Source organism: Erythrobacter sp. S57(2025) (assembly GCF_057365055.1).
In genome coordinates this window covers 1596117-2287500 of sequence record NZ_CP200299.1, presented here as the reverse complement: position 1 = coordinate 2287500, position 691384 = coordinate 1596117, and the positions used below count along the sequence as shown (strand labels likewise).

The following is a 691384-nucleotide window of genomic DNA, read 5'->3' as shown; positions in this document are numbered from 1 at the left end:
CCCGTCACACCATGGGAGTTGGTTTCACCCGAAGATAGTGCGCTAACCTTTTAGGAGGCAGCTAGCCACGGTGGGATCAGCGACTGGGGTGAAGTCGTAACAAGGTAGCCGTAGGGGAACCTGCGGCTGGATCACCTCCTTTCTAAGGATATTTACGAAAGCGCCTGACCTTGCGTCGGGAAGAGCTTCGTGACTTCCAAAGAACATTGCCGTCGTCCTCATGTCCTTTCATCAATCGGAAACAACGCTTCAGGGTGTTGTTATCCTGAGTTGGCTCACGCCCCTCGCGGCCTATTAGGCCAGCGCAGGACAGGTGTGGGCCTGTAGCTCAGTTGGTTAGAGCGCACCCCTGATAAGGGTGAGGTCAGAAGTTCAAATCTTCTCAGGCCCACCATTTTACCTATAAGGGGCCTTAGCTCAGCTGGGAGAGCACCTGCTTTGCAAGCAGGGGGTCATCGGTTCGATCCCGATAGGCTCCACCAGGTATTTTGTTCCGATTGTTTGAAAAGAAAGAGATCCGGTTTCGACCGGTCAGGCGGATTGTCCGCCGACATTTGACATTGTGAATGGGTTTTTAAATCGATGCCGTGGCGGTATCGTCGCACAGGTTCTGACCTTAGGGTTGGAGATCTGAACGCGATCGATATCATCACAAAATCAATCAAATTGATTATCTGGCTGAGATAATTCCTCCATATCATCGTGAAGACGAACAGGACTTTATGCAGACCTGTCGTTGATGGTGTGGATTCTCAAGCGTGAGGTAAGAGCATTTGGTGGATGCCTTGGCATGTACAGGCGAAGAAGGACGTGGCACGCTGCGATAAGCGTCGGGGAGATGTGAGCAATCTTTGATCCGGCGATTTCCGAATGGGGAAACCCACCTTCACCATTTCTTTCATTCTTCCTTCGGGGAGGTTGAGAGAGGTGGATAAGGTATCACCTTAGTGAATATATAGCTTTGGTGAAGCAAACCCGGGGAACTGAAACATCTCAGTACCCGGAGGAAAAGACATCAACCGAGATTCCCGTAGTAGTGGCGAGCGAACCGGGACCAGGCCAGTGCCTTTTCTATTATTAGCAAAACTCTCTGGAAAGTGAGACCATAGTGGGTGACAGTCCCGTATGCGAAAAGACTAGAAAAGGACTTGAGTAGGGCGGAACACGTGAAATTCTGTCTGAACATGGGGGGACCACCCTCCAAGCCTAAATACTCGTACATGACCGATAGCGAACACAGTACCGTGAGGGAAAGGTGAAAAGCACCCCGATTAGGGGAGTGAAACAGTACCTGAAACCGGATGCTTACAAGCAGTTGGAGCCCCATAGGGGGTGACAGCGTACCTCTTGCATAATGGGTCAGTGACTTAATCTAGCATGCGAGCTTAAGCCGTTAGGTGTAGGCGAAGCGAAAGCGAGTCTGAATAGGGCGACTGAGTATGTTGGATTAGACCCGAACCCCGGCGATCTAGGCATGAGCAGGTTGAAGGTGCGGTAACACGCACTGGAGGACCGAACCGTTGCATGTTGAAAAATGCTCGGATGACTTGTGTTTAGGGGTGAAAGGCCAATCAAGCCGGGAAATAGCTGGTTCTCCGCGAAATCTATTGAGGTAGAGCGTCAGATGTATGCCATTGGGGGTAGAGCACTGGATGGGCTAGGGCTGCGCGAGCGGTACCAAACCTAACCAAACTCCGAATACCAATGAGTCTTGTCTGGCAGACAGACGGCGGGTGCTAAGGTCCGTCGTCAAAAGGGAAACAGCCCTAACCTACAGCTAAGGTCCCCAAGTCATATCTAAGTGGGAAAGCATGTGGGAATCCCAAAACAACCAGGAGGTTGGCTTAGAAGCAGCCATCCTTTAAAGAAAGCGTAACAGCTCACTGGTCTAAATAAGGGTTCCTGCGGCGAAGATGTAACGGGGCTAAAGATATGCACCGAAGCTTAGGGTTCATAGTTTACTATGAGCGGTAGCGGAGCGTTCCGTAAGTGGTTGAAGCCGAAGGGTAACCGACGGTGGACATATCGGAAGTGCGAATGCTGACATGAGTAGCGATAAAGAGGGTGAGATGCCCTCTCGCCGAAAGACCAAGGGTTCCTGCTCAACGCTAATCGGAGCAGGGTAAGCCGGCCCCTAAGACGAGCCCGAAGGGGGTAGTCGATGGGAACCACGTTAATATTCGTGGGCCTGAAGATGTGTGACGGATGATGGAAGTAGTGTGTCCTTATTGGATTGGGCATGCTGCCAAGTTGTTCCTGGAAATAGCCTCTTCATATAGACCGTACCCGAAACCGACACAGGTGGTCAGGTAGAGTATACCAAGGCGCTTGAGAGAAGTATCCTGAAGGAACTCGGCAAATTGCCTCCGTACCTTCGGAAGAAGGAGGCCCTGATTCGAGGCAACTCTTATCAGGGGGCACAGGCCAGGGGGTAGCGACTGTTTATCAAAAACACAGGACTCTGCTAAGTCGGCTTCAAGACGACGTATAGGGTCTGACGCCTGCCCGGTGCTTGAAGGTTAAGAGGAGGAGTGCAAGCTCCGAATTGAAGCCCAAGTAAACGGCGGCCGTAACTATAACGGTCCTAAGGTAGCGAAATTCCTTGTCGGGTAAGTTCCGACCTGCACGAATGGCGTAACGACTTCCCCACTGTCTCCAGGATATGCTCAGCGAAATTGAATTCTCCGTGAAGATGCGGAGTACCCGCGGTTAGACGGAAAGACCCCGTGCACCTTTACTGCAGCTTCAGAGTGGCATTAGGAAAGAGTTGTGTAGCATAGGTGGGAGGCTTTGAAACTTGGGCGCCAGTCCAAGTGGAGCCATAGGTGAAATACCACCCTGCTGTTTTCTGATGTCTAACTAACTACCGTTATCCGGTAGTAGGACCCTCTGTGGCGGGTAGTTTGACTGGGGCGGTCGCCTCCTAAAGAGTAACGGAGGCGCGCGATGGTAGGCTCAGGCCGGTTGGAAACCGGCTGCGAGAGTGCAATGGCATAAGCCTGCCTGACTGCGAGACTGACGAGTCGAGCAGAGACGAAAGTCGGTCATAGTGATCCGGTGGTCCCTCGTGGAAGGGCCATCGCTCAACGGATAAAAGGTACGCCGGGGATAACAGGCTGATGATTCCCAAGAGCTCATATCGACGGAATCGTTTGGCACCTCGATGTCGGCTCATCACATCCTGGGGCTGGAGCAGGTCCCAAGGGTTTGGCTGTTCGCCAATTAAAGTGGTACGTGAGCTGGGTTCAGAACGTCGCGAGACAGTTTGGTCCCTATCTGCCGTGGGCGTCGATACTTGATAGGAGTTGCCCCTAGTACGAGAGGACCGGGGTGAACATACCTCTGGTGTACCAGTCATGCCGCCAGGCGTGCCGCTGGGTAGCTATGTATGGACGGGATAACCGCTGAAAGCATCTAAGCGGGAAGCCTCCCTAAAGATAAGGTATCTTCGAACCGTCATAGACCATGACGTTGATAGGCTGGGTGTGGAAGCGCAGTAATGCGTGAAGCTAACCAGTCCTAATAGTTCTGATCGCGCTTGAGAGTTCGCACTGTCAATGACAGGCCTGAATTGGTCCGTCTGACGGAGGAGTTCTCCAGCCAGATACGCCCTTTGCAACAACGCAAATCCACTCTCTTGTAGAGTGTGCATCGATTTAAAACCCGCATCCACAAGCTTCATTGCTTGGTGGTCATAGCGTCTGTGACCCACCCGATCCCATCTCGAACTCGGCCGTGAAACCAGATAGCGCCGATGGTACTATGTCTTAAGGCATGGAAGAGTAGGTCGCCGCCAGGCATTGCAGCTTGTGGTATGTGAGTAGAAACCCATTCATAGTCAAAGGGCTGGCCTTTCTTAAGGTTAGCCCTTTTGGCGTCTTTAGCGGCGACGCTCAAAGACGCGCAGCTAGGTGGCGCGGGATGGAGCAGTCCGGTAGCTCGTCAGGCTCATAACCTGAAGGTCGTTGGTTCAAATCCAACTCCCGCAACCAGCATCACGTTGAAAACCCAATACAAAAAGGCCTCGCTGTTACCAGCGGGGCCTTTTGTCGTTTGAACTGCAAGCATATAGGAGGCAAAGGTCATCGAAGTTTCCGGCATCGTTGCTCAAAGCACTGCTGTTATTGGCTTTTAGCCTGAAATGCAGCCGCTATTGTCGGCCCAGAACTTCGCCTCGAAGGCGCCCAAACCCGACAATGCTGGATTGTCCCGTTAGGTTGGAGCTCGACCGCGCCTATGAGGACTGCCACTTTCAAGTTCTGAAAGAATCCATTGAGTCTCCACGTCGCATCGGGGCTCAAGCTTCTGGCCTCATTATAGAGCTGCGATCAGCTTAGGTCTCGCTCACCGGACGCAGCTGGTCACATTACCCCATCAATTCGCGCACAAATGGGATCATACCGGTCTGGCGTTTTCTCAGCATCCGCTCGGCGTGCAGGATCTCGCGCACTTTTTCGAAGCATTCTTCAATATCGTCATTGATGACGACATATTTGTATTCGGCCCAGTGGCTGATTTCTGCGCGCGCGCGCTCCATGCGGCCGTCGATCACTTCCGCGGAATCCTGACCTCGACCTTCAAGCCGACTGCGCAATTCGTCTAAGCTGGGAGGCAGCACAAAAACGGTGACGACGTCCTGATCGTCCTTTTGCTTAAGCTGTTGTGTGCCCTGCCAATCAATGTCGAAAAGGAAATCTTGGCCGTCTTTCAGCGCCTCGCGGATCGCGCCTTTGGGCGTGCCGTAACGGTGGTCAAAGACATGCGCCCATTCATAGAAATCGTCTTCGTCGACCATGCGATCAAAGTCAGCTTCGGAGACAAAGTGATAGTCCACCCCATCAACCTCTCCGGGGCGGGGCGGGCGCGTTGTGGCCGAGACCGAGAGCCTTATTTCCTCATCCGCTTCAAGCAGTTTGCGCGACAGAGTGGTCTTGCCCGCGCCTGATGGCGAGGAGAGGATAAACAGCAAACCCCTGCGGTGGAGCTTATCTTGTTCGGTGCTAGTGTCTGTTGGTTGGCCCATTCAGGTGCGATGGCGCAGGTCTGGGGGCGAAATCAAGGGTAACCGGCGTTGTTATGAGGCTTTGTCGCCTGAAGTCTTTGACGCGGCCAGCCGTTTTTGGCGCGATTTGCCCCGGTCATATAGCGTTTTGAGCGCAAGACCGCCTGCCACCAGAGCGAGCCCGCCTTTCGATCGCATCGCCAGCTTGCTCGCGCCGTAAAGCGCCAAGGTGCGGATCATGGTGTGCCCGTCGAGCACATCATTAGCCTCTTCATCGCTGTCCGCGCTGGCTTTCACTACGCGCTTTTCAACATCCTTGCGCAGCAGTGACGACGCGCCGCGAACGACGATATCGGCGATCAATAGATTTGTGGTCGGATTGGTGCTGGGCAGCGGCAGAGAGGAGGATTTGGCCTCTTGCGTTTCTGGAGTGTCCTCAGATGTCTCTGCCATATTGCGCTGGCCCGCTGACCTTACTTCTTGCGGCCAAAATCAATGCTGACGACGTTGGAGCCATCTTCCTGTTCGACCTCAACAGGTTTGGTCTGCGCCTCAGCATCATTTGTCGCATCGTCATGCTCTTCCGGGGCAAGTTCCCCTGCGGCCTGAAATTGCAGCCCGAAATCCACCGCTGGGTCAACGAAGGCCGTGATCGCGGCATAGGGTACGTCGAGCTTTGCGGGGATTTGATTGAAGGAAAGGCCCACGGAAAAGCCCTCTTCTGTCACATCCAAATCCCAGAACTTGTTCTGCAGGACGATCGTCATTTCGTCGGGAAAACGCTCTTTCAGATGGGCAGGAATCGAAACGCCCGCTGCGTTCGTCTTGAACGTGATGTAGAAATGGTGCGTACCGGGAAGCTCGCTGCCCCCGCGCTCAATTTCTCCGAGCACACGTCCAACCACAGCGCGCAGCGCCTCTTGAACGATCTCATCATACGGGATCAGGCTATCGGGTGTGTCTTCGGTCATTTCATGCGTTGAATCGGTTAGATAGTCGCGCGGGTCAAGCCTTTCGTGATGTAGCGCGGTCGATTGTTCATTCGGTAAGCTTGCAGTTGGGCCGGCCAAGCTCTGCCATCCAAGTCTTGCACGATATGTCTGCGCGCCTATAGCGCTCTCACTATGACAAGCCCCGCCAGAACCGGATCCGTTCAGCGCAAAACCGCTGAAACCAGCATTGAAATCGCCGTCAATCTTGATGGAACAGGCGTGTATGACGTCTCTACCGGGATTGGCTTCCTCGATCATATGGTGGAGCAGTTTTCGAAGCATTCGCTGATCGATGTGACGATGAAGGTGGCGGGCGATCTGCACGTCGACCAACACCACACAACCGAGGATTCGGCGATTGCGCTGGGCCAGGCTTTGTCCGATGCGCTGGGCGATAAGGCGGGCATTGGCCGTTATGGCAGCGCCTATTCACCCATGGACGAAACGCTCAGCCGCGTGGCACTCGACATTTCGGGACGGCCCTACACCGTGTGGAAGGCAGGTTTCACGCAAGAGAAGTTGGGCGAGTGGGACACTGAGCTGATCCAGCACTGGTTTGAAAGTGTTGCACAATCCACAGGGCTGACGCTGCATATCGAGTTGCTTTACGGTTCCAACAACCACCACATTTGCGAGAGTATCTACAAAGGTTTCGCCCGCGCGATGCGCATCGCGGTGGAGCGAGACCCGCGCAAAGGCGGCGCAATTCCGAGCACGAAAGGGCAGCTTGGTGGCTGAAGTTATCGCCCTTATCGATTATGGGGCGGGCAATCTCCATTCGGTTCACAATGCGCTGAAGGCCGTTGGGGCGGATGTGTCCGTTACCGCTGATGCCAGTGTTGTGCGCGCGGCCGACAGGATCGTGTTGCCCGGTGTCGGCGCGTTCAAGGCGTGCGCGGACGGCTTGCGCGCGGTTCCCGGCATGATCGAGGCGATGACCGAGCGCGTGCAAGTGGGGGCTGCGCCGTTTCTTGGCATTTGCGTCGGAATGCAACTTCTCGCTACGCGCGGGCTGGAGTTCGGCGCTCATGATGGGCTCGGTTGGATCCCCGGCGAGGTGCGCTTGATCGGGCCAAGCGATCCCGCGATCAAAGTTCCGCATATGGGCTGGAACGACGTCGCGCTCTTGCCTCATGCCAAATCGCATGCGGTGATTGAAGACGGTGAGGCTTACTTTCTGCACTCGTATCATTTTGTAGCCGAGCAGCCGCAGGATGTGGCCGCGCTGACCGACCATGGCGAGGGGATCGTTGCGGCGGTCGCGCGCGACAATGTGCTCGGCGTGCAGTACCACCCTGAGAAGAGCCAGGCATACGGCCTTGGGACCCTTGAGAAGTTTTTGGAGTGGAAGCCGTGATCATCTTTCCAGCAATCGACCTCAAAGGCGGCGAAGTCGTGCGGTTGGCCGAAGGCGATATGGACCGCGCGACTGTCTATGGCGATGACCCGGCAGCCCAAGCAATGCTGTTCGCTGAGGCAGGGGCGGAGCATCTCCATGTTGTCGACCTTGACGGCTCCTTCGCAGGCGAGGGACGCAACCGCGAGGCTGTCCAATCCATTATCGAGACCTTCCCTGGCTATGTACAACTGGGCGGAGGCATCCGCGATGCGAAAGCGGTTGAGGACTGGTTCAACCTAGGCGTTGCGCGTGTGGTGATGGGCTCCGCGGCGCTCAAGAACCCTGACTTTGTCAAGGAAATGGCGCGCGAATGGGAAGGCGGCATTGTCGTTGCCGTCGACGCCAAAGACGGCATGGTCGCAACCGAGGGCTGGGCGGAGGTGTCCGATGTTTCCGTTGTCGACCTCGCCCGCCGGTTTGAAGATGCCGGCGTCGCCTCGCTGCTCTTCACCGATATTGGCCGCGATGGCTTGCTCAAAGGCGTGAACATCGACGCAACTGTCGATCTGGCACAGCGCGTAGACATCCCTGTCATCGCCAGCGGCGGGGTAAAGGGCATCGCCGACATCCACGTCCTCTCCGTCCAAGCGCATCTGGGCATTGAAGGCGTGATTACCGGGCGGGCGCTCTATGAGGGCAAGCTGGACCTAGCAGCCGCGATCGCGATGGGGGCGCGGGGGTAGCAATGTATCGCCTGATCGGTGTCCTATTCCTTATCTTGACCGTTTTAGGCGGATTTACAGTTTCAGGTGGTTCGCTGGAGGTTTCACTTATCAACGCTGTGGTGTTTTTGGCGCTCGCGCTGGGGGTAACGCGTTTCCTTGAGCCAAGATTTGGGCAGCAGGGACTGGTATTTGGCATGGGCGGGGCTTTCTTACTCAGTCTGATCTGGCCATTTGCGGTGATGCCATGGCTAGAAGAGAAAGACTGTGAAAAGGTAGAAGGCGAGTTGACCTGCACGACAACCATCGAAGCAAGATCAGAGGCGACAGAACCATGACCGTCCGTATCCGCGTTATTCCCTGCCTTGACGTTGCCGATGGGCGCGTTGTGAAGGGCGTCAATTTCGTCGACCTCAAGGACGCTGGCGATCCGGTGGAACAAGCGCGCGCTTATGATGCGGCGGGCGCGGATGAGCTTTGTTTCCTCGATATTTCCGCCAGCCATGAAGGGCGCGGGACGCTCCTCGATATCGTCAAGCGCACCGCAGAAGTGTGCTTTATGCCTCTCACCGTCGGCGGAGGAGTTCGCAGCGTTGAGGATGCGCGCGCGCTTTTGCTTGCTGGCGCGGACAAGGTTGCGATCAATTCGGCGGCGGTTGCTCGGCCTGAATTGGTAGCGGAGATCGCTGCGCGGTTTGGTTCGCAATGTGTCGTGGCGAGTGTTGATGCGCGGAGGATGGCTGACGGCAAATGGGAAATCTTCACGCATGGCGGTCGCAAGCCCACAGGCATCGACGCGCTTGAATACGCGCAGAAAGTCGCTGAGCTTGGCGCAGGAGAATTGCTTGTCACTTCAATGGATGGCGATGGCACGCAGGCGGGATACGATCTCGAACTCACCCGCGCGATTGCTGACGCGGTGAGCATTCCTGTTATCGCCAGCGGAGGCGTAGGCACGCTCAATCACTTGGTCGAAGGTGTGCGCGAAGGCGGCGCAAGCGCAGTACTGGCCGCGTCAATCTTCCACTTCGGCACCCACTCGATTTCCGAAGCGCATTCAGCATTGCGCGCAGCAGGCTTGCCAGCGCGCGGCGTATAGGGGAATTAGACCCACATGAGCACTCTAGACCGCCTCGAAGCCACTATTGCTGAGCGCATGAACGCTTCGCCCGATACGTCTTACGTCGCCAAGTTGAACGCCAAAGGCGTGGCCAAAATCGCGCAAAAAGTGGGCGAAGAAGCGACCGAAACTGTGATTGCTGCTTTGTCCGGCGATGATCGGGAATTGGTGGGCGAAAGCGCCGATTTGCTTTTTCACTTGATCGTCTTGCTTCAAGCCAAAGGTATATCGCTCGATCAGGTCATGGCCGAATTGGACCGGCGCGAAGGGACGTCTGGCCTCGTGGAGAAAGCATCTAGGAGCGAATAATGCCGATCGACCCCACGCTTCCCTATGATGATGAAAACATCTTCGCCAAAATCCTGCGCGGGGAAATCCCATCGAACAAAGTTTTTGAAGACGAATGGGCTTTCGCGTTCGAAGACATCAATCCGCAGGCGGAGGTTCACACTTTGGTGATCCCAAAGGGCCGCTATGTCAGCTGGGATGACTTCTCTGCTAAAGCCTCTGCTGCAGAAATCGCAGGCTTTATCCGCGCGGTGGGCGAGGTGGCGCGGGCAAAGGGGCTGGTCGAACCCGGATACCGTCTAATGGCCAATATCGGTGCGCATGGCGGGCAAGAAGTGCCGCATCTGCACGTCCATATCTTTGGCGGTCAGCCTTTGGGGCCAATGATTTGGAATAAAAGCTAACCTCTGGTCGCAAATCAGACTCGTTTTGGCGCGGTTCAGGCAAGTTTAGCAAATCACGCTGGCATGGCGGAATCCACTGCGCTAACCACGCACCCAATGGTTAACCCAACACCGAAGCCCCATCCTCCGGGCGGAATCTTTGATGGCTCGCGGCACCTTTATGCGGTGCGCGTATACTATGAAGACACCGACCTTTCCGGCATTACTTACCATGCTAATTATCTGCGCTGGTTTGAACGCGCGCGGTCTGACCTACTGCGGATGCTGAAAATTGATCAGCGCGCTGCGATTGAGGCTGAGGCAAAAGAGGACCAAGGCGCCTATGCGGTGTCCGAAATCAACCTCAAATATCTGCGCCCGGCAAAGCTGGATGATGATGTGGTGATTGAGACGACCTGCACAGAGCTTGGTGCGGCGAGTTGCAGGATGCACCAGATCGCTAGGCGCGGCGAGGATGCGCTATGCGAGGCCACTTTGCGCGTTGGCTTTATCTCATTGGAAGGTCGCCCGCGCAGGCAGCCCGCTGAATGGCGCGCAGCTTTTCAGGAATTGATGAACAGGAAGGACGGGTAAGAGTGCCCTTTGATCTTTTGAATGCTGCCGCGGCCCAAGCGGCTGGTGGGATCGGTCCCACACGGCTTGATCCGATTGAACTGTTTATGGACGCTGATTTCATCGTGAAGGCGGTGATCATCGGGCTGGTTTTTGCCAGTATCTGGACATGGCTTGTGATCGTCTCATCCTCTCTGCGGTTGAGCGGTTCAAACTCAAAGTCGAGGAGCTATGAAAGCGATTTTTGGGAAACCGCTGATCGCGAAGCTGTGCTGTCGAAACGGCAGCGTGCCTCTGTTCCTTCGGCGCGCATTGCAGGTGCGGGACTGGATGAATGGAAGCGCTCGACCAAAGGCACTGCGATAGACCGCGATGCGGCGCGTCAACGGATTGCAGCGGCAATGGAAAGCCAGGTTGCAGCAGAGGCAGACGAGCTTTCAGGGCGTCTCAACGATCTGGCGACTATCGGTTCGGTCGCGCCCTTTGTTGGCCTGTTCGGCACCGTATGGGGCATCATGAACAGCTTCTTCCAAATCGGTGCGCAGCAATCTGCCTCGCTGGCCGTGGTGGCTCCGGGTATTGCAGAGGCGCTGTTCGCAACCGCAATCGGGCTGTTTGCCGCTATTCCTGCGGTGATGGCTTACAACCATTTCAGCAACAGCGTGAACCAATACGAAGCCAAGCTCCAACGCTTTGCGGATAAGGTGCATGCGGGCCTTAGCCGCGAATTGGATAAATCCTAATGGCGATGGGTTTGGCATCTTCTGGACGCAAGCGCGGTCGCCGTTCGCGCCGCGCGGCAATGGCGGAGATTAACGTCACTCCGCTGGTCGATGTGATGCTTGTGCTGCTCATCATCTTTATGGTCACCGTCACGCTTCCGGCTGTAGGCGTCCCTATTGAGCTGCCCGAAAGCCGTGCTGAAGCCGTTGAGGAAGCGCCCACGCAAATCACCATCAGCATCGACAGCGAAGGCCGCGTTTACCTCGAAAATGAGCCGGTCCCCAATGGCGGTGTGCCAGCAGCATTGGCGGCGATTGATCGCAATGGTGCAGGCGAGTTGCCCACCATCGTTCTGCGCGGCGACAGGAGCCTCGATTACGGCAGAGTGATGGCGGTGATGGGAGAGCTGGGCCGTGCAGGTTTCACCTCAATCTCACTAGTCACCGACGGTTCAGTTACCGCGCCATAGCGAGGGAGGAATGGCACACGCAATGTCTCAGGAAATGCCTCGTGCTGGCTTTAGGACCGAGGACGGCATCGGCCTTATCGTGGCGCTTGCGCTGCACGGGGCGCTCTTGGCTTTGCTCGCGCTGCAATTCCTTTTCACAACGCCGCCCCCTTTTTCCTCCGACCGAGTATCGGTGAGCCTCGCGACCGAAGTTAGCCTAGAAAGCACTGCGCCTGATCCTGTGGCTGAAAGCCGCGCTGCGATTGCGCCGACATTGTCTGATGTGCCCGCGCCTGAGGCTGCTCCTGATGAGACAAGCCCAGCGCCCGAGCCCACAAGCGCGCCGCCTCCGCCGCCGACGCGCAGCAACACACGGCAGGCCGACCGCAACACCTCACCGCCGCGCGACCGAAGCCGACCCGATCGCACTCAGTCATCGCCAGCGCCGACGCGCAGCGCTGAGCGTTCTGGTGGCAGCCGCATCGGTGAAAATTTCCTCGAAGGGCAGGGTAGTTCCACGCAGACCGACGAAACCCGTGCTCCAGCCGCAACCTTTGGCAGGCGTGAGCGTGCGGCGCTGTCTTCGGCAATCACCCGCCAGCTTCGCCCAAATTGGAGCGCACCCACCGGTGTTGATGCCGATAAGCTTGTCTCCATCGTTTCATGGCGGCTCAATCAAGATGGCTCGCTGCGTGGTACTCCGACCTGTCGAACCCAGCAAAACAGCATCACGCCATCAAATCAGCCCCAAGTTGCACTCCATTGCGAGCGCGCAATTCGCGCTGTTCGGCGCGCAGCACCTTTCAACTTGCCAGAGCAGTTCTATAGTCGCTGGGACGACCTCGAATGGCAATTCGACAGAAGGCTTTAGGAATGAAGATTAGAACTCTCTTGCCCCTCCTTGCAGCGTTGCTGGCTCTGCCTTTTCATGGGCTCGCCTACGCGCAGAACGAGGATTTGGGCGAGCCGCTGGCCGAAGGAGGCGAGGTTGAAGCGCTTTCGATTGAGGGTGAAGAAGACGATGGCCCATTGCGCGGAACCGTCACCGATGAAAGCGATTGGCAGGACCTTGGCATTGCCATCCCCGCATTCGCCACCAGCCGCGATGTGCCGACCCCGGCCAATGCCGATGGTACAGCTGCATTGGGCCGCGAGGTCGCGCGAGTAATCACCGCAAATCTGCGCAATAATGGCCTGTTTAAACCAACCGGACCTGACAGCCTGCCGACCCCAGAATTTCAACAGGTTCGAAGCCCTGCTTGGGGCAGCTGGAGTGGGCGCGGCGCGGAAATGCTGGTCCATGGTTTTGTGAATGCGGGCAGCAATGGCCGCGTTGTCGTCGGCTGCTACCTCTACGATGTCGCTCTGCAAGATGAGCTGATCCGCGAAGGATACGAGGTGCGCCCAGCAGATTGGCGGCGCGCTGCGCATAAATGTTCTGATCTAATCTATGCCCGGTTGACCGGCGAAGACCCGTTCTTCGATAGCCGCATCGCCTATATCGCTGAGACGGGGCCTAAGGATAACCGGGTCAAGCGCTTGGCCGTGATGGATTCCGACGGCGCAAACCACCGTTTTTTGACGTTGGGCAGCGCGACTGCTCTTACTCCGCGTTACTCACCTGATTATTCGAAAATTCTCTATCTCTCCTATGTCGACGGGAACCCGCGCATCTATGTCTATGACATTGGCAGTGGGCAGCAGACTTTGGTGACTGAGAACCGCAACCCCACGCTTGCCCCCCGCTGGTCGCCTGATGGGCGCAATATCCTTTATTCGATGGCAGTGAACGGCAATACCGACATTTACCGCGTTTCGGTGAATGGCGGTCAAAGCACCAAACTGACGGATGCACCGGGGATCGACATTGGCGGATCATATTCGCCTGATGGATCACGCATTGTCTTTGAAAGCGACCGCTCGGGCTCGCAGCAATGCTATGTCATGAATGCCGATGGCTCAAACCAACGCCGCATTACCTTTTTCGGCGGGCGTTGTGCGACGCCGGAATGGAGCCCGCGCGGTGACCAGATTGCCTTCACGCGCATTGCTGGCGATTTTAATGTTGCCGTCATGACGCCGCAGGGGCGCAACCTGCGCGTGCTGACAGACGGATGGCAGGATGAGGCCCCAACATGGGCACCCAATGGCCGTATCATCCAGTTTTTCCGTACGGCGCGCAATTCTGGCCGTTCGGGCCTTTGGCAGGTCGATCTGACTGGCCGCAATGAACGCCGCCTGCCAACGCCTGTTGATGCCTCAGACCCGGCTTGGGGACCTATTCGCGACTAAGCCACCAATTTGTGTTTCACTCGCCGGAGCGGATTTGCCCGGCCCAATTCGGAGAGCAATACTTATGACTTTCTCCACGCAAAAAGCCGCAACGGCCATCATGCTGACCTCTGCCCTTGCACTGGGAGCTTGTTCGAAAAAGGCGCCAGAGGAACTGCCGCCGCCGCCAGTGACGACGGCAACACCTGCACCGACGCCAACCTCCGCGCCTGTCGCCAATGTGGCAGGGCCGGGCACGCAGGAGCATTTCTCCAATGCTGTGGGTGGATCGTCGATCATCTATTTCGACACCGATCGCTACAATATCGACAGTTCGGACGCAGCTGCTTTGCAGGCTCAGGCGCAGTATTTCGCGCAGTACCCCAGCCTCACCTTCACGATTGAAGGACACGCAGATGAACGCGGCACGCGCGAATACAACCTTGCTCTGGGTGAGCGGCGCGCAAACTCGGCCAAGAACTACCTCGTCAGTCTGGGCGTGTCTGCCGACCGCATCCGTACGCGCAGCTTTGGTAAGGAACGCCCCGTCGCGCTTGGATCAAATGCGGCTGCATGGGCGCAAAACCGCCGAGCCGCGAGCATTGTGATCAACTAAACGTCTTGGAACGGCTCGCTTCTCTGGGAACAGCAGGGGTGGGCCGTTTTCTTAGCCGTCGAGGCCAGCAGACACCTGTGTCTGGACAAAAGCACCCGGAATCGGCTCAGCTGCCATATCCGCTGCGCGCGCAAACAGCACGAGCACCACCAGCGCAAAAGCTGAAAACAGACTGGATATGGTGAGTTGTTGGCTCATTGTGATCCCTAAAGAAGCGCACGCTTTAAGCGCGCACATATGAACAATCTATTGCAATGCAACATTTCACATCGCAACTGGTTCCGAATTCGCTTTAACTGGGTTTGCAACTGGCGCGAACACTCCTAGATTGACAGCGTGATCCACCCGACAAACATCATGTATTTCCGTGCCTAAGGCGACGCGTTCCAACGATTGGGGCTTTCCCCGGTGGCGATCTTACAATTCCTCACGCGAGACAGTGGCTCAGCGTGAATGCGATCGTCATGGTTGCGGTGAGCCGGGCCTGTGCCCCGCGCCCAAATCCCCCAATAGCCCGGACCGCTGGTATTTCTGTCAGGCGCATGCCGCAGAATACAACAAAGGCTGGGACTATTTTGAGGGGCTGGACAAAGAACAAAAGGCCGAACGCGCCAAGGCTGAGCGGCAGGAAAGCGAAGGCTATGCCGAGGCTTCGCATTATGGCTGGACAGGATCAGGCGATGGTTCGCGCAGCGCCGATGAAATGCGTGCGCTTGAACTGCTCGAATTGGAAGCGGACGCGGATTTCAACGCGATCAAGAAAGCCTACCGCGCCAAAGCCAAAGAGGTTCACCCCGATGTGAAACCGGGCGATGAGGAAGCGGCAGCAGAATTTCAGAAACTTCAGCTCGCCTACGAAGTTCTAAGAGTGGGCGAAGAGCGCCGCACTTGGCGCGGCTGAGCCATTTTTCGGAGATCACCAAGACCAATGCGTATCCTTGCCTTTGCCGCCAGCAATTCCTCGACGTCGATCAACCGCAATCTGGTCGAATATGCGGCCAGCCTTGCACAGGATCATGAGATCGAGACGCTCGACATCCACGATTATGAAATGCCGATCTTCAGTGAAGATCGTGAGCGCGAGATTGGCGGAGTTCCGCAATTGGCGCATGATTTCCTTGCGCGGATTGAAGCCGTCGATGCGCTCATGATCTCTCACGCTGAGCACAACGGCGCTTTTCCTGCCAGCTTCAAAAACCTGTTCGATTGGTGCAGCCGATTGGGCCGCGAAGTTTGGCAGGGTAAGAGAATGGCGTTGATGGCTACATCTGACGGTCAAGGCGGCGCAGGCCGCGTGCTAGACTTTGCGGTTAAAGCCGCGCCCAATTTTGGCGGTGAAGTGGTCGGGCACTTGTCGGTCCCGCATTACTCCGACGTGTTCGACGAAGAAGCGGGCAAGCTAACCGACGCTGAACTTGATGCAGCGCTTCGCACATTGGTTGGAAAGCTCGTATCTTGAGCCGAGTTCTAAAGACACGCGCCTTCGCAATGGTGTCTGTCGCAGCCGCGCTGTCCATTGGCTGTTCGCAAACAAGCGCCGCTGAACAGGCTGAACCATCCAGCGCCGCTGCCGAAGCACCGGTCGACCATTCTGAGCATGAGGCGGCGCAAGTCAGCGTCGAAATTCTTCAGATGATTGGTGATGGTGACTACCAAGGCGCCGCCGAATTGACCGACGACCCAGACGAAATGATGCGTCGTATTGCGCAACAGATACGATTCAAAGGCTCGGAACAGACAAGGGCCGAAAATAGGGCCGCAGCGCAAGATCAGCAAATCCGTTCAGTCTCCGTCTCGGGCGATTATGCAATGGTTCTGATTGAGCTGCCTGAAGGAGAATATTCTCCTGTGGCCGCGGAAATCTTTCAACGTGGAGAGGGCGGGGCCTATAAGGCGGTTATGTCTCCAGGGCCGTATATTCCCTGCGATCTGGTCCGCATTTTTTATGTCGAAAAGGGCACTCCGGAAGAGGAAGCTCCTTGCGCTCAATACGGTGACGACGGATCTATCCGTCTTTTTGACTCGCAAAACCCTTCCCCGCAGAATTGATCTCTGGCGCAGGGTTGTCGTTCCACCATGGCGTGTCGGTCCATGGGCGAATGTCAATCTCATGCGTCCAGCAATTGCGCGGTTGCTGGGCAAGGTTCCAATAGGTTTCTGCGATATTGGCTGGGTCAATGACGCCGTCATCGCCCTTCATCGCTTTATAGGCTTCGAATTTGTCGCCTAGCAGCTTGCCCAAAGTGTCGGGCGCATCGACTGATCCATCCACCACGACATGCGCGATATGGACGCCTTGCGGAGCGAATTCGGCGTTGAGCGTTTGGCAAAGCATCCGCCTTCCACCCATCGCCGCTGCGTGGCTATGCTGGCCCGCATTGCCGCGCACCGCAGCCGTGGCAGAGGTGACCAGCATCGTGCCGTGCCGCCCACTCTTTGCCCGCTCAACCATCGCCGGGAACATTGCGTGCGCCAAGCGGAACAGGCCAAAGCAACCCAGCCTCCAGCCAAGCTCAAATGTGCGATGTGGGGTGTCGAGCAAGGGGCGGTTCCCGATCTGCGCGCCCAGATTGTAGAGTGCTGTATCAATAGGCCCGATATCGCGCTCAGTGCGCTGCACTAGCTCCTCTATCGAGCCATCATCGCTGGCATTCACCAAAGCGCCTGACGCGCTGCCGCCCGCTTCCTCGATCTGCCCGACCAGCCTTTGCAAGCCCTCTTCATCATAGCGCCTTGCCAGTACGGCATGGTGCCCTTCAGCTGCAAAGCGCGCAGCGACATTGCCGCCAATCCCCGCGCCCGCGCCAAGGACCAGACACACTGGCTTTCTGGTATCAGTCATCTCAAACTCCCGCAGCTTGTCGCTCGCGAGAGTAGGAGCATGATCAAACGTGGTCCAGCGCCTGAGCAAAGTCGGCGATCAGGTCGCCGGCATCCTCGATCCCGATGCTGATCCGCACGAGACTGTCCGTGATGCCAAGCGCGGCCTTGCGTTCATCGGGCACGGAAAGGTGTGTCATCGAAGCAGGGTGGCTGGCCAACGTCTCTGTCCCGCCCAGGCTAACGGCGAGCTTTGCTATTTGCAGGTTGTCGAGGAAGCGGAAGCACTCTGCCTCACCGCCATCGATGAAGACGCTGAACGTGCTGCCTGCGCCAAGGCAATGACGGTCATAGATGTCCTGTTGCCGGGCGTCTTCGATCATGCCGAGATAGCCGAGACCGGTGACCTTGGGGTGCTCTTTCAGGAAAGCGCAAACTTCTTGCGCATTCTCGTCTGCGCGCTGCATGCGCAGCTCCACTGTCTCAAGCGAGCGCAGCAGCATCCACGCCGTGTTCGGATCGACGATCCCGCCCATCGTGTTGCGCAGTGCGCGCACCGGGTCCATCCACTTCTTCGCGCCAGCAATGCTGCCTGCGACAAGGTCGGAATGGCCACCCACATATTTGGTCAGTGAGTAGGCGACAATGTCCGCGCCGTGTTCCAGTGGGCGTTGCCATAGAGGGCCGAGGAAGGTGTTGTCGATGGCGATCGGGCAGGGCCATTTGAGGTTCGCATCGCGCGCTTCGCGAACCGCCTGCACATCAACAAGTGCATTGGTCGGGTTGCCGGGGCTTTCGAGGTAGATCATCGCGACCTTGCCCCCATTTTCGCCCGCTTGGCATTTGGCGCGCTTGATCACTTCGTCGAGTTCCTCTGGCGTCGCGCCTGCGGGGAAGTCGATATAGGTCACACCAAATTTCGACAGCACCTTGGCCACAAACCCTTCGGTTGCAGCGTAAAGCGGCCCTGAATGCACGATCACATCCCCTGCGCTCGCATAGGCCATCATCAGGATGCAAATCGCGGTCATCCCGCTGGAGAAGGTCAGCGCGTCCTCAGCACCGTCCCAGATCGCCAATCGGTCTTCGAGGATCTCTTGGTTCGGTCCATTAAAGCGCGAATAGACGAGGCCCTCTGCGCCGCCTTCGCGCTTGCCCGTGATCCCTTCAAAGTGACGCTTGCCTGCCGCTGCGTTTTCAAAAGCGAAGGTGGAAGTGAGGAAAATCGGAGCCTTCAGTGATCCTTCCGACAGAGCCGGATCAAAGCCGTGGCCCATCATTAGCGTCGATGGCTTTAGCGGCTTTCCGCCAATCTCGGTGCGCACAGGCTTTGGCTTGCGGCGAGGAGTGGGGGTGTCAACCGGATCAATAGCATCGGTCATGCGCCGATTTCCTTCCTAACAAACGCTCCTAGGAAGGCAGAAGCTATTGAAAGGACCAGTGAGGCACCCGCTTCTAACCTCCGCAGAAGCGCCTCTCCCCAAAGGCCCGTGCAATAGATTTTGGATACGAGCGATTGGTTACAGGTGCAACCGGTTTTGCTGCGTGGGGCTGTGGATTGCTGGGGTCCGTGAGGAGCCGCTTTGGTCGGGTAATAGCGTGTGATAGCAAAGGCATATGAAACGCGCCGCTTTCCTAGTCGCTTTGATCGCCATCACCCAAGGATGCCAACCTGCCGGTTTTGAGGTAACCCCATGTCAGCAAGGCGGGGCGGTCGCGTTTGCAATTTCCAATACGCAAGACTTCTTTAGTAGTGATCCGACGCGGCCAGATTATGTCTGGGTCGCGATGCTTCCCGATGGGCCGGGTCATGACAAGCCGTCAGAAATTGTCTGGCGGGCCGACTTCTTGGCCAACGAAACAGAGGCCTACGAAAACCGGCCCGCCATTGCATTTCTGCAATACGGAGATGCGCTGCCCCACTGGCAGACTTCGCAAGAGGCGCAGCGCTTGTGGAGGGCATGCAATATGAAGTGATGATCGGCGATGGGTTCAGCAGCGGCGGCACGCTCTTCCAAAATGATGCGAGCCTGCCAGCTTGCGATACGCTTTAGCCGATACCCGCCACTAACCACACCAAAGCAACGATCAGCACGATCCCGATCAGATCGAGCACGATGCCCGCGCGCACCAGCCGCTCAATCCTGAGGCGCCCGGTCGCCCACGCAATCGCATTTGGCCCTGTGCCTGCGGGCAGGATAAAGCCCCAGCTCGCTGCAAGCGCCGCTGGCATCGCGATAAGGATTGCGTTCTCCCCGAGGCCCAGGGCTGCGGCAAGGCTGGCGACGACGGGAATGATGGCAGAAGCGGTTGCGACATTGCTCGCAAATTCTGTGACCAGCACCACCATTGCCACAATCGCGAGGCCCATCAGGAACAGCGGCACGGCGTCGAGGGGCAGCAGCGCATTGCCCAGCCATTCGGCTAGCCCCGATGCCTGCATGCCAGCAGCCAGCGCCAAACCGCCGCCAAACATCAGGATTACGCCCCATGGCGCGCGGTCGGCCTCTTGCCATTTGAGCATCGGGCGACCTGTTCCATCGGGTAGAAGGAACAGCGCGAGGGCGGCGATCACCGCGATGGTCCCGTCGGTCCAGCTTCCCTCTGGCAGGTAAGGCGCGACCCAACGCCGCGTCATCCAAAGCGTGAAGGTGATGGCGATGATCGGAACCAGCCGCCGCTCCGCGCTCGACCATGCGCTTGCATCATCGATGGCAGTGCGGGCAGCGGCCACGTCAAACGGATACGCTGCCACTCTCTGCACGCGCGAAATGACAAAAGCGGCGAGCGGCACACCGATCAGTACCACGGGCAAACCGTAAGCCATCCAGCCCGCAAAGGTGATCTGCAATCCGATCATATCGTCGAGCAATTGCACAGCGATGCCATTAGTGGGGGAGCCAACAATCGTGCCAAGTCCGCCAATAGTCGCGGCAAAAGCGATCCCCATAGGGAGCGCACCGTAGAGCCCTGAAGTCTCGATTTCTGCCTCACCTGTCTCGGCCTGCGCTTCCATCGCGGTACCTCCAGCCAGTACCGCGAGAGCCATCGGCATCATGATCAGAGTGGTCGATGTGTTTGAGATCAGCATCGAAAGGATCGCAGCCGACACCATGAACGCAAGCAGCAGGCGCGCTTGTCCACCCTCCGACCCGATCGCTTTCAAGATAGCGAGGCTCAGCCGCCTGTGCAGCCCTGTCCTCTCAATCGCCAGCGCGATGAAGGCACCGCCAAGCAGCAGGAACAGGATCGGCGCGTAGTAAGCGCTCGCCGTGGCGCGGGCATCCATCACGCCTGCCAAGGGCAAGATGATAAAGGGCAGGAGGGCGGTGACAGCCAGCGGAACCGCCTCTGTCATCCACCACGCCGCCATCCAAATGACGAGCCCTGCAACCAGCCAAGCCTCGCCGCTCATCCCAGCAGGGGCAGGCGCAAGAGCGGTGATTGCAAAGGCGAGCGGGCCAAGGGCAAGGCCGATCATGCGCGCGGTCATGGTGTGTTGTTTTCTCCCTACAGGCACACTGCCAGCTTCGTCGATGAGCGCAAGGTGTCACAGGCATGAGGCACTTTGCTTTCCGCCGAATTATTGCGCTACGACAATCAAGATGAACCAAGAGCGCCCCATTTTGTCGAAGGGTCCGGCTGAAAGTCCAGACCGCATCGTCGCCACGCTGGCTACCGCGTTTCAGGATGATCCGGCGCTTGTGTGGATTCTGCCTGACCCGGACAAGCGACGCGCTGTTTTGCCGCGCTTCTTTGCAATTATGGCCGAGCAATCGCATCGCCATGGCCAAGTGCTCGCCTCAGAGGATGCTGGTGCAGCTTCGCTCTGGTATCCGCCAGGGAATGTCACGGACGGGGTCTTTGCCTCCACTTGGGACAATCTGCGGTTGCTCGGCGTGTTTGGCGGCGCATTGTCGCGCGGGTTGAAGGTGGCAGATGCCATGTATGCCCGCCATCCGCGCCCGCAGAGCCATTCCTATCTGCGCTATGTCGGCGTTACGCCTGAAGCTCAGGGAAAGGGTTGGGGCGGAGCTGTGATCCGTGCCGGTATTGCTCGCGCTGCCGAAGAAGCGCGCGGTGTGCTGCTTGAAACCGCGACGCCCAGTAATGTCGCGATCTACACAAGGTTAGGATTTGAGGTCACAGCTGAATGGGACGTGCCAGATGGTGGCCCACATTTCTGGACCATGGTTCGCCCCGCGAGCTGAGAATTACTCGACCGCGTTCTTGTTCGGTGGATCGCCCGGCAAGTCAATATTGGAGAAAATGACACGGCCTGTCCGTTCTCCATTGCCTTCCATCACTCTAAGCTTTCGAAGGCGCTCACTCAGCAACTGTTTCATTGCATAGGGAATCCGTAAGGAAGCGACTTCAAACTCATCCTGCACAAACAGGTAATTCGCTTGGCGGGCACCGCCTGACATATCGGCAACATCCCATTCGCGGATTGAGGCGCGCACAATGTTGGTTTCGCCCAATATCCCTATCACCTCTTCATCGGCATATTCTGCTAGATGCGCGCGTAAATCGTTCTCGAAATCAGAGAAAAAAAAGGCCCGCGTCTCTTCATACAGTGTTGACACATCAAGCCGGTCGCCGCGTTTTTGCGTGCCGCGCAGCGAGTTTACAAAATCCCCCGCCGCAAGGTCCAAAAGCGAGCCGACATTCGAACCAGTATAGGCCATGGGTTCAAGCGCTGGTCCGCCTATCTCTCCGCGCCAAAAGCCGTAGATGACCTTAGGACTGCGCCAATTGGCATAGACGATGTTCTCGCGAATATCGCGGGGGCTCATGGCGACACCGGACACGGTGATGAACTTCGCCTCGTCCAGCGGTGCGTCATCAATTTCCAGTTCGCGCGGCTGGCGAACGGGCCATTGCAGAGCAATCTGCTCAACCATCGCGACATTGTGCAGGTTGATCCAGAATGCGAGTTGTTCGTTGCGGGGCAGGGTTGAGATGTCGAGATCGGTTGCGATCTGTTCCAAGTCTTCGCGATACTCAGTGAAGCTTGCAATCATATCGCGCTCAAGAAAGGAAAAACCAACCAGCGACCCCTCGAGCCGGTAGCGTGAATTGTGCCCCTGGCGCGTGCGCGTGCCCAATACTGGGTCAGGACGCCGCGCCGTTTTGCGATTGGGCGGGCCCATGGGCACTACTATGTTTCTGAGCGCAAAATCCCAAATGCTGTAGTCCAGTCGGTGCCGAACGGGGTTTTCAGTGGGAACGAAGATCGAAAAGAGGGATGCCTCAGCAGTTGTAGGCGAGACACGGGATTGTTCTTCGAACTCCTGAACCTCAGCCGTCAGAGGTGTCGCAGCAATTGCGAGTATGGATGCCAGCCCCATTGATAGAACGCCGTTCTTATTCATAACTTCCGCCCCTAAGTTCGAAAGCATTAGGGGAAAAACTACCAATTATCAATTGCGTGCTACTTACAAGCAGCGCGTAAAAACAGAATGCCCGCTTGACCAAGTGGTCAGGCGGGCATCAAAATTCACCGAGAGCAAAAAAGACTGAGCGAGCTTACTCGATCTCGCCCTTGTCATCGGGATCGCCGGGTAGATCAATATTGCTGAATGTGACTGTGCCAGTGCGGCCCTGACGAATGATCCGCTGGAATTTCTCTTCGCGCTGAGCGAGTAGGCGCGCCATGCTTTGCGGGATGCGGAAGCTCACCTGATCGCCATCTTGCGTGATGTTTTGATAGGTTGGCTCACGTACGCCGCCGGCCAGGTCAGCGATGTCATATTCGCGCACACTGGCATCAATACGGCTTGTTCCACTGAGGATCTCTGACGTGTCTTCATCAGCGAATTGCGCGAGATGTGCGCGCAGGTCGCCGTCAAAATTGGGGAAGTAAAAGCCAGCAACCTCTTCATACAGCTCAGCAACTTCCAAAGTGCTGCCGCGTTTTTGTGTGCCACGCAGCGAATTTACGAAATCGCGCGCGCCGCGGTCAAGCAGGCGGCCAACATTGTCTGCATTGAATGCCTCGCGCTGAAGGGACGGGCTGCCAATCTCACCGCGCCAAAAGCCATAGATTACGCGCGGATCGCGCCAGTTGGCAAAGACGATTTTCTCGCGAATATCGCGTGGGGAAAGAGCAATGCTTTCCACCGTGATAAAGCGCGCCTCGTCCATAGGGACGCCGCCAATTTCAATCTCGCGCGGCTGGCGTATTGGCCATTCATTGGCGATCTGTTCGATGATTGCGACGTTATGGAGATTGATCCAATAGGCGAGCTGTTCGTTGCGTGAAAGCGATTGAATATCGACCTGATCGGCCACGCTTTCTAGGTCGCGACGATACTCGCTAAAACTAGCGATTACGTCGCTGTCGAGGAAGCTGAACATGATCCGCGTGCCTTCAAGGCGATAGCGTGAGACATGACCATACTGACGACGCGTACCAAAGCTGCCATCGGGACGACCGGCGCTTTGGCGCAGGCTCGGGCCCATTGAGATCACGATATTCTGCATCGCTTCATCCCAGATCGAATAGTCGATGCTGTGCCGGATGGGTTCGCCAGTGGGAGCAAAGGTTTCAAACTGGGGGTCAACAGTCTGGCGCGCATCCTGCGCGAGCGTAGGAGCAGCGCTAAGGGCCAGCGCAGAGGTTGCGGCAAGGGAAGCAATTACCTGAAAACGGGGCATATCAAGCAGTCCTGTGTCGAATGCGCTTACCCTCTTGTAAACGGGGCTTCGCGGGGATTTTGCCCCGCACAATCGCGATCGTAGGCGCGACTATGGGGCGTAGAGGGTGTTTGTGAGGCGCCGGACGGGCCATTAGCGGGGAATCACTCCAAACGGGCCAAGGAGTGCCTTCGTTTAGAAGGACAGCCAATCCCACACCTCACGTGCTAGTCTATAGATTGATAAGAAAGGGATTTGTTCCCGGTTATCGGATGTGGTGTGTTATTCGTCGAATACAGTGGCTGGCTTTGCGCCCACAAGCGCGGGATACGGGCCATCCGGCTCGCCTGGCTTACTTCTCATAGGCTTGGGAGGGCGGCCGCTCTTGCGACGTCCTTTGTGTAGATCCGGCATCTGAGCGCTCTAGTAGGCACCTCGCTCCCGCAACGCACAAAGGTTAGGGGCGAAAGCGCCAAATGCTCTCGCCCCTATATTTAATTGCTGGTGCCATTGCCTTGGCGCTTACTTCGGTGCGAGCACCATCAGCATTTGGCGGCCTTCGAGCCTTGGGAAGGCTTCTACCTTGGCGGTTTCTTCCACGTCGGTTTGCACGCGTTTGAGCAGGTCCATGCCCAGATGCTGGTGCGCCATTTCACGGCCACGGAAGCGCAAGGTCACTTTCACCTTGTCGCCTTGATCGATGAACTTGTTCACGTTGCGCATTTTCACGTCATAATCATGCGTGTCGATATTGGGACGCATTTTGACTTCTTTGATGTCCTGCGTCTTTTGCGTTTTGCGCGCAGCATTGGCCTTTTTTTGGGCCTCATACCGATATTTGCCAACATCGAGGAATTTGCACACGGGCGGGTCCGCATTGGGGGACACTTCAACAAGGTTTAGGCCTTTTTCATTGGCCTGCTCCATAGCTTCGCGGGTGAACATAACGCCAAGGTTCTCGCCTTCGTCATCAATGACGCGGACTTTGGGAACCTGGATAAAAGTGTCGTAACGAGGGCCGCTTTTCGTAGGCGGGGCCATCTGACGCCGAGGTGGACGGGCTATTTGGTTTCTCCTGTTTAGCCTGAATGATTGTTCATAATGTAGAGATTCGGGCAAGCAATTTCCAGATGAGTCTTACGCTGCCTCACGATAAAGCGGGAATGTGACCAATTTACCCTTTGCCGGCAGCACAGCATCGATCCGTTGCGCAGGGCTAAGCGCCTGTTTGATCTCTGGCGCGCCTGCATCCATGCCGCCTGTGTAAGCGCCAAAGGCAGGCAGGATCATGCGGTCAGGTCCATCTTCAGACCGGCTGACAACACCGCAAGGCCGCGCGATATGGCGACCCTGCACGCGCACTCGCATCTTGGGGTGGTAGTGCCCGGATAGCTCAGGCCGGACCTCGCCCGGTTGAGCCTCGTGGCGCAGCACGATCCCGCTGATTTCAAGCTCACTGGTGATATGCGCGCCAAAACCGCGCCCCATTTCCTCGTCATGATTGCCGGTGATCCAGACCCAATCGAGGCTGCGGATCAGCCCTTCGAGCATGCCGCTTGCATATGCGTCGAGCCGCGAAGTGCCTGCATCATCGTGAAAATTGTCACCCAGAGTGATCACCCGGCGCGCGCCTGTCGCTTTCACCTGATCGGCAATCCGCTCCAACGTTTCGCGGCTGTCATAGGGGGGCAACATCTGGCCCGTTCGAGCATACCAGCTGCCCTTTTCCAGATGCAAGTCGGCGACCAATAGTGCGTTCTCTCGCGGCCAATACAGCGCGTTTGCCTTAGTCAGCACCAATTCTTCGCCTGCAAATTCAAGCGCGGCAGAATCGGAAGGGAACGAAACGGGAACCATACGCCCCCTCTGCCTTGCGCGAATGACTTTGGCAAGGGTGACAGCGGAGCGATTACAGGGATTTGATCCGTGTCAAATCCCGTTGACACCCCTGCCGTAATGTTCATGGTCGCAGGTCACGGATTGAGGGACGAAAGACGTATGAGCGATTGGGCCAGCCACACAGGGCGCGCAAAAGAATGGTTTGAGAGCTTGCGGGACCAGATTTGCGCCGCGTTTGAAGCGATTGAGCGCGATGCAGGGTCCGATGCAAGCTTTACCTATACCCCTTGGGACCGCGAAGAAGAGGGCAATGATGATCCCGGTGGCGGGGTTCAAGGCTTGATGAAAGGCAAGGTGTTTGAGAAAGTCGGCGTCAACGTTTCCACCGTGCGCGGTTCGTTCTCGCAGGCATTTGCCGATCAAGTGAACGGCGCGAGCGCTGAGCATCCAGAATTCACCGCGACCGGCATTTCACTGGTCGCGCATATGGCAAACCCGCACGTGCCTGCGGTGCATATGAATACTCGGTTTCTAACCACGCAATCGGCATGGTTTGGTGGCGGCGCGGACCTCAATCCCCCGATCCCTTACGAGGAAGACACTCAGGAATTCCACGCCAGTATGCGGGCTGCCTGTATGGCGCACAACCCGACCTATTATGACCGGTACAAGAAATGGGCAGATGACTATTTCTACATCCCTCACCGCGAAACCCATCGCGGCGTTGGCGGGATATTCTACGACCATCTGGCCTGCGACGATGATCCAAGTTTCGACCGCAACCTCGCCTTCACTCAGGATGTCGGCAAAGCGTTTCTCGATATCTACCCCAAGCTGGTTCGCAAGCGGATGGAGAGTGACTTCACTGACGCAGACGAGCTGGCGCAGCTCGAATACCGCGGGCGCTATGCTGAGTTTAACTTGGTCTATGATCGCGGCACGATTTTTGGACTGAAAACCGGCGGCAATATCGATGCGATCTTAATGAGCCTGCCGCCGCGCGCAGTATGGACTTGATTGCTTGACAAAGGAGTAATGGTGGAGGCGTTACGCCCCCACCACTTATTCCCATCAAGGTGGATAGGGAGGCTCACCCCCTGGATCGGGGAAAACCACATACACCCATTCCCCGCCAATGTTCATGAACCCTTCACAGGTCACGCCGTTACAGATTAGCCCCGCTGGTGGCGGCGGGTCCGGCTCGTTCGCGGCGAGTGCACTTGGCAGAGCGAATGCAGACGTGACAACAGCCATTGCTGCGATCAATTTGCTCGTTTTCATCGTCTTCTCCTTGAGCGTGTCGCGGGGGAATGCCTGCGACACAAAAAACTCTCATAGGAAGCGCAATTCGACAAACCATACATTGGTGTTTTAAGTCAAAATGCCGCGAAATTGCGATGAATACTTGAATTCTATTTATTGCTTAGCCAGCCATCCATTCGGCGAATCGAATTTGACTACCGACAGGCAATCGTCAGGCGGCTGATGCGTGTGGTTTGTATATCGGCACCCAGCGCTCCAATTCTGCGGACAGCTGATCCATTGAAAGCGGCTTTGCCAAATGCGCTTGCATTCCGCTTGAAAAACATCGCTCGACATCATCTGCAAAGGCATTGGCAGTCACAGCGATAATGGGCAGATCGTCCTTCGAAATTCCGGCGGATCGTATGCGCCGGGTTGCCTCGATCCCATCCAGTTTGGGCATTTGCAAATCCATCAAAACCGCATGATAAGGTTTGCCTATGGCCAGCGCCTGATGCACCATCGCGACGGCTTCTTGACCGTCCTTCGCACAGTCAACTTCAATCCCGAGATGATCCATCATTTGGACTATCAGCTCACGATTGATTTCAAAGTCTTCAGCCAAAAGGATGCGCGGTGACCGGGTATTCGCGCCGCTGCCTGAGAGTGAAGTTTCGTATCGCTCCCCAGGCGCCCTGGCCGTGTTCTGCATCGATCGTCTCTGTGGCGCTTGGGCTTCGACCAATGGCAAAACCAGAGTGAATGTTGATCCTTTGCCTTGCGTGCTCTCGACCAGCAGCCGCCCTTGCATCAATTCTGCAAGATTGCGGCTGATCGGCAGGCCAAGCCCGGTCCCTTCGCTGCCTGCATAGCCTGGGCTCGATTCCTGAGTGAACGGGTCAAAGATGCGTTCCAGCATATTAGGTGCAATTCCGGGTCCTGTGTCCTGAACGCTGAAATGCAGACATTCGCCTTTGAGTTGCAGTCCAAGTGTCACGCTGCCCTTGCTCGTCATGCGAACCGCGTTGGCGAGCAGATTAGACAAGATCTGGCGTAAGCGCAGGGGATCGCTTTTGAAGAAATCGGGAACATCGGGCGCAATGTCCTTTGCGATACGCAGGCCTTTGCCCTCAGCTTCGCCGGAGAACCCGCGCAGCACGCTTTCAATCAATTCGTATGTCACAATGCGAACCGATGCAATTTCCGTCCGGCCAGCCTCGACCTTGGTGAAATCAAGGATGTCGTTGAGCAAAGCCTGAAGCGAATGGCCGGAATCCAGGATGAAGCGCACCTTGGCCTCTTGTTCGGGCGTAAGGTCGCTTTTTGCCAGCAATTCGGCAAAACCGATCAGCCCGTTCATCGGTGTGCGGATTTCGTGGCTCATGCGGGCTAGGAACATGCCCTTTGCCCGGACCAGCGCGAGGGCATCTTCGCTTGCCTGACGCAGTTCGGCCTGCATGTTTTCTTCGCCCGTGCGATCTTTGAACACCCCAAACAATGCGACCGGCGTGCCGTTGTTGTCCAGTTCCACACTGGCACCCGATTCCACGTGACGCAGACAGCCTTTGCTATCGATCAGGCGCGCCTTGAACGATTGGAATTGCCCGGTCTTGCGCGCTTCATCAATCGAACGGACCACGGTTTCGCGATCCCCTTCGTGATAATAATTAAGCGCATCTTCGAGCCGTGGCGGTGTGCCGGGTTCCAGCGCGTGGATCGCATAAGTGGCATCGGACCAGAACACCTCGTTGGTCGCCAGATCGAGCCGCCAATGACCGATATTGGTCTGCGCTTCGGTTAATTCGAGCCAACGGATCTGGTCTTTGAGTCGGCGCATGGCCGCTGAAGACTTGGCCGATTGATGAGCGATCCGGGTACGCATTGTGAATTCACGCAGAGCGATTGCAAGACCAGCCAGACAGGCTGCGATCAAGGCGGGTGATACGGGCAGAGCGCTCAAGAACGGCGACACCACATCCATCACGACCAGAACGGCGGCCATCATCGCGCAGATAAGCGCAGCAATGTCAGCTATGCTGATATCGGGGTTGGATAATGGGGCGTTGATTTCGCGCATACATGCACGGGTACAACATACATCATTGAGACCGTTTTGAGCCTGCCTTAGGGTATATGCCGGGGCAGGGCGTTTGCCTCCGTTTGGAATCACGCCGAAATTAGTCTGAATTGAGCGCTTGCTCCAATGCGCGAAGCGGCACATATTCAGCGTGTTATGCTGCGCCAATATGAACTTGTTGAGAGGGTTAAGGATTATGACCCTGAGGCGGACGAAGCCGTGCTCAACCGTGCTTATGTTTACACGGTGCAAAAGCATGGCAGTCAAAAGCGGGCGAGCGGTGATCCCTATTTCTCGCACCCGATAGAAGTCGCAGGTCTGATGACAGATCTGCAGCTCGATCAAGAAACGATTATCACCGCGCTGCTTCACGACACGGTCGAAGACACGCTGGTCACGATTGAAGACATTGAGGCCAATTTCGGGGCTGAGGTCGCACGACTGGTTGATGGTGTGACCAAGCTTTCCAAGATCGAGGCGATGCCTGAGAATGAGCGTGCGGCGGAGAATTTGCGCAAATTTCTGCTCGCAATGTCTGAAGATATACGCGTGCTGCTGGTCAAACTGGCAGACCGATTGCACAATATGCGCACGTTGCATTTCATCTCGAAGCCGGAAAAGCGCCAGCGTATCGCGCGCGAAACCATGGATATCTACGCGCCGCTGGCAGAGCGGGTGGGCATGTATGAATATATGCGCGAGATGCAGGCCCTAGCTTTCAAAGAGCTGGAGCCTGAAGCCTACGCCACCATCACCAAACGGCTGGAGGAATTGCGCGGGCAAGATGGGGGGCAGGTCGATGCGATCGCGCTCAAAATTAAGCAAGCGCTGGCCGAAGCTGGTCTGAGCGTTGAAGTGACGGGGCGTGAAAAACACCCGTTTTCGATCTGGCAGAAAATGTCAGAGCGCCATGTCAGCTTTGAACAAGTCACTGACATCATGGCCTTCCGCGTGCTGACTGAAAGCGAAGCGGATTGTTACCGCGCGATGGGTATTTTGCACACGACGTGGCAGTTTCTGCCGGGCAAATTCAAAGACTATATTTCAACGCCTAAGAATAACGGCTATCGCTCTCTTCATACCTCGCTGATGTATGAAAATTCTATGCGCGTGGAGGTACAAATCCGCACGCGCGAAATGCACAGCCGTAACGAGTTTGGGCTGGCCGCGCACTGGGCTTATAAGCAGGCTGATAAGGCCGATGGCGAAGTCGCCTGGCTGCGCGATCTGATCGAGATTGTCGATGCGAGCCACGATGCAGAGGAACTGCTCGAACACACGCGCATGGCGATCTATCAGGATCGTATTTTTGCCTTTACTCCCAAAGGCGCCCTGTTCCAGCTGCCAAAGGGGTCGACCGCGGTCGATTTCGCCTTTGCGGTTCACACAGATCTGGGCCTTGCCTGCATCGGGGCCAAGATCAACGGACGTCACATGCCGCTGCGCACCCGGCTGAACAATGGCGATGTGGTCGAGATCATCAAAGGTGCAGGCGCTGAGCCTCAAATGGCATGGCTGGGTTTTGTCGTCACCGGCAAAGCGCGCGCCGCGATCCGCCGTGCGGTGCGGCTGAAGGAACGCGAGGAAATCGCTCAGATTGGCTCAAAGCTGTTCGACGAAATCGCGACCCGCGTGCCCGCGCGCATCGGAAAGAAAGCGATCCGCGCTGCTGTTGAACGGCTGGGCATGGAAGAACCTGACGACCTGATGTTCGCCATCGGCTCTGCCAAACTGACCGACCGCGAAGTGATGGAAGCGCTGGTTCCAGGCTCCACTGCAGAGTTTGAAGAGGATGAGGAATGGTCGCGGCATGAGCGTCAGATATCTATTCGCGGTCTGACCCCCGGTGTCGCCTTTGAACTAGCCGAATGCTGCCATCCGATCCCAGGTGATCGCATTGTCGGATTGCGCCGAAAGGGCAAGCGAGTGGCTGTGCATACGATTGACTGCCTGAAACTCGCCGATGGCGTCGATAGCGACTGGCTCGATCTCAATTGGGGCCGCCGTTCGCATGGTGCGGTCGGACGTTTGGCCGTGACCTTGTATGATCGCCCTGGTACTCTGGCGGAAATGGCCGGCATCTTTGCTCAGAACAAGATCAACGTCACCAGCCTGATCCAAACGCAGCTTGATCATCCGTTCACAACCTATGAGATTGATGCCGAAGTGCAGGATCTGGCGCATCTCACCCGCATTTTGAGCGCTCTGCGCGCGAGCGATGCGGTGGCGCAGGCCGACCGGATTTAGAGCGCAACCCCAACCATCACTAGGTAGGTTTACGGTCAGCGGTTTAGCCAGCCGCTTACTACGCCCCCCCTATGCCTGTGCGCGTGATGCAATGTGGTGGATGCGGGACAGGCCATGATTTTTAAAGACACGCCACGCACTGGCCAACACCTCTTGATGCGTCCTTGTGAAGAGGGTGTCTGTGTCTGATCTCGCTCACCTGACAAATACTCCCGAACTTGCAAAGCCTGATCGCAGCCAGGGCTTAGGCGTGTTTGACAGGGTCTTGAGCAAGCGATCCATTGTCGCAAAGTTGCGCATCGCAATCTTTGGCAACACGCTCATTCCATTAGTGATAGTGGCGCTGCTGCTGGGTTTGTTCGGCTATTTTGGCAAAGCAGGGTCTGACCATGCTGAGCGTGTTCGCGCAGAAGTAGCAGTAGGCCAGGCAGGCTTTGACCTGATCCGCGCCTCGCAAGCTCTAAGCGACATGCAAATGGGGGAGCAAGACGGCGCCGGCGAATTACGCAACGCATTGCGCGATGCGTCCGCTCAGTTGGAAGAGGCTTTAGATGCGGGGGACGGATATTACCCGCGCGCCTATATGCAGCGATTGCGGATGTTTTCAGAAGACGTCACAGAGATGCGCGAAGAGGCTTCTGGACAATCTGCGCAGCAAATGGTTGCCACAGCTGGTAAGACTGCGCGGCGGCTTGAAAATTGCTCCGCCAAGATTTCTGATCTGTTCAATGAAATGCACACCTATGCGCGCTCTGTCATAGACGCGCTGCTTGCGAGCATATTGAGCGCCTTTCTCGTCAGTCTAGTGCTTTCGGTCATTGCCTGCGCTGCCTCAATGATCATTGCGCGGGTCATAATCAACAATACGGCTCATGCGATGTCGGGCATCACCGGGTCCTTGAAACGTTTGGCCGATGGTGATCTTGAGGTTGAGATGCCGGGCCGATCCCGACAGGATGAAATCGGCGATATGGCCCGCGCCTTGGAGGTGCTGCGCAAAGCCTCGCTGGAACTACACCAGCTGAATTCCAAACGCGCAAAAGAAGCAGAGAGCCGCCTTGCTGAGGAGCGCATTCAGAGCGAAAGAATGCGCACTTTACGCAGTGAAAAGAGCCAGCTGCTCGAAGGGTTGGCAGACGGGTTTGAAGTGTCTGTCGGCCAGCTAATTACATCCGTTTCTGATGCGACGGAGAAACTGCAGGACACGTCGCGCCAGATGGTTGAACTCGCGCAAGGATCGAATGAGCAGACTGGCCGTGCCCGCGATGCCATGGATGGATCGACGACCAACGTAACCGCTGCTGCTGCGGCGACCGATGAGTTTGCGCTGTCGATTGGCGAAATCAGCCGTCAGGCATCCAGCTCGGCCGAACTGGCCCGCGCTGCCAGCGATCTGGTCTCCACTGCCAACACCAAGATGTCCGATCTATCAAAAGCCGCGCTGGAAGTGGGTGAGATTGTCGAGCTGATACAGACCATCGCTCAACGAACGAACCTGTTGGCGCTCAATGCCTCAATCGAGGCGGCGCGCGGCGGTGAGGCAGGACGTGGCTTTGCGGTGGTTGCGCGCGAGGTGAAGGAGTTGGCGATGCAGACCAGTGATGCGACCAACAGCGTCACGGACAAGATCAGCGCGATGCAAGGCTTTACCCAATCAAGCGCGGGTGATCTTGCCGACATTGTAAAGCGCATTGGCGAGCTTGAACAAACTGCCGTCATGATCGCGACCGCCGTTGATCAGCAATCTGTGTCGGCGAGTGAGCTTGCCCTGCACATCGACACTGCGGCGGCCAGCGCGGTTGATATCAACGCCAAGCTTGGCATGTTAAACGCAGCCAGCAGCGATACCGGTGCGGCTGCCTCTGACGTTGCAAGCGGGGCCGCCGCGCTCAGCCTTCACACCGAAGCCCTGCGTGCCAAAGCAAATGGGTTTGTGATGGATGTGCGCCGATCCGCGCGCGATCTCGATGCAGGTGATGGCTCGTTTGCCGACGAACAAGACTATGAAGTCCAGCGGGCGGGGTAGTCGATGCGCGTCAGAGCGGAGTGACCGAAACCCGCAACGTATCACCAGCGACGATGCTTTCGGCCTTCATCACCTTTTTGCTCACGAGCAATATCCATTCGGATTGCTTGTTCTGGGGAAAGACCGAAGTCTTCCAACACGTCTCACCGATTTGCGCGGTGACTTTCACAGAGCCAAAGCCGCCACGTTTGCCGAATTCGAGCTTATGCATGATGGCATGCGCGGCCAGCGATTGCGCATCATCACCAGTAAAACTCACGAGGTGATAGACAGCCTTCTCGCCCTGCCATCGGCGCAAGGGCACGGTGGCGGTGATTGTGTCGCTCACTCGGCTTCAACGGTGGTGATTGGCCGAATGGGCACAGGGATATTGCAGATATCCGCGCCGCCTGCGGGTACAATAAAGAAAGGGTCACGGCGATTGGCGCGTGCCTCAGCATAGCGGGCAAAAGTTTCGCCTTCGGTGGAGAGATATTCGAATTGCGGACTTTCGCTTGTTGGCAGGTCGCTGGCGATCCGGATCGACCGGATCGGCGTGCGCAGCCTCGCCTCATCCTCAGTGTAGAAGCCGAGTACACCTGAGCCGCGCGGCAGGGAGGAGAGATGCTCCATCCCGCTAATGATGCGGCCCACCAGCGCGATATTGCGATCAAGATGACGAGGCGCATGGCCGATCACCGTATAAAGCTCTGCGCCGGAGCCAGTGTCGGGTGAATAGGAACGCCCTACGCCGACCATGCCGTAGCAGTGGACGGGCCAGGCGGTCTTGAAGTCGTCCGCGAAGGCAACGGGCCAGCCCCTTAATAACAGGTGACGCCTTGAGTACGGATCAAGATGCCATCCCCGCATCGCCGCTGCATATGGATCATTCAATCGACCGACCGGTCGCAAGTAGTTGTTCTCTATCTTTGTATTGTTCAAGTCTTGGGCCGAGATAGCGTCCACGAGTTCACTATCGGTTGACGCGATGTATTCTTCGTTTCTCATCACCCGCAGCCCATCCGGCAGTGGCTTGCTTTCCAATTCACCACTCTCCGGATTATCATGCCCGGGATCGCCCCATTGGACGACGTAATTGTCTTGCACGCGGTTCACGCTGATCCCGTCATACCACTCAGCGCGGGCGAGGGTGCGGATGTTCTCCACCCAGCCTTGGCTGAATGGGGCGGGCATCAATTGGATGATGACTTGGCGCTCCTTGCCCGCAGCATCAGGGGCGAGCGTCATGACCAGCAAATCTTCCGCTGCAATCGCCATCCATTCATCATCAGCGGCGCTATCGACGATTTCATTGGGTGATGGCGCGACCTCGGGCTCATCGGGTGCCTCAGTTTGCGCGTGAGCGGGCAGGGTGAGCGCAAGAGCGCAGGCGGCAGTCAGAAGCAGTTTTTTCATGCAAGACAGTCTGCCACCCTCAAGCCGCTTGCGAAAGAGGTGGCTTGCGTCTATCCGCGCCCTTTCCCGGACCGGTCTGCACGCAATTTGCGATGTGGGAGCGGGCTAGGGAATGCGGAGACGTGGCCGAGTGGTCGAAGGCGCACGCCTGGAAAGTGTGTATACGGTAACCCCGTATCGTGGGTTCGAATCCCACCGTCTCCGCCATTTAGCTCTATAAAAAGCTCGTTTCTTCCAGTGCTAATTCTTTGGTTGGATTGCGGTGCTTGAGCAACGATAATGCCTAAGGCGTGAGCCGTAAGTCGACTTACAAAGGCGTCGGCGCCTTTCGCCAGCTATCCGATATCGGCCCAGGTTTTGCCTCTGCTCGTTGTGTTGGAACTAGAGTTTTAGCACGCACCCAAGCACATTTTCCTATGTGTCAAAGTGTGGTGATCGTTCTTCGGTACAGATGCCATGTCGCATGGCCAAGCACCGGGACCACCACCAATATGCCTAAAAAGGCCAATGCGAATGCTAAAGCCAAAAGGAGTGCGATGCATACGGCCCAAATGAGCAAGATCACGCTGTTATCGCGGACCGCCTTAAGGCTAGCGAAAATTGCGGTCAGGAAGTCGACTTTGCGATCAATCAGCATGGGTAGACTAATCACTGTCACAGCATAGAAGACAAGAGCGATCATACCGCCAAAAGCACTCCCAACTGCGAGCATCGCGAGGCCCATTGGCGTGATAAGGAAGTCAAGAGATTCCGATCCTGCTCCAGCCTCCACAAGGAAGATCGAGATAATGAGGTGAGCAATGATCACCCAAAATCCGAACCCCACAAACATAAGCACACCCATGCTCAATATCTGATCATGCCCACGACCCTTGATAGCGCCCAGAACGTCAGTCCAATCAACAGCAAGCCCGTATTCACGCCTCCGACTGACTTCGTAGAGGCCCACTGCCAGAAACGGAGCGAGCAAAGGAAAGCCTGCAACAGCGGGAATAAGCCATGATATCTCACCTAGTCCGAGTGTTGCGTAGGCAAGCGCCATGCCGGTAAGCGCGAAAAGCGCGCCGAAAAACAATCCATATTGCGGCATATCCAAGAAGTCGTTCCATCCAGCGGCCAAGGCCGCGCGAAGATCTGAAAATTGCAGATCATCCGCCACTCTGAATGGATCAGGAGAATCGTTCGCGGCATCTGTCATGTCATTCACTTGCCCTCCTGTGGAACATTCCGAGCGCCTAGAACCGATAGCTGACGCCTGCGCTCAAAACCCATGGATCGAGATTGTGTTCGTTTTCGATCACAAGTGTATCGCCCGCAAACCACCTTGCCGTCGTTCCGATGAAATAGCGTTTGGCGTCCAAGGAAACGCCAAAACCAGTATCTCCTAGGGGCACGTCCACGCCCGCTTGCAGGACGAGGCCGAACTCATCTGACAGCGTCGTCTTGGTCACGCCGAGTGGAATAACCGCTGCGCCGGGATCGACATCGAGCCAAATGAAATAGGCGACACCTGCGCCGAGATAGGGTTTCACACCGCCAGCGTCCAAATGCACTTTCGCAGTCACCGTAGCGGGCAAAAGCAATGCGTCTGAGACCAATTCAGTTCCCGGCGCAAAACCCGAAATCGCATCAACATCATGCTGTGTCGTGCCAGCGATCGTCTCGATCGAGAAATTCTCTGCGAAGAAATATTCGGCAGCCACGGTGGGCACATAATTGTCACTCGCAGCGGTGTCGGTACCAGCCGGCAGGCCGACCAAATCGACATTGACCTGATCTATTTCGCCATCGGGCAAAACGCCGGTCGCGAGCAGTTTAACTTGGACATCTCCGTTTTCGTCCTGTGCGGCAGCGGGAGAAGAAGCCAGCGCAATTGCGGCGCAAACTGAAGCGAGAAGATATTTCATAGTCCTTCTTTCCTAAGCAGCAGTGGCCACAGGATTGGCCCAGGATGTTTGCTGCTGATCGGGCGATAAACTCACTTGAGGCATGCAGCTTTGATCCAGATCAATGTGGCGCGCACAATTTTGGATCAAACCGCACTCATCCTGATCGCGCTGGGCTGATCAAACTAGGAATGAACGCGATGACCTTTCCCGACCTTTTTGATGAGTTCCGCAGGGCAATTTTGCCCGGGGGCGCTTCTGGTCCGACGCTTTCGAGCCTGAAAGCGGTAGCGCGTTATACGAGCGCGCGCGAAGGTGATGCTCCGTTCAAGGGTAATGGAGTTGATCAGATTGTCTTTGTCGCCAGCGGCAGCACCAAGTTGGTCGCCCATGTTTCGCAAGGTCGAGAGCAAATTGTTGCGTTTCACTTCAAGGGCGATCTGGTCTCTGTCCCGGCGACCGTGGCGCACGCATATTCATTGTGCGCGCTGGAGGATTGTGAATTGATCTTTTTCCCGGCCGAGGACTTCCTCCAGATCGCCAAGCAAGAGGCTCATCTAATCGTCAAGATTCTTGAGAGAACCCTGCGTTCGCTCACCAGAAGCCGCGAAAAAGCCGTAGCGCTTGGGCGCAAGACTGCGGGAGAGCGCTTGGCTAGTTTTCTGGTCATGATGGCCGAACGGATTGGCTGGTCCAGCGATGATATTGTGGAGCTTGACCTGATTATGTCGCGGCGTGACATCGGTGATAGCCTTGGCCTGACAGTTGAAACTGTGAGCCGTCAGCTGAGCGAGTTGCGCAATGCCGGCTTGGTTGAAACGAGCGGCCGTTCTCGCTTTCGTTTGCTGGACTTAGAGAGCCTGCACGCCCGCGCTGGTCACTTCAAAGCAGCCGCATAACTTATTTTTGAAAATTGATGCAGATCAATGCGTCTTGGCCATGTCCAGAATACGAGATGGCGATGCAGGCGGACACAGTGTGTGCCTGCGGGATGGGACAATACAGTAGCTTTTTTGGGATCTTGCCGGTGACGGGGCCGAATGTCGCGCATAGCGGCAACGTGCCTCACCCGATTTTTGCGCCAGTTTGATCTGCATCAAATACTGCACTTTCCTGACCTCTTAACCCGGTCAGGAACAAAGGGGATCGACGCTATGGAAGCTGTGGTAGGCCGGTTAGGCCTTTATGCAATCGCATTAATGGCAGTGATTGCTGCCATTGCTGGGGCGCAAGATACAGGTTTTGCCGTCCATATGGGCATTATCGGTGTGGTTCTTGCCGTAATGATTGTTGTGACAATGGGGGCGTTCGATCCGCTTGCCAAAGCGCAGAGCATTTTCAAGATGCCCCCAGGCCAATCGCGCTATGACGATGATGTTGTCCGCTGGGGCGTAATCGCCACGATGTTTTGGGGCCTTGCGGGGCTGCTGGCGGGACTTTTCATTGCGCTGCAATTGGCGTTCCCGATTTTGAATGTTGAGCCTTTCTTGACCTTTGGCCGCGTCCGCCCGCTGCATACATCCGCGGTAATCTTTGCGTTTGGTGGCAACGCGCTGCTTGCGACGAGTTTTTACGTGGTGCAGCGCACATGCCGCACTACTTTGGCGCTGCCTGGGCTCGCGCGCTTTGTATTCTGGGGTTACCAGCTTTTCATCGTGCTGGCGGCGACCGGCTATCTGCTGGGCGTGACCCAATCCAAGGAATATGCCGAACCGGAATGGTATGTTGATCTATGGCTGACCATTGTTTGGGTCGCTTATCTAGCCGTCTTCGTGGCCACTCTGCTGCGCCGGAACGAACCGCATATCTATGTCGCCAACTGGTTCTATCTGGCGTTCATCATCACGGTTGCGATGCTGCATGTGGTCAATAATCTCGCGATGCCGGTGAGCTTCCTGGGGTCACAGAGCTACAGTGCGTTTGCCGGTGTGCAAGATGCGCTGACGCAGTGGTGGTACGGTCACAACGCGGTCGGCTTTTTCCTCACCGCGGGCTTCCTTGCGATGATGTATTACTTCGTGCCCAAGCAGGCCAATCGCCCGGTCTATTCGTACCGGCTGTCGATCATCCACTTCTGGTCACTGATCTTCCTCTACATCTGGGCAGGTCCGCACCACTTGCACTACACCGCGCTGCCCGATTGGGCGCAAACTTTGGGCATGGTCTTTTCCATCATGCTGTGGATGCCTAGCTGGGGCGGGATGATCAACGGGCTGATGACGCTCAATGGCGCTTGGGACAAAGTCCGCACCGATCCGATTATTCGCATGATGGTTATGGCGCTCGCCTTTTACGGGATGAGCACATTTGAAGGCCCGATGCTGTCGATCAAGGCGGTGAACAGCCTGTCGCACTACACCGACTGGACCATCGGCCACGTCCATTCAGGCGCGCTGGGATGGAACGGAATGATCACCTTTGCCTGTGTCTATTTCCTCGTGCCAAAGCTCTGGAAGAAGGATCGGCTCTATTCACTAAGGATGATCAACTGGCACTTCTGGCTCGCGACGCTGGGCATCGTATTTTACGCCGCCAGCATGTGGGTCGCCGGGATCACTCAAGGCCTGATGTGGCGCGAATATGGCTCTGACGGGTTCCTGGTGAACAGCTTTGTTGACACCGTTGCTGCGCTGCATCCGATGTATCTCATGCGCGCCTTTGGCGGGCTGCTCTACCTCGCTGGGGCAATCATCATGGCTTACAATATCTGGATGACAATCGCCGGATACCGCCGCGAAGAAGCGCCGATGGGTGACATGTCTTACGACGAAGCCGCCGATCGACCGATCACCGCGCGCCCTCAAGCTGAACCTGCTGAATAAGGAGCCTATGAAGATGAGCACCAACTCACCACAAACCGGCGCCTTTGAGGGGCACAAGGCAATAGAGAAAAACGTCACGCTGCTCGCGGCGGGTACGCTTATCGTCGTTGCAATTGGCGGGATCGTCGAAATCGCTCCGCTGTTCTGGATCGACAACACGATCGAAGAAGTCGAAGGGATGCGACCTTACACTCCGCTCGAACAGGCTGGGCGCGATATCTATATCCGCGAGGGTTGCTACACCTGCCACAGCCAGATGATCAGACCGTTCCGCGATGAAGTTGAGCGATATGGCCATTACTCGCTTGCAGCTGAGAGCATGTATGATCATCCATTCCAATGGGGATCAAAACGCACTGGGCCAGACCTTGCACGGGTCGGCGGCCGCTACTCAGACATTTGGCATGTCCAACACTTGAAGGACCCGCAAAGCATGGTGCCGCAAAGCATTATGCCAAGCTATTCCTTCCTCGCTGACACAACGCTGAAAATTCCTGATGCATCAGCCAAACTGACGGCTCTCAGCCGTGTCGGCGTACCGTATTCTGACATTGACATCGAAATGGCAGAAAACGATCTTTTCGCTCAGGCCAATCCGGAACTTGATCCCGGCGACCTCGAAGAGCGCTATCCCAAAGCGCAAATCCGAGATTACGATGGTGATCCCACGCGCGTGACAGAAATGGATGCGCTGGTCGCTTATCTTCAAATGCTCGGCACCTTGGTCGATGTCAACAAAGCTGCAGCTCAAACGGATCTGGCAGAGGAGCTTGGCCGATGAGCTTCTACGAAACGCTGCGTCACCTTGCCGACAGTTACGGTCTGGTGGTGATCTTCGCGCTCTACCTAGGGCTGTGCAGTTGGAGCTTTCTGCCGCGCTCCAAAGCTGGAGTAGAGGAAGCCAAGCACTCGATTTTCAAGGACGATCATGATGGTTGATAAAAATCGTGTTGATGAACCCACTGGCACAGAATTTGTCGGCCACGAATGGGATGGTATTGAGGAGCTCAATACACCGCTTCCCCGCTGGTGGCTCTGGACGTTTTACGCAACGATTGCCTGGAGCGCGGTCTATGTCGTGCTGTATCCTGCATGGCCTCTGGTGGAAAAGGCGACCGAAGGAACGCTAGGCTGGTCCTCTCGCGGCGAATTGGCTCGCGACATGGAGGCGGCAGAGGCAGCGCGCGCAGAGACTTTTGCTCTCATCGCGGCAACCGATGCAAAGGATTTGCAGGCATCGCCTGAACTGATGGGCCAAGCCATCGCCGGGGGCTCAGCGGCGTTCAAGCAGCATTGTATCCAGTGCCATGGTGCAGGCGCAGCGGGGTATGAGCAATATGGCTACCCTAACCTCAATGATGATGATTGGATTTGGGGCGGTGAAATCAGCGAGATTGAGTACACCCTAACCCACGGCATCCGCTGGGAGGGGTCGGACGAGACTCGCATCACCTACATGCCTGCCTTTGAAGGTATCTTCGACCGTGCTCAGGTTGATGCCTTGGTTGGTCATGTTCTTTCACTGAGCGGTGATGGGACCAGCAATGCGGCTGGCGCAGATCTTTACGCCACTAACTGCGCGGCGTGCCACCAACCGTCGGGCGAAGGCGACCACGCACAGGGTGCACCTGCGCTCAATGATGCGATCTGGCTTTATGGGAAAAGCGAGGCGAACATTCGCCAGCAGATACTGGCTCCGCGCCATGGCGTGATGCCCGGTTGGAGCGACAAGCTCGATCCGGTAACGATCCGCATGCTAGCAGCCTATGTCCACTCACGCGGTGGCGGTGAAGAGAGCGTTTCACAAGTGCCGGTGGCAGAAGCAGAAGCGCAAGAGGTGGCTCAGACCGATGTATCAGGAGCGGAGGGCGATGGCCGCCTCTGACCAACTCAAACAGCCCAATCCATGGACCAAGGCTCTGGATAAAACAGGGATTACGCGTGGTGGCCAATCCGGCGGACCTGCGGGTGATGGACCGCTCTACGAAAAGCGCAAGAGCGTCCATAACAAGCGGATTGATGGTCCGTTTCGCCGGTTCAAATGGCTGGTTATGGTGGTCACGCTAGCGATCTATTATGTGACGCCGTGGCTGCGTTGGGATCGTGGCCCCTATGCCCCCGATCAAGCAGTATTGATCGATCTTGCGAACCGCCGGTTCTACATGTTCGATATCGAGATCTGGCCGCACGAATTCTACTTTGTTGCAGGCCTGCTGATTATGGCGGGCATCGGTCTGTTCCTTGTGACGAGCGCGGTTGGGCGCGCTTGGTGCGGCTATGCCTGTCCGCAAACTGTGTGGACCGATCTCTTCCAGCATGTCGACCGGTTTATCGACGGGGACCGCAATGCACGCATGCGTCTGGATAAGGCCCAGTGGGGACCGTCAAAGATTGCCCGGCGAGGCGGCAAATGGGGCATTTATCTTCTTATAGGCCTCGTCACAGGCGGGGCCTGGATCTTGTACTTTGCCGATGCGCCCACTTTGTTCGCCGAGTTCTTTTCCGGCACCGCCTCGCCTGTCGCATATATGACTGTCGCCGTGCTTACCGGGACTACGTTCTGGCTGGGCGGTTTTATGCGCGAGCAGGTGTGCATCTATATGTGCCCATGGCCGCGTATCCAGGCTGCTATGCTCGATGAGCAATCCTTGATCGTCACCTATAAAGATTGGCGCGGGGAGCAGCGCGGTAGCCTCAAGAAAGCGCAAAAAGAGCCTGAGAAATACGGCGATTGCATCGATTGCCGTGAATGTGTTGCGGTGTGCCCGACCGGTATCGATATTCGCGAAGGGCAACAGGTCGGCTGCATCACCTGCGCGCTGTGTATCGATGCCTGCGATCGCGTGATGAAGGATATCGGGCGTCCGCGCGGCCTCATCGATTACGCGACGCTGGATCAATGCGAGGCAGAAGTGGCGGGTGCGCCAGCGACCCCGGCTTGGAAAGCGCTGCTACGGCCGCGCACCTTTATCTATTTCGGTATTTGGGGCGCGATTGGTGCCGCGATGCTGTTTGCGCTTGGCACCCGCTCGCACACGGATCTGACCGTTTCTCAGGACCGTAACCCTGCCTTTATGCTCTTGAAAGATGGATCAGTCCGTAACGCCTACACCTTGCGCCTCCGCAATATGGAGGGACGTCCGCGCGATATGGAAATCGCATTGGCAGGTCTGCCTGACGGCGCCGTCTTGTGGACCGACCGGATCGGCAGTGATGCGGCTGCCCCTGCGCAGACCATCGCCGTTCCAGCGGACGAAACCCGCGTTGTTCGCGCTTACGTCACCGTGCCCGCAGGCAGCGCAGCGGATCAATTCAGCTTCGAGCTGACATCTCTGGATGAGCAGCGCGAAAAAGACACCGTACCCACCACATTCGCCATGCCAGGAGGCAATTGATGAGCGCGAAGCACACCAGAACCCAGTTCACCGGTCGTCATATGGCCATGATCCTTGTCGTTGGATTTGGGATTGTGGCAGCGGTCAATTTCACCATGGCGAGCTTTGCCACGGGCGGTTTCCATGGCGTGGTGGTCAAAAACTCCTACGTCGCCAGCCAACAATTCAACACCTGGCTGGAAGAGGCCGAAGCGGACCGTGCGTTGGGGTGGAAAGTCGATGCAAGACGCAATGCAGACGGGCATGTTGACCTCACCACCAATGGGGTGCCTGAGGGCGCGACCATCACCGCTGAACTACGCCGCCCCATCGGGGTACGCGACCATGCCACTTTGGCGTTTGAACCTATGGGCGAACGCGCGAGGGGCGATGCCTACCGCTCAACCGATCCTGTGGCCGAAGGGCGATGGACCATTCGCATCACAATCGAGGCTGCGGACGAGACTTGGTCGAGCGAAGCGGAGCTTAAATGAACACGCTGGCCGCCACCCCCACAAGCGCTGACGAGGCAAAAAGCACGACGCGCTTTACCGTGCCGGGCATGCGCTGTGCGGGATGCATCGCCAAGCTCGAACGCGAGCTGCCTAAGGTTGCCGGTGTCAATACAGCGCGCGTCAACTTTTCGGCCAAACGCGTGGCGATTGAGCATGATGCGGGATTGCATGAAGGGGATCTCACCGAAGCGCTCTTAAACTTAGGTTTTGAGGCGCAACAGGTTGAAGACAACCCGCTTGGCCAAGAGGCGGGCGAACGCAAGAGGTTGATGCGCGCTTTGGGCGTTGCGGGCTTTGGCATGATGAATGTCATGCTGCTTTCCGTGAGCATATGGTCAGGGGCCGAGGGTGCGACCCGCGATCTGTTCCATTGGCTTTCTGCTCTCATCGCGATGCCCGTCATCGCCTATGCCGGGCGGCCGTTCTTTGCATCGGCGTGGATGGCGATCAAACATGGCCGCACGAACATGGACGTGCCCATTTCCATCGGCGTCGTTCTGGCCACTGCATTAAGCCTTTACGAGACCATCACCGGCGGCCCGCACGCCTATTTCGAAAGCGCGGTGATGCTGCTGTTCTTCCTGCTTGTGGGCCGCGCACTTGATGCAGAGATGCGCACACGCACGCGGGCGGAAATCGGCGCTTTACTCGGGCGGATGGGCAAATCAGCCAGTGTGATCGGACCCGATGGCACCGCGCGCCGGGTGCCTGCCAGTGAACTGGAACCTGGAATGCTGGTCTTGGTGGCTGCTGGCGAGGCTCTGGCCGCCGATGGCGAGGTTGAGCACGGCGCAAGCTCAATCGACAACTCGATGCTAACCGGGGAAAGCGCGCCCGAGCGGATTGGCGTAGGATCTGAGATTCACGCAGGCGCAATCAACATCGCAGCGCCCATCCAAATTCGATTGACCCGAACTGCCGATGATACCGCCATCGCCGAAATCGCGCGATTGATGGATGAAGCGGGCCAATCGCGCAGCCAATATGTCCGCATCGCGGACCGTGCCTCGCGGCTGTATGCCCCCGTGGTTCACGCACTCGCCGCATTGGCTTTTGTCGGATGGATGATTGCTGGGGCTGGATGGCACCAATCGCTGGTCATTGCCATCGCCGTGCTCATCATCACTTGCCCTTGCGCCATGGGCCTTGCGGTGCCCACCGCTCAGGTTGTGGCCTCAGGCGCACTTCTGAAACGCGGCCTGCTGGTGAAGGATGGCAGCGCCCTGGAACGCCTAGCAGAAGTGGACGTGGCGTTGTTCGATAAGACCGGCACGTTGACCTTGGGGGAACCACGTGCCGACATCGCAGCACTTGATGAAGAGACGCGCAGCGTGGCCCTGGCGCTTGCCCAATCGAGCAGACACCCCTTGAGCAAGGGGCTTGCGCTCACCCTGCGCGATGCGGGCGTTGCCCCCGCGAACCTCTCCGACATCACGGAGCATAGCGGGCAAGGCATTCGAGGGCATTGGAACGGGGTAAAAGTCGCGCTCGAGCGGCCTGACGATGTGGGCGAAGCGCTCGCCACGGCGCTATTGATTGGCGATGATAGGCACGTCTTGCGTTTCACCGATCCCATGCGCAGCGATTGCGCGCCAACGCTTTCACATCTGGCCAAGCGCGGCGTTGATGCGAGCATATTATCAGGGGACCGCAATGCGCCGGTCCAGCGCGTGGCCAACCAGCTCTCGATCCCCTTCGCGGCCGAGGCGTCTCCGCAAGACAAACTCTCGGCTTTGAATGCCCTGAAAGATGCCGGGGGGCGGTCACTCATGGTGGGCGATGGTCTCAATGATGGTCCCGCTCTGGCCGCCGCTCACGCGTCGATTGCGCCGGGCACCGCCAGCGATGCGAGCCAACAGGCGGCAGATGCGGTCTTTATAGGCGAGAAATTGTTTCCCGTTGCCCTTGCAATTCAAGTCGCCCGGCGGACGATGGTGATCGTGCGCCAGAATTTCGGCTTTGCGATCGGTTACAATGTGCTTGCAGTGCCATTGGCCCTGTTTGGCTACGTCACGCCGCTAGTTGCAGCCATCGCGATGTCGATCAGCTCGCTGGTCGTAGTCGCCAATTCCCTTCGACTAGCCCGCAGCGCGAACGGAGATGCGCGATGACCAATCTTGCTTTTCTGATCCCCATAGCGCTCTTGATGGGGGCCGCAGGTTTAGCCGCGTTTTTCTGGGCCATGCGTTCTGGGCAATACGAGGATATGGACGGCGCGGCGGCGCGCATTTTGATCGACGAAGAGGATGCGGAACAATGAACGCCAGTATCATCATCACACTCGCGGCGATCATTCCAATGGCGACCGGCCCATTGCCCATGCCTGATGAACAACGCACCCTCACCATGGACCTGTGCAATGGCGGGCAAATCGTCATTCCGCTGGGTGATGAGGATGAAAAGCCCGAGCGCGATTGTCATCAGCAGGCCTGCCATGCGGGCACATGCCGCGAAAAGGCAAAACCCACGGGGAGACTGCCGGACAATTGAACGCAATTTGATCCAGCTCAAAGACGCTTTGCCTTTGAGCAGTTCTATGTCCGCTCATGTGGCCTTATCATCCTGAACTGCTCAAAACGCCTGTGCCGCGTTACACGAGCTATCCGACCGCCGCCGACTTTGGCGAGCTTCCCACCACCGCGCTATCGCATGCGATTGAGGGTGCCAGTGGGGACATCTCCCTGTACCTTCATATCCCATTTTGCGAGAGCATTTGCCATTATTGCGGCTGCAATACGGGCAAGGCCAATCGCAAACAGCGGGTGCAAAGCTACCTTGCCGCGATCCATACCGAGATCGAAACGGTTGCCGCGCTTTTGCCGCACGATGCCAAGGTTCGCCGCATAGCCTTTGGTGGCGGCAGCCCGAATGCGATTGAACCCGGACAATTCATTGATTTGGTCGATGCTTTGGCCCGCAATTTTTGGCTCAGCGAATGCGAGTGGTCGATAGAGCTCGATCCGCGCTCCATGAGCAGCGTCTGGGCTGAAGCCATTTCCGAGGCCGGAATAACCCGCGCAAGCATGGGCGTGCAGACCTTTTCCGCACAATGCCAAAAGGCCATTGGACGCGAGCAAAGCGATGCGATGATCTGCCGCAGCATCGATTGGCTGCGCGGTGCGGGCGTCACATCGCTCAACTTTGATCTGATGTATGGCTTGCCCCATCAAAGCAAAGACGACCTCGCCGATAGCCTTGAGTATACAAAGCTGCTTGGCGCGGATCGTATCGCTGTGTTCGGCTACGCCCATGTGCCGCATCTGATCGCGCGCCAGAAAGTGATCGATGAGGCTGCCTTGCCGGGCGCGCAGACACGTTTTGAGATGGCGGCGGTGGCGCATGATTTTCTGACCAGTGAAGGGTATGATGCGATAGGCTTTGACCATTTTGCCTTGCCGGCGGACCCGATGGCAATCGCGGCCCGAATGGGCCAATTGCGCCGCAACTTTCAAGGCTTCAGCGATGACTCCGGCGAAGTGCTGATCGGGCTTGGCGCAAGCTCAATCAGCGGCTTTCCACACCTCATCGCTCAAAATGAAAAGAACAACGGCCGGTATCGCATGATGGCATCGCAAGGCATGCTCACGTCAAATATTGGCGTGGAGAGAAATCGCGAAGATCAGATGCGAGGCAAGGTGATAGAAGATTTGCTGTGCAAGGGATCAGCGGTGCTACCGCCATGCATTTACGCTGCAAGCCGGATGAAACTGAACCGTTTCATCGAACACGGCCTTGCCCGTTTTGATGGGATGACATTCGTCGTTCAACCAGAAGGCCTTCCATATACGCGGGCAATCGCGGCGCAATTCGATCAGTTTAGACAGGTCTCACAGCGGCGCTTCAGCTCTGCGATTTAGATCCTGGGTTAGATGCGGTCTTCTCAATTGAGCGTGATCGCGCGCATTATTGGTCGAAATGTGCGAAGACTGTGTTCATGACTTTGTCGAGAAACGCAGAGCTCCGGCGCGATCAAGCATTGTGGTCTGAAAGCTAGGACCCTTTGCTGCGCCGTATTCTTTCTAGTGGTGATCCCGTCGCTCAAGCTGGTATGCGTACAAAGATGGTGCGCCGACTATGGGCTCGTTGAGCATCTCAACATAGGGCGCAGGTTCATGATTTAGCCGAATTGGCCGATTGCCGTGCATGCCGACAATTCGGGCATCTGGCCCTTCGGATCCGGCAAATATCTCAACCATGCTTCCCGGTGCTGCCGCGCCTGTAAACAGCACTCGAAGGTTCCACGTCGTATTGTACCGGCCATGCCCGGGTTGCCAGTAGCCTGCGCCACCTGCCCGGTAGAGATCAATTTGCGGTGTGCCGTCCTGCGCGACTTGGTCCGGAGTCACGTAAACTGTCACGTTATCATAGAGGTTTTGATGATTGGCACCTGCATGTTGGTCGAGCGTCGGAGTCTGCCAAACGGTTGAATTGGTATAGACTGACTTGGTCGACTGGGTGTTGAAGCTGAGCGAATGTTCGGTCGGATTGCGCACAGTCAACTGATCAACCAGCACGTTGTGCACATTGCCGATATGGACACTGTAATGCGCCTTGTGGCCTCCATCAGTCACAATGTTTCGGATCGTCACATTGGCCAGATCGTCGGTCAGGATACCGCTATCTGCGTTGGAGATCGTTACGTTGCGTATCCAGCCATTGTGGACGCCGGTAAAGTAGATTCCGTTGTACCCTGCCTCATTGTGATGACCGAAATAGGGGTTTTCAGGGAATTCCAAGTGTAGGTCTTCAATACCAACATTCGACAGATGATCCCAGCGCGTGAAATTGGCGGGAATCGATGCGGTGATGTCGAGCAGCAAAGGGTCAGCGATCGTTACCTTATCGCCATCGATCGCCTCTATTCGAGTGGCCTGTCGCACCAAAGGACGCTCAGGCAATTCCCAGTGCCGACTTCCGACCTTTTCTTGCGTGTCGCCATAAATTGCGCCGATCAATGGTCCGTCTTGGCCTGCGCGATTGTACCAATGGATTTGCACAACATCGCCCACTTCTAAGCCGCTAGGATCGATAACGGTTAGCTGATTCTCAAACTGATTGCCGTTGGCAATTTGCGCGAGGGTCTCGCTTTCCCGGTCATAGCGTTGCAGATAGGTCGCATGCCTACCGCCGGGGAAACGGGCCCAGATGAACCCAGCGCTCCAACTGTATTCTGAAAACAGCACATCAAGGTTTTGCTCTGGCCTGCGCTCGTATTTATCTTCCTCCTCAAGATATTGGCGGATCTCACTCAGCGCGCCCTCATCGTCGATCTGGTTGAGGGGGCGCGGCATGAAAAGTTGAGTGCCGCCGGCTCCCATTCCCATTCCCGCCAGCACGATGTCGCTGCGTTCCAGCCAGAGGATTTCAGTCAGGATGTAACGACCCTGACCCAACTGCACTCTGACCGGGCCAGACCGGCTCGCAGCTTCTTCGAGCGCCGCCTGAAGCGCGGCGCTGTCATCAATCCCGTCATCTGCAATGGCGCCGAATTCTGCGACGTCGATAACATCACCGCGCACGGCGATCGTAACCAAACCATAGCCATACCCCGCATACGAGAAGTCGGGCAGGGGGTGCTTTGCCTGTGTTGCTGGGTCAGCAAGGACATCGGGCAACGTATTTTCGTGCAAATCTTGTCCAAGCACAGGTGATACACACCCAATCGCCAAGCCTAGAAAGGCCGCTAACCATTTATTAAAAAACACAAAAATGCCCCTCTCTCCACGATTTTCAGTCACTATAGACGACTTTTGACAAAGGGTATTGACGCCAGATGATACCGGTGTCAATTATTTAGGAAACCGGTGTCATAAATACAAAATCACCGGACAAGGCCTGTGGGGAGGGAAACCATGTCATCAGTTGCAGTTGTTAAAAGTCGCCGTTTTGGCGGGGTTATTCGCGGAGCACTGCTTGCCTCAGCATTCTCGATTGCGACGCCCGCATTGGCGCAAGACCAAGGCGAACCGTCAAGCGAGGAAGGCGACACGCAGGGCAGCGAGATCGTGGTTACAGGCGAGATTAGCCGCGTCATCGAAAGTTCACTGGAAACGAAGCGATCGCTCGACGTGATCGGCGACGCGATCGTCGGCGAGAATATCGGCGATCTTCCCAGCTTGTCCATCGCCGAGGCTCTCGAGCGCGTTGTAGGTGTGACCGCCGAAAGATTTCAGGGTGGCTCAACAGGTATCGCGGTGCGCGGCCTTGGCGCATTTCTAGGTGCATCCTTCATCAATGGGCGCGAGGTGACATCTGGCGCAGATGGCCGCGACGTAAACTTTTCACAATTTCCATCCGAGTTGATTGATGGTGCTATCGTCTACAAGACGCAGCGCGCCAATTTCATCGAAGGCGGGATTGCCGGCAATATCGAGCTCCAGACCCTACGCTCGCTTGACTACAACAAACGGCGAATCCAGTTGTTCGCACAAGGCGGGTATAGCGAGGCGCAGGACCGAGTTAACGATGGCAGAGGTCCCATTGAGACGCGGCTGAGTGGGTCCTACATCGACCAGTTCGAAACCGGGATTGGCGATATTGGCATCGCGATTGGCGGGCAGTTTCGCAGAGGGACGTTTGCAGAGGACATCTTCACCTCAAGCTCAACTTACCGCCCTTGCAATACGATCGAAGGGGTCGACAGAAGCAACAATTGCGCTTTTCTGACCGATGCTGATGGTAATCCCTCGGGTGCCTCAGACCCATACCTTATCTCCAATCAATACATCTATCGCGCACAATCAACACGCCGCGATCAGGAGGCTGTGCTTGCCTCCATTCAGTGGCAGCCCAGTCCCAATCTCGATATCAATCTTGATGCGCAATGGAGTGATCGCCGCGACGATGAAGAGCGGGCAAACCTAGTGATTGCAGATGGCCGTAGAGATATCGCTCCGCTGGAAGTCTCATCAACGGGAGCGTTACTTGCGCATACCGGTGAAACGCGGCTGGAGAACCAATCGGTTTTCCGTGAGCGTGATGAGCAGTTTATCGGTCTTGGCGGCAATATTGAATGGAATAATGGTGGCCCACTGACCATCGCTGGAGATATTGGATACACCAAGACAGAGCGTCGCCAGGATGAGCGCGATATGCGTATTCGGACCAATGATCGAGTGACTTTTGAATATGATGCCCGTGGGAATATTATCCCTGCGTTGACCTTGCTCGATGTGTCAGATGTCGAAGACGATACAGGCCTTGCCTTCGATCTAGATAATCATGATCTGTATACCAACGGCCAACGCGCCCGCCGTCGCCTGGAAAACGTTGACGAATCCGTTTTCGCTTTGCGACTTGACGCCTCTTATGAACTTGATGGGTTCTTTAGCTCAATTGAGGCGGGCCTTCGCTATGGTGATCGCCAACGCATTCAAGATGATGGCATTGATACAACCGTCTCTTTGGCCTCAGGCGCGTACTTCACACCCGAAGCGCTTGCCACGCGCCGTGATGGTTTCTTGGTAGACAATCTGTTTGAGGGATCGGGAAGTCCCAATACAGGGCTCACTTTTGCGACCTTTGCAGCGCGTGATTTGTTCACCGCTATAACGGGTGATCCAGATGCAGGCCTGCCCACCGGCTCTACGCTTTCAGCGCAAGATACAAACGTTACTGAAGAGACCTATGCGGGCTATGTCCAAGGTAACTTTGATACCAACCTGTTCGGTCTACCCGCCTCAGGGAATTTGGGCCTGCGGGTCGTGCGAACCAATGTCACTTCGATCGGTATCAGCTCCGCATTGGCGACCAGTCCGGGACCGGATCCCGACACAATCACCATCACCGAAGTCGGCGACCCCATCGTCAATGTCGAGACAAACGGGTTCTGGTCATTCTTGCCAAGTGCGAACATCACGTTCGAACTGGATAGCGAAAAACTGCTCAGATTTGCGGTCTATCGGGCAATCGCACGACCCGACCCAGCCGATCTTTCAGCCGCGTTGACATTCGATGACGAGGCTGATCTTGGCGACCTTGGAGCCATCGTCAGCGCCACTGGAAACCCATTCATTGAACCGCTTGAGTCCTGGAATGCGGACGTGTCATTTGAATGGTATTTTGGCCCGACATCCTCGTTCCAAGTCGCCGCCTATTACAAGTTGCTGCAAACAGGATTCGACGCTGCAGTCACCCCGCTCATTCTTAATGTGGATGGTGCGCCAACCGAGGTATTCGTCGGGCGCCGCGTCAATTCGAGCGACGAAAGCCGCCTTTTAGGCTTTGAAGTGGCCGCGCAGCATAAATTTGAAACGCTGCCAGCGCCGTTTAACGGGCTCGGTTTGCAAGTGGCTTACAACTTTGCAGATACTGGCGATTTCGAAAGCCCAGACCCAGTCGTGGTTTCAGGGCTGGCTCTGGCAGACTTCACCGATCCCGCTGGCATCAGAGGCGCGTCTCGCCATACTTTCAATGCGACCGCATTCTATGAGACAGGGCCGTTCTCCGCCCGCGCCGCCTATCGTTATCGGTCGAGCTTTTTCCGGCCCTTCAGGCAGGGCACCAACCGATTCAACGCGGGCCAAGGCTTTGTTGATCTGTCGGCAAACCTCAACGTCACAAAGAATGTGCAACTCAGATTTCAGGCGCTGAACATTTTCGATGAACCCAATCGTCAGTTCCGCCCAGTGCGCGATAGTCGTTCGCAGACAGAGATCGCCGGTGCGCTTTATTACGTAGGTGCGCGCATTAGGTTTTAACCGGGCGTCGATTGGGGAAGGTATGGAGAATTGAGCGCTGTGATATCTGACACCCGAGTGCAGGAGATTTCCAGCGTTCTCGTCCGTGAACGACGACGTGCAGGTTCTCTCCCGCAATTCCCTGGTAGTCTGCCCGCCAGCCTTGATGATGCTTACAAAGTGCAGGCTTTGTCGAGAAAGGAATGGGCAGACACAGTGGTTGGGTGGAAGGTCGGCGGCATTCCTCCAATCCACAGGCAGGCTCTCGGCGCGGACTTTCTTTCGGGTCCGATCTTTGCGCAGCGGCTTTTTCGCGCCAGCCCTGACGGGCCAACGCAGATGCCTGTGTTCAAAGATGGCTTTGCAGCGATTGAACCCGAATTTGTGCTAATGATCGGGCAAGCATCCAGTGAGGATCGGCTTTTCATCGGCGCGGAAATTGCCAGCAGCCCAATTGTCGATATTAATGGCGTGGGACCCCTGGCGGTTGTCTGCGATTTTGGCAACAATAACGGGCTTTTGTTAGGCGCAGAAATTCACGGCTGGAGAGACATGCACGAGATTTGCATGCCTGTTTCAACAAAGATCGAGGGGGAGATCGTGGGTCAGAAAGACGTTCGCAACCTTCCCAGCGCAGTCATGCGGTCGCGTACATTCCTGTTCGATCTTGCAGCAAGAGAAGGGATTTCGCTGTCCGAAGGCACCTTTATCTCCACCGGAGCAATCACCGGTGTGCATGATGCGGCCTGCGGTGATCGCTCGACTTTGGATTTCGGGGAGTGGGGAGCGCTGGAGATAGAGCTTGTCGCAGAGCAACCCATAGCATGACCGCCTCGCGCTTCTCAATAAGCCGTAGGACCGCGCTTGCGGGCGGAATCGTTGGTCTGGCTGGTGGTGTATTGGGCGGCTGCGCGCCGCGGCTTGGCAACGCTTTCACATCAGCGGATACGCATGTCTTGGGATATCCCACAGTCGAAGCGGTCATTCGATTTGGTGAGCTGATTTCGCAGCGCACTGATGGTCGCCTTTCGCTCAACATGTTTGCCGGTGGCCAATTGGGAAATGAGCGCGATACGTTAGAGATCACGACTTTTGGTGGGCTGGATTTCAACCGCGTGAACCTTGCCCCGCTCAATTCAATTGAGCCATTGACCAAGGTTATCGCTCTTCCGTTCCTGTTTGAATCGACGCAGCATATGCGGACGACGCTTGACGGGCCGATTGGGGAAGAAGTGCTTACGTCTTTGGAGCAACACGGGCTGATCGGCTTGTGTTTTTACGATTCTGGCTCGCGGTCCTTCTACAACACGCGAGGTCCCATCAGGACACCCGAGGATATGCGCGGCCTGAAGCTCAGAGTGCCCGGTTCTGATCTGTATGTTTCGATGATCCAGTCACTTGGTGCAGATGCCGTTCCGATGCCGTTGGATGAGGTGTATCAGTCACTCGCGCAGGGGGTGATTGACGGCGCTGAGAATAACTGGCCGAGTTTTGAAAGCGGCAAACACTTCGAAGTCGCCCGGTATTACAGCCTGACCAATCACCTTCTCGCACCTGAAGTATTCGTGATGTCCAAGATAAGCTGGGACAAATTGTCCAAGGGTGATCAACAGGTTGTGCGGACAGCTGCAAAGGAATCGGTGCCCTATATGCGCACCCTCTGGGACGAGCAGGTCACCCGCAGCCGGGCGATTGTCATGGGTGACGGTGTCGAGGTGAATGAGGTTGATCCTGCCCCTTTTGCTGAGGCGATGACCGGCATGTGGGATCGTTCGCTTGATACTGCGGAGCAGCGCGATCTGCTTGAACGCGTGCTCGCGATGCGCACGGAGGCTAGCTAATGGACCGCGTCGCCAGTGTTTTGGTCAAGATTGGAGCAGCAGGACTGATCGCAATGGTCGGTGTGATTAGTTGGCAGGTTTTCGGCCGTTTTGTTCTCAACTCAAGCCCTTCATGGACAGAGCAAGCCGCTCTCATCCTGATGATCTGGTACGTGTTTTTTGCCGCTGCTGCTGGCGTGTGGGAACGTTTTCATATCCGGATTGAGCTGCTCGAGAAAAGTCTGAGCCCCAAGCGAGAGCGCCAATTGCGTATCGCGATCCACACCCTGATCGCTGCATTTGGCGTGGTTTTGTTGGTGTATGGCGCTCAGCTTGTTTGGTTGGTGCGTGATTTTGTCGTCCCGTCACTCGGAATAAGCAGAGGGATCGCCTACCTGCCAATCCCGTTTGCGGGGCTGCTCACTATCATCTTTTCGATCGCGCGGATCAGAGCCCGCTTGAAGGAGCGTGTCTGATGGAGATTTTGGTTCTCTTTGGCGTGCTATTCCTGCTGCTTGCGCTGGGCGTCCCGGTCTCGTTTTCACTGCTCGGAGCCGCGCTTGCCACATTTCTGGTCATCGATATTCCTTTGGTAGTCGCTGTTCAACGTATGGCCTCCGGGATCAGCGTGTTTGCCTTGATGGCCATTCCGTTTTTCATCTTCGCTGGCGATCTGATGTACCGCGCGGGGATTGCGGAACGGATCGTTCGCATGGCCGATGCAGCGCTGGGCCGGGTGCGCGGTGGTTTAGGCCTCGTCGATGTGGGCGCATCGATGATGTTTGGCGCTGTCTCCGGTTCTCCGATTGCGAGCGCATCTGCCATCGGTTCCACCATGGTGCCGCTAATGGAAGAGAAGGGCTATCACAAGGATTACGCTGTGAACGTAACCGTGACGGCTGCGATTGTAGGCCTGTTGATCCCGCCTTCGCACAATATGATCATCTATTCGGCGGCCTCTGGCATTGGTGTATCAATCGGTGATCTGTTTCTAGCCGGCATCATCCCCGGCATAATGACTGGCACCATGCTAATGCTGACCGCATGGTTGGTAGCACGCAAACGCGGCCTGCCGCGCGGCCATTTCCCGGGATGGCGCGAGTTTGCCTGGGCGGTTCTTTACGCGGTGCCTGGCCTGATGACTGGTATTATCATCATGGGCGGCATTTTGAGTGGTATTTTCACACCCACGGAAAGCTCGGCGATTGCTGTCGTCTACACCGCTCTGATCGGAACCTTCGTGTATCGCAGTTTGGGGTGGAAGGGGTTTGTGGAAGCTGCCCAAAAATCGGTTCGAACCGCATCAATGGTATTGTTTATCATTGCCGCTGCCACGGCCTTTGGGTTCGCGCTTGCCCTTCTTGAAGTGCCTGCGGAGCTTGCCGCATTGATCGGAATGATGACGGATAATCCGATCCTCACACTCGTCATCATCAACCTGATGCTCCTTGCGCTCGGCACCTTTATGGATATGGCGCCATTGATCGTGATTGCGACGCCGATCTTTCTGCCAGTCGCGATCAGCACTGGCATTGATCCAGTGCATTTCGGCGTAATCATGATGATCAATCTGGGCATTGGCCTTGTGACACCGCCCGTTGGATCGGTGTTGTTTGTCGGATCAGCGGTTGGGAAGATACCACTCCCCGACATGATAAGGACGATTTGGCCTTTTTACCTAACGCTGCTTTTGGCGCTCGTCCTGATCAGCTTTGTCCCCGCCCTTTCGCTAGCGCTGCCGAATTCTTTCTGATCGGCTTTTGCGTGAATGATAGTTCGGTGGCATAGAATCGCGAAACCGACCACTGAGGGGCCAGCGTGAAGACCGGAAAGCCAACCATCAATGATGTTGCGAGATTGGCGAACGTCTCCAAGAAAACGGTCAGCCGTGTAATCAACAAATCCCCCATGTTGAGTGACAAGACACGCAAACATGTGCTGGCGGTGATCGAAGAGATTGGCTTTGTGCCCAGTCTGCAGGCGCGCGCGCTCGCGCTAAGCCGCAACTTCATCATCGTAGTGTTCTACGACAATCCAAACGCGCAGTTTTTGGTCAACGTTCAACAGGGCGTTCTCGATGAGCTGGCGGATACCGACTACGGCTTGATGGTGCAGCCGGTTGATCGAAAGTCCGACGGTTTTTACGACAGTATCCGTTCTTTTCTGGAGCGCCACAAACCTCACGGCGTCGTCTTTCTTCCGCCTATCTCCGAAGACGATAAGGTCGCCGCTATCTGCGAAGAATTTGGCTGCGGCTACGTTAGAATGGGCTCTGTCAGATTGGATGCACCAGAGCACACAATCAGCTCCAATGATCGCGAAGCGGTAAGAGAGGCGGTCTCATACCTGATTGCAAAAGGTCACAGCCGGATAGGGCTGATAGAAGGTCCCGTGGGATTTACCTCTCCGCGTGAGCGTAGGGCGGGATTTGAAGAAGCGCTGACAGAGGCAGGCCTTTCGCTCGATGCTGCTTTGGTAAGGCCGGGGCGTTACACATTCGAATCTGGTGTAGAGGCTGGCCAGTCATTGGTTGATCTGGATAACCCGCCGACCGCAATCTTTGCGTGTAATGACGAAATGGCCATCGGCGCCATTATCGCTGCGCGCAGAAGCGGGATGCTGATCCCCGAAGACCTCTCCGTGGTTGGCTTCGACGATACGCCACTATCTAGCCATATCTGGCCTGCGTTGACCACGGTGCGATGGCCGATTGTCGAGATGGCCCGGATGGCGGCGCGCAAGCTGATTGTTCGGGAAGACACCGATACCGCGGAGCGCTGGCAGCTTAGCTCAAAACTTGTGGAGCGCACTTCGGTCGTTCCGCCCAAGAGTGCGTAAACTGCATAAAAATGCGCATGTAAGAACCGCTTGCATCGAGAAATGACACCGGTTACCTAGAGGGCGAATTTTGGATTGAATTGGGCGTCATATTTTGATCGACGCATGGGGAAGAGGTATAAAATATGAAAGTCGGCCTGATTATTGAAAACAGCCAAGCGGCCAAAAGCCCGGTCATTGAAACTGCGTTGCGTTCTGTTGCTGAACCGCTTGGCCATGATGTGCTGAATTTCGGGATGTATTCACCGGAAGACGAGGCCGCTCTGACCTATCCCATGAATGGGCTTTTGGCGGGTATTCTGCTGAATTCGGGTGCGGCTGATTTCGTGGTTACAGGGTGCGGAACAGGCATGGGTTCAATGCTTGCCTGTAATGCAATGCCCGGCGTTTTTTGCGGTTTGGTAATCGATCCGACAGATGCTTTTCTCTTCAATCAGATCAATGCCGGTAATTGCATGTCGATGCCATATGCCAAAGGCTTTGGTTGGGCAGCCGAACTCAATCTGGAAGATTGCTATCGCAAGCTGTTCGAAACCGAACCAGGACTTGGTTATCCAAGAGAGCGTGCAGCCGTGATGAAAACAAATCGCGGAGTGCTTGCCGATTTGAAGGCCGCGGCCTGCAAAGACATGCTCACGGTCCTGAAGACTGTAGACCAAGACCTTTTGAAGAGCGCTATTGCAGGGGAGAAGTTCGCAGAGCTTTTCTACCCCAACTCAAAAGATGAGAGCATCAGCGATTATTTGCGATCGCTCTAGAGCTTGGAAAAGCGCGCGGATGGGCGCTCTAAGGGAGATCAATTACCATGATGTTCGATCTGACCGGTAAGGTCGCAGTCGTTACCGGTGGCAATACGGGAATTGGGCAAGGCATTGCGATTGGGCTTGCTCAGGCCGGAGCCGATATCGCTTTGGTCGCGCGCAGCGATGCAAGCGAAACGGCGCAAGAGGTAGCCAAGCTGGGGCGCCGCTGCGTATTGATCGAAGCCGATCTTGCGACAATTGAACCGTGCGACAGGATTGTTTCTGAAACCGTGGCGCAATTGGGCGGGCTGGATATCCTTGTAAACAATGCCGGAATCATCCGCCGCAACGATGCCTTGGACTTCACCGAAGCAGACTGGGACGCGGTGGTTGATACTAATCTCAAGACCCTGTTCTTCCTCAGCCAAGCTGCGGGGCGTCATATGGCTGAAATGGGTGCCGGCTCAATAATCAACATTGCTTCCATGCTGACATTTCAAGGCGGTATCCGTGTGGCAAGCTATACTGCTTCGAAAAGCGGTGTTGGCGGCCTCACCAAGCTTCTTGCCAATGAATGGGCGTCACGCGGCATCACCGTAAATGCGATCGCACCCGGCTATATCGCAACCAATAACACTGCTGCGCTGCAGGCCGATGAGACCCGCAACCGACAAATCCTTGAACGCATTCCAGCCGGCAGGTGGGGGGAGCCAAGCGACCTTGCAGGGGCGGCGGTGTTCTTGGCATCTGACGCAGCCCGCTATGTTCAAGGCCACATCCTCGCTGTCGATGGCGGCTGGTTGGCGCGTTAGAAATCTCTCAAGTTAGGGCAGCGATGCGTTGGTTGTCTGCCGTGTCAACAGCTTATCAGAGATCGTGGGGGCAACGGATCGCAAAGACTAAAATGGGCTGTTGAGTGCGAACCGTTCCTGCTCGCTAAGTGAGTATAAGGGTCGCGCGCTTCAACCAGGTCATGTTAGCGGCCTAGATAAAGCCAGCCGCCCGTTTTTGCGCGACGTCACTATCGCTCCATCCGAGTATATCACCGAGCACCTCTGTATTGTGCTGACCGGGGGTGGTTGGTGCGCTGCGCCGGATGCCTGAACTTGATTTGGAAAAGCGCGGGAATGCGTTTTGCATTTTGAGTTTTCCGTGCCCTTGCGTTTCGACTTCGATTATTGCCTCGCGCGCTTTGAAGTGAGGATCATCCAGCATGTCCTTGGCTGTGTAGACGCGTCCTGCGGGGATCGAATGTTTGATCATCAGTGCATCGACTTCCTCGATGGTTAGAGTACCTGTCCAATCGTTGATCAAATTGTCGAGCTCGGTTTGCCGCTCGCCGCGCGCCAGATGCGTCTTGTAGCGCTCATCTTCGGCCAGTTCAGGGCGGCCCATCGCTTGCGCTAGGCGTGCAAAGATCGCGTCATTGTTCGCACCGATCATGAATGGACCGTCTTTGCATGAATAGACATTGCTAGGTGCGATGCCCGGCAGAATGGAGCCTGAACGCTCGCGGATGAAGCCGTTATAGTCGTATTCGGGGACGAGGCCTTCCATCACTTGCAACACAGATTCATAGAGAGCGGTGTCGATGACTTGGCCTTCACCGGTTTTTTCCCGGTGGTGCAAAGCCGCCAAGACCCCCATTGTTCCGTATGTCGCACACAGAGTGTCGCCGATTGAGATGCCCATGCGCGCAGGTGGCCGATCTGGATCGCCGACAATGTAGCGCCAGCCCCCCATCGCTTCGCCTATGCCGCCAAAACCTGCGCGAGTGGAATAGGGGCCTGTTTGCCCATAACCAGACATTCGTGCGATGATTAACTCCGGATTGATCGCGTGAAGCGCTTCTGGGGAAAGCCCCCATCTTTCGAGAGTACCGGGCTTAAAGTTCTCAATCAGGATATCCGCTGTGGCGATCAATGCGCGGGCGATTTCTTGTCCGCCTTCAACGCGTAGATTGCAAGTGACCGAGCGTTTGTTGCGAGCGATCACCTCCCACTGGACCTTTTCCTCGCCTTGACCCCAATCGCGCATGGGATCGCCGCGGCCAGGCGGTTCGATCTTGATGACATCGGCGCCCATATCGCCAAGCAATTGCCCGCAGAACGGGCCGGCAAGCAGCTGCCCCATTTCTATGACGCGTAGCCCGGCGAGCGCTCCTGTATTCGCAGCGTCGCTCATTCGGCGGCCTCAGAAACGTATTCATCTTCCCATTCCGGCTGGATTGGTGCGGTAAGGCCCGTCTCGTCGACGCAAGCTTCGCGCAATGCCTCGATGCCCGGTCCGTAATCGAACAAAGGCAATTCACCGCGTTTGGATTTGATATCTTGGCGTAAGGCGGCGGTTGCCGTTTCATCAACACTGCTATCTGCGCCGACTACAACGCCATATTCTCTTGCGCCTTTTATTGTGACCAGTCCTTGGCGGACTTCCAGCGCGACCAGTTCAGGATCACGTTCAAGCGGATCACCCCATCCACCGCCGCCCCACGTGATGAAGTGCAGTTGTTCGCCTTCTTTCACTTCGACATCTTCGATCTTGTTGCCGACGATCTCGGTCGAACCGTCAAGTCGCTCGAGGATTTTGGTGGCGCGTTTTCCGGGATGGCCGCCATTCACGCCCCATGGTGGAACGAACCAGCGGTCATCGTGGATGGCGATCGCTCCATCCGCGAGGAAGCGGTACGTCATATGAATACCATTGCCGCCCCGGTGAAGGCCGGCGCCGCCTGAATCCTTTTCGGTCTCATAACGCTCAATTCGCAAAGGAAAGTAGCGTTCTAGGAATTCGTTCGGGACGTTGGTGAAACCGGGCCAAAGTGAATGCCCATCTGGACCATCGCCAAGCGGTCTGCCAGGAATGCCTCCAAATCCAATCTGGAAGAGCTGGAACCAATCGCGCTTCTTGCCTTCTCTGTTGTCCCAGCCTGAATAAAACAAGTGAGGGGACGAGGAGAAACCAGCCGCGTTGAGAAACTCGGGCGTTCCTTGCCCCAGCAACCCACCCAGAATGTCGAAAATTCGGCCCAAAGCGTGAGTGCGACCCGAGAGCGCAGCAGGGAATTTCGGCTTGAGCAGGGAGCCTTCGGGAATACGGACTTCAATGAGGTCGTAGAAACCATCATTGAACAGGATCTGCGGGTCGAAGACCATGATCATGTAGATGCCGAAAAACATCTTGAACATGTTTTCATTGAGGTAAAAATTGATTGAGGCCGCAGATTGCGGATCGGTGCCTTCGAAATCGAGGACGACCTTTTCGCCTTCGCGCCACATCGTGCATTTGATTTTGTAGGGGCCGTAGCCTTTGCCGTCGTCACAAATGAAGTCTTCAAAGCTTGCTTTGGCTTCGGGGATCGCCTGACTGATCAGCGCTTTCATTGCGCGGTGGTTACGCGCGAGCAGTTCTTGAGTCGCAGAGAAGTAGACATCGTCGCCGAACCGATCTGCCATTTCGACAATGCGGTTGGCAGCGACGCGGCAACTGGCGATAAGGGCATTAAGGTCAGCTTGGCACCAGTCAGGCTTGCGCGTCTGATGCATGACCAGCTTCATTAGATCGTCGTTATATTCGCCTTTCTTCCAGATTTTGACCGGCGGAATGCGCACGCCTTCTTGGAAGATTGAGGTCGCCTCGATTGGCATGGACCCAGGAACCATCCCGCCAATGTCTGATTGGTGGCCAAACATGGCTGTGTAGGCGATCAGACGGCCTTGCTTGAACACGGGCAACATCACTAGCCAGTCGTTCGAATGGCTAATCGCGCCTTCGCAAGAATAGGGGTCGGAGAGGAAAATCATGTCCCCATCCTCAATCGTCCCTTCAAAGCTCTTGAGGAAGCCGCCGATAAAACTGCCAAACTGGCCGACAATCATTTTACCAGACGGGTCTGCGATCAGAGGGAAGGCGTCTCCTTGCTCGCGGATGCCGGGCGACATTGCCGTGCGCACCAGAGTTGCATCCATTTCGATGCGCGCATTGCGAAGCGCGTTTTCGATGATGTCTAGCGTGACAGGGTCTAGGTCGAGCTTCGTAAAACCTTGCGGGTTAGTCTCGATGATTTGAGCTGGCATCTTTTAGCCCCCACTCTTTTGATTGGTTTTTGGGTTGACAAGGATATTGCCGACCGCATCGATCGTCGCGGCGCAATCGTGTTCGATGAGCGTCGTTGAATCCATTTCGGTAATGATGGCGGGACCGGGAATGATGTCCCCTTGCAACAGTTTTGCTCGGTCATAGATCACCGCGTCGCGGGCTTCGCCATCCATCCAAAGCTTATGGTCGCGTATCTTGGCCTGAGCAGGGTCACCATTGCCTTTTTCAAGCTGCTGCGCTTCCAATTCAAGCGCCTCACCCATCGCGACTGCACGCAGGTTCACGATTTCGTGCGGCGTATCCATGTTGAAGGTAAATAGGCGACGGTGCTCTTCATCAAACCGCTCCAGAATACCCTCAATTCCTTGATCTGTCAGAGTGGCTTGGTCGATGGTTAAAGGCACTTCAAACGCTTGCCCTGCATAGCGCACATCAACCTCAAATTCGCTTGTGATGCTGTCAGGGGGGATACCATCGGCTTCCAGCTCTGCGCGGGTTTGCGCGGCCATTTCGTCGAACAGCGCGGTCAGTTGGCTAACGTCGGTTTCGGTCGCGAGCCTGCTAAAACTGCGCGCGGTTTCTGTGCGCATTCGGGTGGTCGCATCACCAAGTGCGCACAGCACACCGGGTGAGACCGGGCTGACCGCGGGCCAGCTGCCCATCAGCTTTGCAACCGCATTCACGTGCAACGGCCCTGCGCCGCCAAAGCCCATCAACGCAAAGTGCCGCGGGTCATAACCCTGCTGTACGCTGATCATACGCAGCGCGCCGAACATGTTTTCATTGACGATATCGATGATGCCGCGCGCCGCTTCCATCAGTCCAATGCCAAGCGCATCGGCGATTGTCTGCACCGCCTTTGTCGCGCCGTCGCGGTCGAGCTGAAACGATCCCCCAAGCAAATCCTCGGGCAAATAGCCGAGCACGACATTGGCGTCTGTCACCGTCGGCACTTTGCCGCCCTTACCGTAGGCGACGGGGCCGGGCACGGCGCCCGCGCTTTCCGGACCCACCCGAAGCGCACCCGTGAGCTCGGGAACATGCGCGATGGAGCCACCGCCAGCGCCGACAGTCTTCACATCAAGCGAGGACGCGCGCACCGATAGGTGCCCAACCTCAGTCGTACGCACACGACGCGGTTCGAGATTTTCAATCAGCGCAACATCGGTCGATGTGCCGCCCACATCGAGGGTCAGAATGTTCTGCAGGCCAGCATTCTTCGCCACCCAGACAGCGCCTGTTACCCCGCCGGCTGGGCCTGACATGAGGATATTGACCGGGTGTTCTTCGGCCTTTTGACTGCTCATTAATCCGCCATCCGAGCGCAGCAGGGAAAGTTTTCCGGTGACGCCGGCTTGTTTCAACTTGTCGCGCAAATTGGAGATGTAATGCCCGACAACCGGACGGACGGCGGCATTTGCTACAGTGGAAAGCGTGCGCTCATATTCCTGCATCTCCGGTAGCACTTCGTGGCTGAGAGAGATCGGGATGTCGGCCCCGAACACTTCTTTTGCCAGTTCGCCAATGCGGGTTTCGTGTTCGCCGTTCACATAGGCATTGATTAGACTGACGGTGATCGCTTCGACCCCTTGGGATTTGAGCTGCTCTAGCACTTCGCGCGCTTGCGCTTCGTCAATCGGTCGCACTTCCGTACCGCTTGCATCCATGCGGCCTTTCACTGTGAGTGTGTCCTCCAGCGCGGCGAGCGGTTGCGGTTTGGGCCAGACAATCCACGCCGCAAGCCCGCCTGGGACAAAGCTGCGTGCGATCTGCATAATGTCGCGATAGCCTTCGGTTGTGATCAGCCCAACGCGCGCGCCTTTCCCTTCGAGGACGGCATTGGTTGCGACGGTCGTGCCGTGCAAGAAGAACTCAATGTCGCCGGGATCGACTTTGGCTTCTTCAGTGATTGCGGTAACGCCGTTCAGAATTCCTTCGGAGCTATCATGGGGAGTGGAGGGAGTTTTATGGCGCCAGAACGCTCCCGTATCATTGTCGAACAACAGCAGATCGGTGAATGTGCCGCCCACATCCACTCCCAAACGATAGCGCATTAGGCGAGTTCCTTTTCTTGAATTCTGGGAGACGGAAAGCCGCCCGACTTGGCCACCATTGCAGGCAATTCTTTGCCCATGACTTCGGTGAGCCAGTGGTTCGCATCAATCAGAGAATTGAGGTCGATGCCGGTCGCTATCCCGGCGCGGTCCAGCATGTAGATTACGTCTTCAGTAGCCACATTCCCTGCCGCTCCTGGTGCAAAGGGGCAGCCGCCAAGTCCGCCAATAGAAGCATCGATAGTGCTGGCGCCTGCTTCAATTGCTGCCCAAACATTCGCCAATCCTGTCCCACGGGTGTTGTGGAAATGGGCGCGGATAGGAATGTCGCCAATCACCTCTTTCACGCGCGTGACCAGACTTTTGACATGCGCGGGATTGGCAACGCCGATTGTGTCAGCGAGCGCGATTTCTACCGGGCCAGCATCAGCCAGAACCTCCGCCATTGCGATGATCCGTGCTTCTTCAACCTCGCCCTCGAAAGGGCATCCGAAGCTGGCCGCGATCGTTACTTGGGCTGTTTTCCCTTTGGCCCTCGCAGTCTCGATGATGGCTTTGGCCACCTCGACCGAGCCATCGGACGTCTGCCTCTGATTGGCCATTGCGAAGGTGTCGGTCGCCACACACACAGCGCCGAGTTGATCAATCCGGTCTGTCGCAAGCGCGCGGTCAGCGCCGTGTTGGTTCATGACCAGACCGATATAAGTAACGTCAACCCGATCGGGCAGCCGCTCGCACACCGCGTCAGCATCGGCCATTTGCGGCACGGCGCGCGGATTGACGAAACTGGTAACTTCTATCCGCCGAACGCCAGCATCAATTGCCCGTTGAATGAGGGCAACCTTGTCCTGCGTGCCGATCTGAAGCTTCTCATTCTGCAGCCCATCGCGAGGACTGACTTCGACGATCTCGATCGGGAATGTATACATTTTATCCATCAGGCAGCCCCTTTCTCTAGGGTGCTCATGCCATGATGTGCATCAGAATAGGCGTGAAAGGCTCGGTGAATGTGGCTTGCCATGATGCTTTGTGCCCATGCTCCATCGCGCCGTTCAAAGGCGGAAAGAAGGTCGGCATGCTCGCTGTGCGAACATTTGAAAGCATCGGGATCGTAATGCTGCGCAGTGCGCCAGACCACGGGTTGCTCAATCAAGGCGGTCAGAAGATTTGTGAGGCGCCGTGATCCGGCAGCCTGGAGTATCAAGGCATGGAATTCACGATTGCGGTCAAGGAAGGTCGAAACATCGGGCTTCGCCTTGGAAATGGCAGCGCCTATTGCATCGTTGCACGAGCGAAGAAGGGCCAAAATTTCGTCAGTCATCCGCTCTGCGGCACGCTTCGCTGCATGCCCTTCGAGCATGGCGCGCAACTCAAACGCATCGCCCACATCATCGAGCGACCAGTCCGCGACAAAGCTGCGCTGTGAACCGGAGCGCGTGATCATTAGGTCGGTTTCTAGCTGTTTTAGCGCTTCGCGAATCGGAGTGCGTGATACGCCGCAGCGCTCCGCCAAGAATTCCTCCGCCAGTGCATCGCCCGCAGACAACTCCCCGGAGAGAATCATGCCCCGTATTGTCTGATATGCGCGGTCCGACGCCTTTGTCATACTGTTGATCTTGCCCTGCTGGGTAGTTGGTGAGTTGGAGCTTGACTTGCGCTAATTGTATACAATAAGGCTTTCGTCAAGCAAGATAGTGTTTCGCTAGGCTTGCCAGGGGTGGCGGGATCCATGTTGGCCGCGAGAGCGTGACTGGCTGTCCCCGATGCGACAATAAAATAGGCCGTTCGACTTGGATCGGGCGGCTGATCAAGGGGAACTCTTAATGCGTCACGTTCACTTGCTGGCCGCTGCTTCGTTCATCAGCCTCGCCATTGCTGCACCTGCCTCCGCTCAAGACACAGGCTCAGGCCAAGATGCTTCTGAAGACGATGGAGCGATCATCGTAACCGCCCGGCGCCAGAATGAACGGCTGCAAGATGTGCCAGCGTCGGTGTCAGTGCTGACATCGGATGCGCTTGAGAAGACAGGGGCAGACAACGCTCAAGACTTTGCGCAGCTGACGCCGGGTGTGACCATTGTAACCGGCACGGCAGAAGCAGGCGATACCCAGATCAACATTCGTGGCATCAATGGCGCACGCGATGCGGAAAGCTCGGTCGCACTGGTCGTCGATGGCATTCTTAAAACAAACACCGCGCAGCTGAACCAGCCTCAAGGCACATTGCGTCAGGTCGAAATACTCAAAGGCCCCCAAGGCGCTCTTTATGGGCGCAACGCCGCTGCCGGGGCCATCGTGCTGCAAACTGCCAAGCCGGGTGATGCGGTCGAAGGCGCCGTGCGTGCATCTTATGCCAATGAAAGCACCTTCGAAGGGACCGCATTTATCTCAAGTCCCTTGGGAGAAAACCTCGGTTTCGTGCTGTCAGGCTATTACCGCACCTCAGATGGTTTCTTCACCAACGAATTCCTCGATCGCGATGTAGTCGATGATCAGGAAGTTTGGTCGGTCGATGGCCGGATCGTTGCAGATATCGGAGAAATGACTGAGCTGGATGTAAAGGCGCGATATTCGCAATTGCGTGGCGCCTCGATCAACTTCAATTCTTCGTTCCACCTCCCAAATTTCGCCGGTGCCAACCCGGCATTCTTCGAGGACGTAAACGACCATCCGTTCCGCTATTACGGCAATATTCGTCCAACTAACGAACAAGACAGCTTCGACATTTCGGCTAAGGTTGAACATGACTTTGGCGATGTCACGCTTACGGCATGGGCGCTCTATTCTGATGTCGATCAATTGCTGACAGCTGATGGTACTTCGGCAGATTTCGCGCGCTTCATCACGGCGGTTGATCCTGCGGTCAGCAATGTAGTGGATTCGTGCTTTGGCACGACGGCGGCGCTCACTGGCTTTGAAGTCAACCAACCGGGTTTTATCGGTCAGATCCCTGTGCCATTCATCTTTTCACCCGCTGATGGGTCGACCTTTGGTGCGTATAGCCCGACCACTTGCGACGGCACGCAGCTGCAAATCCGTGAGCAATCCGACATTAGCGCGGAAATTCGCTTGGCCTCATCCGGCGGTGATGCATTGAGCTGGCAATTGGGCGCTTATTTCCTGCAGATCGACCGCGAAACAGGAGTTAGCATTGGCGGCGATACCGGCGCTGGCGTCAGCCGCGAATTATTCAATGCACCCGGCAGCGCCAACCCAACATCGCTGCTGCTTGCAGACAGTTTCGATACCACGGTTTTCGCGGTGTTTGGCAATGCTGAATATGACTTTGGCGATCTCACTGCAGGATTGGCTCTGCGTTACGACATTGAAGACCGATCCTCAGAATCGCTCGTTCCAGCTGGAGCTCTCGATCCGTTTACGGGTGGTCCGATCAATCCAGGCCTTGCATTCGGCGCGTTCACCCCGGTCGAAGAGACGTTTAAACAATTGCAGCCAAAACTGAGCCTCAGCTGGCAGCCAAGTCCTGACCTTAATTTCTACGCAAACTGGGGAATTGGCTTCAAATCAGGCGGCTTTAACAATCAGGGTTCCTCGGCGATCATTGATGCAAATTTCGTCCAGTTTATTGGGGCGGATGTTGCGATCGAAGACGTATACGACAAGGAAGTCTCCTCCGCGTTTGAAGTGGGCTTGAAAGGTGAACTCGCAAACGGTGCGATCACTTTCGACCTCGCGGGCTACTACACCGATATCGAAGACATGCAGTTCTTTGAATTCTTCGTCGGTTCCTTTGGCCTATTGCGCGTCGTCTCGAATATCGACGAGGTTGAGGTCTATGGGATCGAGTTCAATACCTCGGCGGAAGTGGTCGATGGCTGGAAATTCTTCGGCTCGGTCAACGTCACCGAGTCCGAGATCAAGGCAAACTCCTCGCGTCCATCGACGGTCGGCAACAAATCACCCTACACAGCAGACTACACGATCAACCTCGGAACTGAGATTGATACGCCGCTTAATGACAGCATCGATCTGATCTTGCGGGCTGACTATCGGATTACAGGACCGACCTGGTTCCATTCCTTCCAAGATCAAACTGCGCCAACCTTGTTCTCTGGCCTGCTGCCTATTTCTGCGCTGGCATTGCCTGCAGTTGTAGGGGACGCTGACTACAGCGTTGCCCAGCGAGAGGCGTTTGGCGTGCTAAACATTCGCGCTGGTATTGAAGTCGGTGAGTTTACGGCTTCAGTCTTTGCCGAGAACGCGCTCAATCGCGAATATCTCAATGAGGTGATCCCTGCGATTGAGTTTGGCGGTTCTTTCATCTCACCCGGTGCGCGTCGTTTGATCGGTGTGGAAGTGGGCTATCGGTTCTGATCTGGAAGAGCGTCAGTTCATCTGGCAAAGCTGATTGAATGGACAGCAGAGACGACAATTACGCCAACGCGTATGGGCAAAGGGCGGGCTTCGGTAAAAGGCCCGCCCTTGTCCTTGTCGACTTTGTGCAAGCCTATTTTGACCCAGATTGCGATCTATATGCGGGCGTAGATGATGCTCTGGCATCGGCCCTGAGGGTTCGCAAAGCTGCTCAAGATGCGAAAATCCCAACCGTTCTGACCAATATGGTTTACCAAGCCGGTGGCGCTGATGGAGGGCGCTTTTTCGAGAAAGTGAAACCACTAAACAGCTTTGTCGCAGGCAATCCGATGGGTGATTGGGCGACGGGACTGGAGCCAACTCAGAATGAAATCATCATATCCAAACAATATCCCAGCGCGTTTTTTGGGACGGCGCTCGCATCGACCTTAACCGCATTGGGGGTCGATCATGTCATTCTGACGGGCCTTACAACGAGTGGCTGCGTTAGAGCCTCATGCGTTGATTCCATGTCGCATGGTTTCATCACATCTGTTGTGAAAGAGGCAGTTGGTGATCGCCATCCCGGCCCGCATGAAGCCAATCTATTCGACATGAATGCGAAATATGCTGATGTTGTTGAAGAGGCCGAGATAATGGCCTTCTTTGCGGGAATTTAGGCGGAACGCACGCGCTCCAAAAACGCTTTGACTTGCTCGCTAAGTGTTTGGGCTTGCCCTTCCAACTCATCTGCATTGGCGAGCACCTGCTTGGCCGCTGACCCTGTTGAGTGAGAAAGCTCACGAACGTCGCTGATATTGCCTGCGACTTTGCCCGTGCCATGCGCTGCCATATCGATGTTCCGCGCAAGATCCTGCCCAGCGACAGATTGTTGATCCACAGCCGAGGCAATTGCGGTAGCAGTGGAATCGAGTTCATTCACTTGAGCGGCTATCCCGCGCAAGGCAGTGACGCTGTCGCCGGTTGTATCCTGCATCTCGCGGATTTGTTCCGCCACTTGCTCGGTCGCTCGGCTGGTTTGCATGGCGAGTTCTTTCACTTCACTCGCCACCACAGCAAAACCACGCCCAGTCTCGCCCCCTCTGGCCGCTTCAATTGAAGCGTTGAGTGCCAGCAAATTTGTGCGCTGGGCGATCGTCTGGATCAGTTCGACGATCTCACCAACCTTGTCCGCAGATTGTGACAATGCAGAGATGGTTGTGTCGGTCTTTACGGTCGCATCATTGGCGAGCCTTGCTAGCTCACTAGAAGACGTTGCCTGCTTGCTGATCTCGGCGATGGACAGCGCAAACTCATCGCTGGCAGCGGCCGCCGCGGTCGCGCCGATATTTGCTTCCTCAACTGATTGAGCCAGCTCATTGGTGCGCTCGCTCGCCTGTTCTGCAGTTGCTGCCATCGCTGTTGCGGTTGTTCCCAGTTGGCTGGAAGCGGATGCTACCTTCTCCACCACTTCGCCGACGGTGCGCTCAAATTGCCAGGCAACATCGTTTAACAGCTTGGCCTTGCGCTCATCTGCTTCTGCCCGCTCACGGTCGCGTTCCTGTTGCAGGCTAATGGTTTCCTCGGCCCGCTCAGTGCGTTCTCGCGCCCACACTTCGAGTTGTTCATTGGCACGCTTGAACTGCTTTAGTGCCCGGAGCATTTCGCCAATTTCATCTTTGCGATCATAGCCATCGATGGCGAAATCGCGATCACCCTTTGCAAGCCGCGTCATACCTTGCGTTACCTCCTCAATCTTGGCTGAGAAGTCGTAAGAGAGATATCGCAGACCCATGAACAGGATTGATGTTGCGATGGCTGCCAATGCGATGAGAATGGCAATCATATAGCCGAAATATTCGGCCCCTGTTTCTCGCGAATTCTCACGGTAGAGCGCAAAGTTATCTGCAAGCTCGCGGCTCTCTTTGATGATACTGCGTCCGCGCGTCGCTAGCCTTGTCGCCAGCACTTCCACTCGTTCAGCATCAGCACCTTGCGATTGCGCGGTGGTCACTGTGGTGAACGCATCATTATAGGCGCTCAACTCGGTCGAGGTGCGCCGCACGGCTGGGAGAAGTTCGGGCAAGGATTGCGCCGCGATCTCTTCGATCGTCTCGAGCCGACTTTGCGCAGCCTCATACCCTTCGCGCTGACGCTCAAGCACATTTTCCTCAGCAATAAACAAATAGAGCATGGAATTGTAGCGAAGGTCACCTGCAACACTGCGCAGTTCAACCGCCTCATACACTGCGACATTCATCCGGTCGGATGCTTTGTCCCGGAGCCACAGCTCGCCAAGACCCAACCCCAGGACCATCGCCATGGCAAAACCAATGCCGAAGAATATTCCAAAAACTGTGTTAACTTTGCCGCGTAACGACAGGTTGCGAAACCAAGTGAGCCGTTCGAGAAGGCTTGATGGGCGGGAACCTTCGCGTTTGGAGGGGTAATCCAGCTCCAAGTCGTCGCCAAGCTCAAAACTGGCCATTTCTATGCCGGGATGCGGCACCGCGCGTTCTTCGCGCTCGTCCTGCAGCGTCATCATATTCATGATTTCGTTCCCACATTATGGCCCAGAAGGTGTCACCACACAGCGCGTGCGCAATCCCTTTCACAAAGCGATTGTGTGAACGAAAATCCTTTATGAACCCTTTCCAGTCTGACCTCGGTTAACCTAAGGCTTAGAAAATCAGGCTTCACGAACCTTCTTGAGGAAACCATCAACTTGGCTGCGCAAGGTGGCCGCTTGCTCTTCAAGCGCAGTCGAGCTGGACAAGACCTGGCTTGCCGCGGTGCCGGTTGAAACCGATAGCTCGCGCACTTCTTTGATGTGGCCTGCTACTTGTTCAGTGCCGCGAGCCGCCAGATCGATGCTATGTGCCAAATCCTGCCCGGCAACCGACTGTTGATCGACAGCGGTGGCGATTGAAATCGCTGTGGTTTCTAGCTGTTCGACTTCTTTGGCGATTGTTCGAAGGGCGGTAACGCTCGCACTGGTTGTTTCCTGCATGTCGCGGATTTGATCGGCAACCTGCTCGGTTGCCCGGCTGGTTTGCATCGCGAGTTCTTTTACCTCGCTTGCGACCACCGCAAATCCGCGCCCTGCTTCTCCACCTCGAGCGGCCTCGATGGAGGCATTTAGGGCGAGCAGATTGGTGCGCTGAGCGATGGTTTGGATCAGTTCAACAACTTGGCCGACTTGCTGCGCAGAATCAGACAGAGCGGCGATGGTTGCATCTGCATCAGAGGCGCTGTTCGTTGCTTTGCGTGCGAGTTCTGCGGAAGAGGCAGCCTGCCGGCTAATCTCGCCGATAGACATGGCAAATTCGTCCGATGCCGCCGCAGCTGCAGTTGCACCCGAGTTCGCCTCATCCATTGAAACCGTCACGTCGTGTGTGCGCGTCGAGGCTTGATCGGCTGTCGCAGCCATCATAGTCGAGGTGGATTGCAATTGGCTTGAGGCGCTAGCTACGCCATTTACAACTTTACCAACGGTGCGCTCCAGTTGATCTGCCAAATCTCGCAGCGCATTCTCTCGCTCACGCTGCGATTGCTCCTGTTGTTCCTGCAGCTTGGTTTTGTGCTCCACTTCGCGTTTGGCAGCCTGGGTTCTGGCATCGCTCAAGCGCTTTGTGCGAACGCTTGCGCGGCGAATACGCTCAACAACTTGCGCCAATTCGCCATACTCGTCGGTGCGCTCGCAATGCGGAATGACGATATCAGACTGGCCGTCAGAAATGCGTTGTAAGCTGTCTATCAATTGCTGTGACGTGCGAATGACGTCGGTCTGAATAGCTCGGAACAGTGCAAGAGTTAGAACGACGCTGATCGCCACGGCGGCAACGAGAATATACCGTAGTCTCTCCACCGATGAGCTTGCCCCTGCAAGCGCATCTTCATCGGCGCTAGCTAGAGCATCCGCCACAGTTCCAAGGCCCAGAAACGCAAAAGCCGCTGTCGTGGCAACAATCGCAAGCGGCGCGCCAACTGTCAGGAAAACCTTTTGCGCAGTGCTGCGCTTGCGAAACCAAAGAGTCAGCGGATCGACGTGCTCGTCATAGATCAATGCATCACTGCTGGGTGCGACTTCGGAGGCGTCAGCGCTAAAGTCCTCAACCGTCCAATCGTCTTTTGAAATTGGCGCATTCATGCGACTTCCCCTCTCGATGACAATTGAGGCGAGCGCGTCTGCGTTACCTCATTATCACTTCTTTTGTTTGCGGATTCGTTTTGTTGTGAAATCAGCGCGTCTACCTCAGGCGCAGGCATGGCCTTGTAATAGAGCCAGCCCTGAATTTGATCGCAGCCGGCGGTGCGAACCAGTTCGGCTTGCTCTTCGGTCTCGACCCCTTCCGCCGTGACAGCCATGTTGAGGGCCCGGGCAAGGGCGACGCTAGTGATCATCATCGCTCGGCTGCTTTCGTCAGCGCCTGCATCGACGACCAAACTGCGATCCAGTTTTAGCTTTTCAAATCTAAACTGGCGCAGGAAACCGATCGAGGCATAGCCGGTGCCAAAATCGTCCAGTGAAATTCGAACGCCGAATTCACGAATGACATTGAGCGTTCGTTCGGCAACAATCGGGTCAAGAACAAGACAAGTTTCGGTAACCTCAAGTTCAAGGCGTTGCGGAGGGAAGCCAGTTTCCTCCAGAATCTCACCCAGTTTGATCGGAAATTCTGGATCACGCAGTTGCGCAGCGGAGATGTTGACCGAAAGTGTGATGCCTTCCCACTCAAGAGCCGTGCGCACCGCTTTGCGAAGGACCCAATGGCCGATTGGGTTGATCAGACCAGATTCCTCAGCAACGGGAATGAAGACATGCGGACCGATTTTCTCACCGTCTTTGCGATCCCAGCGTAGCAACGCTTCGACAGCGACGATCTGGCCCTTCTGCGCATCCACCAGTGGCTGGTAAACGAGTGAAAATTCATCCTCAGCAAGACCTTGACGAAGGTCATCTTCCAATTCGCGCACCGCATCGCGGCGTTGGTCAAAGCTTTGCACAAACCACGTGCAGCGCATTTTGCCACTGCGCTTGGACACAAACATCGCCACATCGGCGCGGCGCAACATTTCGCTGGATGGCAGACGGTCACCGGGAATGCTCTGCGTGAGGCCGATGCTGGCGCCGACCGTGATTTTTCGGCCGGCGATTTCAATAGGTTTGTCCAATTCCTTTAAAAACGAACGGCAAAGCCCTTCCAGGATCGTCCCTGCAACGCGGCCATGCACAATTGCGGCAAACTCATCGCCGCCCAGCCGATAGCAAGTTGCCTCGCTACCAAAGATGGATTGTAGGATCGAAGTGCATTTCTGGATGAGCGCATCGCCAAAGGCATGGCCATAGCGATCATTGACTTGGCTGAACCCGTCCAAGTCGATCAGTGCGATAGCCATCTCGTCATTGCCATCTGACTGTTCTTCGATGTCAGCATGCAGAGTTCGGCGATTGGGCAGGCCGCTGAGGGTATCAATCGAGCTGAGCAATTCAAACTCCCGGACGCTCGCGAATGCTGAGCGGCTCAAGAAGAAGATTGTAGCAGCGTAAATAAGAGCGCCCGCGATAAGCAGAGCTGAAGGGGATGCAATCTCAAGCGTTTCGCTGGCAAATACCGTTCCTACTATGAGTGCGAAAACGGCGGAAAGTGTGACCAATGGCAATATTACAAGCCGCGTCGGCGTCAACCGTATCGGCAATCTAGGCTCAGGCACGCTGGCTCCCCTTTTCGTGCCAGAGCGGCACTCCTTCGAAGCGCAATTATCTAAAGAGGAATGGCTAATTTAGCGTAAATGACTACCGATGAACCCTTAGTCCGCTCGCAAGCCTTTGATAAAGCTTAGCTGGTGGCAAGCGCCGAGCTGCGAGCAACATTTTCCTGCAGTTCGAAAATGCTCAAACGCTTCGGAGAGGGAACGAAGGAGCGAGTATGGCCGACGGCGGTTTCGCCAGCACCGAGCATAAGAAAACCGTCGCGTGCGATAGCGCTTGAAAGCTTCTGAAAAGCTGCTGCCCGCGTGTCTTTATCGAAATAGAGCAACACGTTGCGGCACAAGACGAGGTCAAATCGTTTGTGCTTAGGCGGTTCGCCTAGAACATTGTGTTGCTGAAAGCGGGTGATTGAGCGGACATGATCGCGAATTTGCCAGCCATCGGGCGTTTCCTCAAAATGTCGTAGCATCTGCGCAACTCCTAGCCCGCGTTGCACCTCAAACTGAGAATACAATCCCGTTCGAGCTGTGCGAATGGCGCGGTGAGAGACGTCAGTCCCCAATATCTCTATCGTCCAGCCGTCCCATTTTTCACGCTGATCTTCGAATAGCATTGCTAGCGAGTGGACTTCTTGCCCGGTTGAACATCCCGCGCACCAGATCGAAATCCGTTTTGTGTGCTCGCGCCGTTTGGCCAGCGTCGGCAAGATATCGTCCGGTATCTGGTCAAAGGTGGGTTTGTCGCGGAAGAAATAAGTCTCATTGTTCAGCAATGCTTCGACCACTTCGGTCGCAAGATCATTGTCGGTCAAGCGCCTGCGGGGGACATCCAATAGGCAGACCAGCTGGTCAATATTGCTGATGCCGTGATGACGGAACACACCAGACAATGCCGTTGGAACACGCCAACGACGGTTTTCGGTTAAATGTTGTCCAGTGCGGGCCGAAAGCAGATCGGCAATTATCTGGTGAGAGGCTTCGCTGGCATCCATGCGGCGATCAATCAGCCGAACCGGAGACGGTTTCGCGCCTTTTCAATGCAAATGCTTGGTCCGCAAATTCGGTCAGGATTGCGCTGGCAAGCTCATCCGCAGGTGCAATGTAGCTGGTAAGGCCAGCTTTGGTGACCGCGCCCGGCATGCCCCAAACCGCACTGGTTTCTGCATCTTGGGCCCAGATCGTACCACCGGCCGCTTTCAACGCTTCGGCCCCTTCGAGACCATCGCGCCCCATGCCAGACAGAATTATCGCGAGCACGCGGCCATCGCAGGTCTCAGCAAGACTGCTCAGCATCGGGTCAACGGAGGGAAGGCAGCCGCTCGTCGCAGGCTCTGCCAAAATCCGTGCCACTAGGCGATCCCCGCGACGCCGTACGACCATGTGACCATGACCTGTTGCAATTGCGATCTCGCCTTTGCGAAGTTCTGTCCCATCATCGGCGATATGAGTTGGACGTCCGCTTGCCACCTCAATCTGACGCGCAAATACCGGGATGAACGAACTTGGCAGGTGCTGCGTGATGACAATGGGTGTGGTGAAATCGGGAGTAAGGGCTTTCAAAAGCACGTTGATGCCGTGGATGCCGCCGGTCGATGCTCCTATCGCGACCACCTCGGGTTGCACGGAACCGTGCCATCTCTTGCCTCGAGCAGGTGGATTGTCCCCGTTTGCTGACGCCTTTTCACTGGCGTCTTGATCTTGACCACGAGTGGTGTTGCCTAGCGCCTTAATCTTATCGAGCAGTAGGCTGCGATACTCATCGTTAAAACCACCCGGACGTGGTTTGAGCATGGTGTCTGCCGCACCTTGCGATAGAGCCTGAACGGTTGCTTCGGCACCATCGTCAGTCAGAGAAGAGACGACCATGACCTTGGTCTTGGGCGCCGTTTCAAGGATTGTTGGCAAGGCTTTTAAGCCGCCCATTCCCGGCATTTCGAGATCCAGCAGAACGACATCGGGTTGTTCGTCTGCCTGTGTCGCTTTCAGCTGCGCAATTCCTCGTTCAGCGCTGCTGGCGGTGTCTTGAACCACCATTGCATCGTCGCTTTGGACCATGCGTTTGAAAATGGTGCGCACGGTAAGCGAATCGTCGATCAACATCACGCGGATCGCGTTTGGCGCTTTTACACCCGTGTCACTTGCAGGTGCGCGTGCCGATCTTAGCAATCGGGAAGGGGAGGCAGTAGGCGCGTTCACGCAAATCCGACCAGCTGCAATTTAATCTGAAGCGTTTCGTGATCGAACGGCTTCATCACATATTCGTCTGCTCCAGCGCTGATCGCTTCGCGGATATGCGCAACATCATTTTCAGTGGTGCAAAATACGACCTTTGGCTTTTCGCCGCCTGGACGTTGTCGCAGCTGTGTGATGAATTCGATCCCGGTCATAACCGGCATGTTCCAATCGAGCAGAACCACATCGGGCATGTCCGCCTCACATGCGTCCAGACCCAACTTGCCGTTCTCTGCCTCTGTCACGGAAAAGCCGAGCGTTTCGAGAATGTGCCTAGACACTTTCCTAATCACTCGGGAATCATCAACGATAAGGCACGTGTTCATACTGGATCCTTCGATGTGTTTTTTGATCCGGTGCGACCCCTCGATCAAATTTACGCAAAGCTAGAACGAGAAAGTAAGTTTTGGATTAAGCTGCGGCCTCAATATCCGCAGGACCAGCGATCAATTTTGCAAGGTCTAGAAGCAAAGCGGGGCCGGCGCGCGTTTCGATCATGCCCGTAGCAACGCGGGTCCATTCAGGGCCAAATCCGCCCGGGATGTTATCAGGCTCGCACATTCCGGTGCTGATATCTTCGATTGAATCGATCCGCAGCGCATAGAAGTAATCTTCAACTGCGACGACAATGGCTCTGTCATCAAGCGGCCACTCCTTCTCATCGAACCCCAAAGCGGAACGGCAATCGATAACTGTCAGTGCCTGGGAGCGCATCGCGGTGATCCCAGCGATGAAACCGGGCGTCTGCGGGATCGGCGTAATCTGGCCAACCTCAATCACAGATTTCACGTCGTGGGCCGCTATTGCGCAGCGTCGACCGGCGATTTGAGACATTACAAGCAGGTCGTTCATTAGCCGTTCCCTCCAGCAGCGCAGGCCTGGCGCAAGGCATCGATCAGACCCTCGCGATCATATCGATAAATCGTCTTGGCAGCGGCCGGCGCATCTGGTGCATCGCGAAGGCGGACTATGGGCACATTGAATTCGACATCGATGGCCTTTGCGGCCTCAAAATCTTCGTCGAACCAGATCGCCACATCTTCCTGTTCATCGTCATCGGCAGCGATTTCGTAGCCGGCTGATGTCACGAGCGGAGCAAGAATCGTGTGAGCCCAGTCGCTCTTGGGAAGACGACAGACAGGCTTCTTGAGAGCCTCCGGCGCCTCTCCATGAAGAGCAAAAAGCTCATGTCCGTCAATTAGTGCGACGGTTTCCCCATCGACCAGCGTCACTGCTTCGACAAGAGGGTCATCACCTGCGGGTTTGAGATCATTGGTTAGCTCCACCGCATCGTCGATTTGTCTAACAGCATGCAGCAATTCACATGCGCCATCGCTAAGCCGCAGTAGGCGAATTTTGTCGCCGATTGTTGTATTTTCAGGCAGTCCGACAAGCGGCAAAATAAGGCCATCAATGACAGCGCGAGGTGAAGAACCGGTCAAGTCGATTGCAGATGCAGGTGCGGTTTCAATCCGTTGCACTAGTTCGAGCCGCACAGCACGGCGGCGACCGCACAGATCGGTGAACAGCATTGCGCGGCAAGCAGCCTTAGCAGTCGCCTCTTCGCCTTCATTCGCAGCGTTAAGAACGCGTCCGCGCGCATCTGAAACGAGGCCATAATTTGATGCGATATTGGTCACATCAAGCAGGAGCACTGGCTGTCCATCGTCAAGCAAGGTGGAGCCAGCATACAGGCCACTCTTCATAATCGCCGGGGCGAGCGGTTTGACCACAACGTCGCCGTGCGAATGGATGCGATCCACCGCGAGCGCGAAGAGGTCACCGCTTGCCAGGCGTAGCATCACCATTGTCTGCTGATCCTCGGCAAGTTCACCTGAGGCCAGGCCCAAAATTTGCGTAAGCATCAGGCAAGGGACGCGCATGCCACGGAAAGTTACCAGCGCCGTCTCTCCGACGCGCGTAAAATCGAGAACTTTGGAAGAGGCATGGATGATCTCTTCGACATAGCTTTGCGGGATGGCAAAGCGTTGATCGGACGCTTCGACGGTCAGGCCAGCGATGATCGACAGCGTTAGTGGGATTTGCAGTGTGAAGAGCGTGCCTACGCCCGTCGTGCTGCTCACTTTGATAGTGCCGCCAACTTTCTCAAGATTGTCGCGGACAACATCAAGGCCGACACCCCGACCAGAGACATTGCTGACCGCATCGGCAGTGGAAAAGCCGGGTTCAAAGATCAATTGCAGGATCTTATCGCGGCTCATCTTTGCGCGCTCGGATGATGAGATCAGATTGGTCGCGACGGCTTTGTCCGCAATTCTGTCTTCGTCCAGTCCGCCGCCATCATCACTGACAACGATCGAAATCGTATTGCCTGATTGGCGCGCGGCGATTGACAGCATACCGATTTCACGTTTGCCTGATTTCAGGCGCTCGCTGGGCTTTTCAATGCCGTGGTCGATGGCGTTGCGGATAATGTGCGTCAAGGGATCGCGGATCATCTCGATCATCTCGCGATCCAGTTCGACATCGCCGCCTTCCAAGTCGATCATGACTTGTTTGCCCAGCTCTGCAGACAGATCGCGGACCAATCGCGGCAATGCCCCAAACAGGGCCTCGATACGTTGCATTCGCATTCGAGTGATCGCATCGCGGACATCAGCGAGGATGGTAGTGAGGCGTTCGAATGGACCGTCAATGGTGGGCTGCGTGCCTGCTTGGCGTAGACGATGCGCCAAATCATTGCGGGCAAGCACCATGTCAGAAACGCCGCTCATCACGCGGTCGAGCAGATCAACGGGGAGTCGGATAGAGCGTTGAACTGCTACCGTTTCGGCTTTCTTACTTTCGACGGCGGGCTCGCAATCGGGCGCACCTTCATCGATTAAATCACTGGCGGGGTTGTGAGCTGGCGCAGTCTCGCTAGCCTCGCTTTTGTCGGCAAGAGCGCTGATCAAAGTCTCATCGCCACCCATTGGGAAATCCGCACCCGCTTCAATCGCATCTACCATCTCAACGATGCGATCGATGATGGCGAGTACGGCTGTAACAAGCGCGGCGTCTGGCTCGCGTCTTCCGGCACGGCAATCCGCTAGCGCGTCTTCGGCTGCGTGGCTGAGACTGGCGAGCCGGGGAAAGTCGAAAAAACCGCAATTGCCCTTTACCGTGTGGACAAAGCGGAAGATTGTATCGAGGCGCGCACGGTCTGCGGGGTCAGCTTCCCAGGCGATAATCTCACCCTCGCTGGCCTCCAGCATTTCCCGTGTTTCTGCGACGAAATCCGCCAGCAGGTCGTCCATAGCGCGCGTGCCCCTATTATTTGATCTAAGGAGCTATGCAGCGAGATGGTTAACGAACGCCTACCAAGCAGCAGAGTATGGAGGGCGCTGAGCGGCTAATTGCTACGGTCAGGGGCGCGCCGGGTGAGCACCCACCATACCAATAAGATTCCAGTGACCCCGCCCACTAGATTGGCTGCCAACTCTGCCGAGTAGATGGCGGCGCTGCCCCAGCTTGTTGACAAAACCCATGCGAAGGGGAGCATCACCAAAAAAACGCGGGCGGCCGATTGGGTGAGAGCAAAGCTGGCTTTGTCGACCGCGTTCAAGATGCCGTTCGCGACGATTAAAAGTCCGAAACCTGCATAACCCCAAGCCGCGACTTGGAGATAAAGAGCAAATTCATCGACCACGGCGGCATCTTCGGTGAAGAGGAAGGCGAACCATTCCCCTGCTGCGACCATCGCCACAGCGATGCCAAGCCCCCAGATCACGCAAAATGCAAAGGCGTAAAGCGCAGCCTCCCGCGATCGCCCATATTCGCCTGCGCCCCAATTTTGGCCCACGATCGCGCCGATGGAGCCTGACAAGGCCAGCAACGGCACTGTCGCAAAACTCTGCAATCGGCCCGCTGCGCCAAAGCCCGCCACTGCGGCTTCCCCTTCCAATGCAACCAGCGCGGTCAGGATCGACAGGCCGATGGGATTGATCGCGTTGGAAAACGCGGCTGGTCCGCCGACCCTGAGCATTGCGACTGCCGGGTCGACCAAATTGGTGTTCCTGAGCAGTGATAGATCAAAGGGGATCGCCGTATTCTTCATCAACCACCACGCCATCACCGCGCCGCAACCCCACCCGATAACGGTCGCATAGGCCGCGCCCAAAATCCCAAAGCCTTCAAACCCAAATGCGCCAGTGATCAGGATCGGATCAAGCACCCAATTGGCCGCTGCATACGTGATGCTGACGGTGCTGGTCCGGCGCGCTTCGCCTTGACCGCGCAACACGCCATTAAAGCCCATGATCAGCAGGATCAGAGGGAAGCCCAGCGCGAAAGGCTGCATATATGTGCGTATCAACGGCTGCACGTTTTCAGGAGCATTCATTAAACGGAACAGCGGGTCGCTAAAGACAAACAGCGCCAGTCCCATCAGCACGCCTGCAAACACCGCAAAAACGACACCGAGATTGGCGCGGCGCGCGGCGCGTTCATCGTCCCCTTCGCCGAGCGCGCGCGCAACGACTGAGTTGATCCCAACCATCACGCCCACGCCAAGCGATGTCAGCGCGACCGAAATTGGAAAGATAAAGGATATGGCGGCCAATGCGTCGCTGCCCAGCTGGCCAATAAAATAGGCATCGACAAGTCCGATGGACATGATCGCTGCGACACCGATAATCGCGGGCAGGGTCTGCCCCACCAAATGCCCGGTGATACTGCCGCGCGTCAACTTGGCATTATTGGGTTTGGCCTTTGTTTCGGAAGTGTCGCTCATTGATGCACCGCGCCTTGCCTCAGCACCGGCTCAAGGCCAAGTGAAATCCTTGCGCAATTCTGCCAAGCCATGCGATAAGACGACAAACGAAAAAGACGAGTGAAGGGATTCCCAATGGCAACGCAGCTCAAACAACCGATTAGCCTCGAAGGGCAAGTCAGCAAGGAAGAATGGCAAGCGCGCCTTGATCTTGCTGCCTGCTATCGGATTTTCGACCATTTGGGCTGGTCGGAATCGATCTACAATCACATCTCTTTGAAGGTCCCGGGCGAAGAGAACACCTTCCTCATCAACCCATTTGGGCTGCTTTATGACGAAGTGACCGCTTCGAACCTCGTTAAGATCGATGTCGAAGGAAACAATGTCGGTGGGTCGCCTTACATGGTGAACAAAGCTGGCTTCACCCAGCACGCCTATTTTCACAAGCATTTGGGTAGCCGCGCAGACGCGATCTGCCACGTTCACACAACGGCGACGATGGCGGTTTGCAGCCACAAAGATGGCCTGATGCCGACCAATTTTTACGCCTGCAACTTTCAGAACCAAATCGGCTATCACGATTTTGAAGGTGTGACGGTTCGCGAAGAAGAAGGCGAGCGGCTGGTTCAAAACCTCGGCAATCACACAATCTTGATGCTGCGCAATCATGGCCCCGTTGTTATGGATGGCACCATTCAGGGCATGTTTGTGAAAATGTGGGCGCTGCAACGCGCCTGCGAAATCCAGGTTGCAACGCTCAGCCAAGGCGCGGCCAACATCGTCCCGCAAGAAGTCGTCGACGTGCACCAGCGCGATCTGTCGGTGATGCAGTCACAAGGCGGGGCTGGGCTGTTCGACTTCGAAGCGTGGAAACGCCGCGTAGACAAGGTTGACGACAGCTGGCGCAGCTAAGGCGCAAGACTGAACCTTTATGCTTTTTCTGCTCACACCATCCCTGCGGTAAGCAGTGCCGCGCATGACCATCAATAATCGGCCGGTCGAGTTTGATCTCGACCCCGATATGCCGTTGCTCTTCGCCTTGCGCGAGGCGGCCAACCTTACCGGCACCAAAAGCGGCGCGGGAAAGGACGATTGCACGTGCAATGCATGTATGGTGATGGTCGACGGTACGGCTCTTCGATCATGCCGGATTACTCTGGCGGAGGCTGAAGGCCGGCTGATCACTACTGTTGAAGGGCTATCGCGCGACCGTTCGCATCCGATGCAGCAGGCGATGGTGGCAGAGCAGGCGATCCAATGCGGGTTCTGTACGCCGGGCATTCTGATGGCGGGTGCTGCGCTGCTGCAACGCAATCCCGCTCCAAGCAAGGCGGAGGTCGAAGAAGCGCTGGAGAATATCTGCCGTTGCGGGGTCTATCCACGGCTGGTCCGCGCCGTCCAGCGTGCGGGGCGGGTCTCTCAACGGCGTGAAAGCATCAGTGCAGCGCCCGCGCCGGGCATCGAAGCGGCTGATGCTGCAGAAAGCGTGCCAGCTTTGCGGGCTTTGCCGTCGGACGCTTCGGATCAAATCGAAACGTCCGACGACTGATCAGACTTAGAAACGGCCTGTGATGGCAAACCGCGCATTTAGCGGAGCACCCACGCTCGCCTGATGGGTGGCGTGACTGTTAGGGAAGTACAGCTCGTCCGTCAGGTTTTCGATATTGACCTGGACCCGCAGGTTTTCGCTCACGTCATAAAAAGCGGATGCATCGATCCTTGTGTAGGATGGCAGGACAGCGGTGTTGCCGTTGTTGATGAAGCTTTCGCCCTGATGGGTGAGGCCAAGGCCCAGGCCAAAACGCTCTGTCACTTCGAACTGGTTCCAGATCGAGAACATGCTTTCCGGCAGTTCGCGCGGGCGCAGGCCGGTTGGCCCGGTCTGATCAACCTGCTCACCATCGAGGAAGGAGTAGCCAGCTGTGACCGCCCATCCAGGCAATACTTCGCCCGTCAATTGCAGCTCAAAGCCCTGGATTGTTGAATTGATCACTACAAATTGACTGGGGTCGGCATCGCTGACTTCGGGCTGGCTTTGCTCAATCTCAAACACCGCTGCGGTGAAGCTGAGGCCGGGGACAAAGTCCCATTTCACGCCCGCTTCAAGGTTAGTGAACGTATTGGGATCGAGTGCGTTATTATCACCATTGATATTGGCGAACTGCTCACCCGAACGCGGCAGGAAGCTTTCCGAATAGCTGGCATAGATCGAGATGTTTTCCTGCGGTTTGATGATGATGCCACCGCGCGGGGAAAACTCGTCATCCTTGCGGCTTCGCAGGTCTGGATTGGCCGGATCGACCAGATTGTTGACCGTAATATCAAAGCTGTCAAAGCGGCCGCCGATCACGACATTGAGCCAGTCTGTGATCTCAATCTCGTCTTGAATGTAGAGCGAGATCACGTCGATATCGACGCGGGTGTCGTCATTCAGACTGACAGCGGGATCAAAAGCGACGGAGGTCGGGTTGCCATTGGCCGCAACGCCAATACCGTTTCGGAAATTGAGCGGGCGCTGGATGATGAAGAACTCATTGTCATCATTGCTGTCGCTCCACACCGGATTGATGCGGTTTTGGTCGGAGCTGGTACTGATATACTCGCCGCCGATCAGGAGCGTGTGTGCGATGCTGCCCGTCTCAAACTCACCGACTAGGTTCGACGAGAGGATGAAATTCTGGCGCTCGGTCGTGTCGATATAACCATCGGTGGTGACGATATCGGGCGTGTTCGCCTGATCGTATCCGCTGGCGTAGAAGTTCGAATAGACTTTGTCATAATCACCATAAAACGCGCTCACCGTGCCCTTCCAATTGTCGGAGAAGCGGTGGCTGACATTGGCGCGGAAAAGATGTGCGGTGAGCGTAGTGAAGTTCAATTCCTCATCGCCAAAGACAATGTTTTCGAAAGCCTCAACCGGGCGGCCATCGCTGCCTGTCGGGATACCGCGGTCAATGAAGCGTTCGTGGTCAGCCAGCTCGTATGACAGATCGAGCACAGTGTTCTCGCCCAACACGACACGCGCGCTGGGATTAAAGCCAACACGCGACCCATTGTAGAAATCACGGTGGTTGTTGAGGTCTTCGTAAGCGGCGTTCAATCGGAACGCGATGGCTTCGCTGTCGGATATGTTGAGGTCGGCAAAAACGGACCATTCGCCAAACGTGTCGATTGCGATCTGGCCGCCAGCGAAACTGTCCCCAAGCTCGCCTTTCTTGGTGACACGGTTCAATACCCCGCCAGTGCCACCTCTGCCAAACAAGAGCGCGTTGGGGCCGCGCAGGATTTCGACCTGCTCAAGATTGTAGAGGCCACGGTAATATTGAACATCGTCGCGCACGCCGTCGATGAAGAAGTCAGCCGTAGACCGAACGCCGCGAAAGACGATCGCGTCGCGGTGGCCTTCGCCTTGCGAGGTGTTCACACCGGGTGTGTAGTCGATGATCTGACCGATGCTGGTAAAGCCGCGCTCTTCGATCACTTCTTGGGTGGTGATGGTCAGGCTTTGCGGAACGTCGATGATCGGGGTGGGGGTCTTGACCGAGTTGATCTCGCTTGATTGCAGCACATCGCCGCTGACCAAAATGGGCGCGCCTTGCGTCTCAATGATGGGTGACGAGGTTTCGCTTGTCTCAGCGCCGGATTCGTTTGTTTCCGCCATTGCAGGGGCAGCAATCGCAGCGCTTGTGAGCAAGAGCGCTGTGCGGGTGAGGGTGCGAGTCATTGGGTTCCTTCCGTCTGATGACGGAGTCGCTATTGCAACCTAGTCGCAAGTGCAATCTCTTTTTTGAGAATTATTCGCAATTTGGGATTCTGTGGCAATTTTGTGCCCGCTCCGCTAGCGCACAGGGCAAGACAGGAGACCCAATTCATGAAGGCAACGATCTGGCACAACCCAAAATGCGGCACTTCGCGCAAGACACTCGCGATCCTTGAAGAGGCACCCGGCGTCGAGGTGACCGTGATCCAATATCTCAAGAATCCGCCGACCAAAGACAAGCTCGCTCAGCTCTATAACGACGCAGGGATCACTCCGGCGCAGGGCCTGCGCATTCGTGGGACGGACGCGAAAGAACGCGGGCTGCCTGAGGCGGATGCAGATACAGTGCTGGATGCAATGGCAGCGGAGCCAATCCTGATCGAACGCCCCCTTGTGGAAACCGACAAAGGAGCTGCGCTTTGCCGCCCGCAGGATAAGGTTCACGACCTGCTTTAGGTGCGGTCCTTTGTCAGGTCGCTATCGGCCTGCAAGCCTCGCCAGCCCATGATCACCACGATCAAGCAGCAGACGATCACAAGTCCAAAGCCCAGCCAGTCGCTTATGTTATAGAGGCCCACGCCCAATGCAGGCGCATAGATAAAGCTCGCGCCAGCGACGCTTGCCACGACGCCCGACGCTTGCCCCTGTTCAGCCCGCGTCACGGCCAGTGATGTGCCCGCCGTAGTGCCCGGACGGAACAGGCCAAATCCGAGCGATGCAATGGCATAGCCCAAGGACAGCATGAAAACGTCTTGGGCAAATCCCAGTATCAACGTGCCACACGCCGCCACAACCATGCCCGACAAGGTTGCGATGCGCGGCCCCATCTTAAAGCGCGGGATCAGGCCCCATTGCGCCAGCAGTGTCGCCAGCGCGCCAAACACCAGCACAAGGCTGACCAAGGTCGCGCCTTCTTCAGGTGAGCCGCGCAGGTTCAATCGGTCGAGCACCAGAAAGCCAGCAATACCCATAAGCATTGCCTGCGCATGGCCACCGACGAGCCCTGCGATTACCCAAGCCCTGATGCGCGGTTCAAACCATTTGAGGCGCGCGGGCTCTTCTTCAACTGAGGTATCACGCTCTTCCTCCGCATCATCAACGGATAAGGGCTCCGACCCGCTTGAATAGGCAGCCGCCTGCCCGCGCGCTGCAAATTGCGGCTCGTCATTGGGCAGTCTCAATCGCAGCACAACCAGCGCAACTACGCCAATCAACGCGAAAATAATGAAGGGACCGGTGAGGCCGATCCCTAAGAATGACACGACCATCAAAGGCGCCAAAACCGGTCCGATTACCGTGCCAAGGCCAAAACTGGATGCGATCAACGACAGCGCATTGGTGCGTTCTGAACGCGGCGTGCGGGATGCGACGTATGCTTGCACCGCAGGGGGAGCAGCGCTGCCAAAACCGCCATACAGACTGCGAGCAGCTGCAAAGGCGATGAGCGCCCAAAACGCCGTCATCCAACCTGCAAGCCCTGCCCATAGGACCAGCCCGCAAAGCGCCATCGAGGTCACAAATCCGACAAGCCCCAAAGCCATCATCGACTTGCGACCGCGCTTGTCAGAACGTCTTGCCCAGATCGGCGCGCAGATCACCCAAAGCAATGCAGACCAGCTGTAAGCAAGGCTGATCCAGACATCATTGACCTCTAACGCAGTGCCAATTGACGGCATCACGGATTGCATCGCGGTGTTGCCCGCGGCTGTCACCAGCATAACTGTGAAGAGCAGCGCCATGCGCCCGTTTGAAATCGGGTTTGTGGGCGATGCTTGCGCGTTTGCGGGAGAGGGGCTGGACATTGCTACGCCGCGCTAGGGCAGCGCAGGCCCGCAATCAATTCCAACCTTGTCGATTGGTGCAGCTTTCTATTCGAAAGTCTCTTCTATTGCTGCAGAGCTCGGCCCAGAAAGCTGGGTGAACATGGCAACGGCCACAGCGCTGATGATCATCGCTGTGATCATGCCGATCACACCGCTGAACAGGCCCAACAACAGCATCGACATTGTGCCAGAACCCATCAGGGCAGCGACGACGCCGACCACGCCGTTTAGCAGTAGGCTGATCACTGTCATCACCGCAATGATTGCGAACCAGAACACCGCGATCATCCATTGACTAGGCTTAGTGAGCGTGAAGCTGTTCCCGATCGCTTTGAATGGGTTGAGAATGCCATCAAGGATCATCACCGGCATTGTCAGCGACATGCGCGCCATGAGCCATACGATAAACAGCAGCACAGGGATCACACCGATCAGGCCCAAGGCGGGCACGCCGGCCACTCCGGCCAACATCGCAATCGGCACCATTATGACGAGCGCCCCGATGAAATAGGCAAGGAAGAACAGGATGAAGACAACAAACAGGCTTGGCACAGCTTTCAACCCGGCTTTCAGGGCATCGCCCACGGTTGGGCGTTCATCACCCATCAGCGCCACCATTGCTCCATAGCCTGCAAACTGAACAACTGACATGAGCAGAAAGACGCCGATCAGCGGTCCGACAATCTCGCCCATCCGCTCTGCCACCATCTCCGGGTCAGCGGAAGGGTCAGCGATGGTTTGCATATCGGGGACCAGCAGATAAATCGCGACATTTGGCAGGAGCAGGAAAACCCCTGCAATCACCATCAAAAGCTGAAAATTGTCACGCATCAGCTCAATGCCACGCGACCAAACGCTGTTCATGTCGAAATTCATTGCGATCCCCCGATCGTTGCCGTCTTAAGCCTGCAAATTGCAGACTATCCCTTGATCTGAGCCACCAATGCCCCCAGCAAAGGGGGATGGCAAGCATTGCTCCAGACTTGATCGACAGCAGCAGCGTTGAATGGCAGCGTGATCACGCGCTTGTGCCATATGCAGACGCGCTTGCTGCGATGGAAGCGCGCAATGCGGCGGTGCAAAGCGGCGATGCTAGCGAACTCGTCTGGCTGCTGGAACACCCGCCCGTCTACACCGCTGGCACCAGCGCTGATCCAAGTGAACTGGTCGAACCACGATTTGACGTGGTCGAAACGGGACGCGGCGGGCGTTACACCTATCATGGGCCAGGCCAACGCGTCGGTTACTTGATGCTCGACCTCAATAAACGCGGCAAAGACGTACGCTGCTTTGTTCACGCGATTGAGGGTTGGGTGATCGATACGCTGTCAGACTTCGATGTTGAAGCATGGCGGGCCGAAGGGCGCGTTGGCATCTGGACGCAGGATATTGACGGGCGCGAGGCAAAGATTGGCGCGATCGGCGTGCGGGTCAAACGTTGGGTGACGATGCACGGCTTTTCAGTGAACTTGGACCCTGATCTGTCGCATTTTGGCGGAATAGTCCCCTGCGGGATCGAAGAATTCGGGGTCACCAGCTTGGCACGGCTTGGCAAAAGCGTCTCGGCAGAGCAATGGGACGAAGCATTGATCGCCCGCGCTGGCGGGTTCTTTGGCGCACTTGAAGCTGCTCGTCTGAGAGCATGTTCACCGAAAGATGGGACCCAATGAAGTTTTCTCCTGCCCCAATCCTGCTCATCGGCGCGCTCCTCCTGTCAGGATGCGAGGATGAGGCTGCACCTGAAGAAGTGGCGACGGAAACCGGTGGTGAGGCCGCAGGCGATGTGCTCGAAGGCACGATCAGCGATGATATGATCCCTCTGGAAGAACTCACCTCAACCTCGCCGCCCGCAGAACGAACCGGCGAGGATGAAGATGCGGAAGAAAGCGAGTAATCGCTAGGCTGCTGCTGAGGCAGCTTGCTCCTCTTCCATCGTTGGGTAATCAATGTACCCCTGAGGAATTGGGAAGTACCAGCTTTTGGGCACGTCCTTATTTGGCGCAAATTCGGCGCCCACCGCGATCCGCTTCACCAGATCAGGGTTCGAGATGTAGGGGCGACCAAAGCTAACTGCATCGCAGCGACCGCTGGTCACATCGTCGTCGGCTTCTTGGGCTGAGTAATCGGAATTGAGGATCAGCGCGCCTTTGTAATGCTCGCGGATCACATTATCCTGTTTAGGCACGTCGGTTTGGCCAAATGTACCCTCGGGGCCCGGTTGGCGCAGTTCGACGAAGGCCAGGTCCAGATCGTTGCAAACCTTGGCCGCTGCGCCAAAAGTTGCCTCTGGATTGCTGTCATCGGTGCCTTGGCTATCGCCATTGGGCGACAGGCGAATGCCAACACGGTCTGCGCCCCAAACATCAATCAACGCTTCGAGAACTTCGCGCATTAGCCGCGTGCGGTTTTCAGGTGAACCGCCATATTCGTCTTCGCGAAGGTTGGTTTTATCGCGCAGGAATTGGTCGATGAAATAACCGTTCGCGCCGTGCAATTGGACCGCGTCAAATCCGGCCTTCTTCGCGTTCTCACCAGCGCGGTGGTAATCATCAATCGTGCGCTTGATATCGTCCAGCGTCGCGGCGCGTGCCTCGGCATAAGGCTGTTTGCCAATCGGCGTGTGCGCTTCGCCCGGAGCGGTGGTCGCGCTCGCAGAAAGTGGCGCTTTCCCGTCGAGGAAGTAGGGGTGAACGATCCGGCCCATATGCCACAGCTGCATCGCAATCAGGCCACCTTTAGCCTTCACACCTTCAACAATTGGCTTCCACGCTTCTGTCTGCTCATCGGTCCAGATGCCGGGGGCAGAGGGCCAGCCAAGCCCTTCGACGCTGATGCCGGTGGCTTCAGTCAAGATCATGCCTGCGCCTGCGCGCTGCTGGTAATAGGTGCCCATCATCGCATTCGGCACAAACATCGGTTCTGCCGCGCGCCCACGGGTCAGCGGGGCCATAAAGATGCGGTTCTTCGCTTCAAGAGCGCCCATTTTGAGCGGCTGGAACAGAGCGTCATGCATTCGAAGTTCTCCCGATAGGTTTCGTTTGACTATCCACTTGGAGGTTCGCGGGCTAGGGCGCAAGTATGGAAAAGGCTGAAGCGCGCGAAGAGAATCTTGTCGCCCAGCAAAGCGCCCTCAAAAGCGCGTTGCTGATTGCCGCCTTGTTGGGCGGGAATGTTGCGTTAGCGCTTGGCCCGTGGCTGGTGCGGCTGGCGGATACCGGACCCGTAAGCGCGGCGTTCTGGCGGTTGTTCCTCGCACTGCCATTTCTGGTTCTCTTTGCACGAGTAGCAGGTCAGCGGCTTGGCGGAATGCCGAAGCGGACGCTGGTTCTCGTCGCGATTGGTAGCATCGCTTTCGCAGGCGACCTCGCCAGTTGGCATATCGGCATCGGGATGACGCGGCTGGGTAATGCGACCTTGTTTGGCAATGCAGGCTCGATCATTCTGCTGTTCTGGGGCTTTATCATCGCGCGCATGTTGCCGCGCGGGTTTGACTGGGCCGCGATTGTTTTTGCACTGGCAGGGGCAGGCATATTGCTGGGGCGCAGTTTGGAGATATCGCCCGAGACGTTTGCAGGCGACCTGTTCTGCATCACCGCTGGCCTGCTTTACGCAGTGTACCTACTTACCCTGCAAGGTGAGCGGGCGCGATTTGGATCATGGAGCCTGTTGGTCTGGGTGAGCATCTTCGCATGCCCCGCACTGCTAACGCTTGCGTTGGTCTTAGGAGAGCCCGTTTGGCCAACCGATTGGACGCCGATCATCGTGCTGTTCATCACCAGCCAGCTGATAGGGCAGGGCCTGCTGGTCTATTCGCTCGGCCACTTCCCTCCGCTGATCATCGGTTTGGCCCTGCTTACTCAGCCCGCGATTGCTGCGGTGATAGGTTGGAGTGTGTTTGGAGAGGTTTTGACGGAATTAGACGTGGTTGGGATGCTGCTGTTGGGGAGCGCGCTGGTGGTGGCGAAGTCGGCTCGACCCGCAAACGTCACCCCAGCAAAGCCTTAAGCCAACTAAAGCTGGCATCTAGAGCGATCAAACCAATTGTTGGGCGACCTAGTCGCGTGATCCCTAACGCTAAGAGTGAGATAAGAGGTTGCTTAGACCGGTCGACAGTTTGGATTGCTGCTACTTCGTGTTTGTTCATGAGGGGGATTTACAGAGCATGTGCCCACTTCTCTATTTCCCCTTTTCAGGTCGGGGTTCCCGCAATTACCTCCAATCAATCCGCACTAAACGGCACCTTGCCCAGATCGCCCAGGCCAACAGTTCCGCCAGCCATGCCGAGCATCCGGTCTAGGCTTTCTTTCGCCTTCAAGCGCATGCCTTCCTCAATCTCGATCCGTGGTTCCAAATCGCGCAGGGCGGTGTACATTTTCTCCATCGTGTTGAGCGCCATGTAGGGGCAGATATTGCATGAGCAATTTCCGTCCGCGCCCGGCGCGCCGATGAAGGTTTTTTCGGGAAGCGCTTTTTCCATCTGGTGCATGATGTGCGGTTCAGTCGCGACGATCAGCGTGTCGCCTTCGAACGCTTTGGCGAATTTCAAAATACCGCTGGTGGAGCCAACGTAATCGGCGTGGTCGATGATGGTCGGCGGGCATTCAGGGTGCGCGGCGATCGGTGCGTCGGGGTGCTGTTCTTTCAGTTTGAGCAGTTCGGTCTCGCTAAACGCCTCATGCACGATGCACACGCCGGGCCAGAGCAGCATTTCACGGTCAAACTTGCGTGACAGCCAACCACCAAGGTGGCGGTCAGGGCCAAAGATGATCTTCTGATCGGCTGGGATCTGCTCAAGGATCGTCTCAGCACTGGAAGACGTGACGATGATGTCGGACAGCGCCTTCACCTCGGTAGAGCAGTTGATGTAAGTGAGCGCGATATGATCGGGGTGTGCTTCACGGAAAGCTTTGAACTTCTCTGGCGGGCAGCTGTCTTCAAGTGAGCAGCCTGCATCCATGTCAGGCAGGATCACAGTCTTGTCAGGCGAGAGGATTTTGGCCGTATCCGCCATGAACTTCACCCCGCAAAACAGGATTACATCCGCATCGGTGTCTGCCGCCTTGCGCGACAATTCGAGGCTGTCTCCCACGAAATCGGCAATATCCTGAATATCGGGCGTCTGGTAATAATGCGCGAGGATTACCGCATTGCGCTCTTTGCGAAGACGGTTGATCTCAGCCAGCAAATCATCGCCGCTTGGGATTTTGGTTTCGATGCTCATGTGCGATCCCTTCTTCGCGCTAACTATGTTGCGCATGACATAGGGATTGATGCGCCAAAATTCGAGCGAATTCCGCGACATCTGTGCTAGCCTCATCTGAGGGGAGAATGTGCATGTATGAAGTGAGTTTGTCCGAGGCCTATTTTCCGGCTCAAGCCGACACCGATTACGAGGAGCGCACCATCGAGCAGATGCTGCGTGAGAAGGCGGCGGATCAATCTGATGCCATGGCGCTTCGCGAGTTGCTCGAAGATGGCTCGGTTGGCCGCGAATGGACTTATGCGCAGCTGCTAGCGGATGCAGAGAAGTGTGGGCGCGCATTGGCGGCGCGGCACACGGCAGGCACGCGAATCGCGATCATGGGCGGCAATTGCCCGGAATGGGTGCTGGTGCAATTGGGCGCGGCGATGGCCGGGCTGACGATTGTGACGGTGAACCCCAGTTTCCTCGCGCGTGAAGTGCGATATGTGCTCGAACAATCGGGTTCGGGCGCGGTCTATTATCAGCCCAATGTGCGTGGGTCCGCTTTGCGTCCTGTGGTCGATGAGGCAGCCGCTGGCTTGCATGCAGCAGACTTCCTGATCGACATCACCGATCATGCGGAATTGTTCGCAGGCGAGGGCGATGGTGAGCTGCGCTCAACCGCGCCGCGCGATATTGTGATGATCCAATACACGTCGGGCACCACAGGCTTTCCCAAAGGCGTGCTGCTGCACCAGCACGGCCTGCTCCAATCGAACAAGGATGTGTTTGAGCGCTGGGACTTGGCTCCTGGCAAGACCGTCACATGCCCATTCCCCTTGTTCCATACCGCCGGCAGCGCGGTTTGTGTGCTGGGCGTGCTGGCGCATGGGGCGACTTTATTGCTCGTATCGGTGTTTGATCCCGTCGCCGTTGCTAAAGCGATTGAGCGCGAAAAGCCCGAAGTGCTGGGCGGGGTGTCGACCATGATCTTTGCCATTATCGAGGCAGCTAAGGCGACCGGCACGGACGTATCCAGCGTTCAAACCGTGGTGAGCGGCGGCGCGATGGTGCCGCCCGAACTGAACCGCGCGGCGCAGGAGACGTTCGGAGTGCCGATCCTGATTGTTTACGGCCAAACAGAAACATCCCCAGCCATCACCGCCGCGTGGCCCAGTGATACCGGCGAAGAGCTGATCGAGACGATTGGACAGCCTTGTAGCCATATGGAAGTTTCGATCCGAAATCCGGCTGACAACACCGTCTGCGCGGTTGATGAGCAGGGCGAAATTTGCATGCGCGGCTTCAACATGATGGTTGGCTATAACGACAATGCTGAGGCCACAGCCGAGACGATTGATGCTACTGGCTGGCTGCATACAGGTGACCTCGGCACGATGAGCGCGCGCGGCTATGTGAAGATCACGGGCCGGGTGAAAGAGATGATAATTCGCGGCGGTGAAAACCTGTTTCCCGCAGAAATTGAAGCGCAGATGCTAGAGCATCCGGCAATCGCCGAGGTTGCGGTTGCAGGCGTGCCAGACGAAAAGTGGGGCGAGATTGTCGCATGCTTTATGCGCCTCGCCGACGGCGCTGAGCGACCAAGCGATGATGATCTGAAGGCTTTCGTGCGTGAGCGTCTCTCTCCGCAAAAGACACCTGTGCATTGGGTGTGGATGACAGAGTTTCCACTCACCGGCTCTGGCAAGATTCAAAAGTTCCAACTGGCTGAGAGCTTTGCCAAAGGTGAACTGGCTTAGGCGGCTCTTTTCTTGCGGGCGGTACCTTTGGGCTTTGTGGTTTTGGCTGCGTCCTCTGGCTGTTGAGCCGGTGTAATCTGCAATCGGTTCCACAGATCGAGCGCTGCGACTTTGTACCCTTCGGCCAATGTCGGATAGTTGAAGCTGTTCTCAACGAAATAGTCGATTGTACCGCCCAGATTGAGCACCGCTTGGCCGATATGAACGAGCTCGCTTGCCCCTTCTCCGACCACATGGACACCGATCAGCTTGCGCGTTTCGCGGTGGCAGATGAGTTTGAGGATGCCCGCCTCCAACCCCATAATGTGCCCGCGCGATGTCTCGCGAAATCGGGCGATGCCGCATTCATATGGGATGCCTGCCTCGCGCGCGTCGCCTTCGGTCATCCCGACAGAGGACAATTCTGGCACCGCATAAACGCCGTAAGGTGGCTTTTGATCATCGGCGCAAATCGGTTCGCCAAAAGCATGGCAAGCAACCGCGCGCCCTTGTTCCATTGAGGTCGAGGCAAGGCTGGGGAATCCGATTATGTCGCCTGCGGCATAGATGTTGGGATTTGTCGTTTGGAAGGTCGCTCGGTCCACTTCCAGACGCCCGCGACTGTCCGGCTCCAACCCGCATGCTTTGAGATTAAGGTCCGCGGTTGCTCCCACGCGGCCTGCTGCGAACAGCACCATTTCCGATCCGATGAGCCGCCCATCGGCAAGTTGGCAGATGGGATCACCGCTTTCGCTGAAATGGATGTGGGTGAGCGAACATCCCAGCCGCAATGCCATTCCGCGTTCGCGCATCGACTGGATAAGGTGATCGACAATTTCGTGATCCATAAACTCGAGCAAACGCTCACGCGGCTCAATCAATGTGACGGGTATGTCGAGCGCGCTGAAGATCGTCGCATATTCCAGCCCAATCACGCCGCCGCCCACAACTGTCAGGCTGCTGGGCATTTGCGGCTGTAGGATAAAGCTGTCGCTATCGAGCACATTGGTGGAATTGAAGGGTATGTGATCGGGGCGATAGGGCCGGGTGCCGACGGAGATCAGAACCTTATCCGCCTCAATCACTTCCTCAATTTGCGATCCCCCAACATCGCGGCGCACGGCGATCTGGCCGGGGCCGACAAAGTGCCCGCGCCCCGCCATCGTCTGCACACCATTGCGCGCAAACTGATGCTCGAGCACGGAGACTTCATACTCAAACGTCTTGGCGATGCGCTGATCAAGGTCGCTTGATTGGATATTTGCGCGGCTGCGATAGCCTTGGCCATAAAATGCACGTTCGCGCCAGCCGGACAGGTTGAGCGCGGTTTCACGCAAGGTTTTGGATGGGATGGTGCCGGTGTGCACAGAGACGCCGCCGACCTTTTTGCGGTCATCAATGACAAGAACCGATTTGCCCAGCTTTGCCGCTTGAACGGCGGCCCGCCTGCCAGCAGGGCCTGCGCCCAAAACTACGAAATCAAAGCGGGCCATACATCATCCTCCCATCATGAGGACGGCGGCGATGGCCTGCGCTTAACTAGGCATTGTTCCTGCGGCGCTTTGCAAAGGTCTATTCAGCCAGCGCCTTCGCAATCGCGTGGGCGAGTTCATTTTGCGGTGTGGGTTTTTGCAGCAATGGCGCCTGGACATCCCCCATTTCTGATGGAGTGAAGCCGGTATAGCCTGACGTATAGATAACCGGCAGTTCGGGTTGGATTTCGCGCAGGCGCCGAGCCAGGTCGAACCCGCCAATCTGCCCCGGCATCACAACATCGGTGAGCAGCAGATCAAAGGCCTCTCCCGCCAATGCGAGATCGAGCGCTTCCTGTCCTGATTGAGCGTGCAGGACCGAGTAGCCCAATTGCTCCAGCGTATCATTGACCATCGCCAAAAGCGCTTGTTCGTCCTCGACGACCAACAGGCGTTGCCCTTGCCCAAGCGGAACAGCCTCTTCAGGCATCTGCCCCTCGCGTGCTCCTTCATCGGTACCGTGGGGCACGACCAGTTTAACCGTGGTGCCGAGGCCAATCTCGGAATAGATGCGCAGATCCCCTTCGGACTGGCGGATGAAGCCATAGACCATCGCCAGGCCCAGGCCCGAGCCTGCGCTCACCTCCTTGGTGGTAAAGAATGGATCAGTGCAGCGGGCCAGCGTCAATTCGTCCATGCCAGGCCCATTGTCGGTCACAGTGATTTCAACGAAGCGTTGCGAAGTGTCTGCTTCTGCTTCGTCGGGGCTGTGCGTTTGCGCGTGGCTCGTATCCCACATATCGGGGTCTGCGCGCACCGCCCGTGCTTTGATTTCGATGCGGTCGCCTTTGCCCGAATGCAGGATTGCGTCGCGAGCGTTCAAAACGAGGTTGAGCAGCGCGCTTTCAAGCTGCGTGTTGTCGCAATAATGCAGAAGAGCATCGTCTTGGGCTTGCACTGTGATCTCAATATGCGCCTCGATCATGGGTCTGACCAACTCATCAAAATCCGCCAGCATATCAGCGGTGCGTTTAGAGGTGGAAAGCGCAGGTTGGCGTTTGGCGAAGGCGAGCAATCGCGATGTTAGCGCCTGCCCGCGATCAATGCTCTCCTTTGCGATGTCGAGATATCGATCCCTTCGATCCGTGTCTTGAGCTTTGCGGGCGATGTCCATCGCATAAAGGATCGTGGCGAGCACATTGTTGAAATCATGCGCAATTCCGCCGGTTAGCTGGCCGAGAGCGTCCAAGCGGCCGTGCCGTTCTACCACCTGACGATTGCGCACCTCATCGGTGATGTCATCCAGCATCAACACGCAGCGCACATCGCTGTCGGGGGCATCCATCAATGCACTGTCTACCGTCACAAAACGGTGATCTTCGCCCGCTTTCGTCCGGCGCATCAGATGCGTTTCACGCTTAAAGGACTGGCCGTTATTCGCGCGGTGCAGTGGGTCGCGCTTAGGCTCCAAAGGCTGAAAGGTTTCACTGTCGAGGAAGCTGATCTGTTCAGGCCAAGCGAAGGGCGGTTCGTCTCGCACCCCGCCCAAGATATGCCTTGCGCGTTCGTTCAACCGAACAATCTGCCCATCTTTGCTCAAGGCGACAATTGCGTTGGCCGCGGCATTCAGGATCGTCTCTAGCTCTAGTTGAGCGCTTTGTGCGCGTTGTTCCTGCCGCTTTTGTTCGGTGATGTCGTTATGCGCGCCAAGCAGCCGCACCGGTTTGCCCGCATCATCGCGAATGGCAACGCCACGGCAGCGGACCCAGACGGTATCGCCACTTGTATGCCGGTAACGAACCACCTGATCATAAGGGTGGTCCGGATTGGCAAGGTGCGTGTTCAGGTTTTCAGTTGCGGTCTCCAAATCTTCAGCAAAGATCAGGTCCTGCCATTCGGCAGCGAGGTGTTCTTTTGATGTTGGATCAATCCCAAACAGCTCCCAGAATTCTGGGCTCATATACTCGTTTTCGGGGTTTTCGAGGTCCCAGTACCAAACGCCGTCTAGCGAAGCCTTGCGCAGGAATGTCCAAATGCTGGCGTCATTTTGGATAAGGTCATGCAGCTCATTTTCGAGGTAATGCGGTGAATTAGTCATGTTTGTCGCTGCCAGAATTGCAAATGAGCGCTTGATTCTCTTCGCGTAGACGAAGAGCTGCGCTTTTTCACCAGTGAATACTTATTTCACTTCTGATTTGTTCCGGCAACTAAGGGTAAATACTATGGCGTTGACCATTGGCCCTGATCAAGGCGGGCGAGACCGCGTTTTTGCAGGTCAATGAGATGCGCCGTTACGCTCATCTCGGCAGCCCCGATAAGCCGCTTATCCAGGCCCTTATACATATCGGGTATGAAATCCGCGGCGGGCCGAGTGCGCTCTCCCATCAGGCGCAGGATTTGGTTTTCGCGTTGGCGGCGATGGCCGATCATGCCGCGCACCAACTGCTTTGGCTTGGTGATAGCGGCACCATGGGCTGCGTGATAAACCGTGTCTTCGCGCGCCATCAGTTTTTCGAGGCTCGCCATATAGTCGCCCATATCGCCATCAGGCGGGATGACGACGCTGGTCGACCAGCCCATCACATGGTCGCCGGTGAACAGCGCGCCACTTTCTTCCAGAGCGAAACACAGATGGTTCGACGTGTGCCCCGGCGTTGCCACAGCAGTGAGCGTCCAGCCGGTACCGCGCATTTGCTCGCCATCCTCAAGCACGCGGTCAGGCTCATAGGTTGTGTCGAAGGCCTCATCCGAACGCGGGCCGGTAACCTCGAGCACTAGCGGCGCACAGCCCACCACCGGAGCGCCGGTGCGTTCAGCCAGCGGCGCTGCGGCGGGTGAGTGATCGCGGTGCGTATGCGTGCACATGATCGCGAGCAGCTTTCGTTCCCCGATGGCAGCCTCAATCGCTTCGATATGCGCCGCTTCGTTCGGACCCGGATCGATCACTGCGCAATCAGGACCATCGACTTGCCCCACCACATAGGTCTGTGTCCCAGTATAGGTGTAGGGCGAAGGATTGGGCGCAAGCACGCGCATCACCAATGGCTCGACCGGATCGGCAAGGCCTGTCGGCCATGGCTTTGGGGGGATAGCTGGCATGTGGCTGAGTGTAGACCTTTACAGGAACAACAGGAAGACGCCGCCCATTGCGGCCATTCCGACGATGAAGTGCGCTGCATCGATCGCAAACAGCAATCCGCTGCGGCGCTGGAACAGGTAGTTGATCCCCATTGCTGGCACCATGACGCCAACCGCAAAGCCAATCGACATCATCATGACTACATGGGTTTCAGGCGAAGTGCGGGCGATCAGGTGCCACAGCACCATCGCGATCAGTATTTCGAACAGGAAGCACAGCCCGAAGATTTTGGCCGGATTGCCGCCATTGACCTCTTCATCAGACAGCCCGGTTTCGCGCTGCCAGACCTTACCGAACAGCACCCCATACCACAGCGCCCCTACTGCGAAGAACGCCACCGCTCCGGCCAGCACAGGCCATAGTGCAAAGTCACTCATTGATTGATCCCTCCCTTTGCACCTGTCTCTAGCGCAAAGCGCGCCGCGCGTGTAGAGGGCGCGGCATCATGAGTTCCACTACCTCTCTTCCAGACGCCAAACGCGTCGGCATGGTCTCGCTTGGCTGCCCTAAGGCTTTGGTCGATAGCGAGCGTATCCTCACGCGGTTGCGCGCCGATGGCTATGCGATGAGCCCCGACTATGACGGCGCCGACGTCGTGCTCGTCAACACCTGCGGCTTCCTCGACAGCGCGAAGGAGGAGAGCCTTGCCGCAATCGGTGAGGCTATCGCTGAGAACGGGCGCGTGATCGTGACCGGCTGCATGGGCGATGAGGCAGATGCGATCCGTGCCGCGCACCCGCAAGTGCTCGCTGTCACCGGTGCGCATCAGTATGAGCAGGTGGTGGAGGCCGTGCACGAGCATGCGCCGCCCAGCCAAGGGCCGTTTGTCGACCTGATACCGCAGCCCGACGTGAAGCTCACGCCGCGCCATTACAGCTATCTCAAGATCTCCGAAGGCTGCAATCACTCCTGCTCGTTCTGCATCATCCCGGATCTTCGCGGGAAGCTCTCCAGCCGACGTATCGACGCGGTGCTGCGCGAGGCGGAGAAGCTGGTCGCAGCAGGCACGCGCGAGCTGCTGGTGATCTCTCAGGACACCTCGGCTTACGGCGTCGACACTCGCCATGAGACCAAGCCTTGGAAGGGCCGTGAACCCCGCGCGCACATGACGGACCTTGCGCGCGAGCTTGGCCAGCTGACCACGCCAGAGGGCACACCTCCATGGGTGCGGCTCCATTACGTCTACCCCTATCCTCATGTCGATCAGGTCATCCCGCTGATGGCTGAAGGGTTGCTGACCCCCTATCTCGACATCCCGTTCCAGCATGCTGCGCCATCTGTGCTCAAGTCGATGCGACGCCCTGCTAACGAGGCGAAGGTGCTTGCCCGGCTCAAGAGCTGGCGCGACGTCTGCCCTGATATCGCCATCCGGTCCTCCTTCGTTGTTGGCTTTCCCGGAGAGACCGAGGCTGACTTCCAGTATTTGATCGAATGGCTGGAGGAAGCGCAGCTCGACCGCGTGGGTGCCTTCCGGTTTGAGCCGGTCGAAGGCGCTGCGGCCAACGCGCTGCCGAACCCTGTGCCCGAGGAGGTGAAGGAGGAGCGCTATGCTCGCCTGATGGAGGTCACCGAGCGCATCTCTGCTGCCAAGCTTCAAGCCAAAGTGGGTCGCACTCTGCCCGTCATCATCGACGAGGTCGGTGAGCCAGACGAGGACGGCGATATTGGCGCCACAGGCCGCAGCCAAGCCGATGCGCCTGAGATCGACGGTGCTGTCTACCTGCGCAACGTGCCCGAAAGCACCGCGCAAGGCGCGATCGTTGAGGTCCAGATCGAGGAAGCCGATGCTCACGACCTGTATGGTGTGATTACAGGTACTTAGCTGAGACATGGACCGCATGTTACACGGTCCTGGGAAAGAAAAATTCGCGCAGCCGCACCTTGCAAAATCACCACGGATTGCAGGGCAAGGGAGCAGGTTTTCCGGCATCCCCTATGCCTAGTCGGAAAGAGCGAGGTAGGAAAATGCCCGATCACCAACCGCCAAGGAACTTCTAACCGCCACCGCGTTACATAGACCATGACCGTTTCCATCACCTCCCGTTTTGCCTTCACCTGCGAAGAGCCGACCTCTGTGCTGCTGCATTTTGAAGCTGCGCGGCTGGCTGAGCAGGCGGTGCTTGAGGCGACGACACGGATTGATGGTGCGGGCGAGTCTCTGCGCACCCCAGCGCATGATGGCATTGGTGAACGTGTTTCCTTTGAGGCGCGCGGCCGGATTGAGGTCGCTTATGAGGCGGTGGTGAAACCATCGCGCGAGCTGTCTCCACTGGCAGGACTTCGCGCATTGCCTGTGCATCAATTGCCAGGTGAGGCGGTGCCGTATTTGTTCGATTCCCGATATTGCCGTTCAGACGAATATCACGCGCTGGTCGAAGGCGAATTTGCAGGAACTTGCGGCGGCGCGCGCATTGCGGCGATCCGCGACTGGATCGCTCAGAACTTCACCTATGCGCCCGGAGCCTCCGGCCCCGCAACCGACGCGACCGACAGCTTTATCGCGCGCGAAGGGGTGTGCCGCGACTATGCCCATGTGTTGGTGACGCTCGCCCGTGCTTCAGCGATCCCAGCGCGTTACGTGGCCTGCTATGCGCCCGGTGTGACACCGCAGGATTTCCATGCGGTGGCGGAAGTTTTTCTGAGCACGAGTGACGGAAATGGCGCAGGCTGGCACCTGGTCGATGCGACCCGGATGGCGGACCTTGCAAAGGCTGCCATAATCGGGGTGGGGCGCGATGCGGCAGACGTTTCATTCGCCACCAGCTTTGGCCCGATGCTGTTCGAATATAGCGCCGTCGACGTAACGTAATCAGTTGCCCTTGCGCACTTATCTAACCTTTTCGCACATGCAATAATTCTTTGATTGCAGGGCTAGGCGCATATCGGTAACGCCCCAATCATATTTGGGGATCGCAATGACCAATTTTTCGGCTGATAAACTGCTTTTGTTCGGGGCGACCGGCGACCTTTCGCGGCGCAAGCTGCTGCCTAGCCTTTGCGCGCTTGATGCAGATGGCCTGCTGCCCGAAAACCTCGCAATAATCGGCACTGCGCGCAGTGAAATCGACGATGCGGGTTTTCGCGACATGGCGCGCGCCGCACTAGAAGAGTTTTTGCCCGCAGAGCGGCGTGGCAGCATGGCAACCTTCCTCAACCGCTTATCGTATCAGCAACTCGATGCGAGCAGCCTGGATGGCTTCACGGGACTGGCTGACAAGGTCAATTCAGTGGGCGTGGCCGATGGCGGGATCGCGATATTCCTCTCAACTGCACCAAGCCTGTTTGGGCCGACAATTGCAGGGTTGGAACATGCGGGGCTGACGGGCGAAAAGGTACGCATGTGCCTTGAAAAGCCGCTCGGCACGGACCTTGAGAGCTCCGCAGTCATCAATGACGCCGTGGCGGAGGCGTTTAGCGAAGACCGCATTTTCCGCATCGACCACTATCTCGGCAAAGAGACGGTGCAGAACCTGCTCGCCTTGCGGTTTGCGAACATTCTGTTTGAGCCGATCTGGAATTCGAACATTATCGAACATGTCCAGATTACCGTGGCGGAGACTGTGGGCCTCGAAGGGCGCGTCGCGTTTTATGACGATGCGGGCGCTTTGCGGGATATGGTGCAGAACCATATGCTCCAATTGCTTGCGCTTGTGGCGATGGAGCCGCCCACCAGCTTTGATGCGACCGCTGTGCGGGATGAGAAGGTGAAAGTGCTGCGCGCGCTTCGGGCACCTGAGGCGAATGAAACGGTGACGGGTCAGTACCGCGCGGGCGCGATCGGTGGGCAAGCGGTGCCGGGTTACGACGAAGAGCTGGGCAAGGATTCCACCACCGAAACCTACACCGCGATCAAAGCCCACGTGGACAATTGGCGTTGGAGAGGCGTGCCGTTTTACTTGCGCACGGGCAAGCGCCTGCCGCAACGAGTGACCGAAATTTTCGTGCAGTTCCGCTGTGTGCCGCACTCCATTTTTGAAGGGATGCAAGCGCCCGGTTCTGCTGGTCTTCAACCCAACAGTCTGCTGATCGAAATTCAGCCGGAAGAGAACATTACGCTCTCGCTGATGGCGAAGGTTCCGGGCCTTGATGAAGGCGGCGTGCGTTTGCGTGAAGTGCCGCTGGAGATCACCATGCCCGATGCCTTTGTCGGCTCACATCGCCGGATCGCTTATGAGCGCCTGCTGCTCGACCTGATCAAGGGTGATCAGACATTGTTCGTGCGCCGTGATGAGGTCGAAGCGCAATGGGAATGGGTCGATGCGATCCGCGCTGAGTGGGAGGCAAAAGGCGTGACGCCTAAAACCTACACCGCTGGCACTTGGGGGCCGACGGCTGCCATCGCCTTGGCTGAACGCGAAGGGGTGAGCTGGCATGAGTGATCTTCATGATGTGATCCACCGCGTAACGCAGCGGGTGATTGAAAGCTCGCGTGACGGCCGACAAGCCTATCTCGACCTGATGAAGCGCGAAGGCGACCGCCGCCCAGAGCGTGAAGCGGTAAGCTGTTCCGTGCTCGCCCATGCCTTTGCTGGTGCGCTCGAAGACCAAGACGCGATGAAGGAAAATCGCGGGCCCAATATTGGCATCGTAACCGCTTACAATGACATGCTATCCGCGCATCAGCCCTATGGCCGCTATCCTGACCGCATGAAGATTTATGCCCGCGAGGTTGGCGCGACCGCGCAGGTTGCAGGCGGCACGCCGGCGATGTGCGATGGCGTCACGCAGGGCGAAGACGGGATGGAGCTTTCGCTCTTCTCGCGCGACAATATTGCGATGGCGGCGGGCGTTGCTCTGAGCCATCAAATGTATGACGGTGCGGCGTTCCTTGGCATTTGCGATAAGATTGTGCCGGGCCTGCTGATGGGCGCGCTGCGCTTTGGTCATTTGCCCGCGATCTTTGTGCCCTCTGGCCCCATGCCGAGCGGCATTTCGAACAAGCAAAAGCAGGAAACCCGCCAGAAATATGCATCGGGCGAAGTGGGCCGTGATGTCCTGCTTGAGAGCGAGCTGGGTTCTTATCATTCACCGGGCACCTGCACCTTTTTCGGCACCGCCAATTCCAACCAGATGATGATGGAGATGATGGGGCTGCATGTCCCGGGCTCCGCGTTCGTCCAACCGGGCACGAAGCTGCGCCAAGGGCTAGACCGCGCGGCCGTCCATCGTTTGGTAGAGCTGTCCGGCACGACGGAGCGGACGCTGGCGCAAGTGGTCGATGAGAAAGCGATCATCAACGCGGCCATCGGCCTGCTCGCTACCGGCGGATCGACCAATCACGCGATCCACATCCCCGCCATGGCGCGCGCCGCTGGCATTCGGTTCGACTGGAGCGACCTGTCGGAACTTTCCAGCGTCGTCCCGCTGCTCGCCCGCGTCTATCCCAACGGCTCTGGCGATGTGAACCAGTTCCACCATGCAGGCGGTATGGGCTATGTGATCGGCGAATTGCTAGAGGCGGGCCTTGCCCACCGCGATATCCTCACCGTGTGGGAAGGGGGCTTTGACGCCTACACTGCAGAGCCGGTTTGGGAGGACGAAGCGCTTCAATGGAGCCGCGTTACCGAAAGCCGCGATGACACAATGCTGCGCTCGGCGAGCGAGCCATTCCAACCCGATGGCGGGATGAAGCTGCTGACTGGCAATCTGGGCCGCGCCTGCTTCAAATCCTCTGCTGTTGCGAAAGGGCGTTGGACCATCGAGGCACCGTGCCGCGTCTTCGAAAACCAAAGCGATGTAACCGCCGCTTTTAAAGCAGGTGAGCTGGACAAGGATGTTGTGGTCGTCGTGCGTTTCCAAGGGCCGCGTGCCAATGGAATGCCTGAGCTTCACTCGCTCACCCCTGCGCTCGCCGTGTTGCAAGATAAGGGGCACAAAGTCGCACTCGTCACAGATGGCCGCATGTCGGGAGCCTCGGGCAAGGTGCCCGCAGCGATCCATTGCACGCCAGAGGCGCTGGGTGGAGGGCCGCTCAGCTTGTTGCATGACGGCGATGTCGTACGCGTCTGCGCAGAGACAGGCGCGCTTTCGACAGATGCTGACCTGTCCACCCGCACGCCTGCGCAAGACCCAATGCCCGAATGGGGCGTGGGCCGCGAATTATACCGCATGATGCAGGTGCAAGCTGACGGCGCAGAGCAAGGCGCCTCCGCCATGCTCGCCAGCGCTGGCCTCTGAAGTATGAGTGGCGGGAGGGAAATTGTCGCAGTTGATATTGGCGGGACGCATGCGCGCTTCGCCATTGCCAGCATCGCCGCTGACGGCACGATTGAGCTGGGCGAGCCAATCACGCTCCACACCGAAACCCATGCCAGTTTTCAGACCGCGTGGGAGGATTACCGTGAGCGGATGGGCGGCAGCTTGCCGCAAGATGTGGCGATGGCGGTGGCGGGCCAGATCAAGCCTGACATTATCCGCTTCACCAACAATCCCTGGATCATTCGCCCGCCTTTGATCGCGGAAAAGCTGGGCTGTGCGCGGCATCTGATCGTCAATGATTTCGAAGCGGTCGCCCATGCCGCCGCCCGCGCGCCTGCGGACCAGTTCTTACATCTCACTGGCCCCGAGGGCGAATTGCCCGCATCAGGCACGATCAGCGTGCTTGGCCCCGGTACAGGCCTTGGCGTGGCGCATTTCTGGCGTGACGGGCGGGGCCACTACCGCGTGCAAGCGACCGAGGGCGGCCACGGCGATTTTGCTCCGCTCGACGCCATCGAAGACGCAATCCTTGCCCGCCTCCGCAAACGCCTCACCCGTGTCTCGACCGAGCGCGTGGTTTCCGGCCCCGCTATTGTCGACATCTACCAAGCGCTCGCCGCAATGGAGGGGCGCGCCGTCGTGGAACAAGACGATGTTGCGATCTGGACCGCTGGCACTTCTGCCCAGTCAGACGGTGGCGACAGTCTGGCCGCTGCCGCCGTTGACCGTTTCTGCCTCTCGCTAGGCTCCGTCGCAGGCGATATCGCGCTTGTTCAAGGGGCAAGCGGTGTCGTTATTGCTGGCGGGCTTGGCTATCGCATCCGCGACACGCTGCTCGCCTCCGGCTTTGCCGACCGATTCTGTGCCAAGGGGCGCTTTGCTGGCCTGATGGCAACGCTCCCTGTTAAACTCATCACCCATCCGCAGCCCGGCTTGCTCGGCGCAGCCGCCGCCTTTGCGCAAACCCATATGGAAGCCTGATCCTCCCCATGACACTCCCATTGAACTCGATCTCTGACCTCAGCGCCCGCCTGCAAGAACTGCACGCCCGCACGCGCGAGACACCACTCTTCAACCCGGTCTTCCAACTGGGCCTCGACCTGTCGCGCGCGCTTGAAGGGGACGTTATGGACCTCAACGCGCTCGAAAGCCTCATCGAAGACCTTGAATGCACCAGTCTGAAGGCTCGCGCCAAACGTTTGGAGCGCTTGGCTGCTCCCGTCGCTCCTGCCGCGAACACGCAGGCGCTTAGCGATTTGTTCGTGCGCGATGGTGAATTTGACGCGTTCAAAGCGCGTTGGGAAACCCCGCATCTCCACGCTGTATTTACCGCGCACCCCACTTTTCTGATGACACCCGCTCAAACCAAAGCGGTGGCAGAGGCTGCCAGCAGCGGCAAAGCAATTGACAAGGCCGCCTGTGAGCTTGGGTCAGACCGCCCCGCCGTCACGCTCGATTATGAGCATGGTCAGGCGATGGCTGCGATTGCCCATGCGCAGGATGCGCGCGCTGACATGGTGCGAGAGGCGTTGACCCATGCGGCCAAGGCGTGGCCCGATCAGTGGCAGGAAATCACGCCGCTGCCGTTCCGTTTCGCGACTTGGGTCGGATACGACATGGACGGGCGCACCGACATCAAATGGTACACCTCGATCCGTTTCCGCCTGTCGGAAAAGGCTGAAAGGCTGGAGCGCTATGCCGCTGATCTGGAAGCGATTGATGCGGGTCACGCTCTGGTTGCGACTTTGCGTTCAGGCGGCGAGCATGCGGCGAAAAGCGCTGAGGATTTTGCGGGTGATCTGACGGCTCCGGCGGACCTTTCCGCTGCCGCCAACCGCTTGACCGCTGACGATCCAGCAAAGCTCACTTCGCTTGATGGCATTATCGCTCAGCTCGAAAAAGAAGCGGGCGCGGCTGATGACACTGCCCACGCTGTCGCGCTCAAGACACTGGCGGCGACGATGCGCGCCGATGGCCTTGGCATGGCGCATTTGCACTTCCGAGTGAATGCAAAGCAGCTCCACAACGCGATCCGCGCGCATCTGCACGAGACGCCAGAATTGGACCTTGCGAGCAAAGGCGCGATGGCGACGTTGCGCAAGATGCTCGCCGAAGTGGAGCCCAAGGCGACCAACTTTGCGAGCCTTGCGATTGAAAGCTCTACTGCGACCCGGCAATTCCTCGCGATGGCGCAGATCCTCGGCCATATTGATGCCGACACGCCAATCCGCATGCTGATTGCGGAGTGCGAGCAGCCTTCCACCGTCCTAGCCGCACTCTATTTTGCGCGCGCCTTTGGGATTGAGGGCAAGGTCGATGTCTCGCCTTTGTTTGAGACCGAAAGTGCGCTGGAACATGGTGGTCGCTTCCTCGAAGCGCTCTGCGCTGAAGAGCAATATCGCGAATACGCGAAACTGCGCGGTCGCATGTGTATCCAGACGGGGTTCTCGGATGCAGGGCGGTTTGTGGGGCAAATCCCTGCAAGTCTCGCAATTGAGCGTCTGCAGGGTCGCATGGCGCAAGCAATGGCCCGGCATAACCTTACGGGGGTCGCCGCGCTCATCTTTAATACCCACGGCGAAAGCATGGGTCGCGGCGCGCATCCTTCGGGCTATGCGGATCGCCTGACATGGCCGCTGAGCGAATGGGCGCGCAGTCGCTTTCACCGGCAAGGGATTGAGCTGGAGCCAGAGGTCAGCTTCCAAGGCGGCGATGGCTATATCCATTTTGCCGGAACCGAGCTTGCGCGCGCGACGTTGACGCGGATCATCACGGAAGGGCCAGAGCGTTCTGAGGTGTGCGCTGATCCGCTTTATACGCGTACGGATATCAGCCTCGATTTCTACCGCGCCATTCGCGCGCATCAGCGTGATCACCTGCGCAGCCAGACCTATTCGCGCGCAGTGACCGCGTTCGGTCTTGGCCTTCTCAATTCCACCGGCAGCCGCGTTTCACGTCGTCAGTCTGACCTCAGCGCTGATCGCGATATGAACCTGCGCCAGATCCGCGCTATCCCGCACAATTCAATCCTTCAGCAGCTAGGCTATCCGGTGAATGTCATCGCCGGTATCGGTGCGGCTGCGGATGGCAATTACGAAGAGATCGCTGCGCTTTTGAGCGAAAGTGAGCGGGGTCAGCAGCTGCTTCGCCTCGCGCGCACCTCGAACGCGCTTGCCAGCGTGAAGACAGTCGCCGCGCATGGCGAGCTGTTCAACTCCGCCTATTGGGCAACGCGCCCCTATCGCGGGACAGAGCCGCATTTGTCCGCCGCGTGTGAAGGATTGGCAGAATATCTCACCAAAGATGATCGCGCCGGTGTCTATCGCCGACTGGCATCGCGTTTGCGTGTGGATGCGCTTAAATTCCACCGCCTGCTCGACCATTTGCCCGAAGAAGAGCCCGCACCTGCAATGCAGGAAACCCGGCGGATGATTGGCGCGGCGCAAGCTTTGCGCCTCGCGTTGATGCAGCACATTTTCCTTAAAGCGGTGTCTGTTCCAGCCTTTAGCCGCGCGAATGATATCAGCCGCGAAGATGTGCTCGAAATGGTGTTCTCCTTGCGGATCGAAGACGCGCTTGCCCAAATGCGCCGCGCCTTCCCGACAAGCTTCCCGTCATTGGATGATTTCGCGATGGATGCGCCTGCGGGTTATCCTGACGAGGAGAACGAAGGCTACGCACAGATCAACCGCGATTATGTCGACCCGATTGAGCGCGCTTACGCCTTGATGCTGCGGCTGTCAGTGGCGATCGCCAATCAGTTCGGCGCCCACGGGTAAGCTTGCCCCTTAACCTTTGTCTAGCCTGCGTCCCTCGAAGGGACGCTGCGGGGTTAGTCACTGGTAGTTAAGCACAAAACAGGGCATATAGGACGCCATGAAAGAAGGATTATCGGACATGGCTTTCAAGAATATCCGTTTGGCCACTGTGGTCGGTCTGGCTGCGCTGACAGGCGGCGCATCAATCGCTATTGGGCAGACCTCTGCGGATGATGCGGCGGATGCTGCATTGGAAGTGGCAGCCGATGCCGAGGACGCGATCCGGGCGATCGACCCGACAACAGGTGGGGACTCGCTGATACTCGATCCCAGCCTGCCGCAGCCTTATGGTCCTGAAAGCATTGATGAAGTTGCGCTTCCCGAACTGCCACCTGCCGGTAGTGTTGAGGCGCAATTGCCGACTGTTGAGCCACGCGGCCCGGCAGCGCGCATGATTTCACGCCCGGAAGTGCAAGACATTCCAGCCCCCGCTCCGGCGGCGCAAAGCGATGACCCGTTTGTGATCAAGAGCATCCTGCCGATCGAAGGCACGATCCGTTACGGCGAGTGGTTCTGGGACGAATCGCGTGCGCCTGCGACCGGCAAACTGGTGATGACCGTTGACCTTGATGCGCGCGTTATCAGCGTGTTCCGCGATGGCCATGAAATCGGCACCGCGGTTGCTCTGCTGGGCACACAAGATCACCCTACTCCGCTTGGTACCTTCCCGATCCTGACCAAGGAAAAGGACAATGTCTCGGAGAAGTACAACAACGCGCCCATGCCATGGACGCTGCGATTGACGTGGGACGGAATCGCGATTCACGGTTCGCCGGTTGCCAATGGCTTTGCCTCGCATGGCTGTATAGGTGTTCCGGATGAGTTCGCGGAGAAGCTGTTCGATATTGCCCGGCGCGGTGACAAAGTCGTGATCACGCGCGGTCAGATGGCGACTGTCGGCGATCGCTTAATGTCTTGAGTTTAATGAGTGTTGCGGGGAGGCTCTGTGCTGAACCGCCATACGCGCATTTCCACGCCAACTTTCTCGACTTTCTCAATCGACGGGACGGCCAGCACTCCGCCGAGCGAAGCATTGTGCCCGCGCCATAGCCGGTCGGCTGCGCGACCCGCTTCGCCACGGCTTACCCGTCCGCCAAGCTTGCAGATAATGTGGCAAATCGTCTCAATCTGGATGATGCGCGGGACATTGGCGCAATACAGATAGGTCGGCGCGCCTTCCTCATCGCGCTCAAGCGAAACCATTTCCTCGCGATCCAACTCGGCATACCATTCCAGTGCGCGCCATCCTTCGGCGATGTATCCTGCACTTGCGGCCAGCGCGTGAGCATCGAGCCAGTCATTAGCGGCCAGATGTTGGCGCACACGCACTCTGTCGAATGCAGCGTTGGTGTTGGACGGATCGAGAGCAGGCGAAAGGCCAACCGCATTCACCGCGTCCTCCAGTTCCGCTTTGCGCGCCCATAGCAGCGGGCGAATAAGCGCGATGTCGCTATCGGGCAGCAGGGTTGTGGCGCGCACACCGGAAAGCCCTGCAAGTCCGCTGCCCCGCGCAAGGCGCATCAGCAAGGTCTCTGCCTGATCATCGGTGTGGTGGGCGGTTGCAACCGCGCCCAGCTGCGCATCGACTGCCCATTCGCGCAAGGCTCTGTAGCGAGCCTCACGTGCTTTTGCCTGGAGGTTGCCCGCGCTGACTTCCACGCGAATGGCGGTGAAGGGGACTTCGAGTGCGTTGCAAAGCGCCGCGACCAGAGCCACCTCATTGGGCGCTTCCTCACGCAAACCATGATCGACGCTCACCACTGCGATTTCACCGGGCAACACGTCATGGGCGAGCAAAAGCAGAGCAAGACTGTCGGGGCCGCCCGATACGGCAAGGCCTAGGGGTCCTTCGCGATCTTCAACCGGCCACAACTCGTCAAGCGCGGCGCGAAACCGCTCGGTCAGGTCAGGGTCAAGCTGCCCAAGATCAATCTGCGTATCAATCAGAGCCCCCTAAACGCCGCCACCGGCCATTATTCGCAAGTGACGCTGCGGCGATTGCTTTCATATTGATCAGACAATCGGCCTGTGGCGACTGCCGGGTAGGTCTCGCCAAACTCCGCCAAGGCTATGCAAGCGCGGCGGGTGTCGTCCATCGCGATCATGCTTTGCGCAAGATAGAGCAGGCTGTCAGGCGCGCGGCGTGCGGTGCGGTCAGCCTGATAATTGCGCAGGAACCAGCGGGCTGCTTCTTCTGGCATGCCATCGTCCAGGAACGCGCGGCCCAGCAAGTTGCGGCCATAGGTGACGCGTGAGTGGTTCGGATAATCCTCTACGAAAGAAGCGAGTTGTTGGCGCGCTTCAGGGTAGAACCCTGCATTCCACAGACGGAAACCGTAGGAATATTCGTCATCGCCGGCATCATCGGTTTGAGGTTTGGTGATGGCGCGAACTGCAGCCACTCGGTCCGCGCTTGGGCCGGTGGCGGCAGGCTCAGATGCTTGCGGCTCTTGCGTTTGAGCCGTTCCAGCAACCGTAGAGGCCGTCCCAATAAACTCATCGTCAGGCAGCGGGTTTCCGCGTGTTGGTGTGGCGGTGAAGGTTCCCGATTGCGATGTACCAGTTCCCGTAGAAATCCCTGAGTTGGTTCCAGCTGATTCAAGCGCCATCAGCCGCGTTTCCATCAAGCCGATAGCGTTGGTGTTTTCCTCTGACCGCGCTGTTAAGCGCTGCAATTGCAGTTCCACTGCGTCCAGCCGGGCAAGGATATCGGTCACTGCCGTGGTCGAGGGTGCACCCGAGCTTGCGCCTGATCCTTGCGGGGATGCGCCATTGCTGCCCGCTGCGATTTGCGGTTCAAAGAAGCGCCCGTCGCCGCCGGGAAAGACAGCGCGTTGGAGCGCGCGGATTTCCGCTTCTGCACGGCGCAAGCGCGCCTCTGCATTGTCCTGCGCCAAAGCGGGCACGGGGGTGGTTGCGACCACAGCTGCGGCAACAATCGCTCCAAGCCCAGCAATGCTGGCGCTTCGCAAGCCTTTTACGGGGGTCAAACGGCGAAGTGTCCTGACGGTCATGGCTCTTTAAGCTCCTCACTCAAGTGCATTTGCAATTCTGGCGATATTTGACCGGTTTAGTGGCCAATCGCGCATGAACGTTATCCGAATCTGTGACGGAGCCGGGCGCGCAAGTCGACCCCGGTTGCAGACTTAACCCCGATGGTTTGAAACCGTTTCGGACCTGAATTGCGAGGGGCAAGCGGCCAAAGCCGCTCAATTTGAGGTGGGGGCACCCGTTTGCGGTAATGTCGCTCGCGCCAGCAGAGCGGCAGCCGAAACCGGCGCGTCGCCGACTGGCACCATCTCTTCTGAAAGCGGGGGTACAGGCTGTCCATCAATGGTGATGCTCAGCAAATTTGGACGCCCTGTGTTGAGGCGCGGGTCCAGCGCGTCGGCGGGCAGTTCAAACGTATCGCCGTCCGCCATCACGCCTTCGTAGAGCCGTTCGCCGCCTTCTTCGTAAAAGCGCACCCAGGCGCCTTCGCCGGTCGCTGTAAAGACCACTTGTCCATTGCCTGATGGTGCAGCTGCGGTTTCCTCTCCACCAGCAGAAGCCAATCCTGCCTCGACCAATTCGGCATCATCGCTCGGTTCGTCTGCTGCGATCAATGAAGCAGGACCAGTGCCAGCGCCAAAATAGGTGTTGTAGAAAAAGATCGCGCCCACCGCGAGGATGAGCGCGGCAAACCCGCCAAACCAGGCAAGACCAGCAGATGGCAATTTGCCCGGGTCACCCGGCTCCATCCCGCCTGCGATTGCGGAGGCGTGCGCATAACCTTCGGCCAATTCCACGCGCACTTCGTTGACGATCTCTTCCTCGTCCAATCCAACCGCGCGGGCAAAGGTTTTAGCAAAGCCAATCGCATAAGCGCGAGAGGGCAGGGCGTCGAACCGGCCCGCTTCGATCGCTTCGAGATGGCGCACAGGAATGCGCGTTTCTGCTGCAATATGTGACAGCTCCAAACGCTTGGCTTCGCGGGCCGCGCGAAGACGGCCGCCTGCGGTCGGGTCTTCTACCACCGCATCAGCATCAACTTCTTCGAGCGGCTCGTCGGCCGCCGTATCGTGTTCGCTATCCATGACCCATCCACTTGTGCACGTGGTTTGTTTAATATCGTTGATATACAGTGAACAGGCATGGCTGACCGCCTGTCAATGATTCGCTACGAGATTTTACAGTTGGTCGGGCGAAGCGCCCGGTGGCGGCGCTGAAAAGAGTGAAGCGGGTAACTGGTCTTATCGGTGGATCAGTCCGCCGCGCGATCAGTCAATCTCGATGTCGCGCTCATTCGCCCATTGCGTGAGTTCTTCGCGCAGATTGACGCCGGGCTCTGCCAGCCAACTTTGCATCGCTTCGGTAATCTCAGCCAGATCAACCTTGGGCACCAATTCCTTGATCGGGCCAACAGCGGCTGGTGTGATCGAAAGACGCCTGAAACCAATGCCCATGAGCGCAAGCGCCTCTAACCGGCGTCCACCCATTTCACCGCACACGCCAAGGTCCACATTCTGGCCTTGAGAATCGTTCACTACGCGGCGGAGAAACCGCATGATTGGAATGCTCAGCCAATCATAGCGCAGCGCCAATTCAGGGTTTGCCCGGTCGGCGGCGAATAGGAACTGCGTGAGGTCATTGGTGCCGACCGACAGGAAGCTGAGTTTCGGCAAAAGCAGATCGAGCACTTCGGCAAGCGCGGGCACTTCGAGCATGGCGCCGTAATGGATCTGCTCTGGCAGCACCTTTTTCTTCGAACGCAGGAATGCGAGTTGATCGTCAAACACCTGCTTTGCCGCATCGAATTCCCACGGCTCAGATACCATCGGGAACATCACATAAAGCGAGCGACCCGCGGCCGCCTCGAGCAGCGCACGCGCCTGTGCTTTCATCAATCCTTCGCGAGTGAGCGCGAGGCGCAGTGCACGCCAGCCCATGGCCGGGTTCTCATCTTTTTCAGACAGGCTTGATGAGAGGTACGGGACCGATTTATCGCCGCCAATATCGACTGTGCGGAAAATGACCGGCTTGTCCCCAGCGGCATCCAACACGTCGCGATACAGCTTTAACTGGCGTTCGCGCTGGGGGAGGGTGGCGGAAACGAGGAACTGAAATTCAGTGCGGAACAGGCCCACACCGTCTGCACCTGTGAGCGCGAGCGAGCTCATATCATCGCGCAGGCCAGCATTCATCATCACCTGAATGCGGGTGCCGCAGGCTGTGTGAGGTTCGACATCGCGCAGCTCTGCATAGGCCGCCTGCCGCTCGCGCGATTTGGCAAAACGCTGGGCAAAAGCATCGGCCACCTGAGTGGATGGGCGCACCGTCACATTGGCAGCGCTCGCATCCAGCAGCACTTCATCACCGTCACGGATGATGCCGCGAATACCCTTTGCGCGGCCCAAGACCGGCACACCCATGGCGCGCGCGACGATCACGACATGCGCGGTGAGCGAGCCTTCTTCGAGGATAACGCCTTTCAATCGGCGACGGTCATATTCGAGCAATTCAGCAGGGCCCAGATTGCGCGCGATCAGGATCGTGTCTTTGCGCAGGCCCTGTTGTGCGGCGGTGCCGAGCTGGCCAGAGACAATCCGCAGCAGCCGGTTCGCCAGATCTTCGAGATCATGCATCCGGTCGGCCAGCAGCGCATCGTCAATCTCACGCATACGCATGCGGGTGTGTTGCTGGACCCGCTCAATCGCAGCCTCTGCGGTCAGGCCTGAATCGATTGCCTCATTGATGCGCCGCGACCAGCCTTCATCGTAAGCGAACATTTTGTAGGTCTCGAGCACCTCTTCATGCTCTCCGCCCACGCCAAATTCCGCTTGGCTGGCAAGGCCATCAATCTGTTCGCGCATCCGGTCAAAGGCACGGTAGACCCGCTCGCGTTCAGCCTCGATATCGTCAGCCATCACCTGCGTGATTTCAACGCGCGGCTGGTGGAATGCGGCGATGCCAGCGCCCAGGCCGCTGACAAGTGTTAGGCCAGAGATCGTCTGCGGGCCGGATTGCGCTTCGGTGAGGCCGAGTTCCGCCTCTTCATCGACCAATTCAGCATTGGAGATCAGCTCCGACAGCACCATCGCGGTGGTCTGCAAAGCCTCAATCTCAACGTCTTCATAGCGGCGCGGCTCGACATGCTGGACGCACAAAACACCAACGGCGCGTTCATGATAGACGATTGGCACGCCGGCAAAGGAATGGAATTTGTCCTCGCCCGTTTCGGGGCGGTATTGGAAATCAGGATGCGCTTTCGCCTCGGCCAGGTTTAGCATCTCGATCTTTTCCGCGATCGTGCCCGTCAACCCTTCGCCGATGGCCATGCGGGTCACGTGAACGGCGGTTTTGTTGAGGCCGCGCGTTGCGAACAGCTCCAGCATCCCCTCTCGCAGGAGGTAGATCGAGCACACTTCACTCGCGAGCGCGCCGCCGATGATCTCAACCACGGAATCCAGTTTGCCCTGCGCGTGCAAACGCGAGGCCATCACCTCATGCAATCGAGTGAGGATTTGTCGGGCTGAAGCAGCGGCGGTCATGATTGTCTCACGCCTAAGCGCTCACGGCGACAAAAGCAAAGTATAGAGCCGTCATTTCGCTCCATTTGTGAGGCGAAGTGAAAGCAGATGGACCGGGATTAGCGGGATCGAACGCCGTTGAAAGCGCGCCTGAGAAAGATGGGCGTCTAAGTCCGCCCGATCTCTTCTTTCAGCAGCAATTTCTGCTTCTTGAGTTGCTGGATCATCGCTGCATCGGGGGCCGGACGCGCCATTTCGTCGCGAAGACGGGCTTCGAGCCCGGCATGTTTGTTTTGGAGAGCATCCATGTGAGAGGAAGCTGCGGGCGATACTGCGGATGATGCCATATGCGTGTCTCCTATGTGTGTGCGGGGGAACGCCCCCGAGGGGAGCGACTCACCGCCACACGGCAGAGCCGCTAAGGACAATCAGACCATATTTAGGCTAGAATGCAAGTGTCTGTTGAAACGTAAACGGATGCGTTCGCTTTTGCCTGCGACGAATTGCGTTATGACGGGGGCTTGGGTAAGCCGATTCTGGCCAGGCTAGGAACACAACGTCACAGTCATGAATGAGCAAGAGCTCCTCAAAAAACTGGAATTGCTGCGCACCGAACACCGCGATCTTGACGCGGCGATCATGGCGCTCAGCGAAGCGGGCCCGGTCGATCAATTGCAGATCGCACGGCTGAAAAAGCGCAAGCTGCGTTTGAAAGATCAGATTGCTATTATGGAAGACACGCTGCTTCCCGATATTATCGCGTAGCTTGTTCGCGCCCTCAGACGCCGGGCGTGGAGAGTCTTCTTGTTCCGCACCCCATCCGGGGTGCGACATCCTCGCGCCTCAAGGCGCTGCGGGCGCGCGGTCGCGCTTGCCCCTGCTTCGCAGCCGAGCTCGGCGAAATCATCGCAATATAGCGCTGGGTTAACGCGGCACGTGTCGCAAGGCCGACCGGCCGCCCGGCGCTTGAGGGCGCGAACAAAAGACTCCCCCGCATTGGCGAGCGCAAAACAAGTACACCCCACTCCAGCTCATCTCTGATTAATGTCCGCCCGATACTGTGCCCATACGGGACGCGAGAAAAACACTCTTGGATAGTAACCATAGACCGCTGGTCAGGCGGTCCAATGAGGCGTAGCCCAGACCCCGTAATGGCACGAACAACCAATCTTTCCCGCCCGATCATCGAGGCGCTTTATACAGAAGCTTTGCTGCTGGCCGATGATGTGCGCGCGGTGTTTGCGATGGGAACGCGTGAGCCGCAGCCCGGAGAAGATGCGAGTATTCGGCTGGCGCTTTCGACAGAGGGGCTCAAGACCACGACGCGCATGATGCATGTGCTCGCGTGGCTGTTGAACCAGCGTGCCTTCTTTTCGGGCGAGCTAACCGAGGCTCAAGTGCGCAAGCACGGCACACTGCCCGCTGACCGGGGAAGTGATACCAATTCCTTGAAGTCGCTGGAGCCGGAGACGTGCGAGTTGATCGCTGAAACAGAGCGCCTTCACGGACGCATTGCGCGGCTTGATGAAGCATGGCGCAGTGAATTTGAAATGGTCTCGCCAGCGCGGGCCATTCATTCACGGCTAGAGCGGCGACTGTCAGATTTAGGCTAAAGCCAGCGCGTTCTTCCAACGATCCAAACGTTCATCACGAACGCTTTCATCCATATCGGGTTCAAACGTTTTGAGCGTGCCGCGCATTTTTTGCGCTGCGCTCTGAAGGTCAGGATAAAGGCCAGCGCCAGCAGCCGCCAACATCGCTGCGCCCAGCGCAGTCGTCTCAACAAAGCCGGGGCGCTCAACGGGCAGGCCAATCATATTGGCCAGGTCCTGCGCCATCCAATCATTGGCAGACATGCCGCCATCAATCCTGAGTGTACCCCACGGCGCGCCGTCTGCTGCGAACGCCTCCGCTAGATCATGCGTTTGATGCGCCATCGCTTCGAGAGCTGCGCGCGCAATCTCAGCCTTCCCGCTCGCAAAGCTGAGGCCGGTAATCACACCGCGTGCCTCTGCCCGCCAATGCGGTGCGCCAAGGCCGGCGAGTGCGGGGACGATGGTGACGCCGCCACTAGTCTGAATGGACCGCGCGAGTTCTTCCGTTTGGCTCGCCACATCAACAATGCCGAGCGAGTCCCTCAACCACTGCACCAGACTGCCCGCGACAAAAACGGAGCCTTCGGTCGCATAGGTGCGCTTGCCGTCGATCTGGCACAGCACAGTGCCAAGCAACCGGTTGGCGGATTTGGGGATCGTTTCCCCCTGATTGGTGAGCACAAATGCGCCCGTGCCATAAGTGGCCTTGGTCTCTCCGGGTGAGAGGCAGGCTTGGCCAATGGTTGCCGCCTGTTGGTCGCCGACAAGGCCGGTGATGGGAATCTCCCTGCCAAACAGGTTTACATTGGTCTCCGCGAGTTTGCCCGACATATCGACCACTTGTGGAAGCGCGAAATGCGGGACGCCGATCAGTTGGCAAAGCCCCTCGTCAAAACCCTCGCCCGCCAATTCCAGTAGCAAAGTGCGGCTGGCGTTGCTGGCATCGGTGATGTGGGCATCGCCGCCTGTGAGCTTGAATACGAGCCAGCTCTCAATCGTGCCGAAGGCGAGCGTGCCTGCCTCCTGCGCCGCCTTTACCGCTGGCACATTGTCGAGCATCCAGCGCATTTTGGTGCCGGAGAAGTAAGGATCGAGCAGCAGGCCGGTACGGCTTTGGACGTCGGCTTCGTGGTCAGCTTCGCGCAGCTCGGCGCAGAATGGCTCAGTGCGCCGATCCTGCCAAACGATGGCTCGGGTAAGCGGTTCGCCGGTGGCTTTGTCCCATGCGACCACGGTTTCGCGTTGATTGGTGATGCCGATGCCTGCGATCATCGCGGCGCCGCCCGCCTTAGGGATCACCTCATTCGCGCATTTAAGCGACTTTTCCCAAATCTCGCCTGCGTCATGTTCGACCCAGCCGCTCTGCGGATAATGCTGAGTGAGTTCTTCCTGAGCAGAGGCGACCAGCACTCCGTCGCTGGCAAACAGCATGGCGCGCGTTGAGGTTGTGCCTTCGTCTATGACTAGAATGTAGTCAGACATTTCTTCCCTTAGTCCCCATTCCCATTCTCTGACGGGACAATTTCAACAATCACATCGCCCGGTTGCAGATCCTGGCACTCATCCTCCCAATACCCAAAGGCACGGCCATTGCGGTAGATACGCAGGCCTCTGCCGCCATTGGAGAGCTCATTGATGGTGCAGCCGCACTCGTCTTCGGTGACGATCCGTTCCACAAGTTGCACGCGGCCAGAGACTGACGCGAGGTCGGCGAGATAGTCTGCGATATGCGCGCCGCTGGCCGACCCTGCGAGCAGCAATCCAGTAAAGCGCACAGGGTTGATGACATTGTTCGCACCCGCTTGGCGGGCGAGCAGCTCGTTATCATCCGCGCGCACAACGACGCTGATCGGAACCCTGGGAGCCAAATGGCGCACGGTGAGTGTGATCAGGATTGAGGTGTCATCGCGGCCTGCAGAAACCAGCACACTGGCGGCTTCCTGAATGCGCACCGCTTTCAACGTTTCATCCCTGCTGGCATCACCGGCCAGCACATTGACGCCGAGCTTTTCGGCCTCATGCAGCCGATCCTCACTCGGGTCGACTACGACAATACCGTTTGCGTCAGTGCCACGCTCGATCAGTTCTTCGACACTTTGCGATCCTGATACGCCATAGCCGAGCACGACGACATGGCCTGAAAGCTGATCCTGAATACGGGCCATACGCCACTTCTCCCAGCTGCGTTTAATGATGAAATTATAGGCGGTGCCAACAAAGATAAACAGCACGGCAAAGCGAACTGGTGTCACGATCAAGGCCTCTACCAACCGCGCATTGTCGGTGACCGGAGCAATGTCGCCAAACCCGGTCGTAGTGATGGAGATCATCGTGAAATAGACGATATCGATAAAGCTGACATGGCCATCGACATTGTCGACCAGCCCATCGCGATCCCACCAATGGATCATAACGACCAGCATGATGAGGAAAAATGCCGCGCCAAGGCGGATCGATAGATCGCCCCATACCGGTATTCTCACTGCACGGCGCAGCGGTTTGAACCTTCGGGCAATTTTTACCTGATCGTCGCGTTTCGCCATTCCCGCCCCTCTTAACGCGCTAAAGCCTTAATCTGCAAACCGTTGTGACAGCGCGGTGAGGCTTTCGTGATGCGTGAGGTCAAGTTGAAGGGGCGTGACGGCAACAAAGCCATCATCAATCGCTTCGAGATCTGTGCCGTGGTCAAGCGTGTGCTCAATCGCATGCAGCCCGAACCAGAAATAGCGATGCCCGCGCGGGTCTTTGCCTTCAACAATGCTCCCGCGCGAATAATCGTGAAAGCCCTGACGGACCACACGAATACCTTTGACGGCATCGGAGCTGCGCGGTGGGAAGTTCACATTGACGAGCGTACGTTCATCGAAAGGCACGTCCAGCAGGGGTTCGATGACCTTTGCACCCCATTTGCGGGCGGCGGCGAACTCATCATCGCTGGCGCGTGTTTCTTGGTTGTAGACCTGACTCAGGGCAATCGAACGAATGCCTGCGAGCGCCCCTTCAATTGCCGCGGAAACGGTGCCCGAATAGGTGATGTCATCACCCAGATTGGCTCCGCGATTGACGCCTGACAGGATGAGGTCGGGCGGTGCATCGAGCACTTCGCGCAAAGCCATCATCACGCTATCCGTGGGCGTGCCGGTGACCGCAAAACGGCGATCACCAAATTGTTGCAGGCGCACCGGGCGATTGAGGGTCAGCGAATGGCCCGCACCCGATTGCTCCTCTGACGGTGCACATACCCAAACGTCGTCCGAAAACTGCGCGGCAATCTCTTCTAAAACGGTGAGGCCCGGCGCGTGGTAGCCATCATCATTGGTGATGAGAATGCGCATTATGCCGCAGGCTCCAGTTTGGTGACACCGCCCATATAAGGTGCGAGCGCCTCCGGCACGATCACGCTGCCATCGGCCTGCTGATAATTTTCGATCACCGCGACCAAGGTGCGGCCCACTGCAAGCCCAGAGCCATTGAGAAGGTGGAAATACTCGCTCTTCTTTGAGCCTTCAGGGCGATAGCGCGCGTTCATCCGGCGCGGCTGATAAGTGCCGCCATTTGAGCAAGAGCTGATCTCACGATAGGCGCCTTGGCCCGGCAACCAGACCTCTAGGTCGTAGGTCTTCATCATCGCCGCGCCCATATCGCCCGTGCACAATTGCATGACCCGGTAATGCAGACCGAGGCTTTGCAGCAGCCCTTCGGCAACGGAGGTGATGCGGTCCAGCTCTGCCTCTGCCTCTTCAGGCAAAGAAGCGACGATCATCTCAACCTTTTCAAACTGGTGCTGGCGGATAAAGCCGCGCGTGTCGCGTCCCGCAGCGCCCGCCTCTGAACGGAAGCAAGGCGTGAGCGCGGTGAGCCGCATCGGGAAATCTTCTTCCGCAAACAGCTGCTCCCGGAAAGAATTGCCGAGCACCATTTCCGATGTGGAGATCAGCAGGCGATCATCTGTGGTTCGGAACAGGTCTTCGCCAAATTTGGGCAATTGGCCGGTGCCATATCCCGCCTCTTCATTGATCAGCAGCGGCGGATTGCATTCGGTAAAGCCGTGATCGCGCGTGTTGTTGTCGATCATAAACTGGCCAAGCGCACGGTGCAGCCGGGCCATATCGCCGCGCAGGAACGTAAAGCGTGCACCAGAAATCTTTGCGCCCGTCTCAAAGTCCATGCCCAGCGCAGGCGCGATATCAGCATGTTCTTGCGGATCGAAGGTGAAGTCGGGCTTCTCCCCCCATTCGCGAAGATAAACATTGTCATCCTCGCTCTCGCCATCGGGCACCGACGGGTCGAGCAGGTTTGGCAGCGCGAGCATCAAATCCTGCAATTGCTTGCCCAGCTCACGGTCGCGATCTTCTAGCTGGGGCATAGTGGTCTTCAGCTCAGCCACTTCTGCTTTGAGCGCTTCGGCTTCTTCCGTATTGCCCTGGCCCATTGCCTTGCCGATCGCTTTTGAAGCTTCGTTGCGGCGGCTTTGTGCAGCTTGCAGCTGCGTCGCAACGGCGCGGCGTTGTTCGTCCAGCTCAAGCAAGGTGGCTGCCACAGGCGCATGGCCACGGCGCGCTAGGCCTTCGTCAAATTCTTCGGGATTATCTCTGATCAGTCGAATATCATGCATCGGGCGAGCCTATGCCTTCATCATTGGGGGATGGGAAGAGCGCTATTGCGGCAGGTCCAATTGAACCCGGCTGGCAAGCGCGGAAACTTGACCGGCAGGCGCGGGATCAGCAGGCGGTATGGGTGCTGCTTCAGGCCAAAGGCCAAGCATGTCATCAAGAGTGCCGCGAACGCTATCTGCGCCATCCATGTCCTGCGCGATGTTGCGTGCGACTTTCACGAAACCCCATGCGTCCTGATACTCCGCGGGGTCCGTGACGGCGCCGTCTGTCACCGCAATTGTGTATTCCTCAACCGCTGTATCCATCAAGAAACGGATTAGCGCAGCGTCATCTGTGTCTGTCGCATTGAGCATCGCTGCAAGGTTCTCTCCGGCGGCCGTGAGCATGGGTTCAACTTCATCCGCGCTCTGTCCAGCTTCCAAAGCCGCTGACACGCTTTCAAAGGCAGCAGGGTCGAAACCCAAGGCGTCAAGGCCAGCTCGCTCATCAGCGTGGGTTTCAGATACTGGGTGCATCAAATGTGGCGCGGCCGCTTCGCTCTCGCCTGCGCGATAAAGCGCAAGACCGGCTTCAACATGGCCGGCCATAAAGACAAGGCGCTGCTCGATGGGGAGCGCGCCGACACCACCGCTTTCGCCGCTCTCTCCACCTTCGCCAGCCTCGCCGCCTTCGCCTGCTTCTCCGGTTCCAGCTTCACCAACCGCCGCGGCCTCTCCGCCTTCGCCGCCCTGTCCGGCTTCCCCTGAGCAACCGGCAAGACCAGCGCCCGCCAGCGCAGTTGCTAGACCCAGCGTGCCCCAGGTTTTCAGCTCGACTTTCATTTCCGGTCCTCCAGCGATAGGTATTTGTGCCAAGGCATAGCCGCCGCTTTTGTCTTTGCAAACGATCCTCAAAGGATGCGCCATGATATTGAGCATTGCAGCCATTACTGACCCCGCTCAGCTTGCTGATCTGCGCGCTGGCCTGTCGGAACTTAGTTGGCGCGATGGGCGAGAGACAGCGGGGGCAAGCGCGCGGCAGGTGAAGCAAAACGAACAGGCGGTCATGTCTGATGATGCGGGCAAGGCGATGCGCGCCAAATTGCTGCCGATCATCACCGAAAATCCCGTCGTCAAAGCTGCCGCGCGCCCACGTCACATTTCTTCACCGCTCATCAGCCGTACCGCAGATGGTGGGCATTACGGCGCGCATGTCGACAATGCGATTATGGGGCAAGGGGCTGCGCGAATGCGCTCCGACATATCCTTCACGCTCTTCCTTTCCGATCCCGACGCTTATGAGGGCGGAGAGCTGGTGATCCATGCCGCCGGGCTGGTTCAGACGGTGAAGGGCAAAGCGGGTGAATTGGTGCTCTACCCCTCGACCGCGATCCATGAGGTAAAGCCAGTAACCAGCGGCACCCGCATTGTCTGCGTCGGTTGGATCGAGAGCCTGATCCGCGATCTCGCGCAGCGCGAAATGCTGTTTGATTTTGAGAATATGCGGGTGGGCCTCCGTCAAAAGCTGGAGGCGGGTTCACCTGAGCTGCTCACTCTCGACAAGACGATCGCCAACCTTCTCAGGATGTGGGGGCAGGCTTAGCTCGCTTGGGTTTGGACTTGTTTGGCTTTGAGTTTTGTTTTCGCCTGATGCGTGAACCAGATGATGAGGCTCACTCCAACCACGCTCGGCCCGGCCCAGATCAGCGGGTTGAACACTTCTTCTGGCACCCAGCGGATCAGGCCGACCGACATAAAGGCGGTGTAGGCGGAGATGCCCATGCCAATCAGCGCGCGAAAATGTTCTCCGACATAGGATTTGGGCGAGGGCACGTCAGAGCGCCAGATATAGAGCTGCTGAATGCTCATGGCGACAACGCCCAGCGTAGCGACCGCCATCATCAAAGCCTCGCCAATGCGCGCGCCGTAGTAGAAGCAATAGATGGCAGATAGCAGCACCGCGAGGATGACGATCTGATAGCGCGGCTGGCGAAGCTGGGTGCGGCTGCGGGCATGTTTGACCACCGCCAGACCGTAATCGGCAAAGCCAATGGTGAGCAGCCCCAGATAGAGCATCATCCACCCAAATAGCCCTGCAAACAGCTCGCGATCCGTGACGCTGGGGATGCGTTCTTCGGGGCCATAGAGCGACAACAGCGCCATGACGACGGCCAGTGCGCCTGCGCCCATGAAACCATAGCACGCGATGCGGCCCCATTTGCGGTGCTTGGACGCCCCCTTCTTCGTCGCAATCGGCACCCAGAACGCGATCAGCCCGGTCAGCCCGGTGATCACGTGCAGGACAATTAGGGTCTCAAACAGATGCATCGCGCTGGAATGTACACCGAACCGGGTGGCTCGCAAGTATGGTCAGGTAGGCGGCTAAATCAGGCGCTCCCGGGTCTCATCGCGGTGCTTCTTTAGGTAACGCATAAATGGCGTGCCGCCCGTGCCCACATCGGTGTCATTCCCCGCAGCCTTTTTGCCCTGCTTGTTGATGTAGCTCGCCGCATATTCGAGGTGGCGCGTGCGGAAATCGGCGACTGCTTGAACATTCGCATTATACGCATCGTTCAAAGGCTTCGACTGCACTTTCTGGGCAAAGCTACGCAGCCTGCTCGCCGCGCGCACATCATCGATAAAGCGGCGGTGACCGGAGGGACGATACTCGTGCAACTGGTCAAGGAATTGGCGCAAAGGATCAGAAGCGTGGCCAACGCCCAACAGCGCATCCATGCTCGGCACGATTGAGGATTGTGAACCGGTCTGCCCGCGAAACGCCTGGGCCTTGGAGCCGTAACACTCGACGCCTTCATAGATCACGCCATCGGGCAGGGCAGGGTTGTCTTTCCAGCCATGGATGTAAGGGCGCACGCGTTCAAAATAGATATAGGGATCGCAGCGTTCGGGCATCCGGTCGAAGATCGCGTTGATCTCTCCCCACACCAGCGCTGTCGATTGGAGATGATTGCGCACGGTGTCCGCATCGCCTTGGTTCACCGCCTCCACAATGTCACCAAAGCGCGCAAGCACACGCCCCGCCGCTGCCTCAATCGCGACATGGATCAGAACGAACCACGCCTCATCCATTCCGCCCAAAAAGTTCTGAAGCATGCGAATATTGTCGAGCCCAAGCGGGCGCTGCGCATCGATCAAAGACCAATTGTCGAGCACGTAAGAAGAATAGGTCAGCAAAGGTTGCTGATCGAGCCGATCCGCGAGCGCGACCATCGGCACGGCCAAACATGCAGGCAGGCGGTCGGATGGCTGCGCCTCACCCCAGATGTAAGACTGCACCATAAAGGTGTAATGCACCGTCGCCATGCGCGCCTGCGCCGCGCTCAGCTCGCTTGCCGGTCGCAAGTCTTTTGGGTCGGGTAGGTGGTTTTCTAAGAATGCCCGCACGCGGCCTGACGGCAGAACCTGCGGCAATTGTTCTGCGACACTGGCGGCATCGGCCCAGCAACCGGGCAGTGCAATTTCAAGCGCGTTGTAATCGCAAAGAAAGCCGCGCTCTGGCGTCATGCCATATTCCGCAAGACTGCCCAGCTTTGGTTTTGCAGCAATCGTCGCCATTGTTGTGATCCCTCAACTTGATTTGCAGGTGCTAACGCAATTATGGAGCGCTTCTTGTCGAATGAGCTTGCGAAGTTGATTGATCGCCACTGATTTTTGCAATAATTGAGCGTCATGGACGAAATTGACCGCAAAATATTGCACGAGATTGAGCGAGATGGCCGCATCAGCAATGCGCAACTCGCCAGTATCGTAGGCTTATCCGCATCTGCATGCCTACGCCGAGTGCAAGAGCTGGAACGCGACGGGCTGATCAAAGGCTATCGCGCTGTGCTTGACCGCTCGCGATTGGGCGGGGCGATCACTATCTTTGTGATGGTTGGGCTATCAGCTCATCTGGCGAAGGACGCCAAAAGGTTCGAGCAAGCAATGGATGATGCCAGCGAAGTGCGCGAGTGCCACAATATCACCGGCTCGGTTGAATACCTCCTGCGGGTCGAAGTCGACAGTTTGGAGGCGTACAAGAGCTTCCACGCCGACACGCTGGGCGTATTGCCCCAAGTCGCCAGCATCACCTCACATATCTCTCTGGGTTCATCGAAGGATATGCGGGCTTAAACCATTGGTGCTTCTCATGAATAGCTTGATCCCGAGTGGGCTCAGCATTAGCCTTGGTCTACCAATCGAAGGGGCAAGCGCTTGGCACTCAATCCAACCTACAACATAATCAACACCGTCAATATTCCACAGGGCGTGATCGACCTCTTATTGGGCGTTACCAATGAGGCATTTCGGCTGTGGGGAGAGGCTTTGGCGGGGGATGCCAACCTGTCCGTGCGGATCGAACTGCTCGATTCGTCCTCCAGCGGACGTGCGCAGGGTGGCTGGGGCAACGGCACCGGCATTGGCCAGTTTGAGGGGCTGACCGTCGTTACTGGTGCGCCCGCCTATGAGCTTCAAACCGGCGAGGATGTGCCTGACCGCGACTACGATATCATTTTGCAGTTCAGCCAAGACTATCTGCTGAATGAGCTGTTCCTCGATCCCACGCCGGGCACTCGCGATGATATCCCGTCAGATCGCACAGATGGGCTGAGCGTGCTTTTGCATGAGATCGGACATGCTCTTGGGATGATCGGATATTACAACACCGATACCAATGAGCAGGGTGGCTTTGCGACGCATTGGGATTTGCGCAGGGTTGAGATCGCGGGCGAGGACTATTTTCGCGGGGACAATGTTGAAGCTGTCCTGGGTGGTGATCTGGAGCAGACGCAGGGCAATTACGCGCATTACGGCAACAATAATGAGAACCCTGCGACCAGCAGTGATCCGCTTACGGGTTTGATGAATGGCGTCGTGTTTTACCGCGGTTATGCCTATACGATCGGCGATCTCGACTTGGCGATTATGGCGGACCTAGGCCTTGGCACGATCCGCGATGACATCCTCGAAAACCCACTTCAGACCCATATGCGCGGCGGCGCAGGCAATGATGACTTGCGCGGGAGCGATATAGACAATTTCCTGTTCGGCGACGAAGGAAACGACTTCCTGCTTGGCAATGGCGGCAATGATGAATTGCATGGCGGGACTGGCTTTGATGAACTGGCCGGTGGCGATGGCGTTGATATTCTGATCGGCGGTGCCGACGATGATCAGCTTTACGGCGAGTCCAATGTCGACTTCGCGATCTTCAGTGGCAACCGCGCCGACTATATTCTCACGCAAGTGCTCGACACGGACGGCACCCCGTTCGACGACGGCACCTTCTACGACATTGTTGGACCGGACGGCACAGATAGGCTTTACGACGTCGAGTTCGCGCAGTTTGATGACGAGCTCGTTCGCTTGCTTCCCGGTATCGGCGTGAGCGTCAATTTCGAAACCGCAGACCCCAGCGTCTACCAGTCCGCGATGAATTCGATCCGCGACTTTGACGGCAACGCGCTGGGTGGTGACGGCTCTTGGCTGCGCATCGGCTCAGCTGACGTGAACGGCGATGGTGATATCGACCAGATCCTTGTCAACGATGCGATTGGGCGCTTCGCCACTGTCGGCACCGCGCCAGACGGCCTAGTCTATTTTGATGATCATTCCTGGGCTGGCGAAACCCGCGTTGCAGGCACCTATATCGATCCGCTCGTAGAGTCGGGCGACGTTGTCCAAGGCTCGGACCAGGACTCACAGCGCCGCTTCCAGAACGACCTGGAGATTGAGAACATTAACCGCGTGCTCGGTTCAGACGATTACAACAGCGACGGTATCCAGGAGGTCTATTTCGCTCTGACCGACGGGACCGCTTACTTGCGCGCGCTAATGCATGACGACGGCAATATTCGCTATGCGAACTACCAGTCAGAGGCGGAGGTGCGCCAGTATCTGACCGAAAACGGTTATGATGAGAGCACTTTTGGCGATTGGTTCACGGGCGGTGCTCAGAGCGCTCAGACGGCGAAAGCGCCAGCTGCACTAGAGCTGGACGTGACCATAAGCGAAGCGCTCCATGGCTTGCCATGGCAGCACTTCGACACGGTTGAGAACGTCTATCTGGTCTGAGGAATTGCCCGCGCGGGCGTTAGGCAGCCTGCACCAATTCCTCGACCGGCTCGTTGCGGATCAGGAAGTCAAACGCGCCTAAGCCTGCCTTTGCGCCTTCACCCATAGCCACAACGATTTGCTTATGCGGCACTGTGGTCGCATCGCCTGCGGCATAGATGCCGGGCAAGTTTGTCGCGCCGTGATCATCGATGATGATTTCGCCAAACTTGGACAGTTCTAATCCTGTATCGACCAGCCACTCAGTATTGGGCACAAGGCCGATCTGCACGAACACGCCTTCAAGCTCGATATGGCGCGTCTCGCCGCTTTCGCGGTCTTTGAGGTTTAGGCCGTTGCAGCGCGAACCATCGCCGGTTACTTCGGTGGTCTGGCCGTTCAAAACGATTTCGACATTGGAAAGCGAGCGTAACTTGCGTTGTAGCACTTCATCTGCGCGCAGCTTGCTGTCGAATTCGATCAGAGTGACATGGCCGACAATCTTGGCAAGGTCGATCGCCGCTTCAACACCGGAATTGCCGCCGCCGATCACAGCGATGCGCTTGCCCTTGAACAGCGGACCGTCGCAGTGCGGGCAGTAAGCCACGCCCTTGTTGCGATATTCCGCTTCGCCCGGAACGCCCAAATTGCGCCAGCGCGCGCCGGTCGAAAGGATTAGAGAGCGTGCTTTGAGCACCGCGCCATTCGCCATAGTGACATGGTGCAGACCGCCGACTTCGCTGGCTGGCGTAAGCTCGGTTGCGCGCGCTAAGTCCATCAGCTCAATCGTGTTCTCAGCGACCTGTTTCTTAAGGTCATCGGAGAGCTTTGGCCCTTCGGTGTAGGATGTGCCGGGCAGGTTCTCGATCCCTAGAGTGTCCTGCAATTGCCCACCAAATCGCTCTGCTGCGATGCCGGTACGGAAACCCTTGCGCGCGGTGTACACGCCCGACGCGACCCCTGCAGGCCCGCCGCCGATCACAAGCACTTCAAACGGCTCTTGAGCGTTGAGTTTCTCAGCTGCTTTTTCATCCGCGCCGCTGTCCAGCTTGGAGAGGATTTCAGCCAGTTCCATCTTTCCATTATAGAAGCTTTCGCCGTTCAGGAAGGTCGCCGGCACCGCGAGAACGCCGCGTTCCTCAACCTCATCTTGGAAGGTGCCGCCCTCGATCAACGTCGCGTTGATGCGCGGGTTCTCAAGCGCCATCAGTGTGAGCGCTTGCACCACGTCGGGGCAATTGTGGCAGGAGAGCGAGAAATACATCTCAAATTCGAAATCGCCTTCGAGTGCTCGGACCTGCTCGATCAAGTCCGCATCGACCTTTGGCGGGTGGCCACCTGCCCAAAGCAGCGCGAGAACCAGCGAGGTGAACTCATGCCCCATCGGCAGTCCTGCAAAGCGTACCCACTTATTCGCGTCTGAGGCGCGGCGGATGATGAAGCTGGGCTTGCGCGCGTCCTCACCATCGAAAGAGGCGGTGACATCATCATGCAAAGCCGCGATCTCGCTTAACAATTCGCGCGTCTGCGCGCTCTTCTCACTGTCGTCGAGCGAGGCAACAAGCTCCACGCCTTCGCGAAGATTGCCGAGATATTGGCTGAGCTGAGCTGTCATGGTCTGATCGAGCATGGGTCTCTCTAGATGATGTGAATGCGCGCAATCGCGCTGGGAAAAGAGGACCGGAAAGCCACCACGCACGGCCCAAATCTGGGCTTAGGGGGTAAGGGGCGGGGGCTTCCGGTCGATAGGTGCCACTCCGAGTGATCAAGGGGTGACGGTCGGCAGCGCGGCGCTGGAGGGGGGAGGGGGAGGTGCGCCGCGCTGCCTTTAGAGTGTTTGGTCTTGCGACCTTAGATCTTACCAACAAGGTCAAGCGATGGAGCGAGCGTGTCTGCGCCTTCTTCCCATGCGGCCGGGCAAACCTGACCGGGATTGGCGCGCACATATTGTGCAGCCTTGATCTTGCGGGTCAGTTCGTTGGCGTTGCGGCCAACGCCTTCGCAGGTGATTTCCATGATTTGGATCACGCCGTCTGGGTCGACCACAAAGGTCGCGCGGTCAGCAAGGCCGACGCCTTCACGCAGCACGCCAAAGTTGTTCGCGAGCACGTGATTCTGGTCGCCGAGGAATGGGAAGGTCAGCTTGCCGATCTTGTCAGAAGTGTCGTGCCATGCCTTGTGGCTGAAATGCGTGTCGGTCGACACCGCAAACACTTCAACGCCCATTGACTGGAGCATCTCGTACTTTTCGCCGAGGTCTTCGAGTTCGGTTGGGCAGACAAAGGTGAAGTCTGCTGGATAGAAGAAGAAGACAGACCACTTGCCGGCAATGTCTGCTTCGCTGACGTCGTAGAAGTCTTCGCCCGCTTTGAATGCGGTCGCGGTGAATGGCTGGATGGTCGAACCGATAATACCCATGAATTTGTTCCTTGAATTCGGGTTGATTGGAGAGGTGATTGTTTCGAGTGCTCAAATAGGGATTGATGCGCTGCACAAAAATTGATTTGTGCGATTGCGAAGATCGATTTTTTCAATCGACAAAACGGGAACCCTGGCGATTGGTTCCGGGCGTCGCAGAGTTCTCTTTTTAAAGGCTGAAAATGGTGGGCGCGCGAAGGGGTGAACTTGCGACCCCACCCGTGTAAAGGGTGTGCCCTACCACTGAGTTACGCGCCCGTTCGCTTGTGCAGTATCACCATCGCAGGCCCGACCGGCGCGCGGCCTTGCTTTACGGTTTTGTCCTCTTTGGGCGCTCAAAGAAGCGCTTTCATGCGCAGCAACTAACGCGCCAGCCACGCTCCAAAGATCTCAAGCATCCCTTTGGCCTCGCGCGAAGAAATTGGCCGGGGATCAGCAGGGCATTCGAGGCAATAGGCCTGAATTCCTTGCGTGCCCATTAGCCGCTGCGCATCGCGCGTCATTTGGCCGATCAAGCTTGAACGTTGTTGCGCTGCCATGGCGAACAGATCGCCACCGCGCACTTCTGGTGCGGGGGCAGTCGCGCTGCTGACAAGCTGGCGAATGAGAGAATCATATTCGCCCACAGGTGAGCCCAAGAAGCGCGCGCTCCAGTCATCTTCTTCAAGGCCAGCTTCGCCTGCGACCCATTGGAGCGCTTCGGAAAGGCCGCCAAATTGATCAACCAACCCAAGTTGGCGACCCGTGCCGCCATCCCACACACGCCCTTGCGCAATTTCGTCAACGCGGTCCGTTGAAAGTCCACGCGCATCTGCCACGCGTTCGAGGAAGTCGGAATAGGTGTCGGTGACGGAGGCCTGCAAGATTGCGTCCACTTCAGGGGTGAAGCCGCCGATAATGTCGGGCTGGCCTGAAAGCGGCGTTGTCGCGAACCCTTCAGCATTCACGCCAATCTCAGAAGCGGCATCCTCAAAGGTGGGGATGACAGCAAAGACACCGATTGAGCCGGTTATCGTCTCAGGTTGCGCGAAGATGCGGTCGCCAGCGGTCGCGACCCAATACCCGCCGCTCGCTGCGACATTGGCAAAAGAGATCGCAACTGGAATTTCCTTAGCGCGATAGCGTTCAATTGCGCGGCGGATTTCCTCTGAAGCAAGGACTGAGCCACCCGGTGAATCGACCCGTACGACAAGTCCCTTAAGATCATCGTCCAGCGCATTGTCGAGGAGGTCAGCAATGCGTGTGCCGCCCGCGGTGCCGGGTCCTGCCTCGCCATCAACGATAACACCGGCTACGGTAACGACCGCAATCTTATTGCTAGAAGAACCGGTTCCCGGACCAACATCGGCAAGGAACGGGCGAAGGTCGCTTTTTGCAAAGGCGCCGGGCTTGTCACTCCAGCTGTCTTCGCCTGCGATTTCCGCCACGTAGTTGCCAAATTCGACACGGTCGCCAAGCTTATCGACCAATCCTGCATCGAGCGCCGCTTTGGCAAGATCGCCAGCGGAGCCTTCGACCCAGCCAACAGGGTCAGTGGTTACACGTTCTAGGTCGAGGTCAGGGCGCGCCTTTGCGACATTGGCCTGCCATTCTTCCCACAAGGCTCCGTAAAGACTCGCGCGGTTTTCCTGAGCCGCATCCGATGGGCCATCAAGGATGTAGGGCTCAACAGCCGACTTGAATTCACCCACGCGGTAGACGCGGGCGTTGACGTTCAATCGCTCGAGCAAACCTGCGTAATAGAGAGCGCTGCCGCCGGGGCCTGCGATGACTGCGCCGCCCAGCGGGTCGGTCCAAATCTCGCTGGCATGGGCAGCCAAATGCATATGATCATCACCATAGGCAACGGCATAGGTCAGCACCGGCTTTTCGGCCTGACGTACACGGTCCATTGCCTCGCCAATGGCTTGCAAATGCACTTGCCCGCCGCCGACAAAGCCGGTCATGTCGAGCACAACCGCCTTGATCCGGTCATCGGTCGCGGCGGCATCCATGGCGCGCACCAGATCGCGGGCCTGATGCTCAACCGGAGGTGCCTGGCCGCTAAGCAGCGTTTCAAATGGATCAACCTCAGATTTCTCTTCCACCACAAAGCCGGACAGGTCGATATACAGCGCGCCGTCGCGGACTTGGCCTGGATTTGGTGCGGCGGATAGGATGCTGAACAGTGCGAGGAAGAAAAGCAGCATGAAGATGAGGACGAGTACGTCCTTGATGCCGACGATCACTTTCCATGCTTTGCCGAGGAAGCTCATTGGTGGTTTTCCTAAGTTTTATCTCCCTCCTAACTAAAGCGGAATGGTCAAAGTTCCACTGAATTCGCTTTTGCGTCCCGTCCAGCGTCAAAATCTGCTCGTCGAAGGGCTTTTGACAGGAAAGACTGGCAATTCGCTCTGGACGGTTGGTTAAATCCAACTTAGGTGCGGGCCTATGCAAGAACTCCTGTTGGAAATAGAGCAATTTTGCCGCCGCCATGACATGTCGGAAACACGGTTCGGCGAGCTGGCAATGAACGACAAGCCCTTTGTCTCGCAGCTGAGGGCCGGGCGCGATTTGCGCGGCAGCACTGGAGCAAGGCTCAAGGAATTCATGGCGCAGTATGAGCAGGGTCGGCTTGCCAGCACTGCGCATTCGGACCGCTTTCCCGCAGGACGCCTCGCTTTCCCGCACCGCGACCTTACCGGCATTGGTCGGTTGGAACGGCATGAGATCCTCTATTTGCTCGCTCAAGCGGAGCAATGGGTGGAGTTGAACCGCCAAAGCGCGAAACATGCAGGGCTGCTGTCAGGCCTCACCATCATCAACGCCTTCTTCGAGAACTCGACCCGGACGCTCCTCTCGTTTGAAATTGCTGGGAAGCGCTTGGGGGCGGACGTGGTCAACATGCATGCCGCGCAGTCGAGCGTGAAGAAGGGCGAAACGCTGATTGACACCGCGATCACACTCAACGCCATGCGAGCGGACGCGATCGTCATCCGCCACGGATCGAGCGGCGCTACGCAGCTGATTGCAGACAAGGTCGATTGCCCGGTCTTGAATGCAGGCGATGGTCAGCACGAACACCCAACGCAAGGGCTGCTCGATGCGCTCGCGCTGCGTCATGCGCTGGCGAAGCGGGGGGAGCATTCGGAGGACTTCACCGGGCGCACCATCACTATTTGCGGCGATATCCTGCACAGCCGTGTCGCGCGCTCCAACATCCTGTGCCTTCAAGCGCTTGGCGCGAGCGTGCGTCTTTGCTCTCCGCCAGCTTTGATGCCGCAAGGGGTTGAGGCGATGGGTGCAGAGCCATTCCACGATTTCGAAGCGGCATTGTCGGGCAGTGATGTGGTTATGATGCTGCGGCTCCAAACCGAGCGCATGTCGGGTCAGTTCATCCCGTCTGCACGTGAGTACCACCATCTTTACGGCCTCACCAAAGCGCGGCTGGAGCGTGCCGCGCCCGATGCGCTTGTGATGCATCCCGGCCCCATGAACCGAGGGGTCGAGATCGATAGCGATGTCGCCGACATGCTCGACCGATCCATCATCACGCAGCAGGTGGAGATGGGGGTCGCGATCCGCATGGCTTGCCTCGACGTGCTGACCCGCTCAGCTCGAGGTGTTAAGGGATGGGAGATGGCGTCATGAAGCAAGTCCAAGCTCTCACCATCACCAACGGTACGCTCGTTACTCAATCGGGCCTTAGCGAAGGCGCAGTGCGGCTGGTCAATGGCACGATTGAGGCGGTTGGCGCTGATGTCACTGCGCAGGACGGTGATCGGACGCTGAATGCACGGGGCAAGCTAATTGCGCCGGGTCTTGTCGACCTTGGCGTGTTTGCAGTCGACAAACCCGCATTTCACTTTGGCGGGATCACCAGAGCCGCCCTGATGCCCGACCAGTCGCCGCCGCTCGATTACCCCAGCCGCGTTGCTTACGTTGCCAAGAGTGGGAAGCCTGATTTCTGGGTCCATCCGCTTGCCGCCGCGACGCGCGGGCTCGAAGGGGTTGAACTGGCAGAGATCGCGCTGATGCGTGATGCAGGCGCGCGCGGCGTTGCGACCGGGCGCGGCTGGATCGGTGATAGCGGTGCGATGCTGCGCCTGTGCCAATATGCCGCGATGCTGGATCTGGTGGTGGTCACTCATGCCGAGGATGCCGCCATTACCGGGGAAGCCGCCGCATCAGCGGGTGAGATCGCCACCCGGCTTGGCCTACCCAGTGCGCCTGCCGAAGCAGAGACGCTGGCGATTGCGCGTGATGTGATCCTGGCTGAGATGTCGGGCGCGCGGGTCCACTTCCGTCAAGTCACCACCCGAGCAGGTTTTGACCTCATGCGCCAAGCCAAGGCGCGGGGGGTGCGCGTAACTTGCGGGATCACTCCTGCGCACTTCATGCTATCTGACCTTGCCAGCGCTGACTTTCGTACTTTCACCCGGCTCTCGCCACCTTTACGATCTGAGGATGACCGGCAGGCCGCGCGCGCTGCGATTGCAGATGGCACGGTGGATGTGATCTCAAGCGGGCATGATCCGCGTGGTGCAGAGGGCAAGCGCTTGCCTTTCGCTGATGCTGAACCCGGTATGGCAGGGGCAGAGACGCTGCTTGCCATGACGCTGAACCTCGTGCGTGAGGAGCTGATCGACATGCCGCGCGCTTTCCAATTGCTCGCCGCCAATCCGGCTGAGTTGCTGGGCGTTTCGGCGGGAGCATTAGAGGTAGGGCGCGAAGCAGATGTCGCAGTGATCGATCCCGAAGCCCCTTGGTTTGTAGACCGCACCAAGATGGGGGCGAGAGCCGACAACACCCCGTTCGACCGACAAGGCGTGCAAGGCCGAGTGAAGGCACTGGTCAAAGGCGGGGTTGAGGTGGCGCTATGAGGCGGCGCTGTTACGCGTAAGTGTACCGATTGAAAAAAGCGTGATCCACCGCAAGGTATTGAGAAATTGCGGGAAAAGTAAATTCCTACGAAGATAACTGTCACCTTCCAAAATCATCGCCGCCCATTTGGGTTCGCGGTTCGATTTTGGTGGTAGCCAATGCGCGATGAGTAGGAAAATGCGCGTCCCTCGCAGGTCAATATAGTTCGCAAGGCACTCAAACGAAAAATGCCCCCGAAAGCGCTAGGCTTTCAGGGGCAGTTTCGCTGAAGCTCTCAAAACCAGAGAGTGGAGAATTGGGTGTTAGCGGGTGCGCGCTGCGATCCGCACACCGCGATCAACCGCGCCAGCTGGCGGGTTGGAAGCGGCATAGGCGAAGCAGCCATTGCCGCGTGATTTCACCGCGTTGCACATTTGTGCAGCGCTGCTGCGGCCAAAGCCGGCGGCAGCCACGCGGAAGAATGTGCGGCCATTTACGCGTGCCTCTGTGATCACGACGTCGTGACCAGCGAGCGATGGGAAGCGGCGCTTCATATCGTTCCACTTGCTTTCAGCAACAGCGCGGGTGCTGAATGCGCCCAGCTGAACCAGATGCGTATCAGCCGAGCCGGTTGCAGCAGCCTGACGGCGCTGCGGAGCAGGGCGTGCGGCACGCTGAGGTGCGGCGCTGCGCGATTCTGCGGCAGCAGATGCTGGGACGCTTTGCACAACAGCGTTCGACACGAAGCGTGGCGCTCCGCGTGAAGGCGCTGCCGCGATTGCTGGAAGCGAGTTTGTTGCCGGAGCAGGTGCCGCGGCAGGCGATGCTGCCGGAGCGGGCGCCGCTGGCGCATTAGCAACACGCGGTGAGTTCACGCGCGGAGCAACACGCTGCGGTGCAGGGCGTGGTTCAGCTGACGCAACACGAACGGGCTCAGCGCGAACAGGCGATGACTCGACTGTTTCAACTGCGCTTGCAACAACAGGTGCAGGTGCGTCGACAGGTGCTTCGGCCAGATCAGACACAGGAGCATCAGTGCTTTCCGCAGCAGCTTCGGCAACCAGGACTTGCGCTTCTGGGAAGTTGGCAAGTGCCAGGTGCTGTGGCTGGCCACCGTCAGAAACGGCCGACACGCCAAGCAGCGAAGCAACGCGAACTTGATAGTCTTCAGGACGTGCAGCAGAGGCCCAGTCAGACAGACGCGCATCCAGTTGATCAGCAGGTACGTCTTCTGCGGCCATCACGCGGGCAGCGCGCCAATTGCCAGCCAAGGCATAGGCATAGGCAAGGTTTTGACGGGCCTTGGCGGTGTTATCGCCATTGCGCACGGTATTGATGAGGTGGTGAACACCGCGCTCTGGCTGACCAGCCAGCGCAAGGGCAAGGCCCAGATCAACGCTCGGGATCACACCCTGATATTCGGTTAGCTTGGCAATCGCTGAATTGTTATCGCCGGTGGCAACCTTAGCGAGTGCATAGCTGAGCACTGTGCGAGGATCTTCGTCACCCAGTTCGATCGCTTCACCAAATGCGGTAGCGGCGGACTGGAAACGACCCTCTTCAAGATAAGCAGCACCAAGAACAGCGCGGTAGCCAGCATTGCGTGGCTCTGCGAGCACGGCGGCTTCGGCGTGGGTAACGGCGCGCTCGCCTTTGCCATCTTCAAGCGCGGCTTGCGCTTTGGCAAAGGAGACCTCACCCGCAGGTGCAGATGCGGCGCAACCGGCCAGCGCCATGCTAACCAGAGCGGTGCCAACAAAAAGGCCGAATTTCGGTGCAGCCTTCATGCTGTCCTTCGAAACTTCATTACGGCGGGCCATGTGCATTTCCCCTAAATTAACCATGATAATCTGCGTCTAAATGGTTCTTGGTTGATCGTTACGTGTTGTTCAGTTGTCTTTGATGCGTCCGCTCAACTGCTCTGCCAGCGTGTCGAGACCATCAAGATCGCTCAGCATTGCATCGAGGGCTTGCGTCACCAGAGCCTGCGCGCTGACACCTTGCATGGTGGAAGCGAGACGCAGTTTGAGGTGACGGTCTGTGTCGAGCCGCAGAGTAAAAGCGGCGCGGCGTGTTTGTTTGGCTGCGCTTTTCTTTGGCGCGGCTTTCTTAGCGGAAACCTTTTTGTTTGAAGGCTTCTTCGCCTTCTTTGCTGGCTTCTGCTGGATCAGCTCAGGGGCTGCTTCCACTTTCGCGGTCACACGCTCTTCAAGCTTGGTCTGCTGCTGTTTGACCAGTGGGCTTTCACCGATAAAGTCTTCGTTGGCAGCATCACGCTGCGCCGGGTCAAGCGCGACAATCTCGGCGCTTTCTGATGATGCGTCCTGCTCTTCACCGCCCATGTCGTTCCAGCCCAGATCTTCGAGCTGTTCGGCCTCGACCACTTCGGGAAGCGGCGCGAGTTGAGGACGCATGGCAGGCTTTGCGCCGCCCTTACGAGCGAGCAAAGTCGGTCCTAGCGAGGCAAAGCTGGCTTCGGACATCCTACGCTCCGGCTCTTAATTCGCCACCCGGCGGCCAAAGCCACCAGAAGGACGATGCATCCCATTGGCTTGAACCTGAGGGCTCGTGCCGGGTGCGGAGAAAACGGTGCGGCGGAAATTCTTTTCAAGACGATCCGAAATGTATTTCCAAAGCGCGGTCATTTCAGCTGCGCTGCGGCCATCAGGATCGACTTCCATCACAGTGCGGCCATCAATCATTGAGGCTGCAAAATCTGTGCGGTGGTGAAGGGTGATCGGAGCAACCGTACCGTGCTGCGAAAGCGCAACGGCGGCTTCGGATGTGATCTTTGCCTTAGGCGTCGCTGCGTTAACAACGAAGACCAGCGGCTTGCCAGCGCGCTCACACAGATCAACGGTCGCGCCAACAGCGCGCAGATCGTGTGGGCTGGGGCGAGTTGGAACAACAATCAGTTCCGCAACGCCGATCACCGATTGAATTGCCATCGTAATGGCAGGTGGTGTGTCGATCACAGCCAGCTTGAAACCTTGCTGACGGAGAACCGCCAGATCGTTTGCAAGCCGCGAAACAGTAGTCTGTGCAAATGCGGGATATTCCGCCTCGCGCTCGTTCCACCAATCAGCCAGCGACCCTTGCGGATCGATGTCGATCAGAACAACTGGTCCAGCGCCTGCGCGCTGAGCCTGAACGGCGAGGTGCCCGGACAGGGTTGTTTTCCCTGATCCACCCTTCTGCGATGCCAAAGCCAGTACACGCAACGCTCTATTCCCCCTGGTAAAAGTACCGTGGTGCCGCCCAATTGCGGCTTCGTCCCTAGGGAGATCGCAGACTACCCCTAATTTTGGGTTAACGGCGTTGCCAACTTTGCAGACTGGTTAGGTCACAGCCGGGCACATCAGCTAACATTCCGATACAATTTGCAGCGCTCACCCTTACGCGTGATCATCAAAGCCGCAGGGGGGCAGGCAACGAATTGCTAACCTTTGATTCACTATAAGAGCGATGCGTTAAATTTCTGACGGCAAATGATGCGAATTTTTTGACGCATTGCTTTGCCGAAAAAAGGGAAACCTGAACCATGGCTCATTTCGCCGCTCCATTTTCCGCTCTCTTGCGCTTTGCCGCTGGTACAGGCGCAACTGCGCTTGTCCTATCCGCCGCGCCGCTTTCGGCTGATGTGAAGGCCGGGGTCGATGCCTGGAGTGCTGGCGATTATGCGACCGCTGTGGCCGAATGGCAGGGCCCTGCTCGCAATGGCGATGCGGATGCATTGTTTAATCTCGCGCAGGCCTATCGCTTGGGTCGCGGGGTAGAGATCGACATTGGCCGCGCGCGTGAATTATATGCTGAGGCCGCCAATAAAGGCCACATCAAGGCCGCCGACAATTATGGCTTGCTGCTGTTCCAACAAGGGGAGCAGGCAAGCGCCATGCCGCTGATCAAGGATGCCGCAGAACGCGGTGATCCGCGCGCGCAATATGTGCTTGGACTGGCGCATTTTAACGCTGATTACGCGCAAAAGGATTGGGTGCGCGCTTATGCTCTCTTGACGCTCGCCAATGGTGCTGGATTGCCGCAGGCCGGCACGGCTCTGGCGCAAATGGATCAATATGTCCCGCTCAGTGATCGCCAGACCGCGCAGTCGCTTGCCCGGCAATTGGAAGCGCAAGCCGAGCAGCGCCGTTCAGCTGAACTCGCCGCTCTTGACCTCGGCACGCAGCAAGCACCGATTGCACAATCTGCGCCAGCCGCTCCCGTTCGCACAGCTGCAATCACGCAGCCGCGCCAAGTTGTACCTGTGCCATCGCCTGTGCCATCGACTGCATCGTCAGCCGCGTTTTCAGCTCCGAAAGCGCGCACTCCTGCAATGCGCGGCAATTGGCGCGTGCAATTGGGTGCCTTTGGCGTTGCCAGCAACGCCGATCGCTTGTGGTCTGACCTTCAGTCAAACCCGGCGCTTGCAGGTACTGAGAAGTCGCTCGTTCCCGCGGGCCGTGTCACTCGACTTCAAGCTGTGGGCTTTGCCAACCGCGCAGAAGCGCAAGCGGCCTGCGATGCTCTGACACGTCAAGGACAGGCCTGCCTTGTCCAGCGCCCCTAAAGCGCACTTCTGGCGACGTTGGGCTTAGGCGCTTATGCGCCACTAACGCCCTTTAATCGAATAGCTCTTCCCCTCTTCGCCTTGGCTGCTAGTTTAATCAGCCAAAGGGATCAGGGGAACATGCATGAGTGATGACACCAGCGCAGCTGCGGTGGAGGCTGCTGTAGACGCAGCGCCGGTTGCGAAAAGCGATCGCATTGAAACGCTCGATTTTATTCGCGGTATAGCGGTGATGGGTATTCTGGCGGCGAATATCATCGCCTTTGGTCAGCCCTTCAACGCCTATATCGTCCCCAGTTCCTTCCTTGTTGACCCTGCAGATCCAGGTGGTTGGCAGTGGATTACGCAGTTTGTCCTGATCGACGGCAAGATGCGTGGCCTGTTTACGCTGCTGTTTGGCGCAGGCATGTATTTGTTCATGGAACGAGCCTGGGCACGCGGTTCGTCGCGCTGGCTGCAAGTGTGGCGATTGTTCTTGCTCCTGTGCTTTGGCCTCATCCACTTCTTCTTCATTTGGATGGGAGACATTTTGGCGATGTATGGCCTTATTGGCTTTGTCGCTGTGGCCTTCATGCGGCTCGACAAAAAGGCGATGCTGGCCACCGGCCTTGCTCTGTATGGCCTCGGCGCGATGCTCTTTACGCTCATGAGTTTCCCATATTTTGTCACCGATACCGGACTTGGCGAAGTGCCCGAGATGGCGGAAATGCGCGCGGAATTCGATAATGCTGCCGAACTCGCATTGGCGGAGGACGCCGTGCCTGCCGAATTTAAGAAGACCGGCGATTACATCGGTCTTGTCTCGGATCGGCTGACCGAAGATTGGTCGCTCCCGCTCGTGAATTCTGGCCTGTTTATCTTCGAAAGCCTGCCGCTGATGCTGATGGGTATGGCGCTATATCGTTATGGCTTTTTCAGTGGTGCGCTCAATCGCAGCAAGATGATCCGATGGGGTTGGATTGGCGTTATTTCAGGCGGGCTGATCAGCTTTGGCCTCGGTCTAGTGGCGAAAGAAGCTGGCTTCACTTTTTGGGCGGGCAATTCCGCTTTCCTGGCTTGGAGCCCGTTACCGCGCCTCGCAATGGTGCTGGGACTTGCCGCGCTGATGGTGGCCTATTCCCCGGCATGGACCGGTTGGCTTGCGGAACGCGTGCGCGCTGCGGGTAGAGCTGCCTTTACCAACTATCTGGGCACATCCATCGTCATGCTGTTCATCATGCATGGCTGGGCGCTGGGCCTGTTCGGGAAACTCAACCGGCCAGAGCTTTACCTGCTCACATTTGCGATGTGGGTATTGATGCTGGCTTGGTCAAAACCGTGGCTGGAACGGTATCGCTATGGCCCGCTCGAATGGCTGTGGCGCTGCCTTACCTATCGCCAGCTTTTCGCGCTGAAGCGCTAATCCCTACTCTGGGGCGAACATGTACGCAGCCACAGCTGGCTCGATATCATCGGGCAGGTTGGTGATCCCTTCGTAGAAGGCAACACCCAGATCACATTGGTCCTGTGGGGGGAGTGCTTCCATTTCGGGAACGAGCCCCAGCAGCGCTTGCAAATCAGGGTCAATGCCGGTCGCAGCGATGGCATCGCCCAGACTGTTCAGCTCCGCTTGAGTTGGTTCAGCATAATCCTGCGGGTCATCGCGGCCCGCAGCAGCTGCGCGCACCATGGCGGTGTTGCGGCGTTGGATTGCGGCTTGGGCTGCAACGTTTTCTTCGTCCACAAACACCCATCCGCCCATCGTCATAGTGGCGCAGGCGTCCGTCGCACTGCGCTGTAGCGTTTGATAAAGCTCGGCTTCGGTTGCGCTCCAGATCAGCATAGTTTCCGCTGGCGCCTTCACGGCATCAGGCGCAATCCGGGTCATAAAGTCTTGGAGCCACGCAGCACCGATTTCCTTGCCGCGCTCCTCGGTCCGCTCAAGCATGGGCAGTTCCTGTATCTGCGTCACAAGCGCCTCGACATCGTCGGGATAGGTCTCGCGGATCACCTTGAACAGCTCAGCGCCCGATGATTCCTCGAATAAGCCACGCTCAATCGCCGCACGGTCCTGCTCAGGCGTAAAGCCGCATGCCGCAAGACCCACTACCATCGTTGCGGCTAGTGCCAGTCTTGCCTTTAAAAGGGCCGTTTTCTGAGCCATTTGAGCCATCGCCTTCTGCATAATTCTGTCTGGCGAGCACTTTAAAGACGGGTTTCGCGCGGGCAATCGGAAAGTTTCGCGAAAAATTGTGCGCTTTTGGTGTTGGGCGGACTTGCTATTGAGATTAATTCTCATATATTGCTTTTGCAATCGACTCGCAGGAGTAATTGGAAGCCGCTATGTATATCTGCATTTGCAACGCAATTCGTGAAACGGACCTGCGCGCCGCTGCGCTGACGTCGGGCGGCGATGCGGAGGCGACTTATGCGACTTTGGGCAAGCGCCCCAATTGCGGCCAATGCCTTGATAAAGCTCAAGACATTCTTGAACAGGAACGCGCGCTCATCGCCAGCCTCGATCCGCGGCATAAAGTTTGCGAAGAAGTCGCATTATAAACGCTTAACCCGCAACTGCGAGCGGATCGCAAATATCTGTTTTTATTAGAAAAAATTCTCTCCGCCCCTTGTCAGGCACGGGGCAGGTGACCTATCTAGTGGGTAACAGGCGCCAGCATATCGGCTTGGCCCCGCACCACCGTTTACAAAGGATAGATCACCATGAAGGGCGATCCCAAAACCATCGAATTCCTGAACAAGGCGCTCACAAACGAGCTGACCGCGATCAATCAATATTGGCTCCACTACCGCGTCCTTGACGATTGGGGTGTGACCAAGCTTGCCGCTTATGAGCGCAAGGAATCGATCGAGGAAATGGAGCATGCGGATAAGCTCGCAGCTCGCGTTTTGTTCTTGAATGGTCTCCCGAACTTCCAAGCGATCCACAATCTGCGCGTGGGTGAGACGGTCAAGGAAATCCTCGAAGCCGATATGAAGTTAGAGGAAGACGCGATCCCTCTGTTGCGCGATGCGGTTGAGCATTGCGAGAGCGTGCGTGATTATGTCAGCCGCGATCTATTCGCCTACATCCTCGACAATGAAGAAGAGCATGTCGACTTCCTCGAAACCCAGTTCGATATGATCGAGCGTATGGGTCTGGAAAACTACGTCCAACTGCAAAGCAAGGCTGCGGGCGAAGAGTAAGGCTTCGCTGCGGTCGTCTAGAACGACTGCAATTCGGGTAACGGCGCATTGGAGATCAGGCAAACGCTGTCCTCAGCGGGCTTGATCTCCAAACGTTCAGGCGCTCCGTTAAAGTTGGTGAATGGGCGACCCTCTGGCGTGAACACACGCGATCGGAAGGCACCGTCGCCAGTTTTGTAGACAACGGAGCAAAAATCGGTCCCGTTGAACACCCTAAGACCGTTGATCATCGTGGCGACGAATAACCACGCTTCTTCTGACCACTTTTCCTGCGGGCGATCGGTCACAAGGCTGATCCTGGATGGACCGGCTGTGCACAGCGCATTTTCACGCTGCTCCATGGGCGTAACGGTCTCGAACCAAAAGCCCGGCGCCAAGCCAAAGAGGTTATAGTCGTTTAGCGTGCCTTGTTCCGCTTGCTCCAGAACGTAACGGTCGTAGCCAGCAGGCAGCATTACGCCGCCCTCGTCGAATATCTGGATGCTCGCGGTCACGCCCTCCTCGTCATAGAGCACATGCGCGGTTTTACCGCCTTCTAGGTCATCTAGCAGTGCGACGATGTCCACACCCTGTTTGGACCAGTCTTCCTCGACTTCGCCAAGAGTGGCGAAACCGCGTTGCGCTTCGGCCATGACAATGGCACTGATTTCGTTCGCGTCAAAGACATCCTGAAGAGATTGGGCAAGGTCAGTGTCGACTTCGGCTTGCTCTACTGCCGGGCTGGTACCTGATGCGCCGATCAAACATGCGCCCGCAAGCAGCATCGCAACTGACCGAACCACGCCTTGCTTCATCTGCGACACTCCCAAAAGCCTATTGATCGATTGTCTTAGGTCCATCTGCTGCAAGCAGCGTCTCGCGGAGAAAATAGACAAGGCCGGTAATCAGCAGGCCAATGGTTGCGACCCATAGCACCGCCACGACCGTTCCGATCCGCGTCTCGATATAGGCAGACAGAAATAGCAGCGCGATGACGAGGCTGATGACCACGGCCGCGCCGGTTGAAAACTTGATCGCCATCCGCGCCAATACGCGCCGTGCACGCAGCCAGTTTAGCTCTCGCTTCACTTTGTCTGACACGTCTTCTTCGGCAATGTCGGCAAGACGCTCAATGCGCCCGGCGATCCAAATAACGCGGGCCATGATGACGTTCATGATCGAACCAATGCCGACCAGCAGGAAGGCAGGCGCGAGGCTTAATTGGAGAGCTTGAAGCACGCGCGGCGTATCAGCGGTGCGCTCCAATATCTCCATTGCGAAAGGCGGCGATGCGCTGAGCAGATCGAGCATTACGTCTTATCCGATCCGCCCGAATAATTGCCGCCTCCGCCTCTATTGGCGTTGTAGGGGTTTTTGGGGCTTTTCAGGACGACGCGCACGGGCACCGCTTCAAATCCCAATTTCGCGCGGATGCCGTTCACCAGATAACGTTCATAGCTTTTGGGTAGAGCCTCAAGCCGCGATCCAAACACCACAAAGCGCGGCGGGCGGGTGCCGGCCTGCGTGATGTAGCGCAATTTGATCCGGCGGCCTCCGGGGGCAGGCGGTGGATTGGCGTCCAGCGCATCATCAAACCAGCGGTTGAGCGCAGCTGTGGGCACACGTTTCGACCAGCTATCGCGCAGCTCAAACGCCGCAGACAGCATCGTATCAAGCCCCTTGCCGGTTTTGGCGGATACTGCGAACAATGGCACGCCGCGCACTTGGGCAAGGCCATCATGCAAAGCGGCTTTGATCCCGTTAAACAGCGAAGAGGCGTTTTCAGCCACGTCCCATTTGTTGATCGCAACCATCAATGCGCGGCCTTCTTCCAATGCCAGTGCTGCGATTTTCAAATCTTGATGCTCTAGGCCCTGTGTCGCATCGAGCAGCAACACCACGACCTCGGCAAAGTCGACCGCGCGGCGGGCATCGGCGACGGAGAGCTTTTCCAGCTTCTCTGTCACATTGCGCTTTTTGCGCATCCCAGCGGTGTCGATCAGGCGAATTTCGCGTGTCTCATTGACCTTGGGATCGTGCCACTCCCAGTCAATCGCGATCGAATCGCGAGTGATCCCGGCTTCAGGCCCGGTCAGCAGGCGATCTTCGCCCAGCAGCCGGTTGATAAGGGTCGATTTGCCCGCATTGGGACGGCCCACGATGGCGAGTTTGAGTGGGCCAAGCGGCGCGTCTTCCTCATCATCATATTCAATTGCCGCTTCGGCTTCGGCGGCGTCTGCTTTTTCGCCGATGATCGGCCACAGACCGCCAAACAAATCGGCAATCCCTTCGCCATGTTCTGCGGACACGGCCAAAGGCTCGCCAAAGCCCAGCGAGTAGGCTTCGAGCACGCCGCTTTCGCCCGCGGACCCTTCGGCTTTGTTGGCGACCAAGACGATCGGCACATCATGTTCGCGCAAATATCGCGCGATTTCATTGTCGAGCGGGGTCAGGCCAGCGCGTGCGTCAACGACGAACAGGGCCGCATCCGCGCCCTCAAGGCTGGCCTCAGTCTGCTTGCGCATCCGACCCGGCAAGGTGAGCTCATGCTCATCTTCCCACCCAGCGGTGTCGACGATGGTGAATTGCAGACCCGCAATCTCAGCGTCGCCCATGCGCCTGTCACGCGTGACGCCGGGCTGATCGTCAACCAGCGCGAGCTTTTTGCCGACGAGCCTGTTGAACAGGGTCGATTTGCCCACATTGGGGCGGCCGATAATGATGACTTGTGGTTTCATGGTGTGCCTTCGCCGCGCCAAGTGGCCCTTGTGGCTCAATTTAGCAAGCTTAGCCTTGGTTGGAGAGCGACAAGGCTGCTCGACAAGTCTGCCGCCGCGAAAGCCCCTAACCCGGTATTAACCCTTATTGCTTGGGTCGTATCAACCTTACCGCGGCATTAGGCATGCCCATGACTTACTGCCGTATCCCCTTGATCGTCGCAGCGTTCACCCTTGCTGCTTCTCCCGCCACAACAGCGCCGCTGGCTGCGCAAAACGCCAATTATCTGCCCAGTTATCTGCAATGCGTGCCCTATGCACGAGAGCTTTCGGGCGTGCAGATTTATGGCGATGCGCGCACGTGGTGGGATCAGGCACATGGCCGCTATTCGCGCGGGAACACTCCGCAAAAAGGCGCAGTGATGGTGTTTAAGCCGCATCGCAATATGCGCCTTGGTCATGTGGCTTACGTCAGCGAAGTCATCGATTCGCGCACGGTGCACCTGACGCATTCAAACTGGTCAGAGATCAACGGGCGCCGTGGTCAGATTGAACGCAACGTACCTGCAATTGACGTTTCGCCCAATAATGATTGGAGCGAAGTGCGCGTTTGGTATCACTCGATCCAGGCACCCGGTGGCACGCATTGGCCGCTGCATGGCTTCATTTATGCGCAAGGCAGCAGCGTGACCGCGCCTGTGATTGCACGAGGCACACCGGCTTCGCACCGCCCAGCGCGCGCGCATCCGTCGCGCGCATTCCAAAACGCGTTCGCTGGCTTTTAAAAGGGTGAAGGGCTGTTTAGCCCTTTTTCGCCACAGGTGGTTCGTCGCCCAGATCTTCAAACCAGGCTTCGACAGGGCCGTTCAGTTTGATGGTCAGCGGCTGACCCTTGCGGTCCACTGTCTTGCCCGCCTGTACGCGGACCCAACCTTCTGAAATCGAGTATTCTTCGATGTCAGTGCGCACCTTATCCTTAAACCGGATGCCGATGCCGCGTTGGAGGACCTCTGCATCAAATGCAGGGCTGCGCGGGTTCACCGAAAGGTGATCGGGGGGAACGTCGTTCGCTGATGTTTCTTCACTCATATCGCGCCCTTTAATCGCGCTGAACTCACAGAACAAGCGCGTATCGCTTGCCCTTTTGTCAGAGGCGCTCTACAGGCCTCCCACAATTCGCGCGGGACGGCTTACGGGCTGGCCCGCGCGGCTTCGTTCAGGGTTTGCGGGCGTGGCGAAATTGGTAGACGCGCCAGATTTAGGTTCTGGTATCGAGAGATGTGGGGGTTCGAGTCCCTTCGCCCGCACCATTTTGGCCCTGACGCAAGCGCAATCGAGATAAGATAAGAAGGCATCAGTAGTAACTCACATGCAAACCAAGCAGACCACCAACGAGGGCCTCAAGCGCGCCTATTCGATCACGATCACAGCAGCGGAAATCGCTGAGAAGGTCGATGCCGAGATCAAGAAGATCGCGCCGCAAGTGAAGATGCCGGGCTTTCGTCCGGGCAAGGTTCCTGCGAACCTCGTCAAGAAGATGCACGGTGACCAGCTTCACGCTCAAACGCTGAACGATACGATTCGCGAATCGGTCGATGGCCTGATCAAAAACGAAGATCTGCGCCCTGCGATGCAGCCAGCCATTGCGCTGGGTGAAGGCTACGAAGAAGGCAAGGACGCCGAAGTCACTGTTGAGCTTGAAGTGCTCCCCGTTATCGAAGCGCCAAGCACCGATGGCTTGAAACTCGAAAAGCTCACCGTGCCTGTCTCAGACGAGCAAATCGAAGAAGCGATCAGCGGCATTGCTGGCCAGAACAAGAGCTACAAGGATGCAGCCAAAACCAAGAAGGCGGCAGACGGCAATCAGCTGATCATCGACTTCTTGGGTAAACTTGACGGTGAACCCTTCGAAGGCGGCGCTGCAGAAGATGCGGCTCTCGTGATCGGTTCGGGCACGTTCATCCCTGGCTTTGAAGAGCAGCTCGTCGGCGCGAAGACCGGTGATGAGAAAACCATCACTGTGACCTTCCCCGAAGATTATCAGGCTGAACACCTCGCCGGTAAGGAAGCGACTTTCGACATCACGGTTAAGGCTGTGAAAGTCGAAACCGACACCAAGATCGACGATGATTTCGCCAAGCAACTGGGTCTCGACAGCCTCGATAAGCTGCAAGAAATCATGAAAGGTCAGCTCGAACAGCAGACCGCTGGCCTCACCCGTACGCAGATGAAGCGTTCGCTGCTTGATCAATTGGCAGCCGGTCATGATTTTGAAGTGCCATCACAAATGGTCGAAGCCGAGTTCGAACAGATCTGGGCGCAGCTTCAGCAGGAAGCGGCTAAGGAAGAAAATCCTGAGGATGCTCTCAAGCAGATCGAAGACGAGAAAGAAGACTATAAGGCCATCGCAGAACGCCGCGTGCGTTTGGGCCTGCTGCTTTCGGAAATTGGTCAGGCGAACGGCGTCGAAGTAACTGCACAAGAAATGCAGATGCTGGTGCAACAAGCTGCGCAGCAATATCGCGAAGAAGATCGCGAGCGTTTCATGCAGTATATCCAGCAAGAGCCAATGGCTGCTGCTCAACTGCGCGCGCCGCTTTACGAAGACAAGGTCGTCGACTTCCTGTTTGACAAGGCTGACGTCACTGAGCGTGAAGTGACCGTGGAGGAACTTCAGGCAGCGATCGAAGCGGACGAAGAAGCGGAAGCGGCCAAGGCCAAATCTGCTCCTAAGAAGAAGGCTCCTGCCAAAAAAACGCCAGCCAAGAAGCCAGCGGCCAAGAAGGCCCCGGCGAAGAAAGCTGATGCTGAGGCAAAGCCTGCCGCGAAGAAGGCGCCAGCCAAGAAGCCAGCAGCCAAGAAAGCTCCGGCGAAAAAGCCAGCGGCTAAACCTGCTGCTAAGCCAGCTGCGGCAAAGAAGGCTCCGGCCAAGAAGCCCGCAGCAAAGAAGCCGGCTGCCAAGAAAGCGCCTGCAAAAAAGGCTGACTAAAACCAAATTTGAGCAGGTTCGCCTGCTTTCATGAAAAGGGCCGCGTGTCGATTGACAGTGCGGCCCTTTTTCTTTGTCCAATTCAGGCTGGCACCACTAGGCATTCGTTAACCCTATTTGCCTAGGCACTACGTGTGACAACGTAAGTCAGGCTGGATCCGATGGGTCGTATCTCGCCTAAAGATGGGGAGTGTTTCGTGGGACCGTCAGAAGACAGGGACAGCTCGCGGCTAAGGAATTGGGATCAGTGGCTTCAAAAGGGCTCAATCCCTGATCAGGTTGGCAAGGTGTTCAACCTGTTCACCATTCTCGTCCTATTGCTGGGCGTCGTGGCAACGGCAGGTGCATTGCGCATGGAGCAGCGCTCTACTGTGCTTTCCGACCTTACTGAAACCGCTTTCCTGACCGCCGGCATGACGCGCAGTGTTGGTCTGGCGAAAGACGAAATGGGTGCATACCGCGCGCGCGGCTATGCGCCGGAGCTCATCGAACAATCAATCGAACATGCACGCGATGCTCTGGCCAAAAACCAAGAACTCCGTCTAGCAGCGGGCTCGGTTGATGAGGCCTATCTCCCGCGGATTGCTGCGATTGATGAAGGGCTCACCGGCATTGTGCGGATACTTGGCGAAGTGCGCGATGCGCCGCGCGATGTGGTTGAAGAAGAATCGTTTCTTGGGCCCCGCTATGACGCAATTGACGCGACCCTGATCCAAATCGGCGAATTGCGCGAAGACGTGTCTACGCGCGCAAAGGCAGAGAGTAGTGATGAGCTGTTTGAACTGCAGATCTTGATCGGTGCTTTGGTCGTATGTTTGCTGCTGTCACTTGTACTGGTGCATTTGGGTAAACGGCTGGTCGCAAGCCGGATCGTCAATCCGATTGCTGAGATCAGCACTGTCAGTGACCGAATTGCAGAAGGTGATAACACGCTGGAAATCCCGCATGCTGACCGCGACGATGAGATCGGGACTTTGGCCACCGCGCTCAGCGTGCTGCGCGAACAGCAGCAGGCCGCAACTGAGCGCACAGCGCTGGAACATGAGCGCGAAATGCAGCGCCAGCGCGAACGCGAAGAAGAGCGTGAAGCTGAACGTCAGGCGCAGCGTGATATGCTGCAATCGCTTGCCAACAAATTTGAACAGAGCGTGGGTGAGGTTGCCAGCGAAGTCGCCTCCGCCTCTGACTTGATGCACGCCGCCGCGTCCGAGCTTGCAGGCAGCGTCGATGGCTCCTCACAAACGGTGTCGCAGGCTAATGACAGGCTGAAACAAGCGTCCGCTGGCATAACCGGTGCGGCCACAGCGACAGACGAATTCGCACTTTCGATCAACGAAGTGAGCCGTCAGGCTTCTTTCTCATCTGAACGCGCGCGCAAAGCCTCTGACGCGGCCAGCAAAGCAGATCAGACGGTGACTGACCTCACCAGCTCGGCTGACAAGATCAGTTCGATCATCGAGGTGATTGCAGGGATCGCTCAGCGTACCAATCTGCTCGCGCTCAACGCTTCTATTGAGGCGGCGCGCGGCGGGGAAGCCGGGCGCGGCTTTGCCGTTGTGGCGAGCGAGGTCAAGGAATTGGCGATCCAGACCGGCCGCGCGACCGAAGAGGTCGAAACGCTGATCCGCGAAATGCAGGATGCGACCAGCGACAGCGCCGCCATGCTTGGATTGATCGCAGAAGAAGTGATCGCGCTGGAGACGACCGCCATGTCTATCGCCAGCTCGGTCGATCAGCAGTCGGTCGCAGGTCAGGATCTTGCCCGCAGCATTGATACTGCCGCCCAGAACACACAAACGGTGAGCGCAACGATTGATGATGTCAGCCGCGTGGTCGACGCATCAGGCGCGGCTGCGAGCGAAATGCTCTACAGCTCTGAAGGGCTGACCAAGCAGGCGAACAATCTACGCGAACAGGTAAGCGAGTTCCTGCAACAGGTCCGCGCGGCTTAATCCTCAGCACGCCAGCGGCGAAAACTCGGCTCTGGCAGTTCGGCGCTGCGAGCGCGTTCGTATGCGGCGCCCACTTTCAACACGTCGTGATCGGCCCATTTCTTGCCAAAGAAGCTAATGCCAACAGGCAAGCGCTCAACTGCGCCCATGGGGACGGTGAGGTGCGGGTAGCCTGCGATCGCTGCGGGTGATCCAAAACCGATGGAGCCGTTAAACTGGTCGCCCAGCACTAGGTCGCTCATCCAAGCAGGTCCGCGCGTTGGTGCGACGAGAAAGTCGACCTCATTATCAGCAAAGAGCACCTCGAGCGTTTCTTCGCCGGCAATCCGGATCGCATTTGCGCGAGCCTGTTCATAGGCGGCTCGGTCGTTGGTGACTTCGGCTTGTTGAAAAATTCCCTGATTGAACCAGCGCATTTCGGTGGAGGCGTTGGCTTCGTTAAAGGCGATCAGATCCGCGAGGCTGCGCGGGGTGTCGCCGTCTTCGAATTCAGGGATGGAGGCAAGATACTTGCCCATTTCCTCGCGCAATTCGAACAGCAGTACGGTGAAGCTGTCTTCCCAGATCGAAGAATCAATCTCAAATTCGATATCGACCAGCACCGCGCCTGCCGCTTCGAGATCGGCCAAAGACTGCTCGAACACTTCGCGCACCTGATCGTTTGAGCCGATTTGGCCGCGCATGACGCCAATCCGAGCGCCCTGCAGCGAATAGTCGCCAAGCCCGGCGGTATAGTCGCTCACGCGCGGCACATTGACGGTTGCCGCATCCGCTGCGTCTTCTCCGGCCATTGCGCTGAGCAATAATGCGGCGTCTGCGACGTTTTTCGTCATTGGCCCCGCTGTGTCCTGTGTCACGGAAATCGGCACCACATGGGTGCGACTGACTAGGCCAACGCTGGGCTTAAACCCGACGATCCCGTTGATGGATGCAGGGCATGTGATCGAGCCATTGGTCTCAGTGCCAATCGCCGCCCAAGCAAATCCCGCGGCAATCGCTGCGCCGCTGCCGGAGGAGGAACCGCAAGTGTTGCGGTCAATCGCATGCGGGTTGCGGGTGAGCCCTTCAACAGCGCTCCAACCACTGGTGGAATCGTTGCTGCGGATATTGGCCCATTCGGACAGGTTGGTCTTGCCAAGGATGACGCCGCCCGCTTCGCGGATATTGGCAATCAGCGGCGCATCGCGGCCCGTATTGTTCTGGGCAAGCGCAAGGCTGCCTGCGGTCGTTGGAAACTCGCGCGTTTCGATATTGTCTTTCACCAACACGCTGCGCCCACGAAGGATGCCAGTGGTGGCGAGCCGCCGGGCTTCAACTGGGGCCTCGACATTGTAGTCGATCACAGCGTTGAGTGTCGGACCATTGTCGTCAAGCGCCTGAATACGAAGGATATAGTCGGTCACGGCCATCGTCTCTGCGAAAGATGTATGCATATGCGGCTGGCTATCGTCAGCGGGTGCATCTTGAGCAAAGGCGAAGCTGCTCGCCAGTGTGGTTGAAGCAAGGGCGAGGGCGGCAAGTGCGATCTTTGTTTCCATCTCCGCATCCTGCGTCAGTTTGCGCGAAGATGGCAAGAGCGCTGCGCACATTAACCTTTTGAGGGCCCTTCGTCTCACATGCGGACTGGGTGGGTAGAGGCGATTGTGCACCGGCTCTTAACCGGTATCTGGCAGGAACGAAAAACCCCTTTTCGCGAGCTTTATTCATGGCGACCGCCACAACAGACATATCAGCAGCGCCATCTCAACCGGCCCCGCAAACAGCACCGGAAAAGCGCAAGCATTATCACGACATTGATGGTGCGCGTTCGGTTCTGATGTTCCTCTCGGTCGCGCTGCATGCTGGCACAGTCTACGCGCCGATGCGGCCTTGGATCACAGGTAATGAGGATCGCTTGGCGTTCTTTGATTGGCTGATCTTTGCGTTTCACTTGTTCGTAACGCCGACCTTCTTCTTTGTCGGTGGGTTTTTCGCCGTTCTGCTCCTGACGCGGCGCAATGTCGGTGATTTTCTGTGGAACCGCTTCCAACGCACCGCGATACCGCTGATCGTCATCGCGCTCACTTTCAACATGCTCGAACACTATTTACGCTGGGGTGATGCGGGCGGTGAGGGCTCGATTTTCGCATGGATCGGCAGTCCCGATTTCGTCGCGATTTGGGCCGATGGCACGTGGCAATTGCACCTGTGGTTCCTCGTCAGCCTGATCCCGATGTTTATCCTCGCCGCTATCGTGCAGGCCGTTCTGCCAAAGAATGCGGCCTTGCGCGGGCTTTCTGTGAAGCTGTCAGATGGCTTTGGGAAAATCGCGAGCGGCAGCCTGCCGTTCCTTTTCGTCCTGCTGTTTCTAGGCTTTGCCAACACTGCGAACTATTCCGCAGCAGCATTGGTGCCGGGCGGATATGATCTGATCTTCCCCGGCTTTCAAAGCTGGTACAAGCTGACGAGCGAGTTTCCGTTCTTTGTGATTGGCGTCATGGCGGCATTGTCGCCGCGATTGCTTTCTGCGCTGGTTGAGTGGCGTTGGTGGATGCCGATTGCGGCCTTTGCGGCCCTGCTGTTCCAGCCCTATCCAATGGCGGATCAGGGCTATATTCTGCCTTTCGTCCGCGACATGGCGGCCTCTGCTGGGATCGATCTGGGCGTCGACCGTACGTTCGCCGTGCGCCTCAGCCTGCTGTTTTTAAACCAGCTCGCGATCTGGACGCTGGTGCTGTTCATTCTGCAATTCTTTCATCGTTTCTTCAATGAGGGCGGCCCGCGCACCAGATGGCTCGCAGATTGTGCACTGTCGATGTATCTGTTCCACCATTGCTTTGTTTACATATACGGCCAGTGGTTTGTGGCGGTGGATTGGCCCGTTCTGGTGGAGTTTACACTGCTGACCTTGATGGCGGCGGTTACTGTCATCCTCATCCATGAATTGCTCGTGCGCCGCATCGCCCTTTTGCGCTTGCTCGCCAATGGTAAGACTGATGTTGAAGCTGTCAAAAAGCAGCCCGGCTTTTTCGAGGCATTCGACCTTTTGGGCTCTGGTAAACCGGCAAAGGGGCGAGCGGCAAAGCCATCGGGCGGCACACTTTCCCCAAAGGCGTAAAACTCCCCTCTTGAACTTCCGGGCATGGCGTCCGACATAGCTCTTTCAGACGGATAAGGACCTGCAACACATGATCGATCTGCTCGGCAAAAATGGCGAAACCTACGGCACACAAGGCCAATTCACCCGCGACCCACTAACCGGCGCGCTTGTGCCTATGGTGGTTGAGCAAACCAGCCGGGGTGAACGCAGCTTCGATATCTTCTCACGCTTGCTGCGCGAAAGGATCGTGTTTGTAACAGGCCAAGTCGAAGACGGCATGGCATCGCTGATCACAGCGCAATTGCTGTTCCTCGAAAGCGAAAACCCTTCAAAGCCGATCAGCATGTACATCAATTCACCCGGCGGTGTTGTGACAGCTGGCATGGCGATCCACGACACGATGCAATACATCAAACCGCGCGTGTCGACCGTGTGCATGGGACAAGCTGCATCCATGGGCAGTTTCCTGCTGGCCGCGGGTGAGCCGGGCATGCGCGTAGCGCTTCCCAATGCCCGTATCATGATCCACCAGCCATCAGGCGGTGCGCGCGGCATGGCGTCAGACATTGAGATTCAGGCGAAGGAAATCCTGCGCATCAAAAAGCGCATGAACGATCTTTACGTCAAATATACCGGTCAAAAGCTCAGCGTGATTGAAAAGGCGATGGATCGTGACACGTTCCTCGAAGCGGACGAAGCTAAGGAATTTGGTCTGGTCGACAAAGTCTTCGAAACGCGCCCCGAAGGCGAAGAGGGTGACACCGAAAAAGGATCGGGCGGCGCACCTGAATGATCGTTTAGGTAAGACTGGCTGACCGCTCCGAAACGGGACGCAAGGTCCGCCAGTCTGCCAAAAACCAGAGCCAGTGGTGCATGAAAAGCACTTAACTGGATGCAAATTGCCCTGCTGTGAGTTGATTTATCTGGCAGCGAGGATACACTTACCGAATCCTAAGAAGCGCGCATTATCGATAGCTTGGGATTCGAGGACACATAGGAATGACCAAATTGAGCGGATCTGACAGCAAAAGCACCCTGTATTGCAGCTTCTGTGGGAAGTCGCAGCACGAAGTGCGCAAGCTGATCGCTGGCCCTACCGTATTCATCTGTGATGAATGCGTTGAGCTGTGCAATGACATTATCCGCGAAGAAACCAAAGCTGGCATCGCTGGCAAGAAAGAAGGCGAAGTTCCAACGCCTTCGGAAATCTTCGCAACGCTCAATGATTACGTGATTGGCCAGAACTCGGCGAAGCGCAATCTCTCGGTTGCGGTCCACAACCATTACAAGCGGCTCAAGCACTCTAACAAAGCGGGTGACGTTGAACTGGCAAAATCGAACATCTTGCTGGTTGGTCCAACCGGCACGGGTAAGACGCTGCTTGCGCAAACACTGGCGCGTACATTCGATGTGCCATTCACTATGGCCGATGCAACCACTTTGACCGAAGCCGGCTATGTGGGTGAAGACGTTGAGAACATTATTCTGAAGCTGCTGCAAAGCTCGGACTACAATGTCGAAAAAGCACAGCACGGCATCGTTTACATTGACGAGATCGACAAAATCACCCGCAAGGCCGAAAACCCATCGATCACCCGCGACGTTTCGGGTGAGGGTGTGCAGCAAGCTCTGCTGAAGCTGATGGAAGGCACCACTGCCTCTGTTCCACCGCAGGGCGGTCGCAAGCATCCGCAGCAGGAATTCCTGCAAGTCGACACGACCAACATCCTGTTTATCTGCGGCGGCGCATTTGCCGGTCTAGATAAAATTATCGCGGACCGTCTGCAAAAACGCTCAATCGGTTTCGGCGCGCATGTTGCTGACCCTGACAAGCGCAAAGTGGGCGAATTGCTCGAAAAGAGCGAGCCTGAGGATCTACTGAAATTTGGTTTGATCCCTGAATTTGTTGGCCGTCTGCCTGTCATCGCGACGTTGCATGACCTTGATGTCGATGCGCTAGTGACGATCCTGCAAGAGCCGAAGAACGCTCTGGTTAAGCAATATGGGAAGCTCTTCGAGCTCGAAGATGTTGACCTGACCTTTACTGATGAAGCTCTCAAGGCCATCGCCGAGCGAGCCATCTTGCGCAAAACCGGCGCGCGTGGTTTGCGCTCTATCGTTGAGGCAATCCTGCTCGATACGATGTTTGACCTTCCCGATATGGAAGGCGTGAGTGAGATCGTGATCGATGAGGACGTCGTCGCAGGCAAGAAAGAGCCCGTCCGCGTGCACTCAAACGATGACGACGCGAAAAAGGAAGAGGCGGCTTAATCTGCTTCTTCGCGCAGCTCTAGCAGCTGCGAAACCGTCACAATCTGAAATCCTCGTTCTTTGAGGCCTTCAATCACTAATGGCAGCGCCCTGCGCGCCGTTCGGTTGTGGCGATACATGGGGTGCATGAGAATGATCGACCCAGGTTTTGTGCGCTTCACAATATCGGCGGCATAGTCTGCAGGTTCAGGGAACGTATTGGACCTGTCAGCGACGTCCCACATTATCGAAGTGTAGTCCGCGTCATCGACGACCATAGGCAAGCCAATAAGCCGTTTGCCAAAGGGTGGTCGTAATAGGGTCGTCTGCGATCCATAGGACTCCAACAAATCTTTGGTCCGGTTCACTTCATCCTGATAAAAGCTCTGGGATCGGAAGATGTTGCGTTTGTGGCTGTAGGTGTGGTTCCCCAGCTCATGGCCCGCATCCAGAATTCTTGTCGCCTGCTCCGGATAGCGCTCCATCCGATTGCCGATGAGGAAAAACGTCGCCTTAACGCCGTGCTCCTCTAGTACAGGTAACACCGCATCTACGCCTTGAGGGGTTGGGCCATCGTCAAAGGTGAGCGCTACGAGCTTTTGGTCAGTCTCAACCCGGCAAACGACATCACCGACCAGCTGCGAGCATTTGCTTTTTGAAAGGGCATGCACTCCGCCAGCCATCGCCAAAACGATGACAATTGCGATCAGCCAACGCCGTTTCTTAGTCATGCCCACCTCACAATTGGCCGATAAGGCGCTTTTGATGAGCGCGGAGTCAATGCTCAATCTCGAATTTGGTTGCAAGGGTAACTAAATTCGAGAAGATGCCCATCGTTGCATTGGGAGTGCCGGAAACGATGAAAACAATTGGCATTTTAGGTGGCATGAGCTGGGAGAGCTCGGCCCAATATTACGCCATGATCAATCGCGCCGTGCGTGCACAAAAAGGTGGTATCTCGTCTGCGCCGCTCCTGATGCACTCCTTCAACTTTGATGAGATCGCGCAATTGAAGCGCGAAGGCGAATGGGATCGACTGGGCGAAATGCTTGGGGTGGCGGCAGCTGGTCTTGAAAAGGCGGGAGCCGATATCATCCTGATCGCCACCAATACGATGCATCTGGTCGCGCCTGCCGTGGAGCAGCACATCACTTGCCCACTTCTTCATATCGCCGATCCGCTTGGCGGTGCGCTTGTAGCTGGCAAAGTCGAAACGGTAGGATTGCTCGCCACGCGGTTTACGATGGAGCAGCCCTTTTATGCAGAGCGGCTTGCCAAGCACGGCCTAAAGGTGGTGATCCCAGCAGAACAGGACCGTGCTGAGGTGCACCGGATTATTTTTGATGAATTGTGTGCTGGTGAAATTCGCGAAACCTCGCGTGCGACCTATTGCCGGATCATATCCGATTTGGAGGCGCGCGGCGCGCAGGCGATTGCGCTTGCTTGCACCGAAATTATGCTGCTGATCGAGCCATGTCACAGCTCGCTGCCGCTGTTTGATACGACCAGCCTGCATTGCGATGCTGCGGTGGAAATCGCGCTGGGCGCATAAACAACGACTTGCTCAGACAAAGAAAAACCCCGCCCGGACTTTGGAGGAAGTCCGAGCGGGGCGGTGTGCAACGCACTCCCAAAAGTGGGAGGGGAACGGCGGGAGGGCGTGCTATTTCAAGCTACGGATCAACCGGGAAGAAAGACGCCGTCAGTGACGTGAATAATTCCGTTTGAGGTGCTGACATCAGCTGTTGTCACGGCGGTTGCGCGGCCAGCTGCATCGGTGATGATGATGTTGTCGCCCGATAGACGCGCGGTCAGTTTCTCACCGGAGACCGTTGTGATTGAAGCTTCGCCGCCATGGCGTTCGATCAAATTCACAAGCTGGCCGGAGGTCACGCGGCCTGGCACCACATGATAGGTCAGGATGTTAGTGAGCGTGCCTTTGTTCTCAGGCTTTACCAATGTGGCAACGGTGCCATCAGGCAGCTTGGCAAAAGCGGTATCGGTCGGCGCGAATACAGTAAGCTCAGTCGAGCCTGACAGTGTATCCACTAGGCCAGCGGCCTGAACAGCGGCAACCAGAGTGGTGTGCACGCCGGTGCTTACAGCGGTTTGGACGAGGTTGGGCGATTGAGCGGCTTGGCTGGTGCGCTCATGCGCGATTGCAGGGGCATTGGCGCTTGCCATCATGGTGCCAGTAGCGGCCACAGCGGCGATCAGAGCGGTCTTAAGAGTTTTAGTAGGGATAGGCATTTTGGGATCTCCTTATGTAAGGCAAGCCCTCCCGATCTTGCGCAGAAGCTACGCATTCTTTCCGAACGTGGATGCATCCATGCGAAAGTTTTTTCGAAAATTGCAGAAAAGCGCTTTGAGGCGGTCTTGGCCTGCGTTCAAGCGATGGCGCTTAAACGGTCGAAAACGCGCCTTCAGCCACAACTGGACCTGCGTCAACGCCCTCTGGCTTACCGCCAATGGGTTCACGCGTGAGCACTAGATTGACCCCGTCGCCCAGATTGCGAGTGATCTCGTCAGAAAGCTCCATTGAGAGCACTTGACCCGGAGCAACAACGCCCAGCGATTGCAAATCACCGCCATCAGCCGGAACCAGCCACAATTCGTGGTCGTGCACGCCGTCAGCGGTAAGGCCAATCGCGCCGATCAGCATTTGGTCGCTTTCAGGAACATAGGTCACATCAAGCCGCAAACCCGTGTCGCCGATCGGAACCTGCGCATAGAGCGGGTCGGCGGCGGCAATGAGAGGTGCCTCTGTCGCTCCCGGTGTCGGAGCAGGGCCGGTGCCGGGTGAGAAGACCATGATGGCGACCATCAAGGCAGCAGCTGCGGACGTTAAACCGGCGGTCCACTGCCAGCGTCGCAAGCGAGCCGTTAGGTCAACGACATTGTCGCCTGTTGCCGCTGCTGCAACGGGCGCGCCATTTACCTCAGCGCTAATCCGATCCCAAACATCCGAACTCGGCTCCATGCCAGAAACTTCATCTGTCCAAGGGGCGAACCAATTATCCCACCATTCCTTGCGCGCTGCGAAGTCTTTGTTGCCAGCGACTTTGCCACGCGCACCGAGCAATTCTTCGCCTTCAAGCAGGCCGAGCGCATATTCGGCTGCGATCATCGGATCGTCGCGTTTTGGCTCAGGTGATTGAGGTGTGGTCATGTCTTTATCGCTCATGACGCCACCTCGCTTGCCTCTAGGCAATGGCGAAGCTTTTGCAGGCCCCGGCGTATCCAGCTCTTCATAGTGCCCAGCGGCACATCTGCTGCTTCGGCAAGTTGAGCGTAGGTATAGCCTTCAAAAAATGCGGAACGGATATGGTTGGCGGTGTTGTCGTCCAACGTTTTGATACAGGTATGGATCTGGGCTGATTGCTCCGCATCAACCAACAAGGAATCTGCCAAAGGGGCCTCATCAGGAAGTGGATTTGCCTCTTCAACCGGCACAGCGCCGCCGCGCACTTTGCCCGTGCGAAGACGATCGACCGCACGGTTACGCGCAAAGGTAGCCAGCCACGAGATAGGGCTCGCCCGCTCTGGGTCGTATCGGTCGGCACGTTGCCAAAGATTGACATAGACGTCTTGCAAAGCGTCCTCAGCTTCCTTTCTATCACCCAAGATACGGAAGCAGATGCCAAAGAGTTTCACGCGGGTTGCCGCATAAATTTCCTCAAGCGCGGCGCTGTCGCCATCGGCAAGGCGCACCATTGCCGCGCGCAGTTGTTCGCGCGCTATGCTCGCAGGATCGTTCGAAGCGTCGGCCATCAATTGTGGCTCGCCAGCAAAATTGGTCGCGCTACGCGGTAGGTGTGCAAGGCCGTGTTCCCCATGGGTCTGTCAAATGCGCTTGTCGCACTATCTCGTCAATCCTTGCACATACTGCAAGCCTTACGGCCCTATTCGTACACGCAATCATCAAGCCCATCGCGTTGGACGATAGCAATGCGGCGCTCGATTGAATTACCATGGCGGGCAAGCCAGCCGCTGGGGCTGCGCACGGCGCGCTCTTTGGGAAGGGGAAGCGCGGCTGCCATTCGGCTGGCCTCATCCGGCGTCAGGCGCGCGGCGCTTTTGCCAAAATAACGCTGAGCGCCCGCTTCTGCGCCATAGGTGCCGATGCCCGTTTCCGCGACATTGAGGTAGACCTCGATGATCCGCTCTTTGCCCCAGACATTTTCAATCCAGAAGGTGAACCAGGCCTCTAACCCTTTGCGGAAATAGCCGCCCCCTTGCCACAGAAACACGTTCTTCGCTGTTTGCTGGCTGATCGTGGAGCCGCCCCGGATGCGCCCGCCATTGCGATTGTCTTCGTACGCTTTTTGGATGGCTTCGGTGTCAAAGCCAGAGTGTTCGCAAAACTTGGAATCCTCTGCCGCAATGACGGCGGCGACTAGGTTGGGGTCGATATTGTCTAGGCTTTCCCAATCCTTTGTAATGCCATTTTCGTCCATCACCATGGTCGCAGTGACAGGGATAGGAAGCCATTTGAAAAGGATCACAAGGATCAGGCTGAGGCCAATGAACCACAGGATGATCTTGGCAAGAATGCGGGCAAGCTTGAGGGCCATTTGCGGGAATTAGGCACGTCATGATTGCTCTGCAATGACTACTTACACGTCAAGGCGTTTTGCCCAGGCGATGCGGCGTAGGGGGCCGGGTGTGTCCGTATCAAATGGATAGCATGTAGTGAGCGCCAGTAGCCCCTCACCGCCAGCGCTGGGCACGCCAAACTCATCCCAGCGGACCGTTTCGAAATGAGTAACACGGAAATTGGCGGTGCTGCCGTCAATGCGTTGCATTGTGATTGCATCTCCGACTTTCAAATCCTGCACAAACTCAAAATGCGTGTCGCGATGCGCGGCGAGCACGGTGACACGGCTGGCAGGATTATCGAGCAATATTGTCGGCCCAAATGCCATCGCCTCTCCCGATCCGCCGGACAGAACCACTTCGCTAACCTCCAGCCGCGGCGCTGAAACACGCGCGACCGCTGCTGTATCAGCCCAGCTCCATGGTTTGACTGAGTGCCCTTGTTCAAGGCTTTGATCAAAGGCGCGATTGAGCATGACCTGCGCAACCTGAGCTTTGACCGGGATATAAAGCGCCTGCGCGATCAAACCCGCACCGACCAGCAAAAGGCTTGCAATAAAGGCCAGCGGGAGGGCGCGCCCGATCTCTCCTTTCCACGCGGCGCGCCCCTTAGCTGGTTGAATGGCGAGAGCAGTTGGCATCATGCGGCCACCGGCTGAAGGCAGGCGCGGGCGGTGCCTTTGCCAAGCTGCTCTCGCCGCCACCACATCGCACCAGCACTGCCGAACAGGAGAAGCAGGAGGCCAAGGGCGAGGGTGAGTTTGTACCCGGTTGAGGTGTTGGGCAGCTCCAGACGCTGGCGCTGCTTTTCACTTTCGCGCATCGCCAGATCGCGTGATCCAGCCGGGTTTTGCCCGCCAAACAGATGGTCAAAATCCCACCCGGCCGGCAGCAGCAATGGCAGCTCTTCGCGGGTAAGAGTTGCCCCGTCTGGGCGGCTGGGTGTGTCATCGACCGCGATCAGGCTGGTGCGGCTGGTGACAAGGTGGAAGTTCATCCCTAGCTCCTCAATCGAAGTGTCCGCGCGCTCATGCGTCGTCTGGCCGGACCAGCGCTCTGCCTCAATGTCGGCGATGCGGCGATAGGCCCACAATTTGGCGACCACATCGCTGGATCGCCCCTCGCTAAGGTCAACGCTGCGGCTCCAGCGCCTGCCTTCGATCAGTCCGCTAACGGTAAGCGTGCCCGCCATGTGCCGCGTGCGGCCCAGCAGAACCAGCGGCTCACCTGCATAAAGGTCAGGCAATACGCGCGGGGCAAAATCGATATTCCCGCCATCAACGCTGGCCGTAAGGTTGGTGACCACCGGCTTTGCAAGACGATCAAGCAGGCGCTCCATCTGGCTTTCTGCCTCTGATCCAAGGCCGACATGGGTGAAGGTCCCGCGTCCCGCCTCTGCCATACGCCGCATCAGGTAGTTGTTGGGCGCAGAGCCAATGCCGACCATAAAGATACGGCTGTATCCGTTACGCTGTTTGATCTCCTCCATCATCTCGGCTTCGTTTGAGAGCGAACCATCGGTGAGGAAGATGACCTGGCGGACCTTCACATCGCTTGGTTCTGAACCCACTGGTGGTGCTGGCGCCTCATCTCGCAGCGCAGCACGCAGAGCTGGAAGCATTTCGGTGCCGCCTTCCGCCTCAAGGCTGTGCGTGAAGTTTTTGGCCTGCTCTAGGTTGCTGGCGCTGGCTGATACCGCACCTGGAAACAACTCGGTCATCGTGTCGTCAAAACGGATGATGTTAAAGCTGTCCTGTGGGCGCAAAGTGTCGAGCGCGTAGAGCAAGCTGCGACGGGCCGCAGGCATGCTTTCGCCCGCCATTGAGCCCGAATTGTCGATCACGAAAATCATCTCGCGCGGTGGAGCCTCGCCAATCCGTTCGGTTGCTGGCGGAGTGATCGTCGCCATCACATAGTCGAGATTGCCGTGAGACTGCTTGAACAGACCAAGGCTGGGCGCATTGCCCGCTGCGCTCCACCGCAGTTCGAAATCGCGGTTTGCTGGTACTGCTCCATCGGCGAGCGTGATTGTGCGGGTTTCCCCTTCGCCTGCGACATTGACCGCGTGATAGGGGCTGGAAATCGCATCGGCAGTGAAGCCCGGATCGAGATTGACGGTGATCGAAACTGGGTTCAACCCGCTGCCAGCCCGTGCAACCATCTCAGGGTCAGCAGTTGGCGCAAGCAGGTTGGAAGAACCAGCGAGTGAAGCTGCGCGGCTTAGCGAGCCATCGGTGTTGGCGCTGCCTGCAATGTAACGAGGGCCCACTACCAGCGGCATTCTAAGTGAATAGTCGCCTGCTACCTGTTGGATGGGTGCCTGAAACTCGATCTGCACGAGCACCGTCTCTCCGGGGCCGACATTGGCGATGGAATTGCGGAACATGTTGGGGCGGTGCTGCTCGACCAGCCCTGCTTTCTGGCCGTTCTCTTTGGCCTCCTCATAGATTTGCTGGGCTTCTTCCTTGGGCTTGATCCGGCCTTCGATGATTCGGTCACCCACCACCATCTTCAGCGTGTCGACCGCGCCATTTTCTGGCAGAGGATAAAGATAGGTCGCTTCCATCCATTCATCTGATGTGTTGCGGAACGCCTGCGTCACGGTGACACGCGCGGTCTGCCCATCGACATCAGCGACGATATCAGTGCCCAGCCGTACCGCGGGCGCTTGCACCGCAACGCCGCCGGGTTCTTCGGCGCTTCCGCGTAGAACAAGCCCACCTTCGCCGTTTGAGAAATTTGCAGGGGCGGTGCGGCTGCCGCGATCCATCGCAGCAATCGCTTCATTGGCAGCGCGCGGTGACGTGTTGGCAGTGGCCGGTGAGACAAGGGTTGTGGCAGCCAAAGTGGCAACCGCAACCACGCCCATAATCAGGACCATCGTCATCGCATCGCGGTCTAACGCTTCATCCAATCTTCGCACAATTCGTCGCATGTCAGCCTCCATTCATCGTATGAGATTTAGCCCGTAAGCTGTGAATGGCCGGACGCGCCATCGCCAAAACCGTCCGATTTCCGCCATCTTGGCGGACGGGGTGGAGCTGAAGTGAGAATTTGTCCGGGTTTGTCCGGATTAGTGCAAGACTGGGAGGTGTGAATGGGGTATTGGGGCACGATGAGCGAATTTGATCAGGCCCAGGTGGCGTTTCGATTGCGCGAGGAAATTGCGCGCCAACGGCTGAGCCGAGCAGGGTTGGCCGATGCGGCGCGGCTTTCGGTTTCGACTTTGGAAAAGGCGCTTTCAGGGCGGCGCCCATTCACCCTGGCAACGATTGTGCGGTTGGAAGAGGCGCTGGGCGCAACCTTGCGTGATGATGTGATGCCAGAACCCGCAGGCCCAGCTTTGGCACCCGCTGAGATGGGCTCTTACGCGCGCCCTGCAGTACAGTGGATCGAGGGAGAATATCTAACTTTGCGAGCGAGCTTCGGCGAGGAAGGCGCGGTTTACGCCTATCGAACCGATATCCGCTGGAGCGCGGCAAAGGGTCATCTGGTTTTTGCCGAAAGCGACCGCCTGGACGCGACCTTTCAGCAAGCGGGCTTTGTCTCCATGCCGCATCTGTCCGGCCATACCTACTTAATGACCAGCGAGGCGGGCCAATACCGTATGATCATGCTGGGTAGGGCAACCCGTGAGCAGCGCATGTTCGGCCTGCTTTCCACCTTACAAGTGGGCCAAGGCTCGCAATTGGTGCCGGTTTCGTGCCCGGTGGCGCTTGTGCCGATGGATCAAATCGCGCAGCCGGTGTTTGGTCTAGTACGCGAGGGAGAAGCACGTTCGGCGGAGTATCGCGAAGTGCTCGAAACCGCGACACGCGATGATTTTTGCCGGCTTCGGAGCTAGGCCAACTCCCATGATTATCGTCATTGAGGGGATCAGCGCTGCGGGCAAGACCACCTATGCGCGGCAGTTCGGGACCGAACATCATGTGCCCGAGTTTCCCGAACTCGGCACTCCGCCTGGCAGTTCTGACCCGGCAGAAGTGCACGCCGCCTACTGGATTGAGCACAATGTCAGACGCTTTCAGGCCGCGCTTGAGGTCGAGGCGAAGCATGGTTTCGCGATCTGTGATACCGAGCCTTTCAAGTCGCATTTTGATTGGTGCATGGCGCGCGCAGGGTTCAAGTCGTTCGATGTGTTTAACGCGGCGGTGCCGCTGGCGCGCAAGGCAATCGAAGACCGCAGGATCGGATTTGGCGATCGCTACTATGTGAAGCGGATCGCTCCGCAAGTGGCGCGCGCACAAAAGGAGGGCGATGCCACGCGGTCGAGGCGTAACTTTGATATGCACCTGGCTCTGCAACCGCATTTAATGGACTGGTTCGAAACCCTTTCGGCAGCGCTGCCTGACAGGGTCGAGTTCGCCTTCCCTGATAAAGACGTGCTTTTGGCTGATCTCAAAAGCAAAACGCCGGAGGAGAACCCCCGGCGTTTCGATGTTTCAGTTTTGGACGCGCTGGTCGACGCGTTACCTGATTAGCGGTTTACGCCATTCCAGGCAGCAGCTTCTCACCCGCGATCCGCTGCATTGCTTTTTGCAGCTTTTCAAACGCGCGCACTTCGATCTGGCGGATGCGTTCGCGCGACACATCGTAAACCTGTGAGAGCTCTTCGAGTGTCTGCGGTTTTTCCGTCAGGCGCCGTTCGGTCAAAATGTGCTGTTCACGCTCATTAAGGGCGTCCATCGCCTCAACCAGCATTTCGTGGCGCACTTCACCTTCTTGCGCATCGGCTACCGTCTCATCCTGCAAAGGACGATCATCGGTCAGCCAATCCTGCCATTCACCGGCGCCCTCTTCACCGCCACGCATCGGCGTGTTGAGCGAGCCATCGCCGCCCATCATCATCCGGCGGTTCATGTTGACGACTTCTTGCTCCGGAACGCCCAGATCGGTTGCGATCTTGGTAACGTCATCGGGGTGCAGATCGCTGTCCTCGTAGGCCTCAAGCTGCTTTTTCATCCGGCGAAGGTTGAAAAACAGCTTTTTCTGAGCAGCCGTGGTGCCCATTTTGACAAGGCTCCATGAGCGCAGGATGTATTCCTGAATGCTCGCTTTGATCCACCACATTGCGTAAGTCGCAAGGCGGAAACCACGGTCGGCTTCGAATTTTTTGACGCCCTGCATCAGGCCGACATTACCCTCTGAGATTAAGTCAGAAACGGGCAGGCCATAGCCGCGATAACCCATCGCGATCTTCGCAACGAGACGCAGGTGGCTTGATACCAATTGCGAGGCTGCTTCAGGGTCTTCGTGCTCTTCATAACGTTTGGCGAGCATGTATTCCTGCTCAGCCGTCAGCACGGGATATTTCTTGATTTCCGACAGATAGCGATTGAGGCTCTGCTCACCGCTGAGTGCGGGTACTGATGTTGCTTTGGTCACGTAATTGCCAACCTTTCTAGTGTCGACCGCTAATCAACGGACCCCTGATGGGCATCCGAAGCTTTTGGGCCACGGGGTTCATTTAGGGTGTGTCACTACCTTATACGAGAGGAAAACGCATTTTGTTGCGCCCTTCATCGATTAAAACGTCCAAGTTCGTCGATTAGTTCCTGCATATCGTCCGGTAAATCGGCGCTAAACCTTAAAAATTGCTGTGAAATTGGGTGTAGGAAACCCAATTCTGCTGCATGCAGAGCTTGTCGCGCAAATTGACGCTCGTTCAACAGCGATTTCAGAGGTTTGGGCGTTTTACCGTAGACTTGATCTCCTAATAGCGCATGGCCGATTGACGCGCAGTGAACGCGCACCTGGTGGGTTCGACCGGTTTCGAGGCGGCATTCTATAAGCGCGCTTGAATTGAGTCGATTTAGGACCTTGTAATGGGTGATGGCGTGTTTCCCGCGTGAGGAATTCTTGTCCAGCACGGCCATTTTCTTTCGATTGACGTCCGAACGCCCGATTCGCTCGTCAATTGTGCCTTCGGCGGGGCTTGGATGACCGCCACATAAGGCAAGATATCGGCGGTGGACCGAATGCTCGGCAAATTGCGCAGCGAGCCCTTCATGGGCTGCGTCGGATTTTGCGACGACAAGCAGTCCCGACGTGTCTTTATCAATGCGGTGGACGATGCCGGGCCGCGCGACCCCGCCGATGCCAGAGAGGGAACCCCTCCCATTATTTGCGCAATGATGCAGCAGCGCATTGACCAAAGTGCCATCGCGATTGCCGGCGGCAGGGTGGACGACCATGCCAGCGGGTTTGTTGACGACGATGAGGTGCTCATCCTCAAACGCGATATTGAGCGGAATGTCTTCGGGTTGTGCTTCCGCTTCGATTGCAGCAGGCACGGTTATACTGAAATGCTGTCCTGCAGCGACTTTGGCAGAGGGCGAAGAGGCCGCTTTGCCGCCCACTTCAACCATGCCGTCTGCTAGCAATGCCTGCACTCGCGCGCGCGACAAATCGGTGGCATCAGCCAGCGCTTTATCGAGCCTCGCGGGTTCCGCGATAGTTCCAGAGATGATTTTGCCCTCAGACATGGCTAAGGCTCATGCGCGATGGATATCTCTGTGACAAGCGAGGTAATGGAAGCCATGGAAGCGGCTGCGAAGGCAACGCATCCAAGTGAGGCTTGCGGTATCTTATTGGGGGAGGGCACGCGCATCACCGCTTTCACCCATGCCCGCAACATTCACCCGACCCCGAAAACCCAATTTGAAATTGACCCGCAGGCATTGATTGATGCCCATCGCGGAGCGCGAAAGGGTGGGTTGCAGGTGCTTGGCTATTTCCACTCGCATCCCAGAGGCCCTGCCAAACCCTCTCAAACCGACATCGCAATGGCAGCAGGCGATGGTATGGTTTGGGCGATTTTCGGTTTGGTGGGCGCCGATCAAGCCATACGGTTCTTCCGATCGGGGGAAGGGTGTTTTGCGGAGCTTTCCATGACCATCACGCCTCGCTAAAAGCCTCATCCATGACCTCTCAAACTGATCTCGCCGCGCTTTTGTGTTCGCGGCTGTGCCATGACTTGCTTTCCCCAGTAGGGGCGTTGTCCAACGGGCTAGAATTGCTCGCCGATGAAACCGATGCAGAGATGCGCGCTCGCTGTATCGAGTTGCTCGAACAAAGCGCCAAGATCAGCACCGACAAGCTCAAATTCTTCCGCCTTGCCTTTGGCGCAGCGGGCGGTTTCGGCGAAGCGGTGCCGGTTGAAGAAGCGCAAGAAGTGATCGCCTCGCTCGCAGCCGACGCCAAACGTGTCGAGCTGAATTGGGCGATCCCAGATGCGACCCTGCCTAAACCGGCTGTCAAAGTGCTGCTGAACCTGTCGCAAATCGCGCTCGATGCGCTGATCCGCGGTGGCAAGCTCGACATTGGGGCCGAGCGACGCGACGGGAATATCGAAATTGTAGCGCGCGCCACCGGTGATCGGATCGCATTTGACGAGATCATAGGCCAGGCGCTGCAATCTGACCTTGCCCCATCTGACATCTCAAGCCGCACGGCAGCTGCGCATATGATTGCTCTCTTGGCAGAAGAAATGGGCGGAGGTCTGCAATATGCACTGACCGACGAGGCGCTGGTGCTGGGCGCGGTGCTGCCTGAACCAGAGGGCATGATCGGTTGAGCTTACCACCCGCCAGCTCTTCACCGCAAAGCGCGCCCGATGATTGGCGCGATATGGAGGTGAGCGAGTTGGTGCACCGGGTGGTGCCCTCTCCCAATTTTGGCGATCGCGCTCTGCCGATCACCATGCTGGTGGTCCATTACACCGAGATGAAGCCAATGGACACCGCGCTGGAGCGGCTCACTACGGCAGAAGGTGGCGTTTCAGCGCATTACCTGATCAGCGAAGAAGGCGAGGTGATCCAGCTCGTCTCAGAGGCGAAGCGCGCATGGCATGCGGGCACGTCCTATTGGCGCGGGATCAAGGATGTGAATTCGGCCAGTATCGGGATTGAGCTCGATCATCCCGGACACGCTCTTGAGAACGGCGGCTATCGCGGCTTCACCGATGCGCAGATTGAGGCGCTTGTCCCGCTTATGGCGCGGATCGTGAAAGACCACGACATTCCCCGCGCCAATGTGGTTGGCCATTCTGATATCGCGCCCATGCGCAAGATTGATCCGGGTGAGCTTTTCCCGTGGGAGCGCATCGCCGATTATGGACTGTGCCTGCCAAGCCCGACCAAGTTTGAACAGGCAGACCCGTTTCATAACGAAGGCGCGTTTATCCTAGCGCTCGAACGCTATGGCTACGACATTACCGAGGGGCGCAAGGCGATTGAGGCGTTTGAAAGGCGCTGGCGACCCGAACGGATTGAAGGCAAGCCCGATGCGCAATTGGGCGCGATCCTATGGCACTTGCTGCTGGAGCGTGACCGAGGCGCGACGCGATAGTACAGCTTTGCAAAAGCTGGCCCTTTTTGTATGTGCGTACCTATCAGGGGGCTGAGGCAACCGCGTGGCTGTAATGTCGCGAGGAAAGTCCGGGCTCCACGAAACGAGGGTGGCGGGTAACGCCCGCCGTGGGAAACCACAGGGAAAGTGCCACAGAGAGTATACCGCCGATGGAGGCTAAACCTCACAGGCAAGGGTGAAAGGGTGCGGTAAAAGCGCACCGGGGCTCTGGCAACAGGGCCCGCATGGCAAACCCCACTCGGAGCAAGGCCAAATAGGGGTCTCGTGCTGACTTGATCGGCAGGCGCGTTTCGCGCTGAGGAGACCCGGGTTGGCTGCTTGAGCGCGCTTGGCAACAGGCCGCCCAGATGAATGGTTGCCGCTGGCGGGCTGGTCTTCTGATACCGCCGCCAGGACAGAACCCGGCTTATGATGCCCCCTGATACTGTTTTTGTTTGCGCAACATGCGAACGCGTCGACGTCTTAGAGCTCTTGATACAGATTGGTTCAGAGCGCATGATTGCTGGTATGCTCACGCGATGCCTCAGGCCCTTTGCTGGAATTGCTATCCTTGCAAGTGCAATTGGCCCTTCGCTGGCGGCGGCGTGCGTACCGATATCAGTAACAGTTATTGAGCCGAGCGAACCGCCAGATTACGGCGACGCATGTCGTGCGGCTTGGCGTGAGCGAGAAGCATTGCTGGCAGATCTGCGCAGCGGCGATCGCAGTTTTATTGATGTGCGCCACGTCGCCTATGCGTTTCGTGATGGCTCCGCAAATTGCCACGAGCGCCCAGACTTTGCCTTTGAAATGGTCGATGCGGCTGTCGGATCGCCAGTAAGAAGCACCTCCGCAGGGGCACCGCTTGCAGAATTCTCTGAATGGAAACCGGATGACCTCTCCCGTTCTAGATTGGAAGAGGTGGATATCGGATCGTGGATTGCCAATTCGACCTTTCAGCAGGGCTCTTGCTCTAGCGGCTATCTGCGTGACGAAACGCCAGAGGAATACTCGCAAAGTAAGCTGCTGGACTGGCTGTTGAAGCCCAATTACTGGCCTGTTGCCCTCGCAAGCTTTGGCAACAATCCCGCTCGTGATCGGCTTGTTTTACGCGAATTGATTGACCCTGAAAGCCCGCGACATGATTTGGCTGAAGCCACCAAGCTTGCCCCAAAATTCCATGGCGGCGACAGTTTGCGAGGTTGGCAACCCATCATTGTCGATGTTGCAGAGGCCATCGCCGATCCACAGCTCGGCGTTCCTGATTACGAAGGGGCTGCCAGAATTCTGAGCTGGTATTCGCCCTACATATCAAACAACCTTGATGATCGGGCTAGCGCAAGAGCTGAGGCAATTTGGGTAAGGATCTTGCAGACACGTTTGTCCAATCCGGACCCGCGAATAAGACGCAATGCCCTGTCCGGGCTTGGCACTGGTGATCCGCGTTCAATTGCAGCTCAGTCTGTCGAGGAAATCGTCGGGCCATCGGCCAGTGTCGTGGCGCTGGACCACTGGCCTCAAAGTCTGCCCGCCTTGCGCAACCTCGATCGCAGCGTTGAAAGGATTTTGGATGCTTATCCGAGCCGTGCCATACGCACGGCGCAAGGGGGCCGTGTGGAATTGGGCATAGTGTTTGATCCTGACGGGGGCTTCCACTCTATTCACGTCATTCGAAGCGCAGGCGAGTTGTTAGCGCGAGCGGCTAAACGCAGTGCGGAGCGATACTTTCGCCCGCGAATAGAGCAAATGCAGCTCAATGGTTTCGAGGGGCAGTATGTTTACGTGCCACTACCAGCGTTCGAGTATTGGCTGACTAACCAGTTACCGGAGGGACGCGAGCCGGGTTTGGTTGGCGACACGATCACTATCGTGGCCGAGCGCCGCTATCGCTAAGTGGAACTCCTGTGTTCGCCGCTTGTTTAGGCTAGCATGAAAACACCCTCTCTTGCCACGCGCCCAATCATACAGCGGCTTGCCGTTTTGCTTGCCGTCGTCATCCAGATTGGCGCTACGTTCCTACCACAATTGGGCTTTGGTGAGCCGATTGGTGACCGCTCTGATAGCGTACGCACGCTGATTACGCCTTCGGGATGGGCGTTTGCGATTTGGGGACCGCTCTTCCTTGGATCGGCTGTTTTCGCGATTTGGCAGGCACTGCCCGCGCAATGCCAAAACCCACTGCTCAATCGCATTGCATGGCCAGCCGCGATTGCGCTGGCCGCGCAAGGCGTGTGGGCGACCTACACGCAGTTCGCCAATCTGACTTTCATCTCTGCGATCATCATCCTTGTCTCACTGGGCGGTTTGTTGATGTGTTTGAGAGGCTTAACCCAGCAATCCGCTTTGACGCGCAGTGAGCGTTGGTTTGCCGCCCTTGTGCTGAGCGCACTTGCCGCTTGGTTGACGGCGGCGAGCATCGTCAATGTGTCTGCAACGCTCGTTTATCACGGAGTATTCGAAGGCGGATTTGCCAATCCCATGGCGGCGGCGATCATGGTCGCGGTTGGCGGAACGATCGCCGCGCTCGCAGTGGTCAGGTCACGCGGCAACCCCTGGTATGCGCTGGTGTTCTGTTGGGCTGTGCTCGCGATCTATTTTCGCGGCGGGCAAGAGGCGCAAAGCATTGCGTTGGCCTGCGCCTATGCCGGTGTGCTGGTATTAGGGGGCGCTGCGATTGGGCTGTCGAAAGCGGACAATCGAAGGCATTGGCTGGGTATTTAGGCTGCCACATCTGACGGCGGGTAGAGCTCATCAAGCGGTCGAGACCTGCCATCGGCGCAGACCAGCCGCACATGATACCGCTTCATCTGACGCGGGCCGGTGACGCCCACACTATGCGCAATAACGCCGACCTCCTTGCGCATCGCTTCGACGAAATTCGCCACCCGCTCCGCTTTGTTCGCTGGGTCGAGGCCGCGTTGAAGGGCAGGGTCATGTGTGGTGATGCCAGTGGGGCACGTGTTCTTGTTGCACTTCATTGCTTGGATGCAGCCCAGCGCAAACATGAAACCGCGCGCGGAAATGGTGAAGTCCGCCCCTGCACACAGCGCCCATGCAACCTCTGACGGTGTGACTAACTTCCCGCTCGCAACAATGCGGATGCGGTCTTTGAGACCCGCTGCATCGCGCAAATCGCTGACCATGGGTAATGCCTCGCGTAAGGTCAGGCCGACATTGTCGATTAGCGGCATCGGCGCTGCGCCCGTGCCTCCATCACCGCCATCTACGGTGATGAAATCGGGGGCGCTTGCCGGACCGCGCTTTTTTACTTCGGCGAACAGTTCTTCCAACCAGCCATAAGCGCCGATCACGGTTTTGAACCCCACAGGCTTGCCTGTGACTTCGCGGATATGCGCGATCATATCGACCAGTTCTTCGGTGCTGCCAATATCGGTGTGGCGGTTGGGGGAGATGGACGCTTCGCCTTGCGTGATGCCGCGGATTTCTGCGATTTCTGCGTTAACCTTGGCCGCAGGCAGAATGCCGCCTTTACCCGGCTTTGCGCCTTGCGAAAGCTTCAACTCGAACATGCGGACCTGTTCGTGCGCTGCCACTTCGTGCAGTTTCTCGTCGGAAAGGTTTCCCTCCTTGTCGCGCACACCATATTTGGCGGTGCCGATCTGGAAGACGATGTCGCCGCCCCCTTCGAGGTGGTAGGGCGACAATCCGCCTTCACCTGTGTTCATCCAACAACCCGCCTTAGCTGTGCCCATTGATAGAGCGCGGATGGCAGGCGCTGAGATAGAGCCGTAGCTCATGCCTGACATATTGAAGAAAGACGGTGCTTCATACGGGATGCGCGCCGCGCCATCGCCGATCACCATAGGCCGCGATTTTACCGCGTCCCGGTCCAGCACCGGCCATGGGCAATTGACGAAGATGGGGGTGCCAACAGGCTCCAGATTGCGGGTCGAGCCAAAAGCGACATTGGTGGAGTGCGCTTTGCTGGCATCATTAACCCAGTCGCGCTGCGCCCTGTTGAACGGCATTTCTTCGCGGTCCATGGCAAAGAAATATTGCCGGAAGAACTCGCCAAGGTCGGACAGGATATAGCGCATCCGGCCTATGACCGGATAATTGCGGCGCACCGTGTCGCTGGTTTGTGTGCGGTCGATGATGAACAGTGCAATCAACGCCAGCACGGCCAAGCCGACAATGAAGATAAACAGCGACGTTAGCCCGTCGAGAACGGCGTTCATTCATGGTCTCCTTGGCGATCCGGATCCGGTGTTTACACCGCCTTTCTCCCACAAAGCAAAAGGCCGGGCCTTAGGTGTCCCCAAGGCCCGGCCCTTTTATGCCGAAACGTGTGAGTGCGGCTTAGAAGCGCCAGCTCACACTTGCTTGTGCCTGATCATTCGACAGAGCGCCGCGGCCCATGTCGGATGTGACAGAGATAGAGGCGCGCAGGTTTGTGCCCATTTGCATCTCAGCCCCGGCATTGACCGAAATCCACTCTGGATCGAGCGCATTTGTCAGCGTGAATGGCGTGTCAGCCGCCCCTACGAAATTGGCGGTGACACGGTCTTCGGTGTCTGCCAGTTCACGGGCATATGCTGCTGAGCCAAAGGCACGGATCGAGCTGGTTTCACCTGTGCGGATGTCAAAGCTGGCCATTGCGCCAACCTTTGCCCCCATCGAGGTGAAGGTGCGATCTGCAATCGACAGGCCAAAGTCGCTTGCGCCCAGTTCGGTGTATCCACCGATCTCGTTGCGGACATAATCCATGCTCACAACAGGACCCACTTCAAAGCCCTTAGCCAGGTCAAACGCATAACCAAGGCGCATACCGCCAAAGGTTTGTGCGCCATCGGTCTGACCAATTGCGGAGGTGAAGGCGTTGCGGAATTCGCCTTGCGAGGCGCGCTCCACACCAAACTCCTGATCAGACGTGCCGGCATAGCCATCAGCGAAGAAGCCGCCATCAGCATAGGTCGCGTAAATGGCGACCGACTGGCTGGTGTCTTCTTGTGCTTGCAGCGCGCCCGTTGCGATCTGGCTATTGCGGATGTTGGAAACCGCGATGCCGAAGCTTAGACCTTCGCTCACCGCAAGGTCCGCACCAATGGTCAGCTCGCCTGCCTGATTAAGGGCAGCCTGTTCGAACGCATTCGCGCCGATCACGCCTTGCGTGGAACCGTTGATGCCGTGGGTGTTGAAGCCCAAAGCACCATTGCCAAGCACGCCCGATTGCTGACCGCCATTGATGAAGACACCAGAGGCGCTTCCAAAGACACCCAGCTTGCCGGGCTCAACCGCTTCGTTGCCAGCCAATGCAAAGCTTGCATTGCCTGCCGCTGAGAAGCTGCCCGCCGCGCGTGAACCGCCCCGCAGAGCAAGGCTGCGCTGCGAGATTTGACCGGTGAAACGCTGTGAGAAGCTGTTTGCGGTGAAGGTCTGGTTGAATGCGTTGATCGGCGCGAGCGACATCAGTGTACCGCCGAGCGTGTCAAAGCTTGCCCCATCGACATAGTCGAATAGACCGACAAATTGGTCAAACCGGTTCGCACGGATCGAATCCAGTGTTGACCCGAGTGACGCCAGCGAGCTGCGACGACCCACGAGATCGCGGATCGAACGTGCGGTGATTTCCACCACCACTTCGCTGCCCTCGATCCGGTGAACCGCATTGAGGATCGGTGACCGTGTCAGCACGGCTACCGAGGCAAAGTCGCCATCAATCGAGTCTGCCGATAGGATGCTGAATTCAGTGCCAAAGCGGACCCGGCGATCCTGCGTTGCAATCACTAGGTTACCGTCAAGGATGGCTGCTCCGCCAACAGTGTAGAAGTCGGAACTGACCGCACGGCGACGTCCAATCGAGAAATCGGCCCAAAGGGTACCGGCGCTCGTCTGCACATAATCGCCATCAATTGTCAGCGAACCAAAACCATCGATTCCACCAGCGCTGACCAGGCCCTCAAGGTTGAACAGCACATTGGTGTCAATCGTGCCGCCGTCCCCTTCGAGAGTGCCGCCAGCCAGCGTGTAGATCGGTGTCGAAAGATCGCCATCAATCACAGCCGTGCCCGCAAATTGCTCGACATTAATAAGGCTGGAGAAGTCCCAAGCCTCTGGCAGTACAAATCCGGCATCTGAGCTATCGATGACCAAGCGGTCTATCTCGACATCCAGATCCACAGTGGTGGTGCCTTCGCGGTTGAGGTGAACTTCGAAATACTGCGCCGGATTCTCAAACGCAGTGCCGACAATGCCATCGGTGTTGTTGGGCACAAAACCTGTCGAACCTGGGCCAAGCAGCACGGAGCTTTCAGGAACCGAGATGTCGATTCCTTCGAAACCCGGCGTGATCGTGGTGTCGCCACCGTCAATGTCAGTGCCAAGGATCGAACCAAAGCGCGGGCTGTCATCAAAGATGCCCGGCTCATTGCCGCCTGGAATGCCATTGATCAGATTGCCGGTACCATCATCGATCAAGAAGCCTGGATCGAGATCTTGGGTCCAATGTGTCGGGTCTGACCAATTGCCATCACCGGCATTGGCAGAGACATATTTATACGACGTGTTCTCTGTGATGAATTCAAAGAACGGGAAGAGCGGGTTGTAGAAGCTCACGTCGCTATAGGCGCCGTTCAGGCCGAAGAAGTCGAAACCGCCCGATAATACGCCGATAACAACCGGTACGTCATGGATTTCGTCTGCAATCAAGGCGGAGCCGGAATTGCCCGGACCAGTGCCTGATTCACCCGGCAATGCATCGCCATCGAAGAAGTCGATGGCAAGGACTGCTGCCAAGCTGTCACAGCTGATCGTAGCGCCTGGGAAGTCACAACCTGCGATCTCTTCCGGTGTACGATCCGGATTGTCGAAGTCAGTCCAATAATAAGGCTGCGATTCAAATCCGAGAACTTGCGATGAAGGCGCAAAGTCTGTGAACACGCCATCAATAAAGTCGCCGGTGCTGCCAAGCATGCCGAGCATATTTTCACCCACGCGGCGAAGGAAGCGGCTGCCTGCATTCGTCCCGCCATTTAGGCCGGTGCCATTGGTGCCATAGCCCACTTGGACCACATGCGTGATCTCTGACAGTGGCGTCAGGAGGATCGGCATGGCTGGCACATCCGTGATCGGCGAATCGACCGCGATCAACGCAACGTCTGCCCATGGGAAGCCCAGACCTACATTGTCCGGGTTGCCGGTTGGGTGGATAATGACGTCAGTGCTCGATGCAACGCCGCCTTCGTCATAGCCCGCGCCGGTTGGCAAATATGTGAACAGGCGATCGGCGCTGCTCTGCCCGGTTGCGACCAGAATTGTTGTCGCCGCACCTGAACTTGGGAGACCATAGGTTTCCGAAGAAGTGGTTGCTATTGGGCCATCGCTGCCATTCAGACAGTGTGCCGCCGTCAAAATCGTGCGCGGGTTGATTACTGTGCCGGTGCAATTGAAGAAAACGCCACCGTCTGAGTTTCTCTGAATGAACAGTTGAACCGCTGCGGGGACGGTGTTGTCTGGATCGCCGAAATCGACGCCGACATCATCACGTACGAGCAATTGTGGATCAGGTCGTGTAATCGTTCCGATCAGGTTGCCGTCAAAGCTTGGCAAATCACGTTCGAATGCGCCGTCAACGGTTGCTGTGTAGGTTTCGCCTTGAAGGCCAGCGAATGTCCCTGATGTGATGCTTGGTGCCTTTGGCGCGGGGCGATCAAAGACCTGCGTGTCGCTGCCGCTTGCATATTGGCGGGTTTTGTCGAGATCGAATGACACCTCAACGCTTTCGCTGTCCACATCTTCCGACGGTGCTGAGACCCGTTCCTCAGCCGTATTGGCATAGGCGGGCGTTGCCGCCATCGCCCCAGCAAGCGCAAAAACGCCTGCGCTGGTCATTAACTTTAGATTCTTCATGAAAGCCCCCAATTGCTTGATTTAAACCCCTACCCAGCAACGAAGGTTACAAATATTTACGATGAATCCAAGGCCCTCAGAGCAGAATTTCTGGGGTCAGTTCAGCCACTTGCGACTCTCGAAAGACACTCGCCCAAAATGAAAAGCGGCGCTTGGCATTTGTGTCGCCAGCGCCGCTTTAAACGATTCATTAAGTATAATTGCTAAGATCTGCCGATACTGTCGTAGGTGAAGCCAGCGGCGCGAACATCGTCCGGATTGTAGATATTTCGCAAATCGACGAGCACAGAAGCGTTCGCGAGCTCCGCGACTCGGGCCAGATCAAGTGCGCGGAATGCGTCCCATTCGGTCACAATAACCGTGACATCAGCACCTTCGATAGCCTCATATGGATCACCGCACATCGTAACTGATGGCATCAGTGGTTTGGCGATCTCCATGCCTTCTGGATCATAGGCGCTCACATCCACGCCTGCATCTGTCAGTGTTTGCGCGACCGCGATTGCGGGGCTGTCACGCATATCGTCTGTGTTGGGTTTGAAGGTCAGGCCCAGCAGCGCTGCTTTCTTGCCGCGTGCGTTCTCAGCTCCGCCCAGCGCGTCGAGCACTTTGCGACCCATTGCGCGTTTGCGGCTTTCGTTCACTTTGACAACCGCCTCTACAATGCGGGTTGGGCTGTCATAATCCTCTGCTGTTTTGAGCAACGCTAGCGTGTCTTTGGGGAAGCATGAACCGCCATAGCCAGGACCTGCGTGCAGGAATTTTGCGCCAATGCGATTGTCCATGCCGATCCCGCGCGAAACATCCTGAACATTCGCGCCGACTTTCTCGCACAGATCAGCCATCTCATTGATGAAAGTGATCTTGGTCGCAAGGAAAGCGTTGGCAGCATATTTGATCAGCTCGCTGGTGCGGCGTTCGGTAAACAGAATGGGCGATTCGTTGAGGAAGAGCGGGCGGTAAACCTCGCGCATCACCTCGCGTCCAAACTCGTCCTCTGCGCCGATAACAATACGGTCGGGGCGCTTGAAGTCGCCGATTGCCGCGCCTTCGCGCAAAAATTCAGGGTTTGAAACAACCGACACTTTGTGCGGGGTACCCGTGTCCTTGAGGATGCGCTCCACCTCATCACCGGTGCCAACGGGTACGGTCGATTTGGTCACTACCACCGCATCATTGGCAAGGCTCTCGCCTACCTCTTTTGCGACGGCATAGACAAAGGAGAGGTCCGCATGACCATCTCCACGGCGGCTCGGAGTGCCCACTGCGATAAAGATCGCGCTCGCATCTTTGATCCCTTCGGCCAGCGAGGTGGTGAAGGACAGACGGCCCGCTTTGACATTGTTTTCAACCAGAGCGTCCAAACCCGGCTCATAGATCGGCATGATCCCTTCGTGCAGGCGGTCAATCTTGCTTTGATCTTTGTCGATGCAGACAACATCATGCCCGAAATCGGCGAAACATGCGCCTGAGACGAGCCCGACATATCCCGATCCAACCATTGCAATTTTCATGGCTTAGTTCCTGAAGTTTTAGTGCGTCATCGCTGTGTGAAGCGCTGTGGGTGAGCGCGTGAATTAGTCTGCCCGTTCGCCCTGGAAAACCTCTATCGGGCCATTGCCGCGCTGGCTGGCCTGAAGGATCCGCCGTTGGTCGCCTTCGAGCACCAGCGCCGTAAGCACACCTGAGCGAAAAGCGCCAGTGTCAATCCCGATCCGGTTGCCGCAATCCATGACTTTCGGGAAAATCGTATGGCCGTGAATAACGACCTTATCGAGCGCCCCTTCATGGGCCAAGAACCTGTCTCTGATCCACAATAGATCGCTGCGCTTTTGCTGGCTGAGCGGGAGAGCTGGATCAATCCCGGCATGCACAAATACGTAGTCGCCAACGATGATCATCTCTTCGAAATCGCGGATGTAATCTAGCTCTGATTGCGGGATTAGCTGCGGCAGCATCGCAAACAGCTCATCCAAATTCATAGCGTTGAATTGCTTTTTCGAAAGGCCGTAAGACAGGATCGTCTCGCGCCCACCATGTTTAAGAAAGTGGCGGAGGACTTCGGGTTTCTCAAAGGCGTTGAGGAACATTTCCTCGTGATTGCCAGCTAGAACACGGACGCTGCGGCTTTCCTGCCATGTGCGCGTGCGGGCAATGACACCTGCGCTATCAGGGCCGCGATCAACCAGATCACCTAGCAAAATGACATGCGATTGAGCAGGGGGGCGTGAGGCATCATCGGCTTCAATCGCGTCCACCATGGAGGCATATAGATCAAGCCGTCCGTGAATATCACCGATCACATAATAGCGCGTCCCCTCTGGCACCGCAGGCAATGGCGGTGGAGGTTCAGGTGAGAACATTTTGCGAAGGGTCTTAAGCATAGATCTTTTTAATCAATCGGTCAGGGTGCGTCGGCCAGCTACCCAGCTCTTGTGGCAGTACCATGAATTTGGGCAAGGAAAGGTAAATTACCACCTATCCTGCTGTGCGCCTTAATCGCAAAGCTCGCTTAACCGAAAATGAGCCGCTGCGAACACTTTAGCTGAATACCGCGGGAACGTGTGAACACTTAGGTCACACGTGATGCAGTTTTTCAACACTCTGGCTTAATCGCGACATCAGTTGTGAAGTTCTGCGCAATTTCTCTTGTGCTATGCAGCAAAGGTGGGCACGATTATGTCGCATTTGGTTGAGATTGCGCAAAATATTGCAGCCGCCAGATGTGCAGGTGGGACGAAGCAACAACATAAACTCAAGGAAGTTGTCATGCTCACGTCCATCCGCGGCCTTTCGGCCGCAACCCTCTCCGCTGGTCTGTTTTTTGTTGCAGCACCCGCATTCGCTTCTGAAGTCTCTTCAGACGCACCTGTCGCTGATGATACTATCAGCGCAGAACTGATTGCAGCGTCTGCTGCACTCGATAGCGAAACTGTCGCTGGCAGCGACGTTGTCCTTTCAACATCAGCACCCACGACGCTTGAACGCGCCGCTGAACCTGTCGAAAGCGAAGATGCGAATGAATTTGCAGGTGAAAGTGGCCTGTCATTCTCCGCAAACGTAGCCTTCACCACGGAATATCGTTTCCGCGGCGTTGATCTGTCAGGTGGTGAGTTCGCCATTCAAGGCGGTTTCGATATTGGTCACTCTTCGGGTCTCTATGTAGGCACCTGGGCCTCCAACCTGGATGAAGACACTGTCGGTTTCGGCTCCACTGAAGTCGATGTCTATGCTGGTTGGAGCGGTGATCTAACCGACGGGCTTAGCGCCGATGTCGGTGCTATTTATTACCTTTACCCAGATTCGCCTCTGGCTGCGGGTGATACCAGTTACATCGAGTTTTATGGCTCGCTTAGCGTTGGCCTTGGCCCAGCTTCGGTTACGGGCGGCATTGCCTATGCGCCTGATCAAAGCTCGCTTGGCAGCACGGACAACCTGTATCTCTACACTGATGTGGGCATCGGCATTCCCGATTCGCCATTCACCATCAATGGTCACCTTGGCTACACCGATGGCTTCTTGACCTTCACAAATGACAGTCAAGCAATCGACTGGTCAGTGGGCGTCGATATGGCCGCAGGTCCCGTCACCTTCACTGCCGCTTATGTCGGTGTTGAAGGCGATGCCTTGATCGATCCAAACGGTACTTTCACGGACGATGCTTTCGTCCTGACTGTGGCAGCCAGCTTCTAATTCGAAGCGGACAAACGCAACCCGCAGATAAGCGGGAGGAACGAGGCGCGGAACCAGCAATGGTTTCGCGCCTTTTTGTTTTTAGCTTTACGCAGCGCATTCTGGCTGCGATTTCCTCGCTTGTGCGGTCACGGACGTGATCGAATTTTCGTCTGAATTAGAAAGCCCAAAAGATGGTCAAATATCTTCACTCCATGATCCGCGTTACCGATCCGCAGGCTACGGTCGACTTCTTCAAGCTCATTGGCCTTGAAGAGGTGCGCCGGTTTGATGTCGAGGCGGGGAGATTTACGCTCATTTTCCTCGCCGCGCCGGGGCAGGAGGGCGTGGCTGAGGTTGAACTGACCTATAATTGGCCAGCCGAAGATGGCAGCGACGCTGAAAGCTATGATGGCGGGCGCAATTTTGGCCATCTCGCTTACCGCGTTGACAATATCTATGAGACTTGCGCGAACCTGGCAGAAGCAGGCCACACGATCCACCGGCCACCGCGCGATGGCCACATGGCTTTCGTCAAATCGCCAGACGGGATTTCAATCGAGCTTTTGCAAGAAGGCAATTTGCCCCCGCGGGAACCATGGGCAAGCATGGAAAATACAGGGAGTTGGTAGAACTCCCCGCCTAATACTAACGCTTACGCCCCGCTTGGCTGCTGGCCCTGATCGTCGCATTCCTCTGCTGTGTGCTTTGTCGTCATTCGCAGTACGATAAAGCCCAGAATTGCTGAAATCGCAGAGCCTGCCAGAATGCCGATCTTGGCTTCTTCAACCAGCATTGGTGAATTGGGGAAGGCCAACCCGCCGATAAAGATACTCATGGTAAAGCCGATTCCGCAGAGGATCGTCACGCCCCAAATCTCTGTCCAACTTGCATTGTCGGGGCGCGGCGCAAAACCCACCCGGTCAGCCAGCCATACGACTGAGAAGATGCCGACCTGCTTGCCGAGCACGAGGCCCGCAGCCACAGCGATAGGGAGCGGTGCAAGGAGGGCGTCTGCGCCCATCCCTTGGAGTGAGACGCCCGCATTGGCAAAGCCGAAGACGGGCACCACGAGGTAGGCGCTCCATGGAGCTAGACCATGCTCAAGCTTTTCCAGCATTGAATTGCCATCCTTGCGGTGCAGCGGAATGGTGAGTGCGGCAAGCACGCCGGCAATGGTAGCGTGGACGCCAGAATTTAGAACGCAGTACCACAGCGCCAACGACAAGAGGATATAGGGCCAGAACACATCAACCTTCATCCGGTTGAGCGCCACCATCAAGACGAATACGACGAGGCTGGCGAGCAACCATTCGGCATAAAGCCCTTGCGTGTAGAATACTGCGATCACCAGCACCGCGCCGATATCATCGACGATAGCAACGGTTAGCAGGAACAACCGCAGGGATGCAGGCACGCGGTTGCCGAGCAAGCCCAGCACACCCATTGCAAAGGCGATATCGGTTGCCGCCGGGATGGCCCAACCGTTTAAAAGATCAGCGCGCCCGCCGGTCAATGCGACATAGAACAGCGCGGGCACCAGCATTCCCGCCAGTGCCGCCACCATTGGCAAACGCCGTGCTGCAGGATCGGAGAGCGAACCGCTGATGACGTGTCGTTTCACCTCTAGCCCGACGACGAAGAAGAAAATCGCCATCAGCCCGTCATTGATCCAGTAATGCAGATCTTTCAGTTTCTCGATCGGGGTCCATGGCAGTTTGCCGTAGAACAGCTCGCGATATTCATCCGAGAAGGCCGAATTCGCGGCAAGCATTGCGGCCGCTGCGACCAGGATCAACAGAATTCCGGCAGACGCATCGCCTACAAACAGCGCGCGCACTGGCGCGAAAAGACGGCGTATCGGGGCGGGAGAGGGTGATGAACTCTTTGTCATAGTTGCTCGAACCCCTTTCAGAAAAAGTGTTAATCTTGCAAGGTTAATCAGAGCAACGTAGGGTCTTTTTCATCAGGGGGTGGTCGCTTGTCGGTCTTTGACTGGAATATTTGGCAATGGCTGGCAGTCATTCAGCTGGAACTGCTGCTTTTTGCAGGGGTGTTCTTTCTGATTGGCGCGCTTGATGACTTTGCCGTTGATGTCTCGTGGCTTTGGCTGAAGTTTAAGGGGCGGATCAGCACCCCCAAGCTTCGGCGCAAGGATTACCAGCAGCGCGAGCTTAAAGGCCCGGCGGCAGTATTCATCCCCACTTGGGACGAAGCCGATGTAATTGGTGATACAATTGCGCATCTGCTCGGCACATGGCCACAGGATCAACTACGACTTTATATTGGTATTTATCGCAATGATCCCAAAACGCTTGAGGCGGCGATGAGCGCTGCCAATGGCGATCCACGATTGCGGCTGGTGATCCATAATTGCCACGGACCCAGCACGAAGGCGGACTGCCTAAATCGCTTGTTTGATGCGATGCGCGACGATGAGCGTCGTTATGGTCAGCCATTTGCGATGACCGTTTTCCATGATGCGGAAGACCTAGTCGATCCCGCCGCTCTTGGGCTGCTGGATGCTGCAATTGCTGATGGTACGGATTTTGCGCAATTGCCGGTGGAGCCGCTACCTCAAGGGGGGCGCAAGTGGCTGGGCAGCCATTATTGCGAGGAATTTGCCGAAGCGCATGGGAAAGCGATGGTGGTGCGCGATGCGGTGGGTGCGGCTTTGCCAGCTGCCGGAGTTGGCTGCGCCATCTCACGCAAGGCGTTGCAGCGTCTGTGCCGCAGGCGGATCGACATGCGCCCGTTCGAACCTGAATCGCTCACCGAAGACTATGAACTGGGCCTCGCCATTGCTGAGGAAGGTGGCACGTGCCGCTTCATCCGGGCGCGGGGCGAAGATGATTTGCTGATTGCAACGCGCGCTTACTTCCCTGCTCTTATCGACCACATTGTGCGCCAGAAAACGCGCTGGGTGCATGGTATTGCTTTGCAAGGTTGGGACCGCACCGGCTGGGGTGAGGGCAAACTGGAGACCTGGATGCGCGCGCGTGACCGGCGTGGGCCGTTGACCGCGCTCGTTCTGCTGCTCGGCTATTCCTTGCTCGCGCTCACATTGCTCATGTGGTCGGCAAGCTCTGCTGGACTGATTGAGCCGCAGCCTATGAGCCCGCTTTTGATTGCGCTGCTTTATGTCAATCTTGGCTTTTTTGTGTGGCGCTGTGCGTGGCGGTTTGCCTTTACCGCGCGCAATTACGGCGTGATCGAAGGGCTATTTGCAGTTGTGCGCATTCCCATCACCAATGTCGTTGCGATTATGGCTGGGCGACGCGCGCTCCATGCCTATTGGCGCAGTCTCTCGGGGCGCGGCATTGAATGGGACAAAACCCCGCACGACAATCATCCCGCGCGATTTGGCGGTGCTGACAACAGCATCGTGCGCCAAGCTCAGTTGATCGGCCTATGAGATTTGAAGCGATGAATGATGCGCCAACGCGGCGCGGCGGACCGTTAATGATGCTGGTCATGGTCGTGGGCGTATGGGTTAGCGGTCGCGCCATGCTGTGGGAAAATCCGTTCCCGCTTGAATTGCCCGATGTGGAAATGTTCTTCGCCGATGCAGACCGCAAGGAACACAATGCCATTGCCAATGAAACGCTGGCCGATGCCCGCGGGCAAAGCGGTGAACGCGTTTTTGCCTCAGCCTTTCCGCGAAGTGTGTTGGCGGCACGCACGGCTAAGGCAGATGCGGCGTTCGTGACTGTTACGGCCTTGCCGCTTGAACACAATAGCACTGGCGCAACCCCGCCAATTATCGCAGCCGGTCACCAGTTCTTGATGGCGGCTGCGTTCCGCGTGGATTGGAATGCTGTTCCCGATGCGAGCACAGCGCAAATGCAGCCCGCCCGTGAGGCCACCTCATTGGCGGCGATCAGCCCGGATGCGCGTAGCGTCAGCCTGTCTGGCGGGGCGCTTGATCGTTGGTCGCTTGATGCTTTTGCGTTTTACCGCGCTGGTTCGGGTTCAAGCTCTATCTCACAAGGTCGTGTTCCTGTTTATGGGGCAAGCCAAGCGGGTGCGAATTTGCAATATCGCATTGCGCCGCGATCCTCGCACGATCCGCGGGCCTATGTACGTGGATACCGCGCATTTGTTGCTGAACCTGAGAACGAGGCAGCCTTTGGCGTTTCTGCGCGGCCTATCGGGTCGGTCCCAGTGCGTCTTGCCGCTGAGCTGCGCGTGACAGAAGGGCCGTTTGGTACAGATTTGCGTCCTGCTGCCTACGCAGTGACGGAGATTGCGCCGCAAAACCTGCCATTTGGGGCACAGCTCGAAGCGTATGGCGGGGCAGGTTATGTCGGCGGAGATGCAGCAACGCCGTTTATTGATGGGCAGTTGGCCGTGACCCGCAAGGTGATCGAATATAATGGCCTGTCGGACGAACCTGTACGCCTTAGCCTGGGTGCAGGTGCATGGGGCGGGGCGCAAGAGGATGTGAACCGTCTGGATGTTGGTCCAACGCTAAGGCTGGATGTGAGCGTGGGCGACATCCCTGCAAGGCTCTCTGTCGATTGGCGTGAGCGGGTTGCGGGCGATGCTGAACCAAACTCAGGCATCGCAGCGACACTTTCGACGCGTTTTTAAAGACGTAATCGGGGAACCTCGTAGAGCTTTGCCTAGCCACTCCCGATTACCTGCGGTAGTCGAGGACACATGGACGTTTACCTTCCCATTGCGAATCTATCGGTGGACGGACTGTTCATCATTTTGCTTGGGGGATTAACGGGCATCCTTTCCGGGCTATTCGGTGTGGGCGGAGGGTTCCTCACCACGCCTTTATTGATCTTTTACGGCATCCCGCCAACGGTGGCAGCGGCATCGGCTGCAACGCAGGTGACAGGTGCAAGCGTGTCGGGTGTGATCGCACATGGACGGCGCAAGGGTGTCGACTATCGGATGGGAATGGTGATGGTCGCAGGCGGCGTCGTTGGCGCGTTGATCGGCGCGCTGATCTTCCAGTTGCTACAGGCCTTGGGTCAGATCGATGTGGTAATCAGCATCCTTTATGTCGTGATGCTGACCACGATCGGATCGCTGATGATGCGAGAGGCGCTGGAGGCGCTTTCTCCCAAATCGGGCAAAGGCGACACCGCACCGCGCAAACGTCGCCATCACCCATTGGTCGCAGGTTTGCCTTACCGGGTGCGTTTCTACGCCTCAGGTCTCTATATTTCTCCGCTTGCACCGGCAATCCTTGGGGTAATTGTGGGCGTGCTCACCATGCTCATGGGGGTTGGCGGCGGGTTTATTCTGGTGCCTGCGATGCTGTATATTCTGGGCATGAGCGGCAATGTCGTAGTGGGAACTTCGCTGTTCCAGATACTGTTTGTGACGATGGTGACGACCATGACCCACGCGCTGACCACCAAGGCGGTGGACATCGTTCTGGCGGGCCTATTGCTGCTTGGCTCTGTGCTGGGCGCGCAGTTTGGGACGCAGATTGCGCTCAAAGCCAGGCCTGAAGTGCTGCGGCTGGTGCTCGCAGGCATTGTTATCCTTGTTGCGCTGCGGATGTTGTATGGTTTGGGTGTCCAACCGGACGAGATATACACCGTCAGTCCGCTATGAGGCGGACGCTGGCCTTGGCTGCATTGGTGCTGTCAGCGCCGCTGCTTATGGGACAGCGCGAACCTGTTCTTGTGCCCGAAGTCAGTCAATCTCGCATCGAAGTGCGCCAAGGCTTCACCGGGGCCGACCTGCTTCTTTACGGCGCAGTAATTGATCCTGCAGGCGTCGCAGGCGGGACAGAGTATGACATCGTCGTTGTCGTCAAAGGGCCAACTGAGCCAATCCGTCTGCGCGAGAAAGATCGGATCGCAGGCATTTGGATGAATGCTGGATCAAGCGATTTTCGATCCGCGCCGTCATTCTTCGCGGTTGCCTCGTCCAAACCGATTGATGAGATCGTCGACCCACTGACAGCGGCGATTTACGAGCTTGGCACGCAATACATCCAGCTCAGCCCGACCGGGCAGATCGACCCAGAGCTGCAAATGCGCTTTGCGAGCGGCCTTGTCGAAATGCGCGAACGCGCCGGTCTTTATAAGGAGACCGAGGAAGGGGTCCGGATTAGCGAAAAAGTGCTCTATCAGGCGCGTATTGAGCTGCCTTCTAACGTGATCACAGGCGAGTATACGGCTGAGACATTCGCCATTGCCAATGGCCGGGTTTTGGCCAGTGCGACGGCAGATATAGACGTTGTTAAAGTCGGTCTCGAGGGGCGGGTGGTCTACTTCTCTCAGCAATGGTCGCTGTTTTACGGCCTTGGTGCGATTTTCTTGTCGGTTGGTATGGGCTGGTTGGCTGGCAGGCTGTTTGCAAAATCCTGATTCAGCGCGCTGAAACCGTCAGCAAGAGCCCACTTTTGTTGACGCGATCTTAACCCTGCTCCCTCATTGTAATCCCTTCGAAATAGGACCGGAGCGATCAACGCCGGTGAATAGTGCAATGGGGATCAGGAAGACCGCATGACTGATATGAGTGGCCACAATTTCCAGTCGGCAGATGCCGCTGCTGAACCAGTCTCTGCTGAACCGCAGGCCTCTGACAATGCGCGTATGCCAATCGGTGTGGTGCTTGAGATCTCCGGCGCTGGATCGCAAATTGCGCTCGACCTGCAACGCCTCAATGAATGCATGGACGACAATGATCGCTCTGTTGCACTTGCAGGCCAAGTTGGCAGCCAGATCAAAATTCGCGTGGGCGATGCATGGCTGCTCGCCAACGTTCGCGATCAACGCAAAGATCGCCGCAACACCGAAGGCATTATCGCGCATATCGACTTTCTAGGCGAAGGTGCGGAAGAAAAGCTGACGGGCCGTATTCATGGGTTTAGACGCGGTGTGACCCGCTATCCTGTGCCCGGCGCGATGGTCTATCCAGCTACCACTAAAGACCTTGAACAAATCTACGCCAGTGATGGACGCACCAATATCACGATTGGCACAGTCTTCCCGACCAAGGATATTCGCGCCGGCCTGTACATCGACGCGATGCTGGGCAAGCACTTTGCGCTGCTCGGGTCGACCGGTACGGGTAAATCGACCAGCGCCGCGCTTATCCTGCACCGCATTTGTGAGGCGGCTCCCGAAGGTCACATCGTGATGGTTGACCCGCACGGCGAATATTCCGCTGCGTTCCGTCAGACTGGCCAAATCCTCGACGTATCCAACCTGCAAATGCCCTATTGGCTGATGAATTTTGAGGAGCACTGCGAGGTGCTGCTCACCAGCGATGGCAATGAACGGCAAGTGGATGAGGATATTCTCGCCAAATGTCTGCTGCATGCGCGCTCAAAGAACCGCTTGGCTGAAACCATGGGCAAGATCACGGTGGATTCGCCGATCCCCTATCTGCTTTCTGATTTGTCGAATAAGATTCAGGATGAGATGGGCAAGCTCGACAAAGCGACCTCGTCTGCGCCGTATATGCGGATCAAAGCCAAGCTCGAAGAGCTCAAAGCTGATCCGCGCTACCAATTCATGTTCTCAGGCATGCTGGTCGGCGATACGATGACCGACTTCATTTCCAAGGTTTTCCGGATGCCGGGCAATGGGAAGCCGATCTCGATCATCGACGTATCGGGCGTGCCTTCGGATATCACCTCAACCGTGGTTGCCGTTCTGTCGCGCCTAGTATTCGACTTCGCGATCTGGGGACGGGAAGAGAAAACCCGACCGATCCTCCTCGTATGCGAAGAAGCGCACCGTTATGTGCCGAGTGAGAAGAACTCTGACGGATCTTCCGTTGGTCGCATCCTCAGCCGGATCGCGAAAGAGGGTCGTAAATACGGCATCTCGCTAGGCCTGATCACACAGCGCCCATCCGACCTTGCTGAAGGCGTGCTGTCGCAGTGCGGTACGATCATTTCGATGCGTCTCAACAACGACCGCGACCAAGCCTTTGTGCGTTCAGCCATGCCTGAAGGGTCACGCGGCTTCCTCAATTCCATCCCCGCGTTGCGCAACCGTGAGTGCATTGTCTGCGGCGAAGGTGTGGCGATCCCGATCCGGGTGAACTTTGACACGCTCGAAGAGCACAAGCGTCCAGCTTCTGAAGACCCAAGCTTCTCCGAATTGTGGAGCCGCGGCGGTGATGAAGAAGAGCTGGTCGAACGCGTCGTGCTTCGCTGGCGTTCACAAGGGTAGTCTTCGCAATGGCGGTTTGCCGCCCCTGCGATGAGCCCTACCGTTCCCCACTGGCATAGGCGCCAATCAACAGCGCGCGCGCATCATCGGGCTGTTCACGAATGGCATCGACCAACTCAATCGCCATTTCGCAGGCAAGCGGTGCGCCTATTGTGCCTGGCTCAGCCTCGCCAAAGACGACTGAGATTTGCTCATCATTCAGCCCCTTATCGCGCATGGTCTGTTCGACCGCGTCATACATTAATGGCGTCAGGCCAAGCCGCAATTGCTGATCGCGCCGCCCGGCCAAAATCGCATCAAACCGTGATGTGACGATATCTGCGCTCATTTCGTCAAAGCTTGTTGGCAGCGGCTGGTCCTGCGGTTCGTTGCGCGCATAAAAAGCGCAGGCAAATTCGTCATGCGCTTTCAAATCGCGCAGGAATGCAGCCTCTAGCTCCATCACGCGGTCCAATGCGGGCAGAGGGGCGGCTTTGAAATCCTGCGCATAGCTTGCGAAGAAACGGTTGATCCAATTGGTCCCCGCAATCAGCACGCGGTCTTCGGGGCCGGGCGCTTGCACCGCACTCGAAAGCGTCAGCGTGAAATCCTGATAAGCGTCTGGGAAGTCTTGCTCGAGCCGTTCGAACACCACTTCGTTGCCCGGATAGGCCTCCAACTGTTCGATCACTTCATTGCCGATCGCCAGTTCGGGATCGAAGAAATTCTCAATCCCTCCTGCCCAGAAAATGCGAACAATCAGCGAAGCGATAATGCCGAATATGACGACGCCAATTAGACCACTGGCGTGCTTTTGATCTGAAAAAGCCATGGATGTGCAAACCTAAGATTTTAAAGAGTTATCGCCCTGCAACTTCGGTTGAGAGCAGTGCGTCAAAACTGCCGACCTCGCTCCAATTGGTAAGCGCGGGGTCGTAGCGCAAATTATACAGCGGGCGCATGCCGCCAGCGGTGCCGCTGTTTTGCCCCCACTTCTCGCCATCGCCGGTGAAGGTGATCTCTCCAGTGACCCCATTGAACCGTTGCCCACGCATAATCGTAATCAGCTGTTCGGCGGTCACTTGACCTTCCATCTGAGCCACCGCCTGTTTGATGACGAGGCCGGAATCGTAAGCGACAGCCTCTTGGCGCAACGCAGGAGTAAGCGGGCCGAACTCTTGCTGAAACCGGCGGGAGTCGGGCAGGTCGCTGACGGCAGCAGGGCTGCGGAACACATCGGTCATATCGAAAAGGCGGGTATGCTGAATATCCATCTCACCCGACAAATCGCGCACTGCCTTGCTGGTGTTCCATCCGCCAAGAATAGCGGTACGACTGCGGTCTTGGCCGCGATAGAAGTTCTCGACTAGATCTTTGTAATCGCTCGACAGGCCAACAACTATGATCATCTTGCGCTGGTCAAACAGTCCGCGCAAGCGAGGGCGGGAGAAGCTGTCCATGATCCGGCCGCGGGTGTAGGTGATGGAGCGGACCTGATTGTTGTCCGACCAATTCTGCCATTGCGGCAGACGCTCTGTGATACGTTGGAAGAACAATTGGCCGTATGTCATGTCTGATGAATTGGGCACTGTCTCATACAGCAGGACAAGCTCCACCCCGCTTGCAATCGTATTTTGAGCAAGGCGCGCGAATTGATCCGCCCGTTCATCCACGCCTGAACCCACGCGGAAGAGCGGCAGGTCGCTATCGTCCCAGCCAATGTCTTGGCGTGACGCCGCCGTTGTTAAAATGATCGCGGGACGCCGTCCGCTTGCCTCGACCGTGCTGAGCACTTCGGGTGTGAACTCAGTGATCGACGGACCAACAATCGCCACAACATTGCGCGTTGCCAGCGTGGTCTTGAGCCCTTCGATCAATTCAGGAGCATTGCGCCCCTTCATCGCGTCAAGGGGCGCGGCAAGGTGCGAAACAACGATTGACGGCGTGTCGTTAAAGGCCGCTGTCAGCCCATCGCGCTGGTCGATGCCGAAGGATTCATCTGGGAAGACACCCAGCACAACAGGAGTCATATCCTCTGGCGGTGGCGGGGCAGCAGGACCGCCCAAATACTGAAAGGCGAGTACGGCCGCTGCCAGCACTGCGAGTGCGCCTGCGCCAAGCGGCACAAAGCGCTTCCAAGCCGGACTTGCTGCGGTGTCTTGCGCAGCGGTGGCTGCGGCTTCTGCGGCAGGCATTGGGGCAGCTGAGGCGGTCTTGGGCCCTGCTGAGCCAACGCGATCAGCCAGATCGGCTGGCCGACGACCCTTTGCAGCGCCTTCGCCTTTGCCCGCTTGGCGTTTCACGCTGTCTAAAAATTCGGGCCAATTGGCGCTTTTCGTGGGATCATTGGGAGCATCGTGCAGTTCGGCTGCTTGAATGCGGCGAAACCCGCGCGGGATCGTCACAAAGTCGATCATTACGGGGACCAGCGTGTTCGCCTCAACCCCGTCTTCGGCCTCTTCTTTCACCCAATTGCTGGAGACTGATGTGTTCGACCAAACCACGACGATGGCTTTGGAACCCTTGATCGCTTTGTCGATGACATGGTCAAATTCTTCGCCTGCGCGAATGTCGCGGTCCCACCAGACCGAATAGCCCTCCGCCTCCAGAGCCTTCGCCATGTAGTCCACCCGCTCACGGTCAGCGCGCGAGTAGCTTATGAAAATGTCCACCTGTTTTACCCCCGAGTCGCAACGTTACGTTGCGCGCTCATCTCCGTAAAGATGGATGTGCATCCGATCTGACATCCGAAACCCATGTTCAAGGCATAACGGCGCCAACCATTCAGCCCGCGCGCGCAAAGCCTCACTATCTGTGCCCTCTGGCATCAGGAACACATGACCACGTTTGAACCGGTATTGGCTGTGTAGGTCTAGGACTTCAGCGACATCTTGTGGGTCCGCGATCACGAATTTGAAGAATGCGCGCGGGTCGCACGCATAGTGGTCGAGCCGCTCTGGGATCAGCGCGAGGTCAGGAGCATTGCCGGAATGCGCGAGCTTGGGACTGACATTATACTGGTCCACCCGAATATCGACATGGGCAGAGGCACGCGTGGTGCCGTTGGTTTCGATCTCCACCTCAATATCAGGCAATTCAGCGAGCATATCGGCGAGGGCCCCGCATTGCATCAAAGGCTCACCGCCGGTGATGACGAGGCGCTTCTGTCCCAGCGCCGCGACCCGTTCCGCTGCTTCTTTGGGGGAGAGCGATACCTGATTGGCTTTGCGATCATAGGCAATGCCATCGCGATGTTCGCGCTCGTCCCCTTCGAACCGCCACGTATAGGCGGTGTCGCACCATGTGCAGGCAAGGTTGCAACGCGACAGCCGGATGAACGCCACCGGCATGCCCGCACTGGGCCCTTCGCCTTGCAGGGAGGCGAAGATCTCGGGTTCGCCGTGATCATCTGTTGCGAGGATTAGGTCAGCCATCGGCGCGGCCTTGAGTGTGAAGGGCCCGGACGGCTCCATTCGTCGCTGCTGAGGAACACATGGACCGCATGTTACACGGTCCTGGCGACAAAATCGCTTCGATCACAGGGGCGCCCATTGATCGGTTTTGTCGATCAAAAATCAATTGAAGGCTGGCTGCGCAAATCATGCGGCCCCTATGGCACGAAACGGCCGCGTAGGAAATTTCGCTTTCATGGTCTCGGGCTTTGACGATCAGTCCCAACGTGCCGGGTCAATTGCGAGCAGCTGCGACAATTGCGAATAGAGTGCAGGTTCCTCACGCAGCAAAGCCTTTGGGCGTTCGAAAAAGGTGACAATCGCCTCCGCTAAGAACTCTTCGTGGTTGGTCGCGCCATAAGGATCAATCAGCGTACCCATGCCAGCCTGAACCCGTTCGAGATGCTCGTTATAGGCATCCAGCATAGCCCGCTCCCATCCGGCATAGGCCTGACCCTTGCGCAAGATCGGGATGCCGTTGGTGTGGCCCGTTAAGCTATCCAATTGGTGCGCGAATTCGTGGATCACCACATTGTGCCCGTCTGATGCGTCCAAGCCGCCTTGCAAGGCATGGTCCCACGACAAAATGACCGGTCCACGTATCCAGCTTTCTCCCAAAGTCGCATGCCGATTTTCATGTACGAGATAACCATCATGGCTGCCGCGATGGGTGAGGAAAGCGGACGGATAAATCAGCACATTGCGCAGCGTGTTATACCAGACAGGACTGTTGACGATCAGCAGACAAGCCTGGGCCGCGATGGACAGTTTCATCGGCTCGGTCACTTCGAGACCATTTTGGCCCCGGAAGGTGATCTGATCGAGGAAGAGGTTGATTTTGCCCTCAAGCTTAGGCCGCAGGTCTTGGGGCAATTGCCTTGCGAGCGGCACAAGGTGCGCAACCACCGCGCGCTGCTCGTCGGTAAGCGGCGTTGCCAAAAGCTGCTCGCGCCTTCGACGCTTCGCAATGGAGCGATATTTGAGGCCCGCGACAGTGAGCAGGGCGACAATCAGGAAAGGCCAAATCGACATGCTTGGCAAATAAGATGCCGAATTTGAATTTGGTAGGGGTAGCCCTATCTGAGCCGCTCTAGGGCCGACGGCATGCTAATCGTAAACCGTGACTTCAACGCGCATGCCATCGGGATCACGGAAAAACGTTGCCGTTTCGCCGTCAAAGAACTGCTTTTCGGGGACTTCGAAACCCGCCTTCGCCATTCCATCGCGCACGGCGTCGAGAGCTGCCGTATCCGGGGCAGTGAAGCCTAGATGGTTGAGGCCCGGCGCATAGCGCGCATAGTCCGCCGTGTCCGTTTTCGCTTGCTTCATGTCGATGGCTAGACCGTCATCACTCAACCAAACATGATCGCGCGTTTTGGTAAAACCGGTAAGCCCGAGCATGGCCGCGTACCATGGCAGGCTCGTGTCGATTGAGCGAACAAGAATCACCATATGATCGAGCTTCATGTCACGATCCCAGGCGGTCAATTGCCGCTTTGAGCCGTCCGACTTCGCCTGAATGATGCGCGAAGTCGGCTTTGGCTTTCTCCACTGCTTCTGGCTTTGCGCGCTCGACGAAGTTGGCATTGCCGAGCCGTCCCTCGAGCGACTTTGCTTCCTTTTGGCTTGCTGCAAGTGCCTTTTCAAGGCGCGCTTTTTCTTCAGCGATGTCGATGATCCCTTCGAGCGGGATGACGAACACGTCTTCGCCAGCGGTGATCTGCATCGCCGGGCCATCGGGTGCATCGCCGATGGTCACAGGGGTCAGCCGCGCAAGCCGTTCGATGGCAGCAGAAGACCGCTCAATCGTGCTGCTCGCCAATGCGGAGGCCTGAGGCAAGAACGCCGCCAGTTTTGCACCCGGAGGAATGCCCAGCTCATTTTTGGCCGAGCGGACATTGGTGGTGAGGTCGATCACCCAGTCAATCGCATCGGTCGCTTCTTTCGAAACTTCGGCGCGCGGATTGGGCCAGCTTGCGGTAATTAGGTCGTATTTGCGCGTCCCCTGCGCATGCCACAGCTCCTCGGTGATGAAGGGCATGAAGGGGTGCAGCATCACGAAGATTTGGTCGAGCGCCCATCCGGCAACTTCGCGGGTTTCGACTGCAGGCGGACTGTCTGCATCGCCTGCAAAGACCGGCTTGATTAGCTCAAGATACCAATCGCAGAACTTCGACCAAGTGAACTGATAGATCGCGTTGGCCGCCGCGTCGAAGCGCAAGTCTGTCATTGCGCTTTCGATTTCGGCGCAGACCTGCTGAACCTCACCAATGATCCATTGGTTGGCGGCTAGACGCGCAGGTGGAGCCTTGATCGTGTTGCTCTTGCCAATGCCGTTGGTCTGGCAAAAGCGTGTCGCGTTCCAGAGCTTGGTCGCGAAGTTGCGATAGCCCTCGACCCGCTTTTCATCCATTTTGATGTCGCGGCCCTGGCTTTCCATCGCGGCCATAAAGAACCGCAACGCATCCGCGCCATATTGGTCAATCAGGCCAAGCGGATCGACGACATTGCCCTTGGACTTGGACATTTTCGCGCCGTCGGCTGCGCGGACGAGACCGTGCAGATAGAGCTTTGGCCAAGGCGCGCGGCCCATATTGTACTGCCCCATCATCATCATCCGCGCATCCCAGAAGAACAGGATGTCGAACCCGGAAATGAGCAGATCGTTGGGGAAGTGCTTGTCGAGCAGCGGCTGGTTCTCCTCCGGCCACCCAAGCGTGGCGAAGGGCCACAGAGCGGATGAGAACCAAGTGTCGAGAACGTCGGGGTCTTGCGTCAAATTGACGCCAGCGCCGGCCTTGGCTTGTGCTTCTTTTTTGCTTGTTGCGACAAAGACATTGCCGTCATCATCAAACCATGCAGGTATCCGGTGCCCCCACCACAATTGGCGTGAGATGCACCATGGCTGGATGTTCTCCATCCAGTTGAAGAAGGTTTTCTCCCACGTCGCAGGGACAATCTCGATTTCGCCCGACTTTACCTGCTCAATCGGTTTCGCTGCGAGCTTTTCTGCATCGACATACCATTGATCGGTCAGCCACGGCTCAATCACCACGCCGCCGCGATCACCGAAGGGTGTCTGGATCGTGCGCGGTTCGGCGTCGGAGGTGATCTCCTCGCCCTTTTTGTTTTTAGAGACGTGCGGGATCAGGCAGCCAAGCTCTTTCAGCCGCTCAACCACCAGCTCGCGTGCGCCCGGCGTGCCCCCATCTTCTTTGGCGCGCTTAAAACGGTGCAGGCCGAGATATTCATCCGGGATTAGGCCGTCGGCGGTCTGGCAAACATTCGCATCGCCATCCAGCATGTTGAGCATTTCGCCCGCTGCAAAACCAGCGCGTTTGCCCACTTCGAAATCGTTGAAGTCATGGCCCGGCGTGATCTTAACCGCGCCCGAGCCCAGCTCTGGATCGGCGTGTTCGTCAGCGACAATCGGAATGCGGCGGCCTGTGATGGGCAGGACGACATGCTTGCCAACGACGCTGGCATAGCGCTCATCGCTGGGGTGAACCGCGACCGCCATATCGGCGAGCATCGTCTCAGGCCGCGTGGTCGCAACCTCAATGTAATCACGCCCATCAGTAAGGGTTACGCCGTCTTCGAGCGGGTATTTGAAGTGCCAGAAACTGCCTTTCAGCTCCTGCTGTTCAACTTCAAGATCGCTGATCGCAGTCTTCAGCTTAGGGTCCCAATTCACCAGCCGCTTATCGCGATAGATCAGGCCATCATTGTACAAGTCGACAAAGGTTTTGAGCACAGCCTTGTCGAAATGCGGGTCCATCGTGAACTGCTCACGCGACCAGTCCATCGAACAGCCTAGTCGACGCAGCTGCTTGGTTATCTGCCCGCCGCTTTCGGCCTTCCATTCCCAGACCTTATCGACGAAGTCCTCACGCGAGTAATTGGTGCGCTTGTCCTGGCGCTCCTCCATCTCGCGCTCGACCACCATCTGCGTGGCGATCCCGGCATGGTCCATGCCAACCACCCACAAAGCATCTTTGCCGCGCAGGCGCTCATACCGGATCACGATGTCCTGGAGCGTGTTATCAAGCGCGTGCCCGATATGAAGGCTGCCCGTCACGTTGGGCGGCGGGTTCACAATCGTGTAGGGTTCCGCATCCGGGCGCTCAGGGCGAAAACCGCCTGTGCTTTCCCAATGAGAATACCATCGCGCCTCAATTTGCGCGGGGTCGAAAGTGGTGTTGAGTGTTTCAGTCATGTCGCCTGCGGCCATGCCAAGCGATTGGTTGCAGTGCAACAACTCTCACACTCCCACTTGTTAAGTGTTGCATTTGGCCGCATATCTTGGCGCGATGGATGGGGTCGCACACTTCACGCTTGAACATGATGATGGGGGCGGCTCTCGGCTGGCTCTATCAGGCCCCTTATTGGTCGCCACGATTGGCCCGCTTGAGCATGAGCTGGACCAAATCACTGAGCCATTCGCCACTATCGATCTAAGCGAAGTAAGCGAGATAGACACGGTGGGCGCGTGGGTGACATGCCGCCTGTCGCGCAAACACAGCGCGACAATCACCGGAACCAGCCCGCAGGCGAAGCGGTTGCTCGCCGCCGTTCAGGGTGTCGATAGCGACGCTGATCTTGAGCCGGAGCGCTTGCCCGTTTGGGAGCGTGTGCCAGAGGCTGTGGGCGAGCAGGTTTATAGTGCCCGCGCCGGGGTCTATGGCACGGTTTCCTTCTTTGGCGGCATTTTGGTCGGTATGGCCAATATCATCCGCCACCCATCCCAGTTTCCAATGCGCGCTTTGGTGCGGCAGATGGAATTGGTGGGCGTTGCTGCGTTACCCATCATCGGTTTGATGAGTTTTCTGATCGGCATTGTGATTGCGCAACAGGGCGCGGTTCAGCTCCAGCAGTTCGGCGCAGAGACGCTGACAGTAAACCTCGTCGGGCGCCTGACACTGCGTGAGCTGGGCGTTTTGATGACGGCGATCATGGTGGCGGGCCGTTCTGGCAGTGCCTTTGCCGCGCAAATCGGGACGATGAAGCTGACCGAAGAGGTCGATGCGATGCGCACGATCGGCATTTCTCCGATAGAAAAGCTGGTGATCCCGCGCATTCTGGCCTGCACGTTCATGATGGTGCTGCTGGGCTTTTACGCCTCTGTCGTCGCGATTATCGGCGGCGCGGTGATCGGGCAGGTTGCGCTGGGCATTCCGTTCTTCACATTCCTTGGGCGAATTCCCGAAGTGGTGGCCGATTATGATCTTTGGGTGGGGCTTATCAAAGCGCCCGTCTTCGGCCTGATCATCGCGCTTGCGGGCTGTTATCACGGGATGCAGGTGCAAGGTAACTCAGAAGAAGTCGGCAAACGTACCACGATGGCGGTGGTCTCTGCGATCTTCGCTGTGATCGTGCTCGATGCGTTTTTCGCGGTGTTCTTTACCGAGATTGGGTGGGGGTAAGCCAAGATGAGCGACGACATCATCCGCGACGATCCCGCCAACGCGCATGAGCGGTTTTGCGACGATCCTCCGATCGTTGTCGAAGGGTTGGTCAACAAATTTGGCGATTTCGCGGTGCATGATGGCCTTGATCTGGAGGTGCGCCGGGGCGAGATTTTGGGTGTCGTCGGTGGCTCGGGCACTGGCAAATCCGTGCTGATGCGGTCAATCATCGGCCTGCAAAGACCGACCGCGGGCCGTATCGACGTGCTTGGGCGCACGATTACCGCGGTTGATCTCGACAAAAAGATCGGTGTGCGGCGGCGCTGGGGCGTCTTGTTCCAAGGCGGCGCGCTGTTCTCAACGCTGACAGTCGGCGAGAACGTCGAAGTGCCGCTCAAACAGTTCTATCCCGATATCGAGGATGATCTGCGCCGCGAAATCGCGCGCTATAAAGTGCTGATGTCGGGCCTACCGGAAGAGGCGATCAGCAAGTACCCTTCTGAATTGTCAGGCGGCATGAAGAAGCGCGCAGGCCTTGCGCGCGCTCTCGCGCTTGATCCGGAATTGCTGTTTCTGGATGAGCCCACTGCCGGGCTTGATCCCATTGGGGCGGCGGCCTTTGACCGGCAAACGCGCGAATTGAAGGAAACGCTGGGCCTCACCGTGTTCCTGATCACCCACGATCTCGACACGCTTTACGAGATTTGTGACCGGGTTGCGGTGCTGGCGGATAAGCGGGTGATTGCGGTCGATACGATCCCTGAACTGATCAAAACCGGGCATCCGTGGATCGAAGAATACTTCGGCGGCCCGCGCGGGAGAGGGGCGCTGAGCGCGCATGAACGGGCATGAAAAAAGGGGCAGGACAGTGCATGAAGCGGCCAACAACATGGACAGCTGCGCCGTTTAGCGTCCATAGGATATAGGCAATGGAAACAAGAGCCAATCACCTTTGGGTCGGTGCAGTAACGCTGGCATTGCTGGCAGCGCTGGCACTTTTCATCGTATGGATCGCGCGGTTGGGGCAGGGCGCGCAGACCGAATACGATATCTTCTACGCACAGTCGGTCTCTGGCCTCGCGAATGGTAGCCAGGTTGCCTATGCGGGCGTGCCTGTCGGGCAGGTGATCGACATCTCATTGTCCGAAGACAATCCTGAATTTGTGCGCGTTCGCATCCGGGTAAAGGAAGACGTGCCCATTCTGGTGGGGACGGAGGCGACCATTCAGGCCAGCTTTACCGGCGTTGCGACGATCCTGCTCGACGGTGCGCGTGGCGGTGCTGCTCCGATCACATGTGAGACAACCGCATGCCCCGAAGATCGCCCAGTTATCCCGGCGAAAGATGGCGGGATCAACGCGCTTCTGAATTCTGCGCCTTTGCTGCTCGAACGCCTGGCGACGCTCACTGAGAATTTGAACCTGTTGCTCGGCCCTGAGAACCAGGAGCAGCTGGCAGGCATCCTCGAAAATTCGAACCGCCTGACAGCCGAATTGGCCGATGCCGCGCCCCGGTTGGAGGGCACTTTTGCTGAACTGGAAGTGGCTTTGCGAGAGGCGGGAGAAGCCTTGGACGCATTTGAAAAGGCTACTGCAACCACTGATCAACTGCTCAATCAAGAAGGGCCAGCGCTCGCCGCAGAACTGCGCGGGACGCTCTCCTCTGCCAACGATGCCGCCGCTGCTTTGGCGCGCACGTTGGAGGATACACGGCCCGCCGCGCGGCAATTGCGTGAGACCACTTTGCCAGCGGCTGAGGCAACTTTGCAGGATCTGCGCACCACATCGCGATCTTTGCGGGCGATTACGGATCGGATTGAGAACCAAGGCGCAGGCGCGTTGCTGGGTGGACCGGCTTTGCCCGAATATGAGCCAGAGGATTGAAGCACATGACAATGTTCACCAAACGCTCCGCCGCCTTACCTGCTCTTGCCGCTGTTTCTCTAGCGCTCACCGGATGCGTGAGCATCGGCGCAGGCGCTGAGCCTCCGCCAAGCTTGCTCACTTTGTCTCCCATTTCAGGCGACGTCTCTACCGGCGGCGCGTCTCTAGCGGGTGACGAGACAGTCGCCATTGCAGTCCTGACCCCGGAAACACCGGCAAAGCTCGATATCGTCCGCGTGCCGGTGAATGTCTCTGAGACCGAAATTGCTTATCTTCAGGACGCTGTTTGGATTGAAAAACCTGCGCGCCTCTTCCGCCGGTTGGTTGGAGAAACCCTGCGCGAGCGGGTGGGTGATGAAAGCATTGTCCTGGACACCGATGACACGCCTGTGCTCGCCAGTGTCTTCGTTCGCGGCACTTTGCTTGAACTGAGCTATGATGCGCAAAGCAGCAGCGTCGTCGCCCGCTATCAGGGGGTGATCACATCGGAAGAGGGCGGGGTATTCTCTCGCCGGTTTGAAGCACGCGAAGAGGGTGTTCCAGCCGATGTTACCTTTGTTGCACCGGCGCTTAACCGGGTTGCCAATGAAGTGGCTGGCGATGTTGCAAACTGGGTGCTGACCGGCGAATAATCAGCCCTGCAGTGTGAGCCGGGTGAATCTATAGGCGGAGAGAAAATCGCCTTCCCGCTTGGCCCGGCGTTCCTCGGCCTCTTCGTCACGGCCCCACAATTCGGCCTGCCATTCTTCTTCAAGACTTGCTGCCTGCCACAGGGCGAGCGCTTCATCCTTCGTGCCGGCTTTACCCGCAGACAGAGCGATGATCAGCGAGGCGGAGAGGCTGGTGAGCACTTCCATCGCCGCCAATGCAAAGGGTGATTGCTCCACCAATTGCGCGCGCAATGCTGTCATGGCGTCCTCGCTTTGCGGGCGATGGATAATGCCGCTTACTCGCGTGAGTGCTGCGCCAAGATCGCTCTCAAAGCCAGCCACAATGGGCTCCCACACTTCCTGCTGGCGCGTATAGAGCGGTTCATCTGGGTCAGCGCGGTAAAGCAGCGTGTCGGTATCGCCATAACTTACCAGCTTGTCGATCAGATCACCGGGGGCAGGGGTGACAATGTCCAGCGCATAATCCGCTAGATCGCGATAAGGAAAGGTAGCAGGGTCCAGTTTTTCCCCTTGTGCGTCCCACTCTGCGGCTAGTGCTCTTGCCACACCCTCACTGGAGACAATCTGCGGTGCCCCTTTGACCGTTTTGATCGCGCGCGCATCAAGCGTGACTTGCCAACCGCCGTCGACCTTGGCGACACCAACATCTTCGTAAAACCGCCTCATTTCTCGCCCCGATCTTGGGCCTTCCAACGCTTGGCCAGCAGCGCAGGGGCAAAGAAGAATACCGCCACTCCGACAATTGCGAGCCCAACGCCCACGGCATAGGGGGCTGCAATCACCTCTTGCACCGTCGCAATGCCGAGCGCTAGCAGGACGACCCCACCAATGCGGACGAGGTTCATAATGCCGAAGCGCGTAACCGCCTGCGCTTCCTCAGGGGACTGATCGCTCACCAGCTTACTCCCAATTCGTCGCCTAAATGCGCAACGTCTCGCGCGACAAAGTCTGCCCCTGTGGTCAGCAATTCGTCTGGCGTGTGATAGCCCCAGGCAACGCCAATCGCGCGCACATTGGCGGAGCGGCCCATTTGCATATCAAAGCTGGTATCGCCGATAATGACCGCGTTACTGGCCTCAGCGCCAGCTTCAAAAATCGCGGCCTCCAGCATGGCTGGATGTGGTTTTGAAGGGTGGCGATCGGCGGTCTGGAGCGAAACAAACAGGTCCATCAGACCATGCGCAGTAAGGCAGGAATTCAGTCCGCGATCAGACTTTCCTGTCGCTACCGCAAGGCTCCACCCATCCATGCGGAGCGCGCGTAGCAATTCGACAATCCCATCATAGAGAGGCTCTTGCAGCAGGCCTTCTTGCCGCCGCGCAAAATAGCCATCCTTATACAGGCTCACCACATTGCGAACTTGCTCGTCATTAAGGTCAGGAGCGAGCTTCCGGATAGCGACCGGCAGGCTCAACCCTACAATCCGGCGAATATCGTTGCGGCTGGGGCTGGTTAGACGTGCGCCTTCAAATGCCTGAACCATAATGTCGCAGATATCGGCTTGCCCATCGACAAGTGTGCCGTCGCAATCGAACACCGCAAGTTTCGTCATTGCGTTACCTCTCGCATCCACCGGGCAAGCTTTGCATTGCCATATTGCTCCACACCCGCAGCGATCCGTGTGCGCTCAGCCGGGGTCTTTTTCTGTGACAATTTGAATGTCGGTCGCCAGTGTTCGACTTGCAAGGCAAAGCCGGTGATACCGCGAAAAAGGCCCGACCAGACTTTTTCGCTCGATTCCGAAGCCAACCACGGCTCACCCTCAATCCGTGCTTCAAATGTCTCGATTACGTCGTGGAGCAGCGTTTCCAGCTCTTCATCGCTGAGCATGCGCACCGGCCCTTCCATCTCCAGCGCTGCGTAATCCCATGTCGGCACCGTGTCGCGATTGTCGTACCAGCGCGGTGAGACGTATCCGTCCGGCCCATTGACCGTGATCAGCGCCGTTTCACCTGAAAGATGCGGGGCAAGAGCGTTGTTGCGGGCCAAGTGAAAGCGGATTTCGCCTTTGCCATCCGACAATACGGGAACATGCGCGACGCGCGGACCCTCAGGTGTTGTCATAAACACCATGCCGAACCCTGTTTCGCGGATCAGCGCTTCGAAACGGTCATGATCCTCGCTGCGAAAGGCGGGGTTGGGATGCATTAGCGCCGCCCTTTGGGTTTCCCGCCCGATTTCGCGCCGGGCTTACCCTTCTTGGTCGCTGCTTTCTTCGCAGCCGCTTTCTTTGTCGTGAGGGCAGAGGTGGTACGCGAGCGGCGTTCCCCGCGGCGGTCCTTGCGATATTGTTTGGCGTGGCGGCGCGCGGCCTGTTTCTTTTCAGCAGGCGTGCGCTCTGGCGCTTCATCGCGAACAGGCGAGGCATCGGATTGGCTTTCTTCAAAGCCAAGCGCCTCCATGCTTTGAGCAAAATGCGGCGGCAGTTCTGCGGTCACATCCAGCTTGCCGCCTGTCCCCTTGCTCTCTGGCGTTGCGATAATCAGGCGGCGTGCGTGCAAGTGCATTTTGCGGCTGATCGAGCCGGTCAGGAACGCATCTTGCCCACCATATTTGCCATCGCCCACAATCGGATGCCCAATGGCGGCCAAGTGCACGCGAAGCTGGTGGGTGCGCCCGGTCAGCGGCTCCAGTTCAACCCATGCCGCACGCTGGCCTGCCCGCTCGACCACGCGGTAACGCGTTTTGGCAGGCGCGCCTTCCTCCTCATCGACATGCATTTTCTCGCCGCCGGTGCCGGGCTGTTTGGCGAGCGGTGCGTCGATTGTGCCCTCGCGCACTTCAGGTACGCCAACGACCAGCGCCCAATAGACCTTGCGCGCAGAGCGACCTGCGAAGCGTTTCGAAAACGCCGCTGCACTGCCCGGACTGCGAGCAATCAGAAGGACGCCTGATGTGTCCTTATCGAGACGGTGGACGAGGCGCGGGCGCGGTGTTTCTTCATCCGCGACAAATGCATCAAGCAACCCGTCGACATGTTTGGTGGTCTTGCTGCCGCCCTGGGTGGCGAGGCCGGGCGGCTTATTGAGCACAATCGCGCTTGGTGTCTCACGGATCACCATATTATGCGCCTCAGAGATTTCCTCAGGCGTTAGCTCGCGTTTGGGTTTGGGGGCCTTGTGCTTGGCCTCTCCGCCCGGTGGCACGCGCAGCTTTTGCCCTTCGGCAAGGCGATCTTCAGGCTTGGCGCGTTTGCCATCAACGCGGATTTGCCCTGTGCGTGCCCAGCGTGAAATGGTCACAAAGCCAATCGCGGGCAGGTTGCGTTTGAACCAGCGATCAAGCCTCACGCCATCATCATCGGCATTGACTGTGAACTGGCGGACTTCTTTGTTGGGACTATCTGTCATCAGGAACTCACGTCGCGCTTTGGGCGGCGATCAGCCCGATTAGAAAAGCAGCCATGCCGGCAATTACTGAGGCGGAGGCATAGCCAAGCGCCCACAGCGCCTGCCCGCGATGGATCATCGTGACGAGCTCTGCACTGAACGCGCTAAAGGTCGTAAATCCACCCATCAGCCCCGCGATCAGGAAGACGCGCAGGTTCTCGCTTTCCGCACCGCCCTTGGCAAACCAGCCCAGCAAAACGCCCATGATCAAGCTGCCAAGCACATTGACCGTTAGCGTGCCCCACGGAAATTGTGTCCCGGGACCCGCCCATCGAACGGTCAAGAGACCAACCTGATAGCGCGCCGCTGCACCAATGGCGCCGCCCAGCGCGACGAACAGCGTGGGCATTACGGATGAAAGGAAAGGAGTAGACATTTGCGACCCGCCTTAGCGAGCGCGTTGCCATCGCGCCACACCTACTTATCGCTTTAGGCTTGCCTGTGGCGGGCATTTGCCTTGCCAATTCGGTTGGTAAACGTTATGTGGCGCCCAGTTTGAGCGTGGTTCTGCAGAGAATCGCGCCTTTTCCAGCGTCAATTTTGTGCGCAATCCCGCAGCGAAACCAGCGGGCTCTAGCGCGTTGTAAAGATAAGGTAGTGAGCATTTATGCAAATCATGGTTCGCGATAACAATGTCGATCAGGCCCTGCGCGCGCTTAAGAAGAAGCTGCAGCGTGAAGGCGTTTATCGCGAAATGAAATTGCGTCGTCACTACGAAAAGCCATCCGAAAAGCGTGCCCGTGAAAAGGCTGCTGCTGTGCGCCGCGCTCGTAAGCTTGAGCGTAAGCGTATGGAACGCGACGGCATCAAGTAAGCTATCTTGTACGAATTAAGCGCTCTGCAAGGTCAGAACCGCTTGAATCGCACCATCGGATAAGCCATCAGGGCGCGAGTAATTTTCGCGCCCTTTTGCTTGTTTGGCGCATATTCGTTTTAGGGATCATTCATGACAGAAGTCACCCGCGTACCGTTGCAGCCGATTGCCAAAGGCTCACTCACCAAACTTTGGCTTGGCGTTATTATTGCCATCCTGCTGGGCGCAGGCCTTGCCTATGCTGCCATGCCCAAGGGTTTCAGCATGGAAACTTTGGTCGCTGGCGAGGGTGATTTCCCGCAGGAAGGCGACATGGTCTTTGTGAAGTACAAGGGCAGTTTGGCAGCGACCGGAGAAGTCTTTGACGAATCGCAGGACATTCCGCTTCCCGTGGAAGGTGTCTTCCCAGAGGGCAGCCCGTTCCCGCTCGAGCCTGACGCGACTATTCCAGGCTTCTACAAAGGCCTGCAGCAGATGCAGCGCGGTGGTAAGTACAAGCTCTTTATCCCATCCGAAGACGCCTATGGCGCAGAGCCGCCTCCCGGCGCTCCGATCCCGCCAAATGCTGATCTGATTTTTGAGATCGAAGTGGTCGATTTCATGAACCGTGAGACGTTTGACCGTAATCTCACCATCCTGCAGCGAGCCTTGCAGCCAGCTGGACCGGGTGGCCCTCCAGGTGGGGCAGGCGGTGCTCCGGGTGGACCAGGTGGCCCGCCTCAGGGTCAGTAAGATCGAGTAACTTTTTAGTGATTGGGCCACGAGGTCGCTCGCAGCCTTTCATCAAGGACACGAATACATGTCGGTTGATAAACAGACCGTCGCCAAGATTGCAGGGCTTGCCCGGATCAAGATGGGCGATGAAGAGCTTGAGCGGATGGTGCCTGAGCTGAACAACATCCTTGAATGGGTGGAACAGCTAGGTGAGGTGAACGTCGATGGCGTTGAGCCGATGAGCGCGGTGATCCCCAACACACTTCGCCTGCGCGATGATGTGGTGAATGCAGACCCCAAAACCGGCGGTGGCAAGCGTGACGAAGTGCTCGCCAATGCCCCTGCGGCAGAGCACGGCTTCTTTGGCGTGCCTAAGGTGATTGAGTGATATGACCGATTTTACCTCTCTTGGCGTCAAGGCGATCCGCGACGGGGTTGCCTCAGGCGATTTCACCGCGCGCGAAGTGGCAGAAAGCTTCAACGCCGCCGTTGCAAGCGCTGCTGAGCTGAACGCCTTTATCGTCACCACGCCTGATCACGCGCTCGCCGCCGCTGATGCGACCGATGCGAAGCGCGCAAAGGGTGAGGATTTGGGGGCAATGGGCGGCGTGCCGATTGGCATGAAAGACCTGTTTGCAAGCCACGGCGTTCAAACCACTGCGGCCAGCCACATCCTCGAAGGGTTCAAGCCCGAATATGAAAGCACCGTCTCGCAGAACCTGTGGAACGCGGGCGCAGGGATGCTGGGCAAGCTCAACCTTGATCAGTTCGCGATGGGTAGTTCGAACGAGACGTCCTATTTTGGCAATGTAAGCTCCCCATGGCGTAAAGAGGGCACCAATGCCGCCATGTCGCCGGGTGGGTCCTCGGGTGGGTCGTCATCCGCCGTGGCCGCGCGCATTGCGCCTGCGGCGACGGGTACGGACACAGGCGGTTCTATTCGCCAGCCTGCCGCCTTTACCGGAATTTGCGGGATTAAGCCGACCTATGGCCGCTGCTCGCGCTGGGGCGTGGTGGCGTTTGCTTCCTCGCTCGATCAAGCAGGGCCAATGGCGCGCTCTGTCGAAGATTGCACGATCATGCTGGGCGCGATGGCGGGCTTTGACCCCAAGGATGCGACCAGCCTTCAAATGGATGTGCCCGATTGGGAAGCCGCTTTGTCGAGCGACCTGAAAGGCAAACGCGTCGGCATTCCCAAAGAATACCGCATGGAGGGCACCGATCAGGCGATCCTCGACAGCTGGGAACAGGGCAAAGCGTGGCTTAAAGATGCAGGCGCTGAGATCGTCGATATCTCACTGCCACACACCAAATACGCGCTGCCCGCTTATTACATCATCGCGCCCGCAGAAGCGTCATCAAACCTCGCACGCTATGATGGCGTTCGCTACGGTTTGCGCGATCTGCCTGATGGGGCTGGTCTGCAAGACATGTATGCCGAAACCCGCGCCGCTGGTTTTGGTGATGAGGTGAAGCGCCGTATTTTGATTGGTACCTATGTGCTCTCCGCTGGGTTCTACGATGCGTACTACACGCAGGCGCAAAAGGTTCGCGCTTTGGTTGCGCGTGATTTTGAGCAAGCTTGGGCGAGCTGTGATCTGATCCTTGCACCGACTACGCCAACCGCTTCGTTCCCATTGGGCAGCCTCAACGATGACCCGCTGACGATGTATTTGAACGATGTCTTTGCGGTGCCAGCATCACTCGCAGGCCTTCCTGCAATGAGCGTCCCTGCGGGCCTCAATCCCGATGGTCTGCCGCTTGGCCTGCAACTCGTGGGTAAACCTTTCGACGAACAGATGGTCCTTAACGCAGGCCTTGCGATCCAAGAACGCGCCGGGTTTGATGCTGCACCGGAGAAGTGGTGGTGACCCCGTTTGAATGGGGAATTCTGGCGATTGTCGCTTTGGGATTTGTAGTCCCAGCGTGGCTGGTTGCGATCAGCCTGATCCTGCGCGCTCGCAAGCCGCAACCAGAGGAGCCGAACAAGCGGTTCTTCGCCTATGCCGAGCTGCTAAAATCGCTTCACGCGCAAATGGATATCAAGACGCGCACGGTTCACAACGGGCCGCTTTTCGCCGCGACCGTTCGCGAGCTGGCGAACTACCCCGAATATCGCAATCTGAGCGTGCTCTTCCTCGAAGAGATCACCGTGACCGGCACGAAGAAGTTCGACCAAGTCGTCCGCGCTGAGTTGAAAGCGGTAGAGGCAGGGTTGCTGGAGCCTGAAAATGCATAGGCCAGCGCAATGACCTTCACTTCCATCTTCGTCATGATCTTCCTCATTGCCTTTGTGCTGCTTGCAGGCTTGGTGATGTTCCTGAGCAAGACGATTGATCATGGTGAGGCGCGCTTTGACGCAGATGGCAAAGTGATTTCGGACAAGGCCAAAAGCAACGAGCCCAAGCAGAGCACACATCAAGGCCCAGCACGGCCCGCACAACGAATTGATACAAGCAAGGCAAGCGAAAATGAGTGACTATCGCATCCAAGGCGCAACTGGTGAATGGGAGGTCGTGATTGGCCTCGAAGTGCACGCGCAGGTGACTTCGCAATCCAAGCTGTTCTCTGGCGCGGATACGACTTTTGGCGCAGAGCCCAACAGTCAGGTCAGTCTTGTCGACGCAGCCATGCCCGGCATGCTGCCGGTGCCCAACCGCGAATGCATCCGTCAAGCGGTCCGCACCGGCATGGCGATTGAGGCTGAGATCAACAAATGGTCGCGCTTTGATCGCAAGAATTACTTCTATGCCGATTTGCCGCAGGGCTATCAGATCAGCCAGCTTTACCACCCGCTGGTGGGCGAAGGATCGCTGCTGATTGAAGCGGATGAAAAGCACGGCATCCCCGAAGATAAAATCATCGGGATCGAGCGCATTCATGTCGAGCAGGACGCTGGCAAGCTGATGCATGATCAGCACCCCACGATGTCCTATGTCGACCTTAACCGGTCAGGCGTCGCGCTGATGGAGATCGTCAGCCGCCCCGATATGCGCTCACCTGCTGAGGCGGGCGCTTATGTGCGCAAATTGCGCTCGATCCTGCGCTATGTCGGCAGCTGCGATGGCAATATGGAAGAAGGCTCTATGCGCGCCGATGTGAACGTGTCTGTTCGCAAGGTGGGTGATGAGCTGGGTACGCGGACTGAGACGAAGAACGTGAACTCTGTCCGCTTCGTCATGCAAGTGATTGAGTATGAGGCGAACCGTCAGGTCGATGTCCTCGAAAGCGGTGGCAGTGTTGATCAGGAAACGCGTCTGTTTGACGTCGCGACCGGCACGACGAGGACCATGCGTTCGAAAGAAGACGCGCATGATTATCGCTATTTCCCCGATCCCGATTTGCTGCCGCTTGTGCTGGAGGATGACTTTCTCGCCGATTGCCGCGCGTCGCTACCCGAACTGCCCGATGCCAAGCGTGTCCGGTATGAGAAAGAACTGGGCCTTACGCCCTATAATGCACGCGAGCTGACGGCAGAGGTTGAAACCTTCGCGCGGTTTGAAACGCTGCTTAGTGCGGCTGCGGATGCGATCGGTAAGCCTGAAACCAAGGTCGCCACCCAAGTTGCCAACTGGGCGCTTTCGGTGGCTCCGGGCGTGATCAAGCAGGTCGGCGATGAAGCCGATGCCAGCCACGCGACAGCCGCCCGCCAGGCCAGCATCCTCGCGATGCAGGACAAGGGCGAGATCAGCGGCGGTCAGGCCAAAGAAATCTTCGAAATCGTGCTCAAAACAGGCCGCGAGCCTGACGAGATCGCCGATACTGAAGGCTTGAAACAAGTCTCCGACACCGGAGCTATCGAAGCTGCTATCGACGAAATCCTCGCCAATAATGAGGACAAGGTTGAGCAATATAAGGGCGGCAAAGACAAGCTGTTCGGCTTCTTCGTGGGTCAGACCATGAAGGCGATGCAGGGCAAAGCGAACCCGGCTGTGGTGAACCAGATCCTTAAAGATCGGCTCGGCTGACGCTCCAACCACCCCCGCCGACATTACAAGTTTGGACTTTACACGCCTCGCCCCCTCTGTACCTTTCTCCGCAGGGTAAAAGAGGGATCATTTATGAACGGGTTGACCAAGGGTTTGGTTGGCGGTGCAGTGGCATCCTTGCTCGCTTATGGCGCGCATACGGCCACTGGCGCTGGCTATATCGACAGTGTTGAGACGAAAGCGCAAGGCGTGCTCGCGGCGAGCGGCGTTGAGGGTGCTTCGCTCACCATGCAGCGTGATCCATTGGCGCGAACGGCGATTGTTGCAGGTGTGACTGACCCCGCAGAGCGCGAAGGGATCAAAGCTGAATTGCTTGCCAGCGTCGGCGTGCGCGAGGTGATCTTTGCTGACGAAGCCGACGATAGCAGCGCGGCTGAGCCTAAGGCTGATGCGGATGGTGATGCTGCCTTGGCCAGTGCTGAGGAGCTATCAACTGGTGTCGAAGATGCCGAGGCCGTGACGGGAGCAAGCGAAGAACAGGTCGCTGACTGCCAGACCAGCGTAAACGCGTTCATGGATGGCAAGTCGATCAATTTTCAAAGCGGCAGCGCCTATATCTCGCCCACTTCAGCAGCCATCATCGAAGGGCTCGCAGAGCGCCTGACTGCCTGCACAGGCATGAGCGTCGGGGTTGCAGGGCACACCGATGCGACCGGTTCGGACGAGATCAATATGAGCGTTAGTCAGGCACGCGCTGATGCGGTGGCTGCGGCGCTTTCAGAACAAGGTGTTGCGGCTGCCCGGATCACGGCAACTGGATTTGGCTCCAGCCAGCCACTTGTTGAAGGTGACGGTGCAAACGCTGCCAATCGCCGTATTGAGTTCACCCTTAACGCTGGGTCTGAAGGAGAATAATCATGCCACTTTTGATGGAAACCTGGCTCTTGATCATGGCGATGTTCTTTCTCGGCCTTGTGATCGGTTGGTTTATCTGGGGCCGCAAGACGGTCAAAGGCGTCGATAAGGGCGCGATCTGAAACTGCTGAAGGAGACAGGGTTATGTGGGATATAATTGCAAACTCACCGTTGCGTCTTTTGGCAGCATTGGTGATCGGACTTTTGACAGCGTGGTGGATTTGGGGCCGACTTGGCTCCGTGGTGTCTGACACGGCTGACAAAGCGGCCGATAAAGCGGGCGGCATGGCGAGGAATGCCGCAGATACAGCAGGCAATGCGGCCACTGGCGTAGCGGGCGCAGCAACTGGTGCAGCGACCAAAACCGCTGATGTTGCTGGCGATGCAGCCACTGGTGCTGTCAACGCTGCAAAAGGTGCTACGAGCGCAGCAGGTGATGCCGCTTCCAGCGCAGTCGATACGGCAAAAGATGCAGCCGGAACTGTCGCAAGCGGTGCAGCAGCCGCTGGTACAGGAGCCGTTGCGGCGGCCTCTGATGCCAAGGACAAAGCTGCCGAAATGCTCGACAAGCCCAAGATTGCAGCTGCAGTCGGTGAGGCAGATGATCTGACGCGGATCAAGGGTATCGGTCCAAAGCTCAACGATCTGTGCCATTCGCTAGGCGTCATGCGTTTCGACCAAATCGCCCATTGGAGCGATGCTGATGTCGCTGAAGTTGATCAGTATCTAAAGATCAAAGGGCGCATCACCCGCGATAAATGGGTCGATCAAGCCAAGCTGCTCGCAGCTGGCGATGATGCCGGTCACAAGGCGCAATTCGGCTAAGGATTTGGCCCTCTTACGGATTAGGGCGCGCGTCTGCTTGTGTTGGCGCGCGCCCTTTTTTGTGCCGAAAGAGGCATTAGATTGGCCGTCCGAAAGCACTCAATAGGAGTACCAATGCATGGCGGTCATTCTGATTACTGGTGCAACCGATGGCATAGGGCTCGAAACGGCCAAAGCCTTGACAAAGGACGGCCACGAAGTGCTGCTGAATGGCCGCAATGAGGACAAATTGACCGATGCTGCTGGAGTGGTATTGGGCGATCGCACCGCTGCCTCTGCGGCCTACCTCGCCGACCTGTCCGACCTTTCTCAAGTTGCAACGATGGCTAAGAAAGTGAGCGCTGACCATGCCAAGATCGACGTGCTCATTAACAATGCAGGCATATTGAAGACCGCGACGCCGCGCATCTCGAGCGGCCATGATGTGAGGTTTGTGGTCAACACCTTTGCGCCGGTTCTGTTGACCCGACTTTTGATGCCGAAACTGGCGAAGGATGCTCGCATCCTCAACCTCTCCTCCGCAGCGCAGGCACCAGTTGATTTGGAGCTTTTGCGTGGAAGCATTCAGGCATCGCGTGAGATGGATGCCTATGCGCAAAGCAAGCTTGCCCTGACTATGTGGAACACGGTCATGGCGCGGCAGCGTCCAGGAGGACCGCAATTCTTTGCGATAAACCCAGGCTCGCTCTTGGCCAGCAAGATGGTGAAAGAGGGCTTTGGGGTTGCCGGAAACGATATCTCAATCGGTGTCGACATTCTCGTGAGAGCGGCGCTTTCGCCCGAGTTTGATGGGCGCAGCGGAGACTATTTCGACAATGATAAAGGCGATTGGGGACCGCCACACCGCGATGCTTTAGATGATGCAAAATGCGCTGTGGTAATCGAAGCAATCGACCAGGAAGTCGCTCAGTTGGCAGGCTAATCACCGGCTGAGAGCTAAGAAAAAGCCCGCCGCAAGCATGAAGCTTACGGCGGGCTTTTTCGTGTTTGAAAACGGGTTCGCTTAAGCGCGGGTGCCCGTCACTGGCATCGCGCCAAATGCGCCTGCATTGACGTTGCCTGCCAGCGTATCGCCTTCGATCGTGGCTTCACAATCGAGTGTCATTGGCATGGGAACAGTCATGTTCATTTTCCAGGTCAGCTGGTTGCCGTCGACCTTGCCTTCTTCGACGTCCATTGAACCCATGCCGCCAGCCATGTTGCCGGAGAATGTGCCATCGCCATTATCGACGACTGTGAATGTGCCAGATTGGTCGCCCATTGGGCTTTTGACGGTCGTATTGTAGGTTCCTGAAACTGACATCCATTGTCTCCTTAAATTCGCATATTTCTGTGCGCGCCGAGGCCCTCTCGGCCAAGTGCTCGGGCAAGCTTCTGGCACGTCACTCCGAGCGGTTCAACCTCTATTGCAGGCACGAAAAAGGGCGGCAAACCATGTTGCCGCCCCAATCCATGTAAGTCGTAGCGTCACGGGCAAGCCCGCTGGGCTGCATAATTACTCAGAGGTGTCCATCTCGCGCACTTCCAGCGGCATGCCGAGCGCTTCGAGTTGGGGGCGAACCTGCTCTGCATCGCCAACGACGACCCAGACAAAATCACCCACATCCAGCGCCGCACGGGCTGCTGCATCCAAGCTGTCTGCGGTCTGCGCATTGTAGCGTTCGACCAGAGCTTCATAGTAATTGTCTGGACGTCCAAACAGCGCGTTGGAGCGCATCGCGCCGAGCACCGCGCCTGACGTTTCGAAGCGGCCCGGAAGCTCGCCGATTTCGCTTGCCTTGTTACGGGCCAGCTCTTCCTCAGTCACGCCGTTGGTGGTGAGGAAGTAGGCGGTCTCGCGGATCATCTCTGCGACACTGTCACCTGTGCGATCAGCCTGAACGCCGCCGCCGATTGTGTAGACCACAGCGTTTTCGCGCGCATTAGGTCCACCGCGTACGCCATAGCTCCAACCCTTGGTCTCGCGCAGGTTCATATTGAGCCGTGCGAGGAAGTTGCCACCAAGCGAATTGTTCGCATTGGTGAAATCGACATAGGCCGGATCGCTTGCACTCAGCGGCGTGATCTGTGCGCCAAGGATAAAGCTTTGTGGTGAATTGGGACGATTAATGAGGACGATGCGCCCGCCATCGGTTGCACTTGGCAGGTTTGAAAAGTCCTTCGAACCCATCGCGCCTGCCGGAGCTGTCCAGTCACCAAAAGCGCCGTTCAACTGCTCGACCACTTCATCCATAGAAAGGCTGGAGATCACGAACACTTCGCCATTGTCAGGGCGGATCCATGTGTCTTTGAAACCGACCAAGTCATCACGGGTGATCGCCTCAATACTCTCAACCGTTTCCACCCCGCCATAAGGGGCGGAAGTGCCAAACAGTTCTGCACCAATCGCGCGGCCCGCGATCCCTTGTGGGGAGCGCATTTGCTGACGGATGCCGGTGATGGTCTGCGCCTTCACGCGTTCAAGGTCTGCCTCATTGAAGGCAGGCTCTCGGATAACCTGACGGAACAGGTCGAGTGATGGCGCAAGATTGGCTGACAGAGCCGACAGCGTAAAGTTTGAACGGTCATCCCCGCCGCCAAGCGAGATGTTCACGCCAAGGCGCTCTTTCTCTTCAGCGATAGCCTGCGAGGATAGGTTCTGCGTGCCTTCATCAAACAGACCAAGTGTCAGCGATTCAAGCCCGCGCATATCGACAGGGTCTGCTGCTGTGCCAGCGTCGAACGACATCGTGATGTAAGTCGCAGGAACCGCATCACGCTGCGCATAGGTTAGCTGCATGCCATTGGCGAGCGTCGTGCGCTGCACATCTGGGAAGTCGAGCTGAGCCACCGTATCAATCGGCGGAGCAGGGCGTTCGAGCGAAACGGTGATCTCTTCCGAACCGCGATCACGCTCTGTTGCATCACCATCGCTGGTGACGCTCGCGGCCTCTTCATATTCGCCGGTCCGTTCACCCGGTGCGAGCACCAGAGTGAAGGCAGGCTTGGTCATCCAATTCTGCATTGCGGCGGTCACATCGGCAGGGGTGATGGATGCCAACAAAGCCAACTGATCGACAGCAAAGCCGGGATCACCGGCCAGCACTTCACCGCGGGCAAGCGCCACAGCCTTGCCGCCAAATCCGCCGACCTGTTCAAGGCCACGGATTGTGCCTGCAAGGTTGCTTGTGGCTGCACGGCGAACTTCGTCTTCGGTCGGGCCGGTCTGGATGAATTCTGTGACCAGCTCGTTGAGGCGCGCTTCGAGTGTTTCCAACTCAACGCCGTCTTTTAACGTGGCGCTCACGCTGATGATGCCGACGCGCTGGAAGTCAAAATTGCCAGCGGAAACGCCAACCGCCAATTGCTCATCGCGCACCAGCACTTCGTCCAAACGGCTCGACAGCAGCCCGCCAAGCACCTGTGTGCCAACATTCAGCGCGACGAGGTCTTCGCTCATAATACCGGGCGCAGGCCAGTACATGTTAATTGAGGTCGCTGCGACCTGATCGTACATCACTTTGCGCACGGGCTCTTCGAGTGTGGGAATGTCAGCTGATGCAGGCGTGTTCACCGGGCCTCGTGCAATCGGGCCAAACCACTTTTCAACCAGCGGACGCGCTTCTTCAGCGGAGATGTCGCCAGCCAGCACTAGGGTGGCGTTGTTAGGGCCGTATTTGTCGCGGAACCATTCTTGCACATCGGTCATGGTTGCCGCTTCGATGTCAGCCATCGAACCGATCACTGAGTGCTGATAAGGGTGGCCATCAGGGAAGATGGTCTCAAGGATTTCGTAGAAGATCAGACCGCCGGGACGGTTATCGCCCTGACGTTTTTCATTTTGCACAACGCCGATCTGGTTATCGAGCTTCCCTTGCGTAACGGCGCCCAGCAGATAACCCATGCGGTCGCTTTCCAACCACAGCGCACGCTCAAGCGCAGGGCGCGGGACTGTTTGGAAGTAATTGGTGCGGTCAAAATTGGTTGTGCCGTTGTAATCGGTCGCGCCCATTTCCTGGAGGTACTGGAAATAGTCCGCCGGTGCGTTTTCCGATCCGTTGAACATTAAGTGTTCGAACAGGTGAGCAAATCCGGTGAGGCCCTGCGGTTCGTCCTTGGAGCCGACATTGTACCACACAGCAACGCCAACAATTGGTGCTTTGCGGTCCTCGTGCACTACGACCGTGAGGCCGTTCTCCAGCTCAAATTCCTCATAAGGGATTTCAACCTGCGCCACCAATTGTTCGAGGTCACCCATCTCAGCAGATTCGCCTGCTTCCATATGCGCATCGGCAAGAGCCGGGGTGAAAGGAGCGGCGGTGGCGATGGCAAGTGCGCCAATACTGGCGGTTGCAAAACGGAGTTTCATGGGTGGTCTCTCCTCTTGAGGATTCAATTAGTAACGGTTGTGTAGCGCATTATTGCGCATTGGCGACATGATTTGTGACTGTCTGTGTTGAGCGGGCATGGGTGCGCACGTCTTCTTCCCAAAAACGCACCGGCTTCAATTTATGATCGACATAGAGCTGCATCTGATCGGTGTAGTGTGGGCTATCAGGACGGCCATTAGCAGCGCCAAAGGGCTGGATTGAGCGTGAGGTGACACGCCCTCCAGTCTCTTGGCCGTCGGCTGGCCATTCAACCCATTGGATAAAGCTGTCGCCATGAACCAGCGCGAACCGCCCATCATCATCGACCCGCCATGTGGTTGATGCGCGCAAAGTGTCAGACCCGCCATCGAGTGGCAGATCAACATCGCCAAGCCGCAGACGCAACAGGTCCGACATCGGCGGATTAAGCCTGCCGAAATGTGTCATTAGGTGGTCATGCGCTTGGGTTAGCCGCTCTTCAACATCAGGCCAGGGCGTGTTGTTGTATTCCGCGCCCATAAAGCCGCGGATCATCAGCAGAGCGAGCGCATCGGCGTCGCCTTGATTGTCTGCAGTATAGTCCCACGTGACGAGCAAATTCGCGGCATCAATCGCTGGCGTGGTTTCGGCATAATCGCCCATCGCAATCGCTTCGACCTCGCCCATCATCCGGTCGAGGTAATTCGCTCTGATATAGCCGGTGTCATATTTGATCCGCTCCAGCTCAGCGCGGGTCAGCGGGCCTTGTGTTTCGCTCAGCAATTGGAGCGCACGCAGGGAGCGGTTGGTCTGTTTGCGCTCAATGCCATAGACCGGCGAGAAATCATCCGGGCTAAGATCGCTGCCTTCGCCTGCTGCGGTGAAGGGTTCGTTATTGGCATTGTACAGCCAGCCCGATCCTGGGTTGATGACCTTGGGTATCTCGTCAAAGCCAACTGAACCTTGAGTGATCAGATCAGAGCGTGTGCCATCGAGGATACCTCGCCAGTTCGCCTGAACCTCGTCGAGATCAGGGCGATCGGGGAAGGCGGCGTTGTAGATATAGGCGATGTTGCCTTGTTTATCGCCATAGACGACGTTGAAATTGGGGATGTCGAGCCGTTCGTAGACCGCCATCCATTCTTCCATATTGTTCGCTTTACCCAGCCTGTAAAACGCATCCATCTGCGCAACGCTGTCCATCCCGCCATAGCGGATCGCGAAGTAGCCTTTGTCGTTCTTGATCACCGGGCCATGCGCGCTGCGATAGGTGGTTTGTTGGACGGGCACTGTGATCGGCCCAACTTTGGCGGCCAATGTGAAGCTGTTCTCCTCCAGCTCCAGCCATTCATCATCGAGGCGATATTGGAGCACCCCATCGCGTGTCTCGACTTCGAGCTCGTAGATGTCGATCAGGTCGGGGCGATTGACGGTGTAGGTCCAGCCAAGGTTTTCGTTGTGGCCGAGCACGGGGAAGGGGGTGCCGGGCAGATTTGCGCCGGTCAGATGCCAGCCTTCGCCGCTTTGTACACCCAGCTCATACCACGCGACCACACCGCGAAGGGGTTGGTGCGAATTGGAGATAAGGGTGGTCGGCCCGCCCGAACGCTCTGGCGTGACGGCAAAGGCATTGGACCCCATCAGTTCGCTTTCTTCACCAAACGGGTGGAGCAAAGCCTGTTGTTTGTTTGGTGCATCAGACGGCGCGAGCGCACGCGGAAATCCTGGGATGTCTGGGCCAAATTCCCGCCGAAGTTCGTCGCCTGCAACCAGTTGTCCAACGGTTGCTCCCAAGCCAAAGAACAATGGCTGTCGCAGAACAAAGCCTGCTGCCATATCCTCCCCATTGACGGGGAAGAGGTTCGCCAGCTTGATCTGATCAGGGTTTTGCGCGGCATAATGGTTCATGCCAGCTGCATACCCTTCGAACACCGCGCGGGTTTCAGCGGGGAGTGAGGGATATTCGCGCCGCGCCACTTCATCCGCTTCGATCAGGTGAAACAGGAAATCGACCTGCGCGCCGCTCTCTCCCGCAATCGCACCGTATCGCCCCTTTGACATGGCAGCGACGTCTTGCAGGGTGAAGAAGTCATCTTGCGCATGGGCAATGGCCACGCCGAATGCGACATCGGCATCGGTTTCGCCATAGATCATCGGCACGCCATATTCGTCGCGCACGATTTCTGCGGAGTATTCTCTGGTGGCGGGCGTCTCGCTTTGTTCAGCGAAGAGAGGCTCCCACGTTGCAAAGCCAACAAACGCTGCCAATACAGTCGCAACAACCGCAATTGCGCTGCCTTTGATCCATCGCACGCGAATTCTCTCCCCAATTCTCTTGACGTGGATCAATGCGGAACTGGTGATGCGAGGTCAAGCAAGCTTGCAAATACAGAGGCTAGACCTACCTATCTGAGTAACACACCTATCAACTCATGTGCGCTTTAGAGGGACACATATGAATCTCGATAAATTCACCGACCGGGCCAAGGGCTTTTTGCAGAGCGCGCAGACGGTTGCGATCCGGATGGACCACCAACGGATCACGCCGCTGCATCTATTGAAAGCGCTGCTCGAAGACGAAGAGGGCATGGCAGCAGGCCTTATCCAGCGCGCTGGCGGTGAAGCGGCATTGGCGGTGAGCGCGGTTGATATTGGCCTTTCTAAAGTGCCCGTCGTTACCGGTTCCGGCGCGCAGCAAACGCCGGGCCTTGATAATGACACTGTGAAAGTGCTCGACAGCGCTGAACAGCTCGCGGAGAAGGCGGGCGATGCCTATGTGACCGTTGAGCGCTTGCTGACCGCGCTGGCAATTGCGCCCGACTCTACACGTGACGCCATGAAGGCAGCGAGCGTCACGCCGCAGGCTTTGAATTCAGCAATCGAGGATCTTCGTGGCGGTAAGAAAGCCGACAGCGCGAATGCTGAGAGCACTTATGACGCAATGGAGAAATTCGCCCGCGATCTGACCCAAGCTGCGCGCGATGGTAAGCTTGATCCGGTGATTGGCCGCGATGAGGAAATCCGCCGCACGGTTCAGATTTTGGCACGGCGTACCAAGAACAACCCTGCGCTTATCGGTGAGCCGGGCACGGGTAAGACTGCGATTGCGGAAGGTCTCGCGCTGCGCATTGCCAATGGCGATGTGCCCGACAGCTTAAAGGGGCGCACTTTGATGAGCCTTGATATGGGCGCTCTTATTGCCGGCGCGAAATATCGCGGTGAGTTTGAAGAGCGCTTGAAGTCAGTGCTTGATGAAGTGAAGCACGCCGATGGCCAGATCATTTTGTTCATTGATGAGATGCACACGCTGATCGGCGCGGGCGCAAGCGAAGGCTCTATGGATGCCTCCAACTTGCTGAAGCCTGCGCTTTCACGCGGAGAGCTGCACTGCATCGGCGCAACGACGCTCGATGAATATCAAAAATATGTCGAGAAAGACCCTGCGCTGCAACGCAGGTTCCAGATGGTATATATCGATGAGCCGAGCGTTGAGGACACGATCAGCATCCTGCGCGGCATCAAGGACAAGTACGAGCTGCATCACGGTGTGCGGATCACTGATAGTTCAATCGTTGCGGCGGCGAAGCTCTCTGACCGCTACATCCAGAACCGCTTCCTGCCCGACAAGGCCATCGACCTGATGGATGAGGCGGCATCGCGCATTCGGATGGAGGTGGAAAGCAAGCCCGAAGAGATCGAAGCGCTCGACCGCCGGATCATCCAGCTCAAAATCGAGGAATCCGCGCTCACCAAAGAAAATGACGATGCTTCCAAAGATCGGCTGGAAAACCTGCGCAAGGAACTTGCTGAACTGGAGCAAGAAAGCAGCGAGCTGACCACACGCTGGCAGAATGAGCGCGACAAGATCGAGGCCGAAGGCAAGATCAAGGAAGAGCTAGATCATGCGCGGCTTGAACTGGAACAAGCCCAGCGCGAAGGCGACCTCGCCAAAGCTGGCGAGCTTTCTTATGGCACGATCCCGACACTAGAAAAGAAACTCGCCGAAGCGGAAGACCTCACCGAAAACGCATTGCTGCGCGAAGAAGTGACCGAGGAAGACATTGCCAGCGTCGTCAGTCGCTGGACCGGTATCCCCATCGACAAGATGATGGAAGGCGAGCGCGAGAAACTCCTCGAGATGGAGGAAATCCTCGGCAAACGCGTGATCGGTCAGGTGCCGGCCATCGAAGCGGTCTCCAAAGCGGTGCGGCGTGCGCGCGCTGGCCTGCAAGACCCGAACCGTCCGCTTGGCAGCTTCCTGTTCCTCGGCCCGACGGGCGTTGGTAAGACAGAGCTGACCAAGGCGTTGGCAGAATTCCTGTTTGATGATGACCAGGCAATGGTTCGGATCGACATGTCCGAATTTATGGAGAAGCACTCGGTCGCCCGGCTGATCGGCGCGCCTCCGGGCTATGTTGGTTACGACGAAGGCGGCGTCCTTACCGAAGCTGTGCGGCGTCGCCCATATCAGGTGGTGCTATTCGACGAGGTCGAAAAAGCGCACACCGATGTATTCAATGTGCTGCTGCAAGTGCTCGACGATGGGCATCTGACAGACGGGCAGGGACGTCAGGTCGATTTTTCGAACACGCTCATTATCCTTACCTCAAACCTTGGCTCTCAGCATCTTGCGAATATGCCCGATGATGGGAAGGTTGCGGATGTTGAAGACGCCGTGATGGACGTGGTCCGCGGGCATTTCCGCCCCGAATTCCTGAACCGTCTGGATGAGATCATCTTGTTCCACCGTTTGGCGATGGAGCATATGGCGCCGATTGTGAGTATTCAGGTCAAGCGCGTGCAAAAGCTGCTCGATGATCGCAAAATCACGCTCGATTTGTCTGATGCCGCTTTGCGATGGCTTGGCAGGGTTGGTTATGACCCAGTCTACGGTGCCCGCCCGCTCAAACGGGCAGTGCAACGCTACTTGCAAGATCCACTCGCTGAGATGCTGATTGAAGGCAAGGTTAGCGACGGCGCGACGGTCAAGGTCGATGAAGGCGACGGTGAATTGAAGATTGAGGTCGGTTGAGGTCGCTAATTGCGGCTCTCTCGTTAGCGTGGGCCGAGTTGTGACAGAATCACCCCATCTCGGCGTCTAAATCGCATGGAACGCTTTATCCGTCTGTCGACGCAAAATACGTGTTTGACGATTTATTGCGTACAGGCGGGGTGTTTATATGCTTTTTGGAAACCAAAGTGAGAGTAATGTTGCGAGTGCGAAATGCACCCTGTGGGATTCTCGCAACACAAGTGGATAAAGTCGCCTGAACCGCCGTTGCTTTATGAACGGCGCATTTACATTCGCCCCGGTTCTATTGCAGACCTGTGACACCGCAGGGGCTTTGCCGTGCGTCCAAAAGGGGTGTTTACAGCTGCATCGGGGTAAGTTGCAGTTGTTCAAAACAGATTAGGGCCACGGACCAAGGCTTCGGTTGTCGCAACTGGAGTGATCATGAAAAAGTTTCACAGCAATTCAATGAAGGCGCTCGCCTTCTCTGCATCGGCAATTGCATTTGTCGTTGCCGGCCCTGTTCACGCGCAAGACGCCGCTGACGAGGGTCAAGAGGAAGAGGAAGAAGAGCAGGTAGAAATCACGTCAGGCTCGCAAGGTCAGCCTGTCGACGAAGGTATTACCGTTACCGGTTCGCGTATTGTGCGCGACACTTACAGCTCTATCTCGCCGCTTCAGGTTCTGAGCACACGCACAGAGCAAGAAGCTGGTGTTTTCGATCCAACCGCCATTCTGCAGCGCTCTGAAGCTGCTGCCGGTGTCCAAATTGACGCCACTTTCCAGGGCTTCGTCCTTAACAATGGTCCAGGTTCAACCACTCTTGACCTTCGCGGTTTGGGTGCGGACCGTACGCTGCTTCTCATCAATGGTCGCCGTTTGGCGCCTGCTGGTGTGGAAGGTGCTCCGACTTCTCCTTCACTTAACTTGCTGCCAAGCACGCTGATCGAACGCTATGACCTTCTGCTCGACGGCGCGTCATCAGTTTACGGTTCGGATGCTGTTGCCGGTGTAGGTAACGTTATTCTTCGTAAGGACTTTGATGGTCTCGAACTGACTGCCTTTGGTAACATTAACCCACAAGGCGGCGGCGACGATTATACAGTCGGTGCGGCATGGGGCTTCAACACGGATCGCGGTTTCTTTGGCATCGGTGCTGAATACGATTATCGCGACAGCATTCGTCTGAGCGATCGTGACTTCTTCCGTGGTTGTACGACGGCTCTTGACCTCACAACCACTGGCGAGATCCGCCGCCTCGGTATCGACCAGCAAGTGAATGCTCTGGCCGATTCTGGAGGGACAATCACAACCTCGACGAGCGAGTGTACTCAGCAGGGCTTTAACGGTCGTATCATCGTTCCATTCACTTCTGTCGGCTCGATCTATTTTGATCCGACCACCTATGGCACGCAAACCGGTAACTCGGGCATTCCTGGGTTCAGTGAATCGTTCTTCGGTGGTTCTCCTGTTGATGCAGATGGTGACGGCGTTCGCGATCTGGACTTCTTGAACGATTATAACCTCAACGGTGCAAACCCTGAGCAGACGTTCCTGAGCCAACAAGAGCGCTACAACATCCTCGCCTATGGTGAGTACACGTTCCCAGGTGAGGCAAACATCACTCCGTTCTTCGAAGCGATGTACACACGCGCTGAGATTTTCGGTGAGAATGAATTCTTCGCTCAAATCTTCCCGTTTGTGCCTGATAACAACGCGTTCAACCCGTGTAACACAGACGTAACCGGCGTTGATTGCCGTGCCGACACCGAAGCGTCACTGCCCGGTTCTGGCCGTAGCGCATTGGGACCGATTTCGGTTCGCCCGGTTTTCGCTATCGAAGGCGATCGTAACAACACCGACGTTGTTCAAGAGCAATATCGCGGCGTGCTTGGTGTGCGTGGTGACCTGCCCTTTATCGGGTCGAGCTGGACCTTTGAAGCATCAGCGGTTTACTCGCGCGCCGAGGGTACTTCGAATGTTCGCGGTATTCGCGAAGACCGTCTGGCATTGTCGCTGGGTATTGACCCGACCGCCGATTTCGATGGTGACGGCGTCTTCGATAACAACGGTGACGGCATCGCAGATGACTACATTTCTGGTCAGACGATCGGTAACGGTCTGATTTCTCAGATCGTTGGTGACCCGTCAGCAATCACCCCTTGTGATACGGCGGCACTTGCCAACCCGAACGCAGCACTGCCAGATCTGGCTACCGGTTGTGTTCCGGTGAACCTGTTCGCACCAAGCGTTCTGAACTCTGCTCAAGGTAGGTTCGAAACGCAGGCTGAAACGGACTACTTGTTTGGTGATCGTTCATTCGTCACCGTTTATGAGCAAACTGTTCTGAGTGCATTTGTCACTGGTGACCTGTTCGAATTGCCAGCTGGTCCAGTTGGTGTCGTGGTTGGTGCTGAATGGCGCGAAGACTCGATCGACAGCCAAGCAAACGCAATTGCTTCAAACGGTCTGTTCTTCGGCTTCTTCGCTGATAGCGGTGCACAAGGTTCCAAGTGGATCCGTGAAGCATTCGCTGAGGTCGACGTGCCATTGATGGCAGGCAAACCTTGGGTCGAAGAACTGACTGTGAACGTCTCCGGTCGTATCACGGATGAAGAGTTCTACGGCACGAACGGTACGTTCTCGGTCAAAGGTGGCTGGCGTCCGATTTCACCTCTGCTGCTCAAGTTCAGCTATGGTACTTCGTTCCGTGCGCCAAACCTTCGTGAGAACTTCCTTGGCTCGCAAACAGGATTTAACACCCTGTTTGACCCATGCGCCGTTCCAGATGATGCTTTTGATGATGTTAACGGCGTTTATGATCCAACGGGAGAAACCCGCGATCAGACGACGCTCGATAACTGTCTTCGCGAAGGTCGTGACCCAACTACTACTGGTTTGCAGCCTGATCCGGCCGGTGGCGGTTCGCTTCCTCCGATTCAGAACCCGAGCGTTGAAGTTGCACGCGGCGGTAGTCTGACAATCGATCCTGAAACATCACGCTCGATCACCACTGGTTTCTCTTTTGATGATTCAATTGGTGATTTCGACGTGGCTCTCAGCATGAACTATTACGACATCAAGGTGAAAGACGCGATCGTCACACCTAATGCTCAGTTCATTGTCAGCGATTGCTACACTCGCGAGGATCCAACCCGCAGCCCATTCTGTGACCGGATCAGTGTCGCAACAACTGGCGGCCAGTTGGTTTCAGATGTCTTTGCGGGCTTCATCAACTTTGATGAAGAAAGCGTTCGTGGTCTGGACTTCAACCTTCGCGCAGCGAAAGATGTCACGATCGGTGGCGAGCTGTTTGGTCTGAACCTTAACGTCCGTGCCAACCGCTTGATTGAGCGTAGCACTCTCTTCATCGATCCGGACAACCTTCAGCAGACTGCTGATGAAGACGTTGGTGAAGTTGGCTTCCAGAAATGGACTGGCCGCGCGACGCTTTCGGCTGATTGGGAGGACTTCCGTCTCTCTTGGACAACTCGTTATGTCGGTCCATTCGGTCCCGATGAAGATGTTGAGAACCCATTCCGTGATGCCTTCGGCTTCGATGAGAATGGTGACTTCCAGGGCGCAAGCGTAACCTGCCTTGGTGGCGGTTCGCGTGATGCAGCTGGTGTTCCAGATGGTATCGTTGCAGGCGACGGTGTATTCTGTCGTCCGGTTGACTTTGCTGATGAGCAATTCCTGCACACAGCTTCGGTCAGCTATCGCAATGACACCATTGAGGTGATCCTCGGCGTCAGCAACATCTTCGACACTGCACCGCCACAGATCAGCCCATTTGCACCTGGCGTAACCGATATCTCAAACACCGCTTTGGGTGCTGGTTATGACTATAACGGTCGCGAAATCTTCGGATCGATCAACTATCGTTTCTGATCGCTTCTTAGCGAGTTGAAACATGAAAAGAGCGGCCTCTCGGGACTTGCCGAGGGGCCGCTTTTTTGCTTACTATCGCCCTTGCGAGTTTGCCGATTTGGAGGTGACGCAGGTTCGCAGGGGATCCACTGGAAGAACCAACGGGAAGACTTTTACCATGAACTTACTCAAAAAGCCGATTATGGCGGCGATGCTGGGTGTCTCTACGCTCGGTCTAAGTGTAGCAGCCCCTGCAGAAACGCAGGCCACCTCCTCAGTTCCAATCGATGTTTGGGCGCTTCGCGATGTTGTGAACCAGGTTGAAATTTCGCCGGATGGAAAACATCTTCTGGTACACATCAATCCAAGCCGCGATGGCGAGTATCTGCTCCAGATTTTCAAAACAGATGATCTGACGAAGCCATATCGCACGCTGAACGCCGAGCCGATGGAAATCACCAGCGCGACATGGGTCAGCAGTAATGTGATTTTTGGCGGTGCTTGGGAAATCAAGCGCGAAAATGTACGCCGTCAGGAACAAGATGTTCGCAATTACGCGGGCTATTTCTACAATTTGGAAACCAACAAATTCAGCCAGGTGCGTGGCCGCTTCTCGCTTGCTTCGCGGCTTCCAGATGAGCCAGATACCATCCTGATTTCGTCAGGCGCTCCGCCTAACGGCGGTGTTGGTAACGATCCAACGGCGGCGTTCCGTCCAAGCGCGTATTATCGTTTGAACCTCGAAACTGGTGCGCGCCAGCTCGAGCTACGCGGTACGCGCAAATACGCACAAATCCGCTTCGACAGTCAGGGCAATCCACGCACGGCTATTGGGGTGGATTCTGATGGCAACATCATCAATTACTACCGCAAGCCGGGCGAAGGTTCGTGGACGGAGTTTGGTGAGCGACTTGATCAGGATGATCCCGATAACCTCTACACGATGATTGGTGGTTTTCAGGGTGTCGCTGGCCTTCATCATGAAGACCCCAACCTGATTTATGTGATTGAAGCGCGCAACGGTTCAGACAATGCGTCGCTCTGGCTCGTTAACATCGAAACAGGCGAATATGTCGAAGAGATGTTCAAGCCTGAATATGCAGATGTCATGGGCATTGGGACACATTCCATCCCTGGCAACGACAAACTCGCATGGGCGCGTTATCCTGGCGCGAAAATGGAACGCCACTGGTTCGATGAAGAAGAAAAGGCTTTGTACGAAGCCCTCGAAGCGCAGATCCCATATGCGCATCAAATCAGCATTTCATCGCGCTCCTACGATGGCCGTTCGATGGTTGTGACGAACCGTGGTCCACGTGATCCAGGTTCGTTCTGGTTGGTCCAGAACGGCCAGCTCGCTAAGCTTGGCAGCCGCAACCCGCTTATCAATCCTGACCAGCTGTCTGATGTTGAGTTCATTCGTTACCCAGCACGCGACGGTCTGATGATCCCGGGCTATGTTACGAAGCCTGCAGGCGAGGGGCCATTCCCATTGATCGTCCTGCCACATGGTGGGCCGGCGGTTCCCGAAACTGTTACGTATGACGAGTGGGGCCAATTGCTAGCAAGCGCTGGCTACATGGTTCTGCAACCCGGCTATCGCCAAACAGTTGGTTGGGGCAAGCGCCACTTTGATCTTGCCTTGGGTGAGCATGGCGGCGCGATGCAGGATGATAAAGACGACGGTGCGCTCTATTTGGTAGAGCAAGGGCTTGTTGATCCAGATCGTATCGCAATGTTTGGTTGGTCTTATGGTGGCTATGCAGCTTTGGTTGCGGCCGCGCGTGAAGACAATATCTATCAGTGTGCGATTGCTGGCGCTGCCGTGTCGCGACCTGAAATCTGGTACAACGACATCAAGCGCGGCATCAATTCAAAGGCGCTTGATGAATGGTTTCAAACGCGCGGTGTGACGACCGGCACTAACCCCTACAACGAGGTTGAGAAGGTCAACATTCCGCTGCTTATGGTGCATGGTGAAGATGATAGCCGCGTGCTGTACTACCACTTCGAAGACTATAAGAAGGTATTCGAGGAAGCGGGCAAAACCGGCGAATTTGTGACGCTAGATGATGCTGATCACTTCTATGTCACCCTTATGTTCAACCATCAGCAGCAATTTTACACCAAGATGCTCGATTATCTTGCGAACGATTGCGGTCCTGGCGGTCTCTAAACCGTTCGGAAGTCTGCTCTAAAAATGAAAAGGGCCCGGTCCAACGACCGGGCCCTTTTTCGTTGGGCCTCCAATTTATGCTGCGAGCTCTCCGTCTGATCGAAAGGTCATTCGATCCGGCGTCCTTTGATACCGCGACCGCCATTCACTTTAACGAAGTAATAGCCGAGGCTTGCCTTTCGAAATTCGATCCGATCGCCTTCTTTGATTGTGCGATGGCGGCGTGGGACATTCTTCATCTCCCATACGGCCCCTTCGGCGGTTGTGAAGCGCACATGCTTGTTTGTCAGGTAGCGAACACTCGCAATAGTTGTTTCAAAGCTCTCGTTTTCATCTTCTTCGCCATCATCGCCGCTGAACAGGCCGATGCGTGGCAAGCTGAATCCGAACAGGCTGCGACGGGTCTCTCGCACGTCCTCGCGATCAACAACTTGCACGTCCCCTTCGTCGCTTGCCGTAACAATATTAGCCACCGCCGCATCAAAACACGCAAGACGTGATGAATTTTCGGTTAAAGACTGGCAGCTTCGAAGCGCTTCTAGATAGTCTTCGGTCGCTTCGTTGGAATCATCTTGCCCGTAGGCTGGTGCTGCAGCGGCCGCGAATAGGCCCAAAACAAGTGCAGATTTTGCGGTAGCGGAGCGAAAACGGCGTCCTGCTGAAAAACTCGATTTTGCCACGTTTTGCTCTCCTATTGCGCGGATTTCCGGGGTTTCGGCGAAGGCGCGTCTGCTGTCAATCCCGCCGCATTGGGGCATCTGAGAATGCAATGGAGACTGCTGATACAGCACTGTAGCGGGAATGTCACAGGTCGAAACGAACCTGCAACATCGTGTATCACAGTGATTGCGAAGCATCGCTGCGTTATAATAGAGGCGCAATATGCGAGTATTGGCTCGTGAGAGAAGTGTGCGCCATTTTGGCGTACATACCCAAGGGGACTGAAATGAACCGCTTTAGCAAGGGTACCCTCCTGGCTGGCACCGTTATGGCAGGCGCCATGATTGCCACCCCAGCATATGCCCAAGATTCTGAAACCAACGAAGGTGCGGAAGAAAGCAACCGCATCGTCGTAACCGGCTCGCGCATTCAGCGCCGCAACGTCGAAACTGCTGCCCCCGTTGCAGTTGTTGACGCTGAGGAGTTCGCGCTTTCTGGTACGGTCAACGTTGAAAACGTCGTCAACACCCTCCCGCAGGTTGTTCCAGGCACGACTTCATTCTCGAACAACCCTGGTAACGGCACCGCTTCGCTGAACCTTCGTGGTCTCGGCGCGAACCGTAACCTGCTGCTGGTCAATGGCCGCCGCTGGATGTTCTATGATACCAACCAAATCACTGACCTTAACACCATTCCGCAGTTCCTTCTGGAATCTGTTGATGTTGTGACCGGTGGTGCATCGGCCGTTTACGGTTCAGACGCGCTTGCTGGTGTTGTCAACTTCCGCATCAAGGAACTTGAAGGCGTTGAAATCGGTGGTCAGTACTCGATCACGGAAGAAGGCGACGGCGCTCGCTATCAGATCCACGGTGCGATCGGTTCCGATTTCGCTGATGGTCGTGGTAACGTCACGGTCTTTGGTGAATACTTCAATCGTGAAGAGATCTTCCAAGGCGATCGTCCGTTCTCGTTCTTCGCACTTGGTGGCAGCCCGCTTCGTCAGCTGGGTTCATCGCTTCCGCCTGAAACACGTCTCACGTATCAGGGTGATGCCGACACAGTTGGTTCACCATTCGATTCATCAGTCGATGGCAACCCATTCGCGACTTTCAACCCAGGTGGTCAGATCCGCGAATATGAGAACCCAGGCGATTTGTATAACTATGCGCCTGTGAACTACCTGCAGCTGCCGCAAGAGCGCTATCTGCTTGGTGGTAACGCAAGCTACGAAATTTCGAGCAGTCTCGAAGTTTACACCGAGCTTGCATACAGCAACAACCGTGTCGACGCTGAGCTTGCTCCAACGCCGATCCTGGTAAACACCTTCCTCGACATTGACGCTCTTGAAACGAACGGTTTTGTCGACGCTGCAACGATCGCTGCTTTCCGCGCGCTCGACGCAGGTGAAACCGGTGCTGACCAGAATAACGGTCAAATCGACGTTCAGGTTCGTCGTCGTCTTCTCGAAGCTGGCGGCCGTCGCAACCTTGACGAGCGTAACGCATTCCGCGTTCTTGCGGGTGCTCGCGGTGACATCACCGACTACCTTCAGTATGACGCGTATTACATGTTCTCACGGACACGTAACTCGAACATCCAAGAAGGTAACGCTTCCGTTTCACGCTTCACAGCAGGTATTAACGGTACTGGTGATACCCCACTGAACATCTTCGGTCTCAACACACTGACACCGGAAATGGTTGATGCGTTCCGCATTCAGGCACAGAACGGTGACATCTCGACCCTCGAAGTGGTCTCTGGTGTTATCTCTGGTACCTTTGGTGACTACGCACTTGGTGCAGCGGAGCCTATCGGTTTTGCTGTTGGTGCGGAGCATCGTGCAGTTAGCTCACGCTTCATCCCTGACGAATTCCTCGCATCAGGCGACGTTGCTGGCTTTAACGCCGGTGAGCCAACCGAAGGTGGTTACAGCGTTGATGAGATCTTCGCTGAGATCAACATTCCTTACGAAACCGAAAGCGGCATGCGTTTCGAAGTTAACGGCGCTGCTCGTTACTCCGACTACTCGCTTGACGCTGTTGGTGGTGTTTGGACCTACGCCGGTGGCGCCCAGTTCAGCCCGATCCCTGATATCACATTCCGTGGTCAGTATCAGCGCGCTGTTCGTGCACCGAACGTAAACGAGCTGTTCCAGGGTACCGCTATTGGCTTCCCAGGTGCAAATGACCCATGTGCTGGTGACGGCATGGCAGGTAACGCTCCGGTTCCAACCGGCGCTCTGCTTGCTCTGTGTCAGGCAAATGGTGTTCCAGCTGGCAACATCGGCAACAACGCCGTTCTGCAGCCAGATGGTCAGATCGCTGCGTTGTTTGGTGGTAACCCATTCCTTCAGGAAGAAACCTCAGACAGCTACAGCTTCGGTGTCGTTCTGCAGCCAGAGTTCATCCCTGGTCTGACGATCACGGCTGACTACTTCGATATCACTATCGATGATGCGATCACCACGATCAGCCTGCAGCAGGCTCTTGACCTGTGCTTTAACGTTGCACAGGACTTGACCGATCCACGTTGCTTGACCTTTGTCGGTACACGTGACGCGCAGGGTGCATTTGGCCGTGACAATCCACCGGTCCTTGGTGGTGCGAACATCGCTGAATTCAGCACTTCTGGTATCGACCTTCAGATCAACTATGGCATGGACATGGCGTTTGGTCTGTTCAGCGAAGATGGCTCACGTATCGATCTCCAGTTCCTCGGAACTTGGACTGAATCAAACGATACGCGTCCTGATGCGTCTGACCCGACCCAAATCGACCGTTGTGCTGGCCGCTTTGGTCTGACCTGTGGCGAGCCGCAGTCTTCCTTCAAGTGGACTTCGCGCTTCAACTGGTCTGATGGTCCGGTGACTACGTCGGTTCGCTGGCGTCACCTTTCAGCCGTAAACGATGATACCGATGTCGAAGATAACTTCGTCGAGCGTATTAGCGCCTACGACCTGATCGACCTCACCTTCAACTTTGATGCAACAGACAACCTGACGCTGTCGCTTGGTGTGAACAACCTGTTCAACACCTTGCCTTCAACGCCAGAGTTCGATGCAGCTGGTAACGTGATCAACGACACCAACTCGCTGTTGCTTGGTGACTTCAACAACGGTGAACAGTCGAACACCTACCCAAGCACTTACGACGTGCTTGGCCGTGACTTCTTCGTCTCGGCACTGTTCCGCTTCTAATCGGACTTGGATCCCCGGCTTCGCGGCCGGGGATGCACGCAAGAAAATGGGCGTCAGACTTCAGGTCTGGCGCCCTTTTTCTTTTCGGCAAACAGGCGGCTTGATTGCGGCATCGACCGCTCTAGCCAGACCGGTCTTCAACTAAAGGTGATGAAGTCGGCAAGCTCACGGCCAGATGGCTCTTTGAGTGAATTGGTTTGCTGCACTTTGAGATCATAGGAACCAAAGGCAGAGATGATCTGCTCGCGCGCATCTGCTGTCTTACAAGCCTTCGCCAGTGATTTGATCCGGCCAAGTTCGTTTTGTGCTTGGCTCTCGATCATGCCAATCGTCTCTGTGATTGAGCCTATCCCTGCGCTCCTACCCATTAGGCAAGAACGACGAATGGCCTCGGGAATTTCCCAAGCAGGCGACTGCTGACCGAACTTTTCCGCACCCTCGCGCGCTACTTTGTCAGCGAGTTTTGCGGCATGATCGATCGCTGATGGCCCCTTTTTCAGAGCGGACTTGACCTTGCGCGCAATAGCCTTGCCTTGCAGCGCCCAGCTAAGCTCGCGCTTGCGCTTCATATTATGCTCAAGGATGGGGCCATCACCCCGGTGTACGATTAGGCCGACCTTGCCATGCGGCGCGAGCACGCGGGCGATCTCGGTCGAAACGGCGCTGACATCGCCGTATTCAAACCCGAACTGGCTTACCACAGCGTCAAATGCATCCGCCTCAAAGGGCAGCGTCTCCATCGCGATGCCGCCTTGCGTCTTCGTGCCGGGAGGAGCTGGGGGAAGCTTTGGCGCAAGGTCAATGCCCTCAAGATCAAGGTCGCCGCGCATCTGCTTCATCCAGCGCAGAACGCGTCCATCGCCGGTCGCAAGGTCAAGGACCCGCGCATTCTCAGGCAGGTCCGCCACAAAGTCTTGCCATGCAGTGATCTGCGCCTTCTCAATCGCGGCCCAGCGTGCGGGCAAGCAGCCACCATCGGTTCCGCCGGCATTGTTGGCCCAGAAATCGCCCCATGCTTTTGCATCGTCGCTCATCGCATCGCCCTTAGCGTCATGAAGCCACGACGTCGAATGCCACCGTCATTCTTTCAGCAGATCCGAACGCTGTCGTCCCGTGGTACAGCGTCGAGGGAAACAGCGCGAGATGACCGACAACGGGCTCAATCGCGCGGATCGGTGGCAGATCAAGTCCAAGATCGGGTGGAGGACGCCCAACTTCGAGCCATCCCTGTTGCTCTGGACCGTGTGCTTCTTGTGGCACGACCAGATACATTGCCGAGGAAATCACGCCCAATGGATGGATATGGGATGTGTGGTAATCACCGCCTCCAGTCAGCCGCACGGACCATGATCCGGCGAGCTTCCATGCGGTGTCGCGGTGGCGCAGCAGCGGATGGGTTGCGTCGTGTGTAGGAAGGCCCGCGCGATACGCCTCCAGCGTTCTGAGTATTGCCTCATGCAGCTCAGCCAGTAAGGGCTCGGTGCGGTGAAACAGGATGCCGCGTGTCTGCGTCCCCCCACGCAAACTTTGCCCTAAAGGCATGGCAGAGCCAGCATGGAGCGTGCGCAGTTCCTGTGTCACATCCTCGATCAGACCATCGCGCCCGATCAGAGGGCGGAACTGCACCAGTCCTGCCTGTTCGTGAAGCCATTGTGCGCGATCATCGCCCGAAAGCCGCCAGACTATCCCTCGCAATGCCCATGCCGATATGTCCCATGGATTGTTGGCGAGCACATCTTTCAGCAGGGCCTCAGCCCGGCCCAGCTCGCTGCGCCTGATACGGTGCCGCGCTTCGTGTAATGCGCGCATTGGCATGGCTTTGGGCAGTTTCGTAAACAGCGCCTCGGCCCGCTCCCAATCCCCCGCCGTGCCGCAGTGAACCGCTTCGAGCAGAGCAAAGTGCGGCTCGTTAGGAAAGCGCGCCTGTGCCTCTCTTGCGACCTCAGCCGCCTCGGCGGAGCGATCAACGCCTGCCAGCGCTTCTGCATGGGCGGAGGGGATGTTGGGGTCTTGGGGCGCTTTGGCCGCTGCTTCGCGGTAAGGGGCCGCAAAATCATCCTCGCCCGCCGCCAGTTTCAAACCGGATAGGAATGTGAGCGCTGCGATAAAGCCCGGGGCCTGCGTGCAAATCTGCTCTGCCACGGTGCGCGCGCCCATCACATCGCCTGCCACGTCCAGCGCCTGCGCCTTGCCCAGCCACAGATCGGCATCGCCCGGATTGATGCTGAGTGCGGTGTCGAACCGTTGCAAAGCGTCCGCCTCACCCCTTTCAATCGCCACGCGCGCACGCCCATGTAAAGCGCGCGGATGCCGCGGCTCCATCGCAAGCACTGTGTCATACCAATGCGCTGCGTCAGAAAGCTGGCCGAGCGAACGGTGAGAGAGCGCGCGAGTGCTGCCATAGCGCGGTACGGTCTTGCCCTGTTGCTCATGGCGCGCGAGCAGAGCAAGCACCTCGCCATGCCGCTCCAGCCGTTGGAGTGCGATTGCGTGGTTGAGCGCGAAGTCGAGGACGGTCGGCGCGAGCTCACACGCACGCGCAAAATGCGCTTCCGCCACACTGGCCTCGTTGGCTTTTAGCGCAAGGCTACCGGCGCTGTCCGCCAAGGCCGCATCAGCAGGATGATCGCGCCGGGCTTGCTCTGCCACTGCGCGGGCAGAGGCGAGGTCGTTTGATTGCATCGCTATGCGTATGCGAGTCATCGCCTCGGTAGCAGAGAGTATCCCGGTGGAAGACCCGTTCATTGCGTGCGCAGCCACCCAGTCACAGCGATCCGGCCAACAGGCGCAAAGGGCGGGACATAACTCACCGCATGGGACGTTGGCACTTTGAACAGGTTTAGCGCGTTGAAACGTGGGCGAAACCCTTCGACCACGTCGCCTTCATCGTCGAGAAACATCAGATAGCCGCCCCAATCCGGATGCCAGTCAGGCGGCGCAAAGTTGAGCACATAGGCCACCTCCCACCCTTCGGCGACATGGCTGTCTATATGCCTGCCAAGATAGTGATTGGGCGCAAACAAGGTTGCCTGCCCGTCAGCCTTTATCAGCGTGTCGATCCCGGTGATTTCCCGCGCCAAGCCCAGAAATTCGTCTGCATTAAGATGTTCGAGCAGGATTTCATGCGGGCTGTCTTGCTCCCAGCCTTCCTGAATAGCGGTTAGGATCGGGTAGTGGGCAAAGCGAAAGCCATATTCACCCTTGGCCGAGTTTTCCTGCGCTTGCATGGCAGCGGCATTCACACGCTCAGCCCCTCCAGGTGCGCGCACTTCCTCCATGCGAAAGCTTTGGCGGTTTTCATCACCAGCGCCGGTTGCCATGCCCCACGGAGTGCCTTTGGTGAGAACGGTCAAAATCTCGCGCGCAGCATCTTCGGTCAAAACATCGCGAACCTGCACACGGCCCGTTTCGGCAAAGCGCTTTGCCAGCGCTGTGCGGTCTAGATCCGGGTTCAATTCAAATAGAGTTTTCATGGTGGAGATACCGATAGCCACCATCACCCCTAAAAGGCCAGTTGATTTGCAGCTTCACCTCCCATAGGTCAGTTGCAAATAGCGACGTTTACGTAAACGAGAGGATCCCGACCCATGACCACAGCCTATATCGTCGATGCCGTTCGCACCGCAGGGGGGCGCCGTGGTGGGCGTCTTGCTGGTGTTCACCCAGTTGATCTGCTTGCGAAGTCTTTGGACGCCGTCGTGGGACGCAGCGGGATTGATCCGACCGCGATTGATGATGTGGTGACAGGCTGCGTTTCCCAAGCGGGTGAGCAGGGCGGACAGGTTGGCCGTATGGGCGTGCTCGCCTCAAAGCTGTTGCCGCAAAGCACTCCGGCTGTGTCGATTGACCGTCAGTGCGGCAGCTCTCAGCAGGCGATCCAGTTTGCAGCACAGGCCGTGATGAGCGGAACGCAAGACGTGGTGATAGCCAGCGGCGTTGAAAGCATGACCCGCGTGCCGATGGGTTCGAACATGACGCTGCACATGAAAGAGGGGCTCGGACACTACATGTCGCCCGGCGTTCAGGAGAAGTATCCAAACATCCAGTTCAGCCAGTTTATGGGCGCAGAGATGATCGCGAAAAAGCACGGCATGAGCAAAGATCAGCTCGATGCCTTCGCTTTTGAAAGCCACAAGCGCGCGATAGCGGCGACTGAGGCAGGCGCGTTTGAAAATGAGATTGTCCCGATCGAGATCGAAACACCCGAAGGAACCGAAATGCACACGGTGGATGAGGGCATCCGCTTTGACGCGACGTTGGATGGGATTGCTGGCGTTAAGCTGATCTCGCCCGAAGGCATGGTCACAGCCGCCTCTGCCAGCCAGATTTGCGATGGCTCTTCGGCGGTGTTGGTCGTGTCGGAAGAAGCGCTCAAAACCCATGGCCTCACCCCAATGGCGCGCATTCACAATCTGACTGTGACAGCGGGCGATCCGGTCATCATGCTGGAAGAGCCGCTATTCGCGACTGACAAGGCGCTGCAACGTGCGGGTCTGACCATCAACGATATCGACCTATACGAAGTCAACGAAGCTTTTGCCCCTGTGCCGATGGCTTGGCTGAAGCACACTGGCGCTGACCCTGAAAAGCTGAACGTCCATGGCGGCGCGATTGCACTGGGCCACCCGCTGGGCGCATCGGGCACAAAGCTGATGGCGACGCTCGTCCACGCGCTAAAGCGGCATGACAAGAAATACGGCCTTCAAACAATGTGCGAAGGCGGCGGCGTTGCGAACGTCACGATTATTGAATCTGTCTGATTAGAACTTTTGAGAGGAAGCTTAGAAATGGAAGTATCTGCAAACACACCGGCCGTCGTCACAGGCGGCGCATCTGGTCTTGGCGCGGCAACCGCGCGCGCACTCGCAGCCAAAGGCGCGAAGGTCGCGATCTTCGACATGAACGAAGAAAAGGGCGAGGCGATGGCTGCTGAAATCGGCGGCATCTTCTGCAAGGTCAATGTGACCAGCGATGAAGACGTGGATGCAGGCTTTGCCAAAGCACGCGAAGCCCACGGTCAAGAGCGTATCCTCGTGAACTGCGCTGGTATCGGCAACGCGATCAAGACTGCCAGCCGCGACAAGCAATCAGGCGAGATCAAGCATTTCCCGATCAGTGCGTTTGACTTTGTCATTCAGGTGAACCTGATCGGCACCTTCCGCTGCATCGCCAAATCAGCAGCGGGCATGATGACGCTCGATCCAATCAATGAAGACGGTGCACGCGGCGCGATGGTCAACACCGCCTCTGTCGCTGCAGAAGACGGTCAGATGGGCCAAGCAGCATACTCAGCCTCCAAAGGCGGCGTTGTCGGCATGACCCTTCCAATCGCGCGCGACCTGATGCGCGAAGGCATCCGGGTAAACACGATCCTGCCAGGTATCTTTGAAACCCCGCTGATGAATGCAGCTCCGCCGCAGGTCAAAGAAGCGCTTGCCGCGTCTGTGCCATTCCCGAAGCGTCTTGGCATGCCAGAGGAATATGCAAAGCTTGCCATGACCATGATCGAAACCGGGTATTTCAACGGTGAAGACGTGCGTCTCGACGGTGCAATCCGCATGGCGCCAAGGTAAGCTCATGCGGTCAGGCCAAACGGCCTGATCCTCTGCCGTAGCCACCCGCTCCCTCCGCCCTTCCACCCGGATCGTACTCCGGAGTGATAATCCGGGTGGAAGGGCGGAGGGAGCGGGTGGCTTGGGCCAACCTACGAAAACACTCATCCCCGCTGCTCTCCCATTATGGGCGAGGGGCGGGGATCAGTTTTGGGGCGGGCTGAACAGCGTTTGTTTGAGGGGAACATCGCCGCCCATTTGGCTCGCAATCACGCCGATCCACTCGCCAACCTGCGCGATTTCCTCCAGCACATTGGCATCCGGCTCAACGCGGTCAGCGCGCTCGCCTGAGGCGACTTTGCTGCCGAGTTTGGAGTGGCTTGAAAACACCGCTGATTGCGCGGCATCCTCTGCGAGCGCCCCCGCATCAGCAATCCCTGCAAGGTTTAGCGCGGCTTGCAATGTGGCTGTGCGTTGATGCTGGAACACATCGCCATCCAAAACGCGCAAGCGGGGGCCAAACGGGCTTTTCAGAAGCGTCGCAAAGTAGTTCTGGTTGAGCAGCCATGCGAGGCCCGCAGCCTGCAAATCGGACATCGTGAACTGCTCGCGCCCGTCCATGCCGAAATCCATCCCGGTATAGCTCTGCAATTCCAGATAGAGATTTCGGCCCCAGCGCCGCCCATGCATGCCCTTACTCACCACGCTTTTGAGGAATGTCTCAAGCGGGTTCGTCATCAGGATTGCGTGCGCATTAGGAAAGGCTTGCAGGATGTGCGGGATCAGCCGGTTTGAATGGTTGGTCGGCTTGATAAAGACCGCCTGCTCATCCCCTCGCTTGCGAGCGAGCAGCCGTGTTGTGGGCCCCACCAATGGATTGCCGGCCTCGCCTGCGCCTGAAAGGTTCGCATAGATCGCAGGTTCGGCCATGCCGAGGCTGATGCCGGGAATATTGAGCGCCTTTGCCAGCAGCGTCGAACGACAAAATGCGGTGTGAAAGATGAAGTGGACGGGAAGGGGTTGTGCGGCCTCCATCGCGGTCAATTCATCCAAAGGGATACGCGCCTGATCAGCGCCGGAGGAAGGCTGAATATCCGCCAGAAAGCCTGGCTGCGCAAACTGCTCTGATGGGACTTTGAGGAAGTCCGCCTGCCGCGCTGCAAAGTCAATCCGGTGCGGGATCCATTGCGGGTCTGCCTGAATTGCTGCGACTGTGCTCATATGAAACCTCTACCCAATCGCTAGATTGCCGCAAAGCGCAATTGCAATGCTCGATCTGGATGAGAGGCTTGGGCGATGTTGGATGCTCTTGAACGCCCTGAATGCTAAGCCACAGAAATGCGGATGTACTACCCAACTTCGCCGATGAAGTCGCGTGGATAGGCGGGGCGGGTGGTGTATTCGGGGCGGAATAGACGTCCGCCATTTACAATGACCGGATGGCCATCCTCCCATTGCGCGAATTGACCGATCACATAGTGCTCACCTGCGGCGGGGCGCTCCACACTCCCGCAGCTTGTTACCATCGGCAGGGCAATCGCAATTCTGCCGACCCCGTTTTCCGAGGCATCATGGACCTGAAGAAATTCGGTCTGGCGGATGTTGTTGGCGAACTGACGCTCGCTGATTGTGATTTTGAGCTGCACCATCCCATCTGGCAGGTCTGAGGCGGGCTCTGCATGAGTAAAGGAGGTGCGGGTTTCGAACTGGATGCCCTGACATGCCGCCGCCGGATCCGCGGATGCCAGCACTCCTGAAGCAATCAAAATTGACGCGAAGTGTTTCGCACGGCCCATAATGCTCTCTCCAACAACTGTGAAAGCGAATTAGATGCAATCTGCTGACAGCTTGATGAACCGATCTAAAAGTCGAACATTTTCAGATTTTTAGCTCTGAGTAACTCATTCAATTCTCCCAGCAGCGCGATCGAGCCCTTGCAAACGGTTGTCCTGCATCTCAGCGATGACAACGTCAGTTTGAGTCTCCCATGGGCGGCGGGGATTTGCCCATTTGCTGCAGGTAGACGGGAATGCGCCAGTGGCACTGTGACAAAGTCGGAGCGTGCACTCCCATCGCTTTCCTACCCCTAGCGAATTTCCTAGGATGGCTTGTGAAGAATGCAGGATATGGCCAAGCTGCAAAAAAGCGTGGTGATTTGGAAAGTCACAGTTAGGATGTGCGAAATTGTGAATGGTTGCGTGAAAGGCACTGAAAATAATGGGTTTTCATTGCTCAATCATGCATTTTCGTTTTTTCTAAAGCACCCCCTTTCGTGGTCCACGCGCATGCAAGAGAGGAACCTCAATGACTGACTACACCCAGATCATCGTCGATAAGGCTGATGGCATTGCGACCATCACGCTGAACCGCCCTGACAAGATGAATGCCTATACCCGCACGATGGGGGCCGAGATCATGGCAGCGATGGACGATATTGACGCTGATGATGCGGTGCGCGCGGTGATCTTCACAGGCGGCGGAGAGCGTGCGTTTTGCGCAGGCGCAGACCTGACGCCAGAGGGCGGCGGCCACGTCTTCTCTGATCCCAATGAGGTCAGTGACCTGTCTGATGAACGCGTGCGAGATGGGGGAGGGCTCCTGACGCTGCGGCTATTTGAAAGCCAAAAACCATTGATCAGCGCGTGCAACGGTGTGGCTGTTGGTGTGGGTGCGACGATGCAGCTGGCGATGGATATCCGCTTGGCGGCGTCCCATGCGCGCTATGGCTTCGTGTTCGCCCGGCGTGGCATCGTTCCTGAGGCGGCATCAAGCTGGTTCCTGCCGCGCATCGTGGGTATCAGCCAAGCGCTTGAATGGTGCTATTCGGGCAGGGTCTTCGATGCGGAAGAGGCCAAGGCAGGCGGGCTGGTGCGGTCTATCCATGCGCCAGACGAATTGCTGTATGCTGCGCGCAGCATCGCCTCTGAAATCGCAGAGAACACCTCGGCTGTCTCGGTCGCGCTGACGCGGCAGATGATGTACCGGCTGGCGAGTGCAGATCACCCGATGGAAGCCCACAAGATCGACAGCCGCGCCATCTATCGCCTGTCTCGCGGTGAAGATGCGAAAGAAGGGATCGCGAGCTTTCTGGAGAAGCGCAAACCGATGTATCCGGCCAAGGTCAGCGAAGATATGCCTGACTTCTACCCATGGTGGGAAGAGCGCGGATACAAGTGAGCGGCGTATAGCGGTGGGAACCAAACTTGAATCAAACTGGTTGCATGCGTTACTAGTCGCAAATGACTGAGATGACGCCCCTTAAGAGCAATTCTTCAAGTTTCACCAGACGTGCAGATATGACCAGCAAATTTCAACTCTCCGGTTTCCTCCCTTATCAGCTCTCCATTGCATCCAACGCGGTTAGCAGCCTGATCGCAGAGCGCTATCGCAAGCGGTTTGGCCTAAAGGTAACAGAGTGGCGGGTGATGGCGGTGCTAGGCGATGCTCAAATGCGCGGAGGGCGCCTGACGCAGCGCGACCTTGCCGAAGTGACCCTGATGGACAAGGTGGCGGTGAACCGCGCTTGCAAGGTGCTTGAAGAGCGTGCGTTGATCACACGGGTGGTGAATGAGCAAGACGGCCGATCTCACCTGCTAGAGCTGACGGAAGAAGGCTTAGGCATCTACCGCGAGGTGATGCCCGTTGCCAAAGAGATCGAACGTGAGTTGTTCGATGGCTTTGATGCAGCCGAAGAAACGGCTCTGCGCACGATGCTCGAACGGATGCGAGAGCGCGCGGCCAAACTTGCAGGCTAGGCTCTGCCTGTAACCTCCTGGCCCGCGTGCACCAGGAGGCAAAAACGGGGCCGATCCGCGCCTATTGGATCGACCCCGTTACTCACCTGTAATCGGTGAAAGTGCTTTCCTACTCGTAGCTCTGCGGATTACTCCTTGTTGATCAGAGCATCGGAGATCGAGCAGGCCGCCGGGCCAAGAATAACGATAAACAAAACCGGCAGAATAAACAGAATGAGCGGCACTGTCATAATGGCTGGCAGACGCGCAGCCTTCTCTTCAGCGCGCATCATACGCTCGTTACGGAATTCGGCAGACAGAACGCGCAGGGCAGAGGCCAGCGGCGTACCATAGCGTTCGGTTTGGACCATGGTGGTGACCACGCCTTTGACCGCTTCGAGATCAACGCGATAGGCGAGGTTGTCGAACGCCTGCTTACGCTCGTTGAGGAACGAAAGCTCAATGGCGGTCAGAGCAAATTCGTCACCCAGCTCAGGGTAAGCCCGGCCCAATTCCTTAGCAACGCGGTTGAACGCAGCATCAACGGTCAGACCAGCTTCTGCACAGATGACGAGAAGGTCGAGTGCGTCTGGAAGACCCTTTTGGATTTCCAAGGTGCGCTTTGATGCCTTGTTCGACAGATAAAGCTCTGGTCCTTTGTAGCCCAGGAACACAACGGCCGCGAGCGAGAAGAGCTTATACATATCGCTCTCAAACTCGAAGTAGTTGATCAGGTAGAAGACTACGAAGCCAATGATCCCAAAGACAACGGGCAGCACAGCGCGAAGGCCGATGATGATAACCGCAAGCTCTTTGTTCCGATAACCAGCATGAGCTAGCTTTTGCTGAACAATCGCAATTTGGCTCTCCTGCAAGACATTCATCTTGTCGAGCGAGCCTTTGACCTTGTCGGTCGTGTCAGATTTGCGCACCAGCGAGGCGCGCTTCTTGCTGCCACCGGTGATGATGCCGGCTTTCAACTCGTCGCGGCGCTCATTGAGCGATTTGACGCGCTTGGCCATCGGATCCTTAATCGTGATGGCGGCATAGATCGCCATCAACACGGCGAAAGCTGCGAGCCCCGCCAGGATCGATCCGACCATGATTACATCAAAGCCGAGCAGTGTGGGTCCGGGTGTCTGGTTCATGATACTCTATTGCCCCCGGATCAGATTTCGAAACTGACCATTTTGGCCATGATGAAGACGCCAATGCTCATCCATACGAGCCCGCCAAGTCCGGCCACGATCAGACGGTCTTCGTAGAAGAAGCCGCCGATATATTCCGGGTTGATCCAGTAGATCAGACCGAAGACGATGAAGGGCAGTGAGCCAACGATGTACGCAGATGCTTTAAACTCAGAGCTCATCGCTTTGATCTTGAGCTTCATCTGTGAACGCTTGCGCAAAACATCGGCAAGGTTCGACAAGGTTTCTGCCAAGTTACCACCGGTCTCACGTTGAATGGCGAGAGTGATGCAGAAGAAGTTGAACTCTGGAATGCCGAGGCGATCGGCGGTTTCCTGGAGAGAATCTTCCATGGTTTTACCGATTTTGATCCGCTCAACGATGCCTTTGAATTCGATGCCAACAGGGCCATCGACTTCCTGAGCCACCACCTGAAGGGTTTCGGTCACGGGAAGGCCAGAGCGCAGGCCGCGAACCAACAATTCGATCCCATCAGGGAATTTCGCGTTAAAGCCATTGGTCCGTTTGCCGATGAAAAAGCCGACAACCAGATGTGGCAAACCAAGGCCAATCACCGCACCGACACCAAGTGCGAGCAGGATTGCGCCCGACTGCAAGAAGATGAGCACTGCAATCGCCAGCATCAGGCCAAGCGAGGCATAGATGTATTGCGAAACGGTCCAGCCCTTGCCCGTGCGATCAAGCCGCATTTCCAGCGCTTCAGTGCGCGAGCCAGAGCCAGCGACGCGTTGCGCCTTTGGTTTACGCGCGGCGATCGCTTTCTTGAGCTGCGATTCCACCTTTGTGTCGGTGTTTTCCGAGTGGCGGAACCGGAGTGATTCCAACCGGCGTTTCTGCGATTTACCAGCGCCAGAGCCGGTCACCAGCAGGTAACCCACGACTAGCACGGCAAAAATCACCACCGTGATTATCAAGGTTTGGATGAAGTCCATGTCGGTCTCGTGCCTCGCCAGTTCGGTTCGTTCGTTACTTCAACAGCTCCAACTTAGGCTGGAGGTGTTAACTCATTGCTTTTGGCCGGAGCGCCAATGGGAGGGGCGGGCTACTTCGCTCGCCCCGCTCCCTTTGGCAGCGCGCTTAGTCAGCGGGCTCTGCTTCGACCTTTTCTTTCTTCGCCAGCAGACCTTTGAAGTCGAACCCGCCAAGCAGCGATTTCTTCTCTTCGGTGATCGATTCGAGGTCTTCCTCGCTCGCACCCATGATCCGCTCAGCCAGTTGTTTGATCGCGGCGGTCGCCTTCGAAGACTTGTTTGCTTCGACGAAGACCTGACCAAGCTTGGCTGCGTTTGATGCGGCCTTGACGTCATAAGGAATTGCGAAGTCGATCTTGCGTTCGATCGAAGCTTCGAAATCTGCTTTGCTGATCTCAGCGACACCCGGCTGGAATTTGTTGCACACGATCATCGGATGAGCGTGGGCAGCGTTGGTTTTCAGCCATGAAAGAATGCGGATCGTATCACGCGCCGATGCCAGAGTGAGTTCGCAGGTCAAAAGGACCAAGTTCACGTCTGCCAGCAGATGCGGGAAGTTGATCAGCATGTTGCGCGGCAGATCGATGACAGTCATTTCGAACGCCTGGCGGAATTCTTCCTCCAGTTGAACGAAGGCAGCGCCATCAGTCATTAGCGGTTGGCTAATCGGTGCCTCAGCTGAAAGGATCGAAAGGTTGTCATTGGCGCGGATCATTGCGCGTTCAATGAATAGCCCGTCGATACGGCTGGGGTTGTCGATTGCATCAGTCAGACCGCGGCCCGGCTCCAGGTCCAACGCAAGTGCGCCGGTGCCGAAGTGAACATCGAGATCCAGCATCGCCGTTGGTGAGCCATGATGCTCACTGAACAGCCATGCCAGCGACGTGGCCAGTGTCGATGCGCCTGCACCGCCGCGTGTTCCCACGATTGCGGTGGAGATGTGACGTTTGACGGTCTCACCTTCACCACCCTTAGGTGCGGTGAAGACAGCCAATGCGCTGTTCAGCGCATCGTGCACAGCTTGTGCGTTGAGCGGCTTGAGCAGATAGTCCTGAATACCGCTTGCCAAAAGGTCGCGGTAAAGGCGCACATCGTTCACCTGACCGATTGCAATCACAACCGTGCCGGGTTCACAAACTTCTGCCAAAGCGTTGATGTCGTTGAGCGGGTCACCGCTTTCCGAAAGGTCAACTACGAGAATGGCGGGCGATGCGCTGACAGAAAGCGACTGCACAGCATTACGCAGGCCGCCTTTGTTGCACTTTTCCGGCTGCCAGCCCATTTCGATGACCACCGGACGCAAGACGTCCAATGCAGCATCATCGCAAATATAGGCTGCGAACGGATCGCGATTGCCAGGAAGACCAGATTTCCAAGGAGCGTTCATCGATCAGTTACCTCCGCCTTGAGCATTTTGCAGACCGCCAGCACCCGTAGGCGCTGTTTCGCGATAAGTTTGGATGGCACGAGTGCCGGTGGCGACGACGGTTTCGCCAGTGCCTTCTTGACCTTGCAAAAGGTCTTCAGGGTTGGCGACCATTGCGGCCAGGTTGCTATTGATGGCGCAGCCATAGCCAGGGCTTGTGGCGTTTCCGTAATTGGCATCCGATTTGGTTGACCAATCAGGGCAGCCAGGCACCGTTGCGGTCGAACGGGTGATTACCACCCGCGCTTGACCTGGGGCCAAAAGACCTTCGGTGGTTGGTGCAACTTCGCTGACGATCAAACCATAGCGACCAGCAAGATCGTTGACCGCATTGGCAACCGCAGGGTTGCTGGCTGGGTCTTCAACAGTGATGCGGTCACCGTAGCGCAGATCCATGGTTTCGAACCAACCGTTCAGACGCTGCTGTTCGTTGATCGAAAGACCTGAGCGTGTTGTGTCCACGTCCATGGTAAAGTTGGTGCGCTCCACGACCGGTTGTTTGGTCGAGTAAAGCGATGCGTTGGTTGGCATTCCGCCACAACCCGCCACAGCGAGGCCGAGCGAGAGGGCAGCTACGCCCATCAGTTTGCTTTTGCGTGCAATGTTCATTTTTCGAACCCTTCGCTTGGACTATTAAAGGCTGAAACCAGGAGCGGCAGCATCGGCAGAGCGATCACGGCCACGGGTGTTGCGGTCATCGGCCCGGCGATCTTGCTCACGCGGAGATCCGGGGACGATGGCTGCGGGATCGGCGCTGCTGATGTCAGGGCTGGGAGCCTCTGGATCAGCGGCGGTTGGACCAGGGCGCTGAGCGCCGCTTTCACCGTCATTGTCGCGGAAACCGATGAACTGTTCGAACTCATTGGCAGAACTGTAGCCATCGGTTGGCAGACGGATCTGGCTCGCATTGACGGGCTGCACCAGATAAGGTGTCACCACGATCACAAGCTCGGTTTCTCCGCGACGGAAATCACGGCTGCGGAACAGATTGCCAAGAATTGGCAGATCGCCAAGACCCGGTGCCTTATCGAGAGCATTCTGAGCGTTGTTGCTCATCAGGCCAGCAATCATGAAGCTCTGGCCAGAGCCCAGCTCCACAGTTGTTTCTGTGCGACGGATCGTCAGCGCTGGAACCTGGAAACCATTGAGCGTCACGGCGCCCTGGCTCGAAAGCTCAGATACTTCTGGGCGGACGCGCAGTGAAATGCGGCCATTGGCAAGCACGGTCGGCGTATAGGCAAGGCTTACACCGAAATCGCGATATTCAATGGCGACGTTACCGAGGCCCTGAGAAATCGGAATTGGGAACTCGCCACCAGCAAGGAAGGTTGCCGTTTCACCAGATAGAGCGGTGAGGTTTGGCTGCGACAAAGTCGTTACCAAGCCGAGCCGTTCTGACAGATCCAGTGCGCCAAGAACATTGAGACCGAAAAGTCGACCCAAGCCCGCCAAAGACGTGCCACCTTGTGAATCGATACCAGGCCCAGTCAGTGCCTGGGTCAGGATGGCACCATTTTCGTCGAGAACTGGCAGGCCATCAGCGCCAATCACAGGGATTTGGCGGCTAACACCGGCAACACCCTGACCAGCAGACAAAGGCCCGCCAAAGTTGAAGCCATCTGCTTGTCCAAGAGCACGGCCTGAACCCACGACACCGCGGAAATCAGAACCGCCATCCGCAGTTGTGACGTTGCCATTGATCGTACGAACCAGGCTGCGGCTAACCTCAGCAAAGGTGACTTTCAAATTCACCTGCAGCGGCGTCGCTGTCTTGAGGCGGCTGATCACATTGGCTTCACCGCCAAGAAAGGCCTGAACAAGACGTTCCGCTTCAGCTGCATCTTCAGGAGCTGCAACGGTGCCGGTGAGAAGCACGGTGTTGGTGCCCATTGTGGCAACGCTCACCTTGGCTTCTGGCATCGCAAGGGCGAGCATCTGGTCGATGCTGCCAATGTTCGAACCCACGCGGATATTGGCTGAAAAGATCACATCGCCGCGCGCATTGCTCGCGTAGATGGTGGTCTCGCCGCCGGCCTTACCAAAGACATAAAGCTGACGCTGAGATTTGATCTGGACATCTGCCACCGCTTCATTCGCGATAAAGACATCGCTCATGGAGCCAGGCACAGTGATCAATTCACCGCGGCCGATTGACAGGACGATTTCCTGACTTGGGCTAACGACTTGCTGTGCGGTCGCCGTGCCCGTTGGTGTTGCCACCAATGGCAGTGCGGCAATTCCGGCCAGCAGTGCTTTTGCAAGAGTTCTAGCTTTCATCTTAGGGCCCCCGTTAAATGTCCCTGAGTAAATTGTATTCTTGAGCTGAGTGGTCATGGTTTTTCCCCTCAGCGGATTGTCGAACCAGCGACCGGTGCGACTTGGCCAACCTGGCCGACGCCGCGTGCGGTTGCGGTGCTGATAGAGCCGCCCACTGGCACCTCAGAGGTGGCCTTGCCGCGTGTCACACGGACCGTTGGACCACGATATACTGGAGCGCCGTTCACCTGTGCTGAAACACCGGGTGATGGTGGTGTCGCACGAGCGTTTCCACGGCCACGGCTTTCCTCAGAAGGAATGCTCTTGCGTTGGAAACGTGAGACGTCGCCGCCAGTTTGGTAAGTTGAACGTGCATCAACAGGACGCGTCATCGCTGTGCGAAGAATACGCTCTTCTTCTTCTTGCGTAGCGCCTTCTGGGATCTTGATGTCGCCAGAAGCAATCGCACGCTCAAGTTCAGCCTGATTGTCGGCGATAGAGCGCAGGACCAGACGCAGACTGCCGACGCTCTGTGCAACAGCAATCTTTTCAGCAATTTCCGGTGTCACTTCGAGAGTGACAGTGCGGAAGCCGCGAACAACGGTCTGATTGTTTTCGTCAGTCACAGTTTCAGTCGACTGGTCGGTCGCGAGAACACGCAGGTTGCGAAGAACCGTCTCTGCGACTTGAAGAGGACGACCTTCACCGGCCAGAGTTTGCGTCAACAGCATATCGACGCGGTCACCTGGGAAGATAAAGCCTGCAACGCCGATTTCAGCGTCAGGGATCGGAACCGCGACAGCGCGCATGCCAGGGCCAAGCGCCGCAGCAAGGAAACCACGATCGCCAGGGCTCACCAGCGAACCTTGGGTTACCGGCTCACCAGCGGTGACTGGAAAGCGGACAACCGTACCGAGCAGCTGGCTCATATCCGATTCGCCTTCAATGAAGTAGGCGTCTTGGACGAGCTCTTCAGGCCATTGCTGATAGCCCATGGCATCAGCAGTAATGATTGTGCCTGCCGGCAGAGCGCGGTTGGCAACCAATACCTTGGGTCCTTCAGGCTCAGGCGCAGCCGCCTCAGCAGTCGGCGCAGCATCGCCAGCAAACATGCTCCGTGCAAGGAATGCGCTGCCAACGGCAACGACGAGTGCACCAAGCAGCAGAACCAGTTTCTTCCTATCCATGGCTAATTAGCCCCCTAATGTCGGCCCAATAAAGTTTGCGGGCGGGTATGGTTGAAGTGAGTACGTCCGAATTGGTTAAGATCGGGTTCACGGCAGTCCTTATGCGTAAGCAGGAACCGCAATTAATTTAGGATAGAGCACCCAAAGCGCTCCGAATGCGATGGCCACCCCATAGGGGAGCGACGCGTATTTCTTAGGTTTGAAAACAACTCGGCGGAGGACAAAGGCCACGGCCATCGCGCCGCCAAACACTGCCATCATGATAAGCAGGTCGAGATAAGCGAGCGGGGCTAACCATAAGGAAAGCGCGCCCAAGAGCTTGATGTCGCCGCCGCCCAGGATGACGATCCCCACTTTATATCCAATCCACGCGATGCCGATGAGGATGGAGCAGGCAACGATCGCAAAACCAACCTGCCAGGCAATGTCGGGCCATAGCGACATGCCGCTTGCCCACCAGAATGCTGGAGCGCCCACAGCGATGGCGATGTTCAGCTTGTTATGGATCGTGCGGCTGCGAATATCAGTTGCCGCCGCAATTAGCAGCGCGATTGCCAAGGCAATCAGCAGTCCGTAGTGAATGTAACTCATCAGCATCTTGCCCCCGAGAGCTTGCGAAGAGAGGGACATCCCCTCACCGCATCGCTTCTTGGGGCAGCGTGCTAAAGGCGAGTGCTTACCAAATAGTAACCACGTTTCGGAGGTTCACATAGATACAGCTGGCGAAACTATGCTCTATGCTGACGGTCCGATTGATCGGCGCTCTATTCCTCTCGATGCAAATGAAAGCACGTGGAACGCAGCCGATGGCCATACTCTGCGCCGCATCGATTGGCCGGGAAGCGCAGATCCGCCACGTGGCTCAATCCTGTTTATGCCCGGGCGCGGTGACTGTTACGAAAAATACCTCGAGAGCCTTGAAGAATGGCATCGTGCAGGCTGGCGAGTGACCGCATCAGATTGGCGCGGGCAGGCAGGTTCAGGCAGGCTTGGCCGGGATGCAGTGACCGGTCACATTGATGACTTCACTACATGGACTGGCGATCTTGCGCATTTATGGGCCCAATGGATCAAGGAAGTACCAGGACCTCACGTGCTTGCGGGCCACTCTATGGGTGGTCATCTAATTATGCGCGCCTTGGTCGATGGCTTGATTCAGCCTGACGCTGTGTTTCTGAGCGCTCCGATGCTTGGTATGAACAGCCCCCCGCTGCCGATTGCCATGCTGCACTCAGTCGCGCGATTAATGACGTGGGTTGGTGATCCAATGCGCCAAGCATGGAAATGGAGCGAGAAACCGGGCGAACTACCAGCCAAGCGATCACAGTTGCTTACCCATGACGCTGAACGTTATGCGGATGAGCAATATTGGCGCGACACGCGGCCTGAATTGGTGATGGGACCTGCCAGTTGGCACTGGGTAGAGCGCGCCTATGCTTCGTGGCGACGGCTGGAGGAACCGGGCGCAATGGAAGCAGTCAAAGTGCCAGTGCTGATTGTTTCAACATCATCAGACAAGCTCGTGAGCCATCCAACCAATGTCAGCGCATCTAAGCGTTTGCCGAATGGCAAGCTCGTTACCTTTGGCGAAGAAGCGCATCACGAAATCTTGCGCGAAGTGGATGCGGTTCGGCGTCGCATGATGGACGAGGTCGCATTGTTTCTTGATGAGGTCGTACCCGCTCGATGAGTGACGTTCTGTACGATTTTGCCGTTATTGGCGCAGGAATGGCAGGTGCCAGCATTGCAGCGGAGCTTGCCCCGTATTCAAAAGTGTTGGTGCTCGAGGCTGAAGATGTCCCCGGCTATCACTCCACCGGACGTTCGGCCGCTTTTTGGGAGGAATGCTACGGCGGACCTGGCGTCGTACCGCTTACACTCGCATCAGGTCAGTTCTTGCGTGAAGGCGGCTTTCTGAGGCCGCGTGGTGCTTTATATGTCGGACGCGCTGAAGATCGCGCGGCAATGGACGGATTTGTTGAAACCTTCGCCGGCACCGGGGTGACGATAGAGCGCTTGGGATCAGAGGGTTTTGCAGACCGTGTTCCACATATTCGCGAAGAATGGTGCGATGCGATCTGGGAGCCAGCATGCGCGGATATTGAAGTGGCTGGTCTGCATCAGCATTATCTCAAAGCGTTAAAGCAGGCGGGCGCTGATTTGGTGTGCCGCGCGCTAGTCAGTTGTATTGAAACTGAGTCTGGCGGTTGGCGGATGACCACTGAGGCTGGCGAAAGCTATCGGGCGGCTCAAATCGTGAATGCCGCAGGCGCATGGGCTGATACGATCGCGAAGCGGGCAGAAGCGCGTCCATTGGGGATTGATCCGAAACGCCGTACGGTCGCGCAATTGCGCGTCTCGCCAGAGGCACCAGATGATTTGCCGCTTGTGCTCGACATATCTGGCGGGTTCTATTTCAAGTCGGACAATGGCCGCCTGTGGCTAAGCCCGCACGATGAAATTCCAACAGAACCTTGCGATGCTGCGCCTGAGGAGATGGATGTAGCGAAGGCGATTGATCGCTTCGAAAGCGTCACCAATTGGAAGATCGAGGCAGTGGAGCGGCGCTGGGCTGGTCTTAGAAGTTTCGCGCCTGACAGATTGCCCATCTATGGGCCGGACCCTGATGTTCCCCGCTTTAACTGGTTCGCAGGGCAAGGTGGCTTTGGCATTCAGACCGCACCGGCGGCAGCCAGACTTGCCGCTCAGATTATACTAGATGAGGAGCCAGATACCCTCACTTCAGGAATTGACAGATCCTCTTACTCACCGGCTCGCTTCGCTTTTGAAAAAGCACAAGCTTCGGGCTAGTCACAGCCCGATCAATCTGTAAGATGCTGTTGCAGCTTTTGTTTTACAGAGAGGGAAACCCATGGCTCACAAGTTTGAAATCTACAAAGACAAAGCAGACGAGTTTCGCGTACGTTTCAGCTACAATTCTGAAGTGATGTTCTCGACCCAAGGGTATTCAAGCAAGGACAGCGCTAAGAACGCCATTGCTTCGATCCAGAAAAACGGTCCAGGCGCTCCGGTCGAAGACAACACCTAAGCATTTTGATTTCTAGAATTGAGACGGGCGTGTCAGGTGACTGACGCGCCCGTTTTGCATTGAGCAGTTAGAATTCTGCCTGCTCTGACTGAATGCGGCCAGCTTCACCGCTTGCGAGCTGGTCGACCCGCTCGTTTTCGGGATGGCCGGAATGCCCCTTTACCCAATGCCACTCGATTTGGTGTTTGGCGGTGACCTCAATCAAATCATGCCACAGATCAGCATTGCGCACAGGTTTCTTGCTCGCATTGACCCATCCTCGGCGTTGCCAGCCTTCGACCCATTTGGTGATTCCGTCGATCACATATTTGCTGTCAGAATAGAGATCGACCTCGCAAGGCTCGATCAATGCTGAAAGGCCTTGAATAACAGCCGTCATCTCCATGCGATTATTGGTCGTATCCGGGTCCGCGCCGCTCAATTCCTTTTCGTGCTTGCCCATGCGTAGCAATGCACCCCAGCCGCCCGGTCCGGGATTGCCTTTACAAGCGCCGTCAGTGAATATCTCAACGCGTTTCATGAAGCCCCCTTTTGCCAAGCCACTATAGCTCACGCAAACAAATCGGAACCCAATTCGTCGTAAACGCGCCATCTTGAGACGAATTGCATCGGGTCTTTGCGGGTTACCAATGCATCATCAGGGGTGTCGAGCCAGTCTTCTGCGCGGCTTGCAACGAACCGGAGGCAGGCCCCTTTTGCGATTTCAGGGAGTAGAGCGCGCTCCTCAGCATTGATTTCGCGAGTGTCGGTGTAACCGCGCAGGACTGCGGAACCGAGCTCGGCTTCGTAGTTGTTGCTTTCAGGATCAAAAGCCCAAGCTGCGTGAGTTACGGCCAGATCAAGCGCCATTGGGCCGGTGCAAGCAAAATAGAAATCGATTAAGCCGGTGACTCTATCGCCCAACATCAAGACATTATCTGGGAAAAGATCCGCGTGGATTTGTGCTTGTGGAAGCCCATCGAGTTCGAGCGCCGCTGCGGTGTTTGCGGCGCTGAGCATGTTTGGAAGATCTGGATCGATCGATTTAAGTCCTGGCGTGCCACACGAAGCGAGCAATTCTTGATTGCTTTGAAAGTTCATCGCGTTCGCTCGGCGCATGGGAAAGTCGGTGCTCGCCGCGTGAATCTTCGCAAGCACTTGCCCCACCGAATAGGCCTGCGCTGCGCTCGGTTTTGTTGGCGATACACCTGGTAAAAATTCGATCAATGCGACGGCCTTACCATCCACCATCCTGAAAGCCGCCCCCTCCCGATCATGGATCGTGCGGGGAACTGGACAATTTTTGTCAGACAAGTGGTCAAGCAAGCCGAGGAAATAGGGCAAATCGTCAAGCTCAATGCGCCGCTCATACATAGTCAAAATGTAGCGACCCTTGGTGGTCTCGATCAGCCAATTGGAATTGGATACACCTTCGGCAATGCCTTTGGCTGAAAGCAGATCGCCCACATCATATTGAGCGATTAGGTCAGCCAAAGCCTCCGCGCCCAAATGTGTGTAGACAGCCATAGCGCTCAGCCTTTGAAGATTATTCGCTGAGTTGACGCGGCAGTTTGAAAACCATCTTTTCCTCAGCGGTTTTGATGGTTTCCTCTTCAAGAGGTCGCAGCTTTGCGAGCTCATCCACCACTTCGCGCACCAACACTTCGGGAGCAGACGCGCCTGCAGTCAGGCCGATTGTTTCAATGCCATCCAACCAAGCAGGATCAATCTCACTGGCGCGTTGAATCAGTTTGCCCGGAGTACCTAGGCGTTCTGCCACTTCGACCAGACGCAATGAGTTGGAGGAGTTGGGCGCACCCACCACCAGCACCAAATCGCAATCATGAGCCAATTCTTTGACTGCTGCCTGCCGATTAGAGGTCGCGTAGCAAATGTCTTCTGCTTTGGGTCCGCGAATGTTGGGATAGCGCCATTCCAGCGCCTCAATAACTTCGCGTGTGTCATCGACCGACAAAGTCGTTTGAGTGAGATAAGCCAGCGGTTCGTCTGAATCGAATGGCAGCTTGTCCACATCCTCAAGGTCTTCGACTAAGGTCATTTGGCCGGGGTCTACTTGCCCCATCGTGCCTATCACCTCGGGATGACCCTCGTGACCGACGAAAATGATATGACGCCCCTTTTCAAGCTGGCGCTCAGCCTGACGGTGTACTTTCGAGACCAAAGGGCAGGTGGCATCGACATAGACCATATTGCGCCGTTCGGCTTCGGCGGGGACTGATTTGGGTACGCCATGCGCACTAAACACAACCGGCGCATCGGTTGGCACTTCATCAAGCTCTTTGACGAAGATTGCGCCTTTGGCTTTCAGCCCTTCAACCACGTATTTGTTGTGGACGATTTCATGGCGGACATAGACCGGCGCGCCATAGCGTTCGAGCGCCTTTTCGACGATCTCGATCGCGCGGTCGACGCCAGCGCAAAAGCCGCGCGGTGCAGCGATTAGCAATTTGAGCGGTTTTGCGGCGCTCGATGAATCTTGAAAGGGCGCATTCATGATTGAGCCTCTAGCGCTTTGCAGCGTGTCTCGCTAGGGCGAGAGTGCTTGCGGTAAATGGTCCCGTTGACGGGGTATTGCCAAAGATTGATACACTAAGGACGGATTTCAATGATGTTTCGCACCCGCCTCTTACCTGCCATGGCGTTGATCGCCGGGCTTACTGCCTGCGCTCAAGAGGGTGAGCTTGTGGTCGATCAGGGCGTTGGCATCACTTCGGTGCTTACCACTTGTCCGGCTGTGGGCATTCCCGATTTCACTGGTGACGTAACTACTTTCCGCGCCCCAGACGCACCGACGCTGAGCAATCTCGACATGAGCGCTTCGATGACAAATCTGCGCTCAACTTGCGATGACACCAGCGAAAAAGTTTATACTGAGGCCACCTTTGAAGTGCGCGCGCGTCGCACAGATGTTCGCGGCAGCCGCACCGTTACCTTGCCATATTTTGTGACAGTACTCCAAGGCGGCAGCGCAGTGGTGAGTAAGCGAGTGGGCGAAGTCACGTTAACGTTCGCTGACGGTCAGGAGCGCGCGAGCACCAATGCCAAGGCTGGCGCTTTTGTAGATCGAGCGGCGGCTTCACTGCCCGAAGATATTCGCGAACGTATTACGCGTAAACGACGACCTGGCGATCCAGAAGCGGCTCTCGATCCGCTGGCCGCCCCTGAGGTTCGGGCCGCGATTGCGCGCAGCCGCTTTGAGATGCTTGTTGGGTTTCAACTGACCCAAGAGCAGCTGGTTTATAACGCAACGAGATGATTGTGGGCTTGGTTGGCTCCCTTACAATCGCACGGTGATTGCAACGGAGCCCACCCACGAAAGCGACGCGACCGTTGGGTCGCATGAGCGAGGAGATCGCGCCCCGAGCGGGGTGCGCAAACCAACATGACAAACATCAAGACACTCTATTCCGCCTATTCTGACATAGTTGAAGATACGCTCGGCCAGCTGGTTAGCGAAGGCGCGCTGCCCGATGGCACGTCGTTCAAGAATGTTACACTTGAACCACCACGCGATGCGTCGCACGGCGATCTAGCGACCAATGCTGCGATGGTTCTTGCAAAGCCTGCAAAAACCAATCCGCGCGCGCTTGCGGAATTGATTGCAGCCAAGCTGGAAGCGGTCAGTGGCATCGCAAGCGCGGAAATTGCAGGGCCGGGCTTTATCAATCTGCGACTTGATCCTTCAGCGTGGCTGAATGAGCTTACAGCGATTTCTGCACTAGGCGATGAATATGGTCGCTCGGCAATGGGTGAAGGGACGACAGTAAATGTCGAATATGTCTCTGCTAACCCAACCGGGCCAATGCATATGGGCCATTGCCGCGGCGCAGTGGTCGGCGATGCGCTGGCAAGTTTGCTTGAACTGGCTGGTCACTCAGTTACGCGCGAATACTACATCAACGACGCTGGCGGTCAGGTTGACGTGCTCGCTCGGTCTGCGCACCTTCGCTACTGCGAGGCGCTGGGCGATGCGATCACGATCCCCGAAGGCCTTTATCCCGGTGACTATTTGATCCCGGTGGGTGAGGCGCTCGCCCGTGATTTGGGCGACAGGTTTAAGACAGCAGAGGAAGCAGAATGGCTTCCCATTTTCCGCGCTGAAGCGGTTGCGCGGATGATGGATCTCATCAAATCTGATCTCGCATTGCTAGGCATCCACCACGATGTGTTTGCGTCCGAAGCGGCATTGCATGCAGCGGGCAAGCCCGACGAAGCAGAGGCCTGGTTGCGTGAACACGACCTTGTCTATGATGGCGTGCTCGAAGCGCCAAAGGGCAAGGCGCCGCCAGAAGATTGGGAGCCGGTGGAGCTTCCGTTGTTCCGCTCGACCAAATTTGGCGATGATCAGGATCGGCCGATTAAAAAATCGAACGGTGCCTGGACCTATTTTGGTGCGGATCTCGCCTATCACATGCAAAAGGCAGAAAACGCCGATGAGCTAATTGATATTTGGGGTGCTGATCACGCGGGCACGGTCAAAAGGATCAAGGCAGCGGTTGCGGCCTTGTCTGAAGGCAAGGGCAAACCGACTCCATTTGATGTGAAGCTAGTTCAAATGGTGCAGCTGATGCGTGGCGGCGAACCTGTAAAAATGTCCAAGCGCTCGGGTAATTTCATCACTATTGCTGACATGGTCGAGGAAGTGGGCAAGGACGTGGTGCGTTTTACCATGCTGACACGCAAGCCCGAGGCACAGATGGAGTTCGACTTTGCCAAAGTCGTCGAAGCTTCAAAGGACAATCCGGTCTGGTATGTGCAATATGCCCATGCGCGGATACGTTCGACCATTCGTAAGGCAGCGGATGAGGAAGGCATTTCGCCTTCAAGTGAGGCACTGGCCGCGCTTGGAGAAGAAGAGATTACCCTGATCAAGCGGGCAGCTCAGTTCCCTCGTGAAGTCGAAGCCGCCGCAAAGGCACGTGAGCCGCACCGGATTGCGTTCTACCTGTATGATCTCGCTACGGATTTGAATGCCTTTTACAGTCTTGGTAATACTGAGCTCGAAAAGCGCTTCATCCTGAAACAGGACGCGAGTTTGTCCGCCGCGCGCCTTTTCCTGGCTGACACAATCGGGCAGGTTCTGCGCAATGGGCTTCGCGTGTTAGGCGTTGAGGCTGTTGATCGGATGTAATCCGGCGCAAGAAATTGAGATGGGGGTCACTTTCAGGTGATTATCGAAGCCGAATACGAAGAGGTCGAAGCGGCTGATGGCGAACTCGACCTGACCGAGGATGACAGCCTGCCATGGCTGGAAGCCGAAGAGGATGACGAAGGCCGTAGCGGCGTTGATATCGCGCAGATCATCGGTTTTGCATTGATCCTTGGTACACTCGCGGTCGGCCTAATCATGGCTATTTGGTATTATTCCAATCGCTCTGGCGCCGATGTTCCGGTAGCTGATGGCAGCACGATTGAAGCACCTGAAGGGCCAATAAAAGAACGTCCTGACGAAGCCGGCGGCCGAGAATTCGCGGGAACTGGCGATGTGGCACCCGTGGTGGGCGAAGGTGGATCGCGCGATGGTGTGATGGATACTGATGGCGCTGCGACCGGCGCAGATAGCGCTAACGGCACTGGGGCTGAGAGCGCCAATGCCGACAGCAGCTCAGAAACCGGATCGTCTTCAAACGCAGGATCCAGCACCTCGGGCGTTGGCGTTCAGCTTGCAGCTTACTCCTCACGCTCCCGAGCAGAGCAGGGTTGGAATGACCTGGCGCGCCGCACTAATGCTCTGAGCGGTATGCGATACCGGATCGAAGAAGGTGTCGTTGATATCGGTACAGTGTATCGGTTGCAGGCCGTTGCCAGCGACCGCGCGGCAGCAGACCGCTTGTGCGCGACTCTCAAAGCAGATGGTCTCGATTGTCAGGTCAAACCGTAAGTATTTTTGCATGGTGGGAGCGCTCAATTGCGCGCCCGGCCGATTCTTAGGGCTTTCCCCCCGAAAAATTGGCTCTGAATGGTTAGCGCGCTTGCCTGATCGACTGGCGAATGCGAGATTTTCGACATGATTCCGGTAATCTTCGGATGTTCTGGCCCCACTTTGACGGCCGATGAGCGTGCTTTCTTCCGCGAGGCAGATCCGGCGGGCTACATTCTTTTTGGGCGCAATTGTGAAACACCTGAGCAGTTGCGCGCTCTGACGGATGACCTGCGCTCCATTCACGGGCGCGACCGTCTGCTCATATCTATCGATCAGGAAGGTGGCCGGGTTGCTCGTTTGCGTCCTCCTCAATGGTCTGCCTATCCTGCTGGAGAGGCCTTTGACCGGTTGTTTGCTATTGCACCGGCGAGCGCGATTGAGGCCGCGAGGGCAGGGGCCAAAGCAATGGCGCTTGAGCTTTCTGCGATGGGCATCACGGTTGACTACCACCCACCACTTGATGTGCGGCAGCCCGGCGCGCATGACGTAATCGGTGACCGATCATTAGGCAGCGATCCTATGCAAGTTGCCGCGATTGGCCGGGCTATCCTTGATGGTCTCGCTGCAGGCGGCGTTACGGGCTGTATCAAACATATGCCGGGACATGGTCGCAGCATGTGCGACACACACAAGGAAATGCCCACGGTTCATGCGAGCGCTGAAGAGTTGGACCACGACATTGCTCCGTTCCGGTCGCTGAATTCTGCGTTGATCGGTATGACCGGGCACCTCAAATTTCCGATATGGGATGAGGATAATCCAGCGACGCTGTCAGAAACCATCATCCGAGATGTTATCCGCAGCGAAATTGGATTTGATGGTCTGCTGCTGACTGATGACATTGATATGGAAGCGCTAGACGGCTCCATTCCAGAGCGCTCCGCGCGCGCTCATGCAGCGGGTTGCGATATCGTGCTCAATTGCTGGGCAAAGATGGACGATATGCAAGGTATTTGCGACGCGCTCCCTGAGATGTCTGACGTTACTACGGCGAGGCTCGACCTAGCCCTTGCGCCAACCAAAGTGGCCGATGCGATTGCTGATGAACACTCTGAATTGCTGGCAAAGCGAGATGCCTTACTGGCGCTCACTGGGGAAGCGGCGTGAGCCAGAACGATACTCCTCAAGACCCCTTCATGCTGACCGGCGAAGCAGCTGGAACCGGTGAACCGTCGGCCGACATGCCTGAGAACTGGCCTGCAGACGAAATCGTCCGTCAAGGCGCAAAGGACGGCGAGGAAGCGCTCTACCTAGAGCTTGATGGATGGGAAGGGCCGCTTGACCTGTTGCTTGACCTTGCGCGGCGACAAAAAGTCGATTTGCGTCAGATCTCGATCCTGGCTCTGGTTGATCAATATCTAACCTATATTGAACGGGCGCAGGATTTGCGGTTGGAGCTTGCGGCCGATTATCTGGTGATGGCGGCGTGGCTTGCTTACCTCAAATCAGCAATGCTCTTGCCAAAGGATGAGCAGGAGGACCCAAGCCCTGAAGAGCTTGCCCTTCGTCTGCAAATTCGGCTCCAGCGGCTGGGTGCCATGCGAGAGGCTGCGGCACGGCTGATGGGTCGTGATCGGATTGGACGCGATATCTTCATTCGCGGGGCACCTGAGGGATTGCGGACGGATCGAAAGACGCTTTGGAAAAGCGATGCCTACTCGCTGATCCAAGCTTATGGACAGGTAAAGGCGCGCACAGCACCGCGTATTTATCATGTCTCAGATCGCCCCGTTATGACGCTCGACAGCGCGCTTGACCGGGTGTCAGCGATGCTGGGCGTAACGCTTGAATGGATGGAAATTCGCGACTTTCTGCCTGCTCATGCAGAGCCAGAGCTGCGCAAATCGGCGCTTGCCTCCAGCTTTGTGGCAGCGCTTGAGCTTGCGCGGCTGGGCCGAGCAGAGATCGCGCAAGAGGAAGCCTTTGCCCCGCTTCGTATCAGGCGGCTTAAAGATGGTGCCAAGGAAGGGGTGGGCGTATGAGCGACGACGAACGCCTTCCTGAGCAACAGCCTGATGAAGTTGAACGCGGGTTGGAGGCGACACTCTTTGCGGCAGAAGAGCCATTGACTGTCGACGCATTGGCCGCGCACCTAGGTGGGCTTGAAAAGGCTATCATTCGCGATGCACTCGTTGCTCTTCAGGCGCACTACACGCAGCGCGGCGTACACCTGGTTGAGCGCGGTAAGAGGTGGCATTTTGAAACTGCGCCCGATCTTGCGCATCTGTTGCGCCGTGAAAAAGAGCAGGTGCGTCGCCTAAGCCGTGCTGCGACCGAAGTGCTTGCAATCATTGCTTATCATGAGCCTGTGAGCCGTGCCGAGATTGAATCGATCCGGGGTGTGCAGACCAGCACAGGCACGCTTGATGTGCTGATGGAGGCCGGGTGGATAAAGCTCGCTGGGCGCCGCGAGGTGCCCGGCCGCCCGGTGATTTACGCGACCACGCCTGAATTTCTTGATCATTTTGGCCTGCAATCGCGCCGCGATCTTCCTGGCATTGATGAATTGCGCGCCACGGGTTTGCTTGATCCGGTCGATGATGCGTTCGAAGAAGCCATGGCAGGCAGCGAAACTCACACTTTTGAAAAGGGAGATGACAGCGAAGCTGAGATATCAGTGGAGAGCGACGCTGAGGAAGGCACGGCGGGTTAAAACAGTCAGTTTCTCGCTTTGACTGGCGCTTGAACTCATTGATCCCTATATTGGTTCAAATCAAAGCAAGGAAAGTCTGTCCCCATGGGTCTTAGTGTTTGGCAAATTGCTATCATCGCGGTGGTTATTCTGGTCCTGTTTGGACGTGGGCGTATTTCGGAAATGATGGGTGATTTCGGCAAGGGAATCTCAAGCTTCAAGAAGGGTATGAACGAGGATGAAAGCAGTTCATCACCCTCGGCTCAGATTGAAGCCCCAGCCAAAGATGCGACGCCTGATGCAAAAGCCAAGGAAACGAGCGACAAGACAAGCTGAGCTTGCGCCCCTTTAACAGGCGCAACCTTCGCAGTCAGCTTAGCAAGAGCCGATCAAAGGCGTGTGAATGTTCGATATTGGTTTCCAAGAACTGTTACTGATCGTCGTCGTCGCCGTGCTGGTGATCGGCCCAAAAGATATGCCTCTTGCGATGCGCACCGCTGGGCGGTGGATCGGTAAGGTGCGCAAGGTCTCCACTCATTTTCGCACTGGAATCGATGCGATGGTTCGCGAAGCCGAACTTGAGGATATGGAAGAGAAGTGGAAAGCGCAGAACGAGGAAATCATGAAGCGTTCTGCCACTGCCACAGAGGCAGAAAAGGGCGAACCAGTGATGACCGGTCCACCGCCAAAACTGCCCGAAGCTCCGAAAAACGTTCAGGATATTACCGATACAGCGCCGCCGCTGCCAAAAGCTGATTTGAATGCTGAGGCGGCCGCCAAAACGAAAGCTGCGGATAGCAACAATCCTGCTAATCCTGCAAAATCAGGCAAGTAAGCGAAACTGATGGCCTTTGAGATCAAAGATATCGACGAGAGCCGCGCACCGCTCCTCGAGCACTTAATTGAACTGCGTACTCGCCTCTTGCGCGCGTTTCTGGCGCTCGCGATTGGCTTTGCTGTGTGCTTCTACTTCGCCGATCCGATTCTTGGTTTTTTGGTTCAGCCATTGAAGTTTGCATTCCCTGATGGGGAGGGCCAGCTGATTTTCACTAAGCTGCCAGAGATATTCTTTGTTGAGTTGAAGGTCGGGCTGTTTGCAGGCTTCATGGTGAGCTTTCCGATTATCGCGAACCAACTTTGGGCGTTCATCGCCCCGGGGCTTTATGCCAATGAAAAGAAAGCTTTCCTGCCATTTCTCATTGCCACTCCGGTTCTGTTTATTGGTGGAGCGGCGCTTGCTTATTACGTCGTCATGCCGACTGCGTTTCGGTGGTTTTTGGGCTTTGGCGGTGAAGCTGGCGGGCTCGAGATACAGGCTCTGCCGACTGCGGGCGATTACCTTGGCCTTGTCATGCAGTTCATCTTTGCATTTGGTCTGACATTCCTATTGCCCGTTTTGCTGATGCTGCTTCACCGCGCAGGAATTGTGACACGTGCCCAACTTGCAGGCGCTCGTCGTTACGTGATTGTTGCAATCGTGGCGCTAGCCGCCATCGTGACACCGCCGGATCCAGGAAGCCAATTGATCTTGGCAATCCCGCTTTTGCTGTTGTTCGAAGGATCACTAATCTTGATGCGCATTCAGGAAAGCTGGATGCCTAAATCCCAGGATGACGATGAAGGCGCAAATGGCGCTGACAAAGAGAGTATTTCTGACGCTGAGGAGGCTCAAGCGGATTGAGCCGTAGCGCAGGATTAGTCCCGCATTGACGACTTGTCAGAATCGGTAATGGCAAAAGAAAAGGCCCCGAAACCGGGGCCTTTTCAGTATTTTGCTTTGAAGCTAGCTAGCCTTATGGGCTGGCTGGCTCATCGTCGTCATTGTCTGCAATAACAACGATACCAGCAACCACAGCAGCAGCTGCAAGAACTGCGATCAGTACGCCAGAGGCGCCTGCAATCTCATTTTCACCATCAACCGGTGCACCCGAACGCTCAAAAGCGGTCGCGATTGCCGGAGAGGCAGCGAGAGAAAGCGCAGCGGTCGCAAGTACGACATTACGGATTTTCATCGAATCATCTCCTAGAGTTTCTGCGATAAACTCACACACCGAGTATGCGAGCAGGATGGTTGTGACAACCCTAAACTCGTAAAAAACTGGCTCTGGGGGTGCCTTCAGAACAGTTCATCTTCAACATCTTACGTCAGTAGTGGCGCAATTGCATCACTTACCAAGTGGTCAATGTCACGATCGTGAAGCGACAATTGCGCAATTCTGTTTGCTCAATTTAAGCTCCACATGACTTTATCAATGCCGCTTTAACGCACATCGAAAACAAAGCCTTCGCGGGCGCTTTGCAAATTCTAGATTATTAAATGATGAACGCGAGGCCCGTAATCAATGACTTAAGGGGCATCACTTAGGCATACCGCGCCGTGTCGAGAGTTATCTTGAAAAGACCCGTCGCCCATTCAGCCAAACTTCCTCGACACGAGTTGAGCGGATTGCGCTCGGCGATGCGAGGAGCGGATCGCGGTCAACAAAGATGAAGTCGGCTCGTTCACCGGGTACCAAACGTCCGAACCGGCCATCGGCAAACCCAGCAAAGGCGGCATCAGCCGTGAAAGCCCTTAACGCATCTTCTCGGCTTATGGCCTCTTGCGCGCGCCAGCCGCCAAAGGGTTCGCCATTTTCGTCCACGCGACTGATCGCAACTGAGAGACCCGCAAATGCGTCTGCGGGTTCGACAGGCGCATCAGAGCCAAACGCGAGCCGTCCACCAACGCCAAGAACGCTGCGCCACGCATAGGCGCCGCCCAAGCGGTCTTCACCTAGGCGAGCTTCGGCCATTGTCCTGTCCGAGGTTTGGTGAAGAGGTTGCATCGACGCAATGACGCCATGCTCACCAAACCGTGCTAAATCCTCCACATCGACGATTTGTGCATGTTCAATGCGCCAACGCCGGTCACCAGTGTAAGTGGCGGAAAGTTCCTCGATTGCTCGCAAGACGTCCGAATTTGCCGCATCGCCGATCGCGTGCACAGCGGTTTGAAAATTATCGAGCGCGGCGCGGCTCATTCGGTTGCGCAACTGCGCTTCGGTTAGCATCGGAAGCCCGCGTGTATTTGGCTCGTCTTCGTAGGGCTCCTTTAAAGTTGCCCCGCGCGAACCCAAAGCCCCGTCAACATAGAGTTTGATGCCATTGAGCCGTAGCCGGTCGTCATAGAGCCATGGTGTCGGCCCAGGACCACCGATCAGTTCCATAGCATCGAGCGAGTCAGCATAAGACATGATGCGAATTCGCAGCGTACCGAGATCGCCTGCACGGCGGAATGTTTGCCAATCCTCTATGGGGGTGCCCATATCGGCCACCGCTGTGATGCCATTGGCGAGCAAGCGTTCTTGCGCCATAGCAAGTGCGGCGTCGCGGTCTTCAGGACGGGGTGGAGGAACGCTATCACCAACAAGCGGTATCGCATTATCGATGAAGACCCCGCTCGGATTGCCAGCCGCGTCCCTGATGATGCGTCCACCTTCAGGGTCTGCTACATCTGCAGTGATCTCTGCGAGTTCCATGGCAACGCTGTTGGCCCAATTCGCGTGATTGTCAGCCCGTTCCAGCCAAACCGGGCGATCCGATATGACCGCGTCCAATTCTGCTGCGGTTGGAAAACGACCAAGCCCCCATTTTTCCTGATTCCAGCCGCGTCCTAGTATCCAGGGGCGACCCGGATTTTCTTCCGCGAACTCTCCAATTTTTGTAAGCGCTTCCTCGAGGCTATTTGTATCCGACAAGTCAAGCGTGAGGGCTGCGAACCCAATATCCATGACGTGCACATGGGCATCGATCATACCGGGCAGCATGACGCGGCCTTCCCCATCGAGTGCAAATTCGACGTCTTCCGGTCTATCATCGCCGCGCGCGAGGACGTGCGTGATCCGTCCTTCGTCGTCGAAGATGATTTCTGCAAAGCGTTTGACTTCGCCATCTTCATCAATCGTGATGCCATCGACATTGTAAATGAGGGTGTCGGCGGCGGCAGGGGTGGCAACTAGTGCGGCACTGGCAGCAAGGATCTTACGGATCATAGAGAGTCTCACTTTGATTTTGGGAGGCGCGAAATCAGCGCACTAGTATCTTGGCGATTGCCGCCTTGGGCCTGCACATCGGCATAGAACTGGTCGACGAGAGCTGTGATGGGCGAGGAGAGGCCTAATCGACTGGCTTCTTCGAGTGCATATCCCAGATCTTTTCGCATCCAATCAATCGCAAAGCCGAAATCGAACTCATCAGCGGTCATGGTCGACCAACGATTGTCCATCTGCCAACTTTGTGCAGCCCCGCCCGAAATGGCCTTATAGGTTTTGTCGAGGTCTAGCCCGGCTCCCTGTGCCAATCGGATCGCCTCGGACAATCCGCCCAAAACGCCTGCAATACACATCTGATTTGCCATTTTGGCGGTTTGTCCTGCTCCTATTGGGCCAATATGAACGATGGATTTGGCATAGGGCTGCATCGCAGGTTCAGCGCGGGCGATGGCCTTTTCTGAGCCACCACACATTATGGCGAGCTGACCGTTCTCGGCGCCTGCTTGCCCGCCGCTGACCGGGGCGTCGACAAAATCTATGCTTTTTCTCGCGCAAACTTCACCCAGCGTGCGCGCCATGTCGGCAGAAGTTGTTGTGTGATCAATCAGTAATGCACCTGATTGCATGGCATCGAGCACGCCATCTTCTGCGGTGGTAACGCTGGCTAAATCTTCATCATTTCCCACGCATACCATCACGACATCGCCAACCGCCGCTGCTTCGGCAGGCGTATTGGCAAACGCAATCTCCAACCCTTCTTTTGCCCAGCTTTCCGCCCATTTTTGTGCGCGGGCTGGTGAACGATTGTAGGCTGTCACGCGGTGCCCCGCGCGTGCGAGATGTCCCGCCATCGGTCCACCCATTACGCCGAGGCCAATAAAGGCAATTTTTGTCGGTCTGCTCATAATTGTGCGTGCCTAATGCCCTATGCACCGATTGCCAACGAATTCGAATTGCCCTTGCACTCTCGAAGGCTTACGCCAGCCAATACTATGAATGCACCAGACGCAAAGCTAAAGCCCGCGCCGTCACCGGCGGACCTCACTATCGATGATGTGCGCGCTGCGGCTGCGCGAATTGATGGCGCTGTCGTTCGCACGCCGATGATGCATTCGATCACTTTGTCGGAGATTACCGGTGCGGATATTTGGCTGAAGTTTGAAAACCTTCAGTTCACCGCTGCTTATAAAGAGCGCGGCGCGCTCAACGCTCTGTTACAATTAACCGATGAGCAAAAGGCACGCGGCGTCATTGCGGCCTCCGCCGGCAATCACAGTCAGGGGCTGTCATATCATGGCACTAGGCTTGGTGTGCCTGTTACAATTGTGATGCCTAAGACTACGCCCACCGTAAAAGTGATGCAGACTGAGAGTGTTGGCGGGAACGTCTTGCTTCATGGCGAAACCTTCGACGATGCCAATGCCCATGCGCGTGAGTTAGAGATCGAGCGTGGACTGACATTCGTGCACCCATTCGATGACCCGCATATCGCTGCCGGACAAGGAACGGTTGCGCTTGAGATGCTCGACGTGAAGCCGGACCTTGATTGCCTTGTGACACCCATTGGTGGGGGCGGCTTGATCTCTGGGATGGCAACAGTTGCCAAGGCTCTCGATCCAAATATTGAGGTGGTAGGCGTGCAAGCTGGTCTGTTCCCCAGCATGTTTTCCAAGTTCAAGGGCGAAGAACGCGATTGTGGCGGCGACACACTGGCTGAGGGTATCGCGGTCAAGAAACCGGGTGAATTTACCAGCCAAGTAATCGCGGAAAAAGTCGACGACATTCTGCTTGTGGGCGAACCAAAGCTCGAAAAGGCAGTCGCGTTGCTGCTGCAGATTGAGAAGACTGTTGTCGAAGGGGCTGGGGCAGCTGGGCTTGCCGCGGTGCTGGACAATCCTGAGCGGTTTGCCGGCAAATCTGTGGGACTGGTCTTGTGCGGCGGCAATATCGATACGCGCTTGCTTGCCAACGTGCTGCTGCGTGACTTGGCGCGGCAAGGGCGCCTTGCGAGACTGCGCGTGACTTTGCAGGATCGTCCTGGTGCCTTGTTCAAGGTTATGCGCCTTTTTGATGCCCACAATGTGAATATCATTGAAATCTACCATCAGCGCATCTTCACGACCTTGCCAGCCAAGGGACTTATCACCGACATCGAATGCGAAGCACGCGATGCTGAACAGGTTGAACGATTGGTCGAGGCGTTGCGCGACGCGAAATATAAGGTGCAGGTGGTTGAGCTGAACTAGCGAGTCGCTTGGATTGCCCGTCGACTTCTTGGTATGATTAAGCTCGCGAACTGGCCTTGTCCCACAAAGCGACGGTTAGTCTCAGTAAGCAAATGATTGATCCAAAGCGGTCCATTTCATTGCGCCCTTTTGTGCAAAGTAATCGATTATTTACCCTGTTTTGTGGTTAAGGGTCTTTTACCGCCGGGGCGAAGAAGGCATAAGAATGTCTTAACGCGACAATCGTTGATTCCCACTTGAGGAGGCTTAACTAAGCCTCATTGAAAGGACTTCGCCAGACCCGTGTCGGCTCCAATTCGCTTCCCTCGGTTCTTTGTAACGAGCCCTGCGCCGTGCCCGTATTTGCCTGGCCGCAGTGAGCGTAAAGTGTTCACTGAGCTCAAGGGCGCGCATGCTGATCAGTTGAACGAAGCGCTTGGCCGAATCGGGTTTCGCCGCAGCCAGACTGTCGCTTACCGCCCCAGCTGCCTTGATTGTCAGGCCTGCGTTTCTGTTCGCGTTGTCGCGTCTGAGTTTAAGCCATCAAGCACGCAAAAGCGTGAAATCAAGCGCAATCGCGATCTTGTTGTGACCGAGTGCCGACCGTGGGCCACTGATGAACAGTTTGAACTGCTGACCAAGTATCTCAGCGTTCGTCATCCCGATGGCGGGATGTCGACCATGGATGAGCTCGACTATGCCGATATGGTTGAGCATACGCCCGTCACCAGCACGCTCGTCGAATATCGTGAACCGACCGAGAATGGTGAACCTGGTAAGCTTGTGGGTGCCTGCCTAACTGATCGCCAAGGCGATGGCCTCTCGATGATCTATTCGTTCTATGATCCGTCGCATGAGGATCGCGCAGGGCTCGGCAATTGCATTATTCTCGACCACATCCAGCGCGCTGCGCAAAGCGGCCTTCCGTATGTGTATCTTGGCTATTGGGTCGATGGCAGTCCGCGCATGCAGTATAAAGTGCGTTATCGTCCACTTGAGCGGCTCACGCGAGAAGGCTGGCAGCGTATGGATGATGACGAGCAATCACGGCTAATCGCCGCAGCTACAGCACCGCGCGACAATTCTGCTGGAACTATTGCTGGCGCAAGGGGTAAGGACGGCCAACCGGTCAAATTCCCAGCGAGCTAATTCTTGGCGTTAATTAGGATCAATCTGGCTCTCGCAGCCAGTGCTATGACATTGTGTGGACCACTGTCCGCACAAGAAGCCACGCCTGAGCCGGCGCCCTCCGAGACCGCGCCGCCTTCCTCTGAAGTTGCTCCAGCCCCGCTTCCAAACAGTTTGGATGAATTGATCCCGGAAAGCGCGATTGAAGATGCCGAGAGCTGGGCGTCGCAGGGCGTGGACTCTAGTGCCGATCCCGCAGTCCCACCTGTTCAGGCTGAATTCGCGGAGCCACAGGCAGTTCAAGTTGCTGCTGATGCGTCAGTCTTGGCAAAGCCGATCCCGGTTCCAGATCCTCTTTCACCAAGTGAAGATTTACCGTCATTTGCAGAGATTGACTCACCTGATTTGGTTGATCTGCCTGATCTCATTGAAATTGAGCTCAGCGATGAGCTCACGCTCGCTTTGCCAGCTGCGCAAAGCGAGTTTCCTGAAGACGCGGAATTTGTAGCTCGCTTTCGCGCTTTGTCTTCGATCGAAGCGCTTGATTCTTCCGACGATACTGTGCCGCAGCTCGCCGCCCGCGCGCGCGCTGATGAGCAGCTCTTAGGCGAAATGCTTCGCAATTACGGGTATTATGGCGGTGATGTGGTGCGCCAATTGTCCGGCGGGCGGCGTGCTTTTTCCGACTCCGTTGGCGAACAGGACAGCGTTGGCTCCGACACTGAACCTCAAGTCCGCTTCGATGTTCTACCAGGAGCCCGCTATTCCTTTGGCTCGATCGCGATTGGTGCTGTCGATGAATTGCCACCAGCTGAGGCTGATCTCCTGCGCGATGACTTCGGCATCCAGCCGGGCGATCCACTCTATGCGGACCGAATTGTTGAGCAGACTTCCGCGCTGCGGCTTTCTATGGGAGAGCGAGGCTATCCTTTCGCGGTGATTGGGGAGCCTTCGTTGCTGATTGATCACGCGCGTGAACAGGGCGACCTTACACTGCCAGGCGATGCAGGTGGTCGTTTCGATTTCGGCGGTGTGGTCAGCGATGACCCAGAATTTCTTTCCAGTCGTCATCTACAGCGTATTGCCCGGTTCGAACCAGGGGACACCTATCAAGCCAGCCTGCAAAGTGATCTGCGCCGTGCGATCCTTGCGACAGGGTTAGTATCCAGCGTCGCGATCACGCCGCGTGAAATCTCTGCTCCTCAAGAAGGTGAGCCGGGCGAAGTTGCGTTGGATGTGGCGTTAGAGCGAGCGCCTTTACGCACGATTTCAGGCGCCATCGGCTATGGGACAGAAGACGGACTAAAGGTTGAGGCCGCTTGGGAGCACCGCAATCTTTTCCCACCCGAGGGTGCATTGCGGCTGCGCGGCATTTTGGGCACGCGTGAACAGCTCGCCAGCATTACCTATCGCCGCAACAATTTCCGCGCGCGTGATCAAATCCTGACGGTCGATGCCTATGCAAGCGATATTGAAACAGAAGCAGTCGATGCGCGCACAGTAGCCCTGCGAACATCGTTTGAGCGGGTGTCCAACCTGCTCTTTCAAAAGCCGCTCAGTTGGCAGTTAGGTGCAGAGGTACTCTACACGGACGAGCGCAATCGCATCACCAACGGCATTCAGCGTCCACGACAGACTTATCTGATTGGCGGTCTATTTGGCAGCACCACTTTGGATGCGAGTGATGATCTGCTTGACCCAACAAGCGGGTATCGCGCGACAATCTATGCCGCGCCTGAGGTCTCTCGCTCGCAAGGGATCGAAAGCTTCTATCTGCGGGCTCAGGCGGACGCTAGTGTCTATCAAGATGTTGGGCCGGCGGTCATTGCGGGTCGCGTGAGGGTTGCGACAATCCAAGGCGCAGATGCTGCCGAAATTGCTCCCTCGCGCAGACTCTATGCTGGCGGCGGTGGATCGGTACGTGGCTATGGCTTTCAAGCAATTGGCCCGCGAAATGTGTTTGATGAGCCTACCGGAGGCGGATCATTGGTAGAAGCAGCCGTGGAGGCGCGCATTCGAACCGGCTTGTTCGATGGCGCATTAGAAGTGGTACCATTCTTAGATGCTGGATCAGTGGCAACTGGCTCCACCCCGGACTTTGACCGCATCCAATATGGGGCAGGTTTAGGAGTGCGTTATAAGACCACATTCGGCCCAATCCGTGTGGATGTTGGCGTGCCGCTCAACCCAACTGAGTTTGACGCGCCTGTGGTGGTCTATGTCAGCTTGGGGCAAGCGTTCTGATGGCAGAGGAAGAGCCACCCCTTTCAGCAGGCAAGCGTCGCTGGGCCAAGCGGATTGGCTGGACATTTGCGATCCTGCTTACGCCCTTGGTCCTTGGTGCAATTTTCCTTGCATCGCCGATCGGGAAGAGGGTGATCGCGGATCAGATTGCGGCGGTTGCCCCTGCATCGGGCCTTCGATTTGAGGTCGGACGGATTGAAGGCGATCTCTATAACGACGCGCTCCTCTACGATGTCACAGTGAAGGATCCGAAGGGCGCGTTTCTTACGATACCTGAGGTTGAGCTCGACTGGCGACCTCTCGCATGGTTGTGGAGCGGGCTTGATATCCGCGAAGTGAGCGCGCGGCGTGGCACTTTGACACGCCTGCCAGAATTGCTTCCCGGAGATCCTGATGCGCCCATTCTGCCGGACTTTGACATTCGTATTGATGCGCTTGCGATTGAGAATCTCACTTTGGCCGCAGGTGTTGCTGGTGAGCAGGCGCAACGGGTCGACCTGTCAGGCAAAGTCGATATTCGCCAGGGTCGCGCTTTGATAGATGCGCAAGGGCAGTTTGGACCAGAGGACCGGATTGAGCTGCTGCTTGATGCAGAGCCTGATGGTGATCGGTTTGATCTGGCACTCGATTATGAAGCGTCATCGGATGGGCCAATTGCCGCTCTTGCTGGTCTGGATACTGCCTACCAAGCCCAGATCAATGGGCAGGGAACGTGGCAGGCCTGGAAGGGAGCTGGGCTTGTAAAGCGCGTTGAAGAAGGAGCTCCGCCGAAGCGAGTGGCGGGCTTCCGGCTTACAAATGACGCTGGCACATACAGCCTGATTGGTCAGCTTAATGCGGGCTTGAGCGGGCAATCAATTGTCGGTCGTAGCTTTGGTGAACAGCTATCGATTGTGGCATCAGGAACGCTCGAAGAAAGCGTGTTTGACGGTGTTCTAAGAGCTGTCAGCTCTGGTCTTGATCTACGAGGTGAGGGCGCGCTCGACCTTGCGAGCAATGCCGCGCAATCCTTCGCTTTGCGCGGCGAAGTGCTCGATCCCGATCTCTTAGGCACCACTGCACGTCTCAATCGCGCTCGGTTTTCGGCGCTCCTCGATGGGCCTTTCCGTGACCTGTCTATAGAACACGACGCCGTTATTGGATCGTTAGACCTGACCGGGGTTGCTGCGATTGAAGCGCTGGAGCAATCGGGTGTTGCTACATTCGACGGTGAGACGTTGCGCGTCCCCCTCAATCTTACTACGTCGAAGGTTGTAACGGGCAACTCGTTGCTAGATCCGCAATTGCTGAGCGGGACTTTGGACGGTCTTCTCACTTACGCTGACGGTCAGATCACCGCCAGCAATGCTCAGGTCTCAATCGGCGACCTCAATGCCCAGCTGACATTGCGTGGTGACACAGCCAAGGGCGTCTATGCTCTTGCAGGTCCGGTAAACGCGCGCGGGATGCAGCTCGAAAACGTCGGACGCTTGACTGGCAATGCCAAGGTGCTTGCGACATTTGGCAGCGTGCCTTGGACCCTCAATGCCAACCTTTCGGGCGCAGTGAACGGCGTGACCAACGCAAGCATCGCAAATGTCGCTGGAGAGCGGATTAGATTTGACGCACGGCTTGGGATGGGAGCCGGGCAGGACGTCGTACTGCGCGATGTGCGAATTGGGAGTGAGCGGCTCTATGCCAGTCTCGACAGCCGAATAGTCGGATCGCGCACCAGCCTTGTTGGGACAGGTGAGCATGTGGATTATGGCGCATTCAGCTTTGATGCTGATCTAGCGCAAGATGGTCCTCGAGCGGAGCTGGTTTTTGCTGATCCTTATCCAGCTGCGGGGCTGGCTGACGTGCGCGTTGCCGTTGCACCAAGTCGCGATGGCTTTGCCTTGGATGTCGCGGGTGGTTCGCTCTTGGGACCGTTTGAGGGGCAACTTGGATTGTTCTTGCCAGCCGGAGCGCCAGCCCGTGTCGATATTCAAGCTTTGCGGATTTATCGGACCGATGTGACAGGTGCGCTGATCTTGGGTGAGGATGGAATTGCTGGCGACCTCACACTCAGCGGGGGCGGGCTGCGCGGGACGGCGCAAATCTCGCCCGGCAGTGAAGACACACAAGATTTTGCAGTCGATCTCATCGCCAATCAAGCGCGCTTTGGCGGGGATACAGTGATTGCGCTTGGCTATGCGGACATTGATGCGCGCGGATCATTTGGCGGTGCAAGCAGCACAATCAACGCAGATATCTCGGGCCGAGGGCTGCAATATGGCGCTCTTTCGCTAGCGAGCTTTTCTGCCGATGCTCGGGTAGTTGATGGCCGCGGGAGTGTTCAGGCGTCTATCGCTGGTCGGCGCGCAGACCGCTTTGCACTCAAGTTAGACGGAGACTTTGCCACAGAACGTATCGCATTGATTGCCGATGGCGAGTATGGCGGCGAGCCCATCACGATGCCGCGTCGCGCCGTACTCACCGCAATTGACGGCGGTGGCTATCGCCTCGCACCCACTCAAATTGGCTACGCGCGTGGATTTACCATTTTGGAAGGCCAAATTGGCGGCGGGGTAACGGCGCTTGAGGCTCAGCTTGCGCGAATGCCATTGCGTCTGGCTGATTTGGCTGGCGCCGATTTGGGGCTTGGAGGAAGGCTCTCCGGTCTTCTTGAGTACAGGCAAAGCGGTTCCGCTGCGCCCACGGGCAATGCGCGGGTGCGGGTGGATCGCTTTAGCCGGTCGGGGCTCGTGTTAAGCTCACGCCCGGTTGATCTGATCGCGGTTGGTGACTTGGATGCCAGTGAGTTGGTGATCCGTGCGAGATTGTTGGAAGGCGAAAGCCAACTTGGTCGAGTGAACTCCCGAGTGACGCGCTTGGCTGCGAGCGGCAATCTTTTTGACAGGATCATGCGGGGAAGTCTCAACGCTGAGATTGGCTATGATGGTCCTGCCCAGACCCTCTGGCGATTGGCCGCAATTGAGACCTTTGATTTGACCGGACCATTAAGCGCGACGGCGCGGGCAACGGGCACGCTCTCCAACCCGCGTCTCAGCGGCGGCCTTTCAAGTGACAATTTGCGGCTGCAAAGCGCAATTTCCGGAACCGATATTGAGAACATCACGGCTCGTGGTCGTTTTGTAGGCTCTCGACTAGAGCTTACACGGTTTGCTGGCCAAACGGATGGCGGCGGCACAATTAGCGGCAGTGGAACGGTCGATCTTGCTTCAATGTCCGGCTCGCGTGGTCCTCAGATCGACATTCGCGCTGCGGCTAGCCGTGCGCGATTACTCAACGCAAATGGTCTTGACGCAACAATAAGCGGGCCCTTGCGAATTGTCTCAAACGGTGTTGGCGGCGCGATAGCCGGACGCGTTGAAGTGGAAAGGGCCAGCTGGGCGCTTGGTGTCGCCGAAGAAGATCTGCGCCTACCGACGATCGCGACGCGCGAAATCAATTTGCCTGACAGACGCGATTCCGCCCGCAGCTCTGTTACCGGATCCTGGCGCTATCTGGTCGATGCGCGCGCACGCAATCGCGTATCGGTTGATGGGCTGGGACTGGATAGCGAATGGGGGCTCGATATCGCCCTTCGCGGGACAGTTGATGACCCTCGCATTGGCGGAGAGGCACGGCTCGTTCGCGGCGATTACACATTTGCCGGAACACGTTTCGAATTGACTGAAGGGCGTATTCGATTTGACCAAGACGTTCCAATCGACCCGCGATTGGCAATCGAGGCACAGGCGAGCGCGAACGGCACCGATGTCACGATCGACATCACCGGCAATGCGCAATCGCCCGAAATCTCGTTCTCTTCCACACCGCAATTGCCGCAAGAGGAGATCTTGGCCCAGCTTCTGTTTGGCGGATCAGTCACTTCACTATCGGCCACCGATGCGGTGCAGTTAGGGGCGGCTCTGGCCGCTCTCCAAGGTGGTAATAGTGGCCTTGATCCGATTGGCACCTTGCGCCGTTCCATTGGACTCGATCAGCTGCGCATTGTCAGCGCAGACCCGGCTCTTGGTCGCGGAACAGGGGTAGCCCTGGGCAAGAACATAGGAAGGCGAGTTTACGTTGAGCTTGTTACCGATGGGCAAGGATACAGCGCGACGCAGGTTGAATATCGCATCACCCGCTGGCTTGCCTTGCTTGGCACAGTCACAACGATTGGACGTGACAGCGTGGTCGCCGAGGTGAGCCGCGACTATTGACCGGAATAGAGCTTTGCCTCTGCCGTGCGGCGGCGCACGAGCCCCTTTAGCACGCGGCCTCCTGCCTTGTTCCAACGGGCAAACTCAGCTGCAGCACCAGTGTAATCCAGCGCCTTGTGTTTCTTCGTCAAAGTTGCACGCGCAATCGCCCCGGTGTTGTAATGAAAGCTGACCATGGCATCGAACTGGTTCTGAGTGGTGGGAGCATCGCCGATCGCACGCGAAACATCTTTAGCATAGCGTTTGAGGTCATCGACCAGCCGCTCATCGCATTGCTCCTGTGTCCAGATCGTGTCCTTTGTCACCATGCCGTGCAGGCCGCGCCGTGTTGCCCCCCAGCCAATCGTCCAAGGCGCACCGCCAGTCGCAGGATCGGGATAGGCCTCAATCAAGCCATCACGGCGAAGCCGTGCACAGCCTTCAAATGTCTTAATTAATATGATGCCGTCCTCGCCCACATCGCGCAGGTTTGTGATCCGTTTGATGATGGGGACAGTGCTGCGCTGCGCTTTGCCATCAAACGCTGCATCAATCGCATCCACTTCTCTCTGACGAAATCCACGACCTAGAATATCGCGCACTGTATCGAACACTGATTTGCGGCCATCCGTAATTGGCGTGTTTACTTTTTGTCCGGTCATTGACTTACCTCTGTTTTGCGGCCGATCATTGCTCGAAATGATTGAGACTCGGTCAGGATTGCACCCAGTTCGAGCGAAGCATCCCGGGTCATGGGAAGAACCAACTGGTTGTCTTCCAAAGAAGTTTGGATGCTTACGGCCAGCAGACCGATGGGTTTGCCGTCCAACGTTTGTAAGGGGCAGGCGACGGACGCTTTGAGATTACCAGCATGCATGAAGGCTCTCAGCTCATCATCCTCATAATCCTCGACATTGCGGGCGATGCAGCGCGGCACATCGCTGGCGAGCATGTAATTGAGCGTGCGGCGGATTGCGGACAAAGGCAGCTGGCGATGGCGAATGCCGGTTTCTTCAGTCCGGATATCCATGCTTTCAAACACATCGACGATGGCAACGATCTGTTCTGACCGGTTGACGTCAAACACCAGCGCACGGATCACCGCGCGGCTTGACGAAGAGCGCAGGCGCAGTTTGAGCAGGCGGCTACGGACCAATTCATCCACTTCGATCGCATGGACTTGCAATCTGCGCTCACGTTCCTCTTTTAAGATTTGGCGCTCATATTCTCGATCAGTTTGCTCTTCATATAGCGCAATGAGAGCAGGCGCCTGCCAAACCAGAACTGCAATACCCGCCAATATCAATGCGAGCGGCACCGCAACAACTGTGCGACGCGGATGTTTGTCAATTAGGGCGAGCAAGCGTTCAAAAGGCGGCATGATTTCGGCTAGGGCGCTCATGATCCAAGCCGCCAAAGACGCTTAGAAATGCGCGGCGGAGAAGGGTCGGCTTTGATCATGGGGATGCCTCGATTCGCGGGTTTTCCGGTTTGAGGCCAGACAAGTAGGCAGAAAGATGAGCAGTAGGAAAATGAAAAAGAAAACAGAGTGTTGGAATGCAAGCTGGCTAGCTGGCAAATGAAAAAGGCCGCCCGGTTTCCCGAGCGGCCCTTTTGTTGTCTCGATTAAAATGTGCTTATGAGCTGTAGTACATGTCGTACTCGACTGGGCATGGGGTTGTTTCCATGCGGGAAACCTCTTCCCATTTGAGCTCTGCGTAAGCTTCAATCTGGTCGGTTGAGAACACATCGCCTTTGAGCAAGAACTCATAGTCTTCCTCAAGGCTTTCGAGCGCTTCACGAAGCGAACCACAAACCGTTGGCACAGCAGAAAGCTCTGCTGGCGGCAGGTCATAGAGGTTTTTGTCCATCGCATCGCCTGGGTGGATCTTGTTCTCAATCCCGTCGAGGCCCGCCATCAGCAATGCTGAGAATGCAAGGTATGGGTTCGCCAAAGCATCCGGGAAGCGGAACTCAACGCGCTTGGCTTTCTCGCCGGCACCGTATGGAATGCGGCATGATGCTGAGCGGTTGCGCGCAGAGTAAGCCAGCAGAACAGGCGCTTCAAAACCGGGTACCAGACGCTTGTAGCTGTTGGTGGTGGGGTTGGTGAACGCGTTCACAGCCTTAGCGTGCTTGATCACACCGCCAATGTAATGGAGGCAGGTTTCCGACAGGCCAGCATATTCATTGCCAGCGAAAGTTGGCTTGCCATCTTTCCAGATCGACATGTGTGAGTGCATGCCAGAACCGTTATCGGCCTTAATCGGCTTCGGCATGAAAGTAGCGGTTTTGCCATAAGCATGCGCAACTTGCTGCACGACATACTTATAAACCTGCACTTGGTCAGCGGCGGTGGTGAGCGATGAATAGGTTATGCCGAGCTCGTGCTGGGCAGCCGCCACTTCGTGGTGATGTTTGTCCATGTTGAGGCCCATCTCCATCATTGTGGAGACCATTTCGCCGCGAATATCCATGGCGCTGTCAACCGGTGCCACAGGGAAGTAGCCGCCCGTTGCACGTGGGCGGTGGCCCATATTACCCATTTCGTATTCTTTGCCGGTGTTGGTCGGCAGTTCGATATCGTCAATGGCAAAGCCGCTGCCCGCATATCCGTCCTCGAAACGGACGTCGTCGAACATGAAAAACTCAGGCTCTGGACCGACATATACGGTGTCACCGATACCGGTTGAAGAGAGATAGGCTTCGGCACGTTTCGCGGTAGAGCGCGGGTCACGACCGTAAAGCTGGCCATCGGAAGGCTCAACAATGTCGCAGAAGATGGAAAGCATTGGTGTTGCGGAGAAGGGATCGCTGTATACCGCGCTCATATCCGGCTTTAGGATCATGTCGGATTCGTTGATTTCTTTCCAACCCGCGATCGAAGATCCATCGAACATCAGACCATCTTCAAGAGCGTCTTCGTCCATGACTGCGGCCGCCATCGAAAGGTGCTGCCACTTACCCTTAGGATCAGTGAAACGCAGGTCCACCCATTCGATTTCCTCGTCCTTGATCTGTTTCAGGACGTCATTAACGCTCGCCATTTGTATTCTCCAGCTTGAGTATTTGTTGAGAGGTGCCCGGGAGGTTTTTTCCGCCGGGCGCTAATTCAAAAACGCTTGGTTTAGTTAGATCGCATCGTCGTTGGTTTCGCCGGTGCGAATGCGCAAGGCAGTTTCGATTGGCGAAACGAAAATCTTGCCATCTCCGATCCGGCCCGTTTGCGCGGCAGCTGCGACGGCTTCGACGACGCGCTCTGCCTGATCGTCTGACACGACCACTTCGAGCTTAACCTTAGGCAAGAAGTCGACGACATATTCTGCGCCGCGATACAGTTCCGTATGCCCCTTCTGCCGACCGAAGCCGCGCGCTTCGGTCACCGTAATTCCCGACACACCAATTTCGTGCAGAGCTTCCTTCACTTCATCAAGTTTGAATGGTTTGATGATCGCTTCGATCTTCTTCACGTGATTTCTCGCCCCGTGCGTTTGTCGTTATTGAACAATTCGATCAAGAATCGTGCCAAGCTGTGTCATAACTCGGTAGCCGATCTGTGCGTGGGCGCAAGGATCATCGCGCATGCCAGTGGAAGCAGCAATTTCAGCCAATTCTACGCAATGGTGCCTATTGTGGTGGCGAGTTTTGCCTAAATATTAGGCAGGCAGAGCAGGGTTAGAGGCGTAGACCAGTCGTTTCGGGTAAGCCGCACATGATATTGAGGTTCTGGATCGCGGCGCCAGATGCCCCTTTGCCGAGATTATCTAGACGCGCGATAAGACGCGCGTTCCAACCACCCTCATTGCCGAATACCGACAGCTCAAGGCCATCATAGGCTTCGCATCCCTGTTCCAGCAGTAATTCGCTGGGTGGCTCACCTTGGGCGATATTCACGACTTTCGATGAGGCGTAAAACTCGATCAATGCCTCCCGCAATTGGTCAGCATGAGGCTGGCCTGTCATTGCGCCAAGATGCAGTGGGACCTCGACAATCATACCGCGATGCGCGGGTGCGACTGAAGGCGCAAACAAAACCGGATGAACCAATCCTGCATGGCGTTTCATTTCCGGAAGATGTTTGTGTGCGAGGGTCAATCCATAGGTGCGAAAGGCAATTGATCTGTCGCTTTCGAAACGCTCAATCAACGCATTGCCGCCACCCGAATACCCGCTCACTGCATTGACCGTATAAGGCCAATCGGCTGGTAGCAATCCGGCGCGAACTAGCGGCGCAACCAGCGCTAAGAAACCTGTTGGATAGCAGCCCGGATTGCTAACGAACTGCGCGTTGGCAATCTTGTCGTGTCCAATGATTTCGGGAAAGCCATAGGTCCAGCCATCTGCGACCCGATGCGCGCTTGAGGCGTCGATGATCCGTGTGTTCGACCCTTCCGAAAGCTTGACTGCATCTCGTGCGGCGTCGTCAGGAAGGCATAGAATCGCGAAATCGGCCTCATGCAGCGCCGCTTTGCGTGCATTCACATCTTTGCGCTGCGCATCATCAAGCACCAACAGCTCAAATTCACTGCGACCCGCAAGCCTGTCGCGGATTTCTAGGCCGGTAGTTCCGGCGGCGCCATCGATGAATACAGATGTGGTCATAGCGGGCGCGTTTGTAGCGCGGTCAACCGTTTAGGCAACTGGCCTTCATATAGCCGCTGGGACCGTCTGGGCCAAGGCAACCCCAAACCCAATCGCCTGCTACATCAAGCACTTCGACCCGCGTTCCAGCCTCAAACCTCGTGATTTGCGGAGAATCGTCACGAGTGTTTTCCATCACATCCGCACCGTTTCCGCCGACAGTATGGATTTGTGGAATGACGTAATGCGCAGCCAAGTGCTTCCCAGCGAGCGCGATATGCGCAAGGTCGCCGCGCAAGGGCAGAGTTCCCGGCGCAGGTTTTTCAACCGGACCCATCAGGCCCAGCACCCCAGTTGGAACAGCATATATATCGTCTTGGCTCGTCGCCGAACTCATGGCTTTTTCTATCCCCAGTCCCCGCTCCCGGAAACGTGACAGCGGCGCTTAGACGCTCCTTACCGCTTGGGCAAGTTCAGCCGTGTCCTATGTCCCATAGCGCTCGCGAAGCATATGCCACGCTGCGCGCAGGCCATAAGCAGTGCCGCCTTTTGATCGGCCCGGTTTCGGATAGGGGCGCCACGCGAATGTGTCGAAGTGGACCCAGTCGATATCGTCCTCAACGAACTTGTCGAGGAACAGTCCTGCTACACTTGCGCCCGCATATGGGTTGGATTGCGCGTTCACAATGTCGGCAATGTCGGACTTAAGGTAGTCGCGATATGCCTCGGGCAATGGCAAGCGCCACGGCTCGTCATCATTGGCTTTGCCGGCTTCGATCAAGGCTTGTGCTGTCTCATCGCGCCGCGCCATCATGGCGGCGTAATCGGGGCCAAGCGCGATGCGTGCAGCGCCGGTCAGCGTTGCAAAGTCGATGATGAGGTCGGGTTTTTCCTCGCTCGCACGGGTGAGGGTATCGCCTAGGATCAAGCGACCCTCAGCATCGGTGTTATGGATCTCAACCGAAAGGCCCTTGCGGCTGCCGAGCACATCACCGGGGCGGAAGGCGGGGCCAGAGATCGCATTCTCTACGGCTGGGACGAGCAGGTGAAGCTTCACGGGAAGTCCTGCCCCCATCACCAGACCTGCGAGCGCGATCGCATGCGCTGCGCCGCCCATATCCTTCTTCATCAATCGCATTCCGGCAGCTGGCTTGATATCGAGACCACCTGAGTCGAAGCACACCCCTTTACCCACAAGCGCGAGCACGGGCGCATCTTTGGGCGCGTCTTTAGAAGCCCAAGTCAGATGCATGATCCGGGGTGCATGATGGCGTGCTGCTGCTCTGCCGACGGCGTGCACCATGGGATAGCCCTGTTCGAGCGCATCGCCTTTGGTCGTCGTCAGCTCGGCCCCGTAGGTCTTGGCAAGCTTTTCGAACTCTGCCTCAAGCGCGGCGGGTCCCATATCCTCAGCTGGCGTATTGACGAGATCTCGCACGAGCATTTCAGCCTCAGCTTCAGCCAGAATGCCGGGCAGGCGACCCACTTGCTCTGACAGCAAAACGCGCGGTCCCTGCGCCTTGTCGTCATCCTTGTAGCGGGTGAAGCGGTAATGCGCGGTCGCCCAGCCAAACACAGCAGCACCCGGTTGCGCATCGACGAGGCGATACGTGCCTTCGGGTAGCTTAGCGGCGAGTGCAGCAAGGCAATAGCTTGAGAGATCATCAGGGTCCGCCACTCCGCCCACTGCGAAGAACGCATCGCCATCGGGCACAATACCCACTGATCCGCTCGCGCCTTCGAACTTTTGCCCTGACAGGCTTGCCCGCTGTCCAGCGGACAGCCCCTTCGCAAAATCGGCAAACCCAGCTTTAGTGACAAGGTGGGTGGCGGTGGCGTCTTGCCCGCGATCGGGTTGGATCAGATCGGTGATAATGGTCATGACGCTTTCCATAATCGCGAGACCGCCGATGTCACGCGCGAAATGGTGCAAAGCGCCGCGTGACAAGTGCTCGCAATCCTCCGATCAAGTCGCTATATGGCGCAGCATGACCGAATACCAACTCGTTGAAGGCGACCAGACCGTCTACCGTGACGGCACGATCAAGCTCCATTCTGAAGAGGGCTTTGAAGGCATGCGCGCGGCAGGCAAGCTGGCCGCATCGATCCTTGATGAGGTGGCAAACCTCGTCCAACCCGGTGTCACGACAGAGAGCATTGATACCGCCATTCGCGAGATGATGTTCGATGGCGGCGCAGTGCCCGCAACGCTTGGCTATCGCGGTTACACGCATTCGAGCTGTATCTCGATCAACCATGTGATCTGCCATGGCATTCCGGGACCAAAGGTGTTGAAGGATGGCGATATCCTCAATGTCGATGTCACGCCGCTTCTCAATGGTTGGCACGGCGATACTAGCCGGATGTTCTTCGCCGGCGAGCCTTCGATTAAGGCAAAGCGGCTGGTCGATGTGACCTATGAATGCCTCATGCTCGGCATCGAAGCGGCTCAACCCGGCGCGCGCCTTGGCGACATCGGCGCCGCTATCGAAGCCCATGCCAAGAAATTCCGCTATGGCGTGGTACGCGAGTTCTGCGGCCACGGCCTTGGCCGCCTGTTCCACGATGCTCCCGAGGTAGTTCACGCCTCCAAAGCAGGCACCGGACCAGAGCTGAAACCCGGCATGTTCTTCACGATCGAGCCCATGATCAATCTCGGAAAACCATGGGCAAAGGTGCTGGGCGATGGCTGGACCGCCGTAACCCGCGACAAGTCGCTATCCGCACAATTCGAACACTCGCTTGCCATTACAGAAGACGGGAATGAAATCTTCACCAAGAGCGCGATCGGGCGCGACAAGCCGCCTTATTCTTGATTGCCGCTAATCCCGTATTCGCAAGTAGGAAAGCTCTAAACCTCTCGCGCCGCTTTGATCGCGGCGCCTGCAGCGAAGGGGGTTAGGGCTACTAGCAGCAAACTGACCGCGGCGACGAAGCCAATGCTGGCGGCGTCTTGCCTTGCCAATGCGCCAGCGCCGAAGATCAGGATCGGCAATGCAAGCGGGATCAGGAGCAGACCTGACAGAGCAGCTCCTGCGCGAAGGCTCGCGGTGAGGGCCGCTATCGTCAGGCCGATCGCTGCGAGCCCGGGTGTACCTGCTGCAAGGCCAAGCAGCAGTAAGTGGAATGTAGGGCCATCGAGGTTCAGCAATGCGGCGGCTGGGAGGCTGGCTAGGATCAGCGGCGGGCCGAAGCTGATCCAATGGGCCAAAAGCCGCACTGCCATCATCACCTCTTCGGATATGCCGCGCAGCTTCAGCTGGTCGAATGTGCCAAGCTCAATGTCTTGCGCGACCAGCTTTTCCAGCGGCAGGATCGCGGCGAGCAGGGCGGCGATCCACACCACGCCGCCTCCGGTCCGCGAAAGCAGGTTGGCGTCGGGGCCTACTGCGAAGGGGTAGAGCATTGCGATTGCTACGAAGAACACGACGGGTAATGCAGCCCCACCGCCTGCGAAGGGGAAGAAGCGTGCGAGGTCGCGTTTGAGGAGATGCGCGATCATGCCTCCTCATCCTCTTCGTGAAGCGGCTGGTCCACCGGGACATAGTCACCCAGTTCGAGGCTCCGCAGGCCTTCCAGCTTCACCTCTTGGTGAGAGGCGATCAGCGCTATCCCGCCGCCGTTCACATGGAGCGCGATCAGCGCGGTCACTTGCTCAATTGCCGCAACGTCCAGCCCGCTCAATGGCTCATCCAGCAGCCAGATCTGCGCACCGCGATTGAGCAATGCGGCAAGCCCTGCGCGCTTCCTTTGCCCTGTCGACAGATAGCGCACCGGCACCTCGAGCAGCGGCTCCAGACCCAGCACCGCCAGCGCCCCGCTCGGGTCTGAGCAGCCATCGACCCGTTCCCAGAACGCCAGCGCTTTGCCCAGCGGCTGTTCGGGATCGAGGCCAGTGCGTTCGTCCAGCAGGCCCATTGAACCCTCGCTCACCACAGACCCCGCAAACGGTGTTCTCAGCCCCGCCAGCGCGCGGATCAGCGTCGTCTTACCTGTCCCGTTTGCGCCTGTCAGATGCAGCGCCTCGCCGCTCCTCAGCTCAAACGAGAGCCCTTTGAACAGCAATCGGTCGCCGCGCCGACAGGCTAGCTTCTCAGCGTTCAAAGCAGGTGTTTGGGAGCCTTGCATCGCCTCACGCGTTAGGCAAAAGCGCATCAAGTCACAACACCTCACGATCAGGAAGCCAATACCATGACCACAGTCCCTGAACTCTCCAACGAAGACCGCGATCGTTTGCTGGCCGACCATCCGGGTTGGGAGCTGTCGCGCGAGGGCAAGGCGATTGCGCGCACGTTCCAGTTTGGCGACTTCTCAGAAGCTTGGGGCTTTATGAGCCGCGTTGCGCTGATCGCGGATAGCCACGACCATCATCCTGAATGGTTCAACGTCTATGCCAAGGTCGAGATCACGCTGACCACGCATGACGCGGGCGGCCTTTCGATCCGTGATGCCAAGATGGCTCGCGCGATCGATAGGATTGTTGGCGAATAAGCGCCTTTATTGGCGCTCCCTGGACCGTGTAAGGGTACGCTTTAGAAAAAAGCGAAAACCCCGCTAAAGCGCACAATTCGGCCAAAAATTGGCATGTTGCAGCGCGGTAACTGTAACCTTCCAAATCGCGCGACTTTTGCGGCGCAGGAAAATGGGGATGCGGTTTTCAAAGAGCCCCGCTTCCATACCTGAGCGCGGCCTATGTAGGAAAACGCTTTAGCGGCCCAATATACCCGACGCATTGCGCTGTTGCTTGCGCACGCGGCCAGGCATCCAGCGTTTGGCAAAGTTTAGCTTCTTGGCCGTCTTGCCCACCAGATGATGCAGCTCATCACCATGGACCGCGTTCCAGACGGCCTCAGCCACTTCCACAACCGGCGTGATCTCTAGCCCAGCCTGCTTCACGCGGGCGCGGACTTGCTCATTTGAGCCGCGATGCCCGGTCCCATCGAGCAGCGGAGTTTCGATAAAGCTCGGGCAGATTGAGGAGACCTTGATCCCCTCAGGTGCCCATTCCGCATCCAGACTTTCGGCGATCCCGCGCACGCCAAATTTGGTCGCCGAATAGACGCTCATGCCAGACCCGCCGGTAATCCCTGCCGCGCTGGCAATGTTGACCAAAGCCGATCCGGGCGCGGTTTTTTGCAAGTAAGGATAAACCGCCTGCGCGCCGTAAAGAACACCGCGCAAATTGATGTCGAGGCACCGGTCGATCTCATCAATTTCCAGCTCTGCCAAAGGGCCGCCTGTGCCGATCCCGGCATTGTTGACCATCACATCAATGCGTCCGCCGCCCGCGGTTGCAGCCGCTTCCAGCGCTACATCCCACGCCTTGCGGTCACGCACATCGAGTTCGTGTGAGTACTTAAAGCCGCCCTCGAGTAGGCCGAGCGTGTCTTGCATGCCTTGCGCATTCACATCGGCAATTGAGACGAACCAATCGCGCGCACTAAAATATTGCGCGACGGCGCGGCCAATGCCTGAAGCGCCGCCCGTGATGAAAATGTTGCGCCGTTCTTGCGATCCGCCCTGTGACCCGCTTTGCGACATGATGTGATCCCTCTCCCAAAGTAAATGCCCGGCAGCTTTTGGCCACCGGGCAATCCTTATGTCAGCCGCTTACATTGCTGTCAGCAACTGAATTCGTGAGAGCGAGGTTTAGCTGCCAAGCGCCGCCTCAAGCCCCTGTACATGCTCAGCGCCTTCGACAATTTCCGCGGTCGAAGGTGCCAGCACATCACCCAAAGGCTCTGCTCGCCCGCCTAGGCATTCGGCGAGGAAATTCTCGGCAATCGCGAAGAAGCTGATGGAATTGTCAGGCTTGGCGAAGCCGTGGCCTTCATCCGGATAGAGCACATAGGTCACCGGAATGCCTGCATCCTGCATCGCGGCAACGATCTGGTCGCTTTCCGCCTGCTTCACGCGTGGATCATTCGCGCCCTGTGCGATCAATAGCGGCTTTGTGATCTGGTCTGCGCTGTGTAGCGGGCTGGCTGCGCGCAGCAGAGCTAGGCCTTCTTCGGTGTTGGGATCGCCCATGCGGGTGTGGAACAGCTTCACCAATGGCGCCCAATAGGGTGGGATCGTGCCAAGCAAAGTTTCAAGGTTGGATGGGCCAACAATGTCGACACCGCAGGCAAACTTGTCCGGCGTGAAGGTTAGGCCCGCCAGCGTCGCATATCCGCCGTAAGAACCGCCCATGATCGCGACTTCATTTTCGATCGCAATGCCTTCGCTGATCGCCCAATCGGTCGCATCGATCAGGTCGTCATGCATTTTGAGGCCCCATTCCATGTTGCCTGCATTGAGGAAGTCTTTGCCAAATCCGGTTGAGCCGCGGAAGTTCACAGACAGCACCGCATAGCCACGATTGGCGAGCATTTGGTGGATCGAGTTGAAGCCATAATCATCGCGCGCCCATGGGCCGCCATGCACCAGCAGAACCATTGGCGTTGCTTCATCCGGGCGACCATCGCCATCGCTGTCACTGTCCACCGGCAGCGTCAGATAGGATGGCAGGGTAAGCCCATCGCGGCTGGTGATTTCAACCGGATGCATGGGTTGCAAAGGCGCACCTTCAAGCTCCGGCCGCGAAGTGTAGAATGGGGTGAGCGTTTCCGCCTGACGGTCATAGATAAAAGTAGAGCTTGGCGCGGTCAGCGGCTCGTTCCAAACGATCCATATCTGATCGTCATCAGTGCGGCTCGAAATGCCAAAGTCGCCCTCTAGCCGCTCGTCGAGCCAGGCCAGTGATGCGCCCAGTTCTTCATCAATCGCGGTCCATTCATTGCGCAGATAATTGACAGAGTATGCTTCAACCACGCCGGTCTTCGGATCGCGGATTGTGCCGCCAAGGTCAGCCTTGTCGTCCTCTGCAATCAGAGTTTTCTCTCCGGTGCTGGTGTCCTGCGCATAGAGAGCTGCAGTGTTGCGGCCACGGCTGTCGAGCCAATAGAGGATCGAGCCATCGGTGGTGTAGCCCGCCGGATTGGTGGTGAGCGAATCTTCCATTGCGGTGGTTTCGAAAGGCTCTTCGGCCACGACATTGTCGGTGACGGTAAAGTAGTCCGTGCCGCCTTCCGCATTCTGGCGCATCGCCATGCGGATCGTCAGCGTGTCATCCGCCATGAAGCCGGCATAGCCTTCATTCTCGTAAACCAGCGTCAGCTCGCCTGTGTTCACGTCGAGTAGATGGACGTCGTGGAATTGCGGATTGCGGTTGTTCACGCCGATCAGGATCTTGTCCTTGATCGTCTCAGACCCACCGATAATCTGCACCCGCGTGTTTTCAAACGGGGTCATAGTCTTTTCTTCGCCGGTCTCCAGATCGACGCGGTAGAGGAGGAAGTTTTCGTCCCCTCCTTTGTCCTGAATATAGCCGATGCTGCCGCCATCGGGCGCCCAGAAATGGTCGCGGATTGGGCGGTCGGTGGAGTTGGTAAGGACGCGGGCCGCATCCAGATCATCGCGCGGGGCGAGCCAGATATTAAGCACGCCATCTTTGGGCGCGAGCCAGCTGAGCCATTTCCCATCCGGGCTTAGGCGACCTTGCGCTTTGGTCGGATTACCAAACAGCGCATCGCGCGGGATCAGAGGTGCGGTTTCTTGAGCAGCGGCAGTGGTGGTCGTCATTACGGCTCCGGTGTTGGATGCGGTGTTATCCGCTGTGGCAAGCCCCGGCAGCGTTAATGCAAGTGCAGCTGCAGTTGTGGCCAATAAGCGGGTGGTTCTTGATGTGAGCGACATGGCGGTTTTCCTCTCCATTGCAAGGGAATGACAGCGGTCAATACGAGTGTATTGTGTCTACAATACGCCGGAGGCCGCGGGACGCAAGCGGTCTTCACCGATGAGCGAAAGCGGTTTGCCGATCAAAGCGCAGGGTTCGCGTAATAGTGCCAGGTGAAGATCGCCATGGCGCCTCTGTGCGGGCTCCAGCGGGTCCCCAGTTCGCGGCACTCTTTCTCCTTGGGACGCTCGTCGAGGTCGAGCAGGCGTTTGACGCCCTCCTGCACCGCTAGGTCGCCAGCTGGCCAGATGTTGGTGCGGCCTTCTGCGAAGAGGAGGTAAATCTCGGCTGACCAGCGCCCGATACCTTTGATCCGGGTGAGTTCTTCGATCGCTTCTTCGTCATCGGCGGGCATATTGTCGAAGTCCAATTCGCCGGCATCGACCAACTCGCAAAGGCTGCGCGCGTAACCTTGTTTTTGGCGGGAGAGCCCGCAGGCGCGAAGAGTGTCGAAGTCGCGCTTTAAGATGCATCCGGGGGTGAAGTCCTCGCCAACCTCGGCCACCAGCTTGTTCCACATCGAAGCGGCGGCCGCGACTGACACTTGCTGGCCCACAATTGTGCGCATCAGCGTCTTGTATCCGCGATCGCGAAGGCGCGGTTCGGGATAGCCGATCCGCGCGAGTTCTTCTGCGACCCTGGCGTCCTTCGCCGCCACCGCATCCATCTCTGCGCGAATAATCTCAGCTGTCAGACCCACATATCTCTCCCTTGCCGCATCCCTAGGTTGCGTTTCGCAATGGGAACTCCTAGCTGAGAGCCGAATTTTTCCAAGAGCGCGTTCTTGCGCTCAACCAATCAGATAAGGACACGAGAGAGCCCATGCCCAAGCTGGTCGTCACCAATCGCGAAGGTGAAACGTCGGAAATTGAGGTCGAAAGCGGCCTGAATGTCATGGAAGCTATCCGCGATAATGGCTTTGACGAGCTGCTGGCGCTGTGCGGTGGCTGCTGCTCATGCGCGACGTGTCACGTCTATGTCGACCCTGAAACAGCTGGTCTTCCTGAGATGAGCGAAGACGAAGACGATCTGCTGGAATCCAGCGATCATCGCAAAGACGGATCACGCCTTTCGTGCCAAATCCCACTCAGCGATGCGCTTGACGGGCTAAAGGTAACTATCGCCCCTGAAGATTGATGTTGTTTGCGAGCGGGCAGGCAAACGCCTAAATCGCCCCTCATGAACATCACTCAACCTATTGGCGATACGCTCGCCCTGATCGGTAACACTCCGCTTGTGCGTCTGGCTGGCCCTAGTGAGGCCGCCGGATGCGACATTTGGGGCAAGTGCGAATTTGCCAATCCCGGCTCGTCCGTGAAAGACCGCGCAGCGCTCTATATGATCCGCGATGCCGAAGAACGCGGCGAGCTAAAGCCCGGCGGCACTGTGATCGAAGGGACCGCGGGTAACACCGGTATCGGCATCGCGCTGGTCGCCAATGCGCTGGGCTACAAAACGATCATCGTCATGCCCGATAACCAGTCCAAAGAAAAAATGGACACGCTTCGAGCATTGGGCGCGCAACTGGTGCTAGTCCCGCCGACCAAATACGCTGATCCGTGCCATTTCCAGCACGTTTCTCGCCGTATGGCTGAAGAAACGGAAGGCGCGATCTGGGCAGGCCAGTTCGACAACACCGCGAACCGCCGCGCCCATATCGAAGGCACTGCGCCGGAGCTGTGGGAGCAAACCGGCGGTAAGATCGACGGATTTACCTGCGCGGCTGGTACAGGCGGCACGATTGCTGGCGTTGGCATGGGGCTCAAAGAAAAGAACCCCGACGTCCGCATCGCTCTGACCGACCCTCATGGCGCCGCGCTCTATAATTACTACGCGCATGGCGAGTTGAAAGGCGAGGGCTCTTCAGTAGCCGAAGGGATTGGGCAAGGGCGCATCACGGCCAATCTTGAAGGCGCACCAATCGACACGCAGTTCCGTATCTCTGATGAAGAAGGCATGGTCTGGGTTGAGCGCCTGCTGCGTGAAGAGGGGCTTTGCCTTGGCCTATCCAGCGGCATCAATGTTGCCGGCGCAATCGCGCTGGGTAAGCAATTGGTCGCCGAAGGGCGCGCCAATCCGCAGATTGCTACGATCCTGTGCGACACCGGATTTCGCTATCTCTCAACGCTCTACAATGCAGAATGGCTCGCTGAAAAAGGCCTGCCCGTCTTCGATTGGCTTGAGGCGCAAAGCGATTGATCGACAGGCCAGCACAGCGCCGCTAATGATGCGGGCATGGCAAAAGGCAGTTTCGATAGATTTGTGAAAGAGGCGCAAGACCCGCCCCCCGAAGGCGCGCCCTTGGGCGGGACCAAAGCAGAGGCGACACAGCGCCTGCAAGTGGGACTTGCGGGCATTGGTTCGATGGTGCTGCTGGTGGGCCTTGCCAGCATAATCGGCAGTCAGGCAGATCGCACGGATGAGGCCGCTGTGCCCGACGCGGCCCCCACAACTGAGCCGAGCGAAGCGGCTCCGCAAACTGATCCGCTGGCGGATGCAGGGATCGTGCCCGATATTCCCACAGAGCCTGACGAGACCAGCGAAGTGGCTGATCTGCCCGATCCATTGGGTGATGAGGCCGAGGCACTCGAAGATGTTGGTGCACCCGGAATTGGCGAAGATGGCGCTAAGCAGGAGTAGATGGCCTGTAGGGGCGCTCGCTTTGATGCTGAGCGCTTGCGGTCAAAGTTCTGCTGGCGGACATGACCACGACGAACAGGGTGTGGCCGGGGGCATTTCGCAAGCTTCGGATGCTTGCGTCTCGGGCGAGCCACCGCCAGCGCTCGGCCTTATGACAAGCTTACCATTGGTCTGGCCTCTCGACGCATCTTTTGAGGACATCGCGAATGGCTCCGCTCAGCGGCCTTGGCAGGCCGTGGTGATGAGCCAGTGCTACACCGTTCTGCCCCTTGATACGCTTTCGCCGATTGCAGGCCTTTCGCCAAATGATCCCGAGACCGACCCGTTGGAAGGTCTGGAGCGGCTTGCGGTTATCCAACCGCGCGGGTTGTCACCGGCGGATAATGTGGCGCTGGATAAATGGGTGAGGGCAGGGGGGCAGCTTTTGCTGGTGCTCGATCCGATGCTGACGGGGCATTACGAACTGCCGTTGGGCGATCCGCGCAGGCCGACGGACACTGCGCTTATTCCGCCGGTTGTTGAGCGATGGGGAGTCGCAATCAGCTTTGACCCGGAGCAGGATGAACGCCCCTATCAAGAAGGGGTCGGTGGTAAGCAGTCGACTTTTCATTTGACCGGGCAAGTCAAGCTCTTAGATCCCGGAAATGAGAATTGCGGTGTATTTGCACGCGATGTGATCGCCAGTTGTTCAATTGGCGATGGTTGGGTCACTATCATCGCTGATGCTGCTCAGTTTGAGGGGGCGCATGGCGGTGAAGTTGTTTTGGATGAGCAGGCCGACGCATTGCAGGCAATCTTGTCTTATTCCTACCAGTCTTATGGATTGGGGAAATGACGGGACATACGTCCATTTGGAGTCGCTGGATTCGGAAAATTGCGGGATTTCATGGGGTTCAGACCGGGAATTTAAGGGATTCTTCGCATCGAGGCTTGTGGATAAGCAATTTGTTACAACATAAAAATCAAAGTTAATCAGATATTTACCAAGTAATCCCGTGATTTCCCTAGAAATACCCTAGAAACCCGTCCGGTTCCCCGATATGTCCGGATTCCATCAAACATGGCTGTTTGCCTCGCGCCTCTCGTTTGAGTTGGCGCGCTGCTCCCGTTCGCGCGGGCGCGGCGGCAGGGAAGGTATGTCTGAAGAGGGTAATCGGGCTGGCGCAATCGCTGGTCCACTAGGGAAGGGAATTTGCGCGTGCCAGCGCCGGGAGCACTTGGAGGAGCATATAGCGGTTACGCCTTTTCGCCTGCGGGCGATAAGGGGCGTTTCGTGCTGCCTCCCGCATTCCGGAAAGCGGTGAAGGATTCATCAGGCGGGGTGAAGACCCTGTGCCTTGGCGCGCATGACAAGTTTGATTGCCTTATCGGCTTTGGCCTCTCGCGCATTGAAAGCCTTCAGAAGAAACTTGATAGCGAGCAAGATCGCGCGGTCCAGATGGGCAATGCCGATTTCGACTATGATACTCGCGCGCAGCAATTATTTGGCTTCGAGCAGCTGCCTTTTGATGACAGCGGCCGCTTCGTCATGCCCGAATATCTGCGTGATCTCGGTGTTGTGGGCGAAGGCTTGTTCTTCCAGGGCGCAGGTGAGTTCTTCCTGATCTGGAACCCTGAAGAGCTCGCGCAAATGGGCCCTGCATATAAGGGTGCGCAGGCTGCGTGCCGAAAACAAATCTCTGAATTCGAAGCCAAGCTGGCGAAGAAGGGAGGGGCAAAGTGACCGCTCCTCATGTCCCTGTCCTGCTTGATGAAGTTGTCGCCGCGATCAATCCTGCTGATGGTCTTTCGGTCATTGACGCGACGTTCGGCGCGGGCGGCTATTCGCGCGCTTTGCTTGAGCGCGGTGCGCGGGTTTATGGTTTTGACCGTGATCCCAATGCGATCCGCGATGGCGCTGGCATGGTTGCCGAATTTGACGGACGCTTGTCGCTTCACGCTGAGCGTTTCTCCGCCATGCGCGAGGAAATGGCGCGTATTGGCGTGCCGCATGTTGATGCTGTCGTGATGGATATCGGCGTATCCTCCATGCAGCTCGACCAAGGCGAGCGTGGCTTCTCATTCCAGCAAGACGGTCCGCTCGACATGCGGATGAGCGCGGATGGCGAAAGCGCCGCTGACTTCCTCAATTCCGCTGACGAAGCCGCCATTGCAGATGTGCTCTACCATTACGGCGAAGAACGCCAGTCGCGCCGTGTGGCTCGCGCGATCGTCGCCGCTCGCCCGCTTGAGACAACAGGCGAGTTTGCCCGCGTGGTTCGCCGCGCGCTCGGGCACAAACCGCATGACAAAAAAGACCCTGCGACCCGCAGCTTTCAGGCCGTTCGCATCCATGTGAATGATGAACTGGGTGAGCTTCGCGCTGGGCTGAACGCCGCAGAAAATCTGCTGCGCGAAGGCGGTGTTTTGGCCGTTGTCAGCTTCCATTCTCTCGAAGACCGCATCGTCAAACGCTTCCTGAAAGAAGCCTCTGGCGCAGGCCGCGCTGTCTCCCGCCATCTTCCCGGCGAAATTCCCGGACCGCCGCCTGTCTTCACTAAGGTCTCCAAAGCCATCCGCCCAAGCGACGCAGAAATTGAGCGCAACCCCCGCGCGCGCTCCTCCACTTTGCGTCACGCCATCCGCACCGCTGCTTCACCCCGTAAAGAAGGAGCATTCGCATGATCGTCGCAGGATCACGTATTCGTCAGATTGGTTGGGTTGCCGTCCTCGCGGCCTGTCTCGCATTGTTCGCCGTGCTGAGCTTTAACGTGCACGCGGTGAAGAGCGAAGTGCAATTGGCTGAGCGACAGATCATCTCGCTCGAGCGCGAAACACAAATGCTGGAGACCGAGTTTCAGACTCGCGCCAGCCAGCGACAGCTTGCCAATTGGAACGCGGTTGAGCTGGGTTATGAAGCGCCGCGCGCGGACCAGTACCTCGATAATGAACGCGATCTGGCCAAGCTCGGTCAACCGCTTGGCCCAGATGCCCCGTCGCCCATTCGCGTGGCACGCACCGATTTAGCTGAAGCGAACACTCAGCCGGGTGAAATGGTCTCGCCGGTCACCGGAGAGCCAGTAACGCTTGCCTCTGCCAATACAGAAGTCGCCGATGCGGGAGCCGTGTTCACCGAAGCCTTTGGCGATTTCTTGATTGAAGCCTCGCCCATCCGCACCGCCAATGCGCAAACGCCGCTTGGCAGTGCGAGCGCGATAGCGGGCGAGGTCGCTTTGGCCGCAGAGGTTAGCGAATGAACGTCTTTGCGCTTGATGGCGGACGCCAAAATGGTGGTCTAGCTTCCGCATTCTCAAGAACATCAAGCGACGACGCCGCCACCCAGGTGAGGCAGGGTCATCAAACCGCGCTGCCTGCTGGCCGAGTGAAAACGGTCGCGATGCGTCACAGCCTGCTGATCACCGCACGTCTGCGTCTGTTCGTGATTATCGCAGGATTTGTGTTTGTGGCCGCCGTCGCATTGCTGCGGATCGGCTATCTCGGCTTCGTGGGCGCTGCGCCCAGCCAGACCAGCTTGGCTGAAGCATTGCTGCCACCGCGTGGTGAAATCACTGATCGCAACGGCACGCCGCTTGCCCGCACATTCCCGGCCTATGCGCTGTGGTTCAACCCGCGGGCAATGGGCGAAGGCGAAGCGCCGCTTGTGGGTGACCCGCAAGAAGTGGCCGCGCGCCTCAAGGCCATTTTCCCTGACCTCGATACAGAGCGCACCGTCCGCATCTTGTCATCAGAGCGGGGCGGTTATCTGATGCGGCGCGTCCTTCCTGAGGATGCGAATAAGGTGTTTGAACTGGGCGAGGTCGCGTTGGAAATTCCGCGTGAATATGACCGCCACTATCCGCAAGGATCGCTGGGCGCGCATGTTCTTGGCTTTGCGCTGGAGAATGATGAGGGCCGCCTCGAAGGGGCATTTGGGATGGAGGAAGTGCTCGACGCGCAGCTTTCCGATCCTGAACTGCGCGGGCAGCCTGTGGCGCTATCCATTGACCTGCGCGTGCAGGGCGCTCTTGAAGATGAGCTGCGCCGCGGCATGCTCGCCACGCAAGCAATCGGTGCAGCGGGTATCGTTTTGGACGTTGATACAGGCGAAGTGATGGCGATGGCTTCGCTTCCTGATTTTGATCCCAACCTCGAAAGCGCGCAGCACTCACCCAATATCTATAACCGCGTGACCAACGCGACCTATGAGCTTGGCTCGACGTTCAAGCCGCTTACCGTCGCCGCCGCGATTGATGCAGGCGTCGTGCGCGATATTGGCGCATCATGGAATGCGACGCCGGTTGAGATGTCAGGCCGCGAGTTTAAGGACCTTAGCTATAAAGGTGACCGCCTGAATGTGGCCCAAGCACTGGCTTACTCATCCAACACCGTAACGATGCGGATTGGTGATGAGCTGGGCGAGGCGAAGATGCGCCAGCTGATGACCGATCTTGGCATGAGGGACGCGCCGCAGATTGAGCTGAATGCGCGCGGCACGCCGCAATGGCCGCAGGCGCGCCCCAACGGCACATGGTCGCGGCTTTCCAATATGACGGTCAGCTATGGCCACGGTATTGCGGTAACGCCAATGCATCTTGCGACCGGCTATGCCGCGATGGTGAATGGCGGCATTTGGCGTCCGGCGACCCTGCGCAAGCTTGAAGGTGGCGAAGCGCCGCGCGGGCGGCGGGTGTTTAAGGCGTCAACCTCATCTCGTATGCGCCAATTGATGCGGATGATCTCGATTTACGGCACAGGTAAGAGCGCTGATGCCGCAGGATACCGTGTGGGTGGTAAGACTGGCTCCGCTGAGAAGGCGCGCCGTGGTGGCTATGCACAAACCGCGCTGATTTCTTCGTTTGCGGCCGCGTTTCCGATGGAGCGTCCACGCTATGTCGTTGTTACGGTTCTGGATGAGCCACGCGGGACCGCTGCATCGTCTGGTCAGCGTACCGCCGCTTACACTGCCGCGCCGATTGTGGGTGAGCTGATCCCACGCATCGGCCCGATGCTGGGCGTGCGCCCTGATGCAACGCGCGATGTTGATATTTCGGATTTACGCTACCTGATCGAGGGACAGCGATGAAGCTGGCGGGGCTGATCGAGCGGGCCGGATTGGACGCGAGCGGAGCAGGCGACATCGCCGTTACCGGCTTTGCGATTGACCACCGCAAGATTGCGCCCGGTACTGTCTTTGGCGCGTTTCGGGGGGCAAATTTCAACGCGGAAGACTTCATCCCTGCGGCCATCGAAGCGGGCGCAGTGGCTGTCGTCGCTTCTACGCAAGCCAAGGTTGAAGGCGCGCTGCATATTGCCAGCGACGAACCACGCCGCACCTTTGCTCAGCTCGCCAGCGGGTTCTTTACGCCGGTTCCTGACACCGTGGTCGCCGTCACCGGCACTAATGGCAAAACCTCCAATGTTGAGATGACCCGCCAGATCTGGCGCATGTGCGGAGAGCGCGCGGCCAGCATTGGTACTTTGGGTGTGACAACACCGGATGAAAGCGTCTCCACCGGGCTGACCACGCCTGATATCGTGACGTTTCTTTCCAATATGAGCGGGCTGGCACGCGAAGGGGTGACGCATGTTGCCTATGAAGCCTCCAGCCACGGTCTTTCGCAATTTCGCAATGAAGGCCTGCGCGTAAAAGCCGGAGCCTTCACCAATTTCAGCCGCGATCACTTGGATTACCATGCGAGCATGGAAGAATACTTCGCGGCCAAGATGCGCCTGTTTGACGAAGTGGTCGAACCGGGCGGATCAGCGATTATCTGGTATGGCGGGCAGGATTGCGAATGGACTGCCAAAGCCATCGAGCATGCGCAAAAACGTGACCTGCGTGTGCTTCTTGTCGGCGAGACGCAGGGTTCTCACCCCAATGGGAACAAGCGTGACACCTACCTGCGTCTCGTCGATCGTAGCGCCACCCAATTGGGGCAGGTGCTCGAAGTGGAATTTGATGGGCAGACGCGCTCGATCAAGCTGCCTCTGATCGGCGAATATCAGGCCGCGAATGCTTTGACTTCGTCGGCGCTAGCGCTGGCGACGGGCTCTTCACCTTCGCAAGTGTTTGATGCAATTGGTCGTTTGCAGCCAGTGCGCGGGCGGCTTGAACGCGCGGTCATTTCTCCCGCTGGCGCGCCGGTCTATGTCGATTATGCACATACGCCGGATGCTTTGGAAGCCGCGATTGCCGCGCTTCGCCCGCATGTCGACAACGAAAAGGGCGGCAAGCTGGTCGTGGTGTTTGGCGCCGGCGGAGACCGCGATACGGGCAAGCGCGCGCCAATGGGCGAAGTTGCGGCCCGCGCCGCTGATTTCGCCATTGTGACCGACGATAATCCACGCGGCGAAAGCCCGCAGGCAATCCGCGCAGATGTACTGGCAGGTGCAAAAGGCGCGTCACATATCCGCGATATAGGCGACCGGCGCGAGGCAATCCTCGCCGCCATTCGTGAAGCGGGCGCAAATGACATCGTCCTTGTGGCAGGCAAGGGTCATGAACAGGGTCAGATAATCGGGGCTGGAGAGACAATGCGAGTATTGCCGTTTGACGACGTGGCAGTCGCGCGCGAATGCGCACATGAGGTGACGGCATGAAGGCTGCACACGCTCTCCTTCGCGCCTGGCCCGCTGACCGCCGCGATGTTTTGCCGCTCGCGCTGTGGGATAGCGCCGCTGTCGAAGCTGCCACGGGTGGCCGCGCAAGCCACGCTTTCCAAGCTTCCGGCGTCGAAATGGACAGCCGTGATGTGCGCCCCGGAGACCTCTTCGTCGCGCTCAAGGGCGAGGCGATGGATGGCCACAAATTCATCGCCAAGGCGTTCGCCAACGGAGCAGTTGCTGCGATCACAGACCGCCCGGTCGACTTCCCCCATGTTCAAGTTGAAGACACAACCGCAGCGCTCCACGCGCTTGCCCACGCTGCACGGACCCGCAGCGAAGCGGTGCGCATTGGGGTAACAGGTTCAGTCGGCAAAACCGGCGTAAAAGAGGCCATTTTCGCCTCACTCGACCGCGCGAGCCGAGGCGCTGCTCACCGGTCTGTGCGCAGTTACAACAATCATGTCGGTGTGCCGCTTAGCTTGTCGCGACTGCCAGCGCGCGCCAAATTTGGCGTGTTTGAAATGGGCATGAACCACGAGGGCGAAATTGCACCTCTCGCTTATCATGTTCGACCGCATGTCGCGCTGATCACAACGCTCGCACCTGCTCATATCGAGAATTTGGGCAGTATGGAGGCGATTGCGGATGAGAAGGCGCAGATTTTCACCGGCTTAGTCGAGGGTGGCACTGCGATTATCCCGGCGGATACGGATTACACCGATCGGATGGTGGCGCATGCTGAGAAATTGGGCGTGAAGATCGTGACTTTTGGCCGTCATCCTGATGCAGATGTGCGTCTGCTCGATGCAATCCCTGTTGCCAATGGCGGTTCGCTTGTCACAGCAGACCTGGGCTCGCAGCGTCTGTGTTATTCCGTGGCGGAGCCGGGCGAACATTGGATCACCAATTCGCTTGGCGTCATGGCGGCAGTGCGGGCGGCAGGCGGCGATCTTGCCAGCGCTGGCCTCGCTTTGGCTGAGATGGGCGGGCTGAAAGGCCGCGGCGCGCGTTTCAATATCGAAGCGACCGGCGGCAAAGCGCTGCTGATCGATGAAAGCTATAACGCAAACCCCGCCAGCATGCGCGCAACGCTCAAAGCATTGGGCCAAACACCTGCGCATCGTCGTATTGCCGTGCTTGGCAGCATGATGGAGCTGGGCGACTTCGCTCCCAAGTTTCACGCACAGCTGACAGAGCCATTGGTAGAGGCAAAAATCGACCATGTGATCTGCGTGGGCGATGAGATGCGCGCTCTAAGCGCTGAACTGGGGAGAAGGAGCGCCCTTTCGCTTGGCTTTGACGGCACTTTCGCGCATTGCGATAGCCCTGCCGAGGCGATCCAGGCGCTTCAGGAATTTTCCCTCACCCATGGCGACGCGGTGCTCGTAAAGGGCTCCAACTCAATTGGTCTTGGCAGGCTGGTGTCACACTTCACACAAGGCCTCGGATAGGGGAGGCCTCAAGGGATTTAGATGCTTTATCTGCTCGCAGAATGGCTTGGCTTTGAAGGGCTCTTCAATCTGGTGCGTTATCAGACGTTCCGCTTTGGCGCGGCGCTGATGACGGCATTGGTGCTGGGTTTGTTTATCGGCCCGCGCTTCATCAATATGCTGCGTGTGCGGCAGGGCAAGGGGCAGCCAATCCGCGCCGATGGGCCAGAAAGCCATCAGGCCAAAGTAGGCACGCCGACGATGGGCGGGCTGATGATCCTTGTCTCGCTCACGCTGTCGCTGCTGCTATGGATGGACCTTACCAATCCGTTTGTCTGGGCGTGTCTTGCTGTCACAATCGGTTTTGGCCTGATCGGTTTCGTCGATGATTATGACAAGGTGACCAAGAACAGCCATGCGGGCCTTTCGGGTAAAATCCGACTGCTGCTGGAATTCGCGGTGGCCGGCGTCGCGAGCTATCTGATTGTCAGCCAGATCAACACGAACCTGTATATCCCCTTCTTCTCCGACGTGGAGATACCGCTGGGACCTGCCTATTATGTCTTTGCCGCCTTTGTGATGGTGGGCGCGGGCAATGCGGTGAACCTGACTGATGGGCTTGATGGCCTTGCGATCATGCCGGTTATCATCGCGAGCGGCACCTTTGCGATTATCGCCTACCTCGTGGGGCGCGCGGATTTCAGTGAGTATCTCGGCATCCCGCATGTCGCTGGCGCGGGCGAGCTCGCCGTGTTCTGCGCAGCGATCATGGGGGCAGGGCTTGCCTTTCTATGGTTTAATGCGCCGCCTGCTGCGGTGTTTATGGGCGATACCGGTTCGCTTGCGCTAGGCGGAGCATTGGGCGCGATTGCTGTTGCGGCTCACCACGAAGTCGTCCTCGCTATCGTTGGCGGCCTGTTCGTTTTTGAAGCGCTCAGCGTCATTATCCAAGTTTTCTGGTTCAAGCGGACGGGCAAACGCGTGTTCCGTATGGCCCCCATTCATCACCATTTCGAACAGCTCGGTTGGAGCGAGAGCAAGGTCGTGATCCGGTTCTGGATCATTGCAATCATCCTTGCGCTGATCGGCCTGTCGACACTCAAACTGAGGTAGGAAAAGACCCGCAACCGCCATGATCACCTCCACTGCCTTTGCCGGGAAACGTTACGCGATCCTCGGGCTCGCGCGATCCGGCGCGGCTGCGGCAGAGGCATTGCTGGCAAGCGGGGCGGATCTGACCGTGTGGGATCGGCAAGATGTGGCGCGCGCCGCGTTCGAAGGGCGCTGCAATGTGGCGGACCCGCTCGAGATCGACCTTAGCGGATTTGACGGTGTGGTGGTTTCACCCGGAGTGCCACTCAACGCGCACCCCATCGCTGGCCATGCTGCGCAGTTCGGCGTGCCGGTGATTGGCGATATTGAGCTGTTCGCACTCGCAAGGGCTGACCTGCTGCCGCACAAGGTTGTTGGGCTGACCGGCACAAACGGCAAATCAACCTGCGTCGCGCTGATCCATCATATCCTGCAAATGGCGGGCATTCCCAGCGTTCTGGGCGGCAATATTGGCGATCCAATCATGGGCCAAGCACCCCTTGCGCCAAACGAGCAGGGTGAGGGCGTCTATGTGCTGGAGCTGTCGAGTTATCAGATTGACCTGACGACGCAGCTCGATTGCGACGTTGCTGCGCTGACCAATATCACTCCTGATCATCTGGATCGGTATGACGGTTTCGAAGCCTATGCCGCTTCTAAAGCGCGGCTGTTCGAAATGCAGTCGGCGCAGAACTTGGCGGTGTTTGGCTCGCTTGAAGCGCCCGCTGGTGAAGTCTTTGATGTGGAGAAGGCGCGCCGCGCTTTGGGCCGGGCGGTTGGTGTCAATCTTGACATGCTGCGCCCGCTTCAGCCCCATTGGCCCAGCCTGCAAGGTCCACACAATTTGCAAAATGCGGCGATTTCGATCGCAATTGTTGAAGAGCTTGGCGTGAAGCCATCGCAATGGCAGCACGCGCTCCCCCGTTTCCGCAGCCTGCCGCACCGCATGGAAGGCGTGTGCGAGGAAGACGGTGTGCTCTACATCAACGATAGCAAAGCAACCAACACCGCCTCGACCGCGCCAGCACTGGCCGCGTTCCCGCCGGATGCAAGTATTCGGGATGGCGCGCGCAGGGTCCATTGGATCGTCGGTGGCCTTGCAAAAGAGGATGGGCTGGGCGCGACTGCCGATCACCTTGGCAATGTTGCCGCTGTCTACACAGTTGGGGAGGCTGGCCCACGCTTTTCCGAACTGCTTGAAGGCCATGTGCCCAATGTTGAGCGTTGCGAACTGATCAGCGAAGCGGTCAGCCGCGCACGCGAAGCCAGCAAGTCTGGTGATGTGGTGCTGTTCTCGCCTGCTTGTGCGAGCTTTGATCAGTTCCGCGATTACGAAAAGCGTGGCGAGCATTTCCGCCAGCTTGTCGGCGTGATTGCTGAGGATGCGCAGGATTGCTCACCGGCTTTCTTTGAAAAGGACGAAGCTGCATGAGCACTGTGTTCTCCTCCCCGCGCGGCGATGCGACGTTCCATGCCCCTGTGCCTGTGCGCAGGGGGATCACAGAGCGCGTTCGGGTGTGGTGGCGTGAAATTGACAAATGGCTGCTTGGCCTTGTCATCTTGCTCATGGTGCTTGGCACCGTCGCCGTGGCCGCTGCATCGCCAGCGGCCGGTCGCCAATATGAGGTGGCCGAATTCGTCTTCTTCAAACGGCACATTGTGTTCCAGATGCTGGGCCTTGGCACTATGCTTCTGGTGTCTTTTGCGAGCCGTGAAGATGCGCGCAGGCTTGGCATTTTGATGGCTATCGGGATGCTGTTCCTGCTGTTCCTTGTACCGCTCATCGGGGTAGAGCGAAACGGCGCTCGGCGCTGGTTGGAGCTCGGCATGAGCCTGCAGCCTAGCGAGTTTTTGAAACCCGGTTTCGCGGTTCTACTTGCATGGATGTTGTCTTGGCGGCTTCGCGATGCGAGCCTGCCAGTGCTCGGTTATGCGACGCTGACGATGGCTCTGGTTGCGGCGCTCTTGATGCTGCAACCCAACCTTGGCGCGACAATCCTGTTTGGCGGAGTGTGGTTTGTGCTGGTGGTGCTTTCTGGCGTTTCGCTTGCGCGGATTGCCGCACTGATCGGCGCTGGTATCGGCGGGCTGACGGCGGCCTATTTCTTCTATGACAATGCGCGCAGCCGGATCGACAGCTTCTTTGGCGGCGGCACCGCGTTTGATCAGGTCGACCTCGCGCAGCGCACACTGCTCAATGGCGGATGGACGGGCAGTGGTTTGTGGCTGGGCACGCGCAAGATGAGCCTGCCAGAGGCGCATACCGACTATATTTTCTCCGTCATCGGTGAAGAGTTTGGCCTTATAATGTGCGCGGTGGTCCTGCTGCTCTATGTCGCAATTGTCGCGCGCGCACTGATCCGGCTGGTCGATGAAGAGAACCTTTTTGCTCTTCTTGCAGGCGCTGGTCTCGTTACCTTGCTTGGTGGGCAAGCGTTCATCAATATGCTGGTAAATCTCCAGCTGTTCCCATCTAAGGGGATGACTTTGCCACTGGTCAGCTATGGCGGGTCATCGACGATCGCGGTGTGTTTCACTATCGGACTGCTCTTAGCGATCACTCGCCGCAATCCATTTCTTGAGCGAGAGCGGCCGGGTATCAAAGACCTGTTTGCTCGCCCGACATCGGGCCGAAAGGAAAGAAGCGCATGAATAGCGAGCCACGGAAAGGCGCAAGCCGCCACTTCGTCCTCGCCGCAGGGGGCACTGGCGGGCATCTGATCCCGGCCTTTGCGCTTGCACATGAACTGCACGCGCGTGGGCATCACGTGGCGTTGATCACCGATGAGCGCGGCGCGAATATTCCGGGCAAGCCTGACTTTCTGACCGCTCACGTCCTGCCCGCGGGCCGCTTTGGCAAGAATCCGCTACGCTGGATTGGCGGCGTTCGCGCGGTGCTTGAAGGGCGCAATATGGCCTTGCGCCTGTTTGAAAGCTTTGAGCCTGCTGGCGTTATCGGCTTTGGCGGCTACCCCGCATTTCCCGCTTTGCTCGCCTCAACCGGGGCAAAGATCCCTAGCGTCGTGCACGAGCAAAATGCGGTGCTTGGCCGGGTCAACCGACTGCTGGCAGGCCGGGTGGATGCAATCGCGACCTCTTATCCTGAGATTGAACGGCTGAAGCCCAAGCATGTCGAAAAGACCCATCTGGTCGGCAATCCAGTGCGCGAAGAAGTGCTGGCGCTACGCGATGAAGACTTCCCCGTCCTGACAGAAGAAGGCTTGCTGCGAGTTCTCATCACAGGTGGTTCGCAGGGTGCGAGCGTCCTTTCCGATGTCGTGCCCGATGGTCTGGCGATGTTGCCGCCTGCCCTGCGCAGCCGATTGCAAGTAACCCAGCAATGCCGCAGCGAAGATGTCGACAAAGTTCGCGAACGCTACGCGACGCACGATATCCCTGCGGAGCTGGGCACCTATTTCGAAGACATGCACGAACGCCTTGCCGGCACGCATCTGTTTATCGGGCGCGCTGGTGCCTCAACCATTGCAGAGCTGACCGCTGTGGGGCGGCCCGCAATTCTGGTGCCGCTGCCGATTGCAACCGACGATCATCAGGCGGTTAATACCGGTGAAATCGTCAAAGCAGGCGGCGCGCGCATGATCCGGCAGGACCGTTTCACGCCGAAAGAACTGGCCAAGCAAATACAGGCGCTCGCTCAAAACCCAGCGAGCCTTTCCAACGCAGCCCATGGCGCATGGAATTGTGGACGGCCCAAAGCGGCAAAGGAACTTGCTGACCTGATGGAAAGTATGGGCGGGATCGACATGATGGACGTGATCCGCGTGGGCGAAACCGCTCCGCGTACCGCTGCCACCGCCACCCAAACTCAGACTGCTACATGCGACGCGTCAAAGGATGCGCCTGCATGAAGGGTGTCGGTACAGATATTGGCACGATCCACTTTGTCGGCATCGGCGGGATCGGCATGTCGGGCATTGCTGAGGTGATGCACAACCTCGGCTACTCGGTTCAAGGCAGCGACATTGCCGAAGGGCCAAGTGTTGAACGCCTGCGCGCGCGCGGCATCACGATCCATGTCGGTCATGCCAAGGAAAACGTGGAGGGCGTCGCAGTTGTCGTTACCTCCACCGCCGTTCGCCGCACCAATCCAGAGGTTGCCGCCGCGATTGAAGAACGCATCCCCGTGGTGCGCCGCGCCGAGATGCTGGCGGAGCTTATGCGGCTTAAATCCACCGTCGCGGTTGCGGGTACGCATGGCAAAACGACCACGACCAGCATGATCGCTGCCCTGCTCGACACGGGCGAAGTTGATCCCACCGTCATCAATGGTGGGATTATTGAGCAATATGGCTCTAACGCGCGGCTGGGCGATAGCGACTGGATGGTTGTCGAGGCCGATGAAAGCGATGGTAGCTTCCTGCGGCTCGATGGCACAATCGCGGTCGTCACCAATATCGATCCCGAACACCTCGATCATTACGGCGATTTTGATGGGGTGAAGAAGGCGTTTGTCGAGTTCATTCACAACGTGCCGTTTTATGGCGCGGCGATCCTTTGCGTTGACCACCCAGAGGTTCAGGCGGTCATTGGCAATATCCGCGATCGCAAAGTTGTCACTTATGGCTTCTCGCTTCAGGCCGATATTTGCGGCGTGAACGTGCGGCCCGTGGATGGTGGCAGCACTTTCGATGTGATCATCCGTCAGCGCGGTGAAGAGGACCGCCGGATCGAAGGCGTGCACCTGCCCATGCCGGGCCGCCACAATGTCCAAAACGCACTCGCCGCAATTGCGGTCGCGATAGAGATGGGCTGCGAAGACGAAGTTATCAGCAAAGGCTTTGGCAGCTTTAGCGGCGTGCGCCGCCGCTTTACCAAAGTGGGCGAGGTCGCGCTTGATGGCGGCAAGGCCACGATTATTGACGATTACGCGCATCACCCGGTTGAAATCCGCGCGGTCCTTGGCGCTGCGCGCGAAGCTGTTCTGGCAAGACCTGACGGAGGCCGCGTGATCGCAGTCGCTCAGCCGCATCGCTACACGCGCCTCAATGATCTGATGGACGACTTCCAAAGCTGTTTTAACGATGCAGACATTGTGTTCGTCACTCCAGTTTTCGAAGCGGGCGAAGACCCAATTGACGGCGTGAATGCAGATGCCTTGGTCGCCGGCCTTAAATCGCGCGGTCACCGCTCCGCCGCGACAACAGGCTCACAAAGCGACCTTGCAGCCACACTTGCAGGCGAAATTGCACCCGGAGACATCATCGTATGCCTCGGCGCGGGGGATATCACCAAGTGGGCGGCTACCCTCAGCGCGGCAATTGATTCACATCGGGGGGCATGAGCGGACAGATGAACAACCGGCAGCCTGGCGAATTGAACGATCTTGATACTGGCATGGCACCAACATGCTCGGTCGAGGGTGATGTGTCTGCGCCCGTGCCGCTGGGCAATATTCGTGGCAAACTGACGCAAGGCGCACCGCTCGACAAACATGTCTGGTTCCGCAGTGGCGGCAAGGCGGACTGGCTGTTTGAACCCGCTGACTTGGAAGACCTCAAAAGCTTTTGCGAGGCGTTGGACGGCACGATCCCGATCATGGCGCTCGGCGTTGGCTCAAACATGATCATTCGCGATGGCGGTGTGCCGGGCGTTGTGATCAAGCTTGGCCCGCAATTCGCCGAGGTTGAAGTGACCGGCGACACGACTGTCAAAGCGGGCGCTGCTGCCCCTGCAAACAAAGTCGCACGCCGCGCTGCTAAGGCTGGCATTGACGGCATGACGTTCTTGACCGGCATTCCCGGCTCGGTCGGCGGCGTCACCAAGATGAATGGCGGATGCTATGGCCGCGAGACTTGCGATGTGCTGGTCGATTGCGACGTAGTGCTGCCCGATGGTCAGTTCGTGACGCTGACCAATGCGGACCTGCAATATTCCTACCGCCACTCTGCCTTGCCAGAGGGCTCAATCGTGGTCGAAGTCCGCTTCAAAGGCTTCCCCGGTGACCCCGACACGATTAAGGCAGAGATGAATCGCATCTCTTCTGAACGCAAAGAATCGCAGCCCATTGGCAGCATGACCGGCGGTTCGACCTTCAAGAACCCCGAAGGCCATTCCTCATGGAAGCTGGTCGATGCAGCGGGCCTGCGCGGCTACAAACATGGCGGCGCGCAAGTGAGCGAGAAACACTGCAATTTCCTCATCAACACCGGCACCGCTACCTCGACTGAGATCGAAGAGCTGGGCGAGCTGGTGCGCGAGAAGGTCTACGCCAATTCGGGCATCCAACTCGAATGGGAAATCAAGCGGGTGGGGCGGCCATAATGACCCAAAAACCACCTCTTCATATTGCAGTCCTCATGGGCGGCTGGGCGAATGAGCGGGAAGTCTCGCTCTCATCCGGCGCGGGTGTTTGTGATGCGCTTGAGATGAATGGCCACAAGGTGACGCCCGTTGATATGGGCCGCGATGTGGCCGTGCGCCTTGCTGAGTTAAAGCCTGACGTGGTGTTCAATGCGCTCCACGGCGTTCCGGGTGAAGATGGCACGGTTCAGGGCATGCTCGACCTGATGGGCATTCCTTACACGCATTCCGGCCTTGCGACTTCCGTGATCGCGATTGACAAGCAACTTACCAAACAAGCGCTGGTGCCCCACGGTATTCCTATGCCCGGCGGCCGCATTGTTGAGACTCAGGAATTGCATGAGCGCGATCCCTTGCCGCGCCCTTATGTCCTCAAACCCGTGAATGAAGGCTCTTCCGTCGGTGTTGCTATCATCACCGAAGATTCGAATGTCGGCAATCCTATTGCGCGCGAAGCCGAGGGGCCATGGCAAGAGTTCGAGCAATTGCTCGCCGAACCCTTCATCAAAGGACGCGAGCTCACCACCGCGGTGATTGACGGGGCAAGCGGCCCGCGCGCTCTGGGTGTGACCGAGCTGATTATCGAAAGCGGCTTTTACGATTACGAGCACAAATACACCGAAGGCCGGACGCAGCATGTTTGCCCTGCCAAAGTGCCAACCGAAATCGCGGCGCTTTGCGAGGAATATGCGATCAAGGCGCACCACGTGCTGGGTTGTCACGGCACCAGCCGTACAGATTTCCGCTGGGATGATGAACTGGGTGAAGAGGGCCTGTTCGTCCTCGAGACCAACACACAGCCGGGCATGACACCGCTCAGCCTCGTGCCAGAGCAGGCGCGTCACGCCGACATTGGCTACGCCGAATTGGTCGAGCTGATCGTCATGGAAGCATTGCGCGTGCACGATAAGGCTTCGAAAATTGAGGAGGACGCCTGATGGCCAGGATCAAGCGAGCTTCAAGCAAAGGCGTTCGCCGCGCCGCCAAATCGCAAAGCCGCGCTGCTGGCGCGCGCCGGGCCAAGGCCAAGACCACGGGGATTGTAGACCGGGCAATGGGCCTGCTGCCATTTACCGATGAGCAGTGGAGCACGATCTGGATGACGGTGATTATTGGTGCAGGTGTTGGCCTCGCCTTTGTGATTGCAAACCTCGCAGGCGTGCCAGCCATGGCCAATGCGCAGGTTGCCGCTATGGCCTCTGATGCTGGGTTCGAAGTCAAGAATGTGCGCGTTACCGGTACGAACCGCATGGATGAGCGCGAAGTTTATGCCCGCGCTTTGGCTGAACGCGACCGGCCCATGCCGCAAGTTGAGCTTGAGGAGCTGCGCGCCGAATTGCTCGATCTGCCATGGGTGAAGGATGCGCGCGTTTCGATTCAACTGCCATCGACCCTTGCGATTGATATTGTTGAACGTGAACCGCATGCCGTTCTCGAAAAGCCTGACCGGCTGGTGCTGATTGACGCAGAGGGCGAAGAGCTGACCACCGTTTCTGCCGAAGATGCAGGCGATCGTCTGCGTATCTCTGGTCCTGGTGCTGCAAAGCAAGTTGCTCCGCTAGAGAAACTGCTCGCTGCAGCGCCTGCCTTGGGTCCGCAGGTTGAGGCCGCCGAATGGGTCGGCAATCGTCGCTGGAATCTCTCTTTCAAAAGCGGACAAGTGCTCGCATTGCCTGAGGGCGCTGATACATCGGCCAGCGCGCTGGTGAAGTTTGCGCGTATGGATGGCCAGAACCGCTTGCTGGGCGGACAGGTCGCAACGTTTGATATGCGTTCACCGCCGCGGATTTACATGCGTGTGCCGGGACGGGCTGACGCGCAAGAAATCGGTGGCAGCTGATGGCCGCATCAAAAAGCAACGCGCCCAAGGCACGCCTCGCCAAAGTGTTTGGCGCGGTCAATGTTGGCTCTTTCCGCATCTCTGCCATGATTATGGGCGAGACGGAGACGGGCGAGTTGGTCGTGCTCGGATCGGGACACCGCGCCTCCCAAGGGATCAAACGCGGCTATGTCACCGACATGAAGGCGGCGACCTATGCGATCCGCGATGCAGTGGAGCGCGCCGAGAAGAACGCAGGCACCAGCGTGCAAAGCGTCTGGATTGCGTGTTCGGGCGCTGGCCTATCGAGCCGCGTTTCCAAGGTTGAAATCGATATTGGTGGACGCCGCATTGAAGAGGAGGATGTCGAACATCTCCTGATCGAGGCGCGTGATACGATCCAGCCTGATGGCCGCACTGTGCTGCACGCACAGCCAGCGCATTACACGTTGGATGGCGCACATGGCGTTGCGAACCCGCGCGGGCTTCATGCGGAGCGGCTGGGCGTTGATGTCCATGTGATGCTGGCCGATGGCGCGCCGGTGCGTAATCTGATGGAAGCGGTTCAGAACGCGCATCTCGAAGTTGAGGCCGTTGTCGCAGCGCCGCTTGCGTCCGGATATGCCTGTCTGGCTGAAGAAGAACGCGAGCTTGGCGTCGCATTGGTCGAAATCGGATCAGACGTGACGAATGTCTCGGTCTTTGCAGCAGGTATGCTTTTGGGCCTTCGTGCAATCCCGATGGGATCAGGCGATATCACTGACGCCATTGCCAGCGCCTTCGGTATTCGCCGTTTTCAGGCGGAACGATTAAAGTGTGTTTCGGGTTCTGCGATTGCATCGCCAAGTGATCATCGCGAAATGATCCCGGTTCATGGCCCCAATGAGGGGGCGGGCGAACCTTCGGGGCCGACGGCACGCGGCGCAGACGACAAGAACCAGATTGCACGCGCCGAATTGATTTCCGTCATCACCACCAGCCAATCTCAATTGACGGGCGAGATTGGTAAGGCGCTCAAAGAAATGGGCTTTTCTGGCACGAGCGCGGGGCAAGTGGTGCTAACGGGCGGCGGCGCAGAACTCGCTGGATTGGCCGAATTCACTCAGAGCGCGCTGGCAATGCCGGTGCGGATCGGCCGCGCGCCATCGCTTACTGGATTGCCAGAAGCGCATGCGACGCCGGGTTTTGCAGGGCTTGCGGGCCTATGCCTTTACGCTGCTGAAGACCCCGTCGATATCCGCGCGGTCGGGTCGCGTTTCACATCATCTGCTGATTTTGGCGGGTCAATTGGTTCCATTTTCGCCATCAACCGCTGGTGGCGAGCTGTGCGAGAATACTTCTGAAACGATGTAAAATGTCGTCAATGTGGGATTCTAACTCAGCCCTTGATCGTGTATCAGGGTTAATAGCCGCCTGTGGATAAGGATTTGAGCGGTATAACGGGCGCATGACGAATGTGTCACAGATAAACTGACGTAAGGAAACCTTGTGGGAAAACCCCGAAATTTCCGTTGCCTGCGTCTGGAGGAATAGAAGCGATGAGCATCAATATCGGTCCAGCAGAAACAGACGACCTGCGCCCACGCATTACAGTGGTTGGTATCGGCGGCGCCGGTGGCAACGCGATTGCGAATATGATCGCCTCTGAAATCGAAGGTGTCGATTTCATCGTGGCGAATACGGACGCGCAGGCGTTGAGTTCAAGTCCCTCTGAAAAGCGTATCCAGCTTGGCCCGGACATCACCGGTGGCCTTGGTGCAGGTGCACGGCCAGAGGTTGGCAAAGCTGCTGCTGAGGAAACCGTATCCGACATTGAACAGGCGCTCGAAGGCGTCAACATGGTCTTTATCGCCGCCGGTATGGGCGGTGGTACAGGCACTGGGGCTGCACCTGTCATTGCAGAGGCCGCACGTCGCAAAGGCGTTTTGACAGTCGGCGTTGTGACCAAGCCATTCTTATTCGAAGGCACGCGCCGGATGCGCGCAGCCGAAGCTGGCATTGCTGAGCTTCAGGATCACGTCGACACGCTGATCGTGATCCCGAACCAGAACCTGTTCCTGGTCGCAAAGCCAGAAACCACATTTAAAGAAGCGTTTGAGCTGGCTGACGAAGTGCTCCAGCAGGGCGTCCGCTCAATCACCGACCTTATGGTTATGCCGGGTCTCATCAACCTCGACTTCGCCGATGTCCGCTCTGTCATGAGCGAGATGGGCAAAGCGATGATGGGTACGGGCGAGGGCGAAGGTGAGAACCGCGCGCTTAATGCCGCCGAACAGGCAATTGCCAACCCGCTGCTTGATGGCGTGTCAATGCAGGGCGCCAAAGGCGTCATCATCTCGATCATCGGCGGCGAAGACATGAAGCTGATGGAAGTTGATGAGGCGGCGAACCATATTCGCGACCTCGTTGACGAAGACGCCAACATCATTTGGGGCAGCGCCTTCAACCCTGATCTTTCAGGCAAGATCCGCGTATCCGTCGTGGCGACCGGTATCGAAGGAAGCGGTTCGAGCGAAGCACCGCGCTCGACCAGCACATCGCTCGGTAATGCACGTGCACCAAAGCGCCCTGTTCTCGAACTGGGCGGTGAGGATGAAAGCACCGCTGAGGTTGAACCCATGACACTGTCTGAGCCTGCTCCTGAAGCAGAGCCAGAGCCAAGCGCACCGCGTATCCCTGTCTTTTCTGATCCCGTATCCGATGCGATCTCAGCTGAGGAAGAAATCGAGGAAGAAGAGGCACACGAAGAGGAAGAAGATACTGGCGGCGCAAGCGAGCCTTTCGACCTTTCTGGTATGCAAGCGGGCGATGATATGGGCGATGAAGGCGATGATGTGGACGGCATTGTCGATCCGCTCGCTGGCCTTCGTGGTGCTGAAGATGAAGACGCGCTTCCCGACCCAGCGGATGACACCAGCTTTGGCTCGTTGAGCGATGATGGCTTTGCGGAAACCGGCGACGGCGAAGAGACGCTCGACCTCGACAGTGAGTATGCTGAAGTTGAAGAAGTGGAAGGCGGCGAGAGTGAAGCTGAAACTGCTGCAACCAGCGAAGATGCTCCTGAAGATAGTCTGCTGGAAGATGCAGATCGTCTGAATGATGCAAATGAGCCTGTGCAGCCGCAAGGCGGTGGCCGCCGTGCCGGAATTTTGGGTTCCGGCGCAGCTGCAGGCGCTGCGGCTAGTGGTGATAGCGAGGGCTCAGGCAGCTCTGGTGGCAGCACCTTGTTTGAACGCATGGCCAACCTCTCACGTTCATCCAGTTCGGATGACGATGAAGATGGCGATGATGGTGATGATGCACCCGCGCTCAGCATTCCGCGTTTCCTCGGACGCCAGAATAACCAATGATTGGTGAGGCTGCGGGGCACAGCGTGGCTCGCAGCACCGCTCATCCAAATGGCCAATCCTGCGTTTTGTCGGAGCACAAATGCGGTTCGCCCTGTGTTCAGCAGGTTTTGGCTAGCGCATGTCTGAAAATGCGTTAGCGGAAATTCTTGTGACCCTATATCATCGCGATCCCAGCTCCATCCGGCTTGCACTTGCTTTTGCAGGGATGAGCCTCGCAGCGCTAACTCAACCGGTATTCGTGCAGGCGCAGACTTCGCGAGAAGTCGTGCAGCCATTGCCCGCGCCCGAGGTCCAGCGGCTCAACCGAGCCTTGATGGAATTGGCTCGCAGGCCCCGCAGTGTTAGTTCGCTGCTTGAAGCAGGTGACGCGTCGCTTTCGGTGGGCGACTATGACGCGGCTGCTGGTTTTTATGGTCGCGCCTCTGACATTGCCCCCAATGATGCGCGTCCAAAGCTGGGTCTTGGCCGCGTTTACCTGCGATCAGGCCAACCGCTAGAAGCAATCCCAATGCTCAATGCGGCGCTCAGTTCAGGTGCTTCACCACGTGAAGTGCTCGGCGATCAAGCGCTCGCCTTTGATATGGTCGGTGATCAACAAGCAGCTCAGGCTGCCTATGCCCGCGCAATTGAACTTAATCCTCAAGATGATGAAACCCGTAGACGCTTTGCTTTGAGCCAGGCGATTGCGGGCAATGAAGGCGGGTTTCAGTCTGCGCTTGCGCCGCTGTTGGAGGCGCGCGATCCCGCCGCCTTTCGCACGCGCGCCTTTGGTCTTGCGATCCTTGGTCAAGAAGAGCGGGCGCGCGCGATCGTGAATGAAGTGATGCCGGCTGATTTGGCTGCGCGCATTAATCCTTACCTCGCTTACATGCCGCGCCTCACGCCTTCCCAGCAAGCGGCCGCTGCCAACCTTGGCATTTTTCCGCGCGCGGCAGATATCGGCCGCGAAGACCCGCGCATCGCTCGGTTTGCAAGCGAGGGCTCAGTGGGATCGCTGCTTGAGCCCGCGGGTGAGCCTCTTGGTGCGCCAAGGGGCGCTCCGGTTGAAACGGTCAGTCAGGAAGTCACGCAGACAGTTGCCGAGGTGCCGCCAGAGCCGGAAATGGTAGCGGCAGCGACACAGGCCGTGGCAGAAACGCCCTCGAACGTTGCATCCAATGTGTCAGCTACCGATCAAACTGAGGAATTGGCCGCAGCGGCTTTGCCCGATATCGCGACGGTCGAAACAGCATCACAACCAACACAGCCAGCACAAGCCTCAACACCAGTGCCAGTAAGCCCGCCATTGAGCGTGGCTGATGCTTTTGCCGATCTCGACAGTTCCGACTTGCCGGTAGAGGGTAGCGCGAATGGCGCTGTTGATCTGGCCGCGATTGAGATTCCGCGTGAAACCTCTCCCGAACCCGAAGCAGAGCCCGCTCAGCCAGATCATCCTCGCCGAATCTGGGTGCAGCTTGCCACAGGCCGCGATGTCGATGCGCTTGGCTTTGATTGGCGGCGTTTCAGCAGGCGGGCGCCTGAATTGCTTGAGGATTTTGAGCCGCATGTGACGCCATGGGGTCATGCAAACCGGCTGCTCGCTGGTCCGCTTGAGAATCGCGCCGCTGCGCGCGCCTTGATCAATGCGCTTGGTGAAAAGGGGATTGAGACATTCTCCTATATCAGCCCAGAAGGCACGGAAATTCAGGAACTTAAATAGATCTTTGTCGCTATCCCCGGCTTTTACTGCACAAGCTTTGAACAAGCGAAAAGCGTTCTCCCCAAGCCTGACCGATACGCGCATTGCCAAGATACAACTTGTAAAGGCATGTCTCTTGGCGATGACAAAGTCCCCCGTTCTATTGAAAGCCCTCCGATGAGACCCCGCGAAGCAGAATACACATCACATGATGACGCCGCGCCGGTCGAAATGCTCGCCGCCTTGTTTGAAGCACGCGGCTGGGACTGCGAAGTGGTCGCCGATGATGAGATGGTCGGCGAAGTGCAGGGCAGCTGGGCCAAATATCAATTGCGCGCGATCTGGCGCAGCACGGACAATGTTCTGCAATTCCTTTGTCTGCCCGAAATCCGTGTCAGCGATGAAAAGAAAGCAAGCGCATACGAATTGTTGAGCCTCGTAAATGAGCAGATGTGGCTGGGGCACTTTGACGTATGGTCCAACGGTGATGTGCTGCTCTACCGTCACGGCGTTTTGCTCGGCGATGAGGGGATGCTCTCCATCGCGCAGGCGCAGGCGCTGGTTGAAACCGCGATTGATGAATGCGACCGGTTCTACCCGGCGTTCCAATTCGTCCTGTGGGGCGACAAGAGCCCGAAAGCCGCATTGGAAGCGGCAATGGTTGACGCGGTGGGCGAAGCGTAGCCATTTGTATCGCTTGAGAAAGGCGGTTGGACATGGCTGAGCCAAACAGGCTTCTAATAATTGGATATGGCAATATGTCAGGCGCGATGCTGGCCGGGTGGTTGGCGACGGGCGTTGATCCGGCTGGTTTTGCGATCCTAAACCGATCTGAAAAGCCTGCGCCAGCGGGCGTAGCCTTCTTCACAGACGCAAAGGCTGCACTGGCGGCGCATGAGTATGATGCGGTGATGCTAGGGTTTAAGCCGCATCAACTGGTTGACCTTGCGCCGGGTTTTCAGGAATTAGCCAAGTCACGCGCGGTGCATTCGTTGCTCGCCGGGATAACGCTTGCACAATTGCAAAGCGCTTTCCCCGGCGCTGCATCGCATGTGCGCGTGATGCCCAACCTCGCATCACGCATCAACAAATCGCCCATTATTCTGGCCGCAAAGGGGCTGAATGCCTCGGAGCGCGCTGCACTATCTGACTATTACGACAGGCTGGGCAATGCTGTTTGGCTCGAGGATGAGAGCCAGTATGACCTTGCCACCGCCCTTGCCGGATCAGGGCCGGGGTTCGTCTACCGCTTTATCGACGCGTTGAGCGTTGCGGGAGCAGATCTAGGCTTGGAGCCGGAGCAAGCCCGCGCCCTAGCGCTGGCAATGGTTGAAGGGGCGGCGGGACTCGCGGCCGGTTCAGAATTCTCGCCTGCACAATTGGCAGACAAAGTTGCAAGTCCGGGCGGGATGACGCGTCAGGGGCTCAATGTGCTGGATAAAGACAGCGCGTTGATTTCATTGCTGACGGAGACTTTGCGCGCAACGCGGGACCGAGGCGCAGAGCTATCCAAGGGCAAGACCTGAATATTCATTAATCATAATTGGCGCAAAACTGAACGATTTTCGGTGAAATGCGCACCGGTTTCGCTTGAAAAACCCCTCAAAAATGCCGATATTGCTTATCAACGGCGCGTATTGTCGCGCTCTGGACTGGAGACAAGGGATCCAAAATGTCTGACTGGAATGAAAATCAGCGCTCTGGCCAAGCTTTCGGCTCTGTGCCGCGGGCTGGCGGCGATGTAGAAGGCGTGTCCTATGATGAGGGCCTGCGTTCTTACATGCTCTCAATCTACAATTACATGGCATCTGCCGTTCTGCTGACCGGTATTGTTGCTGTCCTCGCTGCATTTAGCGGTGTGACCTACGCCATCATGGGTTCAGGCCTTGGCATCGTAGTTGCATTCGCGCCGCTCGCCTTCATCCTCGCGATGAGCTTTGGCTTGCACAAGATGAGCTACACGACGCTGCAAATTGTCTTCTGGGCGTTTGCGACCGTGATGGGTCTGTCGGTTTCGTGGATATTCCTCGTTTACACCGGACCCAGCATCGCTGTGACCTTCTTTGCGACCGCAGGCGCGTTTCTCGGCCTGTCGCTGTGGGGCTACACCACGAAGAAAGACATTTCTGGCTGGGGCAGTTTCCTGATCATGGGTGTGATCGGCTTGATCATCGCCTCTGTCATCAACATCTTCCTGCAATCCGAAGCGATGTCTTTCGTGATTAGCGGCATCGGTGTGCTCGTCTTCGCAGGTCTCACCGCCTACGATACGCAGCGCCTGAAGAACCAGTATCAGTATCTGCGTGGAACCGATTTCATGGGCAAAGCGGTGATTATGGGGGCCACTAACCTCTATCTCGACTTTGTGAACATGTTCATGTTCCTGCTGCAGTTCCTCGGTAGCCGCGAGTGATCGCATCAGCCAGTAGGTGATGCTCCGCAGGGGCTCATCGAACAAACTGTTGATACACTGCAATGCCCGGAGCCTAACCATAGGCTTCGGGCATTTGCTTTGCCATAGAGCGTGACTAATTCTCGGCTTAGCGACTTGATCTCAAACGCTTCAGTTGCGAGCAAGGATCAAACCGCCATGGTGTAGATGGTCGAACAAAGGGCTGTCATGCGCCGCATGGGAGCAATTGCAGTGAGAGGCGAATTGGTAATGAACAGCGCTAAACAGGCCGACGCAACGCGTAGCCAAGGCGAAACACGCCGTAAATCACCGCTAAAGATCACCACCGTGGTGCTGGGTGTGGCATTGCTGGGCGCCTGTGCAAAGCCAGCGCCTCCTCCCCCGCCACCGCCACCTCCGCCGCCACCGGTGGAGACTACACCCTACCGTCCGCTGCCGCCGGGCGGCGCTTCGTATGTGATGCAAATTCCGCCCAAGAACGCTTTGGGCCAGCGTGAAACAATCAATCTGGGCGTTTCAGAAGATGAAGGCGTGTGGCATTTTCGCTCTGCCTGGAACGTGGCTGCGCTCAATTGTGTGTCGGATCAGTTTACCCCGATCCTTACCGCTTACAGCGCCTATATCAGCGACCATGATCGCGCATTGAAGACGGTCAATGACCGGATCGAAAGCGTCTATCGCGGTGAGCAAGGCAGCCGCCGCGCTGCCCTAAAGGCGCGCGAGGAGCGTATGACTTCGGTCTATAATTACTTCGCTTTGCCGCCTGCCCGTCGTGGGTTCTGTGCCGCTGCGCTTGACGTGTCGAACCGCTATTTGCTGGCGCCGGTCGACCCTATTGCCTTTGCGAAAGACAATTTCGCCGTGCTTGAACAGCCGTTTGAGCAATTCTTCGTCGACTATGAGAAGTATGAACGCGATTCTGCGGCGTGGGATGCCCGCTGGGGTGACCGGTTTGGTCCTTCACAACCCGGCTGGGTGGCGGTTCAAGAAGCGCGCGCGCAGGGGATCGTAACCCCCACCTTTACAAGCGATCCCGGTGCGACTTTGGCATCGCCAACCGCTACATCCGGGCTTGTAGCGGACCCTGCAACGGGCACTGAAGTGCCAGTGATCCCAGCTGACACGCAGTTTATCTCGCAGCCTGTGGTCGAACCTGTTGCGACCGATGACAGCGCGGATAATCCGGACGCGCCGCAGTAATCCAATCCTATTGCGCTCAAAGTTTCGGGCGCTTATTGGAAACCCACGCATCGGTAACGGGAATGCGGTGCGGGATCATTTGGTCCCAATTCCGCAGCTGTCCCTGCAACTGTAAGCGGCGAGTGTCTGGTTCATGTGTGCCTGCAAAGGCGCGCTCCCACTGAGCGAAAAAGCTTGGGAAGGGGAGCCAGAGACAATGACCCGCAAGCCAGGAGACCGACCGGAGCGTGTCGCTTGTTGCCCCTCTCAGGGATTGGAGAGGCGCGAAGAACCTTCGTTTCGAGCGACGATTTCGAAGGCCGCGTGGGAGTAATCCTTCGCGGTGTCAAAACGCTCATTCGGAAGGGATTACCGGATATGAAAAGAACTGTGTTTTTGGCGAGTGCGGCTGCGGCGGCGCTTGGATGGAGTTTGCCTGCGGCGGCTCAGGATGTGGATATCGTGATGACCGATTGCAATCCGGAGAACGATTGCTTCGATAATGACAATGTCATCGTGCCCATAGGCCGCATTTATCCAGACCAGATTTTGGTGACTGAAAGCCGCCTCCAGACTGTTCGACCGCAGAACACAACGGCATCCACCACCATCGTCCGCCGCCACCAATTGGAAGAGCGCCAGACCCGCGATATTGGCGATGTGCTGCGCGATGTACCCGGTATCGCTTTATCAAGCGTGGCGGGCCAAACCCAAATCCGGCTTCGGGGAACAGAGGCGAACCATGTTCTGGTGCTGGTCGACGGTATCGAAGTGTCCGATCCAGGCAGCGGTGAGTTCGATATCGGCACGCTTCAAGCCGAGATCGGCAGCTGGGTAGAAGTGCTGCGTGGTCCCCAATCAGCCCTCTACGGCAATGACGCCATCGGCGGTGTGGTCGCCTATCGCAGCGGCGATTTTGACGGCGTCGCTGGTAGGATCGAAGCTGGCACCAATGACACTTTCAACGGCGCAGCGCGCTTCGGAATTGATGAAGGCGACTTCGCAGCATCACTCTCCGCCACCGCTGTCACCACCAATGGCGAACCCAATGCACGAGACGGCACACGCGATATTGGCCGCGACAGCTACACATTGGCAGGCAAGCTAAGAGTGGAGGTCGCTGACAACCTCACTTTGCGGGGCGTGGGCCGCTTCGTCGATACATCAGGCGATAGCAACAATCAGGACTTCGCCTTTGGCAGCCCAACGCTTGGCCTAGTGATCGACAGCCCCGGTGTGGGGTACGAGAACACTGCGCTTCACGGACTGGTAGGCGCCCGTCTTGAGACGGATGATGGGCGCATTGTCCATGACCTCTCAATCCAAATCGCCGATATTGAGCGTAACACCTTCGACAATGGCGCGACCACGAGTGATACGGAAAGCGACCGCTTCAAAGCTTCCTATGTCGCCTCGTACCGCTTGGGGTACGATCACAGTTTGAGCTTTGCCGGAGAATACGAAGTTGAAGGCTTCAATAACATCGCAACTTTCAACGAGCGGCGCGAGGTCGAGAATGCCGGCTTGGTCGGCGAGTATCGCTATGACGGCGACACCTTCAATTTCTCCGCCGCGATCCGCCAAGATTTCAACGATCGCTTCCAAGATACGACCACTTTCCGTGTCGGGGCGGGCGTAGATGTCGGGGACGATACTCGACTTCGCGCGGCTGTCGGTACGGGTGTCAAAAACCCGACCTTCTTTGAGCTGTTTGGCTTCTTTGACGGCGTATTCGTTGGCAATCCTGACCTAGAGCCGGAGGAATCGACCAGTTGGGAAATCGGTGTCGATCAACGACTGTTCAACGATCAGGCAACGGTCTCTGTCACCTATTTCAACGCAGAACTGGAAGGCGAGATATTCAGTGTCTTCCCACCGCCAACTTTCATCGCGACGCCCGGCAATCGGACTACGAATAGTGAGCAGCAGGGCGTGGAGGTGTCTCTCTCAGCGTTCCTCAGCCGCAATTGGAGCCTCAACGCGGCCTACACCTATCTCGATGCAGAAGAAAATGGTGCAACCGAAGTCCGCCGCCCTGAAAGCATCGCGAGTGCTGCGCTCACTTGGACCGCAAGCGATGAGAAAGCCTCGGCAAATCTGGTGGTGCGCCACAATGGCGAAGCGCTCGACAATGATTTCACCACCGGTGCCTTCCCCGCACCGGTAACAACGCTCGACGACTTCACTCTGGTGAACATCAATGCGCGTTTTGAGCTGACGGAAGGGGTCAGCCTATTCGCGCGGGCGGAGAACCTGTTTGACGAGACCTATGAGCAGGTGAACACCTTTGTATCGCCGGGACGCACGGTGATCGCGGGTATCGAAGCGAAGTTCTAAAGTCTCGCTTTCTGAAGAGGAAATGCTAGGGGCATCCCCATGCATTTCCTCGATCAGGCAAAAATCTATCTTAAGTCAGGAGCTGGGGGACCCGGAGCGGTCTCTTTCCGGCGCGAGAAGTATATCGAATATGGCGGCCCCGATGGCGGCAATGGCGGCAAGGGCGGCGACATTGTTTTCGAAGCCGTTCAAGGTCTGAACACCCTCATCGACTTTCGCTATTCGCAGCATTTCAAGGCCAAGCGCGGCAGCCATGGGCAGGGCAAGGACAAAACCGGCGCAGGCGCGCCCGATCTGGTTATCGAAGTTCCCGTCGGCACCCAGGTTCTGTCCGAGGACAAGGAAGAAGTCCTGCTCGACTTCACCGAAGTGGGCCAGCGCGTCGTCTTCATGGAAGGCGGCATGGGTGGGCGCGGCAATGCGTCTTACAAAAGCTCAACCAACCGCGCCCCGCGCCAGCATCAGCCCGGCGAGCCGAGCGAGGAGATGTGGGTGTGGCTGCGTTTGAAGCTGCTCGCCGATGTCGGCCTACTGGGCCTTCCCAATGCGGGCAAATCGACCTTCATCAACGCGGTGTCGAACGCACAGGCGAAAGTGGGGCACTATGCCTTCACCACACTGGTGCCGAAGCTGGGCGTAGTTCGCCACAAGGCGCGCGAATTTGTGCTCGCCGACATTCCCGGCCTGATCGAAGGAGCTGCGGATGGCGCGGGGATTGGCGACAGGTTTCTTGGCCATATTGAGCGGTGCCGGGTGCTGATCCACCTCATCGACATTGCGGGCGATGACCCGGCTGAGGCAATGCAGATCGTCCAGGAAGAGCTGGCCGCCTATGGTGCGAGTCTCGAAGACAAGCCGCAGCTGATTGCGCTTAACAAAACCGACCTTGCCGACGCTGAGCTGACGCAAGCTTTTGCCGATGAGTTGAAAGCAGCGGGAGCCAAAGAGGTGTTCACCGTATCCGGCGCGAGCGGTGAGGGGATTGAGGCGCTGCTCGATGCAGTGCTTGGCTATCTGCCCGACCGCACCTCCACCGAGACCAAGACGGTTGAGGTTGAGGATGAAGATGAGGACGGGGGCGAATGGTCGCCGATCTAAAGGCGCTGCTGGACCCTGCAACGTGCAAACGGCTGGTCGTCAAGATCGGCTCCGCCCTGCTGGTTGAAGATGGTGAGCCTGCGCGCGGTTGGCTCGATGCACTCGCGCTCGACCTGAGAGATTTCCGTACCAAAGGCGGCGAGATTATCGTCGTCAGTTCTGGCGCGATTGCGCTGGGTGCCTCGCGATTAGGGTTGCCTAAAGGTGGCAGGGCCAGCCTTGCCGATGCACAGGCCGCGGCCTCTGTCGGACAAGTGGCGCTGGCGCAATTATGGGCAACCGCGCTGGATCGACATGGGCTGACCGCTGCGCAGATGCTGGTGACCTTGGGCGATTTGGAAGACCGTAGGCGCTACCTCAATGCCTCTGCCACGATTGAGCGGCTGGTTGAGACGGGCGCTGTTCCGGTTATCAACGAAAATGACAGTGTAGCGACCGAAGAAATCCGATTTGGCGACAATGATCGGCTCGCCGCGCGCGTGGCTCAGGCTGCGAACGCCGACGGGGTGCTGATCCTGTCGGACGTCGATGGCTTGTATGACAAGCCGCCGGGCGAAGAGGGCGCAAAGCTAATTGAGAATGTCGAGGGTGTTACCCCCGAAGTTATCGCCATGGCGGGCGAGGATTCCTCATCAGGAGTGGGCACAGGCGGGATGAAGGCGAAACTTCAGGCTGCGCGCATTGCAGAGCGTGCAGGTATTACGCTGGGCATCGCCAATGGCACGGGCGAACGCCCAATCACCCAAGCGCTGGCCACAGGGCGCGGCACATTGTTCCTACCGGTGCGCAGCGACAATGCGCGCAAGAGCTGGCTGGGCGGGCGGCAATCGCTTGAAGGCGTGTTGACCGTGGATGCGGGCTGTGTGGAAGCGCTGGCGGGCGGTGCAAGCCTGCTTGCAGCGGGTCTAACCGAAGTGGAAGGCGATTTTGAACGCGGCGCTCTGGTCAGTCTGCATGGCCCTAAAGGTGAGCGGCTAGGGCAAGGTCTGGTTGAATATTCAGCCGAAGAATGCCGCGCAATCGCAGGCCGCAAACAAGCCGAGCAAGAGGCACAATTGGGCTATGCACCGCGCGCTGCAGTCGTCCACCGCGATCATATGGTGCAGGGCTAACCATGGGCATGACGCTGGCGATCACTGGTGCAACAGGCTTTGTCGGCTCAGCTGTGTTGGACGCAGCCTCCGATCACGAAGCGCGCGCGCTAACCCGCCGCGATCAGCCAAAGCGCGATGGCGTTGAATGGATTTCGGGCACGCTCGATGACACCGCTTCGCTGGAGGCCCTATGTCATGGTGCAGACGCTGTCATTCATATCGCGGGGCTGACAAATACCCCTGATCTGGCCGAGTTTGAGCGAGCCAATGTCACGGGCACAGCCAATGTGATGGCGGCGGCCAAGGCTGCGAAGGTCAAACGCTTCGTGTTCGTCTCCTCGCTTTCCGCGCGTGAGCCGCAATTGTCAGCCTATGGCGCGTCCAAAGCGAAGGCGGAAGAATTGGTTCAGGCATCCGGGCTCGATTGGACAATCGTTCGCCCTCCGGCTGTCTATGGCCCGCGCGATACTGAGATGTTTGAACTGTTCCGCTCAGCCAAATTGGGCATTGTACCGCTGCCGCCGGGCGGTGCGACATCGATCATCCATGTCGATGATTTGGCACAGCTACTGGTGCTTTTGGCGCAGAACCGGGCGCCTAAAACGACTTACGAACCCGATGATGGGCGCGAAGGCGGCTGGTCGCACAAGGAATTGGCGCAGGCGATTGGGCGTGCGGTGGGCAAGCGCAGCGTGTTTGCTCCTAGCCTGCCAAAGTCGGTACTCAATCTCGCCGCTTCAGCCGACAAACTGCTGCGGGGTGATCAGGCGAAGCTGACCGCAGACCGTGTGGGCTATATGAGCCACCCCAATTGGGTGGTTCGCTTTGATAAGCGTCCACCTGCGAAACTGTGGGAGCCGCGGATTGAAGGCGATTCAGGGCTGAAAGCGACCGCCGATTGGTACAAAGCGGAAGGCTGGCTTTAGTCGTCAGCTTGAGCAGTAGGAGTGCATTCCTCGGCGCCGTAGACTTCTGAGTAGGGTCGGCCCCAGCATTGCTCAAACTTCACCAGAACATTCATATTTGGCGGCCAGCTGAGCTCGAAAACCGTTCCATCGGCGCGTGTGAAGCTGATTTCCTCTGGCGCGGGGACGAGGGCTAGTCTTTCGATTGCTTTGGTAAGCCCCTCGCGGTCGCCGCTAAGAAAGGCGATTGTGCCATCAACATAGTGGTTCCAGCCAAAATCTGCGTCAAAGTCTTGCGATTTGCGGGTCAGTTCGAACAGCGCGATGGCCTGACGTGTTTGTCCGGCTTCGGCGCGCATTTGCCCTTCGTGCCAATACAAAATGCTACTGTGATCGCGCTTTTCATGGCGCCATTCGCGGATCAGTTCAGCGGCTTCCTCGTAACAGCCTGCGTTTGAGAGCCTGCGCCAACCGCCATTGGGAATGTCTTGGTCGAACGCATTCCGGTCGAGCGCGAGCATTGCTTCGAGATTGTAGGAGCAATCAGGCTCGGGCTCGCAATAGGTGATCGCCGGATCGTCAGGATCGCAAAGCTGCGCGGTAGAAAGAAGGAGGAATGAAAGCATTCCCCTTGGCTAACAATCCGCTCAGCGCAATCAAGCCCTTACAGGAATGGCTCTTCGCCCGGCTTGTGGATGCCGCATTCGGTCTTGTCCCAGCCTTTCCAGCGGCCTGAGCGTGGGTCTTCGCCGGGCGCGACCTTGTGGGTGCACGGCTCACAGCCGATGGAGAGAAAGCCTTTGGCGACCAATGGGTGCGCGGGCAGGTCGTGCTGTTTAAAATAGGCCGTGATTTCTTTGGCGCTCCAATCGATCAGTGGGTTGATCTTCAGGCGACCTTGCGCGTCCGATGTGTCCACTTCGAAACGAGGGAGGTTCGCGCGGGTGGCTGATTGGAAGCTCTTGCGGCCGGTAAAGCTCGCATCGAACCGCGCGAGCGCTTTTTCCAGCGGCTTAACCTTGCGAATTTCGCAGCAGCCATCGGGATCATAGGACCAGCGCAGACCGGTTTCGTCCTTCTTCGCTAGGTCTTCTGGATCTGGCGTGAGGATTTGCAGGTTGGTGAGACCGATCTTTTCAGCGACTAGATCGCGATACTCAATCGTCTCGGCAAAGTGCTTGCCCGTATCGAGGAACAGGACCGGGATGCCCGGATCAACCTGCGCGACAAGGTGCAACAACACAGCGCTTTCCGCGCCAAAGCTGGAGACAATCGCAATGTCGCCGGCAAGATTGCCCTTGATCACGCCATCGAGCATTTCCAGCGTCGAGGAACCGCGAAACATGCGGTTGAGGCGTACGGCGTCGTGCTCGCTAAATCGCGGTGCAGCGTCGAGCCGGTCGATTTTGCGCACTTCATTCATGGCGCATCTCCTGAATGGTTTTGCGGCCATCTGTGGTGCGCTGATAGACGTTTTTCCAGGTCGCAAAGGCGCGCGCGGCGTCCTCTTTGTCGAGTGGTTTATCTGGCGCGAATGCGTCAAATCCGCAGCGGCGCATATGGCTCAATTGATCAATGCCAACATCGCCAACTGCGCGCAGTTCGCCGGAATATCCGGCTTCGCGCAGGATACGGGCCGCAGAATAGCCACGCCCATCGCCGAATGTGGGGAAATTGACTTCTACCAAAGCGAGCCGGTCGAGGAAGGGGAGCAGCGCGCGCGCATCATCGCCCGGTTCAATCCGAACGGCGGTGGCGTTGGTCTGATCGCAGCAGGCATCAACGGTGACGGTCCCGTGATCCACGATTTCATCCTCGCGGAAACGGAATTGAACTTCGTCAGGAGAAGCTCCAAGATCAGTCATAGAGTGCCTCCTTAAACGGGGCCATTCCGATGCGGCGGTAAGTGTCGAGGAAGCGCTCCTCGCCTTGCTTTTGCGCGAGGTAGACATCGGTCACTTTGTCGACCGCCTCGATCACGCCGTCTTCGGTGAAACCGGGGCCGGTGATTTTGGCGAGGCTGGTGTCTTCAGCCTCTGATCCGCCGAGGGAAAGCTGGTAATTCTCAACGCCTTTGCGGTCGACGCCGAGGATGCCGATATGGCCCGCATGGTGGTGCCCGCAGGCATTGATGCAGCCGGAGATCTTGAGCTTTAGCTCACCCAGCTTCTCGGTCTTGCCCGAGGCATCGAATTTCTCGGAAATGCGCTGTGCGAGCGGGATGGAGCGGGCATTGGCGAGCGCGCAATAATCAAGGCCAGGACACGCGATCATATCCTCAATCGAGTCCATATTTGGCGCGCCAAGGTCAGCTGCGTCAAGCTGCGTCCAAAGCGCGTGCAAGTCTTCGATCTTCACATGAGGAAGCACCACATTCTGCGTGTGCATGATGCGCAGTTCGTCAAAGCTATATTGCTTGGCGAGCTTGGCCATCAGACGCATTTGGTCGCCAGTGGCATCGCCCGGAATGCCGCCAACAGGCTTGAGCGAGATAACGGCGCTGACATAGCTGTCATGCTTGTGGCGGTGCGTGTTGCGGTCGACCCACAGCGCAAAGTCAGGGTCCGAACGGTCAACATTCTTCGCACCCTCTTCGAAAGCAGGGTCGGCAAAGAAAGGTTTGATCCGCTCCAACTCTTCGCGCGGCGGTTCAACGCCTTGATCGAGCATATGGGCGAATTCTTCTTCGACCTGGCGCGTATATTCATCCTTGCCCAGCTCGTGGACGAGGATTTTGATGCGCGCTTTGTACTTGTTATCGCGGCGGCCATAGCGGTTATACACGCGCAGGCAGGCTTCAGCGTAGGTGATCAGCTGATCAAGCGGCACAAAGTCGCGGATCATTGGCGCGATCATGGGTGTGCGCCCCATGCCGCCGCCGACATAGAACGCCGCGCCGATCTCGCCGTCTTTCTCGACTATCTGGATGCCGATATCGTGCAGGCGCATCGCTGCGCGGTCTTTCTCGGCTGCGATCACCGCGATTTTGAATTTGCGCGGGAGATAGGTGAATTCTGGGTGGAAGCTCGACCATTGGCGCAGCAATTCGGCATAGGGGCGGGGATCGACCAGTTCATCATGTGCAGCGCCTGCGAAGTGATCGCTTGAAATGTTGCGGATGCAATTGCCACTGGTCTGGATCGCGTGCATCTCAACCTTGGCGAGATCTGCCAAGATGTCCGCCGCATCCTCCAGCTTGATCCAATTGTATTGCAAGTTCTGGCGCGTGGTGAAGTGGCCATAGCCGCGGTCATACTTGTCCGCGATGTCGCCCAGCGCGTGCATCTGCGCAGAGTTCAGCGTGCCATAGGGTATGGCAACACGCAGCATATAGGCGTGAAGTTGCAGATAGAGGCCGTTCATCAGCCGCAGCGGCTTGAACTGGTCTTCTGTCAGCTTGCCTTCGAGACGACGGCGCGCCTGATCGCGGAATTCTTCCACGCGCGCATCGACCATCGCTTGGTCATATGAATTGTACTGGTACATCAGATAATCCAGTCCAGAGCTTCGGGGTCTTTGGGTTTGAGCGTCAGATCGGGCCGCACTGTGGGGCCGAGTGCGCGGATACGGTCTTTGATGTGAGCAGGGCGCACGCTGCCATCTTCGTCGCGGGTTGCTTCGATAATGTAGGGCACATTGACATGGCGCGCAGCTTCTTCGGCGGCCAAGATCGTCTCAGCCTCTTCGCCTGCATCCACTGCGTCATCGACATGGCGCGACCAGCCCTGGCCGGTCCACCACGTAACATCGCCCGTCTTGAGGTCGTTTCCAGTCAGAACTCTCATTGTGCGGCCTCCGTTTGCTGAGCCATTTGGGCCAGATTCGATACGGACAGACCATCGCGCGCTGTCACATCGCCGATAACGATGAGGGCGGGGCTTTTGATGCGGTGGGTCTCAACCAAGTCAGGCAGCCCAGCGAGCAGCCCGCGCACTACGCGCATATCAGGACGCGCGCCGTTCTCGATCACCGCCAATGGTACGTCCGGCGCAAGACCATCGGCCATTAGTTTCTCAGCGATCTGAGGCGCAGTTTTGACGCCCATATAGATCACCAGCGTGCGACCTTTGCCTGCGAGGCCAGACCAGTCCTGATCGGACAGGCCTTTGCATTGGCCAGCGACAAAGCTGACAATGCTGGAGGCATCGCGGTGGGTGAGGGCGATTTGAGTTGCAGCTGCCGCGCCATTCGCAGCAGAGATGCCGGGGACGATCTCCACCGGAACACCGGCTGCGCGTGCATCTTCGGCTTCTTCGCCACCGCGCCCGAATATCAGCGGATCGCCGCCTTTGAGGCGCACCACATCGCGACCAGCCAGCGCTTCGCGCACTAGCAGAGCGTTGATCTGATCTTGCGGTAGAGTGTGCCGCGCGCGCTGTTTCGCAACAGAGATCAAATCAGCATCTGGGCGAGCCAATGCGAGGATTTCGCGGCTGACAAGGCCATCGTGGACGATGACTTCAGCTTGCTCGATCAAGCGGGCAGCGCGCAGGGTCAGAAGGTCGGGGTCACCCGGCCCAGCGCCAACGAGGTAGATAGTGCCAATTTCCATGCGCCCCAAATGGCGTGGGCGCGCTTAAGTCACCAGCGAGAATGGATTGGGACGCGCCAAGGAAAGCTTTTGAGGGCCCTCAGGAACCTTCGCTAAGACGCTTTTCCACCGCTCATCAGTTCGACCAATCGATCCAGCTGCTTGGAGGAGCGCAAGTGAATATCCTGCTGCGGGAACGGGATTTCGATCTCGTGCTCTTTGAACAATTGCCAGATGCGCATGTAGACATCGGATCGAATGTTGGCGATCCCGCTTTCGGGGTCAGTGATCCAAAAACGCAGCTCAAAATTCACTGAATTATCGCCAAACTCCATCACATTCACGCGGGGCTTGGGCATTTGGAGGACCCTGTCTACGTCCTCAGCAGCCTGGTAAAGCAGCTTCGTCACCAGATCGAGGTCGCTGTTGTAAGACACGCCTACGGGGGCTTTTACGCGCACTTCCTTGGAGGAGTAGGACCAGTTGACCACCTGATTAATCATCAGATTTTCGTTTGGAATCAAATGCTCCGTCTGATCGCGAGTGATGACAGAAATCGCGCGAATGCCGATCTTGCGAATTTGCCCGACGGCTTCATTGCCTGCTTGGTCAGCGACAGTGATCACGTCGCCGGGTTTGATTGATTTATCGAGCAAAAGGATGATCCCTGAAATCAGGTTACCAAAGGTCTTTTGCAGACCAAAACCAATCGCGAGACCAAATGCACCGCCGAAGAAGGCGAGTGCAGTGAGGTCGATCCCCAACATGTCTATCCCGACAAAGAAGGCGAGCGCCCAGATGATGATGGTTGAGAGTTTCTCAGCCAGCACTTTTTGACTGCCGTCAAAACGGGAAATGTTTCGAATAGCAGCGCGGCTGAGGCGGGTGACGAACCACGCGACCGTCACAACCAGCAAAATCACGCCGATAATTAGCAGCGCGTCGAGCACGGAAAAGCGGAAGTCGCCCACCTGAAAAGCGGCCTCGTGCAGATAGCGTAGAGCTGCCGCTGCGGTTTCGCTTTGCGCCTCTGCACCCTCGATCAACTCATTTGAGCCTTCGACAACTTCCACCGGCTCTCCGGCAGGTTCGTCTGCAGGAATATCTGCCTCGGCAGCCACTTCTTCGGCTGCTGTTTCGCCTTCCGCTGCACCTTGCTCGGTAGCCTCACCTTCAGGTGCAGTGACCTCAGGCGCCTCTTGTTGTTCGGCAGAAGGCGTTGTTGTTGTTGCGGTCATCAATTTTCCAGTTGCGAAAGGGCGCTGGCAAGATCGTCAATCAAGTCGTCCGGGTCTTCTAACCCAATCGACAGGCGAAGGGCAGCGCGCGGCGTTTCGTGTTCAACGGTCGGGCTGGCCATAATATCCCGGTATTCGTGCGGGAATATTGGCAGAGCAAGGCTTTCAAAGCCACCCCAGCTGTAGCCAATGCCAAACAATTGAAGCGCATCTGCCAGCTTGCCGCTTGCATCGGGATCGCCGCTTTCGAGCACGAAGCTGAATAACCCGCACCCTCCGGTGAAATCGCGGCTCCAGATCGCATGGCCCGGATTACCTTCCAGCATCGGGCACATGACGCGCGCGATTTGAGGTTGTTTGGAAAGCCAGCGCGCAATCTGAACCGCGCTTTGTGTGGAGCGTTCAAGCCGCACCGCCATACTGCGCAAGCCGCGTGCAGCGAGTGCTGCGTCGTCAGGTGAGACCACTTGGCCCAGCTCCTGTGATGTGCGGCGCAGACGCCTATACCAGCGCTCTCCCGCGCTGGCGCTGCCCATCATCAGGTCCGAATGCCCGCCGACATGCTTCGAAAGGCTCTGCATCACAATGTCGCAGCCATGCGTAAGGCCCGCAAAGCCGAGCGCGCTTGCCCAAGTGTTGTCGAGCATCGAAACCGCACCAGCATCGCGCGCAATCGTGGTGAGGGCGGGGATGTCGCAAACTTCCATCGTAAGGCTGCCGGGGTTTTCCAGCCAAACAGCACGCGGAGCGGTCTCTGCCACCAGTGATCTAAACCCATCCAAATCAAGCGGATCAAAGAAGCTGTGTGTTATACCCATCCGCTTGAGCAGGCCGGTCGCCATGCTGCGTGATGGGTCGTAGGAATTGTCGCTGATCAGCAGATGATCGCCGGGTTTCAGCACTGCGAGCATGCACCCTGCGATGGCTGCGACGCCGCTTGGATAAAGCACGGTGCCATGTGCGCCGGGCTCAATCTGGGTCAGCGCTTCGGCGAGTGACCACTGTGTGGGTGCTCCGCGCCTGCCATAGAAAAACTGCCCGTCAGCATTGTTTTTACCCGCGGCCTTTCGATCCGCTTCGCGTGCGTAAAGATGCGTGGAAGCGCGCCAGACCGGCGTATTGACGACAGCGCCAGTCCATTCCTCGCGCCGCCCGGCATGGGTGACTTTGGTCGAAGGCTTGCTGTCTTTGCTCATGCTGGTGAGTTCTCCGGACCCTGTTCCGGCCCCTGCGCTTTGGGCGTTTCAGGATCGGCCTCCCATTCCTGCCAGCTGCCATCGTAAAGCGCTGCGTCCTGCTTGCCGATCAAATGAAGCGCGAAGAGCAGGACACTCGCCGTTACACCGCTACCACACGTGGTCACCACGGGACGGGTCAGGTCCACGCCCGCTGATGCGAAGGCCGTCTCCAGTTCGCCGGGTGTTTTGAACGTCCCGTCTTCGGCGAAAACTTCGCCAAAAGGCAGGTTGAGCGCGTCCGGTATGCGGCCATTTTGCCCGCCATGAACAGGATCAATGCCGCTGCCAAACACGCGGTCACTCGCACGTGCATCGAGCACTTGGAAACCGCCCCTATCAATGTTGGCGAGCATATCCCCTTTGGTGACGACGCCTTGCACCGCGGGCAGGCTGGCTGTGGCGGTCGCGGTGATGGAGGCTGTACCATTCTCCAATTCGCGCCCCTCGCTGCGCCATTTGGCCAGCCCGCCATCAAGGATCGCGACATTTTCCAAACCGTGAGCTTTCAGCGCAAACCAAGCTCGCGCAGAGGTCTTCACCGCGCTATCATCGTACAAAACGATTGTTGCAGCGGGCGTCGCGCCCAATTCAGCCAATCGCTGAGCCACTTGCTGTGCATTGGGCAAAGCTGACGGAACTGCAGAGCCGAGATCGGTCAGTGTCTCAAGATCGAGGAAACGTGCGCTGGGAATGTGTGCGGCCTCAAATTCTTCCCGCGCGTCTCGCAATGCAGCTGGCAGGTGGCGCGATGCGTCGAGCACTATGGTGAGAGGGTCGCGCAAATGCGCGGCGAGCCAATCGGTCGAGACGAGGCTGGTTGAGGTATCGCTCATGGATACAGGTGCTAGCGCGGTGCCAGCCGCCCGCCAAGCCCGCTATGCAGTCCCTTAAGCCATTGCGCCCTGATTGCGGATCACCTGCGCGCGAAGACCCGGCATCCCGCCCGGCGGTCCATCCAAAGTAAGCGGATGGACGCGGCCCGTGCTCGCGGCGCTAGGCGTGCCCACAACGTAACTCTGATTTTGCGCCTTGATCCCGTCCCCTTCGAGGATGACATGGATCAGCGGGATAAAGAGCGGCTTTGTCCCTTGGTGGATGGTTTTAAGCTCGGACAATGGCAGAGTGAGCTGACCTGTAATGGCGCGCGATTGATGCGGGCCGATCCGCTCAACTGCACCGATGGGCTGACCACCTGCAACAGGTGCTCCATTGGTTCCGCCACGCTGTGCGAAAGCCATTTGGGCAGCCAGCGTGAGGTCGCGCACCGCGCGGTCAGAGCGATTGGCAATCTCAATGCGAAAATCCAGCGTGAACATCATCACGCTGCGCGATGCGTTGATGATCTCAAGCGCCAGATCCACCCGCGCTGGTTCAAGCTCTTCGGCTGCTTTGCTGGTGGCTGCAGAAGCTGCGGGAGCAGGATTTGGCTCGACCACATCTGTTAAGTCCAGAGGTTTGTTTCCTTCGTTTGCAGACGCAGTCTTCGGTTCGACTTCCGGTCCGGGTGAAGTGCGGGGCGCGGGAGCAGGGCGCGCAGGCGGCGGTGTTGGTTCTGTCGATTGCGGCTTGGTCTCTTTGATAACCTTGTGCACTCCCAGTGCCAAAGACGGACCATCCTCATGGATCATGACCGCTTCTGATCGGCGCCTGCGCATATAGAAGAATGCCAGCAATCCAGCGAGCAGCGCCATAATCGCAAGCCCAATATAGATTTGGTTGCGCATCGCCATCGCGCGGAGCGTGGCCATTTCACCGGGGACGAAGTTGCTTGATGATGACGCGTTGGGGCTGCTGGCTTGCTCGCCCTCATCCCCGCCTGTCGTGACATCATACCAATCATCTGGCCCAACTGGCCCGTCGCCTTCTGTTGGGAGAATATCAGTGTCAAAACCCGGTCCTGCAACGCTGGTGGCAGGCGCAGAAGCGCTGGATGATGCAGGCGGCGCGTTTGTAGTAGCGGATGGCTGTGTTGGTGAAGTCTGCGCAGAAGAAGGCGGCGGAGCTGCCCGAGTGGTTGCTGGCCCAGTGGTTGACCCTGTTCTTGGCCTTGTGGTTGGCCCGGTGGTTGGCCCCGTACTTGGCAATGCCTGTGCTGGTTCCGGCGTCGACGACGCAGGAGGAGCCTGCGTGGGAGATGGCGATGGCGTGGGCGCCGGCGTGGTCGCAGTCGGGGTGGGCTGTGGGATGACACGCGGGCCGATCTGCACTCCTGCGCGTTCATCAGCGGGCCCCTGCGGAGCGCGCGTTGGTGCCGGCGTTGGCGTTGTGCCGCTTTGCGGAAGGGAGAAACCGCCCGAATTCTGCGCCGACGCGGGCGCAGCTGTCAGTGCAGCAGCGGCCAAAGCAAGCCCGCTTGTAAGCGCAATCGCGCCCATGCCGGAGCGGGCTGCAAGGAAAGAAGGGCGGGTCTGGCTACGCATGATGCGAATATTTGCTTCTGGTTTTCTGCCTGATACCGTCAACGTTAATGAGCGCACCTGACCATCAGTTGCGGCTAACGCCTACGGGTATACTGCCATATAACTGAAAACACCCGCGTCCAGATACCCGCTTGCAAGAGAGCGTCTTTCGCGGCAACAGCGCGGCATGGAAAGCACACCTGATACATCGGGCGTTCAGCCTGCATTTCTCGGAAAAGACACACCTCTGCCCACTTCACCGGAAGAGGCGGTGCTCGATTACGTACCCAATCCGCGCAAAGGCGCGCTGTTTTTGGTGCGATTTGCAGCACCAGAATTCACCTCACTTTGTCCCGTTACAGATCAGCCCGACTTTGCGCATTTGGTGATCGACTATGCGCCCGGTGAAACGATCGTTGAATCGAAAAGCCTCAAACTCTTTCTCGGCAGTTTTCGCAATCACAACGGCTTTCACGAAGACGTTACTGTGGGAATTGGGCAACGTTTGGTCGAAGAAATGAAGCCGCGCTGGTTAAGGATTGGCGGCTATTGGTACCCGCGTGGCGGCATCCCAATTGACGTTTTTTGGCAGACCGGAGCGGCTCCAGAGGGCCTCTGGGTGCCTGACCAAGGTGTGCAGCCTTACAGGGGTCGGGGTTAGTTTTGCCGATAAACTTGTAAATCGGCGGGACCTTTAATTTCTCTTAACAATTAATGGCCATACATGGTTAACGCGGCGCTGGTCGCCAGGCATTGTCTTCACCCAATAGTAACAATGTCTGGGTAGCCACGCGCCCTGTATCGGGGGCACCGTAGCTTGCGCATTTGTGTGAGTGGGGCGTCTCCACATGATTGTTGAGTTTTACCCCCCTAGCCAATCGAAAGGCTACAAATGACCATCTCTGCTTCGACCAAAATCCGCACCGCTGGCGGCGCCTCGGTGCTCGCACTTTCAACTGTGCTGGGCACGACAGCTTTCGCTGCTCCTCCGCCAGAGGCCGCTGCGCCGACACCAACCGCACCAACACCTCCGGGTGCTGCGCAGGAGTGTGTGCTTGCAGCAGGGACAGTGACTTGCGCACCGGGCACGGATGCAGATGGATTTGTTGACCTGACCGATGCGCCGCTTGGCCTCGATATCCAGACAGGTTCTGTGGTCCAAGGTCCGGTTATTATCACTGGTACGGTGACAGGGGCCGTCGATGGCTCCATCCAGACCGGCAACGACTTCGAAGGCGCTCTTTTGGTCGGCGACGCCTCTGACGTGACGATTGATGGTTTTATCCAGACGGATGGTCAATTCTCTATCGGCGTAGAGACCGGTGAAAACGCAACGATCGCCAACAATGGCACGATTTATACCACTGGCGACAACTTCTCTGACGCCGTTTCACTGGGTGCGGGCAGCGCCTTTACCAACACCGGCACACTGCAAACCGATGGAGCAGAAAGCTTCGGCGTTTTCGCAACCGGCGATAATGTAACCGTAACTAACACAATGACCGGTTCGATCTTCACGAGCGGTGATGGCAGTTTCGGCATCGCGGTTCTGAACGATTCAACAGTCCTCAATGACGGTCTGATTCAAACCTTTGGCGATTTTGCGGTTGGTATCGACACTCAAGAGCGCGCGGACGTCACTAACACTGGCAATATCGTTACCTCGGGCGAGAGCTCAGTTGGCGTAGGGATCCGCAGCGACAGCACGTTCACGAACACTGCGACGGGCATTGTTCTTACCGAAGGCGTTAATGCCAACGGCGTTAATGTGATCAACAATTCCACCGTCATCAACGATGGTCTGATCCAAACTGATGGTGAAAATGCCAACGGTATCAATGCTTTTAATGGCTTCACGCTGACCAATAGCGGCACGATTGACACCGTGGGTGACTTCGCAAACGGTGTTGAGACACGCGCTGATGCGACCATCACCAATAGCGGTACAATCAACACTGCAGGCGATGAAGCGACAGGCGTGCTTGCGCTCGGCGATGGGCTTGATCTGACAAACGCTGCTGGCGGTACGATCAGCACAAGCGGCCTTGGCAGCTTTGGCGTGATCGCGCTTGATGATGCAGTGATCTTGAACGCAGGCACCATCACAACGACCGGCGATTTCTCAATCGGTATCGACACGCAAGAAGCGGGCGATGTTACAAATAGCGGTACAGTTGATACAGCTGGCGCGTTCTCCACCGGCGTTGGCATCCGCAGCGATGCAACTTTCACCAACACTGCAACGGGCACTGTCTCCACTGATGGTGATGAAGCTTACGGTGTGGCCATCATCACCAACTCGACTGTGACCAATGACGGCACAATCGAAACCGAAGGCGAAACGGCCTATGGTGTGCGTGGTTTTGAAGGCAATACGGTTAACAATAACGGCACAATCACAACAACTGGCGATTTCGGCACAGGCATTATCCTGACCTTTGATGGTACGGTTGTGAATGCTGGTACGATTGAAACCGCTGGCGCCGAAGCATTCGGTGTTGAAGGTGGCAATACTCTAAACCTTACCAACGCGGCTTCCGGTCAAATCGTGACTACGGGCATCGCTGGTTTTGGTGTTATCGCGCTTGATGATGCGGTGGTCACGAATGCCGGTCTTATCCAAACCACTGGCGACTTTGGCATCGGCATCGATACACAGGAAGCTGGCACCGTGACCAATAGCGGCACCATCGACACAGCTGGTCTGTTTGGTATCGCAGTCGGCATCCGCAGCGATGCAAGCTTCACTAATACTACAGATGGCACTGTGATGACGGCTGGCGACAATGCCGATGGCGTCAACATGATTGAACGTTCAAGCGTGGTGAATGACGGCACGATCATGACTGGCGGCCGCAACGCCAACGGCATCCGCGGGTTTGACGACAACACAGTCACCAACGCCGGTTCGATCATTACTACGGGCGATGCTTTTGCTGATGGTGTCGAAGTCTCTGACGACAGCACTGTCACAAACTCGGGCCTAATCGAGACGCAAGGCTCTGATTCTGTCGGTGTGTTCGGCAATGGCTCACGCGTCACAGTCGACAACCAGGCTGGCGGTGAAATCTCGACGCAGGGCGATGGCGGTTTCGGCGTCTCGCTATTTGACGACAGCGTTCTCATAAATGCAGGCACAATCAGCACCGCTGGTCTCGCCGGGATCGGCGTTGATGCGCGCGACGGTGCTTCCATCACCAACACGGGCATGATCACCACTGCTGGCGATCAGAGCTTTGGCGTTACGTTCAATGACAATGGCACGCTCGACAATGATGGCACCATCTCAACGCAAGGCGCAAGCGCCTCTGCCATCGTAACAGCCGATGGTGCAGTCGTGAACTTGACGGCTGGCAGCTCTGTCACAACGTCTGGCGATGATGCAGGCGGCGTCCTTGTGATTGGCAGCGGTGATGTCAGCAATGCTGGTTCTATCGCAACCACGGGTGCAGGATCACAAGGTATCACGATTGCTGATGCCGCAGTGGTCACCAACTCAGGAAGCATCACCACAGCGGATGCGCGCGGTGTCGATATTGGCAGCGGTAGCGTTGATAACACCGCAACCGGCTCCATCGCAGCAACCGGCGATGACGCTGTGCGCTTGTTTGACGATGGTTCGACCCTCACCAATGCAGGCAGCATTAGCAGCGCCGATTTTGACGGTGTCGAAATGGCTGGCGGCACTGTCACCAACTCAGGCACGATTTCGGGTCTGGTTGGTGTGAACGGCCTGTCGGGCGATCAGATCATCGTCAACACCGGCACAATCACTGGCACAGGCGGCGACGCCGTGACGCTGGGCGATGGTGCTGACCAATTCACTATGGGTATGGGCGGCTCTGTCGTCGGCAATATCGACCTTGGCGGCGATGATGACACATTCCTGATGATGGGCCTTGCTTCATCAATCGGTGGCAATGTCATTGGCGGCGCGGGTGCAGATACGGCCGTTCTTGCCGGTACTCTTGATGCTGATGTGTTCTCAGGCTTTGAAACTCACACTCTGGGCACCAATGGCGATCTGACCATCAGTGGCGACCGCACTTTGGACGGCGATGTGGTTGTTGATGGCAACATCATCCTTGGCCTTGGCGTCGACACATTGACCGCAACCGGATCAATCACGCTGGAGAATACCGGCACCGTAACGATCCAGACCCCGCTCGATGTTGCGTTGATCGGTCAGACGATCACTGTCCTTGATGATGGCACTGGCTACACCAACAATGGCGCGACCATTAACATCATCGATGACGATCTGCTGGTCGATTACGTGTTGATTGAAGGCTCGCTGCTGGTGCAGGTAAATGCTGTGAACCAGCTTGTGACCTCGGTTGATCCGAACGCTCAAGTGTTCGGCAACGCCGTTACCGCAGCGATCAATGGTGGCACGCTGACACAGGCGAACTTCGACTTGCTGTCCGGTTTGCCCGATACGGCTGCATTCGAAGCGCTTGTTCTGGATGCGATGCCCAACCTTTCCGAAGGTGAAGCACGTGAAATCTTTGAAACGTCAAGCGCGGCCAGCCAGGCGCTGAACCGTCACCTCAACAGCGAAGGTTCAAGCATCTGGGGTCAGTTCATCGTGCGCGGTGCAGACCGTGACGGCATCAACCTGTCCACTGGTGGCTATAGCAGCGACCAGTTGCTCTTCACCGTCGGCGGCGATTTCGCAGCGGGTGATTTCGGCAAGATCGGTGCTCTCGCCAGCTATGCTGATATCGAAAACACAGATGGCGCAGCGGGACGTTCGGTTCGTGGAACCAGCGACATTGAGAGCCTGAAATTGGGCGTTTACGGCGCATTCAACTTTGCCAAACAGGGCTTCATCAACGGTGAAGTCGCCTATCTGACCGGTGAAGTGGAAAGCGCACGCACAGGCGCATTGGGCGCGATCAACTCGGCCTATGACTTTGACGGCTTCGCCTACAATTTCGTGGTGGGTTATGATCTGCTTGCTGATGAAGGCGTGTCAATCGTCCCATCTGTTGGCATCAATGGCGCGTCAATCAGCTTTGACGATACCGTCGAAGCAGGCGGCTTTGCTCTCGGAGTGGTTCGCGATGATGCGGACTTCACCGAGCTGCGCGGCGCGATTGAGCTTGGCGCGAAGATTTCTGAAGGCGTTGACGGCTTCATTCGCGGCACCGTGATCCACGATCTGTCCGACGATGCGCGCAGCTTCACTGTCTCATCAGTTGAGCTTGGCACATTTGGCCTAACCGTTGCTGGCCGCGAGCAGGATCGCTTTGAGCTGGCAGCTGGCGCAAACGTTGCAGTGTCGGACAACTTCTCAATCGAAGTTGGCTATCTTGGCGACTTTGCAGAGGGCTATGACGCTCACTCGGCACGCATCACGGGCCGGATCACCTTCTGATCCTGCCTTAGAGCGAAAGCTTACACAAAAAGGGGCCTGTCACATTGCTGTGGCCGGCCCCTTTTGTGTGTTCGCGAGAATTTCAAGCGACGGCGATAAAGCGCGCCTCGGGATGTTGGCTCAGAAGGGTGTCGAGCCAGACATTCTGCTTGTCCTTAGCAACCAGCGCGACGATGCATCCGCCAAATCCGCCACCTGTTAGCCGCGCGCCGTCCGCGCCAAGCGACACCGCATCAGCGACAAGCGCGTCAATCGCAGGCAACGACATTTCAAAATCATCGCGCATAGAGGTGTGGCTCGCATTCATGGCATCGGCGAGAGCGGGGATATCGTTGGACTGGAGCGCATTGATTGCGTCCAGAACGCGGGCGTGTTCGGTCACGCAGTGACGGGCGCGTTTGCGGACCGCCTCATCCAGATCAGCCCCGGCAATGGCATCTAAGCTGAGATGGCACAGATCATCCGTGCCGAAATGAGCTTTGGCCGCGTCGCATTCGACCTTGCGCGCACCATAGCGGCCATCGGTCAGTTTGCGCGTAAGGCCGGAATGCACGACGACGATGGCATGCGTGCTTGGCAGGTCCACCAGCTCAAATGTCAGCGCGGCAGTGTCGAGCGCCATTGCAGAGCCGGGCGTTGCGAGCGCAACCGCCATCTGGTCCATGATCCCGCAGGGCACGCCCATATAGTCGTTCTCAACCGCGCGGGCCTCGACCGCAAGTTGCGTGTCGGTGTGCGCGCCGCCAGCAATCGCGCGTGCAGCTTTCAGGATTGCCACAATCAGCGCAGCGGATGAAGAAAGGCCAGAACCTTCGGGAATGGAGGAGCGGATTGTCAGATCAGCGCCGCCATCCATCAGACCAAGCTCTCGCGCCTGTGCCAATGCGCCCATGGCAGGGTCGGACCAGTGACCAGAGGCACATTCATCCATCTGCCGATCCGCGCGCTCATCATAGCCATTGGCGGAAATCCGAACGCGGTCATCTTGGCGTGGTGTCAGGTCGACTTCCAGCCCAATGGAAAGGGCCGCAGGCAGGACCATGCCGCCATTGTAATCGATATGTTCGCCGATCAGATTGACCCGGCCTGGAGCCATTCCACGCGCTTTGCCTGTAACGCTCATCCTAAACCTCGCGCAGCATCTTTGCGGCGGTTTCAGGCATAACATCGACGGTGAAAACGCCCGTATGCTGCTCAACTGAGGCGAGATACTTCACTCGGCCTGGCGCGCGAAGCAGGGGGTAGAACTGCACGGTGAAATGGTAATTGTCGGAGCCGCCAGAGGGAGCGGCATGAAACGCCATCATGGTTGCAGCGGGCTGCTGGAACAGCGCGTCATAGCGGCGCGTTACCTCGCCCAATTGCTCTGCCAAAGCCTGCAATTCACCGTCGGTGCAGTCCCATGGCCCTTCGCGCCGAACGCGCGGGGCGATCCACACCTCATAGGGGAAACGCGCAAAGCGGGGCACGAAGCTTGCGACATCGCCGCCTTGCGCCACGCCATAATCGGGCAGGGCTGCAGTAATCTCGCTCGCTAGATCATACCCTTGCGCAAACGCATCTGCCGCGCGCTTCTGCGCCAGTGGCGCGCGTTCAAAGCCGTAAATCTGGCCGTGCGGGTGGTGCAGAGTGACGCCCACTTCATCGCCGCGGTTCTCAAACGGCAGGACATATTCGCAGCCTTGCTGGAACAGTGCATCATAGCGGTCGATCAACGCCGCAAGCAGCACTTCGCGCCGGTCTTGGCCGATGCTGGCAAGACTGCCTTCGCCCGCAGGATCATAGACAACAACGTCGCAGGCCCCTTGCGCAGGCTCGCTCTTTATCCCTGCAAGCTCAGCCGCATTCGCAGCAGAGGGGTGGAAGGCGGCAAACTTGTTCTCAAAGACCGCAAGTTCAAAATCGCTGAAGGGTATCTCGGTCTCGGGACCACCCGGTTTGGTCGGGGCAAGCGGGTCATCTGCGGCCGATGGTTTGAAGGTTCGGTTTTGCCGGTGCGCGGCATAGACGTTCCATTCCCCGCGCAATGGGTGATAGCGCAATTCTCCGCCTTGAGCGATCTCATCCGCTGCTTGCGGCAACGGGGCCTCTGTGTGTTCCGCGCGTCCGTAGAGCCGCAGCATACGCCCATCGGCCTTCGTAAAATCACGGCGATAGGTTGGTCGCCCGCTGATCGAGCGCGCAAGCGAAGTGGACGTTTCCATCGCGCCTAGTCGCTCGCTTGCAAGTGGTAGAACAGCCCTGTGTCTGGGAAGGTCAGCGGCGGCTGTATCCCATGCCCCATCAATGCTGCTCCCGTTACCAGCGCGCCTTCGCCCTGCAGGTCAGCTGCATCAATTACAGACGGCGTTGAGATGGACGGATTGTGCTGCGGCCAGACCATGCGCACGCGGTAGGTTGCAGTGGCATCCAACCCTTTAAAGAAGATCCGCTGGGGCAGGGTGGCAAGCTCCGTTTCAAGCTTGGCGTATGAGAACAAAGCTTCTTTCCCATCCTGCGCGACGCAGCCGACAAAGTTGGTCCCGGGTGCTGATTCTAGCCGCCAAAACTGCCCGGAATGGATGAGGTCGCGGTGCTGTTTATAAAGCGCAATGCCTTCGCGCAGCACTTTGAGATCGTCCGCATTCTCCTCGCGCAGATCAAGCTCCATGCCCATATGCCCGAACACGGCGCTGGCCACACGGAACTGCATGGGGAAACGCCGACCGGTGATGTGGCACGTCTTTGGCCCGACATGGCTGCCAAGCACGCGCAAGGGGAAGAAATAGGTCGCTCCGCGCTGGATCGCCTGACGCTGGCGCGCATCATTATTGTCAGAGGTCCAGATGCGATCAGTCTGGCGCAAGATGCCAAAATCGGCGCGCGCTCCGCCAGATGAGCAGCTTTCAATCTCAAGCTCAGGATGTTCGCTGCGCAGTTTTTCGAGCAATCGGTAAACCGCCTGCGTTTGGAAATGCATCGCGCCGCGCCCGTTGGATGACGGGTGGTTAGTGTCGCGGTTCATGTCCCATTTGATGTAGGCAATGCCATATTCGCTTACGAGCGCGCTGATCTTGGTGAAGAGGTAGTCGAACACCTCTTCCTTGGTCAGGTCGAGCGTCAATTGGCCACGGAACGGCACGATTTCGACGCCCTCTGCACCCAACACCCAATCGGGGTGCTCGCGATATAGATCGCTGTCGGGATTGACCATTTCAGGTTCAAACCACAGGCCGAACTCCATGCCGAGCTCTTTGACGCGGTTTACCAGCCTATGCAGGCCATCGGGGAATACTTCCTCTGATACCCACCAATCGCCAAGGCCAGCGGCGTCATGACGTCGCGACCCGAACCAGCCATCATCAAGCACATATCGCTCTGCGCCCACGCCAGCGGCGGCTTCAGCGAGTTCGATCAGCGTGTCTTCATTGTGATCGAAATAGACCGCTTCCCATGTGTTGTAATGCACGGGTCGCGGTTTGGAGAGGCTGCGCGCGTCCATCACGCTGCCGCGAAGGTAATCGTGGAAGGCGTGCGAGGCTCCGTTGAAGCCTTCCTCAGACCAAACGGCGAGGAATTCAGGCGTTGAATAGCGCGCGCCTTTTGCGAGGCGAATTTCACCCGGAAAGCTCATCTCGCCCATTTGGACAAAGCCGCGCCCGTCGCTGTGGCGGTCGATCCGCAGGCGGTGATTGCCGCTCCATGCGAGGTGGAAAGCGGCTGCTAGTCCCGAATGCTCGGTCGCATCCGCGCTGGCAAGGATACCGCCGGGGAAGACATCGTGGCTCGTTCGACCAGCCTTGTTCTCACGCACGATGCTGCCCTGAAAGGCGGGCACTTCTTCGATGTCGAACTCACCTGACCAACGGCCTGTGAAGCTCAAGAAACGGGAGAGGCGTGGATCGACCGGCAGGCACAGCGCCGTGCACCAATCGAGTTCAAATTCATCCTCGCCCAAATTCTCAATCTCGGTCCGCGCGACCAACATCCCCGTGGCTGGATCAATTGCGAAATAGTGGATGGTCGCAATGCCGGTATTGGTGTCTTTGCAATGGATCGCCAGCGCGTTGTCACCGCATGCCTCAACCGCGCTGATACGCAGATCAATCGCCCAATCATGCCCAAGCCGGTGTCCGACCAGACCTGACGGGCCGGAAATGCCGGTGCCAATCTCATTGAGCAGCGATCCACGCAAAGGAACAGATGCGCTGCCCGGCGCATGTTGGCGAGTTGCGAGCAGGGCAAGCTCGCTCGCGCTGACGCCCGGCAGATCAGGCCCAGCATAGAGCAAGATCGGGCGCATTCCCTTGGTCGCTTCCAGCGCGACATAGGTGCCACCCGCGCGCAACTCGCAAAATTGCGTGTCGCGTGCATTGTTTTCGACCGGGTCCTTGATCGGGACGGGGCGATGTTCGTGAATTGCTGGCGTTTGTGCAGCATCGCTTTCGCCGTGCGAATTCTCACCCGGTTCAAATTGTGCGTTATGCGCGCTTAGATCGGCGTTATCTGCCATCCAAACCGTCCATCCCTTTAGTTAAACCTCTCCCAGCAGCCACGATCGTGTCGCCGCGTGCTGCCCAAGCTTTGACAATCTCGACATTTTGAGCGCCGTGTGAAGAGGGATTTTGGAGCCGCATGAAGTTTTTGGTATCCGAACGTTGTTCTGGTGTTAGGTTGCCCCAATGTGGGAAGAAAAAGTCTATAAGCAGAATATGCATCTGTGCGCCATTGGCGGGATCAAAATCGCCTGCTTTCTAACCGATGGCGTGGGGGTTTTGACAGCGAAGCGTACGCTGCCGCATTACACTCTTGTCTACGTTACGCGCGGGCATGGCAGTTATCGCGATGAGCGCGGAATTGAGCTGCCCGTGCAGGCGGGGGACGCCATTCTGATCTATCCCGGATTAGAGCATTGGTACGGGCCTGCGCGCGGGGACACTTGGGATGAGTTTTATCTCGTCTTCGAAGGACCCGTGTTTGATCTGTGGCAAGATTCTGGGTGTTTGGACCGCGAAAATCCGGTCATCCCCCTGCGGCCGATGGACTTTTGGCGCGATCGCATTTTGCGCCTTATCGGCGGCGCGAGCGCGCGAAGCGAAAGCGAGTTGATCAGCGAGACTGTGGGCTTGCAGGCTCTGCTGGCTGATATCGTGAAGGCGGGCGAAGACGATATGGTCGATGATATCGCCTGGCTTGCCAGCGCAAAGGAAGCGGTGGCAGCGACCATGGATGTGCGTGCCGCAGCCAGCCAGATGGGGCATTCATACGAGGCGTTTCGCAAGCGTTTTCGCAAGCTTTCAGGACGCTCACCGGGGCGATATCGCACCAGTCTGTTGATGGAGCGCGCTTGCGAGATGCTCACCGATCCAAAGGTGATGCTGCGCGATATCTCTGATGAGCTTGGCTATTGCGACGAATATCACTTTAGCCGCCAATTCAGCAAAACCGTCGGGTGGTCGCCATCGGAATACCGCTCTCGTATTGCGGGTAATACAGCGCGAACGGTGCGCGAATTTTAGAATTTGGGATTAGCTAACCCGGATTGACGTTCATCGTGCGTTGCAAATTTATGACACTTTGGTGTTTCTCCACCGGCAATCTCATTTGGAATCCCAAAATCTTCATGCTGGTCCAATCCGTCTATGGAATTCAATCGGCGATCCGTCAGTTTTTGTCACGCGATCCCTCGAGGGGTCTCAATCTCATGCCCCACCCGCAAACTGGCGGAGAATAATCAGGGGCATGGACAAGGGAGAGAGCCATGTTGTTTTCAAAGCGGGCCGTTCTGGCCCAGACCGCTGCATTCGCAGCAATTGCCGTTTCCGCACCTGCACACGCGCAGGACCAAGGCGATACCGACACTCAAGTCGAGCAAGATGAGGGCAATACGATTGTCGTCACCGGATTTCGTCGTAGCCTCGAAAATTCCATCAATCTAAAGCGCGACGGTGCCGGCGTTGTTGATGCTGTTTCAGCAGAAGATGTCGGCAAGTTCCCCGACCAAAACGTTGCGGAATCGCTCCAGCGTATCACGGGCGTTGCGATTGACCGTTCGGGCGGTGAAGGCCAGTCGATCACGGTTCGTGGCCTTGGACCAGAATTTAACGCCGTCCTGCTGAACGGCCGTACACTTGCAACCGACAATCCTGGACGTGAGTTCTCATTCGACGTGCTCGCGGCAGATATTATTTCCACCGCCGAGGTCTACAAGACCGGCGTCGCTGGCCTGCAGTCTGGCGGTATCGGCGCGCTGGTGAATATTGAGACGGCCAAGCCGCTCGATCGTCAGGGCCTCAATGTTTCGCTTTCAACCGCCGCGATTTATGAAAACCTCTCCGAAGATTTCGGCGCGGATATTTCAGGCGTATTCTCTTATGCGACTGACACGTTCGGTGTCTTGCTGGGTGGTTCGTATCAACGCCGTAATTCTGTCTTCGACCGCAACCTGACAGGTGGCTATGCCTTGCGCGAAGGCGATGATGCGATCTTCGCGCCAGAAAGCTCCACTGGCTTGACGGCTGCCGATATTGAGCCGTTGCCAGCCGGCGCGCGCGTGCAGCAGCAGGTGATTTTCAGTCGCGATGAGCAAGATCGTGAGCGCATTACATTGAACGGTGCGCTGCAGTTTGCACCGTCTGACCGCTTTACCGCGACGATTGATGGCCTTTACACGCGGCTTGATATTGAATCATTTGACCAGCAATTCTCAGGCTTCTTCAGCCCGCCATTCCTGAACCCGCAGATCGACGCCAACGGCACGGTCACTGGTTTCAACCGTCCAAGCCTCGACTTCCAGGCTCGCAATCCGGCGATTGCTGGCGCAGTTGGTGCTTCGCAGAACGACAACGTTCTGACATCTAACAATCGTGAGGCTGAGACCACTGCAATTGGCGGTAACTTCGAATTCGAAGCGACTGACGCGCTGACCTTTGTGGCTGACGTTTCTTGGTCGCGGGCAACGCGCGATGGCACCAACCCATTCGTAGTGCTGGGCGCGCTTGCTCCGACATCTCCGCTGATCGAGTTGACCAGCGACACAGGCATTTCGACCATCACCAACATTCTGGCCGATGACTTTGTCGACACCTCGATCCAGCGTCTTCACTTCGTCAATGTCAACCGCACTCAGGTTGAAGATGAAGTGTTCGAAATTCGCCTTGATGGTGAATGGGAAGTGGATGCAGGCCCACTCTATGCGGTCAGCTTTGGCGGCCTCTACACCGATCGTGAGAAGGTCCAGAATGTATTCGACAACTTCGCGTCACCTGGGTTTGGCTCGCTCACAGCGGCAGAAATCTTCTGCGCTTATTGCGGCTACACGGTGGATTTCGATGACAGCATCTTGTCACCGTTCTCCTTCGATGGCTTCCTGAGCGGCGTTGAGGGCGCGGATACGGTTCCAGCGCAGATCCTGACGGCGAGCTTCGAAGATGCGTTTGCGCAGCTCAATTCCGCCGCCAATCTTCAGGATCCGGCTCGGACAGGCGGCAACACCGCTGAACTGCTCGCCTATCTGAACAGCGGCGGACTTGATCCGGTGCTGGGCATCTACACGCCTTCGTTCAATCCGGGCGGCAGTTTCCAGGTCGAAGAGCAGATCTATTCTGCCTACTTCAACACCGAATGGGGCGGCGATTTTGGTGGTGAACTGCCATGGTCGGCCAATGTTGGCTTCCGCATTGCTTTCACCGATGTGCTTTCAAGCGGTATTGACCAGCCGGTCATCGAATTCCGTGAGACACCGGGCGATACGCAGCTCGTCACCGTCTTTGGCCCAGCGACCAACATCTCTGTGCCAAACGATTATGTGAACTTCCTGCCGTCGGTGAACTTCAAGCTGGAGCCTGCAACCGACATCGTTCTGCGTCTCAGCTATGCCCGCACTGTGACCCGTCCAACGCTGACGGCTCTGGGCGTTGCAAACACCTTTGGTGGTCGTTCAGATGCGCCGCTTTCAGGTGGTGGTAACCCGCTGCTCGAAGCGTTTGAATCGGACAACTTTGATGTCTCGTTCGAATGGTATTTTGACGCGCTGAGTTACTTCAGCGTTGCCGGTTTCCATAAAGAGCTGGGCGGCTTTCTTGAAACATCGACCATCGGCGTGCCCGGTGTCGTGATCTTCCCAGCGGGTAATGGCGGCTTGACCGTCGACACGCCAATGGATGTGACCTTCCAGGATACGCGCCAGCGTAACGGTCTGTCGGGTAGCATTTCGGGCGCTGAGATTGCGTTCCAGAAGACGTTCGACAACGGCTTTGGCGGCATCGTCAACTACACCTATGTGACGTCGGATCGCGAAAATGCACCAGCGGGTGATCTTGGCTTTAACGGCTTCACGCCGCACACGGTCAACGTGACTGGGTTCTACGAAGGTGACCGTCTATCGGCTCGCGTATCGTACAACTATCGTGATGGCTTCCTGGTTCAGGGCAGCGACGTGCAGAGCGAACCACGCCAGCGTGAAAGCTTTGGTCAGGTCGACTTCTCAGCCAGCTACGAACTGACCGATAACTTCCAGGTCTTCGTTGAAGGTCTGAACGTGTTGAACGAAGACACGCGTGACTTCTCGCGGTTCTCGAACCGGGTGCTCACCTATGAGCGCACCGGCGCGCGTTACACCGCTGGGGTTCGCGCAAAGTTCTAAAGGCTCTCTTGAGCTTTAACAGAACTCAAGTGACAGCCACCTTTCGTGACCGTGAATTGCGAGGTGGCTGATCACAATGGAGCGGCGGGCATCCTTGAGGGGGGATGTCCGCCATTTCATTTTGTGCGCACTTGCGGGGGCTGCACAAAGTTGAAAGAGTGATCGAAACGCCAAAGCGTCGATACAGGCGCAACTGGCGAGGGAGAGTTAGTCATAATGAGCACAGTCCAGGGCGCGGTTTTCCTGACCATCACGGCATTGATCGCCTTTGCCACATATCTGCATTGCAGGGGTAAGCGCGGCACAGGCAGTGGCGATGAGAAGGACTACTTCCTCGCAAATGGCGGGCTTGCCTGGTATTTTGTGGCTGGCTCAATCACGCTAACGAACCTGTCCACCGATCAACTCGTCAGCATGAATGGCAACCAGATGTTGCTGGTCGCATGGTGGGAATTTGCAGCCGTAGTGGGCCTGTTCATCTTGGCTTTCGTCTTCCTGCCGGTTTACTACAAGAACAACTGCACCACGACGACCGAGCTGCTGCAAAAGAAGTACGGCGACAAGCATATTCGCGCGCTGATTTCGCTGCTGTTCCTAGCAGGCAATCTGTTCATTTTCCTGCCCGCGATCCTTTATGGCGGGTCGAAGTTCTTCCTCTCAATGCTGGGCATGGATGAGGGGCTTCAGAACCTGATGCTGTTCAGCATTGTCCTGGCCACTATCGGCGCGGCCTATGCGATTTTTGGCGGTCTGAGGGCGGTTGCGGTGTCTGATACCTATTCGGGCGTCCTAATCCTCAGCCTTGCTCTGGTGGTGGTATTCCTCGCTCTTCGGGCGATCAATTTCGACTTGAGCGGCATCCCTGCAGAGCGCCTGACGCTGATTGGCGATGACGATTTTGACATACCCTGGCACACGCTGCTCACTGGGATGATCTTCATCCAGACCTTTTACTGGTCGACCAACCAAACGATCACTCAGCGCGCAATGGCCTCTCCCAGTATTGGTGAGGCGCAAAAAGGCGTCCTGGCAGCTGCCGGTATCCGTTTGCTGATTGTGCCGCTGATCGTGGTGGTGCCCGGCATCGTTTCTTATAAGATGTTCGGCGATGTCCCGCAGGATGGCGCCTATGGTAAAATCGTTGCCGAGGTGCTGCCGGTGTGGCTGTCTGGTGCGTTTGCAGCCGCGCTGTTCGCGGCTGTCCTCACCACCTTTAACTCGATCCTCAACGCGTCGGCGGCGCTGTATGTTTGCGATATGCACGAAGCCTATGTGGGCAAAGCCAAGAAGGTCGGGCGGCTGGGTGCGATTGTATCGGTCTTTATGAGCCTGTTTGCGCTTGCTCTGGTGCCGTTCTTTGCGAGTCAGGAAAGCCTGATCAACACCGTGCAACAGCTCTATGGCTTGCTCTCAATGCCGATCCTGTCCGCTTTTATCGTCGGCCTTGCGTTCCGCAATGTGAAAGCCGCCGCTGCCATGATCGGCGTGGTGACCGGCGTTGCCTTCTATGCGTTCTGGAGCATGTATTGGCAGCCTGCGCACTACATCCACGGCATGGCGGTGACATTGATCCTGTCGGTCGCGACTTCGTTGCTGATGAATAAGCTGGTGTTCGGCCAATCGGCGCAGCTGGCCTTTGGCGAAGGCGATGCCGCACCAGAGCCTGCAGAATAGGACGCACTCCCGCGCGCCGGCATTCGTTTTTCATGAGCAAATGGGAAATGGTGCCGGCTGCACGATTCGAACGCGCGGCCTGATGATTACAAATCAACTGCTCTACCAACTGAGCTAAGCCGGCCCATTACCGCTGCTTTTTACAAGCAGAGCGCAGCCCATTACCAAAACCGCGACGCTTGTCCAGATGGCAATCGCGCAAGATGCGAATTTTGACCCAATTTGCCATTGAGCGGCTTCAATCGGCGATTTGTCGATTGCGAGCATGTGCGGCAAAATAGTCTCTTGAAAAGCGCCGTGCGAAGATACATCTTGAGACCGGTGGAAGGGGCTGGTGATGGACGAAAACCTGCAAAAACAAATGGTGTTTGAGGCGAACCGCAAGTCGGTTGGCATCGCCTATTTGCTATGGATTTTCGTCGGCGGATTCGGCGCGCACCGGATGTATTCGGGCCGCACAAAATCCGGCATTGCCCAGCTAATCTTGCTGCTCAGCGTCGTTGGCTGGCTTGTTTTGGTGCCGTGGTTGTTGATCGATCTCGTGCTGATCCCTGGCATGGTCAACGAAAAGAATATGGAAACTATTTCGAAGCTGACGGGGCCTTCGCATCCTCCACCAGCGCCTGCTCAGCCGCGCAAGGTGGAGACAGCCGCAGACCGCAAACGCGAAGCCATGCTCGAAGATCTTCGAGCGACCGGCTACCGTAAGAAACGGCGTAGTACGAACCTATATCGGTAGCTCCGCCCGCAGCGATGCGACGTTCAGGTCGTATGAGCGAGGAGGCCGCACCGCGGACGCGGTGCGCAAAACTAAAATGCCCCGAACGTCCAGCCTTCGGTCCACGCGATCTCTGCGGTCAAAAAGCGCGGCTCCCAGCGTTTCTTTTCACCCGCCGCTTTACGCATCCATGCTGCCGTTAGCAGCGCATCTGAGGAATGGTCATCCACTTCGCCATATTCACGCACTGGCGGGGAACCGAGCGCTTCGAGCGCCACGTTTAGGTCACCATAGGTCAGCAGCTTGGTGCGCGATCCGCTGAGTGCGGCGGCTTCTTTGGACGCAAGACCGGTGTAAATCTCGACCAGCATTGATCCGCCTTTGGTGATCATCTTGATTGGCACCGGGTCCATCGGCCACACTGGCAAAGATCCACGCAGTTGATGCAGCATCCGCATTCCCGTCAGCGAGCTTTTGCCGACCTGCGCTGCGCCCACTAGGTTGAAATTGCTAACCGGACGGCATTTCTGGCGGCGTTGCGCAATCTCAGCTTCGCGGAAACGACCTTCTTTCGTGATCGCTTCGGGCAGATGGAAATGCTCGCCTTCATTCGCCTTGGCATGGCGGAAATATTTGGAGGCATCGGGATGGTTCACAAAGCTGTGCGCTCCCAGATGCGGGTCGTTCTCGCAAATCGCATCGATCAAAGCCCAAAGCTTCTTTGCATGGGTGGGAGAGCGGTCCCATCCGGGGAAGAACGCGCCGCAATCATTGTAAGGCAGGCTGATCCCCAGATCGACGCCGACAAGCGTGTTTGCGGGCAAATCTTCGCGCAGCAGGCCCATTACCTCAATGCGCGACCAGCCTCCAGTGGGCGGCTCAACCAGCACGGGCGGACCTCCGTCCTTTTCAGCGATTGCGAGCGCAATGCCTTTGTGCCGCTCACCCTTTGCGCCCGACCAATCGACAGCGAGGAAGTGATCCCATTCGCGCACTATTTGTGTCCTACCGCTTCGCTGCTTGAGGACGAACCTCGCTCGCTACGCAATTTGTCCCAATAGGCAATCCGCTCGCGCACTTTGCGTTCAAAGCCGCGCTCGACCGGCTCGTAAAAGGTCTGCGGATCCATCTCTTCGGGCCAATAGTTATCGCCTGAAAAGCCTTCGTCAGAATTGTGATCATAGGCATAGCCTTCGCCGTATCCGATATCCTTCATCAACTGAGTGGGCGCGTTGAGGATATTGGCGGGCGGCATGAGCGATCCGGTTTCGCGTGCGGCTTTGAACGATGCCTTTTGCGCTGCGTAGGCGGCGTTCGATTTTGGCGCTGTGGCACAATAGAGGCAGGCTTGCACAATCGCGAGTTCACCTTCGGGACTGCCAAGGAATTGGTAGGCGTCTTTGGCGGCGAGGCATTGGGTAAGCGCTTGTGGGTCTGCGAGGCCTATATCCTCACTCGCAAATCTCACCAGGCGGCGTAGCACATAGAGCGGCTCTTCGCCCGCCGTCAGCATCCGTGCCATGTAATAGAGCGAAGCCTGAGGGTCAGATCCACGAAGGCTTTTGTGAAGCGCACTGATGAGATTGTAGTGCCCATCGCGATCCTTGTCATAGACAGCAACGCGGCGTTGTAAGAACGCGCCCAATCCAGCCGGATCGAGCGGTTCGGGTAGTTTCGCATTGTATAAGGTTTCGGCCTGTCCCAGCAGGAACCGGCCATCGCCATCGGCGCTCGCGACCAAAGCGGCGCGGGCATCTGGGGTGAGGGGCAGGGGACCTTCGAGCGCTTCGGCACGGGTGAGCAGCGCCTCCAGTGCTTCATGACTCAGCCGTTCAAGGATCAACACCTGCGCCCGGCTGAGCAAAGCGGCGTTGAGAGCAAAGCTGGGATTTTCCGTCGTGGCGCCCACTAATGTCACCGTGCCGCGTTCGACAAAAGGCAGAAATCCATCCTGTTGCGCGCGGTTGAAACGGTGGATTTCGTCCACGAATAGCAGTGTCTTCTTGCCAGCGCTCGCCATCTTGTCGGCTTCTGCAAAGGCTTTTTTGAGGTCCGCGACCCCCGAAAACACCGCGCTGATCGAAACGAAGCGAATGCCCACCGCATCGGCGAGCAGGCGCGCGATGCTGGTTTTGCCGGTGCCGGGCGGTCCCCACAGGATCATGCTGGCAAGCTTACCCGCGCTCACCATCCGGCCAATTGCGCCCTCTGGTCCGGTGAGGTGCTCTTGCCCGATAACGTCGCTCAGCGCGCGCGGGCGCAGGCGATCGGCGAGGGGCGCGTCCTCTCGCGGTGCCTCAATCGCTGCGGGCGGTGCCGCTTCCTCTCCAAACAAGTCAGCCATTCATCTTGGCAGGTAAGCCATTCGTCGGAAATTGCCATTTCTTCTTTGGCCCACTCTTGCATTGCTATAACTAAGATATATCTTCGACCGATCAAAGATGCATATGAAGAATTTGGAGAGACATGACATGACCCGATACAGATATCGCAAATATGGCAAGAATGCTGGTTGGGAAGCGCTTGGCCCGATGATCGCTATGATGGCCGCTGGTGGCCGCTGGGATTCCAAATGGGGTAGCAATTGGGGCTGGGACGATGATGGTTCCGGTGACGGCGGGCCACGTGGGCGTCGCAAACGCCGTGGTCGCATGTTTGGCACGGGTGAATTGCGCCTCGCCCTGCTTGCGCTGATCGCCGAGGAAGAACGCCACGGTTACGAGCTTATCAAGGCGATCGAAGACATGACCGGCGGCTCTTACGCGCCAAGCCCTGGCGCGGTGTACCCCACGCTGCAAATGCTCGCCGATGAAGGCAAGATCACCGAGGCGAAGTCCAAAGACGCCAAGAAGCCCTTCAAATCGACCGATGAAGGCACTGCCGAGCTCGAAGAGCGCAAAGATGAAGTCGAAGCGCTGATGGCGCGGCTGGGCAAGCATGGCGAGCGGGCTGAGAAGGTGCGTTCCCCCGATCTTTTCCGCGCGATGGGCAATCTTGCCAATGTGCTCAAAAACCGAGCGCGGGCCGGCAAGCTGGACCAAGACGTAATGAACGAGATCGTCGATATCATCGATGAGGTCGCCAAGCGGATCGAGCGGCTTTAACTCTTCGGCTCGCTAACGCTCGCTTGCCAAGCCACCCGCTCCCTCCACCCTTCCACCCGGAGCCTACCGGGATACAATCCGGGGGGAAGGGTGGAGGGAGCGGGTGGCCCGGCCAACAACACAAACTTGTGAAAACCGCTCCTTTCTGACAATCTTCCTTCCGTGGACGGGTCGCATCGTCCTTGGGAGGGATCAGAAATGAACATTGTGGGAGAGGCCAAGACGCCTTGGCATTTGTGGGTCGTGGGACTTGTCAGCCTGCTGTGGAATTCCGGCGGCGCAATCAGCTACACCATGACGCATATGGGCCAGCTTGAAAGCATGGGCATGCCAGCGGATCAGATTGGCTATTATTCCAGCTTCCCTGCATGGGCGACAGCGGTTTGGGCGCTTGGCGTATGGGGCTGTTTCTTAGGATCGCTCGCACTGCTTTTCCGAAGCCGTTTTGCGGTGCTTTTGTTTGGCATTTCAATCATCGGGCTCATCGGAACCACCATCTATCAATGGGGTCTTTCGGATCTTCCCGAAGAGCTGAAAACAGCGGGCCACATGGGGTTTGCAGCCGCAATCTGGATCATCACTATTGCGCTGTTCCTTTATGCGCGGCGAATGCGTGAGAACGGCATTTTAAAATAAGATAGCGTCAGGCCGCCGCCTCTGCTTTTTGCAATGCGCGGCGGTCTTCGATCAGGCGGATATAGGTGTCGGCGACGACTTGATTGATCGCTTCCCAGCTATATTCGCGGCTACGCTCTTCACCCGCGCGGCCATGCGCCATGCGTAAAGCGGGATCGGTGCAGTAAGGCGCGATGGCTTCTGATAGTTCCTCGGGGCAGGGGCATTCTGCACCCTTTTTCCCGATCAGCGGGAGCAGCCTGCCCGTCACACCGTCATTGACTAGGCTCGATGCGCCCGTCGCGCCTGCGGCGACCACCGGCAGTCCGCTTGCCATGGCTTCCAAGGTCACATTGCCAAAGGTTTCGGTCACGCTCGGGTTGAGGAAGATGTCCCCGCTCGAAAGCGCCTGGCCAAGCTCTGGCCCGGTTTTAAAGCCTGCAAAGATACCGCCGGGCAATGCCTCTTCGAACCAAGTGCGCGCCGGGCCATCGCCGATTACCAGCACTTTGTGTGGCACTTGCCGCTTTCGCAATTGGACGATGGTTTCGGCAAAAACGTCCAGACCCTTTTCCATGACCAACCGACCAAGGAAGACTATCGCGACATCATCATCGGCAAGACCCAGAGACCGGCGCCACGCCATGTCACGGCGTTCCGACGAAAAGACCGTGCGATCCACTCCGCGGGACCACAGGCCGATATCGTCATGCATCTGCATCGCCAGCAGCTCATCAATCATGCTTTGCGAAGGGGCGACCAGCGCGTCGCAGCGATTGTAGAAGCGCCGCAGCAGGCGGATCATCAATGGCTCAAGGAAAGCCAGATTGTAATAGCGCGGATAGGTTTCAAACCGCGTGTGAACGCTGGCGAGGACGGGAATGTCATGATCCTGCGCCCAGCGAAGCGCCGCGTGTCCCGCTGGATCGGGCGAGGACAAATGTACAATGTTGGGCTTAAACCGGTCCAGGTCGCGCTTAACCGCGCTGCCCAGCCGCAAGGGTAAACGATATTCACCGCGCCCTTTCACCGGCATCGGCATATTGGGAATATCGACCAGATCGCCGGTCGGTTCAAAATCGGGTTTGTCCGTAGTCGGCGAATAGACGCGCAGCGCCGCACCATTGCCCAGCAGCGATCCTGCCAGACGATTGAGCGCCTGATTTGCCCCGTCGCGGGTGTAATTGTAATTGCCACTAAACAGCGCAATGCGAAGATCGGACGTATTCATTGGGGCTGCTTTAGGCGAGCGCGGTGCGGAATGCGAGAGTTGGGATAAGAATTCCTCCTCATTCATTGACAGGTCACACACACTCACTAAACGCGGCTCCGGGCCACGCGGTCCCAACGCCGCGCGAGCTCTCTGTAAGGAGAGAATACATGACTGACTACGCACGTGGGCTCTTGCACGAGCCGCCGCTCAAACCTGAGCGTCCCCAATTTTCATCCGGCCCGACTGTTAAGTTCCCCGGATGGTCCCTCGACAAATTGAAAACCGACTCGCTCGGGCGCTCGCACCGCTCTGCGCTGGCCAAAGGCCGCCTGAAATATGCGATTGACCTGACGCGTGAGCTGCTCGGTGTGCCAGACGATTATCTCGTTGGCATCATGCCAGCATCGGACACCGGCGCTCTCGAAGCGGCCATGTGGACCATGCTTGATCCTGCGCGCCCGGCAACGGTCGCGGCGTGGGAAAGCTTTGGCAATGTGTGGATCCAGGATGCAGTGAAGCAATTGAAGCTTCCCAACCTGCAAACGCTTTCAGCCGATTATGGTGAGATCCCTGATCTGACCACGATCCCTCAGCGCAATGACGTGGTCTTCACCTGGAATGGGACGACATCAGGCGCGATGATCCCGAACACCGACTGGCTCGAAGAGGGCCGCGAAGGGATCACAATCAACGATGCAACCAGCGCCATTTTCGCGATGGAAATGGACTGGGCGAAGCTCGATGCGACCACGTTTAGCTGGCAAAAAGTGATGGGCTCAGAAGCTCAACACGGCATGCTGATCCTCTCGCCCAAAGCCGTGGAGCGGATCGAAAGCTACGATCCAGAATGGCCGCTGCCCAAGCTCTTCCGCATTAAGAAGGGCGACAAGATCAATAAAGGCATCTTTGAAGGCGCGACAATCAACACGCCTTCGCTGCTGGCAACCGAAGATTACATCGCCGCGCTCGAATGGGCGAAGTCCATCGGCGGGCGTCAGGCCATGTTCGACCGCGCAAACCGCAATGCGGATATCGTAAAGAATTGGGTCGAGGCAAAGCCTTGGCTGCGTAACATGGTCGATGATCCGGCTAAGCGGACCAATACCGGCGTGTGCTTCGTTTTCCAGGGTGAGTGGTATGACAGCCTCTCTGCCGAAGATCAGGCCGCTGTTCCGAAGAAGATCGTCAAGCTGCTCGAAGAGCGCAATGTCGGTTATGACTTCAACGGTTATCGCGATGCCCCGCCGTCTTTGCGCATTTGGTGCGGCGGCACGCTCGAAGCAGAAGACCTTGAGCGTCTGCTGCCATGGATCGAGTGGGCATACGAGACCGTCAAGAACGGCTGAATTCTAACGGCGGCTCCCTTAGCGTGGAGCCGCCGCTTCTCCCCAATATGAAACTTCTGGGCCGGTGAAATTCCGTGCCTGTCAGAGGATATAGACATGAGCAAACCACGCGTACTTATCTCCGATAAGATGGACCCCAATGCAGCGCGCATTTTCGAAGAGCGCGGCTGCGATGTTGATGTGATCACCGGCGAAAGCCCCGAAGAGCTCGCCGCGCGCATCGGTGATTATCACGGCCTTGCGATCCGCAGCTCAACCAAAGTCACTCCCGCGATCCTAGATGCAGCCACCAATCTGAAAGTCATTGGCCGCGCTGGCATCGGTGTCGACAATGTCGATATCCCATATGCAAGCGGCAAAGGCGTTGTTGTAATGAACACGCCGTTCGGCAACTCAATCACCACCGCAGAACACGCCATCGCGATGATCATGGCGGTCGCCCGGATGATTCCTGCGGCAGACAAGCGCACACAAAGCGGCGAATGGCCCAAAAAGGACTTCATGGGCGTTGAAGTCACCGGCAAGACCGTCGGTCTGATCGGCGCGGGCAATATCGGCTCTATCTTTGCCAGCCGCGCTCAGGGTCTGAAGATGAAGGTCATCGCTTACGATCCTTTCCTGACCGAAGATCGCGCCGTTGAGATGGGCGTTGAGAAGGTTGACCTCGACACGCTGCTTAGCCGCGCTGACTTTGTCTCGCTCCACACCCCGCTGACCGACGAGACCCGCAACATCCTCTCACGCGAGCGGCTGGAGAACGCCAAGCCCGGCATCCGTATCGTCAATTGCGCGCGCGGCGGTTTGATCGACGAAGCGGCTTTGAAGGATTGCCTTGAAAGCGGCCAAGTGGCTGGCGCGGCGCTCGATGTGTTCGCGGAAGAGCCTGCCAAAGATAACCCGTTGTTCGGCGCGCCTAACTTTATCTGTACGCCGCACTTGGGAGCGTCGACCACGGAAGCGCAAGTCAATGTTGCTCTCCAAGTGGCAGAGCAAATGGCGGATTACCTCGTGAATGGCGGCGTCACCAATGCGCTCAATATGCCTTCGCTGAGCGCGGAAGAAGCGCCCAAGTTGAAGCCCTATATGGCGCTGGCTGAGAAGCTCGGTTCGCTTGTAGGCCAGCTCGCACACGGCAACCTCACCAAAATCAGCATTGAACGCGAAGGTGCCGCTGCTGAGCTCAATGGCAAGCCGATAACTGGCGCTGTTCTGGCGGGCTTTATGCGTCGCTATTCCGACACGGTGAACATGGTCAACGCGCCGTATCTGGCGAAAGAACGCGGCCTTGAGGTCGCAGAGATCCGCCAAAACCGCGAAGGTGCGTTCAACACGCTGATCCGCGTTTCAGTCGAGACCGATCAGGGCACGCGCTCGGTTGCAGGCACGCTGTTCGGCAATGAAGCGCCGCGTCTGGTTGAGATTTTCGGCATCGGGATCGAGGCTGAGCTCAACGGTCACATGCTCTATGTCGTCAATGACGATAAGCCAGGCTTTATTGGCCGCATCGGGACGCTATTGGGTGAAGCGGGCATCAATATCGGCACGTTCAACCTTGGCCGCCGCGATGCTGGCGGGGAAGCGGTGCTGCTGCTGAGCCTCGATGAAGCGCCAAGCGCGGAAGTGGTCGGCCAGGCTGAACAGGTTGAAGGCGTGAAGCTGGTGAAGGCGCTCAGCTTCTAAGAGTCTTTTGTCTCTCACGGCCATAGGCCTCCGAGGGGCGGCCTGACCGGCCAGCGGGCGGTCGCCCTTGCGGTTTGTTTCCAAACCGTTTGGCGCTGCCCATCTGGCCCTTCGATCTAACCTTGTGATGTCGCCCTTCTTGCCGTAGCGCGCGCTGCATTATGACGAACAATTCCGACCTGCTCCCCGAAGGTCTCGAAGACCGCTTGCCAGCCTCTGCCGCGCGTATCACGGATGCGATGCGCGCCTGTTTGGATGTGCTGGACGGGCATGGCTATGACCGCGTGCGCCCGCCATTGCTGGAGTTTGAAAGCTCGCTCGCCGCCCGGATGAAGGGTGTTGAGACGCAGGCCATGTTCCGCTTTGTCGATCCGGTGAGCCTGCGCACTCTGGGGCTGCGTAGCGACATCACTCCGCAAATCGGACGGATCGCCGCGACAAGCATGAGAGATGCACCGCGCCCGCTACGCCTCGCCTATTGCGGGGATACGGCCATTATCAAAGCGAGCCAGCTTGACCCTGCACGTGAACGTTTGCAGCTGGGCGCAGAGCTGATCGGGGCAGACACCGTGGCAGCGGCGAGTGAGATTGTTTGCCTAGCGATTGCCGCGCTCAAGGCAGCGGGCCTGACCGGCATTTCGGTTGATTTCACGATGCCTGATCTGCTCGATACGCTCGCCTCGGGCGATGCATCGCTTGAACCAGAAACACTCGAAGCGATCCGGCGTGAGCTGGATACCAAAGACGCAGGCGGGCTGAAAGCGGTGGGCGGAGAGGCCTATCTGCCGCTGATCCACGCAACCGGCCCGTTTGACGAAGCTCTTGCGAAGCTCCGCGAGCTTGATGCGGGAGGGGCGCTTGGTTCGCGGCTTGATGGGCTTGAGGCGATAGCAAAGCGCGTGGGCGATAGCGCCCGTGTGACCCTCGATCCAACCGAACGCCATGGGTTTGAATATCAAAGCTGGTTCGGTTTCACGATCTACGCCGAAGGCTTGCGCGGAGCAGCCGGTCGCGGGGGCACGTACCGCATTGGTGGAAGCGACGAGGCGGCGACTGGCTTTACCCTCTATGTCGACCGTGTCGCCGAGGTATCGGACGTTAAGGGCCTATCGCGCTGGACCATCTATCTAACGCTCGACCACGATCCAGCTGAGGCGCAAAAGGCGATCAATATGGGCCACCGCGTGATCGCACAGCTTTCGACTGATGAGGATCCGGCGGCATTGGGCTGCACGCACATCATGCGCGGGTCTGAAGTTACGAAGCTTTAGCCAAAGACCAGCGTTAGAAACGCATCGATTGCCTCGGTTTGCGCGGCTCCGGGAGCGGTTCCAATCTCGCGGTTCATGCGGCCATGATCGGTGCCCGTTATGGGTAGCGCGCCTGCCTCCACACCCGCTTCGACCAGCGCGTTTGTCAGCGCCTGCGTCTGAACCTGCGATGGATTTCGGCCATAGACGTATAGACCCAGCCAGTATGGCGCATCCGGTCCGCCCACATGGGTGATCGGAGATAGAGTGGCATGGCGTGCAGGGTCGATAGAAAAGACATTGGTGAACAGCTGATAGCTTTGGGGATCACCCTCAGCGATCCTGCCTGCAACATCATAGCCCGCGCCATCGAGAAGTATGACGCCTTTCACTGCGCCAAAGGCCTCGCCTGCGTATTGCGGGTCGGTCGCGACGAGAGCAGCGAGATGCGCGCCCGCGCTGTGGCCCATCAGCACAATCCGGTCAGGGTCAAAGCCGATCGAGAACGCCTGACCACGCAAGGCCTGGAGCGCCGCGCCAATATCAGCGGCTTGCTGTTCAACCGGGGCATCGGGCAGGACGCGGTATCCGGTTGAGGCGAAGTAATAGTTGTTGGAGAGGAAGTGGGCGGGTTTTGCCTGCACGTTTTTGTGACTACCAAACGACCAGCCACCGCCGTGAATGAACAGGACTAGCGGCAATTCATCCACCGCATCTTCTGGTTCATAGACATCGACCTGCTGGCGAGCGCTTGAACCATAGAGCACGGTGCGCGTGACGGGGACGCGAGGAAAGGCGACGGTCGCAGTTTCGCTGCGTCCTGCGTGGCGCTGCTCAACCCGTTCGCGAACTTCATCGGCGCATTCATCTGAAAGCTCGCTAAACTTCTCGCGCACGCAGGCCTGAATGCGTTCCCGATTTCGAGAACCGGACGACGCGCACAATTCGCGCACTTCCTGTCTGCATTCGCGCGAAAGGCGGTCTTGCGCTTGCGCGAACGCCGGCGCGGTGATGGCTGCCGCAGCAAGGCCAAGCGCGGCAATGGACATCAGACGTTTGGCTGACAGCGTGTGCAGGGACATAATCAATATTGGCCTCTCTTCATGGTGATCGCTTTGATCATCAAACGCTGAACGCGACCTGTCCCTTTGCTCCGTAATGCCAACAATAGTGTCGCAAATTGTCGCATCGCAGTGGTCAGCAATTCGCCTTCGCTCAAAATTGAACAACAAATCACCTGTTATTCACCTTCAAAAGATTATAGCCTTGCCTTCAATCGATTTTTCGGGGGCGCACATGCGACACGTTCGGGCTTCACTTCTCACTTGCAACATTCTGAGCTGCGCAGGGTTGATCGCCCTGTCGGCCACCGCGGCGAATGCCAGCGTAGATGAATACAGCGTGGGGGGAGGGGCAAGCGTCTCGATCAATCTCGAAGTCTGCTCAACCGACACTCAGCTTGCCGTGCGCGGTGATAGTGGCACCGATCTTGATTTCATCGTCACCAACACATCGGGCGAAGCGGTACATTCCGACCAGGCAGTGGATGATTACATCTCCGTCGTTTTGGAGAACAAATCAGGCGGTTGCGGCACGTTCAATCTTGGCGTGTCCAACCTTGGTGAAGAGAGCAACACCTTTACCGTTGTGCTTGAGCCGATCCTCGAAAGCTCTCCGCGCATTGAGAAATACGTCATTCAGGCCAATGAGACCCAGACGCTCAATCTGAAAGCTTGCGGCACTTCCGCCAAAGTGACCGCGCGCGGCGATGGCGATACTGATCTCGACTATGTGATCCGCAATTCCGATGGCGCGGTGGTCCATGAAAATGATGACACCACTGATGCGACCAGCGCGACGCTCTCTGGCCTGCGTTCTGATTGCGAAGTTTTTGAGATGGATGTCGCCAATTTGGGCGGGGTCTATAATGCAGTGATGGTGGTAGTTGAGCCTGAAGGCCTGACCCCTGCTGCCTTTACGGGCACTCCGCCCAGCACCAGCTTGGTAAGCGGGCTGTCCGGCGTCGCAACCATCGCAGAGAGCGAAGGACCCGGCGAATACCGCGCCGAAGCAAATGCGACGCTGACCGTGAATGTGCCCGTTTGCGGCGTGTCGCGCATGGAAATTCGCGGCGATGGGGACACCGATCTCGATTTCACCATCCGCAACAGCAATAATGACACGGTCCATTCCGATTTTGACCTGTCCGACGTGATGTTCGCGACGATTGAGCCATTGGGTGAGTGTGAGACATTCACCGCCGAAGTCAGCAATTTGGGAGAGGTCTTTAACGTCTTTACGATCGCGCTAGGCGATGCTGGCGAAGATCGCCCTGTCAGTGGCGCAGGCGAGTACCGCGTCAATGCCAATGCCGCGACCAAGGTGCTATTGCGGGTTTGTTCGCTCACCAATGTGTTTGTAAACGGTGATGGCGACACCGATCTCGATTACGATGTAACCGATGGCGATGGCGATAACGTCCATTCCAACTATGACTACACGGACGTGACCCAATTCACATTGGATCCGGGTGAAGCTTGTGCGGATTACGCGCTTTCGGTCAGCAATCTGGGCGAAGTCTTCAACATGATGACGGTCAGATTTGATGACGGGCCTGATGTGGAGCCACTCCCTGAAACCGCAGCGACTGATGCAGCAGCGGCTGTCGCAGCGGCCGCGTCTGAAGCGGTAGCAAGCACCACCGAAGCCAGCCTAGTTGGCTCCGGCCCCGGTGAATACCGTGCCCCTGCCAATAGCGGCGTGCGCGTCGAATTTCCCGTTTGCGAAGAAAGCTTTCTTTCTATCGAAGGAGACGGGGACACTGACCTCGACTTTGTGATCAATTCCAGCGAAGGTACGACCGTCCACAGTGATTATGATCTGACCGATCGCACATACACTTCGCTCAAACCTAGCGATGGCTGTGAGACCTTTGACATCCGCGTCGATAATCTGGGCGGTGTCTATAACGACTTTACCGTCAGCCTGATGGTTCGCGCGCCGAGTGCCGGGGGCGATATTCCGCCGCCATCACCCAGTGCCGCAAGCGCCACTGCCGCCATTGTCGATGTTCCAGCCGACAATGCGAGCACCGATGGCAACAATCGCAATGTCGCAATCCTCAATCGCACAGGCGAGACGCTGAATTCGATCTTCTGGTCAAACTCGGCGACGCTGGATTGGGGTGATGATAAGCTGGGCGCCGCGTCCACTTTGGCGCAAGGTCAGCAATGGAACATCAATGCGGGCGATGGCTCGAACGCTTGCCTGTTCGATTTCAAGGCCGAGACCGCCAGCGCGCGCACGATCGAAGTCACGCGCGTCAATGTCTGCGAAGTGACCAGCGTCACATTTGAGTAAAGGCGACAAGAATTCAGGCGCTCGATCTATCAGATTGAACGCCTGAATCGCTTTCCTACTGACCGCCAGATTGTCAGGGTCTTTGAGAGACTTGCAAATGCGCGTTCGTGCGATGCGGAAATGGCTGGTTGGATGATGGAATTTGGAAAGTTACAGTTAGCTTTGCGCTTTTCCAAAATTGTAGCTTTAAAACAGCACTTTGCAGGATTTCGCATTTTTTCAAAGCACCCACTTGTGCGGTCCAGTGTCCAGCACCCTTGCCCTTGTCTGCGCAACACCCTACGCCCCGCGCGGTTTGTGAAAATCGAGGAAGTCTAAGGCATGGCCAACGTCACCGTAATCGGCGCTCAATGGGGCGATGAAGGCAAGGGCAAGATCGTCGACTGGCTCGCCAGCCGCGCTGATGCTGTTGTGCGCTTCCAAGGCGGCCACAATGCCGGCCACACGCTGGTGATTGACGGCAATGTGTTCAAACTATCGCTGCTGCCCTCTGGCATCGTGTCAGGCACGATGAGCATGATCGGCAATGGCGTTGTGCTGGACCCATGGGCCTTGCGCGATGAGGTGCAGAAGCTCGAAGGGCAGGGCGTCACGATCAATGATGATAACCTCGCTGTTGCTGACAATTGCCCGCTGATTCTGCCGCTCCACCGCGATCTGGATGGCTTGCGCGAAACGGCGGCTGGTAAGGGCAAGATCGGGACGACAGGGCGCGGTATTGGCCCTGCTTACGAAGACAAAGTGGGTAGGCGCGCGATCCGTGTGTGTGACTTGGCCCATCTCGATGCGCTGGATGCGCAGCTCGATCGCCTTTGCGCGCATCACGACGCGCTGCGCGCAGGCTTTGACCAGCCACCTGTGGACCGGGCTGCATTGCTAGAGGCTTTGCGTGAGATCGCGCCGTTCGTGCTGCGGTTTGCGCAGCCTGTGTGGAAGCGGTTGAAGAAGGTGCGCAAAGCGGGCGCGAAGATCCTGTTCGAAGGCGCGCAAGGCGTGTTGCTCGATGTCGATCACGGCACCTATCCCTTCGTCACCAGCTCAAACACGGTCAGCGGCACGGCGGCCAGCGGCAGCGGGCTTGGCCCCAATGCAACGGGCTTCGTGCTGGCCATCGTCAAAGCGTACACCACGCGCGTTGGCAGCGGCCCGTTCCCGACCGAGCTTGATGATGAGATCGGGCAGGGCATTGGCGAACGCGGGCATGAGTTCGGCACTGTAACGGGCCGTCAGCGGCGCGTGGGCTGGTTCGATGCGGTAATCGTGCGGCAATCCTGCGCAGTCTCTGGCGTCACGGGCATTGCTCTCACTAAGATTGACGTGCTCGATGGGCTGGAGACGGTCAAGATCTGCACTGGCTATCGCTTGCACGGCAATGTCTATGACTACCTGCCCAGCCATGCGGCCGATCAGGCGGCCGTTGAACCGATCTATGAAGAGATGGAAGGCTGGAGCGAAAGCACCGCAGGCGCGCGCTCCTATGCCGATCTGCCCGCCAACGCGATCAAGTACATCCAGCGTATCCAAGAGCTGATCGAATGCCCCGTCTCGCTGGTCTCAACCAGTCCAGAGCGCGACGACACGATCCTGATGCGTGATCCGTTTGAGGATTAGGGGAAATCACGTAGTGCCGGTTTCAGCCAGTCTTATGGTTTAGACCAAGCTTACCAATACCCTGTGGTCCCTGCGCAATTGCCCCATTGGCCGCGCTGCCGTATCCGCCGCTCTACCGGATGGTAAAACACCTCGGTGCTCCTGGTAGTGGACTGTTGCTTTGGTCTGGCAAGGTCTTCGATAGTGGCGTGGGGCTTGCGAATTGGATGCAAGTCCCGCGCCTCAAACCGCCCGATGATTGCGGCAAGCTTACCTAAAGAGTCCTTCCATGGGACACCCGGTGATGCGCGCAATTGCAGGCCGCAAACAGCCAATGTATCAAAGGCGGCATGAAGTGGTTGGCCGCCGTCGCTGCAAGTCTAGTCCTCGCCTCATGCGCGGGATCAAACAGCGCGCCTGACAGGGCATCGCGAGAGCCAGCGCCTTCGACTTCGACAAACAGCTTTCCCACGGCTCAACCGCCGCGCTATGCGAGCCGCAATATCCCTCGTGATGCAACAGGTCAGATTGCGGTTGCGGATTACCTTATAGTCGACAAATCCGAACGAATGCTGGTCGCCTATCGCAATGGTCGCCCGATAAAGGCCTATCGCGGCTTGCAGTTCGGTGATGCGCCGACGGGTCACAAACGGTTCCAAGGTGACGAGCGTACGCCCGAAGGTATCTACCGTATCGACCGCCGCAACCCGCGCTCCAGCTTTCACCTTTCGCTCGGCATCTCCTATCCGAACCGAGAGGACCGCGCCTTTGCTGAGCAATATGGAATGTCGCCGGGCGGTGACATCTTCATCCACGGTCAGCCGACCGGGCGGCCAGGGCGGATGCGCGGGGATTGGACCGATGGGTGCATCGCGCTCACCAATGCCGAGATTGAAGAGCTGTGGCAGATCGTGCCGGACGGCACACCCATCGAAATCCGGCCTTAATCGTCCTTCTGCTCAGACAGCTGGTCGGACACTAGAGCAACTTGCACCTGCAACCGTTTCACCTCGCGCAGGATCGTGAGCATGTTCATGCGATTGAACATCCACTCTTTGGCAAAGCCGATAATGACCAGCAAGGCCACTCCAGCAATCGCCCAAAGCGCGTGGACCATCGGGTTGTCCGTTGTGTGAGCGGCTTGCCATAAAACGAAGAGGAACAGGAAACCCATCACGACTGTGAAGCCGAATATGAGCTTCGCCCAGCCACCCATCGGTCCTTGCCAGCTGTCTCCGATTTGCCGGAACATACCGCGATCTTCCTCAAGGCTGGCAAGAAACGCCTTGTCATCCTCATTCAGAGCGGCCGAAATTAGATCGTCCTTGTCAGTCATAATGCGTCTCCTTCAAGTATCAGGTGTGAGCGCCGCTTTAAGTTTGCGGCGGGCGTGGAAAAGGCGGCTTTTTGCCGTGCCTTCGGGGATGGATTGGACATCAGCGATTTCGCGTAAGGTGAGCCCTTCGACAAAGTGCAGGTGCGCCGCGAGCCGTTGGTCAGACGGGAGCGCAGCAAAGGCTTGCGCGATCGCAGCGCTCTCAATCTGAGCGGGTTCCCCTCCGCTACCACCGGTATCTTCGCGGTCTTCCAAAGTCCCTGCCAAGGTGCCCCGGTCGCGCACCAGGCGGCGCAAATTGTCTGAACCGCGGCGATGCAAAGTGGCAAAGACATAGCTGCGAAACCGCGCGGGATCGCGAAGCCTTCGAAGGCCTTTCCAAATCGCAAGCCAGCATTCCTGCGCCAGATCGCTGGCCATATCCTGATCGCCGCAAAATCGCCGCGCGGCGCGAAGGACGCGGGGGTTCCAACGCTCAAACAGTCGCTGTGCCGCCGCGCGATCGCCCGCCTGGACCTGTACGACAAGCCACTCGTCGAACAGATCACCAGCGGCTGGTCCCGAAATCGGCCCAGAAGCAAGGAAAGAGGAGGAAAGTCGCTTTCTTTGTGTCATTAATCAAGTAGTCGCGCAAAAGCGGCGAATAGTTCAAATCGAACCGCAGAATATCAGGTATTCAGCTGATAATCTTGACTTGATCACTTTTTGTTCTACTCTCGTTCTTGTTGGAATAAGAGGGTGATTCGATGACGCAGCTTGAATATCAAACAGCGGACTTTTCCTATGGAGCCGTGGAAGACCCCTCTGGACTGCCAGCTCGTGTGGCGATCTTCGCGGACCGTCCGTCAATGCGCGACCAGATGACTGAGGATCTGGGCGGGGCTGGTTTTCGCACAGTTGACGGCGGTGAGATTGCGCATCTGCTCGATGGGCCAACCACGATGCTTGGCGATATTGTGATGGTGGATTGCCCGGTGCTCGATGCCAAGCGCACGGCGGCATTGGTGCGGCTCGATATGCGAGTGGCGCGCACTGGAGCCAAGCTGATTGTCTCAACATCGATTGAGGCTTTGGACGAGGTTTTCGCAGCTCTCGATCAATGCGAGCCCCAGATTCTTGTGCAGCCTAGCCGGGCTGAACGTGTGGTGGCAGTGGGTCATGTGCTGGCCGATATTTCCAATCTGCGAGTGCGCGAAATGACCGAGGATGATCGGCTTAACTTGCTGCATCTCTCGCGGCAGGTTGAGGCGATTGCCAATAAGCTGGAAGGTTTGTCTGGCACAAAAACGGCTGATCACAGCGCGCTGCGCGCTCATGCTGGCACTCAGGAGCCCGTTGGCTCGGTCGATGAAGGTAGTGGCGTCCAGCGCTTTAATTCAGCGCGTCTCCCGCTTCCTGATCCGCAGCATGTCCGGGCACTCATTGCAGGGCGTCAGGCGCGCGCGAAGTTCTTTGATGCGGAGCTGTTTGCTGATCCTGCTTGGGACATGTTGCTCGATCTCACCGCTGCCCATGCAGAGCAGGCGCGTGTTTCTGTGACTTCGCTTTGCATTGCAGCAGCAGTCCCAGCAACGACGGCGCTTCGATGGATCAAGCAATTGGTGGATTGCGGTGTGTTCGTGCGGGTTGCTGACGCGAGCGACAAGCGCCGCGCTTTCATCGCGCTGAGCGATCAATCGGTTGCGTCCATGTCGCGCTATTTTGCTGAGGTGAGAACGCCGCTCGCGCAGGCCGCTTAAACCTTTGGTTCACAGCGCAAGATGACGGTCAGCCCCTTATCGGCAAAGGGGCACTTTGGCACTGCCTTCTGATCTTTTGACCCCTCGCATGCAGGGCAGCTATCACGGTCACAAGTGATCCGGACCGCATCCGCTCTTGCTCTCGCCAGGATCTGGGGTGACACTTGCGGGTCTGCACAAACGCTATCGGCTTCGCCTAAAAGCCGGGTCTGCTTGATAGTCAAATCCTCAGGGTCGTCGCTGGTCAGCACGAATTTATGCGTCTGCGTGGCTGGCGCTGCGGGCGAATCTTCCAGCCAACTATCGACCCGCTCATGCGATACAGGGTTTAGGCTATCGAGCATTCCCCCTTCGCGCAAAGCTTCATCAATCGCGCGTCTGCGGTCTGAGCCATCTGGGAAGCGGGAGCGCAGCGTTGCCCGTGCGCCAAACAACGCTTTGGCCAAGTCGCCCAGTGATTGGGGCAGCAACCTCTCAAGCCGCAAGCGGATGTGCTTTGCAAGGCCCGCAGATGCTCCTCCGGTTCCAACAGCGATCAAAACAGGATTGCGATCAAGTATGCTCGGGGTGGTGAAATCGCACAGGTCGGGCCGGTCAACCACATTGACGATCATACCGGCGCAGCGAAGATTGATCGCGGCGACTTCACAAGCCTTCGCATCATCATAGGCGACAAAGGCCAGCCTCACTCCCTCATCGATGGCGCGGGCCTGATCATCGATAACCACACCGCCTGCGCGTTCAACCAGCCGCCGCTTGGGTTCGGCCGCATCGCCATCGCCCAGCACCAGCACGCTTTGACCCGTGATCTGGTGAAACAGAGGAAGGCTACCGAGTTCGCTCATTCAAATACACTTAGGCAAGCCATTCAGGAACGCGCTCAGCATCCATGATCGCGCCTGCATCGATACGGTCGGCTACAACTGCAAACTTGTCCTCATCCACCAGAACTTCAGCAACAAAACCTCGCGAATTGTAGGATGACGCCATGGTTGCGCCATAGGCGCCAGCGGTGCGGAACACGGCCAGGTCGCCGCTCGCCAGTTGATCGCAATCGCGGCCCATCGCGAAGGTGTCCCCGGTCTCACAAATCGGGCCGACAATATTCGCTGTCATCTGTGCGCCATTTGGCTCGACTGCGGCGAACCCGTGATAGGCGCCATAAAGCGCTGGTCGAGCAAGATCGTTCATGGCTGCATCGACGATCACGAATGGATCATTGATGCCTCGCTTCACGCGCACCACCCGGGTCAAGAGCACGCCCGCATTGCCAGCAATCACCCGGCCCGGTTCAAAGATAAGCGAAACGCCCCAATCCTTCGTGACCCGTGCCACCATTGCGCCATAATCAGCGGGCGAGGGCGGATTCTCACCCTCGCGGTAGGGCACACCAAGCCCGCCGCCCAGATCAACATGCGTAATCGTGTGACCCGCACCCCGCAATGAAGTGATGAGCGTGCCGAGCTTTTCAAAGGCGCGTTCTAACGGAGCAAGCTCGCTCAGCTGGCTGCCAATATGCACTGCAACGCCGCGCAGGTTCACGCCTTTTTGGCTGGCAAGCTTGCCGAAAATCTGGCCAGCCTGATCAATCGGTACGCCAAATTTGTTGTCGGCCTTGCCGGTCGAAATCTTGTCATGCGTGCCCGCATCAACATCTGGATTGATCCGCAGAACGCATTGCGCGGTGCGGCCCATGTCGTCCGCTATCTGAGCGAGTTCGAGCCCTTCTTCTTCGCTTTCAATGTTGAACTGACCAATGTCCGCTTCCAGTGCAGCCCGCAATTCGGCTACGGTTTTGCCGACTCCTGAAAAGACAATTTTGTCAGGTGCAATGCCAGCTGCCAGCGCGCGGCGCATTTCACCTACGGATACGACATCGGCGCCATATCCCTGCTGCTGCAACACCTTGAGCACGGCGAGGTTTGGATTGGCCTTTACGGCGAATGCAATCAGCTTGTTCGGCACATCCTTTAGTCCGTCACGAAACACCTTCGCATGGCGTTCCAGCGTGGCGCGCGAATAAACATAGACGGGCGTTCCGACATCCTCAGCGATCTGAGGCAGCGGCACATCCTCGGCGTGCATCACACCGTTTTTGAGGGCAAAATGGTCCATCGGGTCCTGTTGTGAAGGGCTTTAGTCAGGGGGTAGATCAAACGGATCGTCTTCGCGTTCTTCCGAACGACGACGCAATTCTACACTACGCTCAGGTGCGGCGAGGGTTTCCAGTTCGAGCAATTGCTCGGCTTCAGGCTTGGCATTTTCGCCATGCGCTGCGGGAGGCAGGCTTGCCTGAGGGGCAGGCTCTAGCCCCGTGCGCGCTCCGCATGCGGAAAGCGCTGTGCTGATCAGCAATGTTGCCACTATGCGTTTTGTCACGCGTTTGAACCTTCTGCTTTAAGACGCGCGCGCGCCTCTTCCACGCGAGCCTTTACCTGATCGGGCGCAGTCCCGCCATAGGAGGACCGCGAAGCGACCGAGGCTTCGATTGAAAGCGCGGAATAAACCCGATCATCAATGCGCGCATCGATGGCCTTTAAGTCATCAAGCGCTAGCTCTTCGAGAGAGCATGCCTTTTCGTCAGCCAGCTTGACCGCTTCGCCTGTGATATGATGGGCTTCTCGGAAAGGAATGTCAGCCTCGCGCACTAGCCAATCGGCAAGATCGGTAGCGGTTGCGTGCCCAGATTGAGCAGCCGCGCGCATGCGGTCCGCTTTGAACGTCGTTTCGGCGATCATCCCGGTCATGGCGGCAATTGACAGGTCGAACAGGCCAGCAGCTTCAAAAACAGGCGGCTTATCGTCCTGCATATCCTTGGAATAGGCGAGCGGGAGCCCCTTCATTGTGATCATGAGCGAGTTGCACGCGCCGATGATCCGCCCCGCATGGCCGCGTACTAGCTCTGCGGCATCGGGATTGCGTTTTTGCGGCATGATCGAAGAGCCGGTTGCAAGGCTGTCGGGTAGGGAGGCAAAACCAAAGGGTTGGCTGGCCCACAAGATCAGTTCCTCAGCCAGCCGAGATAGGTGCAAAGACGTTTGACTGGCTGCCATCAAATAGTCGAGCGCGAAGTCCCGGTCAGACACTGCATCAAGCGAATTGCGTGTGGGTTCGTCAAAATCGAGCGCGTGCGCCGTAGCCTCCCGGTCAATCGGAAAGCCCGTTCCGGCAAGCGCTGCTGAACCAAGTGGGCATTGATTGAGACGCTCTTGTGCCGCTTCAAAGCGGGCCGCATCACGGCTGAGCATCTCATAATAGGCCATCAGGTGATGACCCAGTGTGACAGGCTGAGCAGTTTGCAAATGGGTAAAACCGGGCATGATCGTGGCGGAATGCTCGCCCGCGCGCGACACCAGCGCCGTACGCAGTGCGTGCAACCCAGCAAGCGCCCGGTCATTGGCAGCGCGCACCCATAGGCGAAAATCGGTTGCGACCTGATCATTGCGACTGCGCGCCGTGTGCAAGCGTCCTGCAACAGGGCCGACCAATTCGGTCAGCCGCGCTTCCACCGTCATGTGGATGTCTTCAAGATCCCAATCCTCTGGCACCCCTTCGCGCTCATACTCAGCGGCAATCTGATCGAGGCCTTTTGAGATTGTCTCTGCGTCTTTTGCAGAAACAATTCCCTGCGCTCCCAGCATTGCCACATGGGCTTTCGACGCGCGGATATCTTCGCGCCACAGCGCCTTGTCAAAAGGGATTGAGGCATTGATTTCGCGCATGATCGCGCTAGGCCCGTCAGCGAACCTGCCGCCCCACATGCTGTTCTTGGAGTCGCTCATGTTACGAAAATTCGCCTTTACCGCTGTGGCCGTGTGCCTCTTAAGCGCTTGCGATAATGGCGCGGGCGATGCGGTGCAAGAAAGCGCTGCTAGTGCCTCGTCAAGCGAAGCTCCACCTCCGCCACAATTGCCGGGGCGGATCGTCAGGGCCTTTGCTGGCACTCAGATGCCGTTGCTGACCTTTGAGGACCCTGCGGGCAACACGCTCGATTTTGCCGCCTTGGACGAACCTGTGCTGGTCAATCTGTGGGCGACTTGGTGCGTGCCGTGCCGGGTTGAGATGCCCGCGCTTGATCGTCTGGCGAGCGAAATGGAGGGCGAGGTGCGGGTGCTAACGATCAGCCAAGATGTGCGCGGCGCGGAAGTGGTCGTCCCGTTTTTCGAAGAGCAGGGCTTTGAAAACCTGGAACAATGGCTCGACCCTGAAAACACTTTGGGCGCTGAATTCTCGCAAGCAGGCCTGCTGCCTATGACCATCCTGTTCGACGCAGATGGCAAGGAATTGCTGCGCGTTGCGGGCGATTATGAATGGGACAGTGAAGAAGCGATTGCCGACGTGCGCGAGGCTATCGGATCGGCGGGCTAAGCCGTCAGCTTTTCGTAATCTGGCGGCGTCAGACCAAGCGGTGCGAGCGGAAAGCCGAACAATCCGCTCATCAATTGTGCTTGGATGGCAGAGGACGGCCAGGTTTTTGACAGTGGCGCCAGAATGCGGTCTCGGACCCATGGGTGCCAATTCGTGCTCGATTGATAGAGCGGCGTGAACAAAGCCGTCATCCATTGATACAGCCACACATGGTCGCGCCGCCAGCTTACCGTTAGGCGCAGCTTCTCCTCTAGCGTGCGCCCTTCCGCGATGCCGCGTGACAGGCTCCACGCATCAAGCAGCGCCATATTGGCTCCTTGGCCCAGTTGCGGGCTGGCCGAGTGCCACGCATCGCCAATCGCGATCATCCTGTCGCCCACGGGGCGTTTTAAGGTGCGATGCGCGTAGCGGGCAAAGGTGAGCTGGTCGCGGTGCTCTATCCGGTCAAGCAATGGGGCGGTGTCAGGCCAAAGCTCGCGTACCTCGTCTTTCCAGCCGTCCAACGAGCTGCTCTGCCAGTTTTCATAGTCAGCGCGTGGCAGGGACCAGAAGAACGCAGCTTCCGATGACGCTGCGCCTTTGCGGGTGCCGATTGGCAGCACGCCCACCATTTGCGACGCGCGGCGATAGCGTTGCTCCAGCAGATTAGGCGAAAACGGATCGCTGGCCTCAATCGGGACGCTCGCCCACAGCGCGCCGAATTCAAGCACGCCCTTGGGCTCGGGATCAAAGACTGTGTGCCAGCCACTCGCATCGACGACCAAGTCGAAATGCGCGCTGGGCTCCCGTGTGGCAAATGTGAGGCGACGACCCTTTGGGCTTACCTCGCTACCGGAAATCGCATGACCTGTTTCAATCGCAATGCCCTTTGCCAAAGCGGCCTCGTGGAGCAGGCTGAAAAGGCTGGCGCGGTGAATGCCAATGCCGAAGGCGCCGGGAATGCCAAGTTTTGAATAGGGCGAATCAAGGACCGTGCGCCCATGCTCTTCGATACCGAGCAAAGCGTCGACGCGGGCCCCCCGCGCGAGCGTTTCCTTTGCAAGACCCAATTTGTCGAGCACCGCCAGCCCGCTAGGTTGGATCATCAATCCAGAACCAACGGGCCCGGGTTCATCAAATTGATCGAAGATAACGACGTCGTGGCCAGCTTCGTCGAGCAAGATTGCCGCAGCAAGACCCGCAGGACCGCAGCCCGCAATCGCAATTGAAAGATGCTCCATCGCGCAACCTCTTGGCGCATGGGCGCGGTAAGGCCAAGGCCAATTTTTCGTGTTGTTTGATGGGGATGTCCGTGGTGGGCGATGACAGGCTCGAACTGCCGACCCTCTCGGTGTAAACGAGATGCTCTACCAACTGAGCTAATCGCCCCACGGGTTTCAGCGAAGCGCTGTATTTTGCGCTGCGGTGAAGGCTATCTAGCGGCTAAAAGTTCAAAATCAATTGCTATATGGCCCGAAATTCACATCAGGCGTACAGGCGGGGGCTATGAACACCCAAAAACGCACTCCAAAACTCTTGGTTCTCGGCACTGGCGGCACGATTGCTGGCAATGCAGGCTCTGCCACGGGCAAGGGATATGCGGCCGGTGAAGTCGCGCTTGATTCGATGCTGGCTGATGTCGCGACACTGGGTTTGGATGTGGAGCTAATCCCGCAGACGATTGCGCGAATTGGCTCTCAGGACATTGGCTGGCCAGAATGGGACGCGCTGCATGCGGGCGTTCTGGCGGGGCAAAAAAACTCGGAAATTGATGGAGTTATCATCACTCACGGCACCGACACTGCCGAAGAAACCGCGTTTCTGCTCGACCTGACATTGGCTGCGGGCAAGCCGGTGGTGCTCGTCGGCGCCATGCGGCCTGCCAATGCTGTGGGAAGCGATGGGATGCGCAATTTCGCCAATGCCGTGCAGGTCGCAGGCGACCCTGACGCGTCGATGCGCGGCGTCATGTTGGTGATGGGCGATACAGTTTTTGCCGCCAGTGATGTGCGCAAGGCCGCAACGTCGAATGTAGATGCATTTAAAGGCTATCCGCGCGGACCTTTGGCGCGTGTGACCCCCTCAACTCTCGATTGGTTCGCGCCTGCGCACCGTGTTGGGGAGGGTGCGCGATTCGATTGGCCTGAGGCATTACCTCGAGTCGCGATCCTAACAGCAGGTGCAAGCATGGATGCAGAGCCTGTTCGCGCATTGCTGGGGATTGGGTGCAGCGGCGTGGTTATCGCTGGCATGGGGCAAGGAAATGCGCCGCGCGTGGTACTCGATGCACTTGGCGCAGCGGTGAAGGCCGGTGTGCCCGTGGTGCGTTCAGCGCGCGTTGACGAAGGAATGGTCGACCGCAATGTTGAAGTGGATGACGACGAATACGGCTTTGTTGCAGCGCGATCGCTTGGCCCGGCAAAATCGCGCATGATGCTAATGCTGCTGATCGCAAACGGCATCACCGATCCTGCAGCCATTCAATCGGCGTTCGACCAGCGCTAATCCGCACTCACTCGAACGTCGCGGTCTGATCCAGTTCATCGATGCGCGCCTGCATCTTGCGCGCTTTGCGTATTTCCAGCCACCCTACAAAGAGCGCGCCGGGTAGATAGATCCAAAGGCCCGCAGGCGAGCTGGACCCCAAGGCATAAAGCAAGACCGCGAGGAAATAGGCGGATATTGTCGCGAGGACTTTTCCCCTCAACGGATCATCCATCACGCGGCTGACCACCGCCCAATCGATGATCCCTTGCAGCACCCAGACCGCAAGGAACCCGCCTATGACCGTCGCGGCCAAAACGATCATATCAACCCCAAGGCGTGACGAGATATTTCTCGCCGGTTTTCATCTGGCGATAATCGGTGATCGCATCCTTGGTCAGCATGCCTTCCAGATCGACTTTCGCCTTGTAGCTTGAGGCAAAAGTGGTGCCGAGGTTCTGCTGAACTCGGGTGCGCATCCGCACGACGGTTTCCATGCCCGCCTTTTGGAGGAACGGAGTGAGAAGCCAGCCAGCAACGCACCATTGTAGGCCATAAGAAGGCGTCAGGATCGTCGGGTTTTGCAGGTCCAGACGACCATACTGGTACATCTTTTTGTCCTGGTCCGAGCCATAGCGCGAATATTCGCTCATCTGGCTAGAAGCGACTTGTTCCATCGCTTTGAGGACATGATCCGTGTTCTGGCCACCGCCGATTGGGTCAAAGCCGAGATAGGCACCGGTTTCTTTAATCGCGGCGCGCAATTGTTTCATGTAATCGTCGTCAGACGAGTTCACGACCCACTTCGCACCAAGTCCCTTGAGCAGGTCCACGTGCTCTTGCTTGCGCACGATGTTCACCAGCTTGATGCCATCTTCGAGGCAGATTTTGTTGAGCATCTGGCCAAGGTTCGATGCAGCCGCGAGATGCACAATCGCATCATGACCTTCCATCTTGGCGGTTTCGACAAAGCCCAATGCAGTCATCGGGTTCACAAAGCTGGATGCGCCTTCTTCCGAGGAGTGATCGCCCAATGGCAGGCACATCATCGCATCCGCAATCGCATATTGGCTGAACGCATTGCCCGGAACACAGGCGACGCGCTGACCCATAAGAGCCTTGGCCATATCGCCGTCACCTGTTGCGATCACCGTACCTGCGCCTTCGTTACCTGCTGGCAGGCGCTGGCCATGGCGACCACGCTGGCCCGACAGAAACGGCTCTGGCATGTCGGCAACGACTTTGCCTGCTGTATACTCAGCGTTCTCAAAATCGGCGGCGCTGGTGAGAATGGCGAGATCGGATGGGTTGATCGGGGCCGCTTCCATTTTGACCAACACTTGGTTGCCGGTGGGTTCTGGGAAGCTTTCCTCGCTGACCTCCAGCGTGAGTTTGCCATCAGCGCTTAGCGTGCTGAAAAGTTGTTTGCCGGTGGTGGTCATGAGTTTTCTTCTCCAGTTTTGTGTTTTGATGATTGTGAATCAGGTTTGTGACGCGGGGATAATTCTAGCACGGTCGCCATGATCGCCCAGATCGCGAGCGTTGGTTGCAGTTTCGGGACTTCAGTGAGCGAAAACCACTCTTCTGCCATTTCGGGCAGACCATAGATCGCGAGAGCTGTCACCCCGATACTGAACAAGGTGTATTCGCTGAGTGCGATTGATTGGATCATCATTACGATCAGCGCGCTGATAACGAGCAGCGCCATAAAATCGAATATTGGCAATTCTTCGCCACCGACCAGAACAAAGCCCAATACCGCTCCAAAGACGATATTTAGCGCGCTGAGGCCTGCTCGATAATCGCCTTCAGCCATCTTTACGCTCATTGGAAACTTGTACCAGTTGGCCACTTGCTAGCTTTCTTGCTCAGGATAGATCGCTTCGACGAAGTAGAGCCCTTGGGGCGGCGCGTTAAGCCCTAATTCGCTGCGGTCTTTGGCGGCGAGCGCTTTGGCAATCTGACCCTCTTCCCAAGTTCCCGCGCCCACCAGTTTGAGGCAGCCAACCATGGATCGCACTTGGTGATGGAGAAAGGATCGCGCGCTGGCTCGGACATGGATTTCCGGGCCGAGATCTGTTTGGACGCGCGCCACATCTAGGCTGTCCAGCGCCTTTACAGGGTCCTTTGCCTGACACTGCACGGAACGAAAAGTGGTGAAGTCATGCCGCCCCACCAAAGATTGCGCCGCGCGGTGCATGGCATCGACGTCCAATTCCTGCGCGACTTGCCAAACCCGGTTCTTGGCCAAGGCCACAGGCGCACGGCGATTGATGATCCGATACAAATAGCGGCGGCCAATGCAGGAAAAGCGAGCGTGCCAATCGTCCGCCACGATTTCGCAAGCCAGAATAGCGATGGGGTCAGGGCGCAGATGCGCGTTTATGGCCCCCATCAGACGAAACGGCGTGATCTCTTTCTCCAGATCCACATGGCTGCGCATCGCCAGCGCATGAACGCCCGTGTCCGTGCGACCCGAGCTGTGTAGTGTCGCCTCTTCGCCAGTGATCCGGGCTAGCGCGTCTTCGATACTCTGCTGAACACTTGGTCCGTGCTTTTGCCGCTGGAGCCCTTGGAAAGGCGTGCCGTCAAATTCGATAGTGAGCGCGAAACGGGTCAATTGAGGATCGTCCCTACCGCAATTGCGCGCCCCCGCAGGAAATCCGCGCGCTCCATTGCAGGTTTACCTGCCCGCTGTAAGCGTGTTGGGCGGATTGCGCCGGTTCCGCAGGCGATGGTGAGGTCAGCATCAAGCACTTCGCCCGGCTTACCTGACCCTTCCGCCAGTTCGCCAAGCAGCAGTTTCACCCGCTCGCCGTCCATTTCAAACCAAGCGCCGGGGAAGGGGGCAAGTCCGCGCACCTTCGCTTCGATGGTTGCAGCGCCCTCACTCCAATCAATCCGAGCTTCAGCCTTATCAATCTTGGGTGCGTAAATGGCGTTCGCATCATCCTGAGCCTGAGGCGCGTAGCCAGCGAAATTGGCCAGAACTTCGACCATCGCGCCAGCGCCTAATTCTGCCAGTTCCGCGGTCAGTTCGCCTGTGGTTTTTCGCGCAACGGGGGTTCGAACAATGTGCAGCATCGGTCCTGTATCGAGGCCCGCTTCCATCTGCATAATGGTGACGCCCGTCTCCTCATCACCCGCCATCACCGCGCGGTGGATCGGCGCAGCCCCCCGCCAGCGCGGGAGGATTGAGGCGTGGATGTTCAGGCAACCATGAGTGGGCGCGTCGAGAATGGGTTGAGGCAGGATCAAGCCGTAAGCCGCAACCACTGCTATATCAGCCTTTAGGGCCGCAAACTCGGCCTGCGCCTCTTCATTACGAAGGCTTTTGGGCGTGCGAACCTCTAGCCCCAGCTCCTCCGCTTTGGCATGTACAGGGGAGGGCCGCAGCTTTTTACCTCGGCCAGAACGGCTGGGCGGCTGCGAGTACACACACGCGATCTGGTGCCCCGCATCATGCAAAGCGACCAGCGCGGGCACCGCAAAATCGGGCGTTCCCATAAATATGATGCGCATGACTGCTTCGCGGCCCCTTTCGTGCAAGTGCGAGTGCCCCTATCTCTCCCCCCATGGCATCGCAAGAGATCGAAGCATTATCAGGCGCATTGGCGCGGCTTCCCGGCCTTGGTCCGCGTTCGGCGCGGCGTGCGGTGCTGTGGTTGGTGAAGAACCGCGAGCAGGCACTGCCCGCGCTGCTCGAAGCGTTGGATGCGGTGTCTGAGACGCTGGTTGAGTGCAAAACTTGCGGCAATGTCGACACAAGCGATCCTTGCGGCATATGCGCTGATCCGCGCCGTGATCCGCGCTCGCTTTGCGTGGTGGAGGATGTGGCTGATGTCTGGGCGCTGGACCGGGCGCGGCTTTTTCAGGGGCGCTACCATGTGCTTGGCGGCAAATTGTCGGCGCTCGACGGGATTGGGCCCGAAGACCTCAACATCGCCAGCCTGTTGGAGCGAGCAGGTGACGAGGCCGTTGACGAGGTTGTGCTCGCGATGAACGCCACTCTCGAAGGGCAAACCACCGCGCATTACCTGGCCGAGCGGCTGGAGGATGCTGGCGTGCGGATCACCCAGCTGGCGCACGGCCTGCCGGTGGGCGGGGAGCTGGACTATTTGGACGAGGGCACGCTTGCCCAAGCGCTCCGGGCGCGGCGTCCGGTTGGCTAACCGATTACAATGATCGCATTGCTATGCTTGCAGCGCAGCGGTCTCCGCACTAAATTAGTGTCATGGCTATTCGCGAAATTCTTGAAGTGCCGGACCCCCGGCTCAAAACCGTGTCCGTCCCGGTCGAACCTGACGAGTTCAACGACGATCTCAAACAGCTCGTCGAGGATATGTTTGAGACGATGTATGACGCGCCGGGCATCGGCCTTGCCGCGATCCAGGTCGGCGTGCCCAAGCGACTGCTTGTGATTGATCTTCAACCCGAAGATCCCGATGCAGAGCCGGTTGAGTGCGACCATGACGGGACCAGCCACACGCATCCTGCGACCAAGAAAGAGCCGCGTGTTTTTGTGAACCCGGTAATTCTCGACCCGGCGCAGGATATGGCGACTTTCAACGAAGGCTGCCTGTCCGTCCCGGAGATTTACGCCGATATAGATCGCCCCGCGACTTGCCGCGTGAAGTATCAGGACCTTGATGGCAACCATCACGAAGAAGCGATGGAAGGCATGATGGCCACCTGTATCCAGCATGAGATGGACCACCTCGAAGGGATCGTGTTCATCGATCACCTCTCGCGATTGAAGCGGCAGATGGCGCTGAAAAAGCTGAAGAAGATCCGTCAGGCCGCTTAAGCGGGGGATATCCTACAAATCGCTAGTGTTCTTACTTTGTTCCATGTATAATGGTACGATGGAACAACCGATTCTCTTAGTCGTCGCCTTGGTGCTTGGCCTCGCTGTCGGAGGTGGCGCCGCGTGGTTCTTTGCTTCGCGCCCCGTTGTTGATTTACGCCAGCGATTTGAGGCACGCGATGGTGAGGCGAAGGCCTTGGACGAGAAGTTTCGCAAAGCGATCACCGAACTTGCCACCATGTCCGAACGGGCAGGGCAGGCCGATGGATTGGCTGAGGCTTTGGAGAAGGCCCGCGTCGAGAACGCGGAGTTTCGCGCCGAACGCGCAGGCTTTGCTGAACAAAAGCGGTTGCTCGAAGAATCGCGCGATAAGCTGTTGAAAGAATTCGAAAATACGGGCGCGCAAGTGCTTGGCAAAGCGCAAGAAAGCTTCCTTCGCCGCGCAGAAGAACGCTTCAAACAATCCGAGGAAGCGGGCGAGGCCAAGATTAAAACATTGTTAGCCCCCGTTGGTGAGCGGTTGGAGAAGTATGAGCGGCAAGTCGAAACACTCGAAAGCCAGCGTAAGGATGCGTTTGGTCAACTAACCGGCCTGATCCAATCCATGCGCGAGGGGCAAGAAGAGGTCCGGCGCGAGGCGCAGCGGCTCGGCAACTCGCTCACCAATGCCCCAAAAGCGCGCGGTCGGTGGGGCGAGCGGGCCTTGCAGAACCTGCTCGAGCAATGCGGTCTTGCGCAGCACACAGACTTTGATCTGGAGCACTCGATCGATACCGAAGAGGGCCGTCTGCGCCCTGATGCGATCATCAATGTGCCGGGTCAAAAGAAGTTGGTGGTCGATTCCAAGGTTTCGTTGAACGCCTATCAAGCCGCGTTTGAGGCTGATGATGATGGGGTGCGCGATGAGCAGTTGAAGCTCCACGCAAAGTCGATGCGCAATCATGTGCATGCTCTTGGCGCGAAGAGCTACCAGAGCCAATTTGAAGAAGCGCCTGATTATGTGATCATGTTCGTGCCCGGAGAGCATTTTGTGACCGCTGCGCTCGATGCTGATCCCGAATTGTGGGACTTCGCGTTTGAGCGGCGAGTGCTTCTCGCAACACCCACCAACCTTGTTGCGATCGCACGAACGGTGGCGCAAGTCTGGCGGCAGGATGGCCTTGCTCAAGAGGCTCAAGAAATCGGGCGAATGGGCGCTGAGCTTTATGAACGGCTAAGCGTTGCCGCAGGGCACTTGAAGCGCGTTGGCGGTGGGCTTGAGAGCGCAGTCAACAACTACAATAAATTCGTCGGCAGTTTTGAACGCAACGTTTTGTCGTCGGGCAAACGCCTCGCTGAAAAGGGCGTCGAAGTCGGCAAGCGCGAGATTGAAGACGTCCCGCTGGTCGAAAGCTCACCAAGATACAACAGCGCTGATGCTGATGAAGCTGAAACAGCAGCAGAACCGAGCGCTCTCATGTTTGGTGAGCAAAAGGACGCGGCGGAGTGATCACTCCAATCCGGTCAGCACCTCATAGGCGAGCACTGCGCCCGCGACCGCAGCATTGAGCGAATCCGCGCGCCCCTTCATCGGCATGGTGACGCGCAGATCGCATTCTGCTTCGTAGGCTTCGGGCAGTCCTTGCGACTCGTTGCCGACCAGTATGAAACACGGCGCCTGATAGACGGCGCCGCGATAGGGCACAGCATCGCGCAAACTGGCCGCCACCAATTGCCCCGGACCGTTTCGCAGCCATGGCAGGAATTCCTCCCACCGAGCCTGCGCCAATCCTTGGGTAAATACCGCGCCCATGCTCGCGCGCACGGCTTCGGCGCTAAAGGGATCGGCGCAGTCATCGAGCAGGATCAGTCCGCCAGCGCCAACGGCATCGCCAGTTCGCAGCATGGTGCCAAGATTGCCGGGATCGCGCAGGTCTTGCGCGACCAGCCAGATAGGGGAGGCGCCGCGGTCAAGCCTGCCTAGTTCAGTGTCGAATTCATCGAAGACCCCAATGACGCTTTGCGAATTGGACTTACCCGTGATTTTTGAGAGGATATCTGGCGTGGTGGTGATGACTTCACCACCGCTTGCGGCAACATCGCCTTCTAATCTGGCCAGAAGCTCGTGCGCATCGCGTTCTTCGGCCATGACCAATTGGCGCGGCAGATGCCCGCAGGCTCGCGCATCTTCTAGCAGTCGCAAACCCTCAACCAGAAATTGCCCAGCACGCTTGCGCAGTTTCTTTTCACGCAAAGAGCGCAGGTATTTCACTGTTGGGTTCGAGAAGCCGGAAATGTGTTTGCGCATTGTGCGCGTCCTACCTGCCGCTATTCTTCGCCAAAGCCATCTTCGACCAGCGCCACCAGTTCAGCCAGCACCGTGTCCGAATTTTCGCCGCCTACGATTAGCTCAACGTTGTCGCCCTTGGCTGCACCCAGCATCATCAGGCCAAGGATTGATCCCCCGGCAGCTTGATTGCCGTCCTTGGCAACCTTGACTTGAGCGCCTTGCGGTAATGCCGCGACTGCTCCGACAAACTTCGCGCTGGCTCTGGCATGAAGGCCGCGCTTGTTAACGATGGTGACGGTCTGACGAAGTTCGCTCATGCGATTATTTGCCCGCAGCCGCTTTGCGCGGCGCCGTTTCACCGCCGAGCAATTCGCTCGCTACAGTGATATAGTTGCGTCCGGCGGTTTGAGCTGCATCCACAGCTTCGACCACGTCCATGCTCTTGCGAGCACCAGCAAGTCGGATCAGCATTGGCAAATTGATGCCCGCAATCACTTCGACTCGGCCTGTTTCAAGCAATGAGATAGCGAGGTTGGACGGCGTGCCGCCGAACAGATCGGTCAGCACAATTACACCGTTGCCCGTGTCCACCGCCGCAATCTTTTCAGCAATCTCCGCGCGTCGGTGTTCCATATCGTCATTGGGGCCAATGCACACGGTTTCAACGCCGGATTGTTTTCCGACAACGTGTTCCATTGCCTCAAGAAATTGGTCGGCTAGGCCGCCATGGGTCACGAGGATCAAACCAATCATAATTTAGTCCGTAATTACCCTGCGGCCCGTTATTCCAAGATGAACACGATGCATGTGTTCACTCCTCATCATATTTACGCATTTTGAGTGCCTCTATCGACGCGCGCCTTCAATTTCATCGGCGGCGCGCGAGGCCAAATTGCGGTGCCGGACAGTGGGCGAAAATCCAGCGCCGTGCAAGGCCTGCGCCATGGTTTCCGCAGTGAAGACCGAGCGGTGTCTCCCTCCGGTACAGCCAAAGGCGACATGGACGTAAGACTTGCCCTGTGCAGCATAGCGAGGGAGCAGTATCAGAAGTAGGTCGCGGATTTGATCAAACGCGGCCTGGAACGCGGGATCGCTCTTTATATGGGCGCCGACAGCCGCATCTTTTCCGGTAAGTTCGCGCAATCCTTCGACCCAGTGTGGATTGTCGAGAAAACGCATGTCGAACACCAGGTCAGCCAGCGGCGGCATGCCGCGTGCAAAGCCGAAGCTAGACACCGTTAGCGTCATGGGCGCGCCCTCTGCATCGCCGAACAGGTCGCGCACTCGATTTTGTAGATCATTGGCGGTCATGGCGCTGGTATCAATTACGATTTCTGCCCAGCGCCTCAGTGGCTCGAGCAATTCGCGCTCGGCCGCTATGCCTTCTTGAACGGTTCGGCCCTGTGCCATTGGGTGGCGGCGACGGGTTTCGTTGTAGCGCCGTTCCAGCTCACCGCCGGCGCAATCGATAAACATAAATGTGATCGCAAGATCAGATCGCTCTCCCAAGTCTTTGACTAGGTCAATGATCTCGCCCGGAACGAAACCGCGCGTGCGCGAATCAAAACCAATTGCGAGAGGTGCGCGCGCACTGCCTGGATCAGGCTCTGCGACCAGGCGATCGAGAAGGCGGACGGGGAAGTTGTCGATGGTCTCCCAGCCAAGGTCTTCCAACACATCGAGGGCTGTCGATTTACCAGCACCGGATAGTCCAGTGACAAGCAGCAGCCGCTGTGGATCGGATTGGGAATCGGTTAAGTCAGCCATCACTCCTGTCCTTTGCGCCTCCAACAGGCGAAGGGGAAGGCGTTCTGTCGATTTTTGACGATCATTCGCTGGCGAGACCAAACTGTCTAAAGGCCCATTCGGCGCGGATGGCAGGTGCGATTGTCCCAGGATTGAAGGCTAGGCAGGGGATGGATTGACCCAGAATTTCCCGAACCGGTGCGTTAGTGGGGAGCCGATCACCTTCTTCGCCCAAGCGTAGAATCAAAGCGAGTGGACAGGGCGAAGAGACTGGCATTTCGACAATGCCCACACCGCGGATTTCGAGAAGGCCTGCTATGTTCGGAGGTGGGCTCGCTACGACGGCTTTATCAGCTCGACTCAACGACACTCCATCATCTCCGATCAATTGAGCACCGCGATCAATCAGCGCAAGCGCAAGGGATGATTTACCGCTGCCCGGTTTGCCTTCAATCGCAAGCGCGCGGCCATCAATCGCAACGCAACTTGCTTGCAGGATGACGCTGGTTGGCTCTTCCATCCTCGGATCAGTCTGCGGCTGGTAGACGAAAACGCAGACAGGCTCCAGGCGCACCATCAGGGCGGCTTTCAGCGCTAAGTGTGCCATCATGCGCCTCTGCAATAGCGCGCGCAATGGCGAGGCCTAGACCTGAATGGTTGCCGAAATCCTCTGCCTCAGGTCGCACAGAATGGAATCGATGAAACACTTTCTCACGTGAGTTTTCAGGAATGCCGGGGCCGGAATCGCAGACCAGCACGGTCACGCATTCGCCGTCATTTTCGATATGCACTTCGATCGGTGCGCCGTGCGGTGAAAAGGAAACCGCATTGTCGAGCAGGTTTTCAATCACCCGCTCCAGGCGTGCGCCCACTCCGAGAACATGCGCAGAGAACCCGCGCGCATCTAGGTTGATGGGATGGTCCAGATTCTCAAAGCGGTTTTCGCGGCTGCCAATGATCGCGCGCACCAGATCAGCTATATCGAGCCGCTCCAAAGTCGCCCGCGACATTTCGGCATCGATCCGGCTCGCATCCGAAATCTCACTCACGAGCCGGTCGATCCGGCGTACATCATGGGTGATGATTTGCTCTAGTTCGCGCCGTGTATCTGCGTCCTTCACCTTGGGTAGGGACTCAACTGCGCTTCTCAGACTTGCGAGCGGGTTCTTGATCTCATGCGCTACGTCGGCTGCAAAACTGTCAACCGCGTCGATGCGTTGGCGAAGCGCTGTGGTCATATCGGAGACAGACCGGGCCAATTGGCCAATCTCATCACTGCGTTCCGGTAGGCGCGGCACTTCAATATCGCGTTCGCGCCCTTGTCGCACTTTTTGCGCGGCGCGCGCGAGCAATTGCAGTGGCGATACAATGGTCCGGGCAAGGTAGAGCGAGAGCATGGCGGACGCGAACAGAACGAGCAGCACTGCCAATACGAGCGCCGACCGTGCAGCCCGGATACTCTCCGTAATGTCCACCGCATTGCGGACTGTCAGCAGCGTTGTGCCGTTTAGACTGACGGGAGCTGCTGCGGTGATAACCGGCGTCCCGTCAACCCATTCATAGAGGCGGATTTGGCTGACTCCATCTTCGCGCGCTCTGACCAACTCGGGGAACGCATCGGCGTTTTGCGCCTCGGTTTCGACATAGGCAGGAACGGGCTGCGCGCTAACGATGGCATCGACCATCCGGTCAAGCCAGCGTGCCCAGGATTCCTCCCAAGTGTCGTCGGTGACATCATTGAGGACAAAAGCTGGCTCTTCATCCAGAGCAAAACTATCCGCTGACAATTGCCCGTCGGGATCGAACAATCGCATGCGCATGCTTTGTTCTCTGCCGATCTGTACCAGCAACGCTTCTTGGCGTTCGCGGGTGGCACCGGCCAGAGCCTCTGCGCTAATCTGCGCCTCAATCCGAGCAAGCTTAAAGCGCTCATCGATCAACTGCGTGCGATACGTATCGAGGTAGAACAACCCGCCAGAGAGCAGCGCCAATGGCAGAATGTTCACGATCAGAATGCGCGCAGTTAGCGAGAATCGCCCAGCAAAAGTCAGGCGTTCGCTGGCGCGGCCAACGACCGGCGTGTCTTCGCTGGCTGCCTGCACAATCGGCTGCATATCAGCCATCGTTGAAGCTGTATCCTGCGCCATAAAGCGTATCGATCGCGCCAAACTCACCATCTACGGCGCGGAATTTTCGCCGCATCCGCTTTATGTGGCTGTCGACGGTGCGATCATCGACAAACACGTCGTCCGGATAGGCTGCATCCATCAATTGGTTGCGGCTTTTGATCACACCAGGGCGGGCTGCGAGAGCTTCGAGGATTAGGAATTCTGTGACGGTTAGGGTCACGGGTCGATCATTCCAGGTCACATAGTGACGGGCTGGGTCCATGAAGAGCCGTCCCCGATCAATTTTGGGGTGGGCTGGCTCTGTTGGCTGAGGCTCGTTGCCAATCGGCCTATCAGGTTCTGCCCGCCGCAAAATTGCGCGAATGCGCGCGGTCAAAAGGCGCAAGCTGAAAGGTTTGGCGATGTAATCATCTGCGCCCAATTCCAGACCTGCTTCTTCGTCTTCTTCATCATCTTTGGAGGTCAGGAAAATGACCGGCATGTCGGAGTGATCACGCACCCGGCGCAACAATTCCATTCCGTCCATCTTAGGCATTTTAATGTCGAATACGGCAAGGTCAGGAGGGTTTTCAAGCAGAGCCTTGAGCGCAGACTGGCCGTCCGAATAGATGCGGGTCACAAACCCTTCAGCCTGAAGCGCAATTGACACGGTGGTCAGGATGTTGCGATCGTCATCGACCAGCGCAATTTCAAACGCTTCTTTGCGCTCTGCTTTGTCGCTGCCGCCGTGCTGAACAGCGTCGCCGCTTTGATCGATGGTTTCGCCTGACATTGTGGCTCTATTGCTCCTCGCCTCGCTCCGCTTGCTTAAGTAGCGGCAAGTGGGCGGGGAGACAATCTCGCATGTGGTGAGCGAATGCGCTGCAAAAACGCAGAATCAGCTCACTTGCGGGCCGAGCGGAGCCTCACTTTCGGTGCAACCAAATTGTGCATTGCAGCACCAAAATGCACAGTTTGACGGAGGTGATTGGCGCATCTATGCGAGATCTTGGAATGGGACCCGCGGCGCTAGAAATCGAGTCGATTTGGCGCCACTCTTTGAGCGTAATTGATCGCCTGAGGGGCGTTGGAACCTGTCCGAAAACTGTTGCTCCAATTTCCCTCACTAGGAGATGTTCACCGTGATTCCCCTCACTCAATCGCTCTCATCACAGGGCATTGAAACGCCTGCTGAAATTCACCCCAATCTGGGCATCTCTGCACTCGTCGAAGCGACCATCAAAGACGGCGAAGGCTCGCTTTCAAAGCATGGCGCGCTGGTCGTCCAAACGGGCGCAAAGACGGGCCGCAGCGCAAAAGACAAGTTTATCGTGCGCGATGCGGAAACTGAGGACACGGTGTGGTGGGGCAAGGTCAATGCGTCGATGACGCCGGACCATTTTGCAGCTCTCAAAGAGGACTTTTTGAAAGCTCTTGGGGAAAAGAGCACGCTCTACGTAGCGGACCTTTTCGGCGGCTCGCAGCCAGAGCACCGGGTGAATGTGCGCGTGATCAACGAATTGGCGTGGCACAACTTGTTTATCCGCACGATGCTTGTCCGGCCTACGGCAGATGAGCTTGCGGACTTCGCGCCTGAATACACGATCATTGATCTGCCTAGCTTTAAAGCTGATCCAGCGCGCCACGGCACCAATTCAGAAACGGTGATCGCTGTGAACCTTAGCGAAAAACTGATCCTGATCGGCGGCACACGTTATGCAGGCGAGATGAAGAAGAGTGTATTTGGCATTCTCAACTATCTGCTGCCTGCCAAAGGCGTGATGCCGATGCATTGTTCAGCCAATATCAGCGCGGATGGCAAAACGGCGGTGTTCTTTGGTCTTTCGGGCACAGGAAAGACCACACTTTCCGCAGATGCATCGCGCACGCTAATTGGCGATGACGAGCATGGCTGGTCAGATACCGCGGTCTTCAACTTTGAAGGCGGCTGCTATGCCAAAATGATCCGTCTCTCCGAAGAAGCTGAACCTGAAATCTATGCCACCACGCGCCGCTTTGGCACCGTGCTCGAAAATGTAGTCATGGATGAGGGCACGCGTGAATTGGATCTGGATGACAACAGCCTGGCTGAAAACACGCGCGGCGCATACCCGATCGACTTCATCCCCAACGCCAGCAAAGACAATCTAGGACCGGTGCCTAGCAATGTGGTGATGCTGACGGCCGATGCGTTTGGTGTTTTGCCTCCGATTGCGAAGCTCACGCCTGAGCAGGCGATGTATCACTTCCTTTCAGGCTACACAGCGAAAGTGGCGGGCACTGAGATTGGCGTGACCGAGCCAGAGGCGACCTTCTCAACCTGCTTTGGCGCGCCCTTCATGCCGCGCCACCCAAGTGTTTACGGCAATCTCCTCAAAGAGCGGATCGCCAAGGGCCAAGTGCAATGCTGGCTGCTGAATACGGGGTGGACCGGCGGCAAGTATGGCGTTGGCAACCGCATGCCAATCAAGGCCACGCGCGCGCTTCTCAATGCGGCGCTTGATGGCAATCTCGAAGGCGTAGAATTCCGCGAAGATGCCAATTTCGGTTTTGCTGTGCCCGTGCATGTGCCTGTTCTGGCGCAGGCAGGCATCGACCAAGCTATCCTCGATCCGCGCAGCACTTGGGCTGACAAAGGCGAATATGATGCAACTGCATCTAAGTTGGTGCAGCTATTCATCGACAACTTTACCGAGTTTGAAGCGCATGTAGATGAAGGTGTGCGCAGGGCCGCTCCGGTCGCCGCATAAGCTTCTCGAAACAAGAATTTACCATTGGCCTCGCTCTTATCCAGAGCGGGGCCTTTTTTGTGCCATCACAAATGGCTAGGCTGCGCTACAAGACGTTCAAGAAAGGGATCAAGTGATGAGCATTCTCGACGGTATTATGAAGCAGGTTTCCGGTTCACCAGACACAGTGGCAGCGCTCGCACAGAAGGTTGGGATTGATCCAGCCATGGCGGAAAAGGCCGTGGCAGCATTGGGTCAGTCGCATGCGGAGGACGGTGATACAGTCGAGCTGGCAGCGTCCAAGACCGGCATGGATACTGGCGCGCTCGGCGGAATTATGGAGCAGCTCGGCGGCGAAGGCGCACTGGGCGACATAGCAGGCAAACTGCAAGGCGGCGAAGGCGGCGGCCTTGCTGGCATTGCTTCGATGCTCGACCGAGACGGTGACGGCAATCCGCTCGACGATATTGCTGATATGGCATCGGGCCTGTTCGGCAAAAAGTAAGCGCCACTTTTCAAGGGGAGGGAATTCATGAGCCTAGCAGCAATGCTCCAGCAATCAGGAGCGCTAACCAGCATGGCGCGCGAGCTTGGCGTCGATGAAAGCACAGCCAAGACGGCGGCGGGCGCATTGCTGCCCGCCATCGTCGCAGGCATGGGTCGCAGCGCAACCGGAGGCACTTCGACACCTGATCCACTCGGCGGATTGGGCGGTCTTGCGGGCGCTATCCTCGGTGGATCGGGCGGCGGCTCAGGCGCAGGCGGAGGCCTTGGCGGGATGCTGGGTGGAGGTCTGCTCGACGCAGTACTTGGCACTCAGCCGACCCCTACGCAGCATGGCAACGACATCCTCGGCAATATCTTCGGCAGCAAAGATGTGAGCCGTTCTGTCGCAGGTGAAACTGCGGCACTGACTGGCCTTGATGAAGGGCTGCTCAAAAAGATGCTGCCGATCCTGGCGATGGCGGTTGCGGGCTACCTCGCGAAACAAGCCGGCGGTGGTCAGCCAAGTGGTTCGGGCGAAAGCAATCCGCTGGGCGGAATTCTTGGTTCGATTGTTACAGGGATGATGTCGCGATAAAGGCGCGGGCTAGGGCCGAAGATCGGTTCTAGCCACCCTCTTTTGAACCATCCTCGTCCGAACTGTCAGTGTCATCCACGTTGTCTATGACCGGTGTGGCCACAGCCATGCCTAAGTTGAAGGCCTCACCTTCAGGCCTATTGCTTAGCATCGCTATCAAACGTTGAGCTGACTGTGATACCCCGCTGCGATGCGGGTCCGCTGCTAGTGGCCTGAGGCTTTGCCGCGCGAGAGTGATCTTACCTTCTCGCGCCTGCATCATCGCAACGTTCAGCCATAATTGTTGGTCAAAAGGTGCCAATTGAGCGGCGCGCTCAAGCGCAAGCTTCGCGTTCTCAGGAGGCTCAAGGCCGCGTTGCGCATAGCTTCGATAATAATAGATCAATGGTAATGGATGATCGTTCTCAATCGAGTTGAGCTGCGAGAAAGGCGCCATTGCTGCATCATAGGCGCTGTCAGCATTCTCAGCGTTTTCGGCTTTGCGAAACAGCGCATAACCTTTTTGGACGTATGCGTTCGCTCGTCCTGGGTCGAGCGCAATGGCTGCTTCCGCAGCGGCAATGGCATTGTCGTCATTACCCGCATCATACTCAGCTTCTGCAAGGACCGTGAGGACGCCTGGATCGCTTGGATATTCCTCCGCAAATTCGCGTGCTTCCAGCACAATCTCTGCGGCTTGCTCTGCATTGACACCGCGCTGTGATCGCATGCGCAATTCCATGATTTCTGCCTCACCTTTGGGCAGTCTGCGCAAGGTGACAGGGCTGGCCTGCAATTGCTCGGGTGTCAGGCTGAAAGTAAACATGCGGCGCTGGCGTTGGTAGCCATTGAGCTCACTTTCCAGAACATCAAGATCGCCGAAGACTTCCTCGCCAGCATCCAAGGGGCTTTTGCCGTTTAAGACTGCAACCCAGTACTGCGTAAGCTGTCCCGAACGTTCCGGAGTGAATGTGAGATAGTGGTAAAGCAGCCAGCTGCGACCATAAAACGCATCATAGCGTCGACCTCGATTCTCTCTGTAGAGTTCATCGTCCAGCAATTCGCGAATGGGCACATCAACGGCGTTGGCAAGTTCATATCCGCGATGTTGCGCGGGTCGACCGATCAGGACTGAGCCATCACGATTAAATGTGGCTGAAGCGAAAAACTCGGCTGCGCCTTCGCTCATCCATCTGGGCATCGCATAACGAGAGGATGAGATTAGGAAGTGGTGTGCGTATTCGTGCAGCAACACGATGGTCGAAAAGTCAGGATAGCCGTTCTGGTTTCGGATGTCCTGAACAAAGGCACGGCTTCCACCCGCCCGAGGCACATAGAAACCTGCAATCGTGCGACTGCCACTGCCTGAAATGCGGCGAATATCGCGTTGTGATCCGACTACGAAAATTGTCACTCGGTTTGATGGACTTGGCTTTTCAACATCGCGCCCTGTGATAAACTTCATAGCGCTGTGATAGCGCTCCAGATTTTCCGCATAACGCTTAATGTCGCGTTCGCTATCATCGGCATAGATCACGAAATGATCAGAGGATGCCTCATACCAGGCGGCACTTGCATCCTGTTCCAACAACAGGCCGCAAAGAGCGATCGTGATTAGAACTAGTATACGATGAATCATTTGCTGCAGCCCCAATTTGCAGTTCCCTGTTACAGTATTCAGGAAACTATAAGAGCTTGATTTGAATTGTATAGATTGATCTGCGACCCGTATTGGTCAGGTCAAACGTTATTCTTCAAATCATCCAGATAAGACCATATCCGGCTCACCACGACGGATCCTTCGCCCACAGCGCTTGCAACCCGTTTGACGGAACCGGATCGCACATCGCCAACGGCAAAAATGCCATCTGTGCCGGTCTCAAACGGCGTTTCGCGGCCGATTTCCGCGCCTGTTCGAACGAACCCTTTTCCATCGGTTTCAACAAGGCCAGAGAGCCATTCTGTGTTGGGAGCAGCGCCGATCATTATGAAGAGGGCGCGTGTGTCGATCTGGCGATTACCATCAGGCGTGGTGAAGGTGACCGCTTCAAGCCAGTCTTCGCCGTGCAAGGCCGTTACCTGCGTGTGATAATGGATCGTGATCTTGGGATCAGCCTCTAGGCGGCGCGAAAGATAGCTCGACATGGACGCCGCAAGACTGTCTGAGCGCACGACCAGATGCACATGAGCAGCGGTGCGAGACAAGTACATCGCTGCCTGTCCGGCAGAATTGCCGCCCCCGATAACGACCGCCTCAGTCTTCGAACAAAAGCGCGCTTCCATTTCGGTCGCGGAATAGAAGATGCCAGCCCCTTCTAGCTCGCGCAGATTTTCAAGCGGCAGGCGGCGATATTGTACGCCTGTGCTAACGAGCACGGCGTTGGCGCAAACCTCATCGGCCCCATCCTCATTGGCATCAAGGGTGGCGCAGAAACTGCCGTCCTCGCGCTTTTCCAACTTCTCAACGCGGCGAGGCATCGCGAAGCGGGTTCCGAATTTAAGCGCTTGAATTTGTCCGCGATAGGTAAGGTCCGTGCCGCTAATGCCGGTTGGAAAGCCCATGTAGTTTTCTATCCGGCTCGACGTGCCTGCTTGCCCGCCGATCGCCATGTCTTCGATCACCAAAGCCTCCAGCCCCTCTGACCCAGCATAGACCGCGGCGGCAACTCCTGCCGGACCTCCGCCAACAATCAGCAGGTCAAAAACGCGCTGCGAACAGATGTCGAGATCGAGATTTAGGAATTGGGCGACCTTGCGCGGTGTCGGCTCTTCCAGCACTTCATTCGCGCCAAGGATCACGGAGGGTTGGTGACCAGATAGGTCGCAAACCTTGTTCGTTTCCTCATCGCGCGCATCCATGTCGTAGCTTTCAAACGGGATGCGATTGCGGGAAAGGAAACGCTCGACAGCCTGCACGGCTGGATCACGATCTGCACCGATAACTTTGACCGCGCCATTCGACATCTCAAACTGTTTGCGTCTGCGCGCGGAGAAGACGGTGATAAGATGATCCGAAAACTCCGGAACGCGGTTCATCAGATCGAGCACACCTTCGCGCGGGGCTTCGATCACGCGCGTATCGACCACGGCGCGCATCTTTAGGTAGTAAGTGCCACGATTGAGAAAGCCGATTTCACCCATGAACTGCGTCGGCCCAAGTGATGCCTCCATCAGACGCTCGCCGGAATAGGGGTCAACAACTTCAATCTCGCCCTCAAGGACGTAGACAAAGGTGTCCATTACCTCGCCAATTTCGGCAACGATTTCGCCCGCCTTGTAGACCTTCTCTCCGCCAATCTCGCAGATTGCATCGACATGGGACTGCGCGAGCGGCACACGCCGCATGGTTTCGAGTTCTTCTCCGAGCTGTTCCATTGGCGGGGATCTCCTAAGGGCCTGAGCGACTTACATAGGGAGCGCCGACGGCAATTCTATGTCGATCAAGCGTTCGCGCTCGCAATGTAGCGGTCGACGGTTTTTCCAACGACATCGAGCGGAGCATTGCCGCCTAGAATGACGGCGGTATTGAACGCCCGGAAATCGTATGCATCGCCCATGGCAGCCTCTGCCCGCGCGCGTTGACGCACGATCTCGCTATGGCCGATCTTGTACGAGCATGCCTGGCCCGGCCAACTGCAATAGCGGTCCACTTCCCCGGCGACTTCTTCCGCTTTTGAACCGTTGCGTTCGATAAAGAACTGCCGCGCCTGCTGGCGGGTCCAGCGTTTCGAATGCAGACCTGTATCGACAACCAATCGGCACGCACGGAAAGCGAGGCTTTGCAGGTAGCCAAGCCGCCCGACCTTGAAATCATCATAGGCGCCAAGCTCATCGGCGAGTTGCTCGCCATACAGCGCCCAGCCTTCGCTAAAGGCTCCGAAGGCGAGGATTGAGCGGATCAGCGGCAGGCGATTGGAATATTCACCTTCCCACACATGGCCCGGAATACTCTCATGGAAGGTGAGGTCGGGCAGATCATATTTTCGGTGAAGTTCGGTGGTGCGCAAATTGATCCAGAACCGGCCCGGTATCTGGCCATCTTTGCTGCCCGCGCCGCCATATGCGCCCGGCGCGCCCGCTTCTTCATTGATGGGAATACGGCGCACTTCCAAAGGTGGGTCGACCAATTGCGTGAAGGCGCGCGGCATCTGGCCTTTGATCCAGTTCACCTGCTCCCAAATGAAATCGATGATTTCCTGGCGACCCTCGTCTCCGGGCGCGAATTTGTAGCGTGGGTCATCACCTAGCGCCTGCATCCGCTCACCAACGGAGCCTTGTGTGTAGCCAATTTCTTTGAGGATCGGGTCCATCCGGCCATGCAGGCTGGCAAGTTCTTCAAGGCCCTGTTCGTGAATTTCATCGGGGCTGAGCGATGTTGTCGTCGAAGCGCTCGTCGCCCAGGAATACCAACGCTCGCCCTCTGGCTGTGCCCAAATGCCGGCATCTGATTTGGCGAGGCTGCGCTGAACCCTAAGCTCCTCCAACTGGCGCTGCAGGGCGGGGAGCACCTGATTGTCGACAATACCCACCGCTTGAGAAGCCGCATTTTTGGCCGCGTCAAAATCCGCTGCAAATAGCGGGGCTGCGTAAGCTCCGCCATTATTCGCCGCATCGGCAATATTGGTTTCCATTTGCGCGATTGATTTGTCGAGCAGGAAGTCTGGCGGGACAACGCCCATACCGCGTGCCTGACGGATGCGATCTGTCTCGCCATCCAGCACCGCGCCGACCTCGCTTACCCGGCCAAGATAGTATTCGGTATCGGTTGCTGCGGTCTCTTTGCGCAGAGGCTGCGTTGCACCGAAAAAGCGCGGGAAGTCAATATAGCCGCCAACATTTTGGATCACGAGATACGGCGCATTGCGCCAGCTCCCCACGGCGACATCGCCATATGGCAGCTTCATACCTTCCACCGCTTTGGAATAGGCACTTTCGACCACTTCAAAGCCGGTTTGCTGATCGGGTGTTAGCCCGTCTTTTGGATAGGCGCGTGCATCGTTGAGCAACTGCGTCAATGTGGCCTTATACGCCTCGCGGCCCGCCTCGCCTGACTTGCCAAAGGTGCCGCGCCAATCGGCATAGGCGCCAGTGTCCACGCCAAGCCCGGTTGCACGGCCCGGCTCATGGGCGAGCATTTTGTATGCGATGTCATCCAGCATCGCATCAGGGCCAAGCTGCGCAGAAGCACCCGGCAGTCCCGGCTGGCCATCAGCGCCACGCATCGACATGCAGCCGCCAGTCAAAGCCAAAGCAGAAACGCCGCCAAGCCCATAGAGGGCCTGACGGCGTGTGAAGTTGATTGTGTTCTCAGTCATGTATGCAGGTGTTAACCCGCAGGGCAGACGTGTCAATCAGCCCTTCAAATGAGCGGGCACAATGCCGCCGGCTGCGGCCATTTGCTCCATAACCGCTTTGTGAAGTGCGATGTTATCTTCGGCTGTGCCCGAATAATCGGTGTTGCCCATTTCGATGGCGAGAGCTTTGCGGTTTTCATAGCTGGGATCGATGCGAACCAGCTTCATCAGATCAACGATGGACGTTTGCCAATTGAGGTTCTCAGCGCCTGGAATGCTGCCAATACGAGCGGCGACGTCATCTGCGGTGATCGCTGCGCGGGCAGCAGGAGCGGTTTCCGTTTTCGCCTTGGTGACTGTTTTTTCGTCTTCGTCAGAACCGAAGATGGCGTTTGAGATTGAACTAAAAATTCCCATGATATCCCTCCTGAGTATTGCTTGGAGAGTACGCTAGACGCTAACGCGCTCTTGTTCCAGTGTCGTGATGCGCTCGAAACACCTTGGCAGGCTCGCAAGAGGAAAATTCTTGTAAACTATGACCGACTTGGTCCTCTCTATCGTGATTTTGGCCGCGTTTCTGCTGGTTGCTGGCGCTTACTTTTTGTGGAAGCGCACCGGCGAAATGAAACAGCCTGCATTGATGGTGTTGCTGGCTCTTATTGCGATCGGCAATGTTTTGATCTGGACGGTGCCTACCGCGGACGGGACATCGCCGATTGAGCAAGCCGAAGCAGCCGAAACGGGGTAGGGTCCGCTTCGGCTGCCGGGAGTATCAGCGCCTCACGCTCGAATTAGAGCGCGTTCACGGTAAGAGACGCTGAAAATCACATGCGGCTTTGCCGAGCCATGGTTCCTTATGGAATTTCCCAAGCCACTGAGCTGGAATAGGTGCCAGCCACTATAGCTCCTGAGCCATCGCGCGCGGGGGTGAACCTTGCTCGGTCGCTCAATAGACGACAGGTCGCGGTATCAAGCTGCATGTGTCCGGTCGACTGCGTAATGGCGCAATTGCTCACCCTACCTGTGGTGTCGATCTGCAAAGTGAAGCCAGCCACGCCTTCCAACTCACGATTGATCCAGCTTGAACGGTAGTCATTGTCTGTGATCCAGCGCCCTGGATTGCCGCTCGGTGCAGCTCTAACCGGGTCAAACATCGGGGGCGGCGGTGGGATTTCGATTACGACTGGTCCCACGCCGACATCACCATCAAGGCCGGGAAGCGTGCTCACCGGCCCATCAGTGATGACGCTAGGCTCCCAATCATTTGTTGTTGGCGTCGGTGTTAAGACCGGATTGTCGACCACCGTCACCGTCGATGTGCTTGTCTGAGTGGTTTGTTCGACCGGATCAGGATCAACGATCGGCGGCAGTTCGACCTCCTCGATCAGTTCGCCTTGTGGGTTGGGGGCAATCACGGACGGAGTGTAGGTGACGGCCAAACCGACGACCAAAAGCACTCCAATTCCACCGGGGATGCCAAGTGCGCCAAGTGCCGCTGCGGGGTTAGGGCGGTTGGCTGTTGTTGCGTAACTCATGAAAGTCTCTCCTCTTTCGGTTTCGCTTAGGGGAGGGTCAAGGTGACGTCATATCATTAAGCAATCAAGAACTATCGAGTTGTGGTTTGAGACCCGTCGCGTTTCAAAACTCATTGAATTTTTGTAATAAAATTGAAATATGAGGTTAATGTGCGCGAGTGTATGGGGCGCCGAATTAGCCGAAGCCATGCGCTCGTTTTGGGTGCGAGACCGCGCTTTTGGAAGCTAACCCGGCCATGCTTCGCGACATCCATAGCGCGCATCACTTCGCTTCCGCCGGGCCTCGCGGGCGCAGCTATTAGCCTGCAGCAGGGCCGCAGTGAAACGGTGGTTGTCTAGCGAGGATGCCCTCCCGGATGGACGAGCGTTACCTCAAAAAACGATCACTTAATCGGACAATCCGGCGACAGGCGGAAATCGAGGTAGTTGTCGACGCTCGCCATCATTTCTTCCATTTCATTTTCGAAGAAGTGATTGGCGCGCGGGATCTCATCGTGATGGATTGTGATGTGCTTTTGCGTGCGAAGCTTTTCTACCAGCTTTTGTACAGCGCTCGGCTGGACAACCGTATCCGCTGCACCTTGCACGAAGATGCCGCTGGCAGGGCAGGGCGCTAGAAACGAAAAGTCATACATGTTGGCTGGCGGGGCAATGGAGATGAAACCGCGCACTTCGGGACGACGCATCAGCAATTGCATGCCGATCAGCGCGCCGAAGGAATAACCTGCGACCCATGTTTGCTGCGCCTCAGGATGGATCGACTGCACCCAATCCAGCGCACTTGCCGCGTCGGATAATTCGCCAATGCCATTATCAAAGCTGCCCTGGCTGCGGCCCACGCCGCGAAAGTTGAAACGCAAAGTTGCAAAACCGCGATCTGTGAAGGTCTTATACATGCGCTGCACGATCCGGTCATTCATCGTGCCTCCGCCTTCGGGATGCGGATGCAAAATCATTGCAACCGGTGCGCGTGGGCGTGGCGGAGGAGAAAAGCGACCTTCAAGACGACCCTCTGGGCCGGGAAAAATGACGGATGGCATGGATGATCCTGTATGATTGCCTTAGCGGCGGAATGGCGCGAAAGTGTCGGCTGACACCGGCGATTGCGCGCCCTATAGACGCATGATTGCCGTTGTGCAATTTTTTAAGAATCGTTCTCAATAAGGCTCTCTTGAAGCACCGCATCTACCTCGATCATGCCGCCACATCGCCTCTGCGCCCCGAAGCGCGCGCCGCGATGGAGGAAGGCTTTGCGCTATGGGCCAACCCGTCTTCGCCGCATGCAGAAGGTCGCAAGGCGAAACAAGCGCTTGAGGATGCGCGCGACCGGATCAAGCGGGCGCTTGGCTGGAATGGAGAGGTGATATTTACGAGCGGCGCAAGCGAGGCGCTTTGGATCGCGCTGAACCGTGCCAAGGTGGAGCGGCGGATCGTCAGTGCGGTGGAGCACGATGCGGTGTTTCGGGCTGCTCCTGATGCTCAGATCGTAACGGATGATACGCAATTTGGGGAAGGTGCATTGCTTGCTCTCCAGCATGTCAATTCAGAAACGGGCACGATCAACCCGGTGGCTCAGATGGCGGCGACGATCCAAGAGGCGGGGGCTTTGCTATTGTCCGATTGTGCGCAGAGTGCGGGAAAGCTCGATCTGCCGGATGCTGATATGCTGGTTCTATCTGCTCACAAGTTTGGCGGACCGATTGGCATCGGCGTGTTGCTGGTGCGTGATTTCAATCTGTTGGAGCCTATCGGAGCGCATGAGCGTGGCTATCGGCAGGGCACCGAAAACGTCCCTGCCGCGATGGGAATGGCGGCGGCGCTCGAAGCAGGCGATTGGGCGACCAGCGCTTCGGATCGCGCGGAGTTCGCAACGTCCATCGGTGATGCACGACTGACCATTGGCGATGCGACCGACTACATTTTCGCACTCTCTCACCCCACTATGAGCGCCCAAGCCCTCCTCATCCGCCTCGACGCGATGGGATTTGCGGTGTCCGCCGGCAGCGCGTGCTCTTCGGGCACGCTCAAGAAAAGCCGTGTTCTGGATGCTTTCGGTGTCTCAGATGAAGTCGCGGCGCGCACCATTCGTGTGAGCATCGGCTGGAGCACTACTCCTGATGAGTTGGAGCAGTTTGCCGAGGCTTGGAAATCGCTCCTATGATCTACCTCGATTATCAATCCACTACCCCGCTTGCGCCCGAGGCGCGCGATGCGATGCTAAAGTGGCTCGACGGGCCGGATGGCACGGGATTTGGCAATCCGCATTCCCCGCATCGCATGGGACGGCAAGCGGCTGCCGCAATTGAGGCAGCGCGCGATAAGGTTGCGGCGCTTTTCCCTCCCGGTGGCACAGTGATTTTTACGAGTGGCGCGACGGAGGCGCTCAACCTTGCGATCCGGGGGACGAGCGGCAGTGGAAAGGTCGCAGTCTCAGCCATTGAGCATTCTGCGGTGGGAGACACAGCCAAAGCTGCGGGCGCGCATCACATCCTTGGCGTGAACGAAGACGGCATTTGTGACCCCGAACAAGATTTGCCCCAGAGAACTCGGCTAGTAGCCGTGATGCAGGTCAACAATGAGATCGGTGTCATCCAGCCCTTCATCGACTGGCACCGCCGCGCCAAACAAGCCAATGCATTGTTCGTGGTCGATGCCGTCCAAGCCTATGGCAAAGTGCCTGTCGCTTTGGCTGACATGATCGCCATATCCGCTCATAAGTTTCACGGGCCCAAAGGCATTGGCGCTTTGTGGGTGCGCGATGGCGTGGACCTTGTTGAGCAGCAAACAGGCGGCTCGCAAGAAGGCGTGCGATCGGGCACCTTGTCGCCCGCCCTTATAGCCGGCTTCGGCGCGGCTGCTGCGCTGGCCAAGGAGCGAATGGATCAAGACGCCGAACATGCTGGCCAGCTCTTCGCGAAAGCCCGCGATATGTTTGATGGCTGGGCTCTCAATGGCAGCAAAGATGCGCGTTGGCTCGGCAATATGAATATCCGAAAGGAAGGCGTCGATGTCGCGCGCCTGATGTCTGATTGCCGCAATGTGATGTTTTCTGCCGGAAGCGCCTGCGCGAGCGGCTCGGGCCGGCCAAGCCACGTCCTCAAGGCCATTGGCCTGAGTGATGCAGAGGCCAAGAGTTCAATTAGGCTTGGCTGGGGGCGCTATACCTCTATGGACGACCTCGAAACAGCAATCGGCGCAATTCTGACAGCGGCTAAGGAGCAAGAGCAGTGGGGCTAAAGGTCACGTTTGTTGATCCCAAAGGCGAAGAGGTCGCCTGTGAAGCGCAAGTCGGCGACAATCTCCTCAGGGTCGGTCAAGCAGCGGGCCTCCCTCTCGAAGGGACGTGTGAAGGGCAAATGGCATGCTCCACCTGCCATGTGATTGTTGCAGCTAACTGGTTTGAAAAGCTCACCGAAGCGAGTGAGGAAGAAGAAGACATGCTCGATTTTGCAGCCGGCGCGCGCCGCACTTCTCGTCTGTCTTGCCAAATCGATCTAAAACAAGAATTGGACGGGCTAACCGTCAGTATACCGGGCGAAAGCCACGATGCCCGAAAGATGTAATGGGCGCATTTGAGGGACGTATTTCAAGGCTATGACACTTCAGGCACGCGCGCAGGCGCTGGTGGAATCCACTGGGTTCGAACGCTTCATAATCACCGTTATCGTCATCAATGCGATTGGGCTGGGGGTTGAAACCTCACCTTGGGCGATGGACCGTATTGGCGGGGTGGTCACTTGGCTCGACACGGTGGCGCTGTCCATTTTCGTGGCGGAGTTGCTGATCAAGTTCTTCGCCTACCGGCTCGCATTTTTCAAAAATGGCTGGAACATCTTTGATCTGGTGATCGTCGGCGTGGCGCTGGTCCCGGCTAGCCAGCAATTCTCTGTCCTGCGTGCGCTGCGTATCCTGCGCGCATTGCGATTGATCTCAGTCGTGCCCAGCATGCGCCGCGTCATCGTCGGGCTATTCCGCGCGATCCCAAGCATTGGGACGGTGATCGTGATGCTATTGCTGCTGTTCTATATCAGCGCAGTGATGGCGACGAAGCTGTTTGGGGAGAGCTTTCCTGAATGGTTCGGAAACCTTGGCGCATCGCTCTATTCGCTGTTCCAGATCATGACGCTGGAAAGCTGGTCGATGGGCATCGTGCGCCCGGTGATGGAGGAATACCCTTACGCTTGGGCGTTCTTCGTTCCGTTCATTCTGATGACCAGTTTCATCGTTTTGAACCTCTTTATCGGTGTGATCGTGAACGCCATGTCTGAGGCAACTGATGAAGAGGCGCATGGCGAGCGTGAGGAAATCCTCGACCAGCTCAAAGCGTTGCGGGAAGATGTCGCGGCACTGCGTTCCGGCACCTCCGGGGACCTCAAAGGCTGATAGGCCGCAACTTTTCAAGGGAAGTCGCTCATAGGGTAAATGAGGTGTGACCCCGCCACTACGTGCATTCCCGCTTAGGTGATTTCCGGCTCCTTCACGCGCGATGGGCCATTGCAGGTGTTCGCAGTCAATCGTTCATCTGTTTGCCGAGATCCCCTACACATGCTTCGAAAAATCGACAGCTCAGATGTTGAAATCGGCATGCATATCGTTGGCTTTGGCGGTTCGTGGTTCGACCATCCGTTTTGGCGACGAAATTTCAAGATTGAGACGAGCGCTGAGCTCAATCGCGTGCGTCAATCGAGCATAGACTATGTGCTGATCAACGAAGCGCTTGGCGTTAGCGCCGTCCCCCAGTGCGAAATGGTGGGGGCCGACAAAGATGGGGCCCAAGCCAATCGTCCCGCGAGCAAACCGCGAAAGCCGACCTACCGCCCCCTCACATCCAGCGATCCTGCCACAATTGCGCGGTACCGTGCGACGATGATCACGCAGCGTTCCATGAATACGATGCGCAGTGTTTTCAGCGAGATGAAGATGGGCTGGGCAGTGGACAGCGCGAATGTTGAGCGGGTGCTTGGCGATATTGTTCATGCGGTCACTGAAGACGCCAAGACCGTTCTCAGCGTGACCCGGCTCAAAAACAAAGACGATTACACATACGCGCATTCCGTGGCCGTATGCGCGCTGATGATCACTATCGCCCGGTATCATGGGTTGAACGAACAGGAGGTGCGCGACCTGGGAATGGCAGGGCTGTTGCACGACATTGGAAAGATCGGTGTGGCTGATGAGCTATTGAACAAACCCGGCAGTTTGACTGAGCCCGAATTCGCCGAAGTTGCAAACCATCCAACGCACGGTTTCAATCTTCTGTCAGGATCGCCCGGCGTCACTGACACCGCGCTTGACGTGTGCCTGCATCACCATGAGAGGGTAGACGGTAAAGGGTATCCGAAAGGATTGAAGGGCGGCGAGATTTCGTTTGCTGCTCGCCTTGGCGCGGTGTGCGATGTGTTTGACGCGCTAACATCGCAGCGTGCCTATAAAGAGGCGTGGTCTGCGCAAAAGGCGCTGACAAAAATGTGGGGGTGGAACGGGCAGTTTGATCGCTCACTTATCCTTGATCTGATGATTGTGCTGCACATCTACGCCGAAGGTTTGCTTGTGCGGCTGTCCAATCAAAATCTCGCCCTGACCTTGGCGCACAATCCAGCCCGTCAAATCGTGCCTGTGACTGAGTTCTTCTCGATTGAGACAGGTGATTGGATTGAGCCCAATCGCCTTGAGATTGCCGACACTGAAGGCGATGACCTTCGCATTCTGGGTATTGAAGATCCCGCGGATTGGCCGATGCTCGATTGGGATGGGGTAATGGCCCGGCTGACGGACGCTTAGTCGGCTTGGCAAGAGGGCCGCGGACGCCGGAGCGCATCGCGACCCTCCATTTTCGCAATTTGGCTCAATTAGCCCGCCGCCTCGGCTTCCGGTTTTGTTGCGAAACGGCGGCTCGCACTTCGCACGCCCCAGATGATGCCGCCGATCGGCAGAACCACCGAACCGATAAGGATCAGCAACGCGACAAGGTAGCCCATTATAGAGCCCAGCGATCCGAGCGCGCTTTGAACAGGCGTCATGAAGTCATTGGTGATCGGAACGCCGGTTTCATACCGCACGGTCACACGAGAATAAGCAACCCGGCCCTGCATCTCATTCAGCCAGCTGCGCGCTTGGTCGATCTCTTCATTGACGCGGGCAACGCTGCGCTCGGCCTCGACCAGTTCTTCCACAGTGCCTTTGCGTGTTTCGAGCACCTCTAAAAGGCGGTCGCGCAGTTCAGTGCGGGCACGCAGGCGTGCTTCGGTATCAACCAATTGCTTTGACAATTCCTCAGAGGCAATCTCGGCAGCGACTTGCTCAGCGCCAGCATCTTGCGCTTCGTCTTCGAGCAAAGCACCAAAGGCGCGTGCCTGCCTGCTCGCCACGGCCATTTGCAAGATGCCGGTCACATTGTCCGCCTCTTCGCCGGACTTGCTCATTCCCAAGATTTGACAGGATGTTGGCCCTTGCTGTTCGCACAGGCTTGCATGGCGCCGCTGAAGAGAGCCGATCTCGTCCGAAGGCAGGCGCCAGCGATAGTCATAAGTGTAAGCCAGTTGCGGCATACTTACGGGAATGTCGCCAAGTTCTGGGATTGCTTCGACGTCGGCGGCAATTTCGGCTGCGCCTTGCGCATCAGCGGCCGTCACGCTTTCATAGGACGTGTCATCATAAGTACCATCGCTTGCTTCGCTGCAAGCGGCAAGGGCGAGCACAGCGCCGCCGACCAAAATAGACTTCTTGACCATCACATACTCCTCTATTGCGGGGCCTCTCTTGAGAGGAAGAATAGGGCGGGGTTTTCGGGTTTCGCCTTATTCTCGCCATAATGATGCCTTTATTTAGCCACATTTCAAGTGGGAAATTTGCGGGCTCCGCAATTGATTGAAATCTTCATATTTATCAGATGGATACGAAAACAGGGGGCGCATGGCCCCCTGTCTCAGTTCATTCAATTGTGACGCGCTTTGCTCAGCGCGTGCCTTAATTCAGGCGATTATGGCCCGACATTCTGGCTCACAGTAGCGCTGTTTCCATCGCCGGTCTGCGTCACACCCGATACATTGCCCATTCCGCCCTGCGATACATTGGCAGAGTTGGAATTGCCGTCCTGCACGATAGTCGAGATGTTGCTATCGCCGCCTTGGTTCAAAATCGCACTGTTAAACGTGCCAGTCTGAGTAATCTCGGACATACCAAGATTGCCGGACTGGTTTGAGCTGATGAAATTGCCATCGCCGCCTGCATTTTGAAGCGTGGTGGATTGGTTCTCAGATCCAAACTGACCCACGGCAGTGATATCGTTATTGCCGGACATCGTGACGTCAGAGACGTTCATGTCGCCGATCTGCTGAACGGTGAGGTTCTGCTGGAATTGCGTGCCTCCAGTTGTAGTTCCGTTCTGCAAGAAGTTTGATGCGTTGCTATTGCCGACCTGAATGATGAAAGCGACATTCACTGCATCATTGATGGCCGAATTGACGCCGAATGACGTGTTATCATCACCGGTCTGCCTGAACGCGGGAAGCGAACTATCGCCGGTTTGAAGCAAGCCCACTTCGTTGTTGTTGCCGTTCTGAATGGCCGACGCGAAATTGTCGAAGCCGCCTTGGTCAATATTGACGATATTGCCCGATCCGCCTTGGTTCACCACCGTTCCTGGTGAGATGTTAGGCAGGCGGCCACCATTCAGCGTGGTTGGCAGCGACGTATCACTGTACATGCCAAACTGCGTGACGGTGGAGGTGTTGAGCGATCCGGTCTGGATCACATCAATACCGGCCTGAACGCCGGGCGCTGTCACTGCAGAAGTCTGCAAAATCGTTGACGTCTGTTGCAAGCCATCTTGATCGACAAAGATCAGACCTTGCGTCCCCGACTGAACGATATCCGAAGTGCTGCCTTCACCTGTTTGTGAGACATTCGCAGTGTTGTCAGACTGGGTTTGGTCGATAATTGACGTGTCCAGCGTGCCGGTTTGGCTGACTGTCGCGGCGTTATCATCGCCCGTTTGCGTGATAGTGCTGTCATTGGATTGCGCTGCGGCAGGCGCAGCCATGGCTAACGCGATAAGCGATGCCGTTATAGTAATTGCATTCTTCATTGATTTTCACCTTGTGATCAAACACCCAAGGCGAATTGCTGAAAGCGCATAGCGCACAACCTGATCCCCCTTCAGGTATTGCCAATGCGGGCCGACATTTATTGTATGCCGTTGTCCGCGACTCGGTGCGACTTCTGGCAATAAGCGTAGCACGCGTTAACGATCTAGCAACCAAGATTCCGGCGTTGTTTCAAGGTGCAACACCTTCGGCACGCTCCATGTTCGTTATAGTTGGGCATGAGGGTCAATTTGCACCTATTCCCTGTGGAAACTGCACTCCCTGTGCTGGGAAAGCGTTGCTAAGCCGATGCGATGGTTGATCCGACTAATACCGACGATTCTGATCCGTTTGACGCGATTGTCGATGCGCCCTTTGATGCCGCTTTGTCAGAGCGTTATCTTGTCTATGCGCTCTCAACGATTACCGCGCGTTCGCTGCCGGACCTGCGCGATGGGTTGAAGCCTGTTCACCGGCGTCTGCTTTGGACGATGCGGCAGTTGAAACTTGATCCGTCCAGCGGGTTCAAGAAATCGGCGCGTGTCGTGGGTGAGGTGATTGGCAAATACCACCCGCATGGCGACACCGCCGCCTATGATGCGATGGTACGGCTCGCGCAGGATTTCTCGCTGCGTTATCCTTTGGTCGAAGGGCAGGGGAACTTTGGTAATATCGACGGCGATAACGCTGCCGCTTACCGCTACACCGAAGCGCGCCTGACCAAGACCGCGATGCAGCTTATGGAAGGGCTGGACGCCGGCACGGTCGACTTCATCCCGACCTATAATGGTGAAGAGCAAGAGCCTGAGCTCATGCCGGGCCTGTTTCCTAATCTGCTCGGCAATGGGGCAAGCGGGATTGCGGTCGGCATGGCGACCAATATCCCCTCGCACAACGTGGCCGAGGTGATTGATGCAACGCTAGAGCTGATCGATAACCCGCATGTCGAGCATGAGCGATTGATGGAGCTGATGCAGGGACCGGACTTCGCCACTGGCGGCCAGTTGGTCGACAGCGCTGAGGTGATCTCAGAGGCGTATCGAACGGGCCGTGGGAGTTTCCGTCTGCGCGGTGTATTCCACGCTCCCGAAGCGGATAAGGCCGAAGATCAGCAAGCTGGGATTGAGCGGCTGGGCGGGGGGCAATGGCAGCTCGTCATCACCGAAATCCCCTATCAAGTGGCTAAGGGCAAGCTGATCGAACAGATCGCGCAAGCGATTGCCGATAAGAAGCTACCGATCCTCGAAGACGTGCGCGATGAAAGTGATGAGAGCATCCGCATCGTGCTCGTCCCGCGCAGCCGCAATGTCGATCCAGAATTGCTCAAAGAGAGCATTTTCAAGCTCACAGACATGGAAACGCGCTTCGGGCTCAACCTGAATGTGCTCGATGCGACCCGCACGCCGATGGTGATGGGGATTAAGGAGCTGCTCCAAAATTGGACCGCAGCCCAGATCGAGATCCTGCAACGCCGCACACAGCACCGGCTTGACCAAATCGCCGCACGGCTGGAGTTGGTCGAAGGCTATATCATCGCCTTCCTCAACCTTGACCGGGTGATCGAGATCATCCGCTATGAGGATGAGCCGAAGTCCGTGATGATGGCTGAGTTCAAACTCACCGATCGTCAGGCCGAAGCCATCCTCAACATGCGCCTGCGGTCGTTGCGTAAGCTCGAAGAGATGCAGCTGCGCGATGAGAAGGACAAGCTTCTGGCCGAACAGGACGAGTTGCAAAAACTTCTCGAAAGCCCGGCCCGCCAACGCACGCGTCTGAAGAAAGACCTGCGGACACTGCGCAAGGATTACGCTGAAGACACCGCATTGGGGGCGCGTCGCACCAAGATTGAAGAAGCAGCCCCTGCGGTTGAGTTTTCAATGGATGCGATGATCGAGAAAGAGCCTGTTACGGTCATCCTTTCTCAAAAAGGCTGGATCAGAGCCGCCAAAGGCCATGTCGATCTGACGCAGGAGTTCAAATACAAAGAAGGCGACGCGCTGTTCGATATCGTCCATGCGCAAACCACCGACAAATTGCTTATCGCAGGCTCTGACGGGCGGTTCTACACAGTCGGCTGCGATAAATTGCCCGGCGCACGCGGTTTTGGCGAACCGGTGCGTTCCATGATCGAACTGCCAGCGGAAACCTCCGTTGCAAAGATGTTGGTGCACAAAGAAGGCGGCAAGCTGCTGCTCGCCTCAAGCAACGGCAAGGGCTTTATCGCTGAAACAGCAGAGCTGGTTGCTGAAACCAAAAAGGGCAAGCAGGTCGTCAATTTGAAGGGCGATGCCAAGCTCCAGGTCATTCGAGAAGTCGGCGAAGGGCACAATCACATTGCTGCCGTTGGTGAGAATCGCAAGCTAATCGTCTTCAACCTTGAAGAGATGCCAGTGATGGCGCGCGGCCAAGGTGTGATGCTGCAACGGTACCGTGATGGTGGCCTGTCAGATGCGATCACCTTCACCCTCGATGATGGGCTTAGCTGGCAAATGGGTGGTTCAGGCGAGCGCACCCGGACTGAGAATGACATATGGCAATGGAAAGTCGCGCGCGGTGCCGCGGGGCGTTTGCCGCCTCAAGGCTTCCCCAAAAATAACCGCTTCGACTAATCTCACCTAAATACGAAAAAGCCGCGATCCTCATGCTAGAAGATCGCGGCTTTTTTGCTGTGCTTTTATGGAGGGGGTTAGCCGCCCTGAACGGCCGCCATGATGTCGGCAAGGCTCGCGCGCGCGACCAGTTGGTCTGCTGCGTCCAGCGAAAAGAATTCGCGTGGCAGAGTGACGAGACCAACTTCTTCATTGGTGACAACAACATTCGCATCGATCAGCTGGCTGATCGTGCCCAGCGGCTGCGCGTCTGCGGTGACGACGGGGGTGCCGACAGTGAGAGCGGCATCAAGCTTGGCGGCGGCTTCCGCTTCGGCGGCGGCCTGTGCTTCTGCATTGGCGGCGGCTTGTGCGACTTGTTGATCCATCAACTGGTTCACTTGCGCCTGTGTTGCATTGATCGTCCAGCCAATTTCGCGCTCTGCCAAAAGGTTGGCGGGCAGCGGAGCCATGTGTTTGCCGGTGTCGATTGTGACGGTCGTGCCATCATTGGCGGTTACGGTGCCTACAGGGGCATCATCGTTGCCGAAAACAGTCGATCCAACGTCCTGCGCGCTGGCGGCAAAGGGGGTAAGGGCAAGAGCAGTGGTCGTCAGGGCAAGCTTAGCGAAATTCATATTCAATTCTCTCCAGTTTAAATTCAGTCTCTGCCGTGGGCCGCAATGATCCAACAGTGCGATCGGGATAAATCGACACAAACGGTAAAGATTGCGTGGGCAGAATGTATGCGCATCAGGGGGAGGCCAAAATGCGCGAGGGTGCTCCCTAAGGATATGGGGGGCGTGAAGCAAGCCGATGGCTTGTTGGTCTCTTATTTGCAGTTTGGGCCTGAAGCACGGCTTAACGTCCTGTTGTGCTCTTAAGCTGTCTCAGCCTTTGGCCAGCTCTTCGTTTAACAGAGCATCAATGCGTGCTTCATCGGGAAAGCCTTCTTCGACCCAGCGCCGTTCCACTGCTTGCATAATTCGCGCAACTTGCGGCCCTGCGTCAACGCCGCGTGCGACAATTGCGCCGCCTCTGAGCGGAAATTTGGGTCGCTGCCATTCGGCGATAGAGCGCGCGTCCTCTCCCATCAGCAACAGCCGGTCGGTCGCAAATTCGCAGCCGAGTTCATAGGCGAGGGCTTGGGGGTTTGTGGTGTCGTGACCCAGTCGCTCTGAAGCGGAGATCAGCCGTGCGCGTTGCGCTCTGGATAGGCGGAGACGTGCGGCAACGCCTTGGGCGACATCAGGTGAGGGCGGGAGCAGCGTTGCAAGCCGGCGAATTGCAGACGGCGCGATCTCTTGTGCCTGTTCGCGCTCGATCAATTCGCGCAATTGTTCGACATGGCGAAGGGCTGTTTCCGGCAAGATGACGCGCAGCACCGCCCGGTTGAACATCCGCTCAACAGTCGCACCGGGGTCCGCCAAGCTTAGCAATTGAAGCAGTTCGCCCGACACACGCTCGCGGCTCAGGCCCTTCATTGTTTCGGCCAAGTCGGCGCAGGCTTCTTCGGCTTGCGCGTCGAGGTCTGCTCCAAAGCGCGCCTGAAAGCGATAATAGCGCAGGATCCGCAAATGGTCCTCTGCGATCCGCTGTCTAGCATCGCCGATAAACCGCACGCGGCGGGCGGCGAGGTCGTCTAGTCCGCCGAAATAGTCTGAGATCTCGAGCGTTTCGGGATGGGCGTAGAGCGCATTGATCGTGAAGTCTCGACGGGCAGCGTCATCGCGCCAGTCCTTGGCGAAGGCGATTGTGGCACGCCTACCATCGGTCGCAACATCGCGGCGCAAAGTGGTGATCTCGACCGGGCCATCCTCCAGCACCGCAGTCACTGTACCGTGATCAATGCCTGTGGGGACGGTGCGAATGCCGGCTTTGCTGCACAGGTCAATCGTGCGTGCAGGCTCATGCAGTGTCGCGCAATCCACATCGCGCACCTCAAACCCCAGCAGAGTATCCCGCACCGCGCCGCCGACCCAGCGAATATCGTCTGCACCCAGCGCAGCGGTCAGCTTGGAAAGCCCTTCGCGGCGGGGCCATTCAGCAGATGCGAGAGGATCGGTCATTACGGTAAGCGCTATAGGAAAACAGAGCTGCGCGGCAAGCTTAGTCAGAACCAGCGGGGTTGATTACTGACGTAATATCAATCCGCCGGGTGAGGTTCGACAAGATTGCAGCGGTCACACCCCAGATGCGAAAGCCCTCATATTCCATATCCAGATAATGCCGCATTGCGCCTTTCCAGAATGTTTGATTGGACGTCCAATTGGCGGGATTAAGCAGCAGATCAAGCGGGGCTTCGAACCATGCCTCCACCTCTTCAGGATTGGGAGTGAGCGGCAGGTCGGGCGGGACCACGGCCAGCACAGGGGTCACACTAAAGCCGGTGCCGGTTTGGTAGAGATCGCTGGTGCCGATTACGCGAACTTGATCACGGGGCAGGGCGAGCTCTTCCTCGGCCTCTCGCACGGCGGCCGTCACGGCATCTTCGCCCGGATCAAGTTTGCCACCGGGAAAAGCGACTTGTCCTGGATGGCTGCGCATCCCGCGCGGGCGCTGGGTAAGAAGGACACCGGGTTCGGGTCGATCTGTGACAGCGATCAGCACGGCTGCGGGGGTTGGTGTATCCGTCCCTGCAAAATGTGCATCGCTCAACAGGTCGGGAATATCCTGCTTATGGCCTTTTTTATATGCGGCGCTGAGGCGCTCAAAAAGATCGCTCATTCCTACCGCTTAAACCTTCAAGGAAAACAGCGCGCCCTGGCTGCTCACGATCCAATCGTCGCCGCTCGTCTCCAGCGCGATTTCGGCCAGTTGGGCGTAGGTTGAGCGGTTAAGCCGGGCCTCCAATCCCCGCCGCACATGCAGATAGATTGCCGGGGTTTCGGGATCTCCCGCCACACGCAGAGCATTGTCGGGGCCTGCGACAACCAACTCATCTGTGTTGAGGCGCAGCGCAAGGTCGCCTTCCTTTTCAACGCAATCCACCGCGACGAAAGCTGCATCGTCCACTTCGATGCTGAGCTTTTCAAATGGGGTTACGAGCCAGTGTTGTCCCGCATCATCGCGTGTGAGCAGGCCGGAAAAGGCGCGCACCATGGCCGGGCGGCGGATCGGATCGCCTTCGTGAAACCAAGTGCCGTCGCTTGCAATACGCATATGGCTTTCGCCAATTTGCTGCGGCGCCCATCCTTCAACCGGAGGAAGCTTTCGCTGCTCAACTTGTTCGGCAATTTGCGCAAGGGTCAGTTCGGCGAGGTAGGGTGGCGGTTCATACGGCATAGATGGTGAACGAGATGGCAGAGCATCGCGTTCCTGAGAAGTCATTATTCACCAACCCACGGCGCCAACATGCCTTCTGCCGGCATCGCAGACAGGGCAGAGCCACGCGCTAGCAACCGATCCGCCTCATATGGGCCGGGGCAGCGCCATCCGCCGGTTGCTGCGGCGGAAAAGCCCCAACGACCATAATAGTCCGCATCACCAATCAGCACCTGAGCCAGCGGCGGCATGCCTTGTTCGCCCAAGCGTCTTTCTGCATCCAGCATTGCCGACATCAGTCCCACGCCAAAGCCTTCGCCCTGTCGCTCTGGCACGACCGCAACCGGGCCCACCATCACCAGTGGCACGGGGCGGCCTTCTTTGTCGATCAAGGCAATAGGAAAGCACTGGATTGTACCAACCAGCATCTCATCTTCATCAATCGCTGCAAAGCTGAGCGCGTCGAGGCACTCCATCCCGGAGCGAATGCGATAGGCAGTGCGGGCGTGCCGATCTGGGCCAAAGGCACGGTCCAGCAGCGCCTCAATCATGTCAGGCGCAACCGCGGCAAGCGGGATGAGAGTGGCAGTGTCAGTCACAAGAAGCGCGCCTAGAGTGTTTGCAGGGCGCTGCCCAACAAGAATTACTCGGGAGTCACTTTAAGAATTCTACCCGCTTCGCCGTCTTCCGCGACCCAGATGCTGCCATCTGGACCTTGAGCGACAGAACGCAGGCGGCCGCCGAGTTCATAGCGAGCGACTTCGCGCGCTTCATCACCCTCGATCTCAACCCGGACAAGCGCTTGGCTCGAAAGACCTGCAATTAGGGCATCACCTGCCCATGCACCGAACATTTTTCCGGTATAGAAAATCATGTCACCGGGAGCGATTACCGGTGTCCAGGTCACGGCAGGCTTTGCAAAGCCATCATCCTCGCTGTGATCGGGAATGGGGTCACCGTTATAGTGCTCTCCATATGAGCGGGTGGGCCAGCCATAATTGGCCTCGCGCTGGACCAGATTGAGCTCATCGCCGCCAGCAGGGCCATGCTCCACATCCCACAGGCGACCTTGGGCATCCCAGTCCATTCCCAGAATGTTTCGGTGGCCGTAAGACCATATCTCGGCTGTCACGCCACCCCGATCGGCAAACGGGTTTCCTTCGGCAGGCGTCCCATCAAGGTTGACGCGCACAATTGTGCCGATCGTGTTGGAAAGGTCTTGCGCAGGCGTCATTTTCTGACGGTCGCCGCTTGCAATATAAAGGTGCTGCTCGTCTTCAGAGATAGAAATCCGATGCGAATAGTGCCCGCGCCCTTCGACTTTAGGAGCCTGACGCCAAATCACGTTGAGGTCTGTGATGGCGCAACTGCCTCTTGGCTCCTCGCATTGCACAAAACCGCGCCCAACAACTGCGCCGCGCGTTTCGCCATCATCACCAAACTCTGCCCAGCTCAAGAAGATCGTTCGTCCGTCTTCGCGTTCAGATTCTGACTCCAAAAAGACAATGTCGCCAAGCCCGCCCTGACCACCATAGGCGACCTCAGGAACGCCGCTCAGCTCAACAATATCGCCCGTTGGAGTATGTAAGAACTTTATCGAGCCTTCTTTTTCGGTGATCGCGAGGACAGGTCGACCGGGAACGAATTCAATCGCCCAAGGACGGTTGAACTCGCCCATTTCCGTGACGCTCAGTCCTTCATCCGCAGCAGAAAGCGCTTCGACTTCGGTCACAAAGCTGGTCTGAACCGAAGAGGCGGCGGCATTTGCGGCCGCGCTTTCCCCACCTTCTGCATTGGCGCAGCTTGCGAGAGCGAGGGTTGGGAGGGAAAGTGCGAGCGTCGTTTTGGAAAGAGTGTTCATGTCTCAGGCAACTCCTGATCTGCAAATTGGTGCCAAGCCTATCGTAATTGGGGTCGATGAAGCTGGGCGAGGGCCGTTGGCAGGACCGGTGGTGGCCGCTGCCGTCGTGTTGGGAGAGGGCGTACCCGCAGGCGTAGGCGATTCCAAGAAGCTTTCTGCAAAACGCCGCGCTGTGCTCGACGAACAAATTCGCGAAACCTGCGCATGGGCGGTCGCCGTGGTCGACGCGCCAGAGATCGACCAGATCAATATCTTTCAGGCGACGATGGAGGCGATGACGCGCTGTGTGCGTGACCTGACTGTACAATTGTCCGCCGCGCCCGGTATGGTCCTGATTGATGGCAATAAAACGCCGGAGCGCCGCTGTGCTGAGTGGCGTTGGCCCGCCCGTGCGATTGTTGGCGGAGATGGCATTGAGCCTTCAATTGGTGCAGCTTCCATCATCGCAAAGGAATGGCGCGACCGCATTATGATCGAGGCGGCGTGCGCTCACCCGCATTATGGGTGGGAACGCAACAAAGGATATGGAACGAAGGAGCATATGGCCGCGTTACGCGAACATGGTCCTACCTCTCTTCACCGCCAAAGCTTTGCGCCCGTTGCGCAAGCGTCTTTGCTCTAACCTCTCGCTCGCGTAAGCGCCGCTGATGTTGAATGCGATTCTTTTGAGTTTGGCTGGCCTTGCCGGTCTGGCCATTGGCGGTGAACTGCTAGTGCGCGGTGCGGTTGGCATTGCGCAAAAGCTGGGTGTCTCAACGCTGTTTACCGGCCTCGTGATTGTTGGCTTTGCGACCTCCATGCCTGAAATGGTGGCAAGCGTTCAGGCCAGCCTTGCAGGCTCTCCGCAAATTGCATGGGGCAATATTGTCGGGTCAAACCTTGCGAACACACTGCTTATTCTGGGTGTGAGCGCGCTGGTTATGCCGATTATGCTGAGCGGATCGGGCAGGCGTGACGCGGTTGTTGCGCTGGTGGCCACGCTTGCGCTGTGGGGCCTTGCCCTAGCGCAAGTGGGCGCGGTCTGGGTTGGCATCGCATTGCTCGCCGGGATCCTCATTTACATTGTGTGGCGCTACCGCAATCCAGGTGCTGCATCAGCCGAAGATGATTTGGACGAGGCACCTTCGAACGGATTGGTTGCGGGCGTCTTGTTTGTGGTAGGACTAGGCATATTGGTTGCGGGCGGTGATGCGCTGGTGACGGGAGCTATTTCGCTGGCGACTATCTTTAGCGTGCCAGAAACGGTGATCGGCCTGACCGTGGTGGCTGTGGGTACGTCGCTGCCAGAACTCGCAGCATCCATTGCGGCGGCTTTGCGCGGTAAATCTGGCTTGGCGCTCGGCAATGTCGTGGGATCGAACATCTATAACATCTTGCTGATCGGGGGCACGACCATGACCATCGCGCCCGTCGCACTTCCGGTGGAGTTGGCCGGCCTGCAAATGGCGCTGCTCACGGCCAGCGCGCTTGGGCTGCTCGCGCTCCTATGGTTCGCAAAGAGCATTGGCCGCGGGCTGGGCGCAATTCTGGTGGCCGGCTTTGCCGCCAACGTGGTGCTGGTGTTTGCTTAACCCAAATTTAGATTGCTGATTGTATTGGCCTTTCCCGAAAACAAGGTTCGGGGAAAACACAATGGGTATGGAACGTCCAACATTTGGTAGAAGGCGCTCGCTCAACGCACGTGCACTCGCGGAGCGCGAGGCGCATGTCAGCGAAGTGCCGCAGCGAAAACTGCCAGACGAGATATGGGACACCGAAGCGGGCGACCTGCTGCGCGAAAATGGCGTCCACCCTGAAAGCGAAATCAATCAAGCTCCCACGCAGGAAAGCGCCAATGCGCGTTTCGAAGAGGAGTATGCCAAACAGCGCACCTTTATCGACCAAGTGAATGCGCAGCTGCCAGACGGCGCAAAAGTCGCGCCCTATGCGATGTTGCCATGGGAATTGTGGAACGGCCGCTTTGGCGAAATGCTGGCAGAACGCTGCGCGCTATGGGCGCCGGGCGCATGGAACCAGATGCTGCTGGCTGAGGATGAGCACAGCAGCGCTATTCTGGGCCTACCGGTTCATCCAGGCGCCTATCCCGATGGTTTGATCGATGAGATTGAGCGACTGCTGGAGGAGGCCCACGCGCCAATCGCCGGTTTGGTGGAGAAAGCACAAGTCGAGCAAAGCCTAAGCCTCGATCAGCTTGATGCCTATGGTGAAGCGTACCAAGACCTAATGCGCAAAGTGATCATGATGTCGCACTATCTGGGCTCAATGTGCATCGGCGAAGAGGCTTGGGAGCGTCACAAAGAAGTCTTCGGCACAAATATCGGCTGGTACTAATCAAGCGCCGGGCTGAGTCCTGCGTGCCACACCCACCCCATCTGGAGTCCGCTGGACTTCGCTAAACTCAACATCTTGTGGGGCCTTGTTTTGTTCCACAGCCTACCTGCTGTCGTTTACTAAGCATTAACCATAAGTCTCGAGAATCTAATCGCTTGACGCGGGCCCGCTGAGGACTCACCCTGTGGATAAGTTTGGCGATCAGTATCACTTCGAGGCGTAAATTATGGGCGTGATGGAAACACAAAAGCTGCGTGCAAAAGCACCTGCAAAGGCACCAAAAGTGTCCGAAGCAGAAGTGCGCGCGCTTCTGCCATTGGGCCAAATCCTTGATGGTGACTGCATCGAAGCCATGCGTTCGCTTCCTGATAACAGCGTCGATTGTGTGTTCGCTGACCCGCCTTATAATTTGCAGCTTGGCGGCGATTTGAACCGCCCCGATGGCAGCGAAGTCGATGCCGTGACCGACCATTGGGACCAATTCGACAGTTTTCGCGCCTACGACAAATTTACCCGCGAATGGCTGACCGAGGCGCGCCGCGTCTTGAAGCCCGATGGATCGCTTTGGGTCATCGGCAGCTATCACAACATTTTCCGCGTCGGCGCGATCTTGCAGGATATCGGCTTCTGGATTCTGAATGACGTCGTGTGGCGCAAAACGAATCCGATGCCGAACTTCAAGGGCACGCGCTTCACCAATGCGCATGAGACTTTGATCTGGGCGAGCCAAGGCGAAAAGGCGCGCTATCAATTCAATTATCGCGCGATGAAGACGCTCAATGATGAGCTGCAAATGCGCTCTGACTGGGTGCTACCAATTTGTTCGGGCGGTGAGCGCTTGAAAGAGAACGGCAAGAAAGCGCATCCAACGCAAAAGCCAGAAAGCCTGCTTTACCGCGTATTGCTGGCGACAACGGAGAAGGGCGACGTCGTGCTCGACCCGTTCTTCGGCACCGGCACGACCGGAGCAGTTGCCAAGCGTTTGGGGAGATCATGGATCGGCTGTGAACGCGAAGATTTTTACCGCGGCGTGGCAATGAAGCGCATCGAAAAAGAGCTGCCCTTGGACGAAAGCGCGCTCACCACGATGCAGTCAAAAAAGAGCGCCCCGCGCGTTGCTTTCGGCGCTGTTGTCGAAAACGGCTATATCAAGCCGGGCACGCAAGTATTCGACAAGAAACGCCGCTGGGTAGCCATCGTGCGCGCGGATGGCTCGCTTGATTGCAACGGCCAGGTCGGCTCAATCCATGGGCTTGGGAAAGACCTCCAAGGCGCTCCCAGCTGCAATGGCTGGACCTTCTGGCACTACGAAGATGGCGGCGAGATCAAGCCCGTAGACGCTGCGCGCGACCTCTACCGCCTCGCCAGCGAGGACTAAGGGCGAGGGCGCTCTGGGGTGCGGCTTGGGCAGGAGCAGAGCGCTGAATGCTCGGTCGATGCGTCATGCTAAAGTCAAAGACGGATTTGCGGTCACGAAGCCGCTTGACAGCCATCGCCCCTTCACCCTAATGGCGCGCCTCCACTCCGTGCCCAGATGGCGGAATTGGTAGACGCGCCGTCTTCAGGTGGCGGTGGGGGCAACCCCGTGGAGGTTCGAGTCCTCTTCTGGGCACCATTTGTTCTCATCAGAACGTTCCAAAACATTGCAGAAATGGCGGAATTCTGCCATTCTTGACCTCTAGCGCAGAAAGAGAGGTCTTGTTTTGTTCCGCTTTGTTCCAACGTCTCTGGGGGCCTCAGCTGGGGGCTCCAGCTCAAAAGGCCCCAACTTGCGCAAAAGCGAGGCCCCCAAATGAGCCTCAATGTGCAGGAAATCAAAGGCTTCCGGGCCACCGACAAGTCGTACAAGAAATACAACTCGCGGGGGCTGCTGCTGCTGGTGAAGCCGAACGGCTCCAAGCTCTGGTATTTCAAGTACCGCTTCGGCGGGAAGGAAAAGAAGCTGCCCATCGGCGCGTTCCCCGAGATCAGCTTGTCGCAAGCGCGCCAGCTTCGCGACCGGGCACGGCTCAAGGTTTCCGATGGCATCGATCCGATGCTGGAGCGGAAGCGGAAGAAGGCCAGGATCAAGCTAGGCGCGGAGAACACCTTCGAGGTCATCGCCAACAAGTATATCGACGAGAAGATGGTGCCCGAAGGCAGGGCGGAGGCCACGCTGCGCAAGGCGCGCTGGTTCCTCGAACTGCTCAAGCCCGCAATCGGGAATATGCCAATCAACGACGTCGATCCGCAGTTGATGCTGGCGGCGCTCAAGAAGCTCGAAGCCAAAGGCAATCTCGAAACGGCCAAGAAATGCCGATCCTTTGCAAGCAGGGTGTTCCGGTACGGAGCCGCGCTTGGCCAGTGCCAAACCGATCCAACCTCGATCCTACAGGGCGCATTGGTCACGCCAAAGGCACGGCACTACGCGGCGATCCTCGAGCCCGAGAAATTGGGCGGGCTTCTTCGCGCCATCGATGATTTCGAATGCTACCCGGCGACGAAGTTCGCGCTGAAGATCGCACCGCATGTTTTTGTGCGACCCGGTGAGCTTCGCCACGGCGAGTGGAACGAGATTGATTGGGACAAGGCCACCTGGACAATTCCGGAAGGCAAGATGAAGGCGCGCCGGACCCATGTGGTGCCGCTATCTCGCCAAGTGCTGGATCTGTTCCGAGAGCTAAAATCGATTACCGGCAGCAAGGGTTACATCTTCCCGGCGTTCCATACGAACCAGCGCCCAATGAGTGAGAATACCATCAACGCGGCATTTCGGCGTATGGGGTTCACCAAAGACGAAGTGACCGCCCATGGGCTGCGCTCAACTGCCTCAACCATGCTCAACGAGAGCGGGCTTTGGCACCCCGACGCGATCGAGCGCGCTTTGGCTCACGGAGATAGCAACGCAATTCGAGGGGTCTACAATCGCGGGAACTACTGGGATGAACGCGTAAAGATGGCGCAATGGTGGAGCGACTATCTTGATGAGCTTCGACACCGTCAAGCGAGCCGCTGATCGTATAATGATATGGGGCAGCTTTGCGCTTTCATACAAGACATTCAGCTATTACGTGCGAGAGCCCGAAACCCGGCTCCTTTATTGATTGCTCGAGGTGGCAAAACACCCAGCATCACAGACCTGTCTGCTACGGAAGCGCGTCACTTGGCGGCGTCGCCGCGTTGAAAGAGCCGACAGCCGTGCCCCAAAGGGTCGGCAGGAAATTGGGCATCACGGTCCAGCGTCCGTCAGGCGCGCCGCGCACGCGCACCTCGAATTTCTCGTCATTGTAGACGAGCCGCATTACCTGTGTGCCCGACCAAGGGCTGTCATTGAGGATGCCCTCCATTACGACATCGACTTCACTGATCGCCGGCGCTTCGTCGCGCATGCCGGTGATGGTCCAGCTCGTCACCTTGAGGTCGCCAAGCTCCTCCCGATGGCGACCGGCCCGGTGGCCGATGGAACGGAGCGGATAGTCGATCGTCATCTGTGCAAGCGTCCCGAAATTGCGGACGACAATCGCATCGAGGTAGGTGACGGCTGCGGCCTCCGGGCTTTCGGACGCAAGTCTATGAGGTTCGCCGAGCGTAGCAAGTGTGTGGCCGGATACCGCCGGCCGAGCTTCCCATGCCTCGATCCTGCGCTTGGTGTCCTGCGTCGCAGAAACCGTAGCAGCGAGCTCCGACCAAGATGGCTGGTGTTGATCCTTCGCTGCCTTGGCGATGCGCGCTTCCTCGTCCTCGCGCCGGTCAAAATAGTCGACCATCGTTTGGAGCAGATTGACGGTCTTCGCCGCGACCAGCGCGTTCCCGAAATTCGGATTAAGGCCGTGCAGAATGCCGTGGCGATAGGGGCTGTCTATGGCGTCGGTATCGAGCTTGCGGCGGGTGGCTCCGAGAATGGCAAGCCCGTCGGAAAGCCCGCCGGGGCCGGTTGTCTCGGTATCGAAGACAGGCGCGTCTGCGCCGCCTGAGAAGGGGTGCTTGCCGGTTTTCGTGGTGCAGATGCCGTCGATGATGATGAGCAGCAGCGGGACAGCTGACAGATAATCCTGTGCGAGCAGCCGCTCGACAGCGCGTTCATAGAGTTCGTGCCATGCCTCGAACCGACTGGTGTTGAAGCGATATCCCAGGGACGAAAGAATATCGGCATCTAAGTGATGCAACACCAAACCCTGATCCGCGACATCCTCCTCGCCCTCGGCGACCGCGATCCGAACTGCCTCAACCGACAGTCGATCGAAGATCGTCCAGCCGCGTGGACCGAAACGCGCTGCGAATTTCTGGCGTTCTTCCTTCATGCGCTCGACGTCAGTGAACTGCCTCTCAAGCTCCTTGGCCTGGCGGCGAACATTGCCGCTGAATAGCCCAAGCAGCCCAATGAGCGGGCGCATTTGCTGATACTGTCGAGTAACATGTTCGCCGGTAGGTAGTGGATTTTCTTCATCGGCCATCAGCGCAACATGGCGCGCGGACGACCAAAAGCAAGCGCACCATCTGCATTGTGATAGCACGGCACTGGAATTCAGCTCGCGGGCCTTGGGTGTGGCCACACGTTGAACTTCAAGAAATGCACCTGGTTGGGACAAAAGTGTGAGCGCGACTGAAGAGCAAACCATACTGAATTTGAAGGGAATCGCGTCGGTCGAACCGCCGCCCGACGGTTCAATTCACTTTCGACGTCGCTTCAACGGCGGATGGGTGTGACATGTCACGCTAGGATTAGGTATGACCGCGCCGCCTCGCTTTCTGACTACGCCGGTGCGAGAGAAAAGCGTCCACGCCGGCCTGTACGCGAGTGACATCGAAGCGTTCGCCGTAGCCTAGCTCCAGATCGGACCGGACCCGCGAGGTCAGCCTTTCCGGTGCCCGATCATGGTGAGCCGCACTCTCATATGCTTCAGCGGCGACAAGATTCAGAACGTCGTCGAATTCCAAGGTGCTGGCAAAGTCACGGTCGATTTTCTCGACGGACACGCGCAGCAAGTTCATGATGGCGAACGCGTATTCCGCGGTCAGCGCGTCATGAGGTAACGACCGGAAGGAGATAGCGCCGAGATCGGTGATTCCATTATCCCAGTACCTCTGAAGGTGATGCGCATGCTTTGCCACGAAGCTCGCAAACGCCGGCGACGGATCGTCGTTGACATGGGCATAGTGGTTGCGAAGCAGCCGGACGTAACCCAAGCTGCGGTAAGGCCCTTTTTCCGGCTCGCACCCCAGCCAGCGCGACATCTTCGCAAACAGCTGATCTTCCGGTGCATCGGCTCGCATGACATCGGCGTCGGACGGCTTAGCGAGCGCTCGAAACGCTTCGATCTCATCGAAATATGCGAGGGCGTATTCGACGCCCGCGATCACACCCATCTGCAACTCGGTTTGCTCGGACTTGATCGCGAAATCCGGCATATCTGCCATTTGCCGATAGAGTCGTTTTGCGTAGGGGTTGTCGGCGAAGGCCGCGGTTGTGAACTCCTTCGGGGATGCGCGGACCAACTCGCTGAGGGCCCGGCCAAACTCGTGACGCCCTAGCGCCGCGAAGCACAGCTGATCGTTCACCCGAACGAGCTGTTTGACGAATTTTGTGCGGATTGGCGTTTTGTCCATCGGCGTAGCATAATGCGAGGCCGCAACTTTCACATAGCGAAGTCAATCGAACCAATCAGATAGCTCTCTCAATGGCGCGCGTGATGAGCAAACGCATCGGCAGCTCGCCCCCAGCCTTTCCGCTTCACCCATCGCCTCTTTCGAGGTCTGCCAGCCTCCTACCGACACAATACGGAACCGTCACTTTCTTCAAAGAGCTGCCGGTCCGCAATGTGCCCTCATTTCGGCCATTGACGCTTTCGCGCCGCTCTCCCGAAAGCCGCCTTCAAAGAGGATGCGGTGGTGTGGACTGGTTCTCAAACAGAATGATGCTGAAATCCTCTGCGCAATAAGACCGACTGGGCCAATGACTTAAGTGTGAAAGCTCGACGCTGGTATGCTTGCCCGAAGGACAGTTCTATCCTAGGAACAAAAAGAGAAAATTCATTTTGTGCGAAAGGCTCTTGCAGGAATGGCTGCCAGTACATCGTCCCGCCGGTTTATCGACGCGCTTGTCGAAGAATTGAGCATCAGTGACACGCGTTACGAACAGGCAAACGACAGCTATCAGTCGCTTGGCCGATGGCTCAACCGGCCCGATTCCACGATCGCGAAGTACGATCCTGCGGTATATGTCCAAGGTTCTTTTGGCCTCGGCACAGTGATAAAGCCGCTCAATCTCGACGAAGAATACGATATCGACGCAGTGTGCGAACTGAAGCGCCTCGGCAAATCGAGCCTCAGCCAAGAACGTCTCAAGATACTCCTTGGCCGCGAAATCGAAGCCTACCGAAAATCGAAGAATATGGTGAAGCCTTTGCGTGAGGGGCGGCGTTGCTGGACACTAAATTACGCCGATGGCGCGCAGTTCCACATGGACGTTGTTCCGGCACTTCCCGATGGCACTGAAGTCCGCAAGATGTTGGAAGCTAGGAGCCTAAATGCGCACTGGGCGGGGACGGCAATCGCGATCACCGACAATGAACGGCCCGACTATCGGCTGATTACTGACAATTGGCCACGTTCAAATCCGAAGGGCTATCTAGAATGGTTCAAGTCGCGCATGATCGTCGTGTTGAACGAGCGCAAGAAGAGGCTCGCCAAATCGATCAGCGCCAGCGTTGAAGACATTCCCGATTACCGGGTCCAGACGCCGCTCCAGGCCTCGATCATGATCCTCAAGCGGCATCGGGACATGATGTTCGAGAATGACGAGATCAACTGCTGTCCTATCTCGATTATCCTCACGACCCTTGCCGCTCACGCCTATTCGGGCGAAGAGGATATTGCGGACGCCCTCCTCGCCATTCTTTCTGGTATGGATCGGTATATCGAGCGTGATCAGTACAACACCGCAATAATCCGCAACCCGAGCGACCCGATGGAAAACTTCGCAGACAAGTGGGCTGAGTTTCCCGAGCGCGAGCGGTCATTTTACGCTTGGCTGCGCCAAGCCCGCGATGATTTTGCCACAGTGGCCGGCCTCAATGATCCGCAGATCATCACCGAAACGCTTTCACCGCATGTCGGTGTCGAACTGGCTAAACGTGCCAAGGACCGCGCCTTGGGCGGATCCGGATCATTATTGCGCGGCGCTGTTGCGGCGTCGGGAGCAGCGGCCCCGTCCTTCGGTGCCGGGCCCCGTGTGCCGAGCAAGCCCAAGGGCTTTGCATGATCTGGTGGACTTCGCAGCCCAACAGGGCGCGAAGAGAACGTCAGGCAATCGCCGAACTTGAGGATCGGTCCGTCTGGCTTTCGAACGTTGCATGGCGCCTGACGAACGACGCAAAGCTTTGCACCGATTTCGAGATTGATCGGAACGGTGAAGCGGTTGCACTTAAAATGACCTACCCCAGCTTCTTTCCAGACATGCCGCCTCAGGTCACACCGCGCGAGGAAGTGCGGCTGTCAGGCCATCAGTATGGCGTGGGTGGAGAGCTTTGCCTTGAATTCCGGCCCGACAACTGGGACCCGTCATGGACTGGCGCAATGATGATCGAGAGTGCGCACCGGCTACTGACGGGCGAGGCGCCTGCGTCCGACGAAGTAGCTGTTGTTGCCGATGCTCACCGGACGACCGTCGGACAAGACACACGGAATTCAAATTTTCGTTTCATCCTGCCCGAAGACGCTCTTGCAGCCTTGGCCAATGTCTCTCTGCTGAAAATTGTTGACGCACAGATCGTGGAGCAATTCAGCGCTGGAAGGTGGCTGGCACATCTCTGGCAAGTTGGCAGCGATGGAGAATATTGGAACGCGGCAGGGCTGATCCCCAAATTCCGGGTCCGCGAGGGAATATTCGTTCGCCTCGGAGAAACCTTGGCTGGAAAGGTGAAGGCTGACTACGATTTCGTGGAGGCGGTCGTCGAGCTTGCCGATCGCCCGGATCTGTCAGAACGATTGGCTGGTTCAACTGACGAGCTTGTCCTCGTCGTCGAATGTCTGGGTACAGTGAAAATGATGTCGCTCGCGGCGGGCACCGGACGCCGCTCCGTCCACGACTATCGGACGGTATGTGCTCCGACGAACGCCAAAAGGCTACCAGAACCATATAAGCTTATGTCCGCAATGTCAGTTGCAATTGTCGGTTGCGGGTCGGTTGGCGCGAAAATCGCGGCCTCTTTGGCCCGGTCTGGGATCGGCAATTTTGTGCTCGTCGATGGCGATGTTTTCTTTGCCGACAACATCGTCCGTAACGAGCTCGATTGGAATTCGGTCGGGCTGAACAAGCCCGACGCCGTGAAAGCCCGGATAACGGACCTCAACCCAATGGCGAGTGTGCGGTCCTTCCGAGTTGGCATCGGTATGCAAGAGAGCTCGGCATTTACTGATTCGGCACTCGTCGCGATCGGCAGCTGCGATGTCATTGTCGATGCGACAGCCGATCCGCAGGTCTTCAACCTGTGCGCATCGGTGGCGCGAAACGAAAAGAAGACGTTCGTGTGGGGAGAGGTATTCGCGGGAGGGATTGGCGGACTCGTCGCTCGTCTTCGTCCCGGCCACGAGCCAGTTCCGCACGCTGCGCGCAGGCAGATCCAGCAGTGGTGTACGGATCGCGGAGTGGAACCGCCCAAAGGAAGCGCTATCCAGTATGATTTGGACCTTCCTGAAGGGACTCCGCCGCTAATTGCCGGCGATGCAGAAGTGACAGTCATCGCAAGCCATATGGCGAGGTTCGTCATCGACACTCTTGTGCGGACCGAGACGCAATTTCCCGCTGCAGCCTATGCGATCGGCTTACAATCTGCGTGGATTTTCGGAGAGCCATTCGACACCTGGCCGATCGCATTGGTGTCTGAAGGCATCTGGGGTCCCGAAAAGGACGAGAACATCGCCGAGGAGCTCGACGCATTTGTTCGCGATTTCTTCCCCGACGCCACCGATTCCGACACGAAGTAATGCAGATTGAGTTTCCAAAGCCTCTGCGTCGCCGGTTGAGACGTGAACTTAGCCGAGCAGGACGGCTAGAGATTGGAGGCATCCTAATGGCAGAGCAGCTCGCACCGGGAGATTTTCGACTTGTCGACTTTACTGTCGATAGCCAGCGAGGCAGTGCGGCGCATTTTGTGCGCTCGGTAGATGATCACCAGAATGCGCTTGCGCACTTTTTCGAGCGCACAGGGTGCGATTATTCACGCTTCAATTATCTTGGGGAATGGCACTCGCACCCCAATCATCTGCCTATTCCAAGCTGTGAAGACATGGCTTCGATGGAAAGTTTGGTCCATGGCGAGCGCGATATCGAGTTCGCGGTGCTGTTGGTTGTCCGAAAGCAGTGGTTGGGTCTGACGATGAGCGCAACATTGTTTGATCGCAAAGGACAGCCTCAAACCGTCGAGGTTCATTCGGGAAAGTAAGCGTAGGAAAGGGACAGAGGTGTCGAAGTCCAGCATTCCAATAAATGTCCGGTCAGCGATCTGGGCACGCGCAGCGGGGAGATGCGAGTATCGTGGGTGCAACGATGATCTGGTCGGTGATCTCATCGCGGGCAAGGAAGATGGGCTATACGGTTTCATCGCCCATATAGTTGCCGATGTGCCAGGTGGGCCGCGAGGCGATCCGATCAGATCGCCACTTCTTGCCAAGGAACTGTCAAACCTGATGTTGATGTGCGCCCGGCATCACAAGCTAATCGACGTCGATGCCGAAAAGGAACATCCCGAGGCGCTCCTTTTGTCCATGAAGAAGGCGCATGAGGATCGCGTCGAGACAAACATTGATATTGATGAAGAACGAGCGTCGCATGTGATCCGTTTTGGCGCGACGATCGCCAACAGCGAAGCTCTTGTTTCTACTAAGGCGATATTCGCTGCCATGATGCCCGAACGGCATCCGGCTTCGCGCCAGACAATCGATCTCGAAATGATCAACCAGGCATACCGCGATCACGAACCGGAATTCTGGACACTTCAGTGTAGCAATCTCAACCGGCTGTTCGCGGAGAAGGTACGTGGCCGGATTGAACGCCAGGAGATACGGCACCTGAGTGTCTTCGCGCTCGCCCCGCAGCCGCTGCTTATCGAACTCGGAAGGCTGCTGTACGACATCGTGCCCACGACAGTCCACCAATTGCACCGTGAGCCTTCGACTTGGCGATGGCAGCGTGACAAACCACCCCTTGAGTTCATTCGTGGCGAGCCAGCCGTCAATACCGCTGGAAGGATTGCCCTCAAGCTGGCGGTAAGCGCGACAGTGACAGACGATCGAATCTACGAAGTCTTAGGAAAGGACACGATGATCTGGTCTTTGTCGATTGCGGAACCAGGCAATGACGTCGTGAGACAACCAGAGGATTTGGCGGCGTTCCGTAGCGCGCTGAGAAAGCTCTACAACGATATCAAGGCCCGGCACGGGCAAGACAAGGTGATCGACCTCTTTCCAGCCTTGCCCGTGTCCCTCGCCGTTGAGACCGGACGTGTCTGGATGCCGAAAGCTGATCTACAGCTACGTATCTATGACCAAACTAGGGGTGCCGGTTTTGTCGAGACATTCACGATCAGTTAGTGGCTAGCGCGGACTGTCGATAGTCGCAATCTGCGCCCTGTTGTTGGTCACTATTTCATTATCTGATCCATGTCCGCAACCAACTGTCCATCCCCGATTCTGGTTCAACCAGAACAACCATTTGGAGCCAAAATCGCAATGCGCCACGATGAAGTCGATCAGGACATGCGCAATCTAGCTTTTGATTTCTTTTACTGGTTCTCCCGCTTCGAATTCGCGCTGAAGGAAAAGCGCTTCCTAAAAAGCGAGGTCATCGGCACGCGTGCTGATCCCAGTTGGGACAAATTCGTAAAAGCGCATCGCACTGACTATGTCGTATCATCTGCAGCTGAGGCGCTCCTTGCAGAAAAGCCCCAGCGCCAAATCGTCGGCGACCCGGAACATGCCTTCGAGGAACTGTCCTTCTCTCCGAATACTGCCGACCTCGACAAGGTCGTGGCCTACGCGAAAACAGTGCGGAACAATCTTTTCCATGGCGGCAAGCACGGCCATGACCAGTGGGACGATCCGGCCCGCATGCGCCGCTTGCTGAGTCTAACCATCACCGTGTTGGCCGAACTGGCCGTTGTGGGTGATTTCGGCGGCGACTATGACCGTTATTACTAACCGCGTGAAGCGATGAATGTCGTCGCGGTTTACCTAAAACCCGACCTACCACAACCGGCCAAGTTTTTGTCATCCGCCCGAAGGCCGGGCGCTAAGCGCCCGGTTCCTTCTTCTCGTCGTCCAGCGGCGTGCGCAGGACGATCCGGCCATTGATCGGCACCACTTCCAGCTGAAGCGAAAGGCCCTTGCGGTCGCGGTGGAACCAGGCGGCTCCGATGCGGGTCCAGAAGCCCTTATCGCCCTTGTTGGCGACATGCCAGGCGAGGTAGTCCGGCGGATTGGTCTCCTGCGCGGGTGCGGTATTGCTGCGTGCCATGATGATTTCCTTTCGTGTCTGGTGGCTCGTTGCACCAAACAGAAAGGCCGCACGGCCAAGGGCAGGATTCATGTCCAACACGGGTGACACCGGCGAAGGCCGGGGAAACAGGCGCGGGCAGGGCATTGAAAGTTGACCGCGTGCGGCCAGTGAGGGTGCTCAAAACGAGGCGAAGGCAACGAAGGTAGTTCAGGCCCAGGCAGGCAAACGCTTTACCTGCAGTTCCCCACGGAAAAACGTGGCGAAGTCGAGTACGTTGTCATGGCGAACATACTCGGTGTCCTTCGATTTCTTGAGGGTTTCCGGCACGACAAGGTTGATGCCCATCGATGCCATATCTTCGATCGCATTGGCCGCGATCGATTCATCGACCGTGGCGAGAAAGAGATCGCTGCCGCCCATTTCACGCTGGACCTGTTTCCAGCGCTCGCGAAGCGTGGTCTTCGCACTTAGGATAAGTCCGCGCTGCGCACCTTCGTACGGCTTCTTGAGATGGACAAGTGATGGAAGCACGAAATCAGGTCGCTTTTTCGCGTCCATTACGACCTGCTTGGCGAACGGAATGTTGCCCGCTTCAAGCATGGCCTCAATGTGGTGCTCGAACGAGTATCCGGCGCGCGACTTGCGTTGCTGACTGGCCGACAGCATCAAACGGTCGACTGCGCCGGTTGCATCGACCAGACGCCGCACGACGCCCTTCATGTCTAGCTTGATCGGGTCATCGCCGAGCACGATACGAACCAGTTCGACTCCGCGCTCCCGGCGCTGGAATTCGCGGAAGAGGTCCCACTCGATCTTGCGGCTAATTTCCCGGACCGCGTCACCAGGAAACTCCAGCTCGAAAGGATTGAGTGAAGGTAGTTTATAGCGATCAAGAAAGTTAGCCCGCGCCAAGAGGGCGAGTTCGACGGTCGCAGGCATTGCGGCCCGATTGTCCGCAAAGCCGGCGATTTCGCCTGCGAGCCACGCCAGCGCCACTTCTTCTGCAAAATCCAGTATCTCGTCACGTTCGCGCGCGACCGCAGCTGCCGGATCGAGAATTCCTACCGTGAAGGCGGCATCGATACCCAGTGTATCGAGAAGGACGGTCGCGTCGTCAGAGGCGGAATCGACCGTCAGGCAAATGTAGCGCGGCTCGCCGCGCCCTTCTGCCTCCGACATGACGAGCCAGGAAGCAGGAGACAATTCCGCGAATGCCTCCTTGGGTACCCGCGTCATGTGGGTCTCAGTACCCTTGCTGGTGTAGTGCACCAGGCGAGTCTTCCTTTCGATGCCGTACTGCGGCCAATCGGTCTGGAACCACGCTTCCCTTATTTCATCGGCTTCCGGGTCGTCCCGTTCCTTGGCGACAAGTGGCGGGAAGAAGCCGCTGTCGCGCTGAGTTGGCGGGATATAGACTCCTGCCTGATGCTTGTTGGTCAGTCGCGCCCAGTCGCGGTCGTTGTTGGACAGCTTCTTGACAAAGAGTTCGCGCGACGTGCGTAGCAGCTCTGCAAGAAGGCTGCTGCCATCTTCCGCGAAAAGGTCAAACTGTTCAGCCATCTGCGCTCCGTCCGGACGTGTTCTGTCCTTCGATCTCGATAGACGCGTGGTCCGATCGAAGCCAGTCCGCAAGCAGTCTCACGGGTTGCCCATCGGCTAAACGCGTCTTGCCCTTGAGGCTGCATTCCCAGACAGTCGCCTGACGCCAGCCAGCCTCGTTCAGTGCCGCAGAATGCTTGCGATCATTCTCGCGGTTTCGGGTGATCTTGGCCTGCCAGAACTCCTCGCGTGTCGAAGGCCACTTGAAGAGATGACAGTCGTGCCCGTGCCAGAAACAGCCATGTACAAAGATCACTGCCCGTGGCGCCGAGAACACAAGGTCCGGCTGTCCAGGCAGCTTGCGGTCGTGAAGGCGGTAGCGGAAGCCGAGTGCATGCAATCCGCGCCGGACGATGATTTCCGGCTTTGTATCCTTACCCCTGATTCCGGCCATCATCCGGCTGCGGACAGCCGGTGAGACCACATCAGCCATGGGCGTAAGCCGGTTCGCGAACCTGTTCGCTGATAGCGTCCTTCGCAGCAGGCTCGCCCACAATATGGGGGGCCATGATCCTGGCTACAGCGCGGACTACGGGCACCACCACGGCATTGCCGAACTGGCGATAGGCTTGAGTGTCAGAAACGGGGATAATGAAGTCGCTGCCTTGCGGTTCGTCGAAACCCATGAGGCGCGCGCACTCGCGCGGGGTCAGCCTGCGGGGCCGATTGCCAGGTTGCAAAACCAGGCATTCGGACCCGTCCTTGTGATAGCGTGCCGAGAGCGTACGCGAGACATCGCCGGGACCGAATACCGAATAGCCGAAGCCATTACCCTTCTTCGCGTGCTTCTCCTTGTACCCCTGCAAGTAGCCCCACAGATGCTCGCTCAGCGTATACTTGGCGTCAACATTGTCTTCCAGAATGTCGCCCAGCACGGGTTGGCGGCTCTCGGGCAATTCCAGGTCATCGAAGCTGAAACCTGTCTCTTCCCGGAATCCGACAATGAACACGCGCTCGCGCTTCTGCGGAACCCAGGGCGCGGAACTGATTACCCGGTACTGGACCTTGTAGCCGAGCTCCTGTGTGAGAACATGCATGATGGTTGCGAAAGTCCGGCCCCGGTCGTGCCGCTCGAGATTTTTCACGTTCTCAAGCAGAAATGCTTTGGGCTGATGATGAGCGATGATCTTGGCGAGGTCGTAGAAAAGCGTCCCCTGCGTATCGCACAGGAAACCATGAGGTCGACCGAGCGCGTTCTTCTTCGAGACCCCGGCAATCGAGAATGGCTGGCAAGGGAAACCGGCAAGCAAGACGTCATGCTCGGGAACCTTCCAGGGCTCGTCGGCATAGGGCCGGATGTCGCCAGCGAACTCGTGATCGAAGGGGTTGTCAGGATAGTTGGCGGCATAGGTCTTGCGTGACCAGCGATCCCACTCAGCGGTGAACACGCATTTCCCGCCAATCTCCTCGAACGGCTTCCGCAAACCTCCGATACCTGCGAAAAGGTCGATGAAACGGAAAGCTGGCTTTTCGCGGTCCACAAAGTTCGCACGCACAGCGGCCTGTGCCATGCGGCGAACGAAATCCATCGCCAGCGGCGATGGCTCTGTTCCTCGTGATCCAGGAGTCTCGTAGCGTCTGATTGTTCGTTCGGTCACGTGGAGCAGCTGTGCTGCCTCCTCGATCGACAATCCGGCGCATTCCCTCAGTCTGGTAAACTCGGTGCGGCGATCAAGCACAGGCATCTCCACTGGGTCTGGAAAGGACAAGATGTCAAATCCAGACCCAGTGATGAAACATTTGCAGAACATCCGCAAGAGTCCCGTGGAACAAATTTCCACAGGACACTTCCGGTCAGTACTCGCTTGCCAGCATGATGGTAAGCACCCGCCGGGTAACGGCGGGATTGGCGGGGTCTTCGCTGCCGAACCGCAAGTCGTGGTCGTAAGCATCGATCTTCCAGAACACGGTTGCGGCAGGCCGCGCCGGTCGCGCGGTCGTCCAGCGGCCATCGACATCCTGATAGATCGCCCCGAAATCGCGCTCGCCATAAGGATCGTTATCCGGGGTGAAGGCGTCGAAGGTTTCGACCAGCTCGCGCACCCGCGACTGATCTTCCTCGGACAAGGCCCGAAAGCCCTCGGTTGCCACTGCAACGCACGCAAGGCCCATCGCCTGCCGCGCCCGGTCATTGAGTCGGGCAATCCGCTCGCTGCGGGAAATGGTGCCAGCGGTCATTGCACCGCCCTCCCGCCGAGCTCACAAATTTCAACCAGCTCGCCGAAATCTTCCCACTCGCCCAGCTCCTCGGCCAGACGCTGCACCGTCCCGAACGGCAAGCCGTTCTCATTAGCCAGCATCCGCAACCAGTCCTCGCGGCACTCGGCTCCGCAAGCCCGGTAGCTCAAAATCAAATCACCCATTTTCTGCCCTCCTTCGGCTGAAAGCCGCATCCGACACGCGGCATGCGGCCTGCCTTCCGGCGAGGATGGGAGGGGGAGGGAAAACCGGAATCGATGCCCTGGCGCGGGCCAGCGGGCGAAGCCCGCCACACGGGGGTGTCTACTTCCGGTTTCGGGAACGAGAGGGCAAAGCCTTTGGTGTTCCCTCAGGGGATCGCCCTGCGATCCACACAAAATCGGCACCCTTGCAACGGCGCGAAGCCGACGGAGGTCCTGCGCGCGCGATCAGTGCGCCAGCGGGCCTCCGGCAATGAGAGAGGCAAGAGTGCCTGCGGGTTAGCTCAGGAATGCTGCGCCCTCAGGAGCGCAGAATGCGCGGGACAGAGCGCGTCCATCAGGAATTCCCGCTCCGCTTCCAATTGCTCCTGATCGTCACCCGGATGGGACGGGACTACAGGCCCGGTTCGCGCCAGCGGATAGAGCAGGTTGCCCGACAGGGTAGCCTAGGCAGCTTTCAGCTCTCTTTCGGCCTGCTGCATTGCCACTGCCGCAGTATCCGCCAAGAACTTGTCGACTTCAGATTTGCTCATGACCTCGAAGAGAATTCCGCCACCGTTCCGGTTGAGGACCTTCATGAAATGACGAAAGCTCGCCTCATCTGACGTCACCCAGGGTTCTGCGGTCATGATCCGGATCAGACCCTGTGCCAGCTGTGGCCTGCTTGTGGTCCGGGAGCGCTCGACGAAGTTACTCCGAATGTCAGCGCTCTTGAGGATAAGGTTCAGCGCGTTCTCGTGGTCACCAGCGCCGGCCGCAATCTTCGCCACCCGCGCATTCCACCAGAGACGGCCAATTGCATTGTCGTCCCTTATCGAAGTGAGCCCCGTTCCAAAGAAATGGTCGAGGACAGCCTTGTCGATTGCCTCTCCGGAAGCGCCTGAGAGCCACCGCGCCCGCGAGTACTCGAGGCCTTCTACATGGGTGAGCCTGGTCCAGATGCGGCCCTCGCGCGCTATGGCCGGGGTCATTCCGGGAAGCGCTTCGAAGACTTTCAGTGAATTCTGGACTTCGATCTCCGGCTTTGTCGAAGACATGTCGAGGTCGGCAATAGCCGCTCCATCGAGAGATACCGATGAAACCTCGATCGCCCATCCATTTCCAAGTTCGAGATCAAGAAAGTCGCCGGATTCGTACCGGTTGCGATTGGTGGTAACCTGCGCCTGCAGGCTGTCCATGACATCTTGAGAGAGGAATTTGAGTTTGCTCACGCCTTGGCCTCCGCAATCGTTTCAAGTCGGCTGACCGGCATTTCCAGCAGCGTCTGCGCGTTATCAAAAAGACTGCCGTTGTAATCGATGTTGGCAACCGTGCATTTCGCTGCAAACGGCTGCTTCCAGCGCCGGTTCTCATGCGCGTCTGGATTCTCCCGTAGAGCATCGAGAACCTCCATCACGGCGGGCAAGTAGACTGAACTCAAGACAGCTGCCTTGGCCGGTGAGTGTCGCAAGCCATTGATCATCTTGAACGTCTCCTCCCCCGCAATAATCGTGATCTTCTCGTCGTCCAGTTTCACACTGAGCTGACCTTCAGGCTGAGAGGGGGATGCGACAAGCGCAAAGATGCTCTCCATCGGTGCCAGTTTGGCCTGGCCAACGCTTAGGACCTGCTCATCGTCAAAGGCCAGAATATCTCCAGCAACCAGACTGAGTGGCAGTGTAAATTCCGGGTGCACATTGCCCGGCTCCCATTCCGGCAGCGGTTGTGAAAGCCAGATGACGGGGCGAACCGATACGCGGTTCAACAGCGAGCCCTTCTCGAACTCCACCTTGCCCTCGGGCCAACCAAGTTCCCGGAGCTCGGAATAGAATGTGTCACCGCACCGGACGAAAATCCCGACAGAGGCCTTGCCATTCTCGACAAGCTCACGGATCGATGTCTCGGTGAGGTCGATGCTGTAGCGGATACTGACCTTGCCGGTTTCTATGATCTCCTCGACTTCGGTATCGAGCGCGAAACTCCCTTCGCTGAAGTCGCCGGTCTCGTCCGTCAGTACCGGGTGGGCGAAGCGCATGTCATCGGAAAACTTCATGCTTCGGCCTCCTGCAATTCGGCAGTGGCGAACACTTCGACCGGGCCCGAATAGGGCGCGTCGAACGTTACTTCGAGGGAGACCCGCTCCCCTTCCGTCAGTTCAATTGCCACATTTCCCTTGTGTACAGCGCCGTTGCTCGTGGCAACGACAGGAAGCGGCTCTCCGGTGTTGAGTCCTGTAGCTTCGAGCTGCACCACAGCTGCTCCCGAGACGGTGGGCGTAAACCAGATGGTCCTTTTCAGCGCATCCGGCTGATCGGAAGGTATCGCCGTCCTGAGACCCCGCAGCTTCAGCGGCGGCACCTTGCCCTGCGTGCCGCTTCCGCCGCTTCCGGCTCCCGGCCCTTTCTGGTCACCGGAGCGCTTCCCGCCCGTCTCACGTGTTTCCTTGTCTCCGCCGCCGCCATCATCGCCGGTGTTTTCCTGCGGTCGCAGCGCTTTAGTCTTGGTCTTGCGAGCCGGTTTGTACACGAACTTTTCGGGATCATTCTCGGCATCGGGGTCGGGCGGCGGAGTGCCGCTGGCATCCTCGGCAAAGAACCTTGCCAGCTCTTCGAGCGTGACCTCGTCGTCCTCCTCAATCGAAGCGGTCTGTTCAATCTGTCTGCGCAGGTCCTTGATGAGCTGTTTCATAGCGCTTTCAGCGGCTTGCCGCTTCAGCGGATCGGAAAGACGGTTGGCGGAGAAGCTGTCATGCCGCGGATTCTCGATCGACTTCATGAGCTTGCTTGCGGCGTCGGCGACCGGCTCGACGAATGCTACGAATTCGCGCGTGCCGACAAACCTTTGAAGCTTGTCCCCGAACTGCTGAAGCTCTGAGGTGATCAGCATTCCGTTGCGGACGATGCCAACACGCTTGGGGAGGCCATCGTCGACAAGAATACGGAAGCGCATCTTGCCTAGACCCTGAACCTCCTGTTCAATTTCCGTCGCATCGGGCGAGGTCAGACAGCGGAACAGGTCGCGCGAGAAGTCGAGCTGGCTTTTCTGACCGTCCGCTTCGGCTGCCGAGATGATGCGAGGGTCGTCGAACATCGCCGCAACTGTATTGTGATTGAGCTTGATCTCGCCGTCGTTGATTTCGAACGCCATCCTGTCCCGGTGAAGCGCCGCGAAGAAGTTAGTCAGCAGTGAGTAGGCGATAGACCAGGACCAGCCGTCGTTCTGTCTGAAGCCAACACTGAAAATGCTTGTCCCGATCTCGTCGCGGCGCATCCAGTCCGGCACCAGTGCCGGATCTTCGACAGCGACATATCCATCCGGGTTTCCCCAGTAGCCGGTGGCTCGTCTCTTTTCACCGTTGCTATCGACATGGGAGACCATCCGGGACTTGCCTTGAGCCGCAAACCGCAACTCATCTGCCTGATCGCGGTACGCTGTCGAATAGAGAACCGTCTGAAGATCGGAGATCGCGAACGAAGCGTTCTTGCCAATGCCGAATGAGCCCCCCGACGTCTCTGTCTTGTTGTTGCTGACGCCGGCACCCTTCAGCAGCGAATGGAATGGAGTGCCTTCTTGACCCGAAGGTCCGGCAAGGCCCTTCGTATTGAAATCACTGATCCTGAGAATCTTGGTGGTCGGCTTTTCGAGCAGCTTCTTCGCCTGGGAGAAAAAGTCTTCGTCCTTTTCTTGTTTGGAATCGGCGAGGCATCTTTCGACTGTGTCGGTCAGGACAGCAATGCCCGGCAGCTCTGAAGTTGCCACGTCGAGCACGTCAAATTTCATCCTCACGGGAAAGTCGACAGCGGCGTCAGCACTGTTCTGCCCGGCTTCGCGGCCACAACTCGCATAAGGGTTGTCGCGAAAGGTCTCGATCCCTGCGTCGCCGAGGCCTTCGCTCTCACCTGCCTGATTCGGCAAAAATTCCAGTACTGGTCCAGTCATGTCCGTTCCTTTTCGCCGCGTGATCAGAGCTTGAAGAGGGATTCGCTGCCGCTTTCAGCATCCCCGAAGCGAGCCTTGGCAGTGTCGAGTTCTTTCTGAAGGGCCCGGAATATCTTCTTCACATCCTCGTCTGTCGAGAAATATGCCGATCTGTTCGAAAGATTTCCGATCAAGCGGATTTCCTTGAGGGCGCGGTTGACCCTCTGCTCCGCAAGTCTGACGAAATTTTCACGCTTCTTGTCCATATCGAATCTCCGTTTGGGCCATATGGCCAACATTTCAGAAATATGCAATTCATTTATGAAATGTTGGTGGCCTGGTGAGCAAAATTGTCCGGATTTCTCGGACCTTCTTTTGCACCTTTTCGAAGGATGTGCTGCCATCGATGATGGCACAGGTGCGCCGATGGCCTATCCCAGCCCGGCACCCATCGCCTTCGATTTTCCGGCGTCTGGCGTGCTCGCGGTCATGGCCGTCTGCTTCTCGCCTGCGCGCTCGTAGATCGCGCGGACGAGCCTGTCCTTGTCGTCGGTTACGACCACCGCCTGGGCCTTGGCGCGCGACAGCGCGACATAGAGCATTTTCTGGTCGACCAGATTGGCGGAACGGCTGTCGGCGTGTATCAGGACCCGCTCGGCGGTCTGGCCCTGCGCGGCGTGTGCGGTCTGGACCCAGGCGTGACGCAAATGGGCGTCGCGAGGATCGGACAGATCGAGCTTCTGCTCGCGCCCATTGGCGAGCTTTACTGTCGCCCGCTCACGGTCGGAATCGATGCGGGTGACGGTCCCGCCAAGGCCATTGACCCGCCCCGCCTCGCGGTCGTTGCGGATAAACTGTACGCGGTCGCCGGTGCGCAGTTCCATCGGTTTCGGCTCGAACACCTCGGCTTTACCAGTGCCCCACTTCCGTGGATGCCAGTCCAGCGACCGGCCATCGCGGCCTTCGAGGGCAATGCGCCCGCGCTCGGGATCGATTGCGGCAACCGAAAGGCTTTCGCCACGCCGCACGCCCTTGGCAACGTAGTCGCGGCTGAACCGGACGACATCGCCAATGGCATAGCTTGCCGCCTCGCGTGCTTCCGCACGGGTCAGACCTTTCGCTTCAAGCGCGTCGAACCGCACCGCCTCCACTGAAAGCTCGCCGCGCCCGGTAAGCTTCGCGCGGATGATACCGGTGAGCGTGTCCCGGCCTTGGCGCGATGGCTCGATTACCAGCGTTCGGGCACGCTCTGATGGTGACAAGGCCAGATAGTGCCGGGCCATCGCTTCAAGGCGCTCGTCCGGTGTTGCGCCTTCGATCACCTTGCCGCCGCCACGTTCCAGCGCGGCCAGAGCCTTGCCTGCATGGCCCTGGATTGAAGCCATGACGGCTTCGCGGGTCCCTGCATCGGTCTGCCGGACGACCTCGGCAAGCTTGGAGGTCGCCATGCCTGCTTGCTGCAACTGGACGAAGGCTGCGCCAGCGCCGACCGATCCCAGCTGTTTGACATCACCGACCAGGACAAGCCGGGCTCCGGCCCTGTCGGCGCGGGTCATGAGTTTCGCCATGTCGTGCGCCGATAGCATCGAGGCCTCATCGACAATCCAGACGGCATCCTTGCCGGGTACTTTCGCCTCCGGTGCCAGCAAATGCCGTGCCACGGTGTCTCCGTGCAGACAGAGCGCTTCGCCGAGAACGGTTGCTGCCGTTGCGGTCGGCGCAAGCGCGGTAACCGCAAGTCCGTGACGCCGTCCTTCGCGTGCGTAGGTGGCGAGCACGGTCGTGGTCTTGGCGGTCCCGGCATAGCCCTGGACGGCGGTGATGCGGTCGCGCGACGTGAGCAGGTCTGCGGTCGCTCGCTTCTGGTCATCGGTCCAGGCATAGCCGGAACGCGCCGACTGCCGCGCTGCGCGTTCGATGGTCCGCGCGGCCGCCACCGGACTGGCGAGCGATTGCGCCATACCGCGCCCGGCTTGCTCTAGCCGCAGCATCGTCCGCTCTGTCTCGATCGCCTGCGGCGTCGTGAACCCGGCAAATCCCGCGGCCCGCCGGTCGAGAAAAGTGCGCGGGACAAGCTCGCCGCGCTTTCCGGCCTCGGCTATAGCTGCATTGATTGCGCCGTGCCCGGCCTTGCCGAAGGCAAAGTCCCCGGCCTCGCGGGCGAGCGTACTTGCCGCGAAAACGGCCTCTCGCTCGGAGAGCTTTGCAGCGGCCCAGGCCACCGCCTGCCGGGCCAGCAATTCGGTGCTGGCGGTAGCTTCGCTGGTTTTGGCTCGCTCTCTCGCTTCACCGATCAGCCTGTCTCGCAATGCCTTGTCGAACCCGTTGGCATCGGCAGTCGTACGCCAGTCGGCCCGCAAGGTGCGATGATCCGCACTTGTCTTGGCTTCCCGCGTATCGAGCGCGGCGACCTGCTTCTCGGCGGCGCTCGCGTGCTCGCGGGTCGTGCCGCGCTCGGCAAGCCGGGCATCGATTGCTGCGGTGCGCTGGCTCAGTGCGTCGATAGCTTTTTCCGGAACACCTGAAATCTCGAACAGCGAGTCCTTGCCAGACTTTATCCGATACCCCAGCGCGGTAACGCCGTGCGCCAGTTCCTGCCGGTAGATCGCGCCGATCTCCTTTTGCAGCTGATAGAAGGCGCGCGGCTCGAGGCTGCGCCAGTTGCCATCCCTGTCCTGCGTCGCGTTGAGGATAACGCCGTGGGTATGCAGCTGCGGGTCCTGCGCCCTGCTCGTAGCATGGCGGAAGGTGGCGATGGCGAGATTGCCGGTCGCCTCGCGCTGGACCTCGCCGCCTTGCCTGATCCGGGTTGCCGCCATGTGCCTTTCGACATGGGCGAGCGCCACTTTCACCGCCGCGCCATGCGCCTTGATGAGCCGCTTGTCTCCGGCAACCTCGGCCATGATCGAGACCGACTTGGGCGCGGACAGGGTGATGTCCCATCCTGGCCGGTGCTCGACCTTGCCATCGCGGGTGATGCCGAGCTGCTGTCCGGCAATCCTGCCTTCGAGCAGTTCAGCAAACTTCTCGCGATCAACTTCGCCCGACAGGCCCAGCTTTTCGGCTGCCTCGCCAAACCATTCGGACGGAGCCATGCCGCCTTCGGCATAGTAATCGTCGGCTTCGTAATAGCTCGCGGCCTGACCGGCACTCGACAGGGCCGAGACCGAGGCGACCATCAGACCGGTCCCGGCTTTGCTTCGGGCTCGGCACCTTTCGCGATCTCGCTGACCCGGCTCCACAGCGTGCCCGCCGGATCGCCTGTCACGTAGCCGGGCTGACGAGGGTCGCCACGCCGGGTAATGTGATCGGCGGTAAGGCCGATGCGCGCGACCGGCAGGCCATCGGGAAGCAACAGATAGCCCTGATGCGGGCTGAGCCGTAGTTCACTTTCAAGGACGGCGGGACGGAACTGGCGCTGAGTGGCGATGGTGGTGCGCGGCACTTCGCTTCCAATCGACAGTGTGTCGGTGGCAACGCGCAATTCCACTTCGCACTGGCCGATGGTCTCGCTCGCCCACTTGCGCGTTTCCTGATCGACGGTTTGCAGGAACAGCTTGGTGTTGCAGCAGGCAAGCATGGCCTCGGCGATGTTCGCGCCATAGCGATTGCGCATCTGACCGAGCGCCTGAAAGGTCAGCACGATCGCCGCGCCAAACTTGCGCCCTTCGGGCAGAAGGCGGGCAAGGTTCTCGACGCGGGGCAAATCCGCCAGCTCATCGAGCACGAACCAGATGCGGCGGTTTGGCGAGGGCGACAGACCCAGCACCGCACTCGCCGCGCATTCGAGCCAGCACGCCATCAGCGGCTTGGATGCCTCGAAGTAGTCTTCCTTGCGGGGAACGAAGATCCAGGGCTTTGCACCTTCGCACTCATCCAGCTTCGCAATGAAGTCGCGGAAGGCGAAGCGCTCTTCGTCCTCATGTTCGACCTTCAGGAACTGGATCAGGTTCGCCGCCTTGGCGAGCATGAAGAGCACGCTGCCGGTGGCGCGGTCGGCGTCGTTGGCAAAGGTGCGGGCCGACGATGTATGCCCCAGCCACTCCTTCAGTTGCTCCTTGTCCTTGACCTGCAATGCTTCGAGCAGGGCTTCGAGGCTGCAGTTCTTTTCCGACCAGAGCGAGCGGATCATGTTGGCGACAAGAATACGGCTGGTTTCGAGCCAGACATCGTCATCTTGGCTGCTTGTTTCCGAGACCAGCTGGCGCGCTATCCGGTCGGCATCGGCGGGGTGCGAAATCTCGTCGAAGGGCGTCCAGAAGGCGCAGCGCGCATCGAAGGGATTGAGGATGATGTCCCCGCGCGCGGGGTTGTAATAGTGCGCGATGAACTCGCCCGATGTGTCGTAAACCAGCGCGGCTTCGCCCCGCTTCTCAATGCCGTCGAGCATCTGGCGAAGGGCAGTGGTCTTGCCGCTGCCGGTGGTGCCGAGAAAGGCGAAGTGACGGGTCTCGATCCGGCGCGGAACGGGGACCGCCCCAATGCGCAATGCGTCGCTGCCACAGAACAAAGTGGTTTGTGCGGCGACGTCCTCTTCATCCGCCACACGGGTTCCGCCAATGACCCGGTCGGCGAGCGTATCCTTGCCCTGTGCCGACATGGTCCGCTGGAGCAGCCAGACCGTGAACAGGCCTATGGCAAAGCCTGTGGTGGCGCCGCCAATTGTTACCCTGAACACCTTCCAGAAATTGGAAGTGATGAAAGGATCAGATGCAAACCACGATGAAGAGACTGTCCGGCTCAGGTCTTCGAGCCGGACATTCATCATGATGTCCTTACCGGCAAGCGAGCCCAACGAAGAGAGAGCATTAGCCCAGAGATACTGCACAGCGACCATGATCTCGGCGGGCAGCAGCAGGAACTGAGGGGCAATGATTGCTCCGGCTCCTGCTGCACCCAGAGTGACCGCCGAAAAGAAGCGAAAACGCTGTTGCCATTGCGCCATGCGCACGCGCCAGAGGGCATGGGCGCGGGTGACAAAATCGATGTTCGAATTCATGGCTCGATCTCTAGGGCAAGTGAGCGCTGGCGCTCGAACGCAGCGCGCGCTTCGGCTGCAATTGTTTCGTCGGATTTCTTGGTTCCCAGCGCCGCGTGGCGGGCGTAAGCGTAGGACGCACAGGCTGTGAACAGGGTACGGTCGAGCACCCGTTCAGCCTCGGCGAGGCGCTCCGATATCGACCCGATCTCGCGCGCCAGTTCTGCAAGATCGATCTCCTTGTCGGTGCCGTGGAGCATGGCGAGAAAGCCTGCCTCCACGATCCGTGCCAGCATGGCATATTCGCTCAAGCCTCTCCGCTTGGCGAAGTCAGCAAGCACCCGATATTGCGACGGACTGAGGCGCACCGTCTGCGCCCGCGCGCTCATCGATACGCTCCGGTGGCGATGCTATCCGCCATCGCGACAAATGGCGGAATTGCGCGGGTTAGAGGCAATGGGCCTGTACGCGATGCTATCCGCATCCCTTCAAACCCGCAGAAATCCTTGATGCACACGTGCGTGGGGTGTGTATGAAAATTCCGGGTCCGATACGCAGTATCGTGGCCCTTTCTTTCTCCAGTCTTTCTCCGGTCAATTGGCATGAGCGTCTTGCTCCATGCTTGCCGTTAGAGGCGTCGCAGACAGGATCAGATTGCGGGCGACATCGTCGTCAAAGTAGCGTTCGCGAGACTGGCGCGAAGGCAATTGGCGATCCGCCATATCGGGACGCGTGAACCAACGAAGCAGTGCTACGTCGATCGCTGTTCGAACGTCATCTGCGAGCAGGTTGGTCTCTTCTGGTGTGAGGTCAAGCCACCCGAATTCGGTGCGAAGTTGGCTTCCGAGCGGATACCCGGTTCCGCCCCGGCTCCGGTAGATCGGGCCCTCGACAGTGAGGCAACAATCTTGCCCTTCAAACCGCTCGCGGACCGGGCGTTCGTACCAGAGCCAGGGCTGCAACGTGTGGCGACGGGCGCGCCCGTCGGCAGTGTCTTCAACTAGCAACTCAACAAGTTTGGCAGCTCGCTCTTCTTCGTCGCTAGGAAGGCGAGCTATCAGCCAGCCATGCTTCTGCAGGGCGACGTTGATCAGGGAAAGGACAGACATGGGGGAGATGCTTTCTGCGGGCCATCGCCCGCCTTGGAGGGGTCAATAGCTGCGCAGGGGGAGGGCCTCGATCCACTCCTCGATGTCAGTGGAACGCCAGCGGATACGTCCGCCGCCAATGTCTATCGGGTGTGGAAAGGCACCCCGGCGGATGCGTCGCCAGATCGTTGTCCGGCTGCGAATGCCAGTGAGGCGCATGACCTCATGGCAGGTGAGTAGTTCGATATTCGGCACGACAGACTCCTTTGCTTCAGGGTTCTGTCACCGTTGCCGCACTCCCCTGCGACGATGGGTTGGTTCTCACATTGCCGTTGCGGACCGTGCGATCAGATGTTCAACTCAGCGCCACCCTTGGCTTAGGTGACGCTGTCCAAGCTATGCGAATCGCAATGCTGTAGGAAAGAACAAAAAGAGACCAAGCATCGTTGCGCACTGGCTGGTGGACGATGTTGGATCGCTATGGACAGCCCGGGACTGAAAGAATTTTTCTCGCCAGCGCCCTTTCCGGCGCAATGCACGTCCGAATCCACGGTTCTGGTGCAGCGGAAGACCGGTTTCCGCGCGAATCGCAGCTTGAGCCGACATGACAAGCAAACGCGCTTTCGCTTTGCACGTTGCTGCGGACATGCAAAGAAAACGCGAAAATCTTTACACGTTAGCGGAATTGCGGATGCAGCAACTTGGGCCGGACAATGCCATCTGGGATGATGGCGAATGGATCAGCTGGGACGAGATCAACGAGCAAATCCAGTACAAGGAATGGCGGGCAAAATATCCCAATGTCGATCTGTCGCTGGTCTCGATATTCGAGAACCTGATCGCCACGGCTGAAGATTATCACCTTCACACAGGCAAGCACCTTCAGGTGTATGGCGATATCGGAGAACTCTACGGGGCGATCACGCACGGAATAAAGCTGCACCGGAACTACGCTCAAGGTTCGGACGGACGGCTCGGAAATGACCTGGTCGAGGTCAAGACAATCACGCCATTCAAAAGCAATGACCGGGTCACGCTGAACCTCAAACGGAACTTCAGCATGGTGTTTCTGGTCAAGATAACTTCCGACTTCGAGGTTCGCGGGAAGCTCATTCCGCGCAAGGCCTTGCCCCGTGTGAAGGGTGACAAGCTGGTTCTTGAATGGGCTGATATCGGGGCTGGATGAATCCCGAGTTGAGTTGCCCCTGGCTTTCAGCGGGCCAGAGGCAATGGGTACCCGGCCATGTCCGCAAATTGACGTGCGACTGCCTTCACCTTGGCCTCATCGACATCCATTTCGGCGATGAAGGCCAATTGGACTGCCGGTGCAATCTCCGAGAAGAAAGCGAAAGCAGCGGCATTGTGTGTCTGCGCGCTCGAAGGGTCTGCGATAAGCGCTGCGAGCTGCTGAGCGGATCGCTTAGTCCGATAGGGACCGTTCACTGTTGCCAGCACTTGTGCGGCTAGTTTGCTCATCGCAACTCTCACCCAATTAATACCATAAAGGAAGATGCATCCGGTTGGACCGTGAAGGCAAGGATGGTCCATGAAGTATGGTGCCAAAGGGCATTTATCCCGCGTTTATTGAAAATTGGAGATTTGCGGGATAAAACCCGCGTATGGCCATCATCCAACCCTTCTCCGCAGAGCAGGAACGAGCGCTCATCAACATGCGCCAGCGCTACGATGTGTGGATCGAAGCCGAGCGCGAACTCTTCGCAATGCCGTACGACCTGAAGCGCAAGAAGATCGGCGAATACGAGTACCTCTACGAGATCTTCGATCGCATCGGAAACGGCAAGAGTCTCGGGCCGTGGGACGACGAAAAGGAAGTCCAGTTCGAGGATTACAAGGCTGCAAAGGCTGCCTTGAAAGAGCGCCGCGACGGCGCACGGGATGCTCTCAATGAGACCAGCCGGATTGCTCGCGCACTGCGCTTGCCGATGCTGTCAGCGGACGCCGGACCCATTCTCCGTGAGGCAGACAGACGGTCGCTTCTCGGTAGTCACCTGCTTGTTGTCGGCACCAACGCAATGGCAGCCTATGCCATCGAAGCGGCAGGCACGTTTCGCGATGTGCCCGATGAAACCGAAGACTTCGATCTTGCGTGGGCGGCGGACGAGCCGGAAGATGGGACTCAGCTATGGGACATGCTCAAGGCGGTCGATCCGACGTTCACGATCAATACCGAGCGGGAATTCCAAGCGCGCAACGCGAAGGCCTATGAGGTCGAACTGCTAGTCGCGCCATCGCGCGTTGCGACGCTTGCCGGGAAGGATCGGCCAAGACCAGTTCCGCTACCCGAACAGGAATGGCTCTTGCCCGGTCGGCGGATAGACCAGGTCGTCCCGTGCCGTGATGGCAGCCCGGCACGTATCGTCGCACCTGACCCCCGCTGGTTCGCGCTCCACAAACTCTGGTTGGGTGCTCAGGCAAAGCGGAACCCGCTCAAGCGGCGCAAGGACACGGTGCAGGGAGCGGCGCTGCTCGACGCAGTTGCCGAGGCGATGCCCCATTATTCATTGGGCCACGAGTTTGTGGAGAGCCTGCCTGTTGAGCTAGTGCCCTATTGGGAGGAGTGGGCGAAGGCGCGCGGATAGCTCCTGAATTCAGTTACTCGGTTGGGGCAAAATGGCTGGTCTTTCCCATCAATTTGCTGTAAAAGGCAGGCATTGAAATCATTAGACTTTTTCGAGGATGGGACCCAAATCCTCTGGCAAAAATACATTCTGGGGGCACCGACGGGGGCCTCACTTAAGTGACCAAGGTCAAGATTCTCGCAGTTTTGCGACATTCTGAGAGCGGTTCGAGTCCTCTTCTGGGCACCATTTGTTCTTCCCTTGTTCTCTCAGATAATCTATAAAAACCGCAGAAATCCAAGGGGTTTGGCCCTTGGATCGTTCCGGATCGTCCCACCTGTTCTCGGCCGATCCAGACATTTTTGCGGGCCTTTTGTGGGCCTTTTGCAAAAGGCCCAAATGAAAAGGCCCACACATGCCTCTGACGGATACCAGACTCCGAGCCCTCAAACCGAAGGCAAAGCCTTACAAGGTCGCTGACGAGCGTGGCCTATATGTCGAGGTCACACCCGCTGGTGGCAAACATTGGCGGTTTCGATATCGAATTGGAAAAGCGCAAAAGAAGGTGTCGCTCGGCGGCTACCCTGTGGTTAGCCTCAAGGATGCGCGAGAAGCAGCAATGGAAGCGAGGCAGACCATAGCTTCTGGCGGCGACCCAGCGGTGGAGAAGCGCAAACAGAAGATTAGGGATGAGTTTCTTTCGGCGAGTACTTTCGAGGCGGTCGCCCGCGAGTACATAGAGCAGATCATGGTTCAGAATGGCCGCGCTGAAGCGACTATCGTCAAGGCGAACTACTTTCTTGATAAGCTGACACCAGCGATCGGAAATCGGCCGATCCACGAGATCGAACCTTTCGAAGTGCTCGCGCCTTTGAAGCGTCTTGAAGCTACTGGGAAGCACGAGACGGCAAAAAAATGTCGATCATTTGCAGGACGGGTATTTCGGTATGGGGTGGCGACAACTCGGTGCAAATCTGATCCAACTTCGCTGTTGAAGGGAGCGCTCATCACGCCAAAGCCGACGCATTACGCCGCCATTCTTGATCCAGAGAAGCTAGGCGGGCTGTTGAGAGCTATCGACGACTTTGAAGGTTACGCTCTCACAAAGTTTGCGTTGAAGATTGCCCCGCATGTTTTTGTGCGTCCTGGTGAACTGAGGCATGCTGATTGGGCGGAGTTTGACCTTGATGAAGGCGTCTGGCGGATCCCAGCAGGCAAGATGAAAGCACGGCGCGCGCACGCGGTTCCGCTCTCAAAGCAGGTCATCAGCCTTTTCGAAGAGCTCGGCACCATGATGGGTAAATCAGGTTATGTGTTTCCATCAGCCCGATCCGGTCTACGTCCCATGAGTGAAAACGCTTTGAACGCAGCCTTTAGAAGGATGGGGTTTAGCAAGGAGGAGGTCACCGCGCATGGGTTGAGGGCGACCGCATCTACCCTGCTCAATGAAAGCGGAAAATGGAGCTCAGACGCGATTGAGCGCGCGCTCGCGCATGGAGACAGTAATGCGATCCGTGGTGTTTATCATCGAGGTAAGCACTGGTCTGAGCGCGTAAAGATGTCGCAGTGGTGGAGTGACTATCTTGATAGCCTCAAGTTGGGCGGTGACTTGGTATTGCTGAAAGCGAGCTAACTCTTGAGCTTCTTCAAGATCGCGCTCATTGTTTGGCGTATGCCATCCATCGCCGGATAACGTTTCTCACATATCCTGGGGTTTCTCGATTTTTCGGAATGCCTCCTGCTCGCGATACGGCACCTGGGCCAGCATTGTAGGCTGCCAATGCGAGATGGATCGCACCGAACTGATCGAGCATCTGCCGCAAATATCTTGCGCCGCCATCGATGTTTTGAGCGGGGTCATGCCGATTGGTAACCCCGAGCTCCCGTGCTGTTGCTGGCATGAGCTGGGCTAGTCCAGCTGCCCCTGCTGGGCTGATTGCCATCGGATTGAACCGTGATTCTTGCCAGACTAACGCTTGTAGGAGTCTTGGCGGTAAGCGGTGACGAGCTTCCGCTTGACGGATCAGAGGCTCGTAGAGCGCCTCCTTGAAGCTTCGTTTAATCTGCGATTTCTGACTTCTAGGATCGTGTTGAACGTCCGCTCGTCGATCTGACGCACTTTCAACCGACCCCATATCGTGATCGAAAATCTGGAATTCTTGCGCGATTGCGCAGCTTGGGACTGCCAGTCCTAGCGTACCTATCCCGATCGCTATTTTCGAACTTTTCACTGCGCAATCTCTCAATCTTGATAATTCTGGCGTGAGAACATATTATGAACCTATGGGTGTAGGAAACCAAATGATTGGTTGCACCAACAAGAGGAGAGGGAAGCGACAGAAGGGGCAATTGAGCAACTAAGGAGCTCGCATGTCCTTTTCGAATTCCAATCAGTCTCGCGCGTCGTTTGAGGAAACAGCACGAAAGATCTGCGAAAGCCGCGGCGGGAAGTGGTCTGGCACTAAGGGCATGGGCCGTTGTCCAGCGCACGATGACCGCACGCCTTCGCTCGGTGTCACGCTTGGCCGAAAGGCGATCCTCCTACATTGTTTCGCAGGGTGTGATCAGGCGAGCGTGCTCGCTGCCCTCGCCCGTGAAGGGATCGAGACCTCAGCTCTATTCTCAGGCTCTTCTGACGAATTTCCGTTCCAGCCGAGCTATTCCAGCAAGCCATCAGCTGCAGCACTCCGCATCTGGCGCGATGCCCGACCGCTGCAGCGAAGTCCTGCCAAGGCATATCTCGAAGAGCGCGGCATCCTCGCAACGTCCCATGCGCTGAGGTTTCATCCGCGCACACCGCTTGGACCGAAAGGTCGCGCGCGCTTTCTGCCGGCGATGATCGCTTCGGTCAGCCTCGACGGGGGGCCGATTGCCGTTCACCGGACTTTCCTGTCGCATTCCGGCAATACGCAGGCATCGTTTGCCAAGCCGAAACGTGCGCTGGGGTCGCTCGGTGAGGCGGCAGTCCGTCTGCTCGCACCTGCCGAGGGAAGGCTTGGTCTCGCCGAAGGCATTGAAAGCGCGATGTCGGCCTATGCGCTTACCGGGATCCCAACATGGGCAACGCTGGGCAATGAACGCTTCGGCTTGGTTGCCATCCCCGAGAGCGTGAGCGAGCTGCATCTCTTCGTCGATCACGACGCCGGTGGCGAGCTCGCAGCCAAGCGAGGTCGCGCTGCCTATCTGCGTGAGGAGCGGCACATCCAAGTCAGACGGCCCAAATCGCGCGGGACCGACTGGAACGACGAGCTCCAGTCATGGCTGCGCCGAAAGGCGTCTCGATAAGAGGAGAGAGAGCTTTTCGAATTCCTGACCCGGCAGAGGGCGCATTTCCCGATGCCTCAATCAGGAGGACGATAAAGCCATGTTCCAGTCAGATTTTTTCCCCGAGCGAGAAATATCCCGCACGGTTCCGCTCGCTTACGCAATCGGTGAGCAAATTGCCCGGCGGCTCGCGAATGGATGCCATCTCACCCGACCTGACATTGCCGAGTTCTTCGCCGCTCAAACGGGAGTGCAGGACTGGGGCAGTGCGTGGACCATCGACGACTACAACAACGCGGTCGAGATTGGAGCCTTGCTCTGGCTTCGCGAATTCTCGCGGATCGACCTCGATACAGGCTTCCACGAGGCCGCAGCACAGTTTGATTGGCTCGATTCAGCCTTGCCGCCTCGCCACGTGCGCAGCGAGGCCCAGGTCGAACTTCAGCAGTTCTCGACGCCGCCGATCCTTGCCTGGCTCATGGCCAAAGCCGCATGCCTTGGCTCGCGCGATCACGTTCTTGAACCGTCAGCCGGCAATGGCGCCCTTGCGCTCTGGGGCGACGTCCGAGGGTGCTCGCTGAGCCTCAACGAGATCGATTCCGGGCGGCGCGATGTGCTAGCGCGTATCTTCTCTCGTGCTCGGCTTTCAGCATATGATGGCGAGTTGATCGCCGAACTCGCCCATGGCCCAAGCCCCAGCGTCATCTTGATGAACCCTCCCTTCGCCCGAAGCCGCGAGCGGGGCGTCGATGGCCGTACCGCAATGCGCCACTTGCGCAGTGCACTGCGGATTTGCGCTGTGGGAGGTCGCCTCGTGGCAATTCTCCCGGACGGCTTTGATGCCACGGCTTTTGTCGAAGATCAGGAAAACGCTTCGCTGCTGCTCAATATCCGGTTGTCGGGCACATTCTCGCGAAGCGGAACCGGGATCGCGGTCAGAATGCTCGTGATCGAGAAGACGGCTCTTCAGGACGCCTCAACGATCACGGGGGAGTTCGCCGATCTCACCGAACTCCATTCCTGCCTGGCGGATTTGCCCGATCGCGCGCCGTTGCAGACGAACATCGATCGCCTTCCGGTACGCTCGATTGCGACCTCGGTTAGCGGTGCCGCCTCGCGCAAGCCGGTCGCTCCTTTCGTGACTGGAGTCGCCCAAGAAAGCGCGGCAGTCGCGATCGACTATCAAGCCCTGGACGAGCCTGCACCCGTTCCCGAACAGGCGGGTATCTACCTGCCTTACCGGCCAAGCCGCGTCATCATGCAGGATGCACCGGTCCACCCGACGCCGCTCGTAGAATCGGTTGCGATGGGCTCGGTCGCGGCACCGGCGCCCAGAGCGCGCCCCTTGCTTCCCGCGAATTGGCAGGAGGGCAAACTGCTCTCGGCCGCCCAATGCGAGACACTGATCTACGCTTGTGAGGCATTCACCCGCGACCTTCCTGGGCAGTTTCGACCGAGCCAACAAGGAACGACGGTTGAACTCGCGGAGGACGGTCACTCCTACCGCCAGGGCTTTTTTCTCGGTGACGGCACGGGCGCAGGTAAGGGCCGCCAGATCGCGGGCGTCATGATGGACCGCTGGCTCTCGGGCGAACGCCGTCACATCTGGATCACCAAGAACGAGGCCCTGCTCGAAGATGCGCGCCGCGATTGGGAAGCGCTCGGGGGGCTCCCGCTCGATATCCAGCCGCTCTCCCGATGGAAGCTCGGAAATCCGGTGACGATGCCCGAGGGTATCCTGTTCGCAACCTATCCGACCCTTCGTTCCGGACGCGCCAAAGACACGAGGCTTGCTCAGATCCTCGCCTGGGCCGCAGAGGATTTCGAGGGGGTGATCGCCTTCGACGAAGCGCATGCCATGGCGAACGCGCTCGGCTCTTCGTCCACCCGCGGCAAGGTCAAAGGCTCCGAGCAAGGGATGGCAGGGCTCAGGCTTCAGAACCATCTGCCGCGAGCCCGCGTTCTCTACGCCTCGGCCACCGGCGCCTCGGACATTGCCAATCTCGGCTACACAGCCCGCCTTGGACTGTGGGGGCCAGAAACCGCGTTTCCAACGCATGAGGCATTCATGACCGAAATCCGCGCTGGCGGCGTCGCGGCGATGGAACTCGTCGCCCGCGATCTCAAGGCACAGGGGCTGTATCTTGCCCGCGCGTTGTCCTTTGCGGGGGTCGAATACGAGATTCTGGAACATCAGCTCACTGAAGCGCAGGTGCGGATCTACGATGCCTACGCAGATGCCTGGGCGATCATCCACCGCAATCTCGACCAAGCACTCGAAGCCACAAGGGTAGTCGACGAGGACAGCGGTGATACGCTCAATCGCAACGCCAAGGCTGCGGCGCTCTCGATATTCGAAGGCACCAAGCAGCGCTTCTTTGCGCAGCTCCTGCTCTCGATGAAACTGCCGAGCCTGATTCCCGCCATGGAAGCGTCGCTTGGCGAGGACAATTCGGTGGTCGTGCAACTGGTCTCTACCGCCGAGGCTATGCTCGACCGGCGCCTGGCCGACCTCTCGGACGAGGAACGCGAAGCGCTCGATATCGATCTCTCTCCGCGCGAATATGTCATCGATTATCTCGCGAAGAGCTTCCCCGTGCGCCTGATGCAGGTCTTTACCGACGAGGAGGGCAATCTGCGTTCCGAAGCGATGAGCGACGAGCATGGCAATCCCGTTCTCTGCTCGCGTGCCATCGCCGCTCGTGACGCACTGATCGAGCAGCTTTGCGCATTGCCCCCTATCGCGACTGCACTCGATGCTATCATTGAGCACTTCGGGACCGAGGCCGTGGCGGAAGTCACGGGCCGCACGCGCAGGTTGGTCTTGGGGCGCGACGGTCAGCAGCGGCTTGAACGCCGAAGCGCAAGCGCCAACGTCGCTGAAGCACAGTGCTTCATGGACGCAGCGAAGCGTATTCTGGTCTTCTCGGACGCAGGGGGTACGGGCCGCTCTTACCACGCCGACCTTGATGCGCAGAACCAGCAGCGCCGCGTCCATTTTCTCCTCGAACCGGGCTGGCGCGCGGACAATGCGATCCAGGGTCTTGGCCGTACCAACCGCACCAACCAGGCTTCCGCGCCGCTGTTCCGCCCGGTCACAACCGATGTGAAGGGCGAGCGCCGCTTCATCTCGACCATCGCGCGCAGGCTTGATGCATTGGGCGCTCTCACACGCGGCCAACGTCAGACCGGCGGTCAGAATCTGTTCGACCCTGCCGACAATCTCGAAAGCGACTACGCCAAGGATGCGCTCTCGCGCTGGTTCCACCTGCTTTACGATGGCAAACTCGAGGCGGTCGGTTTCGGGGACTTCGTCGAGAGGACGGGACTCAAGCTCGAGAACCCCGATGGCGGCCTGAGCGATAACCTTCCCTCCATCCAACGCTGGCTCAACCGCATACTCGCACTTCCCATTGCCCTGCAGAACGGCATCTTCGAGGAATATCTCGGACTTGTTGAAGCGCGAATCGAGGCCGCACGCGAGGCTGGCACGCTTGATCTGGGGCTGGAAACTGTCCGCGTCGACAGCTTCGCGGTGCTGTCTGATGAAGTGCTCCGCACCGATCCTGTTTCGGGCGCCGAAACCCGCCTCGTTTCGCTCGAAGTGGAACGCCAATTGCGTCCGCTGCGCTTCAAGCGTCTCGTGAGGATGCACGAGATCGGGTCGCCCCAGGCCATTCCACTGCGCAATGCGCGCTCGGGCAAGGTGGCGCTGTCAATTCCGGCGCGGCGCCTCATTGCCGATGATGGCGCGGTGATCGAACGCCGTCGCCTTCTCCGACCGCTTCAATCGGTCAACTGGACGCTTGAGGCGCTCGGAGAAAGCCTATGGGAACAGGTCGGCGCAACCGAGTTCTCCCGGCTCTGGACACAGGAAGAGGACGCCGCGGCTGCCTCGCCAGTATCCGAACGAGTGCATCTGGCGACGGGGCTGCTGCTTCCGGTCTGGAAGCGGCTGCCTGGCGACCATGTTCGCGTCACGCGGCTTGCCGCAGAGGACGGCAGCTCGATTATCGGGCGCGAAGTCCTTGATATCGACCTTGCGAGGATCGCCGAGACATTCGGTTTGGAGGGTGTGTCCGGTCCGGCTCCGGCTAAGCTCGGAAAACTGATCCTGGCAAGCGGAACGCCCCAGCCGTTTACCAGTCATGACGCACTGACCATCAAGCGCTCTCTGGTCGGCGGCGAGCAGCGCCTTGAACTCACCGGTTATGCGCCTGAACGGCTCGAGTGGTACAAACGCAAAGGCTGTTTCACCGAGATCATCCGCTACCGTACGCGTCTCTTCGTTCCCGTGTCGAAGGCATCCTCTGTTCTCCCGGCCATTGCGGCCTGAATGGCAAATCCACGACCAAGCGTGAGAGAGGGGAGGGAGCCGGTGGCTTGTCGGGCCATGCACTTCCGCGTGGCTCTTCAATCCATCAGGAGACAATCCATGATCCAGTCTATTCCCTTGAAGAAGCTCGTTCAAAGCCCGCGCAATGTGCGCAAGTCGAGCGACGTCCTTGCCGACCTGCAGCTGCGTGCGGACATTGCCGCCCGAGGCCTCTTGCAGAACCTCGTCGTGCGAAAAGCCAAGCGCGGCAAATTCGAAGTCGAAGCCGGCGGTCGCCGTCTTGCTCAGCTCCAGGCTCTGGCGGAAGAAGGCACACTTCCCAAGAACCACGAAGTCACTTGCCTTGTCATCGAAGGCGAGGAAAGCGAAGTGCGCGAAGCGAGCCTCGCCGAGAACTTCCAGCGGCTTGCGATGAACCCTGCCGACGAGGCGCAGGCTTTCGCCTCCATCATAGAGGCCGGAGCCAGCACCGAAGACGTGGCACGCCGCTTCGGTCTCACAGTCCGCTTTGTCGAGGGCCGCCTGCGCCTGGCGGGTCTTGCACCTTGTGTCTTCGAAGCTCTCGCTGAAGGCGCGATCACGCTCGACATGGCAAAGGCCTATGGGGCGATCTCAGACATGGAGCGTCAGGCGCATGTCTATGCTGAACTGCAAGATGCCTGGTACCAGGGCACGCCAGACACGATCCGCCGCATGGTGCTCGATGCCACTGTTCGTGGCTCCGATCCGCGCGCGGTTCTGGTCGGGCGCGATGCGTACCTCGCGGCAGGTGGTCGCATAGAACGCGAACTCTTCGACGACGAAGCCAGCGAGAGCTGGATCGATGTCGCGCTGCTCGAAGACCTTGCCCAAAAAGCGATGGATGATGCTGCGAAAAGGGTCGCTGAAGAGCACGGACTTGCTTGGGTACGACCGACGCTTGGGAACTATGTCAGCCACGATCTCGTCGAGGGCCTCAATCGGCTCCCATGCGAACCGGCTCCGCTCACCGAAGAGGAGGCTCGCGAGCTCAGCGATCTCGAAGCCCACTATGACCGGACGGCGGCCATCCTCGAAGATGAGGACAGCGACGAAAGTGAGATCGCCAAAGCGGAAGAAGAACTGGTCTCGATCGACAGAGCGATGCGCGATCTCAACGATCGTCCGCCGGTTCTTGCCGACGAACTTAAGGCTGAGGCTGGAGCGTTTCTTGTGCTCTCTCGCAATGGCGAACCGGCAATGGTGCCGCAATTCTACACCGAAGTTGAAGTCGTCAACGCTGATGACGGAGCAGTCGAACCGGTGGATGCCGGCGCTGATACCAAGCGCAAGAGCGGAGCGCTTTCGCAGCGCCTGCTCGACGAGCTCGCGATGCAACGTCGCGATATCTTGGCTATCCATCTCGCCAACGATCCGGCGCTTGCGCTCGACTTCATGGTCTTCACGCTCGCGGATGCCGATAGTCATGACTGGCGCGCGAAGAAGGCATCGACGCTCGTGGGCTCGGTCGCAACGGGACCGGTGGCCGGCTTCGAGGCCAAGGATGCCCCCGCAAGCGCTGCGCTTGCTGAATTCGCCGCTTCGCTCGACGAGAGCTGGCGCGCCGGTGAGACCGATGTCGAGCGGTTCGAACGCTTCCGCGCATTGAGCGATGAAGCACGTTCCGCCTGGCTCGGCCACGTCGTATCCCGCACCCTGGTCGCGAGCCTTGCCTGTGTAGGCGATCGCTCGGCACCGCTGCACGAGATCCTCGGGTCGCTGCTTGAGATCGAAACCGCGCATTGGTGGCGGCCAACGGCGGCGAACTTCTTCGATCGTGTGGCCAAGGCGCGCACGCTCGAAGCGCTCGATGCAGCAGGCGGCGCTGAACTCGTCAGCCGCTATGCAGGTTCGAAGAAAGCAGAACTGGCGAGCGCAGCTGAACGCATCTTCTCCGGCAATTTCATCGGAGAGGTGGATGTGAAGACGCGAGCGGGAGCGTGGGTGCCGGAGATCATGCGCTTCGGTTCACCTGAGGAACCGGTCGAGGATGAAACTGCGGACCCGGCTGAGGACGAGACCGCGAACGAAATTGCCGAGCAGGCTGCCTGACCCCTCCTGACAGGTCCAGGTCACTCGGCGGGCGGTCCGTCCCTCTCGGGGCGGGCCGCCTTTCTTCATGTCAGTTTTGGGCCACTTGCCGCCTGTCAGGTTTCGGGCAGTGAACCAGAGATAGCTGCCCTTCCTCGCGAAGCCCCGATGAGGCAGCTGTCGACCCAGGCCCGGTCGCTTACCTCAACCACAAGGACCGCCTGCTTTAGCCAAAAGCTGCCGATGGGGGCGAAGCGGACAAAGCTGCATAGGTGACGCGAATATGTGTATAGGCTGAATTCAAAGGAGGGTGGGGGCGCCATGCACTTATCACGCATTACGATTGAGAATTTCCGTAATTTCCATAAACTTGATGTCGCACTTGGCGGCAACCTCGTGATCGTAGGCGAGAACCGGGTAGGAAAGAGCAATCTCCTCTACGCCCTACGGCTCATCTTCGATCCCTCCCTACCTGACAGCAGCCGGCAACTGGGTCTGGCAGATTTCTGGGACGGCCTCGACGCGATCGATGAGAACTCAAGGATCGCCGTCACGGTCGAAATCAAGGATTTCGAGGACGACCTCGACGTTCTCGCGGTCCTGACCGACTTTCGCCTTGACGACGATGCTGACACGGTGCGGCTGACTTACCAGTTGCGGCCTGAGCCGGGGCTGGAGCACGCGCCGACGAGCGATGATGATTTCTCCTTCATCTGTTTCGGCGGAGAGGATGAGGCCAAACGCTTCGGCCACGACCTGCGCCGACGGATCACGATGGACCTCCTGCCTGCACTGAGAGATGCCGAGGGAGATCTCGCAGCCTGGCGCCGCTCGCCCCTCCGGCCGTTGGTCGAGGACGCGTTCGTCGGAATTGATGCTGATGCTTTGGCAGCGATCGGCGAGAAAATTTCGGAGGCATCAAACGCCGTCCTAGAGTTTGATGAAGTTGAGTCGCTTGAGAAACAGATCGCCGATTTGTTCTTAGCAATGAGCGGTCCAAAACAAAATGTGAACCCGTCACTCGGCTTCTCGGCGACCGATGCCGCGCGGATTAACCGTCAGATCCGGTTGCTGATTGACGAGGGGCGTCGTGGGATTGCCGATGCTAGTCTCGGCTCCGCGAATTTGATTTTCCTCACGCTCAAACTGCTCGACCTGAAGCGGCTGATCGAAACCAACAAGCGCGATCACTCGCTGCTCGCGATCGAGGAGCCGGAGGCGCATCTCCACCCGCATCTCCAGCGCCTCGTCTACAAACATTTGTTCGAGACGATCGTCGAAACCGATGATGATGATGATGATGATGATGGTGAGGCCGAGGCCCAGCCGCTATCGGTGATCCTAACCACGCATTCCCCCCACATCGCAAGTGTTGCGCCGCTCACCTCGCTGATGCTGTTGCGTGAGCAGGCCGGGGCCGGAACCAAGGGATATTCGACGGCTTCGGCCGAGTTCTCCGATGACGATGTCGAGGACCTCGAACGCTATCTGGACGTAACGCGCGCGGAGTTGGTCTTCGCGCGTGGGGTGATCTTGGTGGAGGGCGACGCCGAGCGCTTTATAATCCCGACCTTCGCCGATGAAATGGAGGTTTCGCTCGACGAATACGGCATTACTGTTTGCTCTGTCGCCGGCACAAACTTTCAGCCTTACGTGAAGCTGCTCTGCGCGCTCGGCATCCCGTTCTCGGTAATCACCGACTATGACGAGGTCAACGATGTGCCTCGTGCCTATAATCGCTGCTTGAAGATTGTTCGCACCATCGAAGAAGCGCGAGACGGAGAAGATACAGATGTTGTTCTGGGCGACATCGAAGAGGGCACCTATGAGGAGTCCTTCGAGAAGATGGAGCCGTTCGGCCTCTTCGTAAATGCGGACACCCTCGAGACCGAATTGTTCGACGGTGATTACGCACATGAAATGATCGATACGTTGCGCGAGCATAACTTCAGCAAGAAGCGCAAGACGCTGCTCGGCGAGTGGGAGGGAAATCCAAGCACCGTGGATTACAAGCTCCTGCTCAAGATGATCGAGCAGATCGGCAAAGGGCGCTTTGCGCAGCGGCTAGCGATCCGTGTTCCCGGTAATCCCGTCCCCAGCTATATTTCCAAAGCAATAAATCACGTGATCGGTCTTGTCTGACCCTGCACTGTATCTCCGCGGCGCAGAAGATCTGCGCCGCAACGAGCGCCAGTGGCAGGCATATGAGTCAACCGGCCACTGCGTGCTGCTCGCTGGTCCGGGAAGCGGCAAGACCAAGACCCTCACTGTCAAGCTTGCTCGAATGCTTAGTGAAGATGTCAATGAGCCACGCGGGATCGCTTGTATCACCTACAACAACGAGTGCGCCCGCGAACTCGAAACGCGACTCGACGCCCTCGGCATTTCGCCAAGCGGCCGGGTCTTCATCGGCACGGTCCACTCATTCTCGCTAACCCAGATTTTGTTCCCCTACGCGAAGCTGGCCGGGGTCGGCTTGCCGGACGAGTTCACCGTCGCCACCCGGCAGCAATCGCGTGCGGCGCTCGATCGCGCCCATGCCAAAGTCATCAAGGGACCGGAGAACCCGCAGACCTGGGATTTCCGGATGGGCGTATATAGGCGCCGTTTCCTTGTTCGCGAGCAATCGGATTTCGATGCCGCCAATCCGCAGCTGGCAACGCTAGTGACCGCCTATGAAGCCGAATTGCGGGCGAAGGGCCTGATTGACTTCGACGACATGCCGTTGCTGGCAGTGCGCGCGCTCGCGACCAACCCTTGGCTCCGCAAGGCGCTTGTCGCCAAATATCCGATCCTCGCTGTCGACGAATATCAGGATCTCGGGCGCGCGCTGCACGGTATGGTCATGGGGTTGTGCTTCAGCGCCGGCATGCGGCTGTTCGCGGTGGGCGACGTCGATCAGTCAATATACGGCTTCACCGGCGCCAATCCCGAGCTGCTGCGCCGTCTATCTGACCGCCCGGATGTCGAGACGGTCCGGCTCGGTCTCAACTATCGCTGCGGCTCAAAGATCGTTGTTGCGTCCGAATATGCCCTGGGCGAGGAGCGAGGCTATCGTGCGCCCGACGACGCGCACGAGGGGACGATCTACTTCCATCCCTGCACCGGCAGCTATGCGGGCCAGGCCCGCCATCTGATCGAACAGCTGATTCCCGAGATCCGGGAGCGCCGCCCCGACCTCGACCTTGGCGAGATCGCCGTGCTTTATCCGGCGGCTTTTATCGGGGACGAGATCGCGAATGCCGCCGCCGATGCGGGCTATTCGGTCACCCGCACTGACGCCAATGCACTGTACCCGCGATCAAGCCGGCTGCTGCGGTGGCTCGAGCAATGCGCGATGTGGTGTTGCGGCGGTTGGCGCAGCGGTGACCCGCGGCTTAGCCGTGTGATCGGCGAAGGTTCGCGGCTGTTCCACGAGGTTCTGACTGACGACGCGGCCAGGCTCGAATTCCAGCGGACATTGAGCGCCTCTTTGTGGAGCCGGCGGGATGACACCCTTGCGCTCGATGCCTGGCTGACAGCGCTTCGCGCGGAGATCGTCGAACCGCATGTGGCCGGCGCGCGTTCGCTCAACGACGATCTCGGTTTGCTCGACGATTTCATCACGCGGCTCGGCCCGGAAGGGGACGTCGAAGACCTATCGCTGGGTGAGTTCGCCGGCATCGGTACAGGCCTTAACCGTATCAACCTCTCGACGCTTCACAGCTCGAAGGGCCGCGAGTTCGATGTCGTCATCCTAGTGGGAATGGAAGAAGGCCGCTTGCCGCGAAACAATCCGAGCGCAAATGACCTGCGCGAGGCGCGACGGCTTTTTTACGTCGGGTTCACGCGGGCGCGTCACGAGGTCCATCTTCTCTACGGCAAGAATATCCCGTCGCGGTTCGTGACCGAGGTTGAGGAGCGGCTGGCAAACGAAGCGGAATGACGCATGCCGCTCCATCCGATGAAGCGCGCTGGCAGCCTTCGAGCACGCCAAAAGCCGCTAGTCCGGCCTCAGCCCAGCTGCAGTCGCTGTCCGCGCCCAATCTGCCGTCTTTTCAATGTCGGGTTTTGGTGAAGAACCTGCCGTTGAACACGTCGCTTGGGAACGACCGCAAAGTCCCAGATGCAGTCGTTCCGACCACGCTCATAGCCTGATGAACGAACGACAGGTTTCAGGACCGCGCCAACGCCCTTCAAACGATCGAGATTGGGGCGCATATCCGACATAACTGAAGAAGAGGAGAGAGAGCTTCGTCTTTCCTGAGCCGGGAAATCTGTGTCCCGGTCATCAGGAGACCTCCAATGATTAAGTCCCGCCGCACAGCTTCGACATCGCCAGCTCAGCGCATCACTGCCGCCATTATCGAAAAGCTTGAAGAGGGAACCAAGCCATGGGGCAAGCCGTGGCGCGGCGTGCCGCTTTCTCGCCCGCTGCGATCCTGCGGGACGCCGTATCGCGGCATGAATACATTCTGGCTCTGGATGGTGGCCGATGCCTGCGCATACGCCTCTCCATACTGGATGACATACCGCCAGTGCCAGAAGCTTGGTGGTCAGGTCCGAAAAGGCGAAAAATCGACAATCGCGATTTTCTACAAAAGCTACACCAAGGAAGTAGAAAACGCTGAAGGTGGGCAGGATACGGAGAGCCGGCGCGTGCTGAAGGCCTATTCAGTCTTCAATGCCGACCAGTGCGATGGCCTCCCCGAATTCTACCATCCCAAGCCACTGGTTGCCGCGCTTGAGCCCGAAGGCCGCGAGGAGCGGCTAGATGCCTTCTTCGCTGAGATCGACGCAGAGCTACGCCATCATGGCGCGCAAGCCTACTACGAGCCACTGCGTGATCGCATCACCATGCCGCCAGCAGAACTCTTCGAAGCCTATGACCATTACTATGCAACACTTGCGCATGAGCTGTCGCACTGGACTGGACATTCTTCGCGACTCGATCGAGGCCTCAAGAACCGCTTCGGCAGTGATGCCTATGCCGTCGAAGAACTTATCGCCGAGCTGTCCTCCGCCATTCTTGGTGCCGAACTGGGATTGCCCGTCTCGCATCTCGATCATCATGCTAGCTACATCGCGTCCTGGCTTAAGATTCTTAAACAGGACGAGCGTGCAATCCTGACCGCGGCCGCAAAGGCCGAGGAGGCAGCCACTTTGCTACTCGAAAAGGGCGGTCGCCAATCGAGTGCCACTGAGGCTGATGTCGAACTTTCTGACGCGGCCTGAATAGGAGACTGAACTTGAGCAACTCCGTCAGCCAGCCCGCACGTACTGGCACTTGCCTTCACACCGAGTCAGTTCGGTCTAGCGGAGCGCTCCCGAACCGATCCTGGATCACTCCCAGACAACTCCTGCGCCACTCCGACACGATCCCGCACAGCCTGTTCGCTGGTCCTCGTGCCCTGGACCGGTCAGGTCCCACAGCAACCCGCGCAAGGCTGCGGCCCGTGTGGCCCGCGCCAGCCTTGCCTTGCGGGGTTTCCCGCTGACGCGGTGCGGTGGTCCCTTGTCCCGGTCCTTTTCGGACACGGCGAACGGGCCCGCGCGGAACTTCCTCCGTCGGCATTCGCCGGTCTCAGGAGGACTAAAGATATGTATGACAATTTCGCCACCCAGCTTGCCGGCCTCGATCTATCCGGCTTCTCGATCACGCCTGCCCCATTCAACGGATCCGACTTCCCTTGCGAGGACGCCATGTCTCACACGCTCGGAGCAGTCTGGTCCGATCTGTTCGCGCTGTTTGCCGACACCGCGCTCGAGGCCGACGCCGAGGATCTCGCTTGGGGCTTCGTCAATCTCTTTCACCGTGCAGCCAGCCGCAAGTCGACCCAAGTAGATCGGGCCTCGGATGAAATCCGCGCCCTATTGGCATCCGCCGACGGGTCCGAAGTGCATTCGTCAAACCTCCAGGAACAAACCCTGCGTGCCCAGTCTGCTGAAGCCAGCATGCAGGTGTTCGAGCAGATGCGTGAGGTTGCAGCAGGTCTCTATCGCGACGAAACCGGTTCCTCGTGGAAGCCCGTATCGGGATCGCGTGCGCGCCACTCGAAGAACATGACATCGGCCGTGATTGATGCCCGCGACTTTTTGCGCGTACGCAAGGAGCGTCGTCAGGCTGCACATTCTCCCGAGGGTACTCCGGTGGTCTTTGCCGGTGGTCGCAACCGTTTCGAATGCGAGGCCGACGCCAAGACTTACGCGGCGAACATCTGGGCTACACTCGACAGGGTGCGCGAGGTCGTTCCTGACATGTTTCTCGTACACGGCGGCGACGGTAAGGGAGCCGACAGACTGGCCGCATCCTGGGCCGAGCGCCACGAAGTGCAACAGCTCACATTCGGGCTTGAGCGTCGTTTGGGTGCTCGTGCAGGGTTCAAGCGCAACGAGCAAATGCTTGGTCTCAGCCCTCGCTATGTGGTGGCATTTCCGGGCAACGGCGTGACCGAACGCCTCGTGATCGAAGCCAAGAAGCAGCGCATCACGGTTGTTGATCGTCGCGGGCCGTTGGGCACTAGTCCCGCTTGACGGGGAAAGAGCAACTAGACCTCTCGGATGATCAATTCCCAATCGCCGAAGAAGGGCGGCCCCATTCAAGGCCGCCCATGAGGCGCAGAACTCATTGCTGCTCCGAGTCCTACGGGTCGCAATGGCAGGGGAGTACCGAATGCAATCAATTCCATTGTAGGGTTATGAAATGCCCGAATGGATACGCCTCTGAACAGCTTCATTGCTCATCGCGCGTAACCAGCGCGCCTGTGCAGCAATCTTCCTGGACGGACGCGGTTACTGAAAACTGCGGCGCGGCACTTATCGTTCCCGCATCCGATTTTCCAAGCTACAAGATCGGCAATGCAACTCGATGATCTTCTTCTTCGCTACTTTGCCTCGACCAATTTGTCTAACGTGGCGCCAGACACTTTGGCGGCCGGGATCGAGCATTGCCGGGTCGACCTCGGTCTCGAGCAAGACAGGGGCAAGCGCTTTGCACTGTGGTCGTTCTTGCACATGTTCGGGTCCGCCCCCGACCTCGACGTGGCGTTCGACAACGAGGAAGACCGGGAGGCTGCGCGCAACTTCATGGATCTCCTGGCGGCATCGGGAGGCGATGGTGTAGGTTGATTGAAGCGGGGTCACGCGAGCCTTCAGACCCGCACCCGATACCCATCCGGCTTTCTTCGCGAACAGTCCTGAACCAGGTCAGCTGAGGACCCGCAACCCGTTCCTTTCCGGCCGTGTTGGCAGCTGCGCTGCCTGCCCGCACCACCCGTCATGAACAGGTTCCCCTTAGAGCTTCGCTCCTGCGGTGCAGTCCTCCCATGCCCTGCTTCTTTCAGATGTTCGCAAGCCGGAGATGGTCTCCGGTTTGAGGAACTGAAGGAACTTTCATCATGACCAATATCGCAATCCTCACCGGCCGCATCGCCCGCGATCCGGACACCCGCGAGACCAAGGGCGGCACCAATGTCACCGGGATCACTGTCGTCACCGATCGCCCTGCAAGGGACAAGGACGGGAAGACCTACAAAGACGAGAACGGCTACACCGCAAAAGAAAGCGAATTCCACCGTGTGACCTGCTTCAATGGCCTCGCCAAGACCGTCGGACAGTTCTGCTCCAAGGGCCAGCTGGTTTCCGTCCAAGGCCGCATCCACTACACCCAATGGGAAGACAAGGACGGGATCACACGCTACGGCACCGAGATCCTCGCCGACAAGGTCGACTTCCTCTCAAGGGGCAATGGCTCCAGCGAGAACGACGAGAACAAGGATGCTCCCGAAATCGACTGATCTCAGCCATCCAGCCTCCAAAGAAAGGGCTCTGTCCAAATCGGATAGGGCCCTTTCTCGTATTCGCTATCAGTGGCTTTGAGCTGTGCGTGATGCGGAGGCTGGCTTTTGAACTAGCCGCTTTATGGCTTCTTCTTCGCCTAGTTTTCCAAGCTCAGTTGCAACTTTCGATAGGCCCCTCTTTGAGAAGGTTTCTAACCCCGTTCCAAGAATAACCTGGCCCAGTTCAATGGCGGCCTGTTTCTCGAGTTCTTTCTGACGTTGGTCGAGTGCCAGCCTGTCGGCCTCCAGTTTCTGGAGTGCGGCTACAGCGCTTCGTTTCGATGGCATTGAGGGTACTTCTTTCTTCCCCTCCGATGACCCTCTCCTCGGCTGCTGTGTACTATCACCCGTCCTGTAGGAAAGCGATTTCCCCCTTGGTTTTCGCGAACATCTGAGATCGAGCGGAAGGGGGGTCTGGCTCACGGACTTTCAAGGATGATGGGCGTGCAGCCGGCGCGTCAAGGACGGCGGGGCCCCACCATTTTGCCGTCCCTTCGCTTCGCTGCGGTCCGACAAAATCGTTGCCCCCACCGCCGCTTGGCGGTCGCCCAGCCGGGCGATCCCTGACCCGCCAGCTACACCCCCATCTGCCTTCCTCTCGTCGTCTTACCGACGGATATCAGGAGGATTTCATGACTGCACTTGCATCGTTCCAATCAAACTCGAACAGCTACTTCGAAGCACTGGCCACTGCCGAACGCCGCGCCTTGCACAGCTTCTTCGACCAGCACGTCGTGGAAGATAATGACCTAGGATACTACGCCCTGGACGAGGGTGACTACAACGCCTTGCCGGCGCATCTGGCCAGCCGGGTGGTGCACACGGTGCACGGCGCAATGCTCGACGAGTTCTGAACGTCCGATGGGGCGGGAGCCGGTGACGGTTCCTGCCCCTTTTTTGTGTTCGCCGGTGGAACAAGAGAGAGTGGTAAGGAGCGGTGCTGGTGACGCGCTCGGTCCCGCACCACCTGCGGCGGCGCTCCTGCGGGCGCGGCGTATCTGGTCCGGGCCCCGCATGCACTCCTGAGCGCCAACGGGTCGAAGCGGCGCGAGGCTGACGGGAGCGACAAACCCCGCTCCCTTATCTCGCACGCGCTTCTTTTGCCGTCGGCTTATCAGGGGTGCCTCTTGGTTGGGATGCTTGCTTCCGAACTGGCGCTTGCGGTTCGCTTCAGCGTCCCGGGCTGTTGCTTTCGCTCGATTGGCACGGATGCCAATGCCCGTTCAAAACCCATTCCCTGTCGTTTCTGGATTTAGACCTCGCAGTGGGAAAACGGTAGCACACCGTACGCAGCGGGGCTGGCAAGTAAGGTCATGAAGTTTATCACGAATTTGGCAACGTCCACTTCTGTGCCAGTCGTGTGCCAATGGCTTTATCGACTGGGCCAGAGTGTGCTGAATTCACTTAGCACACTGAATTTCTGTCCTAATTTTCGGGTTTCCTACACCCTATTGCCCGTGCCATAGTGGCACTTGCTTTCCGAGGAGTGAACCGGGTTCTTTTTAGCAAAAGGAACTTGGATTCATGCGAAGACATCATCGTTTTGTGACCTATGTCACGCCTCTCATTGCCGAGTGGATTAAAGCTCAGGCCGATGAGCGCCGGGTAAGTTCAAGCATCGTGATTGGCGATTGCATTTTTGATGCCTGGCAGCGTGACACCGAAGCCGATTTGAGGACGCCAGCGGCCGATCCGGTTCGCCAGAACATCTTCATCACCGTAGCTTTGGATGCGCTGCTCACGCACCATTCTGTGCCCAATCTGCGCGAGCAGACGGTCGCGGCCTATCAGCGCCGGCTGGAGCGTTTGGGGCTCGTTGCGCCGCGCCCGCAAGGGCGCAGCGATGAAGCATAATCTCGTCAACTTCACTCGTGGAAGCCAGCTGCTCGGGCACTTTGGTTTCATGTTTGCAGCCGGGCTCAAAGGCCCGCTGATCATCACACTGCTGGTCATTTTAGGACTGATCTATTGGGAGGTGACAAGCAGCCTCACTGACCACCAAACCTACCTTGTCTGGATGCACATCTACTCATCCTTTTTTGCGTTTATGGAGTTCGATCCTGACAAGCTTGTGAACCTCACCTTGGCTGATGGAAGCATCGTCGCGTTCCCGATCAGCGTAGTCACAGAATACCCGCCCATGAAGGAGGCAATGACCGCATTTGAGGGGGCCGTTGAGGCTGCGCTTGTCACCTCGGCGTGGGGTCTTGTGCCTGCCTTCATTGCCTTTTGGTGGATTGCTGAACACTTCGGTTGGCGCTCCAAGCAAAGGAAGCATGTGCGCGGCGCATCGCTTGCAAGCCTTGCTGAACTGGAAGGCGAAATCGACGATCACAATCGCCATGAACGCGCCCGCGAATATGGCAGCAATTTGGGATGGAGGTGGCGGCTTGCCGGCAGCAGCGCGCTCGCTTCAGCCGGTCTCTATAGCCCCGCGCACCTTGCAGGCGTAAGCTGGCCCTGGCGTAAAGAGCAAAGCCACACCATGCTGGTCGGCACGACAGGCACGGGCAAAACGGTCGCCCTTTTCGAGCTCCTTTCCGAAATCAGACAAAGAGGCGAACGTGCGGTCATTTTCGACCTGACCGGCGCCTTTATCGAAACCTTTTTCGATCCCGAACGCGATATCATTTTGAACCCATTGGATACACGCTGCCCAAGCTGGAGCGTCTTCGATGATTGCACATCGCGCGCGGAGTTTCATGCAGCAGCGGAGTTGCTGGTGCCCCATGATGGAGGCGGCTCGGAGCAGTTTTGGGTGCTCGCTGCGCGCACCCTATTTGTTGAAACATGTATCAAGCTGAAAGAAGCAGGGCGCGGGACCAATGCCGCGCTTGCCGATGAATTGATGAATGCAGATCTCTCGGATCTGCACCGCCTGGTAGAGGACACAATGGCTGGACCGATTAGCACGCCGGCCGCTGCTCGCATGGCGGAATCGGTCCGCGCCGTCTTCAATGTGAACGCAAAAGCGATGCAAATGCTGCCTCAATCAGGGGACGCTTTTTCGGTGCGGCAGTGGGTGACTGGCGAAGTAAAACCGGGCTCCTTTCTGTTCCTATCCGCGCGCTATGTAGACATGAGCGTGCTCTCACAATTGCTGACGCTGTGGCTTGATACAGCGATCAACACGCTGATGACGGGTCGCCGGACGCGTGACCTGCAACTGTGGTTTCTGATTGATGAGCTCGGCGCGCTTCACCGCCTGCCGTCGCTCGAAAAAGGTCTGCAGACCGCGCGCAATTTTGGCGGTGCTATCGTCACGGGCGTCCATACCTTCGCGAAGCTCAAGGAGGTCTACGGCGAGAACATGGCAATGACCTTGTCCTCACTTGCCAGAACCAAACTGATCCTCGCCACTGCCGATCGCGAGACCGCCACATGGTGCTCCGACATTATCGGCCACCGCGAGGTTCGCGAGATGGAAGAAGGGTACAGCTATGGCTACAACAATGCGCGCGATGCAGTCAGTCTGACGCCGCGTCGGCAGGTGGTTCCGCTGCTTTTGCCTGATGAGTTTATGGGCCTTCCAAGCCTTGAGGGCTTCATCAAGTTCCCTGATGGTTTTCCGGCGGCGCCTGTCTCTTTGCAACCCCGAGATTGGCCGCGCCGGGCCGAAGGTTTTATCCCGTACGAGGATGCCAAAGAACCAACGTCAAAGGCAAAGGCTGAAACTCTCAGGGATCGCGAAGAGGCTTCCGAGGCTACGGCAAATAAGGGCGGAGAGGAAGGAAAAGACGGCGGCGATCCGCGCAAGATGAAGGAAGCCACGGATCGCAAGCGTGAGCCAGCGAAGCGCCCCAAAGCGCAGTCTCGCGCGCGTGACAAGAAGGTAAAGACTGGCAAGCGAGAACGTTCGGAGTCTCGCTCTACGACAACCCTCAAACAAGCTGTTGAAGCCTCGCTCAGAAGCGAAAGAGCAGCCTCTTTGGGCAAGGTACAAGGCGAGCTTCCGCTTAGGGAGCAGCAAGTCGATGACCGTGAATCAGACGCTCTGAAAGAGCCTGCGCCTCGCACTGATCGGCCAGATCCTGATGCCGCGCAGCGTGAAGGTGAGCAACGAGCAAAGACGGATAAGACGCTTCAAGAAGAGCAGCAGCGCTCGCTCTTGGGCGGCGCGGCACGCGAAGAATATGATCACGATCTCGGCGACTTCGACGCTGAGATGTGATGTGATTACCATCGTCGGGGAGGACCGAGGGACTTGAATTGTGTGAGGCCTGCCCATGCTCTCCGTTGCCAATGTCCGCTCGTCCTCCGCAGCGGCCAACTACTTCGCATCCGACAATTATTACGCCAAAGCTGATGCTGATCGCTCGGGTGAATGGCTCGGTGAAGGCGCAACGCGGCTTGGTCTAGAGGGTAAGGTAGACGCCAAAGCCTTCGACGCTTTGTTGCGCGGTGAGCTCCCCGATGGAACGCAAGTTGGCAACCTTGGGCAGGCCCATAGGCCGGGCACCGACCTTACATTCTCTGTTCCCAAGAGCTGGTCGCTTCTTGCCCTTGTGGGCAAAGATGAGCGCATCCTCAGCGTTTATTGTGAGGCGGTTGTCGAAGCGCTTCAATGGGCGGAAAAGAACGCTTCCGAAACCCGCATCATGGCGCAGGGCAAGGTTCAGACCCAAAAGACAGGCAATCTGGCGATTGGGCTTTTCCAGCACGATACCAATCGCAATCAGGAACCCAATCTCCATTTCCACGCCGTGATCGCCAATGTGACACAAGGCAAGGATGGTAAGTGGCGGACGCTCAAGAATGATCGTCTATGGCAGCTCAACACCACGCTCAACTCCATCGCGATGGCGCGCTTCCGAATGGAAGTCGAGAAGCTTGGCTATGAAACCGGACCAACTCTCAAGCATGGCAATTTCGAAGCGCGCGGGATTTCGCGCGAGGATGTCATGGCCTTCTCTTCGCGGCGCCAAGAAGTGCTTGCAGCGAGGCAAGGTCCAGGCCTTGAAGCTGGGCGGATCGCTGCACTTGATACCCGCTCTGCCAAAGCGCCGATCGAGGATCGCGATACGCTTGGAGGCATGTGGCAGGAAACCTCGCAGTCCATTGGTCTCGATCTAAATCCCATGGTCGAGCGTGCGCGTGTGCGCTCAGCCATGCCTGAAAAGCCTCATTCGGGTTTCGCGACACTGGTGGAACGGGGCCGAGCTTTGCTTGCCAAGTTTGCGAGCCATGTTCGAGGGGCATCAGAAGATCCGTTGGTGCCGGCCTCGGTGCTTAAACAGGACAAACAAACGATCGCGGCCGCGCAGGCGGTTGCCTCGGCTGTGCGGCATTTATCGCAGCGCGAGGCCGCTTTTGAACGCGAAGCGCTCTACAAGGCAGCTTTGGATTTTGGTCTGCCAACGACCATCGGTGAGATCGAAACGAGAACCCGCGCCTTGGTCAATTCTGGTCATCTTGTAGCGGGACGCGGCGAGCATAAGGGCTGGCTCGCATCGCGAGAAGCGATTGAAACCGAAGAGCGCATCATCGCCGCAGTTCAGGCGGGAAAAGGAGAATCCGCGTCGGATCTCAACGCTGAAGAGGCCGAAACTCGTGTGCAGGCCTCAGCCGAGATCGGGCACGGCTTTAGACTGAATGAGGGGCAACTCTCGGCTGCGCGTCTCATCCTTGCTTCATCGGATCGAACCGTTGCAGTTCAAGGCGTAGCAGGTGCTGGCAAAAGCAGCGTGCTTGGGCCGGTCGCCAAAGTACTGGGGGAAGAGGGACGGCCTGTCATCGGCCTCGCTATCCAGAATACACTCGTCCAAATGCTGGAATCCGATACGGGGATTGAATCGCAAACGCTGGCCCGCTTTCTGGGGGGCTGGAAGCCATTGCTTGATGATCCATCCAATCGCACATTCAAAACCGAAGCAAAGCAGGCGCTCGGAGGGAGCGTGCTCATTCTCGACGAGGCATCCATGGTCGCCAACAGCGACAAGGAGAAGCTCGTTGCGCTCGCAAATCTAGCTGGCGTCCATCGCTTGGTGCTTATGGGCGACCGCAAACAGCTTGGCGCTGTCGATGCCGGCAAGCCCTTTGCGCTTCTGCAAAAGGCCGGGATTGCGCAGGCACACATGAACACCAATCTGCGCGCGCGTAATCCTGTTGTTCGCGAAGCCCAAGCCGCTGCGCAGAAAGGTGATGTTCGAACTGCGCTTGCCAAACTTGAGCCCCACACGATCGAAGCCAAAGGCGATAGCGCGATTGTCGCAGCCGAGCAGTGGCTCTCGCTGAAGCCAGAGGACCGAGAGCACACATCGATCTATGCCTCGGGGCGCAGGATCCGCTCAGCTGTCAATGAGGCGGTGCAAACAGGTCTTCTTGCTAGCGGGCAGATCGGGCCGGAGAAAGTTCAGTTGGCTGTGCTTGAGCGCGTGAACACCACTTATGAAGAGCTGCGCCATGTAGCAGCCTATCAGACCGGCCGCATTCTTGAGATTTCGAAGAGACAAAAGGCGCTTGGCCTTATGCCGGGACAATACCGCATCTTAGGCAGCGATCCGAAACGCAAAAGAATTACTTTGGCAAATGCCCGAGGCAAAAAATTCAGCTTCGATCCCTCGCGGATAAGGGCTGACAAGGCCCATGACAGTCTGGCTCTGTTCGACGACCGACAGCTCGAAATCCATCGTGGCGACAAAATTCGCTGGACGTGCAATGATCACAAACGCGGTCTGTTCAACGCTGGCCAGGCAAAGGTCATTGCCATCGATAAGGGCAAGGTCACGGTTGAGACCTCAAAGGGTGAGCATGTGACGCTTGGAAAGGACGATCCTATGCTGAAGCGCATCGATCTCGCCTACGCGCTAAACGCTCACATGGCGCAGGGCCTCACCTCAGATCGCGGAATTGCCGTTATGGATAGCCGTGAACGCAACCTTTCGAACCAGAAGACTTTCCTCGTAACGGTGACCAGGCTTCGCGATCATCTAACTTTGGTCTTGGATAATGCTCATAGACTGACTGCCGCTGTTGCTCATAACAAGGGAGGGAAGACCTCTGCGCTCGAAGTTACATCGCGTCTGCGAGCAGCTGCGGCCAAAGGTGGAGAGATAGAGCGGAGTGATGCAAGCGAGAAAAGCGCGGGCCAAGAATTTGAGCGCATCAAGAGTAATACGCTTGATCGAGGAATTTAATGACGGCTTTGCACCTTAATTGCTGCCGTTAAGGGGCAGGCTGCCCAGTGCACTCAGCTGGCGTTGGCCTTCATGTGAAAGGGGTCTCTGGCGAGTGCGGCGAGGGCTTCAAGTACCAACTCATCTCGCGCTACCCCTTGTCAGACTAGCCCTCCTGAGTTGCAGTTGAGATCGCAGGCTATCTCTAAGCAAGACTAGGTTCTCGCGATCAGTACATTCCCGAACCTCTTCGATGTGCTCAAAACTGCAATCGCGTATCTTTAATCCTGACCCACAGACACACGTCCAATGTCCCTTGGGTGGGCCGCCAGTTAGGGCTGTGAGATGGTCTGACGCCTGAGTTGGTGTGACACGAAAACCCAATATTCTACTTACCGACTCGGCCAAGCCTTCGGCACCATGCTTGCGCTCTCCAAATGGCCATTCCCTCTCTTGCTCGAAATAGAGCTGACTTAAAAAGAAGTCGCGCATCGGGCCACCGCAAAATGCCGCAAAGGATGTGTCAGCGGAGGTTTCAAGCCACTCGGCCCATACGCAAATGCAGCAAGTCCCGTTGCTGTATATATGCCTATCAATATCCCTTGGAAAACGACCCGCTTTCTCCTGCAGTACAGGCTCCGAGCTAGGGTAGTTTTGGTCCGCAGCGATGAGGACATCGAATTCCTCAATCGCCCCGTCGACGTGAGGCCCCTCATTTAGGCAGTAGATGCCAACGGCCAAAAACGTTCCATCCTTGTCGAAGAATTCGAGCTTCGGCTGAGAGAAGTTCAAGGCTCGTTTGAATTCAGCGAAACTCAACATGGGTTACTAGATGCGGTAATAAGGTGATGTGCCGCTGCGCGTGCTCTTCACCTCTTCTACGGCTTCCTTAACACGCGCCGCCACGGGTGCTGCCGTGGTAGCAACTGCTCCAACAGCTCCGATAGCAGTCATCGCCGTTTCCACAGTCCGGTCGCCAAGACGCTTTGCCAAAACCGTTGGGACTTCGGTGGGACGAGACGCATTGATGAAAAGCCCAAAATCACTTCGCGCCGCCGCAAGCCAGCGATCGAAGCTGTGCTCTAACCTGCGATCTTCTGACCAGCGGTCAGCAAAATTTTCGGCAGGGTTAACGGGGTTCGGTATCCACTTTCCATCAGAACGCGTTTCGATATGAGCGTCCATGTTGGTGAGGATGGCAGTTAAGGCACCAACAAGCGTATCCTCGTTGTCATAGGATTTTGCTGCAAGAGTCGTGATGATGATTGAGATCGGGCGAACGTCCATATCTTCAGCGAACATCGTGTCGCGATGCCGCTTCAGAAGCTGAATTGCCTTCTGCAATGTGGTTTTGACCGCGTGGTCGGGAATGTCTTCGACCTTAGCAAACGTCGAGTCCTTGGCTGCCAATTCAGCCTTTCTCAAGTGAATTGAGACGGCCATTCGGTCGCGAAACCATGCAGCATATCCGAGCGGGTTACTGCACGGCCAGTCCTCGCAATATCGATCAAAATTGGGTTCAGTCTTGTCGGTAATCGCAACAGCATCAAGCGTTTTGGCGGCATCATTTGCAAGTTCAACGAACCCAGCTTTGCGAAGGCGTGCTTGGTATTCCTGCGCATCTGGAATGCATGGAAGAACATCCATATGGAACTGCGAACCGTCTGCATATTCAAGTGTCCAGCAACGGCGCTTGTCCTCTGGCTCGTGGGCCATTGAATGTGCTTTTGCGTAGGCAATGACCTCACGACCGACTGCGGTCTTGAGAGACTTCTGAGTGAAGGTCCCTTTATCGGATTGAAGACGACAAATCAGATCGACATCGTAGTCTTCATCTTTGCCAACAGGACGGTTTGCTGTGCCGAGCAAAAAAGAGCCCTGCGGCGCGATGAAGGGATCATATTGTGCTATACTGGAGTCATTGCGCTCAAGCCATTCACCAAGGCTCTTGAAGTGAGCTCGTGCTTCCTCGGCCTTATCATCTGGCATGTCGATTGCGCGAGCAAGCGCTTGCAGGGCATCTTCGTGGGAAGGGGGTGCTTTGTTAGGCATCTGTTTTCTCTTTCAACTGGTGGACTGGGGTAAATGGCGGAGCTTTCTCTGCGAAAAACACCGGCTTTAGAATTGGTTTCTGCTCACGAGCCTCGACAAAGGCGCGATCTTTGAGTTGACCAATGCGCTTGGTGTTATCGAGCGAGAAGAATCCGTCCGGCGCGGCCTGGCATACGCGGTATATCGCTTTTTCCTTGGCAGCTCCGCCGACGTCACCGGTCAAAATATGAGCTAGGCCCATTGAGCCATAAGACTGCCCGGCCATGAAGAAGCCCGTGGCCTTAAGCGCAATGCTGGCTTTGCTGTATTGATCGCCCACGGCGAAAATGTCTTCGAGGCAGCTTACGGAAAGAACTTTGATGTCGTCCTTGGGCCACTCCAAGGTGCCTATAGCCTCGGCTACTGCGTACCCTGTCGGATTATTGGCCCAAACTCCTCCATCAACGAGCCCTACCTCGTCTTCGGTGACATGCTGCGGGAAGTAAGTGGGCGCTGCTGATGTCGCCAAGGCCGCATCGACGGCAAGCGACAGGTAATCGGTTTCAAGTCGAGCGTGATGGGCAGTCTTGAATATGTAAACACGCCGTGTTTGTGGGTGCCAAGCGGGTATCATCAGCCGCGTTTTTGCGTCGCCAATGCGTCGATCTCCTAGTGTATCAACCAGTGCTTTTCGAAGTGCTGTCGGGTCGTACTTTGGCCCGAGAACTGCCCCTTGGACGTTACGACGTGCTTTGCGGAATAGTCCGCGCCCACCGCCTTTGTCTTGCTCGAATATCTCCGGACCACGCTCTTCGTAGAGAGCCAAGATTTCTTTTGCGCTCAATCCCATCGCGAGCCCGATTGCGATGATGCCGCCTGTTGAGGTGCCTGTGATAAGGTCGAAATAGCTACCAATGGGGTGCGGCAGATTATCTTCAATGGCCGCCAAGAAAGCCGCCGGAAAGACACCCCGGATGCCGCCACCGTCAATTGATAGAATCTTCCGCAATGCCAAACTCCGAAATAGAATATTAAAACAAATTCGTACAATCACATCATACGGCAAGTCTTGCATCCCGTCAAGGTTGTGTCGTATGCTTTTGTAGGATTTAAACCGACAACTTGGTTGTTGGACTAACGCATGAGAGAGAAAATCAATGTCATTCGCAGCGCGGCTCAAGACTGCTCGTATGAGGAAAGGCTATTCACTTCAGAAGCTTGCTGATTTGATTGGAGCATCTAAGGCCCATATCTGGGACTTAGAAACGGAGCGTGCGAAGAACCCCTCATTGGAAGTGCTCACGGGTTTGTCGCGTGCGCTCGATGTATCAATCGCCCAATTGGTTGGGGAATCTGCGTCGGAGGATGAACCGGAAACAGCCCGCGCAATGTTCAGGGATTTGCAGTCGCTAGACGAGACTGATCAGGTGACAATAAAGTTGATGATGGATCGGCTTCGCGAGCGCAAAGGAGAGGGGTGATACATGACGCTATCGCGCCTTGATCTTGATGGAACCTCCTCACCGCTTGGCTTAGTGACCAAGATTTTAAGGGCTGTGCCCAACTTGAGCCTTCCTATGCCTATCGAGGACATTGCAAGAGCGCTCGACATTGCTGAAATCGAAGAGATTGAAACGGAGGGATTTGTAGGCGGCCTTGTCACCGACGATGCTCGCAGTTCCGGCGGAATTCTTGTTCAAAAGGGCCTCGGTCGGCAGCGACGACGTTTCACAATTGCCCATGAGCTAGGGCATTTCTTGATCCCATTTCATCGACCCGTCACTGGCGAACAGTTCATGTGTGATAGCGCGGCTATGCGGGCATGGGACGAGAAGACCAAGAAGGGTCATTATAAGATGGAAGCGGAAGCCAACCGTTTTGCATCCACGTTGCTTGTACCTCCGCCACTCTTGCGCGAATTTCTAAAATCCTATCGGACTGCCGATATGAAGGCAGCTATTGACGTTCATAGAGAATTCGATGTCAGTAAAATCGTAGCTGCTAGGTGCTACGCTGAGTATTCTGGTGAGCGCGTAGCGTTTGTGGTCACGCGCAATGGAAAGGTCCTCTACAATTTCCGCAATCGCGAATTTCCTTGGATAGTGCCGACGATGGGTGCCCCCATTCCATCAGGTTCGCGCTTTCACTCACACAGAGGTTCTGACATTAGCCCGTTATTGAGCGTTGGCGCAGAGCATTGGATCGAAACGGAATTCGGGAAGAGAGTCCCGTTTATGAAAGAGCAGGTTTTGCCACAAGCAAACGGGCATGCCCTCATCATGCTGTGGATGGACGTTGACGATGATGATTACGACCCTGAAGAGGCGATGACATCAAAGCAGCGGCTTGAATATCGGACAGCCGAGTGAAGTTGATTGTCTATCGCCCTTCGCTTTGAGCAGTGATGGGATTGTTGGATGCACCTAACCCTGTCCGAAATTTGCATACATTTTTCGGACGGATCGTATCGACAATGTCCGAAATTATGCTACATATTTCGGACATGAATGCTAGTACCTCATCTCTGAAAGCGCAGATTCTCAAGCACATCACGGCCCAGCCGGGAAACACAGTCTGGACGCCATCTGACTTCCTTCAGCTCGCTAACCGCGATGCAATCGATAAAAGCCTTCAGCGGCTGGTGAAGACCGGAGAGCTGCGCAGGATAGATCGGGGACTATACGATCGGCCCAACATAAACAGTCTTACGAAAGAAAAGAGTGCGCCCGATCCTCGACAAGTTGTCGAGGCAATGGCGCGTCGAGACCAAATACGCGTGCTCGTCGATGGAATGACAGCAGCCAACGACCTTGGTCTAACCAATGCAGTGCCGGCGAAAATTGTCGTGCACAGCGAGGCAAGGTCCAAGACGATCAAGCTTGGCAACCTCACCATCGTGTTCAAACAGACAGCTGCCAGCAAACTCTACTGGGCTGGCCGCCCAGCGATGCGGATTGTCCAAGCCTTGCACTGGCTTCGCGACACGATGCTGGGTGATGATGCAAAAGACTGGTGCGACAGAGTGACCAGTATTCTCACGGATCCCGTTCATGGGAAGAAGCTGCGAGCCGACCTTGCAGATGGCTTCGCTACTCTACCTGCCTGGATGCAGGACTTTTTACGTCCATTGCTGCACGATCAGGCACCATTATCGTGAACTCTGCTTTCGATGAAATTCTGCGTACTGATGCAGAAACGCGCAACGGGCTATACGCAGCAACTGCGCAGAGGCTCGGTACAACGCCGCAAAACGTAGAGAAAGATCTGTGGGTTTGCTGGACGCTAGACGCACTATTCAACGGACTTGGCGAAGGGCCTCGGTTGCTGTTCAAGGGCGGCACTTCTCTGTCCAAGGCATTCGGTCTGATCGAGCGCTTTTCCGAAGACATCGATGTAACTGTATTCCGCGATGATCTGGGCCATCCGGCGTCAGTTGACGAACTCGAAGCGCTGAGTGGTAAGAAACGCCAAGCCGCGCTCGACCAAATGCGTGAGGCCTGTGAAGCCTATATCAATGGGCCATTGTTGGAACGCCTTGAGGCATTCTGCGCTGAAACCGGCACCAGAACAGGAATCGATAAAGGTGCGCTACGGGTGGAGGCTGATCTTCACGATCGACAAACCCTCTTGTTGATCTATCCCAGTGCTACGCCCACCGATGACTACATCGCAAAGTCGGTGAAGATCGAGTCAGGCGCAAAGTCAGCCCTCGATCCCAATTCGCTACAAACCCTCACACCTTATGTGGATGTCGATGTTCCGGACATGGACCTTTCAGTGCCGAACGTCACCGTGGTCGATGCTGGGCGTACGTTCTGGGACAAGGTGGTCATCCTTCACGGTCTACGGCGCTGGTATGAGAACCGGGGGCAATTGCGGGGCAATGGGCAACGTGTCTCACGCCACTATTACGATGTGTTTCGTTTGCTCCAGTCCGACGCAGGCCTGGCAGCGCTGAAAGACCCGGCTCTCGGTGAAGACTGTGTCGCTCACGCCCGCATGTTTTTCAATCGACCGCCATTCGATCTAGCCTCGGCCCGCCCGCCAACCTTCGCGTTGTGTCCCGAGGAAGGAATGATTGATGATCTGCGGCAGGATTATCAGGCAATGAGTGTTATGATTTTCGGTGATGCGCCTGCATTCGACGAAGTTATTGAAGCAGTCGCCGACTTGCAAAACCGTTTGAACGGGCGAGCATGACAGGCTTCCTCGACCGCCTGTTCGGAAAACGCACGCCTGAGCGCAAAGGGGGAAGCAAGCGCTCAGGTGCAAGGCTCGATATCGACGAATATAGCCGCGGTCTCGTAATGATCGCGCAACTCGACTTCATAGGTCATCACGCCAAGTCGACTAACTGCACCTACCGCTTGATATGGACCGACAGAACACCTGACGGCTCGCGAGGCGGGAACCGAGAAAGCGGGCACGGTTCGTGGTCACTGCTTCTTCACGATCAGATCGTCACATCTGGCAAACTTGAGCGACCACAAGAGGGAAAAGTCGCCGATAATGGCGTTTTCATTCTCCATGATTGGATGTTTGGAAACGGATTACAGAGCCGTTTCATCGCCTATGACCGCGATGGGCAGCAGCTCATTAATCAGCACTTCGCAGCCAACCTTATGAGCAATAGCCTCTCTCCTGATGGGCGCTATGCGATCTGCCAAACAGCTAATGCACCTGGAAGTGATGACAGCTGTCGGTACATGCTGTTCGACCTTGAAGCCCGACACGAGATGGCAAGATGGGAAGTCGAGACTGGTTGGGCTGAGGGCTATGATTGGGATACTGGCGCGGAAAAAGTAATCATTTGCCTGAAAGATGGAGAGCGGGTCGCTTACGATTTTGCTGGTTCTATGATCGACCGTGACGGTTGGCAGAGAGCTCGGATCGCAGCTGGCGATCTGGGCGTGATCAAAGACCTGCTGGCATCGCAAGAACCCCTTTCAGAAGGAGCGCGAACGGAAATCAAAGCTGGTCTCGAACGTGCAGCGCGCGAAGGTGAGCTATGGGGTCAGGCTCGTGCGTACCGCCTTTTGGGTGAAATGTATGAAGCTGAGGGTAAGCGTGAAAAGGCGATCACGGCCTATGATGAGGCGCTAACACTAGACCCTAAGGTCGGTGTCGCAAGACGCGCTGACAAGCTTCGAAAACAAATGGGTCAGGGCGAGGCGAAACCTACGCGCAGAAAACAAAGCCGTTTCGAAAAACAAGCCCAGCGGCTTGGTGTCGAGCATGATGTAATCGTGCTTGAGAAGGGTGACGGGAAGAACTGGAGGCTACAGGCAGCCCATCAATGGTCCTCCGTCGAGTTTGCTTCACTGGAGCACTATCGTAATTTGGGCTGGAGCGGAGCTGCTTCCGAGGGCGGTTTGATTTTGACCTTGCTCAAGGCCGCATCGTTTCGAAGGCTCGATCCACGTAACGCCGACACCTTTGTCGAAGCATTGTATGCGCAAAACGTTGCATTTGATCAGGACCGTTTCGGCAAGGGAGATCTGATCGCGGCGGTTTCACAAGCGACGCGTTCTCAGATCAAAACCAATTGGAAGATCATCTCTGCGAGCGCTGGGAGAACCCCAGCATTCTACCCCACCGTCCATGCAGAGCACGTCCTCGGTCTGTTCGAATTGCTCGGGATTGAACGTTTAGAGAGGATTGCTGAGGTCTTTGCGACTGCTCCATACGATCTCAGGTCCGGTTGGCCTGATTTGACTTTATGGAAGGATAATTTGGTCCGTTTTGTCGAAGTGAAAGCGCCATCCGATAGCTTTCACGCTAGTCAGGCTCGACTTATCTCCAAGCTGCTGCTGCCACTTGGATTTGACGTTGCATTGGCCGAAGTTCGGCCAAGTCCATAAGTACGGTCAATTGCCGAGAAGATGTACCGCTTCAAGCTGTTTGCGGATAGGCTGACTAAAGAGCTCTCCCAAACCATATTACCCGGCCCATCACTTCAACTCCTTCACGATCGACATCATTCCATGAAGGATAGGCGGGATTGTCACTGGAAATTGTAATCTGTTTCGCGCCGGGCTTGATGGCGATGCGCTTTACAACCAGCGTATCGTCAGAGCGCAACACATAGATCCCATCCCGCAGCCTTGCTCCATGGTCGGACGCATCGACGAGCACCTCATCACCATCGCTAAGTGTGGGCTCCATCGAATCTCCCAGAACGCTTACGATTGAAAGACTTGCGCCCTTAGCGCCGGTCAATCTCCTGAGCCATTTCTCGTCAAACCCAAAGCGCGTGTAACTGGTCTCATTCGATGCAATAGCGCCGAAGCCGGCTGAGGCATCCACGTCCAGAACGGGAACTTCGATCATTCCATCCATTGGTGTTTGAGCAGGACCACCGAGCCTTTGTTCATCGACCCCAAAGAAGCTTGCAAGTGTCTTGCGATCCTCGGGGTCAAGGATACGAGGCGATCCGCGCTTTATGAATTGCTGGATATAGCTTGGATTACGTCCAAGCAGCCTCGAAACCGCCGCGTAGCCGTATCCGCCCTGGGTGATCAGCCTCTCAAGTTCCTCTCTTACATGTTCCATTTGTGTGGTCCTTCAGGATTGATCGTAGGATTTCTTCCTAGACTCGCGGAAATCATCCTAGTAAGAACATAACAAGAACACAAGGGATTTGCGAGTCGGAGTGAGAAAGGTATGACGCTGCTGGAACGGATCGAAAGGCATCTGAAAGACAACCATATTTCTGCAACGCGTTTTGGTAGGCGAGCCGTGGGCGATCCCCGTTTTGTGCTCGATTTGAGGATGGGGCGCAGACCACGCCGAAGAACCATTGAGCGACTCAATGCCTATCTGAATACGCCTGAGAGTAGGCGTCCTTCGATCTCTCCGCAACATTGCGCCAAAGGCCGGAATAGTTTGACCAACAGACCCTAAGTCCAGTTGATTATCGACCAGATTTTGAGCTTCGCACAACTTGGCTTACACTCTCGTCTCGAGAGCAGAGGGGGCTTTGGTTTCTGGCGAAAGGACGCTGACTTATGAGCAATTCCGACAAAACTCCGCCGGAGAGTAAAGGCGATTGGGAGGGCTTTCGCGAAATCGACCGCGCTATCGCTGAGGATCGCCTGACATCCTACACCTGGAAGAAGACTTGGGCTGATCCTTGGGGACGTTTGAAGCTCATCGTAATCTTCTTGGGCCTGTCCGCATTTGTTGCGTTCGTGATTGTGCACGACATGATCCTCTAAGGACAGCTACCACTCCTTCACATTATCGGCTGCCTCTGCAGACGCGCCTTGTGCGTCTCGCGTGGTCCGATTGAGTGATCCTCTTCTTTGCACAATGCCTCGAGAGCCCTCGCTTTGCCTCTGACTAACGTCGTCTGCGATCTCTTCTCTGCCATTTGACGGATCCCCCAATGAGCTTGGCACGCTGCCAAGACGAACAGAACCGCGAACACCGCCTGCGCTTCCAACATTGGGCCGCGCCACCGGCGCTCCATCAGGTAGGACAAGTTCGCTCGCGATCTCGTCATTGAGGCCATCAGCGTAGCTTTCAACAAAGCGAGATTGCAGTTGTTGCCCTTGCGCGCTCATTTGGAAGTCGATGTCATCAAAGCGAGCTTGGCCGTAATAATCGCGATTGGCATCGATCTCAGCCATGCCCCATTCGCGGTAGGCCTGACTTAGATTCAAGGTTCCGGCTGCATTGGTGCTTTCATACCAGCTGGCCTGGCTCTCAAGCCGATTGGCTATCTCTTCTGCCCGCCGTGCTTCGAGCGTGTAGCTTTGCGCTTCAGTCAGCGAGGTTGTGACACCGGCGGCGCTGCTCGAGACAAGCGCTTCTGAGCTTGAACTCGTTTCGCGCAGGAAACCTTCTCTCGAGTTTGACCAGTTCTGGCTTTCTGAAATTTGGCTCAACGCACTTTCGATACGCGAACGATCTTCCGAGGCGATCCCGATATCGCTGTCGGTCCAGCTTTGATTGCGTCCGCCCTTGACGCCTACACCGGCTGATCCAGCGCCTCTTTCTCCCTTTACACCAAGAGCTCCATCGCCATTCAGGAACCATGAGACCGTGATGTCGTCCGATGCCCGGCGTGATAGGCCAAATTGCTGCTGGAGTGTGTTCGATGCATTATCGAGTTCGCTGAAGGTTCTGCCAATGCTGTCATTGCTTGATGTTCCGCTGACCGTCTCATTCGAGCGAGAACGGGTGTACGCATCGCGCAGCTCGCTGAATTGCGTAACCGCCGAGCTCGTCGATTGCTGAGCGAGATTGGAGAAGGTCTCGCTCTGGCTACGGCTCTCGCTCGCCATGGTCGAAAGTCGGCTAGAAAAATCCTGTCCAAGTGTTGGGGTATAGGGATAGCTCGAAGTGGGCACGTTGGCGAACTCAGCTTGTGGGAAGCTGGTTGTCTGAGTGCCGTTCTCGCTGATGCCCCGCGTTTGGGCGGCTCCATAAGCGATGTTTGGCGCGAGACTGCCTTGCGCGAATTGGCGGGAGAAGACGCTCGAATTGTCGAGATTGGTGTTACCAAGTGAGACGTTGCCCGTGCTCGCTTCGCGCGCTGCCTCTTCGGCCGCGTTCTGGCTGGGATTGAGATAGCTTGTGGCTTGGCCCGAAATGGCCATCGCGCCGCGCGCAACCCCGCCTGCGAGGAAGGGTATGGAGGCGACAAGATATCCAGCGAGAATACCAATATCGTTGTTGACGTCGGTCATGCCGGAAAAGGTTGCAAGGCTAAGGCCGCTAGAGCGGCTTGCTGCCGCAACATCGCCTGCGCCTTTCAGCATCAAGATCATGTGGAGGATGACAAAGAGCGGTCCCCAGGCAGCGAGGTAGAAAAAGCCGGTGACATAGCCTCTCAGCGCAATCGGCCCAGTCCTTGGCATGAGAAAAAGCGGGAAGAGAACAGGAAAGAGCGCGTAGAAGACCACCGTCAGTACGACATTGAGGATCGGCACCCATTTCATCGCGTTATGGGCGATCGAAGAATAGGTTCGTTCGGTCTGGATATCGGCTCGGGTCTGGGCAAACACATCAACACTTGAAGCGCCGCTTGATCCGGCAAAGCCATGCATGGCCTGATTCATCGCGTTGATCGTCAGCACCTGACGAAAGATGCTGCTCGCATCCTTCGAGATGCCTGTCAGATATTGGTAAGCGACGGGTAAGTCTGCGATGAGCTTGGCCTTGGCTAGCGCTTCGGTTTGCCTCGGATAGAGCTGGCGGCCGGCAACAAGCGTCATCTCATCGATCATGCTCGCCCATTGGCCAGATAGGCTTGTGTAGGCCTCACGGCAGGTGACGATATTGGCTGTGACGCTGTCATCACCTTGGCGGGTCAGGAACTTCTGCGCGCGCGCTGGGCTACCCGGCGCTATCGTTGCCCAGATGTCATCGCTTCCTGAGAGCTCTTTCATTGAATAGCGGCCAAGCAGCAGATCGTAGAACACGCATTGGCGCACATGCTCATCGAAGTTGGCAGCAAATTCAGGATCAGAGATGCGCAAGCTCCGCGTGGCCTCGAGGAGGCGCGCGCCGTAAATCATACCATTCTTGGAATAGTTGAGATCATCGGGCAGCCCGAACACGGTCTCAGCCGAACGCGTTAGATAATCGCCAATCTGGCTGGTGAAGCTCGCCATAAGTGCAAGGCCGAGCGGAACATTGGCGACAGTCGCAGGAGCCAGGCTGGGATTGACGCGGTCTGTCACCTGCACATCCATGCGCGGCACCATCAGGCACATATAGATGAGTGTCGCTCCCAAGAACCAGTTGAGCCAAGCGCGCCAATTCTGATTGAATGCAACGACTATAACCGCCAGCGTCATAGCCATAACGAGCGCCACCTGAATCAGGCTCTTGTAGCCTCCGGCACCTGTCCATGCGGCTACGGCGTTCAGGACATTGACGATGTATTCGCCACCTCCGGTGGTGAAGATCTCGACCATTATCTTTACCTCAAGGCACGATCGAGCGCGATTGAAGGCCGCGCGACCAGTCGAGCGCAGCCGACATCGACGGCGACATCGAAGCGGCGAGCGCGTTTTCGATCATCGCTGTCTTCTCGATGATCTGCATGATCGCAGAGACTTTGGCTTGGCCTGTCGCTTGCCGCTGGATGAGACTGCTACGCACTTCGGTCACTTGTCCGCGCCATATCGCCAACTTGGCTTCGTCAGCGGCAATAAAGCTCGCCATCGAACGGCCAGCTTCCGACACGATGCGGTCAAGGATTGCGTAGAGCAGGTCGACACTCGCAATCTCAGCCAGCGTGTCGCGATCATCGGTCGGCATGCCGCGCCCATAGGCGGCTTGAACAGTTAATATCTTGTAGAGCGGGATCGAGGCGACCTGAAGCAGCTCCTTCTCGGCATTCCCGATGGCCGTGTCCGTCCGGATCGCATCGACCATATTGCCAATGAGCTGCGCCACCCGTGGTCGGATCGCCTTGGCGTTTGACAGGCTCATCTGCTGGAAACTCGGGTTCAGGCAGAGATCGGTCTCATCGCAGCGGAAGACGCGTACGCTTTGGCCTTGGGTTCCATCAAGCAGCGCGCTCACCAGCGTCGAAGACGCATCGCCAGCAAAGGGCACAAACTTGCCCGGCTCGTCATCCTTGGGCGGGACGTAGATAACCGTGCCGATCAGCGTCATGGCGTATTCGGCGAGTTCGCGGTCGAAAGTGCCGCTGGGGTTGAAGAAGGCGCTCTCTTTAAGGACGTGCCACGTGTAGTTGCGCGCTACGCCGGGATTGACGTCGGCATAGTCAGTACTGGCGCTTTCATTGGTGGACGCGCGCTGGCCTCGCGTGCCGCAGCCATGCTTGGCAGCGGCATAGTCGGTGAAGATGCCTTCAGAATTCCCGATCGCTTCGCAGATCGCTTTGTCGGCCAAATCGCCTTTGGGCCAGAGCCCTCCCACCAGCCCCTGCGCCATCTCACAGGAGTTGATTGAGAGATTGTTCATGAGCTGAGCCTTTTGGCTAAACTCCTGCATGATCTTATTGCATTCAGGGCAGACGGTATCGATCGCCAAGCTGAAGGCGAAGCCGACTGCATTGTTGGCCACTGCCTTCATTAGCGCGACCATCTCGCTTGCATTGATAAAGGAAAAGGAGCCCGCAAAGATATCGATCCCGCCGCACCCCGCACGCGCTCTTGGCAATTGCAGATTGGCGATGTTGGTCGTCTTTTGCGGAAATCGTGTCCACACATTGCCCAGACTATAATAGCCTGCTGACTGGCCTTCGAAGGCGGTCGGACCGGTAACGTTTGCCGCCGCGCCCATGTCATCCATAAAACGATCCATGCTGTCGCCGACATTTGCCGCAAGAGGCGAGGCTATCATGCTGGCAGCAGCAAGGCCGAGCGCAGCGTTTCTGATACTAGTAATCATGTCCGGCTTCCTTTGAGGTGAGGAGATAGATGCGGTCTTGCAGCTCATCAGCGGACAGCACACCGTATCCGATCGGGATCGGCCGTTTGGCCTCGCTGTCCCACAGGACCAAAGCGGGCGTTGCTTTGGTCTCAAGGCCCATCCGCTCTCTTTGATTGGTTTCGACCCTGTAGTCGGGGAAATGCCTTGACGGCCCGCCATCGGTTGAGATCGCGCGTACGGTGATCCCCCAGCGGCTGGCGACGCCTTTCACGATCGGGCTCATCACTTCGCACGGGCCACAAGTGGCGCTAAAGAAATAGAATAAGCCATAACGCTCCGAGAGCCTGCCCATCACGGTGTCACGCTCTGCTGCCCGCACATCCTGCCACTGTTTCTTGGCGACCGCACCGACAGGACGCTGCAGCGTGTAATCGAGTTCGGGATCCTGCCAGATGGCCCGCTGCCAGACGTCGGAGAAGAGCGAAGCACGATCGAGCTGCGCGCGCTGGAAGCGGATGTACGCTGCGACATTGTCTCTCGTCGGATAGAGGATCGCGCGCGCTTTCAACTCGCGCAGCTCGCTGGTAATTGCTTCCAATTCTTGGGCGGCTGGTATCGCCTCCTGCTCCGGTTCTACCTCTTGCTGTGGCTCGTTTTTGGGGATCGGATTGGCGCAATAGAACCAATAGCCGAGCTTGCGCTCCTGGCAGTAGAGCGTGTCTGCTGCAGTGCTTCTCTCGGTGCTCTCAACTCGCTGTGCGCTTGCTGGCACTGCGCTCAAGACTGCCGAGATGAGGATTAGCGCAAGCCGTAATGCTATGCTCATCATTGACCGCCCCTTGCGTAATAGTAGTCGATCTTTTGCTGGATGAGGATGCTCGTTTCGAGCTCATCGGGGAGGCGCGCCGCTTCGGTGAATTCGGCATAGACTTCGCTGAAATCCATGAGGCTCAAATCAAGCTGCGCAAACTCGTCGAGGGTAAATCCTTCGCACTGCTCGTGCTTGGGCTTGTCCCATGGTTTGGGGAGCTGTTTGCGACCCTGTTCCTGCAAGATGCGCGAGAGCTTACTTTCAAAGCAGCAATAGGCTTTCTTCTTGGTCAGGCAGACACCGAGGAATTTCTTCGAACAATAGGTCCCGACATAGGCACAAAGCCCCTGCGCATCGCGTTCATGGAGCAGCACTTCCTCGCGGTCGCAGCCAAGCGCGACCAGCAAGCTGATGCCGGGGATCAGCGGAAAGCCTTTGCCCTTGCAGCAATTGAGCACGCCAAAGACTTTGGAAGAGCAGGTGTTTCGGGTCCCACGGAATAGCGTCAGCGTATTGGGATCGAACTGCCCACGCGCCTCATCCATTGCATTGAGCGCGGTGACCGCATCTTTGAACTCATCATTGGGCGTGCGCTCAATGGTCTCGCAGCTTCCATCGATGCAATAGACATCGCCATCGCAGACGAACTGGGGTGAGTTCTCGGTTTCTGGAATCGGGCATTCGTAGATGCGCTCCCAGGTCTCACAGGGAAGCTCCTCTGTGATACATTCTTCGCGCACAAAGCGGCAGGTGCCGAGCGCTTCGATATCCGAGCAATCGCTTGCCGCTTCGCGTGATGTGCAAGTGTAGCTTCGCTCCCATTCCCAGCAGCTCTGGGTGACAGCCACTCCATCAACAATTCGGGTTCGCGGGCTCTCATCGGTGCAGATTTCCGCATCGAGTGTGCAATCTCCATCCTCCGCAAAAGGCTGGCACTGGGTTTCATCTGGAGCGGCGTCGACCGTGCTTTGCGTGGTGATCGCATAGGGCGTGTAGCGCGAGTCAGGCGCGTCGCAGGAAATCTCAGCGATAGGATCGCCCGGTTCAGAGCAGTAACGGTTAAAGCCGTTATCCCACCACTGCAGACATGGGCCTGGTCGATAGCCGGTGATGCGGCACAAGCCGCTGTTAAATGTAGAGCACCATGGGAGACCTTGTTGGATGCCAGTATCGTTGCAGAGATAGTGCCATTGCTGGCGCTGGGTCACGCTTGCGACTAGCGGGACAGAGCATTGCCCCTGGGCTTGCTCGACCCGTGTGCCTGTGTTGCATGTTGCTGTGTAAGTGCCAGCGGACCCGGAGCCAGGCGGCAAGGGGACGCATTCGCCTTGACTGCCCGAGATCGACATACCGCTGGTGTAATCAAGCGGTGCTTTATTGATTGCCAAGCTGCGGGCAATCACCGCTTCAATGTCATCGCTTTCAAACCGAGCGCGATTGGCCATGCTATCGCGCACCAATCGATGGCCTTGATGATTGCGCGATGCGGCCGTCGCCGTTCCCTCGATCTGGTCAGGATTGTCAGCAAGCCGCTCGAGATTTCGCACGGCGTTGCGGTCAAAATTGGGAAGCTCGGATGCGTTCGGCTCACTTTTGCTTGCAGCTTGCGCTTCACCGCGCAGGCTCTCGCCAAAGGCTTTGCCATCGCTTCTGGCCTCCTGCTGCTGAGCCGAGGCCGGAACCGCGAGCAAAGACAGAGCAAACAATAGCGCTTTCATGTCTTGGAGCCGGATCACATCTGTTCTCCTTGTATGCGGCGGAGATGAAGGCGGGCGAGGCGAGCACCGGGACCGCTGCCACTGGCAAAGGTTTCGAGCACGTCTTCAACGCTGATATTGCCAGCCACGCGGTCATGGGGTGGCACGGCGTCAGTGCAGTCGAATCCATCGCATGGAGAAAAATCGCTCGCGATCATGACGAAGCTTGGGGCCGCTTCGATCTGGAAAGCGCGGAAGAGACGCGGATCAATGCCGAGCGTACCGGCTTCGTGACCATCGCTCCAGATCGCCGCGAGGCGCCGCTTAGAGGCTTTGCTGTCGCCTTGAGGGAAACCTCGAAGGACAGTGATGCCGCCTGCTTTTGTCATGTCTCGCACCAACGCTTTCAGCGAAGCTTCCGGCATGCCGAGCGATGCAAAGGCGATGAACTTGGGCGTGCCGCCAAGGCTCGCTACTTCCGCATCGGCCTGCGCGCGGATCATGCCATCCAGATCAAGCGGGCCTTGATCTGCCGCTGCCTGCGCCGTTGCGGCGTAGCTAGCGCGATTGTCCATTGCCTCTTGCTGTGTTTGGTTGGCTTCTTGCGCCAGAGCTTCGGCTTTGGACCGTACTGCGGTGGCGAGCGCTTCGGCGTCGTTCGTGTGTTCGCTTGCGCGCGCTCGGATTTCAGCAAGATCGAGTTCGGGTGAAGCATCCTGAGCTGATGCGACAGCTACAGTTGCAGCGATCGCAAGACTGGTGATGGCGAAAAGCGGGAAGCCATGTTTCATAGCGCGCAGCAATTCCTTTTGCGCCAGACGAGATATCCCATGTCTTCGCCAATGGCGGGGATCATCTGCCCGGGGGATTGAAAGGTGGTTGAGGCCCCGATGGGAGGGCAGGCGTAGCGGCCTTTGGTTACCGGATTAGGGTTGGTGGCTTGGAAGCGATATTGCTGCTTCCGCATCACAGGCATGAGGTATTTGCCGCAAAGCCCTTTGGAGCCCATCGTGCCCCATGAAACGAGCTGGCGGTGCAGCTTGTAAGCAAAGCGTGAAAGAACGAGCCGCGAGGCTTGCACATGGCCGATCGAGGCAGAGACATTGCCATTCATCGGATACATTGAACCCTGGCAGCCCGCGCACCAGAACATTTCATCAAGCGGAAGATTGGCGGTCGAAGCCGCGCAGTCGGCAGCGCAGGCGGCTAGTGCGAGCGGATTGGCGAAGAGCACCGCTTCAGGGTTGATGATCGCGGTAAGCTCGCTGTCCTGCCACAGCGGATCAATCTCGGAGATGTAGAGAATGTCGATTGAGCCGGGTTCGAGGCACAGGAAATCAGCAACGATCTCCATCCAATAGATAAGAGGATAGGCGTACCAGTGGACGTGCCAGCTTGAATAGTACTGGCTTGCTCCGCCAACCGCAGACGGTCCGGAAATCGAGCGAAAGCCGATATCGAAGCCGGGATCGAGCTTCATCCCGCCCAGATTGACGAAGCACCATGGCTTCATGCTGACATCAGCAAGCCGGACAGGCTCCCAGAAACCCATGGCGATGCCGGGCCGGATACCGCACAGGCAAACGGGCAGGTCGGGATTGTCGGGATCGGGCCGACTGCTAGGCCAGATTTCTAGCCCGCCCACCGAGATCGGGAACAGGCACGACCAACAAATATCGGTGATCGGATTGACGAATTGCCCGGTGCATTTGCCCGGCCCGGCATCGGCGGAAGCGGGCGAAGCGAAGGCCAGTGACAACGAGGCGATCACGAGAGCCAGGAAAGCGCGGAAACTGCTCATGGCCGCACCTTCCGCGTTGGCAAAGCGATCTCGCTTACCTCAAGTATGCGCCCTTGCTGACGCACTCGTGCTGGCACAGCTTTGATGTTGAACTTGGCCGTAAGTTTGCCGGCTTGATCGAAATAGAAGCGGCGCTGACGGGTTTTCATAAGTTCGAGAGGCGCGCCTTTGACCAAGATCAGCTTGGCCTTTGAGTCTTGCTCAAGCGCCCATCGGATCTGCGCTGGATCATCGCCATCGAGGAACAGAAGGTCAGCGCGCAGCTTCACACTATCAAGCGGATTGACCCGCGTACCGGCGGCATGGATCAGCGCGCCCTGGGCTCCGCGAATATCACTAGCGAGCGTGATGGTTGGATCGAAGATCCAATTGCGGCTTTCATGCGCGCGGATGAGACCGGGGACAGGATCGGGCCGATTGACCCGCGCAATCGTCCGCCGTTTCAATTCCTGATTGAGCCGCGCGGTCTCGCCCGACTTCTCCATTGCCACAAGGCGCGAGTGGATTTGTTCGAGCAGGTCGCGCTCGACAATCGGAAAGAGCGCGCCGCGCTGACCATAGTCGCGCGCTTGGGCCTGTGTAGGCAGGACGGCGAGAGAAAGTGCGATAAGAGGGAGTACGGCGCGCATCACAGGATCGCCCTCCCGCTGCCCATGATCTGCTTGGCGCAGACAAAGCCTATTTCCGCATAGCGGCTATCAAGCCCGCGCGGATGATCGGTTCCGGCGTAGAAACACCCTTCCGGGATCTCGCCTTGCGGCCCTTGCGTGAGCGCTATGCCGAGGCTGGTTCTGTCGAGACGCGTCGAAATGGGTTCGCCATTGATGAAGACTCGGTCGCCTTCATGGCTGACCATATCGCCGGGGATGCCCAGCACGCGCTTGCCGAACATTTGTGGCTCTTTGCCAAAATGACTTGCAACGAGGCGGCTCTTGGGAGGCTCAAAGAATATCAGGCTGTCACGCGTTATCTGCGCGTCTTTATCGAGCCAGAAGGCCCAATTGGGCAGGCTTGGGCTCGCATTGATGAGGAAGGCGTGGTTTTTGCTAAAGGCATCGAGTGGTGCCCAGGCGAGCGGCAAGAGGACGACCCCTAGGAGGAGCAGCGGGCGCTTGAAGCGAAGAGGCAGATTCATGGCCGTTCTCCCGCTTTGAGCTTTTCAGCGATGCGCGCTTCGAGCTCGGGTGTTGCGTCCTCGGCCGCGCCTGCGAGCACAGCTTCGGCAACCAGAATGACGCGCCCGTCGCGTCTCATATCGTCAACCGCGCTTTCCGCTGCTTTGAGGTAGGCAAGGCTTGCCTCCTGGACCGATGCCGGATCGGCATCGGCCCTTGCAGCCTCTTCAACAAATGTCCCGATCGTCTCGGCAAGCCGGACCGTGACAATGCGCTGGCTCGGCGGGGCTTGTGTGATCTCGCGTGTGATCCAAGCACCCCAAAGCACAGCGGCGATGGAAGCCGTCATGACAAGCGCTTTGAGAAGGAGCGCGCGCGTAGGGTTCGCTTCAGCCATGGGACACCTCGCCTTCATTGAGGCGGCGCTCAAGCCGACGCAGAAAACCTGGCATTCTAATAAGGGCAAGCGTCCCCGCGATTATAAGGAAGGCGATCTGCAAATCCGATGCAAAGAGCCGCCGGGCTATCGGCTCAGCGGTTCGGTAATGGTCAGCCAGATTCCCGAGCTGCGCAAACAGCGCGGTGAGATCCCAGCCTGCAAGAAGCAGAAAAACGAACAGCGGCAGGCCAAGCACCAGTAACAGAGTGCTGGCTGCGAAGATGACGCATTCGATCAGCACAAAGCAGCTGCCCTGAAACAGCGCGAGCCAATTGAACGAGCGCCTCGTGCGCTGTGCCCATTTCGTCATCGGCATTGGTGTGCGATCGACAAGCGTGTTGGTTTCGAGCGTCATTGGCTACCTCCTTCCAAGCCTGCGACCAAAGCAACCGCGCGCTCGAGCGGCATGCCGCTTTCGACATGGGCTTGGATGGCCGCATAGGTTTCAGGATCAGAGGAGAAGATCGTCGCTGAGAGCGGGTCGAGCACCAGCCTTCCGACCGCTTCTGTCTCCGGGCCCTTCACATAGATCTCGCTATATTCGGTGCCCGAGCGCTTGAGGCTGCGGATCAGCGTCTCGGTTCGGTCGTCCATATCGAGCCGCGCTTCCTTCCGGAAATCGGCGATCGTCTCGGGCTTTTGCTGGAGCACGAGCATCCAGTCGCTGTTTTCAAGCGCGGCGCGCGCGCCATCCGATTTGTAATAGTCATTGAGAGACTGGGTGGCGGTCGCGAGAGCGCCGCCATATTTGCGCGCTGTTCGAGCGTAAGTCTCTACAAACTCGCCCATCGACCCGCCTTTGAGCATGGCCCAGGCCTCGTCGATAAGGAGCAGCTTCTTGGTTGCCCTAGAGCTGCGTGTCATCGCCTGACCGGTCATGAACATGATGGCCGAGAGAACGACGCTCCTCAGTTCCTCGCGGCTCGCCAAATCGCTCATCTCAAAGACGGTGAAATCATCTTCGAGCGCAAAGCTGGCTTTGCCTGAGAAAAACCCGGCATAGCTCCCACCTTGGCAAAAGGGTGCAATCGCTGTCGCAAGCTCTTTGCCCGCTTGGTTCTCGCTTGAATGAAGCGCGTGGGCGACATCATCCACGGCCCCGCCGCTCCCAAGTGCATCCCATACATGGGTCACAGCCTGATCAATCAGCCCACGCTCGGTGTCCGATGGCGCCGTGCTTGGCCGCGCCATCTGGCCGATGATCGCTTTGATCATGGCAAAGCAATCGAGCCGGTAATCTTCGTCGATCTCAGCACGCGCATCATCGACCATCGAGAAGGGGTTGAGCGAAAATCCAGAGGCGAGCGTAAACTCGACAAAGCGACCGCCTTGCAGCTTTACTGAATGCTCAAAGCTGCGACCGTCATCAATCACCACAACCTTCGCGCCGGCACCGCGCAAAGCGGTGCAAAGTTCTTGCAGCAGCACCGACTTGCCCGAACCGGATTTACCGCAGATCGCGATGTTGTGATTGCCCGCATTGTTCTCGAAGGGCGACCAGAAAAAGGGTTGGCCGCGCCTTCCAAGCAGCAAGAGATGCGGGATTTCTCCGCCGAGATACTCGCCTTGCAGCGGCGCGATATTGGCAGCTGTCGTCGAGAGCATCGTCCGAAAGCGTTTGAGACGCGCCATGTCTTGGACAAGGCCGTCTGCAAGGCTCAGTGGGAACGCAGCGACCAGACCTTGCAGCTGCAGGAAGCGTTCGTCGGCCAAATCCCATCCGGCCGCTTTGTAGATTGCCTTGATTGTGCGCTCATGCGCATCGCCTTCGCCAAGCGGGGAGATGGTGGTGACACCGTAGAAGAGTTTGACCAGTTTCTTGCCCGCTTGAAGTTCGGCCTGAACGTGTTTCCATTCGGCCGATTGCTGGGAGAGATTGGGAAGAAAGCGCGCGCTTTTCGTTTCAGAAAGGCTGGTCGTACGCATGAATTTATAACCTGCGCGAGCGCTAGCTGCTTCCTGATCGGGATAGTGCAGGCACAGCATCGTGGCTGCAGGGCAAGGGAAGCGCAGTTTGTCGGTGAACATATCACCGATGAGGCGCGCACATTCCCACGGCGCCCAGCGTTCAGGTGTCGAACGCACGCCATAATGGCGAACGTCAAAGCGGTCGGGATAGCATTCGCCCATTTGCGGCACGCCATCGCGGCTTCGGCCGGTTTCGCGAAAGCGCTCGGTGCGAAGGATCAGCCGATCATCTTCGACTTCCAGTTCGATATCGCGTCGGATCGCTTGGGCATCGAGCGTGTCTTCGCGGTTCCAATGTGTAGTCTCAGGCTCGCGCGCCGTGGTGGGCGATGTGAGTTCATCGATCAGCGCCAAGAGCCCAGCGGGCTCAAGCGGGGTTGACGAAAGGCCCAGCGAATTGAGCATGCCCATCAGGCCCTTGAGGCATTCGCTAAGCTCTGCGTCGCTCACATTGCTTGGAACTGGCACGCCAAGCGAAATGATCAATCGTGTATGGCGGGCATGGAAAGGCGCGTGCTCGGAGCCAGATTGCCAGACAAGATCGTAAAGCCGGTCGGTGCGCGCTCTGGCTATCGCTTCATAGATGCCGCCTTGCTCGTAACGCGGAGCAAACCAGGGCGCGACAATCGAGCCGATGCGCGGGCTCGCGAAATTGAGCACTTGCAGGCATGCGCCCCGCGGCAGACTTTCAGAAAAGAACTGGCCCAGGATTTCGCCCGTGCGTTCGTCGGCACCGATCAGCGGGGTTACTTCAAGCGCAAAGCCTTTCGAGTGGGCGTTGCGATAAAGCCCAGCGCCTTCATCGAAGACGCGGTAGGGTAGCCAGTCCGACAGCATTTCAAGCGAAAAATGCGCCGCCGTTTGGTCGGCCTTTTTGGCATCGCCGAACAGGCCTGAAAGAAGCGCATCGCGCGCAGAGCTTAGTGAGAGGGTCATAGCGTCTCTCCATCATCTGGTGGCGATTGGGGCACCCGGCCTGGGGAGGGGGAAAGGCCGGGTGCCCCTGCGGACGGCGCTTTCGCGCCGGGCAGCTCCGGAGAAGTCTGGGAGGGGATAACCAGAACGTCCGGGAGCTGCTGCGGGGTAAAACTGGAAGGTGGAGCAATGGGTTGCTCTTGCTGTGTGCCTTGGCTGGCACGACCGAGCGCGCGAAGAACGTGGCCCGTTGAAAGAGGTGCTCGCCACTCCGAATGAGGCGGCTCGGGCAAAGGCACATGGACAACGCGCGCTTCGTGCTCACGTCCGCTGGCATCACGCCGCGCAGCGACTACAATACGCAGCTTGCGGTCGCTGCTTGGCGCTGTGACCTGAGTGACAGGTTGTTGAGGCAGGCTCGCCTTGGTCGCGGCATCATCAATCGCCGATGTGGGCGCGCAGCTGCCACCCGGCGCGCGGCAAGCGAAATCACCGCTCACATTGCTGCCCAAAGTTGCGCAGCCACTGATTGTGACAGCGAGCCCAGCAAAGATCGCAAGCTTGTAGGTGCGCCGGCTCATTGGTCTGCTCCGCCTTTGGCAAAACGGATCAGCGTTTGCGCATCGCGGTAGCCGTGAAGCACTGCACCATCTTTCGCGCGAACGATGACGGGCGTTCCGGAAAAGCCATTGGCTTTGGCAAAGGCCTCATTGGCATCTAGCGCCTCGCTTACATCGCAGCTCGAGGGTATTGGGTGTGTCTGCCCGGCATAAGCCTGATGCATCGCTTTGGCGGGATCACGCGCGCAGAGCACGCCTTCAGCCATCCGGCGGCTTGATGCGCCAAAGATCGAGATCGGGCGTTCTTCGATGAAAAGGCCTGTGTCTTTGAGGGTGCCGGTGAGCTGGCGGCAATAGCCGCATTGAAAGTCTGAAAAGACGATCAGCTTCTCACCCCCGGGATTGCCCCAGTGCACTGCGCCGTCTTTCGGAAGGCCAGCTGTATCGACTTTGGATTTCGCGGCTTTCGCTGAGTGGGCTTGATCCGCGCTATCAGCGCCTCCACCGGCGCGCGCGGCTCCTGCCGCCAGAAGATCGGGGTTGAGCTCGATCAGCCGAGTGGCTGTCACATCACGGCGTTTTTCAAGATCATAGAGCCGCCCGACAAAGAGATAGCGCGCGGCCTCATCGATATAAAACAGCGTGTCGCCTGAGACGACTTCGCACCAGGGCGCAAAGCTCTTGCAATCGAGCGTATCAATCGGTGTCTTGGGCAAGCGCAGCTTGAGCGCTTGGCTGACATCGCGTGCAATCGCGGCATGAGCCGGGATGGCAGTCACCATGGCGACACCGCTGGTGAGCACGGCAGCGGCACTCGCTGCTGCGATTGAGAAATGGATAGCCCGTGTCATCAGACCGGGGCGGAAATCATGAAAGTTCATTGAGAGGGGCTCCTGACATGGACGCCGTCGAGAAAAACGATCTCGACTTCGATGCCGGTCGGCATCTCGACAACGGGTTGATATTGTTCGGCACGTTCGATGAGATATTGGCTGACGGTGTCAGCGGCTTCGCCAGCACCCTGGCCAAACCCGCCCGCAAGAATGTCGGTGGGGGAAAGTGCGTCGCGCTGGCCATCCTCGCCGACACGGCCGGCAAAAATGCCATTGGCGTTGGCGGAAAAGCCCCGGCCAAACCCGCCGACAATTCCAGCGAGCAGCGCTTGACTTACAAGACTGCCCTCGCGGCTCACGACGCGGCCGCGAACGCCGGACTTACCAGCAAAGGCGATGAAGCCTTTGACCTCGCTTACCGCATAACGACCGCCTGGCTGCGCGCAGGTCATGCGCGCTAATTTGACATAGACTTTCTCAGCCGAGAGATCGCCGCGCGCCGCGCCATTGACGAGGCAACCGGTCAAATCGGTGGTGAGGAGGCGTTTGCCTTTGAGGACAGAGCGCGCCGGGCCAGTGATGCGCAGTACCACAGGGAGCGGATCGCTTTGACTGGTCACGCCCGTAGACGCATCAACCCCGACGATGACCGTCGCAGGCGCGTAGCTGTTAGGCGGAAGATAATCTCTGCTTGATTCCAAGAGCAGCGGCGGTGATCCGTCGCTCGCGGTGCTTGGCGCAGGTGCGGACGTCGCGCTTTCAAAGCTGAGCAGGCTTGCCTTGGGTTCGGTAAGCGGTGCCGGTTCCAATGCTGTTGGCTTGGAGCCAGGCTGAGGCGGAGCAATCGGCGCGGCAGGCGCCACAGGAGGATTGGCTCTCGCACTTTCGAGCTCCGAACGAAGGGCCGCATTTTCAGCTGAGATCGCATCGATTGCGGCTTGGCCATCGCTGAGCATGCGCGCGTTTTCGCCGCGCAGTGTATCGAGTTCCTGTTCGATCGAGCTTTTGGGAAGCTGGGTTTCTTGCAGGTCCTTGATCGCGCGGCCCTGCGCATCGAGCCGATTACCGTAGGTCGCCACAAATTCCCGCTGGGAAAGGTTGCGATTGACCAACCCGCCCGTATCGATGGTGGTCGCACCGCCATCCGCGCCATTTTCCGCTTCATCGCCGCTGAAAATGAACATCGACCCGCCGATGAGGGCTACTGAGCCGATCCCGGCGAGGAGCAGCTTTTGCCGTTTGGCGATTGCGCTATTGAGACCCGCTCTTTTGCTGTCGGGTGCTTTGGCTTTGCTCTCAGCCATCACTTCAGCCCTCCCTTGGCAAAGACAAGGAAGGCCCGCGTCGTCTCGCCGGGTGCGAGCGTTTCGCTGGCATAGGCAAAGGCGAGCGCGCCTGCGGGCCCATCGCGTTCGCTTGCAAGATCGATTGTCTCAGGTCCGAGATTGCGCAGGGTGAAGGCTTGGCCGGTTAGTTTCGCACCTTCATATTCTGCGACCTGTTGAACTTCGAGACCGCCTGTGCGGCGCGGGCGCGACAAAGCGGCGCGCGTCCGAAAACCGGGTAGCACCGCATCGCTCGCCATCGCTTCGATTAGACGGATCGCGGCTTCGTCTTCGGATGGTGCGGAGTTCAAGCCGTCGCCATCATCAGGTTTGGCTAGCGCTGGATTGGTGACGAAGAGCTGGCTCGCTTCTTCGCCTTCGACCTTACAGGCGAATTTGTAGACATGGCCCTTACTGCTGGTGGCAAAGAAGCTGACCCGTGCGCTCGCATATTGCCGCGGGACGGAGACATATATGTCGCCGCGCACTGGCTCATGCGTCACTTCAAAATCATTATAGGGATAGCCGCTTGCCATCTTTGAGACATTGGCAAAGCCGTCTTTGATCAGCGCAACCCGGGTGAGCGCACCGCGCGCGAGGACGCAATCAATCGTTGCCCCATCAGCGGCTTCGACAAACTGATCGGCATGCGCAGGGGAAGCCTGGATGAGCGAGACTGAAGCGAGCAGCACACCTGTAAGGGCTGTCGGCAGGGATCGGGTGGAGAAGCTCATTGGCTTTCCTCCTCTTGGGCAGGAAGTTGGCGGAAACCGGTGAGCCCAAGGCTGAGGCCGCGACGCTGCCAGATGAACTCAAAGCTGCGGGTCTGGCTGGCGATCACTTGCGCGCCGACAAAGGTCTTGAGCGTACCGCTGACGGTCGAAGTGAGTGCGTCAGGATCGACATGGATTTGTGCGATCACGAACGCCTGACTGATGTCCGAGCCGCGCTGCTCATCGACGATTTTGATAAGCTCAGCCTTCAGTTGTCCGCGCGCAGAAGGATCAGCCAGTTTGAGGATGCTCGCCATCCAATAATCGAGGCTTTCGGGCGCGCGATTGAGCAACATCAGAGCGGTGTCGCGGGTAACAAGCTCGAGATATGTCGCGTCGATCCCGCTACTCGAGAGCTCGACCCGTTCCGAGGTGATCGGCATCAGGATGAGCGCTTCATCGCGAGTTGCTGCGGTACCGACAGCGAGAACCGTGGAAAGGCCGAGCACGCCTGCCAGCGCCGCAAAGCGGTTGCGCTGTTTCAAATGGCGCTGCGCCTCTTCATAGGCGAATTCAGATTTCATTTGCTTCCTCCCTCAGCCGGCAAGCAGGCGGCAATGGGAGGGCGGCGTGGCTTTCAAGCCGAGGAAGCTTCCCGGCAAATACCAATAGGCAGCGTGCACCAGTTTCGAGCTTGCACCAGATCTTTTCGCTTTCCGAAGAGCGAACCAGGTTACGGCCGCGAGGCCAGTCCCGATGAGAATGTGCTGCGCTAGAATGCCCCAAGCAAACGGGATCAGCAGTCCCGCAAACTCATCGATTGTCCAAAAGCCAATCAGCTCCGGATCATCGAGTCTTTGAGGCACCAGGTATGTGTCGGCCATGCCGCCCTCCTTTCAGCGTAACCAGCGATCAGATGGTCGCGGTCACGACAGAGGTGACGATCGGCACACCGGTGCCAACGCCGATGCCAACGCCCACAGGCACAGCGACCTGACCAAGCGCGAAACGGCCTGAGGCCAGCGCGATGAGGCCACCGGCGAGGCTAAGGACAGTAATGATCTTACCGCCGGAGCCTTCAAGAAAGTCTGTGAACTTCTGCAGCGCGGGATCGAAGGTCGTATCAGCGCCGGCATAGGCCGCGCCGGCGCAGGCCAGGGCAACGGCCGCAGGCACGATATAATCGCGTGACCGAATGTTGCTTTTGGCCTTTGGGGGGAGAGTAAGGGTCTTGGTCATCGAGGAACTCCATTGGGAACAAGAAGCAGCGATGCGTTCGCTGTATGTTCTTCCTCGATTGAAAGACTGGGTGTAGGAAAAGCGAAACTGAGAGTTTGTCGGCCGCGCCAAGCAAAAAGCGACATTGAAAGGCTGCAGGGCCGGAATGTGCGTCGACCGGGCGTCGTATGGAGCGGTCCGCGCCATCTGGTGCGCCAGGCATGCCGCATTGTGCGCGTAACCTGCCGGAATCCGCGCGAATCATGAGAATTGACTGATTCGGCAATTCCTTGGTGTTCTATTTATGTTCTTTTATATTTCCTACACCCTTCCTAGATCGATAGCTCGATCCTGAAGCCACAGCTCAAGGAAGGAATCGGCAATGACCGACATGGTGCAATTCTCCGAAGAACAGACCCGCGCTGATCTCGGACGGCTACTGACAAGCGCGGTCGAAGCAAGCGGGCGCACACGCTGCGACATTGCGCGTGATGCGCAGATCCATAAAGATGCCTTGCGACGCGTTCTCAACGGTAAGCGTTCGGCGACATTGGGTGAAGCAGCTCGAATCCTCCAGGCCAGCGGCGTTAGCCCGCAGCAAGCTCTGTCGATGTTCTTGCTCACCGATGCCGATCAGTCGGCAGAATGGCAGGGAACCGAGATTGGTCGGTTTCTGGAAGACTTCCTGACCGCTCTGCCGATAGCCTTGGCCTGCGAGCTTGGGGGCCGGCTACAAGATGTAAGGCCCCGCTGGGCCAGAGGCACTGCGCACCGTGTTGCGCGGCTGCTGTCTGATCATATTGATGAGCTTGAGCGAAAGGATGTGTTGCTCGGAGATGTCTTTTCAGTGGCCGAAGGAAGTCATCATGGGTGAGCATTTAGGAAAAAGACTGGCCGAGCCGTGCCGCGTGACACGCCTCATTCGTCTTCCAGAAGTGATGAGCCGGGTCGGGCTTGGCCGTTCAACGATCTATCGCTGGATGAGTGAGGGTAGGTTCCCCAAGCCTGTGCAACTGGGTGGGCATGCCGTGGCTTGGTCTGAGGACGACCTCGACAAGTGGATCGCAGGTAAGCTCAACTAGCCTTTGCCTCGAGCTCGCGGTCATTCCAGTCCTGACCCAATTGCGGACGTTAGCTTAGAGCCCAAGGTCACCGCTGGGAATGCCTTTTAACAAATGTGAGAACGGCTTTACTTCAAAGCGGCTTCAAGCGCTCGTGCTTGTCAGTCTCGCATTCAGAGTGGTCATTGATCGCCGCCATGACCTGGCATCCGCCGACTTTACCGCCCCTGCAATTTTCGATCATGCGTTTCAGCTCGCGTTCCAGAGCCTCTAGCTGTGCCAGCCGCTTTTGAACTTCGGCAAGTTGCTTCTGAGCGATTGTGTCAACTGCCGAGCAGTCTTGGTCTGGTTCAGTCTGCAATCCAATCAAGTCTTTGATTGCGTCCATCGAAAAGCCGAGTTCGCGTGCATGCCTCACAAATGAGAGGCGTTCCACATCGACGCCGCCATAGAGCCTTTGCCCACTTGCGCTACGGTCTGGCGTGCCCATCAAGCCGATACTTTCGTAATATCGAATGGTGGTCACTTTGACCTTTGCCGCACTTGAAAGACGGCCAATTGTCATTGGTTTCATAGGAATGTGCTTTTCCCGCTTGCCTCTACAGTCGCTGTAGACAGTATCACTTGCATCGAATCATAAGCAAGCGAGTTGAAAAATGCCTAAAACCCGGATTTCAGAGCGATCGAAGAAACAGCAAAAACTGTATTTCCCGCCCCTGATGCAGTTCGCGTTCTATGGCCTTGCTGGCTATATTCTGGCGACAAACCTGCCCGCGCTTGCTTACGGATCAGTGCCTCTTTTTTGGCTATCGGTTCCCGTCATTGCGGCTGGAGCGCTGGTGCTTTTCTTTGCGGTTCGATCGTTTGGGAGGGCGAACACAACGGTAAATCCGATTACGCCTGAGCAAGCCGAGCAACTCGTTACAACAGGCCTCTATCGCTTTACCCGAAACCCGATGTATCTGGGTATGCTGCTCGTGCTCGTGGGTGGAGCCTTGGCCCTCCAAAACCTCGCAGCATTCAGCGGGCCAATTCTCTACGCCCTCTCTATCACGCTCATCCAGATAATCCCTGAAGAGCGAGTTCTGGAGCAGAATTTCGGAAGCGCATTTACAGCCTACCGCAACCAGACGCGGCGCTGGTTGTAGGAGTGCTGCACATGATTGACCTGCCTTCATGGGTCGCTTGGGGTTTGTTCGGATTAGCGGCCAGCTCGATTTGCGCGATAATCGGGCTCTCCATTTTTGCGGTCTTGAGCGGAAAGTTTCAGTTCTTCCCTCCCCCTTCAGGGGACAGTTGGCAGCACCGCACCTTCATGGCGCTGTTTCGCCTGTTCCTTTACCCATTGCTGGCCCTTTCCCTTCTCGACTTTGAGTTTGTGGCTCCCGCTGATGCCTTGCTCCAATATACTGTGGGCCTCGCACTGTTGGTTGTAGGCTTTGCTCTGGCATTCTGGATTACGTTCCAGATGGGCTGGCGCAATGCATTTGGCGAAAAGCACGGTCTGAAAACCACTGGTTGGTTCAGCATAAGCAGGAACCCTGTCTACGTTGCGACATGGGTTGGCATGATTGGTTGGGGCCTGCTCGCCAACACCTTGCTTGTCTGGATATTATTGACGCTCTGGGCGGCCATGTATTTGCTCGCTCCTATCTTCGAAGAGCCATGGCTGGAGCAGCAATACGGTCAGGACTATTTGGACTATAAACGCCAGACAAGGCGGTTCCTGTGATCAGCAATCTTCGTCGGATCTTGGGCAGCGTTTACCCTTCTTTTGCAGGATGCATTTTTCTCGCGCTCGGAATAGCAACTCTCATTCAGCCGGAAATCATGAGCTACTATGCGATTGGGCTCGACCACCCATCTGCCCGGGTGGCTATGCGCGCCATGATCGGAGGCGGCGAGATAGGTATCGGCGTTGTGCTGATCCTTGGGGGGCGCATCAACCTCTCTTCGCGTCAGCTTAGTCTGATTGCTGCCGCAGTTTTTATCTGCGTGGGATTAAGCAGAGTTGCGGCTGTTTTCATGGAGGGCGCTGACCTGCTTGCCGTCCAACCGCTGCGTGAAGCTCTCATCGAGATATTGCTTGGCGGCATGGGGCTATGGGCTGCGCGTGGATTGGAGAACGATCAACTATGAGCATTTTCAGCCATCCAAGTTCCATGATTGATATAAACTTGTATAAATCTTCACGTGTTTCTAAGATGTTCGCTGAAGTGACGCGCAAGACTTTGCCTTTTCTCGCGGTATTAGCGATCCTATTCAGCAGCGTGCTGTCCCTCCCGGACGTGCATGCCGGGGAAGGTGAAGGCTTCGCTCATGCAGCAGATCATATCTACGCGCATGGCGCGGACCATTTTGATGCAAATGATACGACGCCAGACCATGATGGACAGGATCATTCGGCAACGCACCATCACAATTGCAGTTTTAGTCTCGCTGACACCAGCGTGCTCCTGCGATCACCTTTCTGGAGTTCGGATAACCTGAGGGGCCCGCTTGCCACGTCATCGCTCGCCTCCCGTGCTCCCCCAGTCCTGATACAGCCTCCCAAAGCCTGACCGACAATCATTTGCGAGCTCGCTTTCGAGCGCGCTCGATTGGTTTCAGTCAGGAGATAAGAAATGCGGTGCATTGCACTGGCCGCGGCCTTGATTGCCGTGTGTACGGGTTTGCCGATATCGGCACAGGAAACAATTACCATCGATGAAGCGCTCGCCAGAGCGGGAGTTGACGGTCAAGAGGGTACAAGTTCGAACAGCAATCCGAGGGTCTACGGCCCGCAAGCGGAAGCAGAAGCCGCGCGTGCGGCTATCGACCAGGCGCGGCTTCGGCCTAACCCTTCGCTGTCGTTCGAGGTGGAAGATATTGCAGGTTCCGGTGCATTTTCCGGCCTGCGCTCCTCCGAATATACTCTGGCGATCGGCCAGCAGCTTGAACTCGGCGGCAAACGAAGGGCGCGCATCGCGAGCGCACAGGCATCAGCCGACTTCACCGGTCTGCAGAGCGACCTGGCCCTGTCGCAACTCGCGCTGGGCGTTCGTGAGCGATATGTCAAAGCGGTCGCCGCAGGCCAGCGCCTCGTCCTGGCGCACGAAATCGTCGAGCGGAACCGTGAGCTGGCCCGGATCGCCAATGTGCTTGTCGAGGTCGGGCGGGAGCCACCGCTGCGTGCCATGCGCGCCCGTGCAGCGCTTGCAGAAGCGGAAGCTGAGCTGCAGGCTGCACAAGCTGCCGATCTAGCGGCACGTCAGGCGCTCGCGGCTCTTTGGGTGTCCGGCCGGCCCAACCCGGTGGTATCGAACGTCTTTCCTGATTTAGCGCCGCCGCTCGCTCCGCTGGGTTCCGAAGATCCCTTGCAGCTGCGCATTGCGGATGCGCGAACCACCTTTGCTGAGGCCGAAATTGCGCGTGAACGCTCGCTCGGCGTTCCCGACCCCACGCTGTCGGCAGGCGTGCGCCGATTTCAGGAAAGCAACGATCAAGCCTTCATTGTCGGGATTTCCATTCCGCTGCCCTTCCGCAACCGTAACCAAGGCAACATCGCAGCCGCTGAAGCGCAATATCGCGCGGCAAGCGCGAGCGAAGCGATAGCCGAGGCGGACTACCGCGTGGAGTTCGAGCGGACGCGAACGCTGTATCTGGCCGCCGAAACGCGGGTGGAGACCCTTTCCAGCGCATCCCTGCCGCAGGCCGAGGAAGCACTCCGACTTGTCGAGATCGGATACCGCAATGGCCGGTTTCCGCTGATCGAAGTCCTAGCAGCTGCCGAAGCGCGCGACGCCATTCGTGAAAATCTGATTCAGGCAGAAGAGTCCCGCGGCCTGCTCGCGGCGCGGCTCATCTGGCTCACCGCACAGTGAGATCCCTTCCCATGAAACGTAACTATCTTATCGCAATAGTCGGCATCCTTGTTCTGGCGGCCGTATCTGCTTGGGCCTTCTGGCCGTCAGGGTCTGCCGACCACTCCGAAGAAGGACAGAGCGAAGAGGAAGGCGGAGCAAAAACCGAAGGTTCCGAAGGCGCTTTGCAAGTTAGCGAAGAGCAAATCGCGGCTTCCTCCATCGAAATCGAAGCTGTTCAGTTTGGTGCTGTTACAGAGATCGTATTCCCCGCAACTGTCGCAGCCGCGCCCAACGCCAGCGCGCGAATTGATGCACGTGCCTCGGGGGTCGTGCGGAGCGTGAACAAGATGCTTGGCGATTATGTCAGGCAGGGGGAAGCGATCGCGCGGATCGAGAGCGCTGATGCTGCCGGACTGGCTGCGCAGGTCGCCGCCGCGCGTGCGCGGGTAAATGAACTTTCTGCACTCTATGACCGGGAAAAACGGCTGTTCGAGGCCAATGTGACGGCTCGGCAGGATCTCGAAGCTGCGCAGGCGAATCTGCAGGTGGCAAGGTCCGAACTTTCCCGCGCGCAAGCCGCATCCGCAGCTGCTGGTGTCAGCGGAGATGGACGGTCGCTCGCTGTGACGAGCCCGATTTCAGGGCAGATCACCAGCGCGCCGATCGTGCTGGGCTCCTACGTCTCAGCCGGTGAAGAGATGTTCCAGATCGTGAACGCGAGCGGCTTGCAAGTGCAGGTTGCTCTGCCCGCCAGCGATGCCGTGAGAATTAGGCCCGGCGACGAGGCAACGCTCGAATTCGGAGAGGAGCGGGAGATCGGCGGACGTGTGCGCTCGATAACCCCCGCGCTCGATCCGGAAAGCCGAAGCGCCACCGCTATTATTTCCCTTGCGAATGCAGTGCCCGGATTACAGCCAGGCGCATTCTTGCAGGCGCGTATTCGGCCTTCCGGAGAGACCGATGCGACTGCCATCTCGGTGCCTGAGGCAGCCGTTCAGATGGTCGAAGGGCGCGAAGTCGTGTTCGTTCGCACCCAGACTGGCTTTCGGGCGACGCCTGTCGTGACGGGATCGCGCTCGGGAGGGCGCATCGTGATTGTGTCAGGATTGCAGAATGGCCAGCGGATCGCGACCGAAAACGCCTTCCTGCTCAAAGCCGAACTCGGAAAAGAGGAAGCCGAACATGGACATTGATCGTTCTGAAAGCGGCTTCGAAAAAGAGCGCAACAACAATGGCGGCCTGATTGGCGGCGTCCTTGATTGGTCGGTGCGCAATCGCTGGGCGGTCGTGGCCCTTGCCCTAGGTGTAGCCATCTGGGGCGCCTTCAATCTTGCGAAACTGCCGATCGATGCGGTGCCGGACATCACAAATGTTCAGGTGCAGATCAACACCGAAGCACCGGCGCTTTCACCCTCACAGATCGAAACGCAGGTAACCTTCCCTGTCGAGACGGGCCTCGCCGGGATCGAGGGACTGGAGATGACCCGCTCGATCTCGCGCAACGGCTTCAGTCAGGTTTCGGCGATTTTCGAAGAGGGCACCGACATCTACTTTGCGCGCTCGCAGGTTGAAGAACGGCTTGCCACGCTCGCCTCTTCGCTTCCTGCAGGCGCGGAGCCGTCGATGGGGCCAATTGCGACCGGCCTTGGCGAAGTCTTGATGTATACCATCGAATTCGAGCATCCGGGTGGAACGGATGCGCCAAAAGGCGGCGCCATTGGCTGGCAAAATGACGGCAGCTTTGTCACCGACCGGGGCGAGCGATTGGACACGGAGGTGGCGAGAGCCGCCTATCTGCGCACGGTGCAGGACTGGGTGGTTGCGCCGCTGATGCGATCAGCCGACGGTGTCGCAGGCGTCGACTCGATCGGCGGCTTTGAAAAGCAATATCTGGTGCAGCCCGACCCGGATCGTCTGGGCGGCTACGGTGTTTCACTCGACCAGTTGATTACTGCGCTCGAAGTGGCAAACCAGGCGGAAGGCGCGAACTTCGTCGAACGTGCCGGCGAAGCGCTCTTGGCCCGTGTCGATTCCCGGCTGAATTCGGTAGAAGACATCGAGCAGGCGGTGGTGACGACCCGCGAAGGCGTGCCGATCCGCGTAGGCGATGTTGCCACAGTCGAGATTGGCGGTGACCTTCGCACAGGGGCTGCCTCGCTCAACGGCGATGAAGCGGTCGTCGGAACTGTCCTGATGCGAGCGGGCGAGAACAGCCGAACCGTTGCCGCTGGCGCAGCCGACAGGCTTGAGGAAGTTCGTGCATCGCTGCCTGCCGGAGTGGTGGCTGAGATTGTCTACAACCGATCCACTTTGGTCGATGCGACCATCGCTACGGTTCGCAACAATCTGGTCGAAGGCGCCTTGCTCGTTATCGTCGTGCTGTTCCTGCTGCTCGGAAACATACGCGCTGCTATCATTGCCGCTCTGGTCATTCCTTTGTCGATGCTGATGGCAGCAATCGGGATGAACCGGCTCGGCGTATCGGGCAACCTGATGAGCCTTGGCGCGCTCGATTTCGGCCTGATCGTCGATGGCGCTGTCATCATCGTCGAAAACAGCATCGCCCGCCTCGCCCATAGGCAGGAGCTTGAAGGACGCTTGCTGACGCTGCGTGAACGCCTCGCGGAGACCCGCGCAGCCGCGCATGAGATGATCAAGCCGACCGTTTACGGTCAGGCGATCATCTTTCTGGTCTTTGCGCCTCTTCTCACCTTCACCGGTGTGGAAGGCAAAACCTTTACGCCCATGGCCATCACCGTCATGCTTGCCTTGGCTTCGGCTTTCATCCTGTCACTGACATTTGTCCCTGCGATGATCGCTCTCTTATTGAACAAGAAAATCAACGAGAAAGAAGTGAAGCCAATTCGCGTGGCAAAGGAACGTTATGGTCCGCTGCTGCGCAAAACCCTGGCCCGTCCATGGCCGGTCATCGGCACCGGTGTCGGCGTATTTGCACTTGCAGCGCTGGTCTTCAGCTTCATTGGCAGCGAATTCACGCCGCAACTCGACGAGCGTGATCTGGCAGTGCAGTCATTGCGCATCCCGTCCACCCCACTGGAGCAGTCGCTCGCCATGCAGCGCCAGGTCGAGACGCGCCTCACACAATTCCCGCAGGTCGAGCTGGTGTTTTCGCGCACCGGCACGGCAGAGGTCGCAACCGATCCCATGCCGCCAAACATCTCGGATGCCTATGTGATCCTCAAACCGCGAGAAGAATGGCCCGATCCCTCGCTGTCCAAGGATGAACTCGTACGCGAGATGGAGGAGGCGCTGGGCGGCCTTGTCGGCAATCTCTATGAGTTCAGCCAGCCCATCGAGCTGCGCTTCAACGAGCTCATTGCAGGCGTTCGCGGCGATGTGGCGGTCAAGCTGTACGGAGATGATCTGACCGCCATGACTTCCGCTGCAAACGAAGTCGCCGCCGTGCTGCGCGGCGTCGAAGGCGCGGCCGACGTCAAGGTGCAGCAGGTTTCTGGTTTCCCAACACTCGATATCGCCTTCGATCGGCCAACGATCGCGCGCTACGGGCTAAGCGTCGAGGATGTGACCCAGTCCGTTGCCATCGCGCTTGGCGGTCGCAACGCCGGCCTCGTGTTCGAAGGCGACCGCCGGTTCGATGTCGTCGTCAGATTGTCAGATGCCAATCGCAACGATTTCGACCAGCTCGGCACCTTGCCGATTGTCCTCCCGAATGGCGGGAGTATTCCGCTTAGAGCCGTGGCCCAATTCGAGGTCATCGATGGGCTGGCCGAGGTCCGCCGCGAACAGGGACGAAGACTGGTCATCGTATCCGCCAATGTGCGGGAGCGTGATCTTGGCTCATTTGTCGAGCAGGCCCAGTCCGAAGTGGCCACAAACGTTGAACTGCCATCCGCGTCGTTCATCGAATGGGGCGGGCAGTATCAGAACCTTCAGCAAGCGCAGCAACGTCTACTGATCGTGGTTCCGCTCGCCTTTGCGGTCATCCTGCTACTGCTCTACATGGCAGTCGGCGGATGGGTCTCGGCGCTAGCGGTGTTCAGCGCGATTCCGATGGCACTGGCTGGCGGTGTCTTCTTCCTGGCCCTGAGAGGCATGCCATTCTCGATCTCGGCAGCCGTGGGCTTCATTGCTCTATCTGGCGTCGCCACCTTGAATGGTCTCGTCATGATAACCGCGATCAAGCAGCGGCTCGAAAAGGGTTTGGAGCTTGGTGAAGCGATAGTCGAAGGCGCAATTGCCCGCCTCCGCCCGGTTCTGATGACGGCGCTCGTCGCCTCGCTTGGTTTCGTGCCGATGGCGCTTGCGACAGGAACTGGGGCCGAAGTGCAGCGTCCGCTCGCCACGGTTGTGATCGGCGGATTGATAACGGCGACGGGGCTCACGCTGTTCGTGCTGCCTACCATTGTGAGCCTGATATTCGCGGAGAAATCCGAGCAGGCCAAGGGTCACGGAGAAATGCCATGAGCGGCGATCATAAATTCGAGCTTGATAGTGCTGAAAAGCGGCGAACTCTGTGGATTGTCCTGTGGCTCAATGCCGCGTTGGCCGTCGGTTTCTTGTTCGTCGGATATTTTGCCGATTCTAACGCGCTACTCGCCAATGGTCTCGACAATGCATCTGATGCTCTTGTCTATATCCTGAGCCTTTTCGCACTTAGCCGTTCTCGAGTGTGGAAGCGCAACGCGGCTCGCCTTTCAGGTGGCTTGCTCCTGTTGTTTGCCGCTGGCGTTATTGCCGATGCAATACGTCGCTTTCTGGAGGGCTCCGACCCTGGCGGCATCGAGATGATGGCCATGGCTGCGATCGCAGCCGTAGTGAACCTCATCTGCCTCCGCCTGCTTCAAAACCTCCAGCAGAAGGACGTCAATCTGCGCGCAGCGACGACTTTTAGCTTCAACGATTTTGTCTCCAATGGCGGGATCATTGTCGCAGGCCTGGTCGTTATGCTTTCCGGCGCGAACTGGCCAGATCTATTGGTCGGCATCGCTGTTGCTGGAATTGCCATTTATGGCGGGATCGATATCCTGCGCGATGCGCACAAGGACCAGCACGATGAAGAAGGCACGACGCACAATTAGGGCAAGAGCCAATTGCCGGCGGGCTTATGCAGGCTCTCACCTCAGACTCTTATGCAAACTGTGGCTTTGCCAGCATCCAAATCGCCATACCGATCATGAACAGGTTTTCGGTCAGCGAAACAAAGCCGAGCGGCACGTTGCTGTCCCCACCGACGCACGCGCATTTAAGTTCACGCTTGTCGATGTAGACCGCCTTGAACACGCTCGCCGCTCCAATTGTGCCGATGAAAAGCGCTACCGGAATCGAAATGATGTTTAGCACGTGCGCAGTCATCAGCACCCCGGCAAGCCCCTCGGCGAAGGGGTAGATGTACCCGTAGGGCACCCACCGTCTTGCGAGCAGGTCATAATTCAGGAACATGGTCGAGAAGCTCTCTACGTCGCGCAGTTTGAGATAAGCGAGGCCGCACATCGAGAAGCTTACGAACCACTCGGCAGAAAGGATTGAGATAGGCTGCCCATTGGCAACCCAGGCCGCTGCAAAGGCCATAAGAGCCATCATACCAAACAGCACAACGACAGGTCGATAGGTAACCCCGTCCTTCTCGACCGCATTCCCGAAATGGGCCGCGAGATCAGTGTATCCGCCTATGCGCTTGTCGCCGATCCAGGCTTGCGGTGTAGTTTTGACACTGTGCTCGTCCTTGAAAGCATCGGTTTCTTCACGCGTCGTAAGATGATGATCTTCGACCCTGTAGCCTTTGCGCTCAAGCAACCACTTGGCCTTCAGTCCTGACGGACAAAGATGATCGGGCATCACCATGCGATAGAGTTTTGCTGTTTTCATTTGAGTCATCTCTGATTGCCTCGACAAAGTATTAGTGTTGCTGGGATAGATGCCCTGGCCCGTGGGACAGTTCCGCTCCCCAATACCCTTGCAGGACCACGGCGATCGCAGCGATTGACAGACCTGTACGTAGGGTTCTTCGCGCATGGTCAGGCGGTCTCGCTGCGAGTAGCGCAAGACCAATAGACAATACGGCCAGTCCCGTTCCAACCCACCTGTGCTGTTGCATCAGGGCTTCTCCTCCCATCCACATGTCAGTGTGTATCCAGCCAAAGAGAGCTGCAGTGACTGTTCCAGCGGCAGCGAAATAGAGGATGATGCGGACGGTCTGTTCCAAACCGGAGTTGGGGCGAAGGATCAGCAAGGCCTCAACCGCAGCAGCCAACAAAAGCAGCGCAATCGGGAAGTGAACTGTGGCCGGGTGCAGCATACGCAGCGTCTCGAGAGACGAACCGACCTCATCAGCAAGTTCGATCTCGCCCCCTGCTGCGTCCGCTTTCTTGGCAGCTGGCTCATCTCCTACCGCTTGCGCAACAGGCTTTTGCGCCGCCGCAGCGGTGCCATGTTGCTCATCGCCATGCGCCCAAACAGGCACACTTGTGAAAGCCGAAAACATCGCAATGCACAAAATCATCATTCTGGCGATAATTGTCATAAGTGCCTTCACCTCGTCTGTTTTCCGCCTTGGAATACGACCTACTGCTTGGTCAGCGCGGTAATCGTGTTACCGTCTTCGGTTGCCTCGACTGTAAACTCGATTGCATCACCCACAGCCACATCGCCGCGCACGTCTTCGCTGGCATCGAAAGCCATCACCATCTGAGGCCAGCCAAGCTCTGCAACGGGTTCGTGATCGACAGTGAGAGTGCCTGCCTCGGGATCAATGGCGGTTACGGTACCGATGGCACTGGCGGTTTTTGCACCCTCGCTCTCATCCATCGCTGACATATTATGTCCTTCCATCGACATCTCGTCCGCGCCCATTTCGTCCATGGTCTCCATCTCCTGCCCGCTGTCGCAAGCAGCGAGGGCCAAGGGCGCGGCCAGCAACATAACTAGGTTTGAGGTACGCATTCAGTTTCTCCTTCGGATTGTGTTGGCCGCTCGGGCCGGGGGCGCCGCATCAAGAGATATGCGGCGGGGATAACGAACATGGAAAGCAGCGGCGCGGTGATCATGCCGCCCACCATCGGTGCGGCGATGCGGCTCATGACCTCCGATCCTGCGCCGGTTCCAATGAGGATCGGGAAGAGACCGGCAAGAATGACGGCCACGGTCATTGCCTTGGGACGCACGCGCAAAAGAGCGCCCTCCCTGATCGCTTCGCCCACGCCGTCCGCATCGAGGGCACCGCTGCGCCGGGCCAGTGCAGACTTGAGGTAGATCAGCATGATGACGCCGAATTCCGCTGATACCCCGGCAAGGGCGATGAAACCCACCGATGTCGCAACAGACTGGTTGTAGCCCATCAGATAGAGCAGCCAGAAGCCGCCGGTGAGTGCAAAGGGCAGCGTGCCCATAACCAGAAGCGCTTCGTCGAACCGGCGGAAGATCAGATAGAGCAGGATGAAGATCATGCCGAGCGTTGCGGGAATGATGACCTGCAACCGCTCATTCGCGCGAGTGAGATATTCAAACTGGCCCGCGTAGGAAATGCTCACACCGGCAGGCAGATCGACGCCCTCTGACACCGCCGCCTGAAGATCGCTTACGACCGAAGTCAAATCGCGCCCGCGCGTGTCGACATAGACCACGCTGATGAGACGGCCCTGCTCATTCTTGAGCATAGGAGGGCCATCGCTGACGCTCACCTGTGCGACCGTTCCGAGCGTGATTTGCTGGCCTGACGGGGTTAACAAAGGCAGCGCGCGCAGTTCTCCGAGGCTGTCGCGGATCTCGCGCGGATAGCGGACATTGATGGGATATCGCGCCAGTCCTTCGACTGTCCGTCCGATATTCGCGCCGCCGATCGCGCCTGACAAAATCTGCTGAACATCGGCGATGTTCAGCCCGAAACGCGCCGCAGCGACTCGGTCGATGTCCACATCGACATAGCGGCCTCCCGATAGACGCTCCGCCAAAGCGGAACTGACGCCGGGAACCTGTTTTGCGACATTCTCAACCTGCAACGCCACGCGCTCAATTTCGGCAAGGTCTTCGCCGGACACTTTCACACCGATTGGGCTCTTGATACCGGTCGCGAGCATGTCGATGCGGTTGCGGATCGGTGGCACCCAGACATTGGCGAGCCCCGGCACCTGCACCGCGCTGTCGAGTTCTTCCACGAGCTTCTCCGGCGTCATTCCGGGCCGCCACTCTTCGCGCGGTTTGAAGCGGATCGTTGTCTCGAACATCGTTAGCGGTGCAGGGTCGGTCGCAGTATCCGCACGTCCGGCTTTTCCGAAAACGGTGTCGACTTCCGGTACGGATTTGATCAGTCGGTCTGTCCGCTGAAGCAATGCGGACGCTTCACCGGGAGATAGGCCGGGCAGAGCGCTCGGCATGTAGAGGAGATCGCCTTCATCGAGCGGGGGAAGAAATTCTCCTCCAAGACGGGTGAACGGGATCAGCGCTGTAACGAATACCAGTCCGGCCACAACCAAAGTGGTTTTCGGTCGGCGCATTACCCAATCAAGACCCGGCCGGTAGGCGTTGGTCAGCAAACGATTGAGGACGTTGGTGTCCTCCTTGGGTATCTTCCCGCGGATCAGCCAACCCATCAACACAGGGACCAATGTGACAGACAAAATGGCGGCCGCCGCCATGGCATAGGTCTTTGTGAAGGCCAGCGGCGAAAACAGGCGGCCTTCCTGCGCCTGCAAGGTAAACACCGGAAGGAACGAGAGCGTGATGATCAGCAGGCTGAAGAACAGCGCTGGCCCCACCTCTTTCGATGCTTCCGCAATCAGCTTCCAGCGCTCATCGTTGGACATCTGCTCGTCGGGATGGTCCTCTTCCCAATGCTCGATGTGTTTGTGCGCGTTCTCGATCATGACGATGGCAGCGTCCACCATCGCGCCGATTGCGATGGCGATGCCGCCCAAGGACATGATGTTTGCATCGACCCCTTGGAACCGCATCACGATAAAGGCCGCCAGCACCCCCAATGGAAGCGTGACGATTGCCACCAATGCTGATCGCACGTGCCAAAGGAACAGCGCGCAAACGATCGCGACGATGAAAAACTCGGCAATAAGTTTTCCGGTCAGGTTTTCGATCGAGGCGTCGATCAGCTTCGAACGATCATAGGTCGTGACAATCTCGACCCCTTCGGGAAGACTGGCTTGGAGCACGTCGAGCTTTGCCTCGACTGCCGCGATGGTTGCGCGAGCATCCTCGCCCTGTCTGAGCACAACAATACCGCCTGCGACTTCGCCTTCGCCATTGAGTTCGGCGATCCCTCGCCGCATTTCGGGGCCAAGCTGGATCGTGGCGATATCGGATAGAGTAACCGGTATACCGTTCCCGACTGATTTGAGTGGGATCTGCCGGAAGTCGTCGAGAGACGTGAGATAGCCTGATGCGCGGACCATAAACTCGGCCTCACCCATTTCGACCACCGATCCGCCAGCCTCCTGATTGGAAGCTTGTATGGCGCGCACGACATCGCTGTAAGTGACGCCAAGCGAAGCCATCCGGTAGGGTTCCAGCACGACCTGGTACTGCTTGACCATGCCGCCCACGCTGGCGACCTCTGCGATGCCCTGAATGGTCTGAAGCTCATAGCGCAGGAACCAGTCCTGAAGGCTTCTGAGCCCAGCAAGGTCGCTGTTCCCAGTTCGGTCAACCAACGCATACTCGTAAATCCAGCCCACGCCCGTTGCGTCCGGCCCGAGCGAACTGGTCACACCTTCAGGCAATTCGTTTTGCACCTGGTTGAGATACTCAAGCACGCGCGAGCGCGCCCAGTAGAGGTCGGTCCCGTCCTCGAAGATCACATAGACGAAGCTGTCGCCAAACATCGAATAGCCGCGCACCGTTTCCGCACCCGGCACCGAGAGCATCGTGGTTGCGAGCGGGTATGTGACCTGATCCTCAACGATGCGCGGAGCTTGGCCCGGATAATTCGAGCGCACCACGACCTGAACATCAGACAGATCGGGGATCGCATCGACAGGCGTTGCGCGCACCGCCCAGAAGCCGGCCAGCGTGACCGCGATGGCCGCCAGAACGATGAAAAACCGATTGGCGATCGATGCGTCAATAATCCGCGCAATCATCGTTCGACCTTCCGAATGGACTCGATGCGCGGACCGGTGTCGTGCTGCGAGAACGTGAACTCGACATCGTCCCCCGGTTCGAGACCCTCGACCAAAGAGGCGTCGGCCAGGGCGAACGGCATGACCATGCTCGGCCATTCGAGGGCGGGAACCGGCGCGTGATTGAGAGTGATCGAAGCTCCGGCAATCTTTGTTATGCTTCCCGTGGCAGTGTAGGTTTTCATCTTTGCTGAGCCGTCCGACGCCATGCTTATGGTGCCATCGATCGACCTGACATCGATCCCGGCCAAACTCGCTTCAGAGTTGATCAGGAACTGACCCGAGGTGACGACTTGCTCGCCTTCGGCGAGGCCCCCGAGTATCTCGGTCCTGCCATTCGCCTCGCGCCCGATTTCGACCTCGGCAGGTAGGAAGGCCCCGTCATCCTGCTTAAGCATCACAAGATTGCGGCGTCCGGTTCGAATAACCGCCTCCGACGGCACCAGCAGAGCACGCCGTGTGTCGGGTGAGAGCGAAACTTGCGCGAACATGCCCGGCTTCAACCTGCCGCGCGGGTTCGGCAATTCAGCCCGGACGGTGATCGTCCGGCTTGCTGTATCGGCGCTGGGCAAAATGGCCGTAATGCGCCCTGCAAATCGTTCATCGGAAAACGCTGCCAGAGTGGCGCTGACAGTTTGACCCTGCCGTACATTTGCGGCCTGTGCCTCGGGCACTGAGGCTTCAAGCCATATCGGCGAGAAGCCTGTAATCTCGGCCAGTGTCTGACCTTCCATCACCGTCATGCCTGGCCGCACGCCGAGCATGGTGACAGCGCCGCCTACCGGAGCCGTGACAGTGATCGTGTTTTGCGCTCTGCGTGTGCGTTCAACCGACGCGATCATTGCGTCGGTCATGCCGAGCAGGCGCATGCGCTGCCGCATCGCGTCTGCAAGTGCCTGATCGCCGGTATCGAGCACGGCAATGTACTCACCCTGCGCACCGCCCCAGTCAGGGACGAGAATGTCGACTATCGGAGTGCCACGACCCACAACATCGTCCTGTGCTAGGCCATAGGTGCGTTGGACATATCCGCCCGCTCTTGGCTGGACGATGGCGACATCTCGGCTGTTGTAGGCCAGGACGCCCGTCACGGTGATTTCCGGCTCGAGAACTCCGAACTCCGCCGCTGCCGTGCGAATGCCGAAATTCTGGACAAGGCCCGGATCAATCCGGACGCCCGCTTCGGCGGCTTCTCCCGCGCATTTGGGTACCAGCATCATGTCCATGAAGGGCGACTTGCCAGGTTCGTCAAAGCGCTGTCCGGGCACCATCGGATCGTACCAGTAGAGCACGTCCTCGCACTCTGCCGCATCGGAACCGGACATCCCACCCTCGCTCTCACCGCCTATAAGCGAGAGCGCATATCCCGCGCCGAGGCTGACAAGCGCGACGGCTGCGATGATTGCATAGGTTTGTTTTGAAAGGCCGGAGCCATTGACCGCATCGCTCATGGCTGTTGCTCCCCATAGGTCAGGCGAAGCATCTCGGCCCATTCCACTGTGACCGCTTCGCGTTCGAAGATTTCAAGATCGAGCAGAGCCAGATCTGCCTTTGCTGCAATCACATCGATCAGGTCTGCGTTTCCGGCAGCAAAGCTCGCCGTTTCCAGTTCAACCCTTTGCCGGGCCAGCGGCAGTAATTCATCGCGGGCGCGTTCCCATTGGCGCTTCGCGCTGCGCCATGAGGCGAGATCGGATTCGAATTGCACACGCAGTGCCCGCAAACGATCGTCGCGCTCTGCCTGCATAGCGGCGGCTTCTGCCTCGGCGGCACGAATGCGCGGCTTTTGACGTCGATCGGTAAAAATGGGCAGGGTAACCGATCCCATGACAGAGAATGCGTCTCCGAAGGCAGGGTCGCGTCGGCCATAGTTCACGCTCACGCCGAAGTCGGGGCGCAAGTCGGCGCGCGCGAGGTCGGCGTTCGCTTCTGCGCGTCCGGTGGCAGCATCGGCAAGACGGATGACGGGGTTAAGGTCCAGAGCTTGTTCGAGGCTGCCGCTGTCGACATCGGCCGCTGGCGCATCACCCGCGACAGCAGGGTCGTCTGTCTGAATGTAGCTCGAGAGCATGGCGCGCGCGGCATCTCTTTGCGCTTCAATTCTTGTGATTGCATCTTCAATCACAAGGAGCTCGCGGCGAATGGCAAGGCTTTCAGCTGGACGCGCTGACCCCGACGCGACAGCGCTGTTTGCCACTGGCTGAAGCCTGCGCAGATCGCTCAGCGCCGTATGGGCGAAGGCGAGCTTCTCCTCGGCATAGTACAAGTCGATCCAGGCGGTTGATGTGGCGATGTCGATCCGCTGCTGCGCAACTCCAAGCCGCATTTCCGCGACCGCGACGTCTGAGTCCGCGACGCCTCGACGGGCTCTTCGCCGTGCAAGGTTTGGGATTGGTTGCTCAACACCAATAGCTATCTGCGTTGGAAGCTGGCGATCAAACTCGAACGCCACAGGCCCGGTGATTGGCAAGTTTGCAATCCCGCTACGCAAAACAGGATCGGGCAACTCATCTGCGGCATCCGAGGCATCTCGTGTGCCGTCGATACGCAATTGCGCGGCCTGGAGCAGCGGCTGATCCTCGCGCGCTGCCCGCAAAGCTTCTTCATAGCCAACCGGCTGCGCGAGCACGACCTGCGCCGGCATTAGGGCGGCGGCAAGGATACCGCCTATGGACCGTTTCATGGAAAAATCTCACTCGATGTAAGCGATGCGCACGCCCAGCAGTCCATCACTGCTCGTTGATGAACAGTGACGCTCACAGACAGCATCTCAACAAGGGGCTGACAGCCCCGCTGTTACATTGGAGTTAGAAGCGCGGAGGCGGGTAGTCAGGCGGAAGCGCTCGACCAGCCAATTGATCAGTCACCGCCGCAAAAAACTGTATGGAACTAGGAGGAAAGTTGTTGGAAAGGTTGGGAAGGGTGTTCCCCATCAGAACCGGAGAAACAGCATTCATGGAAAGCATGCACTTCAACGACATGTCATCACAAGGGTCATCTTGATCGTGACCTGCGCGGCCTGAATGATCCGATGCGTGCGAAGCGTGATGCTTCATCTTGGCGCAGTCCGCCAAGGTCATAGTCTCAGCTTGGGGCAGCGATGCAGCCTCGGCCGAAACCTGAAAAATCAGGCCTAGGCACATTAGAGCTGCAATGATGTTCCCGAAAACACGCATTGCCGAGTCATAGGTGACAAGCGCTTTCCCGACAAGGCGCAAAGTCTGAATAGGCAAGTTGTTCTGGGTAGTGGATCCCATGTTTATGTCGGTTGCGGCATTCTCGAACTCGACCCGACACCGTAGTCACCAACCTGCGATTTCAATCCGTTCAGTCCACCAAGATCAAAATGCAGAGGTACTATTGAACAAGTGGGCGGGCCGTTTTGTGGTCCTTTTGATGTCCAATCATAGAAATATACCTATTTTTCAGAGGCATAGAATTTTAATTCGAGTCCTCTTCTGGCACCATTTACTCATTCATCACAGTTCGCAGACGGTTGCCAGAATCCCGGAAATCTGCCGATTGCGGTCGGCTCTTGGTTGCCGGTGGTCGTCAAGAATTCGCCAACAAGCCGTGGTTTTGGGGCGCCTTCATGGAGTTGGGGGCGTAACCCGTTTTTGACGAAACCTGCGTCCAACTTGGTGTCGATGCGGTCCATTGAACCATTCTTGCTCGATGTCTGACAAGGCCATGAGGGTAGCGCTAAGACGGCAGAGCCTTTCGGAGTGCTCAATGTACACATGCGGCGCTTGGACCCGCGAAAAGTTCATTGGTTTCAAACTGAGCAAGTGAAGCCTCTACGCATGCAAGCGCGCGTATCCTTACAGAGACAAGCATGCTGCTTCTCCGGGCATCCAAACACTGATGGGCAGAGAGCGAAAACTCGCATTCGGATCGCGCTGATGGGTGCACCGATTTTCGCTGATAGAGGCGGGGCGATGCACGAGCCTCAGTTAACCTCCTCCAGCTCAGCTTAGCGGTCCAATTGCCGCCATTTGCGATGCGGCCAACACCAGTAATTGTTCGGCGCGTGATCGCCGAGCAGTCGAATGGAGGAAGTGAGGCGCAGAAGCGCAGGGAGGTAAGAGCTGGTTTTCAATGCTTGGCCGGATGGGCTGCATTGCATGCCTCACCACATCAACAAAGTTGGGCAAGTGCCCGCTGTCCTCAGAGGAGTTGGCTTCCTGCATGTTGACAGTGCACGAATACCTCTTGCGCATCTTGATGACACCGGTTACCCATCGAAGAAATGACACCGGTTACCTATGCCTCGGAGAAGGGCGGGAACCGGGTTGGCGGCGAGGGGAGCGCGAAGGACATGAGGTATGTGTTTATCGGCGAATGGGGCTGTGTCCGCGGGGCTGCCTCATTTCAATCAGTTGAGATTAGCAAGCGCTATTTCTGCGCGGGCGAAGACCCAAGCGCAGCAATCAAAATCGTTTGAACGGTATTTTGGCGACGGAGGCGCAGCCTGCGTCGGTCCGCTGCCACAGGGATAATAAAAAGACGAAAAGTAACTTTGGGAGAAGTAGACAATGAAACATATGGGTCTTGGGAAACGAAATCGGTCTACCGGTTTGCTCGCTGGGGTCGCACTGACGGCTCTGGCTTTGCCCACTACTGCACACGCGCAGGATGAGAATGCTGAGGGTACACAGGAAGGCAACACAATCGTTGTCACCGGCATTCGCGGCGCCCTGCAAAGCGCGCTGAATGAAGAGCGGAATGCCGATAGTCTTGTCGAGGTTATCCAGGCGGAAGACATTGGTAAGCTGCCCGACCAGAACTTGGCCGAGGTGCTCGAGAATATTCCAGGGATCCAAATCACGCGTACCGCTGGTGTTGGCACCGGCGTGCAAATTCGCGGAACCAACGACAACCGAACTGAGATCAACGGGGTCGGCACGGTCGCCTCTGGCCGCGGTCGTGGTGGCATCAACTTTGAAGACGTGAATGCGGCCATCATCGCATCGGTGGAGGTCATCAAGGCACCTGAGGCGAGCACGATCGAAGGGTCTGTTGGCGGCACGATCAATCTGCGAACGATACGCCCTCTTGATATCACGGAGCGCGTTGCAACCATTCGTGTACAAGGCGAATATAGCGAGTTTTCTGATAGCGTTACACCGCGCATCGCGGCCAGTTTCGGCGACAATTGGTCGACCGGAGCAGGTGAGATCGGCATCGTTCTTGCCGGGAGCTATACCGAGCAGGAAGCCACATCATTCCGGCCACGTGTTGACCGGGATGGAGGGCTGGTCGAGAACGTGAATGCAGATGTCGTTCGCGGCGGAAATTTGCAGGACGTGGCCAATCGCCCGGCTGCCCAATCATTCGACTTTCTTGGCATCCAATTCCTGAACCAAGAGCTTGAGAATTTCGAGTTTGAAACGATCAATCTTGCAGGTTCGGTAGAATGGGCTCCCAATCCGGGCCTCAAATTCTTCTTCGACGCGTTCTATAATGATCAAGAGCGTCGTCAAGACAGTTCACGTGTTCAGGGATCCGGCGTCAGTTCTGTGCGCGACTTCAATGTCCCTGAGACATTTGAAACGGTCGATTTCGGTTCGCTTGATGGTGTTGCGCTTGGCAGCATTGAGGCTGCGCTGACCGGTACGATACAGCCATTTCTTGCGCAGGATGACGATGATCCCAATCTTCGCTTCTCCAGCGATACGGGTGCCCGCGTTACCGAAAGCCAGCTTTTCCGGTTTGGTACAGAATGGCAGGTTGGTGACCTGCTGATCCGTGCAGAGGCATCAACGACGAGCTCTGACACCGTCAATCCTGAGCTGAGCACGACGTTGAACTTCATCAATCCTAACACGCCGCTTGATGGCGGGGGCGGCAACGACAATGCTGTGCCCTTCCGTTACGATCTGAGGGACGGTCTGGCGTTTGGCATCGACTTTGCGTCACCTTTTGCACCCACGATTGAGCAATTGCTCGACCCTGCAAACGTTGTCCTTGATGCAATCCGGGTTGGTGCGGATGAAACCAAGAATTCCGAAGACGCAGTCCGTCTCGATCTTACCTATGAAGGGGATGTGCTGCCATCATTTATCACATCGGTTGATGGCGGTGTTCGCTACAGCGCGAGGTCTAGCGAATTTCAGGACATCGGCTCCAATTTGGGGCTGAGCGCTCTTGACGATAGTCCGCGTGGCACCGTGTTTTCAGAATTGCTGGTTCCAGGGCCGGACAATTATGGAGATGGTGATGGTCGTGAACTGTTCTTCGCCAATTTCCTGCTTGTCGATCCCAACCGGGCGTTCAGCGATCAGGCGGGAACTCTAGACCTACTCCAAGCGGCGCTTTTGACCGTGCCGGGTATGCGGACGATCTCCGATCCAACCGCCAATCCGCAAGGCTTCTTCGACATCGAGGAAAAAACTCTCGCTGCATATGGTCAGGTGAACTTTGAATTCGGTCCTGTGCGCGGCAATGTTGGCCTGCGTTATGTGGACACGAAGATCGACTCACTTGGCAACAGCGTGGTCGGAGATGACGTCACTCAAACCCTGACAGAGGGTAGCTATAATGAATGGCTGCCCCGGGTGAACGTGGCCGCCAATCTGACGGATGATCTCATCCTTCGGGCAAGCTACACCGAAGACATTAATCGTCCGGATTTCGATACGCTATCGACTTCGATTGTGTTCGGCACCAGTTCGCAAGCGTCGGTGTCCATCGGCAATCCAAATCTGGCGCCAGAGACTGTCTCTTCGTACGATATTTCGCTCGATTGGTACTTTGCGCCATCCGCGCTGTTGAGCGTCGCGTTCTTCCATAAAGATCGGACCAATTTGTTCGTTGCTCAGCTGGAGGAAGCGTTCCGTGATGGTGATGGGTTCGGGGATATCACGCCTCCCTGCGAAGGCGGCGGTATCTTCAACCCTATTGCAGACCGCAATATCTCATCGAACATTCCGGGCGACGGTATCTGCGTCGACGTTGTCTCAACGATCAATGACAGCGCGAGCACCACGCAAACCGGTATCGAGGTGGCGTTCCAATTCGATCTGTCCCAGTTCGAAGATACGCTCGGGTTCGCATCGGGCTTTGGCGTGCTTGCCAACTACACTTACCAAGACTTTGGGGGCGGCGAAGCGACGAACACATCAGCCTCGCGAGGTACTGATGTCTTCAATGCCATTAACGGCATTTACGACGACGCGAATTTCGTGCCGGTCTCAAGAGTGCAAGGGCTGCTCGACTTCTCGCAGCACTCATACAACGTCACACTTTTCTATGAGAAGTATGGCTTGTCAGCCCGCGCGCGTTACACGTGGCGCGATGCTTTCCGCACGCTCGACACAGCTGGCGGTGCATCGCTCAACAGTACTTTTGGCTTCCCTGTCGTGACGGAATCGCGCGGCCAGCTAAACGCCAGCATCACCTATGATGTGACCGACTATCTCACGGTCGGCGTTGAAGGGGTGAACCTCACAAAATCGAACATCACCCAGTCATGCGTGAATGAAGGGGCGCTGTTCTGCTTCCAAGGGCTGCCAGATCGCAGGGTCACATTTGGCGCGACCCTGAGTTTGTGATGGATGCATGCGGGGCGTATTGGTCCCGCATGCCCCATTCTCCACGGGCCGCCGGCGTTGGTCTCTCTCCCGATCCGGCGGCCCAATCGGAAAAGCGATGGCAGTAAAGTCATGCGGCAACGACGCGAGACACGCCCGCTCACCGCAATTTGGTCAAGAGAGCGAGGATGCATGAATTTTAGGCGCGCCTATCAATTTGCCGCTGAGCAGATCGAAAAATTGATTGATCAGGGCGGGTATCCTCCCGGCGCGCGTTTGCCCGGAGAACGTGAGTTGGCCGAAAGGTTTGGCGTGAGCCGGATCACGATAAGGCAAGCCGAAATCGCGCTTCAGGCATATGGGCGGATCGATATCAAATCAGGTGCGGGGGTTTTTGTCCGTGAGCAAGGGGCGCTGGATCGCTCAAATTTGCCAGCGGTAAGCGCGCTTGAGCTGATCGAGGCCCGATTGATCGTCGAGTCCGAAGCGGCTGCATTGGCCGCTCATAACATTACGAAAGACCGCTTGGCTGATTTGTCCGCACTCGTCGAAGCCATATGCAACGACAATGATGCTGCCGGTCAGGCCGCGGTCAAACAGTTTCATATGACGATTGCGGATGCGACAGCGAACGCTGCCGTGGTCTACAACGTCCGTGCATTGTGGCGGATGCGTGAGGAAATCCCTCAGGCAAAGATGATCTACGATGCGATTGATACGCAAGGCCCGCGATCGCCTGATGCTGATTACAAAGCGATCCTAAAGGCGATGCGAAAGCATGACCCCGCTACTGCGCGGCTCGCCATGCGCGACCATCTTCAGCGTCTTCTGGTGTGCGTTCTGGAGGTCAGCGAACGAATGGCGAGGCAAGAGGTATTGAGAAGCGCCAATCGCAGCCGCGAACGCTTCCTTACGGCCGCCAAAAACGTGTGAAGCGCGCCGCGCGTACCGCTATCTGACACGATGCGCAGGGTGATTGACGCGCTTACGGTTCTTGGCATGATGGGGTGTGTCTCAGGCGTATCGTCAAAAGCTGCTCAATTGGTTTTGCACCATGCTCGTGCTGCTGCTCATATGCGCATTGTCGCTTTGTGTGAGTTGGCGGATCATCACTCGTCATGCCTATATCGCTGGCGGAAATTGGCCGATCGATACCTTTGCCGGGCCGCTGGGTGAGGCGTTTTTGCCTTACATCGTGTTCTTCCCATTTCTGGCGCTGTGGCACTTCTTGGATTTCCTAGAGAGTGAGCGCGATGCGCAGCGCTGGCAGGGATGGTTTGCGCGCTATCGCCATTTTCTGATCCTGCTGTTGCTGGCCAGTCCATTTATGGTGCTAAGCGTGGTGGACGCGTATGTTTTGCGCACTTGCAGCAATTCACCGCCAGAGGGTGAGTTTGGCTTTTTTCATCATTGCCAACCATCATCGGGGCAGACCCTAGTGCTGTGGTTGATCGCCATGCCGCTCCTGATGCTGGCCATCGCAAGTAAAGCGCTAACGGCGATCCTTTCCCGATTGAGGAAGAAGCCTGAGGATCTGGATATCTGATCGGCGCGAAAGGAGGTTGTTCAACTCGCCCCTCTTTCAACAACTCAATCTCTTCGAATCGCGCCAAATAGCGATCTTAACAAAGACGTTCGTCGGCGTTCAAAAACAGCCCATCGTTTAGTCTGGCCAGTTATCTTTTTGCCGCAACGCTTCGTCGTTTGCGTTGGCTGGCGTTCATGTTTGCTCGCCTTTCTTGCGCCCGACCCCGCGCACAACCCCTCTTTCTTGCGCGGGGGTAGGAGAAGAGAAAGCTCATGAAAAAGCTATACAAATTGTCACTTTACCCGCTTGCCGGAGCAGCCGCTTTGGCAATGCCAAGCGTTGCCTATGCCGATGGCCCCTATGTCGGCATTAGCGGCAGCGTTGCTCTGCCTGATGACAGCAGCAACTCTGGTGAAACCACCGCCGAAATTCCGGCTACCGACGATTTTGGTTCGATCCCCAACGGCACCGAAGTCGCATGGGATACCGAATTTGACACAGGCTACGCGATCAGCGGGCAGGTCGGATACGCCTTTGAAAACGGGTTCCGGCTGGAGGTCGAAGGGTCCTATTCCGAATATGACGTTGGCAGCCACAGCAATCTGACGGTCGGCGGCGCGAATATTGATGGCGTCGACAGCGCCGTCTTGACCCGCGGAGCAGCCGATGCCGCCAACCCATTGGTGGGCGATGTGCTGGCCGATGGTCAGGGCAGCGTTTCGAACTTCGGCCTATTCGGTAATGTGTTTTACGACATCAACACCGGCAGCGGGTTCAAACCCTATGTCGGCGCCGGGCTTGGTTACCAATGGGTCGATGTCGATTATCGCCCGTCCGGCGTCGAAGTTGGCAATGATGATGACGGGGTCTTCGCCTATCAGCTGATGGCAGGCGCGTCATACGAAGTGACGCCAAGCGTCGAGCTGTTCGGCCAATACACCTATCGCGGCACGACAGAGGATGCGGAAATCCCGCTGACGCTGCTACCCGCAACACTGGACGTGGAAAGCACGCAATCCCTCTTAAGCGCTGGTGTGCGGGTTAAGTTCGGCGGCTGACCCATCCGCTGATCTCTCCATCGATAAACCTGCACTAAGTGGAAGGCCCGCGTGAGGAAACTCGCGCGGGCCTTTTACATGGGGCTATTGCTGTATGAAGCGGTTTGAGCCGTAAGATAGAATGGTTCCGCTTTCCTCCACTGCGCAGGTGAAGGTGATAGCGAGTGGGACATAGACAAAACTGCCCTCGCCCATGGGCACAAGTGGATAGTCCCCATCATCATCGCGGTAGATCACCGTGCCGCCCTCTTCGACCAGCGAAACCCGTATTTCAGGGTCCACTTCGCTCGCATAATCGCCCAGGCATTGGTCGCGCAGTTCATTACTCATCGCAACCGGAGTGATGGTCCTGACTGATGGGTCTTTGTAGCCCAAACTTTCGCCAAGCCCGCGATTGCTCTCTGTCGCGAGTTGCAGACCTTTTGGGTGATTGGTGAGCACAATCGAGACCGCGCGCTCCTTGGGATAGGCACTAAAACTCACGCGAAAGCCGACATTCTGGCCATGATGCTCGAAGGCTTGCAGAGTGCCATCTTCGCCTATGATCATGCCAACGCCCAGGCCATAGGAGCGAAATGGATTGGGCTGGCCCGCGACAGTGAGCATCTCTTTGGCGACGGACACCGGAATCCCCACATTCTCTTCACCATCGGCTGCTGCCATGACGGAGTTCACAAATTTCGCGAAATCGTTTGTGGTGGTCCAAAGGCCAGCTGTTGCCAGTTCGGGATAGTTGAACCAGCCACCTTCGACAGGGCCAGTGTTCTCATTGCCCGTGACCGGGATAAGTGGGGCAACAGCATCAGCTTGCATCGCAGTGTGCAGCATACTCTTGTCCATACCAAGCGGTTCGAACACCAGTTCATCCGCAAGCTGTGCCAGGGGTTTGCCCGTTACGTCTTCGGCGAATGCCTGCGCGATCTGATAGCCGCCGCCCGAATAGAACCATTTGCCTGAAGCGCCTGTGAAAGCGACTTTGGGAGTGTTGGTGCGGTCTGAGCCGAGAATGACTTCCAGATTGCTCGGCAGCTCCGCAGATTGGGGATAGCCCGGAAAGCCCGAAACATTGGCTCGCGATGTGTGTGACAGGAGCTGACGCAAGGTCACGGGCGCTTCGTAGCCTTCAAGCGACGTCAGGTCGAAACTAGTGATAAAGCGCGCAATGTCCTCATCAAGGCTGATCCCGTTTTGCTCAGCCACAATGGCGATGGTCGCGCTGGACACTGATTTTGCGAGCGAAGCACCTTGGAACAGGCTGTTTGGCCCGATCCCGTCGCCGCGATATTCTTCGTGTATCAGCACGCCATCGACATAAACCGCATAGGATGCGGCGGGCACGCCGAGCTGCTCTGCATATTCCGATAGCGACTGCGCCTCGATCGGCTCTCCTTCGACGCTGAGCACAGGCACGGCGCGATATTCGAATGAATATGCTTGTTGTTCGGTCTGTGGGGAGAGACTTTGGTCAGATGCGATCGCGTTGCTGGTTGCGAGAAGCACGGCCAATGCGGGCAAAGGAAGGGACTTTAGGATAGAAATCTCCTTGGGCATGAAACGACATGCACACTAGCGCGACTACAGTTGTAGTCAATTGGTGTTTGGTGATATCTTTGAATGGGTGAGGTCCGGCATGATTGTGCAAATTTGTGCGCCCGCCACTGTCCTCCAAGGCAGCGTCACGCTAGACCTTCCGTCATGACTCGCAAAACACCCTCAAACCCGCAGAAAAGCGCCAAAAATACCGGTACGAGCTGCGCAAAGTTTTTTACTCTAAGACCGTGTAACATGCGGTCCATGTTACCGTGTATCATGGCTGCAGGAGCGGGGCTGTGAGCGTCTATCTGCACCCCATTGGCCTCAGCGCCAGCCCGCAGTCCGCTTCTAACGGGGATGGGCCCGGCGCGATCCGATTGGCGGGATCAATGGTCTATGCCAGCCGCTTTGCTCTGATCGTGCGCGAGGGCGGGACAGTGATCCACCGCCGCGTCTTTGGCCTTGGGGACGCCGCAGAGGCTTTGGGCGAACCGGGCGGCCTGCTGGCGAGCGAGGCGGAACGGCAATGGGCAAACCTCCAACTGGTGCATGCGCCGCTGCAATTGGGGGAGCGCACCATCCGCCTTGATCAGCCGCAGGTAATGGGCGTGCTCAATGTGACCCCTGACAGCTTCAGCGATGGCGGCGAGTTCCTGGAGAGACCCGATGCAGGCCGCGCGCATGCCGCCGCCATGGTCGAAGCGGGCGCTGCGATCATCGACATTGGCGGGGAAAGCACACGCCCCGGCGGCGCGGCGACATGGGAAGGTGATGAGATCGAGCGGGTGATCCCGGCGGTTGAGTACTGCTCTGCCATGGGCGCAGCGATCAGCGTGGATACAAGACGGGCAGGGGTGCTGGAGGCCGCGTTGGCAAAGGGCGCGCATCTGGCAAACGACGTGTCTGCCCTGCGCTATGACCCGCGCAGTCTGGAACTGGTGGCGAATGCAGGCTGTCCGGTGGTGCTGATGCATGCGCCGGGGACGGGTGAGGATCTGCATGAGGGCGGCACCTATACCGACGTGGTGAGCGAGGTGTTCGACATGCTGAAAGAGCAACGCGTATGCGCAATCGCGGGCGGCATTGCTGAGGAACGCATCATGCTCGATCCCGGTATCGGCTTTGGCAAAAGCCTGGCTGACAACCTTGCTCTGATGAACGCATTGCCGCTGTTCCATGCGCTGGGCAGTCCGCTGCTGCTGGGCGTGAGCCGCAAGCGGATGATCGGTGCCTTGTCGAATGAAGAGCCTGCGCATGAGCGGCTTGGCGGCTCCATAGCGCTTGCGGTGCGCGGTATGGACGCAGGTGTCCACATGCTGCGTGTCCATGATGTCAAAGAGACCGTGCAGGCGCGCAACGTATGGCGCGGAATGCGCGATGCAGCGCTCACTGACTTTAGCCAATTGCCCAGCTGACAATTGCCCAGCTGATAGCGTCGCACTATCGTCACGTTAACACGGCACAGACGCTGCCAATGAAACAGGAGACCACCCCACATGCAAGTCCCGATGCAAAAGCTGCGCACTCTCACACTGCTCGCCCTAGGCTCTGCCACCGCGGCGATGGCCACGGCGCCGGTCTTGGCAGAGGCGCATCAAGAAGCCGCTCCGATGACCGCAGAAGTGGGGCTGACGGCAGAGGAATTGCTTGCGCCCTACTACGCCAAGCTTGCTCAGCAAGTGGAACTGCCGGTTGCGCCTGCCAATGTGTCGCTTGCGCCCGATAGCGTGATCACCCGGCTCGCCTTTGGCAGCTGCAACCACCAACTTCGCCCGCAAGGCTATTGGGGCACGATTGCTCAGACCAATCCGGACCTGTTCCTGTTCATCGGTGACAACAACTATGGTGACAATGGCTGGTCAGGCGACATGGCGCTGACGTCATTACGCGAAGCCTATGGCGTGCAAGCCACCACGCCTGAACTGGCTGAGTTTCGCGCCAATATCCCAATGATGATCACATGGGACGATCACGATTTCGGCTTCAACGATGGCGGCGCAAACTTCGCACCTCGCCAATGGGCAGAGACCATCTATGAGACGTTCTGGGGGGCATCAGACGAAGTACGCTCTCGCCCCGGCATCTACGAAAGCCGTATCTTCGGCACAGAAGGCCAGCGCACGCAGGTCATCATGCTCGACACCCGGTTCTTCCGCTCTGACCTGGAACGCGGACCGTACACGCTAAGCCGCCCGCCGCTCGGCCCTTATGTGCCTAGTGAGGATGCGAGCAAGACCATGCTGGGCGGTGATCAGTGGGAGTGGCTGGAGCAGGAACTGGCAAAACCGGCTGACCTGCGCATCATTGTCTCCTCAATTCAGGTGATCACCGACGCGCACAATTACGAGAGCTGGGAAGCGCTGCCGTTGGAGCGGGCTAAACTGTATGAGATGCTCGCCAATCGCGCTGAAAGCGGCATGGTGATGCTGTCAGGTGATCGCCACGCGGGCGGGATCTACTCCGATGTAACGCCTGAGACCAAGGGCGAGCGTGTATGGGAGCTGACCAGCTCATCGCTCAACTACTCGTTCTCCAGCACAGAGCGGAACACTGCGCGCGAACCCGATCCCAAACGCCTCACCGATTTCATCTCAGAGGAGAACTTTGGCCTGGTTGAGATCGATTGGGACACGCGAAACTTCACCATCTCCCTGCGCGGCGCAGTGGAAGGGGAAGAGCGCGTGACGCGGACTGTTAGCTGGTAATCGCTAAGCGGACTAGGCGGCGCTCACCCCGGCGAAGCTGCCGATCCCGCGAGCAGACCGCCGTCGAGCGTGAGCTCCGCACCGGTCATATAGGCGCTCTCTTCGCTGCCCAGCAGCACGCAAAGTGCGGCGACCTCTTCGGGAGTGCCAAAGCGTTTGAGCGGTGTGTCAGCGACCAGAGCGGCCATATTGGCCTCGCGCTCAGGCCCATCGCCCAGCATCGGCTCCCACATCGGAGTAAGGATCGCGGCGGGGTGGACAGAATTGCAGCGAACCGCCCAACCTTGTTGCGCTGCGTAGAGTGCGACGCTCTTTGTGTGATTCCGGATCGCCGCTTTGGACGCCGCATAGGCAGTCGCCCCTGGTATGCCCACAAGGCCGGAGCGTGACGAGATGTTGATGATAGACCCGCGCCCGCTCTCACGCATGGCACGCAGGGCATAGCGACAACCAAGGAACGTGCCATCGGTGTTGACCGCGTGAACAGCGCGCCAATCTTCGAGGCTGGCGTTTTCAGGATCGTGGGGGCTCATGCCCTCTTCGAACCCCGTGACACCAGCATTGTTGACCACCACATCGGCATTTGGGAGCCGCTCAGCAAGCGCATCCCAATCCCGCTCTTGGCGCACATCAAGCTGCAGAAAATCGCAGCCGATCGCATCAGCTGCGCTCCGGCCTTGCTGCGCGTCAATATCGGTCAGCAATACCTTCGCGCCTTCCGCGACAAACGCTGTACAGATGGCAAGACCGATGCCGCGCGCACCGCCGGTTACAACGCAGATTGCGTCTTTCATTCTAGACATAGGGAAACCTCAGGAATTTAAGTGAGAACAGGGCACAAGCATGCTGCTTTGCCAATTGCGGTATCCGATTAACGGTCGCTTTTGTTCACTTCACTTGCTCCTCTTGGATTGACGCAAAAGTGCGCCAATCAGGCCGCGTTGTCAATTCCAAGGTCGGAAAGCTTGCGGTAGAGGGTCGAACGCCCAATGCCCAAACGGCGGGCAACCTCGGTCATCCGACCGCGATAATGCCCGATGGCCAAACGGATTACATCCGCTTCGATATCTTCGAGCGGGCGCAGATTGCCATCTTCAGTGTAGAGCATCACGCCCACACCATCGTGTGCGCTGGATGTTGCCGCTTCGAGTTCGCCCAACATCTCTGAGAGTTGCGGGAAGCTATCGGCCGTCAGCGTGTCGCCTTCGCAATAGACAGCTGCGCGGAACAGGACGGATTGCAATTGGCGCACATTGCCAGGCCATTCATAGGCGGCCAGCAGAGCAAGCGCGCTGTCAGATACTGAGAGATGTGTGAGGCCAGGCTGTTCACCGATCCGGGTGAGGAAATGGCGAGTCAGGGCAGGGATATCACCAGTACGCTCTCGCAAGGGCGGCAGCTTGATCCGCGTGCTGCTAAGCTGCTTTGCAAGGTCACCATCGAAAAGGCCCCCTTTGGAAAGCTGTGCAAGATTTGAGTTGCTGGCAGATAGCAGGCGAACATCGACGCGAAATCCATGCGCGGCGCCGACAGGACGGACAATGCCTGTTTCCAATGCCTCGCTTAGGCGAGATTGTACCGCGAGGCTCAACCGATCGGCTTCATCGAGGACAAGGGTCCCGCCATCGCAGTGCTGCAATGCACCGATTTGACGATCAAACGCTCCGGGGAAAGCATTGGGCTCGTGCCCGAAAAGGACCGACTCAATCGAATTGGGCGGAACGCTGGCGACATTGATGATGCGCAGCGATTCTTTCGAGCGAGGGGATGCGGCGTGCATGGCGCGCATCAACATCTCTTTGCCGGTTCCGCTTTCACCTTCGATCAGCGCATGTCCATGACCACGGGCAGCTTTGGCTGCTTGGGCCAATGCGGTGCGGAAAGTTGGCGCGGTGCCAATCATCGCATCAAAATCGAGGGATGCTGACATTTTCTCAGTCAGCGGTGCAAGTTCATCACGCGGGGCTTCGCGACGGGTGACCGCGCGCAAGGCCTCCATCAAACGATCAGGCGAGACCGGTTTGACGAGGTAGTCGCTGGCGCCAGCGCGCATGGCTTCAACAGCCAGCAACGGGGAGGCGCTGGTGGTAAGCATCAGTATGGGCAGGGCAGGGCGGCGCTCTTTCAGCTCTGCTATAAGCGAGCACGCGTCATCGCCGGGAACCCACTGGTCGAGCAGAATGGCGGAAAGCTGCATGCCTTCGCGCGTGCCCAGCATAGCAATTGCGGTTTCGGCATCGCTGGCAACCAGCGTGCGCCAGCCTTCGCGCGCAGCGATAGCGGCGATCAACCGGCTCTGCGCTGGTTCATCGTCAATCAGCATCACAACACGCTGTTCTTCAGCGTTGGAATCAGGGAGCGTTTCCGCGTTCGCCATCAATTCTACCTTGATCCCCGTAAGGCCCCAGCAAATCGTCCTAGGGTGAAACGTGAGGGACGGCTTAAAGGGAACGGGTAAAGACGGAATTAAGGCTGTTGAAGAGAATTGCCGCTTGTTTTGTTATGAAACGGTAGGCTGAGGCCATTTTGATGGCTTGAGCTTGCCGGATTGCTTCGATACGGCGTTTTTCGTAATTTATCGGCAACCTTTTGCCGCATCCTGAGTTTAAATTTTCCAAGGGGAATACAAAACATGGCTTCGCATGACATGGACAAGGCCAAAGGCACTTACGAGGGCTTTATGGGAACGCTCAAATGGGCGGTGCCTGTGATCTGCGTGATCACACTTTTTGTCGTGATGTTGATCGCACCATAAAGAGGGCTGTCTTTACGTGAAAATCGCTGTGCTCAAAGAGCGCGCTGCGGGGGAAACCCGTGTCGCTGCTACGCCGGAAACGGTGAAGAAGTTTATCGCGCTTGGAAATGAGTTGGCGGTTGAGAAGGGGGCAGGGGACACTGCTTCAATCACGGATGCTGCCTATTCTGAAGCTGGCGCCAGCGTTGGCACATTGGCCGCAACGATCAAAGATGCTGACATTGTGCTCGGCATTCAGGCTCCCGAAGTTGCCAAGCTAAAGGGCGCAAAGCCGGGCGCATGGGTCGCGGCGTTATTTGATCCGTTCCAAAACGGCAAAGCAGTCGAAGCTTACGCGAAAGCGGGGTTTGAAGCGCTCAGTATGGAATTCATGCCGCGAATTACCCGCGCACAGAGCATGGATGTGCTTTCCAGCCAGTCGAACCTTGCAGGCTACAAGGCGGTTCTCGCAGCGGCTGATACGTATGGCCGCGCTTTCCCAATGATGATGACGGCGGCTGGCACGGTGCAGGCCGCAAAATGTTTCATTATGGGTGTGGGCGTCGCTGGCCTTCAGGCGATTGCGACCGCGAGGCGTTTGGGCGCGCAGGTGTCTGCCACGGACGTGCGATCTGCGACCAAAGAGCAAATCGAAAGCCTTGGCGCAAAAGCGATTTTCGTGACGGATGTCGAAGGCATCGAAGGCGAGGGATCCGGTGGCTATGCCACTGAAATGAGTGATGAATACAAGGCGGCTCAGGCCAAACTTGTATCCGAACATATTGCCAAGCAAGATATCGTCATCACTACTGCGCTTATCCCCGGACGCGCGGCGCCAGTCCTGATCACAGATGCACAAATTGCGACGATGAAGCCCGGCAGCGTGATCTATGACCTCGCGGTTGCACAAGGCGGCAATGTCGAAGGGTCAGAGCCTGACAAGGTCGTCGAGAAACACGGCGTTAAAATCATCGGCTATTCGAATACCCCTGCTGCCCTGGCAGCAGATGCCTCTGCGCTGTTTTCACGCAACCATTACAACTTCCTCTCAGCGTTTTGGGACAAGGAAGCAGGCAAGCCTGAACTCGATGAGGAGATCGGCGATGCAATCCGATTGACGAAGGATGGCGCGGTTGTGAATGGACGGTTGAAGGGGGAATAATCATGGGAATTTTAAACGCTACCACAGCGAGTGCTGAGGGCTTCATCAATGATCATGGCCATTGCCTTGTCGGTGATGAGCAGGTGCTTGTTGCTTTCAAAACCGTGCGCGACTGGATCGTCTTTACCGATTGGCGAGTGATACACGTTGACGTTCAGGGGCTTACGGGCTCGAAAAAGGAATACAAAACAGTTCCTTATCGCTCAATCAACGCATATTCGATCGAAAGCGCTGGTACCTTTGATCTGGATGGCGAGATCAAGCTTTTTGTCTCTGGTCTCGGCATGATTGAGTTCAAAATTGGACGCGACAGCGATGTTACCGGGCTTCAAGTGCTAATGGCCGAAAAGCTACAGCGTTGAACCAGTTGATACCCTTTCTTGTCCGTTTGCAAAGCCTGCGCGTGGCAGCGGCATGCCTTATGCTCTCTGCTTCGCCTGCGGTCCTGGCACATGATGATCGTGAGCCTGCAACTTACACCGTTGATGATGCTCGCGCGGGAGCGCATTTGCGCACCGAAGTTGGGGTTGCGCTCACATTCCTCCTCAACCCTTGCATTCGCACTGATGCCGTGTCGTCAGCAATGGAGCGCTTTGCGACCATGCGCGATGGCCAGAACAACCATGCTCGACGGATGGATTTTGCAATTGCGCGGGCAGATTACGACTACGAAATGAGCCTAGTCGACATCGCATGCCCTGAACTTAATGAGCAGGAACAGCGCGAAGCTGATGCATTTCAAGCGACCGTTGCAAATTCTGTGATGGATCGCATCGATACTGTGCTCGAAGAGCTGGCCGAGAGAGGCAAATAATGGACTTTATCTCAATCCTATCGATTTTCGTGCTGGCGTGTTTCGTCGGCTATTACGTTGTTTGGTCGGTTACACCTGCGCTGCACACGCCTTTGATGGCGGTCACCAATGCGATTTCATCGGTGATTATCGTCGGCGCACTGATCGCGTCTGCTGAGGCGGGGAGCATGGTCGCCAAATGGCTCGGCCTGTTCGGCGTGGTGCTCGCCAGCGTGAACATCTTCGGCGGCTTTGCCGTGACGGAGCGGATGCTCGCAATGTACAAGAAGAAGGAGAAGTAAGAGATGACTTTCTCCATTCTAGCAGGCGCAGCAGATGCAGCTGGCGGGACTCCAGCATGGGCGATGCTTGCCTACCTCGTTTCTGGCGTGTTTTTCATCCTGGCCCTTCGCGGCCTTTCGAGCCCAGCGACTTCGCGTGCTGGTAATCGCAATGGTATAATCGGGATGCTAATCGCGGTCGTGACCACTCTGGTCACCCACGACATCGCCAACATCGTTGAGATTGCGATTGCCATCTTCCTTGGCGGGATTATCGGCGTAACGGTCGCGCGAAAGATCGCGATGACAGCCATGCCTGAGCTGGTGGCGGGTTTTCACTCGCTGGTGGGCTTGGCAGCAGTCGTTGTCGGCCTTGCCGCATGGTTGGACCCTGAAAGCTTTGGGATTACCGATGCAGCTGGACAAATCCTGACGATAAGCCGCATTGAACTGGGCCTAGGCATCGCCATTGGTGCGATCACTTTCTCGGGCTCGATCATCGCCTTCCTTAAATTGTCAGGCCGCATGAGCGGCTCGCCAATCATGCTGCCGGGGCGCCATTTCATCAATCTGGGCACGCTGGTTGCGATCATTGCTTTGGTGGGTGCTTATGCGGTCTCGGGCGCTGGTGGCGCGGGTGAAGGTCAGCTGATCCTCTGGGTGACGCTTCTCGCCTTTATCATTGGCTTCCTGTTGATCATCCCCATCGGCGGGGCAGATATGCCGGTCGTGGTGTCGATGCTGAACTCCTATTCTGGCTGGGCAGCGGCCGCGATGGGCTTCACGCTCGGCAACTCCGCTATGATCATCACTGGCGCGCTGGTCGGCTCTTCGGGGGCAATCCTCAGTTACATTATGTGCCGTGCGATGAACCGCAGTTTCATCAGCGTTATCGCAGGTGGCTTCGGCGCAGATGCTGGCGGCGGCGGTGATGGCGAATTGCGCGAGCAGCGCCCCTACAAGCAAGGCTCTGCAGACGATGCAGCCTTTATGCTGGAGCAAGCTGAGAAGGTCATCATCATTCCTGGCTACGGTATGGCTGTGGCCCAAGCTCAGCACGTGCTGCGCGAGATGGCAGACACGCTCAAAGAAACGGGTGTTGAGGTCAAATATGCTATTCACCCGGTCGCTGGCCGGATGCCCGGTCACATGAACGTGCTCCTTGCCGAAGCAAACGTGCCTTATGACGAAGTGTTCGAACTTGAAGACATCAACAGCGAATTCGCTACAGCAGACGTCGCCTTCATTATCGGCGCGAATGACGTGGTGAACCCGGCGGCGAAGACCGACAAGAGCTCACCCATTTACGGCATGCCTGTGTTTGACGTGGATAAGGCGAAACAGGTCTTCTTCATCAAGCGTTCGATGGGCGGTGTGGGCTATGCGGGCGTCGACAACGACGTATTCTACATGAACCAGACCGTGATGCTGCTTTCCGACGCCAAGAAGATGGTCGAGGAAATCGTAAAGGCGCTGGATTGATCATATAATGAAGCGCCTGATTATCATGCTGCTTGTGCTCGCGATTGGCGTGGGCGCTTACTTCATTCTGCGCGAGGATGGTCTGCTGGAGCAGGTGACTGAGGCGCGGGTCGAGCAGGCTCTGCTCGCCAATGGCGTGCCGCAAGACATGGCGACCTGCATGGCTCCCCAAATGACGGACAAGCTCAGCATAAATCAGCTGCGCAAGCTTGAACGTTTGGCGCCCGAAGAGGGCGAAGAATCATTGCCGCGTTCTGGCCGAGAAGCGCTTGCGCGACTTCGCCGCGTTGAGGATAGCGAAGCGGTTGGCGTGCTTATCTCAACCGGTACATCTTGCGGGCTTGGCTCATTACGCGATTTAATTGGAGCAGAGCTGGGTCTCTAGCGCTTGCAATAACGCCCCCTCTTGCGCAGACTGTGTCGCGGAGAGGGAGACCACAGATGTTCAGAATGACAGCAGCAGCATTGTTGCTTGCGACCGCGACGCCCGTTTGGGCTGAGACACACACCATTTCACCAGGCGATGGCGCGCAGGAGCGCTTGCAAGAGGCGCTGATTTTGGCGGCTCCCGGTGATGAGATTGTGCTTGAGGCCGGACGCTACACGCTCACCGATGGGCTAAGCCTAGATGTCGACGGCGTCACTGTTCGCGGCGCTGGCATGGATGGCACGGTGCTAGATTTCACCAGCCAGGCGGGATCCGGCGAAGGGCTGCTGGTCACGTCCGACAATGTCACTTTGCGTGATTTCGCGCTTGAAAACCCCAAAGGCGATGGGATCAAGTCTAAGGGCGCGGACAATATCGTTTACTATCGCGTCCGGGTCACATGGACCAACGGGCCGGACGCCGATAACGGCGCCTACGCTATCTATCCGGTCGAGAGCACGGGCGTGCTGGTAGACGGTGTGAAGGTCACAGGAGCCTCTGACGCGGGCATTTATGTCGGCCAGTCCAATCAAATCACGGTGCGCAATTCCATCGCAGAGGCGAATGTTGCGGGGATCGAGATTGAAAACAGCCGCAATGCGCTGGTCGAGCACAATATCGCGGTTCGCAATACGGGCGGGATTCTTGTGTTTGACCTGCCAGGGCTCCCCGTGATGGGCGGGGGCAATGTGGTTGTGCGGAACAATCTGGTTGTTGCCAACGACACCGCCAACTTCGCCCCACCCGGCAATATCGTTGCCGGTGTGCGTCGCGGGACGGGCATCATGGTGATGGCCAATGATGGCGTTTTGATTGAAGACAATATCATTGATGAAAACCCGACCGCTCCGATCATGGTCATCGCCTACACTCAGCCTTGGGATGATGAGCGGTACAATCCGCTCCCGCGCAATGTTGTAATTGGTGAGAATAAATATGGGCGCGGCGGTGATGATCCGCAGCTGGAAGGGGCTGAGCCTCTCCTCGCCGCCTTTGGCGGATCGCTGCCGCCCTTAATGTGGGATGGTCTGGGCAGCCTGTCGGCAGTGGCTGGAACTGCTGGATGGACGCTCAATCTGACGGAGCCGGGTGGCGGCATGGCGGCAGCGCAGCCATCACCTTTGACAGCGCCGGAGCCTGATGGCGAGTTCGACACAACCGGCATTGGCGCACCCGCTGAATTGGATGAGCGGATCGGGTGAAGCGTTCAAACGCCTTGGTAGGAGCCGCGGTGGTCGCGCTGGCATTGTCGGTCACGTTGCCGCGCGATGCGGGCGCTGTGCCGCCTCCGCTTGCTTACGTGAATGACGCAGCTGTGCTTGATGGAATGCCGCGCACGTTATCAGAATTTGGCTTCTTCGCAGATGGGCCCGCGCAGGTTCCTGTGCCGCATGTCCATTCCTACGAGCTGAACACCCCGCTATTTTCCGATGGCGCTGATAAATTGCGCTTCATCTACCGTGCGGGCGGCACTCAATTTACTCCCGATGGCGAGGGATTGATCGACATGCCAGTCGGGACAGCCATTATCAAAACCTTTGCCTTTGGCGAACGCGATGATCGGCGCCTGATCGAAACGCGCGTGCTTTTGCACCGGGAGGCCGGATGGGTCGCGCTGCCCTATCGCTGGAATGAGGAGCAGAGCGAAGCAAGATTGGCGCTTGCGGGGGCGCGGGTGCCGATCACGACGCCTGAGGGGCAGGAGATCAGCTACCGCATCCCCAATATGAACCAATGCAAGGCATGCCATTCCTTGGACGGCGAGATCATTCCAATCGGGCCAAAGGCGCGCAACCTCTCGACACAATGGCTTGGCCAGATGGTTGAGCATGGCCACCTTACCGCGATGCCAGAAAGCGCAGATATTCTGCCCGTGTGGCAATCGTCAGAGGGTAGCACGGCGCAAAAGGCGCGGGCATATCTCGATGTAAATTGCGCCCATTGCCATCAGCCAGGAGGCGGCGCGTCTAATTCGGGTCTCGATCTGCGCTGGGAGCAAGATGATCCCTTCGCACTAGGCGTTCGCAAGCCTCCAGTTGCAGCTGGACGCGGGGCAGGGGGGCTGCTGGTTTCGATCGCTCCGGGAGAGCCAGATAAGTCCATCCTCGTGCACCGCATGAATTCGGATGAACCCGGTGTTGCAATGCCGGAATTGGGCCGTTCTACAATAGATGATGAAGCCGTGGCTTTGATGCGTGAATGGATTGAGGGGATGGAGCCATGAAATGGTTTTTGCGGATCATTGGCGTGTTGGCCGCGCTGCTGGTCATCGCATTCCTGATATTCCGCACGCCTGACACTGATCCGGCAGAAATGCGGGCCAAATATGGCGGAGAGCCTTCACAATTCGTCGAAATAGCAGATGGTGTGACAGTCCACTTGCGTGACGAGGGGCCTAGAGATGCGCCTGCTATTGTGCTGCTGCATGGATCAAATGCCGACCTTCATACATGGCAGCCCTGGGTTGATGTGCTCGCGCAGGATTATCGCGTTATCCGCATCGACCAGGTCGGTCATGGATTGACTGGCGCCGATCCTGCGCATGATTACAGCCGTGCAAACTTCACCGCCGACATTGATCAGGTCGCGACCGCACTGGGCCTTTCGCAGTTCATTCTTGGTGGTAACTCAATGGGCGGGAAACACGCTCTCGCCTATGCGATTGCACATCCTGACAGAGTATCCGGCCTGATCCTCGTCGATGCTGGCGGTGCACCCTACAGCGTCTCCGTCGATGAAGACGACGATGATGGCGGCAATATTGGTTTTACAATTGCACGAATGCCGGGCGTCAATCTGATCGCTGAGCAGATCACACCGCGCTCACTAATCGCTCGAAGCCTTGAACAGTCGGTTTCAGTAAGGAGCGTGGTGACTGAAGAAGCGGTGGATCGTTACTGGGAAATGCTGCGCTATCCCGGCAATCGCGCAGCGACCATGGCGCGCTTCTCAACCGAATACACGCCGCTTAGCCAAGAGGAAGTGGCAGGCCTCTCCATGCCAGCCCTGATTCTATGGGGCGAAGAAGACAGATTAATCTCGGTTGCGGCTGGTGAATGGCTCGATCAAAATCTGCAAAATTCTCAGCTGATCGTCTATCCTGGCATCGGCCACTTGCCGCAAGAAGAGGCTCCGCAAGCCACACTGGCTGACGTGACTTCATGGTTGGAAACCACTGCGACGGTGCCTGATTAACCCAGTGTTTACCATCTAAACCCCCATTTCTACGGCGTGAATTGCACCCTATGGACGCGCGGGGCGCTTCATCGCTACACCCGGGTCATTGCTTCAAGAGATTCGAGGGCCGTCTTGCGTAAATTGGGACTAATCGGCGGGATGAGCTGGGTGTCGACGGGCATCTATTATGAACGGATCAACCGGATCGTTCAGCGCCGAGCAGCGCCAATGGCGTCCGCGCCGATGCTGGTCGAAAGCCTGGATTTCTGCCAGCTTTACGCTCTTCGAGAAGACAAAGATTGGAAGCGCGCCAGCGGCATCCTGAGTGAAAGCGCCAAACGGCTCGAAGGGGCCGGTGCTGAGGCGCTTTTGATCGGCGCGAATTCGATGCATAAACTCTATGATGACGTTGCTGATGCGGTTGGTATTCCGATCCTGCATATCGCCGAACATGTCGGCCAGGCGCTCAAGAAAGCGGGCTATAGGAAAGCCGCCTTGATCGGTACGCGCAACGTTATGACGGAGAGTTTCTATCGCAAACGGCTTGTCGGCCATGGTATTGATCTGATGCCGCCGAACATGGCGAACGTCGAAAAGCTCGATAGCATTATCTATGATGAACTGATGGTGGGCAAAGTGACGCGCGATGCGGAGCGGGCGCTCAAAACAATCATCACCAACAAATCACAAGAGGGCGCAGATTCCATTGTGCTCGCATGCACGGAACTTGATTTGATCGTTGATGTGGACGCGAATGTTCTGCCGGTCTTCGATTTAACCCGAATTCATTGCGAAGCCGCTGCCAACTGGATGCTTGAACAAGAGGCGGTGGGTTAACTCACCACTTACCTACCTGAAAAAACGGTTCGTCGCATTTACCAGTCGGTAAAGGGTGCACTCTAGTGGCACATACCCTAATTGCCGTCTCGAATTTGTCATCTAACAATAACGGCAAGTTCCGGGTCTTCGGGTCGCACCGTAGACCCAAGAGCGAATAGCTCTTGGGACCGCTCACCACCCCCCCATTGCACCCGGTGGGCGGTCCCATTTTTTCCGAAAATCTCTCTGAACTGCACCTGCGCTTGCGCCAGTGCGCCCGCTGTCCACTGCAATCCGTTGAAGTTGCCTTTCTGTTCCCGTTGAGCGCGCCTCCCCACTGGCATAAGCGAGTGTCTGTGACCTTTTTCCGCGCCCCCTATGCTGCTGATCCCTTTGCCCATGGCGGGCGTGAATTTGGTGCGTCTGCTTCGCCCATCAGGCCCTTGGCAGATGCTCGCGAGACCAGAGGTCCGCGCACTGATTTTCAGCGCGACCGTGATCGCATCATTCATTCAATGAGCTTTCGGCGGCTGAAGTCCAAAACACAGGTCTTTATTGCGCCCGATGGTGATCACTATCGCACACGCCTGACCCATTCGATTGAAGTTGCGCAGATCGGCCGTGTGCTTGCCCGCTCGCTGGCACTGGATGAAGATTTGACCGAAGCATTGTGCTTGGCACACGACCTTGGCCATCCGCCCTTTGGCCATGCGGGGGAGGCTGCTTTGTCAGAGGCGATGGTGCGCCATGGCGGTTTTTGCCACAACGCGCAGGCTTTGCGCACAGTGATGCGGATCGAATGCCCCTATCCGGAGCATGATGGTCTAAACCTAACCTGGGATCTGCTCGAGGGATTGGCCAAGCATAACGGACCTGTTTCAGCTCCTAACTGGGCGCTGGCTGAACTCGATCAGGCATTTCCGATGAAGCTTGGCACTTGGCCCTCGCTTGAGGCGCAGATTGCGGCGGTGTCGGACGACATCGCCTATGACAATCACGATATTGACGATGGTCTTCGTGCTGGATTTTTGACGCTGGACGATCTGCTGGAACTCGACTTTCTGGCTGATCAATGGCGCGCGGTTGAAAAACGGTTTCCCGGCGCACCGCGCGAGAGGCAATTGCGCGAATTGATCCGTGATCAAATCGGTTTGATGGTCAATGATGTTCTTGAACATTCGCGTGAGGCGGTGAAGGGCTTTGGCTCTGTTGCAGAGATACGCGATGCAGGCCGTCAATTGGCAGGCTTCTCGCCCGCCATGCAAGAACACGAGCGGGCGCTGAAAGCGTTTATGTATGAAAAACTCTATTTCCACCCTGAACAGGTGAGCGCCGCGGAGAAGGCGCGCGATGTGATTGCGCGTTTGTTCGCGGCCTATTCGCAAGATGAAAAACTGATGCCAGCGGATTGGCAGGCCCGTCTACCCTCGCAAGAGCCCGAGCGGAGTCGAACTATTGCTGACTTTATCGCCGGGATGAGCGATCGGTTCGCGATGCAATCCTGCGAGGCGATCTATGGTGAAATGCCGAGGGGACTGATAAATGTCTGAGCGCAAAAAGAGCTTTGGCACCGCCCATAAGGCGCCTGTTCGCATCGGTCTGGTCGGTGCGACCGGGATGATGGGGCGCCGGCTGATTGAGATCACGAGCGAGGGTGATCAAGCGCGCATTGTCGGTATTGCTCGGCGTGAACCGGAATTACCCAAGGGCGCGCGGGTCGAAGTGTTCGTCGCCGAACCTTCGAAATGGGGCGAAGTTTTTGAAGCGGTGCGACCACGCGCGCTCATCTGCGCGCTCGGTACAACTTGGCGCAAGGCTGGCCGCGATGAGGAAGCCTTTCGAGCGGTCGATCACGACCTTGTCCTGTCAACCGCCGAAGCTGCGCAAAAAGCGGGCATCTCCAATTTGGTTCTCATCTCCTCGGCAGGCGCGAACCCAGCAGCGAAGAATTTCTATCTGCAAGTGAAAGGTGAGGTCGAACAAGCCGTTTCCAAAGTTGGTTTCAAGCGGCTCGACATCCTGCGTCCCGGCCTGCTCAAGGGATCGCGCGAGGGCGATTTGCGGCCACTTGAAACGCTTGCCAAGATCGCCAGTCCGATCACCGATCCGCTGATGCCAGAAAAGTGGGCCATGTACCGTTCTGTGGATTCCCAATTGGTCGCTGAGGCCGCGCTGGGTCTGGCTTTGCGTAAAGCCGCCGGGCGCTTTACGCATGATAACGACGCGATGAAGCGCGCGGCGCGTGAATGGCGCGCTAAGCAGCCGGATCTTACGGAGTAAGCAAAGATGGGGTGGGATTTTGTCTTTGGCACAGCGAACATGCTGGCCATGATCGCATGGGCAGCGCTGATCCTCTTGCCGCGATGGCAGCTACTGATGGCGGTGCTGCTCTACATGGTCGTGGGATTTCTGTGCTTCGTTTATGCCTTCAGCATTATCGGCGTGATCGGCGGGTGGCTACCGCCCGGCACGACGACGGGTGAGGGCGCTGCGACTGGTTTTACCACTATCGAAGGCGTACGCGCTATTTTCGCGAGCGATGCAGGCGTGACGATCGGCTGGGTGCATTATCTCGCTTTTGATCTGTTTGTCGGCCTCTGGATCGCGCGCGATGGCGATGACAAAGTGATCAGCCGCTTTGTTCAGGCCCCCATTTTGCTCGCGACATTTCTGGCAGGACCGCTTGGCCTGTTCATCTGGCTGTTGGTGCGTGAGCCAGCTGCACGGCGACAAAAGCGATACGACTAACGTCGCGGAACGCTGCGTTAGTCGAAGAGGCAAGGTCGCTTGCGCGAATCCGATAGACGCGCGTTGCCTGTCATGCTTAACCTAATTTCCGAGAGTGAATGAGGGAGAGAGCGGCGCTTATGACAAGCCCAGTAGACCACGATTACCGGACCTTTGACCAATTCCTGCACCATTGGGCGAAAGAACGCCCTGATGCGATTGCGTTGGAAGACGGCGATCGCCGCACGACCTATGCGCAGACGGATGTTCTCACGCGCCAGCTTATCGCGCTGTTTGCTGAGCATGGGGTGAAAGCGGGCGACCGGATCGCTTGGTATGGCAAGAATGCCGATCACTACTTCTTGTTGCTATATGCGGCCGCGCGCGTTGGGATTGTCATTGCTCCACTTGGATGGAGGCTCGCTGCGCCAGAGATCGGCTACATTTTAGGTGACACCGGAGCGAAGCTTGTCATTGCGAGTAAAGAGTTCTTGGAGGCCGCACAATCAATCTCTGCTTCGATGGAAAACGGCCCCGCCGTTCTTGAAGCGCAAATGGCATTCCGCACTGCTGCTGGAATGGAGCCTGCGACTTACAAGCCTGCTGATGAGCACGACGCGGTTCTCCAGCTTTACACATCGGGTACTACTGGCAATCCAAAGGGCGTTACGCTGACGAACGCGAATATGTTCGCACTGCGCAAACCCAGCCTCGATGCCAATGCGCCATGGCACAAATATGAGGCGAATGATTGTATTTTGGCGGCGATGCCATGCGCGCATATTGGCGGCACGGGCCTTGCGGCTATTGCAGTGGCTTACGGTATTCGTGCGCAAGTGCTCGCCGAGTTCACCCCGCATGGCGTGCTGGATGCGATTGAAAACGGGGCGACGCATATGTTCCTCGTGCCCGCTGCACTCCAGTTCGTAATACAGCACCCGCAAGCCAAAGAGACCGATTTCTCTGGCCTGCGCTATCTCATGTATGGCGCAGCGCCTATGCCGCTGGAGCTGCTCAAGGCGGCGGTTGCGACAATGCCGGAAACGGGCTTCCTGCAAGTGTACGGCATGACCGAGACATGCGGCACAGTCACTATGCTGCCGCCGGACGATCATTCGCTTGAAGGCAATGAACGGATGCGCTCTGCCGGCAAGGCTGTTCCGGGTGTCTCAATTGAAATTCGGACCAGCAAGAATGTCGAGGCTTCCCTTGGTGAGATCGGCGAGATTTGCATCAAATCGCCGTCCAACACATCGGGCTATTGGCACCTGCCAGAGGCGACTGCGAAAACGATTGACGAAGACGGCTGGCTGCACACAGGCGACGCTGGGATCATGGATGCCGACGGCTATGTCTACATCCAAGACCGCATCAAGGACATGATCATCTCAGGCGGCGAAAACGTCTATCCGGCTGAGGTGGAGAACGCGATCTTTGGCCACCCCGCGGTGGCAGAGGTCGCGGTGATCGGCATCCCATCTGAACAATGGGGCGAAGAGGTAAAGGCCTGCGTCGTGTGCAAGCCGGGCGAGCAAGTCGAAGAAGGCGAGATTATCGCCTATACGCGTGAGCGGATTGCTGCCTTCAAAGCTCCCAAAAGTATCGATGTAATCCCCGAAATGCCGCGCAATGCCTCTGGTAAAATCCTGCGTCGCCAATTGCGAGAGCCGTATTGGCAAGGTCAGGATCGGCAAGTTTCCTGATCCATTATGAAACGTCATGCGCCTGCCACTTTGCGCAATAGAGAGGCAATCGCGGCAATACTCGCAGCGGAGTTGCCGGCCAGCGGGCTTGTGCTCGAAATAGCAGCAGGTTCAGGAGAACACGCGCTCTACTTTGCGGAAAAGTTCAGCGCGCTCGATTGGCAGCCCAGCGATCCTGACGGGCAAGCGATTGCGTCGATCATGGCATACAAGGCTGAATATGAGGGGGTGAATTTGCGCCTGCCGATGGTGCTCGATGCGCAGGCACCAGACAGTTGGGAAATCCGCGCAGCGGATGCGATCTTGTGCTGCAACATGGCCCATATCGCGCCGTGGGAGGCGACATTGGGCCTGTTTGCCGGTGCTTCCCGGATTTTGCCTAGCGGTCAGGCGACCCCACTCATTTTCTACGGCCCGTTTTTTGAGCAAGCAATAGAGGCCGCTCCATCAAACCTTTCCTTTGATGAAAGCCTACGCACAAGAAATGGGCAGTGGGGCATTCGCTCGCTTGAGGCGATGGATGAAGCGGCTGCGGAGTGCGGCTTCACCCGCACTGCACGCCACGAAATGCCCGCTAACAATCTGACGTTGGTTTATCGCGCGGGCTGAGCGTCCTGCTCATCGCGCTTATTCGGCGCGTACGTGATGATGTCTTCGCCTTCTTGGCCAACCGACTCAATATCGCGGCCTAGGCCCTTGACGGTGTTGCAGGCCGTGCCGGTGAGGGTGAGCGCGCCCAAAGCAACGGTCAACAGTGTCTTGCGGATCATGATCTTTCCTTTCGAAGCAGCTCTTATGCGTTAACTTCGGCCTTTTTACGAGCAATGGCCAGTTGGCGTTCTCTCCATGCGATGAGCAGCCCTGCACCGATGATGAGCGGAGCGCCAAGCCATAAAGTCGCAGAAGGAGCGCGATCAAAAACCGAATATCCGTACCACGTCGCCCACAGCAAGGAGGTGTAGTCGATCAGCAATATCACCCCAGCGGACCCGAATCTAAGCGAACTGGTCAGCAATATCTGGGCAAGCGCCCCACTGAGCGCCATCGCCACGATAATGCCCCATGTCTGCGGATCATGCGCGCTTGCGAAAAAGGGTAGAGCAAGCAAGAAAACCGGCGTCGAAAGCGCAGTAAACCAGAAAATGATGCTCCACGGGCTCTCGGTCTTGTTGAGATCCTGAATTTGGAAGCTGATCATCGCTACCATCGCTGCAGCAGACAGAGCCACAAACACACCAAAACCGGTGATCTCTGCGCCCATGCTGCCTGGCTGCATGATCACCATAACGCCGCAAAAGCCAACTAAAACAGCGGCAGAGCGATAGAGCCCCACCTTCTCACCAAACATGGTCACAGCGATCAGCACAGCGAAGAACGGTGCAGTGTAAGAAAGTGTCGTTGCCTCCGCCAGTGGAAGCAGCAGCACGGCCCCATAAACAAAGAACATGCAAAACCCGCCTAAGGCTGCGCGCATGGCATGGCTTTTGATCCTTGTGGTGCGAAGTGTGGCGAGCTTTCCAAAAGCCACCAAGCCTGCAGTGATCAGGACAAAGGTGATGAATTGCCGCCAGAAAAGCATCTCAACCAGATGTACGCCGCGCTCTCCGCCTAGCTTCACAAGCATGCCCATGGTCGCAAAGACGATGGCGGTGAGAAGCCGCAATCCAATAGCAAGCATGGGGCGAGGGCGGGCGACGGATCCATCCATTGCCATGCGCCTTAGTGCCGCTGTGGGATTGCGCAAGCGGGAGCCATGATTACATGGCGAGGCGCAATGATGGATATAATCACCCAAATCGCCTTTGCGAGCGACGCTGTGCACATGGCTCTCGTCGGTCTAGCCTTATGGGTATTCGCGGCATTCTGCTTAGTGATGGAGCGCATCCGCAACGCCCGCCGCTCACTCGAGACTTTGGAGCGCGTGGGCTGGGTGCCATGGACACCGCTATTCGTTGGCGCGGCCATTATGGGCGGCGGATGCCTAGCGTTTAGCTTGCCGGTTGTGCTGGGGAACTTGTAGCCCAAATCGCGTGCATCCGCTGGACGTACGCGAAAATAAGCTGACTACAAACAAGCCTCAAGATACGCCTGATCGAACCCGAACTGACGCGCTTTCTCAAGAGTGTAGGGGCGTAGACCGGATGAGCGGAATTCGCCCATGATCTTGCCGTCTTCGCTTTCGTCCAAGTACTCAAACTTAAACAAGTTCTGCGTCACGATCACGTCGCCTTCCATCCCGATTACCTCAGTGATGTCAGTGGTGCGACGCGAACCATCGCGTAAACGCTTTACCTGAACGATCAGGTCGACAGATTCGGCAATCTGGCGTGAAATTGCTTCCTTCGGGATCTTGATGTCGCCCATCAAAATCATGTTTTCCATACGGCCAAGGCATTCGCGCGGGCTGTTGGCGTGAAGCGTACACATAGAACCATCGTGGCCCGTGTTCATGGCGGCGAGAAGGTCGAAACATTCTGCGCCACGAATCTCACCTAGGATAATCCGGTCAGGACGCATACGCAGGGCGTTTTTGACAAGGTCACCGATGGTAATCGCGCCTTGCCCTTCAAGGTTAGGCGGACGCGTTTCGAGCGGCAGCCAGTGCGGCTGTTGCAGACGAAGTTCGGCAGCGTCCTCAATCGTTAGAACGCGTTCACCCGGGTCGATCATTTTCGACAGGGCGTTGAGCATGGTCGTTTTACCAGAGCCCGTACCGCCTGAAATAACGACGTTCATCCGGCATGCGCCTGCGATTTTGAGCGCAGTACACATCTTCTCTGACATCGAGCCAAATTCCTTGAGCATGTCCAAGGTGATAGGCTTTTCAGAGAATTTACGAATGGAGATCGCAGTGCCGCGCAATGACAGAGGTGGAACGATGACGTTCACACGAGAACCGTCTTTTAAGCGAGCATCGGCAAGCGGTGTGGTTTGGTCAACGCGGCGGCCAACCTGGTTCACGATCCGCTGTGCAATCTGGAACAGGTGCTGTTCGTCGCGGAACCGGATCGGCGCGATGGTCAGCTTACCCTTTTTCTCGATATAGGTCTGGTCAGGACCGTTCACCATGATATCGGAGACGTCGGGATCGTTCAGAAGTTCTTCGAGCGGACCAAAGCCCAAAAGCTCATCAATTAGAACTTTTTCGAGCGCAAATTGCTCGCGGCGGTTCAGCGTGACCTTTAGTTCGGCCAGCACTTCCATGATGATCGGGCGGAATTCTTCGGATAGCTCATCCTTGGTCAGCGTCGCCGCTGCTTCGGGGTCAACTCGCTCAAGCAAGCGCGGCAGCACTTGCTCTTTGATTTTGTGGACGCTTGCCTCAAACCCGCCAGCTTCCGCTTCGGCGGCATGGGTCGCGTTCATGCGCTCTTGCAGGCGGTCCATCGCATTGGCGTTTGATTTGCCAGGCGCTGCTGCCTTTGGAGCTGCAGGTGCAGCCTTTGGTGCCTGCTTGGCGTCTTCGCCTGGCAGAGGCGGAAACTGTTCGCCGCCTTTATCCTCTTCAGATTTGGATCCGCCGCTTTTCATCGGCCGAGCCACGCCAAAAGCAGGCTTTGCGCCTGGCCTCATACCGCCAGCGCCACCCTTTTTGCCGAATGCGCTCATTACCTAGCCCCCAAGGCTTCACATCAAATTCCAATGGCGTTCTTCGCGTGATATCACGAAGGTTGCCTCTCGAATTGTGGTGAATAATTTGGAAACCTTAATTTTTCCCGAAGGTCCGATGCTCAATCCTGAGCGCAGCGAGATTGTTCGCGGTTAGTGGCAGGAGTGCTGAAATCGCTGCAACTGCCTAAAAAATAGGTGAAAACCTCTATATCCCTACCCAAAGGTGACGAACTTATGTGTTGGTTAATGCGTAAAAGATTCCCCGCAACGCTATGCGGCTGGCATCGTGCGACTATTAAGAGGTTCAAAGAATACTGAACTTCAGCGTGCAATAGCACGGACAGGGATTGATGCAGAAACTGCTTGGAGCATGGGGGAAGCTGGTTGGCGGAAATGCTGCCAATGGTGTGCTGCAATTGGCGATCTTTGCCATTGCGGCGCAGGCGCTTGAACTCGCGGCGCTTGGCATTCTCATCCTGATCCAAGCCTATGTGCGTGTGGTTGATGGATTGCTCAATTTCCAATCCGTGAATGTACTCACAAACTTTCTGGCAGACGCGCAAACGAAGGGCCAAGAGGCTCGGGTTCGTGGGCTCGTAAAGGCGGGGTTGATCGTCGATTTTGGGACGGCATTGGCCGCCATGATTATCGCGATCATTGCCTTGCCGATTGTGGCGCCTCTGCTTGGATTGGAGGCGGAGTGGTTGTGGCTGGCGGTTGCTTATTGCGCGGTTATTGCCACGCGGGTCTTTGGTGCAGTGGAGGCGGCATTGCGCTGCTTCGACAGGTTTGGCGCGATTGGCCTTCGCCCGGTGGCAGCGTCGCTTGTCATTCTGGTGGGATCGATCGTTGCATGGGTTTCTGGTGCCAGCGCCCAAACATTTCTGATTATCTGGTTGGTGGGTGAAGCGGTTGCCAATCTCGCCTTTCTAGTTTGGGCTCTCATCTCATTGCGCAGGGAAGGGCTGGGTGATTTGCGCGGCGCAGACGCTCGGGAAGCGATCGCTTCTTCTACCAATTTTTGGCCAATGATGTGGCAGACGAATTTCGTCTACGGACTGCGTATTGCAAGCCAAGAGGGTGATGTTTTGATCGTTGCTGCATTTCTGGGCGAAGCGGCAGCTGCCTTGCTACGTGCTGCGAAAAATCTTGCGAGCCTAGTTGGGCAATTTGGAAAACCGCTGCATCAAGCTGCGAGTGTTCCGATTTCTCGCTATGTGGCTGAGGGTGTCTATGGGCGCGCCTTTCGTTTCGCGCTTGGTGCAAGTTTCGGTATCGCCGGTGCGAGCCTGATTATAATCGCTTTCATGCTCTTCGCGGCAGAAACTATCCTTGTCGTGGCGTTTGGGACCGAGTTCGCGGTAGCCTATTGGATTGTGATAGGATTGCTGGCGGCGAAAACGCTCTATTTGGCAGGGGCCGCGCTTCCGCCGATAATGGTTGCGCTCGACATTACGAAGCAATTCACAACGATGATCTTGCTTGGAAACATCGCATTCTTCGCCGTGCTGCTCGCAACTATCGGACAGTTCGGTTTGATGTCAGCGGTGTTTGCCCACCTGGCATTTGAAACGGTGTGGGTGGTGTATGGTTGGGGCGTAACCGCCAGACAGGTTCGTCGTCGCGCCGCGCAAGGCTAGGCCCGGCCCAATACCTTTTTCACTTTGCGTGAAATTGCGCGTGCCGGCTGAGCCGCCTCGGCGTGCAGATATTGGTCCGGATGAACCAGATCGAGCATCGCCGGCGCACCAAAGCCCGCCGCTTTCATCTTCGCCTCTGCCTCTGACCCTTCGCGAACATAAAGAAGCATGTTTTGACGATACCAGAACGCAATCGAGGCATCTTGCCAAATCATCGGGCGCAATGGATCAAAGGCGGTGTAGCCCTGGCTCGCAAAATGCTCCGCCCAATAGCTTTGCCATTGTTCGTTTATATGGCCCGTGCCGCCTTGCATTGGGATAGCGGCTGAAAACAGCACGCAGTCACCAAGTGCACACAGATCAGTGACAAAGCCGCCCGCGCGCGGCGGGGCCAAATGCTCAGCAACTTCCAATGAGATCACCAGATCATAGCGGCGATCCATCTCAACCTTGTCTTCAAGGTCTTGGAAGCTGACCTCGCCGTCGGCAAGAACGAGATTGGCTGTTTTTGCCCAGGGGCCTTCGAACCCTTGAATCTCCTCAATCCCAACTTCGCGAGCAGCGACCAGCCATGTGCCAACACCGCAACCGACATCTGCCGCGCTTTGCGGATCGAGCCACTCTTTTACCTGGCCCAAAACCATCCGAGCAGACGCACGGGTTCGTGCATCGCGGTCAGCATGAAAATCGGTGCCGTAAAGGGAATCGGGGGATTCGGTCGCAATTGCCATTTCATGCTTTCTCAATTGCGCTCAACCAGAGCGCTTCAATTCTCGTGTCTTCGATTAAGAAATCTTAGTAACTGCATGGTTAATATCTGAACAATGTCGAAAGCAAAGCCTTCCCCGATTGCCCGGACTGAGACTGCGAAACCAGCGATTACCGTCCTTATGGGGGTGCACAATGGTGAGCAGTTTTTGGCTGAGACGCTGGCGAGTGTCGCTGCGCAAACCTGCGAAGACTATGAATTCCTGATCGTCGATGATGCATCGTCTGATGGTTCCGCTGCCATGCTGGCTGAGGCAGCTGGGCGCGATCCGCGCATCCGTATCCTCACCAACGCGACCAATATCGGCCTTACAAAATCGCTCAATCGCGGGCTTGAGGAGGCGAGGGGGCAGTTCATCGCGCGCATTGATGCCGATGATGTCTGCTTGGCGGAACGCTTGGAGCGTCAATTGACTTTCATGCGCGATCATCCGGATCACGTCGGCGTGACTTCGGGCTTTGTGATGATTGACGGAGAAGGGCGCGAGGTTCGCCGTGTGAGTGAAGCGCTGGATGATTGGCAAATTCGCTGGTTGCTGGGCTGGAACCCACCCGCGCCGCATCCGACATTCTTCTTTAAGCGCTGCCCAGATGGCGAAACCCCGATCCTCTACGATGAACAATTCCGCACGGCGCAGGATTTTGACCTTTGGGGGCGTCTGGCGGCATTTGGCCCGACGGCTCGCATGGGAGAGCCGCTGGTGCGCTATCGCCGCCATGACGGTGCGATCACTCATTCCAAACGATATGAGCAGGCGCAGAATTGTGCAGCGATAGGACGGGCAAACATGGCCGCGCGTTTGCCTGATGACATAGTGCGCAAGCTGGACCCTCTGATCGAATTGTTTGCCTACAATGCTAAGGCAAATGATGAAATTATCGCTGCTGCGGTCGCGGGCGCTGATGCGATGTTGGCCAATGATTTGTCTGAGGCCGGGGCGCATCGGCGCTGGGTCAAGCAAGTGACCGCTGGCTTGCTCGCCGATGCTATCCTTTCAAGGGCTGGCGGGCTGTCTTCACCCAAGACCATCGCTGCTTTTTTGTGGCATGCCCGGTTCCATCTGCCAGCGCTAGCAGGCGCCGTGTTGAGCGATCCGGGAACCGCGCTCAAATCCCTTAGAAATCGGAAACGCAGTTAAGCGTGATAGGCCGCTGCAGTCTCGGCTGCGACACGGCTCCAATTGTAATGGCTTTGCGCAAGGCTTTGCGAATTGGCGATGAAGTCAGCGCGGCGCTCTGCGTCCCATCCACTGACTTCGATGATCTTCGCAGCCCAGCTTTGGGGGCTTTCGGGCTCGATCTGAAAACCGGTCTCACCATCGATCACCGCGTCCTTTAGCCCGCCGCTGGCAGCAGCTAGAACGACACCGCCCGCACTGGCCGCTTCTGGGGCGACGAGGCCGAAGCCTTCATATTCGCCGTTCTCAATCTCAATGTTGGGCACGATCACACAGGCTGCTTTGGCAAAGTGCATTGCCAGTTCGGCCTGCGGTTTTGGCCCGAGGAATTCGACTTGTGCGTGGTCGAGGGCTGCATTTTCCACTTCGTCCCAGCGTGTGCCAAGGACTGTGACCCGAATGTCATCGGGCAGGAGGGGCAGCACCTCGCGCACAAACCAGCCAAGACCTTTGCGCCGCACAAGGCGGCCCGCAAACACGATCTGGTTGGGATCGAAATCTGTCGCGGGGTCTGCGCGAAGGTCCGTCGCAAGCGGCACTACCGCATCACTGCGCCAGCCAATCGCCAAGAGCCGATCACGTGTGGCGCGGGAATTGGCAATAACGCTGGCTTTGGAGAGCCACCGTGCTCCTAAATTCAGATATGCTGAATAGAGCGCCCCCTTGAAGCCCCCACGCGCGCCATAGGCGACATCAGTGCCGTGGGCAGACAGGACCATGCGAGCACCGGGGAAGAACAACCAAGCCAAAAGGCCCAGCGGCCAAATCGCCATATCGCCGAGATGGACGATTGCGGGTGTGCTTTTTGTGCCGATCAGTTTTGTCAGCACTGTGAAAGGGAAGCCAAGCAATGCCGCCACGCTGGGAGGCTGGCCATTGGCGCGCCCTTTGAGCGCGATCACGTCGACCGGCTGCAATTGGCTGAGTTCCTCGGTCAAACGCTCGCAATAGGTCTCCATCCCGCCCACAGCTGGGCCCCATTTGCGCGTAATAAACAGCACGCGGGGCGCAGCACTATCTGACAAAGTCTGGGCGGAAACTTCAGAGGGCATGACGCTCATCTATCAGAATCCGCGCCAGAATTGGCGTTCGGGAAGCGGTCGACTGGGTGTTTGAAGATTGTCGCCCCAGATTATGCCCGAACGCGATGAACCAGAGTTTTCGAGGGTCACAAACCCACGCTCCAACTCGACCACGGAGCCAGTTGAGTGGCTCACTCCGTCGAGTACCAGTGCATCGCCGGTTACAGTGTAGGGGCCGGGTACGAGCACTTCGTATCGCACGCTTGATCCTGCATCGACCTCGCGCCCGGCCAGCCAGAACGGGCCCCAGAACTCGCGATAGGTCGCGCGCAGCACGTCTCGCTCTTCTTCATGGAAGCGCGCTTGCTGCGGCAGTTCCTGCATAATCGCGAGCAGGGTTGGGTTGCCCTCAGGCTCTGCGGTCAGCAGCAATGGCACGGTCTCTTCAGAAAGCCGGCTGCGGAAATAGCCTGGACCGCGCGCATAAGTGCTCTCAATTCCCCAACGGGTGAGGAAACCATTGGCTTTGCGGTGCGTGGGCAGCATGTCGGGAAAGTCAAAATAGCCCACTGGCTGTTCAAGAATCTCATCAGCTGCCAACTGAATTTCGCGTTGTTTGTCCTGATGGCTTTGCCCGTCGACCATCCAAACAACCACGCCGCTGATCGCAGTGTATAGGAGCAGCAGGCGCAGGCTGTAACGATTGGCAATCGCGGCAATGCCAATCACACTGGCTGCGATCACAGGGGCCAGCATCATCGGATAGAAATAGGGCAAGGTGTTGCGATAGATCAGCAGCGCGGCGAGCGGCGCTATCAGCCCGGCCAGCGCAATCGCTTCGTCACGCGGGCGTTTGACAATTGTCGCCAGTGTAACGGCGATCGCTGCCACCGCCGCAATCGATAGGATGGCGGCCTTGACCGCGAAATGCAGGTAGATCGGCCAACCGGCAAACAGCATCGACCCGCTGACATTGCCAGCATAGGAGCTTGCCGTAGAGGCCGCTGCGTCGCCCAGGGCTGCGCCATGCACTGTGTAAATTGCGGCGAAGGCAACGGCGGCTGCGACTGGTATCGCGGCGATGCGCGCGGCAAAGCTCCAATCGAACTTCGTCTCCGACCAGCGCAACCAGGCTAGCCCTGCGAACGCAGGCAAGAACAAGATGGCTTTCAATGTTACCATGCCCGCAGCCCCAATCAGCAGACCAGCAATGGCAATCCAAAGCGTCGAAAGCCGCGCTCTAGCAAGGACGGCAAGGCCACCTGCAACTAACATGGCGGCGAGTGGATCGGTGCGGAATGACCAGCCATGCTGCATGGTGAACCCTGCAGCGAGCCAAACGAGCGCTGCGGTAAGGGCATATTCGCGTCGCGCAAACTTCCCTGCAATCAAAGCGACGCACCCGGCAGTGACTATCGCACACACCCACATCACCAATCGCCCGATGACTATCCCATCGACGCCCGTTTCGGCGACCGATGGCAGCCAACTGAACAATTGTACATGGAGCGTTTGCAAGGGGCGCAATGAGCCGCCTTGTGTGAAATCGACGATCTGTCCGTAGAAGTAGAACTCGTCCCAATTTATTGTGCGGGTGAAGGCAAATTGAAACTGGATCAGCGCGATCATCACCAAGGCTGCAATAGCTAGGCGTGATTGGTCCTTAGGCTGATCTTGCGCCTCGTCCGGAATGTGGATGGGTTCCATCACGCTCATGGTGGAGGACGCGCTCAGCCCGCTTTATTGAGCGGTTCGGATTGCTCAGGCTCGACGGATGCGGGCTCAGCGGCCTTATCCTGCGCGCCAAGCGTTTCTTCGATGCGCCGCAGCTTGAGCATATTCGCTTCGAGCAATTTGCGGTTCGTCGCGATTAGGTCTGCCAGGATGCCCAGCGTTGAAACCAGAACGCCAACGGTCAGCAGCGCGCCGCCAATGACGAGCGACTGAATGTGTCCGTCGCCATCGCCAGTGGCCCAAAACCACAAGAAACGGCCGATTGGAAACAGCCCGATGATCGTCGCGAGCATTCCCAGCCCAACAAACACGCGCAGCGAGTTGAACGTCGTGTACGCGCGCAAAATCGTGACGCCGGTTTGCTGGATAAAGCGCGGTATTGACCTGAACAGCCGCGAAGGGCGTGTTGCTGCATGGGTGCGGATCGGGACACTGGTGATCGCAAGCCGCTTGCGCCCAGCTTGGATCAGCATGTCGGTGGTGTAGCTGAAATCCGTAGTGATGTTGATGCGTTGGGCTGCATCGCGGCTGATCGCGCGAAACCCGCTCACTGCATCGGTAATGTCGGTGGCTGATAAAGTGCGCACGACGTAACTGCCGAGCCGCTGAAGCTGTCGCTTTCCTGCACCAAAGTGTTCGTTATTGGCGACCGAGCGATCTCCAACGCAAATATCAGCTTCGCCAGCAGCAACGGGGGCGACGATCTTTGCGATGTCAGCGCCTTCATATTGGCCATCTGCATCGGTGTTGACGATTATGTCGGCGCCTTCGGCCAAACATTTGTCGATCCCGCTGCGAAAGGCTTCGGCAAGGCCGCGATTGCGGCGATGGCGCACGACATGATGCACGCCCCATCGCTTCGCCACGCCAGATGTGTCGTCAGTGCTGCCATCATCGATGATCAGATATTCGATCGTGTCGATACCCGGCATGGCGCGCGGCAGTTTTGCCAAGGTGTCTGGCAGCACTTCTGCTTCGTTCAAGCAGGGTATCTGGATGATCAGCTTCGTCATTTTTCGCTTTAAGCCCCCGTTTGCGCTGTCATTGAGCGCCAGTATTTGGCCGGGTTACCGGGAGGGGATTAAGCAAACGTAAACCATGTTCGAATGGCCAAGCTGAGACAAGGCTGCAAACACGGCTTGCCTTTCGCGATCTAGTGGCGCAGGCGCTGCGCAAATTGGTCGAGGGATTGCAGGTGCTTGAGGGGTTGATCTTCAAGCTATATTCAACCTTCGCGGTTCAACAGCCCGATCCATATTCAAGGGCGTGAAACAGGGAAGTTTACTGAGCAATGTGCGGCATTATCGGGATTGTGGGATCTCACACAGTGGCGGACCGTCTGGTCGATGGTCTTCGACGGATGGAATATCGCGGCTATGACAGCTCTGGCATTTGCACATTGCACGATGGGCAAATGGTGCGTCGTCGGGCTGAAGGTAAGTTGCTGAACCTGGTTGGCGTGCTCGAGAATGAACCTGCCCCGGGCACGATTGGGATCGCGCATACGCGTTGGGCCACGCACGGAGCGCCCACAGCTGCCAATGCGCATCCGCATGCAACAGGCGAAGTTGCGATTGTGCACAATGGTATCATTGAAAACTTTAAAGAATTGCGCGCTGAACTGGCGGCTGATGGTCGCAGCTTTGAAAGTGAAACCGATAGCGAAGTTGTCGCTCACCTGATCTCGCGCGAAATTGAGGGCGGGGCAGGGCCAGAGGATGCGGTGCGGATCGTATTGCCGCGCCTTCGCGGTGCTTTTGCTCTGGCAATCACCTTCCGCTCGCACCCTGATCTGTTGATTGGAGCACGGCTTGGATCGCCGCTGGTTGTCGGTCATGGTGACGGTGAAATGTATCTGGGATCGGACGCACTTGCGCTTGCTCCACTTACTCAGCGCATCACCTATCTTGAAGAGGGTGACTGGGTCGTTATCCGCCACGATAGCGCACAGATTTTCGATGAAGAGGGTCGTGAGACCTTCCGACCTGTGCAGCCGTCTGGCGCATCGGCTGCTGCTGTCGAGAAGGGCAATTACCGCCACTTCATGCAAAAAGAGATATTTGAGCAGCCGACTGTGGTTGCCCAGACGCTCTCATCTTATTTGCGGCGCGAAGACAATTCCGTGGCCCTGCCGCAATTCGATTTTGACCTCTCGGGCATCCGCCGATTGACCATCGTTGCTTGCGGCACATCCTTTTATGCCGGGCTGGTCGCAAAATACTGGTTCGAACAATTTGCCCGCGTTCCTGTCGATATCGATGTCGCGTCCGAGTTCCGCTATCGCGACCCAGTTCTGGAGGAGGGCGGTCTAGCGCTGTTTATCTCGCAAAGCGGTGAAACTGCTGACACGCTGGCTGCGCTAAGGCATTGCAAGGCCAACGGGCAAGTGATCGGCGTGGTAGTGAATGTTCCCACCAGTTCGATGGCGCGCGAAGCGGACTTGCTGCTTCCAACCCATGCGGGACCAGAGATCGGGGTAGCTTCGACAAAGGCGTTCACTTGCCAGCTTGCTGTTTTGGCTGCGCTGGCCGCCAACATGGCCGTGGTGAAAGGCCGCTTTACGCGCGAACAGGAAAAGGAAGTGGTCGCCCACCTGCTCGAAGCGCCTGCCGCATTGAACGCAGCGCTTGCCCATGACGATGATATTGCCGCCATGGCGCCATTGATCGCACCAGCGCGCGACGTGCTGTATTTGGGCCGCGGGCAGGATTTTCCATTGGCGCTTGAAGGTGCATTAAAGCTCAAGGAAATCAGTTATATACATGCCGAAGGTTATGCTTCGGGTGAAATGAAGCACGGGCCAATTGCTTTGATTGATGACGAGGTCCCCGTGGTCGTTATCGCGCCATCAGGACCATTGTTTGAAAAGACCGTTTCGAACATGGAGGAGGTGCGAGCACGCGGGGGCAAAGTGGTTTTGATCTCCGACGCTGAAGGTCTTGAACAAGCAGGCGAGGGCTGCCTTGCAACCATCGAAATGCCGGTCGTACACCCGCTTATCGCGCCGCTCGTCTATGCGATTCCTGTGCAATTGCTGGCCTATCACGTAGCCGTCGTTAAGGGCACGGATGTCGACCAACCACGCAATCTTGCCAAATCAGTGACGGTTGAGTGAATTTGATGAGCCTTTTCAAAAGGGTTAAATCACTCTGATAAAAGGCAAAAAATAAGTCTGCGAATTTGACCGAATACTTTACCGCCCACTAACCTTTCGAGGTTAATCGCCTGTGTTGTGAGTGACGCAGCATCCCCACCCAATCAGGCCGTATCGCAGGACCTGCCCGTTTCGGCCATTTTTGGCCTGTCGAACAGGGGTGAGTATGACTGGTCGCGTTTGCGTGGACTACAACACGCCACGCTCGCAAAACTCACGTTTCACCGCGCATTCTCGCACATTATGCTGGGTGTGTTTGTCGTGCAGCTCTATCTGCCATTTGTCGCTCTGCCTTGGCTTTGCCTGTGGCTGATCAGCCTTGGCGCGGTCCATGTTCGTGCCGCAAAGCTTGACCGCGACGTTGCGGCGAGTGTGACCAGAAACGATGCAAAGACGGATTTCGTACGGCAAGGGTCAACCGCGGTCCTGTCCGGTCTGGTCTGGGCGATCCCGCTCTTGGTCTTTGCGCCGATGGGAAGCGCCATTGAGCTGACCGCGCTGCATTTCGTCGCGTTCATTCTGGTGGCGGGCGCGGTCTATTTCTACACCGCAGCACCGATCAGCATCGTCATTTTCGCGCTCATCATAGGCGCCGCTGTCGGCTTTTACCCGGCGATGCGCGGCGAATGGGGCATCGTTGGTGCCGTGATCATCTTCCAAGTGTCGACCACGCTTGGCACTATTGAGGTGGCGCGCACATTCCTGACTGCTCGCATTGCTGAGGATGGAATTGCCGAGAAGGAAGATGTCGTATCGTTGCTGCTGCGCGAATTTGAAGAGAACGAGGCTGACTGGCTGTGGGAGGTTGACCCTCAGCGCCGCGTGCGCTCGGTTTCTCCGCGCTTTGCATTCGCATTATCGGAGAAAGAGCGAGACGTTGAAGGCACTCCGTTGTTGGAGCTGATCGCTGGCGAAAACTGGGAGAGCGGGAACTTTCCTCCCAGTCTGCATGAACTGGCCGAACGCCTGCGCAATCGCGAAAATTTCTCCAACCTTATCGTGCAGGTCGCGATCAAGGGTGAAGAGCGCTGGTGGGAGCTGTCTGGCACACCGATCAGGGATGAACGCGGACGCTTCACTGGGTTCAGAGGTGTTGGCTCTGACGTCACGGCCCAGCGCGAATCCAGCGAGAAGATTGCCTACCTTGCGCGCTATGATACGCTTACCTCTCTGCCCAACCGGCTTATGCTGACAGAGGCGCTGGGTGAGGCGATGTCGCATGCGGAACATTGGAAATCGCGCTGTGCATTGCTGATGGTTGATCTCGACCGGTTCAAAGCGGTGAACGATTCCCTAGGACACATGACCGGCGACAAATTGCTTGCACAAGTTTCCGCCCGCCTCGAAGCCTTGATGGACGACAATTCAATGGTCGGCCGGCTTGGTGGGGACGAATTCGCCATCGTGATCCGTGACGCGAGCAACAGCAATTATGTGCAGCAACTGGCGCATAAGGTTATCAATGCTCTCACTGAACCATACCAAGTGGACCACCACACCCTGTATGTCGGAGCAAGTGTCGGCTCTGCTATCGGCCCGCGCGATGGCAAGGGCGTCGAAGAATTGATGCGTAATGCCGACCTCGCTCTCTACCGCGCAAAGGATATTGGCGGCGGCGAGCATTGCCGTTTTGAACCTGTCCTCCACGCCTCTGCCGAAGAGCGTCGCAAGCTGGAGGTGTCGTTGCGCAAAGCGTTGGGACTCGATGAATTCGTGCTGCATTATCAGCCTGTCGTGGACGCTCGCAGCGAGAATATCGTTAGCTTTGAGGCTCTGGTTCGCTGGAACAGTTCCGAACACGGCTTTGTCAGCCCCGGCAAATTTATCCCGCTCGCCGAAGACACCCGCCTGATCGTCCCGATTGGCCAATGGGTGCTGCGTCAGGCTTGTATGGAAGCGCGCAATTGGCCCGACCATATCAAGGTCAATGTCAACGTATCGCCAGAGCAGCTGCTGGAGCCTGATTTCCATCAGGAGGTTGTCAATTCCCTCGCTGCCACGGGCCTACGCCCCGAACGGCTCGAGATCGAAGTGACCGAGAGCATATTCTTGCGTGATGCCAGCGTTGCACGAAATGCGCTGGAACAAGCGATGGCGCTCGGCTGCTCGGTTGCCCTGGACGATTTTGGAACCGGCTATTCCTCGCTCGGCTACCTACGCAAACTGAAGTTCTCAACGATCAAGGTCGACCGCACATTTGTGCAAGGGGCAGCGCAAGGCAGCAATGAGAGCCTTGCTATCATCAACGCCGTTGTGGCGATGGCCAAGAGCCTCCAGATGTCCACCACCGCCGAAGGTGTCGAAGACGGCGCGCAAGCAGAATTGATCCGCAACCTAGGCTGCGACAAAATCCAAGGGTTCTACTTTGGCCGACCTATGGCCAGCGAAGAGGCGCGGCGCTTGTTCGACGTCAAAACCGGCAGGATGAGAGCCTAAGCGCTCACCAGACCGCGAACGACATTCTCAAACATTGCGCGGCCATCATCTCCGCCCATTGAGGGGTGAGCGGCGGGCTCCATTGCACGTTCAGGATGCGGCATCATGCCCAAGACGCGGCCATTTTCGCTGAGCACTCCGGCGATGTCGCGACGCGATCCATTGGGGTTATCAGTATAGCGAAGCGCCACACGGTCCTCAGCCTCCAGCGCGTCCAATGTGGCTTCATCAGCGAAGTAATTGCCATCGTGATGCGCGACCGGAATGCGCAGTTTCGCGCCTTTTCCAAAGCCACTGGTAAAAGGTGATGAGGTGTTGGTCACTTCCAGCTCCACCGTGCGGCACACAAAATTCTGGCCAGCGTTGCGCATCAAAGCGCCGGGCAGCAGCCCGCTTTCTGTGAGGACTTGGAAGCCGTTGCATACGCCAAGGACGGGAACGCCGCGCTCTGCGGCGGAGATCACTGCGCGCAGGATCGGGCTCTTCGCTGCCATCGCGCCAGATCGCAGATAGTCGCCATAAGAAAATCCGCCGGGCAGCGCGATGAAATCAAGACCTGAGGGTAAGTCAGCATCGCCATGCCATACTCGGATCGCAGGCTGTCCAGTTACCGCCTCAATCGCCACCGCCATATCGCGATCGCAGTTTGAACCGGGGAAAGTTATCACCGCGGCTTTGAAGCTGTTGGCACCGCCCGTCATCAAGCAGGCTCCTTCGTGCCGTCCAATTTCTCAACAGCGAAGTCTTCGATCACCATGTTCGCAAGCAGCTTTTCGCACATCGAATTGAGCGTTTCATCTGAGGTACCATCGGCCACATCCATTTCAATCATGCGGCCGATGCGGACATCTTCGACACCTTCAAAGCCAAGCGAGTCCAGCGAATGGTGCACTGCGCGCCCTTGCGGATCGAGAACACCGGGCTTTAGGCGAACAAGGATGCGAACTTTCATGAGGCATGGTTCCTGAGGCTGGAATTGCAGACTGCAAAGCGGAGCCTATAGCGCTTGTGCAGGCTCGCGCAATCGGCACGGTCCCGGCAATCAACCGAAGAATACTTCCTCTAGCTTTCCTAAGGGCTGCCCAAGGTCGCGGCAGGGCCCCGTCTAGTTGCGGTCAATAATTCTGGCGGGTGGACGCGTCGGCAATTCATTAACCGGGATTGATGGCCGCGTTATGCCAGTAGTTTCACGCTCTGCGCGCCGCTCTTCCGCAGGCAAAACCAGAAACTCGACTGCATCCTCCGGAGCAAGGAACTGCTGCGCAGCCGCCAGTATATCCTGCGTTGTCACGGCATTCAGAGCTTCGGGTCCTTCGAACCAGCGATCCAACCGATCCGCCTCGCTTTGCGCGCGGTCGGCCAAGTTCATCCATCCCCCCAGCGATTTGAGCGCATTGTCAAACGCCTCCAACAAAGGCTGGCGCGCGCGGTCGAGCACGTCTTCGTCGACACGATCACTCCGCAAATCGTTGATTAGAGCCGTCACCGCTTCGCGTGTTGCTTCAACTTCGCTGGCATCGACCGACGCAGAAATGGTGAAGGTGCCATAATCGGGATAGGTCTTACTCATGCTGCTAGAGGCGCGCGGCGAATAGGCTTGGCCCAGATCTTCGCGCAGGCGGTCCGTCAGCTGAATTTGCACCACGCGTGCTAACAGCGAGACGCGAATGGATTGTTCCAAATCGTGATCGTCATCGGTGGGCCAGATCATCCGGACCAAAGCCTGATCAGGTTCGCCTTCGTGACGGATGATGTGTTGGCCGCGATTGGCTGTGAAGTTGCGGATACGCGCTGCATCACGCGGTTGGAAACCGGCTTCGCGCGGAGGCAAAGCGCCCAGAGTGCTCGCAACCGCGGCAATCGCTGCGTCTTCATCAATGTCCCCGACAATCGCGAGCTCCAGCGCGCCATTTGCAAGCCGGTCACTCACCACCTTTTGCAATTGGTCATAGTCGAGCGCGAAATAATCCTCGCGCGGGCGCAGGGTAAAGCGTGGATCGCCCTCAGACAGGATAGCGCCTGCCTCTGAGCCATAGGCGCGGCCCGGTGTTGATCGTAAAGTCGCAAAGAAATTGTCGATCCCCCGCCGGAATTGCTCAATTCCCTCTCGCCGATAGCCGGGATCAGTCAGGCCCGCAGCCAGCAGCTGCATTTGCAGATCGAGATCGCGCGGGGTGGTGCCCCCGCGCATATTGATACCGTCAGTACCGTTCGACATGCGCCAGCCTACGCTGCGCCCGGCCAGCACGCTTTGCAGCTCATCCGAACTGTGCGCGCCAAGACCGCCAGAAGGGATCGCGGAAACAAGGTAGGTCCGCAATGGATCGTCGGGCGTATTCATCAAAGTGCCGCCATCCACCCTGAGGAGATAACTGACCCGGTCCTCGCGAATATCAGTCTGCTTCAGTGTTAGGCGCAGCCCGTTATCGAAAGTGATGAGGCGCAGGCCCAAGCAATTCTCTCGCGTGTCTGACACTACCTCACCGGCAGCGCCGAAATTGGTATAGGCGAATTCCGCGGTGCCTGTGTCTTCAGGCGGAGCGATGGGCAATGCCATCCCCTCGGCAAAAGCAGCACGCAATGCCTCTTCGCCGCCTTCTGGCGCGCTACGCCCAGTGAAACGGATCATTGGGTTGTCGAGCGCGACCGCATGATCGCGCAGGGCCTGATGGACTGCCTCTGGCGTGATGGTCGGAGCGATCTGTTCAAACCGTGCAAGCCCCTCCGCTGGCGTTGCGGGGATGCGGTCATTGGCAACCAAACTGAGCGCGCGATTGACGAAATAGCTGTTGGCAAAAGTATCGTACCCGGCAACCGCATTTTCCGCCCCGGTTCGCATATTGGTCAGCTGTTCATCGACTTCAGCCTGAGTGAAACCATAGGTCAGCGCCTGAATGAACTCCCGGGTCGCTGCCAAAACACCTTTGCGCCATTCGCCATCGACACTGCTGATATTGAGCCCGCTAGACCGTGCATCCTCAAACAGGTTGCTGGTGCCAAAACCTGCCCCGCGAAACGGTGCATCTTCGCCGCGCGCAAGCCGCGCCATGCGCCGCCCAATGATCCCATAACCGATCGAGCGGATCAGCGCTTTTTCGCGGTTGGCAATTGTATCGGGTTCATCCTGCCAAGCGCCGAGCGCATAGATCGCCACCGCCTCATTCAAAGCCGGATCAAGATAAATGTCGGTCTCGCCAGAGCGGGTCAGGTCAACAGGCCCGGTCACTGGATCACCGGGCGCAGCGCCGCCCTCCCAATCTACGAAGCGGTCGCGGATGGCGGCTTCCATGACCTCAACCGGATAGTCGCCAACGATCACCAATACCGTGTTCTCTGGCACATATGTCCGCTCATAAAGCGCGCGCATTTGAGAGGCAGTGGCGTTTTCAAGCACTTCAAGATCGCCAATCGGCAAGCGGTCTGCAAAGCGCGCACCGGGCGCGATAAAGTCAAAGCTGTCTTCTCGGGCGCGCTGCTGGAAATTGCGCCGATCGCGCCTCTCAGCAAGGATCACGCCGCGCTCGCGCTCAACGGCATCTTCGCTGATCGTCAGCTCGCTCGCGGTTTCGCGCATCAACATCAGCGCGGTGCCCAGCAAATCCTCATCATTGCGCGGCAGGTTGAGCATATAGGTGATTGCGTTCATGCCTGTAGAGGCATTGGTATCCGCACCAAAGGCGAGCCCTTCGCGCTCCAGCAAAGCGATCATCTCGCCTTCAGGGATATTGGTTGAGCCATTGAAAGCCATATGTTCGAGATAATGCGAAAGACCGCGCTCACTTTCCATCTCGTCGAGCGACCCGGAGTCAATTCGCATCCGAACCAGCGCGGTGCCTTCGGGCGTTGCATTCTGGCGCAGGACATAGCGCATACCGTTGTCGAGCTGGCCGAAGGTAAAGCTGGGATCGACTGGTACATCGCTGGCCTCAAAGGCCCATGTGGGCTCTTCAGCGGTTGCCTGCGCAGCGGGCACATCACTTTCCTGCGCGGCGAGCGACTGAGTTAGAGCAAGGTTAGGCAGGGCAAGTAGCAGGCCAGCGGCGAAAGCGCGGGAGGCAAATTTCATAAAGGCTGTGATCTCTCGGTCCGTTTGAACAAAGAGACTAGCCGCTTTTGCCTGACTGTCAGCTTACTTTTTTTAGCACAGTGTTCAAAACCAGCCTTACTTCTTCGTAGGCGGTGTTCCACGAAGGCGAGATCGGTGGCTGGACAGGTCCAGCACTTCGCCAGGACTGCTTTCTTCTTCCTGCAGCAGGCCAAGGCGGCGAGCGACTTCGCGATATGCCTCTTCTTCACCGCCAAGATCGCGGCGGAAGCGGTCCTTGTCGAGCTTTTCACCCGATTTCATGTCCCAGAGGCGGCAGCCGTCAGGGCTCACTTCATCAGCGAGGATGACACGGCTGAAGTCGCCATCGAACAGACGGCCAAACTCTAGTTTGAAATCAACCAAGCGGATGTCGATCCCTGCGAACATCCCGCAAAGGAAATCGTTGATGCGGATCGCCATGGATGAAATGTCGTGCATCTCTTCCTGGCTTGCCCAGTTGAAGCAGGCGATATGCTCTTCGGCGATCAGCGGGTCGCCGAGCGAATCGTCCTTGTAGTAATACTCGATCAGCGTGTGTGGCAGCGGTTCGCCCTCTTCGATGCCAAGCCGCTTGCAAATGGAGCCTGCCGCAACATTGCGCACCACCACTTCGATTGGAATGATCTCAACCTGCCGCACCAATTGCTCACGCATGTTTAGGCGGCGGATGAAGTGAGTGGGGATACCGATATGCGAAATGCGGGTGAACACATGCTCGCTAATGCGGTTATTGATCACGCCCTTGCCGTTGATCGTGCCGCGCTTTTCCGCGTTGAAGGCGGTCGCGTCATCCTTGAAATATTGGATGATCGTGCCGGGTTCTGGACCCTCATACAGGATCTTGGCCTTGCCTTCGTAAATCTTGGAGCGACGGGACATTTGGACGAGTTCCCTACTTTAGCTGCGAATGGTGCCCGGGGGCGGAATCGAACCACCGACACGCGGATTTTCAATCCGCTGCTCTACCCCTGAGCTACCCGGGCATTCGCTGCGGCGACGGAGTGAACAGAGCCCCTCCGGCGAGCCAATGAGAGCGGCGCTATGGCGAAGCTGGATGCGCTTGGCAAGAGGGAATTGGCGGTTATTCGCCTGCCCGTAAGCGAAAGGCACGCTTATTCTTGGTTTTGCCAATCTTGGGCTGCAATTTGCTCCGGGTCGACCGGATCGCCAGGCACCGCATAACCATCGCCAAACCACTGCGCGAGATCGCGGTCTTTGCAACGCTGAGAACAAAAGGGCGTGAAGTCTTGCGTACGCGGTTTCTTGCAAATGGGGCAGGGGCGTTGTTTGCTCATGGGGCAATTATCTGAGCGGTTGGCGCTTCGAGTGCAAGGGCAGGATTGGTCTCAATCCGCAGATCACGCCCTGTGCGCTTACGCAGTTCATCGCACCATTCAGATTTGATTTTGGCTTTGAGGGCGGGGTGCACTGTCAATTCCGTTACGCCCGCGCCTTGCGCCCGTTCGGCCACGCGCATCGCATAGCGCGCGCATATGCAGGTGCGCGATGCGGCAAAGCGGTGGAGCAAAGATGGCCCTTCGAGCCGCGAAACAAGCTGGACGAAGCCAAAACCGTTCATCGCTGTGCGCTCATGCGACCAACCCGCCAGCGCTGCGTCCAAAGCTTCGGCCACGGCGCGCCGGTCCGCTTTCGCCTCTAGCGTAGGAAAGTCGATGCCCAAATTTCCAGCAAGCCCAAACCGCTGAATTGCTTGTGAAATCGCCGGAATTGCGGCAAGGGCGAGCTCGCGCGGGGGCAGATCGCCATCAATATCAATCACCGTCATGGCAGGAGTGACGCTGCACACAATTCCACCACCGGCAAAGGAAATAGTGGCTGAGGACGCCGCGTGCCATACCTCCTCCCACACGCCGCTTTCAAAGCTGCGCACGATTTGACCATCCGGCAAAATCGTGCCGTTCTGTGCCTCAATGTCGGGCTGCCCGTTTTCTAACCACCGGGCCTGAGCGCGCTTGAGGCGTCCCCTCTCAGCAATGGCTGCCCGAGAAATGCGCACCTGCCCGGCAAGTCCTTGCGTGGCGCTTGCAGGGAGGTGGTCGACCAATGCCTCTTGCCCATTTTCGAGGCTGACGGTGCCGCGCCGCGCACCCGATTGCTTGGCAACGAGCCGTGCATTGTGAATTTCGCCTGCAGTGAGCTCGCCCGGCCAAAGCAATTTGGCCGCTATCACTTCGCCATGCTGCATGAGCAGGCAGCGCGTCTCTCCAATGCCCTGTTCGATAAGCCATTGGGGACCGCCCGGATCAGCCAATGTCAAAGCCTGCGGATTTTAGCAGGGCGCGTGTCTCAAAAAGCGGCAGGCCCATCACACCCGAATGCGAACCCTTGATCCACTGCACCAGCCCCTCTGCTAATCCCTGAATGGCGTAGCCGCCTGCTTTGCCCTGCCATTCATTGCTGGCAAGATAGGCGGCAATCTCTTCGTGAGCGAGTGACTTAAAACGCACCGTGTTTTCGTTGAGCCGTTCGCGCAAGGAGCCATCAGGTGCGCGCAAGACAACGCTAGTCAAAACCACATGTCGCCTGCCTGACAGCAGCTCTAGGCAAGATTTTGCCTCTGCCTCTGCCTCGGTTTTGGGCAAGATGCGCCGACCTGCAGCCACCACCGTGTCACCCGCCAGAACATAGCCGGGTGCGTGCACGGCCAAAGCCTTCTCGCGTCCCATGCGCAGCGCATAATCGCGGGGCCGCTCATCTTTGAGCGGGGTTTCATCAATATCGGCAGGTGTCACAGCGTCGGGCGTCACCCCCAACCGCGCGAGCAAATCGCGCCGTCTGGGCGAGGCCGAAGCCAAAGTGAGATGGGGAGCGCCCATTCAGGCGGGTCCGTGGGCCTACTGAGGGCCGGGACCACCACGGCCCGGCATAAAGCGGTAAGTGATCCGCGCTTTTGTCAGGTCATAGGGTGTCAGTTCGCATAGCACTTCGTCACCAACCAGCACGCGGATGCGGTTCTTGCGCATCTTGCCTGCGGTGTGACCCAGCACTTCATGACCGTTTTCAAGCTCTACCCGGAACATCGCATTGGGCAGCAGCTCGACGACGCGCCCGCGCATTTCGAGAAGTTCTTCTTTAGCCATGTAATTCCTTATTCGTGTTGCGGACGCTGCTATACGCCCTTTTTCGTGTCAGCGCGCGCCATGTAGCGATGGTGAGCGCAAAAGGAAAGCCCAGCGCCTGCACAGCCTGATTTCTGGTGTTTCTTGTGTTTTTTGAGCGCTTGAAGGAACGTGTCGGGTGCCTACCGCATTGATCGCCTAATCGTCGCGCTTCGTTCACTCTGGTGCAAGCTGATACAATTCAGATGCTTGTGCCCAGGTCCCATTCGTTCAATCAGGCACTGTATGAACCCCTCATCTCTTTCCCGCTTTGCCTTTTTGGCGAGTGTCAGTGGCCTTGGCTTGATCAGCCAGCCAGTCTTTGCCCAGGAACAGGGTGGGGGCGCTCCTTCGGCGCCCCAAGATGCTGGCGGCGAAGAACGCGCCACGGAGCAGGCAGAGGCATCATCTGAAGGCGGCATTATCGTTCGGGGGCAACGACTGCGCGGGCAATTGGATGTCGAGCAAGCGCCGATCCAGGAATTGAACGCAGAAGATATCGCCGCCGAAGGCGTGACCTCCATCGCGGACCTTATCACGCAGATCACTGCGCAATCGGGCTCTGCACGCGGGCGCGGCGGAGGCGGTCGACCGGTGATCCTGATCAACGGCATCCGCGTCGGCTCTTTTCGCGAGTTTGCCAATTATCCGCCAGAGGCGCTCGACAAGGTTGAGGTCTTTCCAGAGGAGGTCGCTCAGCGCTTCGGGTTTCCACCTGACCGGCGCGTTATCAACCTGATCCTCAAGGAAAACTACCGCAACGCCGAAGTGGAGCTGGAGTTCGAAGGCCCCTCACGCGGCGGCTATCACCAGCGCGAACAAGAGCTTGGCTTCCTCCAAATCGCCGATGGTGCTCGGATCAATTTCAATTTTGAGGCCAATGACACATCGCTGCTGACCGAGGATGAGCGCGACATCATCCAAACCGATGGCTCAATCTCAGAGGTGGCAGGCGATCCTGCGCAGGCGCCTTTCCGCAGTCTGGTAGCCGATGCGCGTGGTATTGAGGCCAATGTCAGCTGGGCCAAAGCGCAGATAGACAGCGGCACGTCCTTGTCTGCCAATGTGAACTACGATCGAAGCGACCGACGGACCTTGCAAGGCCTGAACAGTGTCGTGCTGACCGATGCGAGTGGTGAAAGCGTTTTGCGGACTTTTGGTGAGGACACACCACTGGAACAGAACATCTCCAGCGACACGTTCTCAACCTCGGGTTCACTGACCAAGCCGGTCAACGCATTTCGCCTCACCAGCACATTCAACGCAAGCTTGAATGAGACCGAGCAGTTTATCGATCAGCGCTTTGATACAAGCGGGCTTCAAGCTGACGCACTGAGCGGTTTGCTTGCGCTCGATGGCGCGTTACCTGACAGCGCCGATGCTGGATTTGATATTGCATCGACGCGTAACGTTTCCGCGAGTACGCTCACGACTTTACGCGGGCCGCTTTTGGATCTTCCCGCAGGGGAATTGCTGACTACATTCAGGGTCGGGTACAACTGGACCAACTTCGAAAGCGCCGACACCCGCAACAACCTTCCAGTTGATTTGACGCGCGGCGACCTATCGACCGGCGTGAACATCGTTGTTCCAATTACCAGCCGCCGCAATGGATTTGCCGATGCGTTGGGCAGTTTCACATTCAATGCGCAGGCCGGGGTGCAGCACCTTTCCGACTTTGGCACTCTGGGCGATTACACCTTGGGGCTCAATTGGTCGCCATTCGACAATTTCGATCTATCTGTCAGCTATATCGAGCGCGAAGTTGCGCCTGGCCTGACCGCGCTCGGCAATCCGCAGGTTGAGTTTCTCAACGTCCCCGTCTTTGACTTTGTGAATGGGGAAACGGTCCTCGCGACCGTTACCACTGGCGGTAATCCCGATTTGCTGGCGGAAACACAATCAGACTGGAAGTTCGCTGCCAACTGGGAACTTCCCTTTTTGCGCGGTGCGCGATTTACAGCCGAATATATCAGCAACCGTTCCGATGATGTGACGCGCGGCTTTCCAAATCTAACGCCAGAGATCGAAGCAGCTTTTCCCGATCGTGTGACACGTGATGCATTTGGCACTTTGACCGCGATCGATACGCGCTTTGTCACCTTCGCTGAAACGCGCAGCGAGCGGCTGAATTTCGGGCTGTTCTTCCGCGGTTCTATCGGTGCTGGCCAGCAAAACGGGCGACCGCAAGGCGGGCGCGGTGGTGGACGTCCCCAAGGCGGGCGACCCCAAGGAAATCCACAGAGCGGACGGCCACAGGGCGCTCCACCCAGCGGCGCTGATGGAGCTAGTGCCGGTTCTCCCGGTGCGCGGCCCAGCGGCCCGCCAAGCGCTGAACAACGCGCTGCTTTCATGGAGTTTCGCACTCGCATCTGCGCCGACGACGGACTCGAGGTGCTCACCCGCCTTGTCGAAGCGGCTGAGAATGGTGAGGACCTGTCTGACACCGTTCCTGGGTTCGATGCCGCCCGCTTCGAACGATTGCTCGCCCGCGTGCGCGATGAAGACGGCAATGTTGATCCTGCGCGCCTTGCCCGAGTGCGAGAGCGGATTTGTTCTTTTGACCCGGCTAGCATGGGCCCGCGCGGTGACGGTGGGGGAGACGGCGAACGTCGTGGTCCCAGAGGTCCACGTGGACCAGTTGGCCCGATGGGCGAAGGTTTCGAAGCATTCCGTGCAATCGCCTGCGCTGAGGACGGCGAGGAACGTCTGCGCGCACTGATTGCCCGAATTGATGCTGGCGAAGATGTGTCCGATGAAATCCCCGGCTTCGATCCCAATATGGCCGGCTTCATTCTCAATCGCCTGCGCGGCGAAGACGGCACGATCTCTTCAGAGCGCATCGCTCGTATGCGTGCACGCTTCTGCGAAAATCAGGGGAGTGAGGGTGCTGAGGGCGGTCAATCGCAAGGGCAATCTCAGGCCAATTCTGAGGGCCGAGGCGGCCCGCCAGCTGGCTTTAATCCGTTGGCTCGGCGCAGCTTCCCCGGCTTCCGCTATTTCGTATCGCTCAACTACACGCATGAGCTAGCGAATGAAATTCTGATTGCGCCAGGCTTGGACCCGCTCGACCAGCTTGATGGCCAGGCGACCAGCTCGTTTGGTTTCCCGCAAAGCAATGCGCGGTTGGAAGCGGGCATTTTCGGCAGCGGCGTGGGCATGCGTGTGTCGGCGCGCTACACTGGCTCCACCCGGCTCGAAGGGTCAGGCGCAGCGGGCGCCTCGGACATATTCTTCGATGATTTGGCGACTTTTGACCTGCGCCTCTTTAGCGAAATCGGTCAGCTTGTCGGCAAGAACGAAGGGGTCCTGAAAAACCTGCGCATCTCTCTGCTCGCCAACAATATCTTTGATGCACGGCGCAATATCACCGATGAAAACGGCGACACGCCGACCAACTACCAACCGTTTCTGATTGATCCTGTTGGTCGGTTTATCGGTATAGATATCAGGAAGTTATTCTAACTCGCGCTGAACTTTGGAAACATCCAGCCATGGCCGGTCTTGGCCTTGAACGGTTTCCACGTACCCTCTGCCTGAGCCAGGCGATCCGCCATCGCGACCATCACAGATGGGTTCACGCCAAGGCCCAGATGGCTGGCATGGACCAGAATGTTTTCGCTTGGATGCTCACCCTCGGCCTGAACGCTGCCGCGCCAATGAACCACGCCATCGGTTTTGGTGAAGACTGATGTGGTGGGGACGGGCGGCGCTTCATCGAGCGCTTGGAAACGGCCCTGTTGCAGAACCTCGGGCTCTTTCCCATTGAGCAGCTCAAACAAAGCGCGTGCGTTGGAAATGCGACGATCATTAGTGATCGGGCTACCAAGGCTCATGACAAGGCGGACTTTCTCAGGGTGTAATTTGGCAAGCTCCCGCGCGATCACTCCGCCAAGGCTCCAACCGATCAGCGACACTTCTCGACCGTTAGTTTTATACAGCCGGGTTAGTTGGCTTTCGAGCCGTTCAATCAGTTCACCATCGATGCGAATGTTGCGCCCAGAATCCCAACCATGCGCGTCATAGCCAAGGCTGCGCAACAGGCCGCGCATTGGGACGGTTGAAGTGTTGGAGGCCATAAAGCCAGGCAGGCACATCACGCTATGGCCATCGCCTTTTGGCAGAGTGCCAAGCAGCGGGCGCAGGGCGACAAAGGCGCCAAATTCGAACATGGCGCGCCCTTCGGTGAGAGTCCAAATACGGTTTGGACCTTGCGTTTCAGGAGCTTGATCAAGCTCGTCCATGTCAATTGCCTTACTGGCCATTTTATTGCTCTCCTCGAAGGGTTATTTCTTTGTTGTTATTGTTTTTTTGGTCGCCGCGCGCGGTTTGCGCTTTGTGGGCGCCTTTGCTTTTGGAGCTGTCTTGCGAGCCGCTGGTTTGCGGGCCGACGCTCTTTTTGCGGGCGCCTTCTTGGCAGCCGGCTTTGCGGCAGGCGCGGTCTCGGCAGCTTTCGCAGCTGCCAGCAATTCATCAAAGCTGGCTTGCAAACACTCAGAATAGAACTCTGGATCGGGCATGATATCGCGGCAGGCGGTGAAGCTAATATAGGCTTCATCGACGTAGGACTGAACCACGTGGGCAAGTCCCAAGCCATCGGTCAGGCAGATAAGCGAAAGCGCCATGCTCTCCATCCGCGCGCCAGTGGAATAGATGTGCACAGGCGGGCCGGGCACATTGGTCACAACCGTGTTGAACGGCATGGCCCTATGCGCAAGGCTCACCCTGCTGAACAATTGCGCGCCCAATGCCATGTAAAGCAGCGGATTGACTTTGCTCACCTCTGTCATGGTGCGCGCGCCAATCGCGTTGGTCATCGCCTTGGAATTGCTGGTCTGTTTGTAGACATAGGCCAGACGCTCTGACGGATCTGCAATATGGGTGCCGAGCGGAGCGACCATGGCGGAGACCTGATTGCCCATGTCGCCCTTCTCATCGCCAGAGCGCACCGAAATTGGGGCCATTGCGGTCATGGTTGCCTTGGGCAGATCGTTCTTTACAGTGAGATATTTGTGTAGCGCTCCGCCGATTACTGCGATGGCGACATCATTGACCTTCGCCTCTGGCAAAATCGCGCGGATCGATTTGAATTCCTTGAGATCAAACGCGCATCCCTCGACCACGCGGTGCGGAGAGATCGTTTTGTTGAACCGCGTGCGCGGTGGGACGAGGTCGCTGGTGACCTTAAACTCGCGCGTGATCAGCCCTTTAACCGCACTGGCCACTCCGGGAAGGGCCTGCGCTGCAACTTGCGCCTGCTTCATCGGGTTGAGCAGCGCGTTGACGTAGCTTTTGCCGAGCAGCTCTACAGGGCCGGGGACTTTCTCAGGCTTCCATTCATCAGGCTTATTGGGCGGAGGCACATTGGGAGCGAGCGTGTGCACCGCCTCCATCAGGTCAATCCCGCTCATCCCGTCAATCGCGGAATGGTGGACTTTGGTCACAAAGGCGAAGCAGCCCTCTGGATAGCCGCGCACATTGTCGAGCCCTTCGACGACGGTGAATTCCCATGGCGGGCGGTTGAGGTCGAGCGGGCGGGCATGGATGCGCGCTGCCTGAATGCATAGCTGCCGCCAATCACCCGGCTTTGGCAAGGCGACGTGACGCACATGATACTCAAGGTCGAAATTGGGGTCTTCGATCCAGTATGGATAATCGAGATCGAAGGGCACACGCACCAGACGCTGACGCATGGTTTTGGAAAGCTGCAGGCGCGATTCAAAGAATTGCAGGATGTCTTTAAAACGAACAAAGCCGCCCGGTGCTGTCTCCGGATTGTAGATCAGCACACTGCCGATATGCATCGGAGAGTTCGGCGACTCCATCGCAACAAACGATGAGTCCATTCCTTGCAATTGGCGCAAGTTGTTCTCCTGCTAGACATCCTCAAAGGGCGGCTCTTTTGAGCTCTTTGACCAGAGGTAAGGAGGTTTCAGTTCTGTTACAAGCTGACGCAAGCGTAAGTGTTGCACTTGTGGACAGGTGAGTGAAATAAAATTACGCGCCGATGCTGTCGCCTGCGGCTACTCCGCTAGCCCATGCCCATTGGAAGTTATAGCCGCCCAACCACCCGGTCACATCCACCGCTTCTCCGATGGCATAAAGGCCGGGGACGGACTTGGCTTCCATGGTCTTGCTGGAAAGTTCACCTGTGGAGATGCCGCCAATGGTCACTTCGGCCTTGGCAAAGCCTTCGGTGCCATTGGGTGAGAAGCGCCAGTTTGCAAGCATTTCGCCCGCTTCGCGCAAGGCCTTGTCAGGCACATTACCAAATTCGCGGTCAATGCCCAGACGCAGAGCCAGAGCATCCGCGAGGCGGTCGGGCAAATGTTCGCGCAGGACGCTCCGTAAGGTGGCGCGTGGGTGATCGCGCTTCATGTCGATCAGCCAATCGCTGTCCGCTTGAGGCAGGAATGTGATGCCAACCTCCTCGCCATGCCGCCAATAGGAGGAGATTTGTAGGATAGCGGGGCCGGATAACCCTTTGTGAGTGAACAAGGCGGCTTCCGCGAATTCAGCCTTTGACTTGCCTAAACCCGCTCGCGCACGCACCCGAGCGGAAACGCCGGACAATTCGCGGAACAGCACATCGTCACCACCCAAAGTCAGTGGGACGAGGGCAGGGCGTGGCTCCACCACTTTAAGGCCAAATTGTCGCGCCAGATCATAGGCAAAGCCGGTAGCGCCCATTTTCGGGATCGATGGGCCTCCGGTCGCGATCACCAATTGCGGTGCAGCAAAAGAACGCCCGCGGGCGGCGACTGCGAAAGTGTCGCCATCCTTCACCACCGTTTCCACCTCGGCGCCGCAAATCACGTCGACGTTCTCGCCGCATTCATCGAGCAGCATTTGAACGATCTGCTTGGCAGAGCCATCGCAAAACAGCTGCCCCAGCGTCTTTTCATGCCACGCAATGCCGTGTCTTTCGACCAGCTCGATAAAATCGCGCGGCGTGTATCGGGCCAGCGCCGACTTTGCGAAATGCGGGTTGTCGGAGAGGAAATTGGCGGGGCCTGCATCCACATTGGTGAAATTGCAGCGCCCGCCGCCAGAAATCAGGATCTTCTTGCCCGGCTTCTCACCCTTTTCGAGCACCGCCACACGTAAGCCCCGCTGGCCTGCACGCGCGGCGCACATCAGTCCTGCTGCGCCTGCTCCCAGAATTATGATGTCATAATGTTCCACAAAGGTCGCGATAGGGCTGAGCAGCGTGAATGCCAACCAAACAAAAAGGCGCAAGCGGTTGCCGGGGTAGGGTCAGGTCCGCTTGCGCCTTTCATGCCAGCAAAGGGCACTGGCATTGGAGAGAGGGTTGGTTGTTAGACCGCTGGCAGGGCCGGCTGCGCCGCCGTCACCAATTTGCCCAGAGTGTTCCATTCTTCACGCGGAGACCAATTGCGGTTCGCGCCAAGATAGGAATGATCGTCGAGCTCAAGCAGGCCAATCATCACCTCTGCAACGATGGTTGCGCCAACGGGCCCAAGCGCTTCGCCTTCATTGGTGCTGCCATCGGGTTCTGCGCGGCCAATCACTTCGGCCTCTGCCAGCAGATAGAGCCATAGAGGAATGCCATCTGCGCCCAGATCGCCGTTTACCTTGGCTACCTTTTTGACGACTTTTTCAATCTGCTTTGGATCGCAGCCGATCGCCTCTGCAATCTTCTCTCCGCCCGGAAGCAGGAAGGTGTTGCCGCGCAGCAGGTTGCGGGTCGCGAGCGAGCTTTCATCTCCTGCACCTATAAAGGGCAGGTCAAGCAGATCGCCCGCCAGCTTGGTATCGAGCTTTTGTGCCCGTTCAACACTGCGGTTTTCTGGTGTGAACAGCAGCTCATGCCAGTCCACCACTCCCAGTGGATCAGTCACGGCATCAAAGCCAAGGCCAAGCGTTGCGCCAAACAGCTCTAGTTTCGCCTTACCTTTGCGAGTTTGCAGCGACATTGGGATCATTGAGTGGCCAAACCGGTACGCCGCGACCGAGAATTCGACCGGGATGAAAGGCACATTGCCGCAATAGACCTGACGTCCGCAGCCAAGGATACGCTCAACCACTGGCTGACCGCAGATCGCGGTGAGGAAATCGTTCACCAGCGCCCATTGGTAATGCCAAGTGGTGGTCCGGCGAGCCTCTTCGTAAAGGTCATGCCCTTCCAGCCCGTCCTCTGCATTCAACGTATCGCAGACATGGTTGTGAAAGCGAATGATCGCGAGCTGAATCTGGCTGATGATGCGGTTTTCATCATTGCGCGGATCGCCGATGATTGCCCGGCCATTGGGTGCGCGCAGCAAATCATGCTCGGCAATGCCCGGCTGGCCCGGATTGTCCGCACCTGTCAGCAGCTTTGCCCCACCAAATGCTCCGCCTTGCTCAAACAGATAAGGCTGAGCCTCTGGCCCGAGACCATAGATGCAATCGAGGTCGAGCGTAGGTGTGCGCACATTCGCAATCTCACCCGGGTTGTCGACGACCGTATCAAAGGTGGTGGAGGCATCAAGCGTGATGTCATGGTCCACAAACTGGCCAAAGAAGATCATGCCCACTGGCACTGTGTCAGTGGGATCATTCTTGGACTTGCCGTCCATGGGTCCGCCCTTCTTGCCGATAGCCTGAAGGATGTCTGGCCGTGTGTAGGCTGGGCTGAGTTCTGGGAACAGGCGGCCAAAGCGATCATCGCGCTGGTCGCCAAAGTTCTCGTCGCCATAATGCTGTACGCTGCAATAAGGGTTCATCCCTTCGAGCGTCTTCATTCCGTGATGGTCTGGATTTGTCATTTTATTGCCTCTGTTAGTTTAACGTAAGGCAACCCGGCTGATTTTTTATAAGTAGAGATTATAATTTTGTTTCGATTCGCACATTGTAGTGAGCCGTCAAGAGTCGGCGCGTTGCGTTATTCTGTGTGCGACTGGCGGTAGAGCGAGTATTTACTTGATTCTGTTTGTAGAGAAGCGTCACGAACATTGTAGGAGTGCGACACACGCCTTGTTTTGGGGGTTAGGCTAAGGCCGTATCTTCCCCTTATCGGCCTCACATCCTATCTCTGATCTCATGTCACGGACCAAAGCCGGATCCCCACAAGACCCACGCGGGGCTGAACGTTTCAATGAGGAACGCGCAGCCTATACGGTCGCGAGCGCTCAGCCCAATTTGGAGGCAGGCGTGACGGCGATCCGTGAAGTGGTGAAGACGCTCAAACCCATTCCCGGCGTCTACCGTATGCTCGATACGCGCGGCGACGTGCTTTATGTGGGCAAGGCGCGCAGTCTAAAGGCGCGGGTGGCGAATTACACGCAGGTGAGCGGGCTCACCAATCGGCTGCAACGCATGGTCTCGCAATGTCGCAGCATGGAGATCATCACCACCAATTCTGAAGCTGAGGCGCTGCTGCTCGAAGCTCAGCTAATCAAACGCTTTCGTCCGCCTTTCAACGTGCTGTTGCGGGATGACAAAAGTTTCCCCTTCATCCTGCTACGCGCCGATCACGAATATCCACGCATCCACAAACATCGCGGCGCGAGGCGGGCTAAGGGCAACTATTACGGTCCCTTTGCCAGTGCCGGTAGCGTGAACACGACGCTCAACGCGCTGCAAAAGCTGTTCCTGCTGCGATCCTGCACGGACAGCTTCTTCAACAATCGTGACCGGCCATGTCTGCTCTATCAGATCAAGCGCTGCTCTGCGCCGTGCGTTGGGCGCGTGAGCACGCAGGATTATGATGCGCTGGTGGGTCAGGCGAAGGAATTCCTCGCAGGCAAATCGGGCAAAGTGCAGGCCGATCTTGAAAAGCAGATGGCGAAAGCGGCGGAAGAGCTGGACTTTGAAACCGCAGCGATCCTGCGCGACCGGCTACGCGCGGCGACCTTTATTCAGGGTAGCCAAGCGATCAATGCGAGCGGTGTGGGGGACGCCGATGTCTTCGCTCTCGCAGCCAAAGGCGGGCATATCGGCGTCCAAGCCTTCTTCATTCGCGGCGGTCAAAACTGGGGGCACCGCGCTTTCTTCCCCAGCCACACAAAGGAAGTGGACGAGGCGCAGGTACTCTCCAATGTGATGCTGCAATTCTATGAAGAAGTGCCTCCACCGCCCACCGTGCTGGTCGACCGTGAGCTGCCAGAGCGCGAACTGATCGAAGCGGCTTTGTCCGAAGTGTCAGAGAAGAAGGTCGGTATCTCCATCCCCCAGCGCGGCGACCGGCGCAAATTGCTCGCCCAGGCGCAGCGCAATGCGGTTGAGGCGCTGGAGCGGCGGTTGGCGGAAAGCGGGACCAAGGCGAAGGTCAATCGCGATCTGGCGGAATTCTTGGAACTGGCCGAGCCACCCAAGCGGATCGAGGTTTACGATAACAGTCATATCCAGGGCGCGAAGGCCGTGGGCGCGATGGTTGTTGCCTCACCTGAAGGCTTTGAAAAATCGCAATATCGCAAGTTCAACATCAAAACCGCGCAGACCAATGATGACTACGCGATGATGCGCGAAGTGATGGAGCGGCGGTTTAGCCGCGCGATGAAGGATGATCCCGACCGCGAACGCGAAGGGGTGTGGCCCGATCTGGTGTTAGTCGATGGCGGCAAAGGGCAGCTCTCCAGCGTCATGGAGGTGCTGGGCGAGCTTGGCATCGAAGACCTGCCCGTTATCGGCATAGCCAAGGGGCCACATCACGGGCGTGAAGGGCGCGAAGTCTTCCACTTCCCCGATGGCCGCGAAAAAATGCTGCCGACCAATTCGCAAGTGCTGTTTTATGCCCAGCGCCTGCGCGATGAAGTACACCGCTACGCCATTGGTGCGCACCGGGCCAAGCGCAGCAAAGCCATCACTGCATCCCCGTTGGACGAAATTCCCGGCATCGGCCCTGCTCGCAAACGCGCGTTGCTGCTGCATTTCGGTACAGCCAGCAAAGTACGCGCGGCGGCCCTTGAAGACCTACAACGCGCACCGGGCGTCTCTGATAAGGTCGCGCAGCAGATTTACGATTTCTATCATGCTGGCGGCTAAGGTGTCTGCATGGTTTGGCCAGTTCAAATATTCCTATTCGCCGTCATACCAGCGGTTTTGCTTGGATTGCTTGTTGTCCTGAAACGTTTTTCGGATAGCAATCCGGCCTTCAAACGACCTTTTAATTGGTTGGGTTCGGCGCTTGCGCTTGGCACTTTGGTCCTATTTGGCGTGGTCGCTTTTTACGACAATTTCGCTGGCGGAGTATACGCCGACCGAGCAACTGCGGTTCGGTCAGCCTTTGCGCTGCCTGACGATGTCGAAATGGGGCACATCAATAAACTTCACCGTTCGCCCGCTTGCTGGTGGCCCGACACCCATGTCGAAGGCGAAGCATCATTCCCGAGTGAGGAATCCTTTGATAATTACCGAATCCGCGCACAGGATCAGACAGCTCTGGTCACCCATGTTGCGACGTATTTCGGCGTTCCTGCGGACCGGATTGCGGTTGAAGACGGCGCGCTTGATTGGCGACGGATGGATAAACGCTATTCCGTCAATGGGCAGGGCAAGGAATGGAATGTCCGATATCGCCGCTATTTCGGTGGTCCCCATCTGTGCGTCGCGGTTGATGAATCGGAAAGCGATGATGCGGCGATTACACTGCGCCGATGCGATGCTCAGGTTCATCCGAAGGATCGCGGGGGTCTTGGCAGGGTGATTGCTGTGTTGAACAACAATTCTCAGTCGCTTGATGTGACCCTTTCGTTCCCAGGGACAACGGCAGCGTGCAGTAATTCGGTGCGCGCTTCGTTCAACTCGATGCTCGGTCTTTCTGAAGCGCAAGTGATTAGGTAGGCAAACGCCGCGCATTTGTGCAATACAGCGCGGGTTCACCGTGTCTGGGTGAAGCCATCAACCGAATTTTCGGAGACCACTTATGAGCGACCGTCAACCGGCGGCCACCCAAACTGATGCTGCCCCGATAAAGCGAGGCGCGTTCACTCGCTTCCTCGACGGCGTGGAGTGGCTTGGAAACCTGCTTCCGCATCCCGTGACGCTATTTGCCATACTCGCGCTAGGGATCGTGCTGCTTTCGGGGCTGCTGAGCTGGATGGAGCTCGCTGTGGTGGACCCTCGGCCCGCGGGAGCAAAGGGCGTCGCAGAGGACGGCATGATCCGCGCCGTTAGCCTGATGGATGGCGACGGTATCCGCCGTATCTTCACCAATCTGGTCACCAACTTTACCGGCTTCGCGCCGCTCGGTGTGGTGCTTGTCGCGATGCTGGGCGTGGGCGTTGCAGAACGTTCCGGGCTGCTAAGCGCTGCTGTTCGCGCGATGGTTTTAGGCGCGCCAAAGCATTTGGTGACGGTTGCGATTGTCTTTGCTGGCATCATCTCAAACACCGCATCTGAGGTCGGTTATGTCGTACTAATCCCGCTGGCCGCAGCGATCTTCTATGCGCTGGGGCGGCATCCGCTCGCGGGTATGGCGGCGGCGTTTGCGGGCGTTTCTGGCGGTTACAGCGCAAACCTGCTGATCGGCACTATCGACCCGCTGCTTGCCGGGATCACGCAGGAAGCCGCCCAGTTGATTGCGCCTGAATACACCGTGGTCGCGACCGCGAACTGGTATTTCATGGTCGCATCGACCTTCCTGATCACCCTGATCGGCTCACTGGTGACGATCTATATCGTTGAACCGAAGCTGGGCACGTATGACCCCTCAGGCGCGGACCCCACCATCCTGGATGACCGGACGATGGAGGATGTGACCGACAATGAACGCAAAGGCCTGCGTTGGGCCGGATTTGCGCTGATCGGCGTGCTGGCTTTCATGGCGCTGACGCTGGTTCCCGATTGGGGCGTGTTCCGCAATCCAGAGAGCGGCGACCGGATCGACAGCCCGTTTTTTGATGGGTTCGTGGTTTGGATCCTGATCTTCTTCGTCGCCGTGGGTTACGCCTATGGCCGCGCTGTCGGCACGATGAAAACCGACCGCGATATTATTGACGCCATGGCGGCAGGTCTGTCGACACTGGGCCTCTATATCGTGCTGGTGTTCTTTGCCGCGCAGTTTGTGGCGTTTTTCGGTTGGACCAATTTGGGCGCGATTACGGCTGTGACGGGCGCGAACTTTCTGGTCGAGACGGGGATGACTGGGCCGATGATCTTCTTCGCCTTCATCCTTCTATGCGCGTTAATCAATCTGTCACTGGGCTCGGCCAGCGCACAATGGGCGGTCACCGCGCCGATATTCGTGCCGATGCTGATGCTGATTGGGTACTCACCCGAAGTCATCCAAGCCGCCTATCGGATTGGCGACAGCACGACCAACATCATCACGCCGATGATGAGCTATTTCGGCCTAATCCTCGCCTGGGCGACCCGCTACGACAAGAATCTTGGCGTGGGTACCATGATCGCGATGATGCTGCCCTATTCGATGCTGTTCATGCTGTTTTGGTCGCTGTTTTTCTATCTGTGGACCTTTGTCCTGGGTATCCCAGTGGGGCCAGGTTCACCGACCTATTACTCGCCGGTTTAGGCAGCGCTCACTCGTACAAAAAGGGCCGGTCCGCGCTTTCGCAGACCGGCCTTTTCATTTGGCTTTTTGAAAGCTTAGCGTGGGTAGGTCCAAGCCGAGCCGCGCGCGAGGTTTTCGCTGGCGAATGCCCAGTTGAGCTTACCGTCAACCACTGCGTCCAGATAGGCTGGGCGCGCGTTGCGGTGGTCGATGTAATAGGCGTGCTCCCATACGTCGATCGTCAGCAGCGGATTGTAGTCGCTGTCTGCAAGTGTATCGCCATCATGGGTTTCCTGGATCGACAGCATGCCGTCTTTTTCAGCGAGCCAGACCCAGCCGCTAGCGAAGTGGCCTGCGCCGCGTGACTTAAGCTGCTTCTTGAGCTCTTCGACTGAGCCAAAGGCGTCTTCGATTTTCGCTTTCAACTCGTCAGATGGCGCGGTTTCTTCGCCCGCCATTGAGTGCCAGTAGAAGGCGTGGTTCCATGTTTGCGCTGCATTGTTGAACAGACCGCCATTTGTTTCGCGCGCATCGGCGATAACGGCTTCGAGAGCGGCATCATCATGAGCGGTGTTCGCGATCGCATCATTCATCTTGGTCACATAGGCATTGTGGTGCTTGCCGTGGTGGAATGAGAGCGTTTCAGCCGAAATGGCCGGCGCAAGAGCGGTATCGGGATAAGGCAGGTCGATAAGATTGAAAGCCACGGTCGTGTCCTCTTTGGTTGGATTTGCCTGAAAGATTGAATTTGTCAGGCGCTATAAACAGAATGCACCGGCGCGGCAAAGGTTGCGCAACTCTTCAGACCGAATTGCGTTTTTCTGACGAGCGAGTGCATAGAATTCGTCGACTATTTTGAGATTTTACAAAAACTTGCATGCAATTGCTGCGTGATCTTGGTTAGATAGTGGGCAATGTTGCCTATTCGGATTGCCCGCATTTCCGGGCGAAGCACTGAACCGAGATACTCTGACGGGGCCTTCGTTGTGTTCCGCCGCAGCGCGCGCGCCACGCGCGGTGACATCGTATTGGCGCGTCACCCTGACTTTGGTTGGATCATCAAGGAAGTGGGCGCGGTTTCAAAAAATGGTCGTCTTGCGCTTAACGGGATGTCGCGGCTGGTTGCAGGCACCGATGCGGCGTCTTCGGTCGCGCGCAGCGAAGTGTTTGGCAAACCGCTTTTCCGCATTCCGCTGCTGCGCTGGCGCACACCGCGATAGCTTGCGTTAGATCGCTTCAGGCTGCCGCTGCAATTCTAGCGGAGTGATACGCCGCATCTGCCTTTAGCTGTGAATGCTCGACCCACGTCGTGTGAACCCCGCTCGAGATTTTGTGCGGCAACGCCGCGCGGCAGATCGGGCCTTTGGTCACGTCACTCGCATCGAGGATCGCCAGTTCTGATGTTCCGGTATTCTCATCGATCAGAAAGGTGACGAGGTAGCCATCGTCTTCAGATTGAGCGCCTTTGCGCGGCACCATTGGGCTTTCACTGACATAGACACCATCAGGCAGTTGGAACACTTGCTCCTCGCACGTCTGGGTATCGTGGCGGACATAGCCGTTGAAAAGGAACCAGCCAGGGCGCGTTGTGGTGGACCACAAATACCGGCTTTTGCGCATCAAATAGTCTGGGTTGATCATCCCAAACTCAACGATGCGATCAGAGAGCCGCTCTTCGGTGGTTTCGCCGGTCTTCAGATTGAAGCGCCAGCGGTGCAGGCGGCTCTGGAAAGAATGCTCATCAACATAGGCCATCATGTGGCTGTATTCGCCCGCTTCCTCGATCGGGTCGGGCATGGGTTTGTCTTGGTAGTACCCTTCGAGGATTACCTCGTCGCCTTCCTCATACGCATTGGTCCAGTGGAGGACGTAGGTTGGGGAGGCTTCGAACCAGCGAATGTCTTCCGGCTGGCCGTGGCGCGGGATCAGCGCAAACCGTGTCGGCACGCCGTCATGAATGCGGGCCGCGTGGATGTTGCGTTCCAGCAAATCCTTGTCCCAAAACAGGGGCATGTCGTTGAGGATCGACCAGTTCTTGGTGATCGCCATGTCATGCGGCAAGCGTGGGCCGGGCAGCGGGATCGGCACGTAGTGAACCAGCGCGCCCGAGCGGTCGACGACGCCGTAATGCATGTAGGGCGCGTGCTTTGAGTAGTTGAAGAACATCAGCTCTCCGGTCGCCTCATCCACCTTTGGGTGCGCTGAAACACCATCGAGCGGCCCCCACGAAGCCTTACCCAAATTCTGAAGCGTGACCGGGTCAATCTGCCATGCCTCCCCGCATTGGTAAAAGGTCGCATAGGCTGTGCCTGCATGGACGATAATGTCGGTCGAGCCTGTGTCCTTCAGCCCCTCATGCGCGCCAAAGCCGGGGCGCTTGGAGGTGCCCACAGGGTCCATAAGACCACCCCACAGCGCGCCACCAGCGATTTGCTCTGCATCAAAGCAGTGTGTGCGCACAAAGCGGTTGCGATAGCTCGCTTTGCCGCCCGAAATGCTCACCTGATGCACCATCGCATCGCCATCAAACGGATGATGGCGGCCCAGCGGCTGGTGCACGGGGTTTTCGGTATTGCGCAGGTAAATTCCGTCAATGTCAGCGGGGATTTCACCTTCGATCACCTCTAGCTCGTCAACATCCACTTCCTCATGAACCGGCGTCCATGGCCCCGAAAGATAGGGGTGGTTTGACGGTTCAAGGGTCGTTTTGACCGGCGGCTGGCGGGTGATTTGCATTCGGCTCTCCTGAAACCTCAGATTATACCATGAAACGCCAAGCGCAATCTTGATCTGGATCAATGACACGGCCCGGTGCGACGCCGACAATGCAGTTCCCACCAAGGAGAGCACCCATGAAACACATTTTGCTACATATTGATGGAGACGCGTTCATGCAGGCGCGTTTGCAGGTCGCGATGGATATTGCGCGGGGCTGCGATGGCCACATCACCTGCCTGCAATCGGTCAGTTATGAGGTGTTTGCGCCCGGAGACTTTTACGGTTCCGCCATGGCAGCGGCCATGCCCGTCATCAAAGACGCAGCCGAAGAATTACGCGCAAAGATTGAAGCGGACCTCTACAATGAAGACGTGTCGTGGGAGTGGCGGTTTATCTATGGCCAGGCAGAGCACCGCTTGCTTGAGCAATCGCCCTTGCATGACATCATCATTGTTGGCCCGCACGACATAGGCGAAGGCGTTGGACCTTCTTCCATGGCGGGCGAACTGGCTCTGGCCGCGCCAACGCCTGTGCTGGTTGTGCCAGAGGATTGCGCCCGGCTCGATATCGAAGCGCCCATTTTGATCGCATGGAATGGATCAGCAGAAGCCTGTGTTGCGCTGCGCCACGCATTGTCGCTGCTGCAAAAGTCGAGCAAGGTCTATCTCGCCACTGTTAGCGAGAAGCGCGGTAAATCGCGCGCCGAATTCTCAGCGCTTGAAGCGGCGACCTATCTCAGCCGCTATGGCGTCAATGTCGAAATGGTCGAGCTGCCGCGCGGCGATGCCAAAATCTCAGACACGCTGTTTTCAGCGGCAAAGATGCGCGAATGCGGGATGATGGTGATGGGCGCCTATGGCCACTCAAGACTGTCAGAATTGCTGCTGGGCGGCGTCACGCGGCGCAGCTTGAGCGATCCGCAATTGCCGATCTTGCTCGCGCATTAGAGGCGTCACACCTCTTTAAACGTTACCATTTTCTGCTGATCTTCGTCCCACAGGGTCAGCAGGAATGGCTTCACCGTGTGCCTCATGGTCATGCGGTTGACATCGGCGAGCTCGGGGTGGGCGTCGAGCGCTTCTTCCAACCGGTAGAAGGGAATGCGGCTCATCAAGTGGTGGATGTGGTGGATGCCGATATTGGCGGTGAACCAACGAAGCGGCAAAGGCAGATGGAGGTAAGAGCTGCCCCATAGGGCGGCCTCTTGGAAGGACCATTGCTCGCGCTCTTCCCAATGCGTCTCTTCGAATTGGTGCTGAACATAGAACAGCCACACGCCCATTGTGGCGGCGACCAACAGGGTCGGCAGGAACACCAGCGCGGTTGTCAAAATGCCGAATTGCCATGCGAGCAACGCGAGCAGCACAGCTGTCACGGCATTGGTGGCCATCGCGCTGACCCAATAGACCCAGCCTGCCTTCATCAGGCCAATCGGCAGGCGATGGCGCAGCAGGAACAGGTATGCCGGGCCAAACCCAAGCAGCACGAGCGGGTGGCGATAGAGCCGATAGCCAAACCGTCCTAACGGGGAGAGCGCCTGAAACTCCTTCACCGTAAGCGTATCGACATCGCCAAAGCCGCGCGCATCCAGATTGCCGGTGCCCGCGTGATGCAGCGCATGCGATTTGCGCCAGCAATCATAGGGCGTCAGCGTTACCACGCCGATAGCGCGGCCAATCCAGTCATTGCTCGCTTTGCCATTCATAAATGATCCGTGGCCACAATCATGCTGAATGATGAAGCTACGCAGCAAGAACAGGCCAGAGAGCGGGGTCAAAATCAGCGCGAGATAATAGCCCGACGACACTGCCCACAAAATGCCGCCCATCACCGCGATCAGCGGAGCGAGCGTCACGCCCAGTTCCCACCACGAACGAATTTCGCTCGGTTTCCTAAAGGCAGCAAGGCCGTGAAGCAGCCTTGGCGTGATGATCATCCGCGATGGCTCTGGTGAAGCGACCTCACTTTCCGAAGTGGAAGGGGAGGCGGTGTCGCTCTGCTCTAGCATTGTCGCAGCTGTCCTTGGGGAAGGGAGATAAAGTCACGCCATTAAGGGCGCTTCGCGTGGCAAAGCAACCTCAGACTATCGCAAAATGGAGCTTTCTCGATGAACGTACTTTCGTGAAGAGGGGGCGCTGTGATGGTAGGCATCGCCATTTTCCTACTCGCCCAACCCGCTATATTATGTGTTTGTTTGAGTATGAGCGTCGAAATCCAACAGATGTGAAAAATCGGAAAGTTACAGTTAAGGTGCTGCGATTTTCAAAATTCGCAAGAAAGGTCAGAAGTTTACGAGGAACTCGAATATTTTTACACGGTACACTTACGCGGTCCAAACTGGCGGCGCGTTGTGACCCGAAGCTACTTGCCCTTGCGCTTTCGCATCATACCCTCTTGCGCAACGCTGGCGACCAATTGGCCTTCGCGGTTGAAGATGCGGCCCCTGTTGAAGCCGCGTCCTTTGCCCGACCACGGTGCATCGGTGCAATAGAGCAGCCATTCGTCCGCTCGCGCTTCGCGGTGGAACCAGATCGCATGGTCAAGGCTGGCACCCACCAGCTCACCGCGCATCCAGCTAAGGCCGTGGGGAAGGGCGCTCGTGCCCAGCAGCGTGTAGTCGCTGGCATAGGTGATGATGGCGCGGTGCAAGGCGGGGTCATCGGGCAGCGCGGCGGCGGTCTTAAACCAACTATGGGCGCGCGGCTCCTTGGGCTCAGAATTCATCCAATGCAGCCGGTCAACCGTGCGCATCTCAATCGGGCGAGGGCGCAGCATCAGGGCGCGTTGAGCTTCGGGCACCTTGTCGCCCATCTTGTCCACCATCAGGCGGCGCAGCTCCATATCGGTCTTCAGCTCCTCTGGCGGGATGACCTCGGGCATGGCGGCGTCCTCATGCTCCATCCCTTCCTCTGGGGTTTGGAAGCTGGCGGTGAGGTTGAGGATGGGTTTGGGCCTGCCATCTTCGTCCTCTTGCGCGGCGACGACCCTGCGATTGGAGAAGCTGCGCCCGTCAAAGTCCCGTTCGATGCGGTACTCAATCGGTGCGCCTTCGCGCCCTCCGCGCAGGAAGTAGGCGTGGAGCGAATGTGCGGCTTTGGTGTCGGGCACGCTTGCCTGGGCGGCTTGGAGAGCCTGAGCGAGGACTTGCCCGCCAAATACGCGGCCGATGCCGCCCTTCTGCTCGCGGCCTTGGTAGATGTCAGCTGCACGCTTTTCGACCGTAAGGAGCTTCACAAGCCCATCGACGAGGCGCTGGGGATCGGGCTGCTGATTGTCGGCTGTGTCAGTCATGCGATGCGCCATGCTTGCAGGCGGCGCAGCGGTCAAGCCGGGAGGTTACGCATCGCTGTGCGGCGTGAGGCCAGCCTTGCGCAGCGCGCGGTACGCGAACGCCTTTGCCCGGTTGCGCGCGGGCCAGCGAGCCGGTGCTTTGGGCGCGATGCCTGCGCGGCGCAGCCGCTGGTTGAAGGCGCGCGCATCGCTCTCCTCATAGCTCCAGTCAGAGCGCCAAGTGATCGAAAGCGAAACGGAGCTCTCCGGTCCATTGCGCACGAAGTGAGGGGCCATAACCGGCACGAACACGGCATCGCCGGGGCCAAGCGCGAACTCACGCGCGCCTTCCATGAACCGGTCCTGCCAATGCAGCTCTCGCGGGCCGCCCGTGTGGTAGCTCTCATGCACCTCATCTGCGGCATAGTGCGAATTGCCGGCGGGAAACTGAGTCATCACCTTGGTCCCGCGAACCTGCAACAGGATGTTGTGCTCTGGATCGAAGTGATAGGGTGTGACAGCGTTCGGGCTGGAGATGAAGATGAAGGCTTGGGGACGCAGCAGTGCGCCGGTCTTGGCCTCGATCTCGGCGCTGATCTCGCTCAGCAGAGTGTCGAGCAGCGCGCGGTAGACAGGCGCTTGCTCGACGTTCTTGAGCACGGCCCAGCTGTTCGCCTCTGCCACGTGCCGGATCGTATCGCCAATGGAGAGGCCGGTCGCATCAGGCTTGCCATCGACGCCGATTGGCAGATCGCCCCGGTTGTACTCGATGCTTGCCTCAGGCAGCTGCTCAGCAAGGTCAGCCAGCGCATCCAATTCCAGCAAAGCATGGCTGCCAAGCGCATGGCGCAGCGTGTGCGGTGTCTCGGGATAGGCCGCGGCGAAGGCGGCGCGGGCCTGCGCATCGAACACGTCGGCGCTGGCCGTATGCGAACTGCTGAATTGGTGATTGGGGGAGTTCATGACTTTGCCCCCTTACGCGAGCCGCGCGTCTCATACGCCGCCATCTGCTTGAACGCGAAACGGCGTAGCTTGCCGCCAATCGCGACGTTGCGGCTAACGATGCAGCGCTTCTCTCTCCATAGTCGTTCGATCATAGGGTGGCCTTCGACGGCGCAGCTATCCGCCCATGCGATGTCGCTGCGCTCCAGCAGGACGAGGTTCTCAAGTTGCAACAGCAGGCCGGGGGAGAAACGGGCATATTCCTCATAAAAGGTGGTCTTGAAGCTGAAGACACCGGGCGGCGTGACGAAGTTTGCCAGCATCGCAACGGCGCGGCCATCGAGACGCAGGGCTACGCGCTCAAGTCTGCCAGCCGCCGCTGCGCCTGTCATAGCCTCGGAGAAGAAGGCCCGTGTTCCATCTCTGCTTGCAAGCGCAGAACCTGCTTCACCCTTCCACCCTTTGGATTCGAGGGTGAGGAACTCCTCAATCCAATTACCTAGCCCTTCCGCATCGTCACGGCGTTCCAACGTCAGCTCTCCGCATTCGGAAAGGCGCTTGTACTGGCGGCGCAGCTCTTTGCGCTTCTTGGCGCTCATCGCCGCGTCTAGATATGGCTCTGGTCCCAAGTCAGAAGCGAGCATAGCGCGCTCGCCTTCATTGACTGTGACGACCTGTCGTCCATCGCGCTCAGCAACCTCCTGCAAAGCCGCGGCCATGGGGCCGTCTGCGGGGAGTTGCGGCAGGTGAAGGAACATGGCTCTGCCGGGCTTGCGGTCAAAGCGATCAAGCAAAGCGACCCAGAAATCTCGCTCATACCCAGATGCGACAAGCGGCGCGCTGCAAAAGGCGTTGGTGTGCAACCATGCGGAAGCATGCGAGACACGGTGGCCGTAATAGCGCTTACTGCGCTCAATCGGGACAAGACCGCGCAAGCGACCGTCCACGATGTAAGAGAGCAATGCGAACTTCCCGCCATCGTGCAATCGCCGCAGCGAGGGGATCAGGCACCATGGCTCATAAAACGGATTGGGTTCGGCAGCGTCATTGGCGAGCGCTTGCCACTTCTCAAGAAAGCGCGGATCGGTGGCTTGCGGGGTCGAGACAAGGCGAAGCTCCGCACCGCCAGCGGATGTCGCCGTTTGCTTGGGAGCGCTGGCAAAGTTCAGCGCATTGCTATCTGGCGATGCCGCCAAGTCCATTCCCTTAACCCTGTTCACTCGCACGCTGTGCCACGCGCGCGGGTTTCATGCCATTTGTGGGTTAAGAAAGCTTGGTCTCCAATGAGCCTGTCCAATCACGGCACAATTCAGGCCCCAAATGAAAAGCCCCGCCGAGATTGCTCCCGGCGGGGCTTTCAACAGCCAACAGGCATGCGGGCTTTAGTGCCCAGCAAGTGCCGCGAGCAAAAGCAGCGCGACGATGTTGGTGATTTTGATCATCGGGTTCACGGCTGGACCTGCGGTATCTTTGTAAGGATCGCCAACAGTGTCACCGGTCACAGCCGCTTTGTGAGCTTCAGAGCCCTTACCGCCGTGATTGCCGTCTTCGATGTATTTCTTCGCATTGTCCCATGCGCCGCCACCGGCGGTCATGGAAAGCGCGACGAATAGACCGCCTACGATCACACCCAGAAGCAGTGCACCAAGTGCTGCAAACGCGTTATCCTGACCAGCGATCCAAAGGATCACATAGTAGGTGACAACGGGCGCAAGCACCGGAAGCAGTGACGGTACGATCATTTCCTTGATCGCAGCCTTCGTCACCAGGTCGACCGTACGAGCATAATCAGGGCGGCTGGTGCCCTTCATAATGCCAGGGTCTTTGGCAAACTGGTCACGCACATCGACAACCACGTCGCCCGCCGCGCGGCCCACAGCGGTCATGCCCATCGCACCGAAGAGGTACGGGAGCAATGCGCCGAGCAGTAGACCAACGATGACGTAGGGGTTTTCAAGGCTGAAATCGACATTCGCGCTTGGGAAGAACTCGCGAAGGTCGGCGGTGTAAGCCGCAAACAGCACGAGCGCTGCCAGACCAGCAGAACCGATGGCATACCCTTTGGTGACAGCTTTCGTCGTGTTGCCGACCGCGTCAAGCAGGTCGGTTTTCTCACGAACGCTTTCATCCAGTCCTGCCATTTCGGCGATACCACCAGCATTGTCGGTCACCGGACCATAAGCGTCGAGCGCGACGACCATACCTGCAAGAGCAAGCATCGCGGTTGCGCCGTACGCCAAACCGATCAAACCAGCGAGTTGGTATGCACCAATGATCGCTGCAATGATGACGATGGTTGGCAAAGCGGTCGATTCAAGGCTGATAGCCAGACCTTGGATCACGTTAGTGCCGTGGCCCGTTTCCGAAGCTTTGGCGATTGACTTCACCGGGCGATAGTTGGTGCCGGTGTAGTATTCGGTGATCCAGATGATGATCCCTGTCAGCGCAAGCCCGATGAGCGAGCAGTAGAACAGGTCACGGCCATGGAATTCCACGCCGCTTGGACCAGTGCCAAGAACCGTGTTCATGTCCGCACCAACCGAGCCAAGCGCATATTGCGTGACCAAATAGATCAGCGGGATTGCCAAAACGGCTGTAACGATGAAGCCTTTATACATCGCGCCCATCACATTGGTGCCATTGCCCAGACGGACAAAGTACGTGCCAATGATCGAGGTAACGATGCAAGCGCCGCCAATCAGCAGCGGCAAGGCCATAAGCGGCAGCAGAATGTCGCCAAGCTGCTCAGAGAACAGCAAAGCGGTCAGAACCATAGTCGCACCAACGGTAACGACGTATGTCTCAAACAAGTCAGCGGCCATACCAGCGCAGTCACCCACATTGTCGCCTACGTTATCGGCGATTGTGGCTGGGTTGCGGGGGTCATCCTCTGGGATCGATGCTTCGACTTTACCGACCAGGTCGGCGCCCACGTCAGCAGCTTTGGTGAAGATACCACCACCAAGACGTGCAAAGATCGAGATTAGCGATGCGCCAAAAGCGAGGCCAACCAAACCGTCAATTACGGTGCGGCTGTTCGCATCGAGAGCCATTGGGCCAACGAGCACATAGAAAAATACTGCGATCGCCAGCAGCGCAAGACCTGCCACCAGCATACCGGTGATGGCGCCTGCGCGGAAAGCGATGGTGAGGCCCTCTTGAAGGCCCTTCTCAGCAGCAGCAGCTGTTCGCACGTTTGAGCGGACCGAGATGTTCATCCCGATATAGCCCGCAACGCCTGAAAGCACCGCGCCGATTACAAATCCAACAGCTGGAATAACGCCAAGGAACAGTCCAACGATGACTGCAGCCACAACACCGACGATCCCGATGGTTGTGTATTGGCGGTTCAGATAGGCCTGTGCGCCTTCCTGAATGGCTCCAGCGATTTCTTGCATTTTTTCATTACCGGCGCTGGCACCCAGCACCTGGCGGCTTGTTACAAAGCCGTAGACGATGGCTAGCACGCCTAACCCGATTGATATGAGTATTAGGTCCACGAAGTATCCCCTCTCAAAGCGTGGAAATGCGCCTCTCGTTTTGTTTTACGGGCGCAAGGGCGACAGTCATACGTCGTGGTGGGCCGCTGACAAGCCGGAAAAGGGGGCGATTCAGCCCATTTCACCAGTTTTGGGGTCGAATTGGCACAGTATCTGGTCGGTTTGACCGATCAGCCGTGCTGATATCCCAAACCTTCGGCATTGATGATGGGTTCTCCATCGAGCGTCAGCGGGGCAAAACCGCGCGGTTCGACGCTGCCAATGCGCGTCGCCTCAGCAGGGCAGACAGCATCCGGCGACATGGTGAAGAGCAGTTCATAATCATCGCCCCACCGCATGCATTCTTCACGCCGTGTCTCAGCAGCCACGGGCACCTTACTGCTATCAATCGCAATGCTAACACTGCTTGCATTGGCAAGGCGGAAGGCGTCGATCAGTAAACCATCTGAGATATCCATCATCGCGCTGACATGCGGGGCTAACATGCGTCCTTCATCAATCCGTGGTTGCGGGCGATTGAATGCCTCAAGGTGTTCCTCAAACCCCTCAAACCCCATCATTGCGCAGCCCAGCGTGCCAGTGACAAACACAGCATCGCCAGCTTTTGCACCCATACGTGAGGGGACAGGACGGCAGGTGGCTCGCCCAATCGCGGTCATCGAATAGGTGCTTGCCCCGGTCGCTGCGACCGTGTCGCCTCCCATCAGTGGTACATTATAGGCGGTTAAAGCCTCGCGCAGTCCTTTAACGAACTGCAAGTCATTGCCGCCGAGCGAGTGGCCTTGGAGCACCCCAATTGGTTCTGCGCCTTTCGATGCAAGATCGGACAGATTGATTGCCACCAATTTCCAGGCGACGTCGGCCAAGTTTGCTTCTGGCCGGAAGTGCGTGCCTTCTGCCATCATCTCGTGATTGAAGATCAGCGTTTCGTCGCCAACCTCAAGCAACGCGCAATCATCATGCAAACCGTAAGCGCCGGGATGAAGCGGCAATGTGCGCAATGCTGAGAGATACTCGACTTCGGTCATTCAGGCGACCTTAGCCTAAGCGGGCTCATGAGCGAAATTGCTTGGCTGAGGCGTCTAGAATGCCGTTTACGAACTTGGCCTCTCGATCATCGAAGAAAGCCTTGGCCACATCGACATACTCGCTGATCGCTGTGGCAGTGGGGACGTCAGCGCGGGCAGCCAATTCGTAAGCGCCAGCGCGCAGAATTTGCAGCATTGTCTTATCAAGACGAACCAGGGTCCAACCTTCAGACAAATGCGATGTCAGCGCTTCGTCAATCTCATCGCGGCGAGCATCGACCCCGCGCACGAGATCGTCAAAGAAATCGACCTCGGCATCGGCGAACACTTCGCCTTCGTGCTCCTCGTCATCGACTTCTCTGCCAAGCCTGTGTTGGTGGAACTCATCTAGCAGCTTGTTGAGCGCGGTGCCCTCCATCTGTTGCTGGTAGAGCGCTTGAACGGCGGCAAGGCGCGCTGTTGAGCGGGCTTGGGAGCGGGCAGGTGTGTTCATTTGATCCGGAGCTCCACGGATTTGGCGTGAGCAGGTAGCCCTTCTGCGTGGGCAAGCGCGGCGGCAGCTGGGCCGATAGCGCCGAATGATGCCTCATCAAGGGAAATGAAGCTCGTGCGCTTCATAAAATCGAGCACCGAAAGGCCGCTTGAAAAGCGCGCGCGGCGGCCTGTCGGCAGGACGTGGTTGGGGCCAGCGACATAGTCGCCCACAGCCTCAGGCGTCATGCGGCCAAGGAAGACACTCCCAGCATGACGGATATTGGCCATCATCGCCTCTGGGTTTTCGATCGCTAGTTCCACATGTTCGGACGCCAAACGATTGATGAGAGCGGGGGCCTCTGCCTCAAGGTCATTTACAAGGATCACAACGCCGTGATCCTCCCAGCTCGCAGTTGCTGCTTTACTGGTTGAAAGCTGAGTTAGCTGAAGTGAGATGCAGTCCAGAACCATTTTGGCAAAACCGGCATCATCGGTGATCAGGATGGATTGTGAGCTCGGGTCATGCTCGGCTTGGCTGAGTAAGTCTGCCGCCGTCCAATCGGGATCATTCTGCCCGTCGGCCACCACCAAAATTTCACTGGGCCCTGCAACCATATCGATGCCTACAACGCCATAAAGCTGGCGCTTAGCTTCGGCGACAAAGGCATTTCCGGGTCCGGTGATGACATCAACGGGTTTGATCCGGTCTGTCCCATAAGCGAGCGCGCCCACAGCCTGAGCACCGCCAACGCGCCAGATCTCATCAATACCAGCGACATGGGCTGCGGCAAGAACGAGCGGATTGGAATTACCCTTTGGCGTAGGCGTAACCACGACAACGCGCTCCACGCCAGCAACACGAGCAGGGATCGCATTCATCAGCAGCGATGAGGGATAGGCTGCGCGGCCACCGGGCACATAAAGCCCCGCGGCATCAACCGCACGCCACGTGGCACCCAGCCTCACACCAGCCTCATCCGTGTAGTCCCGATCCTTGGGCAGTTGAGCCTCGTGATAGGAGCGAATTCGGGTGGCTGCGAGGTTTAGCGCATCGCGCAATTCCGGCTCGATTTCGTCGTAGGCTTCCTTGCAGCGTACAGCAGTGATCAGCCAATCTGCATCGTCGATCAGCGAATAGCCATCGTAGCGCTGCGTGTATTGAACCAGCGCATCGTCGCCGCCGGTCTTCACCGTGCGCAAGATGTCTTGCACCACACCGCTAACGTCATTGTCAGCCTCACGCCGGGCATCGACAACGCGTTTAAAGCGCTGCTCGAAATCGGGGTCCATGGTAGAGAGTTGAATCATTGTGACGCCTCTTTGGTCGTCCGGCTTTCAGCATCAGCGCGAAAAGCGGAAACCAGGTCAGCAACGCGCGCATCGGTTTTCAGTGCCGCACGATTCACAATCAGGCGGGCTGAAATGTCGATAATCCGCTGTGTTTCAACCAATCCGTTTTGCTTAAGGGTAGTCCCGGTTGAGACCAGATCAACGATCTGCCGCGCGAGGCCCAGAGAAGGCGCAAGCTCCATGGCGCCGTTCAACTTCACACATTCTGCCTGAATGCCTTGCTGTTCGAAATGGCGCGCGGTGAGGTTGGGGTATTTGGTGGCGATGCGAAGGTGGCTTGCGCTCGATGTTTCCTCAGGAGCATCAGCAAGACGGGCGACGGACAAACGACAATGCCCAATATCAAGATCGACGGGTGCATAGAGATCGGCGTAGTCAAATTCTTCGACCACATCCGAACCAACTATACCAACCTGTGCCGCTCCATGCGCAACGAAAGTTGCCACATCAAAGGCGCGCACACGGATCAGCCGCATATCCTCGCGCGTTGTATCAAAAGAAAGCGAGCGGTTAGACTTGTCGTGAAAGCCATCCTCAGGCACCACGCCAGCGCGCGCCATAACCGGCAGCGCTTCATCCAGGATGCGTCCCTTGGGAACCGCGAATGTCAATTGAGAGGATTGGAGCGTCATAGCGCGGCGGACTTAGGGATTAGCTCCCCAAAGGGCAACACAAACGAGCCGAGAAACAACTGAGACCAAAGCCAAGGGAGGTGGGACCGTGGCACAGCAAGACATAATGGCAATTGAAGAGTTCACTGCCGCGCTCGATTGGCAGGCCACCCATGCTGAGGAAAATGGCGCTCCATGCACGGCGCGCGTCGTTCGGGCTTTGGCCAAGGTTCGCGATGGCGACACCGCCACTGGGCGACGCATCGCCAATTGGCAGGGGCTGACTTTGAAAGATGCGATGCCGCTGCGCATCGCCGGCGGACTGCATCACCTTTTGCTGTCTGGGGCGGATGACCGATTGGCTCGTGTCTACAGTGGCCAGATCGCGGATCAGGGGCAAGTTGACCGGTTGGTGTGTGAGCTGGTTGAGATATTCGATACCGTGCTGCTCCCGTGGCTCGACGGGCCACCGCAGACCAATGAAGCGGGGCGCTCTGCCAGCATAATGGCGGGGCTTTTGTGGCTTTCGTACAAGGTTGCCCCGCGCTTTGACCTGTTCGAGCTTGGCGCGAGCGCCGGGGTGAACACGATGCTCGACCGCTATCATTTTCGCTTGGGCGAAACCGAAATAGGGCCCGCCAATTCTCCAATGCGAATTGCGCCTGAATGGCGGGGGGAGGGAGGCTCACCGCCGTCTGCTCCCGAAGGTTTCGCAATTCAATCGGTGCGCGGTTGTGATGTCGCGCCGATTGACCTTACCGAAACAGCAAGCGCCTTGCGTTTGAAAAGTTATGTCTGGCCTGACGCGCCTGCACGCATGGCCCGAATAGATGCAGCGATACAGCTTGCAAATGAAAGTCCACCCGACGTCGTGAGGCAGGATGCGGGCGAGTTTGTGGCAGAAATGTTGGCGAAAGCTCAACTTACTGGCACGACCAAGGCAATGTTTCATTCGATCATGTGGCAATATATGCCAGCGGCAACGCAAGAGGCGATTACCGCCGCATTCGAACGAGCGGGTGCGAATGCCACCCCAGATCGACCGCTTGGCTGGGTGAGCCTCGAGACCGATCCGGCGACATTTCGGCATGAGCTGAAGGTGCGTTATTGGGACGGCAAAACAAGCACAGGTGAACCGGTGCTGCTAAGCCACGCGCATCCGCATGGTGCTTGGGTAGAGTGGCTCGCCTCCTAGGGCGCAACCAGGAACGTTTCCATTGCGCTGATCACCGCCTCGGGCGCTTCCCATGGGACAAAGTGGCCGCAATCCGGCACTCTGTGAACGGTCAGCGGATCGACAATATCGTACAACCCATCCAAATTTTCAGGTGGCAGAGCAAGGTCGTCCATCGCCCAGATCACAAGCGTGGGGATAGTGAGTTTTGGTAGATTCGGTGCGGTGTATCCTTCGGGTAGCTCGAACGGTTCATCCATGGTGGGGACGACCATGGGACTGCCACGATAATAGTTCAGCATACCAAAACAGGCATCGCGGTCCTCCCAGTCCTTAAGCAGAATCGCGCGTTCTTCTGCTGGCATGGCGCTGGGCTTGTCCCACTCGACCTCTTTCAGCATGATACCAGTCAGGCCGCGTTCGCGCACCAGGTCGTCATTTGCGGTGTTACGGAAACCAGTGATGTACTGGCTCGCGTCGCGCTGGCCGGGGTGGGTGTAGAGCAGCTTTTGAAAAATCGCCGGGTGCGGGGCGTTGGCTATGATTGCTCGCGTTACCCGCGAATGCTGTCCGTTCAATGCCACACCCCAGGCAATCGCGCCGCCCCAATCGTGGCCGACAATGGTGAACGTATCGATCTCAAGCGCGTCGGCGAGTTGGAACACATCTCCGATCATCTTGTCAGGCGTGTAGGCCTCAACCTCTTGCGGTTTGGACGATCCGCGATAGCCGCGCTGGTCGGGCGCAATGCAGCGATACCGATCAGAGAAATGCGCGATTTGGTGGCGCCAAGTGCGGTGATTTTCAGGAAAGCCGTGCAGGAAAATGAGTGCGGGCCTTTCCTTTAGGCCTTCATCCACCACATCCAGATGGATACCATTGGCGAGCGTAATGCGCTTTTGCTCCATCTAGCTTACTCGCCTTCTTCCATGCGTTCCATATAGCCACTGGCTACCATCGCTGCGACTTGATCAAACAATGCATCAGGGGTTCGCCGCATATCGCCCATTGCCAGTTCCGCCCCTTGAGCAACGATGATCTCACGCTCTCCATTAGCCATCGCGTCAAGCATGGTCTTGGCGGCGTCAGTTGCGGGAATGCCCTCGTCAATCACCTTGTCGCTGACCCCGCGTTTTGATCCGTCTGCCACCATGGCATTGCGAGCCACATCGGTAGCGACTGAGCCGGGATAGATCACATGCACATTGACGCCGGTCTGCGACAGTTCTCCGCGCAAGGCATCTCCATATCCAGCCAGCCCAAATTTCACCGCGCTATAGGCGGTCCGCATGGGTACGCCGACTTTGCCGGCGATCGAAGAGATGAAAGCGATATTGCCGCTGCCACGCTCTGCCATGTGGCCGATTAGGCCCTGGCTAAAGGCAATCTGCGATGTCAGGTCGATATCGATAATATCGCGATAGACCTGCATGTCGGTCTTTAGTGCTCTGGATCGCTGCGAGACCCCTGCATTGGCAAAGGCAATGTCGACACCACCTTTCCAGCTAATCGCTTTGGCAGTGGCATCTGCGAGCGCATCATCATCGCGCACATCGAAAGGCAGGATGAGCGTTTCGCCGCAATCGCCTGCGACTTTAGAAAGACGCGTTTCGTCACGGCCCGACAAGACCACATGTGCACCGCGGCTGGCGATATCGCGCGCTAGTGCAGCGCCAATGCCCGATGATGCTCCTGTGATCCACGCTACCTTGCCCGCATAGTCCATCATTCTCTCCCGTTTGGCGAAAGGAATAGAGCGGCGGGATGCAAGGTGCAATCAGCTTGAGGTGCAATTTCCAAACGCACTGGCAATGATCTTTTGCAGATCTTCCGGAAACACTGCTTCGGGCCAATCGGACAGCTCCTCGCTGGTGAACCAGCGATGCTGTGTCATAACGCGCTGCTCCAACTCGGTGTGATGCGATGTGTCGATCGCCTGCTGGTCGACGCGTATCAGGAAGTAGCGCTCATCAGCTTGGACGCTTTCACCCTCAACGGTAATGAACTGGGGGGTGGTGCGGGCAATTTGGTTGCCGGGATCGGCAGTGATCCCCGTTTCCTCAAACAATTCGCGCCGCGCTGCGTCTTCAAAACTCTCGCCAGCCTCGCATTCACCGCCAGCGGTTACCCAAAAAGGCGGTCGATCTGCGACGTTAAAACGGAACATGAGCGCGCGGCTTTGTGCATTGAGCACGATGATCCGTGCTGAACGGCGCACGCGCAGATCATTGCCAAATTCATTCATCAAGCGGGTGCGCTGGCCTTGATCGCAACGGCATGGACACGTTGACCAACAATATCTCCAAGCGCCGCGATAACTGCACGCTGCCGGGCAAGACGGTTCATATCGGAGAACGCTGGCGCCTCGATCACTATGGTGAAGTGAGATTCGCCCGAGCCATCATCGCCCGCATGGCCGGAATGCTGCGCGCTATCATTGATAATTTCCAGACCCGTCGGCGCAAAAGCCGCTTCCAGAAGTCCCCGCATTTCCGCTGCTACTGTGCCGCTCATAGTGCCTAATGTCCCTTTTTGCATTCTGGTCTTGGAACTTGGGGCCCAAATCACCATTCTCAAGAGCTTATGGCGCAATCGCGATTCCATGGAAGGCACGAAGAGGCCAATCGCGTTTGCGAGCATCCCACTTGCCGTGAGCCCGGAGAATTTCGTGCGCCCGGTTATCGCCCTAGCGGTTTTGATGGCCCTGGTGAGTGGAGGTGGTTCTGCTTGGACCATGTGCGCGAATTTAATTCAGGCTATGACTGGTTCGAAGGGATGAGCGCTGAGGAGATCATCACGGCGCAATCTCCGGCGAGCGGTTGGCGCACGGAAAGCCCGTCGTTCAATCCGAGGGCAGCGGTTGATGGCCTGCCGCGTTGGGCGGACTTTGACGATCCTCTCGATGCGATTTCTGCCCGCGCAAACGGGATCAAAAGCAAAGCGCGCCGCGAAGCACAGATGGCGATGACCGGCAAATTCTCTAAGGATGAAGCTGAAGCGCTCGAGACGATGGGGTTAGGGTCTGACACGGACAGGCCTAAATTGCGGCGGCGCTATTCCGAATTGGTGCGACGGTATCACCCTGATCGCAATGGCGGCGATCGCCGATACGAGGCGCGCTTAACCAAGGTGGTTGATGCGTATCAGTTGCTGCGAAAGAGCGCAGCTTTGGCCTGATAATATAACCGGTTAGCGGCCCTTCATCAGAACAGGTTCGAACTCTCCGAAGATTAGGCGTGAGCCATCAAAGGGCGGTTCGCCCTCAGGGTAGCCTTCGAAGCCTTCGCCTTTACCCATTGCCTCTTTTGCTTTGTCGAGCGTTTCTTTGTCCGGCCAGATGACCCAGCCTGCGACAATTTTTTCACCTTCGGGCGCAGCAACCGCTTTGCGAAGGTCGGTCACTTTGCCGTCGGGCACATTGGCTTCCCACAGCTCCATTACTTCCAAAGCACCATGATCCATCGACCAATTGGCCATGAATTCGGCAGCTTCTTGATAGGCGTCTTTGTTGCTCTCGGGCACGGAAAGCATTGCGATGGCGATATACATTTTGTGTTCTCCCTCTGGCAAAGGTCTAATTCTGTTTGAATGCCCAGCGCAAGGTTTTGCCCACGCCCCATGTTGCCGCCCGGGCAGGAAGGGCGGTGAGGCCGGGGCGCTGTAGCCGAAGCATGGATCGGCCCCAATCGGGCAACATTGCAACCGCTTCTGCACCCAAGATCGCCTGAACGCCGGGCGGTGTGCCTTCTGGACGCTGCGTTAGAACAAGATTCGCAACTTCGCGCGCTTCAGGTGAGGCGCGAAGATCACCGCGCAATTCTCTGAAAATACTATCTGCTTCATTGCGGGTTTCTGGCACGGGATCGGCGCCCAGTGCGCGTGCTATTATCGCGAACTGGCGATAATATTCATCCTGATCAGCGTGCCGCATATTGGGCTGAACGTGTCTGATATAGCCAGCAAGGAAGCTTTGCGCCTCGACCACGTGGACCCAAGCCAGTGTGCGCGGATTGCTGGCCTCATACGGCGTGCCATCGGGCAGCGTTCCATTGACTTTGGCATGGATCGCATTGACCCTCTCAATCGCTGCTTTCGCGCGGGTTTCATGACCAAATGTCGTCACAGCGATAAACTGGGCAGTGCGTCGAAGGCGGCCATGCATGTCTTCGCGAAAGTTGGAGTGGTCGAGCACGCCCTGCAATGCCTCTGGATGGAGCATTTGCAGCAGCAAGCTTCTGATACCGCCTGTCATCATTCCCACCAGATCAGCATGAACCATGCGGATTGGCGTATCTTTGGCGAATAGAGCCTCGTCCGATGGAGGGACCGGCTTTTGCCCGGCAGCACGATCATTGAAGACACCGCGAACCTGATCAACAAGTTTAAGGCGCAAAGATTCAATGGGATCGGGCATTTTAGGGAATGTAATCACACAGATCGAATTTTTCGAGCGAAGTTTGCCTTTTGAATGCCGCCTTTCGAGCCCACTTACAAAGGATGGCAGTAAACGCGAACTTTGACGAACCAGTGATCGTGCATACCAACTCGCTTGATTGGGTGCCATCGCCCATGAAGGGTGTAGACCGACGCATGCTGGATCGTATTGGCGGCGAAGTGGCGCGCGCAACCTCACTCGTGCGCTATGCTAAAGGCAGCGCTTTTCCCGAACATACGCATTCGGGCGGTGAGGAGTTCATCGTGCTTGAAGGTGTATTTCAGGATGAGCACGGAAACTATCCTGCAGGCACCTATGTGCGAAATCCTGTGGGTACGCATCACATTCCCGGATCGGAGCCGGGTTGCACTATCTTCGTAAAGCTCTGGCAGTTCGACCCGACCGATCAGGATCAATTGGCGATCGATCTAAACTCCGTCGAAATGGCGAAGGATCCTACGCGGCCCGGAGTGCTCAGCGCCGTGCTGGCCGATCGTGCTTATGAGCATGTCTCGCTGGAGCAATGGGATGCGGGCGCGACAGCCGAGATATCAGATACTGGCGGCGTCGAAGCTTTGGTTTTGGCCGGTGAGATCATGATCAATGATGACACTTTGGGCCGCAATGATTGGCTGCGTCTACCGGCGGGTCACAAGGCGCAAATTCAAGGGGGGACCAAGGGCGCACAGCTTTGGATCAAGCGCGGTCACCTCAGAGAAATTCGCTTGCCAGATAGCGCCTGATTTCGCTGTATGAGTCTCAATTCGCAACGCAACTCTTGCAGCCCTCGCATTAGGCCATTAACGCGCGTTTCGTAATGACCTCACACTCATCCGAAGAATTCGCCGGCTCCTCTGCCATTCCCACCGAGCCTAACGCCATGGTCGATGTGCGCGATGTGTTTGGAGTGGACGTTGATTGGCAAATCCCCGCTTTTGCAGAGCCCAGCGAACATGTGCCCGAGCTTGACGAAAGCTATGTTTTCGATCCCGAGACAACTCTCGCGATCCTGGCTGGTTTTGCGCATAATCGCCGCGTGATGGTGCAGGGCTATCACGGCACAGGTAAATCAACGCATATTGAGCAGGTCGCAGCGCGCCTCAATTGGCCGAGCATCCGTGTAAACCTCGACGCGCATATAAGTCGCATCGACTTAATCGGACGCGACGCCATCGTGTTGAAGGATGGCCTTCAGGTTACTGAGTTTAAAGAAGGCATTCTTCCTTGGGCGTTGCAGCACCCCGTTGCTTTGACTTTTGACGAATACGACGCAGGTCGCCCTGATGTAATGTTTGTGATCCAGCGCGTTCTGGAATTTGATGGTCGGCTGACCCTGCTTGACCAGAACCGTGTGATTACGCCGAACCCGTATTTCCGCCTTTTCGCGACGACTAACACGGTCGGCCTTGGCGATACGAGCGGTCTTTATCACGGCACGCAGGCGATCAACCAAGCGCAGATGGATCGTTGGAACATCGTATGCGCGCTGAATTATCTGCCTGCTGAAACTGAGCAACAGATCGTCAAATCAAAGACACCTGATACCGATGACGCGATGATCGCGGATATGGTCAAGGTTGCCGAATTGACGCGTCAGGGCTTCATGAACGGCGATATCTCAACCGTCATGAGCCCGCGCACGGTCATCACATGGGCGCAAAACGCGGCGATCTTCAAGTCAGTTGGATTTGCCTTCCGCCTCTCCTTCCTCAACAAATGCGACGAAGCAGAGCGCACATTGGTGAGCGAGTACTACCAGCGCGTGTTTGATGAGGACCTGCCAGAGGGCGCAGCATAAGCGAACTTGCAATTGGGCGTGTTAGGCTGCTAACACACTCACACAATGGCGCTGTTTGAGAAATTCTGGAAACGGGGAAAGCGTGGCTCTGATGAGCCGGGCTACTACGCGCTTTACGATAGCCAGCGCCCCTATGATCTGGATGATGGGCCGCAAGTCTACAGGCCGGCAGGCTCAACAGATTTCGACAGTTGGGATTCGCAGCTTGCCGATGTTGACGGCGCAGTCACGCGAGAAGAGCGCCGGCGCTTGCCGCTATGGAAGCGTGCCTATTGGCAGGGGCGGCGCAAACGCTGGTGGGCAGTGCGCATCGTGGCGGCGTGTTTTGTACTGCTGCTTGTGATGGTCGCTTGGCTCGCCATCACCGCGCCGCTTTCGAAAAGCCTTGAACCTATTGCAGCGCCGCAGGTCACCTTGCTCGCAAGTGACGGCACGCCGATTGCTCGGCATGGGGCGATGGTGGACGCCCCCGTTGAGGTTGAGAAGCTACCTCCGCATGTAATCGAGGCATTTCTCGCCATTGAGGATCGCCGGTTCTATTCGCATTGGGGGATCGACCCACGCGGGATCGCGCGCGCGATATGGACGGGCAGAGGCGGTGGTAGCACGATCACACAGCAGCTCGCCAAATTTACCTTCCTGACGCCCGAGCAAAGCCTCAGCCGCAAAGCGCGAGAGGCGATGATCGCTTTGTGGCTTGAAGGGTGGCTGACCAAGAATCAGATACTCGAACGGTATTTGTCCAACGCCTATTTTGGTGACAATCAATATGGCTTGCGCGCGGCAAGCCTGCACTATTTCTATCGCCAGCCCGAAAACCTGAAACCCGAACAAGCAGCAATGCTGGCTGGATTGTTACAAGCGCCATCGCGCTATGCTCCGACCAAGCATTACGACCGGGCCAAAGCGCGGATGGATCAGGTGATCGGATCCATGGTGGCAGCGGAATACATCACGCAGGCCGAAGCTGATGCGCTTCCCGACCCAAAACTGGACGTTCGAACGAAGAATGACCTGCCTACGGGCACATATTTTGCGGATTGGGCTCTGCCTATCGCGCGCGAAGATATGGAGGCAGGCTACGCTCGGCAAGTTGTGACCACGACGCTCGATGCACAGCTACAGGCGCTGGCCAATAGGGTTACCAGCCGCGCTGCTTTGGGTGATGCACAAGTCGCACTCGTTGCGATGCGGCCAACGGGCGAAGTGGTCGCCATGGTCGGGGGCAAGAGCTATGCGGATAGCCCATTTAACCGCGCAACACAGGCCAAACGCCAGCCTGGTTCCACCTTCAAACTGTTCGTCTACCTTGCCGCCCTTGAAGCAGGTTGGTCGCCGGAAGACACGATTGCCAACACGCCGATCGAAACCGGTTCCTACCGGCCCAAGAACTCTCGCGACCGTTACTCTGAAGAGATCACGCTAGAGGACGCCTTCGCTTCATCTAGCAATGTTGCGGCTGTACGATTGTTCAATGAGGTAGGCAGCGAACGGGTGATCCGTATGGCGCAATCATTGGGGGTAAGATCCCCTATGACGGAGGGCGATCCCAGCCTCGCACTCGGCACATCGACCATGAGCCTGCTTGAACTTACCTCCGCCTATGCAGGTGTGGCCGCCAATGAATTTCCAGTGCGCCCCTATGCATTCGAAGAAGAGGAGCAGGGCTTTTTCGAGTGGATTTGGGAGTTGTTGACCAGCCCATCTTCAAGCGCGTCCTGGGGCGCACATGAGGGTATCGAAACGATGCTGCGCGCAGCCATAAATCGCGGGACGGGCGAGGCTGCCGAATTGCCGATTGCGAATTACGGCAAGACAGGCACAACGCAAAATTACCGTGATGCTTTGTTCGTGGGATATGCGGGTGATCTTGTGGTCGGCGTATGGGTCGGAAATGATGACAACTCCCCAATGGGGCAGGTGACGGGAGGCGGATTGCCAGCGCGCATCTGGAAGGATTTCATGCGCAGTGCGCTGTCACTTCCTGCACCAAAGCCCAGCCGCGCACCCGATCCGCAGGGGCCTGTGCAACCATTCGATATCGAAGAGGGCGAGGAAATTCCTCTGGGTGAAGATGGCACTGCCCTGCGCTTTGAAGAAGAAGGTATCGTGCTCACTCAGGACGGCGTCCCGATTGAACTTCGCCTCGATGAAGACGGATTTCGGATCGAAGAGACTGAGCCGCAGGACTAGCCCATCAGGACATTCATGATTGCGGTTGCAATCGGGCGATCGCGGTCACTCTGCCATGCCTCTACAGCGATGTTTGCATTCCGCCGCCCAAGCCGGGTTATTCGCCCCTTGGCAAAGCTGGGTTGCGACTTTCCTGCTGACAGATACTGCACAGTGATGTTCACCGGCTTGATCTGGGCCTCGCGTTCGTCCTCCAAAAGGCGGGCGCGCAACGCTGAATAACCTGCATTCTCGAGCAATCCGGCGGTTGCGCCACCGTGATAATGTTGCGGGCGCCCTTCGACATTGGGGCCAAAATCGACCGTCAGCACCGGCACGCCCTCTTCGATATCGCAGACAGAGATGCCAAGCGCTTTGGCATAGGCTGGTAGCTCAGGCTTACGCATCGCCAGTTCCCGCTTCGCTGACTTCCAAAGAATTCGCAGGCACTTTGCCCTGACGCGGGTCTTTGCCAATTGTCATGAAAACACCTGCGATATGCGCAACAGGATCACTGGCATCGCCATCATGCGCAATCCCTCGCACAAAAGCGGCTGACCTTGTGGTGCGATAACATTCTACTCGACCGCGCACTGAATTTCGCTCGCGTGCCGGGCGCTGATAATCGACCCGCAGATCAAGCGTGGCAATTGGGGTGAAAGTCCCCAGCTTTTGCCAAATGGACATGCCGCTTGCCATGTCCATCAGGCTGATAATGGGGCCAGAGGCAAGCACGCCGCGATCCAGTTCACCCAAGAGTTCTTCGCGCCAAGGTAATTCTATTTCAACCCAATTGGGACCGTGGTCGCAATAGCGCAACCCTAGCCAGCCGGTATGGCCCCCGCGAAAGAAAAACTTTCCAGCTTCTCTAGCATTAAAACCATGCAATACTCTATCATTATTTTGGTTCATTACGGTGTATCGCTATTTCACTAATTTAATGCTTAAAGAAATTTCATTTCAACATTTGGAATTCGTTCGCAAATTGAGCGGGCCTTGCGAACTTGTCGTGAGGCCAACAACCCTCAAGAAGGTGAACATAATGCCTAAGATTGACCTCTCTCATATTCCCGGCCTCGATACCGCTCAAGCCCTGTTTGGTGCGGCGAGCAGCAATGCGGGCACTTACAACGATTCGATCATCTCAGTGATGGTTTATGTCTATGACACCGCACCACCGCCCCCTCCTGGCGTGATCTAAGCGGAAAGTGGCGAGGAAATGCACGTGCATCCCGCCATTGCGGCGCTGCGGGTCAACCCGGACCTGCAGCGCCGCGCCCAAGGGCAGCTGGCCAAGGCGCAGCGTTCATGGGTGGCCAGTTCGCTTGTCCAGACGCTGCGACGCGAGCTGGTGCAATATGGAGAAGGTACACAGCTAAGCGCTCTTCGTGAGCTCAAGAGATTGGTCAATCAAAAAAGTGTGGCCTTAACTCTAGTGAATGATTTGTGCGGCGGCATGATCGACGCATTGCGAGTTGAGCCTTTAGGCGAAGTGCCTCTGCGGCACACTTCAAGCGAAGGGTTTGCCCGTCTGCAATTGCTGGAACATTCGGGCGCTGTGCTATCGCTTTGCACATATGAACCAACGCGGCATACGAAACAGCCCAGCGCAGCGCAGTTCGTAGACTGCGATGTGCACGAGATTGTGCTTTCAGGCGCGGCTCAGGGGCAGTCCCATTTTTTGATTGGTCAAGGTAGCAATCAATCGCTTCAATCGCGGCGACAAGCTTGGCGCAGTGGCGATACGATAACTGGGAATGCGCTACTAACCGCGCGGCAGTTTTTGGCAGTGCAAGAGACGGTTTTGGTGCTGCAGCTCACACGAACACCCACGAATCCCAAGCCAACAATCGAAGTAGCGTTGCCCGGCGGAGAATTATTGCGTCAAGTCAGCGGAGATAAACGGGCTAGCGAGCAGGTTATGGCGTTGGGAGTATTGGGCGCGCTCAATTGCGATGGCGCCCTCTCAACCATGTGCAGCTTCGCGCAGAACAAGAGCAATGATCGTGATGCACGCTGGGAAGCTGTTCGCCAAATACTCGGCCTAGATAGCAGACAGGGTTTGGCGCTGCTTGAAAGGTTGGCCAGTTTTGATGACGACCCTTTGCGCGGGCCCGCAAACGCACTGCACACACAATTGCTGGCTGCGTATCCCAATCTTCACGATCGGACGGAGATCTCCCAGTAATGCCGCAGACAATTCCCATTCCTACCGAGGTTGATTGCTCGCTCGACAAGGCCATTGAGGCGCTCGCCACACTCGATTTCGATCCACGTGATGAAGAAAGCACGCGCGAGGCTGCCTATTGGCTGAAACGCTTGAACAATAATCGCACATTCCTTGGCAAGATCCTGATCGATCGACTGACAGGACGCGGCGACGCGATGGTCGAAAGCGGTTATGGCCCTCAGGCGATCATCCTAAGTCCCCTGCGTGGCCGTATGTTTCTACGCGCCAATATCTGGCCTGCCAAAGATGATCTGTGTTTCAAGAATAGCGGTGCGCAAACCTTCGTCTATGGCGTGCCACATGATCACAATTTCTCATTCCTCACGAGTGGCTATCTCGGGCCTGGCTATGCCAGCGACTATTACACCTACGACTATAACGACGTGACAGGATGCCCGGGTGAACAGGCGAATTTGCGCTTTGTGGAGCGCAGCCAGCTGTCTCAAGGCAAAGTCATGCTCTACCGCGCGCATTTGGATGTGCATTCGCAATTGCCGCCAGAAAGCCTCTCAGTTTCGATCAATGTGATGCATGTCGACGCGGCGCAATGCTGGTACGACCAGTATGGCTTTGATCCAGGTAAGGATGAGGTCACACGCGTTCTTAGTCCCAACGCGACTGAGGTGTTTTTACGCACTGCGGTGGCTAGCGGGTCTGAAGAAGCTCTGGCCTATGCGGAATGGGTTGGCACCACGCACCCTAGCGAACGCCTACGGCTTGCCAGTTTTGAGGCGCGTGCAGGAAGGCTGGCTGCTCCTGACGACCGAGACCGTGTTTGGGCAGAGGGCGAAGATTGCGGCAGCCGTATGGTTGCAGCAATTGCAGCTGAGCGGCGACGCCACTTTGCGACCGCTACCGTTTCTTAGAGAATACCGCCCGCAAGCCGATCAATCGCCCCTTGCAGGATCACAGCGGCGGCGTGACTGTCGATCGCCACAGCGCGTTTGGCTCGGCTCATATCCTGACCGATCATAGCTGCCTCAGCGCTCTGTGTGGACCAGCGTTCATCCCAAAGGAGAATGGGTAGAGAGAAGGCATCGGCGGCATTCTTCGCAAAGGCGCGGCTGGCCTGCGCGCGTGGACCCTCGCTGCCATCCATGTTTCGGGGGAGGCCAAGCACGATGCCTTTGACCTCGCGCGTCTCTATCAATTCCTTGATGAGTGCGCGGTCCTTCGCCCATTTGCCGCGTGCAATTGTCTTGCCATTGGTCGCGAACCGCCAGCCAGCATCGCAAAGCGCCGTTCCAATCGTTTTCGTGCCCAGATCAAGGCCTAGCAGCACGCCTCCATCGGGTAGTGCTTCTCCAAAGTCAGGTGCGAATTCGGTGATCAGTTTGCCGCAACCTTGGCTGCAACCCGCCGAGCGACATCGGCCTGCGTGTTCGCCCAGAATAGTGGTATGTCATAGACGTGATAATTGTTGCCCGGCAGCACATAGGAACCAAGTTCAGGCGGATTGCCGATCAAAAGTAGGCCGCGCTCATCGCACCGCGCAGGGACAGCCGCGGGCACCAACTCACCGGTCGACATTGTGTCATCGGGAACAAGCGTTCCGAGGTTTTCGCTGGCTTCCGCATCGCCGCCAAATGTTCCGGTCAGCGGGTTGGTGCAAAGGATCGTGCTGGTCCCGCGCGGGGTTCCATCAAATCCGACGGAGCTCGCATAGGCGTCCGTCACATCCGAAGGATCGGCTGGCTCAGCAAAGCTGGACCACGATAGAACGCATCCGGTTTGCTGCGCTGTGGCGCATGCAGCAAAGCCAAGCTCAGGCACGTCATGGTCAACTGAAATCGGCCAGCCAACCGCATAGGCTGCGACCAAGCGATCGGCGACTGGTGATCCTTTCACTTCTTCGCGCAAGAGCCGCAAGAGGTGGAGCGAGCCTTGACTGTGACCAGCCAGTATAACAGGTGTCTCGGGATCGACAGACTCGAGGAAGAAACGATAGGCTTCGAGCACATCGTCATAGGCGGCAGCGATTGCCTGTTCGCCTTCGGGTTCGTCAGTCAGAAATGCGCCCATCGTGGCTTGGCGATAGCGCGGTGCCCAGATCTCGCTCGCCGCATTGAACGGACTTGCCATGCCGCGCACATAGATACGAGCAATGCGCTCTGCTTCTTCATCTCCAAGTGGCGCGTTCCAATTGTCACGGCTGAGATAGCTGGTGGGGTGGATAAAGAAGACGACAAATTCGCCCGGCTGTTCTTCGCGCATGACCTCTGCGGCGTTATTCCCTTCCGCAAAGGCCGGTTGCCAGCGGGCTGGGTCGCTTACGCCAATTCCGGGGCGTGAATACCACAGGCCAGGATCTTGATAAGCGTTCAACTCCAGCGCCTCGGTCGGCGTAAACTCGACAGTTGGCGTGAGCGCCGCAGACATGATCTCTTTGTTGAACATTTGCCAAAGAATGCCAGCGCCAAGGACTGCGACAATGCAAATCGCAATAAAATAGAGGAACTTTCGGGCCATTTTGAGGGCTTACTCGGCTGCTTCTGGTTGTTCAGCAATTGCGGGACGAAGTGTGGTCCATGCGCGATCACCACGCATTGCAGAAAACCAGCTAAGTGGGTTCCATGTCGCCGAACCATCAAGGGAAAACGTGATGAATTCCGCGCGGCCACCGATGTTTTCGAGTGGCACGCCGTAACCCAGCCCATCAGCCTCCGCCGCCACACGGCTGTCAGCGCTCTCATCCCGGTTGTCGCCCATCACAAACACATGACCGTCTGGCACTTTGTATTCCGGCATATTGTCGAGTGGCTGATCCTGATGGTCGATGATCAGGTAAGTCGCGCCATTTGGTAATGTCTCGCGAAACGTAGGTGGTTCATAGAACTGCTTACCGTCAGCATCGAATGCAACGTGCCTATCAAAGGCATCGAGACAAGGCCGGGTTTGACCAAGTCGCACGCACAGCAATTCAGGTTCGAACGGGATCCGGACAGGCGGCACGATTTCTTGCTTTACCGGCACGCCATTCAGGATGATCTGCCCACGGTTCACCTCAATCGTATCGCCAGGCAGAGCAACCACACGTTTGATATAGTCTTCGTTGCGGATTGGGTGAACGGGGATAACAATGTCGCCATACTCGGGAGTCGATCCAAACACCCTCCAATCGCCGCGCGGCAGCAGGTGAAAGCTCGCCGAAGCCCATGACCAGCCATACGGATACTTGCTGACGACCAGACGATCTCCGACATGCAAATTGGGCATCATGGAAGGGGAAGGAATGTAGAATGGCTTCGCCACCAGGCTGTGAAACACCAATACGGCGAACAGCATCAATGCCAGACCGCGCAGTTCGGCGAACCAGTTGATCTTCTCTTTTTCTTCGGTCTTTTCGTCGGTCACTAGGATGTTTGGCTTTTCGTTTGGCTGCGCGTTAGCTGCGCGCAGGGAATGCTTCGATAATCACAAAGGCTTGTGCCCATGGGTGATCGTCGGTGAGGGTAAGATGAATGTGGGCCTCATGGCCCGGCGGGATCATTTCTTCAAGCCGCTTTGCAGCGCCGCCTGTTAGTGAAAGCGTGGGAGCACCTGACGGTTTGTTCACGACGCCGATGTCTTTCATGTAAACGCCGCGTTTAAAGCCGGTGCCAACTGCTTTGCTGAATGCTTCCTTGGCGGCAAAGCGTTTCGCGTAGGTTCCAGCGATTGTGTAGGGGCGACGACGGGCTTTGGCACGCTCGATTTCCGTGAAGACACGGTTTTCAAACCGTTCTCCATAACGCTCAAGCGAGTTGGCTATGCGGTCGATATTGCACAGGTCAGAGCCAAGGCCGATGATCACACAATCGCTCCTGAAAAGACTGTTAAAAAGAGCAAAGCGATCAGCATGGAAAAGCCTGTGATCGCATAGGCCAAGTTTGGCTTGCCCGAGTTCCAGAACAGGACTGTGAGGACCAGCATCGCGATATTCACCACAAATGGCCCTGCGATCATGATCATCTCAGCAATGGGGATGGACGCGCTGCGATAGGCTTCTGATCCGAACATCAGACCGACAAGAAACAGCGAACCGGTTCCCAGCAGCAAGAGCGCGAACCATAGTGCCATGAGGATCAAGGGCAGCGTTGATGGCCGAGTTGTGGTCATGATGCCCCTTTTATAAATACCGTGCCCAGCAGCACCAGGGCGATCAAATGCAGCATTACTTGCGATTTGAAGAGGGGGTGCGCGAAGTCGCCTTTGGAGAATTTGAGCGCGCCCACGAAGCCGAAGATTTGCAGTGCCACCCAACCAATCGCGAAGCTGCGCAAAATGCCCGTGTTCAAAGCAAAGCCTAAAAAGGCAACGGCAATCAGGAACAGGATTGCGGCAAGCAGCGCCCATAATTTTTGCGCGCGACTTAGTTCAGGAAGCTCTTGCTCAGCCATTATCCGCGCCGGCTGCTCATCGCGCATCATCCATCAATTCGCGCATCCGGCGAATCGCGGGCTCAAGGCCGGTGAAGACAGCCTCTCCGATCAGGTAATGCCCGATATTTAGCTCAGCGATTTGTGGGATGGCAGCAATCGGTTGAACATTTTCGAAGGTAAGGCCGTGACCTGCATGCGGCTCAATTCCGTTTTTCGCAGCGAGCGCGGCCATGTCAGTGATGCGCCGCAACTCGCGCTCGGTGCGTTCGCTGTCGCCATTTAGAAAGGCATGGGCATATCCGCCCGTGTGAAATTCAACCACCGGGACGCCGAGCCGAAGTGACGTGTCGAGTTGACGCTCATCCGCTTCGATAAAGAGCGAAACACGGATACCAGCCTCACGCAGCTGATCGACGATCGGCACTAGCTGATTATGCAATCCTGCCGCATCCAAGCCGCCTTCGGTTGTGCGCTCCTCTCGCTTCTCCGGCACAATGCAGGCGGCGTGCGGCTTATGGCGTAAAGCAATATCGAGCATTTCCTGCGTCGCAGCCATTTCAAGGTTGAGCGGAAGATCAGTCGCCTCTTGAATGCGGGACAAGTCCTCGTCGCGGATATGGCGACGGTCTTCGCGCAGGTGCGCAGTGATGCCATCACCGCCTACGCTGGCTACAATCTCAGCTGCGCGCACGGGATCAGGATGATCGCCGCCGCGTGCATTGCGGATGGTGGCGACGTGATCGATATTCACACCAAGGCGTAGATGGTTGGTCATTGCTGGCGTCTATTCCTTACGGCTTCCCGGTTTGGTGACAGCTACGGCGGCGAGCTCTGCTGGGATGTCGTCTTCAGCATAGGTGGGGAAATTGAAAGCCGCGAGTGGGTAAAAAGGCACGCCCAGATCGGCAGACCCTTCGCTCCTGTCTATGAGCGAACATTCCGCGATGACTTCACCGCCTTCTTTTGCGACCGCTGCGATTGCCTCGCGGCTGGATAGCCCCGTTGTCACCACATCTTCGACCATCAGCACTTTTGCGCCCGCCTCCAGCGCGAATCCTCTGCGCAGATGAAACACGCCGTCGGGCCGCTCAAGAAACATATGATCCTTGCCGAGCACTCGTGCGATTTCCTGCCCAATTATGATCCCCCCCATCGCAGGTGAGACCACCGTGTCCGCTTGTTCGCGCAAATTGGCAGGGATGCCATTGACCACTGCCTGTGCCAGCCTGCTTGCCCGTCCGGGATCCATCAATACACGGGCGCATTGTAAGTAGTGACCGCTATGTCTGCCGGAGGAGAGCTTGAAGTGCCCTTCCAATAATGCGCCACTCTCACGAAACTCGGCAAGCACGTCTTCAACAGTTTCGGGAATCGATGGAGTTGCAGTCATATTGGTGTTTTTCCTGAGGATTTACGAGGCGAATGGGTGTAGAGTACGGTGGGAATACGAGGCGGATTGCGCAGGTCACATGGGGGCTTGCATATTTTTCTCCCTAGAAGCGCTTGAGGCAGTGAGCAAGCGCGGCTAAAGGGACCTCTGAAAATGGCAGTAATGTCGTTATCGTGCGGGCAGACAAGGTTTGTTTTGATCCTTGCTTGTCCGGTATGGGATACAATTCGAGAAACCGATTAGGCATGATTATGGGTCAGGCTTTTGCCCGCGTGAAGTTTGGATTTCTGGCGCTGACGGCGGCCATTTTGGCTGCTCTCACCCCGCAAATGGCTATTGCGCAAGACGTTGCTGAGGCAACTCCGGCGACGGAAGCAGCTGAGGCTGCTCCAGCATACACCCCTCTCGCTCCTGAAGCGGGTAAGGGGATGCCGACGCCTTTCGAAGATGATGCGCTGAAGAGCATGACCTTCCAGGATCAGTACACGGCAGACGGCGAATACGCGCTGTGGATGCATGACTGGATCTTGATGCCGGTCATCACATTGATCAGCCTCTTCGTCCTCGGATTGCTGTTCTACGTGATTTTCAAGTTCAATCGCCGTTCAAACCCGGTTCCTTCGAAAACGACCCACAATACACTGATCGAAGTTGTGTGGACAGTTGTCCCTGCTTTGATCCTTGTGATCATCGCTGTGCCATCGATCACATTGCTCGCGCGCCAGTATGAAACGCCTCCTGCGGATGCGATCACGATCAAAGCGGTGGGTTATCAGTGGTATTGGGGTTACGAATATCCCGATCACGATGTGGAAATTATCTCCAACATGCTCAGCGAAGAAGAAGCGATCGCGAGCGGTGAGGGTGATCAATTCCAGCTCGCAGTGGATAACCGTATGGTAGTTCCAGTGGGCGTGCCACTGCGCATCCAGACAACCGCCGCCGACGTAATTCATGCATTCGCTGTCCCATCGCTTTGGTTTAAGCAGGATGCTGTGCCAGGTCGTCTGAATGAGCGCATGCTCGTGATTGATGAGCCGGGTGTCTATTACGGTCAATGCTCAGAACTGTGTGGCGCACTGCACGGTTATATGCCGATCGCCGTTGAAGCGGTTCCAATGGAGCAGTTTGAGGCGTGGGTTGCATCACAAGGTGGAACTCTGCCGGGTGCCGAAGAGGTTGCTGAGGCAGCGGCTGAGACTGAAGTGGCTGAAGAAGAAGCCGTGCAAGAGCCTGCTTGATCGCAGCATTGAACGAAATACGACGAATTAAACCGAACTGAAGAGACGCATATAATGGCTACCACCGCAGAAGGCTTTGCAGCTCCGGAAGCACATCACGCTGATGATCACGCCGATCATAAGCCCGGTTTCTTTGCCCGTTGGTTCATGTCGACCAACCACAAGGATATCGGCACGCTTTATCTGATCTTCGCGATTATCGCCGGTATCATCGGTGGCGCGATTTCGGGCATTATGCGTTTTGAGCTGGCTGAACCTGGCATTCAATATCTGCACTGGTGGGCTGACAGCACGCCAGAAGATATCGCTGCGGCAGGCCATATGTGGAATGTGTTCATCACTGCGCACGGGCTGATCATGGTCTTCTTCATGGTCATGCCTGCGATGATCGGTGGCTTTGGTAACTGGTTTGTGCCGCTGATGATTGGCGCGCCGGATATGGCCTTCCCGCGGATGAATAATGTCTCGTTCTGGTTGACGGTTGTTGGCTTCCTAAGTCTGCTCTTCTCCATGTTTGTGCCAGGCGCGGGCGCGGCGAACTTTGGGGCGGGGATAGGCTGGACAGCCTACGCTCCGCTATCGACGACAGGCGCGCAAGGGCCTGCTGTCGACTTTGCGATCTTCTCTTTGCACTTGGCGGGCGCAGGCTCGATCCTTGGTGCGACAAACTTCATCACCACCATCTTCAACATGCGTGCACCGGGCATGACCCTGCACAAAATGCCGCTGTTCGTGTGGTCTGTTCTAGTCACGGCATTCCTGCTGCTGCTCGCGCTTCCTGTGCTTGCTGCGGCGATCACAATGCTGCTGACTGACCGTAACTTTGGCACGACCTTCTTCGATCCTGCAGGCGGTGGTGATCCAGTTCTCTACCAGCACTTGTTTTGGTTCTTTGGTCACCCAGAGGTCTACATCATGATCCTGCCGGGCTTCGGTATGATCTCACAAATCGTCGCGACCTTTAGTCGTAAGCCTGTGTTCGGCTATCTCGGCATGGCATACGCGATGGTCGCCATCGGTGTGGTCGGCTTCATCGTTTGGGCGCACCACATGTATACCGTCGGCCTCGACGTAAATACGAAGATGTACTTCACTGCGGCGACCATGGTTATCGCGGTTCCAACCGGCGTGAAGATCTTTAGCTGGATTGCCACGATGTGGGGCGGCTCAATGGAGTTCAAATCACCCATGGTTTGGGCAATGGGCTTCATCTTCTTGTTCACCGTTGGTGGTGTAACCGGCGTTGTGCTCGCTAATGGCGGTATCGATGATAACCTTCATGACACATATTATGTGGTTGCTCACTTCCACTACGTATTGTCGATGGGCGCTGTGTTTTCGCTGTTCGCAGGCTTCTATTACTGGTTCCCGAAAATGTCTGGCCGGATGCATTCTGAGTTGCTCAGCCACATCCACTTCTGGACATTCTTCATCGGGGTGAATGTGATCTTCTTCCCGCAGCACTTCCTAGGAATGCAGGGCATGCCGCGCCGCTATCCTGACTATCCAGAGGCGTTCGCTTACTGGAACCAGATCAGCTCGGTTGGTTACATGATTATGGCCGCATCGATGCTGCTGTTCTTTGCAAACCTTGCCTATGCGTTCCTCGCCGGTCGTAAGGCTGAGGCGAACCCATGGGGTGAAGGTGCAACGACGCTGGAATGGACGCTTTCGAGCCCACCACCATTCCACCAGTTTGAAACGCTTCCTGTGATCGAAGATCATCACGATTACCACGATCATCGTCCGGCATCTGCCTAAGGTGATCGTTGGGCTCAGGTGAAATCCTGGCCGCAACAGTAATGATGGGGAGGGCGCGCCGTAAAGGTGCGCTCTCTTTCAAATAGAAACGAACCGAAACACGTCTATGAACACCGCCGCTAACACAGTTGCTTCACAAGCTGGCCTGCCAGCGGATTGGCGTGATTTCTTCGCGCTGACGAAGCCGCGCGTGATGACGCTGGTGATCTTCACGGCGATCTGTGGGTTGTTGGCAGCACCCGGCACCATTCATCCCGTCCTTGGCTTTACAGCTATCCTCGCCATTTCGATGGGTGCTGGCGGCTCAGCGGTGTTGAACCAGTGGTGGGAATCGGATCTCGATGCACGGATGAAGCGCACTGCGGCGCGCCCTATCCCAGCGGGTCGTATGCGCCGCGACGACGCGCGCGATTTTGGTATTTTCCTGTCATCCGTTTCCGTGTTCTTGATGGGCGTAGCGATTGGTTGGTTGGCCGCTGCATTGCTGCTGGCAGCGATCATCTATTACGCTGTGATCTATACGATTTGGCTCAAGCCTCGTACGCCTCAGAACATTGTTATTGGTGGCGGCGCCGGCGCATTTCCTCCCATGATCGCGTGGATTGCGGTTACGGGCGAGGTGACCGCCATGCCGATCCTGCTCTTTGCAATCATCTTCATGTGGACGCCGCCACATTTCTGGGCGCTCGCCCTGTTTGTTGAGCGGGACTATGCGAACGCAGAAATTCCTATGATGCCTGTGGTCGCAGGTGAACGGTCAACACGTCGTCAAATCCTCACCTACACCATACTGCTTGCTCCTGTTGCGATTGCACCATGGGCGATTGGTGGGACCAGCTGGGTCTATGGATCGGTTGCTGTCGCGCTTTCGGTTCTCTTTTTTGCGTTGGCATTGCCGGTTGGCACGCGCAGCCGTGCTGACGAAGACGCAATGATGCCCGAAAAAAAGCTGTTCAAATTCAGCATCTACTACCTCTTTGTGCTCTTTGCGGCGCTTGTTGCTGATCGTGTGCTTGAGGCAAATGGCCTGATCGGCTCGGGAGTGCTCGCGGCATGACACCCGAAGAAGAAACTGAACTGAAGCGCCGCCAAAAAAGTCGCAACCTTGTGGTTGGTGGCACACTGCTATTTTTTGCTGTGCTGTTCTATGCGATCACCGTAGTCCGGATGAGCGACTGATATGGCCTCTGCACCCCTCACTGAGGCGACGGATCGCAAGAACGTTCAGACGGGCGTTATGGCGTTCGCAGGCGCGCTCGCAATGTTGGGCTTGGGCTATGCATCGGTGCCGCTTTACGATCTTTTCTGCCGAGTAACCGGATTCGGCGGAACCACTCAGGTGGCGAGCGAGGCGCAGGCGAGTGCCGCGGCTTCGATGGCCGTCAATAAAGAAATCTCAATTCGTTTCGATGCCTCGACCGCGCGTGACGTGCCGTGGGAATTCCGCCCCGCGCAATCGACCGACACCGTGCGCATCGGCCAACGCGATCTTGCGACCTATGTCGCTCGCAACAATTCTAGCGTGCCGATCACTGGCACCGCGACGTTCAACGTGGAGCCGGCGCAAGCGGGCATCTACTTCAATAAGATCCAGTGTTTCTGCTTTACCGAGCAAACCCTAGAGCCGGGTCAAGAAGTCAACATGCCTGTGCTCTACTATGTCGATCCTGCCATCCTTGAGGATGAGGTTATCGGCGATATTGAGCAGATCACTTTGAGTTACACTTTTCACCGCGCGAAAGAGCCCGTATCGAGCGCTCTTGATCGCTCACAATAGCTTACGCTTCCAAGGGATGGGACAAAGACCATGGCTGGCAATGTAAACCACGACTATCACATTCTAGAGCCCGATATCTGGCCGCTGGTCGGATCGTTCTCGGCGCTGACATTCACCACCGGATTGGTGATGACTTTTGCGCCAGATTTCTTCGGCGCGGCATCAAACTTCGTCATGTGGGCAGGGCTTGCCGGATTGCTTGCGACCTTCTTCTTCTGGTTTAAGAATATCGTAGTCGAAGCGCAACGCGGCGATCACACACCAGTGGTTCAGCTGCATATGCGCTATGGCATGATCTTGTTCATCGCCTCTGAAGTGATGTTCTTTGTTGGTTGGTTCTGGAGCTTCTTCGATTTCGCTCTGTTCCCCGCTCCGCTCGAAGTGGCTGCTGCGGGTACGGCGGACCAGGAAACGACCAATCTGTTCCTCACCGAAGGCGTAACCGCGCTGGGCACCTTGGTTCCTGATGGCATGGAAGTGCTGAACCCGTTCAGCCTGCCGCTGCTCAACACGCTGATCCTACTGTGCTCTGGCACAACCGTGACATGGGCGCACCACGCGCTTATCCACGGTGACCGCGAAGGTTTGAAGCAGGGTCTGTGGGCCACGGTTGCTCTTGGTGTGCTGTTCAGCTTCATCCAAGCTTACGAGTACAGCGTTGCACCGTTTGTATTTGGCCAGAACACCTACAGTTCGGCATTTTACATGGCGACCGGTTTCCACGGTTTCCACGTTCTGATCGGTACGATCTTCCTCGCTGTGTGCCTTTATCGCGCTTACATCGGCCACTTCACCTCGCGCCAGCACTTCGGTTTCGAAGCGGCCGCTTGGTATTGGCACTTTGTTGACGTGGTTTGGCTGTTCCTCTTCATCGCCGTCTACATCTGGGGCGGTGCAGGAGCTGAAGTCCACTGATGACTTCCGGCGAAAGCCACGACAAATCCAAAGGGCAGTCCGGTATCGTCCGGGCTGCCCTTTTGGGTTTATGCCCCCGCTGCGGCGAGGCCACTTTGTTTGAAGCCCCAGCCCGCATCGCACTTACATGCTCGAGCTGTAAGCTTGATCTGGGCGCGCTGGAACGGGGCGGTCGGTTGGGCGGCGTGCTAACGGCGTTGGTCGCAGTGATCCTGATCCTGATCGCTTACGGCATAGATGCCGCACTACGCCCGCCGCTCTGGCTGCAAGCTGCGTTTTGGGCTCCCGTAACGGTCTTCGGCGTTATCGGAGTGCTGCGCTTGTTCAAGACCGGTCTCCTCTATGGCTCGTTTGAAGAGCGCAAGGACGAACAATGATCCGCCAGCTTCCCTTCATTCCTACAATCATCGTTGTCGCGGCTGCCGCAACGATGGTATGGCTTGGATTTTGGCAATTAGGCCGAGCGGAGGAGAAGGCCGAACTAATCATGATGTATTCCAAATCAACGGCTCTTGCGGAGGAAGCTGTGTTTCCTCTGGCAGGCGATGGGGCGGACCTTTGGTTCCGGCGCAGTTCGGTCGAATGTTTGGATGTGACCAATATCGAGGCAGTTTCAGGGACAGCTTCAAACGGAGCAAAAGGCTGGGCCTTCAGGGCGTCATGCGGCGTAAGCGAAGACGCCAAGGTCTTAGTCGACTTAGGATTTTCTCGCGACTTGATCGACCCCGACTGGGAAGGCGGCGCTGTCTCCGGAATGATTGCACCGGGACCGCGCCTAGTCGCTGACCCGCCGCTTGCGGAACTTCGACCGCTTGCCAAACCTGATCCCAATGATCTTCCCAACAACCATCTTGCCTATGCGGGCCAGTGGTTCTTCTTCGCGCTGACGGCGCTGATCATTTATTGGTTCGCAGTTCGCTCGCGATTGGCAAAGCGCGACTAGTGGGCCCGTAAGGCACGCTTGCTTGCTCCGGGTCGAACTCCTCGCTAACCGCTAGAATCGATATGGAATATGTCTCCACCAGGGGCCAAGCGCCCACGCTCGATTTTGAAGGCGCCACATTGGCAGGCCTTGCCAACGATGGCGGGCTGTACCTGCCGCGTGAGTGGCCGCGTCTTTCGCTCGACGAGATCCGCGAACTGCGCGGACTGTCCTATGCCGCATTGGCGACGCGCATTATGCGCCCCTTTGTTGCGGGTAGTTTGACCGATGATGAGTTGGAAGCGCTTTGCGAGGCGGTCTATGGCGAGTTCGGTCACAAGGCGGTGACGCCGCTCGTCCAGATGGACGAGACGCATTGGCTGCTTGAACTGTTTCACGGCCCAACGCTCGCGTTCAAAGATGTCGCGCTGCAAATGCTCGGCCATTTGTTTGAGACATTCCTGGAACGGCGCGGTGAACGCCTAACCATTGTTGGCGCGACTAGCGGAGACACAGGTTCCGCAGCCATAAATGCCGTGGCAGGGCGCGACCGCACCGAGATATTTATGCTCCACCCCAGTGGCCGGGTGAGCGAAGTGCAACGCCGCCAGATGACGACGGTGCGCGCTCCGAATGTTCACAATATCGCGATCGATGGCAGCTTCGATGATGCACAGCGCCATGTGAAAGCGATGTTTGCGGACAGCAGTGTGAACGGTCCGCTGAACCTTGGCGCGGTGAACTCGATCAACTGGGCGCGGTTGATGGCTCAGGTTGTGTATTATTTCTACTCCGCTCTTCAACTGGGCGGACCGGATCGCAAGGTCGCCTACAGCGTGCCGACTGGCAATTTCGGCGATGTGTTTGCTGGCTACGTGGCCGCGCAAATGGGCTTGCCGATTGAGCGTTTGATTGTTGCAACCAACGTCAACGACATTCTCCACCGCGCGCTGAAAGATGGCGACTATTCCGCCGGAGAGACCACCGCGACAATCACGCCATCCATGGACATTCAGGTCAGCTCCAATTTTGAGCGATTGCTCTTTGATTGCGGCGGACGCGACGGTGCAGGCATCAAAGAGCAAATGCGTTGCTTTAACGCAGTTAGAGCGATGCAACTCACCAACAGTCAACGCGAGGGAGCATCAGCGTTGTTCACAAGCGCGAGGGCAGATCAGGGCGATACGGCACGCGCGCTGCAATGGGCCCATCGCAACGCTGACCAAGTGGTCGATCCGCATACAGGGGTTGGCCTCCATGCCAGTCTGGTGATGAACGAAGCGCAGGTCGCACCGGGCACTCCGATTGTGACGCTGGCGACCGCGCATCCGGCGAAGTTCCCTGATGCAGTTGAGCGCGCTTTGGGTGTGCGCCCGTCGCTTCCGGCCCGCGTCGGTGATCTGTTCGGACGCGAAGAGCATTTTACCGAGCTTCCCGGCGACTACGAAGCATCGCGCGATTTTGTGCTCGCCAACGCTGCGGCGTCCGCGGTCTGATGGCTCAGCTGATCCAGCAGCCGCTGGTAATGGAATGCGCCGGATGGGGCGCTTATAGGCTTCTCGATAGTGGGGGAGGTCGCAAGTTCGAGGCGTTTGGTCCGCACGCATTCATCCGTCCCGAACCGCAAGCCATGTGGCGGCCGCGCCTTAGTGATTGGTCTGCAGCTGGCGAATTTGTGCCAGGCTCTGACGAGGATGGCGGTGGTCGCTGGCAACTTGATCCGGCGGTCCCTGAAGAAGGTTGGGAGCTGGCATGGAATGATGTGCGCTTTACAGCACTCCCAACTCCGTTCCGGCATCTGCAATTCTTCCCTGATATGTCGCCTGTTTGGGACTGGATGGGGGAGCAGGTCGCTGACCGAACCGATGCCGAAACCATGAACCTGTTCGGCTATACAGGGCTAGGCAGTCTCGCACTCAGTCAATATGGCCGCGTGACGCATGTCGATGCATCGAAGAAATCGGTTGCACAGGCGCGCGATAATGCCGCGCTTTCCCAGATGGAAGATCGCCCGATCCGTTGGTTGGTTGATGATGCGGCGAAGTTCACAGCACGCGAGGTTCGGCGGGTAAATCGCTATGACGGAATTATTCTTGATCCGCCCAAATTCGGTCGGGGTCCCAAGAATGAAACATGGCGGATTGAAGAGGGGCTTCCGGGTTTGATAGGCGATTGCGCAAAGCTGCTCGACGATAAGAGCGCGTTCCTCTTCCTCACCGTCTATGCCGTGCGAATGAGCAGCCTGGCGATTGCTGGTTTGCTCGAAGAAGCGCTCGGGCACCTACCCGGCAAAATCGAACATGGAGACCTCGCGGTTCGAGAAGACGGGGACGGCGGGAGACTTCTGCCAACTGCAATCTTCGCAAGGTGGAGCAATCCGGGCTAATCGGGCGAGGACTATGACACAGACTGATTCGCTAATCCTCGAAGTTGCTGATCTCGAAGTGGATGTCTTGACCGGCATCTATTCCGAAGAAACTGGCAAGCCACAGCCGCTGCGCATCACCATTCAGGCGCGCTATGATGTCGCGGATCGTTATGATCCCGATATGCCGTTGGATGCGAGCAAGAATTATATGGACCTCAAATTTGCAGCCTCCGATGGTCTGCCAAAAGATGTCCATTTCAAGCTGATCGAAGCAGTTGCAGATCACATTTGTGAGACCCTGTTCGTACAGGATGCTCGCGTGCAGGCGCTGACGGTCAAGATCGTGAAGCTTGCGATTGCTGAGGCAAATGAGAAGATCGGCATCACCCTTCACCGCGAGCGTCCCGAGGGGTGAGCGGCCAGGCGCAGCATGTGCTTACAATAGCGCACCTGCCTAAAAGCGGGCTGGACGCGAGCGCCGAGTTCATCAAAGAGCATTTGCCACAAGCGCGTGCTGCCTTGAACGATGGCGCGACAGACGCGCTGGCTATCACCTTGCCGCCAGCTGGCCCTGATCAAGACGATTGGCGCACTACGATTGCCCGCGATTTGGCGCGTGAGTTCGCTCCCAAAAGGGTCAATGTGGTGGCTGCAAGTGAAGGCAAAGCGCTTCAAGAATTGTTGCGATATTTAGAGGATGCGCCCGGCCTCACAGGGCAGTATCTTGCCGCTCATGAGTGATGGAATTCGAACGCGAGACCGGATCATGGTCGATAGTGAGCGCGGATCTGCCGCGCCACTTGTCGACGCGTTTCAACGCCGCATCACCTATTTGCGCCTTTCCGTCACCGATCGCTGCGACCTTAGATGCACCTATTGTATGCCGGAGCGCATGAGCTTTCTGCCCAAGCGCGAAGTGCTGACGCTGGAAGAGCTGTATGACCTTGCCAATGGTTTCGTTGATCGCGGTGTCACAAAGATCCGCATCACGGGCGGGGAGCCATTGGTGCGGCGCGATATAATCGACCTATTTGCGGCGTTGGGGTGCAGATTGGGGCAGGGGCTGGATGAGCTAACACTCACCACCAATGGAACGCAGCTTGCTAGCCATGCTGACGCCCTTGCTAAAGCGGGCGTAAAGCGGGTCAATATCTCGCTCGACACGCTGGACCGCACGAAGTTCGAACAGCTCACCCGCCGCGATGCTTTGCCGCAAGTGCTCGAAGGGATTACCGCCGCACGCGAAGCTGGGTTGACAGTGAAGCTCAACGCTGTGGCTCTCAAAGGCGTGAATGAGGATGAATTGCCGGACCTTATCGCTTGGGCGCATGCTCAGGAACATGATGTCACTTTGATCGAAGTGATGCCGCTGGGTGATGTTGAAGAGGAGCGGCTCGATCAATATCTGCCGCTCGACACGGTTCGCTCGCGCCTCGCTCAGAATTGGACCTTACGCGATAATGATGCGTCGACCGGGGGGCCTGCGCGATACGTCGATATCGAAGAGACAGGCGGAAGGCTCGGTTTCATCACCCCGCATACCAGTAATTTCTGCGCAGGCTGCAATCGCCTCCGTGTGACGGCGACCGGGCAACTTTATCCGTGCCTGGGCGGTGCAGAGCAAGTGGATTTGCGTGCCGCTTTGCGCTCTGGCGAACCGCAAGAGGAATTGGCGAAGGCGCTAGAGCGCGCGATGATGATTAAGCCTGAACGGCACCATTTTCGAATGGATCAACGCGGCGCAAATCCAGCATTGGCGCGCCATATGTCGATGACGGGAGGCTAACTAGCCATGGCAGTGACAATCATCTTTCTGGGCCCTTTGCGCGATATAGCTGGCGAAGAAACACGCGAAGTCGAAGCGCCGCTGACTTGGGTAAGGCTACTCGATGCAGTTGGCGATGAGGTCGCAGAGCAATTGTCGCAAGAACGCGTGAACATCGCATGCGCGGGTAAGGTTCTTGGCGATAAGACGCAGCTTCATGCAAAAGACGGTGATGAAGTGGCATTGCTGCCGCCTGTCTCGGGTGGGTGAGACCCGTGCGTGATATTCGACTGTTTGCGCAACCGCTCGATCCGAATTCGGCGCTGGAAGCTTTGACAAAGGCCACGCCGGAAGCAGGGGGTATTGCAAGCTTTACGGGCAAAGTCCGGGCAGGTCATCATGCGCAATGTGTCGAGGCACTTGAGCTTTCGCACTACGAACCGCTCACGCTTGGATCGATGGTCGAACTCGGCGAGCAGGCCGATGCACGTTTTGATCTAATGGGATTGGTGATTTTGCACCGAATTGGGATTATTCAACCCGGTGATCCGATCGTCTTCGTTGCCGTCGCTGCCCGCCATCGTCGTGACGCCATCCTCGCGGTGGATTTCTGTATGGATCATCTCAAGAGCGCGGCTTGGTTCTGGAAACGTGAAAAACGCTCAGGTGAATGGCACTGGATCGAACCGCGTGATGCCGACCATGAAGATTTGGCGCGCTGGAGCTGAAAATCTGCGCGAGTTTGATCTGGATCAATGTAGGCGGTGAATGCCTTGGGTAACTCTCCTTTCAACAAAGGAGCACCACCATGAGCAAGCAAATTCAAGAACAAATCGCGAGGGGCAATGCGCAGATTGTCGCAGCGCCCCAGGCTGATAGCGCGCGCAAAGAAGTTGAAGCAGACCGCAGTTTCGGACTGCCTACTAGCCTCTATGCTGCAACCGTCGGCCTGTATCTCGGGTTTCTCGCAATCATGTCTGCGGGTTTCGCAACCCCTGGTCTGATCATCCCCATGGTGATCTTTGCGTTTTTCATCGTTGCAATGTTTGGCGTGCCTGCAGTCTGGGCCCGGTTGAAGGGAAATGAAAGCAAGCCGCAAAGCATGGGCGAATTCGCGCAAAAGGGGATCATGACCTACACCGGCCGCTTGGCACCACGCGATGCTGCAATCCAAATGTTGATCCTGCCCGTTCTGGTGGTGCTGTGGGCAATGGCAATAGTGACAATTGCAGCGATAGTTCGGTGAACTAGCGCGCTGAGAGTCGGTGGAGGAGCGCGGGGTCGACCAGTTCGATCCCGCGTTTTCCTTTGCGCACAATCGCTCCCATTTCCTCAATCTCGCCCAGCTTCCGGCTGACCGTTTCGATAGTCAGACCCAGCATATTGGCGATCTCTCCCCGTGTAAGGGGAAGCTCAAACTCGTTTGCAAGGTGGCAGGAAGACGCGCTGGCGGCTCCGGCGAAATCGTGGATCAGAGCAGCCAAGCGCAATTCGGCGCTGGCCTGCGCGTTCAGTTCGAGCAGGTTGCGCGTGGCGAGCAAGTCTTCCTGACTTCGGCGCAGCAAAGCGCGCGCAAGCGCTGGATAGGTTTCAATTGCGCGCTCTAGATCGACCTTTGCGAAGGTGCACAGCTTGCTTTCGGTAAGTGCAACCACATCGTGATGAGCAAAGGGGGCGAACAGCTCCCCGATAAAGCCTGACGGATGGACGAGAGCCAGGATCTGCTCATTGCCGTCTGCATCTATCGCCGACACCTTAAGCGCGCCGCTTACAAGCGTTGCGCAGGCAGCGTCACTGTCGCCGGCCGCAAACAACATCTCGCCGCGCTTAAGAATCCGCGTTCGGCCTGCCTTCGACAGAGCGTTACGCTCCTCTTCGCTCAAAACCGCGCAAGCGGCGCTTTCACGAACAGGGCAGGTGTCACACGCGAGGCTCATGGGCGCATCGCTCGCTCAACTGCGCTAAGCGAAGCGTCTTGCTGGCGAAGCATCGCGGTGACCTCTGATTGAGCCGAAAGAATAGGCTGTGTTTCAACGAAAGCTGCAGCAGCCTCCGCCTGCATCGCATCGAGGCTGCTGAGCGCGATTGAGGTCTGGCCTCGCAAAGTGCTTAGCCGTGCTGCCGCGACCATCGCCCGCGCCAGGCGATCGTCTTCACTGGTCAATCCTTGCGCCGCTGTCGCCAGATCCATAGCGCTAGCCTCGCTGGCGCGAAAAGCCTGATGCGAATCGCGCGCGCTTTGCAGCAGCTTGGTAATGCGTTCTGACTGGTCGCTCCCAAGAGGGACGATCTGCGCAGTAGGTGCGGTTTGGGCCGCGCCTACGCGCTCAGCATCGCGGATCGCAAGCGAAGGGTAGCGCGCGCTATCGCCTGCACATCCGGCGGTAAGCGCCGAAACACAAGCGGTGAGCAGCATAGCTCGAAAGGACAGCTTCATAAACACAGCTCACGCGCTACCACGAGAATTCGTTACAACAAAGACGCCACTTGTCCGCAATTGGCCGATTTTGTCAGCAGATCATCGTTGACTTCACCACCCCATTCCCTTAACGGCACCCTTCTTTCCGGGGCTGCTCCTTTGCGGCACCGTAATGTCGTTTGACCGGGACAGGGCATCTGCACCGGGTCAAGCACAGCTAGAGATTGAGAGTATTAAGCCATGTTCGCGATAGTGCGCACAGGCGGCAAGCAATATCGGGTTGCCGCCGGAGACAAAATTGCCGTTGAGAAACTTGCTGGTGAAGCCGGTGAGACCGTTGTTTTGGATGACATCCTTTTGGCGGGTGAAGGCGACACAATCGCTGACGCGTCGAAGGTTGCTGTTTCGGCAGAAATCATCGCTCAAGCAAAGAGCGAAAAGGTTGTCGTTTTCAAAAAGCGTCGCCGTCACAACTACCGCCGCAAGGCTGGCCATCGCCAGCAAATGACCTTGCTGCGCATCACTGATGTCGGCACCGGCGCGAAGAAGGCTCCAGCTAAGAAGGCCGCAGCGCCAAAGGCTGAAACCGAAGCGAAGGCAGCTCCTGCCAAGAAGGCTCCGGCGAAAAAGGCACCTGCAAAGAAAGCAGCGCCAAAGACGGAAGCAGCGGCTAAAAAGCCAGCTGCAAAGAAAGCACCTGCCAAAAAGGCCCCGGCAAAGAAAGCCGCGCCTAAGGCTGACGAAGCTAAGTAAGGATTAGGACCCATGGCACATAAAAAAGCAGGCGGTTCATCACGCAACGGTCGCAATTCAGTCGGTCGCCGCCTTGGAGTGAAGAAGTTCGGCGGTCAGGACGTGATCGGCGGCAACATCATCGTGCGTCAGCGCGGCACCAAATTCTATCCGGGCACCAATGTCGGCATGGGCAAGGACCACACTCTATTCGCTCTCGGCGAAGGCGTGGTGCGATTCCACAAGGGCATGCTTGGTCGCAAATACGTGTCGGTAGACATGATTGCGGAAGCAGCCGAATAATCGGACGGTTCACGAACAGGATCGTCCACTGGGGCGGTCCTAGCCGGGTCAACACACCGGCAGCGTAAAGGGAGAAGGGCCACCCCATAATCGGGGGAGCCATCTCCCTCTTCTCGTTTCTTTGTCTCTCCCTCGAACCAAGTCATGGGATTTTGATTTCCATGGCAATGATTGTGTCACGCTTCGTTCCTAAATGGACGGCGCGGGGCGAGAGAGGAGTGAGGCGCGTGTTTCACAGAAGCGAAAGATTGCTGCTCAGACCCGTTTGGCCAGAGGATTGGCAGGGCGTATTTTCGGGTATCGCTGATGAAGGCGTTGTCCGAAACCTTGCGCGTGCTCCATGGCCTTACCACGAAGACGATGCGCGCAAATTTGCTCAGCGAAAGCTTGACCCGCGCGAACCTCGGTTCCTCATCACGACCGCCGTCGATGGCAATGTCATTGGTTGCATTGGCCTCGATATCTTCGATGAGGAATACGAAGACGCGATTGAATTGGGCTATTGGATCGCGCGTCCTCATTGGGGACGTGGCTATGCGACTGAAGCTGGCCAAGCGATCCTCTCAATCGCTGACACTTTGGGCTATCACCGGGTCGTCGGTTCGCACTTTCTCGACAATCCCGCTTCTGGCAAAGTTCTGGAGAAGCTTGGGTTTGAGCCAACCGGCCGTGTTATTGAACGACATTCCTGCGGCCGGGGTGAGATGGCACCGACGGCGGAATATGCTCTCAATCTAGAGGGGCAATCCTTGGGATTCTCTGCCTGTGCCGCTTAATTGAAGCGGGCGCTTGCTTGAGGCGAGCGCCCAATTCGACTACGGCGCGAGACAATGACAAATCGTAAGCGTTTAAGCCCTGAAGAATCGCGCAGCTCCGCATTGCAAGCGGCTCGCGCCCTGTTGATCGAAACCGGCCCTCAATCTGTAACTCTCAAAGCAGTGGCGTCGCGCATTGGCCGCACTCACGCTAACTTGCTGCACCATTTTGGTTCCGCCTCTGGCCTTCAAAAAGCCCTTGCTGAGCATCTGGCAAAGACCGTTTGTGAGACTATTATCGAGGCGGTTCACGCAAGCCGGGCAGGCCTTGGTTCTGCGCGTGAAGTGGTAGATCTGGCCTTCGACGCTTTTGACCGCGAAGGGGCAGCTGCACTCACCAGTTGGATGCTGCTGACGGGGAATGAGGATGCGCTCAATCCCATTATCAGCACAATCCATGAACTTGTGGACGAAATTGCGCCTGGCGAGGCTGATCACAGCACGGATGAACTGCATGTCCATAAGGATACGCTCAGCCTAGTGCTGCTTGCACTGGGTGACGCGTTGATTGGCGCGGCGCTGGCAAAGTCGCTCGGCCTGCCGCGCGATACTGCACGCGAGCGTGCGGCTGCGAATCTTGAGGCGTCGATGGCCCAGCACTACGAGAATATGGCTACGCGCTAGGCAGCAGACCTACACGTTGCCAATCTGGCAGGGTAGCTGGGTCTAGATTGCTCACCCTCAAGTGATCCACCGCTAGGCCAAGCTCAGGATAGGCCGCTTTGCGCCGTTTCTCTTCTGATTTCTCAAGCGGTACCACCACCAATCGGCGATTGACCTTTTGCCGCCAATTCATGCGGGCGGTGTTTTCCTGCCCAATATAGCAGCCTTTCTCAAAGCTTACGCCATTGAGCTCAACTGCATTGGTTTCAAGCCAAAGGATATCGCCCAATTCGCAGCGACCCTCCGGTACGCCGAGCGAGAGACGATGCGCGAGATACGCTTCATCAGCAGCCAACTTGCCAGAAGTTTCAATCAAGCCACGGTGACCGAGCTCGGGTAAGCGTGGGTCGGGTGAGGATCCATCGAAGGGTTCAATGCTCCAAGCGACATCGATCGCCTCTTCGCGTGCGATCTCAATCTTGCGGCGTAGACGGTAGAGTGAAAGCCGCTTGACCAGCTCGTCTGCTGTATCCTTTTCGCAATCGAGCAAGAGCGAGCCACCGCCGCCATCCCAAACGAAGAAGTCAAACATCGCTTTGCCCTGTGCGCTCAGTAAAGCGGCATAGACAGGCAAATTGCCTGACACATCATTGGTGATAAGCCCCTGTAGAAAGCCGCGCACGTCTTCGCTGGAGTCGCTCGCGGCTAGGCGGACAATCGCGCGGGATTTCAACTGTGTGGCGCTCATTATTCCAATCTCTTTGCAACTGCAGCGGCCAGGCTTTCACCCAGCTTTGGCCCTTGTATAGGGTATAGATAGGGTTCGATCATTTCCGCTTCCATGATTGCCAGCGCGCCATCGGCCATTCGCAGCATATCGATGCGCGCATAAAGCGGCGGGTCAAAGGGAAGGGTGGAGACAATCGCCTGCGCCGCCTTCGTCTCTTCTGGTGAGGGTTTGTGATCAACCTCAGTGCCACCATAAAGCGACTGGATGCGGTATTCGCCCTCGCTCGCGCATTTACGCAAGGCGTGGCTAAATTGGCCATCGATGAAGATAAAGCTCAGCTCGCCTTCTTCGGCGATGGCGGAGAGGTAGGGTTGGATCATGGCGGGGTGGCCAAAACTCCATTCGGCGCCAGGCAGAGAGCTGCGTGCAAACAGCTCCTGCCCCTCTGCGCCCGCACCAATCTGCCGCTTGACGACAACACGGTCGCATTCGAACACGTCGAGGGCTTCCTGCACGCCTTTTTGTGTGACCGTTTCTCGCCATAGGGTCGGGATGGTCGCTGCGCCGCGTTCTGACAGCTCGCGCAAATACGTCTTTTCAATATTCCAACGGACCACGTCTGGTGAGTTGCAGACCTGAATGCCTTGGTCTGCCAATGCATCGAGCTTTGCCAGGAACATTGCCGCTCGATCCTGATAATTCCATGCCGTGCCGAGCATTACCAGTTCGACCCCGGCGAAGGCATTCAGCGGCGCTTCCCAATCAATCACCTTCAGGTTGAGCCCGCGCGCAGAGAAGGCTGGCTCTAACGCGCCAACCATCAGATCATGTTCAAAGGCATCCCCGCGTCGCTCCCCAGCTCCGGGAAGAGTGGTCTCACAGGCCAAGAATCCAATCGTGCTCATGGCTTAGGCGTCTATTGCGATGCGAGAGGGCTGGAAAGGCTTTTCCTGCACGCCTAAGGCACTTTGCAATGATTGACTCTCTGACGATCCGCCGCCCTGACGATTGGCACCTGCATTTCCGCGATGGGGACATTATGCGCGGCGTCGTCCCGTACACTGCCCGCCAGTTTGCCCGCGCAATTGTGATGCCGAACCTTACGCCGCCCGTGACCACCACAGCATTGGCAGCCGAATATCGTGACCGGGTTCTTGCCGCGGTGCCTGACGGTGTCGACTTCACTCCGCTGATGACCTGCTATCTTACCGATACGACTGATGCTGATGATCTGGCACGCGGCGCTGGTGAGGGCGTTTTCACTGCAGCCAAGCTTTACCCTGCAAACGCCACGACCAATTCCGCACATGGGGTAAGCGATGTTGAGCGGATTTACCCGGTCCTTGAACGGATGGAGGCAGAGGGCATCGTGCTGTGTATCCATGGCGAAGTGACCGACGCGGACATTGATGTATTCGACCGCGAGGCGGAATTTATCGAGCGGCACATGCGCGCTATCATCGCAAACTTCCCCAATCTCAAAGTGGTGTTCGAACATATCACGACGAGCGATGCCGTTGATTTCGTGAAGGAGGCAGGCGGCAATGTGGCTGCAACCATCACGCCGCAGCACCTTCATATCAATCGCAATGCGATGTTGGTTGGTGGGATGCAGCCGCACAATTACTGCCTGCCTGTGGCCAAGCGTGAAATACATCGGCTGGCTTTGCGCGCGGCGGCAACTTCGGGTTCGTCCAAGTTCTTTCTTGGCACCAATTCCGCTCCGCATTTGCGCGGCGACAAAGAGAGCGCATGTGGCTGTGCGGGTATCTTTGGCGCACCCTTTGCGCTCGAAAGCTATCTAACCGTGTTCGACGAAGAAGGCGCGATTGACAATTTTGAAGCGTTTGCCTCGCTCAACGGTCCTGCCTTTTACGGCCTGCCGGTTAACGAGGATCGCGTCACTTTAGAGCGGGTGGACAATGAGGTGCCGGAGGAGCTTGATCTGGTGGGGGAAACCATTGTCCCATGGCATGGAGGTCAAACGCTAGGTTGGCGTTTTGTGAGCTAAGCCTGTGCCGCTTTCACGCGGCGCGTCTTGAACCACAGGTCTGCGACAAAGATCGCGACCGCAATCCAAATAAGGATAAAGCTGCCGAGCTGCACGGGCCGCAATTGCTCGCCAAAAACTGTGAGTCCAAGGAAGAAGACGATAGTCGGCGCCAGATATTGGATGAAGCCGAGGGTCGAGTAATTCATCCGCCGCGCTGCAATGGCAAACAGCAAGAGTGGCACGGCTGTGACCACCCCTGAAAAGACAATCGCTAGGCTCAAAAACCAATCATTGCCGAAAGAAGGCCCCTCTGCGCTCATCGCATACCACGCCGCAATCGCGCAGGCTGGCAACAGCAAAATTGCGCTTTCAATCGTAAGGCCCGGCAGTGATCCGATATCGACTTGTTTGCGAACAATACCATAGAGGCCAAAGCTGAAAGCCAGCGTGAGGCTGATCCATAGTGTGGTGAGCGCGCCGCTGGCCAGCAAAGCGACTGCGCTCGCAGCAATCGCCACCGCTGCCCACTGCCATTTTGAAAGCTTCTCTCCCAGCAACAGCGTGCCGAGCAGCACGTTGAGCAGAGGGTTGAGGTAGTAGCCGAGGCTTGCCGCGTAGACCTGGTTCTGCATGATTGCCCAAATATAGACGAACCAATTGATGGCGATCAGCAGCGCGCTCGCAAACAAAGCAAGCATGGTGCGACGATTTGAAAGCGCGGCGCGTAAGGCAGGAAACTGCTTTCGAAGCGCAACGATGACCAAGCAAAATGGCAGCGTCCAGATGATCCGCCATCCCACAAACTCAAACGGTGGCACGCTGGTGACCAGCAGAAGATAGAGCGGCAAGAAGCCCCAAATGAGGTACGCCCCCAGCGCTGCTGGCAAGCCGGATGGGGCGGTGTCACCTGAATTTTCGGGATTATCTTGCATCAGAGCGAGCGCAGTAGGGGGCGGGGTCGCCTTAAGCAAGCGCGCCGCTGGGAATGTGAATTTGTAAGATTTCTCGATAAAAACCTGAACGAGCACCAACGCCTCGATTGCAGGCCGTTCATGTAATGGGCTCTATAAGTGAACACACAGTCGAGGCGCGCCAAATCCCACACCACTCCACGGCGCGTCCGCATCACACTTGGGTCACTCCCACCATGTGGCCCGGGCGCAGCTCCCACCAGCTGCGGAAAGCGCTCTCATGCCCTTTGGGGTGTGGGGGCGTTTTCTACTTATCGCATTGGTGTGGCCGCCCAAGATAGCGAAAATTAACCAAAGTCGGGCAAAGGGGACGGTATGCAGAACCGCGCCCACTCCATTGCTTTTGCTGCGACACTAACGCTTGCTATTTCGGCATGCGGCGAAGAGCCTGTGCAGCAACCTGTTGAGGTCTTGACCGAAGACCCGTTATTGGCACGTGCGCTCAATGATCCGCTGATGGTGGATCCTGATCTTGCATGGCGCAATGAGGCTAATGCCGTAATCGCCTATCGCGATGGGCATCCTCTACCGCCTTTCTTGGCCAGCGAAGAGGCTGAAGGCCGCGCTCGCGAGGCGGCCGATGCTGAGCTTCTTGTCGATGGGCCAATTCCTGATCTTCCCGCCCCTTCCTCAGGGCAAGGTAGCGCACCGCTTCGTGATCTGACCTACGCTGGCCAGATGATGGCGGCCGTGGGCGCGCGCGAGGATTGCATTGGCGAGCTTACCGACCGCCTCAGCTGGTCAACTGCGATGCCGCCAACCTCATCAATCATGCCGCATGGAATGATCCAGCAAGCAGCAGGAGTGGACCAGGGGACCTGCGTTGTGCGCGTGGCACGCTACATCACGCCAGTGAGCGCCGAAGATGCGCTCGAATATCACTTTGCAAAGGCTGACCGTGCCCGTTTCCGTATCGAGCATTTCGATACGCCGGAAAAGCAGATCAGGGCAGAAAGACGCGATCAGATCATCGCCGTCCATGCGCGCGAGAGCGCAAATGGTATGACACAGGTCGACGTGATTCATTGGCGCAAATAGGCGCCGCCTAATCCTCTTTGATACCAATCCCAATATTGGCGCGCGGCTGATCCATCTCCGTGCTCGCCACCGGATAGGCGCAGTAATCCGCTGCGTAATAGGCCGCTGGACGATGATTGCCGGATAATCCAATCCCGCCAAACGGGGCCGAGGATGACGCCCCATTGGTTGGACGGTTCCAATTGATAATGCCCGCCCGAATATTGGCCCAGAACCGGCCATAATCATCTGGTGACCCACCGATCAGGGAAGCTGACAGGCCAAAGCGGGTGTTGTTCGCCTCTGCAATTCCAGCGTCAAGATCGGGAACGCGGATGACTTGGAGGATAGGCCCAAACAGTTCGATATCGGGGCGATCAGGCATGTCGGTGGTGTCGATAATGCCGGGCGTGAGGAACGGTTTATCCTCTGCCGGACGGCGCATCGGCAACAGCGCCTTTCCGCCTGCGGTTAGCAGTTTGAGAAAGCTATCGTTCAATTGATCGGCGGTTTGGTTGTCGATCACCGGTCCCATAAACGGCTGGGGATCGGCAAAAGGCTCATCAATTATCAGCTTCTTCGCCATCGGAATCAGCTCTGCCATTAACGCATCATAGACGCTGTCGACCACTATCAATCGGCGCGCGGCGGTGCAGCGTTGGCCAGCGGTGGTAAAAGCACTTTGAATGATGAGCGATGCGGCGTCTTGCGTCAGCGGAGTGTCCACCACCACAATCGGGTTGTTCCCGCCCATTTCGAGCGCCACGATCTTGCCCGGATTAGCAGCCAGTTTGCGATTGATGGCAATTCCGGCCTGAGCAGAGCCTGTGAACAACACGCCATCTACGCCGGGATGCGCAACCAGCGCCTTGCCCTGTTCTGGTCCGCCGATGATCAGCTGCACTGTTTCTTCAGGTGCGCCCGATCGCTTCCAACATTCGACCAGAAATTCGCCGACGGCAGGTGTCTTTTCAGAGGGTTTAAAGAGGATCACATTGCCCGCGATCAATGCTGGGATCATGTGACCATTGGGCAGGTGTGCGGGGAAGTTATACGGCCCCAAAACTGCCATTACGCCATGCGGCTTGTGCCGAACCGCGGCAGTCCCTTGCAGCGCGCTGTCGAATTTCTTCTTGCCCGTGCGCTCTGCATAAGCCTGAACCGAGATATCGACCTTTGCTATCACTGCTTCGACTTCGGTGCGGGCTTCCCACATGGGTTTGCCCGTTTCCTTGGCGATCAATTCTGCAAACTCGTCGGCTTGCTTTCGCACTTCATTCGCAAAGCGGCGCGCCATTTCAATCCGATTGGCAAGCGCGCGTCCAGCCCATGCGGGCCATGCGCGGCGCGCGCGGCTAACGGCGGTGTCTACGTCGCCATAGTCACCGCGCCAAAGTTCTTCACCCGTTGCGGGGGCATAAGAAATTAGTGTTTTATCCGTCATCCTACCGGCTCTTTTGCGGTCCTGCCTTTTGTTGGCGTTGATTACCGAAATAGCGCCAACCGGTCAGCGGGCGCCCCCCTGCCAATGTCGTTAATCGGGGAACACAAAAAATGATAGAGGCAAGTCATGTATTTACACGGGCTAGGGTGCTCCGGCGAAATGCGTAGCGTTAAGCATGGCCCGCGGGTGTTGGGGCGACGCCATGCGCCTCACCCATGCGGCGCAATCGCGCGACTTTATCATGCAGCGGTTGCCAATCATCGCGCTCATCAATCGCCGCCCAGATCGCCTCGACTTCTTCGATCAGCATGCTTTCTGGTGCGTCGCTGCTCCAATACTCATGCGACGAGGGTACTGGATTGTATCCCGCCAGAATCTCCCCAAGTTCGCCGCTCGCATTCTTTCCGCCGCGATGGTCAAAGAAGAACGCATCGGGTTGCAGTTCGCTTTCACGCATCACTTTTTCGCAAGCTGACACGAGAACACTATCAGTCTCCACGCCTTGCAGCTCAACGCCGAGCCGCCAGCACCAGCGCCGCGCGATTGCTTGCATGTAAAGCGGGCCAAACCTCTCAAGCGCGAAGACCAGTGGTTCAGTCTCTGCCAATAACCGCAGTGAAACGGCAAATTGTCCGCAATTCCAGTGCAATGCCTCTGGCTGGCGACCAAAGGCATAAAGACCGCCATGATCAAAATAGGCAGCGGTAAAGCTTGGATCCCACTTTGGCAGCCATCGCCACGGGCCGTAGTCAAAGCTCTCACCGGTCACATTCATGTTATCGGTGTTCAACACCCCATGCACAAAGCCTGCGACCATATAGCTCGCTGCTAAATCGGCCATCCGCTCCACAACAGCGTGCATCAATTGGACGGCTGGCTCGTCACGTCCTGGTGCGTCTTCGGGAGGATTGGGCGCTGGAAAATGTTTGAGGCAGTATTGCACCAGCGCCTCCATCTCGTCTTTCTCCTCGAGCGCTAGGAGCCGTTGAAAACTGCCGATGCGGATATGCGAATGGCTAAGGCGCACCATCACAGCTGACCTTGCTGGCGAGGGTTCATCCTCGCGCATCAATTTCTCGCCAGTCTCGATCACGGATAGCGTCTTGGATGTGTTTACACCCAAAGCCTCGAGCATTTCTGTCGCGAGGATTTCGCGCACGGCGCCTTTCAACGTCAGCCGCCCATCGCCCAATCTGCTATAGGGTGTGGTGCCAGACCCTTTCGTGCCCAGGTCCATCAGCCGGCCGTCGCTCCCGCGCATTTGAGCAAACAAAAAACCGCGCCCATCGCCGATTTCGGGATTGTAGACGCGGAATTGGTGGCCATGATATTTGAGCGCGAGGGGCTGGGGTAGATTTCCATCAAGCGGAATGAAGCGGCCAAGATGCTGGCACCAGTCTTCATTGCTTAAATGCGATAGTCCCACGCTCGCTGCCGCCCTGTCATTACGAAAGCGAAGGCGTGTTTGTGGAAAGTCAGCAGCCTGCACTGGACTGCCAAGCCAGCTTGCAAGCTCCTCAATCGCCGGGTCAGGATTATAGCTCGCAGCTTGCAGTTCGTCGCTCATCCCGCGATAGTGGGGATTGACGAAGGTGCGCGCAAGCGCTGCGAGTGCGCGCACCGAGTATTCAGGGATAAACACGCGCTTTCATGGCTAACCAATATGAAGACCGAAGCTGGACCAGCGAGGACGGCTTGTCGCTCTATTTCCGCGACTATGCGGGGCCTGAGGGCTATGATGGCCCGCCGGTTCTTTGCCTGCATGGACTGACGCGGAACTCGCGCGATTTTACAGGGCTTGCAGAGCATTTGGCGAGTGCGCGCCGGGTGATCGTTCCCGAGATGCGCGGTCGAGGGAACAGCGATTATGCGCCCGATTCCGCGACTTACAACCCGCTGCAATATGTGAGCGACGTCGAGATATTGCTTAGCGAGCTTGGCATAGATCGCTTCATTTCGGTCGGCACATCGATGGGTGGTCTGATCACCATGCTGTTGGCTGCCGCAAAGCCAGGGCGGGTCGCAGCGGTGGTAATGAACGATATCGGCCCCGAAATTGATCCGGCCGGTATCGAACGCATCGCCGGTTATGTCGGGCAGGGGAAAAGCTACCCGACATGGATCCACGCCGCGCGATCTTTGTCGCAGGTTCACTCAGCCGCTTTTCCCGATTTCACGCTTGATCAATGGCTTGAAATGGCGAAACGCACATTTGTTGTGAACCAAAGTGGTCGGATCAGTCTGGATTATGACATGGCTATTGCTGACCCTTTCAAGGAACCGGGCAACGCCGCCCCTGCCAATCTCTGGCTCGCCTTTGAGGCCTTGCGCAATGTCCCGATGGTGTTGGTGCGGGGGGAATTGTCCGACCTCTTGAGCGCAGAAACTGTCAAGCAGATGGGCGCGCGTAACCCTGCAATGACCAGCGTGACCGTGCCACGCGTCGGCCACGCCCCCACACTTGACGAGCCCGAAGCGCGCGCAGCAATCGATGCGTTGCTCACAGAGGTTTAATCATGACGGATAATCCTGCTCGCAAAATCCTGCACATCCATTCAACCTTTGCGCCCGGTGGGAAGGAGCTGCGCGCGGTGCAGCTGATGAATGCTTTTGGCGATGCGGCGGAGCATACCATTATCTCCTCCATGCCCGATCAGATGGGTGCGCGCGAACATATTGCGCCGGGGATCAAGGTCGCTCTCCCAACCGACTTTCCGCCAATCACCGGTCTGCCAACACCGGGCCGTTTGGTTGAAGTTGCAAAGGCTATGCGCGGGTTTGACCTTGTGCTCACCTACAATTGGGGAGCGATGAATGCGGTGATGGCGCACACCGTTTTTACCGATCCGCTCGACCTTCCGCCTCTGATCCATCACGAGGATGGCTTTAACGAGGATGAGGTCGAGAAGCTCAGCACCAAGCGCAATTGGTTCCGCCGGGTGGCTTTGCGCCGCACGCACAAGCTGGTCGTGCCAAGCCGTGTGCTTGAGGCAATCGCGAAGGAAGCGTGGCAAACCCTTCCCGCCAAACTGCAACGCATCTCCAACGGCATCAACACGCAAAGGTTTGCCGGCAAACCCAATCCCGCATCTATTCGCCTGGTCAAACGCGAAGGCGAGCGCTGGATCGGCACATTCGCAGGGCTACGCGCGGTTAAACAGCTGCCCATGCTGGTGCAGGCCTTTGAGCATTTGTCCGAAGAATGGCAGCTCGTGATCTTTGGCGAGGGGCCGGAGCGCGAAGCTATTCAAGCCAAAGCCGATGAGTTGGAAGTTAGCCACAGGGTTCATCTGCCCGGAGCAGTCACCAATCCGCATGAGCTTGTTGGGATGTTCGACATTTTCGCTTTGTCGTCAAAAAGCGAGCAATTCCCGCTTTCCGTGGTGGAAGCGATGGCCGCAGGATTGCCCATTGCAGCGCCCGATGTTGGCGATATTCGCGCGATCGTGTCTGAGCCAAACTGGGAGTGGATAGCTGCTCCAAATGATGCGCAGTCACTGGCTCATGTTATTGAGAAATTGGCTGAAGATGAGGAATTGCGCAGCGAGATCGGCAAAGCCAACCGCGCAAAAGCGCAGTCGCAATATGACGAGGCGCAGATGATCGAAACCTATCGCAAACTGTACTGGGGAGCGATCGCGCAAGGGGCTTAACCGCGCGTTCAACTTAACCACGCCACCCATGCAAAGACAGCGGGTCGAGTTTTGTAAGCGAGTATAGCATGAACGCAATTGTGGCAGGCGGTCTTCTGGCCATTGCGCGCTGCCCCCACGCTGCCTAAAGAGCCGCGTTAGACTTGAATTCAACTATCTGAGGATTTACGCCCCGTGGCGCGCACTCCAACTCAAACGCCTGACGATAACAATCCCAGCTCGCCTGATCCCGCAGCGCCGTCGACCGAAGACGAACTGCTGATGCGTGAGATTGACGAAGCTGTGCGGCAGGATGATGCGGCAGAGTTTTTCAAGAAATACGGCGTTGCATTGGGCGGTGCCTTGACGCTGCTGCTCGTGGGCATGTTGGGCTTTTGGTACTGGGACAGCACCAACGAAGCCGAGCTGGAAGGTCAATCAGAGACAATCGTGAGCGCGCTTGATTCGATCGATGCGCAGGATTTCGAAGGGGCCGCTGAGAAGGTCGCGCCGCTCGTCGAAGATGGATCGCCAGGCGCGCGCACTGTTGCACGCTTCCTGCAAGCGGCCTCCGCGCTCGAAGCTGAGGACACTGGCCGAGCGGTTGAGCTTTACGCAGCGATTTCCGCCGATGCTGAGGCACCGCAGGCGATGCGCGATCTCGCGCTCATCCGCGAAGTGGCAACCAATTTCGACGATCGCGATCCCGCTGACGTCATCGCGAAACTTGAGGGCCTTGCGGTTCCCGGAAATGCCTTTTTCGGCAGCGCAGGCGAACTGGTCGCCATCGCCCACCTCGAAGCGGGCAACCGTGATGAGGCTGGCACATTGTTTGGTGAAATCGCCAAAGACGAAGAATTGCCTGAAACCCTGCGTTCGCGCGCCCGCCAAATGGCTGGCCTGTTGGGCGTGGATGCGATTGAGGATGTTGAGGAACTGCTCGAAAGTCAGGGCGGCGCTCCTGCAGCAGGACCAGCGGGTGGGGTCCCCGCTGGCGCACCTCAACCATAAGAACGAAATAGAGACTGGACGGATAGATACATGATGCAATTTTCGCGGATGAAAAGCGTTTTGACAGCCGGTGCGCTCGCAACCCTTGTGACAGGGTGCGGCGGCGGTTTGTTTGGCGGTGGCGAAAAAACAACGCCGACCGTCGGCAATCGCACACCTATCCTGTCACGGATCGAAACCGGTGCGCAGGTTGATCCAGCGCTTGCGGGCATCTCTGTTGTTCTGCCACCAGCGCAGACCAACCCTGAATGGGCGCAGGTCGGCGGTTCAGCCAGCAAATCTTACGGCCATCTTGCTCTATCCGAAAATCCGGCCAAGGTTTGGACTGCCCGCGTTGAGGGTGCGAGCGACCGCGCAAGGCTCGCCGCAGCACCGGTCATCGGCGGAGAGATGCTGTACGCGGTCGGCTCTGACGGAACGATTCACGCCTTTAACAAAGATACTGGCGCGCGCGTCTGGAACTCAGACGCAGAGATGTCTGATGATATGCGTCCCTCGGCTTTCGGTGGCGGTGTAAGCTACGAAAATGGCCGTCTTTATGCGACCAATGGCGCGGGCGAGGCCAAGTCCATGGACGCGATGACAGGCGAAGTGTCCTGGCAAGTTTCACCCGCAGGGCCGCTGCGGGGATCGCCGACGATTGCGTTTGGTCAGGTGTTCGTGATGACGCAGGACAACCAGATCCTGTCACTCAATGCCAATGACGGCTCACTGCTCTGGAATGAAAGCGGATCAAGCGCGCAAAGCGGCGTGTTCGGTGTGGCGGCTCCGGCGGCTGGCAATGGCACGGTTATCGCTGGTTATTCATCGGGTGAGTTGAACGCGTATCGGTATGAGAACGGTCGCACGCTTTGGGCGGATGCTTTGGCACGGACCAATATTTCCACCACCGTTAGCTCGCTCACCGATATTGACGCTGACCCCATCATCGATTCTGGCCGCGTCTATGCGCTGGGTCAGGGCGGTAGAATGGCAGCCTATGAGCTGGTGACCGGGCAACGTATTTGGGAATTGAATCTTGCCGGTATTTCCACTCCTGCGATTGCAGGCGAGTGGATTTTTACACTGACCGATGATGCGCGTCTGCTCGCCATTGCCCGTTCGACGGGCCGGGTTCGCTGGATCAGCCAATTGCAGCAATTCCGCAATGAAGAGAAGAAGAAGGACCCGATCTTCTGGACTGGGCCCGTTCTGGCTGGTGGACATCTGTGGGTGGCCAGTTCACGCGGTGAAATCTGGAAGATCAGCACGGGCGAAGGCTCCTCGCAAATGTTTGCTGACATCGACCAGCCTGTAAGTCTGCCTCCGATTGTCGCTGACGGCATGCTGTATGTACTTGACGATAGCGGTACGATCCACGCCTGGAAGTAAGCCGACTGTGTTCGTGGGCGTTAACCTTCTGCCCGCGAGCGCGTCCCTTTAGGACACAGGCCACAATCTGAGCCAAGAATTAACCCTTTGGCGCTATGCGTCTTGGGTAATGAGCGCGAACACTCCATCCACCGTCGCCGGCAAATCGTTAGAGCTGCCTGAAAGCGATGTGTCCTCTGGCGTCGGTTTTGCCGGTTTGCTGGGCCTTGCATTGTGGATCTTGTTTTGTCGCAACTTTCCCATCTTTGCCGATGCAATTGGACTAGAGGGCGAATATGGCGTGCTTTCAGGCCCTTACGCCGCGCTGGCAGCAATGCTGTTCACCGCAGGGCCAATGGCCGTTTGGTCGGTCTTGGTCGACCGAGTGCATCTTCGTCCCTCAACCGGCCTTGATTGGAGCCTGAAGCGCAGCGTCAATGATGTGATGCACGTTTCCACGGTAAAGATCGCGGGGCTTTGGGCGACTTGGATGATCATTGCCGGGCTCTACTGCCTCGGACGCTGGTATTGGGATGGGCAATACCTGTTTGCGATGGAGGTGCTTGGCTTTGCGATCGTGCCGATGGTGGTGCTTTCCGTGCCATACGTGATCTGGCTTGATCGTTACATGGTCGACCAAAAGGACGGCACTTGGCACTTTGGCGCTATGCTGATCGGGCGCGAGGCGTGGGAGCTGGAGCCGATCAAGAAACACTGGCGTGCATGGATCATCAAAGGTTTCTTTGGTGCCTTCATGATCTCAATTCTGCCGCCTGGCTTTGCTTTCATAGTTGAGAGCAATCCAGGAGCGATTATCAACAATCCGGTTGAGTTTGGGATGCTGCTGATCACCTTGCTGTTCGTCATTGACGTGCAGATCGGAACGGTCGGCTATCTGTTTACTCTGCGCCCGCTTGATGCGCATATCCGCTCTGGCAATCCATTCCTTGGCGGTTGGCTTGCAGCATTGCTTTGCTACCCTCCATTCGTCTGGGGCATTATCGGCAATGGCAACCAGATACTGAGCTATGAGAGCAATATTGCGGGTTGGGGGCACTGGCTTGCGGGCAATGAAGCGCTGCTATGGGCATGGGCGGCCTGGCTCATTTTTCTCACCGCGATCTATGCCTGGGCGACCGTTGTTTTCGGCATTCGGTTCTCCAATCTCACCTATCGCGGGGTGCTCACGAATGGCCCATATCGCTATACCCGCCACCCTGCCTATCTTTCCAAAAACCTGTTTTGGTGGTGTTCGGTAATGCCGTTCCTCGTCACAAGTGGCTCACCCGTCGACGTAATTCGCAACACGTTCTTTTTGCTGATTGTGAATGCGATTTATTACTGGCGTGCGCGCACTGAAGAGGCGCATTTGCTGGCCGAAGACCCGAAGTACAAATTGTATTATGACTGGATGGAAGAGAACGGTGTTATCACCGCGCCGCTCGCCCGGATCAAGCGCCGGTTTGCTGCACGCTTCTCCGGCCCTGTTAACACTGATCACGACAGCGACGACACGGTGCACGAGCCCGCTGAGTAGGGGGCGGTTCTGCGCAAAATGACTCGGTTAAATGTGAAACCCATCATCGACCGTCTCATAGGCAAACAGATCGCGTTCGGAGATCGCTAGCGCTGCAAATTGAGCGCGCCATTCGGCCATATGCGCGGTGCGAAAATGCGATTCCAGTGCCTCCCGATCGCGCCACGTTTCGCTTACCCGCACCAACCCTTTATCGAGCACGTCAAAGCCGTAGGCGTATTCGATGCAGCCTTCTTCCATGCGGCTGGCTGCGATCATCGCTTCCATTGCCGGGACGACGACATCGATCATGCTGGGCGGAACGCGGAATGTGCCGGTGACAACGATCATCGCTCTGTTTTCCTATTAGTTGAGGGGCGAACCGTCATCGGCTTGATACTTCGCAAGCTCGGTAATCTGCACATCCAGCGTCGAAAGTGCTTGTTGGAATGCAGCCATATGCGGCGTTCCAAAGTGGAAGGCGAGGGCGGCGTCATCGACCCATTTCTCAACAATCATCAGCTTGCTCGGGTTAAGCACATCGACGCCATAAGTGTAGGCAATGCAACCTTCTTCGGCGCGCGATGCCTCCACCATGGCGGCCATAGCCGCCCGGCCTTTATCAAGAGCGCCTTCGCCTAAATTGGCCTCTGCCAAAACGATCAACATACGCCTCTCCCCCTTAGAACGAGTATTTATAGACCTTCGATACGTCCTCGCCCCACTCGCCGTAGTATGCATCAAGCAGGCGTTGTGCAGGGACTTTGCCCGTCTTCACGATTTCATCGAGTGTCTCGAGATAGCCGGTTTCATTGTCGCCGCTCGCATTCAGCTTGCCGCGAGCGGCCAAGCCTGAACGGGCGATCTCAAGCACCTCTTTGCCAAGGTCCTGCATTGTCCCACCACCGGGAATGCCTGCATCAAGGCCAAGCTTTGGCGCGTCATTTCGCAGCTGCTCGCGCTCTTCCATTGACCAGTCTTTGACCAGGTCCCATGCCGCATCCAGCGCGCTTTGATCGTAAAGCAAGCCGACCCACAAGGCGGGCAAAGCGCAGATCCGGCTCCACGGGCCACCATCTGCGCCGCGCATCTCCAGGAAGCTTTTTAGGCGCACTTCTGGAAAGGCGGTGGAGAGGTGATCCCACCAATCGCTCGCTGTCGGACGCTCGCTGGGGAGCACTGATAGCTTTCCATCCATAAAGTCGCGGAAGGACAGGCCTGCTGCATCGATATACTGGCCATCACGGAACACGAAATACATGGGCACGTCGAGCATATATTCCGCCCAGCGCTCATAGCCAAAGCCCTCTTCAAATACGAAGGGGAGCATGCCGGTGCGGTACGGATCGGTATCTGACCAAATGTGACTGCGGTACGAAAGGTATCCATTGGGTTTGCCTTCGGTGAAAGGCGAGTTTGCGAACAACGCCGTGGCAAGCGGTTGCAGCGCAAGGCCCACGCGGAATTTCTGCACCATATCGGCTTCGGATGAATAGTCGAGATTGACCTGAATGGTGCAAGTCCGCAGCATCATGTCGAGGCCTAAATTGCCCACTTTGGGCATGTGGTCCATCATGATTTTATACCGGCCCTTGGGCATCACGGGCAGTTCTTCGCGGGTCTTGTCCGGCCACATGCCAAGGCCAAGATAGCCAACATTGCAGCGTTCGCCGATTGACTTCACCTGCTCCAGATGGCGGCCAGTTTCCGCGCAGGTTTCGTGCAGACTTTCCAGCGGAGCACCGGAGAGTTCTAACTGCCCAGCAGGCTCCAGGCTGACCGCGCCATCCTTGCCCTTGAGAGCGATGACATTACCGCCTTCCTCAATCGGCTCCCACCCAAACTCAGTCAGCTCATTAAGGACATCGCGGATACCGCAAGGTTCATCATACGAAGGCGCACGGCGAGTATCGCGTTTGTAGACGAGCTTCTCATGCTCGGTGCCGATGCGCCAGGCGTCTTTGGGCTTCTCGCCAGCACGCATGGGAGCGGTCAGGTCTTCGAGACCTTCGATCACCGGTTCATTGGTACTGGACGCTTCTCTGGTACTCATCGGGGCGGGGCCTCCCTCTCAATTCCAGTGGCCGTAGAAAACTCAATTGACGCTGGGAAGTGTAAACTTGGTTTTGTCGACGCAAGTCATTCTTGTGTCGACCAATCCCCCGCCTGCGCCATCCAGGCGGAAATGGCAGCAATCGCGGCAGTCTCGCCGCGCAAAATACGCGGGCCGAGTGTGATGGCGTGCGCTTGAGGGTGAGCGCGAATGGCGGCACGCTCTGCATCGTCAAAGCCGCCTTCGGGGCCAATCAATATGGCAGCAGGTGCGCCTGCGTTAGCAAAGGCCTCTGCGGCGGGTTCTCCGCCTTCTTCATCAGCGAAGAAGAGTGAGCGGTCTGCTGGCCAGTCGCGCAGCATCGCCTCAAGTTTAACGGGTGCCTCGATTTCGGGCAGAGCCGTTCTTGCACATTGCTCGGCGGCTTCAGTGGCAATGGTCTGCGCGCGCTCAAGGTTAAGCTTATCCGCTACACATCGCCTTGTGATAACTGGGTGAATTTGCGCCGTGCCAAGCTCGGTCGCTTTCTCCAGCACAAGATCAAAGCGGTCTTTCTTGAGGAGAGCAGGGCACAGCCATAGGTCAGGCACTTCCTCGCGCGGCCTCAAACGCTCAATCACGCTCACATCAACCCGGCGCTTTTCCACCTGCCCGACACGCGTGGCCCATTCGCCGGTTTGGTTGTCGCAAAGAATCACCGTGTCGCCTTCGCGCACGCGCATCACCTTGCCCAGATAATGCGCTTGATTTCCCTCGAGCGCCAATATGCGCCCGGTGCCCAGTTCGTCTTCCACAAACAGGCGCGGTGCGCTTTTCGGAGGCCAGGCGGGCGTAGCGGGCATGACTTGCTCCCTAAGCGTGCGGGGCGTTAATGAGCAAGGCATGACTGCGCGTATCGCTCAATTTGCTATCGCGACCGTATTCCTCGGCCTTGGCGGGTGGGCGCTGTTCTTCCCTGGCCATGTGATCGAGGTTGCGATCACTGATACGTACCGTGAGAACACATTTCTAACCCGCTTTATGGTGGCGTGTTTCGGGTCTCAGGCGGTGATGTTCGGCATTATGGCGCTGGTGGTGAAGTGGTCTTCGCGTGCCTTCGCTATCTTCGCGGTCGTGTTGATGCCGTTCTTCGTCTTCAACTGGTATTTTCACTACGAAATGCCGGTGCTGACCTCGATCGGGATGCTCGATTTTGCAGGGAATGTTGTCATGTTCATCGCTTGCCTTGTCGGGTGGCGAGCCGCTCGTTTAGAGGAGCGGGCATGAGCGACACTCCGGCCGAAACCCCAGTTGAAACAATTGTCCCTGACACAGAGCATCGCGGCCTGATTGAGCGCCTGCCTCAAGTGCCTCGTGACCTCGCGCAACTTGCCCGGTTCGACCGTCCAATAGGGTGGTGGCTGCTGTTCTGGCCCTGCGTGTTTGGCGTATGGCTGGCAGGAGCGGGGCCGCAATTCTGGCTATTGGGCTGTCTGCTGGTCGGCGCGATTGCGATGCGCGGGGCGGGCTGTGTTTACAACGATATCGTCGATGCTGACCTTGATAAAAAGGTCGCGCGTACCGCTTTGCGTCCTGTGGCAAGCGGGCGGGTGAGCAAGAAGCTCGCTTGGGGTTGGCTGATTGCATTGTGTCTGGTGGGCTTTGCGGTGCTGTTGCAGCTTCGACTGGAGGCCCAGATTGTTGCGCTTGCCAGCCTTGCACTGGTGGCTGCCTATCCGTTTATGAAGCGCATCACTTGGTGGCCGCAGGCGTGGCTTGGCATGGTCTTTACATGGGGGCTGTTGGTTGGGTGGACCCAGCTGCGGTTCGACAATTGGGAGGCTCTTGGGGCCATTTACGCAGGTTGCATCTGCTGGGTGATTGGCTTTGACACTATCTATGCCCTGCAAGATCGCGAGGATGATGCGCTGGTGGGGATCAAGTCTTCTGCGCTTCGCATGGGCGGTAAAGTGCAGGGCGGTGTGGCGATATTCTATGCCGCAACGATAGGATTGTGGGGGCTGGGCGTCTGGCTCTATCGCCCGGACATCTTCGCGCTTGTCGCGCTCATCCCGGTGGCGTTGCACCTCACGTGGCAGATCGCGACGCTCGATCCATCCGATCCCGACAACCCGCTTGAACGGTTTCGCTCAAACCGCTGGGCAGGGGCGCTGATGGCGATGGCGTGTTTTGTCGTTGGCAATGCGGGAGCGGGCTGATGTGCAACCTCTACCGCATGACCAAAACCAAGGACGAAGTCGCCAAATGGTTCGACGCGGTTGATGCAGCAGGCGGCGCAAATTTCGGTGAAGAGGTCTATCCCGGCTTCCCCGGTCTAGTCGTAGCGGAAGGTCAAGTGCGCCAAATGAGCTGGGGCTTCCCGCTCATCATGAAGGGTAAGAGCGGCCAACCGCTCAAACCCAAGCCCGTCAACAACGCCCGCACTGAAAAGTTGGATGGATTTTTCTGGCGTTACTCCTTTGAGGAACGCCGCTGCCTGATCCCACTGACCGGCTGGGCGGAGGCGCAGGGGCCAAAGGGCGGCAAGACCCGCACATGGATGAACCTGCCCGATACTGAGCTGTTCGCTTGCGCAGGTGTTTGGCGGCAATCAGACGAATTCGGAACATGCTATTCCATGGTGATGACCGACAGCGCCGGATCGGCTGCGGAAGCGATCCACAGCCGGATGCCGGTGCTGTTGCGGGCTGAGGACTATCAAGGCTGGGTCTCAGGATCGCCAGAAGAGGCAAAGGCTCTTTGCACAGCATGGACGGGTGATTTGAGCATTGACCATACCGACCAGCCTTGGACGCAGGGGGCTAATGGGGGCGCAACGGTCCAAAAAGATTTGTTCTGATCGTTATTGCTGGGCGGGCCGAACATGGGTTCGCGCAATAGCGGCTCGTTCATGCTGCTTCTCCCACATAGGAGACCACTTCAAATTCTATCCCGTCCCAATCGAAGAAGTAAAAGCGCTTGCCGGGTTCGTAGTCATCATGACCAAACGCATTGAGCCCTGCGGCAGCGACTACATTCTCAGCCTCGTCCAGATCATCGACCAATAAACCCATATGGTTCAGCGGCTGGCCTTTGGAGTATTTGCGTGGGCTTTCCGCCCGCACATCATCATTGGTATAGAGCGCCAGATAAGTCGCGCCATTTCTCGGCTCGCCGATATGGATCGTGTCACCGCCCAGCTTTGAATGACCGCGCCAGCGCTCCTCCCATCCGCATAATTGCTTGAACAGCTCCGCGCTGCGTTCCGGCTGCGTGACGGTGAGGTTGGCGTGTTCGATACGTCCGGTGGGCATGGTTGCACTCCTGTCTAAGCGGCGGGTCGAAGTGTTGCTTCAACCGAGCCTTGCGAATCATTGTGTGCAGTCATCATGCAACCTCAAGCTAACTTGAGATCAAGCTATTTTTGCGATACCTCTCGCTTCATGGCAAAACCTCTATCCAAAAACGATCTCATCCCCATAGGTGAAATGGCACGGCGCACGGGGCTGTCGGTTTCCGCGATCCGCTTTTATGAGGACAAAGGCCTTATTGAGCCGGTGCGCACATCCGGCAATCAACGGCGCTTTTTACGCTCCGACATTCGCCGGGTCAGCTTTATCCTGATCGCTCAGCAGCTTGGCCTGACGCTGGGTGAAATTGACGAAGAGATGCGAAAATTGCCCCATGGCCGCACGCCCAATGCGCGCGATTGGGAGGCGATCAGCCGTTCGATCCGCGCTGTACTCGACCGTAAGATCGCGCAGATGCAATCCATGCGTGACCGGCTCGATGGGTGCATTGGCTGCGGGTGTCTCAGCCTGAAACGCTGCGCGATCTATAATCCGGATGACAAAATGGCGCAGCTGGGGGCAGGGCCGCGCTACGTGCTCGATCCGCCCAAAGCGTCTTAGAATTCAGGCCCTAGCTCAGGGTCCAAGTCACGAGGGCGCGCAAAATGTACCAGCTTGCCAGTGAACTTCTTAAGGTCGGCCCAACTGTCGATATTGCATTCGAGCACCGCAAAGGCTGCGGTTGGAAACTTCACCGCTGCCTCTTTGAAAAGGTCGTTCTCATGCGCCGGTGAGACCAGCTCCAAAATCAATTCCTGTAAGCCTGGATTGTGGCCAGAAACCATAACTGCCTCAGCCTCTTCGCCGTCTTCGCCCATCGCATGCGCGGCGATCACTTCCATGATCGTGTCTGGGCTGGCGAGGTAGAGCTTCTGATCATAGACCGTTTTCATCTCTGGGATGGCAAGATCAATCGTGTCTTTTACGCGGACCGCAGGGCTGGCGACGACTTTGTCCCAAGCCACTCCGTGTGATCGAATGTGATCCCCAATCAGGCCAGCGCCGTCGCAGCCGCGCGCGTTTAGCCCGCGATCAAAATCGCGCGTGACGCCCGCTTCCCATTCGGACTTTGCATGGCGAAATATGCCAAGGATCTTCACGGTTGTTCTGCTTTCCCACCGGCCTTTGACGGTCAAAGGCGCTGCGCGTCACCCTATGGCAGCAATGCGGCGCAAAGCAAATGCGGCAGTCCCGCGCGCGCCATTCGTATTCCATCTGGGGAGGACGAACTGGGGAGGGCGTGCACAAAACTGCCGCGGGTCAGGCAAGTGCGAGGACTGCACTTGCCCGAGAATTGAAGCTTTAAATCAGACCTGCTCGGCAGCTTTGCGACCGATGGATGGCAGGCGGATGGGCTTGGCGCTTTTGCGAAACTCTTCCTTGTACCGTGGGTGCTCGGTCCCCATCAGGCGGTCCCAAAACGTGAAGTAAAACCCGTAATTGTGGCCAGAGGAATGGTGCAGATCGTGATGCGTGGTGGTGCTGATCCAATCGGTCCAGCGGTTATCAACCCAGCCTGCGGGAAACAGTTCACTGCCCGCATGCGCCATCACATTGCGAATGATCATGTGCCACAGGAATAGCAGCAGCGCGAAACCTGCATATTGGATGCCGACCAAGCTCGTCACCAGCAGGAATAGCGGCATGAACACAGCTTCCAACGCTGCTTCGATGGTTGTGAAACTGTAAGCAGTCCAGGGCGTTGGCGTACGCGACTTATGGTGGTGAAGGTGGGTGAGGCGAAACAGAGCTTTCGTGTGCATCGCGCGGTGGATCCAATAAAACCACGCATCATGCATCAGCACAATCAGCGCAAATTGCCACGCGACCGTTATCATCGGTGCTTCTTCGAGTTTGAGCTGGATCACACCCGTCTCGCGGCCCACCAACGTCGCTAAGGTAACTACTGCAAAGACGAACACCGTACGCAAGGATGAGAGCACTTCGCGACGGTAATCCGCCATGCTTGCCTTTCGGCTGCGCTGGATGCGCCGCGCGCTGGCCCAGCTGCGAAATACGAGCAGGAAGATGGTGCAAACGCCCGCCGCGATTAAATAGCGGCCAAGGTCGAAATAGAGCACATTCATAAAGTGCTCACTAACGCGTGTGACGGCGTATTCGAGGCTGCTTGGTTCGGGCGTTGCGGTCATTTCGTGATCCTTAGTAGCGGGATGCACAACGGTGTGACAGCCGCGCCGAGCAAAATCTCCTCAGACCCGAAAAATGCTGGTCGTTTTTGAATCTGACCGCGCTTTTTCAGTTTTGAACAGTCTCCAAGGCGGGCTCATCGGCGCTGTCACTGATCGCCAAGCGCCTGAAATCACTGGGTGTTGTGCCTGTCTCACTGCGAAAGGCACGGTTGAAGGTCGGCAGCGAATTATATCCCAAATCCATCGCGATGGTGAGCACGGGCAGATCCACATCGTCGCGATTGGACAGCTTTGCGCGAGCTTCTGTGATGCGGTGCCGGTTTAAGAAGGCGCTGAAATTGCGATAACCCATGCGCTGATTGATGAGAGCGCGAAGACGGTGTTCGGGCGTGTCGAGTTGGTCTGCGAGCTTTGCGATTGTCAGACCAGGTTCGCGGTATGCGCCTTCTGCCATCGCTGCGGTAAGCTTATCGTGCAGCACGGTTTCGGCAGGGGAAAGGTCGGGCAGGGTATCCGCTTCAGGTTCCGGCTTTTCTTCGGTTGCCACCAATAATTCGGGGTCTGCCTTGAGCAGAGCAATTCCGGAAAACAGTGTTATCAGCAGGATCAGTACCCCATTGATGAACTGCGCCCATGCGAAATCAGCGGTGGGCCCGCGAAATATCTCGTAAATCAACACCAGCGCCGTTTGAGCACCGATCAGTACGGGCAAGACCAGCCGAATAACGCGGCGCTTTTCGATCAGGTCATCTTCCCTGTCGATGAAGGCAACCCGGACCAGATCGACGATCAGCAAAAGCGAGATGGTGCGGTTTGCGTAAAATGCCAACGGGTCGAGCGAGGCGAAGAACGTGCCGATCACCCAAGAAACGAAAAGCGCGGCGATGGCCAATTGCGCAATATGACGCCTTGGTTCGCGCTCAAACAGTCTGCGCGCAAATAGCCACGCCCAAAATGGCGGTGTCATTGATACAAGGTTTAGCGCGTCGTCCGCCCAACCTGCCGGTTCCAATGCAGGTGTGGAATTGATCACATATGCGATTACGCTGACCAACAGGCCTACCAGCGAGAATTTTAAGCTGCCGCGCATTTCCCCTTCGACGACCTGCGCCAGCAACATCAGGCTGGCCCCGACTGACAGAATACGCACGAAATAGTCGATGTTCTCGATCATGCAGACTTATCTGGGATATTGATCGCGTTCTGTGAAGTCTCTTCGGCGGAAGCGGTTGCATCTTCGCCGATCAAACCGTCTTTGACCCGCGCCAAGGCTTCATCCAGCGTGACGCGGCGCACGCTCGTGCCTTCGGGGAAAGCGCTGAGCAGGCGGGAGGGGAAGGCAGCGGACAGGACGACGAAATGGCCGGCATCATCCTTATTACGGATTAGTCGGCCAAACGCTTGGGCAAGGCGGGCGCGGATGATGCGGTCATCATAGGTGCCACCGCCCCCAGCTGCGCGGCGAGCCTTGTGCAGAATGTCGGGGCGCGGCCACGGGACGGCTTCCATGACGACGCAGCGCAGAGATCGGCCCGGTACATCAACGCCGTCGCGCAGCGCATCGGTGCCCATCAGGCTGGCGCGTGGATCATCCCGGAATATATCGACCAGTGTTCCGGTGTCGATCGGGTCGACATGCTGAGCGTAAATCGGCAGGCCTTCGCGCGCCAATCGGTCGGCAATGCGACCATGCACCGCGCGCATCCGGCGGATCGCGGTGAATAGGCCAAGCACGCCGCCTTCGCTGGCTTCGATCAGCCGCGCATAGGCGCCCGCAAGGCCGGGAAGATCGCCTTTCTTCACGTCGGTGACGATCAGCACTTCGGCGCGGCTGGCATAGTCAAACGGGCTATTGGCTGCGGAAAGCATCGGCTCTGCTTCGGTGTGAACGGAGCCAGAGCGCGCGATGGCAGACTCCCACGGATCTCCGGCTTCAGCGCCTATTCGGTCGGTTAGTGTCGCGCTGGTCAGCATCACGCCGTGCGCTGGTTCGAGCACGACTTTTGCAAACGGCTTCATCGGATCGAGCCAACGTCGGTGGATCGCGACGTCAAATTCGCGCGCATCAGAGCGGTCGACAGCGAGCCAATCGACGAACTCAGGATCCGCCGGGCCACCCAACCGCTCCAGCAGCGCGCCCCAAGAATTGAGCAGATCAACCCGCCATTGCAGCGAGAAACGCGCGCCTTCGATCCGTGCTCTGCCTTGTCCATCGAGCCAATCGGGCGGGTCGGCGAGTACAGCCTCAAGCCTTCCGCCCAGCCGGATCAAAGGTCCGCGAATGCTGGCCAGCGCCTGCGCAGCATTGCCTGCCGCCTCAATCACTTCACGCGGCAACCCGCTTGCTTCGGTTTCAATCCCGTATCCCGCTTCCTGTCCGCCGCTTTCATCGCGGGCATAGGTCGCGGTGCGCACAGCTGAAAGGAGTGTTTCGACAGGGCCAGCGGGTTCGCCTTCGGTCAGGCGTTGCAGCCACCCTTCGCCGGGGAGCAATTTGCTCGCCTCGCACGCATCCTCAATGGCTTCGCCGCCTTCGTCGTCATAGCTGGCGACATCAGCCAGGCGCGCCGAGAGGCCACGACGGCGGCCTTTGTTCTTGCGTTCAGGGCCAATGATCCAGCGCCGCAGCTCAATCGCCTCTTGCCCTGAAAGCGTGGCCGCAAAGGTGCTGTCGGCAGCTTCGAAGACGTGGTGGCCCTCGTCGAAGACAATGCGGGTGGGCCGCTGTGCGTGGTCGCGGCCACGCGCTGCATTGACCATAACTAGCGCGTGGTTGGCGATCACCAGATCAGCCTGCGCTGAGTCCCGTGCGGCACGTTCGATAAAGCACTTTCGGTAGTGCGGGCACCCGGCATAGACGCATTCGCCGCGTTGATCGGTGAGGGCGGCAATGCCGCGCTTGCGGAACAATGTGCCAAGCCACCCGGGCAAGTCACCGCCGATCATATCGCCATCGCGCGTGAACGCCGCCCAGCGCGCGACCAGATGCGCGAGGATGGCAGGACGCCCGGCAAAGCCGCCTTGCAGCGCATCTTCGAGATTGAGGAGGCAAAGGTAATTCTCGCGTCCCTTTCGCACCACCACAGGCGGCGTTCCATCCGGGCGCTTAACCGGCCAAGCTCGGCGGCTCTCGCTGCGCAATTGCCGTTGCAAGTTCTTGGTAAAAGTTGAGACCCAGACCGTTCCACCCGAAGCGCCTGCCCATAGCGAAGATGGCGCCAGATAGCCCAGCGTCTTGCCGATCCCCGTTCCCGCTTGCGCCAAAGCAATATGCGGCACTTCGCGCGCTGTCCGCGGGGCAAAGATGCGTGCGACGTCCTTGGCGTAGGCGCGTTGGCCTTCGCGTTTCTCCGCGTCTTCTCCGGTTAGCGCATCAAGTTGATCGAGCACATGGTCTTCGGGCAATTCCACCTGACGGGGCGGCGCGCGTTCGCCGGTCTCTTCCCATTCGGGCAAAGTGGAAAAGAGCCATTTCTCGGCCTTTTCGGGCCTCGCAACATGCGGCTTGATCACTTGCGCCCACGGCCAACGCAGCCGCTCTAGCGATTGCAGCGCTGACCATGCGCCTTGCCGCTCAAACCATTCAGGGTCTTCGCACACTGCCACCATTGCTCCAGCTGCGCGTGCCAAGAACTCGGGCACCTTGTCGTCGCTGGCTGGCTCGTCTAGCTCCAAGGCCTGCGCCAGCCCGCGCGGGGTCGGCACGCAAAACCTTGCCGGGTGCACAAAGGCGAACAGCTCCAGCAGGTCCAAGCCCGATAAATCAGGATAGCCCAGCCGATTTGCCACCAGCGGCGCGTTCAGCAGCAGCACCGGCGTATCCGCCGCCGCCATGATCGCCTCGCCTTTCGACACGGCGCCCGTCGCGCCATTTGCCGGGCGCAACCAATTGCCGCCATGACTTGCATGCAGCGCGGGAAGGGGGAGGGGCTGAATTTCCACGGTCAAGTCACGATGATGCGATGCAAACGATATGTAAACGGATCGGCTAGATAGTTCTGTGGTTTGACCGAGTGTTTGGAGGACGCGAACGTGAAAAACATCGCCCTTTATCTAGCAGCGCCGTGCATGGCGCTCGCAATTCCTGTGGCCGCCCAAGAACAGGCAGCAGCAGATGTCAGCGCTGAGACGGAGGCGAGAATTGCCGCCGTCCAGAACAATGTCGATGCGTATCGCGCGGGTGATCTCGACGCGTTTGTGGCGACGTTCTCACCCGATGCCGAAATTTACATAAGCGGACAGGTCATCCGCGGACACGCGCAAATCAAAGAGCTGTACCGGCCTAACTTCAGACCCGGCGCACCGCAGCTCAAAATCTTCGACAGCGAAGTTACGGATCAATTAGTTTTCGTATCTGCAGGCTTCGTTCTGCCCAATGGCGAGGAAGTGTGCTGCTCAGCCATGGAAATCGAGGTCACTGACGGCAAAGTCAGCTATATCAGCACCAACTACCTGTTGATCTATCAGCAGGCCGATGGATCGCTCACTGCCAGCCTTTAACCCGGCCGCGAATTACCCTGTGTTTTCTAAGCGATTTTTAACCGTTTCACCTTAATCCAGTGCCCGGCTTTTCAGAGGATAAAAGATGAGCTTTGGTCGTAAAGGATTGGCGCCGGGTGAAACAGCGCCTGTGCAAACGGGTGGCTTTGGCCGCGCCGCACCTGCTGGAACGCCGATTGCCAGCGCAGCGCCTGCGGATGATATCGCGGCGAAGCGAGAGGCTTTTATCGCCGCTGAGCGCGCGCGTGCGGCCGGGCATAGCCCGACAGCTCCATCAGCAGCGCCTGAACACGATCCGCTCATCAATTTGCGCAACGTTAAGCCGAGTGAGCCGAGCCATATGCAAATGCGCCGTCCTGCTCAGCCGTTGGGGCTGGGCGTGTCGACCGGCAGCAATATGGGGCCCGGTTATAATAGTGGCTCTGGTGAGATGAGCGCTCAACAGGCGCTGGAAATCAAACAAGCCGCCCGCCAAATGGCAGATGGCGGCCGCTCTTACAGCGGTGGTTCTTTGGGAACCTATGACGCGCCAAGGACCAATTTCTTCTTCGGCGATCCGGCAGGGCGCAATCTGGGCATCGCCTATTTGCTCTGGTTTGTCTTAGGCCAGTTTTCGCTGCACCGCTTTTACTGCGGTCAGAAAGACAGCGCGATCATTCAAATGGCGCTATGGATGTTCAGCCTTGTGACGCTATTCATCTTCCCGCCCATCGGCCTTCTTGGCATCGTCGTTTGGTGCTGCTGGATTTTTGGCGATCTGTTTATGATCCCGGGAATGCTGAAGAAATTCCAAGCCGAGCATGATTATCGCGGGATTTTTGCGTAAGGTCGCCTTGGATCTGTTGTGGTCTAGGGGCGCTTAAACTCGGTGAGCAAGCACCATGATGCGCTGATCCACTAAGAGCCACTTCCCTTAAATAACAAAGTCATGGTGCTGTACCCTCTTCTTGACAGGCGGCATAATAGTTAGATAGCTAACTAAATATATCGAATCAGGAGCGCACAATGGCAGCGACACGTAGAAAGATATTAATGTTTGGCGGAGCCGCAGCTGCGGTCACGATCGCGGGTGGATGGCACATGCTTGCGAACCCTTCACTCGCACGCGCCTCTGCGCCTTGGACTGCGGCAGGTGGAGGGTTCGCTGATGCTAGGCTTAGCGCGCTTTCTTATGCGATCCTCGCGCCCAATCCTCATAATATTCAACCTTGGCAGTTCGCCTTGGTGGGCGAGGATCGGATCGACGTCGCATGCGATCTAGAGCGGAGATTGCCGCATACTGATCCCTTTGATCGGCAGATCACCATCGGTTTCGGGTGCATGATTGAGCTGTTGAGGCAGGCCGCTGCACAGCTTGGCTACAGCGCCAATATCGAAGCATTTCCAGATGGTGAGGGGCAACCTCGTCTGGGCACTGGCCGCATCGCGAGTGTGACATTTGTCGCTGATCGGCCAACGCGCGATCCTTTGTTTGCCAGCGCATTGACGCGCCGTTCTAATAAAGAGAACTATATCGACAGGGCTGTTTTGGATGACACCTTTGCCGAAATCGCCGCGGCCGTAAGCGCACCCGTTCAGTTCGGTCACACGCAAAGCGCTGAGCAATTCGAAGCGGTTAAGGCCAATGCTTGGAAAGGTTGGCAAGTTGAGCAAGAGACCGCAGCCACGCGGCGCGAAAGCATCGAACTCATGCGGTTTGGCAATAAAGCGATTGTGGCGCAGCCCGATGGGATCGATATGGGCGGCGCGTTTTTGAGCGCGGGCCATGCTGCTGGCATTGTTACGCCCGAAACGCTCGATACGCCGGGCAGTTATGCCTATCAAAGCGGCTTCGACATGTACCGCACCATGGTTGAAAGCACGAAGCATTGGGCGTGGATCACAACGCCGGTCAATAGCCGCGAAGAGCAGTTGCAGGCCGGTGCCGCATGGATCCGGTTGAACCTTGCCGCTCAATCGCAAGGCGTCGCTGTTCACCCTTGGAGCCACACGCTTCAGGAGTTTCCCGAGATGGCGACGCTCTATTCCGAATTGCGCGAATTGCTTGCGCCCGGCGGTGAGACTATTCAGATGCTTGCTCGGGTCGGCTATGGCCCGGAAGTGCCTGCGAGCCCGCGCTGGCCGTTAGAAGCAAAGTTGGTTGATGCCTGACGACAAAACTAGATCCTTAAAAGAGCAGCCTGCTGGCGACCCCATTGCCTATCAACTGTTCAATGAGATCGGTATCATTAGCCAATTGTCGAACGCAGCCTTTCGCGAAGTTTTGCCCCCACCGCTGAACACTGCGATGTTTGGCGTTTTGAACAATGCGGTGCGATTGGGCGATGGCAAGACGCCAAGCGCGCTTGCCTCAGCCTTTCAAGTGACGCGGCCGAGCATGACGGCCACATTGCGTAAGCTTGAACGCGCTGGCTTTGTTGAGATAAGACCGGGTCAGGGCGATGGCCGCACCAAGCGGGTCTGGATTACCGAAAAGGGTCGCTCGGCGCGCAATGAAGCGGTCAAGGCAACCGAGGTGTTGTTTGCACGCATCGGGCCGTTGGTGGAAGCTTTGGATATGCCGCGCCTCGTCAGCGAGCTTGCGCAGCTGCGCGAAGTTCTTGATGCAGATCGCGATTGAGCGCAGTTTTTGGGGTGGCTGCTGTCCTACAGGCGGTGAAACGCATATGCTTTGCCCGCTATGTCCAATCAGCAATTCCAACACGCTTTCGCACGAAAGGTGACAGTTAGCGGCGCCCAAAGTGCCGCTGAACCCCGGAGTTCTGCGGGTTTGCGGGCTGTTCCATTATTTTCAAAGCATACCCTTGCGCGGTCCACCGCGCGCGCCGCATCGGGAACCAACCCGGTGGATTCGCGCTTGCAACTCCATCACCCTTGCATCAAAGCGCCCCCACTATGACTGACAGCACACTCCAAGAGACCGCTCGCAACTCCAAAGCCTGGCCCTTTCAAGAGGCTCAGCGCCTCGCCAAACGGCTTCGGAACGGAAAACCCGGCGGTGGTCCAGTGCTGTTCGAAACCGGCTATGGCCCATCAGGCCTGCCGCATATCGGCACGTTTCAGGAAGTGCTGCGCACCACCTTCGTGCGCCGCGCTTACGAAGCGTTGACGGGTGAGAAGACGCGTCTGGTTGCCTTTAGCGATGACATGGATGGCCTTCGCAAAGTGCCTGACAATGTGCCGAACAAGGAGATGCTGGCTGCGCATCTGGGTAAGCCGCTCTCGCGCATCCCAAGCCCGTTTAGCAACGAACATGAGAGCTTCGCAGCCCACAACAACGCGATGCTGCGTGCCTTCCTCGACCAGTTCGAGTTCGACTACGAGTTCGTGAGCTCCTCTGACCGCTACAACTCAGGCGCTTTCGACGATGCGCTGCGTGGCGTCTTGCGCGGGTTTGACGCAATCCAAGACATTATGCTGCCCACATTGGGTGAAGAGCGCCGCAAGACCTACTCCCCCGTGATGCCGATCAGCCCGACCACAGGCGAAGTGCTGCAAGTGGCAATCGAAGTGGTCGATGCCGAAGCAGGCATGATCCGCTTCACCGATACGGACGGCAATGTGGTCGAGCAGTCGGCGCTTGGCGGCATGTCGAAGTGTCAATGGAAGGTCGACTGGGCCATGCGCTGGGTCGCGCTGGGCGTCGACTACGAGATGTATGGCAAGGACCTGACCGATAGCGGCGTGCAATCAGGCAAGATCGCCCGCGTCCTCGGCGGCAACAAGCCCGAAGGCCTGATCTATGAGCTGTTCCTTGATGAGAAGGGCGAGAAGATCAGCAAGTCCAAAGGCAATGGCCTGACGATTGAGGATTGGCTGCAATATGGCTCTGATGAGAGCCTGGGTTTCTACATCTTCCCCAATCCCAAAAGCGCAAAGCAGCTCCATGCAGGCGTCATTCCCAAAGCGATTGACGACTACTGGCAGTTTCGCGAGCGTCTGCCTACGCAAGGTCTGGACAAGCAGATGGGTAACCCTGCTTGGCACTTGCTGCGTGCCAACATCGATGGGGCTGGGGTAGAGGCTCCCGGCGCTGGTGATACGCTCGCGGTACCATACAGCTTGCTCCTCAACCTTGTGAGTGTGCTTGGGCTGGAAGCAACGCCTGCTAACCTCGCTGAGTATGTGGCGAGCTACACGGGGCAGCCTGTCGAAGACCCAGCGCTGCTGCGACTGATCGAGTGCGCGGTGAACTACAACCGCGACTTCGTGGCGCCAACGCTTGCAAAGCGTGCGCCTGAGGGCGGGGAAGTGGGAGCGCTTAAGGAGCTTGATGCTCAGCTTGCGGCGGCTAATGCAGATGCGAGCGCTGAGGACTTGCAGACCATGGTCTATGAGATCGGTAAGAACGAGGCATACGGTTTTGAGTCCTTACGCGACTGGTTCAAAGGGCTCTACCAAACGCTGCTAGGATCAGAGCAAGGCCCCCGCATGGGCAGCTTCATCGCGCTGTACGGCGTGGAGCCAACGCGCAAGCTGATCGCAGAGGCATTGGAGAAGGCGTAGGAGAGGACGCTCACCCGGATGGGTGAGCGCAAAGCGGAAACCACTTTCCTACTTCCAAGCTCGCGTGCGATACCATTTGGTGATGATGTATTTGGACCCTTTCACCACAGGGGTTCCCGCATGCATCGTGTCCTCATTAGGACGGCCATCCGGCAGGGCGTTATTCCAGATCAGGAGCACGCCGGGCTTAGGCTCAATCTTGATGCCGATGTGAGTGAAGTGGGTTTCACCGCCTTCTTCGACATCATTGAGGAATACCATCGCAGTCCATGAACGCTGACCGCCGCGTTTGCGTTCTGACAGCCAGTACTTTTCGGTTGTATAGAACCAGTCATTATGCGGCTTGAACTGTTGGCCCGGAAGGTAGCGTTGGCCTTGAATGGGCTCACCGACTTTGGGATCGAGGCCAAGGATATCGTCAATGCGCCGGCTGATCCCGCGCACGAAACTGTCATGCGGGTCGAGATCGCCCGAATAGGAGGTTCGAAAGCCGCTTTCATAGCCGATTTCATGCAAGGAAGATGGCCGCGCGGTCGCATCGACCATCAGGCACAAACGGTCACATTCTGCCTTTGTCAGAAAGTCGCCCACGGCGAACAATTCTGCCATGTCGTTCTCGATCTCGTAAACGCCGGGGTCGGCGGTCAGTCGCTCTCGCACGGTTTTGCCAACCCGGCGAAGGGCGTCTTGATCAGGGATGGTCTCAGTCTTTGCCATGAGGCTTGCTTAGCAATCAGCGCAGCCATCGCAAGAGGAGCAAGCTCGCTTTGACCAAAAGCAAAACCCCCGCCGGATTGCTCCAGCAGGGGCGCTTCGTCCAGAGGACCACTACGTCACCAGAAGAAGTCGTGGATCACATCAACCACTTCACCGGTGTAGATATCTACAAGGACCACATCGTCATAGTACCTGACCCAGCGATACGGACCGTAGACTGAAGGCAAGCGATAAGCCCAAGGATCGTGGATGTAGTACCGCGATGAGAAGAACAGGCTATCGAGGTGGAACCCGATCCGAAGACGATTGTAGCGGTGTGACCTGTAAGGCGCGTAGTAACGGCCAAGGCGGAAGATGCTCCGGTTCGTGCGGCGATAGTCACGCCATCCAAAGCGGCGATCACTGCGCCAACCGTGACGGTTCCACCGTCGGAAGTCCCGGCGACGTTCTGCGCGCCGCTCCGCACGGCGACCATCTCTCACGCCGTTACGATAGGAGTTGCGACGTTCAAACCGGCGCTCTGCTCTGCGCTCACCGCGCCGTTCGGCCCGACGTTCTCCCCGGCGATCAAACCGACGCTCACCGCGACGTTCGACCCTGCGGTCTGACCGGCGATCAAAACCGCGATTTCCCCGGCGTTCGACCCGATCCGCGCGGCGATCACCGCGACGTTCGATTCGGTCAGCCCTGCGATCACCACGACGTTCAATACCATCTGCGCGGCGTTCGCTGCGACGATCAACTCGGCGTGCTTCGCCATTACGACCGCGCCGCTCAAGACGATCAGCCCGGCGATCACCGCGCCGCTCTACATTGCCTGCACGGCGCTCAGAGCGGCGGTTCACGCCATCTGCGCGGCGTTCGCTACGACGATCTACACGATCAGCGCGGCGTTCTGACCTACGCTCGCTGCGGGGCTCAGTGCGCTGTCCGCTGCGTCGCTGCGCCCGCCGCTCCTGACGATCTACGCTTGAATCTGCCTGTCTTGCGCTGGAATTTCCACGCTGGCGAATCTGGCGCCCGCGATTGGGCCGTTCCGAACGACGGTTCTGACGGCGCTGAGCGCGTCTATCCTGACGGTCCTGCGCCATTTCCGCAGAGCTTTCCGCTGTCTCAAGGCTCGCGGCCTCAGCAGCTTCGGGTGGTGCGACAAAGGCTAGTGCAAGCGCAAGAGCCGGTAACGCACTGCCCCTTAGAAGAAGGGTAATGTCCATGAGTTGCCTCCGTTTGTGCCGCCCCACCACTCACGGCTTGTTAGTTCCTGTTGATATGCACGTTTCTAGCGGTGAGTCGATGTCCTGACCCTTAACCACCCGTTTAGGCTTACGTTAATGTTCGAGCTCGGTTACCTGAACGCCTTGACCGGGGCTGACTTAGCCACAAAGAGGCAGGTCTATGTTTGAAAAACTTGATGAAGTGCGGCGCGACTTGGTGGGACGACTGGCCCGCGCGGCAAAGGACAGAAAATCTCCGATGCATGTGCCAGCGGTCGTGACAAGCGATGTCGATGCTCGCGGCATGGTGCTGCGCGAATTTGACAATGAGGCCTGGACGTTACGCTTTCACACCGACACGCGCGCACCAAAGGTAGCAGCCATTGAGGCAGATCCTCGCATGGCTGTCTTGTTTTACGATAAGAGCGCCAAAATCCAGATTAGAGTGCGCGGTACTGGCAGCGTATTAAGAAATGCGCCCGTGACTCAGGCTGCATGGGACAAAGGATCAAACTTTGCGAGGCGCTGTTACCTCGGTGACGGACCTGGCACGCTGGGAGATGAGCCAACTTCGGGTTTGCCAGCAGATTTTGAAGGCGTCGAACCGAGCGATGATCAGCTGGTTTCAGCGCGCGAGAACTTCGCCGTCTTGCTGGTAGAACTCACTGAGATGGATTGGCTGTATCTTGCGCATACGGGACATGTCCGGGCGCAATTCACTAGAACTGATGCACAATGGGAAGGGCGCTGGGTTTCGCCCTAAGCTGCTTTTGTGGCGGAGCTGCAGTTTGCATCGACTGGCGCTGGCAGTAGGACAATTTCTTCCCACTCGGTTGCGGTTAGCACTCGGTCTTCGCCATCTGATTGTGCGGCGTCCAAGGCAGAACCAGCGCGGGCATGCCATTCTTCAACGCTCTCTCCGCTGCGGCGGGCGGCAACTCCAATGCTTGCTGTGACGCCAAATCCTGAGGCCATGCCTTCGACCGAAGTATCCGCGATGGTTTCGAGCAATCGGCGCGCGATCGCGCCCGCCTCTTGTTCGCTCGCGCCCTCGGCAACGACGACAAAGGATGCATCACCCGCTGGTCCATCGGCCTCGATCATAATGTCGCTCTTGCGAAGACCGGAACGCATGACTTGAGCGACTTGTGCAATCGCTTCATCACGGGTTTCTTGTCCCCAGATCGTGCGCATCTGATTTAGATGATCAATCCTGCCGCGCAAAACCGCGCCGCTTGGATGCTTGGGAGATACGCGACGCTCAACCGCACGCGCTTCCTTTCGCAAACGAGGTGCATCGAATAGGTCGGAAAGCGGGTCTGCATCGGGATGAGGACGATGTCCCCAGCGGATTGCAAACAGAGTTAGAAACAGGGCCGCGCAAACTGCGACGATAAGACCCATGACCGGATCAGAAATCGGTGCTTGCACCAATTCTTCCATTAAGACTGCCCCTGTCTCTTCTCCGGCGTTGGTTTGCCCATGCGAAGTTAATTGAGAGTAAAGGGTGCGAGAGCTTTCTGCGGCGCAGGGGAAACGCCAGCGCTGTTAAGCTCAGTCTTCAGGCGTGTTCCACTCGACTAACTTCAATCCTGTAAGCTTCCCGCGCGCTTCATTGCCATCTCGCGTTTCGAAGAACTCTACGGATCCTTGCAGGGCACCCATATTGAGCTTTGCATCCAGCAAAACACACTCGCCAGCTGCCAAGGAAACAGTTTCGGATGTCGCCGTACCCTTGGTTTGGCTCGCCATGAGCGCAGCAATCGTATGCTCACCAGGCGTGACATCAGCTTTGCAGAAACGACCTGTGCGAAATTGCGTCGTGAGTGAATCATCAATGGTAATGTTCATGCCCTGTTGGCCCGCAACGAACCCCTTACGCATGACGTAAATCGCGGCCATCCCGTCAGTAGCGGTGAACTGCCGTGCCTGTGCCGCAGTGGCCTCATCAGCCTCTGCACCACCCTTATTGCGCATAAAGACCACGACTATGAATATGATGACCGGCGCCAACAGCAGTAGGCCGAGCGTTGGAAAGATAATTCCGAGGACAAGCCCAATTACGATTGCGCCGATGATCAGCACGAGGTTCTTTTGAGTGATGTTCATAACAGGCTCTCTTGCAAATCCGTGTGGCTATTAGCGGGTAAGCTTTTTGTAAGCGAGGCGAGTTGGTCGATCCGCTGCATCACCCAAACGGCGGCGCTTATCTTCTTCGTAAGCTTCAAAGTTGCCCTCAAACCATTCGACATGGCTGTTGCCTTCGAATGCGAGAATGTGGGTCGCAAGACGATCGAGGAAGAAGCGGTCGTGCGAGATCACCACGGCGCAGCCCGCGAAGTTCTCAATCGCATCTTCAAGCGCACCCAAGGTTTCCACGTCGAGATCGTTGGTCGGTTCGTCCAGCAGCAGAACGTTTCCGCCTTGCTTAAGCATTTTTGCCATGTGGACGCGGTTGCGCTCACCACCAGAAAGCTTGCCGACATTCTTTTGTTGGTCGGCCCCTTTAAAGTTGAATGCTCCAACATAGGCGCGTGTTGACGTGTCGTGACCGTTGACCTGCATGTAATCGAGACCGTCGGAGATTTCCTCCCAGACATTATTCGATGGCGTCAGATCATCGCGAGACTGATCGACGTAGCCCAGATGCACAGTGTCGCCGATCTCAATGGACCCGGTATCAGGCGTTTCCTGGCCCGTAATCATCTTGAATAGGGTAGACTTGCCCGCACCGTTGGGGCCAATGACGCCGACGATGCCGCCAGGTGGCAGCATGAAAGACAGGTTTTCAAACAGCAGCTTGTCGCCATAGGCTTTCGAAATGTTTTTGGCCTCAATCACCTTGCCGCCGAGCCGTTCAGGCACCTGAATGACAATCTGCGCTTTGCCCGGAGTGCGTTGACCTTGAGCCTCTTGCAGCTCTTCAAATTTGCGAACACGCGCTTTTGACTTGGTCTGGCGAGCAGACGGCGTTTGCCTGATCCACTCGAGTTCGCGGGCTAGAGCCTTTTGCTTGCCCGATTCCTCGCGGCTTTCCTGCTCCAGACGCTTGGCCTTCTTCTCGAGATAGGTCGAGTAATTGCCCTCGTAAGGGTAGTAGGTGCCGCGATCGAGTTCCAGGATCCACTCCACTACATTGTCGAGGAAGTAGCGATCGTGGGTGATCATCAGGACGGCACCGGCATAGTCCTTGAGGTGGTTTTCAAGCCACTCAACGCTTTCTGCGTCAAGGTGGTTGGTCGGTTCGTCGAGCAAAAGGATTGAAGGCTTCTGGATTAGCAGCCGGGTAAGGGCAACGCGGCGTTTTTCACCACCCGAAAGGTTGTCGACAGGGCTGTCAGAAGGTGGGCAACGAAGGGCCTCCATTGCGATTTCGAGCTGATTGTCGAGCGTCCAGCCGTCAACCGCGTCAATCTTGGTCTGAAGCTCAGCCATCTCATCGCCCAGCGCGTCGAAATCAGCGTCTGGTTCAGCCATTTGAGCAGAAACGGCGTTGAAGCGTTCGACCAATTCAGCTGTTTCCTTGGCCCCTTCGCGCACATTTTCGAGCACGGTCTTAGTCGTATCGAGCTCGGGTTCCTGCGGGAGATAGCCGACCGTGATGTTCTCACCGGCCCATGCTTCGCCCGAAAAGTCAGTGTCGATACCGCCCATGATTTTCATCAGGGTCGATTTGCCAGCACCATTGGGGCCGACAATGCCGATTTTTGCGCCTTGGTAGAACTGTAAATTGATGTTGCTCAAAACGGGTTTTTGAGCGCCCGGAAAGCTTTTGGTCATACCTTTCATCACAAAAGCATATTGCGCTGCCATCGGCTTGTTCCTTGTTCGTCGAATAATGGAGAGGTTTTGTTGCTAGGCCAGATAGGCGCGCTGGTGAGTTGGAGCAAGCAAGACCTTACGTGTTTGCCCCCAGGATCAACATTTAGAGCCAGTTAGTATGGCGAAGTAATAGAAGGAACGAAGGACCAAAAGGCGATATGCAAGGACAGATTTTGATCTTTGTTTTTCCGGCAATAACGCTGATTCTTTCCGCGTTATTTGCTGCGCTTTGGTGGCCCGACAGGTCAAAGTTGCACGTGCTGGCCTATTCCTTTGGCTTTGCCTCCATGGCCGCGGGCGTCATTCTGAACATTTTTCTGCTTGGCGGAATTGGTCCCCTGGGCATCCTTTCCTACCATATCATGTCGATGGCTGGCCTTATCGCGATCATGTGGGGCACGAGCGCACGACTAGGATTGCGACTGCCCATTGCGGTCTACTTTGCTACGGTCGCAGCCACATCGGTGCTGTTGTGGATCACAAGCGCCACTGGCGAACGTCAAGCGATGATGACCGCGCAGAACTTGAATTCGGCGCTTCTGCTTGCTCTCACCGCTCAAAACCTCTGGTACGCCGGCGCGCGCAATGCGGTTGATCGTATCATAATTTGGACCTTTTGCGGCTTTGCACTTTTTGGTTTCACCCGCCCGTTCATGACGATTTACGCAGAGCAGGTTTTCGGACCGGGCGAGGAAGGCGCAGCCATGCTGATGTCTTTCCATGTGCTGGTTCTTTGCCTGCTGATGGTATTGCTTGGACTATCGCTCGCGGCGTCGGTCCTGCTTGATAAGCAAGAAGCCGACAAACAATTGGCTACGCAAGATGCGCTAACGGGCCTTCCAACACGCGGAGCTTTTGAGGCTTTGGCAAAAGACATGCTTGAACGTTCGTCGAGCGAGCGCGTGCCTGTCAGTTTGATTGTTGGAGACATCGACCACTTCAAACGCGTCAATGACACATTTGGCCATAATGCGGGTGATAAGGTCATTGCGGACTTTGGTCGTTTGATCGCCTCGCGTGTCCGACCGCGCGATGTCGCCGGGCGCATTGGCGGCGAAGAGTTTTGCATCGTGGCTTGGAATTGCGGTGAAGAGGGCGCGGTGGCGCTTGCCGAACGCCTTCGTATGGCTTTTGTCGATACACGCCATGACGGTCTCCCGATCGACGAAGTGACGAGCGCAAGCTTTGGTGTGGCTGAGTTTCAACCCGGCGCAGACTATTCTCGCACTTTTGAGCGTGCCGATGCTGCCCTCTACACAGCGAAGCGTTCCGGCCGGAACCGGGTCGTGGGTGAGCGGACTGGTGATTTTGCGCAGCCTTTGACAAGAGAATTCAATCCAGAGAGCAGCAAAGCCAACCACGACAAGGTTGTTTCGCTAGCCGGGCGAAAGTCACGTTAGCGTCAATATTGCTTGGGCAGTTGAGCGTCGGCTGGACAGGCTTGGTTCTGCTCGATAGCTAACGGGCGCATGAAAGCATCACATTTCCTCGCCGCGACAGCGGCCTTCGCATTTACAGCTCCTCTTTCCGCTGAGAACCACTCGGGCACTGGAAGCGCACCTAGCCTAGAAACTGTTGCGAGCGAGGCGCTTGCAGGCGACACATACGCTTGGGATTTCGTCGAAGGGGTCACGACTGAGGTCGGCCCGCGTCAGGCGGGGACAGAGGCAGAAACGCGAGGCCGTGTTTGGGCAATGGACTGGCTTGAACGACATGGCTTTGCCAATGTTGCTGATGAACCATTCGAGATGGAAACGTGGGTACCGGGCGATTTGCACCGGGCCGAGATAACCAGCCCCTTTCCCCAACCACTAGTAATACAGCCTCTGGGCGGCAGCGCCTCGACTGGACCTGACGGGATCACAGCTGAAGTCGTGATGTTCGAAAATGTCGACGCTCTGCGCGCCGCGCCTGCGGGGAGCCTCGAAGGCAAAATTGCCTATATCTCGCATTCAATGACGCCGACACAGGATGGTTCGCAATATGGCTTTGCAGGGCCAGCGCGCTGGGTGGGCGCGGGCATCGCTAAAGAGAAAGGCGCCGTCGCAACCGTGATTAAGTCGGTTGGCACCGATTATCACCGCAACCCGCATGTGGGGGGCACGACTTTTCGTCGCGCGGATGGATCGACCGATGTGGGCCGGGTTGTGCCTACGCCTGCAGGTGCGCTGTCACTGCCTGATGCAGCCAATCTTGAGCGCATGTTCGAACGCGCCAATGGTCGCCCCATCGTGATGAAACTGACTCTGACACCAGAGAATCTTGGCACAACAATCAGCGGCAATGTTGTGGGTGAGGTCGTTGGACGCAACCCGGAATTGCCGCCCGTTTTGCTGGCGTGTCACCTCGATAGTTGGTGGAATGCTCCGGGGGCCTTTGATGATGGAGCGGGCTGCGGGATTATCGCGGCTGCGGCCCTGAACGTCCAAAAGACAGGGCAACCATTGCGGACCATTCGCGTGCTGTTCGCAGGCGCAGAGGAAGTCGGCCTGTTCGGGTCCACTGCTTATTCACAGGCTCACATCAATGAACCGATTGCGGTCGGTCTGGAAAGTGATTTTGGCGCGGACCGTATCTGGCGGTTTGAGAGCAATTTTCGCGAAAGCAATACCGATCTTCATAACCGGCTTGCCAGCGCAGTGGCGCGGTTTGGAGTGGCCAATTCAACAATCGTCGCGCGCGGCGGAGCGGATCTCAACATTGTTCGCGATCAGGGCGGGGCGATCATTGATTTGCAACAAGATGGAACGCGCTATTTTGACTTGCATCACACCCCTGACGACACGCTCGACAAAATTGATCCGGTGCAATTGCGGCAAAATGTAGCTGTTTGGACGACTGTTGCGGGCATTCTGGCGAATGAAAGCACCTCGATCCAAACCGGCGGTTCAATCCCAAGCGCGCCAGCGATTATGGGCGGTGAATAAAGCGGCTAAAGACCTGATGAAAAAGCGTTTTCCGCTAGCACCAAATTTTCGCCGCTGAACGCCATTCTAGGTAACTCAACTAAAGAGCAAATTAACCTTATTGCCCTAGCCAGCAATCAAGGGAGCGCCACCGGTCAATGCAAACGGTAATTCTTGGACTATTAACACCATTGATGGCGCTGCTTTTTGCAGTGACCTTTGCGCTGTTTTGGCGCCTCGGACGCATGAAGCGCCACGTGCTTGGTTTCGCGATTGGCTACGTGTTTTTCGCCGCAGGCTATCTTGCGACCCACTTTCTGCCTGCTGGCGCCAGCTACGTATTTCACACGACACAGGTGTTTTACACCATTGCGGTGACGGCGAGCTTGTTTTCAATTTGTGAGCGAGTTGGCCAACGCATCAATCTTGCAGCATTGGGCGTTGTCTATTTGGTCAGCGCCTCTGTGCTAGCTATCGCCGTCACAATTACCAATGATGTCGCGCCGCGATTGATCATCGTAAACACTGGCTATGGCGCCATGTATGTCATTGCATTGACCACGCTTTTGATGGCGCAGCGAAGAACCGCGATAGACATGGTTATCATCGCTTTGATAGCCGTTAACGCCGTGGATTTCCTCGTCAGACCGAACATGACTTTGATGTTCGAGAAATCAATCGCACAGGAAGCGTATCGCGATTCGCTCTACTATTCTCTCATTGGTTTGGTGCTAGGCGTGAAGTCTGTCGCGGGCGCGATGATTTTGATGGGCGCGACAATCGTCGAATGGACTGCATCATTGCGCGAAAGCAGCTCCCGCGATGCGCTTACCGGATTGCAAAACCGCGCCGCATTTGAGCAAACCATGGGCGAACTTATACCCCGCGCGCAAATCGAGGGCCGTCCGCTTAGTCTGGTTGTGGCCGATATCGATCACTTCAAGCAGGTCAATGACATCTGGGGCCATCAATCTGGCGACCATGCAATTTCAGGCTTTGGCGAACTGATTTCTTCAATGATCCGCGGTTGTGACACAGCCGGCAGGGTTGGGGGCGAGGAATTCTGCATCGCCGTCTGGAATTGCCCCAACGATCCGGCCGAACGACTTGCCGAGCGTATCAGACTGGCATTTGTCAAGCTTGAGCACGCAGACCTCAACGACGATATTCGCCTTACGGCTAGTTTTGGTGTTGCCACAGCGAGACCGGGTGAAACCTATGAACAATTGTTCGCCCGCGCTGACCAGGCGCTTTACCGAGCGAAATCGAGCGGTCGCAATCGTGTTGAGAATGCTGAGGCGCCAAGTCTGCAAGAATCAATCGCTGCAAAGGTCCCGCAATTGACTGAAATGCAGCGTGCTCTCGCTGAAGGCTGACCGCCCAACGCGGAGCCGGCACTTGCAATTTGTTGGATGATTGAAATGGTCGGGGAGACTGGATTCGAACCAGCGACCCCCTGTACCCAAAACAGGTGCGCTACCAGGCTGCGCCACTCCCCGACACTATTTCAACCGCTCCGTCTCGCTCATAACCTGCAGATACAGCAGGAGGATGGTGGGCCCGGCAGGATTCGAACCCGCGACCTAGCCGTTATGAGCGGCCAGCTCTAACCGCTGAGCTACAGGCCCTTGAGCCCAAATGAAGCGCTGCGAAACACCACCTCATCGACGGAAGCAGCGATCCCCTACAGCGCGTTTGCGCAAGACACAAGCGTCCATGTGACTACAATTGTGCAGCAGCGATAATTTGTGCCGTATTGGCGCTCTTCACACCGCGCTTTTCGAGATAGGCGTAGACGCGGTTTAGCCAGTCGTAGAGCGCCTCCACCGCCGCCTCGTCCTTTGCGTAAGGAGTGAAGCCGGGGGCGAGCGAGGGGCTATGAAATGACAGCACTAGGAGCGGCAAGTCATCATCTAGCGCAATATCGACGCCGCGAATCGCTTCTTCAGCGGTCACCCCTTCGGGCGTCAGTGCGATGCGTTCCAATAGTCTGAGCTTGGAGAAACCGCCGAACACTGTCGGAAAATGCCGCTGCGCACGGTGAATTTGCGGGCCCAGTTGGCGAAGCAACCCCCAATAAACAGTTGTGATCGGTAGCTCGAGCAGCCTCGCATCCTTGTTCGCCCAATATGGAACGAGTGGGTGATGCGAATAATCAGGTCCATCCTGTCCACGATAGTCAAAGCGCGATCGCACTGAAGTGTCGATCTTGAACCCAGTTTCTGCCAGAATTTCTGCACTGTTCGCGCCGAGCCCATACCGGCCTGCACGGTAGATAATCGGCGCGGCACCGAAAGCGTGCTCAATCTGATCACGCAGCGCCGTCAATTTCGCTTTTTCAAGCTCCCTTGGAAGACTGCCAGCATATGAATTCTGCGAATTGACCTCTTCGTCGAAAGGCGGATTTACCCAAGGGTGAAGTTGCGCGCCGACATCCGCTTTGCCGCGTGATACCGCATCGCCAATAATCTCGATGGCCAAGGGGTCGGTGGCGATCGGCCAATCGATCAAATAAACCGGATGCGCGCCTATGGCTTCGCAAAAAGACTGAAATCGCGGGATTGCGGCCACATTTTTGAGGCCGTGCTTGTCGCGGGTGAATGGTTTTTCCCAGTCAAACTCTTCTTCGGTGTCGACAGTGAGCAGCACACGCTGACCGAATTCAGGCGCAAAGCGAGCATGGTTTTGCAAAGCAGGTGTGTCCGTCATAGACATCTCTCCTGACATTGCCGGGACGCCATCTCGCACTATTTGTGCGGGGCTTTTGGACGCAGCTTTGCTCATTGTTACTGAGCAATACACCAAACTCGTAAGCGATGCCTTACCGTGGGCAAGAGCCTATCCCGGTCAGGGGTCGAAGGGCGATCCGAAATCTAGGTCCTCAAATTCGGCACTCTCATCGAACAACGGCAGCGTAAGCGTTAATGTGTCTTTGGCCCGGATAAGATCGCCGCCAGCCGCTTTGGCTTCTGCTCGTGCCAATCGAAGCGCAAAGCCCGCGCCAAAGATCCCGGCATTGATCGCAGTGCTTGCAGGCTTGGCTTCGGCTGCAAAAATGTCGTCTTCGCCAAGCAACTGCGCGGGGATCTCACAAGTAAGCTCGGCATTCATTCCGACTGTGCCGATCTTTGCCTCTAGCATTTCTCCCGCGCCGCATGCCCCGCCCAACGTTGCGAGCAACCGCCAAAGCAGTGCTTCGACCTGATCAGCGTCGACCGGGATGATGCACGGAAACTGTGCGCCTTCTAATGCGATACCAGCCATTCGCGGACGCAGCACGGGCTCCAACTGGCGGCACGTTTGCGCAGCAAGAGCGGCGATATCGGTCTCGCCGCTATCAATCTCGGCCACACCGGTTTCTAGCTTGGCAAGCCGATCCAGCTCCTCAAAACCTGCAAGAATGCGCGCTGCATCACCTGCAATCGCTGCTGCTAGTGCACGGTATTCATGCGGTGCGGCGCCAAACAGCTGCTGCTGAATAACCTCGGCGTAACCCTGAACAGCGGTAACCGGGGTGCGCAATTCGTGGAGCAATTGCCGTATGCGGTCCGCCTCACGCTCGGCTGCACTTGGAGCCGTGTCGTCGGGTGAGACAGGGCGACGGAAACGCCCGACATATCCCGTAAAATTGCCTTGGTCTGTAAAGCGTGGTTGCGCATCCACAATCCAATCACCGGCAATCGCTTCCGCGCCAACTAGCTGCTTTTGAGCGCCCTTAATCGGTTGACGCTGGCGAAATGCGCGTTCGAGCGGCGTTTCGTCTCCAGTCGCCCCAATGCGCTGTGGGGAAACGAGCCGTGCGCCAATGACCATGGAGGCAACTTCGCCATCGCTCCATTCAATCCGCCCGCCTGCATCGGCGGCAAAGCCGAATATTCGCGCAAGTTTTACCGGACGTAGACTGTCTTCACCGAGGGGAAGGCGCGGTTCACTCGAATCAAATTCGGCGCCGATGCCTGGCGTGCCGGCCCCGTCCCCTTCGCGGTTGCGCTTATACTGTGCGATCCGCTCTACGAGCGCAGAGATTTCGCTCCGGCCTTCACTCACGACATCTGCGGTCGTGGGTACAGTATCGACTGAAGGGATTCTTGGCTGGTCCTCGATTAGCGGCGAGGAACTGTCTTCCGCAGGCAATCCGATAAATGGATCGGACGATAGGGGCGGATTATCCAAAGGAGCAGCGCCATCATCTAAAGGCTCGTGCGCAACCGGCTCTTCTGCAGCAGGTGTTGGCTTGATCGGTTCATCGGCTGAAGGGCCGTCCGCTCTGGGGGCTCGAATATCAATGGGTGTTGGCGGCGTTGCGGGGGTTCGGAAGTTGTCGGTTTCTTGCTCATCTAAGCCAACAAGCATTTCACCAGGGGAAGGCAGTCCACGATCGCTTACGCCTAGGCGATCCAGCATCGTTTCAGCACCTTCAGGCAAGTTCTTGCGCAGACGAAGAAATCCGCGAGCTCTAATGGGAAGACGCGGGATCAATGCCGTCCAATCTTCGCTCGACAAATCAGCGCGCGCCAATGCGGCTGCTGCGACATCCGGTTCAAAATCGGCCAGGTGCGCGGCAAGCTCAGGATTGCGAAAGCGCCAACCAGGCTCACGGATCATCCGGGCCCGGTCAGCAGGTGGGATCTTCTCACCCAGCACATCCATCCGCATCCAAGCCGCGGCGACCAAGCCGGGATCGCGCGTTGCATCCTTGCCCAATTTCGGAGTGCCTAGAATGTCGAGCAATTGCCTGAATTGCGTGCGCTGAGCCGCCTCGCTGCCGGCGCGCTGGCGCAGCACAGTTGCAAGACGATCATCGAAGAACATTCAAGGCTCCAAACGGGCATTTACAGATCGCTGCCCTTAGTATGTAGCGCAACGTCAAGCCCGCATCTGCCCAGTATCCGGTCGCATAGGCAGCGCGCGCAAGCGTATTTCCTTAGCATCCCAGACATTTTGTCACACTGTGCCTGTCGAGTGCGTTGCAAAGCGGGACAATTGCTGGCACACCTAATATTATTGTTCTGAAACGCGCAATCTCCTGCGTGTTCTTGCAGTTGATTGTTGCCGCGTATGCCAATCTGGCGCGCGATTGTAATTTAGCCCGCGTGCTCTGCCGTCTGTTAGCCGGTATTAGATAGCGCGCCTACCGAGGAGCCACGAGCGAGATGGCGAATTTGGACGAGATTGATAAACGCCTGCTTAGCGAGCTTCAGGCAGAGGGCCGAGTGACTAATGTTGAGTTGGCTCAGCGTGTTGGTTTGACTGCGCCGCCATGTCTGCGCCGCGTTCGCGGGCTGGAAGAAGATGGGGTGATCCGCGGCTATCACGCTGATCTTGACCCTTCCAAACTGGGCTTTGCCATCACGGTTTTCGCCATGGTGAGCCTGAAAAGTCAGGCCGAAAATTCGCTTCGTGAGTTTGAAGAAGCCATGCGTGAACTTCCTGAAGTGCGCGAAGTGCATATGCTCAATGGTGAGATCGACTTTATTCTCAAGATTGTCAGCCAAGACCTTCAAAGCTTTCAGGAATTCCTGACAAGCAAGCTGACGCCCGCTCCCAATGTCGCCAGCGTCAAAACTTCATTGACGATCCGCACTGCTAAATATGAGCCGGGGGTCCCGCTCTAAGCACCCAAAACGGAGATGTGTCTCTCATGAGCAATGATGATCGAATTGCGGAACCTGTAAACGGCAAATGCCTGTGCGGTGCAGTCTCAATCACGCTCAAGGGTGCGCATCGCGAAGTCGATGTGTGCCATTGCACGATGTGTCAGCAGTGGGGCGGTTCGATGTATGCAGGCATTGAGACAGAAGATTTCTCAATCGATGGCGACGCGGCGATTTCGACCTATCAATCGAGCGATTGGGCCGAGCGCGCCTTTTGCAGCAAATGTGGCAGCAATCTCTGGTACAAATTCAAACCCACAGGCGCGCGCACATTCCTTGCAGGACTATTTGATCTGCCAAAAGGACTGCCGATCAAGCATCAGATTTTCATCGACGAAAAGCCTGACTGGTTCGATATTGCGCAGGAAACGCCGAAGAAGACCGGCGCAGAGATTATCGCCGAGGCAGAAGCCGCTGGTTTCTCGTTCGATTGAAATGATCGATGTTAGATTGTGAGCACTGACTCAATTCCATATGTTGAATTTAGGCGCGGGGCTCTCGCCCTGTTTCTTGTCGTGCTCGTTCTTGTCTTGATCGTCTGCACCATCGCAGCATTCGATCAACATGTGTTGCTTTCACTTTCGGAGCAACGCAGAGCAGGCTGGCTCAGGTGGCTTACTCTGTTTGAGTATGGCGGCGTCAACATCGCGATTTTGCTGGTCGTTTTCTATCTCGTTTACGAAGTTGCTAAGGTTGGCTGGCAGGCGCTTCAGCCCATCGCCTTAGCCGTCGACGACGATACGGTGGTATTCCATCCTACACTGCGACTAGCTCCAGTGCCGTTGAGCGAGATTGCCTCAGTCGAACAGAGAATGCAGCCCCTCAACTCCCTTCTGCAAATCAAAACCCGATCAAGGCGCGTGATCTTGATTAAGCAAGTTGACCAGTCTTCAGCAAAGACCTTCGCCGATGCGATCAATGCAACTTCATTCGAGGCCTGACCACTCGGTTTACTCGGCCAATAACCATAAGCCCGATGCCCCTCATCCAACCATGTATGCCGAGCAAATGCATGCGGTACAGCGAAGTGTAGATCAGCCGCGCCAATCGCCCTTCTACGGCCATCGCTCCGCCAACCAAATTGCCCATCAGGCTTCCTACGGTTGAAAACCGGCTGAGTGAAATCAGTGAACCCTTGTCATCGTAGACGAAGGGTTTGAGCGTTTTGCCCTTTTGCTTGCGTTTAATGTTGGTGAAGACGGTTGCGGCCATTTGGTGAGCTGCTTGGGCCCTTGGTGGGATGGGCAGGTCTTCGCCTTCGGGCGTGAAAGACGCGCAGTCACCCAACGCGAAGATGTCGGGGTCGCTCACCGTTTGCATGGTTTCTGTGACCAGGATCTGATTGCGCGGATTGGTCTCAAGACCAAGCTCGCTCAGGAACTCTGCACCCTTTACGCCTGCCGCCCAGACCATCAAATCTGCCTCAATGGTGTCGCCGGTTTGTGTGACCATACAGCGCCTGCGCGCCTCTATCACTTGGGTTTGAGATCGAACTACGACGCCTAACTTCTTGAGTTCACTGCGCGCACCTTCTGACAGCTTTTCTGGCAAGGCCGGTAGGATGCGCGGCCCAGCCTCTAGGATGGTCACATCCATCCGGCTTTCGTCGAACACTTCCAAACCATAATGCCTCAGCGCGCCTGCTGCATTGTACAGCTCTGCTGCGAGCTCCACTCCGGTTGCGCCCGCGCCGACAATTGCGACTTTCACACGCTCATCGGCGTCGGGATCGGCCAGCATGGCTCGGCTAACGCGGAGGCAGTGGTTGAGCAGTTTGGTGCGAAACTTGTCCGCTTGTTCGCGGCTATCGAGATACAGGCAATGTTCAGCCACGCCGGGAACGCCAAAGTCGTTTGAGATTGAGCCCAGCGCTAGGACGAGGATGTCATATCTGATCGTATGCCCGCCAATCAGCTCCTCACCATGTTCGTCTAGAACTGGGGCAAGGCTGATCGTCTTTGCATTGCGATCGATGCTTTGCAGCGAGCCTTGGAAGAAGCGATAACCCCAGCGGGCGCAATGTCCGCGATAGCCCACTTCATCCAGATTGGCGTCCAGCGACCCCGCCGCGACTTCGTGTAAGAGGGGTTTCCAGATGTGCGACAGGTTCTTGTCGACTAGGATGATGTCGTGCTTCTTACGTCCGTATTTCGCACCCAGCCGCCGAACAAGCTCAAGCCCGCCAGCGCCGCCGCCAACGACGACGATCTGCGTCTTGCGCACTCGCTTGGACTCCGTGCCGCGCGCGGGCGCGGGGTGATGGTCGACCTTGGTGAGGATCTCTTCATGTTTCATGGCGTCTATTCCGTCCGACAGCCTTCGATCCCGCAAAGGCAAGCTGAGCATTGCCAGCGATTACCACAACAACGCCCATTGGCATGGCGCGGTTCCCCGACCCCATTCGAGTGTTGCGTGCTGCGCAACAGTTGGTGTTTCTGATCCCTTTGAGTTTGCGATTTTGCAAGCCTATCGCATGCTTATGAGCAGAAACGACCATGCAGGCGACCAGCGCTGCGATCAGGCGATCATCCTCTTTGATGCGATGTGCCTCCTGTGCTCTGCCAATGCCCAATTCGTGTTGAAGCACGACAAGGCTGAGCGGTTTCTGCTTGCGTCAATGCAAGGCGATGTGGGGGCTGAGCTGTTCCGTGCGAACGGTCTCGATCCCGCTGACCCATCCTCCATTCTGGTGATCGAAGCCAAGGCTGATGGTGGCCGTGTTCGCAAGGACAGCGATGCCGTGATCGCGATCTACGAAGGGCTGGGCTGGCCGTGGCTTGTGGCCCGCGTCTTGCGCATTGTGCCTGCCTTCCTTCGCGATCCCGTTTACCACCTGATAGCCCGCAATCGCTATCGCATCTTTGGCAAGCGAGAGAGCTGCTGGGTGCCTGATGAGCGCTTTCGCAACCGGGTGCTCTAGAGCGCTTAACCCATAGGAGGGGAGCATTATGAAGATCCTGATCCTTGGCGGTTATGGCGTTTTCGGCGGTCGGCTCGCACACCTCCTCAGCGATCTGCCAGCGCTCACCATGCTCATTGCCGGGCGCAGCGAGGCCAAGGCACGCGCCTATTGCGACCAGTTCGACGGTGCAGCCAGCGTCCTCCCTCTCGCGCTTGACCGAGCGGACATCGCAGCCGCGCTCAGCCAGCACGAACCCGACCTTGTGGTCGATGCATCCGGCCCATTCCAGGCTTACGGCGATGCCCCATACAGCGTAGTCGAAGCCTGTATCGAGAGCGGGATCGACTACCTTGACTTGGCCGATGGAGCCGACTTCGTTTTCGGGATCGAACGCTATGACACTGCCGCCCGTGCCAAGGGTACTGTCGTCCTTTCCGGCGTCTCCAGCTTCCCCGTGCTCACTGCCGCTGTCCTTACCGAAGTCGCCAAGCACATGGAGGTGCATGAGGTCGAGGGCGGCATCGCCCCGTCCCCATACGCGGGCGTCGGGCTCAACGTGATGCGCGCGGTCATCGGCTATGCAGGCGCTCCCGTGCGCCTGATGCGTGATGGCCACGAGGCGCATGGCGCGGGGCTGGCAGAGAGCCGCCGCTACACCGTCGCAGCCCCCGGCGCGGTTCCGTTGCGCTCCATCCACTACTCGCTTGTCGACGTGCCTGACCTGCGCGTTCTTCCGCGCGAGCATCCCTCGATCCGCAGCATCTGGATGGGGGCAGGGCCAGTTCCCGAAGTGCTCCACCGCATGCTCAACCTGTTTGCCAAGGCACGCTATGCCTTGCGTCTTCCTTCCATGGTGCCACTTGCAGGCTTGTTCTACCGCGTGCTTAACCTGATGCGCTTTGGCGAGCATCGCGGCGGTGCCTATGTCCATGTTCGCGGCACCCGCGATGGGCGGCCGGCGGAGCACAGCTGGCACTTGCTGGCAGAGGGCGATGACGGCCCCCTGATCCCCTCCATGGCGGTGGAGGGCGTTGTGCGTAAGCTGCTGCAAGGTGAGCGTCCTGAGCCCGGCGCACGAGCTGCTGTGGGCGCGCTGTCGCTGGCTGACTACGAGGCGCTGTTTGCAGGCCGAGCGATCACCACCGGCTTTCGCGACTATGCGAGTGACACCCAGCCGCTCTACCAGCACCTGCTGGGTTCCGCCTTCGACACGCTGCCGCCGCGCGTTCAAGCGCTTCATGCCGAGACCAAGGCGCGGCGTTGGGAGGGCACGGCTGAGGTGCGCCGGGGCAAGGGGGTGCTCGCCCGCATCGCCGCAGCGCTGTTCCGCTTCCCCAAGGAGGCACCCAGCATCCCGGTCACCGTCACTCTCGAACCGGATGGAGCCAAGAGCGGAGGAGGCGAGCTGTGGACCCGTAACTTCGGCGGCAGCGTCTTCGCCTCTCACCAGTCGGTGGGTAAGGGACGCAACGAGCACTTGCTGGTCGAGCGCTTCGGCCCCGTCTCCATTGCGCTCGCTTTGGTGGTGGAAGGCGACCGCCTGCGCCTGATCCCGCGCCGCTGGTTCCTGCTTGGCATTCCCCTGCCGCATGCGCTGATGCCTTTCGACACCAGTTTCGAGACTGAGATCGATGGTGAGTTCGCCTTTGATGTCGAGATCGGCGCGCCCATCGTGGGCCGCGTGGTCGCCTATCGTGGACGGTTGAGGGAGGAAGCGGGTGGCTCGGTTCATCGTACGTAAGCCACACATGGACCGCATGTTACACGGTCCTAGCGAAGAAATCCGTTCGATCACAGATGCGCCTTTTGATCGGCTAAGGCGATTAAGCAGGGGCGGCTTTGGGCGCATTCCCTTGGGCTATCAGGCGGGCGAAGTGTAGGAAAATGGGGGCGCCCGTGTGCGCTCTATCTCGGATTACGGATTGTTCGAAAGATTGAGTGAGCCAGTGGGCTTGGCAGGCGGTCATGTTGCAGGTGCGACAACTCGCCATTGAGGTTGGTATAGGCATAGGCAGGCGTCATCTCTTTACCCCTACGCCAGTCGATTTGGAGCGGCGATGCCAGTGCATGCGCGCGTGGGTTGAAGAACCGAAACACGGGGTTGCCGCCTTTGTCGACAATCTCAGCGAAGGCGACAATCACTCCCGGTTTGTAGACGCGATAGGGTCTGGGCCTGAATTGTGGGCCGCCCCAAAACCCGAACACGTTGGTGGGCGCAAGATCATCACCAAGTTCTCTCCAGACGCCGAAGCGGACCATGTAGTCAAAGCTGGCTGTGCGGGTTGGTTGGCGCTCAATGCATTCCTCGCGCAATTGCCGGAGCCAGCCTTCGCGTATCTGCGACGCCGTCTGGTATTGTGCATTGGAAAGGTTAGGTCCTGTCTGTGTGCGGTAGTTTGACAGCAATGTTTGGCATGTCTCGCTCGCCGAGAACCCGTAGGTGACCGCGTAATCGAGTTGCGGCTGAAACTCGATGGGGATTGAAGGCTTGGTCGAGGGATTGTCCGCAGCGATCGTAACCGAATTCGCCACCCCCGATCCCAATAACAGATCAACTGTATGATGGGTTGGCTCGCCACTTGAGGCGATCACGAAGTCGCGGCTTCCGCCGCTGGGTGTCTGGATAAAGATATCGCCATCCAGCTCTACCCTGTTTTCGAGAAGGACGGGCTGCCTGTCATATTGCTCTAGCTCATTGTGCACGGACGATATGGAGATGGCCGGCACGGTCACTAAGAAGATGATCGTCACAAACGCTGCCGCGAAAAACGCCGCTGCCATTGGCAATTTGATGCGCAGCACAGCCATGGCGACAACGAATATCGCGATCCAAAAGATGGTGCCGGACAGTGCCGGGGCGATAAAGCCGAGCAACACAATCGCCAGCAGCCCAAACAGGCCAAAGACAGCAAGCGTCCACCAAAGCCCGCTCAGACCGGAAAAAGCGCGATAGGCGCGGTTGTCAGTCAGTGTCGCCATTGCGCCAGTGTACTAGCAAACCGCTAATTTCCAATTCGTTACGCAGGTTGAGTGGATAGAAGGGCACCTTCAAAAGACATAGGCCGCGTCATAAACGCATTTGGTCGAGCGCCGCTTTTCAAACGAGATTTGCTGACATCAAATGCGTCCCGTAACTGATAGGCCAAAGGGGCAAGGGAATGCGCGAAACGGGAAGTCTGGCTGGATTTATCATTCTCGCCTCAATTGTGAGCGGACCTGCCTCTGCCCAGTCACCTGCTGATACGGCAAGTCCTGCGATGGATGCTGTCTTTGCGAGCGCCACCGAAGGCTCATCGCCCGGCTGCGCGGTTGGCATCGCGCGGGGTGGGGAGCTGGTGTTTGAGAAAGGCTATGGCCTTGCTCATGTTGAACACGGCTTGCCCATCACCCGCGACACGGTCTTTCGCATCGCCTCTGTCTCAAAGCAATTCACCGCGGCCGCAATTGCGATGCTGGCCGAGCGCGGAGAGATTGATCTCGACGCTGACATTCACACCTATCTGCCCGAGCTTGCCGATTATGGCCGCGAAGTCACAGTGCGCCAGATGGTCCATCACATCAGCGGAATGGGCGATTATGGCGGCTTCGAAGTGCGCCCCGGAGAACCTTTCCGCTTTGGCGATCAGGATTACTGGACGACCGAGCAATTCATGGCTGAGGTGGTCAAGAAACCGCTCGAACACGGGCCGAATGCGGGCTTCAACTATTCGAACCTTGCCTATTTCCTGCTCGGCCAGACGGTTGAGCGGGTAAGCGGCAAGAGCTTGCGAGACTTTGCGCGTGATGAGTTGTTTGAACCGGGCGGCATGCCCAGCACCTTCTTCAACGACAATGTGCGTGAGATCGTACCGGGCCGCGCGCAAGGCTACACCGCGCATGAAGACGGCTCTTTCACGATTGGCATGACCAATCTCGACTGGGTTGGCGATGGCGGGGTGCACACCAACCTTTCCGATATGGCGCGCTGGGACCAAATACTTGCCACCGGCGACATCGAAGGCGGCCCTGAATTCATCGCCAAACTGCACACGCCCTATGTCGCCGATATCTCCTTGCTCGGCGGCGAAGGGGAAGCGGAGGCGGGCTACGCCTACGGCATGAATGTGAGCAAGACCGCAGAGGGTGAAACCATCCTCCAGCACAGCGGCGGCTGGGTCGGGCACAATGCCCACCATGCCCGCTTCGTTGACCGTGATTTCAGTGTGATCGCCCTGTGCAATCGCAATGATGGACTGGCGTTTGGTCGCTATGAGGGAATGATGAACGCAGCGCGCGAATTCATGGAAGAGATCGACGCGCGCGAGTGATCAATAGGTTTAGAGGCCCTCGATGATATCGAGCGCGGGACTGAAGTAATTAAACGTCTCCTCCTGCGTCGCTTCACTTCCATGGGCCAATAGCAAATTCTGCATTCGATCAGAGCTCAGGAATTCTACAAAGGCTCTCTGATTTTGCTCGGGGATCACGTTCCAAACATCGCTTCCAAGGTCGCCATTGCGTCGCAGATGGGACTGGTACGTCACAATAAATTCGGCGAGGCATCTTGTTGTGTGCGTCGAATGCAGGCTTAAGGCGCGCTTTATTTGGGCGACTGGATCTTCGCCAATCGCGAGAATGGATATGAGCCAGTCATCAAATTCAGGCGCAAACCCAGCATTGTCGCTTGCAGCCTGCTCAAAACCAAAGGCGAAGTAGCACCTGAGAGCCTCCCGTTCCCGCTCCGGCCATAGATGCCAGTCTGCGTAGATCAATTTGGTGGCTACAGCCCAAATCTCAATTCCTGCAACGCTTCCTTGCTCAGCAATAATTTCCAGAATTCGTGGCAGGTAGTGGCGAAAGTCTGTGTCGTTTCCGACAGTGTAGAGCGCAGATATCGCAAAAGGTCTGATTGCGCTCGCCGGAATCTCACGAAGTTTCCAAGCTACCAAATCATCATAGCTTTGTTGATCGTTCGCATTCTTTGCCGGTGAGCGGGCAATGTGGTTTGGAGCTGGATAGACTACAAAGGCTTCATAAAGCGACTCTACGACTTCATCCGCATCGAGCAGACCTGATGTCACCCCTCGCGCTCTTCCAGCCATTTTTCGAGCCATTTGATCGTGTAATCGCCGTTCAGCACGTCATTTTGGCGGAGCAATTCCTGGTGCAGTGGGATGTTGGTTTTGACCCCTTCGACCACCATTTCCTCCAGCGCGCGGCGCAGGCGCATGATGCAGCCTTCGCGGTCGCGGCCATAGACGATCAGCTTGGCGATCATGCTGTCGTAATAGGGTGGGATCGAATAGCCCGCATACAGGCCTGAGTCGACCCGCACATGCATCCCACCAGCCGGGTGGTAATGGGTCACTTTGCCCGGTGAAGGCGCGAAGTTGAACGGGTCTTCGGCATTGATCCTGCACTCGATTGCGTGGCCGCGAAATTCAAGATCTTCCTGCTTCACCGAAAGCGGCTTGCCAGCCGCAACGCGGATCTGTTCGCGCACAAGGTCAACGCCCGTAATCGCTTCGGTTACAGGGTGTTCGACCTGCAAGCGCGTGTTCATTTCGATGAAGTAGAACTCGCCGTTCTCCCACAGAAATTCGATCGTGCCAGCCCCGCGATAGGCCATGTCGCGCATCGCTTTGGAACAGACCTCGCCCATCTTCATGCGTTCATCATCGCTGATGACAGGGGAGGGCGCTTCTTCGAGGACTTTCTGGTGGCGGCGTTGCAGCGAACAATCACGCTCACCCAAATGGATCGCATTGCCTTTGCCATCGCCGAACACCTGAAATTCGATGTGGCGCGGATTGCCGAGATATTTCTCTATATAGACGGTCGCATCGCCAAAGGCGGCTTTGGCTTCGGAGCCTGCCTGCTGCATCAGCGTTTCGAGGCTGTCTTCGCTTTCGCACACTTTCATGCCGCGTCCACCGCCGCCGCTGGCAGCTTTGATGATCACGGGATAGCCGATTTCGGCCGCGATTTTCTTGCCTTCGACAGGGTCAGACACCGCGCCGTCTGATCCGGGGACCAGCGGCAGGCCTAGGTCGCCGGCGGTTTTCTTCGCTTGAACCTTATCGCCCATTGTGACGATATGCTCTGGCTTTGGTCCGATCCAGGCAAGGTCATGCGCTTCGACGATCTCGGCAAATTGAGCGTTTTCGGAAAGGAAACCGTAGCCCGGATGGATTGCATCCGCGCCGGAAACCTCGGCAGCGGAGATAATCGCGGCGTGGTTCAGATAGCTGTCCGTTGCCGCTGGTGGGCCGATACAAACGGCATGGTCCGCCAGCCGCACATGCATGGCATCGGCGTCAGCGGTGGAGTGCACCGCGACCGTTTCAATGCCCATTTCGTGCGCTGCGCGGTGGATGCGCAAAGCGATTTCGCCGCGATTGGCGATCAGGATGCGGGTGATCGACATGTCTGGACTACCCAATAACGACGAGCGGTTGGTCAAATTCAACCGGCTGCGCGTTTTCAATCAGGATCGCCTTGATCGTGCCCGCTTTATCAGCGGTGATCGGGTTCATCACCTTCATCGCTTCGACGATCAGCAGCGTGTCGCCTTCGGAAACGCTGTCGCCGACCTTGATGAAGTTTGGCGCGCTAGGCTCTGGCGCGAGATAGGCTGTGCCCACCATCGGTGATTTGAGCGCGTTGGCATCGTCAGCCGCAGGAGCGGCCTCTGGCGCGGGTGCCGCAGCGGGAGCAGCAGCAGGTGCTGGCTCAGGAGAACTGGGAAACCGACCGGTTAAAGCGGTGATTTGTGCAGGCGAAAGGCCGCCTGCACCGCCGCCTCCCATTTCGCGCGCGACGCGGATCTTGCGATCATCGTCTTCCACTTCGATTTCGGTAAGCCCAGTCTCGTTCAGCAGCTCTGCCAGCTCGCGAACAAGTGCGCTATCGATGTTCATGCCGGATTTTGATCCTGCACTTGGCTTCTTGGTAGCCATGCATGCCCCTTATATTGGTTTCGAGTGTGACTATTCACGCGAATTGCGGCTGGCAAGTGGCAATTGCCGCAAATTCCGCAAGATTAATTCGATGAACGCCTTTGCCTTGCGACCGCTATCAGACTTTGCCTGACGCTACGGCTTCCAAAGCGACCCGGTAACTGTCTGCCCCGTGCCCCTCGACAGTCATCGCCGCTGCCATGCCGACATAGGAAGTGTGGCGAAATGCCTCGCGCGTTTTGGGATCGGACAAGTGCACTTCGACAACCGGTGTGGTAATTGCCTTGATTGCATCGAGCAGCGCGATGGAGGTGTGAGTGTAGGCGGCAGCATTCAGCAAAACGGCGCGCGCGCCCTCGGCCTGCGCCTCATGCAGCCAATCGACCAGCATCCCTTCGTGATTGGTCTGGCGCATATCGATGGCAAGGCCCAGCTCCAGCGCATGGTCCTCCAGCATGCCAGCAATTTCATCGAGAGTTGTGGAGCCGTAAATCTCAGGCTCGCGCAGGCCCAACAGGTTGAGGTTGGGGCCGTTCAAGACGTAGACGGTGTTGGAGGTGCTATCAGGCATGCGCGCTCTTTTAGGGGGCACCCTGCGCGATGGCTAGACCTGTGAAACGGAGGCCGCCTCTAGAAAATTGACCACTGCTTTGCGCGTTTCCATCGATGCCGCCTCAAGCTCGGGCACTCGGTGGTTCAATTCCATCGGTGAAAGCGCGCCATCAATGCGCTTCATATTCCATTTGGGGAAAGTACGCTCTGCGATGTCCTGGCGCGAGGTCACCGTGATATTCGTGTGGCGCGGATCACGCGCAAGCTTTTGCAAAAGCGCGTCAACCTTATCCTCAGGCCCTTCGAGCAGCTGGAAGAACCGGTTTCCTGCATAGATGAGAAAGCCAGTGAGATCATTGGTGGGGTTGTTCGTCGACGAAACGGTGATGATGCGAAACACGTCGCCACTGCGCAGTGCCTCAGTCGCATCGCTGGTGTACACGATTTGGATCATTTCTAGCCCCTTTGATAAAGGTCGCTAGCCGCAAGTGGTTTCCGGCCTGTTAAGGAGGAACGCGCGAAATTGCGCACTACCGGTCGACGCCCTTCACTTTACCCCATTGGCGCGCGGCGGTGTAGCCGAGATAGCCGGTGCCAAATAGCATATAGAGTTCTTCAGGAAGGCCACCCAAATAGGTGTTCATGCCTTTGGCGATATCGCTGGCGGCACCGGGGTTAAGAGCGCTGAGCAGACCCATCGGCAATGCGGTGAGGATCAGCACATACATCACGTAAAGAAAGCTGGGGCGCGCACGGCTGGTCCATGGATCGGACGAATTCGCTTCTGCTACGATTGCACGCAGCCGCGTTTCGATCAGCTGCATTTCCTGAGACCCTTCGAGCTTCAGCAGCTCGAGCTGAGCTTTGGCGCGGGCTTCCTTGTCTGGGATGATCTTATCGAGGATTGAGGTGATTGGGCCGATTAGAGTTTCGAGAATTGCCATTGCGCGTGCCGCTCCTGTTTGCGAGTCGCAATGGGAATAACCAAAATGGTTCGTGTAGGAAAACGCGTTAGCCGTTGCCGCCTTGGTGACCCGCCTCAGCCAGCAGTCTTTCAGCCAGCGCAAGATGGGGACGGTCGAGCATATTGCCATCGAGTTGCACCGCGCCAGCACCCGGATTGTCGGCGAATGCTTGAACAATGGCGCGCGCATGATCGAGCTCCTGCGCGCTTGGCGTGAAGGCCGCGTTGATCGGCGCGATCTGTGCCGGGTGAATGGCGAGCATTCCGCGAAACCCTTTCGCGCGCACGCGGCGGGCGCGGGTTTCTAATGCCTCGAGGTCGCGGAATTCCGGCTGGACGGTTTCAATCGGGGCAACACCTGCTTTCACCGCGCCCAGCAGGCATAGGCTGCGCGCCATTTCAAACACATGCGTGTATTCGCCATCGGGACCGCGCTGTTCGCGTGCGCCCAATTCGCTCGAGAGGTCTTCCGCGCCCCAGCTCATTGCGACCAGACGCTTCTGCCCTTTTTGGGCGCTGTCGTAGGTGCCGGTGGTGAACATAGCCGCAGCGGTTTCTGTGACGAGAGCAGCGACTTTGATCGAGCCTGCGGGCAGCCCTGCTGCCTCTTCGCGCGCAGTCAGCATTTCATTGAGAGTTGCCACATCGTGCCCGCCTTCCGCTTTGGGCAGAAAGACTCCGCCCGGCGCGGCTGGCACAACCATGTCGAGGTCCGCTTCAGTCAGGCCACTCGAAAGTGGGTTCACCCGGACCCAGACGCGTGATTTTTCAGGCGCGCTCTCATTCGCTGCGGCGACCATTGACCGGGCATCAGCCTTACGATCAGGCACCACCGAATCTTCCAGATCGAGCAGCGCGATGTCGGCATCGCTGGCAATCGCCTTGCCCATCTTCTTCTCGCTATCGCCGGGTGCAAATAGCCAGCTGCGCATACGGGTGGTGGTCATGGAACGTCCTTAAAAAGCTGCTGCTGAGCCGAGTAGGACGCTTAGAACGATCCTTCAATGTCGAAGGAGTAGATCGTGCCAAAGCGTCTGCGGCGATCTTCGACGAGGTCGATCAATCCAGAGGCGCGATTGGCGAACAGGGTGCGTTCAAGACGGTCGTTTTGGTCAAGAAGATTGCCGACGCGGAAACGCGCGGTCAGGCCAAAGACATCCTTATGCTCGACAAAGACGCGGCCAAAACCGGGGCGATCAGTGCCTTGCCCAATTTCGGTTAGCCGCACATTGGGCCGTCTTTCGCCGAACCGATAGGCGGCGCCCACGGCCCAAGGCGTTCCACTGAAATCTTGGCGAAGCTCCGCTCGTACGCGGATGAAGTTAAAGCCGGAGATATCGCGGCTTTCGCCGGTCAGCGGATCATCAAGCTCGCTGTCCGCAAGGCGTAGGCTGCCATCAAACCGCAGGCCTTCGATACCAATCGGGTCGAACAGCAGCGTCAGTTCGCCTTCAACGCCCATCACGGTTGCGGAAGGAAGGTTGCCCGGCGCTTCACCACCGCCAGCGATAGGGATCTGGTCGACGATGTCGCTAAATTCTTCGTAAAACGCGCGGATATTCAGAGATCCAAGCTCGCTCAAGCTTTGCGTCGCTTCAAGCTCGTAAAACCAGCTTTGCGGGGGGACCAGATTGGCGTTGGTCACATTGACTTGGTTTTCATCGAGGTCTGTCGAGGCGATAAAGTCAAAGAAATTAAGCTGGCCAACGACCCGCTCAATCCGGCCAGACAGGTTCAGACTGTCATTGGCTTTCCAGTCAAACGCGGCAAAGCCCTGAGGCCGGACGAAGCTGCGCGTCAGCCCTTGCGCGCCGGTCTGGCTGATCTTTGAATATTCGCCGCCGACTGACAGCTGCAATTGCAGATTATTTGTGAGCGGCCTGCTGTAGGTTACCGTTGCCTCTGCGCGATCTTCGTCAACACGGGCGCTGGCTCCGTCAAATTCAACAGGCTCGAGCGCGCCTGTGGCACCGCGAACTTCCAATGCGGAATCAATCTCAAGGTAGTTTTTGACGCCTTCCGCTGCGAATTGCAGATCGCCGCCGAGCCCTTTGACGCTGTATTCCGCGCGCCCAATCGTTTCGCCTTCATCAGCGTCGCGGACAAAGCGCGATCCTTCGGCAACGCGGCCATCATCGAAGGTTGTAATGCTGGATGAGATGGTCGGGCTGTCTTCGTAGCGGTGATAGCCGATCAGCTTTAATCGGCCGGGCCCAAGCCCAAATGTGTAGTCTGCGCCAACCTCAATATTGAATTCATCTTCCTGGCTTTCAAACAGACGAAACCGGTCGGCTGGATCGATCGTGCCTGTGCGAAAAGATGTTTCGGTCTGGCGAAAGATGTTGGCCGCGACCTGACCATTGAGGTTGAGGATGTTGCCATTGTCCGCCGTGCGCGCGAACGAGCCGGAGAGGGTGGGGCGATCAGAATTGAAGTTCGATTGCTCATCGCGCAGGTCGATTAGCGCGCCAGTGCTGTCGAACACTTGCTCCAGCCCCTGATTGCCGCGTCGTCCGGAATCGTTTTCAAAGCTGAGCGTCCATTCGGTCTGCTCACCGCCGCCCGCAAGGCTGATTTGGCCATCGCCCCAGCGGAACGGAACGCCAAAGCTGCGCCACTCTGCCGAATACCGAAATTGCCCGGTGATACCGCCAGTGGAGCGGGTGATGACATTGAGCACTTGGCCCGAGAGCCCGCCAATATCGAGGCTTGCACCGTCCACCAGCTCCAACCGGACGACATCTTCAGTCGGGATGCGTTGGAGCGAGGCGACGGCTCCGTTTGACTTGCCCGAAATACGCTGGCCATTGATCAGAACATTGGTGTCGGCCTGTCCAAGCCCACGCGATCCATCACCATCGCGGATCGAAAAACCAGGGATTTGCTCTGCCATATCCAGCGCATTGCGCGGGGCAAATCGCGCGAAATCTTCAGGAGTAAAGGTGCGCCGCGTATTCGCTTCTGCAGACGCTTCGCCGGTTTGATCCAGCATAGCCGTTTCGGCGTTCTCCGCCGCCATTGCAGGTGCGGAAACTAGCGCGACAATGGCTGCGCCGCTCAACAGGGCTGCGGGGGAAAACAAGTGCTTCATAGAGCGGACGGAACGCGAGGGGTTCATGAAAGTTCCTTGCGCACGGCTAACATAAATTAACAGGCTCAAGGGACGAACAGCATTTCGCTATCGATAAAGAGCTTTGCTGCTTCGGACCAACTTGCAAAAAGCTCAACTGGTCGGGAAGGCGCAGAGCCAAACTGCTCGCCCCGCACTGGTTTGCAAAGCGGGATCGGTGCGGCCTCGCCTCGAAAAAGTCGGCATATGTATTGAGAAAAGTGCTCCACTGGTCGGGAAGACAGGATTCGAACCTGCGACCCCCACACCCCCAGTGTGATGCGCTACCAGGCTGCGCTACTTCCCGTATCCAGTGGAGGAGGCGCGCTATAAGCTTGGCGTGCTGGACATGCAAGCGGCTTGATCTGGCAAAGGGCAAGTGAGCAAGTGATGCAGCTCTGCACCACCTTTTCAGGTCACCAATTGCCGCCCGCTTGCATTGCTGCTAACCGCGCCCACTTACATGGGATAGTCCGGTATCTTCGGGGGAAGGGTGTGCTGATCAAACCAGCATTTCCATCTGTTTACAGCCGGGCAACCACGAACACGAATTTGCACGGGTTTTGAAACATGATGCTTGATATTCTAGCCGCTACAGCTGGTGCCGGTGAGGGTCCGAGCCCGCTGATTGGTACTGTTGTGCCGATCCTGGGTATGGTGGTGATCTTCTGGTTCCTGATTATCCGCCCGCAGATGAAGCGGCAGAAAGAACATCAGCAAAAGGTCGCTGGCCTTAAAAAGGGCGATCAGATCGTGACCCAAGGCGGTCTGGTCGGCAAGGTTATCAAGACCGATGACACTTATGTTGAAATTGAGCTGGCCAAAGACGTGCGCGTCAAAGCGGTCAAGCACACTATCGCCGATTTGATTGAGCCGGGCGGCAAGCCTGCAAACGACTAATTCCGGCACGGCACACCGCCAGCGCTGACAGTACACATTCACGAGACAGGACTTAGACAGAGCGCCAATGCTTGAAATTCCACTCTGGAAGAAGATTTCGCTTTGGGCACTGACCCTGGCATTTGCGGCGGCCTCTCTGCCTTCGCTGCTTGAGCCATTTATGGCCAGTGAAGAGCCTGTTGTTGCGCAAGTTGAGGGTGAAGAAGCTGATCCATTGGCTGAAGCGTCTTCGTCTGGCGATGATGAAGACGAAAGCTCGCTACCCCGCGTCAATCTGGGTCTGGACTTGGCAGGCGGATCACACCTCTTGCTTGAAGCCAACCCTGCGGATGTCGATGCGCAGCGCCTCGAAAATATGGAAGAGGCGGTAGAAGCCGCGCTTCGTCAGGCGACTCCGCAAATCGAAACCAGCGACATGTCGCGCGCCAATGGGCAGCTTGCTTTCCTGCTGGACAGCGTAGCCGATATTGACCGCGCACGCGGCGAGCTTGAGCCGATCATGATGGGCGATGGCCTTGTGCGTGAATGGGATCTGGAGGTCGTGGATGGCCAACGTATGGTCCTATCACCCACAGATCGCGGCAAGGCCGTTGCGCTGAACAACGCAATGGAAGCCGCCGTTGAGGTGATCCGCAAACGTATCGACTCGCTCGGTACGCGCGAGCCAACGATCATTCGCCAAGGCGAGAACCGCATCGTGGTGCAGGTTCCGGGCCTGGATGATCCGCAGCGTTTGAAAGAACAGCTCGAAGAAGTTGCGGTTCTCGAATTCAAGCTCGTCGATGAACAAAGCACCAATCGTCAGGCCGCACTGCCTGGTAGCCAGATGGTCCCCTATCCCGAAGGCGAAGCGGAAGGTGCTCCGCCACTGCTCGGCGTAAAGCGTTTGAACGGTATTCGCGGTGATCGCTTGATCGATGCCAATGCCGGAGTTGACCAGCGCACCAACGAAAACGTCGTCAACATTCAGTTCGACCAGCAAGGCGGTCAGCGCTTTGCGGATCTCAGTATTCAGAATGTCGACAAGCGTTTTGCGATCATCCTTGATGGTACTGTAATTTCCGCTCCTGTTTTCCGCGAACCGATCCTTGGTGGTCAGGCGCAGATTTCCGGCAGCTTTACCGCAGATAGCGCCGCGCAATTGGCGATCTCACTGCAATCAGGTGCACTGCCTGTGCCGCTGCAAGTGGTTGAAGAACGCTCCGTGTCCGCTGAGTTGGGCGAGCAATCGATCAATAGCGGTCTGCTGGCCATGATGATCGGCAGCCTTGCCGTGATCGCGCTGATGATCGCGACCTATGGGCGGTTTGGCGTTTATGCGACTATTGCGCTGGTCTTCAACGTGATGATCCTGCTGGGTGCGATGGCGATCGGTAACTTCACTCTTACGCTTCCTGGCATTGCAGGCTTTGTGCTGACAATCGGCGCGGCGGTGGACGCCAACGTGCTGATCAATGAGCGAATACGCGAGGAGCGAAAACGCGGGCGCAAAGTCATCACCGCGGTCGAAAACGGCTATAAAGAAGCCAGCCGCGCGATTTACGATGCGAACATCACCAACTTTATCGCAGGCGCTTTGCTGTTCTGGTTCGGCTCTGGCCCGGTCCGCGGATTTGCGGTTGTTCTGGTTATCGGTCTTGTCACCTCGGTCTTCACCGCGTTGACGCTGACCAAGATGTGGGTCTCGGGCTATCTCAGCGCGAACCGCCCCAAAGACATCACGATTTAAGGGAGCGAGACACATGAAACTGCTTAAACTCGTACCCCAAGACACCAACATCAAATTCCTTAAGTTTCGCGTGCCGTTCTTCATCTTCAGCATCCTGCTGATGATTGCGAGCTGGGCGCTGGTTGCGGTCAATGGCCTGAACCTCGGTATTGATTTTGCCGGTGGTCAGAAGATCGAAATGACCTTCGAAGATCAGCAGCAGGCCCCTGTGGGTGAGCTGCGAGAGTTGGTCGAAGGATTGGGCTACGGAACGCCATTGGTGCAGGAATTTGGCGCGCCCAACGTCGTTTCCATCCGCGTGCCACTGCCGCCTGACGCAGAGGAAAGCGGCGGAGCCAACGAAATTGGCGAGGCGGTAATCGCCGCTGTGCAAGGCGAATATGAGAACGTGCGCACCGACGGGAACGAAACCGTTTCTGGCAAGGTCGCAGAGGAATTCAGCCGCGATGCGGGCTTTGCCTTGCTCGCTGCGATGATCATGGTCGCGCTGTACATCTGGATCCGATTTGAGTGGCAATTTGGCGTGGGCGCTTTGTTTGCCTTGTTCCACGACGTGTCGGTCACATTGGGCATGTTTGCGCTGTTCCAGCTCGAATTTAGCTTGCAGATCATCGCCGCTATTCTGGCGATTATCGGATACTCGCTGAACGATACGATCGTTGTTTATGACCGCATCCGCGAGAACCTGAAAAAGTACCGCAAGATGCCTCTGCCAGAGTTGCTTGATCTGTCGGTGAATGAGACTTTGGCGCGTACCGTCATGACGTCATTGACGCTGCTGGTTGCGCTGCTGCCGCTGCTGTTCTTTGGCCCGCCAAACCTGTTTGGTCTGGTCGCCGCGATCACCGCTGGCCTGTTTATCGGCACCTATTCGAGCGTCTATCTCGCATCACCACTGCTGATCTGGATGAAGGTCACATCGGACAGCTTCATCCCGAAAGAGACGGAAGCGGACAAGCAAGAGAAGAAAGTGCTCGAAGCGCAAAAGCTCAAGCCGGAAATGTAATGGCGCGGGGGCTACGGCCTCTTCGCCAACACATCCTCGTAATGCGCGGCCAGTTCCAGCGCATTGGTTTCCCAGCTGAACTTCTCCGCCATCGCAGCGACCGCTTGGCGCATGGGCGGATTGTTGAGCACATCGTTTACGCCGGCTGCCACCGCTTCAGGCGTGCGCTCAACCAGTCGCCCGGCGGTGTTGTTGGTTATGATCTCACGCGCGCCGCCGACATCACAGGTGACCACGGGCGTTCCGCAGGCAAGCGCCTCGACCCAGGCATTGGCGAGCCCTTCATTGCTGGTTGGCAGAACCATCGCATCTGAAGCTGACAGGATCAGCGGCAGCATGTCATGGTCTAGCGAGCCTGCAAAGTGCACCCGGTCCGCAACGCCCAGATCGCGGGCGAGGTCACGCAAATGCGCTTCGTCATCGCCGTTGCCCACCAGGACCAGCCGTGCGCCTTCAATGGCGGCCAACGCGCCGATGGCAATATCGTGACCTTTGCGTTCAATCAGCGCACCTACACAGGTGAGCAACGGCGCGTTGTCCGGCAAAACAAAGCCCAATTCACGGCTGATCTGTGCGCGCAATTGGGTGTGCTCGAGCGGGCGGAAACGGTCCCGGTCCAGCCCGGTATAATGCACTCTGATTTTGGAGCGCGGCATTCCCAGTTGACCCATCTCATCGGCAAGCGCTCCGCATACCGCCAGCAGGCCGTTGGCCGCCTGCGCTGCTTCCAGCATCTGCTCACGCGCAAAGTCGAGACCACCCCAATAGGTGATGTCGCTGCCCCGCGCCTTTAGCGAGACCGGCAGCCCCATTTTCTGCGCGACCCAAGCAGCTGCAGGGCCATCGGGGAAGAAGAATTGCGCGTCCACTATGTCGATGGGGGTTTCAGCATGGATACGCTGGACAAGCGGCAGAACCGCCTTTGCAATGGCTGAGGCGTTGCGGCGCGCGCCTACTGTCGGGATGAGGGTGAAACGCGGGCGATAGACGGTGACGCCTGCTTCCTCGGCAACCTCGTCCAGCTGCGACAATGCCCGGTAACGGCCCAGAGCGATCGGTGGCACCCCGATGGGATTGACGACGCTAACCCGCCAATCATCATGCACTTTGCCCCGCTTCGCCAGCGCCTCCATAGAGCGCGCAACAAAGGTCCCAAATCGCGGGTTCACCGCGTTGGGATAGAGCGTGCTCAAGACCAGAACATGCTTCATCAGCCTATGTTTCGCACCGTTTCACTTGGGGGGGCGGCTCCTTGGGTTTGATATTGGGGTTAGGGGCAGTTGGTTAAAGCGGTTTGTCGCGTGTTTGGTTAAGCGGCGTTACCTAAAGCGGGCGCACCAGCATGATGGCGACCGCGATCCAGGGCGGGTTGTCGATAACCTGCTGCTTATTGCCTGCGCGTGAAGGCAGGATGCCCACCAGTGTGCCCTTGCTGTCGATCAAGCGGCCAAAGGTGAACCTGCCGCCAGGGCGCGGAACCAGGCAATCTCTATTTATAGCATGGTTTGCATTGTCGGGAGATATCTGCCGCAGCCACACCATATCGCCGGGGCGGTACTCGCCGACGGAGGCGGTGACTTCGAGCACAATCAGCGGCGCATCGCCGTCTTGCTCGGCAATTTCGGTGGGCAGGATCGCCTCTCGCGGGGAGGAAAGCGCTTCGGGTTCTGTCAAACCAAGCTGCGCGACGATCTGCGCGCGCGCCTGTTGTTCAGAGCGAACCAGAATCTCGGGATCGACGCCTAGCGCGGTGCCAATGCGGTCCATCCACTTGGTCGAAAGATTGCGCATGCCCGTCTCAAGCCGCCCTATCGTCTGTGCAGTGGTGGGGGGATCGCAGGCCTCGGCTAGATCAGCCAGCGTCAGCCCCTTGGCCTTTCGAATTTCACGGATGCGATTTATCACAGTCCCACTCCCCTTTCAGAAAACGAACCAAATTGGTTTTTCCGCTTTCCTACAGATAACCATGTTTGGCAAGTGTCTTGTCAAGCGGGCAAATGAGCCATGCCAGAAGGGACCAAACATGAAACGCAAATTGGTAGAGCGCGAACTGACATCTGAGGGCCCACGCCTTGATGTTGGCCCAAAGGGCAAGCGTCGCACGATCACGGTCAATGTGGGCGAATCTCCGATTGCGTGGCTGCATTCGCGCGGGCACCTTGATCAGCGCCTGTTCGATGCAGGCGAAGCTCTTCGCGGCGACTATGAGCGCGCGCAGCTTTCACCCAACGTGACAATGCATTGGGACCCTGTTCGCGCGAGATCGACAGGCGAGGTCGGCCTCTCCCCCACCGAAAAACAGATCGCTGCCAAACGCCGTTTTGACAGCGCGCTAAAGGCCGCTGGCAAGGGATTAGAGGACGTGCTGTGGCGCGTCGTATGCGCAGGCGAGGGATTGCCCGATGCGGAAAAGACGCTGGGCTGGCCCGCGCGCAGCGGCAAATTGGTGCTGAAATTGGCGCTGGACCGGGTGGCGGATTTCTATCGGATCACGTGATTCCTACCATCAGCCCCGCTACACCGAGTGATGCGGCGGGGCTTTTGGATGCTTTGCGCTCACTCCTCCATTGCGGGGTAGAAGAAGCGTTCTTCCGCGATCTTGCCGTCTTTCACGGTGTAAACCGCGGTTTCCGATGATTGGCTGCGTTCGCCCATCATGGTCACGTCCATCGAGTATTTCACAGCAAATTGCTCACCCACGACGAATGGGCCTTCCATGCTGAAATCGTGCATTTCAGCGTTTTCGTTCCACCATGCATGCTTTTCGAGCAATTGTTCGCGGCCTTGCACGCGCGCCATTGGGCCATCGCCCGGTTCCATGCTGACAATGTCGTCTGACCACATTGATTGGTAATCCGCCTCGCGATCTTCTTTGACCGCATTGAAGAAGTTTTGGGCAGTTTGTTCGATTGACATATTGGTTCTCCTCACAGTCCAGGGGAAGGGCTTACTGCCCAATTATGTCAGCAACACGTCGTTTTAGCGCGGGCAGAATTTCCGCTTCGAACCATGGTTGTTTGGCCATCCACATCCGCACGCGCCACGCCGGGTGGGGAAGAGGTAGGTAGGGCGTAAATTCCGCGCCGCGCGCCACCCGGTCCGTCATCGAAAGTTTGCGTGTCTCTGGCAGATAATGGCCTTGCGCATAGGCTCCCACCAGCAGCGTCAGTCGATCATTGGGTAGCACATCCAGCATCCGATCATGCCATTGCGGCGCGCACTCTTTGCGCGGCGGGGCATCGCCACCCTTTGCTTTGCCCGGATAGCAAAAGCCCATCGGCATGAGAGCGAGGATATTGGGGTCGTAGAATTGTTCCTTGGAAAGGCCCAGCCAATCGCGCAGCCGGTCTCCGCTGTCATCGTCCCACGGCACCCCGCTTGCGTGAACTTTGGTGCCGGGCGCTTGGCCGATGATCAGGATGCGAGACTTTGCGGAGAATTGTACGACGGGGCGAGGCCCGAGCGGCAAATGCTCTTCGCAAAGGGTGCAGGCTTTGATTTGCGTGTGGAGAGCCTCAGCCGCCCCATTTGCCGCAGGGTCGCTCACCCTTCGACCTGTTCGGCAAGCTCCAACCAGCGTTCCTCAGCCGCATCTTTCTCAGCGCGCGCGTTTTCGATGCCCTTGGATATGGTCGCAAAACGCGCCGGGTCGGAAGCGTAGAGGTCGGGATCGGCAAGGATGTTCTCGCCTTTGGTAATCGCGGCTTCCAGTTCCTCAATGCGTGCTGGCAGCTGCTCGTAATCGCGCTGATCTTTGTAGGAGAGCTTGTCCGATTTGGGCGGGGGCGGAGCGGATGTTTCGGCGGGTTGTGAGCGAGCCGTTTTTTGCTTCGAGACAATCGGCTGGCGGCGCTTCGCCTCCCAATCGGCGTATCCGCCTGCGACAATGTCGACCTTGCCTGACCCATCTAGGCCTAGCGTCACTGTGACCGTTTTATCGAGGAAGTCACGGTCGTGGCTGACGATCAGAACGGTGCCATCAAAATCCGCGATCACTTCCTGCAACAGATCGAGCGTTTCGAGGTCGAGATCGTTGGTCGGCTCATCCAGTACGAGCAGGTTTGCCGTGCGAGCAAATTCGCGGGCAAGCAACAGGCGCGAGCGCTCGCCGCCGGACAGGATGCCAACTTTCGTGTCGACCAGTTTGGGATCGAACAGAAAGTCTTTGAGGTAGGCCTGCACGTGCTTGCGTGCTCCGCGAACATCAATCCAATCGCCGCCCTCGGCCAGAATATCGCGCACGCTCGCATTGGGTTCGAGCAGACGGCGCTGTTGGTCGATCATCACGCCGGACAGTGTTCGAGCGTGTTGGACGCTGCCTGTATCCGGCTCCAGCTCTTTGGTGAGCATTTTGAGCAAGGTCGTCTTGCCTGCGCCGTTTGCGCCCACCAGACCAATCCGGTCGCCATTTTGGATGCGCAGGGAAAATGGCTTGATGATCGCGCGATCGTCGTAGGTTTTGGAGATGTCTTCCGCGACAATCACGGACTTCGATTTGAACTCTTCATCATTGGCAAGCTTAAGCTTCGCCGCCGAGCTGTCTGAAATCATCGCCGCGCGGGTCGCACGCATTTGATAGAGTTTTTCGAGCCGTCCCTGATTGCGCTTTCGCCGGGCGGTGACGCCGCGTTCCAGCCAATGCGCCTCCAGCTTCAGCTTTGCATCGAGCTTTTCCGCCGCGCGCGCTTCTTCGGCATAGACGCTTTCTTCCCACGCTTCATAGCCGCCAAAGCCGACTTCCTTGCGTCGCAAAGTGCCCCGGTCGAGCCACAAGGTCGCGCGGGTGAGGCGCTTCAAGAATGTCCGGTCATGGCTGATCGTGATGAATGCGCCTTTATACCGGCTGAGCCAATCCTCCAGCCAGTCAATTGCGCTCAAATCCAGATGGTTCGTCGGCTCATCCAGCAGCAGCAGGTCAGGGTCTTGTGCGAGTGCGCGGGCGAGGGCTGCGCGGCGTTTTTCGCCTCCGCTGGCGCTGGCCGCATCGGTTTGCATTTCAATGCCGAGTTGGCCTGCGATGCTTTCAACCTCGTGACGCTCTGGCGCATCGTCACCATGCAACGCAAAGTCCATCAGCGTATCGAACGGTGAATAGTCCGGCTCCTGCTCCAAGAACACGATCCGGGTGTTGGGCTTTACCCGCCGCTCGCCCCTGTCTGCTTCGATCCGATCGTCGATCAGCTTGAGCAGAGTTGTCTTGCCCGCGCCATTGCGCCCGATCAGCGCAAGCCGATCACCCGGCAGAATATGCAGGTCAATCGGCTCTGCTCCCTGACCCGGCTGAGGTCCGCCAAAAAGCCAGCGCGCGCCTTGTTGCAGGGAAAGGCCTTCCCAGGAGAGGATGGGTGGTTGTGCCATGAAGCGGGGGACTTAGGGGCTTGCATCCAAGCTAACAACCCGGTTCAGTGCGCCTACAGGCTTTGACCCGCATATCGCTGGTCTCAAGGAGGAACCACCCATGATCCGTCACATGCTTTTGCCACTGGCCGCCGCCGCATTCATTCTGCCCGCAAGTGCCCATGCCACTCAGGTGGAGATTGAGGCCGAAGGACCAGTCATTGAGCTTTCGATCTATGAAAGTGTGACCGGAGCGCCTGATATCGTGACGATTGGCGCCGGGGTGACGACCGAAGCGCGCACTGCGGTTGAAGCGATGCGGCAGAATGCAGCGGAAATGACAGCGGTGATCGCGCGTATTCGTGCGCTTGGCGTCGACGAAGATGACATTCAGACCACCGGGATCAGTCTCAACGCGCGTTACGATTACAACCGCAGTTCGCAGCAGCAAATCTTTCGCGGCTATCAGGTGTCAAACCGAGTCACTGTGAAATTGCGCGAGATTGGCGTGACGGGCGAATTGCTCGATGCGCTGGTATCGGCAGGCGCTACCAATCTGTCGGGCCCCACATTCAGCATTGAAAACGAAGACGAAGCCAAGGATTTGGCGCGCGAACGGGCGGTGGAACGCGCGCAGCAGCGCGCAGAAGCCTATGCCCGGATGTCGGGTTTTGACGGGGTTCGCGTCCTTTCAATCAGCGAAGTGATCCGCGGCAGCGGCCCTGTCCCGCAAGTGCAAGCCCGCGCAATGGTAGCTGAAGCTGCGCCTGTATCCACTCCCGTTCAACCCGGGCAAGTCTCCACCGGAGTCAACATTTCCATCAAGTATGAGATGGTCAGCGATGAGTCAGAGTGATCGGGGACGCCTAAGAACCATGTGGCGCGAAACATCTGGATACTTGCCTGAACAATCCGAAAGATCATCATTCAGAACTTGTTCAACGGCTTCGAACTATTCATGACAGCACGATGACACGCAAACACACCCTCTTGAGCGCTCTGGGCGCGGCGACTTTGCTGGTTGGCCTTGGCACCGGCTCAGCCTCTGCGCTGGTGCTGGAGGGTGCGAGCGCGCAGGATCAGCGCGATGATCAGGGTGATGCGCGCCGTCAGATGCGCGAAGGCAACCAGCTTTCGCTGCGCCAGATTGAACGGCGCATCCTGCCGCAAATGCGCGGGAGCGAGTATCTCGGCCCGTCCTATGACAGCACTGCGCGCGCCTATCGCCTGAAGTTCATTCGCGATGGCCGGGTGACCTATATCGACGTCGATGCCCGCTCGGGCCGCGTCATCAATCGGTCAAACTGAGCGCGAAATTCCCCAGTAAGATGCACTGCACAGTGGACGAGCATGGGCAAGCCGCGAGCGCTTGCTTGACGCGAGAGGCGCAAACGCGCAGGCATTCCTTTGCAAACTCAATCGGAAATGGTGGACCATGCGGATCCTGATTGTCGAAGACGAACCCACACTTGGCCAACAATTGAAATCCACGCTGGAGCAGACCGGCTATGCTGTTGATCTGTCGACCGATGGCGAGGATGGACATTTTCTTGGCAGCACAGAGGATTACGACGCCTGTATCCTCGACCTTGGCTTGCCAGAAATTGACGGCCTGTCCGTGCTGGGCATGTGGCGCAAAGAGGGACGTGATTTCCCCGTTCTGGTGCTGACCGCGCGAGATAGCTGGTCGGATAAGGTCGCTGGACTTGATGCTGGCGCTGATGATTATTTGGCTAAGCCTTTCCAGACCGAAGAGCTGATCGCTCGCCTTCGCGCGCTTATTCGCCGTGCTTCGGGTAATACCTCATCTGAACTGACCGCGGGCAATGTCCGGCTGGACACGCGTTCTGGCCGCGTGACGCTGGATGGTGAGCCGGTGAAGCTGACCGCGCAGGAATACAAGCTGCTGTCCTATCTGATGCATCACAAGGGCAAGGTTGTCAGTCGTACTGAGTTAATCGAGCACATTTATGATCAGGACTTTGACCGCGATTCGAACACGATCGAGGTCTTTGTCACTCGCATTCGTAAGAAACTCGGCAGTGAGGTAATCACAACGATCCGTGGCCTCGGTTACAGCCTCGACGACCCAGCAGACGCGCCAAGGGCGTGATGTGACGCAGTCTGACGCCGCCTTGCAAAGCGGGGCGGTGGCGGCTGCGCCCGGTGATACGGGCGACGACGCAGATACGTCATCGACCCTCGTGCCAACGCCGCGCGCCAGCCTTGCGCGGCGCATGGGCTTTATCGCAACCGCGTGGATTATCGTGCTGCTGCTGGGTGGCGGGATTGCGTTGGAACGCACGCTGACAAGCCAAGTCCGTGCGAATTTTGACGAACAGCTAGAATATCAGCTGACCGGTATGATCACCTCTGCCGTGGTCGACCCGTTTGGTGCGGTTTATTTTGAGCGCAGCCTTGGCGATCAACGCTATCTGGAGCCCAATAGCGGTGTCTATTGGCAGATTGACGGCGAAGAATTTGAGCCGTTTCCATCGCGCAGCCTGTGGGATCGCACGCTGACTTTGCGCGGAGTGATCCGGCAGGGCGATGGGTTCGAAGACACGCCCCAATTCTACAATTCCGACCAGTTCGAAGGCGAGCCACTTCGCATTGCAGAGCGGACCTTAATCCTGCCCGGCAGTGAGACGCGCTGGACCTTTGCCGTTGCTAGCGCGACGGAGGAAATGGACGCGCAAATCAGCCGGGTGCGCCTGATCCTGATCTGGAGCTTTGCGGTGCTGGGCCTCGGTCTCATCGTCATGGCGCTGTTGCAAATCCGCTATGGCCTATCGCCCCTTCGCCGTGTGCGCGCTGCGATTTCTCGACTGCGCACGTCTGGCGAAAACCGCATTACAGAGCCTCTTCCCACCGAAGTTTTACCACTGGTGGACGAAGTGAACGCGCTGCTCGAACACACTGAACGTCAAGCGGAAGAGGCGCGAATGCATGCGGGCAATCTCGCTCATGCGCTCAAGACCCCGCTGACCGTGCTGACCAATGCCGCGACCGCGCGCGACCCGAACCTTAATGAAGCGGTCTTCCGCGAAACGCGCACGATGCAGCGCCATGTTGATCACCATCTGGCCCGTGCACGAGCCGTCGGCCGGCGCGCCGTGGGCCAAGCGCGCACTGATGTTCGCCAAAGCGCCGAGGCTGTGCGCCGCGCGGTTGAGCGGCTCTATCCCAATGGGCGGCTGGATATCGCGGGCAGCAAGGATGCGCTAGTTGCGATTGAGCGGCAGGACTTGGACGAAATCCTCGGCAATCTGATCGAGAACGCGGCCAAATATGGCGGTGGCAGTGTGTTCGTGACGCTCGACCATGAACCCGGCAGTCCGCTCTGTCGTATCTGGGTAGAGGATGACGGCATGGGCATCCCCGAAGAAGAGCGCACCCGCATCTTTGACCGCGGCGCGCGGCTCGACACGGGTAAGCCGGGCACTGGCCTTGGCCTTGCCATCGTGCGCGATGTCGCGGAGATTTATGGCGGCTCAATCACGCTTGGCGAAAGCGAGGATTTGGGCGGGTTGTTGGTCGATCTGCGCCTGCCACGGGCGTAAAGGCGCGCCTGATACAGATTTTCGCGAAGGGTATTCGCGGATGGCACGTTTTATTGGTCAAACGGACTGAAAACAGGATTTGATGGCCACTACCAGTACCGGCAGCCCCACCAGTAGTGAGGCCTCAGCCAGCGGCAGCCCCGCTGCGCCTGGTGCTGGGGACGATGCTGCGCTGGTGTTGCGTATTGCAGACCGGGACGAAGCCGCCTTTCGCGCCGCGATCGACACCCATGCAAAGCGGCTTCACGCCATCGCCTATCGAATGCTCAGCCAGCCCCAGGAAGCAGAGGACATCGCGCAGGAAGCCATGCTGAGATTATGGGACCATGCCCCGCGTTTGGCAGCGAATACTGGTGCGCCGGTTCGACTGGGCGCGTGGCTTAAACGTGTGACGATGAACCTTGCGATTGACCGTATCCGCCAAGCCAAGAGGCTGTCAGGTGAGGACGTGCCCGAGCGCGCCGATGACACTCCGCTTGCCGATGCGCAGATGGAGAGCGATCAGGAGGCGGGCACCGCGCGCGCATTGATCGGGGCTCTGCCAGAGCGTCAGCGTGCGGCAATTGTGCTGACCTATTACGAGGAACTGCCCAATGCCGAAGCGGCCGGCGTTATGGATATGAATATCAAGGCGTTTGAATCGCTCCTCCACCGCGCCCGTAGCGCCTTGCGCAAAGCCTTCGAAACGCAAGTTGGGGAGGGAGGAAAGCGATGAGCAACGAAATGCCTCCCTTTGACGCAGCGCTGGAAAAGGCGCTCAGCAACCACCCGGTGCCCGAGCTTTCGGCTGGTTTTGCAGATCGGATTGTAGCGGCGACGCAGGGCAGGGCAGAACCCTTGCCGCAATCGCGGCGCGCGCCTGCTTCGCGCTGGCGTTCTTCGCGGCGGCTGGTGTTCGGCGCGCTTGCGGCGGGCGCGCTGGCTACTACGGCAGCGGCGACCGGCCTGCTTGATGATTTGCCGATAGAGCTGCCCATCGATTTGCCCAGCGCGCAGGAGGTTTGGGAAGCGGTGACTGGCGGAGAAACGGAGCCTGCGCCTGCCCCAATCGCGCCAAGCCCAGAACCAGAAGCGGCCCCCGGCGCGCAAGAATTTGTAATTATTGAAGGGCCGATTGATACCCCTGAGGAGCTTGAGGAAGCATTCCGCCGGGTCGATGAACGGCGCGAGGAGCGCCGCGACACCCGCCGAGGCAATGTCGACCGCCGGATTGATGATGCGATTGAGCGCCGCCGCGAACAGGGCCTGCCCGCGCCCACACCTGAACAAGAGGCGCGCCTGCGTGATCGGATAGAGCGCGTGCGTGAACGCTCGGACGCGCGCAGAGAAGGGCGAATAGAAGAACGCCGCGCCACCATGCGAGAGAGCGTCGAAGGAGGCGAGGCGATTACGCGCGAGGACTTTATTCAGCGCCAGCGCGGCGCAGGTTCTGACACGCCAGTGGCAGACCGGATAGAACGATTACGGCAATTGCCACCCGCAGAACGCCGCGCCCGAATCCGCGAATGGCGCGAGGGTCGGCAAGACCGCTTGCAACAACGTGGCCAAATTCAGCCCGAGATCGAAGCTGAAAGCGAAGGCGAGGACGCTGCAGTCACCGAGTCAGCCGACCCTCCCGAATAGAATTTTTCCTTTTATGCGAAGGGTCGGCGATCCTTGCGCGTCTTGTCTATGTCAGATGAGCGGGTTGGTGGGCTTGCTCGTCTGATCGAATGGAACATGACAGCAATTCGAGGATGAGGAACTACCCCCATGAAAACGCCCCTAACTTTTTTCGCAATAACCGCTTTCGCTGCGACTGGAGCAATCGCTCAGGAGCAGACGCGTACTCGCACTTATGACGGGCCCAATGTCAGCGCGTCGACCACCACTACGATTGATCGCGAAGCTGGAACGGCCACGCGCGACAGACAGGCGACCAACCTCAACAACGGCAACACCGCATCAAGCAGCGCGGTGCGTCAGCGCACGGATACTGGCGCAACGATAGACGCGTCACGCACGGGTCCGCGCGGTCGCACCTCTACGCTTTCAGGAGAGCGCGTTCGCACCGATAATGGATCGACATTCACTGGCAGCGCCACTGGGCGCGGTGGTCGAAGTTATGGTCTGTCGGGTGAGCGCAACCGCGATGGTCAAGGCAATCGCTCTGCCAGCCAGCGCGTGACCAATTCCGATGGCAACACTGTATTTTCTCGGGAACGCAGCCGCACAAGGACAGAAAGCGGTGTTACCCGCAGCACGACGCGCAGCCGTGCGTCCGGTTCCCGCCCCCGTGCTGGCCAACGTCGCCCCCGGTAATCGCGGAAAACCAAAAACCGGGTCCTACCCACCCGGAAAAAAAAAGGGCGCGCAGCTAAGCCCCGCTGCGCGCCCTTTCCCTTTGGAGCGCTGAGTTCAGCCGGTGTTCAATCATCTTGCCCAATCTCAAAGCCATAACAGATGGGGCGAGCACTATGTTCAAGCGTGGATTGATTGCGGCGACCGGGATTGTGATCCTCTCAGGATGCGCAGCTCAAGGCGATGCGCTTTCAGTCAATTCCAGCCCTTACACCGTGCCTGTGAATATTGGCGGGATTGGTGATGATCTGGGCGGACTTCGCTATCCGGGTCGCGGGCGTTTCGCCTATGATGCGAATGGCAACCGGGTGAAACTATCCCGATCAGAACGCCGTCTGCTGCGCGAGCGCTATCGCAATGTGCAGGCTCAGATTGAGCAGAATGAACGCGTTGCCGAGTTTAACGCTGGAAACTCCGGTCCGCCTGAACCCGTGCCAAGCGCTCCTCCGGTAGCGAGGCAAAATGCTGGCGGCGGATCTAGCCTTTCCGAGCCTTCTCGTGGTGGCGGATCACCTCCTCGATAATAAAGCGCAGGAATTTCTCGCTGAATTCCGGATCTAGGTCAGCGGCTTCTGACAAGGCGCGCAGCCGTTCTATCTGGCGCTGTTCGCGCGCAGGGTCAGCAGGGGGCAGAGTGACCTTTGCCTTATATTCGCCCACCGCCTGCGTGATGCGAAAACGCTCCGCCAACATGTGAATGATCGCCGCATCAATATTGTCGATGCTCTTGCGATAGGTAGCCAGGACCGGATCATCTCCGGTGGTGGCATCAGCTGAACTTTGCGTCTCTTGCGGCATATGTGGCAGAATTAGCAGCAATTGAGCGCTTGCCAAGCGCGCGGGGCTGCTCTTATTGCGCTTTTCATGACTGCAGATGTCGTACCCCTCCCGCGCAAGTCCCCCACACTTGATCCGATGCTGGCGCTCACGGCGAGCGGAATGAACTCGGTTAACTCCGTGATCCTTGATCGGATGCAGAGTGAAATTCCGCTTATCCCGCGTCTCGCAGGCCATCTGATTTCAGGCGGGGGCAAACGTTTGCGCCCAATGCTGACGCTCGCTGGCGCTGAGCTGGTTGGCTATCAGGGCACGCGTCATCATAAACTTGCCGCCGCTGTTGAATTTATTCACACTGCGACTTTGCTGCATGATGATGTGGTCGATGGCAGTGAACTGCGCCGGGGTAAGGCTGCGGCCAATATCATCTTCGGCAATCCTGCGACTGTTCTGGTCGGTGACTTCCTGTTCAGCCGCGCATTTGAGCTGATGACCGAAGATGGCTCGCTGCGGGTGCTCAAAATCCTCAGCCATGCCAGCGCTGTGATTGCAGAGGGCGAGGTTTCGCAATTGACCGCACAGCGCCAGATTGAAACCAGCGAAGAGCGCTACCTTCACATTATCGGCGCGAAAACCGCCGCTCTGTTCGCTGCTGCCAGCCAGATCAGCGCAGTGGTGGCCGAATGCTCTGAGGAGCAGGAGCAAGCGCTGGAAGATTATGGCCGCAATCTGGGCGTGGCCTTTCAGCTCGTCGACGATGCGATCGACTACGATTCTGATGCGGCTCAAATGGGCAAGGATCAGGGCGACGATTTCCGCGAAGGCAAGATGACTTTGCCCGTTATCCTCGCACACAAACGCGGGGACGAAGAAGAGCGCAAATTCTGGAAAGCGGCTGTGCAGGGCCATCGCACTTCGGATGAAGACTTTGCCCATGCGGTCTCTCTCATTGAAAAGCACAACGCTTTGGAAGACACACGCGAGCGCGCTCGGCACTTTGCGCAAAGGGCTATCGACGCGATTTCGATCTTCCCCGACAGCAAAGCGCGTGCCGCCATGGGTGAAGCCGCGCAATTTGCGGTCGCGCGCGGTTATTGATCCGCGCTAGGCATCAGGGTGTGACGCCCGAACTTCCCATCAATGCCGTATTGCCGGATATCCGCGCGGGCCTCGCTTCGCGCGGTGCGGCGGTTCTGATTGCCCCTCCTGGAGCGGGTAAGACGACGGCGGTTGCGCCCGATTTGATGGGTGAAGATTGGTGCAATGGCCAGATCATCCTAACCTCTCCGCGCCGTGTCGCCGCGCGCGCTGCGGCCGAGCGGATGGCTGAAATACTGGGTGAAAAGCCGGGTGAAACCATCGGGTATATGACCCGGCTCGACAGTAAGACCTCTGCCAAGACCCGCTTGCTGGTGGTGACAGAGGCAATCCTTGTGAACCGCTTGGTCGATGATCCTGAGCTGCCCGGTGTCAGCGCGATCCTGTTTGATGAAGCGCATGAGCGAAATCTCGATAGCGACCTCGGCCTAGCTCTCGCGTTGGAAAGCCGCGCTGTCCTGCGTGAAGATTTGCGTGTGCTGGTCATGTCAGCAACAATTGATGGCGAACGCTTCGCTAATCTGCTGGGGGAGGGTGCCCCGGTGATCGAAAGCGAGGGGCGCTCTTATCCGCTTGAGATCAAATGGCTCGGCAGTGAGCCTGCGTTGCGCATCGAAGATCAGGTCGCAAATGGCGTGATGACAGCATGGCGAGAGCAAACAGGCGATATCCTCGCCTTCCTGCCCGGTGTGGGAGAGATTGAGCGGACGCGTGAGCGGCTGGAGGCGAAATTGCCTGATACGCCAATCCTTCCACTCCACGGACAGGTGGAACCCGCCGCACAGCGTGCTGCAATCCGGCGTGACGCAGACGGAAAGCGGCGAGTGGTGCTGGCAACGGCCATCGCGGAAACCTCTCTCACATTGGATGGCGTGTCGGCGGTGGTTGATGGCGGGCTGGCGCGTTTTGCCGAACATGACCGGGCCGCTGGTACCACGCATCTCGTGACGCGGCGCGCTTCGCAAGCAGCAGCAGCGCAAAGGGCCGGGCGCGCGGCACGGCAAGGGCCGGGATTTGCCTATCGCTTGTGGGAGGAGGGCGGCCATTTGGGACGGCCAGCCTTCGCTCCGCCTGAGATTGAGACGGCGGACCTCACAGCGCTGATCCTCAAGCTTGCCAAATGGGGTACAGCCGACCCGCGAGAATTGCGCTGGCTCGACGCGCCGCCCGCCGCTTCGGTGGAAGCAGCGCGTTCAGCCTTGGTGGCACTTGGCGCGTTGGATGAAGCGGGTCGCATTTCGCGATGGGGTGAGAGAATCGCAGCCATGCCGATGTCTCCTGATCATGCTTCGGCCGTGCTGCACGGCGCGAGAAGCGGTCAGAGCGAAGAGGCGGCGCGGCTTGTGATGCTGCTTCAAGAGCGCGGGCTGGGCGGGCGCAGCGAAGATTTGGCACAGCGCTTGAACGGCTGGCGCAATGACCGCTCCCGCCGGGCGAGTAGCGCGGCTCGCATCGCGCAAGGGTGGAGCAAAAGTGCGAGTAAACTGGTGGGCGAGGGAATGCGTGAAGACTTCATCCCCGCTGAATGCCTTGCCCTTGCGCGGCCTGATTATGTCGCGCGACGACGCGGGAGTTCGGGCGGCCAATGGATCAGCGCAGGTGGGCGCGGGTTTGAGCTTGATCCCGCTTCGCCGCTTGCGCGGGCAGAATGGATCGTGATTGGCGATGCACAAGGCCGGGCGAAAGGCGCCCGCATCACGGCAGGGATCGAGCTGGAATTGGCGCAGGTCGAGCGGCTGTTTGCCGACACTTTGCAAGAACGCACTTACGTCCGCTGGAATGCCGATAAAGCCCGTGCTGAGGCACGGCGAGAACGGCGGCTGGGTGCGATCGTCCTCTCAACCGCGCCTGATCCTAAACCCGATCCTGCCTTGTTCCTCGACCTGCTCAAGGCAAAGGCGCTGGAGGATTTGGACGCGCTGTTACCGCCCGGCTTTCTTGCGCGTGGAGAATTTGCTGGGGTGGAGGTTCTTGCTCGCGATGCTTTGCACAAGCAGGCCGAGATGTGGCTTGATCCCTTGCTCGAAGGCAGGCGCGATCTCGATTTGAAGCCAGAAAAATATGCAGAAGCCGCGCTCGCCACGCTCGATTGGGATGCGCGCCAACGCTTCGACAAGGCTGCTCCAACCCACTTCACCTCGCCTGCGCAGACCCGCCATGCGATCGACTATGCGGGCGATGACGCGCCCAGTGTTGAGGTGCGCGTGCAGGCGCTGTTTGGCCTCGATGCGCACCCCATGATTGGCAACACACCTTTGCTGCTCAAGCTCACCAGTCCGGCTGGTCGCCCAATCCAATCCACCCGCGATCTGCCCAGTTTTTGGCGCGGAAGCTGGGCGGATGTCGCTAAGGATATGAAGGGTCGCTATCCAAAACACCGATGGCCGGAGAACCCCTGGGTTGAAAAGCCGAGCCTAAAGACAAAGAATGCCTTCAATCGAGAGTAGCTTTCGACTAATGGAGCGCCTCTGCAAGGAATCA

The 691384-nt window shown here is 57.4% G+C and carries 643 protein-coding genes, 13 tRNA genes, 3 rRNA genes, 1 other RNA gene and 1 riboswitch (1 of these 661 running past the window's edge); of the genes, 341 read left to right on the top strand and 319 right to left on the bottom strand.

The window, feature by feature from the left end; genetic code table 11:
• The 6 genes from AC0V6N_RS11000 to AC0V6N_RS10975 form a co-directional block, all read left to right on the top strand.
• A 16S ribosomal RNA gene (locus AC0V6N_RS11000) occupies positions 1 to 142 on the top strand; it begins 1344 nt to the left of the window's first position.
• A 175-nt stretch (positions 143 to 317) separates the two neighbouring features.
• Positions 318 to 394, top strand: a tRNA-Ile gene (locus tag AC0V6N_RS10995).
• 12 nt (positions 395 to 406) lie between these two features.
• Positions 407 to 482: transfer RNA gene (locus tag AC0V6N_RS10990), tRNA-Ala, on the top strand.
• 271 nt (positions 483 to 753) lie between these two features.
• Positions 754 to 3543 (top strand): 23S ribosomal RNA (locus AC0V6N_RS10985).
• A 141-nt stretch (positions 3544 to 3684) separates the two neighbouring features.
• Positions 3685 to 3799: ribosomal RNA gene (gene rrf / locus AC0V6N_RS10980) — 5S ribosomal RNA — on the top strand.
• Together the 16S, 23S and 5S rRNA genes with 3 tRNA genes alongside form the textbook arrangement of a ribosomal RNA operon.
• A 116-nt stretch (positions 3800 to 3915) precedes the next feature.
• Positions 3916 to 3992 (top strand) — tRNA-Met (locus AC0V6N_RS10975).
• Between the two features lie 374 nt (positions 3993 to 4366).
• Here the strand turns inward: AC0V6N_RS10975 and gmk are convergent.
• Genes gmk through AC0V6N_RS10960 form a run of 3 tightly spaced genes read right to left on the bottom strand, consistent with a single transcriptional unit; the run spans position 4367 to position 5973 of the window.
• Positions 4367 to 5023 (bottom strand): guanylate kinase, encoded by a 657-nt coding sequence (gene gmk, locus AC0V6N_RS10970; protein ID WP_486171593.1) that lies wholly within the window; start codon positions 5021 to 5023, stop codon positions 4367 to 4369.
• 51 nt (positions 5024 to 5074) lie between these two features.
• Positions 5075 to 5455: a hypothetical protein gene (locus AC0V6N_RS10965; protein WP_486171592.1), complete on the bottom strand. Its 381-nt coding sequence runs from the start codon at positions 5453 to 5455 to the stop codon at positions 5075 to 5077.
• Between the two features lie 20 nt (positions 5456 to 5475).
• A complete protein-coding gene (locus AC0V6N_RS10960) occupies positions 5476 to 5973 on the bottom strand; it encodes an SspB family protein (protein WP_486171591.1) in 498 nt (165 codons plus the stop codon).
• 153 nt (positions 5974 to 6126) lie between these two features.
• Between AC0V6N_RS10960 and hisB the strand changes: the two genes are divergently transcribed.
• The 13 genes from hisB to pal all read left to right on the top strand — a co-directional run bounded on the left by hisB (position 6127) and on the right by pal (position 14477).
• Complete coding sequence (hisB, locus tag AC0V6N_RS10955) at positions 6127 to 6732, top strand: imidazoleglycerol-phosphate dehydratase HisB (protein WP_486171590.1); 606 nt, start codon at positions 6127 to 6129, stop codon at positions 6730 to 6732.
• Positions 6725 to 7351 (top strand): imidazole glycerol phosphate synthase subunit HisH, encoded by a 627-nt coding sequence (gene hisH / locus AC0V6N_RS10950; protein WP_486171589.1) that lies wholly within the window; start codon positions 6725 to 6727, stop codon positions 7349 to 7351. Before hisB ends, hisH begins: the two co-directional genes overlap by 8 nt.
• Entirely contained in the window at positions 7348 to 8076 is a 729-nt protein-coding gene (gene hisA / locus AC0V6N_RS10945) for a 1-(5-phosphoribosyl)-5-[(5-phosphoribosylamino)methylideneamino]imidazole-4-carboxamide isomerase (protein ID WP_486171588.1), read from the top strand. Before hisH ends, hisA begins: the two co-directional genes overlap by 4 nt.
• 2 nt (positions 8077 to 8078) lie before the next feature.
• Positions 8079 to 8393, top strand: a complete 315-nt coding sequence (locus tag AC0V6N_RS10940; RefSeq protein WP_486171587.1) for a hypothetical protein — start codon at positions 8079 to 8081, stop codon at positions 8391 to 8393.
• Complete coding sequence (hisF, locus tag AC0V6N_RS10935; RefSeq protein ID WP_486171586.1) at positions 8390 to 9154, top strand: imidazole glycerol phosphate synthase subunit HisF; 765 nt, start codon at positions 8390 to 8392, stop codon at positions 9152 to 9154. Before AC0V6N_RS10940 ends, hisF begins: the two co-directional genes overlap by 4 nt.
• A gap of 15 nt (positions 9155 to 9169) precedes the next feature.
• The gene (locus tag AC0V6N_RS10930) at positions 9170 to 9484 is read left to right on the top strand and encodes a phosphoribosyl-ATP diphosphatase (protein WP_486171585.1); all 315 of its coding nucleotides are present in this window, start codon (positions 9170 to 9172) and stop codon (positions 9482 to 9484) included.
• The gene (locus AC0V6N_RS10925) at positions 9484 to 9867 is read left to right on the top strand and encodes a histidine triad nucleotide-binding protein (protein WP_486171584.1); all 384 of its coding nucleotides are present in this window, start codon (positions 9484 to 9486) and stop codon (positions 9865 to 9867) included. The genes AC0V6N_RS10930 and AC0V6N_RS10925 overlap by 1 nt, the downstream gene beginning before the upstream one ends.
• A 63-nt stretch (positions 9868 to 9930) precedes the next feature.
• Complete coding sequence (locus AC0V6N_RS10920; RefSeq protein ID WP_486171583.1) at positions 9931 to 10440, top strand: YbgC/FadM family acyl-CoA thioesterase; 510 nt, start codon at positions 9931 to 9933, stop codon at positions 10438 to 10440.
• Positions 10395 to 11162, top strand: coding sequence for a protein TolQ (gene tolQ / locus AC0V6N_RS10915; protein WP_486171582.1), 768 nt, complete (start codon positions 10395 to 10397; stop codon positions 11160 to 11162). Before AC0V6N_RS10920 ends, tolQ begins: the two co-directional genes overlap by 46 nt.
• On the top strand, positions 11162 to 11611 hold the full coding sequence (locus tag AC0V6N_RS10910) for an ExbD/TolR family protein (protein WP_486171581.1): 450 nt from the start codon (positions 11162 to 11164) through the stop codon (positions 11609 to 11611). The genes tolQ and AC0V6N_RS10910 overlap by 1 nt, the downstream gene beginning before the upstream one ends.
• Before the next feature lie 10 nt (positions 11612 to 11621).
• Entirely contained in the window at positions 11622 to 12461 is an 840-nt protein-coding gene (locus AC0V6N_RS10905) for an energy transducer TonB (protein WP_486171580.1), read from the top strand.
• A 2-nt stretch (positions 12462 to 12463) separates the two neighbouring features.
• Positions 12464 to 13882, top strand: coding sequence for a Tol-Pal system beta propeller repeat protein TolB (gene tolB, locus AC0V6N_RS10900; protein WP_486171579.1), 1419 nt, complete (start codon positions 12464 to 12466; stop codon positions 13880 to 13882).
• Positions 13883 to 13946: 64 nt separating this feature from the next.
• Positions 13947 to 14477 (top strand): peptidoglycan-associated lipoprotein Pal, encoded by a 531-nt coding sequence (gene pal, locus AC0V6N_RS10895; protein WP_486171578.1) that lies wholly within the window; start codon positions 13947 to 13949, stop codon positions 14475 to 14477.
• Between the two features lie 51 nt (positions 14478 to 14528).
• Here pal and AC0V6N_RS10890 read toward each other — a convergent pair whose 3' ends face one another.
• Positions 14529 to 14675 (bottom strand): hypothetical protein, encoded by a 147-nt coding sequence (locus tag AC0V6N_RS10890; RefSeq protein WP_486171577.1) that lies wholly within the window; start codon positions 14673 to 14675, stop codon positions 14529 to 14531.
• A 169-nt stretch (positions 14676 to 14844) separates the two neighbouring features.
• Here AC0V6N_RS10890 and AC0V6N_RS10885 point away from each other — a divergent pair, with 169 nt between their 5' ends.
• The 3 genes from AC0V6N_RS10885 to AC0V6N_RS10875 are packed head-to-tail and all read left to right on the top strand — an operon-like array spanning position 14845 to position 16526.
• A complete protein-coding gene (locus tag AC0V6N_RS10885) occupies positions 14845 to 15378 on the top strand; it encodes a J domain-containing protein (protein WP_486171576.1) in 534 nt (177 codons plus the stop codon).
• Between the two features lie 27 nt (positions 15379 to 15405).
• Positions 15406 to 15936 carry an NADPH-dependent FMN reductase gene (locus AC0V6N_RS10880; RefSeq protein WP_486171575.1) on the top strand — a complete coding sequence of 177 codons (531 nt, stop codon included), beginning with the start codon at positions 15406 to 15408 and terminating at the stop codon, positions 15934 to 15936.
• Positions 15933 to 16526: a hypothetical protein gene (locus AC0V6N_RS10875; RefSeq protein ID WP_486171574.1), complete on the top strand. Its 594-nt coding sequence runs from the start codon at positions 15933 to 15935 to the stop codon at positions 16524 to 16526. Before AC0V6N_RS10880 ends, AC0V6N_RS10875 begins: the two co-directional genes overlap by 4 nt.
• Here the strand turns inward: AC0V6N_RS10875 and AC0V6N_RS10870 are convergent.
• Both AC0V6N_RS10870 and AC0V6N_RS10865 read right to left on the bottom strand, forming a co-directional pair.
• Complete coding sequence (locus tag AC0V6N_RS10870) at positions 16483 to 17319, bottom strand: SDR family NAD(P)-dependent oxidoreductase (protein WP_486171573.1); 837 nt, start codon at positions 17317 to 17319, stop codon at positions 16483 to 16485. The genes AC0V6N_RS10875 and AC0V6N_RS10870 overlap by 44 nt on opposite strands.
• Before the next feature lie 43 nt (positions 17320 to 17362).
• Positions 17363 to 18679, bottom strand: a complete 1317-nt coding sequence (locus AC0V6N_RS10865; protein ID WP_486171572.1) for a cystathionine gamma-synthase family protein — start codon at positions 18677 to 18679, stop codon at positions 17363 to 17365.
• A 235-nt stretch (positions 18680 to 18914) separates the two neighbouring features.
• Between AC0V6N_RS10865 and AC0V6N_RS10860 the strand changes: the two genes are divergently transcribed.
• Positions 18915 to 19274 (top strand): hypothetical protein, encoded by a 360-nt coding sequence (locus AC0V6N_RS10860; RefSeq protein WP_486171571.1) that lies wholly within the window; start codon positions 18915 to 18917, stop codon positions 19272 to 19274.
• Between the two features lie 73 nt (positions 19275 to 19347).
• Here the strand turns inward: AC0V6N_RS10860 and AC0V6N_RS10855 are convergent, their stop codons facing one another.
• Positions 19348 to 20790, bottom strand: a complete 1443-nt coding sequence (locus AC0V6N_RS10855) for an SLC13 family permease (RefSeq protein WP_486171570.1) — start codon at positions 20788 to 20790, stop codon at positions 19348 to 19350.
• Between the two features lie 112 nt (positions 20791 to 20902).
• Here AC0V6N_RS10855 and AC0V6N_RS10850 point away from each other — a divergent pair, with 112 nt between their 5' ends.
• Positions 20903 to 21508 carry a GNAT family N-acetyltransferase gene (locus tag AC0V6N_RS10850; protein ID WP_486171569.1) on the top strand — a complete coding sequence of 202 codons (606 nt, stop codon included), beginning with the start codon at positions 20903 to 20905 and terminating at the stop codon, positions 21506 to 21508.
• 3 nt (positions 21509 to 21511) lie between these two features.
• Here the strand turns inward: AC0V6N_RS10850 and AC0V6N_RS10845 are convergent, their stop codons facing one another.
• From AC0V6N_RS10845 to pdeM, 4 genes are all read right to left on the bottom strand, one after another.
• On the bottom strand, positions 21512 to 22672 hold the full coding sequence (locus tag AC0V6N_RS10845; RefSeq protein ID WP_486171568.1) for a DUF547 domain-containing protein: 1161 nt from the start codon (positions 22670 to 22672) through the stop codon (positions 21512 to 21514).
• 154 nt (positions 22673 to 22826) lie between these two features.
• The gene (locus AC0V6N_RS10840) at positions 22827 to 23957 is read right to left on the bottom strand and encodes a DUF547 domain-containing protein (protein ID WP_486171567.1); all 1131 of its coding nucleotides are present in this window, start codon (positions 23955 to 23957) and stop codon (positions 22827 to 22829) included.
• A gap of 501 nt (positions 23958 to 24458) precedes the next feature.
• Complete coding sequence (infC, locus tag AC0V6N_RS10835; protein ID WP_486171566.1) at positions 24459 to 24977, bottom strand: translation initiation factor IF-3; 519 nt, start codon at positions 24975 to 24977, stop codon at positions 24459 to 24461.
• Positions 24978 to 25073: 96 nt separating this feature from the next.
• Positions 25074 to 25793 carry a ligase-associated DNA damage response endonuclease PdeM gene (pdeM, locus tag AC0V6N_RS10830; RefSeq protein WP_486171565.1) on the bottom strand — a complete coding sequence of 240 codons (720 nt, stop codon included), beginning with the start codon at positions 25791 to 25793 and terminating at the stop codon, positions 25074 to 25076.
• Positions 25794 to 25934: 141 nt separating this feature from the next.
• On the opposite strand from pdeM, the gene hemF reads away from it, so the two are divergent.
• The gene (gene hemF, locus AC0V6N_RS10825) at positions 25935 to 26792 is read left to right on the top strand and encodes an oxygen-dependent coproporphyrinogen oxidase (protein WP_486171564.1); all 858 of its coding nucleotides are present in this window, start codon (positions 25935 to 25937) and stop codon (positions 26790 to 26792) included.
• A gap of 54 nt (positions 26793 to 26846) precedes the next feature.
• Here hemF and AC0V6N_RS10820 read toward each other — a convergent pair whose 3' ends face one another.
• Positions 26847 to 27056 (bottom strand): hypothetical protein, encoded by a 210-nt coding sequence (locus AC0V6N_RS10820; RefSeq protein WP_486171563.1) that lies wholly within the window; start codon positions 27054 to 27056, stop codon positions 26847 to 26849.
• Positions 27057 to 27249: 193 nt separating this feature from the next.
• Entirely contained in the window at positions 27250 to 29094 is a 1845-nt protein-coding gene (locus tag AC0V6N_RS10815; protein WP_486171562.1) for an ATP-binding protein, read from the bottom strand.
• Between the two features lie 156 nt (positions 29095 to 29250).
• Here AC0V6N_RS10815 and AC0V6N_RS10810 point away from each other — a divergent pair, with 156 nt between their 5' ends.
• Both AC0V6N_RS10810 and AC0V6N_RS10805 read left to right on the top strand, forming a co-directional pair.
• On the top strand, positions 29251 to 31341 hold the full coding sequence (locus AC0V6N_RS10810) for a RelA/SpoT family protein (RefSeq protein WP_486172474.1): 2091 nt from the start codon (positions 29251 to 29253) through the stop codon (positions 31339 to 31341).
• Positions 31342 to 31522: 181 nt separating this feature from the next.
• Entirely contained in the window at positions 31523 to 33367 is a 1845-nt protein-coding gene (locus tag AC0V6N_RS10805; protein ID WP_486171561.1) for a methyl-accepting chemotaxis protein, read from the top strand.
• 10 nt (positions 33368 to 33377) lie between these two features.
• On the opposite strand, the gene AC0V6N_RS10800 is transcribed toward AC0V6N_RS10805, so the two are convergent.
• Positions 33378 to 33695 carry a DUF1905 domain-containing protein gene (locus AC0V6N_RS10800; RefSeq protein ID WP_486171560.1) on the bottom strand — a complete coding sequence of 106 codons (318 nt, stop codon included), beginning with the start codon at positions 33693 to 33695 and terminating at the stop codon, positions 33378 to 33380.
• Positions 33692 to 34762 (bottom strand): peptidylprolyl isomerase, encoded by a 1071-nt coding sequence (locus AC0V6N_RS10795; protein WP_486171559.1) that lies wholly within the window; start codon positions 34760 to 34762, stop codon positions 33692 to 33694. The genes AC0V6N_RS10800 and AC0V6N_RS10795 overlap by 4 nt, the downstream gene beginning before the upstream one ends.
• Before the next feature lie 116 nt (positions 34763 to 34878).
• Here AC0V6N_RS10795 and AC0V6N_RS10790 point away from each other — a divergent pair.
• Positions 34879 to 34969, top strand: a tRNA-Ser gene (locus AC0V6N_RS10790).
• A 214-nt stretch (positions 34970 to 35183) separates the two neighbouring features.
• On the opposite strand, the gene AC0V6N_RS10785 is transcribed toward AC0V6N_RS10790, so the two are convergent.
• Positions 35184 to 35960, bottom strand: coding sequence for a DUF2189 domain-containing protein (locus tag AC0V6N_RS10785; RefSeq protein ID WP_486172473.1), 777 nt, complete (start codon positions 35958 to 35960; stop codon positions 35184 to 35186).
• Positions 35961 to 35997: 37 nt separating this feature from the next.
• A complete protein-coding gene (locus tag AC0V6N_RS10780) occupies positions 35998 to 36669 on the bottom strand; it encodes an OmpW/AlkL family protein (protein WP_486171558.1) in 672 nt (223 codons plus the stop codon).
• A gap of 44 nt (positions 36670 to 36713) precedes the next feature.
• Here AC0V6N_RS10780 and AC0V6N_RS10775 point away from each other — a divergent pair, with 44 nt between their 5' ends.
• The 11 genes from AC0V6N_RS10775 (at position 36714) to hemN (ending at position 47216) form a co-directional block, all read left to right on the top strand.
• Positions 36714 to 37547 (top strand): Crp/Fnr family transcriptional regulator, encoded by an 834-nt coding sequence (locus AC0V6N_RS10775; RefSeq protein WP_486171557.1) that lies wholly within the window; start codon positions 36714 to 36716, stop codon positions 37545 to 37547.
• Between the two features lie 255 nt (positions 37548 to 37802).
• Positions 37803 to 39470, top strand: a complete 1668-nt coding sequence (ccoN, locus tag AC0V6N_RS10770; protein ID WP_486171556.1) for a cytochrome-c oxidase, cbb3-type subunit I — start codon at positions 37803 to 37805, stop codon at positions 39468 to 39470.
• 13 nt (positions 39471 to 39483) lie between these two features.
• The gene (gene ccoO / locus AC0V6N_RS10765; RefSeq protein ID WP_486171555.1) at positions 39484 to 40251 is read left to right on the top strand and encodes a cytochrome-c oxidase, cbb3-type subunit II; all 768 of its coding nucleotides are present in this window, start codon (positions 39484 to 39486) and stop codon (positions 40249 to 40251) included.
• The gene (locus AC0V6N_RS10760) at positions 40248 to 40409 is read left to right on the top strand and encodes a cbb3-type cytochrome c oxidase subunit 3 (RefSeq protein ID WP_486171554.1); all 162 of its coding nucleotides are present in this window, start codon (positions 40248 to 40250) and stop codon (positions 40407 to 40409) included. The genes ccoO and AC0V6N_RS10760 overlap by 4 nt, the downstream gene beginning before the upstream one ends.
• The gene (gene ccoP, locus AC0V6N_RS10755) at positions 40402 to 41355 is read left to right on the top strand and encodes a cytochrome-c oxidase, cbb3-type subunit III (RefSeq protein ID WP_486172472.1); all 954 of its coding nucleotides are present in this window, start codon (positions 40402 to 40404) and stop codon (positions 41353 to 41355) included. The genes AC0V6N_RS10760 and ccoP overlap by 8 nt, the downstream gene beginning before the upstream one ends.
• Positions 41342 to 42865 carry a cytochrome c oxidase accessory protein CcoG gene (ccoG, locus tag AC0V6N_RS10750; protein WP_486171553.1) on the top strand — a complete coding sequence of 508 codons (1524 nt, stop codon included), beginning with the start codon at positions 41342 to 41344 and terminating at the stop codon, positions 42863 to 42865. The genes ccoP and ccoG overlap by 14 nt, the downstream gene beginning before the upstream one ends.
• Positions 42865 to 43338, top strand: a complete 474-nt coding sequence (locus tag AC0V6N_RS10745; protein WP_486171552.1) for a FixH family protein — start codon at positions 42865 to 42867, stop codon at positions 43336 to 43338. Before ccoG ends, AC0V6N_RS10745 begins: the two co-directional genes overlap by 1 nt.
• Positions 43335 to 45470: a heavy metal translocating P-type ATPase gene (locus AC0V6N_RS10740; RefSeq protein ID WP_486171551.1), complete on the top strand. Its 2136-nt coding sequence runs from the start codon at positions 43335 to 43337 to the stop codon at positions 45468 to 45470. The genes AC0V6N_RS10745 and AC0V6N_RS10740 overlap by 4 nt, the downstream gene beginning before the upstream one ends.
• On the top strand, positions 45467 to 45619 hold the full coding sequence (gene ccoS / locus AC0V6N_RS10735) for a cbb3-type cytochrome oxidase assembly protein CcoS (protein ID WP_486171550.1): 153 nt from the start codon (positions 45467 to 45469) through the stop codon (positions 45617 to 45619). Before AC0V6N_RS10740 ends, ccoS begins: the two co-directional genes overlap by 4 nt.
• A complete protein-coding gene (locus AC0V6N_RS10730) occupies positions 45616 to 45849 on the top strand; it encodes a hypothetical protein (protein WP_486171549.1) in 234 nt (77 codons plus the stop codon). Before ccoS ends, AC0V6N_RS10730 begins: the two co-directional genes overlap by 4 nt.
• A 56-nt stretch (positions 45850 to 45905) precedes the next feature.
• A complete protein-coding gene (hemN, locus tag AC0V6N_RS10725; protein ID WP_486171548.1) occupies positions 45906 to 47216 on the top strand; it encodes an oxygen-independent coproporphyrinogen III oxidase in 1311 nt (436 codons plus the stop codon).
• Positions 47217 to 47378: 162 nt separating this feature from the next.
• On the opposite strand, the gene AC0V6N_RS10720 is transcribed toward hemN, so the two are convergent.
• A complete protein-coding gene (locus AC0V6N_RS10720) occupies positions 47379 to 49064 on the bottom strand; it encodes a hypothetical protein (RefSeq protein ID WP_486171547.1) in 1686 nt (561 codons plus the stop codon).
• Between the two features lie 147 nt (positions 49065 to 49211).
• Here AC0V6N_RS10720 and AC0V6N_RS10715 point away from each other — a divergent pair, with 147 nt between their 5' ends.
• The 8 genes from AC0V6N_RS10715 to kduD all read left to right on the top strand — a co-directional run bounded on the left by AC0V6N_RS10715 (position 49212) and on the right by kduD (position 58250).
• Positions 49212 to 52058 carry a TonB-dependent receptor gene (locus tag AC0V6N_RS10715; protein ID WP_486171546.1) on the top strand — a complete coding sequence of 949 codons (2847 nt, stop codon included), beginning with the start codon at positions 49212 to 49214 and terminating at the stop codon, positions 52056 to 52058.
• 30 nt (positions 52059 to 52088) lie between these two features.
• On the top strand, positions 52089 to 52865 hold the full coding sequence (locus AC0V6N_RS10710) for a 2-keto-4-pentenoate hydratase (protein WP_486171545.1): 777 nt from the start codon (positions 52089 to 52091) through the stop codon (positions 52863 to 52865).
• A complete protein-coding gene (locus tag AC0V6N_RS10705) occupies positions 52862 to 53878 on the top strand; it encodes a TRAP transporter substrate-binding protein (protein ID WP_486171544.1) in 1017 nt (338 codons plus the stop codon). The genes AC0V6N_RS10710 and AC0V6N_RS10705 overlap by 4 nt, the downstream gene beginning before the upstream one ends.
• On the top strand, positions 53878 to 54333 hold the full coding sequence (locus tag AC0V6N_RS10700) for a TRAP transporter small permease (protein ID WP_486171543.1): 456 nt from the start codon (positions 53878 to 53880) through the stop codon (positions 54331 to 54333). Before AC0V6N_RS10705 ends, AC0V6N_RS10700 begins: the two co-directional genes overlap by 1 nt.
• A complete protein-coding gene (locus tag AC0V6N_RS10695; RefSeq protein ID WP_486171542.1) occupies positions 54333 to 55610 on the top strand; it encodes a TRAP transporter large permease in 1278 nt (425 codons plus the stop codon). Before AC0V6N_RS10700 ends, AC0V6N_RS10695 begins: the two co-directional genes overlap by 1 nt.
• A 65-nt stretch (positions 55611 to 55675) precedes the next feature.
• A complete protein-coding gene (locus AC0V6N_RS10690) occupies positions 55676 to 56695 on the top strand; it encodes a LacI family DNA-binding transcriptional regulator (RefSeq protein ID WP_486171541.1) in 1020 nt (339 codons plus the stop codon).
• Positions 56696 to 56820: 125 nt separating this feature from the next.
• Positions 56821 to 57453, top strand: coding sequence for an RpiB/LacA/LacB family sugar-phosphate isomerase (locus AC0V6N_RS10685; RefSeq protein WP_486171540.1), 633 nt, complete (start codon positions 56821 to 56823; stop codon positions 57451 to 57453).
• A 41-nt stretch (positions 57454 to 57494) separates the two neighbouring features.
• Complete coding sequence (gene kduD / locus AC0V6N_RS10680; protein ID WP_486172471.1) at positions 57495 to 58250, top strand: 2-dehydro-3-deoxy-D-gluconate 5-dehydrogenase KduD; 756 nt, start codon at positions 57495 to 57497, stop codon at positions 58248 to 58250.
• A gap of 172 nt (positions 58251 to 58422) precedes the next feature.
• Here the strand turns inward: kduD and AC0V6N_RS10675 are convergent, their stop codons facing one another.
• From AC0V6N_RS10675 to AC0V6N_RS10655, 5 genes are read right to left on the bottom strand one after another with little or no spacing between them, the layout of a single operon-like run.
• Complete coding sequence (locus AC0V6N_RS10675) at positions 58423 to 59622, bottom strand: CaiB/BaiF CoA transferase family protein (protein ID WP_486171539.1); 1200 nt, start codon at positions 59620 to 59622, stop codon at positions 58423 to 58425.
• A complete protein-coding gene (locus tag AC0V6N_RS10670; protein ID WP_486171538.1) occupies positions 59619 to 61514 on the bottom strand; it encodes a hydantoinase B/oxoprolinase family protein in 1896 nt (631 codons plus the stop codon). The genes AC0V6N_RS10675 and AC0V6N_RS10670 overlap by 4 nt, the downstream gene beginning before the upstream one ends.
• 3 nt (positions 61515 to 61517) lie before the next feature.
• The gene (locus AC0V6N_RS10665) at positions 61518 to 63590 is read right to left on the bottom strand and encodes a hydantoinase/oxoprolinase family protein (protein ID WP_486171537.1); all 2073 of its coding nucleotides are present in this window, start codon (positions 63588 to 63590) and stop codon (positions 61518 to 61520) included.
• The gene (locus AC0V6N_RS10660; RefSeq protein ID WP_486172470.1) at positions 63590 to 64519 is read right to left on the bottom strand and encodes a hydroxymethylglutaryl-CoA lyase; all 930 of its coding nucleotides are present in this window, start codon (positions 64517 to 64519) and stop codon (positions 63590 to 63592) included. Before AC0V6N_RS10660 ends, AC0V6N_RS10665 begins: the two co-directional genes overlap by 1 nt.
• An 8-nt stretch (positions 64520 to 64527) precedes the next feature.
• Positions 64528 to 65196, bottom strand: a complete 669-nt coding sequence (locus AC0V6N_RS10655; protein WP_486171536.1) for a GntR family transcriptional regulator — start codon at positions 65194 to 65196, stop codon at positions 64528 to 64530.
• A gap of 217 nt (positions 65197 to 65413) precedes the next feature.
• Here AC0V6N_RS10655 and AC0V6N_RS10650 point away from each other — a divergent pair, with 217 nt between their 5' ends.
• Together AC0V6N_RS10650 and AC0V6N_RS10645 are read left to right on the top strand one after the other, a co-directional pair.
• Positions 65414 to 67924 carry a TonB-dependent receptor gene (locus tag AC0V6N_RS10650; protein WP_486171535.1) on the top strand — a complete coding sequence of 837 codons (2511 nt, stop codon included), beginning with the start codon at positions 65414 to 65416 and terminating at the stop codon, positions 67922 to 67924.
• Positions 67925 to 67962: 38 nt separating this feature from the next.
• On the top strand, positions 67963 to 68583 hold the full coding sequence (locus tag AC0V6N_RS10645) for an isochorismatase family protein (protein WP_486171534.1): 621 nt from the start codon (positions 67963 to 67965) through the stop codon (positions 68581 to 68583).
• Here AC0V6N_RS10645 and AC0V6N_RS10640 read toward each other — a convergent pair.
• From AC0V6N_RS10640 to AC0V6N_RS10600, 9 genes are all read right to left on the bottom strand, one after another.
• Positions 68580 to 70454, bottom strand: coding sequence for a methyl-accepting chemotaxis protein (locus tag AC0V6N_RS10640; protein WP_486171533.1), 1875 nt, complete (start codon positions 70452 to 70454; stop codon positions 68580 to 68582). The two genes, AC0V6N_RS10645 and AC0V6N_RS10640, sit on opposite strands and share 4 nt — an antisense overlap.
• Positions 70455 to 70592: 138 nt before the next feature.
• The gene (locus AC0V6N_RS10635) at positions 70593 to 72053 is read right to left on the bottom strand and encodes a methyl-accepting chemotaxis protein (protein ID WP_486171532.1); all 1461 of its coding nucleotides are present in this window, start codon (positions 72051 to 72053) and stop codon (positions 70593 to 70595) included.
• Complete coding sequence (locus tag AC0V6N_RS10630; RefSeq protein ID WP_486171531.1) at positions 72050 to 73618, bottom strand: putative bifunctional diguanylate cyclase/phosphodiesterase; 1569 nt, start codon at positions 73616 to 73618, stop codon at positions 72050 to 72052. The genes AC0V6N_RS10635 and AC0V6N_RS10630 overlap by 4 nt, the downstream gene beginning before the upstream one ends.
• Positions 73619 to 73743: 125 nt before the next feature.
• The gene (locus AC0V6N_RS10625) at positions 73744 to 74607 is read right to left on the bottom strand and encodes a CheR family methyltransferase (protein ID WP_486171530.1); all 864 of its coding nucleotides are present in this window, start codon (positions 74605 to 74607) and stop codon (positions 73744 to 73746) included.
• 7 nt (positions 74608 to 74614) lie between these two features.
• Complete coding sequence (cheB, locus tag AC0V6N_RS10620) at positions 74615 to 75715, bottom strand: chemotaxis-specific protein-glutamate methyltransferase CheB (protein ID WP_486171529.1); 1101 nt, start codon at positions 75713 to 75715, stop codon at positions 74615 to 74617.
• Positions 75716 to 75807: 92 nt separating this feature from the next.
• Positions 75808 to 76173, bottom strand: a complete 366-nt coding sequence (locus AC0V6N_RS10615; RefSeq protein WP_486171528.1) for a response regulator — start codon at positions 76171 to 76173, stop codon at positions 75808 to 75810.
• Positions 76174 to 76258: 85 nt separating this feature from the next.
• Positions 76259 to 76699: a chemotaxis protein CheW gene (locus AC0V6N_RS10610; RefSeq protein ID WP_486171527.1), complete on the bottom strand. Its 441-nt coding sequence runs from the start codon at positions 76697 to 76699 to the stop codon at positions 76259 to 76261.
• A complete protein-coding gene (locus AC0V6N_RS10605) occupies positions 76699 to 79104 on the bottom strand; it encodes a chemotaxis protein CheA (protein ID WP_486171526.1) in 2406 nt (801 codons plus the stop codon). Before AC0V6N_RS10605 ends, AC0V6N_RS10610 begins: the two co-directional genes overlap by 1 nt.
• Before the next feature lie 95 nt (positions 79105 to 79199).
• Complete coding sequence (locus AC0V6N_RS10600) at positions 79200 to 80579, bottom strand: MATE family efflux transporter (RefSeq protein ID WP_486171525.1); 1380 nt, start codon at positions 80577 to 80579, stop codon at positions 79200 to 79202.
• Positions 80580 to 80693: 114 nt separating this feature from the next.
• Here AC0V6N_RS10600 and AC0V6N_RS10595 point away from each other — a divergent pair, with 114 nt between their 5' ends.
• Positions 80694 to 81470 carry a class II aldolase/adducin family protein gene (locus AC0V6N_RS10595; protein ID WP_486171524.1) on the top strand — a complete coding sequence of 259 codons (777 nt, stop codon included), beginning with the start codon at positions 80694 to 80696 and terminating at the stop codon, positions 81468 to 81470.
• 55 nt (positions 81471 to 81525) lie between these two features.
• Positions 81526 to 82107 (top strand): (2Fe-2S)-binding protein, encoded by a 582-nt coding sequence (locus AC0V6N_RS10590; protein ID WP_486171523.1) that lies wholly within the window; start codon positions 81526 to 81528, stop codon positions 82105 to 82107.
• A gap of 6 nt (positions 82108 to 82113) precedes the next feature.
• On the opposite strand, the gene AC0V6N_RS10585 is transcribed toward AC0V6N_RS10590, so the two are convergent.
• Positions 82114 to 84282 (bottom strand): TonB-dependent receptor, encoded by a 2169-nt coding sequence (locus tag AC0V6N_RS10585; RefSeq protein WP_486171522.1) that lies wholly within the window; start codon positions 84280 to 84282, stop codon positions 82114 to 82116.
• A gap of 147 nt (positions 84283 to 84429) precedes the next feature.
• Between AC0V6N_RS10585 and arsC the strand changes: the two genes are divergently transcribed.
• Positions 84430 to 84774 carry an arsenate reductase (glutaredoxin) gene (arsC, locus tag AC0V6N_RS10580; RefSeq protein WP_486171521.1) on the top strand — a complete coding sequence of 115 codons (345 nt, stop codon included), beginning with the start codon at positions 84430 to 84432 and terminating at the stop codon, positions 84772 to 84774.
• On the opposite strand, the gene AC0V6N_RS10575 is transcribed toward arsC, so the two are convergent.
• Positions 84771 to 86057, bottom strand: a complete 1287-nt coding sequence (locus AC0V6N_RS10575; RefSeq protein WP_486171520.1) for an MFS transporter — start codon at positions 86055 to 86057, stop codon at positions 84771 to 84773. The two genes, arsC and AC0V6N_RS10575, sit on opposite strands and share 4 nt — an antisense overlap.
• Before the next feature lie 129 nt (positions 86058 to 86186).
• A complete protein-coding gene (locus tag AC0V6N_RS10570; RefSeq protein WP_486171519.1) occupies positions 86187 to 87017 on the bottom strand; it encodes a hypothetical protein in 831 nt (276 codons plus the stop codon).
• Between the two features lie 86 nt (positions 87018 to 87103).
• Here AC0V6N_RS10570 and lipB point away from each other — a divergent pair, with 86 nt between their 5' ends.
• Entirely contained in the window at positions 87104 to 87811 is a 708-nt protein-coding gene (lipB, locus tag AC0V6N_RS10565) for a lipoyl(octanoyl) transferase LipB (protein ID WP_486171518.1), read from the top strand.
• Positions 87808 to 88035, top strand: a complete 228-nt coding sequence (locus tag AC0V6N_RS10560; protein ID WP_486171517.1) for a hypothetical protein — start codon at positions 87808 to 87810, stop codon at positions 88033 to 88035. The genes lipB and AC0V6N_RS10560 overlap by 4 nt, the downstream gene beginning before the upstream one ends.
• Before the next feature lie 3 nt (positions 88036 to 88038).
• Here AC0V6N_RS10560 and AC0V6N_RS10555 read toward each other — a convergent pair whose 3' ends face one another.
• Complete coding sequence (locus tag AC0V6N_RS10555) at positions 88039 to 89154, bottom strand: alkene reductase (protein ID WP_486171516.1); 1116 nt, start codon at positions 89152 to 89154, stop codon at positions 88039 to 88041.
• A 65-nt stretch (positions 89155 to 89219) separates the two neighbouring features.
• Here AC0V6N_RS10555 and AC0V6N_RS10550 point away from each other — a divergent pair, with 65 nt between their 5' ends.
• Positions 89220 to 90146, top strand: coding sequence for a DMT family transporter (locus AC0V6N_RS10550; RefSeq protein ID WP_486171515.1), 927 nt, complete (start codon positions 89220 to 89222; stop codon positions 90144 to 90146).
• Positions 90147 to 90360: 214 nt separating this feature from the next.
• Here the strand turns inward: AC0V6N_RS10550 and nadA are convergent, their stop codons facing one another.
• A complete protein-coding gene (gene nadA, locus AC0V6N_RS10545) occupies positions 90361 to 91362 on the bottom strand; it encodes a quinolinate synthase NadA (protein WP_486171514.1) in 1002 nt (333 codons plus the stop codon).
• A 113-nt stretch (positions 91363 to 91475) separates the two neighbouring features.
• Here nadA and AC0V6N_RS10540 point away from each other — a divergent pair, with 113 nt between their 5' ends.
• Entirely contained in the window at positions 91476 to 93083 is a 1608-nt protein-coding gene (locus AC0V6N_RS10540; protein WP_486171513.1) for a class I adenylate-forming enzyme family protein, read from the top strand.
• Here the strand turns inward: AC0V6N_RS10540 and sthA are convergent.
• The 4 genes from sthA to AC0V6N_RS10520 form a co-directional block, all read right to left on the bottom strand.
• Complete coding sequence (gene sthA / locus AC0V6N_RS10535) at positions 93080 to 94555, bottom strand: Si-specific NAD(P)(+) transhydrogenase (protein WP_486171512.1); 1476 nt, start codon at positions 94553 to 94555, stop codon at positions 93080 to 93082. The genes AC0V6N_RS10540 and sthA overlap by 4 nt on opposite strands.
• A 79-nt stretch (positions 94556 to 94634) precedes the next feature.
• Positions 94635 to 96632, bottom strand: coding sequence for a PAS domain-containing protein (locus AC0V6N_RS10530; protein WP_486171511.1), 1998 nt, complete (start codon positions 96630 to 96632; stop codon positions 94635 to 94637).
• A 122-nt stretch (positions 96633 to 96754) separates the two neighbouring features.
• Entirely contained in the window at positions 96755 to 97633 is an 879-nt protein-coding gene (locus AC0V6N_RS10525) for an MBL fold metallo-hydrolase (protein ID WP_486171510.1), read from the bottom strand.
• Between the two features lie 18 nt (positions 97634 to 97651).
• Positions 97652 to 98050, bottom strand: a complete 399-nt coding sequence (locus tag AC0V6N_RS10520) for a DUF1761 domain-containing protein (protein WP_486171509.1) — start codon at positions 98048 to 98050, stop codon at positions 97652 to 97654.
• A gap of 68 nt (positions 98051 to 98118) precedes the next feature.
• Here AC0V6N_RS10520 and rimO point away from each other — a divergent pair, with 68 nt between their 5' ends.
• From rimO to AC0V6N_RS10485, 7 genes are all read left to right on the top strand, one after another.
• Positions 98119 to 99495 (top strand): 30S ribosomal protein S12 methylthiotransferase RimO, encoded by a 1377-nt coding sequence (gene rimO, locus AC0V6N_RS10515; RefSeq protein ID WP_486171508.1) that lies wholly within the window; start codon positions 98119 to 98121, stop codon positions 99493 to 99495.
• A gap of 198 nt (positions 99496 to 99693) precedes the next feature.
• A complete protein-coding gene (locus AC0V6N_RS10510; RefSeq protein WP_486171507.1) occupies positions 99694 to 100482 on the top strand; it encodes a transglutaminase-like domain-containing protein in 789 nt (262 codons plus the stop codon).
• A 106-nt stretch (positions 100483 to 100588) separates the two neighbouring features.
• Positions 100589 to 102052, top strand: a complete 1464-nt coding sequence (zwf, locus tag AC0V6N_RS10505) for a glucose-6-phosphate dehydrogenase (protein WP_486171506.1) — start codon at positions 100589 to 100591, stop codon at positions 102050 to 102052.
• Complete coding sequence (gene edd / locus AC0V6N_RS10500) at positions 102045 to 103850, top strand: phosphogluconate dehydratase (protein ID WP_486171505.1); 1806 nt, start codon at positions 102045 to 102047, stop codon at positions 103848 to 103850. Before zwf ends, edd begins: the two co-directional genes overlap by 8 nt.
• Before the next feature lie 3 nt (positions 103851 to 103853).
• On the top strand, positions 103854 to 104852 hold the full coding sequence (locus tag AC0V6N_RS10495; protein ID WP_486171504.1) for a glucokinase: 999 nt from the start codon (positions 103854 to 103856) through the stop codon (positions 104850 to 104852).
• A gap of 8 nt (positions 104853 to 104860) precedes the next feature.
• Positions 104861 to 107650, top strand: coding sequence for a phosphoenolpyruvate carboxylase (locus AC0V6N_RS10490; RefSeq protein WP_486171503.1), 2790 nt, complete (start codon positions 104861 to 104863; stop codon positions 107648 to 107650).
• 118 nt (positions 107651 to 107768) lie between these two features.
• Positions 107769 to 108608 (top strand): L,D-transpeptidase family protein, encoded by an 840-nt coding sequence (locus AC0V6N_RS10485; RefSeq protein WP_486171502.1) that lies wholly within the window; start codon positions 107769 to 107771, stop codon positions 108606 to 108608.
• A gap of 2 nt (positions 108609 to 108610) precedes the next feature.
• Here AC0V6N_RS10485 and tilS read toward each other — a convergent pair whose 3' ends face one another.
• The 5 genes from tilS to AC0V6N_RS10460 form a co-directional block, all read right to left on the bottom strand.
• On the bottom strand, positions 108611 to 109561 hold the full coding sequence (tilS, locus tag AC0V6N_RS10480) for a tRNA lysidine(34) synthetase TilS (RefSeq protein WP_486171501.1): 951 nt from the start codon (positions 109559 to 109561) through the stop codon (positions 108611 to 108613).
• Between the two features lie 101 nt (positions 109562 to 109662).
• Complete coding sequence (locus tag AC0V6N_RS10475) at positions 109663 to 110703, bottom strand: tetratricopeptide repeat protein (RefSeq protein WP_486171500.1); 1041 nt, start codon at positions 110701 to 110703, stop codon at positions 109663 to 109665.
• 195 nt (positions 110704 to 110898) lie between these two features.
• Positions 110899 to 111765: a helix-turn-helix domain-containing protein gene (locus tag AC0V6N_RS10470; protein ID WP_486171499.1), complete on the bottom strand. Its 867-nt coding sequence runs from the start codon at positions 111763 to 111765 to the stop codon at positions 110899 to 110901.
• A gap of 183 nt (positions 111766 to 111948) precedes the next feature.
• Complete coding sequence (gene ptsP, locus AC0V6N_RS10465; RefSeq protein WP_486171498.1) at positions 111949 to 114219, bottom strand: phosphoenolpyruvate--protein phosphotransferase; 2271 nt, start codon at positions 114217 to 114219, stop codon at positions 111949 to 111951.
• A 146-nt stretch (positions 114220 to 114365) separates the two neighbouring features.
• Positions 114366 to 114545, bottom strand: coding sequence for a DUF465 domain-containing protein (locus AC0V6N_RS10460; RefSeq protein ID WP_486171497.1), 180 nt, complete (start codon positions 114543 to 114545; stop codon positions 114366 to 114368).
• A gap of 220 nt (positions 114546 to 114765) precedes the next feature.
• On the opposite strand from AC0V6N_RS10460, the gene AC0V6N_RS10455 reads away from it, so the two are divergent.
• Together AC0V6N_RS10455 and AC0V6N_RS10450 are read left to right on the top strand one after the other, a co-directional pair.
• Complete coding sequence (locus AC0V6N_RS10455; RefSeq protein WP_486171496.1) at positions 114766 to 114963, top strand: YdcH family protein; 198 nt, start codon at positions 114766 to 114768, stop codon at positions 114961 to 114963.
• Positions 114964 to 115349: 386 nt separating this feature from the next.
• Entirely contained in the window at positions 115350 to 115811 is a 462-nt protein-coding gene (locus tag AC0V6N_RS10450; protein WP_486171495.1) for a DUF1465 family protein, read from the top strand.
• Here AC0V6N_RS10450 and glpK read toward each other — a convergent pair.
• Genes glpK through AC0V6N_RS10425 form a run of 5 tightly spaced genes read right to left on the bottom strand, consistent with a single transcriptional unit; the run spans position 115803 to position 121335 of the window.
• Positions 115803 to 117275, bottom strand: coding sequence for a glycerol kinase GlpK (gene glpK, locus AC0V6N_RS10445; RefSeq protein ID WP_486171494.1), 1473 nt, complete (start codon positions 117273 to 117275; stop codon positions 115803 to 115805). The two genes, AC0V6N_RS10450 and glpK, sit on opposite strands and share 9 nt — an antisense overlap.
• Before the next feature lie 8 nt (positions 117276 to 117283).
• Entirely contained in the window at positions 117284 to 118336 is a 1053-nt protein-coding gene (locus AC0V6N_RS10440; RefSeq protein WP_486171493.1) for a potassium channel family protein, read from the bottom strand.
• A gap of 27 nt (positions 118337 to 118363) precedes the next feature.
• Positions 118364 to 119128 (bottom strand): 5'/3'-nucleotidase SurE, encoded by a 765-nt coding sequence (gene surE, locus AC0V6N_RS10435; protein ID WP_486171492.1) that lies wholly within the window; start codon positions 119126 to 119128, stop codon positions 118364 to 118366.
• Entirely contained in the window at positions 119128 to 120408 is a 1281-nt protein-coding gene (serS, locus tag AC0V6N_RS10430) for a serine--tRNA ligase (RefSeq protein ID WP_486171491.1), read from the bottom strand. The genes surE and serS overlap by 1 nt, the downstream gene beginning before the upstream one ends.
• Positions 120409 to 120450: 42 nt before the next feature.
• Positions 120451 to 121335, bottom strand: a complete 885-nt coding sequence (locus AC0V6N_RS10425) for a hypothetical protein (protein WP_486171490.1) — start codon at positions 121333 to 121335, stop codon at positions 120451 to 120453.
• Here AC0V6N_RS10425 and AC0V6N_RS10420 point away from each other — a divergent pair.
• Entirely contained in the window at positions 121313 to 121990 is a 678-nt protein-coding gene (locus AC0V6N_RS10420; RefSeq protein ID WP_486171489.1) for a Fe2+-dependent dioxygenase, read from the top strand. The genes AC0V6N_RS10425 and AC0V6N_RS10420 overlap by 23 nt on opposite strands.
• Here AC0V6N_RS10420 and AC0V6N_RS10415 read toward each other — a convergent pair.
• Positions 121987 to 122751: a hypothetical protein gene (locus AC0V6N_RS10415; protein ID WP_486171488.1), complete on the bottom strand. Its 765-nt coding sequence runs from the start codon at positions 122749 to 122751 to the stop codon at positions 121987 to 121989. The two genes, AC0V6N_RS10420 and AC0V6N_RS10415, sit on opposite strands and share 4 nt — an antisense overlap.
• A gap of 18 nt (positions 122752 to 122769) precedes the next feature.
• The gene (locus AC0V6N_RS10410; protein ID WP_486171487.1) at positions 122770 to 123963 is read right to left on the bottom strand and encodes a PrnB family protein; all 1194 of its coding nucleotides are present in this window, start codon (positions 123961 to 123963) and stop codon (positions 122770 to 122772) included.
• Positions 123964 to 124077: 114 nt separating this feature from the next.
• On the opposite strand from AC0V6N_RS10410, the gene AC0V6N_RS10405 reads away from it, so the two are divergent.
• The gene (locus tag AC0V6N_RS10405) at positions 124078 to 124521 is read left to right on the top strand and encodes an Lrp/AsnC family transcriptional regulator (RefSeq protein ID WP_486171486.1); all 444 of its coding nucleotides are present in this window, start codon (positions 124078 to 124080) and stop codon (positions 124519 to 124521) included.
• A gap of 81 nt (positions 124522 to 124602) precedes the next feature.
• On the top strand, positions 124603 to 126462 hold the full coding sequence (locus tag AC0V6N_RS10400) for a calcium-binding protein (RefSeq protein WP_486171485.1): 1860 nt from the start codon (positions 124603 to 124605) through the stop codon (positions 126460 to 126462).
• Positions 126463 to 126481: 19 nt separating this feature from the next.
• Here the strand turns inward: AC0V6N_RS10400 and ahpF are convergent, their stop codons facing one another.
• The 4 genes from ahpF to sppA form a co-directional block, all read right to left on the bottom strand.
• The gene (ahpF, locus tag AC0V6N_RS10395; RefSeq protein ID WP_486171484.1) at positions 126482 to 128071 is read right to left on the bottom strand and encodes an alkyl hydroperoxide reductase subunit F; all 1590 of its coding nucleotides are present in this window, start codon (positions 128069 to 128071) and stop codon (positions 126482 to 126484) included.
• Between the two features lie 221 nt (positions 128072 to 128292).
• The gene (ahpC, locus tag AC0V6N_RS10390) at positions 128293 to 128859 is read right to left on the bottom strand and encodes an alkyl hydroperoxide reductase subunit C (protein WP_486171483.1); all 567 of its coding nucleotides are present in this window, start codon (positions 128857 to 128859) and stop codon (positions 128293 to 128295) included.
• 183 nt (positions 128860 to 129042) lie between these two features.
• Positions 129043 to 129117 (bottom strand) — tRNA-Val (locus tag AC0V6N_RS10385).
• 104 nt (positions 129118 to 129221) lie between these two features.
• A complete protein-coding gene (gene sppA, locus AC0V6N_RS10380; RefSeq protein ID WP_486171482.1) occupies positions 129222 to 131114 on the bottom strand; it encodes a signal peptide peptidase SppA in 1893 nt (630 codons plus the stop codon).
• A gap of 334 nt (positions 131115 to 131448) precedes the next feature.
• On the opposite strand from sppA, the gene AC0V6N_RS10375 reads away from it, so the two are divergent.
• On the top strand, positions 131449 to 132489 hold the full coding sequence (locus AC0V6N_RS10375) for an aspartate carbamoyltransferase catalytic subunit (protein WP_486172469.1): 1041 nt from the start codon (positions 131449 to 131451) through the stop codon (positions 132487 to 132489).
• Complete coding sequence (locus AC0V6N_RS10370; RefSeq protein ID WP_486171481.1) at positions 132486 to 133721, top strand: dihydroorotase; 1236 nt, start codon at positions 132486 to 132488, stop codon at positions 133719 to 133721. Before AC0V6N_RS10375 ends, AC0V6N_RS10370 begins: the two co-directional genes overlap by 4 nt.
• A gap of 303 nt (positions 133722 to 134024) precedes the next feature.
• Here the strand turns inward: AC0V6N_RS10370 and AC0V6N_RS10365 are convergent, their stop codons facing one another.
• From AC0V6N_RS10365 to AC0V6N_RS10355, 3 genes are all read right to left on the bottom strand, one after another.
• Complete coding sequence (locus AC0V6N_RS10365; RefSeq protein WP_486171480.1) at positions 134025 to 135521, bottom strand: SPOR domain-containing protein; 1497 nt, start codon at positions 135519 to 135521, stop codon at positions 134025 to 134027.
• Between the two features lie 69 nt (positions 135522 to 135590).
• Positions 135591 to 136184 (bottom strand): type II toxin-antitoxin system HicB family antitoxin, encoded by a 594-nt coding sequence (locus AC0V6N_RS10360; RefSeq protein WP_486171479.1) that lies wholly within the window; start codon positions 136182 to 136184, stop codon positions 135591 to 135593.
• A 15-nt stretch (positions 136185 to 136199) separates the two neighbouring features.
• Positions 136200 to 136922, bottom strand: a complete 723-nt coding sequence (locus tag AC0V6N_RS10355; RefSeq protein ID WP_486171478.1) for an AAA family ATPase — start codon at positions 136920 to 136922, stop codon at positions 136200 to 136202.
• A gap of 320 nt (positions 136923 to 137242) precedes the next feature.
• Here AC0V6N_RS10355 and AC0V6N_RS10350 point away from each other — a divergent pair, with 320 nt between their 5' ends.
• Complete coding sequence (locus AC0V6N_RS10350) at positions 137243 to 138265, top strand: SPOR domain-containing protein (RefSeq protein WP_486171477.1); 1023 nt, start codon at positions 137243 to 137245, stop codon at positions 138263 to 138265.
• A gap of 124 nt (positions 138266 to 138389) precedes the next feature.
• Positions 138390 to 139667, top strand: coding sequence for a DUF418 domain-containing protein (locus tag AC0V6N_RS10345; protein ID WP_486171476.1), 1278 nt, complete (start codon positions 138390 to 138392; stop codon positions 139665 to 139667).
• A gap of 3 nt (positions 139668 to 139670) precedes the next feature.
• Here the strand turns inward: AC0V6N_RS10345 and AC0V6N_RS10340 are convergent, their stop codons facing one another.
• The gene (locus tag AC0V6N_RS10340; protein WP_486171475.1) at positions 139671 to 140408 is read right to left on the bottom strand and encodes a hypothetical protein; all 738 of its coding nucleotides are present in this window, start codon (positions 140406 to 140408) and stop codon (positions 139671 to 139673) included.
• 179 nt (positions 140409 to 140587) lie between these two features.
• On the opposite strand from AC0V6N_RS10340, the gene AC0V6N_RS10335 reads away from it, so the two are divergent.
• On the top strand, positions 140588 to 140803 hold the full coding sequence (locus AC0V6N_RS10335) for a (2Fe-2S)-binding protein (RefSeq protein ID WP_486171474.1): 216 nt from the start codon (positions 140588 to 140590) through the stop codon (positions 140801 to 140803).
• Between the two features lie 162 nt (positions 140804 to 140965).
• Positions 140966 to 141448 carry a bacterioferritin gene (bfr, locus tag AC0V6N_RS10330; protein ID WP_486171473.1) on the top strand — a complete coding sequence of 161 codons (483 nt, stop codon included), beginning with the start codon at positions 140966 to 140968 and terminating at the stop codon, positions 141446 to 141448.
• A 17-nt stretch (positions 141449 to 141465) separates the two neighbouring features.
• On the opposite strand, the gene AC0V6N_RS10325 is transcribed toward bfr, so the two are convergent.
• From AC0V6N_RS10325 to der, 3 genes are read right to left on the bottom strand one after another with little or no spacing between them, the layout of a single operon-like run.
• The gene (locus AC0V6N_RS10325; protein ID WP_486171472.1) at positions 141466 to 142251 is read right to left on the bottom strand and encodes a hypothetical protein; all 786 of its coding nucleotides are present in this window, start codon (positions 142249 to 142251) and stop codon (positions 141466 to 141468) included.
• Positions 142252 to 142261: 10 nt separating this feature from the next.
• Positions 142262 to 142738, bottom strand: coding sequence for a DUF2721 domain-containing protein (locus AC0V6N_RS10320; protein ID WP_486171471.1), 477 nt, complete (start codon positions 142736 to 142738; stop codon positions 142262 to 142264).
• Positions 142738 to 144165, bottom strand: a complete 1428-nt coding sequence (gene der / locus AC0V6N_RS10315; RefSeq protein WP_486171470.1) for a ribosome biogenesis GTPase Der — start codon at positions 144163 to 144165, stop codon at positions 142738 to 142740. Before der ends, AC0V6N_RS10320 begins: the two co-directional genes overlap by 1 nt.
• A gap of 170 nt (positions 144166 to 144335) precedes the next feature.
• On the opposite strand from der, the gene AC0V6N_RS10310 reads away from it, so the two are divergent.
• Complete coding sequence (locus tag AC0V6N_RS10310) at positions 144336 to 144929, top strand: CHAP domain-containing protein (protein ID WP_486171469.1); 594 nt, start codon at positions 144336 to 144338, stop codon at positions 144927 to 144929.
• A 16-nt stretch (positions 144930 to 144945) separates the two neighbouring features.
• Here AC0V6N_RS10310 and AC0V6N_RS10305 read toward each other — a convergent pair whose 3' ends face one another.
• Positions 144946 to 145233 (bottom strand): DUF3297 family protein, encoded by a 288-nt coding sequence (locus tag AC0V6N_RS10305; protein ID WP_486171468.1) that lies wholly within the window; start codon positions 145231 to 145233, stop codon positions 144946 to 144948.
• A 136-nt stretch (positions 145234 to 145369) separates the two neighbouring features.
• On the opposite strand from AC0V6N_RS10305, the gene AC0V6N_RS10300 reads away from it, so the two are divergent.
• From AC0V6N_RS10300 to AC0V6N_RS10290, 3 genes are all read left to right on the top strand, one after another.
• Positions 145370 to 145454: transfer RNA gene (locus AC0V6N_RS10300), tRNA-Leu, on the top strand.
• A 59-nt stretch (positions 145455 to 145513) separates the two neighbouring features.
• The gene (tig, locus tag AC0V6N_RS10295; protein WP_486171467.1) at positions 145514 to 147133 is read left to right on the top strand and encodes a trigger factor; all 1620 of its coding nucleotides are present in this window, start codon (positions 145514 to 145516) and stop codon (positions 147131 to 147133) included.
• Positions 147134 to 147330: 197 nt separating this feature from the next.
• Complete coding sequence (locus AC0V6N_RS10290; protein WP_486171466.1) at positions 147331 to 149085, top strand: methyl-accepting chemotaxis protein; 1755 nt, start codon at positions 147331 to 147333, stop codon at positions 149083 to 149085.
• On the opposite strand, the gene AC0V6N_RS10285 is transcribed toward AC0V6N_RS10290, so the two are convergent.
• Complete coding sequence (locus AC0V6N_RS10285) at positions 149082 to 150623, bottom strand: amidase (protein ID WP_486172468.1); 1542 nt, start codon at positions 150621 to 150623, stop codon at positions 149082 to 149084. The genes AC0V6N_RS10290 and AC0V6N_RS10285 overlap by 4 nt on opposite strands.
• Before the next feature lie 167 nt (positions 150624 to 150790).
• Between AC0V6N_RS10285 and AC0V6N_RS10280 the strand changes: the two genes are divergently transcribed.
• The 3 genes from AC0V6N_RS10280 (at position 150791) to clpX (ending at position 154435) form a co-directional block, all read left to right on the top strand.
• Positions 150791 to 152182: an acyltransferase family protein gene (locus tag AC0V6N_RS10280; RefSeq protein WP_486171465.1), complete on the top strand. Its 1392-nt coding sequence runs from the start codon at positions 150791 to 150793 to the stop codon at positions 152180 to 152182.
• A gap of 70 nt (positions 152183 to 152252) precedes the next feature.
• Positions 152253 to 152957, top strand: a complete 705-nt coding sequence (locus AC0V6N_RS10275) for an ATP-dependent Clp protease proteolytic subunit (RefSeq protein ID WP_486171464.1) — start codon at positions 152253 to 152255, stop codon at positions 152955 to 152957.
• Positions 152958 to 153163: 206 nt separating this feature from the next.
• Positions 153164 to 154435 (top strand): ATP-dependent Clp protease ATP-binding subunit ClpX, encoded by a 1272-nt coding sequence (gene clpX / locus AC0V6N_RS10270; RefSeq protein ID WP_486171463.1) that lies wholly within the window; start codon positions 153164 to 153166, stop codon positions 154433 to 154435.
• On the opposite strand, the gene AC0V6N_RS10265 is transcribed toward clpX, so the two are convergent.
• Positions 154432 to 155145 (bottom strand): polysaccharide deacetylase family protein, encoded by a 714-nt coding sequence (locus AC0V6N_RS10265; protein ID WP_486171462.1) that lies wholly within the window; start codon positions 155143 to 155145, stop codon positions 154432 to 154434. The genes clpX and AC0V6N_RS10265 overlap by 4 nt on opposite strands.
• 128 nt (positions 155146 to 155273) lie before the next feature.
• On the opposite strand from AC0V6N_RS10265, the gene AC0V6N_RS10260 reads away from it, so the two are divergent.
• The gene (locus AC0V6N_RS10260; protein WP_486171461.1) at positions 155274 to 155966 is read left to right on the top strand and encodes an aspartate/glutamate racemase family protein; all 693 of its coding nucleotides are present in this window, start codon (positions 155274 to 155276) and stop codon (positions 155964 to 155966) included.
• Between the two features lie 128 nt (positions 155967 to 156094).
• On the opposite strand, the gene AC0V6N_RS10255 is transcribed toward AC0V6N_RS10260, so the two are convergent.
• From AC0V6N_RS10255 to AC0V6N_RS10230, 6 genes are all read right to left on the bottom strand, one after another.
• Positions 156095 to 156664 (bottom strand): fasciclin domain-containing protein, encoded by a 570-nt coding sequence (locus AC0V6N_RS10255; RefSeq protein WP_486171460.1) that lies wholly within the window; start codon positions 156662 to 156664, stop codon positions 156095 to 156097.
• 151 nt (positions 156665 to 156815) lie between these two features.
• A complete protein-coding gene (locus tag AC0V6N_RS10250; protein ID WP_486171459.1) occupies positions 156816 to 157598 on the bottom strand; it encodes an anti-sigma factor in 783 nt (260 codons plus the stop codon).
• Entirely contained in the window at positions 157595 to 158185 is a 591-nt protein-coding gene (locus tag AC0V6N_RS10245; protein ID WP_486171458.1) for a sigma-70 family RNA polymerase sigma factor, read from the bottom strand. Before AC0V6N_RS10245 ends, AC0V6N_RS10250 begins: the two co-directional genes overlap by 4 nt.
• 131 nt (positions 158186 to 158316) lie before the next feature.
• Positions 158317 to 158988 (bottom strand): monofunctional biosynthetic peptidoglycan transglycosylase, encoded by a 672-nt coding sequence (mtgA, locus tag AC0V6N_RS10240; RefSeq protein WP_486171457.1) that lies wholly within the window; start codon positions 158986 to 158988, stop codon positions 158317 to 158319.
• A gap of 42 nt (positions 158989 to 159030) precedes the next feature.
• Positions 159031 to 159654, bottom strand: coding sequence for a class GN sortase (locus AC0V6N_RS10235; RefSeq protein ID WP_486171456.1), 624 nt, complete (start codon positions 159652 to 159654; stop codon positions 159031 to 159033).
• Positions 159651 to 161945, bottom strand: coding sequence for a marine proteobacterial sortase target protein (locus AC0V6N_RS10230; RefSeq protein WP_486171455.1), 2295 nt, complete (start codon positions 161943 to 161945; stop codon positions 159651 to 159653). Before AC0V6N_RS10230 ends, AC0V6N_RS10235 begins: the two co-directional genes overlap by 4 nt.
• Before the next feature lie 180 nt (positions 161946 to 162125).
• On the opposite strand from AC0V6N_RS10230, the gene AC0V6N_RS10225 reads away from it, so the two are divergent.
• On the top strand, positions 162126 to 162854 hold the full coding sequence (locus tag AC0V6N_RS10225; protein ID WP_486171454.1) for a helix-turn-helix domain-containing protein: 729 nt from the start codon (positions 162126 to 162128) through the stop codon (positions 162852 to 162854).
• Positions 162855 to 162864: 10 nt separating this feature from the next.
• Positions 162865 to 163491, top strand: coding sequence for a hypothetical protein (locus tag AC0V6N_RS10220; protein WP_486171453.1), 627 nt, complete (start codon positions 162865 to 162867; stop codon positions 163489 to 163491).
• 4 nt (positions 163492 to 163495) lie between these two features.
• On the opposite strand, the gene rpoH is transcribed toward AC0V6N_RS10220, so the two are convergent.
• Positions 163496 to 164395 (bottom strand): RNA polymerase sigma factor RpoH, encoded by a 900-nt coding sequence (rpoH, locus tag AC0V6N_RS10215; RefSeq protein ID WP_486171452.1) that lies wholly within the window; start codon positions 164393 to 164395, stop codon positions 163496 to 163498.
• 134 nt (positions 164396 to 164529) lie between these two features.
• A complete protein-coding gene (locus AC0V6N_RS10210) occupies positions 164530 to 165495 on the bottom strand; it encodes an RluA family pseudouridine synthase (RefSeq protein WP_486171451.1) in 966 nt (321 codons plus the stop codon).
• Between the two features lie 18 nt (positions 165496 to 165513).
• Here AC0V6N_RS10210 and AC0V6N_RS10205 point away from each other — a divergent pair, with 18 nt between their 5' ends.
• The 6 genes from AC0V6N_RS10205 (at position 165514) to AC0V6N_RS10180 (ending at position 170080) form a co-directional block, all read left to right on the top strand.
• On the top strand, positions 165514 to 165921 hold the full coding sequence (locus AC0V6N_RS10205) for a M67 family metallopeptidase (protein WP_486171450.1): 408 nt from the start codon (positions 165514 to 165516) through the stop codon (positions 165919 to 165921).
• Positions 165922 to 165932: 11 nt separating this feature from the next.
• Positions 165933 to 166586 (top strand): histidine phosphotransferase family protein, encoded by a 654-nt coding sequence (locus tag AC0V6N_RS10200; RefSeq protein WP_486171449.1) that lies wholly within the window; start codon positions 165933 to 165935, stop codon positions 166584 to 166586.
• Between the two features lie 53 nt (positions 166587 to 166639).
• Positions 166640 to 167359, top strand: a complete 720-nt coding sequence (locus AC0V6N_RS10195; RefSeq protein WP_486172467.1) for an N-acetylmuramoyl-L-alanine amidase — start codon at positions 166640 to 166642, stop codon at positions 167357 to 167359.
• A gap of 44 nt (positions 167360 to 167403) precedes the next feature.
• Positions 167404 to 167805, top strand: an RNA gene (rnpB, locus tag AC0V6N_RS10190) — RNase P RNA component class A.
• 46 nt (positions 167806 to 167851) lie between these two features.
• Positions 167852 to 169252, top strand: coding sequence for an energy transducer TonB (locus AC0V6N_RS10185; RefSeq protein ID WP_486171448.1), 1401 nt, complete (start codon positions 167852 to 167854; stop codon positions 169250 to 169252).
• 36 nt (positions 169253 to 169288) lie between these two features.
• Positions 169289 to 170080, top strand: a complete 792-nt coding sequence (locus AC0V6N_RS10180; protein ID WP_486171447.1) for a hypothetical protein — start codon at positions 169289 to 169291, stop codon at positions 170078 to 170080.
• Here AC0V6N_RS10180 and AC0V6N_RS10175 read toward each other — a convergent pair.
• From AC0V6N_RS10175 to AC0V6N_RS10160, 4 genes are all read right to left on the bottom strand, one after another.
• Positions 170077 to 171558, bottom strand: a complete 1482-nt coding sequence (locus tag AC0V6N_RS10175) for an FMN-binding glutamate synthase family protein (RefSeq protein WP_486171446.1) — start codon at positions 171556 to 171558, stop codon at positions 170077 to 170079. The two genes, AC0V6N_RS10180 and AC0V6N_RS10175, sit on opposite strands and share 4 nt — an antisense overlap.
• Before the next feature lie 121 nt (positions 171559 to 171679).
• Positions 171680 to 175228 carry an autotransporter domain-containing protein gene (locus tag AC0V6N_RS10170; RefSeq protein WP_486171445.1) on the bottom strand — a complete coding sequence of 1183 codons (3549 nt, stop codon included), beginning with the start codon at positions 175226 to 175228 and terminating at the stop codon, positions 171680 to 171682.
• A 203-nt stretch (positions 175229 to 175431) separates the two neighbouring features.
• The gene (locus AC0V6N_RS10165; RefSeq protein ID WP_486171444.1) at positions 175432 to 176742 is read right to left on the bottom strand and encodes a UDP-glucose dehydrogenase family protein; all 1311 of its coding nucleotides are present in this window, start codon (positions 176740 to 176742) and stop codon (positions 175432 to 175434) included.
• Positions 176743 to 176805: 63 nt separating this feature from the next.
• Positions 176806 to 177612, bottom strand: coding sequence for a metallophosphoesterase family protein (locus AC0V6N_RS10160; RefSeq protein ID WP_486171443.1), 807 nt, complete (start codon positions 177610 to 177612; stop codon positions 176806 to 176808).
• 385 nt (positions 177613 to 177997) lie between these two features.
• On the opposite strand from AC0V6N_RS10160, the gene AC0V6N_RS10155 reads away from it, so the two are divergent.
• Positions 177998 to 178921, top strand: coding sequence for a TorF family putative porin (locus tag AC0V6N_RS10155; protein WP_486171442.1), 924 nt, complete (start codon positions 177998 to 178000; stop codon positions 178919 to 178921).
• A gap of 173 nt (positions 178922 to 179094) precedes the next feature.
• Complete coding sequence (locus tag AC0V6N_RS10150; protein WP_486171441.1) at positions 179095 to 179532, top strand: VOC family protein; 438 nt, start codon at positions 179095 to 179097, stop codon at positions 179530 to 179532.
• Between the two features lie 23 nt (positions 179533 to 179555).
• On the opposite strand, the gene nhaA is transcribed toward AC0V6N_RS10150, so the two are convergent.
• Positions 179556 to 180794, bottom strand: a complete 1239-nt coding sequence (gene nhaA, locus AC0V6N_RS10145) for a Na+/H+ antiporter NhaA (protein ID WP_486171440.1) — start codon at positions 180792 to 180794, stop codon at positions 179556 to 179558.
• An 87-nt stretch (positions 180795 to 180881) separates the two neighbouring features.
• Between nhaA and AC0V6N_RS10140 the strand changes: the two genes are divergently transcribed.
• The 5 genes from AC0V6N_RS10140 (at position 180882) to AC0V6N_RS10120 (ending at position 187056) form a co-directional block, all read left to right on the top strand.
• Positions 180882 to 182315, top strand: a complete 1434-nt coding sequence (locus AC0V6N_RS10140; protein WP_486171439.1) for a glycosyl transferase family protein — start codon at positions 180882 to 180884, stop codon at positions 182313 to 182315.
• Between the two features lie 11 nt (positions 182316 to 182326).
• Positions 182327 to 183493: a hypothetical protein gene (locus tag AC0V6N_RS10135; protein ID WP_486171438.1), complete on the top strand. Its 1167-nt coding sequence runs from the start codon at positions 182327 to 182329 to the stop codon at positions 183491 to 183493.
• Between the two features lie 69 nt (positions 183494 to 183562).
• Positions 183563 to 184477: a sulfite exporter TauE/SafE family protein gene (locus tag AC0V6N_RS10130; RefSeq protein ID WP_486171437.1), complete on the top strand. Its 915-nt coding sequence runs from the start codon at positions 183563 to 183565 to the stop codon at positions 184475 to 184477.
• Positions 184474 to 185238, top strand: coding sequence for a TIGR02186 family protein (locus AC0V6N_RS10125; protein WP_486171436.1), 765 nt, complete (start codon positions 184474 to 184476; stop codon positions 185236 to 185238). The genes AC0V6N_RS10130 and AC0V6N_RS10125 overlap by 4 nt, the downstream gene beginning before the upstream one ends.
• 138 nt (positions 185239 to 185376) lie before the next feature.
• Entirely contained in the window at positions 185377 to 187056 is a 1680-nt protein-coding gene (locus tag AC0V6N_RS10120) for an ATP-binding protein (RefSeq protein ID WP_486171435.1), read from the top strand.
• Positions 187057 to 187093: 37 nt separating this feature from the next.
• Here the strand turns inward: AC0V6N_RS10120 and AC0V6N_RS10115 are convergent, their stop codons facing one another.
• From AC0V6N_RS10115 to AC0V6N_RS10090, 6 genes are all read right to left on the bottom strand, one after another.
• Positions 187094 to 187867 carry a hypothetical protein gene (locus AC0V6N_RS10115; protein WP_486171434.1) on the bottom strand — a complete coding sequence of 258 codons (774 nt, stop codon included), beginning with the start codon at positions 187865 to 187867 and terminating at the stop codon, positions 187094 to 187096.
• A 28-nt stretch (positions 187868 to 187895) separates the two neighbouring features.
• Complete coding sequence (locus tag AC0V6N_RS10110; protein WP_486171433.1) at positions 187896 to 189707, bottom strand: TIR domain-containing protein; 1812 nt, start codon at positions 189705 to 189707, stop codon at positions 187896 to 187898.
• Between the two features lie 24 nt (positions 189708 to 189731).
• Complete coding sequence (locus AC0V6N_RS10105) at positions 189732 to 190469, bottom strand: 7-carboxy-7-deazaguanine synthase QueE (RefSeq protein ID WP_486171432.1); 738 nt, start codon at positions 190467 to 190469, stop codon at positions 189732 to 189734.
• 234 nt (positions 190470 to 190703) lie between these two features.
• A complete protein-coding gene (locus tag AC0V6N_RS10100; RefSeq protein WP_486171431.1) occupies positions 190704 to 191519 on the bottom strand; it encodes a M90 family metallopeptidase in 816 nt (271 codons plus the stop codon).
• Between the two features lie 75 nt (positions 191520 to 191594).
• Positions 191595 to 191954: a VOC family protein gene (locus AC0V6N_RS10095; protein WP_486171430.1), complete on the bottom strand. Its 360-nt coding sequence runs from the start codon at positions 191952 to 191954 to the stop codon at positions 191595 to 191597.
• Position 191955: 1 nt separating this feature from the next.
• A complete protein-coding gene (locus tag AC0V6N_RS10090) occupies positions 191956 to 194703 on the bottom strand; it encodes a valine--tRNA ligase (RefSeq protein WP_486171429.1) in 2748 nt (915 codons plus the stop codon).
• Positions 194704 to 194797: 94 nt separating this feature from the next.
• On the opposite strand from AC0V6N_RS10090, the gene AC0V6N_RS10085 reads away from it, so the two are divergent.
• The 4 genes from AC0V6N_RS10085 to AC0V6N_RS10070 all read left to right on the top strand — a co-directional run bounded on the left by AC0V6N_RS10085 (position 194798) and on the right by AC0V6N_RS10070 (position 198407).
• Complete coding sequence (locus AC0V6N_RS10085; RefSeq protein WP_486172466.1) at positions 194798 to 195910, top strand: ABC transporter permease; 1113 nt, start codon at positions 194798 to 194800, stop codon at positions 195908 to 195910.
• Between the two features lie 6 nt (positions 195911 to 195916).
• The gene (locus AC0V6N_RS10080; protein ID WP_486171428.1) at positions 195917 to 196744 is read left to right on the top strand and encodes an ABC transporter ATP-binding protein; all 828 of its coding nucleotides are present in this window, start codon (positions 195917 to 195919) and stop codon (positions 196742 to 196744) included.
• Positions 196745 to 196821: 77 nt separating this feature from the next.
• Complete coding sequence (locus AC0V6N_RS10075) at positions 196822 to 197775, top strand: MlaD family protein (protein ID WP_486171427.1); 954 nt, start codon at positions 196822 to 196824, stop codon at positions 197773 to 197775.
• A 5-nt stretch (positions 197776 to 197780) separates the two neighbouring features.
• Positions 197781 to 198407 (top strand): ABC-type transport auxiliary lipoprotein family protein, encoded by a 627-nt coding sequence (locus AC0V6N_RS10070; RefSeq protein WP_486171426.1) that lies wholly within the window; start codon positions 197781 to 197783, stop codon positions 198405 to 198407.
• Here AC0V6N_RS10070 and AC0V6N_RS10065 read toward each other — a convergent pair whose 3' ends face one another.
• From AC0V6N_RS10065 to crcB, 6 genes are read right to left on the bottom strand one after another with little or no spacing between them, the layout of a single operon-like run.
• Positions 198408 to 199112, bottom strand: coding sequence for an ATP12 family chaperone protein (locus tag AC0V6N_RS10065; RefSeq protein WP_486171425.1), 705 nt, complete (start codon positions 199110 to 199112; stop codon positions 198408 to 198410). It abuts the gene before it with no gap.
• Positions 199109 to 199342: a hypothetical protein gene (locus AC0V6N_RS10060; RefSeq protein WP_486171424.1), complete on the bottom strand. Its 234-nt coding sequence runs from the start codon at positions 199340 to 199342 to the stop codon at positions 199109 to 199111. Before AC0V6N_RS10060 ends, AC0V6N_RS10065 begins: the two co-directional genes overlap by 4 nt.
• Entirely contained in the window at positions 199339 to 199998 is a 660-nt protein-coding gene (locus AC0V6N_RS10055; RefSeq protein ID WP_486171423.1) for an HAD-IA family hydrolase, read from the bottom strand. Before AC0V6N_RS10055 ends, AC0V6N_RS10060 begins: the two co-directional genes overlap by 4 nt.
• Positions 199995 to 200594 (bottom strand): FMN-binding negative transcriptional regulator, encoded by a 600-nt coding sequence (locus tag AC0V6N_RS10050; protein WP_486171422.1) that lies wholly within the window; start codon positions 200592 to 200594, stop codon positions 199995 to 199997. The genes AC0V6N_RS10055 and AC0V6N_RS10050 overlap by 4 nt, the downstream gene beginning before the upstream one ends.
• Positions 200594 to 201796, bottom strand: a complete 1203-nt coding sequence (locus tag AC0V6N_RS10045; protein WP_486171421.1) for an RluA family pseudouridine synthase — start codon at positions 201794 to 201796, stop codon at positions 200594 to 200596. Before AC0V6N_RS10045 ends, AC0V6N_RS10050 begins: the two co-directional genes overlap by 1 nt.
• 7 nt (positions 201797 to 201803) lie before the next feature.
• Positions 201804 to 202211, bottom strand: a complete 408-nt coding sequence (crcB, locus tag AC0V6N_RS10040; protein ID WP_486171420.1) for a fluoride efflux transporter CrcB — start codon at positions 202209 to 202211, stop codon at positions 201804 to 201806.
• A 231-nt stretch (positions 202212 to 202442) separates the two neighbouring features.
• On the opposite strand from crcB, the gene rpsU reads away from it, so the two are divergent.
• From rpsU to AC0V6N_RS09990, 10 genes are all read left to right on the top strand, one after another.
• Complete coding sequence (gene rpsU, locus AC0V6N_RS10035; protein WP_006834591.1) at positions 202443 to 202649, top strand: 30S ribosomal protein S21; 207 nt, start codon at positions 202443 to 202445, stop codon at positions 202647 to 202649.
• A 132-nt stretch (positions 202650 to 202781) separates the two neighbouring features.
• On the top strand, positions 202782 to 203381 hold the full coding sequence (locus AC0V6N_RS10030) for an FKBP-type peptidyl-prolyl cis-trans isomerase (protein WP_486171419.1): 600 nt from the start codon (positions 202782 to 202784) through the stop codon (positions 203379 to 203381).
• Between the two features lie 67 nt (positions 203382 to 203448).
• Positions 203449 to 203751, top strand: coding sequence for an Asp-tRNA(Asn)/Glu-tRNA(Gln) amidotransferase subunit GatC (gene gatC / locus AC0V6N_RS10025; RefSeq protein WP_486171418.1), 303 nt, complete (start codon positions 203449 to 203451; stop codon positions 203749 to 203751).
• A gap of 1 nt (position 203752) precedes the next feature.
• Positions 203753 to 205234, top strand: coding sequence for an Asp-tRNA(Asn)/Glu-tRNA(Gln) amidotransferase subunit GatA (gene gatA / locus AC0V6N_RS10020; protein ID WP_486171417.1), 1482 nt, complete (start codon positions 203753 to 203755; stop codon positions 205232 to 205234).
• A complete protein-coding gene (locus tag AC0V6N_RS10015; protein WP_486171416.1) occupies positions 205231 to 205602 on the top strand; it encodes a hypothetical protein in 372 nt (123 codons plus the stop codon). The genes gatA and AC0V6N_RS10015 overlap by 4 nt, the downstream gene beginning before the upstream one ends.
• A gap of 9 nt (positions 205603 to 205611) precedes the next feature.
• Positions 205612 to 205842 carry a hypothetical protein gene (locus AC0V6N_RS10010; protein WP_486171415.1) on the top strand — a complete coding sequence of 77 codons (231 nt, stop codon included), beginning with the start codon at positions 205612 to 205614 and terminating at the stop codon, positions 205840 to 205842.
• Entirely contained in the window at positions 205835 to 207331 is a 1497-nt protein-coding gene (gene gatB, locus AC0V6N_RS10005; RefSeq protein WP_486171414.1) for an Asp-tRNA(Asn)/Glu-tRNA(Gln) amidotransferase subunit GatB, read from the top strand. The genes AC0V6N_RS10010 and gatB overlap by 8 nt, the downstream gene beginning before the upstream one ends.
• A 93-nt stretch (positions 207332 to 207424) precedes the next feature.
• Positions 207425 to 208207: an OmpA family protein gene (locus AC0V6N_RS10000; RefSeq protein WP_486171413.1), complete on the top strand. Its 783-nt coding sequence runs from the start codon at positions 207425 to 207427 to the stop codon at positions 208205 to 208207.
• Between the two features lie 144 nt (positions 208208 to 208351).
• A complete protein-coding gene (locus AC0V6N_RS09995) occupies positions 208352 to 209032 on the top strand; it encodes a hypothetical protein (protein WP_486171412.1) in 681 nt (226 codons plus the stop codon).
• 118 nt (positions 209033 to 209150) lie between these two features.
• A complete protein-coding gene (locus AC0V6N_RS09990) occupies positions 209151 to 209954 on the top strand; it encodes an SDR family NAD(P)-dependent oxidoreductase (RefSeq protein ID WP_486171411.1) in 804 nt (267 codons plus the stop codon).
• A gap of 81 nt (positions 209955 to 210035) precedes the next feature.
• Here the strand turns inward: AC0V6N_RS09990 and AC0V6N_RS09985 are convergent, their stop codons facing one another.
• The 3 genes from AC0V6N_RS09985 to AC0V6N_RS09975 form a co-directional block, all read right to left on the bottom strand.
• A complete protein-coding gene (locus tag AC0V6N_RS09985; protein WP_486171410.1) occupies positions 210036 to 210335 on the bottom strand; it encodes a hypothetical protein in 300 nt (99 codons plus the stop codon).
• A 192-nt stretch (positions 210336 to 210527) separates the two neighbouring features.
• Positions 210528 to 213380 (bottom strand): M16 family metallopeptidase, encoded by a 2853-nt coding sequence (locus AC0V6N_RS09980; RefSeq protein WP_486171409.1) that lies wholly within the window; start codon positions 213378 to 213380, stop codon positions 210528 to 210530.
• 49 nt (positions 213381 to 213429) lie between these two features.
• Positions 213430 to 215673, bottom strand: coding sequence for a penicillin acylase family protein (locus AC0V6N_RS09975; RefSeq protein WP_486171408.1), 2244 nt, complete (start codon positions 215671 to 215673; stop codon positions 213430 to 213432).
• A gap of 142 nt (positions 215674 to 215815) precedes the next feature.
• On the opposite strand from AC0V6N_RS09975, the gene clpB reads away from it, so the two are divergent.
• From clpB to AC0V6N_RS09960, 3 genes are all read left to right on the top strand, one after another.
• Entirely contained in the window at positions 215816 to 218392 is a 2577-nt protein-coding gene (gene clpB / locus AC0V6N_RS09970) for an ATP-dependent chaperone ClpB (protein ID WP_486171407.1), read from the top strand.
• Positions 218393 to 218815: 423 nt separating this feature from the next.
• Positions 218816 to 222262, top strand: coding sequence for a TonB-dependent receptor domain-containing protein (locus AC0V6N_RS09965; RefSeq protein WP_486171406.1), 3447 nt, complete (start codon positions 218816 to 218818; stop codon positions 222260 to 222262).
• Between the two features lie 157 nt (positions 222263 to 222419).
• Complete coding sequence (locus AC0V6N_RS09960; RefSeq protein ID WP_486171405.1) at positions 222420 to 224417, top strand: alpha/beta hydrolase family protein; 1998 nt, start codon at positions 222420 to 222422, stop codon at positions 224415 to 224417.
• Positions 224418 to 224524: 107 nt separating this feature from the next.
• On the opposite strand, the gene AC0V6N_RS09955 is transcribed toward AC0V6N_RS09960, so the two are convergent.
• Positions 224525 to 225097 (bottom strand): hypothetical protein, encoded by a 573-nt coding sequence (locus AC0V6N_RS09955; protein ID WP_486171404.1) that lies wholly within the window; start codon positions 225095 to 225097, stop codon positions 224525 to 224527.
• Positions 225098 to 225363: 266 nt separating this feature from the next.
• Between AC0V6N_RS09955 and AC0V6N_RS09950 the strand changes: the two genes are divergently transcribed.
• Positions 225364 to 228273: a TonB-dependent receptor domain-containing protein gene (locus AC0V6N_RS09950; RefSeq protein ID WP_486171403.1), complete on the top strand. Its 2910-nt coding sequence runs from the start codon at positions 225364 to 225366 to the stop codon at positions 228271 to 228273.
• Positions 228274 to 228410: 137 nt separating this feature from the next.
• Here AC0V6N_RS09950 and AC0V6N_RS09945 read toward each other — a convergent pair whose 3' ends face one another.
• Genes AC0V6N_RS09945 through AC0V6N_RS09935 form a run of 3 tightly spaced genes read right to left on the bottom strand, consistent with a single transcriptional unit; the run spans position 228411 to position 231746 of the window.
• A complete protein-coding gene (locus AC0V6N_RS09945) occupies positions 228411 to 229307 on the bottom strand; it encodes a class I SAM-dependent methyltransferase (RefSeq protein ID WP_486171402.1) in 897 nt (298 codons plus the stop codon).
• Between the two features lie 16 nt (positions 229308 to 229323).
• The gene (locus AC0V6N_RS09940) at positions 229324 to 231018 is read right to left on the bottom strand and encodes a putative 2OG-Fe(II) oxygenase (protein ID WP_486171401.1); all 1695 of its coding nucleotides are present in this window, start codon (positions 231016 to 231018) and stop codon (positions 229324 to 229326) included.
• A complete protein-coding gene (locus tag AC0V6N_RS09935; protein WP_486171400.1) occupies positions 231015 to 231746 on the bottom strand; it encodes a 2OG-Fe(II) oxygenase in 732 nt (243 codons plus the stop codon). The genes AC0V6N_RS09940 and AC0V6N_RS09935 overlap by 4 nt, the downstream gene beginning before the upstream one ends.
• 114 nt (positions 231747 to 231860) lie before the next feature.
• Here AC0V6N_RS09935 and AC0V6N_RS09930 point away from each other — a divergent pair, with 114 nt between their 5' ends.
• Together AC0V6N_RS09930 and AC0V6N_RS09925 are read left to right on the top strand one after the other, a co-directional pair.
• Positions 231861 to 233033 (top strand): acetyl-CoA C-acetyltransferase, encoded by a 1173-nt coding sequence (locus tag AC0V6N_RS09930; protein ID WP_486171399.1) that lies wholly within the window; start codon positions 231861 to 231863, stop codon positions 233031 to 233033.
• 27 nt (positions 233034 to 233060) lie between these two features.
• Positions 233061 to 233846 (top strand): SDR family NAD(P)-dependent oxidoreductase, encoded by a 786-nt coding sequence (locus tag AC0V6N_RS09925; protein ID WP_486171398.1) that lies wholly within the window; start codon positions 233061 to 233063, stop codon positions 233844 to 233846.
• Positions 233847 to 234029: 183 nt separating this feature from the next.
• Here the strand turns inward: AC0V6N_RS09925 and AC0V6N_RS09920 are convergent, their stop codons facing one another.
• Positions 234030 to 235046 (bottom strand): hypothetical protein, encoded by a 1017-nt coding sequence (locus AC0V6N_RS09920; RefSeq protein ID WP_486171397.1) that lies wholly within the window; start codon positions 235044 to 235046, stop codon positions 234030 to 234032.
• Between the two features lie 128 nt (positions 235047 to 235174).
• Positions 235175 to 235621 carry a hypothetical protein gene (locus AC0V6N_RS09915; RefSeq protein ID WP_486171396.1) on the bottom strand — a complete coding sequence of 149 codons (447 nt, stop codon included), beginning with the start codon at positions 235619 to 235621 and terminating at the stop codon, positions 235175 to 235177.
• Positions 235622 to 236129: 508 nt separating this feature from the next.
• Here AC0V6N_RS09915 and AC0V6N_RS09910 point away from each other — a divergent pair.
• Positions 236130 to 237002, top strand: a complete 873-nt coding sequence (locus AC0V6N_RS09910) for a crotonase/enoyl-CoA hydratase family protein (RefSeq protein WP_486171395.1) — start codon at positions 236130 to 236132, stop codon at positions 237000 to 237002.
• 119 nt (positions 237003 to 237121) lie between these two features.
• Positions 237122 to 237580, top strand: coding sequence for a MarR family winged helix-turn-helix transcriptional regulator (locus tag AC0V6N_RS09905; protein ID WP_486171394.1), 459 nt, complete (start codon positions 237122 to 237124; stop codon positions 237578 to 237580).
• Between the two features lie 128 nt (positions 237581 to 237708).
• Here the strand turns inward: AC0V6N_RS09905 and AC0V6N_RS09900 are convergent, their stop codons facing one another.
• From AC0V6N_RS09900 to AC0V6N_RS09870, 7 genes are all read right to left on the bottom strand, one after another.
• Entirely contained in the window at positions 237709 to 238707 is a 999-nt protein-coding gene (locus AC0V6N_RS09900) for a type II secretion system F family protein (RefSeq protein WP_486171393.1), read from the bottom strand.
• Between the two features lie 20 nt (positions 238708 to 238727).
• A complete protein-coding gene (locus AC0V6N_RS09895) occupies positions 238728 to 239699 on the bottom strand; it encodes a type II secretion system F family protein (protein WP_486171392.1) in 972 nt (323 codons plus the stop codon).
• Between the two features lie 145 nt (positions 239700 to 239844).
• Positions 239845 to 241125, bottom strand: coding sequence for a CpaE/TadZ family protein (locus AC0V6N_RS09890; protein WP_486171391.1), 1281 nt, complete (start codon positions 241123 to 241125; stop codon positions 239845 to 239847).
• A gap of 3 nt (positions 241126 to 241128) precedes the next feature.
• Complete coding sequence (locus AC0V6N_RS09885; protein ID WP_486171390.1) at positions 241129 to 241773, bottom strand: CpaD family pilus assembly protein; 645 nt, start codon at positions 241771 to 241773, stop codon at positions 241129 to 241131.
• Positions 241774 to 241797: 24 nt separating this feature from the next.
• On the bottom strand, positions 241798 to 243441 hold the full coding sequence (locus AC0V6N_RS09880; protein WP_486171389.1) for a type II and III secretion system protein family protein: 1644 nt from the start codon (positions 243439 to 243441) through the stop codon (positions 241798 to 241800).
• Positions 243442 to 243509: 68 nt separating this feature from the next.
• A complete protein-coding gene (gene cpaB / locus AC0V6N_RS09875; RefSeq protein ID WP_486171388.1) occupies positions 243510 to 244607 on the bottom strand; it encodes a Flp pilus assembly protein CpaB in 1098 nt (365 codons plus the stop codon).
• Between the two features lie 99 nt (positions 244608 to 244706).
• Positions 244707 to 245198, bottom strand: a complete 492-nt coding sequence (locus AC0V6N_RS09870; protein WP_486171387.1) for an A24 family peptidase — start codon at positions 245196 to 245198, stop codon at positions 244707 to 244709.
• Positions 245199 to 245337: 139 nt separating this feature from the next.
• Here AC0V6N_RS09870 and AC0V6N_RS09865 point away from each other — a divergent pair, with 139 nt between their 5' ends.
• The 3 genes from AC0V6N_RS09865 (at position 245338) to AC0V6N_RS09855 (ending at position 247656) form a co-directional block, all read left to right on the top strand.
• A complete protein-coding gene (locus AC0V6N_RS09865; RefSeq protein ID WP_486171386.1) occupies positions 245338 to 246297 on the top strand; it encodes an alpha/beta fold hydrolase in 960 nt (319 codons plus the stop codon).
• Entirely contained in the window at positions 246294 to 247418 is a 1125-nt protein-coding gene (locus AC0V6N_RS09860) for an NAD(P)/FAD-dependent oxidoreductase (protein WP_486171385.1), read from the top strand. Before AC0V6N_RS09865 ends, AC0V6N_RS09860 begins: the two co-directional genes overlap by 4 nt.
• Positions 247419 to 247479: 61 nt before the next feature.
• A complete protein-coding gene (locus AC0V6N_RS09855; RefSeq protein ID WP_486171384.1) occupies positions 247480 to 247656 on the top strand; it encodes a YegP family protein in 177 nt (58 codons plus the stop codon).
• A gap of 67 nt (positions 247657 to 247723) precedes the next feature.
• Here the strand turns inward: AC0V6N_RS09855 and rnhA are convergent, their stop codons facing one another.
• From rnhA to ispH, 3 genes are read right to left on the bottom strand one after another with little or no spacing between them, the layout of a single operon-like run.
• Positions 247724 to 248176: a ribonuclease HI gene (rnhA, locus tag AC0V6N_RS09850; RefSeq protein WP_486171383.1), complete on the bottom strand. Its 453-nt coding sequence runs from the start codon at positions 248174 to 248176 to the stop codon at positions 247724 to 247726.
• Positions 248177 to 248205: 29 nt separating this feature from the next.
• Complete coding sequence (locus tag AC0V6N_RS09845; protein ID WP_486171382.1) at positions 248206 to 249162, bottom strand: homoserine kinase; 957 nt, start codon at positions 249160 to 249162, stop codon at positions 248206 to 248208.
• Between the two features lie 19 nt (positions 249163 to 249181).
• Positions 249182 to 250150: a 4-hydroxy-3-methylbut-2-enyl diphosphate reductase gene (gene ispH / locus AC0V6N_RS09840; protein WP_486171381.1), complete on the bottom strand. Its 969-nt coding sequence runs from the start codon at positions 250148 to 250150 to the stop codon at positions 249182 to 249184.
• 111 nt (positions 250151 to 250261) lie between these two features.
• Here ispH and AC0V6N_RS09835 point away from each other — a divergent pair, with 111 nt between their 5' ends.
• The 9 genes from AC0V6N_RS09835 to tatC all read left to right on the top strand — a co-directional run bounded on the left by AC0V6N_RS09835 (position 250262) and on the right by tatC (position 257892).
• Positions 250262 to 250912 (top strand): hypothetical protein, encoded by a 651-nt coding sequence (locus tag AC0V6N_RS09835; protein WP_486171380.1) that lies wholly within the window; start codon positions 250262 to 250264, stop codon positions 250910 to 250912.
• A gap of 126 nt (positions 250913 to 251038) precedes the next feature.
• A complete protein-coding gene (gene argS, locus AC0V6N_RS09830; protein WP_486171379.1) occupies positions 251039 to 252787 on the top strand; it encodes an arginine--tRNA ligase in 1749 nt (582 codons plus the stop codon).
• A 36-nt stretch (positions 252788 to 252823) separates the two neighbouring features.
• Entirely contained in the window at positions 252824 to 253537 is a 714-nt protein-coding gene (locus AC0V6N_RS09825; RefSeq protein ID WP_486171378.1) for an SPOR domain-containing protein, read from the top strand.
• 126 nt (positions 253538 to 253663) lie between these two features.
• Positions 253664 to 254686 (top strand): beta-N-acetylhexosaminidase, encoded by a 1023-nt coding sequence (gene nagZ / locus AC0V6N_RS09820; protein WP_486171377.1) that lies wholly within the window; start codon positions 253664 to 253666, stop codon positions 254684 to 254686.
• Positions 254687 to 254760: 74 nt separating this feature from the next.
• The gene (locus AC0V6N_RS09815) at positions 254761 to 255561 is read left to right on the top strand and encodes a segregation and condensation protein A (protein ID WP_486172465.1); all 801 of its coding nucleotides are present in this window, start codon (positions 254761 to 254763) and stop codon (positions 255559 to 255561) included.
• Positions 255558 to 256232, top strand: coding sequence for an SMC-Scp complex subunit ScpB (scpB, locus tag AC0V6N_RS09810; RefSeq protein ID WP_486171376.1), 675 nt, complete (start codon positions 255558 to 255560; stop codon positions 256230 to 256232). Before AC0V6N_RS09815 ends, scpB begins: the two co-directional genes overlap by 4 nt.
• A gap of 84 nt (positions 256233 to 256316) precedes the next feature.
• Positions 256317 to 256547 carry a twin-arginine translocase TatA/TatE family subunit gene (tatA, locus tag AC0V6N_RS09805; RefSeq protein ID WP_486171375.1) on the top strand — a complete coding sequence of 77 codons (231 nt, stop codon included), beginning with the start codon at positions 256317 to 256319 and terminating at the stop codon, positions 256545 to 256547.
• Between the two features lie 67 nt (positions 256548 to 256614).
• Positions 256615 to 257046: a Sec-independent protein translocase protein TatB gene (gene tatB / locus AC0V6N_RS09800; protein ID WP_486171374.1), complete on the top strand. Its 432-nt coding sequence runs from the start codon at positions 256615 to 256617 to the stop codon at positions 257044 to 257046.
• A 9-nt stretch (positions 257047 to 257055) separates the two neighbouring features.
• On the top strand, positions 257056 to 257892 hold the full coding sequence (gene tatC, locus AC0V6N_RS09795; RefSeq protein WP_486171373.1) for a twin-arginine translocase subunit TatC: 837 nt from the start codon (positions 257056 to 257058) through the stop codon (positions 257890 to 257892).
• A gap of 112 nt (positions 257893 to 258004) precedes the next feature.
• Here the strand turns inward: tatC and AC0V6N_RS09790 are convergent, their stop codons facing one another.
• The 3 genes from AC0V6N_RS09790 to AC0V6N_RS09780 form a co-directional block, all read right to left on the bottom strand.
• Complete coding sequence (locus AC0V6N_RS09790) at positions 258005 to 258223, bottom strand: hypothetical protein (protein ID WP_486171372.1); 219 nt, start codon at positions 258221 to 258223, stop codon at positions 258005 to 258007.
• Positions 258224 to 258598: 375 nt separating this feature from the next.
• Positions 258599 to 260242: an amidohydrolase gene (locus AC0V6N_RS09785; RefSeq protein WP_486171371.1), complete on the bottom strand. Its 1644-nt coding sequence runs from the start codon at positions 260240 to 260242 to the stop codon at positions 258599 to 258601.
• A gap of 8 nt (positions 260243 to 260250) precedes the next feature.
• Positions 260251 to 261147, bottom strand: a complete 897-nt coding sequence (locus AC0V6N_RS09780; RefSeq protein ID WP_486171370.1) for an NAD(P)-dependent oxidoreductase — start codon at positions 261145 to 261147, stop codon at positions 260251 to 260253.
• Positions 261148 to 261234: 87 nt separating this feature from the next.
• On the opposite strand from AC0V6N_RS09780, the gene AC0V6N_RS09775 reads away from it, so the two are divergent.
• The 4 genes from AC0V6N_RS09775 to AC0V6N_RS09760 all read left to right on the top strand — a co-directional run bounded on the left by AC0V6N_RS09775 (position 261235) and on the right by AC0V6N_RS09760 (position 270029).
• Entirely contained in the window at positions 261235 to 262488 is a 1254-nt protein-coding gene (locus AC0V6N_RS09775) for a threonine ammonia-lyase (protein ID WP_486171369.1), read from the top strand.
• A 282-nt stretch (positions 262489 to 262770) separates the two neighbouring features.
• Entirely contained in the window at positions 262771 to 263616 is an 846-nt protein-coding gene (locus AC0V6N_RS09770) for an arginyltransferase (RefSeq protein ID WP_486171368.1), read from the top strand.
• A gap of 3 nt (positions 263617 to 263619) precedes the next feature.
• Positions 263620 to 265839, top strand: a complete 2220-nt coding sequence (locus AC0V6N_RS09765) for an autotransporter assembly complex protein TamA (RefSeq protein ID WP_486171367.1) — start codon at positions 263620 to 263622, stop codon at positions 265837 to 265839.
• Positions 265839 to 270029 carry a translocation/assembly module TamB domain-containing protein gene (locus tag AC0V6N_RS09760; RefSeq protein WP_486171366.1) on the top strand — a complete coding sequence of 1397 codons (4191 nt, stop codon included), beginning with the start codon at positions 265839 to 265841 and terminating at the stop codon, positions 270027 to 270029. The genes AC0V6N_RS09765 and AC0V6N_RS09760 overlap by 1 nt, the downstream gene beginning before the upstream one ends.
• On the opposite strand, the gene AC0V6N_RS09755 is transcribed toward AC0V6N_RS09760, so the two are convergent.
• The 7 genes from AC0V6N_RS09755 to AC0V6N_RS09725 form a co-directional block, all read right to left on the bottom strand.
• Entirely contained in the window at positions 270023 to 270670 is a 648-nt protein-coding gene (locus tag AC0V6N_RS09755) for a lysozyme (RefSeq protein ID WP_486171365.1), read from the bottom strand. The genes AC0V6N_RS09760 and AC0V6N_RS09755 overlap by 7 nt on opposite strands.
• On the bottom strand, positions 270667 to 271410 hold the full coding sequence (locus tag AC0V6N_RS09750) for a hypothetical protein (RefSeq protein ID WP_486171364.1): 744 nt from the start codon (positions 271408 to 271410) through the stop codon (positions 270667 to 270669). Before AC0V6N_RS09750 ends, AC0V6N_RS09755 begins: the two co-directional genes overlap by 4 nt.
• Before the next feature lie 235 nt (positions 271411 to 271645).
• Complete coding sequence (glnA, locus tag AC0V6N_RS09745; protein ID WP_486171363.1) at positions 271646 to 273055, bottom strand: type I glutamate--ammonia ligase; 1410 nt, start codon at positions 273053 to 273055, stop codon at positions 271646 to 271648.
• A gap of 84 nt (positions 273056 to 273139) precedes the next feature.
• Complete coding sequence (locus AC0V6N_RS09740; protein WP_247159890.1) at positions 273140 to 273478, bottom strand: P-II family nitrogen regulator; 339 nt, start codon at positions 273476 to 273478, stop codon at positions 273140 to 273142.
• A gap of 205 nt (positions 273479 to 273683) precedes the next feature.
• On the bottom strand, positions 273684 to 274610 hold the full coding sequence (gene argC, locus AC0V6N_RS09735; RefSeq protein ID WP_486171362.1) for an N-acetyl-gamma-glutamyl-phosphate reductase: 927 nt from the start codon (positions 274608 to 274610) through the stop codon (positions 273684 to 273686).
• Positions 274611 to 274632: 22 nt separating this feature from the next.
• Positions 274633 to 274986: a hypothetical protein gene (locus AC0V6N_RS09730; RefSeq protein WP_486171361.1), complete on the bottom strand. Its 354-nt coding sequence runs from the start codon at positions 274984 to 274986 to the stop codon at positions 274633 to 274635.
• Between the two features lie 87 nt (positions 274987 to 275073).
• Complete coding sequence (locus AC0V6N_RS09725) at positions 275074 to 276471, bottom strand: leucyl aminopeptidase family protein (RefSeq protein WP_486172464.1); 1398 nt, start codon at positions 276469 to 276471, stop codon at positions 275074 to 275076.
• A 106-nt stretch (positions 276472 to 276577) separates the two neighbouring features.
• Between AC0V6N_RS09725 and map the strand changes: the two genes are divergently transcribed.
• A complete protein-coding gene (map, locus tag AC0V6N_RS09720) occupies positions 276578 to 277405 on the top strand; it encodes a type I methionyl aminopeptidase (RefSeq protein ID WP_486171360.1) in 828 nt (275 codons plus the stop codon).
• 35 nt (positions 277406 to 277440) lie between these two features.
• Here the strand turns inward: map and AC0V6N_RS09715 are convergent, their stop codons facing one another.
• Together AC0V6N_RS09715 and ccmA are read right to left on the bottom strand one after the other, a co-directional pair.
• Positions 277441 to 278091 (bottom strand): heme exporter protein CcmB, encoded by a 651-nt coding sequence (locus AC0V6N_RS09715; RefSeq protein WP_486171359.1) that lies wholly within the window; start codon positions 278089 to 278091, stop codon positions 277441 to 277443.
• Positions 278088 to 278717: a heme ABC exporter ATP-binding protein CcmA gene (gene ccmA, locus AC0V6N_RS09710; protein ID WP_486171358.1), complete on the bottom strand. Its 630-nt coding sequence runs from the start codon at positions 278715 to 278717 to the stop codon at positions 278088 to 278090. The genes AC0V6N_RS09715 and ccmA overlap by 4 nt, the downstream gene beginning before the upstream one ends.
• A 63-nt stretch (positions 278718 to 278780) precedes the next feature.
• Between ccmA and AC0V6N_RS09705 the strand changes: the two genes are divergently transcribed.
• Complete coding sequence (locus AC0V6N_RS09705) at positions 278781 to 279080, top strand: 4a-hydroxytetrahydrobiopterin dehydratase (RefSeq protein ID WP_486171357.1); 300 nt, start codon at positions 278781 to 278783, stop codon at positions 279078 to 279080.
• 216 nt (positions 279081 to 279296) lie between these two features.
• Here AC0V6N_RS09705 and AC0V6N_RS09700 read toward each other — a convergent pair whose 3' ends face one another.
• The 3 genes from AC0V6N_RS09700 to AC0V6N_RS09690 all read right to left on the bottom strand — a co-directional run bounded on the left by AC0V6N_RS09700 (position 279297) and on the right by AC0V6N_RS09690 (position 283066).
• The gene (locus tag AC0V6N_RS09700) at positions 279297 to 280130 is read right to left on the bottom strand and encodes an SDR family oxidoreductase (RefSeq protein WP_486171356.1); all 834 of its coding nucleotides are present in this window, start codon (positions 280128 to 280130) and stop codon (positions 279297 to 279299) included.
• Positions 280131 to 280238: 108 nt separating this feature from the next.
• The gene (locus tag AC0V6N_RS09695; RefSeq protein ID WP_486171355.1) at positions 280239 to 282326 is read right to left on the bottom strand and encodes a S9 family peptidase; all 2088 of its coding nucleotides are present in this window, start codon (positions 282324 to 282326) and stop codon (positions 280239 to 280241) included.
• Positions 282327 to 282448: 122 nt separating this feature from the next.
• On the bottom strand, positions 282449 to 283066 hold the full coding sequence (locus AC0V6N_RS09690) for a DNA-3-methyladenine glycosylase family protein (RefSeq protein ID WP_486171354.1): 618 nt from the start codon (positions 283064 to 283066) through the stop codon (positions 282449 to 282451).
• 122 nt (positions 283067 to 283188) lie between these two features.
• On the opposite strand from AC0V6N_RS09690, the gene AC0V6N_RS09685 reads away from it, so the two are divergent.
• From AC0V6N_RS09685 to AC0V6N_RS09545, 29 genes are all read left to right on the top strand, one after another.
• Entirely contained in the window at positions 283189 to 283503 is a 315-nt protein-coding gene (locus AC0V6N_RS09685) for a 2Fe-2S iron-sulfur cluster-binding protein (RefSeq protein WP_486171353.1), read from the top strand.
• A gap of 42 nt (positions 283504 to 283545) precedes the next feature.
• The gene (locus tag AC0V6N_RS09680; RefSeq protein ID WP_486171352.1) at positions 283546 to 284565 is read left to right on the top strand and encodes a cysteine synthase A; all 1020 of its coding nucleotides are present in this window, start codon (positions 283546 to 283548) and stop codon (positions 284563 to 284565) included.
• 36 nt (positions 284566 to 284601) lie between these two features.
• Positions 284602 to 285006, top strand: a complete 405-nt coding sequence (locus AC0V6N_RS09675) for a hypothetical protein (protein ID WP_486171351.1) — start codon at positions 284602 to 284604, stop codon at positions 285004 to 285006.
• Between the two features lie 25 nt (positions 285007 to 285031).
• Positions 285032 to 285841 (top strand): hypothetical protein, encoded by an 810-nt coding sequence (locus AC0V6N_RS09670; protein ID WP_486171350.1) that lies wholly within the window; start codon positions 285032 to 285034, stop codon positions 285839 to 285841.
• Positions 285842 to 286204: 363 nt separating this feature from the next.
• Positions 286205 to 286729: a division/cell wall cluster transcriptional repressor MraZ gene (locus AC0V6N_RS09665; RefSeq protein ID WP_486171349.1), complete on the top strand. Its 525-nt coding sequence runs from the start codon at positions 286205 to 286207 to the stop codon at positions 286727 to 286729.
• Positions 286726 to 287670, top strand: coding sequence for a 16S rRNA (cytosine(1402)-N(4))-methyltransferase RsmH (gene rsmH / locus AC0V6N_RS09660; protein WP_486171348.1), 945 nt, complete (start codon positions 286726 to 286728; stop codon positions 287668 to 287670). The genes AC0V6N_RS09665 and rsmH overlap by 4 nt, the downstream gene beginning before the upstream one ends.
• A complete protein-coding gene (locus tag AC0V6N_RS09655; protein WP_486171347.1) occupies positions 287667 to 288242 on the top strand; it encodes a hypothetical protein in 576 nt (191 codons plus the stop codon). The genes rsmH and AC0V6N_RS09655 overlap by 4 nt, the downstream gene beginning before the upstream one ends.
• A gap of 140 nt (positions 288243 to 288382) precedes the next feature.
• A complete protein-coding gene (locus AC0V6N_RS09650) occupies positions 288383 to 290068 on the top strand; it encodes a peptidoglycan D,D-transpeptidase FtsI family protein (protein WP_486172463.1) in 1686 nt (561 codons plus the stop codon).
• Positions 290065 to 291585 (top strand): UDP-N-acetylmuramoyl-L-alanyl-D-glutamate--2,6-diaminopimelate ligase, encoded by a 1521-nt coding sequence (locus AC0V6N_RS09645; RefSeq protein ID WP_486171346.1) that lies wholly within the window; start codon positions 290065 to 290067, stop codon positions 291583 to 291585. Before AC0V6N_RS09650 ends, AC0V6N_RS09645 begins: the two co-directional genes overlap by 4 nt.
• Positions 291582 to 293042, top strand: coding sequence for a UDP-N-acetylmuramoyl-tripeptide--D-alanyl-D-alanine ligase (locus tag AC0V6N_RS09640; RefSeq protein WP_486171345.1), 1461 nt, complete (start codon positions 291582 to 291584; stop codon positions 293040 to 293042). The genes AC0V6N_RS09645 and AC0V6N_RS09640 overlap by 4 nt, the downstream gene beginning before the upstream one ends.
• Positions 293043 to 293063: 21 nt before the next feature.
• The gene (mraY, locus tag AC0V6N_RS09635) at positions 293064 to 294134 is read left to right on the top strand and encodes a phospho-N-acetylmuramoyl-pentapeptide-transferase (RefSeq protein WP_486171344.1); all 1071 of its coding nucleotides are present in this window, start codon (positions 293064 to 293066) and stop codon (positions 294132 to 294134) included.
• A gap of 19 nt (positions 294135 to 294153) precedes the next feature.
• A complete protein-coding gene (murD, locus tag AC0V6N_RS09630) occupies positions 294154 to 295545 on the top strand; it encodes a UDP-N-acetylmuramoyl-L-alanine--D-glutamate ligase (RefSeq protein ID WP_486171343.1) in 1392 nt (463 codons plus the stop codon).
• Positions 295542 to 296765 carry an FtsW/RodA/SpoVE family cell cycle protein gene (locus AC0V6N_RS09625; protein WP_486171342.1) on the top strand — a complete coding sequence of 408 codons (1224 nt, stop codon included), beginning with the start codon at positions 295542 to 295544 and terminating at the stop codon, positions 296763 to 296765. The genes murD and AC0V6N_RS09625 overlap by 4 nt, the downstream gene beginning before the upstream one ends.
• Positions 296762 to 297982, top strand: coding sequence for an undecaprenyldiphospho-muramoylpentapeptide beta-N-acetylglucosaminyltransferase (gene murG, locus AC0V6N_RS09620; RefSeq protein ID WP_486171341.1), 1221 nt, complete (start codon positions 296762 to 296764; stop codon positions 297980 to 297982). The genes AC0V6N_RS09625 and murG overlap by 4 nt, the downstream gene beginning before the upstream one ends.
• Complete coding sequence (murC, locus tag AC0V6N_RS09615) at positions 297979 to 299415, top strand: UDP-N-acetylmuramate--L-alanine ligase (RefSeq protein ID WP_486171340.1); 1437 nt, start codon at positions 297979 to 297981, stop codon at positions 299413 to 299415. Before murG ends, murC begins: the two co-directional genes overlap by 4 nt.
• A gap of 53 nt (positions 299416 to 299468) precedes the next feature.
• Positions 299469 to 300395: a UDP-N-acetylmuramate dehydrogenase gene (murB, locus tag AC0V6N_RS09610; protein ID WP_486172462.1), complete on the top strand. Its 927-nt coding sequence runs from the start codon at positions 299469 to 299471 to the stop codon at positions 300393 to 300395.
• Positions 300395 to 301372, top strand: coding sequence for a D-alanine--D-alanine ligase (locus tag AC0V6N_RS09605; protein WP_486171339.1), 978 nt, complete (start codon positions 300395 to 300397; stop codon positions 301370 to 301372). The genes murB and AC0V6N_RS09605 overlap by 1 nt, the downstream gene beginning before the upstream one ends.
• On the top strand, positions 301372 to 302274 hold the full coding sequence (locus tag AC0V6N_RS09600; protein WP_486171338.1) for a cell division protein FtsQ/DivIB: 903 nt from the start codon (positions 301372 to 301374) through the stop codon (positions 302272 to 302274). Before AC0V6N_RS09605 ends, AC0V6N_RS09600 begins: the two co-directional genes overlap by 1 nt.
• Positions 302274 to 303596: a cell division protein FtsA gene (ftsA, locus tag AC0V6N_RS09595; protein ID WP_486171337.1), complete on the top strand. Its 1323-nt coding sequence runs from the start codon at positions 302274 to 302276 to the stop codon at positions 303594 to 303596. The genes AC0V6N_RS09600 and ftsA overlap by 1 nt, the downstream gene beginning before the upstream one ends.
• A 195-nt stretch (positions 303597 to 303791) precedes the next feature.
• Positions 303792 to 305603, top strand: a complete 1812-nt coding sequence (gene ftsZ, locus AC0V6N_RS09590; protein WP_486171336.1) for a cell division protein FtsZ — start codon at positions 303792 to 303794, stop codon at positions 305601 to 305603.
• Positions 305604 to 305751: 148 nt separating this feature from the next.
• Positions 305752 to 307302 carry a tetratricopeptide repeat protein gene (locus AC0V6N_RS09585; protein WP_486171335.1) on the top strand — a complete coding sequence of 517 codons (1551 nt, stop codon included), beginning with the start codon at positions 305752 to 305754 and terminating at the stop codon, positions 307300 to 307302.
• Positions 307303 to 307458: 156 nt separating this feature from the next.
• Positions 307459 to 307965, top strand: a complete 507-nt coding sequence (locus AC0V6N_RS09580; RefSeq protein WP_486171334.1) for a type III secretion system chaperone family protein — start codon at positions 307459 to 307461, stop codon at positions 307963 to 307965.
• Between the two features lie 32 nt (positions 307966 to 307997).
• Entirely contained in the window at positions 307998 to 308807 is an 810-nt protein-coding gene (locus AC0V6N_RS09575; RefSeq protein WP_486171333.1) for a pyrroline-5-carboxylate reductase family protein, read from the top strand.
• Positions 308808 to 308953: 146 nt separating this feature from the next.
• Positions 308954 to 309694: a Bax inhibitor-1/YccA family protein gene (locus AC0V6N_RS09570; RefSeq protein WP_486171332.1), complete on the top strand. Its 741-nt coding sequence runs from the start codon at positions 308954 to 308956 to the stop codon at positions 309692 to 309694.
• A gap of 249 nt (positions 309695 to 309943) precedes the next feature.
• Entirely contained in the window at positions 309944 to 310894 is a 951-nt protein-coding gene (locus AC0V6N_RS09565) for a hypothetical protein (RefSeq protein ID WP_486171331.1), read from the top strand.
• An 8-nt stretch (positions 310895 to 310902) separates the two neighbouring features.
• Positions 310903 to 311133: riboswitch (cobalamin riboswitch) on the top strand.
• Positions 311134 to 311251: 118 nt separating this feature from the next.
• Positions 311252 to 313210: a TonB-dependent receptor plug domain-containing protein gene (locus tag AC0V6N_RS09560; protein WP_486171330.1), complete on the top strand. Its 1959-nt coding sequence runs from the start codon at positions 311252 to 311254 to the stop codon at positions 313208 to 313210.
• A 39-nt stretch (positions 313211 to 313249) separates the two neighbouring features.
• The gene (gene cgtA, locus AC0V6N_RS09555; protein WP_486171329.1) at positions 313250 to 314308 is read left to right on the top strand and encodes an Obg family GTPase CgtA; all 1059 of its coding nucleotides are present in this window, start codon (positions 313250 to 313252) and stop codon (positions 314306 to 314308) included.
• Positions 314293 to 315420 (top strand): glutamate 5-kinase, encoded by a 1128-nt coding sequence (gene proB, locus AC0V6N_RS09550; RefSeq protein ID WP_486171328.1) that lies wholly within the window; start codon positions 314293 to 314295, stop codon positions 315418 to 315420. The genes cgtA and proB overlap by 16 nt, the downstream gene beginning before the upstream one ends.
• A gap of 8 nt (positions 315421 to 315428) precedes the next feature.
• Positions 315429 to 316328 carry an NAD-dependent epimerase/dehydratase family protein gene (locus AC0V6N_RS09545; RefSeq protein ID WP_486171327.1) on the top strand — a complete coding sequence of 300 codons (900 nt, stop codon included), beginning with the start codon at positions 315429 to 315431 and terminating at the stop codon, positions 316326 to 316328.
• Here the strand turns inward: AC0V6N_RS09545 and AC0V6N_RS09540 are convergent.
• From AC0V6N_RS09540 to AC0V6N_RS09495, 10 genes are all read right to left on the bottom strand, one after another.
• The gene (locus AC0V6N_RS09540) at positions 316325 to 316933 is read right to left on the bottom strand and encodes a hypothetical protein (RefSeq protein ID WP_486171326.1); all 609 of its coding nucleotides are present in this window, start codon (positions 316931 to 316933) and stop codon (positions 316325 to 316327) included. The genes AC0V6N_RS09545 and AC0V6N_RS09540 overlap by 4 nt on opposite strands.
• Positions 316934 to 316971: 38 nt before the next feature.
• Positions 316972 to 317730 carry a phosphoadenylyl-sulfate reductase gene (locus AC0V6N_RS09535; RefSeq protein WP_486171325.1) on the bottom strand — a complete coding sequence of 253 codons (759 nt, stop codon included), beginning with the start codon at positions 317728 to 317730 and terminating at the stop codon, positions 316972 to 316974.
• Positions 317723 to 318172 carry a DUF934 domain-containing protein gene (locus AC0V6N_RS09530; protein ID WP_486171324.1) on the bottom strand — a complete coding sequence of 150 codons (450 nt, stop codon included), beginning with the start codon at positions 318170 to 318172 and terminating at the stop codon, positions 317723 to 317725. The genes AC0V6N_RS09535 and AC0V6N_RS09530 overlap by 8 nt, the downstream gene beginning before the upstream one ends.
• Entirely contained in the window at positions 318165 to 319793 is a 1629-nt protein-coding gene (locus tag AC0V6N_RS09525; RefSeq protein WP_486171323.1) for a nitrite/sulfite reductase, read from the bottom strand. Before AC0V6N_RS09525 ends, AC0V6N_RS09530 begins: the two co-directional genes overlap by 8 nt.
• On the bottom strand, positions 319793 to 320092 hold the full coding sequence (locus AC0V6N_RS09520; protein ID WP_486171322.1) for a DUF2849 domain-containing protein: 300 nt from the start codon (positions 320090 to 320092) through the stop codon (positions 319793 to 319795). The genes AC0V6N_RS09525 and AC0V6N_RS09520 overlap by 1 nt, the downstream gene beginning before the upstream one ends.
• The gene (gene cobA / locus AC0V6N_RS09515) at positions 320089 to 320859 is read right to left on the bottom strand and encodes a uroporphyrinogen-III C-methyltransferase (protein ID WP_486171321.1); all 771 of its coding nucleotides are present in this window, start codon (positions 320857 to 320859) and stop codon (positions 320089 to 320091) included. The genes AC0V6N_RS09520 and cobA overlap by 4 nt, the downstream gene beginning before the upstream one ends.
• Positions 320860 to 320951: 92 nt before the next feature.
• Positions 320952 to 322076, bottom strand: a complete 1125-nt coding sequence (locus AC0V6N_RS09510) for a mechanosensitive ion channel family protein (RefSeq protein WP_486171320.1) — start codon at positions 322074 to 322076, stop codon at positions 320952 to 320954.
• Positions 322076 to 323272, bottom strand: a complete 1197-nt coding sequence (metC, locus tag AC0V6N_RS09505; protein WP_486171319.1) for a cystathionine beta-lyase — start codon at positions 323270 to 323272, stop codon at positions 322076 to 322078. Before metC ends, AC0V6N_RS09510 begins: the two co-directional genes overlap by 1 nt.
• Positions 323269 to 324147, bottom strand: coding sequence for a sulfurtransferase (locus AC0V6N_RS09500; RefSeq protein ID WP_486171318.1), 879 nt, complete (start codon positions 324145 to 324147; stop codon positions 323269 to 323271). The genes metC and AC0V6N_RS09500 overlap by 4 nt, the downstream gene beginning before the upstream one ends.
• Positions 324148 to 324201: 54 nt before the next feature.
• Entirely contained in the window at positions 324202 to 325062 is an 861-nt protein-coding gene (locus AC0V6N_RS09495; RefSeq protein WP_486171317.1) for a hypothetical protein, read from the bottom strand.
• A gap of 133 nt (positions 325063 to 325195) precedes the next feature.
• Here AC0V6N_RS09495 and AC0V6N_RS09490 point away from each other — a divergent pair, with 133 nt between their 5' ends.
• The 3 genes from AC0V6N_RS09490 (at position 325196) to AC0V6N_RS09480 (ending at position 331093) form a co-directional block, all read left to right on the top strand.
• The gene (locus AC0V6N_RS09490; RefSeq protein WP_486171316.1) at positions 325196 to 325795 is read left to right on the top strand and encodes a hypothetical protein; all 600 of its coding nucleotides are present in this window, start codon (positions 325196 to 325198) and stop codon (positions 325793 to 325795) included.
• A gap of 105 nt (positions 325796 to 325900) precedes the next feature.
• A complete protein-coding gene (queF, locus tag AC0V6N_RS09485; protein ID WP_486171315.1) occupies positions 325901 to 326374 on the top strand; it encodes a preQ(1) synthase in 474 nt (157 codons plus the stop codon).
• 231 nt (positions 326375 to 326605) lie between these two features.
• The gene (locus AC0V6N_RS09480; protein ID WP_486171314.1) at positions 326606 to 331093 is read left to right on the top strand and encodes a beta strand repeat-containing protein; all 4488 of its coding nucleotides are present in this window, start codon (positions 326606 to 326608) and stop codon (positions 331091 to 331093) included.
• A gap of 82 nt (positions 331094 to 331175) precedes the next feature.
• On the opposite strand, the gene galK is transcribed toward AC0V6N_RS09480, so the two are convergent.
• The 3 genes from galK to AC0V6N_RS09465 are packed head-to-tail and all read right to left on the bottom strand — an operon-like array spanning position 331176 to position 335585.
• Positions 331176 to 332216, bottom strand: a complete 1041-nt coding sequence (galK, locus tag AC0V6N_RS09475) for a galactokinase (protein ID WP_486171313.1) — start codon at positions 332214 to 332216, stop codon at positions 331176 to 331178.
• Between the two features lies 1 nt (position 332217).
• Positions 332218 to 333297 carry a galactose-1-phosphate uridylyltransferase gene (locus tag AC0V6N_RS09470; protein WP_486171312.1) on the bottom strand — a complete coding sequence of 360 codons (1080 nt, stop codon included), beginning with the start codon at positions 333295 to 333297 and terminating at the stop codon, positions 332218 to 332220.
• A gap of 5 nt (positions 333298 to 333302) precedes the next feature.
• Entirely contained in the window at positions 333303 to 335585 is a 2283-nt protein-coding gene (locus AC0V6N_RS09465) for an alpha-galactosidase (protein ID WP_486171311.1), read from the bottom strand.
• 169 nt (positions 335586 to 335754) lie between these two features.
• On the opposite strand from AC0V6N_RS09465, the gene AC0V6N_RS09460 reads away from it, so the two are divergent.
• From AC0V6N_RS09460 to AC0V6N_RS09450, 3 genes are all read left to right on the top strand, one after another.
• Positions 335755 to 336591: a helix-turn-helix domain-containing protein gene (locus AC0V6N_RS09460; RefSeq protein ID WP_486171310.1), complete on the top strand. Its 837-nt coding sequence runs from the start codon at positions 335755 to 335757 to the stop codon at positions 336589 to 336591.
• Between the two features lie 242 nt (positions 336592 to 336833).
• Positions 336834 to 339716: a TonB-dependent receptor gene (locus AC0V6N_RS09455; RefSeq protein WP_486171309.1), complete on the top strand. Its 2883-nt coding sequence runs from the start codon at positions 336834 to 336836 to the stop codon at positions 339714 to 339716.
• A gap of 216 nt (positions 339717 to 339932) precedes the next feature.
• Complete coding sequence (locus tag AC0V6N_RS09450) at positions 339933 to 341390, top strand: SLC5 family protein (protein WP_486171308.1); 1458 nt, start codon at positions 339933 to 339935, stop codon at positions 341388 to 341390.
• A gap of 48 nt (positions 341391 to 341438) precedes the next feature.
• Here AC0V6N_RS09450 and AC0V6N_RS09445 read toward each other — a convergent pair.
• Positions 341439 to 341514 (bottom strand) — tRNA-Thr (locus AC0V6N_RS09445).
• 213 nt (positions 341515 to 341727) lie between these two features.
• Here AC0V6N_RS09445 and AC0V6N_RS09440 point away from each other — a divergent pair.
• Positions 341728 to 342129 carry a TM2 domain-containing protein gene (locus tag AC0V6N_RS09440; protein WP_486171307.1) on the top strand — a complete coding sequence of 134 codons (402 nt, stop codon included), beginning with the start codon at positions 341728 to 341730 and terminating at the stop codon, positions 342127 to 342129.
• Positions 342130 to 342200: 71 nt separating this feature from the next.
• On the opposite strand, the gene AC0V6N_RS09435 is transcribed toward AC0V6N_RS09440, so the two are convergent.
• Both AC0V6N_RS09435 and AC0V6N_RS09430 read right to left on the bottom strand, forming a co-directional pair.
• Positions 342201 to 343103: a hypothetical protein gene (locus tag AC0V6N_RS09435; protein ID WP_486171306.1), complete on the bottom strand. Its 903-nt coding sequence runs from the start codon at positions 343101 to 343103 to the stop codon at positions 342201 to 342203.
• A complete protein-coding gene (locus AC0V6N_RS09430) occupies positions 343103 to 344452 on the bottom strand; it encodes a replication-associated recombination protein A (RefSeq protein WP_486171305.1) in 1350 nt (449 codons plus the stop codon). Before AC0V6N_RS09430 ends, AC0V6N_RS09435 begins: the two co-directional genes overlap by 1 nt.
• A 127-nt stretch (positions 344453 to 344579) precedes the next feature.
• Between AC0V6N_RS09430 and AC0V6N_RS09425 the strand changes: the two genes are divergently transcribed.
• On the top strand, positions 344580 to 345212 hold the full coding sequence (locus AC0V6N_RS09425; RefSeq protein ID WP_486171304.1) for a PadR family transcriptional regulator: 633 nt from the start codon (positions 344580 to 344582) through the stop codon (positions 345210 to 345212).
• 198 nt (positions 345213 to 345410) lie between these two features.
• A complete protein-coding gene (locus AC0V6N_RS09420; RefSeq protein WP_486171303.1) occupies positions 345411 to 345848 on the top strand; it encodes a hypothetical protein in 438 nt (145 codons plus the stop codon).
• A 7-nt stretch (positions 345849 to 345855) separates the two neighbouring features.
• On the opposite strand, the gene AC0V6N_RS09415 is transcribed toward AC0V6N_RS09420, so the two are convergent.
• Positions 345856 to 347058 (bottom strand): glycosyltransferase family 4 protein, encoded by a 1203-nt coding sequence (locus AC0V6N_RS09415; protein ID WP_486171302.1) that lies wholly within the window; start codon positions 347056 to 347058, stop codon positions 345856 to 345858.
• A gap of 149 nt (positions 347059 to 347207) precedes the next feature.
• Here AC0V6N_RS09415 and AC0V6N_RS09410 point away from each other — a divergent pair, with 149 nt between their 5' ends.
• The 3 genes from AC0V6N_RS09410 (at position 347208) to AC0V6N_RS09400 (ending at position 351337) form a co-directional block, all read left to right on the top strand.
• Entirely contained in the window at positions 347208 to 348386 is a 1179-nt protein-coding gene (locus AC0V6N_RS09410; protein ID WP_486171301.1) for a phosphoserine transaminase, read from the top strand.
• 96 nt (positions 348387 to 348482) lie between these two features.
• On the top strand, positions 348483 to 350066 hold the full coding sequence (gene serA, locus AC0V6N_RS09405; RefSeq protein ID WP_486171300.1) for a phosphoglycerate dehydrogenase: 1584 nt from the start codon (positions 348483 to 348485) through the stop codon (positions 350064 to 350066).
• Positions 350067 to 350227: 161 nt separating this feature from the next.
• Complete coding sequence (locus AC0V6N_RS09400) at positions 350228 to 351337, top strand: ATP phosphoribosyltransferase regulatory subunit (RefSeq protein ID WP_486171299.1); 1110 nt, start codon at positions 350228 to 350230, stop codon at positions 351335 to 351337.
• Here AC0V6N_RS09400 and AC0V6N_RS09395 read toward each other — a convergent pair.
• Positions 351334 to 352398: an alpha/beta hydrolase gene (locus AC0V6N_RS09395; RefSeq protein WP_486172461.1), complete on the bottom strand. Its 1065-nt coding sequence runs from the start codon at positions 352396 to 352398 to the stop codon at positions 351334 to 351336. The two genes, AC0V6N_RS09400 and AC0V6N_RS09395, sit on opposite strands and share 4 nt — an antisense overlap.
• A 214-nt stretch (positions 352399 to 352612) precedes the next feature.
• Here AC0V6N_RS09395 and AC0V6N_RS09390 point away from each other — a divergent pair, with 214 nt between their 5' ends.
• From AC0V6N_RS09390 to AC0V6N_RS09380, 3 genes are all read left to right on the top strand, one after another.
• On the top strand, positions 352613 to 354676 hold the full coding sequence (locus AC0V6N_RS09390) for a hypothetical protein (RefSeq protein ID WP_486171298.1): 2064 nt from the start codon (positions 352613 to 352615) through the stop codon (positions 354674 to 354676).
• A 321-nt stretch (positions 354677 to 354997) separates the two neighbouring features.
• Complete coding sequence (locus AC0V6N_RS09385; RefSeq protein WP_486171297.1) at positions 354998 to 356287, top strand: adenylosuccinate synthase; 1290 nt, start codon at positions 354998 to 355000, stop codon at positions 356285 to 356287.
• Between the two features lie 329 nt (positions 356288 to 356616).
• A complete protein-coding gene (locus tag AC0V6N_RS09380; protein WP_486171296.1) occupies positions 356617 to 357213 on the top strand; it encodes a L,D-transpeptidase family protein in 597 nt (198 codons plus the stop codon).
• Here the strand turns inward: AC0V6N_RS09380 and AC0V6N_RS09375 are convergent.
• Together AC0V6N_RS09375 and AC0V6N_RS09370 are read right to left on the bottom strand one after the other, a co-directional pair.
• Complete coding sequence (locus AC0V6N_RS09375; protein ID WP_486171295.1) at positions 357210 to 357602, bottom strand: DUF6768 family protein; 393 nt, start codon at positions 357600 to 357602, stop codon at positions 357210 to 357212. The genes AC0V6N_RS09380 and AC0V6N_RS09375 overlap by 4 nt on opposite strands.
• Before the next feature lie 12 nt (positions 357603 to 357614).
• Positions 357615 to 358217, bottom strand: coding sequence for an RNA polymerase sigma factor (locus tag AC0V6N_RS09370; RefSeq protein ID WP_486171294.1), 603 nt, complete (start codon positions 358215 to 358217; stop codon positions 357615 to 357617).
• A 131-nt stretch (positions 358218 to 358348) separates the two neighbouring features.
• On the opposite strand from AC0V6N_RS09370, the gene AC0V6N_RS09365 reads away from it, so the two are divergent.
• On the top strand, positions 358349 to 359341 hold the full coding sequence (locus AC0V6N_RS09365; RefSeq protein WP_486171293.1) for a MarR family transcriptional regulator: 993 nt from the start codon (positions 358349 to 358351) through the stop codon (positions 359339 to 359341).
• Here the strand turns inward: AC0V6N_RS09365 and AC0V6N_RS09360 are convergent.
• From AC0V6N_RS09360 to argH, 4 genes are read right to left on the bottom strand one after another with little or no spacing between them, the layout of a single operon-like run.
• Entirely contained in the window at positions 359338 to 360186 is an 849-nt protein-coding gene (locus AC0V6N_RS09360; RefSeq protein WP_486171292.1) for a precorrin-2 dehydrogenase/sirohydrochlorin ferrochelatase family protein, read from the bottom strand. The genes AC0V6N_RS09365 and AC0V6N_RS09360 overlap by 4 nt on opposite strands.
• Positions 360187 to 360196: 10 nt before the next feature.
• Positions 360197 to 361456 (bottom strand): diaminopimelate decarboxylase, encoded by a 1260-nt coding sequence (gene lysA / locus AC0V6N_RS09355; RefSeq protein ID WP_486171291.1) that lies wholly within the window; start codon positions 361454 to 361456, stop codon positions 360197 to 360199.
• Positions 361457 to 361477: 21 nt separating this feature from the next.
• Positions 361478 to 361720: a YdgH/BhsA/McbA family protein gene (locus AC0V6N_RS09350; protein WP_486171290.1), complete on the bottom strand. Its 243-nt coding sequence runs from the start codon at positions 361718 to 361720 to the stop codon at positions 361478 to 361480.
• Positions 361717 to 363123 carry an argininosuccinate lyase gene (gene argH / locus AC0V6N_RS09345; protein WP_486171289.1) on the bottom strand — a complete coding sequence of 469 codons (1407 nt, stop codon included), beginning with the start codon at positions 363121 to 363123 and terminating at the stop codon, positions 361717 to 361719. Before argH ends, AC0V6N_RS09350 begins: the two co-directional genes overlap by 4 nt.
• On the opposite strand from argH, the gene AC0V6N_RS09340 reads away from it, so the two are divergent.
• Complete coding sequence (locus AC0V6N_RS09340) at positions 363122 to 363709, top strand: TlpA family protein disulfide reductase (RefSeq protein WP_486171288.1); 588 nt, start codon at positions 363122 to 363124, stop codon at positions 363707 to 363709. The genes argH and AC0V6N_RS09340 overlap by 2 nt on opposite strands.
• Here the strand turns inward: AC0V6N_RS09340 and AC0V6N_RS09335 are convergent.
• Both AC0V6N_RS09335 and AC0V6N_RS09330 read right to left on the bottom strand, forming a co-directional pair.
• A complete protein-coding gene (locus AC0V6N_RS09335) occupies positions 363706 to 364929 on the bottom strand; it encodes an FAD-dependent oxidoreductase (protein ID WP_486171287.1) in 1224 nt (407 codons plus the stop codon). The two genes, AC0V6N_RS09340 and AC0V6N_RS09335, sit on opposite strands and share 4 nt — an antisense overlap.
• Positions 364930 to 365001: 72 nt before the next feature.
• A tRNA-Val gene (locus AC0V6N_RS09330) sits at positions 365002 to 365077 on the bottom strand.
• 117 nt (positions 365078 to 365194) lie between these two features.
• Here AC0V6N_RS09330 and AC0V6N_RS09325 point away from each other — a divergent pair.
• Positions 365195 to 366193: an asparaginase gene (locus tag AC0V6N_RS09325; protein ID WP_486171286.1), complete on the top strand. Its 999-nt coding sequence runs from the start codon at positions 365195 to 365197 to the stop codon at positions 366191 to 366193.
• Between the two features lie 7 nt (positions 366194 to 366200).
• Here AC0V6N_RS09325 and AC0V6N_RS09320 read toward each other — a convergent pair whose 3' ends face one another.
• From AC0V6N_RS09320 to fmt, 5 genes are read right to left on the bottom strand one after another with little or no spacing between them, the layout of a single operon-like run.
• Positions 366201 to 366497 (bottom strand): hypothetical protein, encoded by a 297-nt coding sequence (locus AC0V6N_RS09320; RefSeq protein WP_486171285.1) that lies wholly within the window; start codon positions 366495 to 366497, stop codon positions 366201 to 366203.
• Position 366498: 1 nt separating this feature from the next.
• Positions 366499 to 367614 carry a zinc-binding dehydrogenase gene (locus AC0V6N_RS09315; protein ID WP_486171284.1) on the bottom strand — a complete coding sequence of 372 codons (1116 nt, stop codon included), beginning with the start codon at positions 367612 to 367614 and terminating at the stop codon, positions 366499 to 366501.
• A complete protein-coding gene (locus AC0V6N_RS09310) occupies positions 367611 to 368024 on the bottom strand; it encodes a hypothetical protein (protein ID WP_486171283.1) in 414 nt (137 codons plus the stop codon). Before AC0V6N_RS09310 ends, AC0V6N_RS09315 begins: the two co-directional genes overlap by 4 nt.
• A gap of 3 nt (positions 368025 to 368027) precedes the next feature.
• Positions 368028 to 368792, bottom strand: a complete 765-nt coding sequence (gene truA, locus AC0V6N_RS09305; RefSeq protein ID WP_486171282.1) for a tRNA pseudouridine(38-40) synthase TruA — start codon at positions 368790 to 368792, stop codon at positions 368028 to 368030.
• A complete protein-coding gene (gene fmt / locus AC0V6N_RS09300) occupies positions 368789 to 369694 on the bottom strand; it encodes a methionyl-tRNA formyltransferase (protein ID WP_486171281.1) in 906 nt (301 codons plus the stop codon). The genes truA and fmt overlap by 4 nt, the downstream gene beginning before the upstream one ends.
• 53 nt (positions 369695 to 369747) lie before the next feature.
• Between fmt and recR the strand changes: the two genes are divergently transcribed.
• The 3 genes from recR to AC0V6N_RS09285 all read left to right on the top strand — a co-directional run bounded on the left by recR (position 369748) and on the right by AC0V6N_RS09285 (position 372468).
• Positions 369748 to 370344: a recombination mediator RecR gene (gene recR / locus AC0V6N_RS09295; RefSeq protein ID WP_486171280.1), complete on the top strand. Its 597-nt coding sequence runs from the start codon at positions 369748 to 369750 to the stop codon at positions 370342 to 370344.
• Positions 370345 to 370406: 62 nt separating this feature from the next.
• The gene (locus AC0V6N_RS09290; protein WP_486171279.1) at positions 370407 to 370979 is read left to right on the top strand and encodes a peptide deformylase; all 573 of its coding nucleotides are present in this window, start codon (positions 370407 to 370409) and stop codon (positions 370977 to 370979) included.
• A 58-nt stretch (positions 370980 to 371037) separates the two neighbouring features.
• Positions 371038 to 372468: a DNA recombination protein RmuC gene (locus AC0V6N_RS09285; RefSeq protein WP_486171278.1), complete on the top strand. Its 1431-nt coding sequence runs from the start codon at positions 371038 to 371040 to the stop codon at positions 372466 to 372468.
• On the opposite strand, the gene AC0V6N_RS09280 is transcribed toward AC0V6N_RS09285, so the two are convergent.
• The 7 genes from AC0V6N_RS09280 to AC0V6N_RS09250 all read right to left on the bottom strand — a co-directional run bounded on the left by AC0V6N_RS09280 (position 372469) and on the right by AC0V6N_RS09250 (position 377895).
• Complete coding sequence (locus AC0V6N_RS09280) at positions 372469 to 373266, bottom strand: TrmH family RNA methyltransferase (RefSeq protein WP_486171277.1); 798 nt, start codon at positions 373264 to 373266, stop codon at positions 372469 to 372471.
• 20 nt (positions 373267 to 373286) lie between these two features.
• Positions 373287 to 373565, bottom strand: coding sequence for an HPr family phosphocarrier protein (locus AC0V6N_RS09275; RefSeq protein ID WP_486171276.1), 279 nt, complete (start codon positions 373563 to 373565; stop codon positions 373287 to 373289).
• Between the two features lie 4 nt (positions 373566 to 373569).
• A complete protein-coding gene (locus tag AC0V6N_RS09270; RefSeq protein WP_486171275.1) occupies positions 373570 to 374001 on the bottom strand; it encodes a PTS sugar transporter subunit IIA in 432 nt (143 codons plus the stop codon).
• 93 nt (positions 374002 to 374094) lie between these two features.
• Positions 374095 to 375015 carry an RNase adapter RapZ gene (gene rapZ, locus AC0V6N_RS09265; RefSeq protein WP_486171274.1) on the bottom strand — a complete coding sequence of 307 codons (921 nt, stop codon included), beginning with the start codon at positions 375013 to 375015 and terminating at the stop codon, positions 374095 to 374097.
• Positions 375016 to 375076: 61 nt separating this feature from the next.
• Positions 375077 to 375514 (bottom strand): HPr kinase/phosphorylase, encoded by a 438-nt coding sequence (locus AC0V6N_RS09260; protein ID WP_486171273.1) that lies wholly within the window; start codon positions 375512 to 375514, stop codon positions 375077 to 375079.
• Positions 375515 to 375521: 7 nt separating this feature from the next.
• The gene (locus AC0V6N_RS09255; RefSeq protein ID WP_486172460.1) at positions 375522 to 377108 is read right to left on the bottom strand and encodes a sensor histidine kinase; all 1587 of its coding nucleotides are present in this window, start codon (positions 377106 to 377108) and stop codon (positions 375522 to 375524) included.
• 1 nt (position 377109) lies between these two features.
• A complete protein-coding gene (locus AC0V6N_RS09250) occupies positions 377110 to 377895 on the bottom strand; it encodes a response regulator transcription factor (protein ID WP_486171272.1) in 786 nt (261 codons plus the stop codon).
• Positions 377896 to 378235: 340 nt separating this feature from the next.
• On the opposite strand from AC0V6N_RS09250, the gene AC0V6N_RS09245 reads away from it, so the two are divergent.
• The 3 genes from AC0V6N_RS09245 to AC0V6N_RS09235 all read left to right on the top strand — a co-directional run bounded on the left by AC0V6N_RS09245 (position 378236) and on the right by AC0V6N_RS09235 (position 380912).
• On the top strand, positions 378236 to 379852 hold the full coding sequence (locus AC0V6N_RS09245; protein WP_486171271.1) for a phosphoenolpyruvate carboxykinase: 1617 nt from the start codon (positions 378236 to 378238) through the stop codon (positions 379850 to 379852).
• A 115-nt stretch (positions 379853 to 379967) separates the two neighbouring features.
• Complete coding sequence (locus AC0V6N_RS09240) at positions 379968 to 380336, top strand: hypothetical protein (protein ID WP_486171270.1); 369 nt, start codon at positions 379968 to 379970, stop codon at positions 380334 to 380336.
• Positions 380337 to 380363: 27 nt separating this feature from the next.
• Positions 380364 to 380912 (top strand): DUF937 domain-containing protein, encoded by a 549-nt coding sequence (locus AC0V6N_RS09235; RefSeq protein ID WP_486171269.1) that lies wholly within the window; start codon positions 380364 to 380366, stop codon positions 380910 to 380912.
• A gap of 28 nt (positions 380913 to 380940) precedes the next feature.
• Here the strand turns inward: AC0V6N_RS09235 and AC0V6N_RS09230 are convergent, their stop codons facing one another.
• The 4 genes from AC0V6N_RS09230 to AC0V6N_RS09215 all read right to left on the bottom strand — a co-directional run bounded on the left by AC0V6N_RS09230 (position 380941) and on the right by AC0V6N_RS09215 (position 386602).
• Positions 380941 to 382530 carry a DUF1570 domain-containing protein gene (locus tag AC0V6N_RS09230; protein WP_486171268.1) on the bottom strand — a complete coding sequence of 530 codons (1590 nt, stop codon included), beginning with the start codon at positions 382528 to 382530 and terminating at the stop codon, positions 380941 to 380943.
• Positions 382531 to 382631: 101 nt separating this feature from the next.
• Entirely contained in the window at positions 382632 to 384266 is a 1635-nt protein-coding gene (locus tag AC0V6N_RS09225) for an FAD-dependent oxidoreductase (protein ID WP_486171267.1), read from the bottom strand.
• A gap of 65 nt (positions 384267 to 384331) precedes the next feature.
• The gene (locus tag AC0V6N_RS09220) at positions 384332 to 386206 is read right to left on the bottom strand and encodes a DUF885 domain-containing protein (protein WP_486171266.1); all 1875 of its coding nucleotides are present in this window, start codon (positions 386204 to 386206) and stop codon (positions 384332 to 384334) included.
• Between the two features lie 36 nt (positions 386207 to 386242).
• Entirely contained in the window at positions 386243 to 386602 is a 360-nt protein-coding gene (locus AC0V6N_RS09215) for a DUF3597 domain-containing protein (protein ID WP_486171265.1), read from the bottom strand.
• Positions 386603 to 386720: 118 nt separating this feature from the next.
• Between AC0V6N_RS09215 and AC0V6N_RS09210 the strand changes: the two genes are divergently transcribed.
• On the top strand, positions 386721 to 386933 hold the full coding sequence (locus AC0V6N_RS09210) for a hypothetical protein (protein ID WP_486171264.1): 213 nt from the start codon (positions 386721 to 386723) through the stop codon (positions 386931 to 386933).
• 106 nt (positions 386934 to 387039) lie between these two features.
• Here the strand turns inward: AC0V6N_RS09210 and AC0V6N_RS09205 are convergent, their stop codons facing one another.
• Positions 387040 to 387720: an energy transducer TonB gene (locus AC0V6N_RS09205; protein WP_486171263.1), complete on the bottom strand. Its 681-nt coding sequence runs from the start codon at positions 387718 to 387720 to the stop codon at positions 387040 to 387042.
• A 383-nt stretch (positions 387721 to 388103) separates the two neighbouring features.
• Positions 388104 to 388760 (bottom strand): alpha/beta hydrolase, encoded by a 657-nt coding sequence (locus tag AC0V6N_RS09200; RefSeq protein ID WP_486171262.1) that lies wholly within the window; start codon positions 388758 to 388760, stop codon positions 388104 to 388106.
• 131 nt (positions 388761 to 388891) lie between these two features.
• On the opposite strand from AC0V6N_RS09200, the gene AC0V6N_RS09195 reads away from it, so the two are divergent.
• From AC0V6N_RS09195 to AC0V6N_RS09175, 5 genes are all read left to right on the top strand, one after another.
• Positions 388892 to 389881: a cysteine desulfurase family protein gene (locus AC0V6N_RS09195; protein WP_486171261.1), complete on the top strand. Its 990-nt coding sequence runs from the start codon at positions 388892 to 388894 to the stop codon at positions 389879 to 389881.
• The gene (locus AC0V6N_RS09190) at positions 389878 to 390957 is read left to right on the top strand and encodes a cysteine desulfurase family protein (RefSeq protein ID WP_486172459.1); all 1080 of its coding nucleotides are present in this window, start codon (positions 389878 to 389880) and stop codon (positions 390955 to 390957) included. The genes AC0V6N_RS09195 and AC0V6N_RS09190 overlap by 4 nt, the downstream gene beginning before the upstream one ends.
• Positions 390948 to 391283 (top strand): 2Fe-2S iron-sulfur cluster-binding protein, encoded by a 336-nt coding sequence (locus AC0V6N_RS09185; protein WP_486171260.1) that lies wholly within the window; start codon positions 390948 to 390950, stop codon positions 391281 to 391283. Before AC0V6N_RS09190 ends, AC0V6N_RS09185 begins: the two co-directional genes overlap by 10 nt.
• Before the next feature lie 31 nt (positions 391284 to 391314).
• The gene (locus AC0V6N_RS09180) at positions 391315 to 392103 is read left to right on the top strand and encodes an ion transporter (RefSeq protein WP_486171259.1); all 789 of its coding nucleotides are present in this window, start codon (positions 391315 to 391317) and stop codon (positions 392101 to 392103) included.
• 162 nt (positions 392104 to 392265) lie between these two features.
• Entirely contained in the window at positions 392266 to 393501 is a 1236-nt protein-coding gene (locus AC0V6N_RS09175) for a cyclic di-GMP phosphodiesterase (protein ID WP_486171258.1), read from the top strand.
• Positions 393502 to 393569: 68 nt separating this feature from the next.
• On the opposite strand, the gene AC0V6N_RS09170 is transcribed toward AC0V6N_RS09175, so the two are convergent.
• The gene (locus AC0V6N_RS09170) at positions 393570 to 394451 is read right to left on the bottom strand and encodes a DUF4349 domain-containing protein (protein ID WP_486171257.1); all 882 of its coding nucleotides are present in this window, start codon (positions 394449 to 394451) and stop codon (positions 393570 to 393572) included.
• Between the two features lie 248 nt (positions 394452 to 394699).
• On the bottom strand, positions 394700 to 395806 hold the full coding sequence (locus tag AC0V6N_RS09165; RefSeq protein WP_486171256.1) for a hypothetical protein: 1107 nt from the start codon (positions 395804 to 395806) through the stop codon (positions 394700 to 394702).
• A gap of 312 nt (positions 395807 to 396118) precedes the next feature.
• On the opposite strand from AC0V6N_RS09165, the gene parC reads away from it, so the two are divergent.
• A complete protein-coding gene (gene parC / locus AC0V6N_RS09160; protein ID WP_486171255.1) occupies positions 396119 to 398413 on the top strand; it encodes a DNA topoisomerase IV subunit A in 2295 nt (764 codons plus the stop codon).
• Between the two features lie 77 nt (positions 398414 to 398490).
• Here parC and AC0V6N_RS09155 read toward each other — a convergent pair whose 3' ends face one another.
• The 6 genes from AC0V6N_RS09155 to AC0V6N_RS09130 all read right to left on the bottom strand — a co-directional run bounded on the left by AC0V6N_RS09155 (position 398491) and on the right by AC0V6N_RS09130 (position 403517).
• Positions 398491 to 399030 carry a hypothetical protein gene (locus AC0V6N_RS09155; RefSeq protein ID WP_486171254.1) on the bottom strand — a complete coding sequence of 180 codons (540 nt, stop codon included), beginning with the start codon at positions 399028 to 399030 and terminating at the stop codon, positions 398491 to 398493.
• A gap of 252 nt (positions 399031 to 399282) precedes the next feature.
• Positions 399283 to 400461 (bottom strand): CCA tRNA nucleotidyltransferase, encoded by a 1179-nt coding sequence (locus AC0V6N_RS09150; RefSeq protein ID WP_486171253.1) that lies wholly within the window; start codon positions 400459 to 400461, stop codon positions 399283 to 399285.
• 40 nt (positions 400462 to 400501) lie between these two features.
• The gene (locus AC0V6N_RS09145; protein WP_486171252.1) at positions 400502 to 401119 is read right to left on the bottom strand and encodes a CoA pyrophosphatase; all 618 of its coding nucleotides are present in this window, start codon (positions 401117 to 401119) and stop codon (positions 400502 to 400504) included.
• A 9-nt stretch (positions 401120 to 401128) separates the two neighbouring features.
• Positions 401129 to 401677 (bottom strand): DUF1285 domain-containing protein, encoded by a 549-nt coding sequence (locus tag AC0V6N_RS09140; protein WP_486172458.1) that lies wholly within the window; start codon positions 401675 to 401677, stop codon positions 401129 to 401131.
• A 44-nt stretch (positions 401678 to 401721) separates the two neighbouring features.
• Complete coding sequence (locus AC0V6N_RS09135; RefSeq protein WP_486172457.1) at positions 401722 to 402207, bottom strand: GNAT family N-acetyltransferase; 486 nt, start codon at positions 402205 to 402207, stop codon at positions 401722 to 401724.
• A gap of 92 nt (positions 402208 to 402299) precedes the next feature.
• Positions 402300 to 403517, bottom strand: coding sequence for a PQQ-dependent sugar dehydrogenase (locus AC0V6N_RS09130; protein ID WP_486171251.1), 1218 nt, complete (start codon positions 403515 to 403517; stop codon positions 402300 to 402302).
• Here AC0V6N_RS09130 and AC0V6N_RS09125 point away from each other — a divergent pair.
• The 6 genes from AC0V6N_RS09125 to AC0V6N_RS09100 all read left to right on the top strand — a co-directional run bounded on the left by AC0V6N_RS09125 (position 403516) and on the right by AC0V6N_RS09100 (position 408843).
• Positions 403516 to 404139, top strand: a complete 624-nt coding sequence (locus AC0V6N_RS09125; protein WP_486171250.1) for a ribonuclease HII — start codon at positions 403516 to 403518, stop codon at positions 404137 to 404139. The two genes, AC0V6N_RS09130 and AC0V6N_RS09125, sit on opposite strands and share 2 nt — an antisense overlap.
• Positions 404140 to 404164: 25 nt before the next feature.
• Positions 404165 to 405088 carry a calcium/sodium antiporter gene (locus tag AC0V6N_RS09120; RefSeq protein WP_486171249.1) on the top strand — a complete coding sequence of 308 codons (924 nt, stop codon included), beginning with the start codon at positions 404165 to 404167 and terminating at the stop codon, positions 405086 to 405088.
• A gap of 67 nt (positions 405089 to 405155) precedes the next feature.
• The gene (locus AC0V6N_RS09115; protein WP_486171248.1) at positions 405156 to 405848 is read left to right on the top strand and encodes a hypothetical protein; all 693 of its coding nucleotides are present in this window, start codon (positions 405156 to 405158) and stop codon (positions 405846 to 405848) included.
• A gap of 226 nt (positions 405849 to 406074) precedes the next feature.
• The gene (locus AC0V6N_RS09110; protein WP_486171247.1) at positions 406075 to 407226 is read left to right on the top strand and encodes a DNA methyltransferase; all 1152 of its coding nucleotides are present in this window, start codon (positions 406075 to 406077) and stop codon (positions 407224 to 407226) included.
• A gap of 150 nt (positions 407227 to 407376) precedes the next feature.
• Positions 407377 to 407463, top strand: a tRNA-Leu gene (locus AC0V6N_RS09105).
• A gap of 177 nt (positions 407464 to 407640) precedes the next feature.
• Positions 407641 to 408843 (top strand): tyrosine-type recombinase/integrase, encoded by a 1203-nt coding sequence (locus tag AC0V6N_RS09100; RefSeq protein WP_486171246.1) that lies wholly within the window; start codon positions 407641 to 407643, stop codon positions 408841 to 408843.
• A gap of 130 nt (positions 408844 to 408973) precedes the next feature.
• Here AC0V6N_RS09100 and AC0V6N_RS09095 read toward each other — a convergent pair whose 3' ends face one another.
• Positions 408974 to 410221: a hypothetical protein gene (locus tag AC0V6N_RS09095; protein WP_486171245.1), complete on the bottom strand. Its 1248-nt coding sequence runs from the start codon at positions 410219 to 410221 to the stop codon at positions 408974 to 408976.
• Positions 410222 to 410549: 328 nt separating this feature from the next.
• The gene (locus AC0V6N_RS09090) at positions 410550 to 411434 is read right to left on the bottom strand and encodes a hypothetical protein (RefSeq protein WP_486171244.1); all 885 of its coding nucleotides are present in this window, start codon (positions 411432 to 411434) and stop codon (positions 410550 to 410552) included.
• A gap of 451 nt (positions 411435 to 411885) precedes the next feature.
• On the opposite strand from AC0V6N_RS09090, the gene AC0V6N_RS09085 reads away from it, so the two are divergent.
• The 5 genes from AC0V6N_RS09085 to AC0V6N_RS09065 all read left to right on the top strand — a co-directional run bounded on the left by AC0V6N_RS09085 (position 411886) and on the right by AC0V6N_RS09065 (position 417023).
• A complete protein-coding gene (locus tag AC0V6N_RS09085; protein WP_486171243.1) occupies positions 411886 to 413088 on the top strand; it encodes a nucleotidyltransferase domain-containing protein in 1203 nt (400 codons plus the stop codon).
• Positions 413085 to 414812, top strand: a complete 1728-nt coding sequence (locus AC0V6N_RS09080) for a ThiF family adenylyltransferase (protein WP_486171242.1) — start codon at positions 413085 to 413087, stop codon at positions 414810 to 414812. The genes AC0V6N_RS09085 and AC0V6N_RS09080 overlap by 4 nt, the downstream gene beginning before the upstream one ends.
• The gene (locus tag AC0V6N_RS09075) at positions 414812 to 415270 is read left to right on the top strand and encodes a Mov34/MPN/PAD-1 family protein (protein WP_486171241.1); all 459 of its coding nucleotides are present in this window, start codon (positions 414812 to 414814) and stop codon (positions 415268 to 415270) included. The genes AC0V6N_RS09080 and AC0V6N_RS09075 overlap by 1 nt, the downstream gene beginning before the upstream one ends.
• A 19-nt stretch (positions 415271 to 415289) precedes the next feature.
• The gene (locus AC0V6N_RS09070; RefSeq protein ID WP_486171240.1) at positions 415290 to 416417 is read left to right on the top strand and encodes an SAVED domain-containing protein; all 1128 of its coding nucleotides are present in this window, start codon (positions 415290 to 415292) and stop codon (positions 416415 to 416417) included.
• A gap of 138 nt (positions 416418 to 416555) precedes the next feature.
• On the top strand, positions 416556 to 417023 hold the full coding sequence (locus tag AC0V6N_RS09065) for a hypothetical protein (RefSeq protein WP_486171239.1): 468 nt from the start codon (positions 416556 to 416558) through the stop codon (positions 417021 to 417023).
• Positions 417024 to 417114: 91 nt separating this feature from the next.
• On the opposite strand, the gene AC0V6N_RS09060 is transcribed toward AC0V6N_RS09065, so the two are convergent.
• The 15 genes from AC0V6N_RS09060 to AC0V6N_RS08990 form a co-directional block, all read right to left on the bottom strand.
• Positions 417115 to 417339: a hypothetical protein gene (locus AC0V6N_RS09060; RefSeq protein ID WP_486171238.1), complete on the bottom strand. Its 225-nt coding sequence runs from the start codon at positions 417337 to 417339 to the stop codon at positions 417115 to 417117.
• A gap of 189 nt (positions 417340 to 417528) precedes the next feature.
• Positions 417529 to 418881, bottom strand: a complete 1353-nt coding sequence (locus AC0V6N_RS09055; protein WP_486171237.1) for a type II restriction endonuclease — start codon at positions 418879 to 418881, stop codon at positions 417529 to 417531.
• Positions 418874 to 419353, bottom strand: coding sequence for a very short patch repair endonuclease (locus AC0V6N_RS09050; protein WP_486171236.1), 480 nt, complete (start codon positions 419351 to 419353; stop codon positions 418874 to 418876). The genes AC0V6N_RS09055 and AC0V6N_RS09050 overlap by 8 nt, the downstream gene beginning before the upstream one ends.
• Positions 419346 to 420605 carry a DNA (cytosine-5-)-methyltransferase gene (gene dcm, locus AC0V6N_RS09045; protein WP_486171235.1) on the bottom strand — a complete coding sequence of 420 codons (1260 nt, stop codon included), beginning with the start codon at positions 420603 to 420605 and terminating at the stop codon, positions 419346 to 419348. The genes AC0V6N_RS09050 and dcm overlap by 8 nt, the downstream gene beginning before the upstream one ends.
• A 109-nt stretch (positions 420606 to 420714) precedes the next feature.
• Positions 420715 to 421098 carry a DUF3768 domain-containing protein gene (locus AC0V6N_RS09040; protein ID WP_486171234.1) on the bottom strand — a complete coding sequence of 128 codons (384 nt, stop codon included), beginning with the start codon at positions 421096 to 421098 and terminating at the stop codon, positions 420715 to 420717.
• Positions 421095 to 421283 (bottom strand): hypothetical protein, encoded by a 189-nt coding sequence (locus AC0V6N_RS09035; protein ID WP_486171233.1) that lies wholly within the window; start codon positions 421281 to 421283, stop codon positions 421095 to 421097. The genes AC0V6N_RS09040 and AC0V6N_RS09035 overlap by 4 nt, the downstream gene beginning before the upstream one ends.
• 482 nt (positions 421284 to 421765) lie before the next feature.
• Positions 421766 to 422530, bottom strand: a complete 765-nt coding sequence (locus AC0V6N_RS09030) for a DUF6339 family protein (RefSeq protein ID WP_486171232.1) — start codon at positions 422528 to 422530, stop codon at positions 421766 to 421768.
• Complete coding sequence (locus tag AC0V6N_RS09025) at positions 422527 to 423351, bottom strand: hypothetical protein (protein ID WP_486171231.1); 825 nt, start codon at positions 423349 to 423351, stop codon at positions 422527 to 422529. The genes AC0V6N_RS09030 and AC0V6N_RS09025 overlap by 4 nt, the downstream gene beginning before the upstream one ends.
• Positions 423348 to 425237 (bottom strand): hypothetical protein, encoded by a 1890-nt coding sequence (locus AC0V6N_RS09020; protein ID WP_486171230.1) that lies wholly within the window; start codon positions 425235 to 425237, stop codon positions 423348 to 423350. Before AC0V6N_RS09020 ends, AC0V6N_RS09025 begins: the two co-directional genes overlap by 4 nt.
• A gap of 23 nt (positions 425238 to 425260) precedes the next feature.
• On the bottom strand, positions 425261 to 425482 hold the full coding sequence (locus AC0V6N_RS09015) for a hypothetical protein (RefSeq protein WP_486168803.1): 222 nt from the start codon (positions 425480 to 425482) through the stop codon (positions 425261 to 425263).
• A gap of 165 nt (positions 425483 to 425647) precedes the next feature.
• Positions 425648 to 428395: a MobF family relaxase gene (mobF, locus tag AC0V6N_RS09010; RefSeq protein ID WP_486171229.1), complete on the bottom strand. Its 2748-nt coding sequence runs from the start codon at positions 428393 to 428395 to the stop codon at positions 425648 to 425650.
• Positions 428395 to 430215, bottom strand: a complete 1821-nt coding sequence (locus AC0V6N_RS09005) for a type IV secretion system DNA-binding domain-containing protein (RefSeq protein ID WP_486171228.1) — start codon at positions 430213 to 430215, stop codon at positions 428395 to 428397. The genes mobF (AC0V6N_RS09010) and AC0V6N_RS09005 overlap by 1 nt, the downstream gene beginning before the upstream one ends.
• Positions 430212 to 430505, bottom strand: a complete 294-nt coding sequence (locus tag AC0V6N_RS09000; RefSeq protein WP_486171227.1) for a hypothetical protein — start codon at positions 430503 to 430505, stop codon at positions 430212 to 430214. The genes AC0V6N_RS09005 and AC0V6N_RS09000 overlap by 4 nt, the downstream gene beginning before the upstream one ends.
• Before the next feature lie 282 nt (positions 430506 to 430787).
• Positions 430788 to 431303 carry a hypothetical protein gene (locus tag AC0V6N_RS08995; protein ID WP_486171226.1) on the bottom strand — a complete coding sequence of 172 codons (516 nt, stop codon included), beginning with the start codon at positions 431301 to 431303 and terminating at the stop codon, positions 430788 to 430790.
• A 42-nt stretch (positions 431304 to 431345) separates the two neighbouring features.
• Positions 431346 to 431537, bottom strand: coding sequence for a helix-turn-helix transcriptional regulator (locus AC0V6N_RS08990; RefSeq protein ID WP_486171225.1), 192 nt, complete (start codon positions 431535 to 431537; stop codon positions 431346 to 431348).
• Positions 431538 to 431886: 349 nt separating this feature from the next.
• Here AC0V6N_RS08990 and AC0V6N_RS08985 point away from each other — a divergent pair, with 349 nt between their 5' ends.
• Positions 431887 to 432468 carry a hypothetical protein gene (locus AC0V6N_RS08985; RefSeq protein WP_486171224.1) on the top strand — a complete coding sequence of 194 codons (582 nt, stop codon included), beginning with the start codon at positions 431887 to 431889 and terminating at the stop codon, positions 432466 to 432468.
• Positions 432469 to 432494: 26 nt separating this feature from the next.
• Here AC0V6N_RS08985 and AC0V6N_RS08980 read toward each other — a convergent pair whose 3' ends face one another.
• Entirely contained in the window at positions 432495 to 432758 is a 264-nt protein-coding gene (locus AC0V6N_RS08980) for a hypothetical protein (protein WP_486171223.1), read from the bottom strand.
• Between the two features lie 143 nt (positions 432759 to 432901).
• On the opposite strand from AC0V6N_RS08980, the gene AC0V6N_RS08975 reads away from it, so the two are divergent.
• Both AC0V6N_RS08975 and AC0V6N_RS08970 read left to right on the top strand, forming a co-directional pair.
• On the top strand, positions 432902 to 433882 hold the full coding sequence (locus AC0V6N_RS08975) for a GSU2403 family nucleotidyltransferase fold protein (protein WP_486171222.1): 981 nt from the start codon (positions 432902 to 432904) through the stop codon (positions 433880 to 433882).
• Between the two features lie 394 nt (positions 433883 to 434276).
• Positions 434277 to 435494: a tyrosine-type recombinase/integrase gene (locus AC0V6N_RS08970; RefSeq protein ID WP_486171221.1), complete on the top strand. Its 1218-nt coding sequence runs from the start codon at positions 434277 to 434279 to the stop codon at positions 435492 to 435494.
• A gap of 25 nt (positions 435495 to 435519) precedes the next feature.
• Here AC0V6N_RS08970 and AC0V6N_RS08965 read toward each other — a convergent pair whose 3' ends face one another.
• On the bottom strand, positions 435520 to 436077 hold the full coding sequence (locus tag AC0V6N_RS08965) for a transglycosylase SLT domain-containing protein (RefSeq protein WP_486172456.1): 558 nt from the start codon (positions 436075 to 436077) through the stop codon (positions 435520 to 435522).
• 154 nt (positions 436078 to 436231) lie between these two features.
• On the opposite strand from AC0V6N_RS08965, the gene AC0V6N_RS08960 reads away from it, so the two are divergent.
• The 9 genes from AC0V6N_RS08960 to AC0V6N_RS08920 all read left to right on the top strand — a co-directional run bounded on the left by AC0V6N_RS08960 (position 436232) and on the right by AC0V6N_RS08920 (position 451285).
• Positions 436232 to 437146, top strand: coding sequence for a DUF7146 domain-containing protein (locus AC0V6N_RS08960; protein WP_486171220.1), 915 nt, complete (start codon positions 436232 to 436234; stop codon positions 437144 to 437146).
• Between the two features lie 79 nt (positions 437147 to 437225).
• The gene (locus AC0V6N_RS08955) at positions 437226 to 441461 is read left to right on the top strand and encodes a strawberry notch-like NTP hydrolase domain-containing protein (protein ID WP_486171219.1); all 4236 of its coding nucleotides are present in this window, start codon (positions 437226 to 437228) and stop codon (positions 441459 to 441461) included.
• A 99-nt stretch (positions 441462 to 441560) separates the two neighbouring features.
• On the top strand, positions 441561 to 443531 hold the full coding sequence (locus AC0V6N_RS08950; protein WP_486171218.1) for a ParB/RepB/Spo0J family partition protein: 1971 nt from the start codon (positions 441561 to 441563) through the stop codon (positions 443529 to 443531).
• A 300-nt stretch (positions 443532 to 443831) separates the two neighbouring features.
• On the top strand, positions 443832 to 445652 hold the full coding sequence (locus tag AC0V6N_RS08945) for an ATP-dependent nuclease (RefSeq protein ID WP_486171217.1): 1821 nt from the start codon (positions 443832 to 443834) through the stop codon (positions 445650 to 445652).
• Positions 445645 to 447435 (top strand): ATP-dependent helicase, encoded by a 1791-nt coding sequence (locus tag AC0V6N_RS08940; protein WP_486171216.1) that lies wholly within the window; start codon positions 445645 to 445647, stop codon positions 447433 to 447435. Before AC0V6N_RS08945 ends, AC0V6N_RS08940 begins: the two co-directional genes overlap by 8 nt.
• Positions 447436 to 447794: 359 nt before the next feature.
• The gene (locus AC0V6N_RS08935; protein ID WP_486171215.1) at positions 447795 to 448724 is read left to right on the top strand and encodes an ArdC family protein; all 930 of its coding nucleotides are present in this window, start codon (positions 447795 to 447797) and stop codon (positions 448722 to 448724) included.
• A gap of 366 nt (positions 448725 to 449090) precedes the next feature.
• Positions 449091 to 450023: a DUF2493 domain-containing protein gene (locus AC0V6N_RS08930; protein WP_298336022.1), complete on the top strand. Its 933-nt coding sequence runs from the start codon at positions 449091 to 449093 to the stop codon at positions 450021 to 450023.
• A 324-nt stretch (positions 450024 to 450347) separates the two neighbouring features.
• Complete coding sequence (locus AC0V6N_RS08925; protein ID WP_298336024.1) at positions 450348 to 450617, top strand: hypothetical protein; 270 nt, start codon at positions 450348 to 450350, stop codon at positions 450615 to 450617.
• Between the two features lie 269 nt (positions 450618 to 450886).
• Positions 450887 to 451285 carry a single-stranded DNA-binding protein gene (locus tag AC0V6N_RS08920; RefSeq protein WP_486171214.1) on the top strand — a complete coding sequence of 133 codons (399 nt, stop codon included), beginning with the start codon at positions 450887 to 450889 and terminating at the stop codon, positions 451283 to 451285.
• Positions 451286 to 451354: 69 nt separating this feature from the next.
• On the opposite strand, the gene AC0V6N_RS08915 is transcribed toward AC0V6N_RS08920, so the two are convergent.
• Entirely contained in the window at positions 451355 to 451615 is a 261-nt protein-coding gene (locus AC0V6N_RS08915) for a DUF6437 family protein (protein ID WP_486171213.1), read from the bottom strand.
• Positions 451616 to 451959: 344 nt separating this feature from the next.
• On the opposite strand from AC0V6N_RS08915, the gene AC0V6N_RS08910 reads away from it, so the two are divergent.
• From AC0V6N_RS08910 to mobF (AC0V6N_RS08895), 4 genes are all read left to right on the top strand, one after another.
• On the top strand, positions 451960 to 452181 hold the full coding sequence (locus AC0V6N_RS08910; protein ID WP_486171212.1) for a hypothetical protein: 222 nt from the start codon (positions 451960 to 451962) through the stop codon (positions 452179 to 452181).
• A 670-nt stretch (positions 452182 to 452851) separates the two neighbouring features.
• A complete protein-coding gene (locus AC0V6N_RS08905; protein WP_486171211.1) occupies positions 452852 to 453181 on the top strand; it encodes a hypothetical protein in 330 nt (109 codons plus the stop codon).
• Positions 453171 to 455498 (top strand): type IV secretion system DNA-binding domain-containing protein, encoded by a 2328-nt coding sequence (locus tag AC0V6N_RS08900; protein WP_486171210.1) that lies wholly within the window; start codon positions 453171 to 453173, stop codon positions 455496 to 455498. Before AC0V6N_RS08905 ends, AC0V6N_RS08900 begins: the two co-directional genes overlap by 11 nt.
• Positions 455499 to 455553: 55 nt before the next feature.
• Entirely contained in the window at positions 455554 to 458463 is a 2910-nt protein-coding gene (mobF, locus tag AC0V6N_RS08895; protein WP_486171209.1) for a MobF family relaxase, read from the top strand.
• Between the two features lie 807 nt (positions 458464 to 459270).
• On the opposite strand, the gene AC0V6N_RS08890 is transcribed toward mobF (AC0V6N_RS08895), so the two are convergent.
• Positions 459271 to 460494 (bottom strand): nucleotidyltransferase domain-containing protein, encoded by a 1224-nt coding sequence (locus tag AC0V6N_RS08890; RefSeq protein ID WP_486171208.1) that lies wholly within the window; start codon positions 460492 to 460494, stop codon positions 459271 to 459273.
• Entirely contained in the window at positions 460487 to 461653 is a 1167-nt protein-coding gene (locus tag AC0V6N_RS08885) for a CBASS cGAMP-activated phospholipase (RefSeq protein ID WP_486171207.1), read from the bottom strand. Before AC0V6N_RS08885 ends, AC0V6N_RS08890 begins: the two co-directional genes overlap by 8 nt.
• Here AC0V6N_RS08885 and AC0V6N_RS08880 point away from each other — a divergent pair.
• From AC0V6N_RS08880 to AC0V6N_RS08860, 5 genes are all read left to right on the top strand, one after another.
• Complete coding sequence (locus AC0V6N_RS08880) at positions 461631 to 461954, top strand: helix-turn-helix domain-containing protein (RefSeq protein ID WP_298336044.1); 324 nt, start codon at positions 461631 to 461633, stop codon at positions 461952 to 461954. The genes AC0V6N_RS08885 and AC0V6N_RS08880 overlap by 23 nt on opposite strands.
• 3 nt (positions 461955 to 461957) lie before the next feature.
• The gene (locus AC0V6N_RS08875; protein WP_486171206.1) at positions 461958 to 462842 is read left to right on the top strand and encodes an ImmA/IrrE family metallo-endopeptidase; all 885 of its coding nucleotides are present in this window, start codon (positions 461958 to 461960) and stop codon (positions 462840 to 462842) included.
• 134 nt (positions 462843 to 462976) lie between these two features.
• Positions 462977 to 463630: a DUF6088 family protein gene (locus tag AC0V6N_RS08870; protein WP_486171205.1), complete on the top strand. Its 654-nt coding sequence runs from the start codon at positions 462977 to 462979 to the stop codon at positions 463628 to 463630.
• Positions 463627 to 464673 (top strand): nucleotidyl transferase AbiEii/AbiGii toxin family protein, encoded by a 1047-nt coding sequence (locus tag AC0V6N_RS08865; protein WP_486171204.1) that lies wholly within the window; start codon positions 463627 to 463629, stop codon positions 464671 to 464673. Before AC0V6N_RS08870 ends, AC0V6N_RS08865 begins: the two co-directional genes overlap by 4 nt.
• Positions 464670 to 466334: a VRR-NUC domain-containing protein gene (locus AC0V6N_RS08860; protein ID WP_486171203.1), complete on the top strand. Its 1665-nt coding sequence runs from the start codon at positions 464670 to 464672 to the stop codon at positions 466332 to 466334. Before AC0V6N_RS08865 ends, AC0V6N_RS08860 begins: the two co-directional genes overlap by 4 nt.
• 55 nt (positions 466335 to 466389) lie before the next feature.
• Here the strand turns inward: AC0V6N_RS08860 and AC0V6N_RS08855 are convergent, their stop codons facing one another.
• Positions 466390 to 467025, bottom strand: coding sequence for a S24 family peptidase (locus AC0V6N_RS08855; protein WP_486171202.1), 636 nt, complete (start codon positions 467023 to 467025; stop codon positions 466390 to 466392).
• A gap of 455 nt (positions 467026 to 467480) precedes the next feature.
• Here AC0V6N_RS08855 and AC0V6N_RS08850 point away from each other — a divergent pair, with 455 nt between their 5' ends.
• The gene (locus AC0V6N_RS08850; protein ID WP_486141220.1) at positions 467481 to 467690 is read left to right on the top strand and encodes a hypothetical protein; all 210 of its coding nucleotides are present in this window, start codon (positions 467481 to 467483) and stop codon (positions 467688 to 467690) included.
• Positions 467691 to 467696: 6 nt separating this feature from the next.
• Here the strand turns inward: AC0V6N_RS08850 and AC0V6N_RS08845 are convergent, their stop codons facing one another.
• From AC0V6N_RS08845 to AC0V6N_RS08760, 18 genes are read right to left on the bottom strand one after another with little or no spacing between them, the layout of a single operon-like run.
• Complete coding sequence (locus AC0V6N_RS08845) at positions 467697 to 470399, bottom strand: conjugal transfer protein TraG N-terminal domain-containing protein (RefSeq protein ID WP_486171201.1); 2703 nt, start codon at positions 470397 to 470399, stop codon at positions 467697 to 467699.
• Positions 470400 to 470409: 10 nt separating this feature from the next.
• Complete coding sequence (locus AC0V6N_RS08840; protein WP_486171200.1) at positions 470410 to 471846, bottom strand: conjugal transfer protein TraH; 1437 nt, start codon at positions 471844 to 471846, stop codon at positions 470410 to 470412.
• On the bottom strand, positions 471836 to 472657 hold the full coding sequence (locus AC0V6N_RS08835) for a conjugal transfer protein TraF (RefSeq protein ID WP_486171199.1): 822 nt from the start codon (positions 472655 to 472657) through the stop codon (positions 471836 to 471838). The genes AC0V6N_RS08840 and AC0V6N_RS08835 overlap by 11 nt, the downstream gene beginning before the upstream one ends.
• Entirely contained in the window at positions 472654 to 474357 is a 1704-nt protein-coding gene (locus AC0V6N_RS08830) for a conjugal transfer protein TraN (protein WP_486172455.1), read from the bottom strand. Before AC0V6N_RS08830 ends, AC0V6N_RS08835 begins: the two co-directional genes overlap by 4 nt.
• Positions 474358 to 474371: 14 nt before the next feature.
• On the bottom strand, positions 474372 to 475127 hold the full coding sequence (gene trbC / locus AC0V6N_RS08825; protein ID WP_486171198.1) for a type-F conjugative transfer system pilin assembly protein TrbC: 756 nt from the start codon (positions 475125 to 475127) through the stop codon (positions 474372 to 474374).
• Entirely contained in the window at positions 475124 to 476137 is a 1014-nt protein-coding gene (gene traU / locus AC0V6N_RS08820) for a conjugal transfer pilus assembly protein TraU (RefSeq protein WP_486171197.1), read from the bottom strand. Before traU ends, trbC begins: the two co-directional genes overlap by 4 nt.
• Positions 476134 to 476766 (bottom strand): type-F conjugative transfer system protein TraW, encoded by a 633-nt coding sequence (gene traW / locus AC0V6N_RS08815; RefSeq protein ID WP_486171196.1) that lies wholly within the window; start codon positions 476764 to 476766, stop codon positions 476134 to 476136. The genes traU and traW overlap by 4 nt, the downstream gene beginning before the upstream one ends.
• Positions 476766 to 477272 (bottom strand): S26 family signal peptidase, encoded by a 507-nt coding sequence (locus AC0V6N_RS08810; RefSeq protein ID WP_486171195.1) that lies wholly within the window; start codon positions 477270 to 477272, stop codon positions 476766 to 476768. The genes traW and AC0V6N_RS08810 overlap by 1 nt, the downstream gene beginning before the upstream one ends.
• Positions 477269 to 477649, bottom strand: coding sequence for a TrbI F-type domain-containing protein (locus AC0V6N_RS08805; RefSeq protein WP_486171194.1), 381 nt, complete (start codon positions 477647 to 477649; stop codon positions 477269 to 477271). The genes AC0V6N_RS08810 and AC0V6N_RS08805 overlap by 4 nt, the downstream gene beginning before the upstream one ends.
• A complete protein-coding gene (locus tag AC0V6N_RS08800; protein WP_486171193.1) occupies positions 477642 to 478046 on the bottom strand; it encodes a hypothetical protein in 405 nt (134 codons plus the stop codon). Before AC0V6N_RS08800 ends, AC0V6N_RS08805 begins: the two co-directional genes overlap by 8 nt.
• On the bottom strand, positions 478043 to 480595 hold the full coding sequence (gene traC / locus AC0V6N_RS08795; protein ID WP_486171192.1) for a type IV secretion system protein TraC: 2553 nt from the start codon (positions 480593 to 480595) through the stop codon (positions 478043 to 478045). The genes AC0V6N_RS08800 and traC overlap by 4 nt, the downstream gene beginning before the upstream one ends.
• Complete coding sequence (locus AC0V6N_RS08790; RefSeq protein ID WP_486171191.1) at positions 480592 to 481155, bottom strand: hypothetical protein; 564 nt, start codon at positions 481153 to 481155, stop codon at positions 480592 to 480594. The genes traC and AC0V6N_RS08790 overlap by 4 nt, the downstream gene beginning before the upstream one ends.
• Positions 481152 to 482015, bottom strand: coding sequence for a DsbC family protein (locus tag AC0V6N_RS08785; protein ID WP_486171190.1), 864 nt, complete (start codon positions 482013 to 482015; stop codon positions 481152 to 481154). The genes AC0V6N_RS08790 and AC0V6N_RS08785 overlap by 4 nt, the downstream gene beginning before the upstream one ends.
• Entirely contained in the window at positions 482012 to 483271 is a 1260-nt protein-coding gene (locus tag AC0V6N_RS08780; protein ID WP_486171189.1) for a TraB/VirB10 family protein, read from the bottom strand. The genes AC0V6N_RS08785 and AC0V6N_RS08780 overlap by 4 nt, the downstream gene beginning before the upstream one ends.
• Complete coding sequence (locus AC0V6N_RS08775) at positions 483271 to 484026, bottom strand: type-F conjugative transfer system secretin TraK (RefSeq protein WP_486171188.1); 756 nt, start codon at positions 484024 to 484026, stop codon at positions 483271 to 483273. Before AC0V6N_RS08775 ends, AC0V6N_RS08780 begins: the two co-directional genes overlap by 1 nt.
• A complete protein-coding gene (locus tag AC0V6N_RS08770; RefSeq protein ID WP_486171187.1) occupies positions 484023 to 484589 on the bottom strand; it encodes a type IV conjugative transfer system protein TraE in 567 nt (188 codons plus the stop codon). The genes AC0V6N_RS08775 and AC0V6N_RS08770 overlap by 4 nt, the downstream gene beginning before the upstream one ends.
• 12 nt (positions 484590 to 484601) lie before the next feature.
• Positions 484602 to 484889, bottom strand: a complete 288-nt coding sequence (gene traL, locus AC0V6N_RS08765; protein WP_298300501.1) for a type IV conjugative transfer system protein TraL — start codon at positions 484887 to 484889, stop codon at positions 484602 to 484604.
• A gap of 28 nt (positions 484890 to 484917) precedes the next feature.
• Entirely contained in the window at positions 484918 to 485244 is a 327-nt protein-coding gene (locus tag AC0V6N_RS08760) for a hypothetical protein (protein WP_486171186.1), read from the bottom strand.
• A 361-nt stretch (positions 485245 to 485605) separates the two neighbouring features.
• Here AC0V6N_RS08760 and AC0V6N_RS08755 point away from each other — a divergent pair, with 361 nt between their 5' ends.
• Positions 485606 to 486097: a helix-turn-helix domain-containing protein gene (locus tag AC0V6N_RS08755; RefSeq protein WP_486171185.1), complete on the top strand. Its 492-nt coding sequence runs from the start codon at positions 485606 to 485608 to the stop codon at positions 486095 to 486097.
• Positions 486090 to 486305 (top strand): helix-turn-helix transcriptional regulator, encoded by a 216-nt coding sequence (locus tag AC0V6N_RS08750; RefSeq protein ID WP_486171184.1) that lies wholly within the window; start codon positions 486090 to 486092, stop codon positions 486303 to 486305. Before AC0V6N_RS08755 ends, AC0V6N_RS08750 begins: the two co-directional genes overlap by 8 nt.
• Positions 486306 to 486417: 112 nt before the next feature.
• Here the strand turns inward: AC0V6N_RS08750 and AC0V6N_RS08745 are convergent, their stop codons facing one another.
• Positions 486418 to 486858, bottom strand: coding sequence for a MerR family transcriptional regulator (locus AC0V6N_RS08745; RefSeq protein ID WP_298336093.1), 441 nt, complete (start codon positions 486856 to 486858; stop codon positions 486418 to 486420).
• An 82-nt stretch (positions 486859 to 486940) separates the two neighbouring features.
• Here AC0V6N_RS08745 and AC0V6N_RS08740 point away from each other — a divergent pair, with 82 nt between their 5' ends.
• The 8 genes from AC0V6N_RS08740 to AC0V6N_RS08705 all read left to right on the top strand — a co-directional run bounded on the left by AC0V6N_RS08740 (position 486941) and on the right by AC0V6N_RS08705 (position 495189).
• The gene (locus AC0V6N_RS08740) at positions 486941 to 487432 is read left to right on the top strand and encodes a methyltransferase family protein (RefSeq protein ID WP_486171183.1); all 492 of its coding nucleotides are present in this window, start codon (positions 486941 to 486943) and stop codon (positions 487430 to 487432) included.
• A gap of 11 nt (positions 487433 to 487443) precedes the next feature.
• Positions 487444 to 488016: a methyltransferase family protein gene (locus AC0V6N_RS08735; protein ID WP_486171182.1), complete on the top strand. Its 573-nt coding sequence runs from the start codon at positions 487444 to 487446 to the stop codon at positions 488014 to 488016.
• Complete coding sequence (locus tag AC0V6N_RS08730) at positions 488013 to 488423, top strand: DUF4345 family protein (RefSeq protein ID WP_298336099.1); 411 nt, start codon at positions 488013 to 488015, stop codon at positions 488421 to 488423. Before AC0V6N_RS08735 ends, AC0V6N_RS08730 begins: the two co-directional genes overlap by 4 nt.
• Complete coding sequence (locus tag AC0V6N_RS08725) at positions 488420 to 488845, top strand: hypothetical protein (protein WP_486171181.1); 426 nt, start codon at positions 488420 to 488422, stop codon at positions 488843 to 488845. Before AC0V6N_RS08730 ends, AC0V6N_RS08725 begins: the two co-directional genes overlap by 4 nt.
• Positions 488846 to 488908: 63 nt before the next feature.
• Positions 488909 to 490147, top strand: coding sequence for a TolC family protein (locus AC0V6N_RS08720; RefSeq protein WP_486171180.1), 1239 nt, complete (start codon positions 488909 to 488911; stop codon positions 490145 to 490147).
• Positions 490148 to 490158: 11 nt separating this feature from the next.
• Positions 490159 to 491322: an efflux RND transporter periplasmic adaptor subunit gene (locus tag AC0V6N_RS08715; RefSeq protein ID WP_486171179.1), complete on the top strand. Its 1164-nt coding sequence runs from the start codon at positions 490159 to 490161 to the stop codon at positions 491320 to 491322.
• A 46-nt stretch (positions 491323 to 491368) separates the two neighbouring features.
• Positions 491369 to 494575 (top strand): efflux RND transporter permease subunit, encoded by a 3207-nt coding sequence (locus AC0V6N_RS08710; protein ID WP_486172454.1) that lies wholly within the window; start codon positions 491369 to 491371, stop codon positions 494573 to 494575.
• Entirely contained in the window at positions 494572 to 495189 is a 618-nt protein-coding gene (locus AC0V6N_RS08705; protein WP_486171178.1) for a cation diffusion facilitator family transporter, read from the top strand. Before AC0V6N_RS08710 ends, AC0V6N_RS08705 begins: the two co-directional genes overlap by 4 nt.
• 49 nt (positions 495190 to 495238) lie before the next feature.
• Here AC0V6N_RS08705 and AC0V6N_RS08700 read toward each other — a convergent pair whose 3' ends face one another.
• From AC0V6N_RS08700 to AC0V6N_RS08670, 7 genes are all read right to left on the bottom strand, one after another.
• The gene (locus AC0V6N_RS08700) at positions 495239 to 495985 is read right to left on the bottom strand and encodes a MauE/DoxX family redox-associated membrane protein (RefSeq protein WP_486171177.1); all 747 of its coding nucleotides are present in this window, start codon (positions 495983 to 495985) and stop codon (positions 495239 to 495241) included.
• 22 nt (positions 495986 to 496007) lie between these two features.
• Complete coding sequence (locus tag AC0V6N_RS08695) at positions 496008 to 496631, bottom strand: DUF2231 domain-containing protein (RefSeq protein WP_486171176.1); 624 nt, start codon at positions 496629 to 496631, stop codon at positions 496008 to 496010.
• A gap of 41 nt (positions 496632 to 496672) precedes the next feature.
• Complete coding sequence (locus AC0V6N_RS08690; RefSeq protein WP_486171175.1) at positions 496673 to 497050, bottom strand: copper-binding protein; 378 nt, start codon at positions 497048 to 497050, stop codon at positions 496673 to 496675.
• Complete coding sequence (locus tag AC0V6N_RS08685) at positions 497032 to 500196, bottom strand: efflux RND transporter permease subunit (protein WP_486171174.1); 3165 nt, start codon at positions 500194 to 500196, stop codon at positions 497032 to 497034. Before AC0V6N_RS08685 ends, AC0V6N_RS08690 begins: the two co-directional genes overlap by 19 nt.
• The gene (locus AC0V6N_RS08680; protein WP_486171173.1) at positions 500193 to 501686 is read right to left on the bottom strand and encodes an efflux RND transporter periplasmic adaptor subunit; all 1494 of its coding nucleotides are present in this window, start codon (positions 501684 to 501686) and stop codon (positions 500193 to 500195) included. The genes AC0V6N_RS08685 and AC0V6N_RS08680 overlap by 4 nt, the downstream gene beginning before the upstream one ends.
• Entirely contained in the window at positions 501683 to 502918 is a 1236-nt protein-coding gene (locus AC0V6N_RS08675; RefSeq protein WP_486171172.1) for a TolC family protein, read from the bottom strand. The genes AC0V6N_RS08680 and AC0V6N_RS08675 overlap by 4 nt, the downstream gene beginning before the upstream one ends.
• A 124-nt stretch (positions 502919 to 503042) precedes the next feature.
• The gene (locus AC0V6N_RS08670; protein ID WP_298300563.1) at positions 503043 to 503492 is read right to left on the bottom strand and encodes a hypothetical protein; all 450 of its coding nucleotides are present in this window, start codon (positions 503490 to 503492) and stop codon (positions 503043 to 503045) included.
• Between the two features lie 1278 nt (positions 503493 to 504770).
• Between AC0V6N_RS08670 and AC0V6N_RS08665 the strand changes: the two genes are divergently transcribed.
• The 4 genes from AC0V6N_RS08665 (at position 504771) to AC0V6N_RS08650 (ending at position 510353) form a co-directional block, all read left to right on the top strand.
• On the top strand, positions 504771 to 507788 hold the full coding sequence (locus tag AC0V6N_RS08665; protein ID WP_486171171.1) for a TonB-dependent receptor: 3018 nt from the start codon (positions 504771 to 504773) through the stop codon (positions 507786 to 507788).
• A gap of 171 nt (positions 507789 to 507959) precedes the next feature.
• Complete coding sequence (locus tag AC0V6N_RS08660) at positions 507960 to 508700, top strand: FadR/GntR family transcriptional regulator (RefSeq protein WP_486171170.1); 741 nt, start codon at positions 507960 to 507962, stop codon at positions 508698 to 508700.
• A 76-nt stretch (positions 508701 to 508776) separates the two neighbouring features.
• The gene (locus AC0V6N_RS08655) at positions 508777 to 509313 is read left to right on the top strand and encodes a hypothetical protein (protein WP_486171169.1); all 537 of its coding nucleotides are present in this window, start codon (positions 508777 to 508779) and stop codon (positions 509311 to 509313) included.
• A gap of 254 nt (positions 509314 to 509567) precedes the next feature.
• Positions 509568 to 510353, top strand: coding sequence for an outer membrane protein (locus AC0V6N_RS08650; RefSeq protein ID WP_486171168.1), 786 nt, complete (start codon positions 509568 to 509570; stop codon positions 510351 to 510353).
• An 84-nt stretch (positions 510354 to 510437) separates the two neighbouring features.
• On the opposite strand, the gene AC0V6N_RS08645 is transcribed toward AC0V6N_RS08650, so the two are convergent.
• Entirely contained in the window at positions 510438 to 511904 is a 1467-nt protein-coding gene (locus tag AC0V6N_RS08645; protein WP_486171167.1) for a serine hydrolase domain-containing protein, read from the bottom strand.
• Between the two features lie 278 nt (positions 511905 to 512182).
• On the opposite strand from AC0V6N_RS08645, the gene folP reads away from it, so the two are divergent.
• On the top strand, positions 512183 to 513301 hold the full coding sequence (gene folP, locus AC0V6N_RS08640) for a dihydropteroate synthase (protein WP_486171166.1): 1119 nt from the start codon (positions 512183 to 512185) through the stop codon (positions 513299 to 513301).
• Between the two features lie 81 nt (positions 513302 to 513382).
• Positions 513383 to 514591 (top strand): alkaline phosphatase D family protein, encoded by a 1209-nt coding sequence (locus AC0V6N_RS08635; protein ID WP_486171165.1) that lies wholly within the window; start codon positions 513383 to 513385, stop codon positions 514589 to 514591.
• A gap of 23 nt (positions 514592 to 514614) precedes the next feature.
• On the opposite strand, the gene AC0V6N_RS08630 is transcribed toward AC0V6N_RS08635, so the two are convergent.
• Entirely contained in the window at positions 514615 to 515394 is a 780-nt protein-coding gene (locus AC0V6N_RS08630; RefSeq protein WP_486171164.1) for an SDR family oxidoreductase, read from the bottom strand.
• Positions 515395 to 515522: 128 nt separating this feature from the next.
• Positions 515523 to 516968, bottom strand: coding sequence for a sigma-54-dependent transcriptional regulator (locus AC0V6N_RS08625; RefSeq protein ID WP_486171163.1), 1446 nt, complete (start codon positions 516966 to 516968; stop codon positions 515523 to 515525).
• Positions 516969 to 517223: 255 nt separating this feature from the next.
• On the opposite strand from AC0V6N_RS08625, the gene AC0V6N_RS08620 reads away from it, so the two are divergent.
• From AC0V6N_RS08620 to AC0V6N_RS08545, 16 genes are all read left to right on the top strand, one after another.
• On the top strand, positions 517224 to 517346 hold the full coding sequence (locus AC0V6N_RS08620; protein WP_486171162.1) for a hypothetical protein: 123 nt from the start codon (positions 517224 to 517226) through the stop codon (positions 517344 to 517346).
• A gap of 16 nt (positions 517347 to 517362) precedes the next feature.
• Positions 517363 to 518487 (top strand): NAD(P) transhydrogenase subunit alpha, encoded by a 1125-nt coding sequence (locus tag AC0V6N_RS08615; RefSeq protein WP_486171161.1) that lies wholly within the window; start codon positions 517363 to 517365, stop codon positions 518485 to 518487.
• 2 nt (positions 518488 to 518489) lie between these two features.
• Positions 518490 to 518849 carry a PH domain-containing protein gene (locus AC0V6N_RS08610; RefSeq protein ID WP_486171160.1) on the top strand — a complete coding sequence of 120 codons (360 nt, stop codon included), beginning with the start codon at positions 518490 to 518492 and terminating at the stop codon, positions 518847 to 518849.
• Entirely contained in the window at positions 518846 to 519301 is a 456-nt protein-coding gene (locus AC0V6N_RS08605) for a hypothetical protein (RefSeq protein WP_486171159.1), read from the top strand. Before AC0V6N_RS08610 ends, AC0V6N_RS08605 begins: the two co-directional genes overlap by 4 nt.
• On the top strand, positions 519301 to 519582 hold the full coding sequence (locus tag AC0V6N_RS08600; protein WP_486171158.1) for an NAD(P) transhydrogenase subunit alpha part 2: 282 nt from the start codon (positions 519301 to 519303) through the stop codon (positions 519580 to 519582). Before AC0V6N_RS08605 ends, AC0V6N_RS08600 begins: the two co-directional genes overlap by 1 nt.
• Before the next feature lie 3 nt (positions 519583 to 519585).
• On the top strand, positions 519586 to 521043 hold the full coding sequence (locus tag AC0V6N_RS08595; RefSeq protein ID WP_486171157.1) for an NAD(P)(+) transhydrogenase (Re/Si-specific) subunit beta: 1458 nt from the start codon (positions 519586 to 519588) through the stop codon (positions 521041 to 521043).
• Positions 521044 to 521050: 7 nt separating this feature from the next.
• Positions 521051 to 521428: a hypothetical protein gene (locus AC0V6N_RS08590; RefSeq protein ID WP_486171156.1), complete on the top strand. Its 378-nt coding sequence runs from the start codon at positions 521051 to 521053 to the stop codon at positions 521426 to 521428.
• Between the two features lie 56 nt (positions 521429 to 521484).
• Positions 521485 to 522672, top strand: a complete 1188-nt coding sequence (locus tag AC0V6N_RS08585) for a parallel beta-helix domain-containing protein (protein WP_486171155.1) — start codon at positions 521485 to 521487, stop codon at positions 522670 to 522672.
• A complete protein-coding gene (locus AC0V6N_RS08580; protein ID WP_486171154.1) occupies positions 522669 to 523694 on the top strand; it encodes an SO2930 family diheme c-type cytochrome in 1026 nt (341 codons plus the stop codon). The genes AC0V6N_RS08585 and AC0V6N_RS08580 overlap by 4 nt, the downstream gene beginning before the upstream one ends.
• Positions 523691 to 524665, top strand: coding sequence for an alpha/beta fold hydrolase (locus tag AC0V6N_RS08575; RefSeq protein WP_486171153.1), 975 nt, complete (start codon positions 523691 to 523693; stop codon positions 524663 to 524665). The genes AC0V6N_RS08580 and AC0V6N_RS08575 overlap by 4 nt, the downstream gene beginning before the upstream one ends.
• 114 nt (positions 524666 to 524779) lie before the next feature.
• On the top strand, positions 524780 to 525484 hold the full coding sequence (locus AC0V6N_RS08570; protein WP_486171152.1) for an aspartate/glutamate racemase family protein: 705 nt from the start codon (positions 524780 to 524782) through the stop codon (positions 525482 to 525484).
• A 338-nt stretch (positions 525485 to 525822) separates the two neighbouring features.
• Entirely contained in the window at positions 525823 to 527016 is a 1194-nt protein-coding gene (locus tag AC0V6N_RS08565; protein ID WP_486171151.1) for a deoxyguanosinetriphosphate triphosphohydrolase, read from the top strand.
• Positions 527009 to 527746, top strand: a complete 738-nt coding sequence (locus AC0V6N_RS08560; RefSeq protein ID WP_486171150.1) for an NAD(P)H-binding protein — start codon at positions 527009 to 527011, stop codon at positions 527744 to 527746. Before AC0V6N_RS08565 ends, AC0V6N_RS08560 begins: the two co-directional genes overlap by 8 nt.
• Before the next feature lie 6 nt (positions 527747 to 527752).
• On the top strand, positions 527753 to 528214 hold the full coding sequence (locus AC0V6N_RS08555; protein ID WP_486171149.1) for an ABA4-like family protein: 462 nt from the start codon (positions 527753 to 527755) through the stop codon (positions 528212 to 528214).
• Between the two features lie 119 nt (positions 528215 to 528333).
• Positions 528334 to 529896: a long-chain-fatty-acid--CoA ligase gene (locus AC0V6N_RS08550; protein ID WP_486171148.1), complete on the top strand. Its 1563-nt coding sequence runs from the start codon at positions 528334 to 528336 to the stop codon at positions 529894 to 529896.
• Between the two features lie 6 nt (positions 529897 to 529902).
• Entirely contained in the window at positions 529903 to 530505 is a 603-nt protein-coding gene (locus AC0V6N_RS08545) for a DUF938 domain-containing protein (protein WP_486171147.1), read from the top strand.
• Here the strand turns inward: AC0V6N_RS08545 and AC0V6N_RS08540 are convergent.
• Together AC0V6N_RS08540 and AC0V6N_RS08535 are read right to left on the bottom strand one after the other, a co-directional pair.
• Complete coding sequence (locus AC0V6N_RS08540; RefSeq protein WP_486171146.1) at positions 530490 to 530666, bottom strand: entericidin A/B family lipoprotein; 177 nt, start codon at positions 530664 to 530666, stop codon at positions 530490 to 530492. The genes AC0V6N_RS08545 and AC0V6N_RS08540 overlap by 16 nt on opposite strands.
• Positions 530667 to 530689: 23 nt before the next feature.
• The gene (locus AC0V6N_RS08535; RefSeq protein ID WP_486171145.1) at positions 530690 to 531604 is read right to left on the bottom strand and encodes a DMT family transporter; all 915 of its coding nucleotides are present in this window, start codon (positions 531602 to 531604) and stop codon (positions 530690 to 530692) included.
• A gap of 66 nt (positions 531605 to 531670) precedes the next feature.
• On the opposite strand from AC0V6N_RS08535, the gene AC0V6N_RS08530 reads away from it, so the two are divergent.
• The gene (locus AC0V6N_RS08530; protein ID WP_486171144.1) at positions 531671 to 531916 is read left to right on the top strand and encodes a hypothetical protein; all 246 of its coding nucleotides are present in this window, start codon (positions 531671 to 531673) and stop codon (positions 531914 to 531916) included.
• A gap of 44 nt (positions 531917 to 531960) precedes the next feature.
• Here AC0V6N_RS08530 and AC0V6N_RS08525 read toward each other — a convergent pair whose 3' ends face one another.
• Positions 531961 to 533505: a TadA family conjugal transfer-associated ATPase gene (locus tag AC0V6N_RS08525; RefSeq protein ID WP_486171143.1), complete on the bottom strand. Its 1545-nt coding sequence runs from the start codon at positions 533503 to 533505 to the stop codon at positions 531961 to 531963.
• A 353-nt stretch (positions 533506 to 533858) separates the two neighbouring features.
• On the opposite strand from AC0V6N_RS08525, the gene AC0V6N_RS08520 reads away from it, so the two are divergent.
• Positions 533859 to 535148 carry a lipopolysaccharide biosynthesis protein gene (locus AC0V6N_RS08520; protein WP_486171142.1) on the top strand — a complete coding sequence of 430 codons (1290 nt, stop codon included), beginning with the start codon at positions 533859 to 533861 and terminating at the stop codon, positions 535146 to 535148.
• On the opposite strand, the gene AC0V6N_RS08515 is transcribed toward AC0V6N_RS08520, so the two are convergent.
• On the bottom strand, positions 535145 to 535879 hold the full coding sequence (locus AC0V6N_RS08515; protein ID WP_486171141.1) for a methyltransferase domain-containing protein: 735 nt from the start codon (positions 535877 to 535879) through the stop codon (positions 535145 to 535147). The two genes, AC0V6N_RS08520 and AC0V6N_RS08515, sit on opposite strands and share 4 nt — an antisense overlap.
• Before the next feature lie 93 nt (positions 535880 to 535972).
• Between AC0V6N_RS08515 and AC0V6N_RS08510 the strand changes: the two genes are divergently transcribed.
• Positions 535973 to 537055 (top strand): glycosyltransferase family 2 protein, encoded by a 1083-nt coding sequence (locus AC0V6N_RS08510; protein ID WP_486171140.1) that lies wholly within the window; start codon positions 535973 to 535975, stop codon positions 537053 to 537055.
• Here AC0V6N_RS08510 and AC0V6N_RS08505 read toward each other — a convergent pair.
• The 3 genes from AC0V6N_RS08505 to AC0V6N_RS08495 are packed head-to-tail and all read right to left on the bottom strand — an operon-like array spanning position 537052 to position 540863.
• Complete coding sequence (locus AC0V6N_RS08505) at positions 537052 to 538155, bottom strand: glycosyltransferase family 4 protein (protein ID WP_486171139.1); 1104 nt, start codon at positions 538153 to 538155, stop codon at positions 537052 to 537054. The two genes, AC0V6N_RS08510 and AC0V6N_RS08505, sit on opposite strands and share 4 nt — an antisense overlap.
• A 3-nt stretch (positions 538156 to 538158) precedes the next feature.
• Complete coding sequence (locus AC0V6N_RS08500; protein WP_486171138.1) at positions 538159 to 539832, bottom strand: ArnT family glycosyltransferase; 1674 nt, start codon at positions 539830 to 539832, stop codon at positions 538159 to 538161.
• A 14-nt stretch (positions 539833 to 539846) separates the two neighbouring features.
• Positions 539847 to 540863 (bottom strand): glycosyltransferase family 2 protein, encoded by a 1017-nt coding sequence (locus AC0V6N_RS08495; RefSeq protein ID WP_486171137.1) that lies wholly within the window; start codon positions 540861 to 540863, stop codon positions 539847 to 539849.
• A gap of 278 nt (positions 540864 to 541141) precedes the next feature.
• Here AC0V6N_RS08495 and glmS point away from each other — a divergent pair, with 278 nt between their 5' ends.
• Entirely contained in the window at positions 541142 to 542965 is a 1824-nt protein-coding gene (glmS, locus tag AC0V6N_RS08490; RefSeq protein ID WP_486171136.1) for a glutamine--fructose-6-phosphate transaminase (isomerizing), read from the top strand.
• Between the two features lie 117 nt (positions 542966 to 543082).
• Positions 543083 to 545440, top strand: a complete 2358-nt coding sequence (locus AC0V6N_RS08485) for a putative bifunctional diguanylate cyclase/phosphodiesterase (RefSeq protein ID WP_486171135.1) — start codon at positions 543083 to 543085, stop codon at positions 545438 to 545440.
• On the opposite strand, the gene purQ is transcribed toward AC0V6N_RS08485, so the two are convergent.
• The 9 genes from purQ to infA form a co-directional block, all read right to left on the bottom strand.
• The gene (gene purQ / locus AC0V6N_RS08480; RefSeq protein ID WP_486171134.1) at positions 545437 to 546141 is read right to left on the bottom strand and encodes a phosphoribosylformylglycinamidine synthase subunit PurQ; all 705 of its coding nucleotides are present in this window, start codon (positions 546139 to 546141) and stop codon (positions 545437 to 545439) included. The two genes, AC0V6N_RS08485 and purQ, sit on opposite strands and share 4 nt — an antisense overlap.
• Positions 546141 to 546392: a phosphoribosylformylglycinamidine synthase subunit PurS gene (purS, locus tag AC0V6N_RS08475; protein WP_486171133.1), complete on the bottom strand. Its 252-nt coding sequence runs from the start codon at positions 546390 to 546392 to the stop codon at positions 546141 to 546143. The genes purQ and purS overlap by 1 nt, the downstream gene beginning before the upstream one ends.
• Positions 546393 to 546545: 153 nt before the next feature.
• Entirely contained in the window at positions 546546 to 549506 is a 2961-nt protein-coding gene (locus AC0V6N_RS08470; RefSeq protein ID WP_486171132.1) for a M16 family metallopeptidase, read from the bottom strand.
• A gap of 96 nt (positions 549507 to 549602) precedes the next feature.
• Positions 549603 to 550406 carry a phosphoribosylaminoimidazolesuccinocarboxamide synthase gene (gene purC / locus AC0V6N_RS08465; RefSeq protein WP_486171131.1) on the bottom strand — a complete coding sequence of 268 codons (804 nt, stop codon included), beginning with the start codon at positions 550404 to 550406 and terminating at the stop codon, positions 549603 to 549605.
• Between the two features lie 29 nt (positions 550407 to 550435).
• Positions 550436 to 550510, bottom strand: a tRNA-Phe gene (locus AC0V6N_RS08460).
• Positions 550511 to 550639: 129 nt separating this feature from the next.
• Entirely contained in the window at positions 550640 to 550822 is a 183-nt protein-coding gene (locus AC0V6N_RS08455; RefSeq protein ID WP_486171130.1) for a DNA gyrase inhibitor YacG, read from the bottom strand.
• Positions 550819 to 551799: a ribonuclease gene (locus AC0V6N_RS08450; RefSeq protein ID WP_486171129.1), complete on the bottom strand. Its 981-nt coding sequence runs from the start codon at positions 551797 to 551799 to the stop codon at positions 550819 to 550821. The genes AC0V6N_RS08455 and AC0V6N_RS08450 overlap by 4 nt, the downstream gene beginning before the upstream one ends.
• Positions 551792 to 552364 carry a Maf family protein gene (locus AC0V6N_RS08445; protein ID WP_486171128.1) on the bottom strand — a complete coding sequence of 191 codons (573 nt, stop codon included), beginning with the start codon at positions 552362 to 552364 and terminating at the stop codon, positions 551792 to 551794. Before AC0V6N_RS08445 ends, AC0V6N_RS08450 begins: the two co-directional genes overlap by 8 nt.
• A gap of 18 nt (positions 552365 to 552382) precedes the next feature.
• On the bottom strand, positions 552383 to 552628 hold the full coding sequence (infA, locus tag AC0V6N_RS08440; RefSeq protein ID WP_007163491.1) for a translation initiation factor IF-1: 246 nt from the start codon (positions 552626 to 552628) through the stop codon (positions 552383 to 552385).
• 264 nt (positions 552629 to 552892) lie between these two features.
• Between infA and AC0V6N_RS08435 the strand changes: the two genes are divergently transcribed.
• Complete coding sequence (locus AC0V6N_RS08435; RefSeq protein WP_486171127.1) at positions 552893 to 556111, top strand: TonB-dependent receptor; 3219 nt, start codon at positions 552893 to 552895, stop codon at positions 556109 to 556111.
• Here the strand turns inward: AC0V6N_RS08435 and AC0V6N_RS08430 are convergent.
• The 4 genes from AC0V6N_RS08430 to AC0V6N_RS08415 all read right to left on the bottom strand — a co-directional run bounded on the left by AC0V6N_RS08430 (position 556108) and on the right by AC0V6N_RS08415 (position 561414).
• Positions 556108 to 556911, bottom strand: a complete 804-nt coding sequence (locus tag AC0V6N_RS08430) for an esterase/lipase family protein (RefSeq protein ID WP_486171126.1) — start codon at positions 556909 to 556911, stop codon at positions 556108 to 556110. The two genes, AC0V6N_RS08435 and AC0V6N_RS08430, sit on opposite strands and share 4 nt — an antisense overlap.
• Positions 556912 to 556932: 21 nt before the next feature.
• Positions 556933 to 558492, bottom strand: coding sequence for a WS/DGAT/MGAT family O-acyltransferase (locus tag AC0V6N_RS08425; protein ID WP_486171125.1), 1560 nt, complete (start codon positions 558490 to 558492; stop codon positions 556933 to 556935).
• A gap of 151 nt (positions 558493 to 558643) precedes the next feature.
• Positions 558644 to 559831 (bottom strand): BaiN/RdsA family NAD(P)/FAD-dependent oxidoreductase, encoded by a 1188-nt coding sequence (locus tag AC0V6N_RS08420; RefSeq protein WP_486171124.1) that lies wholly within the window; start codon positions 559829 to 559831, stop codon positions 558644 to 558646.
• 134 nt (positions 559832 to 559965) lie between these two features.
• The gene (locus AC0V6N_RS08415) at positions 559966 to 561414 is read right to left on the bottom strand and encodes a peroxidase family protein (protein WP_486171123.1); all 1449 of its coding nucleotides are present in this window, start codon (positions 561412 to 561414) and stop codon (positions 559966 to 559968) included.
• A gap of 274 nt (positions 561415 to 561688) precedes the next feature.
• Here AC0V6N_RS08415 and uvrC point away from each other — a divergent pair, with 274 nt between their 5' ends.
• From uvrC to AC0V6N_RS08400, 3 genes are all read left to right on the top strand, one after another.
• Entirely contained in the window at positions 561689 to 563632 is a 1944-nt protein-coding gene (uvrC, locus tag AC0V6N_RS08410; protein ID WP_486171122.1) for an excinuclease ABC subunit UvrC, read from the top strand.
• A gap of 129 nt (positions 563633 to 563761) precedes the next feature.
• Entirely contained in the window at positions 563762 to 564430 is a 669-nt protein-coding gene (locus tag AC0V6N_RS08405; RefSeq protein ID WP_486171121.1) for a hypothetical protein, read from the top strand.
• 82 nt (positions 564431 to 564512) lie between these two features.
• Positions 564513 to 566120 (top strand): AbgT family transporter, encoded by a 1608-nt coding sequence (locus AC0V6N_RS08400; RefSeq protein WP_486171120.1) that lies wholly within the window; start codon positions 564513 to 564515, stop codon positions 566118 to 566120.
• 74 nt (positions 566121 to 566194) lie between these two features.
• Here the strand turns inward: AC0V6N_RS08400 and AC0V6N_RS08395 are convergent, their stop codons facing one another.
• The gene (locus tag AC0V6N_RS08395; RefSeq protein WP_486171119.1) at positions 566195 to 566806 is read right to left on the bottom strand and encodes a superoxide dismutase; all 612 of its coding nucleotides are present in this window, start codon (positions 566804 to 566806) and stop codon (positions 566195 to 566197) included.
• Between the two features lie 207 nt (positions 566807 to 567013).
• Between AC0V6N_RS08395 and AC0V6N_RS08390 the strand changes: the two genes are divergently transcribed.
• A complete protein-coding gene (locus tag AC0V6N_RS08390; protein WP_486171118.1) occupies positions 567014 to 567319 on the top strand; it encodes a S24/S26 family peptidase in 306 nt (101 codons plus the stop codon).
• Between the two features lie 16 nt (positions 567320 to 567335).
• On the opposite strand, the gene AC0V6N_RS08385 is transcribed toward AC0V6N_RS08390, so the two are convergent.
• Positions 567336 to 568835 (bottom strand): carotenoid oxygenase family protein, encoded by a 1500-nt coding sequence (locus AC0V6N_RS08385; RefSeq protein ID WP_486171117.1) that lies wholly within the window; start codon positions 568833 to 568835, stop codon positions 567336 to 567338.
• Positions 568836 to 568951: 116 nt separating this feature from the next.
• Between AC0V6N_RS08385 and AC0V6N_RS08380 the strand changes: the two genes are divergently transcribed.
• Positions 568952 to 569764 (top strand): universal stress protein, encoded by an 813-nt coding sequence (locus AC0V6N_RS08380; protein ID WP_486171116.1) that lies wholly within the window; start codon positions 568952 to 568954, stop codon positions 569762 to 569764.
• 5 nt (positions 569765 to 569769) lie between these two features.
• Here AC0V6N_RS08380 and AC0V6N_RS08375 read toward each other — a convergent pair whose 3' ends face one another.
• The 9 genes from AC0V6N_RS08375 to hisG all read right to left on the bottom strand — a co-directional run bounded on the left by AC0V6N_RS08375 (position 569770) and on the right by hisG (position 580013).
• Entirely contained in the window at positions 569770 to 570825 is a 1056-nt protein-coding gene (locus AC0V6N_RS08375) for a fatty acid desaturase (RefSeq protein ID WP_486171115.1), read from the bottom strand.
• A gap of 353 nt (positions 570826 to 571178) precedes the next feature.
• Complete coding sequence (locus AC0V6N_RS08370; RefSeq protein WP_486171114.1) at positions 571179 to 572108, bottom strand: acyl-CoA thioesterase; 930 nt, start codon at positions 572106 to 572108, stop codon at positions 571179 to 571181.
• Between the two features lie 45 nt (positions 572109 to 572153).
• A complete protein-coding gene (locus tag AC0V6N_RS08365) occupies positions 572154 to 573050 on the bottom strand; it encodes a cupin-like domain-containing protein (protein WP_486171113.1) in 897 nt (298 codons plus the stop codon).
• The gene (locus tag AC0V6N_RS08360; protein ID WP_486171112.1) at positions 573047 to 574225 is read right to left on the bottom strand and encodes a GNAT family N-acetyltransferase; all 1179 of its coding nucleotides are present in this window, start codon (positions 574223 to 574225) and stop codon (positions 573047 to 573049) included. Before AC0V6N_RS08360 ends, AC0V6N_RS08365 begins: the two co-directional genes overlap by 4 nt.
• 186 nt (positions 574226 to 574411) lie before the next feature.
• Positions 574412 to 576529: a sodium-translocating pyrophosphatase gene (locus tag AC0V6N_RS08355; RefSeq protein WP_486171111.1), complete on the bottom strand. Its 2118-nt coding sequence runs from the start codon at positions 576527 to 576529 to the stop codon at positions 574412 to 574414.
• Positions 576530 to 576699: 170 nt separating this feature from the next.
• The gene (thiL, locus tag AC0V6N_RS08350) at positions 576700 to 577557 is read right to left on the bottom strand and encodes a thiamine-phosphate kinase (protein WP_486171110.1); all 858 of its coding nucleotides are present in this window, start codon (positions 577555 to 577557) and stop codon (positions 576700 to 576702) included.
• A 25-nt stretch (positions 577558 to 577582) separates the two neighbouring features.
• A complete protein-coding gene (nusB, locus tag AC0V6N_RS08345) occupies positions 577583 to 578050 on the bottom strand; it encodes a transcription antitermination factor NusB (RefSeq protein WP_486171109.1) in 468 nt (155 codons plus the stop codon).
• Positions 578047 to 579339 (bottom strand): histidinol dehydrogenase, encoded by a 1293-nt coding sequence (gene hisD, locus AC0V6N_RS08340; RefSeq protein WP_486171108.1) that lies wholly within the window; start codon positions 579337 to 579339, stop codon positions 578047 to 578049. Before hisD ends, nusB begins: the two co-directional genes overlap by 4 nt.
• Positions 579336 to 580013 (bottom strand): ATP phosphoribosyltransferase, encoded by a 678-nt coding sequence (gene hisG, locus AC0V6N_RS08335; RefSeq protein WP_486171107.1) that lies wholly within the window; start codon positions 580011 to 580013, stop codon positions 579336 to 579338. Before hisG ends, hisD begins: the two co-directional genes overlap by 4 nt.
• A 106-nt stretch (positions 580014 to 580119) precedes the next feature.
• Here hisG and AC0V6N_RS08330 point away from each other — a divergent pair, with 106 nt between their 5' ends.
• A complete protein-coding gene (locus AC0V6N_RS08330; RefSeq protein WP_486172453.1) occupies positions 580120 to 581187 on the top strand; it encodes a DUF2332 domain-containing protein in 1068 nt (355 codons plus the stop codon).
• On the opposite strand, the gene AC0V6N_RS08325 is transcribed toward AC0V6N_RS08330, so the two are convergent.
• The 4 genes from AC0V6N_RS08325 to AC0V6N_RS08310 are packed head-to-tail and all read right to left on the bottom strand — an operon-like array spanning position 581184 to position 583680.
• Positions 581184 to 582074, bottom strand: a complete 891-nt coding sequence (locus AC0V6N_RS08325; RefSeq protein ID WP_486171106.1) for an alpha/beta fold hydrolase — start codon at positions 582072 to 582074, stop codon at positions 581184 to 581186. The two genes, AC0V6N_RS08330 and AC0V6N_RS08325, sit on opposite strands and share 4 nt — an antisense overlap.
• Positions 582075 to 582079: 5 nt before the next feature.
• Entirely contained in the window at positions 582080 to 582892 is an 813-nt protein-coding gene (locus AC0V6N_RS08320) for an SDR family NAD(P)-dependent oxidoreductase (RefSeq protein ID WP_486172452.1), read from the bottom strand.
• A gap of 51 nt (positions 582893 to 582943) precedes the next feature.
• The gene (locus tag AC0V6N_RS08315) at positions 582944 to 583411 is read right to left on the bottom strand and encodes an NUDIX hydrolase (RefSeq protein WP_486171105.1); all 468 of its coding nucleotides are present in this window, start codon (positions 583409 to 583411) and stop codon (positions 582944 to 582946) included.
• Entirely contained in the window at positions 583411 to 583680 is a 270-nt protein-coding gene (locus AC0V6N_RS08310; RefSeq protein ID WP_486171104.1) for a BolA family protein, read from the bottom strand. The genes AC0V6N_RS08315 and AC0V6N_RS08310 overlap by 1 nt, the downstream gene beginning before the upstream one ends.
• 69 nt (positions 583681 to 583749) lie before the next feature.
• On the opposite strand from AC0V6N_RS08310, the gene AC0V6N_RS08305 reads away from it, so the two are divergent.
• Positions 583750 to 584343, top strand: a complete 594-nt coding sequence (locus AC0V6N_RS08305; RefSeq protein ID WP_486171103.1) for a J domain-containing protein — start codon at positions 583750 to 583752, stop codon at positions 584341 to 584343.
• A gap of 12 nt (positions 584344 to 584355) precedes the next feature.
• Here AC0V6N_RS08305 and AC0V6N_RS08300 read toward each other — a convergent pair whose 3' ends face one another.
• Together AC0V6N_RS08300 and AC0V6N_RS08295 are read right to left on the bottom strand one after the other, a co-directional pair.
• Positions 584356 to 584715, bottom strand: a complete 360-nt coding sequence (locus AC0V6N_RS08300; RefSeq protein ID WP_486171102.1) for a DUF1428 domain-containing protein — start codon at positions 584713 to 584715, stop codon at positions 584356 to 584358.
• Between the two features lie 25 nt (positions 584716 to 584740).
• A complete protein-coding gene (locus AC0V6N_RS08295; protein WP_486171101.1) occupies positions 584741 to 585580 on the bottom strand; it encodes an oxygenase MpaB family protein in 840 nt (279 codons plus the stop codon).
• 83 nt (positions 585581 to 585663) lie between these two features.
• Here AC0V6N_RS08295 and AC0V6N_RS08290 point away from each other — a divergent pair, with 83 nt between their 5' ends.
• The 3 genes from AC0V6N_RS08290 to AC0V6N_RS08280 all read left to right on the top strand — a co-directional run bounded on the left by AC0V6N_RS08290 (position 585664) and on the right by AC0V6N_RS08280 (position 589592).
• Positions 585664 to 586344, top strand: a complete 681-nt coding sequence (locus tag AC0V6N_RS08290; RefSeq protein WP_486171100.1) for a cupin domain-containing protein — start codon at positions 585664 to 585666, stop codon at positions 586342 to 586344.
• Between the two features lie 74 nt (positions 586345 to 586418).
• A complete protein-coding gene (locus AC0V6N_RS08285) occupies positions 586419 to 587399 on the top strand; it encodes an AAA family ATPase (protein WP_486171099.1) in 981 nt (326 codons plus the stop codon).
• Positions 587400 to 587444: 45 nt separating this feature from the next.
• A complete protein-coding gene (locus AC0V6N_RS08280; protein ID WP_486171098.1) occupies positions 587445 to 589592 on the top strand; it encodes a transglycosylase domain-containing protein in 2148 nt (715 codons plus the stop codon).
• Here AC0V6N_RS08280 and AC0V6N_RS08275 read toward each other — a convergent pair.
• Positions 589589 to 589978, bottom strand: coding sequence for a PaaI family thioesterase (locus AC0V6N_RS08275; RefSeq protein WP_486171097.1), 390 nt, complete (start codon positions 589976 to 589978; stop codon positions 589589 to 589591). The genes AC0V6N_RS08280 and AC0V6N_RS08275 overlap by 4 nt on opposite strands.
• Positions 589971 to 590483: a PaaI family thioesterase gene (locus AC0V6N_RS08270; protein WP_486171096.1), complete on the bottom strand. Its 513-nt coding sequence runs from the start codon at positions 590481 to 590483 to the stop codon at positions 589971 to 589973. Before AC0V6N_RS08270 ends, AC0V6N_RS08275 begins: the two co-directional genes overlap by 8 nt.
• A 130-nt stretch (positions 590484 to 590613) precedes the next feature.
• On the opposite strand from AC0V6N_RS08270, the gene AC0V6N_RS08265 reads away from it, so the two are divergent.
• From AC0V6N_RS08265 to AC0V6N_RS08255, 3 genes are read left to right on the top strand one after another with little or no spacing between them, the layout of a single operon-like run.
• Positions 590614 to 590772 carry a hypothetical protein gene (locus AC0V6N_RS08265; protein ID WP_486171095.1) on the top strand — a complete coding sequence of 53 codons (159 nt, stop codon included), beginning with the start codon at positions 590614 to 590616 and terminating at the stop codon, positions 590770 to 590772.
• A gap of 18 nt (positions 590773 to 590790) precedes the next feature.
• Entirely contained in the window at positions 590791 to 591759 is a 969-nt protein-coding gene (locus AC0V6N_RS08260) for a hypothetical protein (protein WP_486171094.1), read from the top strand.
• Complete coding sequence (locus AC0V6N_RS08255) at positions 591759 to 592667, top strand: transposase (RefSeq protein ID WP_486171093.1); 909 nt, start codon at positions 591759 to 591761, stop codon at positions 592665 to 592667. Before AC0V6N_RS08260 ends, AC0V6N_RS08255 begins: the two co-directional genes overlap by 1 nt.
• Here the strand turns inward: AC0V6N_RS08255 and ruvX are convergent.
• From ruvX to pyrE, 8 genes are read right to left on the bottom strand one after another with little or no spacing between them, the layout of a single operon-like run.
• On the bottom strand, positions 592664 to 593083 hold the full coding sequence (gene ruvX, locus AC0V6N_RS08250) for a Holliday junction resolvase RuvX (protein ID WP_486171092.1): 420 nt from the start codon (positions 593081 to 593083) through the stop codon (positions 592664 to 592666). The two genes, AC0V6N_RS08255 and ruvX, sit on opposite strands and share 4 nt — an antisense overlap.
• 47 nt (positions 593084 to 593130) lie before the next feature.
• A complete protein-coding gene (locus tag AC0V6N_RS08245; protein ID WP_486171091.1) occupies positions 593131 to 594270 on the bottom strand; it encodes a DUF3089 domain-containing protein in 1140 nt (379 codons plus the stop codon).
• Positions 594271 to 594279: 9 nt separating this feature from the next.
• Positions 594280 to 595155, bottom strand: coding sequence for a signal peptidase I (gene lepB / locus AC0V6N_RS08240; protein WP_486171090.1), 876 nt, complete (start codon positions 595153 to 595155; stop codon positions 594280 to 594282).
• A 31-nt stretch (positions 595156 to 595186) separates the two neighbouring features.
• Complete coding sequence (acpS, locus tag AC0V6N_RS08235) at positions 595187 to 595594, bottom strand: holo-ACP synthase (RefSeq protein WP_486171089.1); 408 nt, start codon at positions 595592 to 595594, stop codon at positions 595187 to 595189.
• On the bottom strand, positions 595591 to 595899 hold the full coding sequence (locus AC0V6N_RS08230) for a hypothetical protein (RefSeq protein WP_486171088.1): 309 nt from the start codon (positions 595897 to 595899) through the stop codon (positions 595591 to 595593). The genes acpS and AC0V6N_RS08230 overlap by 4 nt, the downstream gene beginning before the upstream one ends.
• Positions 595896 to 596180 (bottom strand): pyridoxal phosphate biosynthetic protein, encoded by a 285-nt coding sequence (locus AC0V6N_RS08225; protein ID WP_486171087.1) that lies wholly within the window; start codon positions 596178 to 596180, stop codon positions 595896 to 595898. The genes AC0V6N_RS08230 and AC0V6N_RS08225 overlap by 4 nt, the downstream gene beginning before the upstream one ends.
• 16 nt (positions 596181 to 596196) lie before the next feature.
• The gene (locus AC0V6N_RS08220; protein WP_486171086.1) at positions 596197 to 596937 is read right to left on the bottom strand and encodes a pyridoxine 5'-phosphate synthase; all 741 of its coding nucleotides are present in this window, start codon (positions 596935 to 596937) and stop codon (positions 596197 to 596199) included.
• Positions 596938 to 596946: 9 nt separating this feature from the next.
• Positions 596947 to 597552, bottom strand: coding sequence for an orotate phosphoribosyltransferase (pyrE, locus tag AC0V6N_RS08215; protein ID WP_486171085.1), 606 nt, complete (start codon positions 597550 to 597552; stop codon positions 596947 to 596949).
• Positions 597553 to 597797: 245 nt separating this feature from the next.
• On the opposite strand from pyrE, the gene coxB reads away from it, so the two are divergent.
• The 16 genes from coxB to AC0V6N_RS08135 all read left to right on the top strand — a co-directional run bounded on the left by coxB (position 597798) and on the right by AC0V6N_RS08135 (position 609547).
• On the top strand, positions 597798 to 598793 hold the full coding sequence (gene coxB, locus AC0V6N_RS08210) for a cytochrome c oxidase subunit II (protein ID WP_486171084.1): 996 nt from the start codon (positions 597798 to 597800) through the stop codon (positions 598791 to 598793).
• Between the two features lie 54 nt (positions 598794 to 598847).
• A complete protein-coding gene (gene ctaD, locus AC0V6N_RS08205; protein WP_486171083.1) occupies positions 598848 to 600554 on the top strand; it encodes a cytochrome c oxidase subunit I in 1707 nt (568 codons plus the stop codon).
• Between the two features lie 106 nt (positions 600555 to 600660).
• On the top strand, positions 600661 to 601611 hold the full coding sequence (locus AC0V6N_RS08200; RefSeq protein ID WP_486171082.1) for a heme o synthase: 951 nt from the start codon (positions 600661 to 600663) through the stop codon (positions 601609 to 601611).
• Positions 601608 to 601733, top strand: a complete 126-nt coding sequence (locus tag AC0V6N_RS08195) for a hypothetical protein (protein ID WP_486171081.1) — start codon at positions 601608 to 601610, stop codon at positions 601731 to 601733. Before AC0V6N_RS08200 ends, AC0V6N_RS08195 begins: the two co-directional genes overlap by 4 nt.
• Position 601734: 1 nt before the next feature.
• Positions 601735 to 602331, top strand: coding sequence for a cytochrome c oxidase assembly protein (locus AC0V6N_RS08190; RefSeq protein WP_486171080.1), 597 nt, complete (start codon positions 601735 to 601737; stop codon positions 602329 to 602331).
• A 30-nt stretch (positions 602332 to 602361) separates the two neighbouring features.
• Positions 602362 to 603246, top strand: coding sequence for a cytochrome c oxidase subunit 3 (locus AC0V6N_RS08185; protein ID WP_486171079.1), 885 nt, complete (start codon positions 602362 to 602364; stop codon positions 603244 to 603246).
• The gene (locus AC0V6N_RS08180) at positions 603246 to 603623 is read left to right on the top strand and encodes a DUF983 domain-containing protein (RefSeq protein ID WP_486171078.1); all 378 of its coding nucleotides are present in this window, start codon (positions 603246 to 603248) and stop codon (positions 603621 to 603623) included. The genes AC0V6N_RS08185 and AC0V6N_RS08180 overlap by 1 nt, the downstream gene beginning before the upstream one ends.
• A complete protein-coding gene (locus AC0V6N_RS08175) occupies positions 603620 to 604189 on the top strand; it encodes an SURF1 family cytochrome oxidase biogenesis protein (protein WP_486171077.1) in 570 nt (189 codons plus the stop codon). Before AC0V6N_RS08180 ends, AC0V6N_RS08175 begins: the two co-directional genes overlap by 4 nt.
• A 62-nt stretch (positions 604190 to 604251) precedes the next feature.
• Positions 604252 to 605664 carry a threonine synthase gene (gene thrC, locus AC0V6N_RS08170; protein WP_486171076.1) on the top strand — a complete coding sequence of 471 codons (1413 nt, stop codon included), beginning with the start codon at positions 604252 to 604254 and terminating at the stop codon, positions 605662 to 605664.
• Positions 605664 to 606554, top strand: a complete 891-nt coding sequence (locus tag AC0V6N_RS08165; protein WP_486171075.1) for a class I SAM-dependent methyltransferase — start codon at positions 605664 to 605666, stop codon at positions 606552 to 606554. The genes thrC and AC0V6N_RS08165 overlap by 1 nt, the downstream gene beginning before the upstream one ends.
• Positions 606555 to 606567: 13 nt before the next feature.
• Positions 606568 to 606951: a dihydroneopterin aldolase gene (locus AC0V6N_RS08160; protein WP_486171074.1), complete on the top strand. Its 384-nt coding sequence runs from the start codon at positions 606568 to 606570 to the stop codon at positions 606949 to 606951.
• A 17-nt stretch (positions 606952 to 606968) separates the two neighbouring features.
• Positions 606969 to 607277, top strand: coding sequence for a Rossmann fold domain-containing protein (locus tag AC0V6N_RS08155; RefSeq protein WP_486171073.1), 309 nt, complete (start codon positions 606969 to 606971; stop codon positions 607275 to 607277).
• Positions 607270 to 608322 (top strand): GTP 3',8-cyclase MoaA, encoded by a 1053-nt coding sequence (gene moaA / locus AC0V6N_RS08150; protein ID WP_486171072.1) that lies wholly within the window; start codon positions 607270 to 607272, stop codon positions 608320 to 608322. Before AC0V6N_RS08155 ends, moaA begins: the two co-directional genes overlap by 8 nt.
• Positions 608323 to 608328: 6 nt before the next feature.
• Positions 608329 to 608571 (top strand): MoaD/ThiS family protein, encoded by a 243-nt coding sequence (locus tag AC0V6N_RS08145; RefSeq protein WP_486171071.1) that lies wholly within the window; start codon positions 608329 to 608331, stop codon positions 608569 to 608571.
• A 5-nt stretch (positions 608572 to 608576) separates the two neighbouring features.
• On the top strand, positions 608577 to 609029 hold the full coding sequence (locus AC0V6N_RS08140) for a molybdenum cofactor biosynthesis protein MoaE (RefSeq protein ID WP_486171070.1): 453 nt from the start codon (positions 608577 to 608579) through the stop codon (positions 609027 to 609029).
• Positions 609030 to 609109: 80 nt separating this feature from the next.
• A complete protein-coding gene (locus AC0V6N_RS08135) occupies positions 609110 to 609547 on the top strand; it encodes a hypothetical protein (protein WP_486171069.1) in 438 nt (145 codons plus the stop codon).
• Position 609548: 1 nt separating this feature from the next.
• Here AC0V6N_RS08135 and AC0V6N_RS08130 read toward each other — a convergent pair whose 3' ends face one another.
• Together AC0V6N_RS08130 and AC0V6N_RS08125 are read right to left on the bottom strand one after the other, a co-directional pair.
• Positions 609549 to 610238, bottom strand: coding sequence for a Crp/Fnr family transcriptional regulator (locus AC0V6N_RS08130; RefSeq protein ID WP_486171068.1), 690 nt, complete (start codon positions 610236 to 610238; stop codon positions 609549 to 609551).
• Complete coding sequence (locus AC0V6N_RS08125) at positions 610235 to 610738, bottom strand: hypothetical protein (RefSeq protein ID WP_486171067.1); 504 nt, start codon at positions 610736 to 610738, stop codon at positions 610235 to 610237. The genes AC0V6N_RS08130 and AC0V6N_RS08125 overlap by 4 nt, the downstream gene beginning before the upstream one ends.
• Before the next feature lie 222 nt (positions 610739 to 610960).
• On the opposite strand from AC0V6N_RS08125, the gene rplU reads away from it, so the two are divergent.
• The 4 genes from rplU to AC0V6N_RS08105 all read left to right on the top strand — a co-directional run bounded on the left by rplU (position 610961) and on the right by AC0V6N_RS08105 (position 613194).
• Complete coding sequence (gene rplU, locus AC0V6N_RS08120; protein ID WP_486171066.1) at positions 610961 to 611473, top strand: 50S ribosomal protein L21; 513 nt, start codon at positions 610961 to 610963, stop codon at positions 611471 to 611473.
• A gap of 12 nt (positions 611474 to 611485) precedes the next feature.
• Positions 611486 to 611755 carry a 50S ribosomal protein L27 gene (rpmA, locus tag AC0V6N_RS08115; RefSeq protein ID WP_486171065.1) on the top strand — a complete coding sequence of 90 codons (270 nt, stop codon included), beginning with the start codon at positions 611486 to 611488 and terminating at the stop codon, positions 611753 to 611755.
• A gap of 248 nt (positions 611756 to 612003) precedes the next feature.
• Positions 612004 to 612531: a GNAT family N-acetyltransferase gene (locus tag AC0V6N_RS08110; RefSeq protein WP_486171064.1), complete on the top strand. Its 528-nt coding sequence runs from the start codon at positions 612004 to 612006 to the stop codon at positions 612529 to 612531.
• Between the two features lie 54 nt (positions 612532 to 612585).
• Positions 612586 to 613194: a TetR/AcrR family transcriptional regulator gene (locus AC0V6N_RS08105; protein WP_486171063.1), complete on the top strand. Its 609-nt coding sequence runs from the start codon at positions 612586 to 612588 to the stop codon at positions 613192 to 613194.
• Here AC0V6N_RS08105 and ygfZ read toward each other — a convergent pair.
• Positions 613184 to 613921, bottom strand: coding sequence for a CAF17-like 4Fe-4S cluster assembly/insertion protein YgfZ (gene ygfZ / locus AC0V6N_RS08100; protein ID WP_486171062.1), 738 nt, complete (start codon positions 613919 to 613921; stop codon positions 613184 to 613186). The two genes, AC0V6N_RS08105 and ygfZ, sit on opposite strands and share 11 nt — an antisense overlap.
• The gene (locus AC0V6N_RS08095; protein WP_486171061.1) at positions 613921 to 614808 is read right to left on the bottom strand and encodes an ATP-grasp domain-containing protein; all 888 of its coding nucleotides are present in this window, start codon (positions 614806 to 614808) and stop codon (positions 613921 to 613923) included. The genes ygfZ and AC0V6N_RS08095 overlap by 1 nt, the downstream gene beginning before the upstream one ends.
• A 68-nt stretch (positions 614809 to 614876) precedes the next feature.
• Here AC0V6N_RS08095 and pyrC point away from each other — a divergent pair, with 68 nt between their 5' ends.
• Positions 614877 to 615914 (top strand): dihydroorotase, encoded by a 1038-nt coding sequence (pyrC, locus tag AC0V6N_RS08090; protein WP_486171060.1) that lies wholly within the window; start codon positions 614877 to 614879, stop codon positions 615912 to 615914.
• Here the strand turns inward: pyrC and rarD are convergent.
• Positions 615911 to 616828: an EamA family transporter RarD gene (rarD, locus tag AC0V6N_RS08085; protein WP_486172451.1), complete on the bottom strand. Its 918-nt coding sequence runs from the start codon at positions 616826 to 616828 to the stop codon at positions 615911 to 615913. The two genes, pyrC and rarD, sit on opposite strands and share 4 nt — an antisense overlap.
• 354 nt (positions 616829 to 617182) lie before the next feature.
• On the opposite strand from rarD, the gene AC0V6N_RS08080 reads away from it, so the two are divergent.
• Positions 617183 to 617905, top strand: a complete 723-nt coding sequence (locus tag AC0V6N_RS08080; protein ID WP_486171059.1) for a hypothetical protein — start codon at positions 617183 to 617185, stop codon at positions 617903 to 617905.
• 7 nt (positions 617906 to 617912) lie between these two features.
• Here the strand turns inward: AC0V6N_RS08080 and astD are convergent, their stop codons facing one another.
• Both astD and AC0V6N_RS08070 read right to left on the bottom strand, forming a co-directional pair.
• Positions 617913 to 619328, bottom strand: coding sequence for a succinylglutamate-semialdehyde dehydrogenase (astD, locus tag AC0V6N_RS08075; protein WP_486171058.1), 1416 nt, complete (start codon positions 619326 to 619328; stop codon positions 617913 to 617915).
• Positions 619329 to 619497: 169 nt separating this feature from the next.
• Complete coding sequence (locus AC0V6N_RS08070) at positions 619498 to 620895, bottom strand: protein adenylyltransferase SelO (RefSeq protein WP_486172450.1); 1398 nt, start codon at positions 620893 to 620895, stop codon at positions 619498 to 619500.
• Between the two features lie 83 nt (positions 620896 to 620978).
• Between AC0V6N_RS08070 and AC0V6N_RS08065 the strand changes: the two genes are divergently transcribed.
• From AC0V6N_RS08065 to AC0V6N_RS08045, 5 genes are all read left to right on the top strand, one after another.
• Complete coding sequence (locus AC0V6N_RS08065; protein ID WP_486171057.1) at positions 620979 to 621842, top strand: alpha/beta fold hydrolase; 864 nt, start codon at positions 620979 to 620981, stop codon at positions 621840 to 621842.
• Positions 621843 to 621844: 2 nt separating this feature from the next.
• Complete coding sequence (locus AC0V6N_RS08060) at positions 621845 to 622981, top strand: glycosyltransferase (RefSeq protein ID WP_486171056.1); 1137 nt, start codon at positions 621845 to 621847, stop codon at positions 622979 to 622981.
• 174 nt (positions 622982 to 623155) lie between these two features.
• Positions 623156 to 623971 carry a tetratricopeptide repeat protein gene (locus AC0V6N_RS08055; protein ID WP_486171055.1) on the top strand — a complete coding sequence of 272 codons (816 nt, stop codon included), beginning with the start codon at positions 623156 to 623158 and terminating at the stop codon, positions 623969 to 623971.
• Positions 623972 to 624001: 30 nt separating this feature from the next.
• Positions 624002 to 625342, top strand: coding sequence for a PQQ-binding-like beta-propeller repeat protein (locus AC0V6N_RS08050; protein WP_486171054.1), 1341 nt, complete (start codon positions 624002 to 624004; stop codon positions 625340 to 625342).
• A gap of 109 nt (positions 625343 to 625451) precedes the next feature.
• Positions 625452 to 626858, top strand: a complete 1407-nt coding sequence (locus tag AC0V6N_RS08045) for a methyltransferase family protein (RefSeq protein ID WP_486171053.1) — start codon at positions 625452 to 625454, stop codon at positions 626856 to 626858.
• Between the two features lie 27 nt (positions 626859 to 626885).
• Here the strand turns inward: AC0V6N_RS08045 and AC0V6N_RS08040 are convergent, their stop codons facing one another.
• The 4 genes from AC0V6N_RS08040 to AC0V6N_RS08025 all read right to left on the bottom strand — a co-directional run bounded on the left by AC0V6N_RS08040 (position 626886) and on the right by AC0V6N_RS08025 (position 629732).
• Positions 626886 to 627188, bottom strand: a complete 303-nt coding sequence (locus AC0V6N_RS08040) for a putative quinol monooxygenase (protein WP_486171052.1) — start codon at positions 627186 to 627188, stop codon at positions 626886 to 626888.
• Between the two features lie 15 nt (positions 627189 to 627203).
• Positions 627204 to 627506 carry a putative quinol monooxygenase gene (locus AC0V6N_RS08035; RefSeq protein ID WP_486171051.1) on the bottom strand — a complete coding sequence of 101 codons (303 nt, stop codon included), beginning with the start codon at positions 627504 to 627506 and terminating at the stop codon, positions 627204 to 627206.
• Between the two features lie 13 nt (positions 627507 to 627519).
• Positions 627520 to 628890 carry a glutamate--cysteine ligase gene (locus AC0V6N_RS08030; RefSeq protein ID WP_486171050.1) on the bottom strand — a complete coding sequence of 457 codons (1371 nt, stop codon included), beginning with the start codon at positions 628888 to 628890 and terminating at the stop codon, positions 627520 to 627522.
• 86 nt (positions 628891 to 628976) lie between these two features.
• Positions 628977 to 629732 (bottom strand): 16S rRNA (uracil(1498)-N(3))-methyltransferase, encoded by a 756-nt coding sequence (locus tag AC0V6N_RS08025; RefSeq protein WP_486171049.1) that lies wholly within the window; start codon positions 629730 to 629732, stop codon positions 628977 to 628979.
• A 40-nt stretch (positions 629733 to 629772) separates the two neighbouring features.
• On the opposite strand from AC0V6N_RS08025, the gene AC0V6N_RS08020 reads away from it, so the two are divergent.
• From AC0V6N_RS08020 to AC0V6N_RS08010, 3 genes are read left to right on the top strand one after another with little or no spacing between them, the layout of a single operon-like run.
• Positions 629773 to 630156, top strand: coding sequence for a hypothetical protein (locus AC0V6N_RS08020; protein ID WP_486171048.1), 384 nt, complete (start codon positions 629773 to 629775; stop codon positions 630154 to 630156).
• Positions 630153 to 631088 carry a 4-hydroxybenzoate octaprenyltransferase gene (gene ubiA, locus AC0V6N_RS08015; RefSeq protein ID WP_486171047.1) on the top strand — a complete coding sequence of 312 codons (936 nt, stop codon included), beginning with the start codon at positions 630153 to 630155 and terminating at the stop codon, positions 631086 to 631088. The genes AC0V6N_RS08020 and ubiA overlap by 4 nt, the downstream gene beginning before the upstream one ends.
• Entirely contained in the window at positions 631088 to 631729 is a 642-nt protein-coding gene (locus tag AC0V6N_RS08010) for an SOS response-associated peptidase (protein ID WP_486171046.1), read from the top strand. Before ubiA ends, AC0V6N_RS08010 begins: the two co-directional genes overlap by 1 nt.
• A 49-nt stretch (positions 631730 to 631778) precedes the next feature.
• On the opposite strand, the gene AC0V6N_RS08005 is transcribed toward AC0V6N_RS08010, so the two are convergent.
• The gene (locus AC0V6N_RS08005; RefSeq protein WP_486171045.1) at positions 631779 to 632183 is read right to left on the bottom strand and encodes a VOC family protein; all 405 of its coding nucleotides are present in this window, start codon (positions 632181 to 632183) and stop codon (positions 631779 to 631781) included.
• Positions 632184 to 632312: 129 nt separating this feature from the next.
• Between AC0V6N_RS08005 and soxR the strand changes: the two genes are divergently transcribed.
• On the top strand, positions 632313 to 632780 hold the full coding sequence (gene soxR, locus AC0V6N_RS08000) for a redox-sensitive transcriptional activator SoxR (RefSeq protein WP_486171044.1): 468 nt from the start codon (positions 632313 to 632315) through the stop codon (positions 632778 to 632780).
• On the opposite strand, the gene AC0V6N_RS07995 is transcribed toward soxR, so the two are convergent.
• The 4 genes from AC0V6N_RS07995 to AC0V6N_RS07980 form a co-directional block, all read right to left on the bottom strand.
• Positions 632777 to 633319, bottom strand: a complete 543-nt coding sequence (locus AC0V6N_RS07995) for a SixA phosphatase family protein (RefSeq protein WP_486171043.1) — start codon at positions 633317 to 633319, stop codon at positions 632777 to 632779. The genes soxR and AC0V6N_RS07995 overlap by 4 nt on opposite strands.
• A 207-nt stretch (positions 633320 to 633526) precedes the next feature.
• Positions 633527 to 634369 carry a sterol desaturase family protein gene (locus tag AC0V6N_RS07990; protein ID WP_486171042.1) on the bottom strand — a complete coding sequence of 281 codons (843 nt, stop codon included), beginning with the start codon at positions 634367 to 634369 and terminating at the stop codon, positions 633527 to 633529.
• 106 nt (positions 634370 to 634475) lie between these two features.
• Positions 634476 to 635543 (bottom strand): helix-turn-helix domain-containing protein, encoded by a 1068-nt coding sequence (locus tag AC0V6N_RS07985; protein WP_486171041.1) that lies wholly within the window; start codon positions 635541 to 635543, stop codon positions 634476 to 634478.
• Entirely contained in the window at positions 635540 to 638305 is a 2766-nt protein-coding gene (locus AC0V6N_RS07980; RefSeq protein WP_486172449.1) for an ATP-dependent DNA helicase, read from the bottom strand. The genes AC0V6N_RS07985 and AC0V6N_RS07980 overlap by 4 nt, the downstream gene beginning before the upstream one ends.
• Before the next feature lie 96 nt (positions 638306 to 638401).
• Between AC0V6N_RS07980 and AC0V6N_RS07975 the strand changes: the two genes are divergently transcribed.
• The 5 genes from AC0V6N_RS07975 to AC0V6N_RS07955 all read left to right on the top strand — a co-directional run bounded on the left by AC0V6N_RS07975 (position 638402) and on the right by AC0V6N_RS07955 (position 643375).
• Positions 638402 to 638869, top strand: coding sequence for a nuclear transport factor 2 family protein (locus AC0V6N_RS07975; protein ID WP_486171040.1), 468 nt, complete (start codon positions 638402 to 638404; stop codon positions 638867 to 638869).
• An 85-nt stretch (positions 638870 to 638954) separates the two neighbouring features.
• Positions 638955 to 639695 carry a TM2 domain-containing protein gene (locus AC0V6N_RS07970; protein WP_486171039.1) on the top strand — a complete coding sequence of 247 codons (741 nt, stop codon included), beginning with the start codon at positions 638955 to 638957 and terminating at the stop codon, positions 639693 to 639695.
• Between the two features lie 179 nt (positions 639696 to 639874).
• The gene (locus AC0V6N_RS07965) at positions 639875 to 641020 is read left to right on the top strand and encodes an Acg family FMN-binding oxidoreductase (protein ID WP_486171038.1); all 1146 of its coding nucleotides are present in this window, start codon (positions 639875 to 639877) and stop codon (positions 641018 to 641020) included.
• Positions 641013 to 641489, top strand: a complete 477-nt coding sequence (locus AC0V6N_RS07960) for a MarR family winged helix-turn-helix transcriptional regulator (RefSeq protein WP_486171037.1) — start codon at positions 641013 to 641015, stop codon at positions 641487 to 641489. The genes AC0V6N_RS07965 and AC0V6N_RS07960 overlap by 8 nt, the downstream gene beginning before the upstream one ends.
• 275 nt (positions 641490 to 641764) lie before the next feature.
• The gene (locus AC0V6N_RS07955; protein ID WP_486171036.1) at positions 641765 to 643375 is read left to right on the top strand and encodes a lysine--tRNA ligase; all 1611 of its coding nucleotides are present in this window, start codon (positions 641765 to 641767) and stop codon (positions 643373 to 643375) included.
• 48 nt (positions 643376 to 643423) lie between these two features.
• Here AC0V6N_RS07955 and AC0V6N_RS07950 read toward each other — a convergent pair whose 3' ends face one another.
• Positions 643424 to 644092 carry a prolyl hydroxylase family protein gene (locus AC0V6N_RS07950; protein WP_486171035.1) on the bottom strand — a complete coding sequence of 223 codons (669 nt, stop codon included), beginning with the start codon at positions 644090 to 644092 and terminating at the stop codon, positions 643424 to 643426.
• A gap of 116 nt (positions 644093 to 644208) precedes the next feature.
• Entirely contained in the window at positions 644209 to 645306 is a 1098-nt protein-coding gene (locus tag AC0V6N_RS07945) for an RcnB family protein (protein ID WP_486171034.1), read from the bottom strand.
• A 181-nt stretch (positions 645307 to 645487) separates the two neighbouring features.
• Between AC0V6N_RS07945 and AC0V6N_RS07940 the strand changes: the two genes are divergently transcribed.
• Complete coding sequence (locus tag AC0V6N_RS07940) at positions 645488 to 646069, top strand: pyridoxamine 5'-phosphate oxidase family protein (RefSeq protein ID WP_486171033.1); 582 nt, start codon at positions 645488 to 645490, stop codon at positions 646067 to 646069.
• Here the strand turns inward: AC0V6N_RS07940 and AC0V6N_RS07935 are convergent.
• The 3 genes from AC0V6N_RS07935 to ettA all read right to left on the bottom strand — a co-directional run bounded on the left by AC0V6N_RS07935 (position 646066) and on the right by ettA (position 649119).
• Positions 646066 to 646749, bottom strand: a complete 684-nt coding sequence (locus tag AC0V6N_RS07935) for a GGDEF domain-containing protein (RefSeq protein ID WP_486171032.1) — start codon at positions 646747 to 646749, stop codon at positions 646066 to 646068. The two genes, AC0V6N_RS07940 and AC0V6N_RS07935, sit on opposite strands and share 4 nt — an antisense overlap.
• Positions 646750 to 646860: 111 nt before the next feature.
• Positions 646861 to 647415, bottom strand: a complete 555-nt coding sequence (locus tag AC0V6N_RS07930; protein ID WP_486171031.1) for a hypothetical protein — start codon at positions 647413 to 647415, stop codon at positions 646861 to 646863.
• A 30-nt stretch (positions 647416 to 647445) separates the two neighbouring features.
• The gene (gene ettA, locus AC0V6N_RS07925) at positions 647446 to 649119 is read right to left on the bottom strand and encodes an energy-dependent translational throttle protein EttA (protein ID WP_486171030.1); all 1674 of its coding nucleotides are present in this window, start codon (positions 649117 to 649119) and stop codon (positions 647446 to 647448) included.
• A gap of 167 nt (positions 649120 to 649286) precedes the next feature.
• Between ettA and AC0V6N_RS07920 the strand changes: the two genes are divergently transcribed.
• The 3 genes from AC0V6N_RS07920 (at position 649287) to AC0V6N_RS07910 (ending at position 653410) form a co-directional block, all read left to right on the top strand.
• Positions 649287 to 650528: a GGDEF domain-containing protein gene (locus AC0V6N_RS07920; protein WP_486171029.1), complete on the top strand. Its 1242-nt coding sequence runs from the start codon at positions 649287 to 649289 to the stop codon at positions 650526 to 650528.
• Between the two features lie 69 nt (positions 650529 to 650597).
• Positions 650598 to 652055, top strand: coding sequence for a M28 family peptidase (locus AC0V6N_RS07915; RefSeq protein ID WP_486171028.1), 1458 nt, complete (start codon positions 650598 to 650600; stop codon positions 652053 to 652055).
• A 137-nt stretch (positions 652056 to 652192) separates the two neighbouring features.
• A complete protein-coding gene (locus AC0V6N_RS07910) occupies positions 652193 to 653410 on the top strand; it encodes a GGDEF domain-containing protein (RefSeq protein WP_486171027.1) in 1218 nt (405 codons plus the stop codon).
• A 46-nt stretch (positions 653411 to 653456) separates the two neighbouring features.
• Here AC0V6N_RS07910 and AC0V6N_RS07905 read toward each other — a convergent pair.
• The 4 genes from AC0V6N_RS07905 to AC0V6N_RS07890 all read right to left on the bottom strand — a co-directional run bounded on the left by AC0V6N_RS07905 (position 653457) and on the right by AC0V6N_RS07890 (position 656846).
• Positions 653457 to 653533: transfer RNA gene (locus tag AC0V6N_RS07905), tRNA-Pro, on the bottom strand.
• A 53-nt stretch (positions 653534 to 653586) separates the two neighbouring features.
• Positions 653587 to 653662: transfer RNA gene (locus AC0V6N_RS07900), tRNA-Ile, on the bottom strand.
• A gap of 94 nt (positions 653663 to 653756) precedes the next feature.
• Positions 653757 to 654743, bottom strand: a complete 987-nt coding sequence (locus tag AC0V6N_RS07895) for a polysaccharide deacetylase family protein (protein ID WP_486171026.1) — start codon at positions 654741 to 654743, stop codon at positions 653757 to 653759.
• A gap of 138 nt (positions 654744 to 654881) precedes the next feature.
• Entirely contained in the window at positions 654882 to 656846 is a 1965-nt protein-coding gene (locus AC0V6N_RS07890) for a sensor histidine kinase (protein ID WP_486171025.1), read from the bottom strand.
• 341 nt (positions 656847 to 657187) lie between these two features.
• Between AC0V6N_RS07890 and AC0V6N_RS07885 the strand changes: the two genes are divergently transcribed.
• Genes AC0V6N_RS07885 through AC0V6N_RS07875 form a run of 3 tightly spaced genes read left to right on the top strand, consistent with a single transcriptional unit; the run spans position 657188 to position 658629 of the window.
• Positions 657188 to 657649 carry an Lrp/AsnC family transcriptional regulator gene (locus AC0V6N_RS07885; RefSeq protein WP_486171024.1) on the top strand — a complete coding sequence of 154 codons (462 nt, stop codon included), beginning with the start codon at positions 657188 to 657190 and terminating at the stop codon, positions 657647 to 657649.
• A 26-nt stretch (positions 657650 to 657675) separates the two neighbouring features.
• On the top strand, positions 657676 to 658122 hold the full coding sequence (locus tag AC0V6N_RS07880; RefSeq protein ID WP_486171023.1) for a GFA family protein: 447 nt from the start codon (positions 657676 to 657678) through the stop codon (positions 658120 to 658122).
• A gap of 18 nt (positions 658123 to 658140) precedes the next feature.
• A complete protein-coding gene (locus AC0V6N_RS07875) occupies positions 658141 to 658629 on the top strand; it encodes a hypothetical protein (RefSeq protein WP_486171022.1) in 489 nt (162 codons plus the stop codon).
• Here AC0V6N_RS07875 and AC0V6N_RS07870 read toward each other — a convergent pair.
• Positions 658604 to 659983 (bottom strand): NAD(P)/FAD-dependent oxidoreductase, encoded by a 1380-nt coding sequence (locus tag AC0V6N_RS07870; protein WP_486171021.1) that lies wholly within the window; start codon positions 659981 to 659983, stop codon positions 658604 to 658606. The genes AC0V6N_RS07875 and AC0V6N_RS07870 overlap by 26 nt on opposite strands.
• On the opposite strand from AC0V6N_RS07870, the gene AC0V6N_RS07865 reads away from it, so the two are divergent.
• Together AC0V6N_RS07865 and AC0V6N_RS07860 are read left to right on the top strand one after the other, a co-directional pair.
• The gene (locus AC0V6N_RS07865) at positions 659982 to 660608 is read left to right on the top strand and encodes a thiol-disulfide oxidoreductase DCC family protein (RefSeq protein WP_486171020.1); all 627 of its coding nucleotides are present in this window, start codon (positions 659982 to 659984) and stop codon (positions 660606 to 660608) included. The genes AC0V6N_RS07870 and AC0V6N_RS07865 overlap by 2 nt on opposite strands.
• 28 nt (positions 660609 to 660636) lie before the next feature.
• A complete protein-coding gene (locus AC0V6N_RS07860; protein ID WP_486171019.1) occupies positions 660637 to 662331 on the top strand; it encodes a saccharopine dehydrogenase family protein in 1695 nt (564 codons plus the stop codon).
• A 164-nt stretch (positions 662332 to 662495) separates the two neighbouring features.
• Here the strand turns inward: AC0V6N_RS07860 and AC0V6N_RS07855 are convergent, their stop codons facing one another.
• Positions 662496 to 663569: a hypothetical protein gene (locus tag AC0V6N_RS07855; RefSeq protein WP_486171018.1), complete on the bottom strand. Its 1074-nt coding sequence runs from the start codon at positions 663567 to 663569 to the stop codon at positions 662496 to 662498.
• Between the two features lie 179 nt (positions 663570 to 663748).
• On the opposite strand from AC0V6N_RS07855, the gene AC0V6N_RS07850 reads away from it, so the two are divergent.
• Complete coding sequence (locus tag AC0V6N_RS07850; protein WP_486171017.1) at positions 663749 to 664897, top strand: serine hydrolase domain-containing protein; 1149 nt, start codon at positions 663749 to 663751, stop codon at positions 664895 to 664897.
• Positions 664898 to 664906: 9 nt separating this feature from the next.
• On the opposite strand, the gene AC0V6N_RS07845 is transcribed toward AC0V6N_RS07850, so the two are convergent.
• The 9 genes from AC0V6N_RS07845 to AC0V6N_RS07805 form a co-directional block, all read right to left on the bottom strand.
• Entirely contained in the window at positions 664907 to 665650 is a 744-nt protein-coding gene (locus AC0V6N_RS07845; RefSeq protein ID WP_486171016.1) for a hypothetical protein, read from the bottom strand.
• Positions 665647 to 666996, bottom strand: a complete 1350-nt coding sequence (accC, locus tag AC0V6N_RS07840) for an acetyl-CoA carboxylase biotin carboxylase subunit (protein WP_486171015.1) — start codon at positions 666994 to 666996, stop codon at positions 665647 to 665649. Before accC ends, AC0V6N_RS07845 begins: the two co-directional genes overlap by 4 nt.
• 7 nt (positions 666997 to 667003) lie before the next feature.
• On the bottom strand, positions 667004 to 667489 hold the full coding sequence (gene accB / locus AC0V6N_RS07835; RefSeq protein WP_486172448.1) for an acetyl-CoA carboxylase biotin carboxyl carrier protein: 486 nt from the start codon (positions 667487 to 667489) through the stop codon (positions 667004 to 667006).
• Between the two features lie 157 nt (positions 667490 to 667646).
• Positions 667647 to 668099, bottom strand: a complete 453-nt coding sequence (locus tag AC0V6N_RS07830; RefSeq protein WP_486171014.1) for a type II 3-dehydroquinate dehydratase — start codon at positions 668097 to 668099, stop codon at positions 667647 to 667649.
• Between the two features lie 33 nt (positions 668100 to 668132).
• A complete protein-coding gene (locus AC0V6N_RS07825) occupies positions 668133 to 668534 on the bottom strand; it encodes a BLUF domain-containing protein (protein WP_486171013.1) in 402 nt (133 codons plus the stop codon).
• Positions 668535 to 668610: 76 nt separating this feature from the next.
• Positions 668611 to 669024: a holin family protein gene (locus AC0V6N_RS07820; RefSeq protein ID WP_486171012.1), complete on the bottom strand. Its 414-nt coding sequence runs from the start codon at positions 669022 to 669024 to the stop codon at positions 668611 to 668613.
• 67 nt (positions 669025 to 669091) lie between these two features.
• The gene (locus AC0V6N_RS07815; RefSeq protein ID WP_486171011.1) at positions 669092 to 669991 is read right to left on the bottom strand and encodes an HpcH/HpaI aldolase/citrate lyase family protein; all 900 of its coding nucleotides are present in this window, start codon (positions 669989 to 669991) and stop codon (positions 669092 to 669094) included.
• A 41-nt stretch (positions 669992 to 670032) separates the two neighbouring features.
• A complete protein-coding gene (locus AC0V6N_RS07810; RefSeq protein WP_486171010.1) occupies positions 670033 to 672162 on the bottom strand; it encodes a TonB-dependent receptor plug domain-containing protein in 2130 nt (709 codons plus the stop codon).
• Positions 672163 to 672383: 221 nt separating this feature from the next.
• A tRNA-Pro gene (locus tag AC0V6N_RS07805) sits at positions 672384 to 672460 on the bottom strand.
• A 266-nt stretch (positions 672461 to 672726) separates the two neighbouring features.
• Between AC0V6N_RS07805 and yajC the strand changes: the two genes are divergently transcribed.
• From yajC to secF, 3 genes are all read left to right on the top strand, one after another.
• Complete coding sequence (gene yajC, locus AC0V6N_RS07800) at positions 672727 to 673053, top strand: preprotein translocase subunit YajC (RefSeq protein ID WP_486172447.1); 327 nt, start codon at positions 672727 to 672729, stop codon at positions 673051 to 673053.
• A 67-nt stretch (positions 673054 to 673120) separates the two neighbouring features.
• Positions 673121 to 674782 (top strand): protein translocase subunit SecD, encoded by a 1662-nt coding sequence (secD, locus tag AC0V6N_RS07795; protein ID WP_486171009.1) that lies wholly within the window; start codon positions 673121 to 673123, stop codon positions 674780 to 674782.
• A 13-nt stretch (positions 674783 to 674795) separates the two neighbouring features.
• Positions 674796 to 675788 carry a protein translocase subunit SecF gene (secF, locus tag AC0V6N_RS07790; protein WP_486171008.1) on the top strand — a complete coding sequence of 331 codons (993 nt, stop codon included), beginning with the start codon at positions 674796 to 674798 and terminating at the stop codon, positions 675786 to 675788.
• A gap of 11 nt (positions 675789 to 675799) precedes the next feature.
• On the opposite strand, the gene AC0V6N_RS07785 is transcribed toward secF, so the two are convergent.
• Together AC0V6N_RS07785 and AC0V6N_RS07780 are read right to left on the bottom strand one after the other, a co-directional pair.
• The gene (locus tag AC0V6N_RS07785; RefSeq protein WP_486171007.1) at positions 675800 to 676999 is read right to left on the bottom strand and encodes a glycosyltransferase; all 1200 of its coding nucleotides are present in this window, start codon (positions 676997 to 676999) and stop codon (positions 675800 to 675802) included.
• Between the two features lie 112 nt (positions 677000 to 677111).
• The gene (locus tag AC0V6N_RS07780) at positions 677112 to 677693 is read right to left on the bottom strand and encodes a helix-turn-helix domain-containing protein (RefSeq protein ID WP_486171006.1); all 582 of its coding nucleotides are present in this window, start codon (positions 677691 to 677693) and stop codon (positions 677112 to 677114) included.
• Positions 677694 to 677811: 118 nt separating this feature from the next.
• On the opposite strand from AC0V6N_RS07780, the gene AC0V6N_RS07775 reads away from it, so the two are divergent.
• Entirely contained in the window at positions 677812 to 678285 is a 474-nt protein-coding gene (locus AC0V6N_RS07775; protein ID WP_486171005.1) for a DUF6456 domain-containing protein, read from the top strand.
• 59 nt (positions 678286 to 678344) lie between these two features.
• On the opposite strand, the gene AC0V6N_RS07770 is transcribed toward AC0V6N_RS07775, so the two are convergent.
• The 3 genes from AC0V6N_RS07770 to AC0V6N_RS07760 are packed head-to-tail and all read right to left on the bottom strand — an operon-like array spanning position 678345 to position 681146.
• The gene (locus tag AC0V6N_RS07770; RefSeq protein ID WP_486171004.1) at positions 678345 to 678704 is read right to left on the bottom strand and encodes a SnoaL-like domain-containing protein; all 360 of its coding nucleotides are present in this window, start codon (positions 678702 to 678704) and stop codon (positions 678345 to 678347) included.
• A 31-nt stretch (positions 678705 to 678735) separates the two neighbouring features.
• Positions 678736 to 679335: a uracil-DNA glycosylase family protein gene (locus tag AC0V6N_RS07765; RefSeq protein ID WP_486171003.1), complete on the bottom strand. Its 600-nt coding sequence runs from the start codon at positions 679333 to 679335 to the stop codon at positions 678736 to 678738.
• Entirely contained in the window at positions 679332 to 681146 is a 1815-nt protein-coding gene (locus tag AC0V6N_RS07760) for an ABC-F family ATP-binding cassette domain-containing protein (protein ID WP_486171002.1), read from the bottom strand. Before AC0V6N_RS07760 ends, AC0V6N_RS07765 begins: the two co-directional genes overlap by 4 nt.
• Before the next feature lie 100 nt (positions 681147 to 681246).
• Here AC0V6N_RS07760 and AC0V6N_RS07755 point away from each other — a divergent pair, with 100 nt between their 5' ends.
• The 8 genes from AC0V6N_RS07755 (at position 681247) to AC0V6N_RS07720 (ending at position 687552) form a co-directional block, all read left to right on the top strand.
• Entirely contained in the window at positions 681247 to 681981 is a 735-nt protein-coding gene (locus tag AC0V6N_RS07755) for an SIMPL domain-containing protein (RefSeq protein ID WP_486171001.1), read from the top strand.
• A 113-nt stretch (positions 681982 to 682094) separates the two neighbouring features.
• A complete protein-coding gene (locus tag AC0V6N_RS07750; RefSeq protein ID WP_486171000.1) occupies positions 682095 to 682433 on the top strand; it encodes a PepSY domain-containing protein in 339 nt (112 codons plus the stop codon).
• A 127-nt stretch (positions 682434 to 682560) separates the two neighbouring features.
• Positions 682561 to 683238, top strand: a complete 678-nt coding sequence (locus AC0V6N_RS07745) for a response regulator transcription factor (RefSeq protein ID WP_486170999.1) — start codon at positions 682561 to 682563, stop codon at positions 683236 to 683238.
• 91 nt (positions 683239 to 683329) lie between these two features.
• Positions 683330 to 684688 (top strand): sensor histidine kinase, encoded by a 1359-nt coding sequence (locus AC0V6N_RS07740; protein WP_486172446.1) that lies wholly within the window; start codon positions 683330 to 683332, stop codon positions 684686 to 684688.
• An 82-nt stretch (positions 684689 to 684770) separates the two neighbouring features.
• A complete protein-coding gene (locus AC0V6N_RS07735) occupies positions 684771 to 685403 on the top strand; it encodes a sigma-70 family RNA polymerase sigma factor (RefSeq protein ID WP_486170998.1) in 633 nt (210 codons plus the stop codon).
• Positions 685400 to 686311 (top strand): hypothetical protein, encoded by a 912-nt coding sequence (locus tag AC0V6N_RS07730; RefSeq protein WP_486170997.1) that lies wholly within the window; start codon positions 685400 to 685402, stop codon positions 686309 to 686311. The genes AC0V6N_RS07735 and AC0V6N_RS07730 overlap by 4 nt, the downstream gene beginning before the upstream one ends.
• A 129-nt stretch (positions 686312 to 686440) precedes the next feature.
• On the top strand, positions 686441 to 686989 hold the full coding sequence (locus AC0V6N_RS07725; RefSeq protein WP_486170996.1) for a hypothetical protein: 549 nt from the start codon (positions 686441 to 686443) through the stop codon (positions 686987 to 686989).
• A 155-nt stretch (positions 686990 to 687144) separates the two neighbouring features.
• Positions 687145 to 687552: a hypothetical protein gene (locus AC0V6N_RS07720; RefSeq protein ID WP_486170995.1), complete on the top strand. Its 408-nt coding sequence runs from the start codon at positions 687145 to 687147 to the stop codon at positions 687550 to 687552.
• Here AC0V6N_RS07720 and AC0V6N_RS07715 read toward each other — a convergent pair.
• On the bottom strand, positions 687506 to 687826 hold the full coding sequence (locus AC0V6N_RS07715) for a chorismate mutase (protein ID WP_486172445.1): 321 nt from the start codon (positions 687824 to 687826) through the stop codon (positions 687506 to 687508). The two genes, AC0V6N_RS07720 and AC0V6N_RS07715, sit on opposite strands and share 47 nt — an antisense overlap.
• A 66-nt stretch (positions 687827 to 687892) precedes the next feature.
• Between AC0V6N_RS07715 and AC0V6N_RS07710 the strand changes: the two genes are divergently transcribed.
• Positions 687893 to 688903 carry a polyprenyl synthetase family protein gene (locus tag AC0V6N_RS07710; protein ID WP_486170994.1) on the top strand — a complete coding sequence of 337 codons (1011 nt, stop codon included), beginning with the start codon at positions 687893 to 687895 and terminating at the stop codon, positions 688901 to 688903.
• Between the two features lie 20 nt (positions 688904 to 688923).
• Positions 688924 to 691350 (top strand): ATP-dependent helicase HrpB, encoded by a 2427-nt coding sequence (hrpB, locus tag AC0V6N_RS07705; protein ID WP_486170993.1) that lies wholly within the window; start codon positions 688924 to 688926, stop codon positions 691348 to 691350.
• The last annotated feature ends 34 nt before the right edge of the window (positions 691351 to 691384 follow it).

Bases quoted from the DNA above. Each gene is read 5' to 3' on its own strand.
- gmk (WP_486171593.1), bottom strand. From the start codon at position 5,023: ATGGGCCAACCAACAGACACTAGCACCGAACAAGATAAGCTCCACCGC.
- AC0V6N_RS10965 (WP_486171592.1), bottom strand. From the start codon at position 5,455: ATGGCAGAGACATCTGAGGACACTCCAGAAACGCAAGAGGCCAAATCC.
- AC0V6N_RS10960 (WP_486171591.1), bottom strand. From the start codon at position 5,973: ATGACCGAAGACACACCCGATAGCCTGATCCCGTATGATGAGATCGTT.
- hisB (WP_486171590.1), top strand. From the start codon at position 6,127: ATGACAAGCCCCGCCAGAACCGGATCCGTTCAGCGCAAAACCGCTGAA.
- AC0V6N_RS10940 (WP_486171587.1), top strand. From the start codon at position 8,079: ATGTATCGCCTGATCGGTGTCCTATTCCTTATCTTGACCGTTTTAGGC.
- hisF (WP_486171586.1), top strand. From the start codon at position 8,390: ATGACCGTCCGTATCCGCGTTATTCCCTGCCTTGACGTTGCCGATGGG.
- AC0V6N_RS10930 (WP_486171585.1), top strand. From the start codon at position 9,170: ATGAGCACTCTAGACCGCCTCGAAGCCACTATTGCTGAGCGCATGAAC.
- AC0V6N_RS10925 (WP_486171584.1), top strand. From the start codon at position 9,484: ATGCCGATCGACCCCACGCTTCCCTATGATGATGAAAACATCTTCGCC.
- AC0V6N_RS10920 (WP_486171583.1), top strand. From the start codon at position 9,931: ATGGCGGAATCCACTGCGCTAACCACGCACCCAATGGTTAACCCAACA.
- tolQ (WP_486171582.1), top strand. From the start codon at position 10,395: ATGGCGCGCAGCTTTTCAGGAATTGATGAACAGGAAGGACGGGTAAGA.
- AC0V6N_RS10910 (WP_486171581.1), top strand. From the start codon at position 11,162: ATGGCGATGGGTTTGGCATCTTCTGGACGCAAGCGCGGTCGCCGTTCG.
- AC0V6N_RS10905 (WP_486171580.1), top strand. From the start codon at position 11,622: ATGGCACACGCAATGTCTCAGGAAATGCCTCGTGCTGGCTTTAGGACC.
- tolB (WP_486171579.1), top strand. From the start codon at position 12,464: ATGAAGATTAGAACTCTCTTGCCCCTCCTTGCAGCGTTGCTGGCTCTG.
- pal (WP_486171578.1), top strand. From the start codon at position 13,947: ATGACTTTCTCCACGCAAAAAGCCGCAACGGCCATCATGCTGACCTCT.
- AC0V6N_RS10890 (WP_486171577.1), bottom strand. From the start codon at position 14,675: ATGAGCCAACAACTCACCATATCCAGTCTGTTTTCAGCTTTTGCGCTG.
- AC0V6N_RS10880 (WP_486171575.1), top strand. From the start codon at position 15,406: ATGCGTATCCTTGCCTTTGCCGCCAGCAATTCCTCGACGTCGATCAAC.
- AC0V6N_RS10870 (WP_486171573.1), bottom strand. From the start codon at position 17,319: ATGACTGATACCAGAAAGCCAGTGTGTCTGGTCCTTGGCGCGGGCGCG.
- AC0V6N_RS10865 (WP_486171572.1), bottom strand. From the start codon at position 18,679: ATGACCGATGCTATTGATCCGGTTGACACCCCCACTCCTCGCCGCAAG.
- AC0V6N_RS10860 (WP_486171571.1), top strand. From the start codon at position 18,915: ATGAAACGCGCCGCTTTCCTAGTCGCTTTGATCGCCATCACCCAAGGA.
- AC0V6N_RS10855 (WP_486171570.1), bottom strand. From the start codon at position 20,790: ATGACCGCGCGCATGATCGGCCTTGCCCTTGGCCCGCTCGCCTTTGCA.
- AC0V6N_RS10850 (WP_486171569.1), top strand. From the start codon at position 20,903: ATGAACCAAGAGCGCCCCATTTTGTCGAAGGGTCCGGCTGAAAGTCCA.
- AC0V6N_RS10845 (WP_486171568.1), bottom strand. From the start codon at position 22,672: ATGAATAAGAACGGCGTTCTATCAATGGGGCTGGCATCCATACTCGCA.
- AC0V6N_RS10840 (WP_486171567.1), bottom strand. From the start codon at position 23,957: ATGCCCCGTTTTCAGGTAATTGCTTCCCTTGCCGCAACCTCTGCGCTG.
- infC (WP_486171566.1), bottom strand. From the start codon at position 24,977: ATGGCCCCGCCTACGAAAAGCGGCCCTCGTTACGACACTTTTATCCAG.
- pdeM (WP_486171565.1), bottom strand. From the start codon at position 25,793: ATGGTTCCCGTTTCGTTCCCTTCCGATTCTGCCGCGCTTGAATTTGCA.
- hemF (WP_486171564.1), top strand. From the start codon at position 25,935: ATGAGCGATTGGGCCAGCCACACAGGGCGCGCAAAAGAATGGTTTGAG.
- AC0V6N_RS10820 (WP_486171563.1), bottom strand. From the start codon at position 27,056: ATGAAAACGAGCAAATTGATCGCAGCAATGGCTGTTGTCACGTCTGCA.
- AC0V6N_RS10815 (WP_486171562.1), bottom strand. From the start codon at position 29,094: ATGCGCGAAATCAACGCCCCATTATCCAACCCCGATATCAGCATAGCT.
- AC0V6N_RS10810 (WP_486172474.1), top strand. From the start codon at position 29,251: ATGCTGCGCCAATATGAACTTGTTGAGAGGGTTAAGGATTATGACCCT.
- AC0V6N_RS10795 (WP_486171559.1), bottom strand. From the start codon at position 34,762: ATGAAAAAACTGCTTCTGACTGCCGCCTGCGCTCTTGCGCTCACCCTG.
- AC0V6N_RS10785 (WP_486172473.1), bottom strand. From the start codon at position 35,960: ATGACAGATGCCGCGAACGATTCTCCTGATCCATTCAGAGTGGCGGAT.
- AC0V6N_RS10780 (WP_486171558.1), bottom strand. From the start codon at position 36,669: ATGAAATATCTTCTCGCTTCAGTTTGCGCCGCAATTGCGCTGGCTTCT.
- AC0V6N_RS10775 (WP_486171557.1), top strand. From the start codon at position 36,714: ATGTTTGCTGCTGATCGGGCGATAAACTCACTTGAGGCATGCAGCTTT.
- ccoN (WP_486171556.1), top strand. From the start codon at position 37,803: ATGGAAGCTGTGGTAGGCCGGTTAGGCCTTTATGCAATCGCATTAATG.
- ccoO (WP_486171555.1), top strand. From the start codon at position 39,484: ATGAGCACCAACTCACCACAAACCGGCGCCTTTGAGGGGCACAAGGCA.
- AC0V6N_RS10760 (WP_486171554.1), top strand. From the start codon at position 40,248: ATGAGCTTCTACGAAACGCTGCGTCACCTTGCCGACAGTTACGGTCTG.
- ccoP (WP_486172472.1), top strand. From the start codon at position 40,402: ATGGTTGATAAAAATCGTGTTGATGAACCCACTGGCACAGAATTTGTC.
- ccoG (WP_486171553.1), top strand. From the start codon at position 41,342: ATGGCCGCCTCTGACCAACTCAAACAGCCCAATCCATGGACCAAGGCT.
- AC0V6N_RS10745 (WP_486171552.1), top strand. From the start codon at position 42,865: ATGAGCGCGAAGCACACCAGAACCCAGTTCACCGGTCGTCATATGGCC.
- AC0V6N_RS10740 (WP_486171551.1), top strand. From the start codon at position 43,335: ATGAACACGCTGGCCGCCACCCCCACAAGCGCTGACGAGGCAAAAAGC.
- ccoS (WP_486171550.1), top strand. From the start codon at position 45,467: ATGACCAATCTTGCTTTTCTGATCCCCATAGCGCTCTTGATGGGGGCC.
- AC0V6N_RS10730 (WP_486171549.1), top strand. From the start codon at position 45,616: ATGAACGCCAGTATCATCATCACACTCGCGGCGATCATTCCAATGGCG.
- hemN (WP_486171548.1), top strand. From the start codon at position 45,906: ATGTGGCCTTATCATCCTGAACTGCTCAAAACGCCTGTGCCGCGTTAC.
- AC0V6N_RS10715 (WP_486171546.1), top strand. From the start codon at position 49,212: ATGTCATCAGTTGCAGTTGTTAAAAGTCGCCGTTTTGGCGGGGTTATT.
- AC0V6N_RS10705 (WP_486171544.1), top strand. From the start codon at position 52,862: ATGACCGCCTCGCGCTTCTCAATAAGCCGTAGGACCGCGCTTGCGGGC.
- AC0V6N_RS10700 (WP_486171543.1), top strand. From the start codon at position 53,878: ATGGACCGCGTCGCCAGTGTTTTGGTCAAGATTGGAGCAGCAGGACTG.
- AC0V6N_RS10695 (WP_486171542.1), top strand. From the start codon at position 54,333: ATGGAGATTTTGGTTCTCTTTGGCGTGCTATTCCTGCTGCTTGCGCTG.
- AC0V6N_RS10685 (WP_486171540.1), top strand. From the start codon at position 56,821: ATGAAAGTCGGCCTGATTATTGAAAACAGCCAAGCGGCCAAAAGCCCG.
- AC0V6N_RS10675 (WP_486171539.1), bottom strand. From the start codon at position 59,622: ATGAGCGACGCTGCGAATACAGGAGCGCTCGCCGGGCTACGCGTCATA.
- AC0V6N_RS10670 (WP_486171538.1), bottom strand. From the start codon at position 61,514: ATGCCAGCTCAAATCATCGAGACTAACCCGCAAGGTTTTACGAAGCTC.
- AC0V6N_RS10665 (WP_486171537.1), bottom strand. From the start codon at position 63,590: ATGCGCTATCGTTTGGGAGTGGATGTGGGCGGCACATTCACCGATCTG.
- AC0V6N_RS10660 (WP_486172470.1), bottom strand. From the start codon at position 64,519: ATGTATACATTCCCGATCGAGATCGTCGAAGTCAGTCCTCGCGATGGG.
- AC0V6N_RS10655 (WP_486171536.1), bottom strand. From the start codon at position 65,196: ATGACAAAGGCGTCGGACCGCGCATATCAGACAATACGGGGCATGATT.
- AC0V6N_RS10650 (WP_486171535.1), top strand. From the start codon at position 65,414: ATGCGTCACGTTCACTTGCTGGCCGCTGCTTCGTTCATCAGCCTCGCC.
- AC0V6N_RS10645 (WP_486171534.1), top strand. From the start codon at position 67,963: ATGGACAGCAGAGACGACAATTACGCCAACGCGTATGGGCAAAGGGCG.
- AC0V6N_RS10640 (WP_486171533.1), bottom strand. From the start codon at position 70,454: ATGAATATGATGACGCTGCAGGACGAGCGCGAAGAACGCGCGGTGCCG.
- AC0V6N_RS10635 (WP_486171532.1), bottom strand. From the start codon at position 72,053: ATGAATGCGCCAATTTCAAAAGACGATTGGACGGTTGAGGACTTTAGC.
- AC0V6N_RS10625 (WP_486171530.1), bottom strand. From the start codon at position 74,607: ATGGATGCCAGCGAAGCCTCTCACCAGATAATTGCCGATCTGCTTTCG.
- cheB (WP_486171529.1), bottom strand. From the start codon at position 75,715: ATGTTGATCGACGATTCGCTTACCGTGCGCACCATTTTCAAACGCATG.
- AC0V6N_RS10615 (WP_486171528.1), bottom strand. From the start codon at position 76,173: ATGAACACGTGCCTTATCGTTGATGATTCCCGAGTGATTAGGAAAGTG.
- AC0V6N_RS10610 (WP_486171527.1), bottom strand. From the start codon at position 76,699: ATGAACGACCTGCTTGTAATGTCTCAAATCGCCGGTCGACGCTGCGCA.
- AC0V6N_RS10605 (WP_486171526.1), bottom strand. From the start codon at position 79,104: ATGGACGACCTGCTGGCGGATTTCGTCGCAGAAACACGGGAAATGCTG.
- AC0V6N_RS10600 (WP_486171525.1), bottom strand. From the start codon at position 80,579: ATGAGCGACACTTCCGAAACAAAGGCCAAACCCAATAATGCCAAGTTG.
- AC0V6N_RS10595 (WP_486171524.1), top strand. From the start codon at position 80,694: ATGGCAACGCAGCTCAAACAACCGATTAGCCTCGAAGGGCAAGTCAGC.
- AC0V6N_RS10585 (WP_486171522.1), bottom strand. From the start codon at position 84,282: ATGACTCGCACCCTCACCCGCACAGCGCTCTTGCTCACAAGCGCTGCG.
- arsC (WP_486171521.1), top strand. From the start codon at position 84,430: ATGAAGGCAACGATCTGGCACAACCCAAAATGCGGCACTTCGCGCAAG.
- AC0V6N_RS10575 (WP_486171520.1), bottom strand. From the start codon at position 86,057: ATGGCGCTGCTCTTCACAGTTATGCTGGTGACAGCCGCGGGCAACACC.
- AC0V6N_RS10570 (WP_486171519.1), bottom strand. From the start codon at position 87,017: ATGAATTTCGACATGAACAGCGTTTGGTCGCGTGGCATTGAGCTGATG.
- lipB (WP_486171518.1), top strand. From the start codon at position 87,104: ATGGCAAGCATTGCTCCAGACTTGATCGACAGCAGCAGCGTTGAATGG.
- AC0V6N_RS10560 (WP_486171517.1), top strand. From the start codon at position 87,808: ATGAAGTTTTCTCCTGCCCCAATCCTGCTCATCGGCGCGCTCCTCCTG.
- AC0V6N_RS10555 (WP_486171516.1), bottom strand. From the start codon at position 89,154: ATGCATGACGCTCTGTTCCAGCCGCTCAAAATGGGCGCTCTTGAAGCG.
- AC0V6N_RS10550 (WP_486171515.1), top strand. From the start codon at position 89,220: ATGGAAAAGGCTGAAGCGCGCGAAGAGAATCTTGTCGCCCAGCAAAGC.
- nadA (WP_486171514.1), bottom strand. From the start codon at position 91,362: ATGAGCATCGAAACCAAAATCCCAAGCGGCGATGATTTGCTGGCTGAG.
- AC0V6N_RS10540 (WP_486171513.1), top strand. From the start codon at position 91,476: ATGTATGAAGTGAGTTTGTCCGAGGCCTATTTTCCGGCTCAAGCCGAC.
- sthA (WP_486171512.1), bottom strand. From the start codon at position 94,555: ATGGCCCGCTTTGATTTCGTAGTTTTGGGCGCAGGCCCTGCTGGCAGG.
- AC0V6N_RS10530 (WP_486171511.1), bottom strand. From the start codon at position 96,632: ATGACTAATTCACCGCATTACCTCGAAAATGAGCTGCATGACCTTATC.
- AC0V6N_RS10525 (WP_486171510.1), bottom strand. From the start codon at position 97,633: ATGCCAGCTATCCCCCCAAAGCCATGGCCGACAGGCCTTGCCGATCCG.
- AC0V6N_RS10520 (WP_486171509.1), bottom strand. From the start codon at position 98,050: ATGAGTGACTTTGCACTATGGCCTGTGCTGGCCGGAGCGGTGGCGTTC.
- rimO (WP_486171508.1), top strand. From the start codon at position 98,119: ATGAGTTCCACTACCTCTCTTCCAGACGCCAAACGCGTCGGCATGGTC.
- AC0V6N_RS10510 (WP_486171507.1), top strand. From the start codon at position 99,694: ATGACCGTTTCCATCACCTCCCGTTTTGCCTTCACCTGCGAAGAGCCG.
- zwf (WP_486171506.1), top strand. From the start codon at position 100,589: ATGACCAATTTTTCGGCTGATAAACTGCTTTTGTTCGGGGCGACCGGC.
- edd (WP_486171505.1), top strand. From the start codon at position 102,045: ATGAGTGATCTTCATGATGTGATCCACCGCGTAACGCAGCGGGTGATT.
- AC0V6N_RS10495 (WP_486171504.1), top strand. From the start codon at position 103,854: ATGAGTGGCGGGAGGGAAATTGTCGCAGTTGATATTGGCGGGACGCAT.
- AC0V6N_RS10490 (WP_486171503.1), top strand. From the start codon at position 104,861: ATGACACTCCCATTGAACTCGATCTCTGACCTCAGCGCCCGCCTGCAA.
- AC0V6N_RS10485 (WP_486171502.1), top strand. From the start codon at position 107,769: ATGGCTTTCAAGAATATCCGTTTGGCCACTGTGGTCGGTCTGGCTGCG.
- AC0V6N_RS10475 (WP_486171500.1), bottom strand. From the start codon at position 110,703: ATGACCGTCAGGACACTTCGCCGTTTGACCCCCGTAAAAGGCTTGCGA.
- AC0V6N_RS10470 (WP_486171499.1), bottom strand. From the start codon at position 111,765: ATGGATAGCGAACACGATACGGCGGCCGACGAGCCGCTCGAAGAAGTT.
- ptsP (WP_486171498.1), bottom strand. From the start codon at position 114,219: ATGACCGCCGCTGCTTCAGCCCGACAAATCCTCACTCGATTGCATGAG.
- AC0V6N_RS10460 (WP_486171497.1), bottom strand. From the start codon at position 114,545: ATGGCATCATCCGCAGTATCGCCCGCAGCTTCCTCTCACATGGATGCT.
- AC0V6N_RS10455 (WP_486171496.1), top strand. From the start codon at position 114,766: ATGAATGAGCAAGAGCTCCTCAAAAAACTGGAATTGCTGCGCACCGAA.
- AC0V6N_RS10450 (WP_486171495.1), top strand. From the start codon at position 115,350: ATGGCACGAACAACCAATCTTTCCCGCCCGATCATCGAGGCGCTTTAT.
- glpK (WP_486171494.1), bottom strand. From the start codon at position 117,275: ATGTCTGACTACATTCTAGTCATAGACGAAGGCACAACCTCAACGCGC.
- AC0V6N_RS10440 (WP_486171493.1), bottom strand. From the start codon at position 118,336: ATGGCGAAACGCGACGATCAGGTAAAAATTGCCCGAAGGTTCAAACCG.
- surE (WP_486171492.1), bottom strand. From the start codon at position 119,128: ATGCGCATTCTCATCACCAATGATGATGGCTACCACGCGCCGGGCCTC.
- serS (WP_486171491.1), bottom strand. From the start codon at position 120,408: ATGCATGATATTCGACTGATCAGAGATAATCCCGAAGAATTTGACGAA.
- AC0V6N_RS10420 (WP_486171489.1), top strand. From the start codon at position 121,313: ATGATATTGAGCATTGCAGCCATTACTGACCCCGCTCAGCTTGCTGAT.
- AC0V6N_RS10425 (WP_486171490.1), bottom strand. From the start codon at position 121,335: ATGGCTGCAATGCTCAATATCATGGCGCATCCTTTGAGGATCGTTTGC.
- AC0V6N_RS10410 (WP_486171487.1), bottom strand. From the start codon at position 123,963: ATGGCGACGATTGCTGCAAAACCAAAGCTGGGCAGTCTTGCGGAATAT.
- AC0V6N_RS10405 (WP_486171486.1), top strand. From the start codon at position 124,078: ATGGACGAAATTGACCGCAAAATATTGCACGAGATTGAGCGAGATGGC.
- ahpF (WP_486171484.1), bottom strand. From the start codon at position 128,071: ATGCTCGATCAGACCATGACAGCTCAGCTCAGCCAATATCTCGGCAAT.
- ahpC (WP_486171483.1), bottom strand. From the start codon at position 128,859: ATGGGTATTATCGGTTCGACCATCCAGCCATTCACCGCGACCGCATTC.
- sppA (WP_486171482.1), bottom strand. From the start codon at position 131,114: ATGAGCTTCCTCGGCAAAGCATGGAAAGTGATCGTCGGCATCAAGGAC.
- AC0V6N_RS10375 (WP_486172469.1), top strand. From the start codon at position 131,449: ATGGCGCAGTATGAGCAGGGTCGGCTTGCCAGCACTGCGCATTCGGAC.
- AC0V6N_RS10370 (WP_486171481.1), top strand. From the start codon at position 132,486: ATGAAGCAAGTCCAAGCTCTCACCATCACCAACGGTACGCTCGTTACT.
- AC0V6N_RS10365 (WP_486171480.1), bottom strand. From the start codon at position 135,521: ATGGCCCGCCGTAATGAAGTTTCGAAGGACAGCATGAAGGCTGCACCG.
- AC0V6N_RS10360 (WP_486171479.1), bottom strand. From the start codon at position 136,184: ATGTCCGAAGCCAGCTTTGCCTCGCTAGGACCGACTTTGCTCGCTCGT.
- AC0V6N_RS10350 (WP_486171477.1), top strand. From the start codon at position 137,243: ATGGCTCATTTCGCCGCTCCATTTTCCGCTCTCTTGCGCTTTGCCGCT.
- AC0V6N_RS10345 (WP_486171476.1), top strand. From the start codon at position 138,390: ATGAGTGATGACACCAGCGCAGCTGCGGTGGAGGCTGCTGTAGACGCA.
- AC0V6N_RS10340 (WP_486171475.1), bottom strand. From the start codon at position 140,408: ATGGCTCAGAAAACGGCCCTTTTAAAGGCAAGACTGGCACTAGCCGCA.
- AC0V6N_RS10335 (WP_486171474.1), top strand. From the start codon at position 140,588: ATGTATATCTGCATTTGCAACGCAATTCGTGAAACGGACCTGCGCGCC.
- bfr (WP_486171473.1), top strand. From the start codon at position 140,966: ATGAAGGGCGATCCCAAAACCATCGAATTCCTGAACAAGGCGCTCACA.
- AC0V6N_RS10320 (WP_486171471.1), bottom strand. From the start codon at position 142,738: ATGCTCGATCTGCTCAGCGCATCGCCGCCTTTCGCAATGGAGATATTG.
- der (WP_486171470.1), bottom strand. From the start codon at position 144,165: ATGAAACCACAAGTCATCATTATCGGCCGCCCCAATGTGGGCAAATCG.
- AC0V6N_RS10310 (WP_486171469.1), top strand. From the start codon at position 144,336: ATGACTTACTGCCGTATCCCCTTGATCGTCGCAGCGTTCACCCTTGCT.
- AC0V6N_RS10305 (WP_486171468.1), bottom strand. From the start codon at position 145,233: ATGAGTGAAGAAACATCAGCGAACGACGTTCCCCCCGATCACCTTTCG.
- tig (WP_486171467.1), top strand. From the start codon at position 145,514: ATGCAAACCAAGCAGACCACCAACGAGGGCCTCAAGCGCGCCTATTCG.
- AC0V6N_RS10285 (WP_486172468.1), bottom strand. From the start codon at position 150,623: ATGGAAACAAAGATCGCACTTGCCGCCCTCGCCCTTGCTTCAACCACA.
- AC0V6N_RS10280 (WP_486171465.1), top strand. From the start codon at position 150,791: ATGGCGACCGCCACAACAGACATATCAGCAGCGCCATCTCAACCGGCC.
- AC0V6N_RS10275 (WP_486171464.1), top strand. From the start codon at position 152,253: ATGATCGATCTGCTCGGCAAAAATGGCGAAACCTACGGCACACAAGGC.
- clpX (WP_486171463.1), top strand. From the start codon at position 153,164: ATGACCAAATTGAGCGGATCTGACAGCAAAAGCACCCTGTATTGCAGC.
- AC0V6N_RS10265 (WP_486171462.1), bottom strand. From the start codon at position 155,145: ATGACTAAGAAACGGCGTTGGCTGATCGCAATTGTCATCGTTTTGGCG.
- AC0V6N_RS10260 (WP_486171461.1), top strand. From the start codon at position 155,274: ATGAAAACAATTGGCATTTTAGGTGGCATGAGCTGGGAGAGCTCGGCC.
- AC0V6N_RS10255 (WP_486171460.1), bottom strand. From the start codon at position 156,664: ATGCCTATCCCTACTAAAACTCTTAAGACCGCTCTGATCGCCGCTGTG.
- AC0V6N_RS10250 (WP_486171459.1), bottom strand. From the start codon at position 157,598: ATGAGCGATAAAGACATGACCACACCTCAATCACCTGAGCCAAAACGC.
- AC0V6N_RS10245 (WP_486171458.1), bottom strand. From the start codon at position 158,185: ATGGCCGACGCTTCGAACGATCCTGCGAGCATAGCGCGCGAACAACTG.
- mtgA (WP_486171457.1), bottom strand. From the start codon at position 158,988: ATGGCCCTCAAGCTTGCCCGCATTCTTGCCAAGATCATCCTGTGGTTC.
- AC0V6N_RS10235 (WP_486171456.1), bottom strand. From the start codon at position 159,654: ATGATGCCAACTGCTCTCGCCATTCAACCAGCTAAGGGGCGCGCCGCG.
- AC0V6N_RS10230 (WP_486171455.1), bottom strand. From the start codon at position 161,945: ATGCGACGAATTGTGCGAAGATTGGATGAAGCGTTAGACCGCGATGCG.
- AC0V6N_RS10225 (WP_486171454.1), top strand. From the start codon at position 162,126: ATGAGCGAATTTGATCAGGCCCAGGTGGCGTTTCGATTGCGCGAGGAA.
- AC0V6N_RS10220 (WP_486171453.1), top strand. From the start codon at position 162,865: ATGATTATCGTCATTGAGGGGATCAGCGCTGCGGGCAAGACCACCTAT.
- AC0V6N_RS10210 (WP_486171451.1), bottom strand. From the start codon at position 165,495: ATGTCTGAGGGCAAAATCATCTCTGGAACTATCGCGGAACCCGCGAGG.
- AC0V6N_RS10205 (WP_486171450.1), top strand. From the start codon at position 165,514: ATGGATATCTCTGTGACAAGCGAGGTAATGGAAGCCATGGAAGCGGCT.
- AC0V6N_RS10200 (WP_486171449.1), top strand. From the start codon at position 165,933: ATGACCTCTCAAACTGATCTCGCCGCGCTTTTGTGTTCGCGGCTGTGC.
- AC0V6N_RS10195 (WP_486172467.1), top strand. From the start codon at position 166,640: ATGGAGGTGAGCGAGTTGGTGCACCGGGTGGTGCCCTCTCCCAATTTT.
- AC0V6N_RS10180 (WP_486171447.1), top strand. From the start codon at position 169,289: ATGAAAACACCCTCTCTTGCCACGCGCCCAATCATACAGCGGCTTGCC.
- AC0V6N_RS10175 (WP_486171446.1), bottom strand. From the start codon at position 171,558: ATGAACGCCGTTCTCGACGGGCTAACGTCGCTGTTTATCTTCATTGTC.
- AC0V6N_RS10170 (WP_486171445.1), bottom strand. From the start codon at position 175,228: ATGAAGAATCTAAAGTTAATGACCAGCGCAGGCGTTTTTGCGCTTGCT.
- AC0V6N_RS10165 (WP_486171444.1), bottom strand. From the start codon at position 176,742: ATGAAAATTGCAATGGTTGGATCGGGATATGTCGGGCTCGTCTCAGGC.
- AC0V6N_RS10160 (WP_486171443.1), bottom strand. From the start codon at position 177,612: ATGCTTAAGACCCTTCGCAAAATGTTCTCACCTGAACCTCCACCGCCA.
- AC0V6N_RS10155 (WP_486171442.1), top strand. From the start codon at position 177,998: ATGCTCACGTCCATCCGCGGCCTTTCGGCCGCAACCCTCTCCGCTGGT.
- AC0V6N_RS10150 (WP_486171441.1), top strand. From the start codon at position 179,095: ATGGTCAAATATCTTCACTCCATGATCCGCGTTACCGATCCGCAGGCT.
- nhaA (WP_486171440.1), bottom strand. From the start codon at position 180,794: ATGACAAAGAGTTCATCACCCTCTCCCGCCCCGATACGCCGTCTTTTC.
- AC0V6N_RS10135 (WP_486171438.1), top strand. From the start codon at position 182,327: ATGAATGATGCGCCAACGCGGCGCGGCGGACCGTTAATGATGCTGGTC.
- AC0V6N_RS10130 (WP_486171437.1), top strand. From the start codon at position 183,563: ATGGACGTTTACCTTCCCATTGCGAATCTATCGGTGGACGGACTGTTC.
- AC0V6N_RS10125 (WP_486171436.1), top strand. From the start codon at position 184,474: ATGAGGCGGACGCTGGCCTTGGCTGCATTGGTGCTGTCAGCGCCGCTG.
- AC0V6N_RS10120 (WP_486171435.1), top strand. From the start codon at position 185,377: ATGACTGATATGAGTGGCCACAATTTCCAGTCGGCAGATGCCGCTGCT.
- AC0V6N_RS10115 (WP_486171434.1), bottom strand. From the start codon at position 187,867: ATGGCTTTTTCAGATCAAAAGCACGCCAGTGGTCTAATTGGCGTCGTC.
- AC0V6N_RS10105 (WP_486171432.1), bottom strand. From the start codon at position 190,469: ATGGCTGACCTAATCCTCGCAACAGATGATCACGGCGAACCCGAGATC.
- AC0V6N_RS10100 (WP_486171431.1), bottom strand. From the start codon at position 191,519: ATGTCGATTTGGCCTTTCCTGATTGTCGCCCTGCTCACTGTCGCGGGC.
- AC0V6N_RS10095 (WP_486171430.1), bottom strand. From the start codon at position 191,954: ATGAAGCTCGATCATATGGTGATTCTTGTTCGCTCAATCGACACGAGC.
- AC0V6N_RS10090 (WP_486171429.1), bottom strand. From the start codon at position 194,703: ATGACTGAAACACTCAACACCACTTTCGACCCCGCGCAAATTGAGGCG.
- AC0V6N_RS10085 (WP_486172466.1), top strand. From the start codon at position 194,798: ATGGATGGGGTCGCACACTTCACGCTTGAACATGATGATGGGGGCGGC.
- AC0V6N_RS10080 (WP_486171428.1), top strand. From the start codon at position 195,917: ATGAGCGACGACATCATCCGCGACGATCCCGCCAACGCGCATGAGCGG.
- AC0V6N_RS10075 (WP_486171427.1), top strand. From the start codon at position 196,822: ATGGAAACAAGAGCCAATCACCTTTGGGTCGGTGCAGTAACGCTGGCA.
- AC0V6N_RS10070 (WP_486171426.1), top strand. From the start codon at position 197,781: ATGACAATGTTCACCAAACGCTCCGCCGCCTTACCTGCTCTTGCCGCT.
- AC0V6N_RS10065 (WP_486171425.1), bottom strand. From the start codon at position 199,112: ATGAGGCGGTTTTACGAAGATGTTGGTGTCGCCAAGGTCGACGGCGGT.
- AC0V6N_RS10055 (WP_486171423.1), bottom strand. From the start codon at position 199,998: ATGACGAAACTTGCGGTGTTCGATTGCGACGGCACACTTGTCGATGGG.
- AC0V6N_RS10050 (WP_486171422.1), bottom strand. From the start codon at position 200,594: ATGCATCCCAACCCCGCCTTTCGCAGCGAGGATCATGACCGTTTCGAA.
- AC0V6N_RS10045 (WP_486171421.1), bottom strand. From the start codon at position 201,796: ATGACAGATAGTCCCAACAAAGAAGTCCGCCAGTTCACAGTCAATGCC.
- crcB (WP_486171420.1), bottom strand. From the start codon at position 202,211: ATGTCTACTCCTTTCCTTTCATCCGTAATGCCCACGCTGTTCGTCGCG.
- rpsU (WP_006834591.1), top strand. From the start codon at position 202,443: ATGCAAATCATGGTTCGCGATAACAATGTCGATCAGGCCCTGCGCGCG.
- AC0V6N_RS10030 (WP_486171419.1), top strand. From the start codon at position 202,782: ATGACAGAAGTCACCCGCGTACCGTTGCAGCCGATTGCCAAAGGCTCA.
- gatC (WP_486171418.1), top strand. From the start codon at position 203,449: ATGTCGGTTGATAAACAGACCGTCGCCAAGATTGCAGGGCTTGCCCGG.
- gatA (WP_486171417.1), top strand. From the start codon at position 203,753: ATGACCGATTTTACCTCTCTTGGCGTCAAGGCGATCCGCGACGGGGTT.
- AC0V6N_RS10010 (WP_486171415.1), top strand. From the start codon at position 205,612: ATGACCTTCACTTCCATCTTCGTCATGATCTTCCTCATTGCCTTTGTG.
- gatB (WP_486171414.1), top strand. From the start codon at position 205,835: ATGAGTGACTATCGCATCCAAGGCGCAACTGGTGAATGGGAGGTCGTG.
- AC0V6N_RS10000 (WP_486171413.1), top strand. From the start codon at position 207,425: ATGAACGGGTTGACCAAGGGTTTGGTTGGCGGTGCAGTGGCATCCTTG.
- AC0V6N_RS09995 (WP_486171412.1), top strand. From the start codon at position 208,352: ATGTGGGATATAATTGCAAACTCACCGTTGCGTCTTTTGGCAGCATTG.
- AC0V6N_RS09990 (WP_486171411.1), top strand. From the start codon at position 209,151: ATGGCGGTCATTCTGATTACTGGTGCAACCGATGGCATAGGGCTCGAA.
- AC0V6N_RS09985 (WP_486171410.1), bottom strand. From the start codon at position 210,335: ATGTCAGTTTCAGGAACCTACAATACGACCGTCAAAAGCCCAATGGGC.
- AC0V6N_RS09980 (WP_486171409.1), bottom strand. From the start codon at position 213,380: ATGAAACTCCGTTTTGCAACCGCCAGTATTGGCGCACTTGCCATCGCC.
- clpB (WP_486171407.1), top strand. From the start codon at position 215,816: ATGAATCTCGATAAATTCACCGACCGGGCCAAGGGCTTTTTGCAGAGC.
- AC0V6N_RS09965 (WP_486171406.1), top strand. From the start codon at position 218,816: ATGAAAAAGTTTCACAGCAATTCAATGAAGGCGCTCGCCTTCTCTGCA.
- AC0V6N_RS09960 (WP_486171405.1), top strand. From the start codon at position 222,420: ATGAACTTACTCAAAAAGCCGATTATGGCGGCGATGCTGGGTGTCTCT.
- AC0V6N_RS09950 (WP_486171403.1), top strand. From the start codon at position 225,364: ATGAACCGCTTTAGCAAGGGTACCCTCCTGGCTGGCACCGTTATGGCA.
- AC0V6N_RS09945 (WP_486171402.1), bottom strand. From the start codon at position 229,307: ATGAGCGACGATGCAAAAGCATGGGGCGATTTCTGGGCCAACAATGCC.
- AC0V6N_RS09940 (WP_486171401.1), bottom strand. From the start codon at position 231,018: ATGAACGGGTCTTCCACCGGGATACTCTCTGCTACCGAGGCGATGACT.
- AC0V6N_RS09935 (WP_486171400.1), bottom strand. From the start codon at position 231,746: ATGAAAACTCTATTTGAATTGAACCCGGATCTAGACCGCACAGCGCTG.
- AC0V6N_RS09930 (WP_486171399.1), top strand. From the start codon at position 231,861: ATGACCACAGCCTATATCGTCGATGCCGTTCGCACCGCAGGGGGGCGC.
- AC0V6N_RS09925 (WP_486171398.1), top strand. From the start codon at position 233,061: ATGGAAGTATCTGCAAACACACCGGCCGTCGTCACAGGCGGCGCATCT.
- AC0V6N_RS09920 (WP_486171397.1), bottom strand. From the start codon at position 235,046: ATGAGCACAGTCGCAGCAATTCAGGCAGACCCGCAATGGATCCCGCAC.
- AC0V6N_RS09915 (WP_486171396.1), bottom strand. From the start codon at position 235,621: ATGGGCCGTGCGAAACACTTCGCGTCAATTTTGATTGCTTCAGGAGTG.
- AC0V6N_RS09910 (WP_486171395.1), top strand. From the start codon at position 236,130: ATGACTGACTACACCCAGATCATCGTCGATAAGGCTGATGGCATTGCG.
- AC0V6N_RS09905 (WP_486171394.1), top strand. From the start codon at position 237,122: ATGACCAGCAAATTTCAACTCTCCGGTTTCCTCCCTTATCAGCTCTCC.
- AC0V6N_RS09900 (WP_486171393.1), bottom strand. From the start codon at position 238,707: ATGAACCAGACACCCGGACCCACACTGCTCGGCTTTGATGTAATCATG.
- AC0V6N_RS09895 (WP_486171392.1), bottom strand. From the start codon at position 239,699: ATGGACTTCATCCAAACCTTGATAATCACGGTGGTGATTTTTGCCGTG.
- AC0V6N_RS09890 (WP_486171391.1), bottom strand. From the start codon at position 241,125: ATGAACGCTCCTTGGAAATCTGGTCTTCCTGGCAATCGCGATCCGTTC.
- AC0V6N_RS09885 (WP_486171390.1), bottom strand. From the start codon at position 241,773: ATGAACATTGCACGCAAAAGCAAACTGATGGGCGTAGCTGCCCTCTCG.
- AC0V6N_RS09880 (WP_486171389.1), bottom strand. From the start codon at position 243,441: ATGAAAGCTAGAACTCTTGCAAAAGCACTGCTGGCCGGAATTGCCGCA.
- cpaB (WP_486171388.1), bottom strand. From the start codon at position 244,607: ATGGATAGGAAGAAACTGGTTCTGCTGCTTGGTGCACTCGTCGTTGCC.
- AC0V6N_RS09870 (WP_486171387.1), bottom strand. From the start codon at position 245,198: ATGAGTTACATTCACTACGGACTGCTGATTGCCTTGGCAATCGCGCTG.
- AC0V6N_RS09865 (WP_486171386.1), top strand. From the start codon at position 245,338: ATGCTCTATGCTGACGGTCCGATTGATCGGCGCTCTATTCCTCTCGAT.
- AC0V6N_RS09860 (WP_486171385.1), top strand. From the start codon at position 246,294: ATGAGTGACGTTCTGTACGATTTTGCCGTTATTGGCGCAGGAATGGCA.
- AC0V6N_RS09855 (WP_486171384.1), top strand. From the start codon at position 247,480: ATGGCTCACAAGTTTGAAATCTACAAAGACAAAGCAGACGAGTTTCGC.
- rnhA (WP_486171383.1), bottom strand. From the start codon at position 248,176: ATGAAACGCGTTGAGATATTCACTGACGGCGCTTGTAAAGGCAATCCC.
- AC0V6N_RS09845 (WP_486171382.1), bottom strand. From the start codon at position 249,162: ATGGCTGTCTACACACATTTGGGCGCGGAGGCTTTGGCTGACCTAATC.
- ispH (WP_486171381.1), bottom strand. From the start codon at position 250,150: ATGAATGCGCCCTTTCAAGATTCATCGAGCGCCGCAAAACCGCTCAAA.
- AC0V6N_RS09835 (WP_486171380.1), top strand. From the start codon at position 250,262: ATGATGTTTCGCACCCGCCTCTTACCTGCCATGGCGTTGATCGCCGGG.
- argS (WP_486171379.1), top strand. From the start codon at position 251,039: ATGACAAACATCAAGACACTCTATTCCGCCTATTCTGACATAGTTGAA.
- nagZ (WP_486171377.1), top strand. From the start codon at position 253,664: ATGATTCCGGTAATCTTCGGATGTTCTGGCCCCACTTTGACGGCCGAT.
- AC0V6N_RS09815 (WP_486172465.1), top strand. From the start codon at position 254,761: ATGCCTGAGAACTGGCCTGCAGACGAAATCGTCCGTCAAGGCGCAAAG.
- scpB (WP_486171376.1), top strand. From the start codon at position 255,558: ATGAGCGACGACGAACGCCTTCCTGAGCAACAGCCTGATGAAGTTGAA.
- tatA (WP_486171375.1), top strand. From the start codon at position 256,317: ATGGGTCTTAGTGTTTGGCAAATTGCTATCATCGCGGTGGTTATTCTG.
- tatB (WP_486171374.1), top strand. From the start codon at position 256,615: ATGTTCGATATTGGTTTCCAAGAACTGTTACTGATCGTCGTCGTCGCC.
- tatC (WP_486171373.1), top strand. From the start codon at position 257,056: ATGGCCTTTGAGATCAAAGATATCGACGAGAGCCGCGCACCGCTCCTC.
- AC0V6N_RS09790 (WP_486171372.1), bottom strand. From the start codon at position 258,223: ATGAAAATCCGTAATGTCGTACTTGCGACCGCTGCGCTTTCTCTCGCT.
- AC0V6N_RS09785 (WP_486171371.1), bottom strand. From the start codon at position 260,242: ATGATCCGTAAGATCCTTGCTGCCAGTGCCGCACTAGTTGCCACCCCT.
- AC0V6N_RS09780 (WP_486171370.1), bottom strand. From the start codon at position 261,147: ATGAGCAGACCGACAAAAATTGCCTTTATTGGCCTCGGCGTAATGGGT.
- AC0V6N_RS09775 (WP_486171369.1), top strand. From the start codon at position 261,235: ATGAATGCACCAGACGCAAAGCTAAAGCCCGCGCCGTCACCGGCGGAC.
- AC0V6N_RS09760 (WP_486171366.1), top strand. From the start codon at position 265,839: ATGGCAGAGGAAGAGCCACCCCTTTCAGCAGGCAAGCGTCGCTGGGCC.
- AC0V6N_RS09755 (WP_486171365.1), bottom strand. From the start codon at position 270,670: ATGACCGGACAAAAAGTAAACACGCCAATTACGGATGGCCGCAAATCA.
- AC0V6N_RS09750 (WP_486171364.1), bottom strand. From the start codon at position 271,410: ATGAGCGCCCTAGCCGAAATCATGCCGCCTTTTGAACGCTTGCTCGCC.
- glnA (WP_486171363.1), bottom strand. From the start codon at position 273,055: ATGGCGAGCGTTAATGACGTCCTGAAACAGATCAAGGACGAGGAAATC.
- argC (WP_486171362.1), bottom strand. From the start codon at position 274,610: ATGACCACATCTGTATTCATCGATGGCGCCGCCGGAACTACCGGCCTA.
- AC0V6N_RS09730 (WP_486171361.1), bottom strand. From the start codon at position 274,986: ATGAGTTCGGCGACGAGCCAAGACGATATATATGCTGTTCCAACTGGG.
- AC0V6N_RS09725 (WP_486172464.1), bottom strand. From the start codon at position 276,471: ATGACCATTATCACCGATCTGATCCAACCCGATCGCGGGCAAGACGCC.
- map (WP_486171360.1), top strand. From the start codon at position 276,578: ATGACCGAATACCAACTCGTTGAAGGCGACCAGACCGTCTACCGTGAC.
- AC0V6N_RS09715 (WP_486171359.1), bottom strand. From the start codon at position 278,091: ATGATCGCGCATCTCCTCAAACGCGACCTCGCACGCTTCTTCCCCTTC.
- ccmA (WP_486171358.1), bottom strand. From the start codon at position 278,717: ATGCAAGGCTCCCAAACACCTGCTTTGAACGCTGAGAAGCTAGCCTGT.
- AC0V6N_RS09705 (WP_486171357.1), top strand. From the start codon at position 278,781: ATGACCACAGTCCCTGAACTCTCCAACGAAGACCGCGATCGTTTGCTG.
- AC0V6N_RS09700 (WP_486171356.1), bottom strand. From the start codon at position 280,130: ATGTCGCAAAGCGGGTCACAGGGCGGATCGCAAGAACGGCGCAACATT.
- AC0V6N_RS09695 (WP_486171355.1), bottom strand. From the start codon at position 282,326: ATGTCGCTCACATCAAGAACCACCCGCTTATTGGCCACAACTGCAGCT.
- AC0V6N_RS09685 (WP_486171353.1), top strand. From the start codon at position 283,189: ATGCCCAAGCTGGTCGTCACCAATCGCGAAGGTGAAACGTCGGAAATT.
- AC0V6N_RS09680 (WP_486171352.1), top strand. From the start codon at position 283,546: ATGAACATCACTCAACCTATTGGCGATACGCTCGCCCTGATCGGTAAC.
- AC0V6N_RS09675 (WP_486171351.1), top strand. From the start codon at position 284,602: ATGGCAAAAGGCAGTTTCGATAGATTTGTGAAAGAGGCGCAAGACCCG.
- AC0V6N_RS09670 (WP_486171350.1), top strand. From the start codon at position 285,032: ATGCTGAGCGCTTGCGGTCAAAGTTCTGCTGGCGGACATGACCACGAC.
- AC0V6N_RS09655 (WP_486171347.1), top strand. From the start codon at position 287,667: ATGATCGTCGCAGGATCACGTATTCGTCAGATTGGTTGGGTTGCCGTC.
- AC0V6N_RS09650 (WP_486172463.1), top strand. From the start codon at position 288,383: ATGCGTCACAGCCTGCTGATCACCGCACGTCTGCGTCTGTTCGTGATT.
- AC0V6N_RS09645 (WP_486171346.1), top strand. From the start codon at position 290,065: ATGAAGCTGGCGGGGCTGATCGAGCGGGCCGGATTGGACGCGAGCGGA.
- AC0V6N_RS09640 (WP_486171345.1), top strand. From the start codon at position 291,582: ATGAAGGCTGCACACGCTCTCCTTCGCGCCTGGCCCGCTGACCGCCGC.
- mraY (WP_486171344.1), top strand. From the start codon at position 293,064: ATGCTTTATCTGCTCGCAGAATGGCTTGGCTTTGAAGGGCTCTTCAAT.
- murD (WP_486171343.1), top strand. From the start codon at position 294,154: ATGATCACCTCCACTGCCTTTGCCGGGAAACGTTACGCGATCCTCGGG.
- AC0V6N_RS09625 (WP_486171342.1), top strand. From the start codon at position 295,542: ATGAGCACTGTGTTCTCCTCCCCGCGCGGCGATGCGACGTTCCATGCC.
- murG (WP_486171341.1), top strand. From the start codon at position 296,762: ATGAATAGCGAGCCACGGAAAGGCGCAAGCCGCCACTTCGTCCTCGCC.
- murC (WP_486171340.1), top strand. From the start codon at position 297,979: ATGAAGGGTGTCGGTACAGATATTGGCACGATCCACTTTGTCGGCATC.
- murB (WP_486172462.1), top strand. From the start codon at position 299,469: ATGGCACCAACATGCTCGGTCGAGGGTGATGTGTCTGCGCCCGTGCCG.
- AC0V6N_RS09605 (WP_486171339.1), top strand. From the start codon at position 300,395: ATGACCCAAAAACCACCTCTTCATATTGCAGTCCTCATGGGCGGCTGG.
- AC0V6N_RS09600 (WP_486171338.1), top strand. From the start codon at position 301,372: ATGGCCAGGATCAAGCGAGCTTCAAGCAAAGGCGTTCGCCGCGCCGCC.
- ftsA (WP_486171337.1), top strand. From the start codon at position 302,274: ATGGCCGCATCAAAAAGCAACGCGCCCAAGGCACGCCTCGCCAAAGTG.
- ftsZ (WP_486171336.1), top strand. From the start codon at position 303,792: ATGAGCATCAATATCGGTCCAGCAGAAACAGACGACCTGCGCCCACGC.
- AC0V6N_RS09580 (WP_486171334.1), top strand. From the start codon at position 307,459: ATGAGACCCCGCGAAGCAGAATACACATCACATGATGACGCCGCGCCG.
- AC0V6N_RS09575 (WP_486171333.1), top strand. From the start codon at position 307,998: ATGGCTGAGCCAAACAGGCTTCTAATAATTGGATATGGCAATATGTCA.
- AC0V6N_RS09570 (WP_486171332.1), top strand. From the start codon at position 308,954: ATGTCTGACTGGAATGAAAATCAGCGCTCTGGCCAAGCTTTCGGCTCT.
- AC0V6N_RS09565 (WP_486171331.1), top strand. From the start codon at position 309,944: ATGAACAGCGCTAAACAGGCCGACGCAACGCGTAGCCAAGGCGAAACA.
- AC0V6N_RS09560 (WP_486171330.1), top strand. From the start codon at position 311,252: ATGAAAAGAACTGTGTTTTTGGCGAGTGCGGCTGCGGCGGCGCTTGGA.
- cgtA (WP_486171329.1), top strand. From the start codon at position 313,250: ATGCATTTCCTCGATCAGGCAAAAATCTATCTTAAGTCAGGAGCTGGG.
- proB (WP_486171328.1), top strand. From the start codon at position 314,293: ATGGTCGCCGATCTAAAGGCGCTGCTGGACCCTGCAACGTGCAAACGG.
- AC0V6N_RS09545 (WP_486171327.1), top strand. From the start codon at position 315,429: ATGACGCTGGCGATCACTGGTGCAACAGGCTTTGTCGGCTCAGCTGTG.
- AC0V6N_RS09540 (WP_486171326.1), bottom strand. From the start codon at position 316,933: ATGCTTTCATTCCTCCTTCTTTCTACCGCGCAGCTTTGCGATCCTGAC.
- AC0V6N_RS09535 (WP_486171325.1), bottom strand. From the start codon at position 317,730: ATGAATGAAGTGCGCAAAATCGACCGGCTCGACGCTGCACCGCGATTT.
- AC0V6N_RS09530 (WP_486171324.1), bottom strand. From the start codon at position 318,172: ATGACTGATCTTGGAGCTTCTCCTGACGAAGTTCAATTCCGTTTCCGC.
- AC0V6N_RS09525 (WP_486171323.1), bottom strand. From the start codon at position 319,793: ATGTACCAGTACAATTCATATGACCAAGCGATGGTCGATGCGCGCGTG.
- AC0V6N_RS09520 (WP_486171322.1), bottom strand. From the start codon at position 320,092: ATGAGAGTTCTGACTGGAAACGACCTCAAGACGGGCGATGTTACGTGG.
- cobA (WP_486171321.1), bottom strand. From the start codon at position 320,859: ATGGAAATTGGCACTATCTACCTCGTTGGCGCTGGGCCGGGTGACCCC.
- AC0V6N_RS09510 (WP_486171320.1), bottom strand. From the start codon at position 322,076: ATGACCGCAACAACAACAACGCCTTCTGCCGAACAACAAGAGGCGCCT.
- metC (WP_486171319.1), bottom strand. From the start codon at position 323,272: ATGAGCAAAGACAGCAAGCCTTCGACCAAAGTCACCCATGCCGGGCGG.
- AC0V6N_RS09500 (WP_486171318.1), bottom strand. From the start codon at position 324,147: ATGAGCGATACCTCAACCAGCCTCGTCTCGACCGATTGGCTCGCCGCG.
- AC0V6N_RS09495 (WP_486171317.1), bottom strand. From the start codon at position 325,062: ATGGCCACGCTCCGCGCGATGGCGATGCGCAACCAAATCTATATTGGG.
- queF (WP_486171315.1), top strand. From the start codon at position 325,901: ATGGAAAGCACACCTGATACATCGGGCGTTCAGCCTGCATTTCTCGGA.
- AC0V6N_RS09480 (WP_486171314.1), top strand. From the start codon at position 326,606: ATGACCATCTCTGCTTCGACCAAAATCCGCACCGCTGGCGGCGCCTCG.
- galK (WP_486171313.1), bottom strand. From the start codon at position 332,216: ATGAGCGTTACAGGCAAAGCGCGTGGAATGGCTCCAGGCCGGGTCAAT.
- AC0V6N_RS09470 (WP_486171312.1), bottom strand. From the start codon at position 333,297: ATGGAAACGTCCACTTCGCTTGCGCGCTCGATCAGCGGGCGACCAACC.
- AC0V6N_RS09465 (WP_486171311.1), bottom strand. From the start codon at position 335,585: ATGGCAGATAACGCCGATCTAAGCGCGCATAACGCACAATTTGAACCG.
- AC0V6N_RS09460 (WP_486171310.1), top strand. From the start codon at position 335,755: ATGTGGGAAGAAAAAGTCTATAAGCAGAATATGCATCTGTGCGCCATT.
- AC0V6N_RS09455 (WP_486171309.1), top strand. From the start codon at position 336,834: ATGTTGTTTTCAAAGCGGGCCGTTCTGGCCCAGACCGCTGCATTCGCA.
- AC0V6N_RS09450 (WP_486171308.1), top strand. From the start codon at position 339,933: ATGAGCACAGTCCAGGGCGCGGTTTTCCTGACCATCACGGCATTGATC.
- AC0V6N_RS09440 (WP_486171307.1), top strand. From the start codon at position 341,728: ATGGACGAAAACCTGCAAAAACAAATGGTGTTTGAGGCGAACCGCAAG.
- AC0V6N_RS09430 (WP_486171305.1), bottom strand. From the start codon at position 344,452: ATGGCTGACTTGTTTGGAGAGGAAGCGGCACCGCCCGCAGCGATTGAG.
- AC0V6N_RS09425 (WP_486171304.1), top strand. From the start codon at position 344,580: ATGACCCGATACAGATATCGCAAATATGGCAAGAATGCTGGTTGGGAA.
- AC0V6N_RS09420 (WP_486171303.1), top strand. From the start codon at position 345,411: ATGAACATTGTGGGAGAGGCCAAGACGCCTTGGCATTTGTGGGTCGTG.
- AC0V6N_RS09415 (WP_486171302.1), bottom strand. From the start codon at position 347,058: ATGAATACGTCCGATCTTCGCATTGCGCTGTTTAGTGGCAATTACAAT.
- AC0V6N_RS09410 (WP_486171301.1), top strand. From the start codon at position 347,208: ATGACTGACTACGCACGTGGGCTCTTGCACGAGCCGCCGCTCAAACCT.
- serA (WP_486171300.1), top strand. From the start codon at position 348,483: ATGAGCAAACCACGCGTACTTATCTCCGATAAGATGGACCCCAATGCA.
- AC0V6N_RS09400 (WP_486171299.1), top strand. From the start codon at position 350,228: ATGACGAACAATTCCGACCTGCTCCCCGAAGGTCTCGAAGACCGCTTG.
- AC0V6N_RS09395 (WP_486172461.1), bottom strand. From the start codon at position 352,398: ATGTCCCTGCACACGCTGTCAGCCAAACGTCTGATGTCCATTGCCGCG.
- AC0V6N_RS09390 (WP_486171298.1), top strand. From the start codon at position 352,613: ATGCGACACGTTCGGGCTTCACTTCTCACTTGCAACATTCTGAGCTGC.
- AC0V6N_RS09385 (WP_486171297.1), top strand. From the start codon at position 354,998: ATGGCCAACGTCACCGTAATCGGCGCTCAATGGGGCGATGAAGGCAAG.
- AC0V6N_RS09380 (WP_486171296.1), top strand. From the start codon at position 356,617: ATGAAGTGGTTGGCCGCCGTCGCTGCAAGTCTAGTCCTCGCCTCATGC.
- AC0V6N_RS09375 (WP_486171295.1), bottom strand. From the start codon at position 357,602: ATGACTGACAAGGACGATCTAATTTCGGCCGCTCTGAATGAGGATGAC.
- AC0V6N_RS09370 (WP_486171294.1), bottom strand. From the start codon at position 358,217: ATGACACAAAGAAAGCGACTTTCCTCCTCTTTCCTTGCTTCTGGGCCG.
- AC0V6N_RS09365 (WP_486171293.1), top strand. From the start codon at position 358,349: ATGACGCAGCTTGAATATCAAACAGCGGACTTTTCCTATGGAGCCGTG.
- AC0V6N_RS09360 (WP_486171292.1), bottom strand. From the start codon at position 360,186: ATGAGCGAACTCGGTAGCCTTCCTCTGTTTCACCAGATCACGGGTCAA.
- lysA (WP_486171291.1), bottom strand. From the start codon at position 361,456: ATGGACCATTTTGCCCTCAAAAACGGTGTGATGCACGCCGAGGATGTG.
- AC0V6N_RS09340 (WP_486171288.1), top strand. From the start codon at position 363,122: ATGTTACGAAAATTCGCCTTTACCGCTGTGGCCGTGTGCCTCTTAAGC.
- argH (WP_486171289.1), bottom strand. From the start codon at position 363,123: ATGAGCGACTCCAAGAACAGCATGTGGGGCGGCAGGTTCGCTGACGGG.
- AC0V6N_RS09335 (WP_486171287.1), bottom strand. From the start codon at position 364,929: ATGGAGCATCTTTCAATTGCGATTGCGGGCTGCGGTCCTGCGGGTCTT.
- AC0V6N_RS09325 (WP_486171286.1), top strand. From the start codon at position 365,195: ATGAACACCCAAAAACGCACTCCAAAACTCTTGGTTCTCGGCACTGGC.
- AC0V6N_RS09320 (WP_486171285.1), bottom strand. From the start codon at position 366,497: ATGATCGTTTTGGCCGCGACGGTCATAGGCGGGTTCCTTGCGGTCTGG.
- AC0V6N_RS09315 (WP_486171284.1), bottom strand. From the start codon at position 367,614: ATGACCACCACCGGCAAACAACTTTTCAGCACGCTAAGCGCTGATGGC.
- fmt (WP_486171281.1), bottom strand. From the start codon at position 369,694: ATGCGCATCATATTTATGGGAACGCCCGATTTTGCGGTGCCCGCGCTG.
- recR (WP_486171280.1), top strand. From the start codon at position 369,748: ATGGCATCGCAAGAGATCGAAGCATTATCAGGCGCATTGGCGCGGCTT.
- AC0V6N_RS09290 (WP_486171279.1), top strand. From the start codon at position 370,407: ATGGCTATTCGCGAAATTCTTGAAGTGCCGGACCCCCGGCTCAAAACC.
- AC0V6N_RS09285 (WP_486171278.1), top strand. From the start codon at position 371,038: ATGGAACAACCGATTCTCTTAGTCGTCGCCTTGGTGCTTGGCCTCGCT.
- AC0V6N_RS09280 (WP_486171277.1), bottom strand. From the start codon at position 373,266: ATGCGCAAACACATTTCCGGCTTCTCGAACCCAACAGTGAAATACCTG.
- AC0V6N_RS09275 (WP_486171276.1), bottom strand. From the start codon at position 373,565: ATGAGCGAACTTCGTCAGACCGTCACCATCGTTAACAAGCGCGGCCTT.
- AC0V6N_RS09270 (WP_486171275.1), bottom strand. From the start codon at position 374,001: ATGATTGGTTTGATCCTCGTGACCCATGGCGGCCTAGCCGACCAATTT.
- rapZ (WP_486171274.1), bottom strand. From the start codon at position 375,015: ATGGCTGACTTAACCGATTCCCAATCCGATCCACAGCGGCTGCTGCTT.
- AC0V6N_RS09260 (WP_486171273.1), bottom strand. From the start codon at position 375,514: ATGGAAGAGCCAACCAGCGTCATCCTGCAAGCAAGTTGCGTTGCGATT.
- AC0V6N_RS09255 (WP_486172460.1), bottom strand. From the start codon at position 377,108: ATGCAGCCGATTGTGCAGGCAGCCAGCGAAGACACGCCGGTCGTTGGC.
- AC0V6N_RS09250 (WP_486171272.1), bottom strand. From the start codon at position 377,895: ATGTCAGGCGAAACCATCGATCAAAGCGGCGACGCTGTTCAGCACGGC.
- AC0V6N_RS09245 (WP_486171271.1), top strand. From the start codon at position 378,236: ATGTTCACCGTGATTCCCCTCACTCAATCGCTCTCATCACAGGGCATT.
- AC0V6N_RS09240 (WP_486171270.1), top strand. From the start codon at position 379,968: ATGAGCATTCTCGACGGTATTATGAAGCAGGTTTCCGGTTCACCAGAC.
- AC0V6N_RS09235 (WP_486171269.1), top strand. From the start codon at position 380,364: ATGAGCCTAGCAGCAATGCTCCAGCAATCAGGAGCGCTAACCAGCATG.
- AC0V6N_RS09230 (WP_486171268.1), bottom strand. From the start codon at position 382,530: ATGATTCATCGTATACTAGTTCTAATCACGATCGCTCTTTGCGGCCTG.
- AC0V6N_RS09225 (WP_486171267.1), bottom strand. From the start codon at position 384,266: ATGGAACAGCTCGGAGAAGAACTCGAAACCATGCGGCGTGTGCCGCTC.
- AC0V6N_RS09220 (WP_486171266.1), bottom strand. From the start codon at position 386,206: ATGACTGAGAACACAATCAACTTCACACGCCGTCAGGCCCTCTATGGG.
- AC0V6N_RS09215 (WP_486171265.1), bottom strand. From the start codon at position 386,602: ATGGGAATTTTTAGTTCAATCTCAAACGCCATCTTCGGTTCTGACGAA.
- AC0V6N_RS09210 (WP_486171264.1), top strand. From the start codon at position 386,721: ATGACCGACTTGGTCCTCTCTATCGTGATTTTGGCCGCGTTTCTGCTG.
- AC0V6N_RS09205 (WP_486171263.1), bottom strand. From the start codon at position 387,720: ATGAGTTACGCAACAACAGCCAACCGCCCTAACCCCGCAGCGGCACTT.
- AC0V6N_RS09200 (WP_486171262.1), bottom strand. From the start codon at position 388,760: ATGCCATCCGTCATTTTTCCCGGCCCAGAGGGTCGTCTTGAAGGTCGC.
- AC0V6N_RS09190 (WP_486172459.1), top strand. From the start codon at position 389,878: ATGATCTACCTCGATTATCAATCCACTACCCCGCTTGCGCCCGAGGCG.
- AC0V6N_RS09180 (WP_486171259.1), top strand. From the start codon at position 391,315: ATGACACTTCAGGCACGCGCGCAGGCGCTGGTGGAATCCACTGGGTTC.
- AC0V6N_RS09175 (WP_486171258.1), top strand. From the start codon at position 392,266: ATGCTTCGAAAAATCGACAGCTCAGATGTTGAAATCGGCATGCATATC.
- AC0V6N_RS09170 (WP_486171257.1), bottom strand. From the start codon at position 394,451: ATGGTCAAGAAGTCTATTTTGGTCGGCGGCGCTGTGCTCGCCCTTGCC.
- AC0V6N_RS09165 (WP_486171256.1), bottom strand. From the start codon at position 395,806: ATGAAGAATGCAATTACTATAACGGCATCGCTTATCGCGTTAGCCATG.
- parC (WP_486171255.1), top strand. From the start codon at position 396,119: ATGGTTGATCCGACTAATACCGACGATTCTGATCCGTTTGACGCGATT.
- AC0V6N_RS09155 (WP_486171254.1), bottom strand. From the start codon at position 399,030: ATGAATTTCGCTAAGCTTGCCCTGACGACCACTGCTCTTGCCCTTACC.
- AC0V6N_RS09150 (WP_486171253.1), bottom strand. From the start codon at position 400,461: ATGACCGATCCTCTCGCATCTGCTGAATGGCCCCGCCGCGAAGGGCTT.
- AC0V6N_RS09145 (WP_486171252.1), bottom strand. From the start codon at position 401,119: ATGAGCGATCTTTTTGAGCGCCTCAGCGCCGCATATAAAAAAGGCCAT.
- AC0V6N_RS09140 (WP_486172458.1), bottom strand. From the start codon at position 401,677: ATGCCGTATGAACCGCCACCCTACCTCGCCGAACTGACCCTTGCGCAA.
- AC0V6N_RS09135 (WP_486172457.1), bottom strand. From the start codon at position 402,207: ATGATTGAGGCGCTGCTGGACCGTGCCTTTGGCCCAGATCGGCACGCC.
- AC0V6N_RS09125 (WP_486171250.1), top strand. From the start codon at position 403,516: ATGTCTCAGGCAACTCCTGATCTGCAAATTGGTGCCAAGCCTATCGTA.
- AC0V6N_RS09130 (WP_486171251.1), bottom strand. From the start codon at position 403,517: ATGAACACTCTTTCCAAAACGACGCTCGCACTTTCCCTCCCAACCCTC.
- AC0V6N_RS09120 (WP_486171249.1), top strand. From the start codon at position 404,165: ATGTTGAATGCGATTCTTTTGAGTTTGGCTGGCCTTGCCGGTCTGGCC.
- AC0V6N_RS09115 (WP_486171248.1), top strand. From the start codon at position 405,156: ATGGAACGTCCAACATTTGGTAGAAGGCGCTCGCTCAACGCACGTGCA.
- AC0V6N_RS09110 (WP_486171247.1), top strand. From the start codon at position 406,075: ATGGGCGTGATGGAAACACAAAAGCTGCGTGCAAAAGCACCTGCAAAG.
- AC0V6N_RS09100 (WP_486171246.1), top strand. From the start codon at position 407,641: ATGAGCCTCAATGTGCAGGAAATCAAAGGCTTCCGGGCCACCGACAAG.
- AC0V6N_RS09095 (WP_486171245.1), bottom strand. From the start codon at position 410,221: ATGCGCCCGCTCATTGGGCTGCTTGGGCTATTCAGCGGCAATGTTCGC.
- AC0V6N_RS09090 (WP_486171244.1), bottom strand. From the start codon at position 411,434: ATGGACAAAACGCCAATCCGCACAAAATTCGTCAAACAGCTCGTTCGG.
- AC0V6N_RS09085 (WP_486171243.1), top strand. From the start codon at position 411,886: ATGGCTGCCAGTACATCGTCCCGCCGGTTTATCGACGCGCTTGTCGAA.
- AC0V6N_RS09080 (WP_486171242.1), top strand. From the start codon at position 413,085: ATGATCTGGTGGACTTCGCAGCCCAACAGGGCGCGAAGAGAACGTCAG.
- AC0V6N_RS09075 (WP_486171241.1), top strand. From the start codon at position 414,812: ATGCAGATTGAGTTTCCAAAGCCTCTGCGTCGCCGGTTGAGACGTGAA.
- AC0V6N_RS09065 (WP_486171239.1), top strand. From the start codon at position 416,556: ATGCGCCACGATGAAGTCGATCAGGACATGCGCAATCTAGCTTTTGAT.
- AC0V6N_RS09060 (WP_486171238.1), bottom strand. From the start codon at position 417,339: ATGGCACGCAGCAATACCGCACCCGCGCAGGAGACCAATCCGCCGGAC.
- AC0V6N_RS09055 (WP_486171237.1), bottom strand. From the start codon at position 418,881: ATGGCTGAACAGTTTGACCTTTTCGCGGAAGATGGCAGCAGCCTTCTT.
- AC0V6N_RS09050 (WP_486171236.1), bottom strand. From the start codon at position 419,353: ATGGCTGATGTGGTCTCACCGGCTGTCCGCAGCCGGATGATGGCCGGA.
- dcm (WP_486171235.1), bottom strand. From the start codon at position 420,605: ATGCCTGTGCTTGATCGCCGCACCGAGTTTACCAGACTGAGGGAATGC.
- AC0V6N_RS09040 (WP_486171234.1), bottom strand. From the start codon at position 421,098: ATGACCGCTGGCACCATTTCCCGCAGCGAGCGGATTGCCCGACTCAAT.
- AC0V6N_RS09035 (WP_486171233.1), bottom strand. From the start codon at position 421,283: ATGGGTGATTTGATTTTGAGCTACCGGGCTTGCGGAGCCGAGTGCCGC.
- AC0V6N_RS09025 (WP_486171231.1), bottom strand. From the start codon at position 423,351: ATGAAGTTTTCCGATGACATGCGCTTCGCCCACCCGGTACTGACGGAC.
- AC0V6N_RS09020 (WP_486171230.1), bottom strand. From the start codon at position 425,237: ATGACTGGACCAGTACTGGAATTTTTGCCGAATCAGGCAGGTGAGAGC.
- AC0V6N_RS09015 (WP_486168803.1), bottom strand. From the start codon at position 425,482: ATGGACAAGAAGCGTGAAAATTTCGTCAGACTTGCGGAGCAGAGGGTC.
- mobF (WP_486171229.1), bottom strand. From the start codon at position 428,395: ATGGTCGCCTCGGTCTCGGCCCTGTCGAGTGCCGGTCAGGCCGCGAGC.
- AC0V6N_RS09005 (WP_486171228.1), bottom strand. From the start codon at position 430,215: ATGAATTCGAACATCGATTTTGTCACCCGCGCCCATGCCCTCTGGCGC.
- AC0V6N_RS08995 (WP_486171226.1), bottom strand. From the start codon at position 431,303: ATGTCTGTCCTTTCCCTGATCAACGTCGCCCTGCAGAAGCATGGCTGG.
- AC0V6N_RS08985 (WP_486171224.1), top strand. From the start codon at position 431,887: ATGACAAGCAAACGCGCTTTCGCTTTGCACGTTGCTGCGGACATGCAA.
- AC0V6N_RS08980 (WP_486171223.1), bottom strand. From the start codon at position 432,758: ATGAGCAAACTAGCCGCACAAGTGCTGGCAACAGTGAACGGTCCCTAT.
- AC0V6N_RS08975 (WP_486171222.1), top strand. From the start codon at position 432,902: ATGGCCATCATCCAACCCTTCTCCGCAGAGCAGGAACGAGCGCTCATC.
- AC0V6N_RS08970 (WP_486171221.1), top strand. From the start codon at position 434,277: ATGCCTCTGACGGATACCAGACTCCGAGCCCTCAAACCGAAGGCAAAG.
- AC0V6N_RS08960 (WP_486171220.1), top strand. From the start codon at position 436,232: ATGTCCTTTTCGAATTCCAATCAGTCTCGCGCGTCGTTTGAGGAAACA.
- AC0V6N_RS08955 (WP_486171219.1), top strand. From the start codon at position 437,226: ATGTTCCAGTCAGATTTTTTCCCCGAGCGAGAAATATCCCGCACGGTT.
- AC0V6N_RS08950 (WP_486171218.1), top strand. From the start codon at position 441,561: ATGATCCAGTCTATTCCCTTGAAGAAGCTCGTTCAAAGCCCGCGCAAT.
- AC0V6N_RS08945 (WP_486171217.1), top strand. From the start codon at position 443,832: ATGCACTTATCACGCATTACGATTGAGAATTTCCGTAATTTCCATAAA.
- AC0V6N_RS08935 (WP_486171215.1), top strand. From the start codon at position 447,795: ATGATTAAGTCCCGCCGCACAGCTTCGACATCGCCAGCTCAGCGCATC.
- AC0V6N_RS08930 (WP_298336022.1), top strand. From the start codon at position 449,091: ATGTATGACAATTTCGCCACCCAGCTTGCCGGCCTCGATCTATCCGGC.
- AC0V6N_RS08925 (WP_298336024.1), top strand. From the start codon at position 450,348: ATGCAACTCGATGATCTTCTTCTTCGCTACTTTGCCTCGACCAATTTG.
- AC0V6N_RS08920 (WP_486171214.1), top strand. From the start codon at position 450,887: ATGACCAATATCGCAATCCTCACCGGCCGCATCGCCCGCGATCCGGAC.
- AC0V6N_RS08915 (WP_486171213.1), bottom strand. From the start codon at position 451,615: ATGCCATCGAAACGAAGCGCTGTAGCCGCACTCCAGAAACTGGAGGCC.
- AC0V6N_RS08910 (WP_486171212.1), top strand. From the start codon at position 451,960: ATGACTGCACTTGCATCGTTCCAATCAAACTCGAACAGCTACTTCGAA.
- AC0V6N_RS08905 (WP_486171211.1), top strand. From the start codon at position 452,852: ATGCGAAGACATCATCGTTTTGTGACCTATGTCACGCCTCTCATTGCC.
- AC0V6N_RS08900 (WP_486171210.1), top strand. From the start codon at position 453,171: ATGAAGCATAATCTCGTCAACTTCACTCGTGGAAGCCAGCTGCTCGGG.
- mobF (WP_486171209.1), top strand. From the start codon at position 455,554: ATGCTCTCCGTTGCCAATGTCCGCTCGTCCTCCGCAGCGGCCAACTAC.
- AC0V6N_RS08890 (WP_486171208.1), bottom strand. From the start codon at position 460,494: ATGCCTAACAAAGCACCCCCTTCCCACGAAGATGCCCTGCAAGCGCTT.
- AC0V6N_RS08880 (WP_298336044.1), top strand. From the start codon at position 461,631: ATGTCATTCGCAGCGCGGCTCAAGACTGCTCGTATGAGGAAAGGCTAT.
- AC0V6N_RS08875 (WP_486171206.1), top strand. From the start codon at position 461,958: ATGACGCTATCGCGCCTTGATCTTGATGGAACCTCCTCACCGCTTGGC.
- AC0V6N_RS08870 (WP_486171205.1), top strand. From the start codon at position 462,977: ATGAATGCTAGTACCTCATCTCTGAAAGCGCAGATTCTCAAGCACATC.
- AC0V6N_RS08860 (WP_486171203.1), top strand. From the start codon at position 464,670: ATGACAGGCTTCCTCGACCGCCTGTTCGGAAAACGCACGCCTGAGCGC.
- AC0V6N_RS08855 (WP_486171202.1), bottom strand. From the start codon at position 467,025: ATGGAACATGTAAGAGAGGAACTTGAGAGGCTGATCACCCAGGGCGGA.
- AC0V6N_RS08850 (WP_486141220.1), top strand. From the start codon at position 467,481: ATGAGCAATTCCGACAAAACTCCGCCGGAGAGTAAAGGCGATTGGGAG.
- AC0V6N_RS08845 (WP_486171201.1), bottom strand. From the start codon at position 470,399: ATGGTCGAGATCTTCACCACCGGAGGTGGCGAATACATCGTCAATGTC.
- AC0V6N_RS08840 (WP_486171200.1), bottom strand. From the start codon at position 471,846: ATGATTACTAGTATCAGAAACGCTGCGCTCGGCCTTGCTGCTGCCAGC.
- AC0V6N_RS08835 (WP_486171199.1), bottom strand. From the start codon at position 472,657: ATGATGAGCATAGCATTACGGCTTGCGCTAATCCTCATCTCGGCAGTC.
- AC0V6N_RS08830 (WP_486172455.1), bottom strand. From the start codon at position 474,357: ATGAAAGCGCTATTGTTTGCTCTGTCTTTGCTCGCGGTTCCGGCCTCG.
- trbC (WP_486171198.1), bottom strand. From the start codon at position 475,127: ATGAAACATGGCTTCCCGCTTTTCGCCATCACCAGTCTTGCGATCGCT.
- traU (WP_486171197.1), bottom strand. From the start codon at position 476,137: ATGAGCAGTTTCCGCGCTTTCCTGGCTCTCGTGATCGCCTCGTTGTCA.
- traW (WP_486171196.1), bottom strand. From the start codon at position 476,766: ATGCGCGCCGTACTCCCTCTTATCGCACTTTCTCTCGCCGTCCTGCCT.
- AC0V6N_RS08810 (WP_486171195.1), bottom strand. From the start codon at position 477,272: ATGAATCTGCCTCTTCGCTTCAAGCGCCCGCTGCTCCTCCTAGGGGTC.
- AC0V6N_RS08805 (WP_486171194.1), bottom strand. From the start codon at position 477,649: ATGGCTGAAGCGAACCCTACGCGCGCGCTCCTTCTCAAAGCGCTTGTC.
- AC0V6N_RS08800 (WP_486171193.1), bottom strand. From the start codon at position 478,046: ATGACGCTCGAAACCAACACGCTTGTCGATCGCACACCAATGCCGATG.
- traC (WP_486171192.1), bottom strand. From the start codon at position 480,595: ATGACCCTCTCACTAAGCTCTGCGCGCGATGCGCTTCTTTCAGGCCTG.
- AC0V6N_RS08790 (WP_486171191.1), bottom strand. From the start codon at position 481,155: ATGAGCCGGCGCACCTACAAGCTTGCGATCTTTGCTGGGCTCGCTGTC.
- AC0V6N_RS08785 (WP_486171190.1), bottom strand. From the start codon at position 482,015: ATGAACTTTCATGATTTCCGCCCCGGTCTGATGACACGGGCTATCCAT.
- AC0V6N_RS08780 (WP_486171189.1), bottom strand. From the start codon at position 483,271: ATGGCTGAGAGCAAAGCCAAAGCACCCGACAGCAAAAGAGCGGGTCTC.
- AC0V6N_RS08775 (WP_486171188.1), bottom strand. From the start codon at position 484,026: ATGAGCTTCTCCACCCGATCCCTGCCGACAGCCCTTACAGGTGTGCTG.
- AC0V6N_RS08770 (WP_486171187.1), bottom strand. From the start codon at position 484,589: ATGAAATCTGAATTCGCCTATGAAGAGGCGCAGCGCCATTTGAAACAG.
- traL (WP_298300501.1), bottom strand. From the start codon at position 484,889: ATGGCCGACACATACCTGGTGCCTCAAAGACTCGATGATCCGGAGCTG.
- AC0V6N_RS08760 (WP_486171186.1), bottom strand. From the start codon at position 485,244: ATGACCAAGACCCTTACTCTCCCCCCAAAGGCCAAAAGCAACATTCGG.
- AC0V6N_RS08755 (WP_486171185.1), top strand. From the start codon at position 485,606: ATGACCGACATGGTGCAATTCTCCGAAGAACAGACCCGCGCTGATCTC.
- AC0V6N_RS08750 (WP_486171184.1), top strand. From the start codon at position 486,090: ATGGGTGAGCATTTAGGAAAAAGACTGGCCGAGCCGTGCCGCGTGACA.
- AC0V6N_RS08745 (WP_298336093.1), bottom strand. From the start codon at position 486,858: ATGAAACCAATGACAATTGGCCGTCTTTCAAGTGCGGCAAAGGTCAAA.
- AC0V6N_RS08740 (WP_486171183.1), top strand. From the start codon at position 486,941: ATGCCTAAAACCCGGATTTCAGAGCGATCGAAGAAACAGCAAAAACTG.
- AC0V6N_RS08735 (WP_486171182.1), top strand. From the start codon at position 487,444: ATGATTGACCTGCCTTCATGGGTCGCTTGGGGTTTGTTCGGATTAGCG.
- AC0V6N_RS08725 (WP_486171181.1), top strand. From the start codon at position 488,420: ATGAGCATTTTCAGCCATCCAAGTTCCATGATTGATATAAACTTGTAT.
- AC0V6N_RS08720 (WP_486171180.1), top strand. From the start codon at position 488,909: ATGCGGTGCATTGCACTGGCCGCGGCCTTGATTGCCGTGTGTACGGGT.
- AC0V6N_RS08715 (WP_486171179.1), top strand. From the start codon at position 490,159: ATGAAACGTAACTATCTTATCGCAATAGTCGGCATCCTTGTTCTGGCG.
- AC0V6N_RS08705 (WP_486171178.1), top strand. From the start codon at position 494,572: ATGAGCGGCGATCATAAATTCGAGCTTGATAGTGCTGAAAAGCGGCGA.
- AC0V6N_RS08700 (WP_486171177.1), bottom strand. From the start codon at position 495,985: ATGACTCAAATGAAAACAGCAAAACTCTATCGCATGGTGATGCCCGAT.
- AC0V6N_RS08695 (WP_486171176.1), bottom strand. From the start codon at position 496,631: ATGACAATTATCGCCAGAATGATGATTTTGTGCATTGCGATGTTTTCG.
- AC0V6N_RS08690 (WP_486171175.1), bottom strand. From the start codon at position 497,050: ATGCGTACCTCAAACCTAGTTATGTTGCTGGCCGCGCCCTTGGCCCTC.
- AC0V6N_RS08685 (WP_486171174.1), bottom strand. From the start codon at position 500,196: ATGATTGCGCGGATTATTGACGCATCGATCGCCAATCGGTTTTTCATC.
- AC0V6N_RS08680 (WP_486171173.1), bottom strand. From the start codon at position 501,686: ATGAGCGATGCGGTCAATGGCTCCGGCCTTTCAAAACAAACCTATGCA.
- AC0V6N_RS08675 (WP_486171172.1), bottom strand. From the start codon at position 502,918: ATGAAACGGTCCATAGGCGGTATCCTTGCCGCCGCCCTAATGCCGGCG.
- AC0V6N_RS08670 (WP_298300563.1), bottom strand. From the start codon at position 503,492: ATGGGATCCACTACCCAGAACAACTTGCCTATTCAGACTTTGCGCCTT.
- AC0V6N_RS08665 (WP_486171171.1), top strand. From the start codon at position 504,771: ATGAAACATATGGGTCTTGGGAAACGAAATCGGTCTACCGGTTTGCTC.
- AC0V6N_RS08660 (WP_486171170.1), top strand. From the start codon at position 507,960: ATGAATTTTAGGCGCGCCTATCAATTTGCCGCTGAGCAGATCGAAAAA.
- AC0V6N_RS08650 (WP_486171168.1), top strand. From the start codon at position 509,568: ATGAAAAAGCTATACAAATTGTCACTTTACCCGCTTGCCGGAGCAGCC.
- AC0V6N_RS08645 (WP_486171167.1), bottom strand. From the start codon at position 511,904: ATGCCCAAGGAGATTTCTATCCTAAAGTCCCTTCCTTTGCCCGCATTG.
- AC0V6N_RS08635 (WP_486171165.1), top strand. From the start codon at position 513,383: ATGCAAGTCCCGATGCAAAAGCTGCGCACTCTCACACTGCTCGCCCTA.
- AC0V6N_RS08630 (WP_486171164.1), bottom strand. From the start codon at position 515,394: ATGTCTAGAATGAAAGACGCAATCTGCGTTGTAACCGGCGGTGCGCGC.
- AC0V6N_RS08625 (WP_486171163.1), bottom strand. From the start codon at position 516,968: ATGGCGAACGCGGAAACGCTCCCTGATTCCAACGCTGAAGAACAGCGT.
- AC0V6N_RS08620 (WP_486171162.1), top strand. From the start codon at position 517,224: ATGGCTTCGCATGACATGGACAAGGCCAAAGGCACTTACGAGGGCTTT.
- AC0V6N_RS08610 (WP_486171160.1), top strand. From the start codon at position 518,490: ATGGGAATTTTAAACGCTACCACAGCGAGTGCTGAGGGCTTCATCAAT.
- AC0V6N_RS08600 (WP_486171158.1), top strand. From the start codon at position 519,301: ATGGACTTTATCTCAATCCTATCGATTTTCGTGCTGGCGTGTTTCGTC.
- AC0V6N_RS08595 (WP_486171157.1), top strand. From the start codon at position 519,586: ATGACTTTCTCCATTCTAGCAGGCGCAGCAGATGCAGCTGGCGGGACT.
- AC0V6N_RS08590 (WP_486171156.1), top strand. From the start codon at position 521,051: ATGAAGCGCCTGATTATCATGCTGCTTGTGCTCGCGATTGGCGTGGGC.
- AC0V6N_RS08585 (WP_486171155.1), top strand. From the start codon at position 521,485: ATGTTCAGAATGACAGCAGCAGCATTGTTGCTTGCGACCGCGACGCCC.
- AC0V6N_RS08575 (WP_486171153.1), top strand. From the start codon at position 523,691: ATGAAATGGTTTTTGCGGATCATTGGCGTGTTGGCCGCGCTGCTGGTC.
- AC0V6N_RS08560 (WP_486171150.1), top strand. From the start codon at position 527,009: ATGTCTGAGCGCAAAAAGAGCTTTGGCACCGCCCATAAGGCGCCTGTT.
- AC0V6N_RS08555 (WP_486171149.1), top strand. From the start codon at position 527,753: ATGGGGTGGGATTTTGTCTTTGGCACAGCGAACATGCTGGCCATGATC.
- AC0V6N_RS08550 (WP_486171148.1), top strand. From the start codon at position 528,334: ATGACAAGCCCAGTAGACCACGATTACCGGACCTTTGACCAATTCCTG.
- AC0V6N_RS08545 (WP_486171147.1), top strand. From the start codon at position 529,903: ATGAAACGTCATGCGCCTGCCACTTTGCGCAATAGAGAGGCAATCGCG.
- AC0V6N_RS08540 (WP_486171146.1), bottom strand. From the start codon at position 530,666: ATGATCCGCAAGACACTGTTGACCGTTGCTTTGGGCGCGCTCACCCTC.
- AC0V6N_RS08535 (WP_486171145.1), bottom strand. From the start codon at position 531,604: ATGGATGGATCCGTCGCCCGCCCTCGCCCCATGCTTGCTATTGGATTG.
- AC0V6N_RS08530 (WP_486171144.1), top strand. From the start codon at position 531,671: ATGATGGATATAATCACCCAAATCGCCTTTGCGAGCGACGCTGTGCAC.
- AC0V6N_RS08525 (WP_486171143.1), bottom strand. From the start codon at position 533,505: ATGAGCGCATTCGGCAAAAAGGGTGGCGCTGGCGGTATGAGGCCAGGC.
- AC0V6N_RS08520 (WP_486171142.1), top strand. From the start codon at position 533,859: ATGCAGAAACTGCTTGGAGCATGGGGGAAGCTGGTTGGCGGAAATGCT.
- AC0V6N_RS08515 (WP_486171141.1), bottom strand. From the start codon at position 535,879: ATGGCAATTGCGACCGAATCCCCCGATTCCCTTTACGGCACCGATTTT.
- AC0V6N_RS08510 (WP_486171140.1), top strand. From the start codon at position 535,973: ATGTCGAAAGCAAAGCCTTCCCCGATTGCCCGGACTGAGACTGCGAAA.
- AC0V6N_RS08505 (WP_486171139.1), bottom strand. From the start codon at position 538,155: ATGAGCGTCATGCCCTCTGAAGTTTCCGCCCAGACTTTGTCAGATAGT.
- AC0V6N_RS08500 (WP_486171138.1), bottom strand. From the start codon at position 539,832: ATGAGCGTGATGGAACCCATCCACATTCCGGACGAGGCGCAAGATCAG.
- AC0V6N_RS08495 (WP_486171137.1), bottom strand. From the start codon at position 540,863: ATGACGAAGCTGATCATCCAGATACCCTGCTTGAACGAAGCAGAAGTG.
- glmS (WP_486171136.1), top strand. From the start codon at position 541,142: ATGTGCGGCATTATCGGGATTGTGGGATCTCACACAGTGGCGGACCGT.
- purQ (WP_486171134.1), bottom strand. From the start codon at position 546,141: ATGACGGGCGGTGCCAACAGCTTCAAAGCCGCGGTGATAACTTTCCCC.
- purS (WP_486171133.1), bottom strand. From the start codon at position 546,392: ATGAAAGTTCGCATCCTTGTTCGCCTAAAGCCCGGTGTTCTCGATCCG.
- AC0V6N_RS08470 (WP_486171132.1), bottom strand. From the start codon at position 549,506: ATGAAATTTGCCTCCCGCGCTTTCGCCGCTGGCCTGCTACTTGCCCTG.
- purC (WP_486171131.1), bottom strand. From the start codon at position 550,406: ATGTCCCGTCGCTCCAAGATTTACGAAGGCAAGGCCAAGATCCTGTAT.
- AC0V6N_RS08455 (WP_486171130.1), bottom strand. From the start codon at position 550,822: ATGAGCAAACAACGCCCCTGCCCCATTTGCAAGAAACCGCGTACGCAA.
- AC0V6N_RS08445 (WP_486171128.1), bottom strand. From the start codon at position 552,364: ATGGGCGCTCCCCATCTCACTTTGGCTTCGGCCTCGCCCAGACGGCGC.
- infA (WP_007163491.1), bottom strand. From the start codon at position 552,628: ATGGCTAAAGAAGAACTTCTCGAAATGCGCGGGCGCGTCGTCGAGCTG.
- AC0V6N_RS08435 (WP_486171127.1), top strand. From the start codon at position 552,893: ATGAACCCCTCATCTCTTTCCCGCTTTGCCTTTTTGGCGAGTGTCAGT.
- AC0V6N_RS08430 (WP_486171126.1), bottom strand. From the start codon at position 556,911: ATGGCCAGTAAGGCAATTGACATGGACGAGCTTGATCAAGCTCCTGAA.
- AC0V6N_RS08425 (WP_486171125.1), bottom strand. From the start codon at position 558,492: ATGGACTCATCGTTTGTTGCGATGGAGTCGCCGAACTCTCCGATGCAT.
- AC0V6N_RS08415 (WP_486171123.1), bottom strand. From the start codon at position 561,414: ATGACAAATCCAGACCATCACGGAATGAAGACGCTCGAAGGGATGAAC.
- uvrC (WP_486171122.1), top strand. From the start codon at position 561,689: ATGTCACGGACCAAAGCCGGATCCCCACAAGACCCACGCGGGGCTGAA.
- AC0V6N_RS08400 (WP_486171120.1), top strand. From the start codon at position 564,513: ATGAGCGACCGTCAACCGGCGGCCACCCAAACTGATGCTGCCCCGATA.
- AC0V6N_RS08390 (WP_486171118.1), top strand. From the start codon at position 567,014: ATGTTGCCTATTCGGATTGCCCGCATTTCCGGGCGAAGCACTGAACCG.
- AC0V6N_RS08385 (WP_486171117.1), bottom strand. From the start codon at position 568,835: ATGCAAATCACCCGCCAGCCGCCGGTCAAAACGACCCTTGAACCGTCA.
- AC0V6N_RS08380 (WP_486171116.1), top strand. From the start codon at position 568,952: ATGAAACACATTTTGCTACATATTGATGGAGACGCGTTCATGCAGGCG.
- AC0V6N_RS08375 (WP_486171115.1), bottom strand. From the start codon at position 570,825: ATGCTAGAGCAGAGCGACACCGCCTCCCCTTCCACTTCGGAAAGTGAG.
- AC0V6N_RS08370 (WP_486171114.1), bottom strand. From the start codon at position 572,108: ATGACTGACACAGCCGACAATCAGCAGCCCGATCCCCAGCGCCTCGTC.
- AC0V6N_RS08365 (WP_486171113.1), bottom strand. From the start codon at position 573,050: ATGAACTCCCCCAATCACCAATTCAGCAGTTCGCATACGGCCAGCGCC.
- thiL (WP_486171110.1), bottom strand. From the start codon at position 577,557: ATGACCGAAGTCGAGTATCTCTCAGCATTGCGCACATTGCCGCTTCAT.
- nusB (WP_486171109.1), bottom strand. From the start codon at position 578,050: ATGAACACACCTGCCCGCTCCCAAGCCCGCTCAACAGCGCGCCTTGCC.
- hisD (WP_486171108.1), bottom strand. From the start codon at position 579,339: ATGATTCAACTCTCTACCATGGACCCCGATTTCGAGCAGCGCTTTAAA.
- hisG (WP_486171107.1), bottom strand. From the start codon at position 580,013: ATGACGCTCCAATCCTCTCAATTGACATTCGCGGTTCCCAAGGGACGC.
- AC0V6N_RS08330 (WP_486172453.1), top strand. From the start codon at position 580,120: ATGGCAATTGAAGAGTTCACTGCCGCGCTCGATTGGCAGGCCACCCAT.
- AC0V6N_RS08325 (WP_486171106.1), bottom strand. From the start codon at position 582,074: ATGGAGCAAAAGCGCATTACGCTCGCCAATGGTATCCATCTGGATGTG.
- AC0V6N_RS08320 (WP_486172452.1), bottom strand. From the start codon at position 582,892: ATGGACTATGCGGGCAAGGTAGCGTGGATCACAGGAGCATCATCGGGC.
- AC0V6N_RS08315 (WP_486171105.1), bottom strand. From the start codon at position 583,411: ATGAATGAATTTGGCAATGATCTGCGCGTGCGCCGTTCAGCACGGATC.
- AC0V6N_RS08310 (WP_486171104.1), bottom strand. From the start codon at position 583,680: ATGAGCGGCACAGTAGCAGCGGAAATGCGGGGACTTCTGGAAGCGGCT.
- AC0V6N_RS08305 (WP_486171103.1), top strand. From the start codon at position 583,750: ATGGCGCAATCGCGATTCCATGGAAGGCACGAAGAGGCCAATCGCGTT.
- AC0V6N_RS08300 (WP_486171102.1), bottom strand. From the start codon at position 584,715: ATGTATATCGCCATCGCAATGCTTTCCGTGCCCGAGAGCAACAAAGAC.
- AC0V6N_RS08295 (WP_486171101.1), bottom strand. From the start codon at position 585,580: ATGCCCGATCCCATTGAATCTTTGCGCCTTAAACTTGTTGATCAGGTT.
- AC0V6N_RS08290 (WP_486171100.1), top strand. From the start codon at position 585,664: ATGGCAGTAAACGCGAACTTTGACGAACCAGTGATCGTGCATACCAAC.
- AC0V6N_RS08285 (WP_486171099.1), top strand. From the start codon at position 586,419: ATGACCTCACACTCATCCGAAGAATTCGCCGGCTCCTCTGCCATTCCC.
- AC0V6N_RS08280 (WP_486171098.1), top strand. From the start codon at position 587,445: ATGGCGCTGTTTGAGAAATTCTGGAAACGGGGAAAGCGTGGCTCTGAT.
- AC0V6N_RS08275 (WP_486171097.1), bottom strand. From the start codon at position 589,978: ATGCGTAAGCCTGAGCTACCAGCCTATGCCAAAGCGCTTGGCATCTCT.
- AC0V6N_RS08270 (WP_486171096.1), bottom strand. From the start codon at position 590,483: ATGAACCAAAATAATGATAGAGTATTGCATGGTTTTAATGCTAGAGAA.
- AC0V6N_RS08265 (WP_486171095.1), top strand. From the start codon at position 590,614: ATGCCTAAGATTGACCTCTCTCATATTCCCGGCCTCGATACCGCTCAA.
- AC0V6N_RS08260 (WP_486171094.1), top strand. From the start codon at position 590,791: ATGCACGTGCATCCCGCCATTGCGGCGCTGCGGGTCAACCCGGACCTG.
- AC0V6N_RS08255 (WP_486171093.1), top strand. From the start codon at position 591,759: ATGCCGCAGACAATTCCCATTCCTACCGAGGTTGATTGCTCGCTCGAC.
- AC0V6N_RS08245 (WP_486171091.1), bottom strand. From the start codon at position 594,270: ATGGCCCGAAAGTTCCTCTATTTTATTGCGATTTGCATTGTCGCAGTC.
- AC0V6N_RS08230 (WP_486171088.1), bottom strand. From the start codon at position 595,899: ATGACCACAACTCGGCCATCAACGCTGCCCTTGATCCTCATGGCACTA.
- AC0V6N_RS08225 (WP_486171087.1), bottom strand. From the start codon at position 596,180: ATGGCTGAGCAAGAGCTTCCTGAACTAAGTCGCGCGCAAAAATTATGG.
- AC0V6N_RS08220 (WP_486171086.1), bottom strand. From the start codon at position 596,937: ATGACCAACCATCTACGCCTTGGTGTGAATATCGATCACGTCGCCACC.
- pyrE (WP_486171085.1), bottom strand. From the start codon at position 597,552: ATGACTGCAACTCCATCGATTCCCGAAACTGTTGAAGACGTGCTTGCC.
- coxB (WP_486171084.1), top strand. From the start codon at position 597,798: ATGATTATGGGTCAGGCTTTTGCCCGCGTGAAGTTTGGATTTCTGGCG.
- ctaD (WP_486171083.1), top strand. From the start codon at position 598,848: ATGGCTACCACCGCAGAAGGCTTTGCAGCTCCGGAAGCACATCACGCT.
- AC0V6N_RS08200 (WP_486171082.1), top strand. From the start codon at position 600,661: ATGAACACCGCCGCTAACACAGTTGCTTCACAAGCTGGCCTGCCAGCG.
- AC0V6N_RS08195 (WP_486171081.1), top strand. From the start codon at position 601,608: ATGACACCCGAAGAAGAAACTGAACTGAAGCGCCGCCAAAAAAGTCGC.
- AC0V6N_RS08190 (WP_486171080.1), top strand. From the start codon at position 601,735: ATGGCCTCTGCACCCCTCACTGAGGCGACGGATCGCAAGAACGTTCAG.
- AC0V6N_RS08185 (WP_486171079.1), top strand. From the start codon at position 602,362: ATGGCTGGCAATGTAAACCACGACTATCACATTCTAGAGCCCGATATC.
- AC0V6N_RS08180 (WP_486171078.1), top strand. From the start codon at position 603,246: ATGACTTCCGGCGAAAGCCACGACAAATCCAAAGGGCAGTCCGGTATC.
- AC0V6N_RS08175 (WP_486171077.1), top strand. From the start codon at position 603,620: ATGATCCGCCAGCTTCCCTTCATTCCTACAATCATCGTTGTCGCGGCT.
- thrC (WP_486171076.1), top strand. From the start codon at position 604,252: ATGGAATATGTCTCCACCAGGGGCCAAGCGCCCACGCTCGATTTTGAA.
- AC0V6N_RS08165 (WP_486171075.1), top strand. From the start codon at position 605,664: ATGGCTCAGCTGATCCAGCAGCCGCTGGTAATGGAATGCGCCGGATGG.
- AC0V6N_RS08160 (WP_486171074.1), top strand. From the start codon at position 606,568: ATGACACAGACTGATTCGCTAATCCTCGAAGTTGCTGATCTCGAAGTG.
- moaA (WP_486171072.1), top strand. From the start codon at position 607,270: ATGAGTGATGGAATTCGAACGCGAGACCGGATCATGGTCGATAGTGAG.
- AC0V6N_RS08145 (WP_486171071.1), top strand. From the start codon at position 608,329: ATGGCAGTGACAATCATCTTTCTGGGCCCTTTGCGCGATATAGCTGGC.
- AC0V6N_RS08135 (WP_486171069.1), top strand. From the start codon at position 609,110: ATGAGCAAGCAAATTCAAGAACAAATCGCGAGGGGCAATGCGCAGATT.
- AC0V6N_RS08130 (WP_486171068.1), bottom strand. From the start codon at position 610,238: ATGAGCCTCGCGTGTGACACCTGCCCTGTTCGTGAAAGCGCCGCTTGC.
- AC0V6N_RS08125 (WP_486171067.1), bottom strand. From the start codon at position 610,738: ATGAAGCTGTCCTTTCGAGCTATGCTGCTCACCGCTTGTGTTTCGGCG.
- rplU (WP_486171066.1), top strand. From the start codon at position 610,961: ATGTTCGCGATAGTGCGCACAGGCGGCAAGCAATATCGGGTTGCCGCC.
- rpmA (WP_486171065.1), top strand. From the start codon at position 611,486: ATGGCACATAAAAAAGCAGGCGGTTCATCACGCAACGGTCGCAATTCA.
- AC0V6N_RS08105 (WP_486171063.1), top strand. From the start codon at position 612,586: ATGACAAATCGTAAGCGTTTAAGCCCTGAAGAATCGCGCAGCTCCGCA.
- ygfZ (WP_486171062.1), bottom strand. From the start codon at position 613,921: ATGAGCGCCACACAGTTGAAATCCCGCGCGATTGTCCGCCTAGCCGCG.
- AC0V6N_RS08095 (WP_486171061.1), bottom strand. From the start codon at position 614,808: ATGAGCACGATTGGATTCTTGGCCTGTGAGACCACTCTTCCCGGAGCT.
- pyrC (WP_486171060.1), top strand. From the start codon at position 614,877: ATGATTGACTCTCTGACGATCCGCCGCCCTGACGATTGGCACCTGCAT.
- rarD (WP_486172451.1), bottom strand. From the start codon at position 616,828: ATGCAAGATAATCCCGAAAATTCAGGTGACACCGCCCCATCCGGCTTG.
- AC0V6N_RS08080 (WP_486171059.1), top strand. From the start codon at position 617,183: ATGCAGAACCGCGCCCACTCCATTGCTTTTGCTGCGACACTAACGCTT.
- astD (WP_486171058.1), bottom strand. From the start codon at position 619,328: ATGACGGATAAAACACTAATTTCTTATGCCCCCGCAACGGGTGAAGAA.
- AC0V6N_RS08070 (WP_486172450.1), bottom strand. From the start codon at position 620,895: ATGAGCGACGAACTGCAAGCTGCGAGCTATAATCCTGACCCGGCGATT.
- AC0V6N_RS08065 (WP_486171057.1), top strand. From the start codon at position 620,979: ATGGCTAACCAATATGAAGACCGAAGCTGGACCAGCGAGGACGGCTTG.
- AC0V6N_RS08060 (WP_486171056.1), top strand. From the start codon at position 621,845: ATGACGGATAATCCTGCTCGCAAAATCCTGCACATCCATTCAACCTTT.
- AC0V6N_RS08050 (WP_486171054.1), top strand. From the start codon at position 624,002: ATGATGCAATTTTCGCGGATGAAAAGCGTTTTGACAGCCGGTGCGCTC.
- AC0V6N_RS08045 (WP_486171053.1), top strand. From the start codon at position 625,452: ATGAGCGCGAACACTCCATCCACCGTCGCCGGCAAATCGTTAGAGCTG.
- AC0V6N_RS08040 (WP_486171052.1), bottom strand. From the start codon at position 627,188: ATGATCGTTGTCACCGGCACATTCCGCGTTCCGCCCAGCATGATCGAT.
- AC0V6N_RS08035 (WP_486171051.1), bottom strand. From the start codon at position 627,506: ATGTTGATCGTTTTGGCAGAGGCCAATTTAGGCGAAGGCGCTCTTGAT.
- AC0V6N_RS08030 (WP_486171050.1), bottom strand. From the start codon at position 628,890: ATGAGTACCAGAGAAGCGTCCAGTACCAATGAACCGGTGATCGAAGGT.
- AC0V6N_RS08025 (WP_486171049.1), bottom strand. From the start codon at position 629,732: ATGCCCGCTACGCCCGCCTGGCCTCCGAAAAGCGCACCGCGCCTGTTT.
- AC0V6N_RS08020 (WP_486171048.1), top strand. From the start codon at position 629,773: ATGACTGCGCGTATCGCTCAATTTGCTATCGCGACCGTATTCCTCGGC.
- ubiA (WP_486171047.1), top strand. From the start codon at position 630,153: ATGAGCGACACTCCGGCCGAAACCCCAGTTGAAACAATTGTCCCTGAC.
- AC0V6N_RS08010 (WP_486171046.1), top strand. From the start codon at position 631,088: ATGTGCAACCTCTACCGCATGACCAAAACCAAGGACGAAGTCGCCAAA.
- AC0V6N_RS08005 (WP_486171045.1), bottom strand. From the start codon at position 632,183: ATGCCCACCGGACGTATCGAACACGCCAACCTCACCGTCACGCAGCCG.
- soxR (WP_486171044.1), top strand. From the start codon at position 632,313: ATGGCAAAACCTCTATCCAAAAACGATCTCATCCCCATAGGTGAAATG.
- AC0V6N_RS07990 (WP_486171042.1), bottom strand. From the start codon at position 634,369: ATGACCGCAACGCCCGAACCAAGCAGCCTCGAATACGCCGTCACACGC.
- AC0V6N_RS07985 (WP_486171041.1), bottom strand. From the start codon at position 635,543: ATGATCGAGAACATCGACTATTTCGTGCGTATTCTGTCAGTCGGGGCC.
- AC0V6N_RS07970 (WP_486171039.1), top strand. From the start codon at position 638,955: ATGAGCTTTGGTCGTAAAGGATTGGCGCCGGGTGAAACAGCGCCTGTG.
- AC0V6N_RS07965 (WP_486171038.1), top strand. From the start codon at position 639,875: ATGGCAGCGACACGTAGAAAGATATTAATGTTTGGCGGAGCCGCAGCT.
- AC0V6N_RS07960 (WP_486171037.1), top strand. From the start codon at position 641,013: ATGCCTGACGACAAAACTAGATCCTTAAAAGAGCAGCCTGCTGGCGAC.
- AC0V6N_RS07955 (WP_486171036.1), top strand. From the start codon at position 641,765: ATGACTGACAGCACACTCCAAGAGACCGCTCGCAACTCCAAAGCCTGG.
- AC0V6N_RS07950 (WP_486171035.1), bottom strand. From the start codon at position 644,092: ATGGCAAAGACTGAGACCATCCCTGATCAAGACGCCCTTCGCCGGGTT.
- AC0V6N_RS07945 (WP_486171034.1), bottom strand. From the start codon at position 645,306: ATGGACATTACCCTTCTTCTAAGGGGCAGTGCGTTACCGGCTCTTGCG.
- AC0V6N_RS07940 (WP_486171033.1), top strand. From the start codon at position 645,488: ATGTTTGAAAAACTTGATGAAGTGCGGCGCGACTTGGTGGGACGACTG.
- AC0V6N_RS07935 (WP_486171032.1), bottom strand. From the start codon at position 646,749: ATGGAAGAATTGGTGCAAGCACCGATTTCTGATCCGGTCATGGGTCTT.
- AC0V6N_RS07930 (WP_486171031.1), bottom strand. From the start codon at position 647,415: ATGAACATCACTCAAAAGAACCTCGTGCTGATCATCGGCGCAATCGTA.
- ettA (WP_486171030.1), bottom strand. From the start codon at position 649,119: ATGGCAGCGCAATATGCTTTTGTGATGAAAGGTATGACCAAAAGCTTT.
- AC0V6N_RS07920 (WP_486171029.1), top strand. From the start codon at position 649,287: ATGCAAGGACAGATTTTGATCTTTGTTTTTCCGGCAATAACGCTGATT.
- AC0V6N_RS07915 (WP_486171028.1), top strand. From the start codon at position 650,598: ATGAAAGCATCACATTTCCTCGCCGCGACAGCGGCCTTCGCATTTACA.
- AC0V6N_RS07910 (WP_486171027.1), top strand. From the start codon at position 652,193: ATGCAAACGGTAATTCTTGGACTATTAACACCATTGATGGCGCTGCTT.
- AC0V6N_RS07895 (WP_486171026.1), bottom strand. From the start codon at position 654,743: ATGACGGACACACCTGCTTTGCAAAACCATGCTCGCTTTGCGCCTGAA.
- AC0V6N_RS07890 (WP_486171025.1), bottom strand. From the start codon at position 656,846: ATGTTCTTCGATGATCGTCTTGCAACTGTGCTGCGCCAGCGCGCCGGC.
- AC0V6N_RS07885 (WP_486171024.1), top strand. From the start codon at position 657,188: ATGGCGAATTTGGACGAGATTGATAAACGCCTGCTTAGCGAGCTTCAG.
- AC0V6N_RS07880 (WP_486171023.1), top strand. From the start codon at position 657,676: ATGAGCAATGATGATCGAATTGCGGAACCTGTAAACGGCAAATGCCTG.
- AC0V6N_RS07865 (WP_486171020.1), top strand. From the start codon at position 659,982: ATGGCGTCTATTCCGTCCGACAGCCTTCGATCCCGCAAAGGCAAGCTG.
- AC0V6N_RS07870 (WP_486171021.1), bottom strand. From the start codon at position 659,983: ATGAAACATGAAGAGATCCTCACCAAGGTCGACCATCACCCCGCGCCC.
- AC0V6N_RS07860 (WP_486171019.1), top strand. From the start codon at position 660,637: ATGAAGATCCTGATCCTTGGCGGTTATGGCGTTTTCGGCGGTCGGCTC.
- AC0V6N_RS07855 (WP_486171018.1), bottom strand. From the start codon at position 663,569: ATGGCGACACTGACTGACAACCGCGCCTATCGCGCTTTTTCCGGTCTG.
- AC0V6N_RS07850 (WP_486171017.1), top strand. From the start codon at position 663,749: ATGCGCGAAACGGGAAGTCTGGCTGGATTTATCATTCTCGCCTCAATT.
- accC (WP_486171015.1), bottom strand. From the start codon at position 666,996: ATGTCGATCACCCGCATCCTGATCGCCAATCGCGGCGAAATCGCTTTG.
- accB (WP_486172448.1), bottom strand. From the start codon at position 667,489: ATGAACATCGATAGCGCACTTGTTCGCGAGCTGGCAGAGCTGCTGAAC.
- AC0V6N_RS07830 (WP_486171014.1), bottom strand. From the start codon at position 668,099: ATGCCTGATAGCACCTCCAACACCGTCTACGTCTTGAACGGCCCCAAC.
- AC0V6N_RS07825 (WP_486171013.1), bottom strand. From the start codon at position 668,534: ATGATCCAAATCGTGTACACCAGCGATGCGACTGAGGCACTGCGCAGT.
- AC0V6N_RS07820 (WP_486171012.1), bottom strand. From the start codon at position 669,024: ATGGCAATTCTCGAAACTCTAATCGGCCCAATCACCTCAATCCTCGAT.
- AC0V6N_RS07815 (WP_486171011.1), bottom strand. From the start codon at position 669,991: ATGACCACCACCCGTATGCGCAGCTGGCTATTTGCACCCGGCGATAGC.
- AC0V6N_RS07810 (WP_486171010.1), bottom strand. From the start codon at position 672,162: ATGAACCCCTCGCGTTCCGTCCGCTCTATGAAGCACTTGTTTTCCCCC.
- yajC (WP_486172447.1), top strand. From the start codon at position 672,727: ATGCTTGATATTCTAGCCGCTACAGCTGGTGCCGGTGAGGGTCCGAGC.
- secD (WP_486171009.1), top strand. From the start codon at position 673,121: ATGCTTGAAATTCCACTCTGGAAGAAGATTTCGCTTTGGGCACTGACC.
- secF (WP_486171008.1), top strand. From the start codon at position 674,796: ATGAAACTGCTTAAACTCGTACCCCAAGACACCAACATCAAATTCCTT.
- AC0V6N_RS07785 (WP_486171007.1), bottom strand. From the start codon at position 676,999: ATGAAGCATGTTCTGGTCTTGAGCACGCTCTATCCCAACGCGGTGAAC.
- AC0V6N_RS07775 (WP_486171005.1), top strand. From the start codon at position 677,812: ATGAAACGCAAATTGGTAGAGCGCGAACTGACATCTGAGGGCCCACGC.
- AC0V6N_RS07770 (WP_486171004.1), bottom strand. From the start codon at position 678,704: ATGTCAATCGAACAAACTGCCCAAAACTTCTTCAATGCGGTCAAAGAA.
- AC0V6N_RS07760 (WP_486171002.1), bottom strand. From the start codon at position 681,146: ATGGCACAACCACCCATCCTCTCCTGGGAAGGCCTTTCCCTGCAACAA.
- AC0V6N_RS07755 (WP_486171001.1), top strand. From the start codon at position 681,247: ATGATCCGTCACATGCTTTTGCCACTGGCCGCCGCCGCATTCATTCTG.
- AC0V6N_RS07750 (WP_486171000.1), top strand. From the start codon at position 682,095: ATGACACGCAAACACACCCTCTTGAGCGCTCTGGGCGCGGCGACTTTG.
- AC0V6N_RS07745 (WP_486170999.1), top strand. From the start codon at position 682,561: ATGCGGATCCTGATTGTCGAAGACGAACCCACACTTGGCCAACAATTG.
- AC0V6N_RS07735 (WP_486170998.1), top strand. From the start codon at position 684,771: ATGGCCACTACCAGTACCGGCAGCCCCACCAGTAGTGAGGCCTCAGCC.
- AC0V6N_RS07730 (WP_486170997.1), top strand. From the start codon at position 685,400: ATGAGCAACGAAATGCCTCCCTTTGACGCAGCGCTGGAAAAGGCGCTC.
- AC0V6N_RS07725 (WP_486170996.1), top strand. From the start codon at position 686,441: ATGAAAACGCCCCTAACTTTTTTCGCAATAACCGCTTTCGCTGCGACT.
- AC0V6N_RS07720 (WP_486170995.1), top strand. From the start codon at position 687,145: ATGTTCAAGCGTGGATTGATTGCGGCGACCGGGATTGTGATCCTCTCA.
- AC0V6N_RS07715 (WP_486172445.1), bottom strand. From the start codon at position 687,826: ATGCCGCAAGAGACGCAAAGTTCAGCTGATGCCACCACCGGAGATGAT.
- AC0V6N_RS07710 (WP_486170994.1), top strand. From the start codon at position 687,893: ATGACTGCAGATGTCGTACCCCTCCCGCGCAAGTCCCCCACACTTGAT.